This is a genomic window from Rouxiella sp. S1S-2, from assembly GCF_009208105.1.
Lineage (GTDB): Bacteria > Pseudomonadota > Gammaproteobacteria > Enterobacterales > Enterobacteriaceae > Rouxiella.
This window is the reverse complement of record NZ_WFKL01000001.1, coordinates 2,243,503-3,166,248: the sequence shown is the minus strand read 5'-3', so window position 1 is coordinate 3,166,248 and position 922,746 is coordinate 2,243,503. Positions and strand designations below refer to the sequence as shown.

The 922,746-nt window shown below is 50.8% G+C and carries 809 protein-coding genes, 2 tRNA genes, 6 pseudogenes and 1 other annotated feature (2 of these 818 cut by a window edge); of the genes and pseudogenes, 408 read left to right on the top strand and 409 right to left on the bottom strand.

Going from position 1 to position 922,746, the window contains the following annotated elements:
* Positions 1-513, bottom strand: the 5' portion of a protein-coding gene (locus tag GA565_RS14645; RefSeq protein ID WP_152201523.1) for a glycosyltransferase family 9 protein. 516 nt of this gene lie to the left of the window's left edge; only the first 513 of its 1,029 coding nucleotides appear in the window; its start codon is at positions 511-513; the stop codon falls past the left edge of the window.
* Between the two features lie 278 nt (positions 514-791).
* On the opposite strand from GA565_RS14645, the gene GA565_RS14640 reads away from it, so the two are divergent.
* Both GA565_RS14640 and GA565_RS14635 read left to right on the top strand, forming a co-directional pair.
* Complete coding sequence (locus tag GA565_RS14640; protein ID WP_055780457.1) at positions 792-1,067, top strand: metal/formaldehyde-sensitive transcriptional repressor; 276 nt, start codon at positions 792-794, stop codon at positions 1,065-1,067.
* 55 nt (positions 1,068-1,122) lie between these two features.
* Positions 1,123-2,241 (top strand): S-(hydroxymethyl)glutathione dehydrogenase/class III alcohol dehydrogenase, encoded by a 1,119-nt coding sequence (locus tag GA565_RS14635; protein WP_152199068.1) that lies wholly within the window; start codon positions 1,123-1,125, stop codon positions 2,239-2,241.
* A gap of 80 nt (positions 2,242-2,321) precedes the next feature.
* Here the strand turns inward: GA565_RS14635 and GA565_RS14630 are convergent, their stop codons facing one another.
* From GA565_RS14630 to GA565_RS14550, 17 genes are all read right to left on the bottom strand, one after another.
* A complete protein-coding gene (locus tag GA565_RS14630) occupies positions 2,322-3,671 on the bottom strand; it encodes an oligosaccharide flippase family protein (RefSeq protein WP_152199067.1) in 1,350 nt (449 codons plus the stop codon).
* Between the two features lie 110 nt (positions 3,672-3,781).
* Positions 3,782-5,983 carry a polysaccharide biosynthesis tyrosine autokinase gene (locus GA565_RS14625; RefSeq protein ID WP_152199066.1) on the bottom strand — a complete coding sequence of 734 codons (2,202 nt, stop codon included), beginning with the start codon at positions 5,981-5,983 and terminating at the stop codon, positions 3,782-3,784.
* A 205-nt stretch (positions 5,984-6,188) separates the two neighbouring features.
* Positions 6,189-7,934 carry a hypothetical protein gene (locus tag GA565_RS14620; RefSeq protein WP_152199065.1) on the bottom strand — a complete coding sequence of 582 codons (1,746 nt, stop codon included), beginning with the start codon at positions 7,932-7,934 and terminating at the stop codon, positions 6,189-6,191.
* A 102-nt stretch (positions 7,935-8,036) separates the two neighbouring features.
* The gene (locus GA565_RS14615; protein ID WP_152199064.1) at positions 8,037-9,140 is read right to left on the bottom strand and encodes a DegT/DnrJ/EryC1/StrS aminotransferase family protein; all 1,104 of its coding nucleotides are present in this window, start codon (positions 9,138-9,140) and stop codon (positions 8,037-8,039) included.
* Positions 9,141-9,701, bottom strand: a complete 561-nt coding sequence (locus GA565_RS14610; RefSeq protein ID WP_152199063.1) for a GNAT family N-acetyltransferase — start codon at positions 9,699-9,701, stop codon at positions 9,141-9,143.
* A complete protein-coding gene (locus GA565_RS14605; protein WP_152199062.1) occupies positions 9,691-10,146 on the bottom strand; it encodes an FdtA/QdtA family cupin domain-containing protein in 456 nt (151 codons plus the stop codon). Before GA565_RS14605 ends, GA565_RS14610 begins: the two co-directional genes overlap by 11 nt.
* Before the next feature lie 312 nt (positions 10,147-10,458).
* Positions 10,459-11,877: a group 1 glycosyl transferase gene (locus GA565_RS14600; RefSeq protein ID WP_152199061.1), complete on the bottom strand. Its 1,419-nt coding sequence runs from the start codon at positions 11,875-11,877 to the stop codon at positions 10,459-10,461.
* Between the two features lies 1 nt (position 11,878).
* Positions 11,879-13,105 (bottom strand): O-antigen ligase family protein, encoded by a 1,227-nt coding sequence (locus tag GA565_RS14595; protein ID WP_152199060.1) that lies wholly within the window; start codon positions 13,103-13,105, stop codon positions 11,879-11,881.
* Between the two features lie 98 nt (positions 13,106-13,203).
* A complete protein-coding gene (locus tag GA565_RS14590) occupies positions 13,204-14,154 on the bottom strand; it encodes a glycosyltransferase family 2 protein (protein WP_152199059.1) in 951 nt (316 codons plus the stop codon).
* Between the two features lie 82 nt (positions 14,155-14,236).
* Positions 14,237-15,091, bottom strand: a complete 855-nt coding sequence (gene rfbD, locus GA565_RS14585; RefSeq protein ID WP_152199058.1) for a dTDP-4-dehydrorhamnose reductase — start codon at positions 15,089-15,091, stop codon at positions 14,237-14,239.
* On the bottom strand, positions 15,088-15,624 hold the full coding sequence (gene rfbC, locus GA565_RS14580) for a dTDP-4-dehydrorhamnose 3,5-epimerase (RefSeq protein ID WP_152199057.1): 537 nt from the start codon (positions 15,622-15,624) through the stop codon (positions 15,088-15,090). Before rfbC ends, rfbD begins: the two co-directional genes overlap by 4 nt.
* 1 nt (position 15,625) lies before the next feature.
* Positions 15,626-16,501: a glucose-1-phosphate thymidylyltransferase RfbA gene (gene rfbA, locus GA565_RS14575; RefSeq protein WP_152199056.1), complete on the bottom strand. Its 876-nt coding sequence runs from the start codon at positions 16,499-16,501 to the stop codon at positions 15,626-15,628.
* Between the two features lie 19 nt (positions 16,502-16,520).
* The gene (gene rfbB, locus GA565_RS14570) at positions 16,521-17,582 is read right to left on the bottom strand and encodes a dTDP-glucose 4,6-dehydratase (protein WP_152199055.1); all 1,062 of its coding nucleotides are present in this window, start codon (positions 17,580-17,582) and stop codon (positions 16,521-16,523) included.
* Positions 17,583-17,620: 38 nt separating this feature from the next.
* On the bottom strand, positions 17,621-18,529 hold the full coding sequence (locus GA565_RS14565) for a glycosyltransferase family 2 protein (protein WP_152201521.1): 909 nt from the start codon (positions 18,527-18,529) through the stop codon (positions 17,621-17,623).
* A 93-nt stretch (positions 18,530-18,622) separates the two neighbouring features.
* Positions 18,623-19,777 carry a polysaccharide export protein gene (locus tag GA565_RS14560; RefSeq protein WP_152199054.1) on the bottom strand — a complete coding sequence of 385 codons (1,155 nt, stop codon included), beginning with the start codon at positions 19,775-19,777 and terminating at the stop codon, positions 18,623-18,625.
* A 422-nt stretch (positions 19,778-20,199) separates the two neighbouring features.
* The gene (locus GA565_RS14555; RefSeq protein WP_152199053.1) at positions 20,200-20,586 is read right to left on the bottom strand and encodes a hypothetical protein; all 387 of its coding nucleotides are present in this window, start codon (positions 20,584-20,586) and stop codon (positions 20,200-20,202) included.
* A 694-nt stretch (positions 20,587-21,280) separates the two neighbouring features.
* Positions 21,281-22,219 (bottom strand): LysR family transcriptional regulator, encoded by a 939-nt coding sequence (locus GA565_RS14550; RefSeq protein ID WP_152199052.1) that lies wholly within the window; start codon positions 22,217-22,219, stop codon positions 21,281-21,283.
* A 111-nt stretch (positions 22,220-22,330) separates the two neighbouring features.
* Here GA565_RS14550 and GA565_RS14545 point away from each other — a divergent pair, with 111 nt between their 5' ends.
* Entirely contained in the window at positions 22,331-23,542 is a 1,212-nt protein-coding gene (locus GA565_RS14545; RefSeq protein ID WP_152199051.1) for an MFS transporter, read from the top strand.
* A gap of 165 nt (positions 23,543-23,707) precedes the next feature.
* Positions 23,708-24,253, top strand: coding sequence for a peptide-methionine (S)-S-oxide reductase MsrA (msrA, locus tag GA565_RS14540; RefSeq protein WP_152199050.1), 546 nt, complete (start codon positions 23,708-23,710; stop codon positions 24,251-24,253).
* A gap of 10 nt (positions 24,254-24,263) precedes the next feature.
* On the opposite strand, the gene GA565_RS14535 is transcribed toward msrA (GA565_RS14540), so the two are convergent.
* Positions 24,264-24,611, bottom strand: coding sequence for a helix-turn-helix domain-containing protein (locus GA565_RS14535; protein ID WP_226951040.1), 348 nt, complete (start codon positions 24,609-24,611; stop codon positions 24,264-24,266).
* Positions 24,612-24,875: 264 nt separating this feature from the next.
* On the opposite strand from GA565_RS14535, the gene GA565_RS14530 reads away from it, so the two are divergent.
* Both GA565_RS14530 and ansP read left to right on the top strand, forming a co-directional pair.
* Positions 24,876-25,733, top strand: coding sequence for an SDR family oxidoreductase (locus GA565_RS14530; RefSeq protein ID WP_152199049.1), 858 nt, complete (start codon positions 24,876-24,878; stop codon positions 25,731-25,733).
* A 370-nt stretch (positions 25,734-26,103) separates the two neighbouring features.
* The gene (gene ansP, locus GA565_RS14525) at positions 26,104-27,573 is read left to right on the top strand and encodes an L-asparagine permease (protein ID WP_152199048.1); all 1,470 of its coding nucleotides are present in this window, start codon (positions 26,104-26,106) and stop codon (positions 27,571-27,573) included.
* An 81-nt stretch (positions 27,574-27,654) separates the two neighbouring features.
* Here the strand turns inward: ansP and GA565_RS14520 are convergent, their stop codons facing one another.
* Positions 27,655-28,353 carry a fumarylacetoacetate hydrolase family protein gene (locus GA565_RS14520; RefSeq protein WP_152199047.1) on the bottom strand — a complete coding sequence of 233 codons (699 nt, stop codon included), beginning with the start codon at positions 28,351-28,353 and terminating at the stop codon, positions 27,655-27,657.
* A 155-nt stretch (positions 28,354-28,508) separates the two neighbouring features.
* The gene (locus tag GA565_RS14515) at positions 28,509-29,300 is read right to left on the bottom strand and encodes an SDR family oxidoreductase (RefSeq protein WP_152199046.1); all 792 of its coding nucleotides are present in this window, start codon (positions 29,298-29,300) and stop codon (positions 28,509-28,511) included.
* 128 nt (positions 29,301-29,428) lie between these two features.
* Here GA565_RS14515 and GA565_RS14510 point away from each other — a divergent pair, with 128 nt between their 5' ends.
* Positions 29,429-29,887, top strand: coding sequence for a helix-turn-helix domain-containing protein (locus GA565_RS14510; RefSeq protein WP_152199045.1), 459 nt, complete (start codon positions 29,429-29,431; stop codon positions 29,885-29,887).
* A gap of 67 nt (positions 29,888-29,954) precedes the next feature.
* On the opposite strand, the gene GA565_RS14505 is transcribed toward GA565_RS14510, so the two are convergent.
* Positions 29,955-31,373: a PLP-dependent aminotransferase family protein gene (locus GA565_RS14505; protein WP_152199044.1), complete on the bottom strand. Its 1,419-nt coding sequence runs from the start codon at positions 31,371-31,373 to the stop codon at positions 29,955-29,957.
* Positions 31,374-31,525: 152 nt separating this feature from the next.
* Between GA565_RS14505 and GA565_RS14500 the strand changes: the two genes are divergently transcribed.
* Positions 31,526-31,852 carry a DUF1127 domain-containing protein gene (locus tag GA565_RS14500; RefSeq protein ID WP_152199043.1) on the top strand — a complete coding sequence of 109 codons (327 nt, stop codon included), beginning with the start codon at positions 31,526-31,528 and terminating at the stop codon, positions 31,850-31,852.
* Positions 31,853-31,905: 53 nt separating this feature from the next.
* Here GA565_RS14500 and GA565_RS14495 read toward each other — a convergent pair whose 3' ends face one another.
* The 6 genes from GA565_RS14495 to GA565_RS14470 form a co-directional block, all read right to left on the bottom strand.
* Positions 31,906-33,144 (bottom strand): amino acid deaminase, encoded by a 1,239-nt coding sequence (locus tag GA565_RS14495; protein ID WP_152199042.1) that lies wholly within the window; start codon positions 33,142-33,144, stop codon positions 31,906-31,908.
* Positions 33,145-33,186: 42 nt separating this feature from the next.
* Positions 33,187-33,927, bottom strand: coding sequence for an amino acid ABC transporter ATP-binding protein (locus tag GA565_RS14490; RefSeq protein ID WP_152199041.1), 741 nt, complete (start codon positions 33,925-33,927; stop codon positions 33,187-33,189).
* On the bottom strand, positions 33,924-34,571 hold the full coding sequence (locus GA565_RS14485) for an amino acid ABC transporter permease (RefSeq protein ID WP_152199040.1): 648 nt from the start codon (positions 34,569-34,571) through the stop codon (positions 33,924-33,926). Before GA565_RS14485 ends, GA565_RS14490 begins: the two co-directional genes overlap by 4 nt.
* Positions 34,568-35,332 carry an amino acid ABC transporter permease gene (locus GA565_RS14480; protein WP_152199039.1) on the bottom strand — a complete coding sequence of 255 codons (765 nt, stop codon included), beginning with the start codon at positions 35,330-35,332 and terminating at the stop codon, positions 34,568-34,570. Before GA565_RS14480 ends, GA565_RS14485 begins: the two co-directional genes overlap by 4 nt.
* A 24-nt stretch (positions 35,333-35,356) precedes the next feature.
* Positions 35,357-36,196, bottom strand: coding sequence for a transporter substrate-binding domain-containing protein (locus GA565_RS14475; RefSeq protein ID WP_055780349.1), 840 nt, complete (start codon positions 36,194-36,196; stop codon positions 35,357-35,359).
* Positions 36,197-36,311: 115 nt separating this feature from the next.
* A complete protein-coding gene (locus tag GA565_RS14470) occupies positions 36,312-36,704 on the bottom strand; it encodes a RidA family protein (RefSeq protein WP_152199038.1) in 393 nt (130 codons plus the stop codon).
* A 446-nt stretch (positions 36,705-37,150) separates the two neighbouring features.
* On the opposite strand from GA565_RS14470, the gene GA565_RS14465 reads away from it, so the two are divergent.
* On the top strand, positions 37,151-37,903 hold the full coding sequence (locus tag GA565_RS14465) for an IclR family transcriptional regulator (RefSeq protein WP_055780343.1): 753 nt from the start codon (positions 37,151-37,153) through the stop codon (positions 37,901-37,903).
* A gap of 55 nt (positions 37,904-37,958) precedes the next feature.
* Here GA565_RS14465 and GA565_RS14460 read toward each other — a convergent pair whose 3' ends face one another.
* On the bottom strand, positions 37,959-39,113 hold the full coding sequence (locus GA565_RS14460; protein ID WP_152199037.1) for an iron-containing alcohol dehydrogenase: 1,155 nt from the start codon (positions 39,111-39,113) through the stop codon (positions 37,959-37,961).
* A gap of 213 nt (positions 39,114-39,326) precedes the next feature.
* Positions 39,327-41,357 carry a methionine--tRNA ligase gene (metG, locus tag GA565_RS14455; protein ID WP_152199036.1) on the bottom strand — a complete coding sequence of 677 codons (2,031 nt, stop codon included), beginning with the start codon at positions 41,355-41,357 and terminating at the stop codon, positions 39,327-39,329.
* A gap of 178 nt (positions 41,358-41,535) precedes the next feature.
* Here metG and apbC point away from each other — a divergent pair, with 178 nt between their 5' ends.
* The 4 genes from apbC to asmA all read left to right on the top strand — a co-directional run bounded on the left by apbC (position 41,536) and on the right by asmA (position 45,971).
* A complete protein-coding gene (gene apbC, locus GA565_RS14450; protein ID WP_152199035.1) occupies positions 41,536-42,648 on the top strand; it encodes an iron-sulfur cluster carrier protein ApbC in 1,113 nt (370 codons plus the stop codon).
* 168 nt (positions 42,649-42,816) lie between these two features.
* Complete coding sequence (gene udk / locus GA565_RS14445; RefSeq protein ID WP_152199034.1) at positions 42,817-43,458, top strand: uridine kinase; 642 nt, start codon at positions 42,817-42,819, stop codon at positions 43,456-43,458.
* Positions 43,459-43,495: 37 nt separating this feature from the next.
* Positions 43,496-44,077 carry a dCTP deaminase gene (gene dcd / locus GA565_RS14440; protein ID WP_055780328.1) on the top strand — a complete coding sequence of 194 codons (582 nt, stop codon included), beginning with the start codon at positions 43,496-43,498 and terminating at the stop codon, positions 44,075-44,077.
* A 46-nt stretch (positions 44,078-44,123) separates the two neighbouring features.
* Positions 44,124-45,971 (top strand): outer membrane assembly protein AsmA, encoded by a 1,848-nt coding sequence (gene asmA, locus GA565_RS14435; RefSeq protein ID WP_193311915.1) that lies wholly within the window; start codon positions 44,124-44,126, stop codon positions 45,969-45,971.
* 79 nt (positions 45,972-46,050) lie between these two features.
* Here asmA and GA565_RS14430 read toward each other — a convergent pair whose 3' ends face one another.
* Entirely contained in the window at positions 46,051-47,637 is a 1,587-nt protein-coding gene (locus GA565_RS14430) for a TerC family protein (RefSeq protein ID WP_152199033.1), read from the bottom strand.
* Between the two features lie 520 nt (positions 47,638-48,157).
* On the opposite strand from GA565_RS14430, the gene galU reads away from it, so the two are divergent.
* From galU to GA565_RS14375, 11 genes are all read left to right on the top strand, one after another.
* Positions 48,158-49,042, top strand: coding sequence for a UTP--glucose-1-phosphate uridylyltransferase GalU (gene galU / locus GA565_RS14425; protein ID WP_152199032.1), 885 nt, complete (start codon positions 48,158-48,160; stop codon positions 49,040-49,042).
* 335 nt (positions 49,043-49,377) lie between these two features.
* Positions 49,378-50,790 carry a mannose-1-phosphate guanylyltransferase/mannose-6-phosphate isomerase gene (locus tag GA565_RS14420; protein WP_152199031.1) on the top strand — a complete coding sequence of 471 codons (1,413 nt, stop codon included), beginning with the start codon at positions 49,378-49,380 and terminating at the stop codon, positions 50,788-50,790.
* Between the two features lie 14 nt (positions 50,791-50,804).
* Entirely contained in the window at positions 50,805-52,187 is a 1,383-nt protein-coding gene (gene cpsG, locus GA565_RS14415) for a phosphomannomutase CpsG (RefSeq protein WP_152199030.1), read from the top strand.
* A gap of 5 nt (positions 52,188-52,192) precedes the next feature.
* Positions 52,193-52,978, top strand: coding sequence for an ABC transporter permease (locus GA565_RS14410; protein WP_152201516.1), 786 nt, complete (start codon positions 52,193-52,195; stop codon positions 52,976-52,978).
* The gene (locus GA565_RS14405) at positions 52,978-54,210 is read left to right on the top strand and encodes an ABC transporter ATP-binding protein (protein WP_152199029.1); all 1,233 of its coding nucleotides are present in this window, start codon (positions 52,978-52,980) and stop codon (positions 54,208-54,210) included. Before GA565_RS14410 ends, GA565_RS14405 begins: the two co-directional genes overlap by 1 nt.
* On the top strand, positions 54,200-55,513 hold the full coding sequence (locus GA565_RS14400) for a bifunctional 2-polyprenyl-6-hydroxyphenol methylase/3-demethylubiquinol 3-O-methyltransferase UbiG (RefSeq protein ID WP_152199028.1): 1,314 nt from the start codon (positions 54,200-54,202) through the stop codon (positions 55,511-55,513). The genes GA565_RS14405 and GA565_RS14400 overlap by 11 nt, the downstream gene beginning before the upstream one ends.
* A 2-nt stretch (positions 55,514-55,515) precedes the next feature.
* Positions 55,516-59,145 carry a glycosyltransferase gene (locus GA565_RS14395; RefSeq protein ID WP_152199027.1) on the top strand — a complete coding sequence of 1,210 codons (3,630 nt, stop codon included), beginning with the start codon at positions 55,516-55,518 and terminating at the stop codon, positions 59,143-59,145.
* 178 nt (positions 59,146-59,323) lie between these two features.
* Entirely contained in the window at positions 59,324-60,457 is a 1,134-nt protein-coding gene (locus GA565_RS14390) for a glycosyltransferase family 1 protein (protein ID WP_152199026.1), read from the top strand.
* A gap of 7 nt (positions 60,458-60,464) precedes the next feature.
* Positions 60,465-61,577 carry a glycosyltransferase family 4 protein gene (locus tag GA565_RS14385; protein WP_152199025.1) on the top strand — a complete coding sequence of 371 codons (1,113 nt, stop codon included), beginning with the start codon at positions 60,465-60,467 and terminating at the stop codon, positions 61,575-61,577.
* A 358-nt stretch (positions 61,578-61,935) separates the two neighbouring features.
* Positions 61,936-63,345: an NADP-dependent phosphogluconate dehydrogenase gene (gene gndA / locus GA565_RS14380; protein ID WP_055780298.1), complete on the top strand. Its 1,410-nt coding sequence runs from the start codon at positions 61,936-61,938 to the stop codon at positions 63,343-63,345.
* 310 nt (positions 63,346-63,655) lie between these two features.
* Positions 63,656-66,157, top strand: coding sequence for an acyltransferase family protein (locus GA565_RS14375; protein WP_152199024.1), 2,502 nt, complete (start codon positions 63,656-63,658; stop codon positions 66,155-66,157).
* Between the two features lie 133 nt (positions 66,158-66,290).
* Here the strand turns inward: GA565_RS14375 and GA565_RS14370 are convergent, their stop codons facing one another.
* From GA565_RS14370 to hisG, 11 genes are all read right to left on the bottom strand, one after another.
* Positions 66,291-68,198: a hypothetical protein gene (locus tag GA565_RS14370; RefSeq protein WP_152199023.1), complete on the bottom strand. Its 1,908-nt coding sequence runs from the start codon at positions 68,196-68,198 to the stop codon at positions 66,291-66,293.
* A gap of 152 nt (positions 68,199-68,350) precedes the next feature.
* Positions 68,351-69,565: an O-antigen ligase gene (locus tag GA565_RS14365; protein ID WP_152199022.1), complete on the bottom strand. Its 1,215-nt coding sequence runs from the start codon at positions 69,563-69,565 to the stop codon at positions 68,351-68,353.
* Positions 69,566-69,614: 49 nt separating this feature from the next.
* Positions 69,615-70,766, bottom strand: coding sequence for a putative lipopolysaccharide heptosyltransferase III (rfaQ, locus tag GA565_RS14360; RefSeq protein ID WP_152199021.1), 1,152 nt, complete (start codon positions 70,764-70,766; stop codon positions 69,615-69,617).
* Between the two features lie 713 nt (positions 70,767-71,479).
* On the bottom strand, positions 71,480-72,094 hold the full coding sequence (hisIE, locus tag GA565_RS14355; protein WP_152201514.1) for a bifunctional phosphoribosyl-AMP cyclohydrolase/phosphoribosyl-ATP diphosphatase HisIE: 615 nt from the start codon (positions 72,092-72,094) through the stop codon (positions 71,480-71,482).
* Between the two features lie 44 nt (positions 72,095-72,138).
* Positions 72,139-72,912, bottom strand: coding sequence for an imidazole glycerol phosphate synthase subunit HisF (hisF, locus tag GA565_RS14350; protein WP_152199020.1), 774 nt, complete (start codon positions 72,910-72,912; stop codon positions 72,139-72,141).
* Entirely contained in the window at positions 72,894-73,631 is a 738-nt protein-coding gene (gene hisA / locus GA565_RS14345; RefSeq protein ID WP_152199019.1) for a 1-(5-phosphoribosyl)-5-[(5-phosphoribosylamino)methylideneamino]imidazole-4-carboxamide isomerase, read from the bottom strand. The genes hisF and hisA overlap by 19 nt, the downstream gene beginning before the upstream one ends.
* Before the next feature lie 5 nt (positions 73,632-73,636).
* Positions 73,637-74,227: an imidazole glycerol phosphate synthase subunit HisH gene (hisH, locus tag GA565_RS14340; protein WP_152199018.1), complete on the bottom strand. Its 591-nt coding sequence runs from the start codon at positions 74,225-74,227 to the stop codon at positions 73,637-73,639.
* Positions 74,227-75,294: a bifunctional histidinol-phosphatase/imidazoleglycerol-phosphate dehydratase HisB gene (gene hisB, locus GA565_RS14335; protein WP_152201513.1), complete on the bottom strand. Its 1,068-nt coding sequence runs from the start codon at positions 75,292-75,294 to the stop codon at positions 74,227-74,229. Before hisB ends, hisH begins: the two co-directional genes overlap by 1 nt.
* 11 nt (positions 75,295-75,305) lie before the next feature.
* Complete coding sequence (gene hisC / locus GA565_RS14330) at positions 75,306-76,457, bottom strand: histidinol-phosphate transaminase (RefSeq protein WP_152199017.1); 1,152 nt, start codon at positions 76,455-76,457, stop codon at positions 75,306-75,308.
* Positions 76,457-77,770, bottom strand: a complete 1,314-nt coding sequence (hisD, locus tag GA565_RS14325) for a histidinol dehydrogenase (RefSeq protein WP_152199016.1) — start codon at positions 77,768-77,770, stop codon at positions 76,457-76,459. The genes hisC (GA565_RS14330) and hisD (GA565_RS14325) overlap by 1 nt, the downstream gene beginning before the upstream one ends.
* Before the next feature lie 4 nt (positions 77,771-77,774).
* Positions 77,775-78,674: an ATP phosphoribosyltransferase gene (gene hisG, locus GA565_RS14320; RefSeq protein ID WP_055780276.1), complete on the bottom strand. Its 900-nt coding sequence runs from the start codon at positions 78,672-78,674 to the stop codon at positions 77,775-77,777.
* A gap of 81 nt (positions 78,675-78,755) precedes the next feature.
* Positions 78,756-78,879: a sequence feature (His leader region), on the bottom strand.
* 337 nt (positions 78,880-79,216) lie between these two features.
* Between hisG and GA565_RS14315 the strand changes: the two genes are divergently transcribed.
* Together GA565_RS14315 and GA565_RS14310 are read left to right on the top strand one after the other, a co-directional pair.
* Positions 79,217-80,050: an SDR family oxidoreductase gene (locus GA565_RS14315; RefSeq protein ID WP_152199015.1), complete on the top strand. Its 834-nt coding sequence runs from the start codon at positions 79,217-79,219 to the stop codon at positions 80,048-80,050.
* A 111-nt stretch (positions 80,051-80,161) separates the two neighbouring features.
* The gene (locus GA565_RS14310; RefSeq protein WP_152199014.1) at positions 80,162-80,941 is read left to right on the top strand and encodes an ABC transporter ATP-binding protein; all 780 of its coding nucleotides are present in this window, start codon (positions 80,162-80,164) and stop codon (positions 80,939-80,941) included.
* Between the two features lie 16 nt (positions 80,942-80,957).
* On the opposite strand, the gene GA565_RS14305 is transcribed toward GA565_RS14310, so the two are convergent.
* The 4 genes from GA565_RS14305 to GA565_RS14290 all read right to left on the bottom strand — a co-directional run bounded on the left by GA565_RS14305 (position 80,958) and on the right by GA565_RS14290 (position 84,660).
* Positions 80,958-82,088 (bottom strand): FAD-binding oxidoreductase, encoded by a 1,131-nt coding sequence (locus tag GA565_RS14305; RefSeq protein ID WP_152199013.1) that lies wholly within the window; start codon positions 82,086-82,088, stop codon positions 80,958-80,960.
* 105 nt (positions 82,089-82,193) lie between these two features.
* Positions 82,194-82,970: an amino acid ABC transporter ATP-binding protein gene (locus tag GA565_RS14300; RefSeq protein ID WP_152199012.1), complete on the bottom strand. Its 777-nt coding sequence runs from the start codon at positions 82,968-82,970 to the stop codon at positions 82,194-82,196.
* Position 82,971: 1 nt separating this feature from the next.
* Entirely contained in the window at positions 82,972-83,760 is a 789-nt protein-coding gene (locus GA565_RS14295; protein WP_152199011.1) for an amino acid ABC transporter permease, read from the bottom strand.
* Positions 83,761-83,832: 72 nt separating this feature from the next.
* A complete protein-coding gene (locus GA565_RS14290) occupies positions 83,833-84,660 on the bottom strand; it encodes an ABC transporter substrate-binding protein (RefSeq protein WP_152199010.1) in 828 nt (275 codons plus the stop codon).
* 202 nt (positions 84,661-84,862) lie between these two features.
* Between GA565_RS14290 and GA565_RS14285 the strand changes: the two genes are divergently transcribed.
* Positions 84,863-85,927 (top strand): LacI family DNA-binding transcriptional regulator, encoded by a 1,065-nt coding sequence (locus GA565_RS14285; protein ID WP_152199009.1) that lies wholly within the window; start codon positions 84,863-84,865, stop codon positions 85,925-85,927.
* 90 nt (positions 85,928-86,017) lie between these two features.
* Here GA565_RS14285 and GA565_RS14280 read toward each other — a convergent pair whose 3' ends face one another.
* The 7 genes from GA565_RS14280 to GA565_RS14250 form a co-directional block, all read right to left on the bottom strand.
* Positions 86,018-86,875 carry a transporter substrate-binding domain-containing protein gene (locus GA565_RS14280; protein ID WP_152199008.1) on the bottom strand — a complete coding sequence of 286 codons (858 nt, stop codon included), beginning with the start codon at positions 86,873-86,875 and terminating at the stop codon, positions 86,018-86,020.
* Between the two features lie 27 nt (positions 86,876-86,902).
* The gene (locus GA565_RS14275; RefSeq protein WP_152199007.1) at positions 86,903-87,625 is read right to left on the bottom strand and encodes an ABC transporter permease; all 723 of its coding nucleotides are present in this window, start codon (positions 87,623-87,625) and stop codon (positions 86,903-86,905) included.
* Positions 87,625-88,341 (bottom strand): ABC transporter permease, encoded by a 717-nt coding sequence (locus tag GA565_RS14270; RefSeq protein ID WP_152199006.1) that lies wholly within the window; start codon positions 88,339-88,341, stop codon positions 87,625-87,627. Before GA565_RS14270 ends, GA565_RS14275 begins: the two co-directional genes overlap by 1 nt.
* A gap of 35 nt (positions 88,342-88,376) precedes the next feature.
* Positions 88,377-89,837 (bottom strand): M20 family metallopeptidase, encoded by a 1,461-nt coding sequence (locus GA565_RS14265; RefSeq protein WP_152199005.1) that lies wholly within the window; start codon positions 89,835-89,837, stop codon positions 88,377-88,379.
* A gap of 246 nt (positions 89,838-90,083) precedes the next feature.
* Positions 90,084-90,776, bottom strand: a complete 693-nt coding sequence (locus GA565_RS14260; RefSeq protein ID WP_152199004.1) for a CidB/LrgB family autolysis modulator — start codon at positions 90,774-90,776, stop codon at positions 90,084-90,086.
* Positions 90,773-91,171 carry a CidA/LrgA family protein gene (locus GA565_RS14255; RefSeq protein WP_152199003.1) on the bottom strand — a complete coding sequence of 133 codons (399 nt, stop codon included), beginning with the start codon at positions 91,169-91,171 and terminating at the stop codon, positions 90,773-90,775. The genes GA565_RS14260 and GA565_RS14255 overlap by 4 nt, the downstream gene beginning before the upstream one ends.
* A 204-nt stretch (positions 91,172-91,375) precedes the next feature.
* On the bottom strand, positions 91,376-92,452 hold the full coding sequence (locus GA565_RS14250) for a sugar ABC transporter substrate-binding protein (protein ID WP_152199002.1): 1,077 nt from the start codon (positions 92,450-92,452) through the stop codon (positions 91,376-91,378).
* Between the two features lie 349 nt (positions 92,453-92,801).
* Here GA565_RS14250 and GA565_RS14245 point away from each other — a divergent pair, with 349 nt between their 5' ends.
* On the top strand, positions 92,802-93,977 hold the full coding sequence (locus GA565_RS14245; RefSeq protein WP_226950971.1) for a PQQ-dependent sugar dehydrogenase: 1,176 nt from the start codon (positions 92,802-92,804) through the stop codon (positions 93,975-93,977).
* Between the two features lie 48 nt (positions 93,978-94,025).
* On the opposite strand, the gene GA565_RS14240 is transcribed toward GA565_RS14245, so the two are convergent.
* Entirely contained in the window at positions 94,026-95,303 is a 1,278-nt protein-coding gene (locus GA565_RS14240) for an MFS transporter (RefSeq protein ID WP_152199001.1), read from the bottom strand.
* Positions 95,300-96,739 carry a M20 family metallopeptidase gene (locus tag GA565_RS14235; protein WP_152199000.1) on the bottom strand — a complete coding sequence of 480 codons (1,440 nt, stop codon included), beginning with the start codon at positions 96,737-96,739 and terminating at the stop codon, positions 95,300-95,302. The genes GA565_RS14240 and GA565_RS14235 overlap by 4 nt, the downstream gene beginning before the upstream one ends.
* 165 nt (positions 96,740-96,904) lie before the next feature.
* Here GA565_RS14235 and GA565_RS14230 point away from each other — a divergent pair, with 165 nt between their 5' ends.
* Positions 96,905-97,828, top strand: coding sequence for a LysR family transcriptional regulator (locus GA565_RS14230; RefSeq protein ID WP_152198999.1), 924 nt, complete (start codon positions 96,905-96,907; stop codon positions 97,826-97,828).
* A gap of 27 nt (positions 97,829-97,855) precedes the next feature.
* Here the strand turns inward: GA565_RS14230 and GA565_RS14225 are convergent, their stop codons facing one another.
* Positions 97,856-98,563 carry an HAD family phosphatase gene (locus GA565_RS14225; RefSeq protein ID WP_152198998.1) on the bottom strand — a complete coding sequence of 236 codons (708 nt, stop codon included), beginning with the start codon at positions 98,561-98,563 and terminating at the stop codon, positions 97,856-97,858.
* 412 nt (positions 98,564-98,975) lie between these two features.
* Here GA565_RS14225 and GA565_RS14220 point away from each other — a divergent pair, with 412 nt between their 5' ends.
* A complete protein-coding gene (locus tag GA565_RS14220) occupies positions 98,976-100,244 on the top strand; it encodes a serine hydrolase (protein ID WP_152198997.1) in 1,269 nt (422 codons plus the stop codon).
* A 55-nt stretch (positions 100,245-100,299) separates the two neighbouring features.
* Here GA565_RS14220 and ybjG read toward each other — a convergent pair whose 3' ends face one another.
* On the bottom strand, positions 100,300-100,905 hold the full coding sequence (gene ybjG, locus GA565_RS14215; protein WP_152198996.1) for an undecaprenyl-diphosphate phosphatase: 606 nt from the start codon (positions 100,903-100,905) through the stop codon (positions 100,300-100,302).
* Positions 100,906-101,271: 366 nt separating this feature from the next.
* Entirely contained in the window at positions 101,272-101,823 is a 552-nt protein-coding gene (locus GA565_RS14210; RefSeq protein ID WP_152198995.1) for an isochorismatase family protein, read from the bottom strand.
* A 389-nt stretch (positions 101,824-102,212) separates the two neighbouring features.
* Between GA565_RS14210 and GA565_RS14205 the strand changes: the two genes are divergently transcribed.
* The 3 genes from GA565_RS14205 (at position 102,213) to GA565_RS14195 (ending at position 104,398) form a co-directional block, all read left to right on the top strand.
* Positions 102,213-102,800 (top strand): bifunctional 2-polyprenyl-6-hydroxyphenol methylase/3-demethylubiquinol 3-O-methyltransferase UbiG, encoded by a 588-nt coding sequence (locus GA565_RS14205; RefSeq protein WP_152198994.1) that lies wholly within the window; start codon positions 102,213-102,215, stop codon positions 102,798-102,800.
* Between the two features lie 48 nt (positions 102,801-102,848).
* Positions 102,849-103,496 carry a glutathione S-transferase family protein gene (locus GA565_RS14200; protein WP_152198993.1) on the top strand — a complete coding sequence of 216 codons (648 nt, stop codon included), beginning with the start codon at positions 102,849-102,851 and terminating at the stop codon, positions 103,494-103,496.
* A 263-nt stretch (positions 103,497-103,759) separates the two neighbouring features.
* Positions 103,760-104,398: a hypothetical protein gene (locus tag GA565_RS14195; RefSeq protein WP_152198992.1), complete on the top strand. Its 639-nt coding sequence runs from the start codon at positions 103,760-103,762 to the stop codon at positions 104,396-104,398.
* A gap of 102 nt (positions 104,399-104,500) precedes the next feature.
* Here GA565_RS14195 and sctW read toward each other — a convergent pair whose 3' ends face one another.
* The 8 genes from sctW to GA565_RS14155 are packed head-to-tail and all read right to left on the bottom strand — an operon-like array spanning position 104,501 to position 109,184.
* Positions 104,501-105,631, bottom strand: a complete 1,131-nt coding sequence (gene sctW / locus GA565_RS14190) for a type III secretion system gatekeeper subunit SctW (protein ID WP_152198991.1) — start codon at positions 105,629-105,631, stop codon at positions 104,501-104,503.
* Positions 105,621-106,286 carry a hypothetical protein gene (locus GA565_RS14185; RefSeq protein ID WP_152198990.1) on the bottom strand — a complete coding sequence of 222 codons (666 nt, stop codon included), beginning with the start codon at positions 106,284-106,286 and terminating at the stop codon, positions 105,621-105,623. The genes sctW and GA565_RS14185 overlap by 11 nt, the downstream gene beginning before the upstream one ends.
* Positions 106,283-106,870: a type III secretion system domain-containing protein gene (locus GA565_RS14180; protein ID WP_152198989.1), complete on the bottom strand. Its 588-nt coding sequence runs from the start codon at positions 106,868-106,870 to the stop codon at positions 106,283-106,285. Before GA565_RS14180 ends, GA565_RS14185 begins: the two co-directional genes overlap by 4 nt.
* Positions 106,867-107,583, bottom strand: a complete 717-nt coding sequence (gene sctJ / locus GA565_RS14175) for a type III secretion system inner membrane ring lipoprotein SctJ (protein WP_055780199.1) — start codon at positions 107,581-107,583, stop codon at positions 106,867-106,869. The genes GA565_RS14180 and sctJ overlap by 4 nt, the downstream gene beginning before the upstream one ends.
* Complete coding sequence (gene sctI / locus GA565_RS14170) at positions 107,580-107,927, bottom strand: type III secretion system inner rod subunit SctI (RefSeq protein ID WP_055780196.1); 348 nt, start codon at positions 107,925-107,927, stop codon at positions 107,580-107,582. Before sctI ends, sctJ begins: the two co-directional genes overlap by 4 nt.
* A gap of 40 nt (positions 107,928-107,967) precedes the next feature.
* Positions 107,968-108,234: an EscG/YscG/SsaH family type III secretion system needle protein co-chaperone gene (locus GA565_RS14165; RefSeq protein WP_055780193.1), complete on the bottom strand. Its 267-nt coding sequence runs from the start codon at positions 108,232-108,234 to the stop codon at positions 107,968-107,970.
* Positions 108,231-108,446, bottom strand: coding sequence for a type III secretion system needle filament subunit SctF (gene sctF, locus GA565_RS14160; RefSeq protein WP_055780189.1), 216 nt, complete (start codon positions 108,444-108,446; stop codon positions 108,231-108,233). The genes GA565_RS14165 and sctF overlap by 4 nt, the downstream gene beginning before the upstream one ends.
* 9 nt (positions 108,447-108,455) lie before the next feature.
* Positions 108,456-109,184, bottom strand: coding sequence for an AraC family transcriptional regulator (locus tag GA565_RS14155; RefSeq protein ID WP_055780187.1), 729 nt, complete (start codon positions 109,182-109,184; stop codon positions 108,456-108,458).
* Positions 109,185-109,460: 276 nt separating this feature from the next.
* Here GA565_RS14155 and GA565_RS14150 point away from each other — a divergent pair, with 276 nt between their 5' ends.
* From GA565_RS14150 to GA565_RS14085, 12 genes are all read left to right on the top strand, one after another.
* The gene (locus tag GA565_RS14150) at positions 109,461-110,198 is read left to right on the top strand and encodes a hypothetical protein (RefSeq protein WP_152198988.1); all 738 of its coding nucleotides are present in this window, start codon (positions 109,461-109,463) and stop codon (positions 110,196-110,198) included.
* A 142-nt stretch (positions 110,199-110,340) separates the two neighbouring features.
* Entirely contained in the window at positions 110,341-111,072 is a 732-nt protein-coding gene (locus GA565_RS14145) for a hypothetical protein (RefSeq protein WP_152198987.1), read from the top strand.
* Between the two features lie 88 nt (positions 111,073-111,160).
* Complete coding sequence (locus GA565_RS14140) at positions 111,161-111,898, top strand: hypothetical protein (RefSeq protein WP_152198986.1); 738 nt, start codon at positions 111,161-111,163, stop codon at positions 111,896-111,898.
* Positions 111,899-111,987: 89 nt separating this feature from the next.
* Positions 111,988-112,722 carry a hypothetical protein gene (locus tag GA565_RS14135; RefSeq protein WP_152198985.1) on the top strand — a complete coding sequence of 245 codons (735 nt, stop codon included), beginning with the start codon at positions 111,988-111,990 and terminating at the stop codon, positions 112,720-112,722.
* A gap of 89 nt (positions 112,723-112,811) precedes the next feature.
* Complete coding sequence (locus GA565_RS24805; protein WP_226950970.1) at positions 112,812-113,681, top strand: hypothetical protein; 870 nt, start codon at positions 112,812-112,814, stop codon at positions 113,679-113,681.
* 67 nt (positions 113,682-113,748) lie between these two features.
* On the top strand, positions 113,749-114,627 hold the full coding sequence (locus tag GA565_RS24800) for a hypothetical protein (protein WP_226950969.1): 879 nt from the start codon (positions 113,749-113,751) through the stop codon (positions 114,625-114,627).
* Positions 114,628-114,701: 74 nt separating this feature from the next.
* Positions 114,702-115,112 (top strand): hypothetical protein, encoded by a 411-nt coding sequence (locus GA565_RS14110; protein WP_152198984.1) that lies wholly within the window; start codon positions 114,702-114,704, stop codon positions 115,110-115,112.
* Positions 115,113-115,192: 80 nt separating this feature from the next.
* Entirely contained in the window at positions 115,193-115,678 is a 486-nt protein-coding gene (locus GA565_RS14105) for a SycD/LcrH family type III secretion system chaperone (RefSeq protein ID WP_152198983.1), read from the top strand.
* Positions 115,675-117,216, top strand: coding sequence for a type III secretion system translocon subunit SctE (gene sctE, locus GA565_RS14100; RefSeq protein WP_152198982.1), 1,542 nt, complete (start codon positions 115,675-115,677; stop codon positions 117,214-117,216). The genes GA565_RS14105 and sctE overlap by 4 nt, the downstream gene beginning before the upstream one ends.
* A gap of 13 nt (positions 117,217-117,229) precedes the next feature.
* The gene (locus GA565_RS14095; RefSeq protein ID WP_055780163.1) at positions 117,230-118,009 is read left to right on the top strand and encodes a hypothetical protein; all 780 of its coding nucleotides are present in this window, start codon (positions 117,230-117,232) and stop codon (positions 118,007-118,009) included.
* Positions 118,010-118,098: 89 nt separating this feature from the next.
* Positions 118,099-118,710, top strand: coding sequence for a hypothetical protein (locus GA565_RS14090; RefSeq protein WP_055780158.1), 612 nt, complete (start codon positions 118,099-118,101; stop codon positions 118,708-118,710).
* Positions 118,711-118,780: 70 nt separating this feature from the next.
* Positions 118,781-119,233 (top strand): secretion protein, encoded by a 453-nt coding sequence (locus GA565_RS14085; protein WP_152198981.1) that lies wholly within the window; start codon positions 118,781-118,783, stop codon positions 119,231-119,233.
* A gap of 19 nt (positions 119,234-119,252) precedes the next feature.
* Here the strand turns inward: GA565_RS14085 and GA565_RS14080 are convergent, their stop codons facing one another.
* The 11 genes from GA565_RS14080 to GA565_RS14030 all read right to left on the bottom strand — a co-directional run bounded on the left by GA565_RS14080 (position 119,253) and on the right by GA565_RS14030 (position 128,577).
* The gene (locus GA565_RS14080; protein WP_152198980.1) at positions 119,253-120,224 is read right to left on the bottom strand and encodes a lytic transglycosylase domain-containing protein; all 972 of its coding nucleotides are present in this window, start codon (positions 120,222-120,224) and stop codon (positions 119,253-119,255) included.
* On the bottom strand, positions 120,202-121,257 hold the full coding sequence (locus GA565_RS14075; RefSeq protein ID WP_152198979.1) for an EscU/YscU/HrcU family type III secretion system export apparatus switch protein: 1,056 nt from the start codon (positions 121,255-121,257) through the stop codon (positions 120,202-120,204). The genes GA565_RS14080 and GA565_RS14075 overlap by 23 nt, the downstream gene beginning before the upstream one ends.
* Entirely contained in the window at positions 121,254-122,003 is a 750-nt protein-coding gene (gene sctT / locus GA565_RS14070; RefSeq protein ID WP_226950968.1) for a type III secretion system export apparatus subunit SctT, read from the bottom strand. The genes GA565_RS14075 and sctT overlap by 4 nt, the downstream gene beginning before the upstream one ends.
* 25 nt (positions 122,004-122,028) lie before the next feature.
* Entirely contained in the window at positions 122,029-122,298 is a 270-nt protein-coding gene (sctS, locus tag GA565_RS14065) for a type III secretion system export apparatus subunit SctS (protein WP_055780141.1), read from the bottom strand.
* Between the two features lie 12 nt (positions 122,299-122,310).
* Positions 122,311-122,961 (bottom strand): type III secretion system export apparatus subunit SctR, encoded by a 651-nt coding sequence (gene sctR / locus GA565_RS14060; protein ID WP_055780139.1) that lies wholly within the window; start codon positions 122,959-122,961, stop codon positions 122,311-122,313.
* An 83-nt stretch (positions 122,962-123,044) separates the two neighbouring features.
* Positions 123,045-124,016 (bottom strand): type III secretion system cytoplasmic ring protein SctQ, encoded by a 972-nt coding sequence (gene sctQ / locus GA565_RS14055; protein ID WP_152198977.1) that lies wholly within the window; start codon positions 124,014-124,016, stop codon positions 123,045-123,047.
* Entirely contained in the window at positions 123,994-124,467 is a 474-nt protein-coding gene (locus tag GA565_RS14050) for a hypothetical protein (protein ID WP_152198976.1), read from the bottom strand. Before GA565_RS14050 ends, sctQ begins: the two co-directional genes overlap by 23 nt.
* Before the next feature lie 2 nt (positions 124,468-124,469).
* The gene (locus tag GA565_RS14045; RefSeq protein ID WP_152198975.1) at positions 124,470-124,850 is read right to left on the bottom strand and encodes a hypothetical protein; all 381 of its coding nucleotides are present in this window, start codon (positions 124,848-124,850) and stop codon (positions 124,470-124,472) included.
* Positions 124,832-126,160 (bottom strand): EscN/YscN/HrcN family type III secretion system ATPase, encoded by a 1,329-nt coding sequence (locus tag GA565_RS14040; protein ID WP_152198974.1) that lies wholly within the window; start codon positions 126,158-126,160, stop codon positions 124,832-124,834. The genes GA565_RS14045 and GA565_RS14040 overlap by 19 nt, the downstream gene beginning before the upstream one ends.
* Positions 126,161-128,212 (bottom strand): EscV/YscV/HrcV family type III secretion system export apparatus protein, encoded by a 2,052-nt coding sequence (locus GA565_RS14035; protein ID WP_152198973.1) that lies wholly within the window; start codon positions 128,210-128,212, stop codon positions 126,161-126,163. It lies immediately after the preceding gene.
* On the bottom strand, positions 128,209-128,577 hold the full coding sequence (locus GA565_RS14030) for a type III secretion chaperone SycN (protein WP_152198972.1): 369 nt from the start codon (positions 128,575-128,577) through the stop codon (positions 128,209-128,211). Before GA565_RS14030 ends, GA565_RS14035 begins: the two co-directional genes overlap by 4 nt.
* Before the next feature lie 180 nt (positions 128,578-128,757).
* On the opposite strand from GA565_RS14030, the gene GA565_RS14025 reads away from it, so the two are divergent.
* Positions 128,758-130,476 carry an ATP-binding protein gene (locus GA565_RS14025; protein WP_152198971.1) on the top strand — a complete coding sequence of 573 codons (1,719 nt, stop codon included), beginning with the start codon at positions 128,758-128,760 and terminating at the stop codon, positions 130,474-130,476.
* A 10-nt stretch (positions 130,477-130,486) separates the two neighbouring features.
* Here the strand turns inward: GA565_RS14025 and GA565_RS14020 are convergent, their stop codons facing one another.
* Positions 130,487-131,131, bottom strand: a complete 645-nt coding sequence (locus GA565_RS14020; protein ID WP_370518101.1) for a two component system response regulator — start codon at positions 131,129-131,131, stop codon at positions 130,487-130,489.
* A 179-nt stretch (positions 131,132-131,310) separates the two neighbouring features.
* On the opposite strand from GA565_RS14020, the gene GA565_RS14015 reads away from it, so the two are divergent.
* The 5 genes from GA565_RS14015 to GA565_RS13995 all read left to right on the top strand — a co-directional run bounded on the left by GA565_RS14015 (position 131,311) and on the right by GA565_RS13995 (position 135,826).
* Complete coding sequence (locus GA565_RS14015) at positions 131,311-131,703, top strand: hypothetical protein (RefSeq protein WP_152198969.1); 393 nt, start codon at positions 131,311-131,313, stop codon at positions 131,701-131,703.
* Positions 131,700-133,190 (top strand): EscC/YscC/HrcC family type III secretion system outer membrane ring protein, encoded by a 1,491-nt coding sequence (locus GA565_RS14010; RefSeq protein WP_055780108.1) that lies wholly within the window; start codon positions 131,700-131,702, stop codon positions 133,188-133,190. The genes GA565_RS14015 and GA565_RS14010 overlap by 4 nt, the downstream gene beginning before the upstream one ends.
* Positions 133,191-133,203: 13 nt before the next feature.
* A complete protein-coding gene (gene sctD, locus GA565_RS14005) occupies positions 133,204-134,430 on the top strand; it encodes a type III secretion system inner membrane ring subunit SctD (RefSeq protein ID WP_152198968.1) in 1,227 nt (408 codons plus the stop codon).
* A 14-nt stretch (positions 134,431-134,444) separates the two neighbouring features.
* Positions 134,445-134,666, top strand: coding sequence for an EscE/YscE/SsaE family type III secretion system needle protein co-chaperone (locus tag GA565_RS14000; RefSeq protein WP_055780097.1), 222 nt, complete (start codon positions 134,445-134,447; stop codon positions 134,664-134,666).
* A 182-nt stretch (positions 134,667-134,848) separates the two neighbouring features.
* Positions 134,849-135,826, top strand: a complete 978-nt coding sequence (locus GA565_RS13995) for a hypothetical protein (RefSeq protein ID WP_152198967.1) — start codon at positions 134,849-134,851, stop codon at positions 135,824-135,826.
* Positions 135,827-136,150: 324 nt separating this feature from the next.
* Here the strand turns inward: GA565_RS13995 and GA565_RS13990 are convergent, their stop codons facing one another.
* Positions 136,151-137,833, bottom strand: coding sequence for an aspartate:alanine antiporter (locus GA565_RS13990; RefSeq protein ID WP_152198966.1), 1,683 nt, complete (start codon positions 137,831-137,833; stop codon positions 136,151-136,153).
* A gap of 299 nt (positions 137,834-138,132) precedes the next feature.
* Here GA565_RS13990 and ybjM point away from each other — a divergent pair, with 299 nt between their 5' ends.
* Complete coding sequence (ybjM, locus tag GA565_RS13985; RefSeq protein WP_152198965.1) at positions 138,133-138,504, top strand: inner membrane protein YbjM; 372 nt, start codon at positions 138,133-138,135, stop codon at positions 138,502-138,504.
* Positions 138,505-139,030: 526 nt separating this feature from the next.
* On the top strand, positions 139,031-140,242 hold the full coding sequence (locus tag GA565_RS13980) for a conjugal transfer protein TraF (RefSeq protein WP_193311912.1): 1,212 nt from the start codon (positions 139,031-139,033) through the stop codon (positions 140,240-140,242).
* Positions 140,243-140,362: 120 nt separating this feature from the next.
* On the opposite strand, the gene GA565_RS13975 is transcribed toward GA565_RS13980, so the two are convergent.
* Positions 140,363-140,629 (bottom strand): GrxA family glutaredoxin, encoded by a 267-nt coding sequence (locus GA565_RS13975; protein WP_152198963.1) that lies wholly within the window; start codon positions 140,627-140,629, stop codon positions 140,363-140,365.
* A 336-nt stretch (positions 140,630-140,965) separates the two neighbouring features.
* Here GA565_RS13975 and nfsA point away from each other — a divergent pair, with 336 nt between their 5' ends.
* The 9 genes from nfsA to rlmC all read left to right on the top strand — a co-directional run bounded on the left by nfsA (position 140,966) and on the right by rlmC (position 149,840).
* Positions 140,966-141,688 carry an oxygen-insensitive NADPH nitroreductase gene (nfsA, locus tag GA565_RS13970; RefSeq protein ID WP_152198962.1) on the top strand — a complete coding sequence of 241 codons (723 nt, stop codon included), beginning with the start codon at positions 140,966-140,968 and terminating at the stop codon, positions 141,686-141,688.
* Positions 141,689-141,706: 18 nt separating this feature from the next.
* On the top strand, positions 141,707-142,609 hold the full coding sequence (gene rimK / locus GA565_RS13965) for a 30S ribosomal protein S6--L-glutamate ligase (RefSeq protein WP_152198961.1): 903 nt from the start codon (positions 141,707-141,709) through the stop codon (positions 142,607-142,609).
* Positions 142,610-142,846: 237 nt separating this feature from the next.
* The gene (locus tag GA565_RS13960; RefSeq protein WP_152198960.1) at positions 142,847-143,329 is read left to right on the top strand and encodes a YbjN domain-containing protein; all 483 of its coding nucleotides are present in this window, start codon (positions 142,847-142,849) and stop codon (positions 143,327-143,329) included.
* A gap of 525 nt (positions 143,330-143,854) precedes the next feature.
* Positions 143,855-144,964, top strand: coding sequence for a spermidine/putrescine ABC transporter substrate-binding protein PotF (gene potF / locus GA565_RS13955; protein WP_152198959.1), 1,110 nt, complete (start codon positions 143,855-143,857; stop codon positions 144,962-144,964).
* A 192-nt stretch (positions 144,965-145,156) separates the two neighbouring features.
* Entirely contained in the window at positions 145,157-146,320 is a 1,164-nt protein-coding gene (potG, locus tag GA565_RS13950) for a putrescine ABC transporter ATP-binding subunit PotG (protein ID WP_370518051.1), read from the top strand.
* Between the two features lie 15 nt (positions 146,321-146,335).
* On the top strand, positions 146,336-147,289 hold the full coding sequence (gene potH, locus GA565_RS13945; protein WP_152198958.1) for a putrescine ABC transporter permease PotH: 954 nt from the start codon (positions 146,336-146,338) through the stop codon (positions 147,287-147,289).
* A complete protein-coding gene (gene potI / locus GA565_RS13940) occupies positions 147,286-148,131 on the top strand; it encodes a putrescine ABC transporter permease PotI (protein ID WP_152198957.1) in 846 nt (281 codons plus the stop codon). Before potH ends, potI begins: the two co-directional genes overlap by 4 nt.
* 37 nt (positions 148,132-148,168) lie before the next feature.
* Complete coding sequence (locus tag GA565_RS13935) at positions 148,169-148,615, top strand: YbjO family protein (protein ID WP_152198956.1); 447 nt, start codon at positions 148,169-148,171, stop codon at positions 148,613-148,615.
* 82 nt (positions 148,616-148,697) lie between these two features.
* Positions 148,698-149,840 (top strand): 23S rRNA (uracil(747)-C(5))-methyltransferase RlmC, encoded by a 1,143-nt coding sequence (gene rlmC, locus GA565_RS13930; RefSeq protein WP_152198955.1) that lies wholly within the window; start codon positions 148,698-148,700, stop codon positions 149,838-149,840.
* Positions 149,841-149,866: 26 nt separating this feature from the next.
* On the opposite strand, the gene GA565_RS13925 is transcribed toward rlmC, so the two are convergent.
* Positions 149,867-150,043, bottom strand: coding sequence for a GhoT/OrtT family toxin (locus GA565_RS13925; protein WP_084983516.1), 177 nt, complete (start codon positions 150,041-150,043; stop codon positions 149,867-149,869).
* Between the two features lie 340 nt (positions 150,044-150,383).
* Here GA565_RS13925 and fliZ point away from each other — a divergent pair, with 340 nt between their 5' ends.
* The 3 genes from fliZ (at position 150,384) to GA565_RS13910 (ending at position 153,288) form a co-directional block, all read left to right on the top strand.
* On the top strand, positions 150,384-150,920 hold the full coding sequence (gene fliZ, locus GA565_RS13920) for a flagella biosynthesis regulatory protein FliZ (protein WP_152198954.1): 537 nt from the start codon (positions 150,384-150,386) through the stop codon (positions 150,918-150,920).
* A 218-nt stretch (positions 150,921-151,138) separates the two neighbouring features.
* Positions 151,139-152,122, top strand: coding sequence for a D-cysteine desulfhydrase (locus tag GA565_RS13915; protein ID WP_226951037.1), 984 nt, complete (start codon positions 151,139-151,141; stop codon positions 152,120-152,122).
* Between the two features lie 410 nt (positions 152,123-152,532).
* Positions 152,533-153,288 carry a YoaK family protein gene (locus tag GA565_RS13910; RefSeq protein WP_152201506.1) on the top strand — a complete coding sequence of 252 codons (756 nt, stop codon included), beginning with the start codon at positions 152,533-152,535 and terminating at the stop codon, positions 153,286-153,288.
* A 175-nt stretch (positions 153,289-153,463) separates the two neighbouring features.
* Here the strand turns inward: GA565_RS13910 and lldD are convergent, their stop codons facing one another.
* Both lldD and lldR read right to left on the bottom strand, forming a co-directional pair.
* Positions 153,464-154,609: an FMN-dependent L-lactate dehydrogenase LldD gene (gene lldD, locus GA565_RS13905; RefSeq protein WP_152198953.1), complete on the bottom strand. Its 1,146-nt coding sequence runs from the start codon at positions 154,607-154,609 to the stop codon at positions 153,464-153,466.
* A 33-nt stretch (positions 154,610-154,642) separates the two neighbouring features.
* Positions 154,643-155,398, bottom strand: coding sequence for a transcriptional regulator LldR (lldR, locus tag GA565_RS13900; RefSeq protein WP_152198952.1), 756 nt, complete (start codon positions 155,396-155,398; stop codon positions 154,643-154,645).
* Positions 155,399-155,741: 343 nt separating this feature from the next.
* Here lldR and tcyJ point away from each other — a divergent pair, with 343 nt between their 5' ends.
* Genes tcyJ through tcyN form a run of 3 tightly spaced genes read left to right on the top strand, consistent with a single transcriptional unit; the run spans position 155,742 to position 157,975 of the window.
* Complete coding sequence (gene tcyJ, locus GA565_RS13895) at positions 155,742-156,545, top strand: cystine ABC transporter substrate-binding protein (protein ID WP_152198951.1); 804 nt, start codon at positions 155,742-155,744, stop codon at positions 156,543-156,545.
* Positions 156,546-156,557: 12 nt separating this feature from the next.
* Positions 156,558-157,226 (top strand): cystine ABC transporter permease, encoded by a 669-nt coding sequence (gene tcyL / locus GA565_RS13890; RefSeq protein WP_152198950.1) that lies wholly within the window; start codon positions 156,558-156,560, stop codon positions 157,224-157,226.
* Entirely contained in the window at positions 157,223-157,975 is a 753-nt protein-coding gene (gene tcyN, locus GA565_RS13885) for an L-cystine ABC transporter ATP-binding protein TcyN (RefSeq protein ID WP_152198949.1), read from the top strand. Before tcyL ends, tcyN begins: the two co-directional genes overlap by 4 nt.
* 224 nt (positions 157,976-158,199) lie before the next feature.
* On the opposite strand, the gene GA565_RS13880 is transcribed toward tcyN, so the two are convergent.
* A complete protein-coding gene (locus GA565_RS13880) occupies positions 158,200-161,079 on the bottom strand; it encodes a polysaccharide lyase family 8 super-sandwich domain-containing protein (protein ID WP_152198948.1) in 2,880 nt (959 codons plus the stop codon).
* A 303-nt stretch (positions 161,080-161,382) separates the two neighbouring features.
* Between GA565_RS13880 and GA565_RS13875 the strand changes: the two genes are divergently transcribed.
* The 14 genes from GA565_RS13875 (at position 161,383) to GA565_RS13810 (ending at position 175,505) form a co-directional block, all read left to right on the top strand.
* Positions 161,383-162,234, top strand: coding sequence for a MurR/RpiR family transcriptional regulator (locus GA565_RS13875; protein ID WP_152198947.1), 852 nt, complete (start codon positions 161,383-161,385; stop codon positions 162,232-162,234).
* Between the two features lie 250 nt (positions 162,235-162,484).
* Positions 162,485-163,321, top strand: a complete 837-nt coding sequence (locus GA565_RS13870; protein WP_152198946.1) for a transporter substrate-binding domain-containing protein — start codon at positions 162,485-162,487, stop codon at positions 163,319-163,321.
* A gap of 2 nt (positions 163,322-163,323) precedes the next feature.
* A complete protein-coding gene (locus tag GA565_RS13865) occupies positions 163,324-163,953 on the top strand; it encodes a DUF1989 domain-containing protein (RefSeq protein ID WP_152198945.1) in 630 nt (209 codons plus the stop codon).
* The gene (locus GA565_RS13860; RefSeq protein WP_152198944.1) at positions 163,937-164,587 is read left to right on the top strand and encodes an urea carboxylase-associated family protein; all 651 of its coding nucleotides are present in this window, start codon (positions 163,937-163,939) and stop codon (positions 164,585-164,587) included. Before GA565_RS13865 ends, GA565_RS13860 begins: the two co-directional genes overlap by 17 nt.
* Before the next feature lie 3 nt (positions 164,588-164,590).
* Positions 164,591-165,244, top strand: a complete 654-nt coding sequence (locus tag GA565_RS13855; RefSeq protein WP_152198943.1) for an amino acid ABC transporter permease — start codon at positions 164,591-164,593, stop codon at positions 165,242-165,244.
* Positions 165,244-165,909: an amino acid ABC transporter permease gene (locus GA565_RS13850; RefSeq protein ID WP_152198942.1), complete on the top strand. Its 666-nt coding sequence runs from the start codon at positions 165,244-165,246 to the stop codon at positions 165,907-165,909. The genes GA565_RS13855 and GA565_RS13850 overlap by 1 nt, the downstream gene beginning before the upstream one ends.
* Positions 165,910-165,923: 14 nt before the next feature.
* Complete coding sequence (locus GA565_RS13845) at positions 165,924-166,604, top strand: DUF1989 domain-containing protein (RefSeq protein WP_152198941.1); 681 nt, start codon at positions 165,924-165,926, stop codon at positions 166,602-166,604.
* A 220-nt stretch (positions 166,605-166,824) separates the two neighbouring features.
* Positions 166,825-167,136, top strand: coding sequence for a hypothetical protein (locus GA565_RS13840; protein WP_152198940.1), 312 nt, complete (start codon positions 166,825-166,827; stop codon positions 167,134-167,136).
* A 232-nt stretch (positions 167,137-167,368) separates the two neighbouring features.
* Positions 167,369-168,670 carry a TolC family protein gene (locus GA565_RS13835; protein ID WP_152198939.1) on the top strand — a complete coding sequence of 434 codons (1,302 nt, stop codon included), beginning with the start codon at positions 167,369-167,371 and terminating at the stop codon, positions 168,668-168,670.
* Positions 168,660-170,213, top strand: a complete 1,554-nt coding sequence (locus GA565_RS13830) for an efflux RND transporter periplasmic adaptor subunit (RefSeq protein WP_152198938.1) — start codon at positions 168,660-168,662, stop codon at positions 170,211-170,213. The genes GA565_RS13835 and GA565_RS13830 overlap by 11 nt, the downstream gene beginning before the upstream one ends.
* Positions 170,210-173,383: an efflux RND transporter permease subunit gene (locus GA565_RS13825; RefSeq protein WP_152198937.1), complete on the top strand. Its 3,174-nt coding sequence runs from the start codon at positions 170,210-170,212 to the stop codon at positions 173,381-173,383. Before GA565_RS13830 ends, GA565_RS13825 begins: the two co-directional genes overlap by 4 nt.
* A gap of 2 nt (positions 173,384-173,385) precedes the next feature.
* A complete protein-coding gene (locus GA565_RS13820; protein ID WP_152198936.1) occupies positions 173,386-173,787 on the top strand; it encodes a copper-binding protein in 402 nt (133 codons plus the stop codon).
* A gap of 191 nt (positions 173,788-173,978) precedes the next feature.
* Positions 173,979-174,608: a YbhB/YbcL family Raf kinase inhibitor-like protein gene (locus GA565_RS13815; protein WP_152198935.1), complete on the top strand. Its 630-nt coding sequence runs from the start codon at positions 173,979-173,981 to the stop codon at positions 174,606-174,608.
* A gap of 36 nt (positions 174,609-174,644) precedes the next feature.
* Positions 174,645-175,505, top strand: coding sequence for a helix-turn-helix transcriptional regulator (locus tag GA565_RS13810; protein ID WP_226950967.1), 861 nt, complete (start codon positions 174,645-174,647; stop codon positions 175,503-175,505).
* A 19-nt stretch (positions 175,506-175,524) separates the two neighbouring features.
* Here GA565_RS13810 and GA565_RS13805 read toward each other — a convergent pair whose 3' ends face one another.
* Complete coding sequence (locus GA565_RS13805) at positions 175,525-176,076, bottom strand: TetR/AcrR family transcriptional regulator (protein WP_152198934.1); 552 nt, start codon at positions 176,074-176,076, stop codon at positions 175,525-175,527.
* 215 nt (positions 176,077-176,291) lie between these two features.
* Here GA565_RS13805 and GA565_RS13800 point away from each other — a divergent pair, with 215 nt between their 5' ends.
* On the top strand, positions 176,292-176,864 hold the full coding sequence (locus GA565_RS13800) for a sugar O-acetyltransferase (protein ID WP_055779987.1): 573 nt from the start codon (positions 176,292-176,294) through the stop codon (positions 176,862-176,864).
* Positions 176,865-176,873: 9 nt separating this feature from the next.
* Here the strand turns inward: GA565_RS13800 and GA565_RS13795 are convergent, their stop codons facing one another.
* A complete protein-coding gene (locus GA565_RS13795) occupies positions 176,874-177,920 on the bottom strand; it encodes an LLM class flavin-dependent oxidoreductase (RefSeq protein ID WP_152198933.1) in 1,047 nt (348 codons plus the stop codon).
* 84 nt (positions 177,921-178,004) lie between these two features.
* The gene (locus GA565_RS13790) at positions 178,005-178,613 is read right to left on the bottom strand and encodes an FMN-dependent NADH-azoreductase (RefSeq protein ID WP_152198932.1); all 609 of its coding nucleotides are present in this window, start codon (positions 178,611-178,613) and stop codon (positions 178,005-178,007) included.
* Positions 178,614-178,762: 149 nt separating this feature from the next.
* Between GA565_RS13790 and GA565_RS13785 the strand changes: the two genes are divergently transcribed.
* Positions 178,763-179,677, top strand: a complete 915-nt coding sequence (locus GA565_RS13785; RefSeq protein ID WP_152198931.1) for a LysR family transcriptional regulator — start codon at positions 178,763-178,765, stop codon at positions 179,675-179,677.
* On the opposite strand, the gene GA565_RS13780 is transcribed toward GA565_RS13785, so the two are convergent.
* The 3 genes from GA565_RS13780 to putA all read right to left on the bottom strand — a co-directional run bounded on the left by GA565_RS13780 (position 179,667) and on the right by putA (position 186,526).
* On the bottom strand, positions 179,667-179,876 hold the full coding sequence (locus tag GA565_RS13780; RefSeq protein WP_152198930.1) for a hypothetical protein: 210 nt from the start codon (positions 179,874-179,876) through the stop codon (positions 179,667-179,669). The two genes, GA565_RS13785 and GA565_RS13780, sit on opposite strands and share 11 nt — an antisense overlap.
* 123 nt (positions 179,877-179,999) lie before the next feature.
* Positions 180,000-182,168: a catalase/peroxidase HPI gene (gene katG, locus GA565_RS13775; protein ID WP_193311988.1), complete on the bottom strand. Its 2,169-nt coding sequence runs from the start codon at positions 182,166-182,168 to the stop codon at positions 180,000-180,002.
* Between the two features lie 386 nt (positions 182,169-182,554).
* Positions 182,555-186,526, bottom strand: a complete 3,972-nt coding sequence (gene putA / locus GA565_RS13770; protein WP_152198928.1) for a trifunctional transcriptional regulator/proline dehydrogenase/L-glutamate gamma-semialdehyde dehydrogenase — start codon at positions 186,524-186,526, stop codon at positions 182,555-182,557.
* Positions 186,527-186,967: 441 nt separating this feature from the next.
* Here putA and putP point away from each other — a divergent pair, with 441 nt between their 5' ends.
* The 4 genes from putP (at position 186,968) to efeB (ending at position 192,157) form a co-directional block, all read left to right on the top strand.
* Positions 186,968-188,452, top strand: coding sequence for a sodium/proline symporter PutP (gene putP, locus GA565_RS13765; protein ID WP_152198927.1), 1,485 nt, complete (start codon positions 186,968-186,970; stop codon positions 188,450-188,452).
* 279 nt (positions 188,453-188,731) lie between these two features.
* Positions 188,732-189,580, top strand: coding sequence for an iron uptake transporter permease EfeU (gene efeU, locus GA565_RS13760; protein WP_152198926.1), 849 nt, complete (start codon positions 188,732-188,734; stop codon positions 189,578-189,580).
* Positions 189,581-189,623: 43 nt separating this feature from the next.
* Positions 189,624-190,763, top strand: a complete 1,140-nt coding sequence (gene efeO / locus GA565_RS13755; protein WP_152198925.1) for an iron uptake system protein EfeO — start codon at positions 189,624-189,626, stop codon at positions 190,761-190,763.
* 83 nt (positions 190,764-190,846) lie between these two features.
* Positions 190,847-192,157, top strand: coding sequence for an iron uptake transporter deferrochelatase/peroxidase subunit (efeB, locus tag GA565_RS13750; protein ID WP_152198924.1), 1,311 nt, complete (start codon positions 190,847-190,849; stop codon positions 192,155-192,157).
* A gap of 92 nt (positions 192,158-192,249) precedes the next feature.
* On the opposite strand, the gene GA565_RS13745 is transcribed toward efeB, so the two are convergent.
* The 5 genes from GA565_RS13745 to GA565_RS13725 are packed head-to-tail and all read right to left on the bottom strand — an operon-like array spanning position 192,250 to position 199,312.
* The gene (locus tag GA565_RS13745) at positions 192,250-194,271 is read right to left on the bottom strand and encodes a CocE/NonD family hydrolase (protein ID WP_152198923.1); all 2,022 of its coding nucleotides are present in this window, start codon (positions 194,269-194,271) and stop codon (positions 192,250-192,252) included.
* 29 nt (positions 194,272-194,300) lie between these two features.
* Positions 194,301-195,926 (bottom strand): ABC transporter ATP-binding protein, encoded by a 1,626-nt coding sequence (locus GA565_RS13740; protein ID WP_152198922.1) that lies wholly within the window; start codon positions 195,924-195,926, stop codon positions 194,301-194,303.
* On the bottom strand, positions 195,923-196,756 hold the full coding sequence (locus GA565_RS13735; protein ID WP_152198921.1) for an ABC transporter permease: 834 nt from the start codon (positions 196,754-196,756) through the stop codon (positions 195,923-195,925). Before GA565_RS13735 ends, GA565_RS13740 begins: the two co-directional genes overlap by 4 nt.
* 22 nt (positions 196,757-196,778) lie before the next feature.
* Positions 196,779-197,726, bottom strand: coding sequence for an ABC transporter permease (locus GA565_RS13730; RefSeq protein ID WP_055779942.1), 948 nt, complete (start codon positions 197,724-197,726; stop codon positions 196,779-196,781).
* Positions 197,726-199,312 (bottom strand): ABC transporter substrate-binding protein, encoded by a 1,587-nt coding sequence (locus tag GA565_RS13725; RefSeq protein WP_193311909.1) that lies wholly within the window; start codon positions 199,310-199,312, stop codon positions 197,726-197,728. The genes GA565_RS13730 and GA565_RS13725 overlap by 1 nt, the downstream gene beginning before the upstream one ends.
* 202 nt (positions 199,313-199,514) lie before the next feature.
* Between GA565_RS13725 and GA565_RS13720 the strand changes: the two genes are divergently transcribed.
* Positions 199,515-199,796, top strand: a complete 282-nt coding sequence (locus GA565_RS13720) for a cyclic nucleotide-binding protein (RefSeq protein WP_152198920.1) — start codon at positions 199,515-199,517, stop codon at positions 199,794-199,796.
* A gap of 188 nt (positions 199,797-199,984) precedes the next feature.
* Here the strand turns inward: GA565_RS13720 and GA565_RS13715 are convergent, their stop codons facing one another.
* Positions 199,985-200,881 carry a LysR substrate-binding domain-containing protein gene (locus GA565_RS13715; RefSeq protein WP_152198919.1) on the bottom strand — a complete coding sequence of 299 codons (897 nt, stop codon included), beginning with the start codon at positions 200,879-200,881 and terminating at the stop codon, positions 199,985-199,987.
* A gap of 547 nt (positions 200,882-201,428) precedes the next feature.
* Between GA565_RS13715 and GA565_RS13710 the strand changes: the two genes are divergently transcribed.
* The 3 genes from GA565_RS13710 to phoH all read left to right on the top strand — a co-directional run bounded on the left by GA565_RS13710 (position 201,429) and on the right by phoH (position 209,625).
* The gene (locus tag GA565_RS13710) at positions 201,429-206,720 is read left to right on the top strand and encodes a hypothetical protein (RefSeq protein ID WP_152198918.1); all 5,292 of its coding nucleotides are present in this window, start codon (positions 201,429-201,431) and stop codon (positions 206,718-206,720) included.
* Between the two features lie 265 nt (positions 206,721-206,985).
* Positions 206,986-208,167 (top strand): N-acetylmuramoyl-L-alanine amidase, encoded by a 1,182-nt coding sequence (locus GA565_RS13705; RefSeq protein ID WP_152198917.1) that lies wholly within the window; start codon positions 206,986-206,988, stop codon positions 208,165-208,167.
* 669 nt (positions 208,168-208,836) lie between these two features.
* A complete protein-coding gene (gene phoH / locus GA565_RS13695) occupies positions 208,837-209,625 on the top strand; it encodes a phosphate starvation-inducible protein PhoH (RefSeq protein ID WP_055779925.1) in 789 nt (262 codons plus the stop codon).
* 121 nt (positions 209,626-209,746) lie between these two features.
* Here the strand turns inward: phoH and chaA are convergent, their stop codons facing one another.
* On the bottom strand, positions 209,747-210,847 hold the full coding sequence (chaA, locus tag GA565_RS13690) for a sodium-potassium/proton antiporter ChaA (protein WP_152198915.1): 1,101 nt from the start codon (positions 210,845-210,847) through the stop codon (positions 209,747-209,749).
* A 581-nt stretch (positions 210,848-211,428) separates the two neighbouring features.
* Here chaA and GA565_RS13685 point away from each other — a divergent pair.
* From GA565_RS13685 to cobA, 34 genes are all read left to right on the top strand, one after another.
* On the top strand, positions 211,429-212,973 hold the full coding sequence (locus GA565_RS13685; protein ID WP_152198914.1) for a carboxylesterase/lipase family protein: 1,545 nt from the start codon (positions 211,429-211,431) through the stop codon (positions 212,971-212,973).
* A gap of 199 nt (positions 212,974-213,172) precedes the next feature.
* Positions 213,173-213,703 (top strand): GNAT family N-acetyltransferase, encoded by a 531-nt coding sequence (locus GA565_RS13680; RefSeq protein WP_152198913.1) that lies wholly within the window; start codon positions 213,173-213,175, stop codon positions 213,701-213,703.
* The gene (locus tag GA565_RS13675) at positions 213,700-215,787 is read left to right on the top strand and encodes a hydantoinase/oxoprolinase family protein (protein WP_152198912.1); all 2,088 of its coding nucleotides are present in this window, start codon (positions 213,700-213,702) and stop codon (positions 215,785-215,787) included. The genes GA565_RS13680 and GA565_RS13675 overlap by 4 nt, the downstream gene beginning before the upstream one ends.
* Positions 215,777-217,774, top strand: coding sequence for a hydantoinase B/oxoprolinase family protein (locus GA565_RS13670; RefSeq protein ID WP_152198911.1), 1,998 nt, complete (start codon positions 215,777-215,779; stop codon positions 217,772-217,774). The genes GA565_RS13675 and GA565_RS13670 overlap by 11 nt, the downstream gene beginning before the upstream one ends.
* A 56-nt stretch (positions 217,775-217,830) precedes the next feature.
* Complete coding sequence (locus GA565_RS13665; RefSeq protein WP_152198910.1) at positions 217,831-219,378, top strand: PLP-dependent aminotransferase family protein; 1,548 nt, start codon at positions 217,831-217,833, stop codon at positions 219,376-219,378.
* Between the two features lie 128 nt (positions 219,379-219,506).
* The gene (locus tag GA565_RS13660) at positions 219,507-220,967 is read left to right on the top strand and encodes an NAD-dependent succinate-semialdehyde dehydrogenase (protein WP_152198909.1); all 1,461 of its coding nucleotides are present in this window, start codon (positions 219,507-219,509) and stop codon (positions 220,965-220,967) included.
* 519 nt (positions 220,968-221,486) lie between these two features.
* Complete coding sequence (locus tag GA565_RS13655) at positions 221,487-222,959, top strand: aldehyde dehydrogenase (protein ID WP_152198908.1); 1,473 nt, start codon at positions 221,487-221,489, stop codon at positions 222,957-222,959.
* 53 nt (positions 222,960-223,012) lie between these two features.
* On the top strand, positions 223,013-223,681 hold the full coding sequence (locus GA565_RS13650) for a haloacid dehalogenase type II (protein WP_152198907.1): 669 nt from the start codon (positions 223,013-223,015) through the stop codon (positions 223,679-223,681).
* A gap of 56 nt (positions 223,682-223,737) precedes the next feature.
* Positions 223,738-225,015: an FAD-binding oxidoreductase gene (locus tag GA565_RS13645; RefSeq protein ID WP_152198906.1), complete on the top strand. Its 1,278-nt coding sequence runs from the start codon at positions 223,738-223,740 to the stop codon at positions 225,013-225,015.
* 70 nt (positions 225,016-225,085) lie between these two features.
* Positions 225,086-226,693, top strand: a complete 1,608-nt coding sequence (locus GA565_RS13640) for an ABC transporter substrate-binding protein (RefSeq protein ID WP_152198905.1) — start codon at positions 225,086-225,088, stop codon at positions 226,691-226,693.
* A gap of 13 nt (positions 226,694-226,706) precedes the next feature.
* Positions 226,707-227,660 (top strand): ABC transporter permease, encoded by a 954-nt coding sequence (locus GA565_RS13635; RefSeq protein WP_152198904.1) that lies wholly within the window; start codon positions 226,707-226,709, stop codon positions 227,658-227,660.
* 24 nt (positions 227,661-227,684) lie between these two features.
* Positions 227,685-228,554 carry an ABC transporter permease gene (locus GA565_RS13630; RefSeq protein ID WP_152198903.1) on the top strand — a complete coding sequence of 290 codons (870 nt, stop codon included), beginning with the start codon at positions 227,685-227,687 and terminating at the stop codon, positions 228,552-228,554.
* A 35-nt stretch (positions 228,555-228,589) separates the two neighbouring features.
* On the top strand, positions 228,590-230,269 hold the full coding sequence (locus GA565_RS13625) for an ABC transporter ATP-binding protein (protein ID WP_152201501.1): 1,680 nt from the start codon (positions 228,590-228,592) through the stop codon (positions 230,267-230,269).
* Positions 230,270-230,371: 102 nt separating this feature from the next.
* Entirely contained in the window at positions 230,372-231,703 is a 1,332-nt protein-coding gene (locus GA565_RS13620) for an FAD-binding oxidoreductase (RefSeq protein WP_152198902.1), read from the top strand.
* A complete protein-coding gene (locus tag GA565_RS13615; protein ID WP_152198901.1) occupies positions 231,704-232,606 on the top strand; it encodes a GNAT family N-acetyltransferase in 903 nt (300 codons plus the stop codon).
* Between the two features lie 8 nt (positions 232,607-232,614).
* The gene (locus GA565_RS13610; RefSeq protein WP_152198900.1) at positions 232,615-233,565 is read left to right on the top strand and encodes a glyoxylate/hydroxypyruvate reductase A; all 951 of its coding nucleotides are present in this window, start codon (positions 232,615-232,617) and stop codon (positions 233,563-233,565) included.
* Between the two features lie 49 nt (positions 233,566-233,614).
* Positions 233,615-234,766, top strand: coding sequence for a M20 aminoacylase family protein (locus GA565_RS13605; RefSeq protein WP_370518099.1), 1,152 nt, complete (start codon positions 233,615-233,617; stop codon positions 234,764-234,766).
* Positions 234,767-235,064: 298 nt separating this feature from the next.
* A complete protein-coding gene (gene gabT, locus GA565_RS13600) occupies positions 235,065-236,381 on the top strand; it encodes a 4-aminobutyrate--2-oxoglutarate transaminase (RefSeq protein WP_152198898.1) in 1,317 nt (438 codons plus the stop codon).
* 199 nt (positions 236,382-236,580) lie between these two features.
* The gene (locus GA565_RS13595; RefSeq protein ID WP_152198897.1) at positions 236,581-237,087 is read left to right on the top strand and encodes an Lrp/AsnC family transcriptional regulator; all 507 of its coding nucleotides are present in this window, start codon (positions 236,581-236,583) and stop codon (positions 237,085-237,087) included.
* Between the two features lie 267 nt (positions 237,088-237,354).
* The gene (locus GA565_RS13590; protein WP_193311987.1) at positions 237,355-238,044 is read left to right on the top strand and encodes a gamma-glutamylcyclotransferase; all 690 of its coding nucleotides are present in this window, start codon (positions 237,355-237,357) and stop codon (positions 238,042-238,044) included.
* A 186-nt stretch (positions 238,045-238,230) separates the two neighbouring features.
* A complete protein-coding gene (locus GA565_RS13585) occupies positions 238,231-240,489 on the top strand; it encodes a TonB-dependent siderophore receptor (protein ID WP_152198895.1) in 2,259 nt (752 codons plus the stop codon).
* A 271-nt stretch (positions 240,490-240,760) separates the two neighbouring features.
* Positions 240,761-245,779: an SET domain-containing protein gene (locus tag GA565_RS13580; RefSeq protein ID WP_152198894.1), complete on the top strand. Its 5,019-nt coding sequence runs from the start codon at positions 240,761-240,763 to the stop codon at positions 245,777-245,779.
* Positions 245,780-245,980: 201 nt separating this feature from the next.
* Positions 245,981-247,549 (top strand): ABC transporter substrate-binding protein, encoded by a 1,569-nt coding sequence (locus tag GA565_RS13575; RefSeq protein WP_152198893.1) that lies wholly within the window; start codon positions 245,981-245,983, stop codon positions 247,547-247,549.
* Positions 247,549-248,601: an ABC transporter permease gene (locus GA565_RS13570; RefSeq protein ID WP_152198892.1), complete on the top strand. Its 1,053-nt coding sequence runs from the start codon at positions 247,549-247,551 to the stop codon at positions 248,599-248,601. Before GA565_RS13575 ends, GA565_RS13570 begins: the two co-directional genes overlap by 1 nt.
* A 9-nt stretch (positions 248,602-248,610) precedes the next feature.
* Positions 248,611-249,477: an ABC transporter permease gene (locus GA565_RS13565; RefSeq protein ID WP_152198891.1), complete on the top strand. Its 867-nt coding sequence runs from the start codon at positions 248,611-248,613 to the stop codon at positions 249,475-249,477.
* Positions 249,467-250,357, top strand: a complete 891-nt coding sequence (locus GA565_RS13560; protein WP_370518050.1) for an ABC transporter ATP-binding protein — start codon at positions 249,467-249,469, stop codon at positions 250,355-250,357. The genes GA565_RS13565 and GA565_RS13560 overlap by 11 nt, the downstream gene beginning before the upstream one ends.
* On the top strand, positions 250,354-251,040 hold the full coding sequence (locus GA565_RS13555) for an ABC transporter ATP-binding protein (protein WP_084982813.1): 687 nt from the start codon (positions 250,354-250,356) through the stop codon (positions 251,038-251,040). The genes GA565_RS13560 and GA565_RS13555 overlap by 4 nt, the downstream gene beginning before the upstream one ends.
* Before the next feature lie 386 nt (positions 251,041-251,426).
* Complete coding sequence (locus tag GA565_RS13550) at positions 251,427-252,710, top strand: nitrate regulatory protein (RefSeq protein WP_055779831.1); 1,284 nt, start codon at positions 251,427-251,429, stop codon at positions 252,708-252,710.
* A gap of 299 nt (positions 252,711-253,009) precedes the next feature.
* A complete protein-coding gene (locus GA565_RS13545; protein WP_055779828.1) occupies positions 253,010-254,257 on the top strand; it encodes a CmpA/NrtA family ABC transporter substrate-binding protein in 1,248 nt (415 codons plus the stop codon).
* Between the two features lie 111 nt (positions 254,258-254,368).
* On the top strand, positions 254,369-255,211 hold the full coding sequence (gene ntrB / locus GA565_RS13540) for a nitrate ABC transporter permease (protein ID WP_152201497.1): 843 nt from the start codon (positions 254,369-254,371) through the stop codon (positions 255,209-255,211).
* Positions 255,212-255,220: 9 nt separating this feature from the next.
* The gene (locus GA565_RS13535) at positions 255,221-256,018 is read left to right on the top strand and encodes an ABC transporter ATP-binding protein (protein WP_055779822.1); all 798 of its coding nucleotides are present in this window, start codon (positions 255,221-255,223) and stop codon (positions 256,016-256,018) included.
* A 20-nt stretch (positions 256,019-256,038) separates the two neighbouring features.
* Entirely contained in the window at positions 256,039-260,241 is a 4,203-nt protein-coding gene (gene nirB / locus GA565_RS13530) for a nitrite reductase large subunit NirB (RefSeq protein WP_152198890.1), read from the top strand.
* The gene (locus tag GA565_RS13525; protein ID WP_152198889.1) at positions 260,238-262,946 is read left to right on the top strand and encodes a nitrate reductase; all 2,709 of its coding nucleotides are present in this window, start codon (positions 260,238-260,240) and stop codon (positions 262,944-262,946) included. The genes nirB and GA565_RS13525 overlap by 4 nt, the downstream gene beginning before the upstream one ends.
* The gene (gene cobA / locus GA565_RS13520) at positions 262,943-263,788 is read left to right on the top strand and encodes a uroporphyrinogen-III C-methyltransferase (RefSeq protein ID WP_152198888.1); all 846 of its coding nucleotides are present in this window, start codon (positions 262,943-262,945) and stop codon (positions 263,786-263,788) included. The genes GA565_RS13525 and cobA overlap by 4 nt, the downstream gene beginning before the upstream one ends.
* 92 nt (positions 263,789-263,880) lie before the next feature.
* Here the strand turns inward: cobA and GA565_RS13515 are convergent, their stop codons facing one another.
* From GA565_RS13515 to GA565_RS13475, 9 genes are all read right to left on the bottom strand, one after another.
* Complete coding sequence (locus GA565_RS13515) at positions 263,881-265,203, bottom strand: cytochrome c (RefSeq protein WP_152198887.1); 1,323 nt, start codon at positions 265,201-265,203, stop codon at positions 263,881-263,883.
* A gap of 53 nt (positions 265,204-265,256) precedes the next feature.
* Complete coding sequence (locus GA565_RS13510) at positions 265,257-266,861, bottom strand: GMC family oxidoreductase (RefSeq protein WP_055779809.1); 1,605 nt, start codon at positions 266,859-266,861, stop codon at positions 265,257-265,259.
* Positions 266,854-267,393 carry a sugar dehydrogenase complex small subunit gene (locus GA565_RS13505; RefSeq protein WP_152198886.1) on the bottom strand — a complete coding sequence of 180 codons (540 nt, stop codon included), beginning with the start codon at positions 267,391-267,393 and terminating at the stop codon, positions 266,854-266,856. Before GA565_RS13505 ends, GA565_RS13510 begins: the two co-directional genes overlap by 8 nt.
* 19 nt (positions 267,394-267,412) lie before the next feature.
* Complete coding sequence (locus GA565_RS13500; protein ID WP_152198885.1) at positions 267,413-267,880, bottom strand: heme-binding protein; 468 nt, start codon at positions 267,878-267,880, stop codon at positions 267,413-267,415.
* A 419-nt stretch (positions 267,881-268,299) separates the two neighbouring features.
* Complete coding sequence (locus GA565_RS13495; protein ID WP_152198884.1) at positions 268,300-269,433, bottom strand: M20 family metallopeptidase; 1,134 nt, start codon at positions 269,431-269,433, stop codon at positions 268,300-268,302.
* A 25-nt stretch (positions 269,434-269,458) separates the two neighbouring features.
* Entirely contained in the window at positions 269,459-270,544 is a 1,086-nt protein-coding gene (locus GA565_RS13490) for a phosphotriesterase (RefSeq protein WP_152198883.1), read from the bottom strand.
* 3 nt (positions 270,545-270,547) lie between these two features.
* The gene (locus GA565_RS13485; RefSeq protein ID WP_193311986.1) at positions 270,548-271,546 is read right to left on the bottom strand and encodes an ABC transporter permease; all 999 of its coding nucleotides are present in this window, start codon (positions 271,544-271,546) and stop codon (positions 270,548-270,550) included.
* A gap of 29 nt (positions 271,547-271,575) precedes the next feature.
* Positions 271,576-272,331: an ATP-binding cassette domain-containing protein gene (locus GA565_RS13480; RefSeq protein WP_193311985.1), complete on the bottom strand. Its 756-nt coding sequence runs from the start codon at positions 272,329-272,331 to the stop codon at positions 271,576-271,578.
* 480 nt (positions 272,332-272,811) lie between these two features.
* Positions 272,812-273,834, bottom strand: coding sequence for a LacI family DNA-binding transcriptional regulator (locus GA565_RS13475; protein WP_152198881.1), 1,023 nt, complete (start codon positions 273,832-273,834; stop codon positions 272,812-272,814).
* Between the two features lie 481 nt (positions 273,835-274,315).
* Here GA565_RS13475 and GA565_RS13470 point away from each other — a divergent pair, with 481 nt between their 5' ends.
* Positions 274,316-275,221, top strand: a complete 906-nt coding sequence (locus tag GA565_RS13470; protein WP_226951036.1) for a substrate-binding domain-containing protein — start codon at positions 274,316-274,318, stop codon at positions 275,219-275,221.
* Between the two features lie 137 nt (positions 275,222-275,358).
* Here GA565_RS13470 and GA565_RS13465 read toward each other — a convergent pair whose 3' ends face one another.
* On the bottom strand, positions 275,359-276,255 hold the full coding sequence (locus GA565_RS13465) for a ribokinase (RefSeq protein ID WP_152198880.1): 897 nt from the start codon (positions 276,253-276,255) through the stop codon (positions 275,359-275,361).
* Positions 276,256-276,282: 27 nt separating this feature from the next.
* Here GA565_RS13465 and GA565_RS13460 point away from each other — a divergent pair, with 27 nt between their 5' ends.
* Positions 276,283-277,125, top strand: coding sequence for a BtpA/SgcQ family protein (locus GA565_RS13460; protein WP_084982800.1), 843 nt, complete (start codon positions 276,283-276,285; stop codon positions 277,123-277,125).
* A gap of 3 nt (positions 277,126-277,128) precedes the next feature.
* Positions 277,129-277,782 carry a TenA family protein gene (locus GA565_RS13455; protein ID WP_152198879.1) on the top strand — a complete coding sequence of 218 codons (654 nt, stop codon included), beginning with the start codon at positions 277,129-277,131 and terminating at the stop codon, positions 277,780-277,782.
* Between the two features lie 77 nt (positions 277,783-277,859).
* Here GA565_RS13455 and GA565_RS13450 read toward each other — a convergent pair whose 3' ends face one another.
* From GA565_RS13450 to GA565_RS13425, 6 genes are all read right to left on the bottom strand, one after another.
* Positions 277,860-279,410 (bottom strand): serine hydrolase, encoded by a 1,551-nt coding sequence (locus tag GA565_RS13450; RefSeq protein WP_152198878.1) that lies wholly within the window; start codon positions 279,408-279,410, stop codon positions 277,860-277,862.
* A gap of 82 nt (positions 279,411-279,492) precedes the next feature.
* On the bottom strand, positions 279,493-280,239 hold the full coding sequence (locus tag GA565_RS13445) for an ABC transporter ATP-binding protein (protein WP_152198877.1): 747 nt from the start codon (positions 280,237-280,239) through the stop codon (positions 279,493-279,495).
* Entirely contained in the window at positions 280,236-281,066 is an 831-nt protein-coding gene (locus GA565_RS13440; protein WP_055779768.1) for an ABC transporter ATP-binding protein, read from the bottom strand. The genes GA565_RS13445 and GA565_RS13440 overlap by 4 nt, the downstream gene beginning before the upstream one ends.
* Positions 281,066-281,980 (bottom strand): ABC transporter permease, encoded by a 915-nt coding sequence (locus GA565_RS13435; RefSeq protein ID WP_152198876.1) that lies wholly within the window; start codon positions 281,978-281,980, stop codon positions 281,066-281,068. Before GA565_RS13435 ends, GA565_RS13440 begins: the two co-directional genes overlap by 1 nt.
* Entirely contained in the window at positions 281,977-282,990 is a 1,014-nt protein-coding gene (locus GA565_RS13430) for an ABC transporter permease (RefSeq protein ID WP_055779760.1), read from the bottom strand. Before GA565_RS13430 ends, GA565_RS13435 begins: the two co-directional genes overlap by 4 nt.
* Complete coding sequence (locus GA565_RS13425) at positions 282,987-284,582, bottom strand: ABC transporter substrate-binding protein (protein ID WP_152198875.1); 1,596 nt, start codon at positions 284,580-284,582, stop codon at positions 282,987-282,989. Before GA565_RS13425 ends, GA565_RS13430 begins: the two co-directional genes overlap by 4 nt.
* 245 nt (positions 284,583-284,827) lie before the next feature.
* On the opposite strand from GA565_RS13425, the gene GA565_RS13420 reads away from it, so the two are divergent.
* Positions 284,828-285,952, top strand: a complete 1,125-nt coding sequence (locus GA565_RS13420) for a dipeptidase (RefSeq protein ID WP_152198874.1) — start codon at positions 284,828-284,830, stop codon at positions 285,950-285,952.
* A 148-nt stretch (positions 285,953-286,100) separates the two neighbouring features.
* Here GA565_RS13420 and GA565_RS13415 read toward each other — a convergent pair whose 3' ends face one another.
* From GA565_RS13415 to GA565_RS13405, 3 genes are all read right to left on the bottom strand, one after another.
* Entirely contained in the window at positions 286,101-287,234 is a 1,134-nt protein-coding gene (locus tag GA565_RS13415; RefSeq protein WP_152198873.1) for a hypothetical protein, read from the bottom strand.
* Between the two features lie 604 nt (positions 287,235-287,838).
* On the bottom strand, positions 287,839-289,020 hold the full coding sequence (gene uxuA / locus GA565_RS13410) for a mannonate dehydratase (RefSeq protein ID WP_152198872.1): 1,182 nt from the start codon (positions 289,018-289,020) through the stop codon (positions 287,839-287,841).
* Positions 289,021-289,071: 51 nt separating this feature from the next.
* Positions 289,072-290,385 (bottom strand): MFS transporter, encoded by a 1,314-nt coding sequence (locus GA565_RS13405; RefSeq protein ID WP_152198871.1) that lies wholly within the window; start codon positions 290,383-290,385, stop codon positions 289,072-289,074.
* Positions 290,386-290,669: 284 nt separating this feature from the next.
* On the opposite strand from GA565_RS13405, the gene GA565_RS13400 reads away from it, so the two are divergent.
* Complete coding sequence (locus tag GA565_RS13400) at positions 290,670-291,356, top strand: FadR/GntR family transcriptional regulator (protein WP_152198870.1); 687 nt, start codon at positions 290,670-290,672, stop codon at positions 291,354-291,356.
* A gap of 84 nt (positions 291,357-291,440) precedes the next feature.
* Here the strand turns inward: GA565_RS13400 and hutG are convergent, their stop codons facing one another.
* The 3 genes from hutG to hutC form a co-directional block, all read right to left on the bottom strand.
* A complete protein-coding gene (gene hutG / locus GA565_RS13395) occupies positions 291,441-292,247 on the bottom strand; it encodes an N-formylglutamate deformylase (protein ID WP_152198869.1) in 807 nt (268 codons plus the stop codon).
* Positions 292,244-293,494, bottom strand: a complete 1,251-nt coding sequence (gene hutI, locus GA565_RS13390; protein WP_152198868.1) for an imidazolonepropionase — start codon at positions 293,492-293,494, stop codon at positions 292,244-292,246. Before hutI ends, hutG begins: the two co-directional genes overlap by 4 nt.
* A 121-nt stretch (positions 293,495-293,615) precedes the next feature.
* Positions 293,616-294,401, bottom strand: coding sequence for a histidine utilization repressor (gene hutC / locus GA565_RS13385; RefSeq protein ID WP_082457423.1), 786 nt, complete (start codon positions 294,399-294,401; stop codon positions 293,616-293,618).
* A gap of 181 nt (positions 294,402-294,582) precedes the next feature.
* Between hutC and GA565_RS13380 the strand changes: the two genes are divergently transcribed.
* From GA565_RS13380 to GA565_RS13335, 10 genes are all read left to right on the top strand, one after another.
* A complete protein-coding gene (locus GA565_RS13380; RefSeq protein WP_152198867.1) occupies positions 294,583-295,950 on the top strand; it encodes a formimidoylglutamate deiminase in 1,368 nt (455 codons plus the stop codon).
* A gap of 8 nt (positions 295,951-295,958) precedes the next feature.
* Positions 295,959-296,555, top strand: a complete 597-nt coding sequence (locus GA565_RS13375; protein WP_152198866.1) for a HutD family protein — start codon at positions 295,959-295,961, stop codon at positions 296,553-296,555.
* A 285-nt stretch (positions 296,556-296,840) separates the two neighbouring features.
* Positions 296,841-297,839, top strand: a complete 999-nt coding sequence (locus GA565_RS13370; protein ID WP_152198865.1) for an ABC transporter substrate-binding protein — start codon at positions 296,841-296,843, stop codon at positions 297,837-297,839.
* 125 nt (positions 297,840-297,964) lie between these two features.
* Positions 297,965-298,741: an ABC transporter permease gene (locus GA565_RS13365; protein ID WP_370518098.1), complete on the top strand. Its 777-nt coding sequence runs from the start codon at positions 297,965-297,967 to the stop codon at positions 298,739-298,741.
* On the top strand, positions 298,738-299,523 hold the full coding sequence (locus tag GA565_RS13360; protein ID WP_152198863.1) for an ABC transporter ATP-binding protein: 786 nt from the start codon (positions 298,738-298,740) through the stop codon (positions 299,521-299,523). Before GA565_RS13365 ends, GA565_RS13360 begins: the two co-directional genes overlap by 4 nt.
* 94 nt (positions 299,524-299,617) lie before the next feature.
* The gene (gene hutH / locus GA565_RS13355) at positions 299,618-301,168 is read left to right on the top strand and encodes a histidine ammonia-lyase (RefSeq protein ID WP_152198862.1); all 1,551 of its coding nucleotides are present in this window, start codon (positions 299,618-299,620) and stop codon (positions 301,166-301,168) included.
* Positions 301,169-301,206: 38 nt separating this feature from the next.
* The gene (gene hutU, locus GA565_RS13350) at positions 301,207-302,889 is read left to right on the top strand and encodes a urocanate hydratase (RefSeq protein WP_152198861.1); all 1,683 of its coding nucleotides are present in this window, start codon (positions 301,207-301,209) and stop codon (positions 302,887-302,889) included.
* A 114-nt stretch (positions 302,890-303,003) separates the two neighbouring features.
* Entirely contained in the window at positions 303,004-304,173 is a 1,170-nt protein-coding gene (gene hisC / locus GA565_RS13345) for a histidinol-phosphate transaminase (RefSeq protein ID WP_193311907.1), read from the top strand.
* Positions 304,170-305,324, top strand: a complete 1,155-nt coding sequence (locus GA565_RS13340) for an alpha-hydroxy acid oxidase (RefSeq protein ID WP_152198860.1) — start codon at positions 304,170-304,172, stop codon at positions 305,322-305,324. Before hisC (GA565_RS13345) ends, GA565_RS13340 begins: the two co-directional genes overlap by 4 nt.
* Before the next feature lie 123 nt (positions 305,325-305,447).
* Entirely contained in the window at positions 305,448-306,542 is a 1,095-nt protein-coding gene (locus GA565_RS13335; RefSeq protein WP_152198859.1) for an iron-containing alcohol dehydrogenase family protein, read from the top strand.
* 24 nt (positions 306,543-306,566) lie between these two features.
* On the opposite strand, the gene GA565_RS13330 is transcribed toward GA565_RS13335, so the two are convergent.
* The 7 genes from GA565_RS13330 to GA565_RS13300 all read right to left on the bottom strand — a co-directional run bounded on the left by GA565_RS13330 (position 306,567) and on the right by GA565_RS13300 (position 313,813).
* Positions 306,567-307,337 carry an SDR family NAD(P)-dependent oxidoreductase gene (locus GA565_RS13330; protein WP_152198858.1) on the bottom strand — a complete coding sequence of 257 codons (771 nt, stop codon included), beginning with the start codon at positions 307,335-307,337 and terminating at the stop codon, positions 306,567-306,569.
* Positions 307,338-307,339: 2 nt separating this feature from the next.
* Positions 307,340-308,671 (bottom strand): hypothetical protein, encoded by a 1,332-nt coding sequence (locus tag GA565_RS13325; protein WP_152198857.1) that lies wholly within the window; start codon positions 308,669-308,671, stop codon positions 307,340-307,342.
* A gap of 10 nt (positions 308,672-308,681) precedes the next feature.
* On the bottom strand, positions 308,682-310,040 hold the full coding sequence (hisD, locus tag GA565_RS13320; RefSeq protein ID WP_152198856.1) for a histidinol dehydrogenase: 1,359 nt from the start codon (positions 310,038-310,040) through the stop codon (positions 308,682-308,684).
* A 2-nt stretch (positions 310,041-310,042) separates the two neighbouring features.
* Entirely contained in the window at positions 310,043-310,828 is a 786-nt protein-coding gene (locus GA565_RS13315) for an ABC transporter ATP-binding protein (protein WP_152198855.1), read from the bottom strand.
* On the bottom strand, positions 310,828-311,640 hold the full coding sequence (locus tag GA565_RS13310) for an ABC transporter permease (protein ID WP_152198854.1): 813 nt from the start codon (positions 311,638-311,640) through the stop codon (positions 310,828-310,830). The genes GA565_RS13315 and GA565_RS13310 overlap by 1 nt, the downstream gene beginning before the upstream one ends.
* A gap of 2 nt (positions 311,641-311,642) precedes the next feature.
* Complete coding sequence (locus tag GA565_RS13305; protein ID WP_152198853.1) at positions 311,643-312,656, bottom strand: ABC transporter substrate-binding protein; 1,014 nt, start codon at positions 312,654-312,656, stop codon at positions 311,643-311,645.
* A gap of 173 nt (positions 312,657-312,829) precedes the next feature.
* A complete protein-coding gene (locus tag GA565_RS13300; protein ID WP_152198852.1) occupies positions 312,830-313,813 on the bottom strand; it encodes a LysR family transcriptional regulator in 984 nt (327 codons plus the stop codon).
* A gap of 239 nt (positions 313,814-314,052) precedes the next feature.
* Between GA565_RS13300 and argH the strand changes: the two genes are divergently transcribed.
* Genes argH through GA565_RS13265 form a run of 7 tightly spaced genes read left to right on the top strand, consistent with a single transcriptional unit; the run spans position 314,053 to position 321,158 of the window.
* Positions 314,053-315,480: an argininosuccinate lyase gene (gene argH, locus GA565_RS13295; protein ID WP_152198851.1), complete on the top strand. Its 1,428-nt coding sequence runs from the start codon at positions 314,053-314,055 to the stop codon at positions 315,478-315,480.
* A gap of 17 nt (positions 315,481-315,497) precedes the next feature.
* Positions 315,498-316,367 (top strand): amino acid ABC transporter permease, encoded by an 870-nt coding sequence (locus GA565_RS13290; protein WP_152198850.1) that lies wholly within the window; start codon positions 315,498-315,500, stop codon positions 316,365-316,367.
* A 13-nt stretch (positions 316,368-316,380) separates the two neighbouring features.
* Positions 316,381-317,145: an amino acid ABC transporter ATP-binding protein gene (locus tag GA565_RS13285; protein ID WP_055779659.1), complete on the top strand. Its 765-nt coding sequence runs from the start codon at positions 316,381-316,383 to the stop codon at positions 317,143-317,145.
* A 26-nt stretch (positions 317,146-317,171) separates the two neighbouring features.
* Positions 317,172-318,002: an ABC transporter substrate-binding protein gene (locus GA565_RS13280; RefSeq protein WP_152198849.1), complete on the top strand. Its 831-nt coding sequence runs from the start codon at positions 317,172-317,174 to the stop codon at positions 318,000-318,002.
* A 27-nt stretch (positions 318,003-318,029) separates the two neighbouring features.
* Positions 318,030-318,884, top strand: coding sequence for a polysaccharide deacetylase (locus GA565_RS13275; RefSeq protein WP_152198848.1), 855 nt, complete (start codon positions 318,030-318,032; stop codon positions 318,882-318,884).
* A complete protein-coding gene (locus GA565_RS13270) occupies positions 318,874-319,791 on the top strand; it encodes a polysaccharide deacetylase (RefSeq protein WP_152198847.1) in 918 nt (305 codons plus the stop codon). Before GA565_RS13275 ends, GA565_RS13270 begins: the two co-directional genes overlap by 11 nt.
* Positions 319,788-321,158 (top strand): MmgE/PrpD family protein, encoded by a 1,371-nt coding sequence (locus tag GA565_RS13265; RefSeq protein WP_152198846.1) that lies wholly within the window; start codon positions 319,788-319,790, stop codon positions 321,156-321,158. Before GA565_RS13270 ends, GA565_RS13265 begins: the two co-directional genes overlap by 4 nt.
* A 368-nt stretch (positions 321,159-321,526) precedes the next feature.
* Here GA565_RS13265 and GA565_RS13260 read toward each other — a convergent pair whose 3' ends face one another.
* The 3 genes from GA565_RS13260 to GA565_RS13250 all read right to left on the bottom strand — a co-directional run bounded on the left by GA565_RS13260 (position 321,527) and on the right by GA565_RS13250 (position 324,851).
* Positions 321,527-322,423, bottom strand: a complete 897-nt coding sequence (locus tag GA565_RS13260) for a hypothetical protein (RefSeq protein WP_152198845.1) — start codon at positions 322,421-322,423, stop codon at positions 321,527-321,529.
* A gap of 233 nt (positions 322,424-322,656) precedes the next feature.
* Entirely contained in the window at positions 322,657-323,529 is an 873-nt protein-coding gene (locus tag GA565_RS13255; protein WP_152198844.1) for a nitrilase family protein, read from the bottom strand.
* A 239-nt stretch (positions 323,530-323,768) separates the two neighbouring features.
* Positions 323,769-324,851: a type I restriction endonuclease gene (locus GA565_RS13250; RefSeq protein ID WP_152198843.1), complete on the bottom strand. Its 1,083-nt coding sequence runs from the start codon at positions 324,849-324,851 to the stop codon at positions 323,769-323,771.
* A gap of 661 nt (positions 324,852-325,512) precedes the next feature.
* On the opposite strand from GA565_RS13250, the gene GA565_RS13245 reads away from it, so the two are divergent.
* The 6 genes from GA565_RS13245 to fetB all read left to right on the top strand — a co-directional run bounded on the left by GA565_RS13245 (position 325,513) and on the right by fetB (position 330,468).
* The gene (locus tag GA565_RS13245; protein ID WP_152198842.1) at positions 325,513-326,517 is read left to right on the top strand and encodes an ABC transporter substrate-binding protein; all 1,005 of its coding nucleotides are present in this window, start codon (positions 325,513-325,515) and stop codon (positions 326,515-326,517) included.
* A 9-nt stretch (positions 326,518-326,526) separates the two neighbouring features.
* Entirely contained in the window at positions 326,527-327,234 is a 708-nt protein-coding gene (locus GA565_RS13240) for a Xaa-Pro peptidase family protein (protein WP_152198841.1), read from the top strand.
* Between the two features lie 20 nt (positions 327,235-327,254).
* Positions 327,255-328,043 (top strand): ABC transporter ATP-binding protein, encoded by a 789-nt coding sequence (locus GA565_RS13235; protein ID WP_152198840.1) that lies wholly within the window; start codon positions 327,255-327,257, stop codon positions 328,041-328,043.
* Positions 328,036-328,854, top strand: coding sequence for an ABC transporter permease (locus tag GA565_RS13230; RefSeq protein WP_152198839.1), 819 nt, complete (start codon positions 328,036-328,038; stop codon positions 328,852-328,854). The genes GA565_RS13235 and GA565_RS13230 overlap by 8 nt, the downstream gene beginning before the upstream one ends.
* A gap of 188 nt (positions 328,855-329,042) precedes the next feature.
* The gene (gene fetA / locus GA565_RS13225) at positions 329,043-329,714 is read left to right on the top strand and encodes an iron ABC transporter ATP-binding protein FetA (RefSeq protein WP_152198838.1); all 672 of its coding nucleotides are present in this window, start codon (positions 329,043-329,045) and stop codon (positions 329,712-329,714) included.
* Entirely contained in the window at positions 329,701-330,468 is a 768-nt protein-coding gene (gene fetB, locus GA565_RS13220) for an iron export ABC transporter permease subunit FetB (protein ID WP_152198837.1), read from the top strand. Before fetA ends, fetB begins: the two co-directional genes overlap by 14 nt.
* 14 nt (positions 330,469-330,482) lie before the next feature.
* Here fetB and GA565_RS13215 read toward each other — a convergent pair whose 3' ends face one another.
* Complete coding sequence (locus GA565_RS13215) at positions 330,483-331,694, bottom strand: FAD-dependent oxidoreductase (RefSeq protein ID WP_152198836.1); 1,212 nt, start codon at positions 331,692-331,694, stop codon at positions 330,483-330,485.
* A 215-nt stretch (positions 331,695-331,909) separates the two neighbouring features.
* Positions 331,910-333,853 (bottom strand): exoribonuclease II, encoded by a 1,944-nt coding sequence (locus GA565_RS13210; RefSeq protein ID WP_152198835.1) that lies wholly within the window; start codon positions 333,851-333,853, stop codon positions 331,910-331,912.
* A gap of 246 nt (positions 333,854-334,099) precedes the next feature.
* On the opposite strand from GA565_RS13210, the gene GA565_RS13205 reads away from it, so the two are divergent.
* Positions 334,100-339,313, top strand: coding sequence for a hypothetical protein (locus GA565_RS13205; RefSeq protein ID WP_152198834.1), 5,214 nt, complete (start codon positions 334,100-334,102; stop codon positions 339,311-339,313).
* Positions 339,314-339,390: 77 nt separating this feature from the next.
* Here the strand turns inward: GA565_RS13205 and GA565_RS13200 are convergent, their stop codons facing one another.
* On the bottom strand, positions 339,391-341,697 hold the full coding sequence (locus tag GA565_RS13200) for an FdhF/YdeP family oxidoreductase (protein WP_152198833.1): 2,307 nt from the start codon (positions 341,695-341,697) through the stop codon (positions 339,391-339,393).
* Between the two features lie 323 nt (positions 341,698-342,020).
* On the opposite strand from GA565_RS13200, the gene GA565_RS13195 reads away from it, so the two are divergent.
* Positions 342,021-343,190 (top strand): serine hydrolase, encoded by a 1,170-nt coding sequence (locus GA565_RS13195; RefSeq protein ID WP_152198832.1) that lies wholly within the window; start codon positions 342,021-342,023, stop codon positions 343,188-343,190.
* Between the two features lie 130 nt (positions 343,191-343,320).
* On the opposite strand, the gene GA565_RS13190 is transcribed toward GA565_RS13195, so the two are convergent.
* Positions 343,321-344,310, bottom strand: coding sequence for an acyltransferase family protein (locus GA565_RS13190; RefSeq protein ID WP_193311906.1), 990 nt, complete (start codon positions 344,308-344,310; stop codon positions 343,321-343,323).
* Between the two features lie 429 nt (positions 344,311-344,739).
* Here GA565_RS13190 and GA565_RS13185 point away from each other — a divergent pair, with 429 nt between their 5' ends.
* Complete coding sequence (locus GA565_RS13185; RefSeq protein ID WP_152198830.1) at positions 344,740-345,660, top strand: LysR family transcriptional regulator; 921 nt, start codon at positions 344,740-344,742, stop codon at positions 345,658-345,660.
* A 111-nt stretch (positions 345,661-345,771) separates the two neighbouring features.
* Positions 345,772-346,275: a DUF2501 domain-containing protein gene (locus GA565_RS13180; RefSeq protein WP_152198829.1), complete on the top strand. Its 504-nt coding sequence runs from the start codon at positions 345,772-345,774 to the stop codon at positions 346,273-346,275.
* Between the two features lie 108 nt (positions 346,276-346,383).
* Here GA565_RS13180 and nth read toward each other — a convergent pair whose 3' ends face one another.
* The 10 genes from nth to GA565_RS13130 form a co-directional block, all read right to left on the bottom strand.
* Positions 346,384-347,028 (bottom strand): endonuclease III, encoded by a 645-nt coding sequence (gene nth, locus GA565_RS13175; protein WP_152198828.1) that lies wholly within the window; start codon positions 347,026-347,028, stop codon positions 346,384-346,386.
* Positions 347,028-347,720, bottom strand: coding sequence for an electron transport complex subunit E (locus GA565_RS13170; RefSeq protein ID WP_152198827.1), 693 nt, complete (start codon positions 347,718-347,720; stop codon positions 347,028-347,030). Before GA565_RS13170 ends, nth begins: the two co-directional genes overlap by 1 nt.
* The gene (gene rsxG / locus GA565_RS13165; protein WP_152198826.1) at positions 347,713-348,345 is read right to left on the bottom strand and encodes an electron transport complex subunit RsxG; all 633 of its coding nucleotides are present in this window, start codon (positions 348,343-348,345) and stop codon (positions 347,713-347,715) included. The genes GA565_RS13170 and rsxG overlap by 8 nt, the downstream gene beginning before the upstream one ends.
* Positions 348,346-348,354: 9 nt before the next feature.
* On the bottom strand, positions 348,355-349,407 hold the full coding sequence (gene rsxD, locus GA565_RS13160) for an electron transport complex subunit RsxD (protein ID WP_152198825.1): 1,053 nt from the start codon (positions 349,405-349,407) through the stop codon (positions 348,355-348,357).
* Positions 349,408-351,480 (bottom strand): electron transport complex subunit RsxC, encoded by a 2,073-nt coding sequence (gene rsxC / locus GA565_RS13155; RefSeq protein WP_152198824.1) that lies wholly within the window; start codon positions 351,478-351,480, stop codon positions 349,408-349,410. It abuts the gene before it with no gap.
* Position 351,481: 1 nt separating this feature from the next.
* Complete coding sequence (gene rsxB / locus GA565_RS13150; RefSeq protein ID WP_084982624.1) at positions 351,482-352,048, bottom strand: electron transport complex subunit RsxB; 567 nt, start codon at positions 352,046-352,048, stop codon at positions 351,482-351,484.
* Positions 352,048-352,629, bottom strand: a complete 582-nt coding sequence (rsxA, locus tag GA565_RS13145; protein WP_055779570.1) for an electron transport complex subunit RsxA — start codon at positions 352,627-352,629, stop codon at positions 352,048-352,050. Before rsxA ends, rsxB begins: the two co-directional genes overlap by 1 nt.
* A 12-nt stretch (positions 352,630-352,641) precedes the next feature.
* Positions 352,642-353,082, bottom strand: coding sequence for a DUF2569 domain-containing protein (locus tag GA565_RS13140; RefSeq protein ID WP_152198823.1), 441 nt, complete (start codon positions 353,080-353,082; stop codon positions 352,642-352,644).
* Positions 353,083-353,366: 284 nt separating this feature from the next.
* On the bottom strand, positions 353,367-354,872 hold the full coding sequence (araA, locus tag GA565_RS13135; protein ID WP_152198822.1) for an L-arabinose isomerase: 1,506 nt from the start codon (positions 354,870-354,872) through the stop codon (positions 353,367-353,369).
* 60 nt (positions 354,873-354,932) lie between these two features.
* Positions 354,933-356,612, bottom strand: coding sequence for a ribulokinase (locus tag GA565_RS13130; RefSeq protein WP_152198821.1), 1,680 nt, complete (start codon positions 356,610-356,612; stop codon positions 354,933-354,935).
* A gap of 416 nt (positions 356,613-357,028) precedes the next feature.
* Between GA565_RS13130 and GA565_RS13125 the strand changes: the two genes are divergently transcribed.
* The 6 genes from GA565_RS13125 to GA565_RS13100 all read left to right on the top strand — a co-directional run bounded on the left by GA565_RS13125 (position 357,029) and on the right by GA565_RS13100 (position 364,657).
* On the top strand, positions 357,029-358,018 hold the full coding sequence (locus GA565_RS13125; RefSeq protein ID WP_152198820.1) for an arabinose ABC transporter substrate-binding protein: 990 nt from the start codon (positions 357,029-357,031) through the stop codon (positions 358,016-358,018).
* A gap of 102 nt (positions 358,019-358,120) precedes the next feature.
* Positions 358,121-359,710 carry an L-arabinose ABC transporter ATP-binding protein AraG gene (araG, locus tag GA565_RS13120; RefSeq protein ID WP_152198819.1) on the top strand — a complete coding sequence of 530 codons (1,590 nt, stop codon included), beginning with the start codon at positions 358,121-358,123 and terminating at the stop codon, positions 359,708-359,710.
* Between the two features lie 42 nt (positions 359,711-359,752).
* On the top strand, positions 359,753-360,757 hold the full coding sequence (gene araH, locus GA565_RS13115) for an L-arabinose ABC transporter permease AraH (RefSeq protein ID WP_152201492.1): 1,005 nt from the start codon (positions 359,753-359,755) through the stop codon (positions 360,755-360,757).
* Positions 360,758-360,899: 142 nt separating this feature from the next.
* Positions 360,900-361,823 carry an arabinose operon transcriptional regulator AraC gene (gene araC, locus GA565_RS13110; RefSeq protein WP_152198818.1) on the top strand — a complete coding sequence of 308 codons (924 nt, stop codon included), beginning with the start codon at positions 360,900-360,902 and terminating at the stop codon, positions 361,821-361,823.
* A gap of 193 nt (positions 361,824-362,016) precedes the next feature.
* Positions 362,017-363,501: an alpha-amylase gene (amyA, locus tag GA565_RS13105; protein WP_152198817.1), complete on the top strand. Its 1,485-nt coding sequence runs from the start codon at positions 362,017-362,019 to the stop codon at positions 363,499-363,501.
* A 112-nt stretch (positions 363,502-363,613) separates the two neighbouring features.
* Entirely contained in the window at positions 363,614-364,657 is a 1,044-nt protein-coding gene (locus GA565_RS13100; protein ID WP_152198816.1) for an oxidoreductase, read from the top strand.
* A gap of 108 nt (positions 364,658-364,765) precedes the next feature.
* Here the strand turns inward: GA565_RS13100 and add are convergent, their stop codons facing one another.
* The 3 genes from add to malX form a co-directional block, all read right to left on the bottom strand.
* Positions 364,766-365,764, bottom strand: coding sequence for an adenosine deaminase (gene add, locus GA565_RS13095; RefSeq protein WP_152198815.1), 999 nt, complete (start codon positions 365,762-365,764; stop codon positions 364,766-364,768).
* 169 nt (positions 365,765-365,933) lie between these two features.
* Entirely contained in the window at positions 365,934-367,121 is a 1,188-nt protein-coding gene (locus GA565_RS13090; RefSeq protein WP_152198814.1) for a MalY/PatB family protein, read from the bottom strand.
* A gap of 57 nt (positions 367,122-367,178) precedes the next feature.
* Entirely contained in the window at positions 367,179-368,792 is a 1,614-nt protein-coding gene (malX, locus tag GA565_RS13085; RefSeq protein ID WP_152198813.1) for a maltose/glucose-specific PTS transporter subunit IIBC, read from the bottom strand.
* 240 nt (positions 368,793-369,032) lie between these two features.
* On the opposite strand from malX, the gene malI reads away from it, so the two are divergent.
* Positions 369,033-370,067 (top strand): Mal regulon transcriptional regulator MalI, encoded by a 1,035-nt coding sequence (gene malI, locus GA565_RS13080; protein WP_152198812.1) that lies wholly within the window; start codon positions 369,033-369,035, stop codon positions 370,065-370,067.
* A 23-nt stretch (positions 370,068-370,090) separates the two neighbouring features.
* Positions 370,091-370,324, top strand: coding sequence for a hypothetical protein (locus GA565_RS13075; RefSeq protein ID WP_152198811.1), 234 nt, complete (start codon positions 370,091-370,093; stop codon positions 370,322-370,324).
* A 67-nt stretch (positions 370,325-370,391) separates the two neighbouring features.
* Here the strand turns inward: GA565_RS13075 and GA565_RS13070 are convergent, their stop codons facing one another.
* Together GA565_RS13070 and manA are read right to left on the bottom strand one after the other, a co-directional pair.
* Positions 370,392-371,954 carry a YdgA family protein gene (locus GA565_RS13070; RefSeq protein ID WP_152198810.1) on the bottom strand — a complete coding sequence of 521 codons (1,563 nt, stop codon included), beginning with the start codon at positions 371,952-371,954 and terminating at the stop codon, positions 370,392-370,394.
* A gap of 167 nt (positions 371,955-372,121) precedes the next feature.
* On the bottom strand, positions 372,122-373,300 hold the full coding sequence (manA, locus tag GA565_RS13065) for a mannose-6-phosphate isomerase (protein WP_152198809.1): 1,179 nt from the start codon (positions 373,298-373,300) through the stop codon (positions 372,122-372,124).
* A 227-nt stretch (positions 373,301-373,527) separates the two neighbouring features.
* Between manA and fumC the strand changes: the two genes are divergently transcribed.
* Positions 373,528-374,925, top strand: coding sequence for a class II fumarate hydratase (gene fumC, locus GA565_RS13060; protein WP_055772343.1), 1,398 nt, complete (start codon positions 373,528-373,530; stop codon positions 374,923-374,925).
* Positions 374,926-375,014: 89 nt separating this feature from the next.
* Here the strand turns inward: fumC and tus are convergent, their stop codons facing one another.
* Together tus and GA565_RS13050 are read right to left on the bottom strand one after the other, a co-directional pair.
* A complete protein-coding gene (tus, locus tag GA565_RS13055; RefSeq protein WP_152198808.1) occupies positions 375,015-375,950 on the bottom strand; it encodes a DNA replication terminus site-binding protein in 936 nt (311 codons plus the stop codon).
* Positions 375,951-376,233: 283 nt separating this feature from the next.
* Positions 376,234-377,472, bottom strand: a complete 1,239-nt coding sequence (locus GA565_RS13050) for an MFS transporter (protein ID WP_226951035.1) — start codon at positions 377,470-377,472, stop codon at positions 376,234-376,236.
* 191 nt (positions 377,473-377,663) lie between these two features.
* Between GA565_RS13050 and GA565_RS13045 the strand changes: the two genes are divergently transcribed.
* Both GA565_RS13045 and GA565_RS13040 read left to right on the top strand, forming a co-directional pair.
* On the top strand, positions 377,664-378,566 hold the full coding sequence (locus GA565_RS13045) for a LysR substrate-binding domain-containing protein (protein ID WP_152198807.1): 903 nt from the start codon (positions 377,664-377,666) through the stop codon (positions 378,564-378,566).
* A gap of 148 nt (positions 378,567-378,714) precedes the next feature.
* A complete protein-coding gene (locus GA565_RS13040) occupies positions 378,715-379,932 on the top strand; it encodes an ROK family transcriptional regulator (protein ID WP_152198806.1) in 1,218 nt (405 codons plus the stop codon).
* Between the two features lie 45 nt (positions 379,933-379,977).
* Here GA565_RS13040 and GA565_RS13035 read toward each other — a convergent pair whose 3' ends face one another.
* Entirely contained in the window at positions 379,978-380,595 is a 618-nt protein-coding gene (locus GA565_RS13035) for a LysE family translocator (RefSeq protein WP_152198805.1), read from the bottom strand.
* A 216-nt stretch (positions 380,596-380,811) separates the two neighbouring features.
* Between GA565_RS13035 and bioD the strand changes: the two genes are divergently transcribed.
* The 3 genes from bioD to GA565_RS13020 all read left to right on the top strand — a co-directional run bounded on the left by bioD (position 380,812) and on the right by GA565_RS13020 (position 384,831).
* Complete coding sequence (gene bioD / locus GA565_RS13030) at positions 380,812-381,516, top strand: dethiobiotin synthase (RefSeq protein ID WP_152198804.1); 705 nt, start codon at positions 380,812-380,814, stop codon at positions 381,514-381,516.
* Positions 381,517-381,798: 282 nt separating this feature from the next.
* On the top strand, positions 381,799-383,256 hold the full coding sequence (locus tag GA565_RS13025) for an MDR family MFS transporter (RefSeq protein ID WP_255474470.1): 1,458 nt from the start codon (positions 381,799-381,801) through the stop codon (positions 383,254-383,256).
* Between the two features lie 51 nt (positions 383,257-383,307).
* Entirely contained in the window at positions 383,308-384,831 is a 1,524-nt protein-coding gene (locus GA565_RS13020) for a glucosyltransferase domain-containing protein (RefSeq protein ID WP_152198802.1), read from the top strand.
* Positions 384,832-384,921: 90 nt separating this feature from the next.
* Here GA565_RS13020 and GA565_RS13015 read toward each other — a convergent pair whose 3' ends face one another.
* Together GA565_RS13015 and GA565_RS13010 are read right to left on the bottom strand one after the other, a co-directional pair.
* Positions 384,922-385,221: a DUF1161 domain-containing protein gene (locus tag GA565_RS13015; RefSeq protein ID WP_152198801.1), complete on the bottom strand. Its 300-nt coding sequence runs from the start codon at positions 385,219-385,221 to the stop codon at positions 384,922-384,924.
* Positions 385,222-385,322: 101 nt separating this feature from the next.
* A complete protein-coding gene (locus tag GA565_RS13010; protein ID WP_152198800.1) occupies positions 385,323-385,691 on the bottom strand; it encodes a DUF1283 family protein in 369 nt (122 codons plus the stop codon).
* 130 nt (positions 385,692-385,821) lie between these two features.
* On the opposite strand from GA565_RS13010, the gene GA565_RS13005 reads away from it, so the two are divergent.
* Positions 385,822-386,148 carry a YnfA family protein gene (locus GA565_RS13005; RefSeq protein WP_152198799.1) on the top strand — a complete coding sequence of 109 codons (327 nt, stop codon included), beginning with the start codon at positions 385,822-385,824 and terminating at the stop codon, positions 386,146-386,148.
* A 66-nt stretch (positions 386,149-386,214) separates the two neighbouring features.
* On the opposite strand, the gene ydfG is transcribed toward GA565_RS13005, so the two are convergent.
* The 7 genes from ydfG to GA565_RS12970 form a co-directional block, all read right to left on the bottom strand.
* Positions 386,215-386,964, bottom strand: coding sequence for a bifunctional NADP-dependent 3-hydroxy acid dehydrogenase/3-hydroxypropionate dehydrogenase YdfG (ydfG, locus tag GA565_RS13000; protein ID WP_152198798.1), 750 nt, complete (start codon positions 386,962-386,964; stop codon positions 386,215-386,217).
* Between the two features lie 118 nt (positions 386,965-387,082).
* Positions 387,083-388,504 carry an MFS transporter gene (locus GA565_RS12995; RefSeq protein ID WP_226950964.1) on the bottom strand — a complete coding sequence of 474 codons (1,422 nt, stop codon included), beginning with the start codon at positions 388,502-388,504 and terminating at the stop codon, positions 387,083-387,085.
* Positions 388,505-388,697: 193 nt separating this feature from the next.
* Positions 388,698-389,786 (bottom strand): ABC transporter ATP-binding protein, encoded by a 1,089-nt coding sequence (locus GA565_RS12990; protein WP_152198796.1) that lies wholly within the window; start codon positions 389,784-389,786, stop codon positions 388,698-388,700.
* Complete coding sequence (locus GA565_RS12985) at positions 389,787-390,755, bottom strand: carbohydrate kinase family protein (RefSeq protein ID WP_152198795.1); 969 nt, start codon at positions 390,753-390,755, stop codon at positions 389,787-389,789. It lies immediately after the preceding gene.
* A 29-nt stretch (positions 390,756-390,784) separates the two neighbouring features.
* Positions 390,785-391,624, bottom strand: a complete 840-nt coding sequence (locus tag GA565_RS12980; RefSeq protein WP_152198794.1) for a carbohydrate ABC transporter permease — start codon at positions 391,622-391,624, stop codon at positions 390,785-390,787.
* Positions 391,621-392,523 (bottom strand): carbohydrate ABC transporter permease, encoded by a 903-nt coding sequence (locus tag GA565_RS12975; protein WP_152198793.1) that lies wholly within the window; start codon positions 392,521-392,523, stop codon positions 391,621-391,623. The genes GA565_RS12980 and GA565_RS12975 overlap by 4 nt, the downstream gene beginning before the upstream one ends.
* A gap of 9 nt (positions 392,524-392,532) precedes the next feature.
* Positions 392,533-393,783, bottom strand: coding sequence for an extracellular solute-binding protein (locus GA565_RS12970; protein WP_055772286.1), 1,251 nt, complete (start codon positions 393,781-393,783; stop codon positions 392,533-392,535).
* Between the two features lie 260 nt (positions 393,784-394,043).
* Between GA565_RS12970 and GA565_RS12965 the strand changes: the two genes are divergently transcribed.
* Positions 394,044-395,231 carry an ROK family transcriptional regulator gene (locus tag GA565_RS12965; protein ID WP_152198792.1) on the top strand — a complete coding sequence of 396 codons (1,188 nt, stop codon included), beginning with the start codon at positions 394,044-394,046 and terminating at the stop codon, positions 395,229-395,231.
* A gap of 12 nt (positions 395,232-395,243) precedes the next feature.
* Here the strand turns inward: GA565_RS12965 and kup are convergent, their stop codons facing one another.
* A complete protein-coding gene (gene kup / locus GA565_RS12960) occupies positions 395,244-397,112 on the bottom strand; it encodes a low affinity potassium transporter Kup (protein ID WP_152198791.1) in 1,869 nt (622 codons plus the stop codon).
* Between the two features lie 320 nt (positions 397,113-397,432).
* Between kup and guaD the strand changes: the two genes are divergently transcribed.
* The 7 genes from guaD (at position 397,433) to GA565_RS12925 (ending at position 406,567) form a co-directional block, all read left to right on the top strand.
* Positions 397,433-398,758 carry a guanine deaminase gene (gene guaD / locus GA565_RS12955; protein WP_152198790.1) on the top strand — a complete coding sequence of 442 codons (1,326 nt, stop codon included), beginning with the start codon at positions 397,433-397,435 and terminating at the stop codon, positions 398,756-398,758.
* Between the two features lie 105 nt (positions 398,759-398,863).
* The gene (locus GA565_RS12950) at positions 398,864-399,490 is read left to right on the top strand and encodes a TetR family transcriptional regulator C-terminal domain-containing protein (protein ID WP_152198789.1); all 627 of its coding nucleotides are present in this window, start codon (positions 398,864-398,866) and stop codon (positions 399,488-399,490) included.
* 153 nt (positions 399,491-399,643) lie between these two features.
* Positions 399,644-401,101 (top strand): xanthine dehydrogenase small subunit, encoded by a 1,458-nt coding sequence (xdhA, locus tag GA565_RS12945; protein ID WP_152198788.1) that lies wholly within the window; start codon positions 399,644-399,646, stop codon positions 401,099-401,101.
* Entirely contained in the window at positions 401,094-403,466 is a 2,373-nt protein-coding gene (gene xdhB, locus GA565_RS12940) for a xanthine dehydrogenase molybdopterin binding subunit (RefSeq protein ID WP_152198787.1), read from the top strand. The genes xdhA and xdhB overlap by 8 nt, the downstream gene beginning before the upstream one ends.
* Positions 403,445-404,218: a xanthine dehydrogenase accessory protein XdhC gene (gene xdhC, locus GA565_RS12935; protein ID WP_152198786.1), complete on the top strand. Its 774-nt coding sequence runs from the start codon at positions 403,445-403,447 to the stop codon at positions 404,216-404,218. The genes xdhB and xdhC overlap by 22 nt, the downstream gene beginning before the upstream one ends.
* A gap of 108 nt (positions 404,219-404,326) precedes the next feature.
* Positions 404,327-405,079 carry an SDR family NAD(P)-dependent oxidoreductase gene (locus tag GA565_RS12930; protein WP_152198785.1) on the top strand — a complete coding sequence of 251 codons (753 nt, stop codon included), beginning with the start codon at positions 404,327-404,329 and terminating at the stop codon, positions 405,077-405,079.
* A 111-nt stretch (positions 405,080-405,190) separates the two neighbouring features.
* Positions 405,191-406,567, top strand: coding sequence for an HdeD family acid-resistance protein (locus GA565_RS12925; RefSeq protein ID WP_152198784.1), 1,377 nt, complete (start codon positions 405,191-405,193; stop codon positions 406,565-406,567).
* Positions 406,568-406,584: 17 nt separating this feature from the next.
* Here the strand turns inward: GA565_RS12925 and GA565_RS12920 are convergent, their stop codons facing one another.
* The 3 genes from GA565_RS12920 to GA565_RS12910 form a co-directional block, all read right to left on the bottom strand.
* On the bottom strand, positions 406,585-408,240 hold the full coding sequence (locus tag GA565_RS12920; RefSeq protein WP_152198783.1) for an iron ABC transporter permease: 1,656 nt from the start codon (positions 408,238-408,240) through the stop codon (positions 406,585-406,587).
* Positions 408,241-408,294: 54 nt separating this feature from the next.
* Positions 408,295-409,227, bottom strand: coding sequence for an ABC transporter substrate-binding protein (locus GA565_RS12915; protein ID WP_226950963.1), 933 nt, complete (start codon positions 409,225-409,227; stop codon positions 408,295-408,297).
* Between the two features lie 81 nt (positions 409,228-409,308).
* On the bottom strand, positions 409,309-410,028 hold the full coding sequence (locus GA565_RS12910; protein ID WP_193311904.1) for an ABC transporter ATP-binding protein: 720 nt from the start codon (positions 410,026-410,028) through the stop codon (positions 409,309-409,311).
* Between the two features lie 296 nt (positions 410,029-410,324).
* Between GA565_RS12910 and GA565_RS12905 the strand changes: the two genes are divergently transcribed.
* Together GA565_RS12905 and GA565_RS12900 are read left to right on the top strand one after the other, a co-directional pair.
* Positions 410,325-411,440 (top strand): FAD-binding oxidoreductase, encoded by a 1,116-nt coding sequence (locus tag GA565_RS12905; RefSeq protein ID WP_152198780.1) that lies wholly within the window; start codon positions 410,325-410,327, stop codon positions 411,438-411,440.
* Entirely contained in the window at positions 411,433-412,011 is a 579-nt protein-coding gene (locus GA565_RS12900; RefSeq protein ID WP_152198779.1) for a DNA-3-methyladenine glycosylase I, read from the top strand. Before GA565_RS12905 ends, GA565_RS12900 begins: the two co-directional genes overlap by 8 nt.
* Here GA565_RS12900 and GA565_RS12895 read toward each other — a convergent pair.
* Complete coding sequence (locus tag GA565_RS12895; RefSeq protein ID WP_152198778.1) at positions 412,001-412,726, bottom strand: sulfite exporter TauE/SafE family protein; 726 nt, start codon at positions 412,724-412,726, stop codon at positions 412,001-412,003. The genes GA565_RS12900 and GA565_RS12895 overlap by 11 nt on opposite strands.
* 119 nt (positions 412,727-412,845) lie before the next feature.
* Here GA565_RS12895 and GA565_RS12890 point away from each other — a divergent pair, with 119 nt between their 5' ends.
* On the top strand, positions 412,846-413,724 hold the full coding sequence (locus tag GA565_RS12890) for a LysR substrate-binding domain-containing protein (RefSeq protein WP_152198777.1): 879 nt from the start codon (positions 412,846-412,848) through the stop codon (positions 413,722-413,724).
* On the opposite strand, the gene GA565_RS12885 is transcribed toward GA565_RS12890, so the two are convergent.
* A complete protein-coding gene (locus GA565_RS12885) occupies positions 413,709-414,680 on the bottom strand; it encodes a GlxA family transcriptional regulator (RefSeq protein ID WP_152198776.1) in 972 nt (323 codons plus the stop codon). The genes GA565_RS12890 and GA565_RS12885 overlap by 16 nt on opposite strands.
* 120 nt (positions 414,681-414,800) lie before the next feature.
* Here GA565_RS12885 and GA565_RS12880 point away from each other — a divergent pair, with 120 nt between their 5' ends.
* Positions 414,801-415,442 (top strand): HD domain-containing protein, encoded by a 642-nt coding sequence (locus GA565_RS12880; protein WP_152198775.1) that lies wholly within the window; start codon positions 414,801-414,803, stop codon positions 415,440-415,442.
* Positions 415,443-415,469: 27 nt separating this feature from the next.
* Here the strand turns inward: GA565_RS12880 and yqfB are convergent, their stop codons facing one another.
* A complete protein-coding gene (gene yqfB, locus GA565_RS12875; RefSeq protein ID WP_152198774.1) occupies positions 415,470-415,781 on the bottom strand; it encodes a N(4)-acetylcytidine aminohydrolase in 312 nt (103 codons plus the stop codon).
* 155 nt (positions 415,782-415,936) lie between these two features.
* Between yqfB and GA565_RS12870 the strand changes: the two genes are divergently transcribed.
* The 5 genes from GA565_RS12870 to GA565_RS12850 all read left to right on the top strand — a co-directional run bounded on the left by GA565_RS12870 (position 415,937) and on the right by GA565_RS12850 (position 420,117).
* Positions 415,937-417,043, top strand: a complete 1,107-nt coding sequence (locus tag GA565_RS12870; protein WP_152198773.1) for an oxidoreductase — start codon at positions 415,937-415,939, stop codon at positions 417,041-417,043.
* 162 nt (positions 417,044-417,205) lie between these two features.
* Entirely contained in the window at positions 417,206-417,631 is a 426-nt protein-coding gene (locus GA565_RS12865) for a DUF2231 domain-containing protein (RefSeq protein WP_152198772.1), read from the top strand.
* 11 nt (positions 417,632-417,642) lie between these two features.
* A complete protein-coding gene (locus GA565_RS12860; protein ID WP_152198771.1) occupies positions 417,643-418,965 on the top strand; it encodes a sorbosone dehydrogenase family protein in 1,323 nt (440 codons plus the stop codon).
* A 213-nt stretch (positions 418,966-419,178) separates the two neighbouring features.
* Complete coding sequence (locus GA565_RS12855; RefSeq protein WP_152198770.1) at positions 419,179-419,511, top strand: hypothetical protein; 333 nt, start codon at positions 419,179-419,181, stop codon at positions 419,509-419,511.
* 39 nt (positions 419,512-419,550) lie between these two features.
* Positions 419,551-420,117 carry a glycine zipper family protein gene (locus GA565_RS12850; protein WP_152198769.1) on the top strand — a complete coding sequence of 189 codons (567 nt, stop codon included), beginning with the start codon at positions 419,551-419,553 and terminating at the stop codon, positions 420,115-420,117.
* Positions 420,118-420,210: 93 nt separating this feature from the next.
* Here the strand turns inward: GA565_RS12850 and GA565_RS12845 are convergent, their stop codons facing one another.
* The gene (locus tag GA565_RS12845; protein ID WP_152198768.1) at positions 420,211-422,088 is read right to left on the bottom strand and encodes a potassium transporter Kup; all 1,878 of its coding nucleotides are present in this window, start codon (positions 422,086-422,088) and stop codon (positions 420,211-420,213) included.
* 237 nt (positions 422,089-422,325) lie between these two features.
* Between GA565_RS12845 and GA565_RS12840 the strand changes: the two genes are divergently transcribed.
* On the top strand, positions 422,326-424,062 hold the full coding sequence (locus tag GA565_RS12840; RefSeq protein WP_152198767.1) for an ABC transporter permease subunit: 1,737 nt from the start codon (positions 422,326-422,328) through the stop codon (positions 424,060-424,062).
* A gap of 12 nt (positions 424,063-424,074) precedes the next feature.
* Complete coding sequence (locus tag GA565_RS12835; RefSeq protein WP_055772205.1) at positions 424,075-425,412, top strand: AAA-associated domain-containing protein; 1,338 nt, start codon at positions 424,075-424,077, stop codon at positions 425,410-425,412.
* 83 nt (positions 425,413-425,495) lie between these two features.
* On the opposite strand, the gene GA565_RS12830 is transcribed toward GA565_RS12835, so the two are convergent.
* Both GA565_RS12830 and GA565_RS12825 read right to left on the bottom strand, forming a co-directional pair.
* Complete coding sequence (locus GA565_RS12830) at positions 425,496-426,872, bottom strand: hypothetical protein (protein WP_152198766.1); 1,377 nt, start codon at positions 426,870-426,872, stop codon at positions 425,496-425,498.
* Between the two features lie 196 nt (positions 426,873-427,068).
* The gene (locus tag GA565_RS12825) at positions 427,069-428,850 is read right to left on the bottom strand and encodes a sigma-54-dependent Fis family transcriptional regulator (RefSeq protein WP_152198765.1); all 1,782 of its coding nucleotides are present in this window, start codon (positions 428,848-428,850) and stop codon (positions 427,069-427,071) included.
* 292 nt (positions 428,851-429,142) lie between these two features.
* Between GA565_RS12825 and GA565_RS12820 the strand changes: the two genes are divergently transcribed.
* Both GA565_RS12820 and GA565_RS12815 read left to right on the top strand, forming a co-directional pair.
* A complete protein-coding gene (locus GA565_RS12820; RefSeq protein ID WP_152198764.1) occupies positions 429,143-430,663 on the top strand; it encodes an aldehyde dehydrogenase family protein in 1,521 nt (506 codons plus the stop codon).
* 38 nt (positions 430,664-430,701) lie between these two features.
* Positions 430,702-430,827, top strand: a pseudogene (locus tag GA565_RS12815) (zinc-dependent alcohol dehydrogenase); the annotation flags it as partial.
* Between the two features lie 41 nt (positions 430,828-430,868).
* Here GA565_RS12815 and GA565_RS12810 read toward each other — a convergent pair.
* Both GA565_RS12810 and GA565_RS12805 read right to left on the bottom strand, forming a co-directional pair.
* Positions 430,869-431,753, bottom strand: coding sequence for a helix-turn-helix domain-containing protein (locus tag GA565_RS12810; RefSeq protein ID WP_226950962.1), 885 nt, complete (start codon positions 431,751-431,753; stop codon positions 430,869-430,871).
* Positions 431,754-431,875: 122 nt separating this feature from the next.
* Positions 431,876-432,736, bottom strand: coding sequence for an aldo/keto reductase family oxidoreductase (locus tag GA565_RS12805; protein WP_152198763.1), 861 nt, complete (start codon positions 432,734-432,736; stop codon positions 431,876-431,878).
* Between the two features lie 86 nt (positions 432,737-432,822).
* On the opposite strand from GA565_RS12805, the gene GA565_RS12800 reads away from it, so the two are divergent.
* The 3 genes from GA565_RS12800 to GA565_RS24630 all read left to right on the top strand — a co-directional run bounded on the left by GA565_RS12800 (position 432,823) and on the right by GA565_RS24630 (position 434,975).
* Complete coding sequence (locus GA565_RS12800) at positions 432,823-433,458, top strand: TetR/AcrR family transcriptional regulator (RefSeq protein WP_055772191.1); 636 nt, start codon at positions 432,823-432,825, stop codon at positions 433,456-433,458.
* A 239-nt stretch (positions 433,459-433,697) separates the two neighbouring features.
* The gene (locus GA565_RS12795) at positions 433,698-434,036 is read left to right on the top strand and encodes a YebG family protein (RefSeq protein ID WP_152198762.1); all 339 of its coding nucleotides are present in this window, start codon (positions 433,698-433,700) and stop codon (positions 434,034-434,036) included.
* 99 nt (positions 434,037-434,135) lie between these two features.
* Positions 434,136-434,975, top strand: coding sequence for a hypothetical protein (locus GA565_RS24630; protein ID WP_193311903.1), 840 nt, complete (start codon positions 434,136-434,138; stop codon positions 434,973-434,975).
* 282 nt (positions 434,976-435,257) lie between these two features.
* On the opposite strand, the gene GA565_RS12780 is transcribed toward GA565_RS24630, so the two are convergent.
* Positions 435,258-439,100, bottom strand: a complete 3,843-nt coding sequence (locus GA565_RS12780) for a hypothetical protein (protein ID WP_152198761.1) — start codon at positions 439,098-439,100, stop codon at positions 435,258-435,260.
* A 531-nt stretch (positions 439,101-439,631) separates the two neighbouring features.
* On the opposite strand from GA565_RS12780, the gene GA565_RS12775 reads away from it, so the two are divergent.
* From GA565_RS12775 to GA565_RS12765, 3 genes are all read left to right on the top strand, one after another.
* Entirely contained in the window at positions 439,632-440,471 is an 840-nt protein-coding gene (locus tag GA565_RS12775; protein ID WP_152198760.1) for an undecaprenyl-diphosphate phosphatase, read from the top strand.
* A gap of 27 nt (positions 440,472-440,498) precedes the next feature.
* Positions 440,499-440,774 (top strand): putative quinol monooxygenase, encoded by a 276-nt coding sequence (locus GA565_RS12770; protein ID WP_152198759.1) that lies wholly within the window; start codon positions 440,499-440,501, stop codon positions 440,772-440,774.
* A 94-nt stretch (positions 440,775-440,868) separates the two neighbouring features.
* The gene (locus tag GA565_RS12765; RefSeq protein ID WP_152198758.1) at positions 440,869-441,282 is read left to right on the top strand and encodes a hypothetical protein; all 414 of its coding nucleotides are present in this window, start codon (positions 440,869-440,871) and stop codon (positions 441,280-441,282) included.
* 350 nt (positions 441,283-441,632) lie between these two features.
* Here the strand turns inward: GA565_RS12765 and GA565_RS12760 are convergent, their stop codons facing one another.
* On the bottom strand, positions 441,633-442,940 hold the full coding sequence (locus GA565_RS12760) for a CyaA/EF/ExoY family adenylyl cyclase toxin (protein WP_226950961.1): 1,308 nt from the start codon (positions 442,938-442,940) through the stop codon (positions 441,633-441,635).
* Between the two features lie 77 nt (positions 442,941-443,017).
* Here GA565_RS12760 and GA565_RS12755 point away from each other — a divergent pair, with 77 nt between their 5' ends.
* Positions 443,018-444,781 carry an inositol phosphate phosphatase SopB gene (locus GA565_RS12755; protein WP_152198757.1) on the top strand — a complete coding sequence of 588 codons (1,764 nt, stop codon included), beginning with the start codon at positions 443,018-443,020 and terminating at the stop codon, positions 444,779-444,781.
* 9 nt (positions 444,782-444,790) lie between these two features.
* On the top strand, positions 444,791-445,132 hold the full coding sequence (locus GA565_RS12750; protein WP_152198756.1) for a hypothetical protein: 342 nt from the start codon (positions 444,791-444,793) through the stop codon (positions 445,130-445,132).
* Here GA565_RS12750 and GA565_RS12745 read toward each other — a convergent pair.
* Complete coding sequence (locus GA565_RS12745; protein ID WP_152198755.1) at positions 445,124-445,951, bottom strand: AraC family transcriptional regulator; 828 nt, start codon at positions 445,949-445,951, stop codon at positions 445,124-445,126. The two genes, GA565_RS12750 and GA565_RS12745, sit on opposite strands and share 9 nt — an antisense overlap.
* A 149-nt stretch (positions 445,952-446,100) precedes the next feature.
* Between GA565_RS12745 and GA565_RS12740 the strand changes: the two genes are divergently transcribed.
* Positions 446,101-446,562 carry a DUF2000 domain-containing protein gene (locus GA565_RS12740; protein ID WP_152198754.1) on the top strand — a complete coding sequence of 154 codons (462 nt, stop codon included), beginning with the start codon at positions 446,101-446,103 and terminating at the stop codon, positions 446,560-446,562.
* Positions 446,563-446,661: 99 nt separating this feature from the next.
* Here the strand turns inward: GA565_RS12740 and GA565_RS12735 are convergent, their stop codons facing one another.
* Entirely contained in the window at positions 446,662-447,090 is a 429-nt protein-coding gene (locus GA565_RS12735; RefSeq protein WP_152198753.1) for a GNAT family N-acetyltransferase, read from the bottom strand.
* A gap of 181 nt (positions 447,091-447,271) precedes the next feature.
* Between GA565_RS12735 and GA565_RS12730 the strand changes: the two genes are divergently transcribed.
* The 4 genes from GA565_RS12730 (at position 447,272) to GA565_RS12715 (ending at position 452,046) form a co-directional block, all read left to right on the top strand.
* On the top strand, positions 447,272-449,548 hold the full coding sequence (locus GA565_RS12730; protein WP_152198752.1) for an FdhF/YdeP family oxidoreductase: 2,277 nt from the start codon (positions 447,272-447,274) through the stop codon (positions 449,546-449,548).
* A gap of 258 nt (positions 449,549-449,806) precedes the next feature.
* The gene (locus tag GA565_RS12725; protein ID WP_152198751.1) at positions 449,807-450,538 is read left to right on the top strand and encodes an amino acid ABC transporter ATP-binding protein; all 732 of its coding nucleotides are present in this window, start codon (positions 449,807-449,809) and stop codon (positions 450,536-450,538) included.
* 23 nt (positions 450,539-450,561) lie between these two features.
* Positions 450,562-451,230, top strand: coding sequence for an amino acid ABC transporter permease (locus GA565_RS12720; protein ID WP_152198750.1), 669 nt, complete (start codon positions 450,562-450,564; stop codon positions 451,228-451,230).
* A 15-nt stretch (positions 451,231-451,245) separates the two neighbouring features.
* On the top strand, positions 451,246-452,046 hold the full coding sequence (locus GA565_RS12715) for an amino acid ABC transporter substrate-binding protein (RefSeq protein WP_152198749.1): 801 nt from the start codon (positions 451,246-451,248) through the stop codon (positions 452,044-452,046).
* Positions 452,047-452,306: 260 nt separating this feature from the next.
* On the opposite strand, the gene GA565_RS12710 is transcribed toward GA565_RS12715, so the two are convergent.
* Genes GA565_RS12710 through GA565_RS12695 form a run of 4 tightly spaced genes read right to left on the bottom strand, consistent with a single transcriptional unit; the run spans position 452,307 to position 456,176 of the window.
* The gene (locus GA565_RS12710) at positions 452,307-452,612 is read right to left on the bottom strand and encodes a cupin domain-containing protein (RefSeq protein WP_152198748.1); all 306 of its coding nucleotides are present in this window, start codon (positions 452,610-452,612) and stop codon (positions 452,307-452,309) included.
* Positions 452,612-454,309, bottom strand: a complete 1,698-nt coding sequence (locus tag GA565_RS12705; protein ID WP_152198747.1) for an ABC transporter ATP-binding protein — start codon at positions 454,307-454,309, stop codon at positions 452,612-452,614. Before GA565_RS12705 ends, GA565_RS12710 begins: the two co-directional genes overlap by 1 nt.
* Entirely contained in the window at positions 454,310-455,185 is an 876-nt protein-coding gene (locus GA565_RS12700) for an ABC transporter permease (RefSeq protein ID WP_152198746.1), read from the bottom strand.
* A 1-nt stretch (position 455,186) separates the two neighbouring features.
* Positions 455,187-456,176 (bottom strand): ABC transporter permease, encoded by a 990-nt coding sequence (locus GA565_RS12695; RefSeq protein WP_152198745.1) that lies wholly within the window; start codon positions 456,174-456,176, stop codon positions 455,187-455,189.
* A gap of 322 nt (positions 456,177-456,498) precedes the next feature.
* Between GA565_RS12695 and GA565_RS12690 the strand changes: the two genes are divergently transcribed.
* The 3 genes from GA565_RS12690 to GA565_RS12680 are packed head-to-tail and all read left to right on the top strand — an operon-like array spanning position 456,499 to position 461,926.
* Entirely contained in the window at positions 456,499-458,634 is a 2,136-nt protein-coding gene (locus GA565_RS12690; RefSeq protein WP_152198744.1) for a hydantoinase/oxoprolinase family protein, read from the top strand.
* Complete coding sequence (locus GA565_RS12685) at positions 458,631-460,331, top strand: hydantoinase B/oxoprolinase family protein (RefSeq protein ID WP_152198743.1); 1,701 nt, start codon at positions 458,631-458,633, stop codon at positions 460,329-460,331. The genes GA565_RS12690 and GA565_RS12685 overlap by 4 nt, the downstream gene beginning before the upstream one ends.
* 2 nt (positions 460,332-460,333) lie before the next feature.
* The gene (locus GA565_RS12680; protein ID WP_152198742.1) at positions 460,334-461,926 is read left to right on the top strand and encodes an ABC transporter substrate-binding protein; all 1,593 of its coding nucleotides are present in this window, start codon (positions 460,334-460,336) and stop codon (positions 461,924-461,926) included.
* A gap of 66 nt (positions 461,927-461,992) precedes the next feature.
* On the opposite strand, the gene GA565_RS12675 is transcribed toward GA565_RS12680, so the two are convergent.
* From GA565_RS12675 to GA565_RS12665, 3 genes are all read right to left on the bottom strand, one after another.
* On the bottom strand, positions 461,993-462,808 hold the full coding sequence (locus GA565_RS12675) for a hypothetical protein (protein ID WP_152198741.1): 816 nt from the start codon (positions 462,806-462,808) through the stop codon (positions 461,993-461,995).
* A 17-nt stretch (positions 462,809-462,825) separates the two neighbouring features.
* Positions 462,826-463,329 carry a CesD/SycD/LcrH family type III secretion system chaperone gene (locus GA565_RS12670; protein ID WP_152198740.1) on the bottom strand — a complete coding sequence of 168 codons (504 nt, stop codon included), beginning with the start codon at positions 463,327-463,329 and terminating at the stop codon, positions 462,826-462,828.
* Between the two features lie 404 nt (positions 463,330-463,733).
* Complete coding sequence (locus tag GA565_RS12665; protein WP_152198739.1) at positions 463,734-464,267, bottom strand: OsmC family protein; 534 nt, start codon at positions 464,265-464,267, stop codon at positions 463,734-463,736.
* Positions 464,268-464,808: 541 nt separating this feature from the next.
* On the opposite strand from GA565_RS12665, the gene GA565_RS12660 reads away from it, so the two are divergent.
* The 4 genes from GA565_RS12660 to GA565_RS12645 are packed head-to-tail and all read left to right on the top strand — an operon-like array spanning position 464,809 to position 469,893.
* Positions 464,809-466,431, top strand: a complete 1,623-nt coding sequence (locus tag GA565_RS12660) for an ABC transporter substrate-binding protein (protein ID WP_152198738.1) — start codon at positions 464,809-464,811, stop codon at positions 466,429-466,431.
* 32 nt (positions 466,432-466,463) lie between these two features.
* A complete protein-coding gene (locus tag GA565_RS12655) occupies positions 466,464-467,471 on the top strand; it encodes an ABC transporter permease (RefSeq protein WP_084984205.1) in 1,008 nt (335 codons plus the stop codon).
* The gene (locus GA565_RS12650) at positions 467,468-468,307 is read left to right on the top strand and encodes an ABC transporter permease (protein WP_152198737.1); all 840 of its coding nucleotides are present in this window, start codon (positions 467,468-467,470) and stop codon (positions 468,305-468,307) included. Before GA565_RS12655 ends, GA565_RS12650 begins: the two co-directional genes overlap by 4 nt.
* A complete protein-coding gene (locus GA565_RS12645; protein WP_152198736.1) occupies positions 468,304-469,893 on the top strand; it encodes an ABC transporter ATP-binding protein in 1,590 nt (529 codons plus the stop codon). The genes GA565_RS12650 and GA565_RS12645 overlap by 4 nt, the downstream gene beginning before the upstream one ends.
* A gap of 113 nt (positions 469,894-470,006) precedes the next feature.
* Here the strand turns inward: GA565_RS12645 and GA565_RS24880 are convergent, their stop codons facing one another.
* The 3 genes from GA565_RS24880 to GA565_RS12635 all read right to left on the bottom strand — a co-directional run bounded on the left by GA565_RS24880 (position 470,007) and on the right by GA565_RS12635 (position 471,375).
* Entirely contained in the window at positions 470,007-470,129 is a 123-nt protein-coding gene (locus tag GA565_RS24880) for a hypothetical protein (RefSeq protein ID WP_255474454.1), read from the bottom strand.
* Between the two features lie 105 nt (positions 470,130-470,234).
* Positions 470,235-470,402, bottom strand: coding sequence for a general stress protein (locus GA565_RS12640; protein ID WP_152198735.1), 168 nt, complete (start codon positions 470,400-470,402; stop codon positions 470,235-470,237).
* A 334-nt stretch (positions 470,403-470,736) separates the two neighbouring features.
* A complete protein-coding gene (locus tag GA565_RS12635; protein ID WP_152198734.1) occupies positions 470,737-471,375 on the bottom strand; it encodes an FMN-binding negative transcriptional regulator in 639 nt (212 codons plus the stop codon).
* A gap of 146 nt (positions 471,376-471,521) precedes the next feature.
* Between GA565_RS12635 and GA565_RS12630 the strand changes: the two genes are divergently transcribed.
* Positions 471,522-473,012, top strand: coding sequence for a PLP-dependent aminotransferase family protein (locus GA565_RS12630; protein WP_152198733.1), 1,491 nt, complete (start codon positions 471,522-471,524; stop codon positions 473,010-473,012).
* Positions 473,013-473,039: 27 nt separating this feature from the next.
* Here GA565_RS12630 and GA565_RS24795 read toward each other — a convergent pair.
* A pseudogene (locus GA565_RS24795) lies at positions 473,040-473,148 on the bottom strand (EamA/RhaT family transporter); the annotation flags it as partial.
* Between the two features lie 203 nt (positions 473,149-473,351).
* Here GA565_RS24795 and GA565_RS12620 point away from each other — a divergent pair.
* Positions 473,352-481,919: a GH36-type glycosyl hydrolase domain-containing protein gene (locus GA565_RS12620; protein ID WP_370518046.1), complete on the top strand. Its 8,568-nt coding sequence runs from the start codon at positions 473,352-473,354 to the stop codon at positions 481,917-481,919.
* A gap of 8 nt (positions 481,920-481,927) precedes the next feature.
* Here the strand turns inward: GA565_RS12620 and GA565_RS12615 are convergent, their stop codons facing one another.
* The 13 genes from GA565_RS12615 to GA565_RS12555 form a co-directional block, all read right to left on the bottom strand.
* Positions 481,928-482,989, bottom strand: coding sequence for an LLM class flavin-dependent oxidoreductase (locus GA565_RS12615; protein ID WP_152198732.1), 1,062 nt, complete (start codon positions 482,987-482,989; stop codon positions 481,928-481,930).
* Positions 482,990-483,120: 131 nt separating this feature from the next.
* Positions 483,121-484,392: a Glu/Leu/Phe/Val dehydrogenase gene (locus GA565_RS12610; RefSeq protein WP_152198731.1), complete on the bottom strand. Its 1,272-nt coding sequence runs from the start codon at positions 484,390-484,392 to the stop codon at positions 483,121-483,123.
* Positions 484,393-484,592: 200 nt separating this feature from the next.
* On the bottom strand, positions 484,593-485,210 hold the full coding sequence (locus GA565_RS12605; RefSeq protein ID WP_152198730.1) for a TetR/AcrR family transcriptional regulator: 618 nt from the start codon (positions 485,208-485,210) through the stop codon (positions 484,593-484,595).
* A 31-nt stretch (positions 485,211-485,241) separates the two neighbouring features.
* On the bottom strand, positions 485,242-486,399 hold the full coding sequence (locus tag GA565_RS12600; protein ID WP_152198729.1) for a pyridoxal phosphate-dependent aminotransferase: 1,158 nt from the start codon (positions 486,397-486,399) through the stop codon (positions 485,242-485,244).
* A gap of 59 nt (positions 486,400-486,458) precedes the next feature.
* Positions 486,459-487,250, bottom strand: a complete 792-nt coding sequence (locus tag GA565_RS12595) for an SDR family oxidoreductase (protein ID WP_084984213.1) — start codon at positions 487,248-487,250, stop codon at positions 486,459-486,461.
* 2 nt (positions 487,251-487,252) lie between these two features.
* Positions 487,253-488,935 carry a hydantoinase B/oxoprolinase family protein gene (locus GA565_RS12590; protein WP_055772050.1) on the bottom strand — a complete coding sequence of 561 codons (1,683 nt, stop codon included), beginning with the start codon at positions 488,933-488,935 and terminating at the stop codon, positions 487,253-487,255.
* Positions 488,935-491,022: a hydantoinase/oxoprolinase family protein gene (locus GA565_RS12585; protein WP_152198728.1), complete on the bottom strand. Its 2,088-nt coding sequence runs from the start codon at positions 491,020-491,022 to the stop codon at positions 488,935-488,937. The genes GA565_RS12590 and GA565_RS12585 overlap by 1 nt, the downstream gene beginning before the upstream one ends.
* Positions 491,023-491,073: 51 nt before the next feature.
* Positions 491,074-492,414, bottom strand: a complete 1,341-nt coding sequence (locus GA565_RS12580) for an MFS transporter (RefSeq protein WP_152198727.1) — start codon at positions 492,412-492,414, stop codon at positions 491,074-491,076.
* A 67-nt stretch (positions 492,415-492,481) separates the two neighbouring features.
* On the bottom strand, positions 492,482-493,114 hold the full coding sequence (locus tag GA565_RS12575; RefSeq protein WP_152198726.1) for an RraA family protein: 633 nt from the start codon (positions 493,112-493,114) through the stop codon (positions 492,482-492,484).
* A 494-nt stretch (positions 493,115-493,608) separates the two neighbouring features.
* Positions 493,609-493,917: a CcdB family protein gene (locus GA565_RS12570; RefSeq protein ID WP_152198725.1), complete on the bottom strand. Its 309-nt coding sequence runs from the start codon at positions 493,915-493,917 to the stop codon at positions 493,609-493,611.
* Between the two features lie 2 nt (positions 493,918-493,919).
* Entirely contained in the window at positions 493,920-494,159 is a 240-nt protein-coding gene (locus tag GA565_RS12565; protein ID WP_055772034.1) for a type II toxin-antitoxin system CcdA family antitoxin, read from the bottom strand.
* A gap of 147 nt (positions 494,160-494,306) precedes the next feature.
* Positions 494,307-495,848: a DUF2235 domain-containing protein gene (locus GA565_RS12560; protein WP_152198724.1), complete on the bottom strand. Its 1,542-nt coding sequence runs from the start codon at positions 495,846-495,848 to the stop codon at positions 494,307-494,309.
* Between the two features lie 325 nt (positions 495,849-496,173).
* The gene (locus GA565_RS12555; RefSeq protein ID WP_152198723.1) at positions 496,174-496,815 is read right to left on the bottom strand and encodes a GntR family transcriptional regulator; all 642 of its coding nucleotides are present in this window, start codon (positions 496,813-496,815) and stop codon (positions 496,174-496,176) included.
* A 112-nt stretch (positions 496,816-496,927) separates the two neighbouring features.
* On the opposite strand from GA565_RS12555, the gene GA565_RS12550 reads away from it, so the two are divergent.
* Positions 496,928-497,392 (top strand): OsmC family protein, encoded by a 465-nt coding sequence (locus GA565_RS12550; RefSeq protein WP_152198722.1) that lies wholly within the window; start codon positions 496,928-496,930, stop codon positions 497,390-497,392.
* Between the two features lie 49 nt (positions 497,393-497,441).
* Here the strand turns inward: GA565_RS12550 and GA565_RS12545 are convergent, their stop codons facing one another.
* A complete protein-coding gene (locus tag GA565_RS12545; protein ID WP_152198721.1) occupies positions 497,442-497,780 on the bottom strand; it encodes a GlpM family protein in 339 nt (112 codons plus the stop codon).
* Positions 497,781-498,185: 405 nt separating this feature from the next.
* Here GA565_RS12545 and thyX point away from each other — a divergent pair, with 405 nt between their 5' ends.
* On the top strand, positions 498,186-498,947 hold the full coding sequence (gene thyX, locus GA565_RS12540) for an FAD-dependent thymidylate synthase (protein ID WP_055772014.1): 762 nt from the start codon (positions 498,186-498,188) through the stop codon (positions 498,945-498,947).
* Positions 498,948-499,174: 227 nt separating this feature from the next.
* On the opposite strand, the gene GA565_RS12535 is transcribed toward thyX, so the two are convergent.
* From GA565_RS12535 to GA565_RS12525, 3 genes are all read right to left on the bottom strand, one after another.
* Positions 499,175-500,485 carry a cytochrome c gene (locus GA565_RS12535; RefSeq protein WP_152198720.1) on the bottom strand — a complete coding sequence of 437 codons (1,311 nt, stop codon included), beginning with the start codon at positions 500,483-500,485 and terminating at the stop codon, positions 499,175-499,177.
* Between the two features lies 1 nt (position 500,486).
* Complete coding sequence (locus GA565_RS12530; RefSeq protein ID WP_152198719.1) at positions 500,487-502,259, bottom strand: GMC family oxidoreductase; 1,773 nt, start codon at positions 502,257-502,259, stop codon at positions 500,487-500,489.
* 102 nt (positions 502,260-502,361) lie between these two features.
* A complete protein-coding gene (locus GA565_RS12525) occupies positions 502,362-503,078 on the bottom strand; it encodes a gluconate 2-dehydrogenase subunit 3 family protein (protein ID WP_152198718.1) in 717 nt (238 codons plus the stop codon).
* Between the two features lie 444 nt (positions 503,079-503,522).
* Here GA565_RS12525 and GA565_RS12520 point away from each other — a divergent pair, with 444 nt between their 5' ends.
* On the top strand, positions 503,523-504,542 hold the full coding sequence (locus GA565_RS12520) for a LacI family DNA-binding transcriptional regulator (RefSeq protein WP_152198717.1): 1,020 nt from the start codon (positions 503,523-503,525) through the stop codon (positions 504,540-504,542).
* Positions 504,543-504,571: 29 nt separating this feature from the next.
* Here GA565_RS12520 and GA565_RS12515 read toward each other — a convergent pair whose 3' ends face one another.
* Genes GA565_RS12515 through GA565_RS12500 form a run of 4 tightly spaced genes read right to left on the bottom strand, consistent with a single transcriptional unit; the run spans position 504,572 to position 508,015 of the window.
* On the bottom strand, positions 504,572-505,438 hold the full coding sequence (locus GA565_RS12515; RefSeq protein ID WP_152198716.1) for a metal ABC transporter permease: 867 nt from the start codon (positions 505,436-505,438) through the stop codon (positions 504,572-504,574).
* Positions 505,438-506,295 carry a metal ABC transporter permease gene (locus GA565_RS12510; RefSeq protein ID WP_152198715.1) on the bottom strand — a complete coding sequence of 286 codons (858 nt, stop codon included), beginning with the start codon at positions 506,293-506,295 and terminating at the stop codon, positions 505,438-505,440. The genes GA565_RS12515 and GA565_RS12510 overlap by 1 nt, the downstream gene beginning before the upstream one ends.
* Positions 506,292-507,077: a metal ABC transporter ATP-binding protein gene (locus GA565_RS12505; protein WP_152198714.1), complete on the bottom strand. Its 786-nt coding sequence runs from the start codon at positions 507,075-507,077 to the stop codon at positions 506,292-506,294. The genes GA565_RS12510 and GA565_RS12505 overlap by 4 nt, the downstream gene beginning before the upstream one ends.
* On the bottom strand, positions 507,074-508,015 hold the full coding sequence (locus tag GA565_RS12500; RefSeq protein WP_152198713.1) for a metal ABC transporter substrate-binding protein: 942 nt from the start codon (positions 508,013-508,015) through the stop codon (positions 507,074-507,076). The genes GA565_RS12505 and GA565_RS12500 overlap by 4 nt, the downstream gene beginning before the upstream one ends.
* 195 nt (positions 508,016-508,210) lie before the next feature.
* On the opposite strand from GA565_RS12500, the gene mntR reads away from it, so the two are divergent.
* On the top strand, positions 508,211-508,660 hold the full coding sequence (gene mntR / locus GA565_RS12495) for a manganese-binding transcriptional regulator MntR (RefSeq protein ID WP_055771986.1): 450 nt from the start codon (positions 508,211-508,213) through the stop codon (positions 508,658-508,660).
* A gap of 82 nt (positions 508,661-508,742) precedes the next feature.
* Here the strand turns inward: mntR and GA565_RS12490 are convergent, their stop codons facing one another.
* The gene (locus tag GA565_RS12490; protein ID WP_152198712.1) at positions 508,743-509,660 is read right to left on the bottom strand and encodes an SDR family oxidoreductase; all 918 of its coding nucleotides are present in this window, start codon (positions 509,658-509,660) and stop codon (positions 508,743-508,745) included.
* Positions 509,661-509,833: 173 nt separating this feature from the next.
* On the opposite strand from GA565_RS12490, the gene ampC reads away from it, so the two are divergent.
* Complete coding sequence (ampC, locus tag GA565_RS12485) at positions 509,834-510,973, top strand: class C beta-lactamase (protein ID WP_152201484.1); 1,140 nt, start codon at positions 509,834-509,836, stop codon at positions 510,971-510,973.
* 65 nt (positions 510,974-511,038) lie between these two features.
* Here ampC and dld read toward each other — a convergent pair whose 3' ends face one another.
* The 3 genes from dld to GA565_RS12470 all read right to left on the bottom strand — a co-directional run bounded on the left by dld (position 511,039) and on the right by GA565_RS12470 (position 515,012).
* A complete protein-coding gene (gene dld, locus GA565_RS12480; protein WP_152198711.1) occupies positions 511,039-512,733 on the bottom strand; it encodes a D-lactate dehydrogenase in 1,695 nt (564 codons plus the stop codon).
* 19 nt (positions 512,734-512,752) lie between these two features.
* A complete protein-coding gene (locus GA565_RS12475) occupies positions 512,753-513,562 on the bottom strand; it encodes a Cof-type HAD-IIB family hydrolase (RefSeq protein ID WP_152198710.1) in 810 nt (269 codons plus the stop codon).
* Positions 513,563-513,677: 115 nt separating this feature from the next.
* Positions 513,678-515,012 carry a hypothetical protein gene (locus GA565_RS12470; RefSeq protein WP_152198709.1) on the bottom strand — a complete coding sequence of 445 codons (1,335 nt, stop codon included), beginning with the start codon at positions 515,010-515,012 and terminating at the stop codon, positions 513,678-513,680.
* Positions 515,013-515,481: 469 nt separating this feature from the next.
* Here GA565_RS12470 and fucP point away from each other — a divergent pair, with 469 nt between their 5' ends.
* Complete coding sequence (fucP, locus tag GA565_RS12465) at positions 515,482-516,729, top strand: L-fucose:H+ symporter permease (protein WP_152198708.1); 1,248 nt, start codon at positions 515,482-515,484, stop codon at positions 516,727-516,729.
* 154 nt (positions 516,730-516,883) lie between these two features.
* Positions 516,884-517,663 carry an L-threonylcarbamoyladenylate synthase gene (locus GA565_RS12460; RefSeq protein WP_152198707.1) on the top strand — a complete coding sequence of 260 codons (780 nt, stop codon included), beginning with the start codon at positions 516,884-516,886 and terminating at the stop codon, positions 517,661-517,663.
* A gap of 69 nt (positions 517,664-517,732) precedes the next feature.
* Here GA565_RS12460 and GA565_RS12455 read toward each other — a convergent pair whose 3' ends face one another.
* Entirely contained in the window at positions 517,733-518,638 is a 906-nt protein-coding gene (locus GA565_RS12455) for a LysR family transcriptional regulator (protein WP_152198706.1), read from the bottom strand.
* Positions 518,631-519,248 (bottom strand): TetR/AcrR family transcriptional regulator, encoded by a 618-nt coding sequence (locus GA565_RS12450; protein ID WP_152198705.1) that lies wholly within the window; start codon positions 519,246-519,248, stop codon positions 518,631-518,633. Before GA565_RS12450 ends, GA565_RS12455 begins: the two co-directional genes overlap by 8 nt.
* 116 nt (positions 519,249-519,364) lie before the next feature.
* Between GA565_RS12450 and GA565_RS12445 the strand changes: the two genes are divergently transcribed.
* The gene (locus GA565_RS12445) at positions 519,365-520,588 is read left to right on the top strand and encodes an MFS transporter (RefSeq protein WP_226950960.1); all 1,224 of its coding nucleotides are present in this window, start codon (positions 519,365-519,367) and stop codon (positions 520,586-520,588) included.
* A 62-nt stretch (positions 520,589-520,650) separates the two neighbouring features.
* On the opposite strand, the gene msrA (GA565_RS12440) is transcribed toward GA565_RS12445, so the two are convergent.
* From msrA (GA565_RS12440) to GA565_RS12395, 10 genes are all read right to left on the bottom strand, one after another.
* Positions 520,651-521,382, bottom strand: a complete 732-nt coding sequence (gene msrA / locus GA565_RS12440; protein WP_152198704.1) for a peptide-methionine (S)-S-oxide reductase MsrA — start codon at positions 521,380-521,382, stop codon at positions 520,651-520,653.
* Between the two features lie 218 nt (positions 521,383-521,600).
* On the bottom strand, positions 521,601-522,188 hold the full coding sequence (locus GA565_RS12435) for a flavin reductase family protein (protein WP_152198703.1): 588 nt from the start codon (positions 522,186-522,188) through the stop codon (positions 521,601-521,603).
* A 33-nt stretch (positions 522,189-522,221) separates the two neighbouring features.
* Entirely contained in the window at positions 522,222-523,487 is a 1,266-nt protein-coding gene (locus GA565_RS12430; protein WP_152198702.1) for a chloride channel protein, read from the bottom strand.
* Positions 523,488-523,678: 191 nt separating this feature from the next.
* A complete protein-coding gene (pptA, locus tag GA565_RS12425) occupies positions 523,679-523,912 on the bottom strand; it encodes a tautomerase PptA (protein ID WP_152198701.1) in 234 nt (77 codons plus the stop codon).
* Between the two features lie 97 nt (positions 523,913-524,009).
* Positions 524,010-525,407: a cytochrome c gene (locus tag GA565_RS12420; RefSeq protein WP_152198700.1), complete on the bottom strand. Its 1,398-nt coding sequence runs from the start codon at positions 525,405-525,407 to the stop codon at positions 524,010-524,012.
* Between the two features lie 13 nt (positions 525,408-525,420).
* Positions 525,421-527,010, bottom strand: a complete 1,590-nt coding sequence (locus GA565_RS12415) for a GMC family oxidoreductase (RefSeq protein WP_152198699.1) — start codon at positions 527,008-527,010, stop codon at positions 525,421-525,423.
* Between the two features lie 27 nt (positions 527,011-527,037).
* Positions 527,038-527,559 (bottom strand): sugar dehydrogenase complex small subunit, encoded by a 522-nt coding sequence (locus GA565_RS12410; protein ID WP_152198698.1) that lies wholly within the window; start codon positions 527,557-527,559, stop codon positions 527,038-527,040.
* A 130-nt stretch (positions 527,560-527,689) separates the two neighbouring features.
* Positions 527,690-528,910, bottom strand: coding sequence for an aminotransferase class I/II-fold pyridoxal phosphate-dependent enzyme (locus GA565_RS12405; RefSeq protein ID WP_370518045.1), 1,221 nt, complete (start codon positions 528,908-528,910; stop codon positions 527,690-527,692).
* Between the two features lie 33 nt (positions 528,911-528,943).
* Complete coding sequence (locus GA565_RS12400; RefSeq protein WP_152198697.1) at positions 528,944-530,248, bottom strand: LLM class flavin-dependent oxidoreductase; 1,305 nt, start codon at positions 530,246-530,248, stop codon at positions 528,944-528,946.
* Between the two features lie 86 nt (positions 530,249-530,334).
* On the bottom strand, positions 530,335-531,408 hold the full coding sequence (locus GA565_RS12395) for an iron-containing alcohol dehydrogenase family protein (RefSeq protein ID WP_152198696.1): 1,074 nt from the start codon (positions 531,406-531,408) through the stop codon (positions 530,335-530,337).
* 238 nt (positions 531,409-531,646) lie between these two features.
* Between GA565_RS12395 and GA565_RS12390 the strand changes: the two genes are divergently transcribed.
* Genes GA565_RS12390 through GA565_RS12380 form a run of 3 tightly spaced genes read left to right on the top strand, consistent with a single transcriptional unit; the run spans position 531,647 to position 534,711 of the window.
* Positions 531,647-532,177, top strand: coding sequence for a GNAT family N-acetyltransferase (locus GA565_RS12390; RefSeq protein ID WP_152198695.1), 531 nt, complete (start codon positions 531,647-531,649; stop codon positions 532,175-532,177).
* A gap of 36 nt (positions 532,178-532,213) precedes the next feature.
* A complete protein-coding gene (locus GA565_RS12385; RefSeq protein WP_152198694.1) occupies positions 532,214-533,365 on the top strand; it encodes an amidohydrolase in 1,152 nt (383 codons plus the stop codon).
* Entirely contained in the window at positions 533,362-534,711 is a 1,350-nt protein-coding gene (locus GA565_RS12380) for an MmgE/PrpD family protein (RefSeq protein ID WP_152198693.1), read from the top strand. The genes GA565_RS12385 and GA565_RS12380 overlap by 4 nt, the downstream gene beginning before the upstream one ends.
* On the opposite strand, the gene GA565_RS12375 is transcribed toward GA565_RS12380, so the two are convergent.
* The 10 genes from GA565_RS12375 to GA565_RS12330 all read right to left on the bottom strand — a co-directional run bounded on the left by GA565_RS12375 (position 534,708) and on the right by GA565_RS12330 (position 546,347).
* On the bottom strand, positions 534,708-537,005 hold the full coding sequence (locus tag GA565_RS12375; protein WP_152198692.1) for a molybdopterin-dependent oxidoreductase: 2,298 nt from the start codon (positions 537,003-537,005) through the stop codon (positions 534,708-534,710). The two genes, GA565_RS12380 and GA565_RS12375, sit on opposite strands and share 4 nt — an antisense overlap.
* Positions 537,006-537,067: 62 nt before the next feature.
* On the bottom strand, positions 537,068-537,829 hold the full coding sequence (locus GA565_RS12370; RefSeq protein ID WP_152198691.1) for an amino acid ABC transporter ATP-binding protein: 762 nt from the start codon (positions 537,827-537,829) through the stop codon (positions 537,068-537,070).
* Positions 537,822-538,748 (bottom strand): amino acid ABC transporter permease, encoded by a 927-nt coding sequence (locus tag GA565_RS12365; RefSeq protein WP_152198690.1) that lies wholly within the window; start codon positions 538,746-538,748, stop codon positions 537,822-537,824. The genes GA565_RS12370 and GA565_RS12365 overlap by 8 nt, the downstream gene beginning before the upstream one ends.
* The gene (locus GA565_RS12360; protein WP_152198689.1) at positions 538,748-539,644 is read right to left on the bottom strand and encodes an ABC transporter substrate-binding protein; all 897 of its coding nucleotides are present in this window, start codon (positions 539,642-539,644) and stop codon (positions 538,748-538,750) included. The genes GA565_RS12365 and GA565_RS12360 overlap by 1 nt, the downstream gene beginning before the upstream one ends.
* 259 nt (positions 539,645-539,903) lie before the next feature.
* The gene (locus tag GA565_RS12355; protein WP_152198688.1) at positions 539,904-541,364 is read right to left on the bottom strand and encodes an AMP nucleosidase; all 1,461 of its coding nucleotides are present in this window, start codon (positions 541,362-541,364) and stop codon (positions 539,904-539,906) included.
* 117 nt (positions 541,365-541,481) lie between these two features.
* Positions 541,482-542,918, bottom strand: a complete 1,437-nt coding sequence (locus GA565_RS12350) for a 6-phospho-beta-glucosidase (RefSeq protein ID WP_152198687.1) — start codon at positions 542,916-542,918, stop codon at positions 541,482-541,484.
* A gap of 21 nt (positions 542,919-542,939) precedes the next feature.
* Entirely contained in the window at positions 542,940-544,379 is a 1,440-nt protein-coding gene (locus GA565_RS12345; protein WP_152198686.1) for a glycoside hydrolase family 1 protein, read from the bottom strand.
* A 14-nt stretch (positions 544,380-544,393) separates the two neighbouring features.
* Positions 544,394-544,693, bottom strand: coding sequence for a PTS lactose/cellobiose transporter subunit IIA (locus GA565_RS12340; protein WP_152201479.1), 300 nt, complete (start codon positions 544,691-544,693; stop codon positions 544,394-544,396).
* A gap of 23 nt (positions 544,694-544,716) precedes the next feature.
* On the bottom strand, positions 544,717-546,027 hold the full coding sequence (locus GA565_RS12335) for a PTS sugar transporter subunit IIC (RefSeq protein ID WP_152198685.1): 1,311 nt from the start codon (positions 546,025-546,027) through the stop codon (positions 544,717-544,719).
* The gene (locus tag GA565_RS12330) at positions 546,027-546,347 is read right to left on the bottom strand and encodes a PTS sugar transporter subunit IIB (protein WP_152201477.1); all 321 of its coding nucleotides are present in this window, start codon (positions 546,345-546,347) and stop codon (positions 546,027-546,029) included. The genes GA565_RS12335 and GA565_RS12330 overlap by 1 nt, the downstream gene beginning before the upstream one ends.
* 350 nt (positions 546,348-546,697) lie before the next feature.
* Between GA565_RS12330 and GA565_RS12325 the strand changes: the two genes are divergently transcribed.
* Positions 546,698-547,711, top strand: coding sequence for a LacI family DNA-binding transcriptional regulator (locus GA565_RS12325; protein WP_193311984.1), 1,014 nt, complete (start codon positions 546,698-546,700; stop codon positions 547,709-547,711).
* A 21-nt stretch (positions 547,712-547,732) separates the two neighbouring features.
* On the opposite strand, the gene GA565_RS12320 is transcribed toward GA565_RS12325, so the two are convergent.
* The gene (locus GA565_RS12320; RefSeq protein WP_152198683.1) at positions 547,733-548,164 is read right to left on the bottom strand and encodes a hypothetical protein; all 432 of its coding nucleotides are present in this window, start codon (positions 548,162-548,164) and stop codon (positions 547,733-547,735) included.
* 191 nt (positions 548,165-548,355) lie between these two features.
* On the opposite strand from GA565_RS12320, the gene GA565_RS12315 reads away from it, so the two are divergent.
* From GA565_RS12315 to GA565_RS12305, 3 genes are read left to right on the top strand one after another with little or no spacing between them, the layout of a single operon-like run.
* Positions 548,356-549,354 (top strand): LLM class flavin-dependent oxidoreductase, encoded by a 999-nt coding sequence (locus GA565_RS12315; protein ID WP_152198682.1) that lies wholly within the window; start codon positions 548,356-548,358, stop codon positions 549,352-549,354.
* Between the two features lie 10 nt (positions 549,355-549,364).
* Complete coding sequence (locus GA565_RS12310; protein WP_152198681.1) at positions 549,365-549,928, top strand: GNAT family N-acetyltransferase; 564 nt, start codon at positions 549,365-549,367, stop codon at positions 549,926-549,928.
* A gap of 54 nt (positions 549,929-549,982) precedes the next feature.
* Positions 549,983-551,329, top strand: a complete 1,347-nt coding sequence (locus tag GA565_RS12305; protein ID WP_152198680.1) for an LLM class flavin-dependent oxidoreductase — start codon at positions 549,983-549,985, stop codon at positions 551,327-551,329.
* 140 nt (positions 551,330-551,469) lie between these two features.
* Here GA565_RS12305 and GA565_RS12300 read toward each other — a convergent pair whose 3' ends face one another.
* On the bottom strand, positions 551,470-552,126 hold the full coding sequence (locus GA565_RS12300; protein ID WP_152198679.1) for a GntR family transcriptional regulator: 657 nt from the start codon (positions 552,124-552,126) through the stop codon (positions 551,470-551,472).
* A gap of 200 nt (positions 552,127-552,326) precedes the next feature.
* Here GA565_RS12300 and GA565_RS12295 point away from each other — a divergent pair, with 200 nt between their 5' ends.
* Genes GA565_RS12295 through GA565_RS12265 form a run of 7 tightly spaced genes read left to right on the top strand, consistent with a single transcriptional unit; the run spans position 552,327 to position 559,790 of the window.
* Positions 552,327-553,820 carry an ABC transporter substrate-binding protein gene (locus GA565_RS12295; protein ID WP_152198678.1) on the top strand — a complete coding sequence of 498 codons (1,494 nt, stop codon included), beginning with the start codon at positions 552,327-552,329 and terminating at the stop codon, positions 553,818-553,820.
* The gene (locus GA565_RS12290) at positions 553,817-554,677 is read left to right on the top strand and encodes an ABC transporter permease (protein WP_152198677.1); all 861 of its coding nucleotides are present in this window, start codon (positions 553,817-553,819) and stop codon (positions 554,675-554,677) included. The genes GA565_RS12295 and GA565_RS12290 overlap by 4 nt, the downstream gene beginning before the upstream one ends.
* Position 554,678: 1 nt before the next feature.
* The gene (locus tag GA565_RS12285; RefSeq protein ID WP_152198676.1) at positions 554,679-555,593 is read left to right on the top strand and encodes an ABC transporter permease; all 915 of its coding nucleotides are present in this window, start codon (positions 554,679-554,681) and stop codon (positions 555,591-555,593) included.
* The gene (locus tag GA565_RS12280; protein ID WP_152198675.1) at positions 555,590-556,948 is read left to right on the top strand and encodes a M20/M25/M40 family metallo-hydrolase; all 1,359 of its coding nucleotides are present in this window, start codon (positions 555,590-555,592) and stop codon (positions 556,946-556,948) included. Before GA565_RS12285 ends, GA565_RS12280 begins: the two co-directional genes overlap by 4 nt.
* 13 nt (positions 556,949-556,961) lie before the next feature.
* Positions 556,962-557,960 carry a 1-aminocyclopropane-1-carboxylate deaminase/D-cysteine desulfhydrase gene (locus GA565_RS12275; RefSeq protein ID WP_152201475.1) on the top strand — a complete coding sequence of 333 codons (999 nt, stop codon included), beginning with the start codon at positions 556,962-556,964 and terminating at the stop codon, positions 557,958-557,960.
* A 1-nt stretch (position 557,961) separates the two neighbouring features.
* Entirely contained in the window at positions 557,962-558,975 is a 1,014-nt protein-coding gene (locus tag GA565_RS12270; RefSeq protein WP_152198674.1) for an ornithine cyclodeaminase family protein, read from the top strand.
* On the top strand, positions 558,969-559,790 hold the full coding sequence (locus GA565_RS12265; RefSeq protein ID WP_152198673.1) for a sulfurtransferase: 822 nt from the start codon (positions 558,969-558,971) through the stop codon (positions 559,788-559,790). The genes GA565_RS12270 and GA565_RS12265 overlap by 7 nt, the downstream gene beginning before the upstream one ends.
* On the opposite strand, the gene GA565_RS12260 is transcribed toward GA565_RS12265, so the two are convergent.
* The 8 genes from GA565_RS12260 to GA565_RS12225 all read right to left on the bottom strand — a co-directional run bounded on the left by GA565_RS12260 (position 559,787) and on the right by GA565_RS12225 (position 568,229).
* On the bottom strand, positions 559,787-561,415 hold the full coding sequence (locus GA565_RS12260; RefSeq protein WP_152198672.1) for an ABC transporter ATP-binding protein: 1,629 nt from the start codon (positions 561,413-561,415) through the stop codon (positions 559,787-559,789). The two genes, GA565_RS12265 and GA565_RS12260, sit on opposite strands and share 4 nt — an antisense overlap.
* A gap of 227 nt (positions 561,416-561,642) precedes the next feature.
* Complete coding sequence (locus GA565_RS12255) at positions 561,643-561,969, bottom strand: glycosyltransferase family 25 protein (protein WP_152198671.1); 327 nt, start codon at positions 561,967-561,969, stop codon at positions 561,643-561,645.
* 370 nt (positions 561,970-562,339) lie between these two features.
* The gene (locus GA565_RS12250) at positions 562,340-562,624 is read right to left on the bottom strand and encodes a hypothetical protein (RefSeq protein WP_055771852.1); all 285 of its coding nucleotides are present in this window, start codon (positions 562,622-562,624) and stop codon (positions 562,340-562,342) included.
* Positions 562,625-562,989: 365 nt separating this feature from the next.
* Positions 562,990-563,961: a metallophosphoesterase gene (locus GA565_RS12245; protein WP_152198670.1), complete on the bottom strand. Its 972-nt coding sequence runs from the start codon at positions 563,959-563,961 to the stop codon at positions 562,990-562,992.
* Between the two features lie 14 nt (positions 563,962-563,975).
* Positions 563,976-564,818 (bottom strand): carbohydrate ABC transporter permease, encoded by an 843-nt coding sequence (locus GA565_RS12240; protein WP_193311902.1) that lies wholly within the window; start codon positions 564,816-564,818, stop codon positions 563,976-563,978.
* Entirely contained in the window at positions 564,815-565,726 is a 912-nt protein-coding gene (locus GA565_RS12235) for a carbohydrate ABC transporter permease (protein ID WP_152198669.1), read from the bottom strand. The genes GA565_RS12240 and GA565_RS12235 overlap by 4 nt, the downstream gene beginning before the upstream one ends.
* 12 nt (positions 565,727-565,738) lie before the next feature.
* Positions 565,739-567,019 carry an ABC transporter substrate-binding protein gene (locus GA565_RS12230; RefSeq protein WP_152198668.1) on the bottom strand — a complete coding sequence of 427 codons (1,281 nt, stop codon included), beginning with the start codon at positions 567,017-567,019 and terminating at the stop codon, positions 565,739-565,741.
* 88 nt (positions 567,020-567,107) lie between these two features.
* A complete protein-coding gene (locus tag GA565_RS12225; RefSeq protein ID WP_152198667.1) occupies positions 567,108-568,229 on the bottom strand; it encodes an ABC transporter ATP-binding protein in 1,122 nt (373 codons plus the stop codon).
* 211 nt (positions 568,230-568,440) lie between these two features.
* Here GA565_RS12225 and GA565_RS12220 point away from each other — a divergent pair, with 211 nt between their 5' ends.
* The 5 genes from GA565_RS12220 (at position 568,441) to GA565_RS12200 (ending at position 577,598) form a co-directional block, all read left to right on the top strand.
* The gene (locus GA565_RS12220; protein ID WP_152198666.1) at positions 568,441-570,645 is read left to right on the top strand and encodes a pentapeptide repeat-containing protein; all 2,205 of its coding nucleotides are present in this window, start codon (positions 568,441-568,443) and stop codon (positions 570,643-570,645) included.
* Positions 570,646-571,297: 652 nt separating this feature from the next.
* A complete protein-coding gene (locus tag GA565_RS12215) occupies positions 571,298-571,810 on the top strand; it encodes a PadR family transcriptional regulator (protein ID WP_152198665.1) in 513 nt (170 codons plus the stop codon).
* A 137-nt stretch (positions 571,811-571,947) separates the two neighbouring features.
* The gene (locus GA565_RS12210; RefSeq protein WP_152198664.1) at positions 571,948-573,087 is read left to right on the top strand and encodes an efflux RND transporter periplasmic adaptor subunit; all 1,140 of its coding nucleotides are present in this window, start codon (positions 571,948-571,950) and stop codon (positions 573,085-573,087) included.
* On the top strand, positions 573,087-576,206 hold the full coding sequence (locus tag GA565_RS12205; protein ID WP_152201472.1) for an efflux RND transporter permease subunit: 3,120 nt from the start codon (positions 573,087-573,089) through the stop codon (positions 576,204-576,206). The genes GA565_RS12210 and GA565_RS12205 overlap by 1 nt, the downstream gene beginning before the upstream one ends.
* Before the next feature lie 3 nt (positions 576,207-576,209).
* A complete protein-coding gene (locus GA565_RS12200) occupies positions 576,210-577,598 on the top strand; it encodes an efflux transporter outer membrane subunit (protein ID WP_370518044.1) in 1,389 nt (462 codons plus the stop codon).
* Between the two features lie 134 nt (positions 577,599-577,732).
* Here the strand turns inward: GA565_RS12200 and GA565_RS12195 are convergent, their stop codons facing one another.
* Complete coding sequence (locus GA565_RS12195) at positions 577,733-579,127, bottom strand: NAD-dependent succinate-semialdehyde dehydrogenase (RefSeq protein ID WP_152198663.1); 1,395 nt, start codon at positions 579,125-579,127, stop codon at positions 577,733-577,735.
* 128 nt (positions 579,128-579,255) lie between these two features.
* On the opposite strand from GA565_RS12195, the gene GA565_RS12190 reads away from it, so the two are divergent.
* The 5 genes from GA565_RS12190 (at position 579,256) to GA565_RS12170 (ending at position 583,647) form a co-directional block, all read left to right on the top strand.
* Positions 579,256-580,119, top strand: a complete 864-nt coding sequence (locus GA565_RS12190; protein ID WP_152198662.1) for a LysR family transcriptional regulator — start codon at positions 579,256-579,258, stop codon at positions 580,117-580,119.
* Between the two features lie 117 nt (positions 580,120-580,236).
* Complete coding sequence (locus tag GA565_RS12185; protein WP_152198661.1) at positions 580,237-581,157, top strand: metal ABC transporter solute-binding protein, Zn/Mn family; 921 nt, start codon at positions 580,237-580,239, stop codon at positions 581,155-581,157.
* 1 nt (position 581,158) lies between these two features.
* Positions 581,159-581,986: a metal ABC transporter ATP-binding protein gene (locus tag GA565_RS12180; protein WP_152198660.1), complete on the top strand. Its 828-nt coding sequence runs from the start codon at positions 581,159-581,161 to the stop codon at positions 581,984-581,986.
* Positions 581,987-582,047: 61 nt separating this feature from the next.
* Positions 582,048-582,857, top strand: a complete 810-nt coding sequence (locus tag GA565_RS12175; RefSeq protein WP_226950958.1) for a metal ABC transporter permease — start codon at positions 582,048-582,050, stop codon at positions 582,855-582,857.
* Position 582,858: 1 nt separating this feature from the next.
* Positions 582,859-583,647 (top strand): metal ABC transporter permease, encoded by a 789-nt coding sequence (locus tag GA565_RS12170; protein ID WP_152198658.1) that lies wholly within the window; start codon positions 582,859-582,861, stop codon positions 583,645-583,647.
* A 21-nt stretch (positions 583,648-583,668) separates the two neighbouring features.
* On the opposite strand, the gene GA565_RS12165 is transcribed toward GA565_RS12170, so the two are convergent.
* Positions 583,669-584,406, bottom strand: coding sequence for a siderophore-interacting protein (locus GA565_RS12165; RefSeq protein WP_152198657.1), 738 nt, complete (start codon positions 584,404-584,406; stop codon positions 583,669-583,671).
* A gap of 67 nt (positions 584,407-584,473) precedes the next feature.
* Between GA565_RS12165 and GA565_RS12160 the strand changes: the two genes are divergently transcribed.
* Together GA565_RS12160 and GA565_RS12155 are read left to right on the top strand one after the other, a co-directional pair.
* Complete coding sequence (locus GA565_RS12160; RefSeq protein ID WP_152198656.1) at positions 584,474-584,911, top strand: MarR family winged helix-turn-helix transcriptional regulator; 438 nt, start codon at positions 584,474-584,476, stop codon at positions 584,909-584,911.
* 828 nt (positions 584,912-585,739) lie between these two features.
* Positions 585,740-585,952: a hypothetical protein gene (locus GA565_RS12155; RefSeq protein WP_152198655.1), complete on the top strand. Its 213-nt coding sequence runs from the start codon at positions 585,740-585,742 to the stop codon at positions 585,950-585,952.
* A gap of 64 nt (positions 585,953-586,016) precedes the next feature.
* Here GA565_RS12155 and GA565_RS12150 read toward each other — a convergent pair whose 3' ends face one another.
* The 4 genes from GA565_RS12150 to GA565_RS12135 form a co-directional block, all read right to left on the bottom strand.
* Positions 586,017-586,676 (bottom strand): methionine ABC transporter permease, encoded by a 660-nt coding sequence (locus tag GA565_RS12150; protein ID WP_152198654.1) that lies wholly within the window; start codon positions 586,674-586,676, stop codon positions 586,017-586,019.
* Positions 586,676-587,692, bottom strand: coding sequence for a methionine ABC transporter ATP-binding protein (locus GA565_RS12145; protein ID WP_152198653.1), 1,017 nt, complete (start codon positions 587,690-587,692; stop codon positions 586,676-586,678). The genes GA565_RS12150 and GA565_RS12145 overlap by 1 nt, the downstream gene beginning before the upstream one ends.
* Positions 587,693-587,768: 76 nt before the next feature.
* Positions 587,769-588,542 (bottom strand): MetQ/NlpA family ABC transporter substrate-binding protein, encoded by a 774-nt coding sequence (locus GA565_RS12140; protein ID WP_152201469.1) that lies wholly within the window; start codon positions 588,540-588,542, stop codon positions 587,769-587,771.
* A gap of 170 nt (positions 588,543-588,712) precedes the next feature.
* Complete coding sequence (locus tag GA565_RS12135; RefSeq protein WP_152198652.1) at positions 588,713-589,732, bottom strand: isopenicillin N synthase family oxygenase; 1,020 nt, start codon at positions 589,730-589,732, stop codon at positions 588,713-588,715.
* 284 nt (positions 589,733-590,016) lie between these two features.
* On the opposite strand from GA565_RS12135, the gene GA565_RS12130 reads away from it, so the two are divergent.
* On the top strand, positions 590,017-590,958 hold the full coding sequence (locus GA565_RS12130) for an alpha/beta hydrolase (protein ID WP_152198651.1): 942 nt from the start codon (positions 590,017-590,019) through the stop codon (positions 590,956-590,958).
* Positions 590,959-590,962: 4 nt separating this feature from the next.
* Here the strand turns inward: GA565_RS12130 and GA565_RS12125 are convergent, their stop codons facing one another.
* The 3 genes from GA565_RS12125 to GA565_RS12115 all read right to left on the bottom strand — a co-directional run bounded on the left by GA565_RS12125 (position 590,963) and on the right by GA565_RS12115 (position 594,036).
* Positions 590,963-592,168, bottom strand: a complete 1,206-nt coding sequence (locus GA565_RS12125; protein ID WP_152198650.1) for an MFS transporter — start codon at positions 592,166-592,168, stop codon at positions 590,963-590,965.
* Positions 592,169-592,441: 273 nt separating this feature from the next.
* Positions 592,442-593,152 carry an alpha/beta fold hydrolase gene (locus tag GA565_RS12120; protein ID WP_226950957.1) on the bottom strand — a complete coding sequence of 237 codons (711 nt, stop codon included), beginning with the start codon at positions 593,150-593,152 and terminating at the stop codon, positions 592,442-592,444.
* A 35-nt stretch (positions 593,153-593,187) separates the two neighbouring features.
* Complete coding sequence (locus GA565_RS12115) at positions 593,188-594,036, bottom strand: helix-turn-helix domain-containing protein (RefSeq protein ID WP_055771766.1); 849 nt, start codon at positions 594,034-594,036, stop codon at positions 593,188-593,190.
* Between the two features lie 117 nt (positions 594,037-594,153).
* Between GA565_RS12115 and GA565_RS12110 the strand changes: the two genes are divergently transcribed.
* Positions 594,154-594,675 carry a helix-turn-helix domain-containing protein gene (locus GA565_RS12110; RefSeq protein ID WP_152198649.1) on the top strand — a complete coding sequence of 174 codons (522 nt, stop codon included), beginning with the start codon at positions 594,154-594,156 and terminating at the stop codon, positions 594,673-594,675.
* A gap of 51 nt (positions 594,676-594,726) precedes the next feature.
* On the opposite strand, the gene GA565_RS12105 is transcribed toward GA565_RS12110, so the two are convergent.
* The 10 genes from GA565_RS12105 to GA565_RS12060 all read right to left on the bottom strand — a co-directional run bounded on the left by GA565_RS12105 (position 594,727) and on the right by GA565_RS12060 (position 603,963).
* Positions 594,727-594,948 carry a hypothetical protein gene (locus tag GA565_RS12105; RefSeq protein WP_055771760.1) on the bottom strand — a complete coding sequence of 74 codons (222 nt, stop codon included), beginning with the start codon at positions 594,946-594,948 and terminating at the stop codon, positions 594,727-594,729.
* A gap of 268 nt (positions 594,949-595,216) precedes the next feature.
* Positions 595,217-596,056 carry a transporter substrate-binding domain-containing protein gene (locus GA565_RS12100; RefSeq protein WP_152198648.1) on the bottom strand — a complete coding sequence of 280 codons (840 nt, stop codon included), beginning with the start codon at positions 596,054-596,056 and terminating at the stop codon, positions 595,217-595,219.
* A 96-nt stretch (positions 596,057-596,152) separates the two neighbouring features.
* Positions 596,153-596,890, bottom strand: a complete 738-nt coding sequence (locus tag GA565_RS12095; protein ID WP_152198647.1) for an amino acid ABC transporter ATP-binding protein — start codon at positions 596,888-596,890, stop codon at positions 596,153-596,155.
* 9 nt (positions 596,891-596,899) lie between these two features.
* Positions 596,900-597,652 (bottom strand): amino acid ABC transporter permease, encoded by a 753-nt coding sequence (locus GA565_RS12090; RefSeq protein WP_152198646.1) that lies wholly within the window; start codon positions 597,650-597,652, stop codon positions 596,900-596,902.
* 6 nt (positions 597,653-597,658) lie between these two features.
* Positions 597,659-598,369, bottom strand: coding sequence for an amino acid ABC transporter permease (locus GA565_RS12085; RefSeq protein WP_152198645.1), 711 nt, complete (start codon positions 598,367-598,369; stop codon positions 597,659-597,661).
* 36 nt (positions 598,370-598,405) lie between these two features.
* A complete protein-coding gene (locus GA565_RS12080; protein ID WP_152198644.1) occupies positions 598,406-599,155 on the bottom strand; it encodes an SDR family oxidoreductase in 750 nt (249 codons plus the stop codon).
* A gap of 175 nt (positions 599,156-599,330) precedes the next feature.
* Positions 599,331-600,113, bottom strand: coding sequence for a LamB/YcsF family protein (locus tag GA565_RS12075; RefSeq protein WP_152198643.1), 783 nt, complete (start codon positions 600,111-600,113; stop codon positions 599,331-599,333).
* Between the two features lie 13 nt (positions 600,114-600,126).
* A complete protein-coding gene (locus GA565_RS12070) occupies positions 600,127-600,522 on the bottom strand; it encodes a biotin/lipoyl-containing protein (protein WP_152198642.1) in 396 nt (131 codons plus the stop codon).
* A gap of 249 nt (positions 600,523-600,771) precedes the next feature.
* On the bottom strand, positions 600,772-601,695 hold the full coding sequence (gene nac / locus GA565_RS12065) for a nitrogen assimilation transcriptional regulator NAC (RefSeq protein WP_152198641.1): 924 nt from the start codon (positions 601,693-601,695) through the stop codon (positions 600,772-600,774).
* Between the two features lie 333 nt (positions 601,696-602,028).
* A complete protein-coding gene (locus tag GA565_RS12060) occupies positions 602,029-603,963 on the bottom strand; it encodes an acyltransferase family protein (protein ID WP_152198640.1) in 1,935 nt (644 codons plus the stop codon).
* Positions 603,964-604,194: 231 nt separating this feature from the next.
* Here GA565_RS12060 and GA565_RS12055 point away from each other — a divergent pair, with 231 nt between their 5' ends.
* Positions 604,195-605,058 carry a pirin family protein gene (locus tag GA565_RS12055; RefSeq protein WP_152198639.1) on the top strand — a complete coding sequence of 288 codons (864 nt, stop codon included), beginning with the start codon at positions 604,195-604,197 and terminating at the stop codon, positions 605,056-605,058.
* A 67-nt stretch (positions 605,059-605,125) separates the two neighbouring features.
* Here GA565_RS12055 and GA565_RS12050 read toward each other — a convergent pair whose 3' ends face one another.
* Positions 605,126-605,701, bottom strand: coding sequence for an NlpC/P60 family protein (locus GA565_RS12050; protein WP_152198638.1), 576 nt, complete (start codon positions 605,699-605,701; stop codon positions 605,126-605,128).
* A 246-nt stretch (positions 605,702-605,947) separates the two neighbouring features.
* On the opposite strand from GA565_RS12050, the gene GA565_RS12045 reads away from it, so the two are divergent.
* Positions 605,948-606,637, top strand: coding sequence for a VIT family protein (locus GA565_RS12045; RefSeq protein WP_152198637.1), 690 nt, complete (start codon positions 605,948-605,950; stop codon positions 606,635-606,637).
* Between the two features lie 12 nt (positions 606,638-606,649).
* Here GA565_RS12045 and GA565_RS12040 read toward each other — a convergent pair whose 3' ends face one another.
* Entirely contained in the window at positions 606,650-607,036 is a 387-nt protein-coding gene (locus GA565_RS12040; protein WP_152198636.1) for a thioesterase family protein, read from the bottom strand.
* A gap of 382 nt (positions 607,037-607,418) precedes the next feature.
* On the opposite strand from GA565_RS12040, the gene GA565_RS12035 reads away from it, so the two are divergent.
* Both GA565_RS12035 and GA565_RS12030 read left to right on the top strand, forming a co-directional pair.
* Entirely contained in the window at positions 607,419-608,291 is an 873-nt protein-coding gene (locus GA565_RS12035) for a helix-turn-helix domain-containing protein (protein ID WP_152198635.1), read from the top strand.
* A 450-nt stretch (positions 608,292-608,741) separates the two neighbouring features.
* A complete protein-coding gene (locus GA565_RS12030; RefSeq protein WP_152198634.1) occupies positions 608,742-609,887 on the top strand; it encodes a porin in 1,146 nt (381 codons plus the stop codon).
* 100 nt (positions 609,888-609,987) lie between these two features.
* Here GA565_RS12030 and GA565_RS12025 read toward each other — a convergent pair whose 3' ends face one another.
* Positions 609,988-610,623 (bottom strand): transcriptional regulator, encoded by a 636-nt coding sequence (locus tag GA565_RS12025; protein ID WP_304621426.1) that lies wholly within the window; start codon positions 610,621-610,623, stop codon positions 609,988-609,990.
* A gap of 213 nt (positions 610,624-610,836) precedes the next feature.
* Here GA565_RS12025 and GA565_RS12020 point away from each other — a divergent pair, with 213 nt between their 5' ends.
* The gene (locus tag GA565_RS12020; protein ID WP_152198633.1) at positions 610,837-611,970 is read left to right on the top strand and encodes an aminotransferase; all 1,134 of its coding nucleotides are present in this window, start codon (positions 610,837-610,839) and stop codon (positions 611,968-611,970) included.
* Between the two features lie 89 nt (positions 611,971-612,059).
* Positions 612,060-612,344: a hypothetical protein gene (locus GA565_RS12015; RefSeq protein WP_152198632.1), complete on the top strand. Its 285-nt coding sequence runs from the start codon at positions 612,060-612,062 to the stop codon at positions 612,342-612,344.
* A 23-nt stretch (positions 612,345-612,367) separates the two neighbouring features.
* Here GA565_RS12015 and GA565_RS12010 read toward each other — a convergent pair whose 3' ends face one another.
* Entirely contained in the window at positions 612,368-613,120 is a 753-nt protein-coding gene (locus GA565_RS12010; protein WP_152198631.1) for an SDR family oxidoreductase, read from the bottom strand.
* Between the two features lie 107 nt (positions 613,121-613,227).
* On the opposite strand from GA565_RS12010, the gene GA565_RS12005 reads away from it, so the two are divergent.
* The 9 genes from GA565_RS12005 (at position 613,228) to GA565_RS11960 (ending at position 623,417) form a co-directional block, all read left to right on the top strand.
* Entirely contained in the window at positions 613,228-613,665 is a 438-nt protein-coding gene (locus GA565_RS12005; RefSeq protein WP_152201466.1) for a helix-turn-helix domain-containing protein, read from the top strand.
* A 791-nt stretch (positions 613,666-614,456) separates the two neighbouring features.
* Positions 614,457-614,786 (top strand): multidrug efflux SMR transporter, encoded by a 330-nt coding sequence (locus GA565_RS11995; protein ID WP_152198630.1) that lies wholly within the window; start codon positions 614,457-614,459, stop codon positions 614,784-614,786.
* A 306-nt stretch (positions 614,787-615,092) separates the two neighbouring features.
* Entirely contained in the window at positions 615,093-616,673 is a 1,581-nt protein-coding gene (locus GA565_RS11990) for an ABC transporter substrate-binding protein (RefSeq protein ID WP_152198629.1), read from the top strand.
* 18 nt (positions 616,674-616,691) lie between these two features.
* Positions 616,692-617,657, top strand: coding sequence for an ABC transporter permease (locus tag GA565_RS11985; protein ID WP_152198628.1), 966 nt, complete (start codon positions 616,692-616,694; stop codon positions 617,655-617,657).
* An 11-nt stretch (positions 617,658-617,668) separates the two neighbouring features.
* Positions 617,669-618,652, top strand: a complete 984-nt coding sequence (locus tag GA565_RS11980) for an ABC transporter permease (protein WP_152198627.1) — start codon at positions 617,669-617,671, stop codon at positions 618,650-618,652.
* A 9-nt stretch (positions 618,653-618,661) separates the two neighbouring features.
* A complete protein-coding gene (locus GA565_RS11975) occupies positions 618,662-619,648 on the top strand; it encodes an ABC transporter ATP-binding protein (protein WP_226950956.1) in 987 nt (328 codons plus the stop codon).
* A gap of 9 nt (positions 619,649-619,657) precedes the next feature.
* A complete protein-coding gene (locus GA565_RS11970; protein WP_152198626.1) occupies positions 619,658-620,743 on the top strand; it encodes an ABC transporter ATP-binding protein in 1,086 nt (361 codons plus the stop codon).
* Positions 620,740-621,936, top strand: a complete 1,197-nt coding sequence (locus GA565_RS11965) for an amidohydrolase family protein (protein ID WP_152198625.1) — start codon at positions 620,740-620,742, stop codon at positions 621,934-621,936. The genes GA565_RS11970 and GA565_RS11965 overlap by 4 nt, the downstream gene beginning before the upstream one ends.
* Positions 621,936-623,417: an amidohydrolase family protein gene (locus tag GA565_RS11960; protein WP_152198624.1), complete on the top strand. Its 1,482-nt coding sequence runs from the start codon at positions 621,936-621,938 to the stop codon at positions 623,415-623,417. Before GA565_RS11965 ends, GA565_RS11960 begins: the two co-directional genes overlap by 1 nt.
* A 52-nt stretch (positions 623,418-623,469) precedes the next feature.
* On the opposite strand, the gene GA565_RS11955 is transcribed toward GA565_RS11960, so the two are convergent.
* Positions 623,470-623,868, bottom strand: a complete 399-nt coding sequence (locus GA565_RS11955) for a nuclear transport factor 2 family protein (protein WP_152198623.1) — start codon at positions 623,866-623,868, stop codon at positions 623,470-623,472.
* A gap of 183 nt (positions 623,869-624,051) precedes the next feature.
* Between GA565_RS11955 and GA565_RS11950 the strand changes: the two genes are divergently transcribed.
* On the top strand, positions 624,052-625,314 hold the full coding sequence (locus GA565_RS11950; protein WP_152198622.1) for an amidohydrolase family protein: 1,263 nt from the start codon (positions 624,052-624,054) through the stop codon (positions 625,312-625,314).
* Positions 625,315-625,330: 16 nt separating this feature from the next.
* Here the strand turns inward: GA565_RS11950 and GA565_RS11945 are convergent, their stop codons facing one another.
* Entirely contained in the window at positions 625,331-626,026 is a 696-nt protein-coding gene (locus GA565_RS11945) for a GntR family transcriptional regulator (RefSeq protein ID WP_152198621.1), read from the bottom strand.
* 174 nt (positions 626,027-626,200) lie between these two features.
* Here GA565_RS11945 and GA565_RS11940 point away from each other — a divergent pair, with 174 nt between their 5' ends.
* Together GA565_RS11940 and GA565_RS24960 are read left to right on the top strand one after the other, a co-directional pair.
* A complete protein-coding gene (locus GA565_RS11940) occupies positions 626,201-626,803 on the top strand; it encodes a hypothetical protein (RefSeq protein WP_152198620.1) in 603 nt (200 codons plus the stop codon).
* Positions 626,804-626,832: 29 nt separating this feature from the next.
* Entirely contained in the window at positions 626,833-626,958 is a 126-nt protein-coding gene (locus GA565_RS24960; protein WP_152201462.1) for a helix-turn-helix domain-containing protein, read from the top strand.
* Positions 626,959-627,128: 170 nt separating this feature from the next.
* Here the strand turns inward: GA565_RS24960 and GA565_RS11930 are convergent, their stop codons facing one another.
* The 5 genes from GA565_RS11930 to GA565_RS11910 all read right to left on the bottom strand — a co-directional run bounded on the left by GA565_RS11930 (position 627,129) and on the right by GA565_RS11910 (position 632,901).
* Positions 627,129-627,779, bottom strand: coding sequence for an SDR family oxidoreductase (locus GA565_RS11930; RefSeq protein WP_152198619.1), 651 nt, complete (start codon positions 627,777-627,779; stop codon positions 627,129-627,131).
* Positions 627,780-627,886: 107 nt separating this feature from the next.
* The gene (locus tag GA565_RS11925) at positions 627,887-629,638 is read right to left on the bottom strand and encodes an iron ABC transporter permease (protein ID WP_152198618.1); all 1,752 of its coding nucleotides are present in this window, start codon (positions 629,636-629,638) and stop codon (positions 627,887-627,889) included.
* A gap of 4 nt (positions 629,639-629,642) precedes the next feature.
* Complete coding sequence (locus tag GA565_RS11920; protein WP_226950955.1) at positions 629,643-630,671, bottom strand: ABC transporter substrate-binding protein; 1,029 nt, start codon at positions 630,669-630,671, stop codon at positions 629,643-629,645.
* A gap of 35 nt (positions 630,672-630,706) precedes the next feature.
* Entirely contained in the window at positions 630,707-631,783 is a 1,077-nt protein-coding gene (locus GA565_RS11915; protein ID WP_152198617.1) for an ABC transporter ATP-binding protein, read from the bottom strand.
* Between the two features lie 230 nt (positions 631,784-632,013).
* Positions 632,014-632,901, bottom strand: coding sequence for an NAD(P)-dependent oxidoreductase (locus GA565_RS11910; RefSeq protein ID WP_152198616.1), 888 nt, complete (start codon positions 632,899-632,901; stop codon positions 632,014-632,016).
* Between the two features lie 312 nt (positions 632,902-633,213).
* On the opposite strand from GA565_RS11910, the gene GA565_RS11905 reads away from it, so the two are divergent.
* The 3 genes from GA565_RS11905 (at position 633,214) to GA565_RS11895 (ending at position 636,615) form a co-directional block, all read left to right on the top strand.
* Complete coding sequence (locus GA565_RS11905) at positions 633,214-633,597, top strand: protein YebF (RefSeq protein WP_226950954.1); 384 nt, start codon at positions 633,214-633,216, stop codon at positions 633,595-633,597.
* A 67-nt stretch (positions 633,598-633,664) separates the two neighbouring features.
* Positions 633,665-634,354: an NAD(P)H-binding protein gene (locus tag GA565_RS11900; protein ID WP_152198615.1), complete on the top strand. Its 690-nt coding sequence runs from the start codon at positions 633,665-633,667 to the stop codon at positions 634,352-634,354.
* A 248-nt stretch (positions 634,355-634,602) separates the two neighbouring features.
* The gene (locus GA565_RS11895) at positions 634,603-636,615 is read left to right on the top strand and encodes a TonB-dependent siderophore receptor (RefSeq protein ID WP_226951032.1); all 2,013 of its coding nucleotides are present in this window, start codon (positions 634,603-634,605) and stop codon (positions 636,613-636,615) included.
* A 36-nt stretch (positions 636,616-636,651) separates the two neighbouring features.
* Here GA565_RS11895 and GA565_RS11890 read toward each other — a convergent pair whose 3' ends face one another.
* Entirely contained in the window at positions 636,652-637,755 is a 1,104-nt protein-coding gene (locus GA565_RS11890) for an ABC transporter substrate-binding protein (protein WP_226951031.1), read from the bottom strand.
* Between the two features lie 68 nt (positions 637,756-637,823).
* On the bottom strand, positions 637,824-638,384 hold the full coding sequence (locus tag GA565_RS11885) for a GNAT family N-acetyltransferase (RefSeq protein WP_152198613.1): 561 nt from the start codon (positions 638,382-638,384) through the stop codon (positions 637,824-637,826).
* Positions 638,385-638,487: 103 nt separating this feature from the next.
* On the opposite strand from GA565_RS11885, the gene GA565_RS11880 reads away from it, so the two are divergent.
* The 3 genes from GA565_RS11880 to GA565_RS11870 all read left to right on the top strand — a co-directional run bounded on the left by GA565_RS11880 (position 638,488) and on the right by GA565_RS11870 (position 641,463).
* Positions 638,488-639,402, top strand: a complete 915-nt coding sequence (locus GA565_RS11880; protein ID WP_152198612.1) for a LysR family transcriptional regulator — start codon at positions 638,488-638,490, stop codon at positions 639,400-639,402.
* A 144-nt stretch (positions 639,403-639,546) separates the two neighbouring features.
* Positions 639,547-641,109, top strand: coding sequence for an MFS transporter (locus tag GA565_RS11875; RefSeq protein ID WP_152198611.1), 1,563 nt, complete (start codon positions 639,547-639,549; stop codon positions 641,107-641,109).
* An 81-nt stretch (positions 641,110-641,190) separates the two neighbouring features.
* Positions 641,191-641,463: a DUF3811 domain-containing protein gene (locus GA565_RS11870; RefSeq protein WP_055771605.1), complete on the top strand. Its 273-nt coding sequence runs from the start codon at positions 641,191-641,193 to the stop codon at positions 641,461-641,463.
* A gap of 55 nt (positions 641,464-641,518) precedes the next feature.
* On the opposite strand, the gene GA565_RS11865 is transcribed toward GA565_RS11870, so the two are convergent.
* The 4 genes from GA565_RS11865 to GA565_RS11850 form a co-directional block, all read right to left on the bottom strand.
* Positions 641,519-642,838, bottom strand: a complete 1,320-nt coding sequence (locus GA565_RS11865; protein ID WP_152198610.1) for a rhodanese-like domain-containing protein — start codon at positions 642,836-642,838, stop codon at positions 641,519-641,521.
* A gap of 290 nt (positions 642,839-643,128) precedes the next feature.
* Positions 643,129-644,001: a 23S rRNA pseudouridine(2604) synthase RluF gene (rluF, locus tag GA565_RS11860; protein ID WP_152198609.1), complete on the bottom strand. Its 873-nt coding sequence runs from the start codon at positions 643,999-644,001 to the stop codon at positions 643,129-643,131.
* A 167-nt stretch (positions 644,002-644,168) separates the two neighbouring features.
* Complete coding sequence (gene cbl / locus GA565_RS11855; RefSeq protein ID WP_084983347.1) at positions 644,169-645,131, bottom strand: HTH-type transcriptional regulator Cbl; 963 nt, start codon at positions 645,129-645,131, stop codon at positions 644,169-644,171.
* 133 nt (positions 645,132-645,264) lie between these two features.
* Entirely contained in the window at positions 645,265-646,212 is a 948-nt protein-coding gene (locus GA565_RS11850) for a 2-hydroxyacid dehydrogenase (protein ID WP_152198608.1), read from the bottom strand.
* A 229-nt stretch (positions 646,213-646,441) separates the two neighbouring features.
* On the opposite strand from GA565_RS11850, the gene glgX reads away from it, so the two are divergent.
* A complete protein-coding gene (gene glgX / locus GA565_RS11845) occupies positions 646,442-648,715 on the top strand; it encodes a glycogen debranching protein GlgX (RefSeq protein WP_152198607.1) in 2,274 nt (757 codons plus the stop codon).
* A gap of 49 nt (positions 648,716-648,764) precedes the next feature.
* Here glgX and GA565_RS11840 read toward each other — a convergent pair whose 3' ends face one another.
* From GA565_RS11840 to smrA, 3 genes are all read right to left on the bottom strand, one after another.
* Complete coding sequence (locus tag GA565_RS11840; RefSeq protein ID WP_152198606.1) at positions 648,765-649,610, bottom strand: serine hydrolase; 846 nt, start codon at positions 649,608-649,610, stop codon at positions 648,765-648,767.
* A gap of 285 nt (positions 649,611-649,895) precedes the next feature.
* On the bottom strand, positions 649,896-650,942 hold the full coding sequence (gene apbE / locus GA565_RS11835) for an FAD:protein FMN transferase ApbE (RefSeq protein WP_152198605.1): 1,047 nt from the start codon (positions 650,940-650,942) through the stop codon (positions 649,896-649,898).
* A gap of 133 nt (positions 650,943-651,075) precedes the next feature.
* Positions 651,076-651,651, bottom strand: a complete 576-nt coding sequence (gene smrA, locus GA565_RS11830) for a DNA endonuclease SmrA (protein WP_152198604.1) — start codon at positions 651,649-651,651, stop codon at positions 651,076-651,078.
* A 303-nt stretch (positions 651,652-651,954) separates the two neighbouring features.
* Between smrA and GA565_RS11825 the strand changes: the two genes are divergently transcribed.
* The 4 genes from GA565_RS11825 (at position 651,955) to uspE (ending at position 656,710) form a co-directional block, all read left to right on the top strand.
* The gene (locus GA565_RS11825) at positions 651,955-652,764 is read left to right on the top strand and encodes a mannosyl-3-phosphoglycerate phosphatase-related protein (protein ID WP_152198603.1); all 810 of its coding nucleotides are present in this window, start codon (positions 651,955-651,957) and stop codon (positions 652,762-652,764) included.
* A 40-nt stretch (positions 652,765-652,804) separates the two neighbouring features.
* A complete protein-coding gene (locus GA565_RS11820; protein ID WP_055771575.1) occupies positions 652,805-654,025 on the top strand; it encodes a hypothetical protein in 1,221 nt (406 codons plus the stop codon).
* A gap of 653 nt (positions 654,026-654,678) precedes the next feature.
* Positions 654,679-655,434 (top strand): FNR family transcription factor, encoded by a 756-nt coding sequence (locus tag GA565_RS11815; RefSeq protein ID WP_055771572.1) that lies wholly within the window; start codon positions 654,679-654,681, stop codon positions 655,432-655,434.
* 316 nt (positions 655,435-655,750) lie between these two features.
* A complete protein-coding gene (gene uspE, locus GA565_RS11810; protein WP_152198602.1) occupies positions 655,751-656,710 on the top strand; it encodes a universal stress protein UspE in 960 nt (319 codons plus the stop codon).
* Positions 656,711-656,854: 144 nt separating this feature from the next.
* Here the strand turns inward: uspE and GA565_RS11805 are convergent, their stop codons facing one another.
* The 3 genes from GA565_RS11805 to pntA form a co-directional block, all read right to left on the bottom strand.
* Complete coding sequence (locus GA565_RS11805; protein WP_152198601.1) at positions 656,855-658,543, bottom strand: lytic polysaccharide monooxygenase; 1,689 nt, start codon at positions 658,541-658,543, stop codon at positions 656,855-656,857.
* A 262-nt stretch (positions 658,544-658,805) separates the two neighbouring features.
* Positions 658,806-660,197 carry a Re/Si-specific NAD(P)(+) transhydrogenase subunit beta gene (gene pntB / locus GA565_RS11800; protein WP_152198600.1) on the bottom strand — a complete coding sequence of 464 codons (1,392 nt, stop codon included), beginning with the start codon at positions 660,195-660,197 and terminating at the stop codon, positions 658,806-658,808.
* Positions 660,198-660,207: 10 nt separating this feature from the next.
* Positions 660,208-661,737 carry a Re/Si-specific NAD(P)(+) transhydrogenase subunit alpha gene (pntA, locus tag GA565_RS11795; protein WP_152198599.1) on the bottom strand — a complete coding sequence of 510 codons (1,530 nt, stop codon included), beginning with the start codon at positions 661,735-661,737 and terminating at the stop codon, positions 660,208-660,210.
* Positions 661,738-662,274: 537 nt separating this feature from the next.
* On the opposite strand from pntA, the gene ydgH reads away from it, so the two are divergent.
* Positions 662,275-663,249 carry a DUF1471 family protein YdgH gene (gene ydgH, locus GA565_RS11790; RefSeq protein ID WP_152198598.1) on the top strand — a complete coding sequence of 325 codons (975 nt, stop codon included), beginning with the start codon at positions 662,275-662,277 and terminating at the stop codon, positions 663,247-663,249.
* 78 nt (positions 663,250-663,327) lie between these two features.
* Here ydgH and GA565_RS11785 read toward each other — a convergent pair whose 3' ends face one another.
* Positions 663,328-663,747, bottom strand: coding sequence for a hypothetical protein (locus GA565_RS11785; RefSeq protein WP_152198597.1), 420 nt, complete (start codon positions 663,745-663,747; stop codon positions 663,328-663,330).
* A gap of 189 nt (positions 663,748-663,936) precedes the next feature.
* On the opposite strand from GA565_RS11785, the gene folM reads away from it, so the two are divergent.
* The 6 genes from folM to GA565_RS11755 all read left to right on the top strand — a co-directional run bounded on the left by folM (position 663,937) and on the right by GA565_RS11755 (position 670,548).
* Complete coding sequence (folM, locus tag GA565_RS11780; RefSeq protein ID WP_152198596.1) at positions 663,937-664,662, top strand: dihydromonapterin reductase; 726 nt, start codon at positions 663,937-663,939, stop codon at positions 664,660-664,662.
* An 84-nt stretch (positions 664,663-664,746) separates the two neighbouring features.
* Positions 664,747-665,478, top strand: coding sequence for a two-component system response regulator RstA (rstA, locus tag GA565_RS11775; protein WP_152198595.1), 732 nt, complete (start codon positions 664,747-664,749; stop codon positions 665,476-665,478).
* A complete protein-coding gene (gene rstB, locus GA565_RS11770; RefSeq protein ID WP_152198594.1) occupies positions 665,475-666,779 on the top strand; it encodes a two-component system sensor histidine kinase RstB in 1,305 nt (434 codons plus the stop codon). Before rstA ends, rstB begins: the two co-directional genes overlap by 4 nt.
* Before the next feature lie 66 nt (positions 666,780-666,845).
* Complete coding sequence (locus tag GA565_RS11765; protein WP_152198593.1) at positions 666,846-668,327, top strand: carboxypeptidase M32; 1,482 nt, start codon at positions 666,846-666,848, stop codon at positions 668,325-668,327.
* A 384-nt stretch (positions 668,328-668,711) separates the two neighbouring features.
* Positions 668,712-669,323, top strand: coding sequence for an acid resistance repetitive basic protein Asr (gene asr / locus GA565_RS11760; RefSeq protein ID WP_152198592.1), 612 nt, complete (start codon positions 668,712-668,714; stop codon positions 669,321-669,323).
* A gap of 379 nt (positions 669,324-669,702) precedes the next feature.
* Complete coding sequence (locus GA565_RS11755) at positions 669,703-670,548, top strand: serine protease (RefSeq protein ID WP_055771532.1); 846 nt, start codon at positions 669,703-669,705, stop codon at positions 670,546-670,548.
* Here the strand turns inward: GA565_RS11755 and hrpA are convergent.
* Positions 670,545-674,420, bottom strand: coding sequence for an ATP-dependent RNA helicase HrpA (gene hrpA, locus GA565_RS11750; RefSeq protein ID WP_152198591.1), 3,876 nt, complete (start codon positions 674,418-674,420; stop codon positions 670,545-670,547). The two genes, GA565_RS11755 and hrpA, sit on opposite strands and share 4 nt — an antisense overlap.
* A 252-nt stretch (positions 674,421-674,672) precedes the next feature.
* On the opposite strand from hrpA, the gene GA565_RS11745 reads away from it, so the two are divergent.
* Positions 674,673-675,290 (top strand): FMN-dependent NADH-azoreductase, encoded by a 618-nt coding sequence (locus GA565_RS11745; RefSeq protein WP_152198590.1) that lies wholly within the window; start codon positions 674,673-674,675, stop codon positions 675,288-675,290.
* Between the two features lie 103 nt (positions 675,291-675,393).
* Here the strand turns inward: GA565_RS11745 and GA565_RS11740 are convergent, their stop codons facing one another.
* The 3 genes from GA565_RS11740 to GA565_RS11730 are packed head-to-tail and all read right to left on the bottom strand — an operon-like array spanning position 675,394 to position 678,621.
* Entirely contained in the window at positions 675,394-675,693 is a 300-nt protein-coding gene (locus tag GA565_RS11740) for a YdbL family protein (protein WP_304621436.1), read from the bottom strand.
* Positions 675,694-675,742: 49 nt separating this feature from the next.
* The gene (locus GA565_RS11735) at positions 675,743-675,937 is read right to left on the bottom strand and encodes a YnbE family lipoprotein (RefSeq protein WP_055771522.1); all 195 of its coding nucleotides are present in this window, start codon (positions 675,935-675,937) and stop codon (positions 675,743-675,745) included.
* Entirely contained in the window at positions 675,934-678,621 is a 2,688-nt protein-coding gene (locus GA565_RS11730; RefSeq protein WP_152198588.1) for a YdbH family protein, read from the bottom strand. The genes GA565_RS11735 and GA565_RS11730 overlap by 4 nt, the downstream gene beginning before the upstream one ends.
* A 145-nt stretch (positions 678,622-678,766) precedes the next feature.
* Between GA565_RS11730 and GA565_RS11725 the strand changes: the two genes are divergently transcribed.
* On the top strand, positions 678,767-679,759 hold the full coding sequence (locus GA565_RS11725; RefSeq protein WP_152198587.1) for a 2-hydroxyacid dehydrogenase: 993 nt from the start codon (positions 678,767-678,769) through the stop codon (positions 679,757-679,759).
* A 40-nt stretch (positions 679,760-679,799) separates the two neighbouring features.
* On the top strand, positions 679,800-680,228 hold the full coding sequence (locus tag GA565_RS11720; RefSeq protein WP_152198586.1) for an META domain-containing protein: 429 nt from the start codon (positions 679,800-679,802) through the stop codon (positions 680,226-680,228).
* Positions 680,229-680,233: 5 nt separating this feature from the next.
* Here the strand turns inward: GA565_RS11720 and GA565_RS11715 are convergent, their stop codons facing one another.
* Positions 680,234-680,512 (bottom strand): DUF333 domain-containing protein, encoded by a 279-nt coding sequence (locus GA565_RS11715; RefSeq protein WP_055771505.1) that lies wholly within the window; start codon positions 680,510-680,512, stop codon positions 680,234-680,236.
* Positions 680,513-680,758: 246 nt separating this feature from the next.
* Between GA565_RS11715 and GA565_RS11710 the strand changes: the two genes are divergently transcribed.
* A complete protein-coding gene (locus GA565_RS11710; RefSeq protein ID WP_055771503.1) occupies positions 680,759-681,415 on the top strand; it encodes an MgtC/SapB family protein in 657 nt (218 codons plus the stop codon).
* 199 nt (positions 681,416-681,614) lie between these two features.
* Here the strand turns inward: GA565_RS11710 and GA565_RS11705 are convergent, their stop codons facing one another.
* Positions 681,615-682,940, bottom strand: coding sequence for an alginate lyase family protein (locus GA565_RS11705; protein ID WP_152198585.1), 1,326 nt, complete (start codon positions 682,938-682,940; stop codon positions 681,615-681,617).
* Positions 682,941-683,237: 297 nt separating this feature from the next.
* On the opposite strand from GA565_RS11705, the gene ttcA reads away from it, so the two are divergent.
* Positions 683,238-684,164: a tRNA 2-thiocytidine(32) synthetase TtcA gene (ttcA, locus tag GA565_RS11700; protein ID WP_055771497.1), complete on the top strand. Its 927-nt coding sequence runs from the start codon at positions 683,238-683,240 to the stop codon at positions 684,162-684,164.
* Positions 684,165-684,255: 91 nt separating this feature from the next.
* On the opposite strand, the gene GA565_RS11695 is transcribed toward ttcA, so the two are convergent.
* The 5 genes from GA565_RS11695 to GA565_RS11675 form a co-directional block, all read right to left on the bottom strand.
* Positions 684,256-685,854 (bottom strand): ABC transporter ATP-binding protein, encoded by a 1,599-nt coding sequence (locus GA565_RS11695; protein WP_152198584.1) that lies wholly within the window; start codon positions 685,852-685,854, stop codon positions 684,256-684,258.
* Positions 685,847-686,665 (bottom strand): ABC transporter permease, encoded by an 819-nt coding sequence (locus tag GA565_RS11690; RefSeq protein ID WP_152198583.1) that lies wholly within the window; start codon positions 686,663-686,665, stop codon positions 685,847-685,849. The genes GA565_RS11695 and GA565_RS11690 overlap by 8 nt, the downstream gene beginning before the upstream one ends.
* Before the next feature lie 23 nt (positions 686,666-686,688).
* Complete coding sequence (locus GA565_RS11685) at positions 686,689-687,678, bottom strand: ABC transporter permease (RefSeq protein WP_055771489.1); 990 nt, start codon at positions 687,676-687,678, stop codon at positions 686,689-686,691.
* 28 nt (positions 687,679-687,706) lie between these two features.
* Positions 687,707-689,251, bottom strand: a complete 1,545-nt coding sequence (locus GA565_RS11680; protein ID WP_193311981.1) for an ABC transporter substrate-binding protein — start codon at positions 689,249-689,251, stop codon at positions 687,707-687,709.
* Between the two features lie 98 nt (positions 689,252-689,349).
* Positions 689,350-690,258: a homocysteine S-methyltransferase family protein gene (locus GA565_RS11675; RefSeq protein ID WP_152198582.1), complete on the bottom strand. Its 909-nt coding sequence runs from the start codon at positions 690,256-690,258 to the stop codon at positions 689,350-689,352.
* A gap of 196 nt (positions 690,259-690,454) precedes the next feature.
* On the opposite strand from GA565_RS11675, the gene GA565_RS11670 reads away from it, so the two are divergent.
* On the top strand, positions 690,455-699,709 hold the full coding sequence (locus tag GA565_RS11670; protein ID WP_152198581.1) for a hypothetical protein: 9,255 nt from the start codon (positions 690,455-690,457) through the stop codon (positions 699,707-699,709).
* A gap of 223 nt (positions 699,710-699,932) precedes the next feature.
* On the opposite strand, the gene zntB is transcribed toward GA565_RS11670, so the two are convergent.
* On the bottom strand, positions 699,933-700,916 hold the full coding sequence (gene zntB / locus GA565_RS11665) for a zinc transporter ZntB (RefSeq protein ID WP_055771479.1): 984 nt from the start codon (positions 700,914-700,916) through the stop codon (positions 699,933-699,935).
* Between the two features lie 384 nt (positions 700,917-701,300).
* On the opposite strand from zntB, the gene GA565_RS11660 reads away from it, so the two are divergent.
* Complete coding sequence (locus tag GA565_RS11660) at positions 701,301-701,726, top strand: hypothetical protein (RefSeq protein WP_055771476.1); 426 nt, start codon at positions 701,301-701,303, stop codon at positions 701,724-701,726.
* Positions 701,727-701,830: 104 nt separating this feature from the next.
* On the opposite strand, the gene ycjG is transcribed toward GA565_RS11660, so the two are convergent.
* Complete coding sequence (ycjG, locus tag GA565_RS11655; protein ID WP_152198580.1) at positions 701,831-702,811, bottom strand: L-Ala-D/L-Glu epimerase; 981 nt, start codon at positions 702,809-702,811, stop codon at positions 701,831-701,833.
* 248 nt (positions 702,812-703,059) lie between these two features.
* Between ycjG and tpx the strand changes: the two genes are divergently transcribed.
* On the top strand, positions 703,060-703,563 hold the full coding sequence (tpx, locus tag GA565_RS11650; RefSeq protein ID WP_055771468.1) for a thiol peroxidase: 504 nt from the start codon (positions 703,060-703,062) through the stop codon (positions 703,561-703,563).
* Between the two features lie 121 nt (positions 703,564-703,684).
* Here the strand turns inward: tpx and GA565_RS11645 are convergent.
* A pseudogene (locus GA565_RS11645) lies at positions 703,685-703,963 on the bottom strand (thioredoxin family protein); the annotation flags it as partial.
* 291 nt (positions 703,964-704,254) lie between these two features.
* Between GA565_RS11645 and proP the strand changes: the two are divergent.
* The gene (gene proP, locus GA565_RS11640) at positions 704,255-705,757 is read left to right on the top strand and encodes a glycine betaine/L-proline transporter ProP (protein WP_152201457.1); all 1,503 of its coding nucleotides are present in this window, start codon (positions 704,255-704,257) and stop codon (positions 705,755-705,757) included.
* A gap of 120 nt (positions 705,758-705,877) precedes the next feature.
* Here the strand turns inward: proP and GA565_RS11635 are convergent, their stop codons facing one another.
* The 7 genes from GA565_RS11635 to GA565_RS11605 all read right to left on the bottom strand — a co-directional run bounded on the left by GA565_RS11635 (position 705,878) and on the right by GA565_RS11605 (position 711,506).
* The gene (locus GA565_RS11635) at positions 705,878-706,570 is read right to left on the bottom strand and encodes an amino acid ABC transporter permease (protein ID WP_152198579.1); all 693 of its coding nucleotides are present in this window, start codon (positions 706,568-706,570) and stop codon (positions 705,878-705,880) included.
* Between the two features lie 21 nt (positions 706,571-706,591).
* The gene (locus GA565_RS11630; RefSeq protein WP_226951029.1) at positions 706,592-707,284 is read right to left on the bottom strand and encodes an amino acid ABC transporter permease; all 693 of its coding nucleotides are present in this window, start codon (positions 707,282-707,284) and stop codon (positions 706,592-706,594) included.
* Positions 707,285-707,374: 90 nt separating this feature from the next.
* Positions 707,375-708,199 carry a transporter substrate-binding domain-containing protein gene (locus tag GA565_RS11625; RefSeq protein ID WP_055771455.1) on the bottom strand — a complete coding sequence of 275 codons (825 nt, stop codon included), beginning with the start codon at positions 708,197-708,199 and terminating at the stop codon, positions 707,375-707,377.
* Between the two features lie 15 nt (positions 708,200-708,214).
* Positions 708,215-708,958: an amino acid ABC transporter ATP-binding protein gene (locus tag GA565_RS11620; protein ID WP_152198577.1), complete on the bottom strand. Its 744-nt coding sequence runs from the start codon at positions 708,956-708,958 to the stop codon at positions 708,215-708,217.
* A gap of 42 nt (positions 708,959-709,000) precedes the next feature.
* A complete protein-coding gene (locus tag GA565_RS11615; RefSeq protein WP_152198576.1) occupies positions 709,001-709,567 on the bottom strand; it encodes a peroxidase-related enzyme in 567 nt (188 codons plus the stop codon).
* Positions 709,564-710,046, bottom strand: coding sequence for a CMD domain-containing protein (locus GA565_RS11610; protein ID WP_152198575.1), 483 nt, complete (start codon positions 710,044-710,046; stop codon positions 709,564-709,566). The genes GA565_RS11615 and GA565_RS11610 overlap by 4 nt, the downstream gene beginning before the upstream one ends.
* Positions 710,043-711,506 (bottom strand): NAD(P)-binding domain-containing protein, encoded by a 1,464-nt coding sequence (locus GA565_RS11605; RefSeq protein WP_152198574.1) that lies wholly within the window; start codon positions 711,504-711,506, stop codon positions 710,043-710,045. Before GA565_RS11605 ends, GA565_RS11610 begins: the two co-directional genes overlap by 4 nt.
* Before the next feature lie 177 nt (positions 711,507-711,683).
* Here GA565_RS11605 and GA565_RS11600 point away from each other — a divergent pair, with 177 nt between their 5' ends.
* The gene (locus GA565_RS11600; protein ID WP_152201456.1) at positions 711,684-712,643 is read left to right on the top strand and encodes a LysR family transcriptional regulator; all 960 of its coding nucleotides are present in this window, start codon (positions 711,684-711,686) and stop codon (positions 712,641-712,643) included.
* 51 nt (positions 712,644-712,694) lie between these two features.
* On the opposite strand, the gene tyrR is transcribed toward GA565_RS11600, so the two are convergent.
* On the bottom strand, positions 712,695-714,266 hold the full coding sequence (gene tyrR, locus GA565_RS11595) for a transcriptional regulator TyrR (protein WP_152198573.1): 1,572 nt from the start codon (positions 714,264-714,266) through the stop codon (positions 712,695-712,697).
* A gap of 250 nt (positions 714,267-714,516) precedes the next feature.
* Here tyrR and xthA point away from each other — a divergent pair, with 250 nt between their 5' ends.
* A complete protein-coding gene (xthA, locus tag GA565_RS11590) occupies positions 714,517-715,326 on the top strand; it encodes an exodeoxyribonuclease III (RefSeq protein ID WP_152198572.1) in 810 nt (269 codons plus the stop codon).
* Positions 715,327-715,331: 5 nt separating this feature from the next.
* On the top strand, positions 715,332-715,742 hold the full coding sequence (locus tag GA565_RS11585; protein ID WP_152201454.1) for a pyrimidine (deoxy)nucleoside triphosphate diphosphatase: 411 nt from the start codon (positions 715,332-715,334) through the stop codon (positions 715,740-715,742).
* Here GA565_RS11585 and GA565_RS11580 read toward each other — a convergent pair.
* Together GA565_RS11580 and GA565_RS11575 are read right to left on the bottom strand one after the other, a co-directional pair.
* Entirely contained in the window at positions 715,717-717,681 is a 1,965-nt protein-coding gene (locus GA565_RS11580) for a DNA topoisomerase III (protein ID WP_193311901.1), read from the bottom strand. The genes GA565_RS11585 and GA565_RS11580 overlap by 26 nt on opposite strands.
* 352 nt (positions 717,682-718,033) lie before the next feature.
* On the bottom strand, positions 718,034-718,585 hold the full coding sequence (locus GA565_RS11575) for an NAD(P)H nitroreductase (RefSeq protein WP_152198571.1): 552 nt from the start codon (positions 718,583-718,585) through the stop codon (positions 718,034-718,036).
* Between the two features lie 164 nt (positions 718,586-718,749).
* On the opposite strand from GA565_RS11575, the gene sppA reads away from it, so the two are divergent.
* On the top strand, positions 718,750-720,606 hold the full coding sequence (sppA, locus tag GA565_RS11570) for a signal peptide peptidase SppA (RefSeq protein WP_152198570.1): 1,857 nt from the start codon (positions 718,750-718,752) through the stop codon (positions 720,604-720,606).
* Between the two features lie 102 nt (positions 720,607-720,708).
* On the opposite strand, the gene GA565_RS11565 is transcribed toward sppA, so the two are convergent.
* Positions 720,709-722,217, bottom strand: a complete 1,509-nt coding sequence (locus GA565_RS11565; protein ID WP_152198569.1) for a lytic polysaccharide monooxygenase — start codon at positions 722,215-722,217, stop codon at positions 720,709-720,711.
* A gap of 361 nt (positions 722,218-722,578) precedes the next feature.
* Between GA565_RS11565 and ansA the strand changes: the two genes are divergently transcribed.
* The 8 genes and pseudogenes from ansA to GA565_RS24955 form a co-directional block, all read left to right on the top strand.
* The gene (ansA, locus tag GA565_RS11560; RefSeq protein WP_152198568.1) at positions 722,579-723,589 is read left to right on the top strand and encodes an asparaginase; all 1,011 of its coding nucleotides are present in this window, start codon (positions 722,579-722,581) and stop codon (positions 723,587-723,589) included.
* 9 nt (positions 723,590-723,598) lie between these two features.
* Complete coding sequence (gene pncA, locus GA565_RS11555; RefSeq protein ID WP_152198567.1) at positions 723,599-724,246, top strand: bifunctional nicotinamidase/pyrazinamidase; 648 nt, start codon at positions 723,599-723,601, stop codon at positions 724,244-724,246.
* 100 nt (positions 724,247-724,346) lie between these two features.
* Positions 724,347-725,132, top strand: a complete 786-nt coding sequence (gene map, locus GA565_RS11550) for a type I methionyl aminopeptidase (RefSeq protein WP_152198566.1) — start codon at positions 724,347-724,349, stop codon at positions 725,130-725,132.
* Positions 725,133-725,454: 322 nt separating this feature from the next.
* Positions 725,455-725,712 (top strand): hypothetical protein, encoded by a 258-nt coding sequence (locus GA565_RS11545; RefSeq protein WP_152198565.1) that lies wholly within the window; start codon positions 725,455-725,457, stop codon positions 725,710-725,712.
* A gap of 270 nt (positions 725,713-725,982) precedes the next feature.
* On the top strand, positions 725,983-727,008 hold the full coding sequence (locus tag GA565_RS11540; protein WP_226950953.1) for an efflux RND transporter periplasmic adaptor subunit: 1,026 nt from the start codon (positions 725,983-725,985) through the stop codon (positions 727,006-727,008).
* Complete coding sequence (locus GA565_RS11535) at positions 727,005-728,993, top strand: MacB family efflux pump subunit (RefSeq protein ID WP_152198563.1); 1,989 nt, start codon at positions 727,005-727,007, stop codon at positions 728,991-728,993. Before GA565_RS11540 ends, GA565_RS11535 begins: the two co-directional genes overlap by 4 nt.
* Positions 728,990-730,399 (top strand): efflux transporter outer membrane subunit, encoded by a 1,410-nt coding sequence (locus tag GA565_RS11530; protein WP_152198562.1) that lies wholly within the window; start codon positions 728,990-728,992, stop codon positions 730,397-730,399. The genes GA565_RS11535 and GA565_RS11530 overlap by 4 nt, the downstream gene beginning before the upstream one ends.
* Positions 730,400-730,552: 153 nt before the next feature.
* A pseudogene (locus GA565_RS24955) lies at positions 730,553-730,639 on the top strand (hypothetical protein); the annotation flags it as partial.
* 292 nt (positions 730,640-730,931) lie between these two features.
* Here GA565_RS24955 and GA565_RS11520 read toward each other — a convergent pair.
* Both GA565_RS11520 and msrB read right to left on the bottom strand, forming a co-directional pair.
* Positions 730,932-731,198 carry a YeaC family protein gene (locus tag GA565_RS11520; protein ID WP_055771403.1) on the bottom strand — a complete coding sequence of 89 codons (267 nt, stop codon included), beginning with the start codon at positions 731,196-731,198 and terminating at the stop codon, positions 730,932-730,934.
* A gap of 138 nt (positions 731,199-731,336) precedes the next feature.
* Entirely contained in the window at positions 731,337-731,750 is a 414-nt protein-coding gene (gene msrB, locus GA565_RS11515) for a peptide-methionine (R)-S-oxide reductase MsrB (protein WP_055771400.1), read from the bottom strand.
* Between the two features lie 348 nt (positions 731,751-732,098).
* Between msrB and gapA the strand changes: the two genes are divergently transcribed.
* Together gapA and GA565_RS11505 are read left to right on the top strand one after the other, a co-directional pair.
* Positions 732,099-733,097, top strand: a complete 999-nt coding sequence (gene gapA, locus GA565_RS11510) for a glyceraldehyde-3-phosphate dehydrogenase (RefSeq protein WP_055771397.1) — start codon at positions 732,099-732,101, stop codon at positions 733,095-733,097.
* 121 nt (positions 733,098-733,218) lie between these two features.
* Entirely contained in the window at positions 733,219-734,085 is an 867-nt protein-coding gene (locus GA565_RS11505; protein WP_152201450.1) for a D-hexose-6-phosphate mutarotase, read from the top strand.
* 71 nt (positions 734,086-734,156) lie between these two features.
* Here GA565_RS11505 and GA565_RS11500 read toward each other — a convergent pair whose 3' ends face one another.
* Positions 734,157-735,011: an aldo/keto reductase gene (locus GA565_RS11500; RefSeq protein ID WP_152198560.1), complete on the bottom strand. Its 855-nt coding sequence runs from the start codon at positions 735,009-735,011 to the stop codon at positions 734,157-734,159.
* Between the two features lie 205 nt (positions 735,012-735,216).
* Entirely contained in the window at positions 735,217-735,966 is a 750-nt protein-coding gene (locus GA565_RS11495) for a MipA/OmpV family protein (RefSeq protein WP_193311900.1), read from the bottom strand.
* A gap of 473 nt (positions 735,967-736,439) precedes the next feature.
* On the opposite strand from GA565_RS11495, the gene yeaG reads away from it, so the two are divergent.
* Positions 736,440-738,374: a protein kinase YeaG gene (gene yeaG, locus GA565_RS11490; RefSeq protein ID WP_055771386.1), complete on the top strand. Its 1,935-nt coding sequence runs from the start codon at positions 736,440-736,442 to the stop codon at positions 738,372-738,374.
* A gap of 51 nt (positions 738,375-738,425) precedes the next feature.
* A complete protein-coding gene (locus GA565_RS11485) occupies positions 738,426-739,700 on the top strand; it encodes a YeaH/YhbH family protein (RefSeq protein ID WP_084982856.1) in 1,275 nt (424 codons plus the stop codon).
* Positions 739,701-739,834: 134 nt separating this feature from the next.
* Here the strand turns inward: GA565_RS11485 and GA565_RS11480 are convergent, their stop codons facing one another.
* Positions 739,835-740,476: a TetR/AcrR family transcriptional regulator gene (locus tag GA565_RS11480; protein ID WP_152198559.1), complete on the bottom strand. Its 642-nt coding sequence runs from the start codon at positions 740,474-740,476 to the stop codon at positions 739,835-739,837.
* 205 nt (positions 740,477-740,681) lie between these two features.
* Here GA565_RS11480 and GA565_RS11475 point away from each other — a divergent pair, with 205 nt between their 5' ends.
* From GA565_RS11475 to GA565_RS11460, 4 genes are all read left to right on the top strand, one after another.
* Positions 740,682-741,431, top strand: coding sequence for a glucose 1-dehydrogenase (locus GA565_RS11475; protein ID WP_152198558.1), 750 nt, complete (start codon positions 740,682-740,684; stop codon positions 741,429-741,431).
* 136 nt (positions 741,432-741,567) lie between these two features.
* The gene (locus tag GA565_RS11470) at positions 741,568-742,773 is read left to right on the top strand and encodes a multidrug effflux MFS transporter (RefSeq protein WP_193311899.1); all 1,206 of its coding nucleotides are present in this window, start codon (positions 741,568-741,570) and stop codon (positions 742,771-742,773) included.
* 169 nt (positions 742,774-742,942) lie between these two features.
* Positions 742,943-743,731: a spermidine synthase gene (locus tag GA565_RS11465; protein WP_152198557.1), complete on the top strand. Its 789-nt coding sequence runs from the start codon at positions 742,943-742,945 to the stop codon at positions 743,729-743,731.
* Between the two features lie 241 nt (positions 743,732-743,972).
* Positions 743,973-744,998: a hypothetical protein gene (locus tag GA565_RS11460; protein WP_152198556.1), complete on the top strand. Its 1,026-nt coding sequence runs from the start codon at positions 743,973-743,975 to the stop codon at positions 744,996-744,998.
* 100 nt (positions 744,999-745,098) lie between these two features.
* Here the strand turns inward: GA565_RS11460 and GA565_RS11455 are convergent.
* A pseudogene (locus tag GA565_RS11455) lies at positions 745,099-745,488 on the bottom strand (alpha/beta hydrolase); the annotation flags it as partial.
* Between GA565_RS11455 and GA565_RS11450 the strand changes: the two are divergent.
* Together GA565_RS11450 and GA565_RS11445 are read left to right on the top strand one after the other, a co-directional pair.
* Positions 745,410-745,841: pseudogene (locus GA565_RS11450) on the top strand (LysR substrate-binding domain-containing protein); the annotation flags it as partial. The pseudogenes GA565_RS11455 and GA565_RS11450 sit on opposite strands and share 79 nt — an antisense overlap.
* A gap of 445 nt (positions 745,842-746,286) precedes the next feature.
* On the top strand, positions 746,287-746,619 hold the full coding sequence (locus tag GA565_RS11445) for a hypothetical protein (RefSeq protein ID WP_152198555.1): 333 nt from the start codon (positions 746,287-746,289) through the stop codon (positions 746,617-746,619).
* 1,636 nt (positions 746,620-748,255) lie between these two features.
* Here the strand turns inward: GA565_RS11445 and GA565_RS11440 are convergent.
* On the bottom strand, positions 748,256-749,020 hold the full coding sequence (locus tag GA565_RS11440; protein WP_055771359.1) for a YdiY family protein: 765 nt from the start codon (positions 749,018-749,020) through the stop codon (positions 748,256-748,258).
* A gap of 488 nt (positions 749,021-749,508) precedes the next feature.
* Here GA565_RS11440 and nadE point away from each other — a divergent pair, with 488 nt between their 5' ends.
* Entirely contained in the window at positions 749,509-750,333 is an 825-nt protein-coding gene (gene nadE / locus GA565_RS11435) for an ammonia-dependent NAD(+) synthetase (RefSeq protein ID WP_152198554.1), read from the top strand.
* A 151-nt stretch (positions 750,334-750,484) separates the two neighbouring features.
* Positions 750,485-751,678, top strand: a complete 1,194-nt coding sequence (locus GA565_RS11430) for a multidrug effflux MFS transporter (RefSeq protein ID WP_152198553.1) — start codon at positions 750,485-750,487, stop codon at positions 751,676-751,678.
* A gap of 56 nt (positions 751,679-751,734) precedes the next feature.
* On the opposite strand, the gene dadX is transcribed toward GA565_RS11430, so the two are convergent.
* The 3 genes from dadX to ftrA form a co-directional block, all read right to left on the bottom strand.
* Positions 751,735-752,808, bottom strand: coding sequence for a catabolic alanine racemase DadX (gene dadX, locus GA565_RS11425; protein ID WP_152198552.1), 1,074 nt, complete (start codon positions 752,806-752,808; stop codon positions 751,735-751,737).
* A gap of 77 nt (positions 752,809-752,885) precedes the next feature.
* Entirely contained in the window at positions 752,886-754,187 is a 1,302-nt protein-coding gene (locus GA565_RS11420; RefSeq protein ID WP_152198551.1) for a D-amino acid dehydrogenase, read from the bottom strand.
* A gap of 425 nt (positions 754,188-754,612) precedes the next feature.
* Entirely contained in the window at positions 754,613-755,605 is a 993-nt protein-coding gene (ftrA, locus tag GA565_RS11415) for a transcriptional regulator FtrA (RefSeq protein ID WP_152201443.1), read from the bottom strand.
* Positions 755,606-755,695: 90 nt separating this feature from the next.
* On the opposite strand from ftrA, the gene GA565_RS11410 reads away from it, so the two are divergent.
* The gene (locus tag GA565_RS11410) at positions 755,696-757,219 is read left to right on the top strand and encodes an MFS transporter (protein WP_226950952.1); all 1,524 of its coding nucleotides are present in this window, start codon (positions 755,696-755,698) and stop codon (positions 757,217-757,219) included.
* 49 nt (positions 757,220-757,268) lie between these two features.
* Here GA565_RS11410 and GA565_RS11405 read toward each other — a convergent pair whose 3' ends face one another.
* A complete protein-coding gene (locus GA565_RS11405; protein ID WP_152198550.1) occupies positions 757,269-757,730 on the bottom strand; it encodes a hypothetical protein in 462 nt (153 codons plus the stop codon).
* A gap of 13 nt (positions 757,731-757,743) precedes the next feature.
* Positions 757,744-758,448, bottom strand: coding sequence for a hypothetical protein (locus GA565_RS11400; RefSeq protein ID WP_152198549.1), 705 nt, complete (start codon positions 758,446-758,448; stop codon positions 757,744-757,746).
* Positions 758,449-759,173: 725 nt separating this feature from the next.
* Here GA565_RS11400 and GA565_RS11395 point away from each other — a divergent pair.
* From GA565_RS11395 to GA565_RS11280, 24 genes are all read left to right on the top strand, one after another.
* Positions 759,174-761,546, top strand: a complete 2,373-nt coding sequence (locus GA565_RS11395) for a type VI secretion system Vgr family protein (protein WP_152198548.1) — start codon at positions 759,174-759,176, stop codon at positions 761,544-761,546.
* A gap of 43 nt (positions 761,547-761,589) precedes the next feature.
* On the top strand, positions 761,590-764,094 hold the full coding sequence (locus GA565_RS11390) for a DUF2169 domain-containing protein (RefSeq protein ID WP_152198547.1): 2,505 nt from the start codon (positions 761,590-761,592) through the stop codon (positions 764,092-764,094).
* Complete coding sequence (locus GA565_RS11385; protein WP_152198546.1) at positions 764,091-765,170, top strand: pentapeptide repeat-containing protein; 1,080 nt, start codon at positions 764,091-764,093, stop codon at positions 765,168-765,170. Before GA565_RS11390 ends, GA565_RS11385 begins: the two co-directional genes overlap by 4 nt.
* A 5-nt stretch (positions 765,171-765,175) precedes the next feature.
* Positions 765,176-765,784 (top strand): DUF3540 domain-containing protein, encoded by a 609-nt coding sequence (locus GA565_RS11380; protein ID WP_152198545.1) that lies wholly within the window; start codon positions 765,176-765,178, stop codon positions 765,782-765,784.
* A gap of 52 nt (positions 765,785-765,836) precedes the next feature.
* Positions 765,837-766,217, top strand: coding sequence for a DUF4150 domain-containing protein (locus tag GA565_RS11375; RefSeq protein ID WP_152198544.1), 381 nt, complete (start codon positions 765,837-765,839; stop codon positions 766,215-766,217).
* A gap of 37 nt (positions 766,218-766,254) precedes the next feature.
* A complete protein-coding gene (locus GA565_RS11370) occupies positions 766,255-766,719 on the top strand; it encodes an SH3 domain-containing protein (protein ID WP_152198543.1) in 465 nt (154 codons plus the stop codon).
* Positions 766,720-766,736: 17 nt separating this feature from the next.
* Positions 766,737-767,240 (top strand): type VI secretion system lipoprotein TssJ, encoded by a 504-nt coding sequence (tssJ, locus tag GA565_RS11365; protein ID WP_152201440.1) that lies wholly within the window; start codon positions 766,737-766,739, stop codon positions 767,238-767,240.
* Positions 767,241-767,261: 21 nt separating this feature from the next.
* Positions 767,262-768,605, top strand: a complete 1,344-nt coding sequence (gene tssK, locus GA565_RS11360) for a type VI secretion system baseplate subunit TssK (protein ID WP_152198542.1) — start codon at positions 767,262-767,264, stop codon at positions 768,603-768,605.
* Between the two features lie 19 nt (positions 768,606-768,624).
* On the top strand, positions 768,625-769,866 hold the full coding sequence (locus GA565_RS11355; RefSeq protein WP_226950951.1) for a DotU family type VI secretion system protein: 1,242 nt from the start codon (positions 768,625-768,627) through the stop codon (positions 769,864-769,866).
* Between the two features lie 14 nt (positions 769,867-769,880).
* The gene (gene tssM / locus GA565_RS11350) at positions 769,881-773,501 is read left to right on the top strand and encodes a type VI secretion system membrane subunit TssM (protein ID WP_152198541.1); all 3,621 of its coding nucleotides are present in this window, start codon (positions 769,881-769,883) and stop codon (positions 773,499-773,501) included.
* A gap of 18 nt (positions 773,502-773,519) precedes the next feature.
* Positions 773,520-774,242, top strand: coding sequence for a type VI secretion system-associated protein TagF (tagF, locus tag GA565_RS11345; protein ID WP_152198540.1), 723 nt, complete (start codon positions 773,520-773,522; stop codon positions 774,240-774,242).
* 35 nt (positions 774,243-774,277) lie between these two features.
* Positions 774,278-775,300, top strand: a complete 1,023-nt coding sequence (gene tssA / locus GA565_RS11340) for a type VI secretion system protein TssA (protein WP_152198539.1) — start codon at positions 774,278-774,280, stop codon at positions 775,298-775,300.
* 57 nt (positions 775,301-775,357) lie between these two features.
* Entirely contained in the window at positions 775,358-775,918 is a 561-nt protein-coding gene (gene tssB / locus GA565_RS11335) for a type VI secretion system contractile sheath small subunit (protein WP_152198538.1), read from the top strand.
* Positions 775,911-777,416 (top strand): type VI secretion system contractile sheath large subunit, encoded by a 1,506-nt coding sequence (tssC, locus tag GA565_RS11330; protein ID WP_152198537.1) that lies wholly within the window; start codon positions 775,911-775,913, stop codon positions 777,414-777,416. The genes tssB and tssC overlap by 8 nt, the downstream gene beginning before the upstream one ends.
* A 75-nt stretch (positions 777,417-777,491) precedes the next feature.
* Positions 777,492-777,974, top strand: a complete 483-nt coding sequence (locus GA565_RS11325; RefSeq protein WP_055771301.1) for a type VI secretion system tube protein Hcp — start codon at positions 777,492-777,494, stop codon at positions 777,972-777,974.
* Positions 777,975-778,052: 78 nt separating this feature from the next.
* Positions 778,053-779,738: a type VI secretion system-associated FHA domain protein TagH gene (gene tagH, locus GA565_RS11320; RefSeq protein ID WP_152198536.1), complete on the top strand. Its 1,686-nt coding sequence runs from the start codon at positions 778,053-778,055 to the stop codon at positions 779,736-779,738.
* Positions 779,738-780,517: a PP2C family serine/threonine-protein phosphatase gene (locus GA565_RS11315; RefSeq protein WP_152198535.1), complete on the top strand. Its 780-nt coding sequence runs from the start codon at positions 779,738-779,740 to the stop codon at positions 780,515-780,517. Before tagH ends, GA565_RS11315 begins: the two co-directional genes overlap by 1 nt.
* 12 nt (positions 780,518-780,529) lie before the next feature.
* Positions 780,530-781,459, top strand: coding sequence for a type VI secretion system-associated protein (locus tag GA565_RS11310; RefSeq protein ID WP_152198534.1), 930 nt, complete (start codon positions 780,530-780,532; stop codon positions 781,457-781,459).
* Positions 781,460-781,517: 58 nt separating this feature from the next.
* On the top strand, positions 781,518-782,090 hold the full coding sequence (gene tssE / locus GA565_RS11305) for a type VI secretion system baseplate subunit TssE (protein WP_152198533.1): 573 nt from the start codon (positions 781,518-781,520) through the stop codon (positions 782,088-782,090).
* Between the two features lie 2 nt (positions 782,091-782,092).
* Complete coding sequence (gene tssF, locus GA565_RS11300) at positions 782,093-783,967, top strand: type VI secretion system baseplate subunit TssF (protein ID WP_152198532.1); 1,875 nt, start codon at positions 782,093-782,095, stop codon at positions 783,965-783,967.
* Complete coding sequence (gene tssG, locus GA565_RS11295) at positions 783,964-785,028, top strand: type VI secretion system baseplate subunit TssG (protein WP_152198531.1); 1,065 nt, start codon at positions 783,964-783,966, stop codon at positions 785,026-785,028. Before tssF ends, tssG begins: the two co-directional genes overlap by 4 nt.
* 8 nt (positions 785,029-785,036) lie before the next feature.
* On the top strand, positions 785,037-787,655 hold the full coding sequence (gene tssH, locus GA565_RS11290; RefSeq protein ID WP_152198530.1) for a type VI secretion system ATPase TssH: 2,619 nt from the start codon (positions 785,037-785,039) through the stop codon (positions 787,653-787,655).
* 23 nt (positions 787,656-787,678) lie between these two features.
* Positions 787,679-789,199 carry a serine/threonine-protein kinase gene (locus GA565_RS11285; protein WP_152198529.1) on the top strand — a complete coding sequence of 507 codons (1,521 nt, stop codon included), beginning with the start codon at positions 787,679-787,681 and terminating at the stop codon, positions 789,197-789,199.
* A gap of 348 nt (positions 789,200-789,547) precedes the next feature.
* On the top strand, positions 789,548-791,083 hold the full coding sequence (locus GA565_RS11280; RefSeq protein ID WP_152198528.1) for a SpoVR family protein: 1,536 nt from the start codon (positions 789,548-789,550) through the stop codon (positions 791,081-791,083).
* Positions 791,084-791,155: 72 nt separating this feature from the next.
* Here the strand turns inward: GA565_RS11280 and fadR are convergent, their stop codons facing one another.
* Entirely contained in the window at positions 791,156-791,875 is a 720-nt protein-coding gene (fadR, locus tag GA565_RS11275; RefSeq protein ID WP_152198527.1) for a fatty acid metabolism transcriptional regulator FadR, read from the bottom strand.
* Between the two features lie 339 nt (positions 791,876-792,214).
* On the opposite strand from fadR, the gene dsbB reads away from it, so the two are divergent.
* The 6 genes from dsbB to GA565_RS11250 all read left to right on the top strand — a co-directional run bounded on the left by dsbB (position 792,215) and on the right by GA565_RS11250 (position 796,046).
* On the top strand, positions 792,215-792,745 hold the full coding sequence (dsbB, locus tag GA565_RS11270) for a disulfide bond formation protein DsbB (protein ID WP_152201437.1): 531 nt from the start codon (positions 792,215-792,217) through the stop codon (positions 792,743-792,745).
* A gap of 296 nt (positions 792,746-793,041) precedes the next feature.
* Complete coding sequence (locus tag GA565_RS11265) at positions 793,042-793,827, top strand: MipA/OmpV family protein (protein ID WP_152198526.1); 786 nt, start codon at positions 793,042-793,044, stop codon at positions 793,825-793,827.
* 37 nt (positions 793,828-793,864) lie between these two features.
* Positions 793,865-794,218, top strand: a complete 354-nt coding sequence (locus GA565_RS11260; RefSeq protein ID WP_152198525.1) for a hypothetical protein — start codon at positions 793,865-793,867, stop codon at positions 794,216-794,218.
* Positions 794,219-794,278: 60 nt separating this feature from the next.
* Positions 794,279-795,169, top strand: a complete 891-nt coding sequence (locus tag GA565_RS11255) for a LysR family transcriptional regulator (protein WP_152198524.1) — start codon at positions 794,279-794,281, stop codon at positions 795,167-795,169.
* Between the two features lie 361 nt (positions 795,170-795,530).
* Positions 795,531-795,674 carry a hypothetical protein gene (locus GA565_RS24625; protein ID WP_193311897.1) on the top strand — a complete coding sequence of 48 codons (144 nt, stop codon included), beginning with the start codon at positions 795,531-795,533 and terminating at the stop codon, positions 795,672-795,674.
* Between the two features lie 180 nt (positions 795,675-795,854).
* Positions 795,855-796,046, top strand: coding sequence for a hypothetical protein (locus GA565_RS11250; RefSeq protein ID WP_152198523.1), 192 nt, complete (start codon positions 795,855-795,857; stop codon positions 796,044-796,046).
* A 120-nt stretch (positions 796,047-796,166) separates the two neighbouring features.
* On the opposite strand, the gene GA565_RS11245 is transcribed toward GA565_RS11250, so the two are convergent.
* The gene (locus tag GA565_RS11245; RefSeq protein WP_152198522.1) at positions 796,167-796,454 is read right to left on the bottom strand and encodes a DUF2622 domain-containing protein; all 288 of its coding nucleotides are present in this window, start codon (positions 796,452-796,454) and stop codon (positions 796,167-796,169) included.
* Between the two features lie 333 nt (positions 796,455-796,787).
* Here GA565_RS11245 and iraP point away from each other — a divergent pair, with 333 nt between their 5' ends.
* A complete protein-coding gene (gene iraP / locus GA565_RS11240) occupies positions 796,788-797,138 on the top strand; it encodes an anti-adapter protein IraP (protein ID WP_152198521.1) in 351 nt (116 codons plus the stop codon).
* Between the two features lie 107 nt (positions 797,139-797,245).
* Here the strand turns inward: iraP and GA565_RS11235 are convergent, their stop codons facing one another.
* From GA565_RS11235 to GA565_RS11220, 4 genes are all read right to left on the bottom strand, one after another.
* Positions 797,246-797,695: a YcgN family cysteine cluster protein gene (locus GA565_RS11235; RefSeq protein ID WP_152198520.1), complete on the bottom strand. Its 450-nt coding sequence runs from the start codon at positions 797,693-797,695 to the stop codon at positions 797,246-797,248.
* A gap of 104 nt (positions 797,696-797,799) precedes the next feature.
* A complete protein-coding gene (locus GA565_RS11230) occupies positions 797,800-798,477 on the bottom strand; it encodes a fumarylacetoacetate hydrolase family protein (protein ID WP_152198519.1) in 678 nt (225 codons plus the stop codon).
* 40 nt (positions 798,478-798,517) lie between these two features.
* Entirely contained in the window at positions 798,518-799,603 is a 1,086-nt protein-coding gene (locus GA565_RS11225) for a lytic transglycosylase domain-containing protein (RefSeq protein WP_152198518.1), read from the bottom strand.
* Between the two features lie 146 nt (positions 799,604-799,749).
* The gene (locus GA565_RS11220) at positions 799,750-800,022 is read right to left on the bottom strand and encodes a YcgL domain-containing protein (RefSeq protein WP_152198517.1); all 273 of its coding nucleotides are present in this window, start codon (positions 800,020-800,022) and stop codon (positions 799,750-799,752) included.
* Between the two features lie 136 nt (positions 800,023-800,158).
* On the opposite strand from GA565_RS11220, the gene minC reads away from it, so the two are divergent.
* From minC to minE, 3 genes are all read left to right on the top strand, one after another.
* Positions 800,159-800,854 carry a septum site-determining protein MinC gene (gene minC, locus GA565_RS11215; RefSeq protein ID WP_152198516.1) on the top strand — a complete coding sequence of 232 codons (696 nt, stop codon included), beginning with the start codon at positions 800,159-800,161 and terminating at the stop codon, positions 800,852-800,854.
* Between the two features lie 67 nt (positions 800,855-800,921).
* Entirely contained in the window at positions 800,922-801,734 is an 813-nt protein-coding gene (gene minD / locus GA565_RS11210; RefSeq protein ID WP_055771225.1) for a septum site-determining protein MinD, read from the top strand.
* 3 nt (positions 801,735-801,737) lie between these two features.
* Complete coding sequence (minE, locus tag GA565_RS11205; protein WP_055771222.1) at positions 801,738-802,007, top strand: cell division topological specificity factor MinE; 270 nt, start codon at positions 801,738-801,740, stop codon at positions 802,005-802,007.
* A gap of 180 nt (positions 802,008-802,187) precedes the next feature.
* Here minE and GA565_RS11200 read toward each other — a convergent pair whose 3' ends face one another.
* The 3 genes from GA565_RS11200 to GA565_RS11185 form a co-directional block, all read right to left on the bottom strand.
* On the bottom strand, positions 802,188-802,784 hold the full coding sequence (locus tag GA565_RS11200) for an alpha/beta hydrolase (RefSeq protein ID WP_152198515.1): 597 nt from the start codon (positions 802,782-802,784) through the stop codon (positions 802,188-802,190).
* A 704-nt stretch (positions 802,785-803,488) separates the two neighbouring features.
* Positions 803,489-804,169 (bottom strand): type 1 glutamine amidotransferase domain-containing protein, encoded by a 681-nt coding sequence (locus tag GA565_RS11190; protein ID WP_152198514.1) that lies wholly within the window; start codon positions 804,167-804,169, stop codon positions 803,489-803,491.
* Between the two features lie 405 nt (positions 804,170-804,574).
* On the bottom strand, positions 804,575-805,921 hold the full coding sequence (locus tag GA565_RS11185; protein ID WP_226951028.1) for a PTS transporter subunit EIIC: 1,347 nt from the start codon (positions 805,919-805,921) through the stop codon (positions 804,575-804,577).
* A gap of 344 nt (positions 805,922-806,265) precedes the next feature.
* Here GA565_RS11185 and GA565_RS11180 point away from each other — a divergent pair, with 344 nt between their 5' ends.
* A complete protein-coding gene (locus GA565_RS11180; protein WP_152198512.1) occupies positions 806,266-807,468 on the top strand; it encodes an enolase C-terminal domain-like protein in 1,203 nt (400 codons plus the stop codon).
* On the opposite strand, the gene GA565_RS11175 is transcribed toward GA565_RS11180, so the two are convergent.
* Together GA565_RS11175 and GA565_RS11170 are read right to left on the bottom strand one after the other, a co-directional pair.
* The gene (locus GA565_RS11175) at positions 807,465-808,178 is read right to left on the bottom strand and encodes a GntR family transcriptional regulator (RefSeq protein ID WP_152198511.1); all 714 of its coding nucleotides are present in this window, start codon (positions 808,176-808,178) and stop codon (positions 807,465-807,467) included. The two genes, GA565_RS11180 and GA565_RS11175, sit on opposite strands and share 4 nt — an antisense overlap.
* 4 nt (positions 808,179-808,182) lie before the next feature.
* The gene (locus GA565_RS11170) at positions 808,183-809,679 is read right to left on the bottom strand and encodes an FAD-dependent oxidoreductase (protein ID WP_152198510.1); all 1,497 of its coding nucleotides are present in this window, start codon (positions 809,677-809,679) and stop codon (positions 808,183-808,185) included.
* Positions 809,680-809,729: 50 nt separating this feature from the next.
* Between GA565_RS11170 and GA565_RS11165 the strand changes: the two genes are divergently transcribed.
* The 6 genes from GA565_RS11165 to GA565_RS11140 all read left to right on the top strand — a co-directional run bounded on the left by GA565_RS11165 (position 809,730) and on the right by GA565_RS11140 (position 815,064).
* A complete protein-coding gene (locus GA565_RS11165) occupies positions 809,730-810,203 on the top strand; it encodes a MarR family winged helix-turn-helix transcriptional regulator (protein ID WP_152198509.1) in 474 nt (157 codons plus the stop codon).
* 462 nt (positions 810,204-810,665) lie between these two features.
* Complete coding sequence (locus GA565_RS11160) at positions 810,666-811,712, top strand: LacI family DNA-binding transcriptional regulator (RefSeq protein WP_152198508.1); 1,047 nt, start codon at positions 810,666-810,668, stop codon at positions 811,710-811,712.
* A gap of 111 nt (positions 811,713-811,823) precedes the next feature.
* Entirely contained in the window at positions 811,824-813,131 is a 1,308-nt protein-coding gene (locus tag GA565_RS11155; protein WP_152198507.1) for an MFS transporter, read from the top strand.
* 44 nt (positions 813,132-813,175) lie between these two features.
* On the top strand, positions 813,176-813,940 hold the full coding sequence (locus tag GA565_RS11150) for an SDR family NAD(P)-dependent oxidoreductase (protein ID WP_152198506.1): 765 nt from the start codon (positions 813,176-813,178) through the stop codon (positions 813,938-813,940).
* A 50-nt stretch (positions 813,941-813,990) separates the two neighbouring features.
* Positions 813,991-814,407, top strand: a complete 417-nt coding sequence (locus GA565_RS11145) for an RbsD/FucU family protein (RefSeq protein ID WP_152198505.1) — start codon at positions 813,991-813,993, stop codon at positions 814,405-814,407.
* 156 nt (positions 814,408-814,563) lie between these two features.
* Entirely contained in the window at positions 814,564-815,064 is a 501-nt protein-coding gene (locus GA565_RS11140; protein ID WP_152198504.1) for a GNAT family N-acetyltransferase, read from the top strand.
* Between the two features lie 80 nt (positions 815,065-815,144).
* Here GA565_RS11140 and rnd read toward each other — a convergent pair whose 3' ends face one another.
* The 6 genes from rnd to GA565_RS11110 form a co-directional block, all read right to left on the bottom strand.
* Complete coding sequence (gene rnd / locus GA565_RS11135) at positions 815,145-816,266, bottom strand: ribonuclease D (RefSeq protein ID WP_152198503.1); 1,122 nt, start codon at positions 816,264-816,266, stop codon at positions 815,145-815,147.
* Between the two features lie 170 nt (positions 816,267-816,436).
* Positions 816,437-818,134, bottom strand: coding sequence for a long-chain-fatty-acid--CoA ligase FadD (fadD, locus tag GA565_RS11130; RefSeq protein WP_152198502.1), 1,698 nt, complete (start codon positions 818,132-818,134; stop codon positions 816,437-816,439).
* Positions 818,135-818,769: 635 nt separating this feature from the next.
* The gene (locus tag GA565_RS11125) at positions 818,770-819,039 is read right to left on the bottom strand and encodes a hypothetical protein (protein ID WP_152198501.1); all 270 of its coding nucleotides are present in this window, start codon (positions 819,037-819,039) and stop codon (positions 818,770-818,772) included.
* 330 nt (positions 819,040-819,369) lie between these two features.
* On the bottom strand, positions 819,370-819,978 hold the full coding sequence (locus GA565_RS11120) for a Slp family lipoprotein (protein ID WP_152198500.1): 609 nt from the start codon (positions 819,976-819,978) through the stop codon (positions 819,370-819,372).
* Positions 819,979-820,040: 62 nt separating this feature from the next.
* On the bottom strand, positions 820,041-820,757 hold the full coding sequence (tsaB, locus tag GA565_RS11115) for a tRNA (adenosine(37)-N6)-threonylcarbamoyltransferase complex dimerization subunit type 1 TsaB (protein ID WP_152198499.1): 717 nt from the start codon (positions 820,755-820,757) through the stop codon (positions 820,041-820,043).
* A gap of 84 nt (positions 820,758-820,841) precedes the next feature.
* Positions 820,842-822,743 carry an ATP-dependent DNA helicase gene (locus tag GA565_RS11110; protein ID WP_152198498.1) on the bottom strand — a complete coding sequence of 634 codons (1,902 nt, stop codon included), beginning with the start codon at positions 822,741-822,743 and terminating at the stop codon, positions 820,842-820,844.
* A gap of 143 nt (positions 822,744-822,886) precedes the next feature.
* Here GA565_RS11110 and GA565_RS11105 point away from each other — a divergent pair, with 143 nt between their 5' ends.
* The gene (locus tag GA565_RS11105) at positions 822,887-823,231 is read left to right on the top strand and encodes a RidA family protein (protein WP_152198497.1); all 345 of its coding nucleotides are present in this window, start codon (positions 822,887-822,889) and stop codon (positions 823,229-823,231) included.
* A 109-nt stretch (positions 823,232-823,340) separates the two neighbouring features.
* Here GA565_RS11105 and GA565_RS11100 read toward each other — a convergent pair whose 3' ends face one another.
* Genes GA565_RS11100 through zwf form a run of 3 tightly spaced genes read right to left on the bottom strand, consistent with a single transcriptional unit; the run spans position 823,341 to position 826,217 of the window.
* Entirely contained in the window at positions 823,341-823,982 is a 642-nt protein-coding gene (locus tag GA565_RS11100) for a bifunctional 4-hydroxy-2-oxoglutarate aldolase/2-dehydro-3-deoxy-phosphogluconate aldolase (RefSeq protein ID WP_152198496.1), read from the bottom strand.
* 21 nt (positions 823,983-824,003) lie between these two features.
* On the bottom strand, positions 824,004-824,699 hold the full coding sequence (pgl, locus tag GA565_RS11095; protein WP_152198495.1) for a 6-phosphogluconolactonase: 696 nt from the start codon (positions 824,697-824,699) through the stop codon (positions 824,004-824,006).
* 42 nt (positions 824,700-824,741) lie between these two features.
* Positions 824,742-826,217, bottom strand: a complete 1,476-nt coding sequence (gene zwf, locus GA565_RS11090) for a glucose-6-phosphate dehydrogenase (RefSeq protein WP_152198494.1) — start codon at positions 826,215-826,217, stop codon at positions 824,742-824,744.
* 427 nt (positions 826,218-826,644) lie between these two features.
* Here zwf and GA565_RS11085 point away from each other — a divergent pair, with 427 nt between their 5' ends.
* On the top strand, positions 826,645-827,514 hold the full coding sequence (locus GA565_RS11085) for a MurR/RpiR family transcriptional regulator (RefSeq protein WP_152201435.1): 870 nt from the start codon (positions 826,645-826,647) through the stop codon (positions 827,512-827,514).
* Positions 827,515-827,792: 278 nt separating this feature from the next.
* Complete coding sequence (gene pyk, locus GA565_RS11080; RefSeq protein ID WP_055771164.1) at positions 827,793-829,235, top strand: pyruvate kinase; 1,443 nt, start codon at positions 827,793-827,795, stop codon at positions 829,233-829,235.
* Between the two features lie 83 nt (positions 829,236-829,318).
* On the opposite strand, the gene lpxM is transcribed toward pyk, so the two are convergent.
* The 3 genes from lpxM to znuA all read right to left on the bottom strand — a co-directional run bounded on the left by lpxM (position 829,319) and on the right by znuA (position 832,725).
* Positions 829,319-830,293: a lauroyl-Kdo(2)-lipid IV(A) myristoyltransferase gene (lpxM, locus tag GA565_RS11075; RefSeq protein ID WP_152198493.1), complete on the bottom strand. Its 975-nt coding sequence runs from the start codon at positions 830,291-830,293 to the stop codon at positions 829,319-829,321.
* Positions 830,294-830,422: 129 nt separating this feature from the next.
* Entirely contained in the window at positions 830,423-831,757 is a 1,335-nt protein-coding gene (gene mepM / locus GA565_RS11070) for a murein DD-endopeptidase MepM (protein WP_152198492.1), read from the bottom strand.
* A 20-nt stretch (positions 831,758-831,777) separates the two neighbouring features.
* A complete protein-coding gene (gene znuA / locus GA565_RS11065) occupies positions 831,778-832,725 on the bottom strand; it encodes a zinc ABC transporter substrate-binding protein ZnuA (RefSeq protein ID WP_152201434.1) in 948 nt (315 codons plus the stop codon).
* A gap of 256 nt (positions 832,726-832,981) precedes the next feature.
* On the opposite strand from znuA, the gene znuC reads away from it, so the two are divergent.
* Both znuC and znuB read left to right on the top strand, forming a co-directional pair.
* Positions 832,982-833,740 (top strand): zinc ABC transporter ATP-binding protein ZnuC, encoded by a 759-nt coding sequence (gene znuC / locus GA565_RS11060; RefSeq protein ID WP_152198491.1) that lies wholly within the window; start codon positions 832,982-832,984, stop codon positions 833,738-833,740.
* Complete coding sequence (gene znuB, locus GA565_RS11055; RefSeq protein WP_152198490.1) at positions 833,737-834,522, top strand: zinc ABC transporter permease subunit ZnuB; 786 nt, start codon at positions 833,737-833,739, stop codon at positions 834,520-834,522. The genes znuC and znuB overlap by 4 nt, the downstream gene beginning before the upstream one ends.
* 74 nt (positions 834,523-834,596) lie before the next feature.
* Here znuB and ruvB read toward each other — a convergent pair whose 3' ends face one another.
* From ruvB to aspS, 6 genes are all read right to left on the bottom strand, one after another.
* Entirely contained in the window at positions 834,597-835,601 is a 1,005-nt protein-coding gene (gene ruvB / locus GA565_RS11050) for a Holliday junction branch migration DNA helicase RuvB (protein WP_055771148.1), read from the bottom strand.
* A gap of 8 nt (positions 835,602-835,609) precedes the next feature.
* Positions 835,610-836,224 carry a Holliday junction branch migration protein RuvA gene (gene ruvA, locus GA565_RS11045; RefSeq protein WP_152198489.1) on the bottom strand — a complete coding sequence of 205 codons (615 nt, stop codon included), beginning with the start codon at positions 836,222-836,224 and terminating at the stop codon, positions 835,610-835,612.
* 105 nt (positions 836,225-836,329) lie between these two features.
* Positions 836,330-836,851, bottom strand: coding sequence for a crossover junction endodeoxyribonuclease RuvC (gene ruvC / locus GA565_RS11040; protein ID WP_055771142.1), 522 nt, complete (start codon positions 836,849-836,851; stop codon positions 836,330-836,332).
* 198 nt (positions 836,852-837,049) lie between these two features.
* Positions 837,050-837,793, bottom strand: coding sequence for a YebC/PmpR family DNA-binding transcriptional regulator (locus GA565_RS11035; RefSeq protein WP_152198488.1), 744 nt, complete (start codon positions 837,791-837,793; stop codon positions 837,050-837,052).
* An 89-nt stretch (positions 837,794-837,882) separates the two neighbouring features.
* Positions 837,883-838,320 (bottom strand): dihydroneopterin triphosphate diphosphatase, encoded by a 438-nt coding sequence (nudB, locus tag GA565_RS11030; RefSeq protein ID WP_152198487.1) that lies wholly within the window; start codon positions 838,318-838,320, stop codon positions 837,883-837,885.
* Entirely contained in the window at positions 838,320-840,113 is a 1,794-nt protein-coding gene (gene aspS, locus GA565_RS11025) for an aspartate--tRNA ligase (protein WP_152198486.1), read from the bottom strand. The genes nudB and aspS overlap by 1 nt, the downstream gene beginning before the upstream one ends.
* A 290-nt stretch (positions 840,114-840,403) precedes the next feature.
* Here aspS and GA565_RS11020 point away from each other — a divergent pair, with 290 nt between their 5' ends.
* The 7 genes from GA565_RS11020 to GA565_RS10990 all read left to right on the top strand — a co-directional run bounded on the left by GA565_RS11020 (position 840,404) and on the right by GA565_RS10990 (position 846,485).
* Positions 840,404-840,979, top strand: a complete 576-nt coding sequence (locus GA565_RS11020) for a hydrolase (RefSeq protein WP_173882070.1) — start codon at positions 840,404-840,406, stop codon at positions 840,977-840,979.
* A gap of 95 nt (positions 840,980-841,074) precedes the next feature.
* The gene (locus GA565_RS11015) at positions 841,075-841,893 is read left to right on the top strand and encodes a DUF72 domain-containing protein (protein ID WP_152198485.1); all 819 of its coding nucleotides are present in this window, start codon (positions 841,075-841,077) and stop codon (positions 841,891-841,893) included.
* 134 nt (positions 841,894-842,027) lie between these two features.
* The gene (gene cmoA / locus GA565_RS11010; RefSeq protein WP_152198484.1) at positions 842,028-842,771 is read left to right on the top strand and encodes a carboxy-S-adenosyl-L-methionine synthase CmoA; all 744 of its coding nucleotides are present in this window, start codon (positions 842,028-842,030) and stop codon (positions 842,769-842,771) included.
* On the top strand, positions 842,768-843,739 hold the full coding sequence (gene cmoB / locus GA565_RS11005; RefSeq protein WP_152198483.1) for a tRNA 5-methoxyuridine(34)/uridine 5-oxyacetic acid(34) synthase CmoB: 972 nt from the start codon (positions 842,768-842,770) through the stop codon (positions 843,737-843,739). The genes cmoA and cmoB overlap by 4 nt, the downstream gene beginning before the upstream one ends.
* Positions 843,740-843,861: 122 nt before the next feature.
* Positions 843,862-845,286 (top strand): PhoPQ-activated protein PqaA family protein, encoded by a 1,425-nt coding sequence (locus tag GA565_RS11000; protein WP_152198482.1) that lies wholly within the window; start codon positions 843,862-843,864, stop codon positions 845,284-845,286.
* A gap of 126 nt (positions 845,287-845,412) precedes the next feature.
* The gene (locus GA565_RS10995) at positions 845,413-845,661 is read left to right on the top strand and encodes a CsbD family protein (RefSeq protein ID WP_152198481.1); all 249 of its coding nucleotides are present in this window, start codon (positions 845,413-845,415) and stop codon (positions 845,659-845,661) included.
* A gap of 299 nt (positions 845,662-845,960) precedes the next feature.
* On the top strand, positions 845,961-846,485 hold the full coding sequence (locus GA565_RS10990; RefSeq protein ID WP_152198480.1) for a hypothetical protein: 525 nt from the start codon (positions 845,961-845,963) through the stop codon (positions 846,483-846,485).
* Positions 846,486-846,565: 80 nt separating this feature from the next.
* Here the strand turns inward: GA565_RS10990 and GA565_RS10985 are convergent, their stop codons facing one another.
* The 4 genes from GA565_RS10985 to GA565_RS10970 all read right to left on the bottom strand — a co-directional run bounded on the left by GA565_RS10985 (position 846,566) and on the right by GA565_RS10970 (position 850,274).
* Complete coding sequence (locus tag GA565_RS10985) at positions 846,566-847,963, bottom strand: trehalose-6-phosphate synthase (protein ID WP_152198479.1); 1,398 nt, start codon at positions 847,961-847,963, stop codon at positions 846,566-846,568.
* 26 nt (positions 847,964-847,989) lie between these two features.
* Positions 847,990-848,454 carry a GNAT family N-acetyltransferase gene (locus GA565_RS10980; RefSeq protein ID WP_226950949.1) on the bottom strand — a complete coding sequence of 155 codons (465 nt, stop codon included), beginning with the start codon at positions 848,452-848,454 and terminating at the stop codon, positions 847,990-847,992.
* A gap of 142 nt (positions 848,455-848,596) precedes the next feature.
* Positions 848,597-849,166 (bottom strand): YceI family protein, encoded by a 570-nt coding sequence (locus tag GA565_RS10975; RefSeq protein WP_152198478.1) that lies wholly within the window; start codon positions 849,164-849,166, stop codon positions 848,597-848,599.
* Positions 849,167-849,302: 136 nt separating this feature from the next.
* Positions 849,303-850,274, bottom strand: a complete 972-nt coding sequence (locus GA565_RS10970; RefSeq protein WP_152198477.1) for an oxidoreductase — start codon at positions 850,272-850,274, stop codon at positions 849,303-849,305.
* Positions 850,275-850,514: 240 nt separating this feature from the next.
* On the opposite strand from GA565_RS10970, the gene GA565_RS10965 reads away from it, so the two are divergent.
* On the top strand, positions 850,515-851,441 hold the full coding sequence (locus tag GA565_RS10965) for an AraC family transcriptional regulator (RefSeq protein WP_152198476.1): 927 nt from the start codon (positions 850,515-850,517) through the stop codon (positions 851,439-851,441).
* Positions 851,442-851,463: 22 nt separating this feature from the next.
* Complete coding sequence (locus tag GA565_RS10960) at positions 851,464-852,348, top strand: MBL fold metallo-hydrolase (RefSeq protein ID WP_152198475.1); 885 nt, start codon at positions 851,464-851,466, stop codon at positions 852,346-852,348.
* 155 nt (positions 852,349-852,503) lie between these two features.
* On the opposite strand, the gene GA565_RS10955 is transcribed toward GA565_RS10960, so the two are convergent.
* The gene (locus GA565_RS10955; RefSeq protein WP_152198474.1) at positions 852,504-853,253 is read right to left on the bottom strand and encodes a DeoR/GlpR family DNA-binding transcription regulator; all 750 of its coding nucleotides are present in this window, start codon (positions 853,251-853,253) and stop codon (positions 852,504-852,506) included.
* A gap of 83 nt (positions 853,254-853,336) precedes the next feature.
* Between GA565_RS10955 and GA565_RS10950 the strand changes: the two genes are divergently transcribed.
* Both GA565_RS10950 and GA565_RS10945 read left to right on the top strand, forming a co-directional pair.
* Positions 853,337-853,933 carry an NUDIX domain-containing protein gene (locus GA565_RS10950; protein WP_152198473.1) on the top strand — a complete coding sequence of 199 codons (597 nt, stop codon included), beginning with the start codon at positions 853,337-853,339 and terminating at the stop codon, positions 853,931-853,933.
* Positions 853,930-854,151: a hypothetical protein gene (locus tag GA565_RS10945; RefSeq protein ID WP_193311896.1), complete on the top strand. Its 222-nt coding sequence runs from the start codon at positions 853,930-853,932 to the stop codon at positions 854,149-854,151. Before GA565_RS10950 ends, GA565_RS10945 begins: the two co-directional genes overlap by 4 nt.
* Positions 854,152-854,207: 56 nt before the next feature.
* Here the strand turns inward: GA565_RS10945 and GA565_RS10940 are convergent, their stop codons facing one another.
* Positions 854,208-854,795, bottom strand: a complete 588-nt coding sequence (locus GA565_RS10940) for an MFS transporter (protein WP_152198472.1) — start codon at positions 854,793-854,795, stop codon at positions 854,208-854,210.
* Positions 854,796-855,583: 788 nt separating this feature from the next.
* Here GA565_RS10940 and GA565_RS10935 point away from each other — a divergent pair.
* The 3 genes from GA565_RS10935 to GA565_RS10925 all read left to right on the top strand — a co-directional run bounded on the left by GA565_RS10935 (position 855,584) and on the right by GA565_RS10925 (position 858,751).
* Entirely contained in the window at positions 855,584-856,699 is a 1,116-nt protein-coding gene (locus GA565_RS10935) for a site-specific integrase (RefSeq protein ID WP_152198471.1), read from the top strand.
* Between the two features lie 400 nt (positions 856,700-857,099).
* Positions 857,100-857,933, top strand: a complete 834-nt coding sequence (locus tag GA565_RS10930) for a hypothetical protein (RefSeq protein WP_152198470.1) — start codon at positions 857,100-857,102, stop codon at positions 857,931-857,933.
* Positions 857,930-858,751, top strand: a complete 822-nt coding sequence (locus GA565_RS10925) for a DUF3037 domain-containing protein (RefSeq protein WP_055780680.1) — start codon at positions 857,930-857,932, stop codon at positions 858,749-858,751. Before GA565_RS10930 ends, GA565_RS10925 begins: the two co-directional genes overlap by 4 nt.
* Positions 858,752-859,236: 485 nt before the next feature.
* Here GA565_RS10925 and GA565_RS10920 read toward each other — a convergent pair whose 3' ends face one another.
* From GA565_RS10920 to GA565_RS10910, 3 genes are all read right to left on the bottom strand, one after another.
* Positions 859,237-859,455, bottom strand: coding sequence for a DUF2767 family protein (locus GA565_RS10920; protein ID WP_152198469.1), 219 nt, complete (start codon positions 859,453-859,455; stop codon positions 859,237-859,239).
* A gap of 27 nt (positions 859,456-859,482) precedes the next feature.
* Positions 859,483-859,812 carry a hypothetical protein gene (locus GA565_RS10915; protein WP_055780686.1) on the bottom strand — a complete coding sequence of 110 codons (330 nt, stop codon included), beginning with the start codon at positions 859,810-859,812 and terminating at the stop codon, positions 859,483-859,485.
* 1,186 nt (positions 859,813-860,998) lie between these two features.
* Positions 860,999-861,418, bottom strand: a complete 420-nt coding sequence (locus GA565_RS10910; RefSeq protein WP_226950948.1) for a DNA polymerase V — start codon at positions 861,416-861,418, stop codon at positions 860,999-861,001.
* A 669-nt stretch (positions 861,419-862,087) separates the two neighbouring features.
* Here GA565_RS10910 and GA565_RS10900 point away from each other — a divergent pair.
* Entirely contained in the window at positions 862,088-863,101 is a 1,014-nt protein-coding gene (locus GA565_RS10900) for an AraC family transcriptional regulator (protein ID WP_152198468.1), read from the top strand.
* On the opposite strand, the gene GA565_RS10895 is transcribed toward GA565_RS10900, so the two are convergent.
* The 29 genes from GA565_RS10895 to GA565_RS10750 form a co-directional block, all read right to left on the bottom strand.
* Positions 863,067-864,122, bottom strand: a complete 1,056-nt coding sequence (locus tag GA565_RS10895; protein ID WP_152198467.1) for an alpha/beta fold hydrolase — start codon at positions 864,120-864,122, stop codon at positions 863,067-863,069. The genes GA565_RS10900 and GA565_RS10895 overlap by 35 nt on opposite strands.
* A gap of 328 nt (positions 864,123-864,450) precedes the next feature.
* Positions 864,451-864,837, bottom strand: coding sequence for a hypothetical protein (locus GA565_RS10890; protein ID WP_152198466.1), 387 nt, complete (start codon positions 864,835-864,837; stop codon positions 864,451-864,453).
* Between the two features lie 2 nt (positions 864,838-864,839).
* A complete protein-coding gene (locus GA565_RS10885) occupies positions 864,840-865,271 on the bottom strand; it encodes a hypothetical protein (RefSeq protein ID WP_152198465.1) in 432 nt (143 codons plus the stop codon).
* Positions 865,271-867,448 (bottom strand): hypothetical protein, encoded by a 2,178-nt coding sequence (locus GA565_RS10880; protein WP_152198464.1) that lies wholly within the window; start codon positions 867,446-867,448, stop codon positions 865,271-865,273. The genes GA565_RS10885 and GA565_RS10880 overlap by 1 nt, the downstream gene beginning before the upstream one ends.
* A 45-nt stretch (positions 867,449-867,493) precedes the next feature.
* On the bottom strand, positions 867,494-870,556 hold the full coding sequence (locus tag GA565_RS10875; RefSeq protein WP_152198463.1) for a host specificity factor TipJ family phage tail protein: 3,063 nt from the start codon (positions 870,554-870,556) through the stop codon (positions 867,494-867,496).
* Positions 870,553-870,933, bottom strand: coding sequence for a hypothetical protein (locus tag GA565_RS10870; protein WP_055780703.1), 381 nt, complete (start codon positions 870,931-870,933; stop codon positions 870,553-870,555). The genes GA565_RS10875 and GA565_RS10870 overlap by 4 nt, the downstream gene beginning before the upstream one ends.
* A 9-nt stretch (positions 870,934-870,942) precedes the next feature.
* The gene (locus tag GA565_RS10865) at positions 870,943-871,434 is read right to left on the bottom strand and encodes a DUF1833 family protein (RefSeq protein WP_152198462.1); all 492 of its coding nucleotides are present in this window, start codon (positions 871,432-871,434) and stop codon (positions 870,943-870,945) included.
* Positions 871,431-871,904, bottom strand: coding sequence for a hypothetical protein (locus tag GA565_RS10860; protein WP_152198461.1), 474 nt, complete (start codon positions 871,902-871,904; stop codon positions 871,431-871,433). Before GA565_RS10860 ends, GA565_RS10865 begins: the two co-directional genes overlap by 4 nt.
* On the bottom strand, positions 871,904-874,591 hold the full coding sequence (locus tag GA565_RS10855) for a phage tail length tape measure family protein (RefSeq protein ID WP_152198460.1): 2,688 nt from the start codon (positions 874,589-874,591) through the stop codon (positions 871,904-871,906). The genes GA565_RS10860 and GA565_RS10855 overlap by 1 nt, the downstream gene beginning before the upstream one ends.
* The gene (locus tag GA565_RS10850; protein WP_370518036.1) at positions 874,572-874,841 is read right to left on the bottom strand and encodes a phage tail assembly protein T; all 270 of its coding nucleotides are present in this window, start codon (positions 874,839-874,841) and stop codon (positions 874,572-874,574) included. The genes GA565_RS10855 and GA565_RS10850 overlap by 20 nt, the downstream gene beginning before the upstream one ends.
* A gap of 47 nt (positions 874,842-874,888) precedes the next feature.
* A complete protein-coding gene (gpG, locus tag GA565_RS10845; RefSeq protein ID WP_152198459.1) occupies positions 874,889-875,302 on the bottom strand; it encodes a phage tail assembly chaperone G in 414 nt (137 codons plus the stop codon).
* A gap of 53 nt (positions 875,303-875,355) precedes the next feature.
* Positions 875,356-876,090, bottom strand: coding sequence for a phage tail tube protein (locus tag GA565_RS10840; RefSeq protein ID WP_152198458.1), 735 nt, complete (start codon positions 876,088-876,090; stop codon positions 875,356-875,358).
* A gap of 7 nt (positions 876,091-876,097) precedes the next feature.
* A complete protein-coding gene (gpU, locus tag GA565_RS10835) occupies positions 876,098-876,502 on the bottom strand; it encodes a phage tail terminator protein (protein WP_055780726.1) in 405 nt (134 codons plus the stop codon).
* On the bottom strand, positions 876,499-877,053 hold the full coding sequence (locus GA565_RS10830; RefSeq protein ID WP_152198457.1) for a phage tail protein: 555 nt from the start codon (positions 877,051-877,053) through the stop codon (positions 876,499-876,501). Before GA565_RS10830 ends, gpU begins: the two co-directional genes overlap by 4 nt.
* A 9-nt stretch (positions 877,054-877,062) precedes the next feature.
* Positions 877,063-877,338 carry an ATP-binding protein gene (locus tag GA565_RS10825; protein WP_055780733.1) on the bottom strand — a complete coding sequence of 92 codons (276 nt, stop codon included), beginning with the start codon at positions 877,336-877,338 and terminating at the stop codon, positions 877,063-877,065.
* Positions 877,331-877,657, bottom strand: coding sequence for a DUF2190 family protein (locus GA565_RS10820; RefSeq protein ID WP_055780737.1), 327 nt, complete (start codon positions 877,655-877,657; stop codon positions 877,331-877,333). Before GA565_RS10820 ends, GA565_RS10825 begins: the two co-directional genes overlap by 8 nt.
* A gap of 90 nt (positions 877,658-877,747) precedes the next feature.
* Positions 877,748-879,736, bottom strand: a complete 1,989-nt coding sequence (locus GA565_RS10815; protein ID WP_370518097.1) for a ClpP-like prohead protease/major capsid protein fusion protein — start codon at positions 879,734-879,736, stop codon at positions 877,748-877,750.
* A 7-nt stretch (positions 879,737-879,743) separates the two neighbouring features.
* Positions 879,744-881,225, bottom strand: coding sequence for a phage portal protein (locus GA565_RS10810; RefSeq protein ID WP_055780740.1), 1,482 nt, complete (start codon positions 881,223-881,225; stop codon positions 879,744-879,746).
* The gene (locus tag GA565_RS10805) at positions 881,222-881,440 is read right to left on the bottom strand and encodes a hypothetical protein (RefSeq protein ID WP_055780744.1); all 219 of its coding nucleotides are present in this window, start codon (positions 881,438-881,440) and stop codon (positions 881,222-881,224) included. Before GA565_RS10805 ends, GA565_RS10810 begins: the two co-directional genes overlap by 4 nt.
* A complete protein-coding gene (locus tag GA565_RS10800) occupies positions 881,437-883,539 on the bottom strand; it encodes a phage terminase large subunit family protein (protein WP_055780748.1) in 2,103 nt (700 codons plus the stop codon). The genes GA565_RS10805 and GA565_RS10800 overlap by 4 nt, the downstream gene beginning before the upstream one ends.
* A complete protein-coding gene (locus tag GA565_RS10795) occupies positions 883,539-884,027 on the bottom strand; it encodes a DUF1441 family protein (protein ID WP_055780751.1) in 489 nt (162 codons plus the stop codon). Before GA565_RS10795 ends, GA565_RS10800 begins: the two co-directional genes overlap by 1 nt.
* Positions 884,028-884,442: 415 nt before the next feature.
* Positions 884,443-884,862 (bottom strand): hypothetical protein, encoded by a 420-nt coding sequence (locus GA565_RS24620; protein WP_193311895.1) that lies wholly within the window; start codon positions 884,860-884,862, stop codon positions 884,443-884,445.
* Positions 884,852-885,385, bottom strand: coding sequence for a lysozyme (locus GA565_RS10785; protein WP_152198455.1), 534 nt, complete (start codon positions 885,383-885,385; stop codon positions 884,852-884,854). Before GA565_RS10785 ends, GA565_RS24620 begins: the two co-directional genes overlap by 11 nt.
* Positions 885,385-885,690 (bottom strand): hypothetical protein, encoded by a 306-nt coding sequence (locus tag GA565_RS10780; RefSeq protein ID WP_152198454.1) that lies wholly within the window; start codon positions 885,688-885,690, stop codon positions 885,385-885,387. The genes GA565_RS10785 and GA565_RS10780 overlap by 1 nt, the downstream gene beginning before the upstream one ends.
* Before the next feature lie 677 nt (positions 885,691-886,367).
* Positions 886,368-886,784, bottom strand: coding sequence for an antiterminator Q family protein (locus GA565_RS10770; protein WP_152198452.1), 417 nt, complete (start codon positions 886,782-886,784; stop codon positions 886,368-886,370).
* Positions 886,784-888,148, bottom strand: a complete 1,365-nt coding sequence (locus GA565_RS10765; protein WP_226950947.1) for a replicative DNA helicase — start codon at positions 888,146-888,148, stop codon at positions 886,784-886,786. Before GA565_RS10765 ends, GA565_RS10770 begins: the two co-directional genes overlap by 1 nt.
* Positions 888,145-889,026, bottom strand: coding sequence for an ATP-binding protein (locus tag GA565_RS10760; protein ID WP_193311894.1), 882 nt, complete (start codon positions 889,024-889,026; stop codon positions 888,145-888,147). The genes GA565_RS10765 and GA565_RS10760 overlap by 4 nt, the downstream gene beginning before the upstream one ends.
* Positions 889,023-889,841, bottom strand: a complete 819-nt coding sequence (locus tag GA565_RS10755; RefSeq protein WP_152198449.1) for a helix-turn-helix domain-containing protein — start codon at positions 889,839-889,841, stop codon at positions 889,023-889,025. The genes GA565_RS10760 and GA565_RS10755 overlap by 4 nt, the downstream gene beginning before the upstream one ends.
* A gap of 10 nt (positions 889,842-889,851) precedes the next feature.
* Complete coding sequence (locus GA565_RS10750; RefSeq protein ID WP_152198448.1) at positions 889,852-890,121, bottom strand: helix-turn-helix transcriptional regulator; 270 nt, start codon at positions 890,119-890,121, stop codon at positions 889,852-889,854.
* A gap of 99 nt (positions 890,122-890,220) precedes the next feature.
* Here GA565_RS10750 and GA565_RS10745 point away from each other — a divergent pair, with 99 nt between their 5' ends.
* From GA565_RS10745 to GA565_RS10680, 15 genes are all read left to right on the top strand, one after another.
* Entirely contained in the window at positions 890,221-890,889 is a 669-nt protein-coding gene (locus GA565_RS10745) for a LexA family transcriptional regulator (RefSeq protein WP_152198447.1), read from the top strand.
* 160 nt (positions 890,890-891,049) lie between these two features.
* The gene (locus GA565_RS10740; protein WP_152198446.1) at positions 891,050-891,382 is read left to right on the top strand and encodes a hypothetical protein; all 333 of its coding nucleotides are present in this window, start codon (positions 891,050-891,052) and stop codon (positions 891,380-891,382) included.
* The gene (locus GA565_RS10735) at positions 891,375-891,572 is read left to right on the top strand and encodes a hypothetical protein (protein ID WP_152198445.1); all 198 of its coding nucleotides are present in this window, start codon (positions 891,375-891,377) and stop codon (positions 891,570-891,572) included. The genes GA565_RS10740 and GA565_RS10735 overlap by 8 nt, the downstream gene beginning before the upstream one ends.
* Entirely contained in the window at positions 891,569-891,850 is a 282-nt protein-coding gene (locus tag GA565_RS24950; RefSeq protein WP_322746218.1) for a host cell division inhibitor Icd-like protein, read from the top strand. The genes GA565_RS10735 and GA565_RS24950 overlap by 4 nt, the downstream gene beginning before the upstream one ends.
* On the top strand, positions 891,843-892,013 hold the full coding sequence (locus tag GA565_RS24615; protein WP_193311893.1) for a hypothetical protein: 171 nt from the start codon (positions 891,843-891,845) through the stop codon (positions 892,011-892,013). Before GA565_RS24950 ends, GA565_RS24615 begins: the two co-directional genes overlap by 8 nt.
* Entirely contained in the window at positions 892,000-892,218 is a 219-nt protein-coding gene (locus GA565_RS10725) for a hypothetical protein (protein ID WP_152198444.1), read from the top strand. Before GA565_RS24615 ends, GA565_RS10725 begins: the two co-directional genes overlap by 14 nt.
* On the top strand, positions 892,215-892,634 hold the full coding sequence (locus GA565_RS10720) for a hypothetical protein (RefSeq protein ID WP_152198443.1): 420 nt from the start codon (positions 892,215-892,217) through the stop codon (positions 892,632-892,634). The genes GA565_RS10725 and GA565_RS10720 overlap by 4 nt, the downstream gene beginning before the upstream one ends.
* Before the next feature lie 82 nt (positions 892,635-892,716).
* Entirely contained in the window at positions 892,717-893,211 is a 495-nt protein-coding gene (locus GA565_RS10715) for a hypothetical protein (protein ID WP_152198442.1), read from the top strand.
* Positions 893,212-893,223: 12 nt separating this feature from the next.
* Positions 893,224-893,505 carry a hypothetical protein gene (locus tag GA565_RS10710; protein WP_152198441.1) on the top strand — a complete coding sequence of 94 codons (282 nt, stop codon included), beginning with the start codon at positions 893,224-893,226 and terminating at the stop codon, positions 893,503-893,505.
* Entirely contained in the window at positions 893,502-894,362 is an 861-nt protein-coding gene (locus tag GA565_RS10705) for an ORF6N domain-containing protein (protein ID WP_152198440.1), read from the top strand. The genes GA565_RS10710 and GA565_RS10705 overlap by 4 nt, the downstream gene beginning before the upstream one ends.
* Entirely contained in the window at positions 894,362-894,937 is a 576-nt protein-coding gene (locus tag GA565_RS10700; protein ID WP_152198439.1) for a hypothetical protein, read from the top strand. The genes GA565_RS10705 and GA565_RS10700 overlap by 1 nt, the downstream gene beginning before the upstream one ends.
* Positions 894,927-895,160, top strand: a complete 234-nt coding sequence (locus tag GA565_RS10695; protein ID WP_152198438.1) for a hypothetical protein — start codon at positions 894,927-894,929, stop codon at positions 895,158-895,160. Before GA565_RS10700 ends, GA565_RS10695 begins: the two co-directional genes overlap by 11 nt.
* The gene (locus GA565_RS10690) at positions 895,160-895,420 is read left to right on the top strand and encodes a hypothetical protein (RefSeq protein WP_152198437.1); all 261 of its coding nucleotides are present in this window, start codon (positions 895,160-895,162) and stop codon (positions 895,418-895,420) included. Before GA565_RS10695 ends, GA565_RS10690 begins: the two co-directional genes overlap by 1 nt.
* Before the next feature lies 1 nt (position 895,421).
* Positions 895,422-896,243: a helix-turn-helix transcriptional regulator gene (locus tag GA565_RS10685; RefSeq protein WP_152198436.1), complete on the top strand. Its 822-nt coding sequence runs from the start codon at positions 895,422-895,424 to the stop codon at positions 896,241-896,243.
* On the top strand, positions 896,240-896,497 hold the full coding sequence (locus GA565_RS10680; protein WP_152198435.1) for a pyocin activator PrtN family protein: 258 nt from the start codon (positions 896,240-896,242) through the stop codon (positions 896,495-896,497). Before GA565_RS10685 ends, GA565_RS10680 begins: the two co-directional genes overlap by 4 nt.
* Positions 896,498-896,755: 258 nt before the next feature.
* Here GA565_RS10680 and cutC read toward each other — a convergent pair whose 3' ends face one another.
* Together cutC and GA565_RS10670 are read right to left on the bottom strand one after the other, a co-directional pair.
* Positions 896,756-897,514: a copper homeostasis protein CutC gene (gene cutC / locus GA565_RS10675; protein WP_152198434.1), complete on the bottom strand. Its 759-nt coding sequence runs from the start codon at positions 897,512-897,514 to the stop codon at positions 896,756-896,758.
* A 344-nt stretch (positions 897,515-897,858) separates the two neighbouring features.
* Complete coding sequence (locus GA565_RS10670; RefSeq protein WP_152198433.1) at positions 897,859-898,422, bottom strand: VOC family protein; 564 nt, start codon at positions 898,420-898,422, stop codon at positions 897,859-897,861.
* A 274-nt stretch (positions 898,423-898,696) separates the two neighbouring features.
* Between GA565_RS10670 and argS the strand changes: the two genes are divergently transcribed.
* Positions 898,697-900,427: an arginine--tRNA ligase gene (argS, locus tag GA565_RS10665; RefSeq protein ID WP_152198432.1), complete on the top strand. Its 1,731-nt coding sequence runs from the start codon at positions 898,697-898,699 to the stop codon at positions 900,425-900,427.
* 68 nt (positions 900,428-900,495) lie between these two features.
* Here argS and murJ read toward each other — a convergent pair whose 3' ends face one another.
* The 4 genes from murJ to rimJ form a co-directional block, all read right to left on the bottom strand.
* A complete protein-coding gene (gene murJ, locus GA565_RS10660; RefSeq protein ID WP_152198431.1) occupies positions 900,496-902,025 on the bottom strand; it encodes a murein biosynthesis integral membrane protein MurJ in 1,530 nt (509 codons plus the stop codon).
* A gap of 129 nt (positions 902,026-902,154) precedes the next feature.
* The gene (locus GA565_RS10655; protein ID WP_152198430.1) at positions 902,155-903,090 is read right to left on the bottom strand and encodes a Gfo/Idh/MocA family protein; all 936 of its coding nucleotides are present in this window, start codon (positions 903,088-903,090) and stop codon (positions 902,155-902,157) included.
* Between the two features lie 9 nt (positions 903,091-903,099).
* Positions 903,100-903,762, bottom strand: a complete 663-nt coding sequence (locus tag GA565_RS10650; protein ID WP_152198429.1) for a DUF480 domain-containing protein — start codon at positions 903,760-903,762, stop codon at positions 903,100-903,102.
* A gap of 14 nt (positions 903,763-903,776) precedes the next feature.
* Entirely contained in the window at positions 903,777-904,361 is a 585-nt protein-coding gene (gene rimJ / locus GA565_RS10645) for a ribosomal protein S5-alanine N-acetyltransferase (protein ID WP_152198428.1), read from the bottom strand.
* A gap of 319 nt (positions 904,362-904,680) precedes the next feature.
* Between rimJ and mdtH the strand changes: the two genes are divergently transcribed.
* The 3 genes from mdtH to GA565_RS10630 all read left to right on the top strand — a co-directional run bounded on the left by mdtH (position 904,681) and on the right by GA565_RS10630 (position 907,367).
* Positions 904,681-905,895 (top strand): multidrug efflux MFS transporter MdtH, encoded by a 1,215-nt coding sequence (mdtH, locus tag GA565_RS10640; RefSeq protein WP_152198427.1) that lies wholly within the window; start codon positions 904,681-904,683, stop codon positions 905,893-905,895.
* 136 nt (positions 905,896-906,031) lie between these two features.
* Positions 906,032-906,679, top strand: a complete 648-nt coding sequence (grxB, locus tag GA565_RS10635; protein WP_152198426.1) for a glutaredoxin 2 — start codon at positions 906,032-906,034, stop codon at positions 906,677-906,679.
* A gap of 124 nt (positions 906,680-906,803) precedes the next feature.
* The gene (locus GA565_RS10630; RefSeq protein WP_152198425.1) at positions 906,804-907,367 is read left to right on the top strand and encodes a lipoprotein; all 564 of its coding nucleotides are present in this window, start codon (positions 906,804-906,806) and stop codon (positions 907,365-907,367) included.
* An 86-nt stretch (positions 907,368-907,453) separates the two neighbouring features.
* On the opposite strand, the gene GA565_RS10625 is transcribed toward GA565_RS10630, so the two are convergent.
* The 4 genes from GA565_RS10625 to GA565_RS10610 form a co-directional block, all read right to left on the bottom strand.
* Positions 907,454-908,038 carry a molecular chaperone gene (locus tag GA565_RS10625; RefSeq protein ID WP_055771044.1) on the bottom strand — a complete coding sequence of 195 codons (585 nt, stop codon included), beginning with the start codon at positions 908,036-908,038 and terminating at the stop codon, positions 907,454-907,456.
* 63 nt (positions 908,039-908,101) lie between these two features.
* The gene (locus GA565_RS10620; protein ID WP_152198424.1) at positions 908,102-908,839 is read right to left on the bottom strand and encodes a phosphatase; all 738 of its coding nucleotides are present in this window, start codon (positions 908,837-908,839) and stop codon (positions 908,102-908,104) included.
* A 104-nt stretch (positions 908,840-908,943) separates the two neighbouring features.
* Positions 908,944-909,885: a glyoxylate/hydroxypyruvate reductase GhrA gene (gene ghrA, locus GA565_RS10615; protein ID WP_152198423.1), complete on the bottom strand. Its 942-nt coding sequence runs from the start codon at positions 909,883-909,885 to the stop codon at positions 908,944-908,946.
* A gap of 125 nt (positions 909,886-910,010) precedes the next feature.
* Positions 910,011-911,480, bottom strand: coding sequence for a peptide MFS transporter (locus tag GA565_RS10610; protein WP_152198422.1), 1,470 nt, complete (start codon positions 911,478-911,480; stop codon positions 910,011-910,013).
* 409 nt (positions 911,481-911,889) lie between these two features.
* On the opposite strand from GA565_RS10610, the gene GA565_RS10605 reads away from it, so the two are divergent.
* Positions 911,890-911,979, top strand: a tRNA-Ser gene (locus GA565_RS10605).
* 240 nt (positions 911,980-912,219) lie between these two features.
* Positions 912,220-912,309 (top strand) — tRNA-Ser (locus tag GA565_RS10600).
* A 65-nt stretch (positions 912,310-912,374) separates the two neighbouring features.
* Here the strand turns inward: GA565_RS10600 and GA565_RS10595 are convergent.
* The 7 genes from GA565_RS10595 to hemA all read right to left on the bottom strand — a co-directional run bounded on the left by GA565_RS10595 (position 912,375) and on the right by hemA (position 918,879).
* A complete protein-coding gene (locus tag GA565_RS10595; protein WP_152198421.1) occupies positions 912,375-913,151 on the bottom strand; it encodes a hypothetical protein in 777 nt (258 codons plus the stop codon).
* 169 nt (positions 913,152-913,320) lie between these two features.
* A complete protein-coding gene (kdsA, locus tag GA565_RS10590; protein WP_152198420.1) occupies positions 913,321-914,175 on the bottom strand; it encodes a 3-deoxy-8-phosphooctulonate synthase in 855 nt (284 codons plus the stop codon).
* Between the two features lie 63 nt (positions 914,176-914,238).
* The gene (gene sirB1 / locus GA565_RS10585; protein ID WP_152198419.1) at positions 914,239-915,048 is read right to left on the bottom strand and encodes an invasion regulator SirB1; all 810 of its coding nucleotides are present in this window, start codon (positions 915,046-915,048) and stop codon (positions 914,239-914,241) included.
* A 2-nt stretch (positions 915,049-915,050) separates the two neighbouring features.
* Positions 915,051-915,452: a SirB2 family protein gene (locus tag GA565_RS10580; RefSeq protein ID WP_152198418.1), complete on the bottom strand. Its 402-nt coding sequence runs from the start codon at positions 915,450-915,452 to the stop codon at positions 915,051-915,053.
* 124 nt (positions 915,453-915,576) lie between these two features.
* The gene (gene prmC, locus GA565_RS10575) at positions 915,577-916,422 is read right to left on the bottom strand and encodes a peptide chain release factor N(5)-glutamine methyltransferase (RefSeq protein ID WP_152198417.1); all 846 of its coding nucleotides are present in this window, start codon (positions 916,420-916,422) and stop codon (positions 915,577-915,579) included.
* Entirely contained in the window at positions 916,422-917,504 is a 1,083-nt protein-coding gene (prfA, locus tag GA565_RS10570) for a peptide chain release factor 1 (RefSeq protein WP_055771019.1), read from the bottom strand. Before prfA ends, prmC begins: the two co-directional genes overlap by 1 nt.
* A 97-nt stretch (positions 917,505-917,601) precedes the next feature.
* Positions 917,602-918,879, bottom strand: a complete 1,278-nt coding sequence (hemA, locus tag GA565_RS10565) for a glutamyl-tRNA reductase (protein ID WP_152198416.1) — start codon at positions 918,877-918,879, stop codon at positions 917,602-917,604.
* Between the two features lie 327 nt (positions 918,880-919,206).
* Here hemA and lolB point away from each other — a divergent pair, with 327 nt between their 5' ends.
* The 3 genes from lolB to prs all read left to right on the top strand — a co-directional run bounded on the left by lolB (position 919,207) and on the right by prs (position 921,862).
* Positions 919,207-919,833 (top strand): lipoprotein insertase outer membrane protein LolB, encoded by a 627-nt coding sequence (gene lolB / locus GA565_RS10560; protein ID WP_152198415.1) that lies wholly within the window; start codon positions 919,207-919,209, stop codon positions 919,831-919,833.
* 1 nt (position 919,834) lies between these two features.
* The gene (gene ispE / locus GA565_RS10555) at positions 919,835-920,695 is read left to right on the top strand and encodes a 4-(cytidine 5'-diphospho)-2-C-methyl-D-erythritol kinase (protein ID WP_152198414.1); all 861 of its coding nucleotides are present in this window, start codon (positions 919,835-919,837) and stop codon (positions 920,693-920,695) included.
* A gap of 219 nt (positions 920,696-920,914) precedes the next feature.
* Entirely contained in the window at positions 920,915-921,862 is a 948-nt protein-coding gene (gene prs, locus GA565_RS10550) for a ribose-phosphate diphosphokinase (protein ID WP_139804047.1), read from the top strand.
* Positions 921,863-921,967: 105 nt separating this feature from the next.
* On the opposite strand, the gene ychH is transcribed toward prs, so the two are convergent.
* On the bottom strand, positions 921,968-922,240 hold the full coding sequence (gene ychH, locus GA565_RS10545) for a stress-induced protein YchH (RefSeq protein WP_152198413.1): 273 nt from the start codon (positions 922,238-922,240) through the stop codon (positions 921,968-921,970).
* A gap of 296 nt (positions 922,241-922,536) precedes the next feature.
* On the opposite strand from ychH, the gene pth reads away from it, so the two are divergent.
* On the top strand, positions 922,537-922,746 hold the start of the coding sequence (gene pth / locus GA565_RS10540; protein WP_055771007.1) for an aminoacyl-tRNA hydrolase. It continues 381 nt past the right edge of the window; only the first 210 of its 591 coding nucleotides appear in the window; it begins with the start codon at positions 922,537-922,539; its stop codon lies beyond the right edge, outside the window.

Genomic DNA, 922,746 nt, shown 5'->3' with positions numbered 1-922,746 from the left:
AATTTCTTTGGGATCAACGCCCAGCGCGGCAAGAAAAAAGTCAATCATCGGCAGTGTCGAAAAGTCGGGCCAAAACACGTGATTGCCAACATCAATGCGCACATCTCGCTCGTCAATTGCCTGCAATGAGAAAGGTAAAGGTCGACATTGAGTCACTATGCCGTCGGCAAGTCGATAAAGTTGCTCAACGTAGTCAGGGGCTTTAGCAGGGCGGTAAAGGGTGGTTGCAAGCTGTGGATTTAAATACTGCAGTGCCCTGATTGCCGTCAGGCCGATAACCGAATCCCCGAGAGCTACCCCCATACCATTGATGATATGCAGCATGTGTTGTGACGAATAGTCTACGCTAAAAGGCCGCTGTGAAGCGTTTGCCACGCCAGTCTCGGGCGATAGGGCGAAGTAATCGCCCCTAATTTCAGCATCCTGTTCGAGACTGTATGAGTCAAAAATCATCCCCTCAGCGTCAAGCAGGCTGCCACGGTGGAAAAGAATATCGTCATTGGCAAGTTTCATCATTACCCATTAAATCGGCTTAGGCTCGCGGGGTAAGCCTCAAAGCCTGTAAGGTTAAGCAGAATCTGAAATTAACCGTTTCAAATCTCACGCATATTGCTCTATTCATAATCTAAAAATCCTTGTCAGGGCAACAATTTTAATTATTACGGTCGCAATTAAGCAGGCGTTGAAGTGAAAGTGGCATTAATAGTTCGCTTAAAATTGGCTACACTAATTGTTGCCAGTTATCAATAACGAATATACTATACCCCCCTATAGTATAAAGGACATCGCGAATGCCGAATTCAGCAGAAGATAAAAAAAAGGTTTTAACGCGTATCCGACGCATTGGCGGACAGGTTGAGGCTCTTGAACGCGCTTTAAACAGCGACGTACCCTGTGTCGCCATGCTGCAGCAAATTGCCGCCATTCGTGGAGCAGCAAATGGTCTATTGGCTGAAATGATAGAGATCCATCTTAAGGATGCCTTATTGACCGGTGAACCCACGCTTGACCAAAGAACGCAGTGTACCGATGAAATTTCGGGTCTGATCCGCTCTTATTTAAAATAGTCCGTCTCGCCATCTGGCAAAAAGGCTATTAGTTATCAATCGATTAGGAAGCATTATGAAATCACGTGCAGCCGTAGCATTTGGTCCCGGCAAACCTCTTGAAATTGTCGAAATTGACGTTGCACCCCCTAAGAAAGGTGAAGTGCTGGTAAAAATCACTCACACCGGCGTTTGCCATACCGATGCATTCACGCTGTCTGGCGATGACCCTGAAGGCGTATTTCCGGCAGTTTTGGGCCATGAAGGTGGCGGTATTGTGGTAGAAGTCGGCGAAGGCGTAACTACGCTGCAGGCGGGAGATCATGTGATCCCGCTTTACACTGCCGAGTGCGGCGAGTGCAAATTCTGTAAATCGGGTAAAACCAACCTGTGTCAGGCGGTGCGTGCCACCCAGGGTAAAGGGCTGATGCCGGACGGCACCACGCGATTCTCCTATCAGGGGCAACCGATTTATCACTATATGGGCACCAGCACTTTCAGTGAATATACCGTGGTGGCAGAGATTTCTCTGGCCAAGGTTAATCCAGAAGCACCGTTGGAAAAAGTCTGCCTGTTGGGCTGCGGTGTGACGACCGGTATTGGTGCCGTGCACAACACGGCGAAAGTGAAAGAGGGTGACAATGTCGCCATTTTTGGACTGGGCGGGATTGGTCTTGCGGCAATTCAGGGCGCGGTACAGGCCAAGGCAGGACGTATAATCGCTATCGACACCAATCCGGGCAAGTTTGAGCTGGCGCGCGAGATGGGAGCAACTGACTGCATTAACCCTAATGATTTCGACAAACCGATTCAGGACGTCATTGTAGAAATGACCGACGGCGGCGTGGAGTTCAGCTTTGAATGCATCGGCAACGTGAACGTAATGCGCGCTGCGTTAGAGTGCTGCCACAAAGGCTGGGGTGAAAGCGTGATAATTGGCGTGGCAGGGGCAGGTCAGGAGATTAAAACCCGTCCATTCCAGCTGGTGACAGGGCGCGTATGGCGCGGTTCGGCATTCGGTGGCGTTAAAGGCCGCTCACAGTTGCCTGGGATGGTAGAAGATGCCATGGCGGGAAGAATCAAACTGGACCCGTTCATTACCCACAAACTGCCGCTTGAAAGCATAAATGAAGCGTTTGACCTGATGCACGAAGGTAAATCGATTCGAACTGTGATCCATTTCGGCGATAAGTAAAATATCCTTCGTCCTTGACGCTGCAGCGGCGTTTGCTGCAGCGTCAAGGACTTTTTTATATTCACGAGTGGGTTAACGTATTAAATCACCGGCTGAAGTCCGGTGCTTTTTCTCAGGTCGCGTTTATATAGCACGTAGCGCAGAATATGTAATACCACCAGGTTTAGCAACATGCGGAAGTTCCACGCGCTGGCCGCACCGATTATTCCGTAGTGATGGGTCATCCACGGCAGATAAACCACGTACATCGCTAAATCGATAATTTCGCAGCAGGCAATAATCCACGGTTTTCCGCTGGCCTGGATCCAGACAAAAGCCGGTTGAATAAGGCCGTGCAGCAGATAGCCCACCAAAAACATGGAGAAAATTATCCATGAATGTTCGGCAAAATCCGGGCTGATCCACACCGACAGAAACCACTTCGACAGGAAAATACCGGCCACCGCCGGTATAATCAATATCGCAAAAATGCCCATCATCACTTTATTAAAGTATGAGTTCGCACTGCGTACGTCCTGCGCAATCTTGGTCACCAGCATGGGGAATAAAACGCCGCACACGCTGACAGCCACAATCGCCAACCGCGAAACCACGTCATACGGGGTGGTGTAATAGGCAAATACGCTGGCGCCCACAATTCCGGCGACAAAGAAGCGGTCAATATACAGCATGATTGGCGCGATGATATTGCCCACCGAAACCCAACCGCCGTATTTTGCCAACTCCAGTGCAATGTGGCGGGTGGGAGCAATGCTCATCAGCGATAGGGGTGTCACCTTGCGTATTTCGCTGCACATCATCAGATAAAACGCCACCGCCATAATACAACGCAGCAGGCAAAGTGAGAGCGTGATATAGAACAAACTCGGGGTATAAAAAGAAATAATCATCGGCACCAGATACATCAGTATCGAAAAAGGTGATTTACCGAGGCTTATTTTTTTAAAGGCGCCAAAGGCTTCCATTACGCCGACAAAAATAGTTTGAGCAATAACAAACGGCAGGCTGAAGGCGACCACCTTCATACTGGCGGCAATTTCGTCGCGGATCTCCTGGTTTGACACATTAAAGAAATGCGTGGCAATCCACTGACTTTTAAACCAAAACAGTGCTGATATCACTAAGAGCACGCAGGTTATCATCAGCCAGCCGGTTTTCACCACCGTTAGCATGGCGCGATCGTTTTTCTCATCCAGATATTTTCTGACCGAGTTGGTCACCGAGCGGGTAATACCGAAATCAAACACGGTCATCGAGCCGATAAGAACAATGATAAGCGTCAGCACGCCGAAACGTTCCAGACCTGTGTGTCTCATTACCACCGGGATCATAATAATAGCGACAATCACCGGCAGGGCATACCCCAGCAGATTCCACGATATTTTACGTAAAAAATCGCTGCTGAATATTTTCGCTATGTATTGTTTCATGGTTAACGTTCTATCCGGAAAGTCATGACGATGCATCAAAAAAAATGCCAGCCTGTAAGTACCGTATGTCGGGCACTTTCAGGCTGGCGTGAGACTAAACGTGGGAGACGTTAGTCTTTATCAATATGACGTTTGTACTCGTAAGTGTAGAACGCGTCATAGCTGTAGTTCTGACTGTAGTAGTTTGCAGAACGGCGCACGATGGCGTTCAGAATACAACCCTTCACGCTAACGCCACTTTGTTCCAGACGTTTGATACTCACTTCAATTTCTTTAACTGTGTTGAGCTCAAAGCGCGCAACCATCATGGTGGTACCGACTATCTGACCGATGATGCTGGCATCCGTTACCGAAAGAACCGGTGGGGTATCGATAACAACCAGGTCATAGTTCTGGTTGGCCCACTCAAGTAAATCCTCAAAACGCTTGCTGGTCAGAAGCTCTGCCGGGTTCGGCGGAGTACGGCCACGGGTTATCACTTGCAGCTCGGGAATTTCAGTTTCGTGCAGTACTTCTTCAATGGATTGCTGGCCCGAAAGCACCGTTGACAGACCGACGCGTGGGTTAAAACCGAAGTATTCATGTGCTGAACCACGACGCATATCGGCGTCAATCAGCAGCACTTTCTTACCGGTCAAAGCAATAACCGCCGCCAGGTTAACGGAGATGAAGCTCTTACCTGCCTGAGGTACCGCACCGGTAATCATCAGGATGTCATTCTTCGCCTCAATCATGGCGAAGTGCAAGCTGGTACGAAGGCTACGAAGGGATTCGACGGTCAGGTCTGCCGGGTCGGTAATGGCGAGAACTTCGCGTGATTTCTTGGCCTTCTTGTTTTTTCCACCCAGGGTATTGATGAATGGAATGCTTGCCAAACGGGAAAGATTGGTCGCAAAAGGCACGTTGGCATAAACAGTGATCCCTTGTTCTTCAAGCTCACGTGCACCTTCGATACCGCGACGCATCATTATCTTCATGATAATAAAGATAGTTGCCATCAAAGCACCAAGAATAGCCGCCATGACTTCAATCAGACCAAATTTCGGGAATACCGGGGCAATTTCAGACGTTGCGTGGTCAACGATACGCACGTCACCCACGGTACTGGCTTTATTGATACCCAGCTCTTGCTGTTTGCGCAGCAACTGCATGAAGATTTCCTGCTGAGAGTCAACATTACGCGTCAGACGCATCAGCTCTTGCTGAGTTTGAGGAAGCTGGCTGATTTTTTTATTCAGTGCGGTTTTCTCATTCTCAAGCACTTTACGCTGGTCGATAAGCGCACGGTATGTCGGGTGCTCAGGCGTATAAAGCTGCGAGATCTCTGCTTCTTTAAACGTCAGTTGATTCAGCGAGTTGTCTAGGTTAACCATGGTGTCCAGAGAGGAACGAATCTCGAGGTTCATGTCGACTGAATCACGCTGCATGCGGTAAGCGTTGAGCTTGTCTTCTGAAGAGTCAAGCTCGCTGCGCACCATCGGCAACTGCTGTTTGAGGAAGGCCAGGCTGTTTGCCGCTTCCTGCGAATTGCGCTCAACGTTCTGCAACAGATAGTTGCTGGCAATGCTGTTGAGCACGGCCTGGTCGCGCTCAGGGTTCTCACCCTTAATGCCAAGCTGAATAACGCCGGTGTCGATACCCGCGTCCTGCACGGCCAAGCTGTCGACCAGCTTGTCGTAGGCATCGCGCATAGGTACTTTACGCACAGTAAAAACAGTGCCCGCAGTGGCATTCAACGCATCAACGTTGATAGTAATATTGTTTGCTGACTGTTCCTGCCCGGTGGTGCCCTGCAGCAGCGTCTTGTCATTAAAGCTTAAGGTATAGGTATTCGGACCGGTTACGGTAAAGACCATTAACTGGTTAAGCATATTCAGGGGGACATCAAGCTTATTTATAGACAGCGTGCTCACCTGTTTGTGAGTCATTCGTGCCCATCCCTTGCCGAATATTGGGAAGAAGTGTTCTTGATGTTCAATATCAAGATTTAGATCTTTGATGGTTTTAAATTGCACCAGCTTAGATTTAATCAGTTTGATTTGTGCATCTGACTTAGGTTCAGCATTAGGCAGGTATTTGGAAATATCGCTAAGCAGCGCGTTCCCGCCGGTACTTTCAACCTGCACCATGGCATCAGTACTGTAAATTGGCGTGGCGAAAAAGTAGAAAACTACGCCAAACACCATCATAACGGCTACCGTAATAACTACCAGCCAACGATCGTCAAGTATTGCGCCATATAAGCGCCCCAAGTCCAGATTGTTGGAATTTTTCTCTATCTTGGCTAATGTTGCGTCTTGTTTTTCTGACATGTTAATCCCGCAATCAATTTGGTTATGGAATTTTGCTTAATAGGAATTTTTGTATAAACAAATGCTAGCAGCTCAGGGTGTAGCCAAACAGCCACTTCCGGCATAGGCCGTTTGATTCAAGGGTATAAGTCGATATAAAGGTTCCTTTTCTTACCAACGCTGGCTGATATTGTGGTATTTGCTGTCAGCATAATATTCCTAACCCTTAGACGCGTAATATGTTGGCAACAAATTGCATTTGGTCTACGGAGTCTTGCCTGACCTGGAAATCATATCCAGAGACTCGCCAGGCAAAGGCTGCCTGATTCCAAAGCACTGCTTGAGCGATCATCGGCTCCTTAACAGCAGGGTCCGAAGTGAGATTAACTAAAAACTCCCCAGCAACACCAAGTACATTAGTCTTGATGTAAACCTTATACAGATTTAACTCCTGAAGATAGCGGTCTTCAGGAAATTCCTTCAGGCTGAATAGAGTGGTGAATTCTGATGAAGAACGGCCAATAACTTGCGCAGTACCGATACCCTCATATAAATGCGCCCCCATATAAAGTTTTTTCTGGAAATTAACATAGTCAGCGGTGATGTTAGCAAAAGCGGAATCACTTTCTGCCCGGTTATAAAGTGCAAGAATGGTGCCTGAACTCGAAACCCCTAAGCCACGTATATTATCGGTCAGCGCCGAAAAACTGTTTTGTGCAGTAATAAAAGAGGTGAACATTAAACTGCCATAAATACCACTGCAGTAACCGATAGTGGCCTGTATGCGTGCAAAAGGCTCACCTTCAAAATCATGCAGAATATCTATAAAGTTGGTGCCAGACTCATTATCGGCGGCGCGGTGTACTTCTAAAATTTTGCGTTTAATCGAAGATTTAGTGCTTGAGGTCAGCGTTTCACCCGTCGAGTAACTGCTCTTGCCCCCTGGAGCTGATACGTCCCGAGGCTCCATAACGGCCACCCAAAACTGATGTTTGTCCTGAAATGCCGTGAGGATTTCACCACTGCCCCGGCTTCCCTTAACCGTTGTTCCGCGCGTCAGGCCCTCAAGACTATCAACGCGTAACATGGAAAGGTAGCGACCGTTATAGTCATGGTCACCGGCTATTTGTGCATACTGTGAGCCACCTCGAAGCAATATTCCGCCATAGCGGTTGGCGGCAATAAACTTTACGTCAATTTTCCACGCTTCTGAGATGGGGGCGGTGCCTTTGGAGCCTCGCGAGAGATAGATAGCGAGCCAGTTATCGGTCCAAAAATCGCCGGTAAGCTGCACCGAGGCGTTAGGCCAGGTCTGCTCACCGTTGGCAACCACTCTGATACACTCTCGCGCATCACCAATGTGTAGGTGAGAAAGTGCGAACCCGGCGCCGTTAGCGCGAATACCGTCGGCGCGACCGCCGCCGTTAAGCATATTAATACGCAGATTTAATCCGCTGACCTGAACGTGGTCACCGATGATTATCATCGGTGTGGCGTCCCATAGCGTGGTATTGCGCGGCCATTTTTTGCTGGCGACCACGTGTGAAAGGCTCAGGTTAAGACCTTTATTACCTAATACCGCACCTGACAGAATTACCGGTTTGCTTATCTCGTAGTTCCCGGTGCCGTAGACGTCGTGGATGCCGGCATTGGCAGCAAATTCAACCGCGGCTCTAATAGCCGTACTCCAATCACCCGCGGCACTGTTCTCATCGGCAAAATCTTCGATGGTAATAAAGTTATAGAGTTTTGCGCCGACGGTACCTTTACCATAAGGCTGTTTGATCCCATAGCCGGTAAGGCCTGCGCCAGTCTGGGTTGTCAACTCTTTCAATGAAGCTGCAGTGTTTAACTGTGCCTGAGCGGCCTGCGCGTGCTGAGCAGGCTGTGCGGCGTTTGCACGTCCACCCACCCAACCAGCAACGGCTGAAGGCACCAGCCAGCTAAATAACTTCCTGCGGGAAATAGTCATAAGGCGATACAACCTAAGGTTAGAGCCGGGGTAAATATGACGATTATCCGGCTGGTTTCACATGTGAAAGGTCACACGTCATCGCTAAATGAGTACGGGTAGTTAACCTGAAAACGCGTTGCAGGTATCAATAATGTGCTGAACGTCGGCATCTGACAGCGACGGGTCGGCGGAAAGGCTCAAAATTTCATCATGTATCTGTTCATTAAGCGGGAAACTCAAATGATTCATTTCCGGGTAAGCCTCTTGCAGATAAGGCGGTTTAGGATAGTGAATAATTGTTTCGATACCGTTTTCATGAAGATAGGCTTTAAACGCATCGCGCTGTTGGCAGCGGATCACGAATAAGTGCCAAGTATGCTGTTCACTGCGATCAACCTGCGGCAGCGTAATCAGCGGGTTTTTGATGCCAGCCAGATAACGCTCTGCAATGCTTCGGCGGTTATCGACTTCCTGCCAGAAATATTTCAGTTTGACGCTTAACAGGGCAGCCTGCATTTCACTCAGGCGGCTGTTCACGCCCTGGTAAAGGTTATAGTAGCGCTCTTTAGAACCATAGTTGCGCAGTGCGCGAAGCATGGCATCAAGCTCTTCGTCGTTAGTGGTTGCCGCACCTGAGTCAGCCAATGCGCCCAAATTTTTACTAGGGTAGAAACTGAATGCCGAGGCATCGCCCCAGAAACCTGCACGTTTGTCGCCCAGGCTTGCCCCATGAGACTGTGAACAGTCTTCGAGCACTAACAGATTAGCCTCACGTGCAATGTCCATAATTTCAGGCATTGGAGAGAGATAACCATACAAGTGCACAGGCATTATTACGCGGGTCTTGGCCGTGATAGCTTCGCGAATCTTTGCAGGATCAATGTTGTAGCTGTGCTCGTCCGGTTCAACAAATACGGGCTTGAGATTGTTTTCTGTAATGGCAAGCACGCAGGCGATATAGGCATTGGCCTGAATAATAACCTCATCACCGTCCTGTAGTTTGGCCATCAGTTTCCATGCGCGCAGTATCAGAACTAACGCGTCCAGTCCGGAAGCAAGTCCAATACAATGTTTAACCCCGCAGAAGTCTGCGAATTCCTGCTCGAAAGTGCGCACTTCAGGACCAAGAATATAGTATCCAGAGTCGATGACGCGGGCCGAAGCCGCTTTTAACTCTTCCGCATAGGATGCGTTTATCTTCTTGAGGTTAAGAAAGTTGATCATTCAAACATCCTTTTCAGGGAGCTCAGGCAAAACATAGTGTTGGTTTTCTTTATAGAAAGTGGCCAACAAGACTGGAACGTCTATCTCATAAAAATGATTAGTCTCATCTTCTCCGCGATAGCGATGAGATATCTTTTTAATGAAGCGCAGGGCGGTTGAGTGATCTTTACGAGCATCAACAATCAGAACCGGCATTTTCATGTCAGACATGATTTCAATAATCAGCAGGATTGACTCAATGCCTGCCGACATGGTTTTGTTATCGTTCAGGATCCAGCTGCCAACCTGTGCAGTTCCTGCTTCAAAATCAACATTGTAAACGCGTATTGAGCCAACGGGGTTCTGGGTATCAATACGTGAAATGATGAAGTAAAACTCGACGCCTGCAGCTTCACGTTTTTTATATTCGGTCAGCCAGGTCTTTTGCTGAAGCGGATCGTCATCAACCTTGGAAAGAAAGGTGGCGCTTTTAGGTGCAACCCGCAGGCTGTGTACAAACTCATAGTCCTCAACTTCGGCAAAACGCAGAAAAATAGTCTTTCCCGAATATTTAGTTTTCATTTCTCTCTTTTGCCTCCGCTACAAAGACATCATAGTCATGAATATAATCAGTTTTATCGTATTTTTCGCTAGCCAGTACCACTAAGGCACAGTCCTTGCTGAAGTCATGCATTTCGACCCAAACCATATCCTTGACCAGCAGACCTTTTGATGGGCTGTCGAGCCAATGGTCGCTGATTTTGGTACCGTCATTAAGGCGTACACGCAGTTTACCCACCAGGCAGATCAGGAACTGCTTGTCTCTACGGTGTGCGTGGAAACCGCGATTCTGATTAGCGTTGGTATTAAAGATGTAAAACAGTCTTTTAATATCAAACGGTACTTGATTCATTGATTCCACGCTGACCAGACAGCCGCGCTCATCGGTGAATGTCACCAAGTCGACGACGGCCTGCTGTGGCGGCTGCAGAGAGTCTTTTTCATCAGTGTGTGTAAATAAATTCATAATAACGCCTCTAACCTTATGATTAGTTATACTTGGGACTTTTAGGAGACCTTATAGGTCAATACTAATGTCACATTTTAAAGCCGGTATCTATTGCTAAGCCCACCGAGATAGAATGGTTATGACAGATATTCTTGGACGAAAATTACGCAATTATTCCGCCTTCTTACACTATGTTGTGAAATTAATTGGCGGTGAATACAGGGACTTATTTATATTTATTTTCGCCGATTGTGACGGCTTATAAACCCGCCTGGGCCGAATAGAGAGTAGTCGCTCATTGTGGTTCTTCAAGGAGTTGAGAAAAGTAATTCATCCTTTTACCGCATTCCAGCTAATGTAGGCTTTATTAAATAGCGACATGCGTAAAAATAGATTAATAAAAAGTTGTTTGTCGGTCTTGAAAATATATTTCATTACTACAGGACTCACAGGAACAAATATCTCTTTACGGACCAGCAGACTTTGCGAATCGCCGCTCCAGGGAACCAAACTCTCCATACTGAACGTTGAGGCGGTATTTTCGTATAAACAGGCGAGATAGCGTGCTTTTACCGCGTCATAACCGTTAACACTGACAATTTCATCAACCACACCTTCGTCAGCATAATTTTTTATTTTGTCGATAACTTGATCAACAGACTCTTTTTTCAGCTTGTCAGCGGGAGAATATCCTTGCACCTTCGACACCAGCCCTATTCCACGTTTGCCGCCAAGGATCTGTTCGGCAAATGCTGTTCCTCCGGGGAAGGGATAGCTGTCTACATAAAAGTCTGCCTCACGAGAAAGGCCGATAAATTTATCGTAGGGAAGAAAGCGCAATATTTTCAGTCGGCTGCCGTAGCGTAATTTAAGCGGCCACCACCAAAAGTTTGTTAGCGGCGTGATGCCGACCAGTGTGAAGGTGGCCTTGGGCCAGGTATCAAGAATACGCCTGACCAGCGGGCGAATATCTGCACCCCGAAAAGGCTTGAACTTAATGGCTGAGCCGGAGCTGAAAAAATTAAGTTTACTATCAACCATCAGCTCTGGTGATGACAGTTCCGCAGCGGCCGATGTAACAGGGCGAACGTCGGTAACCGGTATGCCAAGGAACGAGGTTTCTCCGACCAACGTTTTTAAGCGGTCGAGGCGAGCACCATAACTGCTTAATTGAAAGTAGTAGTCGGCTATAGAACTGCCGAACGTGAAGGCGTGGTCAGCGTGATTAACAAAATAAACGCTAAGGGGCTGTATTTTTTTTACCAACCCGCAGGCCACGACCGTCGTAATATCATTGCTGTGTATATGCAACACCACTCGCTGATAAAGCGCACAGTACGCACGAATTTCCGAAATTTTTTCAATTAAGTCGACAGACTTAATTTCATGCACCACTGAGAACACCATCTTGCAACGAGTTAACGCTTTCTCATCGGCGCTGCGGGTAATTAACAGGTCCGGCTTCTCAGCGTGCATCCCGGCAAGCTTTTCCATTAATCGCGTATGACCGCCAATAATATAAGCTTCGGAAATAATGTGCAGGCAATCTCTTTTCTCAGCGACTGCTACCAGAGGCGGCAATGAGGCCTCTGCGGCGTCAGTCAACGCCTGCTCAAGAGCAGGGTCGTCATACTGGCCAATATCCACGGTATGCAACAAAGAGCCATACATTTCGGCAGCCTGGAGGCTTTCGTTGAGATTCTGAGTTTTTAACGCTCTTGACCGTAACGGTTGAATCAACGTTTTCATGTTAAGTCCTTGCTGCCGAAAACTCTGGCGATGAATCCGTTTTAAAGTTTTTCACAATTGCATGATGACGCGCGCAGAAAAACAGGATTACACCTCCAGAAGACCCAAACAGCAGTGGGTTGAAGTATCCGCCCGCGACCCATAGCGTCAGGAAAAGCAGGGTCAGCATGATATTAAGAAATTTGGTTTCTTGCTGGTTATAGCAGTAGCCGAAAATAACCATGCCGAGCGTTAACATCAGTAATATCGACCCGACAAAGCCCAGGTTCATTATCATTGAGAGCGTCTGGTTTTCATAAAGATAGGGCGTATCCGATGCGCGTATCAGGCTGGGAAGATAGTAGCCCAGGCCGTGACCAAATATCACGTTGTCATAAATACGCTGGCTGAGAGCCGCTTTCTGGGTAATACGGAAGCTGTCCGACGCCGAGTTATTCACGTTGGCACCAAAACGGGTGCCAACAATCTTGTCAAAATAATCGCCAACTGGGGTAAAGGCATAAAGGATATAGCCAATCACGCAGGCACCGATGATGAAATACATTTTGGTCGACAACTTCGAGTTAAATATTAAGCTCAATGCCATCAGCAATAGGCCGCAGCCCCAAAAGAATCGCGAGAAGGTCAGCAACAAGGAAATCAGCAACAGCGCAAAGCCGATATAATTTCTAATTCTGTTTTTGTTGCTGAGCAGCAGCTCGCTAACCACAACGTAAAGCAGGAACGGCGTTGCGGAGTCAATCGGGATCTGTAAGCGCGTCAAAAAGCTGTCGTCTACGCCCAGCGTCATCAGATGGATATCCCACACCTTGGTGATGAGTTTTATGATAACCATCGGGTCGATACCGGTCACTGCGCCAATAGCAATGATTAATACTTTGGCCACTGCAATAAATATCGCCGCGCTTTTTAGCGAGCGGTAGGCCAGTAATTCACCGCCAAAGCTTGCCGGAATTGAAGCCAGAAAAGCAAACACCACAAACGCCAGCATAATGTCACGTGACTGACCGAGTACCCACCTAAGCTCATTAATCTGGTTTAGCGAATACACGGCAAAGATGAATATAAGCAGCGTTAGGGGGGCAATGAGTTTAAAGAAGCGTGCCAGTGCTCGGGAATCGCAAACCAGATGCAGGCCAATCATTGGAATACATAAAACGCTGCGGCCCATTATAAGAAAAATGGCTATTTTCGATAAAAATTTCTTCGGCTCATGGATCGTGAACATTCTAATAACCTTTTACCCGACCAAGGCAGCACCGCATTGCTTGGCCAGGCATGACGATAACGGATAAATGAGTATAAATGCCGAAACCAGCCTCGGTTCTAGCGACCCAGTACGTAGAAAATGAAGAAGAACACGCTTCTTAACATACCGGATTTTCGAATGCCGCGGCTGTTAAATAGTTTAAATCTGGAGAAGCTGCCTTTTTCAAAGGATTCAACGTAGTCCTGCAGCAGCGCTTTGTCTTCCGGTTTTAACCGTTGGCCGTGATCTTCAAGAAACAGCTGGGCCTGGGCTCGCGTTTTGAGCACCGACTCACGCGTTAGCGCCATTTTTTTCTTCATCGAACCACCCAACAGCATATCGCGGATAGAGGCTGACTTCGCGCCTACCTGATTGTTGCCGTGCTGGCGATAAAGAATGAGCGAATGATCAATAAAATTGAGACGTCCTGTGGCGGATGCCAGTAGGGCAATGTACCAGTCATGCATGATGGATTCGCCGATGCGACTGTTTTGCACGTCGGTCAGCAGTTCACGGTTGAGGGCCATTACGCAGCCGGTTACCGAGTTACTGACGATAAGTGCGGCGAAGTCCGGGTTTCGATTCAAATTCTGGTAGGTGAACATCGACGGATGCACCGGAGACAGGTTTTTGTCGGCAACGCAGAGATCCGAGTGAATCAATATTGGACCCGCTTTCTGCTGTTCTAACTCGATAAATCTGTCCATAAACAAACGCATTTTATTTGGCAACCACAGGTCATCCTGGTCACTGAAAAAGGTGTAGTCTGCGTCAGTATGCGTGATCAAGTAATTAAAGTTCTCGCGAGGCCCGCCTTTTTTACTGTTATCAAGCAGCGCAATGCGCGGGTCCTGTTGATTAAAACGCTGAACAATCGCCGAGGTGTTATCAGAAGAATTATCATCGGACACTAAAAGGTGGCAGTCGTACTCGGGTAGATGAGTAAAATTGAGTAAAATCGACTGTATCTGTTCTGTTATGTACTTCTCACCGTTATAGGCAGCCAGAATAACGTTTATTTTTCTCATAGTGTCTCAGCGTTCGGAAGATTCATGAGCTAAATCACCGGAAAGTATCGGCGATTTAGCTGTAAGACAGTCGTGCCCAACATCAAAACTTATTGATAATTTCAGTTAGCGCCTTGTCCCAATCGGACAGGGCAATTCCCAGAGCTTTAATCTTTTCACCGTCCAGCACTGAATACGCCGGACGTTTTGCCGGAGTAGGGTACTGCGCGGTGGTAACTGCGCTCAGCGCAGGCTTTTTCTCGATGCGTCCTTTAGAAACGGCAACGTCAAAGATTCTATCGGCAAATTCGAACCATGAAACTTCACGATTGCCGCCGTAGTGATAAATGCCGCCCGCAGCATCCTGCTGGAGCAGTTTGATGATTGCCGTAGCAAGGTCACCGGCGTAGGTCGGACATCCGCGTTGATCGCCAACGATGCCAAGTGCATCACGTTTTTCCGAAAGCTTAACCATGGTTTTTACGAAATTATTGCCATACTCGCTAAATACCCAGGCGGTACGAATAATCGCGGCGTCGGGCAGTACGGATTGAACCGCATGCTCACCGTCTAATTTCGTCTTGCCGTAAACACCCAACGGAGCCGTTGGATCGGTTTCTAAATACGGCTGGGTGCCTTGGCCATCAAATACATAGTCAGTAGAAACGTGAATCAGCTTCGCACCGCTTGAGCGCGCTGCCAGTGCCAGATTTTCAGGCCCTTGTGTGTTAACCCGTGCCGCTGCTTCCGGCTCGCTTTCCGCTTTATCAACGCCAGTGTAGGCACCGGCATTAACAATGGCATCGGGTTTCCATGTATTTACAACTTCTTCAACCTGAGAGGCGTTGCCGATATCCAGTTCCGCAGAACCGAGTGCTTTAACGTGCCAGCCCTCAGGTAAGCGGTCCTGGAAACAGCGCCCCAGTTGGCCGTTGGCGCCGGTCAGTAAAATTTTCATTTCACCAGTTCCCGCAGTGGTTTCCCAAGTTTGTCTTTCTCTGACAAAAGAGGGTTATCGATTGGCCACTCAATGCCGACTTCCGGGTCATTCCAGATTAAACACGCCTCAAGCTCGGGCGCATAATAATTGGTGCATTTATACTCAAAATCAGCAACGTCAGACAGAACGACAAACCCGTGTGCCAAACCTGGTGGTACCCAAAATTGGGTTTTGTTTTCTTCAGAAAGCAGCACGCCGTGCCACTTGCCGAAAGAGGGAGAATCGGGACGAATGTCTACGGCAACGTCATAGACCTCGCCGCGCACCACGCGAACCAGTTTTCCTTGAGGATTGGCGGTTTGAAAATGCATGCCGCGCAATACGCCTTTGGAAGAGCGCGAGTGGTTGTCCTGCACAAACTCCAGGTCAATATTCAACATTTCTTGATAACGTTTTTTCTCAAACGTTTCTAGAAAGAAACCACGGCTATCACCAAAGATTTTTGGCTGGATAATTTTCACGCCGACGAGAGGCGTATCGATGATTTCCATGTTAGATTTCCTTGGATTCAATCAGCTGTGTCAGATATTTGCCATAGCCGGTTTTAGCCAGAACTTTCGCTTGTTCAGCAACTTGCTCACGCGAAATCCAGCCTTTACGGAAGGCAATCTCTTCAAGGCAGGCCACTTTGAAGCCCTGACGTTTCTCAATAGTGTGAATAAATTGAGAAGCTTCAAGCAGGCTATCGTGAGTGCCGGTGTCTAACCAGGCAAAGCCGCGGCCCAACTGTTCAACCTTCAGCTTACCTAAATCCATGTACATCTGGTTCAAGGTGGTAATTTCCAGCTCACCGCGATGAGAAGGTTTGATCTGCTTGGCCATTTCAACCACGTGATGGTCATAGAAGTAAAGGCCGGTCACCGCCCAGTTGGAGCGCGGGTGAGTCGGTTTCTCTTCAATGGAAATCGCACGATTGTCGGTGTCAAACTCAACCACACCAAAACGCTCAGGGTCCATAACCTGATAGCCGAAGACGGTAGCACCATCACTATTTTGAACAGCGTGTTCCAACTTACGGCCGAAACTTTCACCGAAGAAGATATTGTCGCCTAATACCAGCGCACATTTGTCTCCGGCAATAAAGTCTTCACCAATAATAAAGGCCTGAGCCAAACCGTCTGGGCTTGGCTGAATAGCAAAACTTAAATTAATACCAAACTGTGATCCATCACCTAACAGGCGAACAAATGCTTCGTTATCTTCAGGTGTCGTAATAATCAATATATCTTTAATGCCAGCCAGCATTAATACAGAGATTGGGTAATACACCATTGGCTTATCATAAATAGGGAGCAGCTGCTTCGACACACCGCGGGTAAGGGGATATAAACGCGTTCCTGAACCACCAGCCAGAATGATACCTTTCATGATACTGTCACCTTAAAATTTATTTTGTAAGACCAAGACGCTCAGTCCAAGTACCCGCTTTAATAGTATTTACCCACTCGAAGTTCTGCAGATACCATTCAACCGTTTTACGAATTCCGCTTTCAAACGTTTCTTCCGGTTTCCAACCTAATTCACGATCAATTTTGCTTGCATCAATAGCATAACGTTTGTCGTGACCAGGACGGTCGGCAACCCAGGTAATTAAATCACGGTAGTGTTTAACACCTTCAGGTTTCTGTGGAACGAGTTCTTCCAGTAAATCGCAAATAGTATTAACGACATCGATATTCTGGCGCTCATTGTGACCGCCGATATTGTAAGTTTCGCCAATTTTGCCTTCGGTAACCACTTTGTACAGCGCACGTGCGTGGTCTTCTACATAAAGCCAGTCACGGATTTGATCGCCTTTGCCATAAACTGGAAGCGGTTTTCCGGCCAACGCGTTGAGGATAATCAGTGGGATCAGCTTCTCGGGGAAGTGATACGGACCGTAGTTATTCGAGCAGTTGGTGACCAGCGTAGGAAGGCCGTAGGTACGAGTCCAGGCTCTGACCAGATGGTCACTGGCCGCTTTGGTGGCGGAGTAGGGACTGCTTGGTGAATACGGCGTTTCTTCGGTGAACAGGTCGTCCACGCCGTGCAAGTCACCATAAACTTCATCGGTAGAAATATGGTGGAAACGGAAATCCGCTTTCTTGTCTTCAGCCAAACTTAACCAATAGCGACGTGCTGCTTCCAACAGAGTGTAGGTACCCACCACGTTAGTTTGTACGAAAGCACCCGGGCCATCAATAGACCGGTCTACGTGACTTTCTGCAGCCAAATGCATTATCGCATCAGGTTGGTAGTCCGCAAAAATAGCGTTAAGGGCTTCAGCATCACAAATATCAATTTGAGCGAACTGATAACGTGAATCATCACTGACCGGTGCCAAAGATGCAAGATTACCGGCGTAGCTCAGATTATCAATAACGAGTACGCTGTCTTGGGTATTTTGAATAATATTTCTTGCGACGGCCGAGCCAATAAAGCCAGCACCACCTGTTACGATAATTTTCATTTTGTCCTCAACAAATAAAGTAAAGCAAAGGGGAGTCGTTACTTCCAATACCGCTTGTGCATACTAAGTTTTTGGGCCCATCTGAAAGGCAGGGTTTTATAATTCTTCCCTAACTTATATCCAGCAATTTTCATAAAGTTATTAATGCACGCGCGCGGGAGATACATCACTCCGTGTTTGAGCAAGAATCGTAGCTCAGAAAAAATAAACTTCTTTCCTTCTCCCCCCGCACCACCGAAGTTATCGTGTATCCAGGTTTCCTTTCCATGAAATACGCCAATATCAAAATAGCGTTTGAATTCTTCAAGTGAAGTATAATTATGAGAGTGTCGGACGATAGCTTCTGCCTCGTAGGCAACTTTATATCCCGCTAACACGGCTTTTCCGGCATAAAACATATCTTCGCCGAGAATAGTATTAGAAGGGAACCCACCTAATTCTTTAAATACCGAAATGCGGTAGGCAGCGAACGAGTTTGAGGTGAAAACAGTTTTAAGACCAACCTCGGGGATGTCCTCCCGGGTGTAAACATGATTTTGTGCTGTGTAATTAAAGTTTCGAGCATGTCTGGATATCGGCGTTGCGTCTCGGTGGGGTAACTGGCGACCGTAGGCGCATGCGACTTTGGGATCTTCGAAGGTTGCTACCAGTCTTTGCAGGCTTCCTTCTTCGGGGATCGCATCCTGTGTTAGAAATATCACAATTTCGCAATCTGCCGGGGCTAACTCAACGGCCAGGTTTCTCGTTCCTCCGTGATTGAATTCCTGACTGCTGATACTAACGACTTTAAATCCGGCCTGTTCTGCTAAAACGGCGGTTCCGTCGCGACTCCCGGAATCAATAACAAGAACATCAAGGTCGTCAGGTGCATACTTTTTAATGCTCTCTATTGATTCTTTCCAAACTCCACCACCGTTGAAGGTGGGTATAGCCAGACAATATTTCATCATCTTTTCCTGGATTCGCCAGAGATGAATAATATGACCCCGGGCATCAAGTTGCTCACCTTGGGTTAAGCTGCGAGACCCGGGATCGTAGTGTTAATCCCAATTACGAATGTAGTAGCCGCTTTCAATCGCGCTGTTTAGGCCGGTAATCGTTGGTACGATTTGGCTGACTACGCGGTTCCAACGTGCGATTGGTGCGGTAGTTACATAGACGATGTCATAGGGCTGGAGCTGGAAGTTAGTGCTCAGTACCATTGACGATGCGTCTTTTGCATTCAGCTGATAGATATTGGCAATTTTGCCCTTATCGTTTTTATCAGCCAGTTTGCCCTCACGAGTGCTGCGAATAACAAAGATACCGGTCGCATCGGCCAAATCTTGCGAAATGCCGTTAGCATTGCCCAGAGCTTCTGCCAGGGTCATGCCGCTGCGGTCCATTTTCAATGTACCTGGTTTAATCACTTCACCCATTACGAACACTTTCAGGTCATCGTTACGCGGGACATAAAGGATATCTCCCGGGTAAAGCAGACGGTTTTGAGTTAAGTCACCGTCCTGCATTAACGCTTCCAGCGACAAATGCTCATCGCGACCATTGTGGGTTAAAACAACATCACGCCAATCAGCGTTGGCAGTCAGACCGCCTGCGGCATTGATTGCGTCAATCACGGTCAGTGGAATATTGGTAATCGGCTGCTGACCCGAGGTAACCACTTCGCCCGTCACGTAGGCTTTTTGCGAGCGGAACGAGGCAATGCTGACATCGACCTGCGGGCTTTCTACGAAAGTCGCCAGCCTTTTGGCGATGGTGGTGCGAACTTCACCCAGCGTCAGGCCTGCAACGTGCACCTTGCCTATATAAGGATAGAAAATATTGCCATCGGCACCTACCCAGTTACCGGTATCGCTAGCACTACGATATTGTCCCGCAGGCGTAGTCAACTCTGGGTGGTCATAGACAGTTACCATCAGCACGTCGCCAATGCCGATGTGATACTGGTAACTCTTGAGTGTGGTGTCCAACTGAAGGTTAGGGCGCGCAATAATAGGGGCGGGTTGCATGGTGGCAACAAGCCCTGGCGTCATTGGATAAATGTTTACCAGTTTGTCCAAATCGTAATCGCTGTCTGGAACCTCAACGACGTTTTTATTTCCGGTGGTTAACGACTGTCCCGGTACAACTGTACAGCTGCTCAAAAAGCCCACAGCAAAGAATAGCGCAGAAAGTTTAAACAGATTTTTGTGCATAGGTTTCAGACCATCTCGATTTTTAAGAGTCACTGTCTACATCACTTTCCGGCCAGGTGATAATGAATAGACACAAGTACAAGTAATTGTGCCGGTACTTTAACTCGGCAGCGCGGAAAATTGTGAAAAATCACGCGTTGTTTCTAGAGTTTTCAGACTACGACTTAGAAAAGGTAACGCTACCGCCCTTGGCTTGTAGCAACCAATTCGCTAAAAAAATGTATATAATCTCAGTGCAGACTCCAGCTAACAGACAATAACAGCCCTTTAGTTCCAAATAAAATAGCTTTTCTAATTTATTTCTTTGAGCCTTAGAAAGAGTTACTGCGAGCTAGAATAAATTTTTGTTCCGCACTTGCCGTTTTTAAAATCATGAACTACGTCAGCAATAAATGTGTACTCTAAGGTTGAAAACATTGAGTTTAGTTATTCGTTTCAGCCTCGGTTTCTTTCTCGTTTCTTGTGCTAAAGAGAGCTTTTGGCGGCAAATTCTCTTTAGTACAAGTCAACGTTTGTATACCTTTCTTCTCACCTAAAATCTCTAGTTTCATATTTATATAAGGAGCATTATAAAATTTAAATGCACTTAAAATTTCTTTGCTTACTTGCGTTGTTATTTTTTTACGTCGCAAAGAAAGATTATCATTTATGTTCTCGCCAGGTTTTTTTACAGTGTTTTCGCGCATGGATAGAGCAGTTTTTGAGGGTTTTCTACTTAAGAGTCCCTTAACAACAGCTTCTAGCGCTGAACAGCTCCTATAATTGTCGCTTAAATGTTCAACTAGGAAGATTCCTAATTCGCGCATCATATCAATTTGGGAGTCACTCAGCTAGCGTATTTTTTATGTAAAACGCTATGTTTTTCAAGGTTTTTTGATTGCATCTTTTTGAGACCTATCCATGGCACAATGTGTAAGTATATATATAACGATTGGTTTGGATTCGCAATACCTTAATGCATTTTAAACTAAGGTTTTTTCTGTAACATAACCATGCATTTGCCTCATAAAAGGCACTTTATGGACTAGGGTAATCGCCTAAAATCAACGTTTCTTATGGATAAATTGGCTAAGCAGCCTTGTCAGGTGGGCCGATAAGAGGGGTTGAGTCATTTCTTAGATAATCACGCCTGTCATTTTCACACTCGATACTTAATTCAGAACTCAGCAGGAGAAGTTTTCTGTACTTTCTCTCGTTTTTATCCCTTTTCGCCTTGTGAATTAATTTCTGTTCTAAACTAATAGTCACCTATGTCGCATATTTATAGCCACTCGGTCAAAAATAATAAGAGTATTAATGATTAATTAAGAATACGTTTAATTTTCAGGGTAGGGGGCGTTTTTACACTATTAAAGTGTTTACGTTCTGAACAAAATAATGTGGGTGATTTCGAGCGCTGCGCATGGGCTAACAACAAATGAATAAGAAACGCAAAAATAAGCAAGAACGCGGCTTCCTGACGCACTACCTATAAGCGTTATAATATAACAGTCCTATGTGTCTTCATTTACCCGCAGGCTGAGTTCCGCTAAGTACCGGCATTACCTTACGAATAAGCTCCATAAATTTTAACAGCCGCGCAGGATAGTAACTGGCATAGGGATAAACCAGATAAACGGGCAATGGCTTGGCTCGCCATTGCGGCAGAATATTGACCAGACTGCCGTCGGTAATGTTCTCCTTAACAATCCACGCTGAGATAATGGCGGCGCCTAATCCTGCTTCTGCCGCTTTACGGGCGGCATAGAGACTGTCGGTGCTCATTTTGGGCACAATATCAAAGTGGACGTTTTCATTTGTAGTTTCGTGACGCAGGGTGACCTCATTGCGGTAATAGGTGCTGAGGGCAATCCAGGGCAGCTCGGTAAGATCATTAATTTTTTCAATCTTGGGAAAGCGAGCCAGCAGAGTAGGTGAGGCTATAACGATACGTGGCACTTCAGCCAGCAGCACGGCTACGATTGACGGGTCGGTGATTTCACCGACCTGAATCGCACAGTCAATGTGCTCAGCGATAAAATCCGGTGAGCGATCATTGAGCATCCAGTCAACCGACATATTGGTGTAGCGCTGCAGGTACTCGGTCAGCGGCGTAATGAGCTGGTCCTGGCCAAACGCGTGTGGCGCCCGCACGCGCAGTACGCCTTCAGGCTCGTCACTTGCACCGTGCAGTTCATCTTCAAGTGCATTCCAGCGTTCAATTAGCAGTTTTGCATGGCGAAAACAGCGCTGGCCGTCGTCGGTGAGCTTCATGGCGTGGGTGGTGCGCAGGATAAGTTTTGCGCCCAGCATTCGCTCCAGCGCCTGCAGTCTTCGACTTACGGTAGGTTGGCTGGTCTGCATTTGCTGTGCAGCAGCCGAAAGGCTGCCGCTTTCCACGATGCGTATAAAGGTGTGCATCAGGTCTATGCGGTCAATGCCGCTTTGAAATGTCTTATTCATACGTAATACGTATAACAGTTTTACCTTTCCGGTGGCTACCACAGAATTTCGTCTTGGCTACTATTGGCCGCAGTTTTTAGACCGATAAAATAAGACACCCAAGGACACAGCATGTCTGAATTGCAAAACACTCAAAATTTGGATTTAGCGGAGACAGCCGCACTTCCAGGAAAAATGGTTTTTACCTTAGCGGCGGGCGCCGGCTTGAGCGTGGCCTCTATTTATTACAGCCAGCCGATGCTGGGCATAATGGGGCCGGGTCTCAATGCCACCCTAAGTGAAACTGGCATGGTGCCAACGCTGACTCAAATCGGTTACGCGCTGGGCATTCTGTTTCTTATTCCGCTCGGTGACCGTTTTGACCGACGTACTATCATTTTGTTGAAAAGCTTGCTGCTGACGGTAGCGCTATTAATGTGCGGATTCGCGCCGGGGATCCACAGTCTGCTGGTGACCAGTTTGCTGATTGGGGCGGCGGCAACGCTGGCGCAGGACATTGTACCCGCCTCGGCCGCACTGGCGCCTGCTGCTCAGCGGGGTAAAACCGTCGGTACAGTAATGACCGGTTTACTGGTGGGAATATTGCTTTCTCGCGTAGTCAGCGGCGTGGTGGCCGAATATTTTGGTTGGCGGGCTATGTATCAACTGGCGGCGGTTAGCGTAGCGCTGGTGGGGGTTGCACTGTGGCGAGTGTTGCCGCGCTTTACGCCCGGCACCGACATGAGCTACACGGCGCTGCTGCTCTCGATGCGTCATTTATGGTTACGTTATAAAACACTGCGTCGTGCAGCACTCTCGCAAGGGCTGCTTTCAGTTGGATTTAGCGCATTTTGGTCAACGCTGGCGATTATGCTCAGTGAAACCTACCACTTAGGCAGCGGCATAGCGGGTGCTTTTGGGCTAGCGGGTGCCGCTGGTGCGCTGGCTGCGCCGCTGGCAGGAAAGTTGGCCGACCGACAGGGTCCGGCGAAAGTTACGCAGTTGGGATCGGCGTTGGTAATGGTGTCGTTTGCCGCTATGTTTCTGCTGCCGCTGCTTTCACCCCACGCGCAGTTGGTGCTGATTGTGCTCAGCGCCGTCGGGTTCGACCTTGGCGTGCAGGCCACGCTGGTTTCACATCAGACGCTGGTCTATGGATTAGAACCTGCCGCACGCGGTCGTCTTAACGCGCTGCTGTTTACCGTGGTGTTTATCGGCATGGCGATCGGATCTGCATTGGGCAGTAAAGCGTTAGAATTAGCCGGCTGGCAGGGCGTCGTGGCATTGGCCACCCTTGCAGGAGCAGGCAGTCTGCTGGTGCGCGTGATGAGTCGCAGGATATAAGCGTGTTTCCCTTCACTGCGCCCCCATCTTCTGAAGCTCAGGCTTTATAAAGCACGACATTTATAAAGCACACACTGCTCACTTGGCTACTGGTTCAAATTACTTTAAAAGTGTAGCCTGTGGGCAAGGTGGCATCACCACAGTGCTTTGAAGAGGAAGAAAACAATGACTATCGAATACGCAATCGTTGCAGGCGGCTGTTTCTGGTGTACGGAAGCGGTATTTAAGGACGTGATCGGTGTTGAAACGGTTGAGAGCGGCTACATCGGCGGTTTGACCGAGAACCCGACCTATGAACAAGTGTGTTCGGGCGAGACGGGTCATGCAGAAGCCATCCGTATCGGTTATGACGCTGACAAACTTAACTACGGTGACGTGCTGGATATCAGTTTTGCCACCCATGACCCTACGCAGTTAAACCGTCAGGGTAATGACATCGGCACCCAGTATCGTTCAGCTATTTTTCCGCTAAACGAACAGCAGAAAGTGCAAGCCGAAGCGGCAATTGTGCGCGCGCAGGAAGACAACACCCAACCGGTGGTTACCACCATCGAGCCGCTGGCGACCTGGTATCCCGCTGAGAACTACCATCAGGATTATTGGGAAGGAGCAGGGCAACGCAACGGTTACTGCATGGCAGTGATCCCGCCGAAATTGCAGAAATTGCGTAAAAGCTTTGCCAACCGCACTAAATCTTTGCAGGGGCAGTAAGCCTGAGCCATTATTCTTGCAGCGCGGCCTCACGGGGTTTGCGCTGCTTCATAATACGATGCAGGTTGCTCTCGAGCCATTCAGCCAAGCCGGTAACCTGATCTTTAACCTCAATACCCAAAGGTGTCAGGCTGTATTCGACGTGCGGCGGAACCACCGGATAAGACACGCGGTCAATAAATCCGTCATCCTCCAGCGACTGCAGCGTTTGAGCCAGCATTTTTTCGCTCACCCCGCCAATCCTTCTGCGCAACTCACTGAATCGCAAAGTTTCTTCGCTTAATGAAATAAGCACCAACAGGCCCCAACGACTGGTGATGTGGCGCAGGATCTCGCGTGAGGGGCAGTCTGCACTCATTAACTCACCGCGGCGTACTTGTTCAACAAAAGAAAGTTCAGACCTAGGTTGGTCGATTAGCGCGATATTCTCACCGGTTATATCGATAGAAGATTTATTCATCATTATTTTCCATACTAACTAAAGGGTGCGTACTTACATAAAGTTAGTATAACGCATAGCATGGGGTCAAGCGAAGCCGCTTAAGCCTCATTAGCGGCTACTTCTTAACTATTATTAAGTCACTGCTAATCATTCGCCGCAACAACACATTGGAGAATAACTATGTACGCAATTACCGGTGCTACCGGCCAACTTGGCCGTTTGGTGATCAATGCTCTGCTGAAAACCGTGCCTGCCGACCAAATTATTGCTGCCGTGCGTAGCCCTGAAAAAGCCCAAGACTTGGCTGACCTCGGCGTGGTAGTGCGTAAAGCCGACTATTCCCAGTCAGAAACGCTGGATGCGGCATTTAACGGGGTGGACAAAGTGCTGCTCATTTCTTCGAACGAGCTGGACAAGCGTCAGGCGCAGCATCATGCCGTGATTGATGCGGCCAAAAGAGCCGGCGTAAAACTGCTGGCCTACACCAGCATTCTGCACGCAGACACCACGCCGTTGGGACTGGGCGCTGACCATCGCGCCACGGAAACGGCACTCGTTGAATCCGGCCTGCCGGTGGTGGTGTTACGCAACGGATGGTATACCGAAAATTATGCTGCCAGCATTGCTCCGGCGTTGGCGCACAACGCATTCATTGGCTCAGTGGGCGAGGGGCGTATTTCCTCGGCGGCGCGTATCGACTACGCCGAGGCTGCCGCCGCCGCTCTGGTACTAGACGGACAAGCGGGGAAAATTTACGAGTTGGCGGGTGACACGTGTTACTCCTTGGCTGAATTTGCCGCAGAAATTGCCCGCCAGTCGGGTAAAACGGTGGACTATGTCAATCTTCCCGAGAGTGACTTCGCCCAGGCGTTGATGGGGGCGGGTCTGCCCGAAGCGCTATCGCTGATGCTGGCTGATTCCGACGCGGGTGCCAGCAAAGGGGGGCTGTTTGACGACAGCCATACCCTCAGCAAACTGATTGGTCGCCCGACAACCGACTATAAATCAGTCATTGCCGACACGTTGGCCTCACTCTGATTCAAGAATGAGAGATAGATAGCGCCTTGGTGAAAATTACAGCGTATTTTTAATCGCTTATTTTTGGAAATTTGAAACAGATCACAAGCATCCACAAGATGTTTGTGGTCGTTTTGTTTAATAAGTGTGCGAGAAGGCAAAATATTGTACTGATTACGCGAATTATAACGATTTAAAATGAGGTTTTTTTTGCCACGCTCCAAGAGAATAGGGTAGCATCTTTCGCCGTTGCCGGTTTTAACCCCTCGTTAACCTCGGTAGGTCAAGAATAATACAGTGGCGAAAAGCCACGAAAGGCGTCAGCAATTGCAATCGTTTGCTCATGTTGAAGGCTGGGCGTGAAAGAATTCTTTTGGAGAACAGGTAAGAAATGAAACGACATAAAAAAACTGCGGAAGAAAAACACGCAGCCAAAAGGCGTTGGCTGGATTCTCATGAGGAAGGTTATCACAAGAGTATGGGCAATCGTCAGGTTCAGATGATTGCTATCGGGGGCTCTATCGGTACCGGTCTGTTTTTAGGCGCCGGTGCGCGTCTGCAAATGGCCGGTCCTGCGCTGGCGTTGGTTTATCTGGTATGCGGTATCTTCTCATTCTTTATTCTGCGCGCGCTGGGCGAACTGGTTTTACACCGGCCAACCAGCGGCAGCTTCGTATCCTACGCCCGTGAGTTTCTGGGTGAAAAAGCCTCTTACGTCGCCGGCTGGATGTATTTTCTCAACTGGGCGATGACCGGTATTGTGGATATCACCGCCGTGGCGCTGTATATGCACTATTGGGGCACCTTTGGCGACGTACCTCAGTGGATGTTTGCACTCGCGGCATTAGCGATAGTGGCGACCATGAACATGATTGGTGTGAAGTGGTTCGCCGAAATGGAGTTCTGGTTTGCGCTTATCAAGGTGGCGGCGATTGCCATCTTCCTCATCGTGGGCGTGGTGTTCCTCGGCACCGGTAAAGAGTTAGCGGGTCAGCCGACCGGTCTACATCTTATAACCGACAACGGCGGTATATTCCCGCACGGTCTGCTGCCTGCGCTGGTGTTGGTGCAGGGCGTCGTCTTCGCCTTTGCCGCCATTGAGCTGGTGGGTACCGCGGCCGGTGAAACCAAAGAGCCTGAAAAAATTCTGCCTAAGGCCATTAACAGCGTTATCTGGCGTATCGCGTTGTTCTACGTTGGGTCCGTGGTGCTATTGGTGCTGCTGCTGCCTTGGAATGCCTATCAGGCGGGTCAGAGTCCGTTTGTGACCTTCTTTAGCAAACTGGGCGTGCCGTACATTGGTACCATCATGAACATCGTGGTGCTGTCTGCGGCGCTGTCGAGCCTGAATTCGGGTCTGTACTCCACCGGCCGTATTCTGCGTTCACTGTCGATGGGCGGTTCTGCGCCTAAGTTCATGTCCAAAATGAGCAAGCAGCAGGTGCCGTACGCTGGTATTCTGGTCACCGTGGCGATTTACATCGTTGGCGTGGTGCTAAACTACTACGTGCCGTCGCAGGTGTTTGAAATCGTTCTGAACATAGCGTCACTGGGTATTCTGAGCTCGTGGGGCTTTATCGTGGTTTGCCAGATGAAACTGCGTAAGGCCATTAAAGAGGGTAAGGCGAAAGAGGTCTCCTTCAAGATGCCGGGCGCACCGTTCACTTCGTGGCTAACTTTGCTGTTCCTGGGCAGCGTGCTGGTACTGATGGCATTTGACTACCCAAATGGCACCTACACCGTGGCGACGATCCCCCTGCTGGTTATTCTGCTGGTGTTTGGCTGGTTCGGCCTGCGCAACCGTGCTAAAGAAGTGAAGGCACTGGAGCAGGAACACGCCGAGAGTTTTGACGCGAAATAAGTGTTATCGGTGTTAACAAAAACGGCCGCCTATTGAGGGGGCCGTTTTTATATCTCACCAGCTTATGTCTGCCTGGTAAAACTAGGGTTTAGCGCCCAGCGTAAAGCTAAACTCACCGACGCCCTCGATGCCGCCGGTCACCGTGTCGCCTGGGTTGATCGCGCCCACTCCTGCTGGCGTACCGGTATAAATCAAGTCACCCGCTTTGAGCTCGACGGCCTGCGAAAGATAGCTGATAACGTCGGCGACCTGCCAAATCTGATCGCTCAGGTCGCCAATTTGACGGGGCTCACCGTTAACATTGAGCCAAATTTTACCCTGCACCGGATGACCCACCTTACTGACCGGCAGTAGCGCAATTGTCGGTGCTGATGCATCAAACCCTTTGGCAAAGTCCCATGGGCGACCCATCTTTTTAGCCGTGGCCTGCAGGTCACGTCGTGTTAAGTCGACACCTGCCGAATAGCCCCAAACGTGCTCCAGCGCCTGCTCAACGGCAATGTTTTTGCCGCCCTTGCCGATGGCAACCACTAGCTCAACTTCATGGTGCAAGTCAGAGGTCAGAGTGGGATAAGGGACTTCTCCCTCAGCAGGCACTACGGCATCGGCCGGCTTGGCGAAAAAGAACGGTGGCTCGCGATCAGGGTCGTGACCCATTTCACGGGCGTGCTCGGAATAATTGCGGCCAACGCAGTACACGCGGCGCAGCGGGAAGCGGGCGTCTTGCCCCTCGACTGCCAGTGATGCAGCTTGCGGTACGGGGATAACGAATTCAGTCATTTTCACTCTGCCATTTGTTGATTGATAATAAACGGACGGTCAAAAAGTTCTACGAATAAGTCTATCCAATGTACTCAGAGTGTTAACCACATGCAACGGGACCCGATGCAAGCATCGGGTCCTAAGGGTACATCCTATACGTTACCCATTTTTAATTAACGGTAGCGCGGTGCTGCTTGGCTTTGTAAAAACTCAGGCAACAGCGCTTTACGGGCGTTATCCAGCGCCAGCCATCTGTTTTCATCCTGCAGCGGCGGAATAGTGACCGGCTCTCTTTTGTCGAAGCCCGCCAGGGCGGCGTCAACCAGCTCGCCGACTTCCATCACACCCTGAATATCATCGACATTTTTGCCGCCTTTTTCCCAAATGTCTGTACGCGTTGCCGCCGGCAATACCACTTGGAAATACACGCCGCTGTGGGCCAGTTCGACCTGCAGCGACTGGGTAAACGCCAGTACAAAGGCCTTGCTGGCGGCATAAACCGGACCACTGATTTCAGGGGCCAAGGCCAGCACCGAGGCAATGTTGATCACTGCACCGTGCGGGTGTTTTTGCAGGCCGTCGAGCGCCACGCGTGACAGACGCGCCAATGAATTAACGTTCAGGCGGATTAACCCGTCGATGGCATCGGCGTCTGAGTCATTAAATTTACCCGGCAGCGTTGACCCAGCATTGTTGATCAGCAGTGAAATCGCCGGGGTATCACGAATGAGCTGCTCAAGGCTTTTCAGGCTGGTTGAGTCGGTGAGATCAGCAGGGAACACGCGAATGTTAACTCCGGTTTTGCCACTGAGTTCTACAGCGAGTTTTTCCATTTTAGCGCCGTCACGTGCGACCAAAATGAGGTCATAACCGCGGTCGGCTAGTCTTGCCGCGAAGGTTGCGCCTATTCCGGTTGATGCGCCGGTGACCAATGCTAAAGGTTTGGCTACTGATGTCTGGCTCATGTTGGTATTCCTTTATGATGGAGATTGACAGTGTGGTTTCATAATTAAACTGAATGATTTTTATCACTGGGGGTTTTATAATGCAACCAGATTGTTTTTTCTGCGTCTTTAGTAGCACGGAGTGATAAATGAAACGCACCAGCTTTAACGACAGCGTTTGCCCGGTAGCGCGCTCACTTGATTTGATTGGCGACTGGTGGACGCTGCTGATCGTACGCGACTCACTGGGCGGCATCAGGCGCTTTAGCGAGTTTCAGCGCAGTTTGGGCGCGGCTAAAAATATTTTAAGTACGCGGCTTAAGGCGCTGGTAGCTGAGGGGATTTTGGATATTGGTCCGGCTTCCGACGGGTCGGCGTATCAGGAGTATGTGCTTACCCAAAAGGGAAAAGATCTTTATCCGATACTCATCGCGCTTGGGCAGTGGGGTAATCACTATCTTTTTGCCGAAAATGAGGCCTGCAGCCGCGCGGTAGATAAACTCCATCAGCAGCCTGTCGCGACGATTAAACTGCATGCGCAGGACGGCCGCCCGCTGAGTGCCGAAGACATTCAGGTAATACCTGGAAAATCTGTGAGTAAAAACTGAAACAGTCTTAAAAGCCTGATATCAGTTTTTACTCAGTTTTAATACTTTCAACGAGGTGGGCTAACGGCTATAGGTTGTCCATGAGTTGGTGGATAATTTCTCCGACGCGTTTAATGGCCTGTCGGTCAATTTTCTCGTCAAGCTGCGCATAGTTGATGCGCATACAGTTACGGTATTTGCCCGAGGCGGAGAAAATTGATCCGACGGCAATTTGAATCTTTTCAGGTTCAAGCATTCGGTTAAGTCTTTGGGTATCGATTTTTTCGTCGAGCTCAATCCACAGTAAAAATCCGCCCTGTGGTCGGCTGACCCGCACACCCTGCGGAAAATACTTCATCACCCAGTCGGTCATCACACAAAGATTTAGCTGATACTGATTACGCACGCGGCGCAGATGCGCCTGATAATGACCTTCCTCGATAAAGTCGACCATCGCCAGCTGCGGTTGGGTGGCAGTATTGCCGGTGCTGATATATTTCATGTGAATAGCGCGGTCGCGATACCTGCCCGGTGCTATCCAACCGACCCGTAAACCGGGGGCCACCGTTTTTGAAAAAGAGCTGCACAACAGGACGCGGCCATCGTCGTCGAAGGAATAGATCGTTGCCGGTCGCGGATATTGGTAGGATAAATCACCGTAAACGTCGTCTTCAATAATCGCGATGTCGTAGCACTGTGCCAGACGCAGCAGCGCCATTTTACGATCGTCGGGCATGTTGTAGCCGAGTGGGTTATTACAGGTCGGCGTGAGTTGTATTGCTTTAATTGGCCATTGTTCGAGCGCCAGCTCCAGCGCTTCAATGCTGATGCCGGTAATCGGGTCTGTCGGGATTTCAAGCGCTTTCATGCCAAAACCCTTCAAGGTTTGCATGGCACCGTGAAAGCTTGGTGAGTCTACCGCCACGATATCACCCACTTCACAGACAGAGCGTATGGCAATAGAAAGCGCCTCGTGACAGCCGGTGGTAATGACCAGGTTTTCCGCATCGATATGGCTGCCGCTGTCAATCATCAGGCGTGCAATTTGGTCACGCAGTTCTTTTGAACCGTCGATAATATCGTAGTACAGCATGCTGTTGTCGGTGCGCTGGGCCACGCGTGCCATCGCTCGATTTAACGGCTTCAGGCTCGGCAGCGTAAGGTCTGGCGTTCCGCCGCCCAATGCCACCATGCCGGGAATGACGCGGCTGGTAATTTGCCCCAGCACCAGATCCCACTGTGAAATATCAACCGGACGCTGCGGTGAGCGGCATACGGCGGGCAGGGCGGCGAGGTGCTTGCTGATAGAAACAAAATAGCCCGATTTAGGGCGAGCTACCACCAGATGACGATCCTCAAGCGATCGGTAAGCCTGCTGAACGGTGCTGACACTCACGCCGTGTTCAGTGCTTAAAGTTCTTACCGAGGGCAGCCGCTGACCGGCCGGATATAATCCCTGTTCAATTCGTTCACCTAATACATTGGCTAAATGCTCATAGCGATTCATGGTCACACCTGATTGCAGTACAGATAGCGTTAATCTACGCCTAAATCTGTGCTCCTGGCTAGATCTGTACGGTTAAATTAATTAAAAACTGAGTCTGTATTGTTTGTCGGCGTTGTTAGATCCTATGTGCAGGGTTAACAGGAGGCGTCAAAATGAAAAGAATCTGTGAGTGTGACCAATTTACAAGCCAACGGGTAACGAGTGCTGCGGCAGAAGTCAGTATGCATCAGAGTGTCGAAAGCGGCGAAGGTAAAACGACACATGTTATTGATGAGAATAAAGTCAATGAGAAGCCGGGTGTTTGGATTGCATTTGTCAGAGCGATTAATCACTGGCACGAACGACGCCAGACGCTGAAGATCCTCCGCGGGCTTAACAGCACTCAGCTGAAAGACATTGGACTGTCGTGCGGCGACGTCGATAAACTGTATGGTAATCGAGATGATAATCGCAAAGTGTGGCCCAATTGGCCGAAGTAACATTTTGCTCCCCCATCCTAATCTGTCCCCGCGGAACAACGCGGGGGCAGGGATTAAAAGAAAGTCGTCACCTCTCCTACGCAGCGATACTCATCGTCAATCAGCGGCAGATAACGCCACTTGTCAAAAGCCGTGCATGGATGCGAAATTCCACAGCCGACCCAGTCTCCCACAGCCAAAGGCAGCTCCGCGGGGATCCGCAGGTAGGCATGCTGATCGTTGACTGCAGTAATCACACTCTCAGAGGCAGAACGCGGATTTTCCCCATCGCGGTCGCGGAAAAAATGTGGCAACGGCAGGTCCTGATCGAAAGGTACGTCACGGCGGCCAAAGTCCAGAATAGCTAATTCCGGCTCAGGGCGAGACAATACGCGGCCCCAAATCTCCAAGGTCGATTGGAAACTGTATTCGGCATGGGGCTGGGAAAACGGGGCGATGCGAGCATAAAGGCCGTCGTCATGAGCCATATATGCACCTGAGCGGATCAGTGTCACGCTTGGCTGACTGAGTTTTACGCCGGAAAAAGTGTCAACCACGATATCAAAGAAGGTGCCGCCGCCGGCACTGAGTAGTACTTCTCCTGCTGAAAACAGCTTTTCGTTGTCAATCGCCCGTGCTGCGGCAATCATGGTGGCGCAGTAATGTCTTACTGCCGCCAGTGACGCTTCGCTGCGGTCTCCGGCAATCGCGCCTTCATAGCCCGCAACGCCCGCAAGGTGTAAATTCGGACTGTCTTTCACTGCTTGGGCAATCGCCACCGCCTCACTCAGGCTGCGGCAGCCGGTGCGTCCGCCGGGCACGGAAACCTCGACCAATACGCAAAGGCGGCTTCCCACCTCGGCAATCACTTCATCAAGCAGTGCCACCCCAGCCAGTGAATCGACGTAACACATAAACTCGCTGCGGGGATTGTTGCGCTGGTACTCGGCAATCCAGCGAATAGCGGCAGGGTCGACCAGTTCATTGGCGAGAAAGACCTTTTCAATACCGAATGTGCGCAACGCGCGTACCTGCGCTGGCGTGGCCGCGCAAATCCCCCAGGCTCCAGATGCTACAGCGGCGCGTAGGATTTGTGGTGACATCGACGTTTTGCCGTGAGCGGCATGGCGAACGCCGTGCTGCCGACAAAATGCACTCATGCTGGCAAGATTGTGTCGCATGGCGCTTTGCTTCATCACCATCAACGGCGAAAATACCTCGGGGGAGGCCAGTACCGACGTCCCCATCGGCAGCGGGGCAGTGCCGTTACCGGCAACGGATTTATAGAGCATCGGCAAAATGTCTTTGTGCATAGTTATTTCCAAGTAGCGAGGGTGCAATGAGTCTTGAGTGAATCAGTGTTCCAGCACGCGTGATAAAAACTGCTGCGTGCGTGGGTTCTGCGGATCCACAAAGATTTGCTCCGGCGCGCCCTGTTCGGCAATCACGCCTTTGTCCATAAACACTACGCGGTCGGCAGTTTTGCGCGCAAAGCCCATCTCATGGGTGACCACGACCATGGTCATGCCGTCGCGTGCCAGTCCGCGCATGACTTCGGTCACTTCGCCCACCAGTTCGGGGTCGAGTGCGGAGGTCGCTTCGTCAAAGAACATGATTTTGGGTTCGACTGCCAACGCCCGAGCAATCGCCAAGCGCTGTTGCTGTCCACCTGAAAGCTGTGATGGATAATGATTGGCACGTTCTGCCAGTCCCACGCGCTCCAATGCCTCCATACCGCGCTTGTTGGCTTGTGATACCGACATTTTTCGCGCCTTAATCAGCGCCAGGGTTACGTTTCCGAGCGCCGTTTTATGTGGGAACAGGTTGAATTGCTGAAAAACCATGCCGACGTGGCCACGTATCTCTTTGGCTCGTTTAGCGTCGTGCAGCGGAACCTGATTGACCCAGACTTCGCCACCGTCGGCAATTTCCAGACCGCTCATAATGCGCAGTACAGTACTTTTACCTGAGCCGGATGCACCGATCAGCACCAACACTTCGCCCGCTTTTACGTCAAGGCTAATCTCTTTGAGAACCTGGGTACTGCCGAATGATTTGGTGATCCCGTTTAGGCTAATGACAGCGTTATTGCTCATGACAGCTGACTCCTGGTGTGATTATGGTGTTGAACCCAGCGCGAAAGTGGGTAGCAAATAGCGAAATAAAGCGCGGCAACCAGCAGGTAAATCACCACCGGCTGACCCATGCGGTCAACGATGGCCTGCCCCTGGTGCATCAGCTCCGACATGCCAATCATGCTGACAATCGAGGTGTCTTTAATCAGTGAGAGATATTGTCCTGCCAGCGGAGGGAGAACAATTTTACGCGTCTGTGGCAATATCACCGAAAAGAACGCCTGTCGTTTATCCAATCCAAGAATTTGTGAAACTTCCCACTGGCCCTTTGGCACTGCTTCTATTCCGGCGCGGAAAACCTCAGAGATATAGGCACCCTGATATATACTCAGGCCCAAAATACCCGCTGCAAACAGGTTGATTTCATAGCCGAAATAGGCAACGCCGAAGTAGATAAACATCAGTGTAATCAGCACCGGTGTGCCACGAAACAGTTCGGTATAGACGCGGGCAATTTGCGCCCCCACAGGAACATTGCTGGTGCGCAACACCGCGGCCAGCAACCCGAGCAGCGTACTGCCGATAATCGATGCCACCGAAAGCAGCAGGGTGACCAGCAATCCTTTAAACAGCAGCGGCAAGCTGGAAAGAATTAAATCGCTCATAGCAGGTCTCCAGATTTGAGATTATTTGCGGGTAAAGATTTTCCACGACCGCCTGCCCGCCAAGTTTTTATCGCCGACCCTGAAGACTTTTTTACTGGCGTCACCAGCGGAGGATTAAACATCCGGCGTCCCAACAGGTTGCCTATTAATGAGAACGCATTGCTGAGCAGCAGATAAATAACCAGGGTAACGCTGAAGGTCTGTATATAGAGCAACGTGCGGGAGTTAATCACCGTCGCCACGCCGGTCAACTCGGGAAGTGCAATGGCAGAAAGCAGGGAAGTACCCAGCAACAGTTGAATCAGATTATTAATAATCGCTGGGTAAACGGCGCGCGCGGCCTGCGGCATAATCACGTTGATAAACACCTGTCGGCGGCTAATGCCCAATATCGTTGCAGCCTCAATTTGCCCTTTGGGAACCGACTGTATCCCTGCGCGAAATACTTCTGCCAGATAGGCACCGACGTTCACGCCAAGCGCTATCACACCGGCGGTATAGGCATTTAATACAATGCCAAGAGACGGTAACCCGAAAAAAACGATAAATATTTGCAGTAAAACCGGCGTGTTTCTGATCACTTCGATATAGCAGTTACTGATTAGACGAAGCACAGACCAGCCGGATTCTTTAGCCAGCGCCGCCAGCAGACCCAATGTCATCGCCAGCAAAAATGCCAGCAGGGTAACTTGCAGCGTTACCCATGCCGCCTCAATAAAGGTATTGAAATAGCCCGCGAGGGTTAACCATTGGTAGCTCATTCTCTGTCTCCGTCTTTAGGAACTTTAGTACTGAGGGTTCAGCGGATAATGTGGCGTAGTACCAAACCATTTTTGATACAGCTCGGCATTTTTCTTCGACGCATTAATTTCAAACAGGAATTCATTGAGATAGTTGAGCCACACCTGGTCACCGGCTTTAACGCCAAAGGCGTTATATTCCAGCGGGACCAGCGCTTCATCGGTAACCATCAAGGTTGGGTCGAGCTTGGCCTGATAAGCCAGGAAGTTATTATCCTCGATCATCGCATCGGCCTGACCCTGTTTCACCGCCAGAATTGCCGCCTGTGAGGAGTCATATTCCTGAATATTAACTTTAATGTTCATTGAACGGACTTCATCACCGTTAGTGGAACCTTTCACCGTGGCAATGGTTTTACCGTTCATGTCATGCGCAGACTTGATGCCGCTGGATTTTTTGACCAACAGAGCCTCGCTGGCCACCACGTAAGGTTGGGTGAAGCCAATTTCTTTGGCACGGTCCAGATTGCGGGTGAAGTTACAGAACACCACATCAACCTTGTCGGTTTGCAGATTCGGGATGCGGTTGGCGCTGGTGGTATTGACCATTTCCAGCTTGACGCCCATATCTTTAGCCAGCTCTTTGGCTAAATCGACGTCGTAACCATCTGGATTACCGGCTTTATCATAGAAGCCGAATGGCGCGAAGCTTAGGCAATCGCCCACACGCAGTGTGCCGCGCTGTAAAACGGTTTGCAGTGTGGAGGTGGGCGCGGCACCGGCCTTTCCCTCTTTAGAGTCCGTCGGTGTGCAGCCTATTAAAGCAAATAAACTTACCGCGCTAAAAATACAGGCGGTTTGGGCTTTATATTTAATATGATTCATTTCAATACCCTCGTTGTAATAATAATTTGTCTGTGGTTGGTGAATTTAAATATCAATAGACCAAAGATAAATCGTGAAGTTAATCAAGAGAAAAGAAAAAGATATTGCGATATTATTATTTTCGGTCGGCTCTGAAGCATTTCATGTCAACTTCTACCTTACAGTCCACCACCAAGTCTTGAACGCTGCAAATTCTTGCTGGAGGATGACCGTCAAAAACTTCACTGAATACTTTGTTAAAAGAACTGAAGTAGCGTGCATCGGTCAAAACCGCAGTGACATGAACAACGTCTTTAACCTCATAGCCGGCTTCACGCATAATCTGCAGGCAGTTATCAAAGGCCAGTTTGGTTTGCTCGATAATGCCGCCTTCCACGACTTCGCCTGCTGTCATAGGCGTTTGCCCCGAAATATACAGCCAGCCGTCGGCCTCAACCGCTCGAGCAAAAGGCAATCGCTGTCCGCCTGTGCCTACGCCACCTTCGGTGCCATAGCGTTTAATTGACATGTGTTACTCCTGAGTTTCGGATTTCTTTTAGCCTGAGCTAAGGTTATTTTTAGTTTTATAATTTTTATTTAATCAAAAAAACTGCGTTCCCCGGTGTTGTTACTGTCCGATATGTCAGACTGATGTCTGCGATACTGGATGTTTTTAGATTTGCATAAAGAAATTTATTTTGCAATATAGGGCATGCGCTTTATTTGTTAATTAAGCGAGGATTTAGATAAGCTTCTGATGTGGGGGTTGATTAAAATAACTCTTTTGTGATCCTGCTCTATATTTTACTTTTAGTAATACTTATCTTGATGCCCTAAATAAGGGCTTTATTATGGTGCATTTTTATAGAGTAATTATGTGGATGATTAAAGGGATTCGGTTTCCGGTGACATTAAACAATGTGTATGATGTGGTTTATTACGAAAGAGACAGGCTTAATAAATAAGGGAGTAAGTATGCCGGTAGAAAACGCACCCCGCGCGAGGGGAGTGGACCGCGTGATTGATATCTTTCGTCAATTACATCAGGCACGCCAGCCGATGAGTATGCGTGAACTCATAGACGCCACGGGCGCACCGCGTTCGAGCATTTACGAGCTGGTGAGTATTTTGTCCGAGGCTGGATGGCTGGAGTCGAATGCGGAAGGTAACGTATTTTTCGGCCGTGAGATGCACTATTACGGTGCGGACTACATGACCCATAACGACCTGATCCGCCGTTCACATCAACTGATGGTTGAGTTGGTGGCGAAGCACGGTGAAACGGTGCAGCTTTGCATGCTTGAAGGTAACAAATATACAGTGGTGCTTTCTGAAAGCAACGCCCAGCCTTTCAAGATAACCTCAGATATCGGTGTTAAAGTGCCTATTCCATGGACGGCGTCAGGCAGGCTTCTGCTAGGAGACTGGTCGGCGGAGGACATTTTAGCCCTGATCCCAGATGAAGATTTTGTGCTCGCCAACGGACGTCATATCGATAAGCAGGAGTTTCTTGACGATATTCACCGCGCAGGGGCTCAGGGATATTATTTGACCGAGGGGCTTTCCGACAGTTTCACCTGCTGCATGGCAGCGCCAATCCGCACCCGCGCGGGACAGGCGGTGGCGGCATTTTGCTTCATGGTGAGTCGTGATACGCCAATGGAAAGAAGGCAAATGCTGTTGCAGGAGTTGATTGTATCCGCGCAGCGACTTTCTGAGCTGTCATAAATATCAATCATAATCAGGGCAGGGCCGAAAATGTGGCCCCGCCTGATTCAATCAGTTAGTAGCTAAGCGTGAGGATCTCTTTGGCTCGCGCTAGGTCAATATCCTGCTGTTCACCCATCGGCAACATGTTGAAGCGCTTCAAATTCTCGAGGATTTCATCAATCGCTGTCTTAGGATGACCGTGAGCGCTGAGCCGTGTTTTCAAGCCCATCAACTCGAAGAATTCACGCGTTTTGGCAATAGCGGCGTCAATGCGGGCATCGTCGTCTCCGGCAGTAATATTCCACACGCGCTCTGCATACTGCAGTAGCTTCTGTTTTTTGCTCTCACGTTGCACCTGCAGCAGAGCGGGCAGCAAAATAGTCAGCGTTTGCGCGTGGTCGATGCCGTAAAGCGCCGTTAATTGGTGACCAATGCGGTGGGTTGCCCAGTCCTGCGGCACGCCAACGCCGATCAGGCCATTTAGTGCAAGCGTTGCTGACCAGGTTATCGCGGATCGAACGTCATAGTTCTGCGGGTCACTGAGTGCTTTCGGACCTTCTTCTATTAAGGTGAGCAGCAGGCCTTCGGCAAAACGGTCCTGCACTTTGCCGTAGACTGGATAAGTCAGATACTGTTCGACAACGTGAATGAAGGCGTCAACCACGCCGTTGGCAACCTGAGTTATCGGCAGGGTATAGGTCTTAGTAGGATCCAATACGGCAAATTTAGGGAACAGCAGCGGATGGCTATAGCCGGATTTCTGTCCCAGTGCAGTGTTGGTGACCACGGCGACGTCATTCGTCTCAGAGCCAGTAGCCGGCAGGGTCATCACGCAGCCTAATGGCAGTGCATCTGTCAGCGGTTGACGCGCGGCCCACAACGGCCAAATGTCGCCCTCATAGCGCGCCGCAGCAGCGATAAACTTGGTACCGTCAACCACTGAACCACCGCCCACGGCGAGCAGAAAATCAATCTTGTTCTCTTTGATAACATCGACGGCTTTCAGCAGCGTATCTAAATGAGGGTTAACTTCGATACCGCCAAATTCAAACGTGACGCGGTCACTTAATGCGGCATGGACTTCATCCAGCGTGCCATATTTTTTAGCACTGCCGCCGCCGTAGGTGATCAGTACGCGGGCATTTTCAGGAATATTTTTACCGATATCTGCAATTCGGTCGACGCCGAACAGCACACGCGTAGGGTTGTAAAAATCGAAATTAAACATGGTTTGCCCTTATGGAAGAGTACACAGCAGTGGAAGGTGATAATGACGTAATGATTACCATGATACGACACGCAATTGTAAGGATTGTCGTAGTTTATGGGCTGCCGCCGCACAATCTGCTTATCTGAAAGAGTGAGGTAAGGCGATATGCCGGACATAAAAAAGCCCGCCCATTAACAGGGCAGGCTTCACGGTAATGTGTTGCAAAAGCCTTTACTTCACCTGCATGCCCGGCTGAGCGCCGCTGTCAGGGCTGAGCAGGAAAATATCTTTCCCACCAGGGCCGGCAGCCATCACCATGCCTTCAGAAACGCCGAAACGCATTTTACGCGGTGCCAGATTGGCGACCATGATGGTTAATCGGCCTTCGAGCAGTTTTGGATCTGGATAGGCCGAGCGAATGCCGGAGAAAATCTGACGCTTCTCGCCGCCTAAATCCAGTTGCAGACGCAGCAGCTTGTCAGAACCTTCCACCAAGTCGGCGCTTTCAATCAGCGCAATGCGCATGTCCACTTTGGCAAAGTCGTCAAAGTTGATGGTTTCCTGAATCGGCGCATCAGCCAATGGGCCGGTAACTGGGGGTTTGGCCGAGGCGATGTCTTCTTTAGAGGCATCAACCATCGCCGTAACCTTATCCAGCTCGATGCGGTTAAACAGCGCTTTGAACGGGTTAACTTTATGGCTCAGCAGCGGCTGGGTGATAGCATCCCAGGTCAGTTCGGTATTGAGGAACGCTTCGGTGCGCTCGGTCAAAGAAGGCAGAACCGGCTTGAGGTAAGTCATCAGAACACGGAACAGGTTAATGCCCATTGAACAGATGGCCTGCAGGTCGGCATCGCGGCCTTCCTGTTTAGCTACAATCCAAGGAGCCTGCTCGTCAACATAGCGGTTGGCAAGGTCTGCCAGTGCCATGATTTCACGAATGGCGCGACCTGACTCACGGCTGCTGTAGGCCTCGGCGATGCTGGTTGCGGCATCGGTAAAGGTTTTGTACAGCGCTTCGTCAGCCAGTTTTTCGGCCAGAACACCGTCAAAACGCTTGTTGATGAAACCGGCATTGCGCGACGCCAGGTTGACCACTTTGTTAACGATGTCGGCGTTGACGCGCTGCACGAAGTCTTCAAGGTTCAGGTCGATATCGTCAATGCGTGAAGAAAGCTTGGCGGCGTAGTAGTAGCGCAGACAGTCGGCATCAAGATGCTGCAAATAGGTGCTGGCCTTGATAAAAGTACCGCGCGACTTGGACATCTTCGCGCCGTTTACCGTCACGTAACCGTGGACAAACAGGTTGGTCGGTTTGCGGAAGTTGCTGCCCTCGAGCATTGCTGGCCAGAACAGGCTGTGGAAATAGACGATGTCCTTGCCAATAAAGTGATACAGCTCAGTGGTGGCGTCTTTTTTCCAGAACTCATCGAAGTCTAAATCAGGGCGACGGTCGCACAGGTTTTTGAATGAACCCATGTAGCCGATCGGCGCGTCGAGCCAGACGTAGAAGTATTTACCCGGCGCATCAGGAATTTCGAAGCCGAAGTATGGCGCATCGCGGCTGATGTCCCACTGCTGCAGGCCAGACTCAAACCACTCCTGCATTTTATTGGCAACCTGCTCCTGCAATGCGCCCGAACGGGTCCACGCCTGTAGCATGGCGCTGAATTCAGGCAAATCGAAGAAGTAGTGTTCTGAATCACGCATGATCGGCGTAGCGCCGGAAACGGCAGATTTAGGGTCAATAAGCTCGGTTGGGCTGTAGGTTGCGCCACAGACTTCGCAGTTATCGCCGTATTGGTCCGGTGATTTACATTTCGGACAGGTGCCTTTCACAAAGCGATCGGGCAGGAACATGCCTTTCTCAGGATCATAAAGCTGAGAAATAGTGCGATTCTTGATGAAGCCATTTTCTTTCAGACGGCTATAAATCAGCGTAGACAGTTCGCGGTTCTCGTCGCTGTGCGTTGAGTGATAGTTATCGTAGCTGATACCAAAACCGGCAAAATCTTTCTGATGCTCCTGGCTCATCTCCTCAATCATTTGCTCCGGCGCAATGCCCATCTGCTGTGCTTTAAGCATGATCGGGGTGCCGTGCGCATCGTCGGCGCAGATGAAATGAGTTTGGTGGCCGCGCATTCGCTGATAACGGACCCAGATATCTGCCTGGATGTGCTCGAGCATGTGTCCGAGATGAATTGAACCGTTAGCATAAGGAAGTGCACAGGTTACCAAAATTTTTTTCGCGACTTGAGCCATAGTAAGAGCTTGCTTTCTTTTTTGAGAATGGGGTATCGATGGTAACTCACAGAACGACCCTACGTAAACAAACGGGGATTCTGTTATGCTATTTTTATAACAGTAAGATAGCGGAGCATTTCTAAAAAACAGCTCTGTTACTGAATTCCATAATAAATCCGTATTTCAAGGAGCCGGGATGAAATCACAATCCCCTGAGAACGCTACTCCCGCTGAGCTTCATGCCGCCGTTAACGTGGTATTAGCCACTTTTACCCACCCTACGCTACAAAAAAGCCTGACCGCCATTAAAGCGCTTCATCAGTGTGTGCTGCTCGACAACGTGCTGCACATCGAGCTGGTGCTGCCTTTTGCCTGGAAGTCAGGTTTTGAACAACTCAAACTGTTAACCACGCCCGAACTGCTGCGAGCAACCGGCGCGAAAAGCGTTGACTGGCGTCTGTCTCACGATATTGCCACGCTGCGCCGTGCTAATGACAAGCCCGGCATCAAGGGCGTGCGAAATATTTTGGCCATCAGTTCAGGCAAGGGGGGGGTGGGCAAGTCGACGACTGCGGTTAATCTGGCGCTGGCGCTCGCCGCCGAGGGGGCAAAGGTGGGTCTGCTTGACGCCGATATTTATGGTCCGTCGATCCCCAATATGCTAGGCACTGAAGATGAGCGCCCGACGTCGCCGGACGGTCAGCATATGTCGCCGATTTTAGCGCACGGGCTGGCGACTAACTCCATCGGTTACCTTGTCACCGATGAAAATGCCATGGTGTGGCGTGGCCCTATGGCCAGCAAGGCGCTGTTGCAGATGCTTCAGGATACGCTTTGGCCCGATTTAGACTACCTGATTCTCGATATGCCGCCGGGAACCGGTGACATTCAGCTTACCCTGGCGCAAAGCGTGCCGGTGACCGGTGCGCTGGTGGTGACCACGCCGCAGGACATCGCGCTGCTCGATGCCATGAAGGGCATTGTGATGTTTGAAAAGGTTAATGTTCCGGTGTTAGGCATCGTCGAGAACATGAGCATGCACATTTGTAGCCAGTGCGGGCATCATGAGGCTATTTTCGGCACCGGTGGCGCGCAAAAGCTGGCCGAAAAGTACCGCTGTGAGTTGCTGGCGCAAATGCCGCTGCATATTTCACTGCGTGAAGACCTCGACCGCGGCGAACCTACGGTCATGGCTAACCCGGACAGCGAGTTTACGGCGATTTACCGTCAACTGGCGTCAAAAGTGGCGTCGCAGCTTTACTGGCGGGGTGACGCCATTCCGACCGAGATTGCTTTCCGCGCACTTTGAGTGCGCAATCGGTGGATAAATAGCGCTCACTTGCTTATTAATTTAACTAAGCCAGCCGCTTAGTGGCTTTAAGGCTGGCTTCATCACCGTGTTGTACCTATAATTGGCGCGATCAAAGCGCCATCAGGCTGCTTGCCCTTCAAACCTCCAAATCAGGTCGTTAATTTTATGTCTGACAAGTTCCATCAGTGTGTCATCGTGGGTATCGCTGGCGCATCTGCCTCTGGAAAAAGCCTTATTGCCAGTACCTTGTATCGCGAATTACGCGACCAGGTGGGTGACGAACATATCGGTGTTATCCCGGAAGATTGCTACTACCGCGATCAGAGCCATTTGACCATGGAAGAGCGGGTTAAAACCAACTACGACCATCCAAGCGCAATGGATCATAATCTGCTTTTCCAGCACCTGCAGGCCATGAAATCAGGAAAGGCCATCGAGCTGCCGAGCTACAGCTTTATTGAGCATACTCGCCTGAGTGAAACAGTGACGCTGGCGCCAAAGAAAGTGATCATCCTTGAAGGGATCCTGCTGTTGACCGACGTGCGTCTGCGTCAGGAAATGAACTTCTCGATTTTCGTCGATACGCCTTTGGACATCTGCCTGATGCGCCGTATGAAGCGTGACGTTAACGAACGTGGACGCTCGATGGATTCTGTGATGGCGCAGTACCAGAAAACGGTGCGCCCAATGTTCCTGCAGTTCATTGAACCTTCGAAGCAGTATGCTGATATCATCGTGCCTCGCGGCGGTAAAAACCGTATCGCTATCGATATTCTCAAGGCAAAAATTAGCCAGTTCTTTGAATGATCATCTTACCAAATATGTGCCAATGGAGTGTTAAAGCATGAGATTATGCGATCGTGATATTGAGGCCTGGATGGACAACGGTAAATTGTCTATTGAACCGCGTCCACCTATTGAGCGTATCAATGGTGCGACGGTTGACGTGCGTCTGGGAAACGGTTTTCGCGTATTCAATGGACATAATGCAGGCTTTATCGACTTAAGTGGCCCGAAAGATGAAGTCGGTGCCGCGCTCGACCGGGTGATGAGCAATGAAATTGTTCTACGCGAGGGTGAGGCCTTCTTCTTGCATCCCGGTGAACTGGCGCTGGCGGTTACACTTGAGTCCGTTACACTGCCTAATGACCTGGTTGGCTGGCTTGATGGCCGCTCTTCACTGGCGCGTCTTGGCCTGATGGTGCATGTTACTGCGCACCGCATTGACCCAGGCTGGCAGGGGCGTATTGTTTTAGAGTTCTATAATTCAGGTAAACTGCCCTTGGCGCTGCGCCCAGGCATGCTGATTGGTGCGTTAAGTTTTGAGCCACTTTCTGGCCCCGCTGCGCGTCCCTACAACAGTCGAACGGACGCCAAGTATCGGGACCAGCAGAGTGCGGTTGCCAGCCGCATTGATAAAGACTGATACGACCTGGCAGGATGCGAGGGCCGGCAATAGATAAGAGGAAGGCATGAGAAGATTAGTGACGACGTTGGTTATTTTACTGGTGGTTGTTATTGCCGGTATGACCTCGCTGGTTTTTTTGATTAACCCGAATGACTTCCGTGATTACATGGTCAATCGTGTTGAGCAAAAAAGCGGTTATAAACTGGCAATTGATGGTGAACTTCGCTGGCACGTTTGGCCGCAGCTCAGTATTTTGGCCGGTCAAACCTCGCTTACTGCGCCAGGTGCGAAAGAGCCCGTTGTTAGCGCCGAGAACATGCGTCTTGACGTTCGTCTCCTGCCTTTGCTCTCACATCAGCTTTCGATTAAACAGGTTATGCTGAAAAGCGCTGTTATTCGTCTTACGCCTGACAGTGAAGCCAATGAGCCGGATGCGCCGATTGCGCCTGCGACCAATTCGGGCAACGAAGGCATTGTTGATACCCAAAGTGGTTGGAAGTTTGACATCGGCCGACTGAGCGTGGCCGACAGTCTGCTTATCTGGCAGCGGGCCAAAAGCGACCAGGTCAACGTGCGCGACATTAACCTGCAAATGGATCAGAACGACCATCGGCAGGCCAATATCAAACTCTCGAGCCGCATCAATCGTGACCAGCGAGATCTTACGCTGAACGTTGAGGCGACGCTCAATATGCAAAATTATCCCCGTCAGTACTCTGCCGACATCACTAACCTGACTTACAAACTCAGCGGTGCAGATATTCCAGCCAACGGCATTGCCGGTCAGGCTAGCCTCAATGCCAGCTATCAGCAAAGCAACAACACCGTCACGCTGAATAAACTTGCGGTATCCGCCAATGATAACCAGTTAACCGGCAGCGGTCAGGCCGTGCTGAGTGACTTACCCGACTACCAGTTAAATTTACAGTCCGATAAAATGGACCTGGACGCCATTTCCGGCTGGCAGCCCAACGGCAGCGATAGCGCTCAGCAAAAAGCGCAGGCGGTGACGTCGGCGCCGGTGATTGCACGAGACATCGACGCGCAGCAGGACAGCCTCTCCGTGCTGACCAGCTTTAATGCGCTACTCAGTCTCAAGGCCGTGGATATGACCTATCGCGGACTGAAAATTCATAATCTCGATCTGCAGGCGCAGAATCGTGTCGGGCATGTTGAGCTTTCTGCGCTCAGTGGCAGCATGGGTAACGGCACTTTCTCACTGCCGGGCTCGCTTGATGCTACAGGCCAGCGTCTGATGGTCAATCTGTCGCCGGACTTGAAAAATATCGAGATTAGCGACCTGTTGCGTGCCTACAATCTGCCCCAGGTGATGACCGGCAGCTTTAGCATGCAGGGCCAAATGGGGGGCAAAGGGCTTTCAATAGAAGATTTCAACACCAACTGGCAGGGCGATGCGCAAATGGCGATGACCAATGCCCACCTCAAAGGTTTGAACATTCAGCAGTTGGTGCAGCAGGGTATCAGCCGCAGTAACAATCGCGTACAAGGCCAGCAGCGCTACGATTACTACAGTGAATTCCAGCAAATGCAGGCGCAGGGCGCGCTGAAAAACGGTGTGCTAAATCTGAACGACCTCAGCGCTGATGCCACGATGATGGGTATTAAGGGCAGTGGGAAAGTTAATTTCCCAGGCAAACTGGCGGACATGAATCTGCTGGTGAGAGTCACCGGCGGCTGGCAGGGAGACAACGCGTTGGTCAGCATGCTGCAAAAAACGGATATTCCTTTCCGCGTATATGGTCCGTGGGATCAGCTTAACTATGAGCTGAAAGCCGATCAGGTTCTACGCCAGCAGCTGCAGCAAGACGCGCGTAACGCGATTCAGAGCTGGATAGACAAGAATTCAGACAGCAAAGGAATTCAGGACAATAAGTCACTGTTGAGGAAATAGTGATTTTATTGTTATGTTTGGCAGTTATTAGTGCACTCAGCGCGGTATATATTTACCGCGCTGAGTATGTCATCTCTCTTCAGACTTCGTAATCGACTTCGACCGGTTTCAGCGGTGTTATCTTCACTTTTAGAATTCGATGGCTGCTGACCTCGAGAGGTTCAAACAGATAGTTATCAATGTGTAACTGCGTCCCTTCCTGCGGAATATTTTGCGCATACTCCATCAGTAAACCGGCAAGGGTGTGGTATTCCCGCTTTTCTTCAATCGGCAGCGGCAGGTACATCACCAGGTCATCCAGCGGCATGTAACCGTTGGCTATCCAGCTCCCGTCTTCCAACTGCACAATATCGTGACGCGCATCCAACGTGGCCGACGATTCGGGAAGGCTCCCGGCGATAGTTTCCATTACGTCGGTTAATGTAACTACGCCTTCAACCGAGCCAAATTCGTCAACCACGAAGGCAAAATGGGTCTTGGCCTGTCTAAACTGCTCAAGCGCCGCCAGCAACGACAGCTGTTCGGGAAAAATAAGCGGCTGCTTGATAATGGCTTTCAGGTCTAGTGCGTTATGCAGCAATTGTTGTTTCAGTAAATCAACCACGTGAACCACGCCGAGTGGGGCGTCGGTTGAACTGTCTTCGGTAACCAGAATACGCGTGTGCTGATTATTGGCAATTTGCTGGGTCAACAACTCAGGAGGGTCATTAAGCTCGAGATTGTCGACGTCGTGTCTTGATGTCATTACGCTGCTGACCGATCGCTGGGCCAATCCCAGTACTCGTTCGATCATGTGCCGTTCCTGCTGGTTAAAAATTGCGTGTTCTTCGCGGTCGATGTCGGCAATCATACTCGAGGAGTGCGAGTCTAATTCTGCCTCTTCATGCTTGCCGCGCAGCACGCGTAACACCGTCTCGGCGGTACGTTCACGCAGCGACCGGCTGGAAGAGAGAAAACGTCGACGGTTAAACTGCGCCAGTTGGTTAAGCATTTCGATCATTACTGAGAAGCCAATCGCCGCGTAGAGATAACCTTTGGGGATATAATAGCCAAAGCCTTCTGCCACCAGACTAAAGCCAATCATCAGCAGGAAACTCAGACACAGAATAACGATAGTCGGATGGTCGTTAACAAAACGCGTTAGTGGACGGCTGGCCAGCAGCATCAGTGCAATGGCAATACAGACCGCTGCCATCATCACGGGAAGATGTTCCACCATGCCGACAGCGGTAATGACCGAGTCCAGTGAGAAAACCGCATCCAGCACCACAATTTGCGCCACAACTGGCCAGAATTTGGCGCGACTGCCCTGTTGGGCGTTTTCCTCGTCTTTGCCCTCCAAGCGTTCATTAAGTTCGGTAGTCGCTTTAAACAGCAGGAATATGCCGCCGGCAAGCATAATAAGGTCACGGGCGCTGAAAGCGTGTGAGAAAACAGTGATCAGCGGTCGGGTGAGGGTAGAGAGCCAGGAAATAGACGCCAGCAGCAGCAAGCGCATAACCAAGGCCAACAAAAGGCCGGTAACGCGTGCACGTTCGCGCTGTTGTCTGGGGAGTTTATCGGCCAGAATAGCGATAAAGATCAGATTGTCGATTCCCAAAACAATCTCGAGGATCACCAGGGTTGCCAGCCCTACCCAAATCGACGGATCGGCTACCCATTCCATATCGCAATTTAACCTTATTCGACGCGGTGAAGCCCGCATGATGAATAATGGTCGCTGAAAAGGTAAATTTCAAATTTAAATCAGATAGCTAACCTTAATTCATCTCATTGTAATGTTGGCGTGAGGTTCTGATTGGTAGAAAAAGCAGCAACTGGCAACATAACAGCTTTATTTCGCCTATTTTTCTTAAAAAAAAGTCAATCTTGGGTAACAATCTTATTTTTTTATGGTTGACTTACCGTCATACTTAACCTGCTGTTATGATGTTATTTGTAGAACGCATTAAGAAAATCCGTGCGTAGACACAAATGATTTCGTAGTGATAAGACAACATCTTATTCAGGCAAGGGACTGTCGGTCGAACCTGCAAAAGCAAGGCTAGAGTCTATACTTTGCTTAAGTGATTTATTGGGTAGTAGAGGCAATTGCTTAAGTATCTTCAGTTAGTAAAGCGGTGAACAAACCATGGCAAACCGCTGGCTGAATTTTAATCTTATGGTGTTGAGGAGTATCTCTTACAATGTTAAAAGCTGTTATCCCAGTTGCCGGACTTGGCACACGTATGTTGCCAGCAACAAAGGCTATTCCAAAAGAAATGTTGCCTATTGTTGATAAGCCACTGATTCAGTACATCGTTAACGAATGTGCTGCCGCCGGCATTAAAGAAATCATCCTGGTGACTCACTCGTCTAAAAATGCGATTGAAAACCATTTCGACACATCTTTTGAACTTGAAAGCATGCTTGAATCACGCGTTAAGCGTCAGCTGCTGGAAGAGATTCAGTCTATCTGCCCGAAAGGCGTGACTATCATGAACGTGCGTCAGGGCCAGTCTAAAGGTCTGGGTCATGCCGTTCTGTGCGCGCGCCCTCTGATTGGCGATGCACCTTTTGCCGTACTCCTTCCAGACGTTCTGATGGATGAAGTCTCCTGCGACCTTCGCAAAGACAATCTGGCAGCGATGTTGAAGCGTTTCGACGAAACGGGCAATAGCCAGGTTATGGTTGAAGAAGTACCAGAAGAAGACGTTTCCAAGTACGGCGTGGTTGACTGCAATGGCGTTGAAGGCGAACAAGGTAAAAGTACGCCAATGAAAGCCATCGTTGAGAAGCCAGAGCGTAAAGATGCGCCATCTAATCTGGCGGTAGTAGGGCGTTATGTCTTCAACAAAGACATCTGGCCTCTGCTGGAAATCACCCCTTACGGTGCCGGTAACGAAATTCAGCTGACAGACGCTATTGCGCTGTTGATGAAAAAAGAGACGGTTGAAGCCTTCACCATGACCGGTCGTTCACACGACTGTGGTGACAAGCTGGGCTACATGAAAGCCTTCGTTGAATATGGCCTGCGCCATAAAGCAACGGGCGAACAGTTCAAAGCCTGGTTGAAAACTCTGAGTATCTAATACTCCTTTTTCACTACCTCAATACCTTTAAAAAAGCACCGAAATTTCGGTGCTTTTCGTTGTTGTTTAGAAGCATCATTGATCTCCAGCCAAGTACTGCCCAAGATAAAGATGATAATCTCTACACTAGCCAATTATTCAGTATATAAAAACTAGATCGTGTTAACGTTGGGGAATTTTCTGGAAGATTTATCGGCACTATGATGCAAAGATAAATTGTGATGCGCTCTATGGTACTTTGGTTGCTTCAGGCCAAGGCGGTAGCGTGGATGTCTAATTTTGTGTTCGGTACATTGTTACTGTAATGCTGCACGGTAAGACCTTAAGGAATTAAAATGTTACTCCCAGTGATCATGGCAGGTGGTACCGGTAGTCGACTTTGGCCAATGTCGAGAGAACTCTACCCTAAGCAGTTTTTGCGACTGCACAGTGACAACTCGATGTTGCAAGAAACAGTGCTGCGTTTGGACTTACTCGAAGTACGCGAGCCGGTCGTGATTTGCAATGAAGAGCATCGATTTTTGGTGGCTGAGCAACTAAGACAGATCAAAAAGCTGTCAAATAACATTATTCTAGAACCGATGGGCCGTAATACTGCCCCGGCCATTGCGTTAGCTGCGTTAAATGCCATTAAAGATGGCGATGATCCTGTGATGTTGGTGCTGGCCGCTGACCACGTTATTCACGATGTTGAAACCTTCCATGCTGCCGTTGAAAAGGCCATTCCATTTGCCAACGCCAACAGCTTGGTCACGTTCGGAATTGTGCCGACCGGTCCTGAAACAGGCTACGGCTACATTCAACGTGGTGACAGTATTGGTAATCTTGACGAAGGTTATAAAGTTAAGTGTTTCGTGGAAAAACCTAACCTGCCAACGGCCGAATCCTACATTGCTTCGGGCGAGTATTATTGGAACAGCGGGATGTTTATGTTCCGGGCCAAAAAATACCTCGAAGAGTTGGAGAAATTTCGCCCGGATATCTATGAGGCCTGTAAAAAGTCTTTGTGCGAGTTACCGGACGGCATGGACTTCATCACGGTTGATAAAGAGTCCTTTGCCCTGTGTCCTGACGAATCTGTCGATTATGCGGTAATGGAAAAGACTACTAATGCCATGGTCGTTCCGCTGGATGCGGGTTGGAGTGACGTTGGGTCATGGTCTGCACTGTGGGAAGTTAACGAGAAAGACACGAACAATAACGCCCTGACCGGTGACGTTTTCCTGCATAACACCGAAGGTTGCTATATCAATACCGATGAAAAAATGGTGGCGGCAGTGGGTGTTAAAAACTTGGTGATTGTTAATACCAAAGATGCGTTGCTGGTAATTGATAAATCACAGGTTCAAGACGTCAAAAAAGTGGTGGAATACCTTAAAATTAATCAAAGAAGCGAATACAAACACCACCGTGATATTTACCGCCCGTGGGGCAAGAGTGATTTGGTGGTCGCAGAAAATCGCTTCAATGTGAACCGTGTGACCGTTAATCCTGGCGGCAAATTGTCTACCCAAATGCATCATCACCGCGCAGAACATTGGATAATCCTGGCCGGTACTGCACAGGTCACTATCGGTGAAAAGACTTTCCTGTTAACGGAAAACCAGTCTACGTTTATCCCGATTGGATCAATTCATACGTTGGAAAACCCTGGGAAAATTCCATTGGAAATCCTTGAAGTTCGCTCAGGTTCTTACCTTGGCAACGATGACGTTATTCGCATTAAAGATCACTACGGTCGTAATTAATATTTGAGGTTTACATGACTACGTTAACTTGTTTCAAAGCCTATGATATTCGTGGAAAATTGGGCGAGGAACTCAACACAGATATTGCTTACCGCATTGGTAGAGCCTATGGCGAGTTTCTGAAACCTAAAACCATTGTCGTGGGTGGCGACGTACGGCTAACAAGTGAAGAGCTAAAGCTCGCATTATCTGACGGATTGCGCGATGCAGGCGTTGATATTCTGGATATTGGCCTTGCCGGTACCGAAGAGATTTATTTTGCCACCGCACACTTGAAGATTGACGGTGGAATTGAAGTGACGGCCAGTCATAACCCGATGAATTATAACGGGATGAAGCTAGTACGTGAAGATGCGAAACCTATTAGTGGAGATACTGGCCTGAAAGATGTTAAACGTCTTGCGGAACAGAATCAGTTTGCAGAAGTAGCGGCTGAATCACGCGGCAGCTATAAGCAGATTTCGGTGCTGGATGCCTATGTGGATCATCTATTGGGTTATATCGATCTCAAGAACTTTACCACGCCATTAAAACTGGTGATCAACTCTGGAAACGGCGCTGCCGGCCACGTTATCGATGAAATCGAGAAGCGTTTTGTGAAAGCGGCGGTACCGGTAGAGTTTGTGAAAGTTCATCATCACGCCGACGGTAATTTCCCTAATGGGATCCCTAACCCGCTGCTGCCGGAATGCCGCGCAGATTCAACTGTCGCGGTTATCGAATCGAAAGCCAATATGGGAATTGCCTTCGACGGCGATTTCGACCGCTGTTTCATGTTTGATGAAACCGGTGCCTTTATCGAAGGGTATTATATTGTTGGATTGCTTGCGAAAGCGTTCCTGCAAAAAAATCCGGGTGCGAAAATTATCCACGATCCGCGTTTGACCTGGAATACCCAAGACATTGTTAAAGAAGAGGGCGGTGTTGCCGTCATGTCGAAAACGGGGCACGCCTTCATTAAGGAACGTATGAGAGCCGAAGATGCTATCTACGGCGGCGAAATGAGTGCACATCACTATTTCAAAGACTTTGCATACTGCGACAGCGGCATGATCCCGTGGTTGCTGGTGGCAGAATTACTGGCAATTAAAGGCAATACCCTTAGCAGTATGGTTGAAGATCGCATGGCGGCTTTCCCTGCTTCAGGTGAAATCAACCGCAAAATTGTTGGCGCTAATGAAGTCATTGATAAAATCAGAGCCGTTTACGAAGCTGATGCTCAACATGTCGATTTAACAGACGGCCTGAGCATCGAGTATACGGACTGGCGCTTCAACCTGCGCACCTCGAATACCGAGCCGGTGGTACGTTTGAACGTTGAATCAAAAGGGAATACCGAACTGATGAATCAGAAAACGGCGGAAATCCTCCAGTTATTAGGTGGGGATGCTCTGTGAAAGATATGTTATTAGCGATTTATCGCTACCGTGGTTTTATCATGAGTAGCGTTAAGCGAGATTTTCAGGCGCGCTATCAGACCAGTATGCTGGGGGCGCTCTGGCTAGTCCTGCAGCCGTTAGCCATGATTCTGGTTTATACCTTAGTGTTTTCCCAAGTGATGCGCGCAAGAATGCCTGGCGAGGCGGGGCCATTCGCTTACAGTATTTATCTATGTTCTGGCGTATTAACCTGGGCATTGTTTACCGAAATTCTTGATAAAAGCCAAAACGTTTTTCTTGGCAATGCCAACCTGATTAAGAAGCTGAGCTTTCCTAAAATTTGTTTGCCGATCATTGTTATTCTATCGGCGGTTTTAAATTTCTTAATCATTTTCACATTATTTATCATATTCTTACTGTTTACAGGCAATTTCCCGAACATGCTGTTCTTTGCCGTGATCCCATTGTTGTGCGTTCAGCTAATCTTTTCCGTGGGTTTGGGGATGATATTTGGCGTAATGAACGTCTTTTTCCGTGACGTGGGCCAGTTCGTAACGGTTTTATTGCAATTTTGGTTTTGGTTTACGCCGGTTGTTTATGTTCTCAACTCACTGCCAGAATGGGCGCGTCATATTTTAATGTATAACCCAATGGCCAGACTCATGGCTTGTTATCAGTCAATCTTTGCTTATCACAAGATGCCTGACTGGTACTCCTTGTGGCCGGTATTATTGTTAGGGATTATCTTTTGTGCGTTAGGAATGCGACTCTTCAAGAAGCATTCTGCAGATATGGTGGATGAATTATAATGAGCTTTATTTCAGTAAATAATGTTGGAAAAGCTTATAAGCAGTATCCTTCAAAATCGTCGCGACTCGTTGAGTGGATATCGCCAACCAAAAAGCTGCGCCATAAATTAAAGTGGATCCTCAATGATATCTCTTTTCAGGTTCAGCCTGGTGAAGCATTAGGTATCATCGGCATCAACGGCGCCGGCAAAAGTACACTCTTGAAACTCATTACCGGCACGGCTAAACCGACTACCGGTGAAGTACACCTTGAAGGCAGAGTTGCTGCGATGCTTGAGCTGGGAATGGGCTTCCATCCCGATTTTACCGGCAGGCAAAATGCCTACATGTCAGGCCAATTGTTAGGGATGAGTTCTCAGCAGATAACCGAGCTGATGCCTGAAATCGAAGCTTTTGCCGAAATTGGTGATTATATCGATGAGCCTGTTCGCGTTTACTCGAGCGGTATGCAAGTACGTCTTGCCTTCAGTATCGCTACTGCAATTCGTCCTGATATCCTGATTGTTGATGAAGCACTTTCGGTGGGCGACGCGTATTTCCAGCACAAGAGTTTTGCACGTATTCGTGAGTTCCGTGAGAAGGGAACCACTCTTTTACTGGTGTCTCACGATAAATCAGCCATTCAGTCTATTTGCGATCGCGCGATTTTGCTCAATAAAGGTCGAATTGAGAAAGAAGGAAATCCTGAAGAAATCATGGATTTCTACAATGCCATGTTGGCTGAGAAATCCGGATCCGCAGTGACTATTCGTCAAGAGAAAACTGAATCAGGCCAAATTCAGACCATCTCGGGTAACGGCGATGCAAAGGTTTCGGCGATATCATTAATTAATAGCAGCGGTAAAGTTTCCGAAAATATTGGTGTTGGCGATCGGGTGACTCTGAAAATTGAAGTGGAGATTCATCGTCCTATCAAAGAGCTGGTAATGGGTTTTCAGGTCAAAGATCGTTTAGGTCAAGTTGTGTTCGGCACTAACTCATACCATATGAAAGAGCCAGTAAATGACCTTGAAGCAGGTCAAAAGGTGACCTTTAATTATCGATTTCCTATGAATTTGGGAGAAGGTAATTTCTCTATCGCGACGGCTTTACACGATCGCGATACTCATATTAATAACAACTATGAGTGGCGAGACTTGGCTTTGGTATTTAATGTTATCAATCTCGACAAATTGTCATTCATGGGTGTGTCATGGTTGCAAACGGAGCTAGAGTGTTCTTATGAAAGATAGTTTCTATACAGTTAGCGAAGACTATTATCGCCTTTTTGAAGAGAAACACCGCGGCAGCGTTCAGGACATTAAGAACCGTTTACAAGTTTATATCCCATTCATTACCGCATTAACCAAAATTGACCCTTCTGCCGCTGTTGCAGACATAGGCTGTGGTCGCGGTGAATGGCTAGAGATCCTCAAGGATCATAATATTCCGGCATTCGGGGTTGACCTGGATGATGGAATGCTTGAACGTGCCTTGCAGGTTGGTCTGGACGTCAAGAAAATGGACTGCCTGGAATTCCTTCGGGGCCAGGCTGACGAAAGCCTGCTAGCTATTACCGGATTTCATATCGCAGAACATTTGCCATTTGAAGTTTTGCAAGCTGTCGTTAAAGAGTCTGAGCGAGTATTGAAGCCGGGGGGATTACTGATAATTGAAACACCTAATCCCGAGAATATCAGCGTGGGTACGTGTTCTTTTTACATGGATCCTACACATAATCATCCATTGCCTCCATCGCTGCTTGAGTTTATCCCGAATTATTATGGTTTCTTGAGAACCAAAATATTACGTTTGCAGGAAAAAAACGCATTAAGAGACCCTGAATCGGTTGTTACTTTAGTCGATGTGTTAAAAGGCGTAAGTCCTGATTATGGTCTGGTTGCCCAAAAGAAGGCCGACCGAGAGATAAGCCAATTGGTTGACGCGTGTTTCAACCAAGAATATGGCGTCACTCTGGATAGTCTGGGAAACCGTTATGACCAGCGTCTTGCCGAGCAGGCTAAAAGAATATACAAAACCTTAAGTAATCAGGCCACTAAGTTTCACAACTATGAAAATCAGTTGCAACGTTTCCAGCAAGAATTCGAAAAGACTAAACATGAGCTTTTAGCTGTTCATGCCCACAATCAAAGTCTGCAGCAACAAGTTATTGATTTCCATAGCAGTAACTCTTGGAAAATCACATACCCTTTACGTTGGGTTTCAAGCCAAGTCCATACTGTTCGCACACATGGCATCAAGGCACGTGGACGCCAAGTCATTAAGCGAATATTAAAAAAATCAATCAATATTGCCTTGGGTGTTTTCCACAATAACCCTAAGCTTAGACGCTTTGTGTTTTCTACCACCAAAAAGCTGGGAATATACAAGCTGATACAATCCGTTTACCGACGAGTTTTGTATTCTGCGCCCAACTCGCAAACTGGGCTCATTGCCAGAGAGCGTCATGTTGTTTATCAGGAAAATATGACTAGCCGGGCTGTCGATATTTATGAACAATTAAAAAATGCAAATAATAATAAGCACGGAGAGTAATAATGCGCATTGTTATTGACCTGCAAGGGGCACAGACAGAAAGCCGCTATCGCGGGATTGGCCGTTATACTATTTCTATCGCAAAAGCGATTATTCGCAACAACACAAAGCACGAAATTTTTATCGCCTTGTCATCATTGTTTCCTGAAACAATTGCTGACTTAAAAAAACAGTTCAGTGAATATCTTCCTGCTGAGAATATCGTGGTATGGCATGCGCCAGGCCCAGTAAGGGCATTAGAAAGAGATAATGCCTGGCGTAGTGAAAGTGCAGAATATATCCGTGAGGTTTTTTTACATAATCTGCGCCCTGATATCGTCTTTATCACCAGCCTGTTTGAAGGCCATGTCGATAACGCCGTGACGTCAATTGCCAAATTTTCTTCAAATACTAAAGTAGCAGTTCTTCATCACGATCTGATTCCTTTGGTACAGTCAGATGTTTATCTTCAGGATGATGCATTCAAAGAATATTATCTTAAAAAAATCAACTGGCTTAAAAATGCTGACTTGATTTTGACTAATTCGGATTATACCTCCGCGGAAGCTATTGAGTGGTTGGATGTTCCTTTTGAGAAAGTTCACACTGTCTCTGCTGCAACTGAGGAACATTTCGTTGTCAGTGAAGTGGTTGATGCCGAATTTACTGCCCTTAAAGCACATTATGGGATTACTCGTGATGTAGTGCTTTATGCACCCGGTGGATTCGACTCTCGTAAAAACTTTCGACGTCTAATCGAAGCCTACAGCAAGCTGTCACCGGTAATTCGTGATAAACATCAGTTAGTTATTGTCAGTAAGTTGTCTGATAGTGATCGTAGCGGTCTGCGCACTATTGCAAACAGTGCACGGTTACGTGAAGACGAAATGATTTTGACAGGTTATGTCTCCGAGCATGATTTAGTCGTTTTATATCAGTTGTCTAAGCTGTTTGTTTTTGCTTCTTTGCATGAAGGATTTGGTTTGCCAATACTGGAAGCCATGACCTGTGGGGCGGCGACAATCGGTTCGAATGTAACAAGTATTCCTGAGGTTATTGGATATGAAGATGCCCTTTTCGATCCCTACTCGGTTGATTCTATAAAAGAAAAACTTCACCAGGCGCTTAGTGATGATGCTTTTCTTGCCCGTTTGAAGCAACACGCAACTACTCAGGCTAAAAAGTTTTCTTGGGATTACGCAGGAATAACTGCTTTAGGTTGTTTTGAAAATATTATTGAGGATGCTGCGACTCTTCCTGTTGAAAAAGTGTCAGCTGCACAGCTTGTGACGGCTATTTCATCAATCAACTGCCGCGAAAAACCTACTGATAACGACCTACGCGCCACGGCGGAATCCATTGACCGTAACGCGAAATTAATTGAACTTCATTCTGTCGATATTGAGAAATTATCCTGGCGAGTAGAAGGTCCTTTTGACAGTTCTTACAGCCTTGCCCTGGTGAACCGGGAGTTTGCTCGTGCCTTGAGTCAGGACAATGTTGAGGTATTACTACACTCAACGGAAGGGCCAGGTGATTTTGCACCGAGTGAGACCTTTATTAATGACATGAGTAATGCTGATCTTAAAGAGTTCCACCAACGGATTGAGCAGCAAGGCTCAAGAACGGTTAATGTATTAAGCCGTAATCTTTACCCACCTCGAGTCTCAGGCATAAATGCAGATGTAAAACTTTTGCACTGTTATGCTTGGGAAGAAACGGGTTTTCCGCAGGAGTGGATCAATAATTTCAACCGTGAATTAGACGCTGTTTTGTGTACCTCAGAACATGTTCGCAAGGTGTTAATTGATAATGGCGCGATGGTTCCTGTCTTTAATGTAGGTAACGGTTGCGAGCATTGGGATCGTATTCAGAGTGGCGCGGCACCTAAACTTGTAACCAAAAAATTTAAGTTCTTGCATGTCTCATCCTGTTTCCCTCGAAAAGGGGTTCAGGCAATGTTGGCTGCCTATGGGGCAGCATTTACCTCTGCTGATGACGTATCGCTAATAATAAAAACGTTTGCTAATCCACATAATGAAGTTCATCAGTGGCTGGCTGAAGAACGTGCGGCCAACGCCAATTATCCAGACTTGATCATTATTGAACAGGATATGGCCGAATCTGACCTCAAAGCGTTGTACGAGTTTTGTGACGTATTAGTTGCCCCAAGCTGTGCGGAAGGATTTGGGCTTCCAGTTGCTGAAGCCATGTTGAGTGGGCTTCCTGCCATCACCACTAACTGGAGTGGCCAGCTCGATTTCTGTACTCCTGAAAATTCATGGTTGGTTGACTATAAGTTCGAGCGTGCTAAAACCCATTTTGGACTTTTCTCATCGTCTTGGGTCAGTGCGAACGTTGATGATCTCGGCCATGCGATGAAAGATGCGGTAGAATCGAGTGAAGAAAAACTGAAAGCGATGGCGCTAAAAGGCCGTGAGCTTATTATGGCCAAATTTAAATGGTCTGATGTAGCCCAACGATCGACTTCTGCCGTTGCTAATCTTCGCAAAAACTTCGAACTTGCCCACGAAGATACGCGGATAGGCTGGTTATCTACCTGGAATACCAAATGTGGAATTGCAACCTATTCCCAGCATCTGGTTGCCGATATGCCAAGCGATCAAGTTGTTATCTTTGCTCCCGCAGCTAACGACTTGGTTGGCGTGGATGAAAATAACGTTTTGAGATGTTGGGTGGTTGGAAAAGAAAATAACTATCTCGATGCACTTGATGCACAAATTGAAACGTTGCGCTTGAATACTCTTGTTATTCAATTCAACTACGGATTCTTCAATCACCGTGAGCTTTCTGCATTTATTGAAAAGCACCACCACGCCGGGCGAGTTATCGTTATGGCAATGCACTCGACAGTTGATCCTGAAAAAGAACCTCACTGGAATTTCCGTTTGTCAGAGATGACAGATGCGCTAAAAATGTGCGACCGTCTGCTTGTGCATTCAATAACCGATATCAATCGTTTAAAACTTTTGGGGATAGTCGATAACGTAACCTTGTTCCCACACGGTGTGTTGGGTTATCCAAAATCAGCAGATAAAGTCGCTAAGCCTAATGCTCTACCTTTAGTTGCAAGTTATGGTTTCTGCCTTCCCCATAAAGGCTTGAAAGAACTTATTGAGGCCGTTGCTTATCTCAAATCAGCAGGTAAGCCAGTTCGACTAAGGCTTGTCAATGCCGAATATCCGGTTAGCGAATCAGCTGATTTGGTGCGTGAACTTAAAGCCACAGCGTCTAAATTGGGTGTTGAAGATTTAATCGAGATGTACAACGACTTCCTTGATGACGAGGAAAGCCTTCGTTTATTATCTGATGCTGATGTGTTGGTTTTCGCTTACCAAAATACAGGTGAGTCTGCCAGCGGTGCTGTGCGATACGGAATGGCAACACATAAACCGGTAGCGGTGACGCCTTTAGCCATTTTTGACGATCTTGGGGATGCGGTATTCAGGTTCAATGGTACTTCAGTTGCTGATATCGCAGAGGGCATCTCGGCGATTAATCAAAAATCGCCAGAGGCAATTAGAATCCAGCAGCGTGCTGACGAATGGCGTCAACAGCATGACTATCATACTGTGGCCAGACGTTTAGAAAATATGTGTACCGGCCTGTTAAGGGCTAAAGTCTTTAAATAGGCATCAGGTCGGTGAATAAAAACGCAACATGCTGAAATACGCATGTTGCTTTAATTTTCCTGAAGATATGAGTTCTAAAGAATTCACGCCTGTGGTTAATGGGTAATAAGCGTTATTCATTAGCATACAGGGACTTTCACAAATAATTTCTATTTGTGATTGCAAATGGGTATAAAAAATGAAGTTAGTATTTTCATCAGACTGCATAAAATTCCCACTGACCGGGATAGGGCGCTATGCGCTGGAATTAACCAATTATCTTCAAACCAGCGATGAAATAAGTTCGCTGCGCTACCTCAATGGCAGACAGTTAATTGATCAGCGTCCGGTGCCGGTAGAAAGTGGTGCCGTAGAGTCAAAGTTGAGAAGCGTATTAAAAAAGAATCCGCTGATTACCGAAGCTTATCGCTATACCTATCCTTGGCTTAAATCACGTGCGCTGAAGCAGGCACCCGATGCCATATTTCACTGCCCAAATTACTATCTGCCGCCTAATGTTGGCAATGCTATCACTACGTTCCATGATTTATCTATTTTTACCTGGCCTGAATGCCATCCGCCGGAACGCGTAAAATACATGCGTAAAGAGCTGCTGCTGTCGCTTAAGCGTGCAGAGAGACTGCTCACCGTTTCCGAATTCTCACGTCAGGAAATTGCCAGTTATTTCAACTATCCTCTGGATAAAATCGATGCCACACCGTTGGCAAGCAGCGGGCAGTTTTATGTACGTAAACCGGAAGAAACGGCCGAGTTGATGCGTAACCTGGGCTTAGAGCACGGCAAGTATTGCTTGTATACCGGAACTATTGAGCCTAGAAAAAATATTGCGACGCTGCTCGATGCCTATGAGAGATTGCCGCTGTCCATTAGAAATCATTACCCGCTAGTGCTGTGTGGTTACTCAGGTTGGAGTAGTGAGGCAATTCACCTCAGGTTCCAGCGTGGCGAACGCGAAGGGTGGATTAAGTATTTAGGATATGTCGCCTCGAAAGAGTTGCCATTATTATTTGCCGCGGCGAATACTTTCCTCTTCCCGTCTTTATATGAAGGATTTGGCCTGCCGGTGCTAGAATCTATGGCATCGGGCGTTCCAGTTGTTTGCTCAAATGCCGCTTCACTACCCGAAGTTGTGGGTGACGCTGCGTTAGTGTGTGAACCTCTCGATGTTGAGGCGCTGACAGCGGCTATACAGCGCTGCATTGAAGATAATCAGTGGCGCCAATTATCTATTGAGACCGGCTTAAAACAGGCTAAAAAATTCTCCTGGGCACGCTGTGCAGAAGAAACAATAGCGGCCTATAAAAAGGTTTAGAGTCTTTATGTTGAAAGTATTACATTTCTATAAAACTTACTATCCAGACTCTTTTGGCGGAATTGAGCAGGTTATTTTCCAGCTAACTGAAGGTACGGCGAATTTCAATGTTGAAAACACGGTGCTGGTATTAAGCCCGCGTGGTGACACTGACGTTAGCTCTTTCCATAAGCATAATATTACCTCTGCAAAAATTACTTTCGAGTTAGCTTCTACGCCATTTTCATTAAATGCGTTGACTAAATTTAAAAAGCTCGCCGTAAAGGCCGATATTATCCATTATCATTTCCCGTACCCTTTTATGGATTTGATACATTTTTTGGCCGGTGTGAAAAAACCCACAGTTGTTTCGTATCATTCGGATGTGGTAAAGCAAAAAAATATCCTCAAGTTTTACAAACCCCTGATGCACAAATTCTTGGGGAGCGTGAGCCGGATTGTTGCCTCATCACCTAATTATGTGCAGACCAGCCCGGTATTGCAGTGTTTCAAAGACAAGGTCAGCGTTATTCCATTTGGTATTGATGAGCAATCTTATCCGCCGGTGGGTGACGAAAAGCTGGCTTTCTGGTCGCAGCAGTTTTCTTCGCCATTTTTCCTGTTTATCGGCGCTTTTCGTTATTATAAGGGACTGCACATATTATTGGCCGCGGCTAAAAATGCGAGTTATCCCATCGTCATTGTAGGCGGTGGTCCAGCCGAAGCTGAACTAAAACAGCAAGCGGTACAGCTGAGGCTTGATAACGTCTTTTTTGTTGGAGCTCTGGAAGACGCCGATAAGTTTGCGTTACTGAAGCTGTGCCACGGGTTAGTCTTTCCATCACATCTGCGCTCTGAAGCCTTTGGTATTTCATTATTGGAAGGTGCGATGTTCGGGAAACCGCTTATTTCTTGTGAAATAGGTACCGGTACGACCTATATCAATATTCATAATGAAACTGGAATAGTTATTGAGCCCAATAACGTCGGTTCATTACGAAACGCTATGGATTTATTGGCAAATAATACCCAACTCGCTTCGCAGCTAGGCGAGAATGCTTACAAACGGTATAAGAGTTTTTTTACCTATGAGCAAATGATCAATAAGTACATGGCACTCTATAAGGACTTAACGCGCTAAGCAGTAGCTTACATTTTAAACTAACAGCCTATTTCCCTGCTTTTGCTCAGGTTTAGCTAAATAGGTTGTAGAATAACCAGCCGAGCGCCAGCTCGGAGTAATGTCGTAAAATTCGCTCTTTTTGAACTGCAATTGGACGCTGTTACCGGTAAAGTGTTGTGTGCTCGGCATAGTGGCTGAGGCTGTACTGCACCGACCACTTGAGTGGTTGCGCGAGTTATAGCTGTGATAGGTACACCCTCAGTCATTCTGATGTACAATGCTTGGGTTCATTTGTATGGCGCGGTGAAAATAAGCCTACTAAGAACAGGGGTTTGAACTTCACCGAGCTATCGACTATTTCAGACAGGAGTTGCTAATGTCCAAACAACAGATCGGCGTCGTCGGTATGGCAGTAATGGGTCGTAACCTGGCGTTAAACATCGAGAGCCGTGGTTATTCCGTTGCTATTTTTAACCGTTCTGGCGACAAGACTGATGAAGTCGTAGCCGAGAATCCGGGTAAAAATCTGGTTCCATACTACACAGTGGAAGAGTTCGTAGCGTCACTGGAAAAACCACGCCGTATTTTGCTGATGGTGAAAGCAGGCGAAGCGACAGACAAAACTATCGCCTCCCTCACACCACACCTTGATAAAGGTGACATCCTCATTGATGGCGGCAACACCTTCTACAAAGACACTATCCGTCGTAATAAAGAACTTTCAGACCAAGGCTTCAACTTTATCGGCACCGGCGTTTCCGGTGGCGAAGAGGGTGCACTGAAAGGCCCTTCAATCATGCCTGGCGGTCAGAAAGAAGCTTACGAACTGGTTGCTCCAATTCTTGAGCAAATCGCTGCACGTGCTGACGATGGCGATGCTTGCGTTGCTTACATCGGTGCAGACGGTGCGGGTCACTATGTCAAAATGGTTCACAACGGTATCGAATACGGCGACATGCAGCTGATTGCTGAAGCTTATTCTCTGCTGAAACAGTCCTTGAATCTGAGCAATGAAGAGCTGGCAAGCACCTTCGTTGAGTGGAACAAAGGCGAGCTGAGCAGCTACCTGATCGACATCACCAAAGACATCTTCACTAAGAAAGACGAAGACGGTAAATATCTGGTTGATGTTATTCTTGACGAAGCTGCCAACAAAGGCACCGGTAAGTGGACCAGCCAGAGCTCTCTGGACTTGGGCGAACCGCTGTCTCTTATCACCGAATCTGTATTTGCCCGCTACTTGTCTTCTCTGAAAGACCAGCGCGTAGCCGCTTCTAAAGTGCTGACCGGTCCTACCGTGAAAGCGTTTGATGGCGAAAAAGCTGAGTTCATCGAGAAAGTACGTCGCGCACTGTACCTGGGTAAAATCGTTTCTTACGCTCAGGGCTTCTCACAGCTGAAAGCGGCATCAGACGAAAACAACTGGGATCTGCACTACGGTGAAATCGCTAAGATTTTCCGCGCTGGCTGCATCATCCGTGCACAGTTCTTGCAGAAAATTACCGATGCTTATGCTGAAAATGCTTCAATCGCAAACTTGCTGTTGGCGCCTTACTTCAAAAACATCGCTGACGAATATCAGCAAGCGCTGCGTGACGTGGTGTCTTATGCCGTTCAGAATGGTATCCCGACCCCAACGTTCTCTGCTGCGATCAACTACTATGACAGCTACCGCAGTGCGGTTCTGCCTGCTAACCTGATCCAGGCACAGCGTGACTACTTCGGTGCACATACTTACAAACGCACCGATAAAGAAGGCGTATTCCACACCGAGTGGTTGGACTAGTCGTTAGCAGTAATTGAGTAAACACACATATACAGTTTTTATAAATATTAAAGCCGCCGACGATTTATTTCGGCGGTTTTTTTTGCTCTAAATTTTAACACGTGCGTAATCAAATTTAGTAATACGTAGTATTAATTATACATTATTCATATCGCTAGATTAAGTGGTGCTTTGTTAAAATTCACTTATTATAATTAAGTTAAAACTTACAGTCTGATATATGGGGGTGAGACTGATTTAGATGGACTGTGTTGGTTTTTGAAGTATAGTGCTGTAATTATTTTTTCGGAAAACCTTAAGTGAAGTATAAATGCAGCTTAATAAATTAGAAAACACCGCTTCTCAGTATATACCGTTCATTGATGGACTCAGAGCATTGGCCGTTATTTCGGTCATTATCTACCATCTTAACGCATCTTGGCTGCCAGGCGGATTTGTCGGGGTAGACGTATTTTTTGTGATATCAGGTTTTGTAGTCAGTGCGTCTATAGCCCATTTCAAGGGTGTGAACTTTTGGCGTTTCTTGGCCTTCTTCTATGCGAGGCGAATTAAGCGTATTTTCCCTGCATTAATTGTTTGCCTGCTGGTAACCGGCTATGTTTCAGCACTGTTTATACCTAATTCTTGGCTGAGTGACCTTAATCAACAGACACAGTTTTTTGCTTTTGCCGGCTTGAGTAACTTTATTCTGGCAGCCAATGGTCGTGATTATTTTGCGCCTACTACAGATTTTAATCCTTTTACTCATACTTGGTCGCTGGGTGTCGAGGAACAATTTTATCTAATTTTCCCCGTTTTATTTTGTGCCTGGTTATATGGTCAGCGAGGTAAACGTGCGTCTGTGGTGTTATTTGGAGTTGGGGTCGTTGTATCGCTGATTTTTTCGGCGTGGCAGTCGAGGGTTGAGCCAACCAATGCTTATTTTTTGAGCCCCGGTCGTTTTTGGGAATTAGGTGCAGGCGTTTTGCTGTACCAGATTATCACCTTATTTTCAAAAGATGGGCGGCGTAGTCAAGACAGTCTGTCCGGTTTTATCGGTACATCGGCATTCGTTGGATTGCTCATTTCATTCGCCATTTCCACCCCAAACAATTTTCCGATGCCTGGCGCAATACTTGCCGTTATATCAACTCTTGGCATAATATTTAGCTTATATAAAAAGAGTTGTCTGCCCTGGTTGCAGGCTTTGCTCGGCAACCGCTATATTCTTTTTTTTGGCAAGAGTTCCTATTCTCTTTACCTATGGCATTGGCCAACGTTTGTTCTGTTCCGCTGGACCTGTGGACTTGATACTTGGGTAACGCGATTAGCTGCCCTTGCTATTACTTTCTTGCTGGCCACACTCTCGTATTTTCTGGTTGAAAAATCGACTCGTCGCATTAGGACAGGCAAAAAACTTAACAATCCGGCTATTATCATTGCGGGTTTATGCATTATCGGATTGGCTTACAAAGCTGCTTTAGTCATTGATGCACAGTTTGATAAAATTTCTGCAAGCGTAGTCACTAAAGATGCAAACCTGTGGTATCCAGACCGAGTTGCAGCGAGTGAAGATTATCCCGGCTGTACGGCTAATCCTCAGGCAATAGTGGATGAAGGCGTTAAGGTCCTCGTTTTCAAGCCTGAAAGGTGCCTGTTAGAAAAGCCCTCACGATACAACGTGCTGCATGTAATTGGTGATTCACATACTTTGGCTTATGAGGCCTTGTATAAACAGTTTGCCATCAAAAATAATCTAGAAATCGATGTTTACAGTAACGGTGGGTGCCCATTTATTAGCTTCCAGCCTGAACGCGACCTTGATAATCCTATGTGTATGCAAAATACGCAAGACTCTCTGCGGGCATTGCATAAGCGTGTCAAGCCAGGAGATGTTCTTCTTCTGGCCTCTTTACGTTTACCTAGATTCTCGGACCAGTGGGTGTACTTCGGCACGGAATCCCATCAGAAGACCTTCTTTAGTGCACAGGCGCAGTCAAACCGAGAGCGTTCAATAAAATATGCGATCAGTACTCTGCGGAGCTTCACTTCTAAAGGCGTTCAGGTCGTATTTGATGCACCTAAACCTATTTTTAAATTACCCCCCTATCGCTGTTCTGACTGGTTTAACCGCGATAACCCTATCTGTTCTCACGGAATGACAATGGACCGTGACTTGCTTCAAACCTACCGTGCACCCGTACTGGCGAGTTATGAACAGGTGATACGTGCTTTGCCCACTGTTACAATTTGGGATCCGTTCCCTGTGTTGTGTCCGGGTAAGATCTGCAGTGTTTGGAGCGAAGGGCACTCTATGTTCTTTGATGGCGATCATTTGAGTGCGTTTGGCAACATGAAACTGCTGCCTGACTTTAGTGCTTTTATGCTACCTAGGATGGCGAAACAAATACCAGCGGCGATGGCCGAGTCAGTCTACAATTTTAAACAAGACGCGCTACCTAACTTTTTTGATAGCGTTGCTGGTTTATCACATCGGGAATCCTGGGGACGTTGGAGCGATGCTAATTTAGCACCAGCTGTGACACTCGCCTACGTTCAGCCATTGCCTACAGGCTTTACCCTGGAAATCACCGCCCAGGCTTTTACTCCCAATATCGGTAAACCAATCAGTGTTATTGTTGGCAATGAGCAACAAAGTATTGTCGTTAGTGATCAGCCTACAGTCGTTAAAATTCATTTTTCTAATTTGGAGAACGCGAACAAAATTGTCATTGTTCCTCCTTATCCCAGGAGTCCATTAGAACTTGGCATTAATGGCGATAATAGAAAACTGGGGGTCGGGCTGATATCAGTTAAAATTATTACAGACTGATTTTCTGCAAAAAAGCCACTGGGATCAGTTTTTCAGTGGCTTCACTGATGCTACATATCGCAAGCAGTACCCAAATTTAACGAGAGCGAGGAAACTTTAGGTCTTTTCCAATCTAACCCGTCATTTATATGATTCAGTTTGTAAAACTGTAATCTAATGACCTTGCTTGCAGACCTAACCTCCGCTTATCACCGCTCATTTTCAGGTCTTTTGGACTTTTAACCACCTCGAAATGAAACGCCAATGCAATTGATGATTGTCTGGGATTGATCTTCCTCACAGTAAAATCAATGGCATGATTGCCTGGGGCAAGGTCAAACTTTGTAATTTCAACACCATTAAAACTTAAGGTCCCCTTGATGGGTTGAAAATTCGAAGCGTGTAATGTAAATCGAGCTGTTTTCCATTCAGATTGCTGATTCAGTAGCATCGTTGGCTCAAGGCCATCGGTCCAGCGAAAGCCATCCTCGTTATAACTCCATTCTGGCCATAAATAAGCAAGGTTTTCGCTGCCAAACGCTAGCGAACCTTGTTTTTGCAAATTAATAGCACTCAACGCACCAATCAGACTTTTATTGTATATATAGAAAGTGGTATCCCTAAACTGCAAGGTCTCGTCGGGTACACCGAACTGTTTTTTCAGACCAGCTAAACAAATCCTGATATCTCGACACTGTTCTCCGTCGTTGTAAATAGCAACAAACTGACGCTTCCAGGCATTGTCTGCCTCAAATTGGTACCAATTATCGAAGGTCTGCGGCCGCCCAGCGAAGTTAATAAAACCAGTAGAAGTATCAAAGGTGACAGGCCTGATGATTTGATGCCAATTCGAGCGCCAACCGGTGGCCAATGAATCGGTTCCCCAGTAAGGACCATACCCATAGTGCAGATTGTGAGCCTGCATAAAGGCGATGATATCGCTGGAGGTAGAAGGGCGCTCCCTAAGCGGCGTCTGAATGAAATTGGAAGCGTAGCCTGAAATCATCAAGATTAACAACGGCACAAGCATAATTTTTCGACGGCTGATCGCCTGCAGGAAAATAACGCCAATGGTCAGATAGACAATGTTTACGAAGAATCGTGCGCTTACATAGGCACCCGGTGTGCTGCTAAGTATGAAGGCAGAAGAGATGCCAAGTACTGACATCAGGATCAGGAAATCTACATTACTTATGCGTGGGGATTTATTTATGGAGAACAGATAGAGTACCAGCACTATTACGGCAGAAATCTTGAAAAGGCTTTCACGTTCCGCGACGAACAGATTCAACATGCCGCCTAGGCCATACAAAAACCAGCCCGCATTGTCGATCATTTGTTGGGGAGAACCCAAGCTAAAGTGAGCAACGGGTAAATGAAAAATACGTTCAACGGTGTGGGTAAAAAGTACCATGCCGGTCAAAGCAGGGACGAGCAATGTCTTGAAATGGCGTATCTTTAAGAAAAATATTTCATAGAAATTCACCAGTAGCAGTGGTAAATAAAAAGCGGCAAGAAGCCATGGGTCGGAAACGGAAGCAACGATCACCAGCAGGTAGAGCACAACATCAATTATTAGGCTGCGATGCCGAAGGTTAACCAGATAAAGATAAACGCACAGCAAGCCATAGAGATTGGTCAAATTATGGGAGAAAGGGTGGGCTACATAACCTGAAACTTGGGCATAATGACTTAATCCGCAAAAAAATGGCACCAGTAAAAAGCTCAGACTATTTTTGCTACGTTCATAACAAATCATCGCTGCCAGCAGGGCGCAAAGGAACAGCTGCGCAATGGAAAGCCAACGTAATATTTCTGGAGAAGTGCCCCCGGTGACTTCAAACAGCAAAAAATGAATCGGATAGGCAGAGAAATACCAGTTATCTATCGTTGGCCGCCAATTTCTCATGACTGACCAGCCGTGCAGAGTTATCTCATGCCAGACTGTCGGCGAGTTAGCCACATCCGAATCGACAAGGAAATTGAGATTGACCACCCAGATACTGGCAGCCATGCCGATGAGCAGGTAGATAACAGTTAAGATTAACTCTTTATTTTTCATTCGGATGATGCCTGGGATAGTATGAGTCAATAAGGACTTTGAGATTGTAAACAATCAGTTGCTCGCTGTGCGCGATGATATTAAACGATTTAAACTTAACCGCCTACCCAAGACTTCATCCCTTTCAGCATGAGCCGACGAAGATTACTTAATTAGGTTTTTTTATCAATTTTCACTCCCACCGCCAGTATCGCCGCCAGCACGATAAATAAATGCCCCTCCGCTGAATCCAGCAAAAATGAGTTGAACACGTCGCAGGCCAGATAACTGCCGACCAACGCCACCAGCTGATTACGCCAGGCTAGCGGTTGATACCACGCCGCGCGCATGCAAAACATCATCCATGTCAAAAAAATTACCAAACCTAACAGGCCATTTTGAACCGTTTCCAATAAGTACTGGTTATGCGGATTGTTGATGCTGTAGCCCGTTTTTGTATTGGAGTAAAAGAAGCCACCCGCGCCATTTCCTCGCCACGGTGCCTGTTTTATTCGATGCAGTGATTCCCGAATAAACGACGTTCGCTGCCCCATTGAGTTGTTACAGGCCTGTTCTGCCTGCTGCGCAGAAGCCAGTAAACACTGTTGTACTTCCTCAACGCCCTGACTGAGTCGCTGTGCGGCACGATTGGGCACGACTACCAACAGTGTGGCAATTAGCAATCCACAGCTCAAAATAGCGAGTCGGTGACGTGTGCGAAAGGTTAGAAACATCCAGATTAACGAGCCGGCCAGCAATGCCACATAACCCGTTCGCCCCTGTACCATCAGTATGATGTTGGCGCAGGCCAATACGGCAAGTGTTGCGTAGCACGCTCGCCGTGTGCCATTTCTGGCGACGGCTTTTGCCAGCCAAAAGAGTGTGGCAAAGGCCAGGAAAACGTTCTGCGTTATTTGTAGCTTAAAAACTGTTGGATTTTGTGGGTCAATATGCCCAAGCGGGATATGCCCCAACCCGACTGCCAGACTGATTGCCAGAATCAGCATGTTGGCCAGTAAAAAACCATTGATAAACCGGCTCTTTAGTTTGGCATCGGCGTTAAAAAAAAGTGCCAAGGGTAATATATACAGTAGCTTGCCATACTTTCCGAGCATTTTGGGGCCATAATCTGGGTGCTTTGAAAAAAGCGAGACGGCTAGCAAAACAAACATCAGCGCGGGCAGCCATACAATAGGTTTTTTAACAAGTGATACTAGTAGTCGAAAGTCTCTTTGCCACAGCAGGCAAACAACGACCAGGCCCAGCGCGGCATTCATCAGCGCCGTTGACGTGGGCAGTGCAATGCCGAGCAAACAAGCGGTCAGGCTATAAAGTCGATACTTTAACGGAGCCAGTCTAAACGGCTGTGAATTGGCGTACGTTTGCATAACTTTTGACCTAATTATTGGAAAGGGTGAAAGGATCGCAGTAAAAAACCTACGCCGCCGACGATAAGAGCTTGAGCCTGTTGTCGATGGCGTTAATCACATCTGTAACCGGGATAGCGTCGAGATAGCGCTCATCTGTATCAGTATCGACCTCATTAGGCTGTGGCAGTACGCGATAATTGCCGGCCCAAAGCATCGTGTGTGCAACTTGCCAGGGTGACCACTGAGCAAGATTACTGGGGCCAAAAAGCACAACGCAGGGCGTTTTCAACGCGGCGGCCATATGCATCGGTGCTGAATCTACACCGATAAACAGTTTTGCCTGGTCAATCAGCGCAGCGAGCGTGGACAACTCTAGGCTGCCCGCCAGGTTCACCACCCTTTGCCGCATCAGGCAGCCCGCCTCAATTTCTCGTAATATGTTGATTTCACTCTGTGACTTTCCGGCGCTGAGCACTACTGTTTCACCCGCAGCGGTAAGATGATTGATAACCTGAATGAAACGGCTTGCTGACCAGGTTTTAAAAGCCCAGCGGGCTGTTGGCTGCACCAGCACGTAGTCATTAAGTCGATAATAATCAATCAACTGCCTGGCTTTATCTCTATCACTTTGCTGATAACTTTGAGTCACTTTCGTGACTTTATCCGGCAATCTTAGAGGGGAAAGGATACTGAGATTATTAAGTACCGTATGTTGCTGTTGATGGCCGCCCATATTGACCAAAAATGAATGGCAGGCGCGCCATAGATGATTATTGCGGTTCGGATAATTGAATCCGATGCTGAAGGTTGGTTTCAGAAAACGTGCATACAGCGCCGCGCGCCACTGTTCGGATAGATTTATCACCAGGTCGTAGTGACTTCTGCGTAACGTTTTCCACAAAGCTTTTTCACCTAGAAACTGTGCTCGACCTCCTTTGTTTTTGAGGCTACGGTCCACGGAATACGTTTTATCGATATGGGGGTAACCGTTCAGTATCGATTGTGTATCGCCGTAAACAAGTAGCTCAATCAATGCATTAGGGTAATTGATTTGCAGAGTACTTAGCAGCGGCGTCGTGAGCAGCACGTCGCCATAATGGCGCAGCTTGATAACAAGAATGTGCTGTACCTGTTCGCGGTGCCGTAGCCCTTCAGGCAGGCAACCGTCAGGTGAGCCGCTCTGCATTTCACAGGATGATGCGACTGAAAAAGTCGTCATGGTGATATCTTCTCGCCTTTAAAAATGTACATGCGCTTTAACTCTGAAACTAAATAATGCAGTAACTGGGGTCACAGACTGTTGATGAAGCCAAGTGTTGAATATAAATGTTGGGCAAATAATGTTCTTACCCATTCTTAAATAGGGCTGGAGTTTTATATTTTTAATTAACACTCCTTTTTATATGCAATGACTTTGCTTTTTCATGGATAAAACAAGTGGCGTGTTCGTTATAGTTATTTTTAAAATAAATAATATTAACTTTTCATGATTTCAAACGGCGGTCTTTGGTTAGCTAATGGTGTGCAAACATCAAAGGCTGTAGGTCGTACTAGCATAAGTTGGAGTACTTTATTTAAAAGTGCATTATGCTGTCAAGTAATAGAAGCAAGTCCATTCTTTTTAAAGAATATTAAATTATTCATTAATTTGATTAATTTTACTGTCTAATTTTTTGACCAAATCTTGGCGTGAATACATTTTCAGAAAAGTTTGGCTTGAAGTTAAGCGTGTTTGTTATGATTTTTTAAAATTAAGAATATTAGCGGGAAAAATAAGGCTAATTATCACTTTTTAAGGTGATATCATTTTTTACTAAGCTTTGTGGCCTGAGTTCAGGTTATATGAAAAGAGGATGAATAAAGGATGTACTCGATAATGTCATAAAAAACACCACGTAAAGCTTGGATTTACGTGGTGTTGTTATCAAAAGGTTACTTGGTGTGACGTTGACGCAGATTCTCAATCACCGTGCTGAAATCGAGGTCCTGATCTTGCAGCAGCACCAGCAGGTGATACACCAGATCCGAAGCTTCATTTTTCAGCTCAAAGCGGTCGTTGACGGTGGCGGCTAGCGCAGTTTCCACGCCTTCTTCACCAACTTTCTGCGCAATACGCTTAGTGCCGCTGGCGTAAAGACTGGCGGTGTAAGAGCTGTCCGGGCTTGCTGTTTTACGTGATGCCAGCAGCTGTTCCAGTTGGTAGAGGAAACCCCAGTCGGAGCTGGCAGGGTGGAAGCAGCTGTCGTTACCTTTATGGCAGGTTGGGCCAATCGGGTTAACCAGAATCAGCAGTGTATCGTTATCGCAGTCCGGCGTGATGCTGACAACGTTAAGGAAGTTGCCAGAGCTTTCACCTTTAGTCCACAGACGCTGCTTGGTGCGTGAGAAAAAGGTGACTTTGGCGGTTGCCTGAGTGACGTCGAGGGCTTCCTGATTCATGTAGCCCATCATCAGCACTTCGCCGGAAACCGCATGTTGCACGATGGCGGGCATCATGTTGTCGGTTTTTTCCCAGTCAAGCTGTGCCAGCTGTTCTGTACTTAGCATAACCGGATCTTTAACAGGTTTAACTTCATTGACTGCTGAATTACTCACAAGCGGATCTCCACGCCTTGTTCGGCCAGATAGCGTTTAAGCTCACCGATATTAATGATTTGTTTGTGGAACACCGAGGCTGCCAGTGCGCCATCGACTTTTGCCAGTTTAAAGGCGTCGAGGAAGTGCTCGCGTGTTCCGGCACCGCCCGAGGCGATTAATGGCACGCGGCACACTTCGCGAATAGCGTTCAACTGGCGCAGGTCGTAACCGTTGCGCACGCCGTCCTGATTCATCATGTTCAACACAATTTCACCGGCGCCGCGTTCCTGCACTTCTTTTACCCAGTCTACGGTTTGCCAGGTAGTAACCTTGGTGCGTGCTTCGTCGCCGGTAAACTGATGTACCTGATAAGTGCCGGTTGCTGCGTCGTGCCAGGTGTCGATACCGACCACGATACACTGTACGCCGTAGCGGTCAGCGAGGCGAGTGATCAGCGACGGATCCGCCAGCGCAGGGGAGTTGATAGATATCTTATCGGCCCCGAACTGTAAAATATTGCCTGCGTCTTCGATACTTTTAATGCCGCCTGCCACGCAGAATGGAATATCAATCACTTCCGCTACGCGCGAGATCCAGCTTTTATCCACTACACGGCCGTCGGACGAGGCAGTGATGTCATAAAATACCAGCTCGTCGGCGCCTTCTTCGGCATAGCGTTTTGCCAGCGGCACAATGTCGCCAATTATCTCATGGTTACGGAACTGCACGCCTTTCACTACCTGACCGTCTTTAACATCCAGGCAGGGGATTATCCGTTTTGCCAGCATGAAATTGCCTCCGTTACGTTAAACTTGCCGTCGAGCAGGGCGCGACCGACGATCACGCCTTTCACACCACTGCCGCGCAGGGCGGCGATATCATCCAGATTGCCGATGCCGCCGGAGGCTTGAAATGCCACCTGAGGAAAACGTTGGCAGACTTCACGGTACAGCTCAACGTTGGAGCCACCTAAGGTGCCGTCGCGTGAGATATCGGTACACAAAACGTGTTTAAGCCCGAACGGTAGAAATTGTTCTACTACCTGTTCCAGCGTTGAGTCGGAGTTTTCCTGCCAGCCGCTGACCGCTACGTGTTTGTTGCCGGCTTCATCAATGCGCACGTCCAGCGCCAGCACTATTGCATCTGCGCCAAAACGGGTGAACCACTGTTGCACCTGTTCAGGATTTTTTATCGCCGTTGAACCCACCACCACGCGAGAAACGCCAGCCTCAAGCAGAGCTTCTACATCCTGCTCGGTGCGAATACCGCCACCCACCTGTACTGGAACGCTAACGCCCGCGACTAACTGTTTGAGCAAAGGAATCTGGCGGGCCGCCGGGTCTTTAGCACCCGTAAGGTCAACCAGATGCAGCACCTGTGCGCCCTGAGCCTGATAGTCCTGCAGGCGCGGCAGCGGCGAATTGCCATAGTCGCGCTGCTGTCCATAATCGCCCTGATGCAAACGCACCACGCTGCCTTCGATTAAATCTAAAGCGGGGATAATCATGCTGTTCACATCTCCAAAAAGTTTTTCAACAGCTGCGCGCCTGCGGCACCCGAACGCTCTGGGTGGAACTGCACGCCGAAGAAGTTATCTTTCTCTACCGCGGCGGTAAACGCGTCGCCGTACTGCGTCTGCGCGATGGTGTTCTCACATACCGGCATCGCATAGCTGTGTACAAAATAGAAGTAGGCGTTGTCGTCAATGCCGCGAAACAGGTGATGTCCGGCTTTGGCAGTTACCTGATTCCAGCCCATGTGGGGTAGCGGCAGGCCGCGCTCGGGCATCTTAATCACAGTTTGATCAACGATACCCAAGGTGTTGATGCCGCCGCTTTCCTCACTTGAGCTTGCCAACAGCTGCATGCCGAGACAGATGCCCAGCACCGGTTGGGTGCAGGCCTTAATGAGGTCAACCAAATCACGTTCAATGATTTGGTCCATCGCCGCCTGTGCGGTACCTACGCCGGGCAGGAACAGTTTATCTGCCTGTAAAACGATATCTGAATCGCGGCTCACCACGGGGTCGAAGCCCAGTCGCTTTACCGCCGCCTTGACCGAAAACAGATTGGCGCAGCCGGTATCAAGAATAACCACATCCATTAAAGCACTCCTTTAGAGCTCGGCAGGGTGTTGCCCTCGACGCGGATCGCCTGACGCAGCGTGCGGCCAAAGGCTTTAAACAGGCTTTCAACGCGGTGATGATCGTTTTTGCCTTTGGTTTTCAGGTGCAGCGTGCAGCCCATCGCGTAAGACAGTGAGCTGAAGAAGTGCTCAACCATTTCAGTGCTCAGATCGCCTACGCGCTGATAGCTGAATTCGGCCTTGTATTCGAGGTGCGGACGGCCTGAGATATCCAGCGCGCAGCGCGCCAGGCATTCGTCCATCGGCAGCACAAAGCCAAAGCGGCCAATCCCGCGTTTGTCGCCCAGCGCCTTGTTTAAGGCTTCGCCCAGCGCCAGACCGGTGTCTTCTACGGTGTGGTGATCGTCAATATACAGGTCACCTTTTACTTCGATATTCATACGAAAACCGCCGTGCGTGGCAATCTGGTCCAGCATGTGGTCGAAGAAGCCGACACCGGTTTTAATCTTGCTGCCGCCTTCGCGGTCCAGCCACACGTCAACGTCGATGGCGGTTTCGCGAGTTACGCGATTAACCTTGGCGTGACGGTCGCGCTGGGTCAGCTGTTGGGTGATTTCAGCCCAACCGAGGCTTTCACGCTGGTAGCGTAAACCGGCAATGCCCATGTTCTGCGCCAACTGAATGTCAGTTTCGCGGTCACCAATGACATAGCTGTTAGCCTGGTCCAGCACGCCGCTGTCGAGGTAACTCTGCACCAGCTGTGTTTTTGGCTTGCGGCATTCGCAGCCGTCGGCGGGCAGGTGAGGGCAGATGAGCACCTCGTCAAAGACGATGCCCTGTGAAGTCAGCACCTGCATCATCAGGTTATGCGGTGGATCAAAGGTTTCCTGCGGGAAGCTTGAGGTGCCCAGTCCATCTTGATTAGTGATCATCACCAGTTTAAAACCGGCGGTCTGCAGCGCGAGCAGCCCAGGGATCACGCCCGGCTCAAAGGCCAACTTGTCGAGACGGTCAACCTGAAAATCTTCCGGTGGTTCAGAAATCAGCGTACCGTCGCGATCGATAAAAAGGATTTTCTGACTGATAGGGGACTGGCTCACATTGGCTCCTTGCTGGCGCTGTTATTGTTACGAACTAATGAGTCATCACGAACGGATGATTTTGCGCCCGGTAGCGGACGAAGTGCGTCAACGACGCGCTGGCATTCCTGACGGGTGCCAATAGTAATGCGCAGGCATCCGGAAAGCCCCGGTTGCTTATTCTGGTCTCGCAGGATAATACCTTGATCCCACAGCGACTTAAATACGCTACTGGCGGCGGTAAAACGTACCAGAAGATAGTTGCTCTCACTGGCGAATACCTGCTCGACGCAGTCACACTGCTCAAGCTGCTGCTGCAACCATTGGCGATTGTTGGTGATCTCGGCAACGCGCTGACGCATGGCAGTTAACCCTTGCTCACTCAGCGCCTGAGCGGCAATGTCGGCCACCGGCGTAGAGAGCGGATACGGCGCGATCACTTTCATCAGGAGTTCAATCAGCTCGGCGTTGGCCAGTGTAAATCCACAGCGCAAACCCGCCAGCGCAAAGGCTTTTGACAGCGTACGCAGGATGGCGAGTTGTGGGTAATCTTTTAGCCAGCCTGCCACGGTGGCTTGCGGGCAAAATTCGATATAGGCTTCGTCAACCGCCACAATCGCCTTGCCGCGGGTGGTGTCGAGCAGTGAGCGAATATCGTCAGGATTGATCAAATTGCCGGTCGGATTGTTAGGACTACATACGTAAACCAGCTTCACGCCGTCCAGCGCCTGCTCAATGGCCGGTAAATCAAGCTGCCAGTCCTCTTTTGCCATCACAGTGCGGCCTTCAACGCCAAAGGTTTCGGCACTGACGCTGTACATGCCGTAGGTCGGTGGGCAGTAGAGAATGGCGTCTTTGCCCGGTTCGCAAAAGGCGCGGATCAGCAGTTCAATGCTCTCATCGGCACCACGACAGACCAGAACCTGCTCCGGCTGCACCCCAGCATAGGCCGCGTAGCGACGGATAACTTCAACCGGCTGGCATTCAGGATAGCGGTTGAAAGTTTGCGCCGTGAGCTCAAAAGTAGGGGCCAGTGGGTATTCGTTAGCATTGAGCCAAACGTCGCCGTTGCCGCCGAGCCGACGCGCCGACTGATACGGCGTTAACCGCTGAACATTTTCACGTGCCAGTGTGGTGACTGATGCACGGTTATTGGTCGTCTCACGCATTATTTACGCTCCATCAGGGCGGCAACGCGCAGCGTAACGGCATTTTTATGTGCGGTAAGCTGCTCGGCCTGAGCCAGTATTTCAATCGTCGGTGCCAATGCCAGCAGGCCGTCAGGGGTTAATTGCTGAACGGTCATACGTTTCTGGAAATCCGCCAGGCCCAGACTTGAGCAGGTTGCGGTATAACCGTATGTTGGCAGCACGTGGTTGGTGCCCGAGGCGTAATCCCCCGCGGATTCCGGCGACCAGTCACCAAGGAACACTGAACCTGCGCTGGTAATGCTGTCTACCAGCGCTTCCGGTTCACGGGTTTGCAGGATCAGGTGCTCGGGGCCGTAGGCGTTGCTGATTTCAATACACTGCGCCAAATCCTTCGCCACAATCAGTCGGCTGCTCTCTAGCGCCTTACGCGCAATCGCGCTACGCGACAGAGTCTGAAGCTGATTTTCTACCGCAACGGCTACCGCATTGGCCATGTTGGCGTCGGGGGTGAGCAAAATAACCTGTGAGTCTGGGCCGTGTTCCGCCTGAGAAAGCAGGTCGGAGGCCACAAAGTCTGGTGTAGCACCGGCGTCGGCAATCACCAAGACTTCTGAAGGACCGGCCGGCATGTCGATGGCTGCGCCGTTCAGATTCTGACTCACCTGACGTTTGGCTTCGGTGACAAAGGCATTGCCTGGGCCAAAAATTTTGGCGACTTTAGGCACGCTTTCGGTGCCAAAGGCCATGGCAGCGATAGCCTGAGCGCCGCCGAGTTGATACACCTCGGTCACGCCGCACAGCTTGGCGGCGTAAAGGATCGCATCGGCAATCGGCGGCGGCGAGCATAGAATAACTTTATTGCACTCGGCAATGCGCGCAGGCGTTGCCAGCATCAGCACGGTAGAGGGCAGCGGTGCCGATCCCCCCGGAATATACAGGCCAACGGAGGCAATCGGGCGGGTAATTTGCTGGCAGCGCACGCCAGGCTGCGTTTCGATATCGACAATCGGCAACTTCTGCGCCTGATGAAACGTCTCTATATTACGCACTGCGATAGCCATTGCCTGTTTGACATCGTCACCTAAACGCGTCGACGCCTGCTCGATTTGTTCAGCAGTGACGCGCAGCTGTTCAATCTCGATTTTATCAAATCGCGCGCAGTATTCACGAAGGGCGCTGTCTCCCTCATTGCGCACGCGGGTCAAAATTTCAGTGACTGTTTCGGTAATGCTGTCTGAGGCGGCGATAGCAGGGCGCGTCAATAAATCGCGGCGCTGCTGTTCGTCACACTGCTGCCAGTCAATCGGGGTAGAAAAACCGTTGCCTTGCATCTTCTTACTCCATCATTTTTTCAATTGGTAGCACCAAAATAGAGCTGGCACCCAAGGCTTTCAGTTTTTCCATGGTTTCCCAGAACAGCGTCTCGCTGCTGACCATGTGCATAGCGACGCGCTGTTTGTCGTTGGCCAGCGGCAGAATGGTTGGACGCTCGGCACCCGGCAGCAGGGCGATGATTTCGTCCAGACGCTCGGTGGGCGCGTGCAGCATGATGTACTTGGATTCTCGTGCCTGAATAACGCCCTGAATGCGGGTCATCAGCTTGTCGATCAGCAGCTGTTTTGACTGTGGCATTTCGCCGTCGCGCTGAATCAAACAGGCTTTAGAGCGATAAATGACTTCATCTTCTTTCAGACCGTTGGCTTCAAGCGTTGCGCCGGTAGATACCAGGTCACAGATTGCATCGGCCAGACCTGCGCGCGGTGCCACTTCAACCGAACCATTCAGTAAGCAGGATTTGAAATCGAGATTCTTTTTATCGAAATACTGCTTGAGGATGTGCGGATAAGAGGTGGCGATACGTTTATTACTCAGGCTCTCAGGACCGGCATAATCAAAGTCCAGCGGCGTTGCCAGCGACAGGCGACAACCACCGAAGTCGAGACGGCGCAGCGTGAAGTAGCGTGGGTCTTCGCCTTGGGCGCGGCGCGCCAGCAGCTCTTCTTCCAGTACGTTTTCGCCGATAATACCCAAGTCCACCACGCCGTCCATCACCAGTCCCGGAATATCGTCATCGCGAACGCGCAAAATGTCGATTTCCATATTCTCGGCGAAGGCAATCAAACGCTGCTCCTGTAGGTTGATTTTGATCCCGCAGCGCGCCAGCAGTTCACGAGAATCGTCGCTCAGGCGACCGGATTTTTGCATGGCGATACGTAAACGGTTTTTGTCCAACATAATGACCTCTGTCCTTTCTATATTTATGATTTAATTTAATATTTAAGTAATTCTGCAAACAATTCAGCAAATAATTCAGGTAAAAAAAAACCCCCGGAAGAAATCTTCCGAGGGCTCTCTGCTGCATTCTGCGCCACTGGAAGATCTTAAAAGTCTCCCAGCACCAATCTGCCTGAAAGACTAGTCAGGGTGATGGTGATGATGGTGGTTAATCAGAATGTTGAGCATTGTGTGTTTCTCTGTGTGAGTATTTTATTTACCTACCGCTGTATCAGCCATAGGTTGGTATTCAATTGTCAATTAAGCTAAACCACCGCGCCGAGGTGTGCAACCTTTTTCTGATTTGATGAATATTATTAATATTAATCATCATTTAATGATAAGTGCGAATGGATTGTATAGAAGACCGAGTCACTTGTGGGTGATGTGATTGCTGACAATGACTTAAAAATCATTACATATTAAGCTGTTGTTTCAGACCTTCAGCAGGGGTAGCCTGCTAAACTTACCGCAAGAAAAGTTCGCAAGTATTGGAGAGCATCATGAAAAAGGTATCGATAATGGGTTTAGGCTGGCTCGGAATGCCGCTGGCCATGGCGCTGAACGCCAGGGGATACCAGGTTGTCGGCAGCAAAACTACCTTGGACGGCGTAGAAGCCGCCAGAATGAGCGGCGTCGAGTGTTATCAGCTCAACTTTACCCCAGAAATGGCGATGGAGTGTGACGCTGACGACCTCGACGTATTGCTCAACGTTGATGCACTCATTATTACGCTGCCCGCCAGAAGAACCGTTGAGGGCAGTGAACTCTATTTTCAGGCGGTGCAGATGCTGGTCGACAGCGCGCTGGCACACGGGGTTGGGCGCATTATTTTTACCAGCTCCACCTCGGTTTACGGCGAAGGAATGGGCACCGTGCGGGAAGATTCTCCGCTACAGCCGGTAACACCGAGCGGCAGAGTGCTGAAAGAGCTTGAGGAGTGGTTCCACCGCCTGCCGAACACCTCGGTTGACGTGCTGCGTTTGGCCGGACTGGTAGGTGCAGACCGTCATCCCGGACGTTTCCTTGCCGGTAAAACTGACGTCAAAGGTGCAAACCACGGCGTCAATCTGGTGCATCAGGACGACGTTATCGCTGCAATTGTACTGTTGCTAAGCCTGCCGCGCGGCGGTCACACCTTTAATCTTTGCGCACCGGCTCATCCGGCGAAACAGCAGTTTTATCCCATGCTGGCCAGAAAGTTGGGCCTGACTGAGCCTACCTTTGCGCCAGAACCGCAGGACTCGAGCGGCAAACTGGTTGACGGCAGCCGCATTGTTAAAGAGTTAGGCTTTGATTACCTCTATCCCGACCCCGTTCGCATGCCGATTAACTAACCCCGCTTGCAGCCTAGCGTCTCGCCGCGTAATGACTCTCCGGCGGGATGTTGGCCTTGATCTTGCTTTACTCTGTAACGAAACGGAGTCATAAACAGGAGCAACGCGACCATGATCCAGCCCATCACACTGTCAATGATCGACATCTGCAAATCCTTTGGCGAACATCAGGTTTTAAAAGGCATTTCTCTGGATGCGCGCAAAGGCGACGTTATCTCGATTCTAGGCGCCAGCGGCTCGGGGAAAAGCACCTTTTTACGCTGTATCAACCTGCTTGAAACGCCAGACTCTGGCACGGTCGCGGTCGGCGGTGAAACTATTCACATGCGGCGCGACGGACAGGGGAATCAGCTCGCTGCCAGTCGTAAACAGGTTGAAAGTATTCGCGCGCGCCTCGGCATGGTGTTTCAAGATTTTAACCTGTGGTCGCACATGACGGTGCTTGAAAACGTCATGGAAGGGCCGCGTTTTGTGCAGAAGAAAAGCCGCAAAGAGTGCGTTGAAAAAGCCGAAACACTGCTCGAACGGGTGGGGCTTTATGAGCGTAAAAATTTTTATCCGTCACAGCTCTCCGGCGGGCAAAAGCAGCGTGTGGCGATAGCTCGTGCATTGGCGATGGACCCGGATGTGATGCTGTTTGATGAGCCGACCTCGGCACTCGACCCCGAGCTGGTGGGCGAAGTATTGAAGGTCATGCGCAGTCTGGCCGAAGAGGGCCGTACTATGCTGGTGGTCACTCACGAGATGGGCTTTGCGCGCAATGTCTCGAATCAGGTGGTGTTTTTGCATCAAGGAGAGATTGACTGCAAGGGAACCCCTCAAGAGCTGTTCGGCTCTCAGGGTTCCCTGCGTTTTCAGCAGTTTATTTCAAGTCACATGCAGCCTGCTTAGACTCAGGCTGCTATTTTCAAGCACTAAAGCGTTCAGGACGGAAAGTGGCCAGCAGCGGATGTCTTTCACCGCTGGCGATTTCACTGGCCAACAGCTCACCGACGATCAGCGCCAGCGTTGCCCCCGAATGGGTAAAGGCCACGAAGCAGCCGGGCACGCTTTGCAGTTCACCCAGCACGGGTTCACCATCGCCCGGCACCGGCTTTAGGCCCATTTTCCAGCTCGCCGCCTTTAACGGCGGTTCACCTGCCAGCACGTTCGCCGCTTCGGCGACCAACTCGTTGACCACGGTTTCATCAATAGCATAGTGACCGTTATCATCAAGGGTGATTGCCGCCTCATACCAGTCGTGATCTAGAGCCAGCGTGTTACCCGGATTAGGGCGTAGCGCCACTCTCGGCGTATTCATGACTATCTTTACACTTTTCTCCACCGGTTCAGTAATCACCAGCATCGAGAGCGGCGATCCGTTGGGAATAGTCACGCCCAGCGGAGCAACCACGTCGGGCGTTTGTGGTCCACAGGCGACCAGTACCACATTGGCGCTGAGTGTTTCCCCGTTAGCCATTTTTACGCCCGCAGTCTTGCCCGCGCTATCAGTGATCACTGCGGATTTTCCTGCATGTTCAATCAATTTACCGCCGAGACGATGAAACTCCCCCAGCAGGTAATCGGCCAAATGCGGCAGACTGACCCAGCCCTCGCCGGGGTTATACAGAGCTGTTTCAGAAACGGCCCCTCTGGCGACCTGTTCATCAACGGCGTTGACCGTTGCGCGGCCGGTAAGCTGGGACGCATAGCCGTGGGCGCACTCATAGGCGTGGCGGGCGAGGGTGGCCGGTTTTGCCTGCTCATCTCCCCAAAACAGTCCGCCGTCAAAGCGCAGCCATGCGTGCGATGCTTCATTTTGGGCGTAAAGTGTACGATAGCGATCAATGCCGGCCATTCTCAGCGCATGATATTCCAGCGTCCGATCGGCGGCAGAGTTTAGCCATGACAGCGATCGCCCCGACGCGCCGGAGACCCTCTCGGCCTCAGTAATGAGCGTCACCGCCAGTCCGCGTCTAAGCAGGTGTACCGCGCTGGAGATGCCAATAATCCCACCGCCCATCACGGCGATTTCCTTTTGCCTATTTTCTGCTGACATATGTTGTGCCTTATTTTGCGTGTTAAATGAGAAATAAATTCTTCAGGCCAAAGGGGAAATTCACCTGATTCTGCCTGGATTGATCCCGTGAACAATTGAGAGAAGCTACAGCACCTCGGAGAGAAATCGCCGTAATCGCGCCGACTGAGGATTATCAAAAATTTCCCCCGGTGTGCCGGATTCCACGATTTCCCCTTCATCCATAAACACCACCTGATCGGCTACCTTGCGGGCGAAACCCATCTCGTGGGTCACCACAATCATGGTCATGCCGCGCCGACACAGGTCAGCCATCAGATTCAACACGCCCTTGACCAGCTCGGGATCCAGCGCCGACGTGGCCTCATCAAACAGCATCACCTCGGGGTCCATGGCCAGCGCACGGGCAATCGCGACGCGCTGCTGCTGACCGCCAGAAAGATAGCGAGGCCGATGATCGGCACGCTGCTCAAGGCCGACCTCTTTCAAGCGTTCGGCCGCTAACTGGTAAGCCTGCGCTTTGGACAATTTTTTGATTTTCCACGGTGCCATCGCCACGTTTTCCAATGCGGTGTGGTCAGGGAACAGATTAAAATGTTGAAACACCATGCCAATGCGCAAACGAAGGGCATCGGGTTTGTCCTTTAATACCGAGCGCCCCGAAACAATCACATCCCCCGACTGCGGTTCATGCAGGCGGTTGATGCCGCGCAGCAGGGTCGATTTACCCGACCCTGAAGGCCCGATAATGCAGGTGGTGGTGCCTGGCGCGACCTTGAGAGAAACCTTGCGAAGAACCTGAATTTCGCCAAACGCCAGCGTCAGGTCGCGAATTTCTACGCTGGCGCCGTGAAAGGCCAGGTTTTCGTCAGCGCTGAGGGTGGGTACTGATGAAGTCGTCATATTATTGTCCCCGTCCGCTGGTTAATGGCGCAATCTGCTGCATTTCATCTACCTCTTTCAGACTGCTGACTGGGCGGGTCATTTTGCGGCGTCCGGTGCGGAACCTGTCGTCAACGTAGTTCACCAAATGGGTCATTGGCACGGTAATCATTAAATAGAACAGGCCAGCCAGCATCAGTGGCGAGAGGTTGCCCGTGAGTACGGCGGCGTCCTGACCGACGCGAAAAAGCTCGCGCTCGTTGACCATCAGTCCGAGCAAATACACCAGCGACGAATCTTTGATAATGGCAATAAACTGATTGACCAGTGCGGGTAATACGCGACGGATACCTTGTGGGATGATAACCAACCGCATGGCGCGACCGTAGCTCATGCCCAGTGCGCGGCAGGCCTCAAGCTGACCCTTTTCAACGCTTTGAATTCCTGCGCGAAATATTTCACCCATGTAGGCACTGGCAATCAGGCTGAGGGCAAAAATGCCCAGCGGGTAGGGCGACGGGCCAAACAGCTCATAGCTGTAGCGGGCGAGGCCTTGCCCAATCAGTAAAATGGTTAAAATTGACGGCAGCCCGCGAAATAGATCGGTATAAATGCGTGCCGGTGCGCGCAGCCAGCGTGAAGGGGAGATGCCCATCAGTGCCAGAATCAGCCCGATAGTCGTCCCGAGTACGGTAGCGGCAATCGAGATAATCAGCGTATTCATCAGCCCGACTTTTAACAGTTGGGGCAGCACCTCGGCCATCGAATGAAAGTCGAAGAAAGTCCGGGAAAGCATGTCGAACAGACTCATAGTGGGCCTCGCTCTTTAGCAGGGTGGGGTTGCCCCCACCGCAGGGTGAACAGTGTGTCATTGCGCGCGCGCTTAACTCGCGTGGGGCAGATACTGTTTCGGCATAGGTGAACCCGGGAACCACTTTTCGTACAGCTTTTTCCAGGTGCCGTCCTGCATTGAGGCCTGTATGGCTTTGTCCAACGCGGCTTTAAACGCCGGCTTGCCCTTGGCAATGGCCACGCCTGCCGGCGCATCGAACGACGGAATATCTGCCGCATGAATCAGGTTAAAGCGGGTGGCATAGTCTTTCGCCGCCTCGTAATCGAGGAAGTCGGCATCAACCGTCCCGTTGTTTAACGCTGAAATAGCGGCATTGTTGTCTGGAAAACGTACCAGATCAGTTTGCGTAAAATGCTGCAGGGCATAATTCTCCTGCAACGTGCCTTGCACTACCGCCAAACGATGCTTGGCGAGAGAATTCACGTCGCTGACGCCGGAGTCTTTGCGCGTTAATACCGTCAAATAACCGGCAAGATATCCGGTAGAGAAATCGACCGTTTTTTCACGCGCGGGGGTGATACCGATAGCGGCAACGCCTGCGTCATAGCGGCCGTTGGCGACGGAGGGCAGAATACCGGCGAAGTCCTGGCCGATAAACACCACCTTTTTAATGCCGATGCGGTGCGCCACGTCGGTAAAAAACTCCACGTCAAAACCGGTGAAATTACCGGAGGCATCGGTGAAGGTGTAAGGCTTGGCGTCACCCAGGCTGGCGACGCGCAGTTCACCGGGTTCGATCAGTCCGTAAGGGTTGTCCTGAGCGCCTGCAGCATTTGCCGACGGGGTTAAAATAGAAAACAGTGACACGCAAGCAAGCAGAGTGTTGGCCAGTTTGAACAGGGTTTTTTGCGATTTCATATTGAGTCCGTTTTTGTTGTAGTTAACATCAACGACTATTGAGCTTTGGCCTATTATGTTTTTTAGAGACCGGTCTCAATGCAGGTTCTGAATATTGAGCGAGGTCATTGTGAGACCGGTCTCAAATCAGTTACAATGATACTAGCAACGGGATTATCGAATCGTCAATCACCCTTAACGGAAGCTGTGATACGAATAACTTATGACCATAAACTCATCACGAATCAAAGCCCCTACGGTTGCCGACGTGGCGCGTCAGGCGAAGGTCTCCAAGGCACAGGCAGCGCGCGCGCTGGGTGGCTATGGCTCGGTAAGCGAAGACGTATTGACCCGAGTGATGGCAGCAGCGCAGAGCCTGGCCTATCGGCCGAACGAGCTGGCACGCAGCATGAATACCGGCCGCTCCAATACGCTGGGGGTGATCGTCGGCGATATAGAAAATCCGCACTTTGGTTTGGCGCTGCGCGGTATCTCAGACGTGGCACGTCAGGCGGGGTATCACGTGCTGCTCAGCAACAGTGATGAGACGCTGCGGGTAGAGCAAGATGCCGTTCGGGTCATGCTTGAAAAACAGGTTGATGGCGTCATTATCGCCCCTTGTTCATCACGGGTGGAGGACAATCTACATCTGCAGCAAATTGTGGCTGACGGCAGGGTGCTAAAGCTGTTCGACCGCGCGATACCTGATCTTGGCGTTGAAACTATCGGCATCGATTTCACTCCGTCTTCCCGTGAGGCGACGCTGGCGCTGCTTGATGCGGGACATCGGCGGATAAGCTATATCACCAGTATGCCTCTTGAAGGGATTTACAACTCGACCAAGGGGTTAGGCGTCACGCCGGTGGCGCAGCGCGTGGCGGGTATGGAGCAGGCGTTTGCACAGAGAAACGTGCCTTTTGACCCGTTGATGATCAAAGGGAACGCCAGCAGCGAGGCGGCGATTTGCGCCATCATTGACGCATTGTTTAATTCTCAAACTTCGCCAACTGCCCTTATCGCCTCTGACAGTCTGATTGCGATGAGTGTCCTGCGCGAAGTGGGTCATCGCGGTCTGCGCGTGCCCGAGAGTCTCTCTTTTGTGATGTTCGATAATTTCCCGTGGACCGAAATTGTTTCCCCTCCGCTGTCGGTAATTGCCCAGCCGGTGTATGAAATGGGCCGCGAGGCGGCGCGAAGAATCATTTGCGAACTGCGCGAGGAGGAAGCGGGACCCATGCCTGATTTTTCGGCACAGTTTATTCAGCGGCTATCGATAGGGCGTATTTAACGCATTGAGTCACTGTTCCTCCCTTCCAAACTTACCCCCGCCGAAAAGAGCGGGGGTAAGTAATCAGGGTATTTGAAAGCGTTCGCCATATTATTGCGGCACGGTATCCATACCAAACCATTTGATTGCCAGCGTTTTCAGCGTGCCGTCCTGCTTCACCTGAGTAATCGCCTCGTCAAACATCTTTTTCAGCTCAGGGTCGCTTTTACGAATCCCCACCGCGGAACCCGAGCCGAGCAGACCGCCGATGAAAAGCGGACCCGCCAGCTGTATATTCTCATTGCCTGCTTTAGCCTTGGCGCCGTTCAGATAGGTGGTTGAAGCAAACACCATATCAACGCGGCCGGACTTCAGGTCGAGATCGTGCTCTTCAGTGGTTTTATACTGACGAATAGTGACGATGTCTTTCATGTATTTCTGCAAAAACTGCTCGCCAATCGACGAACCCTGCACGCCGATCACTTTGCCTTTCAGCAGTGGGGCGATTTTCGCCACCTCCGCCTGCGCCCCGGCTTCGTCGGTGGTTAAGGAGAAACGCTTGCCTAAATCAGGGAGCTTGGCCAGCGGGCTGTCTTTTAATACGGCAAAGGTTTGCCCGGTATTACTGTAAGGAATGGAGAAATCAATAATTTTCCTGCGGGCATCGGTGGCAGAAAGTCCGTCCATAATCGCGTCGAACTTACCGGCGTTGAGTGCGGGGATAACGCCGGCAAAAGGCTGGACCACGATTTCGCATTTGACGTTCATTTTCTGGCATAACACTTTATAAAGATCGATTTCAAATCCGTCGAGCGTGCCATCAGGTTTAGTAAAATTGAATGGACGGAATGCCCCTTCCGTAGCAATTTTCACTACGGTCCATTTTTTTCCCTCTTCGGTGTGACCATTGAAGCTGGTGACTAACGTTGCTGTTAAGCATAAAGCACTAACCAAGCTTGCCAATTTCATCTTCTACAACCCCTTTAGTATTGATAGTTATTGAATAACACGCTGTTTTTTAACGGCTAACGTCATGGTGGCGCGTAGGTGTGGCGTCAAACGATACTCAAGCAGCATCACGATGCGGCTAATGACCAAATTGATCAGCAGATAAATCACGCCGGTCACCATAAACACTTCCAGCGCACGATAAGTGTCGGAAATAATTTGTGCGGCGATGCCGGTAATATCCATTAGCGTGATGATTGAACATAGCGAGGTGGACTGCACCATGGAAATCAGCTCGTTGCCATAGGCCGGTAGGGCCTGGCGAATCGCGATGGGCAGAATTATCCGCCTCACCATCAGCAGGCGTGACATTCCGCAGGCACGGGCGGCTTCAAGAGCACCATGAGGGACTGAAAGCAGTCCACCACGCAAAATTTCGCTGCCGTAGGCCGCCGTACACAGCGAAAGTGTTAGCAACGCGCAGCCGTAAGGTTCGCGCAGCATCGGCCATAAAAAGCTGTGGCGCACGCTTTCGAACTGACCCAGTCCGTAGTAAATCAGAAACAGCTGCACCAGCAGCGGAGTGCCGCGAAAACAGAAAACGTAAATTCTCGCCGGTTCGCTAAGCCAGCGGTAGGGTGAAAGGCGGGCAAAGGCCAGCAGCAGGGCAAGGCAAAAGCCGATTGCCACCGAATAAAAGCTCAGTTGCAGCGTGAGCGGAATGCCCGGCAGCAGCTGCAGGAGTGTGTCCCACAAAAATTCGACGTCCATTAGCGTTTCACTCCGCGTGAATAGTGCGCTTCTGCTTTACGCAGCGACCAGCCCGAACAGGCCGAAATCAGCAGGTAAAGCAGCGCCGCGGCACAGTAAAAGTCAAAAGGTTTACCGGTTGAACCTGCGCCAGTTTGTGCCTTGTTCATCAGCTCGGCCAAACCGGTCACCGACACCAGCGCCGCTGCCTTTAAAACCACCTGCCAAACGTTGCCCATTCCCGGCAGCGCATGGCGCAGCAGAAGCGGAATAATAATGCGCCGAATGCGCACCGGCGTGCTCATGCCAAAGGCTTTCGCCGCCTCCAGCTCGCCTGGCGAAATAGCATAAAACGCGCCGCGAAATACCTCGGTTTGCTGAGCGCCCGCAGCAATCCCAACCGCCAGCATCCCGGCAAGGAAACCGGGGAAGCTGATAAATTGCCCTTCACCGAACAGCTTGCCGAGGTGGGTCAGTAACTGACTGCCGCCAAAATAAAGCAGGTAAATGATCAGTAGGTCAGGGATGCCGCGCACCACGGTGGTGTAAGCGTCGGCCAGATACCTAATCGGACGATTGCCGCAGATTTTTGCCCACGAGAACAGGCCGCCTATCACACCGGCCAGTAAAAAGCCGCAAAGCGACAGGGCTATTGTCATCAATGCCCCCGATAGCAGCATCGGACCCCATCCGCCGGGGCCGAAACTCAGTGTTTCTAAAAATCCCAGATTGCCCATTTCTCTGTCCTTGTCGTTAGCCGGTTTGGTCGAGCTTAATGACTACCGGGAAACGGCGGCTGCACGTCGTTGGGGATCGGGTTAACAAACGGCGTGCCTACGAGTCTGCTGGCGTGTTCGGCTTTGGCATCGGTGATCCGCTGCGGCTCAATCAGAAGGCCGATTGCCGTGCTTGCCATCAGCTTGGCGGCGTGGGTTAACCCCTTGTGCGCCAGCGCCGATTTGCCCTGTGCCACCAACTGCCAGGAATGCCCCGGCGTGCCGATGGTGTAGGTTGCGCTGCGGCACTGCACCGTCGGCACCACCCAGCTCACTGAACCGACGTCTGTTGAGCCAATCATCGAGCTTTCAGGTCGGTCGAGCGGCAGTACGTAGTCACACAGCGTTTCTCCCGCGCGATAGACGGAGCCGGTACGCTGATAGGCGCTGCGAATTTCTTCCTGATTCATTGATTGCTGAAAACGTGCCGCATAGGCATAGTCTGCGTCGTTAAAGCCCGGTCCGCCGAGCCGCTCAAGATGTGATTGCATCAGTTCCTCGAGTACGCGATTGCCAACCAGATTGGCGTCACCGCTGAGAATATTGCGTTTCATGCGAGTTTCGGTCATCAGCGCCGCACCCTCGGCGACTTTATCGACCCGTTTAAGCAGTTCGGTGAGTTCCGGCAGGGTGCGGGTGCGCACCAGATAGCGTACGGTGGCCTTGGCCTGTACCACGTTGGGGGAAAAGCCGCCGCTGTCGGTAATGGCATAGTGAATACGTGCACTGCTCGGCATGTGTTCGCGCAGGTAGTTAATGCCCACGTTCATTAGCTCAACCGCGTCAAGCGCGCTGCGGCCTAAATGTGGTGTCGAGGAGGCGTGAGCGGCGCGACCATAGAAGGTGTAGTTAAGCTCGTTACAGGCGAGGGAGTTGGCGTCCATCACGCAGTTAAACGCGCCGGGGTGCCAGCAGATAGCAACATCGACGTCGTCAAACAGTCCAGCACGCACCATAAAACCTTTGGCTGAACCGCCTTCTTCTGCCGGGCATCCATAATAACGCACGCGACCAGGCAGCCCGCTGGCTGCGAGGTAATCTTTCACCGCCGTTGCCGCCAGCAGCGCCGATGAACCCAACATGTTGTGACCGCAGCCGTGCCCGTTAGCTCCCTCTTCCAGTGCGACGGGTTCGGCCACATCAGCCTGCTGACTGAGACCCGGCAGCGCGTCATATTCACCCAGAATGGCGATAATCGGACCGCCTTCACCGGCTTCGCCCATCATGGCGGTGGGTAAACCGGCTACGCCTTCGGTCACGCGAAATCCCTGATTTTTCAACAGTTCGAGGTGTTCTTTAGAGGATTTGAATTCGGTGTAATTGACCTCGGGCGTGGCCCAGATACGGTCACTGAGGTCCCAAAAGATGCCCTTTTTCTCATCGATTAACGACCAGACGTGTTTGAGCAATTCACTGTCGGTTGACGATGAAGATTCTGTCTTGGGTGTCGGCTGCATGGCAATAGTCCTTATTGGCGTAGAGGGTCTACTCATCTATACATGTCTATTTGCCAAGCAATAAGGGGGCCAATAATTCAACACAGTTAAATTTAGAGAGAAAGGAGGCAGTGACAGGCCAAAAGGGGCTTAATGCACAAGCGGCCCTGCAGAGGCGTGAGCCAAAATGATCCCTTTGACCGCACGAGTGTCAGACGATGGTGCGACCCAAGAGGCCGCACCTAAAGATGACCTTACGGGGCGGAATTAGCCGAACAGTTTTAACAGAATCGGGAATAGAAACGGTGCCAGTAAAGAGGTGATAATGCCGCAGATAACCAGCGCCAACGAGCTGAACGCGCCTTCCTGATAGTCAACTTCCGCACAGCGGGCGGTGCCCAGTGCGTGTGAGGCATTACCCATTGCCAGCCCGCGCGAGGCTTTAGTGGTAATTTTGAAAATGTTCAAAATGGCGTGACCAAAAACGGCGCCTAAAATGCCGACAAAAATCACGCACACCGCACTGATGGCCGGAATGCCGTTAATTGACTGGGCGGCGGCCATAGCAATCGGCGTGGTAACCGATTTTGGCAGTACGGAGGCGGCAATTTCCGGCGTGGCACCCATCCATAGAGCAATGGCCGTGCCGGTGGTCATCGCCACCACGCTACCGATAAAGCAGATACTGATAATAGATTTCCAGCGTGCACGAATTTGATGCAACTGCTCATACAGCGGGAAAGCCAGCGCCACTACGGCAGGCTGCAGCAGGTCATTGAGAATTTTGCTGCCAGCAAAATAGCGCGCATAGGGAATGTGTGTGATGAGTAACAGCGGAATAATCACCACCATCGACATCAGTAACGGATTAAGCAGCGGCATGCGCAGTTTAATTGCCAACCTGCGGGTCGCGAAATAGACCAGCAGCGTCAGGGGTAAAGACCACCAGATTTCGCTCATTGCTCATTCTCCGGTTTGCCAATAACGGGACGTTCGCGGTGCATATAGTGTGAGGAGAAGGCAACAATCAGCAGCACAATCAGCGTGCTGACCACGCAGGAAACCACTAACGGTCCAAACTGGGTGCGCAACTCAGTGTAATAGTTCATCACCCCAACGCCGATGGGCACAAACAGCAGCGCCATGTAGCGAATTAATACGCTGCACCCGGGTTTCACCCACTTATAAGGCAAGACTTGCGTCGAGAGCAGCGTAAAGAGGATCAGCATGCCGAGAATACTGCCCGGAATGGTGATAGGAAGCAGGGCGGAAATCGCGTTGCCTGCGTATAAACAGGCATAAATCAGGATAAATGCCCGAATATATTGAATAGGTAGTGACAGTATGGATCGCATAGCCTTATCCCAGTCGAAAACTTGATTCATCATACAATTAAATTATCGATGATGCTAGCGTGATCTATGTCACGTTATGTTGGGCCTTATGAATAAAAGTTATGACATATTGGTTGAACACCCACAACAGAAAAAAGCCCGCCAAGGCCGTGATAACGGTGAGGCGGGCTTTTTAACAATGATGCAGGCTATTGAAGGCGGGAATTACTTCTTGTATTTGGCTTCCAGCGTAGCAAACCACGGCGCGGTAAAGTCTTCTGACTTGCCCCAGCCTGGAATGATTTTACCCAACGCATTAACGTTAACTGCGCCCGGCTGGCTCACTAGCAGAGCCTGTGGAATAACCTGTGCAGGGAATTCATAGGTGTCCGGCGTTTTTTCACCGGCAATTTTCAACGCCACCAGACGCAGGTTTACTGCACCAATCAGTTGGGTATCAACGGCGGCGGTGAATTTCCACGGGCTGTCTTTCTCACGCATCAACTGCAAGTCCTGATTGGAGGCGTCAATGCTGTAGAGCTTGATTTCTGTACGACCATTTTCTTTGAGCGCTTTATAGGCACCCTGGCTAAAGGCGTCCCATGCGCCCCAGATAGCATCGATTTTACCTTTTGGATATTTGGCCAAAATTGCGCCCACCTGATTGGCGGTGTCACCCTGCACGTCGGAAGAAACCGCGCCGATGGACTCGAGCTGATGGATGCCCGGGTTATCTTTGAGGATCTGCTGATAGGTCACGTTGCGGCGTTCCATCGGTGGGAATCCGGCAACCCACAGACGCACAATGTTGGCTTTACCCTTGAAATCTTTAACCAATTCGCCCACTGATGCCTTGGTTAACGAGGTGTCATCCTGACGCGTAACCGTCACGCCCGGCGTGCCTTCAGTCACTTCGGTATCAAATACCGATACCGCAATACCGGCAGCGGTGATTCGCTTGACCAGGTTATTGGAGTAAGGACCGCGGCCCTGAGAAAGAATAATGCCGTCGTATTTTTGACTGATAGCCTGATTCACAAAGTCCTGAAATTTAGCGTCGTCACCATTGCTCAGAAAGGTATCAACCTTGAAGCCAAGCGCACGACCCTGTTTGATAGCACCGGCCAAAAACTGAGTGGTATTGTCGTCAGAACCCAGATTGCGGATAACGGCAATACGCACCGGGCCACTGTGCTGGGCGATGGCAGCAGGTACGGCGGCCAACACCGACTGCTCAGCCGCAAAGGCGGGAACGGCGGCAAACAGGCTCAAAGCGAGCAGTGAGGCGGACATTTTTTTCATTATAGACTCCGTCAGGCGTTGGCTGAGATCGAGAAATAAGTACGACACAAAGTGTAAGTGCTGAATTGTATTTTTTAGACATCTATAAGGCTAGGTGTCCGGCTTAGCAAGCAGTGTAACCGCTTGTGTAAAATATAGGAATGGGCTGCATTTATTATTTTTAGCGCATTCATTATTCATTTTGGTTATAAGTCATCCGCCTGTGCGACGGGGTGCTGAGCCTTGTAGATCCAGATTTTTCAGTGATTTAGCTAAGCTAAAATTTACAGTACCTATACAATACGCCGCACGAGAGTCGAGATTACTGGTCTAAAATTAGTGTTTAGTCTTTTTAAGAAGGGATACTGCTATGCCGCTTTCACTCAATAACCTTTCCGCTATCAATAAAAAAAACGCTTGGCGTCTGATGCTGGCCGTGGGCGCGGTTTCACTTCCCGCATTGGTTTTCGCGCAGGCCGCAGGCAAACCGGTGCCTACTGTTGCGGTAAAAGTGCAGACTGAACTTACCGGGCTTAATCATCCGTGGTCTTTGGCATTTTTACCCGATAATCAGGGTGCGCTTATCACCGAGCGCGGCGGCAATCTGCGCCTGTGGCAGCCGGGTAAACCGATCTCTGCGCCCATTACCGGCGTGCCGAGTGTTTGGGTTGAAGGACAGGCCGGGCTGTGGGACGTGCGTATCGCCCCTGATTTTGACAAAACACGGCGGGTTTACCTGAGCTATGCCAAAAAAGACGACAAGGGACAGCCGCACGCCGAGCTAGGGTATGGAACGCTGTCGGCCGATGGGCTTAATCTTGAAAACTTTAAAACTATCTTTGTTGAAACACCGCCCCTTGAGAGCGGAATTAACCTCGGCGGTAAATTAGTCTTCGACCCACAGGGCAATATTCTGATGTCGCTGGGGGATAACAATCAGCGCATCGAGGCGCAAAATATCAATTCGCTGCGCGGCAAGGTCATTCGTCTGACTGCGGAGGGCGGCATCCCACAAGATAATCCGTTCATTAAACAATTGGGTGCACGTCCTGAAATCTATACCTATGGCAACCGAAATCCTCAGGCGCTGGCGTTTAATCCGTGGAGCGGCGATCTTTGGGAAACCGAACATGGCCCTCGTGGCGGCGATGAGGTGAATATTCTCAAGCCGGGGAACAACTACGGCTGGCCGCTGGCAACCTACGGTATTAACTATTCTGGTATGCCAATTCCAGAAGCCAAAGGCACCCATATTGACGGCATGGAGGACCCGCTCTATTACTGGCGTATTTCTCCTGGTGTCAGCGGCATGGCGTTTTATAACAACGCCAAATTCCCAGCGTGGAAAAATACCCTGCTGGTGGGCGCGTTAAAAGAAACCACGCTGATTCAACTCAAGGTCAGTAATAAAAGGGTGCTGGGCGAGAAGCGTATACTGACCGATTTGGGGCAGCGCATTCGTGAAGTGCAGGTAGGGCCGGACGGCTACGTGTATGTACTGACGGACGAAAGCGCCGGTAAATTACTGAAAATTTCGCCTAAATAACGTGGCTCAAAGGGCCTCGCCGAAGACGATTCGGCGAGGCAGGGAAGGTTAACGATTGTTTTGCTGTGATTTGATTAACGCCCACAGGCTGAGCAGAGCAACAATCATCAGGTAGTAGCTCGGCGCCAGGCTAGTTCCGGTGGCGGTAATGAGCAAGGTGCAGATGAACGGCGCAAAGCCGCCAAAAACGGTCACTGCAATGTTATAGCCAATAGCCATGCCGCTTGCGCGGGTGCTAACCGGGAACAGGTCGGCCATCATTGATGGCACCGCCGAGAAGTAGACCGATTTTAGCAGCGCCATCCAGCACACTAATGCAATCAGCGAGAACGCGCTGGTGTAGTGGGTCATCAGCCAGAAGCCAGGATAAATGGTAACCAGCAGCAAGATAAGCGAGCCCCACATCAACGGTAAACGCCCCACTTTTTCAGCCCACAGGCCCATTATCGGCGTAGCCACGGTGAGAATCACCCCTGCCAGCAGCGTAGCGGTGAAGGCAATTTGCCCCGAAAAATGCAGCGTCTTGGTCGCGTAGGTTGGCACGTAGTTCAGCATATAGTTGACCGCCGTTGACACCACCATCAGACCCACCGCCATGCACAGCAGAGACTTTTGATTGCCAAACAGCGTTTTAAGTGGCGATGCCGTTTTGTCAGATTTAACAAAACTCTCGGCCTCATCAATATTGCGGCGGATGTATAAACCCACCGGGCCAATCAGCAGGCCAAAGGCAAACGGCAGACGCCACCCCCAATCCTGAATCTGAGACTCGGACATCCACTGCGACAGACCCAGCCCGAAAGCCGACGCCAACAGCGTGCTGGCACCCTGGGTGGCGAACTGCCAACTGGCGATATATGCCTTGCGCTCTGGGAAATGCTCAACCAGAAAGGCCGTAGAGCTACCAAACTCACCGCCCGCCGAAAAGCCCTGAATCAGGCGCGCCAGCAGAATAAGCAGCGGCGCGGCCATGCCTATCGTGGCGTAGGACGGGGTCACCACGATAATCAGGCTGCCGAGAGTCATTAATCCGATGGAGGCCAGAAGGGAGGCTTTACGACCTGCGCGATCGGCAAAGGCCCCTAAAACGACCGCGCCAAGCGGGCGAATAAGGAATGAGACGCCAAAACTGCCGAACGTCAACAGCAGCGAAACGGTTGGGTCGGTGGTGGGGAAATAGGCTCGGGCGATATACGCCGCAAAAAAGGCATAGACCGCGATGTCAAACCACTCCAATGCGTTGCCAACACAGGTAACAAACAGCGTTTTGGTCAGGCTAGGTTTCACCGCCGTGCTGGCAGGGGTTGCTGAGGAGATGTGGCTCATTTTACACCGTCCTGAACAGCACTTTTGGCCGCGTGTTGATGGTGTGCCGCAAGCAGGCAGTTACCGCGACTGCCCAGATCCCAGAACAGACGTGTCATGATTTCCAGCCCTTCGCGGGCAATCGAAATCAGCATGTGCTCATCCACCGCGTGCTGTCCGCAGGCCGGGTATGAGTGCGGAACCCACAGCGTCGGCAGGCCCAAAATATCGGCAAACACTTCATTGGGCAGCGAACCACCGAGGTTAGGTAACAGCGCTGGTTTTTTATCGCTGCTTTGCTGCATCACGTCCAGCACCCAATCGACCAAGGGATCGGTAGGGTCGAATCGGGTAGCCGGTGACCCCCGCAGGAATTCAACCTCAACCTGCGGGAATCCATGTTGATCAAGGTGATTACGCACGTGCTGCTGCAGATTTTTCCAATCGGTTCCTACCACGAAACGCAGCTGGCATACCGCAGTGGCACTCGCCGGAATGGCGTTCATCGGCCGAGCCGGGTTGCCGGTTAAAAATGACAGCACTTCCATCTGGTTCCAGGCAAAAAGGCGTTCTGCCGGACTCAGACCCGCCTCACCCCAGTTGACGTCAATTTCAGGGTCGCCGGGCGTAGAGGCAACCTCAACGTCGGCAAGAATTTCACGAATTGCCGCGCTGACCGCAGGGGGTTTAAGAGCTGCAACTTGCATTTGTCCCTGTGGATTAATCAGGCAAGACACTGCGTTGGCCAGCAGCGTGCCCGGGTTAGGCAGTAGCCCGCCCCAGTTGCCCGAGTGGTAGTCTTTATCGCGTGCATTGACCGTGAGGCGAAAGTTAACCGCACCGCGTGAGCCAAGAAACAGCGTTGGGCGCTCGGCACTCAGGCGCGGTCCGTCGGAGGCCAAAAATATGTCTGCACGTAACGCTTCTTTGTAAGTATGGCAAATGTCGGCCAGCCCAGGGGAGCTTATCTCTTCGCCCATTTCGAACAGCAGCTTGCAGTTAAAGCCAAGTTTTCCGTCTCGTGCCGCAAAAACCTGTTCCAGCGCGGCAAGATTAACGCTGTGCTGCCCTTTGTTATCGGCACTGCCGCGGCCATACCAACGGTCGCCGTCTTCAAACAGCACCCACGGGTCGAGACCCTCACTCCAGTTTTCGTCGTCGCCAAACACCACGTCGCCGTGGCCATAGCTCAGCACTGTCGGCAAAGCCGGGTCTTCAATCAGGGTGGCAATAAGGAAAGGGCGGTTGGCTGCGTGAGGATTATCGAGAAGCTGCAGCTCAAAGCCCATGGCGAGCAGTGAAGGACTTATTTCCTGGTCAAAATAGCGCTGTAATAGCGCATCACGCTGCGTCGATTGACTCTCGGTCGCCAGCGCAACGCGTCTTGCTAATACGGCTTTGAATTCGCCGCGGTCAAACCAGCCCAGTGCCTGGTTCACTGCTTTTTCAACTGTCATAAAGTGTCTCGATGTTGTGTTAGTTATTTTTTTATGGGTTTTACCCTCTGGCTATCTAATAGAAAACTTACCTTTGCCACAATAATAATAATTGCAATGAAGCTTTGCTTTAATTATAACGCTGACATGCACAAAATAGAGGCATGCACGGTTTTAGGGCAAAATATGCACAGCACAGAAATTCGATATTTTTTGGCGGTGGCCAATACCGGCTCGCTCAGTGCCGCCAGCAAGCAGCTGTTTGTCGCAGTTTCAGCTATCAGCAGACAGATTCAGCAGCTTGAGGCACGCATTGGCGCCACGCTGTTTGAACGTCATGCACGCGGCATGGTGCTCAACGATGCGGGGCAGATTCTAGAGAACCACGTGCGTAAGAGCATGATGGATATGGAGTTTGCGATTGCCGAAATCCAGGGTCTGAAAGCGGTTCGCCGTACAGTAATCCGCATTGCCTGCACCGACGGTCCGGCATTTGATTTGCTCCCGGAGATGTTTGCCCGGTTCAGGGCCATTAATCCTGGTGTGATGTTTTACCTGAACGTTGGCACGGCAATGCAGGTTTCTGAAAATATCCGCAGTGGCGAATATGATTTGGCTCTGCAATTTAGCCTGTCGCCCGAGCGCGGCGTTGACGTATTGGCGTCTTATCCGGCCACCGTGCGTATGATAATGCGACCCGATCATCCGCTTGCGTATCAAAATCTTAAGCTCAGCGACCTGCATGCGTATCCGCTGGCGCTTAACGAACCCAGCAGTACCATACGCCAGCTATTGGATTTATCTTGTCGGATGAGCGGAATTTTTCTTGAGCCCGCAATGAGTTGTAATCGCTTTAGTACGCTGTACGATTTTATGCTGAGCACGCCGGGTGCCATTGTGGCCTGCAGCCATTTTTCGGTGCTGTTTAAGGCACGCCGAGACGGATTAGTGATGAAGTCGATTAACATTGAGCAATTGAGTCAGCGCACTCTGCAGCTGCAAACTCAGGCTGGCAAGCACCGTTCTGCGGCACTCAGCCAGTTTATTGAGTTCGGATGCGAATTACTTAACCGAGAGAGTGCCGCGTTTGAACGCGACTTTTACCTGTGAGGGGCGGCTTAAACGAGGTAATACGCATTAAGAGGCCACCGCCGCTCTCGCCGGGTGTCGTGACCAACTTAGGTCAGGCCAGCCTCTGTGTGCGGCAACCTCACGCAGTGCGCGACAGCCGTTGACTACGCTCGGTTTATCAACAAACTCCAGCAGTGGCAGGTCATAAATAGAGTCGCTATAGGCATACGTTTGTTTAAAAGACGGGGTGGAAGGCTGCGCGAGCCAGCTCTCTATGCGCCGTACACTGCCCTGATGAAAGGTCAACTCTCCGAGGGTATTACCGGTAAAACACAGGGCGCCCTCATTAACTTCTGGCTGCAGCGCAAAAACGTGTTCAACACCGAGCCGGCGGGCCACGGTTTTCACCAGATGCTCTCCCGACGCTGACACCAGCGCGATACAGTCGCCGCGCTCTTTATGCCAGGCGATTTGCTGTCTGGCCTGCGGATAAAGACGGGGTAAAATATCGCGATGAACAAAGCGCTCGACCCAGCCAGACACGGTAGAACAGTGATAACCGCTCATGGGGGCCAATGTCAGTGCAAGGTAAGAAGAGATAATGGCAGGGTCGGGCGGGGAGTCGCCATCGTGGCTGACAGCGTGCATATGTTTAAGGTGAGTATGCAAACTGTCGCGTGGCGTGTAGCCTTGAGAAACCAGCCAGTGCAGCCATAGACTGGCGCTATCATCGCTAATCAGCGTTTTATCGAGATCGAACAGCGCTAAATTCATAACCGAGTTCCCGCGTTTAATGACGACCTATTTTCAGGTTAGCGGAAATTTCTGTGAAGCGTAATACAGATTTAGAAAGTTTTTGTTAAACCTTGCCGCAGAATGGGCGAGCTGCCTAAACTGATTTTTACATGATTAATCGATTATGTTGATAAATCATTTAGATCTACCGGCTTCTCACCCGTTACCCTATGGCAGATCGTCAGGAAAACAGGGAGAATTTGGCAGAAATCACACAATTGCGTTATCCAAAGCCCACAAAAACGCAATTATGACTACTATTCAAAGAAACTTTACATTACAGAGGTTTCTTATCGACGAATAAAACGGTACTTTTTATACCGATAGAGTTCAAACCTGATTGAAAGATAAGATAAATTTCAGTTACCCGGACAGAAGCGCTAATAAACCTATGACAATCTCTTTCTTATCCAAACGGAACCTTCTTTGTACGTTCAGCGGCACCGTTTTACTGCTGACGTTTCCTGCTGCGCACGCTGATACCGCTCCGGCAAAAGCGGTCGAGCTGGCAGCCCCTTCAACTACGACTCCGGGCGCGCCAGCTGCCCCGCAAATTAACGCAAAATCTTGGGTGCTGATGGACTACGGCAGTGGGAAAATTATTGCCGAGTCACAGCCTGATGCGCGACTTGACCCTGCCAGCCTGTCAAAAATCATGGTCAGCTACGTGGTTGGCCAAGCGTTAAAATCAGGAAAAATTCACGAAAGCGATATTGTCACCGTCGGTAAAGACGCGTGGGCGACCGGCAATCCGGTGCTTCGTGGCTCATCGTTGATGTTCCTCAAGCCGGGCGATCAGGTTCCGGTATCAGAGTTGAACAAAGGCGTGGTTATTCAGTCAGGCAATGACGCCAGTATCGCGCTTGCCGACTACGTGGCCGGCAGCCAGGATGCCTTTGTTGGCCTGATGAATCGCTACTCTTCGCAGTTGAACCTGACCAATACCCAGTTTAAAACCGTTCACGGCCTCGACTCAGACGGTCAGTACACCTCAGCGCGAGATATGGCACTGCTTTCAAGAGCGCTTATCCACGATACTCCTGATGAATATGCGATGAACAAGGAAAAAGAGTTCACTTTTAATCGCATTCGTCAGGTTAACCGCAATCGCCTGCTGTGGAGCACTAATCTAAACGTTGACGGTATCAAGACCGGCTACACGTCTGGCGCAGGCTACAACCTGGTGTCGTCGGCAGTGGACTCCACCGGTATGCGGTTGATTGCTGTAGTAATGGGCGCACCGAGTGACCGTGTTCGTTTTAGCGAAAGTGAATCGCTGCTGACTTGGGGTTTCCGTTTCTATGAAACCATTACTCCCATTAAGGCCGCCGATGCCTTTACCACGCAGCGCGTTTGGTTTGGAGCGGATAAAACAGTCCCGCTTGGTGTAGCCGAAGACGCCTCATTGACCTTCCCGAAAGGCCAGCTTAAAAACCTGAAGGCGAGCTTTACGCTGACCAAGCCGCAGCTTGAGGCACCTATTACCAAGAATCAGGTGGTCGGCGCGATAAACTTCTCGCTGGATGGCAAAGTGATCGACAGCCGTCCGCTGGTGGCGAAAGCCGATGTCCCTGAGGGGGGGTTCTTTAGCCGCATTTGGGACTTCGTGATGATGAAAATAAGCGGTCTGTTTGGCAGTTTCTTTGGCAAATCAGGCTAACGGTTTCGACAGTCTTAAATAAAAAGGCGAGGAATCATTCCTCGCCTTTTTTTAATTATTCCTGAACCCAGCCTTTGCGAATGGGCAGAGCAAAACTAAAGCGATAAATTTTTTCGAGCACGGAGCCGATTTGCGCACCAAACAGGTTCCAGACCAGTTGCGAGAAAAGGCAGCCGAGCATACCCACCAGAAAACCACCCAGCATATCCATTGGCCAGTGAACGCCCACATAAACGCGTGACCACGCAATGCCAATGCCGATAACCAGCAGCACTAAACCTGACCACAGACGATGCCAAAACAGGAAGGCGAGGGCAAAGGTGAAAATCGCCGTGCCGTGGTCGCTCGGAAAGGAGCTGTCCGGACTGTGATGCAGGAAATTAAAGCCAAAACCTTCTACGAACGGGCGGGCGTGGGGGAATAGCTCGGATAATGTCTTGGCGCAAGTCATGGCAAAAATCAGCGCTATCGCCGTTTTGCTGACCAGCTCACGTTGAAAAGCAATGTGATGATGACGGCCCCAAAGCCAAAGCCCAATAATTAACACTGGTACGATAAAAATCATGTCGTTTGCCAGGAATAACGCAATGTCCAGCAGCCACTTTGGCGAATCTGGCGTCGCATTAATCCAGGTAAACAGCATGTGGTTAAGCTGTTCCATTTATACCCTCATCTTTTGGTCGGCAAATAGGCGCCGAAAATTGTTTACTGCAAAAATTTTACTGCAAATTGACTGACATAATGACCTTGTAAATCAAATTCAGTTCAACGTTAAAGCCTAAGATACAGAGGGTAAAGAGTGTGACAAAATATAAATGCACCTTATTTAAGCTCTGTATAGGTTATGAATCGCATTGATATTACTCGATTTAAATTAAGGAATACTTAAGGAGAGGGGTGGGGTGGCTATTTTTCGTGCACGTTTAAAGAATAATCTTAATGTTGATGCATATAGATGATCGAATAAAAAACGGACAACGTTAAATTTGTCCGTTTATAGGTTTGCGCAGTAAGCCTCGGTCAATAATTAACGTTCAGATTGACAAAACTCGGCAGTGTTCATTACACGCGCTATCGGGCCATTTAGACAGGCATTGTGGTGGGCAATAATATCGGCAGCAGAAAGCTGGGGAGTATTAATACAGCTGTGCGCATCGGCGATTAAAATAGGCTTAATCCCCAAAGCCAACGCTGAGCGACAGGCAGTGTCAACGCAGTATTGGGTTTTGAGGCCAACAATCACTGCCTGGTCAATCTGCTGTTGGTGAAGTAACTCTGCCAGAGGTGTGCCGTCAAAGCAGCTGGCGCGGCTTTTATCAATGAAAATATCGCGCTCGGCATCCCTGTTCAACTCGGGAACCACATTCCAGACAGCCTCCCCGGCCGCGTAAGGCGAGCCTGGGGGACCGGCATGGCGCACAAAAAACACCGGGCGACGGTGCTGATGAAAATGATCAATGAGCTGATTAATGTTGCTCAGCAGTGCCTCGCGGCCAAAGGGCAGTGGCTCCAGCGAACATTGACCGATTTGCATATCGATGACCAGCAATGCCTGATTTGACGAAGTATTTTCCTGCATGGTTTTCTCCTTGTTTAAGCCGGCCACGTCAGGATAAAAAAAAGCCCTGCCGTTTTCGGCGGGGCTTCAGTTGTCATTTATACAGCGCGCAACAACCTACGACCCACCAGTGAGGGGCGTTGTTGTCGTAGTGGTGAACTTGTTAGCGCGATAAGTATTCATTCTTTGAATATGTCACTGGCAGTTTGGTTCGTCAAGTTCGTCAGTAAACTTATATTAGGAAACATTTTCTTAACGTTATCCGCCGGTGAAAATCGGTTTGTTGAGGTCGAATGGAGAATTAGAGCGTGAATTTCGACAAAATGGCAGTTTACTTAAGGCACCGATTTTAGTGCCTGCATTGCATCACACGCCATCGTTGGCGATCATCTTTGAACAGCGAGTATTCAATGGATTTAAAAACGCTTACTACTTACGACCAGAACGCCGAACACTATGCGCAGGAATGGGAGTCTCAACCCGCAGGCAATGACCTGAGGGAAACGGTTAAAAAATTCTTCACTCAAGGGCCAACCATCGACGTTGGCTGTGGCAGTGGCCGAGACGCCGCCTGGCTTTGCGCTAATGGCTACCCCACCCTTGGCGTTGACGCCTCTACAGGTTTATTAAATCAGGCCCACGCACTGCATCCGGAGCTTATCCTTGTTCATTCGGCACTGCCGGCGTTACCGGGTATTGAAGAGCAATGCTATGAAAATGTGCTGTGTGAAACGGTGATTATGCACTTGCCGGTTGATCTTATTGAGTCTTCTGTGCAAAAACTGCTGATGCTGCTCAAGCGTCAGGGCATACTCTATTTAAGCTGGCGGGTGACCGAACACCAAGATAGGCGCGACGAGAAAGGCCGGCTGTATGCGTCTTTTGATGAAAGAGTGGTGATCAACGGACTGGTCGGCGCACAGCTGTTGATGGATGAGAAAGTGGTGAGCGAATCTTCAGGGAAAATCATTCGCCGCATTGTGGTCAGAAAAGATTGAGTTACGATTTATTATCAACAAGTGAATTTTATAGGGAACATCGGACACATGTATCAACTCTATTATTGCCGTGGAAAAGCCAGCCTGACGCCGCATATGCTGCTTGAAGAACTTAACGTTCCCTATGCGTTGGTGCCTGTAGACGTAAACAACAACCAGCATAAAAGTCCGGCGTATTTAACGCTTAACCCTGCGGGGAAAATTCCTCTGCTGATCGATAACGGCGTGGTTATTTCTGAAACAGCGGCTATTTGCCTCTACCTAATTGATAAACACCCTGAGAAAAATCTTGCCCCGACGGTCGGCACCGTTGAGCGTGCAGAGTTTTATAAATGGCTAATTTATCTCACCAATACACTGCAAACCGAGCTGATGATTTATTTCCGTCCGCAGAAATACAGCCTGATTGATGATGTCAACATCAAGCACAACGCCTACAGGAATATTGCCGCTATGCTCGATATTATCGAGGATGCGCTGGTGGCAAATCACGCAGAAAATAAAGGGCCATATTTACTGGGGGAAAAATGTAGCGCAGTGGATCTGTTTATTTTAATGCTTGCCCGTTGGACCCGCGATTTTGCCTCTCCGGCACGTGCAAGGCTTCGCTTTAGTGAATATTTACAGCGGGTATCAAGCCGACCGGCGGTGTTACGTACTTTTGAGGCTGAAGAGATTCATTCTCCTTATTATTAGAATAATGTAATTTTAAGGTAATTTGTGTAACTTACTGTTTAATAGATCTAAATTTATGGGTTTTCATGATCTTATTTGACGAGAATATGAATAAATCGCACAAATTAATCGTACTAAAGGTCGTTTGTCTGATAGTCTCATTTGATAGTTAAAAGTGTATATTTTTACTTAAGTGATAAATGCCGCGTAGGGACGTTTATTTTAGGTTTTACACCTCATACTTCCTTATGAGGTGATGTGTCATTATGAGGTCCATTATAATTATGAAAATAGTCACTGTGTGTCGGTCCGGCGGCGAGTATACGGCCAGGCATGTACAATGGATACATGACCAATTGCCCAAAGGCTATGATGCGGTGTGTTTTTCAGATATTGAAATTCCTGGCGTAAATACGATTCCATTTAAATATAACTGGCCAGGTTGGTGGTCAAAGATTGAAATTTTTAATCCTGAAGCAATAGATGATGATATTTTTTATCTTGATCTGGACACGGTTATTGTCGGCGATATAACAAAACTACTCGCCAATAAGAAAATGGCTATGCTTGCTGATTTCTTTTTTCCCGCAGAAACTAAAAACTCCTCCATCATGTATATTCCCAAAGAAATGAAGTCAACAGTGTGGGATACCTTTTTACGCTACCCCGAGATGTTTATGAAGTCTCACGCTGGGGGAGGCGATCAAACCTTTATTACCGCCTTACTGCCTCAAGCTGTTGACTGGCAAACGCTGTTTCCGCGCTCAATAGTCAGTTATAAAAAACATGTGGTTAAGAAGCATAGGAAACTTGAACATGCGACGGGCAACGGAGAAATACCCCTCGGGGCAGAGATAGTTTGCTTTCACGGTAAGCCCCGCCCGTGGGATTGTGGCGAACCATGGGTACCCGTGCTCAAATAAGTGGATGTACTTATGGCGTGATGTGTCGCTCAACCGCGAAGTATAATAACGATGATGAATAATTTGGCCCTGTAAGGGCCTGTACAACAATACTCCCCGCTATTATTCTTCGTCCGCCAGGCGTTCCTGATATTCACTAAATGCCTGAAGCACGGTTTCGCGTTGCTCTAAGTCTTCGAAACATAACTCTGGCAGCATTTTGACCAGTCCAACCATGCGTCGTGCATAGCCATGCTGGCATTGCCCATCGGGTAACAGTTTACTGGCTCTGTCGTACAGCCAGTCGCTGTAAACCCAAGATTGCTCAACAATCTCCAGCAGTTCTTCGGTAATGCGATCGCCGGTGACCTCAGGATATTTCAATTCGTTGGCCATTCTCTGGCTGTGATCCTCGATGGTCATGAACTGTAAAATGCGCTTTAGGTCGGTGACGACGGCGGCAAGGCGAATATCGCTTACGCCGCTCTCGGCTGAAAGCTCGAAGGCGAGGGCGCGGATTAGCGTCTTCATTTTACGCTTACGATCCTTCAACTTGCTAAACTGAGAGAACCAGTAATTGAGACCAGACTGACGGTCGGCGGCCTTCTGATAAAGACGGCGCAGTTCACCCAGTGCAGCACGGTTAAGGTTGCCAAATTCAAGACTGCCGAACAGTTGCAGCAGCCAGTCTTCGTCTTCCATCGCCTTATTCAAGGCCTGTTGCAGTTTTTTACGTCGCGCAGGAGAAATATTTTCCTCATTGAGCATGCTGCCAAGCATCAAGGCTATTTCACCCGCGTCGAGATCGTTGCGCTTCATTGAGTTGAGGAGGTCATCAACTTCGTCCGATTCTTCAACGCTGCCAATACGACTGCGTAAGTCTTTAATCTGGTCATCGCTAACATCGCCGGCTTGTTTAGCGAGTCTTTGTACCATGCTGCGCGGTCTCGAACGGTCGGAACCTCCCGGCCCGCTTGAACCGCCGCGTCCTCTGCCCGGTGATGAGCCGATGGTGAAACCGATGTTTTCCTGTGTCTCGTACATGGCTTCATCGGTAGGAAACGCGCCTTCCATTTCCATAAATTCCGGCTCAAGCGCGTATTTCGCCAGCTCCAGTGCTGAATTTGCCGGAGAGATTTGCGTCGCCTTGATGTTGGCGGCTCTTAACGGGGAATGATTAATGGCATGTGCAGTCGCGTTTGGCGGGGTGTGAACCGGTGAACGGACAGCGGAAGAGTCAATCTTAATCTGCATAGTAATTGTCCTCACTCATTTTAAGCAGGCGAGCGAGTATGGATTCCAACTGATCTTCGAGATTGATAGACAGAGACACCAGTGGCGTTACTAGCCTTGCCTCACCCAGACCCAGATGTTCATTCATTTTGACCTGCAAAGCGGGATAAGAGGCAAACGACAGCCGCAGTTCTTCCCACTGTTCCGGGCAGACAAAAAGGGTGCCTGCTTCTTCCTGCAGTAATTTATCCAGCGTATCTCGCAATCGGTCAAGCAGCAGGCGGCAGTTATCTTGCTGCACATAAAATTCTTTGAACACCTGTGCCAAAATAGTGCGCATTTTCGGCTCTAGACGTCGGATAATATCGCTTTCCAACTGATGTTCTGAAATTAGCCACTCTACGGCGTCAGCGACGGCCTCACGACGGTGTAAAGGGGCATCTTCTGCCGCCCAAACCTCACCCTCCTGCCTGGCGGCTTCGCGTGCTTCGGCACAGTGTTGCTCTATATCCTCTAGATATTCCTGTGCACTGCTGCGCAGCGCCAACGCGTCATGCTCAGCGCGGTCGATAATATCGGCGGCCTGAGTGTAATCAGCGAGAGTGCTGGCCGATATTATCGGCCCGTCGTAAAAACTGCCTGACAGCTGTTTGACGACAACATTAAGTCGGCTCATATGAAACGTCCTATACGCAGTAACCAGGGCACCGGCGAGCCTAATGTCGGCACGGTTTCGCAGGAACCCGGTGTGAGGAGAAATTGCAGGGCATTACAGACCTCACAGTGGTCTGCCGCCGTGCGCAACCACGCGCTGCCTGTTTCCTGCGCATGATCAACCAAGTCTTCTGGACTCAGGCTGGCGGGCTGTGGCGAAGTAAACGCTCCCAGCGCCAACAGCTGATCGCAGCCGCGTGCGCCCAGCGTCTCTGAGAGTACACGTCGATAACTGCCCATCATCAAATAGTCTGGACAGGATATCGCCAGCAATCCCAGCGCGGTGCAAAGGCGGGGGAGGCGGTCAGTCAGCTGGAGTAATTTTTGCTGCTCGAGGGTCAGAGCCGCAGGAAGTTGGCTTAGCGGAAACCCCCGACGTGCGGCAATAAGCCGGTCAAGCAGCGGGCGAATACGTGGATGCTGCTGGTAACTATTTTGCCAGGCGGCCAGCGACAGAGAAGTCCACCAGCCGTCGTCCATCCATTTCCCCCCTTGCCAGGCGAGCTGATGCAGGCGTTTTAGCGGCTCGGAGAGAGTATTGCTCATGCTGTTTTCATCCGGCGACGGTATGCCAGCCAAATGAAGGCACCCGCTGCGGCCAACAGTGTAAATATCACCCCAATCCACGGCGCCCATTTACGCAGCGTGGACTTTTCAACAACCGCTGGCGGACGCTGATAGCGATAATCGGTGGACTGCAGGACCACGGAGATGTTTTCGGCCCGCATGTTGGGCACGCCCTTAAATATCAGGTTTCTGATATCGCCTTCGCGACTGAACATATTGATCCCGGGCGAAAATTTTATAAACACTGAGGCAGAGGGAATAGGTACATCACGACGATTACTGGAAATACTTTCCGCTATCGACACCTGAGCACTCACGACGCCGTCCATTGCCCGCAGCATTTTCTCCAGCAGCTGTTCTTTGAGATAGTTTATCTTCGCCTGCTCCTGAACGGGTGAGGTAACGAGCTGGCCCGCCGGGAATATCTCATTCATACTGTCGGTCGGTTTAGCGGGCAACCCGTGCTGGCGCAATACCTCTACGGCGTCAACGAACTGCGATTGTTCGACTCTAACCGTCACGTTATTTTCTTTTACCACCTGCTTTTCACTGTCAATATTACGCAGCATCAGCAGGGCCAGCATCTGATTCGCATCGGCTTCTGTCAGACCACTGTAGAGATCGACCTTACAGCCGGTCAGGCACAGCGCCAGGAGAGAGAGCAGGACATAGCGGCCGAAATAACCTTTCATTGCATGCTCGTCAGCTTGTTAATACCCTGTGAAAGTGAGCCTGTAACTTTCGCAAGCAGGTCCACCTCGAGGATTTGCCTGGACATGGTCGACTGAACTTTCATCATCAATTCGGGACTATCAATCACTTCACTGGTTGCACGTGAGTTCGACTTTGCCTGAGCAAAGGTGGCACTTTTATCCTGTAATGCGCTCGCGGCCATTTCTTCCGGCGTTGAATTTTCCTTGCCAAACAGCGCGCGAGTAAATGCTTCGATATCTGCGGCTTCTGGCACGGCAGACACGGGTTGTGTGGCATCAAGGCTGGTGTTTACGGTATTGAGTGTGGCGGCGGTGATTTCCATAAATAAACTCTCTTTAGGTGGCATACGAATAAGTGAAGGGTCAGTGCGTGAGTGCACCGCTGGTTATCAGGCGGCGCAATATTTCGGCATCCGGCGAGGCATTGCCTTTCAAAGTCAACGCGGCGGCCTGGCTTTCTCCAAGTCCAATCAGCAGCGTCGCTTTAATAATTTTCACTGCCTCATGATTTTCGCTAAGCTGCGGCAGTGCGGCCAAAAGGGTACGCGCCTGCGTATGAAAGCCGTGATTGACCGCCATCAGGCTGGTTTCAACCATCAGTCGGCGGAGTGATGCATCAAGCGGGATCATATTTTTTGAATTATCCCCGAAAGCATATCTTTGACAGCCTTCATAACGGCACTCTCATAGCTGACGAAAATCGAGTATTGCTGAATCGCAAACTGTGCTTTCAGCATTTGGGCGGGATCATTCATGTCGGTGGCAGTCACTTTCGACTGAACTTCATTACCTGCACTTTCTACCAGTTGCGAAAGCTGATTAGTTACTGCTTCAATATCCATTGTTGTTCCTCACATTCTTAATTCGTTAACACTGTCTTGACGTTTATATTCCCGCACCTGTTTCGGATTACAGCTGTAGTGGCGACGAAACGTATCGGTAAAATGGGCATGATTCGAAAAACCGCACTCCAGCGCGATATCAATAACGCGTAGCGGGGTGGTAATCAGCAGATTTTTGGCATGTTCGAGCCTGCGCTCTAATAGCCAGCGTTTGGCTGGTTTACCGTAGGTGTCCTGAAATAGCTGGTTGAATTTACGTAAAGGTAAATCTAAGTTTTCGGCTATTTGCGAAATGGTCCACTGCTGAAGAAAGTTTTCTTCAATAAAATGACAAAACTCTTTATTACCTGAAATTCGCTGGCGTAATAGCGCTGAGAAATAGGCTCTTTCGCGGGTCAGGCAATAGGTGTAACAAAATTGAAGAAAACTGTCTGCGGATAAAGTCGCGAGCGAATAGAGCACCTCTATAACAACGCGTTCCGCACCCACCGTTTTAATGAGTTCCTGACTCAGTGTTTGTTGTACGTTTGAATCAAGCAATTCTGTTACTGATGAATAAAGTTGCTGCAGGTCAGCACAAAAAAAATCGATAATAATTGTATTGGAACTTTCGATTTTACGGACCATTTTAGCGTGATTGTCAGTAATTATCAGGCTGTTAGCCGGAAAATCATGCAACTCCCCTTTATGCGAAAAAGATATCGCGCTTTTCGTTACGATAAATCTTATTGCTGGCATCGTATTTTCCGTTAGTTAATTTTTAATACGTATTTATTTTCTTCTATATGCGATTTAGAACACATCAGGTATTGACCTGACATTGGCGGTTGGAGAGAGGGGGAGTTGAATTGGGTAATAAAAAAGCAGGGTGAAAAAAAACAGAAGTTTTTGCACAAAACCGGAAGTTTACTTTTATTGAACCGCTAGTATGGCCCCACTAACAGCGCAGCAGGGAGCGAAATTACTTAGGAAAGCGTTGTGAAAGAGTATCTATCAATTAACAGGAAATATGTAATGAGCCACATTGATACAGGTCGTGTAAACACAGCACAAACTACTTCAGCTACAGAGAAGACTGGCGTTCAGAAGAACGATTATCTGATGGCAATGAAAAACCACTCAATCATGGGCGACGCAATGGTCACCATGGAAGAGATGATGCTGATGTTTACCGAATTGGCTGCTAAGAAGTTTGAGCAGATGAGAGAAAAAACCAACGTTGGTCGTGACGCTTCCGAAATGGCCTCAAGGGTTGAATCAGCACTGGCGGGTATTGCAACGGCAGACGGTACCGCGACCCTTGATAAAGATATTCTTGAATATATTAAAGAAAATAACATCCTGGTGAACAATAAACCGCTGGAAGATTTCCTCGGCGGTGCTAAAAAAGATAAAGACGCCGGCAAATTCGCTATGGCGACCAAATCTTCCCCAGTAAGTGGTGCTGCCGGTGAGAATGCAGAAGAAGTTGCAGCAGCAGGCAATACTACCCGTCCGTCCCCTGCAGCGCCATCAGCCGATGGCGATTCTGAAGTCGAAGGCGGTGCTGCTGGCGGTTTAGATAAAAAAGCACTGAAATCCATTCAGAGCACCCTGGAATCAGCATCAACTCGTGCTACTGACTTCGTACAGCAAGACCAGTTGAAACTGCAACAGCTTATGCAGAGCTTTAACACCGCGGTAGCAATGGCTAACGCCGTACAGAGCATGAACGCAGAATCGACTAAAGCTATCGCTCAGTCAATTCGTTAATAATTTTTCTTAATCGACGATTATGAGTAAAAAGTTATTTAGCAGTAAATGAAAAAAGTAAAAGAATAAAGCGGTCAACCGTCGGCAGGGAATTCTCTGTCGGCGACATAAAACGGAAAGTAAATAAAAGGAATTACCAATCATGTCAAATATCAACAACGAAAATGTAAGTGTACTCGCCGATGTAGCAGTCGCGGAAACGGATATTTCCAAAAACGATCTCGATTATCTTAAAGCAATACAAAATCACTCGATGATGGGCGGCGCGATGGTCACCATGGAAGAGATGATGCTGATGTTTACCGAACTGGCCCAGGGCAAATTTAAGCAGATGCAGGACAAAACCTCGGTAGGCCGTGACGCCACCGATATGGCTAACCGCGTTGAAGGCATTATTGCTAAGCTAAAAAACGGTGATGCGGTTGTGCAATTACCGTCAGACGTTATCGCGTATATGAAAAAGAATAATATTCAGATCGGCGGAAAATCTGTTGACGATTATTTGTATAACGCGACCACTGTAGGTAGTACGAAAATTAATATTATTGTTGCTCAGAATGCAGTTAAGTCAGCCGTTGCTAAGCTCGAAAACGCTAAGACACCAGAAGATATTGCTAATGCAAAAACAGGGTTGAAAGCCGCTGAAGCTGGTCTTATTTCTGCGTTGAGTAAGGTGAATTTTAACAAAGCCGAACTCGAAGAAGTTAAAGGCGCACTTGAATCAACCGCCACTCGCGCCACCGACTTTGTGCAAAGCAGCCAATTAAAATTACAACAGCTGATGCAGAGTTTTAACACCGCGGTGGCGATGGCCAACGCCGTGCAGAGTATGAATGGTGAATCGACTAAATCGATTGCCCAGTCAATTCGCTAATTAATAAGCTAAATATAAAATCGGCGGAAAGGATTTTTCTCCGATTATTTAAAAACATTTATAAATTATTTTAAAAGGAATTAACACCATGTCTACCGCTATTAATGAAAGCGTTAATGTATTGAACGCTGGCGAAGTCGCAGAAACGGATATTTCCAAAAACGATCTCGATTATCTTAAAGCAATTCAAAATCACTCGATGATGGGCGGCGCGATGGTCACCATGGAAGAGATGATGCTGATGTTTACCGAACTGGCCCAGGGCAAATTTAAGCAGATGCAGGATAAAACCTCGGTAGGCCGTGACGCCACCGATTTGGCCAACCGCGTTGAAGGCATTATTGCCAAGCTGGCAAGCGGTAAAGACGTCGGCGAATTGCCGCAGGACGTGATCAAGTACATGAAAGATAATAACGTTCTGGTCGGTGGGAAGTCCATTGAAGAGTACCTTAAGTCTCATGGACATACTGATGCTGAATGGAACCTGTTGTATTGGAATGATACAGAGCGTCTGGCTCCTGAACACCGAAATGATTCTGAGAGAGTAAATAGGGAAATAGCCGCATATACAAAAGCAGTTAAAGATGAAGGCGGTGATCCTGAGAGTTTATATAAAAAAAATGGTGTTAACCTGTCAAAAGCCGAACTCGAAGAAGTTAAAGGCGCACTTGAATCAACCGCCACTCGCGCCACCGACTTTGTGCAAAGCAGCCAATTAAAATTACAACAGCTGATGCAGAGTTTTAACACCGCGGTGGCGATGGCCAACGCCGTGCAGAGTATGAATGGTGAATCGACTAAATCGATTGCCCAGTCAATTCGCTAAGTAATAAGCTAAATATAAAATCGGCGAAAAGGATTTTTCTCCGATTATTTAAAAAACATTCATCAATTATTTTAAAAGGAATTAACACCATGGCTACCGCTATTAATGAAAGCGTTAATGTATTGAACGCTGGCGAAGTCCCGGAAACGGATATTTCCAAAAACGATCTCGATTATCTTAAAGCAATGCAAAATCACTCGATGATGGGCGGCGCGATGGTCACCATGGAAGAGATGATGCTGATGTTTACCGAGTTGGCGCAGGGTAAATTTAAGCAGATGCAGGATAAAACCAGCGTAGGCCGTGACGCCACCGATATGGCTAACCGCGTTGAAGGCATTATTGCTAAGCTAGCAAGCGGTAAAGACGTCGGCGAATTGCCGCCGGACGTGATCAAGCACATGAAAAATAATAATATTCTGATTGGTGGTAAATCTGTTGACGATTATTTAATGGGAGTAAGCGGGGACAAAAATTTTATATTTGATCTCAGTAATATAGAGGCGTGTGTTAGATATTATGATACTTTGATACGTGAAAATACACATTCACCAGAAAAAATTGAAGAATATAAGAAAGACTTAGAAGGATGGAAGAATAAACGTGATGACAAATATAGTAGCGTTAAGTTAGATAAACACGAACTCGAAGAAGTTAAAGGCGCACTCGAATCAACCGCGACGCGTGCCACTGACTTTGTGCAAAGCAGCCAATTAAAATTACAACAGCTGATGCAGAGTTTTAACACCGCGGTAGCGATGGCCAACGCCGTGCAGAGTATGAACGGTGAATCGACTAAATCGATTGCCCAGTCAATTCGCTAATTAATAAACTAAAGATAAAATCGGCGAAAAGGATTTTTCTCCGATTATTTAAAAAACATTCATCAATTATTTTAAAAGGAATTAACACCATGGCTACCGCTATTAATGAAAGCGTTAATGTATTGAACGCCGGCGAAGTCCCGGAAACGGATATTTCCAAAAACGATCTCGATTATCTTAAAGCAATTCAAAATCACTCGATGATGGGCGGCGCGATGGTCACCATGGAAGAGATGATGCTGATGTTTACCGAGTTGGCGCAGGGCAAATTTAAGCAGATGCAGGATAAAACCAGCGTAGGCCGCGACGCCACCGATATGGCTAACCGCGTTGAAGGTATTATTGCCAAGCTGGCAAGCGGTAAAGACGTCGGTGAATTGCCGCCGGACGTTATCGAGTATATGGACAAAAACAACGTTCAGATCGGTGGCGTATCAATTAAAGAGTATTTGAAGGCCAATGGTCATGAACCTGTAATGACACCTGAATCTAAAAAAATTCAGGATGAAATTAATAACATAATTAAACAATTAGAAGCCGTGAGTAAAAAAGACGGCAAATTGACTTTAGAACTGTTCAAGGCCCTTGAGGCCCTTGAAAATAAAAATATCATTGTCAATGGTAATAATATCTATTCATCTATCACTGGTATTTTAAAGGGTGATGATGCAAAAGGATATACTGCTACAGCCGGTCGTATCGAGGAAATTAAAACTCTTGTAAAAGATAATATTCCACCAAAACTTGCCTATAAAGAGGTTAAGTTAGATAAGTTCCAGCTAGAAGAAGTTAAAGGCGCACTCGAATCAACCGCTACGCGTGCCACTGACTTTGTGCAAAGCAGCCAATTAAAATTACAGCAGCTGATGCAGAGTTTTAACACCGCCGTGGCGATGGCCAACGCCGTACAGAGTATGAACGGTGAATCGACCAAGTCGATTGCTCAGTCAATTCGTTAAGTAATAAGCTAAATATAAAATCGGGGGAAGGGATTATTCTCCGATTATTTAAAAAGGAATTAACACCATGGCTACCGCTATTAATGAAAGCGTTAATGTATTGAACGCCGGTGCAGTCGCAGAAACGGATATTTCTAAAAACGATCTCGATTATCTTAAAGCAATTCAAAATCACTCGATGATGGGCGGCGCGATGGTCACCATGGAAGAGATGATGCTGATGTTTACCGAACTGGCCCAGGGCAAATTTAAGCAGATGCAGGATAAAACCAGCGTAGGCCGCGACGCTACCGATATGGCTAACCGCGTTGAAGGTATTATTGCTAAGCTGGCAAGCGGTAAAGACGTCGGCGAATTGCCGCCGGACGTTATCGAGTATATGGACAAAAACAACGTTCAGATCGGTGGCGTATCGATTAAAGAGTATTTGAAGGCAAATGGTCATGAACCTGTAATGACGCCTGAATCTGAAAAAATTCAGCAGGGAATTGATTATTTAAATGAGCTTTTAAGTGGGGCTAAAGGTGGAACAGTAACCGTTGGACACGTAACAAACGTTTTAAATCTTTTAACGAATTTAGAAAAGGCAGGTATTCTTATTGATGGAAAGAAATCCTTAGATTTTTTTTCGTCGATCTTGGTTAATAATGGTATCGGTAAAGGTTATGACATATCCGTTGCAAATATTAATAAAATTAAAGCTTGTGTTAATGATAATTTTACACCAAAACTTGCCTTCAAAGAGGTTAAGTTAGATAAGTTCCAGCTAGAAGAAATTAAAGGCGCACTCGAATCCACCGCTACGCGTGCTACTGACTTTGTGCAAAGCAGCCAATTAAAATTACAGCAGCTAATGCAGAGTTTTAATACCGCCGTGGCGATGGCCAACGCCGTACAGAGTATGAACGGTGAATCGACCAAGTCGATTGCTCAGTCAATTCGCTAATGAATGACCTGTGATGGGATGCCGTACCTTCGGTTCGCACATTCCGGCAAATTTCAATATTGAGGAGAGAAGAAATGAATGAATCGAAGCAAATGGAAGAACTGAAAAGCATGATCGATGCGCTGCAAAGACGTCGTCTCGGCTTTAAAAAGCAAATTGAAGAGTTTAAGTCGCTTCAGGGCGAAATTGGCAAGATTTATGACAATGCTGACCGCTGTCCTATTGCAATGAATAAGTTGCAAAAGTTGAGCGAAGTGATGACTAAAGGTGAGAAACCGCTTCATCAGCCGGTCGTTGATAAAGTCGCCGTCGTTAGAAAAACCTTTGACGAGTTGGGAAGGCAACTGAAACAGCTGATCCCCGACGAGAAAGTAGGCGTCAAAAAGGCAAGCCAGGCGAGTGTTGCCGAGAAGGCCACCGTTGCAGAAGCCGAGAAGCCAGTACGCACGGCTATTGCCAAGAAGCACCGCCGCTCATTTGCCTGACAGTCAACAAATTTTGGACTAATCGCGTACGCGCAGGCAAGAAGCCTGCCGGATTAGCCTTCCATCACAGGGAGTTATAGATGTTAGAAAATAGTTTTGATTTGCAGAACGCCAGCGACAGCGACGTTCTCCAGCACTTCTTTACGCGCGGGGGTTCACTGCGCATGATTTCAGACGTGGCTGATGAGGATCTTCAAAGTCTCGAGGCTTATGCAAGTCAGTTGTTTAGCTCCAGTAACTTTGGCGCAGCGCGCAATATTTATCTGCTGCTCAGCACGCTGGATCATTGGAATATCGAATACCTGCTGGCATTAGGACTATGCCATCAACGCCTTAAAGACCACGGCGAGGCGATTAGCTGTTTTACTCGCGTCGCGACGCTAAAAATAGACGATCCCCGTAGCGCATTTTTTACGGCGCTCAGCCTGCAGTATATGGGATGTGAAGAACAGTCAGTTAAGGCACTAAACGCCTCCATTATGTGGTGCGGCGAACAAACTCAATATCAGGCAATTAAGGACAGCGCAAAAAGGATGCTGACCCCTAACAAGGAAGAAATATCATGACAATTACCCTCGATCGTTCCTTTGGCAACACCGCTGTTGCTGAAGACAGCATTCACTCCGCTGCTGAGGTTTCGCTGCAGCAGCTGACAAAAATCACTCAAACCACGTCAAACGTGTCAGCCGTGTTTTCTGCGGCGACCAGCGCCGCAATTTCTGCGCTGGCAACACCGCGGCTAGCGGGCAGCATTGTTCCACGCAAGGCCGCCGAAGACGCTTTGGAAAGAGTCATGGGCGCTTTGGCACAGGCCAGTAATGACCCGGAAAAAGCCAGCGCTGACCCTGAAAAAGTAGGGCTAAATCTTAAACTCGATACCATCACCAAGATGCCGATGGACTCGATGTTTATGGCTTCTACGCTGCTGTCGAATGAAATTTTGGGCAATACGGTGACCTCAAAATGCGAAGTGATGAAGATCCTCACCGACAAGCAGGAAAGAGTGCGTGCTGAACAGCTCGAAGACCGCAAGGCGCAGATGGCCGCTAATCTTGAACAGCAGGATAAGGCCAAGAAAGCCGGCATTATCAGCGTGGTCATGGACTGGGTTGTGGCGGCGGTAGAAGTGGTTACCGGCGTGGTTAAAATCGTGGGTGGTGCGATGAGCGGCAATCCGATGATGGTTGCGGGCGGCGCGATGGACCTGCTTGCAGGCTGTGCCGGGGTGGTTAAAGCGGTTGCCAATACGCTGGCGCTGGTCGACCCGGATAATGCCGAAAAATATCACGATATGGCTGCAAAAGCCGGTCATGTGCAGATGGGCTTTGAAATTGCCGGTGCAATGGTCGATATCACCAGCGCGGTTAAAAATGCGATCGTCGCCAAAATCATGCCAAACGTCACCAAAAAAGTCATGCAAGAGGGCGGTGAGGCCATCATGAACACCGCTATCAAAGAAGGCGCCAAGTCGGCCACTAAAGCCGGAGGTCAGGAGATTATAGCCGCTGCCGCGACAGAGATTGCCAAAAAGGTCGCCGCAGAAAGTGCTCAGCTGATCACCACCCAGCTGGCTAAACAGACCTTCAATGTTGGACAGAAAGCCGGTGGAAGTTTTATTAAGAAAATCTGTACCAGCAAGATGGTGAAAACCTTCAGTGAAGAAGGTGTAGAAAAAATGGTCAAAGAAAGCCTGGAAAGTGTCGGTAAAAAAGCGCTTAAAGAAGGCAAAGATGCGGCGACCCAAAAAGTCACTGACCAAGTGCTGGCTACTCTGCGTAACACGGTGCAGAAAGAGGCCTTTAAGTGCGCACCTGCCATCAGCGGTGTAGTGAAAACTGCTCTGGGGATGACTAAGGGTGCACAGTCCCTGGGCACCGGCATCATCGACGTTCAGCGCGCCAAGATTCAGAAGAGGATTGACACGCTTATCGTTGACCAGCAGTGGAACCAGATGATCTTCGATCTATATGACGACGCCAAGAAAAAGGCTATCGACAGAGTGCGCGAACTTCAGCAAGGCCAGTCCTCTATCATTGAAGAAGGGGTTCAGACGTTGAACACTGTGGGTATTACGCACGCGCAGTTAGCTTCATCTATGGTGTAACTCGGGAGATTATATGGCTGGCATAGGGGCAATGAGCCCGCGTTTGAATGATTCTGTGTCATCCGCCATGGCACAAATAAGTAGCCCAATGCCCATCGGTAAAGCACGTTTATCTGATGTTCATACCGACACGCTGCCTATGCTGGATAAAGGGCAACTGGTGGGGGTACTGCATGAGCTGGGCGACAGTGGCAACACCGATAAATTAAGCGCGGGGTTTGACAAGGTCTTTTCGCCGTCGCTCAGTGGACACGAGAAAGAGGTGGCCACGGAGTTACTCGGCAAGATGGCAACTGAGCTCGAAGGTTCGAACTCGGTGTCAACTGCCCCCATGAGCCGCGCAGAGGTTATGGACTTGATCAACACGCTGTTTGTGGAGCAGCGTGAACGCGAAAGGAATCTGCGGGCGGAGCTGTTGCCGCTGATTACGGTCATCGCGCTGGTGGCGTATGAAATTCGCAATCAGGGGATTGATATCAGCTATCAGCGTGAGCTTCTGGAGGCGGTAAGTACCGTCGCAGAAAACCTGGCTGCGCTGGCCTTGATAAACAATAAGGATACCCAGCACATAGCCCACGAGGCGGCAAATCAGCTGGGTGAAGTCCTCTCGGCGAACGCGGTGGACGATAAAGACGAAGGATATCTTGACGATACGCTCGGCAAACTGGCTGATCAGGTCGCGAAGAAAATTGAACAAATGACCCAGAATCAACTGGGGTCGGACATTAATTCCGACAGAACGATGGAACAAGCGGGACACAACATAGCCAGTCTAACCGGCTCGCTGTCCTGACGGCAGATTGTTTAAAAAATTAACTTAACGAAAGCTTAAATAATGTCTGCAGGATTGCGGGCAAATCCAACTTAAATGGAAACAATAAAATGACAACGATTAATCAAGTAAATGCAGCACCGGTAATCTCTTCCCCATCCAGCGCAATGGACGCAGTAAATGGCCAAGGCGTGATCGGCACCCTGAATGAAGTGATGATGATGCTGCAAAAAATGAACGGTGAAATCCGCGATATCCAACGCGATTTCGTTAGCGCATCGTTTAAGAACGCCTTTGATAAAGAAATTGCCTCGCTTGATCTCAAAAGTGAAGCAATCGAAACCAACTACAAAGCAGCCGTAATGAATGCGGGTGTGAAAATCGCGACGGGTGCTGTTTCTCTGGTGGGCGCTACCGCAATCGGCGTGAGCCCAAATGTGGCCGGCGGTAAATTTATGGAAGCGACGAAAGCGGTCAGCGATGGCATGAATGCCTACGGTAAAATCGCCGAAGGCAGCATTGGCGTGGCGAGCGCGGGTATTTCCCGCGACGCGCAGAAAATCGAGCTAAAGGCTGATTATCAGCAGACTCACGCGAACCAGATCCGCCAGACCATCAGCGCCGCGGCCGATAAAGCCGTTGAAGCTTCACGCCGTATGCTGGAAATGACCGGCGAATTGACCCGCCTGCAGGCGGCTATTCTGGACAAAGTCCGTATGTAATCCGGAATTTCCCTCTTCGCAACAACATCAAAGAATGCGGCTTCGGCCGTATTCTTTTTAAGGAAAGTAAATGCAAACAACAACATCAACAACATCCCCAAAAACTGATATCGTCACCCGCTATCTGGCGGCCAACGGCTTTGCGCCGCAGGTCGAACGTTTTGGCAACAGTGATTTAATTATCGGCTTTCGCATCAAACATGCAGATTTTGAGCTGGTGTATCGTTTTGAAAACGAAGAGCTGATCGTCTGTGATTTTGTCAACTGCAGCAAAGAGAATCAGAACAACCGCGCAGTGGCGGGTTTTATCAAGATTATCCATCAACTGGAGCGCGCGTTGCCGCAGATACGTTTGGTGAAAGGCATGCTGTTGCAAAGCCTGTATGACGAGGTTACGACGTTGCGGGAGCGTTTAGCCAAAGTTCTGATTGCTCAAGGAGCGAATTGGCAGCTAATTGAAGGCGACTCCTGGCTGGTTTACCCGAATAAAAACTGTAGCAAGAAGCTGCCACAGTCTCTGTGATCGGGCGTCAATTAAAGGTTCACAGCACGGCGTGTTCATTGACTGAACTGCCGTGTTTTTTATTGGCCGTCGTTTTCGGTTGTGATAGCAGCAGGCCCAGCAGTTTATCGGTTATCTCCACGTCGCCGTTATCCGTCTTTTTGGCGCTCTTTTTACTCCTCACGGCTTCAACCTTTTTGCCGACGACCCTTTCAGTTGTCGGACTAACGTTGCTCAGCTGAATCTCATGCTCATCAGGTCTGCTGTTTTGCAGGTGATTGTAGTGTTCCATGACTTTTTTAACGTAATGGCGGGTTTCTTTATAAGGAGGTACTGTGCGGCCATACTTTTTAACTGCGCCTTCTCCCGCATTATAGCCAGCCAACGCCAGCGTTAAATCATTATCAAAATGTCCAATCAGCCATTTCATATAGGTTGCACCTGCACGCAGGTTATGCTCGGGATCCATCAGGTTGGTATAGCCGAATCGTTTGCCCGTCGCGGGCATCACCTGCAGTAATCCGCGCGCGCCTTTGTGAGAGACCGCCTGTGGTTTGTAGTTGGACTCCACTTTAATCATCGCATGCAGCAAATCGGCGTCAATACCCACTTCGTCTGACACTCGCTCAATCATCGGATGATACTGGGTGTTACGCGTCAGTTGCGCAGTGCCTGGCGATGAAGACTGAGACTGAGCCAACTGGGTAACGGGCACGTCTTCATTCGCTAACGTTTCCGGTATCTTGACATCTTGATCCGTGGTCCAGTTTAACGGCACAACGGGGAAGTTGTTTATATCACTGAAACCGTTGGGCACACTTGGAAAGTTGTTCAGCGCCGCCACCGACGTCGCGCTTGCGTCGGTGGCGCTAAACACCACCGGTGACAATTTTTTCGCTGTCGGTTGGGTGTCAAACCAACTGAGTGGATTGCTACAACCTGCAGCAAGCAAGCAGCAGGCAAGGGAAATCAACAGGGCAGTTCTTTTTTTAATCATCGTCGTCGTCTTCATAATCCAGTTTCATGGCAAGGCGCAGAATTTGCGCTACGGGTTCAAACAGTTCGGCGGGGATATAGCCACCCACCGGTGTTCCTGCGGCCAGGCTGCGTGCAACTTGAATGTTTTCTACAACGGGAATACCTGCTTTTTCAGCAAGATGAATGATATGCAATGCACGTTTGTCACGTCCCATTTCAATCACTTTGGGAAGCGGCGAGGTTTCCGGATGGTAAAAAATACACACGGCAACGTGGGTGGGGTTTTTGACTACTGCGGTAGACTTGGCCACGTTCGAGGCCAGGCTTCCGCTTTGAATTTCGCGGTGTACTTCTTTGCGTTTCTGCTTAATCTCCTGATTACCTTCAGAGTTTTTGTGCTCTTGTTTTATGTCCTCAAGAGACATCATCATTTTTTTATTGTTGTCATACTTTTGAAAAGCAATATCGGCGATGCCAATAACCACATAAAAACAGATAAGTGACAGCAGCATCCAAAACAGCAGGCGAACACAGACCTCCAGTCCGGTCGTGACTGGATGCAGCGGCAGAAACTGAATCGACGGGGTGTTTTGGCGCAGCAAATAAAAGAAAATAAGTGACAGCAACAGCACCTTCAGCAGAGATTTGCAGAACTCAAACAGGTTCTTTGCCGAAAACATGTTTTTTAAATTGGCGAGAACGTTGAGTTTTTTGAAGGAAGGCTTGAGCGCCTCTGTCGCCAGCAGCGGCCCAATCTGTGCCATGATGGTGAAAATAGTGATGAACAGCAGCAGCATGCCCAGACCGCCGATAAATCGTATCGCCAACGAGGTAAACGCGGCGGTAAGCTGGCCTAACCCAAAGGTCAGTGGCTGATTGACTGCGCTGATCGCTAATTCGTGTAGTTCCTGTAACGCCCGCCAAAGCTCTTTTCCCTCGGTACCGAAATAGCCCAGCACGGCCACCAGCTGCATACCGCTGGTAATTTCTGTACTCTTGGCAACCTGGCCTTTCTTGCGTGAGTCACGGATCTTTTTGTGCGTGGGCTTCTCTGTTTTTTCGCTCATCGGAAGATGTCCAGCATGGTCTCGGTGACTTCGGAAAAATGCATGCTGTAAGCGCGAAGGTCACCAAAGGCAAAGTTGCAGCTGATAACCAGCATCAACAGCGCAAAGGCGCTCTTGATAGGCATCGCGAGGAAGAAGACGTTGAGCTGCTGGGCCGAGCGGTTTATTAACCCCATAGACATATCCACCAGCATGATCACCACGATGGCGGGCATCGAGAAGCGCAGACATAGCTCGTACATCAGATGCCACTGGCAGCCAATGAAGGCCAGGCCGTCGGGGCCGAAACTGAGTGTTCCGCCGGGCGGCAGGGTGACGTAAGACTGGTAAATGGCGCTGATCAGCTCGTTAAAACTTCCGCTCATCAAAAACAGCACGCTGAACAACTGGGTAAAGAAGATGCCAAATAGGGAGGACTGCTGGCCGAGCATTGGGTTCAGAACGCTGGCCATTGAGGAACCACGCATGGTATCAATCAAAAAACCGGCCATGTCCAGTGCCCAAAACGGAATAGCGGCACAGAAGCCAATAACCAATCCGATACACAGCTCGCCAACGGCCAACATGACGTAGCTCATCGTGCTGGTTGGTGACTGCCAGTCGGCATACACCGGCAGCATCGGCAGGGCTATGACCAGCAGCAGGGCGTTGCGATTGAGCGTGCCGCCGAGGTTGGCGCTGCTAAACAATGGCATCAGCAGAAACACGCCCATCGGGCGCAGCATGCACATGCCAATAATTGGCATCCAATGAGTCCAGAGGCCCGCCATGTCATTCACGCATCTGGGTTATTTGATCGAAAGCCAGGCCGGCATAGTTGAGCAATATGTCGCCCATCCAGTGATAAGTGACCGCCAGCGTGATGGAGACCGCAACCAGCTTCACCAGAAACTGAATAGTCTGTTCCTGCACCTGGGTCAGTGCCTGTATCAGGCTGACCATAACACCTACCGTTGAGGCCACTACCACGACGGGCAGAGACAGCAGCAGGATAAGCCACATCATCTGCGTGGCCAGCTGGGTTATCATTGCTTCACTCATCACGTTCTCCGTTTACGAAAATGACAGAACAAGTTGGCCAAGCAATTTCTCCCAGCCTCCCATTAGGACAAACACCAGCAGCTTGAGCGGCATGGAGATAGTCATTGGTGAGACCATCATCATCCCCATCGCCAGCAGCACGTTGGAAACGATCAGGTCTATGGCAATAAACGGCAGGAACAGCAGCAGGCCAATTTTGAAGGCTTCAATAAGCTGACTGACGGTAAATGCCGGGATCATCACCAGCAGGGAGTTGTCGGGAATGCGTTTTTGATATTTTTCTGGCCAGATTTTATGGCCGATATCAGAGAAGAAGTGCACTTGGTGCGGTGCGGTGTTGCGTTCGAGGAACTCTTTGTAAGGCGCAAAAACCTCCGATTCCATTTGGTCGATAAACGTCGTTGACTCAATTTTTATCGGGTTAACGGCGATGTTGTCTTGAATAGCCAGACCGACCGGCGCCATGATGAACATGCTGAGGATCATGGCTAAGCCATACAGCGCAATGTTGGGCGGGATTTGCTGAATACCCAGTGCATTTCGCAGCAGGGAAAAAACAATCGAAATTTTAAGAAATGAGGTGCCGAGTACGATGAGCAGAGGCATGATCGACAGGGCGAAGAGTAGAACAATCAGCTGCAAAGGTTGGTCTAATATAGACATTTTCGGGTCCTGAAGAAGGGATGTTGCGGATATTATCCCGCACTATCCCACCTCGTCCCATCAGGTGCAGACCCTAACTTCACTTAACAAAGGCTCTCGATTTTGACGGCCAGCTGAGTGTCAATCTGCAGTAAAGTGCCTCTGGCGATCGGCCTTCCGCCAACCATTAGCGTCACCATTCCGTCGTATTGCGTGGCACCCATGAGCTGCCCACCGACCTCGAGCTGGCTTAGCGCCTGCAGCGAAACCTCGAGTTTGCTTACCTCAACCGTAACGGCAACAGAAGTATTGGCCAGCATATCCCTCTGTGAAGAGATAACCGAAGGTGAGGGGGTGACATCCATCCAGTCATCAAAGTCGCTCATTATTTCCTCAATTATAAAAGTGTTGTGTTCGTCGTCCTGGCGGACTGTCGCGATGGGTCTGTCGATAAACAGCCCAAACTGGTCATCGGCAATTTGCCAGCTGTGCTGCAAGATGAGGGCGTCACCGGGGCCTAAAATATCAAGCACGGCACTGTCTACTCTGCTCCAGCCCGCCAGCAGCGAGATACAAAGTGTGATATCAGTGACGGTGTCACTACCTGAGACCGGAAAGGCCTCTTCAGACAGCGCCGAGACCCATTTTTCACCGCCCGAAAGCAGATAACAGCCTAGCTCGCGCTGCTCACGGCGGATGTAAACGTGCCAGCCGTATTCCGCGCTAGCGTTACCCGGTGTGAGCCGCAGGCCGTGAGGCCATTTAACACTGCTTTCTTCTCGGCATTCACCGGCGTCTGCCAGTGTCCAAATGCTCAGCAACTCTTTGAACTCATCGGGCGTCATTTCGAACGAGGGAACGGTAAGCATCGACGCAACCCATTGACACCATTGTTGTTCGTCGAGCAATAACGTGAGAGGCTCACCCTCGAACGTGGCGTGAAGAATAAGCCCTTGTGATGCGGGTCGCTGGCGATAAGAGATAACCAGTTCGCCACTGTCGTTGAGCCATTGCAGCCCGCTGCCCACTTTGGCCACCAGACTGCCGGTCTCTTTACTTAACTGCGGGATTTTCATCTTTAACCTCTACGACCACGTCCCGATCAAACTGGCGGATAAGTGTTTGTTGTAGCCGTTTGGCCGAGCCTAAAATCTTTCTGAGCTTCTCGTGGTCAACGGCCTCGAGGCGAATAAACAGCTCGGTTTCACTCGATCGGGCCTCAATCTCCAATCCTGCCAGCGGACCATTGGTCAATCGCCAACTGAGCCAGGCGTCGCGCGAGGCGTATTTAGGCATCTTCAGTTGCTCAAGCAGGAGTGTGCTCGGGCCTCTGGTGAATTTTAAACCGCCGCTTGGTCCTGACGGGTCGCAGAGTCTGCTGGTCAGGCTGGACGGTGCCGAGCGCGGTGAGATGGCCGAGAGCAGTAAGGCAAAGCGGCGTTTATCTTCATCGTCGGAGGCATGGTTGTCGCCTTCATTTTCCTGTAACGATACGGTTCTGCGTTGTATCTGTGATGATATATGCACTCTTACTCCATCAATATTTTCAATTTTTCCTGCTGCAGAAGAATCTGCCGCAGTAAATGTTGTTGCTTGTCCTGTTCAACCTGCAGTTGACTTAATTCGTTGTCTGCGCTTTCTACCTCAGCCAGCAGATCGTGGTCTTGCTGATAATATTTACCAAGCTGGGCACGGTAGGCGCGCATCTCGAGCGGTCCTAGCGTCTGTTCGCTGCTGCTGCACTGTCGCCATTCGTTCCACAGCATGCGACGGTTCTGCAAAAGCGTTGCCTTTCGCGTTTCGATTTCCTGATACTGTTTTTCGAGACGTGCGATAGCACTTCTGATCCCGCGTTCGCGCCGGACCTTAAGGGACAACAGGGATTTCAGAGTCAGTTGAGTGTCTGGCATAAAAGTTCCAGCGTGTCCTCATAGCGATTCTTTTCAGTTACTGATTGGCAGAGAAATTCGCGGATCGCATCTTTGCGTTGCATCGCCTCGTCGGCCTGTTCATCTTGTCCTTCCTGATATTCTCCGACCCGGACCAAGAGTTCGATCTCCTGCCAGGCAGACATCAGACGGCGGAGTTTACCCGCGTTGTCACGGTGGTCTTTTTCCGTCACCTGACCCATGATTCGGCTAACACTGGCGGCGATATCAATCGCCGGATAGTGGTTGGCCTGTGCCAGCTTGCGAGAGAGGACAATGTGCCCATCGAGGATTGAACGCACCTCATCGGAAACCGGTTCGTTCAGATTGTCACCCTCAACAAGCACGGTATAAATGGCGGTAATGCTGCCAAATTCTGCCGGACCTGCGCGTTCGAGCAGTCGCGGAAGGCGCGCAAAGAAGCTTGGCGGATAACCACCTGCCGCCGACGGTTCCCCCGCCGCAAGGCCAATCTCTCGCGAGGCGCGGGCAAAGCGGGTGAGGGAGTCCATCATCAGCAGCACGTTGCCGCCGCGGTCGCGGAAGTATTCGGCAATGGCGGTGGCGGTGTAAGCGGCTTTGAGGCGCTCCAGAGCCGGGCGATCAGAGGTTGAAACCACCATAATGCAGCGCGCTCGCGCCTCTTCGGTCAGGGTATGTTCGAGAAATTCGCGGACCTCACGGCCACGTTCACCGATAAGCGCCAGCACAATAACGTCTGCCTGGCTGCCGTCGCAGATCATGCCTAAAAGGGTACTTTTCCCGCCGCCTGCTGCGGCGAAAATGCCGATACGCTGGCCCATGCCACAGGTGAGAATACCGTCAATGGCGCGCACCCCCAGCGGTAACGGGGTATCAATAAGCTGGCGGGTTAAGGGATTGGGAGCTGCGCCTTCCAGGGATCGCAATTCACCGCCTTCTGGCAGGGGATGGCCGTCAAGTGGCTGGCCCATACCGTCAAGAACGCGGCCAAGAAGAAAGTCGCCTAGGGCAATCTGGTGAACGCTGCCGGTCGGCACCACCATGCTGCCATTCGTCACGCCCAGCGGTTCGGCAAACGGAGAGAGCATGGCGTAATTGCCGTTAATTGCCACTACTTCGGCTTTAATACCCGAAGGTTCAAGACGGCAAATTTCAGCCAGGCTGACACCGGGGAGTGAGGCTTTAAGCAGCGTCGGACCAATTTCAACAATCTTACCCGCAAGCAGGCTCCCGGCATTTGGAGCGGCAACGGGCAGTGTTAGCCGGTCGGTAAGCTGTGCAAGGATATTTTCGCCGTCGGGGAGGCGCATTTATTCTTCTCCTATAAGGTCAATGTTGCCGGCGACGTGCAGTTCGGTTTCATCGCCAATTTCCTGGAAGGAGAGAACCTGAAGGTTATAAAACTCACGTTCGATCACTTTACGCAGGAAGCGTCGCACGTCGATGGCGGTCATCAGCACGTGGGTACTGCGCTCGTGTTCATTAGTTTGGTCGCGGATGCGGTCGATAATGGCCTGATTAAGCTCGGAATCGAGTGCCGAATAGGAGCCAGATGAAGTCTGCCGAATTGCTTCACGGATCATGCCTTCGATAACGTCGCCAATCATCCAGCAGTTAATCCACGGATTACCGGCTTTAAATCGCGTCACAAGATGACGTCTCAGGCCGATACGGACATATTCGACAAGCATGATGGGGTCTTTTTCCCGCGGTGCCCATTCGATTAATGCCTCGAATATGCTGCGCAAGTCGCGAATAGAGACGCCCTCCGTCACCAGACGCTGGAGAACATCGGCGATACGGCCTATTGGCAGTTGTCGCTGTACCTCTTTAATAAGATCAGAGTATCTTCCTTCCATTGCGTCCATCAGGAAACGGGTTTCCTGTACGCCGATAAATTCCCCGGCGTAACGGTCAACCAGAATCGACAGGCAGTGGATCAGGCGGTCTTCATTCTTATGCAGCGTAACGCCGAGCACCGAAAGCGCTTCCTGATGAACCGGAGAAATCCACTGCAAATTTTGCAGGCTGAACGGCAGACGCACGTTTTTTTCCGCCTGAGGCAGGGTCTGTGAGGCTATGTCGGCCAGCAGCAGGCCATCGGGAACATCGACCACCATTACCGCTTCCTGATACAGCATGATCTGCATGCTGCCAGCGCTCAGCGTGGTGTCCTGGAAGAGTTGAATATCGGGAAGAGGAACGCCGAGTTTTTCAAATTTGTTATGGCGGTAAGCCTCGACTTTGGTCGCAAATTTGCCGGAACGCATCAGGTCGGGCGATAAACGGATCATTAACGGCGTCGCGCCCGGCGTCATGGCGGCACCCCCGGCAGCGCCGTTTTCGCCACTTGCGTCAGCACCCTGACCGCTCGCGCCATTGGCCCCATTCTTTTTGCGTCTTTTAACCAAGATAGTGCAACCAAACAGCCCGGCGGCCAACCCTATGAAGTAAATAGCCGGGAAGCCGGGGATCATCGCAAATACCAGCAGAACTGCGCACGAAACCGTCAGCGCCTGAGACTGCGAGCCAATCTGATGGGCCAGGTCACCGGCCAAATTGAGTTTTTCCTCGCCGGAAACGCGAGTAACGATAATCCCGGCGGTGATGGAGATAAGCAGGGCAGGGATCTGGCTAACCAGACCGTCACCGATCGACAGAATCGCGTAGGTTGACATCGCCTCGCTGGCGCTCATGCCGTGCGACAGAATCCCGATGGCCGTACCGCCGAATATATTCACCAAAATGATGATAATACCGGCGATTGAATCACCTTTAACGAACTTCATCGCGCCGTCCATCGCCCCGTACAGTTGACTCTCTTTCTGTACCAGACCACGCAGGCGGCGGGCTTCCTCGGCATCAATGGTACCGGCGCGCATGTCACCATCTATACTCATCTGTTTACCGGGCATCGCATCGAGCGAGAAGCGCGCACCCACTTCGGCCACACGTTCTGAACCTTTAGTGATAACGATAAACTGAACGATAGTGATGATCATGAACACGATAAGTCCGACGCCCAGATTGCCGCCGACCGCAAACTGACCAAAGGTGTAAACAATCTGCCCGGCGTCCGCCTGTAGCAGGATCAAACGGGTGGTACTGATGGTCAGAGCCAGTCTGTACAGGGTGGTAATCAGCAAAACTGAGGGAAATGTTGCAAATTCCAGCGGGTTTCTGATGTACAGTGCCATCATCAGTAGAATCACGGATATAGTCAGGTTGATAGCAATCATGAAATCCACCAGCCAGGTTGGCAGTGGGATAATCATCATGAATACGGCAAGCAGCAACATCGCTGCCAGCATAATGTCCTGACGCGAGGCAATAATAATCAGCCATTTTTGGATCATTTTCATCGGTGACCTCCGTTAATCATTTCGAGAAGACGCCGCATGGTTTGCAGGCAGGCCAGCCAATGATTCACTTCACTGTATTTACCCGGTGAACAGCTAAACATCTGTTTTCCTTTCAATTGCCAGGTACGAATGGGCGTGCCTTGTGTGCGGGCCGGATGACAGACGCTCAATGATTTGATGAATACGATGCTTTGATAGGCAGGCTCAATGTCTCGACTCAGGGTCAATAAAATGTGCTCCTCAAGGCATTCGACGTACAGCTGAAACGGCGGCATGGAAAATTCCATCCGCGCTGAAACCTGTGTCGAAGGCAGGTCTGCCAACTGCAGAAACTGTTCCAGCCGCCGTTCGGTTTGTAATCCCATCCGGTCTCTCTGATAATTTATTGATCAAGGCTTTGGGAGGGTTCCCAGGCTGCGGCTATCATCGGCAAAGAGCGGGTTTGAAACTATCGGGTAAACACCTGAATAAACGCCTCAAGCGCGGTTCACTGCGCCGAGGCTCCATTTTTCAGCACACGTAAATGCTTCGGCGGCCTGGAAATCATGAATAAAAAACGGCAAACAAATTGGCTGTGGCGCGGAGTAAGTCGTGCTTATCGGGCGCTGTGCGGTAGGCAAAAACAACCGCAGGCCAAGGGGCCGCGGAGCGTTGAGCTGATGAACATCATCAAGAGCCAGCACATCGATAATATTGGTCACGAAATACGCACACCGATGAACAGCATCGTCGGCGCACTGGTGCTTTTGAAGCGCTCGAAGCTTACGACTGAGCAGCAGGGGCTGGTCGAAACTGCGAGTCTCTCCTCCGACTATCTCCTCTCTCTGATCAATAACATCCTGGACTATCAACAAATCGAAATCGGCAAACTGGAGCTGGTCTATGAGCGAGTTCCACTGCTGCCGATGCTCGATAAAGTCATGATGTTGATTCGCCTAGGCGCCGAAGAAAAGGGATTGCGGCTGACCGTGAGGGTGGCAAATGATATCCCCGAAGAGGTGCTGATAAGCCGCATCCGCTTCAGGCAAATATTGATAAATTTGTTGGATAACGCCATTAAGTTTACGCCGTCAGGCTATGTGCAACTGAACGTCGATACTCAGGGCGATCGGATTGTTTTCTGTATTGAGGACAGCGGCGTAGGTATTGATGACGTTGAGCAGCAGAATATTTTTCAGCCCTTCATGCAGATTAATAAACACAGCGGGGGCAACGGGCTTGGGCTGACTATTTCCTCGATGCTGGCGCAGTCGATGGGCGGCGATATCGTGGTGTCAAGCCGTTTAGGACAAGGCTCGCGCTTCACCCTTTGGCTGCCGCAGGGGGATAAACCTATGGCTAAGAGACTGTTATCCGGTGAGATAGTCGCGCCGGTGGAGCTCCACCGGCAGCTACAGCTTTGGGGACTGACGCCGATTGAGGGCATGAATCATGCGCTAGCGTCACACGCGCTGGTTTATCTCCCCGGACGGCTGTGGCGTACGCTTGACAAACTGCTGCAGGGAAATGTCTATGAAGAAGAGAATACGGTGCCTCTCATGCAAAGTCCGTGGTCGCTAAAAGTGCTCATTGTGGATGATGTGCCTGCCAATCTCGACGTGTTGGGTCAAATTCTGCGCGACCTCGGGCATCAGGTCGATACCGCACACTCCGGTGAAGAGGCGCTGTATTATGGGCGAGAGGGGATTTACGATATGGTCTTGATGGATTTACGCATGCCGGAAATGGACGGCTACGCTACCGCGCAGCTGTGGCGCTTGCCTGAGTCTGGCATGCTGGACGAAGAAACGTCGATATTTGTCCTGACTGCCGATGCGCTGTCCGGTGAAAGCGAGCCGATGATGGGCAATGGAATTAGCGGTTATCTGACCAAACCTTTGCAGATGCCTAAGCTGATGCAGGCCATTGAGACGGTGGTGATGTCCCAGCTGACGCGTGGCGTCGAGCTAATGCGCAATGAATCGCTGGACAAGCCGATGATTGATGTACAGTTTGATGAAAAATTGCAGGCTGAAATTTTGCAGACCTTCAAGACCTTCGCAGGCCGCATTGAAAAAAGTTGGTTGAATCATCAACAGACACCGCTGCTGGAGGCGTTACATGCCATTAAGGGCTGTGCGGGGTTGTGCGGCTATCTTGCGCTACACGACCTCTGTGCTGAGATTGAGGAGGAGGTTAAAGCAGGAGAGTGGCCGGTGACTTCACGTATTCAGCCACTGATTGATTCGCTAAGGGAAGAGGGGGACAACCCGACTTTTCGCTAAAGACGTAAAATTAATAACTGTGGATCCCCAAACGTATCGCCCAGTTAGTCAACTCAACCGCGCTGTGTGCATCGAGTTTGCGCATCAGGTTTAAACGATGGGTTTCCACTGTTTTGACGGTTATCTTCAGGCACTCGGCGATATCGCGATTCCGACTCCCTTCGGCGATAAGCTTTAAAATCTGCCGCTCTCTGACCGTTAGCCGTACCTGACCGTCAAGGGGCTGATCGGTTTTGATAATTTGCTGCTCGTCAAGGGAGGGGTCGATGTATGAACGCCCTACCGCAGCCAGTTGAAGCGCCGAGAGCAGGGTTTGCTGAGGGCTTCTTTTGAGAATATAGGAAATAGCGCCGGCTCCCAGCGCGGCTTTAGCGCGGTGTTCGTTATTGTCGGCGGTGAGAACAATAATGGTCAAATCAGGCCAGCGCTGTTTAAGCTGATGAATAACGTCGTTGCCGTCCATGCCTGGCAATCCCAAATCGAGAATGACCAAATCAGGTTGCAGCTGCTGACAGGCTGCGTACACCTTTAGCCCATCGGCCACCACGCCCACCACCTCGTAATCAGGCACCGCAGAGATAAGCTGGGTAATACCGTCGCTGAGTAAAGAATGATCTTCGACCAATAGAATCCTTTTAGATACGGGATATTGCATGGCTCGAATTGTCATTATTTTCTACTTTTCAGCAAGGGGTTATTTGAGAATTATACAACAAATAGCCTAAAGCTTCTGCAATCAATTCACCCGCTCAATTAAATCAGGTCAACACCTGATACCTAAACAACCGCTCAATCTGCAAAATAGCCGCTCAATTTTAATGCAATCGAGATGATATGAAACTCCCTGACTCCCTTGCCGCGCTGGACTGGGTCCACGTGACTAAAGAGCATAGTGATCGATTGATACTCGACGTTGGGGAGCAGCGTGCCTGGTGTGGATGTTATCCGCAGGGCATTTGTATTGCGATGGATACCGGCCTTATCGTCGCTGATATCGACTGGCTCCAGCGGGTATGCCTGTGGTTCGCCTCGGTTCGTACCTGCATTAATGACTCCCTGCTGGTTGAGAACGAACGTTTATTTCTTTTACGGCTCAATTACGCCACGTTAACATCCATCGAATGGGAAAATTCTCTCAATAAACAGCAGGATATCGCTGACTGGCTGATCAGGTTCGGTGAAAAATCTGGCCTGTCAATTCATCAACATTCTGGAGCATCGAGATGAAAAAACGACTATTTTTGGCCTTTGGCCTCGCCTCGATGTTGTGTCATTTCCCCGCCTCGGCAACTATTCCCTGGAAAGGGGAAGATCCTTTCTTTCTCTCCAGCCGTGGCAGCAAGCTCACCGATGTTTTACATGATTTGGGGGCCAACTATGGTGTTCCCGTGGTGGTTAGCGAGAAGGTAGATGAACCTTTTATCGGCGTAATAAAGGATGTCTCTCCAAGTAAAGCCCTGGACGAACTGGCCCGCATGCACAAGCTGGCCTGGTACTATGACGGGCAGGCGATTCACGTTTATAAAGCTAATGAGGTCGGTAGTAAGCTGATTACTCCCACTTATCTGCCGGTCAGTGAGCTGATTGACCAGTTGGAAGGCAGTAATATCCTCGACAACAAGCATTGCCGCGTTCGTGCTCTGCCATCGTCAAACGCTATGCAGGTTGAGGGCGTCCCCATCTGCCTGACCCGCGTTGATACGTTGGCTAAACGTATTGACCAGCAAAAGCTGAATCACGACCAGAACCAAGAAAAGATTGAGCTTTTCCCGTTGAAATACGCCAGTGCGGGTGACACTAAGCATAGTTATCGTGGCCAGGAGATTGTTATCCCTGGCATCGTTAGCATGCTTAAAGAGATGGCTCAGGGCCGTACCCTGCCGCTGAAAGAGAATCAGGGGGCGCAGCAGCCTGCAGACCGATCATTGCCGATGTTTTCGGCAGATATTCAGCAAAATGCGGTGATTGTACGTGATCGCAAAATCAATATTCCGATGTACGCCACGCTGATTAAAAAATTCGATATTAAACCGAAGCTCATTGAGATTTCGGTGATGATCATGGACGTTGACTCGACTGAGCTAAACTCGCTCGGCATCGACTGGTCGCTGTCAACGCAAATCGGCGGTGGCGGTATCAGTCTAAACAGCAACGGCGCGCCGTCTTCAAGCAGCTTCTCTTCGATAATATCCAACACCGGCGGCTTTATGGTCAGACTTAGCGCACTGGAAGAGAACGCCAAGGCGCAGGTGCTGTCGCGGCCTTCCGTCGTGACGCTCGATAACACCGAGGCTGTGCTTGACCGCAGCGTGACATTCCACACCAAACTTATTTCCGACAAGGTTGCCAAGCTTGAGTCCATCACCACGGGATCAATGCTCAGAGTGACGCCGCGCCTGATTAATCAAAACGGCCACCCTGAAATGATGCTGAAGTTGATTATTCAGGATGGCACGCAGACAGAGTCTCACAATGTTAATGAACCGCTTCCGCAAACCCGCAACTCCGAAGTCTCGACTCAAACCTTGCTCCGCGCCGGTCAAAGCTTACTGCTTGGCGGCTTTATTCAGGACGAAGTGAGAGAAAACGAGAGAAAAATCCCGCTGCTTGGGGATTTGCCGCTGGTGGGCAAACTGTTCCGTTCTACCAATAAAACCAGTCGTAGTACTGTTCGCCTGTTCCTGATCAAGGCCCAGCCTTCGTCACAACTCTGACACCGGAGAAAGAATGGATTTTTTTTATAAAGTCAGGTGGTTGAACGGTCCTTTGGCTGGTCGAGAATTAGATCTCCCCACCGGGGATACTCGCCTTGGGGGAGAGGATCCTGATATTGCCCTGCCGCTGGAGGAGGGCGTTAGCACGGTACTTACCGTTACCGAAGAGGGGGTAACCCTCTCACCACCGGTGCCGGTTTGGGTAGATGGCGCAGTTTGGGACTGCACACAGACGCTGCCGCTGGAGAAGGTTATTGACTTGGCGGGGCAGATGCTGCTGCTTGGCAAGCCTGAAACGCAGCTTACTTCGCCGCCTTTACCCACGCGCTACGTGGCTAAAAGCGAAACCAAAAAGGTTTTTTCATGGCCAATGTGGGCCGCGTTGGGGCTGTTGCTCCTTGCCGGATCGGTGATTGGCGGGGCTGTTCTGTTTCATTCTGAAAAATCACCAGAGCCTTTTGATGCCGCCCATTGGTTAAAACAAACCGTGAAAGATCTTGAGTTGAACGGTTTAGAGGCTGAAATTGATGCCCACGGTACTGTCAGGCTAAGCGGCCTGGTGGAATCGTCACAAAGCCTGAAAGATTTACACCGCCAGTTACAGCAGCGCGGATTCAATTTTCATGACGACAGCATGGGGGCTGATACGCTGCGCCAGCGTGTTCGTCAACTGCTGATCCTCAACGGGTATCAGGGGGCTGAGGTGACAAGCGGTAAAACGCCCGGCAGCGTAGAGATCCACGGTGCCATCAAGTCCGACGCCGCCTGGCAGAGAACGACTATGCGACTGCATGAAATAAAATTGCTGAAAAAGTGGGTGGTGGTTAACGACCAGGCGGAACTGTTTCAGCGGCTGGTTGATGCGTTACACAATAATGCGTTGATGGAAGGGCTGAGCATCAGCAAGGTGGGCAAAGAGTTTATGGTCAGCGGCGAGAAAGATGCCAAAAGCATTGCCAAAATCACGCAGATTATCAACGATTTTAACAGCCAAGATAAGGTCAGCCTAAAGGCACATTATCAAAATATTCCTACGGCGGTGCAGGCAGAACATATTCTTCCTTCGGCTATCATCAGTGTAGGTGGCAACAAAAAATCTGTTTATCTGCAGTTAGCAAATAGCATGCGCCTCCAGCAAGGAGCAGTGTTGCCCAGCGGGTTCAAAATTTATTCGATAACTCACCGCACCGTCACGTTCATCCGCGAGCAGCAGGTGATTTCTGTGCCGCTTAACTTTTAATTTCAGGAGGCTACATGGCCAGATTAACCGAGTTGGAAAAAGTCTTACGTCGCGACGACCGCGGCATTATTCGCGATATGTTACTCACCCAGCTGCGCGGCGGCGAGACACAAATCAAGCAGCATTTAACCGAGTGTTTCAGCGAGAAAAGCCAGCAGGATACCAAAATTGTGCTTCAAGCCTGCAAAGAGACCGCCGAAGTCATCTCTACTCTGTGGGGACGCTATCATCCCTAGGCCGTCATTGTGCGTGTCAATTTCCGATAGTTAGTGACGATTTTCGAAAGTCTCCTTCCAGGTAAAAGACTATTCTCTGGCCTACAGGGATGTAAGGTTTTGCAGAGTCAATGTAGATGATGCTGAGAAACAGAACTGAATACCTTATGTGTTTTTTACTACCTTCATGGAAGACTTAAATTATGAGCTTTATATCCAATATTATTCGCACTGCCGTTAACTCGGTTACCTCTCTTCATCCTTTTGGGACCCTTGGATCTTCGGGGAACGGGCATAATAATATTGATAAACTTGTTAACAAAACCTTGGATGAGGTCAAAGAGGGTATTAAGAGCGGCGAGTTTTCAAAACTCAAATTAATGGATATGCCACAGGAGTTGAAGCAAACGGCAGAACAGTCTGACGACCAATATCTTAGTGATATTAAAAAGTTTATGGGTGAGAAAAATATATCATCTATAAGCTTTATCCATACCGATGCACAAGGCAAGATAAGTTCTGTTCGCACGCTTGAGTTAGAGAAAAAAACAGAGGCGTTGATCCAGCACAAGTATGACGCAAAAGCGAACGGTACGGGGGTTGACTACGATCTTAACTACATGGATAAAGCGGATGACATTGAAGGTTTTTGCAACAGCTTTAAGCTGTCAGCGCCTAACGTTGTAATACCTGAAAATTTAGAAACAACGCCTCAACAACATGCTCATGAAGTTGCCCCTTTACCCCTAAGCCCTAGCAGGCACATGCATAAGAGAACGGGGCCAGGTCCAATGTACCTACGTACATCGTCATCCAAATTTGCCCTTCCTCAGGCAGCCAATAATAACCCAACGAAACAAAGCGGCCTCGATAAAGCCATAAATAATAAGATTAATGAATTTGAACAGCTCAAGGTGAAAATGGCACCTGCTCAGGCTATAGCCCAGCAGATGACGACCGTAATGGAAACTCATAGCCAACTTAAAATACTCAATAATGAATTACGGAAGAATTTAGCAATGACGACATTGCACAATAAAAGAATGAAACTTGAGCCGTCGGCGCATAATGACCTCGTATCTAACGTTCTGCTAGAAAAAAAGCGTACTCTGGAGTCGAAAATTATGTCCCTAAAGTTAACAATATCAACGTTAGATGTTGGAATTAATGCAAAGAATTAACGGGTTTATAGCCTTTAGGAACGTACGGTTTTGCTGAGTCAAAAAGGCTCATAATAATCAACTTGGTGAAGTCGCTATAAACCTAATGCTGAACTCGGGGCCGTTGCCCGAAAATTGAGCTCTCTGTGTAAAGCAGGCAAGAAAAAACCCGGTAGTCTTGAACCTAATCAGGCGGGACTAACGGGCTCTCCAATATGGGGACTTCTAAAGTAAAGCAGTGGCAATAATTAAGACTGCTTATACTAAAGAAAGTTCTTCCCGGTTCAAAAAAAATACAATTTATTATTGATTTTTTAAAAGCATTAATCGAGTCAATGCGTTACATCATGAGCCGGGCCAAATAATCACCATCAGCGTACCGGCAAGGGTGAGCAATACGTTTGCAATAGCGTAAGTTCCGGCATAACCGAGCGCGGGGATGTTACTGCGAGCGGTATCGCTAATGATTTCCATCGCCGGTGCGCAGGTTCGTGCACCCATGATTGCGCCGAACAGCAGTGCGCGGTTCATGCGCAGAACGTAGGCGCCAAATATAAAGCAGATAACCACCGGCACCAGGCTGACTATCAGCCCCGATACCAGCATTTGTCCACCCACCGCACCCAGTCCGTGGTTAATGCCCGCGCCCGCACTTAAGCCAACCCCCGCCATGAACACCATTAGCCCAAACTCCTTCACCATGTTCAACGCCCCCTGTGGGATATAGCCGAAAGTAGGGTGGTTGGCGCGCAGGAAGCCGAGCATGATGCCAGCGAATAACAGTCCCGCCGCATTGCCGATGCCGAACGTAATGGTTTTAAACTGGAAGGTAATCAGGCCAATCATCAGGCCAACAATAAAGAAGGCACAGAAGGCCAGCAGGTCGGTTACCTGACTGTGAATCGAGATAAACCCGATGCGCTCGGCCACGCTTTTAACACGTCGTGCGTCACCGCTAATCTGCAATACGTCGCCTTTATTGAGCACGATGCTGTCATCAATCGGCATTTCAATCTGACTGCGGATCACGCGATTTAGGAAACAGCCGTGATCGGTAAGATTGAGCTGGCTGAGACGTTTGCCCACGGCGTTGTTATTTTTAACCACGATTTCTTCAGTGACAATGCGCATGTCGAGCAGGTCGCGGTCAAAAACCTCTTTACCGTTACGAAAACTTGGGTCAAGGCGCGAGTGTGCGTCCGGGTAACCCACCAGTGCGATTTCATCGCCGTATTGCAGTACCGCATCGCCATCTGGCGTAGCAAGAATGCCGTTACGGCGGATGCGTTCGATGTAGCAACCTGTTTGACGATAGATTCCCAGCTCGCGCAGATTTTTTCCATCCGCCCAGGCAACAAGTTCTTGCCCTACGCGATAGGCGCGAATAACCGGCAGGTAAACTTTACGCTGACTGTCGGTATCCAGGCCGCGCTCGCGGGCAATTTGCTGGGCGCTGGTGGAGAGATCCTGATGTTGTAATTTTGGCAGATAACGTGCGCCGAAAATCAGGCTGACCAGACCAATCAGGTAAGTTAAAGCATAGCCCAGACTCAGATTATCCAGCTCGGGACCTAACATTTTCGTGCTGCCGAGGGTGTTGCGTAGCGTATCTCCCGCGCCCACCAGAACCGGCGTTGAGGTCATTGACCCTGCCAGCATACCGGCAGTCAGGCCGATGTCCCAGCCAAAGAAACGGCCTAAACCAAAGGCCAACAGCATGGCAGTTCCTACCATCACCAATGCGAGCATGAGGTAGTTTTTACCGTCGCGGAAGAAAATTGAGAAAAAGTTAGGGCCAGCTTCGATGCCGACACAGAAAATAAACAGCATGAAACCGAGATTAAGGGCTTCGGTGTTGATGCTGAAATTCTGTTGCCCTAAAAGAAGGGAAACGACTAAAACTCCAATGGAATTACCTAATTGTACCGATCCGAGTCGTACTTTCCCCAGGCACAGGCCAAGCGCCAACACCACGAAAAGGAGCAGGATGTAATTACCATTTAACAAACTAGCGACATTTATATTCACAGGGTATTACTTATTGGTTACCAGCAATTTATTGAAATATATAACGGCAAGAGATAAATTCATTCATGCTGCTTATCAAGTCACGCAGCCAACGTATCGTACTCAATCGCTGTTACTGTTTATCCGAAATCTCGGGCAGTATTCTAGTCCTTGTAAAGGCATACAGCCAGTTTTAGCCAGTGTTTAAGAGTAAAAACAGATGTATAGCTTAATGGACAGTGGCTGTACGGCTTCGGTTTTGCCTGCAACTGCAACAAATTTCTCGCAGGTGTAGGTTAAATAAACTATGGAGAGAGGACATGAAACGGGTTTTTCCCTTTTTAGCCAGCGCGATAAATGGGTTGTTATTTATAATTGTTTTTATTTCGTTAAAAGGTCATGTCGTTAATGTTAATAGAATTATTCCAGAGGGCGACATTTGCATGCTGCTGTATCTGCTGCCGGGAATAATCGCCAGTTTAATAAGCCGTGGTGAACATTTTATTGCCTTATTTATCGGCTCGGTGATTTGCATCCCCCTGTGCCTGCTGATACGGCACTATATCTTATTGGAAATCCGCAGTTACTGGGAAGAACTTGCCTATTTAACCAGCGCAGTATTTTGGTCTATGCTGGGGGTCATGCTGGTGACGCTTTATCGGGTCTGGATCAGGCAAACGCGTCGCCAATAAGAGCGTGTTACGCAGAGGCAGGTTTGTGCATACAGACCTGCACCCAAGCCACGGTTAATTAACATTTAATCCCATTTTCTGCCTTTTTACTTCTCGCCTGATTATTTATTATTTAATATTGACTTTTATATTAAATAATATTCACTGTTGCACCAATAGAAATATCACCAAAATTGTATTGGCCTGTAATTTATGGCAAAGCTCCCGTAATTATATTCGCAGCTCTATTTTCCATATATATCTTTCCGCTGATCTGAATCAATATGCCATATACGCCACAGGTATTATTCTTACACCGAAAGAAAATGTGTTTGAGTCGCTGTACAAGCAGGTTGGTGTCTCAGTGTTATTGTTGGTTTTAATTATTTAAAACGTATTGGAGATATTTCTTAATAAGATATTTTTTATTTGTTTGTATTTAACGGCGCCAGGGAAAACGTTATGTTTTTTCACGATAGGTATTTCACCTAATACATCGTGAAAGGTGTCTCTCTATCTAAAAATAGTGTGTTATCTAAGGGAAAGTATGAAGTTTGTCGGCAATCAGTATTCACTTATATCTTTATCGGTTCTACTTGCTCTGTCTGGAAGTGTTAATGCAGCAGGCACTTATATGGAAGCCCGCAACGACGCAATGGGCGGTACCGGTGTAGCCTCTTCCCATTATGGAACGGCTCCATTGGCCAACCCTGCACTGATGTCCAGCTTTGGTAAGAGTGATGATTTCAGCCTGATTTTGCCCTCAGTCGGCGCTCAGGTAACCGATCCTAATAATATGCAAGACGGCCTTAAACAGGTTAAAGACGCACGACAGAATTACGCAAATGAACTTGGGACGGGCAGGGTATCTGCGGCTACAGCCAACGAATACAAAAGCAAATTGATAGATCTCAATAAGGCCAAAACGACCGGGCAAGTCAGTGCTGGCATTGTGACAGCAGTGCCTAACAGCGTGATGCCGTTTGCATTGGTAATAAAATCCTGGGGGACCGCCACATTAGAAGGCAAAGTCAACGGTCGTGACTTGCAATATCTTGACGGTGTTGCGAATGGAACCCTTAATCCCACTGATGCCGGTGAAAATGCACTGACATCTCATATGATTGGCCGTGCAGCCACGATAACTGACGTCGGTATTGCGTTCGCCAAAGAATTTGAAATTAACGGTGTTAAGTCTTCAATCGGTATTACGCCTAAATACCAGCGTGTAGATGTCTATAACAACAACATGACGTTGAAGAACTATACCGGTAAATATTCAAGCGCCAAAAACTACCTCAGTACCCAATCAAACTTTAACGGTGATATTGGGTTTGCGACTTATCCAACCGATAACTGGACGCTGGGTGCCGTGGCGCAAAATATCGTGCCGCGCATAGTGCAAAGTCAGAAAGTTAACAGCATGCAAGAAACGTTTAAAGTGCGCACGCAGGTGACGACGGGTGTTTCATGGCATAACGATTTCTTCACTGCCGCAATGGATGTCGATTTAACGCCTGCGAGCGGATTTGCTACAGATGAAAAGCGTCAATTTGCCAGCGTGGGGACCGAGCTTAATGCCTGGAACTGGGCACAGCTGCGCGTCGGTTATCGTAAAAATATGACTTCGGACACCGGTAGCGCCCTCACCGCCGGCGTGGGCCTCTCACCTTTCGGCGTTGTGCATCTAGACGTGGCGGCTATTAAGGGCACCGACCGTACTTACGGCGCCGTGGCACAGCTCAGCTTTACCTTCTGATTTGTCATGCTATTTTAAAAAATGACCTTAGGGGGGGGTTGAGTTTAAGAGTGTGATGAAAATAAAAAGGCCCCACTTTTCAGCAGGGCCTTTAATCAAACTTTCGCTAACAATCTGTTATTACTGTTGATACAGCGCCAGATTTTCTTTTGCGTAGGCTTCAAAATCAGTGCAACCACCGATGTGTTTCTGGTCGACGAAAATCTGTGGAACGGTCTCAACAGGTTTACCGACGGTTTTTTCCAGATCCGCCTTGCTGATGCCTTCGGCATGGATATCAACGTAACGGAAGTTGAAATCATCACGTTCTTCAGTCAGTTTTTCAGCCAACTCTTTTGCACGAACACAATAAGGACAGCCAGGACGCCCGAAAATTACTGCAAACATGTAGACTCCTTAGAATTTAAAACACCCGTTTGACCAGGATTTAGTAAATATGAGAAACGTATCGCAGAAATTTTTTATAATTTAGCGCAGAGCTCTCAATGCATGCGGCTACTATGCCTGTCTCCCATGAGAAAAAAAAGAAGGAATTACCTGTCGCTTTGATGTGCTGCACCTATCTAAATGAAAAAACAGCGCACGGATGTCTTGCCGCACACTTTTGCTCGCTAAGGTAAAGCAATTAGTGCGCCAGCGCTTGCAATGGGCACCGCGAACATGAATCATTGCTGACTTAAGGGGCACTTTTTACCCCCACAAATTCAACCAAGGACATGCATTATGACGCCCACTATTGACCTCCTGCTTTCCCACAGTTCGGTGCGCTCTTTTACCGACCAGCCGCTGAGCGATGAGCAGCGTGAGGCCATTATTGGCGCAGCACAGGCTGCGTCAACGTCGAGTTTTTTACAATGTTCATCGATTATCCGCATCACCAGTCCTGCGCTTCGCGAGACTTTGGTGCAGTACACTGGTGGGCAGCAGTATGTGGCTACGGCGGCTGAGTTTTGGGTGTTTTGCGCTGATTTCAATCGCAATTTGCAAATCAATCCCGAAGCGGAACTCGGATTGGCCGAGCAGCTGTTGTTGGGCTGTGTCGACACCGCGCTGATGGCGCAAAACGCCATGGCTGCTGCCGAATCTTTGGGTTTGGGCGGGGTATTTATTGGCGGTATACGTAACAAGGTTGAAGATGTTGTGGCCCTGCTGAATTTGCCAAAATTTGTTATGCCGCTGTTTGGCTTCTGCGTAGGACATCCGGCGGTGGTCAACGCGTTTAAACCGCGTATGCCGCAAAGTATGTTGGTGCACGAAAATAGCTATCAGCCTCTGGATAAAGACCAACTTGCGCAGTATGACGCCGAGCTTGAGTCTTATTACACTCGCCGCGACAGCAATGCGCGCCGCGATAACTGGAGCGATTTAATTGTGCGTACACTGAAAAAAGAACAGCGTCCTTTTATGCTTGACGCACTGCACAAACAGGGTTGGGCAACGCGTTAATAGACAATGGAGTGTCTGATGAAAATTGCCATCCTTTCCCGTGACGGTAGCCTTTATTCTTGCAAACGCCTTCGGGAAGCGGGGGAGTCGCGCGGTCATGAAATTGACGTGATCGATCCCCTGTCATGCTATATGAACATCAACTGCGCTGCGCCCAGCGTGCACTATCGCGGGCGTCAGCTTGATAAATATCAGGCGGTTATACCGAGAATTGGTTCAGCAATCACCTTCTATGGGACGGCCGTTCTGCGTCAGTTTGAAATGTTAGGCAGTTTTCCCTTAAACGAATCCGTGGCTATCACCCGTGCGCGCGACAAACTCCGCTCAATGCAGATCCTTGCCCGCGAAGGTATTGACCTGCCAATCACCGGATTTGCCCACTCACCGGACGATACTTCTGACTTGATTGCGCTGGTTGGCGGTGCACCGCTGGTGGTGAAACTGGTTGAGGGTACGCAGGGGATAGGCGTGGTGCTGGCAGAGACCCGGCAGGCAGCAGAAAGCGTGATTGACGCCTTCCGTGGTCTCAATGCGCATATTCTGGTGCAGGAATATATCCGCGAAGCCAACGGCAGCGATATCCGCTGTTTAGTGGTGGGTAAAAAAGTGGTGGCCGCTATTGAACGCCAGGCTAAACCGGATGATTTCCGCTCCAACCTGCATCGCGGTGGCACGGCGCGCAATGTCAACATCACGCCGCTGGAAAAAGAAATTGCCATCAAAGCCGCACTTACGCTCGGACTCGACGTGGCCGGTGTCGATATTCTGCGCGCCGAACGGGGTCCGCTGGTGATGGAGGTTAACGCCTCACCGGGGCTTGAAGGCATAGAAACCACCACCGGTCTGGATATCGCCGGCATAATGATTGACTACATCCAGCAGCGTGCCAAACCCGGCTTCAAACTAAAGTCTGGCGGCTGACACGGCGAATAAACCACCGATGTGTCATTTTTGAGTCAATGACAGCCATAATTTACGCGAATAATGGCTAATGTCGGCATTGATCGTGGCGTCGAAGGGGAATTTTCCGTAAGCTGTCGCACTTAACTATTCGCTTAAAATGACCGATTACGTAAAAAAACTGCGTAAACTGATTTTCGAGTTCCGATATTTTTGCGATTCGTCATCGTGCTTTTTGACACACTGAGGCTGATTATTATGGATTCACTCATCGTCCCTGATTTGGCGTTGTTACGACGCTGGCTCGATCAGCTGGGCATTTCTTTTTTCGAGTGTGATTCTTGTCAGGCTCTTCATTTGCCGCATATGCAAAACTTCGACGGCGTTTTTGATGCCAAGGTTGACCTGGTTGATAACGTTATCCTTTTCTCTTCGCTGGCCGAAGTTAAACCGACCGCGTTAATCCCGTTAGTGGCTGACCTTAGCCAAATCAACGCCAGCTCATTAACGGTGAAAGCCTTTGTCGATATTCAGGACGACAACCTGCCAAAGCTTATCGTCTGCCAGTCAATTAGCGTCGCTGTCGGCATTACCGTTGAACAGTTCGCCCACTTCCTGCAGCAGGGCGAAGAGCAAATGTCGATGATCATTCTCGAAGCGCATGCCAACGACCTGCTGTTTGTAGGTGACGAAGACGAAAGCGTTCCGCCGGTTAGCCTGAATATTCCACTGCTGCATTAAACATCAGGCGGTGATAACCGCACCTTCTCTCCAGAAGTTCATTCCGCCGAATTCTTGAACAGCGCAGCCATCCCGATGGCTGCGCTGTCTTTCATGCCTTTCACAGTATTTTATGCTAAATATTGCCCTGTATTGCGGGTTGTTTCTCTTTGTCGTGCCTGAAATGACGCAGGGTATAGACCAAAGTGCATAAATAATCGATTAATGACGTTTTTTCGCCGTAGGTCTGGTGTGATGCGCCTCACAACGCTATGCTGCTCAGTCTGCGTGGCGCGTAAGATAGCCTGAAAAACCAATGAATTATTACACCATTGCCGCAGTTAACAGCATGCATGGCTATGCATCGTACCTTTGAGCCAGGGTAGGCAACAAAAATGTTCGGATGGGTAAAGTTTTACTAATCTATTTAATTACGGGTTAATAGACTCATTTATTTACAAAGGCGGTGTTTAGCCCTTGTTGGACTGATGAGCGCGATAACCGGGACATATTTTATTTTATCACCCCTGTTGGAGGTCATAACGGATGTTTACCCTGCGTAAAAAGTGGTTATCTGGCGTTATCGCCGGTGTGGCTATGGCGGCGTCAGTCTCCGCGTCGGCGGAAGATAAAACGCTGCATATCTATAACTGGTCTGACTATATTGCGCCTGACACAGTGGCCAATTTCCAAAAGGAAACGGGCATTAAAGTGGTGTACGACGTTTTTGACTCCAACGAGGTGTTGGAAGGCAAGCTGATGGCAGGCAGCACCGGTTTCGATCTGGTGGTTCCTTCAGCCAGCTTCCTTGAGCGCCAAATCTCCGCCGGCGTGTTTAAACCGCTGGATAAGAGTAAGTTGCCAAACTACAAAAATCTCGATCCTGAGCTGTTAAAAATGGTCGCTCAGCACGATCCTGACAACAAATATGCCATTCCTTATCTGTGGGCAACCACCGGCATCGGCTACAACGTTGATAAAGTTAAAGCCGCGCTGGGTAAAGATGCTCCGGTAGACAGTTGGGATTTGGTGTTAAAGCCTGAAAACCTCGAGAAGCTGAAAAGTTGCGGCGTGTCATTCCTGGATGCGCCGGCAGAAATTTATGCCACGGTGCTTAACTATCTGCATCTTGACCCTAACAGCACGAAAGCCACTGACTACAGCACGACGGCAACCGATTTGCTGTTGAAACTGCGTCCGAGCATCCGTTATTTCCACTCGTCACAGTACATTAATGACCTTGCGAACGGCGATATCTGTGTGGCGGTCGGCTGGGCGGGTGATGTCGTGCAGGCATCTAATCGTGCCAAGGAAGCTAAAAACGGCGTTAATATTGCCTACAGCATTCCTAAAGAGGGTGCACTGGCGTTCTTCGACGTCTTCGCGATGCCTGCCGATGCCAAAAATACCGATGAAGCCTATCAGTTCCTCAACTATTTGATGAAGCCTGAAGTGATGGCCGGAATAAGCAATGCGGTTTATTACGCGAGTGGTAACGCCGCCGCAACGCCGCTGGTGAAACCTGAGATTCGCAATAATCCGAGTATTTACCCACCGGCAGACGTGCGTGCCAAACTCTTCACCCTCAAAGTTCAGGATCCGAAAATTGACCGCGTGATCACCCGTTCGTGGACCAAAGTGAAGAGCGGCAAATAATCAGCAAGATAGCAGGCGCAGCGCCCTCCTAAGGTGAAGCGCAAACTTCGCGGCTCCGGAAGGCTTTCGGGGCCGCTTCGCTTTCCAGATTGGGGCGTGAATACCTCAGATTACTGGCTATTGGTCCGGCGAGTTTCGGCTGGGCTGTTATGCTTAAATTAACTAACCCGCTTCTACCGGAGATCTCTCTGAGTGAACGACGCTATCCCAAACCCGCAGACTCCGCTCAATAGCGAGCGACACAAAGGTGAAAAAAGTCACAAAGATTTCACCCCGCTGTTGGAAATCCGCAATTTATCAAAATCGTTTGACGGGCAGTACGCCGTTGATGATGTGAATCTCACCATCTATAAAGGCGAAATATTTGCTCTGTTGGGCGCGTCAGGATGTGGCAAATCAACCTTGCTGCGTATGTTGGCCGGATTTGAGTTACCCACTAAAGGGCAGATAGTGCTCGACGGGCAGGATTTGTCGCAGGTTCCGCCTTATCAGCGCCCAATCAACATGATGTTTCAGTCCTATGCGCTGTTCCCGCACATGACTGTTGAGCAGAATATTGCTTTTGGTCTGAAGCAGGACAAACTGCCATCAGCCGAAATCAAGGCCCGCGTCGCCGAGATGTTGACGCTGGTACACATGCAAGAGTTTGCCAAACGCAAGCCACATCAGCTTTCCGGCGGTCAGCGCCAGCGTGTGGCACTGGCGCGCAGCCTGGCAAAGCGTCCTAAGCTGCTGCTTTTGGATGAGCCGATGGGGGCGCTGGATAAAAAGCTGCGTGATCGCATGCAGCTCGAAGTGGTGGATATTCTCGAGCGCGTGGGTGCTACCTGTGTGATGGTGACCCATGATCAGGAAGAGGCGATGACCATGGCGGGGCGTATCGCCATCATGAATCGCGGCAAGTTTGTACAAATTGGTGAGCCGGAAGAGATTTATGAGCATCCGAACAGTCGCTTTAGCGCCGAATTTATTGGTTCGGTTAACATGTTTGAAGGTTTGCTCGAATCTCGCGAGGAAGAGGCGCTTATTTTGCGCAGTCCCGGTTTGATTCATCCGCTGAAAGTGTCGTCCGACGCCTCAGTCATCGACGGCGTACCGGCCTTTGTGGCTCTGCGGCCAGAAAAAATTATGCTCTGCGAAGAGGTTCCGGCAGACGGGTGTAACTTCGCTGTCGGTGAGGTGGTGAATATTGCCTATCTCGGTGACCTGTCGATTTATCACGTCAGATTGCACAGCGGTCAGATGATCACCGCCCAGTTGCAAAACGGACATCGTTTCCGTAAAGGGATGCCAACCTGGGGCGATGAAGTTCGCCTGTGTTGGGAAGCGGACAGCTGCGTTGTGTTGACCGTTTAGGTCGAGGGGATAAAAATGACCATGTTGACTGACCCACCGGAGGCCGCGCCTCCCGCTAAATCACGTTCGCTGCTCTGGCGGCTCCAACAGGCGCACGGTAAAAAGCTGGTGATCCTGCTGCCGTTGGTGTGGTTTATTTTGCTGTTCGTATTGCCGTTTTTGATTGTGCTGAAAATCAGCTTTGCCGATATGGCGCGCGCTATTCCACCCTACACCGACCTGATGAGCTGGGCCGACGGCGTGCTGGATATCGCGCTAAACTTTGGCAACTATATTCAACTGGCAGGCGACGCGCTGTACATCGAGTCTTATCTGCAATCGCTACAGGTGGCCGCAATTTCTACGCTGCTGTGCTTGCTGATTGGTTATCCGTTAGCCTGGGCGGTGGCGCACAGTAAACCGTCCACCCGTAATATACTGCTTTTGCTAGTTATTTTACCTTCATGGACGTCATTCCTTATCCGTGTTTATGCCTGGATGGCAATCCTTAAAGACAACGGCGTATTGAACAATTTCCTTATCTGGCTGGGTGTTATCGACCATCCGCTGGTCATTATGCACACCAATCTGGCGGTTTATATCGGCATCGTTTACTCGTATCTGCCGTTTATGGTGTTGCCAATCTATACCGCACTGACGCGGCTGGACTACTCGCTGGTGGAGGCTTCTTTAGATCTCGGTGCCAGGCCGTTCAAGACCTTCGTAAAAGTCATTGTGCCTCTGACCAAGGGCGGTATTATCGCCGGGTCGATGCTGGTATTTATTCCTGCGGTGGGTGAATACGTGATACCTGAACTGCTCGGTGGGCCAGATAGCATCATGATTGGCCGTATTTTGTGGCAGGAGTTCTTTAACAATCGCGACTGGCCGGTGGCTTCTGCGGTGGCTGTGGTGATGTTGTTACTGTTGATCATGCCAATTCTGTGGTTCCACAAATATCAGAATAAACAGCTGGGGGACAAAGCATGAACCCGTTACCGGTTGTTCGTTCGCCGTGGCGCATCGTGATTTTGGTGCTCGGCTTTGCCTTTCTCTATGCACCGATGCTGATATTGGTGATTTACTCATTTAACAGCTCCAAACTTGTCACCGTGTGGGCAGGGTGGTCAACGCGCTGGTATACCGCACTGTTTCACGACTCGGCGATGATAAACGCGGTCAGTATGAGCCTGACTATTGCCACCGCTGCGGCCAGTATGGCGGTGGTCGTCGGTACGCTAGCGGCGGTTGTTATGGTGCGCTATGGCCGTTTTAAAGGCTCAACCGGCTTTGCGTTTATGCTGACCGCACCGCTGGTCATGCCGGATGTCATAACCGGTCTGGCGCTACTACTGCTGTTTGTCGCCATGGGCCACACGCTAGGTTGGCCGGGCGAGCGCGGCATGCTCACCATCTGGTTGGCGCACGTGACTTTCTGCAGCGCCTATGTCGCGGTCGTGGTCTCTGCCCGCCTGCGAGAGCTTGACCGGTCGATAGAAGAGGCGGCGATGGACTTAGGCGCAACGCCGCTCAAGGTATTCTTTATCATCACTATTCCGATGATTGCTCCGGCGCTGATTTCCGGCTGGCTGCTGGCCTTCACGCTGTCGCTCGACGACCTGGTTATCGCCAGCTTTGTTGCAGGCCCCGGCTCTACTACGCTACCGATGCTGGTTTTTGCCAGTGTACGTTTAGGGACCAATCCCGAGATAAATGCGCTGGCGACGCTAATTCTGCTGGTGGTGGGTATCATCGGGATCATCGCCTGGTGGTTTATGCACCGCGCCGAGAAACAGCGCGTGAAAGACATGCAGCGCGCGACGCGGCACTAAATACGATTTATTTTTAGAAATAGGGTAACAAGGAAGTATGAAACTGGCCTTTATTCCGGTTCCGGTCATGGCAGGCGCGACGGCAATCATCGCTACGCGCCTGCTGGAATTCGTTTTACTTTTTGACGCCTACGGCTATGTCGGTGTTAAAGAGCTGCTGAGCGTGGGCAGCGAATCGTGGTTTAACAGTTTTATCATGTTGGCGGGCCTGCTGATTGTGCTGCTCGAATGCCAGTGTGCCTACGCCATGATGCGCGGGAGCAGCTGGAGTCGGCGGGTGTTTCTTGCCTGTCAGTTGTTGAGCGTTATTTACCTGTTCTGCGCTTCCGAGGAATGGATAGGCCCGATGCTGTTCAGGCTTGATTTCAACACCACGCCGCAGCTAATTGCCGAGCTGATGCAGAGAAAAGTGCCTGATCTGGCGGTGTTGCTGCTCATTTATGTGCCTTTCAGCAGCCGTCGCTTTTTCCGACGTGATAAGTGAGCCTTTACGCGCGTGGAGTGATACACTTCGCGCCAACTTTTTAACTGCCAGAATACGCAACAGCGATAACGGTCAATTATTTATGCATTGCGCACAATACACCGCCGGAACCTGCCGGTCATGCCAATGGCTTGACAAGCCTTACACCACTCAGCTCACGGACAAGCAGCAGGATTTAGCCAATTTACTTGGCGACCTGCCGGTTGGCGAGTGGCGCGAGCCGGTTTACGGCGCAGAGCAGGCGTTTCGCAACAAGGCGAAAATGGTGGTCAGCGGCAGCGTTGAGCGCCCGCTGCTCGGCATGCTTCATCGCGACGGCACGCCAGTCGATCTCTGTGATTGTCCGCTGTATCCCGCAAGTTTCAGCGACGTGTTTCGTCATCTTAAAACCTTTATCGCCCGAGCCGGGCTTACCCCCTACAACGTTGGGCGCAAGCGCGGCGAGCTCAAGCATTTATTGCTGACCCAAAGTCAGTACAGCGGTGGACTGATGCTGCGCTTTGTACTTCGCTCCGAAACCAAGCTGTCGCAACTGCGCGCCGCGTTGCCGTGGCTTATGCAGCAGGTTCCTGCGCTGCAGGTCGTATCAGTGAATATTCAGCCGGTGCACATGGCGATTTTAGAAGGGGAGACGGAGATTGCGTTGACCGACCAGCAGGCGCTTGAGGAGCATTTTAACCAGGTTCCGCTGTTTATTCGTCCGCAGAGTTTCTTTCAAACCAATCCACAGGTTGCGGCTGCGCTGTACGCCACCGCCCGCGATTGGGTGGCCGAGCGCGATATTTCCAGCATGTGGGACTTATTCTGCGGCGTGGGAGGTTTTGGCCTGCACTGTGCCGGGCCTGAGACACAGCTTACGGGGATTGAAATCAGTGCAGAGGCGATTGTTTGTGCGAAGATTTCTGCCGCACGGCTGGGGCTTAAAAACGTTGAGTTTAAAGCTTTGGACTCGACAGGTTTTGCGACCGGTAACGACGCCGTACCAGAGCTGGTGCTGGTGAATCCGCCGCGCCGTGGTATTGGCAACGAGCTGTGCCACTATCTTGATAGTATGGCACCGGCTCGGGTGCTTTATTCAAGCTGCAATGCCGTCAGCATGGCGAAAGATATTCGCGAGCTAAAAAACTACCGCATAGAACGCGTTCAGCTGTTTGACATGTTCCCGCACACGGCGCATTACGAAGTGCTGACGCTGCTAATTCGTGAAGACGCTGTTGATCTGTGAATAAGGGGCGTGCGAGAAGCGTAAACTTAAAACAAAGAGAATAACATTACTACCGGCAAGCTCATCGGCCAGGTTAATCCGATGATACCTGAGGTCAGTAGCCGGATTTTAAACGAGTCACGACTCACTAAGAGCGTAAACAGTGCGGCAATACCCAATCCGCCCCAGTAAATTGTTTTAATCACTTCCCACCACAAATGCACGCTAACCCCTACTTTTTAATAACACGACTAATCAGCTCAGCGGGTATTCTATTCGGTTAACATTTTGCAATCAATTGGTAAGTGATTGTGTTCACAGATTTACAAAGTAAACAAAATGTTAAATATTAATTAGCTGTTTTAATTGAAGATTGATTTTGGCATCCTTAAACCTGTTAATGGAATTGTGAAGGTGATCGATTGCGCGTTTCACAATCATTGCTTGTCCACAGCTGATCGACTGGTTTAAGCTGGTCGAGAGCTTTAAAAGCTTCACACTAAAGGCCCAAAGAGGCCACCACCATTACCACTACGCAGTATCACTACTTTTTTGGAATTCATTATGCCAGCGGGAAATAAATCACGGCCTCTGAGCCGGTATCTCAAAGATTATAAGCACAGTCAGACCCACTGTTCTCAATGTGGGAAAGAGCTCGACAGAATGGCTCTGGTGTTTCAAGGGCAGGTTATCAATAAAGAGGCGATTGCAAAAATGGATCAGCTTATAGACGAAGAGGTGTGGCGGGGTCTGACTAAAGAACTCACCGCACTGTGTCGTTTTTGCAGCGAGATCTCTTTCAATAGCAACTCTTCTTATTTTGATATTATTGCCTTCAAGCAATATCTGTTTGAGCAGACCGAAATGAACCACAGTACGGTCAGGGAGTACGTCGTTCGCCTGCGCCGACTGGACGAAATTTTGGCCGCCAGTCATTATCCCCAAGAAAGCATTAAAGGGGAGAGTATTCACCAGCGCATTATTAACGATGTCCCGGTTGCAGCGACGGATAACTATCGGATTGCTTTGCGAAAGTACGACCAATACCTCGCCTGGCAAAAAGAAAGCGCATCCAGCCCTGTCTGTCTCGAGCAGGCTTGAAACTCGGCATTCATTATAGATAACGTTATTGCTAAACTCGGCAGGCATCTCAGGATGTCTGCCTTTTAATATGCGTATATTTTCTTAGCGAGTATCGCGGTGAGAGGCATATTCACTGATATACTCCTCCCATACCTGCCTGTAAAACCTATAACTTTATGTCATCGCTTCGGAGGAACACCGTGCCTTCATCTTTGCCTGATTCATCTTCATTATCGATTCTGAAACATCAGTTAGAAAAATTTTCTCGCCTTGATTTAGTAGGGAACAGTACGCCTCTCGAACGTTTGAATCGTCTTTCAGACTTCGTCGGTCGCGATATCTATATAAAACGTGACGACGTCACGCCTTTGGCGCTCGGAGGTAACAAACTGAGAAAATTGGAGTTTCTCGCTGCTGCTGCCATCGAAGAGGGGGCTGATACCCTCATTACCGCCGGTGCGATTCAGTCGAATCACGTGCGTCAAACGGCGGCCGTTGCCGCGAAGCTGGGTCTTAAGTGCCTGGCTTTGCTGGAGAACCCGATTGGCACCGACGCGCATAATTATCTGACCAACGGCAACCGCATGTTGCTCGACCTGTTTAATACCGAAGTGGTGATGTGCGACGCGCTGACCGACCCGATGGCGCAGATGGCCGAACAGGCCGTGCTGCTTGAGGCGCAGGGTTTCCGTCCTTATATCGTGCCGATTGGCGGATCAAATGCACTGGGTGCATTGGGCTATGTGCAGTGCGCTATTGAAATTGCTGAACAAAGTTCCGCCGGTTTTGTTGATTTCAGCGCCGTGGTGGTGGCTTCCGGCAGTGCGGGAACCCACGCAGGGCTAGCAGTGGCGCTGCGCGAACTGATGCCCACGACGCAACTGGTTGGTGTGACAGTGTCACGAACTGCCGAGGCGCAGCGTCCAAAGGTTGAAGCCATTGCCAAAGACTTGATGCAAAAGCTTGAGCTGGAAGGTGACGCCCCTGAAATTCTGCTGTGGGATGCCTATTTTGGTCCGCGCTATGGCGAACCTAGCCAGGAGGGAAACGCTGCCATTAAGCTTCTTGCCGAACTTGAGGCAATGCTGCTCGACCCGGTATATACCGGTAAAACGATGGCGGGGCTACTTGACGGGTTGGAACATCAGCGTTTCCCAGGTGACGGACCGATTCTCTTTGTTCACACCGGAGGTTCTCCGGCGCTGTTTGCCTATTTATAATGCCTGACCGGCTAATAATGCCCCATAATGAAGCGTAATTACTAATAATTATCTGTAAGCGCCCTTTAATGGGGCGCTTATTCTTTTTGCTTGATGAAAATTAACTCTGCAAACTCATCCTATAAATAATTTATGCTAATAAATAAAATTTACCCGTAATTTAAAAAGATCACACCTTGTAACCTTTACAATACTTTTAACAAACGCGGTATTCGATTCGACATATATTCTATAATGTTTAAAGTCATCTTAATGACTCTTTCAGGATAAACAATAACGCGCGGATGATTTTTAATCATAAGTCAACTCTCGGGCATGAGTTCTCTATTTATGCTGAACAATTGACCGTGAAAGGCAATGTAAGTGGTCTTGGCCTTGCTGAGGCGTTAACGAGTTAATAAGAGGTGATGATGTTAAGCATGCTGATAAGACGCAAGGGGCGCAGGACCCACACTGATGATAGAAATCTGGCGCTGGTGCTTGCCACCACGGCGGGTATCCTCAACGCCATGGCGCTAGGGGCATTTGGCATATTTCCCTCCCATATGTCGGGAAATACCTCACAGCTTTCTTCCGAAGTGTCTAATACTGATTTAAGCGACGTCCTGTTTCTAGCGGCAATGATCGGCGCGTTTGTAATAGGGTCCGTGACTTCGCGACTGCTCGCTATCAGCGGGCTGAAAAATAACATTCGTACAATTTACAGTATTATCCTATTGCTGGAGGGGATATTACTGGTTTTGGTTTCTCTTTTTGAAACGTATTATTATTCGTACGGTAATAGTCACGAGATAATTATTTTTCTGGGTTTTTTAATGGGCGTGCATAATTCCACCTCCACTCAGTTATCGAGCGGAAGGGTGCGCTCCACGCATATTACCGGCACGCTCACGGATATAGGCATTGCACTCGCCTCGGTGATGGCTTCACTGCTAAGACGCGACCCGTCAAAACAGGTCAAGGTTCAACGCAGTCAACTGATTACCCATCTTGTGACCCTTTCCTCGTTTTTGATCGGCGGAATTGCGGGCCTGTTGCTGTTCAAACAGTTTGGCTTCAACTCAATGGTAGCCGTTGGTATTTTTTTGGTGTTGGTGGCGATAGGTTCTATCACACTCACCATCATGATTTCGCGCAGAAGATTGATGCGGTTACACTTTTTATAAAACTGATTTACGCCATCTTTAAGCCGCTTTTTAGTTAAAATCCTGCCGGCGGATTTCCCGACGAAAAGGGCTTTTGCGACCTTGGCGACTATGCCGCGGTGGGTAAATAGAACGAGGAGCTGCGGCAACCTGCCAAAATGCCTCAGCCCTCTCTCCGTTTTCTGCGCGGCATACGCTATCTCTCAAGCTCGCGAACCAGCAGGTCAGACGTGATTTCAGCTATCGTTTTGGCACCGGTGAGGGTCATGGCGACCCTCATTTCCTTATCAATCAATGTCAGTAATGCCTCAACGCCACGTTCGCCATGAGTGGCCAACGCGTAGAGGTAGGCCCGCCCTAGCAGCACCGTGTCGGCACCCAGCGCAATCATGCGCACCACGTCCAGCCCGTTGCGAATGCCGCTGTCGGCCAGAATCGCGATATCGCCTTTCACCGCATCCGCGATGGCCGGCAGGGCGCGGGCGGTGGAAAGGACACCGTCCAACTGACGTCCACCGTGATTGGAAACCACAATGCCGTCGGCACCAAAGCGCACGGCGTCGCGCGCGTCATCGGCATCAAGAATGCCTTTAATCACCATCGGACCGTCCCAAAATTCGCGGATCCACTCCAAGTCTTTCCACGAGATTGAAGGATCAAAGTTGTTGGCCAGCCAGCCAATATAATCTTGTAATCCAGTCGGACTGCCTCGATAGGCTGAAATATTGCCCAGGTCGTGCGGCCGCCCGTTAATGCCCACGTCCCACGCCCACTTAGGGTGCGTCACTGACTGCCAGTAGCGGCGCATTGCAGCATGGGGGCCGCTCATGCCTGAATGCGCGTCACGGTAGCGCGCGCCCGGCGTGGGCATATCTACCGTAAACACCAGCGTTGAACAGCCCGCCGCCTTGGCCCGTTCGAGAGCGTTGCGCATAAATCCGCGGTCACGAAGTACATAAAGCTGGAACCACATAGGCCGGTCGATCGCGGGTGCGACTTCTTCAATTGGGCATACCGAAACGGTCGAGAGCGTAAAGGGGATACCTTTTCGCGCCGCCGCCCGCGCCGCCTGAACCTCACCGCGCCGAGCATACATGCCGCACAGCCCGACCGGTGCCAGCGCTACCGGCATCGACAGCGTTTCGTTAAACAGTTTGGTTTCAAGATTCAGGTCGGACATGTTTTTCAACACGCGTTGACGTAGCGCTATCTGCGACAAATCCTCAACGTTGTGTCTTAAGGTGGTTTCCATATAGGAGCCACCGTCAATGTAGTGAAACAGGAACGGTGGAAGAATACGCTGCGCCGCGGGGCGATAGTCGCTGGAGGCTGAAATAATCATCAATCAATTTCCTTATTTACCTATTTAATCGCTTTAACTTGGGAGGCGGGTAATTCGGGCCTGACGCGCTTCATCTTCGTGTAGCGTTTTGATGGTTGTGTGAACAAAACCGATGTGTTCCATCGCCGCCTGACGCGCCTTTTCAGCCTCGCCGGCCAAAATCGCCTCAAGCAAAGTGAAGTGTTGTTCGGTCAATTTAGAAAAAATCACCTGCTGGCTGTACATCCGTTGCCGAGTTTGCCTGACCGAGGACTGCATGAGTTCAAAAAAACCGCGCATGGTTTGCAGCAGCACCACGTTGTGCGAGGCTGAGGCGATCGCCAGATGAAAACGTACATCGGCCTGTGCGGCTAAATCGGGATTCTCACTTTCGTTAAGCCTCAGCGTGGCGTCGAAGGCGTACTGCAATTGCTCTTTGTCAGAACCGGTGGCACGAAGCGCGGCGTACCAGGCGGTGCTGGCTTCAATCGAGTGTCGCGCCTCAAGAATGTCATAGCGGTAGTCGGGGTCTTTGATAACCAGCTCGCGCAGTGGCGCAACAATTTGCACGTCTGCCCAGGGCTGATGCCGTTCGCGCAAAAAGGTGCCACCGCCTGGCTTACTCACCAGCAAACCGGCGCTGACCAGTTTCTGAATCGCCTCTCGCAACGAAGAGCGCGACACGCCCAACGTTGCAGCTAACTGCCGCTCGGCGGGTAGCCGCATTCCGGTCTCGAAGCGCTGCTCATCGATGAAAGACGTCAGTCTGCTGATCAGGCTTTCGGCCACGCGCACGGGCGATGAATTCATTGCTGTCTCCTGGCAAGGATAAAAACCTCTTGGCGACTCTAAAACCAAGCACGGCTGGCTTTTTTTGGTCCGACCAAGCCTGTTTGCGAAAGGGCTGAAGGGGAGAATAGTTAACGATTTGTTGCCGCCTAGCAAGTTGATGGCGTTAGCGATTTTGTATTTTGCGAGCAAGGTCGAGGATTTACCTAGATTGGTAGGACCAAGGCAGGGCAGAATTAAGTTGATCCGCACTTCTGGCATTAACATATAATTATTAATGCTAAGATTTTCTGGTTATATTCAATCAAAATAACGTAACGAACACTACGTTATGACAACCATTAAAACAAAGAATGAGGTGAGTATGGCTTTTTCTCAATTGCGTCGTCGTTTGATTCTGGGTGCGATGGCGGTGACATTCACTGCCGGTATGGTCAGTCCATCTTTTGCAGCATCTGAAGACGTTCTTAACAAAATCAAACAGCGCGGCACGTTAATTGTCGGGCTGGAAGGGACTTATCCGCCGTTTAGCTTTCAGGGTGCCGACGGCAAACTGACCGGTTTCGAAGTCGAATTCGCCGAAGCGCTGGCTCAGCATATGGGCGTTAAGGCAAAATTATCACCGACCAAGTGGGACGGCATGCTGGCCTCACTGGAGTCAAAACGCATTGACGTGGTGATCAATCAGGTCACTATTTCCCCGGAGCGTGAGAAAAAATATGATTTCTCAACCCCTTATACTGTTTCCGGTATTCAGGTTCTGACCAAAAAAGGCAACGAAGATAAATTTTCTACGCCGGATGACCTGAAAGGCAAAAAAGTGGGCGTGGGTTTAGGCAGTAACTACGAACAGTGGCTGCGCGCTAACGAACCGGGCGTTGATATCCGTACCTATGATGATGACCCAACGAAATACCAGGACCTGCGCGTAGGCCGCATTGATGCCATTCTGGTTGACCGCCTGGCGGCGCTAGATCTGGTTACAAAGACCGGTGATACGCTGGCCGTTGCAGGTAAACCTTTTGCTCGTCAGGAGTCTGGTGTCGCAATACGTAAAAATAACCCTGAACTGGTCGCCGCCATTAATAAGGCGATTGCCGAGATGCAGAAAGACGGCTCGCTGGCGAAAATCTCTGACAAATGGTTTGGCGCTGACGTCACCAAGTAAGGTTTGAACCTGATGCAAGAAAGTCTCCAACTGGTGCTGGATTCAGCACCCTTTTTATTAAAAGGGACCCTGTTTACCCTCGAGCTTAGTCTCGGGGGGATGGTTTTCGGACTGTTACTGGGCTTCCTGCTGGCGCTGATGCGCCTTTCGCATTTCTGGCCACTGTCGTGGTTCTCGCGCTTTTACGTGTCTATCTTTCGCGGCACGCCACTTATTGCCCAGCTGTTTATGATTTACTACGGCCTGCCGCAGTTCGGCATAGAGCTGGACCCCATTCCTTCCGCGATGATTGGCCTGTCGCTAAACACCGCCGCCTATACCTCTGAAACGCTGCGCGCCGCTATCTCGTCGATTGACAAAGGGCAGTGGGAGGCCGCTGCCAGTATCGGCATGAATTCATGGCAAACGCTGCGCCGCGTTGTGCTCCCACAGGCCGCTCGCACCGCGCTGCCGCCGCTGGGTAACAGCTTTATCGGATTGGTAAAAGATACCTCACTGGCCGCCACTATTCAGGTGCCCGAACTGTTCCGCCAGGCGCAGTTAGTGACCTCGCGTACGCTGGAGGTGTTCACCATGTATCTGGCCGCCTCGGTCATTTATTGGGTGCTGGCCACTCTATTGTCTTATTTGCAAAATCGGTTGGAAGACCGCGTTAACCGTCAGGATCAGGAGCCATCATGAGTACCATCGACGTGAAAAAGCTGGTCAAAAAATTTCATGGTCAAACGGTGCTGCACGGTATCGACCTGCAGGTGAATGCCGGTGAAGTGGTGGCGATTATCGGGCCGAGCGGATCGGGTAAGACCACGCTGCTGCGAAGCATTAATCTGTTGGAAATTCCGGACGCTGGCACCATCACCGTGGGCGATATTGAAATTGATGCCAGCGTGCCAATAGGCAAACAGAAAGAGAAGGTGCGAAAGCTGCGTCAGCAGGTGGGGTTTGTGTTCCAGAACTTTAACCTGTTTCCGCACCGTTCTGTGCTGGAGAACATCATAGAAGGTCCAGTGATTGTTAAAGGTGAATCGCGCGCCAAGGCTGAGGCCTATGCGCGGCAGCTTTTGGCCAAGGTTGGGCTAGTGGGCAAAGAGAGCGCCTATCCGCGTCGCCTGTCAGGCGGCCAGCAGCAGCGCGTCGCCATAGCCCGCGCGCTCGCCATGAATCCTGAAGTGATACTGTTTGACGAACCGACTTCTGCGCTGGACCCTGAGCTGGTGGGTGAGGTGTTAAACACTATCAAAGCGCTGGCTTTGGAGCACCGCACCATGGTTATCGTCACCCACGAAATGAGCTTTGCCCGCGACGTAGCCGACCGCGCGATATTCATGGACCAAGGTAAAATAGTTGAACAGGGACCGGCGAAAGACTTGTTCTCCAATCCGCAGCATGACCGCACCAAACAGTTCCTCGAGAAATTTTTGCAGCACTAAGTGGGGATTTAACCGTTACTTTCACTGCGATAGGTGAGGGTAATGGGTTCCCTGAACTGGCTTTTTACAATTATTTATCGCTAACCCGTTGCGTATGAGATAGCCCCCAGTGCGCCGATTAATATACACATCAGAATTACGTTCATACCGTAATTAAGACTAAATTTGACCAAACGAAAAAGGGCGGAGAAATATCCTCCACCCTTAACGTCATCTCTGCAATTTTATCGGTGCACGCCCGCAGTTACACTTTTTCCTAACTCGAGTCCCTGAGGGAGGTTGATGAGGATTTCAGTTTTGTCATTACTCACGCTCTTCACTTCGCAGTTTTGCCAGCAGTAGAAACGTCCCTTAAGTTTAAGCAAGACATTTTTATGGGCTGGATCCTGCGTCGGGTCGATCACCGTAATAGCGGTATCGCGGCTCACCTTCAGTTTCGCCAGCAGCAGCAGCGGCATGGGCGTTTTCACTTCCAGATCGCTGGTCAGCTTGATCCATTCGTCTTTGACCTCAAAGACGGCGGCCATCCCAAGATTGTGTCGGGTATCCAAAACGGCGTGTAACCAACTTTCACGGCGGACTTTAAGTTCATCGACTCGCTTATCTGACTCTCCGTAGGTTCCGATATCGTGGAAGTTTGAAGCAGGGTGGACGTAATATAAATAACGTCCTGCTGTACCTTTACCGTGCTTCAACCACAGGCTAAACACTTCTTTGGTCATCGTATTCGCCGAACCCGCGGTGTTGAGATTACGCCAACTGCCGGACTGTGCCTTGGATTGCACGGTAATGCTTTGCGATTGCGTATCCGGGAAGATATATTCGATACCGTTATGCTGTACCCAGACAATCTCACCCGAGGTCAAGGTTTGACCCTCATTAAGATAATGTTCAACGGTGCTGTTCTTAAGACGGTACATAATGCTGCCTTGACGCAATGCCTGCTCGACGCTGGTAATCACCTCCGCCTTTGAATTCTGGGAATTTATATTTGACCCCATATTCATATTGGCATCCTCAAAGTGGAAATAGCTTTTGCGCGCCCCTTTGATGTTGAGTCGGTCGAGCTCCATGGTGGCGAGCCCGCGGATGCCGTCGGTAAGGCCGCCCACAAAGTGATGGCTTCCGTAGGCTGTCCTTCCCCAATTATTTAACGGCAGCGCAAGAGTGTCCTGTTCGGCGGTTGTACCCGGCAGGCGTTTCCAGTTCCATACTGGTTGAATGTCACGGTAGTCATTGCCGGTGCGGGTAATTAGCTGGCTGCCTGCGCCAAGGAAATAGCTTTGCAACCCTTCGCCGTTGCCACTTTCAGAGGTGGTAGTGCGTTTCGAAACCATGCGTAGCGACGATGAATAGGCGCTACCAAAGTGCGCCATATTATCGGTAGTCCAGAAATAGCGATTGCCGCGATAGTGCTTATTATCAGACTCGTCACCGGTTTTACCACGATGCAGTAATTCCAGCAGCATCTCTTTGCGCGGGCTATTGGGGTTCATTGCAAGGAAGTGTGTGCTGAATTTGTTTACCAGCCCGTTAAAACTGCCACTTGAGCGACTATGGCCACGGCCGGTGACGTGAAAATCGGTGATACCCGCATAGCCAGACCAGCCGATGCCCTCAACTAGCCAGCGTTCGAGCAGGTCCATATTTTGCTGTGGAACGTCATAATCAGTACCCTGAACGCTATATTGCGCCGAGATGATCCCGTCCATAAATACTTGTCCGTAGCCCGCAGTATAAATTTGCGAAACCAGTTTACCGTTGACCAGAGCACAGTGAGAGGTAAATGACATATCGGCGCGAAGTCCCTCACAGCCCTTCACATCTTTACCGGCAAGAACCACGGCAAGGCCCGCAAGCGAGCTAGTGCTTTCACGAAGATAACCATCGAATTTCTTCAGATCGGCGTCGGAGGCTACGCCACCGTTGAGCGCAAGCGTGGACCACATCTGCTGGATGGAGGCGTAGTCAACAGTATTGGCCCCGAAGTTATATTCTCCATTGGCAACGTTAGCGACCCGCAGATAAGGTAAGACAGTGTTAATCATCTGGTCAGGGGTAATGTCGGGATAGATTAACAGCGCCACTCGCGCAACGCTGCGTGGATCGCCAATCGAAGAGAACCACCAGTTATCATATTTATATTTTTTAGCGATAATAAACAGCATACCGCGCACCGCTGCCGACTGCACATCTTTTATAAACGTACAGTCGGCAGTTAATGATTGGCAATTTTTACGATTCTCGTGAGCGTAAGATGCGAGTTCCAGCACTCTCAGCAGGTGCTGGCTGGCAATCTTGTTATCGGCCAGCGGCTTTTTATTATCCGGATACGTGATATCGCTGAATGAGCCATTCTTTTCAAGTCCAAGCCATTTCTTGACGTTAGCCAGGTTATTCTTGGCCATAGCGTTTTGGGTCAGGCGGTCGAGAATAAGTTTGTGTTGTTGATACTCGGAATTTTCGATTCGATAAGTGAAATTAAGCGGCAGATCGTTGGGAACCCAGACCTCATTCAGATATCCACTGTATATAGGAATATTAGTATCTCCCTTTCTTTGTCCTGCCCGCGTGGTGAGAGACTGCGCATTAATTGCAGTGGCAAGCGCGTGTGGCCAAATGTATTGGTCAGCGTTATTGGCATCAATTTTAAGGCGGATGGACTCTAGGGGATTATTAAAACCTTTGTCACGAATTTCAAACACTAACGTGGAACCCGGTTGCAGATTACCTTTAGAGATAATACTGCCTGCGCGAGTACGCGATCGTTCAACGCCGGTGCGAGTGCGCGAACGTTCATCGTGGGAGCGAGTGCGCGAACGTTCACCGTGGGGGCGAGTACGCGAACGTTCAGCATCGTCGCGATTACGCGAGCGGTCACCGCGGGAGTGAATACGCAAACGTTCAGCATTAGAGCGAATGCGCGAACGTTCAATTGCGGAGCGAGTGTGCGATCGTTCAACGCTAAAAGGAGTGATCTCAATATTATTCTGCGGTGATAAATGCGCCGTTCCAATATCATTCGCATGAGTCAGTGAAACTGGGAGAACAATTAGCAAAGGCAAAGCGAATGAGCGATATTTACGAAAACAAAAGGGGGACATATAGGTCTCTATCTATCATTTGTATGGATGATAGATGGTATTGTTTATATATAGATTTATTATTTAAAATGTTCTTATTTTAAATTAATTAACATTATTGGCGTTTAACTTTAATTTTACTCATCAAGTTTTTTCTTAATTTAGTGTTTAAAAATCTTAATGACGCTCAGTAATGCAGGCATTCATCTATGACGCGAGGCAGGCGATTTATACGTCGCTGGAGTAGACGTAGTTATGTAAATTCATGATGACAACCCGCCGAGTTCTGTGCAGGATGAGACTTTTCTATTATAGGGAATATCCATGAGTGCAAAAACGGCATCGTTAGAAGGCCGTATCCGCCAACAGTGGGATCAACTCTCATTGCACGAGCAGCGGCTAGCCGATGTGTTGTTAGCAGCTCCAGGGCAGTTAGCGATGAATACCGCGACCGAACTGGCACAAAGTGCCGGCGTCTCTAAAGCTACTGCTACACGCTTTTTCCGTCACCTCGGCTATGAGAACTACGACGCCGCGCGTCGTCAGGCGCGTGAAATGCAAAATAGCGGTTCGCCGCTTTACCTACAGTCCGCACCCAGTTCCTCTCCGCTCGCCAGTCTGATGCAGAGCCATCTTGAGAAAGAGGTGTCCAATCTGGTGAACACTTATCGTTCGCTGGAGAGTGCACAGCTGGAGTCATGCGTTGATGCCATCGCCACGTCGCGGCGCGTGGTCGTAATGGGGTGGCGCCACAGTCAGACTATTGCCCTGCTTATTTACCGTGACTTGGTGCATATTCATTCGGACGTCCGCCTTCTGCCGCGCGCCGGCGATTCGCTGGCAGAGCATTTAGCCACGCTCGGCCCGCAGGATGTTGTTATTTGCGTGGGGCTGCGTCGCCGTATGCCTGCGCTTGAGGCGGCAATGGCGGCACTCGACGAGTTGAACGTGCCAATGCTCTACATCGCCGATGTACTAGCCGGAAAGCCCGCCAAGCATGCGCGCTGGGTGCTGCGTTGCCAAACAGACGGCAGCCTGATTTTTGACAGCACCGTCGCACTGTCGGGCGTATGTAATCTGCTCTGTTCTCTAGTGGCGCGCAGCATGGGTAAAGCCAGTAATGATCGCCTGGCAACCGTTGAATCCCTGCATCAGAGTCTCGATGAACTCGAGTGACGCACCTCGTTGGTGCGCAGCAGGCGTTTTTCTCCCCTTTTAAGTGCAGGGTTCGCCTTTGGCGTTCACTCTGCACGCCTTTTTGTGAAACTAAAGAAACTAAAATATAAAAACAAGAAACGTTAATTTCTTGTTGATTCTCTGAGAAAAAAGAGTTGCTCGCCGCTTTTCGCTGACTTAGGCCTGACAAACTGGCATGGAAACTGCTCTGTCTGTTATGACATTTCACCAACACCAGGGAACCAACATAATGAAAAAAATAGCACTGCTGGCAGTCACTTTACTCACTCTAACTGCCGCTATGGCCGCACAGGCCGACACACTTTCAGACATCAAGAGCAGTGGCAAAATCACCGTCGGTATAGACCCTACTTTCCCGCCGTATGAGTTCACCAACGACAGCGGCGAGATAACCGGTTACAGCGTGGCAATCATGCAGTCGTTTGCCAAAGACCTTGGTGTGAAACTGGAATTTCAGAAAACCGCTTTCAGCGGGATCCTGCCCGGCCTGATTTCTGGTTCGTTCAATGCCGAAGGGTCATCGTTGAACGTGACCGCCGAGCGGGCGAAGAAAGTGCTCTTCACCACGCCGTTCAGTAAAACGGTCAACGGCGTACTGGTTCGTGAAAGTGACGTGAGCAAATTCAGCGGTAAAAAATTGACCCCTGAAGATCTCTCCGGCCTGAGCGGCGCGGTAAAAAGCGCCAGTTTGCCGGAGCAGTTACTGAAAGGTTTTAACGTCACTCTGAGCAAAGAAGGCAAGAAACCGATCACTATTATCAGCGTCGATACGCTCGACCAAACTGTGAGTACCCTCATGACTCACCGCGCCGATTTTGTGTTTGACGACATTTCGGCTCTCGCACCGGTAGTGAAGAAATTCCCCAACAAAGTGGCGCAGGTTGGCGAAGTCGGGCCTTCCCAGTGGATGGCGTGGGCAACGCGTAAAGACGACCTGAGCTTAAATAAAGCCATCAGCGACCACATTCTGGCGATGCAGAAAGACGGTGAACTTTCTGCGCTGCAAAAACAGTATCTCGGCACCACTTTCACCGTGCCTGCAAGCGATTTCATTCCTCAGGAGTAACTATGTGTCAATCAACACTGACAGTGCCTGCCGGTCACGGCAAAACCTTTCAGGTCAGTAAAGGGCAATTTATCACGGTCATTGATAGCGAAGGGCAGCAGGCCGCCGATTTCGTGGCAGTTTACGCCGATAATCTTGATGAAAAACTCTCGCCGGTGCATACGCGTCAACATCTTCGCTCAATCTTCTTCAAGCCAGGAGACGTGCTTTGGTCGAGTGAAAATCGCCCCATGCTGCGTGTAGTGACCGATACCAACGGCGTGCACGATGCCAACGTGCCGGCCTGCGATCGGACTCGCTTCAGCATCGATTTCGGGGTCGAAGGCCATCGAAACTGTGTAGATAACCTGCTTGAAGGCATGAAGGCGCACGGTGTGACTTACTTCAGCCTTCCAGAGCCGTTCAACCTGTTCCAAAACGGGCCGGTTACTGCCGATGGCCGTATGGAAGTGACTGATCCGAGCAGCAAGGCAGGAGACTACATTGTGTTTGAAGCGCTGTGTGACCTGATTTGCGCAGTCTCGTCCTGCCCGCAGGATATTATTCCCGGCAACGGTTTGCAGGTCACGCCGATTGAAGTCCAGGTGAGCAATAGCTATCTCGCGGAGGTGTCTCATGTTGTTAATGCGTGATCAATGGGCCGAAAGTGAGGTACGACCGGTGGCTGCACCGGTCAATATTAATGCCGGCGAAGTCGGCTCTATTCGCGTGCTGCGTGGCCAACTGTTGCGCATTACCGCAGTGGGGGAAGGCGCAGTAGCCTCACTGTTCGGTTTTAGCATGGCCGACCCGGCGGTTTGGCTGTCTGTGCATCACACTCGCGTATTCAGCAACAGCTATTTGCTGGGCTCAGGTATGCGGTTGGTAAATAACCGTCGTCGCCCGATGATGGTGCTTGGCAAAGACAGCGTGAAACGCCATGACCTGCTGCTGCCTGCCTCGACCACGGCCTGGCTCAAGGCGCGCGGCTATCACGATGAAGAAGGGTGTATTGACGCCGTGAGCCGTGAACTTGCTCGCCTCGGCATTGAGGTGCCGAAACTGCCGGATCCTATCAACCTGTTTATGCACGTTCGCTTAACACGCGAGGGTGAAATCTTGCCGGAAATCAACCGTACTCAGGTGGGGGACAGCATTACCTGCCGCGTGGTGGTGGATACGCAGTTCATCGTTGCGGCCTGTAGCACCGGTATTGAGGGCAATGATAAACCGGCTCCGCTGCGGATTACGGTGGCGGAAAATCTGTCGGCTTTTAGCGAGGAATAACGCATGTTTGGGCTGGATCAACAGGTGCTGGCAGCACTGCCAGAATTAGGGCATGGACTCTTGGTGACGCTGAGTCTCACCGTGCAGGCCGCGCTGCTCAGCCTTGTGATGGGGCAGCTTGGCTGTTTCCTCCAGCTTCGTCGTGCGTGGTTTTGGCGCGCCCTTGGGCGACTTTATGTCAGCTTGATGCGCGGTACCCCGGCAATTGTGCAGCTGTTTGTGGTGTTTTTTACCCTGCCACGTCTTGCCCTCGGTGGACATCCGATGCTGGCGGCGGTGCTGGCCATAGGGTGTAACAGCGGGGCTTATGTGGCAGAAATTCTGCGGGTTAATCAGAGCCTGGTCACGCGTGGACAGCGTGAGGCGGCGCGCACGCTGGGGCTAAACCGTTTATTGACGTGGTGGTACGTGATCAATCCGCAGGTGATGCGTGCAAGCCTGCCGATGCTGGTCAATGAGTTTACTATCTTGCTTAAGACCACACCCCTGGCCTCGGTGGTTGCCCTTACCGAACTGACCTATGCAGGGCAAATCGTGATTGCCCGCACCTACGAGGCGACGCAGGTGCTGCTGCTGGTGTCGGCAGGATATCTGCTGATTGCACTGCCGCTGATTGGCTTGGCGCGTCATCTTCAGGCGAAACGGAGGACGGCCTAATGGATTGGCATGCGGTTATCGACTCACTGCCTTCGCTGGGCGTTGGCATGATTTCTACGCTGAAGCTTTGTGCATTGGCTGCGTTCTGCTCGCTGCTGTGGGGCACGATAATGGCAATAGCATTTAAACGCGCCCCGCGTTTTTTGCGACGGTTGTTGCATCTCTACACCAGTTTGACGCTGGCGTTGCCGCTGCTGGTGGTTATCTATCTGCTCTATTTCGTTTTACCCGAGTACAACATCACCTTTACCTCACCGCAGGTAGGTGTGCTGGCGTTAACACTTTATTACGCGCCCTATATTGCCCAGGTTATTGGCTCTGCCGTTGAAACGTTGCCGCCAGGGCAGTGGGAAGCCTGCCGCGTATTAGGGCTGAGTTGGCGCGAACAGCTGCGCGATGTGGTGTTACCACAAACGCTGCCGCAGATGCTGTCGCCGCTGGCGGGACTGATGATTGGGCTTATCAAGGATTCAGCGCTGCTGTCGATTGTCTCGGTACAGGAGTTTATGTATGCCGCGAAGCAGGCGATTTCTACGACTTATGCGCCGCTGGAGATTTATTTGACAGTCGCGCTTTGTTACTGGCTGCTGACCAGCGTTATTGACTGGCTGGCACGCTATTTTGAACAACGCATGACGCGCTATCGTCGCGGTATGCAACACTAATCAGGAGAGAAAATATGTCGGCTGAATTTGAGCATCGTGACATTCAGTTAATTGCGGCGCGCCACGGTAAAGCTGTGCGTCTGGCCAAGGGTGAAGCGGTGCAGGTGGTTAATTTGCACGGCACGCAGGTGGTGGACTGTTGGGCCTATAACGCCAGTGATGTCAGTGAATATATGTGCATGGAAGCCACGCGGGTGTGGAATCAGCGGCTTAACCCGCAGGTTGGCGACAGCTTTATTACCAGCCAGCGTCATCCGATTTTGACGCTGGTGGCAGACACTTCTCCGGGGGTGCACGACACCTTCATGGCCGCGTGCGATGCGCGTCGCTATGAGCTGCTGGGTTGCACCGAACCACACCGTAACTGCCACGACAATTTGTTTGAAGGGATGGCAGCGTTGGGTGTAACACTGCCGCACGGTAACCTGGCATCATTTAATATTTTTATGAACATTCAGGTTCAGCCGGATGGGCGCACGTTGAAGACGTTACCAACGGTGACGCGTCCGGGTGACTACATCATATTGCAGGCGGAGATGGACTGCTATGTGGCGTTTTCAGCCTGCCCGCAGGATATTGTCCCCATTCAGGGGCAGGGGGATAATACCCCGCGTGATGCCGAGTTGCGCATCCTGACGGCGGGATTTCCATCAATAAAACGTCAGGGGCCGTGGGTGCCTGAGTCAGCTCGCTAGAGATAAAAGCCAAACGGCGCTGGACCCCATTACCCGCGCCGCAGGTTACGTTTCGCGTTGATAGCGTTCGGACTGCACTTTCCTTTATCGTTCCTGCGCTCGGGCATTGCCAGAATTCGCGTTTTGTTACTTTTGAACGCCTGTTCAACGATGCTGGTTACCGTATATAATTCAATTTATGAAAATTATCCGCGTTGTTATGCTGTTATGGTTATCACTTATGCTGCCTGTTTCTGGGCTGGCAAGCAGTGGTTTGACCGGTCAGTGTCCCATGCAGGATGACGCTATGTCCCTGAGTGCCAGCGGTGCTGAGTGTGGCGACATGGCTATGCACGATATGAACAGCAAGAACGCGGTGCAAAAAGCGCCGTGCAATATGGACGCTCAGTGCCACTTTGGGGGTCTATACCATCCCGTTTCTGCCCCTGAAACACATTCTAGCCCCGAACTTTCTTATTTAACCCCCCTTTATTCTGATTCGCCTCAGGTCGGCTCTACCGACAACAACTGGCGCCCTCCCAGAGTCGTTTGACTAAACGCTGAATTAATCCGTACTTGCGTGCTTACGCAGTTAACAGTCTTTAGCCAGAATGTGCCTGTGGCCTAAAGAGCGGGATTATTGCGGCCGTGTTGAGTCAAAACGATGGAGCCTGCGACAGTTCCTTCTGAAAATTAGCCGTTGCCGTTTGGCAGGCTAAGACTCAATTTCGACGCGCCTTTCTCCGCTCGCCTTAGCCACATGCATCGTCTCTCAGGAGTCGACCATGTCTTTATATTTTAAAACGCGCCCTTTATCGCCGCGTTTAGTTCCGATTGTTGTAATGAGTTTCTTCGCTTCAGGTTCTGCCTGGGCCAGCGACATTTCATTTAATACTGCACTACAGGCCGCCATGAATCACTCATCAGCGTTGATTGCCGATCGTTCACTGATGAGCGCCAGCCAGGCTGAAACTGTGATGGCCGGGCAACTTCCCGACCCAGTATTAAAAGCCGGTATCGATAATCTTCCTGCCGATGGAGGTCATCCTTTAAGCGTCAGCGATGATGACATGACCATGCAACGCATGGGTATTGAGCAGGAGTGGGTGTCAGGAGAAAAGCGCAGCCTCGCCACTGCTGCGGGTGAGCGCAAGGTCGACAGCGCCCATTCCAGCTATCTCAGTAATCTTGCCGCTTTACGTATCCAAACCGCCTCGGCCTGGCTTTCGGCCTACTATGCGCGACTCACGTTGGAAAGTTATAACCAGTTGATTAGCCAAATGGACAGTGAGATAGCGGCCACCCGTGCCTCTTATCGCGGTGCCAATGCAACGTCCAATGACGTGGTTGAGGTGCAGTCTCAACTGACGCAGCAAAAAATTATCCGCTTGCAGGCGCAGCAGCGTTATCAGGCCGCACTCATTGCGCTTTCTCGCTGGACCGGTGTGGATGCCGACGGTGTGCAGGGTAGCTTACCGCCGTTACAAAGCAGCGTCGCCAGCTTGAGTCTGCAACAGCTTACTGTTCGACAGCCCGAACTGATTGCCGCCTCGGCAGATATTTCGCTGGCCGATGCCAATACCGCCGTGGCCAGCAGTGACCGTTCACCCAATTGGACCTGGGAAGTGGATTATCAAAACCGCAGTGCCCCGAAAACGAATATGATCTCGGTGGGAGTGAGTATTCCGCTGCCGGTCTACAGCAGCAATAAACAGGACCGCGCCGTTGAGGCGAATGCGGCATTAGGGACGCGCGCCCGTGAGTTATTTCTCGACAAGCAGCGACAAATCCAGGCCAACATCGCCGATCTCTCCTCGCAGTTAACGTTAGGTCAACAGCGTATTGCGCTGTTACAGCACGGACTTTTGCCACTGGAAACGCAAAAAGTGCAGTTGGCCGAAGCCGATTATCGCGCGGGTAATGGCGCACTCAGCAAGGTATTTGCCGCCCGGCGAGAAAAAATAGAGGCCACCCTCTCTCTGCTTGCACTACAGCAGGAGGTGGCTTTGTCGTGGGCGCAGCTGGAATACCAAGTTCTTCCGCCCGCTCTGATGGCCACCTCAGGAGTGCCAGCAGATGCAAAATAAATCGGTGATTTTCACGCTTTCGAGCGTCGCCTGCGCGATGATTTTGGTGGCGGGAGGCTATTTCGCCGGGCGCTACGTCGTCTCGGCGCAGCCATCAGTGCCGCAGGTGGCGGATACGGCATCGTTGCCCTCAGCCGGACAGAAAGTGCTTTATTGGCATGATCCGATGGTGCCACAGCAGCATTTTGATAAATCCGGTAAATCCCCCTTTATGGATATGCCGTTGGTGCCGGTATATGCCCAGGACAATCAACGTCCGGGACTGGCGATTGACCCCGCGATGCAGCAGGACCTGGGCATTCGCTTTGCCACCGTGCGCCAAACAGAAGTGCAAACCCGCCTTGAGGTGATCGGGACTACGCAGTTTGATGAATCGCTGGCCGAGGTGATTCAAACGCGGGCGACCGGCTATATCACCCGCCTTTACGCCAATGCGCCGCAGCAGCGGGTGCATCGTGGTGATCCGATTGCCTCGTTGTTTGTACCCGAATGGCTACCGGCGCAGGAGGAATATCTGGCGTTGAAGCGCGGCGGCCTCGACACGGCAATACTCAATGATTCCAAGGCTAAAATGCGCGCTCTGTCGATTCCCGCCGAGCTTATCACCGCGCTAGCTAAAACCGGTAAGGTGCAGAATAACCTGTTGATTTCGGCCCCGCGTGACGGCGTTGTCAGAGAGTTGAACGTGCGCGATGGCGCGATGGTGGCACCCGGACAAACGCTGGCCAAGGTAAACGGGTTGGGCAAGCTGTGGTTGGTGATTGACATTCCGGAGGCACTGGCAACTCAGGTGCAGGTTGGCATGCAGGTTGTCGCCACGCCCGCCAATCAGCCAAACAGAACCGTGCACGGCGAAATTCAGCAAATCTTGCCGCAAATTAACGGCAGCAGCAGGACGCTACAGGCGCGGCTCATTATCGACAATGCCAACGATGAGTGGGTGCCGGGCATGCTAATGCGGGTACAGCTCACGAAATCTGCGGGCAAGTTGGGCCTGTTGGTGCCTTCCGAAGCCATTATTTCGACCGGTAAACGTACGGTCGTGATTGTGAGAAATGACGACGGTCGTCTGCAACCTGCCCATGTCACGTTGGGGCGCGAAGTGGGGGACGACACTGAGGTTGAGAGCGGCCTGCACGCCGGGGAACAGGTCGTGGCCTCAGGGCAATTCTTGATCGACTCCGAAGCGAGCCTAAAGTCAGTTATGCCCCGCATCGACGGTGCCGAAGCGGCGGTAAACGATACCCCGACGCAAGGTTCGGTCAGTGCTGTAGGCCAACACCCCGGCGTGGATAACACTGCGCGCATTAAAACCTATCAATCTACCGGCGTCATCGAACAGGTCACGCCCGACAGCATCACGCTTTCGCATGAGGCGGTACCGGCTCTGCAATGGCCCGCGATGACCATGATGTATAAAAAACCTGCTTCGGCCGAGTTTGAGGCATTCAAACAAGGTGACAAGGTGAATTTCAGCTTCATCGCGGACGGTGACGGGTGGCAACTGACCCGCATGACAGCTGTGGGCGGGCCGAAACCATGATTGCACGTATTATTCGCGCCTCAATCAATAACCGTTTACTGGTGGTCATCGGCACACTTTTTCTGCTGGCGTGGGGTATTTATTCCCTGAGGCAAACGCCGCTCGATGCGCTGCCGGATTTATCCGACACTCAGGTGATTATCAAAGCCTCATGGCCGGGTAAAGCCCCGCAGGTTATGGAGGATCAGGTCACGTACCCTTTAACCACCACGCTACTTGGCGTGCCCGGTGCGAAAACAATCCGCGCCTGGTCATCCTTTGGCGATGCCTTCATTTATGTGCTATTTGACGACAAAACTGACCAGTATTGGGCGCGCTCCCGCGTGCTTGAGTCTCTCAATCAGGTACAAAGCCGCCTGCCGAAAGGTGCAACGCTGTCGCTTGGGCCTGATGCCACTGGCGTAGGCTGGGTTTATGAATATGCGCTGGTAGACAAAACCGGTCAGCATGACTTAGGTCAGCTGCGCGCCTTAAATGACTGGTTCCTGAAGTTTGAGCTTAAAACGGTGCCCAATGTCTCGGAAGTGGCGTCTCTGGGGGGGATGGTGCGGCAATATCAGGTGGTGCTGGATCCCGATAAAATGCGCGCCTTTGGTATCACGCAAAGCGACATCACCACCGCGTTAGGCAAGTCGAATCAGGAGACTGGCGGCTCGGTGTTGGAAATGGGCGAAGCGGACTACATCGTTAAAACCAATGGCTATCTGCACACGCCGGAGGATTTTCGTCAGGTGGTAGTGCGCAGCGACGTCAACGGAACGCCGGTGTTGTTGGGCGATGTCGCGCGTATTCAAATTGGCCCTGAAATCCGTCGCGGTATCGCCGAACTTAACGGTCAGGGCGAAGTGGCCGGTGGGGTGATTATTATGCGATCCGGCAAAAATGCGCGGGCGACAATCAATGGCGTTAAGGACAAGCTGGCCGAGCTTAAAAAGTCACTGCCGCCCGGCGTGGAGGTGGTGACCACTTATGACCGTTCAAAGCTTATCGATCGCGCGGTCGATAACCTGACCGACAAACTGATTGAGGAGTTTATTTCGGTCGGGGTTATTTGTGCGCTGTTTCTTTTTCATTTCCGCAGTGCGCTGGTGGCCATTCTTGCGCTGCCGGTCGGCGTGTTGGCGGCTTTTATTGCCATGCATTATCAGGGCGTTAATGCCAACCTGATGTCGCTCGGCGGCATCGCGATTGCCATTGGTGTCATGGTTGATGCTGCCATTGTGATGGTCGAAAACACCCATAAACACCTTGAAAGGCATGAGGGCAAAGTGCTTACCGGCCAACAGCGGTGGGAGGTGATTGCCGACTCGGCGGTTGAGGTAGGGCCTGCGCTGTTCTTCTCGTTGCTAATCATCACGCTGTCGTTTATTCCGGTGTTTTCACTCGAGGGGCAGGAGGGCAAGCTGTTTAGCCCGCTGGCGCTCACCAAAACCTACACGCTGGCGGCGGCGGCGCTGCTTTCCATTACCTTGGTGCCGGTATTGATGGGCTGGCTTATCCGTGGACGTATTCCTCATGAAAACGCTAATCCGCTTAACCGGTTTTTAATTCGTATTTACCGGCCGGTGCTGGAGCAAGCGTTGAACCATCCGTGGGCCACGCTGTTGCTTGCCCTGGTACTGCTCGGGCTGACCGCTGTGCCGCTCTCGCAACTGGGCGGGGAGTTTATGCCGCCGTTGGATGAAGGTGATTTGCTGTATATGCCGACCGCACTGCCAGGTCTGTCGGCGGAAAAAGCCGCTCAGCTGCTGCAGGTTACCGACAGGCTTATTAAAACGGTGCCGGAAGTTGACACGGTGTTTGGCAAAGCGGGGAGAGCAGACAGCGCCACCGATCCCGCGCCGCTGGAGATGTTTGAAACCATGATCCAGTTCAAGCCGCGTACCCAGTGGCGACAGGGAATGACGCCTCAAAAACTGGTGGCCGAGTTGGACCGGATTGTGCAGGTTCCCGGCCTGTCAAACGTGTGGGTACCGCCCATCCGCAACCGTCTGGATATGCTCTCAACCGGTATCAAAACGCCAGTGGGTATCCGTATCTCTGGCCCGAGTTTGGCGCAAATCGACACGATCGCCGATCAGGTTGCCGCCGCCGTACGTCCGGTGAGTGGCGTGACGTCGGCGTTTGCCGAGCGGCTGAACGGCGGGCGATATATCGACGTCGCTATCGACAGAGTGAGGGCGGCGCGCTACGGCTTAGCGGTGGGTGACATCGAGGACGTGATTGCCTCTGCCATTGGCGGTGAAAACGTCGGTGAGGTGCTAAATGGCCGCACGCGTTTCCCAATCAATGTGCGTTATCCACGGGAAGTGCGCGATTCAGTCGAGAAACTGCGTCAATTGCCGATGGTGCTGGCCAGCGGGGCGCAAATTCAGCTGGGCGATGTCGCTAGGCTGAGTGTTACCGACGGACCCACGATGATCCGCAGCGAGGATGCTCGTCTGGCGGGCTACGTTTATGTTGACCTGCGCAACACAGACCTGCAAACCGCGGTCCGCAATATGCAGGCGGCGGTAGGGAAAGCGGTGGCGCTACCGGCGGGATATTCGCTCTCCTGGTCGGGGCAGTTCGAGTATTTGCAACGCGCTGAATCCACCTTAAAAACGGTCATTCCCGCCACGCTGGCAATTATCTTGGTGCTGCTGTTCCTGACCTTCAACTCAATTTCAGAAGCCTTGCTGCTGATGCTGACCATTCCCTTCGCGCTGATTGGCGGATTCTGGCTGATTTGGGTCCTCGGGCACGCTATTTCAGTCGCCACCGCCGTTGGATTTATCTCGCTGGCGGGCGTTTCAGCCGAATTTGGCGTGGTGATGCTGATGTATCTGAAAGAAGCGCTGAACAAACGACTGCAGGCCGGAGAAACGCTGAGTCATGCGCTGCTGCTGGCGGCAATCCGCGAAGGTGCGGTGCAGCGTGTTCGTCCAAAAGCCATGACCGTTGCGGTGATATTGGCCGGTCTGCTGCCCATCATGCTGGGCCACGGAACCGGCTCAGAGGTGATGCAGCGCATTGCCGCGCCGATGGTCGGCGGCATGATAACGGCGCCGCTGCTGTCGATGTTAGTTATCCCCGTTGCCTGGCTGCTGGTGCAGCGTCGGGCACTGCGTCGTCAATCTCTTCAACCCTTAACGCCCGCTTCGGGCACTCAACCCTCCGATAAGGAATGACCATGAACATAAATAAAATGACTCTGCTTGCCGCTGCACTCTCTGCTGCATTCTCTGCCGGTTTTAGCCTCTCAGCATTTGCGGACACCCACACCATGAATAATCCAAATTCGATGGCTGGCATGAATATGAACATGCCGATGACGACAATGTCGGAGAAAAAACCTTCATCTACAGCGGCGTTAACTGACGCTACCGTCGTGAACGTTGATAAAAATACCGGCATGATCACCTTGAAACACGGCGCACTGTCGAACATCCACATGCCTGCGATGACTATGGCTTATAAGGCCAAAAACGCCGAAATGCTGGACAGCGCGAAGGCGGGGGCCAAAGTGAAAGTACACGTCGAGAATGTGGATAACACGTTAACCATTACCACGCTGCAAGATCAGCAGGAGTAGGCACTGTTGTTAGGTGGGGGACACTCCACCTGTTTTTCTACCCCTGTATGCGTCATCTAAAAGAGTAAATTTATGCCTTATCAGTTCACATTGACGGGTTTGGTGATGATTTTGATTGGCTGGGTGACTATGCCACCACTGTTGTTTGGGTAACATGTTGATATCAAATACCCAATACAGTGAGAAATCAAATGCAATTAACGAGTCAAAGTTTTCGCGAGGGTGAGCCTATCCCAGGTGAATTCGCCTTTGCTGTCCCTAATGGGGCCAGCCATATCGAGCTTTCTTCCAATAACAATCCACACTTGGCCTGGCGCGATGCACCTGCCGGAACGCAGTCATTTGTACTGGTGTGTCATGACCCCGATGTGCCAGGCAAGGCTGACGACGTTAATCAGGAAGGAAAAGAGGTGCCAGCCGCTCTGCCGCGCATCACTTTTCACCACTGGTTACTACTGGACATTCCTGCAAATTTAAGCGAGATTGCCGCCGGTTCACATTCCAATACCGTCACGCCACAGGGGAAAGCGGGCCCGGATGCGCCAGAAGGTCTGCGTCACGGCATCAATGATTACACCCTTTGGTTCGCAGGCGATGCGCAGATGGCCGGTAATTATTTTGGTTATGATGGCCCCTGTCCGCCGTGGAACGATACAATAGTTCATCATTACACGTTTACCCTTTATGCTCTGGATACGCCTAAATTGGATGTTCAAGGTGATCTCACTGGGCCAAACGTTGTACAGGCGCTAAAGGAAGCCAACGTGTTGGCACAGGCAAGTATTACCGGCCTGTATTCGCTGAATCCTGACGTGAAGTGATATTGTTCAATATTGGGGGGTAAAGTGAATCACGCGATGCTAACGCTATCTGAAATGACGACGACCCTCGATAATCGCAGCGGTGGCGTCAGTCCGCTACCGTCTGGCGCGCCGATTGTGCTGCGTGGGTTGTGCAGCCTTGCACAGCCCTATCTGCGTCGCGCACAGTACATTCCGCACTTCTATTTTCAGGACGCAACGCTGCTGCTTATCGTTTCCGGCACGCTCGGTCTGAGTAACGCAACGGATGACTTTACTGTCGATAGCAACGATTCTTTGCTGCTGGTAAAACCGGGCACCTGGGCTAATTTGCATAAGACGCCGACGGGGGCGCAGCAGTGTTTCCGTTCTGTTTACCTGACCTTTAGCGGCGAATTGCTGGAACATTTCCAGCGTGAACGGCCCCATGCCGAACCCAAAGGCCTTAATACCGTGCAATCTACACCGCTGGATACTGACCTTAAAACGACGTTGGAGTGGGTTTGCAACAGCATACTGTCACCGGATATTAGCGAAGATCGCCTGCGTTTTCGTTTGCTTGATCTGCTTGCGGCACTGGCCGAACGCGGCCTGGTGTTTAGCCAGTATCAGGCCCCTAGTACGGCAAGCCGAGTACGTCTAATGCTCAGTGAGAACCCTGCACATCCTTGGACAGCGCGGGAAGTGGGGCGCGCACTGGCGATGAGTGAAGCCACGCTGCGCCGACGTTTATCTGAGGAGCAGGTGCGTTTTGACGAGTTGCTGATTGAGGTGAGAATGCACCACGGTTTGATGCTGCTGCAGAGTACCGATTGGAGCATTATTCAGGTGGCAGAGGCCTGCGGTTATCTTTCTCGCGCTCGATTTACCGAGCGATTTACTAAGCGTTTCGGGTATCTGCCTTCTTCAGTTAAATAATCCAATCGCCGCTGATAATTTACAGCTCGCTAAGCTGCGCCACCATGCGAAACACATCTTCCTGAGCCACCGGGATAACCGAGCGGTGCAAAATTAAGCCTTCTATCAGCGCGTCAAGCGCGACGGCAGCTAGCGGCGAAAAATGGCGTTCGAGCGACGCGCGGCTCTGGCTCATCCAGTTTTTCATCACCTGCTTCATCACCGGCGTACGGCAGGCATAACTATACAGTTCATAGCTTAGCTGATTGGTTTTATCCCCTGCGGTAACATCACCAAAAATGATCTCCACAATGGCCTGACGGGCCTGTGTCATGTCCTGCGCGCGCTCTAGCGTGGCGGCAAAAGCGGTAAACGCGTCCTGCGCCAACCTGCTAAAGGCCTCAAGCAACAGCTCCTGCATACTCGGAAAATAATAGGTCACCGAGCCGAGTGGAATAGCGGCGCACTGCGCTATTTTTCGATACGTAGTGCCGTCAACGCCGTGCAGCGCAATCGTATCAAGCGTGGCGCGCACAATGGTGGTTCTGCGCTGAGGGTCTTGCTGCCAGGTTTTACGCGGGGCGGTGGCCATAAAAATCTCCTTAATCGGCAAGCACGGTAGCACAGTGGTCATATTTGTACAAATGTACGAATATGTGCTTGACATCAATTTGTACGAATGTACGATTTATTGCCGTGCAAAGGCACAAACCGCTGTGATGGGCAGGGGATAAGCCTGCCTGCCATCAGTCGTGAATCAATAACGCATGAATTAAGAACTTGTGAATGAGCAACTAAAGGCGATTTATGAATAAAGTGACCGGTGTGGAAGATGGCGTTTTATACGATGCTAACTATGATAGTGCGCTGATTGAAATGAGAAAAACGGCCAAGACAATCTGCTATGACTACAACCATACGCGACCGGGGGATGACGAAACGCGCAGCGCACTGCTTGACGCTCTGTTGGGTCAGCGTGGCGATAGCATCGTGATTGAGCCGCCCTTTTATTGTGACTATGGCAAGAATATCTTCGTGGGCGAAAACTTTTATGCCAACCACAATCTGGTGATTTTAGACGGCGCAACGGTCACTTTTGGCGATAACGTATTTATTGCGCCCGGCGTGGGCATTCATACCGCCGGTCATCCGATTGACGCGGAGCGGCGCAATAAAGGGCTAGAGTTTGCGCTGCCGGTCACCGTCGGCAGCAATGTGTGGATTGGGGCGGCGGTCACTATTTTACCCGGTGTGACCATTGGCGATAACACCGTTATTGGCGCGGGCAGCGTGGTGACGCGAAATATTCCGGCAAACGTGGTGGCGGTGGGCAATCCTTGCCGCGTCCTGCGGCCTATTACTCAACAAGACGGCGAATAATCCTGTGCATTACAGGCTCCAGGACTGAGTGGAGCGGCGAATAATCGGCGCAACCTCATCGCCGAGCAGCTCAATTGACTGCTTCATTGACGCGTGTTCAGTCGAGCTGGAGCTCATTTGCAGCGTAATACGCGCCACGCCGCCGAGTGCTTCGCTGGCCGCGAGCATTTTGGCCGCCACCGTGGGCGCATCGCCGATTAAAAATGCGCCATGCGGACCACACATCGCCTCGAACTGGGCGCGAGTTGCCGGTGAGCGGCCGCGTTCACGCCCAATTTCGGTAAACATGTATCGCCAGCCAGGATAGAAACTCTCCTTGGCTTCCTCAGTGGTGTTACCCACAAAACCCAGCGCGTGCACGCCGACTTTTAGCTTCTCGGGTGAGTGACCGGCCTGGCGTCCGGCTTCGCGGTAGAGGTCAACCAGCGGACGAAAACGGCTAAAATCACCGCCGATAATCGCCACCATCAGCGGCAAACCCAGCGTTCCCGCACGCGCAAAAGACTGCGGTGTACCGCCTACGCCGAGCCACACAGGAAGTTGTTCCTGATAGGGACGGGGGTAGATGCCTTGTCCGGTCAGGGCTGGTCGATGGCGACCCGACCAATTGACGTGGGTATTTTCGCGGATTTGCAGCAGTAACTGCAGCTTTTCGATGAACAGCGAGTCGTAATCTTCGAACTTAAAGCCAAACAGCGGATAGGCTTCACCAAACGAGCCGCGGCCAACCACGATTTCGGCTCTGCCTTTAGCGAGAAGGTCCAGGGTCGCAAACTCCTGAAATACCCGCACCGGATCGGCAGCGCTGAGCACCGTCACGGCGCTGGTTAATCGAATGTTTTTAGTTCGCGCCGCCGCGGCCGCCAAAATGATAGCCGGGGCCGAATCCAGAAACTCGGGGCGATGATGCTCACCAATCCCGAACACGTCTAACCCGACCTTGTCGGCGGTTTCAACTTCTTCGAGCAGGTTGTCAAGCCGCTCACTGGCGGAAAGCACCTCGCCCGTAGCGGGGTTGGGCAAACGTGCCACAAAACTGTCAATGCCGATTTCCATGGTGAATGCAGACCTCGTGTTATCGTTCTGGCTGCCGCGACGGGCAAGTAGCGTGTTGCTTTATCTGTTAAGAAAGCGAATTTGTTAAGAAAGTGAAGCAATCAGTTCTTGCGCATTGGCAATGGCAGTTGCCTTTGCTTCATCACCACGGCTGAGGCCTTCAGCGCGAATAAAGGTGACATCGGTCAGGCCGATAAAACCCAGTACCCCCTTTAGGTAGGTTTCTTGATGCTCGAGGAACGCCGCTGGGCTTTCTCCGGTATAAAAACCGCCGCGTGAAGAAACTACGAACACTTTTTTCCCTTTTGGCAGCAGGCCTTCCGGGCCGTTAGCACCGTATTGGAAGGTGCGGCCTGCCACACAAACACGGTCAATCCAGGCTTTCAACTGTGAGGGGATAGAAAAGTTGTACATCGGCGCACCAATAACAATAACGTCTGCGGCGAACAGGTCGTCGATGTAAGCCCCGCCGAGCGCCAAGTCTGCACCCAACGCCGCCTCAGTCACTTCAGCGCCCTGGAAGGCGGCAATGTGTTTATCTGAAAGGTGCAGGGCCGGGTCACGAACCAGGTCACGATATTGAACGCTTGCCTCAGGGTGCAGTGCCTGCTGGCGTGCCACGGTCTCGGCTGACAGTGCACGGCTTACGGAATAATCACCAAGAATGCTGGAATCGATGTGAAGAATTGACATAAAGTGAACCCCTGATTGTTTAAATGTAATTGACGTGTTGAACACGATCACTACTATCTCACTCTGCTTGTCACCTGAGTAGCCGTTATATTTCGATGCAATCCATCGGTCATGCCGATAGTTAACAATCCTTGTTTAAAGGTCGTGCCATGCTAGACGGTATTTCCCTCGATCAACTTCGCACCTTCGTCGCCGCCGTCGATGAAGGCAGCTTCTCGGCCGCTGCACGTAAAATGTATCGGGCGCAGTCGGTGATTAGTGACTTGATTAAAGGGCTTGAGGGGCAGATGGGCGTGTTGCTGTTCGACCGTTCAGGACGCTATCCCAAGCTGACACCGGCAGGCGTGGTGCTGCTGGCTGACGCCCGCGGCATTATTGCCGGTATTGATTTTATGAAGGCGCGCGCACGAGGCATGTCCTCTGGGCTGGAAGCGGAACTCTCGGTGGTGGTTGACGTATTCTTTCCGCTTGAAGCTATCACCTCGGCGGCCAAGGCGTTTCGCGAACAGTTTCCCGGTACGCCGCTGCGGCTGTTTGTTGAGGCGCTGGGCGGAGGATATCAACAAATTCTGAACGGTAATGCCAGCGTAGGTATTTTAGGGCCGCTGCCGACGATGCCTGCTTCGTTAACCGGAGAGCGGTTGACCGACGTGCAGTTAGTGATGGTGGCCTCGCCGGCGCATCCGCTGGCGCAGTTTACCGGCACTGTGCCGAAATCAGAGCTTTCAAAACACGTTCAGTTGGTGCTTACCGACCGTTCGGAGCTGTCGGCGGGACAGGAATTTGGGGTGATTTCGCCCTCTACCTGGCGGCTCGGCGATCTGTTTGCCAAACATGCTTTTTTGCTCGATGGATTAGGGTGGGGCAGCATGCCATCGCGGGTGGTTGAGCGTGATATTCACGAAGGTCGACTGGTGAAATTATTGATTGAGGACGTGCCGACGGGAGGGCTTAATTTGCCGATGTTTGGCGTGTATTCGACGTCATCGCCTCCGGGGCCGGCGAGTCGTTGGCTTATTGAGCGTCTTAAGAATCTCTGTCCGGGCAAGCATTTTACGATTTGAAAAAATGCTGAAACTGCTCTTCGTGAAAGCCGGTGATGGTGGCAATGGCCTGACAGGAAAGGCCCAGCTCGTAGAGGCTGATGACCTGTGAATGTTCTTTGGTGTTTGAACAGATAACTCTCAGGGGAGCGAGATTACCCCGAGAGGCATTACCCAACATGTCCGACTGCAGGCGGGTCGCTAATTTTTCTTTCAGCACAATCGTTTATCCCTTTCTCAGGCACGGCTCGGAAACTGTAAATTCTTTTATATGAATGACTAAATAGCGCTTAATGGATGAAAATGCGGGAAAAGAGTAGGCCCCTTTCCCCGCTAAAGACCGTTAGATGTCAAATCTGTCCAGATTCATCACTCTTGTCCACGCTGCCACAAAGTCTTTAACAAATTTCTCTTTGGCATCGCCGCTGGCATAAACCTCTGCCGCCGAACGCAAAATCGCATTCGATCCAAACACCAGGTCTGCACGGGTTGCGGTGAATTTAACTTCTCCGCTTAAACGATCGCGTCCTTCAAACAGCTCTTGAGAGCCGTCCACCGCTTTCCACTGATTGCGCATGTCCAGCAGGTTCACAAAGAAATCAGTGTTAAGTTCGCCCACTTTGTCAGAGAAAACGCCGCGCTGAGTGCTGTCGTAATTTGCACCGAGTGCGCGCAGCCCGCCAACCAACACGGTCAACTCCGGCACGGTAAGCGTCAACTGCTGCGCCTTGTCAATCAACAGGCTTTCGGTTGGCGTTTTGCCGTGAACGCCGCGATAGTTGCGGAACCCGTCGGCTTTGGGTTTGAGCAGGTCAAAGGATTCAACGTCCGTCTGACTCTGACTTGCATCTACACGACCCGGGGTGAAAGGCACCTCAATGTCAACGTTTACCGCTTTAGCTGCCTGCTCCACACCCACCACACCGGCAAGAACAATAACGTCGGCCAACGAGGCTTTCTGCAACTCTTTCTGAATAGATTCCAGCGTTGGTAGAACGCGAGAGGCTGTGGCGTTAACTTCCCATTCTCTTTGCGGCAACAGCGCCAGACGCGCACCGTTTGCGCCACCGCGTTTATCGCCACCGCGGAAGGTCGAGGCCGAGGCCCAAGCGACCGAGGTCAGTTCACTGACGGAGAGGCCAGAAGCGGCAATTTTTTCTTTAATCAGCGCGATATCGCTGGCCGTTGGATGATAAACCGGCTGTGGCAGAGGGTCTTGCCAAATCAGATCTTCTTTTGGCACTTCGGGTCCGATGTAACGCGCCTTCGGCCCCATATCTCTATGCGTTAATTTGTACCAGGCGCGGGCAAAGGACTCATTAAATGCCTGAGGATCGTTGAGGAAACGACGTGAAATTCTTTCGAATTCTGGGTCGAAACGCAACGTAAGGTCAGTCACTAGCATGGTTGGCTTGTGTTTTTTGGCTGAGTCAAAGGCATCGGGAATAATATCCGGCGCATCAGCTGCTTCAAACTGTATGGCACCCGCTGGGCTGCGCGTTTGAACCCACTCATATTTGAAGAGGTTTTCGAAGAAGTAGTTACTCCACTGCGTTGGCGTCTGCGACCAGATAACTTCCAGACCTGAGGTAATGGAATCAGAACCTACACCACTGCCGTAGGTGCTGGCCCAACCGAGGCCCTGTGCTTCAATGGGCGCGGCTTCAGGGTCGTCACCGACGTGGGTGGCTTCGCCTGCGCCGTGGGTTTTGCCCAGCGTATGGCCGCCAGCGATTAGCGCGACGATCTCTTCATCGTTCATGCCCATGTTGCCAAAGGTGGCGCGAATGGCCGGTGCTGCCGAGGCGGGGTCACCACTGTGATTTGGGCCTTCAGGGTTAACGTATATTAGCCCCATTTCAGTTGCGCCCAACGGCGACTGAGCCAGCGATTCCGGGTGACGATGTTCAAGCCACTCTGTTTCGTCACCCCAGTTGATGTCGAGATCCGGTTCCCAAACGTCCTGGCGTCCTGCGCCAAAACCGAAGGTGCGGAAGCCGGAGTTTTCCAGAGCCACGTTACCGGCAAGGATATACAGGTCGGCCCAGGAAATTTTTTGACCATACTTTTGTTTGACTGGCCACAGCAGACGGCGTGCTTTATCGAGACTGACGTTGTCTGGCCAGGAGTTCAAGGGTGCAAAGCGTTGCTGACCGCGCCCAGAACCGCCACGCCCGTCAACTGAACGATAGGTGCCGGCGCTGTGCCATGCCATACGAATGAAAAGGCCAATGTAGCTGCCCCAGTCAGCGGGCCACCAAGGTTGCGATTCTGTTAGCAATGCCTTCAAATCACCTTTGAGGGCGTAATAGTCTAATTTCGCGAACTCGTCACGATAGTTAAAATCTTCGCCCAACGGGTTTGAGCGGTTTGAGTGTTGGTTCAGCAGGTCAACTCTTAACTGATTGGGCCACCAGTCTCGATTATTTGTCCCACCGCCTGCAGTTTCATTAGGGTTGTTTTGATGAAAAGGACATTTACCAGTTGGTGCTTCTCGGTCTGCTTCAACGATAGGTTTTGCAGCTTTTTCTGTTTCATTTGAATTGCTCACAGGAATACCCCTTTATTTGATTTCCGTATCTACGATATACACGGCCATTGATAAGTCATACCTGTATTACTCTATGGATTTGATAGCCTTTGCCCTTGGTAGTTGACTATACATAAATGAAATTTATAGATTGTGAGGGAGGACTAAAGGCAAAAATAATAATAGCCAAAGATTTGTAGGGTTTCTGAGAGTTTGATCTGTTGAGCCGTACAAGCCTCTTCCTCCAGTGAAAAAAGCGGGGGAGAGAGGCTAAAGCGTAAGCACACCAACAGCCTGTGGCGTTGTTTTATGGGGTAAGTACCCTCGCCAAAGAGTGGGGAGGGTTGTGGGGTTAGGTGTTTAGCACATCAACCAATCGTCATCAAACTCGCATTTCCGCCGGCGGCCGCGGTGTTAACACTCAGTGAACGTTCAATCAGCAGGCGTTCAAGCAGAATGTTGGTTTCTCCGCGTGCGAATCCTTGCACCGAAACAATCGCACCGGAACGTTTCGCCAAGGTCTGACACAGGTCGCGCAGTTGGTCTGCGTCACCGTGATAAATCACGGCGTCAAACTCAAGGTCAGCGTTCTCCCAGTCGGTGGCGAAATCGATACGTGCCTGAACCACCTTAGGCAAACGCGTGAACAATTCTCGCTGCACGCTGGCTTCAGGCCAAAGTACGCGACAGCCGGTCGAGGTTGCCGCGGCGAGCTGAATCAACGCATCATGGGTATTGTCGGACAGGGCCAGTACGCGTTCGCGCGGCAGCAGGGCGTAAGTATTGCGCTCTCCCGTGGGTCCCTGCAGCGTGCGCAGTGTTCCACCCTGACTCCATTGTGCAAAATCGCCACACAGCGCTGTAATCGCAGGCTCATCTTTTGCAGCCCAGTCACTCAAAGCCTGATGCGGTTCCAGCAGTGCATTACGTACACTGGCATCAAGTGGCATGGGGTTTATCTCCCGATTGAGCAGGCTGTTGATGGCTTGTTCAGGACGGTTTGCCAGCAGGCGATAAAGGTACAGCGGTCCACCGGCTTTAGGGCCCGTGCCCGAAAGGCCTTCGCCACCAAACGGCTGTACGCCCACTACGGCACCCACCATATTACGGTTAACGTAGAGGTTACCGACCTTGGCCCGCGAGGTGACGCGCTGAATCGTCTCGTCGATGCGTGTATGTATGCCCAACGTCAGGCCATAACCCGCCTTATTGATCTGGTCGATCAGCGCATCAAGATTTTGACGGGTGTAGCGCACCACGTGCAGCACGGGGCCAAAAATCTCTTTCTTCATTTCATCAAAGCCGTTGAGTTCGATAAGCGTTGGCTTGATAAAGGTGCCGCGCGACCACTCTTTGCTGTCGTCGGCGTTATTTTGCGCCGCCTGATACACCTTACGACCTTTGGCGCGCAGGGCTTCGATGTGTTTCTCGATGTTAGCCTTGGCTTCGGCGTCAATCACCGGACCAATGTCAGTAGAGAGGCGCTCAGGATTACCCATGCGGCACTCGGCCATCGCGCCGCGCAACATTTGCAGCGTATGTTCAGCCACGTCTTCCTGAATACACAGCACACGCAGGGCAGAACAACGCTGACCGGCGCTGTCGAAGGCCGAGGCAACCACGTCGGTCACCACCTGTTCGGTGAGTGCAGAAGAGTCAACAATCATGGCATTTAAACCACCGGTTTCGGCAATCAGCGGCGTTGGGCGACCCTGTGCGTCGAGGCGTCCTGCTATGTTGCGCTGCAGAATTCCAGCCACGTCGGTGGAACCGGTAAACAGCACGCCGTGAACGCGCTCGTCATTCACCAACCGCGCACCCACTGTTTCGCCCCGTCCGGGCAGCAGCTGCAGCACGCCCGCAGGCACACCGGCTTCAATCATAATACGCACCGCACTGGCGGCAACCAGCGGCGTTTGCTCGGCAGGTTTTGCCAATACGCTGTTGCCCGCGGCCAGCGCGGCAGCAATTTGTCCGGTGAAGATAGCCAGCGGGAAGTTCCACGGACTGATACACACCACAGGACCTAGAGGGCGATGGCTATCGTTGCTGAACGCCTCTTCGATTTGCTCTGCGTAATAGTGCAGGAAATCAACCGCTTCACGCACTTCGGCAATGGCGTTATTAAAGGTTTTTCCCGCCTCACGCACCAGCACGCCGAGCAGATTTTGCATCTGCGACTCCATCAACTCACCGGCGCGGTGCAAAATGGCCGCGCGCTCCTGCGGCGGTGTGGCAAACCAGATAGCGCCCGCATGGGAGGCGCAGTCCAGGGCGAGGCTGATTTCTGCGTCGGTGGTTTCGCGCACCTGACCGACAATATCCGTCGGCTCGGCGGGGTTAATCACGTTTTCAACCGTTGAGCCTGCAAGTTCACCGTCGGGCAGTGCAGCGCCAAGAATAGGCTCTGCACGCAGCGGATGTGCCGCACTGGTCAATAGGGCGCTTGAAAGCGACGCCAAACGGTGCTCGTTTGACATGTCAAGACCGGCAGAGTTGGCGCGATTTGCGCCGTACAAATTGCGCGGCAGGGCGATGCGCGGATGCGGCAACCCCACCTGTCCCTCTTCGGCAGCCAGTTGTTCAACTGCTTTAACCGGATCCGCTACCAGCTCGTCCAGAGGCAACGTGGCGTCGGCAATGCGGTTGACGAACGACGTGTTGGCCCCGTTTTCAAGCAGTCGGCGTACCAGATAGGCCAACAGCGTTTCATGCGTCCCCACCGGCGCATAGATGCGGCAAGGGCGGTTCAGTTTACCGTCGGAAATTTTACCCACGACCTGCTCATAAAGCGGCTCACCCATACCGTGCAGGCACTGGAACTCATACTGCCCCGGATAGTAGTTGTTGCCCGCCAGCTGATAAATCGCCGCCAGCGTGTGCGCGTTGTGGGTCGCAAACTGTGGATAAATCAGGTTAGGCACCGCCAGTAACTTGCGCGCGCAGGCCAGATAAGAGACGTCGGTATACACCTTACGGGTATAGACCGGATAGTCTTCAAGGCCATCAACCTGAGCGCGTTTGATTTCGCTGTCCCAATAGGCGCCTTTTACCAGACGAATCATCAAACGACGGCGGCTGCGCTGCGCCAGCTCGATCAGATAGTCGATAACCATCGGGCAGCGCTTTTGATAGGCCTGAATAACAAATCCGATGCCGTTCCAACCTGCCAATTCTGGCTCAAAGCACAGTTTTTCCAGCAGATCGAGGGAGATTTCCAGACGGTCGGCCTCTTCGGCGTCGATATTAATGCCGACGTCATACTGGCGTGCCTGCAGAGTCAGAGAAAGCAGGCGGGGATAAAGCTCTTCCATCACGCGCTCGTACTGCGCGCGGCTGTAGCGCGGGTGCAGCGCCGACAGCTTGATCGAGATGCCCGGACCTTCATAAATCCCGCGACCGTTAGAGGCTTTGCCGATGGCGTGAATCGCCTGTTGATAAGACACCAGGTAAGCCTGGGCATCCTTTTCAGTCAGCGCCGCTTCTCCGAGCATGTCGTAGGAGTAGCGGAAACCTTTGTCTTCGTGCTTGCGGGCATTGGCCAGCGCCTGCGCGATAGTTTCACCGGTTACAAACTGTTCGCCCATCAGACGCATCGCCATGTCCACGCCTTTGCGGATCAGCGGTTCACCGCCTTTGCCAATAATACGGCTCAGCGAGTTTGAAAGTTTGGCTTCATTGTGGGTAGCGACCAGCCGGCCGGTAAACAGCAGACCCCAGGTGGCGGCGTTGACGAACAAAGAAGGGCTGCGGCCAAGGTGTGACTGCCAGTTGCCGTTGCTGATTTTGTCGCGGATCAGCGCATCGCGCGTTGGTTTGTCGGGAATACGCAACAGCGCCTCGGCCAGGCACATCAGCGCCACGCCCTCGAGGGAGGAGAGTGAGAACTCCTGCAGCAGGCTTTGCACCATACCGGCGCGACCGTTTGCACTTTTTTGGTGACGAAGCGCGTTGGCGAGGTCATAGGCCAGCTTGTGCGCGGCGCTGTCTGCAGCCGGGGACAAACGCGCTTGTTCGAGCAGCATGGCAACCGATTCTGGCTCTGGGCGGCGATAGGCGGCGGTAATGGCCGAACGGCTCACCGACTGAGGATGCACCTGCTCGGCGAAGTCGAGGAATGGCTGGTGTTCAATCGCCACAGGCGCGGCGGCGTCTTCGTTATCGACCGCGTTAGCGCCGGTCATATTGAGCAGGCCAGTGCCTGATTCAAGCTGCTCAAGATACGAGTAGATAGCCTGTTTGATAAGCCAGTGGGGCGTGCGGTCGATGCCCTGCGCGGCGATTTTTATTCTGTCACGCGTCGCTTCATCAAGCTTCACGCCCATAGTCGTCGTTGCCATTCCCAAGAACTCCGTTGTCAGTAAACCTGTTATTTTCGCTACTATCTGCGATGTTGCAACTTTGTGCAACCTTGTTAAATGCAGGAACCATGCCGAAGGTGAAATTAGTGATCAAATTAACAAAAAAATAACGGCATGATTGTTGCTTAATTTATTTGCAGGGTTGTACCAAGTGCAACTTGCTGAGGTTGGGCAAGTGAAAAAGATGCAACTCCGTGTCACAACTTTGCAGTTTTAAGGTTGGCACATTGTTCAATGAGCGTTAAAAGTCTTGGCCTGCAGAACGTGCTCCACTAGTATCCTCGGGCTGAAAAATTTTGTAGCACGTTAGAAAGGACGAGGGCGCCTGCACATTTCGCGGCAAACTCTTAGAGATGCGGACAGGGTAATTCTGCGTTTCGGGTGGAACTGATAATTAAAGAAAATACATGGAGAACTTGCATGACAATGAACACACCAATGCTGGTGACATTTTGTGTCTATATTTTTGGCATGATTTTAATTGGGCTTATCGCCTATTTACGCACTAAAAACTTTGACGACTATATCCTCGGTGGCCGTAGCTTGGGCAGTTTCGTTACCGCGCTCTCTGCCGGCGCTTCTGATATGAGCGGTTGGCTGTTAATGGGGTTACCGGGCGCGATTTTTGTTTCGGGGATTTCAGAAAGCTGGATTGCCATCGGTTTGACTCTCGGTGCTTATCTCAACTGGAAGCTGGTCGCCGGGCGCCTGCGGGTGCACACCGAGGCCAACAATAACGCCTTGACGTTGCCGGACTATTTCACTCACCGTTTTGAAGATTCCAGCAAACTGCTGCGCATTATCTCCGCCGTAGTTATTTTGATTTTCTTCACGATTTACTGTGCATCTGGCGTGGTAGCCGGTGCCCGTCTGTTTGAAAGCACCTTCGGTATGACCTATGAAACTGCACTGTGGGCCGGTGCGGCGGCGACCATCATCTATACCTTCATCGGCGGATTCCTGGCCATTAGCTGGACCGACACCGTGCAGGCTACGCTGATGATCTTCGCGCTGATCCTCACGCCGGTTATCGTTATTCTGGCGGTGGGCGGTATTGACTCCTCAATGTTGGTTATCAGCGCTAAGAACCCTGAATACACCGATATGTTTAAAGGCATGAATCTGGTTGCGATTTTATCGCTGCTGGGCTGGGGACTTGGCTATTTCGGTCAACCGCATATTTTGGCGCGCTTCATGGCCGCAGACTCGCACCATACTATTAAAAATGCGCGTCGCATCAGCATGACCTGGATGATCTTGTGTCTGGCGGGGACCATCGCGGTGGGCTTTTTCGGTATTGCCTATTTCGCCAATAATCCGGGTGAGGCCGGGAACGTGACGCAAAATGGTGAACGCGTATTTATCGAATTGGCGAAAATCCTGTTTAATCCGTGGATAGCGGGTGTGCTGCTTTCTGCCATTCTCGCCGCAGTGATGAGTACGTTGAGCTGCCAGCTACTGGTGTGCTCAAGCGCGATAACAGAAGACTTGTATAAAGCATTTCTGCGTAAGGACGCCAGCCAGAAGGAACTGGTGTGGGTCGGTCGTTTAATGGTGCTGGTGGTGGCGGTGGTAGCCATCGCGCTGGCGGCCAACCCTGAAAATAAAGTGCTGGGTCTGGTGAGCTATGCGTGGGCCGGTTTTGGCGCAGCGTTTGGCCCGGTTATCTTGATTTCCGTGATGTGGTCGCGTATGACCCGCAACGGCGCGCTGGCCGGGATGATAGTCGGGGCAGTGACCGTGCTGGTATGGAAAAACTACGGCTGGCTGGACCTGTATGAAATTATCCCCGGCTTCGCTTTCGCCTGCATTGCCATCGTAGTGGTCAGTCTGATGGGGCGCAAACCTTCCGCCGCAGTCGAAAAACGCTTTAACGCCGCAGAAGCGGAGTACCGCACGGTTTAATTCATTAATATTATAATTTATTGATAGTTAGGCATTAAACCCTTTTCTTCGGCTCAACGGCGAGGGAAGAGGGTTTTTTATTTCGTCACCAATCTTAATTTAACCTTAAGAAATCACACAATACGCAATAACTATTTTCGAAAATCCTACAGTCTCCACTTGTATTTATTTCCAATGGAATGATAATCACAATCGTTTTCATTTTTACCCTTCTTTACAGTTGTACGCAGGTTGCAATATCGACTTTGTGCTTTCAAACCCGTTTTCGGAGTCACCGCTATGTTTGTTCCCTTTTTAATTATGTTCCGCGAAGGGCTGGAAGCCGCCTTGATAGTCAGCCTGATTGCCAGCTATCTAAAAAGGACTCAGCGCGGGCAGTGGCTCGGCATTGTCTGGATTGGCGTGATTATTGCCGCCGCCCTGTGTCTTGGACTGGGTATCGTTATCAATGAAACCACCGGCGAGTTCCCGCAAAAAGAGCAGGAGCTGTTTGAAGGACTGGTGGCGCTGGTGGCGGTATTTATCCTGACTTACATGGTGTTCTGGATGCGTAAAGTCTCGCGGTCAATCAAGGTGCATCTTGAAGGGGCCATCGACAACGCGCTTAACTCCGGCAGCGGTCAAGGCTGGGCGCTGGTCGCGATGGTGTTCTTCGCCGTGGCGCGTGAGGGTCTTGAATCGGTGTTCTTCCTGTTGGCCGCTTTTCAGCAGGACGTTGGCATCGAGGCACCGATTGGCGCAGTGCTGGGGCTGGTCGCAGCGATTATTCTCGGCTTTGCCATCTACTACGGCGGCGTAAAATTACAGCTGGCCAAATTCTTTAAGTGGACCAGCCTGTTTATCCTGTTTGTGGCGGCCGGGCTGGCGGCGGGTGCCATTCGTGCCTTCCACGAGGCGGGTCTGTGGAACGGGCTGCAGGCAACGGCGTTCGACCTGAGCAACGTGTTGTCGACGGATTCACTGTTTGGCACGCTGCTTGAGGGCATGTTGGGCTATCAGCAGGCGCCGTCGGTTAGCGAAGTGCTGGTCTATTTGCTGTATCTGGTCCCCGCACTGCTGTTCTTCTTCTTTCCGAGTAAACAGCAGGGGAGTTCTGCCTCTGCGGTTGGCCAAAAAACACAGCGTTGAGTTAACAGCGCACAGCTAACATCACTACCTCTGGGAGTTTTTTATGTCTGATTCACGTACTGCCTTTCGCCGTAAGGCGTTGCAGATTGCGCTTTTGTCTCTGCCTGCATTTTCTTTCAGCGCCAGCCTGTTTGCCGCTGAGGTTCCGCAGGTGAAAATTACGGTGACCGATAAACAGTGTGAGCCGATGCAGTTGACCGTTCCTGCCGGAAAAACGCAGTTTATTATTCACAACGCCAGTAAAAAAGGACTCGAATGGGAAATCCTCAAAGGCGTAATGGTGATAGAAGAGCGTGAAAACGTCGCGCCCGGCTTTACTCAGAAGATGACTGCCAACCTTGAAGCTGGCGAATACGACATGACCTGCGGCCTGTTGAGCAATCCGAAAGGTAAGCTGACAGTGACTGCCGTGGGTGAGGCTACCTCGGTTAAGCCAGACGCCATGGCGCTGGTAGGGCCGATTGCCGAATATAAAGTCTACGTAACGCAACAGGTTGCCGAGCTGGTGAGCCACACCAAGGCCTTCACCGACGCCATCAAGCAGGGTAATTTAACATTGGCCCAGCAGCTTTATCCGTCTACGCGCGTTTACTATGAGCGTATCGAACCTATTGCCGAACTGTTCTCAGACCTGGACGGCAGCATCGATGCCCGTGAAGATGACTTCGAGAAAAAGGCCGATGATCCTAAATTTACCGGCTTCCACCGCCTAGAGAAAATCCTCTTCGCCGATAAAACCACGAAAGGCACCACGGAGCTGGCTGACCGACTGTATGCCGACACCCAGGACCTGCAAAAGCGTATCACTGACCTGACTTTCCCGCCGAGCAAAGTTGTGGGCGGCGCGGCCGGTCTGATTGAAGAAGTGGCGTCAAGTAAAATCAGCGGTGAAGAAGACCGCTACAGCCGCACCGACCTGTGGGACTTCCGCGCCAACCTCGACGGTGCACAAAAAATCGTTAATCTGCTGCGCCCGCTGCTGGTAAAAGCCGACAAGCCGCTGCTGGATAAAATTGATGCCAACTTTAAAACTGTCGATACCCTGCTGGATAAATACCGCACCAAAGAGGGCTATGAAAACTATGAAAAACTGTCCGATGCCGACCGTAATGCCATGAAAGGCCCGATCACTACTCTGGCCGAGGACTTGGCCAAACTGCGTGGCGTGCTGGGTCTCGATTAACCCCCACGTTCAGCAAGGCAATAAATGGACTGGAATAATCAGTCACACCCGGTGCATTGCGCCGGGTGAGTAGAGGCAAAGCAATGAGCAATTCTAATAGTAATAACGAAGCCCAAAATAGGGCGCAGGACGTCTCTTCTTCACGCCGCCGCTTACTGAAGGGCGCAGGATTACTCGGCGGAGCTATCGCCTTCGGCGGTGCGGCAACCCACGCTGCGCAGGCACCGGGTGCAAAACAGGGCTATGAGCCCGGCACCGTGTCACCCGATGAACGCCACAGCATGCAACCTTTTCACGGCGAACATCAGGCTGGTATCCTCACGCCACAGCAGGCGTCGATGTCACTGGTATCGTTTGACGTGCTGGCCGTTAACAAGGCCGACCTCGAGCGCCTTTTTCGCTTGCTCACGGCGCGCTTTCAGTTTTTGACCACCGGGGGCAAGGCGCCCAGCGTTGACCCTAAATTTCCACCGATGGATTCAGGTATTATGGGGCCGGATATTTACCCCGACAACATGACTCTCACGCTTTCAGTGGGGGATTCGTTGTTTGACGAACGCTTTGGTTTAGCCGCGCATAAGCCTAAAAGTTTGCAGCGTATGCAGCGCTTCCCGAATGACTCGCTCGACGCCAAGCTGTGCCACGGTGATTTGCTGTTGCAAATTTGTGCCAACAATGCCGATACCGTGCTGCACGCGCTGCGCGATATCATAAAATACACCCCAGACCTGCTCAGCGTGCGCTGGCGTCGCGACGGTTTTATCTCGTCGCACGCCGCGCGCAGTCAGGGTAAAGAGACGCCGATTAATCTGCTGGGATTCAAGGATGGCACCGCGAATCCGGACACCAAAGACCAGCCACTGATGAACAAGGCTATCTGGGTGACGCCGGACCAGGGTGAACCTGCGTGGTCGGTCGGCGGCAGCTATCAGGCGGCGCGGATTATTCCCTTCCGCGTTGAGTTTTGGGACCGTACGCCATTGCAGGAGCAGCAGACCATCTTTGGCCGCCACAAGGCTTCAGGTGCGCCGCTCGGCATGGAAAATGAGCACGACGTGCCGGACTACAGTAAAGATCCTGAGGGAAAAGTGATCCCGTTAGATGCCCATATTCGCCTGGCGAATCCGCGTACCAAAGAGACGGACGACAACCTGATGTTGCGCCGAGGTTACAGCTATTCACTGGGCGTGACTAACTCGGGCCAACTGGAGATGGGGCTGCTGTTTATTTGCTATCAGCATGACCTGGAAAAAGGGTTTTTGAATGTGCAGAAAAGGCTAAACGGCGAGCCGCTGGAGGAGTATATCCGTCCGGTCGGCGGTGGATTCTTCTTTACGCTGCCTGGCATTAAAGATGAAAGCCGCTATCTGGGGCAGAGTCTGCTTGAAGCCTAATCTTAATGACTCTTTTAGGGTAAATAGTACGCAATAACAAAGCCCGCCGAGTCTACTGAACGGCGGGCTTTTATTATTTCAAGACCGCGTGATCAGCGCGCTATTCTTTGATGCCAGTACTTGGTGAACTCTTCCTCACCGTTCAGGCTCACCACCATGTCACCGCTGACGATAAAGTGTGTCAGGTCGCTGCGCATTTCGAGGGTGATTTCTGCCTCAATCCACCAGCCTTCACGGCCCATTTTCATGGTTTGCGTCAGCAGATAGCGCCCGGATAACGGGTCGGCATTGTTAATGGTCAGCTCACGGCGCAGGTTGTGATCGACGGTGGTGTCGATGTCATCGAAGCGATAAATCCCTTCACCAAATACGCCGCCCACGCCGTTGGTGACCGAAGTCCAGCTGTCCTGCAGGAAGTCATAGCTCAGCGTGCGGTCAACGCGACCGGCCGAAAGCACTGATTGCGCGGTCAGTGGCGCACTTTGCGGATACGGATTGGGCCCGTCAATCGCCAGCGGATTAGCACAAACCGGCAGCGTCAGCTGCGCGCTTTGCAGGTCCAGCGTCAGCGTTGCCGCTTCGGCCATTGGCCACACCATCGGCCAATAGGTGGTGGCCAAAGAGACCCGCAGCCGATGACCGGCGGCAAAGCGGTGACAGATGCCGTCGAGCTGTACGTTGACGCGCACTTTTTCACCGGCAGTGAGTGGCACCGATTTGTGCTGACCCTGCAGATGACTGAGGTTCATCCAGCCGTGGGTCACGCGGTTAACCGCACCGTCCGGCGCGACGTCGGAGAGCCTGACATAAAGCATCGCCGCCGGTTTATCGCTGGACAGCTCAACGCTGAATTCAGTAAAGCCGAAAATAGACAGGGCTTCGGACAGTGGGGCACTGTCGAATATGTCGGCCTGACCGTCGTCAACGCGTTGGTCCGGCGGGTTTTCACCGGGTACGCCCGCACCCATCCATTCACCCGCCATCAGGCCGTGGCTTTGCGGGGAGCACAGTGCCAGCGTTGAGGGCTGTGCGTCCGGCTGCGAATTAAGCTGCCGGCGCGTAAGCCACCAATTTTGACCGCTCACGTTGCTGGCGGTGCCTGCGTCAAAGCCCAGCCACTGGCCTTTACTGATGGGGCGCAGGGCCGAAGGCGGTTGGCTGTCCTGCTGCCAGGCCTGAATCATTGGGCCATCCAGCACGTCGTTAGGTTGCTCTTTCAGCCAATGGTCCCACCAGCGCAGTGCCTCTTGCAGGAAGCCGATAGCCGGTTCAGGCGTGCCGTCCTGCGGATAAATATGCGCCCATGGGCCAATAATTGCCTTGCGCGGCACCTGCAGGTTGTCCATCAGGCGGAAAACGGCATTGCTGTAGGAATCAGCCCAGCCGCCAATGGCCATCACCGGGCACTGAATTGCCGACCAGTCTTCACACACCGAGCCGTGCTGCCAGTAGCGGTCGCGCAGCGGGTGCTCCATCCACAATGCCGGAAAAAACGGCATGTTTTCAAGCCGATGCAGCCACTCGTTGTACCAACCGTCGCCGACCAATGCCGGATCGGCAGGGCGACTTTGGTAGGCCAGCATAATGCCGCCCCACCACAGGTTATCGTTGAGCAGGCAGCCGCCTTTGTAGTGAATGTCGTCGTTATAGCGGTCGTCGGTGGAGCATACGGTGATAATGGCTTTTAACGCGGCGGGGCGTCGTGCGGCCACTTGCAGCGAGTTGAATCCGCCCCAGGATTTGCCCATCATGCCGACGTTGCCGCTGCACCACGCCTGAGACGTTATCCACTCAATCACTTCAAGCGCATCATTTTGCTCTAGCAGCAGATATTCGTCGGCCAGCAGGCCGTCTGATTCGCCGCTGCCGCGCATGTCAACGCGCACGACGGCATAACCGTTACCGGCGAAATAGCCGTGCATGGGTTCGTCGCGAGTGCGGGTTCCATCGCGTTTGCGATAGGGAATGTATTCAAGAATGGCCGGCACCGGCTGCTCTGAGGCGCTGTCCGGTAACCAGAGTCGCACGGCGAGGCGCGTGCCGTCGCTCAGCGGCAACCACAGGTGTTCTATTTGGGTCACGCTGTGCGCAAATTCGGTGATTATCTGTTTCATACTGCTCCGATAGGCTGTTTTTCCATGTCTCAGGCCACGTCGTTACGGGTTGCCTGACGCAAATTAAGGACTTCATCGAGCCAGCCCGTGCGCAACTCTGGCACGGACGTCAGCAGTTTTTCGGTGTATTCATGCATTGGTGGGCTGAATACTTCCTGAGTATCCCCGCTGGCAACGATCTTACCGCGGTACATGACCGCCACCTGATGGGCGATGCGTTTTACCGTGCCCAGGTCATGGGTGATAAACAGATAGGAGAGGCCGAGCTGTGACTGTAGCCTGCGCAGCAGGTTGAGCACTTCCTCTGCGACCAAGGGATCCAGCGCCGAGGTGGCTTCATCGCAGATAATTAAATCTGGGTTAGCCGCCAGCGCACGGGCAATGCACACGCGCTGTTTCTGCCCGCCGGAAAGTTCTCCCGGCAAACGGTCGATTAGCTTGAGCGGCAGTTCGGTCAGTCTGAGCAGCTCTTCTACGCGCGCTCTGACTTGGCGCTTGTTGAGTCCAAAATAGAAAGCGACCGGTCTGCCGATAATTTCCAGAATGGTTTGACGCGGATTAAGCGCGACGTCCGGCAGTTGGTAGATCATTTGGATGCGGCGCAGGGTTTCTTTGTCGCGCTGGGCATACTTATGTGACAAGGTCACGCCATCAAAAACCACTTTTCCACGGGTGTCTGACAGCAGGCCAACCAGCGCCCGGGCCAGCGTACTTTTTCCGCTGCCCGATTCGCCGATAACGGCCAGCGTTTTTCCGCGTGGTAGCGAGAGGCTCACGTTCTCGACCACCGTTTTGCCATTGTAGCCGGTGCTCAGCTGGTCAATGGTCAGCAGCGGAGCTTCGGCCTCAATGCTGCTCGGTGCGGCGTCTTCTGTCATGCCGTGTACGCGCTCAGCCACCAGCCGCTGTGTGTATTCCTGCTGCGGGGCATTAAGAATGGACTCTGTGCTGCCGGTCTCGACTTCACTGCCGTGGCGCAGCACCAGAATTCGGTCAGCCAACTGCGCAACGACCGCAAGATCATGGGTAATGTACAGCGCAGCGGTATTGAACTCGCGTACCAGTTTGCGCAGCATTACCAGCACTTCAATCTGCGTAGTGACGTCCAACGCCGTGGTGGGTTCGTCCATCACCAATAGATCAGGTTTGCACGACATTGCCATCGCCGCCATTGCGCGCTGCAGCTGTCCGCCAGAAAGCTGATGCGGATAGCGTAGACCGATGTTTTCAGGATCCGGCAGGTCGAGGGCGCGAAACAGCGTGACCGCCCATTCGCGGCTCTGCTGTTTGTTCATCAGTCCGTGGCGAATGGGGCCTTCACACACCTGACGCTCAATGGTTAACGCCGGGTTAAAGGCAGCCGCTGCGCTTTGCGCCACGTAAGCCACGCGACGTCCGCGCCACTGGCGTTTCTGGTCCGAAGAGAGTGTGAGCAGATCGGTACCGTTGACCAGCACTTCACCGGCGCTGATACGGCATCCCTGACGTGCATAGCCCAGTGCGGCTAATCCAATGGTCGATTTCCCGGCCCCAGACTCACCAATCAGCCCGAGTACTTCTCCCGGTGCCAACTGAAGTGAAACTGATTTAACCAGCGGTGATCCGTCGAGCGTGTCGACGCACAGGCCGCGTATTTCAAGGGTATTTGTGCTCATGCCTGATCTCCATGTGGCAGGCTATTGCGGGCCAGTAGCCAGTCAACCACCAGATTGACGCCGATGGTCAGCAGTGCAATGGCCGCCGCCGGATACAGCGGCGCAAATTGACCAAAGTTAATCGCCTGCGCATTGTCACGCACCATGCTGCCCCAGTCGGCGTAAGGGGGTTGAATGCCCAGCCCCAGGAAGCTCAAGCCGGCGATAAACAGGAAGGTAAAACAGAAACGCATGCCAAATTCGGCCAACAGCGGTGGAATGGCATTGGGGAGGATTTCTTTGGTCAGCACCCAACGAAGGCCTTCACCGCGAAGACGGGCTGCTTCAACATATTCCTGACAGACGATAGCCTGCGCCACCAGGCGGGCAAGGCGAAACACCCGCGTGGCGTCGAGCAGGGCAATGGTCAGTACCAGCACAGGAATCGAGGTGCCCATTACCGAAAGCACCATCAGGGCAAAAATAAGCACTGGAATCGACATCACCGTATCGACGATGCGCGACAGGACTACGTCAATCCACTTGCCATAAATTGCCGCAGCGAATCCGCTGATAATACCGATGATGAAAGAGGTGAAAGTGATGGCCAGTGCGATGGCAATCGTGGTCCTTGCGCCAAACAGAATGCGTGACAGCATATCGCGCCCCAGACTGTCGGTGCCGAATGGCGTGGCAGCAGAGGGCAACAGCCAGATATCACCCACCTGTTCGGTTTCAGTATGCGGTGCCAACCACGGGGCAAATATCGCGCCAATCAGGTTCACGGCAATAATAATAATGCCTATCCAGGCCGAGATGGGAATGGCGCTAAAAGAACGTTTCTTATTCATGGTGTACAGGTTCCATTTAACGTTATCTGGCGTGGCGCAGGCGCGGATTGCACCAGATGGCCAACAGGTCAGCGGTGGTGTTCAGCAAAATGTAGGTTCCACCAAACAGCAGGCCGCAGGCTTGAACTACCGGCAGGTCGCGCTTGGTTACCGCATCGACCATGTACTGACCAATGCCCGGATAAACAAACACCACTTCAACTAAAATGACGCCCACCACCAGATAAGCCAGATTGAAAGCCACCACGTTGATAATCGGCGCCAGCGCGTTGGGCAGCGCGTGCTGCACCACAATTCGCCAGCGCGAAATACCTTTAAGCACCGCGCTTTCGATATACGGGCTCGCCATCACAGCGGTCACCGAGGCGCGGGTCATGCGCAGCATGTGGGCCAGTACCACTAGCGTAAGGGTCAGCATCGGCAGGGTGCAGACGTAAAGTCGGCCGGTGAAGGTGGTGGTAGGGTCAACCATGGCCAGACTTGGGAACCAAGTCAGGCGAATCGCAAACAGGATCACCAGCACATAGCCCACGAAAAACTCTGGCACCGAGATGCTCAGCAGTGTCAGCGTATTGGCCAGGCGGTCGAACACTGAACCGCGCCAGATTGCCGAAGCAATGCCCAGACCCACCGCCAGCGGAATAGCCACCAGCGCGGCATAACCTGCCAGGAACAGCGTGTTGCCAAGACGCGGCAGCAGTTCCAGGCTAATCGGCCTGCCGTTAGCCAGCGAATTGCCCAAATCACCGTGCAACACCGAGAACAACCAGTGCAGATAACGCAGAATAGGCGCCTGATCCAGCCCCAATTGTAAACGCAGGGCCGCCACGGTTTCCGGCGTGGCGCTTTGGCCTAAAATAGCCGTAGCCACGTCGCCCGGCAGCATTTCGGTGCCAATGAAAATAAGCACCGAAACCAGCCACAGCGTACCAATACCTAATAAAACGCGATAAAAAATACGCTGAATCATCATCCCTCCAGCCAGACGCGCTCGGCTAAACGGCCACCCATAAAGTTGAACATTGGATGCGGTTTGATGCCACCAACTTTCTTGTTGGCCGCATCGAGATAGTCACCAAACAGGGGGATCATTGCGCCGCCGTCGTCACGCACGATGCTTTGCAGTTCGCCATAAATTTCGGCACGTTTGCCATCATCAAGCAGCGAGCGGGCCTGCAGCAGCAGGGCGTCGAATTTCTCGTTTTTCCAGTGGGTATCGTTCCATTTTGCCGTCGACTGATAGGCGGTCGAGAACATCTGGTCGGCAGTCGGGCGGCCGCCCCAGTAACCCATGCTGAAAGGTGCTTTCATCCATACGTCATCCCAGTAGCTGTCCGCTGGCTGGCGTTTGATGCTGATCTGAATACCGCCTTTCTGCGCTTCCTGCTGGTACAGCGCCGCCGCGTCAAGGGCACCGGCAAACGCCGCGTCCGAAGATGACAGTTCAAGTTTAAGCTCGCTGAGTCCGGCTTTTTTCAGATAGAACTGCGACTTGTCAGGGTCATAGGTACGCTGTTCAAGCTGGTGGTTGAAGAAGCGGTCAGTTTTCGGGATCGGATGGTCATTGCCCAGTGAGCCATAGCCGCGCAGCACGGTATCGAGAATTTTCTGCCGATCGATACCTTCTTTAATCGCCATGCGAATATTGTTGTCATTGAAAGGCGCTACGCTGCAGTCCATCAGGAAGGTAAAGTGCTGACCGCCGGACGAGCGCACAATGTTGAGCATCGGGCTGCGCTTGAGGAAGTCGACTGTCTTGAAGTCAACGCGATTAATTGCGTGTACTTGACCGGAAATCAGCGCATTGGTGCGGGCGGTGGGGTCATTGATGACCAGCACTTCGACGGCGTCCACGAAGGCACGATCCGGCTTCCAGTAGTTTGGGTTGCGTTTGAAATAGGAGCGCACGCCCGGTTCATACTGATCGAAGATAAACCCGCCAGTGCCGATAGGATGTGACCAGTCGGTAAAGCCTTCAGGCACCACCACCAGATGGTAGTCGGCGAGCAGGTAGGGCAGGTCGGCGTTACCGCTGGACAGGGTGACCAGAATTTTGTTATCCCCCTGTTTACTGATATCGGTTACCGGAGCCAACTGCGTTTTAATGGCGCTGCGTGATTTATCGCCACGATGCAGGTTAATCGAGTAAATAATATCTTCGGCGGTGAGTTTTTTGCCGTTATGGAAGGTCACACCGTCTCTTACGGTAAATAACCACTTGGTTGCACCGGGTTTTGCTTCCCAGGCTGAGAAAAGCTCCGGTATGGCTTTGTTATTTTCGTCAATTTCAATCAGGCCGTTCATTAACATATAGGCCTGATTTAATGGCACCCAGTCGCTGAATAATGTCGGGTCCAGCGTATCGCTGGTGTTGCCGCCGGACATGCCGAGTTTTAATACGCCACCCTTCTTGGGTTCGGCGGCAAAGGCGTTTAATGGCGACAGACCATAGGCGGTGGTTAATCCCACAGCGGCAGCGCTGGTAATAAAGCCGCGACGGCTAAGTTTGGCGTTGTGTATTAATTGGGACAGGTGCTTATCGTTATCATCAATCATTAATATCTCCCGGTCTGTTGCGTCTGTTGTGTCTGTTGTGAAGGCATCGTAGATTTTGTTATTTGCCTGAATGAGTTATATCAAAACGTATTGCGAAACAAGTATGAGAATTTATCATGAGAGTATGCGAAATTTGCGCAGCAAGACAGCCTAAAAAGATTTAATTTCCCTGCACTGAATGACAAAAAAAACGGAGTAGGGCATGGAATTGCACACGGTAGTCGGCTTAATTGGCGTGTTTTGCTATCTGTTGGCTTATGCGCTGGTTCAAATGCGGAAACTAGCGGTTGATGCTGATATTTATGCCTATCTTAATATTATCGGTGGCGTGTTCGGGCTGTATTCTTTGAGTCATGACTTTAATTTGGCATCCTGCATTTCACAGTCAATGTGGTTGCTTTTTACCTTAATTGGCATGAAATCGGCAAGAAAACGCCGCTTTCTTAATAAAACCAAGCTGCCAACGATAAATACTAATGAGTAAGCGATTATAAGAAACGCCCTGCTTATTATAAACAGGCGTATTAGAGGGGGGATTTAATATTTACCGCAGAGGACAAATGCACAGTACAATTGCAAATTAACGTTGTTTTATACTTTATTTCCCTCCAATGAATGAATTGCACAAAAAACAAACAGCGTGGAGTGTCAACCGCCAGTGTGACTATTTCTTTATTCAGCGTGTTGTTTTAACCATTCGCTCACCTTGCGGATAACCGGACGGACGTAGCGGTCTTGCGGGATCATCAAATAACATTTCCCTGCCGCGGCCAGTTTGCCCTGATGCGCGGCCACCAACTGACCAGAATTAATATAGTCCTGCACCAATCCTTCCCAACCGAGCAATATTCCGTCTCCCTGAACCGCAGACTGCACCAGAAATGGATAACTGTTGGCCCGCCAGGTTAACTGTGGCGCAAAGTGATTAATGCCCTGAGAGCTAAACCAGTCGCGCCAACCTGTCCACTCGCGCTGCGGATCGTCCTGAATCAACAACCGCTGATTGAGCATCTCCTCGGCGCTGACATTGTGCGGCAGCGTTTTCGCATAGCCCGGGGAGCACATTGGATAGCAGATTTCGTCAAACAGCGGCTCAGCGACAAACCCCTCCGGCGCCTCACGCAAATAGAAAATAGCCAGGTCAAATTCAGAGGTTTTTAAAGACGAAAAACTGTCAGAGATTTTTAGGCGGATCTGCAAATCGGGCAGCGATTGGCGCAGCGCCGAAAGTCGAGAAGAGAGCCACAGGGAACCCATTGCGCTGGTACACGCCAGCGTAACCTGCGGCATTCCGCTCCAGCCCATAACCTCCGCGGTAGAGTGGGAGATATCTATCAGCGATTTGCGAATATCTGCCGCATAGGCTTCCCCGCGCGGCGTAAGCGTGACCTGACGCTGGGTGCGGGTAAACAGCTTACAGCCCAGCGTCTCTTCCAACTGAAGAATTTGGCGACTGATGGCGCTTTGAGTCAGATTCAGCTCATCGGCGGCGCGAGAAAAACTGCAATAGCGGGCCACGCATTCAAACGCAATTAAAGTATTGAGCGGCGGTAACGGTTCGATCTGCACGCTAATTTCCTGCCTGAGTGTCACTGAACTGAAACATAGCCATGAGTCTGCCAGTGGTTAACCCGTTTTGCACGATAAGGTTAACTAGCTCAGTGAGTTGTTAAGCGAATTGTTAGAGTTTTCAGCTCGTTAAGTCTGCTATAAAGCCCGCTAAATTTTAACGAGGGGAGCATCGATGCCGCTGATTAAACAAGCGATATTCACTAAGACAGAGTTAAACGGTAGGGGGGTAGAGAGTGCGGATGAAAGCAGCGCGTTTGTTCATACCCTCAGAGGTGTCATCGACAGCGTAGTCAATAGCCTACCGGTACCGGTTTCATTTTCACTGACAAAATCACCCAAAGCCTTTATCTGGAAACTCAGCGACGGTGCCTTTGAGCTAGCCATTTCACTGATTAAGCAGATCCAGAGCACGGCGGCTGACGTAGGGCTAGCAGAGTATCCGTCACTGCACCAACCTGTGCTCGCCAGCCTTAATCACTATTTGAAAAGCGAGGGGTATGCGCTGTCTTCAACTCGACTGTTAGGACCTGCCTCGACCTTTTTAATGATTTATCCTCTCATTGTTAAATGGTGTGGCCACCCGTTCCAGCCCCCTCCCTCCACGATTTATACCCGAGAGTTGGCAAGCTATTTAGCCGGAGCCTGCGAATTCTCAATCGACTCGATTTTCTCGCAGAATATCCCTGCGCAAACGCTAACCTGGCAAAGCGATGCGATACAGACTTCGGCCCTATCAGCAGTGAGTTTTAACGACGATTTTTTTGACACTCAGGCCCAGGTTAGCCATAGAGAGTCATTCTCACTGGGTTTACCTGACACAAGGCCGGCCTTTGGTTCGGTTAGCAGTACATCTTCTTATCGCATCGCACCCGATTCAACGGCGGTATTCATCGGCCGCTGTCGCGATACCCCGTTAAACCGCTGTCATGCGTCCCCGTTACACAATGCCAGCCTTGAGGCAGTGACAGATTTAGCCAGAGCCGGGTTGTATTTACAAATTGAGGAAAGTAAAAATCGCGCAATTTACGTCCTCAGTACTGGCGATCTGGCACTTAACGTTGATACTCGCGCCAGCGCCACAGCTTCTCTGACGCTACCCTCATTAGGCTTTAACGATCCCTTGCGGTTTCCCGTTGCCGAATCGGCAGAAACCGCTGCGCGCGCGGCTCCATGGTCATCACCAAGGATAAAGTTTGTGGCAACCTCAGGCGCAAGAAGTCGCCGAAGCGTCATCAATGATGGGGCCTTGTCTGTGGTCTACCGCGAAAAGCTGTTTGAGTTAAGTCAGGTGCAACGTCATGCGTTACTCGAAAAGCTTAGAGCCGCTACGGGAGTCCGTGCGTCCTATGCCGGAACGCAGATAGAAGAACTGTACCAGTTAAATATCTTGGCCGACGATGGCTCGATTGGCCCACTGTTTGCGCCCGATAATACGCCTCCGGACTGCATGAAATGTTTAACTGATGTCACTGCGCCCGCTTCAGCTAAAAATATGGGTGATTTATTTGAACAGGTTAACGCCTGGGTGCATCGGCTACCTTTAGAAAGGTTGCAGAAAATCATCCACCAATACGTTCACGACAACCAGAATACAGGATGGACTCGTGTCAGTATTGCATCTGGCCACAATCCGCAGTTGCTTGACGTTATCACTACTTTTGAAAGGTTGGTGATACAGGATGGCAGTGACAAAAAGTTGCACTTATCGCCTGAAGAGGAGAACATTTTTCTGACTATTCTGCTGTCTGATTCCCCTTTTGATAAAAACGAAGAGCTGAGAGCCGCACTGATGGCCTCTCCCGTTGCCGAATTTATGTTGGCAACGCTGTTATTTAGCCAGCTTGACAGGCAAATGCCACTTCCAGGACAGTTACTCACCCACAGCAATCAGCAGATGAGAAGACTCACCAATGGCCAAGGGCCGATAACGTTTGGCATGCTTGATGGCCTTTTGAACGAAATGCAGGAGCTGTTTAAATCCGGCATCGTGAGTTTAATGCAAGGGGAACAAGACTCACTGCCGGAATACCTGACAAGGCACCGGTTTATCAGAATGATGCACTTGCACACCCGGCTTATGGAGTTTGAATATCCCTTCATGGCGCTCAGGAGCAGGGTGGACTTGCAGGATGTCGCTTGCCTCTCGCGTGAAGGCTTGATGATGAGTCTGGGTATCAGGCGCTTAAATGACGGTGAAACAATCGCTACCGTCAGCCGAAAGGAACTTGCCGAACTGGGGCAAGACTTGTTACTTAATAATTCCCCAGAGGCGCTGATAGATGAATTTTCAGAAACTGAGGCGCTGTTCAATATGCCTGACGCCTATTTTACTCTGGGGATAATACGATCTGCGGAAATCCTTAAGCGCGAAGGGGTATTGGTCATTCATTTTTTGGAAGCTAAACGCAGGCTGGCAGCCGAATTAAACACCAAAAGGAATGATGATGCATTGCGCGTGAAAGCCTATCAAAACTTTCTTGCCGTGAAACGAAGACTTTATGCTTTGGCGCTGGAAACCATGGCGCAGAAAGACAGAAATATTTTGCTCAGTTATCTGCACAATATTGACGGTGTCGACCTGCAGTTCGTGCGCATGGTTGATGTGCAAGGCAGCAATGCGCACCAATCAGGCCCGTATGTTGGTTTTTTTCTGTCCTGCGGCGGCAGTAATGGTGAGACGCCCCTCCGGCAGCATAAAACGGATTACTTTATTTCCCTCTTGCCGATTCAAAGTGATCCGACTCAAGGGTTGGCATTCAACCTAACCGCTACACTACCTGATGAGTTGATTAAGCGAGAAAATTTCTTGAATCATCAGGGTAAAAGCGAATTCCTTGGACGTTTGTCAGACACTTTCCTTGCTCAACCTTCGCGCTACCGTTTCACTCTGGAGAGTCAAGGCAAGCTTTATTCCAATATCGGTATGAGAAATTGGACCCAGACTGCCAGCAATCTGGCGCATGAAATTATACAACGACAGTTTGTTGCTGTTGTTTCTCCCATATTGCCTTCGAACGCTGATTCGCCTGCTCGCGAGGCTAAACCCGAAGCACATCATTCAAGCTGGTTTTCCCGCCTTTTGAACGAATTGATTTATCTTACCCCGCTGGGGAGCTGTAAAGACGCCATGGTGGACTTAATTAATGCGCATATAGGGACGTTTATTCTCGACGGTACATTTTGCCTCTATGCCTATTTCCCGGCAGGAAGTGAAGAGGAAGAGGGGATGAAAACCGTGGGCAACGTGATTAAAAATGTGCTGAAAAGGAGTCTGGAAGATAATATTGCTACCGATACACATGAAATGATACTGGCGAAGTTGGACCAAACGATAAGTGAAGTCGAGCAGAAATTGACCACCGGGTTACTGTCAATTAATCAGATTCGACATCGACTGACGGCCAATGCCAAGTTAGCCCCTCTCCTGGCACCACCGGCCGCCTATGCCACGCTGGCTTTACAGGATATACCGCATAATTTTCTGCCCTATCTCGCCTGGCGTGACCCGTTACATGACAACCTGTACTGTATTTTCAATACCGCAGAAGGGCACAAGAAGGTATTTCGTCTCGATGAGCACAATAAGTTACTGATACCCAATCATACCCCTTCGTTGCTTGCGCTGATTGAAAGAGAGCCGAGTCTCAGCGACGGCGCTACGCTACGGACAACGTTAAATAACGCAAATATACCCATGTTACGTACAGCAATTTACCAGCGGGAGACAATGGATAATCTGGCTCAATATTCACACAGTCAGGCTGCGGAAATTAACGCACCATTTATTGCCCTGAGGGAGGATAATGCCGAGGGGCCACGGTATTACCCAGCCAAAAAACGTCCGGCAAATAATAACAGTTATATAATATCCCCCGCAGGCATGCCTGAGGACCAGTGGATTGAGGTTGCACAACATAACGGGAAATTACGTTATCTCCGCGACAATGCCATCCATTTTAGTTCGACCCCCAGGTCAAGCCATCTTACGGGAACTGAGGATGTGTATGACAGTTTGTTGGGTGAGCTCGAAAATATTCCCGCCGGTTGGCATATAAATTCAATTTGGATAGAGCAGCAAAGTGCGCGGCGTATAGTGGTCGGTTGGCAAGACGCGGAGGGGGAAATTTATTATCGGCATCCTGACGGTCAGGGGCGATGGCTCTCCTGGGACAGTCAGCATCGCGGTATCTTTTGTCAAAAGCTCACTTCAGACTACCGCCGTCAAAAACGGAACGATCCTGCGGATCAGGCGTTAATCACCGAGCTTTTTTCTCCCGAGCACTGTGGTTATTTAACTGTACCGCGTCTTAACAGCCCTGCACGCACCACCGCCCTTGAGGCATTAACCCGACAGTTAAAAAACCTGTCAGATCCGGTGGTGTTAAATAAAATAGACTGCGCCACACTGGCGCAAGAAATTACTGAGCAATACAGTGACATCTGGGAAACTGTTCCTAAAATGTTACGCGACTTTATTGTAAATATTGGCGAATGGAAGGTGGATGTCGTTAATTTTAATGAGATGGGGGTTTTCTCCAGTAAACTGTTTGAGTATGCCGCTTCACTGAAAAATAAAAATAATCTTAGCTCTGAACAGTTGGCGGTGAGAGAAGATTTTATGGCTAAGGTGAGTCAGCTGATTTCTGAATATCAGGCGTTGAAAGAGAAGGTGAGTGAACATAAACGGCTTAAAGAGGCCTTTAAAGACAGCAGTAAAGCCTATTTTGATACTTATATTTCAAGAAATTTAAAAGCCAATCACTGGTTAAATCGCTGGCTGAATAGGATGCGTTATGCGGGAAAAGCCGAGGGTAACTATGTTATTAAAGCCGCGACGCCTGAAAAAATAGCGCGTAACTACCCCTTTTTATATCAGGGGATTGTAGGTGCATTAACAAATTTAAACAAAATGGCGACTAAAATTTCAGAAGCATTAGCCACGCCTGATTATCTATCTCAGCTGCTATCCACCTTTTTTAATGCGGAGTTCTCTACGGGGCAACTTTATGAATTTAATGTGAAAATCAAGAATTATTTAGAAAGGATTGCGTCTTTCAAAATTGACAATATCGTGGTGGTGGCCGACAGAATGTCTGAAAGTAAGTTAGTCTCTGGATGTTTCAAAACGCCGGTAGAGAAGCTGATATTTGGTGATGGTGCTTACAGTTTTGTTTATAACAATGAAGAGGACAAAAGCATCTATCTGTTCGACTATTTATCAAATAGCCATTTCCTGGAGTTCGCGCTAGCCCATGAGTTAGGACATTTAGTATTCGATGATATCAACTATGCATTTCAAGAGGAGATATACCTAAAACCAGGCAGTATTTCCAAAAATTTCAGCTTTGCCGGTGCTGCCAGATTAGCTAAACAACTGATGATCGATAAGGAGTTTTTTGTAGATTATCTCGCTAAAAACTTCCGCTTCGCCTACGCGTTTTATCGCCATTTTTATGCTCACTCGAAAAATTTTACTCACAAGCGCGCTTTGCGTAATTTCTACAATCTTTTCTGGGATAAAGATATCGCAGATTCAACCTATTTGAGAGATAACGTTCTGAAGAAGAGATCACTGAGGCCACTGGTGGAGTATCTCTATTCTCAACCTGACGTCAAACTTAGTATGGCTTACTATAATCCAGATATTTTTTGTGGTTTATTTCAGCTTGCCTATGAGCGAGCACTGGTATTGCAGCCATCCGACACATCACGCAGGGCCAAAAGGCAAACGCAAGCGGTAAATTTTAACCAAACGGAACAATTATTTATGAACATACTGCTTAACCCATTGTACGAAAAGCACTTACAGGCAGAGGGAAACGACCTGCAGGTCTAATGAATTGACTAATATCCGTTGCGAGGGTCTTTGGTGTGCGTTGTTTATGAATACGGTTTGTGGATGTTATTTATGAATAAGTAAGTCAAAGTGAAAATAAATAATACATTTACCGCGCTTTGATAAATATTCAATGAAATAGAAATATACAGAGATTAATTTAACGGATTATTAGTAGATTGTTACTGGTTTCTAGAATGTTGCTACTCCAGAATCAAGCACGCCAATTTTGTTTCTAACGTGCTCCCTGGAGAGTGAGTAATTTATGACCATTAATCAAGCCCGAAGAAAACTGCTTATCTTTGGAATGGGCATGAGTCTGGTATCGCCAAAGATATTTGCCGCACAAAAAATAGCTTTGTTGGATCTCAAATCAACCAGCGACAGTTTACATATTACTCTTCCGGCAGGCGATCCTCATGCAAGAGTATTCAGTCTAGACAATCCAGACAGGGTCGTTATTGACGTTTCAATGACGGCCTTCTCATCGTCGTTAATGCACTCGCTGGTGGTGGTAAGGCAAAAGTTTCCGTGGATTGTGCATGCAAAAATAGCCCATTTTAATCCCGAAACGGCGCGTATTGTCTTCCAGCTCAATCAGCCGGCAAAAATTAATCATCAAACCAGCAACGGCGTAAAATTGATTAGTGTCACCGTAGCGAGGGGGGCTATTGCTGCCACACCGGCAGTAGTAGAAGAAGAAACGCCGGAGGTCTCACCGCAAAGCGCTAAAAAAATAGCCGAACGGCCGCTGTTAGTGATGATTGACCCAGGGCACGGGGGTAAAGACCCGGGCGCGATTGGCGGCAAAGGGACCTATGAAAAGCATGTCGTATTGGATATCGCCAAACACCTTCAGCAGCAGTTGCAAAGAGAGTTTAAAATACATGCGGTGTTGACGCGCGAAGATGACGTGTTTATTCCGCTGTATCACCGCGTAAGCCTGGCACATCAGCACGAAGCTGATTTGTTTGTGTCTATCCACGCCGACGGATTCACCAATGATCAGGTGTCTGGCGCATCGGTATTTGCTCTTTCCGAGCACGGGGCAGGGAGCGCGATGGCCCGCTATCTCTCGCAGAGTGAAAACAGTGTAGATGTAATATATGACAATGATGTTAAAACAAATGATGCCTATCTCAAGCAGACCTTGTTTGACCTCGATCAGACAGAAACTATTAACCGCAGCCTGGATTTTGGCAAACATTTGGCCGCCAACATTTCTACCGTCCATCATATGCACAATAACCATATTGAGCAGGCAGGCTTTGTGGTGCTCAAGTCACCGCGAATACCCTCTGTGCTGGTGGAAACCTCATTTATTACCAACCATCAGGAAGAGCAACTGCTGCAACAGCCGAGTTTCCAGCTTAAAATGGCCAAAGCGCTGGCGAAGGGAATTCATGGTTATTTGATGCAAGAGCGCAAAGAGAATTTGATCGCCTAAAAAGATCCTCCGCAGCACCTTTTTTATTCCCCGTGATACAGCTCGATACGGTTCTGAAAACTATCCGGAAAAAAGCCGGATAGTCAGATCTAAAAAAGGATCTGGGATCCTATTGACTCCTTCAAATATTTTTTTTACATTCAAGTAACACCGCTAGCGAAGTTTTCAGATATCGTTATACTGAAATTAACTAGCAGCAACTGCGGGGATAGCGAATGGTAAAGTCCATGTTTGGGCTAGGCTGTAAAAATAACGCTTTATCACCAACCACTCGTTGTCCTGACTTATCGGCAGACGAGGGCCAGAACATCGACTCTCTTTTATCCATCCGAGTACTTTTCAATTTAATCTCTGTTTCCAAGACTTCTCATCGACCACGTTCTTTAACTGACCTAACTCTCTCACTGAATGAACCCAACTCCTCCATTGGATTTTTTACTGGCTTATTGACTGTCATGGTCAGTGGTTTGTCATTTATGACAATGCCTCCACGTGAAAAGAAATGGAGAAGCCGGTTAGTTATTAACCGACTGCATTTTATTTCCTCTTCACGTTATTCATTGGCTCAACTTGGTCTAAAAGGAGACCAAAACCTAATCTGTGTGTGAAACATAACTGTGCGGGCCTTAGGCCTATAGCGTTAAGTGAAACAAACTGTAAGGTGCCACTATGGGAAGACAAAAAGCAGTGATCCAAGCTCGTCGTGAAGCTAAACGTGTTATTAGACGTGATTCACGCAGTCACCGCCAACGCGAGGAAGAGTCAGTGACCTCACTAGTACAAATGGGCGGTTTGGAATCTATCGGCATGGCTCGCGATTCTCGCGATACCTCCGCTATCGAAGCGCGTACGGAAGCTCAAGGTCATTACTTATTAGCCATAGAGAATAAGCAGTTGATTTTTGCCACAGGCGAAGCAGGTTGCGGCAAAACGTTTATCAGCGCTGCGAAAGCGGCAGAGGCGTTAATTCATAAAGAGATAGATAGGATTATAGTGACCCGTCCGGTGTTGCAGGCCGATGAAGACCTCGGTTTCCTGCCCGGTGATATTTCTGAGAAGTTCGCTCCTTATTTCAGGCCGGTTTACGACATTCTGGTTCGTCGTCTGGGTTCATCTTTTATGCAGTACTGTCTGCGACCGGAAATAGGGAAAGTTGAAATTGCGCCATTCGCCTATATGCGCGGGCGTACTTTCGAAAACGCAGTGGTTATTCTGGACGAAGCCCAGAACGTCACTGCCAGTCAAATGAAAATGTTCTTAACGCGTCTCGGTGAAAACGTGACGGTTATTGTTAACGGGGATATCACGCAGTGCGATTTACCACGCGGCGTGGTGTCAGGACTTTCGGATGCGCTTACTCGCTTCCAGGAAGACGAGATGGTCGGCATCATTCGCTTTACCAAAGAGGACTGTGTGCGCTCAGACTTGTGCCAACATGCGCTGAACGCCTACTCCTGATAATACACCCAGTTTACGTTAATCCTGTAGCAGCAGCGTAAAGAAGAAAAGGCCGCCAATTTTGGCGGCCTTTATTATTAGCAGTCTTGTCAATTAGCTATTCAAATAAAGCGTCTCAACCTCAGAGCATAATAATCATCATATAAGCACAGAACAGCGCCAGGTGAGCGGTACCGTTGAGCACATTAGTACGTCCGGTCGAGAAAGAGATCTGGCACAGAATTAATACTGACAACATCACCACGATATTGGCAGGTTCGAGGCTGAACATCAGCTGCTGTCCGGTCAGGGTGGCGATAATGGTTACCGCAGGGACGGTCAGCGAGATAGTCGCCAATACTGAACCAAAAAACAGATTCATCGCGCGCTGTACCTGATTCTTCAATACCGCTTTTAATGCGCCCAAACCTTCAGGTGACAGGATAAGCAGCGCCACCAGGAAGCCGGTAAACTGCGCCGGTGCATTGAGTTCGGTCAGCAGCATTTCCAGCGGATTAGCATTAAATTTGGTGACGGCGATAACCAGCACCAAATGCACCACCAACCACAGGGCATGGGTCAGGCTTTTATGTGAAGACGGTTTACCATGAGGAGTATCGTCGTCTTCATCTTCGTGTTCGTAAACAAATAGGCTTTGGTGTGTTTTAGTCTGAATCAGCAGGAAAACGCCGTACATGGCCGCAGAAATAGCCGCGACAAACAGTGCCTGAAGAGTCGTAAAATTGCCGCCTGGCAGTGCCGCAGGCAGCACCAGCACAATAATGGCCAGCGGGAATATCGCCATTAAATACTGTTTTATGCCACCCAGATTAACGTACTGAGTCGCGAACTTACGGCCGCCGAGCAGCAGCGCAAAGCCAACCAGTCCGGACGTCACAATCATAATGATTGAAAATAGTGTGTCGCGCATCAGGGCGGGAGCAGCATCGCCGGTTGCCATCAGTGCGGATATTAGACTGACCTCCAGGATAACCACCGAGAGGCTTAAAATGAGGGAGCCGTAGGGTTCACCGAGGCGATGTGCCAATACGTCGGCGTGTCGCACAACGCTGAAGGCGCTGGCAAGAATACCGACTAAAGCGATGGCATTGATGCCGACCACGTAACCAAAGTTGCTGCTGTTGCCCCAAAGCATCAGAACTACCAGGGCGATAATAGGGAAAATCAGGGAATACTCTTTATGACGGGATTTTTGCTTGTGTTGGTCCTGTGCTGACACCATGGTGGAAATTTTCCTTCTATATGATGCTGCTCGCTAAGGCATAAGGTGAAAATAGCCTTGACGAAAAACATTGCGCCGATCCGAAAGAGAGAACGATACCTCTTTAATAAATAACAGTAATTTCGTGTTACATTATAGCCCATAAAACATTCAAAGGATAGTAAAAATACAACTCATGCACAATTTTGTGTATGTCTGTCATTTATGCCAGTCATCTACTTAAAAATTCAGGTATAACTCAGTTAATAATTTATTTGTAAAAATATTATTAGTATAAAAAACATATTGTTGAACGGTAATTTTGTTGGTTATTTGCTTTTGAAAAAATATGTAAATTAACTTGCTGGTTGTTGTCTTAATGAGATTTTTAAAACACTGCTGCCCGCAACGCGCCGAATTCTGTCAAAAAGCGCTATCTTCAAGCGTAGCAGCTAGAATCAATAGATGCGGTGAAACTCAATGACCTGACAGAAAGGTGAAATAAACATGCCTTATCAAAGCAAAGCGTCGTTACCCGATGCAATATGAAATGATGACAATTTGCAGCCCAAATAAATGGGTTGATGAGATAAGGATTCAGTATGCCCAACCAGCAGTTTCTCGCTAACGATGACCCCTCTTTGGTCAACACCGATTCCGGAACAGTCGCGGGAGAATGGGAAAACGGGATTGCAACTTTCAAAGGCATTCCTTTTGCCGCGCCGCCGGTTGGCAAACTTCGCTGGCGTGCGCCGCAGCCAGCGGAAAAATGGCAGGGGGTGAGGGATGCTCGCCTCTTTGGTCAATCAAGCTGGCAAAACCGGGAATACTGTACGGCCGTCGGTGGGGGCGATCCTGGCGTGTTCAGTGAAGACTGCCTGTATCTCAACGTGTGGACGACATTACCGAGCCGTGAGCAGAAGAAGCCGGTGATGGTGTGGATCCACGGCGGCGGTTATACCATTGGATCAGGCGGCCTTTCTCCTTATATTGGCGCTCCACTAGCGTCACGCGGTGTGGTATTGGTGACACTCAACTACCGGCTAGGACATCTAGGATTCTTTGCCCATCCTGCGCTGGACGCTGAGTATCCGGCGGGCGAAGTGGTGAATAATTTCGCCTTGCTTGATCAGATTGCGGCCCTGAAATGGGTGCAGAACAACATCGCTGCCTTCGGTGGAGACCCTGATAACGTGACGGTTTTTGGTGAATCTTCCGGCGCCCGCAGCGTGCTTTCGCTGTTTGCCTCGCCTTTGGCGAAGGGGCTGTTCCAGAAGGGGATCGCGCAAAGTGCCTACACGTTACCTGATACGTCGCGGCGGCAGGCATTGGGCCGAGGTGAGTCCCTGGCTCAGCATTTTGGGCTGGCGCATGCCACGGCAGAGCAGCTACGTGAGCTGCCCGCGGACAGCTTTTGGTCGCTGGATAAAAATTTAAGCATTGCACCGGTACCGATTGCTGGCGACAGCGTGCTGCCCGCGCCGATGATGGACGTTTTCAAAGCGGGAAAACAGCATCCGCTACCGCTGATTATCGGCAGTAATAGCGATGAGGCCAGCGTACTGAGCTACTTTAATATTGACGTAGCCACTGTGGTAAAAAGGGTAAGAAAACAGCATCCGCTGGGCCTGAGATTAATAAAATGGCTTTATTTCGGCGTCAAAGACGACGGTGAATTGGGCCGTCAAATCAGCCGCGATATGGCATTTACCACCATGGGCTATGTCGCGATGCTGGCTCAGTACAAGGCGGGTGCACCTGGGTGGCGTTACTATTTTGACTACGTGTCAGAGAATGCCCGCACGCTTTGCCCCAACGGTACTTGGCACGGCAGCGAAATCCCCTACGTGATGAACAATATGCATTTGATTGAAAGCTCTCAGGTGGTGGGGGGCGGATTTACCCCGCAAGACCAAGCATTTGCCCAAGTGGTGAGTGAATATTGGCTCAATTTTGCCCGCCACGCTGTCGGACAAAGCACCCACATTGAGGGCGATATACACTGGCCAGTCTGGAAGCCGCGTGGTGATAAAACGCTGCGTTTTGGCCATCAGGGACAAATAGGGTTAAAGGTCGAACAGCGCTTTATGCGCCTGAGACTTCGGCTTTTTAGGCTGTTGATGACTAAATTGGTGAAATTGGATTAGCGATTTTCTACGCGATTCTCCGCCGGCCGCCGACGAGGCGCTTCATAGAGGAGAGGTAGGGGATACAACCTGACATTCTGGTCATCGACCCCAACTCTCTGGCTCCATCGAATGACACTAGCTGGCGCTAACACCGCCTAACTTTCTGTGGTTTAACTGTATGTAGAAATTCTACACAGCAATCAGACAGGGCAGCGGCATGGATTGGGGCATAGAAGATAAAATTGTTGAATGGGCGCGCGGTGGGTATGTCATTAGTACCGATCGCCACCGGTTAGATATTGATAAGGTTCATTATTTTCTTTCAGTCCAGTCTTCCTGGGCAAGAGGTCAGTCGCGGGAGACCCTGCTGCGATCCATTGCTCACTCGATAGCGCTGGGCGTCTATTATCAGGGACAGCAGATTGGCTTCGCCCGCATCGTCACTGATTTTTCCCGCCTGGCCTACGTGATGGACATCTTCATCGACACACATTTTCGCGGGCAGGGCGTTGGCACCTGGCTGTCCGAGGTGGTGCGCAGTCATCCAGACTTATCCGACGTTGCAAAATGGATGCTCACTACCCGTGACGCGCAGCCCGTTTATCATCGCGCCGGTTGGAACCTGGTCACTCACCCGCAGAACATCATGGAAATCACTCCCGGCAATCCCGCCGGACCTGCCTCGTCGAGATGCGCTGAAACCTGTATCACCGTCAAGCCCTACATCGCAAAAGGAAACACACCATGACTTACCGAATTGGCGTAGATATCGGCGGGTCGTTTACCGATTTTGCCGTGCTTGATGAGCGCGATAACAGCATTCGCACCCTTAAGGTGTTATCACGTCCCGACAGTCCCGGCAGTGAAATCACCACTGGCTTAAGTCAGTTGCGTGATAACTTCGGTATTGAGCCTGCCGAGGTGCACTACTTCACACACGGCACCACGGTTGGGGTGAACGCGGTTATTCAACGTAAAGGCGTAAAGCTGGCGCTGTTCACCACTGAGGCCTTCGAGGACGTGCTCGAGCTGGCACGGTTGAAGATACCGCATATTCACGACCTGTTCTCCCGTCGCCCCGAGCCGCTTATCAGCCGTGATCGGGTGTTTCCTATCAAAGAGCGCACCGACAGTCAGGGGCGTATTCTGCAGCCGGTTGACCCTGCGTCGGTCATGGCCGCCGTGCAACAGGCCAAAGCACTGGGCTGCGAAGGGGTTGTGGTGTCATTTTTGCACGCCTACCGCAATGGTGACAACGAAGCGCGGGTGCGCGAAATGATAACCGAACTGGCCCCAGAGCTGCTCACCTCCTGCTCCGGTGAAATCTGGCCCATTATTCGCGAATATGAACGCACCATCACCGCCACCATCAACGCCTACGTGCAGCCAAAAGTTATCAACTATCTCGGCGCTTTTGAACGCGCACTGAGCGAAATGGGTGTACCGGTGCCGCCGAGGATAACCAAGTCCAACGGCGGCGTGATGAGCGTTGAACAAGCTAAGGCCGAATGCGTGCAGATGATCCTCTCCGGCACGGCATCTGGCGTTATTGGCGCCGGGTATATTGCCGATCAGTGTGGCTACGACAAACTGCTAAGCCTGGATATCGGCGGCACCAGCGCCGACGTCGCGGTCATTATTGACGGAAGACCGGAGTACGGCAGTGGCGAAACCATCGGTGAATTTCAAATATTTATCCCCTCTGTTTCCGTGACCTCAGTCGGACAAGGGGGAGGATCGTTAGCGTGGATAGACCGCCTCGGCGTGCTGCAAGTCGGTCCCGACAGCGCAGGTTCGCTGCCAGGCCCGGTGTGTTATGGACGCGGCGGCGAGCAGGCCACAGTTACCGACGCCTTTGCCGCCTGCGGTTTGCTCGGCCACGGGGCGTTAGGCTACAGCGCCGTTAGCGTAGACAGTGAGGCTGCTCGCCGCGCGATAGCATTGCTGGCAAAACCGCTGGGAATAACGATTGAAGAAGCGGCAGAAACCATTATTCAGTTAGCGGTTTCAAGTATGTATAGCGATACCAGTGGCCTAATTTCGCGCTTCGGGATCGATCCTCGCGAGTTCTATTTTTTGGCTTTTGGGGGAGCGGGACCGATGATGGGCTGCTATTTGGCACGCGAACTTAATATGAAAGGCGTGGTGATACCGCCGACGCCGGGCGTGCTCTCGGCGCTTGGCGGTCTAATCGCCGACCTGAAAAACGATTTTATCCGCACCCTGTATCGAGACCTGAACGCCAGCGCGCTGAGTGAAACGCTCGCCGCCGCGGCTCAGCTCAGGCAGGAAGCCGAGGGGTGGCTGCGGCGCGAGCACGGAGCAGACTTACCCTACAGCCTGCTGTTTTCAGCGGATATGCGCTATCGCGGCCAGTCGTTTGAAATTGAAGTGCCGCTGCAAAACGACTGGCTGGAACTGAGTGAACCCTCCGCAGAACGGCTGGCTTGGATAAGTGCAGCCTTTAACCAGCAACATCTGAAAATTTTCGGCCACAGCGACGCCACTGCTGCAATACAAATCATCAATCTACGGCTGGTGATCAGTTCCCCCACCGCGCGTCCTGCCCTTAAAAAACGGGCTTACAGCAACGAGGCCATCGTCCCGCAGTCCACGGCCAGTGCCTGGGTGGATGGCGCACAGCGTGAAGTGCGGGTGGTGCGACGCGAACAGCTGCTTGCCGGTCAATGTTTTGCAGGCCCGGCCATTGTGGCGCAGGACGACTGTACCACCTGTGTGCCAACCGGTATGCAGGTTGACGTCGACACCTTTGGTAACTTGATCATTACCCCGACAACCCAACGCGTTGAGGAGTTGCAGCATGGCTATTGATGGACGCAATTTACAAATTCTGGCCAATTACTGTGCGGCGGCGGCCGACGCGATGGCCTTTACGCTGATGCGCACCGCCCACTCAACGTTTGTGAAAGAAACCGAAGATTTCTCCTGTCAGATAGTGACGCGAGAAGGGTTGGCCTTCGCTTCGCCGCGCAGTTTTGGTGCACCCTGGTACGGCGGCATCGATTATGCGCCCGTTTTAGCGCTGATCGAAGACTATCAGGAAGGGGATATTTGTATCACCAATGATTCCTATGCCGGTAATGTGGCGACCCATTCACCCGATATTCATATCTGGAAACCGGTTTTTTTTCAGGGCCAGATTGCCTGCTTTGTGGTGGGACATATCCACAATACCGACGTTGGCGGCGCGGTACCGGCTTCTCTGTCGCGTTCGTTAACTGAAATCGTGCAAGAGGGATTACGCATCCCACCGCTAAAAATTATTTCAGGAGGCAGACTCAATGAAGATGTGGCACGGATTATGCGTCTTAATGTTCGTGCACCGGATCAGAACTGGGGCGACTTCAATGCACAAATCGCCTCGGTCAATATCGGCGAACGCAAGGTTCACGAGATTATTGCGCGCTTCGGCATTGAAGATTTTTTGCATGGCGTAGACGGTATTTTGGACTACGCCTGTCAGCAGGCGCGCAACATTATTGCCACCATTCCAGACGGAGAGTATTTCTATGCCGACTATGCTGACGAAGATACTGACGGCGGTTATCCCTGCCGTATTGCAGTTACGCTGCGCGTTACAGGTGACACCCTTGAGTTGGACTACACTGGCAGCGATCCGCAGCTCACGTCCTCATTAAATATGCCGACCGGCGGACGTGAAAGGCATCCGCTGGCCTTGGTCGGGGTGACCTACGTGCTGTCTACGCTCGACAGTCGGCTGCTGCTTAATGCCGGAACGCTGCGGCCAACGCGAGCAATTTTGCCCAGCGGCACAGTCATGAACTGCGAAGCGCCCGCCGCCGTGGGCATGCGTTCGTTAACCTGTGCCGTGTCGCAGATTGCCACGCTCGGCGCGTTTTCGCTGGCGGTGCCCGAAAGGCTGCCCGCCAACTCACCCGGCGGCAACTCGATTGTTAACATTAAAACTGTCGATGCCCAGAGTCGCACTGTGGTGGCATCAATGGGGCCGGTTGGTGGCGGGGCGGGCGGTACGCCGCGTCACGACGGGCCTGACGGTTCGGGCGGACTTTCGGCATTTCTTAAAAATACCCCAGTAGAAATCAATGAAGCAGAAGTGCCTATTTTGGTCCGCCGCTATGGGCTGTTCCCTGACAGCGGCGGCGCGGGGCGCTATCGTGGCGGCATGGCAACGGTGATGGAATTTGAAGTCACCGCGCCCAATACCGTGGTGACCGCACGCAACCGTAACCGTTCGGTGTTTGCCTCGGCCGGTGCAGTCGGTGGCAGTGCCGGAAAAAACGCCAGCTTCCAGACGAATCCCGACACTGAGCATAAAATCGAGCACGGGAATATCGACGTCATCAAGTGTAATCCGGGCGATGTCGTGCGTTTAATTGGCCCCGGTGCGGGCGGTTACGGTCCGGCACGAGAACGCTCACCGCAGAGTGTTCTGCGTGATGTGCAGTGCGGTTTTGTCAGTCTGGAAGGGGCGCGCCGTGACTATGGCGTGGTTATACACGACGGCGCAATTGACGCTTTTGAAACGGAAATCACCCGCAGCAGCATGCCCAATCAGGGCAGTGGACACTTTGATTATGGCCACGCCCGCCGCGCGTTTGAAACAGTATGGACCCGCGCCCGCTATGCGTTGCTCACCGAATTTTTGGCATCAATGCCAGTCGTCTGGCGACATTTCCTTAAGCATCAGGTGTTTGCCGCCGTCGCCGCCGTGCCCGCGCCAGAGAGTGAAGAGGCGATGAGCGAACAGATGGCTGACATCTTGCATGGATTATTGCATAAGTTCCCGGCCATACGCACGCCACAGCCCGCAGGTTAACGCTTGTAAAATCATCTCATTATCATTGATAAAACAGACTGTGAGGAAAGACTCGAATGCTCAACTTATCGGTTCCCAGCACGCTTGACCGCAGGTCGCACGGGTCTTTGCAATCAAAGCTGCGCGAAAAAATCTCTGAGGCGATCGCCAAAGGGGATTTTGAACAGGGGCAAACGCTGCCTTCAACCCGCGCAATGGCCGAACAGTTAAAGATATCGCGTAATACTGTCACGCTGGTGTATGAGGAGCTTGCGGCCGAAGGCGTGCTAATTTCCGAACAGCGGCGCGGCTTTTATGTCGCGCAGGACGCCGTTTCGCGGCTGCCGCAGAGTCGGCCTCCTGTTCCAACGGCGGCGTCGGTGGACTGGGAGAGCAAGCTGATGATCAATCCGGCTGCGTTGGAGCACATTACGCATCCTCAAGACTGGCGCAGTAAAAAATACACCTTTATGTATGGGCAGCACGATCGCTGGATTTTCCCCATTTCCAGCTGGCGCAAGTGCAGCCGTGATTCGCTGTCATTGCATGACATGTATGACTGGACCGTGGATTATGTTGATGAAGACGATCCGGTGCTGCTCGACGCCTTTCGCCGTCGGGTGTTGCCGCGTCGCGGGTTCAGCGCCTCGACTCAGGAGGTGCTGGTGACCGTGGGCGCTCAGCATGCGTTGTTTTTGGCCATTCAATGTTTGATTCGCCCCGGTATGGTCGTGGGGATTGAAGACCCTTCTTATCCAGACGTGCGTAACCTGATGATTTTTCACGGCGCAGTGCTGAGACCTTTACCGGTAGATGAAAATGGATTGATTATCAGCGAGGCGTTAATAGGTTGCGATGTGCTGTACGTGACCCCGAGTCATCAGTCTCCAACCACCGTGACGTTGTCACATGTTCGGCGCAGCCAACTGCTGAAAATGGCCGCAGAGCACGATTTCATCATTATTGAAGATGATTACGACACCGAATCACGCTTTGGCCGCGTGCCTTCAAGCGCGCTGAAATCAATCGATAGCGAAGGCCGCGTGGTGTACGTCACCAGCCTGTCGAAACTGCTGTCACCTGGACTGCGGGTCGGTTTTCTGGTCGGGCCGATGCCGTTCATCCGCCAAGCACGCGCACTGCGGAGGATGAGCATTAGGCATCCGGCGGCCAACAATCAGCGTACCGTGGCGCTGTTTCTTAAAGGTGGCTATTACGAGTCGCTTTTAAAGCGCTTTCATGAGGAGTACGAAGGGCGGTGGCACACTCTGCAACAGGCGCTCACGACGTTTATTCCCTTGGCCAAGGTCGCCAGTTCGGAGGGCGGCAGCTCGGTGTGGCTGCGTTTTCCCGAATGCATTAATACTCACGAACTTTCGCAGCGAGCCTATGCGCGCGACGTTTATATCCAGTCGGGTGAAAGCTATTTCCTCAACACTCGTGACGGACAATACCCACGCCCGACCCACTTTATGCGCATCGGCTTTTCATCAATCCAGGTAGAACATATCGCCGAGGGCATTGCGATTGTCGGGGGCGTAGTGGACGAGATGCTGGCGGAATATTCCCAGCAATGTGGCGTGAGCCTGACCCAGAATCCATCGCCAAACCCGCTAAGTGCTTAATTTCATATCTTGTGCAGATACCGCAGATTCTGCCGTCGCCAATGGCCCATTCCCCACAAAAAATTCGCCGCAGGCTGTAGAGTAAATCTCACGCCTTTTACCGACAGCCCGCGCCGATTGGAGAACACATGTCGCCATTGCCTTTACAGGACTCGTCACTTTACCGCCAGCAGGCATTTATCAACGGTTGCTGGGTTGATGCGCGCAGTCAAGAAACGATTGAAGTGATTAATCCTTCTACCGCCGAGGTGATTGCACGGGTGCCAGCCATGAACGAGCAGGATACCTGTGATGCAATTCAGGCGGCAGAAAGTGTTCGCCTGCCGTTTGCCGCGACCAGTGCAGCAGAACGTGCCGCGATGCTTGAAAAGTGGCATCAATTGATTTTAGACAACACTGAAGACCTGGCGATGTTGATGACCGCCGAGCAGGGCAAGTCGCTGGAGGAGGCCCGTGGCGAAGTCCGTTATGGCGCCAGTTTCGTTAAATGGTTTGCCGAAGAGGCGCGCCGTATTTATGGTGAAACCCTTCCCGCACCGACCCGCGACCGCCGAATTTTGGTGCTTAAACAGCCGGTAGGTATTGCCGCTGCCATCACGCCGTGGAACTTTCCGATTGCAATGATTACCCGCAAATGTGCCCCTGCGATTGCTGCTGGGTGTCCGGTGATTGTTAAACCTTCCGACTTAACCCCACTTTGTGCACTGGCGCTGGCTGAACTGGCATCGCGTGCCGGAATTCCTGCCGGTGTGCTGCAGGTGGTGACCGGCTTGCCGCAGGGAATTGGTGGCGAACTGACCCGCAATCCATTAGTGCGTAAACTGTCGTTCGCCGGATCGACCCGCGTGGGACAATTGCTAATGCGCCAGTGCGCCGATTCGGTTAAGCGTCTGAGCTTTGAGTTGGGAGGCAATGCACCGTTTATCGTGTTTGACGATGCTGATATCGAGCTTGCCCTCGCCGGTGTGCTGGTCAGCAAGTTCCGCAACGGCGGCCAAACCTGCGTCTGCGCCAACCGAATTTTGGTGCAGCGCGGCATCTATGACCAGTTCGCGGCCCGGCTGGTAGAAGAGACAAAAAAACTCAAAGTCGGTGACGGTTTTGTCGCAGGAACACAGATGGGACCCTTGATTAATCAGGCGGCGGTCGAGAAAGTTAATCGCCATATCGACGACGCCCTCAGTCAGGGCGCGCGGGTACTCACTGGCGGGATCGCCGCTGCTAACGGCAACTTTGTGCAGCCCACGGTGCTGGCCGACGTAACCGCCAGCATGCTGATTGCCAACGAAGAGACATTTGGCCCGGTAGCACCGCTGTTCTGTTTTGACGATGAACAGCAGGCCATCGATTTAGCGAATGCTACGCCATTTGGCTTAGCGGCTTATTTCTTTACGGAAAACTTACGCCGTTCGTGGCGAGTGGCTGAAAAACTTGAATTTGGCATGGTTGGATTAAATACCGGTTCAGTGTCATTGGAAATAGCGCCATTTGGTGGAATAAAACTTTCTGGAATAGGGCGTGAAGGGGCTAAAGCCGGTATTGAAGAATATCTTGAAATGAAATCATTCCATATTGGTGGCCTTGATTAATATTCTCCCCAGTTGCCCCAGTAATTACTGTGGGAAGCGGCTAACCCGAAATGGGTAGCCGCTTTTTTTATGACTGAAAAATATCCTGCCGTATCAATGATTCACAAGAATGAAAAGTGTGCTTTCTCAGTGCGTTCATAAATTATCCATAAATAATAGCAGGTTAACAATTGGCCTGGGAAGTGTGATGTTTTCGTTGGTGCAGAGAAATAGATAAATAGATCATTCTGGTGCAGCGATGTCGGCACCCTTCCTCAAGTCGATTATCAAAAAACGGATTTAAGAAGTTTAAGGCTTTGCCACGGCATAAAACGTTTTTTGAACTCAGTATTCCGCATATTCCGTTTTTAATAATATGGCATGCTTTGTGCTAGGTATCTAAGGTAATAAGTTTTCCACCCGTGAATTAGGCAATAATCCTGCTGCCCTAATTGATGAATATATGCAGTTATTAATCCGTTGCCACCGTAGTGAACGTTAATTTTTATTCTCCGTGAAATAAAAAAGGAAGTGTTAACTATGCCGAGTTTTAATCCTCAAAACGTGCCGTTGCCCGCCGGACATTTGATTGGCGGCAAAATCCATCCTGGCAACGGTGAACGTCTACGGGTTAATCGTCCCTCCGACGGACAATTTCTGGGCGAAATTCCAGACGGCGACGCGGCGCTGGTGGATTTAGCCGTCACGAACGCCCATCAGTCGTGGCTTGAAAGCGGTTGGGGAACCTGTGCGCCGCGTGAGAGAGCGAAAGTGCTGCGTCGCTGGGCCTGTCTGATTGAAGAACACCGGGTAATGCTGGGCCAGCTTGAGGCCGTTAGCTCAACGCGTCCTATTTATGACGTCATCAATCACGAAATTCCTTTTACCGCCGAGGCGATTCGCTTCTATGCCGAATGTTGCGACAAATACAGCGGCGACGTGCTGCCTACCCGCAGCAGCAGTCTTGGCATGCTGGTGCCGGAACCTTATGGCGTCATTGGCGCCATCACGCCGTGGAACTTTCCGCTGTCGATGGCTTCGTGGAAACTCGGTCCAGCGCTGGCCGCAGGCAATGCGGTGGTGCTCAAGCCTTCAGAATTAACGCCTTTTTCCACCATCAAACTGGCCGAACTGGCGATTGAGGCCGGTTTACCCGCCGGTGTGCTGAATATTGTACAGGGAAGAGGCGCGAGCTGCGGCAGCGCGTTGGTCAATCATCCGCGGGTGCGCAAGGTCTCGTTTACCGGCTCAACGGTGACCGGCGCGCAAATTATGAGTCAGGCGGCGTTAAACGGCATGAAACCCGTCACTCTGGAGTTAGGCGGTAAAAGCCCGCAACTGGTGTTTGACGACGCCGGCGACATTGACGTGGTCGCGACACGTATTTTTCGCGGCTTTACTGCTAATGGCGGTCAGGCCTGCGTCGCCGGCACGCGCCTGGTGGTGCAGTCCGGCATTGCCGATGCGCTGATTGCCAAACTGGTGGCGCTTTGCGAAAGCGTAGCGCCTGGCAATACCTGGAGCGGTGCCTGCCGTTATGCGCCAATTATCGACGTGCGTCAGGCCAAAAAAATCGAATCTATCGTGCAGGCCGCCATTAAAGATGGCGCACAGCTGCTGGCCGGTGGCGAATTCTTCGCCAACACCGAGCAGGGTTACTTCTTTAAACCCACTTTGCTGGCGGGGGTGGGCGCTCAGTCTGTTGCCGTACAGGAAGAGATATTCGGGCCGGTGCTGACCATTCAAACCTTTGAAACCGAAGAGCAGGGATTAGCACTGGCCGACCATGCCATTTACGGGCTCGCGGCGGGCGTGCATACCCTGAATATTGAGCGTGCTCTGCGCGCCATGCGTCGCCTTGCGGCGGGCACAGTGTGGATTAACCGCTATGGCCGCTCGGGCGATTTCATTATCCCGACCGGCGGCTTTAACGGCTCTGGTATTGGCAAAGACTTGGGCCGTCAGGCGTATGAAGCCTGCCTGCGCTACAAAAGTGTCCTGATTGATTTTTAAGACTTTCTATCACTTTTCTTATCACGAATTCACTCTCGAAGAAGGGGATTATCATGGCGGTATTCAAACCTAAGTTTATTACTTTTGACTGCTACGGCACGCTGATTAACTTCGACATGGCGGGTGCAGCCAGCGCCATTTTCGCCGACCGCGTCATCGCCGACCAGATGCTGGCCTTCACTACTGACTTCGCCCGCTATCGCATGGATGAGGTGCTGGGTGCGTGGAAACCTTACAGCGACGTAGTTTGCCAGGCGATGGCCAGAACCTGTAAGAAGTGGGGCGTCGAATATAAAGACAGCGACGGAGCCGGAATTATGGAAGCCTGCGCAACTTGGGGTCCGCATCCCGACGTGCCGGCGGGTCTGGCAACGGTGGCTAAAGAATTCCCGCTGGTGCTGCTTTCAAACACCATGAACGATTTGATAACCCATCACGTTCCGCGTCTTGGTGCACCGATTCACCGCGTGTTTACCGCCGAGCAGGCACAGTCCTACAAGCCGAGAATGCGTGGCTTTGAATACATGCTTGACGAGCTTGGCTGCGGTCCTGAAGACATTCTGCATGTCTCTTCTAGCCTGCGTTACGACCTGATGACCTGCCACGACATGGGCATTAAAAACAAAGTCTGGGTCAATCGCGGCCACGATCCTGCTAATTCTGCCTATGGCTACACCGAAATCAAAGATATTGGCGGCCTGCCGGGTGTTGTGGGTTTATAAAAAAACGCGTCGCACGGTAATGCGGTAAGGGTACGTAAATTAAGCGGGGCACAGGCATGAAACTTGAATCATTTTGGCAGGCAACGGCACCGGCATTGAACGTGGCTGCTGTCGGTCAGCTTCCGGGCAAGGCCGACGTCGTGGTGATCGGCGGCGGTTTTACCGGCCTGTCAGCGGCTTATAATTTGGCGCTGGCCGGTGTCGACGTGGTGGTGCTTGAAGCCGGTGAAGTACTGAGCCAGGCTTCCGGGCGCAACGGCGGTCACTGCAACACTGGCGTAGCGCAAAACTTTGCCTCTTTGGTTGAAAGCGTCGGCCTTGAGCAGGCGTCCATTTATTACCATGCTTACACCGACGCGGTGGAGTATGTGCAGTCGATTGTTAAGCAAGAGAGCATTGACTGTGACTTAATCCGCACCGGCAAACTCAAGCTTGCCAGTAAGGCTAAACATTTCCCGTCACTGGTGAAAACCTATGAGCTGTTAAAGCGCACGGTAGACAGCAACGTTGAGCTAATTGATGCCAGTCACATTCGTGACGAGGTGGGCTCCGATGCGTTTCACGGCGGCCTGCTGCAAAAGGGCGGCGGACAGATGCACATGGGCAAATTCGGCATTGGGCTGGCGCAGGCGGCAATCGCTAAAGGCGCGGTGATCCATGCCCATACTCCCGTCACGGCACTACAGCAGATTGACGGGCATCGTTACACTGTCACTACTTCGCGCGGTGTGATTGATGCTAACCGCGTGTTGATAGCGACGGGCACCTCAGACAAAGGGCCATTCTCGTGGTTTCAGCGCCGCATTGTGCCGGTCGGCAGCTTTATTATTGCTACCGCGCCACTCAGTGATGCCCAGCTGAAGCAGGCTTTCATCAATAATCGTACCTACGTCACCTCGTTAAATATTGGCAACTACTTCCGAACCACGGCCGATAACCGATTGATTTTTGGTGGCCGTGCGCGATTTGCCATCAGTAACCCCACCTCCGATGCGCGCAGCGGCGCCGTCCTGCGTCAGGGACTGCGCGAGCTTTTCCCAACGCTTGCCGAGGTCGATATCGACTATTGCTGGGGCGGACTGGTCGACATGACCGCCGACAGATTACCGCGTGCAGGTGAGCATGAGGGGCTTTTCTATTCAATGGGTTATAGCGGTCACGGCACACAAATGTCGGTGTACATGGGCAAGGTGATGGCGGCGCTTCTCACCGGCAAACCGGTAAGTAACCCTTGGCAGCGCAGCAACTGGGCGGCGATGCCGGGCTATTTTGGCAAACCCTGGTTCTTGCCAGTGGCGGGCCTGTACTACAAAGCCAAAGACAAAGTTTCCTAAGTCGGTGGCAAAAAATATCCACTACTATCAACGGCTTTTTTCGGTAAATACCGCATTCGGGGAGATTTCAATGAGTAAATTTCGTAAAGAATCAGGTCCAGCTACACCGAAGTCAGCTTCAAGCTTGTCAGATATCAATATTTCACGTCGCGGCATGATGAAGGCGTTGTCTGCTGGCGCGGCGTTAAGTACCGGCATTATTAGTTTGCCTAATAGCGCATGGGCCGCTGAGGCTGCACCGGTAAAAGGGGGCAAGCTGCGCGCCGCTGCTGCCAACTCTTCTGCTGCCGACACGCTGGATCCGGCCAAGGGTAACAACAGCGGCGACTATATGCGCCAATACATGTTTTACAGCGGCCTGACCGAACTCGACACCAAACTTATCCCACAAATGGGGCTGGCGGAGTCAATCAGCAGCAGTGACGGTGTCACGTGGAGTGTTAAGCTGCGTCAGGGCGTTACCTTCCACGACGGTAAATCGCTTACCGCTCAGGACGTGGTATTTTCACTGTCGCGCCACAAAGACCCGGCCATTGCCTCCACCGCCATCGCACTGGCCAAGCAGTTTGCCAGCATTAAAGCCGTCGGCCTAATGGAGGTTGAAATTACGCTCGAACAGCCCAACTTTGACCTGCCGTCAATCCTTGGCACACCGGCGTTTCTTATTCTACAGGACGGTACCAAAGACTTTAGCAAAGCCGTGGGTACAGGCCCTTACACCTGCAAAGAGTTCTCACCAGGCACCCGTACGCTGGGCGAACGTAACAAAAACTTCTGGAAGCCTGGCCTGCCTCACCTCGATGAAGTGGAACTGCTGGGCGTGACCGACCAGGCAGCGCGTGTCAATGCGCTGCTCTCAGGCGAACTGCACTTTGTATCAACCATCAGCTCGCGCGACGTGAAACGCATCAATGGCTCAACGTTATGTTCGGTGCTGGAGAGTAAGTCAGGCATGTACAGCGACCTGATCCTGCGTCAGGACACGGCAATCACCGGTAATCCCGACTTTGTGCTGGCGATGAAGTACCTGCAGCCACGAGAAACCCTGTTGAAAACGGCGGTACAGGGGTTCGGTACTGTCGCCAATGACCACCCGGTTCCACCTTGGCATCCATTTTTCAATAAAGACTTGCCGCAGCGTCCTAACGACCTCGACAAAGCCAAGTTCTATCTCAAGAAATCTGGGCTGGTGAAGCCGAGTCTGGAGATTGTGACCACCGACAACATTGAAGGTGCGGTTGAAGGCGCGCAGTTCCTGCAGCAGCTCGGCTCTCAAGTTGGCATGAATCTAAAAGTTCGTCGCGTTCCTTATGACGGTTACTGGTCGCAGCATTGGATGAAGCACCCGATCTCTTATGGCTCCGTTAACCCACGCCCGACACTCGACATGCTGTTTAGTCAGTTCTACAAGTCCGACGCGCCGTGGAACGAGTCCGGCTGGAAAAATGAGCAGTTCGATCAGTTAGTGACGGCAGCGCGAGGCGAGCGCGACCAGGCCAAGCGCAAGCAGATGTATGGCGACATGCAGGAACTGGTTTACAACCACTGCGGCACCCTTATTCCGCTGTTTATCAGCGCATTGGACGGTTACAGCAATAAGGTTAAAGGCGTCGAGTCCTATCCGTCCGGCATGATGATGGGCTATCGCTTCAGCGAGTTTGTGTGGTTGGCGTCGTAATCCGGAGGTATCAATGAATCAGCTTATCCTGTTGCTTATTCTTCGTCGTATTGGTTCAGGCCTGTTGACGCTGTTTATCGTCTCGGCGCTGGTGTTCATCATCACCAGCATGCTGCCGGGCGATGCAGCTCAACAACTGCTAGGCCAAGCCGCCACGCCAGAAACGGTGGCCGCATTACGTGACCAGCTGGGCCTGAATCTGCCCATTTGGCAGCGCTACGTGGAGTGGATCGGCGGCATGCTGCACGGTGATTTCGGCACCTCCTTCGCCAATAACATGCCGGTGACCAAGCTGGTCGCCCAGCGTATTCCCGCCACTTTCGAGCTGGCAGGTATCACCACGCTGGTTTCCGTGCCGCTGGCGGTGATTATTGGCATTACGGCGGCAATGAAACGGGGTTCGCTGATTGACCGTATGTTAGTGGTGGGCACCATGTCGGTGGTGGCGGTACCGGAGTTTCTGGTTGCGACCGTCGCCGTTATGGTGTTCGCCGTTCGCCTGCACTGGTTTCCGGCGATGTCACTGGGTTCGACCGACCAGGATTTTCTTGGCTACCTGCGCGCCTATGCGCTGCCGGTATTTACGCTTTGCTGCGTGCTGGTGGCGCAAATGGCGCGCATGACCCGTTCAGCCATCATTAACCAGCTCGACAGTTCCTATCTAGAAATGACCCTACTGAAAGGGGTACGACCGCTGCGGGCGGTGCTGCGACACGCGCTGCCTAACGCCGTGGGGCCTATCGCCAACGCCATCTCCCTGAGCCTCTCTTACCTGTTTGGTGGGGTGATTATTATCGAAACTATTTTCAGCTATCCCGGACTCGCCAGCCAAATGGTTGATGCGGTAAGTAATCGCGACCTGCCCATTGTGCAACTGTGCGTGATGCTGTTCAGCAGCTGCTATCTGGTGCTGCTGCTGCTGGCCGACATTGCCACCCTTGCTTTTAATCCAAAGCTAAAACAATAAGCCTTTTTCACGGGAGACTCAGTGATGCGTAAAACTGTTCGGGTGTTAAAAACCGCGCTGAACTTCTGGCGCTCATTATCCAATACTGGCCGCGCAGGCCTGATCATGACTCTGTTTTGGCTAGGCATAGCGCTGTTTGGCGGCTGGCTTGCGCCTTATAGCGTTGAAGATATTGCCGGCGGCGGCATCAATGAAGGCTTTAGCCGTGCGTTTTTGCTGGGAACTGACTACCTCGGACGCGACATGCTGACCCGCGTGCTTTACGGCGCACGCTACTCAATTGGGCTGGCGCTCTCCGCCGCTATCCTCGCCAGCGTTTGCGGCACGCTGTTAGCACTGCTGGCCGCCATGTCGGGCCGCTGGCTTGAAGAGCTGCTGGGCCGTATCAACGATGCATTGCTGATCATGCCCGGTAAAATTATGGCACTGCTGATGGTGGCGGTGTTTGGCTCGTCGCTGCCCATGCTTATTCTCACGGCGGTGATTACCTACTGGCCGGGCGCATACCGCATTGCCTACGCGATGGCCTCCAACCTGCGCTCCATGGACTATGTGCAGGCGGCAAACCTGCGCGGTGAAAGCAAACTCTATATTGCTTTGACCGACGTGCTGCCCAATATGCTGCATCCGATGCTTACCGACTTTGGCCTACGTTTTGTTTACATCGTGCTGCTGCTCAGCGGCCTGAGTTTTTTGGGGCTTGGCGTTCAGCCTCCTTATGCCGACTGGGGCACGCTGGTGCATGAGAATTTGCAGGCGTTGTTCGACGGTTCGCCCGCAGTGTTGGTGCCTGCGGTGGCGATTGCCAGCCTGACGATTGGCGTGAACTTATTTATCGACAGCCTCCAGTCGCGCCGGGCTATCAGACTTGAACTGGAAGAGGAGGTGGCATGAAGAGAGCATCCCTTACCTTAGCGGACGTCCACGCCATGACTCAAAAAACGCCGTTCAGTGCGCCGACCGTTGTCAGCGTGAGCAACCTGGAAGTACAAGCCAAAAACGATGCCGATGAGCTGATTACGCTGGTTTCAGGGATCAATTTCGAGGTGAAAAAAGGCGAGGTGCTGGCGCTGATTGGCGAATCCGGCTCCGGCAAAACCACCATTGCGCTGGCGTTGATGGGCTATGCGCGCCACGGCTGTCGCATCAGCGGTGGCAGCATTCAGCTGGCGGGCACCGACGTTAACCGTCTTTCTGCGCGTCAGCTCAGTCAGTTTCGCGGCTCCACCGTTTCTTACATCGCGCAAAGTGCCGCCGCGTCGTTTAATCCGGCAATGACATTGATGGATCAGGTGGTCGAACCGGTGTTGATTCACGGCACCATGAAGCGCACCGATGCCGAAAAAAAGGCGGTGGCACTGTTTCGCGAACTGGCGCTACCCGCGCCAGAAAGCATCGGCAAACGCTATCCGCATCAGGTGTCGGGCGGCCAATTGCAGCGCGTAATGGCGGCAATGGCGCTGATTAGTGACCCCGAGGTGGTGATTCTCGACGAGCCGACTACCGCGCTTGATGTGACCACCCAGCTCGACGTGCTGAAAACCTTTCGCCGAGTGGTGAAGCAGCGCGGCACTACCGCAATTTATGTCAGCCATGACCTGGCGGTGGTGGCACAGATGGCCGACAAAATTTTGGTGCTGCTGAAGGGGCAAATAGCCGAATACGGCACTACGGAAGATTTACTGCATCGCCCGCAGTCAGCCTACACCCGCAGTCTGCTGGACGCCGCGCAGCACAAACCGCGCAACAGTCCGTGGCAACCGGAAGAGGCACCACTGAAGTGCCTGCTTGAGGTGCGCGACTTGGCCGCTGGATACGGTCCGCTAAACGCCGACGGCAAGCCGAAAATCAGCATCCTGAAGGACATTAATTTCAAGCTTTATCCAGGACAGGCGATCGGAATTATTGGTGAGTCTGGTTCGGGGAAAACGACCCTTGCGCGGGCGATTGCCGGCATGATTGCACCTAGCGACGGCTACATTTTGTTTAATGAAAGCTACTTGGCGGGTGACATGTCGGCACGCAGCGCGGACGAGCTGCGCCGGGTGCAGTTTGTATTTCAAATGGCCGACACCGCGCTGAACCCAAGCCAGACCATCGCCACCATTTTGCAACGCCCACTGGTATTTTTCCACGGCCTGCGCGGCAAAGCACTCAATGCACGACTGAAACAGTTACTCGATTTGGTGCGATTGCCGCACAGCATTTTACACCGTAAACCTGCTGGGTTGTCAGGTGGGCAGAAGCAGCGCGTTAATCTTGCTCGTGCACTGGCCGCCGAGCCGGACTTGATTCTGTGTGATGAAGTGACCTCGGCGCTGGACTCTGTGGTCGCCGCGGCGGTACTGGATTTAATTTCCGAACTGCGCCGCGAGCTCAACGTCTCTTTCCTGTTTATCAGCCACGACCTGCATGCGGTACGTTCGGTTTGTGACGATATTATTGTCGTTAACGACGGAAAAATGGTGACTCAGGTTAGCCGAGCAGACTATGAAAAACCGTCGAGTCATCTTTACTACGAAAGGCTTAAACGCGCCGTGCCGGAGCTTCGACAGGGCTGGCTGGAAGAGCAGGATGCTGATGTGGCCGACCTGCCAAAGGTTGACTGATCTTTGGTTTTTAAGAATTTTCATAAAGAATAACAACGGGATAAAACGGGCATCACGAGTAGCCCGTGCCCATTAATCGTGGTTAAAAAGGATAAGTTGTCGATGCCAGCACCGATTAGGTTTGTACAAGACAGTCATCTCTTTCCTGAGGCGGTCGACGTGGTGGTGATTGGCGGTGGAATAGCCGGTGCCGCAACCGCATACGAACTGGCACGCAAAGGCGTCTCGGTCGTATTGCTTGAGAAAGGGTTAATTGGCGCCGAACAGTCGAGCCGTAACTGGGGCTGGTGCCGTCAGCAAAACCGTGATGAGCGCGAACTGCCGCTGTCTATCCACGCATTGCAGCGCTGGAAACAGCTCAAAGAAGAAACCGGCGAGGAGCTGGGCTTTCGTAACACGGGTCTAATTTATGCGACCAAAAAGCAGGAAGAGATCGACGCCTGGGAAAAATGGGGGCAGATGGCTAAAAACTATGGCATGCACAGCGAAATTCTCACCGCAGCGCGCGCCAAGTCACTGACCGCAGGGAGTGTTTCCGCATGGCTCGGCGGCGTGTACTCGCCAACCGACGGCCACGCGGAGCCTTCGCTGGCCGCCCCAGGATTGGCCATTGCCGCCCAAAAGTGCGGTGCTCTGGTGTTTCAGCACTGTGCAGTGCGCGGGCTAGACGTCAGCGCCGGTCGGGTCAGCGGCGTGTGGACCGAGCGCGGACTGATCCGCGCCAGTTCGGTCGTCTGCGCCGGGGGGGCGTGGAGCTCAATGTTCTGTCGTCGGCACGGCATCGACCTGCCGCTGGGCAATGTAATCGGCACCGCGATGCGCACCGCGCCAATCGAACAGGTGATAAAGATGCCACTCTACACCGAAGGCTTTGCCTGTCGCCCGCAGCTCGACGGCAGCTACACGCTCTCTGTGTCTGGCCGTGGCCGAGTGGCGGTCGGGCCGCAGGGTTTGCGCTACGCAAAAAAATTCTATTCAACCTTTCAGGCACGTCGCAAAAATCTTAAGGTACATTTAAGTCCAAGCGCATTTTTTAGCGGACCCGAGGCGCTGGGTAAATGGCAATTTGATGCCCGATCACCGTTTGAAAAAGTGCGCATCCTCGACCCTGAACCAGACTACGCCATGGTGCAGGAGGGCATTGCGGCCATGAAACGTGAGTATCCCGCGTTAAGCGCGGTGAAAGTGGTGCAGTCGTGGGGCGGCATGATTGACAGCACGCCCGACGCGGTGCCGGTTATCTCGTCGGTCGATAAACTGCCAGGCCTGTTTATTTCAGCGGGCTACAGTGCGCACGGTTTTGGTATTGGACCGGGGGCGGGCAGTTTGATGTCTGACCTGGTTACCGGCAGCGTGCCGGTGGTTGATCCTACGCCTTTCCGCTATGACCGTTTTAGCGACGGCAGCGCCATTAAAAAGCCGGGAATGATGTAAATGACTAAACAAACAGCCCATGCGGAGCCTCAAACTATGACTGATATCGTGCTGCGTGAAATGACCGCAGAAGACTTGCCTGCCTGCCACGGGCTCTCTCAGGCCGTCGGCTGGTCCCACCGCCTGCCGGATTGGACGCTGGCTTTTGAGTGTGGCAAAGGCTGGGTGGCGGAGTCCTCCGGGCGGGTCGTTGGCAGCGCGCTTTACTGGAAGTGGGGAAGCGATTACTCGACGCTGGGGTTGGTTATTGTCAGCCCTGAGTGTCAGGGCCGTGGAGTCGGTAAAAAGTTGCTTACTACGCTGTTAACCAAGCTTGAAGGCACCAAGGTTCGCCTGCACGCCACGCCGGAGGGCAAACCGCTGTATAAGAAACTGGGCTTTGTGACTACCGGTGGCATTTGTCAGCATCAGAGCCCCGAGCTGCATGCCGTGCCTGCGCCTGCGTTGGCCGCAGACTGTCAGTTCCATTCGCTTGGCCTCCAGGACGTATCGACCCTGACCGAGCTTGATGCACTGTCGAGCGGCATGCAGCGGTCGGTGTTGTATCAGGCGCTGCTCGACCCCTCCAGCTCTGCGAGCATTGAAAAAGGCCTGATGCTGACCCGCAATGGGCAGCCGGCAGGGTTCAGCATGCTGCGCAAGTTTGGCCGTGGCTATGTTATTGGGCCGGTTATTGCCGCGAGTCTCGACGATGCAAAATTGCTGGTCTCCCAGCAGCTCAGTAAGAGCGCAGGCAAATTTGTACGCCTTGACGTTGAAGCCGCGTTGGGGCTATCCGAGTGGCTTACCGGTCTTGGGTTGCCGTGTGTTGATAAGCCCACCACCATGTATAAAGACGGCGAGCCGTGGGTTTGCGCTGCGGGCTGGCGCAACTTCTCCTTGATAACTCAGGCGATGGGCTAAGGATCAGCGTGAAAACTCTTCTCTATAAATCTGAACCGCAGCGCGGTAAATATTGGCAACAAATTCTGGCCGACCTCGCGCCGCAAATTCGTTTTATTCATTGGACAGATCTCGATTTTAGTCAGGGCGATCCGGCTGTTTTCGCCGAGGTAGATTATCTGGTGGCCTGGGAACCACCTGAAAAAATTGCTCAGCGCCTGCCGCAGCTCAAAGTGCTGTTTTCAGTAGGGGCGGGTGTCGACCAGTTTGATTTAAAACAGCTTCCGCCAACTCTGCCGGTGGTGCGTATGATTGAACCTGGGCTGACGCAGGGCATGGTCGAATACGTCACCTTTGCCACGCTGGCGCTGCATCGCGATATGCCGCTTTATCTTCAACAGCAGATGCGCGGCGAGTGGCGCAGGCATCCCGTGGCGAGTGCCAGTAAAAGGCGCGTTGGCGTGATGGGGCTGGGTGAGTTAGGACAAGCTACACTTAAGGCGCTGATAAATTTCGGCTTTGAATGCCACGGTTGGAGCCGCTCCGGCAATACGCCCCAAGGTGTGACGGGGTGGGCGGGTGTGGAGCAACTGCCAGCGTTTTTATCGCGCTGTGATATTCTCGTTTGCCTGTTGCCGCTTACGCCGCAAACCCGTGGCATGCTGAATGCTGCGCTGTTTGCCCAGCTCCCGGCGGGTGCCGCACTTATTCAAACCGGACGCGGTCAGCAACTGGTGGCCGAGGATCTGCTCGCGGCTCTCGACAGCGGTCAATTACGTGCCGCCGTGCTGGATGTTACCGACCCCGAGCCGCTACCGGCAGGTGACGCACTGTGGTCACATCCCGGCGTATGGATTACGCCACACATTGCCAGCCAGACACAGCCTGAAACGGCAGTCGGCGCACTGTTGGATAACGTACAGCGTTTTGAGCAAGGGCTGCCGATGCAGGGTGAGATTGATAAAACCAAGGGATATTGATATGAGCAATGTTGCCGTTGATGGCGATAGGTTACTGATTAATGAAGTGCTGACGCGCCTTATTACGCTGCGCCACGACCTGCACGCGCACCCTGAATTGGGGTTTAATGAGCATCGTACGGCGAAAGTGGTGGCTGCGTTTTTGCGTGAACTCGGCCTGGAGGTGCACGAGGGCGTCGGTAAAACCGGCGTGGTAGGCGTACTGCGCAAGGGCAGCAGCAATAAAAGTGTCGGACTGCGCGCCGACATGGACGCCCTGCCGATTATCGAGCAGGGGGCGCCGGAATACGTGAGTAAGCACCACGGCGTTATGCACGCCTGCGGCCACGACGGACACACCACTATGCTGCTCGGCGCGGCTTGGCTGCTGTCGAAAACCGCCGACTTTGACGGCACGGTAAACTTTATCTTCCAACCCGCGGAAGAGGGGCAGGCTGGGGCGAAGGCGATGATCGAAGACGGCCTGTTTACCCGCTTCCCGTGCGACACGGTTTTTGCCGTACACAACTGGCCGGAACTTGCGCGGGGCGTGGCACAAACCCGTGTGGGTCCAATAATGGCAGCGGCCGACAGGTTTGATATCCGCGTTTATGGCGGCGGTGGGCATGCCGCTCAGCCCCATCTTTCACCTGACACCATGCTGGCTACCAGTGAGCTGGTGGTTCAGCTTAATACTATTGTTTCACGCTGCATTGACCCTACCGATCCGGCACTGTTGACCGTGACGCAGGTACAGGGTGGTTTCTCGCACAACATGATCCCGGCCGAGGCGCGGATAGTGGGTACGGTGCGCAGTTTCGACCTTCGTGCGCAGGACATTATCGAAGCCAGCCTGCGTCGAATGTCAGAACACGTTCCCGCCGCACACGGTCTAGAAGCCGAGGTGAAATATCATCGTTACTACCCCGCAACGGTGAATACTCCAGCCGAGGCTGACGTCGCGCTACAGGCGGCAAAACGTGCTGGTCTTGAATCCGGCGTGGCCCCAAAACCAGCGCTGACCTCGGAAGATTTCTCATTTATGTTGCAGCAAAAACCGGGTGCTTATCTGTGGCTTGGTCAGGGTGACGGCAGGGCTAAACCGCTGGCACCGCTGCATCATCCCGCCTATGACTTCAATGACAGCATCATCCCGGACGGCGTGGCATGGTTCGCGAACGTCGTGCGGATCCAGCTGCCGGTTCCTAATTGGATGAATTAATATCTCGGCTAATGACTCGTTTGCCTCCCCATCCCCGCCTTCCCCCGCTGAAAAGTGAACTGAACCCCAAATGAGGATTAGAAAATCCAACATTCGGGGTTCAGTTCGTTTGGGGAAGGTTAGGCGGGGGAATGGCGTCTTCGAATAAACATTGAATGCTAAAGAAATAACTGCGTTACCAATGCCCCATTTCCGCATGATATTTTTTCTGAACCGGCATTACGGCACGAAATAAACCTGTGTATTGAGATACTGAATCAAATTCTGACAGCGCCCGAATTAATTGATGAGGTAAACCATGCACAATGTATTAAACACCCAATCTATCATTGAAGATGATATCGACTGGCTTGCGCTGCGTGAAGAGCACGTGCCGCGGGGCATCGTCACGGCACACACTCTGGTGGTAACGAAGGCTAAAGGGTCTGAGGTCTGGGGTGACGACGGTCGGCGTTATCTTGATTTTGTCGGTGGTATTGGGGTATTAAACGTTGGGCATAATCATCCTGAGGTGGTTAAAGCCGTGCAGCGTCAATTAGAAAATGTCTCACACGCCTGCTTTCAGGTGGTCGCTTACCCTCCTTATATCGAGTTGGCAAAACGACTAAATAAAGTGGTAGGGAAGGGCGAGCATTATAAATCTGTGCTGTTCACTTCCGGCGCCGAGGCGGTAGAAAATGCCATCAAAATTGCGCGTTCCTTTACTGATCGCTCCGGCGTTATCGTATTTGACGGTGCTTTTCACGGCAGAACCTTGTTAGGTTGTGCGCTTACCGGTATGAGTCAGCCTTATAAACAAAACTTTGGGCCTTTCCCCGGTGATATTTATCGCATTCCTTATCCGAATGCGTTTCACGGTATTACTCCCGAAGATTCGCTCAACGCATTGGATAAACTGTTTGCCACGCAAACCTTGCCCGACCGCGTGGCGGCAATCATGATTGAGCCGGTGCAGGGAGACGGTGGATTCTTGCCTGCGCCAAAAGCCTTTATGCAGGCACTGCGTGACTTAACCCACAAGCACGGCATTTTATTGATTTGCGATGAAGTGCAAACCGGCTTTGGTCGCACGGGGAAAATGTTTGGTTTTCAGCACTCTAACATCACCCCTGACCTGATTACCGTGGCCAAAAGCCTCGGCGGTGGGCTGCCTATTTCAGGCGTGGTGGGCAAAGCCGAAATCATGGACTCACCGACGCCGGGCGGCCTCGGTGGCACATATGGCGGTAACGCTTTGGCCTGTGCTGCGGCGCTTGCCGTACTCGATGTACTGGAAAACGAGCGCTTGCTCGAGCGTTCGGTAAAACTGGGTCAACAACTCGAGGCCAGACTGCGTCAGTTAGCGCAGAAGTATGCCTGCATCGGCGAAGTCCGCGGTGTGGGTTTTATGCAGGCGGTTGAAATTGTCGACTATGACACCGGTAAGCCAGACGCAGCCTTGACGGAAAAGATCCTCCACTGCGCCTGCGATGCTGGACTGTTGCTGATTAAATGCGGCCTGTATCGCAACACCATTCGCTTCCTTGCGCCGTTGGTCACCACCGATGCACAGTTGGAAGAGGCGATGCACATCTTTGATATTGCACTGGCACGTGGAACCGGCCGCCTTGACTGATTTTTTCTAACTATTTCAAAACTTTGATTAAATAATCGGCATTATAACTCTCTGTGTCTGGCTCTGGTATTGAGATATAAAATCATGATATACCCTAGTGTATTAATCATGGATTATATGTAATTTCAGGGTCGAATCAGACGCAGGGGGAAACCTGCTCTTTATTCTCGGTCGACGCTCAAGAAGACAGTGAGGTGCTATGAACGGCTTTTTAAAACTTGATCGCATCGACATCAATATACTGGTTCAGCTGCAGAAAGACGGTCGCATCAGTAACGTTAACCTGGCCGATACTGTGGGCCTGTCCCCAAGTCCTTGCCTGCAACGCGTGAAGCGCCTCGAAAGCGCGGGGTACATTACCGGCTATGAAGCGCACGTTAATCTGCCTAAAATCACCGACTCCGTTACCGTATTTACCGAAGTCACTTTACAGGGGCATCGTCGAGAAGAGTTCTTAAAGTTCGAGAACTGCATCCGCGAATATGATGAGCTTATCGAGTGCCATCTGATTACCGGTGGTTATGATTACCTGCTGCGTTTCATCACCCGCAGCATTGAACACTATCAGGAAGTCATAGAATCTTTACTTGATAAGAATATTGGTATCGACAAGTATTTTAGCTATATCGTTATCAAATCCCCAATAATCAAAAGCAGTGTTCCTCTGCGTACACTACTCACCCAGCAAATGCAAAACACCAATTAATCTCATCTTATTCTGATTACCCTCGGCCATAAAAAAGCGTCGAGGGCTTTTATTTCAACTTAATGTGCCTTTTTTTACACTTTTATGGTTTATTTTCATTTTGTGATCAAACTCATTCTTGATTGCTGAGTAAGAAACGAATATGGTTTATTAAATCAGCCTGATTTATGTATGGGCATAAAGAAATTTCCTATCTCGATAAATCCTCACTGAGGGAGAAGACGCTTAAAAAGTTATGGCAAGGTTAATGAGTGGAGGTGATGAATGGTGTTAACCCGAGATTTTCTGCGTAACGCAGACTGTAAAACAGCATTCGGCAGCATTGATGAGTCAATGTTATTGACCTCAGAACAGCGCTCGGCCTCGCTCGACTGTACCTTGGCGAGAAGACCGGACAATAGCCCAGTGTGGATATTCGGCTACGGTTCTTTGATGTGGAATCCTATCTTCGACTCCGAAGAGTCTTGTCCTGCCACCCTTAACGGTTTCCATCGCGCTTTTTGCCTACGTTTAACCGCGGGTCGAGGCACTCAGGCTCAGCCGGGTCGTATGCTGGCGTTGAAAGAGGGCGGCAGCACCACCGGCCTGGCATTCCGCCTGCCGGAAGAAAAATTGCGTGAAGACCTTGAGCTGTTGTGGAAGCGTGAGATGCTCACCGGCTGCTATAATCCAACCTGGTGCGACCTTGAACTGACGGACGGTAGAACGGTGACTGCGTTAGTGTTTATTATGAACCCGCTGCATCCGCTGTTTGAAGCCGACACTCGCTATCAGGTTATCGCGCCACTCATCGCTAAAGCCAGCGGCCCACTGGGCACGAATGCGCAATATCTTTTCTCGCTTGAACAAGAACTAAAAAATTACGGCATGCGGGATGACTGCATGAGCGAATTAGTCAACCAGGTAAGAGTTTTATTAGGCATTGATGCCCCGATGCCGGGTATTCAGCTTACCTGAGACCCCATTCTGTCAGGTAAAAAAAGCCTTTCTCTCGAGAAAGGCTTTTTTTTTACTTCATGAATTGAACTTTTACACAAAACTGTCAAACACCCGCGTTTCCTGGGGTTGTAATTGCAGTGCGCCTGCTCATAATGTGAATCGATCTAATAACCATTCTCATTATCTTTTCTTTCAGGGAAATCTATGCACGCGCAAAAATCGGCTAAGCGGGCGCTTTCGACGCCACAGAAGCTGTTGTCAGTCTCAATTTCAGCCGCTCTTGCATTGGTCAGTATGCCGTTGTTTGCCGCCGCGACTCCTGCCACCATGAATGCCGCCAACGGCGCCAGTTCAACTAGCGTGAAAAGCGGCGATACCATCACCGTCACCGCTGCACCCCAGCCTTTTAAATCGGGCGGCGATCAGTTAGTTCCTGCCTATCTTGACGGCGGTTTCGCCAACGGTGGACGTTTAGGATTTTTAGGTGAGCAGAGCGCGCAGAATGTGCCTTTCAGCGTGGTAAGTTTTACCTCTAAACTGATGCAGGACCAGCAGAGCCGTACTTTGGGCGACGTGCTGAGCAACGATGCCTCGGTGCAAACCGCCAATGGCTATGGCAACTATGCCGAGACCTTTGTTATTCGCGGCTTCCCGCTTGACGGCGATGACGTGTCCTACGGCGGGGTGTACGGCATTCTTCCCCGCCAGATAGTGCCGCTGGAGCTGGCCGACCGCGTCGAGCTACTCAAAGGATCGAGCGCCTTTATGAACGGCGTTCCTCCCGGTGGGACGGGCGTCGGTGGCAGTGTTAACGTTGAACCTAAACATGCAACCGATGCCCCGATTAACCGCGTTTCCCTCGATTATGGCTCATCTTCACAAACCGGCGGCTCGCTAGATTTGGGGCGTCGCTTCGGGGATAACAATCAGTTTGGCGTGCGCGTAAACATGGTGCATCGTGAAGGTGATACCGCCATCGATAATGAGAAAAAACGTCTAACCATGGGATCGATTGGCCTGGACTATCGCGGCGATCGATTCCGCACATCGTTTGATTTCGGCGTTACCAAGCAAACCATTCACGGCGGCCGCCCAGTGGTTTATCTCGGCTCCGCCACCGAAATTCCTTCTGCGCCAAAATCGACCAGTAACTACGGCCAGCAGTGGGCCTACACTGATATGACCAATGAGTTTGGCCTGTTGAAAGCCGAGTATGATCTCACTGATAACTGGACCGTTTATGCCGCCGGTGGGGCGAATCATGACCATGAAGACGGTATCTACAGCTCGCCGACGCTCACTGACAACAGTGGTGACTCATCGTCCAGCCGCATGACGGTGCCGTATCGATCCGACAGCGTCTCAGGTCAGGCCGGTATTCGCGGCAAGTTTGATACCGGCTTTATCAGCCACAGCGTTAACTTTGGCGTGAGCTCGCTTTATCGCAAAGTGCGCAGCGCCTACACGCTGAGCAGCAGCTCAATTATCAGCAATATCTATGACCCAGTTTCTGTAAATCAGCAACCGGGCACGCTGTATACCGGTGGTGATATGTCAGGTCCGGGTGTCACTAACCGCACGCGTTCCGAAGGTGTGATGCTTTCAGACACCCTTTCAATGCTCGATAATCGCCTGCAGTTGATCGCCGGTTTACGCCGTCAAAATGTGATGGTCATGAACTATGACTACACCGGCGCCGCCAGCTCAAGTTTCGACCAAACCAAAGTCACGCCAGCCTTTGGTCTGGTCGTGAAGCCGTGGGAGCATGTTTCGTTTTATGCCAACCATATTGAGGCGTTGCAGTCGGGTGAAACCGCTGGCACAACTTACAACAGCGTATTGGTGACTAACGGTGGCCAGGTTTCAGGCATTGAAACCTCCAAGCAAAACGAAGTGGGGGTTAAGGCAGATTTTGGTCGCATAGCCACCTCGCTGGCGTTCTTCGAGATAACCAAACCGGTCGGTATGTACACCAGCAATGGAAATAATACCTACACCTACGGTAACTATGGCGAAGTGCGCAACCGCGGCGTTGAATTGAATCTGTTCGGTGAACCGCTGCTGGGCGTTCGCGTCAACGGCAGTGCCACCTTTATGGACCCGGACATGACTAAAACGCAGGACGGCGCTTACAACGGCAACGACGCCGTGGGCGTTCCGCGCTATCAATGGGTGGTGGGAGGAGAATGGGACCTGCCGGGCATGAGCGGCCTAACGGCAACCGGCAAGGTTATCCGTACTGGACCACAGTATGCCAACGAAGAAAACACCCTGAAGGTAGACGCCTGGACGCGTCTTGACCTCGGTCTGCGCTACGTTATGCCGGTTAAAGACAGCACGCTAACCTGGCGTGCAACGCTAGAAAATGTCACTAACGAGAAATATTGGGCGTCGGCCACCGGGGGGTATCTGACTCAGGGCGACCCGCGTGAGTTCAAGCTTTCGGCGACTTACGATTTCTAATCACCCGTTCTGTCAACCTGCGGGGATATTTACCGCAGGTTATTTTCATTAAAGCCAAGCCTAAACGTTACGTCTGACTGTTATTTACGTATTGTATAAAAGCCTTATTTATTATTATTCGCTCATAACTATTTTATATACTCAATATGGCGTAACTCTTCTTGCTAACAAATCGATAGATCTTCACTCTTCTTTTAATGCGCGTCCACATGGTGCCTTATTTAATTAGCGTATTAATAACATATTAATGAATTGTAATTCAGGAGTATAAATGAGCGATTTATCGGTATTTACCGGCGTTGAAAGATCTGCATCTTACCTGCCATCTTTGCCAGGGTTATCCACGACCAATTCAGCAAGGATATCTTTCTCCAGACAGTCTTTCTTAAATAATGTAAGTAGAGTAGAGGCGAGCGCTGCAACTCCAGTCTCTTATTCGGTAAAGTTAGGAGAGCAAAGCACCACATATGGACTTTCCAAGACCCAAAAGACCGTGGTAGACAATGTTCTTAGGCAGTCAGTCAAGCCAGAATTAACCACAGCGCAAAAAGAATTGTTAGACAAAATAATTAACCCTATGGACTGTAGTACTGACCGAGATAAAGCCAGCATCGTTTGGCTAGATAATGAAAGGCAGTTGAAGCAAGCAGGAGTGGGTCGAAAGCATTTTGCCAAGTTTTGCAACGTCAAATTTGATAGTCTTTCTAAAAGCATTACTCGGGAGTTACAGTCCCGAGTGGTACTTAACGCAGCACAGCAGCAGTATATTGAAAACATTATTGCTAAAAAAAACTGCACGGGGAGTTTAGAAAAAACACTGCAGGTCTGGTTGAATAATAAGGCCGAATTTGAAAGGGAGAATATAACACCAGGATCTTTTGCCGTACAAAGTAAGGTTAGTCTACACTCATTTTTTAATTATTTGTATGAAAAAGAACAAGTTAATGAAGTTCTTTCTCCTGAGCAGGAAGAGCTTATTCAGTGTATTATTAATGAATACGGCATTTCAAGGGGTTTAGATAATGCTGCGTGGATAATGATAAACTTCAAGGATGAGTTTATTGCCTCAGGAATTTCAAGGCCGATATTTGCCCATAAATACGGTGTTGTGTTGAGAGTTGTCAATACTAATTTAAGTCGATTAAATAATAAAAACCCGCGAGGGGATGATTCACATGATGCTGAATCGCACGGTTTTCCTTCATCGATGCCACAATTAACCACTTTTAAAAAGAAGGTTTTCAACAACTTCTTGCAACAGCGGGAAGTTAGGATAAAAAAAATAATACAAGATGAAGGATGCATTGAAAATGCCGTCAAAGCTGCCGCCGTATGGTTAAAGTACAAAGATGCATTTATACGTCAAAAAATCAAGCAAGATGTATTTAGCGATTACTGTCATATTGGCTTGAAAAATCTTAGTTATCAGGTAGGTAAAATATCCTTCATTAAAAAGAAAAACGTGAGTCTGAATGAGAAACAGCAAATACTTATCAATACTTTATTTCACGAAACGGGCTGTCAGGATAGTATTACCCTTGCGGCTCGGGTTTGGAACGATAGAGGAATAGAGTTAGAGAAAGCAGGAATTAAACAAAGTACTTATTCTAGCTTATGCGGGTTTCATCCAGGCTATTTATCTAAAAACATTCTTATTGAAACTAAAGTTGCGGTTGAGCTTTCTCAGGATAATAAAACATTTTTAGAGAGCCTCATCTTATCTACGGGGTGTAAGAAAGATATCACTAAATCTGCCAGAGTCTGGATGGATAATGCAACTCGTTTGGCGGGTCGGGGGATTAATCAAATAAGCTTTGTCTCTGCGTGTGAACTCAAGGTGCAGTCATTTAACCAAGCGGTTATTCAATATAAGAAGATACAAGCTTCTCTCGACGCGACTCAGCAAGCGCTATTACAGCGTATTATTGACTCAAGAAAAATAGCAAAGGCCAAAAAGAAAGAGACTGCTCTTGCTCTTGCTGTAACCGCGTGGCTTGACTGTGAGCAAGAACTTACTGGCGCAAATATTAATCAAACCGTATTTGCCTCCGCGTGTAAAGTAAAACCAACCTCCCTGAGGCGTAACGTTTTACATGAAAAAAAGGTACATGCCGAACTCACGAACACGCAACGAAATTTAATTGATAATATAATATGCGCGGAAAAGTGCTTGAATAATGTAGTCAAAGCATCCTGCGCCTGGTTGAATAATCAGACGATCCTTAATGAATTAAGGATTACACTAGAATCTTTCGCCAGTAAATCCAACGTCCCCCCGAAGTCGTTAGAATGGTTAGTTCGCTGCGAGCGTCAGGCGAGAATAGCGCTATCTACCGAGCAAAAAAATGTAATTGACGCTATTATTGAAAATACGCATTGCAGAGTAAACTCCGAACTTGCTACAACGGTTTGGCTTACAAATCGGGTGAAGTTTGAAGAAGCAAAAATTCACAAGTTAACTTTTGCCAGACGCTGTGAAGTCGACATAACGACATTTATTTCCGCGGTAAGCTATAAGATTAAAAAGTCCCGCCTTCAGCTTGCTGCAAAGCAGATGTTTTCGCCTGCCATAACCATTAAAACCGAACCCACTAGGGTTGAACAGACCATTGATGAGATAACACTCGACGACGCTGGGCAGGTGGCAAACGTCGCCAATAGCGATACTTTGCGACTGACCCATCGACCATTATTAGACAACAGCCTGCCTATTGTTCACTCTGTGACTGACCCTCATAAAAGCCTCACCCTGCAGACCTTGGGCCTTAGCTCTCTCGAACAAATAAATACGATTAAAGTGACAGGCTGGGGCGGAATGCACGCCGTTTTTAACACCCTGCATGTTGAGAAGGCTAAACGCCTTAAAAATACTTTACTGTCGGAAGTGCGGCGTCAGATTGTCCATGAAACGACGCAGGCAGAGAGAATGCATAAGCTGATGGTCAGCCGGGGGACGCACCGTCAGGCACCTGACAGCGATGAAATAATCAATTTGGGGATGGGTGTGCTGAATCCTGGACCCGATCCCGTTGCCGCCTACACAGTGCTAGGTATTTATGCCGGTGAATTAGTCAACGCTGAAAATTTAAAAAAAATAGTGCGAAAAAGAGGCACTGCAAACAGTTATTCCCACAGTTGGGCGACACGTACAGAAAAAATAATCGTTGATGCCTATCAAAGTGGCAATGTCCTGAGCAATATCAATACAGGTTGTTTACCGAATACACCTGAACTGGCAGAAAATAATGTGGCCTCGGTTCAGATTGGCAACAGACTTAATGCTTATATAACGATAAGGGATGTGGCGCCTGGTGAGGAATATTTTGTCTCTTATGGCGTAGTGTATGATCCAGGTTTTGACGTTGACGTTGCAAAAAAAAAGGAACGACTGCTAAAACTTTATAAAGAGAATATTGAAATCCTGACATTGATGGAGGTGACAGGAATACATTTGTCGCAATATTATGGTGTGGATATTATGTCCGATGCTGAGCGTGCGCAGAATATTAATCAGAATTCGATACGGTGGAAAATATCACGCAAAGAGGTCAAGAGTTGGCTTGATACCCATCCCTTATTAGATGTAATTATTAAACAGGAGCCGGTAGAGGATAATATCGGCACCACCGAGCCTGTGTTTATTTATGTGCCACCTGTCGCTAAGCGCTCAAGGCTCCAAACCCCCCCAAGTTTTCGGTTGACAGCACCTGATGCAGCGCTGTTAACGCCGTCATTGAGTGACTCATTCTTAACAACGCCTATACAGCTTGCCTCAATTTATGCAACGCTGCTGTCAGCGGCCAGACTAGCAAAGCAATTCCCTGATGCAGCAGTAAAGCATGTAGAAATGAATGCTAACATTGGAGCCAGGCTCGCGAGCATTAGCGACTATAATGCAGCTGTCGATGCTGCATTGTCGTATTACATTGAGCTAATGCAATTATTGTTCGACCTAGGCGCAATATCCTCTAAAGATGTATACAGAAATATGTTGACCGAGACGGGGGGGAATACATCGCTTGGCACCCGCTCCCTGACGCTTATTAACCGCGAGCAGCATCAAACTACCCATAAGTTCTTTAAGCTACTGTTGGCCGCGGGTGAGCGGGCGAAGTCACACCAACCCTTCCGGGACTTTCTGCAAAGCAAAAAAAACGATGCTGCACATTCCATGATTATAATGCAGTCAGAGAGGGACGGTTTTAACCGCTTAAAACACGCTGCAATTGAAGACTGGTTCAAACATCCTCGCGCATTATCCAATCAGGCTGTAAGGATTGTGCAACAACTTCAAGGTTCAAACCTGTTACCGAAAAATAGTGAACTGAAGAAATTATTAAAATCTCAAACATATGATTTGAAATGTAAGAACACCGATGAAGCCATAAAGCCGAAGGCTGCTACAGAAACCGGCCTGCTTCATGCGAAGCTGATTGCGGCAATGCCCCAGTTTATATTGGCGGTGGAAACTGAATTTAATCGAATTGAGCAGCTGAATATCGCCAGAGCAACCTGTAGCGATATTGCGAGAAGGGCGAAAAGTGTAGCGGGAAAAGAGCCAAGTCATAAATTTTTTGACCTCTTTGACAATATTGCGGGGGTTAGCGCTGGCTTTCAGTGGGCCAATCAGGCCTCCCGCCGGACATCAGAGCTAAAGGATCGTCTTTTTGAGCACAGTGAAAGCGTGAGAAGGCAGGCGATGAACGCGCCTGAGAACGTTCAGCCGCAGTCGATTAACGTAATACAGGCACTTTTTACCGGGATTTTATCGCGGGTGGCAGAATCGGAAGAACAGATGCGTCTTGAAACAGTGCGGCCGTACAGTGCCGAGGGGGCAATTCCAGTTAAACCCGCTCAGCATAAAAATACCACTAATCAGCACATTATCAGGGATGACGACTGCGAGATGGCAGAGCTTACTCAGCAGCTGCGGTCCCTCGTTGTCGTGGATAGAGAGCTTGAGATGTTGAACCGGGATGCCAATAAAACGGCTGTTCTCGAAAACAGATTGGCTGAACTAAAGGGACAGCATAACGAAGCGAACTCCTCAAAAATTACCGAGCAACTTCAGAAAGTGCTCGATACTGTGCTGCTCACGCCAACCTGCAACAGCGCAGAGCAAGAGCTTATTCGATTGAATTATAAGAGCAGGGTGATTGAACTGGAAATTAATGATATTAAGACTAAAGAAATTCGAAATAATTTATCCAGATTGCAGGTGTTTAACCGTCAGCAGCAGGCTATAAGTAAGAAAGCGCAAGTCGTTGAACGGCGGATATTGCCCGATTAAGGCAGCCATACGTTTCGCAGGCGTTGGGGAGTAAAGATTTATCAGTCGAACCTGACCGGTTTGACTAACTTATAACCATTTGCATCACTTTATGCAAAAATTGAATAACGTTAGAGCGCAAATGACTTTATTGTCTCTTCATATCTCCCATACACTCCCAAAATCATTAGCAACTTCGCTAAGTTATAAGAGCGTTTATAAATGAAAAAAATAATTCCTTCCGTTCTTTTTGCAGCCATGGCTGCTACTTTTTCCGTACAGGCGGCGACACCGGCCAATACTCTGGTTATTGCTCAGTCTCTGGACGACGCGTCCAGCTTTGACCCAGCTCAGGGTTTTGAACTGACCACTGTGCAGGCGTTTAACAATATCTATCAGCGTTTAATCCAGTCTGACCCGAACAACCCTATCGATTTGAAGCCGACACTGGCTCTTTCATGGCAGGCGGGCAGTGACGGCAAAAGTGTGACCTTTGCCCTGAACCCGAAGGCGACCTTCGCCAGCGGTAATCCGTTGACGGCAGATGACGTGATTTATTCACTCGCGCGTGTGGTGAAACTTAACCTTGAGCCTTCCTTTATTCTGACCCAATTGGGTTGGAGCGCTAAAAACGTTGATGGCTTCCTGACCAAGATCGATGCACAACACGTTAAAATCAGCTGGACCGAAAACGTAAGCCCGAACTTCGTGCTAAGCCTGCTTTCTGCGCCGGTTTCTTCTATCGTTGACTCCAAATTGGTGTCACAAAACGCCAAAGGTGACGACTTCGGCCATCAGTGGCTGAGTGACCACTCCGCAGGCAGCGGTCCGTATCAAATTCGCACCTATGTGCCGCATCAGGTGCTGGTGCTGCAGGCTAACCCGAGTTCGCCTGGCGGCGCGCCAAAAATTCCTACCGTGCTGATTAAAAATGTGCCCGATGCCGCCGCGCGACGTCTGCTCATTGAGCAGGGCGACGCAGATATGGCACGCAACCTCGGTGCTGACCAAATGGCAGGCCTTGAAGGCAAACCGGGCGTTAAACCGCTGGCCGTGCCTTATGCCTCTCTTTATTTCCTTTATTTCAATGTTAAGGCTTCTCCAGCGCTCGGTAATCCGGCCTTCTGGGAAGCGTCGCGCTACCTGTTTGACTATGAGCACATTGCCAAAGACCTGCTTAAGGGCCAGTTCCAGGTGCATCAGGCGTTCCTGCCGGACGGTTATTTAGGCGCATTGAACGACAATCCGTACAAGTTTGACCCGGCCAAGGCAAAAGAAATTCTGGCAAAAGCCGGTTTGAAGGATGTGAGCTTCACCATTGCGGTGACCAACCAGCCACCGTACCTCGACATTGCCCAGGCATTGCAGGCGAGCTTTGCTCAGGGCGGCGTGACCGTTAAGCTGGAGCCGGGCGTGAGCTCGCAAATTTCGCTGAAAGTGAAATCACACAACTACGACGCAACGCTCTCCTCGTGGGGCCCGGACTACTTTGACCCTAACACTAACGCGGCGGCCTTTGCCTATAACCCGGAAGATGGCAGCAATACGCTGGCGTGGCGCGCCAACTGGAGCATTCCAGAACTTAGTAAGCTGACGCTGGCAGCGACTGCCGAAAACGACAAGGCCAAGCGCGTAGCAGATTATCGCCAGCTGCAGTTGGCGGTGCAGAAAAGTTCTCCGTTTGTGATTGGCCTGCAGGCGCGCAGCCTGATTGCCGTACGTGACAACATTAAAGGCTACGTACAGGGCATTAACCCTGACATGGTGTTCTACAGCAAGGTCACCAAGTAATGATAGACAGTACTCCCCCGGTCGGGCTGTTCCGACAGGGTTGGCGTTGGTCGGGCCGCCTGGTAGGCGGCCTTGTTTCGTTAATGCTGACTCTGCTTGGGCTGCTGGCCTTTACCTTTGCGCTTTCTCATTTAGCGCCGCTCGACCCGACGTTGCAGATTGCCGGTGACCACGCCAGCGAAGCAACCTATGCGCAGGTGCGCAAAGATTTAGGGCTAGATAAACCGATGCCGGTTCAGTTTTGGCACTATTTACAGCATCTGGCGCACGGCGATATGGGCATGTCGAGCATTACCGGTCAGCCGGTGGCTACCGATCTGATGCATACTTTCCCGGCCACCATTGAGCTGGCAACCTGCGCGATTATTCTCGGCGCGGCGCTGGGCATAACGCTGGCGCTGCTTTCCGTTTATAAACCAGGCAGTTGGATTGATAACGTGGTGCGGCTGGTGTCGTTGCTGGGCTATTCGGTGCCGATTTTTTGGCTCAGCCTGCTTGGATTACTGCTGTTTTACGCCGTACTGCACTGGGCCGGAGGTCCGGGCAGGCTTGATGACGCCTATCTTTACACCCTGGAACCGCGCACCGGCTTTGTGCTGATTGACACCTGGCTGTCTGGCGATCGCGAGATGTTTTTCAACGCCATTAAGCACATGTGGCTGCCGGTTACTGTACTGGCTCTGCTGTCAATGGCCGGTATTACCCGCCTACTGCGCGCCTCTATGCTGGGCGAAATGAACAAAGAGTACGTGATCCTCGCCCGTTCAAAAGGCGCAGGTCGCGCACGCGTGCTGCTGTGTCATGTGTTTCCCAACGTGTTGGGTACGCTTATCACTGTGCTGAGCCTCTCCTATGCCAGCCTGCTTGAAGGTGCGGTGCTGACAGAAACCGTCTTTGCCTGGCCCGGCGTGGGTCGTTATCTCACCACCGCGCTGTTTGCCTCCGATACGCCGGCAATTTTAGGCTCGACGCTGCTGATTGGCACCTGTTTTGTTCTGCTGAATGCGTTGGCTGATGCGCTGACTTATTTACTCGATCCGCGAACCCGGTAAGCACTTTTTATGACACAACTCATTCCTGAACAACCGACCCAGGTGCGGGTAACGCCCAGCAGAGGACCGCGTCGACTGACTACGCTTTCTCTCGGCACCACGCTGGCGATTATTCTGCTGTTGGCCGCGCTGTTTGCGCCGTGGCTGGCGCCGTTTGACCCCAACATTCAGCATATCGAAATCCGCCTGATGCCACCTTCTGCCGAACACTGGCTAGGCACTGACGGTTTTGGCCGAGATCTGCTTTCACGGGTTATTTTTGGTGCCAGACCTACGTTGCTGCTCGTGTCGCTGATTTTGCTGCTGACCATTCCTTTTGGCCTGCTGGTGGGCATTAGCGCCGGCTATCTTGGTGGCTGGGTGGAGCGTATTCTGATGCGTTTCACCGACATTGTACTGTCATTGCCCAGTCTGGTGATGGCGTTGGCGCTGGTGGCGATTCTTGGCCCAGGTCTGATGAACGGCGCGCTGGCGCTGGCGTTTACTAGTTGGCCGCCGTTCGCCAGACAGGCCCGCGCCGAGACCTTGGCGCTGCGCCGCAGTGACTATCTGGCCGCTGCCCGTATGCAAGGCATTGGCGGTTTTCGCCTGATGTTTGGCCACATTTTACCGCTGTGTCTGCCAAGCGCGGTGGTACGTGCCGCACTGAGCCTCGGTGGCATAATTCTGTCTTCCGCCGGACTCGGATTTTTGGGGATGGGCATACAGCCGCCAACCGCAGAATGGGGCTCAATGGTAGCCGAAGGCAGTAAAGTTATCTTTGACCAATGGTGGGTGGCCGCCGCGCCGGGCGGGGCGATTCTGTTCGCTAGCCTGGCGTTTAACCTGTTAGGCGATGGCCTGCGCGATAAAATGGATACCCGTCATGGCGATTGAATCTACGGCAATTAATGGCGCAGGCGATGCATCCAACCTGCTGATGGCCAAAGACCTGACCGTTTACGTGCCGGGCCCGCAGCCGATTGAGCTGGTTAAATCCATTTCATTTAGCGTGGGCCAGCAGCGGGTGGCGCTGGTGGGCGAGTCAGGTTCAGGCAAGTCGATGACCGCAAGGGCGTTGATGGGGCTGTTGCCGTCGCCGTGCGAGATGCAGGCCAGTCAACTTACACTCGGTGGGCAAGACCTGACGCATTTAAAACAGCGCGAATGGAATCAGCTGCGCGGCAACCGTATTGCCATGGTAATGCAGGACCCGAAACACGCGCTTAATCCGGCCATGTCGATTGGCAAGCAGGTGGAAGAACCGCTGCGCCTGCACGGAAAATTCAGCCGCAGCGAGCTTAAAGAACAGCGCCTCGACATGCTCAACGCCGTCGGCCTGCCGCATCCTGCACAGCTCAGCAAGTTCTATCCGCACCAGCTCTCGGGCGGCATGGGGCAACGTGTCATGCTGGCGATTGCGCTGATAAATCACCCTCAGTGGCTGATAGCCGACGAACCGACATCGGCATTGGACTTTGAAATGCGTGAGCAGGTGTTGAAATTGATAGAACGTCTGGTTGACGAACGTAATATGGGTCTGCTGCTAATAAGCCACGATTTACAGCAAGTTGCGCAATATACCGAGCAGGTGATGGTGATGTATAAAGGGCAGATTGTTGACCGCCTCGCGTCGGACCAGCTGGCGCACTCGACCCATCCTTACACCCATACCCTCTGGTCGTGTCGCCCGAGCAGGGCTACGCGTGGCGAGGTGCTGCCTGTGCTGGACCGTGAGTTACTGGCTAAACTCGGCGGTGAGAGGGGGCAGTCATGAGTCAGGAAATTATCGCCCAGCTGCACCAGCTCAGTGTCTCCCATCGTCAAGGTTACGACGTCAAAACGGTAGTGCACGACGTTGATTTGACCATCACGCAGGGCGAATGCTTTGGTCTTGTCGGGCCTTCAGGCTGCGGCAAATCTTCACTGCTGTGGGTGTTGGCCGGTCTTAACACTCAGTGGAGTGGCAATATGTCGTTGCTGGGTCACCGTTTGACACCGGGCAAACCGTTTACCGGCTCGCTGCGCCGCGAAGTGCAAATGGTGTTTCAGGACCCCTATGCTTCTCTGCATCCAAAACACAAACTGCTGCGTACGCTGAGTGAACCGTTGAAACTGCTCAAAGAGCAGGACATCGAACAGAAAGTCGCTGAAGGTTTCCGGCAGGTGGGGTTAGACCCCGCGCTTATCCACCGCTATCCGCATCAGCTTTCCGGCGGCCAGCGTCAGCGCGTGGCTATTGTCAGGGCGCTGCTGCTCAAACCCAAGTTGCTGTTACTCGACGAGCCGACCTCGGCGCTGGATATGTCCGTTCAGGCAGAAATCCTCAACCTGCTTAACGAACTGAAGGCCGCCGGTGACCTGACGATGATTCTGGTGAGCCACGACGCCGACGTCATCGACCACATGTGTGATCGTCACGTGACGATGGCGAAAGGCTTTGTGCTTGGCGAAGCGTAATTAACATTGATGCCCCTTGGTCATAACTGAGGGGCATCAATGTTTAAGTTTAGTGACTATAAAACAGTTAATCTGTTATACCCAGAGTATTACCCTCTGTAGTGAGTCTACGTGTAAGGAGATAAACGTAAAACCAAACTCGACGCTAAATTTTTACTGAAATCACTCGCCGCGTTTCAAACGATTCCCCCGCAGTGCCACGTTTTACATATTCACTCTCCCTTAAGTCAATTTATAAAGCGATGCTAACCATGCCGATTATTCATTTCGTAAACCCTAAAAGTAGGGGTTTTATTTTAGAGATAACTGCATCTTATAAAGTCTACCTCGGCACACTTCTTGCTTAGCCCTTAACATTGTTAAGCTTATTTGGACCCATTTTACCGATGACTATTTCTGCCCTGGACTTTGTATTGGCTTCTAAAAACAGTGAAATACTCTGCCTGCGGCAACTCCTGCAAATGGGAGAATTGGTGGGCGTGGTGAGCCAGCTTATCCACGTGCTGCAGCGTGAGCGAGGAACGGCCAACATTTTTCTCTGTTCAGAGGGGCAATATTTTGGTGACCGCTTAGGAGAAAGGGCTTCTCAAGTTCAGTTGGCCCAGCAGCTTTTAGCCGCCAAGTTAGGCGAGCTTGACCAAAGCGGCCAGTTTATGGGCAATGCTTCACGACTGTTTAGCCGCATCGCCACCGTGTTGCATAGCCTCAGCATCTTGCCAGCGCTGCGCCAGCAGATTGCAGCGCGCGCAATAGGTCAACCAGAGGCCATGAACGCTTACTGCGACGTGATCCACAGCCATCTCTCGCTGGTGTTTGAAGCCGTTGACACCTCGGCCGATCCGACTATTTCACGTGCGCTGCTGGCGATGTTCAGTTTTATGCAGGGCAAAGAGTTAGCGGGACAGGAACGGGCGTTGGGTGCCGCCGGTTTTGCTGCTCGCCATTTTGACGACGGTGCACACCAGCAACTGTTATCGATGATTGACGGGCAGGAGCGTTGCTTCCAGACCTTTACAGAATTCGCCGATGCGCGCTGTCTGGCGCTGTGGCAGCAGCAACAGACGTTAGACAGCAGTGAGTTTGAGCGTTTTCGCCGCATAGCCTGCACCCGCGCCAAACCGGTTGGCGAGCCGACCGACGTAGCATTACGCTGGTTTGACGTGACGACTGCCCGTATTGATGGCATGAAACGGATAGAAGACCGGCTTGAAGATGTGCTGATGGAATGCTGCAAGGTGCGTATTGCTCAGGCTGAACAGGCGCTGAGTCTTGGGCAGAAGAACATTGCCAGTCTCGAGCTGCCAATGGTGGGCCATCAGGCCCAATACGCGGTATTTATGGCGCAGTCCGCTGCTGCCGAGGGTCAACAGTATCAAACCGCTGGCCTGAATCCGCAGCTTGGGCGCTCAATAGTAGAGTTGGTTGAAGAGCAGTCTCGACAACTGCAGGCACTGGACGCCGAGCTGGCGGGATTACGCGCCTCGTTAAGCGAACGCAAACTCATCGAGCGAGCCAAAGGATTGTTAATGCAGCACCATGGGCTTAGCGAACAGCAGGCGCATAAAACGTTGCGCGATATGGCGATGAACCAAAACAAAAAGCTGGCCGAAATCGCCGAAGCGATGCTGGCGGTGGCGGATTTACTGGCCAAAAAGCCGAGTAATCCCTAAGGAGTAGTTGCACTGGCAGTGTGCCATCAGGTTGTGCAAAAGGTGTCAGACAGTGCAATAAAGGACCCGTTTGGAATTGCAGATTGCATAACTCACTGATTTACCATGGCTCTGCTGTTTAATGTAAGTTGGCACGTAAGCTGCATTATCTTTTACACAAGTACTAAGCCAATGGCGGCTTAGTCAGGATTACGGATAAAGGCGTCCGTTAGCGTTCAGGAAACTGAGCGCTAACAGGACGCTTTTTTTTTGCCTGAAATTTATTAGCCACTTTTGCTGTTACCCCATAAGGACCCGCAATGAACCAGAGAAAACAGGTGTCGCGTCGTCGATTTATCGCAGCAAGCGCGGCCTTGGGCGGCAGCATGATGCTGCCGGGATTAATGAACTCCGCGTGGGCGGCAGGGTCCGATGCGCCTGAGAAAAGGGAAATCCGCGTGGGCTTTATCCCGCTTACCGACTGTGCGTCGGTGATTATGGCGGCGGTTAAAAAGTTCGATGAAAAATACGGCATAAAAATTATTGCCAGCAAAGAGTCAAGCTGGGCGTCGGTGCGCGACAAACTGGTCTCGGGCGAGCTTGATGCAGCACACGTGCTCTATGGTCTGGTTTATGGACTACAGCTGGGCGTGGCGGGTCCGCAGCACGACATGGCAATGCTGATGGCGTTGAACAACAACGGTCAGGCGATAACCTTGTCGAATCAACTCAAACAAGCGGGTGTAACCGACGGGGCTTCGCTGAGTAAATATGTCGCGGCCAGCGCTAAGGGGACTTACACCTTTGCGCAAACTTTCCCGACTGGCACCCACGCCATGTGGCTTTACTACTGGCTGGCGAACTATGGTATTCATCCGTTTAACGACGTGCGCAACGTGGTGGTGCCACCGCCGCAGATGGTGGTGAATATGAAGATTGGCAACATGAGCGGCTACTGCGTGGGGGAGCCGTGGAACCAGCGCGCCATCCTCGATGACATTGGCTTTACCGCCGCAACTACGCAGGATATTTGGCCCGATCATCCTGAAAAAATTCTCGGTACTACCGCCAGCTGGGTCGCAGCTAATCCTAATGCGGCCCGCGCCCTGACCGCCGCCGTGCTCGATGCCTCGCGATGGATTGACACCTCGGACGCCAACCGCATCGAAACGGCGCAAACCGTCGCCGCCCGCGCCTATATCAATACCTCAGTTGAAACCCTTCAGGGTCGCATGCTCGGTGACTATGAAAACGGACTAGGCAAAAAATGGAAAGACAGCCACAGCATGCGCTTTTTCCATGACGGGCAGGTCAACTATCCCTATCTCTCCGACGGAATGTGGTTCCTCACCCAGCACAAGCGCTGGGGATTGCTAGACAAAGATCCCGACTATTTATCGGTGGCAAAGAAGATCAACCGCATTGACGTTTACAAGCAGGCTGCCACGGCGGTCGGGGGCATTAATTTACCGCCGAGTGATATGCGCAGCAGCACGCTGTTTGACGGAAAAATCTGGGACGGCAGCAAGCCTGCCGAGTACGCCAACAGTTTTGCCATGAAACGCTAGGAGAAAAGCCTAATGAGCAACCAACCTTTATTCGCCAACAGCACGCCACGTCCCCAAAGTGCCGAGATTATTCCCCTTGCTGGCGAGCCGGTCAGTGCCGACATCGTACCCATGAAAACTGCGACGGCGGGCGCGCAACTTCCGCCGACAAAACCGGGGTACCCCAGCAAATTCAGGGCGGCAGCCCGCCGTTTTATGCAACAGGCGATCCCGGGGCTGCTCGGCGTGGTGGTGCTGCTGGTGATTTGGCAAATTGCCGCGCTGAGCAGCAAAGGCTTTCCCACGCCGATAAAAACGTGGGAGGCGGCCAAAATTATCTTTGCCAGTCCGTTCTACATCGCCGGTCCCAATGATATGGGGATTGGCTGGAACATCCTCGCCTCACTCAAAAGGGTGGCTATCGGCTTTGGTCTTGCGGCACTGGTGGGGATCCCGACCGGATTTCTGATTGGCCGTTTTAGTTTCGTGGCCAGCATGCTCAATCCGATTATTTCACTGCTGCGCCCAGTGAGCCCATTGGCATGGTTGCCCATCGGTCTGCTGCTATTTCAGCGCGCTGAGCCGGCTTCGGCATGGACCATTTTCATCTGCTCGATTTGGCCGATGATCCTCAATACCGCCGAGGGGGTAATGCGTATTCCGCAGGACTACCTCAACGTTGCCCGGGTGCTCAAACTCGGTGAATTTACCGTGATGCGCAAAATCCTTTTTCCAGCGGTGCTGCCTTATATTCTCACCGGCGTGCGCCTGTCCATCGGCATCGCCTGGCTGGTTATCGTGGCCGCAGAGATGTTGACCGGCGGCGTGGGGATAGGTTTTTGGATCTGGAACGAATGGAACAACCTCAACGTTGAAAACATTATCATCGCCATTTTGCTTATTGGCGTGGTGGGAATGGTGCTGGAGCAGGGGCTGATGGCCATTGCTCGCCGCTTTAGCTACGACAACCGATAGGAGACTGCCATGAACAGTGAAAAAGCCATTATTCGGGTACAAAACGTCAGCCAAAGCTTCGCTACCGCAAAAGGCCCGTTTCTGGCGCTCGACAACGTCAGTTTCGATATTACCGAGGGTGAAACGCTGAGCCTGATTGGCCACTCGGGGTGCGGGAAATCAACCTTGCTCAACCTGATCGCCGGGCTGAGTCAGGCATCAGAAGGTGTGCTGCTGTGTGACAACCACGAGATTACCGGTCCCGGCCCCGAGCGTGGCGTAGTGTTTCAAAACCATTCGCTGCTGCCGTGGCTCAGCACTTACGACAACGTGGCGCTGGCGGTGCATCAGGTATTTAAACATCAAATGAGCAAGGCTGAAATGCACGACTGGATTGAGCACAACCTGGCACTGGTGCATATGAGCCACGCGATGGATAAACGGCCGGGTGAAATATCAGGCGGCATGAAGCAGCGGGTAGGCATTGCCCGTGCACTGGCGATGAAGCCCAAGGTGTTGCTGATGGACGAGCCTTTTGGCGCACTCGATGCTCTGACACGGGCGCACTTGCAGGATGCCGTGATGGAGATTCAGCAACGACTGCGCACCACTATTTTGCTGATAACCCATGACGTCGATGAAGCGGTACTGCTCTCGGACCGGGTGATGATGATGACTAACGGTCCGGCGGCCAAGGTGGGTGAAGTGCTCGATGTACAGTTGCCGCGACCGCGTTCGCGTCTGGCGCTGGCCAACGACCCGCTGTTTCATCAGTATCGCCAACAGGTACTGCAATTTCTGTACGAAAAACAGACGGCTGTGGCGTAGTCAACGGGCAGGGCATCACGATGGAAAAACCGACTTTGCTGGTGATTGGAAATGGGATGGCGGGAGTGCGTCTGGTCGAGCGAGTATGTCAGCTTGCACCCAATCGTTATCGCATTGTGGTCTTGGGTGAAGAGCCGCAAACCGCCTACAACCGCATTATGCTAACCCCGGTATTGGCAGGCGAGAAAGATTTTGCCGACATTATTACCCATGCACCGTCGTGGTATGAAAGTCACAATGTCACTTTTTTCAACGATTGTCGGGTTACCGACGTCATGCCCGAATGGCGTCAGGTAGCCTGTGGTACTCAGCTTTTTGATTATCACCATTTGGTGTTCGCGACCGGTTCCAGGCCCTTTATTCCCACGCTGCCGGGCAGCCACTTAGGCGGTATTCATGGTTTTCGCACCCAGCAAGACGTGGACGATATTTTATCCACGCAGCGGGTCCATCAGCCCGCTGTGGTCATAGGCGGTGGGGTGTTGGGCATCGAAGCGGCTGCCGCTTTGCAGCTTCGCGGCATGAAGGTCACGCTGGTGCATCGTGGCGCTCGTTTAATGGACCAACAGTTGGACGAACAGGCTGCACAGCGGCTGCAAAAGCTGCTTGAACAGCGCGGTATTCAGATTTTACTCAGGGCTGAAGCGGACGCTTACTCAGGAAATACTCAGGGGCAAGTGTGTGACGTCATCCTCAAAGACGGCCGCACGCTCGCCGCCGAAAGGGTGGTTGTTGCAGCAGGCGTACGGCCAGAGATTGCGCTGGCGCAGCGCGCCGGACTGTGGTGTGAGCGCGGCGTGATGGTTGACGCGCAAATGCGGACCTCAGATGCCTGTATTTCGGCAATTGGAGAGTGCTGCCAACTTGGCGAGATGACTTTTGGACTGGTTGCACCCTGCTGGCAGCAGGCGCAGATACTGGCCTGCAGGCTGGCCGACGTTGTCGCCGAGCCTTATACCGCGATCACTCTTCCTCTGCGATTGAAAGTGACCGGCATTGAGCTTTTCTGTGCTGGAGAGTTGAACGGCACAGCCGACGGTGGGCGTTATCAGGTGCAAAAGAGCTGGGATCCGCTGGCGGGGCACTATCGACGCCTGTTGCTGTGCGATAACCAGCTAAAAGGCGTACTGCTGCTCGGCGATGCCACCCAGGGCCCGCAGTATCTGTCGCAGCTAGACATACCCGCATTACCTTCTGCATTGCCCAGTGTGTTCAATCCTGATGGTGGCAACGCGAAGACCTCAGATGATAAAAAAATTCAGTTGCCGCAACAGGTAACCAGGAGCAAAACAATGTCAAAACCCGTATTAGTCGTCGCCGGTCACGGCATGGTCGGCCACCACTTTCTGCAACAGCTGGTTGAGCGCAACTTGCATCAGCAGTACCAGGTCATTGTGTTTGCCGAAGAGTCTACCCCCGCCTATGACCGCGTTCATTTATCCGAGTTTTTCTCAGGACGAACGGCCGAGTCGCTGTCGATGGTGGAGGCGGGTTTCTTCGAGCAAAGCGGTATTGAGCTGCGGTTGGCGCACGGCGTTGAGCATATTGATGCGAAACATCGATTTGTCGTTGACCGTCAGGGGCGTCAAACCGCCTACGATGTGCTAGTGCTGGCCACCGGCTCCTATCCTTTTGTTCCGCCGATCCCAGGCAATGACGGGCCGGGTTGTCTGGTCTATCGCACGCTTGATGATTTGGCGGCGATTAAAGCCTGCGCGGATAAAGGTCAGGTTGGCGTGGTGGTGGGGGGCGGGCTGCTGGGGCTTGAGGCGGCGAATGCGCTGACTCACCTGGGCCTGGAAACTCACGTCGTTGAGTTTGCACCGCGTCTAATGGGCGTGCAGCTTGATGAAGGGGGTGCCACCATGCTGCGGCAAAAAATCGAGGCGCTGGGCGTGCGGGTGCATACCGGTAAAGAGACGCGAGCCATCGTCAGCGGTGAGCAACATGATTACTGTATGGAATTCGCCGATGGCAGCAGGCTTGAAACTGACCTTGTGCTGTTTTCTGCCGGTATTCGCCCGCGCGACCAGCTGGCGCGCGACGGTGGGTTAGACGTTGGGCCACGCGGCGGCATTGTGATAGACGACACCTGTCGCACATCAGACCCCGCCATTTTTGCCATTGGCGAATGCGCGCTGTGGAATGGGCAGATTTTTGGTCTGGTGGCACCGGGATACCAGATGGCACGCACGCTGGCCGACACGTTGTTGGGCAGTGAGGTGGCGTTTAAAGGTGCAGACATGAGCACCAAATTGAAATTGTTAGGTGTGGAGGTGGCGTCTGTCGGTGACGCACATGGCCGCACCGCAGGCAGTCTGAGCTACAGTTGGGTCGACGGACCGGCTCAAGTGTATAAAAAAATCGTAGTATCGGAAGACCGTAAAAGGCTGCTAGGTGCCGTACTGGTCGGCGACAGCGGCGAATACAGCACGCTGCTACAAATGATGCTCAACAACATGCCGCTGCCGGTCAATCCCGAATCGTTGATTTTGCCTGCCAGTGAAGGCGGGTCGAAGCAGAGCCTCGGCGTTGCCGCGTTACCGGAAGGGGCGCAAATATGCTCCTGTTACAACGTCAGTAAAGGCGATATTTGTGCGGCGGTGCAGGGCGGATGTGCCGATATGGTGGCGATAAAAAGTTGTACCAAGGCGGCAACTGGCTGTGGCGGCTGCGCGGCCTTAACTAAACAAGTGATGGAATTTGCCCTGTCTGCGATGGGCGTCGAGGTTAAAAAAGACCTGTGCGAACACTTTGCTTACTCACGCCAGGAACTGTATCACCTGGTACGCGTGGGCAATGTTCGTACCTTTGAGGCGTTGATTGAAAAACACGGGCAGGGCAACGGTTGCGAGATTTGCAAACCGGCGGTCGGGTCTATTTTGGCGTCATGCTGGAATGATTACCTCCTAAAGCCGCAGCACTTACCCCTGCAGGACACTAACGACCGTTTTTTTGCCAATATCCAGAAAGACGGCACCTACTCAGTGGTGCCACGCGTGCCCGCCGGTGAAATTACGCCAGACGGGCTGATCGCCATTGGAGAGGTCGCCAAGCGCTATAGCCTTTACACCAAAATTACCGGCGGACAGCGCGTCGACCTGTTTGGCGCGCGGCTGGAACAACTGCCCGAGATTTGGCAGCAGTTGATTGATGCAGGTTTTGAAACCGGCCACGCCTATGGAAAGTCGCTGCGCACAGTCAAGTCCTGCGTAGGCTCAACCTGGTGTCGCTACGGCGTACAGGACTCAACGCGGTTGGCGCTGGAGCTGGAAAATCGTTACAAAGGTCTTCGCGCGCCGCATAAAATCAAGATGGCAGTTTCCGGCTGTACGCGGGAATGTGCCGAGGCGCAAAGTAAAGACGTAGGGGTGATTGCCACGGAAAAAGGCTGGAATTTGTTCGTCTGCGGCAATGGGGGAATGAAACCGCGCCATGCCGATTTACTGGCGCAGGACTTGAGTCGTGAGCAGTTGATCCGTACCGTTGACCGTTTTTTGATGTTTTATATCCGCACCGCCGACAGGTTGCAGCGCACTAGCACCTGGATGAACAATCTCGAAGGCGGTCTGGATTATCTCCGTGAGGTGGTGTTGGATGACAGCCTGCACATCGGTGCCGAGCTTGAGGCCGAAATGAACGCCGTAGTCGCCACCTACCAATGTGAGTGGCAGACCACGTTGGCCTCCCCGGAGCGTCTCGCACTGTTTACGCCGTTTGTGAACAGCCAGCAGCCGGATGAAGCGGTGATACACGTCACCGATCGTCAGCAGTGGCGACCCGCGAGCGGCAAAGAGCGCCTGGCCGCCGCGCAACAACAGCAGAGAATTTCGCCGATGATGGCGGCGGATGATTGGGTCGATGTTTGCGCGCTGAGTGCTATTCCTGCCAATGCGGGCGTAGCGGCAAGATTGGCTGATGCGCAGATTGCACTATTTCATTTGCCTTCGCATCCTCAGCAAGTGTTTGCCGTCAGTAATCTCGAGCCGGACAGCGATGCCAACGTGCTGGCGCGTGGATTGGTGGGCGATGTGAAAGGTGAGCCGATAGTTATTTCTCCGCTCTATAAACAGCGTTTTCGCCTGCAGGATGGCCGCAGCCTCGATGACCCACAGCTTTCCCTAAACTGGTGGCCGGTGCAGATAAAAGAGGGCCGGGTTTGGGTAGGTGCACAGCCGATGGCGCATTTGCCGGTCTGTGATGAATCCTTGGCCGAACTATGAAAAATTCTGCGGCTACCGACTCTGTCACCGCCTTGCAGGGCGTTGCGACAACCTGTGCCTACTGCGGCGTGGGCTGCGGGGTAAATATGCAGCGCAGTGACAGCGGTTTTTCGGCAACCGGCGATGTGTTACATCCGGCAAACGGCGGTCGGCTGTGTGTAAAAGGCAGCGCGCTGGGGGAAACGCTCAGTTTAAAGGGGCGTTTGCTGCATCCTGAAATTAACCGCCAGCCGGTAAGTTGGCCTCAGGCGCTCGACGCCGTAGCCAGCGGATTGCAAAAAATCATCACCGAATTTGGACCCCAGGCGGTGGCTTTTTATGGCTCGGGTCAGCTGTTGACGGAGGACTATTACGTCGCCAACAAGCTGATGAAAGGTTTTATTGGTGCCGGAAATATGGACACCAACTCACGTCTGTGCATGGCCTCGGCGGTGGTGGGGTATAAACGCGCCTTTGGTGCCGATGCTGTTCCCGGTAATTATCAGGATATTGAACTTGCCGACTGCGTGCTGCTGGTTGGGTCGAATACCGCCTGGGCGCATCCGGTGGTGTATCAACGGCTGGTGCAGGCCAAGAAAAATCGTCCTGAAATGCGTGTGGTCGTGATTGACCCCCGGCAAACGGCGACCTGCGATATTGCCGACCTGCATTTGCCGCTGCGACCCGGTTCCGACGCGGCACTGTTTAACGGTGCCCTCAATGCCATGGTCACGCGAGGCCGTATTGATGCCGATTTCGTCCGATTGCACACTGAGGGGAGCGAAGAAACGTTGTATGCGGCAGCGCAGTGGACCCTCGCGAATACCGCCGAATTCTGCGCACTTTCCGAAGCGCAGCTGCTGGCGTTTTATCATCTCTTGGCCGAGAGTGAAAACTGGGTGACGCTCTATTCGATGGGCATCAATCAGTCCAGCTCCGGCGTGGATAAATGCAATGCTATCATTAACCTGCATCTCGCCACCGGCACGATTGGTCGAGAGGGCTGCGGACCTTTCTCTCTCACTGGGCAGCCTAATGCAATGGGCGGGCGCGAGGTAGGCGGACTGGCGAACCAGTTGGCTGCGCACATGGGTTTTGATGAAAAGGAGGTTGACCTCGTCGGTCGTTTTTGGCGTAGTGACAATGTCACTAAAACGCCTGGTTTTAACGCCGTTGAGCTATTTCAGGCCATTGAAAAAGGGCAGGTAAAAGCGGTGTGGATAATGGGCACTAATCCGGTGGTGTCGCTGCCCGATGCCGACCGCGTTCGTGCCGGACTCGCTCGCTGCCCGCTGGTGATTGTCTCCGATATTATGCGAGATACCGACACCACTCGTGTGGCCAATATTTGCCTTCCGGCATTGGGATGGGGGGAAAAGAACGGCACGGTCACCAACTCCGAACGCTGCGTTTCACGGCAGAGAAGTTTTTTGCCCGCACCCGGCGAGGCCAAGGCAGACTGGTGGATCCTTTCACAGGTGGCGCAGCGCTTGGGTTTTGGCGAGGCGTTTAGCTATCAGCATCCGGCAGAGATTTTCCGCGAACACGCTGCTCTGTCGGGGTTTGAGAATCACGGTCAGCGTGCGTTTGATATCAGCGCATTGGCGCAGCTGAGCAACGAGCAATGGGATAACCTCCTGCCGCTGCAGTGGCCGATAAATGCCAATAGTCCCCACGGAACGGTGCGGCTGTTTACCCAAGGTGAATTTTATCATCCCGGCGGCAAAGCACGGTTTATACCCGTTACGCCGCGACTGGCGAATAATCAACCCTCGGCAGGTTATCCGCTGGTGATGAACACTGGCCGCGTGCGCGACCAGTGGCATACCATGACTCGCACCGGAAAATCAGCACGGCTGATGCAGCACATCAGCGAACCATATTGCCAGTTTCACCCCGATGACGTAGCAGGAACCAAAGCCGGTGACTTGCTGAGGGTCACATCCTCGCACGGCTGGCTGCTGCTGCGTGCGGTTCCCGATCCCTTACAGCCGCGCGGCAGCGTGTTTGTGCCCATGCATTGGAATGGCCAATTTAGCCAGCAGGCAAGGGTGGATGCGCTGATTGAGGCACACATTGACCCGCTTTCTGGCCAGCCTGAAAGTAAACAGATGCCGGTCAATGTTCGTCGGTGGCACGCCACGTTTCAGGCTGAACTGTTTATTCGTGAACCCGTAGCTTCGGGAGACTCAGCAGTGCGGGTGCCAGAAGTGGCCTACTGGAGCCGGATTACCCAGCCTGATATTGCGCACTTTGTGCTGGCCGACTCGTCGACGCCTATCGACTGGTATCGTTGGCTTGACGGACGCTATGGCCTTTCGGCGTTCAATTGTCAGTACGCTGATTTGGGTGAACGGGGATTTCATCTTCTCGCGTGGTCAGACGGCGAATTGGCGCTGGCTTTTTATGCCGACGCTGTCCTGCCTAATCTTGACCGACAGGCGGTAGTCGAAGCATTTTCTCTGCCGCCCAGCACTGCGGACGCGCGATTGTCACTGTTGGCTGGCGTGGCGGCCAGCGGCAAAGCGCCGACCGGTGCGATAATCTGCAGTTGTTTCGGCGTGGGTGAAGTACAAATCACGCAGGCGATGGCTGAGGGAGGTTGCAGCGTGCAACAGTTGGGCGACAGGCTCAAATGCGGCACCAACTGCGGGTCATGCCTCCCTGAACTTAAAAAGATACTTGCCGCGCAAACCCTTACTGTGCTGGCTGGAGAGTCAAAATGAACCCTTCTACGTATGCATTAAATCATCATCATATTGCTCAGATATTGACCCTTGACGGACAGCGTACTGCCGTGTGTGGCGGTGAAGTTTGGTTGGTTGGCGCGGGGCCGGGCGACGTTGAGCTGCTGACTCTCAAAGCGCTGCGGGTGATTCAGTGCGCCGAGGTTGTGGTTTACGACCGTCTGGTTTCTGCGCCAGTGATGGCGCTGATCCCGGCTGATGCACTGCGTATCGATGTAGGAAAAGCGCCGGGCAACCATCGGCTGGCACAGGAAGACATTAACCAACTGCTGGTAGATTTAGCGCTTTCAGGCCAGCGGGTGGTGCGTTTAAAGGGCGGCGATCCGTTTATTTTTGGTCGTGGAGGGGAAGAAATGGCGCACTGCCAGCGTCATAACGTGCCTTGTCATGCTGTGCCGGGTATTACTGCCGCAATGGGCTGCGCGGCTGCCAGCGGTATTCCCCTGACTCATCGAAGCTTGGCGCAGTCTGTGCGTTTTGTTACCGGTCACGGCGCACAGGGGGATCCGGATGTGGATTGGGCCTCGTTGGCGGTCGAACGACAGACACTGGTGTTTTACATGGGGCTTGCCAGCAGTGGCATGATAAGCCAGCGTTTAATCCAGCACGGGCTGTCTGCCAGTACGCCGGTGGCGATTATTGAGCGCGGCACTCAGCCCGAGCAGCGGGTGATTACCAGCGTGTTGGGAACGTTGGCTATGATGATTGAGCTTCATGCCGTCGAAACACCTGCGTTGTTGATCATTGGCGACGTGGTCACACTTTACCGCGAGGCTAACGTTATGCATTCAACTCTTACGCCACTTTTCTCAGCCGGGTAACAAGGGGAGTCAAACAGGCGACTGATTATCAGCAGAAAAGGCCGAACGGATGTTCGGCCTGAAGTCATCTCAAAAATCCTTAAAAACCTGATTTATTTCTGAGTGCCGTCTTCAATTTTCGGTGGATAGGTCAGGTCTGCCGCTTTACGCATTTTGGCGACGTCCTTAGCCGTGACAGTCGCCCCTGCCGGATCCCCAAACTGCTTGCTGACATACTGACTAAGTTGCGCAATCTGCTCATCGGTTAGCTGGTTGGCAAATGACGGCATCATGACTTCGCCCTGACTCATATGACGCTGTACGCCACCGAGAATAACGGACACCAGGTTGCGGCTGTCGGCCGCGCCGGTGGTCGTGTGGTTAAACAGTGACGGATAGGCGTGGAAGCCCTTACCGATACCCGCACCGGACTGACCGTGGCAGGCGGCGCAGTTGCTGTTAAACAAGGCAGAAGCGGACTGGTCGAATTTAACGGCATTGGATCTGTCAGCGAACACATTGCTAGCCGCTTTACCCCACTGGTCGCGTGGCTGCGTTTGCCTGTCGTCACTTATCGCCGGGACTGAGCGGATATAAGTAGCAATCGCATTCAGGTCACCGTCGGTCAAGTGTTGCAGGCTGTGTTCAATCGCTTCCGCCATTGCACCGGACGCAGAGGCTTTGCCCGCGACGTTGCCGGTTTTAAGATAAGTCACCAAATCCTGCTGCGACCAATTGCCGATACCGGCATTCTTGTCCGGCGTGATGTTAAACGCCACCCAGGAACCCAAATCTCCCCCGGCGAAGGCTTTGCTATTGTCCATCCCCATCGTTAAGTTACGCGGTGTGTGGCAGGTCCCACAGTGTTCCAAAGCATCGACAAGATAGCGGCCCCGGTTCCAGTCATCGCTTTTGGCCGGGTCGTTTTTCAACGCGCCTTTATCAAAGTTAAACCATTTCCAGAAGGTCATGCCCCAGCGTTGGTTAAACGGAAAAGACAGGTCAGTTTTAGCCGGAGCCGCGTGTACGCCGGGCAGCGAAAGCAGGTAGGCCTTAATGGCCAGCACGTCTTCACGTTTCATCTTGGTGAACGAGTCGTACGGCATGGCCGGATAAAGCTGCTGCCCATCCTTACCCACGCCGTCGCGCACGGCGCGAACAAACTCGTCGTCACTCCAGTCACCAATGCCAAACTGCTTGTCCGACGAAATATTGGTGCCGTAAATGACCCCAAAAGGTGAGGCCAGCGGATAACCGCCGCCAAACTCAACGTGCTTAGCTGCACCCGGTGCCGTATGGCAGGCGGTACAGTCTGCCGCCGTTGCCAGATAGGCGCCGCGTTTAATCATTTCGGCCGAACTTGACGCATCGTCTGCTAAAGCGCTGGCCGCTGCCGCCAGCGGCAACAGGGCCGCCAGCAAAATTTTTATTCTCATTTCACATCCTCATACGGCAGCCGTCTTTGGTCTGCCGCAGTCCTTTGGAAGACTCAGGCCAGGCTTTTTAGCACCGTATCCGCCATGCGAAGCGCCAGCGCCGTTCCGGTTAACGTTGAGTTAACGGTGGAAGCAGAAGGCATGATGCCGGTACCGGCGATAAACAGGTTTGGGTGGTCGTGGGTGCGACAGTCGCCATCAACCACCGAATCTTTTGGGTCGCTGCCCATGATCATGGTGCCGGTAATGTGCTGATTGTTGTTGTATACGCCGCGCTTGCTGTAAACCACTTCCGTGCCGCCCATGCTGGTGGCAATTTTCTGGAAATCGAGCATCGACTGGTCATACCCTTTATGCACGTAGTCCGGGAATTGGTAATAGACTTCAAGGCGCGGAATTCCCCACTCGTCTTTCTCTGTTTTACTCGGCACCACACGGTTTTCTGGCTCAGGAAGCATTTCTAATAGGCAGTTCAACAGCACATAACGCTCGGCCTGATACGCCAGTTTGTCGTTTAACGCCTTGCCGTAATAACCCTGCTTAACAAGGCGTTCGGTCAAGGTGCGCACCGGCGACGTGTTAGCCAGGTCAACGCGCAGCGCAGAACGCTCGGCGCGAAACGCCCCGTCGCGCAGGTTGTTGATACTGCCTGGACGCATAGGGCCACGGCCAAACCACACCGGTTCATCGGCCAGAAACTCCACCGCCGTGCCGGGGTGGTCCATCAGATTGCGTCCCACCATGCCGGAGCTGTTGGCAATGCCGTTGGGATATTTTTCGCTGGTTGAGATAAGCAGCAGTTTTGGGCTCTCCAGCCCGTTAGCCGTCAGCACAAAGCGTTTACCGGTGACTTTATGAGTCTGTTTTTGTGAGTCGAGGTAGTGCACCGCGACGATATTGCCGCTGTCATCGGCTTCGATGTTGTAAACCACCGCGTTGGCAATCACCCGCACACCAGCCTCTACCGCTTTGCGGGCCGAAATGCCGCCGTGATACTGGGCGTCAATCGGACACACCGGCATGCAGTTATTGTTACCGCAGCAGGCAGGGCGGCCATCGTAGGGAATGCTGTTGCGCGCCTGTGGGCCGATCCCGACCACGTAGCCTAATGGTGCTACGCGCTGTTTGATACGCTCAAAGCCGTAGGAAAGAGGAATGCCCGGCAGCGGATAAGGCTCCGATCGCGGTGATCCTAAGTCGTCGTCACCGGAGACGCCCATCTGAATTTCCGCTTCGGTATAGTAAGGCTCCAAATCTTCATAGCTAATGGGCCAGTCGCGACCCACGCCGTACAACGTCTTGATTTTCATGTCATTAGGCAGCAGGCGGAAGGCCTGTCCGGCCCAGTGCCAGGTAGTACCACCCACACCTCGCAGATACTGTGCTGCGTAAATATCCGGCCCTTTCTGAATCAGATAGTTGTTATCTTTTGGCTGGAATTTCGGCTGTGGTGCCCAGGGCTTTGGCGGATAGGGTTCGGTAAAGTCACCTTTTAGCGGCGATTGGCGGAACAGTTCTACCGCCTCATCGCGTTTGATGAACGGACCAGACTCAAGCATCAGTACCGAAACTCCGGCCTTGGCCATTTTTTCCGCGGCAAGTGAACCGGCGATACCGGCACCGATAACAATAACGTCGGCGTGTAATGAATCAGCCATGGGTATTCACCTCGCTGTCAGGTTTATGGACCCAAAAGTTCGGTTCGCCAACCGCATAACTTGGGGGTAATACACTGTCTTTTACCAATTGGTAACTCACAATATTCTCAAAACCAATGCACACCTGACTGCCGACTTTGCCGACTACGCCGAGATACCAACCATTAACAAGTTGTTGATACAGCTCGCCTAATGTCGCCGGTTGCTGGGCAAGAAGCTGGTGCAGCGGCTCACCAACTGCGCCGCTATGGGCGTCGAGCAGCGTTGCCAATCCGTCCAATTGAGCATCGAGTTCGCTGTGATGCAGCCAGCTGTAAAGTGCCTGACCTAGATGTGGCTCAAGGTCATTCACGGCAGTCAATTTTCTTGAAAGCTGCATGAAGTTCTCAGGCATGGTAATCGCTGAAGCCAGCGGTGGCGCAGCGTGCGCCAGTGTTGCAAACACACTGCTCCCCAACAGCTGGCTGCCAATCCCGGCAGCCAGCACACTGGCAGTGCCGAATACCATTCGGCGGCGTGAAAGATTGATCATGGTTTTCTTCCGTTAAGAGTTACTTCAAGACGCTTGCGGCGGTTTCAGAAGCCTGATTGTCAATGTCCTGCTTTGGCGTGCTTACGCCCACTGCGCCCACGACTTCGCCCGACAGCGTGAGGGGATAACCGCCACCCAGAGGTACAGCGTGCGGAATAGCCAGCACGGTCGTTTCCCCCCCCTGCAGGCGCTGCATGAATTTCAACGAAGGAGCGTGATACAGCGCGGAGGTTTGCGCTTTGCCAATGGCGGCGTCGACACAGCCCGCTGGAGAGCCGTCGAAACGGTCGAAGGCCAGCAGTTTTCCGTCGGCGTTGACCACAGCAACGCAACCGGTGCTGTGCTGCTGAGTCAGGGTGGCTTTCACGCTGTTAATGACCTGATGGGCCTGTGCGTTGTCGAGTTCAGGATGAAGCGCAGCCATCACACAAGGGGGAGTTAGCAGCACACCGGCAGCGCAAATGAGGGAGAGAAGGCTCTTTTTCATGATCTTTTCCAGTTAATAAAATGAATAAAAATAAGAAATTATTGAATCAGGAGGTTCACAAAGTCCGAAGTGTGACTGAGATATTTTTAAATGTTTCCCGGATGTTAATTCACTTCTTTTATTGGGTGAATAGATGGTTTCGTAAGTAAAGTAATTAATTAGAGGTTTTTTTAGGTTAATTTAGTTAAAAAACAGCCTGGAGGCCTTGAGCGGCATGGATTTAAGCAATTTGTGCTATTGCGAACCAAATGATACGTAATGAGCTGGTGGGATTCTGGAATGTGAACTAAACAACATGTGAATGTTGTAAATGAGTTGAAGCAGCTAGCAGTGATTAATGACTGATCGGTATAACGCGCAAGCAACATTGTGCCAGCGCAGGTATAGCGGGGAGGGAGTCAGGTGTGAGTGAGTATGGCTCAGAGCGGTTTAGAAAACTCGACGATAAGCCGTTGATAAAGTGCCACGCATTCAGTCAGGCGTTGCACCTCGCAATACTCATCGGTTTGGTGTGCCATGCTAGGTTCTCCGGGGCCGAGAATAACACAAGGGGGGTTGCCCACGGCGTTAAGCAATACAGCGGCGTCAGTGAAATAGGGCACAATGCGTGGTGAAATCGGCTTATCGTGCAGCGATTGGCAGGCTGCAATCACTTGCTGGATCCACGGATGCAGGCTGTTGGTGAGCACGGCTGGCAGGTCAACCAGTGTGGTGATAGTGACAGCGTCACTTAAGTGGCACTGTAACCGAGTAATCAATGCGGTATGTGCCAGAGTCGGGTCAGTGCGTAGGTCTACGTCAAAACTGGCGCGGTCCGGCACTGAGTTTATATTCAGTCCGCCACGAACAGTCCCCACGTTGAGCGTCGGCTTTTTCATTAACGGATGCGGCGGCCCGAGTTCAAAACTGCGTATTTTACCAATGGCATCGGCGGCCAAATAAATCGCATTAATACCCAGTTCAGGCATCGCGCCGTGTGCCGTTTTGCCCTGGGTTTCGCAGCGCAACCACAGTGCACCTTTATGGCCGATCACCGGATAATTGCCCGTGGCCTCGCCGACAATAACCGCTGCCGGACGGGGTAAGTCAACCGATAGGTAGCTGATAAGCGCTCGCGCGCCGTCGCAGCCAGTTTCTTCACCGCCGGTTAATAACAGCACGACACCCGTGCCTGCGCTAATGGCCGCACGTTGATCGATGCAGGCAACGATAAATGCCGCTACGGCGGCTTTCATGTCACTGCTGCCGCGGCCAAAAAGTTTACCGTCGACAATGTCGCCGCCGAACGGAGGGTATTTCCACGGTGCATTGCCCAGCGGCACTGTGTCGAGGTGTCCTGAAAATGCCAGCGGAGCGCCCGATTTGCTGCCTTTGAGTCTGGCAATCAGGTTCATTCTGTTTTCGCCAAAAGGATGTTCACTCACCTCAAACCCTTGCGTTTGCAGGTAATCGCGGAGCCACAGCAGGCACTCCTCCTCGTTTCCGGGAGGATTTATAGTGTCAAAAGCCAGCAATTTTTGCGTCAGTTCAATGACAGACAGAGCAGATGGCATGAGTTTCCCTGGTGTTGGTGATAATTTAAGTGTGGCAAAAAACGCGCTGTGGATTGCCAATCAGCAATTGCTCGAGCTGTTCTCCACTGACGCCATGGCGGCGCAGGCGGGGCACGAAGTGCTTTAGAATATAACCATAGCCGTGTCCGCCGAAACGGGTAAGCATGGTTTTTAAAAATACGTCCTGCGAAAGTAAAACCTGTTTGATAAAACCATCGTCGATAAGCTCGCGAATAGCGCGGGCGTTCTCTTCATCTGAGGGCGATTGTGCGCTCTCATCAGCATAAAAATAGCTCATGCCAATCATGTCGTACTCTAAAAATGCACCACGTTCGGCCAGCGTGCGCTGATAATTTTTATCGGCAAAGCTTGGATTCATATGACAAAGCACGGTGTGGTGCAGGTCTGCGCCTTCTTCGGCCAGCACGTCCAGTACCTTATGACCCAGCCTTTCCCAGCCGGGTAAATGTACCTCGATGGGTACGCCGGTGGCGGCACTGGCGCGCGCGGCCGCGCGCAGCGACTTTTCTTCATTGGCAGTAAACGCGCTGGAAACGCCAATCTCGCCAATCAGTCCGGCAATGACTTCCGGCTTATCGTCAAAACCGCCGATGTCATAAATTATCTGTTCGGTCAGCGTTTCCAGAGAATGCGTTTTCACATAGGCCGGATGCGAAGGCTCTAAATAAAAGCCAGTGCCCATAATAATGTTCAGACCCGTCAAGCGCGAAATGCGCTGCAGCGCTTTAGGGTCGCGACCAATGCCGATATTAGTTGGGTCGACCACGCTTTGACCGCCCTGAGCCTTAAACTTCATTAACTCATCGATCGCTAAATCAGCGTCAAAAAGTTGGCAGTTATCGCGGCTGGCCAGCGGGTTTAACGACAGTTCGCCGAGATTTTCTATTTTTACCGGCATCTCGGCAATGTGGCGATCGCTGCAACAGCAGGGCGCCACCCACTTTCCCGACGCATCGAGCAAAATATGCTCGTGCATTAAGGTCACGCCCAACTCGCTCACCGGTATTGGCCCCAGTACCGTATTTACAAAGCCGCTGGAAACGCCCAGCGGGAAAGGGTCGGCGTGACGGAATATTGAATGCTTATTCATTGACTACCCCTTGCTCGTTCGAACCGGGTTAAAGATGCGCGTGTTCAACCAGATAGCCAGCAGAATAATCAGGCCAGTGGCAATCTGAGTATAAAACGGTGACATGTGCGAAAGAATCAGCCCGTTTTGAATCACCGCAATCGACAGCGCGCCAAGCAGGGTGCCGATAATCGTGCCAAAACCGCCGAATAGACTGGTGCTGCCCAATACCACGGCGGCAATCACCTGCAGTTCAAAGCCTTCGCCCTGATTCGACGAACCGCTGCCAAGACGTGCGGTAATAATCATCCCCGCCAACGCTGCCGACATGCCGCTTAACACATAGACCCAGAGAGTGATTGAACGGGTGTTCACTCCTGCGCGGCGCACACCCTCCGCGTTAGCGCCGATGGCAGTCACGTAGCGGCCAAAACGGGTGTGGGTCAACAGAATATGGCCAAGTCCCAGCGCCAGTACGCCAAGAATTGCCGGCAGCGGTAGTCCTAGCACCCAAGCGCGGCCGAGCCAAATAAAGTCGCTCCCGGCGGGCAGTGGAATGGAGTATCCCTGGGTCATCAGCAGCGCCACGCCGCGAATAACGGCTAATGTAGCCAACGTCACGATGAAGGCAGGTATACCTTCATAGGCAATAAAATAACCATTAATAGCACCGATCAGTCCGCCGAGCGCTAGACCTGCCAGCAGCACCACCGGCCAAGACCAGCCCCAGTTGTTGAGCGCAATCGCCGAAAGTGCACCCACCAGCGCCAGCGTAGAGCCTACCGATAAATCAATGCCACCGGTCGTGATAACTAACGTCATCGCCGCCGCCACAATCAATAATGGTGCGCTCTGACGCAGTATATTTAGCCAGTTGTATTTACTCAGAAAATCATCGGTGGCGAAGGAGAACACCACGCAGCAAAAGACAAAGAAAACCGCAATGCTGACCACGCCGGAATGATTGTGCAAAATGCGGCGCGACAGCGAATGTTTAATCAGTCGTGGACTGGACATATTCATAATGCTCATGGGCTTACCTTTTGAAAGACTCAGTGATGAACGGTTTCACGAGCCGAATGTGCCTCAAACTTTTGCCCGACGATCAAATTAACGATGTCAGATAAGCTGGTGTCTGCGATTTTTCGGTCCGCCACGTTGGTGCCTTCATACATCACCATGATGCGGTCGCACACCAGGAACAGATCCTGTAGACGATGGGTTATCAGTATTACGCTGACCCCGCGAGCGCTAACGCGTCTGATTAACTCCAGCACAGCCTCCACTTCCGCAACGGCCAATGCGGCGGTGGGTTCATCCATAATTAATACTTTAGGTTCAAAGGCTGCCGCGCGGGCAATGGCAATCGCTTGACGTTGCCCCCCTGAAAGATTACGCACCAGCAGGCGGGTATCAGGAATCGAGATCCCCAAACCTTTCAGCATTTCACGTGCCTCTTCATGCATTTTTTTCTCATCGAGAAACGGAATACCCAGCAGGCGAGTCTGTGGTTCACGGCCCATAAAAAGGTTACCGGCCACGTTAACCGTATCGCACAGTGACAAGTCCTGATAAACCATCTCAATATGGCAGCGGCGTGCGTCCGAAGGGTTGTTGAAATTGACTTCTTCACCGTCGATGCACAATTTTCCGCTGCTGGGCACTACGGCACCGGCGAGTATCTTGGTTAAGGTAGATTTACCCGCGCCGTTGTCGCCCACCAGTCCGAGTACTTCACCCGGAGCAAGGCTTAAGTTAACGCCGCGAAGAGAGCGGATCGAACCATAGGTTTTGGTGATATTAATCATCTCCACCCTGGGTGTGCCTGCAAGTTCTCTTGACATGAATCTGCTCCATCACAAAGGGGATGGCGGGTAGCGTAATCGGTGAACGTACCACCGTATCTACGCACAACAGCGCTGCCGTTAGTGGTCATTTCCGATTTTCCTTTCCTTGTAAACCGGTTTACCCAAATGACAAAAATAACGGCAACCTGTTTTCCCGCTCAGCCGATTAACTAAAATAGTGAGTGTGGATATCTGAATCGCCGAGAATGTTTTTGCAGTAAGCGTGCCAATATTTGCACAAAAGTCGTTTGTCGTGTGGGTTGACTGGGAATGGGGAGGGCAATAAACGGATGAAAAACAATGAGCTATTTCTTGTGAAAAATATTTTACCCTGAGTCATTTTTTTCAGCACAGGTTTTGTAAAAATGCCAGTCAAGTGAGAGCGTAAAAAAAACAACCCGCCCTTAAACGGTGCAACGGCCCCACTGTGGGGCAGTTTTGTCAACGTTTTGGCTGCCAGGGGGCAATGGAATCTCTGGAGATTAACTCGACGGGAATTCTGGATACGCGACTGACGTTAGCGTCGTCATTAAGCAGTTTGATGAGCGTTTCAACCGCCGTTCGACCCAGCTCGCGTGCAGACTGACGAATGGTAGACAGACGGGGAGTGATCAGGTCTGAATAAATCGCGTCATCAAAACCGACCAGTGACAGCGAATCCGGTACGCTGAGGCCGTTAGCGCGAACGCCGTCGAGCAGGCCAAGAGCCAGATAATCACTGGCAGCAAAAATTGCGCTCGGCGGGGTGGGCAGGGCAAGCAACGTTTCCAGCGCCAGACGACCAAATCCTCGGTCATAGTCGCCATAAAGCACTAATGCCGGGTCGTAACTTATGCCGCTTTTAACCAATGCCTGCCGATAACCTTGATGCCTTTCGCGCACGCTCATCAACTCATCGGGGCCACCTACAAAGGCAATATGCTGATGTCCGGCGTCGATTAACGCCTGCGTGGCTAATTCGCCACCGTGCACATTGTCGGAAAATACCTTGGGAACGTCGCTGCCCGGCACATCTTCATCAATCAGCACCACGTGACGCTGGTCTTTTAGCTCGAGACAAAGCTGGCCGTTATCGGGACGGTTGGTGGTAAACAGCAGGCCGTCGACCTGGCGAGTGTCAAGCCAACGAATAAACTGGCACTCTTTCTCGAGATTATTTCGCGTAACGCACAGCACCAGACTGTATTTATGTTCAGACGCCGCCTCTTCAGCCGCGTCGGCCAGCTCGGCGAAGAACGGGTTAGCAATATCAGGCAGCACCAGACCAATGGTTTCACTGCCGCCCATGCTCAAACGTCGCGCCAGGCTATTGGCTCGATAACCTAGAGTGTTGATTGCGTGTTCAATGCGTTCCACCGTTTGCTGTGGCAGCACAATGCTGTTGTTGAGATATCGCGAAACGGTGGCTTTAGAAAGCCCCGCCATTTGTGCAACGTCGGATAACACTACCCGTTTAGTGGCCATAATTTCTCTCTGCTGTCCTGGCGGATGGGCCTGTATCAACTAGGCTAATTGACTCTGCGGGTGACATCAAGACAGCATATGCCAAACGCAACGTCAGTGGGTTATTTCTTGTTTGCGTCACGGCTTTTTGTCACCTATGAGGAGCACGGCTGAAATTTTATACTTGACAATTTTTCTCGGCCGATTAATTGTAATTGGCAGTTTACCCGCATCACTGTTTTATCGAAAAAGCGTCGTTTGGAACGTCACTCTTCGAATTCTTCGCCGTACATTCTGATATCTGACCCGCCCAAAAATAACCCTGACAGGTCCATGTCATGGGAATTGCGCCGATTTTTTCTGCGCGAATTCCTTTGGCTATGCCTGCTGGTATTTCTTATTGTCCTCTCTCATTTTATAGGATGTCATTATGTTGACCAACACCGGTAAGAAAAATGTTGCAGTGCAGATGAATAAATTCGCGCGTTCGACACTGGCGGCAATGACGTTGAGCCTATTATTTTCAAGCAGTGTTTGGGCGAAAGACGCACCGACCTATGCGATGGTGCAAATTAACCAGCAGGCACTGTTTTTTAATCAGATGAATAAAGGGGCCGCCGAAGAAGCCAAAAAATCTGGGGCCAAACTGATTATATTTAATGCCAATGATAATCCCGTTGCGCAAAATGATGCGATTGAAAATTACATCCAGCAGGGCGTGAAAGGGATTATGGTTGATGCCATCGATGTTAACGGAATTATGCCTGCCATTGCCGAAGCGGCTGCCAAAAACATACCAGTGATTGCCATTGATGCCGTATTGCCAGCAGGTCAGCAGAAAGCGCAGGTTGGCGTTGATAATATTAAAGGCGGGGAAATACTTGGCAATTACTTCACTGATTATGTCAAAAATAATATGGGCGATAAAGCCAAAGTTGGGATCGTCGGCGCGTTAAACTCAGCGATTCAAAACGACCGCCAAAAGGGCTTTGAAAATACGCTTAAGGGCCACGGCGGTATTAGTGTAGTAGGCGTGGTTGATGGACAAAATATTCAGGACAATGCTTTAACGGCGGCTGAAAACTTAATTACCGGCAACCCGAGCATGACCGCAATTTATGCCACCGGAGAGCCGGCACTGCTGGGTGCCATCGCCGCCGTTGAGAATCAGGGTCGTCAGAAAGACATTAAAGTCTTTGGTTGGGACCTGACCTCTAAGGCGATCTCAGGCATAGACCAGGGCTACGTCACCGCCGTACTGCAACAAGACCCCTTAAACATGGGTGTCGAAGCCGTCAAAGCGCTGAATAAAGTTGTGGCAGGTCAAGCGGTTAACAAGGCAATTTTGGTACCGGCCACTGTGGTCACCAAGGCTAACGTAGACAAGTTTCGCGCAGAGTTTAAATAATAATTACCCGTCGTCATTGCGGCTGCCGCGGCGTTGGCTGCATTCGTTAACCCCAGTCGCTTACTCATGTAAGCTCTTGGGGATTAACTTACTGGCCGCCTTGCTGCAGCGGCAATGACTTATTGGGGGTTCGGTGATTATTTAAGCATCTGTGCGAGTTCGAATTGCGTGGGGAACGCGCTCAGGGTGCCAGTTCTGCCAATGGTGATAGAGGAAGCGAGTGCCGCACGCTGCAGGTCTATGGCGGCAAGGGACGATTGGCGCAGCAGTGAAGAGGCGAGCATCACGGCGAGAAAGGTGTCGCCGGCACCGGTGGTATCTTTAACACTTACCGGCTCTGCGGCGACGTGAGTGAGACCTGTTCCATTGAGCAGCATTGAGCCTTCTGCGCCGAGGGTAACCACGACTTGACCCACACCGGCATTGAGTAAGGTGTGGGCGGCGAGTATGCAATCGGCTGTGTTGCCTAGCAGTTGGGCCTCGAGCTGATTGACGACTAAAATATCAATCAGCGGCAGCAGCTCAGCAAAAGTATTTTTTACCGGTGAGGGGTTAAACACGGTAATGAGCCCATTTTGACGCGCAAGGCTAAAAATAGCCTCCGTTTTTTGGTGACTAAAGTTACCCTGTTGTAATACAACGTCGCCGGGCTTGGAGAATAACAACTCTTGCTCGATATCATTAATTGATAATGCATCAGCGGCCGTGGTGGTGGTGATGTTAGCATTATCGCCGTCGGCGCAGTTTAATATTAGTGAGGTGTCGGTCCGACAATCTCTGGGTGAGTTTGGCCGTAAAGTAAGACGCTCTTGCTCTATTTTTTCCTTACACCAATGGCCTTGATTATCATTGCCGATGGCGGCAATTAGGGTAGTGTTAATGCCACAGCGTGAAAGGATAATTGCCTGATTGGCCCCTTTTCCACCAAGGTCTTGATGGGTTTTAGCACCGTGAATAGACGATCCTTTTTGCGGTAAATCATTAATTAAATAGGTTTCGTCAACACTGATGTTGCCGATAACGAAGACTTGCATAATATATTCCTTGAGGAGAGTAATACAATGGCGTCTATATCAGCAGAAAAAACCAGTGCAATACAAGAGATATTTTCAAGAAGTAAAGCAATAATTGGTGTAGTGCACTGCGAGCCTTTTCCTGGCTCGCCTAATTATCGTGGAAAATCGATTAACCAAATAATGGATGTTGCCCTAAGTGATGCGCAGGCTTATTTGTCCGGGGGTGTTCACGGATTAATTATCGAAAATCACGGTGATGTTCCTTTTTCTAAACCGGAAGATATCGGTTATGAAACTGCGGCGTTTATGTCAGTGATTACCGACAGGATTAAAAAAGAGTTTGGCTGTCCGCTGGGCATTAACGTATTGGCGAATGCGGCTATTCCCGCGTTGGCTACTGCGCTGGCAGGTGGCGCTGATTTTGTTCGTGTAAACCAGTGGGCTAATGCCTATATCGCCAACGAAGGGTTCATTGAGGGCGCGGCGGCAAAAGCACTGCGCTATCGCGCCCAACTGCGGGCCGAACATATTAAAGTCTTTGCCGACAGCCATGTTAAACACGGTAGCCACGCCATTGTCGCCGATCGCACGATTACCGAGCTAACGCGTGACGTAGACTTCTTCCAGGCGGATGCGGTTATTGCCACCGGCCAGCGCACTGGCGACAGCGCCACTATGGATGAAATTGACGAAATACGTGCCGCCACCTCACTGCCGTTGCTGGTAGGTTCAGGCGTAACCCCCGATAATATCTGCCAAATTTTGCAGCGTACACAGGGCGTGATTGTCGCCAGTACCCTGAAATACGGCGGCGTATGGTGGAATCAGGTGGAGCCGGAAAGAGTTAAACACTTTATGTCGGTGGCTCAGGCCGAGCTTGGAGAATAAGTCATGTCACAGCAACCAAGCTTCACCGACCGTTTACTGAGTGAAAATCAGGACGTTTGGCAGGCGATGCAGCAGCACCGCTTTGTTACCGATATCGAACAGGGTATTTTGCCAGCAAAGGTGTTCAATCAGTATCTGGTATTTGAGGGCGATTTTGTGGCAACCGCCATCGAAATTTTCTCGTATGCGGTCATTAAAGCACCGGATATTACCCATCGGCGCTGGTTGATTGGCGTGTTGGACGCGCTGGCCAATGAGCAAATCGCCTATTTTGAACGGGTGATGTCGCACAGAGACGTTACTCCTGAAAGTTACCTGCGCGGCGCGCCCGAGGTTTATCGCTTTAGTCAGGGCATGCTGCGGGTGGCCGAAACGGGCAGCTACGCACAGATACTCACGCTGATGTTTGGCGCAGAATGGATGTATTACCATTGGTGCAAGCGGGTGAGTCAGGCAGAAATTGCCGATGCCGACGTTAAAGAGTGGGTAGTGATGCACGCCGAGGAGACCTTCATCAATCAGGCCAGCTGGTTGAAGGTCGAGTTGGATAAGTGCGCGGCCACTCTCGGCGAAGCACAGCAGGTCCAGCTTTCAGGTTTATATGCACAAGTATTGCAGTGGGAGATTGATTTTCACAGCGCGGCGTATTTGTCCTGAGCCATGACCCAAGTGATAAAAACCCCTTGCTCAGTGACCTGAATAAGGGGTTTTTATTGTCCAGCGCGCAGTATAAATTACGCCGTCGGTTCCCAACTGATGCGGCACTCGTCGCGGCGGAAGGTTAACACGCGGCTGCGATTGGAAATCAGCTGCACGTTGTAGCCCTGGAAATAAAGGCAGAACGATTTTTCCCACGGGCCGTCCGGCATACTTACCAGCAGTCGCCCTTGGCCTACGGAGGTCAGCGTTCCACTGGCGCGCAGCGGGCCAACACCCATCATTAGCCTGTCGCCCTCAATATCAAACGCGGCTTTTGACTCTGGATGGAACCAGCGGCCCTGAATGAGATGCAGGCAATCATTTGGTTCTACCGGTGTAAAATAACGCTTCGCCAAGCCAATCTCACCCTCAATGGCGCTGCCTTTCATCTGCAAACGCATCGGCAGGTGGGCAGAAAGTGAAACAGCGCTGCCATCTTCATCCTGATAAAGATTCTCGGCTGCACCCAAATAGCTGGCGACGCCGTCGGTAACGTTAAGCCAATAAGGTTCGGCCTGGCTGGCATACAGTCCGTTGACCAGTGCCGTACTTCTTGCCGGAAGCGGCGTGTCAAGCAGGGCAGACATCACCTCGAGCAGCGCCGTGTAGGAGGCGGTATCTTCGCGATTCGACACCAGCGCCACGCCAATTTTATGCGCGGGATGCAGCAGGAAATAGGTTTTGTACCCGGCGTGAGAGCCGCCGTGACCTAATAGCTGATGCTCGCCAATTTTAGAATGCGTGATGCCTAATCCATAGGCGGTTGGCGTGCCGTCATTGAGCGCGCGAGGTTGGCTTAAGTGCTTAAGTACGCCAGCACCGGGACCGCTGTCTTTCAACAGGCTTTGCAACCAGCTCGACAGCGAACGCAAACTGCCGGTCAGGCTGCCTGACGCCGAAAGGTGCAGACCGGCGCTGGAGGTTTTCCAGCCATCTGCGGACTTCCAATAGCCGGGGACCAAATTAGGGACAATATCAAACCAGGTTTCGGGGGCGTGAAAGGCAATATCAAGCGGTTGAGCAATATGCCTTTGCAGCAAGTCTTCGAACAAAATACCTTCCTGCTTCAGAATGGTTTCGACTAAACGATAGCCGGTGTTCGAATAAGATATTTCGGTCCCTGCGGGGAAATTCAGACTGCCGTCGGTGGCCAGAAAATCAATCAGTGCCTCGGCGTCGGTGACGTTATAAACCGAAACCCCTAGCAGGGAGAGGGTCTCGCGCACGTCAGGTAAACCGCCGGTCATGTCTAACGCCTGACCGACAGTCACCTGCGACATCGGCGCTTTAAGCTGCGGCAAGTATTGACCCAGCGTATCGTCGCTCGATAAACCCGCATCGCTGCGCAAGAGGGCCAGCGCGGCAAAAATATGCTTAGTTACCGACGCGTAGCGCACAACGCTGTCAATGGCAAAAGGTGTTTGAGTGGTCAAATTCGCCAGACCGCCGCAGGCCTCTCCCTGTAACTCAGCGGCGTCAAACAGAGTAATTGCACCGCCCGGTTCACCAGGCTGGTTCCAACGGTCGGCTATCTTTTTTGCTGCAGAGCGTGCTGCTTGCCAATTTACTGAAGCTGTGGAAGTCATTCCTGTCTCCATATTTTGCTCTGCCAAACGCCCTGAAGCCGGGGCCAAGGGCGTTTGATAGACTAATAGTGTGGGTTAAGCCTTAATCGATTTCCGGTTCTTCGAGGTTCAGGCTTAGTTTCCTGAGCTCGGCCGTATGCGGATGTGTCACGTTACCCGCCCGTAGATCGTTCGCACTTACAAGCTCAACCATTTGACCACCGATCATCACTCCAATTCTGGTGCAAAGATGCGTTACCACCGCTAAATTGTGGGTGACCAGCACATAGGTCAATTTCTTTTGCTCACGGATGTCAGTCAACAGGTTCAAAATCTCGGCCTGAACCGAAACGTCGAGTGCGGACGTCGGTTCATCGAGCAGCAAAATTTGAGGTTCAGAGATTAAGGCACGGGCAATCGCCACGCGTTGACGCTGGCCGCCTGAGAGCTGATGCGGAAAACGAAAGCGAACACTCTGCGGCAGCGCCACTTCATTGAGCGCATCGGCAATACGTTTTTCGATATTAAGAAAGCCGTGCACCTCGAGCGGTTCGGCCAATATACGGTCGATGGTTTGACGGGGATGCAGCGAGCCGTAGGGGTCTTGAAACACCATTTGCACACGACGATAAAAGCGCTTTGGGCGTTTGGGCAACTGCGGTTCACCGCCGATGTCCATCGTGCCCGACCAGTGCTGATTAAGCCCGGCCAGCGCGCGCAAAATGGTAGATTTACCCGAGCCGCTTTCGCCGACAATGCCAAAGCTCTCGCCGTTGGCAACGTTAAAACTGACGCCTTTCACCACCTCGGTATCGCCGAAAGAGATGCGCAGTTGATCTAAATTAATCATGATGTTTTCCACGCCTCGTCGCGTACCAAAATCGGCAACCGGTCCCTTGGGTGCAGCAGGGAGGGCAGGCACTCCAGCAGTCCGCGGGTGTAAGGGTGTTGAGCATGGCGAAGATCACCGGCTTGCAGCGTTTCAACAATGCGTCCGGCGTACATGACCGCCACCCGGTCGCAAAACTTCGACACCAGCGGCAGGTCGTGGCTGATCAAAATCAGGCCCATGCCGCGGCTGGAAACCAAATCATCAAGCAGGCGCAAAATTTCGGCCTGCACCGTGGCATCGAGTGCGCTGGTGGGTTCGTCGGCAATCATTAATTCTGGGTCTGGCGCCAACATCATGGCAATCATCACCCTCTGGCCCATGCCGCCCGATACTTCGTGGGCATAGCGCTGCGCCACCTTGTGCGGATCACGAATTTTTACCTGATCTAGCAGGTCAATAGCCGCTTCCATGGCCTGTTTCTTGCTGCCGCCTTTGTGCGTTTGCCAGGCTTCTGCCACCTGTTTACCAATCGACATCACGGGATGCAGCGAGTATTTCGGGTCCTGCAAAATGAAGCCAACGCGCTTGCCGCGGATCTGCCGCATCTGCTTTTCGCTGGCGTTGCGCAGGTCAATGCCATCAAATGATAGGGTGTCGGCGCGGCACTTGGCGCTGGAAGGTAGCAGGTTCATCAGGCAGCGAGCGGTCAGTGACTTGCCCGATCCGCTTTCACCCACGATGCCGAGCTTCTCTTTGCCCAGTGAAAAGGAGACCCCGCGCACGGCGTCAAAGCTGCCGCTGCGAGTTTCAAAAGTGATATGTAAGTTCTTGATATCGACCAGCATTAGCGTTCCTTAGGATCGAGGACGTCACGTAAACCATCGCCGAGAAAGTTAAAGGCCAACGAGGTGACAAAAATAGCGATAGCCGGAATAAGCGGCACCCACCATTCGCTAAACAGGAAACGGCGCGCGGTGGCAATCATCGCACCCCATTCCGGCGAAGGCGGCTGTGCGCCCATGCCCAAAAAGCCCAGGCTGGCGGCGGTGATAATGATTGAACTCATATCCAGCGTCACGCGCACCACCAGACTCGGCACGCACAGTGGCATGATGTGACGCATGATGATGCGCGCTGGCGTTGCGCCGGTTAAGCGGCAGGCGGCGATATAGTCCGTGCCGCGCACCTGCATGGTTTCAGCGCGGGCGAGACGCGCGTAGGGCGGCCAAGCGGTGAGGGCAATCGCGAGTATCGCGCTCTCTATGCCGGGCCTTAATGCGGCCACGAAGGCCAGCGCCAAAATCAAACGTGGGAAAGCCAGAAACACGTCGGTGATACGCATCAGAATACGGTCAATCAACCCGCCCGCATAACCTGCCACGCAGCCAATCAGCAGACCGAGCGGGGCCACAATCGCGACCACGATAATGACCATGCCGAGGGTGATGCGACCGCCGTAAAGTATGCGGCTCAGCGTGTCGCGGCCCAGTTCGTCAGTGCCCAGAAGATGCAGTGCAGAAGGTTTGGCCAGTCGGTTTGCGAGATCCTGATCCCCCGGATGATATTGGGTGAGCAGCGGCGCACAGAGCGAAATCGCCAACACGATGAGCACGGTGATGAGGCCAATCAGCGCCAGCGGATTAGACCGTAAACCGAGCCAGATGCGGTAGCGCCTGCCCCATACGGCCTGCGTGCGTGTTTTAGGAGTTTCATCGAGCAGCCAGGCCCGAGACCCCGGTCTTGAAGTTAAGCTGTTCATTTTACGCGAGGATCCAGAAGTCGATAGAGAAGGTCGGCCAGCAGATTGAGCAGCACATAAATGGCGCCAATCAGCAAGGTAGAACCGATGACCGGGTTCATGTCGGCATTCATTAGCGAAACAGTGAGGTACTGGCCGAGACCCGGCCACGAGAAGACATTTTCTGTCACCACCGCGCCCTCAAGCAGCCCGGCATAGGTCAGCGCCAGCACGGTAATCAGCTGAACGCCGACCGTCGGGAACGCATGCTTCCAGATAACCCGACGGGCAGACAGCCCTTTGGCACGCGCGGTTATCACGTATTCCCCGCTGAGTGCGTTGAGCATGAAGGTGCGGGTCATTCGGGTGATATAGGCCATGCTGAAATAGGCCAGAATCAGCACCGGCTGCACCATGTGCGCCAGCGCATCCCAGAACGCACCGGTGTCTCCCGCCAGCAGCGAGTCCACCGTGAGCAGTCCGGTCACCTGCGGGATCATGTCCTGATAAATGATGTCCTGGCGGCCCGGTCCCGGTGCAATACCCAGTACTGAATAGAAAATCAGCAGGCTGAGTAACGCCAGCACGAATACCGGCAACGAGTGTCCCGCGAGGCACACCACGCGAATGGTCTGGTCAATCCAGCTTCCCTGACGCGTTGCCGCCCATACGCCAAGCGGAATGCCGATGACCGCCGCGATAATAATCGCGGCGGTGGCAAGCTCGAGCGTAGCGGGGAAGTAGCGCGCAATATCACTGGTGACCAGATTGGAGGTTAGCGCAGAGCGGCCGAGGTCGCCGTGCGCCAACTGGCTGAGATAGTGTAAAAACTGCATCCACAGGGGCTGATCCAACCCCATTTCATGACGTACACGTTCGACCACCGACTCCGGCGCATTATCGCCCACTGCGGCCAGCACCGGATCTGTCGGCATTACCCTGCCAATGAAGAAGGTAATAACCGACAGGCCAAACAAAGTAAGACAAACGCTGATGCAGGTACTCAGAAAACTATTGAGTCTCTTGCTCACGCTTTAACAACCTTCTCGTATGGGCTGGTGCTCATGACAGTCAATACCACGCCAGTGATGTCGTGGCGGCAGGCGGCGGTCAGCGTAGGCTGGAACATAATCATAAACGGACTGGTTTCCATATGCTGTGTCTGCAGTTGTTCATAAAGCTTAATGCGGGTGGCGGGATCTGACTCGTGCAGCGCCTTAGTGCTGAGGTCGGAAATTGTCTTGTCCTGCCAGCTGCAGCGCCACGCCAGCGTCCGGCTCTTGGCTTTGTCGCTGTTGTCAGGGTTGCTGCAGAACGCTTCGGCGTTAGAGTTGGGGTCAAAATAGTCGGCACCCCACTGGGTAAGTGCCAGTTGCTGTTGACGGGCGCGCATCTTGGTCAGAACCTGACGGCTTTCTGCGGCCAGCAGCGTGACTTTAATGCCGATTTCGCCCAGATTTGACTGAATGGCCTGCGCGATATCGGTAGACGGCGAGGCGGAGTAATGGTCGAGCGTTATCTCAAAACCATTAGGGAATCCGGCTTCGGCCAGCAGCGCTTTGGCTTTAGCCACGTCGCGTTTGTACATAATGGTGTTCACCGCCGCGGGGAAACCTTCTGGCAGGAAGCTCTGATGAATCTTGTGGGTCAATGGAATGATGTGTTGTTGAATACCTTCATAATCAATCGCCCATTTAATCGCCTGCCAAACCTGCGGTTTGGACAGATTAGGGTGCGCCACGTTGCCTGAAACCATCAACGTACCCGCAATACCTTTCTGCACCAGCGTGAAATTTTTGTCATCTTTTAGCGGACGCAGCTGCTCGGTCGTCAGATTACGCGCAATATCAATATCGCCTTTTTGCAGCATCAGCAGTTGTGCAGAGGGGTCAACGATGTGGCGCATAATCACGCGCTCAATCTTACCGGCGTGCGGGTTGTTTTTATTACTTTCAAGAATAACCGTTTCACTGACCTTCCAGGTCCGCAGCTTAAAGGCACCGGATCCGGCGCTGTTGGTCTTCAGCCAGGCATTACCCAGGTCGTCGCCTTTCTGATTGGTCATACAGGCGGTTTTTTGCACGATGCTGCCAACGTTGGCCGACAAACAGTAAAGGAGGAAGGACTCAGACGCCGGTTCAGTCGTGGTAATCACCAGCGTTTGCTCGTCAGGGGCGGTGATCAGCTGTTCAACGTTGTCTTTGGTGTAACCAAACTGGTTGATGATGTAGGCGGGACTTTTATCAAGCTTAACGACGCGCTGCAGCGAGAAGGCGGCATCTGAAGCAGTTACCGGCGTGCCGTCAGCAAATTTGGCTTTCGGATCCATTTTAAAGGTGAAGGTTTTTTTATCGTCTGAGGTGGTCCACGACAGGGCCAGATCGCCTTCAATTTCGTCTGCGGCGCTGAGCTTGGGTTTCACCAGTTGTTGATACATATTGCCGGTCACTTCGCTGCCGACGGATTCGAAGGATTCATGCGGGTCAAGGCTGGTAATGATGTCCAACTGAATTGCCATCACCAATATCGATTTTGGGGTGGCGGCAAAAACGTTGTTGAAACTCAAATATGATAAAACTGGAATGGCTGAAAAACCGGTAATAAAATTACGCCTTGTGACCATGATGACTCCCATCGTGTTGATATATATGCTTAAAATTTAAAATTATGATGTCTAGCCCTTGACTTGTTCGCTGCGCTTTGTCTCTAATGGACGCCATCACAGCTGCGCCAGCATGCGCCGTTTTTCACAAGAAAATGTAATGTGAAATCCTGCTCATCATTGGTGCGATTCAGAAACGAATTGCACCTTTTAAGAGCGAGGGCTGATTGATTCCTGTCGTGCTTAACCAAGGGTAGACCTTTTTTATGAATAGCAAAGTCAATGAAACTGAAAGCCTGGTGCCGGTATTTGACGGACATAACGATGTTTTAATGCAACTTTGGTTAAATCATCGCCAAAATCCAGAGCAGGCATTCCTCGAAGGACCCGCTTGCGGACAAATGGACCTGTCGCGCTGTCGTGAGGCAGGCTTTGCTGGAGGCCTGTTTGCGGCCTATGTACCTTCTCCAACGTTCCCTGACTTAGCTGATCAAGCAAGTATCGTGCCGAGTTCGGGTATAGACACTCGATTCTTGCTCGAAGGTGTTAATAAACATCCTGATTTTTCTCCTACACCAGATTTGAATTCTGCGCGCGACATCACAATTGGCATGATGGCGTTTTTACTGCGCATTGAAAAAGCTTCCGCAGGCGCGGTAAAAATCTGCCGAAACGCCGCAGAAATTCGTCAGTCGATACAAAATCAGGCATTAGCTGTAGTTATGCATATTGAAGGCGCGGAGGCGATTGACCCCGACCTTTACCTGCTCGACGTGTTTTACGCCATGGGCCTGCGCTCGATTGGACCGGTCTGGAGCCGACCAAACATTTTTGGCCACGGCGTGCCGTTCAAATTCCCTTCAACGCCGGACATTGGCCCAGGTCTTACCGAGTTGGGCATCAAGCTGGTAAAGGCCTGCAACCAGAAACGCATTATGGTCGACCTGTCGCACCTCGATGAAAAAGGCTTTTGGCAGGTCGCGCAACACAGTGATGCACCGCTGGTGGCCAGCCACTCCAACGCGCATACCTTGAGTGCTCAATCGCGCAACCTTACTGACAAACAGCTTGCGGCTATTAAAGAGAGCAACGGCTTTGTTGGCGTTAATTTCGGCATGTCATTCCTGCGCGAAGATGGCCAAAAATCGGCTGACGCCACGGTTGACGAAATGGTGCGCCACGTTGATTATCTGGTTGAAAAATTGGGTGAAAACAACGTTGGGTTCGGCTCTGATTTTGATGGCGTAACCCTGACACCGGACATGGTTGACGTGCGAGGCCTGACCAAGCTGGTTGCCGCACTGCGTAGCGCCGGATACAACCAGCAGGTGCTGGAAAATATTTGCCACAAGAACTGGGTGAATGTTTTAGAACGCACGTGGGGGGAGTAACCCTTAAAAAACGTTGAGTTTCATAAGGATGGGGTCAAAGGCATGCTCTGCGCTTACTGGGCTGCGCCAAGACCCCTATGATTCCCTCATACAGCGTATGTCCCAGTCCGTCAAAATTAGCATCAGATAAAAAGCGGCAACCTCTGCGTCAAATTTCGCTTCTTTTAGAGGATGTTTTTAGTGCCTTTAAGATGCTAACTCCTGAGTCTGACAAATAAAACCTGCCCTTGCTCTCTTCAATCAGGCCTAATTCGTTAAGCTTGTCAATTGATGAAACAATGGTGTTTGGAATAAACTTTCCGCTTGAATAAGCGTCGTCTTGAGTTATACCAATAACGGATTTAGAAAATTTCAGTATTTCATATGCGTTTACGTTACTCTTTACATATCTCAGCTGCTTATTAAAGTTAAAACTTTTCTCTTTCAATATTGAAGTTTGAGTCAAACAATCTGAGTCAGAAGAATCCGAGAGTGTAATAACCTCAACTTCTTTAGGCCGTTTTTGAAATGTACTCATTGTTGGAGGGGATTGCATATGGGCTGCAATGTCGTCTATTTTTGATGATCCTTTAGCGCTCATTATTGTCAGTTTTTTATCACTTATTTTTTTAACCGGTAAATCCATCCATTTTTCTAAAAGTGAGTTATTTAATTTGTTTTTTTTATACTTTGCAAGGATAGCAGGAACTGCAGCCAGCATTATTCCTTCATCAAGATACGTTCCTTTTGCTATTTCAGATACTACACTGTGGTTTTCAATAGGTAAGTGATATAAAAGGGCCGTCGTAAGCATAAGTCTTTCACTATGAGGTGTGGTGTTTCTCTCACGTTCAGATTTCTTGACCAAATAATTGAATTTAGTTGTTAAGAGGCTGATGTATTTCATGCGGTTCTTAGAGAACTCATCTGGAGTGATTTTATTACTTTTACTTTGTCCAGGTTCATTTTTAGCTTGAGGAACCCTACGGGGGGCTTGTTGTTTACGTCGATCTCTGCTCGTGAGAGGGTCAGGGAAAGATGTTCTAGTATGTTCTCCCATCTGGCGTATCGCAGGAAACGGCCGAGTTCCTACTGACATCATTGACTGCTTATAAACATGCTGATGTCCGCTGTAACCTGACGGTTGAGTGAAAGGTTCAGGATGGTTAGATAGCGGACCGAATACCTGTGACGGATTAATAGAATTTATCCTTGAAGGAACACTCGCCATTGTTAATGCTGCAGAGGAGAGCTTTGCGACAGGTGCTGAAGTGCAGACCGTATTTTTTCCTATAGAATACATTTCCCCTCCTGATGATAGCGTGTTTTTTTTGGTTTTATCGTGTTGATGCGACATAATATTTATTCCGATGAAGATGTAAGCTTTGATCGTCTATTAAAATCCTGTATGCAATTAATGGGCAGTTATTATAAGTCACAGGTTTTTATCTTATCAGGACTGTGAACCGTGGACTGAGAGGTGGTTATCAAAATCAGGCTGTTCGGAATGAATTTATGGTCATCAGGAAAGGGGTATAAAAGAAGGGTTTATTGTACCGCTTATGATTTTATTCAGAGTTTTTCCTAAAGGTTAGTGTAATTTCTGATTTTTTTCAGAAGTAAGAAAACGACCTGAATCCCGATTAAACTTTTATTTAAAACTCAATTGACGAATTGAGACTGCCACGCTCGATGTTGCTGATAAACACTACAAACATGAGAATGGCATTCATAAATGAGGACATAAGCGCAGAGATGCAAGAGGTGGCGCTTTCCACCTCTTGCCCGGTTGCGTCGCTGCGTGCTAAATGCCCATTGAAACATTAAAACTGCAAAATATTCTCAGTGTTCAATGCTGTTAAGATTTAAACTTTGAATTTTTGCGATAAAAAATTTTTAGATAAAAATCAGAGCCATAACGTCTGCTTTAACGCCCGTTCAACGCCCCTCAGTTCAGCAAGTCCACGTAATCGACCTATCGCTGAGTATCCTGGATTGGTTTTCTTCTTCAGGTCGTCAAGCATCTGGTGGCCGTGATCCGGACGCATCGGAATCGGGCGCAAATCATTGGCACCTCGGCGACGCTGCTCCTCGGTAAGAATCGATTTGATAATCGCCACCATATCCACGTCGCCGTCAAGGTGATCTGCCTCATGAAAGCTGCCCGGCGTACTTTCACGCGACGTGGCGCGTAGATGAATAAAATGAACCCGGTCGGCGAAGGTATCGAGCATTTTTACCAGGTCGTTGTCTTCACGAACGCCGTACGAACCGGTGCAAAAGGTAAACCCGTTGTGCACGCTGTCCACCGTTTCTTTCAGCCAGTGCATATCTTCAATGGTTGAAACGATGCGTGGCAGGCCGAGGATAGGGCGCGGTGGGTCATCAGGATGTACCGCCAGACGCAGGCCGTGCTGCTCGGCAATCGGTACGATGGCACGCAGGAAATAGGCCAGATTTTCGCGCAAACCGGCCTTGTCGATGCCGTCATAAGTTGCTAAACGCGCGCGGAACTGGTCCAGCGTGTAGCCCTCTTCAGCGCCAGGTAGACCGGCGATAATGTTCGCAGTCAGCGTCTCGACCTCTTGCTCTGACATGGAGGCAAAATATTCTGTCGCCTGACGTTGCTCATCGGCAGAATAGTCTTTCTCCGCGCCGTCGCGCTGCAAAATGTGCAGTTCAAAGGCCGCGAAGGCGGTCTGGTCAAAACGCAGCGCGCGTGAGCCGTCGGGCAGCAGGTAGCCCAGATCGGTGCGGGTCCAGTCAAGTACCGGCATAAAATTGTAGCAAATGGTGGTGATACCACAGGCGGCAAGATTGCGCAGCGACTGCTGATAGTTGGCGATGTGCTGTTCACACTTCCCGCTGCGGGTTTTAATCTCTTCATGCACCGGAATACTCTCGACCACTGACCAGACTAATCCTTTTTCCGCCAATTCTGCCTGCCGCTGTTTAATCGCCTCGACCGGCCAAACCTCACCGTTGGCAATGTGGTGCAGTGCGGTGACTACACCGGTTGCGCCAGCCTGACGCACATCGTCGAGCGAAACCGGATCGTTAGGGCCATACCAGCGCCATGTTTGTTCCATTTTTAACTCCTCATTAATGCAAGGTAGCGGCAAAGTCGCCGCTACCAATGTTTAGACGGCCTCGGCCGATTCGATAGGGTCTTTCACGATAAAGAAATATGACAGCGCACCGGCAAAGGTGACGCACGAGCACACCACTAATGCCCAGTTAAACGAGCCGGTTGTATCGAGCACCCATCCGGTGACGATCGGTGCAAAAGAGGCAAAAATAAAGCTGCCGAAGTTCTGAATACTGCTCACTGAGGCCACCATGCGTGAAGGTGCAATGATTTGAACCAGTCCCCAGGCAGAGGTGCCGGCAAAGTGAATAAAGAACAGTGCCAGACTGATAAAGGCCACTGCCATGGCGGTACTGGATGACTGAATGACCAGCAGAGTGCACGCCGCCGAGCAGACCAGCCCGAAGCAAATCAGTGTCTTGCGGCTTTTTAACAGCGAATAACCCTTGTTTGCCAACCGGTCAGCAACTACGCCGTTGACCAACATACCCAAAGAGCCAAACAGGAAAGGTATCGCCGCAACCCAGCCTGTATTGGCCAGACTCAGGCCACGTTCGGCTTGTAAATAGCCGGGTAACCAAGCCAGATAAAGCCAGCCGGTATAGTTAACGCCGCTAAAGCCGAGGATCATGCCCCACACGGTGCGGCGTTTAAAAAGCGATCCCCATTCGCGCAGGCTTAGGCGCGTTTTTATCGTGGGCTTGCTGCCTTGGTCAAGATAGGCGGTATCTTCCGCTGACAGGTTCAGCTGTTCGCGATTGCGATACCATACATACCAGCAAACGGCGATAGCAATCCCCGCCACGCCGATGATCACAAACATCATTCGCCAACCGAAGGCCAGCATCAGCGCAACCAGAATTGGCGGTGCAAACGCCTGACCTAATGTAGTTGATGAGTTAAAGATCCCCATCGGCAGGCCACGCTTTTTAACATTAAACCAGTCATTGACCACTTTTACACCGCTGGGCATAAACGGTGCTTCACCTATGCCAAGCCCGATGCGCAGCATAATGAAATGACTAAAACTGTTAACGCTTCCTGCCAGCGCCTGCATCACCGACCAAAACAGCAGGCCACCGCCGAGCACAATGCGCGGCCCGAAGCGGTCGAGCAGGATGCCACTCGGCAGTTGAGAAATGCCGTAGGAGAGAGAAAATGCCGACAGCAGAAAACCAAATTCGGTGGCAGAAAGGCCTAGGTCACTGCGGATCGCCTGATTAGCAATCGAAAGTGAACCGCGGTCGAGAAAGTTGATAATCCCGGCCAAGAACAGCAGGGTAAGTGAAACGGTTTGGATGCGTTTTATTTTGTTCGATCTGGCGATGTTTTCCGGCAGTACGCTGCCCAGAGAAGAAGCTTGCATAGCCTGTCCTTATTTATGTTTTTATCGTAGAGGCGGTAATAGAAATGCCTGCCGGCCCAATCGTCTGCTGGTCAGGCCATCAGGCCTGTGTATAATTGAGCAGTATTAAACAAATTAATGTGATCAATCCTGCAATATTGAACTTCCGTTTTAATAGGCTAAAGGCGACGTGGGCTAGCTTTTGGCGTTATGATAACGTCATAAATATTGGCAAGTGCGGCCTGCATCGATTTGAAAGTCGAAAACAAATCAGGTAGATAGCTGAAATCAAATCGGGGAAATAAATGGAATTACCAACGCTAAAAGTAGAAAGACTTTACCGGCAAATTTCTAATTTACTGATTGGCTATATCAACGGTGGGCAATTTCTTCCGGGCCAAATGATCCCCTCAGAGCGCGACCTCGCCAAGCAGCTTGGGGTCAGTCGTTCATCGATTCGTGAAGCGCTGATAGCCCTTGAGATAACCGGCTGGGTCGAGATCCGCACCGGTAACGGCGTTTACGTTAATAATCCATTACCCTCGCAGCAGAGCAGTGCGGTTGAAGAAGAGTTCAGTCTGCAGTCGTTGATTAAAGCACGTCAAATTTATGAGTGCACCACCGCCGAGCTTGCGGCGTTGAATGGCACTGATGACCAGCGTGAAAAGCTGGCAGAAATCAATCGGGAACTGACCCACCTGAGTATTAATAATCGGGTTTTTCTGGAAGAGGATAAGCGCTTTCATTTACAGATTAGCGAGATGACCGGTAATGAAGTCCTGCGCGACATGATGGAATACTTGTGGAACAAGCGGGAGTCGGCGCGCTTTGTTCGCCTGGAATCGCACTACGCCGAAACTGATTTCCCGCTGCAGATGAATGCCGATCATCAGGCCATTACCGATGCAATATTGGGGCGTGATCCGATTGCGGCAAAAAAAGCCATGCAGTCGCACTTGCAGCACGTTTACGACCGGCTGTTTAATGAATAAGCAGGGGGGCAGACTTTTTTGCTCCCCCATCCCCGCCTTCCCCCGCTGTAAAACGGGGGGAAGTCGTCAACAGGTCATGCAGATTCAACCATACTGCTTATTGCCCCACTGCAGCATGCCACTGAGCATCGGTTTAAGCACGGCTTGTAGCTGCTCGGCCTTCGCCGGTGCGTAAGGATAAGGCTCAATCTCGTCCATGTAATTACACTGCGCCAACTCGAGTTGAATGGCGTGCTGATGAGTCTCCGGTTGACCATAGGCGCGGGTGATGTATCCGCCTTTAAAACGCCCATTTAGCACGTGCGTAAACTGACTCTGCGCATCACAGCATGCCTCAACCACGTCAATCAGTTCCGCTGCACAACTTTCACCGCTGTTAGTTCCCAAATTTAAATCGGGTAATTGTCCGTCGAACAGGCGCGGAATGACAGAAGCTATCGAGTGGGCGTCAAACAGCATGGCATAACCAAATTTCTGTTTGATGCTGGCCAGCTCCTGCTGAATTTTCTGGTGATACGGCTGCCAAATTTCGTCGAGATAAGTCTGACGCTCGGCATCCGTTGGCTGCTGGCCTGCCTTAAAGGTCGGGCGACCGTCGAACAGCGTATCGGGATAAAGCCCAGTGGTTGCCGTGGTGTAAAGCGGTTTGTCATCGGCCGGTCGATTTAGATCAATTACAAAGCGCGAATACTGACCGATAATAATGCTGGCCCCCAGCTGTTTGGCAAAATCATAAAGCTCGGGAATATGCCAATCGGTATCGGAAAGCGGCAGGGCGTCGTCGCTCAGGCCGCTGGCCACTTCCGGCGTCAGGCGGGTACCGGCGTGGGGAATGCTTATCAACAGCGGTGCGCTACCCTGAATAAACTGGAACGGGCTGGCAATACTCATAAACGAATTTCTCCTCGATAAACAACAGTGCAGGGCAGTTGTCCACCCAACCAATAAACCAGTTCTGCCGGACGCGCCAACGGCCAGTGCACAAAGTCTGCAACCTTGTTAGCCTCTAACGTGCCGTGCGTGTCCTGCAACCCTAACGCTTTAGCGCCGTGGCAGGTAATGCCCGCCAGTGCTTCTTCGGGCGTCATGCGAAACAGCGTGCAGGCCATATTGAGCATCAGGCGCAGCGACAGCGCCGGAGAGGTGCCCGGATTTGCATCGCTGGCCAGCGCCATAGGCACGCCATAGCGGCGGAACAGTTCCACCGGCGGACACTGTGTTTCACGCAGTAGATAAAAAGCACCTGGCAGCAGTACAGCAACGGTGCCGCTGGCCGCCATCGCCTGGACGTCCGTTTCCGTCGCGTATTCAAGATGATCGGCAGAAAGCGCGTGATGACGAGCCGCCAGTGTGCTGCCGTGCAAAGAGGAGAGCTGTTCGGCATGCAGTTTCACCGGCAGTCCGAGAGCCGTCGCTTTGTTAAACACACGCTCAACCTGATCCGGTGAAAAGGCTAAATGTTCGCAAAACGCGTCTACCGCATCGGCTAAATCTTCTGCTGCCACCTTCGGTAGCAGGCTTTCACAAATCAGGTCGATATAATCATCGGCTTTGCCTTTGTACTCAGGCGGAACCGCGTGCGCGGCTAGGCAGGTTGACGTGACTTCAACCGGCTGTGTGGCGCCCAGCTCGCGGATCACCCGCAGCATTTTCAGCTCGCTCTCTTCGCTAAGCCCGTAGCCTGATTTAATTTCGATGCATGTCACGCCTTCTGCCAGCAGCGGACGCAGGCGGAATTCAGCTTGTTCAAGCAGTTGTTGGTGGGTAGCGCTGCGGGTAGCATTGACAGTGGAGAGAATTCCGCCGCCCTGAGCGGCAATGTCGGCATAGCTCACGCCGTTGAGGCGCTGCTCGAACTCCGCGCTGCGGTCGCCCCCAAACACCAGATGAGTATGGCAGTCAATAAAACCGGGGGTGACGATGCCGCCGCCAAAATCAGTGCGCTGTGGAGCCGAGAAATCAGGGCATTCGCTGAGCGGCCCAATCCATAGAATTTTACCGTCTTTTACCGCCATTGCGCCGTTTTCAATGATGCTGTAGCGCCCGTCGCGCAGGGTTACTAAATCCGCACCAAACCACAGGCTGTCGCAGTGAATTTTTCCCTCGAACGAGGACTCGGAATGCAAGGGTGCCGCCATGAGACTCTCCTGACAAAAACGTGTCTTGTATAGACAACCAAAGACAAGCTAGCGCATAAAACATCAGGCGGCAAGCACGGCAGCAATAGCTTTTACTTATAATTTACCGTGACGCATCAACTTAGCCGTGGCTGGTGAAGCGGCCAAACAGTTGGTAGCGCGAACCGGGGTAAAGAAGTCTTGCCGAGGTAACCACCTGATTGCCACTCCAGGTGCGGCGGTGGATAAGCAGACACGGCTCATGCTCTTTCAACTGCAGGTGTGAACTTTGGGAGGCGCTGGCGCTCACGGCTTCCACGCGATGCTCGCCCGAGGTGAGCGGCGCAACTTTCATCAAATAATCGTAGGGCGTTTTGTTGCTGTAGACCTGCTGCAAATAGTCTGGGGCCGTTTTAGGGTTCACAAAACGGTCTTCAATTTGCACCGGAATATCATTCTCAAAGTGCACAATTTGTGAATAGAACATCTGTTCGCCACGCGCGATGCCAAGCTGCAATGCCTGTTCCGCATCGGCAGGACGGGCTTCGCACACCAGTATTTTACTGCTATGGCGGTGGCCGCGTTCGGCAATTTCATCGGCGATGTTATGCACTTCGAGCATCGGCGTATAGGCTTTTGCCTCGGCCACAAAGGTGCCCACGCCCTGCATACGAATTAAAAACCCCTCACTGGTCAGCTCGCGCAGTGCACGGTTGATGGTCATTCTGCTGACGCTGAGTTCATTAACCAATTCGCTTTCTGACGGCACGCGTTGGTGAGGTTGCCATACGCCCGCGCGAATTTGACCGATTATCGCCTGTTTAACGCGCTGATAAATCGGGGCCGGGGTATCGCTTATCGCCGCAGACAGCTGCGACAAGATTTGTTGTGACACCACCTGTTGTTCGGACAACGGTTGGTCTGACATGCCACTCACCTCACTTATTAACTTTATTTTAAAAAAATGCGACATCGAGAGTTTACAGTTCTCCGTGGCGTATGTATATGTATAGACAAGTTGGTGAATAAAGTCTCAAAAGTTGGATCAAAATGTCTATTTTGCCGTTTTTTAATCAATCAAGAACTTCAACCTAATCAGGACCACAGCTATGCCTGCATATTTTGCCTCTCGCGCGCTATTACCCAGCGGCTGGGCACACAACGTCCGCTTTGATGTTAACACCACGGGCTATATCAATGAAGTCGTCGCCGACGCCAGCGATGAAGGCTGTACGCGGTTGAAAGGTCCGGTTATTCCCGGCATGCCAAATCTTCATTCGCACGCATTTCAGCGCGTGATGGCCGGTCTTGCTGAGGTTGCCGGCGATCCGCAGGACAGTTTCTGGACCTGGCGCGAGCTGATGTACCGTATGGTTGGTCGTTTAACGCCACTGCAGGTAGGCGTCATTGCTCGCCAGCTGTATATCGAAATGTTGAAGGGCGGTTATACCCAGGTCGCCGAATTCCACTATCTGCACCATGATACCGAAGGCAAAGCTTATGCTGACCGCGGTGAAATGACGGCGCATCTTAGCCATGCCGCCGAGCAGGCGGGCATCGGTCTCACTATGCTACCTGTGCTGTATAGCTATGCCGGTTTTGGTGCTCAAGCGCCGCAGCACGGCCAGCGTCGATTCATTCAAAACGTCGACAGCTATTTAACCCAGCAGCAGATTATCGCCAAACAGATTGCCCATAAAACCACCCAAAATCAGGGCCTGTGTTTTCACTCATTGCGTGCCGTTTCGCTGGAGCAGATGCAGCAGGTACTTGGCGCAAGCGATGCGCAGCTGCCGGTGCATATTCACATTTCCGAGCAGGTGAAAGAGGTCAATGACTCACTGGCCTGGAGTGGACAAAGGCCTATTGCATGGCTGTTCGACAATCTCGAGATTGATGCGCGCTGGTGCCTGATACACGCGACACATCCCGACGCATTCGAACTTAAACAGCTGGCGACTAGCGGTGCCGTGGCAGGACTGTGCCCCACCACCGAGGCCAATCTGGGTGACGGCATTTTCCCAGGGGTTGATTATCTCGCCCACGCTGGCCGCTGGGGAATCGGTACTGACAGCCACGTTTCGCTTAGTGTAATTGAAGAGCTACGCTGGTTTGAATACGGGCAGCGGCTGCGTGATACCCGTCGTAATCGACTGACTACAGCTAATAATGCCTCCGTTGGCGACGTGCTTTACACCCAAGCGCTGGCGGGCGGCGCGCAGGCCTGCGGGACGGCAATTGGCAAGCTTGAGAAAGGCTATCGTGCAGACTGGCTAGTGCTCGATAACGACAGTCCTTATCTGGCGGCCGCAGACGACGCACAGCTGCTTAATCGCTTTATTTTTGCCGGTGATGTCTCACAAATTAGAGACGTGTGGGTTGCCGGAGAGGCTAAAATTATTGATGGACGCCATCCGCAGCAGGCCGAAGCGGCGGCGGATTTCCTCGCGTTGCTTAAGCTTCTCGGCCAGGAGTAGGAGTCGGTATGAGCCCAGTGTCATCGCTTCACGATAGCCTGACGTTTTTCAGCATCAACAGCCTGCCGGTCACCCCGTGGCGCAACGGCGGCGGCGAAACGCGGGAAATAATCAGCACCCCGCAGGACGCCAGCGACTTTAACTGGCGCGCCAGCATTGCGACCCTCGCGCAGGATGGCCCGTTCTCGGCGTTTCCCGGTATCGACCGATCAATTACGTTGCTAACCGGTGAGGGGGCGCATCTGTTTGCCGAAGGCGTGGTCGATAAACACCTGACGACGCCAGCCGAGCCTTTCGCCTTCTCTGGCGACGTGGCGTTGATGTCACGCCTGACCGGCGGCGTGACCACCGATTTCAACATCATGACCCGTCGCGGCACCTGCCGTTCGGTGGTTACTGCGAAAACTGATAATTTTTGTGCGCCACTGCTGATGGGCGGCGTGCTGCTGGTGCTCAAAGGCGAGTGGCTGCTACAGAGTGAGAAAACCCTTACCGCCGGACAGGGGGTAGTGTGGACGAACGCTCAGGATGTGACCCTTGAACTGCTGCTCACAACGCAAGGCGCCGACAGCCAACTGTTGTGGGCGGCAATTGTGCCGCTGTGAACCCCGGGCTGTGCGCCAAAATGGCGCGCGGTGTGCACCGAATTAAACCATCACGGTGGCAAGTAATTTTTTCAGACACAATTTCGTTATCCATTTCGTCATCATTGGCAACGTTGGAACGCGGATTCTTAAGTTCCTGGCCCGAGTAAAGGCCTCAATTAATAATTGGCATAAACTTTGCCTTAATGTAATGACTAACTTGTATAGACAAGAATAGACAGAGGCTCGGTTTATGATTTAAAGAGCCAATTATATCAAGACAGGTACTTTCGACAGGAGTGGCAAATGAGCAAAAAATTTTCCAAAGCCGGACTGAAAAAATCTTTTACCTTATTGAGTTTGGCCGTGACCTTCGGCTGCGCTAGCGCCGGTGCGGCACACGCGGCAGATACGCCGGTGGCGATTGGTATTTCTGGTTGGACAGGTTTTGCCCCTCTTACGCTGGCCGATAAGGCTGGGATCTTCAAGAAAAATGGTCTGGACGTCACCCTTAAAATGGTGCCACAGCAGTCTCGTCACCTGGCGATTGCCTCCGGTTCGCTACAGTGCGCTGCCACTACCGTAGAAACCTATTTGACCTGGAACGCAGCCGGTGTGCCTATCAAGCAGATTGTGCAGCTTGATAAGTCCTATGGTGCAGATGGCATTGCCACGCGCCAGGGCATTAATAAAATTAGCGACCTTAAAGGCAAGACTGTTGGCGTTGATGCACCCGGCACCTCTTCCTACTTCCTGCTGGCGTGGATACTCGATAAAAACGGCATGACCATGAAAGACGTCAAGCTTGCAACGCTGGGGCCAGACGCCGCCGCACACGCCTTTATCGCCGGTCAGAACGACGCCGCCGTGACCTATGAGCCTTATCTGTCTAGCATTCGCCAGAGTCCTGACAAGGGAAAAATTCTGGCTACTACCCTGCAGTATCCGATGGTGATGGACACCCTGGGCTGTACGCCAACCTTCCTTGAAAAGAATCCTAAAGCCGCGCAGGCGCTGGTCAATAGCTATTTTGAAGCGCTGGAAATGATTAAGAAAGACCCTGAAAAATCAAATGAAATCATGGGTGCGGCGGTGAAGGAAACCGGCAAGCAGTTTGCAGAGGAATCGAGCTATCTGCGCTGGCAGGACCTCGACCAAAATAAAAAATTCTTCAGCGGTGAAATAACCAGCTTCAGTAAAGAAGCGGCAACACTGCTGACGCAGATGAAAATTTTGCGTAAAACGCCGGACATCAGCACCTTATTTGACCCGCAGTTCGTCAATAACGCCACGGTCGCGAAATAGTGAACAGCCAGAAGGAGGCGTTAATGCAACGTTCTGTTACTGATATCGCGCAGAACCTATCTGGGTCAGTTCAACGCGAGCCAGCACCGTTGCCGGCAAGCAAAAAGGTGTGGCACAACCCAATGATGGTTCCGCTGCGACCGGTTGCTGCGCGTCAGCGCTGGTTTCTTGGCTTTTGTTTCTTTGTGGTGTTTTTTGCCGCCTGGGCGCTGGTGACCTTTACCGGCGCGGTGTCTCCGACTTTTCTGGCCAATCCGGCCAGCATGCTGGAGGAAGGCTGGCTTCTGTTCACCCAGTTCAATTTTGCTAACGACATTGGTATGACAGTGATGCGCGTTTTGGGGGGCTTTGTATTAGCCTCTATTATTGCCGTACCGCTGGGTATTTTGATGGGATCATATAAGCTTATCGAGGCCTTTTTCGAGCCGTTTGTCTCATTTTGTCGCTATCTGCCCGCGTCGGCATTTGTGCCTTTGCTGATCCTGTGGGCCGGTATCGGCGAGATGCAAAAGATTCTGGTGATTTTCATCGGTTCGTTTTTCCAGATAACCCTGATGGTGGCGGTGACAGTGGGCGCCGCGCGTCGTGATTTGGTCGAGGCCGCGTATACCTTAGGTGCGACCAACCGCAGCGTAGTGCGTCGGGTGATTATTCCCGGTGCGGCACCTGAAGTGGCCGAGTTGCTGCGTTTAGTACTCGGTTGGGCCTGGACTTATGTCATCGTCGCCGAGCTAATTGGCTCTTCCAGCGGTATCGGACACATGATTGTCGACAGTCAGGCGATGCTCAATACCGGACAGATGATTTTCGGCATTATCGTCATCGGCTGCATTGGTTTGTTGTCAGATTTCCTGTTTAAAGCGGCCAACCGTCGCATGTTTGTCTGGAGTTCGCTGAAATGAATCATCCAAAACTGAGCGTTCGTCAGGTGGAGCGCATTTTTACCGGACCAAAAGGCGAGAAAACGCAGGCACTGCTGCCGGTGGACTATCAGGTTAACGAGAACGACTTTATTACTATTCTCGGTCCGTCGGGCTGCGGCAAATCTACGCTGCTGCGTATTGTGGCCGGGCTAGACCAGCCAACGCGTGGCGAAGTGTGGCTCGACGGCGAGCGGGTGGAGGGTCCGGGTGCCGATCGTGGCATGGTGTTCCAAAGTTATACTCTGTTTCCGTGGCTGAGCGTGCAGCAAAATATTTGCTTCGGCCTAGAAGAAAGGGGGGTTAGCAAGGCGGCGCAAAAGGAGCGCAGCGACTACTTCATTAATAAGGTCGGCCTGCGCGGCTTTGAGCACCACTTTCCGCGCCAGCTTTCCGGCGGCATGCAGCAGCGGACCGCCATTGCCCGCGCACTGGCCAATGACCCGAAAATCTTGCTGATGGACGAGCCGTTTGGCGCGCTGGACAATCAGACCCGCGTGATGATGCAAGAGCTGCTGTTGTCGATTTGGGAGTCGTCGCGAAAAACGGTGCTGTTTGTGACCCACGATATTGACGAGGCGATTTTTATGGCTAACAAAGTGGCTATTTTCAGCGCCCGTCCCGGAAGAATTAAAACAGAGGTGGCGGTCGATTTCCCGCATCCGCGTGACTATCGTCTAAAAACGTCGCCAGAGTTTATGGATCTCAAAGCGCGAGTCACGGAAGAGATCCGCGTCGAAACATTGCAGACGCAGGAACACTAAAAGGCGGGTGAAAAACCCGCAAAGCAACAAAATCCCCGGAGAGGTGCAAGACCGGGATTTTGTTTACCCTAACTTGTCTATACAGGAATAGATTATGGCTTCTTCATCCACAGATATGACACTTTGCCATCTGCAACCCGGTCAGGTTGATTTGTCCACGCTGCGTAAGATTTATCAGGGCAATGTGCGCATAGAACTGGCTGATTCAGCTCGCGCCAACGTGCTGGCCTCGCAGGAAACGGTCAAGCGCATTGTCGAGCAGGGACGCGTGGTTTATGGAATTAATACCGGCTTTGGCAAACTGGCGCAAACCAGCATTCCCGCCGAACGCCTGGCCGAGCTGCAGCGCAATCTGGTGCTCTCGCACAGCGTTGGCATAGGCGCAGATCTGCCCGATAACGTGGTGCGTCTGGTGATGGCAACCAAAGTGCTGAGCCTGTCTCGCGGCCACTCCGGCATTCGTATTGACGTCATCGAGGCGCTGATTACGCTGTTTAACGCCGGTGTGATGCCATGTATTCCTGAAAAAGGGTCAGTGGGCGCATCCGGTGACCTGGCCCCGCTTGCACACCTTTCGCTGATGCTGATTGGGGAAGGTGAAGTGCGCGTTAACGGTGAAAAAGTTTCTGCAATAGAGGGTTTGGCTACTGTGGGGCTTGAACCGTTCGTGTTGGGGCCAAAAGAGGGACTGGCACTGTTAAACGGCACGCAGGTTTCCACGTCACTCGCGCTGCGCGGTCTGTTTGAAGGCGAGCGCGTCTTTGCGGCGGGTTTGGTGGCGGGTGCGCTGTCGCTGGAGGCGATTCAGGGGTCAGTTAAACCTTTAGATCCGCGTATTCATGAGGCGCGCGGTCAGGAAGGCCAGATTGCAGTGGCGGCGGCGGTGGCGAAATTGCTGGAGGGCAGTGACATTGTCACTTCACACGCTAACTGCGGCCGCGTGCAGGACCCATACTCCATTCGCTGCGTGCCGCAGGTGATGGGGGCGTGCCTTGATAACCTTAAACATTCAGCGCGTATTTTGCAGATTGAAGCCAACGCGGCGTCAGATAACCCGCTGGTGTTTGCCGAAACCGGGGACGTAATTTCCGGCGGTAACTTCCACGCCGAGCCGGTGGCCTTTGCCGCCGATATCATCGCGCTAGCGGTGGCTGAGATAGGCGCTATTTCGGAACGTCGGCTTGCGCTGCTGCTCGATACGGGTCTTTCAGGCCTGCCGGCATTTTTGGTCAACGACGGCGGCGTTAACTCTGGCTTTATGATTGCGCAAGTCACCGCCGCCGCACTGGCCTCAGAGAACAAGTCTCTGGCGCACCCCGGCAGCGTAGATAGCCTGCCAACCTCCGCCAATCAGGAAGACCACGTGTCAATGGCCACTTACGCCGCCCGTCGCCTAGGCGACATGTGCTTTAACACTGCCGTGGTCGTGGGCATTGAAGCTATGGCAGCGGTGCAGGGCATCGATTTTAACCGTCCGCTAAAAAGTTCGGCAGTGATGGAGGGCGAAATCAGCGCGGTGCGCGAAAAAGTCGCCTTCCTTGAGCGCGACCGCCTGATGGCACCGGACGTCGAAAATATGCGCCTGTGGGCCAGCCGTGAATTCTGGCCAGCGGCGGTACAGTCTTTATTACCCAGCTTTAATTAACTTAAAAAAACAAATTTTACATTATCGAGGAGTGAAAAATGAATTCACCACAGAAAACCGCCGTTGCCCGCGTTGTTCGCGCCCCGCACGGAACCGAATTGAGCTGTCAAAACTGGCTGATTGAAGCGGCCTACCGCATGATTCAAAACAACCTCGACCCCGACGTTGCAGAGCGTCCGGAAGACTTGGTGGTGTACGGCGGGATTGGTAAAGCAGCGCGCAACTGGCCGGCGTTTGAAGGCATCTTGCAAAGCCTGCGCGACCTGAAAGAAGACGAAACGCTGCTGGTGCAATCCGGTAAGCCAGTGGGCATATTCCGCACCCACACGGATGCACCGCGCGTGCTGATTGCCAACTCAAATCTGGTACCACACTGGGCCAACTGGGAGCATTTTCACGAGCTGGATAAAGCCGGTTTGATGATGTACGGCCAAATGACTGCCGGTTCATGGATCTACATTGGTGCGCAGGGCATTGTGCAGGGAACCTATGAAACCTTCGCCGAAGCGGGCCGTCAGCATTATGACAGCAACCTGCGCGGTCGGTGGATCCTCACCGCCGGTCTGGGTGGCATGGGCGGTGCACAGCCTCTGGCCGGTGTGTTGGCAGGCGCTTGCGTATTGGCGATTGAGTGCCAGGAGTCGCGCATTGATTTTCGTATTCGCACCCGCTATCTGGACTACAAAGCCCACAGCATTGACGAAGCCTTGACGATGATTGAAAAAGCCTGTGCAGAGAAAAAAGCCATTTCTGTTGGCCTGTTGGGCAACGCGGCCGACATCATGCCTGAGCTGGTAAAACGTGCGCAGCAGGGCGGCTTACGTCCTGATATCGTCACCGACCAAACCTCAGCGCACGATCCGCTGAACGGCTATCTGCCGCAGGGCTGGACGCTGGAACAGTGGCTGGCCGCGCGCGAATCAGACCCTCAGTCAGTGATTAAGGCTTCGCGTGCGTCCATGGCGGTACACGTTCAGGCGATGCTCGACTTCCATGCGATGGGCATTCCTACCGTGGACTATGGCAACAATATCCGTCAGGTTGCTAAAGACGAAGGTGTGGCCAATGCTTTTGATTTCCCTGGCTTTGTTCCTGCGTATATTCGTCCGTTATTTTGTGAAGGCAAAGGTCCGTTCCGCTGGGTCGCGCTTTCGGGTGACCCTGAGGATATCTACAAAACCGACGCTAAGCTCAAAGAGCTGTTCCCAGACAACGCCAACCTGATCAACTGGCTGGACATGGCGCGGGAGCGCATTGCTTTCCAGGGCCTGCCGGCGCGGATTTGCTGGCTGGGACTGGGCGAGCGCCACATTGCCGGTCTGGCGTTTAACGAAATGGTACGCAATGGCGAGCTGAAAGCGCCGGTGGTGATTGGCCGTGACCATCTTGATACGGGTTCAGTAGCGTCACCTAACCGCGAAACCGAAGCGATGAAAGACGGCTCCGATGCCGTATCCGACTGGCCATTGCTCAATGCATTGTTAAACACTGCCGGTGGCGCAACCTGGGTCAGCTTGCACCACGGCGGCGGGGTCGGCATGGGCTTCTCGCAGCATGCGGGAATGGTGATTGTCTGTGACGGAACAGAAGCCGCCGATAAACGTTTGGCGCGCGTGCTGTTCAATGACCCGGCTACGGGCGTGATGCGTCATGCCGATGCGGGCTATGAGCTGGCGATTGAGTGTGCTAAAACTCATGACGTGAATATGCCGATGCTATGATTGTGTGACAACGTAACTATGACATTTTCAGCATAGCCGACGGGCAGGGGGTGGAGATCTTCTGTCCGTTTTTTCTTGTGGTTTTCTTTATTTCAAGCATTGAGGGGGAATGAAGTGGGGACAAAATCTGAATCAGCGGCGGTCTGTTTACAGCGCCTGGCGCGTCCTGATGCGAGAGTGCTTGGGGTCTATAATTCAGGGCTGTCAGCCGACGCCGTGCGTGAAAAATATGGCGTTGAACACGTTGCCAAATTGGCCAGCAATGAAAACCCGATGGGCGCCAGCCCGCAGGTGATCCGCGCGTTAATTGCCGAGGCCTCCGGCTGTGCGATTTACCCTGATTCTGCCAGTCGCGCGGTGCGCCAGAAAATTGCGTCTGCGACCGGTGTTGGCCTTGAGCAAGTGGTGATGGGTAACGGCTCGGAAGAAATTCTGCAAATGCTCTGTACTGCGTTTCTCAACCCAGGCGATCGGGTGGTAACGCTGATCCCCTCCTTTGGCTTGCATGAGATTTTCCCGCGCATGATGGGGGCAGAAGTCACGATGGTTGGGGTGGACGCGCAAAAGCAGTTCGACGTTGCGGCCTGGGAGCAGGCGCTGTCTACGCCGGTGAAGCTGGTTATTTTCAGCAATCCCTCCAACCCGGTCGGCTGCATGCTCAACCGAGAAGGGTTCCAGCGCATTATCGACGCCGCGCCGCAGGACTGCGTGTTAGTGATTGATGAGGCCTATTACGAATACTGCGAATCAGACCCTGATTATCCCGACAGCCTGCGGGTATTGGCGCAGCAGACGCGCCCGTGGATTGTGCTGCGCACGCTGTCGAAAGCCTACGGATTGGCGGGCCTGCGCATTGGCTATGGCTTGGCCAGCGACGTTGAACTGGTGAATCTGCTCGACAGAGTCCGTACGCCGTTCAACATCAACCGTTCCGCTCAGGCTGCTGCACTGGCTGCGCTGGAAGATAAAGCGCACGTCGCCGCCAGCTTGGAGTTTGTCAGCCAGCAGCGGACAATAATTAGCGCCGCATTGAGGGAGAAAGGGTATGAAGTGGTGCCATCGCACGCCAACTTTGTGTTTTTCGATTGTAAACGGCCCAGTGTGGAGCTGGCAGAGCAATTACTGGCCTATGGCGTGATTGTTAAACCGTGGCGCGAATCCGGCTATGAACGCTGGATTCGGGTCTCGGTGGGCAGTGAGCAAGATAATCAGCTTTTCTTGCGCAGCCTTGAGCTGATTTCCATGCAGGCTAACACTCAGTCTACTGCGCAGGAGGCCGAGTGAGTCGTCGCCACGCCTTCAATCTGAATGACTTTCGTCAGCAGGCCAAGGCCAAACTGCCCGCTTTTGCCTTTAGCTACGTGGACGGCGGCGCTGACGATGAGGTAACGCTTCGCCACAATCAGCAGGTGTTTGATAACTGGCGTTTTGTGCCGCCGGTGCTGATTAACGCCAGCCAGCGCAGTCTGCATCTTCAACTCGGGGGTAAACAGGCTTTAGCCCCGGTGATGATAGCGCCAACCGGCTATAACGGCATGCTGCGCCATGAGGCGGATTTAATACTGGCGCGCGGGGCGCAGCGTGCGGGGATCCCCTATATACAGAGCACCGTCTCGACTGCGTCAATTGAAGAGATTGCCGCCGAGAATATTGAGCGTCACTGGTTTCAGCTTTATGTGCTGAAAGATCGACAGGTGACATTGGGTCTGCTGCAGCGTGCTAAGCAGGCGGGCTGCGAGAATCTGGTGGTGTCGGTTGATGCGGTGCACTTTGGCAATCGCGAGCGGGACAAACGCCACTATCGCCGCCCAATGAAACTCTCAATTGCCAGCCTGATTGACGTGGCGCTGCATCCGGGATGGGTATGGCGCACGTTGAAACCAGCCGGTATGCCGGGCTTTGGTAATCTCAAACCCTACGTTCCTGCCGACAAACAGCGCGGCGCAGGCGGGGCAAGCTATTTTTCTGAACAGATGGATACCACACTTGACTGGAGCACAATCGCCTGGCTGCGTGAGCAGTGGGGGGGCAGGCTGTGGATTAAGGGTATTCTCAGCGTCGAAGACGCCAAAAAGGCGCAGGACCTTGGCGCAGACGGCATCGTGATTTCTAATCACGGCGGTCGTCAACTGGACGGCACGGTCAGTCCGATGGAGGTGTTGCCGGCCATTCGCAAGGCCTGCGGAGCCGATTTTGCGCTATTGATCGACAGTGGCTTTCGGCGCGGCACGGACATCGTTAAGGCGCTCGCGCTAGGGGCCAACGCTGTGCTGCTGGGGCGTCCGCTGTTGTTTAGCGTTGCCGCCCACGGCGAGGCGGGTATTAATAAGGCACTGAGCCTGATTATCGCCGAAATCGACCGTACAATGGCGCAACTCGGCTGTAACGAGCTGAGTCAATTAGGGCCGCATCTGCTGAGTTTGGAATCGACATAATTTTTGGGGGCAGTGGATGACCGAGTTCAAACGATTGGCGCAAATATTGCTTGTCTATTGAGCGGGTTATCAATGGATAGCCTGCTAACATTATAAAACGCGATAGAAAGAGAGAGGCAGTAGATGCAAGCACAGAATATTATTTTCCCCGCACAAATCCTACGCGGGCCGGGCGTTTTGTCGCAGATTGGCCACATTTGTAGCCTGCTGGGACAGCGCGCCATCGTCATCGGTGGGCATCAGGCACTGGCCGCCGTGGTGGATAAAATCAATCATTACCTCGAAGGCTCGGCGGTAACGTTGGTCGGCAGCGAGTGGTTTGGCGGTGAAACCAGTGAGGGAAATATTCTGCGCCTGGCCAAGCGGGTTGAAGCGCTGTCAGCCGACATTATTATCAGCGTCGGTGGGGGTAAATCCCTCGACACCGGCAAAGCGGTGGGCGTAATAACCCATGTGCCAGTAGTCGCCGTGCCGACCATTGCCGCCACCTGCGCCGCGGTAACACCGTTAACGGTTCGCTACTTTGACGATGGTCACTTTCGCGACCTTTACCCGCTGCCGCAGGCACCTGCCAGCGTAATCATCGACAGCGAACTGCTGGCCAAGGCACCACTGCGCTGGTTGGCGGCAGGTTTGGGCGACACGCTGGCCAAATGGTACGAGTTTCGCGCGATCAGCAGCCATCAGGGTGAGTTGACCGGCGTTGCCCGGTCCTCCAGCGCCAACAGCCGCATTTGCTATGACCTGATCGCCACCTACGGGGGAGCAGCCTGCGACGCGGTACGTGCAGGTAAAACCAGCGCCGAGCTGGATCAGGTACTTGACGCCATTTTCATGTTTGCCGGATTAACCTCACTGATGAGCAGCGGTGCTCATGCTGCTGCCGCACACGCCATCTATGAAGGCTTTACCGTGTGCGATAAAACGCGTGAATTTGGTCACGGATTATTGGTCGGGCTGGGCAACCTGTGCCTGCTGGCGCTGGAAAATCGCAGCGACGAAGAATTACGCGAAGCACTGTTATTGTCACACGCCTGTGCGGTTCCGCTGCGGTTGAGCGAAATCGCCAGTCTTACGGCTGAAGAACTTGAGGCGATAGTGCAGGCTTCGCTGCATGCGCCTGACATGCATAACATGCCGCATACTGTGACCGCCGAGTCATTATACGCGGCGTTTGCCCGCGTTGAGTCTATGGCGGATGTGCTGAACTTATTCTGAGTTTCATTGGCGCGCGATGCGCCTTTAGATAGAGGCTAAAAATCCGCCGTCGACATACAGCACCTGCCCAGTAATATAAGCCGCGGCAGGGCTGCTCAAAAATATCGCTGCCCCTACCAGGTCTTCCAGCTTGCCAAAGCGGCCAAGCGGTATTTTAGCCCGCATGCTCTCGCACCATTGGGCATCCTGATAAAATTCGGCCGTTAGCTCAGTCTGAAAATATCCGGGACCGATGCCGTTGACTCTAATTCCCTGACTGGCCCATTCGGTGGCAAGCGTATGCGTCAACCCGACCATTGCCGACTTTGATGCCCCATAGGCCGCCGCACCCGGCACGCCGACCTGGCTGGTTAGCGAGCAAAGATTAAGAATGCTGCCTCCGCCGCGTGCAGCCATACGTTTTGCCGCTGCCTGAGCGCAGAAGAATGCGCCTTTAAGGTTGGTATCCATAATGCGGTCCCATAGGGCTTCATCCACGTCGAAGGAAGAGCAAAGCTGCTCAGTTCCGGCATTGTTAATCAGAATGTCCGCGTCGAGATTAATCGCCTCAAACGCGGCTGAAAACGAGTCTGGTCTGGTCATATCCAGCAGCATTGGCCGACATTCACCGCCTTGGGCAACAATAGTGTTAGCCACGGCCTCAAGGGTTGAAAGCTCGCGTCCACAAATCACCACGCTGGCACCGGCCAGTGCCAAACCGGACGCCAGTGCCTGACCAATTCCGCGTGAGCCGCCTGTGACCAGCGCACACTTTCCCGCAAGAGAAAAAGAGGGCAAAAGCGAAGACGTTGTCATGATTAAGTTTCCTCGTGCGGCACAGCGGCGGCAGGCGTCAGGCCGTTGAGCCAGTCGGTAAAGTCGTCACTGGCGTCGTCCAGCGGCTCGCTGCCGAGCATCATGGCCATGGCAAAACCGAGCGCCGAACTGTCCGGCGTATGGCCGCTGCCGCCGTCGACGCGTAAATTCAGCACCAGCGTCGGGCAGCAAAACATCGCCAATCGAAACAGGCGCTGCCAGTTGGCGGGCAACAGGCCGCGACGCTGAAGTGAGTCGAGCAGCGGTTGCCAGTAAAGCTTGCCCTTGGCGTCCAAAAAAGCCGCCCGCAGTGGGGTGAGCTGCCAGTTATGGTCAACATACAGCGTGTCACCGCGACGCAGCACTTTCACCTGGTACAGCTCGGCGCTGCGAGCAGGTTCATACAGCCACAGCGGATGGGCAAAAATGTTGTGAAAGGTGGCTTTGATTTCTGCCAGCAGCGCGGGAATGTGCCGACCGGCAAACGCGGGATCAAAACTGACCAACTGAGGCCGTTCGCCGCGGGTTTCATACCAGACATTGGCGTTGTGCGCGTCACCGTGGGCGGTAAGGGTACCGTGATGTGACAATGCCGTTGGAGAGAGTCGTGCTGCGGCCTCGGCAAACAGCTGCCGCAGGCTGTGCGCGTATGGCACACCGTTTATCACCCAGCGCAGATTACTCAGGCTTTGCCACGACAGCCGTTCTTCGCCAAGCTGAAACGCTTGATCAACATAAAAGCTCGCCACGCGCCCCCCGAAACCGGGCGCCAGACCTTCGCTTATCAGGCGGTGGTAAAACAGTTGATGGATAGGTTCGGCGCTGACCTGATTCAGTGTGGACTCGTGCAGGGTGGGCAGCGTTGCGGTCCAAATCTCTTGGTCGGCGCGGCGCTGAGCCTCCACCACCGGCAGCATCGCCACCCAGTCTTGAGTTAACTCGATATTACGGCAAACGTCGGCCATCCGGCGGTCAAAGCGCTGTTGGTAGAGCAGGATTTGTCGGCCTGGCTCACCGCAGGCATACAGCGGAACGTCGACGAGAAAACCGCTGTCGCGCAGCAGTTCGGCGTTGTAATACTCTTCGATGGTTTTATCTTCGCCTTCTTCATTGTGATATTTGAAGAAAAGTGCACGACCGTCGTCGAGTTCGACCGTGCCGTTGAGGGAATTAAGGCTGTACTGGTCGCGGTTGATGGTCAATGAAAGCGTGGCTACGCCGGTCACTTCGCTGATCAGCTGGCGCAGTGTGAGGGTGGCTTTATCCCAGTCACCGGCCTTGCTTAGCGCCCGTGCCTGAGCAGCTAAAGGTTGCTTGCCTGTTGTTTTGTCCATCACTTTCACCTTAATTTGCTGAGTTTTTTCCTGATTTTTTATCCAACAGCCGGTGGCGTAGGTCAGAAACCGCCAACGCGTGGCCTGGAAAACCTTCATACAGCGCAAAAGCGTGGGCTTTTTCAGCCAGCAGGTCATAACCCTCTCGGGTCACGTAACCCACCGAAATTCGCTTCATGTAGTCAAATACCGAAAGTGGACCGGCAACCCGCGCCGCGCCGTTGGTGGGCAGTACCGCGTTGGGGCCGAGCACGAAGTTACCCAACGTGATCGGGGTATAGTGGCCGAGCAAGATTTCCCCGGCGTTGCGGATTTTCCCCATCACCGCCATCGGTTCTTCAGCCAAAATTTCGAGGTGCTCGGGGGCGTAACGGTTTACAAAGTCTACGGCGGTGGAGAAATCTTTGGTGAGCACCACGCCGCCGTGAGTGCCGCACAGCACCGAGCGCGAGAAACCGGCGCGTTTTTCATCGATTGACGCCCAATAATCCGGCAGAGCTTTTATGGCTTCTTGTGCTACGCGACGGCTGTTGGTCACCAGATAAGCCGACGAGTCCGGGCCGTGTTCAGATTCAATAATCAGGTCGAGTGCCGCCAGCGCACCGTCGGTGCTGTCGTCCGCCAGAATCAGGCTTTCGCTCGGGCCAGCGGGCACGCCGGGGTCAATCAGACCAGAAAGCTGACGTTTCGCTGCCACCACCCACGGGCTGCCGGGTCCGACAATTTTAAGGCATTTAGGTACGCTTTCGGTGCCATAGGCCACCGCAGCCACACCCTGAGCACCGCCGCATTTATAAATTTCAGTGATGCCCACCAGCCGTGCGGCCACCAGTGTGGCGTCGTCGACTTTTCCGTCGGGGCCAGGCGGAGTTATCACCACGCAGCGCGGAACGCCAGCGACAATCGCAGGGATAGTCGTCATTAGAAATACGCTGGGAAATGACCCTTTACCCCGCGGCACATAGCAGGCTACAGAATCGATGGGCACGTGTCTGTCACCGGCAAACGCACCGGGGCGTATCTCTTTCATCCACATTTCTTCAGGCTTTTGCGCCTCATGAAACGCGCGAATGTTTTCAGCGGCAAAGCGAATTGAGTCAATTACCTGTGGGTCAAGGCGCTCAAAGGCGGTGGCGAATTCAGTGTCTTCGGCCAGAATGCTCATCTGCTCATCGGTTACGCCGTCAAAGTCCCTGGCAAATTTCAGCAGCGCGGCGTCACCCTGGGTGCGAACGGCTTCAATAATCGGCGCAACGCGTTCGATAAAAAACGACAGGTCTGATTCAGTGCGATTAAACAGGGTTTCGGGTAAGGTATCACTGCTGCTAAGGTCATGAAAAGAAACGTTGTGTTCTACGGTTGCCGACATATTCAAACTCCGCGTAAAGGTGAGGTGGCGGGGTTGGGTTCCCCACCACGAATACAGTGTAAAACCTGGCGTTGCAGGAGGAGAAACGCATTGCTGACCATCATATCTTCATGGCGTGGCCTGGGCAGCGGCACGTTAAAGGTGGTTTGAATGGTGCCTGGACCCATGACCACTATTCGGTCAGAGAGATACACCGCCTCTTCAATATCGTGGGTGACAAACATCACGGTTAGCCGGTGCTGCTCCCAAATACGGGTGAGCAACTCCTGCATCTGATGGCGCGTCATGGCGTCGAGCGCGCCGAAAGGCTCGTCCATCAGTAAAATTTTGGGCCGATATGAAAGCGCCCGTGCGATGGCCACCCGCTGCTTCATGCCGCCGGAAAGTTCATTCGGCCAGGCGTCGGCAAACGGCGTCAACTGCACCAGCTCGATGTGCTCATCGGCAATTTTACGACACTCTGCTCGGTTGTAGTGGGCGGCCTTGAGGGCAAACTCAATATTTTGCCGCACAGTTAACCACGGCAGCAGGGTGTAAGATTGAAACACCACGCCGCGATCGATGCCCGCACCGGTGATGGTATTGCCGTCAACCGCCACCACGCCGCTGTCGTAATCTTCAAGCCCGGCGGCAATCGACAGCAGGGTACTTTTGCCACAGCCTGAGGTGCCAACTATTGATACAAACTCGTTATCGGCAATCTCGAGCGAGATATTGTGCAGCACCTCGCGCGTCTGTTTGCCCTGCTGGAAGCTTTTGTGTAAATCACGAATGCTTAACGTCGCCATCAGCTGCGCCTCCTGTTGTAGCGGAATAAAACGCGCTCTGCGCCGCGCATAATCTGGTCGCTGATTAACCCGAGAATGCCCAGCAAAAGGATGTAGCCGATGATGGTGTCGGTCTGGAAGAAACGCTGTGATACCACAATGCGATAGCCCAGTCCCGAGGTTGAGGCGACCAACTCGGCCAGCACCAGCCAGGTCCACGCCCAGCCAAGGCTGATACGCAGCGCATCCCAAATTCCCGGTAGGGCGCTTGGCAACACAATTTTAAACAAGATTTTTCTGTCAGGCATGCCCAGCGTGCGGCCTAGCCCAATGAAGTCAATCGGCACCCGCTTCACCGCGTCAATCACCATTAACACCTGCTGAAAGAAGGTGCCAATCCAGATAATCAGAAACTTTTGCACGTCGTCAGTACCGGTCCAGAGAATGGTCAACGGTACAAAAGCCACCACCGGCATATAGCGAATAAAATCGACCAGCGGTTCGGTTATCGCTTTGAAAAAACCATAACATCCGGCCAGCACGCCGATGACTATCGACATCAGCGATGAAATGATAAAGGCTACACTGATGCGGTAAAGGCTGCTTTTCAGGTCACCCCACAGTGTACCGTCCTGAGCCAGACTGACCATTTTTAGCCACACGTCACTGAGCTTGGGCAAGAAGATGGCGGGAACCGCGCCGCTGCGGGTGGTTAGCCACCACGCCAGCAGCAGCAGGGCAAACAGCAGTATCGCAATGCCCAGGAAAAGCCTGCGTGAAGGCAGGCGTCCTATAACCAGCAGATTCAGTGGCTTACGTTTGTTGGTTAACACGTTTAAAGCCCGTTGACGAAGGAAGCATCGATCACCTGAGCGGCGGTCACCGGTTTAGGGATCAAACCTGCTGCTGTGGCGGCTTTGAGCACGTGCACAAAGGTCTGATCGGCGAAGCTGTGGCTTAAGACTTTTTTGTTATCCGCCAGCGAATAATACTTAACCCCGTCAAACGCGGTTTCGAGGTCGGCAGGTGCGGCACCGACGGCTTTGGCGATGATCGCGCGGTCTGCCTGCGTATTGGCCTGATAATGCGTCAGAGCGGCGTCCCAGCTTTTAATCAGTGCGGCAACTTGGCCGGGTTTGTCTTTAATCACCGACTCGCGAACCACTAAAACGTCGCCGATCAGGCCCGGATCGGACGAGCCGCTGTAGAGCATCGTCAGAGAAGGGTCCTGCTTTTTGGCTGCGCTAATATAAGGCTCATAGGTAACGGCGGCGGGCACGCGCTTGGCGATAAGTGCACTGCCTGCGGAGTCGGCCGGCATTGGCACTGGAATAATATCACCCCATTTCATGCCCGCCGAGGCGATGGCGCTGTGCAGCAGAATATCGCTGGTGGTGCCTTCTTCATAGGCCACCTGCTTACCCTTCAGCTGTTGCAATGAGGTGATGTCTTTACCCACCAACAGGGCATCGGCGGTTTCACTTTGGTCGAGAAGCAGCACGACTTTTATCGGTAAACCGGCAGAAACCATCGCCATAGCGGTGTGCGTGGCGATATTGGCGCCGTCTATTTTACCGCTGGCCAGCGCCGCGTTGATGTCTTTATCCTCGGCAAAGTTAATAATATCGACGTTTTCCAAACCCTGTTTTTTAAAAATACCCTCATGACTGGCGACGTGCCACTGGCCGTAACCTAGCCAAGGCTCAATGCCCATTTTGAAGGTTCCCGCCTCCGGTTGAGCCGCCGTTGCCGCGCCGCTGAGCATCACCAGACAGCATGCCAAAGCGATTTTGGTTTTCGTCGCGTTTTTATTTTTTCCTAACAGCACAGAAGCAGCGGACAGAATCATATTTCCCTCGCGGAGCGTTTAAATTGTAAGCAGTGGAAGTCACTAATGTTATACATTCATAAATAAATTTAGAGAAGAATGTTAATGCGGCCGTGTGGCATTTTGAGAGCTGCACCAGACTCCTTCAGCACCTGCACCGTGATGGTGCTGTGTAGGTGAGTATTGGACCCTAATTATTTAGCCCCCGCGTGCAATGTGTGACCGCTCGCCTCATTTTGTAAGGCATTAAGAAACAGTGTTAATACCGAACTCAGCGCACTGCCTTTTTTTACCACCAGACTGAACGGAGTGGCAATATTTATTTCATCAGGTAGTAATGGTTTTAATCGGCTACCCCCAAAAAGGTGCAATGCATAATGTTTTGGTAAGAAGCCAATGTAGTTCCCACTTAAAATAAGCATAGTTACGGCCTCTACCTGAACGGCAATGGCATTTGAGGATGAAAGTTCGAGGTAAGTATTTTTTTTGCTGTGATTGGCATAGAAGTGATTAACGATTTCCGCTGATTTTACCTGCTTCTCAGTTATTTTATCAGGCGGGATCGAATAAAGTGGGTGTTTGTCGCCACAGTAAAGGTGGGATATTTCCTCATACAGGAAATAATAATCAAACTCGGGTTTTTCCTGATATACCGGCACCAGGCCGCAGGTGAAGCGCCCATCGAGAACGCCGCGTTCAATTTCGTCCAACTGTGTGGCGTGCAGCCTAATGCTAACCTTTGGTGCCTTGCGATACATCTCACTAAGCGCTTGAATTGCTGGAGATTTTTTGTCAGTTATCGTGTTGTCGATAATACCGATGTTCAGTTCGCCGAACATGTCGTGCCGGGCGTTATTGAGCTTGTCACGAAATTGACTGATGGAGGAAAACAGATCCAGACAAGCCTGATAGGTGACTTTCCCATGTTCGGTAAGAAAGAAACCTTCTCGTCCACGGGTGCACAGTTTCATTCCAAAGCGAACTTCAAGGTCTGAAATTTGCTTGCTGATGGCCGCCAGGCCAATATTTAATTCATTGCAGGCAGCAGTAAACCCCCCGGACTCAACCACGGTTTTAAATACACGTAAAAGTTTTAAATCTGCAACCCCAATGCTGTGCTGGTTTACATCGCTTTTAGTGGGTGATGTGTTTCCTGATTTGGAAAGTGGACTTTCCATATAAAATATTTACCCCCACTGCAAATAAAGCCAACATCAAATCAATCAAGACGTCTCAATTAATAATTTACGAGAGCAGAAAGGTCGTGGCGTTAAATAATAAGGTAAAGATTTTCCGACTTATCATAACCGGCGTATCGAAACGCTGGATTTGGAAAATACCGCCGCCTGACTGCTTTCTCATGTACTTCATTGCAACACTTATGCCAACGCCACATCCAGGCCAAAAGGAGTAGTCAATGTCCCAACCCGTAGATCGTCTTTGGGGTGCACGTTTTAAACAAGGACCGGCAGCGGCCCTAAGTGCGCTTTCTCGCAGCCCAGACTACTATTTCGCCCTTGCCGAATATGACCTTGAAGGCTGTCGTGCTCACGCCTATGAACTACAGCGCGCTGGCCTGCTTGACCCACAAGAGACCGTGCTGATGGTGGCGGCCATTGCCCAGTTAGCGGTGGATTACCGCGCCGGTGACGTTCAACCGATTGAAAACGATGAAGACGTTCATACCTTCATTGAACGCATGCTGACTGAACGTCTGGGGGAGTTGGGCGGTAAACTGCGTGCTGGGCGTTCACGTAACGACCAGACAGCCAATGACCTGCGTCTTTATCTCCGCGATAACGGCCGCAAAATTGTCGCCGCACTGCTTGAGCTGCAGCAGGCGCTGGTCAAGCAGGCGGAGTTGCATATCCACACCTTGGCACCGGGCTTTACTCATCTTCAGCAGGCACAACCGATCGTTTTCGGGCATCAGTTGATGGCCCATGCCCAGTCTTTTGCCCGCGATGTTCAACGTTTTCAGGACTGGGATAAACGCTGTGCGCTGTCACCACTTGGCGCAGCGGCAATGGCGGGTTCTGCCATTGCGATGCATCCCGAGCTTTCTGCAGCGGACTTAGGCTATGACGGCGCCTGTGAAAACTCGATTGATGCCGTTGCCAGCCGCGATCATGTGGCTGAATTTTTGTTCGCTGGCGGCATGCTGAGTGTCAATCTTTCGCGCATTTGTGAAGAAGTGTGCCTATGGGCCTCGCGCCAATTCCGTTGGGTTGAATTGAATGACGGATACGCCACCGGCAGCTCCATCATGCCGCAAAAGAAAAACCCCGATATTGCCGAACTCACCCGTGGCAAAAGTGGCCGCCTGATAGGCAACGTGACGGCCATGCTTACCACCATGAAAGGACTGCCGTTGTCTTACAATCGCGACCTGATCGAAGACAAACGCAATGCAATCGACACCGTTGACCAATTGTTGTTGGTGCTGCCGGCGATGGCCGGAATGATTGACACCATGGTGGTCAACGTGCCGCGTCTGCTTGAACACGCGCCGCAGGGGTTCACACTGGCCACCGAAGTGGCCGACTGGCTTTCGCGCCGCGGCGTGCCGTTTAAAGAAGCACACGAGATTACCGGCAAGCTGGTGCAGGTGTGCGAGCAGTACAACCTTGAACTGCATCAGGTGAGCGATGCCCAACTGCGGGAAGTGGATAACCGACTGCTGCCAGAGGTGCGCGAATGCCTGACCCTTGAAGCGGCAATTCATGCCCGCAGTGGGTGGGGCGGGACCTCACCGCTACGCGTGGCCGAGCAAATCGCGCGCCTGAAAATCGTCATACAACAGCAGTCCGACTGGGCCTCTTCGTATCGCGGACTCTCGCTTTAATGACCAGGGAGCATCTTATGCCGAATATACGCCCGCACGGCGCAGAGTCGAAAAGTTCTGACATCGACCTCAGTGAGTACCAATACGTTCCGCAGCGCTACTACGGCAGAATTTTCGCATCAGTGGTGATTCTGGTGCTGTTGGCGCTGTTGTTTAATGCCTTTGCCCACGGAAAAATCGAGTGGCGCTTTGTCGGGCAGTTTTTCACCGCTAAGGCCATTCTGACCGGGCTGGGTAACACCATCGTGATGTCGATTCTGGCGATGGCGCTGGGGGTGATTTTCGGCGTGATAATCGCGGTGATGCGCATGTCGAGTAATCCAGTGCTGAGCAGCGTGGCCGTGGGCTATACCTGGATTTTTCGCGGTACGCCGCTGATCCTGCAACTGCTGCTATGGTTCAACCTGGCACTGATTTTTCCGACGATTGCCGTTCCTGGGCTGTTCAGCTTTCAGACCGTAGACATTATGACGCCGTTTACCGCCGCGCTGCTCGGTTTGAGCATCAATCAGGGGGCCTACACTTCTGAGGTGGTGCGCGCGGGGCTGATTTCAGTCGATTTAGGCCAGTACGAGGCGGCGAAGTCTATCGGCATGACGCGCATTCATGCGCTGCGTCGCGTCATATTGCCACAGGCGATGCGGGTAATTATTCCTCCTATTGGTAATGAATTCATCAGCATGGTGAAAACCACCAGTCTGGCGAGCATGATCCAGTACTCCGAACTGCTCTACAACGCACAAACCATTTACTTCGCCAATGCCCGCGTTATGGAGCTGCTGTTTGTGGCCGGTATTTGGTACCTGGTGGTGGTGACGCTGCTGTCGTTCGGCCAGAACCGTCTTGAACGTTACTTTGGGCGTGGCACTCGCCGCCGCAACAGCTGAGGAGAAGCCTGCGATGAAAAGCATTATTAAAGCCGCCAACGTCAATAAGTACTTTGGCGATTTTCAGGCGCTTAAAAATATCAATCTTGAGGTGCAACACGGTGAAGTGATGTGCGTTATCGGGCCAAGCGGCTCGGGCAAGAGCACCTTCCTGCGCTGCATTAACCAGTTAGAGCGCATCGACAGCGGCGGTATCTGGGTCGATGACGAGCTGGTGGGTTATCGCATGGAGGGTAAAAAACTTTATCCGCTTAACGATAAGCAGATTGCCCGCCAGCGTTTGAAAACCGGCATGGTGTTCCAGCGCTTTAACCTGTTTCCCGACAAAACGGCGCTGGAAAACATTATCGAAGGACCTTGCCAGGTGCTGCTGCGTCCGGTGAAAGAGGCGACGCAGGAGGCGATGGCGCTGCTTGAAAGAGTCGGGCTGGCGCACAAGCGCGACGCCTATCCGATGGAGCTTTCGGGCGGCCAGCAGCAGCGAGTCGCCATTGCCCGCGCGCTGGCGATGAAGCCGAAACTGATGCTGTTCGACGAGCCGACCTCGGCGCTGGACCCCGAGATGGTGGGTGAAGTGTTGGCGGTGATGCGCGGCCTGGCGGCGGAGGGAATGACAATGATTGTCGTCACCCATGAACTTGGTTTTGCACGAGAGGTGGCGAATCGCGTGGTCTTTATGGATGAAGGCGGAATTATAGAAAGTGGTAATCCTGAAGATGTCTTGCTGAATCCACAAAACCCAAGAACTCAGAATTTTATTTCTGCCGTTCTCATTTAAAAAGTATACACAGGGGAAATCTATCAATGAAAAAAACACTGTTATCGCTGCTCGCGGCGGGTGTATTGCTCAACGGCGTCGTGTTGAGTCAGTCCGCATCGGCCGCTGAAGCCTTAAAACAAAAAGAAGACATTAAAGTGGCGATGATGCCGAACTATCCGCCGTTGGAGTTTAAAGACCCGGCGACCGACAAGCTCACCGGCATGGACTATGACTTGGGTATGGAAATCGGTAAGCGGTTAGACCGCAAAATCACCTGGCAGGAAATCGGTTTTGAGCAGATGGTGAACGCCGTAGCCACCAAACGCGTGGACATGATCCTCTCCGGGATGACTGACACTAAACCGCGTCAGGATATTGCGACCTTTGTTGACTATTACAACAGTGGACCGCAGTTCTACACCACCGTGGCGCATAAAGAGATCAACACCATGCTCGACCTATGCGGAAAAAAAGTCGGCACCAGCCGCCGCACGACTTTCCCGGCTGAAATTGCAGCCTGGAGCACGGCCAACTGCGTGCCAGCGGGCAAACCGGCCATCGTCGTCGTGGGGGCGGAAGGCACTGCGGATGCACGTACTCAGCTGCGTCAGGGCCGTATCGAAGGTGTGGTGCAGGGCAGTGAAACGCTGCCATACATCATGAATCTTGAAAAAGACACCTACAAACCGCTTGGCAAAGCCTTCGCCTATCAGGTGACCGGGATTGGCATTAGCAAAGACGACACGGCGCTGATAGACGGCGTGAAAGGGGCGTTAACCGCCATGATAGCCGACGGTACTTATCTGAAAATACTGACTAAATGGGGCCTACAAGACGGCGCCATCCAGGAAGTGACCATCAACAAAGGCAAGTAACGGCATTTAATCAAAGCGGGATAACTCATGACGATTTCCAACGCGGCCAGCCTTTGGCCGCAGGATAAACGGGGCTGTATGGCGCTGGCGTTTGACCTCGATGGTCCGACCGGTGATGCCATGCTTAACGGCTCTATTTGGCACAAGCCTGAATATTTTACCTTCGGCGGCTATGGGCCTTATCGGGCGCTGGCGCGACTGCTGGACCTGCTGGATGACTATCAGTTACCGGCGACATTTTTTGTGCCGGCCTGGGTGGTAGAGAATTGGCCCAAGCAGTGTCAGGCTATCGTCGAGCGTGGTCATGAAGTCGCGTACCACGGATATCGTCATGAGTCCTTTTATGCGATTGACGCAGAAAAACAGCGTTGGGTCATGGAGACATCTCGCGATATTTTCTGGAAATTTCTCGGCATTCGCGCCCAGGGATTTCGCACGCCCTCTGGCGACTGGCATCAGGATACACCGGCGATGTTGATTGAGGCCGGTGTGACCTACTCAAGCAGCATGCGCGGTGACGACAGGCCGTATCTGATTCGGGTTCCTGGCTATGAAAAACCGCTGGTGGAAATTCCTGGCCGTTGGGAAATGGACGATTATGCCTCCATCGCTTATACCCGTGAACCCAACTTTCCCTCGGGTCTGGACCGCACCGCCAGCTATGAACTGACACTCGATAACTGGTGCCGTGAGTTTGACGGGGCAATGAACGAGGGGCTGAGTCTGACCACTTTATTTCACCCAAAAATTACGGGTAAACCGGGCCGTATCATGCTGCTCGACCAATTCTTTGCCCACCTGCGCAGCCGTGATGACGTGTGGTTTGCACGCTGCCAAGAGGTTGCCCACTGGTGGCTACAGGAGCACTTCGATGTCAAATAATCTTGTCACTACGCAGGATAAATGGCCGCAGGGCAAGCGTTGTGCGGTGGTCATTACTGTCGATTTTAATGACATTCAGGGCATTCTAAGCCAAGTGCCTGCCGTGGCGGGGCGCGAGAAAACGCTGTCAGTTTGGCGCTACGGGACCCTGCGCGGCGTTGACCGGCTGTTGGCGCTGCTGGCTGAAAAAAATCTGCGCAGCAGTTGGTGCGTGCCGGGTGCGGTGGCCGATGAACACTCGGACAAAATCATGCACATCGCGCGCGCGGGTCATGAACTGGCAACCTGTGGCTATGAGTTTGCCCAATTCGATAATTTGTCGCTGGAGCAGCAAATCTCGAGCCTCAAACGGGGGCAGGCTGCTCTTAAGGCGCAGACCGGTGAAAAGCCGCGTGGCTTCCGCGTTCCTTCCGGCAATTGGGCGCCCGGTTTTGCCGATGCGCTTATTGAAGAGGGGATCGACTGGAGTTCTTCGTGGCGCGGTGACGATGTGCCCTATTTTCAACCGATGAGCGACGGTTTGCCTTCAAAATTGGTTGAACTTCCGATGCACTATGAGCTGGAGGACGAGCCCTATTTTGCATTCAACCTCAGTCCGGCAGTGCCCCCGGCGCAGTCACGAATTGCCTCCTACAGCCACACGCTGGGCAATATGAAGATGGATTTCGACGGTTTTTATCGCTTTGGCCTGTGCTATGTGCTGCGCTTGCACCCAGAAGTCATCGGCACGGCGGGGCGCATTGGCCTGCTGGCCGAGCTGTTCGACTATATCACTTCACATCCCGACGTGTGGGTAGCGACAGCGGGTGAAATAGCCGACTGGTGGCAGCAGACGCAGCCACAAAATGACGCGTCGCATCCGGCACAAGTCTGGCAGCAGCACACCCAACATGGAGTTCAGCCATGAGTGAAATACTTGACGTACAGTCAACGCTGGTGGCGTTTGTTAACGACACCTGTTTTGATGATTTACCCGCCGAACTGGTCGCGCGCGCTAAGCGACACATCATTGATACACTGGGGGCGGGACTGGTCGGCGCTACGAGTGAAGTTGCGCGGGACGTCACGCAGTTTATTTTAAGCGAAGGGTGTTTACCGCTTGCCACGCTGTGGGGACGGGCAGAGAAAACCTCTGCCCGCAATGCTGCGTTACTAAACGGTATTGCCAGCCACGCGTTGGAACTTGATGACACCGGCGGCTGTGACCACTCAGGTGCCGTAGTGATCCCGGCTATGCTGGCGGTCCTGCCGCTGTGCGACAAACCGGTTAGTGGTGAAGAATTTATCACTGCGGTGGTGTTGGGGTATGACGTGGCGCGTCGCGTGCTGGAAGCCTGCGGAGGTTATTCTGCACACAACGGGGCGGGGTGGCACTCCACCTCAACCTGCGGCGTATTCGGCGCAGCAGCGGCATCGGCAAAGTTATTAGGCTTAAACGCAGCACAAATTTCTTCTGCGTTGGGTATCGCGGGCAGTCTGAGCGGAGGACTGTGGGCGTTTATTCATGATGGCTCCCAAAGCAAAAAACTGCACGCCGGCCGTGCTGCCGAGGGTGGGGTATTGGCGGCGCTTAGCGCACAAGCGGGCATAACTGGCCCTGCTGGAGTTTTTGAAGACCACTGGGGCGGCTTTCTTAAAACGGTGGCTCCGGCGAGCGCCCAGCAACAGGCGTTGGTTGCCGAGTTAGGCCAGGTATGGAAGCTAATGCGCTGCTCAATCAAACCTTATGCTTCCTGTCGCGGTACGCATGCGGCGATAGACGCTACGGGAATTTTATTGGATAAAATGGCGACTGTAGCCGAAGACGTGGAACAGATTCAGGTGACGCTGTCACCTTTCCTGCAGGAGATGTGCGGTGATGAAAAGATAAGCACGTTGGCGGCGGCACAAATGAGCATCAAGTATGCGGTGGCTGCACGGCTGGTTTATGGACATGCCGGTCTGGATGCCTACGGGGACGAGCAACGGAGTGACCCAAGGTTGCTGGCGGCAATTGACCGAGTGAGTTTGCAGGTTGACCCCACCTTCAGCGCCGACGGTGAGCCAGAGGTCACCTTAATCACCAAAAACGGCAGGCGGTTGACCCACAAAGTGGATATTGCACTCGGCGCTCCGGCTAATCCGGTGAGTGATCAACAACTGCGCGATAAATTTATGTCGCTGGCAACGCGGGCAGTTAGCGTGGCTCAGGCTGAAACGTTATGGTTTGAAGCGTTGAGGCTAGAGGCCGTAGATGATTTAAGAAATATTGAGAAACTGCTCCATCGAGCTTAAAACCTTATTATTCCTTATTAAGCTTTAATCTAGATTGCATATCGGTTTTAACTCCGCCAAACTTATGCCTGTTTATATGACGGGAAATAATATGAAAGCGGGGTTGTTTGACAGAGTTAAATCCGAAATTAACGCTAACTTATCATTTTATATAATCGATACGTCCATCATTGCCGCGTACGCACTTTGTTTTTTTTATGTACTCCACAGCGTGGACTGGGATTCGTTCAATATTCTTACTGGAGTAGGGCTAATTTTAGTCATCGGTGTGATGTATTTTACTTATCCTCTGGTGTGTTATTTCTCCATGCCGTTAATGTATTTCATTGATTGGGTGATAAAGTTGTTATCCAAGGGCTATAAAAAGTTTAAAGGCTGATGCAGCGATATAAACGCTCTTTTTTACACCAGTAGTCTTTATACTCAGCAGTGGGTCTGCCAAATGAGATTCGGACATTTTTGTTTACTGATTTTCCATAGTCAACACCGGCACAAATATTAACCCATGCTGCAAGCGTACCTATTGAAAGATGAGGGTAGTGCATACTCATCCCCGTGTTGATCCCATCCAGATAAACGCTTTTGCTGTCCTGTGAGCGTAGCATCAGCTGTATGGCGCAGGGTTCGCCGCACATTGCTAAAATTTTGCCAAACTTTAAATCCTCAATTTCACCCATTAACTCTTGTAAATAATCCGTGTTGATGTGTTCACTTCGCCGTTGAAAGAACAGCCGCTGGTAGTGCGAAAACAGACCATCAATGCTGTATTCACTGGTGTCGTGGACGCTGCCACCGACGTTGATAAACTTTTTAAGGTCTCTGTTGCGCGAGCTACGCGTCTTCGCACTGACAGAACGAACAATGCAAATTTTACGGCGAGCATCAAGTAAGTGACTGCAGTTACGCACCGACTGACTGTTAATCTGCGACAAAAATTTGCTACGAAAAGGCAATATCACTCTGCAATCGGGTTTAATGGGCAGGATAATTTCATCGAAGCTCAGCGGGTAGCGATTGATATTTTTCGAATGAACTATGGCTTGGTCCCCTGCAATATGGGTATTATTCCACACGCAAACGCCGCCAATGAGCTCTTCTTTTTTATTTCTTTTAATATAGAAACGTTCATTAAGTGTAAATCGCTGATGCAAGAAGTGGAGTATTTGGGGGTTGCTTACTGTATTTCCGCCCCAAAGGGTGTAGGCTTGTTTATAACTTTCAAAAGAAGACTCTTCCCATCCTGATAAATACCTCAGTAGATGCATTATTTATGTGTCCTGTAATTATCATGCGTTATTTAATATGTGGTTTTATTTTTGAATATTACTATGGGGATAGTAAAGGATCGCTTTTTTTAGTGCCATATATATTTTATATGTAGACATGACCAGGGGAGGCAGGTTCACAATTTTGGTTTTTTAATTGGCCACCGATTAAATAAAATATAATTCAGTAGGAAAAGTTTGAGCTTCTCACTGAATTATAATACAGGTGATATTTATCCTATTGACTCATTGATTGAACCTGAAAAGTTGTACGCTTCCGGTCGACGGTCTCTTAACACCTGATTAAAATCGTTCCAGTTGCGATGACGTTTTGCATCGGCCAAATTAACTGTCGCCATTACTATCTCGGCATTGATCGCACTGGCGGGACCGGCGGCCGGCCAGCCGGTATAGCTGGTAATTAAACTTTGTCCGATAAAGGGTTGTTCCCGCTCTATACCGACTCTGTTGGCGGCGGCGATAAAAATCGAATTGCTGTGTGAGGCTGCCATGACCAAAATGTTTGCCATCGCTTCACGGGTGGGATCCTGACCTGGAATGGGAACCCAGTTGGTCGGCACGCAGACAATTTCAGCACCCTGCAAAGCAGCTATTCTGAAGCTTTCAGGGAACCAGCAGTCGTAGCAAATTTGGCAGCCAATTGTCCCAATGCGCGTTTTAAATACAGGAAAGCCGAGATTACCCGGTTCAAAGAACAGCGCTTCGTCGCCCCACAAATGCACCTTGCGATAGCGGCCAATGTATCCTTCTGGTCCGATAATGACCGCCGAATTATACAGGCTCTCACCATCACGCTCGATGATACCGGCAACCAGATAAATATTCAGCCGTGCTGCGCAGGCAATCCATGCTCGAGAGGAGTGACCATCAGGGATATTTTCAGCAAGTCTGAACGCCTCGTCGCGTGATGAAAAAACGTAGCCGGTATTACACAGCTCGGGCAGCACCAGTAAATTGGCGCCTTTGGCCGCCGCCTGTTCAATCATCGACACGGTTGTTGCGACGTTGCGCGCCGTTTCACCAAAAATGGGCTCCATCTGAATGCAGGCTACGGTAATGAGGGCTTCGTTGTGTTTTGAGACCATGATGTTGACTCCTGGATAAACAGCGCGAATACAGCAATATATCAGCCGCTATCGGTCCCGGATAGAATAAAAAGGCGTTATACCTATTATCTAATGGAATTTTATCATGTAATTTATGAGGCGTTTATTTGAGATGGAATGCGTTATCTTTCTGAAATTTCAGTGAATATTAAAAGTAGGGAACGACTTTGCATCGTTCAGGCTCTCGCAGTCACAGAGAACCTGAACATGGGAGTAGCTTACTTATAAGTGGCTGCTGTTTCTGTAAGTGAATCAGTAAATAAATATATATCGTCAAGAGCACTAATAGCATGTCTTGTTTCATTTTTGCTTTGATCAAACAAACCTATATACATTTGGCTGCGATTCAAGTGAAGTCGACATATCGGTTTTCTATTATTGTCGTCTACGAGGATACCGAAATAACTTTTGGTATCACGATAAGTCACTCTGTCAGCCGTGACGACTGTTCGTATAATCGATTTCACTATGTGATAGCCTTCTATTTCTTCGGCTGTCGTTACCACACCATTTTCTTCTTTAAGAACCCCCTCAGGTTCTTCAGTGACTTCTTGCACCGATTCTCCTTGCAGAGCGGGCGGTGCGTTAGTACTGAGAGCAGACTTGAGTCTTTCGTTAACCTGGTCGTTTAGCCACTGCGTAAGGGATTTCTTTGTCAATGTTAAAAAAAGGTCTCGAACTTTTTGCGTTAATATCCCTTCGTAAACACGCGAGGCCACAAACTTAACGAAATCATCTTCAGGGGTTTGAAACTGAGAGGTAATAATTTTCTTAATCTGACTAACGTACTTAAGCTCACCTGCTGCATTAACGATAGATTCAACGTCAAAAGCGCCCTTAGTCAACTTTAACAACTCGGGAGCAACATTGTGATCTATGTCCAGAAGATCCAACTCTAAAAATGGTTTTTCGTCCATTTTATTTGGTGCATCCAAGTCTGTGAAAAACTTATAAACTTGACCGTTGGTGAGAATTGAAATTCTGGCGCTTGTGACATGAAAATATCTGAATAGCTGCGCTGCATGCTTAATATTTAGCGGTTCACCTACTTTCTTACACTCAATAAGTATCTGAATTTCATTATTTTTTATTATGGCGTAATCAATTTTCTCTCCTTTTTTAGTCCCCACGTCACATATAAATTCGGGAATAACTTCAAGAGGATCAAAGACATCATAACCCAGTATTTGATTTATAAAAGGCATGACGAATGCGCTTTTGGTTGCCTCTTCAGTTTGGATCAGTGAAGCTTGCTGTTTAACTTTGTCTGCGAGTGCATTTAATTTTTCTAAAATTTCCACTGTTCACCCTTCTTTTTTGGGATGCCTGTTGGGAATGCGCTTGGCATGAATAGAGTAAATAACACTAAGCAAGTTAGAATCAGATCTAAAGCAATACATAGATAACCTATAAGTAACATAGATCAAGCACAAAATTTTTCATTATAAAAATATCGATAAATGCTTAATTTTGTCAATTTTAGTCGAAACTTTGAACTAACTTAACTTTTAGATAAATTTACGTAGTGGATTGTTTGTAAAAACAAGCTATGGGGCGATTCTTTCGCACAAAGTTAAGGTGGTTAGTTTCTGAAAAAATAATACATTCATCTAAAAATGACGCTATCAATTTTATGTTTATAAATTGGAGAATATAAATTTGGTTTTAACGCAACCGGCTTTAGCATGAGAAGTCATTCAGTTAGCTATTTCGGACGTCAGTTTACATTCTACTGACGCTGCATTTTATTTTTCAAAAGCCATTATTTAACATGTTGTAATGAGTTTTTAGGGGAAGTCCACACGCGATTAGCGGCTAAAAAAATCAACTTCTTTCAATCCTAACGGCTACTTATATCAAGCTGAAAAATACTCAATAAATTGATTGACATAAAATCTTGTCCCGCCTCAATATGCAGTAGGGTTGACTAATTATTCCTCTAAAACTGCCGGAGAAATGAACATGAAGAGACGTACATTTTTAGCTGGGACCGTTTTGGCTGGAGCAACATTGCTCAGTACTTTACTGCCGGCTGTGGGAGGAATTGCTACAGCCTCTGCGGCGTCACTGACCAAGGTGACGTTTATTCAGGAGTGGCCGGTCGCCGACGGATTCTGGATCCCCTGGATCCTGGGTAAAGAGAAAGGTTTCTATGCGCAGGAAGGAATCGACCTGGATATCGTGGCACCACCAACGGTAGCGGATACCATGAAGTTTCTCGGCACCGGGCGCGCCAACGTCGCTTTTACCACGGTGATGGATATTATATTTGCCAAAGAGCAGGGTGCGCCTGTCGAGGCGATTGGTCGTTACGGTAAAGAGAACAACTGGGGCATTATCAGCGAGCAGGGTAAACCTTATACCGTTGCCCAATTGAAGGGGAAAAGCGTCGGGATTTATAACGATGCCTGGACTAAGGCGCAGTTGGCGCTGATGCTAAAAAGCGCCGGTTTGACTCTCGACGATGTACAGATGGTGACTGCAGCCGACGATACCGTGCCACTGCTGCTGCAAAAACGCGTTGACGTCATTACGGGTATCACTAATGCCGAGGGGACAGAAATGACCACTACAGGCAAGCAAAAGCCGGAGTTCCTGCCCGCTATTGCCCACGGTGTGCCAAATACGCCTATCTTTATGCTGGCTGGTAATCAGGACTGGCTGAAGGCGAATCCAGAACTGGCGAAAGGCTTTATGCGTGCCACGCTGAAAAGTATTGCCTACGCAGTAGATCACCCGGATGAAGGCGTACAGGCCTTCGCCACCGCCTACAGCAAAGCTTACGATCCGGTTTACATCAAACAGCAGTGGGCAGATACCGTTCCACTGCTTTCACCGCCCGACAGCAAATCTTTGGCGCTTGACGGGGCTATCTGGCAGAGCCTGCTGACAGCAATCAAGGCCGAAGGCATTGTTAAAGCGCCGCTTCCTGCGGATCAATATTTTACTAATCAATATCTTCCGTAAGGGGGCGTGATGAGTACGCCTTCGAACATGAAACCGGCCTGGGCGTATCGCCCTGGGCCTGACATTGCCTTTGACGCACCTGCCGGACTGCGTGCTGCTCAGCGTATGGCCAAGGCGGCCGCGCTGGCGGGCGTGCAGGCGGCGCGCAGTGGCATCAGTGAAACTGAGGTCGAACAGGGGGTGCATGACTTTCTGATAGCACAGGGAGCGCAGGGGATATGGACCATCACCAACGTTGGACTGGGTGAAAATACGCGAGTTTGCTTTCCTACCCAAGGGCCCGGCGAGCAGCGGGCGGGTGAAAGGGACGTGCTGATGGTAGACGTGCATCCGATAACTGCCGACGGCTCATGGGGTGATTGTACCCGCTGTGCGGTCATAGGCGATTATCCCGAGGCGACACAGGCACTGAAAGACCTTGAGCGTATTCATTACGAGACGTTGGCGCGCTGCCGCCCGGGAATGCCGGCCAGTGAACTGTTTGGACTTTCACATCATCGACTGACGCAGGAAGGTTTTATTCTGCTGGATTTACTGGGAAATATCGGCCATTCGCTCACGGCTGGTGCGGCCTACACTCACGGATTTATTGACGCTGGCAACAATACGCCGATGTGGGGGGCGTGGGCGATTGAGCCCTTTGCCCAACGCGGGGAAGTTGCGGTGAAAGTGGAAGACTTAGTGTGGTTTGGACGCGAAGGCTGCGAAATTTTGTGATGTGAAGGAGAGAGTGCGATATGACACACCCGAAGTTATCGCTGCAACAGGTGACACGTCGTTTTGGAACGATGACCGCGCTGGCCGCTACCGATTTAGACGTGCAGGAAGGAGAGTTTGTTTGTGTAGTCGGCCCCTCCGGCTGTGGTAAGAGTACTCTTTTTAATCTTATTTCCGGCGTGCTAATGCCCGATGCTGGCAAGATACTGATTGGTAATGAAGACGTTACCGGGCGCAGCGGTCACGTGGGTTACATGTTACAGAAAGACCTGCTGCTGCCGTGGATGACGGTTATCGACAATATCGTACTCGGCGCTATTCTTAAAGGCGGCGCCAGCAGGGAGCAGCGAGCAGCAGGCGTGGCTCTGGCACAGCGCTACGGACTGGGTGAGTTTATTAATCACTATCCTGCGGCTTTGTCCGGCGGTATGCGTCAGCGCGTGGCGCTAATGCGAACGTTGGCAATGCAGCACGAAATCATGCTGCTCGACGAGCCCTTTGGCGCGCTGGATTCACAGACTCGGCTCTCAATGCAGCAATGGTTGTTGACCGTTTGGGCCGAGCAAAAACGGACGGTTATTTTTGTCACTCATGATATTGACGAGGCGGTTTATCTGGCCGATCGCGTGGTGGTGATGTCGCCTCGCCCAGGTCGTATTCGTGAAATTTTAACGGTAGATATTCCGCGACCTCGCCCGCTTTCCTGCCTGACGAGCCCCGAATTTACCGCGTTAAAAAGACAAATTCTCGATTTGGTCTTTACTGAAAATGCCAGCGAAAACCAACAGGAGCCTTTAGCCCATGACTGATGCTCGCAGCACACCTCTTTTGCGTAAATTACTGTTACCCCTAGGCGGGCCGCTGGCGGCGTTAATTTTGGTGCTGCTGGTGTGGGACATTTCGGTTCGAATTTATCATATTCCAGCCTACGTGTTGCCGTCACCTGAGCAGACCTGGGACCACATACTTTCCGATTTACCGGTGCTGTTACAGGGCTTTCGCATCACCTTTGTGACCTTTTTGATGGGCTTTATATTGGGCGCAGGAGCAGGGTTCATCTTTGCGGTGTTGATGGATGCTACGCCATGGATACGCAGCATTCTTTATCCCATTCTGATTGCCAGTCAGGCGGTACCGGTGATTGCCATTGCGGCGGCGCTGACTATTTGGCTCGGATTTGGGTTGGCACCCAAATTGGTGATTGTTGGATTGGTGGTTTTCTTCCCGGTGGTGGTGAACGTGTTGGATGGCCTCAATTCAGTGGATAAAGACATGCTTAATCTGGTGAAGTCGATGGGGGGATCACGCTGGAGTATTTTTCGCTATGTCAAACTTCCCGCAACTTACACGCCGCTTTTTTCTGCGCTTAAGCTCTCGGCAACGTTCAGCGTCACCGGCGCAGTCATTGGCGAGTGGACCGCCTCTACCAGCGGTGGCCTGGGTGCCTATTTACTGCAGGCAAATTCGCGCCTGAACACGGCGGGCACTTTCTCGGCGATTGCCTTTTTAGCCCTGTTGGGCGTGGTGAGTTTTCTGCTGGTTATTCTGATGGAGTATGTCATGACGCCGTGGCGTTCGTCTTCAAAAGCAAGGCGCTGGTCACGACGTTATTGGGGATGAGTCTTTATCGCAAAATTTTTTCAAAGGTCTTAAGGTCAAGGGTATGCGCTGTGCTTATTGCCCGTAGGTGAGTCCGTTTCAGTCACTTTTAAACATTCAGAACACCTACGGCAAGTTGCTCTGTCCCATAGCATTTGGCGATAAAAATGCGTTAAGATCGCCTGCAAATTATTGATAACGAGTCTGATATGTCTTCCCCCGAATTTTTACTGCGTTTGCAGGACTTGAGCTTCAGCCTGAATCAGCAGGTATTGTTGCGGCCCACATCGTTTGAACTCAATCCCGGCGAGTTCACATTGCTGACCGGGCCTTCCGGCAGTGGAAAAAGTACGCTGCTGAAAATTGTCGCTTCTCTGCAAACCCCAACCAGCGGAATAGTAAGGTTTGAAGGTAAAAAAATCAATGAAATCAAGGCGGAAAGTTATCGTCAGCAGGTGTCTTACTGTTTTCAAACGCCGGTGCTGTTCGGGCAGACAGTGTTGGATAACCTGGCGTTGCCCTATCAAATTCGCGGCAAAAAAATCGATAAATCTCGGATGACTGAATGGCTCAAGCGCGTCAATTTGCCGCCGGAGATGCTTGATAAAAACGTTCAGGAACTTTCAGGCGGTGAGAAGCAACGTGTTTCGCTGCTGCGTAACTTACAATTTTTACCCAAAGTGTTGTTACTTGATGAAATAACCAGTGCGTTGGACGACGAAAACAAGCAAAACGTTAACGCTATTATTGCTGAATTGGTCAGCGAGCAGCAGTTAGCGGTGATTTGGGTGACTCACGATACCCATGAAATAAGCCATGCCAAGCGGGTTATTACGCTGGCGCACCAAGCATCGACAGAGAGTGGCCATGAATCAGCATAATATTACCAATGAATCTCTCGCATTAGCCTTGGTGCTGGTGGTGGTGGCGCTGCTGGTCAGTAAAAAAGAGAAGCTTGGGCTGGAAAAAGACATCATCTGGAGCGTGGCGAGGGCAGTAGTGCAGCTGATCGTGGTTGGCTACGTGCTCAAATATATTTTCGAACTTAACAACGACTGGCTCACAGTGTTAATGGTGCTGTTTATCTGTGTTAACGCAGCGTTGAATGCGCAAAAGCGCAGTCGTAATATCGATAACGGTTTTATTATCTCGTTTATCGCCATCACCGTCGGCACATTACTGACCCTGTCGGTGCTTATCTTGTCTGGATCTATTGAGTTTTTACCGATGCAGGTGATCCCGATTTCAGGAATGATTGCGGGTAACGCCATGGTTGCCGTGGGCCTGTGCTACAGCAATCTTAATCAGCGTTTTGCCGATAATCAGCAAAAAATTCTCGAAATGCTGAGCCTTGGCGCGGGCAGTAAGCTGGCTTCAGGGTCGATCATTCGCGACAGCATCCGTTCAGCAATGATCCCGACCGTTGATGCTGCCAAAACGGTGGGTCTGGTCAGCCTTCCCGGCATGATGTCAGGCCTGATTTTTGCAGGCATTGACCCTGTTAAAGCCATCAAGTATCAAATAATGGTCACTTTTATGCTGCTGGCGACGGCAAGTCTATCGACTATTATTGCCGGATATCTCGCCTATCGCCGTTTTTATAATGACCGAGTCCAGTTACGGGTAATGAAGTAATTCTCTGTAAGAGGCTAAATTTTGAATTTTTCCTTAAAGAAGCCGATGCCAATCAGTCTTCCAAACAGAAACGGAATAAAGGCCCGCTGCCGTAGCCACAGCTCCATGCCCGACGGTGCTTTTCGGCGCGGCTTTTGACCGGCTTTGCTTATCATAATTTGCAGTGACTGGGTCGCCCAGGTTGGAAAGGTGCGACGTCGCTGCACGCGTTTTAAATCGCTAAGCGTCAGGGTTCCCGCCAGCAGTTTGGGGGCCACAATATTGGCGGTGGCAACCGCGTCCTGAATCGCCAGATTGACACCCACGCCACCAATCGGGGACATGGCATGAGCAGAATCACCGATGCACAGCAGCCCAGGTTTAGCCCACTGCTTTAGGCGGTCGATGCGAATCTGCAACAGCTTTACTTGGCTCCAGTCACTGATGTCTTTATCGAGCCTCGCTGAATCGAAGGGTGAAATCTCGGCTACGCTGGCAATCAAAATCGGCAGACCTTGGCGTTGCAGGTCATCGAAGCTGCCTTTAGGTATCGAATAGCCACACTGCCAATAGTCACCGCGGTCAATCATAATGAACCCCTTGCGCGGGCCGCGATGGCCGGTTGACCATTGAGGGTCACTGTCTAACTTTGCCACTCTGAGCCACAATACATCACGTGGAGCACCGAAGTTCATCACCTCGAGAGCGGCTTTTTCGCGCACTACCGAGCGACGCCCGTCGCATCCCACGACCAATGTGGCATTAATCTCAAGTTTACCTTCGAGCGTAGTCACTTTAACGCCTGTTATCTTGCCCTCTCGTTCAATCAGGTCATCCACGCAGGCGTTTTGCAGCAGGGTGAAGTTAGGCAACTGACGGGCCTTGGCGCTGATAAAATTGAGAAAATCCCACTGAGGCATAAAGGCGATAAACTTGCACTGTGTAGGCAGGCGGGTGAAGTCGGCAATGGTTGACTCTTTACCTGCAATTTCACCATAGAGCTTTTCGGCCCTCTGGTGTGGGAGCTTTAAAAATTCGTCGAGAAAGCCAAGTTGCCAAATAATTTCCAGCGTGGAGGGATGAATCGTATCACCACGAAAATCACGAAGAAAATCGTCATGTTTTTCGAGCACAGTCACCCTAACGCCTTTGAGAGCCAATAAATAGCCAAGCATCAGGCCGGCCGGGCCTCCGCCTACTATGCAGCAGGTGGTAGTGGCGCCAGTGGCGGCAACGTATGAAGTCATATCGACAGGTGCTCCCGAGTTAACAATAATTTTTTGGAATCTATTTTGATAATGATAATCATTTAATAAAAATCAAGTCAATAAACTCTACGCCTTCTCATTCATTTTTGCCAACACATGCGCATTCACTGTCACACTGTGGTGGGAAAAAATGCATAAAAAAAACCTGTCGGTGCGAGCCGGCAGGTTTTTATTGATTGGCTGTCTAAACAGGCTTAGACAGCAGGTTTGGCGATCACGTTGCGGTTTTCCATACGGACTTCAGCAATGTTGACGTCAATAATGTCGCTCTGACGATAAGCGACTTCGCCTTTGATCAACACCGTGCCGGTATCTTGACTGCACACCAGTTCGTCGCGAACGGCGTGCAAGAATGGCGCAGGAATAAAGGCTACCGCGCCAATGTCCTGCAGGCGAACGCGCAGACCGCCGCGCGTCACGTCGATTACTTCTGCGCTGAACTTAACGTCAGTCCCGACTTTATCTTCGAGATAACGCGCATACAGCCAATCACCCACATCACGCTCGGCCATGCGGCCCAGACGGCGACGCTCAGCCAGCTGAACGGTCATGTCGTCCTGTGGCTTCTCGGCGCTCTGCTGAGTAATCATCGCTTTAATTAAACGATGGTTAACCATGTCACCATATTTACGAATCGGTGAGGTCCAGGTGGCGTAAGCTTCCAGCCCAAGGCCGAAGTGCGGGCCAGGAACCGTGCTGATTTCTGCAAAGGTCTGGAAACGACGAATGCGGCTGTCGAGGAACTGGGTCGGCATGGCATCAAGCTTGCGGCGCAGTGCGCAGAAGCCTGGCAGAGTCAGCAGCGTAGGGCCATCGGCCTCAACGTCATTGGCCTGCAGCACAGCCACGGCATTGTCAACCAGCAGCGGGTCAAAGCCGTTGTGCACGTTGTAAACGCCGAAACCTAAACCGTCGCGTAGCGCAATGGCGGCACAGACGTTGGCGGCGATCATGCACTCTTCAACGATGCGGTTGGCAATGCGGCGGTGCTCGGCAATAATCTCGAGTACGTTGCCTTTTTCGCCCAGCACGAAGCGGAAATCAGGTCTGTCTTTGAACACCAATGCGTTGGCGGTGCGCCATGCGCTGCGCAGGTCACATACGCGTTTGAGCAGGTTAATTTGCTCGGCGATGGCGTCATTCTGTGGCTTCCAGTCGCCCGTGCCAGTCCCTTCCAACCAGTCAGACACTTCGTCATAAACGAGTTTAGCATTTGACTCGATCCAGGCGGCAAAGAAGCGAATGTCGTTGCCCAGTGTGCCATCGGCAGACAGCGTCACGCTGCACGCCAGCACGGGGCGGCGTTCATTTGGCAGCAGAGAGCACAGGTTGTCTGAAAGTTCGCGCGGCAACATCGGAATGTTAAAGCCCGGCAGATAGTTAGTGAACGCGCGTTTACGGGCCAAATTGTCCGCATCGCTGCCTTCGGTCACGTAGGCCGTTGGGTCTGCAATGGCAATGTTCAGTTGCAGGGTGCCGTCGCCGTTGTCTTTAACATACAGCGCGTCATCCATATCTTTGGTGCTGGCGCTGTCGATGGTAACAAACGGCAGGGCGGTCAAGTCTTCACGCGTCAGGCCTTGTTCCAGCAGCTCGGTTACATCAAATTCTGGCGCTTCACGCTCCAGATTATGACGTGCCAGGGTCACCCACCACGGAGCCAGATCGTCAGAACCGTTGGTTATCCACTCAGTCAATTCGGCTTGAAAAGCACGATCGCCTTCTTTCAACGGATGGCGACGCATTTCAGCAACGCACCAGTCGCCTTCATTTACTTCATGATTGAAGTTGCGACCTGTACGGCATTGAATGGCTTCACGCAGCAACGGATGGTCCGGCATGATAGAAAGACGATCGTCTTTTTTAACCACGCGGCCTACAAAGCGACTTAGAAAAGGTTCTACCAAAGTTTCTGGCTGAACGATTTCACGCTCTTTTTCGGTTTGCACAGAGGCAATAATCCGGTCACCGTGCATCACTTTTTTCATGTGCGGAGGCGGAATGAAATAGCTCTTTTGACCGTCTACTTCAAGAAAGCCAAAGCCTTTCTCAGTGCCTTTTACGATGCCTTCGACACGTGGCGTCTGAGAGTGAAGTTGCTGTTTTAGCTGTGCGAGCAGCGGGTTATCTTGAAACATATCGTCCAGAGATTGAGGTTAGAGTGGTTCGATTAGCGGCAGACAGTTTTACGCGAATCGGCCACTGTGGGCAAGCGGCATCTGTCTATTTTGCCATGATTAAAAAGGGTTGAAACTTACTGGCGGGGCTTTTAGCCTGCGAGGAATAAACATTGAGCGCAAAGTGATAGCGCTGGAATATCTCTGTGGTTAAAAATAACACAACAATAAAATAGGCAGTTTGCCAACACCACAAGGCGTCGGGTTATGCCTGCACCGATTTTACCCGCATTGAACGCGCAGGTCATTACGGACCCAACGGCACTTTACGCGTGTCTTAATGTGTACAATCAGTTAACTTGTTTTATCGAAACTATAAGGAACTCACCAGCCCAGTTGCTTTCTGCTGGTGTTCCACAAAAACTGCAAGTACTCGCGCAAAGAGGGGGGGAACTGCTTAACAGTTACATAGAGCACATGTTGGGTATTTGTTTTCAACGTGAGATGAATGAGCGGTCTTGTGCGCTGATTATTGACGTAGATAAAGCACGACAGGCCTTGATGACTGCCGAGGTTAAGCAACTGCTGAGTGTGCTTTATTCACCACCGCCGTTTATCCCGCCGGAAATAACGGTTGATGACTTTTCACAGGAAATAACCTTATTTTTAGCCTCCTCCGGTCTTTCTTCAATAGGCATACCCGCAGACCTCAATAAACAGGTATTTAAGCAGCTTAAGCAATTACTGACGCGTGAGGGCGCGCTGAAAACTGCAACCGGAGAGGACTCGGACCGACTATTGCTGCAGTTTCTTTCATCTCGGCGTGAGGGTTGTTACATAACAGGGCAGATGATAACTGCACTGTTCATTCCTTTTATAAAAGAGGGCGATCGCCTATTTTCCGGACTGGGAACCGCGCTTTATCACCTTATTACCTGTGATCCGCTGCGCATTTTATTCCCGGTCAACGCCGCACCAAGCAATGGAGAACGGCTAAAGGTAACCGCTTTACCAAAACCGGATAATGATATTGAGCGTCAAGCTGCGGGCGCTCATCCTAGTCACTTACCCGTTATCGCTTTTCCAGGTGCCCAACCCTATTACGGTCCTCATCTTGAAAACCGACTTTATCGTATTTCCCATCACTCGACAGCGTTGTTTTACGGGCCTTACCTCACCATTGAAAGCCCGCGCTGTAGAAGTAAACCGGATGCGAACAGGACGTACCTTGCACGAGACTTCGCAGGGACAACCGTTGATGGCCAACTCAATCCTGACCGAGGGCTGGTTTTTTATCAGTTAAATACCGGGCGAAGTGCGGTAATAATAGACGCGGCGAAAGGGGATGCGGTGGTGTATTTGGAGGTGCCGGCGTCATCGGAGACAAAAGCAACGTCAATGAGGGAGGTTTCAGCGGCTTTCAGGCCAACACCGGTACTTAAAAAAAGCGGTCCTACAACGGCGATAAAAGCATATAAAGAGAGGGTAGGCGGCACAGCAGCTGATTGGATAAGAGAAAAGTTACAACACCTTGACCGCACAATGAGCCTGTTCAGCGCCGCCGATGCGCAGAGATTACCTGCCAAGGCCGCCTTCAGTTGGCAAAGTCGTAAAGAGGCACGGTCTTTAAACGGTAGCACAGCGGCAAGAAGCAAGACATTAATTAAGAATCCAAATATTGAGCAATTATTTCCTGATGATTATACCTACGATGACATTACTTACTGTTATAAACCGCTGCTCGGTAACGGCATAAAGGCGTTCAGCGTTTTAAATATGGTGGAGAAAATGCTGGGTGACAGTTGCATGCCATTTCTGACCAGTGGTCAGCCTGATGTGGACAATAATACGCGTGTAATACCCCAGGTGATTGCTCTTTTCTATTCCTGTGCAAACCTTGACATGAGTCGACAACCTCTCTCTTGGGTAGTTAACGGTTACGTGAAGTATATTTTATATTTATTAAATATTGATAATGTTTTTGAGCAGAACAGGTATGTTGAAATATACACGTTGCTTAACACCCTGTCTAATATCGACGAATCGCTTGCCGTAAAGTTAAGAGGCTATATAAAAATAGATTCTGGAAGTGATTTCATTGATGCGCGACTTTCTCGCGTGATCGGTATCATTTCATTTCCCTTTCACCGTGCAGGTGGCAATGTTTATCGAACGCATGAAATGCGCGGATGGAAACTGATGTTAGGTATGTTAATTGAGCAGTACTTTCCTGTAGGTCGACGAGGAAAACCAATGGAAAGGGCTAATGATTTTATTTACCTGCTGACAGATAACTCTGTAAAAAACGCCAACAAACAGAAGTTTATGAAAATGTTAACCTATCCTCCGCTTTGCTTTATCATTGAGCTTATGTCGCTTGATGTATTGCATGAGCGATTGATTAATGATAAACACCAGGAAATAATAAGTCTGATGTATAAATTTAATGCCATTGAGCTTGGACGTCACGACGCCCTGGCTTTTAGCAGCCAAACGGTGGTTGAACAAATTTATGCACTTCATCATGGTAATAATACACTCTCAAAGAGTGACAGCATTAGTATTATTAGACGCTCTCTTATTACATCGGTGCGCATTACATTTAACTTCATTATGGAAAATTGGTTTTATCAGTCAAGTCCAAAGGAAATTAAACTAAATATTTACAATCTATTTATCACTTGCTGGCTAAAAGGGACGTCGCGCAGTTTAAGGAAAGGTGATCTTTTCCAGGGCGGAGTATTGAGCTTTGAATTTAATAATAATCGTCATTTTTTCTATATAGATGATTCGGCAGAATGTTCCTATTTGGGGGCGAGTGAGGATATAGTGAAAAATGAAATGCTCAACAATCGAAATTTCTTTAAAGGGGGTAATATTCAAGAGGTTTTTTTTGAAAAAACGGGGCATCGATTTAATGAAATAGAGGGCGAACTAAGCCTGTTGTTGAACAATATCGGCTCTTTTAACGTAGGTACGGATTTTTCTCAGGCAGCCGAAGTTTTTGTTGACCATATAGCTTTCAGCACACCCAGAAAAAATAAACTTACAGGCAGTACGTTCACGACCAGAATGCAAGATTGGTACAGTGATATTTCATTCGCCTCGTTTATTCCACTGTGGGGATGCTATGACGGGGTCAGCAATCAGCAGTTTGATACGATTGAAAAAATAATAATTTGCGGTGTTGAGGCACCGACACTGTCATTCGTCGCCGATAAAAGCGGCGACTTAATCAAATCAATAAAAAACACCCTTTATTTGCGCCCTCAGGACCTCTTTTCTGATATCACCGATACCACCTCTTCTTCAGGAACTCTTTACCTATCTCCGGGACGAGGCCTCATTCTCTCCACCGAGATGCCGGGTGAGGCGGCAGGGGTTAAGGTCACTGGCTCTGCGTCCGAGATGATTGCTCGGTTTCATGGTTCAAGCGTAGAGTCGTTCAGCACTTATCAATCGTCGAGCGAATCCCTGTTTTATTATGAAAAAAATGGGGCTAAAAATATTCATATGCCGAAAGAGTCGCTGAGCTCTATAAGGGCCATCGAAACTTCGGTGAGTCTTAATGACATATCAAGCTCAATGTATTCCCTTGAGGGAGAAGTGACGGTCAACAATATTGTTAAATATACAATAGAGGATGGTTTATTGGCTAAAGAGGAGGATATTAATATGTTCCTCGATATGATACACGGTAGAATAAAAGACCGGCAGAAACAGTCCCTTCATGCGACTATTGAAATTCTGGGAGAGATATCAAATGGATTATTGGCCAACGTACCCCACCTGATAACTAGAAAAACCGGCATAAAGGCGGTGGCCTATTCGGTAATTCTAATGGCTGCACTGGAGGTGTTTAAGGCATCTGTTCTCGCTGTATACAATGAAGAGAAACACGGTGGGTATCAGGATACCAATATTATTGACTTCAAACTTCGTTTTTTTGATAAGCTCAAACTGCAGTTCGAAATTAAAAAAAACGACACGGCGAAGCCGGTTTCTATTGAACGAAATATCGAACTTACGTCTGAGCAAAATCAGGAGTTTCAGCGCAAAGGGATTGTGAGAGTGCCGGAGCAGGAAAGGGTGAATTTCAGTTTGCTGCAAAAGCAGTCAAAAATAGCATCGAATTTGAATAAGATAATAATGGACAGTTTGCTGCTGGGTTTACCTTTTCCCCGTGGTAAATTGCCTTCTCTTTCATTAGCTCTTGAGTCTGGTTTAACGTCTTTGTCAGTTTCTGACAGCTATTTTCGCGTGTTGTCTATGCAAGCCGATGATTTTATTGACCTGTTGTCATATAGGCAGAAAATAAATTTCGCTTTAAAAGAAAGTCGGGTTTTCTGTAAAGAGACTAACTCCGTCAGTGCGGGTGTTTTATCGACAATAAGACGTGAGGAACTATCGCTTCTCGACGCTTTAATTAAATATAAAAGGCAGGGGGTACAAATAGTCTATCCCGATTCTATTACCCTGCAGACTCAGGTTCTACTCGAAGCATACCGCAATGCCAATGTTAGTGATTATGTAAAAGAATATAACCGTGTGCATCGTTGGCAATTTTTGAGGATAGTTCCACAGGAATATTTAAACTTTACTACGGATAAATTGGTCCACTATTTGAGAATGCATAAAAATGTAGAGCCAGATGCGATTAATATTACGCGTATTGATTTTTCACCGTTTATACTCAGCGTGTTTCCCCTGCGCGAGATAGACCGACATAAACAGTGTAATAACTTTAGCCATCAGCAAAAGCCCGTCTTTATCTTTCCTCAAGGGTTGCCCGCCGATGTTTCATTGATGCTGCATCAAATAATAAACGCTTCCCCTGAACAACTTTTGGGTGATAGAGCGACTCATCTCGATCAGCACAGGATGTCTGGTTTGGGCATTGAAAGTGTTAAATCAATGGTAACGCCTTATTACACCATGCCCGCCCGGTTATTTTATCACAGTCGGATTATTCGTTATGGTTTTTTACAATCCGAGCTGGAGCGACTTCGGTTCAATTATTGGCAAAATGGCCGGATGCAGACTTTCAGCCTTATAGAGGTGTTGGCAGGGCGTTTGAAAGGCGCACACGAAGGCCATCCTTTTATGCAGAGTAATAGAATGCTTAAAGATGAAATTACCCGCTATTTAGGGGCGACTGCGGGAGAGCTAAAAGCAGAGCGAAGAAAAATTGAGTTATATTACGCACTGTATCGGCGTGAAGAGGTTTATTCACTGCACCCTTCCGAGTTTATTAATTGTATAGCGCAAAGATATGGTGTGACTCAGGATATTAACGATGAGGTAATAGTGGAGATTATTTTTCTGCACCGCCGACAAAGCAAAACGCTTAAAGAAGCGCTAGCGGACAATACTGATAACAGTATTGTGGCTTATCCAATGGGCTGGCCAGGCGAAGCCTGCAATGAGATGGACGTGTACCGCGGCATTCGCTATGGAAATCTCACGCCGCAGGTTGGCTAATATGCTGCATCGAAGCAATAAAAGAGAGCACATAAATAACTATGTGCCCTCTGATACTATTTATGATTAACGGTTAATCAGGCAATACGGCGAGTATCTACCACAGCCTCACAGCGGCGAATAGCCACCGGTATAGATTTTGAAGTCGGGGTATGTGTCTGATCGCCAAAGCTCGACAGCGGCACCAGTGGGTTAGTTTCGGGGTAATAGGCGGCGAGATTTCCACGCGGAATGTCATAGCTCACCAGTTTAAAACCACTCACTTTGCGTTCAATGCCGTCGTTCCACAGGGTTTCAATCTCGACCAGTTCGCCGTCTTTAAAGCCGAGGTCTGCCAGATCTTGTGGATGAATGAACAGTACTTCGCGCTGGCCATACACGCCACGATAGCGGTCATCGAGACCATAAATTGTGGTGTTGTACTGATCGTGCGAACGCAGAGTTTGCAGGGTAAACGGAGCGTTTTCATGCTCCATCGGCGTGACACGCTCAGGCAGCGGGGCAGCACTGAAATTCGCTTTGCCGTTTGGCGTATTGAATTTAAGCTCTGCTGCGGCATTACCCAGATAAAAACCGCCTTTAATATCACAGCGCTGATTAAAATCAGTAAAGCCCGGAATGGTAGCCTCAATGTGGTCACGGATCAGATTATAATCATCCGCCAGCGCCATCCAGTCGAGGTAGCGTTTACCCAACACCGCGTCCGCAATTCCGCAGACAATCGCCGTTTCAGAACGCTGTTCGGTAGAGAGTGGAATTCCTACGCCCTCAGAGGCGTGCACCATGCTGAATGAGTCTTCAACGGTGATAAACTGCGATCCGGTAGCCTGCATATCCAGCTCGGTGCGGCCAAGGGTCGGCAAAATCAGCGCTTCACGTCCTGGCGTCAGGTGACTGCGGTTGAGTTTTGTGCTGATTTGCACCGTTAAATCACAGTTGCTCAGCGCCTGCTCGGTGCGTGGAGTATCCGGAGCCGCCGCGGCCAGATTGCCACCCAGGGCAATCAGCACTTTGGCTTCGCCACGCAGCATAGCTTCTAGCGCCTCGACAGTATTGTGGCCCTGTTCGCGTGGCGGGGTAAATTTAAAATGGCGCTCTAGGTTGTCGAGCAGCGCTTTTGGCGCTTTCTCATCGATACCCATAGTGCGGTTACCCTGCACGTTACTGTGACCGCGCACCGGACACAGGCCCGCACCGGGTTTACCCAGCTGCCCAAAGAGCAGTTGCAGGTTAGTGATTTCACGCACTGTTGGCACGGAGTGTTTATGCTGTGTAATACCCATTGCCCAGGTGCAGATAACCCGTTCGGCGTTCATATAAACTGTGGCGGCTTCACGAATTTCGAACTCGCTCAGGCCAGACTGCTGGGTAATGTGCTCCCAGCTCGTTTGGTCAACGATGTCTAAGTACTCATCAACGCCTACGCAGTTTTGAGCGATAAATTCTTGGTCGAACAGTGAAGGTTCACCGGAGGCGATGCGCTGACGATGAGTTTGCAACAACACTTTGACCATGCCGCGAATAGCCGCCATATCACCGCCGAGGTTTGGCTGATAGTAGGCGGAGCTGATGCGTCCAGATTTGGTGGTCACCACTTCCAGCGGTTTTTGCGGGTCGGCAAAACGTTCCAGACCGCGCTCGCGCAGGGTGTTGAAACTCACTACTTTTGCACCGCGATCGGCGGCGTGACGCAGGCTGTGCAGCATGCGGGGATGGTTGGTACCCGGATTTTGCCCGAATACAAAAATCGCGTCTGCTTTTTCAAAATCGTCTAATCGAATAGTGCCCTTACCGACGCCAATGCTTTGCTTGAGGCCGACACCGCTGGCCTCGTGACACATGTTTGAGCAGTCAGGAAAGTTGTTGGTGCCGAACATACGGCCAAACACCTGATAGAGGTAAGAGGCTTCGTTGCTGGCGCGTCCCGAGGTGTAAAAATCGGCCTGGTCAGGACTTTCAAGCCCGTTCAAGTGGCTGGCAATCAGTGAGAAGGCGGCGTCCCACGCGATAGGCTCGTAGTGGTCGGTGGTACGATTGTAGCGCAACGGGTGAGTCAGACGCCCCTGATACTCAAGGAAATAGTCACTTTGTTCGCGCAGTTTTGCCACACTGTGTTGGGCAAAAAATTCTGGTTCAACCGCCTTGCGCGTCGCTTCCCAACTGACGGCCTTGGCACCATTTTCACAAAAGCTAAACGTGCTGTGATTATCATCGCCCCAGGCACAGCCGGGGCAGTCAAAACCGCGCCCTTGGTTAACGCGCAGCAGGTTACGCAGGTTTGAAAGGACTTTTTTACTGTCGAAAACGTAACGGGTGGTAGCTTCCAGCGAACCCCAACCGCCAGCCGCGCCGGTATAGGGTTTAATCTCGGATTTGAATTTCATTTTAGGTCTTCGCAGGTGTGAGTAGAACAACCCCATTCAGTCAAATTCTTCAGGGTTGTTAATATTATGTCACAAGCTTATGAAGGATATGAGGCGCAGTCTAATCGAATGTTGTAATCGTGGGATAGAGCGCACTAATAATGGGGATGATATCGAAATTGTAAGCAAATGGTTTCATTGTGAAACTTTCAGCAAAGGTCTTATTGTTTAGCTTCTGCGTAAATTGATGCAACCTATGCCGCCAATGGTACATTTTTACCTTTTGCGGCTGCCCTGAGGTTAGGGATTGGGCTGACTTTAAAAGAGCGTTTGAGGATGATTAAGTGAAGCGTTTAGTATTAAGTATTTTGTCCGGTGTAATCTGTGTTTCTGCTAGTAATGCATGGGCCGTAGCACCGATCGATTTTCAGGTAGTGCCACCCAGCATTGATGCTGCTTCTTTTGTTCTTATGGATTACGCTACCGGCGATGTACTGGCTTCCGGAAATCCTGACGAACGCCGCAATCCTGCGAGCCTGACAAAATTGATGACAGGATATGTCATCGATCGCGCCCTCGATGCGCACAAGATAAGTATGGATGACGTGGTTACCGTGCCCCAGGAAGCCTGGGTTGCAGGGAATAAAGTCTTGGCAGGTTCTTCACTGATGTTCTTGAAGCCGGGCGATCGCGTTTCTGTGCGCAATTTGATTCAGGGCATTATCATCGACTCTGGCAACGACGCCTGTGTGGCAATGGCTGACTATGTGTCAGGCAGCCAGGATGCGTTCGTGGGCATTATGAACCAGTATGTGCAAAAACTCGGCCTGACCAACTCCCACTTTGAAACGGTTCACGGCCTCGATGCACCGGGGCAGTTCACGACTTCTTATGATTTGGCCAAGCTCTCTCGCGCAATTATCGGTGGCGAACCTGAGGAATATCATATGTATGACGAGAAATCGCTGACCTATGACAACATCACTCAGCAAAACCGCAACGGCCTGCTGTGGGATAAAAACCTCAACGTCGACGGTCTGAAAACCGGTCATACCGAAACGGCAGGCTATAACATCATTGCCTCAGCAACAGAAGGTAATCGCCGTCTGATTGCCGTGGTTATGGGCGGAAAAAGCTCTAAGGGTCGTGAAGAACAGGCGCGTAAACTGCTGACCTGGGGCTTCCGCGAATTTACAAGCATGCAGGTATTCAAGGCCGGTCAGAGCGTTTCAACCGAGAAAGTGTGGTTTGGTGATAAGCCTCAACTTAAGGTAGGCAGCCTTGACGACGTTTATTTGAATATTCCGCAGGCAGACAGCGAAAAGGTTAAGGCACAATACGTGTTAACCAATCCGCAAATTGACGCACCGCTTAAGAAGGGTGATGCCGTGGGCACCATCAACATCGTTGATAATGGTAATATTATTAAAACCGTGCCGCTGGTTGCGTTGGAAGACCTGCCTAAGGGCGGCATCGTGAGTCGCGCCATTGATTACATCAAGCTGAAAATCTAAGTGGCTTAACGTTTAGATTTCGTTTTGTATAAGGTCTGTGCCATTAAGGGCAGGCCTTTAATTTTTTCTGTTTCTTATGTTAACCGTATAAGCGTTTTTGGCCCCAACGGTTTTATCAGCTGACTCTACGTTAAACTAATCTTTTTATTGTTTTTTGAAAAAAGAAGCAAGAGGTGATAATCAGTAATACCGCTGCAATCGTTGCCATTTCTTTTAACGGAATATTGACCCCTATCCATTTTGAACAATAGGCTAAAACCAAATAGGCCCCATCAAGAAAAAGTATGTGCGAGTAATACATAAAGGTTGATGTTAAGCGTTCAATTCCTGATAAAGCAATGATCCCAGGCCTTCGTAAACAGAGTAAAAATAAAATGGTTGATAAAAACGGGGCGGAAAAAGTCATATCCATTGACGTGATGAAGTGACTTCCGGAATCATTGATAAATTTAGTCCATGCTAATGATTCGTACGCCGAAAAAATGATAGCCAATAGCAGCAAAGCTTTCAGTTTGCCGTTAAAGTTGGCAGTGACCCACTCATTACTGGCAATGAGATAACCTAGGAAAAACATCGGCATGCCGTAAAATATACCATTTCTGTAAAAGAATGAATTCGGACTGTCTACTATGACAAATCGCCAGTTTAATAAAACGCCAATTATCCAAAGTATGCTTATGAAAACCAGCATGACTTTAGGTTTACATTGTATGGCATTTTTCAACAGCAGGCAGAGCAAGGCAGTAATAATTAATGCTGGAATGAACCAAAGTTGGGCGGCACCGGTTATTTCAGCCCTGATGATTAAATAAATTTTTCTTAAAACGCTGGCATTTTCAATTTGTAATATTGCCGATAACTTATATGCGTATATAATCGACCAAATTAGATAAACTTTTATAATGTGAGAAAACCATTTTTTAGTCGTGTTCTTTTTTATCGTTTTAAAGAAGAGGTAACCGCTGACGATAAAAAAGAAGGGTACTGCAGATCTAAAGAATCCATTGGTGAAAACGCCTAAAATATAGCGGTTATATTGTGAGTCCAAGAGAAAGCCATGCATGGCAACAACAGTTACCGCAAAAATCAGCTTTAAACTATCTATTGTTTTATTTTTCACTTCTTCATCCATAAAGTAGGCTGAATACGCTTTGCTGTTTAAATCTGTTAATGCTTACAGCAGCAAAGCTCTAGTGCGAAAATGTTTCTTTTAATTAAATAGTTAGTGAGATTTTTTTATCAGCCAGAGGATAGTAGGGGAGAGTGTTTAGTCTCGTCAACGTCTACATTTCAGTTTTGGGTACTACATCTATTTTTTTTAACGAACTTTTAAGTCCAAGGATATCTACTCGTATTCTTTAGGTTGACGCATGTGCACTCACCGGAAGTGATTTTATTTTGGCGAAGCGCGTGAGTCAGATATTATGTCTGTATTGGAAAGAGTAAGAACCCCTCATTTGATGCTCTGCTTTTAAGTTAGTACACGGGTTAGTGCATAACGTTACATGGACTAAAGATTTTTAACCTAACTATATGAAATGCAAAAACTTTGGACATAAAACAACTCATTTATCTGTGTAATCTCGAGCGAGAAAAACACTTTGGCCGCGCGGCGCAAGTCAGCTTTGTAAGCCAGCCGACGTTGTCAATGCGTCTGAAAAACCTTGAGAAAGAACTCGACCTCAGTCTGATCAATCGCGGAAACAACTTTGAGGGCTTTACGCCTGAAGGTCATCGCGTTTTGAGCTGGGCGCGAGAGATTGTCTCCGTTTACGAGGGTTTGAAACTTGAGGTTGCCTCTTTGAAACAGGGGCTCAGCGGCACGCTGCGTATTGGAGTAATGCCTCAGTGCAGTATTTCACTGGCGGCTTTACTCAAGGGCATCGGTGAAGATCATTCCGGACTGGATTACCGCGTTTCTGAAGTCAGTGCCGATCGGTTGATAGAAGACTTGGCCAGTCATTCCGTTGATATCGGTATCGGATTCTTCGAATTCTCAACCCTGAATGAGCTGCGTTTTCAGCTCTTTCCATTGCACGACGGCGGCGTTGACGTAGTTTATAACCCACAGCATTTTCCGCAACTTGAGCAATATTCTCAGCTGAATGCACAGCAGGTTGCTGAGTTACCACTCTGTTTGTCTGAATCCAGCCGCTATTTCCGACGTTATCTTGATAACTTCTTTCGCAGCAGTGGACTGGAACTGCGTCCAATTTTGGAAAGCAGCTCAATATTCCAACTGATGCAGGGCGTTTTTGTTGGCCTTGGGTGTGCGCTGGTACCTCGCGGGCATCTGATCGACGAGATGTCACCGTCATTAAAACGCTGTGCGCTGAACATTGCGCCGATGACTCGGCACGCCGCGCTGGTGGTTGCCCCGACGGGGAGAGCCACGCCGTTGGCACAGCATTTTTTTGGTGCCGCTAGCCAATGGTTAGCCAAGCGTGATGCCGACATAACAAACATTTGAATCTGAAAGGCATTATCCGACTTAATCCTATTGCTGGGCGCTGGCAATCGCGCCAAGATTAGCTTAAGAATGAAAACCAACGTGTAATCGCATAATGGATTGGAGCAAAAGATGAAAGCATTTCGTACCAGCATATTGGCCCTGGCAGCAAGCGGGCTTTTGATGGCCGGCGGCGCGCAGGCTGCCAACAGCCTCCTTGACTCTTTATCTGACGCCGCCAACCAGCAGCTCAGTGGCAACGCCGGTGGCGGCTCGGAAGGTGGCTATTCAATGAGCCAGCTCACTTCTTTACTCGGCGGTAGCAACAGTAATCTGACCTCCAAAAGCAGCACTAATGCAGCGGGTATTCTGCAGTACTGCGTAAAAAATAACGTGCTTTCGGCCACTAGCGCCACATCGGTTAAAGATAAACTGATGGATAAGCTTGGCATCCAAAACGCCGGAACGGCTCAAAAGGCTGACTATCAGGATGGACTCAACGGTATTCTTCACACCGGGAAAGGTCAGAATGTTGACTTAAGTAGCTTAGACTCAGGTGGGCTGACGCAGTTGAAAGAAAAGGTGAAAACCAAAGCTTGTGACGTGGTATTAAAGCAGGCTAAATCATTCTTGTAATAGTTTTAAATTGGAAAGATTCAGGTTCTTAAGGATAACTGCATGCGCCTCGCTTAATGGGCGGCGACCCAGTGAGCGAAGCGCATGCCTTTAATCTAAAATTTGTAATCAATACCCTTCCGGGTAAACCTTCTCTTTGCTCTCACACAAGTCTTCAATCAGGCATGATCCGCAGCGCGGTTTTCGCGCCACGCAGGTGTAACGACCGTGCAGAATAAACCAGTGATGGCAGTCGAGTTTAAATTCAACGGGGACGACTTTCAGCAGCTTTTCCTCCACCTTTTCAACGGTGTCTCCGGGTGCAAAACGCGTGCGGTTGCAGACGCGGAAAATGTGCGTGTCTACGGCAATGGTCGGCCAGCCAAACGCGGTGTTGAGCACGACGTTAGCCGTTTTTCTCCCCACGCCTGGCAGCGCTTCCAGCGCGGCACGGTCTTCAGGAACTTCACCGGCGTGATTATCAAGCAGAATTCGGCAGGTTTTAATCACGTTTTCAGCCTTGGTGTTAAACAGACCAATAGTTTTGATGTACTCCTTCACGCCGTCAACGCCTAAGTCCCACATCGCCTGCGGCGTATTGGCCACTGGGTAGAGTTTGGCAGTGGCTTTGTTGACGCTTACGTCAGTAGCCTGAGCCGAGAGAAGTACGGCAATTAACAACTCGAAAGGGGTGGTGTACACCAATTCAGTGGTTGGGTGCGGATTATTCTCTCGCAGACGTTCAAGAATGCTGATGCGTTTGTCTTTATTCATCAGGCTTTCTCGGTATTTCCCTGCGGCAGCGAATGAGCAGCGCGCGCAGCGGCGCGTGCCTTCATTCGTTGGTCAATCAAGTACTTGCCCGCCAGCAGCATGCCAAGACCAATAAAGGCACCCGGCGGTAACATCGCCAGCAGGAAGGGATTATCCAAGTGAACCACCTGCACGCGCAGTACTTTGGCCCAGCTTCCCAGCAACAGGTCGGCGCCGTTAAACAGTACGCCGGAGCCAATAATTTCGCGCATTGAGCCCAGGGTAAACATGGCTGCCGTCGCACCAAGGCCGGTCATCAGGCCGTCGAGTGCGGCAAGGTGCACCGGACTGTTGGCGGCAACCGCCTCTGCGCGGCCCACCACGATACAGTTGGTGACGATAAGCGGAATAAAAATTCCCAGAGCTTGATAGAGCGCGAACGCATAGGCGTTAATCAACATCTGCACGGTACTGACCACTGAGGCGATAATTAGCACGTAGATGGGAATACGTATTTCGCTTGGCACCCAGCGTCGGAAGGCTGAAATCATCGCGTTGGTGCAGGTCAGCACCATGGTGGTAGCCAAACCCAGCCCCAGTGCATTAGTTGCCGTGGAAGTCACGGCAAGCAGCGGGCACAGGCCGAGTAATTGAACCAGCGCGGAGTTATTCTTCCACAGTCCGTTAACGATCAGTGTTTTTGCTTCACTCATCACGTGCTCCACAAGGGGTGAGGTGGGAAAGCTGCGCAGGCACAGTTTCAATAAAGAGTGCGGTGCGTTTTACAGAGCGGACCACGGCCCGCGGTGTAATGGTCGCACCGGTGAATTGATCAAACATACCGCCGTCCTTTTTAACCGCCCAACGTGCATCGCTGGCACCGTTAATCGTTTGATTAGCAAAGCTTTTGATCCAGTCGGAGATGCGCACTTCAATTTTGTCGCCGAGCCCGGGCGTCTCATGCTGTTCAAGCACGCGGGTACCGAATACTTTGCCATGAAAATCAGCGGCAACCAATAGTTGAATTGCACCAGAATAACCGTCTGGCGCGGTAGTCTCAACGACTGCCGCAACTGGCTGGCCGTTTTTACGCGCCAGGTACATGCGATGCGGCGTAGCCGTCCCCAATGATTCATCAGTGACGTTGTAACACTCCTGCTGCATGTTGTTGTCATACACGCTGGCAGGGATCACCTGATCAAACAGGCTCCTCTGCTGCAGCAGGGCCTGATGCTCAATCGTTGGCTTGGTTAAAAGATTAACCAGCGCAGTCATACCCGTCATCAGGATGCCGAAAAATGCCAAAGTCACGCCATAGCGGCGCATTGTAGCTAACATACTTTTTCCTTAGCGATGGCCGTAAACACGGGGCTGAGTGTAATGGTCAATCAGCGGAACGGTAATGTTCGCCAGTAGCACGGCGAAAGCAACGCCGTCAGGATAGCCACCGTAGGCGCGAATCAGCCAGATCAGCAGTCCAATCAGCGCGCCAAAAATCAGGCGCCCGCGCGGCGTGGTGGATGCGGTGACCGGATCGGTGGCAATAAAGAATGCACCCAGCATAGTTGCCCCGGAAAACAGGCCGATGATTGGCGGTGAATAGCCGCCTGGGTCCAGCACCCAGGCCAGCGTGCCGCAAAAAGCCATCATCAGCAGTATGCTGACTGGAATGTGCCAGCTGATAATCCGACGCCACATCAGAAACACGCCGCCGGCCAGAAAACCGAGGTTTACCCACTGCCAGCCAAGACCGGCAAGTATGCCGCTGAACAGCGGTTGCTGTAGCACCTGTTCGGCGGTGTGTCCTGAACGCAGACCGGTTTTAAATCCATCAAGCGGCGTGGCCTGCGTGATGCCATCGACATTCATTTGCAGCTGATAGGCGGTCATGTTGTGCGAATCGTGGCCGCCAAAAATGGTCAGCAGCGTATCGACAAACCCTACATGATGGACCTGCAAGGTGTCAGGCGGCAGCCAGGTTGTCATCTGCACCGGGAACGAGATAAGCAGCACAACATAACCCACCATCGCCGGGTTAAACGGGTTTTGCCCCAGTCCACCGTAAAGCTGTTTAGCAATAATAATGGCAAAAATAGTGCCTATAACAATCATCCACCACGGTGCCAATGGCGGTAAACTTACGCCGAGCAGCACGGCGGTGAGCAGTGCGGTGTTGTCGCCAAGCCGTTTTGCAACAGGCATTTTGCGTAACTGTAAAACGGCACCTTCCGCCAAAATGGCAATTAAAATAGCCAACGCCACCTGCACGAGCGTGCCATAACCAAAGAACCAAACCTGCGCCGCAATGCCCGGAATACAGGCCAGCACAACGATCAGCATAATTGAGCGGGTGCTCTGCCGATTATGGGTAAAAGGAGAACTTGCGATTCTAAAAGCCATCTATTCCTCGTTCGACATTTCGCTCGACAACGTCTGAGCTTGAGCGGCTTTACGGGCCTTTACGCGGGCGATCGCTGCTGCTACGGCAGCTTTACGGGGATCGCCTTCTGATTCTGATTGTACTGTATCCGCTGTAACTGGCTTGGGTGACGGTGTCACGGATTGTTCTGCTTCAGCCTGTTCGGATGAGGCGGCAGCCTTTTTAGCTTTGGCGCGAGCGATTGCTGCGGCCACGGCAGCTTTACGTTTGTCTTCAGGTGACGTGTCGATACAGGTTTCGGCTGCCTCAGGCTTGAATTCTGCCTCGACATTGACGGAGGCAGCTGCCGCTTTTTTCGCCTTGGCGCGGGCAATTGCCGCAGCCACGGCGGCTTTACGGGCATCGCCTTCAATGGGCATATCGGCAGGCGTGGCGATCGGTTCGTTGGAAATCGGTACCTCTTCTACGTCGGCCACCACGGCGGCTTTTTTGGCCTTAGCTCTGGCGATAGCGGCAGCGAGTGCAACCTGACGCGGATCGGCGGCTTTCTCACTGTCTACTGCAGGCTTGTTATGCTCTGTTGCGCTGACCTGTGGCGTAATGACACTGGCGTCTTCATCGCTAAGTTTAACGGCAGATTTTTTATGCTTTTCATCACGTGCCAGCTTTTCGCGCTCCATGCGCAGTTGCTTGGCTTCAAAACGCGCTTTGGCTTCAGTTGCTCGGGTGGCTTCGAGATCCAGCGCGCGAATCTCGGCTTTTTCCTGGCGGTAGTACTGTACCAGCGGGATATTGCTCGGACACACGTAGGCGCAGGCACCGCACTCAATGCAGTCGAACAGATTATGGTTGCGCGCTTTTTCATGTTCCTGACCGCGACTGAACCAGTAAAGCTGCTGCGGTAACAGACCAGCCGGGCAAGATTCGGCGCAAAGGCTACAGCGGATGCAGGCTTCTTCCTGCTCGGGCTGACCCATTTCACTGACCGAGGGTGCCAACAGACAGTTGCTGATTTTAACAATCGGTACATCAAGTGACGGTAGGGTAAAGCCCATCAGCGGCCCGCCCATAATCACCATCTTTTGTTGATTCTGTGGCTCAAAATCGCCTTCGCGCATCAGATGTGCGACCGGCGTGCCAAGTCTGGCCCAAACATTGCCCGGTTTATTAACCGACTCACCGGTAAGGGTTACAACGCGCTCAATCAGCGGTTCGGCATCGATAATGGCGCGCTTAATGGCAAACACGGTGCCGACGTTCTGCATCAGCACGCCAATCGCGGAGGAGTGTTTGCCCTTGGGCACTTCCTTGCCAGTGAGAATACGGGTGAGCTGTTTCGCTCCGCCGGAAGGGTATTTGGTTGGCACCACGCGCAGCTCAATGTTCACACCTGGGTGATTTTCATTTTTAATAGCGGCTTTTAAGGCGGCAATGGCTTCGGGCTTGTTGTCCTCGATACCGATTAATACCTGCTCAGGATGCAGCATGTGGCACATGATGCGCGTACCGAGCAAAATTTCATCGGCGTGCTCCTGCATCAATCGGTCGTCGGCGGTGATATAAGGTTCACACTCGGCGGCGTTCAGGATAAGAATCTTGGTATGGCCAAGGCTACCTTGAATTTTGCTGGCGGTTGGGAAACCCGCGCCGCCCAAACCGGCAATACCGGCTTGATGAATCAGCTGATTAATTGCAGCGGCGTCGAGCTGAGTATAATCCTCAACAAACTGCCGTTCACACCAGCGGTCTTCACCGTCGGCGTCGATAATGACACACAGCTCTTTCAAACCCGAAGGGTGGGCGGTGATATGCGGCTCAATGGCGCTAATCGTGCCAGAGGTTGGCGCATGAACCGGCACCGTGCGGCCCCGACCGGTGGTCAGCGGCTGGCCTTTTGAAACCCGATCGCCAGATTTAACGCACAGCTCGCCTTCGGGTCCAAGATGCTGTTGTAAAGGAATGATAAAGCGCTCAGGCAGAGGCATCCGGCGCAGGGGCACCAGGCTAGACTGAGTTTTCATCTCCGGCGGATGTATGCCTCCGTCAAAGTCCCAGATTTTCTCTTTCTTGAGCGTAGCAAACAGATTGAACATGTTACTCCGCATGAATAATTTGCACCGGAATGGTGTTCATGTCCCATTTCCAGTTCGCGGTGGTGGTTTTAATCGGCAGCATTTCAATGCAGTCGGTTGGGCAGGGGGCAACGCAAAGGTCACAGCCGGTGCACAAGTCGGTGACGACGGTGTGAACCGCGCGCGTCGCACCAACAATAGCGTCTACCGGACAGGCCTGGATGCACTTGGTGCAGCCGATGCAGTTGCTTTCATCAATGTAAGCAATTCTGCGAACCGGTACCGCCTCGACGGCGTCACCGTCCAACGGCTGTGGATCAACGTTAAGCAACGTCGCAAGTTTCAGCATAACCGGCTCGCCGCCGGGCACGCATTTATTGATTTTGTCACCGTTGGCTACTGCCTCGGCGTAAGGCTTGCAGCCTGGATAACCGCACTGAGCACACTGGCTTTGCGGCAGAATATCGTCTATCTGATCGACTACCGGATTTCCCTCCACCGCAAAACGGCGCGAGGCATATCCCAGCAGCAAACCAAACACCAGCGCCATCGCGCTGAGTGAACCAATAGCAACCCAAAGCTCAAACATTAGAATTTCACCAGCCCGGTAAAGCCCATAAAGGCCAAAGACATCAGACCTGCGGTGACTAATGCAATTGATGAACCACGAAATGGCGCTGGGACGTCGGCAACGACCAGGCGTTCGCGAATGGCGGCAAACAGCACCATTACCAGCGAGAAGCCAATCGAGGCCGCGAAGCCATAGAGAGCAGACTGCATGAAGTTCAGCTGTTGGTTTATGTTGAGCAATGCAACGCCTAATACGGCGCAGTTGGTCGTGATAAGCGGTAAAAATATGCCTAAAAGACGATAAAGCGACGGACTGGTTTTACGCACCACCATTTCGGTGAATTGAACGACAACGGCAATCACCAAAATGAACGCCATGGTCCGCAAATAAACCAGACCTAAAGGCATCAGAATAAAGGTGTTTACAATCCACGAGCAAATATTGGACAGCGTAATAACGAAGGTCGTGGCGAGTCCCATGCCGATGGCCGATTCGAGCTTTTTGGACACACCCATAAACGGGCACAGGCCAAGAAACTTAACCAGAACAAAGTTGTTTACCAGCACAGTGCCGATAAACAGTAAAAGGTATGATGTCATGATAGTGCCTAACTATTGTGTAAAAGTTTCTTTAACCCGACGGGAGCGCTTGAAATAGGGCACCAGCAGTGCCGCTGCCAGCAGAGGCAACAACAAATTGCGCACGGCAAGGTCGTCACTAATGGGCGAAAAAGCAAAAGCTTTTAGGGCCAGTAGCACGGTAAACAGCAGCCAAATAATATAAGTTTTTGGTAATGACTTTACCCGCCGGCAAAATTGCCACAGCGCGGTGAGGGTAAATACGCCCATCACCAGCGTAGTGACGACAGAGAAATACCACTGCATGGTAAATGCCTGAGAGTTGGTGATTAAATACTCGCGCGATTCAGGCTTAAATATGGCCATTGAATAAAGCAGCAGCATTAACACCACACTCATCAAATTGACGATCAGGTACGCCATTGGGGCCAATAGCCAGCCGCCGATACGCTGATAGCCAGAATTTTGAGACATAGTTAACCCTATTTCATTGATATTTTCGACCGTCAAATCTGGTGCAGCCTGTGTTAGCGGTGCGTTAGACGACGGATTTAGACATTCAAGGCGCAATAGCTTAACGCGGGAATGGATTCGTCGCTATCGTGATCATGTGATTGCTGTGCAACAGCGTAAAAAATATCACTTTTTGCCTTAGAAATAGGGAGGTTGGATATGAATTATTCAACGTCGGGGGTTGTTGAGGAGGCGGTGGGCCTTCCCCCACTGAAATGAGCGAAGGAAGGCGCTAAACGAAAGAATTAATGACTGCAAAGCTTGTAATAAACCTCGTTCCACCGCAGTTCATTTTTGAAATCCGGCAGCGTGGTTCGATTGTCGATAACCAGTAGCTCGATATTGTGCAGCTCGGCGTAAAGACGCAGGTAATCGATGTCCAGCGCCTGCGAGAACACCGTATGGTGCGCACCGCCGCCGAGGATCCACGCTTCGGCTGCGGTTGCCAGAGAGGGCTGGGCTTTCCAGATTGCCCGCGCCACTGGCAGTTTTGGCAGCGGTTTGGGCTGCTCGATGGTATCCACCAGATTGACCAGCAGGCGGAAGCGGTCGCCCATGTCGATAACGCTGGCGTTCACCGCCGGACCCGCGGGGGTCGAGAATATCAGTCTTGCCGGATCAGCCTTCCCGCCAATGCCGAGATACTGCGCGTCCAGAATCGGTTTTTCGCCGGTAGCAATGCTTGGGCAGACTTCGAGCATATGTGAGCCGACCACCAAATCATTGTCCGTCTGGAAGTTATAGGTGTAGTCCTCCATAAACGAAGTGCCGCCCTTCAGGCCGCTGGCCATGACTTTCATAATGCGCAGCAGCGCCGCCGTTTTCCAGTCGCCTTCGCCGCCAAAGCCGTAACCTTTTTGCATCAGGCGCTGAACTGCCAGTCCGGGTAGCTGCTTCATGCCGTACAGGTTTTCAAAGTTGGTGGTGAAGGCCTTAAAGTTACCTTGCTCAAGAAAACGGGTCATGCCCAGCTCGATACGCGCGGCGTCAATCAAGTTCTCGCGCTTCTCGCCGTGAAGTTTCACCGCATCGGTTAGTTGATAGCTTGACTCATATTCCTCAATTAACGTATCGACGTCACCACGGCTCACTTCTTCAATGACGCTAACCAAATCACCCACGCCGTAGGCGCTGACGGTGTAACCAAATTTAATCTGCGCGGCCACTTTGTCACCCTCGGTGACCGCCACTTCACGCATGTTATCGCCAAATCGCGCCAGCTTGAGCTGTTGGCTCTCATTTTTCGCTGCCGCCACTCGCATCCATTGCGCAATGCGGCGATGGCTCTCTTTGTCTTCCCAATGGCCGGTAATAACCGAATGCTGCTGGCGCATGCGTGCACCGATAAAGCCAAACTCACGACCGCCGTGGGCCGTTTGATTGAGGTTCATAAAGTCCATATCCATCGAGTCCCACGGGATCTCGGCGTTAAACTGGGTATGAAATTGCATCAAAGGTTTATGCAAAATGCTCAGTCCGGCAATCCACATTTTGGCAGGAGAGAAGGTGTGCAGCCACGTTATTATCCCGATACAGTTATTGCTGTAGTTGGCTTCACGGCAGACGGTGGTGATTTCGTCTGGCGTGGTGGCCAGCGGTTTTAGTACCAGTTTAATCGGCAGACCGGCTGAAGCGTTCAGTCCGTTAACTACCTTTTCGGCATTGTCTTTCACCTGGCGCAGCGTTTCTGCGCCATACAAATTTTGACTGCCGATCACGAACCAAACTTCGAGTTGTTTAAAAACGTCCATTTTTTGCTCCTGCACGATTAGCGATAAGGTTATGCCGCTGGCCTGTCGCCAGCGGGTAAATCAAGACGGCGTCGCGGTGTTAAAAAGCGGTTCAGAGGCCTGACACCATTGCTGATAGCGCTCATAAAGCTTTTGAAACTGCGCGGCGCGCTGCGGGTCCGGCAGTAGCGTTTTTTCTATTGCGCAAGCCATTGACTGCTGCGCTAAAGGAATTGAGGCAAACTCACCGGCTGCGGTAGCAGCAAAAATAGCGGCACCCAAAGCACAGCACTGATCGGAGGCCACAATTTGCAGGGGTCGGTTCATCACGTCGGCGCAAACCTGCATGATAACCGGTGACTTACGGGCAATGCCGCCCAGTGTCAGCACGTTTTCTACCGGAATATCCTGCTGCTCGAAACACTCCATAATGGCGCGGGCCCCAAAGGCGGTGGCAGCAATAAAGCCACCAAAGAGTTCCGGTGCCTGGGTGCCGAGATTGATATCGGTTATCACGCCCTTCAGTCGCTGATTGGCAAAAGGCGTGCGGCGACCGTTAAACCAGTCAAGCACCAGCGGCAAATTATCGAGTGTTGGATTAGCGGCCCATGCAGCGGTGAGGTCGGAAAGCAGAGTCTTTTTCATCTCGCCGATTTGCGGTTTCAGCTCAGGATGACGGCTGGCTAACTGCACCAGCGGCCAGCCCAGAATCTGGCCGAACCACGCATACATATCGCCAAACGCCGACTGTCCTGCCTCCATGCCAACCATTTCCGGTACTACGCTGCCGTCGACTTGTCCGCAGATCCCGGCAATAGCTCGGTCACCGACCCGCTGTTTGTCAGCAATTAAAATGTCGCAGGTTGAGGTGCCGATCACTTTAACTAGTGTATAGGGCTGAGCACCGGCGCCGACCGCGCCCATATGGCAGTCAAAGGCACCGCCGGAAATCACTACCGAGGTTGAAAGTCCGAGGCGCCGTGCCCACTCGGCACTGAGTTGACCCACGGGCTTCTCGGCGGTTTGCGTATCACTAAACAGCGGGTAAGGTAGATTCTCGACCAGACAGTCGTCGAGCGCGGCAAAAAAATCTCGCGGCGGGAAGCCTCCCCAGGAAGGATGCCAGAGCATTTTATGCCCCGTGCTGCAGCGGCCGCGCACAATGCTCGCCGGTGCCGTGGTATTGGAGAGCAGGGCGGGAACCCAATCGCAAAGTTCTACCCATGAGGCGGCGGCTTCACGTACTGCGCTGTCCTCGCGTGAAACGTGCAAAATTTTGGCCCAGAACCACTCCGACGAATACACGCCGCCGATGTAGCGGGTGTAGTCAGGGAATTCGCCGCTGCGACACAGGCGGTTTATCTCTTCGGCCTCGTTAATTGCAGTATGGTCTTTCCACAGCACAAACATGGCGTTGGGGTTGTCGGCAAATTCCGGTTTCAGTGCCAGCACCTGCCCGTGTTCGTCAATCGGCGCAGGCGTTGATCCCGTGGAGTCAACACCGATGCCAATGATGCGTGCGCTGGCGTCTGGTCCCAGGCGCTGAAGCAGATTCTTAATCGCGCTTTCCATCGCCTCTATATAGTCAAGCGGATGATGTCGGAACTGGTTTTTTCCGGCGTGGCAGTACAATCCTTCTTGCCAGCGCGGGTAGTAGACCACGTCGGTATCCATCTCTTTGCCACTGTGGCAGTCCACTGCCAGTACGCGCACCGAATCGCTGCCAAAATCCAGACCAAGAGCAATTGCACCTTGCGCCATGGTTATCCCCTTAAAATTTATTTGCTTAACGTCTCTGGTTTGAGCCAGTTAAAACCTGTCTGGCTTTTGCTGTTGATAACCATAAAAGCAGCGGCAGGAATGCAGTGAGGAGACATTAGCTGGAAGTATGTACTTTTCTGCTCCCTAAATCGGTTATGTGAGGCCGGTCATAAAGTTACTATTTGGTTAAAATCGCTGAATATATGCACAGAATGGCTGTAATTTTTAATTGTGATAGCGCTCTACATATTAAGAAATTATTCCAGCTAAAACTTACCTCGACTTGACTCCACTCAATCACCGATACCCGTATATCAAGGTTTATTAGTCGGTTTTTTAAGAAACACCCTACTGATAACGTTTTCACGCCAGCACCCACTTGTGCCGGTAACAACAATAAAAGGTCGGAGAGCATCATGCATAAATTCACTAAGGCGTTGGCGGCAATTGGGTTGGCTGCTTTTATGTCACATTCAGCTATGGCGGATACTGAGAAGCTAGGCTTTTTGGTCAAGCAACCGGAAGAGCCGTGGTTCCAGACTGAATGGCGATTTGCAGACAAAGCAGGAAAAGATCTCGGCTTCCAGGTGATTAAAATTGCCGTCCCCGACGGTGAGAAAACGCTGAATGCGATAGACAGTCTGGCGGCCAACGGTGCTAAAGGCTTTGTTATCTGCACGCCCGACCCGCGGCTTGGCCCAGCAATTATGGCCAAGGCCAAAAGCTATGGTCTGAAGGTGATTGCCGTTGATGACCAGTTTGTTAATGCCAAGGGTAAACCCATGGATGACGTGCCATTGGTGATGATGGCCGCCAGCAAAATTGGCGAACGTCAAGGGCAAGAGCTTTATAAAGAGATGCAGAAACGTGGTTGGAACGTGGCTGATACCGGGGTAATGGCGATCACTGCCGATGAGCTCGACACCGCACGTCGTCGTACGACGGGGTCAATGGACGCGCTGAAGGCCGCCGGTTTCCCTGTGGCACAAATCTACAAGGTGCCGACTAAATCCAACGATATTCCTGGCGCGCTTGACGCCGGAAACTCACTGCTGGTGCAGCATCCCAATGTTAAAAACTGGCTAATTCTGGGCATGAATGACAACACCGTTCTTGGCGGCGTGCGTGCCACCGAGGGACAAGGTTTCAAAGCGGCTAACGTGATTGGCATCGGCATCAACGGTGTTGACGCGGTTAACGAACTGTCGAAAAAAGAGCAGACCGGTTTCTACGGCTCACTGCTGCCAAGCCCGGACGTACATGGCTATAAAAGTATTCAGATGCTTAATGACTGGGTAACCAAGGGCGTAGAGCCACCGAAATTTACCGAAGTGACCGACGTGGTGCTGATCACCCGCGACAACTTTAAGGTCGAGCTGGATAAAAAAGGTCTGGGCGGTAAATAACGGCACTGAGTTGCCACGCTAAGTCACAGAGTAAGCGATGGGTTTTGTCCAGTGGAAAGACCCATTGCGTTAACGCACGTTTATGTTCAAAAGGTTGCCGCTATGTCTTCAATCTCTCCCACATCGTCGTCTCTGCCGATCCCTTCTCTGGAAGCGTTTGATCTTCGCCAACCCTATTTAACCTTTCAGGGGATCGGTAAAACATTTCCCGGCGTCAAGGCGCTGGAGGGCATTAGTTTTGACTGCTATGCCGGTCAAATTCACGCGCTTATGGGCGAAAATGGCGCGGGAAAATCGACGCTGCTTAAAATTCTCAGCGGGAACTACAGCCCAAGTCAGGGACAAATTCTGCTCAAAGGTCAGCCGGTGACCTTTAATCACACCACCGATGCGCTAGACGCGGGCGTGGCAATTATTTATCAGGAGCTGCACCTGGTGCCTGAAATGACGGTGGCGGAAAATATCTATCTCGGTCAGTTGCCAAGCCGTCGTGGTTGGGTTAATCGCAAGCTGCTGCGCTATGAGGCAAAGCTGCAGCTTGAACATCTGGGGCTGGATATTGACCCCGATACGCCGCTGAAATATCTCTCTATCGGCCAGTGGCAGATGGTCGAAATTGCTAAAGCGCTGGCGCGTAACGCCAAAGTTATCGCCTTTGATGAACCGACCAGTTCGCTGTCAGCGCGCGAAATCGAGCAACTGTTTCGGGTTATCCGCGAGCTGCGGGCCGAAGGGCGGGTGATTATTTATGTTTCACACCGTATGGAGGAGATTTTTGCACTCAGCGACGCCATCACCGTGTTTAAAGATGGGCGCTATGTGCGCACCTTCAACGATATGCAGAAGGTCAATCACGACAGCCTTGTGCAGGCAATGGTGGGGCGTAACCTAGGGGATGTTTATGGCTATCAGCCACGCCCGCTGGGTGATGTGCGTTTACAGCTTGATGAGGTGAAGGCCCCAGGCGTGAAATCCACTATCAGCCTGACAGTGCGTCAGGGCGAGATTGTCGGCCTATTTGGGCTGGTGGGCGCCGGGCGCAGTGAACTGATGAAAGGGGTGTTTGGCGGTACCAAAATTACCGGCGGGCAGCTTTTTCTTGACGGCAAGCCGCTGAAAATTACTACGCCCATCGAAGCGATTCGCCACGGGATCATGCTGTGCCCTGAAGACCGCAAGGCCGACGGAATTATTCCTGTGCACTCAGTGCGCGACAATATCAATATCAGTGCGCGTCGTAAAAGCCTGAAGGCCGGGTGTTTAATCAACAACCGCTGGGAGCAGACTAATGCGGATAAACAAATTAAAGGATTAAACATCAAAACGCCGGGGCCAGAGCAGTTGATCATGAATCTTTCAGGTGGCAATCAGCAAAAGGCCATTCTTGGTCGCTGGCTGTCGGAGGAGATGAAAGTCATTCTGCTGGATGAGCCAACGCGAGGTATCGATGTGGGCGCCAAGCATGAAATTTATAACGTGATTTATGCATTGGCCAGGCAGGGGATCGCCGTGCTATTTGCTTCCAGCGACCTGCCGGAAGTGCTGGGGCTGGCCGACAGAATTATTGTGATGCGTGAAGGCTCAATTTCCGGAGAGCTGACCCACGAAGAGGCAACAGAAGAGAAAGCGCTGGGGTTGGCGATGCTGCGTACCCCCGAATTGAACCCAGAAACCACCCCGGATGCCGCCTGAGTGCGCGCCAGTGCGGATTTAAGCAAAAGCAGGAGTTAAATGATGTCCAGTATGACAACGAATACAACCAAACCTGAGCAGCCGAACGCCGCTTCGCGCGGGGGCCGAAGCCTGATGCGCATCTGGGACAGCTACGGCATGCTGGTGGTGTTTGCCGCGCTGTTCATTGCCTGCAGCATCTTCGTGCCTAACTTTAGTTCATTTATCAACATGAAAGGGCTGGGACTGGCGATATCAATGTCCGGCATGGTGGCCTGCGGCATGTTGTTTTGCCTGGCGTCGGGAGATTTCGACCTGTCCGTAGCCTCGGTGATTGCCTGTGCGGGCGTGACCACGGCGGTGGTGATAAATATAACCGAAAGCCTATGGATTGGCGTTGGCGCGGGTCTGCTGCTGGGTATGCTTTCTGGTTTGGTTAACGGCTTTGTTATTGCACGCCTGAAAATTAATGCGTTGATTACCACGCTGGCCACCATGCAAATTGTGCGTGGACTGGCATATATCATCTCCGACGGTAAGGCGGTGGGCATTGAAGACGAACGTTTCTTTGCGCTCGGCTACGCCAACTGGTTTGGGCTTCCTGCGCCCATCTGGATAACCGTGGGCTGCCTGATTGCCTTTGGCCTGCTGCTTAACAAAACTACATTTGGCCGCAACACGTTGGCTATTGGCGGTAACGAGGAGGCGGCGCGTCTGGCCGGGGTGCCGGTCGTGCGCACTAAAATCATTATCTTTGTGCTGTCGGGACTGGTGTCGGCAGCGGCCGGGATTATCTTGGCTTCACGCATGACCAGCGGCCAGCCTATGACCTCGCTGGGTTATGAGTTGATCGTCATCTCCGCCTGTGTGCTGGGTGGTGTCTCTCTCAAGGGAGGGATCGGTAAAATTTCTTACGTGGTCGCCGGCGTGCTGATCTTGGGAACGGTGGAAAATGCCATGAATCTGCTGAACATTTCGCCGTTTTCCCAGTACGTGGTGCGCGGTCTGATCCTGCTGGCTGCGGTGATTTTCGACCGCTATAAACAGAAGGCCAAACGTGCTGTGTAAACGATTCCAGTTTTTAAATGGGCCTTTCGAAGGTTAAATGCCAAGAAAAGTGTATTTCCTTCACAATTCTTTAACGCAATCGGGCAGTAATTCTATTGCCCGATAGAATGGGTAGACCAGCGTGATGATTTAAGGAGGCCCGATGTATCACCGCATGATTGAAGATCAGCAGTCGAATCCGTTACTTCCCGGTTACAGCTTTAATGCATATCTGGTCGCAGGAATGACGCCTATTCAGGCCGAGGGCCCGCTCGATTTTTCTATCGACAGGCCCGGCGGCATGAAGGGTTTTATCCTTAATCTGACCGTGAAGGGCCAGGGAAAAGTGTTTGACGGCGAAGACACTTTTTATTGCAATCCCGGCGACCTGCTGCTGTTTCCGCCCAAGGCGCGCCATCTTTACAGTCGCTCGACCCATAGCGACTGCTGGTATCATCGCTGGGTCTATTTTCGCCCACGTGCCTACTGGGCTGACTGGCTGGAGTGGCACACAAAAACCCGCGATGTAGGTCGTTTATCCTTACCGAACAACACCTTGCTGCTCGAGTTTGACCGCCTGTTTGCCAATATCGAACAGACTCAAAAGTCTGGGCGTCGGTTTGGCGAGGAGTTGGGCATGAATTTGCTCGAAAGACTGCTGCTGCGTGCAATGGAAGAAGACCCGCAAAGTCCGCAAAAAATCATGGACCCACGGGTGATTGAAGCCTGTCAGTTTATTACCGGTAATCTGGCAGGTGAGCTGCGCATTGATGAAGTTGCGCGCCATGTTTGCCTTTCCCCTTCACGCCTTGCGCATCTTTTCCGCGAACAAGTGGGGATAAACATTCTGCGCTGGCGAGAAGACCAAAGAGTTATCCGCGCCAAACTGCTGTTGCAAACCACTCAGGAGTCGATAGCCACGATTGGCCGCGTGGTGGGTTACGACGATCAGCTCTATTTCTCCCGCGTTTTCCGCAAAAGAGTCGGGGTTAGCCCAAGTGATTTTCGTCGCCGCAGCATAGAGATTAATTACCCGGCCAAGCCATACCGAACGCAGAGTGAAAACGCTGCCACCTATCAGTTTTGAGACAGGATGTCATGACGAAACATTGGCTGCGCATGCAGCCAATTGTGCATGAATAACAGTCTCTTAATGCATGTCCCCAATTTTTGCTCTCAATAATCAACGCCATCTCCTAAAAATATCACCTCAACTTCCCTCCAAAACACCTAAAAGTGGGCTATTTATTAATGACCTCCCACAGATGGAAATGCATTACATGGAAAATCCGACGCTGCTGCAATTTTTTCACTGGTATTACCCTGATGGCGGAAAACTCTGGCCAGAAGTTGCCGAAAAGGCCGAGTGGCTGGCCTCTATCGGCATCACCATGGCGTGGCTGCCACCGGCCAGTAAAGGGGAGTCGGGCGGATATTCAGTCGGATACGACACCTATGATCTCTTTGATTTGGGGGAGTTTGACCAAAAAGGTAGCGTGGCCACCAAGTACGGAGATAAGGCACAACTGATTGCTGCGGTTGAAAAACTGCGTTCGCACAACGTGGGCGTGTTGCTCGACGTGGTGCTCAACCACAAAATGGGTGCCGACGAAAAAGAGCAAATCAAAGTCAACCGCGTCTCTGAGGAAAATCGCGAAGAAATTGACGAAGAGGTGATCGACGCCGAGGCGTGGACACGTTTCACCTTCGCCGGGCGTGGTGGGCAATACTCTGAATTTGTTTGGGATTATCACTGTTTCAGCGGCGTAGATCACATTGAAAACCCCGACGAGCAGGGCGTATTCAAGATAGTGAACGACTATACTGCTGAAGGCTGGAACGTAGAGGTTGACGATGAGTTTGGCAACTTCGACTACCTGATGGGGGCCAATATCGATTTTCGCAACAACGCCGTCAGAGAGGAGTTAAAGTTCTGGGCCCGCTGGGTGATTGAACAGGTTCCGTGCACTGGCTTTCGTCTTGACGCGGTGAAACACATTCCTGCCTGGTTCTATAAGGAGTGGATCGACAGTATTCAAGAGGCTGCGAGTGAACCGATGTTCATCGTCGCCGAGTACTGGTCATTCGAAACGGACAAGTTGCAGCAGTATATTCATCAGGTTGAAGGCAAGACCATGCTCTTTGATGCGCCTTTGCTGCTTAATTTTCATAATGCCTCCAAAGGTGGAAAAGACTACGATTTACGTACCGTCTTTGACGGCTCGCTGTTGCAGGCCGATCCTTGGCATGCCGTGACTATCGTTGCCAACCATGACACCCAACCGTTGCAGTCTCTAGAAATCCCTGTGGAACCCTGGTTCAAACCCTTAGCTTATGCGCTGATTCTGCTGCGCGAGCAGGGCCTGCCGGCCATTTTCTATCCTGACCTGTTTGGCGCAAGCTATGAAGACAGCGGCGACGACGGCAATACTCACCAAATTGAGCTAAACAAAGTCACAGAACTCGAAACGCTGATAAGCGCGCGCCAGCAGTACGCCTGGGGAGTACAAACTGACTATTTGGACGACCCGCACTGTATCGCCTTTGTGCGCAGCGGAACGGCGGAAAAACCCGGCTGCGTGGTGGTGATGTCAAACGAGGGCGACGGCGTTAAACACATTATTCTTGGCGATGAATTTTCTAACAGCCAGTGGAAAGACATAACCGGCAATGTCGATTCTGCGGTGCAGTGTGATGACCAGGGCGCCGCTGAGTTTCGCAGCAACGGCGGCAGCGTTAGCGTATGGGTGAAGGAAGCGGCATAGCACGTTGCGCTACCTCAACGAGGCAAGATAGTGTGATACAAGTACATGAATTAGTGCCTTTTTGGGGTAGAATACTTCAACATTTTTGTAACAAATCTAAGGACAGCACACCATGACAACTGCTTTACGCGTTGGGATTATTGGCTATGGCTTTGCCAGTAAAACATTCCATTCTCCATTGATTTCCGGCACGCCGGGCCTGGAGCTGGCGGTGGTGTCGAGCAGTGATGCGACTAAGGTTCATGCGGACTGGCCGTCAGTGAAGGTTGTCGACTCACCGCAGCAGGTTTTCGATGATCCAACCATCGATTTGGTGGTGATCCCAACGCCAAATACGACCCATTTCCCGCTTGCGCAGCAGGCGCTGGAAGCCGGTAAACATGTGATAGTCGACAAGCCGTTTACCGTAACGCTGGGTGAAGCGCGTTCGCTAAATATTCTGGCGGAAGAAAAAGGCAAACTGCTTTCAGTCTTTCACAACCGCCGCTGGGACGCCGATTTTCTGACCCTTAAAGCCTTGATAAAAGAAGGGTCACTCGGTGAAATCATCTATTTTGAATCTCACTACGACCGCTTCCGTCCACAGGTACAAACGCGCTGGCGTGAGTCGGCGGAGTTGGGCAGTGGAATTTGGTATGACCTGGGTTCACACCTGTTAGACCAGGCGATTGAGCTATTTGGCGTACCTGATGCTATTCAATCCGATCAGGCGATGCTGCGGCCGGGTGCTAAGGCGGTGGACTATTTCAACACCGTATTAACCTATCCTCGTCGTCGCGTTGTGCTGCACGGCACCGTTTATGCGGCGGCTGAAACGGCACGTTATATTGTGCAGGGTGAAAAGGGCAGTTACATTAAGTACGGCCTTGACCCGCAGGAAGATCGCCTTAAAGCCGGCGAGCGTTTGCCACAGCCTGACTGGGGTTATGACATGCGTGACGGCGTGGTGACGCTGAGTCACGACGGAGTGATGGCAGAGAAAAGCCTGCTGACTATTCCAGGAAACTATCCGGCTTATTATGCAGGAGTGCGTGACGCCATCAACGGGCAGGGTAAAAATCCGGTGACCGCCGAGCAGGCTATTCGCGTGATGGAGTTAATTGAGTTAGGAATACAATCGGCACAGCAGCAAAAGACTGTGTTGATTCCCCATTGATAACGAGCTTTTGACCGTAATTGACATTACCCCAAAGGGCCAGAACACTCTCTGGCCCTTTGGATTTAACGTTGCAGCGCTTGCTTATGTAATCTAGACGCTGAAAAATTACCCTTCGACTTTCACGCGGATACGCTGCTTGTCGGCATCGCTTAGAAACGCCATGCTCAGGCCGTTTAACTGCGCCTGACGGATTTCTGCCGCCGTCAGGCCCGCAGCCGGTGCCGCAACTTTATACTCATGCGCAATTTCGATGCCTTGAACCGCAGGATCGTCAGTATTGATCGAGGCCAGTACGCCGTGGCGCAGGAAGAGGGCCAGTGGATGCTTATCAAGTGATGAAACAGTGCTGGTTTGAATGTTTGAGGTCAAGCATGACTCGATACCAATCTGATGCTTGGCCAGGAAGTCCATCAGCTCCGGGTCTTCGGCGGCTTTCACGCCATGGCCAATACGCTCGGCGCCGAGTTCGCGAATAGCCTGCCAGATACTTTCTGGACCTGCCGCTTCACCGGCATGCACGGTTATGTGCCAGCCCGCATCGCGCCCGCGGTTGAAGTGGTCGAGAAACAGGCTACCGGGAAAGCCCAGCTCGTCACCGGCTAAATCCAGCGCGGTAATGCCATCCTTATGCGCCAACAGGCCGTCAAGCTCTTGAAGGCAGGCTTCTTCGCCAAAGGTGCGACTCAAAATCCCAATCAGGTTCACGTCAATATCGTGGTCGCGGCAGCCACGGCGAACGCCATCGATCACGGCTTCAACCACGCCCGCGACCGGGAGTTTATGGTTCATTGCCATGTAATAAGGTGAAAAACGCAGTTCGGCATAGTGGATACCGGCTCTTGCCGCATCGGCGACATTTTCCTGTGCAATACGGTGACAGGCGTCCAATGAGCCTAATACGGCCACGCCCCAGTCGAGCTTTTGCAGGAAACTCACCAGATCTGGCGCTGTTTCCATCACTTGCACGTGCGGGCGTAAAGCGTCAAGTTCGTTGGCGGGCAGAGAGATATTGAATTGACGACCTAAATCAAGAATAGTCTGGGCGCGAATGTTGCCATCAAGGTGGCGGTGTATATCAGTGAGGGGAAGACGAGAGTCAATCATTGGCAGCACCCATTTTTTATAGTAGATAAAGTGCAAACCATTATAGCGTTTTCAAGCGCCGCTGGCACGGCGTTCTGGTTTGACTGCTGATTTTGTATGCCATACGGTCACAGGAAATTAGACAAGGCTTTCTACCGTAGGCAAAAAGCCTTGTCTGGGATGGATTGGCCTACCGCAACGGCATTTCTCTCACTGCGTGAATACCAGCAATGAGCTTATCGAGACCTTGTTCCAGCTTTATGCGTGGACAACCGACGTTGAGTCGTAAGAACCCCTGGCCCTCTGGCCCATAGGTGGCACCCGGCATAATGGCTACGCCCTGACGGTTAATTAACGCATTCTGAAGCGTATCATCATTGATATTTAATGCTTTTATATCTATCCATGCCAAATAGGTCGACTGCGGCGGTTGCCAGTTTATCTCGGGAAATGCCTGGTTAAGCCGCTGTGCAACATAATCAAGATTACGCTCGAGATAATGGTGAAGAGCCTCAAGCCAAGATTCTCCTTGGCGATAGGCGGTGATGTGTGCCAAAACGGCCAGCACAGACGGCGAAGAAAGTCCGTCGGTATTTTTGAGCTGTTGTAAATAGTTTGCGCCATCCTCGGCATGACTCACCAGGCCATAGGCACCGGTTAATGCCGGAATATTGAAGGTTTTTGAACCGGAAGTGACTAGCACCCAGTCCTTGCTGCCAACCTCACACCAAGGGATATGACGATTATTACCCCACACCATGTCCATATGTATTTCGTCGCTAATTACCTTGACGTGGTGGCGCTCACATAACTGTGCAAGGGTGTTTAGCTCGGCGGCAGTCCAGACTTTACCGGTAGGATTGTGCGGGCTACACAGCAGCAGAATTTTGCAGGCGGGGTCGGCAAGCTGAGATTCCAGCAAGGATTCGTCCATCAGCCACTGGTTGTTTTTTTTATGCAATGGCGAAGATATGATTTTTCTCTGATTTCCACTGATGGTTTTATAAAAAGCATCATAGGCAGGGGTAAACGTCAACACACCGTCGCCCGGTTGACTCCATTGGCGAATAAACTGCGCCACCATGTAAATAACCGAGGGGCCATAAATAAGATCCTCAGTTTTTATGCGGCTGTTGAATCGTGTTTCGTACCAGTGGGCAATAGCGCCGAGGAAGTCTTGCTGTTGCCAGCGGCTGTAGCCAAACACGCCGTGTTGTGTGCGCTGGTGAAGGGCGTCTACTATGCACGGCGCGGTGGCGAAATCCATGTCCGAGATAGTGAAGGGCAGCAGGTCTGCGCGTCCGAAACGGTCTGCAACATAGTCCCACTGGGTGCACCAGGTACCGTGGCGGTCAATTGGGGTATCAAAATCAAACATAAGTCCTCACAAAACAAAAGCTGGGTGAATAAACTCACCCAGCCAAACATCAAACCATCAAACCGCCAGCGTAGGTGAAGTTGAAGACTGGTTTTCCTGACGCATAAGGTTGGCAAGTTCATCTTTCACCGACTGAACCTGCGGACCAATAACGACCTGCAGGCTGTGCTCGTTAAGATGGACCACGCCAATAGCCCGATTGGCCTTGAGTACGGCATCGTCGACGCGTGACATATCATGCACTGACAGACGCAGGCGGGTGATACAGTTATCGAGACTGATAATGTTGTCGGCACCGCCCAGCGCACTCAGGATAACCGGTACGTTGTAGCCAGACTTGCTGCCGGTATTGACCGGCGCGGACTGAGGCAGAGATTCAGATTCGCGTCCCGGCGTTTTAATATTAAAGCGCATGATGGCGAAGCGAAAAATAACGTAATATCCGGCAAACCAAATGGCCGCGACGATAGGCACCAAATACCACTTGGTGGCGGTGCCGTGCAATATACCAAACACCACGAAATCGATAATGTTACCGTCTGTATTGCCGATTGTTACACCCAACAGTGACATCACGGTGAAGCCCAGACCGGTCAACAGCGCGTGCAGTAAATATAAAGCTGGCGCAACGAACAAGAACAGGAATTCGATAGGCTCTGTGGTGCCGCCCACGACGCAGGCCACGACGCCAGAAATCAGCAGGCCTTTAATCTTATGACGATTTTCGGGTTTGGCACAGTGATACATTGCCAGTGCCGCACCCGGTAATCCACCGAGGAAGGCCGGCATTTTACCTTGCGATAAAAACTGCGTCGCACTTTCTGAAAAACCATGGGTGGTTGGGCAGGAGAGCTGAGCCTGGAAGATGGTCAGTGCACCGCTGACTTCGCGTCCACACACGTCCATCGTGCCGCCCGCTTCGGTAAAGCGAATAATAGCGACCAGAATATGCTGTAGGCCAAAGGGCAGCAGCAGACGCTCACCGGTGCCGAAAATCATCGGGCCAAATACGCCAGCGTCATGAATCAAGCGGCCAAGGCCGGTAATTCCCGCGGCGAACCACGGCCAGATCAGCGGGACAACCAGTCCGCACAGTCCCAACACGACCGAGGTCACGATCGGCACAAAGCGCGTACCGCCGAAGAAGGCTAGCGCATCGGGCAGGCGGATAGTGTGAAAACGCTCGTGCAGCAGATAAACAATAATACCGACGATGACGGCGCCCAAAATACCGGTATCAATTGACTGAATCCCAAGAATATTCTGTATATTATTGGCTTTAAGAATCAGTGCATCGTTGCTGGGCAGAATGCCTTTAACCGTCAAATAGAAATTGGTGCCGAGGTTAAGCACGACGAAGCCGACAAAACCGGAGAAAGCGGCGACACCTTTGTTGTCGCGCGCCATACCCAACGGGATTGCCATGGCAAACATAACCGGCAAATAGCTAAATCCAAAAGAGCCAACTTTGCTCATCCAGATGAATACCAATTGGAACAATGGATGGCCGAGAGCAGGTAACAGCGTAATAACGTCATTACTGCTTAAGGAACTGCCGATACCGAGCATGATGCCGCAAAATGACAGCAGGGCGACCGGCAGCATAAAGGTCTTACCTAAACTCTGGAAAAACTCCCAGAGCGTAACGCGTTGATTTCGACTGGCTGGCATAAAAACTCCCTGCAGAAAAGTGGGCTGGGTTAACAAAGTTTTCAAGATTGCAAATGTGTGAACGGCGATAAGATAAAACGTTTTACCTAATTAATGCGTGTTGTGGCTCACATAATTAAATGTAAGCCTGATATGTGGTTTAAATTTAGGTTAAACGTTTTATCTTCAGCTGCTATAAAGGGATCTGGACGAGGCAGTTGCCTGGTTTAATGCATTCATAACAGGATTACGCGGTAAGTCATGAGTCATAAAAAAATCACTATTACTGATGTGGCACTCGCGGCCGGGGTCTCAGTGGCCACTGTCTCACTGGTGCTCAGCGGTAAGGGGCGGATTTCGCAAACCACCAGTGAGCGGGTAAATCATACGATTGACCAGCTTGGTTTTGTGCGCAACCGTCAGGCGAGTTCACTGCGTGGCGGCGAGTCAGGTGTGGTGGGCCTTATCGTGCGTGATATTTGCGAGCCGTTTTATGCTGAAATGACGGCGGGCTTAGGTGAGATGTTTGAAGCGCAGGGCAAAGTGCTATTTTTACTGCAAAGCGGCGCTGCCGCCAGCGGACTGGCGCGCTGTTTCGACACCCTGTTAACCCACGGGGTTGACGGAATTGTGATTGCTGGCGGTATTCACTATCTTAATGAAAACATGCGCGCCAAGGCATTGGAGCAGGGCGTGCCACTAATTTGCGCCTCCCGATCGGGCGGCACTGAGGGCGTAGATTTGGTACGTCCTGATAATATGCAGGCGGCCAAAATGGCCACGGAATACCTCATTCGCAAAGGGCATAAACAAATTGCCTATTTGGGTGGGCTAGGAAATTCGTTAACTCGTGCAGAACGGCTCGGCGGCTTTTGCGCCACTCTGTTGCAGTATGGTCTTCCTTTTCGCAGTGAATGGATTATAGAGTGTGATTATCAGCACCGGCTGGCCGCCGATGCGGCAGAAGATTTACTGCGCCGCTATCCAAAAATCAGCGCCATTGTGTGCCATAAATCTTCCGTGGCGCTAGGCGCCTATTTTGGCGTCTTGCGCACCGGTAATCAGGTAGCTGGCGGGTCACTCAACAGCCTGTTTCAAAAACAGGTGGCGCTTATTGGTATTGAGGACTCACCCGAATTGGCGCTGACAGAACCTCCGCTGACAGCGGTATCAAACTCTGCGCGTGAAATTGGTCATACCACTGCCAGAAGACTGTTGCTGCGCCTCGCAGGGCAGAATCTGGAAACTCAGGATATTATTATCCATTCGACGATCATTGAGCGGGGATCGGCTTAATATAAACTAATTAGGAGGTGTTGATGTTGGGCTATGATCTTATTTCAGTAAGGAAAATGAATTTTTCAAGACCATTACTGCCAGACACCCTAGAGAATGTTAGCCATGATTTTCCCGGCCTGGAAACAGGCGGTAAGAGGGTATTGAATGAGATAATGAATACCCCACAATCCCCCTCAATTAATCAGGGAATTTTCCAGATTAGAAAACAGGAAAAAACAAATTTATATCGAGGACCAGAGAAGGCGTGTTTTTAATCTTGAGTAGGTAATGTGACTTTAATGCGGCGCAAAGCCTAAACTTTGCGCCGTTGAACCGAGTAAATTACTGAGCAGGCGTGGTTGGCGCAACGGATGGTACCGGCGCGTCAGGCTGAGTCGGCACCGCTTGCTGCTGTGGCACTGGCTGAGCCGGGATTTCCGGTCCGCCAAATACGCCAAACAGGCCGGCAAACTGCTGCAAAGTCATTTTCTGACCATTTAAGTCAACCTGGTTGTCAGCATAGTGGAAAGTGCTGGTGATCGCGTTGTCTTGCAGGGTAGTCAGCTTGAACATCTGGCCCATTGCTGCCAATCCCTGAACCTGCTGCTTGGCCAATTTCTCGGCGTCGTCACCGCTGTAACCTTCAACTTTCGCGGTCTGGGTGGTCAGCTCGGTTGCCATATCTACCGGGATAGTCAGCTTGGCATCAACCTTGCTGAGCAACTGGGAAATCAGCTGATCTTCAGTCTGTGCTGGCGTGGTTGAGGCCGCAGGGTCTTTCATATCAAGCTGCAACGTGAAGGTACTTTCACCTTTGCTGTTTTTCCAGCTCAGTGGGTCAATGGTGATGCTTGGATTTCCCTTCAGTAAAATCGGCAGATTGGACAGCAGCATCGCGGTAACCTGCTGCTGATAAACCTGCGGGTCTAGCTGCTCGGACTGCTGCATCAGCTGCATAACCTGCTGATTGTATGTGTCAGAGAACTGCTTCAGCGCCTGTTCATCCAGCTTGTCTATTTTTAGACTGAGTTTGCCGGAACCAAAATCAGTGCCCTGAATTTTCAGTGAGTCCAGGCTGTAATCAATCTGGCCTTTCAGGTTTTGCTGCTCTTCACCAAAGTTGCTTTTCAGCTTGAAGCCCGCCAGCTGTGCAGCATCTTTGCCATCAATGTTGATACCGATATTGTCGACGTTCAGGCTGCCGTCGCCAACCGAGACCTTGAACTGGCCTTGATGGGTGTTACTTTTCAGGTTAAGACCCGACAGCGTTACTTTTTCAAGTTGGCCCCACTGATTTGGCGAGGTGAACGAGAAGCTGTCAGTTTTGGCGTCCAGGTCCATCTTCTGCATGTCTTTGGCAACGTCAAGATTGACTGTTGCACCGGCAAATTCGAATTTGCTGGTATTTTTCTGGTATTCGACCGGCAGAAGGTTGATCACCGAGGCCGTATCCCCGCTGTAGCCGACGCGGGTATCGGCGTTGACCGGAGATTTGCCTTTGGTAACGTCAAACAAGTCCTTCACCGTGGCGTTATTTTGCAGCTCGGAATGCACAGACGCCATGCTCGGGATCAGGTTGAATTTTTTAAGCTGTGCCGCCGGGAACGGACCGTGGTCAATAGATTCCAGGAAGGCAATTTCATCACCCTGTTTCAGGACATTTTCAGGCGCATCGCCGTCCGGCTGCAGCACAAATCGGACGCTGCTGCTAAATACACCTCGTTGATAGTCCTGATAAACCAGCTTGACGCCGGCGCGAGGATAATGCGCTTTTAGCTGAGTGTTGGCATCGGCAACCACTTCGCCCATGTGCTGCTCGAGCATCTTGCCGGTGTACCACGAAGTGCCTGTCCAGGCTGCGCCAAGTACAACAATGACGCTTACAGCGACTAACGATTTTTTCATAGTTCTGTTCATCCTTTTAACTACTATCTTTAACGACAGCCTAAATATCAGAACGTTAAGGTTATCAAACTTAACGCCATTCTGCTTTCATTGTGGTAGAAAAATCGCCCAAACGGCAAGCATTTAGGAAAATTGCCCCTTATGAACGTTTTTTTAATCAAAAGATATTAGCCTAGCTGGTTAAATACCCGCGCAATCCGGCCATTGCCACTGGCGATCACTGGGGAATCTAAGGCGGGGATATAACAAGATTCGCCTGGATGCAGCACAACCTGCTGCTCGCCTTTGTTGAGCACGGTTTGGCCTTCAACACAGAAGATAATGGCCGCGCTTGACTGAGCCAACGTTTGCGGTTCTGCGCCGAGCGTATGCAGCGAGAAGGCAAAATCTTCAACCGGGATCGGGAAACTCAGCTCATTGCCGTGCTGCTCCGGCGTGGTTAACAGCGTATTGGCCGGTTTTGCCACAAACTGTAAATTGGCCAATAGCTCGGGAATATCAATGTATTTTGGCGTCAGTCCGGCGCGAAGCACATTGTCAGAGTTGGCCATCACTTCCAGCGCTACGCCGTTGAGATAGGCATGCGGCGTTTCGGCATACAGGAACATCGCCTCGCCGGGCTGAAGTTCGATAACGTTGAGCAGTAAAGGCGAAAACAAGCCGCTATCGCCGGGGTAGTCGATGGCGATGCTGCGAATCGTATCCCAAGGCTCGCCGTGTTGGCTTTGCAGGGCATTATCAAGAATATCCAACGCCAATGATTTACTTTCACCACTCATGCTGAGCAGGGCGGCAAACAGCCTTTTGAGATGTTCAAAATCAGGGTTGATCAGGAAGCTGGCAATGTCCGGATGTGCACCTGCAACGGGCTGCAGCAGCGACTGAATTTCGCCCAGTTCACGGAAACCGTTCATTGCGGCAAACGGCGTGAGGGCAAAAACCAGCTCAGGTTTGTGATTGGCGTCCTTATAATTGCGTTCAGCCGCATCGATTGGCACACCGGCTTTGTTCTCTTTCTCAAAGCCGATAACGGCATTGCTTTTGCTCGGGTGAACCTGAATAGACAGTGCCTGACGGGCGCACAGCACCTTGAACAGGAACGGCAGTTCGCCAAATCGGCGGGCCACTTTCTCACCCAGATTGGCGTTTAAATCCTGGCTAATTACGTCACGCAGCGAGATTTGATTACCTTCGGCATCGACCACGGTAGAGCTGCTTTTAGGGTGAGCACCCATCCACAGTTCGGCCATCGGTTTACCGTCCGGATTGGGAATGCCATAGAGCTTGCTCAGTGCGTCAACACTTCCCCAGGCGTAATTTTGTACATTGTTATGCATCTTATTCATTAGTGGGTCTCAGTCTTAGAAAGAAATAGGTGACAAGTAAACAATGAGTAAAGTCGTTTTAGCAACTGATAATGAATAAAAAGTGCGATGGCAGCCAAATCCGATAATTCCTTCAACAACTGGTTAACCTTATGGTTATAATTGCCTATCCGTCGGCACGGCATTGGGAGCGTCGTCGGTACCCTGCAACCTATAATTTTTTGAAGAAACCGCGTAAGGAGACAGTAATGGCAGCTCATCGCATTGAAAAAGACTCAATGGGGCCAATCGAAGTTCCGGCAGACAAGCTTTGGGGAGCTCAGACCCAGCGTTCACTAGAGCATTTTCGTATTTCAGAAGAAAAAATGCCCAAAGCGCTGATCCACGCACTCGCTCAGACTAAACGTGCTGCCGCTACCGTCAACATGGATTTAGGTCTGCTGCCGTCCGAGCGTGGTAACGCAATCATTGCCGCCGCCGACGAAGTGCTGGCAGACAAGCACGTCACCGAGTTCCCGCTTTCTATTTGGCAAACCGGTTCCGGCACCCAAACCAACATGAACATGAACGAAGTGCTGGCTAACCGCGGCAGTGAAATCCTCGGCGGCGAGCGCGGCGAGGGTCGTTTGATTCACCCGAACGACGACGTGAATAAAAGCCAGAGCTCCAATGACGTATTCCCGACGGCAATGCACGTTGCAGCGGTGGTTTCAGTTCGCGAACACCTGATCCCAGAATTGAAAGAGCTGCATAAAACGCTGAGTGATAAAGCAGAAGCGTTTAAAGATATCGTTAAAATTGGTCGTACTCACTTGCAGGACGCCACACCGCTGACCCTAGGTCAGGAAATTTCCGGTTGGGCTGCCATGTTGGCACATAGTCTGGTGCACATTGAAGCCAGTATCCCGCACATTGCCGAACTGGCGTTGGGCGGCACGGCGGTAGGCACCGGTTTGAACACTCACCCTGAATACGCCGTGCGCGTGGCCAAGGCGATTGCCGACCTGACTAAACAGCCGTTTGTCACTTCGCCAAACAAATTTGAAGCCTTGGCTACCTGTGACGCCTTGGTTCACGGCCACGGTGCGTTGAAGGGCCTTGCAGCCTCACTGATGAAAATCGCCAACGACGTTCGCTGGTTGTCTTCAGGCCCGCGCAGTGGCATTGGTGAAATCTCTATCCCTGAGAATGAACCAGGCAGCTCGATCATGCCAGGCAAAGTTAACCCGACGCAGTGTGAAGCGATGACCATGCTTTGCGCACAGGTGTTAGGTAACGACGTTGCGGTTAACATTGGTGGCGCGTCGGGTAACTTTGAGCTTAACGTATTCCGTCCAATGGTGATCCATAACTACCTGCAGTCAATTCGCCTGCTGGCCGACGGCATGCGCGGTTTCAATGAACACTGTGCGGTAGGCATCGAGCCAAATCGTGACCGCATCACCCAGCTTCTCAACGAATCGCTGATGCTGGTTACCGCCTTGAACACCCACATCGGCTATGACAAAGCGGCAGAAATCGCTAAGAAAGCCCATAAAGAAGGCCTGACCCTGAAAGCCTCAGCGTTGAAGCTGGGTTACCTGACTGAAGCTCAGTTTGATGAGTGGGTTCGTCCGGAAGACATGGTTGGCAGCATGAAAAAATAAGCCCTTTTTTATAAGTTTATAAAAAATTAGCTTATAAGACATTGCTTTACTCACAGCTCTGCCTCTCAACAGGCAGAGCTTTTTTTGCTTTAAATCGGCTGATCGGTATAAAGATGCAGGCGTTTAATCAACAGATTTAATGCCTGAGACTCCGGCTTGTATTTATGCTTAACCGCACCAGCGTCGTAGTTTGGCAGTTCACCAAGCTTGGGAATTTGCATCACCGGGCCGCGTGGACAAAGCGCAATAAAGGGTGAAGGGCAGGGATGTTGCACCTGTTTTTGGCTATTTCGATACCATACGCGCGCAATCGGCTGTACTTTGACCGGTCGTTTTATTTTTAAAATGGCATGTGCGGGCAGCCTCTGCACGTCATTTATCTCTCGAGTCACGTTCGCCATCCACTGTTCACGCGTGTAAGGCGGCACCGATCGGCCTGCGGCGAGGCTCTTTTCAAGCTGTGTTAGCAATTCATCGCGACTCAGATTCTTAATAATGTGCTTATTAGCCCAGCCGAACCTGACGGAGTCCGGTTCCAGCAGATAGCCAATCGATCGGTAGGCATTTAGGGTGATCAGACCGCGCAGCTGACTGTGTACAAAATCAAAGCGTTGATCGGCAGGTAAACCGGACTCCACGGTAACAATGTGTTCAAGTTCACTCTTGAGCTTATTAACTTCCTGTATCAATAGCTGAGCCGCCTGATACTCGGCCTGATCGACCGCATAGCACAGTACGCCAGGAAGCCTGACAGCTGATTTACTGCTGATATTCAAACCGTTATGATGGATAAACAATTTTTGAAAATGCTGCAAAGCCATCTGGTGGGCAGCCTCATCCTGATGAGCGGTAACCTCGATTATCGAGGCAGGATTGTGCTCGTTACCTTTTTCAATATCAGGAAGAGAAAATACCCTTGCCTGCAGTAATTCCAGTTGATTAAGAAAGCGAGCCAAGTCCGCCGTCGACAGTTCCAACTCCTTAAAACACTCGTTTAAGCGCAATTTCAAATCGTAGCTCGCCATTACCCCTCCAATTAGTTACAACATACAATATAGTACAGTAACCTTGATGGTGCACACTTATGCTTCTGAGTAAAAATGATGTTTGCCATAAGCATCAACCAACACAACTTAGTTACAACATGCATTTTGTGGTTAATAAAATGCCGTGCGCACCTCAGCGTCTAAGCTTGATTCGCTGAGTAAAACAGTAGGGGATTTGAACGTGAAGCGAGGTGGGTTGTGGGGAAAAGGTTGCGTGACATAATTTACGCGACTCAACCCTTTTAGCACTCTGTGAGACATTTCAACTGCGGATAATGCGAGATTCAGGCAGTTTCATAAGCCGATACCCAATTGCTATCGCAATGACCAGCATTACGCAAATATAGCCAGTGATCCCTGTCCAAGAGAATTTATTCCAGAAAACACCGCCTAAAGTCCCCGCGACGCTAGAACCTGCGTAGTAGCAAAATAAGTAAAGCGATGACGCCTGACCTTTGGCTCGGCGGGCACGTTTGCCAATCCAGCCGCTTGCTACCGAGTGAGCGGCAAAGAATCCCGCCGTAACCATCGCCATGCCAATAAACACTAACCAAACCGAAGTGAAAGCGGTGATCAATATTCCGACCAGCATCATAACCAATGCACCTATCAGGATAGGTCCGCGGCCATAGACAGCGGTCAATGCACCGGCTTTAGGTGAGCTATAGGTTCCCATCAGATAAGCAATCGATAGAATACCGACCAGCGCCTGACTAAGATGATAAGGCGCGCCAAGCAGTCGATAACCAATGTAGTTGAACATGGTCACGAAGCTGCCCATCAAGAGAAATCCCTCGGCAAACAGTAGGGGAAGCCCGCTGTCACGCCAGTGAATTTTGAAATTTATTACCAGCTTGCGCGGGCTCAGTGAACTGGCTCGAAAATGACGAGAGGCGGGGAGTATTTTCCAAAACATGCTGGCAGAGAGCAGGGCTAACACGCCGATAAAGGCAATAGCGATGCGCCAGGAAACAAAATCGGTAAGTACGCCGGTCACCAGACGACCGCTCATACCGCCTATTGAATTGCCACTAATGTAAAGCCCCATTGAGAAGGCTACCACGCTAGGGTGTATCTCTTCACTTAGGTAAGTCATGGCAACGGCAGCAACGCCGCTTAAAGACAAGCCAACCAATGCGCGCATCACCAAAATAGCGTGCCAACTGGTCATCACTGAGCAGATTAGCGTACAAACGGCGGCCAGCATCAGGCCTACAACCATTACATTTTTGCGTCCGACTGCATCCGATATAGGGCCGGTGAACAGTAAACCGATTGCCATCAGGCCTGTTGCCGCAGAAAGTGAAAGGCTGCTGGCTGCCGGTGATACGCCAAAGTCCTGCGAGAGCACGGGCATTATCGGTTGGACACAGTAAAGCAGGGCGAAGGTTGCCAAACCAGCCGAGAACAAAGCCAGCGTCACGCGAATAAACTGTGGTGTACCACGTTTAATGAACAGGTCTTTTTCTTGCGGCGATACGTGCGGAGTTGAACCTTGCAGTTCGTCATCATTTACCGATTGGCCAGCCGCGTGAGTAACGGACTGCCGACGCGTGATGTTCACTTTTAATCCTTAGTAAAATACTTTGAAACTATAACGGAGGTGTTAAAAAATTTTACTCAGGTTTGAATACTTTTTCTAATATATTAATTACTACAGTTTGATACTTTAAAGATATCAATGGAGATTATGTGAATAATATTGAACTAAGGCATCTGCGCTATTTTATTGCCGTGGCCGAGGAGCTCCATTTTGGCCGTGCCGCGGAGAAGCTCAACATGTCTCAACCCCCCTTGAGTCAGCAAATTCAGTCGCTCGAATTGCAAATTGGCGCCGTTTTGCTTTTGCGTAATAATCGCAGCGTGCGACTCACTCAGGCCGGAGAAATGTTTCTGAAAGAGGCTAAGGCTATTGTCGATAAAGTACATGACATCTCGGAACAGGCTGCGAGGATCCATCGTGGTGAGGAAGGGAAATTGACCATTGGACTCACCTCGTCTGCGCCATTTCTTAAGAAAATATCGCGCACTTTTCAACGATTCCGTATGGCTCATCCCCAGGTTAATATCCGCATAGAAGAGTTAAACAGTCAGCAGCAGATGGCGCCGCTGGTTGCTGGCACGCTCGATCTCGGTGTTATGCGCAACGGCGTATTGCCAGACGTGCTACAGCACCACATGCTCAGGTCAGAACCTCTTGTTGCAGTAGTCCCCGCGGATCACCCGCTGACAAAACTCCCTATGGGTGAACTAACTTTTAGTCATTTGGCCGATCAGCCGTTCGTCTTCTTCTCAAAAGATGTGGGCACGTCATTATATGACGATATTCTTCATCGCCTTGCTCAGGCAGGCATCACGCCTTTTATCACGCAAGAAGTCGGGGAAGCGCTAACCATTATCGGCCTTATTTCGGCCGGTTTAGGGGTTTCAATCCTGCCTGCTTCCTATAAAAGGATCCAGGTTGACGGTGTAAAATATCTTTCGTTTAAAGATGAGCAGGTTAATACGCAAGTATGGTTAGTCAGCCATCGGCACCGGCCACTTTCTGCGCCTGCCTTGGCGCTGGCAAAAATGATGATGGAGGAGGGCGATTAAAGGGGAAATGCTGAAATTTACTGCGTTGGCAAAGGGATTGTGTGCTCTAAATCACATATCGAATCAAATAGTTGAAGATAAATGACAAAAGCCACAACATAACCTTTAATATTTATTTCGAAGCGCGAAAAATAACGAGGCAAGTTGAGTGATAGTGGAAGGCCAGCCGGGACACATCGACCAAATCAAGCAGATTAATGCCGGTACAGTCTACCGACTAATAGACCAGTTTGGTCCAATTTCCCGCATCGAACTCTCCAAGAAGGCGCAGCTCGCTCCGGCCAGTATCACCAAAATTGTTCGCGAGCTTTTGCAGGCGCATTTAGTTCAGGAAACTGAATATCAAGAGCCTGGCAGCAGAGGCCGTCCCGCGGTGGGGCTTATTCTGGACACACAGGCATGGCATTACCTTTCTGCACGCATCAGTCTGGGCACACTTACCCTAAGCCTGCGAGACCTGAGCAGTCAATTGGTCGTTGAAGACATCGTACCTCTCCCCGCCGAAGACTCCGTGCCTTTCCTGGACCGCATTGTTGCACACATCGACAGCTTCTTTATTCGCCATCAGCGCAAACTTGAGCGCCTCACCGCCATGGCGATAACATTGCCGGGCATGATTGACGCACCGCGTGGCATTATTCAGAAAATGCCTTTCTATCCCGTAGAATCAGTGCCACTGGGACCCGTGTTGGCCGAACGCAGCGGGCTGCCGGTGTTTATTCAGCATGACATTGCAGCATGGACCAAAGCTGAATCGTTGTATGGTGCATCGCGGGGCTTTCGCAACGTTATTCAGGTGGTTATTGACGATAACGTCGGCGCAGGTGTTATCACCGGCGGTCAAATATTACACGGCAATACTAGCAGCGTGGTGGAGATTGGGCACACTCAAGTCGATCCCTACGGTAAACGCTGTTACTGCGGCAATCACGGGTGTCTTGAGACTCTTGCCAGCATTGATAATATCCTCGAACTTGTTCGTCAGCGACTTGCCGTGGCCAATAACTCACTGCTGAATTCGCAGCCCATTTCGGTAGAAAATTTATGCGATGCAGCTAACCGCGGTGATGCTCTGGCGCGCGACGTTATCATCGGCGTGGGGCAGAACGTGGGCAGAATTCTGGCGATTATGGTTAACCTGTTTAATCCAGAAAAAGTTTTGATCGGCTCACCGTTGAATCAAGCAAAATCTATACTGCATCCGGCGATTATGTCCTGTATTCAACAGCAGTGCTTACCCGCTTACAGCGAGAATATTCAAATGGAATCTACCCAGTTCTTTAACCACGGAACTATGCCCGGCGCTGCGTTAGTAAAAGATGCAATGTATAACGGTTCACTTCTGGTTAAGCTGTTACAAGGTTAGATATCTGTTGTAAGAGCAGCTTCCCAAAGTTAAGTCTTCGAAAATTTATCTCACGATCTGCCTAATACCCATTAACACGATCACGCTGCCGCAGAAGCGGTCTATGACTTTTTTTGCTCGTCGATAGGCGGTGGAAATGGCAGGCAATGAAAGCATAATGGCGACAGAACCATACCACAGCGTAGCGACAATGCCGACGACTGCCAGCATCGAAATAAAGGTTCCTGAAGAGACGTGAGCAGGGGCTGCGGTTGAAAAAATGGCCGCATAGAACGCCATTGACTTTGGATTGCCGATATTCGTAATAACACCTTGAACAAATGATTGTCTGAAATTATCAGCCACTGCCTTATTATTTAAAACAGCTGACGTGTTTCCCGCATTAATAATGAGTCGCGAACCAAACCAGATTAAATATCCCGCCCCCAGTATTTTTACAACCAGCGCAACCCACGGAAATGCAGCAAAAACGATACCAATTCCTGCAATAGCACAGCTGGCCCAGAATATATTAACCACAACAATCCCGGCAACCAGTGCGAGTGCTGACGCCCGTGTAGAAGCTACGGCCTTGTGCACCACGGCAACAAAATTAGGACCCGGGATCACAACGCCGGCGAGGTAAATGGCAAGAACAGTAAACACCGCATGAGTATCGACCATAACGACCTTAAAAGAGAGTGACTATAATAGTGATTGGGTATTTTGCTGTTATACCACAACAAAACCTTAACTCGACAAAACATTGCGCTAACGCAAGTTGCTCTCTTTAACAATCACCTAGAATTTATGCATATTTGGTCATTTAAAATACACATTTGCCGCTTTCTCCCAAGGCGATTAATTATTAAGTGGAGTCATTCTGGAGTAAACTGGACTATGTTAACGCACTTTTTTGTAACGGGTACGGATTCCCGTGTAGGTAAAACCATTGTTTCTCGCGCTCTTTTACAGGCTATGTCAGCGCAGGGAAAAATTGTGCTAGGTTATAAACCTATTGCAACCGGTAGTCAGGAATTGGCGGATGGTGTACGTAATAAAGATGCGGTAACCCTACAAAAATCCTCCTCGATATCCTACCCGCTAGCAAAAATAACCCCTTTTGCCTTATCCGATGAGGACATTTTCACCAGCGAACTGCCGCTAGACCTCTTTGAACAGATAACGGCAGGCCTCCAGTTTATGCGTCTCGAGGCCGATACTGTAGTGGTCGAAGGCTGTGACGGATGGCGAACGCTCATCACCCCAGGGCAGTCCTACTCTGAATGGGTGGTGCAAACCCGAATGCCGGTTGTTTTAGTGGTGGGCATTCAGGAAGGCTGCGTGAGTCAGGCATTAATGGCGGCGCAGTCTATTATTGCTGATGGCGTTCACCTTCTAGGATGGGTTGCCAATAGAATTAATCCCTGCCTGGCACATTATGGCGAAACAATTGCCGCTATTAGGCAAAATATTGCGGCTCCCTTGTTAGGTGAAATACCTTATCTGCCACGCGCCGAGTCGCGCGAAATGGCCAAATTTCTCGACCTGTCTCCCTTGGTCGGTCAATCGTCCTTAGTGGCGGCTGCGTCTAGCCATAAATAAATAGTTCTTAAACGAGCAGAACGGCCGGAGGAGCTTATTCCTGTGGCCTTTTGGTTGACTTATCCTATGTCACTTACTGTGCTACGGCACAAGGTGATACATTAGCTACCTGTCCGTAACTCGTCTTTCAATACAAATAAATTCGATATTTATTTCTAATAAATTGCCTGGTTCTCTCTCCCAAATTGATACGATAAGCGCGAATCGCGTCATAGGTCGCTGATATACTGACCTGCAGAACAAAACAGGAGAAAGACCATCGCTACTAACACCTTACCTGACATCCACGTCGACAGCCGTCACCGTCCCTTAGTCCTTACTGCCTGCATGCTGTCAATGTTTATGGCAGCGGTCGAAGTGACCATTGTTGCCACCGCGATGCCAAGTATTATTGCCGAACTTGGTGGTTTTTCGCTGCTTGGCTGGGTGTTCGCCATTTATTTGCTGACCCAGGCTATCACTGTGCCGATCTACGGCCGATTGGCGGACCTTTATGGCTGCAGAAAAATGTTTTTTATCGGCACGTTTCTTTTTCTGAGCGGCTCCGTGCTGTGTGGATTCGCGCCCTCATTGGTGTGGATGATTGCCTTTCGCGCGTTGCAGGGGTTAGGTGCCGGGGCTATTACTCCGGTGGCAACGACGCTGATTGCCAACATTTATGGTCCTCATGAGCGAGCAAAAGCACAGGGGTATCTTGCCAGCGTGTGGGGCGTTTCTGCGATTATTGGCCCGCTGTTGGGCGCGTTTATCGTGCAGCATTTTCACTGGTCGATTGTATTCTGGATTAATCTCCCCATTGGCGTTGTCGCGATGATCATTTTGGCGCGCTACTTACCCGCTGAAGAGGCCAAAAAACAGCACGCGCTGGATATGGCAGGCACGGTTTTGCTTTCAACCGCTGTCGCCGCGTTACTGCTTGCGCTGCTGCAGGCAGAGACTTTTGGCTATTACTCGCTGCTGCTGGTTGGTGTTGCATTGCTTGCAACACTGCTGCTCATTCGCCAAGAGCGCAGGTCGCCAGAACCGCTATTCCCTTTATCGTTGTGGCAAAACAAAGTCGTGGTCGCGGGTAATATTGGCGGATTAGTCATTGGTGCCAGCATGATGGGAATAAGCGCATTTCTACCCACTTATGTGCAGGGCGTTCTGGGTGGTTCACCGCTACAGGCAGGCACTACGCTGGCGCTGATGTCGATTGGCTGGCCTTTGGCCAGCACGCTTAGCGGCAATTTAATGCAGGCCACCTCGTATCGATTTACCGTCATGCTTGGTGCGCTGCTTTTAGTGGCGGGTAGCCTGTCGCTATTGATGTTAACGGCAGACTCAGGATTGGCGTGGGCGAGATGCGCTTCATTTATGATTGGAGCCGGGATGGGGCTGTGTAATACCACGTTTTTAGTCTCTGTGCAGAACTCGGTAGAAGCTTCGGTGCGCGGTATCGCAACCGCCTCTACACTGTTCACCCGTATGCTTGGCTCCGCGCTAGGTACGGCAATACTGGGAGCAACGCTGAATCTTAATTTGCAGCACCGCTTACCGGCGCTCCAAGACCCAGTACAGACGTTGATGGATAAACCGTTAAGGCAGCAATTATCCTCCCATCAACTGGGGCACATTATCGAACAAGTTTCGGCGTCACTGCATTGGGTATTTATTCTTGCGGCGGCAATATCGATATTCGCACTGGCTGCAGCACTGCTTATTCCAGCAGGCCAGCGGCCGGTGCAAAGCAAAAAGTAATTTCACTGGTTACCTCGGCCTTTTATCAAAAGCATTATCAGGAAGAAAAAAATGCACACCAGCCAGCCTATTATTAAGTTGGTAAGTCGTAATAGAAAAATATTGTTAACCTTTTTGGTGGGGATACTGGTCACCTTGCCTTTATTGACCCATAAAGTTTACTACCAGGATGATTATTATCGCATCATGGGGGGCAGTGGAAGTTATTGGCTCAGTAACGGCAGACCCATAACTTGGCTATTAAATGAGTTACTCAGATTCAGCTCAGTGATAAATGACGTTTCCCCGCTGCCGCTGCTGTTGGGACTGGGGTCTCTGGCGGTGGCCAGCGTCATTTATGTTGAAAAACTGGAGTTGCCCCTCAAGGGTTACTGGCCTTTGGTGCCAGCGCAGTTTATGACTCTCAATCCGTTTCTTGCGCAGTCGATGCTCTTCTCCTACGACTCGATGACGATGCTGCTTGCCGTCGCCTTAGCGTTGATTGCCAGTCTGTCGTTGAGTCTTTCTAGAATTAAACACGTACTGTTGACTACGGCGCTGCTGCTAATAACGATGATGACCTATCAGACAGGGTTAAATATTTATATCGGCTGCGTAGTTATAATGACGGTGAGCCTGTGGAGCCGACAACAAAACTCGCTCGGATTCTTAAGTGACAAGCTTTTTGCCTGTATTGCGGCGGTACTGATTTATAAACTTGTTATCGTTAACCTGCTGCCCACTGATGAATACAGTCTGCAACACAGTAAAATAGTGTCATTAGGCCCAGACATGGTGCCTATTCTTTCGCGCAATATAGTTCAATTCTTTGACCTGTATATGAGTGCTTTTCCAGGACTCAGAGTCTTGCTAATTGTTCTTCCATTGGCCATCTTATTCGTTGGATTGCTAAGACTATTTTTTTTAACAACTCTGCGTCGACCGGTCATCTCTGCCAGATTTAGGGTGGCCAGCGGTTTGTTGCTTTTAGCCGCACCGGTCGTTGTTATCGCCACCGTTTCAGGACTTTCAACAATTTTGGCGAGCCCGGTATTTGTTCCACGCGTCATTATTGCCTCCAGCTGCCTGTTTTTGTTCTGCTTCTACGTAAGTATTAAGGCATTCCCCTCGGTAAGCCGTTTTATGGCAGGCTTATACTGCGTGCCGCTACTCTATTTCATGGTGATGATGATCTCCTGCTTTAATACGGCAGTAAACACCCAGAGCTACACGGTAAACGTTATTCAACAGATTAAAGCCGACCTGTCACATATATCGCAGGATGAAGCCACCAGTCTCGCTTTTATCGGTCAACTTGGCCAATCGCCAGACGTCCAGCCGAGCCTGCGTGCTTTTCCGTTGATTGGTATTATTCAATTGCCCATGCTGGTCGAATCTTACTCGTGGGGCTATTACCCGCTGTTTTGGGGGCAAAATATTAGAATGGGGTTCAGCAATACCACGCCTGAGATGAAAGCTTTTAAGCCTGAACGTTATCTGGCTCAGAGTTGTGATTATCGTTTGTTTATTTACCAGAAAACGGCGGTGTTTGATTTACGTGACGGGTGCCCACCGGCAAGTGATGGCAGGCGTTAAGTGCTACACCAACCAAATCTGCGAAATATTGCATAAAAAAAGGGCCTAAGCGCTGTACGGCTTAGGCACTGCATTACATTTTAAAGATAATTATTGTGCTGCTGCGTCCTGACTGGTGCCGGTTTTCGGGTTTGAAGTGGTGTCATCAGAGCCGTCAGACGTTTTGCTATAGACGATTTTTTGCGTGTCGTTATCACAGTGGCCGACCACTTGACCACTGGCCTTATCGGCCTGATCATTGGCGACGATGTCGAGTTTAAAGCCGGACTCCGGCAACCCATTTGCCACAATTTTCTTGGTGATATCAGCTTTAACGCTGTCGCATGAGGCCATTGCAGCCAGTGGAGACAGCGTTAACAAAGCCAGTCCAATCACTAAAGTCTTTTTCATAATGACGTCCTTTTTAAAAAGATTGTATGCAAAGTTTAGCAGTGAACTGCAATCTTTTGACTACGGCAATCAACAACAACATCAATTAGCTAAAAAATAAATTATGGCGCCAGTAGCTGTGTGCCGGTACGGCGGTCCAGGCAGCGCTGGGTGGTAGGTTCCCAATAGGCATTCACATTCTGGCTGGCATTGCATCTATCGCGCAAGTCAACGGAACGGTCATACTTGGCATTATCTTTTTCCTGGCGATTGATTTTCTGATCGCGCAGTGTACGAGTGGCGTTCCATTGCTCTTTGCTTTGACGCGCTTCTTCATTGCTCATTGCATTATTGCCGTTACCACCAAACACACAGGTACCGCCTGCACAGTTGGTTTCGGCATGAGCGGCAACTTGCCAGGTACCTGACAGCACCAGCAAAGCGACAGGCAACATGCGGCGCAGCAATCGAGACATAACTGTTGTATTCATTAGCTCATCCTTATAGGTTTACACATCGCTAGCGCGATTACTGAAATTATACCACCCTGACTGCATACGTCACCTAAAGTCGGGAAGACGGTTTATATACGATTGAACTTACGGAGTCAGTCTTACCTTAATGTTTAAAACGACGCTGCTGTTTTTTGCCACTGCACTGGCCGAAATTATCGGCTGCTATCTGCCTTATCTTTGGTTACGAAGAGGGGGGGACATTTTGCTATTGCTGCCCGCGGCAGCAAGTCTGGCGCTTTTTGTCTGGTTACTGACCCTGCATCCGGCGGCCAGCGGGCGCGTGTATGCCGCCTATGGTGGCGTTTATGTGATGACCGCGCTGCTGTGGTTGCGATACGTTGATGGCGCTAAACTGGCCACCTCGGATTGGGTGGGTGCACTCGTTGCCTTGGCAGGCATGCTCATTATTATCTCCGGTTGGAAGTCCAACTGAGTCATTGATTTAAATAGAAAAGGGCACCTTACTAAGGCGCCCATTGTCGTACCACCCAAAGCAGCATTACGCGTCGCGGTGAACGCGCAGTCCCGCCAGTGATTGGCTGACCGGCATCATCTCGATTGAGTTAATGTTAACGTGTGCAGGCAGCGTAGAGGCCCAGAACACTGATTCAGCCACGTCTTCTGCGGTCAGCGGGTTGGTTTTATCATAAGTCTGACCGACCTTGGTATCGTCACCTTTAAAACGCACGTTCGAGAACTCGGTGCCGCCGCACAGGCCCGGTTCAATATTGGTGACGCGTACTTTAGTGCCAAACAGGTCGGTACGCAGGTTAAGGCTGAACTGACGCACAAACGCCTTTGTCGCGCCATAAACGTTACCGCCTGAATAAGGCCAGTTACCGGCGGTCGATCCAATATTGATTACGTGACCCACGTTGCGTTCAACCATTCCCGGCAACACGGCGCGAGTGACGTAGACCAAGCCTTTGGTATTGGTGTCGATCATGGTTTCCCAATCATCCAGTGACGCTTTGTCCGCTGTTTCCAACCCCAGCGCCAAACCGGCGTTGTTGACCAGCACATCAATGCTTTGCCATTCGGCGGGTAACGAGGCTATGGCCTGTTCGATTGAAGCGCGATCGGTAACGTCTAGCTGCGTCACATACAGCGCATCGCCCAGCTCCGCTTTCAAATCGGCTAAACGTTCTTTACGACGGCCCGTCGCGATTACCTGGTGTCCTGCATTAACAAATTTGCGTGCAATAGCGGCACCAAATCCGGCTGTTGCGCCGGTTACAAAAACGATCATCTCTGATTTCCTTAAAATAATAAGCCCTGCGCGCAGGGCAAAGATTACGACATAAGCTTGCAATTATTAATAACACAGAGTGGAGGAAAGCAGCTATCTCTCCTTCACCGTTGAAATATTACGAAGCGACTTTTTTCTTCTGGCGAATTTCATCACCGTCCTTGGCATTCAGCGTTAGACTGTCAAGCATGCCCAGCAGCGCGAAACATCCCACGATAATAAACGCCAGACGAAAACTACCCAGCGAGGTGCCACTGCTTACCACCGGTTCAAAGTGCTCGGCAACACGCAGCGCCAGCGCGCCAATGGCGATCCCCAGGCCCGAGGAGAGCTGTTGAGCGGTATTAAACAACGTATTGGCACCGCCCATTTGTGCACTAGGCACCTGCGAAAAAGCCAGCGTATTGATGGCGGTGAACTGCATAGAGCGGGTCATGCCGCTCACAAACAGCAAAACGAAGGTCAAACTCGTTGGCACCGACGGTGTCAGAAATGCACAGGCGAAAATGGTCAGCGCATTCAGAAATCCATTAACCACCAGAATGCTTCTAAACGGAAAACGGAACAGAATGGCTGAGGTAAAAGGCTTCATAGCCAAATTACCGGCAAATACCGACAGCACCAGCAAGCCGGCGTTAAAGGCACTCATACCGTAGCCGAGCTGGAACAATAACGGCAGTAAGAAGGGCAATGAACTAATCGCAATGCGGAACAGTGAACCGCCAATTATTGTTACGCCGTAACTTTTTATTTTCATCGCCACCATTGGCAGCAGTGGATGCACCGAATTTAATGAGTGTTTAACCGCCAAGACCCCAACCGCAAGGCTGCCAATTACGCAAAGCGAGGGCAGCCAGTAGCTTGCACCGCCTTTATTAAACAGATCCAGTCCAAACATTAACCCCAGACAAGCAACGCCGGTAAGGATGAAACCCGTCACGTCGAAGGGCACGCCTTTTTCACCTTTTTCATTAGGGATAAGTTTAATGCTTAACAACAGGGCAATGATACCGAGCGGCACATTGAGAATAAAAATCCAGTGCCACGAAGCATAGGTGGTGATAAATCCGCCCAGTGGCGGCCCGAGGATCGGTGCAACCAGACCCGGCCAGGTAATGGTGGCAATTGCCTTGATCAAATCACCCTTAGCGGTATTTCGCAGGACCACCAGCTTACCGACCGGCACCATCAAGGCACCAGAAAATCCTTGCAGCATACGGGCTGCGGTGAAAGTGGGCAGGCTGGTGCTCATCGCGCACAGCACGGAAGAGAGGGTAAATAAGATAATCGCCAGCGCGAAAATGGTCCGTGTTCCAAAACGATTGGCAATCCAGCCGCTGGCAGGAATGAACACCGTCAAGGTCAATATATAGGCCGAAACGCCGATGTTTAAGTCGATCGCATGCACGCCAAACGCTTCAGCCATCTTGGGCAGCGCGGTGACGATAACCGTGGCATCGAGGTTTTCCATAAAAATGGCGCCTGCGACGAGCAGTGGCAAACCATAACCGCCTGGAAGTGAAAGTTGTTTCATTGGCATAGCGCCTGAATATAAAGGAAAGCCCCTGACCTGAACATGAATAAGTCCCTGAATAATAGCTGTAATAGTGCTTAGCTTTTGCTTAATAGTGAAAAAAGAAAGACTGAAAATCAAGAGCTGAGCATAGCGCATCAGAGGAAGGGATCAACCGCTGGACTTTGGCATATCGTGTGATAAGTCCAGCGGCCGAGTTTTAGATTTCTTGTAAGCGACTCCCCGATGCGGCGTCAAACAGATGAACACCTTCGCTGCGGGCCTCGAGGCTCAGCGGGGCGTCGACGGTTACGCGCGCGCGACCCGCACACTGAACGTGCACCGGGAACCCACTCCAGTCGATATGCATCAGGCTGCTTTCGCCGGTCACCTCCAGCAGTCGCAGTGTGGCCGCGGGCTGGGTGCTGTGTTCGACAAGGTGGATGTCATGCGGCCGCAGACCCAGCGTAACGGGTTTACCCGCCGATTGCTGCGCACTTTGACGCCATTTTTCCGGCAGCGGGAACCACAAATTTTCACACTGTACGCCCTGCAGCCCATTCTTTTCGCTGAACGTGCCGTTGAAAAGATTCATCGGCGGAGAGCCGATAAAACGCGCCACAAAGGTGTTAACCGGGCGATCATAAATTTCCAGCGGATCGCCCTGCTGCACGATAAATCCGTCTTTCATCACCACGATACAGTCAGCCAGCGTCATGGCCTCAACTTGATCGTGAGTGACATAGACCGTGGTGGTACGAAACTGCTGATGCACCGATTTTATTTCAGCGCGCAGCTCCATTCTCAGCTGTGCATCCAGGTTCGATAACGGTTCATCAAATAGAAAAACCTTAGGACTGCGCACCAGCGCGCGTCCCATTGCTACACGCTGGCGCTGACCGCCGGAGAGATCTTTAGGCAGCCGCTTCAACAGGTGGTCGATCCCTAACACCTTGGCGGCTTGCAACACTTTTGTTTGCTGCTCGGCCTTAGGCACACGCTTCACCTGCATGTGAAACGCCATATTTTCGGCCACCGTCAGGTGCGGATACAGCGCATAACTTTGGAACACCATAGCGATGTCGCGGTCCGCGGGGTCGAGATTGTTGATCTGTTTGTTATCAAGCAAAATATCACCGTCAGACACCGACTCTAATCCCGCCAGTAGGCGCAGCAGGGTCGATTTACCGCATCCTGACGGTCCGACCAGCACGGTAAAACTGCCGTCATTAATCGTCAGGTCGAGAGGTTTAAGCACCTGCTGTTTGCCATAGTTCTTAGCGACTTTAACCAGTTCAACGCTTGCCATTTATTGTCCCTCCCGTGAGGTGACCGATGAGGATTGAGCGAAAAGTGTTTGCCAGTCGGGGTACTGACGCGGTGAACTGCTAATAGCCGCGCTGGCAACGCGAATACCCCAGTGCAGTGCCGTTGCGCTGTCTAAACCGTAAACCAGCGCAGAAAGATAACCGGCGTTAAAACTATCGCCCGCACCAATGGTATCAACCACCTCAATAGATTCAGCCAAATCATAAATATGCCCCTCAGCCGACCAGCAGTGTGCACCGTCGGGACCGCACTTAATGATGCAGCTTGCACCGGCAGCCATTGCCGACAGCAATTTTTCAGCGGCGGCAGGCAGGCTGTCACAGCCGCTTAGACCCAAGGTTTCTACTTCGTTAAGCAGCAGGGCATCGCAGTAGATTAACCACGGTAAAATCTGCTCGCGTAGGGCGTCACTCCAGTCCTGTGGCGGCCAGCCAGTATCGACCGCGACCTGATAACCGCGATTTTTAAGCTCAGCCAGCAGTGCCGGATACTGTGTAAACAGTGCGGTACACAAAAAAGTGCCACACAGCAGTACCCAATCGCCAGGGCGGGCTACCTGCGGCAGCTGTTGCAGCACATCTTCCATACTCAGGCGAACTATATGCCCTTGATTACTAAAGAAGGTCCGCTCATGATCGGGGTGTGTCACGCCAAAGGTCAGCGAGGTTTCACAGGCGTACTGCGGCCACTGCGCCGCACTGGTTGAAAACATCTCCGCCAGCCAGGGCGTAAACTGGTCATTGCCCTGATTAGCAACCAAACGGTGGGGCGTATCCAGCGCCGCCAGCGCCAACGCGCAGTTTCCCGCCGATCCACCAGGGCGAAGAGAACTGCTTTCAAGCATGGCTTCTGTGCCTTTTTGCGGCCATTGGTCGAGCGTGCTCATGATTAAATCAACATTCAGGTTACCCACCACAAACAGCTGGGCCTGGGTTTCAGGTTTTTTCATACGACTCTCTGTTATCTGTGCGGGTAAACTTAGCCTTTACTGCCGCCGCTGGTTAAACCGCTAACCAACGTTTTTTGCAGCCACAGGGCAATAAATAGCGGAGGAACGGCGGCCAGAATACCGACTGCGGCAATCAGGCCGTCGTCCGTTGCGCGTCCGGCGGTAAAGCCAGCGATGGTAACTGGCAGCGTCTGGGCATCAATGTTGTTGGTAAATAGCAGCGCATAGAAGAATTCATCCCACGCCAGCAGCCAGCCAAACATCGCCGAAGCCCCGAGTGCAGGTTTGGCCAGAGGCAGGGTAATACGCAATAAAACCTGCCAATAGCGCAGCCCGTCCAGACGTGCGGCCTGTTCAATATCCAGCGGCAGTGAATCGAACTGGTTTTTGAGCATCCAGGTCAGAAACGGCAGGATCATCGAGCAATAGACCAGAATCAGGCCCAGGTGAGTGTTGAGCAAACTGATTTGTTCGAGAATAAAGTACAGCGGCAGCACAAAGGCCACCGGCGGCACCATATAAATCGCCAGACTGCCATAAAGCCAGCCGTCACGGCCCGGATAACGGGAGAAGCTAAACGCCGCCGGTATCGCCAGCAGCAGCGAAATGACCGTGGCTCCGCAGGCAACCAGCAAACTGTTTGCCAACGCGTGCAGGAACAACGCGCCGGGCTGACCGGCCTGCAGCGTGAGCAAACTGGCATAGCGGCTAAAGTCGAAATGCGGCGGGATCCACCTGAGCGGTATACGCGCCAGATCAGTGCTTGAACTGACACTCATCAAAAACAGCCACAGCATCGGCGCCAAAATGGTGACGGCAAGCAGCAGGGCGGCCAGATAGAGCAGCACAGTCCGGATTTGTTTTTTCATTCACTGGCTCCCTGTTTGCGCTGGCGCAGCAGCATCAGCATATAAACGGCAATCAACAGTGCGCAGATAAGGGTCATCAGCACTGCGTAGGCTGCACCGCTGCCTGCTCGCAAATAGCTGAAAGACTCTTGATAGACGAAAAAGCTGACCGTTTTGGTACTGTCCAACGGGCCGCCGCGGGTCATGACATAAATAATGTCGAAGACTTTAAAGGCGTCGATGGTGCGCAGTATAAGTGCCACCGCGAGCGGGGCCGCAATAGCAGGCAAAGTGATCGCACGAAAACGACGCCAGGCCGACGCGCCGTCGAGGCGAGCTGCTTCAAACAAATCCTCGGGAATGGTTTGCAGCGCGGCAAGCGTTAACAGGGTGACCAGCGGGTAGTTCTTCCAGATGTCTGCAAGCATGACGGCATTGATCGCCGAGTCAGGCGAGCCGAGCCAGCTGCGATAATGGTCAATAATGCCCAATTGAGTCAGCAAGGCATTAATGCTGCCATAGTCAGGGTTGAAATTAAGCCGCCACATGGTGGCATTGACGATGGTCGGCAGCGCCCACGGCAGAATAACCAGCACGCGCAGCGCACTGCGTCCCCAAAATTTCTGATTCAGCAGTAGCGCAACCAGAACCCCGATAATGCCTTCAAAAAACACCGACACGAAGGTGAAATAGAGCGTGCGCCAAAGGGCCGCCCGAAAATCAGGATCCGTCAGGGCATAAATAAAATTGTCTGACCCTACCCAGGCGGGTGAGGTACCGTCACCAATCAGTCCGGCATCGGTGAAGCTGAGCCAAAGGGTGCGGGCCAGCGGCCAGGCAGTTAGCAAAAACATCATCACCAGCATGGGTGCTAACAGCACCCATGCCTGACGACGCTCACGTTGTGGCAAACTGAGCATTGTCATTCCTTAACGTAAACGGTCTGCACTTTGGGTCGCGGCGGCCATCGCATCGGTAGCCGACGCTTTGCCCTGCAGAACGCTTTGCAGGTTTTGTTGCAGGATGGTCGAAAGCTGAGAGTAGGAAGGGGTGACCGGACGTGACAGCATCACGTTTAATGAGGTTTTGGCTGCTGCAATCAGAGGCTCCTGATCTTTCTGTACCGCTGGGTCATCATAGGAAGACTTCCAGATAGGCAGACTCAGCTTGGCGTATTTATCCTGCACCTGTTGAGACGTCATGTACGTGATGTATTCCCAGGCTTCATTGGCATGTGCGCTGGCTTTGGCAATGCCCAGACCCATCGAGCCATTAACGCCTGATGCACCGCCAGCGGTTGCGCCCGGAGCTGGCACCACGCCCACGTCACCGGCGACTTTGCTCTGCTTCGGATCATTAGCCATGTTGTACATATAGGTCCAGTTCAGGGCAAACGCCGCGTCGCCGTTAGAGAACGACTTGCGCACGTCCTCTTCAAGATATTCGCGTGAGTTAGGGTTGGTCAGGCCTTTATCCAGCGTCTCTTTCATATAATCCACGGCTTTCATTGCGCCAGAATTAGTGAAGTTAAGCTTGCCGCCCTGATAGAAATCGCCTTTGAACGCCGAAACCAGCGTGGTGTAATCGCAAATCAGCGCTTCGGACTGTGACCAGCTCCAGACCAGCGGATACTTCACGATATTTTTTTGCTTAAGAATTTCCGACTGCTGCTCAACTTCCTGCCAGGTTTTAGGTGGGGCAGTGATACCGGCTTTCGCCAGCATGGCTTTGTTGTAATAGAGGTATTTAGTGTCGAGGATCCACGGCATGCCCCAGCGTTTGTCTTTATAGGTCACGGTTGAGATCGCGCCGTCAAAGATTTTGCCGGCTTCGTCTTTGCTGATGCGGGAAGAAACGTCTTGCAGCAACCCAAACTTGGTGAATTCCGCAGGCCAGATGGCATCGAAAAGCACGACGTCATAACCTTTATCTCCGGCACCGCGTGCGGCGACAATTTTGTCGTGCAGCGCCTCGTAGGGCACAAACTCAAGATTTACTTTGATATCGGGATGCGCCTTGGTGAAGTCGGCGGTCATAGCGCGAATATCGCTTTCACTGTAGGCAGCCTGCGTCATAAAAAGAGCGCTAAGTGTAGTTTCTGCCAGTGCGTTTGCCGAGTAGCCAAAGGCGAGGGCAGAAAGCACACACAGGGTCGTGGCAGGGCGTAATCTCTTGATCATCATCTCTCTCCGGTTAGTGCTGGGTAGGTGTTAATTCATTAAATCAATTTGATTGCTTTAATAGAGGGCAAAAAAATGGACCCACTATCACCTAGAGCATCCGTGCACCATAAATCTCGTGCAGTACTACCTTTCACTAATAAGTAACATACTTTTAACAGTCGGCGCTGTGATGCCTGCTGCATTAATAAAATCAATTTGATTGCTTTAATCGCTAGCAGCATACTGCTTGCAAGCTTTCCCTTGGTGCATAGGCAGTTATGACAACTTCTGGTACTAATCTTGAACATGCTCGTGCGCATAATCGTCGCGTCGTCATTGAAGCCATTCGGCTTAATGGTGAACTTACGCGAGCAGAAATCGCACGTCTCACTTCTTTAACGCCGCAAACCGTATCCAATATCGCCACCGAGCTTGAGCAGGCAGGTATCTTGTCGTCTCATTTGCCCCGCCGCGGCGGAGGTAGAGGTCAACCGGCAACGCCGTTGACTCTCAACCCCGACAGCGCCTACTCGATTGGTATTCACCTAGACCATCAATCGTTGGTCGTGGTGCTGGTCGACTTAACCGGTAACGTGCGCTTTCGCCGCCTTGTTCTGGTGCAAAAACCGCAACCGGAACCGACGTTGCAATGCATCGAGCAGATACTGCAAGAAATGCGCCAAGACTTGGGTGGCGAGAATAATAAAATCGACTGGCGTAAGATGCTAGGCATCGGCATTGTGATGCCCGGCCCATTTGGGGTAGAGGGGCTTTCATCACTCGGGCCGACCACGTTGCACGGCTGGGATAATATTGACGTTGAGAGCAGACTGAGTGCGGCGACCGGTTGGCCGGTCACGCTTGAAAATGACGCGACGGTAGCGGCCATTGGTGAACGTTTTCACGGCGTGGCCAAACAGCTCAACTCGTTTGTTTATCTGTATATTGGAACAGGACTCGGCGCGGGGATTTTTACCGACGGCAGAATTTATACCGGCCATGCACACAATGCGGGCGAGATTGGTCATATGGTGGTGCAACCTGGCGGGCGTGCCTGCTATTGCGGCAATAACGGCTGTCTGGAACGTTATCTCTCACTGCAGGCGGCGTATGAAGGTTGTGGCCTCGACCCCGTCTCTGCGATGCCGGAAGACCTGTTGGCGGTAGACCCTGAGCTGTTTGACCAATGGCTGGACACGGTCATTGAGCCAACCTGCCAGGCTATTAACATTATGGAATGCGTATTTGACGCTGAGTGTGTGATCATCGGCGGCATGATGCCGCAGGAGCTGGTTGAGCGTTTGATGAAAAAACTGACGCCGCTTTACAGCTCGGTGCGCAGCCGCTATCCCTATGGAATGCGGCTGCGCATGGGCATGACCGGGATTGATACCCCGGCGCTCGGTGCGGCCGCGTTGCCCATTTTTGACGAGTTCAATCCGCAGTACGAAGTGCTATTGAAATAGGCGAGTAAGCCTTTAAATATCCATCTGCGTTCCCAGTTCGATCACCCGATTTGGCGGCACTTCAAACAGGTCAGGGGAACGCAGCGCATTTCGCGCCAGCGTCAGGAAAAGCATGCCGCGCACCCGATGGTGCCAGGGCCTTTTGCCTAAAATCAACGCCTCATGCGACATAAAGAACGAAGTTTGCATCATCAAACAGTTAAGTCCATCAACGGCGCAGCGCTGGAGGATCCCTTCCATATTCGGTTTCTCTCGCCAGCCATAACTTGCGACTACCCGCCAGAAAGTCGGTGAAAGCTGTTCAATTTCGACCCGTCGCACGTTGGCCACGTAAGGAACTTCTTCGGTACGAATAGTGAGCAGCACCACTCGCTCATGCAATATCTTGTTATGCTTCATATTATGCAGCAGCGCGGTGGGGATGACGTTGACCACGCGCGACAAGTAAACGGCAGTGCCCGGCACGCGAATCGGCGGGTTTTTCTCAAGCGAGGTGATCATCGCGCTTAACGAATTGCCGTGTTCCGCCATCTTGCGCAACACGTTAAAACGCTCGGTGCGCCAGGTGGTCATTACCACCAGGAAGGCGATACCGATACAAATTGGCAACCAACCGCCGGCAAATACCTTGATCAAATTGGCTGAAAACAGAGGAATATCAATGGCAAGCAGCAGTGCCAACAGTAACCCAACCGCCCAGCGATTCCAGTGCCAGTTATAAACCGCGACGAAGCAGAACAGCACTGAGGTCAGGGCCATCGTGCCGGTCACCACGATGCCATACGCGGCCGCGAGGTTGCTTGAGCTTTTGAAGCTGGCGATGACGATCAGCACCGCCAAATACAGCATCCAGTTAATGGCCGGAATATAAATCTGACCGGACTCTTTATCTGAGGTGTAAATAATGCGCATCGGCGGTAAATAACCCAACCGCACCGCGTGTCGCGTCAGAGAGAAAACGCCTGAAATCACCGCCTGCGAGGCAATCACGGTGGCAAACGCCGAAAGAATTAGCAGCGGAATTAATGCCCAATCGGGGGCGAGCAGGAAAAAAGGATTCTTGATGGCTTCGGGATGCTGCAACAGCAGGGCACCCTGACCAAAATAGTTCAGCACCAGCGAGGGCAGCACAATGCTGAACCAGGCGATGCGGATAGAAGGACGCGTAAAGTGCCCCATATCAGCATAAAGCGCTTCGGCACCGGTCACGGAAAGCACCGCCGCACCGAGGGCGAAAAATGAAATCAGCTTATACTGCACAAAAAAGTTAAACGCCCAATAGGGGTTTAGCGCCTTAAGAATTTCGGGATACTGCGCAATGCCACGCACGCCCATCACCGCCAGGGTAAGAAACCACAACAGCATAACGGGAGCAAAAAGCTTACCAATGCTGCCGGTGCCGTGTTTTTGAATCACAAACAGCCCGGTTAAAATGACCACCGACAGCGGCACAACGTAGGTTGAGAGGTTAGGTGCAATAATTTCCATCCCCTCAATCGCCGACATCACCGAAATGGCTGGCGTAATCACGCCGTCACCGTAAAAGAAGCTGCCGCCAATCAGCCCCATAATGACCACTATCGGCATATAGCGCGTGTCTATATTTCGCCCAGCCAGTGACATCAACGTTAAAATACCGCCTTCACCGGCGTCGTCGGCCCTGAGTACAAACAGCAAATACTTGATGGAGACCACACTGGTGAGCAGCCAAAAAATCAGGGAAAGAAAACCGAAAACGGATGCCTGACTGATGCCAATTCCCCACTCACCGGATAAACACTCGCGCAGCGTATAGAGCGGACTGGTGCCGATGTCACCATAAACGACGCCAATCGCCGTCAGCGTGACGATAGCCAAAGACTGTTTTTTATGTACGGTCATAACTTTCTCGAGGTTAAGACGTCCCTGACTTAATTAAAGCAACATTGCTCGTTGCTGGTGCAGTTCTGCACTCTACATATTCAAATTAATAAATGGGAAACGTTATAGGCATTATTTTAGCAGCTGCCTGAACTTACGTGTTGAGAATTATGTGTAATAAAATTTTTATATTCAATAAGTTATAACTAAAACCACCTGAACTGACCAATTGGTCAAACTAATGGCATAGCCCTTGCTTGAAAAAGACAGGACTATAACAAAACCAATTTCTTTAAAACTGCATGCCAGATCAAGAGTATTGCAATTAGACAGGTAAACCTATGAGCCAGACGATTACCCGCGCCATTCGTGGAAACTTTTTTGATTTCAGCCAGATAGTCGAGACCCCCGCCGAGGTCGAGAGCCAAGCCCGTTATATTGAAGACGGGATGATGTTCCTCAATAGTGGAAAAATCGTCTGGGTTGGCAGTCGTGAAGAGGGCGAGCGACGTCTGGCACAAAATCCGTCTGCAGTGCCTTTAGACGATTATCGCGACAAACTGATAATACCCGGTTTTATCGATACCCATATTCATTATCCACAAACTGAAATGATTGGCGCCTACGGTGAGCAACTGCTCGAGTGGTTGAGCAACTACACCTTTCCGACCGAAGCACAATATCACGATATAGACTACGCCAGACGCATGTCGGCATTCTTCATCGATCAGTTGCTTAACAACGGCACCACCACCGCAATGGTGTTTGGCACAGTACATCCGCAGTCGGTGGATGCGCTGTTCACCAAGGCGGCGGCGCTGAATATGCGTCTGATTGCCGGTAAGGTAATGATGGATAAAAATGCGCCGGAGTCAGTGCTCGAAACGCCAGAGCAGAGCGAACGCGACACCCGTACGCTGATTGAGCGTTGGCACAATCATAAACGGCTGAGCTACGCACTAACGCCGCGCTTTGTGCCAACCTCTTCGCCACAGCTGCTCGAAAAGGTGCGCGCTATTAAAGCGGACTATCCCGATATTTATCTGCAAACCCATCTCAGTGAAAATGCTGACGAAATTTCCTGGGTCAAGTCACTTTACCCCGAGCATCAGCGCTATCTCGATGTTTATCACCACTACAACCTTACCGGTTCGCGCTGCATTTTTGCTCACTGCCTGCATCTACACGAAGAAGAGTGGGACTGCCTCAGCGACACCGACTCGAGCATTGCTTTTTGTCCGACCTCAAACCTGTTCCTCGGCAGCGGCCTGTTTAACTTGCAGGCGTCGTGGCAGAAAAAAGTGCGTCTCGGCGTGGGGACCGACGTTGGGGCGGGGACCACGTTTAATATGCTGCAAACCCTGAGTGAGGCCTACAAAGTCGGTCAACTGCAAAAGTATCGTCTGTCGGCGTTTGAGGCGTTTTACCACGCCACGCTGGGCGGCGCTCGGGCGCTGCATCTTGATGATAAAATTGGCAACTTCGATGCCGGTAAAGAGGCGGATCTCGTGGTGCTGGACCCGGGGGCAACGGCTTTACAGCAGTTGCGCAGCGGCAACAGCAAAACGTTGGCCGAGAGGTTGTTTGTGCTGATGACGCTGGGTGATGACCGCAACATCTATCGCACACTGGTTGACGGCAAAGTGGTCTATCAGCGAGAAAAATAAAACCACTGTATAAATATCAGGGGTTGCCGAAATGGGTACCCTTGATAGCCAACCCGCTCAGATGAGTCAAAAATTCGCGCCATAAAGAGGCAGAGTGCACCAAATATGAACAGTGAAATCAGCACCAGTCGAGTCAGGGTAGCCCGTGAACGCACAATGGAAAGCATTCACGCGGCAGCCATCGCGGAATTCAGCGAAAAAGGATTTTTAGGCGCAACCACGCAAGCGATTGCGCAGCGAGCAGGAATGAAAAAAACTCAGCTTCACTATTATATTGCCGGTAAAGAGGAGCTTTATGAGGAGCTGCTGCAGAAGGTGTTAAGCGTTTGGGCCGAGATCATTCAGTTTGATGACAGTCTGGTAGAGCCCGAGGCGGTACTTGGCCGCTATATCCGCAACAAGATGAATTTCTCGTTTCGTCAGCCCGAGCTTTCGCGCATTTTTACCAGTGAAGTCCTCGGCGGCGGGCACCATTTGCACAAGTATTGGCCCAGCGCGATTGCCAATATCATCAATAAAGAAAACCTGATTAATCAGTGGATTGAACAAGGAAAAATCCGACCGCTCGATGCGCGACTGTTTATTATGAACATCTGGGCAGTGACCCAGTACTATGCCGATTTTGCGGTTCAGGTTAACCATATGTATCGCGATATCAGCAGCAGCGAAGAGAACCGTGAGCACATTATTAGTGAAGTCACGACGCTGATTCTGCGGGGTTGTGCACTCTAAGGGTGTTATTAATTGCGATTTGCATGAATTACCGCTCAAAGGTTGTTGGCATCAATATTGCTTTATTTAAAACATTAATTTGACCAGTTGTACAAATCGATTGGTTTGTTTGAAAGCAATTTTTGGCAGCAACAATGTGAGCAGGGTATGACTATGATCCAATTTTTATTAAATGACCATTTGCAACAAGAAGCCGCTCTGCCGCCAGACACGACGGTTTTGCAATATCTGCGCCGTGAAGCAGGCCGTTGTGGCACCAAAGAAGGCTGTGCCTCGGGTGACTGTGGTGCCTGCACGGTGGTTATTGCTGAGCCGCAGGGCGATGCACTGCGCTATACGCCGGTTAATGCCTGCCTGACGTTCATTTCAGCCTTGCAGGGCAAACAGTTAATTACTGTTGAAGACCTCAAGCATCAAGGGCAGTTGCACAACGTGCAGCAGGCAATGGCGGATAATCACGCCTCCCAGTGCGGCTTTTGTACGCCAGGATTTGTAATGTCGGTATTTGCACTGCAAAAAAACCTCTCGGCCGCCAAGCGCGGGGTCAAGCGTGAACATATTCTGCAGGCGCTTTCAGGCAATCTTTGCCGCTGTACCGGTTATCGACCGATTGTTGAAGCTGCATTTGAAGCCTGTGAGCGTCAACCTGTCGATCAGTTCGACCGGGCTGAGAAAGTCACTTTACAACGCCTGCAGGCCATTGCCCCCTCCGCGGGTCAAACGATTCGCCACCACGAAGACCTTAACCTGCTACCTTCTACCGTTGAGGAACTGGCGGCTGCCTATCTGGCAAACCCTGAGGCAAAACTGGTGGCCGGAGGGACTGATTTGGCACTTGAGATCACCCAGCGCCACCGGCGGCTGACGCAGCTTATTACGCTCAGCCATATTCCTGCGATGAAAACCGCCTTCATCGACGGCGAGCAGATTATTATCGGCGCCGCCGCAACGTTAAGTGATTGCATGGGGCTGCTCGAGAGCGAATTCCCAGATTTCGGTGCACTGCTTGAACGCTTTGCCTCGCAGCAGATCCGTAATCAAGGCACCTTCGGCGGTAATATTGCCAACGCTTCGCCTATTGGTGATGGCGGCCCCGTACTTCTGGCGCTGGGCGCCTCTTTGCGCCTGCGTCGCGGTTCTCAGCAGCGAACTCTGCCGCTGGCGCAGTTTTATCAGGGTTATAAGCAGACGGCACTGCAAGCGGGAGAGTTTATTGAACAAATCCTTATTCCCCGCGTCGAGGCCGATTCAACACGCACGCTGAAAGTGTATAAGGTGTCCAAACGCCTGGATGACGATATTTCGGCTGTGTGCGGCGCGTTTCATATTGAGGTTAATCACGGTGTAGTGACTCACGCATTTATCGCCTACGGCGGCATGGCTGCAGTGGCCAAAAGGGCAGAGCACTGTGAAAAACTGCTGATCGGTCAACCGTGGCAGGCCGCCACCGTGGAGCGTGCCTGTCAGGCGCTGACTCATGACTATCAGCCGATCAGTGACTTCCGCGCCAGTCAAGAGTACCGCATGCAGGTGGCAAAAAATCTGCTGCGCCGCTGCCTGATTGAAACCACTTCAACCGATACGCTGATGCGGGTGACACAATATGTCTAAATTACCCTCAGTTGCTTCACAGGCAGAGATGGCCGCACTGTTTCGCGCCGGTTTGTCCAGCGGTGCGGGCAAAAGCATGAAACACGAAAGCGCCGATAAACACGTCAGCGGCGAAGCCATATATATTGACGACAGGCTCGAGTTCCCCAACCAGTTACACCTGGCTCCACGCATCAGCGACGTGGCACACGCCGAGATTTTACGTATCGATGTAGAGCCTTGCTATACCATTCCCGGCGTGGTGAGAGTGATCACCGCGGCCGACGTACCGGGTGAGTTGGACATTGCACCGCTGACGCACGGCGATCCGCTGCTGGCTAAAGACCGCATCGAATATTACGGCCAGGTGATTCTGGTCGTTGCGGCAAATACCCAGGAAGCAGCACGGCAGGCGGCAGCGGCGGCGGTGATTGAGTATCGTGAACTCGACGCCGTACTCAGCGTGAAACAGGCGCTTGCCGAGCAATTCTTCGTTGAAGAGCCGCATCAGCACAAGCGTGGTGACTCTGCCGCGGCGCTGGCTGCGGCACAAAACCGGCTTCAGGGAGAGCTGGAAATTGGCGGTCAGGAACACTTTTATCTTGAAACGCAGATAGCTTCAGTAATGCCAGGCGAAGATGGAGCAATGCTGGTCTACAGCTCGACCCAACATCCAACCGAAGTGCAGAAACTGGTGGCCTCGGTGTTAGGCCTGCCGATGCACAAAGTGGTGGTGGACATGCGGCGGATGGGCGGGGGTTTTGGCGGCAAAGAGACGCAGGCAGCGGGCACGGCCTGTTTGGCGGCGCTGGCGGCACATCTCACCGGCAGGCCGGTTAAAATGCGCCTGTCTCGACAGGACGACATGATGATCACCGGTAAGCGTCATCCGTTTTATGTCACTTATGACGTCGGCTACTCCGCACAGGGCCAGATCCGCGGCATTGAGATAAAACTTGCGGGAAATTGCGGCTATTCGCTTGATTTATCAGGTTCGATTATCGACCGCGCCATGTTCCATGCCGATAATGCCTACTATTTGGGGGATGCGACCATAACGGGCTATCGCTGCAAAACGCACACTGCTTCAAACACTGCCTACCGCGGATTTGGCGGGCCGCAGGGTATGGTGGCCATCGAGCACATAATTGACCATATTGCCCGTGAGCTTGGCCTCGACCCGTTATGGGTGCGCAAAATCAACTACTACGGCACCGAAGACCGCAATATCACGCATTATTTTCAGACGGTTGAGCAAAATTTACTGCATGAGATGACCGCCAGTCTGGAAGAGAGTGCTGACTATGCGGCCCGTCGTGAGGCGGTTAAACAGTTTAACCTGCACAGTCCATACCTCAAGAAAGGACTCGCGCTGACGCCGGTCAAATTTGGGATTTCGTTTACCGCCAGCTTCCTTAATCAGGCCGGTGCGCTGGTGCTGGTGTATACCGACGGCAGTATTCAGCTCAACCACGGCGGCACAGAAATGGGGCAAGGACTGAACACTAAAGTCGCTCAGGTGGTGGCCGAGGTATTTCAGGTACCGCTTTCAACCATTCAGATCACTGCCACAGACACCGGAAAAGTGCCCAACACGTCGCCAACGGCCGCCTCATCAGGGGCTGACTTAAACGGCAAAGCGGCGCAAAACGCGGCCGAAATTATCAAGGGACGATTAATTGAGATGCTAAAGCGCCTCCACGACGCTAGTACGGCGGAGGTTAGTTTCAGCAACGGTCAAGTACGGGTAAAAGATCAGTATTTCAGCTTTCAGCAGGTGGTGCAGCAGGCATGGCTTAATCAGGTTCCGCTCTCAAGCACCGGTTTCTACAAAACGCCAAAGATTTTCTATGACCGCAGCAAGGCCGCTGGGCATCCTTTTTACTATTTCTCCTACGGCGCGGCCTGCTCCGAGGTGTTAATAGATACGCTAACCGGCGAATATCGGCTGCTGCGTGCCGATATTCTGCACGACGTGGGGGATTCGCTAAATCCGGCCATCGACATCGGTCAGGTTGAAGGCGGTTTTGTGCAGGGCATGGGCTGGTTAACCACGGAAGAGCTGGTGTGGAACGGCAAAGGGCGATTAGAAACCAGCGGGCCTGCGAGCTATAAAATTCCGGCGATTGCCGACGTGCCGCAGGACCTCAGAGTCAAGTTGGTCGAAAATCGCAAAAATCCCGAGGACACCGTTTTTCATTCCAAGGCCGTGGGTGAGCCGCCGTTTATGTTAGGCATTTCGGTGTGGTCTGCCATCAAAGACGCCATCGCCAGCGTGGCTGATTATCGAATCCATCCCCAGCTTGACGCGCCGGCTACGCCAGAGCGCGTATTGCGCGGCGTCACGTTATTGCAGGAGGCGCTATGCGCACCGACGATTGGATAATCCAGCTCAGCCAACTGCAGCAACGTAGAGAGTCCTGCGTAATGATAACCCTGATTGAGCATCAGGGTTCTACGCCGCGCAACAGCGGATGCAAAATGTTGGTCACCGCCGAAGGGCAGTATTTCACCCTCGGTGGGGGAAACCTCGAGTTTCAGGCCTCGGCCATCGCCCGCGAAATGTTAAGCAACGGCGCACAGGAGAGCCGCGTGGAGCGATTCAATCTGGGTGCGCGTCTCGGACAATGCTGCGGCGGTGTTGCCACCGTGCTGTTTGAGCCGCTGTGCCAGCAGCAGCCACAGGTAGTCGTTTACGGCGCCGGTCACGTAGGCCGCGCCCTGATTAGTATTCTGTCGATGCTGCCGTGCCGTATTACTTGGATTGACTCGCGGGCCTGCGAATTTCCTGAGCACGTAGACCCGCAAATTACCTGTATTGTTGACGAAAGTCCGGCAGAAACCGTGCAGCAGATGGCCGCCAACAGCTATTTTATGGTGTTAACCCACGACCACCAGCTGGATCTGGCGCTAAGTGAGAAGATCCTCAAGCGCAACGATTTTAACTATTTTGGCCTGATCGGCTCTGAAACCAAGCGAAAAAGGTTTGATTATCGACTGCAAGGTAAAGGAATTAGCGAAGACGCATTGGCAAAAATGCGTTGTCCCGTGGGGCTTCCAGATGTAAAAGGCAAACTCCCGGCTGAGATTGCTGTGGCGATCGCCGGTGAGTTTATCGCCGCCTATTCCGGCTTTTGAAATAGTAGCAATGGACTTATAAACATGTAATATGGACTTTGCACCATATTCAGTCCTCTCTGGCTGGTTTATCTTGGATTTATCGAAACCCACAGAGAGGACAACAACATGACTGAACATAAACGCATTGCCCTGATTACCGGCGCTAACCAAGGCGTTGGCCTGCAAGTCGCCAAAGAACTGGCGGCACAGGGCATCACCGTATTACTTGGCTCAAGAAACCTCGAACGCGGTGAGACCGCAGCAAAAGAGATCGGTGCTATAGCCTTGCAGATCGACGTAACAGAGGGTGCGTCTATTGCCGCCGCCGCTGACCGAATTCGCCGTGAATTCGGTCGCCTGGACCTGCTGGTCAATAACGCCGCTATTTCGAAGCATGGGAGAGAGAATGTCGACTTCGAAAACTTCGCCAGTATCAACAGCGCCAGCAATGTTTCAATCGATGAGGTCCGCGCCATTTGGGAGACCAACGTCTTCGGAGTGCTCAGTGTATATCAGGCAATGCTGCCGCTTTTGCGCCTCTCTTGCGATGCTCGCATAGTCAATGTTTCCAGCGGCGTGGGGTCTTTAGCATTAAACGCCGATCCAAGTTTCCCCTATCGCAATATTTACAGCCCAGGTTATTCCGCCTCTAAAACGGCACTTAACGGCATCACGCTGGCGATGATGATTGAACTTGAGGAGGAGGGCATCAAAGTTAATCTGGTCTCTCCTGGTTTTACCAAAACGGCGCTGAACAATTTTCAGGGTACCGCAACCATTGAAGACGGCTCCCGTGAAGTGGTGCGCGTCGCCTTGCTCGGTCCAGACGGCCCCAGCGGCACCTTCACCCGCTGGGACAGCACCACCATTCCCTGGTAATTGACTCAAAACGCCGCCAAAAGAACCACTCTTACCCGCCTTTTCCGTTTGATTAAAAGATAAACACCTGTTTAATTAGTAACAGACCTTCTTGATAATCAGGCGAAAAAAATGGCTCGACTTGTTTTACTGCTGCTTGGCGTTGACTATTTACGAGACCGCTGGCGTAGCATAATGGCGATGGGCGTTTTATGGTGGGTCAGCGGCATTGCCATTTTTGTCGATGGACTCGATAACGCGATCAGTTTCCCGATCGACTTCTTTGCCTGGCTGTTGATGATCGACGGTTTCTTTACCCTCACCGTTGCCTGGGCCGGCGTGGGCGGGCAAAAGACCCTACGCTATGTGAAAGGAGTGGTCGTGGTGCTGTGCGCGGGGCTCATTCTTGCCGGTCATCATCACGGTCATTTTATTCTGTCGATGCTGTTTGGCTTTTTGTTTCTGGCCGACGGGCTGCTGCAGCTCACTTCAGCGTGGGTTGTGCGCTACCGCCGTTGGCGAGCAGCCGCGATTGGCGGCATGGTTGAAATTCTGCTTGCGGTGTTTTTTTTCCAACCTTATCCCACCAACTACATTGGCACGCTGCCGTATTTCCTGGGATTATTTCTGTTTTTCGCCGGTCTTAACTTTTTGCGCATTGCCATGAGCGTGCGAAAAATGACCGTCAATCCAGCGTTTATTGCCGTCGGAAACCCACTTATCGGCTCTAAACTGCCGCCTAAAATCGATAATGAAAACTCTTTCACCAACGACAGCGCATCAACCTCGGTCAAGGCGTTGACGGTCCACATCTGGACGCCAACCGGCAGTTCGAAAGCGCCGGCTCGCGGTCAGATGATTGTCGGGCGTTATATCGCTGCCGTGGATATCAACGGGGTCATATCTACCGGACATTCTGCACTTGAATCCCCGGAAGGCATTTATATCAGCCTCTATCCCAAAGATGAGATTGACCGTTCCAGCAGTTCGTTTGCCAGCCTGCTGCGCGCCACGCCGGAAAATAACGTAGCGGGCCGCTTTTTGCCGGACTACAAAACTGAGGCAAAAGAGTGGTGTGCCTCAACCGTGCAGGTGATGATTAAAAATTATAATGCTGAAAAATTGAATCAGTTTTGGCAGCGTTATCAAAAGGATTCAACCTATAATTTGACCTATCGCAACTGCTCAAGCACAGTTGCGCGCGCGCTGGATGCGGCCATTGAGGGCGCGGTGGCGCGTTCGATGGGCAACGGGCCGCTGGTGATGCTACTTCTGCTGTTGACACCCGAACTGTGGGTTGCATCGCAAATAAGAATGCGAGCGCTGACCATGGCCTGGACGCCGGGCCTGACGCTAGACTATGCCAGAGCGCTGAGCATGCTGGTCGACCCGCGTCAAGTTTCGTGGTTTCGCCTGGCGAGACACGCCTTTAATCGCATCAAGCTGCTCAGAAAGGAGTGGCGACATGACGATCGCGCGGCTAAAAGTTCCACTTCGGCGCCCGAATAGCGGCTATTTCACGGCACCTAATGCACCTGTCGGTTCTGCAACCTTACTGCAAACAGCATGACTGTCAGCGTTAATATCACGGCCAGACTGGCCATTGCCATGCCGTCGCCAACCGAACCCTGCTCAAACTGCCGCCAGACAAACACCGACACCGTTTGCACCCCAGCAGGAGCCAACAGCAGCGAAGTCACCAGCTCACGTGAGGCAACGGCAAACACCATCATCATCGCCGCCAGCAGACTTGGCCAAACCAGTGGCAGCATAATCAGCCTCAGCGCCTGCGCCGCACTGGCACCATGGACTCTGGCGGCCGCGTCAAGATTTTCGCCAATCTGCTTGATGGCTGCACTGACGTAGCGTACCGGATACGGCAACAACAGGCAGCAGTAGGCAAGCAGTAAAATTCCCCAAGTATTGTAAGGCGTTATCGGCCAGAAGCTGCGGTTCCAGGCCAAAATCAGCCCTACGCCAACCACAATGCCCGGCAGCGCGGCAGGAAACAGCGACAGTGCATCAATGCAGGCGGCAAAGCGCACCCGCTGAGCCACAACCAACCATGCTGCCAGCAATCCTACAATGCCAACGATTAATGCGGTAAATAGCGCCAAACTGAGGCTGGTGCCCAACGCCCCCAAGGCGTCACCTTGAACGTCGAACAGCGCCTCGAAATGGCGCAGGGTAAAATTGCCCACCGAAAGTCCACCTGAAAGCGTGCGGGTAAAAGCGGTGGCCAACATCGATGCCAGAGGCAAAGCAACCGCCACCGTAGTCACCATAACAAACAATGCAATAACCGGATAATGCCCGCGCCCCAAGGATTTAGGCACGGCGTCCGTCGGCTTACCCGAGGTGGTTTCAACGTTTCTTGCACCGATGATTGCCCGCTGTACGCAGTAGGCACAGCAGGCGATCGCCACCAGTATCACTGAAAGCCCCGCCGCGCCCGGCATGTCGATTGGCCAATCCGCCAACCGCTGTTCTATACCGGTTGTCAGCACCTCAATGCCGCTGCGTGTGCCCAGTGCAGCCGGTACGCCGTACTCTTCAATCGCCAATGTAAAAGCCAGCAGCAGGCTTGAGGCCATCGATGGCAGGGCAAGCGGCAGCGTGATGCGAATAAATGCCCGCCAAGGCCCGGCACCGTGCACTCTTGCCACGTCCGCAAGCCGACTTCCGCTGGCCGCCATACTGCGCGAAACGGCAAAATAGACCACTGGGAATACGTTAAGCGTCATGACAAACACCATACCCGACAGCGAAAACAGAAAGTTGTTAAGATCAATCCCTAGCAGCTGCTGCACATAGCCGCGCGACTGCAGCGCCAGCATCCACGACAGCGCTGCAAGATAAGGCGGAAACAAAAAAGGGATCAGAAACAGCGCGTCCCAAAGACGGGCATAGGGCAAAACAAACAGGCCACGTAGGGTGCCCAATGGGATACCTATCAGCGCACTAGACAGTGCCACACCGAGTCCCAGTTTAACGGTTCCACCGAGCAGAGAGGAAAATTGTGGGTCGGTAAACAGCCTGACAAAGGCGCTAAACGGTGAGCTGAAACGGCCCGCATCGAGATGCGGAAATAGGGCCTGCAGCAGCACAAAAGTCACGGGAACGGCAACCAATAGCAGCAGTGCGCCGCCAGTAAACACCGGCAGCAGCGAATTTTTGTTCATAGAGGCTCCAGACACCGGCGAATTTCTTCGCCGGTTACATCAATCGGATCAGGCCTAGTTGGCCGCAAAAAGGGTGGCGAATTTATCCAGTACCTGCTTACGGTCTGAGGAGCCGACAGCATCGGCGGGCAAAACTTTTAGCGATTTGAAAAGAGGGCGCTTGGCATCCACATCGTCGCGTGCGGGCATCAGCCAAGCGTCGGCCACCAGTTTTTGCCCCTCGGGCGAGAGCACATAGTCAATAAAGGCTTTCGCCTGTGCTGGCTCTTTAGTGCTTTTGAGGATCATCATCGGGCGTGGCGCAATCACCGTGCCGCTGGAGGGAAAGATAACCTTGATGGCCTCACCGGCCTCGACGCTGTTATAAGCGACATAGTCAACCGCACCAAACACTGCCGCTTTGGCACCCTGTAGCACTGGCGTCAAGGCCTGCGCATTGGGTCCGGCAATAATTGCCCCGTTGGCTTTTAAGTCGCCAAATAGCTTCCACGCCTGCTCACCGTGCGCATTTTGCAGCCCTTCAAGTAGGTCCAGCGACGCGCCTGACAGTGAGGGATCAGGCGTGGTCACCTTGTCTTTAAACGATGGTTGCGCCAGGTCCTGCCAGTCTTTCGGCTCCGGCGTGCCGCTTTTGGTATTCCAGACTATCCCCAGTGCCGATATGCCCTGTGCGACGTAATAAGCTGATTTGAACTGCGTGGGAACGTGCTCAGCATTCGGGCTTTCATAAGCCAGCAGCCAGTCACGTTTTTCGAGGCTGGTCGCCGTGTCCCACGAGGCCGAAATCAGCACGTCAGCCTGCGGGTTGGCCTGTTCGGCGTCCAGTCGGGCCATTACTTTACCGGTGGTCGCCTGAAAAATATCGACTTTAACACCGGTTTGTTTTTCATAGCCCGCCGCCAGCTTTTTAGCCAGAGAACCGGGACCCGCAGTATAGACAGTCAGCGCCTGCGCGCTGCCGGTTGCCAGTGCAAAAGAGAGAGTCATTGCCGTCAATAAACCTGTTTTAAGTGAAATGGAGTGTCGAGATTTGTTATTCAATATGCGCATTTTTTAATCCACCAGAAGTTATGCAACAAAGGGAGAAACACGAGAAATATCGAGCCAGTCGATGCGCTTAATCGCGCCGCTTTCCATACGGGCAATGCCGTGGGCCAGCGCCTTGGCTTCATGCGGGTCGTGGGTGACATACACCGCCGTGGTGCCTAACTGACGTAGAAGGACCGCCATTTCTTCACACAGGCTTTCGCGCAGGTTGCGGTCAAGGTTGGAGAGAGGCTCATCGAATAACAGAATCTGCGGCTCGGCGACAATGGCGCGGGCCAGGGCGACGCGCTGCTGCTGCCCGCCCGACAGCTCGCTTGGGCGTCGTGGCGCAAAGTCGGCCAACCCAACGCGGTCTAGCGCCTCAAGCGTGCGCCGTTGACGCTCACTCGCTTTCACACCGCGCATTTGCAGCGGAAAGGCCACGTTTTGCGCCACACTCAAGTGCGGCCACAGCGCATAGTCCTGAAACACCATGCCTAAATCGCGTTGCTCAGGCGGCAGGCTAAAACGGCCATCAACTACCTTATGTTCACCAAAAAAGAGCTGTCCGTCATCGGGATGCAACAGCCCGGCAAGCAGTTTCAGCAGGGTGCTCTTACCACAGCCGGAGGGGCCGAGCAGCGCCATGATGGTGCCTTTTGGCACGTCAAGGCACACGTCATTGAGAACGGGTGTCGTGGCAAAGTGATGGAATACGTGCTGTACGCGAATAGCGGCAGGTTGGGTTTTTTGAGGGCTCATTTGTTCTCCAGAGCGGAGCATTTTCCGCAGTGGCAGGCACAGGCGAGCACTACCGGCAAACAGGCAGGCTGATTCATGGGGACTATCCTCTTTGGGACTTATTGATGTGCAGTCACCCTAAAGGTGATTTATGACACCCAGATGACATGTGTGCTGCCTGCACCGGTGAGGATAAAAATGTTGCACCTCAACGCTCGCTTGGCTACTTTATTGATTAAGTTAACTATTCAAGATTTTCTTCAAACCGTTTATCCCGCACTGAGTCTGGTGCAGACCCGCAAAATTCTGGAGAACTGATGAAAATTATCGTAATTGGTGCAGGAATGGTCGGTACATCACTGACCTGGGAACTGACCCAGGCAGGGTTTGCCGTCACACTGCTGGAGGCGGGAGAAGCCGGTAAAGGCACCAGCGCTAATTCGTTCGCCTGGATAAACGCCCACAGCAAGCCGCCGGAAGGCTATCATCGTCTCAATGCCGCGGGCATGCAGGCACACCGCGACCTGGCTAGACGTTTTGGTCACGCATCATGGCTTAATTTAATCGGCGGTCTTGAATGGCGGGCGGCGAATGAGCAACAGGCGATGCGCGACAACGTTGATGAGTTGCAAAATTTTCACTATCCTGCCGAATGGATAAGCGCGGAGCAGTTGCAGCAACGTGAGCCTGCACTGCATCTCAATGGCAATGAAGGGGCGATTGGCTGGTTCCCTTCAGAAGGCTGGGTTGATACTCGCCAGTATATTCAACAGCTGCTGCAGGCCAGTGCAGAAGAAGGGGCCAAGATTGTTACCGGCAGCAAAGTGGTTGAAATCAGCCAGGTGGGTGACACTGTCACGGGTGTTAAAACCGCTGACGGCACATTACATAAGGCAGATTTAACCATTAATGCCAGCGGTCGCTGGTCAGACAAAGCGCCCTATGCCAATCCACTGGCGACCCCGCTTGCGCCAACCACCGGTATTCTGATCCGCGTGCCTGCCGATGTTGTGCCGGTCAGCCACGTGTTGGCTACGCCGCTGTTTCATTGTCGACCAGACGGAGAAGGCGTTACGCTGCTTTGTCCGAATGAAGGGGTGTATGACATCGATGAATCTACGCCTCAGTCACGGGTTAATGAATTGGCCGCCGATATTATCAGTAAAGCCGCGGCCATCTGGCCGAAACTTGCAGCGTTGAAACCGGCGCATTATCAAGCGCGTATGGGGATTCGTGCGCTTCCTGCTGACGGGTATCCTATTGTTGGCCCGACGCCTGGAATAACAGGATATTACACTGTAGTCACTCACAGTGGTGTGACGCTGTCACCTCTTTTGGCGCGTCTGGTGACGCAGGAGATTCAGGGCCAGCCGGTGGCAGAGCTGAAAGCCTATCGCCCGCAGCGCTTTTTAAAGGATTCAATTGATGACTGAGCCGGTACGCTGTCCGTGGACCAAAAACGATGCACTGATGCAACATTACCACGACCGCGAATGGGGCGTTCCGGTGTACGATAGCCGCGCACTGTGGGAAAAACTGATGCTCGATGGCTTTCAGGCAGGGCTGTCGTGGCGTACCATTCTCAACCGGCGCGACGGATTCAGAAAAGCCTTTTGCGGCTTTGATCCGCAGAAAGTTGCCGTCTTCAATGAGGACGATATCGAACGGTTGGTGACTAATCCGGAGATCATTCGCTCGCGCCAAAAAATTAAGGCAGTGATCAATAACGCTCGCGCCTATTTACGCATGCAGGCAGCGGGCGAAGACTTCTCGCAGTGGATTTGGGCCTGGGTGGGGGGGAAACCTATTCAGCATGTGGGTCCGGTTCCAACGCGCAGCGAACTGTCGGAGGAAATATCCGAACAGTTGAAGAAACGCGGCTTCAGCTTTGTCGGACCGGTGATTGTTTATGCCTGGATGGAGGCGACCGGCATTATCAATAGCCACCATCCAGACTGCTTCCGTCGTCATATTCTTGCAGCCGACACCTCAACTACGCAGTAATACCGTCCCATACCATCGAGATGCCCGCAGCCACCATCATTGCTGAAACTAAAAGGTGAAATAGGCGGGTAGGCATGCGGGAAACCAGCCCTTTACTCAGATAGATGCCGCTGATTTGCGACGCGCCCACGAATAACCCGCACAGGATAACCGACAGCGGCAGGGCACCAATGGCCCCAAAAGTCGAAGTCTTGGTGACGAAAACGATAAACGATGCCGCTGATTCTGTGGCGATCAGCCCCTGTTTCACCAGCCCGTAGCCTGAGAAGATAGGCACTGTCATTGGCCCGGTTGAAAATACCATGCCGGTGAGAAATCCAACCACCAGTCCACAGCTCGCCAACTGCCAGGTATTGAGCCGTAAATTATGCTTACGCGACCAGTACATCAGTGGCACCAGCAGCAGGAAGAAGATGCCGATACACAGGTCCGAGATTTTTTCCGGCATGCGCCACAGCGTATTGGCCCCCAACACGGCACCTGGAATAGCCAACGCGGAGTAGGTAAAACAGGCACGCCAGTTAATCTCTTTTCGCCAAATTATCACCCGCGATAAATTGCTCATAATAGACGCCACCGCCATGATGGGCACCGCCACCTGCGGCCCAAACTTCCACGATAAAATCGGCAATAGAATGATCGAGCCACCCGTGCCGATAATCCCACTGACGAAACCTGCGAAGGCGCCTAGAAAAACAATGGCCAGATAAATCATGATATTTTTCTCCTGCTATGTGATTTTTTATGCTGACTTATTCTTTGCATGCCAATTTACTCGGTGATTTAATCGCAGTTAATCGAGTTCTTCGGATGAACAAAGTGAGGAAAATTCACATGGCAAGAAGGCTACCTCCGTTAAATTCACTGCGGGCGTTTGAAGCCGCAGGTCGTCTTGGCCTGATTAAGCAAGGTGCGGAGGAGTTAAACGTGACACACGGTGCCGTCAGCAGACAGGTGCAACAGCTTGAGGAGTGGTTGGGCGTGGCGCTGTTCGAGGGCTCAAAACATGCACCAAGGCTCGCTGAAACAGGCCAAACACTGTTACCTGCCTTAACCGCCGCCTTCGACCAAATGGAAGCCGCCATCGGTCAGATTGCTGACAGCGATGAAGGCGCGCTGGACGTGTCTTGTCCCGGTACCTTTACTATGCGCTGGCTTATTCCGCGTCTGCATCATTTTCAGGCCGCGCATCCCGGCATTCACGTACGGCTCAACTCTTCTGGCACCTCGTCTGACCCGATTGGCAACAACGTTGATGTCGCGGTTCGCGTGGGGAAAGCCCCTTGGCCGCCTGGCGTTGACGTTATTGAGTTGTTCAACGAAAAGTTCGGACCTGTTCACGCGCCGTCTATCTCACTGAGTAACGGTTCCGCACTGCTGCATACCGTATCGAGACGCAGTGCATGGGCCGACTGGCGGCGGCTGGCAAACGACAATCCACGCGGCAGTGACGCGGGCGAGTTTGAACATTTCTATTTTATGCTCGAGGCCGCCATTGCCGGTCTGGGGGTGGCCATTGCACCTTGGCCACTGGTGGCAGATGACGTGAAGACAGGACGATTACAGGCCCCCAGCGGATTTATCGAAAGTGGGTTGAGTTACGTAGCCCTGCGTAGGCAAAAACCGAATCGCAAAGCCGATATTTTCTGCCGTTGGCTTCAGGCCGTCGCCGTGGAGTACGCCGACAGTCCGCTTTCTCAGGTTCCCACTTGATGATGATAATATTTGCGGTACTGCGCCGGACTGGTTTTAAGCTGTCGATGAAAAGCACGGCGCAGGATATCAATACTCGAATAGCCGCACCTGTCGGCGATTTGCTTGGGAGAAAGTTCGGATGACTCCAGCAGAAAACGCGCCTGGTTAATTCGCTCCTGCTCCAGCCATTCACCCGGCGTCAGGCCAATCTCCTGCGTAAAAAGACGTGAAAGGTGGCGAGGACTGACCCCCATGTGTTCTGCCATCGACTGCACTGACAGCGGCTGGGTTAAATTGGCGATAACCCAGCGTTGTAAATCTTGCAACGCGGAACGGCCACTTAACGACGTACGTCCTGAACGGCTGAACTGCATTTGTCCGCCCGGACGTTTAAAGAACATCACCAGCCGTGCGGCGACCAACATCGCCACGTCGCGCCCAAAATCCTCCTCCACCATCATCAACGCCAGATCCAGACCCGAGGTGACGCCAGCGGCGGTTCTAAGGGGACCTTCGGCAATATAAATCGCGTCGGCGTCAACCTGTATCTGCGGAAAACGGCGAGCAAAATCTTCGGCTACTGACCAATGAGTGGTGACGCGATGACCATCGAGCAGGCCCGTAGCAGCCAGAAGCAGGGCGCCGGTGCACACCGAACCATAGCGACGGCTGTTTGAGGCACGCTGGCCAATGACCTCAAGCAGCGATTGGGAAGGGGAAAACTGCGCAATGTCTGGCGCACCTGCCACAAGAAAGGTATCGACTGATTCATCACAGTTATCGTCAAGAAGACGTTCAGCCAGTAAACAAATTCCGGATGAGGTAACAATCTTTAACTGCTCCAGCGCCAGCACCTCAAGCTGATACACCTTGCGACCTAATTGCTGATTCACTTCGGCAAAAACGTCCAATGGCCCTGAAACGTCGAGCAACTGAACGCCGGGAATGGCTAAAATCTGCACGCGCTTGATCATTCTTGTGCTCCGGTGGCTGAGGGCGTCATTATGTCTGATATCGTCATGTTAATACTATTGAGGACTCGACGCCCGCGTTTTATTCTGGCTGTACACACACTGACACAGGCAGAACAGACTATGACTCTCAACATTAACGGCATTCGTATTCCCGACAGTAAAATGGCGCGTGAGGCCACCGAACTGGTGCGTGATACTGAATCAGAGCTGCTGTTTAATCACTCAAGCCGCGTATATTACTGGGGCGCGCTGGCGGGAAAACAGCGTGGATTGGCGGTCGACAGCGAGCTGCTGTACATCGGCTGTATGTTTCACGACATGGGCCTGACGCACGACCACTGCAGCTGTGATAAACGTTTTGAAGTTGACGGAGCGAATGCGGCGCGCGAGTTTTTACGCCACCACGCCGTAAGTCAGGCGGATATCGATAAAGTGTGGACCGCCATTGCGCTGCATACCACGCCGGGGATCCCGGAGTTTATGGACCCGGTTATTGCGCTGGTTACGGCGGGGGTGGAGATGGACGTGCTGGGCATTAACTATCAAGGCTACGACGACGAGCAGCGCGAAGCCGTGGTAGCCGCGCATCCGCGTACCCCGCAGTTTAAAGAAGATATCATTAATGCTTTTTATGACGGCGTGAAAGGCAAACCTCATACCACCTTTGGGAATGTGAAGGCTGACGTTATTGCCGATAAACAGCCGGGATTCGATAAAGGTAACTTCTGCTCGATTATTCGCGGCTCTCGCTGGGCTTCATAAGTTAACAAACCCAAGGCGTGGAAGATTTCACGCCTTGCAGAGCATAAATTCAATCATGTAAAGCTCAACGATCCCGGGATAAATTTCAGCGATCGTTGCTTTCAGCTGTTCCAGAGTCATGTTTTCCTGCCTGGCGTGCTCGTCGTTTAGCTGATGATAGTTAACCGGCATAACTGAATTGACCTTGATATGGCAGAAAAACTGATTGTCCTCATAGCGCGCCACGCTAACGATGTCTCCCGTCGCATAGTCTGCATCGCTTTTATCCCGCAGCGTTATTGTTTTACGCCCGGCAACAATGTCTGACTCAAAGCGACTGTAAAAAGTGATCTTCTTCATTAAATTCTCTGTCATTCCGCGGATAGGCACGGGCCATTCTAGCGGATTGGAACCCATGAGCGAATAAGGTTATGCCAAAAAGTTATTATCCATCTGGATGGCTAGATGTAGGATGTTGATAGTCGATAAATAACGTATAAATCAAAGGTTCTTCAATGAGCGATACTGATATTCGCGTGGTGACTGGCCCCGCAAACTATTTTTCATTCCCCGGTGCAATCGAACGTATTAAAAACTTTTACACGGCGGAGCAGTTGCAAAACGCACTGTGGATTTATGGCGAACGTGCACTTGCGGCTGCTCGCGATTTTCTTCCGTCCGAGTTTGGTCATGCTCAGGCTAAACATGCGTTGTTTAAGGCGCACTGTAGCGAAAGCGAGGTTCAACGCATTGTGGATATCGCCGCTGACGATCGCCAGATGGTCATTGGCATTGGCGGCGGCGCGGTGCTGGACACGGCTAAGGTGGTTGCGCGTCGTTTAGGCCTAAACGTGGTGGCTATTCCGACCATTGCCGCCACCTGTGCGGCCTGGACACCGCTTTCAGTGTGGTACAGCGATGAGGGCACCGCACTGCATTATGAAATTTTTAATGATGCGAATCATCTGGTGCTGGTGGAGCCGACAATAATTCTTCACGCACCGAAGGCCTATCTGCTGGCCGGTATTGGTGACACGCTGGCAAAGTGGTACGAGGCGGTGGTTCTCTGTCCGCAGCCGGAAGCCGTTCCATTAACCGCACAGTTGGGTCTCAATACGGCCTTAACCATCCGCGACGTGTTACTTAATGAAAGTGAGATTGCGCTACAGGCGCAGGCTGAGAAAAAGCTGACCAAGCCGTTAATTAATGTGATCGACGCGATTATTGCCGGCGGCGGGCTGGTGGGCGGTCTGGGAGAACGTTACACCCGCATCGCAGCGGCCCATTCAGTGCACAACGGTCTTACCGCGTTACCGCAAACCGATGCTTACCTGCACGGTACCAAAGTCGCCTACGGCATTCTGGTGCAAAGCGCGCTTCTAGAGCAGTTTGAGGTTGTTGACCAGCTGATTGCGCTGTATCAACGCTTGGATTTGCCGGTCAGCCTGGCTGAACTCGAGGTTGATATTCACGATGCATCGCAGATTGAACGCCTGGTCGCGCGTACGCTGAAATCCACAGAGTCTATCCATTTACTGCCAAACTCCCCGAGTGAAGAATCGCTGCGTACGGCACTGGAATATGTCGAGAAACGAAGCTCCCTGAAAGGGAGGGTAAGTTAAAAAAATCACCCTTAGCCGGTTTTTTCTGGCCCAGCCCAATTCGCTTTTTTTTATATCCGCACACATAAATTCATAAACTTTACTAATCTTTCACAAGTATAGCCAGCGGTGCCTGCCAGCAAACGGCATCGCTGATACTCAGTTTTCATAAGGAGCTTGTGAATGACCTCTCTACGATCCTCAAGACATTCTGCATTGGCCGTCGGCGTTTTTGCCTTACTTGATCCGTTGCCGATTGGCTTTTTCACCGCCGCGTGGATCTTCGATATTATTTATATTTACAGCACAGAAATCGCCTGGACTCAGGCCGCGAGCTGGCTGATCGTTATCGGCCTTTTTTTAGCCATTATCCCTCGGCTGATCAATCTGGTACAGGTATGGGTTGGTAGCGCTTACCCGCAAACTTCGCCGATTAAGCTGCACTTTTGGGCCAACGCGCTGGCAATCGTACTGTCGATTTTCAACGCCTTCATTCACAGCCGTGACGCCTTCGCCGTAGTGCCCGCTGGGGTCACACTGTCTACGCTGGTTGTCGTCCTACTGCTGCTGGCCAATCTGCAACTCGCGCTGCGCGACCGCACGGCTTAAGGAGAAGCGTTATGAAAAAACTTTATGCACTTTCCGCGCTGGCGGTCACATTGCCGCTGCTGCTTGTTGGCTGTGACGACTCGGCAAAAATATCCCCCGAACAGCAAATTGGCAGCGACCCGGTATTGCCCGCCGCTAAAAACTTCCTGCTGCCTCCGATGCAAGTTCCCAGTGGCACGGCCTGGAAAAGCGGTGAAATGCCGAAGGTCGCCGAGGGTTTAAAAATTGAAAAAGTCGCCGATGGATTTATGCATCCGCGGCAGATAACTGTGCTGCCCAACGGCGACGTTTTAGTGGTGGAAGCCAACAGCCCGCCCGGCGTTACCAGTAAACCGAAAGAGTTAATCATGGGCATGGTGCAAAAAGCCTCGGGCAAGGGCGGCCCTGGCGGCAACCGCATCACACTGTTGAGAAACGCCAGCGGTGACGGCAAAACCTGGGAAAAACATATTTTCCTCGAAAATCTGCATTCGCCGTTTGGCGTGCAGCTGATTGGCAATGAGCTTTACGTCGCCAATGCCGACAGTCTGATGAAATATCACTACCAAAGCGGTGAAACAAAAATCACCGATCCAGGCACACAGTTGACCGACCTGCCAGGCGGGCCAATTAACCATCACTGGACCAAATCACTGCTCGCCAGCCCCGACGGCAGCAAGCTTTACGTGGGGGTAGGGTCGAACAGTAATATTACTGAAAACGGCATTGGGGCGGAGTATCGACGTGCCGACGTGCTTGAGGTTGACGTCGCGACTGGCGCAAGCCGTATTTATGCCAGCGGACTGCGCAACCCGACCGGCCTGCAGTGGGAGCCGCAGTCTGGCAAGCTTTGGGCCGTGGTAAACGAACGTGACGAAATCGGCGCTGACTTGGTGCCAGACTATATGACCTCAGTGCAGGAGCACGCGTTTTACGGCTGGCCGTACAGTTATTACGGCCAGCACGTTGACCAACGCGTGCGTCCTCAGCGCCCAGACTGGGTCGCAAAGGCCATAAAACCTGACTATGCGCTGAGTTCACACGTTGCGCCGCTCGGACTGTGGTTTTACACCGGCGATAATTTACCGGTCGAATATCGCGGCGGGGCGTTTATCAGTGAGCACGGCAGTTGGAACCGTAAACCGTTAAACGGCTATCAGGTGGTGTATGTAGCCTTCAAGGACGGCAAGCCAGTCGGTCAGCCAAAACCAGTGGTGACCGGATTTCTCACCGACGACCAGAAACAGGTTCGCGGTCTGCCGGTCGGGCTGGCGATGGACAAGCAGGGCGGCCTGCTGATTGCTGACGACGCCGGTAATACCGTTTGGCGAGTAACCGCCGCGCAAAACCAGTAACACTGTCTTTGCGATATCCTCATGCCTGCCGACTGACATCAGTGGCAGGCATTTTTTCATTACCGACTTCCCACCAATGACATTTATTCAAACAATCTCTCCATTATTAGTGCTTCAATTTTACGAATGTTTTACCACACCCTCCCTAACAGTCCGCGGCCTCCGGCGTATAGTAGATTCAGTCAATCTTGTCTCTGCATTCGAAGGTCTGTGATGAAAAAACTCATGTTATTTGGCGTTTGTGCCAGCTTGTTAATGGGCTTGGGGGTAAGTCAGTCTGCCTTTGCCTGGGGCTATTACCACCGAGGTTGGGGCGGCCCGAGGGTGGTGGTCGGTGTCGGTCCTTACTGGGGACCGGATCCTTACTATTGGGGACCGCCGCGCTACGTCGGCCCACCACCGGTAGTTTATGTTACCCCTCCGGCACCTAGGGTCTATGTAGAGAAACCGACGCCAGTCGTCTCATACTACTGCCGCAGTCCAGAGGGGTATTATCCTCAGGTTCCGCGCTGCCCGTCAGGTTGGTTGAAAGTGGCACCGCACTAATAAACCGTGTGAAATTTGCTGCAATCGAGGTCATGTAAGATGAAATTTTATGCGTGCGCACCTGCTGCCGTTGCTCTGAGTACCTTACTTCTCGCGGGATGTGTGAGTCCGCCAACCGGTCCTGACGTTACGGCACTTCCGGGAACCGGTAAAAGCTATGAGCAGTTCACCAACGATGATGCAAGCTGTCAAATCTATGCCAGAAACAATTTGGGGGGCGCTTCTCAGCGGGCCAACGATAGCGCGGTGAATACTGCCGTAGGAGGCACGCTTATTGGTGCCGCCGGTGGCGCACTGTTGGGCGCCGCGTCGGGTCATGCGGGGCCGGGAGCATTAATAGGTGCGGGGTCGGGTCTGTTGATTGGCAGTGCGATGGGTAACGGTTCATCAATGCAAAGTAATGATGACATACAGCGGCGTTATAACAGCGTCTATGTTCAGTGCATGTATGCCAAAGGTAACAAAGTGCCGATGCCTGCGGGATATGTAGCGCCTACGACCTTTGAAGAGGTGCCGCCAGACTACAATGAACAGGGCGGTACGAATGTCCCCCCCGATTACACGCCATCACATGAATCTGGCATGCCACCGGACTACACGCCTTAAACTGTTCCGCAATGGCAACAATAACGCTTCAGTAAGTAGATAACCCAGGAGTCAGGCGTCGCATTACGGTCGCCCGTCTCTGGGTTTTTTTCATTAAATGGCCACCTGTCGGCTTATCTCAACCACACGATCACTGGGTAAATGATAATGGTCGGTAACGTGCACGCTGTTACGCACCATCATCGAAAAGATAAGTCGCTGCCAAACAGGTAAACGTCCTTGACCTTCGCGTTTGACAATTGTTTCGTGTCCGACATAAAAGGTCATATTTTCATTATCCAGTCCCAGCTTTTGGATCCCCTGATAAGCAAACAGGTTTGAGATGTCAGGCTGTTCGATAAAGCCGTAGTGCGCGATGATGTGCCAGAAATTGGGCGCGATCTCGCGGATTTCAAGCCGGTCTCCCGAGGCAACGCGGGGAATATTATTGATATGAATATTGAGCGTCACGACCTGCTCGTGCAGAGAACCATTTCGCGTAACGTGCCACCTCATCACCGTTGGCGTGCCTGTTGAACGGGTGAGGAACACGGCGGTACCGGGTACACGAGGGATTTTGTTACGCTCAATCTCGGCCATGTAGTCGTTTATTGGCACGGTTTTCTCATGAATAATTCGCGATGCGGTTTCCACACCGCGGTGCCAAACGGTCATTACCGCATAAATCACCAGCGCCAGGAGGATAGGGATATAACCACCCTCAAGTATCTTGACCATATTGGCTATCAGGAAACTCATATCGACCACCATAAATATTCCGGCGGCCAGGAGACTGGCGGGGAGCCCCCAGCGCCATATTTCCCGCATCGAAACAAATAGCAATCCAGTTGTCATCACCATGGTGAATGAAACAGCGATGCCGTAGGCGGCGGCTAATCGATCGGAAGACTCAAAAGTCACGGTAAGAAACAGTGTCGCAATCATCAGCAGCCAGTTAATAACACCGATATAAATTTGCCCATAACTCTCGGCCGACGTCTGCTTGATTCGCAGTCGCGGTAACCATCCCAGCTGAATCGCCTGTCTTGTCATTGAAAACGCGCCGCTGATAATCGCCTGACTGGCGATAATGGTGGCCACGGTAGCTAAAATGACCAGCGGAATGAGCAGGGGCGTCGGGCAGAGTCGATAGAAAATATTCTGCGTCACGTCGGCGCCTGAGAGTATTAACGCGGCCTGACCGGCATAGTTGAGCAACAGGCTAGGAAAGGCTAACCCGAACCAGGCAATCCAGATTGGGCGGCGGCCGAAGTGGCCCATATCGGCATACAGTGCTTCCGCACCGGTTACGCAGAGAAAGACGCCCCCTAACACCAGAAAACTACTGAATCCGTGTGAGAATAAAAAATGAATGCCATAGACTGGGTTAAGCGCCAACAACACCGCAGGATGCTGAACAATGCCCCAAATCCCCAGCGCGCCAATAACGATAAACCACAGCGTCATAATCGGGCCAAATAGCTTGCCAATGCGTCCAGTGCCGATGGATTGAAAACCAAAGAGTATGACTAAAATGACCACCGTGGCCGGAACGATATAGGGTTTGGATTCGGGCAGGATCATGTTCATGCCTTCCAACGCAGAAAGCACAGATATAGCGGGAGTGATGGCACCATCACCGTAAATCAAGGCTGCGCCAAACAGTCCGGCAAAAATAACCCACGGACGGCGTTTTTTCTTATCGACAAGCAGGGACATCAAGGCCAGTATTCCGCCTTCGCCGCTGTTGTCCATTTTCATGGCGAACAGTGCGTACTTTATTGAGGTCACGATGACCAGTGTCCAAAAAATGAGCGACAGGAGTCCAAGTATCACCCCTGGCGTAGGACTGTCACCCGATAAAAAAAGAACAGTTTTCAGGGTATACAGCGGGCTGGTCCCTATATCGCCAAATACTACGCCCAATGCACCCAAGGCCAACATTTTATTGCTGGCGGGAGCCTGCTCTTGCGTTACGTTGTCACTGGACATTGTTCATACCTCAAAAGGTTCCATTTCAGGGAGTTAATGCTCCATCAGCCAGGCTTTTATCCCGATGTTAAAGCCACGGACAGCTATAATCAGAATAGTCACATATTTGTGAGACGATAAATTAAAACTCTTTTATCAAATTAGGGCGAACACCACGATGTAGTGAGCATACGTTTAATAAAACTATTGAATAATGGCGCCTATATTTATCACCCCGATGATTTCATGAGAGGGTTTATGAACTTTCGCTTTAATGTTAATGCCGCAAACTGGCGGCTCATGCCAAATCTTTGGGATGGCGTGGCTTTCCCTCTCATTATTGGCCTTATTGCAATGGCTGCGGTGGGCTTTCATCAAACGCTGATGCCAATAGCGAGCTTAAAAACGCAGGCTATTTCGCTAGACCCGTCTAATCTCCCCGAATATGCCCTGCGGACCACGCTGCGCATGCTGGTTGCGATGGTGGCGGCGCTGTTATTTACGCTGGTCTACGGTACATTGGCGGCGAAAAGCCGCCGCGCTGAAAAAGTGCTGGTTCCCATTCTCGACATTTTGCAGTCGGTGCCGGTGCTGGGATATATCTCTTTTACCGTAACCTTCTTTATTGCGCTGTTCCCGGGTCGGGTTCTGGGCGTTGAAATGGCAGCAATTTTCGCGCTTTTTACTAGTCAGGCATGGAATATGACCTTCAGTTTTTATCAGTCGATGCGCACCGTCCCGCGCGATTTGATTGAGGTCTCGCGCGGTTTCCATCTCACCGCCTGGCAGCGTTTCTGGAAGCTTGATGTTCCCTTTGCCGTACCTGGACTGATTTGGAACATGATGATGTCGATGTCGGGAGGGTGGTTCTTTATCGTCGCTTCCGAAGCCATTACCGTGGGAAATAATACCTTCACGCTTCCGGGCATCGGCGGCTATCTGGCTCAGGCGATTTTGAGCAAGAACATACACGCTGTGGGTTGGGTTCTGTTAACCATGACCGTGGTTATCCTGGCCTACGATCAGCTGCTTTTCAGGCCTTTGGTTGCCTGGGCCGACAAGTTCCGCATGGAGAATACCAGTTCGGCCAATGCACCGACCTCATGGCTGTTGAATCTGATGCGCCATACTCGATTGATTCATCAACTTTTAACGCCTTTTGGCGTACTGTTGTCGATGCTAGCCAGAATTCCGCTGCGTCTGCCGACCCTAAAGTCATCGCGACCCGCAGCGGAGGCCAAAAAAATGTCTCGTTTGGGGGACACGCTGTGGTCGGCATTCGTCATTTTGCTGACGGTTTACATTGCCTACCGGGTGATTGATTTTGTGCAAACCGGCGTAACCTTTGACGATGTCGGACACGTGCTGGTACTCGGGTTGATTACCCTGCTGCGGGTGAGCGTGCTAATCCTCATCTCTTCACTTATCTGGGTACCACTGGGGGTGATGATTGGTATGCGTCCTGGGCTGGCGGGAAAAGTGCAGCCTATTGCGCAATTCCTGGCGGCGTTCCCGGCCAACTTATTGTTCCCGGCGTTCGTGATTACCATCGTCCACTTCCACCTTAATCCTGACATTTGGCTGTCGCCGCTCATCGTATTAGGCACACAGTGGTACATATTATTTAACGTAGTGGCGGGCACCACGGCGTTTCCCAACGACTACCGTGAAGCGGCGGCAAATTTCCACATTCGCGGCTGGCAGTGGTGGCGGCAGGTGATGCTGCCTGGCATTTTTCCCTACTACATTACCGGTGCCATCACGGCGTCGGGCGGGGCATGGAACGCCAGTATCGTTTCAGAGTTTGTGCAATGGGGCGACACCAAGGTTACGGCACACGGCTTGGGTGCCTATATCGCGCAAACGACGGCAGCCGGTGATTTTCCAAAAATCATTCTCGGCATTGCCGTTATGGCCCTGTTTGTCACGCTATTTAACCGCCTGCTGTGGCGACCCCTTTACGCTTATGCCGAATCAAGATTCCGTGCAGATTAAGGACAATGTCTTATGCAAGAACATCAAAAAACGTTTAACTCTGAGGCATCGTGCAAAAAGTCAGAAGGGCGCAAAGAGATTTTAGCCGTTAAAAACGTTAACCACGGTTTTGACAAGGCACACAGTGAAGTGCTTATCCTTGATGACGTGAATTTGACGCTGCATGAAGGCGAGATTGTTGGCCTGCTGGGGCGTTCCGGCTCGGGAAAATCCACTCTGCTGCGCATTATTTCAGGGTTGATTACGCCAGGTTCTGGCGACGTGGAGTATCTCGGTGAACCGTTAAAAGGGCCGGCAAAAGGCGTGGCGATGGTGTTTCAAACCTTTGCGCTTTTCCCTTGGTTAACCGTATTGCAAAACGTAGAGGCGGGGCTTGAAGCTTTGGGCGTGGCCGCGGCCCAACGGCGAACCCGCGCACTGGCTGCCATCGACCTTATCGGCCTCGATGGTTTTGAAAATGCCTATCCGCGGGAGCTGTCCGGCGGCATGCGCCAGCGCGTTGGTTTTGCCCGCGCCTTGGTGGTTGACCCTACATTGTTATTGATGGACGAACCGTTTTCCGCGCTGGATGTGCTAACCGCTGAAACGCTGCGCACCGACTTGCTTGACCTGTGGAATGACGGACAGATGCCTATTAAATCGGTGCTGATTGTGACGCACAATATTGAAGAAGCAGTATTCATGTGCGACAGAATATTGGTGCTTTCTTCAAATCCTGGCCGCGTGGTGGCGGAAATAAAAGTGCCATTCCCGCATCCGCGCAATCGCCTCGACCCAGTTTTCCGCCGCCTGGTTGATGATGTGTATGCAAAAATGACCGCACGTCCTGCCAGTGATACGCTTAAAAAAGACCTTAAGCTGGGTACACGTCTACCGCACGTTTCAACTAACCTGATTGCCGGTCTCACCGAAACGCTGGCGGGTGAACCCTACCACGGCAGAGCCGACATGCCGGATATCGCCCGTACGCTGCATCTTGAGGTGGATGACCTTTTCCCGATTGCCGAAGTTTTGCAGTTTCTGGGTTTTGCCGATGTTCGCGAAGGGGACATTTTCCTCACCGCGCAGGCGCGCATCTTTGCCGAGTCTGATACTCAACAGCGAAAAGTGATGTTTGCCGAACATTTGCTGCGCTATGTGCCGCTCGCGGCGTTGATTAAATCCGTGCTTGATGAACGGCCCGGTCACCGTGCGCCGCGTGTGCGTTTTGAACAGGAACTTGAAGACTTCTTATCGGACAGTGCGGCACAAGAAACGCTGGATACGGTAGTCAACTGGGGGCGTTACGCCGAAATATTCTCCTATAACGACCAGACGGAATATTTCAGCCTTGAGGACGTCGAGTTTTAATTAAGCCCGATCATCATAATGTGGGGCGAAATGTCCCCACATTATTCTGGCCTAACTAAAGCCGACTATTTAAATCATTGAAACTATTTTCTGGTAACCGTGACAAACGGTGTGTTACCCAATGGTTTTACATCGGCATGACTATTAACGCTTTCAGATAATCCTATGCGAAAGAATCCCCCATTAGGATGCCATTGCTTGATGATTTTTATTTTAAGATAGTGATTAAAACCCGCTGTTATTTTTTGGTAGCTTCCAAAATTTCCCCATCTGCCAGTATCAGGATCTTTAACCTGCGTGAAAATCCAGGTATCCCGATCAGCCAATCCAACAACCTTGACGTTAAACCCTTCTTCCGCTTCTTCCGGGGTCATTACACCTGGAGTCCGTTCAATTGATGACATGCCACCCAACAAAACATCCCCATTTTCTGGAGTATATTCGGTATGCATGTAGGATGCAGGCCCATCAATCTGATTATTAGTCTCTGCATGGCTGATCCCCAGAGACCATCTCTGATAAATTTTTTGCCATGTATAAGCCGGGGGTGACAGCATGTCAGGAGAAACATAGACATTGCCTTTATCTGGCATGGTGGCTGTTACCGGGATCTTTGCAACAACAGGGCTGATATCTGATTTTTTATCTCCCGTCATCAACATAACCCAACGCTCCGGTTTTTCCGGGCCACGATCCGATACATCATAATTAATATTCAGCCCCTCATTTGCTAATTTACGTCCTTCCTGAAAGTAGGTTGTGGTGGCCATATCGGGTAATGGACAGAGCTTATCTGGGGTGGCAGATGAAGAGTCAGTTGTTTCGCAACGGGCTTTCGGAACAACTCTCGCGAGATGGACATTTGCTGCAGCAACATTTTCGGGGCTTTCATTCCATGAGGGTTCTATAAAATGTGAGTTATCCTCGCAGTACTGGAGTTCTTTTTTTATATAATAACAAGCCTGCTTAATAAATTTACCTTTTATTCCGCCTGGAAAAGAAATCTCTGCTTCGCCTACGCCGGCTTGGCCACCCGATGATAATTGTTGATCAATCCCGCCTGGGGCGTAAATTTCATATATCCATCCTTCAGCTTTCGGTTCGGTCCAGTACAACGCTGCTATTGCAACCTTCTTATTTGTAGTGGTGCTCACAAAAATTGAGCGAAAAGAATCTGTTTTATGACAGCGCCAGTCGTGATCCTGTTCTGCTTCAATGTTTCCATTGGCAATACCTTTGGGGATGAGTCCGTTTTTAAAGGCATCTAATCCTTCATTCCTTGTATCACCTCGCCATAAAACATTACGGTCAGTTCTCCATACTAATTCCGGCTCTATTTCTGATGCGCGGGTGAAATTGAAATTATCATTACAGTCAGGATAGTTGCCCGTGTCCGAGGCATATGCTGCAGGTATTGACGACAACAGAACAGGTATGAGAAATAACGTCCTTTTTTGCATTTTTTAAATATCCATTTTAAAGTTTTTATATTTAAAATCTTTGTTTTAATCTTTTTTGAAATAATGTATTCCAGGATTATTTCAAAATGAAGTATATGATAACTTCGAAAATGGAATTTGTTTTATATCAATGCTATTGAATTAGTTGACGCCAGATAGGCTCGGAAAACATAGTATAGATTAATAACGTATTTATCTACCGTGCGCTACGTGCGGCACGACGATACAGCGTGCTGCGTGCGATACCCAACGCCTGCGCCGTTTTGCTGATATTTCCGTTAAATTTTTGAAGCGTTTTCGCGATCAATCGCTCATCGTGCTGGTGAAGTTCGGAAATCGGCTGAACGTCTTTAGGCTGATAATCAGCGGGAAGGGCGTTGCAGTCGAGACACGCATTATCGTCGGCAAGAGCAAGCAACACCTTGAGCAAACTGCGCAGTTGACGCACATTTCCTGGCCACGGATGTTTTGCCAGTATTTCAATTAAACCGGGTGTCAGACGAATGTCCCGTGCGGTGCCACCCAGCTCCTGCCAAAGCTGTAAAATGAAAGCAGGCAGCGCTGGCCAGTCACGCAGCGGCGGAATCGTCAATGAAAACTCCCGCAGGCGATAAAGCAAATCCTCTCTAAACTCGCCGTCGGCCACGCGTTGGGCAAGGTCCCGATGGGTGGCGCAAACTACCGCAAAATTGACCGGCCAGCTACGGCTTGAACCCAGCGGCGCGACCTCTTTCTCCTGCAACACGCGCAATAGACGCGTTTGTAACGACAGCGGCATATCGCCAATTTCATCCAGGAATAGCACGCCGCCGTCCGCCTCGCGAATTTTACCGATGTAGCCATTTTTACTGGCGCCGGTGAATGCGCCAGCCTGATAACCGAACAGCTCCGACTCAATCAGTGATTCAGGAATGGCCGCACAGTTGATGGCAATAAATTTGCCCTGACGCCAGCGACTTTGCTGATGCAGCGCTCGACTGACGTACTCTTTACCGCAGCCGGTTTCACCCAAAATGCACAGCGATATTCCGGCGTCGAGCAGCCGCACCATTTTCTTGGCGTCGTTGCGCAGGGCGCAGGTAAGATCCGGCGTGTTGACGGCAGCAGAGGGGAAGTGGTTTCTAGCCGGTGCACGTAGGCGAAAATAATAGGTCTGATAGCCACAGGTGACCAACATTTGCGGGACGTTATTTTCAACTTGTTCATTTTGTGGAAAGAGCTGCTGAAAAGTGATCAATCCAAAATTTTCGGCCCCGAGGCTTAACTCGCGCATGGCGCTGCGATTAGCCGCCATTAAAACGTTATCAGAAAATATCAGCAGTAACTCCTCAGCTTTATCAAGTCCTTGCACCTGTTGATGCAGGCTCATCAGCCACTGATCGCGGTGCAGGCTCTGCTTCATCCACAAATATTCGATATTTTTAGCCGCTTCTTTCACCCATGCCAGCGTATTTGGATGCGGAAACTGTGCCGGACCGGAAATATCCAGCACACCGGCAATTTGACCGTTCGGTGTTTGCAGTGGAATGGCGGCGCAGTAAAGGCCTTGATTGCTGGTTAAATAGTGCTGATTGCCAAAGATCTCGCAGCTGTCGTCGATAGCCAACGCGGTGCCAATGGCATTGGTGCCGCGGCCGCATTCACTCCATAAATTTCCGGGAGCAAGAGCAAAACGTTGGGCTTTTTGCAGTGCCTGCATGTCACCAAAGGTGTTGAGCACCAGTCCGCTGGCGTCAGAAAGAATAACCACCGACTGTTTGTCGGCGATTTTTTCGGCCAGCGTTTTTACCGCAGGTTGGGCGAACTGCTGTAATACCGCGTTATTGGCAAGCAGGTCGGCAAGTTCATCCTGACGGATGCGTGGAAAGTCATCGGCCATACGGTCGAGGCCATAAAGTTCACTACGAAACCAGGAGTCACTGAGTATCGGACTGGTCACGGTGGTGGAGATATCGGCGACTGACGAATTTCCCTGCATTGATAACCTCATGCCTGCATAGAGTGTTGCAATATTGTAGCTTCTTGGTTTTGAGGGTGTTGCGATTTGCAACACAGATAGAGAATTTTATTGAAATTCAGTCCATCACACCCAAATAGATGATCTTTATTCTATTGATAATTATAGCTTTACATTATGTTCTACCGCAGTTTTCAACTTGGCACGGCGACTGCAATAACAATAATGTAACCGCAAAACGGTGCGTGAACAGAAAGCTGTCGCGGTTGCTCATCTCTGTCAGAGATACCCTACACAAAATAAGGAGTTTGCGATGCGTTATGCACATCCCGGTACACCGAATGCACTGGTTTCGTTAAAGTCGACCTATGGCAACTATATCGGTGGCAAATTCGTCGAACCGCTAAGCGGTCAATACTTTATGAATACGTCACCCGTTGATGGCAGTGATATTGGACAGTTTCCGCGCTCCGACGCACGGGATATCAATGCCGCACTGGATGCCGCCCATTTGGCCGCAGAGGCATGGGGGAAAACCAGCGTTCAATATCGATCAAATTTGCTGCTGCAACTGGCCGACCGTATTGAAGCCAATCTTGAGTATCTCGCCGTAGCCGAAAGCTGGGACAACGGTAAACCGATTCGTGAAACGCTGAACGCCGACCTGCCGCTGGCGGTCGATCACTTCCGTTATTTTGCCGGTTGCCTGCGCGCTCAAGAAGGCAGTGCGGCTGAGATTGACGAAAAAACTGTGGCTTATCACTTCCATGAGCCTTTGGGCGTGGTGGGGCAAATTATTCCCTGGAACTTCCCCCTGTTGATGGCCGCGTGGAAGCTAGCGCCTGCGCTGGCAGCAGGTAACTGTGTGGTTTTAAAACCTGCAGAACAGACACCGTTTGGTATTACCCTGTTGCTCGAACTGGTGGGCGATCTCTTCCCGGCCGGCGTATTGAACGTGGTTCAGGGCTTTGGTAAAGAAGCCGGTGAAGCGCTGGCAACCAGCAAACGTATCGCTAAAATCGCCTTCACAGGATCTACCCCAGTGGGGCGTCACATCATGGCCTGTGCCGCGGAAAATATCATTCCCTGTACCGTTGAGCTGGGTGGTAAATCACCGAACATCTATTTTGCCGACGTTATGGATGCAGAACCTGAATTTGTCGAGAAAGCGGTTGAAGGACTGGTGCTCGGCTTCTTTAATCAGGGCGAGGTTTGCACCTGTCCGTCACGGGCACTTATTCATGAGTCAATCTACGCACCGTTTATGGAAAGGGTTATGGCAAAAGTGGCCACCATCCGCCGTGGCGATCCGCTCGATACCGACACCATGATTGGTGCTCAGGCTTCACGCCAGCAGTTCGACAAAATTCTGTCCTATATCGACATTGCAAAACAGGAAGGGGGTCAGATACTGACCGGCGGAAATCGCGCGAGTATCTCGGCCGAGCTGGACAACGGCTACTACATTCAGCCAACGCTCATCAAGGGCGACAATCTGATGCGTTGTTTCCAGGAAGAAATCTTTGGGCCGGTTATTGGCGTAACCACTTTTAAAGATGAGGCCGAGGCGCTGTCGATTGCCAACCAGACCCAGTTTGGACTGGGTGCGGGCGTGTGGACGCGCGACAGTAATCTGGCTTATCGAATGGGCCGCAGTATCAAAGCGGGCCGAGTCTGGACCAACTGTTATCACATTTACCCGGCGCATGCTGCATTTGGCGGCTACAAACAATCTGGCGTAGGCCGTGAAACGCATAAAATGGCGCTAAATCAATATCAGCAAACCAAAAATTTGCTCGTGAGTTACGACACGTCGCCATTAGGACTGTTCTAAACCGTTTCCTTTTAAGGAGTGAAAGATTAAAACAATGATTCGTCGGAAAACACAAAGTAGTGGCAACGATCGCCGTTGAGCCACTGAGTAACATCAACGATATTTTGACTCGTATGCATGCAGGTAAAGTTAAATGCCGCATTGTGGTTGATTTGGCGCTGTAAGCTTTTCATCAATAAGTTATGTCAAAGACCGGCCGTGCATTTTATTCTGTGCGGCCGGTGTTAATGCTTTCCAAAGGAATATAGTATTCACAGGTAATGCCATTAAGGCGAAGTTCTGGTGAAAATCTTTCCAAATCTGGCTGCATGATGAACTTCAGGTCTAACGACGGAAGCAGCGCAGAATAGACGTAGAGTATAAAATCATTAATACGGCTCAGATCGTGTGTGTAGTTTATCTTCATATATCTGCTTGCCGGCACCCTAATGTTATAACGATGTTTTAAGCTGACCTGTTGGGCCACGGTGTACTTAAACTGCAAGGCATTGGGCATGGTTTCTTCGCTATCAGGATAGATATCTGACAAGCCCCAAACTGTTTCAAACAGCGCTTCAGAATTCGTCAGATAGCGTGAAAGTTCTTGATGATGTACGTGATATTTACTGTTATACAAAGCATCAAAAGGGTAAATATACGTCTCTGTTTGACCGACAAAAGCCATCGCAGGTAACTCTACAAACTCATATTCAGGTTGCGGAAATTCCTTCAGCGCCAGTGGCGGGATAATCCCATTCATCGTCCACGATGCGTTACGACGATAGTTGCCCGGAGTTTCGGCAAAATTCTTTTTAAAGGTTCGGGTGAATGTTTGCTGGGAATCAAAGGAAAAGTAATCTGAAATCTCGAGTATTGTCATGTCGGTAAGGCGCAGTGCAATAGCCGCCATCGTCAAACGTCGGTCACGGATGTATTTTCCAAGTACATACCCCGTTTTACTTTTAAACAAACGCTGGAGATACCAGCGAGAGTAGCCGGTTTTTTTTGAGGCCTTTTCCATGGTCAAGCGATCACTTAAATTGGCTTCAATCCAATAAACCATTGCTTTTATGAGTTCGTCATGAAAATCTAACGTCGGTTCGTCCTGCAAATTAAGCTCCTGAATATGCTGCAAATAAACATTTTTTATCACTAACGGTCCCACTAAATGGCACGCACGTCGATGATAGCATCCCTGCTGTTGTTCTTATGGAGTTCAAACCCGTTTTTATTTTAAATTTTATTCAAAGATTCCAATACGTCTGCCGGTAATTCGAGTTTAACACTCTTAATATTTTGCTTAAGATGCTCAACGGACGAGGTTCCTGGGATAAGCAAAATGTTGGGGGAGCGTTTTAATAACCAGGCGAGGGCGACCTGCATCGGCGTGGCCTCACATACTGATGCAGCATGACTCAGTGCGTCCGTCTGCAGCGGCGAAAAACCGCCGAGCGGGAAAAATGGCACATAGGCAACTCCGTCAGCGGCAAGCGAATCAATCAACGCATCATCGTTGCGATGCGCAAGATTATACATATTTTGCACACACGCAATGCGGGCGATACTGCGGCCTTGTTCAACCTGACGCGCAGTGACATTGCTCAGACCAATATGACGAATTAACCCCTTCGCCTGCAAGCTTGCAAGCGCGGATAAAGGCTCTTCAATATCCCCTTCAGAAGGTGCACCTACATTAAACATGATGCGTAGATTTACCACATCCAGTACGTCGAGATTAAGATTGCGAAGGTTATCATGCACCGCAGACTCAAGCTCGGCAGGTGATGATGCGACGTTCCACGAACCGTCGCTGCCGCGGCGAGCACCGACTTTGGTAACAATGGTCAGCTCATCGGAATAGGGATGAAGCGCCTCGCGAATAATTTGATTAGTGACGTGCGGGCCATAAAAATCGCTGGTATCGATATGCGTAATCCCGCTCTCAACGGCGGCGCGAAGCACAGCAACTGCCGCATTGCGGTCTTTTGGGGGGCCAAAAACATGAGGGCCAGCCAGTTGCATTGCCCCATAGCCCATACGCGTCACCGCAGTGTCGCCAAGTTTAAAAGTACCCGCGTGCGTTGCTTTAGTCATTTATAAACCCCTTATGGAACATTGTTTACGTAGCGTTAACGTGCTTAACTAGAATATGAATAATTGTTCAGATTGTGAATTCGCATATGGTTATCGATGATGGAAAGGGGCTGACCCCCCGTAAACAGCCGCAGCAGGCGCGATCGCAGATGACTGTCGACGCGATTTTTGAAGCCACTATTCAGGTTTTACTCTCTGACGGTTTGCAGCGTTTAACGACAATTCGCGTCGCAGAGCGGGCCGGCGTTTCCGTTGGCACCCTTTATCAATATTTTCCTCAAAAGCAGGCGCTGCTTTTTGCGGTATTGCAGCGCCATCTGGAAATGATGTCGGAGACGATGGAGCTTGCCACCCAATCAGCGCATAACCTGCCGCTGTCGACGATGGTAAATATTGTTGTTAGCGCTTTTATGGCCGCTAAAACGGAAAATGTGCTTCAGGCCTCGGCGCTTTATTCCGTTGCCGGAGAACTCGACTCCCGCGACTATGTACGAGAGATAGAGACTCGTAACCGCGCCAGGCTTGAAGCCATGTTAGAAACAGCTACCGATGTCTGCTTCAACGATCTTAAGGCAACCGCCTTCATGTTTTCAGGCGCGCTAGTAGGGCCAATACGTTTATTACTAGAAAGCCAGCCGCAGCCAGAAACTATTCGCGCTTTTGGCCACGAGCTTGAGTTGCTATGTCTCGGTTATTTAGAGCGGGCGGGGAACCCTCGATAAGTGACAATGTCACTTATTTGACGCTAATATGCCTCTTTGTTTTTTATTGTTGTACTGGATTTTAAGTTTAGTGCAATAAACGCCCAAAAATGGGTGTGTGAAATGAAAAATCTGGCAGCAATCAGCCGCATGGATGACCCAGAATTCACGTAGCGCGATCAGAATCTTCAGGCCTCACCAGTGGCAATGCTGCACAAACGCTGATAGACTGTATATAATTACAGTATAAGGAGTCAATCATGGCTGTTGAAACAAAATTCGTTGTGGTCAGAAAAGGTGAAGAGAAAATGACATTTGCCAGCAAGAAAGAAGCGGATGCCTACGACAAAATGCTTGATATGGCCGAAGCGTTCACCGATTGGCTAATGCAGAGTGGCCTTGCGATCGAAGAGTCTCAGGCTGAGAGCGTGGCACTGCTGCTTGCCGAGCAAAAAGAAACTGTTCAGCACATCCTCCGGACCAGTAAATTACCAGAAGTGAAGGGCGGTGAGGGCGCTCGCGAGGTTGAAGAGTCTGAAAAACTAGACACTGATGAACTTGATAATGACAAAAAGATCCGCGCAGTTAAAGCAGCCTGATCGCTTTTTCAAGACCTTATGTTTAAGCCCGCCGAATAAATCGCGGGCTTTTTGTTATTTAGAGCGGTGAACTGTCTGGTTTTGGTCAAGATTTACAGCATGACATTCATCTCAATATCTTTATCAGTTATGATGTTAGCCGGGTCACAAAAACATACGATAGGAAGACGTCGCAACATGATTAACCGTTTCACACTGATTGCCATCACCGCAGCCCTTACGCTGACCGGTTGTGCAAAGATTACTGCTGCAACGTCAGCGGCCAAGACGGCGGCAAGCGCTGCATTAACTCCGGCTAAAGTCAATATTGCAGATTTCTCTTCCGGGCCAACGGTGGTAACAGTTACCCATGTTCCAGCGTTGGCAGATGACGGTGCGCCGGTGTATGTGACCGTAGATGGTACCGATGCTGGTATTCTTGCTATTGGTCAAACGGTTGAGCTGCACGTCAGCGCCGGTAAACATCAAATCGGCGGCTATGCGCGTTCTATGGTAGGGCGTGTAACAATCCCTGGAGTGGAAGTCACCACGGCGCCCACTATTGAACAGCACGTAAATTATTCCGTTACGGATACGACACCCAAGTTCTCTGTGCGCCCGTCGACTAAGGTCATGTTCAATACACCGGCCGCACCGGCAGCAGCAACTGTGCCAACAACCCCGACTGCGCCAACAGCAACCACGGTTCCTTCCGTACCAACGTCGATAGTGACTCCGACGGCAACAACAACGCCGGCTGCAGCAACAGGAACATCTACAACAACCCCGTCAACATCGACAAGTCCTACAACAACAACGCCGGCAGCGACATCAACTCCGACGACAAACGCCACGCCAACGACATCGGGAACCACGTCAACACCAACATCTTCAGCGCCAACCACGTCGACGCCAGAAACGACAACAACTCCCGCCGCAACAACTACGACCACGGAATAGTGTCGAGCCTGTCTGCGTACTGAATAAAAGCTGCCTGATGGAGAGAGTCTGTCAGGCAGCATTATGAACAACTCCCCATATCATGACAAAGCCAAAACCTCAGAATCCGCGTAACGCTACCTTGGTGCGCATAATGTATATTATGTTAAATAGAGTGTATTGGTGGATGATTATCTTCTCTATCCCGACAGATCAGATCCCACCTTCAAATTCAGCAGCGACTTTACCCAAACAAGCGCCCTGTCTGAGCAATCAATAGTCCAAACATCTGGCTATCATTTATCAAGCAAGCAGCGCACTGCGACTTGGCTTTTTAACCGGAGCTGATGTGTCAGGTGAATAAATAGTTTTTTCAACTTTCGCAACAGGAGTAGCTGCAGTTCGCCCAGAGTCTATGCTCATACTCACCCTTTCATTAGCGGAGAGTTCCTTAAGTAATTGCACATTCTCTTCGTTAACGGTTTTCAATGCCGTAACATAAGTTTCAAGATTATTTGCAAGTATGGCTGTTTCACAGACCCCCATCACTGATAACAGATTTTCCTGGTACTTTTCTGGCACGCCAGATTCCAAAAGACTTAGAGCTTTTGCCCATACGCTGTGCAACTCTGTATTGGCAGTATTAAGATTTTGTCTGTTAGCGATTTCATGCTGCAGTTCGCCCTCTCTTGTCATTGACCCAATGTCACGGCCAGCGGGTCTTAACATGCTTTGTTGATCTTCAGCCCATAAATCCATGGCCAGACCGATGGCCACACTGACAGGATTGAAACCTTCGGGCTGTAAATTATTACTGACCAGAGATTCTTCTCTCGCCTTAATCCTCTGAATTTCTGACTCCATTTCTTTTTGAAGGCCACTTATCTTGGCCAGTTTCACATTATTTTTTGCAAAATCATGTAAACACTTGACCCATTCAGGTTCAGGTTCGTGCTGTCTTGCGGTTGATTTTATATCAGAGGATACCTTCGCCTCAGCAAATCGGTTAAGCCAGAATTCTGTTCCGGCCTGGCCACGTGCATAACTCACATTGTCTTTCAACTGAGCATCCTGCAGCATTCCCCTCGTGATGGGCCGATTAAGAAATTGCAGGTGCCCTTGAATTCGTACAGAACTTTCCACTGCTTTACGCAAGTTGGCAACGTTCTTATTGTCACTTTTCACACAGGAAAAAACCGGCTCCTTATACATTATGAAACCTGCCCCTGCTAATAAGCGCAACGACTCTGTAAACAAGCTCTGCGCATGCAGAACTTGCGGTAAAAACTCTTTTAAATTTTCATTACTTGCCATATCGTTGGCATTCAATTTGTTTAAGTTTTTCCCAATGATATTCACTCGATTATAAAAATTATTTTTTTCAAAAATTTTCCTGTTGATCCCTTGGCTCAAAACACACGACTCAATCATGAGTTCTTTAATTTCCTCAGCCACCACCTTGCTGCTACTGAACTCATTTAAAAGCAAGCTGAGCCGCACGCCCGCGGGCTGACTCATCAATTGTGGTAATAAATTTAAAAAATCTAACTTTTCAATTTTTTTAGTCGGGAATAAAGCGCTGTACGCCCTTTCTGGGCTCAACTTTTTGTTCTGTAAAGCCGTGAGCAAACCCTCAGAAATTTCCTCTACAATAAGTGCTCCTCCACATTCGTTTTTCCCGGTAAAGATAGATTTTGTTACCCATGATGCAGCTTCTGCATCCTTTAACCAAACAAGCCAATTATCCAAGCCCGCCTCCATTGCCTCTCGTGATCCCGCTAACACTTCTGTTGGATCTTGCTGCTCTAACCCCCCCTTGCCTTTCTCCTCGTGCACTTGCGAAAAACTGACTGTATTCAGATGGGCGCTAGAATTTGCAGTAACTGTATTTATGGGATTTTTTCGAGCTGAGACATCCCCAATATCCACGGCATTCAGCACTGTAGATATGGGCTCAATGTGTTTTGAATCTGGCAGGTTTTTGCGAACAGGTAGCCCAAGGTAACGTACAGATGCTATTTCCTGATTAAGAGCTTGTTTTAATTCCGATAGCGATAAAGGTTCAAGCATTTTTCTAATTTTTTTCAGAGTATCATTATCCAGCAAGGGATTACTCATTTCCTGCAGCTCAACTAATTTACTGATATATTGATCACAAACCTGTAAGGTCTTTTTAATTTCCGTAGTCGAGTTTTCGTATTCCCCCCGACTTTCCAACTGATTGATGTATAATTTTGTCTCTGCCTTAACTTTTTCCGTTTCTAACTTCAAAGGTTGTAGTATTTTCTCATCAATGGACATGGATAACTTGTATATTCTAACTGCTTGACCGTAGATGCCTTGCGCTACAGTAGTCATCAACTTTTTGTCATTAACTTGGCTTCTAAGCGCGTGAAGATTTTCTTTTATTTTGTTATCAAATTCATTTGTTGTAAATTTAAAAAAATGATTAGTAGGCCATTTTTTTATTTCAGAAATCATATTTTTAAGTGAGTTATCAACATCTTTATAAAATAGTTTCTCATTCCATCCTGCTTTTGGGGCAAGATGCTCAGGCGCGACTGTATCTGATAACTTAGAGCGTTTAGATGCCACTGGCGCGGTCTGAATATCAACACCAGAGTGTAAGTGTCGTTTGCTCGAAAAATGCTCTCCCACACTCTCGGCAGGTACAGGGGTATTGATCTGTTCATCAATAAGAGACGTTGCAAATTCCTCGACTTGCGCCAGAAAATCCAAATCTACCGGATTATCAAAATTGGCTTCTCCATAGTTCTGTACCTTATTTCCTTGAGATACTGCATTACACCAGTTTTTATTGTTAGGACTAATCCATTGGCCGTTGTCTAATATTAATTTACCGTCACTTTCCCATTTATTCATTTTTTCTATGAAGAGTTGGGTGTATTCATCCGCTTTACACACAATGCCGGCCCAAGGGTCCAAAGCCCAGCAGTCAGTATAGTCTGAAAAATGTACATTATCAGTAGCTGTTCTTGGCGGAATGCCGACCAGTGTGAAAGCATGTGTTCCCTTGTCATCAACAAGGTATTGCCTTGCATAACCACCACTGTTATTTATAATCTGAGCCGAAATACCGGCCATTTCACCACAGTTTCCCGCTCCTGCGGCCATTGCTCGTGTAAAGTCTAATTTTGTTCCTAGGGCGTAGGTGTTTTTTTGAATGTTTATAACTTGTGGAGTAGCTCTTTCCAAACGTTTAACACTTTCTTGGGCAGCAGGTTTGACTTTATTCCCTGATTTTACATTGAGATTTTTAAATCGATTTCTTGTTAAGATAAAAGAAGCGTTAGCGAGAAATTCGTTCTTTTTATCTTTTAAAATAAAAGCGTTTTCGTATCCACTAATAGTCGGTAATTTATAATCATCAGCACTAAAATCGACCTGGCTTTCACCCGCTTTCGGCGAGCTATTAATATCATCTAGATCCATACCCATACAATTTGACCAATCTATTTCTTCTAGATTCAAAAGATAATCTGACTCTCCAAAATTCAATGGTTGCCCTTGCAAATATTTTTTTAAAACATTATTACATTCTTCCTTCTCATCTGAATAATTATTTTTCGCATCAACCCTACTCGTGCTCGCCTTGAAAACCTGTAACTCCGTGCTCTCACCAATGGATTCCAATAATTTTGCTATCGCAGTATCATTGCAATACGTATCCTGTGAAAGAATATTCATCAAGGGGTGCGTAATACTAGAAGTGTTTATATTGAAATCCATAAGTGATTTAATTAAATCACTGGCTAACTGCACTTTCTGTGGATTATATTGACTATCAATGCTGTCAATACTGGCTAACATATTTGTGTAGAGTTCGGGATTATGACAGTACTGAAGCATGTCAGACGTTATGGAATCACTAAAGTCTATATCGTTTAAATCAATAGTTGATAAATCAAGTTGCTTACCAATAGGATTAGTGATGAGTACTTGAGCTAAGGCTTGAGTTTTTTTATTCTGGAAGTCCTTTCTTTCATCAATAGTGCTAGTAGACGGCGCTGATTCTTCTAAAAATTTTATATTTTGATCGAAAATTTTAGGGGTATTAATTAAATCACTCTGAATGTCAGAGTCTATGGGATTATTTATACTCGTGATGCTAATATTTTTATACATTATTACAATCCTTGTATCAAAAAGAAATATCCTAATATAAGAATATCCTTAATCAACAGTTTATTTCTTTCGAATAAAGGGTTTTCCTATCGGAAATTTACAACCAGCCGGGAAAATTACGATCGCCGCATGGCGGCCCTTACGCTGTCACTTCACTCAATGGCATCGATTTGGCAAATCGCCCTCGCCCCACTTCGCGCAATGCTGGTGATATCTGGGCAGAAAAATGTACTGCCTCTCACCCCCACCGCACATCAGCAAAGCCGACTGCAGTCTCGCCATGATGCCCTAGCTGCTTCGTGCTCCTTTACTGGCCGCAACGGTGAGTCTGATGTAGTTTGGGCTGTCCCCCATTTGGGACAAATTTGTCGATATGAAAATAAATGAAGGTTAAACAGAATCTTGATTAATACTCTGCGCCTCACATAAAAATTAAAATAGTAATAACCAACGCATATAGTTATGCGGGCGCTGGCGAAAGTGTAGTCATCCCTATCAGATGTTTGTCCCCGTTTTTCCCCCGGAGAAGATATGACGTTTTTGAATATACTGATATTGGCTATTATTCAGGGGCTTGCCGAGTTGCTTCCTGTTTCCAGTTCGGCGCACGTTATTATGGCTGAAAAAATTCTTGGTCTTGACCCAAGTGCACCAGATATGACGTTACTATTAGTTATGTTGCATACCGGCACCATGTTTGCCGTTATCGTGCATTTTTGGCGGTCATGGCGTGAAACTTATTTCAGTTCTGCGGCTGCGTTCAAACACAATGCACTGCGCATTATTCTGGCAACAATGATGACCGGCATTGTGGGACTCATTCTGCTTCATCTGATTAAAAAGTTTTATGCCAGCGATGCCTCAACTTTCGAAATTGAGTCTCTGTTTAGCAACAGCAAACTGATCGCCTCGGGATTAGTCGCTGCAGGTATCCTCATCATCGTCTCGTCCAGAATCAAAGAAAGCCACAGCAAAGAACTCTCGCTTTTCCAATCAATGGCCATCGGTATTGTTCAGGGACTCTGCCTCCCTTTTCGCGGTTTTTCGCGCTCGGGAGCCACTATTTCAACGGGTTTATCGCTGGGCGTGGCTAGAAAAACCGTTGAGGAATTCAGCTTTGCCCTGGCCGTTGTTCTAACACCGGTGGTTATTCTTAAAGAGTTTGTACGCGTTTACCAGAACGGCCCCTCGGCCTATCCGACAGGCATGCTTTCATCAATATTGCTGCCAAGCCTGTTGGGCATGGTGTTTAGCTTTATTGCCGGACTGCTGGCATTACGCTGGCTTGCGGGCTGGCTTGAACACGGTAAATGGCACCTTTTTGGCGGATATTGTATTTTTGCAGCCTGTGTTGTGCTGTGGATTGGCTAATTTATTTGCGAATATAGAGGGAGAAAAATGATCAAGCTGAGTGGACGTTTGGTATGTAAAAGTATTGAGGAATCAAACCTCGTTCGTCATCATCTTCCTGAGCATATGAGGCTGACGAAGGATGAAGCGGGATGCGTTTCTTTTGAGGTGACCGAGACCGCCGATCCTCTCATCTGGAAGGTGGAAGAGCTCTTTACCAATAAAGAGACATTTGCCACCCATCAGGTAAGAACAAAAGCGTCACTGTGGGGTTCTGAAACCCGCACAATTGTGCGGGAATATGAAATCTCCGAAATCGAATAATTCTTCACACATTTGACTTCGAGTTCAGCCTCATGCTGCACTCGAAGGGGCAACTTGGGCATAAACTTGCTTATTATTTATGGAGATAGCCACTGTGTTTAGTAAAGACCATCGTATTAACATGCACATCGACAATGGTTTGTTTAACGGTAAAACTGTTTACATTCATTACACTTCTAAGGAAGGACTTGATGCGATAAAAATGCAAAGAAAAATATCAGCAAATCCAAATAGTGAACGCAGGGGAATAAATGCCAAAAAAGGGGTATACCTCACCTTTGCTAAGGATGCTATGAATGGCATGAATGCACATAACCTTCTATTTTTTGGTGAAGAAAAATACGTATCAAGTGCTATGTATTGCGTTATTTTTGTCTTCAATAATCCTCTTTACCTGCATTCGGCTCCGGTCACTTCAGGGAGTCATGTAACAGAGGTTATTTCATCGAATGACATACATTTTCATCAAATAAACATCATATACGAGGGTAAAAATCCATTCGTTTAGACAAATACATATCCTGGATTGGTATTGTTGTGTTTTAAGCTGTTACAGCCTGTGGCGTCAGTTGTTCACAAACGCCTAGGCTAAAAAATTTTCATATCCAAACTTCCTCTTTTAACGCCCTATTCCATAGCATTTACTTATCCCTAAACACCCACTAATAATGACTTCATCACCTTGCCGATCAATACATTTCACTATAACCCAATAGATAATATGGAGTTAGCCCTTTGGATAATGCGTAAGCTTTAAAGTTTACCTATAAGCTTCAGTTATCGGAGAAATACGACGTAATTAAAGCCTGTAAACCACACCCTTTCGGAAAGTGGTTAGGCATTTGGGCAGGATTTTACCTATCGTAAAAATCGAGAGAAGTTGGTCGCAATATTTTTTTTTGCTTCAGTAAAGCTTTCAGAACGAATATCTGTAATATTTTTTTCCCAAAGCGGATTTAACGGTACATGATAGCCTTCATTTTTTGCCGCCAGAACGAGAGCTTTTAACTCTTCAAAGTCTTTTATCACACAAATTTCATCAAACTGCCCCAATGGTTTGGGAAGTGTAAAAGCTGCAGGGAAATTAGCTTCCATATCAGTCGCAGGACTGGCTGTATCGCTGCCATGGTGTACAACTGGCTCTCCGGTACCCACAAGGCGCTTGTTAATCTCAGGGATCATATCGCGAATTCGTGACGAAACATTACCAATCTCTTTATCTTGCGGCTTATAAAAAGTAGCCGGATTTGCATAAGCTTTCTTTAGAGGGTCGGCAAGATTTTCTGGCCGTGTCTTATACTTATTTATTCTGGCCTTGAAAACATCATGTGACACGTCGTGAAGGGGCAGCATATCCTGCGCGCCAAAATCTTCAATAGAAGGAGCAATCATCAAAAGATCATAATCCGCTGTAAGGGGTTTTTTATTTTGTCCCGGTGGTGCCAGCACTTCAATGGGGACTCCATCATGCCTGACCTGGTATACTCCTGGTTCTTTGTCAGAGTGGACTAACGTAAATTTATGATTAACACCCTCCGGTGTTTTAGATTCTAATTCAATGGGTTGCCTTTGAGCATTATATTTTACATTGTTAATAACACTCTTTTCGATGAGTAAATTAAGCCGCTCACGAGTAATTTCTAACGGTATCTTCTGAGCATAACCTTCCGTCAAACATGACTCAACTTGCTCATTAAATTTACCCAATCGTTGAGGCTGATCGGCAAGCTTACTCAATTCTTGTTTTACACAGATAAAGGCCGTTTGCGGTCCCCAATTTGCACTTTTACCCTTAATATGAAAACCTTTAGTCGGGTGCCCCTTCTCTATTAAATCCGTTGCCATTTCATCGACCGGTCGAATACCGATAATACAATTTTTCTCTTTCGCTAAAACTTGTAATTCAACAAGATGATCAGGGACAACGCCAACATGTTCCCTCCTGCAAAGCTCCTTAACTTCAGTCAATCTGTCTTCATTGCCTTTTGGCAGTGACTTCTCAGAAGGTGATAAGTGTGGGTATTCGTTAGATACGAAAGATTTTGGAGTTGGAACAATAGTTGCCACAGTAAATTCCTCATTAAAAGCGATGTTTATTGACATATCATCGTCGAATGAATAATGAGTTTCTTTCGGTTTTATGGTTAAAATGTAGTTTTTATGCATTTTAATTCCTTAAAATTGCTTGTGGCCTGCAGCCCATTCTGAGACAGCATTTTTCATTGTCCCAAATCTGTAATTTTATGCGTAAATTCGAAAGAAACACTTTGCCTATTCATTATGATGATGTGGTGCGAGCTTCATCATCACAAACCCGCTCGACTCTCTTTAGTGCAGGAGGCACAGTGAAACTACCCTTTATCCACGTATCACCAAGTTCTTATAATGTAGAGTCGAATCTGCCAACTTCAGGCATGCAAAGCGGGTCAGCTATTCTCACCAAATGTGAAAAATCACCCCTGAAAGGTGAGCTAAAAATACAGGAAATGAGAGTCCAGAGTGAAGACCTCAAAAGTTCAACTCGTTCGGTAAGCGCTTTAAAACAACTCGAAGGGGGGCTCGTCAGTACCGCTGACTGTGTGATGGATAAGCTCAAGCTGAATAAGCAGGGTTTGTCATCTTTACCCGGCCTTTTAAAAACCTCAGGTGATGATAGTCGGGCCTCTACCAAGCAGGAAAAGAGTACAGTTCGAAAATTGAATGCAACGTTAATCAACCATGTAGCACTGAAGTACAGCAGTAAAAATACGGTATCGTTAAAGGAATCGAAGGCGTTTATTAAAGAGCAGTTTGCACAGACGGGTACACACCTGCGTAATAATAAGCCGTGGAATACGCTGAATAATACGATCTCACATAACCAAAGAGATTATGCCTGCACCCTAATCCCTGCCGGGAACATGAAACTGGGTAATGATGATATTTTCCCGACAAGTTACGAAGGCAAAGGCGTCTGTAGCTCATCGGACAAAGAAGCTAATCACGCGGTAAACCTATGGTCCTCCGAAATATCTGTACCAGGAGAAGGCGGAAAGCCCAAAACGTTATTCAAGGGGCTCCGACACGGTATTCTCTCGCCGTATGCGATGAAAGAGTCTGATCCGGCCCGGCAGGCAGGAGCTTTGACGCGGGCAAAAGAGGTGGCGACCGCGGCACTCTTCAGCAAACCTGAATTATTGAAAAGGGCGTTGGCCGGGCACACCGTTCCTTTACAAATTGTGTCCACGGCGCTGGTCACTGCGAGCAAAGTCCAGGGAGAAGATGTAATGCTCAAAGATCAGATTGAAGCCTGGAAAATGCTGAGCAAACAAACGCCATCGGTTCTGTCAGTACGTGGGGAAAACGGCAAGATGCAGGAGGTGAAAATAAATATTGCCGTGGCGGCCTTTAATTTCGGCGTCAATGAAATAGCGCTAAAATTCGGTTTAGGCTGGTCTGCATCAGATAAATACAATGCGGATGCCATCAATCAATTATTAGGAAGTTCTACAAAACCAGGTGCTGCTACTCTGGGAGGTATGGTGGGTGACTATCTTAAAACACAACCGGCTAATGCCGTAAAAGTTAATGAGCTGGCACAGCAACTGATACAGATTCTGTCGAGCAACTCACACCATCGGGATGGTGGTGAACCTTATAAAGCTGCACAGCGTGTAACCATGCTAGCGTATGAAATTGGTGCGGTGCCTTGTTGGAACTGCAAAAGTGGCAAGGACAGAACGGGCATGTTAGATGCCGAAATAAAACGCGAGGCCATTAGCCAACATCAGGGGCAGCCTTTATCTCAGCCCGCTAATCCTCTTGACGAGAAAAACCAAAAAATATTTCAGCAGGTACTGCTTAACGGCGGGAATAATGAGATTCAGACCTATAACACTAGCGCTGCAGGCAACAAGGTATTAAAAAACATTCAGGTCAGTGCGTTAAAATTATCGTATGACCAACGAATTGGTGATACCCGTGTATGGAAAGAGACACAGGGTCTTTCGCGACTGGTTAAAGGCTAACGAAAAAAGATGCTCAATATAATTTATCGTCTTTACGACGCATTAGGCTTGGAAATTGACGGCGATGATCCGGCTTTAGTCATTGACAGCGATCTGACTGTTTATTTCAACGAGTCGGGCGAAACGCTTGAGATGTGCTGTCCGGTGGGGATTTTGCCCTCGGACGTCACTTTGCTACACAAGGCATTGCAATTAAATTACTCTAGCCCAGTGACATTAGCGGCAGATGCAGACAATAAACTGCTGCTTGCTCTGATGCGCTTTGCGCAGGAAAGTAGTGCGTCTGAGGTTGAGGCAGGCCTGTATCAGCTCGTAGACGTCACCCGCGCCATGCGTAAAAACTTACTCTAAGGGATGAAAAGCCCTTTGATATAGACCCGGCGTGACGCCCATGAATCTTTTAAACCAGCGTGTAAAATGGGCCTGATCTGAAAAACCCGACAACGCACCAGCATTGACCAAAGTCACTCCCTGACGCAGCAGGCGCATGGCGAATCTCACTCGCGCCTGTCGCTGGTAGGCATGGGGCGTCATGCCGTAGGTGCGCTCAAAGGCACGAAATAATTTGTACTGCGGAAGCCCTGTTTGCTGTGCAATGGTTACCAGACTGACGTTATCCTGCAAGTGCGCATCAAGAAAATCACGCGCCATTCTTACTGCCCCCAATTCATTGCCGTCTTTCTCAATATGATAACTGTGCTTCACATGCCTTTCTAAAAGCTGGTCGGCAAAAGAGAGATAGGCGCGGTCTCGATAAAGGCGCGACCCTTCAACTTCGGAGCATTGGTGCAGCGCATGGAGATGTGCAATAACCTCTGGGTCATTGATAATCGGTCCGGCAAGCGCGGGAAGGTTGGCACCACGTTCGCCACGAACCAATTGGCGTAAATGCGCGACATCGACATACAGAGTGCGCAATCGCCACCCTTTTTCATCGGTTGCCCATCCTGCATGGGGCTCATCGGCATCAATGGCATAAAGATCACCTTTGCGTGCAACAAATTCGGTCCCACGCATTTTAATACGAATGCTGCCTTCGGTAAGCAAGGCAAAACAGGCTGTCTCGTGGGTATGAACGTCGTAGGCATAGTCCACAAAACGTCCGTGTATCAACTCGGCCTGTAGCTCGTGACTTCGCCAGATATTAATATCAGATTGAATTGATGACATTACCAAACCCCATTACTGGTTTAAAAAGTACTAATCTGCACCTCGTGCAATAGCGTTCAATACGTGCCCTTTTCTTTCTAGCATAGTGTCCACCTGCTTCACAAACATCTTGATAAAACACTATACAGCTATTTTTAAGGAGTATTGAAATGACCGACGTTGTTACTGCTGAAAGCCCCGCTGCAGATACTGTTAAAAATATAAAACTTGAACGCTGTGTCATTGTTCTCAATCAAAGTCTCACACCCGGTAGAGCAGCCAATGCGGCCGCGGTCATTGCCTTAACTATTGGCCAGCGGCACCCGCAGCTCGTCGGACAACCCTTGGTTGATGCTAGCGATGTGTCCCACCCCGGATTAATTCCGCTAGGTATTGCCGTACTTTCAGGTTCTGGAATACGGCTGCGAGAACTACGCCAAAAAGCAGCCGAGTTAGGAAATATTGATTTGATAGATTTCCCTGTTCAGGGGCAGCAAACCAAAAATTATGCCTCTTTTCAGGAAGCAGTGGCGATCATCCCTCTTAATGAAATGGAATATTCAGGCGTCGCATTAGTGGGTGGCAAGAAAGCGATTTCAAAAATCGTAGCCGATTTGACGCTGTTTGCCTGAGAATCAATCAAATACAATCATTATAAAAAGGGCACGGATTGCGTGCCTTTCAACATGCTTTTTAATCAGTTCGGCTACGGTTTCGTCTTGAGAAAAAAACTAAACACGAAGCTCATAATAAATATCGAATTCATCCTCGTGAGTTTGAATGAAACCATGCTTTACATAGAAAGCATTGGCCGGACTTCCTCGCAGTGCACCCAGCTTAACGGGAAGCTGAAGGGCTTTTGCCTTCCCGGTGATGTGTTCAATCACAGCCTTACCCAATCGTAAATTCTGATATTCGGCCAATACATAAAGATGATCTAAATAAAGATGGTCAACTTTATTTCTCAGCACAAATAAACCTGCCAGCGTGCCCTGATGAAGGATTTTGAAGGTTTCTGCCGCAACATAGGTATCGAGAAAACGCTTCCTAACCCGCTGAGCGTCATAGCGACCAAGCTCTTCAAGACTCGGCCTCATCGCTGCTGCTCTGATCTCCGCGAGTTCAATCGCATCCTCTGGTTTTGCCTGAATCCAATCCATGAAATCCCCTTTATCGATTAAGCCAGTATTGGCTTATATAACAGAAAATCGGATTAGTTTTAACACCTACCCACACTCATATTTTTACAATATTTGTGGTCCCTTCTGCCTCAAGTTCCCGAGCAGTGATTACACTTATCCGTACAAAGAGTGTATTTCATCTCTATTTGCAGGAGTTTTTATGACTAAGAAAAGACGCGCAGTTCCCGGCATACATCCCTACGACGGGCCTGCAGGTGGCTGGGGAGCGTTGAAAGCGACGGCTATTGCAGTGCGTACACAAATGGACAATTTGACGGCGCCGGCCACGCTGCTTCGCACCAATCAGCCCGATGGTTTTGATTGTCCGGGCTGCGCATGGCCAGATAAAGAGCAACACTCGACGTTCCAGTTTTGTGAAAATGGCGCCAAGGCCGTCACGTGGGAAGCAACCAGTAAACGCGTTAAGCCGGAGTTTTTGGCGCAAAACACGGTTACCTCACTGCTGCAAAAATCGGACTACGAGTTAGAAAACTTTGGTCGTTTGACCCATCCATTGGTCTACGACAGTGAAACAGACACGCTGCGCCCCGTTGAGTGGGAAACGGCCTTTAACCATATCGCCGAGGTGTTGCAGGGACTTCATTCACCCAATGAAGCAGAGTTTTATACTTCCGGCCGCGCCTCAAACGAAGCCGCCTATATGTTTCAACTCTTTGCCCGCGAATACGGCACCAATAATTTCCCCGACTGCTCCAACATGTGCCACGAGGCCACCAGTGTCGGCTTGCCCTTCTCTATCGGCATTGGTAAAGGCACCGTCTCTCTTGACGACTTTGATGAAACCGAGCTGGTTATCTCGATGGGACATAATCCCGGCACCAACCATCCCCGTATGATGGGGACGCTGCACGAATTGGCGAAAAAAAATGTGCCAATCGTGGTTCTAAATCCGCTTCGTGAGCGCGCACTTGAACGATTTGCTGACCCACAAAGTGTGATAGAAATGGCGACCTATAGCTCCACTGATATCGCCTCAAATTACTTTCAAGTGAAAGCCGGGGGTGACGCTGCCGCGCTTAAAGGGATAATAAAAGCACTGCTGCTGCTTGAGCAAGTCAGGGGTGACGTGCTGGATAAAGACTTTATTGCCGCTCATACCCAAGGTTTTGAAGCTTTGAGTGCCGATATTAACGCCACGGACTGGGATGAAATAGAAAAAGAGAGCGGTTTGGTTCGTCAAAATCTCGAACAAATTGCCGAGCTTTATGCTAAATCGAAGGCCACTATCGTCACTTATGGCATGGGAATTACCCAGCATAATAAGGGCACTGCCAACGTTCGCTTAATCGCCGACCTGCTGCTGATGCGCGGCAATATGGGCAAGCCTGGTGCGGGTATTTGTCCTTTACGTGGTCACTCAAACGTTCAGGGCAATAGAACTGTTGGGATTACAGAGAAACCATCGGCGGCATTTTTAGAAAAGATTGAGCAAGTTTTTGGTTTTACTCCGCCTAAAGAGCACGGCCACGATGCGGTTAAAGCCATGCAGGCTATGGTTGAAGGGACGGCCAAGGTGCTCATCTGCCTGGGCGGTAATCTGGCGGTGGCGCTCCCCGACCCTGAAAAATGCTTTCCGGCAATGAAAACCCTCGATTTAAGTGTGCATGTGGGCACCAAGCTAAATCGTTCGCACCTGCTGGTTGCAAAAGAAACGTATATTTTGCCCTGCCTGGGGCGAACCGAACTTGATTTGCAGGCCAGCGGAAGGCAATCCGTCACTGTTGAGGACTCAATGTCGATGGTGCACGCATCGTCCGGCAAGCTTAAGCCTGCTTCTGATCAGCTGCTTTCCGAGCCCGCTATTGTTGCTGGTATGGCCAAGGCCGCCCTGCCTGACAGTAAAGTCCCGTGGATGGCGTTGGTGGCCGACTACAGTATGGTTCGTGACCTCATCGAAAAAACCGTGCCCGGTTTTGATAAATACAATGAACGAATTGCCACCCCTGGCGGATTCCGCATGCCCCTGCCGCCAACGGAGCGCAAATGGACTACGGCCTCAGGCAAAGCCATGTTCTCGGTATTTGACGGCGTAAACGAGGACGCACTCGTTGATGGTGATGATGTATTACGCATGATAACGCTGCGCAGTCACGATCAGTATAATACGACGATTTATGCGTTGGACGATCGCTATCGTGGCGTGTTTGGCCGCCGGGATATCTTGTTTATGAGCGATGTCGATCTTGACAAGCGCGGTCTCGAACACGGTGATTTAGTGGATATTGAAACCGTGGTAGCGGGCAGCAGTCTGCGTTTGGAAAATATGACTGTCATTGCCTATAACATCGCTCCCGGCTCAGTAGGCGCTTATTATCCAGAGGCAAACGTGCTCATCCCGCTAGACTATATTGATAAACAAAGCGGCACGCCGTCTTATAAATCTGTACCGGTTCGGGTAATCCAGCATGTAGGCTAATTCAGTAATCAATATTGAGTTACTCATACTGCCGCACCCTATGCGGCAGTATTTTAACCGCAAATGTATGCGTTTATTCTCTGCCCGCTTTTTCTACGCTTTAATCGCACATCCTTAAAGTCACTATCACCAAAAAAATCAAATCAGCACAATTTTTATTCAAAAAAACCATAACATTAGTCATTTTAAGCATTTGTGGTTGTGCACTGGTCAGATAATAATCCCTTGATTAGAAAACGATAATTATTGGGAGGCAGCATGATCAATGTCAGTGGGCTAAATAAAAGCTTTAACCATTTTCCGGCTCTTTTAGACGTGAATTTTAGCGTAAAACGCAGTGAAGTGGTTTCTGTCATTGGCCCTTCGGGTTCAGGTAAATCCACTCTGCTGCGTTCACTTAATTTACTGGTTAAGCCTGACTCGGGAAGTTTGCAAATCGGCGATCAGCAGATCAACACAGAAAGCCTCTCGCACAGGCAAATTGCTGACTTCCGGCGTCAAACGTCAATGGTATTTCAGCACTATAACTTATTCAAAAATAAAACTGCGCTGGAGAACATTACAGAAATTCTGATTTGCGCCCGCAAATTTACTAAAAATGAGGCTCGCGAGCGTGGAATGGAACTGCTGGCTCAGGTCGGTCTTTCACATAAAGCAGACGCCTATCCTGCCACGCTTTCAGGCGGACAACAGCAGCGCGTTGGCATTGCCCGAGCCTTAAGCGTAGAGCCGCAGGTTATTTTACTTGATGAGCCAACCTCCTCTCTTGACCCTGAGATGCGTCGCGAGGTCCTTAACCTGATAGCAAGCTTGGCAGAACGCAGCCTGACCATGATGATTGTCACTCATGAGATGAGCTTTGCCCGCGATGTTTCAGACCGGATCTTTTTCATGGAACAGGGGAAAATTATTGAACAGGGCAAACCGAGTCAAATATTTACCGCCACCTCAGAGAACCGTACCCGTTCTTTTTTACACGATTTTGCCTGATACAGCCGACGGAACTCCTTATCATGAATTTTGATTTTGCCTATATGCTGAGTATTATTCCGCAAATTCTCAGCTACCTTCCCATCACCCTGCTTATTTCTGTCTTATCCATTTTGCTTGCAACAGTGCTTGGTATTGTATTTGCCCTATTGCTGCGGGCTGGAAAAATACCTGCAGCTTTTGCTCACCTTTATATTTCATTCTTTCGCGGCACGCCGGTGCTGGTCCAGTTATTAATCATCTATTTCGGACTTCCGCAGATATTCCCCGCCTTAAATTCGATGAGTGCCATTAATGCCGTGATACTCGGTTTAAGCTTGAATACTTCTGCCTATTTGGCGGAAATTTTCCGTGCAGCCATTGATTCCGTTGATAAGGGGCAGCTTGAAGCCTCGCTTGCCTCCGGCCTTAATTTGTTTCAGGCCTCATGGCGAATTTTGTTTCCGCAGGCGTGCCGTAATGCCATTCCTGCTACCGGTAATGTCTATATTGGGTTAATCAAAAACTCCTCACTGGCTTTCACTCTGGGTGTCAGTGAGCTATTGGCTGCCGGTAAACTCGCTGCCACCGAATCATTGAAGTATTTCGAAGCCTATTTTGCCGTCGGTCTTATTTATTGGGCGTTGACCATTATTCTAAGTGAGCTGCAGCGGCGTCTCGAAAAAGCCATAAATAAACCATACATTAATTAATACAGGGAAATAAATATGAAGCTGTTAAATCTGGCATTAGTGGCTTGTTCAATACTGCTGCTTAATGCCTGTGATAAACCGGCAACCCAGGCTGATGACAAACCTGTTCTTCGCGTAGGCGCTACGCCCGACGGTTATCCACACTATTTTAGCGAAAACGGCACAGTGAAAGGGTTTAGCGTCGATATTCTTAACGCCGTTGCCGAGAAAATTAACTTTAAAGTGCAATGGGTTACCTCGGATTGGGTCGGGGTTCTTGGCTCACTGGAAACGGGCAAGATTGATACCGTGGGCAACTTTGCTGATACGCCCGAGCGCCGCCTAAAATATGATTTCAGCGTGCCTTATTACTACAGCGCCGCGCAGTTGGCCGTGAGTAAAAACAACGACAGTATTCACGGCTTACAGGATATGAAAGGCAAAACGGTGGCGGCAGACCTAGGCTCAAATTATGCCAAAGTGCTAAAAGAGTTTGATCCGCAAAACCAAATAAAGCTGGTGACCTTTGAAGGCCAGGATGTCATTTTCAACGCCGTCGCGCAGGGCAAGATTGACGCCTTCGTTTCTGGGCAGGTTATTTTACTCGGCCAGATCAAACGCAAAAATTTGCCACTCAAGGTGGTAGGTCAGCCGTTTGGTGTCAAACAGGTCGCCCTGCCGTTTAGAAAAGATGCGCGTGGTGAAGATCTGCGTAAAAAGGTCGATGTCGCTCTGGAACAGCTTCGTGCCGACGGCACGTTGAGAAAGATTTCAGAAAAATGGTTCGATCAGGACCTCAGCGTCAAGCCCGCCACCCAAGAACCTGCAAAAGGTTAGCGCAACGTATTCACCCAAGTGAACAGCGCTGAAGGTGTCAAAATGCAGGAAAATCGCGTTTTGATGCCTTTTTCAAAACCAATAAAACGTGATCGATAAAGAGCGATATCTGCTATTGCTGCATTTGACGCATGTGACAACGGCCCTTCAGTTAATCGCAACCAATCCAGATTCTCCCAAAGGGCAGACTCAGAAAACGCTCTTTTGAGAATGACACATCTACCGCTATCGCGTTACGCGGTCAGGTTGACTTCAACGCGCTAACCCTCGGGTAAATCGATAATCACCAACGTGCCATAACTGCCAGACTCTACTGTATGCGGGATGCCCGCTTTGGCGACGTAAAGCTGCCCAGTCTCAACGTTGATGATTTCTCCGCCAACGTTGAGCGTCAATAGGCCGTCGATTACCAACAGCCCTTCATCGTAATCATGTACCTCTGCGATTATTTGCCGGTCGTCCATTTTTAACACTTTTAAATTGGCCTGACCAACACGGCCCAAAATGCGGGACTGCCAGGCCTGGGGCAACGCATCTGCAGTGGTTTTTAAATCAAACAGTGACATCAGGCACTCTCCCTTTGCTGTTTCTCATCTGAAAATTGATACTTTCCCACTGACGACAGCAGCTCGCGCGTATAGGCGTGCTGCGGCCGTTGCCATACGTTTTGCACCTCGCCGGACTCGACGATTTTACCTTTCTGCATCACCAGCACTCGGTCAGCCATGTAGCGCACCACGTCGAGGTTGTGCGAGATAAACAAATAGCTCAGCCCAAACTCTTTTTTCAGCTCCAGCAAAAGGTTTAAAATTTGCGCCTGAATAGAGACGTCAAGCGCTGACACGGCTTCGTCACATACCACCAGCTCGGGCTGAGTTATCAACGCACGGGCAATGCCAATACGCTGGCGCTGCCCGCCAGAAAACTCGTGGGCATAACGGTCGAGGCTGTGCTGCGGCAGCCCAACGCGGTCGATAATCGTCAAGATACGTTGATTACGCAGATGTTTATCTTTAACACCGTTAACACGCAGCACTCTGTCTAGAATGCCTTTTACCGTATGGCGCGGATTGAGTGAGGCGAAAGGATCCTGGAAAATCATCTGCACTTTGCTGCGCAACGGGGTGAGTTGAGACTCCGGCAGCGGGACGATATCGGTGCCATTGAGCAGAATTTGGCCGTGATCGGGTGTTAACAGCCGCAGTAAGGTGCGAGAAAGCGTTGACTTCCCGCAGCCTGATTCCCCTACCAGTCCCAACGTTTCGCCTTTAAACAACGTAAAATTCACGTCACTGACCGCGTCAACAGATTGACCGCTCTGCTGAAAAGAGACATGTAAATGACGCGCCTCCAGCAACGGCCGTGTATCAAAGGTTTCATCCAGTGACGGAAAGCTCAGGGTCGGCGGCGTAAACAGTGAAAATACCGGCTCTCCTTGCACTTTTTGCGCGCGAATTTCAGTCAGGCAGCGCTGACGATAGTGCACATTTTGTTGGTAGTGCAGCGAGGCAGCCATCAACCCTCGGGTATATTCATGCTTTGGATGGCTGAACAACTCGGCGGTGACGTTTTGTTCCAGCTTGCGGCCACCAAACATCACCGCCACTTCATCCGCCCACTGCGACATCAGCCCGAGGTCATGACTTATCATCAGCACGCTCATCGACATGGATTTTCGCAGCGTGTCAATTAGCGCCATAATTTTACCCTGTACCGTGACGTCTAGCGCGGTGGTGGGTTCGTCGGCAATCAGCAGTTTGGGTTCACAGGCCACGGCCATGGCAATCATCACCCGCTGACGCTGTCCCCCCGAGAGCTGATGAGGATAATAATCAACGCGGATTTCGGGACTGGGCAACTCAACCAGCTCAAGCAGTTCGATAGCCCTTTTTCTGGCTAAACTTCGCGACAGGCCAAGATGCACCGACAAACTTTCAATAATTTGATCGCCGACGGTATGAACGGGATTCAATGAGGTCATCGGCTCCTGAAACACCATCGAAATATCGTTTCCGCGCAGCTGTCGCAGCTGCCTTGCTGGCAGCGTCAGCAAATTCTGCCCTTCAAAGTTAATTTCGCCGCCAATATTGGCGTAGTCAGGCAGCAGCCCGAGGATCGACAGCGCAGTTGCCGATTTTCCGCAGCCAGATTCCCCCACCAGCGCCAGCATCTGCCCACGCGCTAGCGTCAGATCCAGACTGTTTACCGCCTGCTGTTGGCCGAAACGAACGTTGAGTCCTTTTATTGATAACAGTGCCGTCATCTAGCGCCTCCTTAAACGTGGATTAAAGGCATCGTTCAAGGCATCGCCTAGCAGATTCAGCCCAAGGATAGTGATAACCAGCGCCAATCCTGGCTCGGCGGTAAGATACCAGGCACTGCGCAGCATCTCGCGGCCGCTGCCAATTAACGATCCCCAACTGACGTTGTTCGGATCACCAAGCCCAAGAAACGCCAGCGCCGACTCCATCAGAATCGCCGAGGCCACCATGACTGAAGAGGTAACAATAATCGCCGGCAGCGCATTAGGCAGGATCTCCTGAAAAATGATCCGCCAGGGTGAGAACCCGCCCGTCCGCGCGGCAAGTACAAACTCGGCGTCGCGTAGCGTCCTGAACTCTGCCCGCACCAGCCGCGCCACGGTAGGCCAGGACGTGACGCCAATCGACAAGGCAATCAGCGTGACCGAAGGCGTAGTAATCGCCAGCAGAATAATCACCAGCAAAAACGCGGGCATAGTTTGAAACAGCGCGGTAATACGCACCAAAATGTTGTCGATAACACCGCCAAAATAGCCACCAATACTGCCAAACAGTGTGCCAATCAGCAGTCCTGTTACTGTCGCGCTTACCCCAATGAGCAAAGAAACGCGCGCCCCGTGAAAGATACCGGCAATCACATCGCGCCCCATGGCGTCGGTGCCCAGTGGATATGCACTCTGTGCGCCGGGCAACAACAGCGGCGTAGCGACCATATCCAGAGGGTCGCCGGGATAGAGCCAGGGAGCCAACAGCGCCATGCCAATGACCAGCAGTAGAATAAGCAGCCCAACGACGCCGGCGGGATTATGTAGCAACCGTCGTAGTACCGAGCGCGGTCGAATGTGAGGTGAAGTCGTGAGTTCAGTAATGGCAGTCATATCAACGCACCTTTATACGTGGGTCGAGCCAGGTGTGGATCAAATCCACCACAAAGTTAGCGGCCAGTACCAGCAGTGAGGAGAAGAACAGAATACCGAGCAGCACGTTAACGTCGCGCGCCATGACGGCGTCCAGCGCCAGTCGCCCCAATCCAGGCCAGGAAAAAACGGTTTCAACCACCGCAGCACCGCTGAGTAAGGTCGCAATATGCATCCCCGCTACGGTCACCACCGGAATAAGCGCGCAGCGCAGCACGTGGTGTACCGTGACACGCCAGGGGGATATCCCCTTGGCCTTTGCGGTACGCACAAAATCCTGATGGGCTATTTCGAGCATGGCGGCGCGGGTCAGCCGCGAATAAATGGCGATGAAAAAACTGGCGAGAGAAAATACCGGCAAAATTGCATGACTCACACTGTCTTTAATCGTTCCCCATACCGAAAGCTGCGCACCGATGGTCACATTACCGCTGCTCGGCAACCAACCAAGCTGCACTGAAAACAGCACCAGTAACATTAATCCGATCCAGAATCCCGGCAGCGAATAAAGCAGCAAGGTAAACAGAGAAAGAAAACGGTCCGGCCATTTACCGACAAACAGTGCCATGACTACGCCAAAGAGAATACCAAACGCCATCGCGACAATTTGTGCCGCCAACATTAATCCCAGCGTGGCCGGGAGGCGTGAGAATATTAACTGCGTCACCGGTGCATTAAATCGCGGCGAGAAGCCTAAGTTGCCCTGCAAAATATCGGCAAACCAGTGGGTAAACTGTTGCCAGGCAGGCAGGTTCAGCCCGTATTGCTCACGCATCAGGGTCATTGAGGCTTCACTCGCCCCGCCCGACTCACCGGCCATGACGTCAACCGCGTCACCGGGGATCAAATGAAGAGTAATAAACATAATGAGCAGGATGCCCAGAAGCGTGGGGACCACCTGAATCAGGGTTCGCCAAATAAGCAGCAAAAACCAGTGGCGCTTTTCCAACATAATGTATTGACCGGTAAAATAAAAAACGGGTCAAAAAAGACTACCAGCGGTCAAGAATGAACATTAATGCTTAATCTGTCTTTGCTTATACCAATAATCGGCAATAAAACGCGGCCTCATCATAAAATATCGTGCAGGGCGGTCATAAAATAGTTATCCGTTGCCAATTTACGTTACCCCAACATCATCGCAATAAGCTTGGGTCTCACCCCGTTCTTTATTAATAAAACAGCTTAACAAACCCAAAAAAATCAGTAGTCAGCCCCGTCGTTATCTCAGTTAACTAAGTGTCGAAAATAATGCTACTGATAAAGGTCAGGTAATGTCTGAAGCGGGTAATACTTCCTCAAAGATTAATAAACAGAAAAATAGATTGGCGGTTGACGTAGGGGGCACCTTTACCGATGTGGTGCTGCTAAAGGGTGATGAACACTTCTCGGCCAAGGTGCTGACCAGTGCCGATGCACCAGAGCGCGCGGTACTGACCGGCATTGAAAACGTGCTGACCGATGCGGCGCTGACTTTCTCCGACATTGACCTGCTGATACTCGGCACCACGCTGGCAACCAATGCGCTGATAGAGCGTAAAGGCGCCAAGACCGCGTTAATCACCACCGCAGGATTTCGCGACTTGGTTGAAATCGGTCAGGAAGATCGTTTCGCGCAGTACGACGTATTTCTACAAAAACCGCTGCCGCTGGTTGAACGCCACTGGCGATTTGGTATTGAAGAGCGTATTGACGCACAGGGTAAGGTGCGTATTGCCCTGAATGAGCAGCAGGTGCACCAACTGGCCGAAGAGCTGGAAACTTTGGGCATCGAAAGCGTGGCGATTGGCTATCTGCAAAGCTTTGTTAATCCCGAACACGAGCGACGTACAGCAGAAATTCTGCGCGCCCGCCTGCCGCACATCACCTTCTCGCTCTCCAGCGAAGTGTGTCCCGAAATTCGCGAATACGAGCGTCTGTCTACGGTGTGTGCCAATGCGTATGTGCAGCCATTGGTTGCCGGGTATCTTACCCGTCTTCGCCAGCAGTTAGGCGATAAAGGCCTGCGCGTGCCGCCGTTTTTAATGACCTCGGGCGGCGGTATTACCACCCTTGAGACGGGCATTGATGAGCCGGTGCGTTTGGTCGAGTCTGGCCCTGCCGGTGGGGCCATTCTTGCCAGCAATATCGCCACGCGTCTGGGACTGGAAAAAGTGCTGTCGTTTGATATGGGCGGCACCACGGCAAAAATCTGCTTTATCGATAATTATCAGCCACAAATTTCACGTAGCTTCGAGTTTGGTCGCGTTCATCGCCATCAAAAAGGCTCGGGGTTGCCCATTCGTATTCCTGTTATCGACCTGGTTGAGATTGGCGCAGGCGGAGGCTCTATCGCCCGCATCGACAACCTCTCGCGTTTGCAGGTGGGGCCAGACAGCGCCGGGTCTTCCCCGGGGCCAGTGAGCTACAATCTGGGTGGGACGGACGTCACCATAACCGATGCTAATGCCCAGCTCGGCCTGCTTGACCCTGCGACTTTTGCCGGTGGCAAGGTTGAACTGAATGTCCAGTTGGCAGCGGCCGCGCTAGACCAGCAGATTGCCACCCCGCTCGGCCTCAATACTGACCACGCCGCGCTGGCTATTACGGAAATTATTGCCGAAAACATGGCCAACGCTGCGCGCGTGCACGCCAGTGAGTCCGGTAAACAGGTTGAGAGCTATACGCTGGTTGCCTTTGGCGGTGCGGCACCGCTGCACGCCGCTCGCCTCGCCGCCAAGCTCGGGATAACCAAAGTGGTTATCCCGCAGGCGGCTGGTGTGGGCTCCGCATTGGGATTCCTTTGGGCACCGGTTGCCTATCAGGCGGTACGCAGTTTCTATCAACGCCTTGATAATATTGATACTCAGGCCGTGGACGAACTTTTGGTGGACCTGACTCATCAAGTGCGTCACGTCGTTGAGCAGGCCGACAACTCATCCCCTATCAGTGTGCAGCGTAGCGTTTATTTGCGCTATTCCGGCCAGGGCCACGAAGTGCCTATTGAACTGGATGCGGGTGAACTTAATAGCCAGTCGATTGCGGCGCTACACCAACGATTTACCCTGGCCTATCGACAGCTTTATGGCCGCAGCCTAGACCACGTCGCAGTAGAAGCGATCAGTTGGACGGTGACCGCCAGCACCCCGGCGCCTGAAATTAACACCCAACCTATTAACCCACACGTTGCGCCTGCGCCAAACGCATCGCTGCCCCAGCGCGAAGTTTATTCTGCCCGGCAGCAGCAGCGCATTCACGTTCCGGTGTACGGCCGCGCACAGCTTTCAACCTCAGCGCCGCTGAACGGGCCGCTGATTGTCGTCGAACCTGAAACATCAACCTGGGTCGATGAAGGCTTTTCGGCGCACATAACGGCAGAGGGTCACCTTGTGCTGCAACAAATCGCACCCGCAGACGGAGCAAAATCATGAGTCAGGACGTCATTATTCATCAAGTGATTTGGAATCGCCTGATTTCAGTGGTTGAAGAGCAGGCACAGGCGCTGATCCGCACCGCGTTTGGCACTTCTACGCGTGAAGCCGGAGACCTTTCTGCAGGCGTATTTTTACCTGACGGTCGCATGGTTGCGCAGGCGGTCACCGGCACGCCGGGCCACGTCAACTCAATGGCCGATTCGGTAGTCCATTTCCTGCGCGCCTTTGCGATAGAAACATTGAATCCCGGCGACGTGTTAGTCACCAACGATCCCTGGAAAGGCACCGGGCATCTGTACGATATCGTGATGGTGACACCGGTGTTTTATCAGCAAAAAGCCGTGGCTCTGTTTGCCTCGACCCTGCACGTCGTTGATATTGGCGGGCTTGGACCAGGCCCAGACGGTCGTCAGATTTATCATGAAGGCTTGTTCCTGCCGATGATGAAGCTGGTACACGGCGGTGAGCTGGACCGTAACGTGATGTCCATCGTTAAGGCTAACGTGCGTGAACCAGAACAGGTTGAGGGCGACTTCTTCGCACTCATTGCCTGCAATGACGTTGGCGCACGCCGTCTAATCAAGGTACTCGACGAATTTGCTTTGCCTAATCTGCAAGCCGCGGGTGAATACATTCTTGATCAATCTGAACAGGCGATGCTTAATGCGGTGCGCGAATGGCCACAGGGAAGCTGGGACGCCGAAATGTGGGTCGATGGCTACGGTGAGCCGTTGCTGCTCAAGGCGAAACTGACCCTTGGCCATCAGGGTATCGACGTTGATTTCACCGGCAGTGCCAACTTTGTGGCCAAAGGTATTAACGTCGTGAAAGCCTACACGGATGCCTATACCTCATTTGGCATTCGTTGCCTGATTGGCCCAGACGTGCCGAACAACTCAGGCTCGTTGGGCGTTATCCGCGTGACTGCACCGGAAGGCTCGATTCTTAATGCCCCCTATCCGGCGGCGGTAACCTCACGTCATATTATTGGGCAGATGTTACCAGACGTGGTGTTTGGCTGTCTGCGTCAGGCGCGCCCCGGTGAAGTACCGGCTGAGGGGGCTTCCTGCCTGTGGAATATTCAGCTTTCCGGCGGTCACGTTCTGCCGGGCTATGATGCGAAAAGTTTTCTCTCGCAGCCGCGTTTTTCAATTACCAGCTTCTCCACCGGCGGCACCGGAGCGCGTCCGCATCTTGACGGTCTTTCAACCACCTCATTCCCCAGCGGCGTACGCAACGTGTCGCTCGAGATCCTTGAATCAATAAGCCCGGTGGTATTTTGGCGCAAAGAGTATCGACCGGATTCAGGCGGTGCCGGACAGCAGCGCGGCGGTTTGGGCCAAATCATCGAACTTTCGCACGGACAGGATGCACCCATGTCGCTGGGCGCAGCATGGGACCGCATTGACTTTCCCGCACGCGGCGCAGAAGGCGGGCAATCTGGCGCGCCGGGTCAAGTGCGTCTTTCAACCGGTGAAACGTTATCAGGCAAAGGGGTGCAAACCATTCCACCCGGCAGCCGCCTGATTGTTGAAACCCCCGGCGGTGGCGGCCTGGGTGCGCCTGCCCAACGACTTGCCGATAGCGTAAAACGTGACGTGCTCAATCAGCTGGTCAGCGATAAAGCGGCACAGCGTGACTATCTCCTTAAATCAGAAGACTCGATAACGACGCATATCAACGGAGCTAAATAATAATGACGCTTTCTTCTTTTCGCCGCAGCCTGTGTGCCGTGGCGCTTTTAGCCAGCCTTACAGGAACCGCTCTCTCTGCCGAGCAGCCTCAGCATGGCGGCACGCTTAACGTAGTCTTAAACTATGAACCCCCTGCGCTCATTGCTTTAACCACCGTAGCAACGCCGGCGCTGAGCGTCAGCGCTAAAGTTACCGAAGGCCTGCTGAGCTATGATTTTAATCTCAAACCCGAGCCCCAGCTGGCAACAAGCTGGGAAATAAGTCCGGACGGTACGCGCTACACCTTCCATCTGCGTCCAGACGTTAAATGGCAAGACGGCAAAGATTTCACCTCAGCCGACGTGGCCTATTCCATCGAACTGCTGAAAAAGGTCCACCCGCGTGGTTCAAGCACCTTTGCCAACGTGACGCAGGTCGAAACGCCAGACCCGTTAACGGCAATAATTGTGCTTTCTAAACCAGCACCGTATCTGATTAAGGCCTTTGCAGCGGCAGAATCACCCATTATTCCGCGTCATATTTATGAAGGCACCGATGCACTGACCAATCCGCACAATAATGCGCCAATTGGCACCGGCCCGTACATTTTTGAAAAATGGGTGCGTGGCAGCTATATCCTCTACAAACGCAATCCAAACTATTGGGACCACTCACGCCCTTATCTCGACCAGCTAGTGGTGAAATTTATTCCCGATCCCGCGGCGCGATCGGTAGCGTTCGAGACTGGCGAAGCCGACCTCGGTTATCGCACGCCCGTCGCGCTTAACGACGTCGCACGCCTCAAAACACTGCCACAGTTGGCCTTTGAGACTAAAGGTAACAGCTACTCGTTTAATGTAACCACACTGCAGTTTAACCTCGACGATCCGCACTTTAAGGATTTGCGCGTTCGGCAGGCAGTCGCACACGCGATTAATCGCAACGTTATCTTACAGGTCGCCTATTTTGGACTGGGTCAAGTGACCGCGTCACCTATTGCCCCCGGTATCAAAGAGTACAGCGACCCCGCACCTTCTCCTTATGACTTTGATATCCAGGCTGCCAATAACCTGCTGGATCAGGCCGGATACAAAAAAGGTCCGGACGGCACGCGCTTTAGCGTCACGCTGGACTATAACCCCATCGCTGAAGACATGTTTAAAACGGCAGAATACGTGCGTTCCGCGCTGTCGAAACTGGGCATTAAAGTCACCCTGCGCTCGCAGGACCTTTCAACCTTTGTTCGTCGAATTTACACCGACCGCGACTTCTCCTTTACGGTGAACGGCCACAGTAATTTGTTTGACCCCACCGTCGGCGTGCAGCGCATCTACTGGTCGAAAAACTTCCGCAAAGGCGTGCCGTTCTCCAATGCTTCCGACTACCATAATCCGGAAGTTGACCGCCTGCTCGAAGCGGCGCAAACGGAAAACGATCCACAGAAACGCGTTGAAGAGTTTCGTCAGTTCCAGCAAATCGTTGAAAAAGAGTTGCCGGATATCAGTCTTATCTCTCCTCAGTTCATTACTATTTACAACCGCCGCGTGCACGACCATTCCGTGACCGCCGACGGAATCGAGGGCAACTTGTCCGGCGTTTGGGTTGATAAAAAATAGGACGTTGACTTCAGTGCAGTCGGCGTCATTTCTTTAGCAAGCGATAGACGACGGCTGCAATGTTAACTACATCGAATTATTTCTCTTAAGGAGACTATGATTCAATCTTTGTCTCAGTTCAGTGTTTTCACTTTTTAATTCTTTCAACTTATTTGCGGTTTCTTCGCCTTCGATATGTTTTGTCGCAGTTTCAAAGAGTTCTTTTTTATTTGTATGATCTATACCTTTCAGTTTAGCTATCTCAAATGCCGATTTTAAGAATATTTTTCCTACCGAAACACCCGTCATTGTTGTTTTAATTGCATCGGAAGTGCCTGGGGCAGCATAAATATTTGATGCGATCGCTAAGGCATCCAAAGCGTTATTAGAGAAAGATGAAATATATTCAGAGTATTTTTTAGCTTGCAGAGGCGTTGCATTACATTTTTCAGCAACAAAATATGCTGCATTTTTTATGCTATCCCCACCTCCTTCAGATTCCTCTCCGCCTTTAGCGACACTGTTACGGTTAACAACAGCCGAGATTGCATTGCTTGTATCTTTCGTTAGTGCGGCAAATTTAATTATTGCCGGTATAATACCTGTTCCTCCTGTGCTTGCCGTTGCAAATAAAGCCACACCAAGATCAAGTGCCGAAGCGGACATATTCCCCACTCTTTCTATAACTGAAAAATTGGCTGCTTTATTGTTGTGGTGTATAGCTTCGCTTGCAAATCTATTTTTAAAACAGTCGCTATCCTTAATGTTTTGACCCTGCGGTGGTGCAATGAAATCTTCACTATCAAAGTTTTTAATTTCAATATTACAATCCCCAAAATTGCTTTCCATATGAATATGCAGAGCTTGATCATTAAGGTTTACGGAGTTTGTTGCATTTAACATGATTTATCTTCCTTGAGTTAATCGTTAATACTTAACAGTAATGTCTCAGCTTGTTGTCGCAATGAATGACACTGTGATTCATCATTTGTTTTTTCAAAGCAGTGAGCAATGTAGGAATTTAACACTTCTCTTGATTTATTTATTTCTCCAAGATGTTGAAAACAAATAGCAATATGTAACGGAGAAGAGTCTGTAGAGGCCGCCATAGACATTGCATGATTAAAAAGGTTGAGTGCGTGTTGATACTCCCCCTGTTTTTTTAGTGCACAGGCAAAGGCAAATATAAATCTATAGTCGTCGGGGTTAAGCTGTGATAAATATGCAAAATAATAGGTGGCACTATCAACATCACCTTCATGCCATGCCGCGTAACCAAGCGCATACAGATTCTCAAGATCCTGCAGAGACAGCTCGCAAAACTCTCTGGCGCCGATTGTGTTGTTTAACTCTTCAGGCGACGCCTCATTACTTTCACATTGACTTAACTGATTGTTTATTAATCCATTTGACATTCCATTCATCTCGATCCTCCATTTATAACATTTCCATTAAATAAATACCCTTATAAAAAAAAGGTTTTTATTTTCAAAATTCTGTATGTAGGTGTACCGCATAAAACTTTCCTCTTCTTCTGTATTTCATATGAAATTTATGTTTTTAAGGAAACTCCCTCTGATTTTTTCACGATCAGGGTGAAAGAGGGAAAAAAAATTAGGATTTTTCAATGAGGCCGGACCTTCTGGTGGAGGGGAACTTGTTTAAAGTACCAGATGACGGGGTTACCGAGTGAATGGAATGGATAAATATTGAAACAATAAAAAACCCATAGCAGGCGAATGCTATGGGCCCCACAATGGAGAGAGTAAATATACTACGACGAGGACTATAAATACGTTAATAAAATCAGTCTGCCAAGAGGCTGTACTTATTCTTTTACCTGCTTGTAAACCAATGAGCCTTCAATCGGCTGCGGATTCTTGATTAGATTAAGCACCGGACACCATTTTTCCACGGCGTGATGCAGCGCATCCACTTCTGCCTTGCTGGCGGTGCTGTCAATTTCTACGCTATAACGAATATTGAAGGGATAAAAAGGCACGTTTTCATAGCCATCAAATTTTCCACCACGCGCATCAACGTCAGCTTTCACCTCAACTTCAAGGCGAGATAACGGCACTTGTAAATCCGCCGCGTGGATCAGAAAAATATGCGTCAGGCAGCTTGAAAGCGAACCTAAAAATATTTCTGGTGAAGCGGGCCCGAGATTATAACCGGCAAAGTCTGGCGGGCTGTCGCTGATAATATGGTGGTCTCGAATACGAATATGTCGTACGCCGCTGCGCCCTTCAGCATTGGCTCTGGCACTAATAGTTTGAACGGCAAGCTTTTCTGGGTCTCGGGCTTTTATCTTGAGTAAAGCCGCACGCTTTTCCGCCAGGTACTCGTTTAAATCACTCATGCTGGTATCCAAATTCTGAAGTGTAATGGCTGCCCTGTAAAACCAAAGAAAAAGGATTCAAAATAAAGACTCGGTTATCCTTAGTTTTGAACCCTCAATAATTGCATTCGCGTTATCTACATAAAATTTGAGGTCGGTAGTGAATAATTAACACTGCCTGAACTGAGTAAACCGCAGAATCCGCAACAGTAGAAACACTATTTTGAGCTTTAAATATTCAGTTTTACGATAAAGGCAGCGGGGTGAATATAAGTTAAGCACTTTATTTTCATGCTTAAGATCTCGCCTGGAAAGCGTCCGTTGAATGGGTGCTAGTTACAACCTACTTCGGCGGTGCGCGTCACCACCATCAATGAAAACTGGCCTTAATTTTCATTATTTACACACTGAATTTTCGTAAGTCATTTCCCTTCATTATTAAGCTATTAATGTGATTTTACATATCAGCAACCCCTCATTAATAATCGTTTTGCAACATTTTAAGAAGGTGATAGAGATTTTTATTAACGCCTTCAATTGTTAATACCTCAATGGGAAAAATATGAAGAATTCAACCACTATTCACTCTTTGTCGGGACTGACCTTATTAGTTATTTCTGCCGCGCAGCCACTTTATGCCGCAGAACAGCCTCAACAGGGCGGAAACTTGACGTGGGGTGTTGAAACTGAGCCGAGCACGCTCAATCCACAGCTTAATGGTCAGGATAAAACCGAACTCTTGCTGCGTGCCGCCTACGAGTCACTGCAGGCACGTAAAGCGGACGGCAGTTATATTCCCTGGCTTGCCAAGGGAATTACCGTTTCTGAAGACGGAAAAACCTACACGATTAAACTGCGTGACGATGTTAAATTCTCCAATGGCGAAAAGTTTAACGCCAACGCCGTGGCTGAAAACTTCCGTCATTTGGGGGATCCGGCCTACAGCGCAGGCACCAGTATCGGCGTATTTGGTACCCGAATCGACAGTATTACGACCCCTGATGACGCTACGGTGGTCGTAACGTTGAAAGAGGTTTACAGCCCTTTCCTCTCCTTCGCCTCCAGTCTTAAACTTATTTCTCCCTCATCGTGGAAGTCGCCGCAGTTAAAATCAGGCGGTACTGAAATCATCGGTACCGGCCCTTTCATTTTAAAACGTTATGAGAAAGGGCAGCAGATCGAGTTTGTACGCAACCCTGACTATAACTGGGCCTCGGCCAATGCGGCGCATCAGGGACCGGCTTATCTGAACAGCGTCACCTATCGATTCTTGCCGGAATCATCGGTGCGTACCGGCGCCTTGCTTTCAGGTCAGGTGGACGTTATTGAGGGAATATCTGGCAACGACGCCGGTGAGTTCAAATCTAATCCGGACTTTACCTATCAGCACGCGCTGAACACTGGCACGCCGTACTCGCTGTTTTTAAATGTTAAATACGGTCCAACGGAAGAGCTTAAGGTACGTCAGGCACTTTTACAGGGACTGGACGTGGGTCCTATCTTGCAATCCATTTATCGTGGCCAGCGCACGCGTGTGTGGGGAATTACCTCACCTATTGACCCCCTTTATGACAACAGTCTGGAAGGTAAATACGGCAATAATCCACAGCTGGCCAATAAACTGCTCGATGAAGCTGGTTGGACCACCAAGGGCGTGGACGGGATACGCACCAAGGACGGCAAGCCGCTGACCATTGAGATTATTCAGTCACAGGCCACGGTTCGCGACCAGCGTGACGTGCTGCTCCAGGCGCTCCAGGCGCAGGCGCGTCAAAAGCTCGGTGTCGATTTGAAAATTCGCTATGTCGACTCCGGCACTTACACTGAAGTGCGCAACAACGGCAAGTTTGGCTCAATTGCCAACTCCAACACCCCGACTGACGGCATTGATATTGAAAACCATTATCTGCCGATCAACGCCGGTGGCGCGATTAACTACAGCCGCACCGACGCACCGGAAATCATTCCTCTGCTGAAAGGGGCATGGCAGACGCAGGACAATGCCAAGCGCAAGGATTTTTACGGCCAGCTGCAAAACTTTGCCGTTTTACAACAGGCGCTGGCAATTCCTCTGTACGAGCCAGAAGACCAAATTGCCGCCGCGACCTACGTTCACGGCATTACTTTCCGTGCGTTTAAACAGATGCCGGAAAATACCTATGACGTGTGGCTGAGCAAGCATTAATCGGCAATCGATGCGTTACGAGGAATACGACTATGTCCGTTGACAGCACGTTTACGTCACAACAGCCGGAAAATCGCAAAATTTCGCGGCAGTCTTTTATTTTCGGCCGAATGGCCCGACGCGTGCTGAGCGGTGCGCTGGTGCTTTGGGCGGCGGTGACGCTGTCCTTCATTAGCGTGTATCTCGCACCCGGCGACATTGTTAGCTTGCTGATTGGCGAGCAGGTACGCACGCCGGCGATTGAAGCGGCGATCCGTGCAGAATGGGGCCTGGATCAGCCGCTTTATTTGCAATATCTCAGCTATTTGTGGCGCGTGCTGCACGGCGATTTTGGTCGCTCTTACCTGCTTAATACCGACGTCAGTGCGCTGGTGCTTAATCAACTGTGGCCCACGCTAAAACTCACCGGCCTGGCACTGGTGGTGAGCATTGTGTTTGCCGTGCTGATGGCGGTGGCAACGGCGCATCGTCGCTGGGGTCGCCGCATTGCCGGCTCACTCGAGCTGCTGCTGGCCTCGACGCCGTCGTTTTGGTTGGGGATCGTGCTGCTGTTTGTCTTCAGCTTTACCCTGCGCTGGTTCCCGGTGGCCGGAGACCGGAGTTTCTCGTCACTGGTCCTGCCCGCGCTCTCTCTGGGTCTGGCACAGGGTGCGGTAGTCGCACAGGTGCTTCGCCGTGGACTTGAGGATGCACTGGACGAGCCTTTTGCCTTGACGCTGCGCGCCTGGGGCATGGGTAATATTACTATTCGCCTGCGCCACGCGCTGCGTCATGCCGCCCTACCGGCGGTCACGCTGACCGGCTGGCTGATAGGCGGGCTGCTCAGCGGCGCAGTGATTACCGAACAGGTATTCGGTCGACCTGGGCTGGGCAAGATAACCGTGGATGCGGTGCTGGGTAAAGACCTGCCCGTGGTACTGGCGGTCGCTATCTTCTCGGCGTTTGTCTATGTGGTAATGAGTACGCTGGTCGATATTCTTTATTTACTGATTGATCCGCGTCTGCGCGATGCAGACGCATCGAAGGAGACGTCCCGATGAGTCAACTACTCGCGGCAGTCGGTGTAAAACGTCAATACTCCGTTGGCTATGGACTGGCACTCCTTTATCTGCTTCTGGTCGCGCTGGCGGTTATCTTGCCTGGGTATATCAGCCACTATGAGCCGCTCAATGCCGACCCGATTAACGCCATGCTGCCGCCTTCTTGGCAACACTGGCTCGGCACCGACCAACTGGGCCGCGACGTGTTGACCCGCGTTATTTACGGCAGTCGCTACTCACTGCTGATAAGCCTGGCATCGATGGCGCTGGCGGTGAGTGTCGGCAGCCTGCTTGGCCTGTTGGCGGGTCTGGCCAGAGGTCCGCTGGACGAGTTCATCAGCCGTGCTGTAGATGTCATTTCGGCTTTTCCCGACTTGCTGCTGGCACTGATGCTGATTGCTTTCACCGGACCCGGCACCACAAACCTTATCTTTGCATTGGGCGTAGCGTCCGTGCCGCGCTTCACCCGCGTGGTCCGAGCGCAAACCTTTTTAGTGATGTCTTCCGGATATGTTGAACAGGCCAGAACCTTTGGCCTCAAACGACACGTGTTGGTGTGGCGACACGTGTTGCCGCACGCTATTGCTCACGTACCAGCACTGGCGACGCTAGGTCTGGGTACGGCCATTATCGGCACTGCCGGTTTGAGTTTTTTGGGCATGGGCCCTCAACCGCCTACTGCCGAATGGGGCCTAATGCTTGCCGAGGGAAGAAATTATCTGCGCAATGCCTGGTGGATAGCAGCATGGCCGGGCGTAGCTATTACGTTAACGGTGATATCCGTCAACACCATTGGACGCTACTGGCAGGCCGCATTTGAAGGAAAACAGTCATGAGTCAGCCTCTGTTTATCGATATCCAGAATCTCAACATCAGTTTCAGCGGTAAGACAGTGGTTAGCCAGTTGAATTTGCAACTGAAACACGGTGAATCCATCGCCTTCGTCGGTGAGTCCGGCTCGGGTAAAACGGTTACGGCGCGCAGTTTGCTGGGACTTCAGGATGCAAAGGCACAGGTTACCGCCGATCGTTTTTTTATTAACGGCGAAGACATGCGCAACGCCAGTCAGCGTCGCTGGCGTAAAATACGCGGCACTCAGATAGGCTATGTGTTGCAGGATGCGCTGGTGTCACTGGACCCTTTACGGCAGGTAGGACAACAACTGCGCGATGCGCTGGCGGCCAGTCAAAGCATCGAACGCGGCGCCCTGCGCACTCAGTCAATTGCGCTGCTAAAGTCGGTCGGTATTCCCGACGCCGAGGCCAGGCTTGCGGCCTATCCTCATCAGCTTTCAGGGGGACTGCGGCAGAGGGCATTAATCGCCACTGCGCTGGCAGGCAAGCCCAACTTGCTGATTGCCGACGAGCCGACCACCGCGTTGGATATGACGGTTCAAAAACAAATCCTTGAGTTGCTGCAAAAACGCCGCGACGAGGGGCAAAGCCTGCTGTTAATTAGTCATGATCTTTCGGTGGTCGGTCAGTTAGCAGACCGCGTGCTGGTGATGAAAAACGGTGTGGTGGTTGAAGAAGGCAGCAGTCACCGCCTGCTGCGTTCTCCTCAACATGCTTATACCCAGCAGCTGCTGGCGGCAGTACCAAGCCCGGAGACGCGCGGATTCAAACTTGCCGGCGCACCCGGCGAACGGTTACCGGCTAAAAATATTGCCAGCGGTGACCCTGTGCTGATCGCCAGCGGGCTGTATAAGCAATACGCCGATAAAACCGTGGTTAACCACGTTAGCTTCTCACTGGCGGCCGGTGAAACGTTGGGTATCGTCGGTGAGTCAGGTTCAGGGAAAACCACGGTGGCCAAAATGGTGATGGGATTAACTGAACCCAGTGGTGGCACCATTACTATACAGGGTCATCGCTGGAGCCAAATCCCTGAGTCTGTGCGACGTCTGCGCCGCCGGGGAATTCAGCTCATCGCACAAGATCCACTTAGCTCGTTTGACCCCCGCTACAGCGTCGAGAAAATCATTGGTGAAAGCCTCGACAGCGTGGAGATTTACGGTGAGGAGCGGAAAAAACGTATTCTTCAACTGCTCGATGAAGTTCAGCTGGGCGCCAGCTTTCTCAGCCGCTATCCGCGCGACCTTTCCGGCGGCCAGCGGCAGCGAATTGCCATCGCCAGAGCTTTTGCTCCTAATCCGGCCCTGCTGGTTGCCGACGAACCGGTGAGTGCGCTGGACGTTTCGGTGCAGGCTCAGGTGCTGGACCTGCTGGCGGAGATGCAGGCAGAACACCGTACGGCGCTGCTGTTTATTTCCCACGATCTTGGTGTTGTGCATCATCTGGCAGATCGGGTGGCAGTAATGAAGGACGGCGTGGTGGTCGAACATGGCGAGGTCGATAATGTATTTCATCGCCCTGCACATCCCTGGACACGTCAATTAATCAACTCGTTACCCACCTTTTAGGCAGGTGAAGTCCCTCACCTGTGGGGGGCTTTAACTTATTTTTGAAAGATTCATTCACGGTGTGAATATATAAATAACGCAATATAGAAACCCTGGTAAATAATATTAATAAATCACAAATCACCTTCATGCTGAGGCATTTTAAGCGGGTCGTCTTTGGTAAAGTCTGGCTGAGGATTATCTTTGATCCGTTTAAAGTCTTCATGATTTTTATCTAAATCGCTTTTCTTACACATAATTCTTCCTTGTTATTACGAGGGTAAGCTTATTGGCCTTCAGCCCACGGCATTAACCGTGGGCCGGGTTGCTTAACCTGTCATGCACTTATCCAAAAGACCGGATTAATGACCACCATGACTATTTTTGCCGCCCTTTTTACCCGCCTCGCTCGCGCGTTCATGGTCATTGGCGAAATTACCTTCACCGTGCTTGCCGCCCTTTTTGCCTGTTTCTGAAGCTTTGTTATGATCGTCCACAGAATTTTTTGATCCACCACGATGTTCGGCCATAAATCCTCCTATCGGATTTGTTCCATCAATTTAACAGGGCCTTCCATTTTAAGCATTACATCCTGTATTAAGCCCCAATCAAGAGCACAATGCTCGGAGTTAATAGTAGTGCAGTTCATTTTTATGTCAAAAATTGCAGCCAACTATTTTATAAAATAGTTATAATGCTTTAATTTATTAAATAAAAAATATTATTTTTTAATAAGGCACAATTTATTCGTATAAAATACGAGCCAAAGTAAATACCAATGGCCTTATCTTTTTCATGTGACATTACGACACCAAATATGATTCCCTCTGGTTTGTAATAATAATTATTTATTGATCATGCCTATCATGAGTCCTTTATTTTTAAATGACTTAGCATTGCTTCCCCCATAATTTCATTACCAGAGTTAATCACATTTTCCCCTGCGCTTCGCAAATCGACTGCATTTTTATTTTGCCCCAGCTTCATGGCTCCGGTTATCTGCAGAATTTTTATTTCAACCCCGACGATTGCCTTCAGCATGGCACTAATGTAGTCCGCAGGGGCATCCTCCATGCTCCAGGGAACTGGCTGGGTTGACTCATGCGTCTTGGTTAATCTGGCCACTACGTCACGTAAAAAGGACTCGTCCTCCCGAAAAGTGATTTGCCCGCGCACGTGAACGGCGCGGTAATTCCAGGTGGGGACCTGCCTGTGTGTCTGCTGCTTGGAGGGATACCAGTTAGGTGAAATATAAGCATCGCCGCCGCGAAATACCACCAGCACCTCGTCGCCGTTTGCTACGCTTCGCCACACCGGATTAGCCCGCGCCACGTGGGCGATTAAAAAGCCTGCCTCCCCTGCTTCTCTGTTGATTTCAAAAGGTATATGGATTGCATCAAGTGCCCCTTCGCTGTGGGTTATCAGCGTACCCAGCGGATAGTGTTCGATCATCTGAAACAAAGTATCAGAGTCTTTCTCTTTAAACTGCGCAGGAATGTACATCGTGACCTCCGGGCCATCATGGCAAAGGGGCGCACTGCGCCACCACAGTGTGCTAAATTATCGCGATAGTGGTTTACGATTAAGTACCACTTTAGGTAAATTTGACTAAGCCACAATCCGCTCTCAGAGAAGCACTCATATTACCTATGCCCAGAAAAGCCAAAATTGTTGATATTCCCGCCATTGGTGAACTCGACAGACAACGTGGTCAGCTTAGCCTGCAGCTGGCAAACGCGCTTAAAAAAGCCCTCCAACGCGGCGAGTTGAAGCCCGGTGACCTGCTGCCTTCAACGCGGACACTGGCACTGTCGCTCAATTTAGCTCGAGGCACGGTTATTGAAGCTTTCGAACAACTGATCGCCGAGGGATTCTTTGAAGCTCTGCGTGGTTCCGGCACCCGCATCGCCAACGTTCTGGCCGAGGTAAGTCGTCCGGTCGAGCTTAGCAACGAACCGGGGCACGAGCCGCCCATGCTCTCGGCACAGGCGGCACGATATGCCCAAGCAGGAGCCAAAATAAGCGTGTTGCCACCGGTGCCTTTTGCGGTGTCTATTCCCGCGGGTAGCACTTTGCCAGATGATATCTGGCGGCGGATAGGTAATCGAGTCAGGGCAAAAGGCCCGGGAGCCCCGTCGGGCTATGGTTCGCCGGCGGGTGCACTGGCGTTGCGTGAGCAAATAGCCGAATACGTCAGAAAATCACGGTCGGTACACTGCTCCCCCGAGCAGGTAATTATCACGGCCGGAACTCAGCAGGGATTATTTCTTTCAACCCAGGTTCTGCTAGACAGTGCGGATAAGGTCTGGGTTGAAGACCCTGCCTATCCAGGTATTACCTCAATTTTTGAAACCACGGGTCGGCAGGCACAAATGATTCGGGTGCCGCTCGATGAAGAAGGGTTGGACGTGGCACGCGGCATTGCACTGGGGGCGGATGCCAGAGCAGCATTCGTTACACCTTCGCACCAATATCCGGTTGGCATGCCACTGAGCATGGCGCGAAGAATGGCCTTAATTGACTGGGCAAAAACGCACCGTTCATGGATTGTAGAAGACGATTACGACAGTGAATTACGCTATGCCGGTCATCCTTTTCCCTCGTTACAGGGGTTGGCGCCCGAACGGGTGGTCTATTTAGGCACCTTTAGCAAAATCCTGTTTCCCTCATTGCGGCTCGGCTACGCCGTGGTGCCCGAAATCTTAGTTGACGCCTACTGCGGTGCCAGAATGCTGATTGACCGCCATCCGCCCAGCGCAGACCAGCACGTTTTAGCCAGTTTTATGGCAGAGGGACACCTTGACCGCCATATTCGCCGCATGCGTAGTGTGTATGCTGAAAAGCGAACGGTGTTGATTGAGGCGGTAATTAAGTACATTCCCCCCGATCTTGCCAAACTTCAGCCATGCGACCAGGGAATGCACATGGTGCTGTGGCTGAGAGCGGATTTACAAGACAGCGCCGTGGTTAAATGCGCCCTTGCAGCTGGCATCTCTGTGCGCGCCGTGTCACCGATGTATTCGATGGGCAATGCGAAAGCGGGATTAATTCTCGGCTTGGGTGGGTTCACTGATGGGGCCATTGTGACCGCGGTTAAAATACTCGCAGCCGTTATTCAGGCCGTTGCGCACTCAACGTGAGAATTTTTTAGCGCCAAATACGCACACCAGCACGCCAAAACAGGCGGATGATAAAGGAAGTAAACCCATATAAACCGTTGATTGCAGAAGTGGTATGCTGAAGCGCAAGTGCTGTAAGCAGTGGAAAGCCAAGTAAAGGACACTTTCGGACAAAATGAACGAGCCAGAATACGGCCTCCCCCAGAGACCGGCGGTTTAGCTGCTATAATTTGACCATCCGGCTATCTCTTTATTAGCTGCTCCATGAAGATTTCAAACGATCTCTTCATCCACCCTTGAGTGCGTACTCATTACGTTTACCATGTCCCTCCTCTTGCGTACGCACGAGGAAAAATTTTTGTGAAAATGGCTTTCGTTCAATGGATTAAGAACCAAAGGGTCCCCCAAGCCTCACAGGGAATAACGTTAAGCGACAACAAAGACGATCGCGAGATTGCCCCGATTGCGGCCGAAATTTTTTCTATCGATCAGATGGAAAGATACGGCGAAATACTTGCACAGTCGCACAAGCTTTCAACCAAAAAAGCGCCTTACTATTTATTAAACCGCCTGACTGATAGCGAAGCGCTGTTATCGCGCAACTGCAACATTCTGAGCTCAGGCGGTGACAAAAGTATCGCGCCCGCCGCCGAATGGCTGCTCGATAACTTTTATCTGATTGAAGAACATATACGACTTGTCCGTCAGCTGTTGCCAAAAAACTTTGGCATGGGTTTGCCCACTCTGGTCAGTCCACACAGCTGCCCACGCATTTATGATATCGCTACCGAGGCCATTGCCCACAGTGACGGTCATTGGGATGCCAGCACGTTAACGCGCTTCATTGCGGCCTATCAGAAAGTGACTCCGCTGAAGCTTGGTGAGCTGTGGGCGTTTCCCGGCATGTTGCGGCTGGCGTTAATCGAGAATCTGCGCCGCATTAGTATTGAGGTGACAAAGGCACAGCAAGACCGCAATCTGGCGGAGCACTGGGCGACTAAAATCCAGGACAGCGCTGAAAACGATCCGACAGGCCTGATCATCGTTATTGCCGACATGGCGCGCACTAATCCGCCGCGCACCAGTGCCTTTGTTGCAGAGTTGGTGCGTAGGTTACAGGGTCACGGCACTATGCTGGCGCTGCCGCTTACCTGGATTGAACAACGCCTGGCAGAGGTGGGCTTGAATTCGGCCGAACTGATCGTGCGTTTTAATCAGCAGTTGGCATTAAGCCAGCTTTCGGTGAGCAATAGTATCGCCGGTCTGCGTAAGCTCAACGAGATGAACTGGGCCGACTTTGCAGAAAGCGTCAGTGAAGTTGAGAAAACGCTTCAACAGGATCCGGCCGGGGTCTATCCAGACATGTCATTTGCCACCCGTGACAACTACCGTCACGTGATTGAAAAATTGGCGCGACACTGCCGATATTCTGAAACAGAAGTGGCGAGCAAAGTTGTGACCATGAGCCTACAAGCGCAAGAACACAGCCAGCAGCGGCACGTCGGCTATTACCTGGTTGACTCCGGCCGCGTTGAGCTGGAGAAGCAGCTCAACATTCGCTACTCGTTGACCAACTATTTCCGGCATCAGATGAATAAAACGCCGCTGCTGTCATGGCTCGGCAGTCTAAGCCTGCTTATCACGGCGCTCACCGCCAACCTGCTTTACGAGACCCACAGCAGTGGAATGGGCTGGACGCTGTGGTTGCTGCTTATTCCTATCGTAATAATGTGCAGTCAGTTCGTCATGGAATTGCTGAATGAAACGGCAAGCCGCACCCGCACCCCGCGTGCACTGCCGCGTATGGATTTTTCACAGGCTATTCCCATTGAGCACAGCACGCTGGTGGCGATCCCTTGCCTGCTCGGCAGCCGCAGCGGGATCGACAAACTGATTAACAGTCTTGAGGTCTGCTATCTCGGCAACAGCCATCAACATCTTTATTTCGCGCTGATCGCCGACTTCTTCGACAGTAAAACCGCCACGCTGCACACCGACGACACGCTGCTGGAGTATGCTAGCGACAAAATAAATCAGCTTAATCGGCGCTATTCCCCCGACGAAGCCAACCGATTTACCCTGCTGCACCGCGAAAGTCTACTCAATCTGGCACAGGGCGTATGGATGGGGTACGAGCGCAAGCGCGGCAAACTCTCCGCGCTTAACCGCTGGCTGCGTGGCGCAGAAAACATGTTCACCACCAACGTGGGTGCTACGCCGCAGCAGCTCGCAGGCATTAAATACGTCATTACTCTCGACAGCGACACTATTTTGCCCCGTGACCATGCTCATCAACTGGTTGCCACTATGGCGCATCCGCTTAACCGGCCCGTTTACAGTCCTGAGTTGATGCGCGTGGTTAAGGGCTACGGCATTCTTCAGCCACGGCTTGCCGAGGAAATACCCCGCTATGGGCAAAGTCGCTATGCGGCAATCAGCAGCAGCCTGCCAGGTACCGACCCGTACACCTCCATGTCTTCTGATATTTATCAGGATATATTTGGTGAAGGCTCTTTTGTTGGCAAAGGAATTTACGACGTCGATATATTCACCCGTGCCAATGAAAATACCTGCCCCGAAAATCTGGTGCTCAGTCATGATTTACTTGAGGGCTGCTATGCGCGCTCTGGCGTGTTGAGCGACGTGGTGCTGTATGAACAGTATCCGGCTAATTATCTGGTCGACGTGGCGCGCCGTACCCGCTGGATACGCGGCGACTGGCAGTTGCTGAACTGGCTGCGGCTGCGGGTAAAACAGGCCGACGGCAATCACTGCGCCAATCCGCTCAGCATGTTGTCGCGCTGGAAACTGCTCGATAACCTGCGTCGTAGTCTGGCCGCGCCATCACTGTTGATCATGCTGGTTAGTGCACTGGTCTGGGTGCCCAACGGGGATTATTGGCTTACGTTTATTATCACCCTGCTGCTGTTGCCGAGCGCCGCGGCCCTTCTGCTGAACCTATTGAACAAGGGCGCGCAGGCCAGGCTCGCTCCGCATGTTAAATCGGTGACGTTGGGTATTATTTCACGACTGCTGCGTATCGGCCTCTATATTGCCACCTTACCGCATGAAAGTTACTACACCCTCAAAGCGATTATCATCACCCTGTGGCGGTTAAACGTCAGCCATAAGCACCTGCATGAATGGGCCAGCAGCAGTGATGTCAACAAACCGCGTTACGCCATTTCGTCAGAAAATCTTTACCGGGTCATGTGGGTGAATCCGCTGGCCGCCATCCTGCTGAGCCTTTTGGTCATGCACTACAACCCCATACTTATGTGGCTTGCCGGACCTTTGGGCCTGATTTGGCTGGTAGCCCCTCTGCTGCTAGGGTGGTTAAGCAAGGCCCCCCCCAAGCCTGCGGCAAAAATTTACACCACCCAACGCACGTTCCTGCGCCGCACAAGCCGTGAAACTTGGTCCTATTTCTCTACGTTTGTTAATCAACAAGAAAACTGGCTGCCGCCGGATAATTTTCAGGAAGTACCTGAACCTAAAATTGCCCATCGCACCTCGCCGACCAACATTGGTCTTTCGTTGCTGGCCAATATGACCGCCATGGACTTTGGCTATCTCACTCAGGGAGCCATGCTACAGCGCACCGGCTCGACGCTCGACACGCTGGACAAGCTCGAGCACTATCGCGGCCATCTTTATAACTGGTATGACACGCGCACGCTGGCACCGCTTAATCCCCGCTATGTCTCGAGCGTAGACAGCGGCAACCTGGCGGGGCATTTGTTGGTGCTTGCCAGCGGAATTGCCGGTCTGCGTGATGCGCCTGTGTTCGACGCCGCGCAGATGCTAGCCGGGCTTGAAGATACACTGCTGCTGATTGAAATGGAGGCTAATCCACGTCTGCGAGACGGACTGTGCACCCTGCGTAAGCATTGGATAACCGCCACGCAGTTGCCGATGCACAAAATGTTTAGCGAGCTCAATACCATGCTCGGCGTATCTTCTGCGCTATTGCCAGACAGCAACAGTCAGTGGCTGGGTGAGCTTAATCAGCAGTTAGCCGGGTTCTGCCAAGAGTGGGAGCTGCTATTTATCTGGATGCAGCACGAACCGGTAGGCAAAAAAGTGCCGTCACTGCGTGCCCTGTCTCAGCTTGAATATAAAGTGCCGGGGCTTGATCAAAACAAAATTGCTTTGGCGGTGAATCTGGCGCGTAAACGGCTGGTGTTGATCAACGAGCTTGAACAGCGTCTTCAGGAACACGCCCTGATGGACTTCAAGTTCCTCTACAAGAAAACAACCGAGCTGCTCAGCGTTGGCTATAACTGCGAAACCAACAAGCTCGATGGCGGAAATTATGACCTGCTGCCGTCTGAAATACGCCTGACCAGTTTTTTCACTATTGCAACCAATCAACTGCCGTTGAAGAGCTGGTTTGCACTCGGCAGGTTGTTTACCGTGCTTGATAAACAGCCCTCTTTGATGTCGTGGAGCGGCTCGATGTTTGAATATCTGATGCCGCAGCTGGTGATGCCTGCCTATCCCAATACGCTACTGGTGCAGATGTGCCGCGCGGCGGTAAATCGACAAATTGCCTGGGCAGATGAGCACAATGTGCCGTGGGGTGTTTCTGAATCGGCCTACGCGGCTTTCGATCCCGGTCAAAACTATCAGTATCGAGCCTTTGGCGTACCGGGACTCGGGCTGAAACGCGGCCTCGGCGAGGACATGGTCGTGGCTCCCTACGCCACCATTATGGCACTCATCATCGACCCTCAGGCTGCCATCACCAATTTGCTGCGCCTCGAAAGTTTAGGTGCGCGCGGTAAATACGGTTTCTATGAGGCATTGGATTATTCCCGCTCGCGGCTTAATCATGGCGAAACCTTCTCCACGGTGCGTACTTATATGGCGCACCATCAGGGCATGAGTTTTCTGGCACTGTCACATACGTTGCTCAATTCGCCGATGGTTGAACGTTTTGCCGAGAATCCGCTGTTCCAGTCTGCACTTCCGTTGTTGCAGGAGCGCGTGCCGGACGCACTCACGCTTTACAGCCCGCGGCGGCAATTTGATACCCTCGACGCGCTGCAAAAGGTCAGCTTTGACCTCAGGCAGTTTAGCCGCGTTGACAGTCCCGTTCCCGAAGTTCAGTTGCTCTCCAACACCCAATATCATCTGATGGTCACCCAGACCGGCGGCAGTTACAGCACTTGGCGTAATTTGGCGCTCACCCGCTGGCGGTCAGATGCTACGCGCGATAACTACGGCGCGTTTTGCTACCTCTATGACCCTAAAAGTGGTGAGGTTTTCAGCAATACCTGGCAACCGCTTGGCAATACCCACGGCGATTATCAGGCCGTGTTTACCGATGCCGGCGTCGAGTTTATGCGTACCGACGGCACGTTGAGCATCAATACCAAAATTGTAGTCTCACCCGAGGACGACGTAGAAATAAGGCGCATGACCTTGACCCACCGCGGTCGCCAACCGCGAACGCTAGAAGTCACTACCTACACGGAGGTCGTGCTCGCACCGCTGGCCAACGATATGGCGCATCGGGCCTTCAGCAACCTGTTTGTGCAAACCGAACTGGTGCAGGACCGTGAAGGTATCCTCTGTCATCGGCGTCCGCGTGAAGAGAGTGAGGCCTGTCCGTGGCTGTTTCACATGAATGCCATTCACGGCGAAATCGAGCGAGAAACCTCCTTCGCGACCGACCGCGCTGCTTTCATTGGCCGTGGTCAGACTCCGGCATCACCGCTGGCTATGCGTAATGCCGGCCCCCTCGACAACAGCGAGGGACCGGTTCTGGACCCCATTTTGTCTATTCGCCAGCGCGTGGTGCTTAAACCTGGCGTACCGCTGGTGATTGATATGGTTTACGGCATTTCTGAAACGCGCGCTCAAAGTCTGTCGATGATGGAGAAATATCGCGATAATAATATCGCCGACCGTGTATTTAATATCGCACGTTCGCACAGTCAGGTCGCTCTGAGGCAGATCAACGCTAACGAAGAACAGGCGAATCTGTTTAACCGACTGGCGGGTTCGATTATTTTCCCCAGTGCCGAAATGCGTGCCGATGCGCAAACGCTAATGCGTAACCGACGCGGACAGTCTTCCCTGTGGAGCCATTCACTTTCCGGTGATTTCCCTATCGTCTTATTGATGATTACCCGTGTCGAGAACATCCCGTTGGTTGCCACGCTGATTCAGGCGCACAGCTACTGGAGATTAAAAGGCCTGGCGGTAGATTTGGTTATTCTCAACAACTCGCACGAGGGCTACCAGCAGGAACTGCATAACGAAATTCTTAATCGAGTAGCGGCAGGTGCAGAATCTAGCCTGATTGATAAAAATGGCGGTATTTTTGTCAGGATTAGTGAGCACATCCCGCCGGAAGATTTGACGCTGCTGATGAGTGTTGCGGTCATCAACCTCGACGACAACAGCGGGGAATTGGTCGATCAGCTGAATCAGATAATGCAGCCTTCGCAAAACATTCAACCAAAACTGGCCCCGATGCAAAACCTGCTGCCGCTCAATCTTGCGCCGCGTATTTTCGAAACCCAGCAACTCACCCATTTCAACGGATTAGGCGGTTTCTCGCCCGATGGGCGCGAGTATCAAATTCTGCTTAATGATGAAATAAACACCCCCGCGCCGTGGGCAAACGTGATTGCCAACGACAATTTTGGCTGCGTTATTTCAGAAAGCGGACAGGCCTACACCTGGTTCGAGAATGCACACGAATACCGACTCACCCCATGGGAGAACGACCCGGTCAGCGACGGCTGCGGTGAGGCGTTTTATCTACGCGATGAAGAAAGCGCTGAAGTCTGGTCGCCAATGCCGCTGCCAATACGAAGCGGCGCAGCCTATTTGAGTCGTCATGGGTTTGGCTACAGCGTATTTGAGCACCGCCATTTAGGCATTGATAGTGAACTGACAGTGCTGGTCGATGAAACGTCGCCGGTTAAGCTGTTTATTTTGACCCTCAGCAACGTCTCGGGCCGCACGCGTAAACTCTCCGCCACCGGTTACGTTGAGTGGGTGCTGGGGGATCTGCGTTCAAAATCCGCGATGCACATTGCTACCTCATCGGCCAACGTTAGCGGCGGCTGTGGCGTGTTGGCAACCAACCACTACGGCAGCAGCGACAGTGAGCGTACTGCCTTTTTTGCCGTTACGGGCGTGCATTGCTCGGTCAGCGGAGACCGCCGTGAGTTTATTGGCCGCAACGGCTCTTTGGCACTGCCTGCGGCAATGCAGCAGCAGCGGCTCTCGGATAAAACCGGTGCCGGATTTGACCCTTGCGCCGCGGTTCAGTCCGCCACGACGCTGATTGATGGCGATCAGCGAACGCTGGTGTTTGCCTTGGGCGTAGGGAGAGACGCCCACGACGCCGAGCAGCTGATTCAGCAATTTTTGAATGAGAACGCCGCCCGTTCGGCCCTGTGCCGTATTCATCACTACTGGCACCAGCGCCTCGATAAAATTCAGGTCATCACGCCAGAACCGGCGGTAAATTTGCTGGTGAACGGCTGGCTGATTTATCAGACTCTCGCCAGCCGAATCATGGCCCGTAGCGGGTACTATCAGTCGGGCGGTGCCTTTGGTTTTAGAGACCAGTTGCAGGACTCACTGGCGCTGGCACATGCCGCACCCGAGCGGATGCGTGAGCAAATTTTGCTCTGCGCCAGCCGTCAGTTCGTTGAAGGGGACGTGCAACACTGGTGGCATCCGCCGACCGGTCGAGGCGTTCGCACCCGCTGCTCTGACGATTATCTGTGGCTGCCGCTGGCACTTTGCCACTATGTCGACATCAGCGGAGACCTAGATATCGCCAGTCAATCGGTCACCTACCTCGAAACGCGCCTGCTGGCCGCCGGTGAAGAGTCGTTTTATGGACAACCTCTACCGAGCGCATTGAGCGAGCCGCTGTTCCAGCACTGCGTTCGCGCCATCAGGCACGGATTGCAGTTTGGTCAACACGGGCTACCGCTAATGGGCAGCGGTGACTGGAATGACGGCATGAATAACGTCGGTATAAAAGGCGTGGGTGAGAGCGTCTGGCTTGGTTTCTTCCTGCTCAACGTGTTACAACGCTTTGCCGTGCTGGCCGAACAGTTGGGCGAAAGCGAGGTAGCCAAACTGTGTCAACAACAGAGCAAACAGCTTAAGCAAAATCTCTATGACCACGCCTGGGACGGCGAATGGTATCTGCGCGGCTACTTTGACAGCGGTGAAACCTTAGGATCACATTTAAATCAGGAGTGCCAAATTGATGCCATTGCCCAGAGTTGGGCGGTGCTGGCGGGTGCCGAAGACCCGCAGCGGACAAAACAGGCCATGGCGTCGCTCGATAAACATCTGGTTGATGAAAACGCGGGGCTTATCAAACTGCTTACCCCGCCGTTTAATGATGAAGGCCCTAATCCGGGTTACATACGCGGTTACCTGCCAGGCGTTCGCGAGAACGGTGGTCAGTACACGCACGGCGCTATCTGGGCAGTGATGGCCTTTGCCGAGATGGGCGAAACCGAACGCGCATGGCAGCTGTGGGCGGCCATTAATCCGGTTAACCATAGCCTGACCCCTGACGCCGCCGAGCGCTATAAGGTTGAACCTTATGTCATGACCGCTGACATCTACAGCGTAGACCCACACGTCGGCCGCGGCGGCTGGAGCTGGTATACCGGTTCGGCGGGCTGGGCCTATCGTCTGATTGTTGAATCACTGCTGGGCATAAAACGCCACGGCGCATTTATCTCCATTACTACCCAATTGCCCGCCGACTGGCCGCAGGTGAGTGTGACCTATCAGCAAGGCAGCAGCCAGTATCAGATAACGGTTAAACGCGCCGAAGGTTTTGCCCGAGTCATGCTCGACGGACAGCCATTAGCAGACGCCATGATCCCGATTAAAGATGACGGCGTTCAGCACGTGGTTGAGGTATGGATTTAAATCCCCTCTTAGGCGGCGGTCTGATTTAACTCGGACGCCGCCTTCTTCCAGCCAATTTCCGGCGCAATCAGCTCGATAAAGTCCGTCAGGATCTGCTGATACTCTTCAATGTTGAATTCATAAGGCAGTTCGATTCGCAGCTCGCTCAACTCATGCAGCAGGGGATCCTTGTGCAGTTGTTCAAGAATTTGGTCTGCACTACCAACCAGGTCCGGTGAGAACAGCGTGCGGCGATCGCCCTGCGGTGCAAGCGTGCGCGCGTGTCTTGAGGCTGCAAAGTCAGTATAGCGACGGCGGGTTACAGCGTCGGCGCTGTCGAAAGGCACAATCACTCGGCCGCGCGCGATACGTGGTGTAGGGTTAGCATTGGCATGATGGTGGGTCGCCAGAGCAGCGCGATAAACCTCTAGCTGCCTGAGTTGAGCGGTATAATAGTCGTCGGTATTCTCGCCCGACGTCAGGTTGCCAATCAGCAAGTTCAGGTTGTTTTCCCCTGCCCATTTCACCGATCGCAGCGAGCCACCGCCGTACCACAAACGATGGGTCAGTCCTGAGGCATAGGGCTGCAGTCTCGGACGCTGGCGGTTGCCGGGAGACTCGATAAAACTCTCTTGATCACCCAAATAGCGACCGCTAAGATTATCAATCAGTCGCTTAACGCGATTATATGAGAAGTCTTCGTTGCGCCAATTTTCGTTAAAAACTTCGGCTCCCAATAGCTCGGCGTGCGCGGGTTGGCCTGCGCTAAGCCCAACGTTTAGACGTCCGCGCGACAGCACGTCTACAGTAGAAAGATCTTCCGCCAGCCTGAACGGGCTTTCATAGCCAACCTGAATGACCGCCGTGCCCAGCTCGATAGTTTTGGTGCGCTGGCTGGCCGCCGCTAAAAATGTGCTGGCTGATGAAACGCCGTGCTCAAGATGGCGCTGACGTACCCAGGCACCGTTGTATCCCAGCCTTTCACCGGTTTCGAACAGCTGTAAAGTTTCTTCCAGCCCCTGCCAGGGCGCGTCGTCGGGATAATTACCTGGCGTAAGAAAGGCGAGATGTGAAATGGCGAGCTGCGTCATAAGCTATTGTCCCTAAGCATGAAAGTGGTGTACTGACATTATGCGCAAGGGAAAATACAAAGTTAAATGCGTAAAACAGCGTTGCTTAGCACAATTAGACGATTAAAAAACCCGCCATCAGGCGGGTGAATTTAGGGATATAAACCGCGATCCTTACGCGCCATTAGAATACGCTCACAGGCGACGGCGTAGGCTGCGGTGCGCAATGTCACGTTCAAGCTCTCGGCTTTATTCCATACGGCACTGAGTGCGTCATTCATTATGCTGTCGAGGCGTTGGTTTATTTCTTCTTCAGTCCAGAAAAAGCTGGAGAAGTCCTGCACCCATTCGAAATAGCTCACGGTTACCCCACCGGCGTTACAAATGACATCGGGCACTACGGTAATTTGGCGCTTGCGAAGAATATCATCTGCGGCGGGCAGCGTGGGCCCGTTCGCCCCTTCCAACACCAGCTTGCAGCTCAGTGCGCTGGCCCGCATCTCGGTAATTTGCCCCTCGAGGGCCGCAGGAATGAGAATATCGAAAGACTTAAGCCAAAAAGCGTCGTGACGAATGTTCTCGGCCTGAGTAAAACCGGCAATACTGCCGTGCTCACGCTGCCAGGTCAGCAAAGCTGGGATATCAATGCCCTCTTCATGATATAAGCAGCCGCTGTGGTCCTGAATTGCCACAATTTTAGCTCCGCGCTGATAAAATAGCTCGGCAGAAACGCTGCCGACGTTGCCGAATCCCTGCACCGCCACCCGGCACTCCTCGACCTCTAGCCCAATACGCTGAGCCGCCGCCATACCGGTCACAAATACGCCTCGACCGGTGGCTTTTACTCTGCCTAATGAACCTCCGAGATGCACAGGTTTGCCGGTCACTACGCCGGTGGTGGTGGCCCCCACATTCATGGAATAAGTGTCCATCATCCACGCCATGACCTGCGCATTGGTGCCGACATCAGGCGCGGGAATATCCTGCTGCGGCCCAATGATATTGCCAATTTCACTGGTGTAGCGACGGGTGAGTCTTTCAAGCTCTTTAATCGATAGTTCACGCGGGTCAACCCTCACCCCGCCTTTAGCGCCGCCAAACGGCAGGTTGAGCACCGCGCTTTTAATGGTCATCCAGGCGGAAAGTGCCATCACTTCTTCAAGCGTGACGTCGGGATGATAACGCACGCCGCCCTTGCCTGGTCCGCGTGACAGATTATGTTGCACGCGGTAACCCTCAAAATGGCGCACACTGCCGTCGTCCATCTCCAGCGGAATATCAACGATTAATGCCCGTTTGGGATGGCGTAAGGTGTCTGCCCAGCGGGTCAAATCGCCGAGATAAGGCAGCACGCGCTCAACCTGTGCCAAATAGGTTGCCCAGGCAGAATCTGCTTCGTCCGAAACGTAAGAAAGCGCAGTCATTATTTAACCTCTTAATTAGGGGATGCTCTTAATTCAGGCGAAGGAAATCCTCACCGGGGGTGATAATAAAAATAAGCGTTAATTTTAGGGCGTATTACACGGCATATCGTTAATGGCAAATACTTAACGCTAAACCGCAAAGGCAATAAGTAGCCGCAGACCGTCCCTGCGGCGCCTTATTTAATCATTGTGCTACTCGGCTATTTAATTCGGCACTCGTCTACGGAGAAAGCGTTAGCCACCGCAAAACCGCGCAGTCCACCAATTAATACCGACATAAGTTGAGTGCCTACTTGTTTCTCACTCAGCCCTACGGTATCAATCAAATCAAAAATCTCTCGTGGATCGAAAAGGATATTCCACAAGAACACCGCTTTATCGCCGATATCCGGCAGGTCCATCTCCTGCATCGAATCGCGCAGCGCAGGTCGCACAGCGTTGGCCTGCACTAACAGATATTCCGCACCTTCCCACAGGCGCTCAAGGTAACCGCGGCGGTTACGCATGGGCACCATTGCCGCGCCGCGCTGGCGCACCAGCTTGACCCAGTAGCGGCTGACCTGTTCAAGTCTTTCAAGCCCGCTGCCACTCAGTTTTTCACTGTACTCAAGCAGCAGTTGGCCCACTTCTTGCCGATAGGTATTTAATACTTCCTCTACCGAGGCAAACTGGCGGTATGCGGTAGCCACGGAAACACCGGCCTCATTGGCGATTTCCGTCATACTGATAGGCCCTTCGACGACTTCAAACAGCCGTGCAGCAGCCTGGATCAGGTTTTTACGGTTCCTTTCGGTATCACTGCGCATCGTTTTTGCCATTTCACTCTCTGCCTATGGTGTATATCTTTACTTATCCCAGTGACGCCAGACCACGCTTAAGCCGTTTAACGCCTTCGGTAATCGCTTCTTTACTGGCGGCGTAGGAGAGCCGTAAATGGCCTTCTCCAGCGGCGCCAAACTCACTGCCCGGTCGCACGGCAATTCCCTGTTCGCGCAGCAACGCAACCATATCAATGGCAGGAATAGGCAATGAATAAGACGGGAAGCAGTAAAATGCGCCTTCGGGTTCGTTAAGCTTTAACCCGGGTATCGCCAACAGCCCCTCCATCATCAGAATACGACGTTCACGATAGACATCATACATACGTTTGACGTCATCTTTACACTCCTTCAACGCGACTACCGCTGCGCGCTGTACTGCCGTATTTACCGAACCGTTGACGCTGTTGTGCACGCGAGCCGCCGCCGCAATCATATCTGCCGGGCCTGCAAGATAGCCAACGCGCCAGCCAGTCATGGCATAACTTTTTGAAAATGTTTGGCAAAATAACGTACGCCCCCGAAAAGCCGGCACCTGCAGCACCGACGTGAAAGGCTTACCGGTGAACACCAAGTCACGGTAAGCCTCATCGGCAATCACCAGCGTGTCATGCTGATTGACCAAACGTCCGAGTGTTTCAATCTCTTCACGGGTGTGCACTATGCCAGTAGGATTACCGGGATTACAGAACACAAACAGCTTGGCGCCCTCTAAACTGCTGGCCAAACGGTCGAGATCCCAGTGTAAATCGGCCTTACAAGGCATCGGCACACAAACGCCCCCCGCCATGTTCACCAGATCAGCGTACAAGGAATAAGTAGGATCGGGGATAACTACGCGGTCGCCGGGATTGACGATAGACAAAATTGCTGCCGCGAGTCCTGCTGTGCCGCCGTGGGTGACCAACACTTCGCCCTGCTTGACCGGAAAGCCGGACTGCGCTGACACTTCTTCGGCCAGCGCCTCGCACAGCAGTTTATCACCCAGCAGTGGCGCATAGTGGGTGAAGCCGTTCCTCAACGCCTGGGCGGCTGCCTCAACAATGCGTGGCGGGGTATCAAAGTCCGGTTCGCCCATCGCCAGTGAGACCATATCACCGCTGGATGCCGGCTGTTGTACCCGCAATGAGGTACGTTCAATACGCAGTACGGCTTCGGCCGCGATAAACTTTTTAGTTAAAGAAGACATGTTTCACCTTGATTTATGCAGTCATCAACGAATATTCATAGCCTGACGAGACGCGCTTATTAATCGCTCAGTCCCGCAGGTGCGCCCTTCCAGCGGCTTAGCTCGAGGTCGCCCGAGATATCGCGCATAAACGTCGGCGCGACAATCAGCTCTTCAATCACCGTACGAGCGGGCAGACCCGCGCACAGCAGCACCGCTTCGGCGACGTCTTCCGGCTGCACCATGTTGTCGCGTATATTTTGCGTCGGCGGATTGGCGCGGTTGTCCATAATGGGTGTATTGACTTCGCCCGGTAAAATACAGGTGGAGCGGATACCGTCGTTGCGAAACGTATTGTGCAAATACGTCATAAAGTTGCGCACACCGGCCTTGGCCGCACCGTAGGCTGCCCCGCCCAGCAAATTAGGACGCAGCGCCGCCAACGAGGAGACCGTAATAATGGTGCCGTTCTTTTTGGCCAGCATGTCCGGCAGCACCGCCTGCGTCAGCAGGAACACCGCTTTAAGATTGACGTCCTGCACCTGTTGCCACTCATCTTCTTCAATCCAGCGGGCATTCAGGGTTTTGCTGGCGCTTCCGGCGTTATTAACCAGAATATCGACCGACCCCAGCTCGTCGTTCACCCAACTAATCAGTGCCTGAACCTGCTGTTTGTCTTCAATGTGTGTGGCACGGCTCCAGGCATCTCCGCCCTTTTCACGAATGGCCTGAGCAACGCCTTCAAGCACCTCAATACGGCGACCAACCAGCACCACTTTTGCACCCCGCGCGGCCAACAGCTCCGCTGAACACTTGCCTATACCGCTGCCAGCGCCGGTCACGATGACTACTTTTCCTTGTAGCGTATCCATAATTAGCCTCTTTTTAACGCTTCAGTGGAGACGCCATAGTCACGCAGGGCGCCTTCTTCGGTGATATAGCCTTCCTGTAAATCAAACAGAATGGCCGCCTTACTGCGTTCTGCCACCGGGCTTTTACCGCCGCCGCCGGGCATTTGAATGGTGACTTCATCGCCGGGCAGCACGTCGTGACGACCAACCGGCTTCTCAAGCTGTTTGCCGTTAATGGCGATAAAGTTTGGTGCCCCAGCTTCACCCCCCAACACGCCCTGCGCCGGATGCTTTTGACGCGAGTAGAACATGCTATGCGACAGGGGGAATTTGCTGGTATTGCGGATAACCATGCGTTGGGCCACGCCGCCGCGATAGCGCCCTGCACCGCCAGAGTCCGGTACAATCGACTTTTCGGTAAACAGCAGCGGCGTCGAGGATTCGATAAGCTCAACCGGCGTTGAGGACATATTGCCTGGGAAGCCGGTTACGATACCGTCTGCCGCCGGTCTTGCCCCTGTTCCACCGTTCACGCACAGGCTTTCAACGAAGCGGCGACCGTCGTCGAACTGACCGGCAAACACGTCACAGGTCACCGGCGCACTGCCTGAGTGGCCCATTACGCGGTCAGGCATAATTTCAGACAATGCGGTGAAGATGGCGGCGTGCGCCATGTGCCCCACGCGGTTGCGCATTTCCACGGCGCAAGGCGGACGGGCGTTGGCGATTGAACCCAGCGGCGCCGTCACGGTGATCGACTTGAAACAGCCTTCGTTGTTGGGTAAATGCGGCTCAAGCAGGCATTTGAGTGGGTAAACGCTGTAGGCATAGGTAAAGGACATCGGACAGTTGCTGCCAAACAGTGATTCGGCGGAGGACCCGGCGTAGTCAATCGTGATATTACTGCCCTCGACGATAACAGCCACGTTGAGGTGAATGTCACCTTCATAGTCACCGATATCCACCGCGGCCTCGTAACGCCCGTCCGGTACGGCTTCAATCGCTTTACGCATGGCGTTTTCAGTCAGCGAATGAATCTTTTCGGCCAGCGGCTCCACCGAATCAATGTTCAGGTCGTCCATCAGGCCCAACAGTCCCTTGGCACCAATCTGGTTGGCTGCGAGCATAGCGTGCAGGTCACCTTCCACCTGATCCGGCGATCGCACATTAGCCAGCAGCAGATCAAGCAGTTGCTGATTCACTTCGCCCTCCAGCATTAACTTGCTGGGCGGGATGAGAAATCCTTCTTCGAACATGTCACGAGAGGAGCCCATATTCAGCGATCCACCAATGTCTGACATGTGCGCCGCCGAACCGGTGAAGGCCACCAACTGCCCATGACGAAACACCGGCGTGACAATAGTGACGTCATTAAGGTGTCCTGTACCCAACCACGGATCGTTAGTCACCAAACTGTCGCCAGGGCGCAGCGTTTCAGCCGGATATTTTGCCAAAAGATGACGAACGGTCGCCGGTAAGGTGCCGATAAACACCGGTACGCTGGTTTTCGGCTGCGCCAACGAGTTGCCCTTGGCGTCCATCAACAGGCACGAATAGTCGCCCACTTCGCGAATAATGCTGGAAAACGCCATGTTGACCAACGTGGCCGCCGCCTCTTCAGAAATACTGACCAGCCGGTCCCAGGTGATCCTCAGGCTGATCGGGTCATTGAGAAAGCGCAGGTTATCAGGGGTTGAGGTCGTCATTATTTCAGCTCCATCAGAATATTGCCTTGTTCATCAAGCATCGCGGACGCACCCGGCCCGACATAAATCGCACACTCTTTTTCCTGCAACAGCGCGGGTCCGGCTATCCATGCGCCGGTTATCATCAGGCTGCGCGGCACTACACGGCAGTCGCTGAAGCCGCTGTCGCGTCCGAGATATACCGCAAGGGTTTTCTCGCGTGCGCCTTCATCCGGCTGCGCCTGTTTGTCAGAGGTGTTCATCAGCGGCGGTGTGGTTTGTACCCGACCCCGCCAGTTAACCACTTCCACGCCCTGACCCGGCAGCGTGCGGCCAAAGCGGGCGAAGTGTGCTTCTTCGAAGGCGGCAATGAGTGCGCCAACGTTGCCCTGCTCTTCAAACGCCTGCGGCAGCGTGACGGTTAGTTCGGAACCCTGACCGACGTAGCGCACATCGGCCAGCTTATGCGTGCTGGCGGTGGCAGGGTCGACATTCGCCGCCGCCAGCGTGGTAAAGGCTTCGTCGAAACCTTCGGCAAAGATTTTTTGCACGGCGACCATGTCGATTGCAGCCTCAAGCCGGCAGCGACTGCTGCGCACAAAGTCGGCGCTTGGCGGCGCAGTGAGCAGGCCGAAGGCGGAATAAACACCGGCACCGTTGGGGAAATAGACTTTTTTGACTGAGAGAATCTTAGCCAGCGACCACGCGTGGCTGGGGCCTGCGCCACCAAATGCCAACATAGTCATCTGGTGCGGACTCACGTTTTTCTCAACCGAGTGCGTACGCAGGGCTTCGGCCATTTTGCTGTTAGCCACTTCATGAATGCCCCAGGCGGCATCTTCAATACTCAGCCCCAACGGTTCGGCAATACGGGAGATTGCTCTGCGCGCCGCCGAGACGTCGAGCGCCATGCGGCCACCCAGAAAAGCATCAGGGTCAAGCAGCCCGAGGACAAGATTGGCATCGGTCACGGTGGGAAGTTCGCCGCCTCGCCCATAGCAGGCGGGTCCTGGGTAAGCACTGGCGCTTTCTGGGCCGATTTCAAGCAGGCCGAGTGAGTCAACGCGCGCAATACTGCCGCCGCCCGCGCCGATTTCAATCATATCCACCACCGGAAGTTTCACCGGCAGGCCACTGCCTTTGAGCAGTCGGTCGGCGCGACCCACTTCGTAATCGGTGGTAATTGAGGGTTCGCCGTTGCGCACCACACAGGCCTTGGCCGTAGTGCCGCCCATGTCAAACGCCAGCACCTGCGGGTGACCATTTTTACGAGCAAACGCCGCCGTCGCCACAATGCCACCGGCTGGGCCAGATTCGATGATGCGTGTCGGATAATCTGCCGCCACCTGCGGGGCCATCAGCCCGCCGTTGGAACCCATGACCAGCCAGTCGCAGGTAAAACCGCCTTCGCGCAGCTTGTGCTCCAGACGGGCCATATAATGGCGCGCCTTGGGCTGCACAAACGCATTCATGGCGGTGAGTACACCACGATCGTACTCACGAATTTCGCGGGAAACCTTGTGCGATACTGAAATCGATACGCTCGGCAGTTCACGGCTCAGAATGGCTTCGATCCGATTTTCATGTTCGGGCCACGCGTAGGCGTGCATGCAAAGCACTGCCACCGCTTCATAACCTTCAGCGCGCAGTGTGGCAGCCAGCGCCACCACTTCACTCTCATCGAGCGGCGTGACAACGTCACCAGAACTCGTCACGCGTTCACTGATTTCATACGCCTGAGAACGTGGGATCAGTGGCGCAGCCGGTGCGCCATTGAGGTCATAAATGTCATAGCGATATTCTCGGCCAAGCACCAGCACATCACGGAATCCCTTCGTTACCACAAACGCTGTTCTAGCACCGCGACGCTCCAACAGCGCGTTAATCGCCAGCGTGGTGCCGTGGGTGATGGTGTGGATATCACCCGCCGCCAACCCCGCCATCTCGATTAACTGCGTTAGCCCGGTGTAGGCGCCTTCGGACGGATCGTGTGGCGTAGTCAACGTTTTATGGCGAAGGGCAACGCCTGTTTCATCGTTTAGCAGAACCAGGTCGGTAAACGTGCCGCCAATATCAAATCCCATTCGCCATGTTGACGCGTGTTTCATAATTACCTCGACAGATGTTCAAATTGCTCAGATAACGCATTCAGGTACGGCTTACTCCGCGCGCAGCGGCTTACCGGCCGTTTCTTTCAGATAAAAAGTGCTAATCAGAGTCAGTGCAGCGGTCAGGATCACCATATAACTTGGAATACTGGCCAAACCGGTCAGGCCGATAAGCCAGGTCATCAGCAGCGGTGCGGAACCGCCAAAAATGACGGTAGAAAGGTTGAAACCGATGCTGTAAGCGCTGTAGCGCACGTTGGTCGGGAACATTTCCGCCAGCGTGGCCTGAATCACCGCCGCGTGACCGGCAAAGGCAAAGGCCAGTAAAATGGACGCCATGCAGGCCAATGGCATCATGCCCAGCGTCAGCAGCCAAAAGCAGGGGTACGCCAGCACTGCCATAGCAATGGCCGACGCCACCAGCAGCGGTTTACGCCCAAGCCGGTCAGAAAGCCAGGCCATCATCGGAATGGCACCAATAATGGTCAGCAGCCCGCACGCGGTTACCATCAGGCTTTGAATCTGGGCAAAGTGCATGACTTTGTTCAAATAGGTTGGCATGTAGACAAACAGTACGTAGTAGCCTGGCCCATTAACCGCTGGCAGTGTGACAGCCAACGCGATGGCCTTGAGGTGTCGTTTTGAGGTTAATACTTCGCGGATTGGATTACGCACTACGGCTTTGTTCTGCTTAACCATCTGAAAGTGCGGCGTATCCTGAATACGGGTGCGAATATATACGCCAATCAGCGCCATCGGAATGGCAAGCAGGAACGGTACACGCCAGACCCACGCCCTCATAGCCTCGGCGCCGTAGATATTAATTAAGCCGCTGATCAACAGGCTGCCAAACAGCAGCGCGATAAACGACCCCATCACCAGCGGTGACATCACCACCGCGCGGCGGTCATCTTCAGCGTATTCCGCCACAAAGGAGCCTGCGCCAGACACTTCACCGCCGGCCGAAAAACCCTGCACGATGCGCAGTAAAATCAGCAGCGCCGGTGCTGCCCAGCCGATGCTGGCATAGCTTGGCAACAGGCCAATTGCTGCGGTGGCTAAAGAGATCATTAACAGCAAGATGGCGAGTAATTTCTGGCGGCCCATTTTATCGCCCAGGTACCCACAAATTACGCCACCAAAGGGACGGACTACAAAACTGACGGTGAAGCCCAGATACGTCAGCATCAAACCGGCGTCTGTGGTGTTCATTTCATTGGCGGAAAAAACCAGCACCAACGTGCTGACTAAAAGACCATAAATGCCGTAGTCATACCACTCCACAAACGAACCCACGCCGCCGGCCAGAGAGGCGCGCTTAACGACGTTGTTTTTTGTTGAGTCTTTTGCCGGCAAAGCGTAATTCATCGATGCAACCTGTGATTTATTCATTGTTCTGCCCTGCTACAGTATTGAGGTTATCCGGCCCAGCATGCGGGCCGGTCTTGTACGCTGTGATTTATTGGTACTGCTGGGTGACTTCTGCGGTCATCTCAGCTTCACGTCTTGCCACTTCCTTCACTTTTTCGAGGACTTCTTCAGCTCTCCAGAATGGGATGATGATGATGCCGTCGTCGTCGGCCACCACGATGTCACCCGCGCAGCACACCACGCCGCCGATTGCGACAGGTTCACCTATGACACCAGGACCGTTTTTATAAGGGCCTGCAGGACTTATGCCACGTGAGTAAGTCGGTAAACCGGTAGATTCGATCACTTTTTTATCACGCACGGCACCGTCGATAACCTGACCGCGAGCGCCGGCATGTTGAAAACGCTGTGTTAGCTGTTCGCCAACCAGTGCGCGATCAATATGCCCCATGCCGTTGATCATCATCACGTCGCCTTCTTCGATGTAGTCCAGCGCCTTAATCACCGCCGCGTTATCACCTGCCGTAACCTGCACCGGAAATGCAAAGCCGGTGAAGGCCGTATTTTCGGTCAAGGGGATGATGCCAGCATCACACATATTCAGGCGTTCCATTGCGTCACCAATATTGGCAACCGGGAAAGGCGAAAATGCCTCCAGCCAGTTTTTAGAGGGACGAATCCAACGTGGAGCAATACGAACTTCTGCCGTTTCCAATGCCATTTTCTCAGACCTTACTGTAGGGGGTAAAATGAAAAATAATTATCGAATGAGAATGTTTTATCATTTTAAAAAATAAATGTTCAATGTTTTTTTCAAGACCAGTTGGTCAACTTTCAAGAATTAACCCTGATATGCAGCATAGAAAAAACAAAAAGTGTTAAAAATAAAAATCAATAAAATCATAACTATAAATGGATGTTAGAGAAGGCTACTTGTGACGAAGATAACAATATCAATGAGGATTTATCGAAGCATTCGATTTTCTTATGACAGGAAATAAATAATTAACAGCGCACGAGTTAATTTGGTGCAAAATAACCAGTAAAACCCTGCACTCGCACTGCGCGAGTGCATTTATTTCCAGCTAAAAAATAATTACTTCTGCTGGCTGAGTTTATAAGATTTATATTTTGCGAGGCAGCGCACAAAATTGGTGCGTAGGAGCAAGAGTAAAGAAAACATTCACAGAATGTGGGAGAAGGAATTTAATCGAGTTAGAAACCGTCGAGGAGAAAATCCAGTGCATTTTTTATGGCATGACGATAGTCGCGCAAACTCACCACTTTTGCGCCGAGCTGCTGGAGTCTGATACTCGCCATTTCATGGGTCATGAGCAGATAATCGACGCCTTCGACCTTCACTACTGGGTTAAGCCGCTGGGCAGGCCGCGCATGAAATTTACTTAACGGAAAAAGAGGAATAACCAGTCGCGTGTTCATTTCGCCAATGATATCACTCTGCACGTCAAGTAAATAAGGGTATGCGCGGGCATTGCCGGTGTTACGATAGACGATAAACTGCATAGTTAGAACGTCCTGTAGTCGTCCGATAGCAAACCGTGATCGTCACTGATGCGGTTAAGCTCCAGCACGGCTTCACGATTCTCGCTCTTCCAATCCTCAGCCTCCAACTGCTGAAGCTTAGACTTTAACGCTTCTGCCAGAATAGCCGACAAATTTATACCGGCCCTGCGAGCCTGCTCCAAAAGAACGGGTTCCAGCGTTACGCTAACGGTTTTTTTATGACGTAAAGTTAAGGTTGGCACAATTCCCTCCGGGAGCAGTGATCGATTTACACGTGTATTTCACACGTGCTCTACACGCGTGTAAAAACATATGCCGCTAGTATGCCCGCTTCTCCCCGCGGCAGACAGCTTTATTTTTGAGCAAAACAGTGACAGCGTTACGCCGGGTTAGCGCTTTGACACGGTTAGCCGCACGCTTCCACGGTTATTGCCATAGGCCTGCCATGCGTCGTTGGTGAAGGCATAAAGATAGCCACTGGCTTGCGGCGTAAATACGCAACGCTCACCAAGGGCAAATATTTCATGCGGCAGAGAGTTGCTTCCAGGTTTGGCTCCTGCGGTGAGTGCGTCATTCGCCACCGCACCCGTGAGCGCCAGCCAGTCCACTTCCTCCTGACGCTTGGTGAACCAGAAATCGGCCTGATAATTACCGGTTATCTTGCGGTATAGCGTTTCGCCAAAACCCATCAGTGATGAGAATGTCTGGGCAATTTTACCAAGATGGAACTTGCCGCCACTGTCGCCTTTAGGGCCACAAGAGATATGTCCGTCCATCCACTCTCCGCTGGCACGGAACTCATAATTGACCCCGGCTTCGAGATAAATACCGGTTGCGTTCCAGTACTCGCGCGCAAAAATCTCCACGCTAATGGATTTCTCTTTCTCAATTTTTCGACTCTGCCAATAGTCCCCCTGATTGAGCGGCGGATTGTTGTGGCGCGTCATTGCCGAGGTGTGTAACTCGCTGCTTTGATCAGAGAAAAAAGGAACATTGCGTGGACGGGTTCGCAAATTTTTAAACACACCCGTGGCAGAGTCATGGAGTTGCCCCAGTGGATCATCCCTCAACTGTTGGCGAATGTCTTTACGGAACCGTAATCCATACTCTTCGGCCTGCGTCATCATCCAGCCTAATGCGCCGTCGGAGAGTCCGACTTGCGCATAGCCGCCCCCAACGTCGGCATGTACGCCAGGAAACCAGGTTTGGCGCACGTCCTGCCCCTCTTCAATATGGGTCCACAGCGTGGGAATAAAGTTTTGCCGCCGCTCATCAATAGAAAGTGCATGACGCGCCGTTTTTACTATTGGGCTGAGGCTAGTGTCGTGAAAACAATATTTACGCCGATTATTAAGCAGGCTGAGAAAGGCGACGTCGTCAGGTATGCCCAATGCCCCTACGGTATCCCAAACGCCGATGAAATGGATCGGCACGGTATGGCTGCAAGGTTGCCCACTGCTCACGCAGTGAAAAACCCGCTCATCACTGGCGACAACCGGTTCCTGCTGACGATAATGGTTGAATAATTCCTGCACTGCCGACCACGTCTCTTTCTCGGTCATTGCACCCTGCCGTGCATTTAGCAGGCCGCAGTGGGCGATCATCCCTCCCAGACTGCGCACGGTAAAAGCTCCCCGGCTAAAACCAAACAGCCAGATGCTCGCACCAATTTCATAATTTTTTGCTAACCAGCAGTAAGCGCTCATGATGTTCTTGTCGAGCCCGTCGCCGACAATGCCGTCTATCATCCGGTTAAGCCAACCGCCTTTAGTCCCGACGCCAGGATGATAATAAGTGCGCTGTTCAAGACCGTCAGAATCACTTTTTTCCAGCGCGTTACGCAGTTTAATCACATTTGTTGGCACCGATACGCCATTGTCCATCTGATCGGGGGTATTCCATGTTCCATCGCAAAAAATGATTAAATGCATATACGTTGTCCTGTTTTAGAAGGCCAGAAAGCTTTTTAAATCTAGACCGTTAAGGCTCGGATGCAACAAAATATGCTCACTCATTGCAGCGTGAAAATGGCGGACGCCTGCGGGCAGACAATAACCGTTGAACAGGCTTTTTAAGCGTTAAAATGAACTGATTGTGAACGAACCAGACAGTAACGCGCTGAATTTTTTGGCAATGTTCTCGGGCTTATTCCTAAGATTCTGGATAACGCCCCGGGTTGTCGTCAGCCTTGTGCCTGAGTGGATGTTTCTACAGTTCCGTTGTTTCGATTTTTATAGCGAACAGCGGCACCCTTGATTATCGATTTATAATATATTTTTTTAATATCTGTCCGGCAGAAAGAATATGTTCAACTGTACATTCGCGAGCAGCAGCAGGATCGCTGCTTAGACAGGCTCTTAAAATATGCGCATGTTCATCCTGAAACTTGAGAGTTTCAGACAGTAATCGATGCTGCAAGAGCTCATATCTTTCTATCTGCTCACGTAATTCGTTGATCATATTCAGCAGGCGTTGATTTTTACACTTCCGATATAGCAGCTCATGAAATTCACGGTTGTACAGTCCCTGTTGTGTTGATTCGGTGGCGTTACCAAGAAGTTTATGAACAAGCTCTGCTCGGGTAAGAGTTTCAGAGTCCATGTATTGAAGACTCTGAAAAATAGCATCACCTTCCAGTAAAGCCCGGAGTTGATAAATTTCGTCAATATCGTTAACGGTTAGCGTTCTAACTACTGCTCCACGGTTTCTGTAAACGTCCACTAACCCTTCCCGCTCAAGTTTCTGGATTGCTTCTCTTAGCGGTATGCGGCTGACAGAAAATTGGCTGGCGAGGTCTCTTTCTACAAGCCTGTCCCCATCCCGCAACGAGCCGTTGTTAATTAAATTTTTAAGTTCAGAGGCAAGCATGTCCGCGGTTGAAAGAAAAGCCGTACTCATAAAACCTTCTTTACATGATTATCAAATGGTATACCATTATGCCATTGGTGTACGAATTTTAACAATGAATTGCGGTAAATCATGCTTTTTTTAAAAGTGGAGAAGGAAATTTATGGAACACATTTATTCGTCACATATTGCTTGGACGGGCAATCTGGGAAAAGGAACATCAGGCTATCGTTCATATGCACGAACGTGGGACATCTCTGTAGCCGGAAAGGAAACAATACATTGCTCTAATGATCCAATACTGGGGGGTGACCCTGGTAAAATGAATCCGGAAGACCTGCTTATCTCATCTCTTTCGGCCTGCCATATGCTGTGGTATTTGCATCTGGCATCTGATGCAGGCATCACTGTGATGGATTATGAAGACTCACCGGTAGCAACAGGTGAGGTTTTGAAAGATGGCGCTGGGCGCTTCATATCAGCCATCCTCAAGCCAAAAATTACTGTAGTAACCGGTACCGATATTGATGCTGCAACGGCTATTCATCATGAGATCCATAAAGTGTGTTTTATTGCCAGATCAGTAAACTTCCCTGTGAGCTATGAGCCTGAGTTTATTATCTATTAGTACAAATACTGGTTGCCAAAGGCCTTCTCGTTCAAGGTTTGGATTTATCCTAACTATGCCAACGATTCCAAACCTGAATCAGTAGCCAGGCAACCACTATCCAGCACCCCACTGCAGCAGTTAGCGCGAGCGGCAACCTGAGGAAATTTAACAGCAGATACAAAGAAATTAGATAAGCCAAGTATGGGATTACAGCCCACATCCCGAAAAGAATTGTCGTGCGTAAAGCTTCAAGTGAGCGTTCACTGCCAACGATATAATGAGCAATGAGCGCAAATGTTGGGAAAAGAGGGATGAGACCCGCAATATAATAGTTTCGTGACTTCGATAAGATGCCTATCAATACTACGACCAACGCGCCGATTAATGCCTTTAATAAAATACCCATGATATTCACACTCTTGACATCAAAACCTGACCTTGCCGAAGACACATCATGGTGTCAATCATTAGGTCTGATTTGTTGTTCTCATCAGTAAGGCTTCAACGGCATCGCGGGCACTCCACCTGGCCTGCCATCAGTTGGCTTTTCTCTCATGGCTGCCTGCCCTACTCCTATTGGCTGGCAAGTGCCTTAAGCGAATTTTATAAACCTCGGGGTGAACTAATCAATGGAGTACAGGTGAAAAAACTCAAGTTAAACAGGGAATATCAAATGCCAATTAAATATTAACACTGCTAAAAATTAAATATTAATATCAACAAGATGGAAGGTTAATGTTCTTGATTGATAATATTAAGAATGAAGAGTTACAGGATATAGGTTGTGTTTTAACTGAGAGAGGAAATTTTGATGACTCAACAGATAGCTGAATACGTAGACCATATGGGCAATGATACCAGTGTGGTTAATGCAGCCCGCTTGTCATTTGGCGTAAAATCCAAAGCCTACACCGATGAGCAAAATAAGAGTCTAATAAACTTCTTAGCTTACGGCGTTAGCAGCAAGGAAATTGCCTTAATTATTAAACAATTAATTATTGGTTTTGATTCCACGCAAAATATCGACTCAGAGATCCTCGCTCGTAAATTTTATGATGATTTACGTCAGCAGGATCGTCATTGGACTCCATTTGCTCATACTGCAATCAGCATCAAAATGAAGGCACCGATTCCAATTCGCACCCAATGTTTCAAGCATAAAACAGGCCTGGTTGAGAATGAAGAGTCGCGACGTTACATCAGTACAACCCCTGAGATATTTATTCCTGAGTTTCGCGCTAAACCTGAAGGCTCTATAAAACAAGGGAGTGGAGGTTTACACCCTGATCACAAATCGATTCAGGATGACTATCGACGCCATTGTGAAGAGGGGATCAATAAATACGAGAATTATATCAAAAGAGGTGTTGCTCCTGAGCAGGCTCGTTTAGTTTTACCTCAAGGTACGATGGTTAACTGGCTTTGGACTGGAAACCTTCTAGCATTCGCTAATTTTTACAATAAGCGTTCTGATTCACATGCTCAGACTGAAATTCAAGAATTGGCTGAGTTAGTAAGAAAGGTAGTAGAACCTTTATTCCCTGTGAGCTGGAATGCATTAACTCGCGAGTAAAATAGGCTGGTTTCGATTGCGATCAAACCCACCGGCGGGGGTAAATTTTAAGGGTAATTGTTGGGCTCGCGCGCTCTTACGCATTCTGGCTGCAGAATTGGGCCGGTTAGCAACAGGCGTCGTGATTTTAGTAATAATTTTTCAACCAATCTTGGTTTCCCCCTATTTGTCCTTCCCTAACGCCCGCGAAAAATGCGGGCGTTAGGGGTATGGGTTAGAGGAAAAAATTACTGGCTTGCCATTTGAGCTGGCAGATGCAGTTTTTCACGCATTTCGGTAGCCTGCTGTTCGTTTACCGCCGGGGCGGCATTTCCCCATGAGTTTCGTATATAAGTTACTGCCGCCGCGACCTGCTGGTCAGAAAGTTTCCAGGCGAAGCTCGGCATTGCACCACTGGTTGGGTTACTGGCAGTAACGGCGCCGCGTCCGCCTTCAAGCACCGTGGTGAGCAGCGTGGTAGCATCGGGCGCGACGATGCCCGGATTATTGGCCAGACTTGCCGCCAAACCGGGAATGCCTTTGCCGTTGCTGTTGTGGCACGCGGAGCAGTTAGCCGCATAGACATTGGCCCCCTGCTTCATCAGGCTGCTGTCGGCAGTTAACGCTGCCGGAGCCTTGTTGTCCGAGCCCTTTTGCGCTTTAAGATAGGTAGCAATGGCCTGTAAATCGTCATCGGTGAGATGCTGAGTCGAGTTGGTCACTGCCTCTGCCATCGGACCCGACGCAACGGCCACGTGATTGCTGCCGGTTTTGAGGTACTGAACAACCTGTTCATTGCTCCAGTTGCCAATGCCAGTATAGGTATTCCTGGTTATCTCTGGAGCATGCCAAACACCCAAATTACTGCCCTGTAAATAGGCCGACGTGTCGCCGCCAATCATATTCTTTGGTGTATGACACGCCGCGCAGTGCTCGAGTCCCTCAACCAGATAAGCGCCACGGTTGTACTGCGCTGTCTGCGCACTATCGGCGGTGAATGGTGCATTTTTGAAGAACAGCAGGTTCCAGCCCATCATCGCCAGCCGAATATTGTAAGGGAAAGGCAAATCTGTCGCGGTAACTTTGTTTGCCACCGGTTCAACTGAGCGCATGTAGAGCCACAGATCGTGCATGTCACGATCGCTGACTTTCACGTAGGCGTTATAAGGCATCGCCGGATAAAGATTTTCCCCGTTTTTGCCCTTACCGTGACGCACGGCATTGAAAAACTCGCGCTCGGTCCAGTTGCCTATTCCGTCCTGTGCATCTGGGGTAATGTTGCTGGCATAAATTCCGCCAAACGGTGTGTCAATTTTATAGCCACCGGAAAACGCCCCCTTGCCTCCGGGAAGCGTATGGCAAGCCACGCAGTCCCCGGCGATAGCCACATATTTTCCGCGCGCCAAAGCCTGAGCATCCACGTTTTGCAACGGCGTTTTCGCCAGCGTCACGTTATCCGCCACGTTGTCCGTTTCTGTGTTGCCATTTTGATAAAGCATAACCCCGGCTACGACCGCTGCCACCACAACAACGCCGCCAACAATCTTTAACTTTTTCATATTAGTCCTTTACCAGCGGCCCTGGGTTTTTAAGATATTGATCAATAATGGCTTTGGCCGTCCACAGGCTCAGTGCGCCAATGGTACCCGTTGGGTTGTAGCCAGCATTATTGGGAAACGACGATGCGCCAAGCACGAATAAGTTGTGTAAATCCCAACTCTGCTGATAGCGGTTAAGGACGCTGGTTTCAGGGCTTAAGCCCATAACCGCTCCGCCGATGGTGTGGTCGCTGGCCAGATTGTAGGGTGAGTAGCTGCCCGATGCCGAGTTGGTGCCAACCACGATTTCAGCCCCCATCGCCTTGCCAATGCCGACACTTTTCTCTTCCAGGTATTTGGCCATGTTGCGGTCATTTTGGTTGTAGTCGTAGGTCAGGCGCAGTAACGGCAGGCCGTAGTTATCTTTGTATTCTGGGTCGAGGTCGAGATAGCTCTCTTCATCGGCATAGCTGGTTCCCTGACCAAAAATGCCGGTGGCATTTTGAAAAGCATGGGTATAGGCCTTTTTCCATTCACTGCCCCAGCGCGGCGTTTCGGGGGGCAGGAAGTCAGCGTTACCTATCGGCCTGGAACCGCGAGCGACCACGAGCAGGCCGGCACCGCCGATAAAATCTACGTCGCTATGGTCAAAGTTATCGCCGTTAAAATCGTCGATTTGCGCCGATAACGCGCCTGCGCCGATGAACTGATTAAGATTTTCATCTTTAAAGAACAGGCTGGCACCGGCTACGGTCTGGAAGTTGTAGGCGCGGCCAACCACCCCTTTTTTAGTCTGCGGATTATAAGGTTGGCCAATTTTCGACAGCAGCAGCATGCGCACATTCTGCATCTGGAAGGCGGAGAGGACGACGATACCGGCTGGCTGCTCCCACTCCTGGTTGTTCCGGTCGATATAGGTGACGCCGGTGGCTGTTTTACCGTCTTCAGCCTTGTTTATACGCACCACCGCCGATTCGGTTAGCACGGTAAAATTGCCACGCTGCATTAATGCAGGAATAACACAGGCATTTGGACTGGATTTGGAAAAGTTACCGCAGCCGTAATACAGGCAGTAGCCGCAGTAGGTGCAAGGCCCCATGCGTACGCCCAAGGGATTGACGTAGGCTTGTGAAGCCTGTCCGGCAGGCACCATAAACGGGTGATAGCCCAGTTTCTGGCTCGCTTCGGTGAAGATATCGGTCAAACGCATCGTGGCGAGCGGAGGCAGTGGATATTCACTGCTGCGATTGCCTTCAAACGGATTGCCGCCGGGGATTATTTTTCCATTAAGCTTTCCAGCTTTTCCTGAAACACCGGCTATTTTCTCAAATCGGTCATAAAAAGGTTCAAGCTCATCGTAGGTCACGCCCCAATCCTGAAGAATAAGTCCAGGCATGATTTTCTCTTTGCCATAGCGCGCCACCGTCATGGTGTACGGCTGCAGGTCAAAAGGCGTAAAACGCCAGGCCATGCCGGCCCAGTGCGTGCCCGCCCCCCCCACGTTATTACCCATTTCGTTCAGGTTCCAGTCGCGAGTCGGTAAAGCCTGTTGGCTGGAGTTATTTCGAAAGGTAGAGGTTTCAATGGCTTGGGGTAATAACATGCTGCGGCGGGTGTCCCAGCGCAGTTCATCAGTATCAACCGAAGGGGGGAAATCGGTGGCAGTTTCAACCCACGGGCCGCGTTCTATCGCCACCACGTTTAAGCCAGCGCGCGTCAGTTCTTCCGCCATTAACGATCCGCACCAACCCAGACCAATAATAACGGCATCAACTTTTGGGCGTACATTTTTCATAAAATTGTCCCTACAATATTCACAATTGCTTAAAATTTAAATAAATCAATCGGTTGTTATTTGATAATCTGTATTCGATTAAGGTTAATTAAGTTGATGATGTTAAAGTAAATTGTCGACAAGGCTGGTCGGGATGATGTTGAGTTTTTGCCCTTTCTTATCCAGCAGATCGCGGAAGTCGTAACGTGCACCGGGAAAGCCAATCATTTTCCAGCTGGCCATGTCTTTGTTGCCGCCGTAAATCGGATCGGAAAGAAAACCTTCACGAACGTTCTGCAAAATTTGTTCAAACAGCTGTTTGGTTTCCACCTCAGCGCCTAAATTGAGCTGGTTTTTTTCCATTGCAGTGAGGATTTTGTCTTTTTCGGTGCCAGACAGCTGTACAAAACTCTGCTGATAATGCTGCTGGACGTAGTCGTTAAGCGCCGAAAGCCCCTGACGATAGCGTTGCGCCGGTGTGAGTGCGGACTGCGGCCCCTGCTCAGGCGTTCCTTTAATAAAACGCCCAAGCCGATACTGCGTGGCTGCTCGGCCATAATCACCGGCCAACTGTCGGTCGATAAATGTAGCGCATCCTGCCTCTTTGCCACTGATGCTCAATTCATCGGCGGGGATCAGTCTTTCAGCAATGGCACCCACGACGTCAAACTCTGCCTGAGTAAAATAAGCCAATCCGCCTTTTCTCGGCGGCGCGGGTGGCGTGTCTGCTTTACCAGGCGTCCACGGCTGTCCACCGCTTATCACAGCGGCACCCGCCACCGGAATAGTAGATGCCGCGCCTAATGCGGCAATCGAGGCAATAAACTCTCTACGCTTCATAAAACTCCCCTGTTAATTAATGTTAATTTGACCCAATACGGTTTTTCTTAATTAATGAAATGAAAGAATGCTATGGCCGTGATAAATTTCGGACGTAAGCAGGCGCATCAAATTACAAAATTTGAATAAGAATTTATTTATATGATTTTCACACGGAGAGCACGGAGTATGCTGGGGGAAACTACGCGCCTGCTGCGAATTATTTTCCCATTACTCAGATTTTATTTCACTTTTAAATAATATTTTTAATAAATAAACAACATGTCGCTATCATAATTATTTCCACACTTTCTGTGTACCTCTGTGTTGATGGAAAACCATCAAGCCTTTAACAGCCACTTTTAGTAACAATTACTCGCTTGCGGACAAGACCTTTTGTTGCATAATCCGCGAGATTTTTTAACAAAATAGCAAAATTACTTAGCTAACTGCCGCGGAGCCACCATGAAAAAACCAACGCTTGAGATGCTGGCAAAAATGGCCGGGGTGGGTGTGGCAACCGTAGACAGAGTACTCAATGAACGCGGCGGCGTTTCCCCAGAAAAAGCCAAAAAAGTGCTTATTGCCGCACAAAGTTTAGGATTAAAACGCATTTTGCCCGATGTTTATCAACATCCGTGGCAAATTGAAGTGATTCTGAGCGCTAATATTTCGCATTTCTTCCAGACGATGGCGCGTGAGTTTAGCCAAATAGCCGACACCCTAGGCTATCGCCGCATCACGCTTCACCGCACTTTCTTTCCTGAAAATCAGCCCGAAAAACTGGCCGAACATCTTTACCAATGCTGTGATAAACGCGACGGTATCGTCGTTTTTGCACAAGACTATCCGGTTATTTATGAAGCCTTGGCGCACTGTAAGACCCGGGACGTACCGGTAATCACCATTGTTACCGATTTGCCCGATGCGGCACGCTTATGCCATGTAGGCATTAATCAGCTACAGGCCGGAAGAACCGCCGGATTGATGATGAGTAAAATGCTTAATCAGCCGGGAGAAGTTATTATGGTGAGCGGCAGCTTTGATTACCGTGCGCATCGTCAGCGAATTGAAGGTTTCCGTGACGTTATGCAGCAGCATGCCACGCATATTATTCTGCAGGAGGTACTTTCGGGTCTCGACGATCGTGCAATAATTGCAACCCTCTTGGAGCAAAGCCTGCAGCGTTCTAAAAACGTCGTCGGCATTTATAATACGGGTCTGGGTAATTCTGAAATCGGTAAATTACTCGACAATTATAATTTGTCGGGAAAATGTACTTTTATTACCTATGAGCTATATTCTGTTACACGTTCTCAATTACAGAATGATATATTATCGATGGCGTTGGACCAGAATGCGCGCCAGCATGCGCAATTGGCCACCGAGCTATTATTACGCCATTTGGAAAGCGGATTAATGCCAGATACCTACAGCGACGGCAAGGTCGATTTCAGGCTGGTTACACCTGAAAATTTCGACTAACACTTAATAGTCAGGATGGAAACCAATAGCTATGACTGAGTTCGATTCGCCGCGTCGAACCCTCGGTGCGCTTTTACGCTTTTTCGCAGCAGATGTACCGACAGTGCCAGCAGGAACAGCGCAGCCTGAATCACCACAATCGTCGGGCCAGTGGCAGCGTCGATATAAAAACTGACAAAGGTGCCACTGACGGCGGCAATTACCGACGACGTAACTGACACCAGCAGCATAGTTTTTAGGGTCTTGCACAATAAAAATGCCGTTATGCCCGGCGTTATGAGCATCGCCACCACCAATATAACCCCCACCGCCTGCAGTGCGGCCACAATGGTCAACGAAAGAAGGCACAGCAGCGCATAATGATAAAATCGTACCGGCAGCCCCACGACTTTTGCCTGTATCGGATCAAAGCAGAACAGCATTAAATCTTTAAACTTCAGTAAGATGATTAACGTAACTGCGGAGGCAATGATCAGCGTTTGCAGCATTTCTGCATCCGTAACGCCCAGCACATTACCAAACAGGATATGACTCAGATGCTGTTCGGTATTGACCCGAGAAAACAACACCAGACCTGCCGCAAACATCCCAGAGAAGACGATGCCCATTACGGAATCTTCTTTAACACGGCAGTGTTCTTTAATAAAACCCGTCGCTATGGCACAGAAAAGTCCCGAACCAAACGCGCCAACGACCAGCGGAATACCGACCAAATATGCCAACACTACGCCGGGTAATACGGCGTGAGAAATGGCATCGCCCATGAGCGACCAACCTTTAAGCACCAGAAAACAGGAAAAAATCGAGCAGACTATGCCCGTCGCCACGGCGGTTAACAGCGCCCGTTGCATAAATGCAAAGCCCATCGGCTCCAGCAGCCAGTCTATTGAGAGCATTACAGGCGGCCTCCTGAAAAGCGTGTGCGGAAATTCTGGCTTAGCCAACCGTGTTTTGGGGCAAAAAGAAACGCCAGCAGGAATACGCTGGTTTGCAGCGTCACAATAACGCCGCCGGTCGCACCGTCCAAAAAGAAGCTGAGCCAGGCACCCACAGCGCTGGTCACGGCACCGATAGCCACTGAGATGAGCAACAAGTGCGAGAAACGATCGGTTAGCAGATAAGCCGTTGCACCGGGGGTTATCACCATCGCTATCACTAATATGGCCCCCACCGTTTGCAGGGCCGCCACGCTGCAGGCGCTAAAAATCGTAAAGAAGATAATTTTCAACCGCAGCGGAGAAAGCCCGATAGAAACGGCGTGGGGTTCATCAAAAAATACGGCCAGCAGGTCGCGCCACACCACACACAGCACCAGCAGCGAAACGCCTACGATAATCTGCACCTGCAAAATGTCAGCGTCATCGATGCCGAGAATATTACCAAACAAGATTGACTGCACATTTACAGCGGTTGGATTGAGCGAAACAAGCAACAAGCCCAGTGCAAAAAAAGTTGAAAAAACGAAGCCGATAATGGCGTCTTCACGCAGCCGCGTATAGTGGCGCAACAGGGTCATTGAAAGTGCGGCCAGAATTCCGGTTCCAAAAGCACCAATAGCATAGGGAAACCCCAGCGCATAGGCACCGGCGACGCCCGGCACCACAGAGTGCGACAGCGCATCGCCCATCAGCGACCAGCCTTTGAGCATCAAATAGGCAGATAAAAATGCGCATACGGCGCCCACGCCTGCACTGACCCAGATGGCCTTAACCATGTAATTGTATTGAAAAGGCTGCAGCAGTAGTTCAATCATTGCACCAGCCTCACCGGTGCGGGCGCTTCCTGCGCAAAATAGGCCATATTGCGCAGGGCGCCGCCGAAGGTGTTCTCGAGATTTTCCTGGGTAAAGGTGGTGCTGAGTTCACCGTCGGCGATGACAGTTTGATTGATTAACACTACGCGATCACAAAAATCCGGCACGCTGGCGATATTATGGGTCGAGACCAGAATCAAGTGCCCTTCTTCACGCAGCTGACGCATCAGGTCAATAATGGCATTTTCGGTTTGAATATCTACGCCGGTAAAGGGCTCATCGAGCAACATAACCTGCCCTTGCTGGGCAAGTGCGCGAGCCAAAAACACCCGTTTCTTTTGCCCCCCTGAGAGCTCGCCTATTTGCCGCTGTGCCAAGTCCGTCAATCCCACACGCTCAAGGGCCGCAGACACCTGCCGTTTGTCCTCTTTTGACGGAATACGCAGGAACGACATTTTACCGTAGCGGCCCATCATCACCACATCCTGCACCAGCACTGGAAAGTTCCAGTCAACGTCTTCAGACTGGGGAACATAAGAGATTAAATTCTGCTTCAGCGCACGTACAACACCGATACCGTTAAAGGTTACCGTACCGGTTGTTGGCCGCAAAATTCCCATAATGGTTTTAAAAAGTGTCGATTTTCCGCTGCCATTCACCCCCAGCAGTGCGCAAATCGATCCGCCATCAAGGCTGAAACTGGCGTCATAGATTGCAGTATGGCCGTTATTATAGGTGACCGAGATGTTGTCAACGTCAAGCTTCAGCCCGCTTTCACTCATTGTCCAAATCCTTCTGCGATGGTGCTAACAGTGACCTTTAGGAGGTCAATATAGGTTGGCACCGGTCCTTCACCGGTAGAAAGAGAATCGACATACAGCACACCGCCATATTTTGCCCCCGTCTCTTTACTGACCTGCCTGGCCGGCTTGTCGGAGATAGTGCTTTCGCTGAACACCACCGGAATATTTTGCTGCTTCACCAGATCAATCAATTTCTTGACTTGCTGAGGCGTACCCTGCTCCTCTGCATTAATTGGCCACAAATAGGCCTCTTTCAGGTCATAACTTTTAGCCAGATAGCTAAATGCGCCTTCGCTGGTCACGAGCCAGCGCTGCTGAGCCGGAATTTTTACCAACCGCTGGCGCAGCGGTACATCCAGCTGGCTAATTTTCTCGGCATAATTTTTAGCATTTTGGTTATAGATCTCGGCATGCTGCGGATCGTATTTCACCAGCGCGGCACGGATATTTTCGACGTAGACCCGCGCATTGTTAGGCGACATCCAGGCGTGCGGATTGGGATTGCCCAAATAAGGCCCTTCCTGGATAGGCAGTGGCGTGATGCCGTCGGTTACCGTGACAGAAGGGACATTTTTGATGTTGGCAAAGAAGCGGCCAAACCAGCGCTCGAGGTTAAACCCGTTCCACAGGATCAGGTCAGCGGACTGGGTTTTTACGATATCGCGCGGCGTTGGCTGGTAGTCGTGGATCTCCGCGCCCGGCTTGGTGATGGACTCAACGGTAGCCGCATCCCCCGCCACGTTCTGGGCGATATCCTGGATCACGGTGAAAGTGGTAACAACTTTGAACTTCTTTTTTTCTTTTTCTTCAGCCTGCGCGTTGCCGCCAACCATGCCGACAATCATCCCCAGCAATAAAAGCCGCAGACGAAACGGTGAATAGCTGAATAACTTTAAAAAATTGAGGCTCTTTTCCATAGCTCTTTCCCACCTTACAAACCGCAAAACGAAGAAACCTTAAACAGATATAGCATAGGCTATACTAGATAGCCAAAGCAAAGTTATCAAAAATTGGTGGATAGTCGTAGTTGGTTTACAATACCTTTCATCGTCGCGACGAAAGTGGTGGCGGTAAAAGGTAAAAAGCCATTAAGCAAGTAAGAGGCGGGCGTTGTGAAAAATAAGAAAGTAGGTCCATTGCTGGATGTGGAAGATCACGCTCAGGGCTTTTTACAGGTGCGCGAGGCGCATCGTCGGGAATTGATGGATGATTATGTTGAGCTAATTTCGGATTTGATCCACGAGTTTGGTGAAGCTCGGCAAGTTGATTTAGCCGCCCGGCTTGGCGTTTCTCAGCCAACAGTGGCTAAGACACTGAAACGTTTGGCCACTGCCGGACTGGTGCGCCAGTTACCTTATCGAGGCACCTTCCTAACGCCTGAGGGCGAAAAGCTGGCGGCAGAGAACCGCGAGCGTCATAACGTGGTTGAAGCGTTTTTCATTGCGCTAGGGATCAGCCCTGAAACAGCACGCCTGGACTCCGAAGGCGTTGAACATCACGTCAGCGACGAAACGCTTGAGGTATTTCGTCGTTTTACAGAACAGAAGAATGCTTCAAAATAAGCAAAGATATCCGCTACATTGAATGGCGGCGGGTAAGTGAAGATAAACAATCAGAGAGACCTTTCGGGTCTCTCTTTTTTTATCAAAATTTACGGTCCTGGCAGTAACGCGTAACAGAATCTTCGATTGTCGGCAGCTTGCCAAACCATTTTTCCTGAGTCTGGCGATCTTGCGTGACATACCCCCCCGTTCGTACCCAAAACAATACCGCAACGCCGTCGCGAAGCGAGGGGACGATTTTGGCAATCAGCGGCATAAAAAAGGTGACCAGTGAAGAAAATGCCGGTTTTGCCACAATCGGTCGGCCCAATATTCGGGTGAAGGACGCCGCGAGCATGGGCCCGGTTGCCGGAACATCACAGCAAATATCGATACATTGATTCAGCGCCGAGGCCGGTAAGTCGAGCGCAGCTTCGACTGCATAACGCGCCAGATCGGGTGAGTAAATCATGTCCATAGCCACGCCTGGCGCAATGTCTGGGAAGACGCCACTTTTTACTTTTTCGGCCACCACATCCCGAGGGCGGTCTAGAAAAGCGGCCGCGCGCAATGACAGATAAGGCTGCTGCTTTTCCACCAAATATTGCTCAGTCAGGAATTTTTTATAAAAATGCGGTACGCCAGGTGCTTTGTCGCATTCGAGAATAGAAATAAAGATGAAGCGTGGCACCTGCGCAATTTTGGCCGCGTCTACCCAGTGTCGATAGCCTTCAATGTCCGCCCGAGTGTCGTTATCCTTGGTACGTCTGGAGTGAGAGGTAAAGCCCGCCGCGCTAGAAATTACCGCGTCAATGCCTGGCCCCTGCGTCAGGGCCCGTTGTAAGGATGCCGGATCCATCAAGTCCGCCACCACAAAATCTGTTACGCCCAGCGCCTCGAGTTTTGCGCGGTGGGTGGTTGCCCGGACCAAGGCTCTGACATGCACACCCCGCTCAAGAAGCATCCGCACGATAGTCGTGCCCAACGTACCTGAGGCTCCCATCACGGCAACGGTTTTCATCGTATAATCCTTTTTAACTTAGTGTGTTGTTAAAGCACATCGCCGCTACAATAGACACTGTTTATTCGATATTACTCTACCCGTTGTTGATGTTAATTTATAAAAAATATCAGCTTAACACGGGATATTTTGAATTTTCCAAGTGGATCTCTTGGTAAGGATTTTACAACATGATGTTGAAATTTATAGGTGCCGCGATGCTGAGCATTGCTGCGGTATCGGCCGCACAGGCGGCTGCGCTGGAGAAGAACCGCGTAGACCAGATTATCGAGCCGCTGATGAAGGAGTATCAAATACCCGGCATGGCGATAGCGGTCAGCATCGACGGCAAAACGACCTATTATAATTATGGCATAGCCTCAAAAGAGACTCGGCGTCCTATTAATCAAAATACTTTGTTCGAGATTGGCTCACTGAGTAAAACCTTTACCGCGACGCTGGCAAGCTGGGCACAGTTAGAGGGAAAGATAGCTTTTGACCAACCGGCCAGCCGATATATTCCCGAACTAAAGGGCACCGCTTTTGACAAAGTCAGTCTGTTAAATCTCGCTACCCACACCTCAGGTCTGCCTTTATTTGAGCCAGACGGTGTTAAAACTGACGCTCAGTTAATGAGCTGGTTTAAACAGTGGCAACCGGCCCAACCCGCGGGTAGCCAGCGTATTTACTCCAACATGGGCATTGGCCTGCTCGGTATGGCCACGGCTAACAGTCTTAAGCAACCTTTCACTGAAGTAATGCAAAAAAACCTGCTACCGGCTTTCGGCATGCACAACAGCTTTGTGCAGGTGCCTGCCCATAAAATGGCCGACTATGCGATGGGCTATAACAAGCAGGATAAGCCGGCCAGGGTTAATCCTGGTGTGCTCGACGCCGAGGCGTATGGCTTGAAATCAACCTCCGCCGACCTGATTCGTTATCTTAATATTAATATGAACGTTCAACCGGTTGAGACGCAGTGGCATAAGGCCGTTGAAGCAACCCACACTGGGTATTATCACGTGAGTGGATTTACGCAAGATATGATGTGGGAAAGCTATCCGTACCCTACGCCGTTAAATACTCTTTTGGAAAACAACAGTGCGAAGATTATTTATGCCGGCCATCCTGCTACTTCAATAGTACCGCCGCAAGCGCCGCTGCAGAATGCCATTTACAACAAAACCGGTTCAACCAATGGGTTCTCGACCTACGCGCTGTTTGTGCCGGCCAGGAAAATGGCAATCATTATTCTGGCCAACAAGTCTTATCCCAATGAGGCTCGGGTCAAGGCAGCTTATGACGTGTTAAACGCTCAGAAAGGTGGGTTTTAATCTTTGAGACGCGGTGCCACAAGTTTTCAGCAATGCTGAAGAATGCGGCACCGCAGCATTAAAGGTTAAAGCCAGAACTTATTTTTGCTGGTTTTGCCAATGCCCGGATTACAGCTGTTGGTAGGATCAAGCAGTCGCATGTGCTGTTCATATTCATCGGACGCATGATACTGGTGACCCACGTTGTGTTCTGCAGGATATCTGGCCCCGCGCTGGTCGAGATACTCCAGCACTTCGTGTTTGAACACCTGCGGATCAACACCGGCTTTAAGAATATAATCCTGATGATTAACAAAGCAGAAAAAGTGGCCACAGCACGAGTCTTCAAGCACCTGAGCCTGCAGATGCGGCGGTAAGACAATGCGCCACTGGTCGTCGTTGCGGCGCAAGGCTACGTCAAAGGCCATCAGTCGCTGATTAGTATCAATGCCCATATAGTCGCAGTAAGAAACCGTGCATCCACCTACGCCAAAGCGCACCAGAAACGCATCTTTTTCTTCACGTTCGTCACAAGCAAAAAATTGCCCCTGTCGAGCGGTGAAAAACAGGGTTAACAAACGTTGAAGCTCAGGAGCATGTCGTGCTTCGGTTTTGATCATCAGGTGATGCTCAAACTGGTCACGGTAATCTAAAATTCGCTTCGCCACTCTTTTTGGCGTCAGGTTATTCACGCTTTGCAATACCTTGTCGACCAAGTTCAGCGGCAGAAAACCGGCTTTTTTCACCCGTACATCCCACTTAGCCTTTTTCGCCATTAATGAAGGCAGCGCTTCCGGCCCTAATCTGTCAATCGCCCAATAAACGTGCTTGGAATAACGCACCGTCATATCAAAAGCATGGCGATGAATATATTCAGCCTGCTGCGGCAGCTCTTTGAGGTTTTGCAGAAGATAGCGGCGCAGCTCAACCAGCTCTCTCTCGTCATTGGTGCCGATATAGTAGGTCTGGGTGGTATCACCCAGCTCAAACGTCGACAGGCGCACCGCAAAAACCGCCACTTTACCGGCACTGCCCGCGCTGTCGTGCAGATACTGCGCATTGCCGTTGAATCGCGACGGGCTGCTGGCCTCAACGTCACGAATAACCGAGGCGTAATCGTCAGCCCAAATTTTACCTTCCCAATCCGCTTCTGTACCTGTGGTGTAGTCCTGACTTTCAAGGCGAGTAATTATTTCCTCAGGGGTAGTGCCCAGAAATACGCCTAGGTGATTGACCAGCGATAGCACACCGTCGTTGTCTATTTGAGCGAATAGGGACTTTTCGGTAAACGCCGGTCCACGACGAATAAGCGAGCCTCCGGAGTTATTACAAACTCCGCCGATCACCGACGCACCAATGCAGGAGGATCCAATCACAGAATGGGGTTCTTTTTGATGCGGGTGCAGTGCTTTTTCGAGTTCAGTTAACGTACTGCCGGGGAAAGCAATAATCTGTTGCGCGTTATCAATAACCTGAACACCTTTAATACGCCGAGTGCTGACAATCACTACCTCGCGGTCGTAGTCGTTACCGTCGGGCGTTGACCCTCCGGTTACGCCGGTATTTGATGCCTGCATTAAAATGATTTTATCGCAGGCCACACATGCCTTCAGCACCTGCCACAGCTGTAATAGCGTCTCAGGAATGGCAACCGCCAGCGCCTGCCCTTGGCCGACGCGAAATCCCTTGGTGTAATAGGCTTTATCATTTTCACGGGTAAGAAGTTGCTCTGCATTTAAAACTTGCTGCAACTGAGCAATTATCGTGCTGCTGTTCTCCATTTTTACTTTTCCCTTGCCGTTAAAATGGTGCTGCGCCAGTGAGAACACGGTCGATGACCCGCAGCGCACCCTGATCGTTGTTGTCGGTGGTTGAATAGCTCGCCACCTCAACAACCGCGGGGCTGGCGTTAGCCATCGCAAAACCGAAACCAGCATGGCGCAGCATCTCGATGTCATTATCGCTGTCACCGATGGCAACGACCTCTTGGTCTTTTATATTCCAGCGCGCCTGTAACAGGCTCAGGCCGTGGGCTTTATGAAGACCGGGAACGATCAGGTCAATAAAACCAAATCCACTGTTTACCGGCTGAGCGATATCACCCACTTCAAGCGCCAACCGTTGCAGCAAATCAGGAACGGCTTCTTGCTGAACCCCAAGCGAAAACTTGAAAATAATGTCATCAAGCGCATAAAAGTCTTCAACTTTTTTGAGGCGTCGATAGTGGTTCGACATTTTATCGATCACCACTTCAGGCATTGAAACGTGCGCGTAGGCGCTATTTTTGCCGCAGACCACCTTCTGGATATCAGGCACGTCTGCCAGCACATCGAGAATGCGTGCTATCTGTACTTGAGCAAATTCACCGCAGTGAATCTCTTCACCAGCGTCTACGACGTAGGCACCATTTTCGGCGACAAAAGCGATTTCATGCTGAATTTCGGGGAAGTAATGCACCAACTGGTAGAATTGATTCCCGCTTGCGACCACAAAGCGAATGCCTCGCGCTTTAAGACTGGAATATTGTTCAAGAAAACGAACTTTATCGTAGGATTTCTCATCATTGAGAAAGGTACCGTCCATATCAACCGCAATCAGTTTTATTGACATACATATTCCATTATCAGCACAAAGGGAAAATCATCAGCTTCAGTTATCTAACAGTAACCGTATAGTTTTAAATCTTATCAAAATCGCTGAGGATCATCTAACCGAAAGACGGCTTTTATTGACTTGCACGCTGACTTTTTTGCAGCGTGTGTATGCCCTCTATAATCATCAAAAGGCTAACAAAAATCAGCAAATCGAAGCTGAAATTCATGGCAAACAGGTGACGCGACATATCACGATACCCCTCACCAAAAAATGTCACATAAAACTGCGAGCTGGAAAAACCACCCAAGATGAAAAGCAGCTTGGCGTTGGGTACGCGATACAAAAAAATTGAAGTAAGAGTGATCAGAAAACTGATTAAAAAACGCCAAGGTTTGAAAATATCGTCCTTGAGCTGTGTTACATAGGTAATCAATGCATCTTGACTTACTATATATTTATTCACATAACGCATACTAAAATAGTCTTCAGTCATTTGATGCTGAATACCCTTATCAAAGGACAAGCTGGCCAGTAACAGTGGATTTTCCAAGAAAAAATAAAGTGGCTTATAAAAAGTAACCTCTGCATGATGACGCTCATAGCAATTATTATGCGGGGGGGCGGGGATAGCGCCTAGTTTCAAATCCCATTTTGACTGCCATATATCAATACCTACACAACTAGGATCGGCATCCTTATCCAAGGGGATGTTATTGTTCTGTTGAAAGAGGTAGCTACCAAAATAGTTGGCGTGATATTTATTTAAATTTGCACTCCCGCTGATTGAAAGCATCGAAACCACACTCATCACCAAGCACAGTGTCAGTACCAGAGCCTGTTTTTTATTAAACGGTCTGTCAAATATCAGAAGTGATAAAAAAACGATAATTGGGAAATAAAAAAATTGTGATTTAGAAGAACTAATAATAAGAACACATACGAAAATAGAGAGTGTCGAATATCTCACCGGTTTGACTAGGACATAACAAAGGATCGGCAGTATAACAACGACAACCATGTCAGTATAAAAAGAGGCCAGAAAAGCAAGTATCGATGATGAACAAAGTGGGACGATCAGCAAAATGAACAAAAAATAATGATATGGCTTCTTGTAATTTAAAAAAACCTTGCTTAATAAGAACAGTTCAACCAAATAGAGTAGCTTAAGGATTGAGGCCATAATCATTAAATCGAACCAAGAAGTCAGCAGTGATAATACGCTGGCGTAGCTATATAAAATTACATTGTAGGGATTAAACCAATAAGCCTGCCATTGAGGTGTGAAATGCGTTTTCATTTGCCAGGACAGGGGCATAGACGGGTCTTGAAAGGGGATCCTGTCTAGAAAAAAATTTATACTGCGTGAATAATCTTCATTATTGATAGTGAACGTGGCACCGGAAAGCATAAGAAGGACTAGCCATAACGTCAGTACAAACCACTGGTTTGAAGTAAGCTTGCGCATGATGTCCTTTAGGACTGATTGTACTACAGAATGGTAAGTGGCTAGATTATCCACCGAGGGAGTTGAGAAGTGTTGGCTAAATAATTGAATTAATAGACGTCAACTAAAATAGTTTAACAAATATACACCTCGCGCTTAATTAACCTACACTTTTTCATTATCCCTCTAAATTATGAGATCCAGATCACACTTAATCACACACCCAACTCAATCTTACCTCCCGCAAGCACGTTATTTCGCCTTATACAACCTGGGTTGAATCGTCTGATAAGGGAGAGGAAGCTTGTCTTCGTTAAAAGTTTATGTAATCTTTCGCACGCAAAAAATGTGCGTCAGATCACCTTTTATAACTACGCATTAATTTAACCAGGGTCAGATAACGATGCTCCTCGAGGTGTCGGGATTTTATCGTCAAGTCAGAGGCGCTATAAAGCGGATAATCTGGCAGTTGTAAGTCACAGGGATTTTTATGAACGACAATTCAAAAAGTTATAAAGGGCCTCTTGCCCTGCTAACGGCACTGTTCTTTATGTGGGGCTTAATCACCTCACTGAATGACATCTTGGTTCCTCACCTGAAGTCTTTGTTTGAGTTAAGCTACGTCCAGGCTTCATTGGTGCAGTTCAGCTTCTTCGTTGCTTACTTCGTGATGTCGTATCCTGCCGGTAAAGTTGTCAGTAAGTTTGGCTACAAGGCCGGTATTATTATGGGCCTTATCGTGGCCGCAGTTGGCTGCGTGCTATTTTATCCTTCGGCTTCGCTACGCTCTTATCCGCTGTTTTTATTGTCGCTGTTTATTCTCGCTTCGGGTCTGACCCTGCTGCAAGTGGCAGCTAATCCGTATGTTAATTCATTGGGTAGCGCTGAAACGGCGGCCAGTCGTCTCAATCTTACTCAGGCGTTTAACTCGCTGGGCACCACTATTGGGCCAGTGTTAGGCGGCATGTTTATTCTCTCCGCTGCAGTGCTTTCCGCCGATCAGATAGCGCATTTACCTGCCGGTGAGGTTCAGCACTACTATGCAAGCGAATCAGCCTCGGTACAAATGCCTTATCTGGTTCTGACTGCCCTTCTGGTGCTCATTGCCGTTGTGATAAAATTCAGTAAGTTGCCAGTCATAAATGATGAGAAAGAGCAGGATAATAACAAAGAACAAAGCCTGTGGAAGCAAAAGCACTTGGTGCTCGGGGTTATCGGTATTTTTGCCTACGTGGGTGCAGAAGTTTCTATCGGAAGTTATCTAATTAGTTTGCTGGAACGTCCCGACATTGCTTCACTTTCTGCGGTGGATGCCAGCCAAAAGTTGTCGCTTTATTGGGGCGGCGCAATGGTAGGACGATTTATCGGCAGTGTATTGATGACTCGTATCAAAGCCAACCGCCTGCTGGCATTCAATGCAACGATTGTGGTGCTGCTGATTGCCTCGGCGATATTCATGCGCGGCACTTTCAGCATGTGGGCCATTCTGTCTGTGGGTCTATTTAACTCAATCATGTTCCCAACCATTTTCTCACTGGCACTGAACCGTCTTGGCGGGTTGACTGGACGCGCTTCCGGCGTTCTGTGCATGGGTATTGTTGGTGGCGCGGTAATGCCAATCATTCAGGCAGCCGTCGCTGACCATGTATCACTGCTTGTGTCGTTTGTGGTGCCGTTGCTGTGCTACATATACATCGCATGGTACGGCTGTAAAGGCTATAAACCTGCACACCAGTAAGGCATATCGTTGTCTGCGTGCGCCAATTGTTGCATCACGGGAACAATGGCAAAAAATGTCTTCGTATACTCGCGGTTTTGAAAAAATAGGGTAGGATGAATTCACTGATTCGAGTGATCGAATACCCTCATTAACGCAATCGAAAGGTGTAAATATGTCTAACAAAAAAATTCAATGGAATGGTGCCTTGCAGCCTGAAGCGGTTGAAATCTTATCAAAAGACGGCGGCATGATTGTCTGCCCAACCAAAGTTGGCTACATCATCATGACCTCCGATGCGAAAGGTCTGGATCGTAAATTTGAAGCCAAAGAGCGTAACCGCAACAAGCCAGGCGTAGTACTGTGTGGCTCATTGGAGCAGTTAAAATCACTCGCTCAGCTGAATCCGGAAATTGAAGCGCTGTATCAGCAGCACTGGGACAAAGACATTCTGCTGGGTTGTATTCTGCCGTGGAAAGAAGACGCTAAAGCACGCATTCCTGATGATGGTTCAAAAACTATGATGATGGACAAACGCGACACCAGTTGCTTCGTGATCAAATTCGGCAAGCCGGGCGAGATTCTGGCCAAAGAACTGTGGGAAAATCATGGTAAATTCTCCTTCGCCAGCTCTGCCAACCCATCAGGCAAAGGTAACCGCGGTAAAGTGGAAGGCATCGGTGAGCGTATCGAATCACACGCTGACCTGATTATCGAAGCCAACGAATACGTGACCTCCATTCAGCCAAACGAGAGTGAAAAAACACGCTACGAGCAAGGTGTGATGGTTTCAATGGTTGACGAAAACGGGACATTGGTCCCTGAGCAAAACGGCCAGCGTAGTGTAACGCCTTGCCCTATCCTGATCCGCAAAGGTCTGGACGTTGATAAAATCATGTCAATTATGTCTGATATTTTCCTGACCTGGGACTACCGTCAAGGTAACTACTACTAAGTCCGAATGTATTCCAGCTTGAGGGCGCCTTTGAAGGCGCCCTTTTACATTTTATTCTTTAAAAACTTATTAAGAAGAATACGTTTTTTTCAACTTTCTCTCCAACTCATCGACAAACAGCCTCACACGTGCTGACAGCATATTCTCAGATTTGAATAATACCCACGAATGATAAGTGTCCATCTTCCAGTCAGGTAACAAACGCACAAGTTTACCCTCGCGAACTGAATCCTGCGCGATGTAGTCTGGCAGATAGGCAATGCCACCCCCGGCAATTGCTGAACTCATTAATGCCACACTGTTATTCATGCGAAAACGGCTGAGCACGTCGATGTCGAGCTTCTGTTTGTCTTTGTAAAATGGCAGAGAGAGGGTGTGCGCAGGGCCGCGGAAAAGAATGTAGTCATAGCGAGGAAGATCTTCAGGACGGTTAATTTCAGCCAGTCTAGCCACGTATTTTGGCGCCGCATAAAGCCCCCAAGTGATTGGGATCAGCGGTTTTACCTGAGCCGCTTCAGGCCTGTCGCGGGTGATGACGATGGCCAAATCATACAGTTCATCGGCCATGTTGACCGGCCTGTCGGTTAAGTCTAGATCAACATTGACGTGAATATTATTGTTAATGAAGTTATTAAGTACCGGCACTACGCACTGGCAGCCAAAAGTGACTGGAGCAATCAGTCGCAGATTGCCCATCGGTTCTTCATGAAAATGGCGAATAAAATGCTCTGCGCCTTTAATTTCATTGAGAATACGATTGCAGTACTGGTAGTAACTCATTCCCACGTCGGTGACGGCAATTTTACGCGTAGTGCGGTGCAACAGCTGCGCGCCAAGTCGAACTTCAAGACTGGCTATTTCGCGGCTAACCGAGGACTTGGAAAGCCGCAGCGATTTTGCAGCTTCGGTGAAACTCAACGTTTCAACTACACGGGCAAACACCACCATGGCAGTAAGATTTTCGATATTATCCATAAGTCTGCTTGTTCACATCCCACAGTTTCATGACTTGCGTGATACCGGCTTCAATGGCGTCAAGAGTGACACCGTCACGCACCAATGTCGATATTCCCAGTAAAAAACTGTCAAAAAGTGCAGTAAGGCCTGCAACATCCGTAGAAGAGCTTAGTTCACCGTCATCCATTGCGCGTTCTATACAGGCTTTAAGGCCCTGCCGAGTGCGATTGCGAGAATCTTCAAGCGGTTTCATTACTTGCTGATTTGCCTGGGAACAGGCTGACATTACCCCGAGTGCCACCATGCAACCCTTAGGATGCGTCTGCTCGCACTGCATTCGCGCTGAAAGGCGCATAGCACGTTCAATAGCCTCACGTGGTGACAACGATTCATCCCACAGCGGCTCGGTGACGCGGCCATGGGAATTCATGTAGCAGCTCACAGTTTCTCTGAACAGCGCCTCTTTTGAGCCGAAAGCTGCATAGAAGCTCGGTGCAGTAATACCTTGCCCGATAGCGGCCTTAAGCTGTGCCAGCGAAGTTGACTCGTAGCCATTTTGCCAGAAAAGGTGCATCGCCTGCTGCACGGCAAGGTTGCGGTCAAACTGCCTTGGGCGTCCGGTTCTCATTTTTCATACTCTCGCGGCAAATTATGACTTATATACTAAGTGATATATAAATCATTGACAAGACCGCCATCTCATGACAAAACTTATGTACTGATCGATATATATGTGAGAAACAAATGACGCGTATTACTCAATTTTCTTCTTCGCACCCTGCTCCCGCGCAAACTTTACCGATAATGCCGCTACTGGCTTTTGCAATGACCGGTTTTATCTGCATTATGACCGAAACCATTCCTGCTGGTTTGCTACCGCAGATTGGCGCAGGTCTAAACGTCTCTATTTCATATGCAGGGCAGCTTATTTCTGCCTACGCGGCAGGATCGCTTATTGCTGCCATTCCTCTCACGGTGCTCACCCGGCGCTGGCCGCGTCGGCATGTTATCTTGCTGACTGTATTAGGTTTTTTGATATTTAATACCCTAACTGCGCTTTCCGATAACTATTTTCTTACGCTGTTTGTACGCTTTATGGCCGGCGCGTCTGCCGGGCTAGCCTGGAGTTTGCTGGCCGGTTATGCGAGGCGCTTGGTCGTGCCCGCGCTTCAGGGTCGTGCGATGGCCATTGCGATGGTGGGCACCCCCATCGCGCTGTCGCTTGGGGTTCCGCTAGGAACATGGATGGGTAATTTACTGGGATGGCGTCTCACTTTTGCGGTGATGTCAGCGCTTTCTTTGCTGTTAATGGGCTGGATTTTGCTGTCAGTGCCAAATTTCCCCGGACAACCTGAAAAATCATCGTTGTCCGTCAGGAAAGTGCTATTAATGCCCGGCGTGCGCTCGGTATTAGCCGTAGTGATGGTTTGGATGCTGGCTCATAACATTCTCTACACCTATATATCTCCGTTTGTGGCGCTGGCCGGACTCACTGCCCGTGTTGATCTGGTGCTACTTACCTTTGGCCTTGCCGCGCTAATCGGCATTTTCGTAACTGGACGCTTAGTCGAACGCTTTCTACGACGTACTGTTCTGTTGAGTTTGGGCGTGTTTGCCTTAACGGCGCTGGCATTTGTCATCGCCTCGGCTTCTCCGGTGGTTATTTTTTGCGGCGTGGCGGTATGGGGAGTCACTTTTGGCGGTGCGGCTACCTTGTTGCAAACCGCCCTTGCCGATGCTGCCGGAGATGGCGCTGACATTGCCCTTTCCTTAAACGTCGTGATATGGAACTCAGCAATTGCTCTTGGCGGCCTGGTCGGTGGCCTAATTTTGAGTCAGTCAGGCGCACAATACTTCTCATGGGTGGTATTGATGCTTGCCCTGCTAGGCTACCTGATTGCTTCGCGGGCCAGTAAAAACGGCTTTCCTAAAGGTCATCGACAACACGGCTCAGCCACCGTGCAATAACCTGACGGCAAATAAAGTACAACATTGCCTCCCTGTGTATCAGCACAGGAAGGCAACAAGCACTAACCAGATACTGGTGTTAGTACGGGGTCGATGAGATATCTTGTCGGGAATAGCTGTTTTAAATCAGTAATTTTAGGCATATCGTTGATAGCGATATAAGGCGCATCAGGATTCTCTACCAGGTAATTCTGATGATATCCTTCGGCCGGATAAAAATGATTGTGACTTTCAATCTTGGTGACCAGCGGCTTGCCGAAAACGTTGCTGGCATCGAGCTGGACAATATAGGCCTGCGCTACATCTTTTTGTGCGTCACTAAGAGGAAACAGTGCGGAACGATACTGTGTACCACTGTCTGGTCCCTGGCGGTTAAGCTCGGTAGGATTATGCGCCACGGAGAAAAACACCTGCAGCAGGGAGCCATAGCTTACCTGCGTAGGGTCAAAGGTGACCTGCACGGACTCGGCATGGCCAGTATCGCCAGTGCTCACGGTTTCATAATTTGCCGTATCGGCCGCTCCGCCGGTATAACCTGCAACGACCTTAGTCACGCCTTTTACATGTTGGAATACCCCCGCGACGCCCCAGAAACATCCCCCGGCAAATAGCGCAGTTTCTGAGTGTGACGTGGCGACGGCTTCATCTTTTAATGGAGCAGGAATAACCACCGCAGGCTCGGCCCCACCGAATGACCAGGCAATACTGCACCACAACAATGCGGTAATGCCCATTAATACGCCCCATGGGCCGGCTCGACGCAGGGATAAAAAACCAGGCTTGGCTGTTTTCATGATGTTCCTCACAGATGAGTAACCAGAGACGCAACCACTAGGATTGCTAAGAAAATCTTAGGTCTGTAACGCCAAAATGACAGCTCAAGCAGGTTGTTGGGATGACCGCATGATGACAAAATTGTCATCATGTTCGGGTCCAGTCATCTTTTAACACCTTGCGCCTTATTACCCTTCACCCTTCGGGTAGGCTTTCCCTTTGTATCTACTGAAATTATTCAACTCTTTTGGCTTGCACCGACAATAATTTCTTCACCAATAGCATAAAAATGCCCACCCGCGACATAGTGTAAACTGCGCAGCGACGGACTTGCTTGTTCGAACTGCCAATGTCCATCTTTAAACACCCGCTCATCGGCCCAGGCACCGACTATTTCAGCGATAAACAGGTCATAGGTTTGTTGATTATGCAGCTCTGGGATCAGTTTGCAGGCGAGCCATGCCGAACAGCCCGCCACAAAAGGCAGGTTGAAACCCTCGATATCGAACAACTCGACGCCGGCATTAGCCAGTTTATCGGGCTGTTGGTGCATTGTTACCGTGCCTAACTCAAGGGTCAGTTTTGCCTGTGTTGCCGTCGGGATCTGGATAACAAAAATGCCACTCTTCTCTACCAGTTCACGCGTTTTGGCTATTTTGTCTATGACCACAGTCAGCTTGGGCGGCGAAAAATCTAATCCGCAGACCCAGGCTGCCGCCATGACGTCATCAACGCCGTCATGACGCGCTGACACCAGAATCGTAGGCCCGTGATTAACCAGACGATACGACTTATCTAATGGCACTGGGCGAATGTTGTTATCCATGACGTTCCCTTTGATAAAAATTAATTACGTGAATCAAGGTACAAAGCGTTTGTTAATCAATGCACTCGTAGCAATAGATCCGGTTACGGCAAATAAAATTGGGATCAGAAAATCGTGATTAACACGGGTAAACTCCACGATTAACACCACGGCGGTGATCGGCATTTTCATTGAGGTGGCAAGAAAGGCCGCCGCGCCAACAATAGCAAAAGCACCGAGCGAGGTGCCCGGCCAGAAATGATCCCAAACTACGCCAAAGATGCAGGCCAGCAGTGCGCCGTTGGAAAGTCCAGGGGTCAACAGTCCGCCCTCGGCGCCCGAACGCAGACTTCCCCAAATGATAAGCATCTTGAGCAGCAACAGTCCGGCGGCTAAAGCCAGCGTTATCTCACTGTCGAAAGTGATTTGTGCTGGGCCTTTGCCGTTGCCCAGCAACTGCGGAAACCAGGCGGCAAGCAGCCCGATAATGGCAAAGTTCAGCAGGCAAAACACCGGCATTTGCCAGTTTCTTTTGGCATTTTTGCGCGCCTGAGTCATTACACGGGTAAAAAGGTTTGCGGCAATGCCAAACAGCGGCCCGCAAATAATCGACCAGATAACCAGCCCGGAGGTAATATTCAGCACTGGCAGGTGATATTGCGACTCGTTGCCCAGCCCTATCCACGCCACCAGCGCAGCGATAGACGAAGTACAGATTGCCGGAATTAACAGTTCCCAACTGAATGCACCGAGTAGAACTTCCAGCGTAAACACCGCGCCACCAAGCGGAACGTTATACACCGCCGCCAGCCCCGCTCCTGCACCACAGGCTACCATCACCCGTGTTTCAGAAGGCGTGAGGCGAAATCGCTGCGACAGCCAGCCTGCTCCAATCGCTCCCACTTCACGTGGCGCAACTTCACGCCCCAGTGGCGATCCCAGCGCGACAGTAACAATTTGCAGCAAAGCGTGAATAAGCGTTGAGAAGAACGGCATCGGTTTTTGTGGATTTTTAACCGCGTTGGCAATGCTAACCAACGGCTTGCCGAAGCGGTAAAGCAAATACCAACCAATACCGGCGATAAGCCCGCAGACGATTAACACCAGTAATCTGCGCGAGGCGTTGGCGGCGCTAACGCCTTCGAGGAAACTTTCATTACTGATGATAGCGTCTGGACTGTAGCCAAAGGCAAAATGCTGGATGGCGTGTAGCAGCAAGGCTAAAAGCATTCCGCCGATCCCCGCCGCAATTCCAGTTAATAGCGTTGCAAAAACCAGGCTGATTAATCCGCTACGGGGTTCAGTTTGCTGTTCACTCATGCTGCATTTCCTGTTTTTTATGCCCATTAGGGCTCTGATTTTAAATTAAGGAAATTATAAAGTTAAAGGTTTTAATAGAACATCAATGAGCAAGCGGACAGAGGGTGTAAAGTAAACGTTTCGTTAACATAATTTAAATAACAGCACTGGCCGTAGAGGTGTAGCGGCCAGTGCTAAAATAATGGCGAGACTTAGTCCAGTTTATAGCCTGGTTTTTTTACCAGCTCGTCAAGGTGGGGCTTGATGATGGGCTCATACACGGCGCTTTTCCAGTCATCAGCCGGAATTTCATTCAGTTTGATCGAGACCGAGTCATCAGAACTGCCAAAATGCTTCTTCAGTACCGCGATAATGTCGTCAGAAATAGCGTTTTGCTGGGTTTCTGTCAGATTACGGGTAATAAACTTCAAATCTACGTGTGGCATGGTTCTCTCCGCTAAAAAAGATTTACTTGAAAGTGCTTAAACATCCTACAGGGATAACCCCGTTGAAAACGATCACTATGTGCGAGCCAGTTGTCGCCTACGCTTTTTTACGCAAGCGCAGCAATGCAAACAGAATTAAAAGCACCGCTAATGCACCGGCGGCCATCAGCAAGTTAACATAACGTACGATAAAGGGCGTTTCGCCACCACTGCGCCACGTTTTGACCTGATCGACGGCAACCGGTTCTTTGATATTGCCGAACTGGCTGCGAACATAGCTGCTGACTGCCGCAATCTGGGCATCATTCATCTGCTGACCAAAAGCGGGCATGCTGACATCACTGTCACTGCCTTTGCGATGCAGGCCGTCTACCACCGTCATCACCAGATTCTGTGCCGTCGGACCAGAAACAGCGGTATTGCTGGTCAAAGAAGGATAAAAATTGTCTTTAGTCCCTTGGCCTTCTATACCGTGACAACTGGCGCATGCATCGTTGTAAAGCTCTGCACCGTGGGTGCTTGAGCTGTCTGCCAGCGAAGACTGGCTGCCCTGTCCGGAAACAATAAGATTGATATCTGTCGCCCCGGGTGCACTAGACGAGACCTGCGCAATCGGCGTTGAAATAGCTGGAACCTGCTTGATCCACATCGCCATTGCATTCAAATCAGCCTCGGTTAGGTAACGGAAGCTGTGCTCAACGGCTTCGCCCATCGGCCCCGCCGCTTGCGCTTTGCCCGCAAGATGACCGGTTTTCAGATAAGTGACAATGTCACTCTGACTCCAGCTACCAATCCCGCTTTTATCCGGCGTTATGTTCGGTGCATACCAACCGCCCAACGGACTGCCAGACAGATTTTTATCACTGTTTTCCGCCATCATCATATTGCGCGGCGTGTGACAGGTACTACAGTGTCCCAGCACGTCGACCAGATATTTACCGCGATTGAGTTCATCAGAGGCACCGGGCTGATTGACGAAGGGTTTATCACTTCGGTAAAGCAAGTTCCAGCCCCACATAATCTGGCGAACATTAAACGGGAAGCCCAACTGCGTTTTAGCTTCCGGTGCATGGTCCACAGGTGCTACGCCCTGCATAAAGTAGGTATAGAGCGCGTGAACGTCGTCATCCGTCATACCGTGATAGGCAGTATAAGGCATGGCCGGATAGAGATTACTGCCGTCGCTTGCTACACCTTTGCGTACCGCATCGGCAAACTGTTTTTCACTGTAATTGCCGATGCCAAACTGCTTGGACGGCGTGATATTACTCGCAATGATTCGCCCCATCGGAGAATCAATCGCATAGCCGCCAGCGTAAGGTTTTCCGTCTTCGAGGGTCTGTCGATGGCAGGCACCGCAGTCAGCGGCCACCGCAATATATTCACCGCGTTTGATTAATTGTGCAGTAGAGACATCAGCGGCCAGCGCCGAAGTGACGTTGAACAGTCCCGCGGTCACGACGGCCGCGGCTAAAAGCTTGAAACGAGTTTTCATGATAGTCCTCTGCTCAAATCTCTTTGTCGATGATTTCTGCCGCACGGATACTGAGTGCGACGCCCGTTAACGTTGGGTTAATCACCCCGGAAGCAGGGATAACGCCCGTGGTCGCGAGGAACAGATTGCTGTGATCCCAGGTGCGGCACTCATGATTGACCACTGAGTCTTTCTGGTTATCGCCCATGATCACTGTGCCCATCAGGTGATCACGGTTTTGCCAGCCGGTGTTGTCTTCAATCACTGTGCCGCCCATCAAAGTGACGAATTTTTTATAATCGGCGTCCACGACGTTTTTCGCCGCTTTTACATAGTCATCCACCTCGTAGTGCACGGTCAGCATCGGAATACCCAGGGCATCTTTACGCGTTGTGCTGGGCCTGACGGTGTTGGTAGCGTGCGGGAGAATTTCAAATACCGTAGAGATATCCACCCAGCGCGCGGCCTGATGGCGAATTTGCTTATCCAGCTCGCTGCCGGTTACGCCCTGCGCGATTAAACGCTGCGCAACGGACATATTGGGGACGTTGTTAGACATTGCATGCTTGATGGCGGCGTGTTGTTTGCGGAAATCGCCGTCGCGATAGTTGAAAATCCCCCCCTGCTGAACGGCACCGCGTCCCGGCCAGACGGGCTCATCGGCTAAAAACTGCAGCCCCATGCCGGTGTGGTCCATCAGGTTACGTCCCACTTGGTCGGAACTGTTGGCGACGTCGGAAATGAGCAGCAGTTTCGGCGTCTCCAGCCCGTGGGCGGCGACGATGAAATATTTGGCGGTCAGACGTTTGTCTTCACCCTTGGAGCTGCGGACGTGTACCGCAACAATTTTCCCGTCAGCCCCCTTTTCAAGTTTCCATGCCGTGGCATCTGTCAGAAGCTGCGCCCCCGCGTCTTCGGCATGTTGTGCATGTTTGTCGCCGCTGTACATCGATCCAATCGGGCACACGGGCATACAGTTGTTGTTGCCGCTGCATGCGGGGCGTCCATCGTAGGGCCGTGTGGCGCGACCGTTAGGTTCGTGAATAAAATGATAGCCCGCCGGGCTGAGGCGGTTTTTCACCCGCTGAAAAAGGTAAGTTTCTCCTTCTGGCTCCATCGGATAAGGCTTGGAGCGCGGCGGGAATGGCTGACCCGCCTGCCCGCTTTGGTCATCAGTATCACTGCCGCAAACGCCCAGCGCTTCTTCGGCTTTTTGGTAATAAGGCTCCAGCTGGTCATATTCCATCGGCCAGTCGCGACCTACGCCGTACAGCGTTTTAATCTTCATATCATTAGGAAGATAACGCCAGCAGGCTGCCGCCCAGTGCCAGGTTGTACCACCAACAAGTTTCAGCATGCCAGGCCGGAAATCAAATGAACCTGTGTTTTCGATATACTGCTCATCATAGGAGTGATGTGCCCAAGGTTCATTGGGATAAGGCGAATTATAATTGCCTTTTTTGGGGGAGTTGCGGAAGTTTTCGACGATTTTCCAGCGCGGGATTTTCTCACCGGCCTCCAAAATAATCACCGAGCGGCCCTTAAGGGCCAAGGTATACGCCGCATTGCTGCCCAGCGCGCCCGAACCGATCACAATGACATCGGCATCATATTGTTTAGTCATCTCTGGCTCACATAAATATCAAAAGAGTTAATCGTTTTTTATCGTTGCTGGAGGCTGCGTCCAGTAATTGGTATGGCCGCGCGAATAGGTTGGAATAACGGTGGCATCAATTGTCGGTGCATACATCAGCGCGTCGGTGTAGGTGACAAAACGGGTGTTATCGACCGCGCGCTGCGCCACCGGCGTACCGGTAAAGCCCAGATACCAGGCAGAAATGATTTTTTTAGCCGTGGCACCGGTTCCAGCCTCAGACATGATCGGGTGGCCGTTGAGTTGATCGGCATGCGTAATGCCTGCGTCGGCAAGCGCTTTCACCAATTGCTGCATGTGGGACGGGAAATGCGCATCTTCTTCGCTAAGGCAATGAAGCGCGCGCTGAGTAACCACCTGACTTAGCTGTGCACGGCCGGTGAGTAGGAGCGAAAGTGTGTAAAAAGCTGCAGTATCACTGCTTTGTGCAGGAGGTACTGCCCAGGAGAGGAGAGGATTGAGTGCTGCGAATCCTGATAAATAAGCGCCAGATTTTAGGAGTTGCCTTCTGGTTAACATCGAATAACCCTTAGTAGTAATAGGTGTTATTCATTTGATGTTAAATATTTATATTTGTAAATACTCAGCGCAAAGTGTTATTACTTTGTTACATAAGAATTGGGAGTGAAGTACATCACGCCCATTTTGATTACTTTAATAATGCGCAGGCCGCGGCAATACGTCGCCCAGCTTCAGCTACGGTGTCAAATTCGGTGGCAATAGACAGGCGGAAGTACGGTGATAAGCCAAAGGCACTGCCTGAGACGCCAGACACGCCGCTTTCAAGCAGGAAATTCATGACGTCAGACTCTGACTCTAGCGTTTTACCGTCGGTGCGTTGACGCCCCAGCAATCCTTCGCAGTGGCAGAAAATAAAAAAGGCGCCGTCAGGTCGCAGCAGTTTGAGTCCGTCAACTGCAGAAAGCGTATCAACCAGTACGTCACGGCGCGCCTGATAGGCCGCAACCTGAGGCTTGATGAATTCAAGTCCACCGTCGAACGCCGCCACTGCTGCCGCCTGGCTTACCGAACTGGCGCCAGAGCTGTTTTGCGACTGCACCACTGCCATTGCCTGAGTCAGGGCTTTTGGCCCCGCACCATAGCCGATACGCCAGCCGGTCATCGCGTAGGTTTTCGATACCCCACCGACCAGCAACGTACGCTCGCGCAAATCGGCGGCTAGGTTGAGTAAGCTGACGTGCTGACGACCGTCGAAGAGCACGTGTTCATAAAGCTCATCAAGCATCACCAGTACCTGCGGATGACGACGCAGAACCTTCGCCAGCGCAGAAAGTTCATCAGCGGTGTATACCGCCCCGCTTGGATTGCCAGGGTTGTTAAGGATAATCCATCGAGTACGTGAGGTAATGGCCTGCTCGAGTTGAGTAGGCGTCAGCTTATAACCCTGCTCAATCGGACAGTTTAAAAATACCGGTATGCCACCGTTAAAACGCACGCTGTCAGGAAATGTCGGCCAGTAAGGAACCGGCACCAGCACTTCATCGCCGTCGTTCAACGTGGCAGCAAAGGCGTTGAAAATGATTTGCTTGGCTCCGTTGGCAATGACGATGTGGTCAGCATCAAACGGCAGATTGTTCTCGCGCAGTAGTTTACGTTGTACCGACTGACGCAGCGCTTTGATGCCCGGCGTTGGCGTGTATTTGGTTTCGCCGCGCTTAATGGCGGCATAGGCCGCCTGTTTAATATGATCGGGCGTATCAAAGTCCGGCTCGCCGGTCGTCAGATCTGCAATATCGACGCCCGCCTCTTTCAGGCTGTTGGTCAACTGCTTGGCCGCGGCGTTTGGCGACATTGAAACCCGCTGCACGCGGTCCGACAACACGATTTTTGAATCAACAACAGTCATCATAACCCCTACTCTTTAACGAGAAGCAGCGCCCATTTAGGCAATCGGCAGGCCCAGATTTTCACGCAGCGTCGAGAATTCATAGCTTTCACGGAACAGACCACGTTTTCTCAGCACCGGGATAACCAACTCAACGAACAGGTCCAGCTGCTCGGGAATAATTGCCGGCATAATGTTAAAGCCGTCTGCGCCCTGTTGCTCAATCCACAGTTGAAGATCGTCGGCGATGTCTTCAGCTGTGCCTACAATCACGCGGTGCCCACGGGATCCCGCCGCTATCGCGGCAAGCTCACGCAGCGTCAGATTCTCACGCTCGGCTAATTCGGTCAGCAGCTTCACGCGGCTCTGGTTACCCTCAACGGCAGGAATTTCCGGCACCGGTCCATCCAGCGGATACTGAGTCATATCGAGACCAAAACGTGCAGAAAGCTGCCTGATTCCATTGTCAATATCAACCAGCAGGTTCAGTTGACGCCAGGTCTCTTTCGCTTCGGCCAGCGTGCGGCCAACGATCGGCATAACGCCCGGCAGGATCAGCACGTGATCGGGGTTGCGACCGGCCTCAATAACCTGCTGTTTTTGCGAACGATAAAACGCCTGACCTTCTTCCAGACTGGCGGAGGCGGTAAATACCACTTCTGCCGTGGCCGCGGCCAATTTTTGTCCGTCAGCGGAAGAACCGGCTTCAATAATGACCGGCTTGCCCTGCGGTGAACGTGTGATATTGAGCGGGCCCTGCACTTGATAATGTTCGCCGCGGTGGTTTATCTCGTTAATTTTGTCGTCGACGAAGTACTGGCCGCTCTCTTTGTTGGCGATGACGGCCCCTTCCTGCCAGCCTTCCCACAGCTTATTCGCGACTTCTAAAAACTCGGTGGCTTTGGCATAGCGGTCGGCGTGGCCCGGCATATCTTCTTTACTAAAATTGCGTGCAACGTCATTGGAATACGAAGTCACCACGTTCCAGGCTGCGCGGCCACCGCTGATGTGGTCCAGCGACGAGAAGCTTCTTGCCAGCGTGAACGGGTCACTAAAGGTGGTTGAGGCGGTAGCCGCCAGGCCGATATGTCGGGTGTTAACGGCTACGGCTGAAAGCAGCGTCAGTGGTTCAAGGCGGGCCATGGTTGACGGTAAACGATGCACGTTGGTCGCCAGCGCGTCGCCCACAAAAAACATGTCAAAGGTGCCTTCTTCAGCCTTTTTAGCGATACTTATCAGCCAGTTAATGTCGGTTGGTGAACCGAGGCGCTCAGTGAGACGCCAGCCGCTGACGTGGTGGCCGAGGGGTTGTACAAACAGACCTAAGCGCATTTGACGGGGAGATGTTGAGGACCTGGTCATGGTGTTCCTTAATGTGATTCAAAATTTTAATGAGAAGCGTCGCGGTGATGTCTTTCGTACTCACCGCGTTGAATGATCATCGGCGGTTAGAAATGACCGTCTGTGGCCTCGAGCGCCTGCAGAATGGTCGTCGCTGAGAGCGTGAACGGCAGTCGTGCCGCATTTTGCGCGGAAAATTTGACCTCTTGCGCCATAGCCTGCAGGGTCTCTGCACGATCGCCAAGGGTTTGCGGCAGGCGCAGCGGCGCATCGAACTGTTTCAGCAATGCCAGCAGGTCGGCGTCCGGCGCGCCACCGTTATTTTCAAGAATCGACTGTAGCAGCAGTCCATAACCTACCTTTTCCCCGTGCAGCCAATCGTGCAGCTCGGGTTGATGTGTCATGCGGTTGTGCAGCGCGTGGGCCACGCCTGGCGCAGGGAAATCATCGCGCATGCTGTTAGCCATACCGGCTACGGCAATGTTGGCATCAATCACTTTCACCAGCGCGGTCGTCACCTTGTGCTGTTGGTTGTCTTCAACCGCCTGCTGGCCGAATTCAATAAAGGTCTCTACGGCGAAGCGTGCCGCCTGTACCTTGAGGTTTAGCGCCAGACTGTCTCGATTTTTCTGCTGGTAAGGACGGAATTCATACCACTTTGCCAGTGCGTCGACGATGCCAGCCTTGAGGAAGCGGACGTCGCTATTGGCAATCACCTCGCTGTCGACCAGCACCAGCACGGGCATTTTGGTCAGCGGCTGGCTGCGAACGTGCCCGCCGGCCTCATTATAAACGATGGTGATCGGGGACCAGGCGGCGCAGGTGGCCGCCACGGTTGGAAAAGTGACAATCGCTACGTCTGCAAGCAAATTCCCTACGCCTTTGGCGGTGTCCAGTACCCGCCCGCCGCCAATGCCCAGCACCAATTCTGCGCCCTGAGCTTTAACGTTGCCAGTGTGTTCGGCAATCGCTTCGTCAGAGCATTCACCGGCAAGAAATGCGACGCGGTACTGAATATTATGCGCTTGCAGGCTGGTTTCAAGCTCCGGGTTAACGGCTTCCCAGGCACGCGAGGTGGTGATGATTGCAATGTGTTTCGCCAGCGGAGCAATATATTCACCTACCTGAGCGCGAATGCCGGACTTATGGTAATAGGTCTGAGGGGATTTGATTGCAAGCACGTCGATAACCTGTTCGTTTAATTTAAATAAATGCTACGAGAAAAAAAGAAATAAGCAATCACTTACTGGTATATCGCTTTTCCATAATTCGCAATTGCTTATCTTATTTTTAGATAAAGAAAGAGCAAAGCTTGCTATGCATGTGTAGTTAAAGAAAAGATAATGAAAAGAGCATTTCCAGGCATCTTATCTATTACACCATCGACCGTAATTTCACCGCGCAAAGACGAGAACATTGATGAACCAAGTTTTCAGGCAACTCACCACCGACGATAACCAGGAATATCTCGAACTGATGCTGGCCGCCTACGCGCCTATTAAGGCTCTCGGGATTCATTTCGATGCTGCTACGGCCGATTTAGCTCGCGCCACTAAACACCTCACTGAACATGACGTTTATGCACTGTTCGTAGACGATATTATGGTTTCCTCAGTGACGTTGCGTTACCCGTGGGGTACCTTACCCGGCCCGTTTGGTCTGCCGCACATCGGCTGGTTTGGCGCGCACCCTGACTATAGCGGCCACGGCTGGGGGAAAAAAATTCAAGACTGGGTTGAGCAAGAGATCGTCGTCAAACAGCTCAAGGCACCCGCCGTTTCACTTGGCACCGCGGTAAATCATCCGTGGTTAAAAGAGTTATATAAGAAACGTGGCTTTGAGCCGATGCACGAAAAAGATTCTGGCAAGGGGCACATAACGCTATTTATGAAAAAAATCCTCGACCCCGCTGCGCACGATAAGTGGTTATCTCGCCAGGAAAAACGTTAATCCTGCCTAGACAGGTCTGAGCAAAGGAACATTATTATGAAAATTCTTCCAGAACATCAGGATATCGCCCAATTCATTCAGGCGTTTCGCCTTGAGCTGCACCGTTTCCCCGAACTTTCTAACCATGAGTTTGAAACCACGGCGCGTATAAAAGCCGTGCTCGATCAACACCAGATCCGCATCGTTGACCTGCCGCTTAAGACTGGGCTGGTGGCTGAACTGGGCGACGCTAATTCGCCACACTTGGTGGTTCTGCGCTCGGACATTGACGCACTGCCGATTGAAGAGCAGTCGGGCGTTGATTACGTGTCGCAAAATGTGGGCGTGATGCACGCCTGTGGTCACGACTTTCACGCCTCTGCCGCACTCGGCGCGGCGATTTTGTTGAAAAAAATCGAACATACGCTGCCGGGCCGCGTGCGTATTCTGTTTCAGGCGGCCGAAGAAATCTTTGAAGGTGCTCCTGCGCTGTTAGCTACCGGTGCACTTGATGATGCCGCCGTTATTTTCGGTATTCACAACGATCCAACCCTGCCGGTTGGCGTGCTGGGCAGCAAGGCTGGGGCGTTAACTGCCGGCGTTGACCGCTTTGATATCACCATTACCGGCACCGGTAGCCACGCTGCACGCCCACACGACGGCAACGATCCGGTTATTATTCTCGGACAGGTAATCGGCGCAGTGCAAACCCTGCTGAGTCGCAATGTGCCGTCCGATCACAATGCCGTGGTGTCGATTACGCAAGTGCACAGCGGGTCAACCTGGAACGTCATCCCCGATAAAGCCTGGCTTGAAGGCACGGTACGCACTTTTAACCAGAACACGCGCGAGCTTATAGAACGCAGACTGCGGCAGATTTTGCAGGGCATAGGCGATGCCTTCGAGGCGACCATCACGTTGAACTGGCTGGCGGGCCCTCCTTCCGTAGTCAATGACGCCGAGTGGGTCGAGTTTGCCCTTGAGCACGCGCCGTCGGCAGGCTTTGAAGCATTAACCGTAGAAGCCAGCCCGATTGGTGAAGATTTCGCCTTTTATCAGCAACAGATCCGCGGCGCCTTTATTATGGTTGGCTCCGGTGGCCCTTATGCACTGCATCACCCTGCTTTTCGCGTTGACGACAAGGCCCTGTTCCCCACCGCCGACTATCTGCACCGCCTGGCCGTCAAGGCGCTGGAAAAATTGCAATGAGCCAACGGCCTACTGCGACGTTAACCCAGCAACTGTCTCAGCTTGTCGTTAACGCCAGGCCCACGAGTGAAGCACGCGAGCGGGCCCGCGCTGGTCTGCTCGATTTTGTGGCCGTCGCCCTGCCGATTGTTCAGGGCGATATCGCCGATACGCCGCTGAAAAGTCTGCTGCAGGTTTATCGCGCTGACGATGCACAAACTCGCGCCCTGCTGCTCGGTTATGCCGGACATGCGCTGGACTTTGACGATTTTCACCCTGATTTTCGCGGGCATCCGACCACCGTCATCCTTCCCGCGCTGTTTGCGCTGGCGCAGGAAAATGCTGATAAAGAAGGCGATGTGTTCCTCGATGCCTATATTATTGGCGTTGAAACGGCGGGACGCCTGGGTTTAGCCGCCGGTCCGCAGCACTATAAGGCCGGATACCACAGCACCGCCACGCTGGGTTCGATTGCCGCAGCGGCGGCAGCGGCCAGATTAGTAGGTGCCAGTGTGTCACAAACCGCCAATATTTTGGGTATCGCGGCCACGCGCGCCAGCGGATTGCGCGCCCAGTTTGGTTCAGCTGTTAAGCCGCTGCATGCGGGATTTGCCGCCGAATCTGCAGTGACTGCCACCAAGCTGGCACTTTCAGGATTCGACGGTCAGTCCGAGGGCGTGCTGGAGGCATTTCTTGTCAGCGGCGGTGGCGGCCAGCAACAGCTTGAAAAATTGACGGCCGACTGGGGCACGCCGTGGCGCATTGTATCGCCGGGGCTGGAGTTCAAACCTTATCCTACCTGTGCAGGCACTCACAGTGCTGCAGACGCCGCATTTATCCTGCGAGCCGAATGGCTCGAAAAGAGCGAGAAAACGCCTGCCGATTTGTTTGCCGATATCGACAGCATTGAGGTTTCTTTCCCACCGGGCGGCGATATTGCGGCGTCGGTGACACATCCTCACAGCGGAATCGAAGCACGCTTTAGCCTTGAGTACGTCATTGCCGCCACGCTGTTGCACAATCGCCTGAGTCTAAGTGATTTTGGTGAAGGACCGGTCGATAGCGAAATCAATGCGTTGGCCAGCAAAGTACGTCGCTGCCCGGACATGACTGCACCGCCGGACGAAATAGACCCGACCCAGCGCTTCCATCAAGTGACATTGTCACGCAAAAGCGGTGAGCGGTTAACGTGCCGCGTGACACGCCAGCAGAGCGTGGCAAAAGGGGTGAATTTACGGCTCAAACTGCAAAGCTGTCTGTCGCTGCGTTCGCCGCAGATGTGGGATGAAATAGAAGCTTTGTGCCAACTGGCAACGTCAGACGCCCTGCCTGAACTGGCAAGGCGTCTGACGTCTTTCCAACCTTAGCGGTATAACACTACCGGCGGTTCAAAAGCCTGAACTGCCGGAGCCGTCCCTTCATAACGGGCAATATCCACCGTGGTAATCTGCCCGCAGCATCCCTGCGCCAACGAAGACGTTCCCACGTCGAGCGTTAACACGTTAGGGTTGCCATGACGGCATAGCGGCACTGGCGCGCGTGCGTCCTGCGGGTCATACCAGGCGCCGGTCGGTAGCTGTATGACGCCGGGCATAATTTGCTCACTTATCTCCACGCTGGCCAACACCGCACCACGCAAATTACTGATAATCACCGTATCACCGACTTTAATCCCGCGACTTAAGGCGTCGTGTGGATGCAGCCGACAAATCTCCCGCCCGTCGAGCTTCTGGCTCACGCTGTGCTTGCCATAGTCGAGCTGGCTGTGCAGCTTAGTGGCTGGCTGATTGGCTATCAGATACAGCGGATTTTGGCTGTCGGGCTTTTGCGTTGGCTCAAGCCAAACCGGATGGCCCGGACAGTCCATATCGTTAAAATCGGCAATAGTCTGCGAAAAAATCTCTATTTTTCCGCTCGGCGTCGGCAAAGGATGCTTATCAGGGTCGTTGCGCAGATTACGCAGCAGTCTGCCACCGTCTTTGAGCTGTGGCAGCTGCAGGTGGCCAATTTCCCAAAACTGTTCAAAGTTCGGCACGCTGATATTTTGCTGCTCACACTTCTCCTGCATCTGATGATAAAGGTGTTGCAGCCATTCTCTAGCCGTGCGCCCTTCGGTGAAAACCTGTTCGCGACCAAGGCGTTTTGCCAACTCGGCAAAAATCGAGTAATCGTCTTTCGCCTCACCAAAAGGTTTTGCTACCGGCTGCATGGCAAACAGATGCCGGTCGGTCGGCGCCCCGCCCACGTCTTCACGCTCCAGCGTCATGGTGGCAGGCAGCACAATATCAGCGTGGCGCGCGGTAGCAGTCCAGGCAACTTCATGCACAATTAAGGTATCGAGCTGATTAAACGCACGACGCAGACGCGCCAAGTCCTGATGATGATGGAACGGATTACCGCCCGCCCACCACGCCAGTTTAATGTGCGGGTAACGCAACGTCTGGCCGTTGTAGCGGAATTCTTCCCCAGGATTTAGCAACATATCAGAGATGCGCGCTACCGGAATAAAGTCCTTCACGCCGTTTTTGCCCTGAGGCAGCGCGGGGAATGAGACCTGATTATGATGCTTGCCGTAATGGCCCAATGCGCCGAGTGCATAGCCATAACCGCCGCCCGGCAGACCTGGCTGGCCGAGTGCAGCGGACAACACCAATCCTAACCACACCGGTTGTTCGCCGTGTTCGGCGCGCTGCAAAGCATGCGCCACCGAAATCATTACCCGCTTACCGTGCAGCTCAGCGGCCAGCGTCTCTATACGCGCCGCACTGATGCCGCAAATTTCTGACGCCCACTGCGCGTCGCGTACCTGACCGTCTTCTGCGCCGCACAGATAGGCAACCAGCTTGTCCCAGCCCACACAGTAGCGGGCCAGAAAATCTTCGTCGGTCCACTGATTGGCCTTCAATACGTGCAGCAGCGCAAGGATCAGTGCAGCATCGGTTCCCGGATGTATCGGCAGCCATTCACCGTTGGCTTCGTCCGGCATGTCGCTTTCAAGCGGACTCACGGAAATAAATTTTGTACCGCGTCTGGCCGCTTTATCAATAAAACCGCGTTCGGTGTGCTCACTCAATCCGCCGCTGGCAACCTGTGAGTTTTTTAACGCCAGCCCGCCAAATGACAATAGCACTTCGGTGTGTTCTGAAATCTCTTCCCAACTCACGCCACGGCGGGCAATTTCATTCATGTCACCGACGATGTGCGGCAAAATGACCGACGCAGCGCCGGAGCTGTAGCTGTTTACTGAACGAACGTAGCCACCAATGGTGGTATTTAAGAAACGGTGCACCTGACTCTGTGCATGATGAAAACGCCCGGCGCTCGACCAGCCGTATGAGCCGCCAAAAACAGACTCAGGTCCGTGCGCTTCGGCTATGCGAGAAAGCTCACCGGAGGCCAGCGCGTAAGCTTCCTCCCAACTGATGGCAATATATTCATCGTCACCGCGGCGGTCGTCTGGCCCCGGGCCGTTTTCAAGCCAGCCGCGGCGCACCATTGGCGTGGCAATACGCACTTTATGGTCCAGTGCGTTTTCGAAGTTTTTAAGGATTGGGCTAGGGTCAGGATCGCCAGCAAAAGGTGTTACTACCAGTTTATCATCGTGCAAAACAGCGGTAAAAGCTCCCCAATGGGAGCTGTGAGTGGTTGATTTCACGGTCATTGAGACTGTTTGTCCTGGCTGAAAGAGGGCCAACAACGGACACGGATAGTGGTAATTAACCTCTATAGCACCGTTGATAAGAAGTTGCGTACACGGATGTTTTCCTGGTCGTCGAGCACCGACTGAGTCGGCCCGGCTGCCACGATTTTGCCCTCTTCCATAAAGACGATATTATCCGCCACTTCACGGGCAAAGCCGACCTCATGGGTGACAATGACCATGGTAATGCCTGAGTGTGCCAGTTTTTTAATCACCTGCAACACTTCTCCTACCAGTTCAGGGTCGAGTGCTGAGGTAGGTTCATCAAACAGCATAACCTCTGGGTCCATTGCCAGCGCACGGGCAATGGCGACGCGCTGCTGCTGACCGCCAGAAAGCTCGGCGGGCCAGGCGTTTTCACGCGTAGACAACCCAACCTGCTGCAATAGCGAACGGGCTTTTAAGGTTGCCTGCTGACGATTCTGCTTTTTGACACGCATCGGTGCATCAATAATGTTTTGCAGCACAGTACGATGCGGGAACAGATTGAACTGCTGAAACACCATGCCAATTTGTGCACGCTGAGCCGCCACCTGCTTGCTGTTTAACTCGTGCAGCGCGTGGCCTTTTTGCTGATATCCCACCAGATGCCCACCAATGCGAATAGTGCCGCCGTCAAGCTTCTCCAGATGGTTAATACAACGCAGCAGCGTCGATTTACCCGAACCTGAGGGTCCTAAAATCACCGTGACCGAACCGGCAGTGATATCAAGGTTGATGCCGTCTAAAATAGTATTACCTGAAAAACGCTTGGTAATATTGCGTAACTCGATAGCCTCAGCCATTGCTGTTTGCCCTCTCTTTATTCACCGCCAGAGCGGGCGTTTTGCGTTTGATCCAAGAGCGTTTTTCACTGCGCACCGTACCACGGCCGAAATAGCGCTCAACGTAGTATTGGCCCACCGACAGTACTGACGTCATCAGCAGATACCACAGCGTCGCCACTAAAAGCAGCGGAATAACTTCATAAGTGCGCTGATAAATAATCTGCGCCGAATAGAGCACGTCCTGCAGCGCAATCACTGAAACTACGGCGGTCGTTTTCAACTGACCGATCACTTCATTCCCGGCAGGTGGCATAATCGCGCGCATCGCCTGCGGTAACACGGTATGACGGAAAATTTGCGCCGGACGGTAGCCCAGAGCTTTTGCCGCTTCCAACTGCCCCTGACCGACGCTTTGAATACCGGCGCGCACAATCTCAGCCGCGTAGGCCGATTGATGCATCACCAGCGCAATCACCGCCGCGCTAAACGGACTGATCAGCGAGTTGGCGTTGGCGCTCCACAGCTCACCAACGAACGGCAGCGAGATCGCTATTTTGGGGTACAGCGCGGCAACGTTATACCAGAGGAACAGCTGGACCAGCATCGGCACGCCGCGGAAGAACCACGTGTAGGCCCAGCTCACCGCAGACAGCACCGGATTGGATGACAGGCGCATCAACGCCAGTACGGTGCCACCGGCAAAACCGAGAATGACGGAAATTGCCGTCAGCTGCAGCGTCATCAAGACACCGTGAAGAATGGAGGCTTCCGTGAAATTTTCGGCAATGACGTTCCATTCAAAGCGCGGGTTATTGATAACCGAATTGCCGACTGCCAGTAAAATAAGCAATACCACAAAGGCGCTGAACCAGCGCCCGTAGTATTTTTTACCGATAATACGCAGTTCGTTCTGCGGTTCTGGTGTTGCCTTTTGCATTAAAAAATCTCTTCGTTACGTTTTGCTTCTTTCATCGCGCCGTAGCCAATGTTCCACTTATCAAGAATTTTCTGGTAGCTACCGTCTTTAATCAGCGAGTTCAGCGCGGCCTGCACCGCATCTTCCAGCGGAGAGGCTTTAGGGAAGGCGATTGAAACCGGAGCATCGTTAACCGTGATCTGACCGCTCATGGTCAGAACCGGCACTTTGCTTACCTGATAGGTCAGGCCTTCATAAGGACCAAAGAACATGGCGACACGCCCGCTGACCACTGCCTGAACGCCCGCAGGACGATCCGGGAAGGTCGCGATAGTAATTGCGGGCTTGCCGTCGGCGACGCATTTTTTGCTTGCTTCATCAAGGCGCAGCAGCTGTGTGGTACCCGCACCTGCACCTACCTGCTTGCCACAGGTATCCTGCAGTGAGGTAAACGGCGCAACGTTGGCATCTTTACGTGAAATAATGCCCAGACGCGAGGCGTCGAAATAGCCGATGAAATCGACCTGACTCAGACGCGCCTTGGTGGCATTAATGTTGGATAATGCGACGTCATAACGGCCTGATTTCAAACCAGGAATGATGTTGTCAAAACCGCCGGTATCACGCCACTGAACCGCTACGCCCAGCCTTTCGGCTATGGCGGTCATCACATCGATTTCACGGCCTGCCAGCGTTTTATTGTCAGCCATATAGAAAGTGGTCGGCGGGGTGTTCGGGTTAGTGCCCGCCACGATGTAACCACGTTTGAGAATATCCTCAGGCAGTTTTGCTTTTAGTGCGTCATCTGCAGAGACGTGGAAAGAGCTTGAAAACGGGACATTCTGATCAGCTGCCCAAACGCTGTGGACACTTGCGGCAATCACGAGAGGAAGCAGCAACTTTTTTAATAACTTCATTTATAAACCTTTTTCCCGGTGAAAATACAAAAAAATGCAGTTTTAACATTTTCAATGTACCGCCAAGACCTTACAACTGCTTAAATTAGATAAGCTATGCTAATTTTGTGCTAAAGAAGGGCGGCGTTAGGCAGTGGGGAGAGAAATATCAAGCGGCTCAGGGAGTAAGGAAGGAGTCCAACAGGTGGCAGAGGTCACCCCCCGACACTTGTTGAACTAATTTTATCTATACAATACCTTTTTCATCTATAGCAGGCGATTAGCGGAACGGCGGCTCATCAAAGGTGCGCAGTTTGCGCGAGTGCAGCTTGTCACCTTCCGCGCGCAGCAGGTCAATTGCCTGAATACCGATTTGTAAATGCTCGGAAATAGCCCCTTCATAGAAGTGGTTTGCCTGCCCCGGCAGTTTAATCTCACCGTGCAGCGGTTTATCGGAAACACACAGCAGGGTGCCGTAGGGCACCCGGAAACGGTAACCCTGCGCGGCAATGGTCGCACTTTCCATATCCACCGCGACGGCACGGCTCAGGCTAAAACGACGCGCCGACGCCGAGAAACGCAGCTCCCAGTTGCGGTCATCAGTGGTGACAACCGTGCCGGTACGTAACCGCTGCTTAACCTCTTCACCCGGCATATTACTCACCAGCTTGGTGGCGTCATACAACGCGCGCTGCACTTCGGCAATGCTCGGGATTGGGATATCCGGCGGCAGTACCGCGTCCAGCACGTGGTCATCGCGCAGGTAAGCGTGGGCCAACACGTAGTCACCAATACTCTGGCTTTCGCGCAGGCCACCGCAGTGACCAATCATCAGCCAGGCGTGTGGGCGCAGTACCGCAAGATGATCGCAGATGGTTTTAGCATTGGAAGGACCCACGCCGATGTTCACCAACGTGATGCCCTGCCCGTTTTCGGCAATCAGGTGATAGGCCGGCATTTGGTGCTTCTTCCACGCCAGGTCAGAGGCAGTACGAGACGGATCGCTGTCCTCTTCGGTAATATAGTTGCCTCCCGCACACGACAGCGCAACGTACGGCGAATTCGGGTCAAGAATCTGTGCGCACGACCAACTAACAAACTCATCAACGTAGCGGGTGTAGTTGGTGAACAGCACGTAGGACTGAAAATGCTCAACCGGCGTGCCGGTATAGTGCTTGAGGCGGGCCAGAGAGAAATCGGTGCGCAGCGCGTCAAAATGCGAAAGCGGGAATTTGTCGCTGGCGGCCTGAATGCCGTCAGTGACGTCATCAACGATTTTTGCCAGATCGGTAGTCGGAAAATGCAGTGCCAGACCGGCGGTCATGGTGCGGTCGAGTACCAAATCAGAGCCGTCGATCACAAACGGATAAGGCATTTCTTGCTCAGAAGCCCTGACCACAAAAGTTGCAGCATAGTCTTTTTCGAGAATCGACAGCTGACTTATCAGGTATTTCCTGAAAAGTTCAGGGCGCGTCAGTGTGGTCACGTATTTTCCCGGATGGGCAAAACGGCCATAAGCACGCGTGCGAAACGGCGTTTGGGAGCTGCCGTCCCAGCTCACTTCAAGCTGCGGATAGGCAAACAGTCCTGCAGCACGGGCCTTAAGGTCTGGCACGGTGCCGTTTTCAATGTATTGACTGATTGCTTCGCGCAGTGAGGACAGTGATGCCTCATACAACGCTTCGAGGCGGTCAATAGCCTCCGAAGCCGTTGAGAAGGCGGTAGGCTCTTGATTATTCATAATAACTCCTTAGCGCGGTTGCCGTTTTTTGTTATTTAACATCATAACGGCAATCATAGCTGGAGTGGGTAGAAAAATCATTTATGTGCTACAGCCGCCTTCTCTACCTCATTTTATCTAGAGATTGTCGCCATTGCTGGCAATAACCTGTTTGTACCAGTCGAAACTTTTCTTTTTCGACCGTTTCAGGGTCCCGCTGTTATCGTCGTGTTTATCAACATAAATAAACCCGTAGCGCTTGCTGTATTGACCGGTAGTGTAAGACACACAGTCGATGCAGCCCCACGGCGTATAGCCCATCAGGTCAACGCCGTCTTCAACAACCGCTATTTTCATCTGCTCAATGTGTGCGCGGAGATAGTCAATCCGGTAATCGTCGTTAATCGACCCGTCTGATTGCGGAGTATCGACCGCGCCAAAACCGTTTTCAACAATAAACAGCGGTTTTTGATAGCGCTCATACAGGTCGTTCAACGTGTAGCGCAGTCCAACCGGGTCGATTTGCCATCCCCACTCCGAGGCGGCTACGTGCGGATTGCGTTTGCCGCCTTCGATAGACTCGATACTGCCCTGTGCGTCTTTAGCGGCATACTGCACGGCGTTGCTCATGTAGTAGCTAAAGCCTACGTAGTCGGTACAGCCTTCACGCAGCGTCGCTGCATCCTCCGGCTGCATTTCAATTGTATAGCCTCTGTTTTCCCACTCTTTCAAAATATAGGCCGGATAATAGCCGCGCATTTGCACATCACCGAACAGATAACGCTGACGCATTTGTTCTTGCGCAAACATCACGTCGTCGGGGTCACAGGACCATGGATAAATCGGCACCATCGCTAGCATACAGCCAATCTGAAAGTCAGGATTAATAGCGTGTCCGCGTTTTACCACCTTAGCGCTGGCAACAAACTGATGATGCAGCACCTGATACATCGCCTGCTCGGGATTAGGCTGGTCTAGAAAAATGACTCCGGAACAGGAGTAACCAAACAGCGGGATTTTCCAGTTACGCTGGTTGTTAATCTCGTTGAAAGTCATCCAATATTTTACTTTTTCCTTGTAGCGTTCCATTACCACGTTGCTGAAATGCACAAAGAAATCGACCACTTTACGATTGAGCCAACCGCCGTACTCCTTTACCAGATGGTATGGCATTTCAAAGTGAGACAGGGTAATCACCGGCTGTATATTGTACTTAAGCAGCTCGTCAAACAGATCGTCATAGAACTGCAGGCCCGCTTCGTTAGGCTGCTTTTCATCACCGTTGGGGAAAATACGCGACCACGCAATGGAGGTGCGAAAACACTTGAAACCCATTTGTGCAAACAGCGCAATGTCTTCTTTATAATGAGAATAAAATTCCACTGCCTGATGGTTAGGGTAACGGTGGCCAGGTTGTACACCGTCGGTTATTTCACGCGGTACGCCGTGCGCACCGGCGGTTAACACATCGACAATGCTTGGCCCTTTGCCGCCCTGCTCCCAACCGCCTTCAACCTGATGAGCCGCAACGGCCCCGCCCCAAAGAAACTCTTTAGGTAAATTTTTGCTGAACATAATCATTCCTTTAATAGAGAATCAGTACTCAATTTGTGCGTCAAGATTACCGCCATTACTGTTGATAACGCGTTGATACCAGACAAAGCTTTTCTTCTTAAAACGCGCAAGATCTTTCAGGTCTTTTTCATCCCGATTAACGTAGATAAAACCGTAGCGCTTACCGATCCCCTGATGGGTACTGACCAAATCAATCGCTGACCACGGGCAGTATCCGAACATCTCAACGCCGTCACTGATAGCCAACTGCAGCTGTTCAAGGTGTTTTTGCAGATACTCAATGCGGTAATCGTCATAGATCTTGTTGCCCGCTTCCAGTTTGTCAAAGGCACCCAAGCCGTTTTCTGTGACGATTAACGGCAGGCGATAGCGTTCATAAATTTCGCGTGCAGTAATACGAAAACCAACGGGGTCGATGTACCAGTTAAACTGATTTCTCTTGAGATAAGGGTTGTTCATTCCTGCATACACGCTGCTATCAATGCCCGCCATTTGCTGATCGACTGCTTTTGCGGGGTCGCCATGTTCGCGTGCCTGAGCCGAATCGGCTGCCCCTACTGTCGCAGAAGCGTAATAGTTAAATGCAATGAAATCAGGCTTGCCGCGTCTCAGCAGCGCCATTTCTTCGTCAGTAATGCGCGGAAGATAGCCCTTCTCTTCCATAAAGCTCCACGCCACTGCGTTGTAAACGCCGTGGCAAGCCAAATCGAGGTACAACCAGTTGCGGATAGCGCTGAAATTGTTGGCAGCAAGAACGTCTTCAGGACGCGCACTGGCGGGATAAACACTGGATATATTCGGCGCAGGGCCAATTTTGGCATTCGGCAGCAGCCGGTGGCAGGCGATCATCGCTTTAGCTTGCGCGAGCATCATGTGGTGATTCTGCTGATAGAGCACTTTCTGTGGATCTGCCGTACCCGGCGGTAACGTGCCGATGACCTCGCCCTTAAGGATCATCATGTTTTGTTCATTAATCGTCAGCCAGTACTTAACCCGATCACCGTAGAGTTCAAAGGCGGTGCGGGCATAGTGCTCAAAGGCGGTCACGGTTTCAGGATTGGACCATCCGCCTTTTTCCTGCAGCGCCCAAGGCAGGTCAAAATGATACAGCGTGACCAAAGGTTCTATTTTATGCTCATGCAGCAGGTCAATAAGTCGCTGATAAAATGCTGCACCCTTAGGATTTATTTCACCACTGCCTTGCGGGAACAAACGTGCCCAGGAGATTGAGAAACGATAGGTTTTCAGTCCCAATTCCGCAAACAGTGCAACATCCTGTTCAAGATGATGATAGTGGTCACTGGTGACTTTAAAATCGCTCAACTCTGCATCGAAAATCGCCTTATCAATCACCGAGGGGCCTTTTCCCTCTTCGTTCCACGCGCCTTCAACCTGATAAGCTGAGGTTGAGGCACCCCAAAGAAATCCATTGGGAAAAGGTTTTACCTGTTGGTGTTGCATGACTCGCTCCTTGATTAACGGTTTTTCAAACTCGAAATTTCGCGGTGACAGTAGATAAGCTCTTCGGCTAACTCACGACAGAGCATCGCATTCATAAGGTGATCCTGCGCATGAACTAAAATCAGGCTTACCGGAATTTTACCCATGCCTTCGTCGGCACCAATCAGCTGGGTTTGAATGAGATGCGCCTCGCGAACGGCCACCTTGGCTGCGGTGAGATGCTGTTCGGCCAACGTCCAATCGGACTGCCGCGCCGCCCGCAGCGCCTCCATCGAGCAGGACCGTGACTCTCCGGCGTGAATAATCAATTCCATAATAATATTTTCAAGTTCCACAATCAGTTCTCCACTGGTTGGGGCTGCAGGCTAGGCTCTTCCTGCTCAAGCAGCTGTTTTTCATACATTTTGAAGAACGGGTAGTAAATCAGCGTTGACACACAAAGCAGTACACCAACCAGAATAATGGCGCGGTAGTCCCATCCCGTTGACCACGCGGCGCCTATCGGTCCCGGCGTAGTCCAGGGCGCAAGTGAAATCACATGATTGACCAGGCTGGTGCGTGTCGCGGTATAGGCGATAATGGCGTTAACCAGTGGAGCGGTAATAAAGGGGATAAACAGCAGCGGATTCATCACCACCGGCGAGCCAAAAATCACCGGTTCATTGATGTTGAACATGCTGGGCACTAACCCAAGCTTGCCTATAGAACGAAGATGCGCCGATCGACTACGCAGATAAAGGAACACCAGTCCCATCGTTGAGCCGGACCCACCGACCACGATAAAGAATTGCCAGAAGGGCTCAATGAAGATTTGCGTAATCGGTTGCCCTGCGTTCAGCTCCTGCTGGTTTATGCCCAAATTGGTTAACCAGAACGCCTGCAAGATACCCCCGACGATAACCGCGCCATGAATGCCAGCAAACCACAGGAGGTGACAGAGTAAAACCGCAATTAAAATAGCCGGCAATGAATCTGAGGCCGAGATAATAGGCGCAAAAACTGACATAATTGCCTGCGGTAATAACAGGCCAAACTGATGTTGAATAAAAATACTTAACGGAAAGAGAGTAATAAAAATGGCTAAAATAGGAATAAGCAAATCAAACGACTGTCTTATTTTCGGCGGCACCTGCTCCGGCAGTTTAAAACCAATATTATGCTTTTGTAAAAAATGCATCAGTTCGGTGGAATAAAGGCTGACCAGAATTGCGGTAAATATTCCCTCCCCGCCTAACGAACCGACCGGAAGTGCACTATTACTCTGCGGTGAAGCAACCACCAGGAAGGCCATAAGTGACAGCATCGCTGCCATAAAGCCGTTCATTTTGTAACTTTGTGCCAGATTATAGGCAATAGCGGCGGCAATATAAACCGCCATAATGCCCATGGTCATATTATAGGGCATCATGATTTGGTCAGTATGTCGCTCGACGATGCCCAACCACCACTGCGCGAAGCCCCACTGGCTGTTGGCACTAAATGGCGGATGGGCAAAAAGCAACATAAAGGAGCCGACTATCAGAAAAGGCATTGATGAAATAAAACCGTCTTTGATAGCAACGACGTGGCGCTGACTTGAAAGTTTTGCCGCAATCGGGCTAATGGTGTTTTCAATCGCGCTGAATAATGACTCACTGATTGTGCTCATTATTTTGCCTCATAGGAGGTAAGCATTTTTAATGCTTCGTTCAGAATTTTCTCGCCGTTCATCATGCCGTAATCCATCATGTTGATCACGGCAATCGGCTTATTGAGTTGGTCGGCGATAACTTTGAATTCGGCCAGCTTGTACTTGATTTGTGGCCCGAGCAAACACACGTCATAGTGATGAATTTGCTCGCTAAACTCGTCAAAAGCGATGGCATTTATTTTAACGTCGATATTATTTTGCGTAGCGTATTTTTCCATCCGCTGGACAAGCATACTGGTAGACATTCCGGCGGCGCAGCACAGTAAGACCTTATTCATCATTCATCCCTCGGCGTAGTGTTTAAATTAAAATATACAATGCAAGCTCGTTTCTGCAACCGGTTTCAGATTAGTTAGTTTGATTTGTGATGCCGATCGCAAAGGACATGAAATTGCTTAATTTCGACCATCATGACTGAATTAATCCTTCGTTGGGAATATTGTTAATTTAAGAAAATATTAACGTTAATCCCCCAGAAAATATTAAGGCTATAAATATAAAATCATATGAAATGAGTATAACTACCAGCAATAATTAAGCGACTATATCCCTATTGAATAACTTGTTTATTTAATAAATAACGAGGTACGATAGCTAAAATGAAAAATGCAGTTTATGGGGATTAATGATGATAACCATGCTCGACGTAGCCAAGAAAGCGGGCGTTTCAAAAGCCACGGTTTCAAGAGTTTTAGCAGGCAACAGCTATGTGAGTAAAACCACCCGCGACCGCGTTTTTAAAGCCGTTGAAGAAACCGGCTATCGCCCCAACCTGCTGGCGCGAAATCTGGCGACCAGCAAATCACAAAGCATTGGGTTGATGGTCAGTAACACTTTATACAACGGTCCCTATTTTACTGAGCTGCTCTTTCAGACCGCAACCTCAACTGAAAATTATGGCCGCCAGTTGGTGCTGGCCGACGGCAAGCACAGTGCCGAAGAAGAGCGGCAGGCGATAGAATTCCTGCTCGATTTACGCTGCGACGGCATCATTGTCTATCCTTGCTTTCTTAACGCCGACGAGCTAAGCGCGATAATCTCTGCCTCAACCAAACCCATTATTGTGATGAACCGACGACTTGATCTTAGTCCCCAACACTGTGTTTATGCCGATCATCAGCAGTACAGCCTCAATGCGGTCAGTCATCTGATTAAAACGGGTCATCGTGATATTGCCTTTATTTGCGGGTCGCCGGGGTCGCCCTCGGCCGATAGTCGCCTGCAGGGATACCGAGAGGCGCTAGAACTACACGGCATTCCCTTTAGAGAACAATGGGTTGTTGAAGGAGCGTGGACACCGCGCAGCGGGCTTGCAGCCGCCGAAACGTTGTTGGAGCGTGGCATACATTTCACCGCACTGGTTGCCAGCAATGATGATATGGCCATCGGTGCGGCAAATTCTTTGTACGCAGCAGGGAAACGTATTCCTCAAGATGTCTCACTGATTGGTTTCGATGATATTCCTATGGCCACCTATTTCATGCCTTCCGTCAGCAGCGTAAGAGTGCCTGTGGCAGAGATGATTAAAACGACTCTGAGGCAGTTAGTGGACATGATGGAAGGCAGGCCATTTGAAGCACTAAGACCCTTTCCCGGAGAACTGATCGTTCGCGAATCGACGGGGCCAGGACCTTATCAGTAACCGTTACTCATTTTTAAACGCCTAACCTCTTTCCGCACCCGTCCAGGCCCCTTCGCAGAACAGTTTGCTCGCAGCCAGGCTCTGCTGATGACGCACAGCAGGTTCACCGCCCAACTGTGCCAACTGCAGCAGCATGCCAGTAAAAAACTGCGCCAAAAGCGCCGCTGGAATATCTTGACGAAACACTCCGCCCAGCTGCGCGGCTGAAAAATTTTCCTGCATGAGTTCGGCGAGATGCTCCCGCGCCAACGGTGAAGAGGCCGAGGTTAGCAGCGCGCAGGCATTAACGTCATGGTGCTGGGCCATAAAATTTAGCAGTTTGCGAAAACTGAGTGCCACCCGATCCAGCACCTGATTTTCAGGCACCAATGGGTCAATTCTCAGTGTTTTTACCAGAGCGAAAAGCTGCTGGCAGTGTGCATTAAGCGTTTCTTCAGTTAACGGTGCGGGCATGATTACCTGTCGGACATGAGGAATAACGGTCAGGACTGCCACTTTAGCCTATTTGCTTTCATCCGCAAACCGCCCCCCTGCTCGCTATCTCATTTAGCGCAACTTAATAGCAACTATTGTTGTTTTACTTCGTATCTTCCTGAATTTAATAATCGCTGGTATCACTCCCTGAGCACATAAAAGGAAAAAGGATGGGATACCGTTTAAGTTTGCTAGATAAAAGTCCTCTTGATGAACATGAGGACGCCGCCAGTGCACTGAAGCGCACGTTAGAGTTGGCGCAGAAGGCTGAAAAATGGGGTTATCACCGTTTTTGGCTGGCCGAGCACCACAATACCGACAGACTGGCTATCTCTTCACCCGAAGTTGTGATTGCCTGGATACTGGCCCACACGCGCAAGCTGCGAGTGGGATCAGGCGGCGTGATGCTGCAGCATTATAGTCCGTTTAAAGTCGCCGAAAACTTTAACCAATTGGCCTCGCTGGCACCTGGCCGTGTTGATCTTGGCGTAGGTAAAGCACCAGGCGGACTGCCGCTGTCTACGCACGCCCTGCAATATGCGGTCGATCCCAAACAAAAAGGCGATTTCGCTGCCCAGCTTAAACTGCTCAACGACTGGTTATCCGTGCCGGTGAGAGAACAGAATGGCGACACACTTTCCGCCACGCCGCAGCCACCGCAAACGGCCGCACGCTTCCTGCTGGGTGCCAGCGAAGAGAGTGCGCGACTGGCAGCAAGCCTGGGATGGAACTTTGTTTTTGCCGCACATCTGAATGCGGACGAACGCGATATTTCCCGTGCACTCTCGGCCTATAGCCACGACAGTAACGGGGGCCGCGCGCTGCTTGCCGTGCCAGTCATCGTAGCCGACACCGCCGAACAGGCGAAAAAACTGGTGGCAGAAGGGCAACTTTACCGCGTGGTGGCCAGCGATGGCCAACGGGTCAACGTCGGCAGCCTGGAGCATGCCGAAGCCTACATTCGCCAGTCGAAAGCCGAATCACACAAAATTGAAGAGCGAAAATCCGCCGTGCTTGTCGGTACCGGCGAAGAAGTACATCAACAGCTTGAGGCCCTGCAGGCTAAATATGGCGTAGAAGAGTTCGTTATTGATTCTCCGGTTGCGCAGTCACAGGCTCGCCTACGTTCGCTTGAGCTGCTAGCCAGCGCCAGCGTCGCTCTGGCCTAAGGAATTTGAGATGAGTGAAACTATCCGCCTTGCCAATGAGTCAGATGCACAGGCGCTGCACAGCATGTTGCAAAAAGCCTATGCCTCGCTGCAAGAACACAACATTCATTTCACGATAACCCGCGCCAGCGTCGAGGACGTTCGCACGGTTATTCGTAACGAAAGTACTTTTCTGCTGGAAACAGAGCTTGGCATTACTGCCACCGCCACGGTGCGATTCCCCTGGACGCCGTCGAAGTACTCTTCGCCCGCGCCTTGGCCGTTTATTCACTGGTTTGCAGTGAATGAGCAGGCTAAAGGCCAAGGCTATGGTGCGAAAATAATTAACTATGCAGAAGAAACATTTTTGCGCGACCAGGTAAAAGCCCCCGCCGTCTATCTGGCAACTGCCATTCGTCACCCTTGGTTAACGGCGCTCTATCAGCGCCGTGGCTATGAGGCGTTTCACACTGCCACCAATCCGTTAGGCGTCGAGCTGGTCTATCTGCGCAAAATTCTTCGACAAGATATTTACGAGGCGCAGGAGCAGAAAGAGTACGTCCGCACCGTCGCCGACTCGGGCAGCTTGGTTTAAAACGAATAACGCGACCTATCAAAGCGCGTTCAGCATTCTGGAAAGGAAAATAGCATGAGCAAAAAAAGACAGTTGCGTTTGGGTGCGATTATTCAAGGCCCATCGGGGAATATGTCGGCCTGGCGTCATCCAGATGCCGTATCAGATGCCAGCATTAACGTCGAATTCGTGCAGAACCTGGCAAAACAAGCCGAAAAAGCCAAGTTTGACTTCCTGTTTGTTGCTGACGGACTTTACATTACCGAGCAATCGATTCCGCATTTTCTTAATCGCTTTGAGCCCATCACCCTGCTCTCGGCACTGTCGCTGGTCACGCAAAAAATCGGCCTGGTGGCCACGCTTTCAACCTCTTACAGTGAGCCGTTTACCGTCGCACGCCAGTTTGCCAGCCTCGACCACTTGAGCGGTGGCCGTGCAGGATGGAACGTTGTCACCTCGCCACTTGAAGGCTCTGCCAAAAACTTCTCGCGCGACAAGCATCCAGAACACGACGAGCGCTATCGCATCGCCAGCGAATATCTGCAGGTGGCGAAAGGTCTGTGGGACTCGTGGGAAAAAGATGCGTTTGTACGCAACAAAGAGAGCGGACAATTTTTTGACCGCGATAAACTGCATACATTGAATCATCAGGGTAAATATTACTCGGTACAGGGACCACTTAACGTGGGGCGCTCACCACAGGGTCGGCCCATTGTGTTTCAGGCTGGAGCTTCTGATCAGGGCAAAGCCTTTGCCGCCGAGGCTGCCGACGCCATTTATACCCGTCAGGAAACGCCTGAACTGGCCCGCGAATTCCTGCAGGACGTTAAGCGTCAACTGGTTGAAAATGGCCGCGACGCTGAAGATATCCGCGTCTTCCAGGGCACCAGCGTGATTATTGGTGACACGGTTGAAGATGCCGAGCAAAAATATCAGCAGACCGCACAACTGGTGACCATCGATAAGGCATTGGAGTATTTGGGTCGCTATTTTGAGCATTATAACTTTAGCCAGCACGACCTGGATGCGCCGTTCCCGGACATCGGTGATTTAGGCCAAAACAGCTTCCGAAGCACCACCGACAAAATTAAAAACGATGCTAAAGCGCGCGGATTAACCCTGCGTCAGGCGGCGTTGGAAGCCGCTACACCACGACCGAGCTTCCTTGGTACAGCGAAAGACGTGGCTGATGGCTTCGAACATTGGTTCACCTTTGGCGCAACCGACGGCTTTATCGTTCGAGGTGGAACGCCCACCGCCTTTGATGATTTTGTCGAACAGGTCATTCCCATTTTGCAGCAGCGCGGGCTGTATCGTACTGAATATGAAGGTAATACTCTGCGCGAAAACCTTGGACTGCGCGAACCGCAAAATCAGTTTGCTGCTAAAAAGACGTCGAAGAAAGAACAGGTTAGCGCCTAATCCGCAACACGCCACCCTAGCCCTCCTCAAAATTTGGGGAGGGGACTTCCCCCTGAAACCGTGCAAAATTTTAACCATCCTTATTCTGCATTTGGCTCACATCAAAATATGGGGAAGACCCCCGAGTCAAAAACGGTCAATCAGAAGTAGTGCTTCTCCAAAATCGCCGCCCCGTCATCAATCGATTTATGAATCAGTTTGACACAGCGCTTGCTGTCGCCCGCTGCCAACGCCACCAACAGCTGATCGTAATTATGCTGCCCCTGCGCCACATGCGCAGACTGTGGATAGAGATAGTTAAAGCACGGCCCTATCTGCACCCACAGTTGCTCAATCAGTGTAGTTAAGGTCGGCATATTGGCTTGCGCATACAGTGCAAAACGAAATTCACGGTTGGCCTGCAGCGCCTCCTCAACGTTTTCGGCAACTTTTGCCGCCATAAAGCGCGCATTCAGCACAGTTAACTGGTCAATCGCCGCCGGTGTCACCTGCTGGCTTGCTTCTAATACGGCCAGGCCTTCGAGATTTTTGCGGATCAGAGTAATTTCCTGATAGCGCGCCAGCGGGATTTTCGGCACCAAAAAGGCCTGTGCGGGCGTAGCATCGAGCGCACCGGCAGATACCAGCCTAAGCAAGGCTTCACGCACGGGCGTCACGCTGGTGCCAAGCTGTTCGGCTATTTCTTTCGTCACCAATCGCGCCCCCGGCTTCAATACGCCAACAATCAACGCCCCTTTTAGCTTGGCTTCAACCTGAGTGGTCAGACTTACCCGCTGCGCTTTTTCCATCTCAAACATGTGACATTTTCCTTTAGCAAAATTTAGGCTTTTCTTTTGCGGTTTAATCCGTAGCTTGCCAAAAATACATTATATAGGATATATCATGTATTAGGGAATTGAACATTGAATGAACGTTTTTGTGATGTACTTTTAAAGTGCACAACTTAACTTTAATTCCGTCAACCCGCTTGACGGCTTCACCTTGGGAATGACCGTAGATGAGAATACCTGCATTCAAGCTGGCTTCGCTGGCTGTATTAATGAGTCTTCTAGCCCCAGCAGCCCTGGCCTCTGAACTGTTTATTGCACAAACCACTTCGGCAACGGCGATGGATCCCGGCTTTTTAAAAGAACCTGCCACGCTGGTTGATAACCTATTTGACACCTTGGTACTGCGTGACGCAAACATGAAGCTTGTCCCAGGTTTGGCAACCCGTTGGAAGTCATTGGACGACAGCACGTGGGAGTTCACGCTTCGTCAGGGCGTCAAGTTTAGCGACGGCGAGCCGGTGAACGCACAGGCAGTGAAATTCTCTATCGATCGCATTCTGGATCCCGCTAATCATGCCCCCACTATCTCCTATATACGCACGATCAAATCGGTCGAAGTCAGCGGGGATTATCAGGTAATAATCCATACTAACGGTCCGGATCCACTGCTGCCAACACGTATGAGCCGCTATCCCACTTATATTGTGCCCCCGGCCTACGTCACCAAGGTGGGCGCCGCCGAGTTTGCGCGTAAGCCGATAGGCTCAGGGGCCTACACCCTTAGCGCGTTCGTGCCGGATGAAAAAGTGGTCATGCAGGCGAATCCTGATTACTGGCGCGGTAAGCCCGCAATCGATACCGTCACTTGGCGGCCGATTCCCGAGGCCACCGCACGCGTTACTGCGCTACTGACCGGTGAAGTACAACTGGTAGACGGCGTACCTGCCGAGTTAGTCCCCGCGCTGAAGAATAAACCCAGCGTTCATCTCGAGCAGGTTAAAAACGGCGGCCTGACTATTTATCTTGGATTGAAGAATGACCAAAAACCGCTTAATGACGTGCGCGTTCGTCAGGCGCTGTCGCTGGCCTTGAATCGGCAGGCATACACCCGCGACCTGCTACACGGTTTCGGTACGCCAACCGGCACCATGGCGGGACCGAAAGATTTCGGCTACAAAGCCATTCCCGCCCCAGCGCAGGATATTGCCAAAGCTAAGTCATTGCTCGCAGAAGCCGGTTATCCGCAAGGTTTTACTATTCGTTTTCAAGCACCTCGCCGCTATATCGCCAGTGCTGATGTCGCACAGGCCATCGTGCAGGACCTCGCAGCGATTGGCGTTAAAGCCGAGCTAGAAGTGCCGGAGTGGTCGGTTTACACCCAGCAGGTTGCCGCTCAGAAACAGGCACCCATCTATATGCTGGCGTGGGGTTCGACGCAAACACTGGATGCTGACGCGGCGCTCTACCCGATTTTGCACTCGGGTGAACCTTACTCCACGGTTAATTCGCCCGAGCTGGACGCGCTGTTAAACAGCAGTCGCCTGACGGTAGACCCGACAAAACGTGAGAAGATCTTGCAGCAGGTGCAGGAAGTTGTCACCCAACAGCAGCCGCTGATCCCGCTGTACAAGGAAGACGCGCTGTATGCCAGCTCTGATGCACTGACCTTCGCCGGTCGCGCCGACTCCCGTATTCCGCTGTTTGACCTGAGGCTGAAATGATTTTCATGCGCGCAGTTCTGCAAAGAAAGCCGCGTCGCCGCTTTTATGGCGACGGCATTCTCGGCGGACTGCTGCTGTTGCTGGTGATTGTGCCGGCACTGCTGGCACCCTGGCTGCCACTGCCAAATCCTTTGACCAACGATCTGTCAGCATCTTTTTTACCCCCCGGTAGCCACGGCGCTACCGGTTTTCACTGGCTGGGCACCGATCAGCTAGGTCGTGATCTCCTTTCTCGCATGCTCTCAGGTACTCGGCTTTCGCTGATGGTGGTGTTGCTGGCGGCGCTGATTGCGGCGGTGATGGGCTCAGCATTGGGCATGGTTGCCGGTTATGTGGGTGGATGGCTCGATGCCTTGATTATGCGCCTGATGGACATTCAACTCGCGGTGCCGTTTATTTTGCTAATTCTTTTGGTGATGGCGCTGTTTGGCGCCACGCTCAGCAACATTATTATCATTATGGGGGTCACTAGCTGGGCTATTTATGCCCGCGTGGCGCGAGCAAAAACGCTAGAAATTCGCGAGCTTGAGTATATTGAGTCGGTGAAATCAATGGGTTTTTCAACGCCTCGCATACTGCTGCGCCACGTGTTGCCTAACGTCATGACGCCACTGATTGTTTTACTCACGCTCGATATTCCACGCCTAATCGTCCTTGAAGCTTCAATCGGCTTTCTCGGCATGGGCATTCAACCGCCAACGCCAACGTTAGGTAATCTGATTGGTGAAGGGCGTTCTTATATGCTGCTGGCACAGTGGCTGGTGCTTTATCCCGGGCTGATCATTGCTGCCCTGGTGGTCGGTTGCAACCTGCTGGGTGACAGTCTGCTGCGCAAAACTCACACGAGGCTGGACTGATATGCTGCGCTACATTTTGCAACGTTTGGCACAGTCGGTACTGGTGATGCTGGGCGTTTCGTTGCTGATTTTTTACAGCCTGCACCTGACAGGCGACCCGGCTGCGGTGATGATGCCGCCCGGGTCAAGCCAGCAGGAAATCGATAATTTTCGCCATAGCATGGGCTTTGACCGTTCGCTTACCTGGCAATACTGGCACTACCTGAGCAGCGTTCTGCAGGGCAATCTTGGCGATTCACTGCGCTACAGCCAGCCCGTGGCGGAGCTTATCGCACAGCGGGTTCCCGCTACCCTGCTACTGGCGATCACCGCTCTTGGCTGGAGCACATTGGCCGGCCTGCTGCTGGGCATTATCAGCGCACTTTATCAAAATAGTATTTGGGACCTCCTGTCTCGACTGCTGGCGTTTAGCGGACAGGCAGTCCCTGTTTTTTGGCTCGGTTTATTACTGATAATCCTCTTTAGCCTCAATCTGCGTTGGCTTCCCTCGAGCGGTTATGGCACCGCGAGCCAGTTGGTGATGCCCGCGTTCAGCCTCGGTGCCTATTATATGAGCGCCATTGCTAGGCTGATTCGCTCAAGCCTGATTGACGTGTTGCAGCAGGACTACATTCGCACCGCGCGCGCCAAAGGCCTCAGCCGCTGGCGCATCGTGGTTCGCCACGGCCTGCGCAACGCATTGATTCCGGTTATCACCGTGCAGGGCATGTACTTCGCCTCACTGCTCGGCGGTGCGTTGGTCACCGAAATAATCTTTGCCTGGCCGGGCATTGGTCGCCTGGCGGTACAGGCGATTCAAAACCGCGACTTCCCGCTGGTGCAGGCCATTGTGCTACTCGCCGCCCTGGTGTTTGTCGGCATCAACCTGGTGATTGATTTGCTCTATGTGGTACTTAATCCGAGGATACGCCTGTGACCGTTATCGTTCCCACCGCGCTCGGGCCAACGCTGGACCTGTTGACCGCCATGACGCCGTTCGTCAGCATAGCCGGTCAGCTTGAGCAACAAACGGCGCTGGCGCAGTGGCTCGAAGAGTGGATAGTCAGCGAGCTTGGCGCAACAATCGTTTTACCCGTCAGCCAGCAGCTTGGGCAAAATGCGCCGCCTCTGGTGCATCTGCGCATTGACAATCAGGCCAGTAAAACGCTGGTGTTGTACAACATGTACGATGTGATGCCAGCCGATGCAGAAGACTGGGAGTTTGCCCCCTTTACCGGTGGACTCAGCTCGTGGCCAGAGCTTGGCGACGTGTTTGTCGCACGCGGAGCAGAAAATAACAAAGGCCCGCTGGCAGGCATGCTTACTGCCTTAAAAGCGCTACAGGAAACAGACGGGCTTCAAGTAAATATCGAGATTATCCTCGAGGGTGAAGAGGAAATTGGCAGCGGTTATTTACGCCGCTATCTCGCGCAAACCCCCTGTCCTGTCAGTCTGGCCGATGCAGTATTTTTCCCTTCACTGTGTGAGTATGGCGGTGGCCAGCCTCGTGTTTATCTGGGATTTAGCGGCCTGACCGCCGCCAGCCTGCAGGTAAGAGGCGGCAATTGGGGCGGTCCTGAGGCGGCCATTCACGCCAGCAATGCCAATTGGATTGCAAATCCAGTATGGAAACTGGTCGAGGCACTGCACGCCATTGCACCCGCTGAAAAAAGCGGTGTTATTGCCAGAATCCCTCTTGATCCACCGGCTAATCAGCTTCTTAACAAACTTGCCGAAACCTTCAACATTCAAGAGGAGCTGCGATTTCGTCGCAGTCGGCGTTTATCGGTCAGTGGCGATACGCTGGCGTGCCTGCAACAGCTCATCAACGGCGCAGTGCTGACGATTGCCGAAATCCGCAGCAGTCCGCTCGATGCACGCGGTGTTATCCCTCACAGCGCCAACGCCGAATTGGCGCTGCGCGTACCGCCGGGCATCGACGGTGAAATAATCCTCGCACAGATTATGCAAACACTGTCAGCACCGGCATTTTCAGGCGTCGAAATTTCCCTGGCCGACAGCTATCCGGGTCATCGTTTTTCCCACGATAGCGCAGGCGTAAACGCTCTGCTCGAAGCTTATCAACGTCAGGAAGCCGCAGCTCAAATTTGGCCGTGGGCACCAGGCTGCGCACCTGCTTACGCCTTTGCTCAGGTAGCGCCGGCATTTTTGATTGGCGGACTGGGTCACGGCGGTAATGCACACGGCGTAAACGAGTTCGTTACCCTACGCGGTCTGGCTCGTTTCCAGCAGTCGATAATCGACTGGATCTCAAATTTTCAAAATAATTAACAGAGACTGAATGATGAAACAATCCAATGATTTTGAACGCGTTGCTCTGGGCTTTTTCCCTACGCCTCTAGAGCGCCTAAGCAACCTCGGCGCATCGCTGGGTATCGAACTCGATATCAAACGCGATGACTACACCGGATTCGGCGGCGGCGGCAACAAAGTGCGTAAGCTCGAGTATTTAATGGCCGACGCCTGCAATAAACAGGTCAAGGTAGTGATAACTACCGGCGGGCACCAGTCTAATCACGCGCGAATGGTGGCGGCGGCGGCGCGAAAGTTCGGCATGAAGCCGATACTGGTGCTGCGCGGTAATCCGCCGGAGGTATATCAGGGCAATCTTCTGCTCGACAAACTGTTCGGTGCCGAACTCGAATTCCTCGATCCTGACGGTTATTTTACTCAAATAGAAGGCGCCATGAACGCCCACGCTGCAGCGGCCGAAGCCCGCGGGGAAAAAGCGTTGATTATTCCGCTTGGCGGAGCCACACCGCTGGGGGCGTTAGGCTACGTTCGCGCCATTGAGGAGATGGACGCTCAGCTTAAAGCGCGCGGCCAGCAACCGCCGCAGGTGATTGTTGCGCCAACCGGCTCGGGCGGTACGTTGGCGGGACTCTACGTTGGCGCTCGCCAATACTGGCCCGAGACACAAATTGTGGGCATTAGCGTGAGCGCCAAAGCTGCGTGGTTTCAGGATAAAATTTCAAATATGGCGCAGGACTGTGCCGACCTGTTGGAGTGGCCGCAGCAGTGGGCCGCGGAGGATATCTGGATTGAGGACGGTTTTGTTGGCACCGCCTACGGCGTGCCTTCTCCCGGTGGCATTGAGGCAATTTATCGGGTTGCGCAGGCCGAAGGCGTACTGTTGGATCCGGTCTACACCGGCAAGGCAATGCACGGCTTAATCAGTCTGGTGGAACAAGGGAAAATTCAGGCCGGTGCGCGGGTAATTTTCGTGCACTGCGGCGGTTCTCCGGCGCTTTACCCGTTTGCTAAAACACTGCTGGAGCACTGATATGAACGGCGGATTTCGCTACTTGAGTCAGCAGAACGTGGCTGAGCTAGGCGGAGCAGACACGCAGGAAGCGTTTAATGATGCATGTGACGTTGTCACGCTTATGCGTCAAGGTGAAACGGAAATGCCTGCTGAAATCCACGTTACGCTGCAGGGTGAGCGAGGTAAAACCTACGCGCTGCCGGCCAAAGTTGGCGGACGTTTCAACGCCGTTGGCGTCAAGTGGACCGCACATCGCCCCGATGCAGACGATGGTTTACCGCAGTCAATGCCGTTAACATTGGTCAACCGTGCGGACAGCGGCCTGCCTCTGGGATTAGTCGAGAGCAGCGCCTTAACCGCGGCGCGCACAGCGGCAGTGTCAGCCATTGCCCTACGCTACGCCGCACCGCGAAAAGTACGCCGCGTACTGCTGCTAGGGGCCGGGGTGCAGGCCATCGCGCACCTTGAGATGCTCGGTCAACTGTTCCCAGAGCTAGAGTGCGTGAACTGGTGGCACCGACGCCCACAGCTGTTAATCAATAATACTCCGACCACTTTGCCTTGGCCGGTGCATGAGTACGCGGATTTACCCCAGGCGATTGCGCTTGAGAATGATGCAATCCTTACCTGCACCAGCGCGGCCGAGCCCTTAATTGATGCCGATGCCATCAGACCCGGCAGAATAGTGATTCAGGTCGGTTATCACGAGGTCAGTTTTGCCGCTATCAACCGCTGCAGCCGCGTAGTGGTCGACCTGTGGGGTGATTTTTGCGAATCCAGCGCCAAAAGCCTGTTTCAAATGTATCGGGCCGGGCAATTTAGCGCCGGCCGTGTTGACGCCGACCTCGGCAATCTGCTGCTTGACGGCTGGCGACCCGCAGCCGATGACAGCGTTTATTTCTCATCTTTTGGCCTCAACGTTTTCGACGTTGCTCTGGCAGCACGAGTGCTAACGCGCGCTACAGAGCGCAATGTAGGCACGCTACTGTCACTTTTTTCGGCCTCTCACTATGACCAGGATAAACCATGCTAATTGAAGCCGCTGACCTGCTAGCCCGAATGAAAGCCGGTGAGCAATTTATCACCGTTGACGTGCGCGATAAGGCGCTGTGGCAGCAGAGCACATTACCGGGGGCTTATCATCTTAACGTTTACGACTATTTTATTCCCGACAGTACAGAGTTCGGCATTCAGCAAATGGCTAATGCCTTTCACCATGCCTGGCAGCAACTCAAACTATGTGACAACGTCACTCCAGTATTTTTTGAACAACAGGTCGGAATGCGATCCCCCCGCGGGGCCTGGTTTGCGCAGTTTGCCGGGATAAAAGAAGCCTATATTCTTAACGGCGGCCTCGATGCGTGGCGCTTAGCGGGCGGGGAACTTTTGCCTGGCAATGGCTATAGCGCAACCATTGATGCCGAATTCACCGACGTTGCTTGCCGTAAAACGGGTGAAAGACTGCTGGTCGCCACGCGTGACGAAGTCATCAATGCCCAGACTAAGGGGGCTACGCTGGTCGATGCGCGGCGTCCAAGTGAATTTTACGGCGAGTTTGCCCACGACTGCTGCCCGCGCGCGGGCCGTATTCCAGGCGCTGTTTTACTTTTTTGGGAAGATGTGGTGCAAAATGGCGCGTTCGTCGATACCGCCAGCCTGCGTCAACGTGCTGAACAGGTCGGACTTTCCCCACAAGAACGACAGATTATCTACTGCCATCGCGGCGCACGTGCGGCCACGGTTTATGCGGCTCTCAAAGTAGCAGGCTACGAAAATCTGGCGATTTATGTTGGCTCCTGGCACGAGTGGGCCGAGCATAGCGAACTGCCGATGTTCAGCGGGAGTTAACTAGCCTCACGTATCCGCAGCGCCTCGGTGATGCTGGGGGCAGCGGCAAGCAATTGCTGCGTATAGGCGTGTTTAGGCGCCACCAATACCTGCTCAGTTAAGCCGCTCTCGACCACTTTCCCATGGTAAAGCACCACTACGCGATCACATACTTGTCTGACCGCCGCGAGATCGTGACTAATAAACAGCACGGTGAGGCCAAGCCGTTGGCGCAATTGGTCGAGCAGCGCCAAAACTTGTCCACGCACTGATAAATCCAGTGCAGACACTGCCTCATCCGCCACCAGCAGTTCAGGCTCAAGGGCCAGTGCTCTGGCAATGGCGATACGCTGACGCTGACCGCCGGAAAATGCACGGGGTAAACGGCCAGCGTGATGCGCTTCTAAACCTACCAGCTTCAGCAATTCTTCAACGCGCGCCGCTATTAGCGCCGGTTGACGCAGTTTGTAAACGCGCAGTGGCTCCGCTATTTGCTCGCCGATGGTAATGTTGGGATTAAGACTGGCATAAGGGTCCTGAAAAATGATCTGAGCCCGGCTGCGCATGTTTCGCCGTGCAGATTGATACGTCCGAGTCAATGAAACGCCGTCGAATTCAATATCACCGCTGTCAGTTTCAATCAGACCGATAATCGCTCGCCCAAGTGTCGTTTTTCCCGAGCCTGATTCACCGATAAGCCCAAGGATCTCGCCGCGTCGAATATCTAGCGTAGTCGGATGCAATACGGTTTGGCGTTTGGCGGCAATAAACGGCAACCGCTGAGTTTGCGGGTAACTCTTAGTAAGTTCTCGCAGGCGCACCAGCGGAAAATCTACGCTAATGGGCTGCATAACCGTTCTAGGCTCAGGTTGTGATGCGGCGATAAGCTTACGCGTGTAGGGTTCTTGCGGAGTGGTCAACAGTTGCTTCACGCTGCCCTGCTCAACAATATTCCCTTGGTGCATAACGCAGGCTCGGTCGGCATAGCGCGCAACCAGACTGAGGTCATGAGTGATGAGCAGCACGCCCAACGCCATCTCTTTTTGCAGCTCCTGCAATAGCGCAAGGATCTGTGCCTGAATAGTGACATCCAGCGCGGTAGTCGGCTCGTCGGCTATCAAAAGCGACGGCTTACAGCTGATGGCGCTAGCAATCATCACTCTTTGACGCATGCCGCCGGAGAGCTGGTGAATATACTGCTTCGCGCGGCGCTGCGGCTCGATAATGCCTACGCGGTCGAGCAGCTCAACGGCCTCTTTATGCGCCTGCTTCCAACTAATACGGTGATGTCTCACCAACACTTCAGCTATTTGCTCACCCACCTTGAGCACCGGATTCATGCTGGTCATCGGTTCCTGAAAAATCATCGCCAGATGTTTGCCGCGCATAGAAGCATCAAAATCCGTTCCAGAACTGGAAATAACCTGATTATTCAGGCTAATAACGCCATTCGTCATGCTCACACCTGTGGGCAGCAACCCTATTAAAGCCAGAGAGCTTAGCGTTTTCCCAGAGCCGGACTCCCCCACCAGCGCCACCATTTCGCCGCGATTGACGTGAAAGGAAATATCATCAACCAACGGCTGCCCGTTAGCCGTTTGGATAGCGAGGTTTTTTACGTCGAGCAGCGCCAAATGTGGGTGCATGGAATAATGCCGGGTTAAGAAACAGCCTTAAAGAATATATCGTATATTCTATACCTGCAACCGGCAGTGAGACGCTTTCTAGCCCCTTTTCGACTAACATATTCCAATGCTGCTCAAAACGTTGAGCAGTGAGTTTTTTTATTAAATTTGTTCGTCAACACTTTCTTCAATCTCTTGAATTGATAGAAGCGAATTTTTTCTGCTCACCATGCCGGTAAGCCCTTCTTTTATTTAACGTTTAATTCTATTTGCTTAACAACCTTCACCACTCGACCATCAATCCGCGCGTTGTCTTCCAGGATCAGGGCAAAGGGTAAGTCTTCGTCTATCATTCGCTGGTAACAAGCTCGATGACTTAATGCACACCCCACTCCACCTGCAGTTAATTTACAATCAGGGAAGTTGACCACCTGCTGTGCGAAGAAGACATTATTTAATGATGCGCCTTCAATAGCGTCAAATATTTCGACATCCAATTTAAGTTGATAACATTGATAGAGTATTTCCCTTCTTCTCTCGCATTGACTTAATAGGTTTATTATAAACATTTTCATACATTGCTCTTAAAAATAAATAGACATTAATAATTAAGAGTTAATTAACTTATAGCCAGGAAACCAGTTTGTGATATTCTTTAAAACTAAACATTTCAACCCGTTAAATTGATGACTTTTATGCCCTTCTTTCTCCAATGTATATAGATAGCAATAGACTTTAATGAGATCACTGATTTATTTACAATCAATTAAATAAGAGTGTAATTACCGAAAACTAACTTCACAAGAGAATGCCTTATAATTTATACACAAACAATCACAAAGTCAGAAGTATAAAATATATAACCTAGAATTGAGGACAATAAAAAAGCAACAAACCCCGCAATTGCGAGGTTTGATTTAACGTATATTAACTTACATATCAACACTACATCATAGGTTTGATGTTTTTGTGAATTAACAGGTTAGTTTTCTCATCAATCGGTATCTCTGGGCAAGCGCCACAGTAACCTATCAGATACCAATTTCCATCCGAACATTTTTCCGGGCAGACTTTGTAACGCTCGTTCTGTACGCCATAAAGCTCGGCTTTGGCCTGTGCCAGGTCGCCTGAGTTGTCTCCACGAAAGAACAGTGAAAACTGGTGATTTTCATCGACATGTTTTTGTCCATGGCGGCTTCCGCCCAGAAGCAAATAATGGTATTCAGACATTATTTCTCCTCCTCCTAGCAATTGATTGAATGTCGTTACGGCCCATTTTCACCTGATGCAAAAAAATTATTTTCAAACAAACAATCTGGGGCAATGAAAGCGCTTAAGAAGTCTCGGTCAGCGCCAATTGATGCCCTCATTAAAGTATAGGCTAGATCACAGTTGCTATGAGGTTACGCTTGATAAACGTGACGAACATCACGTACTAATTTTGTACTACTGAACGGCTACTGACGCAAGTCGCGTTGCGGGGTATCACCATAATATTTTTAAAAAAGCGTAGGTAAACGCTTATCCACTGATTTTTTACGATGCTCCGACGACGTGGTGCTGTGCCTCACACCCGACGTCAGCAGCATAGCCTGTCAGTGGGTAAATGACGCTTTTATCGGTGTTCCCACGGCATTTTCACCCTGTGCAGCGGGCAGTACGCGACTAATTTCAGGGCCGTAGCCGTTAACGGTCAGTTCACCGGCTTTGAGTTCAACCATGGCAAAAGGTAGGCGATCGGCGCCGTCCACCATACCTTTAAGGGTGATAAAGTCTGTGCCGCCCACGCGTGCATACCCACCCTCATGGTCGTGCCCGGCAAAATACGCGCGAACACCGTAGCGGCACAGCAGCTCAACGAGCTGTTCACAGTTCCACAGGTTGTGCTTATTTTCCGGCACCAGCGGATAATGCCCGAACACCAGCACGGTTTCCTGCTGCGCTTGCGCCTGATGCAGCGATTGCTCCAGCCACTGCAGCTGCTGGCTTCCCACTCCGCCGTTCCAGCTCTGCGCTTGTATAGCCCCTTCAGCAATCAAACTGTCGAGCGTAGCCTGAGCCTGCTGGCGTTCGTCGCCGTTACCATGGTTGCAGTAAAGACTGTGATCGTTACCGTCAATCACGATAAAACGATAGCCCGGCTGGCCAAATTGATAATAGCTTTTCGGCAAGCCCTGCACCGGCGTTTGCTCGGATAAATACTCGGTGATCACCTGCGCATCATGATTGCCTATTACCACGGCATGGGGGTGACGTAATGCCTCATAAACCGGCAATACGGCATCAAAGCTTTTCCAGTCGCGGTCAACCAAATCACCCAGCGTCACCACAAACTCAAGATGATGCTCGTTAAGTTCGCTAATTGCCTTTTTTAGCTTGCACAGGCTGTTGCGATAGAAACGCGGATGCGTCACGCCAGGCTCGGCGTCGGCATATTGCGGGTCGGCTATCAGCCCAAAGCGCAGTGTGGTGCTTGAATGCGGCGTTTCCGACAGCAAAGGTGCGTCATACAGCGCGCCAACCTTGCCTAAAACCTGGCGCTGCTCGGCGCTTAATGGAAGGCTCATGTTATTACTCCTGCTTAGCGAATGCCGGCGCGCATAAAGGACTGCACGAACTGTCGTTGGAACACTAAAAACAGCACCAACAGCGGCAAGGATGTCATGATGGTTGCGGCACCAATCAGTGCCCACTGCACGCCTTGTTCAGGCGCAGAAAAGAGCTGCAGACCCACGGTCAGCGGGCGTACTTTTACCGAGTCGGTAATCACCAGCGGCCAAAGGAAATCGTTCCAGTGAAAGCTAATAGACACTAGCGCAAAAGCGATATAAATCGGTTTCGCAAGGGGAATATAGATACGTCGAAGGATGTAGAAGCGGCTCGCGCCTTCAACAATCGCCGCTTCCTCCAGCACCAATGGAATACTTTTAAAGGTTTGACGCAGCAGAAAAATGGCAAAAGCTGATGCAAAGTAAGGCAGCGCAATACCTAGCAGACTGTCGCGCAGACCGAGTGCGCCAATGGTTTGATAGTTGTTAAGAATCAACACGTCAGGACTGATCATCAGCTGCAATAAAATCAGCGAAAAAATTATCCCCGCGCCCCTGAGGCGAAAGCGCACCAGTGCGTAGGCCGCCATGGTTGCAAGAATAAGCTGGCAGATAACAATCATTAATACCAGCAGCGTGGTGTTGATGAAGTAGCGGCCAAACGGCGCGGCCTCCCAGGCGTGAACAAAATTCTGCAGGGTCAGCGGTGCAAAGAGCGAAAAGCTACCCTGCTCGGAGGCGGGGTGAATGGCCACCCAGAAAGAGACCAGTATGGGCAAAAACCACAGCAGCGCGGCCAGCCAAATGCTCAGATTAAGGCACAGGCGACCCAGTGAAAAAGCGCGTTGCGGCGCAACCGTCATCGTCAGGCTCATTGGTAATGTGCTCGCTTGTCCAACAGGTTAAATTTGATTAGCGCGATTGATGCCAGAATCACCAGCAGCACCACGGTCATGGCCGAGGCATAAGGCAGATTCCAATAGCTGAACGCCGTGCGATAAATATAAAACAGCAGCAGGCTGGTACTGTTATCTGGGCCACCGTTGGTCATCGCAATCACCTGATCGACGATGCGGAAGGCGTTCATTGACGCATTAATCAGAATGAATAACGTGGTGGGCATCAGCAGCGGCCACTGAATTTTACGGAAGAAGTAGCCGCGAGAGGCCCCTTCTATTTCCGCCGCTTCGGCGAGCCTGGGGTCAATCTGCTGCAACGCCGCCAGATAAAAAATCATGAAAAATCCCGCCTCACGCCAAACTGAAACCACCATCAAACTGTAAAGCGCAGTGCCCGGCTCGCCGAGCCAGTTAACCGCAGGAAGAGAGAGAAGTGACAGCAGGTGGTTGAGTAGCCCCAGCTGCGGGGTATAAAAAAACAGCCAAAGATTGGCAATCGCTACCATGGGCAGCAACGAGGGAATGAAAAAGGCTGCACGGGTCAAGGCATTGCCTCGTAGTCGACGATTCACCGCCAATGCCATCATCAGCGCCAACCCGACGGCCAGCGGAATAGTGACCACCGCGTAAAGTAAATTATTGCGTAATGACAGCATAAAGGTGTCGTCATCAATCAGCGCACGGTAGTTATCCAGCCCGACAAACTGGGCTGGGTGTCCGCTTCTCGCCGCGCTGAACACGCTTTCCCACACCGTGGCCAACGCTGGATAATGCGTAAACATGATAAGAAAAACCAGCGCCGGCAATACCAGCAGATAACCATAGAGCTGCAAAGACAGCCCTTTGTTACGCACAACGGGTGCCACAGTGTGAAGCGTGCTCATGTTAACGTCCCGTTATTGGTAAGGTTTCAGCAGACGATCGGCCTGCTTCTGCGCTGATTCTAGCGCCTGCTCTGGCGTTTTGGTTTGTGTCACGGCCGCTTCAATGGCGTGATTCATTAACTCTTGTATCTGCACGCTGTTATAGGTTGACAGCTCCGGCTGCGAGAATTTGAGCTGCTCGCGGGCGACTAGCGCCTGTGGCACTTTCTGCACGTAGCGCTTCATGGCATCCGTTTCCCAAGCCGCGGGTGAGGTTGCGACATAGCCGGTTGCAATACTCCAGCGCGCCGCCTGCTCAGGGGCAGACACCCAGCGAATAAACTCAAGCGCGGCTTTCTGCTGCTCTGGCGTGCCATTTTTGAAAACGTAAAGGTTGCCACCGCCGGTTGGGCTGCCGCGTTGTGTTTTTTCTGGCAACATCGCCACGCCAAACGGGAACTTGGCGTTATCGTTTACCGTCGTAAGGTTGCCGGTGGTGGTGACCATCATCGCCGTTTTTCCGTCGATAAAGTCCTGCGGCGTGGTACCCCAGGCAATAGCGCCCTTAGGTGATACGCCGTCTTTCTGCGCCAAATTGGTTAGCCAGTGCAGTGCCTCAACCGTGGCCGGTGTGTTAAAGGTCACCGCGGTGCCTTTGCCGTTGTCAAGACGTGCACCGTTGGTCGCGGCAATCCCCTGGAAGTTCCAGTACCCGTTTGGCGTAGAAGGAATTTCAATGCCCCACTGCTTAACGTCATTGCCGTCGCGGATCACCAGTTTCTTGCCAAAGTCGACCACTTCCTGCCAGTTTTTCGGCGCTTCGTCGGCTTTCAGGCCGGCTTTCTCAAACGCCTGTTTGTTCCAGTAAAGCACCACCGTTGAGCGCTGGAAGGGAATGCTCCACACTTTGCCCTGAATATGGCGAATAAAGGCAGGATAAAAACCGTTAATCCAGTCCTTACCGGCCTGGTCATTGGCCAAATCACTTACCGGAACAATCGCGCCAGCATCAATCAGTGAATAAGCCTCAATATCGCCAATCACCGCCATCTGCGGCGCATTGCCCCCACGAAATGCCGTTAACGCCTTGGTCACCGTGGTGGCATAGTCACCGGTATAAACCGGTTGAATGCTAATTTCAGGGTGTATTTTTTCAAAGTCTGCCACCAGACCGTCAACCGTATGGGTTATTTTTCCCCCTACGGCAATCGGATAATACATCTGCAACTTTATCGGATCAGCGGCAAAAGCCGAGGTTGTTGATACCAATAGAAGCGCGGTGGCCACACGTGTTAAACGCATTGCAATAGACATAGTTTTCCCTTGAAATATTGATATTGTTGTGTAGTAAGCTTTATTTAAATAGATGAAAATAAAGTAAATTTAAACAATTAATTACGGATTACACGGCTACTCTTTCGTCGATTGCCAGCACGTTTTCTCCGACGTGATAGCAGCGTTTACCGTTGGCCGTTGAAAAGAAATACTGCGTAGCCTGAGCCCACTGCAACCCGACAGTACTGCCCTCGCCTAAACGGCGCATGCCGGGGATTTTTACCGTCAACGTTGCTGAGGTTTGTGCCAATCGGCACACCACCAGCGTGTCGGAACCCATATATTCATAGCTCAGGACTTCACCGGTGAGCGCGGCACTCTCAGGCGCACAAAGCTGAATGTCTTCCGCGCGCAGCCCAAGGCTCAGGGTCGATGCCCGATAGTTTTGCACTACCGGCGTACGCATATCGCCCAAGTAGTGGTGCGAGTCCTGACGAGTCAGCGGCAGAATATTCATCGGCGGTGCGCCAATAAACTGAGCGGTAAAAATACTGGCGGGATTGTTATAGAGGTTGTCCGGCGTGTCTTGCTGCTCAATGCAGCCGTCATTAAGCAAGATAATCTTGTCGGCCATGCTCATGGCTTCTGTTTGATCGTGGGTCACATAGATCATGGTCAGACCGAGCTTTTTTTGCAGCGCGCGAATTTCACGTCGCATGCTTTGACGCAGCTTAGCATCAAGGTTCGACAGCGGCTCGTCCATCAGGCACAGCTTGTTATTGGCGATAACCGCACGGCCCAGCGCCACGCGCTGCTGTTGACCGCCAGAAAGCTGGGAAGGCAAACGGTCGAGTAATGCCTCAAGCTCCATCAGTTTTGCCACCTCATCGAGGCGTGCAGCAAACTGGGTTTTATCTTCTCCCCGCGCCTTCAGCCCAAACAGCAGATTTTCACGCACGTTGAGATGAGGAAACAGCGCATAGGACTGAAACACCATCGACAGCCTGCGCTGCGAGGGAGTGAGACGAGTGACATCGTTTTGCTGTAATTGAATTGACCCTTGATCCGCATACTCAAGACCGGCAATGGTTCTAAGCATGGTTGATTTACCGCAACCGGAGGGTCCGAGCAGGGCAACAAAGTCCCCTTCCTTTACGTCAAAACTAATATTGTTGAGAGCAATTTTGCTGCCCCAACCTTTGCTGATGTTTTGCAGTGACAAATAACGTTGAGATGAATAATTGCTCATAACGGCTGCGCATCTCGCCAGTGAGTGATTTGCATAAGCTAGCGAGCGTAGATGTATTTTTTATGACCGGATCGTGACGATTAGGTGCGTGATTAGGCTGATTTCTCATAAAACGCTGATTCTAAATATATGGATGTCTAATCATTAACGGCCTAAGCCGTTGATAGAGCATCATATAGGCATAAGAGATTTCTCAGGGAGTGTATACATCATGGATCTTTTGCCAACGTCGTCATTGAACAGCGTATCAACCCCCGCACCCCGGTCCCCGTCGCCTGAAAGGCCTCCAACCGGACTCTTCGCCACTCTTCAAATTGGAATAAGGAACATATTCAGACGTCCCGTCAGCTTGGAACGCAAAATAGATACCGGACCCACATTTATTAACAATGATGATTTTCTCAATTTTTTGCGGGATGAAAAAAAATGGACTAAATGTCCAAGAACGTTCAGCGGAATAATATTTGAAAATCTCACCAGCGAGTATAAGAAAATCACCCGACCGGTGAAATTTTATGAAGATACGTTTATCGACCCTGTCTTCTATAAGTGGAAGGCGCCGAGCGGGAGTGAGATGCTAAACTGCACTTTTATGGCCACCAAGCGATCGTTGAATTGGTACGGCATAAAGATGGCGAAAATTTGTTGGGACGGGAGCAAGATTGATGGTCTTTATACCACCAGATCCCCGTTAACAGCTCATTCAATTATTTCGCCAGACCTTTCAAACAGTAAGATGAAAAATTGCACGTTCAGAAACCTTATCATTACTCACCGATGGTCAGAGAAAATTGAAGATGCAGACTTCAGTGGGTCAGCTTTCACAAACGTAAAATTTGTCGCATTACAGGGTTTAATTGACGATCTCTATAAGTTTAATAAGGTCAACTTCAACAACATCAACGCCGAGGGATTGTCATTTGAACAGGTAATTTTCAAACGGGAGGTCAGTTTTCACAATGCTAAAATCAACAACCTGACATTGATCCAATCAATCGATTTTAGCGGTGCAGATTTTGGCAACTATAAGAAAGGTGATATAACGCTCAGTAATGACATGTTTTCTTCGGACATGTTGATTGATTTCAACCTCAACAGTCTTAACAACCTTGAAACGGGTGCGTATTTCTATAACACGCTCTCCACCTTGAAAAACGACGATGTCAGAGTCGACTGGGTAGAACAGCTAGTCGGTAAATTTAACACTCTCCCTCACCTCAAAGACTGCTTACAGCATCCCTCGCTTATGCATTCGGTGCTTCTCGAACTACGTCACGGCTGTTATTCAACATCGCCAGTCATAAGACTTTTCATTTCCGGACTATTATTAAGCCTCTATAAAGATAAAATACTTCCGGCGGTGATAATAAACGATCGCTATAGTCGTCATGATGTCCTCAATAGCTTGTTGGATGTACTAACCCAGTCTAATAATCTGGCTACCGCCGAAATAATGGGCTTTCAATCTATCGCTCACCAACTTATGGCCATCTATCCCTTCATTGCCGATTTTTGGTATCAACTCTCCCCTCTAGATAAACTGATAAAGCACCTTTGTGCTGATATTTTAATGGACCCCACTGCCGAACTTTCACAACATCACCTGTTTTATAATCCCGCCACGGGCCGAGCCATTTATCTTGCAAGATCGGGTTTTGAAGCCCTTATCGACTCATGCCAGCCGCCCACGGAGTACTCGATTTTTACCTGTGATGAAAGAGGTGCAATAACGGGCTGGCCGGCAAATCAGCAGCAAACGGCGAAAACATTAGAGAGTTTTCCCGCACTCTTACAAGCCTGGTCCGCAGGCGGAAATCATCTAGTGGCGGCAATGAGGCATTTATTGTCTGTTCATGAACTACGTCAGCCTGATGATGTGAGAAGAGTAGAACAGATTGCAACACACTGGATTAACCTGCTTGGCCGTAAGGAGCAAAACAAATTAAATTTAACCTCCGCCAAAGACGTGGACCTACTCCACGCTGCGCTTGCCCCGTTTTATGAGGGTGAAAAGGCAAAACTTTCCCGGCAGGGAACCGTTGAAAAAATGCGTTCCAACCTACCGTTATTTCAAAAAATTGAAGGATTAACCGAGGCTCAGCTCAACGCAATAATGTCTTTGACGCTGGCAAAAGTACTGACTGCGCTATCGTCTTCAGCCTACTGCGGGATAGAAACCGACTCACCTCGGCCGCTGAGACTGTTGGCAGCTTTATTTATTATCGACTGCCATGAAGACTGGCCGGATTTGGTGAGAGGGCCGGATATTTGTGAATGGCTCGAAAGACTGGTCCCCCAACAACCACGAACCTTTACATGCTCTGCCTATTTGGCCGGGGTGATGGCCGACTATCGTCTGCAAATACCTGAGGCGGGGAGAATTTCTCTTCTGCTTAAGTCGTTGTATCCGTTTTAAGGGCGGTACCATCAGGATTTACTGTCATCAGGCTTAGAGGTAAGTAAAGAATAGAGGTTATCAATACCCTGCTGCATCGCCGATTGAAACAGATTAAGCGAACCGCAACAGGCTGGCGGAAGATGTGTAAAGACATCGAAAAATCAGCCTTCGACTAAACTGGTTTAATAAACCCTTACCAAAGCACAGTATTATAAGGAGATATTGTCTATTAACGTACTGCATTATCATTATTTTATTAACGCATGAAACAAAGTGTGTATTTAATGATTGATTCATCGCCTGAATGCTTTGTAAATATCTTTACGTAAAATATAATTACTGAATACTTTCGATACTTTTACACTCTAGAGAAAATATAATCCCGGCGACATTTGCTAATCTGTAAAAAACAAAAATAAATACCTTTAAAAACAATGTGATGACATGAGCAGCCAACTCTCAACATCACGTACTCATCTTCGTTTAATGGTTCCTCACAATCATCACACATTCTAAAAATACATATATTTTTCAATACAATAGGAGAAGTAAAAAACAAGGTTAACGTTAAGATATATCTTGACCGACCGCATTGTCGGGGATACCTTTGAATTGTGTTTAAACAGCGTGACAAAGAGAATGTCGTTTGAGAGAGAATAAAAATCGATAAATGAAAAAAATATACGCCATTCATGTGCCGCCTAAAAAAAATCATGCCAGGCGTGGTAAAACATTTAAGAATGAAGAACTGCTGTTGTTGGTTCTTTATTTTATAAAGATTAACCCGACGCACGGTTATGGAATAATAAAATCGATAGAAAATTATTCCATGGGTGGCTACGTACCCAGCGCAGGTGTGATCTACCCTAACCTAACCATGCTGGAGGACTTGGGGCACACCCAGATACAACACATTGGTGAGAATAGAAAAAAATTTTTCATTACGGCCTTGGGTGAGAAACATCTCGCGGAAAAAAAGTTCGATATCGAGACTATCCTGGAGAAGCTGAAGGCGCTGGTTTCGGAGAAAAACCCCGTGAGAAATCCGGAAATTTATTACGCCTTAGAAAATCTAAAAATAATTGTGAAAATTAAAATGCGTAATGAATCCATTAATAATGAGGACATTGAAAAAATCATACAGACTATTCAGGAGGCGACGCACAGAATAAATGATATCTAACGTTTTATTTTTAGCTATTTCTCCACTGCAATTAATACGCCTACATTTTGGATACCAACGGATCGGCATGAGAAATAATTTTCTCAGGGCTCTCTGTGCGCTGAAATAATTTACTCCATTAATTTTGGGATCCTGCTATGCCATTACGAATTTTATGTATTTTAACCCTCATCGGATTAAGCGGCTGTCATGACGCGAATTCGCCTGAAAATAAACCTGCCCCCGTTCAGGTTGGCATCGTCACCTTAAAAAGTCAGCCATTCACTTATACTAGCGACCTTACGGGGCGGACTACGGCAACGTTAACCTCAAGCGTATTGCCACAGGTTGGCGGTATTATTCAACGTCGCCTGTTTAAAGAAGGGGATGAGGTAAAAGCAGGCCAGCCGCTGTATCAAATTGACCCATCAAGCTTCAAGGCAACCTATGATCAGGCGGCCGCCACGCTGCAAAGTGCCAAAGCATTGGTTATTGCCGACTGCCAGCAGGCCAGACGCTATTCTATTCTGGTTAAAGAACAAGGTGTTTCACAGCAGAACGCCGACAATGCTACTGCTACTTGTGGTGAAGATAGAGCCAGTGTTGCTGAAAAAGCGGCCGCGCTGGAATCGGCCAAAATCAACCTCGACTGGACCCGCATTACCGCGCCTATTTCGGGTCGAATCGGCATTTCAACCGTGACGCCGGGTGCTCTGGTCACCGCAGACCAAACAACCGCCCTCACCACAATTACTGCGCTGGACAGCATGTACGTTGACCTCACCCGATCAAGCGTTGACCTGCTCCAATTACGTAAACGTGCACTGGCCACCAACAGCAGTACGTTAGATGTGACGCTGACGCTTGAAGACGGCTCGGTTTACCCCGATAAAGGCAAGCTGGAGCTGACCGAAGTTTCAGTTGATGAAGCCACCGGTTCAGTGACACTGCGCGCCCTCTTCCCTAACAATCAGCATATTTTATTGCCGGGTATGTTTGTACACGCCAGCGTAGATGAAGGTGTCATTGAAAACGCCATATTGGCACCGCAGCAGGCTATAACCCGTGACCCTAAAGGTAACGCCACGGCGATGGTCGTTGATGCAGATAATAAAGTCGTCGTTCGCAACGTCATAACCAGCGCCACTTCAGGGGAAAACTATCTCATTGTTAGCGGCCTGCAGGCAGGCGATCGCGTTATTGTTGAAGGGACCACTAAAGTCAGCGCCGGTGAAATTGTTAAACCAGTAGAAACCAGCTTGAGTGCGACCTCATCGACCACACAAGGAGCGGCATGATGTTTTCCAGCTTCTTTGTCCGCAGGCCCGTTTTTGCCTGGGTTATCGCACTGCTGATTATGATGGCCGGGGTCATTGCCATCAAATCAATGGCTGTAGCGCAGTATCCCGAAGTGGCACCGCCGTCGGTTAGAATTAAAGCCACCTATACCGGTGCCTCGGCGCAAACCATAGAAAACAGCGTTACGCAGGTTATCGAGCAACAGCTTACCGGACTTGATAATCTGCTTTATTTCACCTCGACCAGCAGCTCATCCGGCACAGTGCAGATAACCGTCAGCTTCAAACTCGGCACCAATCCCGATACTGCACAGGTTCAGGTTCAGGACAAACTTCAACAGGCTGAATCACGTCTGCCCGAAGAAGTTCAGGAGGCGGGGATTACGGTCACCAAGTCGCAATCCGACTTCCTGATGATCGCCGCGCTGTATGACAAAACTGACAAGGCGACCAGTAATGATATCGCTGACTGGCTGGTCAGTAACATGCAGGATCCGCTGGCGCGCGTCCCAGGCGTGGGCAGCCTCAACGTGTTTGGCAACCAATACGCTATGCGTATCTGGCTCAATCCGACCAAGTTAGCGGCATACAGCCTGATGCCTTCTGACGTCGAAACAGCCATTACGTCGCAAAACATTCAGCTTTCTGCTGGCAGCATTGGATCCGCACCGACCTCTTCAACGCAGCAGATTACCGCCACCGTTCAGGCAGAATCTCGTCTGCAAACGCCGGAACAGTTCCGCAATATCATCGTTAAGAGCGAGGCCGACGGATCGGTAGTGCGCATTGGCGATGTCGCGCGTGTTGAAATGGGCAGTCAGGACTACATTGCCTCATCACGACTCAACGGACACCCAGCCGCTGGCCTTGCCGTTCAGCTGGCCGCCGGGGCCAATGCGCTGGATACCGCCAATGCGGTGAAGGCGACCATCGATAAATATCGCAGCAGCATGCCCGCCGGTTATGACGTTGCCTATCCGAAAGACTCTACGGAGTTTATCAAATTGTCGATTCAGGACGTGGTGGAAACACTGCTGATCGCCATTGCGCTGGTGATTGCGGTGATGTACCTGTTTTTGCAAAACATTCGCGCCACGCTTATCCCCGCTCTGGCAGTACCGGTAGTGCTACTGGGCACCTTTGGAATACTTTCTGCGTTCGGTTACACCATCAATACTTTGACGCTGTTCGCCATGGTGCTCGCCATTGGGCTTTTGGTGGACGACGCTATTGTGGTGGTTGAAAACGTCGAGCGAATAATGACTGAGGAAGGACTCAAGCCGCGCGCCGCCACTGAAAAGTCGATGAAAGAGATCTCCGGCGCCCTGGTGGCCATTGCCGTGGTGCTCTCGGCGGTATTCCTGCCGATGGCCTTCTTTGGTGGCTCAACCGGCGTTATTTATCGCCAATTTTCCGTGACCCTCATTTCTGCCATGGCGCTGTCTGTGGTGGTAGCGTTGACTCTCACGCCGGCACTGTGCGGAACCCTACTGCGCCAAAGTAAACCGCATAACAAAGGGTTTTTTGGCGGTTTCAATCGACTCTATTCCAGCACTGAACATCGCTACAAACACGGCGTATTAAAAGGCCTACGCCGCCCAACCGTGATGATGGGAATTTATGCCTTACTGGCGGCTGGTATGGGCTTTCTGGTCATGCATCTGCCAACCAGTTTCCTGCCCAATGAGGATCAGGGGCAGGTGATGGTGCAATTCACCCTGCCCGCAGGGGCGTCGGTTAATCGTACCAATCAGGTGAATACCGAGGTGACCAACTGGTTCCTGAACCAGGAAAAAGCCAATACCGACGTGGTATTTTCAATTACCGGTTTTAACTTTAATGGCAACGGTGACAACGTCGGCATGGCGTTCGTGGCGCTCAAAGACTGGGACCAGCGCTCGGGTGCGGCCAATACCGCGCAGGCAATAGTCGAAAGAGCTAACCGAGATCTGTCTAAAATTAGCGATGCCAAGGTGATCGCGATGACGCCGCCTGCGGTTTCAGGTATGGGGCAAAGCAACGGCTTTACCTTTGAGCTGATGTCTTCCGGCGGCACCAGTCATGATGAATTGCTTAAGATGCGCAACCAGCTGATCGCCGAGGCCAATAAAAGCCCCGAGCTTCAGTCGGTGCGTGCCGCAGACTTGCCGGAGACCCCGCAGCTTCAGGTGGACATCGATAATAACAAAGCCGTAGCGCTGGGCCTTGATCTCAGCGACGTCACGGCAACGCTGAGCAGTGCCTGGGGCGGCACCTACGTTGATGATTTTATTGACCGCGGTCGTGTGAAAGAAGTGTATATCGAGGGAGACAGCCCGTTCCGGTCCCAGCCGAGTGACCTTGACAAATGGTTTGTTCGTGGCACCAACAGCAGCGGAGATACCACCATGACACCGTTCTCTGCCTTTGCCACCACCCACTGGAGCTATGGCCCGCAGTCACTGGCGCGCTATAACGGCGTGACCGCGTTTGAAATAGACGGAGAAAATACCGACGGCTACAGCTCAGGTGCAGCAATGGACAAAATGGCAGAGCTGGCGTCTAAATTACCGAAAGGTTCGACCTTTGCCTGGAGCGGTTTATCGCTGCAGGAGCAGCTTGCCAGCGGTCAAACTGGAGTGCTGTATGCCATTTCAATCCTGGTGGTGTTCCTCTGTCTGGCAGCGCTGTATGAGAGTTGGTCGGTGCCCTTCTCGGTTATTTTGGTTATCCCGCTAGGTATTTTGGGGGCCTCGCTCGCCGCGTCACTGCGTGGATTAAATAACGATATTTACTTCCAGGTAGCACTGCTGACCACTATCGGGCTGTCGTCGAAAAACGCCATCCTGATCGTTGAATTTGCTGAAGCGGCGGTCAAGCAGGGAATGAGCCTGTCGGCAGCGGCAATCTCGGCGGCAAAAACGCGTCTTCGCCCCATCCTGATGACCTCGATTGCGTTTATCGCGGGCGTCATGCCGCTGGCCCTTTCTACGGGTGCCGGGGCAAATAGTCGAATCGCGATAGGTACCGGCATTATTGGTGGCACATTAACCGCGACGCTGCTGGCTATTTTCTTTGTGCCCCTTTTCTTTGTGCTGGTGAAACACGTCTTCACTCGCTCTACTGTGAACGAGGAGTAACTTATGTTTCATCATAAAAACATTTACCGTCTGAGCATTATCACCCTGTCAATGCTATTAGCCGGCTGTATTTCACTCGACCCGCACTATCAGCGTCCAGCGGCTCCGGTGCCGAAAACCTGGCCAGACCAGGGTAAAAATTCCGCTGCCAAGACAGTGCTTACGGATTGGCAGCACGTGCTGACTGATCAACGACTGAACAAGGTGGTAGAACGTGCGTTGGTCAGCAACCGCGACCTGCAGCAGTCAATTGCTGATATTGAAGCGGCGCGGGCGCTGTATGGCGAGCAGAACGCCTCGCTATTTCCGACCGTTGACGCCAATTTAACCCACACCCGCAGCCGAACGGCTTCTGATGGCCTAAGCAGTTCTTCAGAAGCCAACGGTGCAGTCAGCAGCTTTGAATTGGATTTGTTTGGCCGTAATCACAGTTTGGCGCGTGCAGCAAAAGAGACGTGGCTTGCAAGCGAAGCCACGGCGCAGAACACCCGCATTACGCTGGTGTCAGAAACCAGCACGGCCTGGATTACCCTGGCTGCGGATAAAAGCAACCTGGCGCTCGGGCAGCAAACCATGGCCAGTGCGGCCGATTCATTACGTATTACTCAACTGCAACTCAAAGAAGGCACTGCCGCAGCGGGAGACGTGAGTGAAGCGATGACGACCTATCAACAAGCGCGTGCCAGCGTTGCCAGCTATCAGACATTGGTGGCACAGGACACCAATGCGCTTAACCTGTTAGTGGGCGAAACGGTGCCAAAAAACCTGCTGCCCGGGACCATTGAAAGTCTGTCACCGCAGGCGATCCAGATTGTTCCCGCAGGCGTATCTTCTTCGGTATTGCTGCGACGGCCTGATGTCATCGAGGCTGAACATAATCTGAAAAGCGAGAATGCCGACATAGGCGCTGCGCGGGCGAACTTCTTCCCGACTATCTCGCTTACGGCCAGTGCAGGCGTTGGCAGCAGTTCGCTGTCGAGTCTGTTTAGCCACGGCGCAGATATCTGGTCATTTGCACCCAGTATTTCGCTGCCGCTGTTTACCGGCGGCAGTAATATCGCCCAGTTGCACTACGCAGAAGCCGAGAAAAAGGGCCTGATTGCCGCCTATGAGAAGGCAATACAAAGCGCCTTCGAAGATGTGGCAAACGCATTGGCGCGCCGTAGTACGCTTGACGAACAGATGGACGCCCAAATTCAGGCCGTGGCCTCAGCTCAGCGCAGTTACGACATTGCGCGCCGCAGTTATCAGGTTGGCAGCGGCGATTACCTCACGGTGCTCACCGATCAGCGTACGCTGTGGTCTACTCAGCTTGACTTGGTATCCCTGCAACAAACCGATTTTGAAAACCGTATTACACTGTGGGAATCGATTGGAGGTGGGCTTCAGTGACACTGTGCTCTGGGTGACAGCCTGAGATGCTTTTCCTACCCTTACCCTTCTCATGAATTGAACGTTACCCCGCTCTTTTAAGCGGGGTAACATTAGGAGGAGAGCGCAACCTTCTTATTATAAAGATTGACCTTTTACCCCTTCTCTACCCATAAGGTTTGCGGGTTAGTAAACTCGCGGATACCAAAGTGGGAAAGCTCACGGCCAAAACCGCTTTTCTTCACGCCGCCAATCGGTACGCGCGGGTCGGAAAAACTCGGGGAATTGATGAACATGCCACCAGTATAAACCTGCTTGGCAAGATTTTTCGCGGCTTCAATGTCGCGGCTCCACAGACTGCCTCCCAGTCCAAACTCAGAGTCATTTGCCATGCGAATAGCGTCGTCCGCGTCTTTTGCCTTGATAAGTGAAGCTACCGGGCCAAACAGTTCTTGTTTAAAGCTGGTCATACCCGGCTTAACATTGCCCAGTACAGTGGGTGCATAATAGTTGCCTTCTCCTGCCAATGGCTCACCGCCGAGCAGCAACGTTGCGCCTTCTGCCAACGTTGCTTTAACCTGTCCATCCAACTCGTCGCGTAGATCAAAACGCGCCATCGGGCCGAGATAGGTCGACTCGTCACGTGGGTCGCCCATTTTAAGCGTCTGCACCGCCGCCAAGAATTTTTCGGTGAACTCTTCCATTATCGATGCTTCAACAATGATACGTTTAGCCGAAATGCAAATTTGCCCATTGTTCATGAAGCGCCCGGCAATGGCGCCCTTCACCGCCGCGTCAATATCAGCATCGGCCAATACAACAAAGGCGTCGGAGCCGCCAAGCTCCATCACACATTTTTTAAGCGCGGCGCCCGCCATTGAGGCAATCGCGGAACCGGCACGCACGCTACCTGTCAACGTAATAGCAGCGATTCTGTCGTCTTTAATACTTGCGGCAACGGCGGCATTATCCGCGTTGTAAACATCAAACAAGCCTTGTGGAACACCCGCTTTGGTGACAATGTCACGTAAAAGATACGCGCTTCCCATCACGTTGGGCGCGGGTTTCAACAGGTAGCTATTACCGGCCAGAATAATTGGCACGGCACCGCGCAACACCTGCCAGACAGGGAAGTTCCACGGCATCACCGACAATACCGGCCCCAGCGGCAAATAGTTTACCCACGCTTTATCATCTTCAACCAGCGTCGGTTCTGCCGCCAGCATCGCCGGACCGTTTTCGGCGTACCACTCACACAGCGCTGCACTTTTTTCAATTTCAGCCAAGGCCTGAGTGACCGGTTTACCCATCTCTGAAGTCATCATTCCAGCCAGAGCCGCTGAATTGTCTCGCAAGCCCTGCGCCATGTTTTGCAGCAAACGAACTCGGTCGTCCATTGCACTGTTTTTCCAGCTGTTAAAGGCATCCTGAGTGCCTTGTAACGCCGCATCGACTTCCTGAGCAGTGGCAAACGGATAATGTTTCAGCACTTCACCGTTAGCCGGATTGCGTGAGGTTGCGCCCGCTGGCGCCGTTGTTGAATGAGTCATCTAAGCCACCTTTTTAATGAGGAAATATGCTGTCTGTCTTCAATACTAGACTTGTGAAATAATTTTTAAAAATGAATAATAATGAAGATAACCATCTCATTTTGAGAAAGAATGGCACGGAGATATTCATGGACCTCACCCAACTCGACGTTTTTGTTGCCGTGGCCGAAGAAGGCAGCGTGACTGCCGCCGCCGACCGACTGCATCGCGTACCTTCAAATATATCAACAAGAATCAAACAGTTGGAGGATGAGCTTGGCACCCAACTGTTTCATCGTGAAAAGCTGCGATTGCATATTTCCGATCCCGGTAAAACGTTTCTGGGTTATGCCAAACGGATTTTGGCGCTGTCCGAAGAGGCAAAACAGAGCGTTTCCGGGCATCGACCAAACGGGATTTTTACCCTCGGTTCAATCGAGAGCTGCGCGGCGGTGCGCATTCCACCGGTGCTTACCCGCTACCACCAGGCCTACCCCGAGGTGGAATTAGACCTTTCAACCGGTCCCTCAGGCGATATGATTGACGGGATAATGTCTGGCCAATTCAGCGCGGCCTTTGTCGATGGACCACCAAAACATCCCGAGCTTGAGGGCGTGCCAGTTTTTGATGAGGAAATGGTTCTGATCTCGGCGTTAAACCACCCACCGGTCATGCGCGCACGAGATATTTCGGGCTCGACTATTTATGCTTTTCGCGCCAACTGTTCGTATCGCCGGCTGTTTGAAAACTGGTTTGCACAAGATGATGCGGTGCCGGGCAGGATTTACGAGATGGAGTCCTATCACGGCATTGTTGCTTGCGTAACAGCGGGCGCCGGGCTCGCGCTGATCCCTGCAAGCATGCTCGACGGCATGCCGGGTAAAACCGGCGTAAAGGCGTTTCCATTAAGCAATCAAGCTGGGAAGATAAAAATTTGGCTGATGTGGCGCAGGGGGATGGCGGCGGCGAATTTGAAAGCAATGGTCACTCTGCTGGACGCAATGCACGCCTAGCGATACATTCACAAACAACTGGTTACCTCTGGTAGCTTGTTATCAACCCCCTATAGATGTAACGTTATAACATATCAATTAATAGGTTGTTATTTTATAATTCTCTAAGGGGTTGGGATGAAAAACAAGTTAAAAGTAATTGCTGCGGCAGTGGCTTTGGTAACAGTTTATGGCGGACAAGCGGCAGCGGCCTCTTCAACCGTGCTGCACGCGGTTGGCGTTGAAAATCAGTATGCTGATGTTATTTCGCAAATTGGTGGTAAATATGTGGAAGTGACGGCTATCGAGACCGATCCTAATACTGACCCACACACGTTTGAGGCCAGCCCGAAGATTGCAGCTGAAATTGCCCATGCTGATTTAGTGGTCAAAAATGGTTTGGGCTACGACGCCTGGACGAATAAGTTTCTTGCTTCAGCACCCAACGCCGCGCGTAAGGTGATTGACGTGCAGCAGCTTTTGGGCCTGCCGGACAATACGCCTAACCCCCATCTGTGGTACAAGCCAGAAACCATGCCAGCAGTAGCCAAGCAAATTGCTGCCGACCTTAGCGCGTCATTGCCCGCACAGAAGGCTTACTTCGACGCTAATGCCAAAAAGTTTGAAGCTTCTCTTGCGCCTTGGCACGCGGCTCTTGCCGAGTTAAAAAGCCAGTTTGCCGGCACCGAAGTTGCCGTAACTGAACCGGTGGGTGACTATTTGCTACAGGCCGGTGGTTTAAAAATTGCTACACCTTTCAATCTTGAAGCTGCCATTATGAACGGTACAGACCCAGCCCCGCAGGACGTCACGGCGCAAAATGCCCTGTTTAGCGACGGAATTCTTAAAGTGTTTGTTTATAACCAACAGGTTACTGATCCATTAACTGAAACCTTCCTTAATCAGGCTAAATCCCACCACGTTCCTATTGTCGGCGTATATGAAACCATGCCAACCCCAGGCTACACCTATCAGAGCTGGATGCTGGCAGAAACCAAGGCGCTTATCAGTGCGTTGAAAGACAAAATCTCAACTGAAAGCCTGCTGGCAAGTCACTAAGATGGCAACCGAGGACGGCGGCGTGCTGGTCGCAGAAAATCTCAGCGTATCATTTTCTGGAAAATCCGTGTTGGAGGGGGTGAGTTTCTCCCTTAAAGCCGGTGAATTCTGCGGGTTAATTGGTTCTAACGGCTCGGGTAAAACCACTCTCCTCAGAACGTTACTCGGCTTTCAGCCCTTAGACAGCGGCAGCGTGATGCTTGATGGCAAAGCGGGCAAGGCGGGTATGAATTCTGTGGGATACGTTCCGCAAAAAATCATGCTTGATGCCGAGATCCCCCTACGTGCCAGAGATCTTGTGGCGCTGGGGCTTAATGGGCAGCGGCTCGGACTTAGCCTGAATTCAAAGAAGGTGAAACAGCAGGTTGATGCCATGCTCAAAGAAGTGGGCGCAGAAGCGTTCGCCGATAAGCGTATTGGTAATCTTTCCGGTGGCCAGCAGCAGCGAGTGCTTATCGCTCATGCCCTGATCCGCCGTCCTCGTTTACTCTTACTCGACGAACCCCTGGCGAATCTTGATATTCGCAGTGTGTCTGAGATTGTGGCGCTGTTGCGCCACCTTTCACGCGCCCATCAGGTCACTATTCTTCTGTCGGCGCATGATATGAATCCGCTGCTGTCATCCATGGACAGCATCGTTTACCTCGCCAGTGGCCGTGCTGCAAGCGGAAAAACTGATGACGTCGTGCAAAGCCGCGTGCTAAGCGAACTCTATGGCCATCCGATTGAGGTTTTACGGGTCATGAACCGTGTACTGGTGATTGCCGCCAACGCCTCTAGTGAACCGTGCGCCCTTTCTATGCCTGATGAAAACCTGATGAAAGTATGATTTTTCTATGAATTCCCTGATAAATTTCTTAGTAGAGCCGGGGTTTTTTACCAGTGCGCCCGTGCATACCGCGCTCATTATTGGCGGCGGTACCGCTGTCGTTTCCGGCGTGGTCGGCGTTTTTACCGTTATTCGTGGTCAGTCTTTTGCAGGGCACGCACTGGCCGACGTCAGCAGCGCGGGCGGTGCACTCTCTTTTTTGTTGGGCATTAACCCGCTGATTGGCCTACTCGGCATGGCGCTAATCGCTTCATTTAGCATGGAGCTGGTTGATATTCGCCGCGCACGTGAGCGTGACCTAATGACCGGCATCGTGCTAGGTGCGGGGCTCGGACTGGCGGCACTGTTGCTCTATTTTGACGTCACCAGCCATAGCACCACCGGTGCGGCCATCACTGTGATGTTTGGCTCGATGTTTGCTATACCCGCTTCAATGATACCGCTGGCCCTGTGGCTTGGGGGCGGCGCGCTGGGGGTTATCGGTATTATTTATCGCCCCCTGCTGCTCAGCTCTCTCGACAAAGAGTTGGCCGAAGTGTTGGGCGTTAATACTCGCCTCGTGTCACTTATTTATCTGTCGCTGTTATCACTGGCGGTTACGCTTTCGGCCATGACAGTGGGCGCCGTGCTTTCCACTGCCCTGCTGATTGGCCCCGCGGCTGTCGCGCTCAGGCTCACCCATCGACCGTTTACAGCGGTTCTACTCGCCGTGATTATCGGCCTTGCAGCAACGTGGGGGGGTATTGCGCTGGCCTACGACAGTTTTTACTGGACGCCGGGTCACGGTTGGCCGGTCAGTTTTTTCATTGTGGCGTTGATTTTCATCGCCTATCTGGCCGCTACTCACCTTATCCCCATCAGGAAGCAGTAACATGTTCTCCAGTTTTATGATTAACACTTGGGTCGTCGTGACATTGGTGGCAATTGTCGCAGGTTTTGTCGGATTTTTTATCGTGCTGCGCGGTGCCTCGTTCGCCGCTCATGCTCTTCCCCTTGGCACTTTTCCCGGTGCTGCGCTGGCCAGTTTACTGGGCATAAACAGCTTTATAGGACTGATTACGTTTGCCGGTCTCGGGGTGATAGGTATCAACCAACTGGCGAAAAATGGTCGTCACGAAGTGGCAACCGCCCTGACGCTGGTGATGTTGTTAAGCCTCGGCACGGTATTTTTAAGCATGAGCAGCCAGTATTCACAGCAGGTTTATGCCCTGCTGTTTGGCGAAGTGCTGGGCGTCAGCAGCGCTGAACTTGTGCCGGTAGGCATCACCAGCCTGTTGGTGATAGGGCTGACTGCGAAGCTGTTTTACTCACTGGTAATAAGCTCAGTTTCAGCGGAGTTAGCCGAAGTTCAAGGCGTTTCAGCCAAAAAAATGGAGTTGTTGTTTTTGGCTATTTTGGCGCTATCAACCGCCATGGCGTTGCCCGTGGTTGGCGCGCTATTGGTATTCAGTCTGATGGTAGGTCCCGCCGCGGTGGCACGCACGCTGACTTCGCGACCTATAGCAGCCGTCTTACTCTCGATTGCCATCGCTCTTTTAACCGTCTGGCTCGCAATCGCGATTTCTTATGAAACCAACTGGCCAGTTGGATTTTTTGTTGGTGGATTTGGGGCACTTTTTTATGGCATCGCGAAGGGATATGCTGCCCTGAGGGGCAGCTAAAAAGCGCGATGAGATCTGCGGTTAAGACACTTCTTCATGAAACGCGGCGGTTCTTTTTTTCCAATAGGCCGAGGTACGTATGGCATTAATGTTGTGACCTTTTTCCTCAACAAAAATGTTGCGCAGCGCCTTAATAATCGAGGCCTCGGCGGCACACCATACAAAGCCTTCACCTGCCGCAAGCTGATGATTGATAGCCCATTCCGTTAGCTGCTCTGGGGTGTCCACCCAAATAATTTCAGGATTTGCCTGTGAGCTAAATGTGAGACGATCCTGCTTGTCGGCAGCCAAGGCAACGACGGTAACGCGCGTCCCAGCCGGTAGCTCTTCTAAACGACGCGCAATGGCCGGAAATGCCGTTTCGTCACCCAGCATCAACTGCCAGTCATAATCCATTGGGATAACCCGAGAACCCCGCGGACCGGCTATAAAAGCTTTGTCACCGGCTTTAACATTTTCTGCCCACTGGTTGGCAGGCCCTTCTCCGTGCATGGCGAATTCTATAACCAACTCTTTTTTAACATTGTCGTATGAACGCGGTGTGTAATCGCGCATCGCCGGTTCGGCCGCCTCGGGATTAACAATAAATTTTATGTGGTCATCAAATGATGCACTGATAAAATCAGCCAGCGAATCACCGGTGAGGGTGATGCGTTTAAATCCCGGACTGATTTGCTCAACGTTCACCACGTCAAGCTGGCGGCGTTTTATTTCATGACGAATGAGTTGCACGCGGCTGATGGATAAATTGTCGGTCATGGTAAAATTGTTCCACTTGGTTGATAATATCAACAATCTAAATGAGAATAGGAGACATTGTCAACTAATGAGTGAATCCCACAATGACGATGTGCTGTGGATAATGCATATGATTATGCATCGCTATCGCGCCAAACAGTTTGAGCTCCTGCGTGATGGAAACTATGACATCACCCATATGGAAGCCAAAGTTTTAAGTTATCTTGGCCGTTATCCAGGCGCTGTACAGGGCGATTTGTCACGTTTTATGGAACGAGATAAAGCGCAACTTGCCAGGCTTATCAAGGGCCTGCGCGACAAAGGCCTACTAACCAGCGACCCCGACGCAGACGACCGCAGAATTATGCGTTTAACGCTCACTGAAGCCGGACGTGAAGTGAAAAAAATTATGCATCTGCAGGGGCAAGAGCTTAAAAAAGTCGCCATTGAAGGACTGAGTGAGGAAGAGCATCAGCAGTTGCTTAGCCTGGTCCGCCGTGTGTACGATAATTTTGAGCGGCAGTAAACAGGTTAGGCTATGGACTAAAACTCAAAAAAGAGCATAAAAAAACCTATGACTGAAAAAGTCATAGGCTCCGCAACTGGGATAAAAATCACATTCGACAAGACCGGGGAGATCTCAACAACGTTACTGCTCTTACTTCAGGAGAAAATCATCTTACCGCTTACCACTCGAGCTGTTTAAATAGCACAGCTCATTCCAATAACTGCGACGTAATAGCCGCTGATATTGACTACTTCTGGCGATACCAGGAAGGGTCAATATTTCCGAGTTCGATGCCATATAAGGATCCTGTAACAAGAAGCGATTCAACTAACCGTGAGCTATCCGCAGGAGACCGTGAAAAGAATGTCGCAGAACATCGGCGCTTAATGCTTTGCCACAAAGAATTGGTGGATAAATTTTTAGCCATCACACACTCCTTATTTACCGATTTGTTTGGGGCGTATTCCCCGTCGACTGGAAACAGTAAACCAATAAACCGCTGCTAATTGAACTAATCCTTTTAACTTTGCTTATCTGTAAAACGGCATAACGACACACCGTATTCAGCAAGATATATTTAATGTTTAGTCAAACCCTCCAAACCATTTATTTTCCGGCATTTAGTTTAGAAGCATCTAAAAACACAGTAAGGAAATCAATAATTACAGACTAACTTCATACTGCACCTAACAATAACTTGCCGTACATTAATCAAGATGTGAGACTTCTTAAGTCAACCAGATTTTATTAATGTCGACGCCAGCCTTTTAAAATAAACTCATTTCATACCTTACAAATAGTTCATGCTTTAGCGAGACAAGCTTGAACATAACAAAGGATTTATCTATGCCACATAATATTATGAGCATCATGGGTTATGTTGGCAGTATCGCCTCTCGAATATATCCAGCCTTTAATCAACTTTTCATGAATGATATACAAGTACAAAATACCCACCACGTCCCTCTCAGCAGTAACCAATACACGCTTGATAAAGCGCTAGAGAAGTATGAGGAACGTGACAAATTGCAGTTAGAAGCGCGTGAACAGACTCAATAATATAACCTGTTGCGGTATTGCATAGTGCAGATACGGCAACAGGTTAGCGATATTTTTTAAGTCATTACTCCCGGCGCAGGCGACGTGAAATCACATTACCGACTGATTGAAGGCCTTGAACCACAATAATCAATACCACCGCAGTAGAAACCGTGGCAAAGGTGTCAAAGCGCTGATAGCCGTAAGTAATGGCCAAGTCCCCGATGCCACCGCCGCCTACGGTTCCCGCCATCGCGGTGGCGCCAATCAGGCCAATCGTTGCGGTAGTCAGTGCTAAAACGAGTGAGGCCAGTGCTTCAGGCAGTAAAAAGTGCCAAATTGCCTGCAGCGGCGTCGCGCCCATGGATTTCGCCGCCTCAATAATTCCCGGATTAATTTCCAGCAGCGAGCTCTCAACCAGACGCGCAATATAGGGGGCAATAAATATAATGAGTGGCACAATAGCACCCGCGGTACCAATAGTGGTATGTACCACCAAACGAGTAAACGGGATGATAGATATCATTAAGATGATAAACGGCAGGGAGCGTACAATATTGATAATAGGGTTGATTACCGTATAGAAAAATCGATTATTTACCAGTCCGCCCGGACGAGTAATGACCAATAAAATACCCAGTGGCACGCCAAGCAGTGAGCCTATCAGCAGAGAAACGCTGACCATTAATAGCGTGTCCTGCATCGCGGCAATAAATTGGTCCAAGGTGATAGCGGTCTCAAACATTAATGCAACTCCTCTACCCGCACGCCGCAGCTTTGCAAATAAACAATGGCATTGTGCAGCAGTTCTGCATCACCGGTTAACTGAATTATCATAAACCCAAGAACGGTTTCCTGAACTTCTGACATGCTGGCGAACAGGATATTAAATTCTACACCGTAGGCCTTAATCATCTGATAAATAACCGGCTGACCTGCGGTTTCACCTAGAAACTCCAGACGATAACGGCGAACGCGGTTATTATCGACCGGCGGAGAATCGATACTTTCCGGTAGGCTGTCGTGAACCAGCGTGCGAACAAAATTTAGCGTGGTGGGATGCTTGGGCTGACCAAAAACGTCAAGTACGTTGCCATGTTCCACAATGCTGCCATTTTCCATCACTGCCACTTTATTGCAGATTTTTTGGATCACCGACATCTCGTGCGTAATCACCACCAGTGTCACATTAAACTGCTGACTAATACGTTTGAGAAGTACCAAAATCTGCGAGGTTGTTTGCGGGTCCAGCGCCGACGTGGCCTCGTCGCAGAGTAGAATCGAAGGGTTGGTGGCCAGTGCCCGGGCAATGCCAACACGCTGTTTTTGGCCACCGGACAGCTCGGCAGGATAACTGGCTGCACGATCTGCCAGGCCGACAACTTCAAGCAGTTCGTTAACACGCTCGCTGATAAACGCCTTACTTTTCCCGGCCAGAATCAGTGGAATAGCCACATTTTTCCATACAGTTTTCGACTCAAGCAGGTTGAAACCCTGGAAAATCATGCCAATATCTTTTTTCATCTCTCTAAGTTGCTTCGGGTTAAAATCGCCAATAACCTTACCCTTAACGACGACTCTGCCCGAGGTGGGTGCCTCAAGCGCGTTGATAAGCCGTACTAACGTACTTTTACCCGCGCCGCTGTAGCCAATAATGCCGTATATATCCCCCTGTTCTATTTTTAAATTGATATTATTAAGTGCCCGTGTGGTTTTACCTTTGCGCTGAAATACTTTATCAACGTCCTGCAGCTCTATCATTGCCCTGCCCCGATAATTAATGCATAACCATCGACTCGCCGGCGAGTCAGCGTGACCGGCGAGTCAAATATATTTTTTATTTTAAATAGTCTGGCAGCAGGTAGCCCTGATACTGCTCAGTGGACAAGATGTAGTGCTTAAACTCTGCTGAGTGATAACCGGCGATAATATCTTTGGCAAACTGCGCATCTTTATTCTTACCGGCGATAGTCACCACGTTAATAAAGCCTTTGACCGGATTTTCAAGTTTGAGCGCACTGTTGAGCTTTATCCCGCTGGACACGGCAAAGTTGCCTTGAATAGCACCGTAGTCAACGTCCGGCAGGGCGCGAACTTGCTGCGCATTGTCCATTTCTTTAAATACCAGCTTATACGGATTTTCAGTGATATCTTTTTGCGAGAAGGTCGCCGGGTCTGATTTTGGGGAAATTTTTATCCAACCCAGGTCCTGAAGCAGCAGTGCAGCACGGTATTCGTTCGAGGCCTGATTGGGTACCGAGATGGTTTCACCGGCTTTGGGGATTTCACCCTTCTGGTGTTTATTGGAGTAGAGGCCCATAGGTGGGGTAGGAACTTGCACAATACCGATATTATTAATGCCAAGCCGTTCATTAATAGCCTGCAGATAAATAGGATGCTGCATAATATTACCGTCAATAGCACCGGTATCAACGGCATTGTTGACCTGAATACCGTCACTAAAGTCTTTGTAGACCAGCTTGTAACCTTTGGCTTCCAGGAAGGGACCTACGCCCTTGGCAAATTGCTCCTGATAGGGTCCTGGATTAAATCCGAGGGTAATGGTTTTTTTAGTATCATCTGCGGCATGCCCTGCTGAACTTACTGCCATTAATAATAAAGATGCCAAAAACGTAATCTTACCTGTCGACATACAAATAGCCCTTTTTGATTGTTTATCGTCTAGGGCTATCCAATCATATTGGTTCTCGGGAGCTAAACAATTAAAACAGAATAGCTAAGCCATTTATTATCTAATAAATGGCTTAGCAGCATGTTTATTCAGGAAACGAGAATATCAGCGTAAAAACGCTCGGCCACGTCAGGATGCGAGCGCAAACGCCCTTTCAGATAGTTCCAGCCAACGTCGCGCAACAGAGGGTTTTGCGGATCACTTTCAGGGCCATTTGCCTGAGCCGCCAACTCTGCCGGCAGCTGAAATACCGGCACGATTGCGTCAAGCTTGGCTCCGAGGAAGAAGGCTAGCGAAAGACGTTCACTTTCTGCCGGTGGCGCTATAACACGGTGCACGGTAGCGCGCAGATAACCGTTGGTCGCCAACTCAAGCAGCTCACCAATATTAACCACAAATGTGCCCTCAATCGGCAATGCGTCTACCCAGCGGCCGTCCTCTACCTCCACCTGCAGTCCTTTTTGTCTGTCTTGCAGCAGGAAGCTTAGAAAACCAGAATCTTTGTGTGCGCCCACGCCCTGATTACTTTCGTCGGCACCTCTTCCCGGATAACGAATCAGCTTAATATGCTCATTGGGCTTATCGCCATAAAGAGGATCAAAAGCGTCTAGCGGAAGAGACAGCGCCTCGGCAAAGGCGCGAAGAATTTTAAGCGACATGCCAGTCATCGCTTTTTGCCAGTTTAACAGCAGCGGTTTAAGCTCAGGCAGCGTTTCAGGCCACTGATTGGGTCCCTGAAGTCGTGACCAGGCCGGTGAGTTTTCGTCCTGTACTATGGGTAAACGCTCGGCACCGAGATCAAACTGTTCACGCCAGTCTGGCTGTCCACGCGTACGCTCGGAGGCGGCGCGATTGTAACCACGGAAATGCTTGGAATTGACCATAGCAACCCGGTCTTTTTCTGGCTGAGGCAGCGCAAAAAAGTGTCGGGAAGTGGTCTGTACTTGAGATAGCAGCGTTGAATCAATGCCGTGGTTTATTAGATAAAAGAAACCAACATCACGCGCGGCAATGCGAAGTTCTTCAAGAAATTCAGTACGTTCATTCGAACTGCCGTCGAGTTTTGACAGGTCAATGAGGGGAATTGTTGAAACGATAGAATGAGACATAACCTACTCCATAGTTAATCTCTGTAAACTCTATCATTGCAAAACAGACGCCCTAAAGGATTTAAAGTGCATTACTTATGCAGCTATATTTATATATGTCGATGATGTTAAGTCACATTTCATTTCAAAACTAAAGGAAATGAAGCATCAATCTTGATATAACCTCATGATTTCATCACTTTTCATTGTTAATCCTAGCCAGGTAATCAGAAATTCCTCACGAATTTAATGAATACTCAGAATTCTTACTTACACTCAGATTCTTATTATCAGCAGGTGATTACATGAACCGTCGTAATTTTATTATTGGAGCAAGCGCAGTATTTCTTGCTGGGTGCGTAAACGCAAAAAAACGGCATCTGAGTGAACCGCAGACAGCCGAATCACTGCGGCTCTGGCCTTCAACACCTCCCGGCGGCGGTGGACCCGTTGGGCCAATGAAAATCAGTAAGCGTGGGGCCGTTAGCAACGTTAGCACTCCACATCTCACCGTTTATCAGCCAGAAAATCCAAACGGCTCGGCCATGCTGATCGCCGCCGGTGGAGGCTATAAACGTATAGAAATGGAGTCTGAGGCTCATCCTGCCGCACAGTGGCTCAGCGAAAGAGGCATCACTGCCTTTGTGCTTACCTATCGTTTACCGAACGAAGGTTGGCAGGCGGGCGCAATGGCTCCTTTGCAGGATGCACAACGTGCGCTGCGGTTAATTCGTGCGAATGCCAATAAATATGGCATCCGTAAAGATAAGCTTGGCGTTTTGGGCTTCTCGGCCGGTGGGCATTTATTGGGTATGGCCTCGGTGCGGGCTGATTTTCAGTCCTACTCGGCAATCGACGAGATTGACAACCACAGTGCAAAACCAGATGTTAGCGCGCTTATCTATCCGATAATTACGCTCGAAGCACCCTATTCCGATACGTCAACGGCGCATATTCTGGTTGGCAGGCACGCTGACGAGCGAGAAGCGGCGCGGTGGTCAGTACAAAACTTTGTCACGCCACAGACGCCGCCCATGTTCTTAGCGCAGGCCAAGGACGACCCAATATCCAATCCGATGAATACCGTTATCATGAAAGAGGCCTGCGATAAAATGCACGTTCCCTGTGAACTGCATCAGCTTGCCAGCGGCGGTCACGGTTTTGGTATGGGCAAACCCGGAACGCCGACTGAAATCTGGCCGCATTTTTATCGCAACTGGTTACAGCGTGAAGGCGAGCTGAGTTAAGTTTTTACGGCCCCGTAACCCGTGACTGCTGCGGATGAGAAACAAAGATGCTTACGCAGGCCAGTAATGCCAGTACACCGCCCAGAATGAACGCTGCGGCGGTGCCCTGCGTATCGGCCAGCACGCCACCGAAAAAGGCACCACAGGCCAGGGCAATCTGAAATACACAAACCATCAGTGCCGAGCCACTTTCAAACATGGCAGGCGAGGCCTGATAAATCCAGATATTAAGGCATACCGGCAGCGCACCAAATGCCAGCCCCCAAAGAATAACTAACGTCGACGCGGCGGTAACGCTGCTGCTAACCTGCGAAGCGATTAACACCGAGAGTGCCAGCAGTAATACGTTGCCTAAAAATGCACGCCTCACGCCAAATTCACGCACGGTCACTTCCGTAAGGAAAGTTCCGATTAGTCCTGCAACGCCGTAGCACATCAGCAGCAGCGAGATATCGGACGCAGACAATCGCACTTGAAATCGCAGCCATGGTTCGAGGTAGGTGTAGGCGGAAAATTGCGCGGAGGCCATGAAAATGCCAATAATCAGTCCTCGGCGCACCCCTTTAATTTTTGCCACGGTCAACAAAGAACCTAAACCCAGCGAGTTTTTGGCAGGCAGTGAAGGCAGTGCAAACCATTGATAAACGAATACTGCAACGGCCAAAACAGTGTTCATGGTAAAGGCCATACGCCAACCGAAAAGCTCGCCGATAAACGCGCCGGCGGGAACGCCCGCTACCGTTCCCACGGCTACACCGGCGCTGATCAGTGAAATAGCCCGAGCGCCCTGCGCTTCACTTACCATCCTTCTACCCGCTGGAATAGCGAAAGCCCAGAACCCCCCCACGCCGAAGCCCAGAATAAATCGCCCAAGTAACAGTGCGGGAAAACTGTGAGCAAACATGGCGATGGCATTTGAGACGATAATGCTACCTGACAGCATCAGTAATAATGTTCGGCGGTTCAAGCGCCGGGAAAACAGCATCAACAGCGGAGCGGCTAAAGCAGCCACCAGACCGGGTAGCATAATGGCCCATCCGGCCTGCCCCTCGCTAACGCCAAGGGCATGCGCAATAGGGCTCAGCAGGCCAATCGGTAAAAACTCGGTGTTGACCAGAATAAAGGTCCCGCACGCAAGCGATAATACCGCCAGCCAGCGGTGCATTGACGAGGTTTGTGGTTCAGACTCGAGGGTGGTGCATTCAGACATTATTATTATTTCCGCAGGTATTTTACAGTTATCAAACGTGATACCTGTCACAACGTCAAGCCGCCTCCGCACATATTGTCACGTAATTAAACATTCAGACATCCATCAGTTTGTGTGTTTTCTAGGGCTGTTACGCCCTGTCAGGCGATTTCTGCAGAGGGGCTTATATTGTGGCTTGGTTTAAAAATATATAAGTATGTTGTAACTAATTTGCCGTTAAAACAATCTTCAGCGCACCGACCGTTGTTTTTTACCAATTCTAGTTCGTTGCGTTTATCGATTATTCAGCCAGCCAATCATCTCTTCACAAAATTTCGCGGGTTGTTCAAGCGGGATCATATGGCCACAGTTTTCAATCACCCGCAGCTCAGCACCTGGGATGTTTTCCTGCAGTTCCTCAGACTCCTGCAGGCTGCGCATACGATCGTTTTTGGCCGCAATAATCAGTGTTGGGCAGTGAATTTTCGCCAACAAATCAGTGTCAGCATTGCGGTCTAACCGAGACTGGCGAACAAAAACATCATAACCAAGCCTCTGCCCCATTCCTTTCAGGCGCTGGAGCAACGCGGGATCGCGGCTGCGGTCTTGATGGAGTGAATAGCCGAGCGAAACATTACTCAGGCCATTATACGAATGCGGCGTGACGGCATCGGCGGCACTGGCCTTAGTGCGTTGCTGCTGCTCGGAGTCAGCACGGCTTGAAGTGGCCGCTAAAATTAACGATGTGACACGCTCAGGGATACGCTGAACTATTTTGCGGGCGATGTAGCCGCCCATGGAAAACCCGAGCAGCGCGAACGTCGGCGGACAGCATTTGATAATGCGCTCCGCCATGTCGTCCATGCTCTCGCCCTGGTCCAACTGGGCAAAAGTCAGTACGCCGCCGTGGCGTTGCAAAGGTTCGACCATGTCATCCCACAGCCGGTCATCGGTCATATATCCGGGGATCAGTACAATATTACCCAACACCATAATGTTGTTCATTCCGTTAATTCATTCAAAAAATGTATTATTTAGGCCTATGCTACGTTCTCGGTCAGTGAAAATCCACGGATTGGCAGTTGAGGACTGTTGGCACAGTCAGAGAGGTAACGTGCCGGTGGTTTGCCCTGCGCTTTGCGAAACATAGTGACGAAGCTGCTGGCGCTTTCATAGCCCAAATCCAGGGCTACGGTTTGCACGCTGGCACCCTCAGACAATTTCTGCAGCGCCAATATGACGTGCAGCTGCTTGCGCCAGCGGTGCACACTGACCCCGACCTGACTGGTAAAAGTACGGGTCAAGCTGCGCTCACTCATGCCGATCCGTCCCGCCCACTCTGCCAACGTAGACTTGTCGGCCGGATCCTGCAGCATACCGTCAGTCAGTTGACGCAGTCGATTATCGCGCGGCAGCGGCAGGTATAAATCCTCCACTTTTGCTACGGCAAGCTGATCGAGCAGTACGTTAATCATCTTGCCCTCAGGGCCCTGTTGGTCATAAAGCAACGGGAAATGTGCAGCATGCAGCAGCAGCTCACGCAGTAAAGGGGTAACAGAAAGCGTACAGCAGGTGGTCGGCAGATAAAGATTGGCATCCGGCTCAACGAACAGGCTGTAGCACTGATTGACGCCCGTACCTCGCGCGGAATGCATAACCTCGCTGGGGATCCAGATAGCACACTGCGGCGGCACCACCCAAACACCCTGCTCCAACTCACAGCTGATAATGCCTTCCAGCGTATAAATAAGCTGCGCTTTGCGGTGACGATGCATGGCTTTTTCCCACGCGCCGTTGGCCCTTGACGCACCTAAGGCAACCACTGGACGGTCGATATCATCGATTGCAACACGATCGCAATCATTGGTCCCACACTGAATGATTGGCATTGTTGTTTAAGATTCCGTTAAGGTTTGGCTGATTTGATAAATAATATGGCTGAATTGCGCATTGTAGTCCAGCGTGAGGAGTGGCTAAATGTCATCCTTCAACGGGGGAATCAAAATATGTATCACGAAAGTATTGTCAGTGAACTGTTGGATTGGATTGAACATAACCTGGATCAGTCCTTAACATTAGATACCATTGCCGCGAAATCGGGCTACTCGAAATGGCACCTGCAACGCCTGTTCAAAAGTTTTACCGGTCAAACGCTGGGGACTTACACTCGCCAACGCCGCCTGACGATGGCAGCTACCGAACTAAGATTGACGCAAAACTCGGTTCTGCGCATCGCCGATAAATACCAGTTTGACTCTCAGCAGACGTTTACCCGCACTTTCAAAAAGCAGTTTAACACCACCCCTGCGGTTTATCGCCGTATGGAAAGTTGGCCGAGTCAGGGTCTGTGCCCGAAAATCGAGCTGGAGGAGAGTGATACTCAGCCGGTTGCAATTTTTGAACCGCAACAGCCAAAGCCGGAGTTCGAGTGGATGGGAATAAAGCCTGCGCCAAGCTATAACTGTCAAAAAACCGCCTGGCCGAAATGGATAAGCCCTTTAGACGGCGTCACGTCAAAATCCTGCTAATCAGTGGGCATGGGAGAAGACTTTTTATTCTCCCGGCCCCCGCTGCACATCTTAATCATTTAGTGGTATGAAAGCCTGGATCATATTCATGCGGTCGCGTTCAATAGCCGTTTTTTGCATGCATTTGGCGAAGGCGTCGGTGCCTTTCTGATAGCCATATTGCGAACAACGTTGCCTGTCTTGATGAAGCTGCATATTCTGTAAACCACAGCCTGATAGCAAGGTCACTGCGCTGAGCATAACCGTAATCACAATCATTTTTACGTTTGTCATCTTTCCCGCCTCAAAGGTTTTTAGAAAAAACAAACGCGACTTATCAGAGGGTTAACTGGAGATTATTCCGCTTTAGCCGCGCTCGTTTTAATGCGATTAAGATATAGCGGAGGCGATCGCGAAGCTATCTGACAAGTACGGAATATGGGCAGGTTTTAGGAAAGGGAGTATGAGGAAGGGTGCTGTCTACATGGCATTGCCCGACCATCCGCCTATCGGGGAGAGCCGGGATGGGAAAGTGTTAAATCAACCTTGGCATTTCAATTCGCTATTGCAGCGGTTCGAATTTCAATGCACTTAATGGCTGGACTTTGTCCTGACGCACCATTTTATAGGCCGTATTTGGGCCAATCCATTTGTCCCAAATTTTGTCTATAGTGCCCTCATCGTCCATCGTCTTCAGGCTGGCGTTAACCTTGGCCAACAAAGCCGGTTCGCCCTGTTTCATTCCAATGCCAATCGGCTCTAACGCCATCGGGAATGAGGTCATCGCCAGGTCGACACCTCCGTTCTTCGCCAACTCAATCATTTTAATCGCCGTCATGGTATTAGTTACAAAGCCGACGGATTTGTTCTGCTGCAGTGCCAAATAGGCAGACGCCGTATCCTGGAAGGTAATGGCTTTCGCACCCGCCAGATAAATAGACTGCTCTGATGTCGTGCCTTTGGTGGCACTGATTCGTTTGCCTTTAAAGAAGCTTTTGGGCTCTGCCGCGTTGGGCGCTTTCACCACCAGATTTTCTTGCGCCACATAGTAAGGGTCGCTGAATTGAATCTGCGAGGCGCGGGTTTTGGTGTAAGCCAGATTGGCAATCAGTACGTCAACGCGGCCGGTGGTTAGCACGGGAATACGCGCCTCAACCGAGGTCGGCATCAGGTTCAACTTCAGCCCCATCTGCTTGGCAAGCGCGGTGCATAAATCTACGTCCATCCCCGCTAACTGACGCGTTTGTGGGTCTGGTGAAGAAAACGGTGGCACGTCAGAATACACGCCGCAGTTAAGCTGGCCGCGCGCCTGAATATCACTCATCATATCCGCCTTTGCAGCCAAAATGGTCAAGGCAAGCGGGCTGAGCAGGAGAACCAACGACAGATTTTTGAGTTTCATAAGCATCTTACCCCGATAGTGTTTAGGTTAAGTGACAGCGTCACGAATTATTTCAAAAGTGCAGGTACTATTGGGGCATCGCTCCCCGGCGAACCGTCAGTGTTGTCGTAAATCGCTCAGAAAACGCTGAGCACGCTCATGCGAAGGCCGGGTAAAGAAGCGCTCTGGGGGGGCTTTTTCCAGAATTTGACCGGCGTCCATAAACCAAATAGTGTCGGCCACCTCACGGGCAAAGTTCATTTCGTGGGTGACGCACATCATGGTCATCCCCTCCTGCGCCAGTCCACGCATCACGCTTAGTACTTCGCCCACCATCTCCGGGTCGAGTGCGCTGGTCGGTTCATCAAACAGCATCACCGGCGGCTTCATGGCCAGCGCTCGCGCTATTGCCACGCGCTGCTGCTGCCCACCAGAAAGCTGCAAGGGATAGGCGTCAGCTTTGTGTGAAAGCCCAACTCGCTCGAGCAATATCATCGCCTCTTTCCTCGCCTGTGCCTTGCGCACGCCGAGCACTTTAATCGGAGAGATCATCACATTATCCAGCACCGAAATATGCGGAAAGAGGTTGAAGTTCTGAAAGACAAAGCCAATTCGGGTACGCAGTTGATTCAGCCGCGTGCTGGTACCGTTAATGTCCAGACCTTCAAACAGAATTTGACCGTTTTGAATTGGCTCAAGACGATTCACCGTGCGGATGAGCGTGGATTTTCCAGAGCCGGAAGGCCCGCACACCACCACCACTTCACCGCTGCGGATCTCCGCGCTCAGGTCGGTCAGAGCCTGATATTCGCCATACCATTTATTGACCTGGTTAAACATAATAAGCGGGGTCATCTCTGCTCCTTATTGGGTAATTTCTGGGGTTAATGCAGCAGTCGCACTCAACGGCTGCCCCCCTTGATGACGTGTACGTTGACGGGCAATGCGCTTTTCCAACGTATTGGCCAGCCAGGTCAAACTCGAACAAATGACGTAGTAGCTGAGTGCAACTATCGCAAATACCTGAAAAGGTTTAGTCAACAACTGGTTACTGACCTGATTTGCCGCAAAAGTCAGCTCCTGTACGTTGATAACGTAGCCCAACGTGCTGTCCTTGATGATCGAAACCAACTGACTTATCAGGCTCGGCAACATATTGTACAAAGCCTGCGGTAAAATAATCAGCCGGAAGGTTTTGAAATAACTCATGCCCAGCGCCCGTGATGCTTCGTACTGACCAGATGGCAGCGCCTGAATGCCGCCTCTGACGATTTCGGCGATGTAGGCGCTTTCATAAATCACCAGCGTGCAGGCCATGGTCGCGAAACCGTTGATATCGTGCCCCAGCAGCATGGGGACGCAAAAGTAGGTCCAAAACACTACCATCATCAGCGGAATGCCGCGGAATACATACACCCAAACCGCCGCGACTCTGCGTACTGTCTTGAAAGGCGAAATTCTTGCCATCGCCAGCGCAATCCCCAACGGAAAGGCAAACAGCATCGCAACCACTGACAGCAGCAGCGTATTTGCCAGTCCACCGAGCGAACCGTGCGGATACTGCCCCACTAAAAACAGCATCCAGTATTGATGCACAATGCTAAAGAAATCAGCCATCTCCTCTTACCTCGCCACAGCGCGCTGAAAACGTTTGGCGATTAACGCGCCGCCGCCCATTAACAGCAGAGAGAAAAACAGGTACGCCATCGAGGCAACCAGGTAAATTTCAAAGGTTCTGAAGGTCATATTTTCGATTTCGCGGGTCACGTAGGTCAGCTCGGCCACGCCAATCACCATCGCCAGGCTGGTATTTTTAAACAGTAATACCGTGTGGTTAATAAGCGACGGCAGCGCGTTACGCATGCCCTGAGGCAGAATAATCAGCCTCATCGACTTCATATAGCTCATGCCCAGTGCGCGCGATGCCTCGGTTTGACCTGCAGGAATGGCGCGCAGACCGCTGCGAATATCCTCGGAGAAGTACGCGGCCTGACACAGCCCCAGCGCAACCATCGAGAAGATAAATTCGGCATTCTGATTATTTATCCAATCCTGCAGCGCCTGCGGCAATAGCGTTGGAATCGCGAAATACCACATCATCAGTTGCACCAGCGTTGGAACGTTGCGATGGTAAGAGACATAGAGGCTGACCAGCGCGACGGCGATACGCTTCTCCGTCAGGCGGATAATCACCAGCAACAGCGCCAGAATCATCGCCAATATCCAGGCACCGATCGCCAGCTTTAACGTCAATTCGATGCCGGTTATCAGCATGTCGCCATACTGGCCCTGCATCACCGCCGCTATGTCAAAACCGTTTTTCACTGCAGCCATCGCGCCCCCCTTTCAGCCGAATAATCCTTGCCATACTTAGCGAACGTCATCAGGTCGCATGGTTGAAAGGCCGCCTGGCACCTGCAGAGTTGGCGTAATTTCAATATTGCCGATGTTGACCGCAACCGGCATTGCCAGCGCAAAGGCCACAGTGTCAGCAATATCTTTTGCGGTTGGCAGCTCAAAACCATCAATAAACTGCTTTTTCGCCCCTTCTTTATCGCCAGACACGTTGCCAAAAATGTCAGTTGCCACGCGGCCTGGACATATTTCGGTCACCCGAACGCGCTTTCCATAGCAGTCAACGCGCAGCTGGCGTGAAAGTGCGTGAACGCCGGCTTTAGTCGCGTGATAAATCGAGTTGCCGCCAAAGTTATAAATAGCGGCAATAGACGTAATGTTGATGATGTGTCCACGATCGCGCGCCATCATTCCCGGTACGGTGAGGCGGCAGAGGTGCAGCACCGCGCGCAAGTTTACGTCGACCTGCGTGTCTACATACTCTTCTTTGGCAGTGGCAATTGAACCTGGATGTGAAATACCGGCGTTGTTTACCAGTACATCAACCTCAATTTCACTGCACAAGCGGGTCAATGCCTCGACGTCGCTGACATCAATAACATGAGGAATACAGCCGGTTCGTGCAGCGAGCGTCTTGAGTTCGCTTTCGCGACGAGCGACGGCGTGAACAGTCAATCCTTCGCTGCACAAACGCTCAACGATTGCTTCACCCATTCCTGCTGAAGCGCCTGTCACCAACGCGACTTTATAATCTGAAAACGGCATAAAAATTCCTCTTTGAACATGTCCATTAAATGCCTGTCTGACGTTTAATGGGGGATTAATTCGAATGTATCGGGTAACGGTGTTAACGGATAAGACTGAAAGGGTGTGTGGCAATAAGGCCATCTTATGAACCCTGCTAATCAAACTCACTCCGTTGTTATATCAGGTAAAAGTTTTAAATATGCGTCGCCAGCTGGCGTGAAATCGAGCGAATTTCACAGCCTGGAGTGTGTTCTATCTCGCGTCTTATTTGCTTCGCCAGCGCCACCGCGCCTTCGGTATCGCCGTGTAAAAGAATTGAGGATATAGGCATCGGGATCGCCACGCCTTCAATGCTGGTCAGCGTACCGTCCGTCAACCACTGGCGAATACGCGCTGTCACCTGCTCTGGGCGGTGTATCACCGCACCCGGTTTGCCGCGACTTACCAGCATTCCGTCGCTGTGATAAGCACGGTCGGCCAGCAGCGTGCAGGCAACCGGCATACCAAGCTCGCGTGCACAGCGCTCTACCGCATTGCCTGCAGTGGTGCTAACAATGAGTTTGGCATCAAACGATTGAACGGCGCGCAACAGCGGCATGGCAAGCGCCTCGTCTTCGGCTGCCATGTTGCCCAGTGCGCCGTGAAAACTCATGTGCGTGAGCGGATAATCGGCCACGCAGGCAAATCCGGCCAATGCGCCGAGCTGATAAATCACATACTGTGCCAGCGTCGCGGTGTCTATTTGCATACGGCGGCGGCCAAAACCTGACAAATCGGGGAAGCCAACGTGCGCACCAAGGTCGATGCCTAGCTCTTTTGCCTTCGCCACGCTTGCAGCCATAATCACCGCATCTCCGGCGTGAAAGCCGCAGGCAATATTGGCGGAGCTTATGACTGACATCAGAGCGCTGTCGTCGGCAATGCGGTAATCGCCAAATCCCTCGCCGAGATCGGCGTTTAAATCGATGAATCGCATTGTTTTTTCTCCTTTATTGGTCATCGGACGGAAGAAGTGTATAAAGCTTTCTGCCGCGCCCGACGCGGTCACCGTTATTCACCGCCAGACAAATAATTTCACCGTCGCGCGGACTGCGAATCGGTAACAGCAGATCACCGGTCTGCAGGAAACCCAGGCAGTCTCCGGCGTTAACCTTATTACCCTGTTCTATTGCGGCTTTTTGCTGCAGCGGATGCCTGTTCCAGAAGCGTCCTTGTTGAATCGCTTTAATGTCCAGCCCCTGTTTTGTTCGCGGGGCCGTAAACAGTTCGTCCTTGTTGGCGCAGTGCAGCCGCAGTGAAAAGTTTTTGCCACTGATTTCTATTTTCCCCAACCCGGACGCCTGCATCTTTTGCGCAATTTTGCGGATTTCGTTAATCGCTAACATTTTTCACCCTGAATACGCGTCGTGGAGCTGCCGAACGGTGCTGTTTTATACGTTCAACAGACGTGATAATTCGCCCGAAACGAGACCGGAAAAGCGCGGAATTGAGAGGTGGGAGATGTTTTCTGCAGCATACACTCACCCTCAGCCGAGCTAATTTGAGAATAACGGCAACTGTAGCGCGCCGTATTCTCAGCCTGAAAGAGGGTTTCCCTGTGTGGTAATAAGACTCTCTTATTAATGATTCAATGCTTAGTGAACCAGCATCAAAGGACGATTGTCCTGAGTGCGTTTTACCATCATCGACAGCATAATGTCTTTTACCGCCTGCGCCGGTGGCGACAGGGAAAGATGGTCAGACATACAGAAAGAAAGCGGTGCCTGAATCGCGGGCGAAACGATGCGCGATAGCCAGACTCCTGGTTGTGAAGCCATTTCGCGCGCTGCTGACTCCGGCAAAATGGTCACACCTAACCCGCTCGTTACCGCAGCATTGAGCGTGGAAGGCGATTCTATTTCTGCAATAATATTGGCCTTCAACTTTTCGCGCTGCAGTGTTTCATCCACCAACCTGCGCACGACGTTGTAAGGCCTTGGCATAAAGAGTTCACGCTTTACCACATCGGCAAGTTCAACGGTAATGTCAGGCGTAGATACCTGCGCCGATCCCACCAAATAAAGGTCCTCTTTCATAAGCGGAACGAATGACAAACCGTGCACCTGGCGATCGCCATAAATCACCGCCATGTCCATGCGCCCGTTCATGATCTGCTCACTCATCGGCGACCCAAAGTTTTCATTGAGATACAGCACAATCCCCGGATGCTGGGCCTTAACCGCTTGAATCAGCGGCATCGCCAGCAGCGACGCTGCGGTGGAAGGCGCAAGCCCGACGCAAACGTGACCACTCAGCGCGCTGCCGGCGTTATCAACGGCACTCTGCGCCTGTTCACACTGGCGAAGAATGGTCTGAGCATGGGCGTAAAGAATTTTTCCGGCTTCGGTCGGGGTGACGCCGCGCTTGGTGCGGATGAGGAGTTGCTGATCAAGTTCGCCCTCCAGCGCCGCCAACTGCTGGCTGAGTGCGGGTTGCGCAATATGCAGCACCTCAGCCGCCTGCGTCAGACTGCCGATATCGACGATTTTTACGTAATATTTTAAACGTCTAAGATTCATGACCGACCCCGTTTTTGAACGCTGCTGACTTATCTGTGCACTGCCAGGTAACCTTTCTACTGCTAACAGGGAAGCAATATTCAGGCCATCAAGGTCGTGTATGAACAAAAAGCGCTAACGTCGTGAAAATCGCGGTCAATTTCGGGCATTAAGTATAAGTAATTGCAATGGATGTGCCGTCTGGCCATACAAGCCAGGTGTTACTTTGTGCCAGGGTTGTTGATGAACTTGCACTTAAAAGGTGCATGCTGGTGAGTCATATGAACCCTATATCTAAGACGCATCCTCTCGCCTGGAGTAATAGATATCGGTAATGAGCCAGAGTTATCGGGCTCAATTGATTATGGGTTTAAATATTTTTTTGTAATCTTCTGACTGCAAGAAGTGTTCTGCTGCACTTTGGGAGCCAAGCATGGAAATGTGTTCTCCATCCAAGGTATACGGCACCATAATATTTTGTTCTTTTGAATAAAATAAACCACTTTTGATAAAGAGACTGTCTCGGGGTATGAAATGAACATTGCTGTATTTTTGAGCCATTGTTTGCAACTTTTGATTTATCAAATCGTCACTTTCGCCAGGAATATTATCCTGAGACAAATCAATCTTCTCATTACGTAAATACTCTCTGTAATAGAGTTGCAAAGGGTCTTGAGTATATTGTTTAGGGATCGGCAGAATAACCACGTTGATACCCTTTTCACTGGCCTGCTTGACCAAATTTTCAACGCTACCCAGTAATCCCTTATTCTCTACGACATCCCATTCATCGGCAAGAATAATGGTTTTGTATAATTTTTGCTTAATGACATTGTGCAAGTAGTGACGATTGCTTAAACATTGCGTATAAGAAATATCTGTTTTAGGCCCTACAAAATTATCTTCTAATATGGGTGAGCACCAATTTGTTGAAACAGAGTTAAGTGATTTTCCGTTTTCATCAAACACTTCATCGAGTAAAGGGTCATACATTCCCGCAAATGACGAGCCGAATAGCAGCGTGTCTGGCGCTTTGCTTTTATCACCTAAAATACACTCAGTGGCCTGCTTGTTATTTGGTTTAAGTGTTTTATCTGAATTAAAGTCATAGAAACAATAGCCGTTTCCACGATAGGGCATCACAATGCGATTTTGCAGGGAATTCAACGCCTGGTGCTGTTCAGGCGTCATAAAAACGGTTAGCTCATTTTGTCCTTTGAAAGCAAAAACTATACTGCCCGCAAGACCCACAATTGCAACATAATGCAGCGGCTTTACCTGTAGTATTGCAGTCCAACGGTCGAAAGATGTAAACCTGAAAGACTCGACAAGTTGATAATTAACAAAGCCGAGCATGATTGAAAGCGGCAGGCCAACGTACAACCAATGACTGATATTGAAGTAGTACCCCACCACCACCACCGGCCAGTGCCAAAGGTAAATTGAGTAAGACCACTTGCCCAGATATCGAAAAATAACATTATCTGTCAGTACACTGCGCTGCCTGTTGGCAATGATAATAAGATAGCTGCCAACTACGGGCACCAAGGCATAGTACCCAGGCCATGGCATGCTGCTGTTCATTAAAAAGTAGGAGAGGCAGATTAACGTTAAGCCAGACAGCTCCACCCCTTTCTTTGAGACCTCTTTTAACGCAATGGGATAAATATACGCCAAACCACCAAACATCATTTCCCAGGCTCGCGTAGGAAATAAATAATAGGCAGGTGTAGGCCATTTTAGGGTGACAAAGATACAGGTGGCAAACCCTAAGCAGGTTCCGACAACTAACAACCGCTTAATCGCGGCCAGGGAAAATAACGTGTTTAAGGCCATCAATATGATGGGGTATATAATATAAAACTGCCACTCTACGGATAATGACCAAGTATGTAAGAGCCATTTTTCTTTGGAGGCTGCATCAAAGTACCCCGCCTCGCGCCAATATATTACATTGGATAAAAAGGACAGACTGCCGCTGACGTGTTTACCCAGCATTCGATAGTCCATCGGGGCAAGATAGAACCATCCGAGAACAAGCAGTACCAGACAGACCACGGCAAGTGAAGGTATTATTCTGTTTGCCCGTGCGACATAAAACTTAAAGAGACTAAAGGGGGGGGGTTCCAGTCCTCTTAATATAATGCTCGTCATTAAAAAACCAGATATTACAAAGAAAATATCAACACCGGCAAAACCACCAGGAACTGATGTTGCGCTGAAATGAAAGATGACTACGGCAATCACGGCAATGGCTCTTAGTCCATTGATATCAGTTCTAAAGTTCAAAGGCTGTACTCATCTTTTTTTGTTGAGTTTCAACATATAGTTGAGTATGAAATATTCGTCAACATTACCTGATACAATTATTGCGAGACTAGGATTAAGTTACGCACGGGATGAAACTAATCTAGAGATTAATAATCATTTTCCGCATTATGGCAATAACTCCATTGCCGCTTAGCTATAATACTTAGGCGCTATTTTGATAAGCCACACCAGCAAGCATTGGAGAGAATTATGACCCGCCGTATCACACAACAGTACAAAGCGTATCGGGACGACATCCGCGATTTGCAGACGCGCAGACCAGTTCCAGGTCCACAGCTGGAACATCTCGACCCTTTTTTATTTCTAAACCATCACGGCCCGCAGGTTTATGCACCCGATAATTTGGGTCTGCCTTTTGGCCCACACCCTCATCGTGGTTTTGAGACCGTTACTTTTATTTTACGCGGCGAGCTATCTCATAAAGATACCGGCGGCCATGAAAGTATTATTGGGCCGGGTGGCGTGCAGTGGATGACCGCTGGTTCTGGGCTGATCCACTCTGAGCTTTCTCCTGAATCATTTAAAAAACACGGCGGAGAACTTGAGATTTTGCAGCTGTGGGTGAATTTACCCTCGCGGCTTAAAATGACCGATCCCCGCTACGTGGGATTGCAGGCTGCAGAAATCCCGCAGATCCCACTGAGTCACGGTAAAGGGTCGGTGAGTTTGATTTCGGGCGAGGTGGCCGGCGTCAGCGGGCCGATTAAAACTCTCACCGACGTCACCATGATGACAGTGCAGCTTGCCGCAGGCACTGAAGTGACTCTACGTGCACCGGCAGCGCGTGAAGTGTTTTTGTATACTGTGAAGGGTCGTTTGCAAATTGGCGATGACGAGGCGCAGGCATGGCACCTCATTGAGCTGGACGGCACAGACGACAGCGTGACTGTCACTGCTGTCGACGATGCGGTGATACTGTTTGGCCATGCCGATAAAATCCGCGAACCGATCGTTTCTCACGGGCCGTTCGTGATGAACAACATGCAGGAAATTAATCAGGCCATTCTTGACTACCAGGCCGGTAAATTCAACGTCAAATTAAACAGTCATTAATGGCTGCTTAATTTCACCCAGGATTATAAAAAAGGCCGCAAGCGGCCTTTTAAAACCCAGTCTGCCGTCAGTTCTTGGCCAAAATGTTCTCATGGCTTTTAGAATTCAGGGTGATTTGCGCGTCATACTCCTTCGGCAATCTACGTGCTTCGAGAAATACTGATTTCCAATAGGGATTATCAAGCGAAGATCGCATCACGCCCTTGCTGTAAGAGGCATGAAGGAAGTTTTGCTGGGTGTCGTAAAATCCGACGTGCAGTTGGCGATCGATACGGAAAAATACCAGATCACCGGGCTGAAGCTGGCTACGATTCACACGCTTGCCCATCTGAATAAGCTCGGTCGTCGTCACCCTGTCCATAGGAAGATTGAATCTGTCTTTCAGCGTTCGCCACACAAATCCCGAGCAGTCTACTCCGGACAATTTTGTGCCACCCCAGCTGTAGGGGGTACCCTGCCAAGAATGCATCTGATCGTGCAGGGCGGCGATGACAGAAATTAAATCCGACTCCTGCTCTCTTTTGCTTATATTATCGGCAGTGTCGTTTAAATTAGCGTTATTTGCAGGGGGCTTGGACGCACACCCTGCCAGCAGTACACACGAAATGCACAGAATTTTCTTTAACGACGCAAAGGTCTTCATTAGGCGTGAACCGAACAATTAATCAAGGATTTACGGTTTATAACTCAAACTGGACCTTGGCTAAACATTCCTGTCTCGTCATTACTGTTAATTACTCAAATTTACGTTAATTTACTTATAAAAGGGTAGCGCCCTAAAACATGGCTCATTAAGGGTTGATAATAAACGTCGTTTCGCCGCAGCGATGCCACTCTTTCGAGAAAATAGCCACGATGACAATTTATCAATTAAACCAATGGATAAAACATGCACAGAGAACCGCACAGTATTGAAAAAATTGGCTGGCTCAGAGCGGCGGTATTGGGGGCCAATGACGGCATCGTTTCTACAGCCAGCCTTTTAATAGGCGTGGCATCGGCGAATGCCTCTCATCAGAGCATTTTATTGACCGGCGTGGCAGGATTAGTGGCTGGCGCGATGTCGATGGCAACGGGGGAATATGTTTCCGTATCCTCGCAGTCAGACACGGAAAAAGCCGCGCTGGCGGAGGAGCAGAAAGAGTTAGATGCAGATTACCAGGGCGAATTTCATGAACTGACGTCAATTTATATGAGTCGTGGCCTCGACCCTGCGCTGGCACGGCAGGTGGCAAAACAGTTGATGAGCCATGACGCGCTGGGCGCACACGCGCGTGACGAACTGGGCATATCTGAAATTACCACCGCGCGTCCCCTTCAGGCTGCCTGGACCTCGGCGATGAGTTTTTCTGCGGGCGCTTTTTTACCTTTACTGGTCGCTATTTTGGCCGGAAAAGAGTGGGCGCTGCCCTCAATTGCGATTGCAGCGCTGTTTTCGCTCGCCGTGCTGGGGGGCGTTGCCGCTAAAGCGGGCGGCGCGCCTTTACTTCCCGCCGTGGTCAGAGTGACGTTTTGGAGCGCTCTGGCGATGGGCCTTTCCTCTGCGGTTGGCGCTATTTTTAGCACACTGGCGAATTAAGATTAACGAGACTTACTCTTCCATTGCGGCCAAAACCGCCTCTGGAACAATGGGCCGTCCGTTAACCAGGCAAGCGGCAATAAAGGTGGCCTCCGAGTAGACAACGCCGTCCACAAGTATTTGCTGAACAAAGTTGGCGCGGTTTTTCTTCTCGTTTTTCATAACCTTACAAGTTACTTCCATCATGTCCCCTTTCAGGAGGCTCTTACGGAATTTCATTGAGTATTCAAGCACCATATGAATACGACCCTGATTGAACTCCTCTTCAAGGTCGAGTCCCAGCGCCTCTTTCATAAAGGCATGGCGCGCCCACTCCATATAGAAGGGATAGTAAAGGCCATCGACTACGCCCTGAAAATCAATATGTTTCTCATCTACATTGTATTTTTTTACAAACATTACAGTTCCCTTAAATCACTAAAAGTAAAAATTAATCTCAGGCTGAAATAGTTCAGCCGCGTTAATTTTTATGTTAAAAAAATGTTTTTATCAACTGCTTTTTTATTCACAAATGTTTAATGAAATCGCTGTTTTTACTGAGTATTTCGCTGTGCCCCTCACCTTGCCTGAGCCACACCGGTTCGAGTGACTTCTCCACGTCTACACTAAAAAACTTAGCGAAGGCCTCCCCCAATTACCACAATATGTTAATACTTGTTAACATAATCTATATACAATCCTTAGCTTACGTTGTCTTTTAAAAATACGATAAACATAGCATTCTGCATGAGAAGAATTCTTTCCTCGTTATCTTCTCAATAGTGCAAATTCAAGGGTGAGCATGAAAGAAATTCACAGTTTGCGGGAAAACGTTATTAATGAACTTCTATTTTGGATTGAGGAAAATCTAGAGAGTAATCTAAGCCTCGATAACATTTCAAAAAAGGTCGGATACTCCAAGTGGCATTTGCAAAGAGTATTTAAAAATATGACAGGCACATCGCTGGGTGAATATTGCCGCCGTCGTCGCTTATCTAAAACGGCATTGCTTTTGCGTCTGACTAAAAAAGATATTTATGAAATTGCGATGCAATACGGCTTCGATTCCCAACAAACTTTTACCCGAGCTTTCCGACAAAATTTCAAAATAACGCCTTACGCTTATAGGCGTGCGGAATATTTTGATATGCAGGGCCTGTTACCTCCTTACTATTTTGAGGCACAAACTCTCGCCAAACCGACCATTGTGACTCTGGATCAAACGTCACTTTTTGGTGATCAAAGCCTGGTAAAGTGTGCCGTTGAAAACGGTGAATGTTTTTCACATGAGTTTCGTACCCGACTTATCGCCAGGAATCTCTCTTTAGTCGGCGTGACGCCGCCTCGATTCTATGGCCTGGTTGACTACTCTCACTATAATGAGTCTGATACCCATTATAAAGTGGGCTATACCGTTGCTTTTGAGAGGGATCTGCTGCCATTTTTCACTCAAAACTGTGAGAAAATAGTTATTGAGCAAGGTAAGTATGCACGCTTTACCTACACCGGCGATGTCACCGGTTTTAAGGACTTTGTCTCCAAAATATATTTAGTCGCCCTTGCAAAAGAACATCTCATCCGCCGCCGTGGCGTCGACATTGAAATTCACACGCCGATTTTTAACGACATCGAGCTGGGATACTTTAACTGTCAGTATTTAGTGCCGATCGAATAACCGTGCTCTTTCAGTGAGTCATTTCGTCAACACTTCTATTTACCCCTCGTTATATCTTCAGGTGTGAAAGTTACGCAGGTTTATTACCAGCCACAAACCTCATAACTTTTACACCCAACGCGGCTTTTACTCGCTAAGAACCTATTACACTTACAGTCCACAACCACACGAAACTGTAATTAAACGTTTCAGAAGTGAACTTATTTTGATGCCCGCTTTGATTCTTAATTAAACATAATTAGCTTAATGTGCTCGTAATGAATTTAGTCGTTTCACTAAATTACAATTACTCATACTAATTAAGAAAAATTCGCTGTCCTGGTCAGGTCGAGCCGTGACCTGCATCACACTTAATCCTTTCACCTCTATGACAGCCATGTTAAATATTTATTCGCAGTGCAAGGTAATATTTCTGAAATAAAAAAAATAAAATGATTGGAGACAGGGTAAATGCGTAATTTTAAAGGGCAAATGATCGTTGGTGGCGCGATTTTATCGGTGCTTTCAGCTAGCGCTCAGGCTGAAATCACTATTTTAGACAAAAACACCCAAAGTGATTCTCTGCTGGCACCGCTGAGCTTAAAAGTTGGCGGCAGCATTCGACCGGAGTTCACTTTCGAAAACACTAAAAACAAAACCCACGGCGGCTCAAGCGGTCACGATGGCGGCACCCGTTTCCGCTTCAGCGGTGACTATGCGTTGACCGATCACACCTCGATCATTGGTATGTACGAGCTGGGTGTGAATATGTACCACCTGCTCGACATTAAGTCTGGATATTCTGACGGAACTGACCTGCTGAAAAAACGTAAGCTGTACTATGGCTTCAAAGACGATCGCTACGGTACTTTCACCTTTGGTAAACAATATGGCGTTTATTACGACATCGTCGGCAGTAAGAGTGACGTGTGGGATAATGATGGCCAGGCCGCGGGTGAAGGTGTTGGCATCAATGGCGATCAGGATGGCGGAAACCGTCCGGCCAAAAGCTTCAAGTACAAAAACACCTTTGGCGCATTTACGGTTGAGGCCCACTACCTGTTGCCTGAAACGGAGTACGCCGCCAATAGCACCCTGCACTACCGTCGCGTAGGCGGTGAAGGCATCGGCGTTGACTATGCCGTAACCCCAACGTTGACGTGGAGTGGCGTTTACACCGTAACCGATGCACGCGTGAAAGACAGCAACAACGGCAGCGACCAGAAGTTCTACCACCAGCAAACCACGGCTACTGCTCTGACCTGGCAGCCGGGAAGCTGGTATTTGGTTGCCACGGCCAACTACTATGACGACTACGTGCCAAGCAAGCGTGAAGATGTGAATCAAAACAACTTCTTTGCCGGTAGTGGCTATGGCGTTGAAGGCTTTGCGGGTTATACCTTTACCTTCAACAAGCCGTTCTTTAAATCGATCCAGCCTTATGTTGCTGCAGATTCACTTAAGCTGAAAGGCGGAGAAGACTACTCGGCCAACCACGTTTATCTGGGTACGGCTTTAGACTTCAACCACGGCATTTCGCTTTATCTGGAACGCACTCTGGCCAATGCACCGGGCCAGTCTGACGAAACCATCGCGACTTTCTACTACAACTTCTAATTGCCCTATTATTTCATGCATAAAAGCCAGTACAGTAATGTACTGGCTTTTTATTATGGCGACAGCCACGCCATAATATGACGTGGCAACGGATTAGTTATCACATGTCGTTATCTTTTATTTCACGTAAATATTTATAAACAGTTGTTCTTCCGAGCGAAAGTACGCTGGCAATATAGTCCGCCGAGTTCTTTGCCCTGAATGCACCCTCTTGCTGTAAATCCACCACCAGCCTTTTTTTCTGCTCGCGACTCAGAGACGCCAGCGAGGAGTTTTGCCTGCGTATCCACTCATGCAAAAAAGTGTTGATTTTCTCCTGCCAGTCATCCTTAAACAGCTCGGCGGGCTGCGGCTGCAGGCGAGTGACAGACAGGAACAGTTCGAGGGCATTCTTGGCATCTTCAAAAATACCGGTGCTCAAGTTAACGCATAAAATATAACCGGCGTCCCCTTCGCCTGAGCTGGCTATGCTGATGGAACGCATCTTTTTGCCATCCCAGTTAAGTTTTTCATAGGGACCACTGAGCCGCTCAAAATCTTTGAATTCCATTTCATCTAACCCTGCATCATCACCAGGGTTTCTTTTAGACAGGTTATTGGCGATATAGGCCACTTTACCGGTGGTGACATTATGGATAACCACTTCCACACTGGGGAAAAAAAGCGCTGCCAACCCGTCGGCTATTGATTTGAGCAACGCAAACTGCGAATCATGATTATCGGCAATCTTAAGCACCTGTCTCTCCACTGTTTTCTTGAATCGTCCGTCAGCCCGAGCTGTTGTCAGCTACAGCCTTTGCAGGGTGGAAGTTAACCATGTGCTAAAGGCCCATTGCAAACAAAAAGTGCATGATGTACTTTTTAGTTCACTAATGAGCAGCCCTCTGTCGTTCCGCCGTCCTTATGTATGCGATGACCTGCTTCTCCTCCCCTAATCGAGATATGTGAAATGAAAATTGAACCCTTCGGCGTTGAGCAGTGGATGAATGAGTGGGAAAACCGCTGCGAGTACAACCTTGCTGAAACCTGCGTTGAGTCACTGACCATGCGCCAGCTGCTCGAAATGACGGGAAAAACCGAGTCAATTCTTGACGATATGCTTAATATCAAGATGACCTACGGCGAGATAACCGGCTCACAGCGACTTCGGCAGGTGATCGCGACTCAGTACGCCCGCCAAACGGCGAACAACATAATGATTGCTCATGGCGCAATTGGCGCTAACGCACTGATTTATCAGACACTGGTTGAGGCCGGGGATACGGTTATTTCTGTTTTACCGACCTATCAGCAGCACTATTCTATTCCTGCCAGCTATGGCGCAGAGGTGAAAATTCTGCCGCTGCGCGAAGAAAATGCCTTCCTGCCTGACCCGGAAGAGTTGAAAACGTTGGTGGATAACAAGACCAAAGTCATTGCTTTGAATAACCCGAATAACCCCACCGGCGCGTTAATGGATGAAAAATTACTGCATCAAATCATCGAGATTGCCCGCAGCGTTGGCGCCTGGGTTCTTTGTGACGAGGTCTACCGCGGCACCAATCAGCAGGGAGACGGTTACAGCGTCGCGATGGCCGATCTGTATGAAAAAGGCATCAGTACCGCCAGTATGTCCAAGGCATATTCTCTGGCCGGCTTGCGTCTCGGCTGGATTGCAGCACCTCATGATTTACTGAAAGCCATTGAGGTACATCGCGATTACAACACCATCAGCGTCGGCGTGCTGGACGACTACTTCGCCTGTTTAGCGTTGGAAAACCGCGATAAAATTTTGCAACGCAATCAGGCAATGCTGCGAGACAACCTGCAAACGTTGGATCAGTGGGTCGCCAATGAGCCACTCATTAGTTACACCAAACCGCTGGCGGGAACCACCGCCCTGCTCAAATACGACTTGCCGATAGGTTCACGCGATTTTTGTATTCAATTAATTAAACGTTACGGCGTGATGTTTACCCCCGGCGAAGTCATGAGAATGGAGGGCTATCTGCGTATCGGTTTTGCCAATAACAAAGAGGTATTAGCTAAAGGATTACCTTTGGTCTCAGCGTTTATTAAAGAGCTGGCCAATGAGCTGAAATAAATGCAGACGTTAACCTCTACGTTAATTTTTAATAAATTTAAACGTTTTCACGTCCCCGATAAATTTCTTTAGGTGGTGCGATCGGCATTGTGCTCTGCGGCACGGTCATCAATAACCGCACCAACATGCACTTTGCTGACCATCTTTCACCCACAGACCCCGCGGTAAACGAATGGGTAAATACCCGCGCACAGCGCAATATCGGGCAGGGTTTTTCACCTGATCATGCACAGTCTATTTCACTGCACTCTTTATCTTCAATAGTAATGAATGGAGCAACGACGATGGCATTCTCAGACACCTTTTATCTGCTCATGGTCTGCTTCCTGCTGACCGTTTTTTTGGTACCGCTGATGAAGAAGCCCCGAGTCTGACGCTAATATTCCTCAGGCTTGGCTTACACGACCTTGCTCAGCTGACGGAAAATAAATCCCGGAGCAAGCCGGCTCGCAACTCTCAGAATGTTACTTTGCCCTGGGCAAATCTCACGTTTTCCGGCCTCAATGGCGACCAGCGCTTTGCGGATCAGCACGTCTACCGGCATGCCCTTCTCGCCTTTCATCTTGCCCTTAAACTCTGCCGAAAAAAGCGGCGTTTCGGTCAACGGAGGGGCCAGTTCTACCACACTGATTTTCGTGCCCTGTAGCTGAGCGCGAAGACAGCGCGTGTAGGCGTGCATGCCCGCCTTGGCGGCAGAGTAAACAGGCGAAACGGCAAACGGCACGAACGCTAATCCGGATGAAACGTTGATTATCAGGGCATCGGGTTGCGCTTTAAGCAGTGGCAAGAACTGCTGCACCATGCGCATCGGCCCCACCAGATTGATATCAACTTCTTGGGTAAGTGTTTCAAGAGGTCGTGCCTCCTGTAGCGGCACAATCTTCATAACCCCTGCGTTGTTCACCAGGGTATCAAGCTTGGGATAATGCGCGGCTATCTGCTCGTAAAGGCTGCGAATATCCTCGGCTTTGCTGACATCGCTTTGGAATAGGTGCAGTTCGGGAAAACGACGTTTAGCGCTTTGCAGGGCATGTTCGCTCCGCCCCGTGATAAGTACCGTATTTCCACCGGCAATTAACTGCCCGGCTAACTCCAGGCCGATTCCGCTGCTGCCACCGGTAATCAGGATCGTTCTTGCGCGCATTTTCATGGTGATGCCCTCAAAGGATGTTGTCGAAATACAGCGTAACGCCTATTCTCTCTAATAGAAATAAGGCACCGAAATGTGCCATACCCACCTAAAAGAGAGTGTCGATTATGAGCGTTGCCCATTTCACCGAACAACAGATAGCTGATGCAAAGCGCTATTCGAACGCGACGCCACCGGTCGAGATCGATCCTCGCATTAAGGATTTGGTCACCGAGCTAATAGGCCGAGTCGCCGACAAATGGACGATGTTGATCCTCGAGGCATTGACCGAGCACGGCACACTGCGCTTTAGCCGCCTGGCCGACGCCGTTGGCGGCATCAGCCAGAAGATGCTGACCCAGACCCTGCGGGCGATGGAGCGCGGCGGGCTGGTATCTCGAACGGTGTATCCGGTCGTGCCGCCGAAGGTTGAATACCAATTAACAAGCTTGGGAATGACCTTAGGTGCCGCTTTTTGCGGTGTGTGGGTGTGGGCCAGTGAAAATCTGCAGGCGGTCGAACAGGCTAGAACGGCTTTTGACCAGCGCGACCATCATGGAGGTTAATTATAGGGCCTTACGACCTTCGACCGGATACCCGGGGTCGGTATAGCTGTGCGTAGAGGCATGGCCTGGCGCGACCAGAGAATTCAATTCAGACGGTTCTGTGGCCAAAGCTGTCAAAAATCCTCAAAGAGTATCCTGAAATCAACGTCGAGATGATCAACGACTATGGGTTAACCGATATTGTTGCTCATCGATAAGATGCAGGCGTCAGATTGGGAGAATAAGTGACTAACGGCATGATATCAATGAGAATGGGTCCTGACATCAGATTTAGATAGAGGCGGCCGTGGACGGTTTTGGCATCGCGCAGGTGCCCGAAGATTTGGTGAACGATTATATTCAAAAAGGCCTGTTGTCACAGGATCTTGATTAATGGACACCTTATTGTGAGGGATGACACATATTTTATTCAAGCCGCCATCAATCGTCTAAAGCAATGAAAATTGTTATTGATGCATTACGTTATCAACGTTAAATAGGTTTATTAACATCACGGATAACCACACGCCCTAACGGCCATTGATGAGCCGGACTTATAATTCTATTCTGCTTTTGACTTTTAATGCGTATCTATTATTAAGTATTAAAGGATTTATAATAGGGGTCGATGGCTCAATAAGGCATTAATCGATAATGCCCCACTGTGGGTTTAAAAATAACAAACCGGTGTAGGGTCAATATTTTCGCGCCCAAAAATGGTATGCTGTTCGCCGTTTCTAATAACGATTTTCTTGAAATTCAACCGGAGACCTCACCGAGCAGGCGATTGAACGCCGCTACGGACTGACGCTATGACCTACATTTATCTTTTTATCGCCATTATCTCTGAAGTTATTGCCACCAGCTCGTTAAAAGCTTCTGAAGGCTTTACCCGCTTCTATCCTTCTGTGGCGGTGGTTGTCGGCTATATCATCTCTTTCATTCTGTTATCGTTGGTTTTGAAATCAATGCCGGTGGGCATCGCCTATGCAATTTGGGCGGGAATGGGCATCGTGTTGGTGGCCTGCGCCGGTTTTGTGTTCTTTGGACAAAAGCTCGATGCTTATGCCATCGGTGGCATGGTGCTGATTATCGCCGGTGTATTAATGATTAATCTGCTGTCCAAAACTGCGGGGCATTAATCCTCCTTCTTCTTTGCTTTAACACTTCGCCGCCTGGCTAAATTGAGCTATAACACAAGGCGGCTTTTTATTGCTAGCAATTTGCACCACCACAATGCAGGCTTGCCCATTCCGTGCGCAACTGCCACTATCTCCACGCCATTCCTTATACTCCAGCATCGACACGCCTCCGATTACCCTTTGAAATAACTCGAAAAGAAGATTATTTTCTTTTTACAACTTGCTTGGCACGATGGTTGCTTTTAATAATTGCTAGCAATGTGGCTAGTAAAAATCGCCCCCAATCATTGTGTGAAGGAAGATCGGATGAAAAAGTACGTGCTGCCGCTTTTACTGACCTGCATGGCAACTCAGGCCGCCGAGGCCGAGAATATTGTTCGCTGGGCGGTTGCCGCCGATATTCCTACGCTGGACCCTGATGCCTTTGCCTCAACGACAGCGCTGACTTTTCAAAACCACATTTATGAGGCCCTGCTTCAGCGCGATAACGATTTGAAGCTGCAGCCCACGCTGGCTACGCATTGGGAATTTATCAATGACACCACGCTGCGTTTTTATCTGCGTCAGGGGGTGAAATTCCAAAACGGCGATGATTTTGACTCTGCCGACGTGGTGGCCTCGATTGCGCGCGTCACCGATCCTGACTCCGGAATTCGCGCCAACGCATCAACCCTTAAAGATGCCGTTGCGGTGGATAAATACACCGTTGATATTCATCTCAAGCAAAAAAGCGGCATTGCGCTCAACGAACTCAGCGGCGTGATGATGATGGATAAAGAGTGGATGGAGGAGCACAACGCCCTCAAACCGACCAGTATGAGCCAGGGCACCGAGGGCTATGCCACCAATAATACCAACGGCACCGGGCCGTTTATGTTGGTGAGCCGCCAGCGCGAATCGCAGATGGTATTAAAGAAGAACCCGACCTGGTGGAATAAAGATAACTCGGTCGGCAATGTGGACCAAATCATCTTCAAGCCTATCACCTCTGATGCAACACGCCTGTCGGGTATTTTGGCGAAAGAATATGACTTGGTGACCAGCGTGCCGCTGCAGGATATCGACAGGCTGCGCAAAGACACCACTATTCAAACGCTGGTTAGCCCCTCACTGCGCGTTGATTTCCTGACCTTTAATCTGCGTGACACCCTCAACGCTGGCAACGTTGAGGGCAAAAATCCGCTCAAAGATTTGCGCGTGCGGCAGGCGTTGATGATGGCGGTTAACCGTGAAGCCATCACGCAAAAAATCATGCGCAGCATGACGCAGGTGGCCAACACCTACCTCGCACCGCAAATCCCGGGCTATGACGCGGCCAATGCTATAAAGCTGGGATACGACCCGGTAAAAGCCAAAGCACTGCTGGCGGAGGCGGGTTATGGCAAAGGCTTCAAGCTGGCTTTTGACTGCGTAGAAGGATCCTATATGAATGCGCCCCAGTGGTGTCAGGCGGTGCAAAGTTACTGGGCTAAAATTGGCGTAACGGCCACTCTAACGATGCACACCAACAGCGTTTATAACCAGATAACTGACAATGGCAAAACGGATATTGCAGTTTTAGGCTGGGCTAACCTGCCTATTATGGATGCCTACAGCATTTCAGTGCAACTGCTGCACACCAATGATAATACCGGCTTTGGGATGTTTAATATTCCGCGTTATTCCAATAAGCAGGTTGACCAGCTCATTGAAGCGTCTATTCCAGAACTTGATGACAAAAAACGCACCGACATGCTGCGTCAGGAAATAAACCTGGCACAGGCCGACTTGCCCTATATGCCCATGCATTATGAGCCGGTGGTATGGGTTGAAAATAAAAACCTGACGCTCAAGCAGAGTCCGGATAACGTCGTGCGTCTTTGGTATGCCCGAGTCAATACTAATTAAGAATAAGGAGAGCGCACAATGCTGAGTTATATCCTTAGAAGGCTGTTGCAAATGATTGGCCTGATGTTGGCAGTGGCGTTTATTTCATTCAGCATGTTTCAATATTTGGGTGATCCGGTCAATAACATGCTGCCGGAAAGCGCAACGCAGCAGGAGCGCACCGATTTACGCATCAAATTAGGCCTCAGCGACCCGATGCTGACCCAGTTTGGGCGCTTTGTGGTGCGCATTTGCCACGGCGACTTTGGTATTTCCTATTATAACCAGGTAGACGTTTTTCATTTAATTATGGAGCGCCTTCCCGCCACGCTGGAGCTGGTTTTGGTGGCCGTCATTATCTCCCTGCTGGTTGGATTTCCACTTGGAGTGTGGTCGGCAATCAGTAAAAATCGTCTGCTGCTGGGGTTGGTGCAATTTTTATCACTGATTGGCGTCTCGCTGCCCAGCTTCCTGATTGGCATTTTGCTGATTATTGTCTTCTCGGTTTATCTGGGAATGTTTCCCTCCAGCGGACGCGGCGTAACGATCCATTTTGGCCTGTGGAGCACCGGTTTGCTCAGCGTGAGTGGATGGAAGTCCATCGTGCTGCCCGCGCTCTCTCTTTCGCTGTTTATGATAACGCTGATTATGCGCCTGGTGCGTTCGGAAATGCTGGAGGTGATGCGCACAGACTATATTAAGTTCGCCAAGGCGCGCGGCCTGCGCAAGGCCAGCATCTATTATCGCCATGCGCTGCGCAATGCGTTATTACCGGTGGTGACAATAGTGGGATTACAAATTGGGGGCCTTATTGCTTTTGCGATTGTCACTGAGACCGTATTCCAATGGCCCGGTATGGGGCTGCTTTTTATTCAGGCGATTAATAATGTCGATATTCCGGTTATCTCGGCTTACCTGATATTTATCGCATTAATTTTCATTGTCATTAATACCCTGGTCGATCTGCTCTATTACTTGATTGACCCGCGTATGAAAAAGTCCTGAGCGAGATAACTATGATGAATCATGACTCCCGGCAATCCGCTGAATTTAACGCAGTCGCTGCGCCAACCCGGCTACAGTTAATCAGGCAAAACCTGACCGCCTTAGCAGACAGCGATTTCCTCTACTATTTTTGGAAATCAAAAATTACCGTCGTGGCCTTTTTTTGGACCGTCGCGCTGCTCGTTTCTGGCATTTTCAGCGGTTGGCTGGCGCCCTATTCCATTTTTGACGCCTCGAGCTTTGACCTGATGAATTCGGAGCTTCCGCCTTCTTGGATGACCGGTGGCGACGCACACTTCTGGCTCGGCACCGACGTTCAGGGGCGCGATTTGCTGTCGCTCATGCTCTATGGCCTGCATATTTCGCTGATTGTCGGCTTAATCAGCGTCGGCCTTTCTCTGCTGCTCGGCGTACTGCTAGGGGTGCTGAGTGGCTACCTCGGCGGGCTGGTTGATACGCTTATCATGCGCTTCGCCGACGCCATGCTGAGCATCCCGACCATTATGTTTTCACTGTTGATAAGCGGCGTGGCGCGCGGGGTTTTACCAAAGGAGATACAGGGAGAAATGGCGATGCCGATTATCGTCGCCTCAATTGCCCTGACCGGCTGGATGCAGTACGCCCGCACTATTCGCAGTCTCACCATTCTCGAAAAGCATAAAGAGTACGTGCTGGCCTCCAAAATCAGCGGCGGTCGTAGCGTGCACATCATGTTCGCCCATATTCTGCCGAACGTGCTGAGTCCGGTTTCCGTGCTGGCGACCCTGCATCTGGGGCTGGCTATTCTCACCGAAGCGACGCTGTCGTTTCTCGGCGTGGGCATGCCGCCGGACCAGCCGTCGCTAGGCACGCTTATTAATGAAGGCAATCAATACCTGTTCTCCGGCCAGTGGTGGGTGGTGCTATTTCCCGCGTTAGTATTAGTGACGTTGTCACTGGCTTTTAACATCCTCGGCGACTGGCTGCGGGATATTCTCAACCCCAAACTACGTTAGGACGCGACGATGAACAGCAGCCCGCTTTCTTGCCCTCCTGAGGCTCCGTTACTGCAGGTAGAAGGACTTAGCGTTGAGTTTATGCACCGTAAAGGTGCTCTGCAGGCAATCCGTGATGTCTCGTTTTCACTCAACGCCGGTGAAATTCTCGGCGTCGTAGGCGAGTCGGGGGCGGGTAAATCACTCACCGGCTCCGCTGTCTCCGGTTTGCTTGAACCCCCTGGGCGCATCAGTGGCGGCAAAATATTCTTTAACGGCCAGCGCATCGACAATCTCGATGAAGCTGAACGACGCCTGCTGCGCGGCAGAAAAATTAGCTGTATTTTCCAAGACCCGTTGACCAGCCTTAACCCCGTGCTGACCATCGGCGAACAGCTGATTGAAACCATTCGCACTCACCTGCCACTCAATGCCGAGCAGGGGCGCAGGCGCGCCATCGAGCTAATGGGTGAAGTCGGTATCAGCAGCGCTGAACAGCGCCTTGAACAGTATCCCCATCAGTTTTCCGGCGGCATGCGCCAACGCATTATTATCGCCCTGGCGCTGTGCGTGGAACCTGAGCTGGTGATTGCCGATGAACCCACCACTGCGCTGGACGTTTCAGTACAGGCGCAAGTGCTAGGACTGTTGAAACGCCTGTGCAAGCAGCACGGCACGGCAGTGATGATTATCACTCATGATATGGGGGTAATCGCCGAGATTTGCGACCGCGTGGCGGTGATGTATGCCGGTCAACTGATTGAAACCGGGCCGGTTCAACAGGTACTGCTGCAGCCACGGCACCCCTACACTCGCGGGTTGATGGCCTCGATCCCCAGCCTGACCACGCGCCGCCCACGTCTGGCGCAAATCGACGGTTCAATGCCGCGCCTTAATCAGCTTCCCACTGGCTGCTCTTTTCATCCGCGTTGCACGCAAAGGCTTGAACAATGTTGTCAGCAGTCGCCCTCGCTACGAACGCTAGGCGAGACACGCGTCGCCTGTCTGAATATTTAAGGAGCCACCATGAATACGATGAAACAGACCGTTCCACTGACAGCTGTAGGCACTGAAGAGGCCAGCGCAAGAAACCCACAGGCGCATACAATTATGCAGGTTGAGGACTTGCATATCAGCTTTGAAGTCGGCAGCGGCGTTATGCCGAGCTTGTTCAAACGCCAGCCAAAACAACAACTGCAGGCGGTGAGAGGCATCAGCTTTAGCGTGCAGCAGGGCGAAACCTTTAGCCTGGTGGGCGAATCTGGCTGCGGTAAATCCACCGTTGCCCGCGCGCTGGCCGGGCTTTATACGCCAACCAAGGGAACGATATCTCACGCAGGCCACGCCCTCACGCCGGGCGATACGTCCCCCGGCCGCGGGATTCAGATGATATTCCAGGACCCTTACGCCAGCCTCAATCCACGCTGGCGTGTAGAGCGCATTATTGCTGAGCCGCTGCGATTGCAAAATCGGGTTGGCACGACGCGGCAGGCGCGCAGTCAGGTGGCGGCGCTGCTGCGTCAGGTCGGACTGGCGGAGAGCGACATGTTTAAATTTCCGCACGAGTTCTCCGGCGGCCAGCGCCAACGCATTTCAATTGCCCGCGCCCTCGCCACCCAGCCAGACTTTTTGATTTGCGACGAACCGACCTCGGCGTTGGACGTCTCGGTACAGGCACAGGTGCTTAATCTAATGAGTGACCTGCAGGAAACGCTGGGCCTGACCTACTTCTTTATCAGCCATAATATGTCGGTCATCGCTCATATTTCTGACCGCGTCGGCGTGATGTATCTGGGCCGTATTGTCGAGCTGGGTCCGGTGGATGAAATTTTCCATCAGCCGGGCCATCCCTACACTCGAATGCTGCTCGATGCTATTCCCAAAATTGACCAACCGAATCAGGCGAGGGTCGCGATTTCAGGCGAGATGCCAAGCGCGCTCTCGCCGCCCACTGGCTGTGCGTTTCATCCGCGCTGCCCGCAGGCGACCGATATTTGTCGTCAGACACCGCCGCCGGTCCATGCCATGTCTACGCGTCACCATATTGAATGTCACCATCCGGCCGCCTCGGCGCGCCCTTCTTTGCAAGTGATTACAGGAGAAACACGATGAGTTCGTCATTACTTTTAAAACAGGTCCGTCCTTTTACCGGCGTAGATACGCTGGACGTGTTAATTCACGACGGCGTGATTGTTGAAATCGCGCCCGATCTCTCTGCAGCGGCGGCCCAGTCGGAGGTGATTGAGGGCAATAATCAACTGCTGTTGCCTGGTTTTATTGACGGCCATGCGCACATCGATAAAAGCCTGTGGGGCCGTGAATGGTACGAAAACGACGTTCCACGCAACCTGCCAGACATCATTGCCAATGAGCGTGCCTATCGTCGGGAGCATCATCCCGACCCTCAGCTGCAGTCCGAACGCATTGCGCGACACTGCATCAGCCGCGGCACCTCGTTTATCCGCACGCATATTGATGTGGATAATGAAATCGGCGTCAGTCATATAGAAGGTGTGCTGGCGACCAAAGAGAAGCTGGCGCACGCGATTGATATTGAAACCGTGGCGTTTCCGCAAAGCGGCATTTTGGAAAATCCCGGTGCGGAGAAACACCTTGAGCAGGCGCTTGTCCTCGGTGCTGATTATATTGGCGGGCTGGACCCTTGCACCTATGAAAAAGATCCGATCGCGCATTTAAATATTATTTTCCGCCTGGCAGCAAAATACGGTAAAGGCGTAGATATCCATTTGCATGAGCGCGGTGAAGTCGGTGCATTTAGCGTGGAACGCATTCTGGATAAAACCCGTGAATTCGGCCTGGCCGGCAAGGTCACCATTAGTCACGCATTTTGCTTAGGAATGGTCGAAGCAGACCGACAAAAATGGTTTGCCGAACAGCTGGCCGAGCTGGGTATTTCTATCGCCACTACTGCGCCGGTTGACGTGGCGGTACCGCCTTATCTGCTGCTGCGCGAGCACGGCGTTGACGTCTGCGCCGGTAACGACGGAATACGCGACACATGGAGCCCCTATGGCAACGGCGACATGCTGCACCGCGCCATGATGGTAGGCCTGCGCTACCGCTGGCGGAAAGACAGCGAAATGCTCAACGCACTGGACGCTATCACCTACGGCGGCGCACGGGTAATGAAGCGTGAAAACTATGGCATTGAGGTAGGATGTCGCGCCGACATAGTGCTTTTACCCGCCCGCGTGGTGGCCGAAGCCATTGTCGCTCAGCCGATGCCGCGCACGGTTATCAAGCACGGGAAAGTGGTAGCCGCCGCCGGTGAGTGCCTGTTCTGATGGCGGCGCAAAAGATCACCCGCCTAAGCGCCGCCTGGGTGGTGGGATATCAAAACGGCGACCACCGGCTCTATTCGCCGGGCGAAGTGGTTTATCAGGGCGAGCGCGTGCTGTTTGTCGGTCAGCATTATGCCGGCGCAGTGGATGAGGAAATCAACGCCGGTAATGCGCTGGTCGGCCCCGGATTTATTGACCTCGACGCACTGGGCGACCTCGATACCACCGTGCTCGGTTTTGACAATCAGCCCGGCTGGCAAAAGGGGCGTGTGGTGGCCGCTGACTGGCAACGGCGCGATCTGTATTCCCGCGAAGAGCTCAATTTTAACAAGCTGTATGCCTATACTCATCTGTTGCTCAACGGTGTGACCAGCGCAGTGCCTATCACCTCCATTCTGTATCGACAATGGGCTGAGGATACCGATGAATATCGCCACGCGGCGGACGTGGCTGAATCTCTCGGACTGCGGGCGTGGCTGGGTCCGGCGTTTATGTCAGGGCACAGCGTGGTTGAGGCCGACGGCCAAATTGGCATGCGCTTTGACGAAGAACGTGGGCTGGCGGGTCTTGAGGAGGCAGAACGTTTTATCGAAGAAATCAATTCCCGCGGGTCCCCAATACTACGCGGCTTTTTAGCCCCTGATCGCATCGAAGGCTCTACGCCCGCCCTGCTCGCCGCGCTGAGCGAAACCGCGCATCGTCAGGGCTGCAGCGTTCGGTTGCACTGCTGCCAGAGCGAGCTTGAAGTCAATGAAGTAGACCGCCGCTTTCAAGGGCGCTCGTCGCTGCAGGTGCTGGCTGACGCCGGGCTATTGCACAACAAAATGCTGCTGCCGCACGGTCAGTTTCTCGGCGGAAAGTCACCGACGCAGGCCAGTATTGCCAGAGATATCAGACTGCTGGCCGACTCCGACGCTAATCTGGTGCTTTGTCCACTGGTTTCAGGCCGTCACGCCAAGTATCTGGAGCAGTATCTTCCACTGAGAGAAGCGGGCGTAAATATGGGATTAGGCACCGACACCTTTCCACCGGATATGCTGACCAATATGCATCTTGGTGCCTTGTTAAGCCGCGTGGTGACGCAAAATGTTCAGGCTGCCAGCGCCGCCGACTATTACCGCATGGCTACTTTGGGCGGGGCAAAGGCATTGGGCCGTGAGGATATTGGCCGCCTTTGCCCCGGTGCGCAGGCTGATATCACGATTATTTCACTCGCCGAGCCGGCGATGGGGCAGATTTTTGACCCCATTACGGCGGTGGTGATTAACGGTAATGGGCGCGACGTGCGCGGGGTGATTATTGCCGGTGAAAAAGTGGTTTGGGACCGGCAATTGGTGAAACGGCGAGTTGATCTTGACCAGCTTCATCATCAGGCGCAGCGGCAATTTGAAAAGCTGATGCTCACTTATCCAGAAAGAAGCTTTCAGCATCCACCGTGTAGCCCTCTTTTCACGCCGTCGTTTCCGCTCAATTCACACGCTTAATCCCGTCTCAGCCGCCTTCAACTTCTGAACAATGAAGGCGGCAAAATGTCCGTTAACCCTGCGAAATTTCAGGCACAAGGATCCACTCGGCGCTGTCGTTCCACACGTCCATACGGGTGATTTTACCGTCGCGAACTTCATAGCGGTCCAAATAGCGATTACCGGCAAATACCCGACCGTCCGGCCATTCGCCGTACAACGTGCCGTTCGAATACACCACCGTGTGGTCACCCTTGTCCATCCAGTCATACTGGCCAATAGACTTTTTCACCCAGGCGTAGCGATCCTTGTTAAACGCCGTGATGTGATGTGCATCGGGCATCACACGTTTACCGGTAAAGGTAATAACGACGTCTGCCGCCATAAAAGTCGCTGCCTTGACGGGATCGGGTGCCATCGACGCTGCCAAAAAATTGCTAACAATCTCTACGGCACTATTTTCCTGTTTCATCTCTTTTTCTCCCAGCGGGGGGGCCGCTATCGTGTCATTGAGTCCCTATGGTGCAAGGGTGCACGGTTGATGTGCAGTCTGGAAGCCATTTTTCAGTGCCAACCCCGTTACGGTGGCGTTGATCAAAATGGCACTTATATTGCTAGCAAAATGCATGCTAATGCTAGCAATATGGAGAAATAAATGCGCGATACTGCCCAAGCACTGAAAATTTTTAATGCCCGTTTGCCGACCTCGGCAGATCAACGGCTCAACCTGCTGGTTGAAAACGGTTTCTTCGTGGCTAAACTGTCCTCAGACGCAGAAAAAAGTGCCGCTACGCTCGATTTACAGGGTAAGTTGCTGCTGCCCGGATTGATTGAAACGCACATCCATCTTGATAAAGCCTGCATTCTTTCACGCTGTGATCTCCACGCGGGTACGGTTCATGAGGCGGTGGAGCAAACTCGCCAGGCAAAGTTGGCGTTTACCGAGCAGGATATCTATCAGCGCGGTGCCAGCGTGTTGGACAAAGCGATTGTTCAGGGCACCACTCATATGCGCACACACGTCGAGCTGGACCCGCAAATTGGTCTGCAGGGATTTAACGCCGTACGCCGACTGCAGAAGGACTATGCGTGGGCAATTACGCTGGAGATTTGCGTATTCCCGCAGGAGGGAATGCTGAATAATCCGGGTACCGAGGCGTTATTACGTCAGGCGCTTGAACAAGGTGCAGAGGTATTGGGCGGCTGTCCTTACACTGACAGTTCCCCGTTGGGGCAAATCGAGCGATTGTTTGAAATGGCGGTGGAATACGACTGCTGTCTTGATTTTCATCTTGATTTCGACCTTTCTCCCGAGGAGATGACACTGCCTAAGGTTATCGAATATACGCAACAATTTGGGCGTCAGGGACGCGTTACGGTAGGTCACGTGACTAAACTTTCGGCGTTGCCGCGCGAGCAGGTAGTCGCACTCGGTAAACAGATGGCGGCGGCGGGTGTCAGCATCACGTCATTACCCGCTACGGATCTGTTTCTCACCGGCAGAGAGCATTTTCATAATCGTCCACGAGGATTGGCCCCCTTGGCCTGTCTCGATGTTTGCGGCGTAACCTGTTCACTGTCGAGCAATAATATTGCCAATCCCTTCACCCCCTACGGCGATGCTTCGCTGGTGCGGCAGGCCAATCTTTTTGCCAACGTCAGTCAGCTGGCGACCGAGGCGGAATTACTGCGTTGCCTGGCGTGGATTTCAACCGAGTCGGCCCGCCTGTTGCGGTTAGAAAACTACGGCCTGACGCCGGGATGCCGTGCAGACTTTGTGGTATTTAATGCAGTGAATGCCGCGGCTGTGGTGGCAGAAATAACGCCGCCGCTGATGGGGTTTAAAGCAGGGAAGAAAACGTTTGAACGACCTGACGTGAAAATTTTCACCGAAGAATCAGGCAATAACGCCGCCTAAATAAGGCGGCGAGTGTTTAGAGGTCGGCCAGCGCCTGACGCAGATTCACCTCGCTGGTAGGCTGCTCCTCAAGCTCAAGCTGTGATTCCAACTCTTCGAGATGTTCAATCATAACCGCCACCGCTTGCTCATTATCACCGGCTTCAAGTGCGGTAATAATGGCCTGATGTTCGTCAGACTGGCATGACGGAACATCATTACGCTGATAAAGCGCGACAATCAGCGAGCTGCGCACCATCAGGTTTGCCAGCACCTCGCTCAGCACTTCATTGCCACAAATTTCACCCAGCATCAGGTGAAATTCGCTCAGCTCACGCACTATTGCGCGACGGTCGGTGTCATTGGTGGCTTCACGCTCATTGCGAAGATGGGTTGCGATACGGTGACGATGACGACGCATCAGCTCGGGCGTGATGGTTTCAACAATTGCACGTTCAATGGCCCGACGGGCGACAAACACCTCCCTCGCCTCTTTGGCCGTAGGTTGAGACACCATAGCACCGCGATTGGGTTCGATATCCACGATGCGCTGCATCGCCAAGCGCTGCAGCGCAACCTGAACATGATTACGGTTGGCGTTCAACGCTTCCACAATTTGTGCCTCAATCAGGCGAGACCCCGGGCGCAGCCGATGTTGAGCAATTGCCTTGGAAAGAACATCTACGATGCGCTTTACTTCCAGTTGTTTGGCCGTAGTCGTGTTATTGCTCATTGTTTCCTCAATGTCGAAACCACCTGCAGTCATTAATTCTATGTGCAGCAGAGCGCCGGATGCAAGAGGCTATGATGTTATCAATACCCCCTATGGCGAGCCGCACACTTTGCGCAGTATTAAATTTTTCAGCCCCGTAGTATGCCCGCAATTTTATGTTTACGGATAGCTACTATGAAAAATCCACTCCTAAAGCAAGTCGTCTTGTTTGTCCTTTTAGCAGCCTGCGCTGCTTTTTCTGCCAGTATCCTGTTTTTCGATGTCGTCATACTGAAAGACCAGGTTAAAGAGATCTCAACCACCGAGATTGTTCAGGAAGCATTCCTGTTCATCACCGCAGTGCTATTTTTCATTCAGTCGCGTCGACAAAAATCCCTGCGCGGCGGTTTTATCCTCGCGGCGGGCTTCTTTGGCTGCATGCTGTTTCGCGAGCTTGACGCGCTGTTTGACATGATTCACTTGGGTGCCTGGGTCTACTTTGCCAGTATGTTGGCAATTTACAGCCTCTGCTGGGCAGCATTTACACCTAAAACCACCCTTAACGGCCTGAATGCGCTGGTTGCCAATGAGTCATTCTCCATATTGATGTTTGGCCTGGTGACTATTTTGGTCTTCTCCCGCGTGATGGGTATTCACTCTATCTGGCAGGCGGCAGTGGCCGGTGATAACGTGCGTCTGGTTAAAAATCTGGTCGAAGAAGGCATCGAGCTGTTTGGCTACTCACTTTGCCTGCTGGCCGCCGTACGCATGAGCTGCAGTAAAGTGGCATTGGCTTAATAGTAAGGCCGTCCGATATTTACCCCTAGATTAGCCAGCTTTGGCCAAAAAGAGAGCGTGTAATTGCGAATGTTATTGGTGTAACGCCTGAAGATATATGGCCAGGTAGATATTTAAAGAAAGTACGGAAGGAAAGAGAATCCAGTAAAAAATGATATTAGTTAGTGAAATAATTCATGGGGTTAAATGATTTGACCAATATTTTTATGATTTAGTAAGCCCCGTTTTTTATTTTCGGGGCTTACTGGGTTTATACTTTAACTAATATAACGAAACTGGCAAATTTTCGGACAGGACGTCCTCTATTGAACGTCCTTATCAACGCCTACTGGCTGACTGCATCACGAATGGGCGTATTGCCGTTGCGCAATTCCCACTGTTTGCCAATCGAGGCGTCTTCTACCACCGTGGCAACGGCCACCAGCGCTACGTCTTCGCGGGAAACTTCACCTCTTCCCGCATGTTCTTCCAGCGTGACAAGCCCAGTGGCTTTGTCATCGGTCAGAGGACCCGGGCGGATGATGGTCCAATCCAGCCCGCTTTTACGTAGCGAAATATCGGCATCACGCTTGGCCTCTACATAGGCTTTCCAGACAGGGTCGGTATCCGGCTTGATAGGATCATCGACACCAATGGCTGAAATCTGCACGTAGCGTGTAATACCGGCCTTTTTAGCGGCGTCGGCCAGCAGCACAGAACCGTCATAGTCGACGGTGCGTTTTCTCTCCGCTGAGGAGCCAGGTCCGGCACCGGCGGCAAATATCACCGCATCAACACCCTTGAGTCCCGAGGCCAACTGATCAACGGTGGCAGATTCGATATCAAGCAACAGGCTTTCGGCACCCAGTTTTCTCAACCTAGACACCTGCTCTTCTTTACGCACAATGCCAAGAGCCTCATGCCCCTGCGCACGTAAGTGCTTGATAATAAACTGTCCAATTTGCCCGTGTGCGCCCACGATTGCGACCTTAGTCATGTTTTCTCCTTTCACCTTTATAACGGTTATGGGGTAATCCTTGCTGACTCACCGCTAATAACAACTGTAGCACAGCGGCAATTGGGGTCGAAAAACACAGAAAGATCTTACGCGCGCCAGGGCAATATGCCTTCCGGCAGGCGTTTGGCAAACAGCGATGCCAGTAGCATAAACAGCAGAATCACCACAATCATCAGACACCCCACCGCTGCCGCGAGGGTTGAGGACCCTCCTTCATCAAGGAAGATAACCATCGGCCCTAACGTTTGTGTGCTGGAAGTGACCAAAAGAATTGAAACCTGAATTTCATTCAGCGCGGTCAGAAACACCAGAATTGCCCCCGCCATCGCCGAAGGTGCCGCCAGCGGCATTAAAATGTCCCACATGCGGCGCATAAAGCCGGCACCGGAAATCTGTGCTGCCTCGTCAAGTGAACGTTCAATCTGCGCAAAACCGGCCAACGTGGGACGCAGCACCAGCGCCAAAAAATTAGACAGATAGGCCGCAAGAATTATCCACACCGTGCCGTAAATACTGACGTTTATCAGTGGTAACGGCTTGAGGAAAAACAGAATGGCAGCTATGCCGGTCACAATCCCGGGTAGCGCATAGGCCAACTCGGTTGACATCTGCAACACGCTGACTAAACGACTGCGCTGCCAACTGAGGAAATAGGCCAAAAACAGTGAGGCAACAGTCAGGATAACCACCGCCAGTAGGGTTAATCCCAGGCTGGTAAAAAACGCCTGATGAATTGCCGGATATTGCCACAGGGCATTCAGGTAGTTTTCAAAGGTCAGTGTTCGCCAACTAAGCACCTGGCCAAAACCCCGAGTCAGCGACGTGGTCATCAGCGCAGAAAGTGGCAACAGCAGCGTTATCAGGATCCACAGCCAAGCCATACCCTCGACCGGCAAACGCCAGCCGCCGAGTGACTGAGTGAGAAGGCGCGGTGAGCCGGAGACGCGGACGTCACGACGTCCGCCTAAATAGCGGCTTAACGCTAACCCAGCGAAGGTTATGAGCGCAATTAACAGAGACAGCACGGCCATATCGGGCAATGCCGAAGGTCCGTAGCTATTGAGCCGCTGATACACCAACGTGATCAGCGTGGGTACGCGCCCGGGGATGCCCAGCATCGCCTGAATACCAAAATTACCGGCGGCGGCCACAAAAGAAAGCGCGGCACCGGCAAAAATTGCCGGGCGCGCCAGAGGGAGAATCACGGTAAATAAAACTCGCAGCGGCGACGCGCCGGTGATGCGTGCGGCTTCAACTAAATCAGCCGGTAAACGTCTTAGCCCCGCGCGCACGGTAAGAAAAACCAGCGGCGCATTGTGTAAACCCAGCAGAATAATAATGCCGGAGGCCGAATAGAGAGGCTGCTGATTACCCAAATTTAGCGGTAATCCCAGCCCGTTAAAGATGCCGACTACCCCCGTCAGCAGCGGGCTGGAAGGTGACAACGCTTGGATCCACGCCAGTGCTATGACCTGAGGTGGTATCATCAGCGGCAGAATAAACGTGAACACCCACAACTGCTTGCCGCGCAGATTCGTCAACGCAACCAGCAATGCCGCCAGCGTGCCGGTCAGCATCGCCAGCAACGTGGCGGACAGCGCAATGCCTATCGTATTGAAGGTAGCCTGCAACACTTTTTGCGTGCCAATAATGTGTAACAGGCGAGCTGCATCGAATATCCCTTCTGGCGCAATGGCGGCCCAGACGAGTCGGGTCAATGGAGCAACCGACAGGATGCCAATCATCAGGGCCAAAAACCACAACACGGCCCTTTCGCTGCGCCACGCCGAAAGTCTTTTAAAGGCGGCCGCTCGCGTCATCTCACCTATTACGCTCATAGCATTACCCGCCGAAAATTTGAGTAAATTTAGCGCGTACCTGTTTATCGTCTTCAACGGCTTTGTCTGAATCGAGGGTAAGCAGCTTAATTTTATCAATCGGTGTAAAACCGGCAGGTGCAGGGACGCTCTCATCAATCGGGCGATTGCCCTGTTTTACCACCAGCTCCTGGCCCTTTTTAGAGAGCAGGAAGTCTACAAAGGCTTTCGCGGCAGGCACGTTGTGTGCTGAGGACAGTATGGCCACCGGTTCGGTAACAAATGAAACCCCCTCTTTAGGATAAATCAGGTCAATCGGTGACCCTTTTTGCCTGGCTAAAATAATATCGGCATCGGTAATCACACCGTATTTATCCAACCCGCTGGCGACGGCCTTAAGCGCAGGTCCGTTGCCTCCCTCAGGCGTCACGCCGTTGGCCGCTAGCTTTTGGTAAAACTCCCAGCCAATCGTCGGGGTATTAATCGCGGTATGCAGATTGTAAAGCGCCGCGCCTGAATACAGCGGGCTAGGTACTGCCACCTGACCTTTATTATCTGCCGTGGTCAGCGCCATCCATGAGTCAACCGGTTTGGCATTTTTAGTGTTGTAGCCAATCACCGTGGCGATTATTTTGGTACCAAACCAGGTTTTATCTTTATCATAAAATCCTGGGCTAATATTTCCGACCGGTGCCTGCGGATAAGACATCAGCTTGCCCTCTTTCTTCAGGGCACCGAGGTTGATTGAATCAGCCACCAGCAGCACATCGGCTTTAACTTCTCCGGCCATCATCTCGGTATGCAGCACGTTCATCAATTGAGTGGTGCCGTTGCGCGTCCACTCTACTTGCAAAGAAGGATAAGCCGCTTTAAACGCGTCGATCGTCTGTTGGGCTATTTCCGGCGCCTGCGAAGTATAGACAACCAGTTTTCCGGTTGGCGCGTCATCAGCATGCGCCCACTGCGGTAACGCCAATGCGCTGGTCACCAACAGTGCGATAGTTGAACTTTTTGCGATCATTTTTTTGGCTGTAGTAGCAAATGTGATGTGCATAACCTGGTCCTTTAAGTAAAAGAGATATTGTTAACTCATTCATTGCAATCAGGAATAACCCAGCCATCGACCAGCGTGAGGCGAATTCTATCGCCAATGCGCCTCTCACCAATATAGCTCAGGTGATAAGTCAGATGCTGTGATTCAGCGCCCTCTGGTTCTACGTCCAGTTGGCTGTAGCCACCTCGATAGGTGATACGTTTAAGGGTGACGACAAAACCGGGTTCATCGTTTTCGGCTTCGCGCAGTGAGGCCGCATGCAGGCAGATTTTTCCTTTAGATTGAGGACTCTGCTGCTGGCTGGCACGCAAACGATACGCCACGTCCAGCAGGCTGACGTCTGCCAAACCTGGGCCGCACGGGCGAACGTTTTCAACGTCAATCACCCTGCCGTCATCAATAAATCGGGCGACCATTTCATTGGCCGGTTCCAGATACAGGGTTTGCGGGGTGGCAAACTGCATCACTTTGCCGGCGTCCATCACCACCACGCGGTCGGCAATCGCCATCGCCTCCTGTTGGTCGTGAGTGATATAGAGAAGCGTTGCGCCCGTATGACGATGAAACTGAGCAAACTCCTCTTCCATTGCCGCACGCAGATGCACATCGAGATTGGCCAGCGGTTCATCGAGTAGAACAACCGAAGGCTGGGCGACCAGGCAGCGCGCGAGGGCGACTCTCTGGCGCTGCCCGCCGGAGAGATCGGCAGGACGCCGCGTCCCAAAAGCCTCAAGTCCGACCATTTGCAAAGCCTTGGCCGTGCGCTGACGACGCTCTGCGTTGCCTACGCCGTTCACCTTGAGGCTGTAGGCCACGTTTTCTTCAACCGACATGTGCGGCCAGAGGGCGTAGTTTTGAAACACGATAGCCAGCTGGCGCTGTTCAGGCGGAATATGCCCCTCATCTGAGGAAACTTTGCGCCCGCCAATGCTGATGGTTCCGCGATCGATCTGCTCAAATCCGGCGATAGTGCGCAGCAGTGTGGTTTTACCGCAGCCGGAGGGGCCTAATACCGCCACAAACTCGCCGTGCCGAATATGCAGCGACACGTCATTAAGAACGGTTTGAGATCCAAAAGATTTACTGAGGTGGGAAATTTCAATAGCAGACATCAACGTTGCATCCCGCAGTTGAGAATGAAAATTCACAATTTCTAAATCAAGCAGGGTTTAAGCTAACGATGTTAAATGACGTTTTTATTAAATCTGGGTGACGATTCTGCTGCGCCACAAGGGGAAGCGGTATGAGGAAAACGCCGTCATTACTGAGGAAGATGTGAGAAAAACGTGATGACAATATGAGAATGAACGCTGCCATGCGCCAAGTCACGGCAGCACAGTGATTACTTGTTGTTTTTATTAGCGCCAAGATAACGATAGACCACGGAAAGGTCACTGTCACCGTATCCAGCATCTACGGCTTTTTGCCAGGTCTGGCTAATATTGGTCATCAGCGGCAGCGTGCGTGAGCCACCTGCTTTAAGCGCCAAATTAATGTCTTTCAGAGCCCATGTAAGCTGCATTTGCGGGGTGTAGTCATCGGATTTGAACATATCCATTTTGCCTTTGATGTAAGGCACTGCTAATGGACCGCCGTCCAGTACGCCCCAAAGTTCGTCAGTGGTAAAGCCGAGCTCTTCTGCAAGCTGTGAGCTTTCGGCAATCCCTTCAACCATCGAGATAAGCCAAGCGTTAACGACCAGCTTCATTTTTGACGCACGTCCGGCTTCTCCCAGCCATTTAACACCTTTGGAAATAGCGGCAAACACCGGCTCAACTGCGGCACCCGCTTCGCGATCGCCACTGGCCAGTACCACAATCTGTGCTTGCTCGGCCGGTCCTTTGGTGCCGGACACTGGCGCATCGATATATACGGCGTCGGGGCGTTGTTTTTTCAACAGTGCAATCAGTGTTTCGGTCGCATCAACGCCGATGGTGCCCATCTGCACGACGATCCCGCCGGGTTTAAGTCCGGCCAGCAGGCCGTCTTCGCCATTAAATACCGAGAGCGTGGTCTCACCGTCTGAAAGCATGGCGATGACGACATCAACGCCTTCAACGGTTTCACGTGGGGTTTTACCGGCTACGGCGCCCGCCTTGACCAGGTCTTCACCGCGCGCGGCGGTGCGGTTCCATACACGAGTGGTAAAACCTTTTTTGACCAGGTTAGCGGCAAATGCATGCCCCATGGCACCTAATCCCAATACTGCAACGGTGGGTTGCTGACTCATGTCCTACTCCTTGTTTACGGCAATTGTGCTTTGAATTTTGATGTTATTAATCTACCAAAAAGGCTAGCACTTACGAGCGGGGATTTTAGCTGCCATCTGTAAGGGGATATGAACTCGATCGCTGATGGGTCTGAACAGCCGTTTAGGTCAATGTGCTGTGGGATAACTTTCTGCTTTTACCCCCATTCCCCCGCCATAAATGGGTAAGGAGATAAATATAAAAACACCAATTTCCATTTAAGAAACCTCCCTTATATCGTACTCTTGGCGAGTGAAATTTTTAATATTAGTCAGTAAGACTCAGGAGTTATTGTGATTGGAAAGACGGGTAAAATGGTTTTAGGTGCCATGATTTGTGTGGTGTTCGCCATGGTGGTGCTGACTATCGGTATGACATATGTCTATCCAATGTGGATGCAGCGCACTTCTCCAGAGGCCTGCGCGACCGTGACGCCGCAAAATGCAATGGATTTGGTCACCCGTGATTTTATGGAAAATAAGCTGCCAAACTGGGGCAATGACAAAGATAACCTCGGTACTCAAGTCCCAAGCCTGTCGTTTATCTCAGACAATGTGAAAGAAGATAAAGGCACGTATCACGTCCCGTTTGAGGCTAAAGGCCCTGGCGGCACGCTGAAATATATGGCTCTGTTTAACTGCACGAATAAATATATCAAGTATAACCCCGTTGAATAATGAGCTCTTCTGCACGCCATCTTTTGGTGGCGTGTCATTTCACTCTTCCGGCTTTTGAGGTGTCATCATGCGAATTTTAATTCTGGGTGCAACGGGTATGGTCGGTCAGGGCGTGCTGCGTGAGACCTTGCTGGCGAATGACGTTAGCGAAACGGTCGTGTTGGGCCGAACGCCGATTGGCAAGCGCGATGATAAGCTGAAAGAAATTGTTCATGGCGATTTGTTTGACCTCACCGACATTGAATCGCAGCTTGAGGGCCTCGATGCGTGCTTCTTCTGCCTCGGCGTGTCTTCTTACGGGATGAGTGAAGCTGATTATGCGCACATTACCTATGACTTGACGCTGTCTGTCGCGAAAACATTGCAGCGTCTCAATGCAATGATGACGTTTGTCTATGTCAGCGGTGCGGGCACCGACAGCACAGAACGCGGTAAAAGCATGTGGGCGCGCGTGAAAGGGAAAACTGAAAATGCCCTGCTGGCTCTGCCCTTTAAGGCCGTTTATCTTTTCCGTCCTGGAATAATACAACCCCTACACGGCGTGAAGTCTAAAACGAAAGCCTATCGCCTGCTCTACCCGATCCTTTGGCCCTTTATCGTTATCGCCAGACCGTTAATGCCGGGGATTATTTTGACTACCGTAAATGTCGGCTTGGCCATGCTCAATGCGGCAAGGCGCGGCGAAGGAGACAGGGTGCTGGAGTCAAAAGATATCTATCAGCTAAGTCGTCAAACATTAACGCAGAATGCTCATTAAAATCATTTGTAAAAAATAGTGTAAATTGACAAAAATGATAATTAGAATGCAACGCGTTATCATTTGCATTTTCAGGGATTATCATTTTGTCGATTTCTATAAAAACCATAAAAAACAGTACCCATGGGCGTATAAGCAACCCGCAACCAGGGCGCTATTTTAAACCAGGCGTACTGGCACTGACCATTCTGCACGCCACGCCTTCGCTGGCTGCCACCGCTACTGCGGCTGAGAATAATGCCTCGGTGATGACGATTACCGCCGATGTAGCCGATGCTTATCCGATTGAATACAGTGCCAGCCAAGCCTCTACGGCCACCAAAACCGCAACCCCGCTTAACGAAACGCCACAGTCAGTGAGCGTCGTAACCCAGTCGATGATTGAAGATTATCAAGTGACCTCGTTGGATGAGGCGATGAAGTTTGTCAGCGGCGTTACGCAGGGCAACACCCTCGGCGGCACGGAGGACGGTTTTGTTAAACGCGGGTTTGGCGCCAACAGCGATGGGTCAATTCTGCTCGACGGCGTGCGCAGCAACCAGGGGCTCGGTTTTGGTGCTACCACCGACCACGTTGAAGTGCTTAAAGGCTCAGCCTCTCTGCTGTACGGCATTCAGAACCCGGGCGGCGTCATCAATATCATCAGTAAAAAACCGCAGTATCAATGGAATACGCGAGTGAGTGGCCGTACTGGCGGCTTCGGCGGCGGTTCTGGCGCGATTGATATCACCGGCCCGCTGGGCAACGGCTTCGCTTTCCGGCTCATAGCCGAACGGCAGTCCGAAGATTACTGGCGCAACTTTGGCAAAGACCAGCATACCCTCATCGCCCCTTCCCTAAGCTGGTTCGGGGAAAAAGCCAGTTTCAACATCAGTTATCAGGAATATAAATACGATATCCCTTACGATCGCGGCACGGCTTTCATTAATGGCAAACCGCTTAGCATTCCCTATGAGCGCCGACTTGACGAACTGGCCAACCATGCATGGGGCAAAAACAAACGCCTCAACACCACCTGGGAATATGAGCTGACGCCAGAATGGAAAACGCGTTTCACTTATGCCTGGATGCAGCGCCGCTACGACAGCAACGAAGTCCGCGCGACGGCCATTAACACCACTACTGGCGCAGTGTCGCGCCGTGCAGACGCCAACCGCGGATTTAACCATCAAACCAGCCTGACGTCGTGGGACTGGATAGGCGACCCACAGATTTTGGGCATGAAACATGACCTGCTGATTGGCGCCGATTATGAGAAAGTTGAGACCTACAAACAGTACTCCTATCGCGGTAAGGTCAACTCAAACTTTAGTATGTACGACCCGGTTTACGGCGTCTCGCCCATTACTAACAGTTCGACCTATCTCGACAGCAGCAGCAATCTGCGTTCAACCCTCTATAATCATTCGGTTTATGCCAAGGATAGCATTCATTTTACCGACCAGTGGATTGGAGTGATCGGCGGCCGCTATCAGCATTACAATCAAAAAAGTTCATACGGCTTTGTAACGCCGACCGAAACGCAGAACGACACTGAGAACAAGTTTCTGCCGCAGATTGGGCTGGTTTACAAGCTTAATGAAGTACTGTCCTTTTATGGCAATTTCAGCAAGTCGTTTACCCCGTCCACCAGCGTCGATGACGATGGCAATACCGCTCAGCCAGAGCTAGGTACCACCTATGAAGTGGGCAGCAAATGGCAGATAACGCCACGCCTGGACGCCACGATGGCACTGTATCGCATTGATGAAAAAGACATGTCGGTATTTATCAACGGCGTCACACGCAATATTCCCAAGGCGCGCTCAACCGGTATAGAGCTGGAAATGAACGGTGAGATTGCCAAAGATTGGAACCTCAGCGCCAACTATGCCTACGATAAAACCGAGATAGTTGAAGACAATGTGTCGCAAAGCAACGTCGGCAACCGTTTGGTGAATGCGCCGACCAATATGGGCAGCCTGTATGTCAGCCATACCTTGCGTTGGGTGCCGGTTCAGGGCGACGTGCGCCTCGGCGGCGGTGCGCGCTATGTAGGCTCACGCGCGGGTGACCCTGAGAACAGCTTCACCATGCCAGCCTATACGGTCGCGGATGCTTTCATCACCTGGGACAACGCGCTGCTGGGCAAACACACTCAACTGCGGCTTAACATTAATAATATTTTTAACAAGGAGTACTACACCTCCAGCGCCGGTAATCTGCGCGTAGAAGAAGGAGAGACCCGTAATCTGGTGCTTTCAGCCAGCGTAGACTTTTAACCGCAATCCCCCTGCCGGTACAGACCGGCAGGGGATTTATGGCTGCGCGGAAAGAGGAGTCCAGTAAGTACCCGTGAGCTGAATCGGCAAAAATTGCTGATAAATATCGTTAAGCGTTTGGTCAGGATTGAGTGAGGCGAATAGCTCGGGATAAAATACTTTGGCAAATATTTCGACATCGATCAGATGATAAGGACTTAAGTAAAAATTGTGCCACAGGCTGTAGGCTTTACCCTCGCGCACAGCCTGCAGGCTCGACAAAATAGGCTGCTGCGACATCAGCTTTTTGAAGCTGTCCTGAGCCTGCTGTACGCTGACTAACGGCCCCATTTGCAAATCGTCCGGCCTTTCCGGCCCGGACATGCCGGTGGTAATATAAATATCCGGCTTCGCGGCAATAACCGACTCAGGATTCATCTCCCCGTAGACCCCTTTAAAGGCTTTTTTGGCAATATTATCGCCGCCGGCAAATTGAAGCAGGTCGGCCAGATTGCCTTTTGACACGGTGGTACAACAGCTCTCTCTTCTGCCTAAATGCAGTTGCAGCATCACCGTCGGCTTTGGCCCATGATAGGCCGCCAGCGTCTTGGAAATGTGGTTCATGTGTTGCTGATAAAAGGTAATAAACCGCTCTGCCTTTTGCTGGGTATTCAGCACTTCTCCCAATAACTTGAGGCTGGGAATGGTGTTATTAAGCTGATCGACTCGGAAATCAACGTAGATAAACGGCACGCCGGCATTTTGCAACTGCTGTTCAATTGAACCTTCACCTGACGGCTTTTTGGCGTAGCGCGGCAAAATAACCAAATCAGGGCGAAGTGCGAGAATTTTTTCCGCACTCATCTGGTCATAACCGGTGTTTCCTAACTGTGGGATGGTGGCAATATGCGGGAAGGCTTTAAGGTATATTTGCCAGCTTTGCGGATCATAATGGGCCATGTCGCCCGGCCAGCCGACCACGTTTGCTGAGGGGTCGCCATTTTCAATCAGCGCCAGACTGTAAAGCATACGGCTTTCGCCCAGCACGATGCGCTGCGGATTGTCGGGCACTTCCACACGGCGCTGAAAGATATCGGTGACCGTTTTGGCCTGTACCTGGTAAACCCCTGTCCCGCCGCCAATCGCTATTGCAACGGCCATTGCCCAATTGGAAAAACGCATAAGGCCTCAAAAGTCATTTTCAAAGCCTTGGATGATAATGATTATCGTTATTTTTCGCAATCATGCGGTGACGTCGTGTCGCCCTCACCCAGCGTTCTTTGCATCATAATGGTGTTTAACCAGCGGCCGTGCTTATAACCCACCCCGGTCAATTGACCAATTACCTGAAAACCCAATGCCTGATGCAGCCGCAGCGAAGCCATATTTTCGCTGTTGCCAATCACCGCCATCATTTGACGCCAACCGCCACGTTCAGCGCGCGCAATCGCCTCGGCCATCAGCTTTTTACCGAGACCTTTTCCCTGCTGTCCTTCGGCGATATATACCGAACCTTCCACGGTGAAACGATAGGCGTAGCGCGGCCTGTAGGGTGAAAGGTAGCAGTAACCGACCACTTCTCCCTGCTGACGTGCCACTAAATATGGCAGGCCTTTGCTCAACACATTTTTACGGCGCAGCAGCATCTCTTCCAACGTAGGCGCTTCAGTTTCAAAACTGGATAGTCCATGAATAACGTGGTGCGCATAAATTTGCTGTACTGCCGACATATCCGACTCACTGGCGTCCGCCAGCTCAACGCCGTTTGTAGCGTCACTCTCCAATAACATGACTCTTTCTCACCTCGGTGATTGCATTGATTTAAAGAGTAAAGTAAACAGTTAAGTTAATGTAGCTTTGTGAACTTATCATCAGCATAAGAAAAACTTTGGTATGACTCGAAATACTGCGACAACGATCAATCTGGACCAACTCGCCACCTTCAAACTGGTGGTACGTCACGGCAGCTTTTCTCACGCCGCTGAAATATTAGGACTCACCCAACCGGCGGTGAGCCTGCAAATACGCCAGCTGGAACGTTTTTTTAATCTGAAACTGCTCGAGCGTATCGCCAAAAGAATGAAACCTACGGCTGCCGGTCTCACACTGCTGGAACAGATCCCCAATATTGATAACAGCATCGACCTCACCCTGCAGGCCATGGCGATTCATTCGCAGGGCGTGAGCGGCAATGTGACCCTGGGCACCGGTGCTACCGCCTGTATTCATCTACTGCCGCCGCTGCTTGGCCGACTCAAGGTTGAATGGCCAGGCCTGGGAGTGACGGTACGCATTGGAAATACCGATGAAATGGTAAAAGCCGTAGAGGAAAATCGCCTTGATTTGGCACTGGTCACCCTGCCGGCAGCAGGTAAAAACGTCTCGATAACGCCACTTTATCACGAGCCGTTTCTGCTTCTCGGCGCGGCAAACACACGCCAAACGTTGCAAAATATGACGCCCGAGGTGTGGGCCAACCTGCCGCTGATCCTCTTTGAACGCGGCAGCAGCACGCGACTTCTGATCGACAGCTGGTTTCATCAGCAAGGTTTAAAGCCGCGCCCCATCATGGAATTAGGCAGTATTGAAGCCATTAAACAGATGGTAAGTGCGGGTCTTGGGTTCAGCATTGTTCCGCAACTGGCGATGGCGGACGATACGTCAGGCGCGTTGACGTTTTGCCACCTCGAACCGGTGCTTGAGCGTCAACTTGGGCTGGTGTTACGCCAGGACAAGCCACTGAACAAAGGCCTGCAGAAAGTGATAGAGGCGCTTGAGGCACTGCGGAGTTTGCACAACTATAAGTAAAACTGATTATGTTATTTGAAACTCCTCTTGGATTTGGCCGTGCCGCCTCACGTAATATTGCCCTAGGCTAATGCCAGGGATTGCCAGGTTTATGCTGCACCAGATCGTTGTTTCTTCCCTATTTTTTGCCGCAGAGCATGTTTAATGACTGATTCAGTAGTTGCCTCACCGTTGACTTTCCGTCGCTCACTGCTGGCCGTTCTCGGGCTGGCGCTGGTATTAATGTTATCAGCATTAGATCAAACGGTTATAGGCAACGCCATGCCCTATATCGTTGCTGATTTGGGAGACTTTAATCTCTACGCCTGGGTAGCCACCAGCTATCTGCTGACCTCTATTATCACCGTGCCTATTTTTGGTCGCCTCGGCGACTACTATGGCCGTAAATATTTTGTTATCGCTGCGACCGTGCTGTTCACGCTCTCTTCGGCGCTGTGCTCGTTTGCCAGCAGTATGCAGATGTTGATTCTGTGGCGCGCGGTGCAGGGCATTGGCGGCGGCATGCTAGTGGGCACCGCCTTTGCCTGTATTCCAGAACTGTTTCCCGATACCCGTCAGCGTCTGCGCTGGCAGATTTTGTTCAGCACCGCCTTCAGCATTGTCAACGCCCTGGGGCCTACACTTGGCGGGATTTTAACCGAGCAGTACGGCTGGCGTTCAGTGTTCTATCTTAATTTACCGCTGGGTGTGTTAGCGCTGGTGGTGTCGTGGATTTACCTGCCCTACTTCAAACCGGAGAAAAAGGCCGCGATTCGCCTCGACTGGCTGGGTGCGCTGCTGATTATGTGCGTGCTGGGCAGCATGCAGCTTTTGGCGGAGTTTCTGCCGAGCAACGGCTCAGCCTTTACGCTACTGGGGCTCATGCTTGCCTGCGGCCTCAGTGCTGCCCTGCTGATTTTTCAACAGCGTCGCGCGCATTCGCCCATTCTCCCGCCGCCGCTGTTTGCCATTGGTCCGATTAAGCAGCTGTTTATTATTTCCGTGCTGATTGGTGCGGTGTTGTTCACTCTGCTGTACTTTATGCCGCTGCTGTTCCAGGGAGGCTATGGCTATTCGCCGAAACAGGCCGCGTGGTTAGTTACGCCAATGGGCGTGAGTATTACCATTAGCGCTATTATCAATGGCCGTATCGTGACCCGTATGCAAAATCCGATGCGTTTACCACAGATGGGATTTTTGGTCGCAGCTACCGCCTGCGCGATTTTAGCGCTGGTGGGCAGTCACGGTCACTTTGGCGTGCTGATGGGGTTAATGATGATGGCGGGTATTGGCATTGGTTTCATCTTGCTGAACGTCACCATTTTTATCCAGACGCTGGCCCCGCGTGAATTTCTCGGCATAGCAACCGCACTCACACAGTCCCTGCGTCTGGTTGGCGGCCTGCTTGGCACCGCGCTCACCGGCGCGGGTGTGACTAAGCTTTATAATGTTCACGTGGGCAGTAAACTGCTGCAGGCCAATGACGCCACGGTTCCCGACGCGGTGCTGCGCTATTTCTCTGACCCACAGGTGCTGCTGCAGCCGCTCAACCCGCAGTATGCCCAGTATTACCCGCTGGCGCGCAGTGCCATGGTGAATGCGATTGACATAGGTCTTGCCGTTTGCGCGGTTCTGGCGCTGCTGGCGTTTTGGCAATCAACCCGCCTGCCACTGATTCAATTTCCCGGCGTGACGGTCAAAGCCAAGAAAAAACCACAGACAACTTAATTAAATAATGCGTTATCTCTGAGTTTTTTAGACGTTAACGACTACACTGGAGGACACTTTCCTCAGAGGGACGCAAAAGTAATGAAAAGATTGACGCAACAAGACATGACGGAAAGCGAACAACGGGAGTTAAAAACTCAGTTAGACCGGGCAAGAAAAGCTCAGGGACGTGAACTGACCAACTCCGAGAACAACCGTATCAAAGACGATTATATTGATACGCTGATGGCCGAGAAAGAAAAAGTCGCCAGCAAAGCCCGTGCTGAAAAGCGCCGAGCCAAAGCCAACGCAACGCCAAGCACGTCGGCAACATATGACTGGACCGCCAGAACGCACCCCCGCGGTCGTCGCTAAAATTTATCTTTACTTGTTTATGGGCAGCCTCGGCTGCCCATTTTTATGGCGTACTCTACACCTCACCTCTTGCTGGCTGACGAAATCCGTGGGTGTTATCGCGCTCAAGCTGTGCCACTAGCCCGTCATCCCACGCTTTAATGCCTGTCTTCGCCTCATGTCCGGCATCGGCGTTTTCTTCCGGGTTCAGATATTTATCGCGCGGATTACGTAGATAAGGCGAATCGCCGTGTTCCAAAGGTCGGTCTTCGGCAATCCACTTCAGCGTACCACCGTCCAATAAATAGGCAGGCACACCGGTTAATCCCGCCACTTCAGTGACGGCGTAACGGGCTAAAAACCCACTGCCGCAGGTGACAACCCAGCGTTTGTGCCCAGGCTGCTGCGCTAATGCCTGCGGCAGCTGACTGCGGGCGGTAAACACCGCGCCAGGAATACGTCGGTTGCGAAAGTTGGCGCTGATCGTTAAATCGATAATGCCCGTATCGCCCTCTGCCAGCCACTGCTCCAGTTGTTCGCCGTCGATGCTTTCAATGGCCGGTACGGGAGCAGATGTCACGCTGCCATTGCCGGTTGCTGTAAATAACTCACTCACCGCATTGGCATTGTTAGCGTCAAAGCCCAGCACAAACACGCGCCAGTTCTGCTGGGCTAACCACGAGGCGACGATATTTGCACGCTGCCCGTTGTCGTCAAGCAACACAATTCTTGCTCCGCGCACGCTGGCATAGTGTTCAGTTTGTTGCAGCAGTTGTTCGCCGGTAACGTGACGCGCACCCGGCAGATGACCGGCCTGATACTCTTCAAGCGTGCGAACGTCAAACAGATACAGCGTTCGCTGACTGTCAGCCTGCCACTGAATGAGCTGTGACAAATCGATACTCTGCACGCCCACGCGTTTGGCCAAACTGCTGGCCTGGTTCAGGCTTTCCGGCTCAAACAGCTCGCTCGCCACCGGTGATTGTCCGTTGTACTGGCTCCAGGCCTTGAAAGCCTTGTTCGGCACGTTGACGCCTGCGAAGACTTCTCCGCCCGCTTCCTGCCAGCCCTCAAGATCCCCCGCCAGCAGCGCAACGTCCACATAGCCCAGCGCCTTAAGACGCTGATAGGCGACCTCGGTCAGGCGCGTATCAGTACGCTGATTGTAGCGCTGCCCGTTGTCATACAACGTAATCGGTGTCGTTCGACTCGGTATGCGGTCCAGCACTTCTATTTCAAGCTTAGAAAGTGGCAAATTAGCAGCAAACAACGGATGCCCGCTGGCGAAATCGGCCTCTTCACGCAGGTCGACAATAGCCACTTCCTGGCCATTGCGCAGCGCCTGCAGGAGTTCGGCCGTGTGGCGCAGAGGGGGAGAATTAAAGGAATCAGGCATAACAGAGGCTCCACAAATCTAAGGCTCGGATTGAGACAGTGATATGCAGGCTAGCACCGGCGAAAACGATGCAAAATTCATATTATCGCTAATCAAATGTTAATTATTGATTTCTCTTCGTGCAATGGGCTGACCAGGGTAGATAACGCCTGATGGCTTCTCAATCGCAGGAGTGCAAGGTATGAGCTTACAGTTGAAGGGTATGCTCGACCAGAAGGGTGTATGAATATTGAGGACAGCGGCTCGGTGCCTCTGTCCTTAGTAGATAGGTGACAGCCTGTAATACAGGATTAACGCCCTTTTTTCTTACGGCCGGCCTGAGCAAAGCGCTTGCGGGATGAGGCATTGCCATCAGGCTTTTCAGCAGTTTTTGGCTTGCTGATGTTTGGTTTTTTAACGCCAGCAGTTTTGGCTGGCGCCTTTTTTGCCGGTTTATCTTCAGACGATGAGTTTTCAATCAGTTTGAAAAGTTCGACCAGTTCATCGTCGGTCAAATCGCGCCATTCACCCAGCGGCAACCCTTTCAGATTGACGTTCATGATGCGCGTGCGCTCAAGCTTGGTCACTTCAAAACCAAAATGTTTACACATGCGGCGAATCTGACGGTTAAGCCCCTGCACCAGCGTAATGCGAAACACCATCGGTGCTTCTTTTTTCACTTTACATTTTTTTGTGACGGTTCCCAGCATTGGCACACCGGCGCCCAGCCCCTGAATAAACTCGTCGGTAATCGGCTTATTTACCGTAACCAGGTACTCTTTTTCGTGATTGTTGCCAGCGCGCAGGATTTTATTAACTAAATCACCGTGGTTGGTGAGAAAAATCAGCCCCTGGGAATCTTTATCTAAACGTCCAATGGGGAAAACACGCTTGCTGTGGTTAACGTAATCACTGATGTTGTCACGCTCGCCTTCTTCCATGGTGGTGATAATACCCACCGGCTTATTCAAAGCGATCAGCACCAAGTCTTCTTCATCACGCGGTTCGATAAGCTGCCCATTAACTTTGACAACGTCACCTGGGAAAACCTGATCACCGACTGCGGCACGCTTACCGTTAATGAAAACGTTGCCCTGTTCGACGTAACGATCGGCGTCACGGCGAGAACAGATGCCGCTCTCACTGATATATTTGTTAAGACGAATGGATGAGTTGGTCAGCATGGTTTCTCCGGAAAAAGCGGACTATACCTCACCGGAGTGGTGATGCGAAGTGTGGTTTGGAGCAAACGGGGAAAATTTTAACTTCAAAGGTATACGCTTTGCGCACTGGGCGGTGGCCCAGCGCATGCCCTTAAACTCAAATTTGCCAGTAAAACCCAATCAAAAATCTAGATTTGGTAATCAATCACCACATCGCTATCACTCTGCGGCTGTTTGAAAACCTTCTCTTTGATTTCATTAATCGACAGGCTCTGATTACACAGCTCAATAAAGCGCCAAACATAGTTACGTTGTAACTGGGAGCGCTTTAGGCCAAGCCAAACGGTGTTCGACTCAAAAAGATGTTCTGCATTAATAAGTTGCAATCCACGGTCTCTGTCGGCATCAAAGGCTTTATCCGCCAGAATACCCACGCCTAAACCTAACTCGACATAAGTTTTAATGACGTCCGAGTCCTGCGCGCTGAGCACGATGTCAGGATTAAGCCCGTTTTGCTCAAAGGCGCTGTCAACCCGCGAGCGGCCGGTAATGCCCTGACGATAGGTGACGAGCGAGTATTCACTGAGCTGCTGCAGGGTTACCGGCTGCTGCTCAAGTAACGGATGGCCGTCCGGAACCAGAACGGCGTGATGCCAGCGATAATAAGGGAATGACGCAACAGAGGGGTCATTAATCAGCTTTTCACTGGCTATTGCCACGTCGGCCTGTCCGCTAAGCAGCATGGCCAGCACTTCCTGAGGCGACCCCTGATGCAGCTCCAGACGCACTGCGGGATAAACCGCGCGGAACGCTTTAATCACCCGAGGCAAACTGTAACGAGCCTGGGTGTGAGTCGTGGCAATCGTTAATACACCGGCATCCTCCTTAGAGAAAATGTCGGCTAGACGACGAATATTTTGCGCTTCGTTGAGGATACGCTCGGCTACAGACAGCAGCTCTTTACCCGGCTCGGTTAATCCCAATAACCGCTTACCGCGACGAATAAATATTTCAACCCCGAGCTCGTCTTCAAGCTCGCGAATGTGGCGGCTGACGCCCGACTGTGAAGTAAAAAGCATATTTGAGACTTCAGTCAGGTTGTAATTGCAGCGCGCTGATTCCCGTATAATTTTTAGCTGTTGGAAATTCACCGTGCACCCCTATTAGTTTTCCATGATGCCTATTGTTACGTTCTCGTAACCTTTAGGACAAATACGAAAAAACCGTTACTTATGCTTTTTACTAATAAGGGCGCTTTTATTATGCGCAAAAGCCTATTTTGAACTACGCCTTAACCGGCGTTAACACGGCTTTACCGCTGAAGTGGGCCGCAAGATTGTTCAAAACCAGCTTCATCATATTGTCCATCGCCTCCGGTGAACGGCCTGCCGTATGCGGCGTTAGCACCAAATTTTTGGTCATGGGAATCAACGCTTCAGGCACCTCAGGTTCACCGTCAATGACGTCGAGGGCCGCACCGGCAATACCACCGTACTGCAGGCTATCTATCAATGCCGCGGTATCTACCACAGTGCCGCGCGCGATATTAATGAGATATCCTTCAGGGCCAAGCTCGCGCAACACCTCGGCGTCCACCAATTTTACGGTATCTTTACCGCCGGGCGTGGCGACCACCAAATAATCAGCCCATTTTGCCAGTGCCTGTCTGCTCTCAAAATATTGCCATGGGCTGTCGGTTATCTGTCGACGATTAAAATATCCCACCGGCATATTGAACCCCCCGGCGCAGCGCTGCGCTATTTGATGACCAATATTGCCCATGCCAATAATGCCGAGTTTTTTGCCAAACATGCCGGGCAGTGTGATACGTGATTGCGTCCATTTACCGGTGCGAACGCGATGGTCGAGATAGGGAACGCGGCGAGTGATGGCTAACATTAGCGCCAAAGTATGGTCAGCCACCGCCGAGTTATTGGTTCCCGGACCGTGTGTTACCTGAATATTTCGCGCCTTGGCCGCCTGGGTATCGATAAGTTCAAAACCTACGCCCTGCGCACAGATAATCTCAAGCTTGGGCAGACTGTCCATCTGTGAAGCTGATAATCCAATCGAACCCACGGTGAGCACCGCACGAATTTCAGCCGCAATTTTGGGGTCAAGCTCGGCACGTTGTTCGGCGGTAGTGGCGTAATAAAGGGTAAAACCTGCGGCTTCAAACTGTGCCGGATAACCGGCATCGGGTTCAATATGGCACAACAAAGCGATTGTCATCACGACTTCCCTCGGGTAAAAAACAGACGCAATTGCGCCATAACAAAGCGGATTTTCAGCCTTGTAAAATGAGTTCCAGCAGGCTATTTACTATCATGTAACAACTTAAACTTGTACAGCTTTTCAGCCAGATCATCTGTTTCAAGGTGCGTTTAATCCACATCGTCTACACTCCAGAGATGCGCTTTGCACATTATTGTTCGTAACCTCTTTCGGAGATCACTTGACGATGGCCAAAGCCCCACCAAAGAAATCGGTTAAACCGACCGCAACAGTCGATACTTCCAGTAAACCCCAAGCAGCCGTCGATGTTGAAGTTTCAGACCAAGGCGTACGTTTAATTTATCCCTACAGTGACGGAGAAAGGGTCAAGGATTTTGATAGCGGCCATAAAACCCGCGTTCGCGAAGGACTACCGGTGCCATTAGGTGCCACATGGGACGGTCTGGGGGTGAATTTCGCCCTGTTTTCAGCCAATGCCTCCAAAGTTGAACTTTGCCTGTTCAACGACCAGGGCGAAGAGTACGACCGCATTGAGCTTCCTGAATATACTGACGAAGTGTGGCACGGGTATCTGCCCGACGCCCGCCCAGGTTTGCTGTATGGCTACCGCGTTTACGGCCCGTATGCGCCACACGATGGTCACCGTTTTAACCCCGCCAAGCTGCTGTTGGATCCTTACGCCAAGCAAATCGTCGGCGATTTAAAATGGGACGACGCCCTCTTCGCCTACGACATGGAAAGCGACAAGAAAGACCTGCATATTGATGACCGCGACAGTGCGGCGTTTTTACCGAAATGCCGAGTTATCGACCCTGCATTTTCATGGTCCCGCTCACGTAAAAATCCGGTTCCATGGGAACATACCATTATTTATGAGACCCACGTACGCGGCTACACCATGCGCCATCCGGCAGTTCCCGAACACCTGCGCGGCACGTTTTCGGCGATGACTACGCCGCAAATTGTTGATTACATCAAGTCGCTGGGAGTAACGTCGATTGAGCTGATGCCTATCCACGCCTTTACCGATGACCGCCATTTACAGGACAAAGGTTTGCATAACTTCTGGGGTTACAACACCTTAAGTTTTTTTGCGCCGCATCCGCAATATATGGCGACCCACACAGTTAACGAATTCAAGCAGATGATTGCCACGCTGCACGCCGCTGAAATCGAGGTAATTCTCGACGTGGTGTATAACCACACCGCCGAAGGTAACGAGCTAGGCCCAACGCTGTCATTTAAAGGTATTGATAACGCCAGTTATTATCGCCTGATGCCCGAAAACAAGCGCTACTACATTAACGACACCGGCACGGGCAACACACTTAATCTGAGTCACCCGCGCGTACTGCAAATGGTGACCGATTCACTGCGCTACTGGGCCACAGAAATGCAGGTTGACGGCTTCCGTTTCGACTTGGCCACCATTTTAGGTCGCGAAAGCTATGGTTTCGACGAGGGCTGCGGCTTTCTCGATACCTGCCGTCAGGACCCTGTGTTGAGCCAGTGTAAACTGATTGCCGAGCCTTGGGACTGTGGCCCCGGCGGTTATCAGGTGGGCGGCTTTCCACCCGGCTGGGTCGAATGGAACGATCGTTTTCGCGATTCGGTGCGCAAATTTTGGCGCGGTGACGAAGGTCAACTTGCAGACTTCACGACTCGCCTCTCCGGATCGGCCGACCTTTTCAACCATCGCGGCCGCAAGCCTTACGCCTCGGTAAACTTCATCACCGCCCACGACGGCTTCACCCTCAATGACTTGGTTTCTTATCAGCACAAACACAATGAGCAGAATGGTGAGGACAGTCAGGACGGCACCGACAACAATATTTCAGCCAACTACGGCGTTGAGGGCCCAACGGACGATCCGACCATTAATGAACTGAGAGTGCGTCAAATGCGCAACATGCTGGCCACGCTGTTCTTCTCGCAGGGAACGCCGATGCTGCTCGCCGGCGATGAGTTCGCCCGTTCGCAGAACGGCAACAATAATGCCTACTGTCAGGACACGCCGATCGCCTGGGTTAACTGGAACATTCAAGACAAAGGTAAATCGCTGATTTTATTCACCTATCGACTCATTGCCCTGCGAAAAAGATTTCCAATTCTGCATCGTGGGCGTTTTCTCACCGGTGAACTGCATGAAAAACTCGATGTAAAGGACGTGAGTTGGTTTCAGCCCAACGGCGACGAAATGACCGGTGATGCCTGGAGCGACCCTCACGCCAAAAGCATTGGTATGCTGCTCGACGGACGTGCTCAGCCTACCGGTCTGATTCGCTATGGTTCACTGAGCACCATTTTGCTGCTGTTTAATGCCGCGCACGAGGAGGTCGTTTTTTCGCTGCCTTATGTCGCACACGGAGAAAGCTGGCGGCACATTCTCGATACCTTCCAGCCTGATGATATCAACGAGCACAACTTTGACTTTGGCCGTGAATACATCTGCCCATCGCGCACGGTGGTGCTGTTTGAGCTGATCGGCCTCTCCAAATAACCGCCCCCTCTTCCCCCTTTAGACAACGCCCGGTTTACTTAACGGGTGTTTACAGATTACCGTGCATTAGCCACGCTTTTAGCCCCAGCGCATCGTGATAATGTGAATAGCTGCGCGGTCCACCGGCAATAATCATCAGCACGTCCTGGCCCTTTATTCGCGTATAGACGATCAGACAGTGCCCGGCCTGATCGGTGAAACCGGTCTTCTGCAAGACAATATTCCAGGTTTTATTGTTAATCAGACCGTCAGAACTGCGGTAAACCAGCTGACCTCGCCCCGGATGCACCACGTAATGTGTGTCGGTGGAAAGTTGACGAATAAGCGCATAGCGATAGGCATGTTTAGCCATAATTGCCAGGTCATGCGCCGAGGCGGTATTGCGCGGCGTCAAGCCTGTGGGATCGTAAAAATGGGTATTGCGCATACCGTAGGCCTGAGCCTTGCGATTCATCTGGCGCACAAATGCGCGGCGCCCGCCCGGATAGTAACGACTCAGCGCAGCGGCGGCGCGATTCTCTGACGACATCAGCGCAATATGCAGCATGTCTTTACGCGACAAAGTGGAACCAATGGACAGCCGCGAGTGAGTGTTCTTTAGCAGGTCACGATCGGCGGGCGTCACGGTGATTTTCTGACTCAACGATTGTTTACTGTCGAGAACCACCATGGCTGTCATCAGCTTGGTCAGCGATGCCATAGGGTAAGCTCGGGCGGTATTCTTCTGGTAAAGCACCCGTCCGTTCGATGCATTAATGACCAGCACCGAGCGCGAAAGCATACGCGGCACTGTTTTAGCACAAGCGTTGTGCGCAATGAAACAGATCAACAGTAAAGACAGTGGAACTGCGTGACGGGTAAACCCAGAATGAAAGACTCGGGAAAAAAATGACATGACGACCATAAAACGTTTAAAGATGAGTTTGTGACTTCAGCAACGTAGAAAACAGCCGCTTCTTTGAAGACAATGTAGGGATAACTCTTTTTTCACAGCAAATCTGCAGCGGTGAAGCTGGAATATGCCGAGAAAAAAATGCTCCCCTGAAAACAGATACTGCCCAACTTGTCGTAACCGACCAAAAGGTAAATTGTAAAAAAATCGGTTTGTTACGCTAATAACCCGCAAATAAAGGCACTGCGGGTTATTTTTAAGAGTGTTCTTAGAACATAATGCAGCCGGTTAGTCGGCCTTGCGCAGGTACGCCTTGAACTGAGGGGTCATAGTGGTTTTAAAGCCATCGCCTTCCTTGGTGATTAAATAGACCGCCAAATGCTCTTTCTCCGCCAGCGCCAAGGCCTTTTTAGTCCCCAGCACCATTAGACCCGTGTCCCAACCGTCGGCCTCTAGCGCAGAGGAGGCAATGACCGTGGCCGAAACCAGTTTATGCGTGATAGGACGTCCAGTAGCGGGATCGATAATGTGCGAAAGGCGTTTTCCGTCGAGTTCATAATAGTTGCGATAGCTGCCAGAGGTGCTGATGCCCATGCCCTGCAAATCGACAATCGCCTGCACCGCATCTTCTTTGTCGGTGGGCTTTTGAATTGCCACCTGCCACGTTTTACCTTCTGGATTTTTACCACGAGACACTACGGCACCGCCGACCGACACCAGATAATCACTGATACCGTTGGCCTCAACCAGCCGCGCCAGATGGTCTGTGGCATAACCTTCACCTACGGTGGATAAATCGACATACATGTCGGGCTTATCTTTTTGCAAATAGTCACCGTCGTACTGCTGAATCACTTTTAGATGCTGCAGACCGATTTCGCCCTTGGCGGTATCAATCTGTTGCTGCGTCGGCATCTTAATCGGCTCTTTGGTCGGGCCAAATCCCCATAGGTTAACCAGCGGACCCACGGTAATATCCATCGCCCCACCCGTTTTTTGCCCTATTCTCAACGAAGTAATAATCGCATCGGCCATGCCTGAGCTGATCGGCTGCGGCTCGGTACCGCTGTATTGATTAAAGCGTGAGAGTACGGAATCGTTTTTATAGGTCGAGAGTTCGTGGTCGTCTTCTTTAAGCTGGTCTTCAATCTGCTGGCGCAATTGCGGTTCACGGCTTTTATCGAGTCCTACCACGCTGACCCGATAATAGGTGCCCATGGTTTTCCCTGTGATAACCACAGACTGCGGCGCGTCTTTGTCCGGACCGCAGGCGCTGAGTAGAACCGCGCAGCCAAGAATGGCTGGGGCAGAAAGAAGGTGGCGTGTGAACAACATGAAAACTCACTTAGCAAAACGCAGGATTAATGTGATACCAAAATTTATCGGCACACATTATACAACCCAAACTAAACCCGGCGTTAACGACGAACGCAGTATTGCGTTAAGTTTTCTTTCGTTTAATAAACAGTTAACGGCTGCGTTTAGCATGCCGCTCCCAATTTTCCTGTTTGGCTTCGGCGGATTTTTTCAAGGCAATGTAGCAGGCTCCCGCGCCACCGTCTTTGCCAACAGCCACGCTGAACGCCTGAACCTCATCGAGCTGTTTTAGCCATTTGGCGAGGTAGCTGCGCACAATGTTAGCGTGACTCTGATCGTGCCTTCCGCGCCCGTGCACCACCAGCAAGGTCCGCAGGCTTCGTGCCTGCGCCTGCAGAAAGAAGCTAAACAACTCCTGGCGGCAGGTCTCTACCGGTTTGCGTAACAGATTAAGACTCGCCTCGAGCGGATATTTACCCTGGCGCAGTTTGTCGAGCACGCCCTGCTGTACACCGGGCTGCTTGTATTCAAGAGGAGTAGCACACTCAATAATATCAAGAAATCCGGTGGTCAGAATATTTTCAGGCTGCGTCAGTTCTGGATCCTGCACTTTGGCCGTTTTATGCTGATTTTTTAAATAAACTACCTGATTATTATCTGAGAGTTTCTGCACGTCAGCCATTTCCTGAAAGAACAGAAGACCCTCATTCTGGTCATCATTTTTCATCGCTTGCCTCCCCGATTTATCCCTTTATTTAAACCACACAGCGCCACTTTAAGCCCGCTATAAAGCACGTTCGCGAGCAACGAGGGTCATAAAACTGAGTGTATAGAAAAACCGGCCAGCTGCAATATTTCACACGTAGATCCCGGGTTCACGGGCAGACCGTTGCGCATAACTCCCTGTAACTCGGCCTGTTATTTCATGTTCAAAAAAGTGGGTTATTAAATTAGGTATATACTTAACCGTTGGAGCAGAGAGATTAAGATTCAGTGTCCTCTTTGTTTCCATTCAAATTGAGGAGAAACAATGCCGTACCTTGATGACAATCTTCTTGTATTTACAGACCTTGACGGGTCGCTGCTCGACCATCACACCTACAGTTGGCAGCCGGCACAGGAATGGCTCGACCGACTGAGTGCGGCGCAGGTGCCGGTAATCTTGACCACCAGCAAAACGGCTGCCGAGGTCGCTCAGTTGCAACAACAGCTTAGGCTGACTCAGCATCCCTTTATTGCAGAAAATGGCGCGACGATTAGCCTGCCAAGCGATTGGCACGGCGAAAAAGATAACTCGACCGGACACTTTAATGGCACCTCTTATGAGGACATCCGCCGCACTCTGATTAACCTCCGCCAGAGATATGACTTTGAATTTAGAGGTTTTGGCGACGTTAGCACACAACAGGTCGTGGACTGGACCGGACTTAAATTAGAAAACGCCAAACTGGCCATGCAGCGTGAGGCATCCGAACCCCTCATCTGGTTCGGTAATGACCTCGATTTTGCTCGATTCGAAAAATATCTGCATGAGGAAAATCTGGCACTTACTCGCGGCGGCCGCTTCTGGCACGTGATGGGCAAAGATGCCGGTAAAGGCCCGGCGGTCAAGTGGCTGAGCGAGCAGTATGAGCAGCAATCTGGCAAGCCAGTGCTCAGCATTAGCCTGGGCGATGGCCCCAATGATATTGGTATGCTTAATGCAACACACTGTGCGGTGGTTATTCTTGGGCACCACCCACACGCCATGACACTTGAAAATGAAGAACACGCTTTTCGCACCACGCAACGTGGTCCAGAAGGTTGGAAGCAGGGTTTAGACCATTATATTCGTCTTTGATTTTTCTTTTAACTTTTTGATTATTAAGATTGAGGTTCCTATGAGCGACTTTTATCAGGATGGCGTCATCACTAATTTTCACAATTTGACGAAAAGAAAATTAGAAGAACTGGAATATGACCTGCAAGTGTTCTCGGGTCGCCGCTCGATGGGCCTTATACTGCCGTCGCTGTTCTCTGAGCTTGAGGGTCCGGCCCTGAGCAAGATTGTCGACGAGCTGACCAAGGTGCCTTATCTGGAGGAAATTGTCATTGGTCTGGATCGCGCCGACCGCGATCAGTTCTTGTTTGCCCGTGAATTCTTCTCTCGACTTCCCCAGCGTCATCGAATTTTGTGGAACGACGGCCCGCGCCTCAAGGCGCTTGACGAGGAGCTTAAAAAAGAGAACTTGTCGCCAATGGAACCCGGCAAGGGGCGCAATGTGTGGTTCTGTGTGGGCTATACGCTCGCATCGCGGCGCACGACAGTCGTAGGTTTGCACGACTGTGACATTGTCACTTATACCCGTGAAATGCTGGCACGCTTGATGTATCCGGTAGCGAACCCCAACTTCCATTATGACTTCTGCAAAGGGTATTACGCGCGCGTCGCCGACGGCAAATTTAACGGTCGCGTAGGTCGCTTACTGGTGTTCCCGCTGCTCAAATCGCTGCAAATTGTCTACGGAAAGTCAGAATTTTTGGAGTATTTACGCAGCTTCCGCTATCCACTTTCCGGCGAATTCGCCATGCGCACTCATGTGCTTAACGACCTGCGCATCCCGAGCGACTGGGGTTTGGAAATCGGCGTACTCTCCGAGCTGCACCGTAATACGGCCACCAAGCGTATTTGTCAGGTGGATATTGCCGACAACTATGACCACAAACATCAGCCAATGTCGGAAGAAGACGCCAGCAACGGCCTGCAACGCATGAGTATTGATATTACCAAGGCGCTATATCGTAAGATGGCGATTTTAGGCGTGCCCATTACCGCCGAGTCTTTCCGGGTGCTGAAAGCGACCTATTACCGCAATGCGCTGGATATGATTGATGGTTTTGAGCACGACGCCAAAATGAATGGACTTAAATTTGACCGCCACAGTGAAGAGTCGGCGGTTGAACTGTTTTCAGGCGCGATTATGGAAGCCGGTCTGGCCTTCGTTGATACGCCTAGTGAAAAACCGTTTATTCCAAGCTGGAGCCGCGTTCAGTCTGCATTCCCCGACATGCTTGAGCGCCTGCACGATGCTGTTGAAGAAGATAATAAAGGCAATGTTTAATTAGCCTTGCAGCTCATCACAGGGACGCGATGAGCTGTTAGTTGTTGCAGATTATTAGCACACATCGATCACCCTCTCCCCGTATGAATTATTTGCTGGCCTACGCTTTTTCTAAACGTTTGGAATAAACTTTAGCAAAAATAATAACCCCATTCTTTCCAAAAAAGCTGTCAATTAGCAGTCTGATGCCTTTGCTTTTGTTTACGAAAGGTTAATTACCGAACCTAGCTCAAGCACCCGACAAATAACATTGTAGTAACAATTAAAATCAACATCACAAAAAAAACGATTGTTCCTCATTTTTGGCACAGATATTGTCACAAAAAAGATAATGACCTAAATGCATGATTTTAATGTATATATAATCAACCTGTTTTATTGTGTTTTATAGCAATAAATTTACCTCCTCCTGATCATTACCCTCGTCAGACAGGCAAAAAAAATGCAGAAAATTAAACTGGTTTTATATATTTCTTCTCATCTCATTCGCATTACCGTGCTTTATTTGCGCTCAGATTGATAAATAATTAAAAAAAACCCTTTAAAAATCGTGGTTTTTAAGTAAATACCCGTGCCAAAACAAATCTTCCACTTATCAGTTCCGGTAAAAGATGTTAAAATTGACGCATATCAATATTGCGAGAGCGAAACCTATGATCACGGAAAAGCGTATTATTCGTCGTATCCAATCTGGTGGTTGTGCAATCCACTGCCAAGACTGCAGCATTAGTCAACTGTGTATTCCCTTCACCTTAAATGAACACGAACTCGATCAACTCGATAACATCATTGAGCGTAAGAAACCGATCCAGAAAGGCCAAACGCTTTTTAAAGCCGGTGACGAGCTTAAGTCTCTCTATGCTATTCGTTCAGGTACCATTAAAAGCTATACCATCACTGAACAAGGTGATGAGCAAATAACTGGTTTTCATCTGGCGGGGGATTTAGTGGGCTTTGATGCCATTGCGACTGTGCAGCATCCAAGCTTTGCCCAGGCGCTCGAGACTTCAATGGTCTGTGAAATTCCGTTTGAAACCGTTGATGACCTTTCGGGTAAAATGCCTAAACTGCGTCAGCAAATGATGCGTTTGATGAGCGGTGAGATCAAAGGCGATCAGGACATGATCCTGCTGCTGTCGAAAAAGAATGCGGAAGAGCGTTTGTCGGCCTTCATCTATAATCTTGCGCGTCGATTTGCCCAACGTGGTTTCTCGCAACGTGAGTTTCGCCTAACGATGACCCGTGGTGATATCGGCAACTATCTCGGACTGACGGTTGAGACCATTAGCCGCCTGCTCGGTCGTTTCCAGAAATCAGGCATGCTTAGCGTTAAGGGTAAATACATTACCATTGAAGACCATAACGCGCTGTCGGTGCTCGCAGGGCATCCCGTCTCATTGGCTTCCTGATACCTCTTTATCTGCCGGTTTTCTACAACCTGTAGCACCGGATCAATAAATGATTGAGTTTATTGATCCGGTTCAATTTGTGACCTGTCTTGTTTCCCCATCCTGGTTTATTCTCTATCTATAGCGCTGACTTTTTGGATCGATTATCAAGGTAATTCTTAAAAGCATGAGCAATATTCCCCGCCACCACTTTTTAGTTTTCTTTTAGTAGGTTTTGGCTTAAGTTTGTGTTTACTGAATGAATAGTTAGGGTTTTGACTTTCCTTGAGAAAATGGCGCCCTACGCGCTTTCAATCACAGAATTAAGGAGGCTCCCTTGGCCAAGTATCAGAACCTTCTGGTCGCTATAGACCCTAACCAGGACGATCAGCCGGCGCTTCGCCGCGCGGTGTATCTGGTTCAACGCAACGGCGGGAAGATTAAAGCCTTTCTGTCTATCTATGACTTTTCCTATGAAATGACCACCATGCTTTCTCCTGAAGAGCGCACAGCGATGCGCCAGGGTGTGATAAGTGAGCGTACCGCATGGATTGCAGAACAATGTCATTACTACGTTGAAGCAGGGATAGAGATAGATATTAAAGTGGTGTGGCACAACAAACCCTTTGAAGCGATCATTAATGAAGTGCTCAACGGTGGACATGACCTACTGTTAAAAATGGCTCACCAGCATGACCGGCTCGAATCGGTTATTTTCACCCCGACCGACTGGAATCTGCTGCGTAAATGCCCTTGCCCCGTGTGGATGGTGAAAGACCAACCCTGGCCCGAAGGCGGCAAGGCTGTGGTGGCAGTTAACCTCTCAAGCGAGGAGCCTTATCATGACCCGCTTAATATCAAGCTGGTTAAAGAGAGCATAGAGCTGGCCTCACACGTTAATCAGACGGAAGTTCATCTGGTCGGTGCCTACCCCGTTACGCCGATTAATATTGCCATTGAACTGCCTGACTTTGATCCCAGCGTTTATAACGACGCCATCCGCGGTCAACATTTGATTGCCATGAAGGCGCTACGACAGAAATTCCATCTAGACGAAAAATACACTCACGTCGAAAAAGGCCTGCCAGAAGAGGTCATCCCAGACCTTGCGGAGCACCTGCAGGCGGGCGTCGTGGTACTGGGGGCTATCGGCCGCACCGGTCTGTCTGCCGCCTTTCTCGGTAACACTACCGAACAGGTGATCGACCATCTAAAATGTGACCTGCTGGCCATTAAACCTGATGATTTCGTTTGCCCGTTAACGGCAGAAGATATCGAAGAGCACGACGACGAGTAGCGACCAACCTGAAACTCAGAGATAAAAAAAGGACTCATGAGAGATCATGCGTCCTTTTGACTATTAGCGCATTGCCGATGAATACTCAACAGACCAGCGCTGATAACACACCGTTTTCGTTTTTACGGCCTCGTGAATATAAGATTATTTAATATTTTTATAGGTCACGGTGTATTGCGAATTTGGTACCATGAAACGGTTGGCAGCTTGGCTATAGGTCGGCGCTCCCGTCATTTCTCCCGTTACCGCATCTTTAGTTTTCACCCGCACGTTAAACATCTGCTGATTGATAGCATCGGCCAAGAATTTAGGCCAGTCATAATGACCCAGCTTATCTTTAGGCAGCATTAGCGTAGCCTGCTCAATGATTTTTTTGCCCTGCATGACGTCTACCTGGAATTTCTCAGAAGTGACAGCTCCTGTCGACTGGATATTCCCCACGTTTGAAAGAGCCTGCTTGTTATTCATGGTGAAGGTCATATCAACAATTTTTTCGATATCATTGGCATTGATAAACAGCTGGTACTTGCCTGCTACGTTATTAGTATTGCCATCAATACCTTCAATATCAATATTATACTCTTGACCTGCCTGCATGGCAGCACCGCCGTAGGCAGCCATACCCAAAGGCCCCATCAGTTTAACGTTTAACCGTGTCTGTTTCGCAGACTTAACAGTCAACTTAAGGTTTGGTGTACCATTTTGATCAAACTGATTAAGCGTTTGCACACCCATGATGGAAGCGCCATCAACGATAATAGTGCCATCTTGTTCAGAACCATTATCCCCTTCGTTCGCCGCTTTGATAATGGAGATAGCAAACCCATTCGTTTTGCTGTTTAAGTAAACACTGTTTTTGCGCGGGGTTTTACCATTAAATTCCACCACGCCGCTGTCGGTCATTTGACCAATCAGCACATCATTAGAATAATTGGTGTTAATTTTCTTCGCCAAATTAGCAATCCACTTATTACCCTTAAGATTGTTTTCGGTGATCAGAAATTTGATATCTATCAGCTCATTGCCTTTTGCCCCGCCCATGATGCGGAAACGAACTTTATCACCGACGGCGACTTTTTCACTCTGAATGAATTTCCCGCTTTCAAACCACTGCCCCTGAACCGCGTCATCTTCACCACCCGGCTGATCGTCTGGATCGGGGGTTTCAGCACCCGAGCGTGCGGTGATATTTACATCACTGCAGGCATAAAAACCTTCGCCGGCAGGATCAATGCGCTGCCAGCGGGTGAAGATGATGCTCTTACCTGTACGGCCTTCTGGAATGGGAACGTTAATGGTATGAGTCGGACTCAGATCTCCAGACTGGATGTTAAACGTATGGATTAGCTCAACGTCATCCCAACCTAGTTTTTTCTTGGTAACGTCAACGTTCTTTTTACTGATATAAAACTCAATAAAGGAAGGCGAATGCATTGCTGTATGGACATACTTCATTTGCACTATGCCATTCGCATCAGGTTCGATCGTTTTGGTTTCCCAATCTGAACGAGGCTGGTTAAAAGCATCATACGGGGTAGTACCTGAGCAAAGCTTTCCGTTGGGGATACCTTTTTTGGCCTGTTCCACTCCGTGAGGAGACACGGCAAAGCCGGTATAACCATTCCAGTTATCAAAAGCCCCTGTCCCGTTTGCTTCTAATGCCGCGCGACATGCACCAGTTAACGTACCGTTCCAGTGCCCATGTTTGTCATAGCAGACTTTATGACGCGACGGAGGATCGATAATCGTGCCATGAGCAAACACCGTCGGCGCTATTGGCATAGCAAAGGTCGCAACCAGTAAGGCGAGTAATTTCTTACGAGGTAACAGCATAATTAAATTCCTTTTTATAAACCTTAAGTTTTTATAAGATCATGAATTTAATGAAAATTCATGATCAAACTTATGCTACCGATTTATTAAGAAGAACATGAGTAAACTGATGAAGAAGCGGGGAAGTAAAATGAAGAAAATTCTTGTGGCAACCCATTCAAGTAAAAAACCCCGATTAACCGGGGTTTTTTATATTTAATAGACAATTAGGATCACTCGGTATTCAGAGGCCTGCCTTTTATTAACAGCACCAATGCGAATCCTAGAGCGCGCGCAGAATCGCCTCTACGCTCTCTTTGGCATCGCCAAACAGCATCTGCGTATTTTCTTTAAAGAACAGTGGGTTTTGCACGCCGGCATAGCCGGTGCTCATCGAGCGTTTAAAGACGATGACGTTGTGCGCTTTCCATACTTCCAACACCGGCATTCCCGCAATCGGGCTACGCGGATCTTCCTGTGCTGCAGGGTTCACCGTGTCGTTGGCGCCGATAACCAGCACCACGTCGGTATCGCTGAAATCGTCGTTGATTTCGTCCATTTCCAGCACGATGTCGTAAGGTACTTTAGCCTCAGCCAACAGCACGTTCATGTGGCCTGGCAAGCGTCCCGCGACCGGATGAATACCGAAGCGAACTTTGATGCCCTTGGCACGCAGTCTGGCGGTAATATCCTGGACCGGATACTGCGCCTGTGCCACCGCCATGCCGTATCCCGGAGTGATGATGACCGAGCTGGCGTTTTTCAACATATCAGCCACGTCCTCAGCACTGGCTTCGCGGTATTCACCCATTTCTTCCGCGTCACCCGTTGAGGAGCTGTCGGTGCCAAAGCCACCGGCAATCACGCTGATAAATGAGCGGTTCATTGCCTTACACATGATGTAGGAGAGGATGGCACCGGAAGAACCGACCAGCGCACCGGTCACGATCAACAGGTCATTGCTGAGCATAAAGCCCGCCGCCGCCGCCGCCCAACCCGAGTACGAGTTAAGCATTGAGACCACCACCGGCATATCCGCACCGCCGATGGACGACACCAGATGCCAGCCAAAAGCCAGCGCTATCAGGGTCATAATCAGCAGTGCAAACACCTGTGCGCCCACGCTTTCTGAGCGAACAAAAATAATCAGCAGTGCGAAAGACACCACCAACGCGGCCAGGTTCAGCTTGTGGCGATGTGGCAGGGCCAGCGGTTTTGAAGAGAAAGTACCGCGCAGCTTGCCGAATGCAACGATAGAACCGGTGAAGGTGACCGCACCAATAAAGATGCCGAGGAACACTTCCGTCAGATGGATATTCTCCATCACTCCTTCCATCGCGATACTGCCGTGGTCAAGGTAGCTGTTAAAGCCGACCAATACCGCAGCGAGACCCACAAAGCTGTGCAAAATAGCCACCAGCTCTGGCATTTGGGTCATTTCAACTTTACGCGCCAGGTAGATACCTATTGCACCGCCGATAACCATTGCCACAATAATCCAGCCGACGTGGCCGGAGTCGGGACCGAGAATAGTGACGATTAGTGCAATCGCCATTCCTGTGATACCAAAAATATTCCCCTGCTTGGATGTCTCATGCTTCGACAATCCCGCAAGGCTGCAAATAAACAAAATAGCGGCAACAATGTATGCAGCTGTAACTAGACCCCCAGACATAGGCTATCCCTTAATTCTTGCGAAACATTTTCAGCATGCGCTGAGTGACGGTAAATCCGCCAAAAATATTGATACTGGCAATCAGTACGGCAACAAAAGAGAGGAAACTCACCCATCCGCCGTGACCAATTTGCAGTAATGCCCCGACCACGATAATCCCTGAAATCGCGTTGGTTACCGCCATCAGCGGCGTGTGCAATGCGTGACTGACGTTCCAGACCACGTAATAACCCACCACACAGGACAGTGCGAAAACGGTAAAGTGAGACAGGAACTCTTTCGGCGCAACGTTTGCCAGCCAACCAAACAGCACGATGGCGATGGCCATAATGATGTACTTGGTCCACTTTGAGGTCGGTTTAGCCTCGGCCTTAGGGGCCGGCGCTGCAACTTTTGCTGCCTGGGGCTGGGCAGAAACCTGAATCGGCGGCGCTGGCCAGGTAATTTCTCCTGCTTTGACGACCGTGACTCCGCGCACGACGGTATCTTCGAAGTCGATCTCGATTTCACCGTTTTTCTCTTTGCACAGCAGCTTCAGCAAGTTAAGCAGGTTGGTGCCGTAAAGCTGAGAAGACTGGGTCGGTAAACGGCTGGGTAAATCGGTATAGCCAATAATTTTCACCCCGTTTGGCGTTACGGTAATGGTGTCGGCTACTGTCAGCTCGCAGTTTCCGCCGGTTTGCGCCGCGAGATCGACAATCACGCTGCCCGGTTTCATTGAAGCGACCATTTCTCGGGTGATAAGCTTCGGTGCCGGACGACCCGGAATAAGTGCCGTTGTGACGATAATATCAACGTCTTCTGCCTGGGCGGCGAACAGCGCCATCTCGGCCTTAATAAAGGCATCAGACATCACTTTAGCGTAGCCATCGCCGCTGCCGGCCTCTTCCTCAAAGTCCAGCTCGAGGAATTCTGCGCCCATACTTTGCACTTGTTCTTTCACTTCAGGACGAGTGTCGAAGGCGCGAACAATTGCCCCCAAGCTGCCCGCGGCGCCAATTGCTGCCAAACCGGCGACTCCGGCACCGATTATCATCACTTTGGCCGGTGGCACTTTGCCTGCGGCGGTGATTTGACCGGTGAAGAAGCGGCCAAATTCGTGCGCGGCTTCAACAATGGCACGATAACCGGCGATATTGGCCATCGAACTCAGCGCATCCATCGACTGTGCACGGGAAATACGCGGTACAGAATCCATAGCCAACGCGGTAACGTTCCGGTCGGCCAGTTTTTGAATCAGTTCAGGGTTTTGTGCTGGCCAGATAAAACTTACCAGTGTCGATCCCGCCTGCAGTTTGTCGATTTCAGCGTCTAAAGGCGCATTCACCTTCAAAACGATGTCAGATTGCCAGACAGCATCACCCGCTTCTACCGTCGCGCCGACGATTTCATAAGCGGCATCGTCAAAACTGGCCAGTTTACCCGCGCCTTGCTCAATGGCGACTGTAAAGCCGAGTTTCAGCAGTTGTTCCACCGTTTTGGGCGTTGCTGCAACACGGGCTTCATTGGTCAACCGTTCTCTTGGTATACCAATACGCATAATTATTCCTTTCACCCTTTTATTTGATGATGCTCGTCATCGATGTAGAGATAAAATGTAAAACCTGTCGGCTTGTATCGCCGAATGACTGACGTATTTTTCAGGTCGGCTATAACCTACTGAATATCTGATTAATAAGCCATATAGAAACCTGATTTATGAGGATTAAATCACCTAAAGACGGCATAAGATGCGATAGCACTGCCAAGTGAGCAAATTTCATATTTAATTCACTTCAATGTGCTAATTATACGAGATCAATCACTCTCTTAATTTGTCAGCAAGGCCTGCCTAATGGGATGAAAAGTGAGTAAAATGTAAATAATTAACATTTATTTCACTTATTTACTCGATCATTAAACTTATATAAGTTATTGGAGAAAAATAAAGTGACCCAGGTAGCGATTAACATGTTTGAGCGCTTAAAAAATTACTCAAGCGCTCTTGATTATTACATGCAATAATCGGCAGCTAATCTGTTACACATCAATAATTCAGCATGTTTCAACATTACTGCGCAAGGTGAAAGGATTTTTTATGAAGCAGACGAAAACGATCATCGCATCGGCCGTTGTTTTATTAATCTCGCAATTCTCTGTTTTGTCTGCAGCTCAGGCAGCAGAAGAAATCAGTCCCGGGAAAGCAGCCGCCCTTAAGCCCTTTGATCGCATTGCATTTACTGGTCGATTTAACAACTTGGGTGATGCGTCAGACGAAGCATCAAAACGTGCCGATAAACTTGGCGCGGACTACTACTATATTCAAGACACCAACAGCGCCAACGACAGTGGCAACTGGCGCGTGGTGGTTGACCTGTTCCACAAGGATGCGCCAAAAGCCGCTCCGGAACCGGTGCTTAACAGCGTTAATGGCGTAAGCGGCGTTAAACAGCTGCCTAAAGAAGTGGCCTTCCAGCTTGAACCTTTCGATACTGTTACTGTAAGCGGTTTCTTCCGCAGCCAGCCTGACGTGATTGAATCCATTGCTAAAGCGGCGAAAGCCAAAGGTGCTTACTCATTCTTTATCGTGCGTCAAATTGATGCCAACAACGGCGGCAATCAGTACGTCACGGCGTTTATCTATAAAAAAGATGCCCCAAAACGCGTAACGCAAAGCCCTGATGCGATTCCTTACGATTCTGACGCAGGCCGTGCAGCGCTCGCCGCGGGGGGTGCCGAAGCCAAGAAAGTTGAAATTCCCGGCGTCGCCTCTTCCTCAAGCCCAAGCCGCAGCGTAGGCCTGTTCTTTGAAACGCAATCGTCTACCGGCAAGCGCTACTCCGTGACTCTGCCAGACGGCAGAAAAGTGGAAGAAGTGAATAACGTGACAGCGGCACAGATGACACCGTTTGACTCCGTTACCTTCACCGGTCACTTCAACAGCATGACCGACGTTTCTGAAGAAGTGGCTAAGCGCGCCGCTGATAAGGGTGCCAAGTTCTACCACGTGACTCGTCAGTGGCAGAACAAAAGTGGCGGTAACCTGACTGTGACCGCTGATCTGTTCAAGTAAGACCGAATAGACGCATTAACGATCTAAAAGGGGCTGATCATAATCAGCCCCTTTTAATTTGAATTTTTTATCGCAAGATTAATGCTTTGAGGATTGCTGCAAAATTTCTACCGCCAAATGCTCATCATTTTGCGTCAATTTCAGCGGATGCCTGCACTCTTTTTCGATGGCGGAAAGCTGTTCTTCAGTCAGGGAGTAAGGCAAATGGATATCTATACTGTACATGCTCTGCTGCTGGGCCAATTCAATTAGGCGTACGATGTTGATTTCGTCACTCACCTGGGTAGAAACAACCTGTAAAGCCAGTGCGTTAAGTTTGTCCTGCTTGGACTTTTCCTGAGTAGTGCGTGACCTCAGCACCATGCCAAAAAAAGGCAATACGCCGTAGATAGCATCGAGAAAACTCCATTGTTTCTTACACGATGCAGACAGGTATTCCATATAATCGAAGGACGCTTTTTCACTGCGCACATCGGGTGCCAGGCGACTATCAGCCATCTCCATTCCTCTTTGGGCCAGTGCTAACCCTTCTAACCACGTTAGAAAAGACCTTACTTTTTGAAGATAATGTTTTGAAACGAGAAACACAATCATCTATATAATGGCATAGCCTTATATGATGACACAGTTTGCCCTATATAATGACATAGTTTATTGATACTTTGCCAGAGAGTTCAGGAGCTTTACTTGACCGAATTAACCCCTGCTGCGCCGGTGCTTATCACCGGTGGAGCAAAGAGAATTGGACTGGCGCTGGCCGAGTCATTACTGCAGCAAAATATTCCGGTGATTGTCAGCTATCGTCACCCTTACCCTGCGCTCGATAGCCTGACTGAGAAAGGTGCCTGCTGTATTCAGGCTGACTTCTCCGACAACGCCGGCATTTTGGCATTCGCTGAAAAAGTGAAAGCCAACACCAGCAAGCTACGCGGCATTATTCACAATGCCAGCGCATGGGTGGCCGAATCGCCGGACACGGCCCCGCAGGACACCATGGCTATGATGCTGCAAATTCACGTTTATACGCCCTACTTGCTCAATCTGGAGCTTGAGGCGTGTCTTCGTGGTCAGGGTACGGCAGGAGCAGATATCATTCATATTACTGATTTCGTGGTCGAAAAAGGCAGTAAAAAACATATTGCCTACTCGGCGAGTAAGGCAGCGCTCGATAACATGACCCTGTCTTTCGCACGAAAGCTGGCCCCTGAGGTCAAAGTTAATTCGATTGCTCCGGCCCTCATATTGTTTAATCCCGACGACGACGCCGAGTATCGTGAACACGCCTTAAATAAATCGTTGATGAAAATTGAACCAGGTGAAGGCGAAATTGTTAGCCTGGTTGATTACATCCTGCGCAGCAACTATGTGACCGGCAAAACACACTGTGTCGACGGCGGCCGAAGACTGCGTTAATGTAGACTTTTCCCTACGGTGACATAGCGTTGATGGCCCGCTCGCGCTATGCTGTGATCCGATTTTCACGTTAACAGCAAACCCATGAATAAAATCGTTTTTGTAGAAGATGACGCCGAGGTTGGTAAGCTTATCGCCGCCTATTTGGGTAAGCATGACATTGAGGTTCTGGTTGAACCTCGTGGCGACACCGCTCAGGCAAGAATCGAGCTTGAAGAGCCTGATTTGGTGTTACTTGACATCATGTTACCTGGCAAAGACGGCATGACGCTCTGTCGCGACCTGCGTCCGGCCTACGACGGCCCTATCGTGTTGCTGACCTCATTGGACAGCGACATGAACCATATTCTGTCGCTCGAAATGGGCGCCAATGACTATATTCTTAAAACGACGCCACCCGCCGTGCTGCTGGCGCGCCTGCGCCTGCACCTTCGTCAGCGTCCAACCAGTCAGGTTGAGCCAGAAAAAACCGGCAAACCGATTCAAAAAGGCAATGCCCTGCACTTCGGCCAGCTGTGTATTGATCCCGTCAACCGCGAAGTCACGCTAGGTGATGAAACGATTACGCTCTCAACCTCGGACTTCGACCTGCTTTGGGAATTGGCCACTCACGCCGGTCGAATCATGGACCGCGAGGCGCTGCTGCTTAATCTGCGCGGTGTGAGCTACGACGGGCTGGATCGCAGTATCGACGTTGCCATTTCACGCCTGCGCCGCAAACTTTACGATAACGCCCTTGAGCCTTTTCGTATCAAGACCGTCCGCAACAAAGGCTACTTATTTGCGCCTAATGCCTGGGAGTCGGTGCAGGGATGAGAAAACTTTTTGTTCAGTTCTTTCTGCTGCTACTGGTGTGTTTTCTGGTTATGGCGATGCTGGTCGGGCTGGTTTATAAAGTAACTGCGGAGCGCACTGGTCGTCAGTCGATGAACGACCTGATGAAAAGCTCACTCTATTTAATGCGCAGTGAGCTGCGTGAAATTCCGATCAAGGACTGGAACAAAACCATCAGCACGCTTGAGTTGAATCTCTCATTCAAGTTGCACATCGAGCCATTAGGCAAGCGTAAACTGAGCCCGGCGCTGAATGATCAACTGCGTGACGGCGAAATTGTTGCTCTCGACAGTGAATACACTTTTATACAGCGCGTTCCGCGCAGTAATTATGTGTTGGTTGTCGGCCCCATCCCTTATCTGTTTTATATGCACGAAATGCGGCTGCTCGATTTGGGACTGCTTATTTTTATCGGCCTGTCATTAGCTCTGCCGGTATTTTTATGGATGCGCCCCCACTGGCAGGACCTGCTCAAGCTTGAGAACTCCGCTCAGCGGCTCGGCAATGGGTATTTGGACGAGCGAACCAACTTTGACTCGACGTCGAGCCTAAACCGGCTGGGTATTGCCTTTAACCAAATGGCAGACAACATTAATACCCTGATTGCCAGCAAGAAACAGCTGATCGACGGCATCGCGCACGAGCTGCGAACGCCACTGGTGCGTTTGCGCTATCGGTTGGCGATCAGTGAAAATATTCCTGAGGCGGAACAACAGGCCATTAATCGCGACATTGGTCAGTTAGAGTCGCTTATTGATGAACTGCTGACCTACGCCCGTCTGGATCGCCCACAGGTGGCACTGCATTTAACTAAAATCAATCTGCCGGAGTGGATTGAAGACAAAGCGGACGATTTCCGGCTGGTAAATACCGAACATGAAATTGAACTCGACGTCACCAAAGCGGCAGACTTTGGCGGCGTAGATCTACGCTTAATGGAGCGGGTGCTCGACAATCTGGTCAACAACGCCCAGCGCTACGCCAACGCAAAACTGCGCATCAGCCTGTGGCAGGAGGGAGAAGAAGCCAGCCTACAGGTTGAGGACGACGGCCCGGGCATTCCGCCGGAAGAGCGGCTGCGAATATTCGAACCCTTTGTACGCCTCGACCCAAGCCGCGACCGCGCAACCGGCGGCTGTGGACTCGGACTGGCCATCGTTCATTCAATCGCGGTGGCCTATCAGGGACGCGTTATGGTCGACAGCAGCCCGCTCGGCGGCGCCAGTATTCGCTTTAGCTGGCCGATTAAACCGGCCTTCAATCTCGCAATAGAACCACAATAATCGTGCCTGCGCGGGCCCCTACCCAGGCCCCGCTATTCATATTATTTTTAAAGTACGGAGTACTCCATGACGACAGCTTATTCACAGTTACGCGCAACGTTTACCCGCTTGTCGCGTTTCAGCCATCTTTCGTCCATCGCCGGATGGGACATGCAGACCATGATGCCACCGGAAGGCAGCAAAGCACGTTCTGAAGCCTTAGCTGAGCTCAGTGTACTCCAGCACCAAATTCTGACCGCGGGCAAGGTCGGCGAGTGGCTGGAGCAAGCCAAGCAGGAAGACCTCAACGACCTCGAGCAGTCCAACCTGCGTGAAATGGCGCGCCAATATCAGCATTCCGCCCTGCTGCCAGAAAGCCTGGTTGAAGCAAAATCATTGGCCGGAGCGCGCTGTGAGCACGCGTGGCGTCGCCAACGTCCGGCTAATGACTGGGAAGGATTTGTCGATAATCTGCGCGAAGTGGTCAAACTGAGCCGTCAGGAAGCCACGTTACGTTCACAGGCCGCCGGTATTAGTCGTTACGACTCGTTGCTGGACCTCTATGAACCCGGAATGACGGCAGGTAAGCTCGACGTTATTTTTGGTGATTTAAAAACCTGGTTGCCACAGCTGCTGCAGAAAGTCGTTGAAAAGCAAAAATCTCTGCAGTTTGTACAGCCGCAGGGCCCCTTTGATATCAGCAAGCAGAAAGAGCTGGGGCTGAGCGTAATGAAACGCCTGGGCTTTAACTTTGATGCAGGCCGTCTCGACATCAGCGCGCACCCTTTCTGCGGCGGCGTCCCGCAGGATGTTCGTATTACTACGCGCTACCGTCAGGACGAATTTATCACTGCTATGATGGGCGTAATCCATGAAACGGGCCATGCGCGCTACGAGCAAAATTTGCCGAAAGAGTGGCTGGGTCAGCCGGTTTCCAATGCCCGTTCAATGGGCGTTCACGAATCTCAAAGCCTGCTGTTTGAAATGCAACTGGGCTGCAGCGAAGTGTTCCTTAAGTCAGTTTATCCACTGGTCATTGAACAGTTTGGCCAACGCGAAGGACTGAGTGAACAAGGTTTCATTAACCTTAACCAACGCGTACAGCCGGGGCTTATTCGTGTGGATGCCGACGAAGTCAGCTATCCGGCGCATATTATTCTCCGTTACGAAATTGAGCAGGCATTGATCGAGGGTGAAATTGAAGTTGAAGATATTCCGGCACTGTGGAGCAGCAAAATGCAGCAGTATCTGGGACTCGACACCATCGGTAATTACACCAACGGCTGTATGCAGGATATTCACTGGACGGACGGCGGGTTTGGATATTTCCCGACATATACACTGGGTGCAATGTATGCAGCACAGCTGTTCCAAACGGCCAATAAAGCTATTCCGACGCTGCAGGATGATATTTCTCGTGGTGATTTGACGGCCCTGTTCCAATGGTTAAATCAAAACATCTGGCAACACGGCAGCCGTTTCTCAACCGACCAGCTGATTACTAACGCCACGGGTGAAACTTTGAATACCGACTATTTCCGCAAGCATCTCGAAAGCCGTTATCTGTAAATTCCCCTCACAGTGGCGTGTTATTTTTAATTAAAAAGCTCTCCTCAGGCCTTTTTCCCCACGGCCTGGGGAATTGCCTGCTCTTTACTGCAGAATTTGCTTAATCCCCTGTCACAGATCCCGCTTAATTACAGACATTTAGAGGCTTTCAGAGGCCATGAGTCACTGAATTAATAAGTATGTTGTAACTAAATCTTGTGCATTCAAGGTAACACCCTGACTCAAAACAAACTAACACAATGAATAATAATAACTAATTAATTTGTACATACCGTTACACGCCGAAACCAATCACTCACGGACAGCGAACACTAACAAGCCTAGTATTCTCCTACCGGCCCCGCAGTGGGGTGGATACATAAATTAAATTCTGAGGAATTAACGATGAAAAAAGTATTAGCTCTGGTAATTGCCGCTGCAATGGGCCTGTCTTCTGCAGCATTCGCCGCTGAAACTACTGCTGCTCCAGCTGCTGCTGCAACCACCACAACTACTGCTGCCCCTGCTGCAAAAGCTCAGGCTGCTAAAAAACATGTTAAGAAACACGCTACCAAGAAGAAAGTTGCACAGAAAGCGCAGGCTGCTAAAAAACACGTGAAAAAACACGCTGCTAAGAAGCCAGTTGCTCAGAAAGCGCAGGCTGCTAAAAAACACGTGAAAAAACACGCTGCTAAGAAGCCAGTTGCTCAGAAAGCACAGGCTGCTAAAAAACACGTGAAAAAACACGCTGCTAAGAAGCCAGTTGCTCAGAAAGCGCAGGCTGCTAAAAAACACGTGAAAAAACACGCTGCTAAGAAGCCAGTTGCTCAGAAAGCACAGGCTGCTAAAAAACACGTGAAAAAACACGCTGCTAAGAAGCCAGTTGCTCAGAAAGCACAGGCTGCTAAAAAACACGTAAAAAAACACGCTGCTAAGAAGCCAGTTGCTCAGAAAGCGCAGGCTGCTAAAAAACACGTGAAAAAACACGCTAAAAAAGCTGCTCCAGCAGCTAAGTAATAAGTCTTTGTGAGCAACTCGTCTCACCATTATCAAGACTGATTATTTGACACCCGGTTCGCCGGGTGTTTTTTTCTCCGGCCTACGTACCCTACGTTCCAAATAGACGGGTATTATCAACCAGGCAATCTTGAGGTATTGATGGACGATGCTGCGACGCTACCTGTTCGAAATCACCCTGAGTTCTCTAATTTTGCTGGGTCTGATTACGTTATTCTTCTATTTCTAGACTGCAACGTAATATATCGGAACGCATAATTAGCCAACCTCATACATTTGATTTATCTAAACCTCCTATTACCTGAAAGCTATTACCAGCTATAATCAACATCTTAATAATTGGCTCCCGGTCAATCCCCGCACTTAAGGTCAAAATGATATGCGCATAGCTTTACCGCTTGTCTTGTGCTTTTTCTGCTTCGCCCTTCCTGCTCATGCCGACTCAACCGACTCGGACAGCGATTCAGACACAATAAGCCTTAAAGAAAAAACTGCCCTTTTTTTTGGCCAGGATCATCGTACACACGTGAGTGAAGTTAAAAGCTGGCCGTGGCAAGCGATTGGCCAGATTGAAACTGCCAGCGGTAATCTCTGCACCGCCACGCTCATCTCGGAACATTTGGTTCTGACTGCGGGACACTGCGTGCTGGCACCGCCGGGAAAAATCGACAAAGTGATTGCCCTACGCTTTATCTCGCAACATCAAAAATGGCGCTACCAGATAACCAAGCTACAAACGCTGGTTGACCCGGCGCTGGGAAAGAAACTGAAAGCCGACGGCGAGGGTTGGATTGTGCCACCGCAGGCCGCGTCTTATGATTTTGCCCTAGTGCGCATTACCGATGAAAAACAAAAACTGCCTATTAAACCACTGCCTCTGTGGGAAGGCACGCGTGACGAACTCACCGCAGCGTTGAAAGCCAACGATCGTAAAGTGACACAGGCAGGATATCCTGAGGATCACCTCGATGATTTGTACAGTCATCAGGACTGTCTGATTACCGGATGGGCTCAGCCGGGCGTCATGTCGCATCGTTGCGATACGCTGCCGGGCGACAGCGGTTCACCGCTGTTGCTGAAACAAAACGGTAAATGGACGTTGATTGGGATCCAAAGTTCGGCACCCGCCGCGCAAGACCGTTATTTAGCAGATAATCGTGCCCTGGCCGTTCCGGCAATCAGGGCAGCGTTGGTTGAATTAAGTGGTCACCAGCTGGCTAATTAAGCCAGCTGCTCAATGGTCTGCAAAATACGTTTATCCGAGATAGGATAAGGCGTTCCGAGCTGCTGCGCGAAGTAACTGACGCGCAGCTCTTCGAGCATCCACCTCACTTCTTGCACTTCCTCACTGACCTGACGCACCGGCGGCAGTTTGTTCAGCCATTGTTGCCACTTCTGCTGCACGCTTTCTACTTTTAGCATTTGAGCGCGGTCACGGTGCGGATCCATTGCCAACTTGTCCATGCGTTTTTCAATGGCCTGCAAATACCTCAGCGTATCTGGAATGCGCTTCCAGCCATTTTGCGTCACAAAACCGCGATAGATAAGCCCCGACATCTGCGCTTTAATATCCGATAGCGCCAGTGCCATCGTCATATCAATGCGCCCTTTGAGTCGCTTATTAATGTTGAACACGGTAGTCAGAATTTGCTCGACCTGCGTCGCAATGCCCACCACCGTTTCATTAAGATGCGCACGCACGTGCTCATGCAGGACAGCAAACTTCTCTTCGCTCCACACCGGCCCGCCTGACTCGGCAATCAGTTTGTCAATGCCGCAGGAAATACAGTCATCTATCAGGTCAAGCACTTTGCCATAAGGGTTAAAATAGAGCCCCAGCTTGGCCTTATTAGGCAATTTTTCATGCAGATACTTGATAGGTGATGGAATGTTCAGCAGCAATAAACGCCGTGTACCCCGCCACATTGCCTGTGACTGCTCAAGCTCGCTGTCGAACAGTTTGATTGCAATGCTGTCTTTTTCATCCACCAACGCAGGATAAGCTTTCACTTCATAGCCGCCGCGCTTTTGCTCATAGCAGTCAGGCAAAGCACCAAAGCTCCAGACATGGAGATTGTTTTGCTCAATGCCGTCGTCCGCCACTGCAGAAAGCGTTTGCTGGACCTGCTCTTTCAGCGTTGATTTCAATGCCGTCAGGCTTTTTCCCTCGCGCAGCGGCTTGTTTTTGTCGTCCACGATGCGAAACGTCATTTTAAGATGATCGGGCACCTGTTCAAGCTGCCAATCGTCACGTGACACCGTAACGCCCGTCATTCTGCGCAGTTCACGCTCCATTGACTCGAGCAGTGGCAGTTCAAACGGTGTGGCTCGGCCTAAAAAGGCGTCGGCATAGTTGGGTGCGGGCACGAAATTGCGGCGAGTCGGTTTGGGCAGCGATTTGATCAACGCCATGACCAGTTCGCGGCGAATGCCCGGGATCTGCCAGTCAAAGCCCTGTTCCTCAATTTGATTAAGCAACGGCAGCGGAATGTGTACGGTAACGCCGTCAGCCTCTGTGCCAGGTTCAAACTGGTAGGTAACCCGCAGCTTAATATTTCCCTGATGCCAGAAATTAGGATAATCGAGGGCGCTAATTTTGCCCGCCCCCTCTTTGATAAGCATGCTTTTTTCAAAGTTCAGGCTGTCGGTGGGCTGCGTTTTCCACCAGGTATCGAAATGTTTGCCGGAAACCACCTCTCGGCCCACTCGCTGCTCATAAAACAGGAATAGCGTCTCGTCATCGACCAAAATATCGCGACGGCGGGACTTGTGCTCCAACTCTTCGACCTCATTACGCAGGCGCTGATTGTCGCGGAAGAAGGCGTGACGCGTTTGCCAGTCACCCTCGACCAGCGCATGGCGAATAAACAGCTCGCGGGAAACCACAGCGTCTATGCTGCCGTAGTTTACGCGACGTGCTATGACGATCGGCAAGCCAAACAGGGTCACTTTTTCATCAGCCATCACTGCGCCCTGAGATTTCTCCCAGTGCGGTTCGCTGTAGCTGTATTTCACTAAATGTTGTGCCAGTGGCTCAATCCATTCAGGCTCAATTTTAGCTGCGATGCGCCCCCAAAGTCGGCTTGTTTCAACCAGTTCAGCGACGATTGCCCATTTAGGCGGCTTTTTGAAAAGTCCCGAACCTGGGAATATGGAAAAGCGGGCATTGCGAGCGCCGGTAAACTCTTGCTTCTCAACGTCTTTCTGGCCGACGTGCGAAAGCAGACCGGTCAGCAGCGCACAGTGCACGCTGCGGTAGTCCGCGGCGGTGCTATTAATGCGCAGACCCAGCTCTTTCACGACCTGACGCAGTTGGGTATAGATGTCCTGCCATTCACGAACGCGCAAATAGTTAAGGAAATCGCTACGACACAGCTTGCGGAACTGCGCAGACGACAACGCCTTTTGTTGCTCCTGCAGATAGTCCCACAGGTTAACAAAGGCCAGGAAATCCGAGTCTTTATCAGCAAATCGACGATGTTTTTCATCAGAGGCCTGCTGTTTGTCCATTGGGCGTTCACGCGGGTCCTGAATCGACAGCGCGGCGGTGATAATCATCACCTCGCGCAGGCAGCTATTTTTCTGCGCCTCAAGCACCATGCGCGCCAAACGCGGATCCACCGGCAACTGGGCAAGACTGCGCCCTTGTTCTGTCAGGGTGTAGCGACCGTTTTCTGGGGTATTAATCGCACCCAGCTCTTCAAGAAGCCTCACACCGTCCTGAATATTGCGCTTGTCGGGGGCTTCCACAAACGGGAACGCCGAAATATCGCCCAGCCCCAGCGAGGTCATCTGTAGGATAACGGAGGCCAGATTAGTACGCAGAATTTCAGGATCGGTAAACTCAGGCCGCGAGAGAAAGTCCTGCTCCGAATAAAGACGAATACAAATACCGTCAGAAACGCGTCCGCAGCGGCCCTTACGCTGGTTAGCCGAAGCCTGTGAAACGGCTTCAATCGGCAACCGTTGCACCTTGGTGCGGAAACTGTAGCGGCTAATTCGCGCCGTGCCGGGGTCGATAACGTATTTAATGCCCGGCACGGTGAGTGACGTTTCGGCGACGTTGGTCGCCAGCACGATGCGGCGACCCGAGTGCGACTGAAACACACGGTTCTGTTCGCTGTTAGACAAACGCGCGTACAGCGGCAGAACCTCAGTGTTTGGCAAATCAAGGCGATTTAGCGCATCGGCGGTATCGCGTATTTCGCGCTCGCCGCTCATAAAGATCAGAATATCGCCACGGCTTTCACGGCCCAGCTCGTCAACCGCGTCAAAAATAGCCTGCAACTGGTCGCGATCGCCGTCGTCTGCATCGTCAACAACCGGACGATAACGTACATCAACCGGATAAGTGCGGCCAGAAACCTCAATAATAGGCGCATTATTGAAGTGCTTTGAGAAACGCTGCGGATCAATGGTCGCGGAAGTGATAATGACTTTTAAATCAGGCCGCTTGGGCAGCAGTTGACGCAAATACCCGAGGATAAAATCGATATTAAGGCTGCGCTCGTGCGCCTCATCAATGATCAGGGTGTCGTATTGCATCAGCATTCTGTCCTGCTGGATTTCGGCCAGCAGAATACCGTCGGTCATCAGCTTGACCAGGGTATTTTCACTCACCTGATCGTTAAAACGGACCTTATAGCCCACAGTGTTGCCGAGGCTAGTTTCAAGCTCGTCAGCAATGCGGTTTGCCACCGTGCGCGCCGCCAGCCTGCGCGGCTGGGTGTGGCCAATCAGGCCTTTAATGCCGCGGCCCAATTCCATGCAAATTTTCGGGATCTGCGTGGTTTTCCCTGATCCCGTTTCACCGGCGACGATCACCACCTGATGATCGCGAATGGCTTCGAAAATGTCCTGCTTCTTCTGACTGACCGGCAAATTATCAGGGTAGGCAATCTTGGGGCGTGATGCTTCACGGCTGCTGACTTTTTGCAGCCCCTGTTGAAATGCGTTTTCCAGCTCCTGAGTCAGTCCTTGCAAAGCCTGAGGGTCATTAATTTTTTTAGCGCCCTGCAAACGGCGTTGCAGACGTTGTCGGTCACGTAGCATCAGCCCGTCAAGTTGTGCTGATAGTGCCGCGAGCGTTGATTTCACGTGCGAGATTCCTTGATGGTCGGCAGGCGCGGGCCTTGCCTGAATAACACTATGTTATCACAAGCGATTGCGGTTTCTAAAAGATGGCGACTGTTTAGTGGCTGTCGGCCAACTTACGATCAAGTCATTCAAAAAATTCGATGTTGGATCTCGAAATATTGCACTATCACTGAGAAAGTTTTATGAATAAAGTAGAAAACATTCTCGGGACGCCTCGTCCCTGTATGACCCCACTCAGCGAAGGAATTTTAAATGAGTAAAGTACTGGTTCTAAAATCAAGTATTCTGGCTAACTTCTCTCAGACCAACCAACTGGCAGACTACTTCGTTGCTCAATTCCAAGCCACCAACAGCGCTTCACAGGTTACCGTGCGTGATTTGGCTGCGGATCCAATCCCGGTGCTTGACGGTGAGCTGGTTGGCGCACTGCGTCCTTCCGATGCGGCACTGACTGCACGTCAGGAAGAAGCGCTGGCGCTGTCTAACACGCTTATCGAAGAGCTGCAGGCTAACGACGTTATCGTTATCTCTGCACCGATGTACAACTTCAACATCCCCACTCAGTTGAAGAACTACTTTGACCTGGTAGCGCGCGCCGGTGTGACTTTTAAATACACGGAGAAAGGTCCAGAAGGCCTGATCAAAGGCAAACGCGTTATCGTCCTGACCAGCCGCGGTGGCATTCACAAAGATACCCCAAGCGACCTGGTTGCTCCATACCTGAGCCTGTTCCTGGGCTTCCTGGGCATGACCGACGTTGAGTTTGTGTTCGCTGAAGGCATCGCTTACGGTCCAGAAGTTGCGACCAAAGCGCAGGCCGATGCTAAAGCCGCTATCGACGCAGCTATCAAACAGGTTGCTGCAGCGTAATTTCAGTCGCTTCACTGTTGGGTAATTACCTTTAGAATCGTCATGTGTGCCGACAGTGTTGTAGTAAATGTTGCGCGCTCAATAGAGCGCGCTTTTTTTTGGGCTATTTTTGCAACCACTGCCCGTTAATGCCGCGTACATACTCACCCTGCGCGGCTCGCGACACCAATTTTTGCCCGGCAAGCTTGGCCACATCGGCGGTGCTAACCTGGTTATTTCTCGCCACGTCCTGGTACTGCTGTTCACGCGCCTGATTAATGCGTTTAATTAACGCCAACGTTTCAGCATCCTGTTTGACCGGCGCCAGATACCCGCTCAACGTCTCACCCACGCGGCCCTGCTGTTTGGCCTGTTCGAGGGTTAGTGCCAATGCGGAACTGCAAAACAGCCAGCCGCACAGCATAATGGTCAATGCCAAAGCTTTACCTTTTAACAATTTCATCGCCGCATCCTTAAAAGAGATCGCCTTTGTTTTTCAACAAGTCTTCGACGTCTTTATCCACTTTGATATGAATCTCATGCTCAATTTTGACATTCATATTGATCGTAATCGGCGCCGTGGGCGTCGCTATTTCGATACGCGGCACGCAGCCGCTGAGCATCAGTGACAGGCTCAATGCCGTGATACAGGCCGGTATAGGATTCATTGTTCCTTCCTCAATTCATTATCCTTGTTAGCAGAAGCCGACGATGGTGAAGCAGAAAGCTGCTGCTGCAGCCATTCCTGTAAATTGTCGCCGAAGCGCAGACTGCGCCACAGCTGATAGATATTTTCCTGATGGGTATAGTTGAGATGAATTTCGCGCTGCTTGCCCTCAGTATTGTTAACCCCGAAAATTTGCGCCGCCATCGTTAATTCCCCCAGATTATCCAGGCTGACTTTGGCATACGAGCGGTGAATTTCAAGGTACTGAAGCAGCTGGATAACCAAACGGTTAGCCACGTTGTCACCGGCCATCGCCGCGGCGAACTGCGGGTCTAATCGCAGCGTCAGACCCCCGTCGTTGGCAATCCAGCCGTCATGAATCAACCATTTCGGGTTGTCAACATACAGCGGAAGTTCACCGTTGACGCGGCCAGACATCGCCATCTGCTTGGGTTTCAAGGCGGTAAACAGCGCACTGAGGTCTATTTTTTGCAGCTTTAACACCGCGGGGTCGTGCTGCGGCAAGCGCAGTGCAGACAGGCTGATGTGTCCGAGCAGCGCGTCCATGCCAACGTGTGTCAGGCGCAGTGGCGAGGCCTCGGTCCAGGGATAGCTGCCCTGCAACTCGGCAGTGATATTTTGCATCTGGAACAGGTTATTCAACTCACCAATACGCAGGCTGACCGGCGACTTGGTGCCAAACTGCCACTTTTGATTTTTCAGTCGGTAGGACAGCGAGAAATCCAGGCCGCTCAAATCGCCGTCCTTTAACCACATGCTGCCATTTTTAACCACCCAGTGGCCCCCGGCGACAAATCCCTGTCCACGCGCGGCGGAAAACGCCGACTGTGCATAGAAACTGCCACCGCGCAGTTTGATATTCAGGTCTGGCGACAACAGGCTTTGAAAGGCAGTTAAATCCTGTTTTGGCCACCATCCCTGTCCACGCAGTCGTTCACCGTCCCAACGTCCGTTCAACTTGATAGGGCCAATCGGCAGTGCTTCAAGCTGGCCGTTAAGCGTAATATTCATCGGGTTGTCGCCTTTAAACGCCAGGCTAAGCTCGGCCGGAGGCAGGTAGCCGCCATTTTCGAGTGAAATTTTTTGCGCTACAAGCCTTATCGCACCGTTGAAATCAGGCACCAAGGCTGGCTGAGAATGTTCATAACGAGCAGGCACGGGCCGCTGCCAAATGAGCGGCTGGGTCAACGTTAACCGTGGTGCATCGACGTTAACCAGCCCGTAGCTCAGGCGATTAAAACCGGCAGACAGCTGAGTCAACGTCATCAGCGTGTCATGCCAACTGCCCTTACCCGCCACGTCCCAGCGCCCGTTAAGCGGCGGTAACTGCCCATTGCCCCAGTAGTTAAAATCCCACGCGCCTTTATCGGGCCAAAAGTCCTGAGCCTTCCCGTTGAGATGCAGCTGGAACGGCCCCCAATAAGCATCACTGACTCGTACAATTGCCTGCAACGGCCCACTTACCCCCTGCGCACTGAGCTTAATACCCGCCAGCGGCCAGCGCGCATCCTGCAGGCTCAGCGTCGGGGTCGGTTTCCCCCACGCGCGTAACAGTGCGCCGCTGTGCAGCGCAATTACTGGGTTGAGCACCGACCCGTTGAGCGTACCTGGGAAGGATGCGCTCAGAGAAATTTGCGGCAGATTGGCCTGTCCGGTTAGTTGAAAGGCAATATCGCTGTCGAGCAGTCCGACCCTGCCGGGACCGAGGGTCAGAACGGCGTTGCCCTTACCATTGTGCCCCTGAGTTAGCACGTTGAGGCGTCCGCTCAACGTCGTTTGGTCAAGTTTGTCGCTCCAGTTGTTCAGCGTCAGGTTCAGTCCACCGGAAAGCGGCTGCGCGGCATACGGCCAACGCCACTGCCCTTGTAAAATTTGAATTTGTTTGTCGCCAAGCTGCCACGGCAGGTTGATCAGCGGCTGGGATTGCCCCTGTTCTGTCAGGCTGAGCTGCCCGCTCTTTTCCTGCCAGTTCAGGCTGATCTCAATCGGATGCGGCACCAGCGCAGTGTGCACTTCACCGCGCAGCTCGCCCTCGGCGGGAAGCGTATCGAGCGCAGCGGGCAGCATTAATTTACCCGCCAGCTGCAGCGGTTCGTCACCGCCGGGCGGCATCAGGCTCAGTGTATCAATGACCAGCCATTGCTGATTATCCAACGCAGCATCAAAATTCAGTGCCTTACCTTTATAGTGCAACGTCTGCGTTTTACCGTCGTTGATGACCTGCAAGTCACCGGCATACTGCTGCCACGGCGTCACGTTCAGGTTGGCGATATGCAGCTGGCCGAACGGCAACTGTTTTTGAATATCGGCCAGAGAAAGTGCGCCACTGCCCTCACTGGCAGGGAGTTTACTCAGACAGGCGGTGTCGATATTCAAGGCATCGAGCTGGAGATCCCAGCCGGTCGACGGCTTATTCAGGCGAACATTTTGAGCATCGGCAAGCAGGCAATCTTGCGCCAAATAGCGTACGCCAGGCAGAATAAGTTCGCCATCAGACCAACTTGGCGAGGAAGAAAAACTAAGCTGAGTCCCCGGCGGTAGCCAATGTTTGGCGACGGCAGGAAGCCACTGTGGCAGCGTTTTCCATAGCGTAATCAACAGCAACACGAGCACCATCGCCACCGTTAGCAGTGTCAGCAGAAGATGTTTAAGTCCTTTCCTCATGAAATATCCTGATATTTTTATAACATCAGCAAGATAGCATAAAAATAACGTTACAATTGGCTACCCTTTGTTTGCGAGGGTGCCCAGTGCTATTTTTAAGCGGCGCTTCTCGTTAATGGACAACTCACTTGTCGGAGTACAGAGCATGAAACTGGCCGTATACAGTACCAAGAATTATGACCGCAAATACTTTGAGCTGGTCAATCAGCAGTATGGATTTGAGCTGATATTTTTTGATTTTATGCTGGGTCAGGCGACGGCAAAAACGGCCGCTGGATGCGACGCAGTGTGTATTTTTGTTAACGACGACGGCAGCCGTGAAGTACTTACCGAGCTTGCGGCGCTGGGGATAAAAACGCTCGCACTGCGCTGTGCCGGATTTAACAACGTCGACCTCGCCGCCGCTAAAGAGTTGGGCATTGATGTAGTTCGCGTACCGGCCTACTCTCCCGAGGCGGTCGCTGAACATGCTGTCGGCCTAATGCTGTGCCTGAATCGCCATATTCACCGCGCGTACCAACGTACCCGCGAGGCGAACTTTTCGCTTGAGGGGTTAACCGGTTTTAATATGCACCAGCGCACTGTTGGGATCATCGGCACAGGCAAAATCGGCGTCGCCGCGATGCGTATCCTCAAAGGCTTTGGCATGCGTATTTTAGCCTTCGATCCTTATCCCAGCCCGCTGGCTCTTGAGTTAGGTGCCGAGTACGTCGACTTAGACACCCTGTATGCACAGTCGGACATTATTTCACTGCACTGTCCGCTGACCACCGAGAATCATCACCTGCTGAACCAGAAGTCCTTTAACAAAATGAAAGACGGGGTGATGATTATTAACACCAGTCGCGGTGCCTTGCTCGACGCCAGTGCCGCTATTGAGGCCCTCAAGCAGCAGAAAATTGGCGCACTCGGCATGGACGTCTACGAAAACGAACGCGACCTGTTCTTTGAAGACAAGTCTAACGAGGTTGTGCTCGACGACGTCTTCCGCCGCTTATCTTCCTGCCACAACGTGCTGTTTACCGGTCATCAGGCTTTCCTGACCAGTGAGGCGTTAACCAGTATTTCTCAGACCACGCTTGCGAATCTTGATAAGCTTTCCAAAGGCGAAGCTTGCCCAAACATCGTCAAGGCGTAAGATAAGAGGCAAATCAATGGAATGTTCTTCAGGAGAGAAGATGAAAAAAATAACTATGCTAGGCACCCTGCTGGCCGCCGTTGCCATCAGCGGTTGTAGCGCCCAGTCGGCCGAATTGACGGCAAAAGATCTGCAACACCATCGCTTCGAGCTGTTAACACTCGACGGTACGCCGGTTATCGCCCAGCACGGCGGTAAACCGTCTATCGAATTTGGCGAGAAAATGCATGTATCCGGCGCGATGTGTAATCGCTTTATGGGTCAGGGCCAACTCGAGAATGAGTTGTTGACCGTCAAGCAGCTGGCGTCAACGCAAATGATGTGCTCCGACCCCCTGCTTAATAAAGGTGACCAACTGATAGGCGCGATGCTGCAAAAAGGGGTTAACGTCAGCCTGCAGTCAAATCAACTAACATTGACCGAAGGCCCGCACGTGCTGGTGTATCGCGCCAAAGAGTGGGTGAACTAAACGCTTTAGCTACAGGTGCCACTCATCACGGCAGACTCCGCGCATCGGCGTCCGTTAGTCATTTGGCACATACCCACCGAACTGCCGTCGAGTTGACGGGCAAGCTGAAGGCTGCCGCCGGCCAGAGAACAGGCTGCGGCAGCAGGACCGCCCGCGTTCAGGTTACGATGGGCAATGTTGAAGCTATTACCCTGCTGTGGAACTTCTGCAGTTTCTTTATTGCTGCTGCATGCAGCTAAAATCAACGTGGCGCCAGCCAGTAAAAATCGTAACGCAGATCTCATCAACCCTGCTCCCGGATGATTATTTCTATAATTTAAACGAATGTCATCATAGCCGAGCTTTTCTGCTAACGTCGAGTGCTGAAAAGAAGTAAATAGCCACTTTTCTTAAAAATTTATATCCAGAAACAGATTTTTTCTCTTTGTTATTTATTCTGCTCATAAAATACCCAGCAATTAACCCGAAATTCTTATTAAGTCACAGAAAATGCGGGTCGGCGATGGAATAATAAAAAGGGAGGAAATACTATGCTTACAGATTTTTTAATGCGTATTGCGCTGGCAGGCGTGCTTGGCGGATTCATCGGCATTGAGCGCCAACTGCGCGCTAAAGAGGCCGGGCTCCGTACTCACATATTGGTGGGCATCGGCAGCGCGATGTTTATGATTGTCTCGAAATACGGTTTTGACGATATTCTGAGTCAGACTCACGTCAGTTTTGACCCCAGTCGCGTGGCGGCTCAGGTGGTTAGCGGCATGGGTTTTCTCGGCGCCGGGACTATTATCATCCAGAAGCAGGTGGTCAAAGGTCTAACAACTGCCGCCGGACTTTGGGTAACCGCGGCTATCGGCTTAGTCATTGGTAGCGGTTTGTATGAGATTGGCGTTTACGGTGCATTTTTAACGCTAATTGTTCTTGAGGTGTTTCGCCAAATCAGCAATCGCCTTATCGGCCATCATCACTTGATTGAAATTCGACTGAAACCCCAAAGCGTGCCGCTGGTATTAATTGCGCTGCAAAAAATGCGTATTCGGCCAGGACATATTAAAGTTAGTCAAAAAGACGATGACGACACCAAATGCGACCTGGTCATGGACGTCGTACTGTCTCCGCGCCAAAAAATAGAGACATTATATGAAGCAATAATGTCGGTTGACGGAATTAAGCGCGTCGACGTGAATTAAGCCATAACTCACACCAATCAAAAAGAAAAGCATCATAAACAGCTCGAAGCCGCGATTGTCAGTATGGAAAACGAAACACCGACTGTCCTTTCTGTTTTCATGCCACCGGACTGGTCCGATACTCGGCTGCTGTAGCCGCATTGACTTCAGCGATGAAATAAATATATTGGGCAACCTATCGGCTGCCCTTAGTCACTGATTATTCAGCCCACAAGGGCAGCGAGGTTAACCAGGTTTCTCTCTGCGCCTCAATTGTTGCTCCACGTGTCGCGTCTTTATGAGGCTTCGGTTGCGTCTCTTTATTCCCTGCCTTGCCGTCGTTAGTCTGTGTGTCAGTAAATAGATAGTGAGCAGAGCGGATCTGCTGCTGATATCGGTTCTGTCCGGTACCATTATCCGCCCATGAAAGCAGAGGCACCACGCGCACACCAATCTGGTCAAGGCTCTTGTAAGGCCATGGTTTTGTCCCACTAACGAACTGCGCCATAAAATCTAATGATTTCAGCACCCCGCCGCCGTTGGCCGTGTGATAATTCCACAGGTCCTGCCCGTTTTCCTTTGCCACCGTTGCCAGCAGGCTGACAGCCTGCAGATTGAAATAGCTGTAGTGAAAAGAACGGGTTCGCGCCAGCTCAAGCGGCTGTGTTCCGTCAGGTTTAAGCTGAGTTTCAAGCTTACTCTCAGTCAGCGCCACCATTTTTTTGATAAGGTCTGGCTTGTTGAGATACCAGGCGATGCCTGCAACCTGCGTTGCATACCAGTTGCCGTGGTTATTCTTGGCTTTACTCTCTTTAATCGCCAGCGGGCTGGTGTGCAGCCACTGCAGATACTGCTGCATCCACTGGTGCATGGCTTCGTCGTCATGAGCCGACCATGCAGCATTACCGCGCAGCATCAGCAATGAATCGACGATGCGGGTGGAAAAATAGCGCCCGTCGAGCACTCCGTCGTGCCTCCCTGATGTCATTCCCGGCACGCCCTGCGCATAGTTCAGATTAGGGTTCATGCGCGTAGTGGGGTCAATAAACCAGGCGCGCAGCAGGCTGGCGGCTTTATCAGCATAGCGTTGCTGCCCGGAAAAATACCAGGCCAGCGTGAGGTCCTGCACTCTTGCGGTGAAAGTGGCCAGTCGTACACCATCACTTAGATTATTTTTGCTCGCCGGATTGACTTGACCATCGCGTCTGACCCACGGCAGCCCATTGGCCTTATCAGCGTCTGCCCACCAGTAAGCGCTGAGACTAAGATAGTCATGCTTGCTGCCACTTGGCGGCGTCATGCCCTTATCCATCACGCTGAGGCTAGGCTGTTTAAGCGCTGAATCAGCTGAGGCAATTAGCCTTTTATAAGCCTCCTGGGTTGGCTCCGTCGCCTTACCCTGCTCTAGCAACTGCTTTACCTGCTGCAGCTGATTGGCTTGCATAAACGCCAACGCATTTGGGCCAGCCTCGTTCGCCAACGCTGAGCCAGTGCCGAACAACGCTAAACATGTCACTACGATTTTAGCTTTCTTAAAATGATCCATTGCCCGCCCTTTTTACCGATTGGCCATTTCACCGATGAGAATCTCTCATCAATCATGACGATGCAGTATTTTTAACCATTCCGCCAATCTTGGGGAACGAGATGTAATCTTAGAGTGATGATAATAAAGGTAACGAAACGTTAAAAGCACAACCGTCTTACCCAGTAAAACGTGTTGGCTTTCGCCCGCGTAATCCGTAACATACACGCCATTCAACTGTATGCTGGACTTTGTGGGCGGGCGTCACTCCTCCCTAGCCGCAACGGTGCCCCTTTTTAGATTTTGAGCGTCGAATTAATGTTTGAAAAACAAGAGATTACCAAAAAAGATCAGGTCAACCTGAACAAGCTGCAAAAGCGTCTGCGTCGTGATGTCGGCAAAGCCATTGCAGACTTTGGCATGATTGAAGAAGGCGACCGCATTATGGTCTGCCTGTCCGGTGGCAAAGACAGCTACACCATGCTGGAAATTTTGCGCAATTTACAGCAGAGCGCGCCGGTCAACTTCTCGCTGATTGCCGTCAATCTTGATCAAAAACAGCCTGGTTTCCCGGCTCACATTCTGCCGGAATATCTTGAGAAGCAAGGTGTTGAGTACAAGATTGTTGAAGAGAACACCTACGCCATCGTTAAAGACAAGATCCCCGAAGGCAAAACGACCTGTTCACTCTGCTCTCGCCTGCGTCGCGGAATTTTATATCGTACCGCTACCGAGCTGGGCTGTACTAAAATTGCGCTGGGCCACCACCGCGATGATATCCTGCAAACGCTGTTTCTGAACATGTTCTACGGCGGCAAGCTGAAAGGGATGCCTCCTAAGCTGATGAGCGACGACGGTAAACACATCGTTATTCGTCCGCTGGCCTACTGCCGTGAAAAAGACATCGAACGTTTTGCCATTGCCCGTGAATACCCGATTATTCCTTGCAACCTTTGCGGCTCGCAGCCCAATCTGCAGCGTCAGGTAATTGGCGATATGCTCAAGGACTGGGACAAACGCTACCCTGGCCGTATCGAAACCATGTTCAGCGCGATGCAAAACGTGGTGCCTTCACATTTGAATGACACCCACTTGTTCGACTTCAAGGCGATTCACCACGGCGGTGAAGTGATTGACGGCGGCGACCTGGCTTTTGACCGAGAAGATATCCCCTTACAGCCGGTGGGCTGGCAGGCTGAAGACGATATGGTTGTTGAACGTCTGGATGTCGTACAGATAAAATAACGGTCCAGAACGGTCAAGCCAGCTTAAAAGTCAAAAAATAACGCGCCGAAAACGCCATGTTCCGGCGCGTTTTTTATTACCTGTGAGTTCCCTAAGCGGTCTGCTCCTGGAGCCAACCGATGCGCATCTCTGGCACTGAGCGCAACAGTTCGCGGGTGTAATTGTCCAGCGGTTCTGCCAGTGTGGTAAACACTGAACCGTTGCGAACTATCTCCCCTTTAAACAGCACGGCCACTTCATCAGCCACTTCGCGCACCACCTGTAAATCGTGAGTGATAAACAGGTAAGATATCCCCGTTTGCTCCTGAATCTGCCGCAGCAGCGCCAACACGTCGCGTGCCACAAGCGGGTCCAGCGCCGAGGTGGGTTCGTCACAAATAATCAGTTTTGGCTCAGCGGCCAACGCCCGTGCGATGCAAACACGCTGTTTTTGCCCGCCGGAAAGCGCAGCCGGGTAACGCGCTGCAAGTTCACTATTAAGCCCTACCTGTGCCAGTAGCTCTGCCACGCGCGCCTCACGCTGTTTACGATTGAGTGAGGTAAAACATTCCAGCACGCGGGAAATCTGCCTGCCGATCATCTCTTTTGGATTCAGCGCGGTATCAGGAATTTGATGGATAAGCTGAATATCTCGCAGTTGTTGCCGAGTGCGGGATTTTAGACCAGCAGCCAACGGCTGATTAGCGAGGCTCACGCTGCCGTTTTGCGGGACATGCAGGCCGCAAATGACCTTGCCCAACGTTGATTTCCCCGATCCTGATTCACCAATTACCGCCAGCGTTCTGCCGCGAGGAAGTGACAGTGTGACATTTTTCAAGACTGGCTGATGATGATATCTCGCACTGATATTGTCGATACGCAGCAGTTCAGGCTGATTCATCGGCATCGGCTCGCGATGTTCGCCCTGCGCATTGAGCAGGCGTCGTGTATAGTCCTCAGCCGGTGAGATCAACAGTTGACGGGTCGGTGCATGCTCAACGGTTTTACCATGCTGTAACACCATAATGCGGTCACTGATTTGTGCCACCACCGCCAGGTCGTGAGAAATGTAAATCGCCGCCACGCCGGAAATACGAATCACCTCAGCTATCGCCTTGAGCACGCCGAGCTGGGTCGTAACGTCTAGCGCGGTGGTAGGTTCATCAAAAATAAGCAGTTCAGGACCCGCACACAGCGCCATGGCAATCATCGCGCGTTGGAGCTGACCGCCAGACACCTGATGCGGATAACGCTGATAAAACTGTGCCGGGTCCGGCAGCCCTAACTGGCTAAAAAGCTCAATCGCTTTGGCCTGCGCCTGCTGACGCGGCAAAATGCGGTGCTTGAGAGTGGCCTCAATGACCTGCTCACCGAGGGTAATAGCCGGATTAAACGCTGCCCCTGCAGACTGGGCAACGTAGGCAATTTTTCTGCCGCGAATCGTCCTCAGCTGTCGCGGCGACTGACGATTCAGGTCGGTATCTTTAAACTGAATTTTGCCGGACTCAATGCGCATACCGTCGCGACAGTGTCCGAGTATGGCTAAACCGATGGTCGATTTGCCGGCACCGGACTCGCCAATCAGGCCCAACACTTCTCCCGCCCGCAGCTCGAAGGAGACATTATCGACCAATCTACGCTTCACCTTATCGGCTGACACCACCACTAACTGCTCAACGCTCAGCAGCGGAGTCTGTTTAGCATCAGCCATGGTGGCCTCCCCAGGAGCGTGATGTACCGCTCATTAGCCAGTCGGCGACTGCGTTAATCGCCAACGCCAGGACTGCAATTGCACCACCAGGAACCAGCGCGGCCCAGACGCCAAACAGAATGCCGTCTTTGTTATCACGCGCCAATCCGCCCCAGTCTGCCGTCGGCGGCTGAATACCCAGCCCGAGGAAAGAGAGCGCTGAGAGGAACAGCAAAATAAAGATAAAACGCAGGCCAAACTCGGCAATTAGCGTTTGCAGGGCATTAGGTAAAATCACCCGCCAAAGGATCCAAACGAGGCTTTCACCGCGCAATCTGGCGACGTCGACAAACTCCATCACGCCAATATCCACCGCCAGCGCACGCGCCACCCGCAGCACGCGAGTCGACTCCAGCAGGCCTAACACCAGCGTCAGCGTTAGAATAGTTTTCGGCAATACGGCCAACACGATCAGCGCAAAAATCAGCGTCGGGATAGCCATCACAATATCGTTGATGCGCGAAATGGTCTGATCCAGCCAGCCGCCGCTGACACCGGCGATAAAACCGAGCGTGCAGCCGACAGCAAAGGCCAACAGGGCGGCAAGTGCCGTCACGCCAAGTGACACTCGCGTGCCCCAAATCATGCGCGACAGCAGGTCGCGTCCCAAATTGTCGGTGCCGAGACGCAGCGTCGCGTCCGGTGCCTGCCAGGCCATACCGATGACTTTATCTGGCGCATAGGGCGCCAGCCAGGGAGCAAAAAGAGCAATTAGTACAAACAGAGTCAGCCCTGTCAGTCCTAAAATTGCCGTGGGTTTTAATGCGGGCATCTAAACAATTCCTTGAGCAGCGCTTAACGGCTGTGGCGTAGACGCGGGTTGGCGACCAGCGCCAGTACGTCGGCCAGAAGATTCAGCAAAATATAAATTCCCGCCAGCAGCAGCGCACAGTCCTGCATCACAGGAATATCGCGCTTGCTGATGCTGTCGACCATATACTGCCCCAAGCCGGGATAGACAAATACGTTTTCAACGATAACCACGCCAACCATTAAATAGGCCAGATTGATGGCAACCACATTGATAATCGGCCCCAGCGCGTTGGGTAATACGTGACGCCAGAGAATACGCGCCGGCGTTAATCCCTTAAGCAACGCAGTGTCAACGTAGGCAGCGCTTTGAGCGGCGATGAGTGCTGCGCGGGTCATGTTGCTCATGTGTCCAACAATCGCCAGCACCAGCGTGGCGCACGGCAGCGCAATCGCTGAAAGTCTGGCCGACAACGACATCGAGTCAGACAGCGTGCTGTTGCTCGGCGCCCATGCCAACGTAATGGCGAAGATAAGAATCAGCAGGTAACCGGAGAAGAACTCAGGCAGCGCCACGGCCGCGCGCGCCACGCCGTTAAGTAGGGTATCGATGATCCCACCCTGATAGCGCACTGACAAAAAACCTATCGCCAGCGCCAGCGGCACGGCAATCACCGCGGTACATCCGGCTAGAAATAGCGTATTCCCGAGGCGGGTAAACAGCGGTCCAGCAATGGCCTGACGGCTGGTGTAACTGATGCCAAAATCACCGTGCAGAATGCCCGCCAACCAGCTTAGGTAGCGACCGACGGCAGGCTTGTCTAGCCCCAGTTGAAGGTTGAGTTCGCGGATGGCATCCGGCGTCGCGGTTTGTCCGAGAATGGCAGTAGCGGCATTGCCCGGCAACAGCTGTACGCCAATAAATATCAGCACCGACACGGCCAGCACCATCAGCAAGCCGTAGCATAGACGCAGTGCAACCAAGCGCAGCAAAGATGAACGGCCCGAAGGCCGTTGCGCAGAAAGTTCCGACATGACTTTTACCTACTCTCTATCCCGCGTATTAGCTTTCAATCCAGACTTTCTCTGCCGCACGGTTGCCGCTTAATGGCATGCCGGGAATAGAGGTAAAGCCTTTAATCTTAGTCGAGCAGCCGTCCAGCGCATCGGCGTAAAGCGGGATAACTTCACTGCCCTGGTCCACCAGCATCACCTGAATATCATGATAAATTTGCTTGCGTCTGGCTTCGTCTGCCTCGCCGCGAGCAGCTTTCACCATTGCGTCAAAGGCTGGCACGTGCCAGGCAGACTCGTTCCACGAAGACTGACTGGTGAACACCAGCGACAGCATGGCGTCGGCGGTTGGGCGGCTAGCCCAGTTGGAAGAAACGAACACTTTCTTCTGCCAGGTATCATTCCAGAAGGCATCGTCCGGCACGTGATCCACCTTGATATCGATACCGGCCTTCGCCGCCGACTGTTGATACAGCTGCGCCGCATCGACCGATCCGGGAAAGCCTGCATCGGCGACTGAAAGCGTTAATGGACCGCTAAAGCCTGATTTTTTCCAATGGAAACGCGCCTGATCCGGGTCATAGGGGCGCTGTGGAATGTCGGCGGCGAAATAACGATTCGACGGGAAGAAGGGATTATCATTGGCCACGCTGGCAAAGCCGCCGAGCACGGTATCAATAATCTGCTTGCGGTCAATGGCGTATTTCAGTGCCAAACGGCCATCAACATTGTCGAAAGGCGCAATATTAGACAGGCCGGGGAAGGTGTAAATCGCGCTGTCTTTCGCACGTACCAGTTGAATGTTTGGCATGTGCTGAATGCGGCCTACGATACGCGGATTAACGCGGTTAATCAGCTGCGCCGAACCACTGACCAATGCTGCAACGCGTGCGGTTGAATCGTTCATGGCCAGCGTTTCAACCGAATCAACGTGCCCGCGCGCACTGTTCCAGTGGTTTGGATTGCGCTTGGTCAGAGTGGTTACGCCCGGCTGGAACTTCTCAAGAATAAACGCACCGGTGCCGATGCCTTTATCAAAACTTTCATTTTCGGCGGTGATGACAAAGTGCACTGCACTCAATAGCCAGACGAATTCAACGTCTGGCGAGTTCAGCTTAATGGTGACTTCATGGTCTCCGCTAGCCGTAATTGACTCAACTGGCTCGAGATAGCCTTTAACGGGCGAGGTCGACTTTTCACCGCGGTGGTGGTTGAGCGAATAAACCACGTCTTTCGCACCCAGTGCGCGTCCGTCGTGAAACTGTACGCCCTGACGAATTTTCAACACCCAGGTTTTACTGTTATCGGCGGATGACCAGGACTCGGCCAACGAAGGCGCCAGCGCGGCCTTCTCATCAATTTCGACCAAGCTGTTAAAAATCTGCGAGCCGACAAAATACATATAGGTTTCAAACCAGAATGCCGGATCAAGGCGGTCAGTGCTGGAGGCATTATCAACGCCGACAACCAGATGACCGCCTTTTTTAGGCACAGCAGCTTGCTCTGCAAAGGCGTTTGAAAACGGCCACAGTGAGCCCGTTGCCGCAGCAACAGAGATTGCTCCTGCGCTTTTGATAAACGAACGACGATCTATCATGAATGTTTCCCTTAGCGAGGAGTGACCCTCTCTATTCCGCTGTTTCAAAAATGCCTTAAAACTGCCAGTGAAAAGACAAAAATACTTTTTGGATATTATTGTTTTGCGCCAAGCGCCTGAGCCAGTGCCGCAATGTGCTCAGGGCCTATACCGCAGCAGCCGCCAACCATCGTGGCACCCGCGGTTACCCACTCTTCAGCAAAGCTCAAATAGCCCTGTGGGTCAGTATCTTTACGCATCTCGCTCAGACCTTCGTTGGCCCCGCGTTTGTTATCAGATGGCTCAAAGGCGTTGGCATAGACGCCAATTTCGAGGTGAGCCTGGTGGTGTTTCGCCACGCGGCTCGCCTCTTGCACCGCACTGGCCATGACTTCTGGGCGGCTGCAGTTGAACAACACCGCTTTGGCGTCTAATCGCAACACCGCGTTCACCGCGTCTGTAATCGATTCACCAGAACGCAACAGTGCAGCGCCCTGCTCGTTCAGGCTGTCTTCAAGTGTAAACGACAGCCACAGCGGACGTTTGTCGTCGCCCAATGCTTCACGCACTAGCTCAACTTCCGCCACCGAGCTTTGCGTTTCCGCCAACCAATAATCAACGTGTGGACTGAGTTGAGCCACCAGCACGTCGAGAAGTCCACGCGCCTTAACGGGTTCAAACAGGTCTGGACGATAGGAGCCGAGCACCGGTGGCAGTGAACCTGCAACCTTAACCGCTGAGGGGGCGGCGTCCGCGGCTTCTCGCGCCAGTTTCCCTGACAGGGCAATGAGTTGTGCACCGCGTTGTGCAAACACCTCGTCGCTGACGTGAAACGGCACGACGGCATAGCTGTTGGTGCTAATAACCTGCGAACCGGCAGCAATAAAGGCATCGTGCGCCTGCCGAACAAAGTGCGGCGCCTCCATCAATGCTAGTGCAGACCACTCTGGCTGACGAAACGGTGCACCCATTCGGGCAAGTTCACGGCCCATGCCGCCATCCAGTATCACAATGTTATTATTCATTTTTAGCAGTATTACCCTAAGCCGTTAGGATTTGTTTAATATTGGACACTCTACAAAACGAACGTATGGATGTCTAGATATCTTTATGGATGAAAAGAGTAAGGCCTGGGAGGGGATGCGCGGTATCTGCAAAAGCATTAACACTTAGTTTGCTAAAGTAAATTCTTTGATAAATCTATGGGTTATAAGTCAATAAATGATTATAGAAAACAATGTGCGCCAGATGACGGTCGTCGCCAGTGGCCATACTTCACACCCAAGCCCTGCTATCTCATCAACCTCTTTCGTTGACAGCGTTGAAAAAATTGCCAATCAAAACATTGAAGTCGCCTCTCTTTATAATGAGGAGGAGGATTATTACGACGCTTGCGATTCGCAGCCCTGGAGCCCTCGCCCCATTGAGCCGCACGCCCCTTTGTTATCCAGCTCGGTTTTACATACCCTTGGGCAATCAATTAAGCAGGCTATAGGCTATCAGTTACAGCAACTGAGTCGGACAGAGGCTGCCAACAACCTACTGCATACGATTCATCCTGAATTGAGTAAGCTGCTGGCCGCCGCGCTATTTTGTGGGCAACGAGGCGCTGATATTGTCTATCAGGCCGGAATAACGGGCAGCCTGACGTTATTGAGTGCTCTCGTTTATAAAGCCGTGGGCGCGACGACCCTGGCGGTGACTCTTACCAGTCTTCCCCCGCTGCTTCTGACCTGGCTTGAGGCCAACAACGTATCGTTGACGCAACGCGTTATTGCTACGCTGAACACTTTGGCCTTTACCGGCCTTAAAATCTGCGCCTGTGAAAATTTGCAACAACCGGAATTACTGGTGAGCCTGCATCTTCAGGTTATTATCCCGATTAAGCAGCTTTTAACATGCAGTGACCTGGTTGAAACTGTGACAATGGGCATGACGTTGATGCTGGGTGGGTATACCGCGTTGCGTCTCTCCGGCCTTCTGCTCGAGAACTCAGTTAAACCGAACACCCTTACGCACGGGATAAAAATAATACAAAGCATCTGCTCACTGTCAGAAGTCAGTGAGCATTACGCTCAAAACAAACAGGTTTGGTTGAAGAACTGGTTTCTACGTCATCACAGTAGTCCTTTCAGTGAGTCGAGAGCTGAAAAAGCGCTTGAGAGAGCCGTGAACCATGCTATTACGCCGAGGCTGCGTGCCACTTTGAGTGCAGAATCTCATTATCTACATTATCAGAATATTGAAAAAAAGATGTTATTGGGGGAACTCACGCCGTGGCTGGGAAAGCGAAATATGCCTGCAGTTAGCCACTCAACGTCAGAGACGCCCATGAATTCGATGAGTGAACTCGCCGCGTCTTCCCCGTTATTGATTGGCTCTGCCGCATTAGCGGCAACCTCTGTCAGTAAAGACTGGCGGGGAGTCAAAGTTAGCCTCTTTGGAGGGGCCGCATTACTCACCACCTTAACCTACTTGGCTAAAGTGGGTTGGCAGCCGTCTACCGAAGATGAGTTAGCAACTTCGCGCCTTCCGCGTCAGGCTGAGAAAAGTGTCGCTGTAAATATGCCTACAAATATTTGTTTGCGAGCGTTAAATACCACTAAAAATTTCCTTGGCTCTGACAAAACGGGAGCTCCGCTGGCAATTCAACTCTTCAATACTCTGTTTGATGACAAGGGTGATCTTCAATTCGCTCAGGCTGAACGATTCCTTTATGTCGGAAATATCACGGAATTTACCAGTGTCGATAGTCATAAAATGAACCAGCACTTGCTGGATACTCTGTCGATACTTCTGGGACCAGGCATCTCTCAACAAGTCTGGAGTATTAATCGTCTGATATATCGTGTCGGTATTGAAGCCAAGGAAATCTGGCTAAACAATTCAGAGGGATTAACAGGGACCACGATAAAAAAGACACTGCAAACCTTGCGTATTTCCGTGGCCAGATATTATATCGAATTAGGGATTGCCGATACATCAAAGCTTATCAAAATCACAAATTTTATACTTTCTCAAATTGTTCCTGAAGCGCTGTTGCTTGAAAGAAATGGGAAAGAAGATGAACTTTTACACTCTAAAAATTTATACTATTGCATGAATTTCGTTGAAAAAAAACTCGCCAAGGACTCCCCTATACAGAATAAAGATTTCAGCCAGGCACTCATCGAAGGTCGTATAGATGAATTTATTATATCGAGATTTAATTGCTATCCACATCTTAGTCCTGTCTCTGACAAAGAAGCTTCTCTGGAAGCCATTCACAAAAAAATTAATAAAGATTTTTACGAATATCACGAATACGATCTCAAACTTGAAAGCCTACCTGCGATAACACTCGATGATGTCATACAATCAGAATACTCCGACATTGATATATTTTTACCGCAAAATTTCGACACCCATGCATTAATAGTCAATAACCAGGGCACATACGATAGAAATATTAGAATACTGAGGAAATGTAAAAGCTTTCGTGATGTCATTCGTAGTTTTGAAGATGGATTAACGGTGGTATTTAATTTATTGCCAGAAAAAATTCCGATAACGTTACGCCACTACCTTCATACCGACAACGCCATTCAAAAAAGCTTTACACTTAAGCCCCACAGCAAACTTACCACTTTAAATTTAATGTATGACAATGCGAATAAACAGATGATCGCCAGCGCCTGTGAGTTATATAATGACGTGATTTCCAGAGCTATCGCCCTGCTTACCGAGGAGGAGCTTACATTTTTCAACAATCCCCACAGTCTTTTTTACTCGGTCGGTGTAGAGGTCAAGCGTTTTAAATTACTACGCTACATGCTAATGCCAAAAGGGTTGAAGATTCATCCTCCAGTCCTTAAAAAGATTACCTATAATACTCGACCTTATCAGCAGATGGGCAAGGTTTTCTTTGTCTATAATAACCATACAGATGAGAGACGCTACTACGCCATAAATATCGAAGCAAGCCGTAATCATCAACGACAACTCCCCATTTTCAGGCTGCCGATAAATCAAACAAAAGACATTATTCGATTATCCTATAAAACTCTGGATGAGAATTATATTTTCCATGATGACCAAACGTTTTTTGAACCCTGTAAAGAGGCTCAACAACCGACAACAACGTTGTACAGTTCATGGGATAAAACCTGGGATTATTTCTCTGAACGCTACCAGTTTTACAAAAATAGACTCTGTAAGGATTTTAAAAACCCTATTGATATCATTGTGAAATTTGAAGAAAATCTGCTTACTGAAAATAATATAAGCTCTGTCATTGCATTAAAAAAAGAACTCATTCGCGACAGAAAAGAGTTGCTTACTTATATACAAAAAAGAAATCATGTCGCCCACTTCACTGATGCGGAACGCAGCAATGTTAAAGGTAGTTTAAAACAACTTATTGAAACACTCCCATTTTATAGCTGCTATGAACTTTATCGGGATATATTTTCAACCCAAGAGGACATTACCCCTCCCTCAATGGGTCTGCCACTGTTTCAGGCTGCCATTTGCGCCGCTGATTTCTATCTAGGATACAATATTAGAAATTCAATGACGACACTTATCCAGTCTTATCGACAACATCATCTAAAGTCATGGTTAAAAAAAAGCGAACTGGTTTTATTCAGGAAAAACTTAAATGCGGCTTATACACAGCCACACTCAAGCCACATGCGATATCCACCCGAGTTTACTGAACAACTCATTGCACAGGAAAAACAGCTAGAATTACTTACTACACAAATAAGTGACCTGCGAGGTAAAATAAAATCCTCCGCTGCCAGTTTACTCTCAACGCCTATTTTTGTTGCTTTCCCTTATCTTACGCTACGGCCTGAAAATAATATGCTTTCGTTTTTCAGACCATGGGGTTTTAATATGGCAAAAATGAGCGTAAAGAAATTATACCTTCACAATAAAATCGAAAACACTTCGTCGCCGTATGCTACGCGAAGCGGGACGACAATAAAACCGAAACAAAAAAATTCGCTCTCTGGGTTTGATAATGTTACCTGCAACGTGGAGAATAACAAAGCCTATAACGTTATCCATAATATATTTGATGTGAAAAATCAGGATCCTGTGCTGTATCGAAAGCTATTTTTCAAAGCATTGCAAAGGGCCTCTCCCACAGCCATTATTTCCAAAGCTGAAAAAGAAGGTTGGTTGGTGGCTGAAAATTACGATCGGCTATCAATGTTTTGCTTCATATCCCTCACGGTCCCCATACGAAGCTACACTCATCAAATTTTATCTCAAGGTGAATTTTACTTTACCGAGAATGGTATTACGCCAGAAAACAATGGAAAACCCCTTAGTGAAGCGGTACTTCTTAAATATTATAAAAATCGAATCGCAAACCCTCGCGCCATGCTTAAAGACACCCTATTAACGGCTGAGCAAAACGCACTTATTGATCAGAGTATAAGTCTAATTAAATTCGCCTTACGCGATAATATTCAAGCGGTAGAATCAACTTATATTTTTATGGTTCATCATATTCTGATGACGAAAAGCTCAAGTTTATTACATTATTCGCAATACAGTCATCGAGATCATAATGGGCAACATGTTGCTAGAATTGAGAAATTTTTATCTTATGAGCTGGATAAATTCACAATTTTTGGTCTTCATCGTTCTCTTTTACAGCAACAGTTTCATATCGCGGTAATTAAAAAAGTCTCGTTTTACATTAAACAAATAACCGAAAATAAACCTGCCTACATCACGCTTTTCAGTCCAACTATAGAGATATTTAATGAAGGGATAAGAAATCATAGCCTCTACGGCGCAGAACGGATGCCAACACACGCAAGCTATACCCAAAATTATCTTCAAGTTACTGATATGATCGCTACGGTTTATGCGTCTTTTGCCCGTATTGAATATACCGCCAAAGCATTAGCTACATTTCCTTGTGAAGAATGGAGTTTACCCCCGGCACAAAATGCCTGGATGGCTGCGCTACAGCCGCGGCTGTTTGCAGATATGCATTATCAAAACCTGCAAGCCTTTTTACTCAATGTGACTCAAAAACTCAGCAACGCGTGGCAAAAAAGACGCATTATTCTGCCAGAAAAAATAGTGATGGACGACGTGGTCAATGCGCAATTTATTGAAGATGTAACAGCTGCCATGATTGAAAGCTGTCACCTGCATCAAGAATTACTTTTTTGCCATGTTTATCAGCAGGATAATGGCTATTGGTTTACTTTTTTAAATAACGATTTTATGTATAGCGCCTCTCAGCGAGTGAAACGCCAAACTCCTCCCTCTCGCCTACTCTATCCATTGGCTTGCATCGAGGAAGATACCCTTAATTTCTCAGAAATAAAGCCCTTGCTTCAATACTTCGCGGCATCATCCTCGGCCCCCTTGCATGAAAGGCTCTACGCTGCATGGTTCGACCTGGCAACAGTGCCCCAGCAAACACCTTTGTTGGACGTGGCGATATTAATTAACAACCTGATTGATGAGAATGGCAGCATCATCGACTATCAATTAATCGCTCTGCAACACCTCGTTCCAGAAAAGATAAAAATTGATAAAAGTATGCTGTTGCAACTGTTGTGTCATGCACTACAGCAGGCCCATCCTGCAAGTTTACCGCTATTTGACTTTATTTTTAATCACCTGCAGACATCGTTCTCTCTGGACTCACCGCGGCTCAGCGAACTGTTTAATGTGAATTTTGTGAAGGGGCAAATAAAAGATATTGTCACCCTTTATTCGTTCAAAATGAAAGACAAAAGCGAGAAAAATCATCACGCTTTAAGCAGATTGACTGCGGCCGTAGTTAATCATTTGCTCTCTTTCGCGCCCCTGCTGGCTGCCGTTGAGCCGCTGTTAAGTGAAGCGCCGTTGCTAAGTCTCTCTTCTCAATGGCTATGTCTGGGTGCCATCATTGCCCAGCGCTTAGGAATTACCGCAGCTTATCCCGAAGTTTTGCTGCAACTTTCGCGTAACGCGCTGCAGGACGCAGGCATTATCCCGGCTAATTCCCTCGCGATTCAGCAAATCGCCTTATTAAATCCGTCCCATACTATCGACACCACCCATCACTATTCGGCAAGTGCGCTGCAAACCCTGGCGGCAAGCGTGCAAAATGTAGCAGAGATGCAAATTCCTCTCTTGGCGTGCGTGAGGGTAAATCAGCGTCTGGTTAACAGCCTCAGTCAACTGCTTTTTACTCCCAAAGGGGAGCCACAGTGGCAGCAATTGAAAGACTTACTGAAAAACAACCTGCAGGCGCAGCGCCAATTGCTCACTACGGCATTTTCAATACTGCCGCCCGTCCAGCTCAATGATTTTATTCTGGCAGCCTCGCAAAAAGGGATAGAGGTTACCTGGTATCAGGAAGCGAGTGGCAATGGGCAAAGGGGCAAAACGGCAGCGATCGCCTTCAGACTGCCTGAAAGTGGCAAGAGTTTGCTTCTGCCGCTGGGAAATCCTCAGTTCGTACCGCTGATTTTTAGACAAATGCCAACTCATACAGATAATCTCACCCTGTCACGACTCTGTTTTGGCATGGCTGATGTTGAACGCCATTTTCTTCAACCGCTCACCTTAACCCTATACCTCTCCGCGCACGCCACCCAAATTAATAACGGCAGCCTCTCCATGCCGCTTTTTGATCTGCTTCAGACAGAGGTTGACGATAAATTATCCACGCTTACCCGGTCTATCAATGAGGCAGATTTTGCTGAGCAAAAGCGTCAATTTGAGGACTGGCTGGCGCAGCGATTTTTCTTCTTCGCTCTCAGTGATGACGCCCAATATTTGCAAATTTCCCGGCAGTCACAACATTTGGCGAGTCTGTCCGAACATCCTGATGTTGTGCAATGGCAGCAGCGCCCGGCGGCTCAATCAGTCGTCGCATTCAATCAAGCTGTCAGTCGAGTGATGGGAAATGAGACTCAGTGGCCTGAAATTGCCACTCTTTTGCGCGAAACGTTGCCAGCGGCGGGTGGAGTCTCATTGCTGGATTTGCCAGTAACAGGCTTCATCGGTTTTTGGTGGGACCCACTGACCCATTTTGGCTATCTCGGCTGGCAGGTGGCCGATCGTCGTGTTCTGTTTGCCAGCATGGCCGACAATCGTGAGAAATTTTATCCACTGCCGGACAGTCCAGCCTATGAGTCAATCTGGCAAGCCCTGGATAACTTTAATGGACTTGAGCAAGAATTGCATATTCTCCAGCAGGGTAAAATATCCCTGAATGACTTTTTTGACCGCTCTATTGCGCTGGCTTGGCAACTACACTGTGTGAAGATGGACGCCCTCCTTTTACCGGCCAGGGCCGTTAAACACCCGTCTCTGCCGGGCGTTTTTACTGAAGCGTCTGCGCCCACGACTCACGTCTATTTTTGCCCCGGAACTCAAAACAAAACCCTGCCAATGACGCTACATAGCACGCCAGAGGGGGAGTGTCGTCTGGATTTTCAGCCACACGATCGCCACGTTTCGTCGGACCAGCATTTTTCTCTAAAAATACGTTTACCTGCCGCTGCAGTTGAAATGAGTCAATGGAAATGGCTGGCGCGTAATGCATGGCGTCTTATTTCAGGCACTCAGGCCAAACGTTTTATTGCTGCAGGGAATTTTTCTGTCAGCTCTTATCTGCAACAGATTAGGCCGCGGGATGTGAGTAATAAAATGGTGCCTTCACCTCGCGTTTTGCAAAGAAACGACGGGAGTGTAGTTTTTATTTTTGCCGAAGATAATTTTAAACGGGTCGGCTATCGGGTGATGGACGCACAAGGGATTTTGCAAATTTCACCCACGGTTCCTGCAGACTGGCCACAGGATGTCATCGCTTCTGGCACCCTGTCACCGGCACAGGGATTTGATATCACTGTCGTTAACTTTATCGTTAGGCAGCAGGCACTCGCACAACCCCAGTTTTTTCCGCTGCTGCTGCACAACTCGCTGGATAATTTATCACTGGAGACTAGCCAGACGCCGTTAAGGCACTGGCAGGCGCGCCTGAACAATAATACTCAAACGATGATCGGCTCAGACAGTCTGCTACCCTATCGCTTTGAGCTAAGCGATTCGGCAGAGTTTGAGCTAGCGCATCTTCGCCAGCATTTTAGGGGAATGGGACAGGAATTTTATGCCGTCGTAGAGGCTCAAACACAGAACGTGCTGCACGTTGAAGCCAGTTTGTGGAATATTTTTAACTGGCGTGAGGCTAATCTTTACCACCCTGAAGAAAGTTCTGCCGCCGCCAGCGTTTTGAAGCTTAAGCAATTAGTGTTTGAACAAATGGTGATAATCATAGAAAAGGATCATCATCAGGGTGAGCAGTATCAAAACCTTCTGAACTGGATTGTATTGGCGAAAGGCTACATCAGGCGCTCAATCAGTGTCTTACAATCTCTTACGGCCATCCCCCCTTCTCGACACTCGGCCCTGCCCCCGTTATTGCCACGACGACTTTTAGAGCAGCATCGACAGGCTGAAAATTATTTTTTCAGCCACTATGGTGAGCAGCCTCACTCCACCACTGACGATTTTAACTCTGCCTGGCAATATCTAGATGATGAAGAGCATACAGAAGCGCTTCAAGTGGACTGGCAGCAGGCATTAGATACGTTAAAGCTATTGGCGAGCGGTGTGCCAGAAGATAACGAGCTGATTAATCGCCTACTCACACTTCCCGAAAATACTCGGCACAACCACGGAGTGTGTCAGCATTTAGTGGTGTGGCAGTCAGCTCTTGAGAACTCGTTAGCCTATTGGAAAAATGCTCATTTTTCAGAAAGTCTTCACCTGTTACGCCCCGCAGTATCGATGCAGGACCTGCCGTTAATGTCTATTAACAATGCCTGGCCAGTGCAACTGATACTTTCAGCCGGTTTGAAAGATTTCAGCGCAGGGTCGAGCGACATGGCGGAAAAACGCTTCGCCGCCGCACAACCGCTGAGCATTGAGCAAAACGATGATTTGCTGCAGGTAAACGCCGGGCCAGAACGCGGCACGCATTCGCAAACTCATCCGGCGGGCGTAGCCGGATCGCCTAAAACCGCGCTGGAATTTTCAACACGGGTAAAGCATAGACTTTCCAGCCCCTATGCACTTGCTGAACTCACAGACTCGGCATTTTTGCTCCGATTACAGACGCGAATCAGGACCGTTATGATCAATGAGGTTGATACCTGGCAAGAGCAGGAGCGCGTATTTTATCAGTCAACGGATGTTGAAAAATTTATGCAACAGCGTGAATTTGAGCTAGTCGATAAGAAGCAGCACGCGGCTTTCTTTAGACATCTGTTTGCCAGCGAACAGTTGATGATTCGTTTGATCATGCATGACCCAGAGATGCTGTTTGGCCTGCTGTGTGACGTACACATTGATCAACTTAACGCGCTCAGCCAGCAGGATATATTGAAAGCCTGGTTTCTGTATCTGCACATTTTTGACCATCCGCTTGCTGCTCAATCGAATGTTCAGCTTTATCTGGTCGGCGTGTAATAGATTGATATTTTACCGATAAAAAGTTGCGCTAAATCAATATCCGCTCGCCGCGATTAGCGCAGTATTCATATCGCAGGTGAATGCAACGTCAAGCGATGGGCGTTGTGCTCCATATTGTCTTATTTAAGAATTTTAGAATTATTGCATAGCGTAATTGATTCGAATAATGCCGGTCTATGACCGGCTTTTTTTTATGTATTTTTAAAACACTATTTAACCGTTACAACCACTTGCTGCGCTTCATCCACCACGCCACGCCGCCAACCAGAATCACCAGCAAAGCGCAGAACACCGCAAAGCTCATGTGATTGCTGGCACCGGGTATGCCGCCCAAATTGACGCCAAACAGGCCGGTCAGGAAGGTGGTTGGCAGGAAGACCATCGCCAGCAGCGACATAGTATAGGTGCGGCGATTCAGCGCGTCGGCCATCAGTGAACTGATTTCGTCAGACAGCACCGCCGTGCGCGCAATGCTTGAATCTAAATCATCGAGGCCCCGTCCCAGACGGTCAGAAATTTCCTGCATACGGCGGCGCTCGTCGTCAGTCATCCACGGAAAACGCTCACTGGCCAGTCGGGCAAACACGTCACGCTGCGGTGACATGTAGCGACGCAGTACGATCAGTTGCTTACGCAGTAACGCCATTTGTCCACGCTCAGGCACCTGCTGCTCCAACAGAGCATCTTCAAAATCGATTATTTTATCGTGCAGATCTTCAATAAAATCGCTGGTGTGATCGGTCAGCGCATCACACATCTCCACCAGCCAGCTGCCGGTATCCGTGGGGCCTGTTCCTTGCTGCATGTCATTGATGATTTCATTCATCGAAAACACTTTGCGATGACGCGTGGAAACAATCATTTTATCTGTAAGATATACACGAATGGTGACCAGCTGATCCGGACGCGCATTGGCATTGAGATTGATACTGCGCAGCGTGATCAATGTGCCGTCGCCCATGCGCAGCACTTTAGGCCGGATACTTTCGCCGGCCAAGGCTTCCCGCACGCTGTCGGGTAAAACGGGCGTACTGTTAATCCATTTTTCACTGTTGGGCATGGAATAGTCGAGGTGCAGCCAGCAGGGTTTAGCGATACTGGCTTCGCAATTCGTGTCAATCTCGCTCACGCCACCTTTGCCGTCGAGCTGATACGCATAAACTGCGTCAGAGACCTGTAGTTCTTCACCCTTAATCACGTCCACGTTATTCCTCACTTTCTCTTCTCATTTATATAAGTCTAGCGTTAACTCTTTGAAGCTCCAACACATCGGTTTTAAAAGCGTACAGTGGCAGTAACCGATAAACAGGCTAATAATGACATGTGCGCCCGATGAAGGTGTGTGTGCACCGCGTAAGAGTGTTTCAAGATGTAGTCACTGTCGATAAATTTATACCGGCGGGCATTTTGAACGTAAAGGCGGGTCAGCTTTGAACGAATTTAAGGTCAACAGGTGCGCCGGGCATAGCCTGACATACTTTCTTGCATTGAAGAAATAGACGCTGAGATACGAATTCATACACTACGCTAACGAGGCTTCACGCTTTTGCAAACATAACGCCCCTTTTACATCAGGTTAAATAACAAAATGAAAAAAATGCTTCTGTCACTGCTGGTTATTGGATCTATGGCCAATGTGGTACATGCCGCTGATATGATTGGTGATTACACGGCAGCGGGATACACACACTGCGGCGGAATGAAGGTGCTGACCAGCGCGATCGCCAGCGATGACACGATGGTTATGCAGATTACCGATCCTAAAACTAACGCTTCGCAGATTTATTTTGGCAACCGTACTGCCGATGAGAGTGACAAAGTGAAGTACACACTTTCCACTTACAACGCAGACACTAAAACATTTACGCCCGATCCCTCAAATACGGTGATCAAATTCGGCATTAATGAAAACTCAGCGGGCACCAAAGGTGCAGAGCTTTACCAGCTCTCCATGGCGGGCCAGGTTTATACCTGTGCGCCTTACACCGTATTTGATCCGTTGGCCAAGAAGTAGTTTTCCACGTTAAGGCCATTGCACTAAGATCACCGTACAACATCTCAAGCCCCGGGGTTAATGCCGCCGGGGTTTGATGCGCACTACGCTTTATAGCCGATCATTCAATCACCCGTTGCCTGTAAATCTATCACCCCGCCGTGAAACGCCAGGCCGGGCACCACGTCTTTTTCTAGCCATGTAGGCCCATCAAGATCGATAAACTTTGCTCCCTCCGTTAATGGCAGCGCTGCGCGAACCGCGCGTGAGGTGCAAAGCATGCAACCGAGCATAATTTCCAGCCCAGTTTCCCGGGCAGCAGTTGCCAGCTTCAGCGCGGCGGTGAGCCCTCCTGTTTTATCCAATTTAATATTGACCATCTCATAGCGACCGGCCAACAACGGCACGTCCTCAGCGGTATGACAGCTTTCATCGGCGCAAATGGGCAGCGGATGAATAAAGTTTGCCAATCCTTCATCCTGACCCGCGGGCAGTGGCTGTTCAAGCATCAACACGCCGAGGTCGGCTAGCAGTTGGCAGCGCGACGCCAGCCCTTCGCTTTGCCAGGACTCGTTGGCATCAACGATCAGGGAGACATTGGGCACCGCCGTGCGAATTGCCACCATACGTTCGGTAATAAAGTGATTATCGAGTTTAATTTTGAGCAACGTTGCGCCATTTTGCTGATGGGCAATCGCCGCTTCTGCCATCGCCTCGGGAGTATCAACGCTCAGCGTTTGCGCCATACTGATTGAAGCCGCGGGATGAGTATCGGTAAGTTGCCACAGTGTTTTACCGCTCTGCCGCTGTTGTAAATTCCACAGCGCCGAGTCCAGGGCATTTCTCGCCGCGCCCGCGGGCAACAGCTTTTCGATTGCATGACGGTCAGCGCCGTTTTCAATAGGCTGACTCACAGATTCCAGCTGGGCCATCACTGAAATTTCACTTTCACCATAATGCGGGTACGGCGTGCACTCGCCGGTGCCAACCACCCCGTCCTCTTCAATGTCGACCACAATAACACGCGCTTCACTACGACTGCCGCGAGCAATAACAAAGGCCGTATGCAGCGGCCAGGCTTCAGGATAAAAGCGTACGCTTCTCATTCACTACTCCATCAAAACGCCGTCGGGCAAGATGCAGCGAGGCTTTGATGATTATAGTCGAGGGGCGTTGGGCAAGACATTTTTGACTGGCGAACGAACCGGCGAAAACGAAAAGTTTCCACACTGTAAATTGACCTTTTAAAGACCCGATTGTTAACTTAAACTTGAACTGATTGAAAAACCCATACTTTTGCAACAAAGTGCCTGTAAACTTGAGCACTCTTGCAACATCGCATTAAGGATAAATCATGACTCAGACCGTACATCTTCAAGGCAATCCTGTTAGCGTTGCGGGTCAGTTGCCGCAAAAAGGCGACGTCGCCAAGCCGTTCACTCTGGTCGCTAAAGACCTGTCAGACGTCGCATTGAGCAGCTTCGCCGGTAAACGTAAAGTCCTGAATATTTTCCCAAGCGTTGATACCGGCGTTTGCGCCGCGTCCGTGCGTAAATTCAACCAGGTAGTTGGCGAACTCGACAACACCGTGGTGCTGTGTATTTCTGGCGACCTGCCTTTCGCACAGTCTCGATTCTGTGGCGCAGAAGGCTTGGCTAACGTGGTGACGCTCTCCACCCTACGCGGCGACGATTTCAAATCAGCCTACGGCGTTGCTATCACCGACGGCCCTCTGGCTGGCCTGACATCGCGTGCAGTTGTCGTGCTCGATGAGCAAGATAACGTGCTGCACAGCGAACTGGTGGGTGAAATCACCGACGAACCAAACTATGACGCTGCCATTGCCGTTCTGAAATAATTAATTTACCGACTATCAGGCCCCGCCATTCGGTGGGGCTTTTTTATAGATTATTATCGCTAAGTTTGACAAACACAGTGTCAACAAGGCCTATGACAGCAGGCTTTTATATTTCTGCCCTTCACGATTTGATCCCATTTTGCGTTGCGTGATCGAGTGCGTAAATAACGATGCCCGGCGTCAGCACCTGCGCTAGCATGACCCGTTTGCCACCGTCTGCGGGATAAATCACATAAAGAGGCAATCCACCGCGACCAAAGTCACTGAGCGCCTGCTCCACATCGGGATGGTACTTGGTCGAATCCGCGATCCTATAAATAGTGTCAGTACGCGCCATGGCGGCTTTAACTGCCTGAGTCGACAGCGAAGTTTTTTCGTTTACCTGGCAGGTAATACACCAGAGCGAGTCCAGGTATGGCCGCCACTGCCAGCGTGCCCAGACTGCTTTTCATACGCATGTTGATTTCTACATTATGAGGCAGGCGATATCGTCTGATGACCTTACCCCTGGGTTCGCTGCTCGCAAAGTAGGGGTTGCGGACATCAATAAATATTTATCCTTAGCGCAGGGGGTTAACTTTTTGCCTCCTTCGTTAAACCTCCTATAATACTTATGCTTAAGGCCGTGTATTCAGAGTAAAGTTTCTCCCGCTTAAAATTGTGGAGTGAGTTTAGACAAGGGAAGTATATGATTAAATTAAGAAAGAAACGTGTTAAACCGATGCATATCAATGACATTACGATCATTGACGATAGCAAGCTTAAAAAAGCTATCACCGCAGCGGCTCTGGGTAATGCCATGGAGTGGTTCGACTTTGGTGTCTATGGCTTCGTGGCCGTCGCGCTGGGTCAGGTGTTTTTCCCGGGTGCAGATCCGGGTCTGCAGATGATTGCCGCGCTGGCAACCTTCTCTGTTCCCTTCCTCGTCCGTCCTCTTGGCGGTCTGTTCTTTGGAAGGCTCGGTGACAAGTTTGGTCGCCAAAAAGTGCTTTCAATTACCATCATCATCATGTCGGTCAGTACCTTCTGTATCGGCCTGATACCCTCCTATGCCAGCATAGGTATCTGGGCGCCTATTCTGCTTCTGTTAGCCAAATTGGCGCAGGGTTTCTCGGTGGGTGGCGAATATACCGGTGCGGCCATTTTTGTGGCGGAGTATTCTCCGGACAGAAAACGCGGCTTCCTGGGCAGCTGGCTTGATTTCGGCTCCATCGCCGGTTTTATTCTCGGCGCAGGCGTAGTTATTCTGATAACCAGCATCGTTGGGGACCAAAACTTCCTGGATTGGGGCTGGCGTCTGCCGTTCTTTATTGCTGCACCTTTGGGTCTAATCGGTATTTATCTGCGCCACGCGCTGGAGGAAACGCCCACCTTCCAGCAGCACGTTGACAAAATCGACAGCAACTCGCGTAAAGAGATTGCAGAACCGCCGAGAGTGTCGTTCCGCGAAATTTTCACCAAGCAGTGGAGGGCATTGATTATCAGTGTAGGTATGGTGATCGCCACCAACGTCACCTATTACATGCTGCTGACCTACATGCCGAGCTACCTTTCGCACAGCCTTCACTACTCGGAAGATCACGGTCTGCTGATCATTATTGCCATCATGGTCGGTATGCTGTTTGTACAACCGTTTATGGGGTTGTTGAGTGACCGTTTTGGCCGTAAGCCATTCGTGATTATCGGCAGTATCGGTCTGTTTATTCTGGCAATTCCGTGCTTCATTTTGATTCAAAGCAACGTGATTGGTCTGATATTCCTCGGTCTGCTTATTCTTGCCGTGTTGCTCAACTGCTTTATCGGCGTTATGGCATCCACCTTGCCCGCGATGTTCCCAACTAATATTCGCTACAGCGCGCTGGCTATCGCCTTCAACATTTCGGTGCTGGTTGCTGGCCTCACGCCAACGATTGCTGCCTGGCTGGTTGAAGCGACCAATAACCTGTTTATGCCTGCCTACTACCTGATGGTGGTTGCGGTTATTGGGCTCGTTACCGGTGTGTATATGAAAGAAACCGCCAACAAGCCGTTGAAAGGGGCAACGCCTGCAGCGTCTGACAGAGCGGAAGCGGTAGAAATTTTGCAGGAGCATCATGATAATATCGAACAGAAAATCGAAGATATCGATGCGCAAATTGCGGAACTGCAGGGTAAGAGAAAGAACCTTATCGATCAGCATCCTGAAATTAACTGATTGCTGAGATTGGCAGACAACTATAGTCGGTTAGCTGCTGATGTATAAGAATAACGTCTTAAGCACGTTTAAAGCCGGTCGGCAGCGCTGACCGGCTTTTTTAATACTTAAATTCAGGGACTAGGTGCGGATCCTAAGTGCTGCTTCAAGCTTGTCGGCAATCTTGGTTACCACGTAGGCGATCACCATGTAAAACACCACTGCCACCAAAAAAGCTTCGAGATAGTAATAATTGAGTGCCGCCGCTAGCTGCGCTTGGGCAAATATATCGACCACTTCAATCGCAAAGGCCAGTGAAAGCGCCTTCATAATCACCATGAACGAGTTGGCCAAGTCAGGAATGGCCGCAATAATCATCTGTGGGAACAGCACCCGCCGAAACAGCTGACTGCCGGTATACCCCAGTGAATGGGCCGCATCGGCCTGACCGCTGTCAAACGAGTTTAACGCCCCTTTGATAACCTCGGCCTGAAATGCCGCTACGCAGGCGCTCAAGGCGACGATAATGATCACCCAATTCGGCAATGAGTGACCGTTATAGTCAATCCCGAACAGTGACGCGGTGAAGTGCACTGCCGTCGGTAAACCGTAGTAGGCGAGGAAAATCATCACCACCATCGGAATGCCTTTGAAAGTGACTTTGTACGCCACCACCAGTTGGCGCAGCACCGGTATCTTTTTGTGCTCAATAAACGCAAACAGACCGCCGATTAAGGTCGAAAAGACGAATATCGTCAACGCCATCAGTAGCGTATTGGGTACCGCGTCTAAAATACTCCAAAAATCCGGAATCAATACATCGATATCAAACATAGCTTAGTGACCTTCTCTCTGTCAGATGCTCGCCGTGAGCTTTATCTTGGTGGGCGCATTCTTCGAGGTGTATTTAGACAAACGAAGCTCGAAGAAACGCACGATAAGCCAGGCAATCAGGCACAGTACCGAATAGATAACGCCGAGTACCAGATAGGTTCCAAACTGGTACTGATTATAAGAGCGTTCCATAATCAGATGCGCTGTTGCCATGACGTCGGCGGCCCCGATGTACATCACCAGCGCCACGTTGTGGATCAGGTAAATAATGGCGTTTCCATAACCCGGCAGGCCAATGTGTAACGCCTGCGGGCCGGCAATGCGGGTCACTTTTTGGTAAAAGCTGTACCCCAGACTGTCGGCGGCGTCGTGCTGTCCGCGCTCAACGGCCAAATACGCAGGCCGCATCACCTCGGATAAATAGCCGCCGTGATACAGGCTCAACCCCACCATTGAGGCCAGCGTCGGCGTGATGAAGTCTTTCATGCCAAACAGTCCAACAAAAATGGGCAGGCCGTAAAAAGCCACAAACAGTTGCAGCACAACCGGCACGCTGCGGGCGTAGGACACGTAGAGGTCTGCCAGTTGGCTAATGCCCCATATTCTGCGCACTCGGAAGGTTGTCGCAATCAATGCCAGCAGGAAGCCGGCAATAAGCGCCACAAACATAATCGCTAGCGTCAACGGCAAAGCCGAGAGTAGCTCGGGAATCATGGTAGTAAGATCCACGTTGAAACACTCCTAAATGTAATTTCAGCTTTGACCGTTGACCAAAGAAAGAGGGGTTAGGTTAGGCTATGTACCCTACTTGATGTATTTAACCACGTCCTCGCCGAACCACTTCTGCGACAGCTTGGCCATCGTGCCATCGTCTTTAAGCTCTTTAAGCGCCTTGTTTACATCGTCTGCCAACACTTTGTTTTCATCTGAACGATGGATAAGCACGTAGGTGTTTTTGATGGCCACCGGCTCGCTGGCTTTAATATTAAGCTTCAGGTTATCAATCACGGTCTGCTCACCAAGGTTCGAAGGCAAAATAAGCGCGTCATATTTGCCGCCCTGAACTTCTTTCAGGCGGTCCGGATAAGGCACACCGGCGCTGGAGGCGCTAATATTGAGTTTGTATCCGCTGTTTTCCTGCTGCCATTGGTTAACAAATTTATAAACACCACCGCCAGCGGTCACTGGAACGATGTTTTTGCCCACCAGGTCTTTCATCTCGCTGATATTACTGTCTTTACGGCTGTAGATTTTCATCAGGCTGGCCCCTTCAGGATTGGACGGGATCAGGAATTGTTTGCTGCGCTCGGGGGCAATATAAAAACCGGCGGTTGCCATGTCGTATTTACCGGTAGCGAGGCCCGTTTCCTGAGCGATTTCTCCGGCGCCTTCCATTTCAAATTTGTACTGAGGCAGCTTGGCGTTGATGGCTCTCAACAGGTCCGGCTCATAGCCCTGAGGTTCAACGCCGATAGCGCCCCACGAAAGTGGTTTTGATTCCGCGGCAGTCGCAATTTTAATCACCCGCACGTCGGCATGGGCATAGCCGATTGAGGAGGCAGCGATAGCCACACCACCCAGCAGAGCAAGGCTGAAACGGCGGCGTAAAGTCGATTTATTTGCAGGCATTGTTGTTATCCTTTTTTATGAGTTATATGAATGTTCAGAACGGAGGAACTGGGCAAGACGCGGATTTGCCGGACTCTCAAAAATGTCGCCTGGACTCCCTTCGGCAGCCACCACGCCCTGGTCCATAAATACGATGCGGTTTGAAACGCTTTTGGCAAACTGCATTTCATGAGTCACCAGCAGCGAAGTAATGCCGGATGAGGTCACGTCCTTAATCACTTTCAACACTTCGCCCACCAGCTCAGGGTCCAGTGAAGAGGTCGGTTCGTCGAAAAGGATCACATCCGGTCGCACTGCCAGCGCGCGTGCAATACCCGTGCGTTGCAGCTGGCCGCCGGAAAGTTGTGAAGGATAGTGGTCAACTTTTCCGGACAGACCAACGCGCTCAAGCTCTTCAAGGGCAATTTTTCTTGCCTCATCTACCGATTTGCGCTGAACCACCACTAAGGGGTCCATCACGTTTTGCACCACGGTCATGTTTTTGAAGACGTTAAACTGCTGAAAAACCATCGCCGTGCGCAAACGAATAGCCTGAATGGCCTGTTTGTCGACCGATTGGTAGTCCATCTGAATCTGGTCAAAGGCAATGCTGCCGGACGACGGTTTGGCCAAATAGTTAATACATCTCAGCAGCGTAGTTTTACCGGTACCGCTGGGGCCGATAATTGATACCACGTCACCGCGCTTTACCGAGAGATTAACGCCGTTAAGAATCGGTGAGCTTCCATAGGAGAGCTTTATGTTTTGCAATTCAAGCATGTCTGGATAGTTTCCTTTCGGGTGCGTTGACGTTAATCAAGGTTATTTCCCGCTGTCGGCGTGGCCGAGAACGTGCATCAGGCGATTGGCCCAGCCAAAAATCGACACGGCGTGGATCAGGTCAATAATTTCAGCATCGTTCAATCCTACGGCTCTCAGAGCAGCGGTATCCTCTACCGTTGCCTGCGACGGCACCGCTGAAAGTCGACGCGCAAAGCGATACACTGCCGAATCGCGGGGGCCGAGCAGTTCGGGTTGCTCAAAATATAGCGCACTGACCACGTCGTTACTTTTAGTCAGATTGGCATGGCGACGGGCGTGAACCACGGCACAAAACTTGCAGCCATTGACGATTGAAGCCCCCAGCGCGCCGAGTTCGCGGTCGGCGTGGGCCAGGCCCCCTTCGACGTACATAATGGCGTTAAACAGCACCGTGCGGGCAACGTAGCTCTCGGGATCATGTGCCAGCGTGCGCACATACTCCGATATCTTTTTGTTAGACGGCGTCACCTTCATCGCTTCAAGCTGCTCAGGCGTGGCATCGGCAACCTCAACCGGGGCGAGATAAGGATGCCAGGTCAGTGGTTTCAGGCTTACGGAGGGGATCATAGCAACCTCATCAGGCGCAATCCGCTGGCGACTTTGGCTTGAAAATTAACAAAGGCAATCAGCTCGGAAAGCGCGACGATTTGCCCGCTATCAAGTCCAGCCAGTTCAAGCAGCCTGATATCGCCAGCCTGTGCCTCACTCGGCGTCAGCGTCACTAAATCAACGTGACGGGCGATGGCGGCCAACGGCTGTTCAAGATTTACCTCACCCTTGGCAAAGGCCAACGTTGCGGCATCGGCATCCAGTGCGTCCAGCTGGGTTGAATAATCATCAATCAGCGACGTGTCGCTGTTTAATGATGCGATGCGCAAAGCCACCGCGAGGCGAAAATCGTGCCCCAGTGCCTGAGTGTTTGCCGGTTGCAGCACCGAGAGGCGGCAAAGCTCGGCACCCTGAACAAATTCAGGGCGAAAGCGCCGCGTTTCGAACAGCGCATCATCGGGAGAAAGACCGGCGGCCTTATCTATTGCATCGATCACAATGCGGTATCCTTCTTGAGTAAGGGAGTAGAATCAGTCCATTCGTCGCCCTGCAGTTCAGGAATGTCATAGGCGACCAAATTGGCAAAATGGGTGTCAACATCACGGGCAAACAGCGCGGCAGTTATACCGCGCACCAAACGCTCAGCCCCGGCGCTGACCGCCGGAATATCGCCTGAGACCTTGCCATGGGTGAGCATTGCCGCATCGTTAAAGCAGTGAATCTGCGCCAGCATCGGGCAGGTGCCGGGCACCCGTTCGCGAAATTCAAACGCCGGCCCAAGGTCGGGCGATTCCAAAAGATTGGCGCGCGGCGTCCCCATCTGCGGCGTATAGCGGCCATCCGCCCAACTGCGAATATGTGGAGCCAAAGCGGCAAACTCCGGACGGCCACTGAAGTCGTTGGAGAAACCGGTGGCAGCAATCAGGAAGTCATAGCGCAGCCGCCCCTGCGTGGTGTCAATCAGCAGTTCTCCGGCGTCTTCTTTTACCGACTTTATGCCGCAGTCAAGCAGGAAGCGGGCATTGGCATGGTGAGACACGCGCAGAGTCGAACTGCGCGGCGGTGGCGTTTGGGTCATCGCGGTATAGTCAACAAACTTCCACTTCCACGCATCGGGCAACTGATGCATGCCGTGCACCACGCCCTGACTGCCAATGCCGGTCATTTTGTTGATGCGCGGCATCTCTTTACGGCGGATAAGCAAATCTACCGATTCTGCGCCGGACTCAAGCGCGGTGGCGGCATTGTCCATTGACGAGGCGCCCGCCCCGATAACGGCCAAACGTTTGCCTTTGAGGGCGGTAAAATCAATATCATCGGCAGAGTGTGCCCAATAGCCGCTGTCAACGCCCTTGAGGAAATCAGGAACCGCAAAACCGCCGAGTCCAGAACGACCGGTGGCCAGCACCAGGTGTCGCGTATAAACCCGCCCTGTCTGCGCGCCTCCAAGGTCCAGTGCAATCAGATCACCGGCGGGTGCGATAGCGGTCATACGTACGCCATTTTGTACCGGCAGCGCCAGAACCCGGCGGTACCAAATCAGATAATCCATCCACTGATTTTTTGGGATTTTGTCCAGCGACGCCCAGACATCACTTCCCCACTGCGCCGTGAACCAGGCGCGAAAAGTGAGCTGCGGCAGGCCGAGTGCCGGACCGTGCAGGCTTTTTGGCGAGCGAAGCGTTTCCATGCGGGCAAAAGTAGCCCACGGTCCTTCAAGTCCTGCCGGAGCGGCATCGTAGGCAACCACGTTATTGATGCCAGACAGTACCAACTTGGCGGTGGCGGCGAGTCCACACATACCAGCACCGATGACAACCACGTCGCGCACGGGTGCGCCGTCATGCATGCGCGCTGGAACCCACGGTTTCGCAGGCAGTTCCAGCAAAGACAGGTCTTCAGCCAGTCGTTTTTCGAGCGCATCCAATCCGGTTTCGTTATCAACCCGTGCGGACATAATTAATACCTCTGTTTATCAGCTAACGTATATTAAATACTTATATTCAATTATATGAAAAACGCATTATGATTCATTGTGTATGCGAATTCTTAATACTAATTAATAATTAGCTTATTCTAAAAATGCAATTAAAATTGCCGCTAATGAAAAATTAAGGACTTACGGATGCCGAAAATGACTTCCCTTAACGATCTGGATCTTCGACAGTTAGAGGCTTTCTCTGCGGTTATCTCGTCGGGCAGCGTGACGGCGGCAGCCAAAGTTCTGCAGCGCTCGCAGCCTGCCGTCACTCGGCTGATTCAGGATTTGGAAAATGCAATCGGCTACCCGCTTTTTTTGCGCAACGGGCCGCGTATTCATCCGACCGAGCAGGCATTGCGCCTGCACGAATACGTTGAGACAGCGTTGATTTCACTGCAGCAGATAAGACGGCGGGCCAATGAAATCTGGAAAGAAGAAAAAACGCCGCTGCTGGTTGCCGCGACGCCGTCTATGGCTTCAGGTTTACTTCCCATGGCGCTGGCAAAAATAAGCCTGGACGATGCGGTGCAAATTCTGAGCGACTCGGCCGAGCAAACGGCGCACGCCATTATTACCGCCCAGGCCGAGTTAGGCATTAGCAGCCTGCCCCTTGAACATCAGGGGGTTCAGGTGCATTGGATTGGTCAGTCACGCTGCGTATTGGCGCTGAAAGAAGACGATCCGTTGGCGCAAAAAAGTCAGATTTCGCTCGGCGATTTAGCCGCCCGCAAACTGATTACACCCTACAATCCATACCGCCTGCGCAGGCGGTATGAGCAGGTATTGCGCAGGGCCAATGTTAAACCGGCGGGGATTATTGAAACCAACTCTTCAGTAAATATCTTGGCTTGCATTCGCGCAGGATTAGGCGTTGCCATTCTTGAACCGGTCACCGCCTATGGGCTGCCGCTGTTGGGAGTCGTACTGAGGGAGCTTGATGTCGATATTCCGTATTACTTTGGCGTCACTACGCCGCTGTCAAAACCGCCGCGTCCCATAGTGCTGGCATTAATTGAAGCCTTGAAGCAGGCCGCGGCCAATCTGCTACCGGAGTTTGTCTGCCTTGAGGCCAACGAACACGCGCGCGTGATGCAGTCTTTGCATCAGGAATAGAAACAAAAAATCCCGCCGGATAGCGGGATTTTTTAGGCCAACGAGGGCGATTTATTCTTCGCCGTCACCTTCTGGCCTGCGACTGCTTAAGCCATATTCACGCAGTTTGTTGGCAATTGCAGTGTGCGAAACGCCTAAACGCTTAGCCAATTTTCGCGTGCTCGGATAAGTGCGATACAGGCGGGTCAGCACGGAACGCTCAAAGCGCTTGCTGATATCGTCAAGCGAGCCGTTTAACGCCTCTTCACCCAGCGTAACTTCGACGTCAAAATCAGGCAACGCGATGTCCTGCGGGCGAAGCTCGTTGCCTTCGAGCTGAGTCAGGGCGCGATAAACGGCGTTTTTCAACTGACGCACATTGCCCGGCCAGCCGTAGTGGGTTAAATAACTGCTCAGTTGGGCGTTGAGTTTTGGTCGCGCCATGCCCTGCTCATCGGCAAAGCGCGCTACAAACAGCTCGGTCAGCGGCATAATGTCAGTAGGACGATCGCGCAGCGGGGGCAGCGTCACGGTCAGCACGTTGAGACGATAATAGAGATCTTCGCGGAAATCGCCGCGCTGCACCAGCTCAACCAGATTTTTCTGCGTCGCACAGATAACTCGGACGTCAACACGCACCTCATGCTCCTCACCTACGCGGCGGAAGGTGCCGTCGTTGAGAAAACGCAGCAGCTTTATCTGCATTCTTGGCGACATTTCGCCAATTTCATCAAGCAGCACCGAGCCGCCGTTAGCCTGCTCAAAGAAGCCTTTTTTACCTTCAACGGCATTAGGATACGCGCCCGGCGCGTAGCCAAATAGCTCACTCTCGACCACGTCGTCAGGCAGTGAGGCGCAATTAAGTCCGAGGAACGCATTTTTGCCGCGCGCACTGCGCAGGTGACAGGCGCGTGCCAACAAATCTTTACCGGTGCCAGTATCACCAACGATCAACAGCGGGGCATCAAGCATTGCCAACTTTTTAGCCTGCTCAAGGACTTGACGCATTTTTGGGCTGACGGCCACAATATGGTCAAATTCACGCTCGTCATTGATGGTCAAATCTTGCAGTTGGCGGCCCATACGTGCGGCAGATTTAAGCATCACCACGGCACCCACCACTTCATTCGATTCGTTTTCATCGTCGAGCTGAATCGGCGTGAGGTCCATCAAAAAATCTTGCCCGTGGATCACCACACGCTCGGTGTGCGGACGGGTGCTGTCCATTTCAAGCCAACGGGTGAAGTTGTAGCCGTTGATTAGACTGGCGGCGGTGTGATTGCGGATCCTCGCATCGTCAAGCTCAAAAAGGGCCTGCGCTGCGGGGTTGGCCTGCTCAATCTTGCCTTTCATGTCGATGGAAAATACCGGCTCAGGCATTGAGACCAGCAACGCACGCAAGGCGCGGTGTTCACGTTCGGAAGGCATGAAAGGCACGGTTCTGACGTCGGTCACGCCTTCAATGCGGCGAATTTCTGCCATCAGCGCGCGGAAGGTATCAAAATCAAGCTGCGAGAAGTTGAGGTAAATACGCCCGATTGAGGCGATTTCTATCCCATGCAGATCAATACTGCGCAGCACTAATAAATCGAGCAACTCTCTGGCAAGACCCAGACGGTCTTCGCAAAATACTTCAAGGCGCATCAGTGTAGACCTTTTTCAGGAAACGCAAAAATTCATAGGCTTATAATACCCTGTCGTGGGCACTGTAAAAAGAGACTGTCACAAAATGTTGACAGAAAATTAGCGCCCTGTCGAAATCATCACCCACGCTGAGTATTTCTTGCGCCGCCCGCCTCTGAATGCGGCAACTTACGCCGCCAAGGCGCGTTACATTTGACAAAAAACTCTGCTAACATCATCGCCTGATTTCAATGCCAAATGGTTCCCGACTATGAAGTTCGTCTCTTTTAATATCAACGGATTGCGCGCTCGCCCTCATCAGCTTGCCGCCATCATCGAACAACATCAGCCAGACGTCATCGGCCTGCAGGAAACAAAAGTCCATGACGACATGTTCCCGCTTGAAGAGGTCAGCCAGCATGGCTATCACGTCTTTTATCACGGCCAGAAAGGCCACTACGGCGTGGCACTGCTGACCAAAGAAGCTCCTGTGGCGGTGCGTCGCGGATTTCCTGGCGATGAAGAAGATGCGCAGCGCCGCATTATCATGGCCGACATTCAAACTCCGCACGGTCTGCTAACGGTGATCAACGGCTACTTCCCGCAGGGAGAAAGCCGCGACCATCCGACTAAATTCCCGGCCAAACAGCGTTTTTACCAGGATTTGCAGGACTATTTACAGCAGCAAATGGCGGTTGAAAACCCGGTCGTGGTGATGGGCGATGTGAATATCAGCCCAACTGACCTGGATATCGGCATCGGCGAAGACAGCCGTAAACGCTGGTTGCGCACCGGCAAATGCTCGTTCCTGCCGGAAGAGCGAGAGTGGATGGAGCGCCTTAAGGGCTGGGGTTTAGTTGACACCTTCCGCTCGGCGAATCCTGAGGTTAACGACCGCTTCTCGTGGTTTGACTATCGTTCAAAAGGCTTTGACGACAACCGCGGCCTGCGTATCGACCTGGTGCTGGCTAGCCAGCCGTTAGCGGCACGCTGCATAGCGACCGGCATTGACTACGAGACGCGTGCGATGGAAAAACCTTCGGACCACGCACCCGTTTGGGCCGAGTTTGACCTGAAGTGAAACCGTTGAAACCGGTAGAGGTGGTCGCCGCCATTATAGAGCGCGACGGCCACATTCTTCTGGCCTGCCGCGACGGCCAAAGCGATTTGGCCGGCATGTGGGAGTTTCCCGGTGGAAAAGTTGAAGTCGGTGAAACACAGCGGGAAGCATTGTTCAGAGAGCTGAGTGAAGAACTTAACATTCATGCTCAAGTGGAAAAATGGGTTGCCAGCAATACCTGGCAGCAGGGCGAACGCCTGATTGAGCTGCACGCGTGGCGAGTCAGCGGTTTCAGCGGCAATATTGCGTTACGTTGTCACAGCGAAGTGCGCTGGGTTACGCCTCTCGAAGCGTTTTCCTTTCCGCTGGCTCCGGCGGATATTCCCCTGCTCAACGCGTATATTGCGGACATTACTCAGCGGCCTGGTCTGATTTAGGGGCAGCACGTTTGCGCTTCGGTGCGTCACCTGTTTTTGATTTAGATGAGCTAGCCTTCGCTTTGAATGAATTCGGCTTGGAAGGAATAGTGCGAAACGCCGGTGATACGCGATTTTGCTTGGCCTGAACAATCAAGTCTTGCAACGTGCTGACCAGTGGCTGCATAAAATCCTGATAGCGGCAGTTCTTCTCGCTGATGCGCGTCAAGGTTGATTCCCAATCGGCGGTCATATCCGGTCTGGCGGCAATGTCCGGCAAGGAGTGAATGAGCGCCCTGCCGGTATCGCTGGAGTGAATATAGCGCCCTTTCTTGTACAAGAACTCACGGCGGAACAGCAGCTCGATAATGCCTGCGCGGGTCGCTTCGGTGCCGAGTCCATCGGTGGCACGCAGGATCTTTTTGAGCGCCTTGTCTTGTACAAAACGCGCAATCCCGGTCATCGCCGACAGCAGCGTGGCGTCGGTAAACGGTCTAGGCGGCTGAGTTTGCCGCTCCACCACTTCACCCCGTTCGCACAACAGCTCATCACCCTTGGCAACCACCGGCAGCGGCGTACCTTCGTTCTCTTCATCGCGCTCTTTGCTGCCAAGCAGCGTACGCCACCCGGCCTCGGCCAGAAAACGCGCCTTGGCAACGAACTTGCCACCGGCGATATCCAGGTCAATCACGCACTTGCGAAATACTGCATCGGCGCAAAACTGCATCAGATACTGGCGGGCAATCATGCCATAAATTTTGCTTTCATCTTCAGTCAGGTTAACGCGACTGCTGCGCGCGGTGGGAATAATCGCGTGGTGCGCATCCACTTTTTTATCGTCCCAGCAGCGGTTACGCTTGTCAGTATCCAGCGCAGGCTGCGGCATCAGGTCCGGCTGATGAACGCTAATGGCGTTTAACACCGAATGACGCCCGGCAAAATGCTCCTCCGGCAAATAGCGGCTGTCGGAACGTGGGTAAGTAATCAGTTTATGCGTTTCATACAGCCGCTGGCAGATATCAAGGATCTTCTGTGCACTCAGGTTAAAAGCTTTAGCCCCTTCGATTTGCAGCGTAGACAGCGAAAACGGCAGCGGTGAGACTTCGGATTCGCGCTTGTCATTATAACCACTAACGATAGCCGGCTGGCCGCCGATACGCGCTACCACATGGTCGGCAAGCGGGCGATGAAGGAGTCGCCCTTCTTCGTCCTGAAAGGGTTCACAGGATTCGCTAGGCTGCCAGATAGCCACAAAACGCTCGTCGGCGGGGGTAACAATGTGTGCCTTGACCTCAAAGAAGTCTCTGGGCACAAAGTTTTCAATCTCTTCATCGCGGCGCACCACCAGCCCGAGCACCGGCGTTTGTACTCGCCCGACCGACAGCACGCCGTTATAACCGGCATTGCGCCCGAGAATGGTATAAGCGCGGGTCATATTGATGCCATACAGCCAGTCAGCGCGCGAACGGGCCAGCGCGGAAACGCACAGCGGAATAAATTCTTTGTTGTCGCGCATTCTGGAAACCGCGCGCTCAACCGCCTGCGGATTGAGGTCATTTACCAGACAGCGTTGCACCTGCTGACGCTTTTCGGGCACCAGTTCGAGATAATCGAGAACTTCATCCACCAACAGTTGCCCCTCGCGATCAGGGTCACCGGCGTGAACCACTTCACTGGCCTCGAGCAACAGCCTCTTAATAACATTCAGCTGTTTAGCGACGGAAGCGCGCGGCTGAAGCTGCCATTTATCCGGGATAATCGGCAGATCTTCAAGCGCCCAGCGTGCAAAGCGGCTGTTGTAGGCATCCGGCTGCGCCTGCTCCAGCAAGTGTCCGACGCACCAGGTGACCACGTCCTGACTGCCGCAGGCAATATATCCGTCACCCCGTCGATGGGGTTTGGGCAATACATCAGCGATTGCTCTGGCAAGGCTGGGTTTTTCGGCAATAAATAGTCGCATCAGGCATGGCTCACTGGCAGAGGGTGACAACTCGTCCTTTAGTTCTCCCTATGTTAGCCGCTGCGCCAACAATTGATAAGTCAGGATTATGACTTGGGCGGGACGTTCGCTCACAAAAACGGCTAAAAAAGGAATTATCGGATAAATCAGGGAATAATAGCTTAATGTTTACACGGCTGAGCAGTGCATTTTGGGCCGGGCGTCGGCTGCCCCAGCCTAACCCTCACCCAATGTCGAGGGGAGCTAAAAACACGGCGTTCAGTCAAAGAGTGACGAGACGTTGCCTGAGTTCCTTCCCCCGCTCTTTTTTCAGCAGGGGAAGGTTAGGATGGGGCTGTTTTACGTGTAGATTTTAGAAATAACTGACAAAAGCGGCGCTGTCGGCCGGGATCACCTGGGTGCTGGATTTCAACTGCGGAGTCCCGAGGTAGAGGAAGCCAACGATGTGGTCTTTCTCTTCGCAGCCAAACGCTTTGCGCACGGCGGCGTGCTCAGTCCAGGCACCGGTACGCCAGATGCCGTTAAAACCCTGAGCCAAGGCGGCCATCTGCATCGCCTGAACAGCGCAGCCTGCGGAAACAACCTGTTCCCACTCTGGCACTTTGGCGCTCTCTTTTACGTCAGCGATAATGGTGATGATTTGCGGGGCGCGCATCGGTGCCTGAGTGGCTTTCTCAATCGCCTTCTCGTCCATGCCGTCTTTCTCTGCCGCACTTCTCAGCAAGTTGCTAAAACGAGTCAGGCCATCATTTTCCACAATCACAAAGCGCCACGGTTGAAGTGCCCCGTGGTCAGGCGCACGCATACCGGCGTTGATGATGTTTTGCAGAACGTCGCCAGAAGGCGCGGGAGCGGCAAGGCGTGAGGCGGAACGGCGGTTTAAAAGCAGGTCCAGAGCGTCCATAAATCTCTCCTGATAATGAGTTGTATTCGCTTAACGTTAACATAACCCGCCTGACCCTGGCTATCAGCCCCCACCTCTCTGCCAAATTATGAAATGATTTAAAGCTGACTTTTATCCGGCAGGTCATTAGGATAGCAGCACTAGTCGCTCTTAATGGAGAGAACATGCGCATACTGTGGCGAATCATCGCCGGTTTTTTTAGGTGGACATGGCGTCTGCTTAATTTTGTAAGAGAATTTATTCTTAATCTTTTCCTGGTGCTGATCATTTTGGTCGGCGTGGGAATTTATTTCCAGTTGCAGTCAAAACCCGTCGAAACGCCAAGCAAAGGCGCACTGCTGGTTGACTTGAGCGGAAGTGTGGTCGATAAACCCACGGTGAATAACAAGGTTCGCCAACTGGGACGTGAACTGTTGGGCACCTCAAGCAATCGCCTGCAGGAAACCTCGCTGTTTGACGTGGTCGATACGATTCGTGCCGCCAAAGATGACAGTAATATCACCGGCCTGGTGCTGTCTCTCACCGACTTTACCGGCACCGATCAGGCTTCGCTGCACTACATTGGTAAGGCCCTGCGCGAGTTTCGCGACTCTGGCAAACCCATCTATGCAGTCGGCGACAGCTATAACCAGACGCAGTACTATCTGGCCAGCTTTGCCAACAAAATCTATCTTTCTCCGATGGGTACCGTCGACCTGCACGGCTTTGCGACCAACACGCTGTACTACAAAACGTTGCTCGACAAGCTGAAAGTGACCACCAATATCTTCCGCGTGGGCACCTATAAATCAGCGGTTGAACCGATGATGCGCGACGATATGTCTCCGGCTGCACGAGATGCCGATACTCGTTGGGTCACTGGCCTGTGGAACAACTATCTCAATACTGTTTCTGCCAACCGTCAGTTGACGCCTGAACAGTTATTCCCTGGTGCTGCAGGTATGCTGAGTGGTCTGCAGGAAGTGGGCGGAGACACGGCTCAATACGCGCTGAAAAACAAACTGGTTGACGAACTGGCCTCACGCGGTGATGCCGACGAGGCGATGATTAAAGCATTCGGATTCAACAAGCAGAAGAAAGACTTCAACTACACCACCATTGAAGACTATTCGCCGAAAATTAAGCAGGACGACAACGCGGCGCAAATCGCGGTTATCTTTGCCAACGGTGCCATCATTGACGGTGAAGGCCAGCCGGGCGATGTGGGCGGTGACACTACCGCTGAGCAGATTCGTCAGGCGCGCCTCGACCCTAAAGTTAAGGCGATTGTTTTTCGTGTGAACAGCCCGGGCGGCAGCGTCAGCGCCTCCGAAGTTATCCGCTCAGAACTGGCCGCGGCCCGAGCCGCGGGTAAACCCGTTGTCGTTTCAATGGGCGGCATGGCGGCGTCGGGCGGTTACTGGATTTCAACGCCAGCCAACTACATTATCGCCAGCCCTAGCACGCTCACCGGTTCAATCGGTATCTTTGGGGTGATCAACACCTATCAGGATACGCTGGGCCAGTTTGGCGTGCACACCGACGGCGTGGCAACCTCGCCGCTGGCCGATATTGCGGTGACCAAGGCTCTGCCACCGGAGTTCTCGCAGATGATGCAGATGAACATCGAGAATGGCTATAAAACCTTCCTCGGCCTGGTTGCCAAGGCGCGTAATAAAACCCCAGAGCAGATTGACCAAATCGCTCAGGGCCACGTGTGGATCGGAACAGATGCCAAGGCTAACGGGCTGGTAGATCAGCTGGGCGACTTTGATGACGCGGTTAAAAAGGCCGCCGAGCTGGCGAAACTGCCCACTTGGCAGTTGAACTGGTACGTTGACCAACCGAGCATCAGCGACATGCTGTTTTCGCAAATGAATGCGTCGGTGCACGCGATGTTGCCTGCCGTGGCACAGGCTTATCTGCCTGCGCCGGTTGCCGACGTGGCGCTGAAAATGAGCGCGCAGGCCGATTTGTTTGATAACCTGAACGACCCGCAAAATCGCTATGCGATGTGTCTCACTTGCGGTGAGGTGAAGTAAAAAAACCTTCATTACTTGTCATGCCTTTAGCATAAAAAATGGCCCCTTCGCGGGGCCATTTTTTTTGCAGGTTATTTTCTTATACAGATAACCTGTAGAACGCTAGATTTTATTCCATGCATCGCTGCCGTAGCTTCCGGCCGGGTTGTATGCTGCCTGAGCACACCACCAACCGTGTGGTACGGCTTTACACTGATAGTTGCTGCCGTTGGCAGACACTTTATCGCCAGGCGCATACTTTTGGCCTGCAACATACTGCGGGTATTGCGTTTCATTACCCTGATCATTGTCCGCTTTTGCAGGAACAACAATCGACTGTTTTAGCGTTTTAGAGAGCTTGCCAGCGTTAACCTTGACGCTAACCTGCAGATTTTGCTCTTTTTTAATTCTTTCTATCACAAAGCTTTGACTATCTTTGCCCTCGCCCGTTATTTGAGCATTGTTAGGCAGCGTCCAAACATAAGACACATTGCCCGTGGCTTGCGTATTAGACACCGTGACGCCTTTAAACGTAACCTGATTAGGATTCACCGTTGGAGTAACGGTGAAGTTTAGACCATCTAAAAAGGCCTGATTTTGGTTGACCGGCGGCTTGACGGGTTGATCGTCATCTTCGGCAGCCTCAAGATAAACCGCGCTGCTGTATTTATGGCTACTTTTGGTATAAACGTCGTAATAGGCGGCAGCGGCGCCGAGGGTAACTTCGTTATTTTTCAAGGTGCCGACTTTGGCTAAATGGGTTTCTGCATTAATTTGTTTTGCCAACTTAAATAACCAGTCTTTTTTAGCCAAATTGTTTGAGGCGGTGAACTCGGTTTCAAACGCGACTGATCCGGCTTTCATTGAATCAAACAGGCGGAAGCGCACGGTGGTGCCTGCTTTAATATTCTCATCGGCCTTAATCCCGTCACCCACTCTTTCCCAACCCGGCGTTGATACGCCATTATTGGTAATTTCTACGTCAGCACAGGTGGTAAATACTTCATTGGTACCGTGATTTTTAGAGACAGGCCAGGCGGCGAAAATGACATGTCGGCCCGCCTGTTGTGAAGGTAATTTAAAGTTAAAGTGAGTCTCATTATTACTGTCTGGCGCGTTGGGGTTGGGATTAACTTGGCTATTCGCATCACCGTCTCTGCGGCCCAACAATTCCAGGTCGCTCCATTTCAACGGGTTCGCCGGGTTATACTCAGATTTAGTAATGTAGAATGCGATATGGTCGGTACCGTGAACGGCGGTATATTTATAGGAAAGGTCGACGCTACCGTCAGCATTTACTTTCAGGGGAGAGATAGGCCAGTCGCCCTTCGCGAGACCAATGTTGATGCCTCTATAGTTTGATGAGCACACCGCGCCGTCTTGAATTTCATTCATGTAATTTCTGCCGCCCCGGTTGGTATGACCCCCGAGCTCAGTCAAACCCACGTTGCCGGCATTCTTCCATGCCACGCATCCTGGCGTGGTCTCATGATTCATTTCCTTATGACACATCACATTTCGCGCAGTCGGCGTAGAAATATAGCCATGAGCCTGTGCCGTAGTAGGCATTAATAGCGCTGCAGGTAGCGTCATTGCTACCGCAAGTGACAAAATACTTTTTGAAAATTTCATTATTTAACGTCCTTTTACATGCCTGGATTTATTTTTCCAAATTGGAAATTCAGATTCCCGCGCCCCATCACTGGGTTAAGCGTCCGCATAAAAGCTTTGTCACGAACCGCCTTGATACATTTGCCTATACTTTGAATTATTTTGTTACACCGGCATATAAGAGGAGACGACCAACGTTGCAGACAATCATCTGGGGTGAGGAGAAAATTCTTGCGATGATCACAGTGCGGGAATCAACCATTGAGCACTTGGTGCGGCTTACACTCGCAAGAAAAAAAGGACATTCTTTTTATTCAAGCACTCTGCCTTTATAATCCCCCCACCTGGCCTGTCTGGCTGATTAAAAAAAAGAATTGTGCTAATGACTAAAAAATCGATTTACGTTGCCTACACCGGCGGTACCATCGGCATGCAACGTTCAGAACAGGGCTATATTCCTGTATCCGGCCATCTCCAGCGCCAGTTAGCCCTGATGCCAGAGTTCCATCGTCCCGAAATGCCTGATTTTCACATTCAGGAGTATTCACCGCTGATGGACTCTTCGGATATGACCCCGGAAGACTGGCAGCACATCGCCGACGACATACAGGCACATTACGACCAGTACGATGGTTTTGTTATTCTGCACGGCACCGACACGATGGCGTTCACCGCCTCCGCGCTGTCGTTTATGCTTGAAAACCTTGGCAAGCCCGTAATCGTGACAGGGTCACAAATACCTTTGGAAGCTCTGCGCTCAGACGGTCAGATTAACCTGCTGAATTCACTGTATATCGCGGCCAACCATCCGGTTAATGAAGTGACCTTGTTCTTCAACAATCGTCTTTATCGCGGCAATCGCAGCACCAAGGCGCACGCCGACGGCTTTGACGCTTTTGCCTCGCCGAATATGTCACCCCTGCTTGAGGCTGGTATTCACATTCGTCGACTGTCTACGCCGTCAATTCCTGCACCCACCGGCCAGCTGCGTGTGCACAACATCACCCCTCAACCCATTGGCGTAGTGACCATTTATCCAGGGATTTCCGCCGAAGTCGTGCGTAACTTTCTGCAACAGCCGGTAAAAGCGCTTATTTTGCGGTCTTATGGCGTGGGTAATGCCCCACAGAAAGGCGACCTGCTCAAAGAGCTGAAAGAGGCCTCCGAGCGCGGTATCGTGGTGGTAAACCTGACTCAGTGCATTTCCGGCAAAGTGAATATGGGCGGTTACGCCACCGGCAATGCCCTGGCACATGCGGGCGTTATTAGCGGCTTTGATATGACCGTTGAGGCCACGCTGACCAAGCTACACTACCTGCTGAGTCAGTCGCTTTCTGCCAGTGAGACACGTGATCTGATGCAGCAAGACCTGCGTGGTGAATTAACCGTTTAAGGACACTCAATGAAATCTGCGCTGTTGTTGATCGACCTACAAAATGACTTTTGCCAAAGCGGCGCGCTGGCGGTGGCAGAAGCTGATGAGACAATAAACATTGCCAATCTGGCCATTGCAGCCTGCCGCCATGCCAATATTACCGTGGTCGCCTCACAGGATTGGCATCCAGCCAACCATCGCAGTTTCGCTGTAAATTCCCAGGCCGAAGCCTGGACGTTGGGCGAGCTCGACGGGTTGCCCCAAGTATGGTGGCCAGTACACTGTGTGCAGGGTCAGCACGGCGCCGATTTTCATCCCGACCTCAACACGGCGGCCCTCGATTATATTGTTTATAAAGGGCAAGACAGCGCTATCGACAGTTACAGTGCCTTTTACGACAATGGCAGGCGCGCGGCCACCCTGCTCCACGACTGGCTGCAGCAGGCGCAGATTGAGCATGTGATTGTTATGGGGCTCGCCACAGACTACTGCGTCAAATTTAGCGTGCTTGATGCGTTGGCACTGGGCTATCAGGTCACACTGCTTGGCGACGGCTGTCGAGGCGTAAACCTTGAACCCGGTGACAGCAAGCGGGCAATTGACGAGATGCAGCGGGCGGGTGCCAAAGTGCAGAACTTGTCTGAGCTGGTTGGCACCCTGCACTTCACGATATGAAAATGAAGGCTCCACGCAGCCATTAATGACAAAAATTCAATGAATTGGGCCACTTTGAGTAAGTCGCGCCCTGTTCCTCACTAAAAGAAGTCGAATAAATATGAGCTCAGTAAAAATCCATACCCAGCAGGAAATCGAGAAGGCCCGCATCGCGGGAAATACCGCAGCCAAAGTGCTCGAGTTTATCAAGCCTTACGTGAAAGTCGGCGCGACTACTGACGAGATTGACCAACTGTGTCACGACTTTATCGTCAATGAACTGAAAGTGATCCCGGCCAATATTGGTTATCACGGTTACACCAAAACCTCATGTACCTCGGTTAACCACGTGGTCTGCCACGGCATTCCTGCGGATAAAAAACTCAAAGACGGTGACATCGTCAACATCGACGTGGCCATTATTCAAGACGGCTGGTACGGTGACACCAGCCGTATGTATTACGTAGGCAAACCGACGATTCGCGGTCAGCGCTTGGTCGAGGTCACGTATCAGTCGATGGTTGCCGGCATTAAAACGGTACGCCCGGGTGCGACACTTGGCGACGTGGGCGCGGCTATTCAGCAGGTTGCTGAAAGCAATGGCTTTTCGGTGGTAAGGGAGTACTGCGGTCACGGCGTAGGTGAGGAGTATCATACCGATCCACAGGTGTTGCACTATGGTCGCCCTGGCGAAGGTTTAGTGCTGGAAGCGGGGATGATTTTTACCATCGAACCGATGATCAACGCCGGTAAAGCGGCCACCAGCGTGCTGTCTGACGGCTGGACTGTTGTGACCAAAGACCGCTCGCTCTCGGCCCAGTGGGAGCATACTATTGCGGTGACTGAAACCGGTTATGATCTGTTAACACCGTGGCCAGAAGGCACCGGCGAGTACGACCCTCTTTAATCGACAAGATGATTTCCTTCCTTAGCCCCTATCTTAAGGGCAAGGAAGGAATTATGACCTTAATAATAATTATAAAATATAATTAAACTAAAAGTCATCATTGTCACCAATTAATAAATCATAAACTCACTGCACTATTTCTTAAAATCACCGTACATTCCAAATATAAATAAAAAAGCATATACAAAACTCCGCGCCTGAACTAACTTTCATTTCGTCAAAGTTAATTACCATTTTACTTTGACGCTAAGAAACGTTTCGCAAATATTTGCAACCGTTATCTCCGCAATGTTATTTACCTTAAGGAATAAGGGAAATTATTATGAACAAATTTAAATCGCTTGGAGCTGCATTTGTTTTACTTGGGGCCGTTGGTATGAGTTCGACTGCCCACGCAGACTTGCTGCCTGGTTTGCCCATTCCGGTGCCTGACGCCGCCGTATGTATCGTAGTGAACTCCATACTGCCAGCCACCGGTCTGCAAGGGCTGACACCGGCTCAAATTGAGGCATTAAAGCAGCAAGTTTTAGGCATGCTGCCTGGCGCAACCGTTGAACAAATGATTAAATGCCTGCCTTAATCGTTGAATTAATGGTGAAGCGTCTGCAGTAATAATTTTTTGAACCCTCCTGTCTGTGGGAGGGTTCAAATATAAAGGAGATCAATGGCCGAATGAAAATAACAAACAACAGCTATAGCCTCATACTCCCCCTTCATTATTTAGCAAGCATTTAAAATGCGCACTTTTAAAATACCACCCAAACTAAAATTAATGAACAGCAGGGCAGGCGCGGTGTTTTTTTTGATATTACTGGGGTTACTGGCTTTGGGGTTCACTTTATTAAGACCCGTGAAACGCCTCCCCCTACCTACTACCTCGGTAACCCGACAGACACTGGAAGAGACAGTATTGGCCAGCGGCGTTCTTCAACCCGTCAGGCAGGTTGACGTCGGATCTCAAGCTTCGGGGCAGCTAACCCGTTTAAACGTTGCGCCGGGTGATTTTGTTGATAAAGGTCAACTATTGGGTGAAATCGATCCTGCACTTTCTCAAAATGCGTTACAGGACGCCGAAGTGATGCTTAACAGCCTATTGGCACAGAAAGAGGCTAATCAGGCGTTAGTGAAGAGATCGCGCCTGATGCTGCAGCGCCAGCGAGATATGGTGGCGCAAAATGCCGCTTCACGTCAGGATTTGGAAGCTGCGCAGGCCGATTTACAGGTGCAGCAAGCGCAGCTAATCTCGATGGACTCTCAAATCCATCAACAAAAGATTCGCGTCGATACCGCGAAAACCAACCTGGGCTACACGCAAATTATTGCACCGGTCAGCGGTACGGTGGTCTCGGTCAACACACAGCAGGGACAAACCATTGTCGCCTCTTACGAAATACCGGTCATTTTGCAAATTGCCGACCTCAGTACGATGACGGTGCGCGCACAAATTCCCGAAGCCGATATCGACCGCATCCACAAGGGTTTGATGGCCTGTTTTACTACACTGGGGGGCACAGAAAAATCTTTTTGCAGCCGAATAAAAGCCCTCGAACCCGCAGCGGAGAAAATTAATAATGCTATTTTCTTCAGCGCATTATTCGACGTTGCTAACACGCAGGGTAGACTGCGGCCAGAGATGACGGCGCAGGTGAGCGTAGTGCTCAGTCGTGTTGAAAATGCGCTCTCCATTCCCGTCACGGCCTTGGGGTTGCCTCTGGCGGAAAATGATTATCAAGTCACCGTGGTCACAGCCGACGGCAAGGTTACGCTACGAAAAATTACTACCGGCATTGATAACGGCTCACAAATTGAAGTCAAATCAGGACTACGTGACGGAGAAACATTGCAACTGGTCGGTGACTGCGTGAGTCCTTCATGATAACGACACAGTCCTCGCCCCCTTCGCAGCAGACGCTGCTTTATTTGCACAATATCTGCCGCCGCTTTTCAACGGGCGCAGAGGAAATTACCGTGTTGCATAACATTTCTCTGAGCATTAAGGCCGGTGAAATGGTGGCGATCGTGGGGCCTTCAGGCTCGGGAAAATCAACGCTGATGAACGTCATAGGATGTTTGGATACCCCCACCAGCGGCGTCTATCAGGTAGAGGGGCAAAACGTTCAGCGGCTGTCCAGCGATGACCGCGCTCTTTTGCGTCGACAGCGATTTGGCTTTATTTTTCAGCGCTACCATCTTATTCCTGCACTGACCGTGTTGGAAAACGTTGAAGTCCCCGCTCGCTATGCCCATCAAACGCGAATGCAGCGCCAGAACAAAGCCCGTCAACTTCTCGCCCAACTGGGGTTAGCCGAGTTTGAAGCGCGAAACGTGGCGCGACTTTCCGGTGGCCAACAGCAGCGAGTCGGTATCGCGCGGGCGCTGGTCAACGGCGGCGAGATTATTTTAGCCGATGAACCAACCGGTGCACTGGACAGTCGCCACGGTCGTGAGGTGATGCAGTTATTACAACATCTGCACCGGCAAGGACACACGGTGATTATTATCACCCATGACCCGCAGGTTGCTGATTATGCCGATCGTATTATCACCCTGTCGGACGGAAAAATCGTCTCTGACGCGCCGCACGCGCCGCCTGACCGTGAGCAGCCTTCATCCCCCTCTCTGCCTTTCGTTAAAGCAAACTTGCCGACACAACGCTCATGGCGCTCTCGCTGGGAAGCTGCTTATGATTTGCTGTGGAGCGCCAGTCTTACGCTACTGGCACACAGAATGCGCTCTGGCCTCACGTTGCTTGGTATTGTCATCGGCATTGTCTCGGTGGTGTCTCTTAATGCCGCAGGTGAAGGGGCAAAACAATACGTGCTGAACACCTTATCTACGCTGGGGGCAAACGTCATAACACTGTATCCCGGCAAAGGATTTGGTGATGACCCCTCTTCTAGCCTGCGCGCCTTAGGTAGGCGAGACCTAACATTGCTGTCACAGCAGCGCTGGATAACGGCCGTCGCGCCAAAAGTTAGCAGCACGTTACCCATTCGCTGGCGACGAACAGACACCAGCGCCAATGTTAATGGCGTCAGTGCCGAGTTCATGAAAACCAATAATCTGCTGCCAGTCATCGGGCGCAGCCTGATTTCCCTTGATGTGAGCAGACAGTCATCGGTCGTGGTCATTGATGAAAATCTTCAAAGAAAGCTTTTCCCAAGCGGAACTCACCCATTGGGTCAAATTATTTTAGTCGGCACGCTGCCCTGCAAGGTTGTGGGCGTTATGCGCAGCACCTCCGCCTACGCAGGAACTGCGCTAAATCTGTGGCTGCCGTGGAGCACCGCCAACAGTCGCCTGCTGGGGCAGGACTGGTTCAACTCACTGGCCGTTTCCCTCGACGATCATGTCTCCAGCGATGCGGCCAAGCAGTCAATACAAAAACTGTTGACTCGCCTGCACGGTCGACAGGACTTTTTCATGCAGGACAGTGCGGCCTTCGTCAGCTCAGTCGAGAAAACCAGCTTCGCCCTGACGCTTTTTCTCTCCATCATCGCACTGATTTCGCTACTGGTTGGCGGCATTGGGGTGATGAATATTATGCTGGTATCAGTAAGCGAGCGCACCCGTGAAACGGGGGTACGCATGGCCGTTGGGGCTCGCCAGCAGGATATTCAGCGGCAATTTTTAACTGAGGCGGTGCTGCTGTGTCTGGCCGGGGCGACCGTCGGTGTCGCCGTTTCATTGACGATGGGTACCCTGCTTTCGCTGTTTATACAGTCCTGGAAACTGGTATTTTCATCCGGTGCCATCTTTACAGCGGTCGGCTGCGCGGTGCTGGTAGGCGTGTTATCGGGATGGCTACCGGCGTGGAAGGCCGCGCGCCTCGACCCCGCAGAGGCGTTGGCTCGCGAATGAGGTATTTCTGTTTACACTGGGCCGTTATTAGCGGATTAACACTGGCACTCAGCGGCTGTAGCGCACTGCGCAGCGCCCCCCCACCCACGCCGAGACTGCCCGCACATTGGCTTTCGGCCCCCCAGTCCACGTCTGCCACCCGCGACAACGATAACTTTTGGGCTTCACTCGGCGACCCTGCGCTGCCCGCACTATTGAAGCAGGCTTTGCGGCAAAATGATGACCTCAAGTTAAGTGCCTTGCGGATGAAGCTGGCGCAGCTGAAGGCCAGTCTGACCGGCCTTACGCGCTGGCCCTCAACGGCGGTGGCATTTAGCGCTGGGGTGTCGCGCTCAATGACCGAGGTTAACGGGGTTTCACCTTGGATGTCACGTTCAGCGGGTATGAACGTTTCGCTCAATTATCCGCTGGATATTTGGGGTGCAGAGCTGGCACAGCGTGACGCCGCCAATTTGGACGCACAGGCCAGTGAGAGTGACTGGCTTTCTGCCCGTTTAGCCCTTTGCGCCTCAGTAGCGATTGCGCGCTGGCAGTTGGGCTACCTGAATCGTCTGCAGGCTAACACTCGTGCAGACCTGGAAGATGCGCGAAATACACTGCAATTGGCGCAAATACGTTATCAGTCGGGCGCCACTTCGCAAGGAGACCTGACGTTTGCCCAGCGTTCTGTGGCCGACCTGCGGGTCGTGCTGTCAGCCAATCAACAGCGTCTGTTTGAGTCACGCCGTACATTTTCTATACTGATGGGAGACCTGCCACAAACACAACAGCATGAACTTGACTCTCTGCAAGACACACCCCTGCCTACGCCCGCCGTTGGGATTCCTGCAGACCTGTTGGCTAGACGCGCTGACGTTCACGCGGCAGAGCTGCGCGTTCGCAGCAGTCTGGCAAACTCAGACGCCACAGCATTGAGCTTTTATCCCTCGTTAACGCTTACAGCAGGCTATGGCACAGCCAGCCCAACGTTGAAACATTATCTGGCTAATCCGGTAGGTTCGCTCGCCGCCACGCTGGTGTTGCCTTTTATTCAATTCAACACTGCGCGCATCACGCGTCAAAGTGCGCACGTTATTTATGAGGCCGAGGCCGTTAATTTCAGGAAAACGTTGATGCAGGCGTTAATGGAGACGGAAGATGCGCTTTCGGCACGCCAGCAGCTCATCGAACAGGGGCAATATTTGCGTGAATCCCTGACACTGGCGCAGGAGGCTGAACGGCTAACGCGTGCACGCTGGCAGCACGGCAGCACCGATATTCAGCCGTGGATTGATGCACAACGCGCCCGCCGACAGGCCAGTCTTAATCTGCTACAAAACGTACTCGACAGCAAAATAAACGCCGTACAGCTTTATGTCGCGATCGGCGGTCAATATACCCAACGTGCCCCCAACAAAGATGTATGATAACTTTTAAAATTGTTATACCGAATATCTGACCGGCCGCTGACTTTTGCTGGATGGGTGATGATGCATGAGACTAAACCGGCATCGGCAGGCATCTCTGCACTTGCCCTGCTGGTAGCTGCGGCGTTTTGGCGGTGTTTATTCCGCTTTGTGGCTGGGCCGCCGCTGGGCGGTTTTATCACTCAGTACGCTTCTTGGCACTGGATTTTCCTGATAAACGTTCCGCTTGGCCTACTTGCCAAGCTGGGGCTGTGCCTTTCCTGCTGCCGCTGATGCTGCAGGTTGGATTTGGCTTCGATCCTTGGGGCGCTGGGTATTCGTTTTGGTGAACAGGTCGCTCACTAGGGAGCGTGGCAGTCGGGACCGGGAATAAGTTTTAAGCTGGCGTTTGTGTTTATGGCGGCGTTGGCGCTTATTGGCTGGATAGACATCTGGCGGCTTGAGGCGAATGCGGGACATAGCGTTTCGGGTTCAAAACGCGGCGTCTAAACCCGAAAGTCGTGAATACAGACTGAGACCGTCGGTTTACGGCTTACTGCGGTTTAAGTCTAATTACGTCCTGAAACTGCTGCTTCAATTCCTGCTTACTTTTTGTCACGATCTGCCCGTTGGTCCCCACCGTCATATGCTGAGCATCAACGTTGTGACGTGCCTGATAAAGCATCACTACCTGCAGGCTGTGCTCTTTTTGCAGCTCGGTGAGCCTTACCCCGTCGGGCCATTTACCTAACTCTACTGCAAGCGCAAGGCGTTGGTAAATTTCAGGCGTCATGACATCGACCAGTTCATGGATTTCCATTTCAAACTCCTCGCTCAGCGGAATTATTCAGCCAATTATTCACACGCCTTGAATAACTGGCTGAATCGATTTTGTGACTTTATTAATGCCGTTTTGCTCTGCATTTTAAGACAACAGTGTGCAGCGCAAAAGCAGCCATTAGCCAGCCGTTTTGTCACCATTTTCGCCGTCAATAAAGCTCATTGAGGCGGAATTTACACAGTATCGGTCACCAGTTGGCTCTGGGCCGTCTGGGAAGACGTGCCCCAAATGTGCATCGCAATTTGAGCAACGGATCTCTACGCGCTCCATGCCGTGCGTGTTGTCGGTAAGATACTTGATGGCGTCATGCGTGACGGGCTGATAAAAGCTTGGCCAGCCGCATCCGGCATCGAATTTCGTATCAGAGTAAAACAACGGCGCATTACAGCACAGACAATGGTAAATACCGTCGCGCGTATTGTGCAGCAGTTTTCCAGTGTACGGCCTTTCGGTACCGCGCTCCTGAGTCACATAGCGTTGTATATCAGTAAGTTGTGGATTTTGTGGGGTATCTTTGATTTCGTTGGCCATAGTTGCCGTTCTCTTCGAGATAAAAAAATCAACTAAAATAACAGTCAATTATAACAAAAAAGTAACAACGAGTCAGCCCGTTTTGGCTTAAACTCTATGCCATTGGTGCTGAGACAAGACTATGTGTGATTGCGATCACACATTTGATTCTAGGGGCGTTTAAACATCGGCATTACGCCCCAATATGCGTAACAGCTGATTTAGAAACGGAACGTTCAATAAGCGAACAATTGTAGGGGCACCCTTTGACTTACAGCAATAATTGACACGATTCCGCTTGACGCTCACCAAGGTTTTTGTAATTTTACAACCAACCTTTTATTCACTGAAAAATAGCTGGTGGAATATATGACTATCAAAGTAGGTATCAACGGTTTTGGCCGTATCGGTCGCATCGTTTTCCGTGCTGCGCAAGAACGCTCTGACATCGAAATCGTTGCAATCAACGATCTGTTAGACGCTGACTACATGGCATACATGCTGAAATATGACTCAACTCACGGTCGTTTCGAAGGCACCGTTGAAGTGAAAGACGGTCATCTGGTTGTTAACGGCAAAACCATCCGCGTTACCGCTGAGCGTGACCCAGCTAACCTGAAATGGAATGAAGTGAACGTTGACGTTGTAGCGGAAGCGACCGGTATCTTCCTGACCGAAGAAACTGCCAACAAGCACATCGAAGCTGGCGCCAAGAAAGTGGTTCTGACGGGTCCATCTAAAGATGACACCCCTATGTTTGTTATGGGCGTTAACCATAATGAATATGCTGGTCAGAAGATCGTTTCTAACGCATCGTGCACCACTAACTGCCTGGCTCCACTGGCTAAAGTTATCAACGACAAGTTCGGCATCGTTGAAGCACTGATGACCACTGTACATGCAACTACCGCTACTCAGAAAACTGTTGATGGCCCGTCTCACAAAGACTGGCGCGGCGGCCGCGGCGCATCCCAGAACATCATCCCATCTTCTACTGGTGCTGCTAAAGCAGTCGGTAAAGTTATTCCAGCGCTGAACGGCAAACTGACCGGTATGGCTTTCCGCGTACCGACTCCGAACGTTTCCGTTGTTGACCTGACTGCACGTCTGGAAAAACCAGCCACTTACAAAGAAATTTGTGCTGAGCTGAAACGCGCTTCAGAGAACGAACTGAAAGGCATTCTGGGCTACACTGAAGACGAAGTAGTTTCTACCGATTTTAACGGCGAAAAACTGACTTCTGTATTCGATGCTAAAGCTGGTATCGCCCTGAACGACAACTTTGTGAAACTGGTTTCTTGGTACGATAACGAAACTGGCTACTCAAATAAAGTTCTGGATCTGATCACTCATATCGCCAACAAATAATTCGTTGCAGATAAAGTGAACTGACAAAGGGCGACGAAAGTCGCCCTTTTCTGTTTAAATCACTCATCCAGTCAGTTTTCACCTGTCTTAGTTCACACCAGACATTGCACAGGACTAAATGATGACCGAACAGCTTTTTACCCTCCCCGTTTTGAAACAGCTCTCCCCTGCTATTACGCAGTGTCAAATTGCTGACCTGCCGATATTGGTTGTTAACCATCCCACAGGACGTGCGGCAATAGCGCTTCAGGGTGCTCATCTGCTGAGTTGGCAACCTGCCGGGCAAAAACCGGTTATCTGGCTTAGCAGTGAGACCGCATTTCAGCCTGGCGTTGCCATTCGCGGCGGTGTGCCCATTTGCTGGCCGTGGTTTGGCCCAGCAGGCAAACCATCCCACGGCTTCGCCCGTAACCTGCCTTGGCAGTTAACGGCACAGAGTGAAGATGAAGCCGGCGTAAAGCTGACTCTTACGTTAAAAGACAGTGAAGAAACGCGTACGCTCTGGCCACACGCCTTTACCCTGCATGCGCATTTCACCCTCGGTGAGCAGTGTTCTATCGAGCTTGAATCATTCGGTGATTTCGAAACCACCAGCGCACTTCACGCCTACTTTGAAATTGGCGATATTGCCGAGGTTAAAGTGGAGGGGCTGGGGCAGCCGTATATCGATAAAGTCGCTGCGGGCGAGCAGGCAGTGCTGGAAGGCGCGCTGACTTTTGACGGTCAGGTGGACAGAATCTTCACCCGACCTGAAGCTAAAAGCCTGATTGTTGACTCGGCTCTCAACCGCACCCTCCGCGTCGAGCATCAGGGTAACAGTGACGTCGTGAGCTGGAATCCGGGCGCTGAAAACTCCGCATCCATGAAAGACATGGCCGACGACGGCTATAAAACTATGGTCTGCGTGGAAACGGCTGCTGTTTCCCGCTCGCAGATCAGCACCTCTACCACGCCGGCGCGTTTGGCCATAAAAATCGCTATTGAATGATTTAGGATGCGCAAAGTGGAAAAATGTTAAAGAACGCCTCGGCGTTCTTTTTTTGCTAATAAAAGAGGGGCTTAAACGATATCGAGACGGGTTTTTTCCGCCGGTGCGGGAAATGCCTGTTCAATCAGAGCAATTTCATCAGGATTAAGGCGCAGAGTCAGAGCTGCGGCGTTCTCTTCTACGTGTGTGGGCTGAACGGCTTTGGGAATGGCAATCACGTTATCACTGCGGGTAACCCAGGCCAGTGCAATCTGCGCACTGCTGACGCCTCTGGCCCGTGCCAGTTGCTGCATCACCGGATGATGCAACACCTCTTGACGCAAATTTCCCGCCTGAGCCAGCGGACAGTAAGCCATGAGCGGCATCTGATGCTCGCGAGACCACGGAAGTAGGTCGTATTCAATACCTCGCGATGCGGCATGATACAGCACCTGATTTGTCACACAGTTTTCACCGCCTGGCACCTGCCACAGTTGCGCCATGTCTTCAGTGTCTAAATTCGACACGCCCCAATGGCGAATTTTTCCGGTTTTTTGCAAAGACTCCATCGCCAGCACGGTTTCATCCAGCCCAATAGATCCACGCCAGTGCAACAGATAGAGGTCCAGGGTATCGGTTTTCAAGCGCTGTAGACTCTGCTCGCAGGCGTTGACAGCTTTGACACCCCCAGCATTTTGCGGATAGACTTTCGAGACCAAAAATACCTCGTCCCTGCGGCCAGATATCGCCTCTCCCACCACGCGCTCAGCGCCACCGTCGGCATACATTTCAGCGCTATCAATCAGTGTCATACCTAAATCGATGCCCTGGCGTAACGCATTGACTTCAGAACGAAATGCCGACTCCTGCTCGCCCATGAACCAAGTGCCTTGTCCGATGGCGGGAACCTCTATTCCATTGGGAAATTGTACGGTTTTCGCGTTCATCTGCAGCTCCTGTTCAGGTGTTTATTCAGCAGGCACCGGTGGCACGTTTTAAAAGCACGTAAGGCCTACCGGCCATAATGTGAGGCATATCGCAAAACAACACTTCATAATGCGATTGCTCTTTAGATGTGCAAATGGGGCGAAACGCCCCATTAAAATGCATCCATTGCACCACCACAGTGCTTTGTGGGGCTGTTACCCGCTGTTAGAAGGTATAGCTTATGCCGGTCATCACTACACCGGTATAAGATTTGTCTACCATTGGGCTGTCTTTCACTTCGTCGGCCAGACGGATGTAACGTCCGGTGAAGAATGCCTGCCACTGTGGAGCAAAGCTGTAGCGTGCAGAAACTTCAACGTATGGGTTGAAGCTGTCGCCAGGCTTGTAGCTGTCTAATCCGCTGCGGCGTGATTCACTGCTGCTAATGCCGTAGTAGTATTTATTCTGATTGGCGCTGTTCCACATCACACCCACGCCCGGCACTACGGTCCATTTATCCCCTTTAAAGGCATAAAGGTAAGCCACATCGCCAACAATACCGTTGCTTTGGTCCAGCGTATCACCGGTGAGCATGCTGCGAATGGTGCCCCACTCAGCGTTGTGAGAGTAAGAAAGACCGGCCATTAATGTGCCGTGACGCTTGTCCAAACGTTTCATTTGGTCATCGTCGCTGTGGCTTGGTCTGTAACCGAACGGATTATAAGCTGCTACGAGACTTAACTGATTTTGCGGGTCTTTCCAGAGATAATATCCTGCCAGAAGCGAATGGACGTAGAAGCTGTCACCCTGATAGTCGATAACAGGAGCCGGATAAAAACGGGTGTTATCGCCACGGTAAACACTGGTGCTCCCTAAAGCAGCAGCGCCCAGAGACAGTCCGTCTGCATGCGCAGACTGGCAAAGCATGGCAACAACCGCCGCAAGAGGCAGAGTTTTGATGTAAGAAGCTTTCATTAAATTCATTCCCAAAAGTATAAACGACAGTAGTGTAAATGATTCGTCATAAAGCGTCAGGGATAGCGCACAAAAACCTAAACCAACCGAATAATTTATATGCTGATTATTAAATAATTATGACCAAAAATTGCTCATTTCGCCTGTACCCCCCGTCCTGCAAGGCTTCAAAGTAATACCACAGCAACTGAGTCATTGATATGGCTTAAAAAACGGCGATTTAGCACAGGAAATTTTTCAAAGGTCAAACTACGCTTATTAATAGGAGAAAAAACCAACTGATGACGTAACCTGCGCGTGTTGCTCATGACAGTTACCATGACTCTACTCAATTAAATAGAGCAACGACAAGTTGGCATAAGGGTTGCTAAATCTCTAAGAGAGTGTCAGTTGGGGAATTTTTCTTCCGGGAGCTGTTCCACCGCGTTATCGGCTCTCTTTAACCTGTGCTAAATAACGAAGGACGGGCATTTATGAACATATTTGACCATTATCGCCAGCGCTATGAAGCTGCCAAGGATGAAGAGTTCACACTGCAGGAATTTCTTACCATCGCTCGGCAAGATCGCAGTGCTTATGTCAATGCCGCGGAACGCCTGTTGATGGCAATAGGTGAACCCGTCATGGTCGACACAGCGCTTGAACCCCGCCTGTCGCGTTTATTCTCCAACCGCGTTGTTGCCCGCTATCCTGCCTTTGAAGAGTTCTATGGCATGGAAGATGCGATTGAACAGATTGTCTCCTACCTCAAACATGCTGCCCAAGGCCTTGAAGAGAAGAAACAGATCCTCTATCTGCTGGGTCCGGTCGGCGGCGGTAAGTCATCGCTGGCTGAACGATTAAAAGCGCTAATGCAACGAGTGCCGATTTACGTGCTCAGTGCCAACGGCGAACGCAGCCCGGTAAACGATCATCCACTCTGCCTGTTTAATCCGCAGGAAGATGCCCACATTCTCGAAAAAGAATACAACATCCCCACCCGCTATCTCGGCACCATTATGTCGCCGTGGGCGGCAAAACGCCTGCACGAATTCGGCGGCGATATTACCAAATTTAAAGTCGTAAAAGTCTGGCCGTCCATTCTGGAACAGATTGCGATTGCTAAAACGGAGCCCGGTGACGAAAACAACCAGGACATCTCGGCGCTGGTCGGTAAGGTAGATATTCGCAAACTCGAAAACCATGCGCAAAATGATCCAGACGCCTACGGTTATTCCGGCGCACTTTGCCGCGCTAACCAAGGGGTGATGGAATTTGTCGAGATGTTTAAGGCACCTATCAAGGTACTGCACCCGCTGCTAACCGCGACGCAGGAAGGTAACTACAACGGCACCGAGGGAATTTCTGCCCTGCCGTTTAACGGTATTATCCTGGCGCACTCCAACGAATCGGAGTGGGTGACTTTCCGCAACAACAAAAACAACGAAGCCTTCCTCGACCGCGTGTATATCGTCAAGGTGCCTTACTGCCTGCGCGTGTCGGAAGAGATCAAAATTTACGACAAACTGCTCAGCAACAGTGAACTGGTGCATGCCCCCTGCGCACCTGGAACGCTGGAAACGCTGGCCCGGTTCTCTATCCTTTCACGCCTGAAAACGCCGGAGAACTCCAGCTCGTACTCTAAGATGCGGGTTTACGACGGTGAGAGCCTGAAAGATACCGATCCGAAAGCCAAGTCGTATCAAGAATATCGTGACTATGGCGGCGTTGATGAGGGGATGAACGGTCTTTCTACACGTTTCGCCTTCAAAATACTCTCGCGTGTCTTTAACTTCGATCATGCCGAAGTTGCGGCCAACCCCGTTCATCTGTTCTATGTGCTTGAACAACAGATTGAACGTGAACAATTCCCGCAGGATATCGCCGAGAAATATCTTGAGCACCTCAAAGGTTACCTGATCCCTAAATACGCCGAGTTTATCGGTAAAGAGATCCAGACCGCCTATCTTGAGTCTTACTCGGAATACGGACAGAACATTTTTGACCGTTATGTCACCTACGCCGATTTCTGGATACAGGATCAGGAATATCGTGACCCAGACACGGGCCAACTGTTCGACCGTGAAGCTTTAAACGCAGAACTGGAAAAAATAGAGAAACCGGCCGGTATCAGTAACCCTAAAGATTTCCGTAATGAAATCGTGAACTTCGTGCTGCGTGCCCGTGCTAACAACAGCGGCCGCAATCCGAACTGGACAAGTTACGAGAAGTTGCGCACGGTTATTGAGAAGAAAATGTTCTCCAATACCGAGGAGCTGCTGCCTGTTATCTCCTTTAACGCCAAAACTTCGACCGATGAGCAGAAGAAACACGATGACTTTGTCGACCGAATGATGGAAAAAGGATATACACGCAAACAGGTTCGCCTGCTTTGTGAATGGTATCTGCGCGTGAGGAAATCATCGTAACGAGAACAGCAGGTAAAGCGGGGATCGTTGGCAACGTTGTTTGGGGGCTATATGACGTACTTTATTGACCGTCGACTGAATGGCAAGAATAAAAGCGCGGTTAACCGCCAGCGCTTTTTACGCCGCTATAAGTCGCAAATAAAACAGTCGATCGCCGAAGCCATCAATAAGCGTTCGGTTACCGACGTTAGCAGCGGGGAGTCAGTTTCGATCCCCAATGCGGATATCAACGAACCCATGTTCCATCAGGGCCGCGGTGGCTTGCGTCACCGCGTTCATCCTGGTAACGACCACTTTATAACCAACGACCGTATCGAGCGCCCTCCCAGTGGCGGCGGTGGCGGCGGTGGCAAAGGCGATGCGAGCCAGGATGGCGAAGGTGAAGACGAATTCTCTTTCCAAATATCCAAAGACGAGTACCTCGACCTGTTATTCGAGGACTTGGCGCTGCCGAATTTGAAGAAAAATCAGTTCAAGCAGCTCACTGAATACAAAACGCATCGCTCCGGTTACACCTCTAATGGTGTGCCGGCCAATATTAGCGTTGTACGTTCTTTGCAAAATTCGCTGGCACGCCGTACGGCGATGTCAGCAGGTAAAAAACGCGCGCTGCGAGAACTCGAATCCAACCTTTCAGAGGTTGAAAACAGTGAGCCTGCACAGCTGCTGGAAGAGGAGCGAATTAAAAAAGAGATAGCCGAACTGCGGCAAAAAATCGCCAAGGTTCCGTTTATTGATACTTTTGACCTGCGATATAAAAACTATGAGCGTCGCCCAGAGCCTTCAAGTCAGGCGGTGATGTTCTGTTTGATGGACGTTTCTGGTTCAATGGATCAGGCAACCAAAGACATGGCCAAACGTTTCTATATTCTGCTCTATCTGTTCCTGAGCCGAACCTATAAAAACGTCGACGTGGTTTATATTCGTCACCATACCCAGGCAAAAGAGGTGGATGAACAGGAGTTCTTCTACTCTCAGGAAACGGGGGGAACCATCGTCTCCAGTGCGCTGAAGCTGATGGATGAAGTGATTCAGGAACGCTATGACCCTGCACAGTGGAACATCTACGCCGCGCAGGCTTCTGACGGAGATAATTGGGCCGATGACTCGCCGCTGTGCCACCAGCTTTTGGCACAGAAAATACTGCCGATGGTACGTTATTACAGCTACATTGAAATAACCCGTCGTGCACATCAGACGCTGTGGCGTGAATATGAAGTTTTGCAGCAGCAATTCTCAAACTTTGCCATGCAACATATTCGCGAGCCGGAGGATATTTACCCAGTATTCCGTGAATTATTCCATAAGCAAACTGCCGATAATTGATAATTAACTAATAAAAACAGCCGGTTGGATTATCTTCCGGCTTTTTTTATCTTTTTAAGTGCTTGTACATCTGACTCCATTCCGAAATCCAGCGCCATGTAGAAACAAAATTCCGGCAATATTAAGGTTTTTATCTATTTTGCAACAGCCTTACCCCTTGCAGGCCATGCACTTATTGCAACATCAATGGCATCGAGCAACTCTTCACGTGTTGTACCATGTTGAGCCTGCAAGGCCATGCCGTGAATGACCACCGTGTAGAAGCTGGCCATTCTTTTAACGACGGAAATATCTGGCAGTTCTCCCTTCTCTACAGCGCGCTCAAAATGACGTTGTAGTAGCGCTTCAAGAGCATTACGTTTGCTTGAAAAGTCGTTGCTCGTTTCCAGCGTTGCACCGACGTTAACCAGGGGAGACTGGGTCATAAAGCATACCCCATCCCGTTCTTTTGAAGTAAATCGCTCAACACAGTCTTTAAGTAAAGTAAGCAATCCCTGTTTTGCGCTACCCGTGGCTAGACACCGTGCCCCGTGCTCCTCAGCCAAACGCGTGTATCGTTCAAAAGCACGTATAAACAGCGATTCTTTGTTGCCGAACGTTGCATACATACTGACTCGGTTAATGCCCATCGCTTCAGTAAGCGCTGTTAGCGATGCAGCCTCAAAACCGCTAGTGGCGAAAACCCCCATTGCAGCGTCTAATGCTTGATTTTCATCAAAAGCTCTAGGGCGTCCGACACGACTCGCCGCGTTTTTTTCCTGAATGACTTTCGGCATAAATACTCTTCAATTGAAAACGTAACTTGACTGTCAGTATATTATGCGCAAATATTTCTTACCGGTCGGTAAGAATCTATCTAAAATCCACAGTGACGTCATCAACTCTCGCTGCGCGGGATTTAGAAAGACAAACCGACCTTGGATAACCAACGCCTACCTCCTTGGCACAATTTGTCGTTAAGCAATAACCGGAGCAATCAGCATGAGCCAAACATTAAGTGAAAAAGTGGCAGTGGTTACAGGGGCCTCCAAAGGTATTGGGGCAGCGATCGCACGAAATCTGGCACTGCATGGGGCTTCAGTTGTGGTGAACTATGCGTCCAGCAAGGCAGGAGCCGAATGGGTCGTCTCTGACATTGTATCCCGAGGTGGCTCGGCTGTTGCCATACAGGGCGACGTTTCTCTGGCAGAAGATGCACAACGGGTAATCGAAGCGGCTATATCGTCTTTTGGACGCTTAGATATATTAGTCAATAATGCCGGTGTTTATGAATTTAATCCGCTGGAAAGCATTTCTGAAGATCATTTTCACCGCGTCTTTAATATCAATGTATTAGCGCCACTCCTGACCATCCAGGCGGCCTCACAACACCTGAAAGAAGGCGGTTCAATTATCAATATTGGTTCCAATATCACCACGATGACTCCACCGTCCTCTACCGTTTATGTGGCAAGCAAGAAAGCTGCCGAAGGGATCACCGCGGTGCTCGCCAAGGAGCTTGGCGCGAGAAAAATTAGAGTTAACACTGTTAGCCCTGGCCCTACGCAGACTGAAGGAACCGCCGCATTTATGTCGGAACCCAATGAAATGACGCGAGCTATGATTGCTCAAACCCCACTGGGCCGGATGGGACTACCTGAAGACATCGCGTCTGCCGTCTCTTTTCTGGCCTCCGATGAAGCCGGCTGGATAACCGGTGAAGTGCTTACTGTAAGCGGTGGTCATAAATAATTCCCCTGCTCCGTGGTATAGATAGGGCCGCTTATTGCGGGGCAATCTTAGCTCGAAGGCCGTCAATGACATCCTTATCAGGCGCGCTCTTAATTCGTCGAAAAAACTCATTAAACACATAACGAGATTGTAAAAAATGCGTTCCAAATCATTCTTTAAAATGGCGATAGTGCTGGGCCTACTGTCGGCTATCGGGCCTTTTGCCATAGACATGTATTTACCCGCACTGCCGTCGATAGGATCGAGTTTACAAGCTGATATCGGCACTGTACAAATGAGTCTGACCTCCTTCTTTCTTGCGTTGGGTGCAGGCCAACTGCTCTATGGCCCGCTCTCCGACATGTTTGGCCGTAAATCCCCCCTTTATGCCGGACTGCTGTTATTCGCCTTAGCCAGTGTAGGGTGTGCATTGGTTAACGATATTCATACGCTGGTCTTACTGCGCTTTATACAGGGGCTGGGTGCTGCCGCAGGAATGGCGATTCCCCGAGCGGTGGTACGCGATTTGCACACCGGTACGGATGCTGCACGACTCATGTCTCTGCTGATGTTAGTGTTTAGCGTGTCTCCGATCCTGGCGCCACTGGTAGGAAGTGCGGTTATCACTTTTGCAGGATGGCGCGGCGTATTCTGGGCAGTCACCTTTGCGGCGATTATCGGTCTGATTATGATGGCGAAACTGCTCAATGAAACACGGCCGAAATCTGATCGAAGCAAGAGCAGTCTCACCAGCGCCCTGTCCGCTTATAAATTGCTGCTGCTCGACCGCCATTTTTTGCTGCTGGTATTCATTGGTAGCTTTAGCATGGCGGGATTCTTTACCTATTTGGCAAACTCGTCGTTCGTGATGATTAGCCATTATGGGCTTTCACCCACGGTTTACAGCATAAGCTTTGGCATCAACGCTGCCTCTTTCATCGCCAGTGCGCAGTTCACCGCGACGCTGGGTAAACGCTTTGGTATGGTGAAATTAGTCAAAGGTGCAGTGATTGGTTGCGCAATGGCAACGCTCACGATGTTTGCCTACTTTGCTGCCGGCGGTGATAACATCTGGATGTTAATCTTGCTCTATTTCGTGGCCTCGGCTTTCATGGGATTGATCATACCTACTACCAGCGTACTAGCGCTCGACCAGCACGGTGAAAATGCAGGCACCGCATCAGCATTAATGGGTACGCTGCAAATGTTGACCGGTGCCGCAATGGTTGCCGTAGTAGGCATTTTTACCAACGGACGCCCATTACCGATGGTGTCAGGAATGGCTGCTGGGGCTGTTATTGCGCTCTTGCTTGTCACGAGAGACCTCACGCCAAAATACAACACTGAGCAAAATGTAAAGTAGACTCAACACTGCGCCTATAGGTCTTGAACATTCCGCGGGGTCCCAGAGAAAAAAATTCTGACCTGATGCGACAGTGGCAAACAGGTTTCAAACAAAAGAACAGTGCCCGCTGAGATCTTCATCGGGTATAATCACCCTTTGAAAAATGTGGCAACATTGAGTATTTGACATGGCATTAATTGGCGACCTATTGAAAGGTCAGACACTTATTCCTAAAGGGGATATCGTTTTACAAGTCACTGATGAGTATGGCGACATTGTTGTCGCTGACTCTGGAGACTACCGGATCCTGCGTTTTGAAGGGATCAATGAGCAGAGCAAAATGCTCAAAAGCGATATTAACTTACCGGTTCATAACTATATAAAAGCCATGTTGATGGCCGTAGGTTTTACCACTGCGCATAACGTACTGATTTTGGGGCTTGGGGGCGGAGCACTCGTACGCACACTGCACGCTATTGATGATACATTGACCCTTGATGTCGTTGAGTTAAGAGCAGGTGTTCTTTCCATCGCCCAAGAATGTTTTTCATTACCCGTGTCAGACAAAATCTCTTATTACATCGACGATGCTGAAAGCTACCTGCGTAAAACCAACACGCCTCATTATGACCTTATTTTCTCAGACCTGTACTCCGCCTTTGCTATGGATCCCATTCAAGGAACAGAATATTTTTTAAGCACATGCCTAAAAAAAATGCGCGATCATAGTTGGCTGGTATTGAACTATCACGAGATCCCCCGAGCCGAAAGCCCAATGGTTTATGCATTGCATCAGTTATTTGATGAGGTTCTCTACTGCCGCGTGCCAAGTGGCAACGTCATCATATTTGCGGCCAAAACATCGCATCACTACACGACAACCGAAAGAAGAAATCAGGCCAAACAGCTGCTGGCAAAATTGGGCAGCGGTCTAGAGTATCTGTCGAAAAAAATCATTCCTCTTAGCTCTTCTTAAGTCGTTGATGCTCTATTGATATAACGTGACTCATGCCGAGAGTAGCGCATTGATTATTTGTTAAAAATAAAATAATGAGTTAATTACGGGTTACATATCATACAGGCATCAGATATATTTCAACTCCCGTCATGTACATTCTTCACTTCATTAAAAAATTGCTCTTTGTGCGGGGGGGGGGGTATTTTTAATCTATTCCTTATCTTGAGATTAATTGAATTACTTCGAGGATCTTACATAAATGTTAAATTCAATCCTAACTAAGTACACAGCGTTAACTTCCGGACACATCCCTGCTGCGCTTGATACCTGTAATAAAAGGGTGAATTTTCTTGCTGAAAAAATAGTATCGATTTCTAATATAAATACGGCACTAACAATATGGGAACCTAATCACAATCATAATGAAAGAGAAATAGGAGCCCCTGTTGATTATGATCACTTCGACTATTTAAAAGCCATAAAAATTGCCACCCCCATAATTATAGGTGCATTATTATTTTACCAATATATACGGTCAACTGCGTCCAAGATTAGCTATGATAAGGAATTACTTGAAGCACACCTTAATGGGGCTCGCATCCATGAACCTAAACGTGAAGACGCTACTTTCTCGGCTATGTATAATTTCTTCAAAACACAACCGCGTATGAGCAGCAGAAATGTGAAACGTAATCTTAAAGAATTGATAAAGTATTTAGAAGGTTATATCGTAAAAGACCCTGCGTCTGTGATGAAAGCAAAGCAAACCTTGGGGGTTATTCTCTTATCCGGCGACCATGCTCCTATTTCAAATTTCCCTCCTTTATTGAATTATCAATCGCTGTTGTACAAGAAAATACCCATGACAGGTAAAATGTTTGTCGCACAAGTTTGGCATTTCATTAAAGGTTATACTCCCGATGGTGCAGATGGGGAGAACGAAGCCGTCATAAATGAAAGAGAAAATTGTCGAGTTGCTTTTGTTAGCGCTTTAGCACATGGAATAGAATTTGAAAATCGAATTTGTGATTATGGAATTTGTCAGCACATTGTAACAGGGGTACTTCAAGGACGATTGCACGGCATTGATATTGATATCGAAGGCGTCAATATCGCTCAGTTGCTCACCTTCTTCCTGCAAAGAAATGAGGTAAAAGCTATAACAACAAAAGCAGGTTTGATGATAGAAGCAAAAACATTGCTTTCATCTATGAACAATCTCAGCATTGAAAATAAACAGTTTTTTATGAGCGGTATTGAAGACTATGCCAACATTACCTATTAAAATTCATCTTTTTTTGACGTTATTCAGCATGCTCTTGGCATAGAACAGCCGGTTATAATCACCTTCCGGCTGTTCTTTTATGCTTATCAAAAACGCAAATCTACTCTTCTTTTATCACCGGCAGTGCATCTTCAAGGAATCTCACGGCGTTACGTAAAGCCTGATCTGCCTCAGGAAGCAGCCCAGCAAACAGATGCCAGACGTGGAACATACCAGGCCATATTTCGAGTGAGGTTCTGACTCGATTATCGCCCAAATGACACGCCAGTCGCGTTGCCCCACTGAGCATGATCTCATTTTCGCCAATTTGTATCAGCGTGGGTGCCAGGCCTCTGACATCGGCAAAAATGGGTGAGGCATCGGGATGTGTCGGCAGCTCGCCGTCTAAAAAAGTACGCGCAAGTCGGTTTAGGAATTCGACGCTGCACAGAGGATCCAGTCCATCTCTTACCGAGGCAGACTCTCCTGCGTGTGTTAGGTCAGCCCAAGGATATTTCAGATTTGGCTACCCACCCTAGACTTATATATGGGTTACACGCTGGCTCGGGAGTCTGGCAAATGACAAAGAGTGACGGAATCATTGTTTCTGTTGATGGCAACCGGCGTCTCCGTTTTGACAGTGGCGAAGCGATTAAAGATGCGGCGGTTGAAGGGATGGGTATTGCGTTTGTGCCTTCATTTTTGGCTGAAAGTGATGTGTTGGCAAAGCGTCTTGTAAAGGTATTACCTGAGTATCAAGGTAATGAAATACCTATCCATGCTATTTACCCCAATAGAAAACATCTTGCCGCTAAAGTTCGACTATTCATCGACATGTTAGTGTTGAATCTTCAGGGCCGCTGATTCTGTGGGCCAACGGGTGCCAGATACCGAATCAATGTGGGATTAAGTTCGAAAAATAAGTAGAAAACATAATAGTTGCTTTATCCCTCTCTCAGGTTTGTGGCCACCGAATGTGTCAGCCAGTTGCTAAGAGTTAGTGGCGAAAAAAGGAAATTATCAATCTAAAACAATAGGTTAACTCAATTAATGTTTTCTAAAATCATTAATCACTCCTTTTAATGCTCTCAGATTATCCCTAAACAGAAGCATTAACAAAATTATCGATACTTTGTCATAAACTAAGCGTAGTCTATCTCCACTCTGTTGAATAAATTTCAATAAATTCTCAATGACGCTATTGTTTGGCGTCATTGTTGTTTGTGGGTAAAAACATCAAACCTTAAGGTTTAACTCAGGGATAGAGGGGGGAAATACTTTATTACACAGCACTAGCGTGGTATCTATAATGAACGTTGATGAAATATCAGAACAAAATGTTTGTCCCTTTTGCAATAGCGATTTAGCTGAAAACTCTCACCGTTGCATAAAATGCGGCGCTGAAAAAGTTCAAGGGCATATTAATAGCAGAGAAAGAAGAAAAATAAATATTATTCGTTCGGTTCTTATCTTGGTGTTAGGAATTTATTTTTATTATTTCTATCCACTTTCGGGAAGTTTTTTATTCGCAGCCTCGCTGGTGATTGTTTCATTTCTATTATCGATGTTTGTTCCATATTACATATTCAGACTAAAAAACAAGCAAAATGTCATATGGAAAAGAAAAAACATTCCATTGTGATTCGCACCTAATTACCCCCGATAAGGCTAAGATTTTTGCACTTTATCGGGGGATCTCAAGATGCTCCGCCCCATCAACATCCTCCTCATTTCGCATTAAAAAGCCGCTTTACCCGGCTGAAGGCAAAAGGATCCCTGCGATATTGCATAGTTTAATCATTCTTAAGGGTTTTTTCAGTTAAGCATTTGCTATCCTACGGAACATTGTTCTAAACTATTGACACATCTTATGATTCAGCAACATAGCTGTACAACAGTTCAACAATTACCCTATGCGACCGCATGGGATATTTTATCAATGTAAACATACTACTACATAGCGGTATCATGCATGATTAAGAAACTGAAATCAGAAATCAACGTTTGTTCGATTTGTAACACCGAAATGCCCGCAGAGATTACGCATTGTCCTAACTGCAAAGCCGATATGATCAAGGGCTATATTGACACGTCTGCTAGACAACGCCGGCGATGGAGCATCATATTTCTTCTCATCGTTTGTTCGTTAAGTTTTTATAATTTGTACCCCACTTCTCCCAAACCTACGTTGTTGATAATCATATTTGCCGTTGCTCTAGCGCTTTCAATTGCTCTGCCCTATATCTATTTCAGGGCAAAGAATAAAAATAAAGTGATCTGGAAGAGAAAAAGGCTGTAAAAGACAGTGCGAATTAGCGTGGTGATAGAGCTTAGGATTAGCAGAGTTCTGAGAGGAGAAAGTCCTGCTGGTGCGCTATAGAGGATTAAAGTTTGTTACTGTCATAATCTTCAGCTAAGCAAGCAGGACTTTTTTAGAGCGGTTATCAATGCAAATGCGCCTTTATCTATGCTGTATTTATAATCAAACAACAGCATACACCCCTGCCGCAGCCAACGACATCCAAAACAGCGTACACAAGCCGAAGATCCCTATCCAAACCTTTTCGTTGTAAGTCAGCATGATTTCAACCTCATTTATTATTTGTTAAATAAATGTTGTCATAAGATCGTAGGCAAAATAGTGATGAAAATCCCATACCTTCAAATAGATGTCTTTGATGCGGGTTTAATTTAATAAATAGTGACCTGAATCTCATATTTTCACACAACTTAAACAGTCATTACTCATATTAATGACTTATTTGAAAGCGTACTTTTCATAAAATTTCTGGGCTGATTGCACAAAAAAAGTGCATTATTAGGCTGATTTCACCAGTAGATTAGTTTATATACTCAACCGATACTTATGTATTATTAATGACAATGTATGATCAAAGACATACGTACCGCTGATGAACAATCATCGAAATGCATAATAATATGCTAGCCACAATAACCTTAATAAAAGAAGGGTTAAATCCTTTGGTGACGAAAGTTACAGGCTGGGAAAGGCCAATCTCAATGTCACACATTAACAATATTATCAATGCCTTATAATTTTAATAATCTGAACCCACCCTCATTCCCACTCTAAAATTGGATATTTTTCGCACCAATACAAACTGTATGTTTTTTATCCATCAATCAATCTCATCGGCTTTTCCAATAATACTGCTAGCAGTAACGTACTCAAATGGGGCAGTTACTGACCGTTTCTAGATATAAAAAAAGCCGGCAATCATGCCGACTTTTCAATCAAACGCATTAACTCTGGAGGATTACAGACCGTATACCAGGTTAATTGAAGTAACGGTATCGGTTTTATCCGGCGCACTTGAAGGTGGCTTGGTGTTATAAGTAATATCGTAAGCCAGTTTAAGTGAGAAACTCTTGTTAATAGCGACTGAAAGCGCGGTTTCAGAGTTAACAGTTGTATCATCATTAGCCAATACGGACACACCTTCACTGAATTTAGCCGTATCGCTAATCTGGTATGAATAAGTACCGGAAGCATAAGCGATAGCTTTAGTGGCATTACCGCCCTGCTGATATTCATCGTGACGAACGCCTGGACCGGCTTCGAGGTTCAGCGTGTGAACAGGGCCATTCCAGATCTGACGACCATAACCCAAGGTTGCGGTATCACGCGCGTGGTAACCGTTGAAGCGGTCAGTCAACCAATTAGCCTGTCCGAAAAGGTAGTTAACGTCTGACAGGTTGTAACGCGTACGTGCACCCGCCTGATATTTTTCTGAAGAACGTACACCAGAAGAAGAGGTGTTAACCGCAGAGCCCCAGATACTGTAGGCAGTATTTGGCTGAAACCACGTCATAGTGGTGTTAGCATTAAGATTATTGTTACTTGTATTGCCGGTTTGCGCGCTGTAACCCGCCTGCACGTTACCGTCGAAGTCTTTCTTCGCAGTAGCTGGGTTATCTAGCGCGGTGAATACATCGGTATCGGCAAGACTTGAAACACTAAACAGCGCCGCACCACACACGAGCGCGCAAGCTGGTAAACGACGAACAACCCGATAAAACATTTTGAAATCCCCAATAGATTTAAGGCAAAAACACGACTCGAAGCCAACGATATAATAATACCCGAGGTGGCACTCTTCTAATTGATTCAGAAGATTACAACTGTGGTATTTTGCATAATTCACAGTCCATAAATATACAACACCAGACCATTAATATCCTTCCGATGGCTGGTTTTTTAGAGCATTCTTAGGTTTATATATTTCCTGAAATATAAATATACAAAAACATTACGCTTTGACTCATTGATTTCTGACCTTCAATTATGTCGGAAATATAAACGTTTTGCCCTGTCCAACCTATAGACCTGCACCCAAATGCCTGTTCCTGTCGTACGCACACCGGTATCGAAAAAGCTGTGTGTGCATAATTTCCTACCAACCCGCCTCGAACCTTGTCCTTTTCTCCGGAGCAGGTTAGCTTTAGACTAACTGTCTTAATAAAGAATTCTTTGCCGCGATTTTCGCTGGCAGCCTCAGGAGGAATGGTCATGGCACTTCAGCAAGAGATTATCCAGGCTCTGCACGTTAAACCACAAATCAATGCCGAGCAGGAAGTTCGCATCAGCGTCGATTTCCTAAAAAGTTACCTGCGCGCCCACCCATTCATTAAATCGTTGGTACTTGGCATAAGCGGCGGGCAGGATTCTACTCTTACCGGCAAACTTTGCCAAACGGCAATTAACGAATTGCGCAAAGAATCGCCAGATGCAGGTTACCAGTTTATCGCCGTACGCCTGCCTTATGGTGTGCAGGCCGATGAGTCAGACTGTCTTGATGCAATTGAATTTATTAAGCCAAACAATGTGTTAACGGTTAATATTAAAAACTCCGTACTGGCCAGCGAAGCAACGTTACGCGATATCGGCATCGAGTTGAGCGACTTTATTAAAGGTAACGAAAAAGCACGTGAACGCATGAAAGCCCAGTACAGCATTGCGGGAATGAAAGCGGGACTGGTCGTTGGCACCGATCACGCGGCTGAGGCGGTGACCGGATTCTTCACCAAATACGGTGATGGCGGCACTGACATTAACCCCATTTTTCGCCTGAACAAACGCCAGGGGAAAGCCTTGCTCAAACACCTTGGCTGCCCTGAGCATCTTTATACCAAAGCGCCGACCGCAGACCTTGAAGATAACCGCCCTGCCTTGCCTGACGAAGCGGCTCTTGGCGTCACCTATGAGCTAATTGACGACTATCTGGAAGGTAAAACGGTTGAATCGCAGTATGCGAAAATCATTGAAAACTGGTATCTGCGCACTGAGCATAAACGCCAGCCGCCGGTGACCGTGTTTGATGATTTTTGGAAGTAAATCCTGACTGATATGGGACATCTTGCGAGATGTCCCGCAAATGCTGCCTGTTTCTCCGTTTTATTCTCTCTTTCACTCAGGCTTCACTTTTCATTTCGCCGCTAAATCATTACTCTTGCTCCTCTTTTTAGAATGGATTCGCCGCAACGCTATGCAAAAATTCCTCTTTTTATTACTCACTCTGGTTTTGCTCGGTCCCTTGGGCATCGACCTCTATCTTCCTGCGATTCCGGCGATTGCCCTAGGTTTGAACAGCAGCGAGAGCGTGATCCAGTCTTCTATCTCGCTGTTTATATTGGTGCTGGGGCTAGGACAGCTGATTGCTGGCCCGCTGGTTGACAGATATGGCCGCCGCCCCATGGCGATTGCCGGCATCCTTCTATACGTTGTCGGGGTCACGATTGCGGCGACGTCGATTAATGCTGCCATGTTTATGGGGTCGCGCGTGGTGCAAAGCCTGGGCGTTTGCTGTACTTCTGTGGTGCTTTTCAGCAGCGTACGCGACCGACTTTCCGGCGATGACGCCGCACGGGCATACGGCTTTTTAAACGGCACGTTAAATATTGTACCCGCCCTTGCCCCGCTGATGGGTGGCCTGATTGCTCAATACTACGGCTGGCGTGCCCCTTTTTGGGCGCTGTTAGGCTATACGCTGGTTGTCATGGTCTTAGTGTTGGCATTTTTACCCGAGACACGTCCGGCGAATACCAAAGCGGTGGGCAGCCTGCCGCTGCGCCAATATTGGCGCATTTTGCGTGACGGCAATTTTATCGCCTTTGCTCTGGTCAACGCCGGTGCGATGGGTATGGCGTTAACCTATGTTTCTCTCGCACCCACAGTATTGATGAGCACAGGTGGCCTTTCGCCACTCGAGTTTTCACTGGTGTTTGGTGCCAATGGCTTCTGGATAATGCTGATGAGCTATATTGCTAACCGCATCATCCGTAAGGTGGGTCGCCCGATTTGCCTGGCTACTGGCGCCGTATTGATGCTGATAGGCGGCGCAGCACTGTTTGCTGGCCTTGCACTGTTGCCTGTAGCAACCCAGCTTGAAACCTGGGTGTATATGCTGCCCGTTGCCAGCGCCTGTGCAGGCTTGGCCTTTGTCATTGGGCCAGCCACCAGCTATGCGCTTGAGCCATACTCCAGTGAAGCGGGTATCGCTTCAGCGTTGGTCGGATTTGTACAGATGGCCGGAGGAGCGGCTCTGGGACTGGTAGCGATGGCATTACCTCTGCCGCCAAAGGCCAGTCTGGCAATAGTCATGTTGACCGCATTTGTCATGGCCTGGACGGCAAAGCGTCGCAGCAAAACGGTCAAAAGCATAATATCTAAACTGAGTTAAAAACCTAAATAAAAAGCGGGCGCCGATGGGTGCCCGCTTTTTATTCGACAAGAAAACTACAGCTTCACATTCACCGGCACTCTCGGGGCCAATGCACTCATTAGCTCATATCCCAAAGTACCTGCCGAGGCGGCAACCTCATCAATCGGTAGTTGGTTGCCCCAAAGTTCAACCTGAGAGCCAATCTGCGCCTCAGGGCACGGCGTTAAATCAACCATAATCATGTCCATTGATACAGTCCCTAAAGTGCGGGTCTTAACCCCGCCCACCATTACCGGTGTTCCACTTGGGGCATGGCGCGGGTAGCCGTCCGCGTATCCGCAGGCCACCACGCCGATGCGCTGATGACCTTCGGCGCGATAACGACCACTGTAACCGACACGGTCGCCAGGAGATAAATTTTGCACGGCTATAATTTCACTGTTCAACTGCATCACTGGCAACAGCCCGGTATCCGCGATGTCTTCAACTCTGCCGCTCGGCGAAGCGCCATAAAGGATGATGCCTGGGCGCACCCAGTCATGATGCGTCGTTGGATGCCAAAGCGTCGCCGCCGAATTGGCCAGCGAGCGCGGCCCAGGCAACGCTTGGGTGCCCTGCTCGAATTTATCCACCTGCCATTTAACACCCTCTTCGCTGTCAGCACTGGCGAAATGGCTCATTAGCGTGATTTGCCCTACCTGCGGCATGGCATTCAACTGGTGCCATATTTCACTGACCTCCGAGGGCGCAAACCCCAGGCGATTCATACCGCTGTTCACTTTCAGATAAATATCCAGCGGTGCCGCTACGTGCAACGTGGCCAGTGCCGCTAATTGCCAACGGCTGTGCACGGCAGTGGTCAAGCGATAATAACTCACTTCACTCAGGTCGCTCGCGCTAAAAAAACCTTCCAACAACAGGATAGGCCCCTGCCAACCGGACTCTCGAAGCAGAATAGCTTCATTAAAATCAAGTAAAGCAAAACCGTCGCTACTGCGCAGGCTTTGCCAAATTCGAGAAATACCGTGCCCGTAGGCATTAGCTTTTACCACCGACCATATTTTACTATGGGCAGAACGGTGGCGAACAACCTGCAGATTGTTTTGCAAAGCAGGCATCGACAGGGTGGCAGAAATCGGGCGTGGCATGAAAACTCCTGAATAACTCTTCCTTAACTGAACATCTAAAACGACGCATTAATAGCCTATCTTCCCCCAAAAGCCCCTTAACCTATCGGATGCATTTTATGGTGGGTGTCAGAGGGTGCGACAAACCCGGCACTGTAGCGCGCAACGCCTAGATCCTCAGAAGGGATAGCTGGCGTCACGCCGGACATGATGTCCGCGAGCAGCTGCCCTGAACCGCAGGCCATCGTCCAGCCGAGTGTGCCGTGACCGGTATTCAGATACAGATTTTTCAGAGATGTTTTACCCACGATAGGCGTACCGTCTGGTGTCATTGGACGCAGCCCGGTCCAGAACGTCGCGTCTTCTACTCTTCCACCGTTCGGGTACAAATCTTTAACCACCATTTCCAGCGTTTCACGGCGTGCCTTGGCAAGTTGGGTATTAAAGCCAACAATTTCGGCCATACCCCCCACGCGAATACGCTGATCGAAACGGGTAATCGCAATTTTATAGGTTTCATCCAGCACGGTTGAAAACGGTGCGGCGGCTTCGTCAGTAATCGGGATCGTTAACGAATAGCCTTTAAGCGGATAAACCGGAATAGAGACCAAATCTGCCAACAGCGCCGTTGAATAAGAGCCAAAAGCCACCACATAGGCGTCGGCTTTCACAATTTCTGTACCACACAGCACGCCGGAAATCTGGCCATTATCCACCAGCAAGCGATCCACGCTTTTATTGAACTCAAAGGTAACGCCCGCCTGCCGCGCCATCTCTGCCAGTTGGCGAGTAAACAGCTGGCAGTCACCGGTTTCGTCATTAGGTAAACGCAGGCCGCCGGTCAGTTTATGTGCAACCTGCGCCAATGCGGGTTCAGCGCTGGCAAGCTGATGCGATTCAAGCAGTTGATAAGGCACTCCAGCTTCTTCGAGCACGGCGATATCCTTCGCCGCGCTGGCAAACTGTTGTTCGGTACGGAATAACTGGAGCGTGCCGCCCTGACGGCCTTCATACTGAATACCGGTGTCTTCACGCAGCGCTTTCAAACAGTCGCGGCTGTACTCTGCCAAACGTACCATACGGCTTTTATTGGTTTGATAATGGCGCATGTCGCAGTTGCGCAGCATTTGCCACATCCACTTCAACTGATTACTGGTGCCGTCGAGGCGTATAGCCAAGGGAGCGTGACGTTGAAACATCCATTTAATGGCCTTCAATGGAACGCCGGGAGCAGCCCAGGGCGCCGCATAGCCCGGTGAAATCTGACCCGCGTTTCCCGCACTGGTTTCCTCAGCTGGACCGGCCTGACGGTCAATAACCGTGACCTCATGTCCGGCCTTGGCCAGATACCACGCACTGGCGACACCTACTACACCACTGCCTAAAATCACCACTCGCATACTCGACTCCAGTTTGACGCCCTATAAAGCATAATATTCTGACGCAGAAATTAACCTGTTAGCTGTAATCCACCAACACTCGCTGCCAAAATTGTGAAGAATTTCACAAACATTTATCGGATAAACTGAATAACTTTGCAATACCTGCGATTAAATAACGATATAACGCAACATTTTCTGCTATCCGGAGGTAATCTTCGGCATTTTGATAGCAATGACAGCATTGCTATCACTGGGCATTGAACAAATTGAAGCAAACTTCATAGCAGAATTAAAAACTAGTTTAAAGCAGTTAATTTAGAATATTATACTAAAAAAATCCCACTCACTGGCATTCTCTATTCAAGCTACCTTTTACGCCCAACGGGCAACAGCCGATATTTATAAAGCTGTTTTTTTTGAAAAAAGATAATGTGCGCCTGCATTCAGGCCTGCCTGCGGTATTCGGACGGCGTTATGCCTAAACGACGGCGGAAATGATGGCGTAAAGTTTCAGCGGAACCGAAGCCGGATTGCTCGGCAATAAGCTCAATGCTTAACGTTTCACTCTCGAGCAGTCGGCAGGCATTTTGCAATCGAATACTCAGCATCCACTCTCCTGGACTGGTGCCGGTTGATTCCTGAAAACGACGTAAAAATGTGCGCCTGCTCATACCCGACTCGGCCGCAAGCTGAGCGATTGCCAGAGGCTTGTCCAATCGGGCGCGCAGACGGTCGAGCAGAGGTGAAAGACTTTTGCCCTGACGCGCGGTAACCGGCATGGCAAGGTACTGCGCCTGCCCGCCCTCACGATGTGTAGGGGTAACCATTCTTCGCGCCGCCCGATTCGCAACCGTTGCGCCAAAGTCGCGCCGAATCAGGTGCAGGCATAAATCAACGCCCGCCGCCCCACCGGAAGAAGTGATAACACTGCCCTCATCCACATAAATTACGCCGTGCATCACCTGGATTTTTGGATAACGCTGGGCCAGCGCATCAGTACTGTTCCAATGCGCGGTGGCACGTTTTCCATCAAGCAAGCCCGCCGCCGCCAGAACAAAACTTCCGGCGCAAATCGACACAATACGGGTGCCGTTGGCGTGTGCCTGCTGCAAAGCATCAATCAGACCGGGCGAAGGCGGTGCATCAATACTGCGCCAGCCTGGAATAACTATCGTGCCAGCGCCCTCGAGCAGTTCAAGACCTCCGTCGACCACCAGCCGTATTCCGCCCTGAGCGCTGAAAACCCCCGTTTCAACCGAGGCTACGACCATGTCATAAAGCGGTTCGCCGGTAGCTTCATCGGCGCGCCCAAAGGCCTCGACGGCAGTACCAAACTCGAAGGTGCACAGGCATTCATAAGCGAGCAGCACCAAACGCCGGTTTAGCGGCGGTGAAACTGCGGGGGGTGAGGTAGAGCGCGTTAGCGTATTTGGCATAATATTGACGATATATGGCATTGGTGCATATTTCCAGTGCGGCGCCTTTCTTTCATGCTGGCAGCTTCTAAAGTTTCATAGGACTTTCTTATGGCCATTCCTTCAATGATTCAAAATAGGCTGGCGCTCACCGCCGTTTGTCTGGCCGCTCTGATGTCGGGGCTGGAAATCTCCAGCGTTCCGGTCATTCTTCCGGTGCTGGAAAAACAGATAGGTGCCAACTTTACGCAACTGCAGTGGGTAATGAATGCTTATACCCTGGCCTGCACCACCGTGCTGATGGCAACAGGCACGCTAGCCGACAGGTTTGGCCGCAGACGTTTATTTATCATCAGTATCATTGCCTTCGGCCTGACGTCGCTGCTGTGCGGGATATCTACCACTGCGCCGATGATGATCGTGGGGCGCTTTTTGCAGGGAATTAGCGGCGGAGCAATGCTTATCTGCCTGATTGCAATTTTGTCGTCGCAGTTCGCGCCGGGTAAAGCTCGCAACCGCGCCTTCACCGCATGGGGAGTGGTCTTCGGCTTTGGACTGGGATTTGGCCCACTGATTGGTGGCGTCATTGTGACACTAGCCAGCTGGCAGTGGGTCTTTTTAGTCCACGTTTTCATTGCGATCATCACGCTTATTCTGGCGGCAAAGAATGTTGTCGAATCACGTGACCCACAGGCTCACGCCTTAGACATCGGCGGCATGGTGACTCTCTCATTAACCGTATTAGCCATCACCTTCTATATCACTCAGGGCGGTGAGATAGGCTACGTCAGTACTCTGGCGTTGGGGATCCTGTCTTTTGCGGCAGTCTGCGCCACACTTTTTATTTTCATCGAACGCCGCCATGCGCATCCCATGTTTGATTTTTCAGTGTTTCGCAATCGCCCCTTCCTCGGCGCGCTGCTTGGCTCCGCCGGGATGAATTTTAGCTTTTGGCCGCTGATGATTTATCTGCCCCTGTATTATCAGAGCGCGGTAGGGACTGACATCATTGCCTCCGGCCTTTCATTGCTGGCTTACACCCTGCCGACTCTGCTGATGCCACCGCTGGCCGCACGGTGGGTGAACAAGTTCGGCGCCGCCAAAATCATTCCTCTGGGATTGCTGGGCATTGGCGGCGGTTTTTTGCTGATGAGGTACGGTATCAATCACTCTGTTGGCATACTGCCAGGTGCATTAATGGCGGGCATCGCGCTGGGCCTCACCAATACTCCGGTCACTCACACGACGACTGGCTCCCTGCCCGCGAGCCGCGCGGGAATGGCTTCGGGGATGGACATGAGTGCGCGACTTATCACCCTAGCGATTAATATTGCATTAATGGGCACAATATTGGTTACAGGCATTCGCAATCGTTTAATGGCTCACTTTCCTTCGGTGCCAGACGCTCACTATTGGCAATCCATAGCCGAAGGCATTGCGGCGGGAAAGAATTTACCGCCCGAAATAGCGACGCTGGCACACTCAACGACACTGGCCGCTGAAGCACTGAATGCCGGATTTAGCGACGTTATGCTCTATGGAGCGTTGGGCGTTGGCCTATTGGCGCTGGCAAGCCATTGGGTATTCAATGATCAACAAAAGGAGCCGAGCTGTGCCATCTCGACTGAACGATAAGAAATTCTTATACGCAAAGCCGTGTAATCCACTTAAATAATACCCCCCCTCAACCGCCGCGCTTTGGGTCCGCCTGAAGCGTAAAATATTGGCGTAGGCCCAGAGGACGCGACACACCGCGTGGATCACTGACCAGGGGCAAGCGTAGCGACGGCTGTGCGAGCGGCCGTAGACGCCAAAGCGTATCGCCGATAAAGCGAAAATGCACGTCGTCGCCCCTCAATTCAATCTCGCGTAAGTCGCCGGTAGACATCGCCGCGCCGAGCGTCGCTTTATCAAGCACAGAGAAATTTTTGTCGCACAGCAGCAGCGTTAAAAACTCCTCATCGGGGATATCGTCTGTAATAAACAGCAAATAGCCTGTTTCAAGCGCCACGGCTTTTTCGAGCACTTTGCCCTCAATAACCCTGCCGGTTGGCGCATCATTGAACAAAATCTCGCTTTTGGCGGGCGTAAACTCAGTGTCTTCATTAATAACTTTTAACGTTATGGCATCGGTAAAATTCATCATTTCTCCCCACCTACTACCAGGCAAGACTCATGCCCATTGACGCCAGAGCGCCGCCGACAAATGCCCCAATGGTCACACAAACCGGCGCACCCGGACCGCACATTAAGCCAGCCACGGCTCCGCCGGCCATTCCTCCAACAATGCCACTGCCGGTCACCGCAGCTTCCTGTTTGACTGCAGCAACTTTATCGTCGGAGGTAGTAATTACATACACAGAAACGGCGAGAGACAGTATGAGCAACCCCTTACCCGCCCGAGAATAGTAAAGCATTTTGGCATTAACGCGCGGATTGGACTTCCCCGCTGACTTAACAATATCGCCATAAATCTTGTTTTTTTGCAGTTCGCTCAGGTTATCGAAAATCGCCGATTCACCAAAACTTTGGCGTGTTTTGTTGGCAATGAGCGCATTAAGCGTTTTACCCTCGCGCTTGAGTTGCTGCGCCATGGCCCGCCCTAACGGCGTGCTGCGTCCGCGGATCATCTCCATTATCGCGTTGCGCATCTCCTGCGCTTCTGCCGCCGCTTGCTCCCAGCTGATCAATCCACGTGTCGCCTTCGCGCTGAGTTCATTTGAGGCCGCCTTAACCAGTTTAGAGTATTCGAGGCGTAATCTGGAATCGATGGTGAGGTAAGTTCCGCCATTGGCTAATTCACCCTGTAAACCGTCGAGTGTGGCCTGACAAATTTTTCTATAGTCCTCTTCTGTCGTATCCATATCTTTCTCCGATAGCTAACCTAATGACAACACAATAGGATTAGTATTACCTAAATACTTATTTGAAATTCACTCATTGTGCAAATGAATTAAACTCACGCAGATAAAAATATTTACAAATCAGTTCCCCACCCGACGCAACACCCTTATTTATGCGCATAAATAATTATTACAAAAGTAACAACATCCATTTATACGTATAAATAGGTAAATTCACCCTCAGTTATGGATAAATTAATCCTTATTGCACGTCATAAGAAAAGTTAATAAATTCGACGACTAAACTTAGTAACAAGAAGAAACTATCCACTCATGAAATCAAAATAAATAAATAAAAAATTTATTCCAAACCCTTAAAAAAAGCACAAAAGCAACCACACAAGATCAAACATCATAAAAATAATTTAAATTCACAACCTGTTAATTAAATAAAAAACAATCCTAAAATTTAATCAATTTAATTAATTAAAATCAATGGTTTACATAGAATGTTGTCTTGGGTTTTTATTTAAAAAACCTGCTTGTATCTTGTAATAAAAATAATACATAAGAAGAATAGTAACCTTTAGGACAATTCCTATCTTGATCAAATTATGCGGATCGATTATTTGTAAAGGCAATGTCAAGATTTAGTAATCAATGAAATCGTTTTATTTCAATCGAGCTAAAGAGATTTTATTTCTCCGCAGTCGTGCGGTAGCTATGCCTGAAGGATATCATTTTCTATGGATCGCGTTGTCATTGCACACACGTCTCTCGGCAGTGGTTTATTATTTAAATCCATGTCTGGAAGAGAAATATTATCAGGCTGTTATGAATTCAACATTGAATTACTCAGCACTGACAATTCAATTGATATCAAAGGACTATTAGGCCAACCGCTTACATTGGAATTGCGGCCCAATCCGTTCACAACTCGCTATCTCAGCGGCATTGTTACGCGTATGGATTTTGTGGGTCATGAGCCGCATCTAGAGCAATATTACGTTTACCGGGCAACGGTACGCCCGAACCTTTGGTACTTGACGCAAAACTATGGTTTTCGTATCTGGGAGAACAAATCAGTCAAAGAAATTATCACCGCGCTGCTCGGTGAATTTAATATCACCTTTGAAGATAAACTCAGTGGCACTTACCGCGTATGGGAATACTGCGTTCAATATCAGGAGTCTATATTCGAATTTATCAGCCGTCTGATGGAACATGAAGGGATGTACTTTTACTTTACACATCAGATGGATAGCCAAACTCTTGTGCTAGCAGACTCGCCCACCGCCCATGAGCCGTTTACCGGTTATTCAACCATCGAATATCATCAGGCGAGCAGCGGACTCTACGTCAATGAAGAGAGCATTGATACTTGGCATGTCACCGAATCTATCAGCCCGAGTATGTATCGACATGATGATTATAATTACCTGAAATCAGACGCTGATCTCTCGTCTACCGGCCAAATAAGTCAATCTCAGGCGGGCAACACGGCAACGCGTACAGAATGGCCGGGGCACTACGCCGAGCCAGCTGATGGCACCCAATATACAAAAATCAGGCAGCAGGAATATGTCGCCCTTCAGGCTAAAAACTACGGTGAAGGTGATGCATTTGGTCTTGCGCCGGGGTACACCTTTACGCTGTCAAAAGCCCCGCGCGCCAGTGATGAGGGTAAGGAGTTCCTGATAACCGAGGTAACCTACACGCTGACTGAAAACAGCTACGCCACCAACGACGAAGACACCAACGAGCATCGCTTCGTATTTTCAGTCATCCCGGCCACCGTCAACTACCGCTCTCAGCGCGTAACGTCCTGGCCGCGCACCAATGGTCCGCAGACGGCTATGGTGGTTAAGGATCCCGGCACGGGTGATGAAACAATTTCAACCGACCAATACGGTCGGGTGAAAGTGAAATTTCTCTGGTACAAACCTGAAAACGAGCAAGAGCTTTACTCCTGCTGGCTGCGCGTTTCCAGCGCCTGGGCCGGAAATCAGTACGGCAGCTATCAGGTTCCACGCGTTGGCGAAGAGGTAATCGTTGATTTTATTAACGGCGATCCGCATGCACCTTTAATCATTGGCCGTGTTTTCAATAATTTGCACACACTACCGATCGCGGTAACCTCCAGCGATGGCACAGAGGCGGTCGCCGGTGAATGGTCAGAAACTAAATCAGGCATCTGGAGTCGTAGCAAGGGCAGCACGGAAGTCACTAACGGCAGTTATCTCTATTTCGACGACGCCGAAGGCGAAGAAACCCTGGATCTTCATTCGCAAAAAAACCTCAACGTCTCCGCCAAAGACAATGTAAAACTCTATTCCGCCTCCACCAGCGATGAAGCAATCAAAATTTGGTCGCCGGGCAAAATTGAGATAACCAGTGACGATACCGTTTCGGTAACGGCACCGACCACCAATCACACCTCCCGCGGGTCATATTGGGTGACAACCGGCGCCAGTTTCTCCGCCACCGGCATTGGCCTGTCGGTCAATGGCCTCAACGGTACGATTAATTCCATTTCATCTGTGACCGCAACAACCAGCGATTTTGGTATTAAGGGTGTCGCCATGGGTTACACCTATCTGTCACGCACCAAAACAATTGTCGATTATAAGTCCGACACCAAACGTTTTACCCAAGTCCCATTTTATCAAATTCGCACCATGCTGATGTCGATTAATTCAGGTGCCATGCCGGCAGAGGGTGAATCATCAGCACTGACTGAAATACAGTCAAAAATTAAAGATCTCAAAGACAAGCAGGCTTACCGCAAAGACAAAACCAAGCTTGATAAAAAGGACGCGCGCAAGAAAGACAGCGATGCTGAAACAAAATTCAAAGACGAAGGCGGTCAGGCCACCAAGCCCGAATCGCCACCTGCCGAACCTGAACCGGGCCCTGCGGGTCCGAAAGGAGACCAAGGTGACAAAGGCGATAAGGGCGATAAGGGCGACCAAGGTGACAAAGGCGATAAAGGCGATAAGGGCGATAAGGGCGATAAGGGCGACCAAGGTGACAAAGGCGATAAAGGCGACAAAGGCGATAAGGGAGACAAAGGTAACAAAGGGAATAAGGGCAATAAAGGTACTCGGGGAAATAGATAGCGCTATTTCTTGCTCGGGTTAACCCGCACTTTGCAGGTAATTTATGAAAATTATAAAACCTTTGCGTCTGGGATTGATTCAGCGTCCCTACCGCTGGCAACGTCAGCATCATCTGGGTATTTCCGTTTTAGCACTGGCCGATATGAGCGCAACGCCCAAGCTGCGGCCGGATCAGGAGCTGTGGCAGCTTGCTGCCCAAGAGCTAAAATCCAGCGGTGGCGTGCTAGATTATGGCTTACCTAAGTCAAACGCCGAGTTTCTGGCGACCGGTTTTGCCTGGCCTGACACGAAATTAGGGGTGAAAAATCAGTCAATCGCAAGAATTAATTTGGCTGAGCTGAGCAAAGCGCTCCACGTTAGTGGCGACCGTTATTGGCAGGATGATAAAGCCTCCACGCCTCAACCGTTTGAGAGTATTCCTCTTGACTGGGCGCATACCTTTGGCGGTCATGCTTATGTAGAAAACCCGCAACGCCTGCCAAATGTGGAACACATTTCGCACCGTGTTCAACAACCGCAAGACACTTCCACTCCTGCAAGCTTTGATGCACTGCCGCTCTCAGAACCCCGCCGCGCAAGGCTGATGGGGCAAGAGTATGACCAGGAGTGGCAGCAGCACGAGTATCCAGGTTTTGCGCGCGACATCGACTGGCGCGCTTTTAACAACGCCGAGAGCGATCAGTGGTTTGAGCAGCCCGAGCTTCCGGCGGGCGCGGCGTGGTCGATTGAAAATATGCACCCGCATTTTCCTCGGCTGGAAGGTAATCTGCCGCTGTGGCAAGCCCGTTGTTTTATGCAACGCCAGCGCCAAGGCGAGGTGCTGTTTGAGGAGATTATACTGCGGCACACTACGGTGCATTTCTTCCCGCATCGGCAACAGATGGTGTTGATTTGGCACGGCAGCGCACGAATTAACCAAGATGATGCTGCAGACGTGCTGACCCTGATGCCTGCTCTCGAGCAGCGCGGGCAGGCGCGCTCGACCAACCATTATCGCAAGGTATTGCAACAGCGCACCGAGGCCGAGCATGCGATTTTGCTGAGCTACCGTGAAAAGGATCTACTGCCCGAAAGCGCTATCGGCGCTTGGGGTGACATGGAGTTACCGCTGCAGCAAAGCCCGATGAAAGACAATATTCTCAATCGTGAAAATGTTATCAGAGAACAACAGCGAGAAAGGCTGCTGCAACAAGGCATGGACATCGACCAATTAGTGCCGGTGTCGCAAAGACCGGGTCCGAGGCAGAACGAAGACTTATACGATTACATCATGCGCCTGGAGCATGAGGCCGAACAGAGTCAGCAGCGGCTTGAGTCCATGTATGATGAAGCGCTCGACCGCGCCGAGCACGTGCTTCCTGACCATCAAGACCTGCCGGGCGGCGCAGAAAATTACCATCATCAGCAGCAGATGTTGCAAAGGAATCGTCTACTGCTCGGCGTCAGCGATAAAAAATTTGCCCAGAGCACATCGGCTATTTATCAGACTTATCAGCTGTCGGCACAGCATCAAAATGCACCGAGACGTCCACTTCCTGCTCAATCACTGCGGCTGCGCCAGCGAGTACAGGCGATCATGAACGACGATGGCGATTTCAGCGGACAGGATTTTACCGCCGCTGACCTTTCGGATATGGACCTGCGGGGTGCCGATTTTTCTTCGGCGCTGCTTGAGAACGTTGATTTTAGCCACTGCCTTCTTGATGAAGCAGATTTTCGCCATGCCGTGCTAGTACGCGTTGAACTGCATCATACTTCTGCGAAATCGGCGCTGTTTGATGGGGCTAATCTCTCGCTGGCGCAGTGTGTTAACACTGACTTCTCAGGCGCAAGTCTGCAAGATATTCAGTTAGAAGATGCCCTGCTTGAACATTGTATTTTCGACCGCGCGCTGCTTAAGGATTTAATGATTAATCAGGCCACACTGGCCCACTGCCGCTTTCATGAGAGTGCGATAGACCAGTGTTTGTTTATGCAGTTAACGCTCGACGACTTAGATTTTAGCGGCGCCACGCTGAAGCAAACCTCGTTTGTTGAGTGCGAAATTAGCGGATTGAACTTGCAAAAAACTACCCTCAGCGGCGTCACCTTGGTCACTTGCACGGCTCCCAAGGTCAATTTCCACGCCGCTCGTCTGAATCAGTGCGCCTTCGTCTCAGGCACAACGCTGCTGGCGGCCTATTTTCGCCAGGCGCAATTAGTCGAATGCAACCTGCGTCAGCTAGTCCTGACTGAAGCCGATTTTTCTCAGGCGAGTCTGCACAATTGCGACTTTAGCGAAGCGACGTTGCACAACGCAAAAATGCAATGGGTGACGGCGAGCGAGTGCCTGTTTATTCGTACTGACTTTCGCGGCGCAGCGCTAACCGACAGCACACTGATTGGCGCACTAATGCAAAAAAGTATACTCACCGACTGTGACCTTCGCGGCTGCAACCTGTTTCGCGCCGACCTGTCGCAGTCGGTTAGTGAAGGCGGTACCCTGTTTGATGATGCTTATACCGATGGCATAAAAACGCTGCCGCGCCGCGACAAGGAGCAGGTATGAAGCTTTACAGCGCAGCGAGTCTGGTGCAGGCCATCAAGCAAGGCGAAATTATTGAAAATGCACAGTTGGACGCCCTGTCCCTCATCGGACTTGACCTCTCGGGCGGCTGTTTTATCGACATCAATTTTACCGCTGCCAATTTCATTGGCTGTAATTTGCACGATACGCAATTTAGCGAGTGCACGTTAAACGGCGCCATATTTAGCACGGCGAACCTGAAGGAAACACTGTTTAACCAGTGCAGCATGACAGGTGCAAACTTTGCTGAATGCGTTTTTCAGGACTGTCTGTTTAACCAATGTCAGCTTGAGGAAGGTGATTTTGATTCCTCAATTCACTTAAATACTCAGTTCAACGAGGGTTCATTGGAAGAAAGTCGTTTCAATTTTGCCTGCTTAGAGAAAAGCGGATTTATTGATACGTCAGTGCGTGGGGCCGATTTTAGCGACGTTGATTGCCAGCAAGGCACCTTCATGAATCTGGACTTTCGCACCACCCCCCTCCGAGACAGCACGTTTGTGCGCAGCGTGTTCTTTCGCTGTGATCATCGTGAAAATGTTTACAGCGGACAGGACTTTACCGGCTGCCAGTTTACCGAGAATAAACTCGACCAGGTTGATTTCTCACATGCCACGCTGGCCCAGTGCAACTTTAGCCAAGCCTCATTACAACAGGCGAACTTGTGTGACGTCAACGCCGCACAGGCTCTGTTTCCCGGTGCCAATCTACGTGAAGCCGTATGCCAGCGCGGACAGTTTAGTCAGGCTGTCTTTTCCGCCGCCGTGCTGACCGGCAGTGACTTTAGCGACGCCCGGTTGTTTCAGGCGGTCATGCAAAACTGCCAGGCCCGCGGGGCGCGTTTTAATCACTGCGAGCTGGGCAACAGCGATTTTTCAAATGCCGACGTCAGTAAGGCCGATTTTCGCGAGGCGCATTTCATTCGCAGCCGCTTTCACCGCGCCCAACAGGACGAGGCACAGTTCTCATCGCGAAGCGGCATTATTGAAAAAGATGAAGCCCTTTTTGCCGCACAGGACTGGCGCAGTAGCCGTGCGTCGAACAACATCACAAGGTAATTGCCATGAGTCTTGCCGTTAAACAACCTTTTGTCTCCCCTGCCTTGCCGGCCCAAACCTCAGGGCAAGTGCGGGAGATAAAGCCCGATGGTTCGGTGCTGGTGCACAGCGAAGGTCGTGGCTGGATTTGCCAGCGCGCCGCAAGCTGCCTGCTCGCGCCACAAATCGATGACAGCGTGCTGCTCGCCAACTGCGGCGAACAGCTTTGGCTGCTGGCGATACTAACTCGCGCCGATAAGCAGCAACCGGCGGTGATAAGCGTTGAAGGCTCGCTACATATTGCGTCTTCCGACACGCTGTCGCTGAGCAGTCGGCAGTTTGTTCTCAACGCCGAAGAGGGCGAGTGCCAGGTCGGCAATATGAACTACCGAGGCAAAACTCTTTCCGCTTGGGTCAACGTCAGCCGTGTGATGGGAAAATGCTGTGAAACTGTGTGGCAAAGTATGACTCAAATCAGCCATCGCCTGCTGCGAAAAACCACGCAGCTTGAGCAGGTACGCGCGGGCCAGCTCGACGTCAGAGTCGAACAATTTACTCGCATGCACGCTCACACCACCCTCATCTCCAGCAAAACGCTGACCAAGGTTGATGCCAAACAGATACATATGGGCTGAAATTTGGCTCGGTGAGTCAAGTACAGCCCTTTTGGGGAAAACAGGAGCCATTATGTTTGCCAACTGCCAGTGCGGCGGTACTGATCAGGCGTTGCCCGACGTCTGTAAAACCCCAGTACCCGTTACTTTTACCAACATCGCCTTGGGCAGCACCGCTATACCGCGCGCTAACAATATTCTGATCGAGAATATGCCCGCACATAACTTGATGACTCTTACGCCTATCACCAACGGTGATGAAGCCGGTACAGACGGCGGCGTGATATCCAGCACTTTTATGGGTCCTTCGCGTCATACCACCGGTTCGGTCACCGTGCTGATACAGGGTTCACCGGTCACGCGCATGACCAGTACAACACTGCAAAATTCGACCAATGCCGTCGGCGCGCGTATTACGCCAAGTCAGCATATTTTAATGATTCTTGCCACTTGAAACCGCCAGACTACACATTAATGTAAGAGAGGGATTTTTGAAAAAAATCATAAGCTTGTCTTTACTCTTTGCGCTGGCAGGTTGCCAGGCACCCACCGACGACACAATTATCAGCAGCAAAATCAGCGGCATGACCTTGACCTATCGTCACATTGTTCAACCTCCTACAACCTTTACGCCGCTTAATCTCGACTATCGCACGCTGTACACCACGTCGGTAATGAGCAGCCCGGGCTACCAAGGCAAGTTAATTAAATACATTGCTAATGGCGAACACATTGAGGTGCTGGGCATTGCCGAAAGCGACTGGCTGGCTGTTTCCGACCGGGCAGATCATCAACTTATTGGTTATGCGCCACTCAAATCAGCAGTAAAAAGTGACCTGTATGACGGTGTTGTGGCCCAACATCGGCAGCACGTGGCGCAAAAGCAGTGCGTGAAGGTAGACGGCGGAAGTCAGGCCTGTCGTAAGGGAAGCTCGGCTACCTGGGTTATTAAATAGTTATCAGGGCGGTAATGATGATCAAACTCTCCGTTGGCGCACGCTTGGCTGGTGCGCTGCTGCCCTTGCTGCTGGCAGGCTGCATGTCATCTTCGCACGAGGTGCCCGCCAATTATCGGCTGCAAATGGACACCACAGCGGCCACCAACGCCGGTGCCCCACTCAAAGTTCGCGTGCTGTTGCTTAAATCCGATGCCGACTTTATGTCCGCCGATTTTTACTCGCTGCAAACTCAAGCCACCAACTTGCTGGGCAGCAACCTGCTCGACACCGGTCAGTTTTTCCTGACGCAGGGCCAACCAATGCACACGCTAACCGGTCAGCCACCGCTGGACGCGCACTATCTCGGTATTATCGCCGAATATCAGAGCATCAACGGCAAAAAGTGGCGAATATCTCTGCCACTGCCGCAACCCAAAAGCACCAATTTCTATAAGTTCTGGCAAATCTCGGCCGACGAAATGAAGGCACACGTTATTGCCACCGGCAGTGGTTTAAGCATTCAGCAAGACAAAAACTAATCCTGATTGATGGAAGGTCGAATGAAAACAGCAGATAAGGTGATATGGACCGAAGGGATGTTTTTGCGCCCCCACCATTTTCAACAATCAGAACGCTGGCTTGAGGCCTACAGCCGCAGCTGGGGAAAAATACAAACGCCCTATTACTGGGGATTCATGTCACTTGAGCTTGACGCCTCACTGCTGCAACAGGGCAAGCTGGCTATCAATACCGCCACTGGCATCATGCCCGATGGCACCCCGTTTACTATTACTGGCGCTGAGAATGGCCCCGCACCGCTCGCGCTGCCCGAGAATCAGAGCGACGTCAACGTGGTTCTGGCACTACCGGAGTGCCGCAGCGGCCGTAATGAAGTCATTTTTAATGAATCAGCTGATTCACTGGCACGCCTGGTAACCTTTGAAAACGAGGTCGATGACCTCAATGCCTCATCGGTGGGTACCGCAGCCATGCAGTTTGGCAAACTGCGCTTTCGTTTGATGCTTGAAAGCGACCTGAATGCAGAATGGACGGCGGTTGGCGTCGCGCGCATCAGCGGACGTCACACCGACCGCGCCTTGAAACTTGACCCACAGTTTATTCCCCCGGTGCTCAATACTCAGGCTGCGCCGCAGATAACTGCCTTTATTAATGATTTACACGGCGTGCTCAACCAGCGCAGCGAACAAATGAGCCAGCGGCTGCAGCAGGCCGGTCGTGGCGGAAATTCGGAAATGATCGACTTCATGCTGCTGGCGCTTATCAATCGTCACATCGGACAAATTACGCACGGTCGTCATCTGCCTCAGCTGCATCCCGAGCGCCTGTTCAGTGAATGGTTGCAATTTGCCACCGAGCTTTCTACCTGGTCGGCAACCCGTACGCCAGGCGATACCCTGCCGGTTTATGACCATGACAATCTGGCCTGGAGTTTTGGCAAATTAATGATTCATCTCCGTCAAGGGCTGTCGTTGGTCATGGAAGAAAATGCGCAGCAGCTGACGCTGACCGAGCGCTCACACGGGCTGTTTGTCGCCACCGTTTCCGACGTCAACATGATCCGCGAACTCGGCTTTGTGCTGGCAGTGCGTGCCGACGTGTCCAGCGAAACATTAATGACTCACTTCCCGGCACAGATGAAGATTGCACCGGTGACCCGCATCCGTGACCTGGTTCAGCTCCAATTGCCGGGGATCACGCTGCGCGCCATGCCTGCTGCCCCGCGCCAGATCCCCTGGCACGCCGGCTATCTCTATTTTGAGCTGGAAAAAAGCGGCGATCTCTGGCGGCAAATGGAAAAATCTGAAGCTTTTGCCCTGCATCTGGCCGGAGATTTCCCCGGACTGGACATGCAACTTTGGGCTTTGCGCAATCTGCGCGTCTGAATAGGACTTTCACATTTTCATGACACAGCCAAACGCTATGACAAACGGTTCGGACACTGACGCCGCCGCACCACTCAATGCCGGAATTAATCCCCTGGTCTCGGTGGCAAATCCGCTGCTTAACGCGATTCCACACATTCGCCATTCGGCTACCCACGACAGCCCCGATACCCTGCGCGGCCAGTTGATCGACGAGGTACGCCGCTTCGAAGTGCGCTGCCAGCAGGCACGTCTGCCGTATGAAGTGATTATTGGCGCGCGCTATTGTTTGTGCACTGCGCTCGATGAAGCGGCGTCGCTCACGCCGTGGGGCAGTCGTAACGTTTGGCCGCGCAGCGGTTTGCTGGTGACCTTCCACAATGAAACCTGGGGCGGCGAGAAGTTTTTTCAACTGCTGGCCAAGCTTTCACAAAATCCGCAGGAGCACATTTACCTGCTTGAACTGATCAATGTTTGCCTACTGCTGGGCTTTGAGGGGCGCTATCGGATACTGGAAAACGGCCGCTCCCAGCTTGAAACGATGAAGCAGCGGCTGCTACAGGTTATCCGTACGGTGCGCGGTGGCTATGCGCCTCCCCTTTCTGGGCAGCCGACCGACGAGCCGGTGCAGCAAAAACTCTGGCGACCGCTTATCCCGGTGTGGGCCTGGGCAGCGCTGATGGCGCTTATAGGCTGCCTGTTCTACATCGGCCTTAATCTGCGGCTGGGGCAGTTCACCAGCCCGGTGCTTTCGGCTATTTATCAAATTAATCTGCCGCAAATTGATATCCCGCATCCGGCGAAGCCGCTGGAAACGCCGCTCGATTTGCGCCGATTCTTGAGTAAAGAAATTGCCCAAGGGCTGGTTACCGTGCGTGACGAGTCGGATAAAAGCGTGGTTATCCTGCGCGGCGATGGCCTGTTTGATTCAGCCTCCACCAATGTCCACCTACAGTATTTACCGGTTATTGAACGTATTGCACAGGCGATGGACAACGTCAGCGGGCAAATTCTTATCACCGGTTACACGGATAACGTCCCCATTAAAAGCCACCGCTTCAGCTCCAACTATGAGCTGTCGCTGGCGCGTGCGCAGTCGGTTCAGCAATTGCTGGGCGGCAACCTTAACAACCCGAGCCGCATTCGCGCCGAGGGGCGTGGTGAAAACGACCCGCTCGCGCCCAACACCACGGCCGACAACCGCGCCCGCAATCGCCGGGTAGAAATAACGCTAATGGTGGCACCAAAACAAACTCAGACCGAACTGAATAGTTTGCGATAAGGAAATTTCCCGCAATGTTGAGAACTTTATTATCCATTATCACCAGCAGGCTATTGTGGGGTTTTGTCGGCATTACGGCGATTTGCGTCATGGTCTGGAGCATCGGTCCGCTGGTATCGATTGGCGATTACCGTCCGCTGGAGTCCGAATTCAATCGCTTTGCTGCCGTACTGGTGCTTTATCTGCTGTGGCTGAGCTTTCGCCTGGTGCCGCGCCTGTGGCGTTCGTGGCAGAACCGTCGTTTGGTCAGAAGGCTTGAGTCAAGCCATAACGCGCCGGAAGAAGCGGCCCCGATTGAAGACAATCCTGAACAGAAGCTGCTTGCTGAACGCTTTAGCGAAGCGACCCAATTACTGAAAAAAGCCCGTTTTGTGGATCCTAAAGCGCGTAAATGGCCGATGTGGATGCAGTATTTCAGCCGCCAATATCTCTATCAGCTGCCGTGGTACATCATCATTGGCGCACCGGGCGCGGGTAAAACAACGGCGCTGGTCAACTCGGGTCTGCACTTCCCGTTGGCCGAACGCTTTGGTAAAACGGCACTGCGTGGCATAGGCGGAACCCGCAACTGTGACTGGTGGTTTACCGACGAGGCCATTTTGCTCGACACCGCGGGTCGCTACACCACGCAGGAAAGTCAGCACGAACAGGATGCGGGAGAGTGGCGCAGCTTTATGTCGCTGCTTAAAAAATACCGCGCGCGGCAGCCCATTAACGGCGTAATGGTTACCGTCAGCGTGGCCGATTTGCTCAGCGAGTCGGAACAGGCTCGCCATGCGCAAGCCACCGCGCTGCGTCAACGCTTGCTCGAACTGCACGAACAACTGGGCATTCAGTTTCCGGTTTACATCATGGTCACCAAAAGTGACTTGCTCAAAGGTTTTACCGCCTACTTTTCCGAGTTTAATAAAGAACAGCGTGACCAGATTTGGGGTTTCACCTGGCCGTGGCGCGACAGTGAGTTAAATCTGCCACAGGCATTTGACCAGCAATTTTCCCGTCTGCATCAGCGCCTGAACGACGGCCTGTCCGACATTATGATTGTTGAGCACGATAGCCAAAAACGCGCCGAAAGCTATCTGTTTCCGCAGGAGTTTCTGTCATTGCAACCGGTGCTGAAGCAGTATCTCGGCGTACTGTTTGCCGGTTCTGGATTTGAACGTCCACTGCGGCCACGCGGCGTTTACTTCACCAGCGCAACCCAGGAAGGCCTGCCATTTGACCGAGTGATGGCCCAACTCAATCGCGCCTTGAACCTCCCGCCTCTGGCGAGCGATACGCGGGGCAATGACTGGCAGAACCTTGATGCAGACAACCCTATTCCTGCCGCGCATGGCAGGAGTTTCTTTCTGCAGGGGCTGCTGAAAAAGGTGATTTTTCAGGAATCAGGACTGGCAGGCAGCAATCGCTGGTGGGAAGTGCGCAATCGCCTGTTTAACTGGGTGGGATACGGTCTGATGACCCTGCTTTTACTGATTGCCGTGGCCTGGTGGCTGCTAAGCTATCATCATAACAAACAGTATCTTGCCGAGGTGCAGGCTAAGGTTCTGCCAGTGGAAACACAAAGCGCGCTGCCGCCGCCGCTGAGCCAGAGCGATATTTACACGCTGCAGCCGCTGTTAAGCCGTTTGGTAGATCTGCCGGAAACGCCGAAAATCGACGTCAATTCCCCGCCCTATTCTTGGCAGGCCGGGCTTTATCGCGGTGACCCAGTAATTGACGCCTCGCAATCGCTGTATCAAAAAGCCCTCAAACAGCTGCTGTTGCCGATTGTCGCCCAGCAAGTCACCGGCTGGCTACGCAGCGACGACGGCAGCGATGTGGATTACAGCTATGAGGCGCTGAAAGCCTACCAAATGCTGTACAGGCCAAAACAGTACGACGGCAAGCTGCTGCGTACCTGGATTATGCTCAATCTCCAGCGCCAACTGCCCGCAGGCGTAACGCAGGAGCAGTTGAAACAGATTGATTATCACTTGGCACAGTTGCTGGACGAGCAAATCAACACGTCCCCGTTTGAACGTGACGACGCGTTGATACTGCGCGAGCAAAATGTGATTAATCGCGCACCGGTTGCGCAGCGGGTTTATGGCCGACTCAAGCGCCTGCTGCTGTCCAATGACACTGGTATTGTCACGCTGGTTGACCTCGGAGGACCTCAAACCGAGCTGGCCTTCTCACGCAAGAGCGGCCAACCCATTACCAACGGTATTCCCACGCTGTTTACGCCAAAGGGTTACTGGGACGGCTTTAATAAAAGCATCGACAGCGTGACCGCCAGCATTCGCCAGGATGACGTCTGGGTACTTAATCGCCAGGGGGATTCAGTGGGGCAAAAAGAGATGGAAGACACCGTGCGCCGTCTTTACATGGACGACTTTATCGCGCATTGGGACGCGCTGCTCGGCGATATTCAACTCAATCACATTGCAGACCTCAGCCAGCGCATAAACACCGCGCGCATGCTGTCCGGGCGCACCTCGCCAATGCGTAATCTAATGATTAACGTTAGTCGAAACGTCACGCTGGAACGGGCCGAAAAGAAAAGCACGCAGGGGATGATTGAGAAAGGCAGCGCGATGTTTACCAATACCGCCACGCAAACATTACAGGCGCTGTTTCGCGCCAGAAAGGCTGCGCAGGACGGTAACCTGGAGGATCCCGAACAGCGCGTAATGGCCCATTTTGCGCCCATCATTGAGCAAGCACAGTTCAGCGATGAGAAAAGCAAAACCATTCCTTTCGACGAGCAGTTAAAAGACATCGACGATCTGTATAGCTATCTCACGGCGGTGCAAGACGCCTCTAACAGTGGCATGCAGGCACCTTTGGGCGACGTAATTTCAAGAATGCAGGCCGATGCGGGTCGAGAGCCGGAGCCGTTTCGCTCCATGCTGCTCTCGCTGGCGGTCGGTGCCAGCAGCGACACACAGCGCCGCGACATGGTCAACGTGCAAAAACGCAGCAGTGTTGAGGTGGGCAGTTTCTGCCGCCAGGCTATCGCCGGTCGCTATCCGCTGGTGCACAGCGCATCGGTCGACGTTACGCCCGACGATCTGGCCCGCATGTTTGCGCCCGGAACCGGTCTGATGGACACCTTTTTTCGTGAGAATCTGGCCAATAAGGTGGACACCACTCACGCCAGTTGGCGATTTGCACCGGGCGTAGACGGTAAAAGCCTGCCGGGCAGCGAGTCAGTTTTACGCCCCTTTCAGCAGGCACAGGTGATCCGCGACGCATTTTTTGCCAACGGTTCAACCACCCCGGCATATCGGGTCACTATCACGCCAGTCAGCATGGATAACAACATCCTTAATTTGACGCTGGACGTTGACGGACAACTGTTGCGCTACAGCCACGGCCCACAAACGCCGCAGGTGGTGAGTTGGCCGGGTCCTGGGCAAACCGGACAGGTGCGAATGCAGCTCGGGTTAACCGACGGCACCACCGATACGCTCTCGACCTCCGGCCCGTGGGCGCTTAATCGCCTGTTCGGCAAGGCCAGACTGTCACCGGGTAACACCAGCCTCAGTCATCTGGCGAGATTCAGCATCGGCGGGCGACAGGTGGTACTGGAATACACCGCCAACAGCATTCGTAACCCCCTCCAGCTTCCGGGCTTTAGCTGTCCCTGAGGCCTGAAAGGAAACAAGATGATGCAACCTTCTTCACCCGACAGGCTCGTGCCCGGCTGGTATGGAAAACTTCCCGGCAACGGCGACTTTTTGCGTCGCCGCCTGCCGGACGCGCTAGTCAACAGCTGGTCACACTGGTTTCAGTCCGGCATAGCCTGGCAGAAACAGCAGCCAGCCACTGGCGTACCGGTCACTCAGTTTGCGATGGCTCCGGTGTGGAATTTTATTGTTCCGGCGACGCTTGGCGGACAGTACATTCAGATGGGATGCCTGCTGCCCGCGCAGGACAGAGTCGGCCGGCAGTATCCCATCTGCGCCATGAATCTGCTGACGCTGGAAGAGTGGCATCCGCTGCAGCTCAGAACCGCCGGTCTGTGGTATCGCCAACTGGGCATGACGCTCAATGCAGCGGTGAATCAGCGCAGTACTGCCGACCAGCTTGACCAGTCATTGCTGCGCATGCTGCCGCTTGAAAAGCCCGACACCCGCGAGCTTTCGGATATTTTTGACGTTATTGGCTATCGCGATATCCCAAGCTCACTCAACTGGCCGCAGGTTGAGGACTATTTCAATCCGTCGCAGTACACCAGCTTTTGGTGGACGAATCAAAGTGACGGCAGCCCGCTGTTTACCCACGTTCACAGCGGTAATTTCACCACGCGTCTTTTTTCTCTGCTGTTTCAGTCGGCAAACGCCAGACACACCGGGCACAACGGCCTATATCCGCCGATGTTTGAATAACGCCCCTCACTTTACGTTTACAGGCAGGTCTGTGGATGAATATCGAACCCCTGCTGGCACCCGTCAGCGATGAGCACCCCTGCGGGGAAAATCTGGAATACGACGCCGAATTTATGGCCTTTGAACGGTCCTGCGAAGGGAAGGCAGAGCAGCAGTTCGGCAAAACTATTATTCCCGCCGAGGCGGCGGACTGGCGTCTGGTTGAAAAACAGGGCCAGGCACTGCTGATGAGAACCAAGGATTTGCGAATAATTTTACCCCTCACTGAAGCATGGACCCATCTCAATGGCCTTGAAGGGTTTGATGCCGGTCTGCGATTAGTGACCGGCGTCAGTGAAAAATATTGGCCGCAACTCTTTCCGGAACTGGAATTTGACGGCGAAGCAGATCCGCTGCTGCGCATCAACGCACTGGCCAGCCTGAGCGAACAATCGTCGCTGATGGCGGCGCTGCGGCAGGCAAAATTGTTCAAAAGCGCCAGCGGCGAAATAAGTTTTCGTGACGCTACTGCCCTGATTGACGGCAGCAAAAGCGAGTGCGCCAGTTACCCCGGTGGCCTGGCTCGACTTCAGCAGGAGTTGTCTGAGGGAGAAAACGACGCCGTTCAACTGCTGCTGAGTATCGACAGCCATTTGCATCAGTTGCATCACGACGTAACCGAGCATTTTGGCGAAAGCGGTATGCCTGATTTGTCGGCACTTTTTAGAAACCTCTCGGCATTGTTACAAGCTTATCGCCAGAGTCTGCAGGAGGCGCAGGACCTGCATGCAGCCCAACAATCAAGCGCTGAAAATCTGCAACCTGCGACGGCTGCTGCGCTAATAAAAGCGCCCGAAACCGACTGGCGACAGGTGCAGCTCACCTCAAAAGAGGACGCCCAGCTGATGCTGGAAAAGGTTAAACAGTATTTTCGTCACTACGAGCCCAGCCATCCGGCACCGATGATGCTTGAACGCGTCGAGCGGCTTATACAACTCGATTTTCTGGAAATTATTCGTGAACTGGCACCGGATGCCGTCAATCAACTGAAAGGGGTGTTGGGTCGTACAGACGCTTAAATTCAGCCTTGCAGACAAATTTTAAAACGCAGTGCATTTACTTGATGGAGATACCCGATGGCCAATTTTCCCGGCACAAAAAAAGCCCGTAGCGGGCAGAAATTCATTGCCCGTAATCGTGCACCGCGCGTGCAGATAGAGTATGACGTTGAGATTTACGGATCCGAACGCAAAATTCAGATCCCGTTTGTCATGGGCGTGATGGCGGACTTAGTGGGCCAATCGCAACAGGACCAAATGCCGATTGAGGAGCGCAAGTTTCTTGAAATCGATATCGACAACTTTGATGAGCGCATGAAGTCCCTACAGCCACACATCGCCTATCACGTGGATAACACCTTGACGGGAAAAGGAATGTTGGGTGTAGATCTCACGTTTAACAGTATGGAAGATTTTTCACCCGACGCTATCGTTCGCCGCGTTGAACCTCTTGACCAACTGCTCGATGCCCGCACCCAGCTGTCAAACCTGCTCTCCTATATGGACGGCAAAAACGGCGCTGAAGAGTTGATTTCAGAAATCCTCAAAAACCCCACCCTGCTTAAATCGCTGACCGCCGCCGCTAAACCGGCAAACAACGTAGAAGAAGAGAGCAGCACGGAGAAAAATCATGAGTAATTCATCAACCCAATCCCTTGAGCAGCAAACCCGACAAGCGGGTTTTTCGCAGGATGAATTCAGTGCGTTGCTGAATAAAGAGTTCAAACCCAAAACAGATTCTGCCCGTGATGCCATAGAAAACGCGGTAAAAACGCTCGCCGAGCAGGCGCTGCAAAACACTGTGCCGGTTTCAACCGACGCTTACCGCACTATCCAGGCATTGATTGCTGAAATAGACCTCAAGCTTTCTCAGCAGGTGAATCAGATAATGCACCACGAGTCTTTCCAGAAGCTCGAGGGCGCATGGCGTGGCCTGCATTATTTGGTCAACAATACTGAAACCGATGAGATGTTGAAGATTCGCGTCATGAATATCAGCAAGAAAGAGCTGGGGCGCAATCTGAAACGCCATAAAGGCATCGGCTGGGATCAGGGGCCGTTGTTTAAGAAAGTGTATGAAGAAGAGTATGGCCAGTTTGGCGGCGAGCCGTTTGGCTGTCTGATTGGTGATTATTACTTCGACCACAGCCCGCAGGATGTCGAAATGCTGGGTGAAATAGCCAAAATTAGCGCCGCGGCGCACTGTCCATTTATTGCAGGCGCGTCGCCGAATGCGCTGCAAATGGAAAGTTGGCAGGAGTTGGCCAATCCGCGCGACCTGACCAAAATATTCCAGAATACCGAATATGCGGCGTGGCGAACGCTGCGCGAAACCGAGGATACGCGTTATCTCGGCCTGGTGATGCCGCGTTTTCTCTCCCGTCTGCCTTACGGAATTCGCACCAATCCGGTCGACAGTTTTGACTTTGAAGAAGACACCGAAGGGGCCACGCATAAAAATTACACCTGGGCCAACTCGGCCTACGCCATGGGCGCCAACATCAATCGCTCCTTTAAAGAGTTTGGCTGGTGTACCTCGATTCGCGGCGTGGAGTCCGGCGGCTCGGTTGAGAATCTTCCCTGCCACGTGTTTCCAAGCGACGACGGCGGTGTAGACATGAAGTGTCCGACTGAAATCGCCATCAGCGATCGCCGTGAAGCCGAGTTGGCGAAAAATGGTTTTATTCCGCTGATTCACCGCAAAAACTCAGACTTTGCCGCCTTCATCGGTGCACAGTCGCTGCAAAAGCCGGAGGAATATTACGACGCAGATGCCAGCGCCAACGCTCAACTGGCGGCTCGACTGCCTTACCTGTTCGCCTGCTGCCGCTTCGCACACTATTTGAAATGCATCGTGCGCGACAAAATTGGTTCTTTCCACGAGCGTCAGGACATGGAGCGCTGGTTAAATGAGTGGATCGTTCACTACGTGGACGGTGATCCGGCAAACTCATCGCAGCAAACTAAATCGCGTAAGCCACTGGCCGATGCACAAATCCAGGTCGAAGAGATTGAAGATAATCCGGGTTACTACTCGGCTAAATTCTTCCTGCGTCCGCACTATCAGCTCGAAGGGCTGACGGTTTCACTACGCCTGGTATCAAAACTGCCCTCGCTTAAACAAAAGCAGGCATAACGTTTCATTGTTTTCACTTTCTTGCCCCCCTTCTTTATTAGTCGTTTACACATTTAATGATGGAGTTTTTCAATTATGGCTATTTCAATGTTCTTGCAGGTTAGCGGCGTTACGGGCGAATCAAAAGATTCAAACCACACCGGATGGTCCGATATTTTATCTTTCTCGTGGGGAGCGAACCAGCCCAACAATATGAACGTCGGCGGCGGCGGCGGCGCCGGTAAGGTTTACTTCAACGACCTGCACGTCAATGCGTTGATCGACAAAGCCACGCCAAGCCTGATGAAATACTGTGCCAACGGCGAACATATTCCCACCATTACCCTTTCCGTCTGCAAAGCGGGGGGCAATCAGGTGGAATATACCCAAATTGTTTTGACCCAGGTTCTGGTGACAGCCGTCCAATATATCGGTGCCCACACTGACGACACGGTCGGCATTAACTACTCCTTCCAGGCCGCGTCGGTCAAGAGCGAGTACTGGGTACAGCTGGACACCGGTGGTCAAGGTGCATCAACCGAATTCACCTGGGACATCAAACAGAACACCGGTTCTTAATTACCCCCTCCATCCTGGCCTTCCCCCGCTCAAAAAGCGGGAGAAGGCTGTGTTGTTCCACTGCCTCAGGTTGCGACTATGCGATTTACTCTCGTAAAAAGTAAAAATGGCGTTCAGCCACCACAAACCAGCTGCGACTTTGCCCCACCCGGCGGCACGATTGGGCGCAGCGAGGACAATAATTTCACCTTACCTGATGAAAATCGGGCCATTTCACGTTTGCAGGCGTTGGTGCACATTTCTGCAGAGGGTGAATGCCGCCTGACCAACCGTGGCAACGTGATTAACGTCGAGTTCAACGGTATTCCGCTGGAACGTGGCCGTCAGGTTGAACTGCAGGACGGAGACCAGCTCGGCATTGGCGACTATGTCATTGCCGTTTCCTCGTTACAGCAGAATACGGCGCTGCACGCCGAGCCTGTAAAACCCGCCAGTGCGATGCCGTCAAACCTGTCATCTGGCACGGCAACCGCGATCCCCGGTGAGATATGGGACAGCCTGGCCGACGAATTTTTCGTTACGAAACCGGCTGAAACGCAGGAACACGCCGCGGCCCAAGCGCGCAAAGACAAGGATAATCCGCTGACCGAATTGACCCGTGAAGAGCTGAATCCGGTCGATCCTCTCTCTCAAATTCACAATCCCGCCAGTTTACATCAGCTCAATAAACGAGAGACTGACCCAACGCGCTTGTTTACCGCCGACAGCCCGTTCGAGCAGGAACATATTCTTAAAAATTCGACGCCAAGCACGCTGCTGGCGCAGGATGCTTTGCCGCCTAAATCCGACCCCGCGCAACAGCAGGAGATAGACCCGCTGGCGCTGTTCGGCGGCGCCCCCTCTTCTTCTGAAAACAATGATCTGTTTGGATTGATGGTCGATAATGCCCAGCCGCTTACGCCGCCGGAGCATTTTCAGGCCGCACCCGACGAGCCGGAATTTACCCCAGCGGCGCAGATAAAACCGCAACCGGCGGCGGTTGAACCGATTGACGAGGCTTCGCTCACCTCGCTGCAACCAGAAGCCCCACCTTCTCCGTCGGAAGAGAAAATCGCGCCGCAGCCCTCGCTTTCGGCCGGTCGAATGAGCATCGACCCGGTTTCATATCAACGCCAGCCCGCCCGTCAAAATAGTCACGACAATGCCATGCTGGAAGGCAACCTGCTGCAGGGCTTGCTGGAGGGCATCGGCCTTAACGAGATGCATAACCAGCCGGAATTTGGTGAGAATCAGCTGCGTCTGCTGGGGCAAGTGGTCAGCCTTTTTTCACAGGGTACAGTGGCCCTGCTGTCGTCGCGCTCAATGCTTAAACGCGGCGTGAAAGCAGAAATGACCATGATCCTCGACGAAGCCAATAACCCGTTCAAACTGCTGCCGTCGGGAAAAACGGTGCTGATGCAGATGTTTGGCACGCAAATGCCGGGCTTTATGCAGCCAGAACAGGCAGTGCGTGACGCGCTGATTGATTTACAGGCCCACCAGCTTGGCATGATCGCCGGTATCAGGGCGATTATTGCCGCCATGCTGCAGTCGTTCAACCCGGAGCTGCTAGAAACCAAGGCGCGGGAAGAGGGCCAACTCCCGCGCCTTGCGCTGTCGACTAAGCGCAAAGCGGCGCTGTGGGACTACTTCATTAAAAATTATCAAAAAACGTCGGGAGAAATTGAGGATGATTTTCACACCCTGTTTGGGGAAGCCTTCCTGCACGCCTACGACGTTGAAGTGGACCAGTACAAAGACCTGCAAACCCAACAGGGAAAATAATGAATATTACTTTTGCATCAACGACTAATCAGGGCATTCGCGACAGTAATCAGGACTGCATTGGCGAAGTGGTAGGCGATCGTTCGGCCTGCTTCGTCGTGTGTGACGGCATTGCCGGAATTCCTGGTGGAGACGTGGCGGCAAAAATAGCCTGTGACACGCTGGTTAACCACTTCAAGGGCGAAGATCATCTTGATGCGCAGCATATTCCTCAGCATATTGGCCGCGCCAATCAGGCCATCCTTAATGCACAGCGGCAAAATGACGCGCTCAAAAACATGGGCACCACGTTGGTTAGCCTGTTTATTGACCGCGATTATCGGCTGTCCTATTGGGCCCACGCCGGTGACAGCCGGCTTTATGCCTTTCGCCGTGGGTATCTGATGGAGCACACTCGCGACCACAGTCTGGTGCAGCAAATGAAAGACGCCGGTTATCAGACGCAGGGCGTTAACAGTAATCTGCTCTATTTTGCGCTGGGCATGCACGAGCAGCGCGAAGCCAGCTACAGCGATGTGCTTGCCCTTGAGGATGGCGACGTTTTTTTGCTGTGCACCGATGGATTCTGGCACGACCTCAGCACTGACGAAATGGAACAGACCCTGCGCATGGTCAACTCGCCTCAAGAATGGCTGGTACTGATGCTTGAAATCCTCAAGCGTTCTGAAAAAAAAGACAATTTCAGCGCCGTTGCCGTTTGGGTCGGCAATCCTCAAGACACGACCCTGTTGCATTCGCTGAGCGACGCGCAGCGCATTTTGTTCGCCCCTGAAAAATAGGCGAGAGAAATTATGAAAGTATGGATTTGGCCCTTGTGCCTGCTTGGGCTGTCTTCTGCGGCCTGGGGGCAGGATTATCGCATTGCCTGGTCGCCCGGCACTAAACAGGCGGCCTACCTCGACGACGTTAAAAGCCCGCTCGCCAGCAGTTGGTGCGCGCCTGCGCTGCCGCTGCGCGTGGTGAGTCAAAAAAAGTTTGATGCAGCCGCGCTAGAAGATTTTCTGCCCGCCGTCGGTGAATTGATGCACAAAGAGTGTCGCAGGCTAATAACCCTTCATTGGCAGGCTGTGGATGCCAAAGGGCAGCTTCAGCAGAAAGGTACTGCACTGAGTAAAAATGGCTGGAAGGTGGTTGCCGACCAAGCGAAAACCCCCGCCTTGGCTCCTGAGAACGCTGCCCCCACACCTGCTGTCCTGCCGTCTCCCCAGGCGGCCGACGCTACGCCGGTCAGCGTCTTCGACACGCCCGATGCCTGTCATTTTCGAACCTATTGGGGCAATGCATCCTCTGCACAGTTTTTCCCCAGCGGGCAAAAAACGCTGCACTGTGACGCGCAAAAATGGCTCAACGGCAGTGCCGAGGCGCTGCTGTACGTTAGCGGCTATCCGCTGCTTGACCTGCCCGCCGATGCGCAAAAAAAGGGGATGTCAGTGGTCAGCGCCAATAATCAGCGGCTGATCCTCGCCAATGCAACGGCCAACAACAGCTGGCTGATCCTGCCCTTCGACAGCGCCGCCCGTGCGTGGCGATTCAACGGGAAAATGGCCATTCTACATCAGGCGGGTACAGACAGTCCGTCGCTGAAAACCCTGAGTCAACAGTGGGGATTAACCGGCACGAGCATCCCGCTCAACGCCGTCACCGTCGAAAAACTGCATCCTGAATGGCGCAATCCCGCCGCAGATACGCTGGCTAAGGCCATTCAGGCTGACGGTAAATAATCCATTTACTCCGCGTTCAGCCAATCTGCCTGATAACCCCTCTGCCGGAGCCGAAATTATGAAGCCCTCTTCTTTAATGCCGGAAGGCGATGACCTTTACCGTGCGGGCTACCAGACGCGGGAAAATAATCCGCGTTTGACTCACCGCGATACGGTGCAACCGGCGCTGCTCGACCGACTGACCGACGACGAACCCGAAAAGCGCGAGTTTAACCCAGCTAAAAACGTCATCACCCACAGTCAACTTCGCCGTCAGGTGCTGCGTGACCTGCAATGGCTGTTTAACTGCGTCAACAATGAACAGCAGCACGGCCTCGATGCCTTTGATCAGGTTCGCTCATCGGTGCTCAATTTTGGTGTCGCCCCGCTGGCAGGTAAACGTATGTCAGACATTGAATGGAACGATATTCAGAAGCGCCTTACGCAGGCCATCATCAACTTTGAACCCAGGATTATTGCGCGAGATTTGCAGGTGAAATGCATTACCGACCCTAAATCACTGGATACGCATAACATTCTGTCGATTGAAATAAAGGGTAATTTATGGTGCGTGCCGTGGCCGCTGGAGTTTCTGTTTCGTACCGATATTGATTTGGAGATCGGTCGTTTTGAACTTAAGGATATCGGCTAATTATGAATCGCAAACTGCTTGAATATTACAACCGCGAGCTGACGTATCTGCGCGAAATGGGCGCCGAATTTGCCGAGCGAAATCCTAAAGTAGCAGGAAGATTGGGCATGCGCGGTATCGAGGTCGCTGACCCTTACGTTGAGCGGTTAATGGAAGGCTTCGCCTTTTTGACCTCTCGCGTGCAGTTGAAAATGGATGCCGAGTTTCCGCGTTTTTCCCAGCGACTGCTGGAAATGATCTACCCCAATTATCTGGCCCCCACGCCGTCGATGGCCATTATCGAACTGCAACCAGATAAGACTAAAGGCAATATCAACAGCGGCTTTACCCTTCCTCGCGGCACCATGATTGAAAATCAAACCATGAAGCGCCGCGGTATTACCTGCAAATATCAGACCGCGCACGACGTTACGCTGCTGCCGCTGAAAATAGACAGCGTAGAGTTGGGCGGCATTCCGGCCGATTTGCCGCTGCCCTCTTCAGAGCTGCAAAGCCGCGGTGCGGTCAGCGCGCTGCGCATCCGATTGCACAGCGAGGGTGACGTTCCCCTTAGCCGGATGGCGTTCGACAAGCTCGATTTTCACCTGAGTGGACCCGACGGGCATGCACTGGGCCTGCTTGAACTGCTGATGCAGCACAGCGTAGGCGTGGTGTGCCAAACGCCGTCACCGGAGGGGAATTATCAACTACTGCCCGACAATGCGCTGCGCCAGGAAGGATTCGACTCTGGGCAGGCGCTGTTGCCTGACGACTTACGCAATTTCAGCGGTTATCGGCTACTGCAGGAGTATTTTGCCTTCCCCAGCCGTTTCATGTTTTTCAGTATTTCAGGCATGCGCCCGCTGATTGCTGCAAGCCGCGAAAAACAGCAGTTTGATATTTTGATCCTGCTCGATAAGGCCCAGAGTGAGTTGGAGCGCGTAGTGGATAAAAACCATCTGGCGATGTACTGCACGCCCGCGATTAACCTGTTTAGCCGCAGCGCCGAGCGCATTAATGTCAATGAACTCACTAACGAATACCATTTGGTGGTCGACAACGCCAGTCCGCTGGACTACGAGATTTACTCGGTTCAAAAGCTCTACGGCAGTGGAAAAGCTATGGAGAAAGAGCAGATATTCCGCCCTTTCTGGAACACTTTTAGTGAAGATAACCGCAACTATGGCGCCTATTTCTCGGCACGTCGCGAACAGCGCACTCTGTCAGAAAATGCGCGAAATTACGGCACACGTACCGGTTATATCGGCTCTGAAGTATTTATTTCGCTGATTGACGAGCAGCAGTCGCCGTGGTCACCCGATTTGAAATACCTGATGGCCGATGTGCTTTGCACCAATCGCGACCTACCGCTGATTTTAATGCAGCAGGGACAGGACGATTTCACCCTGCCCACGTCGGCACCGGTGCGAAAAGTGGTGATGCGCAAAGGCCCGACTGCTCCTCGTCCGGCGCTGGCCGAGGGCGCCATTTCCTGGAAACTTATCAGCCAGCTTCAGCTCGACTACCTCAGCCTGATGGACGTTGATGCCGCGCAGGGTGCCGCCGCGCTGCGCCAACAGCTCGGCCTGTATGCCAATCTCGCGGAAGCCGCCATTGGCAAGCAAATTGACGGCATCCGCCACTGCAAACTCGAGTCGGTTTATCGCCGCGTTCCCGAACCGGGGCCGATCGTTTTTGCCCGCGGCGTGGCCATTAATCTGATCGTCGATGAGCAATCTTTTTCCGGTATGAGTCCCTGGCTGCTGGGCAGCGTGCTCGAAAAGTTGTTCGCCCGCATGGTGTCAATTAATGCCTTTACCGAAATGACGCTGAGCGGCCTGCAAAAAGGTGAAATCGGCTACTGGCCGCCGCGCATGGGCAAAAGGATGTTGATATGAGCGAAACCGACATTGAAATAGAAACGGCGCCCGAGACCGCACGATTTCGAGTGATTGGCCGCTTGTCGGAGGATTTCTGGCAGGCGCTGATGGCATCCCCCTATCACTATGACCTGTTCCAGCTGCTGCGCCGCCTCGATGCGCAGGCGGGACAGCGTTATTTATTGGGTCAGGCACCGCATCCGCACTATGAACCCGTGCGCATCGGGCAGTCCCCTTCGCTGGCCTTTGCCCCCTCAACGGTCGCCAGCGTTAAGCGCCGTGAAGAGTCACCGCTGCACGATATCTCCATCTACAGCTTTGGCCTATTCGGTCCCAACGGCCCGCTGCCACTGCACCTTACCGAATATGCCCAGCAGCGTGTCAGTCAGTATGGCGACAACAGCATGACGCGTTTTCTGGATATTTTTCACCACCGGCTAACGCTGCTTTTCTATCGGGCCTGGGCAGACGCGCAGCCTACGGTGTCGCTCGACCGCGAAGATAACCGACGTTTCAATCACTATCTGGCCAGCCTGACAGGTCGAGGATTACCGGCACAGCAAAATCGCGACAGCATTAACGAACATGCCCCTTTTGCTGTCGCCGGGCATCTGACGCGTCAGCGCCATGACCCCGAAGGGCTGGAGAAAATTCTCGCGTTTTATTTCAAGGTCGCGGTCCGGATAGTCGCCAACGTGCCACAGTGGATGCATGTCGGTAATAAGGAACAGGCGCAGCTGCGCGGCGGACGTGCAATGCCACGTCTGGGTCAGAGCATGTTTTTGGGCGTGGCGGTGCGCGACATTCAGCATAAATTTCGCATCGAGTTAGGCCCGTTGCGGCTCGCCAGCTATGAGCAGTTCCTTCCTGACAGGCCGCTGGCAAAACAGCTTCGCGACTGGGTGCGGCAATACCTCGGCATAGAATATGTCTGGGAACTGCGGCTTATTTTGCGACAGCAAGACGTCGCGGGCGTGCGCATCGGAGCCGGTCAGCGGCTGGGCTACAGCAGTTGGCTGGGCGAGCAGCCGCAGGCGTTAGATCGCGGTGAATTAGTGTTTAGTACCGAATCTTATTAAGGAAAATCATGTCTGAAATCAGTCGTTCCGCCCTGTTTAACAAACTCAACGCGCCGCTGTTCTCCACGCTAGAGAGTGCCGCCGCCTTCTGTAAACTTCGCGGCAATCCCTACGTGGAGTTGGCACACTGGCTGCATCAACTGATGCAACAGCCCAACGGTGATTTACAGGCTGCCATGGGTCATTTTGACTTGGATGAGGCGGCATTGGCACGTGATATTACTGCGGCACTCGACCGCCTGCCGCGTGGGGCGAGCGCCATTTCGGATATTTCAGAACACATCGACAATGCGGTAGAACGCGCCTGGGTCTACTGCTCACTGAAGTTCTCTTCCGATAAAATCCGCGGCGGCGTGCTGCTGCTCGGCATCGTAAAAACGTTTAGCCTGCGCAGCGTCTTAACCTCGATTTCTTCCCAATTCGACCGCTTGAGTGCCGACGACCTGCTCAGCCAGTTCGAGCTTATTTTTGCCCGCAGTGATGAATCAAAACTTTCGCCCTCGTCGGCGAATGCTGAGCCGTCGAAAGCAGAAATAGGCTCGGGAAAAACGCTGGAAAAATATGGTCAGGACCTGACCTACGCCGCACGCGAAGGGAAAATTGATCCCGTGGCCGGGCGCGATGAAGAGATCCGCCAGATTATCGATATTTTGATGCGCCGTCGGCAAAATAACCCGTTGCTGACCGGTGAGGCCGGCGTGGGGAAAACAGCGGTCGCGGAAGGTCTGGCGCTAAGAATAGCCTCAGGTGAAGTCCCGCCCGCCCTGCGCGACGTGCAGCTGTGGCTGTTGGACATCGGCATGCTGCAGGCCGGTGCGGGGATGAAAGGCGAGTTTGAGGCACGTCTGCAGGCAGTGATTAATGAGGTTCAGTCTAGCCCGACGCCGGTGGTGCTGTTTATCGACGAGATCCACCAGCTTATTGGCGCAGGCGGCCAACAGGGAACCGGCGACGCTGCCAATCTGCTCAAACCGGCCCTGGCGCGCGGCCAGCTTCGTACGGTGGGGGCAACCACCTGGTCCGAGTATAAAAAATATATCGAGAAAGACCCTGCATTGACCCGTCGTTTTCAGGTGATTCAGGTCGCTGAGCCGAGTGAAGAGAAAGCACGGCTGATGCTGCGCAATATTGCCGCATCACTTGAGGAACATCATCAGGTACTGCTGCTCGATGAAGCCGTTGAGGCCGCCGTGCGCCTGTCGCACCGCTACATTCCCGCTCGGCAATTGCCGGATAAGGCCGTGGCGCTGCTTGATACTGCCTGCGCGCGCGTGGCGGTGAGCCAACATAATCCCCCGCCGCAGCTTGAGGATTGCCGCCACCGCATTGCGGCACTAAAAATTGAACAAGGCATCGTCGCGCGTGAAATTCGCCTCGGTTTAGCCGAGCCCGTGCGAGCGGATTCAATCAGCAAACTGCTTGATGAACAACAGCAGTTGCAGAAAACGCTCGACGCCCGCTGGCAGCAAGAGTTGGCCCTGACCCGGGAAATCAGTCAAAAACGCCAGCAGCTTGGTGAAACACAAAATGAAGAAGCTGCAGCACTACGTGAAGACCTTCGCGAAATACAGCATCAGTTGCTCGGATTGCAGGGTGAATCACCGCTGATTTATCCGGCGGTTGATGCCAGCGTGGTGGCCGCAGTCGTCTCCGATTGGACCGGTATTCCGCTGGGACGAATGGTTAAAAATGAAATCAATGCCGTCTTACAGCTCGCCGATACGCTGAACAAGCGCGTGGTCGGCCAGCAGCACGCACTGGATGCCATCGCGCGGCGCATTCGCACTTCCCGGGCGCAGCTTGACGACCCTAACAAGCCGGTAGGTGTGTTTATGCTGTGTGGTCCGTCGGGCGTCGGTAAAACGGAAAGTGCGCTGGCGCTGGCCGAAAGCCTGTACGGCGGTGAACAAAACGTGATTACCATCAACATGAGTGAGTTTCAGGAGGCGCATACCGTATCAACATTGAAAGGCGCGCCTCCGGGTTATGTCGGCTACGGTGAAGGCGGCGTACTGACCGAAGCTGTTCGCCGTCGGCCCTACAGCGTTGTGCTGCTCGATGAGATTGAAAAAGCGCACCCCGACGTGCACGAGATATTTTTCCAGGTGTTTGACAAAGGCTGGATGGAGGACGGCGAAGGACGACGCATTGATTTTCGCAACACGGTGATTATTCTCACCTCGAACGTGGGCACCGAGCTGATTCAGAGCACCTGCGCCAACCCTGCTCAGTTGCCGCAGCCCGAAGCCTTGGTGAGTTTGCTTCGCAAGCCTTTGCTGGAAATTTTTCCCGCTGCGCTGCTCGGGCGACTGTTAATCGTGCCGTATTACCCGCTGAGCGACGAGATGCTGGCCAGTATCGTTAACCTTCAGCTGGCGCGTATTCAACGCCGCCTGCTCGAAAACCACGGTATTACCGCGCACTTTACGCCATCGGTGGCGGAACAGGTCGTGCGCCGCTGCACGGAAAACGAGTCCGGTGGACGCATGGTGGATGCGATCCTCACGCAAACACTGCTGCCACAAATCAGCCAGTTGCTGCTCTCCGCCACCGGTGAAAGTCAGCGCTATCAGCAGCTTGAAGTCAGTTATCAACAAAACGACTTTCAATACCAATTCAACGCCTAATGCCTGCATCACGGAGTTAACTCATGTCGGGACTTCAGAATAATCTAACGACACTTGCGGCCCTGCCGGTCGGATATCAATTTAACGAATTTGAAATCAAAGAGGTGATCGGCGGCGGTGGCTTCGGCATTGTTTATCGAGTGTGGGACAGCCAGCTCGAACGCATGATTGCCATAAAGGAGTTCATGCCCGGTTCCATGGCAGTGCGCAATGAGGACATGAGCCTTGGCTTGCGCAGCGAGCGTTTTGCAAAAATTTTCCACGCCGGTCTCAACAGCTTTATTCAGGAAGCCAGGCTGCTGGCCAACTTCAATCACCCTTGCCTGCTGCACGTGCTGCGATTTTGGCAAAACAACGGGACGGCCTATATGGCGACCCTGCTTTACAGCGGTCAAACGCTAAAGCTATTGCAGCAAAAAACACCACAAATCATCAATGAAGATTTTATTCGCCAACTGCTGCCGCCGCTGTTCAGCGCGTTAAAAACGCTGCACAACGCAGGCTATCTTCATCGCGATATCTCCCTGGATAATATCCAGATTCAGGAAAATGCACTTCCCGTTCTGCTGGACTTTGGATCGGCGCGTAAGGAGATTGGCAACCTGTCGGATGAAACAGAAATCATGCTTAAACCCGGCTATGCGCCGATTGAACAATACACTGACGACGGCGATGGTGAACAAGGTCCGTGGACGGATATTTATGCGCTGGGCGCCGTACTTTATACGCTGATTGTGGGTGAGGCACCGCCGGTCAGCGTGGTGCGCAGCATCGAGGATACTCTGTTGCCGCTGGCTGAGCGCCAGCTTAAAGGCTATTCACTCAACCTGCTGTCGGCCATTGATAAGGCACTGGCGTTGGCACCTGCCGATCGGCCGCAGTCGGTAGATGAATTAGCAAATTTAATGACGCTGCCGATTGCCACCGCACGTGACGTGCTCGATACCCTGCACACTACAGACGCTGACTCATTGCCGCCCGCCATCGTCGTTACATCCGCAGAACCGATGCCAACACTGGCGGTCAATTTCGCAATACATCATACAGAACCTGCCTCTTCAACCTTGGCGAGGCGTGGTATTCACTGGAAATTAACGGCTCCCGTTGCTGCACTGGCAGTGATTTTGATTACCACACTGCTGTGGCATCGTGGTGCCTCTGATAAAAATTCGCCACCTGAAAAGTTAGTCGCTCAGGCTTCAAACGCCCAGCCTGTGGCTGAGACGCCTAGGGTTCCCGAGGCGCCGGCGGCATCGCCTGCTACTGCTAAACTGCCAACGCAAAGTGTATCAGCAACGGTATCACCGGCGGCATCGGCTGCCCCCATTACAGCGATCGCCAACGTCTATTTACTCTTAAACGCCGACGACGTGTTGACGCTGGACGGCAACAAGCAGGACGTTTTACGCGGTGAAAATGGGCAGGTTAAACTCGCATTGCCTGCAGGAGAGCATAAGCTTAGCGTTGAACGGCAGGGCAAGCAGTATCCTCAGAGCTTGACCATCGATAAGCCTGGAACCTGGTTTCTTGCCAGTATCCAATAACAGCATCACATCCATGCTTGCTGGAGTCTAGCCCCTATGGAAACGTTGTTTTTATCGCAAAACAAATAGGGCAAGCTGATTACACAATGCGCGTTAAAGTGTATGGTCGATAGATGGACGCTGAAAGTCACACGGAAAATGAGCGGATTTGGGAGGCTTTAAAAAGCAGAGGGCATGAGGAAATTGGCCCGATTCTGCCTCCGCTAAAACTGTAAAATCCTTAACGTAATGAAAATGATTAAAAATATGCTCAACGCCCTACACATGATCCATGATTGAACTACGATTAACAGTGGATGCATATTTTTAAAACATAGGTTGCGTCCGTAACTGACTGAGGGTGCGCTGATGACGACAAAGACCCAGGAACACAAAACTGAAGACAAACGTTTAAGTGACGGACCAGACTGGACGTTTGAGTTACTCCAGGTTTATCTTGAAGAAATTGATCGGGTGGCCAAAAGCTATCGGCTGGAGACATACCCGCATCAAATCGAGATAATCACCTCAGAACAAATGATGGATGCTTATTCCAGCGTTGGCATGCCTATCAACTATGCACACTGGTCTTTCGGTAAAAAGTTTATCGAAACCGAGCAGCGCTATAAGCACGGCCAGCAGGGTCTGGCCTACGAGATTGTGATCAACTCCAATCCTTGTATCGCCTATCTGATGGAAGAGAACACCATCACTATGCAGGCATTGGTGATGGCGCATGCTTGCTATGGACACAACTCGTTTTTCAAAAATAACTACCTGTTCCGCAGCTGGACTGATGCCAGTTCGATTGTGGATTACCTGATTTTTGCCCGCCGCTACATTAGTCAATGCGAAGAGCGCTACGGCGTAGAGGAAGTGGAACGCCTGCTCGACTCCTGCCACGCACTGATGAATTACGGTGTGGATCGCTATAAACGTCCGCAAAAAATTTCGCTTACCGAAGAAAAAGCCCGTCAGGAGAGCCGAGAAGCTTATCTGCAGAGCCAGGTGAATACGCTGTGGAAGACTTTGCCTCGCCGCGACAAAGAGGATGCGCCAGAGCAGGTTCGCCGATTCCCTTCAGAACCGCAGGAAAACTTGCTGTACTTTATGGAAAAAAATGCGCCGCTTCTGGAACCGTGGCAGCGCGAAATTTTGCGCATTGTACGCAAAATCAGCCAGTATTTTTATCCGCAAAAACAAACTCAGGTGATGAACGAAGGTTGGGCAACCTTCTGGCACTACACTATTCTGAACCATTTGTATGATGAAGGAAAAGTGAGCGACCGCTTTATTCTGGAGTTTTTGCATAGCCATACCAACGTGGTATTCCAACCGCCATACAATAGCCCGTATTACAGCGGTATAAACCCTTATGCACTGGGCTTTGCCATGTTCCAGGATTTAAAACGCATCTGTGAGTCGCCTACCGAAGAGGACAAATATTGGTTCCCTGATATTGCTGGTTCGGACTGGCTTGAGACGCTGCATTTTGCAATGCGTGACTTTAAAGACGAAAGCTTTATCAGCCAGTTTCTATCACCTAAAGTAATGCGTGATTTTCGTTTGTTCACGGTGCTGGACGACGACCATAATAATTATCTCGAGATCTCATCGATTCACAATGAAGAAGGCTATCGAGCGATACGCCAGGAGCTTTCGGCACAGTACAACCTCAGCAACCACGAGCCGAATATTCAGGTATGGAACGTCGATTTACGCGGTGACCGCTCACTGACGCTGCGCTACATACCGCAGGATCGCGCACCGCTCGACAAGAGTCGCCGCGAAGTGATGAAACACATTCATCGCCTGTGGGGATTTGACGTCTACATGGAGCAGCTTAACGAAGACGGAAGCGTCGAAATGCTCGACCGCTGTCCTCCGCGCCCTTCTGCGCTTTAATTCTATTTAACTCTCATTAAAAAAGGGCGCATCAGCGCCCTTTTCATTTTTCCTCATTCACCAACGCGTCGATTAGCGACGCTGGTCGGTCAGGTCTTTCGGCATACTCACCTGCATATTGTGCCAGATAGCACCGCTGTCTCTCCCGTAACCGCGAACGCAGTCAACTATTTGGTCATACTGTTTTTCTTCACAAATAGAAGACAATTTCAGATAGAAGGTCAGCGCCAATTTGCGCGCTTCAGGGTTGGAGAAATAGTAACGTCCAACGCGGGTGTATAATCCACGCAGTCCGTTAATAATCAGACCGTAAATGGGGTTTCCTGATGCAAAGGCCAAACCGCGATAAATACCGTAATCTAGCTCGGTATAAGCCTCGGAGGTGTCGGCGGTGATGGAAGCCTTGGCCAATACTTTTTGCGTTTCTTCCGGATTGGAGCGCATCGCTTTGCGGATAAAGATAGTGGCAATGTTGGTTCGCACTGACAACAGATTTTCGATAAGCTGCGGGACGCTCTCATGATCAAGACGCGCAAGCGTTTCTAGAATACTAAGGCCAGACGTTTCCCAAAAGTTGTTCACTTTTGTCGGTTTACCGTGCTGGATGGTTAACCATCCGTCGCGTGCCAGACGCTGTAAAACCTCACGCAGTGTCGTGCGGGTTACGCCAATCAGTTCGGAAAGCTCTCTTTCCGCTGGCAGAATCGATCCTGGTGGAAATCGACTATTCCAAATACTTTCAATAATATATTCTTCTGCAAAACCGGCAGGACTTTGTGCCTTGATAACCATATTTTTGGCTTTCCGTTACAGCCTCGATAAGCTGCTTTTTCACAAGTTATAATTCATCTCATCATACCAGATGAAAATCTTAGGTTATAGCGTCCCTTGAGTACTTATGTTGAAAATGTGCATGAGTTTGCAAATTTTTGTATTTTAAATTAATGAGATACATTTGAATTATTTCAAGGATGTTTAAGCGTTGTTGACGGTATGGAATAGAGAGTACTAAGGGTCGCAAGACGCCGATTTAAGGTGCTTTTTTTTGTGAAATTCTCTTATATCCGCTGGCAGACAGGTTGATTTGGTTTACACTGCCTGTCGATGACTTACTGCATGGAAAATAAACCTATGTTGCAATATCTTAACCGCTGCTCGCAGGGGCGCGGTGCTTGGCTCTTGATGGCATTGACCGCTTTTGTCCTCGAGATGGTTGCGCTCTATTTCCAACACGTTATGTTGTTAAAACCCTGTGTAATGTGCATTTACGAACGCTGCGCACTGTTTGGCATCATGGGTGCTGGCCTGGTCGGGGCTGTTGCGCCTGCAACCTGGTTGCGCTACGGCGCCATTGTTATCTGGCTATACAGCGCGTGGGAGGGAATTCGCCTCGCATGGCAGCACACCATGATTCAGCTGCACCCTTCTCCGTTCGCAACCTGCGATTTTGCCGCTCGTTTTCCAAGCTGGTTACCGCTGGATAAATGGCTGCCAAGCGTGTTTGTTGCGACCGGTGATTGCGCAGAAAGAAGCTGGACCCTGTTTACTCTGAGCATGCCTCAGTGGCTGGTTGGCGTCTTCGCTTTCTTCATGCTGGTTGCCGTTTTAGTGGTTATCGCACAGTTTGTAAAAACCAAACGCCGCGACCTGTTTGGCCGCTAGGTTTTAAGCGTGGACGACAAAAGGCTTCTCAACCGAGAGGCCTTTTTCTTTTGTCAGCATAGTGTTTAATCTCCTCCCACATAACGCTGTAGATGATTCACCTGCGTATCACATGTCACTCGGCATCGCCCTCAAGTGTCTCTAAAGATTACACGCTGCAAAAGTGACACAATTTTTCCTTACTATTTCCTGATTAGACACTGACAGTTTACTGATACTGGCTCATCATACAGAGCGATTCAAACACTGCCGTTTTTTCGTTCAATTTAATGAATGTTGCGTGCCGAGGAGTAAGTATGATTGCCAGAAAGCTGCTGTATATGACCTGTTTTTCACTGACCGGGATCGCCACTGGCGCATGGGGTGATACAGGCAGCACTCCTCAAGAGAGTTTAACTGTGGGGATAGGCAGTGAAAACGCCCCTCGCTACAGCGGTTCCGACAACCGGCACTGGCAGGTTATGCCCGTTGTTCAGGCACGCGATAACGCCTTTTTCTTTGATTCATTAAAAGGGCTCGGTTACGACCTGCAAAGCGAAAACGGCCTTTATCTTGAACATACCCTTGGGTACAGTTTTGGTCGTTCTGACAGAAATTCAGGCTGGCGTGACGGTTCAAATGAATTAAAAGGCATGGGCAATATCAGGGGTGCCGTCAATACCGCCGTCGCCGTTGGCTGGATGGCGACGCCCTGGCTGTCGTTTGAGGGAAAAGCAACCCTTCCCGTGAGCGACTCGCAGGGCGTGCAGTATCAAACGTCGGCAACCTTGGTTCCCTTCCAGAATAATATCGATACCGTTGCTATTCAGGGAACCGCGTTGTTTGGCGACAGCCGCTATATGAATACCTTTTATGGCGTGAATCACCCGCAAAGCCTTCATTCTGGCTATGCTACCTATCAAACTTCGGGCGGATTTTACGGATTTGACAATAACGTGAGCTGGAGCCATCAATTTACGCCACGCTGGAGTACCGCCGTCAGTGCTGATTACATCTGGTTGGGAGACCACGCAAAAGAGAGTCCGATCGTCTTTCGCGCCAATCAGACATTAGTGAGTCTGGCCGTGCTGTACGGCTTCTGATTTTCTGCTTTAATGAGTGGCATAAACAGGAGAATATATGTCCCATATACGTCTCAAGATGATGATTTGTGCAGTGTTTATCACCCTGACTGTTCCATTAACTTATGCAGGTAATGGCGGTGCCGGAGGTAAAGGCGGCGTATCTTCGGGTGCTAACGGTGGAAACGGCACCCCCGGTGTCAACGGTAGACCAGGTATGCCGGGTTGTCCTGGCGGCACCTCCCCTACGCCTTCTGGAAAATTTTACTTGCCCAATAGCAAGCAAGAGTGCAATCCGGGAAAGAACAGTGTAAAAAAACTCCACAAAATCTCGCAAAGCAAAATACAGGTTATTTTAACCGCCTGCCCTGGCGCTAAGGTAAAAAGCGCGAGTGGCTCCGAGCTCAGATAGCGGTTTTTCAAACGTGGAAACAGTTAAACAAAATCAAATAATCCGGAACAGAGGCGCGATGTGTTAAAGGAAAACTTAAACGACCTTATGTCGTTTCTCGTGGTAGCGCGTGAGAGAAGCTTCACCAAAGCTGCAGGCAAGCTTGGGGTCTCTCAATCGGCGCTGAGTCACGCCATGAATGGGCTTGAGGCTCGGCTAAATTTGCGACTCCTCACCCGTACCACCCGTAACGTTGCGCCAACGGAAGCCGGTGAAAAACTGATTGCCAGCCTTCAACCGAGGCTGGCCGATTTGGAATATGAACTTGAGGTAATTACCCGACTCAATGGAATAGCGGCCGGAAATATTCGCCTTTCTGCTGGTGAGCATGCAACAAGAGCCATTCTTTGGCCAAAACTTAAGCCATTCCTCGCCAAATATCCGCAGATAAACGTTGAGCTGATTGTCGATAATGCCTTTACCGATATCGTAGACGGCCGTTTTGATGCAGGCGTGCGGCTTGGGGAAAGATTACAGCAAGATATGATTGCGGTAAAAATAGGCCCCGACTTTCGTATGATTGTCGTGGGATCGCCGGCGTATTTTAAAGAGTACCCCGTACCGGTTATTCCGCAGGATTTACAGCAGCATAAGTGCATCAACCTCAGTCTTCCGTCGCTCGGCAGTGTTTATGTTTGGGAGTTTGAGAAAGACGGCGTTGAGCGTAAAGTCAAAGTGTCTGGACAACTTACTTTCAATCATCTTCAAGAAAGAATAAACGCAGCGGAATCAGGTTTTGGATTAACCTGCGTTCCAGAAGACGTGGTTCAGGAACAGTTAAAATCCGGTACACTTATTCAGGTTCTGGATGACTGGTGCCAGGAGTTTACGGGTTATCATCTTTACTATCCCAGTCGAAAACAGCATACCCATGTATTTTCATTACTTATTGAGGCGCTGCGTCACGGTTAGTCAACAGGTTGGGGAAATTTAATCGATAACTTTTTGCATCCTGGAATGGCCAGTAATGCAGCTGCAATAAAGACAAGCGCAATAAAATATATCTTGTAACAAATAGCGTAAAGTTTATAGGGAAAAATTACGCATTTCAAACAACTGCAGCGGCCCCAGAGTGATAGTGTAAAGAATGCTATTACGTAGCATATGTGTGTAAATCTTGGATATTCTTTATGCCCACCTTATGGTGGGCTTTTTTACATCTTTTTGACCTAAAATTTTACCTTCTTTCTAAACGAAAAAATTTTAGGATAAAGTTGATAGTAAATATTTAGCATTATTGGATACTTTCATTATTGAATATTGGAGGTAAACCATGAAAAATACTTTTAAGTTTTTTGCAGTTCTGGCGCTCATTGCCTCACTCAGCGGCTGCATATTCCCCGGTGGCTATCACCATGACCACGGTGGGTATCACGGCGGCTATTACCATAATGGTCCAGGCCGTTACTATTATTGATCTGAAAAATTTGATCTGAAAACGTTAATAAATTTTAATATACCCCTAGCTGACTCGGGTGACAGGGTATATTAACACTCCTACCCGCTCATCAGATGCCAAGAAATGACAAGAACTAATTGTTGCATAAATGCACCGAATGATTGTATTTTAATCTTATTATGATTAAAGGGGCCAACGATGAAATTTGATAACGAAGATGCATTTAAACTGGCGTCTAAATATATGGACAGCAGTACCGAACCGATGAATGACGTAAGCTATTTTGTGAAATTTATTGAGTCCTATCAGCGATACGATGAGTGGCTAAAAAACGAAGATCCGATCGACGCGGCTAAAAAGGCAAAAAAACCTTTTCGAGTCGGTTTTTAACCCATTCTCTCTCGACTTGTTCTATATCAAAATACAAAAACCCACCGACAAGTGGGTTTTTTATTAGGGTATTATTAATAATTTCATGCAAAAAATAGACAATTTACTTCGAGAGATATTTTATATTCGCGTTAAATTTAATACATACCGACCGGCAGACTGAGTCACCAATATCATCGGATTAGGTCTTATTTTTTCTGCAATAGCTTCCACCAGCTTGCCAACGGCCACATTATCCATCGTCTCGCTTTCATAGGCATATTCACCGACAGGAAGTTGATAGACGACACCGGAAGTATTGGTTGTGAGCGTTCTGGAAAAACCTTTAAGCTCCATTATTTTGTGAAGTTCAAGATAATCCGACTCGTGAGGATCCCTCAGCTCCACCCTGACTGTAAATCTCGCCATAAGAGTATTCCGACTTGCTCAAGGAGCAATCAAAATAGCAGCTTCTGCCGTTGATGTGAACAAACTTGCAAATTTTGCCTCTCCGATGTCCGCCCCTGAGGCAAAAAGTCCTATGTATCAACATACTATTCATCCCATTAACAGTTGTTCAAAATAAATTGCCAGAAATTATTCGTTCACTGTGATGCTCCACTACCTCAGCCGAGACTTTTTCATGCATAGTAGATTTTGACCATAAGTAAATCACAATAAATAAATCACATTTTAGCCATTTACAGAATTGGCGAAACGGTGGTTAGTCATTGAATAACCTATTGTTCTAAAGGGGGTGTTATGAGGAACGTTATTATTCACATGTTGGCAAAAATATCCAGAATGGATGCTGAATCTAAACAACTTACCGCGCAGGTAGAAGCTCAGTCCCTCATCATCAGTGCGCTGATGTTGACCATAGGCAAAGAGGGTGGCGCCTCAGAAATGATCGGTAGTGTATCGAAAGCAATAAATTCAGTCCTTGCATCCTCTGATGATTTAATAAAATCAGATGCAGAATTATTGCTCTCAAAATTCCAGGAGTTGCTTGAAATGACATCTCTTATTGAAAATGCCGACGATGAAATCAGCCAAGAAGTGATTGATGACTTCTTGTCGCCGCCAGACGAAGAAATCAAGGCCCCGATCTAATCGACAGTCTTTAGGAACAAAAGAAAATTTTCTCCCTGAACGTCGAGTGCCCCGTCTGTGCCTTAGCCAAGGATTGGCTAGGGCATTTAGTTTTAATAATCAGCACCTTACTTAGTCCACTGCGGCTTATTAAGTATATGGTCCTGCCAGTCAACCACGTCATCTTCACGTACGGCGATATTGCGTACAGAAATACGGGCGGTATGCATGGCCGATTTTGAGGCTTTATGTAGCAAAGGATGCCACGGCAGCAGATCTTTCCCTTCACCGATTAAACGGTAGGCGCAGGTTGGCGGCAGCCAGTCAAACTTGGTGAGGTTCTCACGGGTAAGTTTGATGCAGTCCTCTTCAAGGTTGAAGCGATTTTCGTAATTGCGACACTGGCAAGACTTGATGTTCAACTGGTTGCAGGCAACGTTGGTGAAGTAAATCTCGTCCGTGTCTTCATCAATTAACTTATGTAAACAGCATTGCCCACAACCGTCGCACAAAGCTTCCCATTCGTCGTCAGTCATTTCAGGCAGCGTCTTTTGCTGCCAAAAAGCGAGTTGGGTCATAGTGGCATCCGGTTAAAATAAAATGAGGCTGACTATATAGACGCTTTGGGCGCCAGATGCAAGCAAAGTGCACTTAGCTGGCTGAATCGGCGCAGGCCCGGCGGTTAAATTACGCGGGTATTGAGCTTTCTGCCGTTAAGCGACACCTCAATACTGTCACCGGCGACCAGCGGCCCTACGCCCTGAGGCGTGCCAGTAATAACAATATCGCCCGCACGCAGCGTAAAAAAACGACTCATAAAGGCGATCAATGGCAAAATCGGGGTCAACATATCCCGCGTGTTGCCCTGCTGACGCACCTCGCCGTTGACACTTAACTGTAGTTCGGCCTGCTGCGCATCGCCAAGTTCAGCTACAGAGATAAAACCCGACATGGGACAGGAACCGTCAAAGCCCTTGGCTCTTTCCCACGGCTGTCCTTGCTTGATAAACCCGGCCTGTAGTTCTCTCAGCGTTAAATCGAGCGCAATCCCATAACCTGCTATCGCCTCAGCCACTCTCGCCTCAGTGGCCTGTTTCAGCGGAGAGCCTATCAACACCGCCAGCTCAATCTCATGATGCACCGCACCTAATTCCTTAGGCACTGCAATCGGTTGAAGAATGTCGCAAAGCGCGGTTTCAGGTTTAATAAAGACCAGAGGTTCGGCAGATTCATCATCACCGTTTTTATGACGGCGACCAGCCATTTCTTTAATATGCTCGGCGTAGTTGTTACCGACGCAAACAACTTTACTGACGGGTAATTCCAGAAGTGCACCCTGCCAATCACGATGCTGATACATAAGACTCTCCCTTTCACGCAGTGTTAATGGAAAGCGACACTTATTGAGCGCTGGCACCGGCGATATCATCGGCCATCATGCCTACGCTGATAGCGAAGTAATACGAACGGTTCCAATGCATGATGGTCCTAAAGTTATCGTAAACCAGAAATGCCCTGCCCTGATCCGAATCGGGGGTAATAACCCAGGCACGCATCACAGAAGCAGGTAAAGGTTTGCCATCGGCCGAGGTAATGCCTTTTTGCTGCCAGTCGCTCACGCTGCGCATCTGTTCGTTTTTAAGGCCCAGCAAAGCAGTATCAAATCCTGCAGGGAGTTTTATCTCCTGCCCCCACTCCTGATTGTTTTTCCACCCCTCGCTGGCAAGATAATTGGCGGTTGAGGCAAACACATCGTCAGTGTTGTTCCAGATATCAATTTTACCGTCACCGTCACCGTCAGCACCGTATCTGAGGTACGAACTCGGCATAAACTGCGATTGGCCCATGGCACCGGCCCACGATCCCTTCATCATTTCGCTGGTCGCCTTACCCTTATCAACAATAGTCAGCGCCGCGATTAACTCATTGGTGAAAAAGGCTTCTCGACGCCCCTCAAAGGCCAAGGTGGCGAGCGCTGAAAATACATCATCCTTTCCCTGTATCTTTCCATAACCGCTCTCCATACCCCACAGCGCAACGATATACTGCGGTTGAACGCCATAGTGACCGCTGGCGCGCTGCAAAGAGGCGGTGTTTTGCTGATAAAGGGCCTGACCTTGAGTAATTTTAGCCGCAGGAAGCACCCGACGAAGGTAGTCGTCGAGGGTAATTTTGTTTTCAAGCTGGTTCTTATCTGAACTGATTGCCCTGTCAATAAAATGTACGTTGGCAAAGGCGCTGTCTATTGTTGGCTGGCTTATTCCCTGCTGCCTGGCTTTTTGTTTTAATTGTTCAACATAGGCAGGAAACTCTGCGGGGTTTCGGCCCTCTTCTGCCAGGGTCGTTTGCCCAGCTTTAGGGGTAACCGGCGCGGCGGTGGATGAAGGCGCGGCGGGTGAAGCTACCGTCGCGGCGTGGTTTTTATCGTTGGCACAGCTGCTCAACATGACGGCGCCCATCGCCAGGGTAATTATCGACATTCTCATCGCGTGCTTCCTTTTATGGCGAACCTTTCGGCGAACTCTGTTCCACATAAAGTTTAACCTGCAGCAGCGCGAGAATGAATGCAAGCTGCCCGCCTCTCATTTTCATAAAAGGCGGGAAATGTCAGACTTTCCCTAGAATAATCTGATTATTTTTTGTCTGCATCCAGATGAAGATTTAATAAATTTTCAACCGGAGGAGGAACCTGGACGTAATAGCCTTGCTCGGTCAGCATCTGTTTGACTCTCTCAATGTCCGCGTTGGCTAATTTCTTGCGGGTGGCCAGATTTATCACCATCGCAAAGTCCGGCTTACCAAAACTTTTCATCAGTTCTTCAGGAACCTGCGTGAAATCGTCTTTTTTTTCGACATATAGGTAGGTCTGATCACGTTTAGTACTTCTATAAATTGCACAAAGCATTTTTTTAACTCTATTTTATTGGAACGGTGGCTTGCCTAGATATAGCGGTAACTATACCATGCATAACGTACATCGGAATATCGCCCCCCGTGTGGTATTCCGGGGATTTAAAGTTGCTGAGACTGAGTCAGGATAGATGTCACAATCGCCAATAGAACTAAAAGGCAGCAGTTTTACCTTGTCAGTTGTTCATTTATATAGTGCACAACCCGAGGTTATTCATCAGGCATTGCAGGAAAAGGTGGAGCAGGCTCCGGCTTTTCTAAAAAATGCCCCTGTTGTTATTAACGTTGCAGCACTGACTGGTGATGCAGACTGGAAAAACATTCAACAGGCTGTCGTTTCTGCAGGCTTTCGCGTTGTCGGCATCAGTGGGTGCAAAGATGAGCAGCAAAAACGTGCGATTTCTCGTACTGGTTTGCCGCTGCTGAGCGAAGGTCGTGCGAAGCGTGTCGTTGCTGAACCGCCGGCCCCGGTTGCCATTGTGCCGGATAACGCGCCCGCCAAAACGCGGATTGTCAGTTCGCCAGTCCGTTCAGGTCAACAAATTTATGCCCGTAACAGCGATCTTATTGTAACCAGCAGCGTAAGTGCCGGTGCCGAACTGATTGCCGATGGCAATATTCATATTTACGGCATGATGCGTGGTCGAGCTTTGGCCGGCGCTGCGGGTGATACGAATTGTCAGATTTTTTGCACCTATCTGGGCGCTGAGCTAGTCTCTATCGCAGGTCAGTACTGGTTAAGCGATCAAATCCCGTCCAGTTTTTTTGGACAGGCCGCGAAACTTAGCCTTCTGGATAACGTGTTAACCGTACAACCTTTATATTAAGTCTCTGCAACTTCTACCCTGAGGGGGATTGGGGCAGACACTACGACCTTTGACAAGGAATCCTTACATGGCACGCATAATTGTTGTTACATCGGGTAAAGGGGGCGTTGGCAAGACCACTTCAAGCGCTGCCATTGCTACCGGCCTGGCCCAAAAAGGCAAAAAAACCGTCGTCATTGATTTCGACATCGGTTTGCGTAATCTCGACCTGATCATGGGTTGTGAACGTCGCGTTGTGTATGATTTTGTCAATGTAATTCAGGGTGATGCCACACTGAATCAAGCACTTATCAAAGATAAGCGCACTGAAAATCTGTTTATTTTACCGGCATCACAAACGCGTGACAAAGACGCGTTGACCCGTGATGGCGTTGAAAAAATTCTGAATGACCTCGGTGAGATGGAGTTTGACTTCATTGTTTGTGACTCACCGGCGGGCATTGAAACCGGCGCGCTGATGGCTCTGTACTTTGCCGATGAAGCCGTCATTACCACTAACCCTGAAGTCTCTTCTGTTCGTGACTCCGATCGCATCCTCGGTATTTTGTCTTCAAAATCTCGTCGTGCAGAAAGGGGCCAGGATCCTATCAAGGAACACCTGCTCCTGACGCGTTACAACCCGGGCCGCGTGAGCCGTGGTGACATGCTGAGCATGGAAGATGTGCTAGAAATTTTGCGCATTCCTCTGGTTGGCGTTATTCCTGAAGATCAGTCTGTACTGCGCGCGTCCAACCAGGGCGAACCGGTTATTCTGGACCAGGAATCCGACGCGGGTAAGGCATACGATGACACCGTCAGTCGTTTGCTGGGTGAGGAACGCCCGTTCCGTTTTATTGAGGAAGAGAAGAAGAGTTTTCTGAAACGCCTGTTTGGGGGATAAACCATGGCCTTGTTAGATTTCTTTTTGTCCCGCAAAAAACCGACAGCCAATATAGCCAAGGAACGGCTACAGATCATCGTAGCCGAACGGCGTCGAGGGGACAGTGAACCCGCTTATTTGCCGGATCTTAAGCGTGATATTTTAGCCGTCATCTGTAAGTACATTCAGATTGACCCTGAAATGCTTCACGTTCAGTTCGAGCAAAAAGGCGACGATATATCGGTTCTAGAGCTTAACGTGACTCTACCCGAGTCGGAAGAAGCACCGAAATGATCGACGATGTATGATGGCCCCCTGTTTTTGGACAGGGGGAGTTATTACGGGTGCAATAAAAGCGCAACTAACAAGGTTTTACCGCGTCGGGGTTAAATTCTGCCAAATCCAAAAGATGTGGCGCGAAATTGCCCCCGTAGGGATCCAGTGACACAATATTAAAAAGATCTCGCAGCAATCTCAGATCGCGGCAATAAATCTTGCTGCAATTCGGGCACCGGCAGGACTGATAGTATGCGGCGTGCCCTCCTCCAGCGATAGCTGAACATCTACCCCAACCGCGTTGAGCCTTTGCTCCGCTGACTGGCTTTCTGTCCACGGGATAACTTGGTCAAACTTACCGTGGATCAGTAATACCTTAGTCGTATGCGAGGGTGTAAAAGGTTCAACAGAAGCAAGACGTCCTGAAAATGCCACCACAGCAGCAAGAGGAAAACGGTCATTGACCAATGCGTCCAGGGCCATAATCGACCCCTGCGAGAATCCAACCAGGATAACTTTATCTTTGACAGGATCTATCGCATTTTGCTCAAGAATGCCCCTTATCACGGCATCAAAATTTGGTCTTGCTGCTTCTACTCGTTGAGACCGATTATCGACAGTGACCCCTGAAATGCTAAACCATTGATGTCCAAACCCCTGATCAAAACGCATAGGCGCATTAGGGCTAACAAAAACGGTATCAGGAAGGACTTCTGCCCAACTCTGCGCCAAGGGCAACAAATCATCGCCACTGCTCCCGACTCCATGTAGCAATATCACTATTTTCTTGGTCATCGCGTCATCCTTATAATCCATACTGGCTTAAGTCTGGCCCAGCCGGAACAATCATATTTGGGGTGAGGGCTTTAATTAAATAATAGCCCTGCTTAATGTGGTCAATATTTACCGTATCGCAAATGCCTGGAATATCAAGAACAGGCTTAAGATAAGAATTTAAATAGCTGAATTCCCGCAGTTGATTCCGATTGCATTTAAATATGCCATGATAAGCAGCGTCAAAACGGATTAAGGATCGAATTGCGAGCGCGTCCGGTAGAGGTCGCATCTGCTTGAGTGTAAAGCTGATGGGCACAGTCCGCGCCGTTCAGCTCATTAGCTGGCGGACAGAGAGCAACTAACCCTAAGGACGATACCTCACTGTTCGCCAAGACGGGAACCATTTTTTTACTGCACAGCTTGTCACCCGCGACAAACGTCGGTAAGCGAGTAATACCCAGGCAAGCACAGGTCGCCTGCAGGCAGACCTCGACATTAGAGAACTTTAACCTGGCTCGGACCGCACACTCTTGCACCTCGTTGTTACTGTCAAGAAAGGGCCATTTAAATGCGTCGCGAAAATTCGTATCAACAATGCATTCATGACTTAATCATTGCTGCCATGACTCAGGCGCCACTTGTTCGCTTTAATTGGCGGGAGCAGATATTCTTACTTATCCGGTGGAGGATTGCTTCAAGCCGCATCCTCCCCCTAATTACCCTTATTCTGCCAGCTGTTTGATAAGTTGTGCCGCGGTCGCCGTTGAAGACGTCGGGTTTTGACCGGTGATCAGCAGGCCGTCGCTGACAACATAAGAACTCCAGTCTGCCCCTTTGGAATAAATTCCGCCTTTGGCAATCAGCTCGTCTTCGACCAGGAAAGGCACCACGTTAGTCAGGCCAACCGCTTCCTCTTCCGTGTTGGTAAAGCCGGTCACTTTTTTGCCTTCAACCAGCGGTTTGCCCTCCGGCGTTTTTACGTGACGCAGAACGCCAGGCGCATGACAAACCAGAGCAACGTGCTTGTTTGCCGCCAGGAAGGCTTCAATCAGCGCGATTGAATGCGCGTCTTCAGCCAGATCCCACAGGGGACCGTGACCGCCAGGGTAGAAAACAGCGTCGTAGTCGGACTGTGATACGCTATCGAGGCGAACCGTCGTCGCGAGCTGCGCCACAGCCTCAGCGTCGGCCTCGAAGCGATGAGTTTGTTCAGTCTGGAAATCTGGCTCATTGCTTTTAGGATCAAGTGGCGGGTTGCCGCCTTTGGGCGAAGCCAGTGTTATCTCGGCGCCAGCGTCTTTAAACGCGTAGTAAGGTGCAGCCAGTTCTTCCAGCCAGAATCCCGTTTTACGTCCAGTATTACCCAGCTGATCATGTGAAGTCAGAACCATAAGAATTTTCATTGTAAGTCTCCTGCTTGGTGGGTTAAGTGCCACTATTAGACCAGTCGTATAGTTAAGCGTTTAAAAAAAAGCGCCTTCATCAGCGCCGCGTATTTCCCTCAGCGGGAGATACATGAATGTATTTGGCATGGTCGAGTCGACTCAGCATACTGTTGATAATTCACACAGTGAATATCAACGATCTATTGTTCTTTGGCTGCGTCCATGCACTTAAGCTAACAGCTAACAGACCAGTCGTCTATAAATTTATAAAAATATTTATCTGCCCTAATTTACCCTGCGCGCTTCGCTAAGGTAGGCTCCCCTCTTCCATCCACGCTAATAGGAAAACCATTGCATGTAGAGTCAGCATGGCGCGCAACCCCACCAAGACAGATAATCCTCTGCTTTAGATGTTCCACATGCTCAATTGGCCCTTTGTTTTCGAACTAACAACAGTGTCAGGAAAAAGGATAATCCCAGAGAGAGCGAGACTCCCATAAGGGCGTAAATGAAATAGGGGCCAATGTAGGCGGGTAGACTGAATATACTTGAGAGGATATAGCCATAGATTCTTACCCCAAAAAAGGCAATAAAAGCAGAGGCAACCGCGCTGGCAATGGTCACTGCAATAAACGCCTTGCGCTCACGGGCCAATACGCCAAACAATGCTGGCTCTTCAATGCCTAAAAGCCCGGAAATAGCCGCAGAGAGAATAATAGCACTGTCCGCGCTATGACGTTTTATAAACCAAATAGCCAAAGTTGAACCGGTAATCGACATATTGGCCATGAACATCATCGGCATGAGCATATCGTATCCGAGGTCGCTGAAGTTTTGTAATGCGATAGGTGTCATCGCATGATGCATACCGGTGAAGACCGCGAGTGGCCTTATAGTTCCCACGATTAATCCCGCCAATACTGGCGATAAAGTAAACAGACTTTGCACGCACCAGGCTAACCCTTTACCAAACCACACCCCGGCAGGACCAATAACCGTCAGGGCGACCAGTGCACTAATAAACAGCGTGAGCGTAGGCGTAACGACGGTTTTTAAGACATCTGGCATATATTTATCGACAAAACGATGGATATAACTCATTGCGAGAATAGAGAAAATAATGGGTAAAACGCTGGCAGAATAATTCATCACTGATACCGGTAAAAGCCCTGCAAACCAGTAAATATCCGTTGCACCGGCTTGATGACCGGCTAATGCCTTAGCGGCCTCAATAAGTGTCGGGTACATCAGGCATGCGGCAACGGCGGCAGCAATATACTCGTTAGTCTTGAACATTTTTGCAGCAGAAATAGCCAGGAAAAATGGCAGAAAATAAAATACCCCGCTTGAAATAATATCCAGAATAACGACTGTTTCACTTTTTGCAGAGATTATATTCAACGCTATAAAACCTGCTAGCAAGCCTTTTATCATGCCAGCCCCGGCAATCGCCGGCACAATGGGTCCAAATACGCCCGATACCGTATCCATGAGCAAAGCCACTACCCCACGGGACTTTAGCTTACGCTCGTTATTATCAAGCTCGACGGTATTACTGGTTATATTATCTAGCCTGTCCTGAATTTTTTGATGCCAGTGATTAACGTTAGGACCTATTACAATTTGAAATTGACCATTTTGAAACTGAGCACCCAATACTCCCGGTAACTTTCTTATTTCATCCTGATCGACGTTGTTTTCACTTTCGACCTCAAATCGCAGACGTGTCATGCAGTGCCAGGCGTTGACAATATTTTCGCCGCCACCCATCAGTGACAAAACACTTTCTATTTTTGAATCTACATCACTGACGGCAGTATTATTTTTATTCGTATAAGCGTCGGTAAGAATATCCATAAAAACTCCTGAAAGGGGGATAACCCAGGTAATAATGGATAAAGCTTACCCGTTGAGGCTGGTGATAACTTGTGAATAAATATGATGCGAGTCACAGATTCTGCTCAACTTTAGTCATTATGAGCCGTTATCTAGAATTGGTCCGTTTTTTCTCATCATGACACGCGAAAACCATACCAAAATAAATAGCTGGAAATTTACGCCACAATGCGTTGATAATTATGCCCATGAGATAAAATTATTTATCAGGAGCAACCATGGACCCGACCCTTATAACCGGACTCGAATGCATAATAACCAAGCCCGATAGGCACAATCTTGTCACCGTTAAGGTTTGTACCGATAAAGGCATTACGGGCTATGGGTGTGCTACGTTTCAACAACGTCCATTAGCGGTAAAAACGATGGTCGATGAATATCTCAAGCCTCTACTCTTGGGCCGCGATGCGAATAATATTGAAGATCTGTGGCAAATGATGATGGTCAATGCCTACTGGCGCAACGGTCCCGTTATCAATAATGCCGTATCGGGCGTTGATATGGCGCTGTGGGATATCAAAGCTAAAATTGCCAAGATGCCACTCTATCAATTATGGGGGGGGAAATCGAAAGATGCCATCGCGGTTTATGGCCATGCCACAGCGGATACCTTAGAGGGGCTTTATCCTCAAATCGATAATATGCTCAAGAACGGTTACAGGCATATAAGGTGCCAATTAGGGTTTTATGGCGGCACTCCTGAAAATCTGCATGCGACTCGCTCTCCAATTCAAGGGGCTTATTACGATCAGGACGAGTACATCGATAATACTGTTTTGATGTTTAAAGCATTACGTGAAAAATACAATAATACTTTCCATATACTGCATGATGTTCATGAGCGGTTATTCCCACATCAGTGCATTCGCTTGGCTAAGGCGATTGAAAAATATAATCCGTTCTATATTGAAGATATTATCTCCCCACAGCAAAGCGGCTGGTTGCAACAAATCCGTCAACAAACGTCCGTACCTTTGGCGATGGGTGAATTGTTTAATAATCCCGCCGAGTGGCAAGATTTGGTGATTAATAGACGCATCGACTTTATTCGTTGCCATGTGTCCCAGCTCGGGGGGATTACTCCTGCCATAAAACTGGCTATTCTATGCCAAAACTTTGGTATTCAGTTGGCCTGGCACGGTCCACCGGACATGACCCCTATCGGCGCAGCGGTAAATACACACCTTAATATTCATCTTCACAACGCGGCAATACAGGAGTTTATTGCCCCTGGTGAAAAAACCTTAAGTGTATTCCCGGGTGCCCACCGTTCCGCCGACAATGGATATCTCTATGCTAATGAACAACCTGGGATAGGCGTTGAATTATGTGAAGCAACGGCCGCCCAATATCCGCTTGAATACCGTCCGCATGAGTGGACTCAAAGCCGGTTACCTAACGGTGCAATCCATACACCTTAAATAGATGACCTGCGCATAATATTTTCGTGATTAAAGGGAATGCTAAAAGTGCAGTCATAATCGATATCAATGATATCGGTTAAAATAAATATCTCTCCCGTATTCAGGACTCCGCGACTGTTGATGTGCATAGCAGGGAGTCCTCGACGACACTTGAGTAATTCCGCCTGCTCTTTGCTGATTATCACTGATCGGTAACGGGTAATATTATGCGAAACACTCAAACCTCTATCAATGAGATATTTTTGCAAAGAGCTTTCAATTATTTTCTGATTCAGAACGGGCAAGGTGTCAACAGGTATGATTGAGTTATCAATTTGCACACATCTTTGAGCAATAAATCGAAGCCGACAGAACTGCCATACATAGGCCCCTACCGAAAGGTTGAAAATAATTTGTTGTTCGGCTGAGGCCAGTGTTTTATGGAGCGTTACGAGCTTATAACGCATTTCATCGAATCGACTTTTCGACACTGAATTATAAATCAGCGGATTATTTTTCACCCGCTCATTGATGAAGATCCCTGAACCTGGCAGGACGCTTATTATCCCAATACTGATTAAGTGTTCAATAGATTTTCTAATCGTCGAACGCGCCACCCCATACTCCTCTGCAAGCTTGCGTTCAGAAGGCAGTTTTGTGAGTGCAGCGCCTTGGTATTGATAAATTTTACTCAGAAGATCTTGAGATATAAAATCCTGCTTTTTCATGATGTTACCAAGATAATCCAACTTGAAGGAAATAATTTTCCAGTCTTTCCACGTCTTTAGACGTCACTATGGCACCAATATAACCGTCAGGCCGCACTAAAATCCATTCCCCCGCAGTGAGACCATAGGCATCAAGAAAATGCCCGGCGTTATCATTGAGGTCACCTTCTGCACTGAATCGATAAACATGCAGCCCTGCAGGCTGTTTTAACGCAGCCGCATCGCACTGGTAAGTCAGGAGTGTCCAGTGCGATCCTTTAAATAAATCAAATAATCTTATCGGTTGCCCTGCTGGTGTACTGACTGGCGCATCTGGCGCGCGGTCGCCTGCATGCAATATGCGCTCATGCCCGAGAGTTTCGAGAGACAATGAGGATTCAGGATAGCCTATATCCAGCTGTTGTACCTCACGGCCTCGTCGCATCTCGCCCTGCTTCTGTGCGTCGAGCAACTGCGTTGCCAGACCTAACATTACCGCCGCCACCGGTCGGCGCTCTTCATTATAAGTATCGAGCAGTTCGTCAGGCGCGCCCTGAGCAGCTGCGGCAAGTTTCCATCCCAGATTATAGGCATCCTGCACGCTAGTGTTTAGACCCTGCCCTCCGGTCGGAGGATGAATATGAGCAGCATCACCGATAAGAAATACGCGCTCTGAGCGATAGGACTCAGCCAACCTGGCATTCATTTTGTAAGCAGATGCCCAGGATACGGATTGGATCTTAATATCACTGCGCCCTGTGCGATCGGCGACCATCGCCGTGAGTCCTTCGGCAGAAAGGTCAGGTTCTTCGTCGAGAGTAGCAGGTGCCTGTATTTGAAACATTTCGGTACCGGCGAGTGGACAAATCATCAACATACGCGCCTTATCGCTCTGGTTAAAACAGTGCCAAACATCGCGAGTCAGGCCCGTCAGCTGAGTATCAGCCACGAGGGCTTGCATACCGAGACTTTTGCCTGGGAAGTCGATGCCTAGCGCATGACGCACGAAACTGCGACCGCCATCGGCACCCACCAGCCAGCGCACGCGGAAAGCCTCTTTGCCAGCGCAACCAGAAAGATGCACCGTTACCCCCTGCGAGTCCTGCTCGAATCCGGTTAACTCGCGGTCAAATTCGGGCCGGTGGCCTAGCTCTTCAAGGCGCTGACGCATCATGCCCTCAGTCATAAATTGCGGCAGCATCAGCGGCTGTTTATAAGGCTCTGCAGGTGTAGGATCCTTACGTTCCATAATATCGGATTCAGCGAAGCTGCCGTCATCAAGGTATTTGCGCAGTGGAGGATAGGCGTCACCGGCGGCAACTATCCGCTCAAGAATGCCGAGGTCTTGGAAAATTTCCTGGGTGCGAGGCTGAATGCCCTTGCCGCGTGAGCCGCCGAACGGCACAGCCATTTTTTCAACCAGTCGGAAAGAGATCCCCCGTCGGGCAAGATCTATCGCCAGTGTTAAACCAGCCGCACCGGCACCACAAATGAGTACGTCTACTGAAAATTGCTCTGCCATTTTTCTCTCCATATGTGTATTATGCACACAATAATCAGAGGAGAAACAGCTTGTCAATAAAAAGCGTGCAAAATACACCCATTAACATTCAATTGCGTGAACTCCATGGAGCCTTGGTTGAAATTGTTGGCGTGATGAATCGCCCTCAACGCGACGAAGCCATGGTAAAAGAAGCCGGTATTTCACTTGACCGGGCATTGTTCCCGCTGTTGGTACTCGTCGAGCGCCTTGGCCCGATTGGCGTGGTCGAACTTGCTGACCGCGTTGGCCGCGATTACACCACGGTCAGTCGTCAGATTGCCAAGTTAGAAACCTTGGGCCTCGTCGACAGGCAGGGAAAAGCCACTGACCGCCGCGTCAGAGAATCGATTATTACCCAAAAAGGCAAAGCGATGACCGACAGAATAGATGAGGCCCGCGAAAGAATTGGGCAGGCTATTTTTGCGAATTGGGACAGTGAAGATGTCACTGACCTTGTGCGGTTGATGCGCAGATTTGCCGAAGATATCAAGCAGAGTGATTAGCAGGCTCGGACATAAAACACGTTGCCCTCTTATCATTTAAAGGACTATGTTGCCGCTCTCACTGATAGTTTCGCGGTGACATGCCAACCACAGGTTTACATGCATTGCTAAATGCACTTTCTGACGTATAGCCCAGTGTAACAGAGAGCGCTAATAACCCAGAGCGGCATAGCAACCCCCGACGTACTTTACGGGTTCCTCTGTCTCATCCAGCGAGCATTCGCTTGCTGAGAACAAATTTGCCGCGTTAACCCCTACCTTGTTTAGTAAACACCCAAGCCGCCCTATGACTGTTTTCACAAAAACGTTATCTGCCTGCTTATCGATCAGATTGTGGCTTGCTTGCCGCATTCTTCCCTTATAAGTTACTCAGCATCAGCAAAGAGAATCATAAGGGGCATGCTGCAGGCATCGACAGTATTGTTTGCAGATAGCACCTGGAAAATGGGGAATACCAACAAGATGGCTAATATTCGTGACGTTGCTCGGCTGGCCGGTGTTTCTATTAGCAGCGTCTCTAATCTTTTGAATAACCGCATTAGCCATATGAGTAATGCAACCCGCTTAAGGATTGAACAGGCGATGAGCGAGCTTGGCTACAACCCCGTAAAAGCCGCGGTTCCGCTTAATGACGGTCAGGCAAAGATCATCGGCCTGCTGGTGCCCTCTATCGTCAATCCCAGCTTTTCGGCACTGGCTCACGAAGTGGATTTATCTGCCCGAGCGTACAATTATCGCGTACTTCTCGGCAACTCCTACCGTCAGGAAGATGAGGAGCGCGCGTTCATTGAAGATATGTTTTCTCACGGCGTACTCGGCATCATTGTGGCTGCGAGCGATATCCGCCAAACCCATTTTGTTCGGGCAGCTGAAAAGGGAATGACTATTGTCAGTTATGACAATAGGTTTCCGGAGACTACGGCGAGCGATACACGCATTTTTGACAGTGTGTCGATGGACAATACCCGTGCGGGATATCTTGCAGCTCAGCATCTGGTTGAACGCGGCTGTAAAAATATCATTTTTGCGACCGAATCCACGCTCACGATGAGTCGCAGTCACAAAATCGATGGTTTTTTGACTGTATTAAAAAATCAGCGTTTGTCACTCCACGAAAGAATTGTCGAGGGCAAAGCCTGCAGTGAATATGGCGACACGGAAATGTTCGAGCTGGGTTTGGCACTGACCGCAAAAGTGTTGGCCATAACGCCCTTTCCAGAGGGCATTGTGGCCATTAATGATGCACTCGGTATTGGACTGATGACCGGACTTCGCGCCGCTGGGGTGCAGGTTCCTCACGACGTCTCGATTGTCGGCATTGATAATATTTCACTATCTGCCTTTGCAGAACCCGGACTGACATCAGTTATGCCACCTCAGTCAGAAATGGCTCAGGTTATGGTTGAACGTATCATAAGCCGACTCAATGACCCTTCTCTGCCGCCCGGAGAGTTTCTCTTTCCCCCGACTTTAGTGTGCCGTCAATCGGTAAAAGTGACCGCCGCCTGATACTACTTTTGCCCTGAAATAACGTAGCAACACGCAGTAAAAAATCATGTCGACGAAGAGCGATTAATCTTTGTCAGGATAAGTATTAGCCAAATTCGGAAACAGCTTATTATGAATAAAAGAACAGTGCAGGATATTGAGCGCAGCACAATAAGGAAATTGACGCTGCATATTGTCCCCTTGATGACGCTATTATATTTTCTGGCATTCCTTGACAGAAACAATATGGCGTATGCAGCAATGGCGTTGGAAAACAGTTTAGGATTAACCGCATCTGCTTTTGGATTCGCATCTGGAATATTTTTTATTGGTTATTTCATTTTTGAAATCCCCAGCAATGCAGGAACAATTAAGTTCGGCCCACGCATTTGGTTTGCGCGAATTCTAATTTCATGGGGGATATTCGCCACCCTGCTTGCTTTTGTTAAAACACCAACTGAACTGTATATTTGTCGCTTTATGTTAGGCGTCTGCGAAGCAGGTTTCTTCCCCTCTGTTGTTTATTATTTTACCGTTTTCTTTCCACAGAAATATCGCACGAAAATCCTCGGGATGTTTATTATCGTACAGCCGCTGTCAAATGCCCTTGGCTCACCCCTCTCTGGATTCATTCTCAACATTGACCACAGCTGGCTAGGGTTTGAGCCATGGCAACTGCTGTTTATTATTGAAGGTGCGCCACCGATTATTATTGGTTTGCTGATCCCGTTTCTGATGAAAAATTCCCCAAAAGAGGTGGGTTATCTCGACGTGGAGGAAAAAGCCTGGCTGATGGACAGCACCACCCGCTCCAAGTCTGGTTCAAAAATAACGCTAGCCGACTTCCTGAAAGGAATTAAAAATCCCAAATACCTGCTCTACGCCATGCTTAATTTCGGCATGGTGTGCGGAATTTACGGCTTTGGCATGTGGCTGCCTTCGATTATTACGTCAATTTCTGGTGACAATATTTTCCAGGTCAGCCTGCTGGCGCTAATTCCCTACGGACTGGCTGCACTGCTGGTTTATCCGTGGAGTCTGTGGGCCACTAAAACAAAAAAACTCGGCATATTCGCCGGTCTCAGTATGGTGGTTGCGGCGTGTGGACTGGTGGGAGCAATCATTTTCTTTAAATATAACGTGTTTATTTCACTCTCTTTTTTAAGCATTGCCGCCGTTGGGATCTACACAGCCGTGCCCCCCTTTCTATCGATGCCAGCCAATATCTCGACCGGTGCCGCGGCCGCCGCGGGACTAGCCGTGGTGAACTGTATCGGAAATCTCGGCGGTTTTTTCGCCCCTTATGCGGTAGGCGTTATGAAAGATATGACCCACAGCAATACACCGGGACTGGTTTTCTTGTCTTTGAGCCTGCTGATAACCGGTCTGGTCTGTATTTTCTACTGCGCCAGACAGCGTGAAGGCGTCATTAATTCTTAATTAAAATAAATTTTAAATTTACATCAATTACATAGGAGTAAATCATGGGCAAGCTTACAGGTAGGAAAGTTTTTATTACCGGCGCTGAACAAGGCATTGGTCGCGCAACCGCCGAACAGTTAATCAGAGCAGGCTGCGATATCTATCTTCACTATCACAGCGATGAACAAGGTCCGAAAGCCTTGGTCGAATTGGCACAATCGCTGGGGCAACGCGCTGCCTATCGCTATGCTGACCTTATTGCTACCGATGATGCCGAGGGCTGTGTGTTGGCCGCCGCTGAATTTCTGGGTGGCATAGATATCCTGGTTAATAACGTCGGCGGTATTGTGGGTCGAAAATGGCTGGGCGAAATAGACCGCCAGTTCTGGCAAACGGTTCTGGACGTTAATATGACCACCCTACTGAATGTCACCCAGGCAGCCCTGCCGTTATTAAAAGCAGCGCCAGAAGGTGCCAGCATCATCAACCTGGCTTCTCTGGCGGGTCGCGCAGGGGGTCATTCTGGCTCTCTGGTTTATTCTGCGACCAAAGGGGCGGTACTGACCTGGACACGCTCTTTGGCAGCGGAACTGGGCGAATATGGCATTCGGGTCAACGCCGTTGCTCCGGGGCTTATCTTGGGCACGCGTTTTCATGCACGCCATACCACCAAAGAATCGGCCGAAGAAACAATCAATAGTATTCCACTGGGCAGAGCAGGTACGCCGGAAGATGTAGCAAGTGTTATTACCTTCCTCGCCGCGCAATATGATGGTTTTGTGTCGGGTGCCACCATTGATATCAACGGTGGAAGTTATCGCATGTAAGCAACCTGCAGGCAGCACGCTGCGGCTGCCTGCATTTTCAGAGAATCAAGATGATTAAATCCACTATCATTCATCCAGAATTATTATATGCTCTGGCAAAATGTGGGCACAAAACCCAAATTTTAATCGCCGACAGCAACTATGCGTTTGTCACCAATGCGCCGCAAAATGCAGCGATCGTTTACTTAAACCTGTCGCCCGGAACTCTCTCGGCCACGCTGGTTCTGGAAAAAATACTCACCTGTATTAACGTGGAAAAAGCCACGTTAATGTCCTACCCGCAGGATTTTATTAACACTATCGATATCGAATATAGGCAACTGCTGCCCGAAAGCTGCCCTATTGGTTATCTTGCACGCGAACCGTTTTATGCCGCGGTAAAGTCTGACCACACGTTGCTGGTTATCGCCACCGGTGAACAGCGGCGGTTCGCGAATATATTACTGACGGTTGCTCCGGTCATATAACGCGACCGCCGCTTTTAGGGGCGATGAAGATCCGGTCATTCGACCTGCACTCTGGCAGGTCTGATTGAGAGTAAAAAGAGCCTGAAAACAGTTGATTCCTGCGTAACGGTGAGTATTGTTTGATAAGTAAAAATACTCACTTCTCTGAGGAAAAAAATGTCTGAGCAACACGTCGATATCGGCATCGCTATTCATCAAGATCTCAACGGGATTATGCAATTACTGGAAGAGAATCTCGCCTCTAACGGTGGCACGCTTTCTGCCACTGTTCCAAGAGAAACGGTCGAGGCTATGATGGATGACATGCCGCTCATTGTGGCCCGTCGAGGCAGTGAAATTGTTGGCTTTTTAATGACGTCGAACTTGTCACGCAACGCTAACATTCCGGTTGTTAAGGCGATGCTTTCTGCTTATCAGGGCCGTGAAAATGCCTACATCTACGGGCCCATCTGCGTAAGTCAATCAACAAGAGGTCAGGGACTGGCCAAAAAGTTGTTTAATGCGTTGAAAAAAAAGCTTAAAGGCAGGGAGGGCATCCTGTTTATTCGCAACGATAACGGCCCGTCAATTCAGGCCCATAAAAGTATGGGAATCAACTCGGTTGCCGAGTTTAAATTCAACGATGCCGATTACACTGTTTTTTCATTTATTGGCTAAGGTAGCTTTTAGCCCCCCCTTCGGGGAGGCTTAGGGTCGAGGCAATATCGACCCTCACGCTGAATAAATAATTAAGCTAATCAATACTGCGCCAAAATCTCGGCCAGTCGCTCTGCGAGCAGTTTACCGCGCCATCCACTCACCAGTTCCGGCTGATGCTCTTTGGTTTTAAGCTGCCAGTGCTCATTAAGCATCTGGTTAATTTGACGGCGTGAAGCCAGCAGTTCAACGCTCAATCCGGTCTCTTCACTGACAGTCTGAATCAGTGCTTTAATATCTTTAAAGACCTTCTTGTAGCCTGGCTGGTCAATCAAATTGGCAATCGGTGCAGGCAGCGCCGAATCGTTGACCGTTTCAGCCTCGGCCACCAGCGCCAGCAGCGTACGCCCGTGATAACGGATCTCAGGTCCGCTAAGGCCAAGCGCCTCAAGCTCGCCCAACGATTTTGGTTGATAACGAGCCACCTGCCACAGGTTCTCTTCACGCACCACAAAGTTTACGGCCAAATCACGCTGACGGGCCTGAGTCAGGCGCCATGAGGCCAGTTTTTGCAAACAGGCCAACTGGCGAGGACGCAGTTGCCAGGCATTGCCAATTTCGAGATAGGCCAGTTCAGGCTGGAGTACTTCCTGTCGGCGACGGCAAAGAGACAGGCATTCATCCAGAGCCGCGTCTATCCAGCCAGCCTCAATGGTTTCCTGCTGAAGCTGGCGCGCAAGCGGCAGCAAATATAGTACGTCGGCAGCGGCATAATCACACTGCTTTTGGGTTAATGGCCTGGCCATCCAGTCGGTACGGGACTCGCTTTTGTCCAGCTCGATTTGCGTAGTTTCAGCGACCAGGCGGGCAAAACCGCAGGAAAGCGGACGTCCGCTAAAGGCAGCCAAAATTTGACTATCGATAAACGGGACGGGCAACACGCCAAAGGCATTGAGGAAAACTTCGAGGTCTTCACTGCCTGCGTGCAAAAATTTGACCACGTTTTTGTCGGTCAATAAATCAATAAACGGCTGCCAGGCCGTAATCGGCAAGGGGTCGATAAGCGTTAGGTTTTCACCATCATAAAGCTGTATCAAACCCAGCTGTGGATAGTAAGTACGGGTTCTGACAAATTCGGTATCAAGCGCAATTTCGCTAAACTGTTGCGCCTGCTGACAAACCTTTGCCAAGTCTTCATTGCTAACGATCAACTGATAATTCAAAGCTTTTTCTCTTTTCGCTGTTAGAAACCGGGTCGGCATGCTTCCTGCCGCCGGGAATTAGAAAACAATTACTGCTTCGCGTTACGTGCATTATAACGTGAAAACGCCGGACTTAATCCGGCGTTGAGTGAAGGCGGCATTTGGTTGATGTAAAAAGCAGCGTTTTGGCCTCAGGCGGCGTTTTGCCTGTCTGGCGCTTTCGGCTTACTTTCTTCATCACGCAGCTCACGGCGCAAAATCTTACCCACGTTTGATTTCGGCAGCTCGTCGCGAAACTCTACAACTTTTGGCACTTTGTAGCCGGTAAGATTGCGCCGACAGTGGTCGAGCAACTCTTCAACCGTCAGTGAAGCATCGCGTTTAACCACGCAAATCTTGACCTTTTCGCCGGTTGATTGGCTCGGAACACCTATGGCCGCAACCTCAAGCACTTTGGCATGCTGCGAAACAACCTCTTCTACTTCGTTCGGGTATACATTAAAACCTGAAACCAGAATCATGTCTTTTTTACGATCAACGATACGTAAAAAACCCTCTTTGTCCACTGTAGCGATATCTCCGGTTGAGAGCCAGCCATCTTTTAACACTTCATCGGTGGCTTCTGGCCGCTGCCAGTACCCCAGCATCACCTGAGGGCCCTTCACCTGCAGCTCTCCCGGCTCACCCAGTGCGACTTCCTGCCCGTTATCGTCAACTAAACGAATTTCGGTAGAAGGTACAGGCAGGCCGATACTGCCGCTGTAATGCTTAAGGTCATACGGGTTACCGGTCACCAGCGGTGCGCATTCAGTCAGGCCATAGCCTTCAAGCAGATGATGGCCAGTGAGTTGCTCCCAGCGGTCGGCCACGGATTTTTGTACCGCGGCCCCCCCGCCGACGGAAAGCCGCAGAGGGGAGAAGTCGAGCTTTTTAAACTCTTCGTTATTAAGCATGGCGTTGAACAACGTATTCACGCCGCTAATTGCCGTAAACGGATAGCGTGCCAGCTCTTTAACCAGGCCCGGAATATCACGCGGATTAGTAATAAGCAGGCTGCGGCCGCCCAATTCTATAAAGAACATACAGTTAATAGTCAGAGCAAAAATATGATAGAGCGGGAGTGCCGTCACAATAAGCTCCTGCCCCGGGCGAAGCAAAGGACCGTAAGCGGCCTTGCACTGCTCAAGATTCGCCTGCATGTTGCGGTGGGTCAGCATCGCGCCCTTCGCCACGCCAGTGGTGCCACCGGTGTATTGTAAAAATGCGATATCATCATTGATAACGTCAGGCTTAACATACTGCATACGGCGGCCAAGCTGGATGACGCTGCGAAAAGAGATAGCGTTGGGCAAATGGTATTTTGGCACCAGCCGCTTGATATATTTAACGACAAAGTTAACCAGCGTAGCCTTGGCCGGCGAAAGCTGATCACCCATACGGGTGAGAATAACGTGCTTTATCTGCGTGTTGTACACCACTTTTTCAAGGGTGTGGGCAAAGTTAGACACAATCACGATAGCACTTGCGCCGCTGTCGTTTAGCTGATGCTCAAGTTCGCGCGGCGTATAAAGTGGATTGACGTTGACGACGGTCAACCCCGCTCTCAGCGCACCAAAAAGCGCAATCGGGTACTGCAGAAGATTAGGCATCATCAGAGCTATACGGTCACCCTTCTTAAGCCCAAGCTCATTTTGTAGATAGGCAGCGAACGCGCGGCTGCGCTCCTCAAGCTTGCGGAAGGTCATCACCTCGCCCATGTTGATAAACGCCGGATTATCCGCGTAGCGAAGCACTGCGTTTTCAAACATCTCGACCAACGAGCTGTAGCGGTTCGGATCGATGTTTTCAGGAACATCCGCCGGGTAACGTTTTAGCCAGACCTTTTCCAAGGTATCACTCCTGATTTCATTATCTACGCGCTCTCAATGACGCACTTTTACCACACCCTTAACAATATTTTAACTCATCTTACCAGCTAAGCTTTAAACAATGTTTAGGTTGAGAGGCCGGTCACTAATTTCAGCCCGCTCCTGATGGAAAAACTAAGATTGCCGTTTAAATCGGCTATTAACAAAACGCGAGAATCCATTCGATTTACGAAGTATAACGACTAATACTCATCAACACCACGCAGGGTCCGGGTTATTTGTATAAGCGGAGTGCATAAAAGTTAATTACCTTACTCAATGAATCAAGACCATTCACCGCCCTTATTAATAACCCTACGCAAAGGTTACTCATCCAAAATAATAACAAGTTAAAAATCCTCTTCTATTTTATAAATACAGCAAGGGTGTTACTTGATTAATTAAAACCCACTAATAAAATAACGTTATTTGCATACTAAGATTCATGAATGCAAGCTTAACCGTTGGTCTATCCAAATCCAACTATACAATATCATTACAACCAATTATTACTGATAAAAATGGCGACAGAAAGCCGCCAGATTGATGGATTTATAGAAAATATTTTTGATATGAAATAGTGAGCCGTTGTTATTTAAGAACTTAATTTCATCAAATTAATGACTTGCCAAACCATAAGGAATGGATGAGCCACTTTCTATATAGCTCACCCATGATTGTAAGTTCTCGATCATTATTCTTGCAGTATTAATGTTTAACGTAACAATAATATCTTTTGCCGACGGTAATGTTTCACCCTCATCTAGGCAGTATTCAAAGTGAAGGCCAAAGAAAAAATCCGCAGAGTTTTGAGTATCTTCAGGCGTAATACTTACCGTACTCCAAGAGGCAGGCAGCATCATATCTTTTATTGGGTTTTCATTCATTTTCACGTTCCTGTGAGAGTGGATATTTACCTGCACTGTGTTAAAAAACTTGCAGGGCCACTTATAGTATTACAGAAAAATGACTAATGGCGTAAAATTGAAGCAATAAGTTAATTAAAGGTTGATAAAGGTCAAAATTAAACGCAAATAAATCAAGTGGGTGATAACTCCCACCTGATGATAATTCAACTCGCCTTACCACGCACCACAAGTTATTTCTTTACCGGCGGTGGACGTATTTGAACCGCCCGCTGCGGATGATTCTGCGCGGGCGGTGGGGTGTGGCTCGCAGGCGGTCCATGTGGTGGAGGTGCCCCCTGCGGTGGTGAATTATTCTGTGACGACGGTTTCGACCCGTGCCGGGCCGGTGTCATACCACCCCCCCCACGCCGGGCCAAATCCTCGCCCCCACCGTGGATCATAAGGGCCTCCGTATCCCCAACCCCAAGGTCCCATCGGCTGAGGTGGCATCACCACTTCTTTCACTTCTCTCCAGCGTTTATAACCGTTTACGTTGAGCGTGACAAACCGATAAGGGGCATTGCCAATGGTGCCATTTTCAGCACCCGTAATCGGCCCCACTACCGTTACCAATTGATTGCGGAAATCGACTGGGTCGAGGAAACCGTTGTAGTAAGCCACAATACGTCCGATTGAAGGCTCACCCAACACAGGCGCTGCACTTGAATCCAGTGGTACGGCGGCGATTTCGAGTCGCGTACGATTTTTATCATTAGCCACCGAGACAACACGGCCACCAAAGCGCGCTTCCTGGCCAACATAAATTTGCGGTGCACCCTGCACGGCCACCAGGTTCATCTGCGGCGTTTCAGTGGTGCCGCGAATTGAATCCGGCACCGTAACACAGCCGGAAAGCAGCAAAACACTGAGGCCAACTGCCAAGGCGACACTTTTTTTGCTTGCGAACATCTTACGCATGGTAAATACCCCTGGGTACATTATCTATTTTGACCACGATTTCATGCACAAGTTGCCGATACTTATCGGCCAGGAAGCTTTTTCCACGTCACCTCATTACGCAGGTAAGTCGGTTCAGCCTCTGCGGCATTGACCCTCACTCCCCTCTCCCACGCAACCAGCGCGAGAGGTAACATATCTTCCGCCTGTGGCAGCAACATATTACCGTTAACAAGTTCAACGGCTGTTGAACCTATTAGCTGAGGATAGGTTTGCCATCCGGTACCTGCTGTTGCCCAGCGGCCCTGAAGCGAGACCTCGTGCTCAGCCAGCTGTTGCGGTTTTAATACCGCTTCAGTGCTTTCACCTTCCCAAACACCAGAAGATTGACGGGTATATTTGCCCCAGTAAACCTCACCCATGCGCGCATCAATAGCCGTCAATACCTGCTCGGCACCGGTTTGTCGGTATGCGCCCTGCGCCATTGTTTGAAGGGTCGAGATTGGCAACACAGGCAATTCGGCGCCAAACGCCAGCCCCTGAGCGATGCCAATGCCGATGCGCACGCCGGTGAAGCTACCCGGACCGCGTCCGAAGGCCAGCGCATCCAGCTGATTAAGCGTCAGCCCAGCCTCTGCCAGAATCTGTTGAACCATGGGAAGAATACGTTGAGTATGCTCTCGGGCGCAGAGTTCAAAATAAGCCAGCGTTTCGCCATTTTCGGCTGACGTTGCCGTGTTGTACAACGCAACAGAACAGGCTTCGGTTGCCGTATCAATTGCTAAAATTCGCGTGGACATGCCAAACCTCAGGCGGGAAATAAAAAATAACATTGAGATACCCAAAATATTTCAACGCAGTGGGTATCGCGCAATCATAGCATATCAGCTCTTCTGCAAAAAACTGATTGCCTGCTCAAGCGAGCGGGTTCGCGGCGTCGGCGGCAGACTGTTAAGAAAAACTTCGCCATAGGGGCGCATCACTAACCGGTTGTCACAAATGACCATTACGCCGCGATCATCGGTATCGCGTATTAAACGCCCTACGCCCTGTTTGAGCGTAATGACGGCATCGGGAAGCTGCACCTCGTTGAAAGGGTCACCGCCGCGTAACCGACAGTCCTCGATGCGCGCCTTAAGCAAAGGATCGTCAGGCGAAGTGAAGGGTAATTTATCAATAATCACCAGCGACAATGTTTCTCCACGCACGTCGACGCCTTCCCAGAAACTGCTGGTTGCCACCAGCAGTGCGTTTCCAGCCTCGACAAATTGCGCAAGAAGCTGCCCTTTACTGGTTTCTCCCTGAACCAGCACCGGCAGCGTCATGCTGGCACGAAACGCTTCGGCCAACTCACGCATCATGAGATGTGAGGTGCACAGGAAGAAGCAGCGACCTTCATTGGCCTCAATCAGCGGACGCAGCATTTTCGCCAGCTGGCGTGAGCTACCCCGCTCGTTGGGCGAAGGCAGATAACGTGGCACGCAGAGCAGTGCCTGATTGGCAAAGTCGAACGGACTCGCCAGCAGCAATGTCTCCGCGCCTTCCAAACCCAGTCGCTGAGTGAAATGCTCGAGTTTTTCATTTACCGACAGGGTTGCTGAGGTAAACACCCAGGCCCCGGGCTTGTCTTCCATCAGCTCACGAAATTTATCGGTAACTGAAAGCGGCGTCAGGGCAAGGGTAAAATGACGCGAATTGCACTCGTACCAGTAACTGTAGCCGGGAACGTTGACATCTTTAAGGCGTTTGAGACGATTGCGGTAGAGCGTGGCGCGTTCAAAGGCGGCATCAAGCAGCGCAGAGCGGCCGAGTGAAAGCTTCATCACGTCATAGCAAAGTTCAAGTGCATCGTCGAGTAGCAACAGCGCACGCTGAATGCCGTTGTCGGCCAACACGTCACGCAGGTTACCGCGAAAACCAGGTTCGCCCAGCGCCAGTCGAAAATCTTGGGCACTCTGCGCCAACCGGTCGGCACTTTTCTGCAACTGCGCAGAGTCTCGCACTTCAGTGCGATAGGCAATGGTGATGTCTTTAGACAGGTCAAGCAGTTGGCGGCTTGAAAGCTGCTGCCCGAAGTACTGGCTGGCAATGTCCGGTATCTGGTGCGCTTCATCGAAGATCATCACATCTGCGGTAGGAATAAGCTCGCCAAAGCCGCTCTCTTTAACCACCATGTCGGCCATAAAAAGATGATGATTGACCACCACCACGTCGGCATCCATCGCCTTGCGCCGGGCTTTTACCACGAAACACTCTTTGTACATCGGGCAGTCGCTGCCGAGGCAGTTGTCGTTGGTGCTGGTGACCAGCGGCCAGACGTAGCTGTCTTCAGCCACCACGTTACAAGTGCTGATATCACCCTCTTCCGTCTTCGCCGACCAGCTGCGCAAATGCGCCAAATCGCTGAGTGACTGACTGGCCAATTCGCCCCCGGTCATAGACTGCTGATCGAGGCGTTCAAGGCAGAGATAGTTGGAGCGGCCTTTAAGCAGCGCCAGTTTACCTTTGAATTTCAGCGCGCTGGCCACTTTTGGTAGGTCACGGGAATAGAGCTGATCCTGCAGCGCTTTAGAGCCGGTCGAGATAATGACCTTTTTGCCCGAACGCAGTGCAGGTGCCAAATAAGCGTAAGTTTTGCCGGTACCGGTTCCTGCTTCGACCACTAATCCCTGCTTGTTTTTTATCGCCAGAGCAACGGCATTCGCCATCAGACGCTGTGGTTCACGGGGTTTGAAGCCCTCAATTTTCTGCGCCAGGGCGCCGTCTGTTGCGAAATCGTCTATCACGCTAAACCCACAGTAGTAGAATCAGCGCTGATTATGCCAATCCTTGCCCTCGCGTACCACCACCATCTGTAAGTCCATTGTCGGCCATTGATGTGATACCCTGTTACCCATCATTAAAACAGCGACTTTCAGGAGCACTCTTTATGTCAATTCAACGCATTAGACCCGAGCCACGGATGTCAGATATCGTTGTCCACAATGGCACGGTTTATTACACCAGCGTGCCGGAAAATCTGGATGCCAACGCCAAAGATCAAACCGCAGAAACGCTGGCAATCATCGACGCCGCGCTGGTAGAAGTGGGGTCTCACAAGAGCAAAATCCTTGACGCGACTATTTTTCTGGTCGACGGCGCTGATTTCGCGGCGATGAACGAAGCCTGGGACGCATGGGTTTCACCGGGCAATGCACCCGTGCGCTGCACCGTGCAGGCCAATCTGATGAACCCGAAGTATAAAGTTGAAATCAAAGTTGTTGCCGCGATCTGATTAATCGCTTAGCGATTATTTATATTGTGGGTTAAAAAAAAGCCTCCACAACGTCGTTGGGAGGCTTTTTCAATTATTGTCGTGAGTGATACGCGAACATTAAAACACGTTAGGCTTTTGCACCCGCAACCGCTTCACGTGCCAGCTCAGTAATACGCGCGTAGTCGCCGTTTTCTAAGGCATCGGCGGGCACTAACCACGACCCACCGATACACAGCACGCTTTTAAGCGCCAGATAGTCGCGATAGTTGCCCGGCGTAATACCACCCGTTGGGCAGAAACGAACCTGTGGAAAAGGACCGGCGATAGCCTGCAACGCCTTAACGCCGCCGTTGGCCTCAGCCGGGAAGAATTTAAACTCACGCAGACCGGCGTCCAGACCTAACATCAGCTCCGAAACCGTGCTTATTCCAGGAATAAGCGGGATTGGACCGGCGTTGGCGGCTTTCAGTAGAGGCTCGGTCAAGCCAGGACTGATAGCAAATTGCGCACCCGCCTCTGTCACTTCGGCCAGTTGCTCAGGGTTAAGAACGGTTCCTGCACCAATAATAGCCTCTGGGACCTCTTTGGCAATCGCCCTAATCGCATCAATGGCGCAGGCGGTGCGCAACGTCACTTCAAGCACGCGAACGCCACCGGCCACCAACGCTTTTGCTAGCGGAACCGCGTGCTCCAGCTTGTTGATAACGATGACCGGAACAACCGGACCTGAGGTCAGGATCTGTTCTGCGCTTGTTTTCCAACTCTTCATCTTTGTCTCCATTCGTGCCCGCTATGCGGTCCAGTAAACCTCGACCGGCGTCTGTTGTTGATTCAATACTGCCCTCACAGGCATCTCATTCTGATCGGTGCCTTTTGCCGCACGTTCGTAAACGTCACGTTTAGCTTCACCGGCCAACAATACATAGATTCGCCGACTGTCGAGCAATACTGGCAACGTCAGCGTCATGCGCTCGAGCGGTGCCGTAAGCGGCGTGATAGCCACGCAGCGTCGGGTAGAATGCAGGTCCAGCGCCTGAACCAGATTGGCGCTGCCTGGGAAAAGAGAAGCGGTATGGCCGTCATCGCCCATACCCAGAAGCGTGATATCCGCCGGCAATACCAAAGCGGCTAGCGCTTTTTCAGCCTGAGTCTCACCTTCCACTGCCGTAACGGCGTCGTTTTTAAGCGCAATGAAGGTGGCCTTCGCCACCTCACCCTGCAGCAAACTGTTGCGTACCAGCTTTTCGTTGCTCGACCCATTGTCGGTAGCGACCCAGCGCTCATCGGCAAGCGTTATCACCACCCGACTCCAATCCAGCTCCTGCTTTGCAAGCTGCCTGAACAGCTCGAGCGGCGTTCTGCCACCCGAGATAATCAGACTTGCCTGACCGCGGTCCGCAATGCCCTGGCGCAATGCATCTGCAATTTTGCCGGATAAGTTTTGGTTTAGCGCCGCCGCACCGGAAAACTCGACGAAATTGGCCATGTGTTGCCCCTTAATACAGACGTACCGTTAAAAGACGGTGGATTAGCCGAACTCGTTCCATGAACGGCCATCACGGGTAATCATTGCCACCGAGGCAACGGGTCCCCACGTTCCCGCCTGATAAGGCTTAGGCGCTTCGTTTTCTGCAGACCATGCGTCCATGATGCCATCAACCCATTTCCAGGCTTCTTCGACTTCGTCACGACGTACGAACAGCGCCTGGATACCACGCATGGTTTCCAACAGCAGACGCTCGTAGGCATCGGCAATGTGCTGCTCGTTGAAAGTTTCGGAGAAGCTCAGGTCAAGCTTGGTGGTTTGCAGACGGTGTTTGTGCTCGAGACCCGGCACTTTGTTCAGTACTTCAATTTCGATACCTTCGTCCGGCTGCAGGCGAATGGTCAATTTGTTTTGTGGCAGTTGCTGGTAGGAGTCGCTGAACAAGTTCAGAGCCGGGCTCTTGAAGTAAACCACGACTTCTGAACACTTGGTCGGCAAACGCTTACCGGTGCGCAGGTAGAATGGCACGCCCGCCCACTGCCAGTTGTCGATGTCTACGCGAATAGACACGAAGCTTTCAGTATTGCTGTTTTTGTTCGCGCCCTCTTCTTCGAGGTAGCCAGGCACTTTTTTGCCCTGAACAAAACCGGCAGTATATTGACCGCGCACGGTCGTTTCGCGCACGTTGGACTGGTCAATACGACGCAGTGATCGCAGCACTTTAACTTTCTCGTCGCGAATACGGTCGGTAGACAAATCGGCCGGCGGCGACATGGCAATCATGGTCAGGATCTGCAACAGATGGTTCTGGATCATGTCGCGCATCTGGCCCGCTTTATCGAAATAGCCCCAACGGCCTTCGATACCCACTTCTTCGGCCACGGTTATCTGCACGTGGTCAATGGTACGGTTGTCCCAGTTAGTGGCAAACAGGTTGTTAGCAAAGCGCAACGCCAACAGGTTCAACACCGTCTCTTTACCTAAGTAGTGGTCAATACGGTAAACCTGAGTTTCATTGAAATACTTCGCCACGCCGTCGTTAATTTCCTGAGATGATTTCAGGTCAGTACCGAGCGGTTTTTCCATTACAACGCGCGCAGGCTCTTTGTTCAGCCCAGCTTCACCCAGACCTTTACAGATTGCGGAAAAAGTACTCGGCGGCATCGCAAAGTAGTTAATGGTGGTGCGCTTGCTGGTGTCGAGCATTTTGCCCAGACGGGTGAAATGCTTGAGATCGTTAACGTCGAGATTACAAAATTCCAGGCGAGCACTGAGTTTTTCCCACAGCTCCGGGTCCAGTTTCTCTTTCATGAAGGTGGTCAGCGCTTCTTTTACCACCTCGGTATAAGCAGCTTTGTCCCACTCGGCGCGGCCTACGCCGATGATTTTAGTATCGTCGTGAATATGTCCAGCTTTTTCGAGCTGATACAGGGAAGGCAACAGCTTACGGCGTGCAAGGTCGCCTTTAGCACCGAAAATTACCAGGTCACACGCCTGGGCTGGTTGGTTTACCGCCATGTTCTTCTCCTTAGAGCAGGATAACCTTATCTTTCAAAATGCAGCATCAACGCTGCCTGCATCCCGAATGCGATGGGTTAGGTTGTAATTTTATTTCAACAGATATCGCGTTTCAGCAACAATGTACTCTGATCGGGCAAGGGCAGTAAACCAAGATCTAAGGCATTAATAAATGATTAAAAAACCACATAATTTGTCATGTTTGTTAAATCGGCTAACCTGTAAGCAGGAGTAACTGTAATTTTATGACAAATTTGAACATTAATTACCATATTGAAACTTAGACTTGGCTCATATTCTGGATAAAAAAGCTTGGTTTTCACCAGATTGTCTCTGCCACCTCGTTCAGCATCGTAGTATATTTTCATCAAACTGACATGATTTCTCCTTTTCGTTGAAATCGATGAAACCTATTGAGTGGTCACCCATGAATACGCTGGAAAAAATCCTCAGCTTTTTGGATATCCTCAGCAAATCAGAAAGAAAAGTTGCTGAAGTCATCCTTGCTTCGCCCCAGACTGCAATCCATTCCAGTATCGCAACGCTGGCAAAAATGGCTGATGTGAGTGAACCCACGGTCAATCGCTTTTGTCGTCGCCTTGAAACCAAGGGCTTTCCAGACTTCAAACTGCAGCTTGCCCAAAGTCTGGCTAACGGAACACCTTACGTAAACCGCAACGTTGAAGAAACCGACAGCGTTGAGGCCTATAGCACAAAAATTTTTGAATCCACGATGGCCAGCCTGGAGCAGGTTAAAAATACGCTCGATATCACCGCGGTGAATCGCGCGGTCGATCTTCTCACCCAGGCAAAAAAAATCTCATTCTTCGGCCTCGGAGCCTCTGCGGCCGTCGCCCACGACGCGATGAACAAGTTTTTTCGCTTTAACATCCCGGTCATCTATTTCGATGATATCGTAATGCAGCGAATGAGCTGTATGAATTCGGGCGAAGGTGACGTTGTTGTGCTGATTTCTCACACCGGCCGCACGAAAAACTTAGTTGAGCTGGCTCACCTTGCCCGCGATAACGACGCAACGGTCATTGCCATCACCTCAAAAGACACACCGCTGGCACATGAGGCAACGCTTTCTATTCTATTGGACGTGCCAGAAGATACAGACGTTTATATGCCGATGATCTCTCGTTTGGCACAGTTAACGCTGATTGACGTGCTTGCCACCGGATTTACACTGCGTCGCGGGGCGAAATTTAGAGATAATCTGAAGCGCGTCAAAGAATCATTGAGAGATTCACGGTTTGATAAAGGTGTTTATGCACCCCCGAGATTTGAATAAATCCCTGCGGTAACGGATTTTTTTATCTCACCATATTTGTTACGATGTTGTTAATTCTAGGGGTCTGGCCGCCGTGGGATCGCGTTTTATTACCCCCACGCGCGAGCCAGATAAAATTGCCGGGATAACAGTCGGTCGGCCCCAAGGCTGCCGTGATAACGACAGGTCGTGTCAGCAACGGGTGAAACAATTTTGTATTAAAATTACAATCATCACCCTTTATCGTGTTGTCCAGGTTTTTAGCAGCAACAATGCTTCACAAGTCAACGGAGTAATGCATGTCCAGACGGCTCAGAAGAACCAAAATTGTCACCACTCTCGGACCGGCAACGGATCGCGATAATAATTTGGAAAAGATTATTGCCGCCGGTGCCAACGTTGTTCGCCTCAACTTCTCTCACGGTACCGCTGAAGACCACCAGCTCCGCGCTGATAAAGTGCGTGAAATCGCGGCTAAACTGGGGCGCCACGTGGCTATCCTCGGTGACTTGCAGGGTCCGAAAATTCGTGTTTCCACCTTTAAAGAAGGCAAAGTCTTCCTCAATATTGGCGATAAGTTCCTGCTTGACGCCAACATGAGCAAGGGTGAAGGCGATAAAGAAAAAGTCGGTATCGATTACAAAGGCCTTCCTGACGACGTGGTACCTGGCGATATTCTGCTGTTAGACGACGGACGGGTACAGCTCAAGGTCATCGAAGTTCAGGGCTCTAAAATTTTCACCGAAGTTACCATTGGCGGCCCTCTTTCCAATAATAAAGGCATTAACAAGCTCGGCGGCGGACTCTCTGCCGAAGCCCTGACTGAAAAAGACAAAGCCGACATTCTCATTGCCGCAAAAATTGGCGTCGACTTTTTGGCTGTCTCCTTCCCACGTACCGGCGAAGATCTTAACTATGCGCGCCGTCTGGCTCGCGATGCAGGCTGCCATGCCAAAATTGTCTCCAAGGTTGAACGCGCAGAAGCCGTGGCCTCTGACGCCGCGATGGACGATATCATTCTGGCCTCTGACGTGGTGATGGTGGCACGCGGTGATTTGGGCGTTGAAATCGGCGACCCTGAATTGGTGGGTATTCAGAAAAAACTGATCCGCCGCGCGCGCACCCTTAACCGTGCAGTGATTACCGCAACCCAGATGATGGAGTCGATGATAACCAACCCGATGCCGACCCGCGCCGAAGTGATGGACGTGGCGAACGCCGTGCTCGATGGTACCGACGCCGTGATGCTCTCGGCAGAAACTGCTGCTGGCCAATATCCGGCTGAAACCGTGGCCGCGATGGCACGCGTTTGCGTGGGTGCCGAAAAAATTCCAAGCATAAACGTCTCCAAGCACCGCCTGGACGTTGAATTCGATAATATTGAAGATACCATTGCGATGTCTTCAATGTACGCGGCAAACCACCTTAAAGGCGTTACCGCGATTATCTCCATGACAGAATCAGGCAGAACGCCACTGGTGATGTCTCGCATCAGCTCTGGACTGCCTATTTTCGCCATGTCTCGCCATGAGCATACGTTGAACCTCACGGCACTTTATCGCGGCGTGACGCCGGTGTTCTTCGACAGCAACAACGATGGCGTCGCCGCCGCCGTGGATGCGGTTAACCTGCTGCGTGACAAGGGATATCTGCTCTCAGGCGACCTGGTTATCGTCACTCAGGGTGACGTGATGAGCACGACCGGCACCACCAACACCAGCCGCGTACTGACGGTAGAATAACCCCACGCGTCCTCAGTAACGAAAAAACCGGCCTTGGCCGGTTTTTTTATTGAAGCTACGGGTCACGCGTATTCACATCACCTCTACTTGGGATAAAGCTCGTCGCGCGTGTACGGCTCTTGTTCGCCAGGCTTGCGGGTTTTAAGCAGCTTGAGTATCCAAGTATATTGCTCAGGGTTTGGCGCGACTAAATGCTCGACCTCTTCATTCATGCGTCGCGCTATGGTGACATCATCGCCCGTATCCAAGCCTGCCATCGGGGCGCGAACGTGAATGTTCAGGCAGTGATTTTTTGCGTCATATGCGGGGAAAAGCGGCACGATTTCAGCGCGGCAGACCTTCATCAGGCGTCCTAATGCCGGCAGCGTCGCCTTGTAGGTCGCAAAGAAGTCAACGAATTCGCTGTGTTCGGCACCGTGATCCTGATCAGGCAAATAGTAACCCCAATAGCCGTTTCGCACCGAGCTGACAAAAGGCTTGATGCCTTTGCTACGCGCGTGCAGGCGTCCACCAAAACGACGGCGCACCGAATTCCAGAAATAATCGGTTAACGCATTTTTTTGATGGTGGAACATCGCCGCCATGGGATGCCCGTCTGCCGCCATCAGCATCGCTGGAATATCTACCGCCCAACCGTGTGGCACCAGGAAAATAATATTTCTTCCCTCGGCCGCCAATTGGTCAACGATCTCTTTATTGTGCCATTTAACGCGTTTAAGAATCTGCGGATTATCACCGCGCAGCGCCAGCTCTGCCATCATCACCATAGACTGAGGGGCAGCGGCAAACATGTCGTCAATAATCGCTTCTCGCCGGGCTTCGGGCAGTTCGGGCATGCAATAAAGCAAATTAATTTGCGCACGACGCCTAGCCCCTTTTGCCAGCTTACCGGCCAAGCGCCCAAGGGCACCCAGTATTGGGTCGCGAACAGATGCAGGAACGTAAGCCATTGCCGCCATTGCGCCCACACCCAGCCACACGCCCCAGTAGCGCGGAAGGTAGAAGGATTTTTGAAACTGCGGGATAAACTCGTCGTTCGTTTTTGTTTCTGGTTGCATGCGTTAACTCGTAAACTTTTATACTAATTATATAATCCAATCGCACAATGATAGGTGCAGTGAATTATTTTGCAATGAATAGTGTCGCCCGGCTTGAACAAGCGACACTCTTTAAGCAGAAGAAAATCTTTAGATTTTTAGCTGAGGCATAACCTCGCGCACAGTCGCCAAATAGTCTCTAAGGTCTTTACCACTCAGACCTTCTGACCGCGGCAGCTTGGCGGTTAGCGGATTGACAGCAATGTTGTTAATCCATACTTCGAAATGGAGATGCGGACCGGTTGAACGTCCGGTATTGCCCGACAACGCTATTCGGTCGCCGCGTTTAATCTTTTGCCCAGGCTTAACCAATGCTTTACGCAAATGCATATAGCGAGTCATATACTGCCGGCCGTGGCGAATCGCAACATAGTTACCGGCAGCGCCGCCGCTGTTAACCACCACAACCTCGCCATCTCCCACGGCCAAAACCGGCGTACCGATAGGCACCGCAAAATCCACCCCTCGATGCGGGGCTATACGACCGGTTACAGGATTCATACGACGCGGATTGAAGTTTGATGAAATTCGATACTGCTTGAGGGTGGGAAAGCGCAGGAAACCACGCGCCAGCCCGCTGCCGGAACGGTCATAAAATTTGCCGTCATCGGCGCGAATAGCATAATAATCTTTACCGCCGCTGCGCAAATGCACGCCTGACAGTTCACTCTGCTGACTTTTTCCGTCAAGCATTTCGCGGGACATCAGCACGGAAAACTGGTCACCTTTGCGTAATTTTTTGAAGTCCATTTGCCATTGCAATGCCTTGACCACCGCGCCAATTTCGGCATTGCTCAAGCCCGCATCTTTTGCGCTGCTGACGAAACTGCCGTCTAGCGTGCCTTTTAATACTTTGTCCTGCCATTCTCCTTTCAGAGTTTGGGTCGAGGCTTTAAAACCACTGCCGCTTTTGTCGTAGGTCACCGTTTCGCGACGCGATTTTTCCCACGTTACGCGCTGTAGTTCACCGTCATCGTTGACCGTCCACGACAGTTGCTGACCAATTTTCAAGTTACGCAGATCGGTGTTTTGCGCGGCCAACGCAGAGATGTCCGACATATCAATGCCGTACTGATTCAGAATACTGCTGAGCGTATCACCGGTTGAAACGACATACTCATGTACGCCCGTTTCATTTTCGGTTTTATCATCCAGTTCATCCTGAGGAATGTCCGTCGCGGGAGGGGAATCATTATCATCTATGGGTTCACTCGCCTCAGGCAGCAGAGAGCGCACTTGTTGAGTGTCGAGTAGAACTTGCTTAGCGATGGGTTTATTCTGATAAGAATCTTGATCTGTATGATATACAAAGGGTTTCCAGACGGCCACGGCGAGGGTTACGACAGTCAATGACCCCAGCATAACGCGATGGGGTCGTGGAAGATTGTTATATGCCAGAGCAATAGATCGGGCTAATAGCTGCACTTAATACGGTCCTTATAGGCTTACTCCAGGCAGCTCACGTACTGAGAAGTCAGATGTGACAGGAAGTTCACATAACTGTCCTTGGTCAGTGCGATCCCGCTCCCCAGCGGATCCAAGGTGCCCATACGCACTTTTGTTCCCTGGGCAACGGCAGTAATTACGGCCGGCCTGAACTGTGGCTCAGCAAAAACACATACCGCTTTTTGCTCAACCAACTGTGTTCGAATTTGATGTAGTCGCTGTGCTCCAGGTTGGATTTCGGGATTGACGGTAAAGTGGCCCAACGGCGACAGTCCGTAGTGTTTTTCAAAGTAGCCATAGGCATCGTGAAAAACAAAATATCCCTTCCCCTGAACAGGTTGCAGCATGTTACCAAGCTTTACGTCAGTTTTTGTCAATTCATCCTCAAATTGACGCAAGTTAGCGTCTAATTGGTCCTTCTTTTGCGGCATTAGTTCCAATAATTTTGCGTGAATTGCGATAGCGGTCAATTTTGCAATCTCCGGCGAAAGCCAGAGGTGCATGTTGTACTGTCCTTCTTTATGTTTTTCTGTAGACACATTAATGTTGTGAATATTATGTTCATGCGATTCTTCTTCATCGCTGGCTAAAAGTAGCGCTTTAACCTCGGGTATCGCCGAAACGTCCACCACGCGATTTGGAGGCAGTTGTGCTACTGACTTGCTCATAAAAGCTTCCATGCCCGGGCCAATCCATACCACTAAATCTGCACTGCGCATTCGTTGAAGGTCCGAAGGTCGAAGCGCATAGTCATGGGGTGACGCCCCGTCAGGCAACAAAACTTCTGTCGGGGTTATCCCCTCGGTAATCGCCGCAGAGATAAAACCCAACGGACGTAAAGAGGCTAATACGGCAGCGTAGGCAGGGCTGGCGCTCAGCAGCGTCGCGGCCAAGGCGGCGTGGGCCAACAGAGATTTTACAGTGAGCGGTGAGGATTTAATTTTCATGGTTTTTTTAACCGCCGCTATTTTTATCAGTTTCATTGATTCCTCTGGTTTCAAATGGTTTGTTGTAGGCTTCTTCATTTTTATCGTTAGTAAGCCCGGTTTATGACTCGGTTTTGCACTGTTCGCCGAAGGCGAGCAAGCAGATTATCGGCAAATAAAGTGACTGACAATACGCAGTTTTTCGACTCCATACATGGTTATTTTCTAAAAAACGCAATATTATAACATTCGAATTGTTCTGCAAGACGTAACTGAAATGTCCACTCTCGCTTCGCTGAAAAATATTTCTGTCACATTCGGTAACCGCCGCGTGCTTTCTGATGTCTCACTTTCGCTCCAGGCAGACAAGATTCTTACTGTGCTTGGGCCGAACGGTGCCGGTAAATCCACTCTGGTACGTGTAGTGCTGGGATTAGTGGCGCCCACCAGCGGCACACACTTTCAGATACCGGACTTAAAAATCGGCTATGTGCCGCAAAAAATCCATCTTGATGCCACCCTGCCGCTGACCGTTGCGCGCTTTATGCGCCTCAAGCCTGGCGCAAAACGTGAGGATATTTTACCCGCGCTCAAACGCGTGCAGGCAGCCCACCTGATTGATCAGCCGATGCAAAGACTGTCAGGGGGTGAGAATCAGCGCGTGCTTTTGGCTCGCGCGCTGCTCAACTCACCGCAGCTGCTGGTACTTGATGAGCCCACGCAGGGCGTTGACGTTAATGGTCAGGTTGCCCTTTACGATTTAATCGACCGCCTTCGCCAAGAGCTAGGATGCGCGGTGATGATGGTCTCTCACGACTTACATCTGGTGATGGCCAAAACTGACGAGGTGCTTTGTCTTAATCAGCACATTTGCTGTTCCGGCACACCGGAAGTGGTCTCGTCGCATCCCGAATTCATTGCCATGTTCGGTAATCGCGGTGCCGAGCAGTTGGCAATTTATCGTCATCACCACAACCATCGACATGATTTACAGGGAAAAATAGTTTTGCGCAATACCGGAGGCCGAGACCAATGATCGAGTTGTTACTGCCGGGATGGCTGGCGGGTATTTTGTTGGCAGGTGCGGCTGGCCCACTGGGTTCTTTTGTGGTCTGGCGGCGGATGTCCTATTTTGGCGATACGCTTGCCCATGCCTCACTGCTGGGCGTGGCTTTTGGTCTGCTGCTAAACGTAAACCCTTTCTACGCGGTTATTGTTGTCACCCTGTTGCTGGCGTTAATGTTAGTCGTGCTGGAACGCAAACCGTACCTGGCGGTCGATACACTGCTGGGCATCATGGCGCACAGCGCGCTGTCGCTGGGATTAGTGGTCGTAAGTTTGATGTCGGGTGTGCGGGTAGACTTGATGGCCTACCTCTTTGGCGACCTGCTTTCCGTCACGCTGAGCGATATCTGGCTCATTGGGGCGGGTGTTGCGCTGGTGGTTGCCGTGCTGTGCTGGCAATGGCGTAATCTGCTTTCAATGACCATCAGTCCCGAGCTGGCGCACGTTGACGGTGTAAATCTACAGCGCTCGCGCATTATTCTTATGCTGGTCACTGCGCTCACTATTGGTCTGGCCATGAAGTTTGTCGGCGCGTTGATCATCACGTCGTTGCTCATCATCCCGGCCGCGACCGCACGTCGTTTTGCCAAAACGCCCGAGCAGATGGCCTATTTCGCAGTATTGGTAGGGATGATTGCTGTAACGGGTGGGCTCGGGCTGTCAGCATTTTATGACACTCCGGCAGGACCTTCGGTGGTGCTTTGTGCGTCGGTGATGTTTATGGGGAGTTTGCTCAAAAAGCAAATTGCTTAAAGTAGCGTCGAAGGGCCTTTCCAAAAACCTCCCCAAATTTGGGGAGGTGAGAAGGTTGAGCTGGCGTGTTGTTGCTACTCCGGCCTCGACATCCCGAAATGCTTATAGGCGTGATGAGTGGCCATTCTTCCCCTCGGAGTACGCTGAATGAAGCCTTGCTGAATTAGAAAGGGTTCAATCACGTCTTCAATGGTTTCACGCTCTTCACCAATTGCGGCAGCGAGGTTGTCGAGCCCGACGGGTCCGCCCATAAACTTGTCGATAATCGCCAGCAGCAGCTTACGGTCCATGTAGTCAAAACCTTCGGCATCGACGTCGAGCATATCCAGCGCGCCGTTGGCCGTGTCACCGTTAATCGTACCGTCGCCTTTAACCTCGGCAAAATCACGCACCCGTCGCAGCAGGCGGTTGGCAATACGCGGCGTACCACGCGAACGGCGGGCAATTTGATGCGCCCCCTCTTCTGACAGCTCCAGCCCCAGACAGGTCGCACTGCGGCCAACGATGTGCTGCAAATCGGCAACCTGATAAAATTCAAGGCGCTGCACGATACCAAAACGGTCACGCAGTGGCGACGTCAACGAACCCGCGCGTGTTGTTGCACCCACCAGCGTAAACGGCGGCAAATCGAGTTTGATAGAACGCGCCGCTGGGCCCTCGCCGATCATGATATCCAGCTGATAGTCTTCCATCGCCGGATACAACACCTCTTCTACCACCGGAGATAGGCGGTGAATTTCATCGATAAAAAGGACATCGTGCGGTTCAAGATTGGTTAGCATCGCCGCAAGATCACCGGCTTTTTCAAGCACGGGTCCGGAAGTCGTGCGCAGATTCACGCCCATTTCATTAGCGACAATATTGGCCAGTGTGGTTTTACCCAGCCCGGGCGGGCCAAAAATCAGCAGGTGATCCAGCGCGTCTCCGCGCTGTTTAGCTGCCTGAATGAAGATCTCCATTTGCGAACGCACGTGAGGCTGCCCGACGTATTCGGACAACCGTTTAGGGCGTATCGCTCTGTCGATAACTTCTTCTTCACTAATCACGCCAGAAGAAATAAGACGGTCAGCTTCTATCATCTGTTACCTCACAGAGCCGCGCGCAGCGCTTCTCTAATCAATGTTTCGCACTCTGCACCCGGCTTGGCCACTTTACTGATCATCCGGCTGGCCTCAGGTGGCTTATAACCCAATGAGATAAGTGCGGCAACGGCTTCACCTTCAGCATCAGACTCGTTAGCCTTGGATGCGGCAGCCGGCAAGTTAATATCCGTTGGGCTGTTGAACAGATCGCCATTAAGGCCTTTAAAGCGATCCTTCATTTCGACTACCAGGCGCTCAGCAGTCTTTTTACCGACACCTGGGAGTTTAATCAGACTGGTGATTTCTTCTTTCTCTACAGCACTCACGAACTGCTGAGCGGACATACCGGAAAGAATGGCCAGCGCCAGCTTCGGGCCTACGCCATTGACTTTAATCAGCTCGCGAAACAGCGCGCGCTCCTGTTTGTCATTAAAACCGTACAGAAGTTGCGCGTCTTCACGAACAATAAACTGAGTGAAAACAATTGCTTCCTGACCAAGCTCCGGCAGTTCGTAAAAACAGGTCATCGGCATATGTACTTCATAACCCACGCCGTTGGTTTCCAGCAGCACCAGCGGTGGCTGTTTTTCCAGAATAACGCCTCTGAGACGACCTATCACTTTTACCTTCCTTTGCGGATTAACCCCCCGAGCAACGCCCGCAGAGTGACTGAAATTTTTATCGTTTATATCATAGAAAAGAGCTGGATAGATATCCAGTCTTAATTATCGCATTCTGCCACGCGCCATCTGGAGTTTGTCGGTACTCAGACGAAGCGCATTTTGGCTCATATGGCAGTGAGTAATGGCAATGGCCAACGCATCGGCGGCATCCGATTGAGGATTGGCCGGCAGCTTGAGCAGCGAGCGGACCATGTGCTGCACCTGACTTTTTTCGGCGGCGCCAGTACCGACCACCGTTTGTTTAACCTGACGTGCGGCGTATTCAAACACCGGCAAATCCTGATTGACCGCCGCCACAATCGCCGCACCGCGTGCCTGCCCCAGCTTGAGCGCCGAGTCAGGATTTTTAGCCATAAACACCGACTCAATGGCAAAGAAGTCCGGTTGAAATTGGGTAATGATTTCGGTAACGCCCGCGTAGATAAGCTTTAAGCGCCCCGGCATATCGGTCACTACCGTGCGAATGCATCCGCTGCCCAAATAGCTGAGCTGCCTGCCTTCTTGGCGAATAATGCCATAGCCTGTTACGCGTGAACCGGGGTCAATCCCCAGAATTATAGCCATAGCTTATTGATACCTTCTCTTGGGATAACCCTTAACCCGTCGACTGTCTCTCGTAAAAAACACAGTTTCCTGCGTCTTAAACGGGGTGTTCTGCTGGCAAGTTTGTCTGGAATTGAGATAAAAAACAAACCGGACCGAGGATGTCCGTAAAGCCAGCCGGAAAACGCGAGCCCGTCGCGCCTCCGGCTGAGGAGTAGATTACAGTGTTTCTGCAATCTCGTCGGAGATTTCACCGTTGTGGTAAACCTCCTGCACATCATCACAGTCTTCAAGCATGTCGATAAGACGCAGCAACTTAGGCGCGGTGTCGGCATCCATGTCGGTTTTAGTTGCCGGGATCATGGTCACTTCTGCCTGATCGGCGACAAAACCTGCCGCGGCCAATGCGTCTTTCACATCACCCACGCTTTCCCATGCGGTATAAACGTCGATTGCGCCGTCGTCAAAGGTCTGAACGTCGTCAGCACCGGCCTCGAGCGCCGCTTCCATGATAACGTCTTCATCCTGACCCGGTGCAAAGGTGATCACGCCGGTTTTGGTGAACAGGTAAGCCACCGAACCGTCGGTACCGAGGTTGCCGCCGGTTTTGTTGAAGGCGTGACGAACTTCGGCAACGGTGCGGTTACGGTTATCACTCAGGCATTCAACCATGACGGCAGTGCCGCCCGGACCGTAGCCTTCATAGATGATGGTTTCCATGTTGCTATCATCATCACCGCCCACGCCGCGTGCAATTGCACGGTTCAGGGTGTCGCGCGTCATGTTGTTGGACAACGCTTTGTCAATAGCCGCACGAAGACGTGGGTTGGCACCCGGATCGCCACCGCCCAGCTTCGCCGCGGTTACCAGCTCACGAATAATTTTGGTGAAAATTTTACCGCGTTTTGAGTCTTGTGCTGCTTTGCGGTGTTTGGTGTTGGCCCACTTACTGTGACCTGCCATAAAAAATCTCCATAAGCCTTAGCCAGGCTGAACTCATTTAGATAATCGACAGTCTTGTACGCTGAATCTTGAACGTTTCGTGTAAAGACCTAATAAATAACAAATTCTTCAATCGCCTGCTGGTTGCTCGGTGACTTGGTAAACGCGGCCGCAGCCGCTTTGTCCAGCCATCGATAGGCGTGATGCTCGGTCAGAACAATGTCACGTTCTTCGGGCAATGCCAGGCAGAACCAGTGCTCTTTATTCCAGGTCACGCCCGGAGCATAGCGATGGCGCAGGTGCGCAAACAGTTCAAACTCAACGCAGCGCTCGCAGTTCTGCAAGACCAGATTTTCGCCGGCAATATCGATGCCAACCTCCTCCAAAACCTCACGCTGCGCGGTTTGTGCGGGTGATTCACCGTCTTCCAGACTGCCGGTAACCGACTGCCAGAATTCGATGTCATCACGCCGCTGGAGCATCAGCACCCGGCCGTTGTTGCTGGCATAGATGACAACCAGTATCGACTCAGGACGCTTATAGCTCATTACTCATTCTCTGGATTTGCGTCAGGTGCCGCTTTTTTAGCAATGATGCTAATGCCCAGCTCAACCAGTGATGCAGGATTGGCAAAGTTTGGTGCTTCCGTCATCAGGCAGGCCGCTGCCGTGGTTTTCGGGAAGGCAATAACGTCGCGAATGTTGTCAGTACCGGTTAATAGCATGACCAGGCGGTCAAGACCAAACGCCAGGCCTGCGTGCGGTGGAGCGCCGTATTTCAAGGCGTCGAGCAGGAAGCCGAACTTCTCGCGCTGCTCTTGCTCGGTAATACCCAGAATGCTGAATACCGCCTGCTGCATTTCACCGCGGTGAATACGCACCGAACCGCCACCCACTTCATAACCGTTGATCACCATGTCGTAGGCATTGGCAATGGCCGACGTCGGGTTAGAAGCCAGCTCCTGCGCATTCATCTCTTTAGGCGCAGTGAACGGATGGTGCATCGCAGTCAGGCCGCCTTCATCGGTGTCTTCAAACATCGGGAAGTCAACAACCCACAGCGGGGCCCACGCGGATTCGTTAGTAATTTTCAAATCACGACCGATTTTCAAACGCAGCGCGCCGATAGCATCGGTAACAATTTTAGCACTGGCCGCGCCGAAGAAAATCATGTCACCGTCCTGCGCCTGAGTACGCTCGATCAGCGCTCTCAGCAGCTCGGCGTTCAGGAATTTAGCCACCGGGCTTTGAATACCTTCAAGGCCTTTCGCCACTTCGTTGACTTTGATGTAAGCCAGACCTTTCGCGCCATAAATCTCGATGAACTTGGCGTATTCGTCGATTTGCTTACGGCTCAGCTGGGCGGCGCCAGGAACGCGCAGTGCGGCAACGCGGCCTTTAGGGTCATTGGCCGGATCGGCAAAGACTTTGAACTCGATAGTTTTGAACAGGTCAGCAACGTCGACCAGTTCCATCGGATTACGCAGATCCGGTTTATCAGAACCATAGCGACGCATGGCTTCGGCAAACGTCATGATAGGGAAATCGCCCAGGGCCACACCTTTAACTTCAAGCCACAGCTCACGCGCCAATTTCTCCATAATTTCACGCACCTGTTCGGCGGTCATGAAGGAAGTTTCAACGTCGATCTGGGTGAATTCAGGCTGACGGTCTGCACGCAAGTCCTCATCACGGAAGCACTTAACGATTTGATAGTAGCGATCGAAGCCCGACATCATTAACAGTTGTTTAAACAGCTGTGGGGACTGCGGCAGCGCATAAAACTTGCCTTTGTGTACGCGGCTCGGCACCAAATAGTCACGTGCGCCTTCTGGCGTAGCCTTAGTCAGCATCGGCGTTTCGATGTCGAGGAAGTCGTGGCTGTCCATAAAGCGGCGCACCAGGCTGGTGATGCGTGCGCGAGTTTTCAGGCGGTTGGCCATGTCGGGACGACGCAGGTCAAGATAGCGGTATTTCAGACGCGCTTCTTCGGTATTGGTCTGGTTGGAGTCCAGCGGCAGTGGCTCAGAACGGTTAATGATGTTCAGCTGGCTGGCAAACACTTCCACTTCACCGGTGGCCATGTCTTTATTAAACTGGCTTTCAGGACGCGCGCGAACGGTACCGGTCAACTGCACGCAAAACTCATTACGCAGTTCTGATGCCAATTCGTACGCCGTGCTTTGATCCGGATCGAAAAATACCTGCACGATGCCTTCACGGTCGCGCAAATCGATGAAGATCAAACCACCCAGATCGCGACGGCGGTTAACCCAACCGCACAAAGTCACTTCCTGGCCAACGTTGGACGAATTTAGCTTGCCACAATATTCAGTACGCATAACGGTATCCCTTTGATCTCACGGCCTGTGAGAATCGGAGTAATATGGGTCGAAAAAAGGCGGTCATTATAAAGGAATTTCGCGCAGACGATAAGAGCGAACACGCAGTAGATGCAGCTGAAATTCGCTCAGACGCCTTCTCACACATAATTTAACAAATTTCCTAACATCTCCCCTACCTGGTTGACATAAACTCTTAGAGAATTCTTAGTACCCTAAGTAACTGCCATCGCCAGGACGCAGTGCAGGTACGTGGGTTTCTCCTTCTATAAATTTGCGAGTCTCTTCTTATGTCTTTGAAACTTGATCCTAAAACAACCGCTCTGGTCGTCATCGATTTGCAAAAAGGCATTTTGCCGTATGCCGGTGGCCCACACTCCGCACAGCAAGTATTGGACAAAGCCACTGAGCTAAAAACTCGCTTTAACACCCTGGGCGCACCGGTGTTCATGGTACGCGTGGGTTGGTCAGCCACCTTCGATGAAGCGCTGAAGCAGCCGGTTGATGCTTCAGCTCCGGCTGCTAGCCTGCCTGATAACTGGTGGGAATTCCCTGAGCAACTTAACGTAACTGACAAAGACCTCCAGGTTGTAAAACGCCAATGGGGCGCATTCTACGGCACCGATTTGGAGCTGCAACTGCGCCGTCGCGGCATCAAAACCGTGGTACTGTGCGGCATCTCCACCAACATCGGCGTTGAGTCTACCGCGCGTAACGCCTGGGAACTGGGCTTTGAATTAGTGATTGCCGAAGATGCGTGCAGCGCACACAATAACGACCATCACCAGTCAAGCGTGCAGTTTATTTTCCCGCGCATCAGTCGCGTTCGTTCCACTGAAGAGGTGCTTGCTGCCATCGCGGAGTAAGGTTACCCTGCTTGATGTCAGCCAACGCCGCCTCCGGGCGGCGTTTTATTTTATTAACCTCGGTTAAAAGGACAGTCGAAAGGACGGTATCCGACATGTATATTGGACTTCCTCAGTGGCATCACAGCGCATGGAACAGCCTTGGCCTGCACGACCTCGCCGACTACGCGCGCTATTTTAACTGTGTTGAAGGCAATACGACGTTTTACGCGCTGCCAAAGCCTGAAATCGTGATGCGCTGGCGCGATATGACCCACGATGACTTCCGCTTCTGTTTTAAATTTCCCTCGACCATCAGTCACAAAGCCGCACTGCAAAACTGCCGGCAGGATCTTGATGCTTTTTATCAATGCCTCGCGCCGCTTGAAAATCGTATCGGCCAACTTTGGCTACAGCTGCCTGCCGCCTTTGCTCCCCGTGACCTCGACCGTCTGTGGCGCTTTCTTGATGCGCTACCCAAAGGCTTTGACTACGGTGTTGAAGTACGCAACCTGCTGTTTTTCAACAAAGGCGAAGAGGAGCGCGCGCTGAACCGCGGTCTGCATCAGCGCGGAATAAACCGCACGCTGCTCGACAGCCGTCCGGTACATCACGCCACCAGCATTACTGAGGCAGTGCTTGAGGCGAAAAGAAAAAAACCGCAGTTGCCGGTGCATGCGATAGTGACCGCGACTCGGCCGATTGTGCGTTTCATCGGTGGCGATGATTTAGCGGTTAATCAGCAGTGGTTTGCGCAGTGGATTGAAAAACTGGTCGACTGGCAGAAGCAGGGTCACGCCCCCTATCTGTTCATTCACTCTCCAGACTGTAGCGATGCCCCGCAGCAGGCTCAGGCGCTGTGGCGAACGCTGCGCCAACATTTACCCGCGGTAGGGCCTGAACCCGATTGGCCAGAGCAAGACTCTTTATTTTAACCCCCCCACCGTAACCTGCGCTGAGGGGCATTTTTTTCGGGTATCCGCGGGACGGAATCTGATAAACTCCGCCCCCATAACAGCAAATCCGTTTTTTTTGCTCCCCTTTTTACTTTTTGGTCTGACTCGGCACTATGACTAACCAAGATAAACTTTTTTCTGCTCCGATAGATAAACTCGGCGACTGGACCTTTGACGAACGCGTCGCGGAAGTCTTTCCTGATATGATCCAGCGTTCAGTGCCGGGCTATTCAAATATTATTTCGATGATTGGCATGCTGGCAGAGCGTTTTGTTAAGCCAAACAGCAAGGTCTACGATCTCGGCTGTTCGCTGGGTGCCGCTACGCTTTCAATGCGTCGCAACATTACCGTGCCGGGCTGTGAAATCATCGCGGTGGATAATTCTCCAGCCATGGTCGAACGCTGCCGCCGTCATATTGACGCCTTTCGCGCCGAGACGCCGGTTAGCGTGATTGAGGCCGATATTCTCGACGTTGAGTTAAAAGATGCTTCGATGGTGGTGCTCAACTTTACGCTACAATTCTTGCAACCTGCCGACCGCCAGCGCCTGTTAAATCAGGTTTATCAGGGTATGCGTCCGGGTGCCGCCTTGGTGCTGTCTGAGAAGTTCAGCTTTAACGACGCCGACGTGGGCGAACTGCTGTTCAACATGCACCATGATTTTAAGCGTGCCAACGGCTACAGCGAGCTCGAAATCAGTCAAAAGCGCAGCATGCTAGAGAACGTCATGCTGACCGACTCCGTTGAGACACACAAAGCCCGTCTGCATCAGGCCGGGTTTGAACACGCGGAAGTGTGGTTCCAATGCTTCAACTTCGGCTCTTTGATTGCCATTAAAGCGGGAGAATCGGCGTGATCGAGTTTGGTGATTTTTATCGCGCTATTGCCAAAGGGCCACTCAGCCCATGGTTGAATACCCTGCCCTCGCAGCTTACCGCCTGGCAAAAAGAGTCGCTTCACGGCAAGTTCAAAATGTGGTTCAACGCTGTAGACCGCCTGCCGCTGCTACAGCCTGAACGCCTGGATCTGCTGCACAGCGTGACCGCCAATACGCTGGCGCCGCTGCCAAAAGGCCAGCTTGAAGGCATGGAAAACCTGCTGCGTAATTTAATGCCATGGCGTAAAGGCCCGTTTTCCCTGTATGACATTGAAATAGAAACCGAATGGCGTTCAGACTGGAAGTGGGATCGCGTACTGCCGCATATTTCCTCTTTGGCCGGACGCACGGTACTGGACGTGGGGTGCGGAAGCGGATACCACATGTGGCGCATGATTGGTGCTGGTGCGCATTTTGCGGTCGGCATTGACCCTATGCAGCTTTTTTTATGCCAGTTTGAGGCGGTGCGTAAACTGCTGGGCGGCGATCAGCGTGCGCATTTATTGCCGCTGGGTATAGAACAGCTTCCTGAGCTTAATGCGTTTGACACACTATTTTCAATGGGCGTGCTGTACCACCGGCGCTCACCGCTAGACCATCTGCTGCAGTTAAAAAATCAGCTGGTTAGCGGCGGCGAGCTGGTGCTGGAAACCATCGTAATTGAAGGCGACAGTCATCAAGTGCTGGTACCGGGCGATCGCTATGCCCAAATGAATAATATCTACTTTATTCCCTCCGCCGAGGCGTTGAAGGGCTGGCTCATCAAGTGCGGTTTCGTCAATGTACGTATTGCCGACGTGAGCCTCACCACGACAGAGGAACAGCATCGCACTTCCTGGATGACCAGCGAGTCGCTTGCCGAATTCCTCGACCCGAATGACAGCACTAAAACAGTGGAAGGTTATCCCGCGCCACGTCGAGCCTTGCTGATTGCAAATAAGCCCTAGCCTCTCCCGCTCCTTTACGTCGACGATGCCCTCGTGTTAAGGGAGCGGAAAATAAAACGTCAGCTTTGCCATTCATCGCAATTCGATAAATAAAATCCTATTCATTTAATTGAGGATGAATAATGAAAACGCTAAATCTGTTGCTGGCTTTCACCGCGCTTACGGCGGGTCACGTTTTTGCCCAGCAGACTCCCGTCGCACCGGGCTGTAACCTGATTAACAGCAATGCACCTTCGCAGGTCATTTCATGCTACCGCCAGCAGCTGGCGGCAATGCCTTTAAACTACGCCTTGGTCAGCACCGAGATGTTTGAGAATGTGGAAATCAGGAAATATCAGATGATTTCACAGTCCTGGTCGCCAGAAAGTTTAGTCAGTCCTGCTCAGTGGAAAGAGGATGTGACGATAGGTATTCCCCGCTCTCCCAAGTCACCCAAGGCGCTGATTGCCGTCGATATAAGCGACGATAGCCTGTTAAAAGTGGTGCAGCAAACGAATACCATTGTCATTTCACTGAAAACCATCCCGACGCGTGATTTAATTTATCAGCAGGATAATAAACCGCTGGAAGAAGACGACAGCATCGCACGCACCTGGAAGTTATATACCGAGCAACCGTCTAAAAGACAGCAGTTGCCACTGCAAATTCCGATGACGGCCACCATCTCTCAAACCATCAGGCTGGCTAAAAAAGAGCTAGTGCGGTGGCATATCGACGAGTTTATCGTTGCCGGGGCCTCTAAACGAGGATGGGCAACCTGGTTAACGGCAATTTCTGACCCGAACGTCGTCGCTATCGTGCCTTTTGTCATTGACGTACTTAATACCAAGTCGGCAATCTTGAACATGTATAAAACCTACGGTGGGAACTGGCCGATTGCTTTTGCGCCCTATTACAATCAGGGGATAGACCGTTTAGTTAACAATTCAGACTTTTTGAAAATGTTAAACATTATTGACCCGATGCAATATTTGGGCACTCGGGCGCAGTCAGGACTCGCGATCCCAAAATATATTGTTAATGCCAGCGGCGATGATTTTTTTCCCCCTGATAATTCCCGTTTCTATTATGAAAAATTGCCAGGTATTAAGTCACTGCGCATCGCGCCAAATACCGGACATCTCGGGATTCAGGATTACATTCAGCAGTCACTGATTGCCTTTATCAATCGCCTGCAGGACGATAGACCGTTGCCTGTTATTACCACTGCGCCTTACAGGCAGAGCAATAGCCAGAACCTCACTGTCCACTTCTCGGAGAAGCCGCGAAAAGTACTGCGCTGGACGGCGACGAATTCTGCAGCCAGAGATTTCCGCTTCGCCTGCGGTATTACCTACACCCCTACGCCGCTCACCGTCGGAGCAGGTAATAATGTGAGTACCTCCTTGAATTATAACGGTCCGGGATGGCAGGCAACGTTTGTCGAAGCCACCTTTATGGACGGCTATGTTGCCACCACCCAGGTCTACATCACACCGGACGGCAAGTATCCGAAGGTGGCACCGCCCTCAAATGACAGTGGCTGCAAGACCCTGCCAGGTCGTTGATTTTTCGTCCAGTTTTCATAGGATTTTCCTTAAAAAAGCCCAATTAGTGACTTTATTGGCAAGAAAAAAACTAAGTAGTTTTTTGTCTGCTAACCTTATTTAACGACCAATAAGGAGAGTTCAATTATGTTTAATCAAGCAGAAGATAAAGTAAAACAAGTAGCGGGTGCAGCGCAGGAAGCTTTTGGTGATGCTACTGACTCCCCTGAACATCAGGCAAAAGGTGCAGCGCGCAAATATGCTTCTCAAGCCAGCTATGCCGCGAAAGATGCCGTGTCGACCGCAGTCGATCAGGTAAAAGAAAATCCATTTGCCGGTGTCGCGGTTGCAGGTGCGGTCGGTATTGTGATTGGTTATCTGTTAGGCCGGAAGTAAAGTGGTATAAATCTCTGGACGGCTGTATGAAATTTCCTCACCTGTGTTGATCTACTGCAGATTAGGGTTATTATGCCAACCGCATAATATTTACACACAGCTGTTCCAAAAAAGATAACTACTAGCACCCTTTTTTATTGAGCCATCAGCGCAAGTTGATGGCTCTTTTACTACATATGCGGCAATGATTTGTACCAATCGTTTCGATCCCCTTAACAGCCTGACAAACTTCGTCTGTTGCGAAAAGCACAGTCGGTTGAGTATGCTATTTATGATAGGGATCAAGACAGGGGTTTGAAATGACACATGAAATAGCAGCATTACGCGTGGCAGCCTCTAGCATTCTAAATACTGTTGAGTCAGCCAACGGCATTCCCTCTTTGGAGCAAGTGACACAAGAAGTCATCGGCTTTGTCGCCAAGGGTCATCTTCGTGCTCTGATAGACAAGTCAGAAAAACTCAGCGTCATGAATGCTGCATTAACCGCCGAACGCGATCGATGGGCCGAGGTTTGTAAGCGTGCAGAAGCCGTAGAAGCGGAGCTTGCACTGTTAAAAAGCACCCACACACCTGTCGCATGGACCGACGAAGAAGAGTTGGTAGAAATGCGATCGGGTACTTGTGGGACTATGTTCAATGGCGACCATATTGACAGGTCCTGCGGTGAATGGTTTCCACTGTACCTGCATGCTCAAGCGAAGCCCGTTGTTATTTTACCCCAAAGACACTCTCACGATGAAATCCACGATGATAGAGAGTGTTTTGATTGCGATGAAATTATTGCCGCCGTAAGGGCTTCTGGCTGTATTGTAAAGGACAGCTGAGATTATCTTTATCAATTGGCGCTCATAGAGAAAGCCCCACAGCGTAAGGGGGCTTTTTATCACTTAGGAATTTATCTGCTTTAATAACGAATACGCCCGCTAAACCCCGCCGTTAACACCACACTTCCTTTTATTTGCATCGCGTCTTCAGTCTCAGGGTTATCGAGGCGCTTAAGAAAGCAGTCGGCCCACCAGTGGCTGTCGTGCCTGTTTACTTCTGCGAGCAGATGAGCGTGGCGTTTTTTCCTTTCGGCAAGCGGCAGTTTCAGCGCCGAATTTAGCGCATCGGCAATCGCATTGGGGTCGTAAGGGTTTACAATGATGGCCCCTTTCATCGACTCGGTGTCACCTGCAAACTGTGACAAAATCAGCACGCCGGGGTTGTCAGAGTCTTGAGAGGCTACGTACATTCTCGCCATCAGACTCATGCCCGCCATCAATGGTGTCACTAATGCCACGCGCGATGCCCGATAAATCCCGCACAATTCTTCCTGGCTAAAATCCTGGCTGATAAAGCTGACTGCATGAGTATCGGTGAGCCCTTTCAGCTCTTCCTTTAGCGTTTTTTCAAGCGATTCCGTGGCGTTTGAAGGCGTGGTCAGTTGAAGCAACGTGGTGGATTTTGCATATTCGGGATGCATCTTTAACAAAATGTCCATCCCACGGATCCGGTTGGGAAATCCTGTAATATCATCAAGATGTCCCCCACTGAGAATAATATTTGCCGGAAGCGTCTCCTTGCACTGCCTTTCCATAAAGCGGCAGCTATTGCTCTCTTTTAGGCACACAGACACGCTGGTATCAATCCCGACAGGAAAAACGCCGGTGGAAATTACCCTGCCATGAATACGGAAAGTGGTTTGGCCAAGGTGCTCAATCCTAAACTCCGTTTCTACCCACAGCAGGAAATTATTCATGTCCTGCACCGTTTGAAAGCCTATCAGGTCACAGCACAGCAGCGAGCCTATCAGACTATGCCAATCGGGAATGGCTTCAAATGATTGCCCCGCCGGAAATGATTGGTGAAAACAGAAGCCTATGCGATTAGTGAGGCCGGCATCGCGAATTAATTTGATGCTGGGGATAAGGTGATAATCCTGTATCCAGATAGCGTCATCCGGCATCGCGTATTCGGTTACGGCTCTCGCATAGGTCTCGTTAAGTTTGAGATACTGTTTGAGGCCTTCAGTAGTGAAACGTGCAAGATCCGGACGCTGGTGAAAAACGGGCCATAATCCTTGATAAACATACCCGTAATAACCCTCTTCGCACTCTTCATGAGTGAGAGGAAAGGTGAGCGTGTCATACTTGTTGCCGACACGAAACGACAGCGGATGACGTGCATCTGGGTCGTCCTCAACCACATCGCCGTTCCAACTCACCCAAATCCCGCCACGCAGGGACATAATCCCGTCGTAGATTGAAGAAAGCACCGAATGCTGGTGCAAATTATGAGAAACCAGAATTAAACCTGACATCGTTTTTTACCTGATAAGCGTTGCTTTCAATGGGAGTCAATATTCGCCTGCGGCACCTGTAAACAACAGAGTACGGTACTGCATGCATGCGTGGCGGGATGGGCAAGACAGCAGTCTACCAGCCAGGAGCCAAGGCCGATGTAGCGGTATTCCGGCGTGATAAAAACGTCGCTAATGACGGCAATATCGGCCAAATCTGTGATTATTCGCGCAAATCCAATCTGTCTGTCGTTTCTGTATAAACCGAAACACAAACTGTTGTGTACCCTGATCTCAACATTACGAACGTCACTGACTCGCGCATCTTGAGTGCAAGGCAATGCTTTCTGGATAAAGCTGAAGTTCAGCAGTTTTTTATCCGTGTTGACGCAGAACGCGCCTCGATACCATCTCCGGGGAGAGAGCATTTTTATGCGCTGCTGTTCAATCAATGCCTTGGGCGTGCCACTGTTTGCAAGAGACTCACTATCGATTAAGCGATGATTTTTCATTGCCATATTCTCTGTTTAAAAGCCGATATCCTTAACTCAGCTAATTAAACCGACTGGCATGTTAAAAAAGCGTAAAAATCGTGGCGGGTTATATAAAAATTGTGCAGGTGCGGAGTCATTCAGCGCGTCCGATAACGCGCTATCAGCTCATACTGGCTTCAATATTAATATCAATCTTAATCGGGTCTGCCACCAGCAATAAATAACTGTCCATACCGAATGCTGAGCGAGAAATAGTGGTGTTGGCATGCAGGCTCATCCCCCTTTTTAACGCATTTAGATGATTATCGGGAACAATCTCGGCGTCTAGTATTACTGGCCGCTGAATATTTTTAATCTGTAGAGAACCTAAAACCCGATAGTGACCCCCGCCAATGTCAATCACTCTGGTGCTAGTAAAGTGCGCGAGGGGAAAGTGTGCTTCATCGAAAAAAGTACCGCTTTTGAGTTCGTTCGTCAGCAGGATGTTCTGAGCATTCAGAGAATAGAGGGGGATATTAACAACGATTTTATCGTCAAAATCCTTATTGCTATCAAACGTAATAGCACCCGTGATGTGTGTTAGCTGCGCATGAGAAATAGCGTGACCGGCGAGTGTCCAGAAAACCTCGACGGAGGTTTTCTGGGTGTTAATCGCATACTGAACTGGGTTGGCACATGCCATCGCTGAATAGGCGATAGATAAGGATAAAAAGGTCGATACACGCAGCATACGAGACTCTCCAGACGGATGTCTGATGTTAACGTTTGAGTCGACGATTTTATTCGAGGATTTATTAGCTATACGCTACTTTGGCCGGTGTTGGCGGCACAAGCAGAATAATTTCAGAGGCTATTACAGCAACTCGCTACCAGACGTAGCGCACGCCGGTTAATTTCTCGCTCAATTCCCACAAACGTCTCGCAGCAGCGGGGTCTGCCGCCCAAGAGCTGACGCCGATTTCGGCTCCGTCCTCAGTGGCGAATGCAGCAATGTTAACATCGTCGCAGTAGACACCGCCCTTCCCGGCCAGAATCGGATCTATCGCGCACCATACCTGCGTCGCCGCGCCCTGCTCGACCGTTTTGAAACCTGCATCTTCGGTGGTTTTTAGTTCACCGTTTTCTTTGAGTGCACCAACGAGCTCGAAATCACTCCGTTCCATGTGGCGAGTCAGTGCAGTATAGATAGCGCCCGGATGCAGGGAGAAAGCACGGATGTTGTGCTTCTCGCCGAGCTTATCGAGTTCCAGTGCGAACAAGGCGTTGGCCGTTTTAGATTGACCGTAGGCCAACCATTTGTCATACGGGCGCTGATTAAAATTAGGATCGACCATATCAACTCCAGTAAAGCGATGACCGCGTGAAGAAACACAGACCACTCGTGCACCCTTAGCTTTCTTCAGCGCAGGGAGTAAACGTGCGGTCAATTGATAATGCCCCAGATGGTTGGTGGAAAATTGCCATTCGTTGCCTCGTGCATCACGTTTCAGCGGGGAAGCCATCACGCCTGCGCTGTTAATCAAAATATGCAGCGCTCGTCCAGTCTGTACAAAGCGTTCGGCGAAGGCATCAATCGAAACGGGGTCCATAAGATCTAAAAAGTCAGTCTCAACGTTGGGGATCCCCTTTAGCGCCTCTTGCGCTTTTTCCATATCGCGTGTAGGTACTCTCACCTGCGCACCGGCTTGCGCCAGTACGCGCACCGTTTCCAATCCAATACCTGAATAGCCACCCGTCACAATGACATTGATACCCATCAGGTTGCGCTGGCCTAACACGTCGCTGGCCGTTGAATGTTTGTCGAATCCAGAATTCAGTGGTTGTTGTTGAGTGGTCATAAAGTCAGTTCCAATGTGGTTGAATCGTAAGATAACCCCGGGGTCATCGGGTAGCCGACAACCCATAATGAGGGATATTCACCAGACTTTGAATGCACTAACGTCCGTAGTATTGTCGAGATCGTCTGATTTAGTGTGACATGCCACATCAGTCTGACGCTATGATGCTATTGTAGAAGTAAGCCTATCGGGTATGGTCCGCGCATAATGTCGTGAGCCAGAAAATAACGGAGCCGTGAAATGGACCCACTTTCAGACGTACTCTCACAGCTCAATGCTGACAAAGCCTATGTTTTAGGGTTGCGCACCGGTGGAGATTGGGGCATGCATTTTCCGCCGCCGACGAAGATTAAATTTAATGCTGTGGTAGAAGGCAGCTGCTGGTTGACGGTCGAAGGCGAACCTGCACCGATTCATTTGCAACCAGGCGACTGTTTTATTTTGACTCGTCCGCGGGCTTTTATCTTGGCGAGCGCATTGGAAATTGTCACTGAAAACGCCGTCGATATATTTCGAGATGCAGTGAAAGGCGTTATGCAATATGGGTCTGAACAAGATTTTTTCATGATTGGTGGTGGGTTTAATTATGGGCAAGAGGCGCGCCTGTTGCTTGATAGTCTGCCCACCGTGGCGGTGGTCAATGCGCATACTGATTCTGCGCCGATTCTGCGTTGGGCCTTGGCTCTGTTGGTACAAGAATTGTCCAACGCTTCGCCCGGCGGTGCAATGATGGCGCAGCAACTGGGTAACATTATGCTGATTCAAGTCCTGCGCCAGTATCTGGGGGTTGAACAAGACAGCCCAGCAGGATGGCTATTTGCGCTTTCAGACCCAAGGGTTAATAGCGCATTGGAAGCTATGCATGCCGAACCGGCTAAACGCTGGAGCGTTCAGCAACTGGCGGATATCGCAGGGGTATCACGCTCGACCTTTGCCTTGAGTTTCAAACAGAAGGTCGGCTTTGGGCCATTAGAATATTTACTGCGCTGGCGTATGCAGCTCGCTAGCCGACGTTTAGCCGTTGGAAACGTAACGGTTTCAGCCGTAGCGCAATCATTGGGCTATGATTCAGACAGTGCTTTTAGCAATGCCTTTAAACGAATAATGCACTGCTCACCACGAGAGTATCGTGAACGTCCGCGCGAACACGCCCCCTCACGCAGTTAAACTCATGCAGAGAACACTCAATATGATGAAAACCCTCATTTTTTCAGCCATTTTAGCCGCATGCTATACGTCAAATGCATTGGCCGACGCGGCGGTGACTGACGCCCCCGCGTTCAAGACGTTCCACATCGGTAAAATTGAAGTGACGACGCTGCACGACAAGTCTTCTCTCTTGCCAAATGATGGAAAAGTTCTCGGTGTTGACGCGGGTGAGAAGTCAGTGGCGAGTGTTTTAGCGGCAGCCGGAGCACCCACGGGGCAGATTAAGCTGGATGTCGACGCTCTGTTTGTGAAAGACGGCAATAAAAATATTCTTATCGATACCGGCCTGGGACCCAGTGCGCAAGGCCTGCTGGTGCAAAGTCTCATCAAATCTGGCCATACGCCTGAGCAGATAACCGATGTGTTAATAACCCATGTTCATCGAGATCATATCGGTGGTCTGGTGACGGCAGACGGCAAACAGACTTTCCCTAACGCGGTGGTAAAAATCTCTTCACCTGACTGGACATGGTTACAAACCATGCCCAAAATGGCCGCGTTGGTCAACGTTATCAAACCTCAGGTCAAGACCTTTACACCGGGCGATACCGTCATGCCTGATATTCAGTCCGTGCCCTTGCAGGGTCATACGCCGGGTCACGTTGGCTACCAAATTACCTCTGGAAAGGCGCGTATCTTCGACATTGCCGACTCTGCCCATAGCTCAATTATTTCACTCGCCAAACCTGAATGGGCGATAAGCTTTGACAACGATCGGGCAGAAGGTATTGCAAACCGCAAAACTGTGCTGAAAGAAGTCGCGGCGGATCGTGAATTGATTTTTGCCCCCCACTTTCCGTTCCCCGGCGTGGGTTATATCGTGCCGAAAGACGGTCATTACGTTTTTCAACCTGCTATAGATTAGGCCGCTTTATAGCCATTTTACAAACAAGTAGCTGCATATAATTTGGGAAGGAACAAACGAGTTTGTTAAGACTTCAGAACTGATACAAACAGATGACTGTAACAGCGGCTTATGCCTGGTAACGGTTTATTTATCCAGGCAGAACCGCTACCCCTCTACAGTACGGTAATTTGCATGCTTTCAAGTAATCTGCTCATGTCTTCATCCAGGCTGCCGTCAATCAATAAAGTGCTGGCCATATTCAGGTCATCAATAGCAAACGCAGAGGCTGAATTAATTTTTTCAGGTGAAGCCATTACCACTGTTTCAGCGGCTCTTTCAGAAAGTGCTTTTTTCACACAGGCCTCTTCATAGTTACCTGTCGTAAATCCGGCTCGCTTGTGTACACCTGTTACGCCCATAAAAAAGAGATCGGCATTGATTCTGCGGATGGATTCAATCATTGCTGCACCCGTGGTGACCACGGAGTGCTTATATAACTGACCGCCGATAACTATCACATCAACCAGAGGAAAATCTATCAGTCCGACTGCGATTGTAGGACTGTGGGTGACTACGGTAAAAGCCAAGTCTTTGGGTAACAGCTTGATCAATTCCTCAGAGGTTGTGCCTCCGTCAACAATAACGATATATCCTGGTTGAATAAGCGTTATCGCCTTCTGCGCAATGATTTTCTTTGACGGTATCTGCACGCTTTTTCTTACTTGAAACGGTGCAATCGCAGCAGAGACGGTTAAGGCCCCACCGTGAACTCGCTGAAGAAGTCCCTCAGCCGCTAACTCCCTTAAATCACGACGAATTGAGTCTTCTGATATAGCAAATCTCTGACTCAACTCCCGGGATAAAACCTGTTTCTCGCGCGCTAAAATTTCCAAAATAAGCTGCTTTCTCTGGCTCGATAACATTTCTGACACCATTCACGATTGATCTTGATATTGCACGATTGTGCATGATAGCGTGTTTCTTGTCATCCTAAAGGAGCAAAAACATGCACAAAGAACAGCAAAAAGTCCGACATATCAGAGAGCAACTACTGTCTGATAACTGGTATACGCTCAAAAAATACACCTTTGAACTTTTACGCCGAGACGGCCGCTGGCAGGAACAGAGCCGAGAAGCTTACGATCGCGGAAATGGCGCAGTCATCCTGCTTTATAACAAAGCCAAGCAAACCGTCGTGCTGACCCGACAATTCCGCCTTCCCGTTTATATCAACGGCCACAGCGGTTTCCTGATAGAGGCGGCTGCGGGGTTATTGGATAACGCTTCTCCCGAGAAACGTATTATTGCAGAAGCGGAGGAAGAGACCGGCTTAAAAGTCACCGCCGTCGAGAAGGTATTTGAAGCTTATATGAGCCCAGGATCGGTCACGGAAAAGCTGTTCTTTTTTATTGCTGAGTACGCAGAGCACAATCGCAGCGGTGCCGGTGGAGGACTGGCTGATGAAGGCGAAGATATTGAAGTATTGGAATGGTCTTTTGAGCAGGCACTGTCCGCAGTCAGGAATGGCGAAATTCAGGATGCAAAAACAATTATGCTGCTTCAGCATTTGGCGATGAACCAAATTTTACAGGTGAATTCATGAAAAGAATGCTCATATTGACAGCCGGTTCACAGAAAATAGGTGATGAAGTCAGCGAGGCATTTTTATATCCCGTTGCTCATCGTTTACTTCAGCACTGTGATGCAATCTTGCGTATTCCCGGCCCATCACAGGGCGCCGATAATGATGTTTGCATAGGAAAAGAGCAAGGGCTGAGGATTTACACTGAGCTTCAACAGATCCCCTCAATAAATAATTAAACCGCACAGGCAATTTGAAAATTAGTCTGCTTTTATATATTAATGAATGAACTCATTTACAAGCCAGTACAAGCTCCCTGCACTGGCGATTTTCCAAGGAGGTTAAGCAATAAGACGCCCGTCTGTGGCTGTTGATTTTTATCGTCGAGATGGTGGGTCATATTAGGTAATAACGCCCATACGGCAATGAGCGTTATCACGCCACACAAACTCACGACAAAGAAGGGGGTGCTCCAGCTGTACCAGAGTGCCAGCTTCAACCCAAAGGGTACACCGCCAATGGCAGCGACTGAGAAAGCGCCCATAACAATAGCCATTGCTCGCCCTCGCTGTGCCGTAGGTACCTGATCAGTTACGATTGCCAGCGCAATAGACGTTGCAGGCCCTGCAAATAGGCCAGCAAACAGGCGAGCGATGAAGAGACTTTGCATATCCCAGGCAAATCCACATAATAACGTCGATAATGTCAGTCCAAGCAGAGCGACAATCGTCACGTGTTTACGATCAAAGTTATCAATAAACTTGGCCGTAAATAACGATGAAAGCGCTGCCGCAAGCGTATAGCCTCCTCCCAAATAACCTATGTAAGTGGGTGATATAGACAACTCTCTCGCCAAATCGGGGCCAAGGGGCATGATCATCATAAAATCTACAGCATTTCAAGATGTAAGGAGATGGCCTGTAAGGAAGAAAGCCCGTAATCAAAAAAATTACAGTCAGTATTAAAATCTGCGGCTGTAATATGATGCCTTAACACCCTCATAACCGGATGTTCAATAGAGGATAATTAAATAATTAATTCACACCATGTATGGAACGATTTTTTATTATGCTGCTCTCGCACTGATTGATGCTAACTCAAAATTCACACATTAATCAGCTTGTTAGTTAAACCCCAGGAGCCTTATGATATTTTAACACCAACCAAACCTTAGTGTATTAGGCCACAGCATTCAACATCTCACTCCAGCAAAAGTATTAATGAAAAATTAAAATTTACACATCGCTGATGGATACACCCTAGACAACCAAAAATCCATATAAAGATTAATTAATATTCATACATTCAATATAAACTCATTCACTTAACATTAAAAAATAGTAAAAATAGTAAAAATAGTAAAAATAAATTAATTTTAATTCATCCAAGTCAATAATTAATAAAAATAAAAAAAATCAACCTTATTTAAGTTAGGGCAAAACTCTTATTTCAAGCACGAATAGGACAGTAAGATAAAAAAAGCCCCGCCAAGATGACGGGCACCCACCAAAAAATAACAATAAAAATAACATATAAAACAATGAATTATATTAACACCTGTATATTTGTACTGTGCTTTATGATGCATTTTGATTCTTTTTAAGCTATTTTATTGCCATCAGTACCCCCTACAGTACCCCCTGTATTGGGAGTCTAAAAAGGAAAATGCTTATGGCTTCGTTTAGTGTTGAAAAAAGAACCTTGAAAGATGGTGCTATAAAATATCGATGCACCCTCAGCGTTAAAGAAGGTGGAGAGTTCATTCATCGTGAAAGAAAAACTTTCGCAAAAATATCTTTGGCAAAGGCATGGGGAAGAGCTCGCGTTGCTCACATTGAACAGTATGGCATTCCAAATAAGCATTCGAAGTCTGATGATAATCAATCTAGCTCAGAATTAACCCTAGGTGAACTCATCTCAAAATACATGAAGCATGAGCATGTGACCTTTGGTCGTTCTAAGCGTGATGCGTTGAATTTAATAAAAAAACATGAGATTTCAGACTTACCGTTGAGTAAGCTTACTCAGCAAAGTTTTATCACACACTGCGATTATAGACGCCAAAAAGTATCGCCATCAACAGCAGCGCACGATATCAATTACATTGGCGCTGTTTTGAATTCAGCAAAACCTTTATTTGGTATCAACGCTAATATTACAGAATTCATTGCTGCTCGTAATGTTATGTTCCGCATGAATATGATTGGTACTGGAAACACTCGTAACCGCCGTCCAACAAGTGAAGAGATAGATTTGCTGATGATTTCTTTAAGAAGCAGACAGTCCACCTCTTATCATGGGATTCCTTATGCTGATATCTTCATGTTTTCGATTCTGTCCTGCATGAGGATCGGTGAAGTCACTAGACTTCTTTGGAGTGATGTTGATAAGGCATCAAAGGCTGTTTTAGTCAGAGATCGTAAAGACCCAAAGAAAAAAATTGGCAACCACATGATTGTTCCGTTGCTTGGTGAGGCATGGGAAATTTTAAATCGACAACCAGAAGAACATGAATATATCTTTCCATATAAATCAAGAACAATAACTCAAACCTACCGGCAAGAACGTGACGAACTTGGAATTCTTGATTTGAGATATCATGATCTCAGGCGTGAGGGGGCGAGCAGGCTGTTTGAGGCGGGGTTCAGTCTTGAAGAAGTTGCCCAGGTTACCGGGCATAAGTCATTATCGACTTTATGGAATGTGTACAGAGAAATTTTTCCTCAGAGTCTGCACGATAAATTTGCAGCATTACAGGATAATAAGAAGGCCTACGTGGCGAAATGATCTCACCTTCATAGTGATGCGGAGTAAAACTCTGGCAATTCTATTGCTGAAGGGGAGAAATTCCTCCTTTCATATCTCCTTATAAATACATAGTATTTGTGCTGGATGCGCGGCAGGCTATGATGGAACATTAGGCTTAAGGCTCGGTTGCCTGAACAGACACTCCCCTAACAGAAGGATTTGCACCTAATGAAATTTAGATTTTTGCCACCAGTTATCGTACTTCTTGGTGCAGCAGGCTTCATGATCTGGTTCTTTGCCAGTGGTGGCGCTGCTCACGGCGGGTGATGCGGCCTGAAGTTTTTGAGGTATTTGCCGATGAAGTACATACAGCGGCGCACTTGGCAGAGATCGAGGCGCACACTATATTTTCAGGGAAGCTGAATAGAAGAGAGTAATCTTGGAGCCTAACCAAAAACCTCTAAAAGCTGATGATAGCCCGACAGAGCAGCACCCGCTTTTTGGTCTCGAAATTGAAGAGTGGACGCCGCCGAATAGAAGTACGGTACATCTGAAAAGCTTTGCGATTGCGAATGACGGCTTGGAATATGCAACTAAAGGCATTAGAGATGGTGAAAATTCTCAGGTTCAAGTTACGTTTCCGTTACATGTTCCGGCCTCTGAATGGTTTTGTACTAAGTTGGCTGAGATGTGCAGTGTTCCAACGCCAACATGTAGGGTTCTATTAGAACCTGAGAGTCAAGAGCTTTTTTTTGGTTCAAAAATAAATTTAGCGGCATATAGAGATGCTCTCGTTGTTAACCAATGGTCAGAATTGCTGAAAAATGCCTCTTTTTATCTGAAAAAACAGCTGTGGGCGATCTACGCCTATGACCAGTTTATTTATAATGTTGATCGTCATTTCAACAACTATCTTTATGTTCAAACTCGACAAAATACGGTTGCTGTTGAAGCATTCGACTTTGGTTTATCTTCATTGGTTCATGGATGGCCGAACAAAATCGGATCAGCATTGTTACCGGCTGACTGCAAAACAAACCTAGTTTGGGCTATTATAAAACAGGTAATAGGTTCCGATGCCGATCTTACCGCAAGCGCCTGTAATGTTTTGGATAAACTTAGAACTCTAGACAGTAAGGCGATAGACTATATTTTTTCTGGAATGCCTGAAGCATGGCTCAGCGCCTTGCAGAAACAAGCTTTGATATCGTGGTGGGATAGCGAATCACGTATGGAACGTCTGAGTAGTGTAGAGAGCGAGGTCACACGATGAACCGTTTTAAATTTAGTATCATACGAATGATACCGGACCCTGTAAGAGCAGAGTCCATTAATGTCGGTCTTGTCGTGTGTGGCGAATTCGGCTTAGATATTAGAGTCTTGCAGAATGCACGAAAATTAAAAGCCGTGACAAGCTTAATAAACCTTAACTCTTTAAATGAATTTTCCAATGAAATTGAATGGATTTATTCTTTGACGAAGGATTTCGACTCTCTTTCCAAGGTCTTATCTGGGAGCCTTCAGTTATCTGCTCATGGTGTATTTACACTAAAAAACGTGACTGATTATGACAATAAAATTGAGTCATTGATGAAGTTGTATGTTAACCCTTCATTCGCCAGCAATAGAGCTCCTCAAAATAAGAGAATAATTACTGAGCTAAAAGAAATCTTCGGTAAGGCTGGTATTTTAGGTAAAGATATCAATGAGATAAATAACCATCGCGTTGTTTCAAATTACCCGATATCTGAGGAAGAAGGCATCTACGCTGAGCTTTTGCTTAAAAATGGCGCTTACCATTTGACCGAAACCCTTGATCTGCGGAATGACAGCCTAAAGCAGAAAATGGGAGATTCAGCGCTTAAAGCGATTACAATTGCAAAAGCCAAAGAAGCTTTATTAGGTAAAGTAAAATCTTTCGTTGTCTATGCGGCCAAAACAGCTAGAGAGGATAAGATCGGAATTCCCCAACTCAATTTGGTTGAAGGATATGCTGATAATATCTTCAACATCCATAGTACAGACGATATGGCCAAATATTTCGACCATATGTATACGGCTGCTGGTAAGTCTATAAATTACCATAACTAAGTCCAAAAATAACCGGGCCCCAGAGTCTGGTTTTTTGTTCCTACCCGAATAACAATAATAAACCTTCAGTAGTATTCCTTTCTCGCCGGCACATCGCCGGTTTTTTTTACCCATCATATCCCCTTTCGCACATGCTTTGCTGCATAAACAGAATGCCTTTGTCCACAGTGTTTTCTAGCGTCATTTTCCTGGACTCAAGGATAGCAACAATTACATCTCTTCGTAATCAGCTGCTGACTTCCCATATGCAGGCATTCTTCCCATATCTTGTTACTCCTTCAGTGAGCGAGTCAGTCTACGGTTGGATTTTTGCAGTGATAATTTTAATGTCCACTGATAGCAAAGAGTTGTCTTCATGACAGATTGAGTGAAATTAACGATTGGTATAATCTTGTAAAATCACAGAGATTATTCCTTTAAATCCCAGTTAGCGTTCTTCTTAAGATAAAGAAGGGCTTGAGCAGTCCAAAGGCTTTATAATTTAATTAGAATTTTTCATCAGGCTCTTGCAAAAGCCCTATAGTGTAGGTTAATAATTCTTTTCTGTAACTATCTGTAGAGAGATCCTCGCTAAGTTCTTTACCAAAAAAATTAGCTATAGATTTCTTATCAGCTTCTATACCTTTCATTGCAAAACTTAAAGCGGCCTCACCGATAAGCCGGCAAGCATCTGAATGGAGGATTTCTTTTTTAGAGTTTTTCATTATGCGGCCATTCGAGAATCTTAAAAGTCAATTGATGCCATCAGTGGCGGACTCAAGGGTTTCAAAAACCAAGTCAACTGACTCTAAAGTTGATTGACCAATATTGTAACCATTTAGTACCTGCCCATTATTATAAACAATCATATTTTCATAATGAACATTATCAACCCCTTCGATTACTTCCACAATATAAAAATTTACTCCAATAAACTCTGCTGCTTCTATGGCAGCATTAACTATCACGGGATCAGAATATACATTCTTCAATATCGCAATACTTTTAGAACTATCAACATTGGAAAGGCCTAAACCTCTTTTGAATAACTCCACTAGTTCTTTTTTCTGTAAAACGATCATTAATGCCCCTCCACAGTGCTGTGAGTAAATTCCCTTGGTGTTGAGATTAAGCTCATAACTGCTCGTGCTTGTACAATCACGACCTAAACAGCCCACACAACATACATAAGGCATTGAAATTGATCAAGTTTTTTCATATTGATAATTATTAAATCATTGATATTGATCGTTTTTTTCTTAAATTCACCTTAGAAAGAAAAGTTTAAATAGCTAAAATTACAACTTTGTCTATAGTAAAAAATCCAATTTCGCCCTGCCCCCTGATTCGATGGTATCCTTGCGTGGAAAATAATCAAAAAAATGAATAAAATTCATAAAAATAATAAAAATAATAAAAATCACACACTTACACACTCACAAGTTTTTAACCACAACTTCCCCCCACACACAACAGTAAATTCCGCTAGCTTTTAGGAAAAATCTATATTATCTATAAAAAAGGGATTTCCACATCCCAAAAAAAATTAAAGATCAATTAGCCTGGCTTTGTTTTAGCTGGGATATTTTTAATAATTACACTCAGCGGATTTTATGAAGAAGACCTCAATAATTAACAAAGAAAACCATTATCAGCAGTGTCCCTTTTGTGAAAGCAATCTAACTAAAAGTCCTAATGAATGTTTTCAGTGCGGTGCACAGATGTTCAAAAACCACATTAACACACTAGATAGAGCAAGAATTTCGTCTATAAGGTTAATTCTATTTACAATAACTATCCTGATAACGATAGTTTTACTTATAACAATAATTGACTTTTCTTCAATTATTATAATCCTTGTGTTTTTACTAGTTCTTTCTTGGTTTTCACCATTGATATTTTTCAAGTTAAAACGTAAAGGGAATAATGTTTGGAGAAAGAAATTAATGCCTTGGTAAATGGATACCTTCCATGATCTTGCATCATATTTTCAACTGTTTAGTCATCAAAAAAAATAATTTCAAAGAAGAAAAAAATAAATATTCGTGGAAAAACCACAAATTATAGATATAATGAAATTGTCCGATGAGCCTTCAGTCTAAATTTCTTCTGAAGATACTGACGATTTTTCTACACCCAAACTTTGAACACTGACTATTAATTAGCCCGCGTAGTTTCGGGCTTTTTTTTCTTTACGCTCATATTACAAGCAATAATCAATCTCTTCAGTGTAGGCATAGTTGATGCTATATATGTTCACACCCAACACTATCTTTTCCTCTCCCTCCTGATCCCCCCTTCAATAAGGCGAACACCATCCGGAATATCGAACGACTGTAAGCAGGCGGTTGGGTAAAGCTTCAGTCTCTTATCTTTAAACTCCCCCATGTGAACAACAATGACAATACTGCTATCAACGGGTTTTCGAGCTTTGTTAACAATCAGCACAGCATCCTTTTCGATACCAGCATGCCAGCTGCAGCTTTCCGCCTTTACCAGAAGGACGGGCTGATTGCCGTCCCACCTCACTAACTGTTTCGGTGTTACCCTCTGCTCTGCGTAGTACGCTGCAGATGGTGGAAATGCCATATCAACGGCCCCGTTTGGATTGTACATCTGGAACGTCCGAGCTTCCCCCTCTTCGGTCGAGATATCACGGAAATTGTGTACAAATCTCGATCCACTCATTGGCTTCCTTCAATAACATATACTAATTGACCCTCTCAAGTTCAGTAACAAAATTACTAGTTATTTCTTCGCGCCTGCCCTATGGGTCGATCTTCACGGCATTGTCTAATGCAATTCCTTTGTTGTTATAACGTGGCACTTACTTACCCTTAAAAACTGTTCATACATACAGCTCAAAGATACATTTTAGTGAGGTGAAGGCTGGTTTTTATGAGTTGCACTATCTGACTGATAAGGAAGGAAACTTTATTTGTTTGACCAGTTAGAGTTACTCAGTTTGAGTCTTCGCACCAATCGATCCCCCATTCTCATGTCATTTGGATATGTGTTCGCAAATCACTTGGTCGTATCTAACGAAAATTTTAACTGTCAGAGCAAAGTCTAACTGACTGCTTTGCGCGAAATGCTGCAGTTCGCAATTTTTCTCACAACAGGTTAAGGCATGACTAACATCAGGATGTATTAATTAAGGGGGTTGAGGTCATTCGTCCATATGAGAGAGGGTCAGATGGTTCAGCAAAGAAGGGGACGAGTTAGAGATGAGATAAATCTTCCAGAGACAAATCGCGTCTTAATGGATTGTTATACTGTTTTTATCACGTTGAAGGAGACATATTACCTTTATGTATGCAAATATACGTTGTGAATTTTTATGATGGTACTGTGGTTATGTTTTCTGTTCCCTTTCCTGTTATTACTTTGTTTGCGCTATTGATTTTAATAGTAATGGCGCTATTTACTGAAAAAAATCGCCACAGCGGTACACTTCGTTTTCTTATCGCCTGCACAGTCCTTCTTTCTGTAAGCACTCTGCGCTGGGAGTACGAGTCAGCCATGCTCAGGAATATTCAATCCGTCTTGGCAATACTTCTACCCCCTCTCGCATGGCACAGTTTCATCTCAATGACTGAAAACAGCAAGCAGCATCGCTGGGTATTGCTGCTTTTACCCCCAACCATTGCCTTATTGCTAAGGATGGTTTGGCCGGCGGCGACTGATTTCATCCTATTTATCATTTTTACAGGATACGGATGTGGCCTCTTTCGTATTGCATGGCAGGGGGAGCGTAACTTCACGCTGAACCGTCTGGCGGAATCAATATATACGGTAAAGATGGCTTTTTTTGCAGGCTGCTTTCTTTGTATATCTGCATTGACAGATCTTGCGGTTACATTTGACTTCAGCATCACCGGTGGAAAACAGGCTCCGGGTATGATTGTCATTTTCCAAATGACACTGCTTCCTCTCATCGCTGCGGCTATTGTCAGTGCGGGACAGACAGCTGTATCAGGAAATGATAAGCCTGAAGAAATAGCCCCCGAGAGTATTTTAGTACCCGCGGGAGAGTTTGATGAGATTTATAGTAAACTCGAGAAACAAGTTCGCGACACAAAAATTTATCTTAATCCCGACCTAACACTGAGTATTCTGGCCAGAAAAACAGGCATACCAGCACGACATCTTTCAAGTGCAGTCAATTCTGTAAGTCAGTGCAATGTATCGCAGTGGATCAATGGCTTCAGGATTGAATGGGCTAAGGAACGGCTGTTAGACACCCCATTGCCTGTGACGGATATAATGTTTGAGTCTGGCTTCACTACTAAATCAAATTTCAATCGTGAATTTCTACGAGTTTCTGGTGTATCACCTACCTTGTACCGACAGAAGATGCAGCGTAATTAAGCGTAGAATTCAGAAATGCACTGATCTTACGAACCAGCTTTTGATGAATATTCGCTCTCTTTGCAAGAGGACCATCTTGGCAAACAACATCGTCGCCAGGCGATTCTTCGTTTAGGATATTTTCAGCGCCGGGTTTACAAAGCTGCATAAAACTGAAATGCGTCGCGCCTTCAACGATCTCATATTGCCTCCTGTTTGGATTCATTTCGGCAGCAAGGTATCCAGACTCCTGTCCTGCGGGTAATTCTGCCAATGTGTCCTCCTGTGCAGCTAAAATCAGGACAGGAATATTAATAGCATTTAGACTGGCAGGGGTAAATCCAGGTGCTAATCCTAGATCTAGAGAGACTACAGCCCGGATCCTTACATCCCTGTTATTTGAGGATATTTTTTCCTGGGAAAGCGTTTCATTGATACCCAGTTTTTCTGTTAACTGGCAGTCGCCCCGTTTGGAATGGTTTTGACAATCGTGGATAAACAGGGAGGGTTTAAATCGCGCACCCGCCAGCGACATCACCGTCCATCCGCCAAGAGAATGCCCTAAAGCAGCAATACGTCCCTTGTCCGTTGCCCCGAAAAGTGCGGGAGAATCTATGACGAAATCAATAACCCGAGAAATATCGTGCGGACGTCGCCACAATTTTTTAGCATCTATCGGATTCTGATCAAAAGTAGTAGTGCCCGGATGATCCGGGGCGGCAACAATATACCCCTCTGCAGCCATCGCGACAGCAATCCAGGACAGATTCCGCCAGTTTCCGTTATATCCGTGTGAAATAACTAAGAGAGGATGTAATCCAGGTAATGGCGGTGCATCGGGGTTTACCGTAACACCAACGAAAGCCGGATTACTTCCTATATTAACTGTTCTTCCCTCAGAAGCTGCTGGATACCACACAGTCAAATTTAGAGTTTCGGACTTTGGGTCTGATAGCGTTATCTGGCGAAAGCCTGGAGATGCCTGCCCTTGTATGCAGTAAAGGGTCATAGTCAATAAAAAAAAAGCTCGTATGCACATCATAAATAATCCTGTAGAGATGAATTGTGTAACTTATATATATCAGGTTCGGTATCCGGGCGTCCTAGAACATGATTTAGGTCGTGAATTTGTTTTTTTTTGTCATTTTTCATGCACATATCTGACATCAGGGTACCTGAGTATCACTCCCATTGCGAATGACATGCTGACCTATGAAGAGCCTGTTTAACTATAGAAAACGTGGATTTTCTACTCCCATTGAGTTTTTCTTTATTCAACTATATGTAGGGTAAGAACCAATCTTGGGGAGTGACGGCATGCAGTTTATTAACATATCGTTAGCTACGCTCGCTTCGGTTTCAGCGTCTATCTACTCAGTTGATGCTTCTTCATCAGAGGATTTTTGCTCATCACCTACCTCGGATGACGCTGGTCCGGTAGGAAGTAATGCCGTTGGCCGACTACTAACAACGGGTAGGACTATTTGCACCGTTTGCTCCTGAATAAAACCGGGGAACGAATCGCTCGCGAGCGCGGCCTTTTCAAAGTAATCCCAGGGGGCCGATGCACCGTCATAGATAAAACTCATCATAAAATCGCTGACCGGCGACATACCGACACCGTACGCCTCTTTCGAGGAGTAAACCGCCAGGGAAACCATGGCGGTATATTGAGTTTTGAACTCCACGGCCTTGATCACGACATACGCTGCCGCAATCTCCTGGCCGTTAAATGTATATTTTCCAACAAGTGCCATGATTACTCCTGAGTGCTCGATACGGTCGGGGCGGTGTAAGGGATAAGAACCTTCTCGTTATGCGCATAGGCAAAGAACGTGTTTATCTGTTTCACCAGTTGCGTAATGACAATGTTATGCCGGGAAATTGCCTCGGCGTGCTGGGCGATAATCGCCACGACCTTGGCGTCCTCAATCGTGGTATCGTTTAACGTCAGGTCTGATATTTTCGGTTCGGCCAATCCGCCAAGCGGTACCTCGCCCGCCTGTTCGCTTATCCGCTTGGCTACGCCGTAAATTTCACGCAGGTCAGCGGGATTGTAGGAGGCGGCGGCCTTCTGGATCAGTGAGGAAAGGACCACCATCTCGCCCTGATCACCCTCGACGATGACACTCTCCCCATCGACAGGCACATGGGTATCTTCGGAGTCGTATAAAACTCTCGGTTCGGCCATCAGTTCGCCCTCACGATGTTAATTAAAAAGTTGATACTCGACTGCGCCTGCTGGCGAAGCTGGAGCATGATACCTACCGGCGTCACCCCATCGGAACCCAGTATCTCTACCCAGCGGAATTTAAACGCGCGGTTGAGCATAGTGCGCTTGGTCACCGAGACATTCCCTTCCCCCTTGAGCCAGATATCAAAGGATGCGCCGCAGCCTTGATAGTTTGACCCAATCTCTATGCGATACTTGCTGCCCTCGTCAGCGGTCTTGTCCGTTCCCAGGTCATGAACGGCCAGCACGTCAAGGTAGGCGCTGTCGCTGCTCGCCACCGTCGCCAGTACCTCGCTGCCGGTGTACTTGTGCTCCTTCTGGTAAATTTTACGGTCGATGTTTACCCACTTGCGGCTCAGGTTGAGAAACGGGTCATCGGAATGCGCCAGGTTATGCAGCGACATCACCTCGCCCGAGTTACCGACGGCAAGGCCATTCGTGGAGCTTGAAATACGGTTAAACGAGTTATGGAATCGAATGTCGTTGGTGTGCAGCATGCTGCCGATAACCGTCGAAAGGTAACCGCAGTCAATGGTCATCGCGGAAAAGGGCTGGCCGTCAAAGTCATGAAGGATGTCAAAGAAGTTTGTGCCAGAAGGATTATCTGCACAGACGCTGACGCCATCGAGCGTGAGACTTACTGCAGGCATCGTGGTACAGGTCAGGACGTCACCGGCCTTATAGCTGCTACCGGTGCTTTCACCGATGGAGACGTTTCGACCTTCGGCCAGTACTACATAAATACGGCCCTGATAGGTGTAACGGAACAAGAATTCAGACTGCGTGGTGCCATTGGTGATGCGCAGCCCTTTAAGACCGTCCATCGTGCCCAGATTGGTTTCTGCCGACAGGCGGCCTACTGAAAGCCAGCGTCCGTTAAAATCAAGGTCTCCACGTATCTGCGCATAATGGCCGGATTTACACATCCAGATCCCGCCATACCTGTTGGCGGCCATAAAGCAGATCTCAATCTTCCAGCCTTCAACAATGGGTGAGGTGCCGGAGGTGGAATTTTCCACGACCATGCCGATCCAGTTATTGACCCAGTAAAAGCCAGTGAACCGAATGGAGGCGTTGGGCCAAAGATGCTTACCTGAAGCAACAACCTTGATGCAATTGACCGCGTAGCCAATATGAATATGCGACAGCGAGTAGCCAAAACCGAAGTTGGCGACTCCGTCCGCACGGTTGTTGCCGTCAATGTAATCGATATGCAGATTGATGTTGGCCATGTTGGAGGCGTTGTCACCAATGCGCACGGTAGGCGGTGCGTTCCACAGGCCGATGTCTTCAACCTTGCCGTTTTTATCCTTTGGCGAAATAAAGGTATCCATGACCTTGAGCTGCATCAGCCGAACTTCTACCCCTTGCACACCGGCACCCGCAATTAACAACGTGTTGCTGATGTTGTAGGAGTTACACCCCATCACGGTAGAAATCTTGTTGGCTATCGCAAAATCAATGGCGTTCTGGATCGCCCCCGTATCGTCTCCCGTTTTCCCAGCGCCAAACAGCTCGGGCGTCACATAGGTTAATGCCTGAGCGGCGTTACCGCCCGTAAAGTGACCCGATAAACTCAGGCCATTCGGTAGCGCCATTTGCGTTTTAAGCTGGCCGTCTCCTATCGCGTAAAACTTGGGTAGGTCTGTGGCCGGGATCCCCGTCAGGACAAAGGGGACCGCTGTAGTGGGTTGAGGTTTATAAACAACACCATCAACGACGACAACTTTGTTGTAATCCTTGATCTCTAGGCCAGCGGCATAAATACCTGCCACCTGAAATCCAGATGCCTGAATCATGGAATAATAATTCAGTGCCTGCTGTTGCAGTGCAGCAGCGGCGGCATGCCGCTGAGACTCGTTCTGAATACGCCAGTCCATATCCTCTTGTTTGATCTGTGTGTCAAACTTTGCCGCCTGCTGCGTAATTTGGGTGTTGAACTGCAGCGCCTGGCTGACCATCTGCGCAGAGAATTTGACCTGCATTCCATTGATGGTCGTTCGTTTGACGCCAAAACGATCGGGATACTCCACCAGACTTGGGCTATTTGCCCAGTAGTCCATATTCTGGGCATTATCGAAGAAGTTTTTTGCTTTTCCCGATCCAATCGGGTCCAGGGTGCCGTATGTGGTCATGCTGGCCTCATTAAATGAAAAAACCCGCCGAAGCGGGTTATGTATTCAGGCGACATCGCCGGGATAAGTGGCATCGTCATAATCATAAAAACTGGCCCTGTATTGCCGGGCTTTCACTGCGCAGGTGCCATCTGAAGAAGGTGATATCTCTTCTACGAGCGCGTCGTAACCTATCCGTTCAGAAGAACAGAAAATCAGCCTAGGCGGCTCTATGGAGGGGTCATCAAATTCCCAACTGTCAAAGTTAAGTGCATCAGTCAAAGGCAGGGTCAGCGTGTAATCATCAACTTTACTTGGCGTCAGAAGCGGCGAGGCGCTGCCGTCCTGAAAGCGAATAAGGCAGCGCGGATTATTAAAGCGCCAGTCGAGCGGTTCGCTGCTTAATAACCGGATCAGACTGCCCTCCTTTTCCGCCCCCACAACCAGACAACTGATGGTGTCATGCCCGGGTATGTCATCGGTCAGCACAATCCGATCGCCGTAGTTGTAGCAAAGCGCGTCCATTTCCGTAGACGTCGAGTGATTTAACCGCTGCTGGCGATACTTCATCAGGCGACGCATGCCGAGCCTGTACGCACGGTCGCGGTCAACGACGCCGTCCAGCGTGTAGGCCTCAATCTTCATCGGCGTCGGATTATCCGTCGTCCGGCATTGCGCGGTTTCTGATGCCCAGGTAGTGCCGTCGATATAGGTGACATCCACACCGTCATAATCATCCTGAGAGGGAGCAGAAAAAGCCGTTTGCAGATACTCCGTCGTCTCTTGTGGGCTGATGATGCCGGTCCAATTCTTTACCCCCTCTCTGCCTACTGATGCCAGGCCGTCAGAAAGCAGGAAATAACCCATGCCGGCAGTGGTGATCATCTGGATGGTTTCCAGTGCCGACTTGTTATCCCCATCGGCAGAAAAATCGAAGGTCTCCCCACGCGGGGTCCAATACTGACGTTCTAAGGACTCCATCGCCGCCTGGTCAATTTCACTCTTCCGAAAGCCCAGCGACGTCAGAATATGGTAAATTGCCCCGCTGATCGTGCGGTCTCCACCGTTGTCATAATTACGGGTAACAACGGCATTAATTCGCCGGTCTGATTGAGCAGCTATCTTGCTTCCGGTCACAAAAGTTACGCCCATTGTGGTGACGCCGGCATAAGATTTTGGCCGTGCTCGCAGGCGAGAACGCAGCGTCTTCCAATACATACTGTCGCGGGCATTATTGCTTCCCTGGTCGTTCCGGCGACGACAACGCACCTCCACCAGCCCCGCGGTACCTAACTGAAAACTTTCATTGAACCCTATGCCGTTGGGGTTCTGTTCGGCATAAATACCCTTGCGGCTTTTCCATCCGTTACCCTCGGCATAGTTACGCCACTGAATTTCCCATTCAACGTGACGTATACGTTTATTGCCTTTACTGTCGAAGCCGCACACGCCGTTTGGAAACGAGAAATCCACTTCAAACGTGTCGGTTATTTCGTTCTCAGGACAGGCAAGAAACGGGCCTAACCATTTCTCATCGTCATTGATGCCCGACACAACAAAGTCCAGCACGGTACGCGTATTGAAACCCAGCCACGCATCGTCCACTGCACCGTCGTGTAAACGGTTAACGGTGAGGGTCAATGCGTCAAGGGTGATTATCTGGTACTCGTTCCCCCGAAGACCTATCGCCAGCCTTTCAGATCCCACAGGAAGCCCACTGAAGGGAGTACCTATCGCCGAATCGTAGGCAAGCGTTACGCTTGTTTTGATACCCGCCGACCCACCGCTTGAAGCTGTACCGGATACAGACTCTGGCGAGCTCCCAAAAAGGGAGACCGGCAACGCGCTGCTATTTATCGTGCCGCCAGTGTAGGGACTTAACGCCTCGACAATCGAGATCCGACCCGAGTTATCAACGGCGACTAAACCTGAATTAGACAGTTGGCTGGTGAGTGCATCAACCAGGCTACTCATGTTGCTGTAATCGGTTATTAATGAGAGTGAATACGTCGTGCCCTCCCATACCACGGTGAACGTCTCGGTATTTACCGAAAAGTCATAGGTCGTCGGCGCTGCACTGGCCTTGAGTGTGGCAGCGCTGCCCCCCACTCCCGGTACCGGGTCTACTGCTGGGCTATAGCTGGAGATAAACAGGTCATAATTAGACCCGTTATAATTAAGCGTGACCGGCATCCCCACAAAAGGCTGCAACTCAGACAGACTGTCACCTGAAATAAGGCTGTATAATCCCGTCACGCCGACACTAAACGTATCGGGCGCAATGAGGGTTAACACCGTACCCGCAGCCCAGGTGGCAGGCAGGCTGGCCGTATCTTCTTCATCCACTCTGGCGCCGATGAATGAAATGGAGGTACCCGAAAAAGTCGCCGCGTCGGCCGTTACCGTATCCTGGTCAGGAGATGATGTTCCCATATCCAGACCGGTACCGCCCCCTGATGTGCTTCCCACTTCTGTGCTGTTGAACCAGTTTTCAGACCGGTTATCCCCGGAAACATCTGCACCTGGGGGATAAACCGTGTAACTAAAATCACTGCCAAAGGCGGAAATCGGCGTCGAGCCCACCTTGATATCCCCATTCGTCAGGGAGAAATTGCCGCGCCCCAAACTTAAAAACATTCGGGTCTCATAGGATGTTTTATCCACAAAGCGCGAAACAGGCTGCACGACGTAATCAGGGAAAATGCGGTAGCGACCAAATACCTCGCGAATGGGATCGCCAAGCTTGGCGGTGTTAGCCTGTGCCGGGTTGAGGCTCAGCGCATCACTGCTGGAAGAGGTTCCCCCACTCGTGTCCAGCGTGCTCATCATATAAATAGAGTAAGCCGCCGAGGCGACAGCCACGGCAATAGCGGCAAAAGCGGCCACCTCTGCACCGGTACCGTAAGGGACGGGATAGATATGTACCTGGCTATCAGGTTTGAGCATGCATAGCGCCCACTCTGTGCCCGGGACTTTCCGTCCATTGAGCTCTACCACCACGGGCTGCTGCATGCCCTTTTCATAACCTGCCACATTTTTTTTGAACCAGTCATGGAGGGTCAGCCCATCATGTTCGTGTACTTCCAGCGGTTCGCCCGGGAGATGCGAAGGGAAAATTTTAATCGTCATTGCCAGAATTCCACCTTGATAAAGCGGCGCTTGAATCGCACCAGAGGCAGGAAAGTCACGTTTGTTTTTGGATTACACTCGGCCACGTAAAGCTCACCGTTCAGCTTCACCACAATACCGACATGAGTAACAACACTACCGGCATAACACGCCACGCCGGCACCTTCGCAAGGCTCGCAGGCGGTTAACGCCTTCATGAACCCGCGGGCCTCTACATCAAGTCCGTCATCATCTTTAGTGATGCCGGCAAAATCCGGCCACAAGACAAGTCCCAGGTCGCGCCTTATTTCGGTGATGACGCCGTAGCAGTCTAGTTTTGGGTATGTTCTGCCGCCCTTCAGCCAAATAACTGAAAGGTATTTATCAGGGTTGAACATGGGAACTCCTTATTGCATGTATCGCAGACCGGGGTACTCGGGAAGGGTATAGCGGTGGCGCGGCCATGCCGTATCGAGGATATTCATGTAGCCCGCGGTAATTTGCACCTCGGGAGCCGTCCAGTAGCCTGATTTTATGTTTAGGGTAAAGGGCGGTTTCGCCGGCGCGCTTAAATCCGTGTCGAGATAGCAGCGATAGGTCAGCGAGGCATTATCCAAATTATCGAGGGAGTTACGGATCGCCGTAGACACCACCCCATCAATGTTGCTGATCGCAAATTTCAGATCCTGCGTGCCGTCGGCATTTCTGGCGGGTAACGCGATATCACACCCAGACGCGGTAAACGCCTGAGCACTGCCATCTTCCAGCGTTGCCGTGATATCGTCCCAGCCGTTTGCCAGACGGTAGGTTTTATCTCCAACCTTAATTTCAAGGGTATGGATGGGGACCTCTTTGCCGCCTGACGCATAGATTCGGTTGAGTATTGGTGAAGTCGTCATGACTGTGGCCACTCCCTGTTAGCGGCAATGTCGATAATATCGCCGTTCACGATGTAATCGGGGAACTCAAGCGATTCGGCCGGTAAAACTGGCCGCTCCCACAGCTCCAGCGTCGCACTGAATTGCCATCCCCTAGGGGCTAAAAAGTAAGGGCCGTCATAGATATCGGTAAACCGGCATTTATAAAGCTCAACGCCTAACGGCGTTTTAAGCTTCATGTAAAACCACGCTACACCGTCAGAAAGCACATGCTTAAACCAGGCTTCAAAATACTGCGCCTGCCCATCCTTCTTGAACAGCCACTTCACGGACGTTTGCGTTGGAGCGGAAGTAAACGCCCTACGCTGACGGGCTCGGCCGGAGGTTAACGGCGAGCGCAGCAAAGGGCTCACTGGTTTAAAACCATATTCGCCCGACGTCGGCAGCAGCGGGGCAGGAAGATAGTCGTGAGGATAATAAATATCGGGCATCAGCTCCTCCTTCTATTGGGATAAACTGCCCTTAATGAGTGACCAAACTCCCCCTGCGGATTGATTACATCAGAGGTGAGCTCCTTTTTAAGCTGCTTCGCCATTCTGCGATTGCTGCTTTCTATTGCCCGCATTGTGGTTTCATCCGGCTGCCCGGTATAAGAATTGTGGAAATGGATATCCCCTGCCCCTTTGCTGTTCTCCTGCCGCTGTTGCTGTACTTGCTCGAGCGTCGCATCAAGCTTGGCGGATGTACTCGCGGTCGTTACTCGCTCACCCTTTTGCAGTAACCACGTCCCCGTTTCCGGCACATTCTCAATACCGTCATGCGCCATTCCCGTTAAAGCAACCGACTGAATGTTTGAAACAATACTTGCCGTCGCTGCCGCGACAGAGGCCATTGCGACCAGGTTATAAGGGAAGGGATTGGCCGCGGCCTGGGCGATACCGGTCTGAATAGCAAGGAACGACTGTGCGACTGCATAGGCTTTGTCGGCAATAAAAGCCGTTTTATAGATTGAGGATTTTTCCCCGAAGGCTGTCCGGGTAATATCGACCATTGACCCGAGGCTTGACTGGATGGTGCTAGTGATGATCTGATTCTTCTGCAGCTCAATATTCTGTTCAGCTTCGGCATGCTTTTTACGCAATGCCAGCTCCTGCTCATCCCACTGAGCATTCAGATCGGCACGCTGCTGCCGGTATTCAGTCAGCGCGGATAAATTACTCTGATACCAGGTCTGAAGGTCTTTTGATTGCGCCTGCAACTGGGTCAGTTGGCTAATGTCACCGCCAAAGGTCCCCGATAATCCACCACCAAACTCCGTCGATTTGCGCATTGAGCGCTGAACATCCTGCGGCAGGTCAGTGATAGACTTTTTAGCAATATCCCGAGACGTCTTTTCGTACACCTGAGGATTAATACCACCGTTCGACTTGAGACGTTGCAGCAGGTCAAGCCTTTGCCTCGTGAGGGTAAGCGTTTTCTCCTCTTTACCGCGCAGCGTCTCCTGCAGTTTTGTCAGTTCTTGTTGAGCAACAATCTGGTCACCGAGTTGTGCATTGACCTCTGCCTGAGCAAGAATTTTATCCTTATCAGCCAGCAGTGACTGCTCAGATTTACTTAATACTCGCGTTTGGGCTGCCTGCTCGAGCACAGTAAACTTTGCCTGGGTCTCCCAAAGGTTTTTACGTTGCTGGCTAATGGTCTCGCTCACATTGCTGTGTTGCTGCAGGACTTTCAGCTGCGTCTGTAGGGCAAGCGTTTCGGCGCTGACACCATCAGAAGCTCGGTCACCGGCGGAGACACTGATACCTTTAGCCTTGGGCGTTTTCGGATCTTTGTATTTCTCCTCAATCCCTTTTTTAATCTGGGCTATTTCATCGTTGCTCAGTGCCTGATTAAGCTTCCGGCGTTCAGCAATATACTCGTTTAACCGCTGGTACTCGGCCGTCCTCTGCTGTTCTTTGGTTTGCCCGGCATCGGAGATAGACTGAAAATGTTGCTGATTGAGCAAAGAGCTTTGCTCAAGCGTCGCCTGCTTTTGCTTCTCCTCGGTTTTCCTCTGTTCCGCATGCAGCTGGTCGGTGATCGTGCTCACTGCCTGGCGAGCCTGATCGCGTGCAGTTTCAAGGCCAAGACGCTGCTGGCCCTGGGCGCTTGAGTTGCGTAAAGCCTTGTCGAGGTCATACAGCTTATCGGTGGCATCGGATAACTGGGATTGCAGCGACTGTGCTCGACCGATGCTCAGCAGACCATTCCACATGGATTTAAATGCGTCGCCGACCGCATCTGCTGCCGTCTCCAGTGACCCCATGTCATTTTTGATATCACTGGCCATAGACCGGAAACCCTGCGCCGCGACACCGTTGGCATAACTTAGCGCATCCGTGTATTTTCCGGCATCCTGCAGGGACTTCACATAATCGAGTTGTTGTGCGGTGACATTGCCGTATTGCTGCGCCATCGCCTTGAGGCCGCTTTCTGGATCAGAGGTTATTTTTCCGAACACTGCAGCCAGTTGTTCAACCTTCGTCCCGGTCGCATCAGAGAGATTGGCAATGTCCGTCGCCACCCCCTGGTAACTGGTCCCTAAATTGGCGCCGGCTTTCGCCAGTGCCATCAGCGCATCTTTACTGCTTGTGAAAGAAGTGCCGTTTTTGTCCATCGCCTCGGCGATAAACAATAAGTTGTTAGCCGTCTGGCCAGCACGGTCACCGGTAAGAATAAGCGATTTGTTAAATTCGCTGGTGACAGCCTGTCCCGTATAAAAAGAATAAGCCAGTGCGCCCACGGCCACTGTTAATCCGGCGACGCCGACCATAACCGGGTTAATCGTGCCCATTAGCGCGGAAAATGTGGGCCGGAGTCCGCCAAATGAGTCCTTAATTTGGCCGCCCTGTTGGAGCAGGATAAGCCACGGGCTCTGGCCCCCAGCTAGCTGCGTCGCAATGTCGGTAAACTGTGCGGGTAGCGTTCGCATCGCCGCTTTATATTGCCCGACTGAAATACCGGCGCGCCGGGCAGCCAACTCCTGCTTATTGAATGACTGCTCGCCTTTTTTGCCTGCAAAGTCTGAATCATCGGCCAGCCCACCCAATTGCTTACGTGCGAAGGCGAGTTGTTCATCAAATTTAGCCGCATTGGCGTCGAGGTTAACAACGAGATCACCCACTGGCTGGGACATAACGCATTCCTCCACTTATGCTTTCAGCGAGTGACATTAATTGTTCATCGCTAGGTTCGATATCTACGGTTTTTGGGCAAAGCAGGCTGAAGCTGGCGGGGGTTAAATCATGCTTTTTGCACATCAGAGAAACGGCAAGATGGCTTAAATTAGAAAAATGCGCATCCATCAGGCTATCTTGAAAATAATGGTCTCGATAAAATACAGCCCACTCGCCCAGTTCCGTTGAGGTCATACCGGCAAGCATCATGCGCCAATCGGGGCGGTTAAACTCCCGAGCCAGCCGCATGACAAACCTCAGCTCACCGGCGAGGACTTTTCCACCGATACGGCAGGGACGTTAGTTTGTGCTTCTTCTGCCACCGGCTGGATGTCGTCTTCTGGGATAAGTCCAGAGATCCGTTTTACCTGCAAGTCTGCTTGCCCCAGTGCCGTAACTGGCCAAGTGGAAAGCAAGGTATCACTCAATGTCTGCACAGAGTGTCCATTTACGTCATTGTGCCAAAGTGACATGGCCACCAGCATTGCACTGCTGCGGATAGTTTTCTCGACCAGCTCAGCTTGAAGAATTGAGGCCTCTTTCTCCTCCTGTGCAAGCGATTGCACGTCCTTGGCAAGGTACTTTAGATACTCAATGCGCTGCAGAGCCGAAAGCTCAAACAAAGTGACGGTTTCACTGTTGAAAGTGAAGGGTTCAGTTTTTAGAAACATCGGGTTCTCCAGTAAACGGGGGATACCCCCCCCCCGCTTTTATCAGCAGGAAATTAAGAAACGGTCACGGGGATAACAAGAGCCTTCTGGCTGTCATTGGTGACAACAACGATACTCGCCGTCCCTACTGCAATGCCGGTAATGGTCAGAACACCATTGCTCACGCTCACTGTCGCAATATTTGAGGCGGTGGACGTCGCCATGAAGTTCTTGTCAGAGGCTGTCGTCGGGGCAACAGCGATTTGTACCGTTTTCGATGTGCCCACGGTCGTTGTAACGGTGGCGGGCGTCGCCGTTACACCGGTGACAGAAACCACGGCAATATTGGCTTCCGCCAACTGTGGTTTACCCTTGTTAGTCACTTTCACCGTGCGCGTAATGACTTCATTGGCCGTCAAGGCTTTGCCCAGGCTGCTTACCCAACCGGTATAAACATCGGCTACACCGTTTGGATAAAGGATCTTGTAAGCATTGTCGCTGCCCTCTTCAAACCAGGCGATAAGATTCTGCTGCCCCGTTTCACCGGGTTTCCATGCCAGAGTAAAACTCGCCTCACCGGCAGATTTTTGACCCTGTGCAGTGGACGCCCAATCCGCATTATCATCATCAACGTAGTTGTCGTCATACGAATCAGCGGTCAGTTCACCGGGTGTAATGTCTTTAATTTGAGCTAGGCGGTACCAGTCAACGTTAGAGAGCGGGTTGGCATACGGGTCGCCCGTACCTTTGTAAACCCATAACGTCGTGCGTGCGCCTTTGGTCGGCGCCAGTGGATTTGGTGTGGTCATAATTTCCTCACATGAAATAATTTATGGAATAACGAAGGTCTGCAGACCCCCAGGTCGCCATCTCATCATCTCGCTGGTAGTCGTACCCCTGCGGTGACATGGTTTCCAGTAGTGTTGATAGCGCGGGAATATCTTGGATAGCCGGATAGATTTTCTGTTCTACCCAACTATCCAGCATCGAGTCCGGGCTGACGGCCTTGAGAAAGACCTCGATGTGAAGCGTTGCAGACCACTCATCGAAATCCAGCGTTTCCCCCGTTGGCGCGGCATCGCTGATATAAACGGCCACCACTGGCAAATCATCCGCCTCGATAAATGCGGGCCGGCCGTCATACCAGGTGACCGGCTCGTCAGTGATGGATTGTTTCAGGACGTCCAGGACGGCTTGACGAATAAGCGGATGTTTAATCATCGTGAAATAATTAACCTCAGTTGGTTGTTTAGCGCGGCCCTTAACTCTTTGGGCATATCACTTGCCAGCAGCGTGTTGGTTTCGTCTTTATAGGCAGAGGTCAACGGGCTGGTGAGGGGAATTTTCACTACATCGATCGGATAACGCGGCTTGCCGCTACGCTGCATAACCTGCCATCGGCCGTTCGCGAGCCGTTGAAGGAATGCGTTTCTAAACGTGAACTTCCCGATTTTCAGCACACTGCCCCTTCCCCGTACGTTGCCTTTCTTGCGAGAGATCTGCATACGGGCCGCACCGAGCTTAATGGCGGGCAGGTTTCCCCGGTTGATTTTCAAAGTCGCGATTGGGCGACGCATCGTTGCCTTTTTAAGGCGGGCGCGCTGTTTGACCAACTTTCGGGGAACCTTGGTTTCTTTGGCTACTCGTGAGCTGCTGCGGCTGACGGCGCGCCCGGCAACGCGGTTGACCGCCTGCGCTGAGGCTTTTGGCACGGCGGTGTCACTGATGCGACTCAGATTCACCAGTGCCTGTTCTAACCCTTTGATCGACATGCGACCTCCCTACTCAAGCCATATGTGAGGTTTGCCGTTAAACAGCTGGTTGCGGGTGACAATATAGGGTTTTCCCAGATACGAAACGGTGTCGTTTTTACGGGGTTTATAGGCGTCAGAAAACACCACAACGGACAGCCCATCGCCAATTAACGCCCCCATTTCCGGCAAGAAATGGGCCTCAACGGCAACAACGTCATTACCGTTGATGGTTATTGGCTTGCCGAAACGCTGCAGCGTCACGCTGTCCATCCGTGCCGCGAGCGCATCAAAGGCGTTAGCCATTGATTTTCACGTCGATCACGGTTTCCCCCGCACCGGCCGACTCCCATGCATGACCGGCCAATACCGCATCCGCTGCTGCCAACTGGATTGCACCGGATTTGATATAAACCTTGGTACCTGCTGAAATGACATCAGCTGCCAGTTTGGGCAGCAAAAACACGCCTTCAGCAAGCCCTTCGCCCGTGCCGGAAACCGCAATATCCGTGATGGCCACCGCGACGATGTCACCCACTGCCACCACACTTCCGCTGGTAATTTCTGCGTCACCGCCGTTGGCAATCGTAATGGTGTTACCGTTCTGAATAAAATTCTTAGCCATGAGATGTTCTCCAAACGGCCCTACGCAGGCCGAATTTCAGGTATAAAAAAAGCCCTGGCGGGCGTTTACAAAGCGTGAGGGATGTTGCGATTACTGGCCGGAAGATTTGACCAAACCGCGGTAGTCGAGCGGTGCCACTCCGGCATCGATGCGAACTTTGGTCGCGATCCCGTCCGAGTTAAACCCTTCCTGCTGGTCGATATAAGGCAGGTCAACACCGTTGAGATAAGCGACCTCGATGGTATCCATACCTTGTGCAGCGGCCAAGTACCATTCTTTCGCACTTTTATCATCCAGGCGCGCTTCGGCAATAACCGTCGCAAAGTTCTGGATCGGGTTGATGATGCCGGCATTCACATCGGCGCCCTTAACGCTGGCAGACTTGATGGTCTGATTGGCAGCAGTTTCCAGCACGGTCGGGACCAGCAGGAAGGCAGGTCGAATGTTCAATGAACGCCCGGTGCTGGACTCTTTCTGCGTGCGCATCAGCTGGCGTGCTGCATCCAGACTGGTGACATCCATTCCACCCGTTCCCAGGTTCTTATGGTCCGTGCTAAACAACGCCTTGCCGTCAGACAGTTTAGGGTTGGTGGTCAATACGGCATACACCAGATCGCCAATGGTTCCTTTAGCCGCACGGCCCATCTTGAGCGGCACATCCGTCATCTGGTTTAGGTCATCATTGATGATGGCCTGTCGCGTGATTGAGAAGATTTCACCGTAGGTGGCCAGCGCAATCTGCTCGCCGCGGTCAGACGTGGTGACATATTTGTATTCTGCGCCCTCGCGCACCTTACGCAGCGCCGGGAAGCCACCAGCACCTACGCGGTGAGCCGTTTTAAAGTCGCTAAGTTGCCCTTTTTTGGTCCAGTCTTCGAACGTTTCACCCGCATCTTCCCACCCCTGCAGCAGAGACTTATTCGCGACATCGAGAAGAATATTTCCAAAATCCGACGTGCTGTGCGTCATGGCCATGCCAATCATTTGCATCGGGTTATAGGCGGCTACACCCACACCGCGCTCGGTAAGGGACATTCGGGCCCACTCACGCAACGTCATGCCGTTATAAACGTTATCGCTCTGGCGGTCTTCATAGCCCGCGCGGGACATCAGCGCCTGACGAATACCGTCGCCGGTGAAGTTGCCATTTCCTGCATGGATGTGCACATTTCCGTTTTTATTGGACGGCGTAGTGTCTTTGCCCAGCATCGTCAGAAGCTTGTCCTTGGCCTGCTCGACTGTGCAATCGATATCTTCGACGCATTCAGCCTGCAGTTCCTGATGGCGCCCGCCAAACATCGCAAACAGATCTTTGATGCCAGTGACGCGCTGTTTTTGCGCGGCCAATACCTGATTACGAATAGTCGCTTCGTCCAGATTGGACGGCTGCGGTGCTGGCTGTGGCGTCGGTGCAGGGGCAGGCTGCTGAACAGTGGCCTTCGGTTTAGTGATCATGTTTTTCAGTGAGTTTGGCATAGCGTCGAATTCCTCGATACGTTTTGAATTTATGCGGGCCATTGCCTGAACCGCGGTAGATATTTCGTCAGCAAAGCCGTGTTCCAGACACTCCTGTGCCGTCATCCAAGTCTCTTCCCCCAGCATGGCGGCCAGTTCTTCGGTGCTTTTGCCCGTTTTTTTGGCGTAAGACGGGATAAGCACGTCCTCGACCTTATCCAAAAGGTCGGCATAGTCGCGCATATCGTTGGCGTCACCGCCAGTAATGCCCCAGGGCTTGTGGATCATCATCATGGCGTTCTCAGGCATGATGATGGGATTGCCTACCATCGCGATAACTGAGGCCATAGAGGCCGCCAGACCGTCGATATACACCGTTTTTGACGCCGAATGGCTATTTAGCAGGTTATAGATAGCAATACCGTCGAACACATCCCCACCCGGAGAGTGAATATGCAGGTTGATATGATCCAAATCCCCGAGCGCTTTTAAGCTGTTGGCAAATATTTTGGCCGTGACACCCCAGTAGCCAATCTCGTCGTAGATAAAAATGTCCGCGGACTTCTCGCCGCTGACTTTCATTCGGAACCAGCTCTTGTCCGCGGCTGAGGCATGCGGCGCCATAAACTGATTACCCTTTTTTGTCTTGCTGTTGCTCTTGCGCACTGGCTGCCCCTTTATCATTTGCCGGGTCCGTGTCGAACACCAAATCCAGCTTTCTGTTTTCATCAACTTCCGCCTTACGGCGACGTTTAACATCCCCCGGATTCGCACCGCGTGCGCGGATCCAGTCCCCTTCTGTCGCTGCACCGCCGCGCAGTAGCACGCGCCATGAGTTAGCCTCTTTTAGCGGGTCAATCCACGGCATAACAGGGCCGCTGTACACGGCATTGAAAAGCGTACTCCTGTCAACATCAACCGGGACCGTAATCACTCCGGCACTGATCGCCATTTTCAGCCAACTGCGATACATCGGGCGGGTGACGGCGGCGATAAACGCATCCTGCAGGATGCTGTAGCCTTCAAACGACTCCACTAGCTCCTGTCGTTGAGCGCTGTAGGTTCCGTTATAGTTGCGGGAAATACTGGAAAAACTGCCCCGACTACCCGCGGCTACGGCGCGAAGCTGGCCGTTTCGAAACGTCTCAAGGTTAGGGTTGGGTCGGTCAGATTTGATCATCCCGATGTCTTCACCCGGCAATAAATCGTCATAGAGCATGCCAGGCTCTATATTGACCTCCCTGTCGTCCTCCTTGGTTTCGTCATAAGACTGACCGTCCCCTTTCTTGATGTACATGCCCAAGGCGGCGGCGATACGCGCTGCGGTTAACTCCGAATCCTCATATTCCTTGAGCGCACTCAAGCGGATCAGGATCCCTGAAAGCAAACTGTTACCGCGAACCTGATGCAGGCGGCGCGTGAACTTGAGATGCAGCATGTTATCGGCCGAGATGTCTTTGGTATTCCCCAGTGCAATTCCCGACGTAACGAGGTTTTTATAAACCATGTATTTGGTCGGGCAACCCCAGTCATTCAGGTAAACGCCCTGACAAAGCCCTTTCCCCGTGTCATTCGCTTCAAGCGGGACATAATCGGGTTCAAGGGCTTCGATCCAGAAAGGTATTTTTGCCGAGGGGGTTAACCCCTGTGCATTGCCGGAGACAACCTGCCCGAACACCTCGCCATCTCGTAGCCAGGTCCGTGCCATGAGGCGCTCGAGCACAGGGCGGGTAAATTGTCCGGTGACCTCCGGTGAAACGGACCATTCAGCCCATGCGGCTCTGATCTGCTTGGAGAGGTCATCCGCCATCAGTCCAGTTTTAAGGAGGGGCTGCGGATCGACAACAATCCCCCGAGAGCCCACAACGCGCTCCTCCAGTTTATCCAGCAGGCCAATCACTAAATCATGATTGCTGTCGAGCCACCGTGCCTGCTCGCGTAAAGAACGCCCGCCGAACTGATTCATCTGATTGGCGTTGCGATTTTCCCGCTTGGCCCGATGCGTACGCGTCGGCATGGCCGCTTCGTACGCATGGATTTTCAACTGAGATTGCAAACGTGCTGCCTTCCACTTCGGCGAGAACAGACCTATTGCATCATCTAGAAGACTCATCGTGGAAACCTCGCCAGCTTGTATTGCGGCCGGCGACGCCTGGCAGACATAAACGCACTCAGGCGCCGCTCCCAGCTTTCACGGCCGCTGCGTATCTCACTGAGGTTTTCCATCGTCATCGACTGCCCGTTAAAGGTGATCGACTTCCCTTGCAACACAGCTTTCTCAGCATTCAGGTACTGCTGGATCATGTCTTCAATGTCGGCCTGATTCATACCCAGCCTCCTGTTGGTGATGTTGCCCATGCGGAGGGTTTATCCTCTTTAGGGGCCTTCTGTTTTTTGGGTTTAGGTACTTTGGTCTGGGGGATAACGGCGGGCTTTTCTACTGCGGCAACTTGAGGTAACACTTCAACCGGCTGCGCCCAGGGCGGCGGTTTATCCCAGTTGATCCGCTCATAGCCGCGCAAGATAACCAATGCGTGGGCATACACCATCAGGTCAAACGCCTCGTTAGCCCCTTTCCCCGGCTTATGCCACTTACCGTCCGTGTCACGTTCTTCGTAGGTCAATTCGTCATAGAACCACTCTCCCAGCCAGTCTGGGAAATGCACATAGTTAGCGCCCAGCGTTTCGCGTTCGAGCGCGTTACTGATCCGGTCTTTGAGTGCATTGGTTTGCAAAAGATATAAAGGCACATCGCCTCGCGCCTCGGCGCGACGGTTCGGCCTGTCGGTGTTATCTGGCAGGGTTTTAGTTATCAATTTACTGCGCGTCGTGCTGTCTCCCTTAAACAGGTACACGCGTTTGTGAACACTGTCTCGGCGGCATCTGCGCCAAAAATCGTAGGCGTTACCCGTGACCCCATCCTCGCCGCCGGAGTCAACCGCCATCGCCAGAACAGGTATACCGACATTGGGGTTGCTGTCCATTGGCCAGACTTTGTCGAGAACATCCGTTCTGAGCAGATCCCAGTCCTCCAGATATCCCGCAGGGTCAATGGGCAGGCTCTCTCCGTTAGGGCCGAACCGCATCGATTGACGTATGTTGTAGCGGTCAACAATCCAGCGCTCGCCTTGGGCGCCATACCCGACCACCTGAACAACGAAGCGCCGATTTTTACCCCCCTGAACGTCAACCGTGGCAACAAGGAAACGCACGCCCTCGGGTACACGGCGCTTAGTCACCGGCTCTGAACGAGCCATCAGTGTTTCTGATTTACGCTGTTCCAGGCTGGATTGAGGAAAATACGGAAGACCCCAGTCAGTGTTGGTGACCGCCTTCAACGTTTCCTCGCTGCCGTTCATCGCGTAATCCTGCTGGGCAGACAGCAACTTATAAACCAACTGAGAAAGCGTTTGATAGGCGGCGGCTGGGCCTTCCATCCAGAACGAGGCGATGCGCGAACGGCGCGCTACCCCGGTCTTAATCCCGGCGGTATTAATTCGCTCCCCTTCACGTAGCCAGACTCCCTTCATATTCAGTGCGCGCTTTTCGCTGGGCATGATTTTTGCCTGACAATGCGGGCACTCAATGTAGGCCGACTCACTGGCGATCACCGGGTCATTAATACCCTGATACCCCTGAACCACGTCCCTTGATGGCTGGAAATGTTCTCCGCAATGAGGACATGGCCAATACCACCGGCGGCGGTCACCTCGATTGTATAAAGATAACCCTCCGGTAGTCGGCGGAGCCTCATGGGGAGAACTGCGTTTCCATTTTGTGTCTTTGATATCTCGGCCAGGTGAGGTCTCCACCAGCGTCATGCCAGCGGACATAAACGTCGTGGTACGTTTCGAACCCAGCGTGAACCCGTCCCCTTCGCCGTCGATATCTTCGGGGAAGCGGTCATAGTCAGTTAGCGCTACGCATTTATAGTCAGACGAGGACATAATATTTATCGATGGCCAGCCGATTTTCAGATAGTTACCCGCGCGAAAGGTTCGGTCATAGACGTTGTTATCATTGCGCCGTGGGCTGAGCTTTTTGGCGACTTCCGGGCTATTACGGAACGTGCGATCCAGACGCTTCTTGCTGTGCTCACGCGCTTTTTCCTCGGTCATCTGGACAAGCAACATATCTGAAGGGTCACAGACCACGTTATAGACAATCCAGCCATCAATGAGACCGATAGTTTTACCGGTTCGCGACGGTCCGATGAAAACGACAGCATCGTACTCTCGCGATGCCAGGCAGTTCATTGGCTCAATAACGTAGGGGGCCAGATTTGGATCCCAGGGGACCGAGTTTCCCGCCCCCATCGGCACACGCATATACTGGCTAACCGCATCGGCAACCTGCATGCGGCGCGGTGCTCGAAGTATACCAGCCACATCTTTTCGGATGTCCCTGGCAGTCGCCCGCTTTGCCATCAATCCTCCTCAGTCGTTTCCTCCTCCTGTTCTGCGTCAATGACCTTTTGCGCGATTTGGTCACGCAGATCGTCAATGATGTTTTGCACCCGCATTACTGCCGCCGGCGCCAGCGCACAATCGCGCTCCAGAATGTCCGGCAAGGTCTCGAGTACCTGAACAACGGCCTTAGCCATCATCGAAAACTCTCGAGCGACGTCTTCGGCTGGAATAAGTTGCCCGACAGTCCTCTCAAATTCGATGCGCTCGTTTTCAGCTTTCCAATGAGAAAGCCGATCGGACGGTGTCATGTCGTTCACATCACCCGAGACTGTGGGGATCATTAATTCGGTCAACACATCTGTCACCGCAAAGAGCTTCAGTTTTGCATTGCTGCCCGGTGCTGGCTCAACATTTTTGAGGCGTACGGCGACCGTTTGCCTGTGCACGCCCGTTATCCCGGCGAGCTGGTTAATGTTGAGTTTGAGAGACGCGATTTCTTGGTCCATGATGGTGAACACTTTTTAAACGATTCGACATCTTGCGAAAACAGGCCATTTTAAAATCAATAACCTGCGCGGATGATGATGATGACCCTGGATAACGAAAACTAGCCGTTTTCCGCGAGTACGCCGCCCCGTGGCGTAGCCCCCCCAGGGAGGACCCAAGCGATAATAATTATCATTTACATGGAAATTCACTATAAACGCCCATTTTAATGATAACAATTCTCATTACATGCAATATCACGGCATTCCGAGCTTTAATTGGCCCTTAGATGAGAATGGTTATCATTAAATGCTCTGCTAATTGAAACCTTTGGTATTTTCAATCTGCTTGATGCCAGATATCTGGGCATTGCAGCTCTGCAGGTCCGTCAACAGCAGTTCATTCCAAAGCACTGAGCCGCCGTATGTCAGTGGGTCATCGGGCGGCGGGGATGCCTCGCACTGTGCCAGCAGGCTTGCCGGTATCGGCGTTGCTGGAACCTTTACGTATTGCGTTATAGTGCTCGAGCAGGCTACCAGCAGCGGCAGCATGAACAGGCTGTACCGCGCAGGCGTCAGCTTTGAGCACAGTCTTGATAATGACCTGCCTATCCTGACTGGCAGATACGTTAGCCTTTTGAACATTGAGGGTTGCTCCGGCAATCTGGTTGAATATGCCGACACTCAACGCCTGTGATTTGATGATGAATTCGGCTTCGTTCTTTTGCTGCACAGCATTGGCCAGTGTGTCAGCTTGTGCCACGGACTTGCCGTAGTAGTGGAAAGCAATCCACATCAGCAACCCTATACAAACCTGCATCACCAGGGCAGCTATGCGATAAATTTTATCTGCCATCTAACCCCCAGCATGTCAGTTCGCTTTCCTGGTCGCGGCGCAACACCTGCCCATAACAGTTGTTAAAACGGATGCGGCAATCTTTACCACCATCAAATATCCAGCGCTTTATTTCGGCGCAGGCACCCAGCCGGTCGCCAGCATTCAACTTTCGATAGAACGTTGAGGGAAGGCATTTAGCAGGGCCTATATTCCACGGGCAGAACGATGCTATACCGACTTTTTGCGGTTCCGTCAGCGGTACGTGCACATTGCGCTCAACCCAAGCTAAAGCGCTTAACTGCCCGGCCTTATCAATCACATCGCATTGTGCCTGCGTTAACCGCATGCCCTTTACAACTGACCTACCATTTACACGCGTCACACCACCACAAATGGTCCAGACGCCCCCCGTGTCGGCGTAGGCATTAAGCCTTTTGCCTTCCTTTTCTTTCTGCAACTGGTCCATCATTACCGGTGCAGAAGCGCCAGCGGCAATTAGCATCAGCATGGCTGCACTGAGTTTTGTTTTCAGATTTGCCATTATGAATCAGCCTTAGCCGCAGCATCTGAAAGCACCTTGATAGCGCTATGTCGCTCTTCTAACGGAACCTTTCTCGCCTCATTTGCCATGTCTTCAATTATTTTTGTACGCTTGGCTTCTTCACGCTTTTTGTAACGAGCATCAATTCTCCCCAGAACAAAAGATAACAATGATATAACCACGCCTATTGCACCAAAAATGAAATATACAAAGTCCTGCGTTGTCCATCCCAGTGCCGCAGCAATGGTTGCCAGCCACGCAAAGAACTGAGTGACAATGTTTCCAGACTGTTGATTCATCTTCATAGTCTCCACCTCCAACGGTTGTTGGCTGTGTGCTGTAGTCGAAAGGGTTAGCGCCGGAGCATGAGGCGACACGGGGGTCATTTGAGGGTGAATGCTCGGCGCTAAATTTGGGCATAAAAAAGGGCCACCGAAGTGACCCTTTGAAAAATTGAAACTTATTAGGCTGCTAATAATTCAAGTAACTTGCCAGGAACGGAGAATACTTTCTGTATAATGTAGGTTTTAATTGAGTGCGAAGGTCGAACAAGCTCGTTACATTTTTGATATGTACGTTTTATTTGCACTCAAATGCTGGCACAAGAGGACGATTTTTGTAGCTTCTGCATGATGGACAATAAGTCTGCAATAAAACACGCCCATCCCCCATATCTTTCTCACCAAATTCATCTGTTGTGTAGAAGACATGATGCCCTGAAATTTGTGAACATCGCGGGCATGACTTAAAAGTGTTACCAAAACTATCAATACAGTATTGAGAATCATCTAGCCTTACATTGCAACTGCATATTCCGCTCATGATGGCACCTTAAAATACGGGGTTTTCATCACGAAAAAATAGCATATAACTGTATAATAGTGATGCCATTTTTTACTAAAAAACCAGCCAAAGTGCAAATCTTGAACTGTGTAAGCTACGTGACTAAGTAACCACTCTTAGCAGATTAATCACGGATTTGTCATGACGCAACTTTTTTGAGTTCAAAGGCTACAATACTTTCTTTTCGGCATTCTCGGTCCATCTCAAGACGGATATCTAGTGCCCAAAGACACCCGTCAATAAAGCCCTCAGCAGTCTGTAGGCGCATAGCTACCGTGTTATATGAAATACCCAATTTTTTGCCCATAACCCGCAGGTTAAGATTGTCGATGTAGTACCACTCAATGAGTGAGCACAGATACTCGTCTTTTTTGCTCAGCCTAATCATGGCTTCGTTTAGCTGCATGCCGTCGTCGTCACAACAAGATACTCGGCCTGCACGGCTCGCAGGTAGTAGTCGGGAAAGTCCTGCAGCAGTTCGCGGGTAACCGTGATTGCTTTTACCACTGGCCGCCCATGCTCCCCAGCGTTCCAACACCATCGAAATATCACGCATTATGCTGCTCTCCCTCGGTTTGAATAGCGACGACTATTGGATTCCGGTTGCTCTCTGCACAAATTATAAGCCTCGGCCTGGTCGATGGGCTGAAAGTGGCCGTTGCGAAAACTGCGGTAAACGGTTCCAAGTGCGCCATTGCGGTTTTTAGTCACGTTGATTTCGGCAATTCCTCGCGCTGTGCTCTCCTCGTTATAAACCTCATCGCGGTAAAGCATCATGATGATGTCGGCATCCGCTTCAATTTCTCCTGAGTTTTTGAGGTCGGCGTTAACCGGACGTTTATTCGGTCGTGTTTCTACACTGCGAGACAGTTGGCTAAGGGCGATGACGGGGGTCTTATTCGTCTTAGCCAGCGATTTTAGACACTTTGATACTTCGCCCACCTCAAGGTCATGGCGGTTTTTTCCCTGAAGCTTAATCAGCCCAAGGTAGTCTACGGCCACCAGCGCGATCTCTGGATATTCAAGCTTATGCCTGATTGCCTTTTGCTTAATTTGCTCGGCGTTCAAGTCAGTGGCGTCGATAATCCAGATTTTACGATCTGTCATTCGCTGAATACCGCTGGCTATTCTGGCCCAGTCTTCGTCATTCAATCTGTCAGGCGATTTGAGCTTGGAGGTGGAGAAGTGACCGGCGCCAGCTACCTGCCTTTCGGCGATCTGGATAGCCCCCATTTCCATGCTGAAAAACAGAATGCCCTGGCCCTGCTCTGTCACCTTGTCAATGATGTCCAACACCATTTCGGTTTTTCCCATCGAAGGGCGTGCTGCCAGCAGCACTAAATCTGTCTGGTCTAGACCGCCCGTCAACGTGTCCAACTCTTCGATACCGGTGAGCACGGTTCGGCCTTCTGAACGACCGTCCATTTTGTCCTGAAGCCTGTCGGTAATCTGAGGCAATAAATCGTTAATATGGATAGCCCTTAAAACCTCCTCAGCGGTGCTCAGCGAGGCCACTTTTGCCTTGACATCATCCAGTATCATTATTGCCTGCTCGCTGCTGGTAGCCGACTGGATGCGTTTCATAGCGCTTTCTAACACATCCTCTGCCATTCTGAGCGTCGCGTTACGCTTCAAGACCATCGCATAGTGCTTCAACGATGATTTTGCCCAGGCCTTGGCGGCAGCTTCCAGAATTGTCGCTTCATGCCGGGGCATCGCCTCACACAACAGGATGGGGTCAATCACGCCCTTCGCTTTCGCCTGATTGATAATGCCCTGGAATATCTCCTGATACTGCCAGTTCCCAAAGGTGGTGATGGGAAGTGTAGAAATTATCTCCATCACCTCGGAGTCAACGCCCCGCTGAAAAATACCGCCAATCACGGCGCCCTCAATGTCCTCGTCACGCCAGATGCTCATGCGGATACTGCTCCTTTCCGGCTGCGGTAACTCGGCCAGTCAAATATTAATGTCGCGCCATCCCCCTCAACCATGCGGTCCATCAGGCGCTCGCCAATCACTTCGGCGATTTCCACTGGTGCAAGATTGCTGATTAACACGGTAGGCAGCATGTCTTCGTAACGGGCATTCAGGATGTCGAACAGGATGATTTTTTCAGAATCGCTGCCGTACTGAATGCCAACTTCATCAATGATCAGCAGGTCGCGGCTGGTGTAAATCCCGATCACGTCTTCTTCCCGCATGTCTGCACCCTTGTCCCAGCTGCGGCGCACGGCACGGATAATACGCATGACAGACGTCATGAGGACGGCGCTTTCGTGGTTGCGAATAATATCCTTCGCCAATGCGACAGCCAGATGATTTTTACCGGTGCCGGGTTTACCACACATGATCAGGCTCGTGCCGGCGGCCAGCATGGTTGGCCATGAGGCTGCATAGTCGCGCAGTACGGAGAGATTCTGGCTGGCGCAGATGTTAAGAATGTCAAAATTGTTGAATTCGCTGCCCGTGAAGCGCGGGGGGATATTGGCCTGTTCAGTCAGTTCGTCTATCCGGATCTGGCGTTTTCGTATTTCGGCTGCATCAATCGCATTTTTCAAACAATGCGGGCAACGTGATCGCCTCTCAGAAAGGCGCCCGCGGTATTCGAGTGTGAGATAGTTTTGTTCAAAGTGACCATGCAACTCACAGTTGGCCTGCTGAGGCTCCTGAATCACGAAGGCACTGTATAACGGTCCTGCAATACCCTTTGTGAAGGCCATTTCCTCTTGCAGTTCGCTCAATTGAACTGTAAGTTCAGACTGTTCCTGAGCCCGTTGGTGCGTAAAATTATTCATGATTTCCCCCTCGCCCATGCCGGTTTTTGTGTGGTGCCATAATCGCATTCTGCAAATCCGGTGTGTCTTTGCTGCCTTGATACCGATGCCGTGACCAACCATGCCTCATCGAAGTGCCGATCGGGTCCAAAGAACGTGGCGGCCTGCTTCACGAATTCGGTGCCTGTTTTCCCCGTCGAGGTCAAAAACGCGGCGTATCGACGAACCCCAGCCAACATGTCCGCCGGAGTCACCTTCTCGCGGAGACGGGCATTCCAGGACTTGTAGGCGGAGTGCTTAGGATTTCCCCCTGCGCGTTTTGGGTATGCCTGCCAGGCTTGTTCAAACTCTGGAGAATATTCCTGTTTTGCAGGTTGTGCCGATGGACTAGCGTCAGCCTGTGCACCAATAGATTTAGGTTCTATGACTGATTCTATGACTGATTCAAAAGAGTGACTGATTCTGGGTGCAGCTCCTGCACCACCCCCTAGTGAATCTCCTGCACCACCTGGTGAATCTCCTGCACTATGTGGTGAATATGCTGCACCACCCCCTAGTGAATCTCCTGCACCATCTAAAGTGAGGTAATAGAGATTGCTCGCATTGCCTTTTACTCCTAGTCGAAGCTCTTTTTTGAGCAGCCCGCAATCACAAAGCGCGTCGATGTGATTGATAACCGAACGGCGGCTTATTTCGCACTGGTCGGCAATATGCTGAAAGCTTGGCCAGCATTCGCCTTTATCGCTGGCGTTATCCGCCAGTTTAATCAGGATGAGCTTCCTCAGAGGATTACCAACCTTGATTTTGAATGCCTTGGTCATTAATTCCATACTCATTCGTCAGCCCTCACGAAGTTGTCCTGGAAGTCTTTAAGCGGCCTGAAACACTCATCAGGCCTGCATGTTCAGGGCCTGCAGAATGAGGAAAAAGATCCTCAATTGATAATTTATTTCCGTCAAAACTCAGCACACTAACAAGTGCCCGGCAGGTGTTTACGTCAGGAATACGCCTCCCAGTTTCATAGTGGCTTATTGCGCCTTGACTCGCTCCAACTAAAGAAGCCAATTCTTCTTGAGTTAACTTTGCATTTTTTCTTAAACGCTTGAGTTCAAACATGCCTATCACTCACCCAGTTAATAATACAATATGTACTATACATGAGCGTGTAAATAATACAATATGAACCTTGATCTAAAAATACGGATTGTAATAATCATGCACATGAAACAGAAATGGCAAGACCTGGCAAAGTCCAGAATGAAAGAACTGAACATGACTCAGGAACGTCTAGCAGAAACGTTAGGTGTAACTCAGGGTGGGCTTGGGCATTGGCTGAATGGGCGGCGAGAACCAAGTTTAGAGGTGATAGCCCAAATCTTTAAAATTCTTAACCTACATAAGTTTATGATTCATTCAGATGGTTCTGTGTCGAACCCAACTGACGAATCCAATATCTCATTCCATTCATGGCATAAGCCAGCCGGTAAGTATCCAGTATTAAGCTGGGTCAGCGCTGGTGAATGGGCTGAAGCTATCGAGCCATATCATCGCAAAAGCATTGATCGTTGGTATGAAACAACGGTTGAGTGTTCTGACAATTCATTTTGGTTAGATGTAAAAGGCGACTCCATGACGTCACCTGTTGGGTTGAGCATTCCTGAAGGAATGGTGATACTTATTGATCCTGAGGTAGAACCACATAATGGGAAACTGGTTGTTGCTAAACTAGACTTTGATAATGAGGCAACTTTCAAAAAATTGGTATTTGATGCAGGTCAGAAATTTTTGAAACCCTTAAACCCTCAGTATCCAATAATTCCAATAAATGGGAATTGTAAAATTTTAGGCGTCGTAGTTGATGCCAAAATAACCAATATACCATAGTAACCCCTCAAGCCGCGCACAGCGGCTTTTTTTTCGCTATAAAAAACACCTCAATATCAGTTGGATATAAAAAAATACACAACATTAATCCATTTTGTATTGACCATCATTAATACATTGCGTATTGTTCATCTCATCAGCAAACAACTGAGTTGAAAAGATGAAGAATACGAACTATGACTTAACAACATTCGAAAACGTTACTCTACGTATTGCACCAGGTGAATATCACACATTTCCTTTAGTGGATAACAAGGGGGTATTTACTCATTTTTATGAAACTCAAGATGAAACATCAGCGTTTATTAGATTAATACCCGATGTTAACAATCCTATTTATGCTTTATATAAAAAATACGGAAAATTTCAGATATTGATTTGCGCTTTTTCAACAAAAGATGAAATCAACGCAGAGGCAATGAAAATCATTAATTCCTCAGAACCATTTAAAAAAACTTTAAGTAACCTATTAAATGGAAGAATGCATGAATAAGACCATTTCATTCTGTGCAGCATCTGAAATTACAATTTCACTATCCAACGTTGAATCTGCGGTTGCTATTTTAAATCTTGCACTGGTTCCTGACATTGAGATGGAAGATCGTTTAGTAATTGAAGGTGTTATTAAACTACTAAACCCAGTGATTGATAATCTAACTGGTGTTATTGAGGAGTTAAAATGATGGATGTATTCCAAAATAAGGCGGCTCTGGTTAAAACGCCCAGAATTAACCAGAGCCTAAACTTAACGAACACTTTCCAGGGTAGCTCACAAGTTTGTATGAATACTAGCACAGCCATTTACGTGTTTGCATCTATCTTGCGCTCTGATGCGAAGTCTCAGCCAGTCATGCGCCGCGTGACCGCATGCAGCGAACGAGAGGCCCGCAGCCAGTTGGCTCGTGATTATGTTTTGTCGCTGGCCTGCAAACTTCCAACATTAAGGGGCTCTCATGGATAAGCCTGAGCCAATGCATCCTGAAGATGCTCTGATCAAAATTGAAGTGTTAGCCAAAGCAGCGGCCTTTTTGGTTGATGACAAAAAACAAATCGATTTGGCAATTGGAATTTTAGAAATCATTGCCAGCGAAGCGAAAAGAGGTTTGGCATATGAAGCAGGCTAAACAGAAATCTCCCTATTTAGAATTGAACGATATTTCGGCAAGGCTACAGAGAGTTGAGTTGTCATTAGATATTCTTTCTGAGCACCTGGGTGATGAAGTCGCAGGAAACATAAAGGAATCATCATTAATAACTCTTCTTTCCATAAACATTAATCAAATCAGGCGGGATATTTGTTTGGTTTCTGAGCAGGTAGGATATAAATGAAAGCTGATAAAATTGACTACAACCGCTTTGAAGATGGTGATGATCTCAGCGATGGCGGTATAGATATGGCGATTCGTATCAATCAAACGCCTGTTTATTACGTATCTCGTCATGGTCGATTCAGAAAGTATTTCAGTCGTAGTGCTGCAATTAATAACCTTGCCCACTTCATGACACAGAAAGTATTTGACCGTGCTCTCCGCCCTTCTCGTCATCCTGATGTGAAGATTGACCGTGATGACCAGACTATTTGGCGTCGTGGTGAAGTGAGAAAGGAATATTGGGAAGCTCATTCCCGCTGTATGCGTCGAATCCGTTTAATTTTTGCAAAGCAACGCGAAATTGAAAAGTGGAAAACTAAGCACGACAAATTGATCGCTGAATATCAGGCACTGACTAAAGCAAAACCGTTTTAATTAGTAACGCGTAATCAAAAATAAATTACGGCCTTTTGGTCGGGGAATCCTGCGCCCTGAACTTCGGAAAAGGAGTATTAGCATGAAAGTTGAAAATATGAATGTTGAGCAGTTGATTGAGTTTATCAGCCAGTCTGGTGTTGAGGCTCCTTTGTGGCTGGTAGATGGTGCGCGTATCAAATCGGGTGAGCCACTTTCCGATGCGGAGCTGCACGAATATGCAGAGCTTTTCTGCAAGCAGGCTCGCTCGGTTGAGGCCATTACATATCTACTCGAATGCCGTAGGCGGTTCGGTGTCACTCCGGATGGTGATGATGTATTCGTGCACGGGCACGCAGCAATGCTCGTTGACCAGAACGTTATTGAGCTATTACTCCAGCATCAAGTCGAGGCTGTGATCCTTCAGGAAAACCCAGGTGAACGCTATCTCGCGGTAATGAGGTTTTACCAGGGCGATCGTATTAAACGCGAACAGGATAGCTCTACGTGGATGCGAGATTTTATCGACAACGTATTTATTGAAGGGATCGCGGCATTTCGCAAGGGAAAATTGACCGTTCCAGCTAATTTGCACTGAGGTAGGAGCAGCATGGCAAACCAAGACAACGCAAAGGTATTTGGTGTGGTGTCGCTCCACCGAGTACCAACTGCAAAGCACGAACGACGCAAAAGCCATATTTACAGCCCAGGGGAATTTTTAGAGATGCCAATGGTGCAGGAATTTATCAAAAACAACCCCAATCAGCATTTTGTTGATGAGGAAACCGGTGAAGTCATGCTGGCACAAGAACTGGCTGAGCTTTATTGCTCAGTTAATAACGGCAAGAAACTAAAAAAGACAATCCGCCGCGCATTTGGAGACAAAAAATGAATACAAAAACTGAACTGACGCAAGTGGATGCCAAAGATTTGCAGGCTATCGAGTATCGCGGTCAGCGCGTGGCGACAACTGAGCAGTTAGCTGCAGGGTATGGCGCAACAGAGCAGATGATCACCAACAACTTCAATCGTAACAAATCACGGTTTGTAGAAGGTAGGCATTATTTCAAGCTTTCCGGCGAGGAAGTAGAAATTTTGCGCAACTCTTCGAGAGGAGTACAAATTTCCCCCAAAGCCAGATCTCTCACCCTCTGGACTGAGCGCGGTGCGGCGAACCATGCAAAGATTCTCGAAACAGATCAGTCGTGGGACTACTTCAATGATCTCAGTGAATTTTATTTCACGAAGCGTGATGTGCTGGCTGCTCCGATGGACCCGGCAGCCATTGGCCGCAAGCAACTGGCGCTGATGGTTTTGGAAGCAGAAGAGAAGCTCGAAGCTTTAGGCCTGCAAAACCAGCATCTGAGTACAGCCGTCGAAAGTCTGGAAAAACATTTCGCCAAAGGTATGACTATCCCTTCGTTCTGCAAATGCCTGAATGGCGTCAATACCAGCAAAGTGATGTGGTGGGCGTTTAGCCGTGACTGGATTTTTAACGAGCAGCGTGACCCGGAGAAAGACCCCCGCTGGCGCGTTGCCTCATATGCCCGTGACAAATATCTCACCGAAGAAGAAACGGAGATTAAACCTCATGGCAAGGAACCATTTCGTAAAAAGACGCCGGTCCTCCTGGAAAAGGGTTGTCACCGTCTGTATGCCCTATACCTGAAAAGTGAGCTGCCGATGAAAACCACTTGGAACGGTGAATTCAGCCACGACAAAGCCGTTTACACCCCGGAGGCAAAATAATGTTCTTTCCAACTGACATTCTTCGCGCCGCACTTTGCTGTGTAGCTGATGATAAAGAAACACGCGAATACCTGAAAGGGGTCTACATCACCCCCACTCACATCAAGGCAACGAATGGCTGGGCGGCGGTCATGATGGAGCACGGCGCTGAAACCGATATCGATGGCGTGTTCATCGTGCACGGGGAAATCCCAGTGAGTGCAGAAGGTACAGCGATCTTGCAGATGAAAGGCAAATGGTATGCCTCACACCTCAATGAAGATGAGGAAGTAGTCGGCTATAACGCCCTCGATCACATCGAAAGCAAATATCCCGACTTTTCAAAGATTATGCCAGCCGATGCAGATCTGACGCATGAACTGCCGATGTTCAGTGTAAAGGCATTGTCACTGCCTCACCGCATGTTTGGCGATGGTACTGGCGTCGTACGGTTCAAGCCCACGGGTAAATCTGCCCCGTGCCTCCTGGTTTTGGACCCCATCATTAATCGTTTCTTCGGTAACCCACTCTTAGTGATTATGCCGGTAAAAGAAGAGACCTTTGACATGCTCCAGGGGGTTATCGATGAAAATTGAATATGACGATCATGGCGTGACCGCAACGCTCACCCTCACTAGCTGGCTGCCGCGGGTCGGCCAGCACAACCGATGTGTTGATGCTGCTCTGCTTCGTACCGGCGTTCGTGCCACCAGCTCTGGACTCATTCAGCGCAAAACTGAGATTACCGGTCGCACCGTGCATGTAATGCGTGCCTACAAGGTTGTAATGGGGGAGTTGTACAGAAAGGAGGCTAACTAATGCCGACTTTAAGAAGACTTGGTGAGTTTCCGCGCATTGATATCAAAGATACTCAGGTTCAGGCCAGCGTAAAAATCGATGATGGATGTGACCATACAGCACGCATCATCTGGGCGATGAACAATAAGCGACGCATGAGCACTGGGTTGAGCATTGAACGCCCTGATGCGCCTAAGGTGGCACCAGTAAAAATTGAGCCAATCAAGAAGCCCCGGAAACGGGGCTATCGAGTGGTTGAAAAAGCGATAGGAGCAGTGTGACATGAGCGAAAAAATTACTTTGATGGAAGCACTGGATACAATCGCCCCCTGCGATATCGAGGCGCTAGCAAGCTACATGAGCCAGTCTGAAAGCGTTGTTAACGCCATGCTGGTTAATCAGATGCGCAAAGGCACAGTCCGGTGCATTACTGGGCAATACCAACTGACAGGAAAGGTGGTCAACGGCGCACCTCGTGGTCAACAGGTTACCAACGTGGTGACCCGGCAGCCGGATTCTGTAAAGGCAACGTCAGAACCTGCGCCTGCTGCAGTCGAGAAGGTAAATAAGGAAATCACCGTGCCGGCGATCGCGCTTATTCGTACGTTGCTGCGCGAATCGAAAGGAGAAGTCACACCACGTGAGCTGGCTGAGGCTGCAAACGTCGAGCAGAAAAGCATTAGTGGCCGCCTGGCTAAAGACGTGGATAAAGGTGTCGTGACCTTACGTAAAGATGGTCAGCGCTCGTTTTACCGGTGGTCAGCAGGTGTTGACCAAAAGCCAAAATTTAAGGCTGGAGAACAACAGAAAACCGTTGCAGCGCAAGGATCGGCGTGTGGTTCAATGGTGTTGACCAATCGCATTAAATATCAGGCTGGTAACATTTCACCACGGAACCCAGATAGACCGAGGGAAATTGAGTTTCCTGACACCATTACGGTACCTACCAGCATTGTACTGACCGATCAGCTTAAAGTGTTGGATGCCACGCTGGCAGTTTCAGAGCAGCAGGTAGGTGAGCTTAAGGGTGAAATAAATCAAAAACGATACCTGTTGGTATTGGTTGAAAAGCTGGAATCTCATCTGCGGGGAGCTAACCCATGAACACAGTATTTTTATTGATGGCTGAGTTTGAAACTTCGACCGTTCCAGTCTCTTCTGTCTGCGAGAAATATTTCGGTATGAACCCCGCTACAGCGGAAAGAAAAGCCGCACTTTACCAATTACCGATCCCAACTTTTAGAGTGGGCGATAGCCAAAAAGCACCGCGCATGATTCATATAACGGACCTCGCTGAGTTCATCGATAAGCAACGCAAAGAGGGTCGAGCTTTGCATGCCTCGGTGAACAAATACTAAAACATAAAATACTAAAAGGCCTTTAAAGGCCTTTTTTGTTGGTTAAATTACTGCTCTTTTTCGTTAATTGTTGGATGTTATTGCATTACCCAGTATCCCTACAGTACCCCCGACAAACTTAACTTATTGTTTTTAATAAAAAAAGCCCCGCCAAAATGACGGGGCCTGGTACTTGCGCAGGGCGACGCAAAAGGGTCCTGGGACCCGGTAAATCTTTATCGATTTGACCCGGCCGGCAATACAGGGAACCCTGTCCCCCTACGCCGTACGGCTGACCGAATCGTCAAATTCCAAGGCATTTTTCATTGCTGCGACGATATCGCCATCTACGCAATAACGACTGAATTCATCAAAATCGGTATCGGAACTCATTGATACGCCCGCTTTACGGTAGCGCATGGACGAAAATACCTGACGTCCTGCCGAGCTGTGCAGCTCTTTCAAACCAATATCAACAAACTTCTGCAGATTGGTTAAGCGCACGCCCGCGCCTGCCATAATGATTGGACCACGCGTCAGGCTGTTTAGTTCACGCAGCATTGAAATGCCCACCTCGGCATTCTGCTGTTGCCCCGATGTCAGAATGCGCGCCACGCCCAGCTGAGTCAATTGCTCAAGCGCAACCTTTGGGTTTAGGCACATATCAAACGCGCGGTGGAAAGTGACTGCCATATCACCGCAAAGCGCCATCACTTCCCACATGCGCGGCATATCAATATGCCCCTCGGCGTCGAGCATGCCGACCACTACCCCAGGAAAACCCAGGTCACGGACGCAGGCAATATCACTTTTAAGAACGTCAAATTCGCTTTGGCTATAGCAAAAATCACCGCCTCGCGGGCGAACAATTGGATGAACGGGAATATTCACCTTTTCTCTGGCCAGCTTTAATGTTCCATAGCTTGGCGTAATGCCGCCGTCAGCCTGACTCGCGCATAGTTCGACGCGATCGGCTCCGGCTAGCTCTGCCGTTAATGCACAGTCCACGCTATAACAACACACTTCTAACTTAGTCATGTGGTCTCTCCTGATTACGGCCCTATGCTACAACACATGTTTGTAGGGGGCCATGTCGCGTAGCCTCAAGCATGAGCATCCTGCCCCACTGCCTGCTTAGGAAAGCTAACTATGACATTCAATTTTGATGAATGGATCGACCGCAGTCACAGCGATAGCCTTAAATGAAATAAATTTCCCGACGCTGACGTTATCCCGCTTTAGGTCGCCGATACAGAGTTGCTGTCGCCCCGCGTAATTGAGGTCCGGCAAAAGCGCTGAGGGGCGGATTTCAGCCAACTGCAGTGAGCCTTACGTGAAAAAGCGGTTGATCGTATGGAAAATGCCCGGGCAAATTGCCTGTATTAATCTCGCTCGCTGGCCACTATTTCGCGCAGACTGTGCGGGTGAAACTTGATAGTAAGGGTGCCGTCGGTAATCGCCAACGTCGGGTTTGCCAGTCTTTCATGCTCGCCCTTGGGTGAGCTTTGTTTCAGTTTGATCCCCGGCGCCACCAGCGCTTCATCGGCCAACTGAGCAAGCGCACGGGCATAAAAACCTTCTGCCCCCCCGCTTAAGACCAACTCGACGTGCTCCCACCCCTCATGCGGGTAACGTTTATCCCCCGGGTAAGGCAGTTCAATCAGGTCTATTTGCCAGGGGCCTACGCGTAATGGCTGCGGCAGGTCAAACAGGCAAATGGGGCGGCCGTTAATTTCAGTTTCATTAAGTAAAGAACCACACTGGCTAAACCCTTTGCGCCATCGGTCGGCGGTGGTGTTCTGGTGGCAGCGAACAGAAATATGATCGGCATGAAACTCTGCCAGATTAAGCTGCAACTTTTCGGCAAAGGCGGCCAAAAGTTGATTGAAACGCGGCAGATCTGCCACCAGGTCTTCTAACTCCGGCACGTTATTTATTGTTGTCATGTTTTTTTCTCTCTCTGTGACCTGGGGCGCTTAATTTACACAACCCCTTCGTCTGTTGCCAGTTCTACACTGACTAAAGCCCTGTTAATAACGTGAAAGAGGAAGGGGATATTCCCGCCTACAATACTGACTCAAGTTGGCGAATATGTTATAAATGCCCATCATTAAAGTCAGGAGTGGACGATGGGACAATAAGTGCTCGACGTCTGTTCATGCCAGTCAATCAAGATGGCACCGTTACGGTGTTATATGTTTAGTCATTTAAGGTAATCCGGTGAATATACAGGCCCTTCTTTCAGAAAAAATTTGCCAGGCACTTGTTGCCGCAGGTGCTCCGACGGACAGCGAAGCACAGGTTCGCCAGTCTGCAAAAGCACAGTTTGGTGACTATCAGGCCAATGGCGTGATGTCCGTTGCTAAAAAATTAGCAATGCCGCCACGACAACTGGCAGAAAAAGTAGTGGCGCTGTTGGACCTTGCCGGTATCGCTTCCAAGGTTGAAATCGCGGGCCCAGGTTTTATCAACATCTTTCTCGACAGCGGCTTCGTTGCTGCTAACGCCGATGCCGCTTTGGCTGATGCTAAGCTGGGTATTTCGCCGGTTGAGCAGCAGACGATTGTTATCGACTATTCTGCGCCAAACGTGGCCAAAGAGATGCACGTGGGTCACATTCGCTCGACCATTATTGGTGACGCGGCAGCGCGTACCAATGAACTGTTGGGCCACAAAGTTATTCGCGCCAACCACGTCGGCGACTGGGGCACGCAGTTTGGGATGCTGATTGCTTACCTCGAGAAAGTGCAGAATGAAAACGCCGGGGACATGAAGCTTTCCGACCTCGAAGAGTTCTACCGCGCCGCCAAGAAAAACTATGATGAAGACGAAGAGTTTGCCCTTCGTGCCCGTGCTTACGTGGTAAAACTTCAGGGCGGTGACGAATACCTGCTGCAGATGTGGCGCAAGCTGGTTGACGTGACCATGGCACAAAATCAGATTACCTACGATCGCATGAACGTTACGCTCAGCCGTGATGACGTGATGGGTGAAAGCCTTTATAACAGCATGCTGCCAGGCATTGTTTCCGACCTCCAGGACAAAGGTTTGGCGGTCGACAGCGAAGGCGCTGTAGTCGTTTATCTGGACGAATATAAAAACAAAGATGGCGACCCGATGGGCGTCATCATTCGTAAAAAGGATGGTGGTTACCTTTACACCACCACCGACATTGCCTGCGCAAAATATCGCTATGAAACGCTCGGCGCGGACCGCGTGCTTTACTACATCGACTCTCGTCAGCACCAGCATCTGATGCAAGCCTGGACCATCGTGCGTAAGGCGGGCTATGTGCCAGACTCCGTGACCCTTGAACACCATGCGTTTGGCATGATGCTGGGCAAAGACGGCAAACCGTTTAAAACCCGTGCAGGCGGAACCATCAAACTTTCTGATTTGCTGGACGAAGCCATCGTTCGCGCCCGTGAGCTTATTTTGGTCAAGAATCCCGATATGCCGCACGACGAACTTGAAAGCCTGGTTAACGCGGTCGGTATCGGTGCAATCAAATACGCCGATTTGTCGAAGAGTCGCACCACTGACTACATCTTCGACTGGGACAACATGCTGGCGTTTGAAGGCAATACTGCACCGTACATGCAATATGCCTATACCCGTGTGGCATCAATCTTTAAACGTGCTGAAATCGACGTAAACAGCCTGACTCAGCCGATGGTACTCACCGAAGAGCGTGAAACAGCGCTGGCCACCCGTCTGCTGCAGTTTGAAGAAGTGTTAACCAGCGTTGCCCGCGAAGGCACGCCACACATGATGTGTGCCTACCTCTACGACGTTGCAGGTCTGTTCTCCGGTTTCTACGAAGACTGCCCTATTCTCAACGCCGAAGACGAAAGCGTGCGCAACAGCCGCCTGAAGCTGGCGCTGCTGACTCAAAGAACCCTGAAAACCGGCCTTGATACTCTGGGTATTGAAACCGTAGAACGCATGTAACCCCTGCGTGATGACGTATAAAAAAGGCCGCGAAAGCGGCCTTTTTTATGCATGGCGTATGATGAAAGCTAGCTTCGCGCGTAGTCCTTAACTTTAAAGCCCAATAGGCCCAGCACACCGAAATAGACCACCACGCCCACCACCACTACCGCAGCAAGACGCAAGAGTCGCATGGTCATGCCGCCCACCGACCAGTCCGGCATTACGTACATCATACCCACCAGCGCTGCGGCCATGGCAATAACGGCAATAATCAAGCGGATTAAGAAACTCCGCCAGCCCGGCTGTGGCTGAAAAATGTCCTGCTTGCGCAGTTGCCAGTAAAGCAGTGAGGCATTCAGACAGGCGGCGAGGCCGATTGAAAGCGATAGGCCAGCATGTTTAAGCGGCCCGATAAAGGCCAGGTTCATTACCTGCGTCATAATCAGGGTAATGATAGCGATTTTTACCGGCGTTTTAATGTCCTGACGCGAGTAGAAGCCCGGCGCAAGCACTTTTACAACGATAAGCCCCATCAATCCAACCGAATAAGCCACCAGCGCGCGCTGGGTCATCGAGGCATCGAAGGCGCTAAACTTGCCGTACTGGAACAGTGCAACGGTCAATGGCTTAGCCAGAATGCCCAACGCCACCGAGCTCGGCAGCGCCAGCAGGAAGCACAGACGCAGACCCCAGTCCATCAGACGATTATATTCTTTATGGTTACCGCTGGAAAAACTGCGTGCCAGCGAAGGCAGCAAAATGGTGCCCAAGGCAACGCCCAGCACGCCGGAAGGAAACTCCATCAGGCGGTCGGCGTAGTACATCCACGACACGGAGCCGGAAACCAGAAACGAGGCAAAAATCGTGTTAATGATCAGTGAAATCTGGCTTACCGATACGCCAAGGATAGCCGGTCCCATCTGGCGCATCACGCGCCACACGCCCGCATCTTTGAGATTCAGACGCGGCAACACCAGCATGCCAATTTTTTTCAGGTGCGGTAGTTGATAGCCAAGCTGCAACACGCCACCCGCGACCACCGCCCACGCCAGCGCCATGACCGGCGGATGGAAATACGGTGCGGCAAAGAGTGCAAATAGGATCATGCTGACGTTAAGGAAGGTAGGAGCAAAGGCCGGAATCGAGAAACGGTTCCAGGTATTAAGAATGGCCCCCGCCAGCGACGCGAGTGAAATCAGCAAAATATAGGGAAACGTCACGCGCAGCAGCGAAGTTGTCAGCGCAAATTTGTCTGGCGTGTCGGCAAAACCCGGCGCGGTGATGTAAATAACCCAGGGCGCAGCCAGCATGCCGGCGATCGTCACCAGTGCCAGCACCAGCGTGAGTAAACCAGACACAAAGGCAATAAAGGTACGGGTCGCCTCTTCACCCTGCTGGCTTTTATACTCCGCTAAAATAGGGACAAAAGCCTGAGAAAAAGCACCCTCGGCAAAAATACGGCGCAGCAAGTTAGGTAATTTGAAGGCAACGAAAAAAGCATCGGTTACCATTCCTGCCCCGAATACTCGGGCAACTATCGCATCACGGGCAAAACCCAGCACGCGTGAAAACATCGTCATTGAACTGACGGCAGCTAGAGACTTCAGTAGATTCATGTGACTTATTCTTATGGCCGGTAAACCCTTCAACGGGGCACCGGCAAGGTTCGGAAGTGCGTATAGTCTACGTATCAAAAATACAATAGCTACAGGCAGTTGTTATAACTTGTTTCCCCTGCACAATTATCAGACTAATCGTTGTTCCTGCAGTAATTGTTCGATAATTCTTTGTGCAACAATCGCCTGCTCGCCGCTGGTTTCAGGGGATGTTTGATGGGTAACACAGTCAATAAAGTGCCGCACCGCGCCCTCGAAACCGCGCTGGGCCAGGGTAGTCTGCCATCCGGCGATCGGTTGCTCACTGATGCCGTCCGTCTGCTCCTGCTGCCATTGGCGCATATCGTTTACCTGATACCATCCCCCGTCGCTTACTGCCTGAATCGACTCGCGCTGAGTGCCCGCACGGCGATGCATCGAGGTGGTGATTCGCCGGTCGCCGCAAACAAACTGGTGTTCGGCATAAATCAGCTGATTGTCGGGGTTACAGTTAATTTGCCCCCCCACCCGCTTTACATCGTCGCCAGCGAGCCATAGTGCGGTATCTACCACATGCAGATAATCGTCCAACAACGTAAACGGCAGATCATTCGGGCCTACGCTATCGGCACGGTGTTTATCGACGCGAATCGATGCCGGCGCGTGCTCTCGCAGAGCCAACTGCTGTTTTAACTGCAGGTAGAGGGGAGCAAAGCGGCGATTGAAGCCCACCATCAGCGCCTTGCCTCGACGCTGTGCCAACTCGATAAGCTGTTCGGCCTGCGACAGCGTGGCGGCCAAAGGTTTGTCAACGTAAACGTGAACGCCCGCGTTGAGCAACTGACTCACTACGTTAAAATGCGACTCGGTGCTGCTGTGAACAAATACCGCATCACAGTCGGCTGCCAAGGCATCAAGCTTTGAATAACATCTAAAACGATAACTGTCGCACACAGCCTGCGCTTTGGTCTGATTGGGTGAAAAGCCACCGGCCAGCGCCCAGTCATTAGCCTGAGCCAGAATCGGCAGATAGGCCTTTTGTGCAATACCGCCGAGCCCGACGACGCCAATACGTAGTTTACTCATAGCCCCTCCCTAGTCAGCGAGCCTTTCAAGCAGATGATTTAGGCGCTGCTTCAGCTCGTTGACCTCGGTTTCAAGCACGCCAATTCGCTCTGCTAACCCATCACGCGAAGCAGTGGCCGACAAACCGGCTGGAATGAACGGTTCGTCATCAGTGGCGACATCGCTGACTTCACCGCTAAACAGATGCATGTAGCGGCTTTCACGCTTGCCCGGCTCGCGCGCCAGTCGCACGCAAAATGGGCCGTCTTCGCGACTGGCCATCTCGTTAAGGGTGCGCTCAACGTCGGTCACATCAGCAAAATCATGCAGCCGATGGGTACGTGTGCGTAACTCTCCCGGCGTTTGAGCACCGCGCAGCAGCAGCGTGGCGGCGAGGGCAACTTCTGCAGGCGAGAATTTAAGATTTCCAAACTCTGAATTACAAAAACGATGTTCGTACTTCATGGTACGACTGCCGCTGACCGAACGAATGAGGTGTTTACGCAGCAGTAAATCGAGGGTTTGCTGAACCTCTGACTCACTGAGGTCCAGCACCGGTTCACGATTGGTCTTTTGATTACAGGCGGTAGTGAGGCCATTAAGACTGAGCGGATACTGCTCCGGCGTAGTCACTTGTTTTTCCAACATACAGCCAATAACTCGCGCTTCTTTGGCGCTGAATTCGAATTTCATGATGCTCTCATTCCTTATCTCGGAGGCAGCCATTGATAGTCCGTTAAGGCCATCAAAACGTGATCCTGCCATTTCCCATCAATCAGCAAAAAGTCTTTCGCATAGCCTTCACGCTCAAAGCCCAAACGTTCGAGTAAGTCGCCACTGCGATGGTTATGTGGCATGTAGTTCGCCATAATGCGGTGCATTTTCTGCTGACGCTGCATGTAACGAATAAGCGACTGCAACGCTTCCTGCATCAATCCCTGCCCCTGCCATTGCTGTCCAAGGGAATAGCCCAGAAAGCAGGCGTGGAAGGAACCGCGCAGTACGTTGCTAAAATTTGCCACGCCACGGACCTGATTCTCATCGGAGTCGAGCAGAATAAAATAGTAGGCCGTTCCCTGTTTTTGCATCTCATTAATCAGGCTAAGTCGCGCCTGCCAACCCGAAGGATAACAGTGGCTTTCGTCCCTGATTGGCTCCCACGGCTTTAAAAACGCGCGGTTTTCTGCATAATAATCCGCAAGACGATGTGCGTCGCGTTCATAGACTAAACGCAGCACCATTCTGTCTGTAGTAAGCCGCACTTTTGGTGCCGCTGATCGATAGCCAAACATCCCTTTCCTCCACGTTGTGTGCGGCTCGATAAGAACATTTCATAGGAAATAGTCGTCGCTCTTCCCGCTTATCTACAACCACCCGCACTGCCCCTCACTGCATCATAGCCGAGACCCGTACTCTATGTTGAATTAGCCGAAGATTTATTCAATAGTTTCAGTCACTGCTCTCTGATTTTGCCAGTCTACTCGCCTCTTGACGATAAAAAAATATTATCTATAGCGCCCTATCTAATTGCCTGTTTCCGGTTCAGACTGAGGGGGATTCTTTTTCTCAGCATCTTTCGGAATGGATGCCAATTTTTGGTCAGGGTGACACATGTCTCTGGTATCGCAAGCGCGCAGCTTGGGAAAGTTTTTCTTATTGTTTGACAACGCTTTAGTCATATTAGGGTTCTTTGTCGTCTTCCCGCTTATTTCAATCCGCTTCGTTGACCAACTCGGTTGGGCCGCGATGGCAGTGGGCCTGGCGCTTGGGCTAAGACAACTCACGCAGCAGGGACTGGGGATTTTTGGCGGTGCCATCGCTGACCGTTTTGGTGCCAAACCGATGATAATTACCGGCATGCTGCTGCGGGCGTCGGGTTTTGCCACCATGGCGCTGGCGGACAGCCCCTGGATACTCGTGTGTTCATGCATTTTGTCCGGCCTCGGCGGCACATTATTTGATCCACCGCGCACCGCATTGGTCATTAAGCTCATTCGTCCACGCGAACGCAGCCGTTTCTTCTCGCTGTTAATGATGCAAGACAGCTCGGGGGCGGTCATTGGCGCGCTGATCGGCAGTTGGCTACTGCAGTATAACTTTCACTTCGTCTGCTGGGTCGGGGCGGGCATCTTCGTCCTCGCGGCGCTGTTTAACGCCATTTTCCTGCCCGCTTACCGCATTTCTGCCGGACGTGCGCCCATGCGCGAAGGCATGATGCGCGTCCTGCGCGACAAACGCTTTATCAGCTATGTATTAACGCTGACCGGCTATTACATGCTCACCGTACAGGTGATGCTGATGCTGCCCATCGCGGTGAATGACATGGCCGGAACACCCACGGCAGTAAAATGGATGTATGCAATTGAGGCAGCACTCTCTCTGACCCTGCTTTATCCCATTGCACGTTGGAGTGAAACGCGTTTCAGCCTCGAAAAACGCCTGATGTGCGGCCTGCTTATTATGACGCTGAGTCTACTTCCCGTCGGCATGGTGAGCGGACTTAATCCCCTGCTGCTGCTAATTGGCTTCTTCTATATCGGGGCAATTATTGCTGAACCCGCTCGCGAAACGCTGAGCGCGTCACTGGCCGACGCACGCGCACGCGGCAGCTACATGGGCTTTAGCCGTCTCGGGCTGGCCATCGGCGGCGCAATAGGTTACACCGGCGGTGGATGGATGTACGACACGGGTCGCGCACTGCAACTCCCTCAATTACCGTGGTTTTTACTGGGTATTGTCGGGCTAATCACTCTCGCCGGTCTCTATTGGCAGTTTTATTTGCGTCGCATAGAACCCGCGATGCTGAGTGGAAATCAGCTGCCCTAGGTGCCGTCCTAAAACCTGTTTGGCGGTTTGATCTCACCGCCAATCTTCACCATACTCATTAACTGACACGCCTCTGGTCACTGAAAACCTAACGGCTGAGGCAACACCTCGGCCGGTACAAAAGGAGCGACGTACTATGAAGTTATATGTTTATGAACACTGCCCCTACTGCGTGAAAGCGCGCATGATTTTTGGCCTTAAGAATCTTCCGGTTGAAGTAAAAGCACTGCTCAATGACGACGAGAAAACGCCAACGTCGATGGTCGGTCAGAAGATGGTGCCCATCCTGCAGAAACAAGATGGCAGCTTTATGCCAGAGAGCCTCGACATAGTGACATATGTTGATAACTCGGACCGCAACCCCCTGCTCACCGGCCCGCTCAGCGCTGCAGTCGAGACCTGGCTGCGTCACGTCTCTGAGTACACGCAAAAACTGCTGATCCCCCGCTTTGCCAGCGCGCCTTTTGAAGAGTTCGCGACCCCGCAGGCTCGTCAGTACTTCAGTGATAAAAAGCAGGCAAAAATGGGCGATTTCAAAGAGCATTTGCAGCATTCGCCGGGACTGGTGAAGAAAATTAATCAGGACCTGCGTGATTTGGACAAGCTCATCAAAGCGCCCAATGCGGTAAACGGCGAGCTTTCGCAGGACGATATCCACCTGTTCCCTGTACTGCGCTCGTTGTCGATTGTTAAAGGCATCGAATTGCCGACTCGCGTACAGGCCTATCGCGACAACATGGCCAAGCAGACACAGATAAACTTGCTAACCAGCATCGCCAGCTAGCGCAATGTTTGCACAAGGACTGCGCTTTCGGTGCGGTCCTTGGTATTCACCTCCCCGATTATCTTCCCTCGTCATTTAAAAAGCAGGCATACTAGGCGCCTTCTACCTGTCAATTGAGGACGTCATGAGAAAGTTATTTTTAGGGACCGCTGCCCTGATCTTTACCGGCCTGCTTGCCGGATGTAATCACCTTACCCAATACTCGCTGAGCGAGCAGGAAGTTAATGATTACCTGCACAAACACAATGACTTCCAAAAACAGCTTGGCGTGCCCGGGCTGGTAGACGCACGCATTACGTTAACCAATTTGAGCAGCCAGATTGGCCGAGCGGAGCCTGGAAAAGTCACGCTGACCGGCGATGCCGATATTGATGTTAACTCGCTGTTTGGCGCGCAAAAGGCCAACATGACGCTCACGTTGAAGGCGACACCAAGCTTTAACAAAGACGAAGGCGCGATTTATCTGAAAGATATGGAAGTTGTCGACTACACCGTTAAACCGGAAAAAATGCAGTCGGTGATCAAAGGTCTGATGCCTTACCTGAATCAGTCGTTGAAATCATACTTTGATCAGAAACCGGCCTACGTGCTGAGCAGCGATCGCAGCAAAGGTGAAGCGATGGCCAAAAAGCTGGCCAAAGGAATTGAAGTGAAGCCGGGCGAACTGGTGATCCCGTTTACTGATTAAAAGAAAACGCCTGAGTCTGTGCACGTAAAGCCTCTTGCGCGTCACCTCAGGCGTTTTTTTATCCCCTCTTTTCATAAAGTCAGGGCTTACTGCTCGTCTTCTTCACCGTCTTCAATATCTTCCGGCAGTGCTTCTTCAAGCTCATCGCGCATGGCAGTGATCGCTTCACGGCTGATTTCAGACAGCGTGCGGTAGAAACCACTGGTTGCGTGGGCTTCTACCTTACCCAGAAACTTTCCACACCATGGCAGCATATATTCATCAAACAGCGCGATTTGTGCCGCTGCTTCGTCCTGCTGTGACTGGTCTTCAAGCCAGGAAGCGGCGAGCAGCATTGCGCCAAAGTGGTCGGCCGGGGCTTCGCTTAATGGCATACCGCGCTGCTTGAGGAAAGTGCGCACCTCCTGTTCGGAATCACCTTCCACATAGCTGCTGCGAAATGGAGACACCGCGGATTCATTACCGACAAACAGGTGGTTAAACTCGGCGGCCAGCGCCTGTGGGTCAGCGCTTTGCTGCAAGCGAAGCAGCAACGCGTCCTGCTCCAGCGGCCAATGTTCGCGCAACTTACCCTGCTGAATCAGGCCAAACAGCGGTACCAGCAGCGGGTCTTGCGGCTGACGGTAAAACAGGGTGCCCAGCACGCGGCAAACGATCGAAAACTCATTCATAGTAAAAACCTGACTAAGGTTGGCAACATAAAAGTTGGCAAAGCAAAAATTTGCGTGACAATGTCACAGTTCGCTGAATTCTGCAATTGCCGGACGACCGCGTTGTTGCAGAAAGTCCAGGAACCGGCGTGGACTGACGTTTAGAATGCGATCTTCAGGGAAACCGACTTCCTTAATTATACGCTCACAGTGCTCAAAACCCCCGAGAGAATAGGCAATATGCGAATCTGATCCCAGCGCCAGCCACCCACCCGCCTCTTTCACCGCCGCCACAATCGCCCGACAGTTTGGCTCACTGCCCTTACGGGAATGGGTAAAAGATGAATTATTCAGCTCAAGCGCCACGTTATACTTCGCGGCTGCTGCTGCAATAGCAGGGATATCTACTGGATATTTCGGGTTGCCTGGATGGCTAATAATGTGTACTTCGCCACCGGCCATGGCAGCTATCATTGCCTGCGTGTGGGTTTCTTTATCCACCGGGGGCATCACCGGCTCGTGGAAACCAGCAATGACAAAATCCACCGCCGTCAGCATCGGTCCCGTGCAGTCGATATCGCCGTCTATATTTTTTATATTGGACTCGATACTGCGCAAAATGCCCACGCCGTCGGTAACGCGTGGCCAAACTTGCATGTTCATAAAGTGCCAATAGTGAGGCGCATCAGCCATATCGGGACCGTGATCGGTGATAGCAAACAGCTTGATGCCCTTTTGTTGAGCCTCATCGATATAGTCGTGCAGGGTACTGTAGGCGTGAGTACTGGCAACGGTATGCATATGTAAGTCAACGGGAAACATAGCTAGCTCCTGAATAATCAGGCCGCCGCAGTGTAAGCCGCGACGGCGTTAATGGTCTGTCAGACATGGGCTGACAAACGTTAAAGGTGAGTTCGCCGCGAAGGTTAATATCCTAGCGTGCGGTCAACCAATCCTATCGGCTCACGCCCTGATTCAATGGCCCTGATATTGGCAACAATATTGTCCATGGCTTCTTCAGGGAGCGTGTCGGCACCGATATGAGGGGTGACGCTAACACGCGGATGTGACCAAAATGGGTGCATGCGCTGCATAGGTTCCTCAACAAACACGTCTAACGTCGCGGCCGCAATTTGTCCGCCATCGAGCGCCTTGAGCAGATCACCTTCAACCAGATGCATACCCCTGCCTAGATTAATCAAATAAGCACCGCTGCGCAGTTGGGCAAACAAATTTTTATTGAGGATGCCCGCGGTCTGTGGCGTATTTGGCAGCAAATTGATCAACAGTTTGCAGCCTTTGGCAAAATCAGCCAGCCGATCATCGCCGTAAAAACTTTCAACGCCCGGCAGTGATTTTGGCGTGCGGCTCCAGCTGCGAACCTTGAATTTCAGTTCAGTTAATTTTTGTGCCACCGCACTTCCCAGCACCCCTGCGCCAAGAATGCCAATCGTAAATTCGCTGTGCTGATGCGCCGGCAGCGGGCGCCACTGCTTCTGCTGTTGAAATAGCTGATATTCATCCATACGACGAAAATAGCGCAGTACGCTAGCCAACGCATATTCCTGCATTTGCAGCGCCATGCCGGTGTCTTCGAGTCGGATAAGCGGTACGCCGGCGGGCAGCGTACCGGGGTGACGCTGCTCTTGGGTGAGAATAGCGTCAACGCCCGCGCCCATCACAAAAATGCCTTTTAACTCAGTGCGCGGTGCCAGCATCTCCTGCGGTGGATGCCACACTAGCGCGTAATCGGCAGGGGCGTTATCTTCACGATGCCAGGCGCGAACCTTGGCGTCAGAAAGTCGCTGATTGATGCCCTGAATCCATGGCTTTGAATCAAATGTAGGGTGGTAGAAAATTATATTCATCTAGGTGCCTCCTTAGCTCTGTTAGATTTCATCTAAAATCACCAGGATGCAACCTTTGCTTGCAAAAAATTGTTTAAAAAAAAGGCCCTGAGAGTCAGGGCCTGAGCATGCAATTTTCGCGGTGGTTACGCGGGAACCCGTTGAATCAGACGACGCAGGAGCGGAATCAGCAGCATCAGCACCACGCCGGTCGCCACCGAACCCCATCCCAAAGCATTAAATACTTCACTGTAGCCAGGATTGGTCAGTAACGGCGTGCTGCCGGTATTGGCCGGCATCAGACCCGAAACGTAGCTGGCCAGCACGGATGCTACCCCAGTCACCATCATCCAGCAGCCCATCATTACGCCCTGATAACGTGCCGGAGCGAGTTTGCCTATCATCGCGTAGCCGATCGGAGAGATCATCAGCTCACCCACACTCTGGAAAACATAGCTGATCACTATCCACTTAAAGGCCATCAGGCCATCACTGCCGGCAAAGTGAATACCCAACGGCAGTACCAGCATACCAATGCCAATGCAGAACAAGGCTCCCGAGAACTGCAGCGGAATATCAATACGCCAGCCGCGTTGGCGAAGACGTTTGAACCAAAGAGCCATCAGCGGGCCGCCCACGACGATGACCACGGTATTAATGTCCTGGATCCACTGCGGCGCTACGCGAAAACCATAAACATTCAGGTTAATGTTGTTTTCTGAGAACAACATCAGTCCCATAGGGGCGAGCTGATACAGCGTCCAAAATACCAGAGAGCCTGCAGCCAGCAGCAGATAAGCCACCATGCGGCTTTTCTCATCCTGCTGACGATGACGGGTGGTCACTACGCCCATGATAATAAATATCACGATACCCAGCGCCACCACGAAGTAGCTGCTGAAGGCCGCGTGCGTCAGCATGACGCGGATAATTGGCACCAGCACCACCAAAATGGCGATACCTATCAGCATGCGCTGTCTAAACTGGCGAGAAGTGGCCTGCTTAAGCGGCGTGTTAATATCCTTCAGGATATTCCAACGTGACAGGGTCACTAAAATAGCAACCGCATTGCCTAAGGTGGCGAACATAAACAGTGCGCGGTAGTTGTCACTCAGTTGGAAATAACCCGCAACTGCAAAACCGATAAAGAATCCAAGATTCATTCCGGCGTAGTTCCACAGGAAGGCAGACTCGCGGCGGTCGTCTTCTGGCGCAAAGCGCTGGGTCAGCATCATGTTCAGGCAGGTGACGTTTAGCCCGCTGCCGGTCAAGAACATTGCCAACCCCCAGTAGAGTCCGTTCACGCCCGCGACAGCAATCAGTGCGCAGCCGATAACCTGCAGCACCATCCCGAGTACGAACAGATTACGGTTACTCAGATAGCGGCCGCCGAGGTAGCCACCAAACATGTGCAGGCCGTAGTTGAAAGCACCAAAGACACCCATAATGGCGTTGGCATCGTTTTCGCTGAAGCCCAGACGCTTGGTGGCATACAGCACCAGCGTGGAATAAAGTACGGCAAATCCTAAGGTCGAAAAGGTTTGAATGAAAAATAGTGCGCCGGAACCCGCCGGTATTACCGAGCGATGATGTGATGTATTTTCTAAATGACTCAAAACGAACCCCTGTACTGCCTTGTTAAAAGCTTATTGATGAGCTTGGTAAATAAGAAGGTGATAATAAACGTGCTCAAAAACTCGGCGGATTTTTATGCTCTGGTTTTCAAGCCGACCCATGTTATACCGCTGCGTTGATGCAAATTCACAGCATTTATTGCGAAAAATCATTTCAAAGCGTTATGCGTTGCTTTTATCTTCAAAACGGGCAAACCCCGTCGTTGCGAGAGTAAATGAATAAAAACGACGGGAACTCACGATGAATAAAAACGTTTTTTTGTTCTATAAATCAGCAAATTGCTTTTAATTTCGCTAATCGGAGCATAACGGTGAAAAGTCTATTGACGCTGGTCGTAGATTTCCCTACATTAGCGACCGTTGAGCAGCACAGCGTGTTGGCTCGACTTACGGTGAGGTGTCTGAGTGGCTGAAGGAGCACGCCTGGAAAGTGTGTATACGCTAACGCGTATCGAGGGTTCGAACCCCTCTCTCACCGCCAAATTATAGAAAATGGCCCTGATGAAAATCAGGGCCATTTTCGTTTTGTAGGAAACGACTTAACGATGGCAAACGCGTTTATTCCGCTCGCACTGGCCATAACGCAACATAAGTGAGCGTTTTTTAAACACATTGTCGAACTCCTAATCATACAAGTAGCATTCGGGAAATAATCCTTGACCCAAAAGGGTTGTCTCCCTATAGTACCGCCCCGTTGCACTGCACAGCGGTGTGACGAAACGGTGAGGTGTCTGAGTGGCTGAAGGAGCACGCCTGGAAAGTGTGTATACGCTAACGCGTATCGAGGGTTCGAACCCCTCTCTCACCGCCAAATTATAGAAAAAGGCCCTGATGAAAATCAGGGCCTTTTTCTTTGCTGTTACCGCAAGAATCGCTTTAGTATTTTACGTTAAAGATTCGACTTGCCTCGACGCTATTCGCCTCAAGAGAAAGCACATCGGGCAACGTGTCCGTTTTCCCCTCTATCCAATCATAAATTCGTGAAAAGTATTCCTCAAATTCCTTATAGTTGCGATGTGTATACTTGTCATCGACATTAAAGATCCGAGTCAGGCTCAACATGGAATGTTCCGTATCGGTGACCAGAACAATCAGCATCTGTTTTGCTAATCCGGCAGCCACTGATTTGCCTATCGACTGGAACTCATCGCAGGAGAGCGTTTCTGACTGATAACGCTCTACGTCAGCTTTGGAAGGTTTCACTCGCTTTCCTTCAGCAGACATCTGGTCGCCAAACAACAGAGGTGCAGCATTTAAGCGGCTAAATTCTCGTAGCTGTTTAATCGCCATAAGCATGTCGTGTGTAAAGCTTGAGGTATTGAGTAATGACGACGTTACCGCATGAATGCTGCATTCCTTCTTGGAGCCTGGGGCTGCGGCTGCGAGAATGGTCTTGTTAACACTAAAGCGATAATCATCGAACTGATTTTTAAACAACAGTACCGATTCGTTATCTAGAGCAATATTATTAAAACGGCTAAGTCTTTCACAAAGATCTTCAGGCGAAGTTATAGCGGCATGCGGGAAATTATCGTGGGTGATTTTATCCCGCAGAATAGTGTTTGTAATTCGGGATTTATCAATCTTGTCATCCCCCTGAGAGCCATAAATGAAGGCCTTAATCTGCAATGTCAGGGTCGGTATGCTTCTCATTTTTCATTCCTTTGAATATTTCAACTAACCTACCTGGTTAATGTCCAATACTACCTGCATGCAGAAGAGAAACTGTCGAAAACCGATAAAACCTTCTGTTTTCTGGTATAAAAAGCCATTAAAAAAGGCGACCCATAGGCCGCCTTCAATGTTTTAAATCTGCGTGAGATTACTTGCTGGTGTCGAGAGCCGGGAAGCTTTTCACCAGGTCGTCGATAGCTTTCATCTGCACCAGGAAAGGCTCAAGCTTCTCAAGTGGCAGTGCTGAAGGACCGTCGCATTTCGCGTTAGCAGGGTCTTCGTGTGCTTCGATAAACAGGCCGGCAATGCCCACCGCCATGCCAGCACGCGCCAACTCGGCAACCTGCGCACGACGGCCGCCAGAGGCTGCACCAAACGGGTCACGGGTCTGCAACGCGTGAGTCACATCGAAGATAACCGGATGGCCGCCAGTGGCGTTAATCATCACGTTCATACCGAGCATATCGACAACCAGGTTGTCATAGCCGAAGTTACTGCCGCGATCGCAAAGAATAACCTGATCGTTGCCACCTTCTTTGAATTTATCGACGATGTTACCCATTTGGCCCGGGCTGACGAACTGTGGTTTTTTAACGTTAATGACCGCGCCGGTTTTCGCCATCGCTTCAACCAAGTCGGTCTGACGTGCCAGAAATGCAGGTAGCTGAATCACGTCAACCACGTCCGCAACCGGCTGTGCCTGCCAGCTTTCGTGAACGTCGGTAATGATTTTCACGCCAAACGCCGCTTTCAGGTCCTGGAAAATCTTCATCCCTTCATCCAGGCCCGGGCCGCGATAAGAGTGAATTGAAGAACGGTTGGCCTTATCAAAAGAGGCTTTGAAAACATAAGGAATGCCGAGTTTGTCCGTCACTTTCACGTAGTGCTCACAGACGCGCATCGCCATGTCACGTGATTCCAGCACGTTCATACCGCCAAACAACACAAACGGCAAATCGTTTGCTACGTTGATGTCCTTAATGCTAACCACTTTATGTTTCATGCTTTGACCTTAATCTATATTAAAGTAATGGTACAAATGTCGATGTCACAGCTACTTAGGCTGCTAATGTAACGTTATTTGTTTCTGTTCAATTGAGTGAATTTGAATTTTTATCACTTCTGATATCGGGTCTTCAGGGCACTGTTCGACGAAGTAATTGAGGTCGGAAATCGCCACGTGATTACAGTCAAGCTGTGCATAAATCAGCCCGCGATCGCGAATTTCATAAGGATCGTCGGGATCAAACTCAAGAACCGCTTCACTGGCACTCAGCGCCAGTTCCATCTGTTTTTCTTCCATTAGCGCGGCTTTAAGCGTATCCAACATTTTGCGGATAATCATCGTATGATCGGCTTCTTCGAGGTCATCGTCCTCAATGACGGCGCTTACGCCCAGATTACCTTTAAGCCACACTTCCAAAACATGTTCACTCAGGGTTTCGCCGTTAAGCGGATTCACCAGCCACATCTCTTCATCGAGCCAGTCGGCACGCAGAATAAGTTGAGTCGGGAAAATTACCGGCATCAACGGCAGCTCAAGCGCGTGAGCAATATGCAGGAAAATTACGCCCAATGAAACCGGCGTACCCTGACGCGAGGCCAGAACCTTATCTATCCACATTGCATCGGACAGGCGGTAAACGCCCCCCGCTCCGCCAAAACCCCAAGTGCGATAAAATAACTCAATTAAAACTTCAAGCTGCTGATCCTGACTCAGTTCTTCAGGTACCTTGCTTCGGGCTTCTTCAACCAGAACCTGCAACTGACGATTTACGTCATCGGCTTTAAAATCAAAGCGAATTGCCTGCGTTACCAGGATGACACCTGCGCTTAATGGCGCTTCATTAAATTCAAAATCAGCAATAGCGCTCATAGTTATCCCATTAGCAGCGGTACTTTTGTCATAGCCAGCTTAACAATCAAATACAAACAACCCAAGGCCAGAATAAAAGCCACCCAACGCGTCTTTTGGCTGCGCGAGCCGTTTTTGCCTGACCCCAGAGCCATAAATCCAAGGGCGATATAGATAATAACGCCAAAAAGCTTTTCGGTCAGCCATGAACCTTGTGGGGAAAACGGATAAAAATGGGTAATAACCACCAGCCAGATACCGCTTATCAGCATAAAAGTGTCGACAATGTGTGGCACTATTTTCACCCAGCGTTTCTGCGCGAGCGGAGAGTTTGCCCATTTCCAAAAAAATCGCAGAATAAACAGAACGATACTGACAGTTATTACTACGATATGGAAATTTTTCACCCAAATATATGACGACATTGCTGCTTCCTTTTTTATCAGGTTAATCCTGAGGCTCAATCACTGCGCGAATTTCCCCATGCACAATGTATTCCGGGTGGCCATCTTTACGCCAAATCGGGGGCAGGGAATAAGAGATTCTGCGTTAAACAGGCGGCAAGCCGGGCCATTGTCCAAACGAAACTCGGTCATTATCGCCATAATCCTTTATGGTCTCGACGGCGATAAAACCGGCAGACAGCAAGATGGCCCTCACCGACTCACCCTGCTGCCAACCGTGCTCCAACAACAACCAGCCCTGCGGTTTAAGAAACGCCGGTGCGTGGGTCGTAATATAATCAATGTCTGCCAGCCCTTTATTGTCGGCAATCAACGCCGTGGCGGGTTCAAAGCGAACGTCGCCCTCATCAAGATGCGGATCGGTTGCGTCTATATAGGGAGGATTACTGACAATGAGCTGAAAGGTGCGGCCACTTACCGGTGTAAACCAGCTACCCTGCAAGAATTCTGCATTAGGGATCGCAAGTTTTCTGGCGTTGTACTGCGCCAGCGCTACGGCCTCCGGTTGGAGGTCTACGCCGGTAAACTCACAGTCTGGACGTTCGCTGGCCAATGCCAGCGCAATGGCTCCGGTTCCCGTACCTAAATCCAGCGCGCAGGCAGGCGTGCTGCCGAGGCGCAACAGAGCCTGCTCAACCAGACATTCTGTATCAGGACGAGGAATGAGTGTGGCGGGGGAAACGGACAGCGGAAGTGACCAGAACTCGCGTTCACCGACCAGATAGGCGACGGGTTCGCCCTTCTCGCGTCGGCTCAGCAGTAACTCAAGCTGTAGCTGCTGCGGCTCGGTGAGCATTGTTTCACCAAATGCCATAATAAACGTTCGTGCACGACCAGTAACGTGCCCCAGCAAGATTTCAGCATCTCGCTTGGGGCTGTCGCTGGCCGCCAGACGACCAATAGCTTGGGTCAGCCAGCGGGTAAAGTCCATTATTCCTGCTCGGACAACGCGGCGAGCTGGTCGGCCTGATATTCCTGCACAATCGGTTGTATAAGCATATCAAGCTTGCCTTCCATCACTTCATCAAGACGATAAATTGTCAGGTTGATACGGTGGTCGGTCACTCTTCCCTGCGGGAAGTTGTAAGTGCGGTTACGGTCAGATCGGTCGCCGCTGCCCAGCAGGTTACGACGAGTAGAGGCCTCTTCGAGCTGACGCTTTGCCACTTCTGCCGCACGAATACGCGCCCCCAACACTGACAACGCCTTGGCTTTGTTTTTGTGCTGAGAACGTTCGTCCTGACATTCAACTACAATGCCGGTTGGCAAGTGGGTAATACGGATTGCAGAGTCGGTGGTGTTAACGTGCTGACCGCCCGCACCGGATGAACGGAAGGTGTCGATGCGCAGGTCACCGGCGTTGATTTCCGGCATTTCGGCTTCTGGTACTTCAGGCATTACCGCCACGGTGCAGGCCGAGGTGTGAATACGGCCCTGTGACTCGGTTTCAGGCACACGCTGAACGCGATGTCCGCCCGATTCGAATTTGAACTGACCATAAACGCCGTCGCCACTGACTTTGGCAATCACCTCCTTATAGCCGCCGTGCTCACCGTCGTTGGCGCTGATAATCTCTACACGCCAGCGGCGCGTTTCGGCGTAACGGCTGTACATGCGGAACAGATCGCCAGCAAATATCGCGGCTTCGTCGCCGCCGGTACCGGCACGCACTTCAAGGAAGCAGCCACGTTCGTCGTCGGGGTCTTTGGGTAAAAGCAGCAGTTGCAGTTCTTGCTCAAGCTCTTCGAGTTTGTTCTGGCACTGTTTGATTTCATCCTGCGCCATTTCGCGCATCTCGGGATCGTCGAGCATCTCCTGCGCGGCGGCCAGGTCTTCCTGTGCCTGACGCCAGGTTAGAAAACAGGCGGAAACGTCGCTCAACTGAGCGTATTCACGGGAAAGATTGCGGAATTTGTCCTGATCGGCAATCACGGCGGCATCGCCGAGCATTGCCTCAACTTCTTCATGGCGCTCTTGTAACACTTCCAGTTTGGCAACAATAGAAGGCTTCATGCGTAGTGTTTAACCCTGTGATAATAAAAACTGAACCCAACATCCATCCAGACGCAGGTGTGTTGGCCGCCTTTCGGTACTCGACCTTTTAGGTAGTTTACTGATCTAACCCGAGACTATCGCGTAAAATTTGCAAACGCTCAACATCGCCATCGCTGGCTGCCTGCTGAAGTGACCGGGTAGGTGCATGGATGAGGCGGTTGGTGAGTTTATGGGCCAGATCGTGAATAACGCTTTGTACATCAGCGCCCTGAGCAATTGCCGCCAGGGCTTTTGCTTCCATATCGGCGCGTACGGTGTCGGCGCGGGAGCGATAATCACGAATAACTTCAACCGCGCCCTGAGAACGCAGCCAGGCCATAAAATTGGAGCTTTCCTGCTCAACGATAGATTCAGCCTGAACAGCAGCCGCCTTACGTTGGGCAAGATTATTTTGAATAATGCTGTGCAGGTCATCAACGCTGTAGAGGTAGGCGTTGGCCAATTTGCCCACTTCAGGCTCGATATCGCGCGGAACGGCAATATCGACCATCAGCATAGGCTGATTGCGACGCGCCTTGAGCGCACGCTCAACCATGCCCTTGCCGATAATAGGCAGCGGACTGGCGGTAGAGCTGATAATAATGTCGGCCTCGGCCAACCGCGAATCTATATCCTGAAGCGAAACCACTTCCGCCCCGACCTCATCGGCCAGCAGCTGAGCGCGCTCACGCGTGCGGTTGGCAATCATCATATGACGCACTTTGTGCTCGCGCAGATGACGCGCCACCAGTTCAATAGTTTCACCCGCGCCGACCAGCAGCACGTTGACTTCAGACAGGGACTCAAAGATTTGACGCGCCAGCGTACAGGCAGCAAAAGCGACAGAAACGGCACTGGCACCAATGTCTGTTTCAGTGCGCACGCGTTTTGCGACCGAGAATGATTTTTGGAATAAACGCTCAAGCTCACCGGACACGGCCTGACCATGCTGCGATTCTGCAAAGGCTTTTTTAACCTGCCCCAGAATCTGCGGTTCACCGAGAACCAGCGAATCCAGACCGCTGGCAACGCGCATCAGATGACTAACTGCGGCGTTATCCTGATGCCAGTAAAGACTCTTTTTAACATCATCTGCACTCAGATGATGGTAGTCACACAACCACGTCACCAGTTGCTCATGCACTCCCCCTTTACCCTGTAGTTGCTCCTGCTGCTCGACGCTGAGATAAAGCTCGGTACGGTTACAGGTAGACAACACGACGCCCCCCTGCACCAGCGGTTGCTGAAGCAGACTTGAGAGCGCCTGCTCGATAGTATCTGGCGAAAACGTAATCTTTTCACGCAGAGATATCGGGGCGGTTTTATGGTTAATGCCTAATGCAAGTAGGGTCATGGGAGCGATAGTCGAATTGAGACTTTTCTTTGTATGGGTTTACGTCTGAGGCGCATTCTACAAGATGCGCGAGATCAATAAAAGCCACACCGCACTATCTGTCCGGTTTTTATAAAAAGCTGTGATTAAAGGCACTTGGCAACAGCGAGTGATTATCATTTACAACATTTCTACCCCCACAAACAGACAAAGCTGATTACAATTACCGACTGTTAAAGCCACGATGACTGCCTCACCATCGCGTGATTTTTCAAACTCAAGGATGACGGGCTTATGCTAAACTGCCTGCGTCTGCTATGCGCTTCTAATGAAAGGACCCGACTCGTTATGCCAATGCATAAAGTAAACCTGCTCCGCCTGCTCCCTCTCGCCAGTCTGGTGCTGACAGCCTGTTCGACCTTTTCGCCGACTACCGGGCCGTCAACCAGTCCAACGTCCCCCGAGTGGCGTCAGCACGAACAGCAGGTTAAACAACTCGAGCATTATCAAACACGCGGTGCCTTTGCTTATATCTCTGATAAACAAAAAGTTTATGCACGCTTCTTCTGGCAGCAATACTCCCCGCAAAGCTACCGCCTGCTGTTGACCAACCCACTTGGCAGCACAGAAATGGAACTTAAAGTGCAAAACGGCGTTGCACAGCTGACCAACAATCAGGGCAAACAGTACACCAGCGACAATCCTGACGACATGATTCAGAAACTGACCGGGATGTCGATTCCGCTGGTCAACCTGCGTCAGTGGATGCTGGGCCTGCCGGGTGACAGCAGCGACTTCAGCCTCGACAGCCAATATCGCCTGCGTCAGGTCAACTACAAGCAGCAAGGCCTGAACGGCAGTGTTACCTATCAAAGCTACGACACCACCACGACGCCGTCACTACCTAACCGTCTCGAGATGGCTCAAGGGTCACAGAGAATTAAATTGAAAATGGACAGCTGGACATTAAACTGAGATGACGCAAATCTGGCCATCTCCGGCTAAACTCAATTTGTTTCTCTATATCACCGGTCAGCGCGCCAACGGCTATCATGACCTGCAAACGCTGTTTCAGTTTATTGACTACGGCGACAGCTTGGCCTTTACGCCGCGTGATGACAATAAAATTACGCTCATCCCCTCGATTGTTGGCGTGCCGGATGAGCAGAACCTTATTGTGCGGGCTGCAAAATTGTTACAGCATCACGCGTCTGCTGCCTGCGGCGCCGATATTGTCCTTGAGAAACGTTTGCCCATGGGCGGCGGTCTCGGCGGTGGGTCATCTAATGCCGCAACGACGCTGATTGCACTGAACATGCTGTGGAACTGTGGACTTAGCGACAACCAGCTGGCCGAGCTTGGCGTAAGTTTGGGCGCCGACGTGCCGGTGTTCGTGATGGGTCACTCGGCATTTGCCGAAGGCATCGGTGAGGTGTTAAAACCGGTTTCACCGGCAGAAAAATGGTATCTTGTTGCTCATCCCGGCGTCAGCATTCCAACGCCGGCAATTTTTGGCGATCCTGAATTGATTCGTAATACGCCAAAGCGCTCGATTGATGTGCTATTGCACACAGATTACAGCAATGATTGTGAACCGATTGCAAGAAAACGTTTTTACGAGGTTGAACAGCTGCTTTCATGGCTGCTAGAATACGCGCCGTCGCGCCTCACTGGTACAGGTGCCTGTGTGTTTGCCGAATTTGACACAGAGGCGTCCGCCCGCGAGGTGCTGAGTAAAGCTCCGGCATGGATCAACGGTTTTGTTGCCCAAGGCGTTAACGTTTCGCCTCTGCATAAAACCCGCGCCGAGCTGATGAGAGCCGCAGCCAAAGCGTAGACAATCACAGTTTCCCGTTATTGTGTCTGTTCTTTGCCAGCCTCTTGGAATTTTTAGATTTAATCTGTATACCCGACAGACTTTCCCGCGCAGGGGGCAACGCCTGCAAGGGGAAAGAAGAAAGGTAAGATGTACCTATGTATATTGCTGTGGCTTCGCTCACCGCCCGGTGGAGCCATGTGCCGTATCTTTTCTGGACGCAAGCCTGAGGTTCTTCTCGTGCCTGATATGAAGCTTTTTGCTGGTAACGCCATCCCGGAACTAGCACAACGAATTGCCAACCGTTTATACACCAGCTTAGGTGATGCCGCCGTTAGTCGTTTCAGCGACGGCGAAGTAAGTGTGCAAATTAACGAAAATGTACGTGGCGGAGATATTTTCATTATCCAATCCACTTGCGCGCCTACTAACGACAACCTGATGGAATTAGTGGTGATGGTGGATGCACTCCGGCGCGCGTCTGCCGGTCGCATCACGGCAGTTATCCCTTACTTCGGTTATGCACGTCAGGATCGCCGCGTGCGTTCAGCGCGTGTTCCTATCACCGCCAAAGTTGTTGCAGACTTTCTTTCCAGCGTTGGTGTTGACCGCGTATTAACCGTTGATTTGCACGCAGAGCAAATCCAGGGCTTCTTCGATGTCCCGGTTGATAACGTGTTTGGCAGCCCAATCCTGCTCGAAGATATGTTGCAGCAAAACCTGGAAAACCCAATCGTGGTTTCTCCAGACATCGGCGGCGTAGTACGTGCCCGTGCCGTTGCCAAGTTGCTCAACGACACCGACATGGCCATCATCGATAAACGTCGCCCACGCGCAAACGTTTCGCAGGTGATGCACATCATCGGTGACGTTACCGGCCGCGACTGTATCCTTGTTGATGACATGATCGACACCGGCGGTACATTGTGTAAAGCCGCAGAAGCACTGAAAGAACGCGGTGCAAAGCGCGTCTTTGCTTATGCGACTCACCCAATTTTCTCCGGCAATGCGGTTGAAAACATCAAACACTCCGTGCTTGATGAAGTGATTGTTTGCGATACCATTCCGCTGTCAGCAGAAATTCGCGCCCTGAAAAACGTTCGTACTCTGACCCTGTCCGGCATGCTGGCTGAAGCCATACGCCGTATCAGTAATGAAGAATCGATTTCAGCGATGTTCGAGCATTAATCACTGTTTCCACCAGGTGAGTGATTAATAACAAAAAGCCCCAGCTAATGTTTAGCCGGGGCTTTTTAGTTTGTCAGCGCTAAAATCAGGATTTAATAGTTAACCTTATGAATGCTTATGGCCTTTACGGCAGCGGGCATCATAATGACGCACCCAATAGTAACGATCGACTACGCCTTCGCGCCCGCCGACCCTGGCCCCGGTCAGCCACAGTAGCGCGCCGATAAAAATGCACATAATTGCGCCGTGAGCAAAGAACTGCGGTAAGCCGAGATTCGGCAGCTGGTTAAGGATTGAGTACCCTACCCCGCCAATCATGGTCACTAATCCCAATCCCATTAACACATTGCCGCATACTGTTGCGTTTTTACGTTTCATACGTCGCCTCCGGTAATCCGTTGGGTTTCTTTGCGTCAGTGCAAAGCGTGAACTTCATCCTGTACAAATTATAGTCCGGCATAGAGCAACAGGTTGCGGGGACGATCACAGTGTGGAGATGAAAAATGACAAATCTTTACGCTTCTTACCGTTTATCTGCTTGAAAATCTAATAGTTATTAATTGCAACTATTAGATTCTGAACTAATTGGCGCTTAATTTCTTGTGCGGTTTGGCACGACGGCAAAGCACGGGTAAACTATCGGCCAGATTATTCTTTCAAGAAGCGAAATGAGCGTGAGCAGCATTAAATTAATCGTTGGCCTGGCAAATCCAGGTGCCGAATATGCCCAGACCCGCCACAATGCCGGCGCCTGGTATGTTGATTTATTGGCGCGTCAGCATAACCAACAGTTAAAGGAAGAGAGCAAATTTTTCGGCTACACGGCGCGTTTGTCACTCAATGGGCAAGACGTTCGCCTGCTGGTTCCCACGACTTTCATGAAC

Excerpts from the sequence above, each read along its gene's own strand:
- GA565_RS14640 (WP_055780457.1), top strand. The coding sequence starts at position 792 with ATGCCGAATTCAGCAGAAGATAAAAAAAAGGTTTTAACGCGTATCCGA.
- GA565_RS14635 (WP_152199068.1), top strand. The coding sequence starts at position 1,123 with ATGAAATCACGTGCAGCCGTAGCATTTGGTCCCGGCAAACCTCTTGAA.
- GA565_RS14630 (WP_152199067.1), bottom strand. The coding sequence starts at position 3,671 with ATGAAACAATACATAGCGAAAATATTCAGCAGCGATTTTTTACGTAAA.
- GA565_RS14625 (WP_152199066.1), bottom strand. The coding sequence starts at position 5,983 with ATGTCAGAAAAACAAGACGCAACATTAGCCAAGATAGAGAAAAATTCC.
- GA565_RS14620 (WP_152199065.1), bottom strand. The coding sequence starts at position 7,934 with ATGACTATTTCCCGCAGGAAGTTATTTAGCTGGCTGGTGCCTTCAGCC.
- GA565_RS14615 (WP_152199064.1), bottom strand. The coding sequence starts at position 9,140 with ATGATCAACTTTCTTAACCTCAAGAAGATAAACGCATCCTATGCGGAA.
- GA565_RS14610 (WP_152199063.1), bottom strand. The coding sequence starts at position 9,701 with ATGAAAACTAAATATTCGGGAAAGACTATTTTTCTGCGTTTTGCCGAA.
- GA565_RS14605 (WP_152199062.1), bottom strand. The coding sequence starts at position 10,146 with ATGAATTTATTTACACACACTGATGAAAAAGACTCTCTGCAGCCGCCA.
- GA565_RS14600 (WP_152199061.1), bottom strand. The coding sequence starts at position 11,877 with ATGAAAACGTTGATTCAACCGTTACGGTCAAGAGCGTTAAAAACTCAG.
- GA565_RS14595 (WP_152199060.1), bottom strand. The coding sequence starts at position 13,105 with ATGTTCACGATCCATGAGCCGAAGAAATTTTTATCGAAAATAGCCATT.
- GA565_RS14590 (WP_152199059.1), bottom strand. The coding sequence starts at position 14,154 with ATGAGAAAAATAAACGTTATTCTGGCTGCCTATAACGGTGAGAAGTAC.
- rfbD (WP_152199058.1), bottom strand. The coding sequence starts at position 15,091 with ATGAAAATTTTACTGACCGGCGCCAACGGCCAACTGGGGCGCTGTTTC.
- rfbC (WP_152199057.1), bottom strand. The coding sequence starts at position 15,624 with ATGGAAATCATCGATACGCCTCTCGTCGGCGTGAAAATTATCCAGCCA.
- rfbA (WP_152199056.1), bottom strand. The coding sequence starts at position 16,501 with ATGAAAGGTATCATTCTGGCTGGTGGTTCAGGAACGCGTTTATATCCC.
- rfbB (WP_152199055.1), bottom strand. The coding sequence starts at position 17,582 with ATGAAAATTATCGTAACAGGTGGTGCTGGCTTTATTGGCTCGGCCGTC.
- GA565_RS14565 (WP_152201521.1), bottom strand. The coding sequence starts at position 18,529 with ATGAAATATTGTCTGGCTATACCCACCTTCAACGGTGGTGGAGTTTGG.
- GA565_RS14560 (WP_152199054.1), bottom strand. The coding sequence starts at position 19,777 with ATGCACAAAAATCTGTTTAAACTTTCTGCGCTATTCTTTGCTGTGGGC.
- GA565_RS14555 (WP_152199053.1), bottom strand. The coding sequence starts at position 20,586 with ATGATGCGCGAATTAGGAATCTTCCTAGTTGAACATTTAAGCGACAAT.
- GA565_RS14550 (WP_152199052.1), bottom strand. The coding sequence starts at position 22,219 with ATGAATAAGACATTTCAAAGCGGCATTGACCGCATAGACCTGATGCAC.
- GA565_RS14545 (WP_152199051.1), top strand. The coding sequence starts at position 22,331 with ATGTCTGAATTGCAAAACACTCAAAATTTGGATTTAGCGGAGACAGCC.
- msrA (WP_152199050.1), top strand. The coding sequence starts at position 23,708 with ATGACTATCGAATACGCAATCGTTGCAGGCGGCTGTTTCTGGTGTACG.
- GA565_RS14535 (WP_226951040.1), bottom strand. The coding sequence starts at position 24,611 with ATGAGTGCAGACTGCCCCTCACGCGAGATCCTGCGCCACATCACCAGT.
- GA565_RS14530 (WP_152199049.1), top strand. The coding sequence starts at position 24,876 with ATGTACGCAATTACCGGTGCTACCGGCCAACTTGGCCGTTTGGTGATC.
- ansP (WP_152199048.1), top strand. The coding sequence starts at position 26,104 with ATGAAACGACATAAAAAAACTGCGGAAGAAAAACACGCAGCCAAAAGG.
- GA565_RS14520 (WP_152199047.1), bottom strand. The coding sequence starts at position 28,353 with ATGACTGAATTCGTTATCCCCGTACCGCAAGCTGCATCACTGGCAGTC.
- GA565_RS14515 (WP_152199046.1), bottom strand. The coding sequence starts at position 29,300 with ATGAGCCAGACATCAGTAGCCAAACCTTTAGCATTGGTCACCGGCGCA.
- GA565_RS14510 (WP_152199045.1), top strand. The coding sequence starts at position 29,429 with ATGAAACGCACCAGCTTTAACGACAGCGTTTGCCCGGTAGCGCGCTCA.
- GA565_RS14505 (WP_152199044.1), bottom strand. The coding sequence starts at position 31,373 with ATGAATCGCTATGAGCATTTAGCCAATGTATTAGGTGAACGAATTGAA.
- GA565_RS14500 (WP_152199043.1), top strand. The coding sequence starts at position 31,526 with ATGAAAAGAATCTGTGAGTGTGACCAATTTACAAGCCAACGGGTAACG.
- GA565_RS14495 (WP_152199042.1), bottom strand. The coding sequence starts at position 33,144 with ATGCACAAAGACATTTTGCCGATGCTCTATAAATCCGTTGCCGGTAAC.
- GA565_RS14490 (WP_152199041.1), bottom strand. The coding sequence starts at position 33,927 with ATGAGCAATAACGCTGTCATTAGCCTAAACGGGATCACCAAATCATTC.
- GA565_RS14485 (WP_152199040.1), bottom strand. The coding sequence starts at position 34,571 with ATGAGCGATTTAATTCTTTCCAGCTTGCCGCTGCTGTTTAAAGGATTG.
- GA565_RS14480 (WP_152199039.1), bottom strand. The coding sequence starts at position 35,332 with ATGAGCTACCAATGGTTAACCCTCGCGGGCTATTTCAATACCTTTATT.
- GA565_RS14475 (WP_055780349.1), bottom strand. The coding sequence starts at position 36,196 with ATGAATCATATTAAATATAAAGCCCAAACCGCCTGTATTTTTAGCGCG.
- GA565_RS14470 (WP_152199038.1), bottom strand. The coding sequence starts at position 36,704 with ATGTCAATTAAACGCTATGGCACCGAAGGTGGCGTAGGCACAGGCGGA.
- GA565_RS14465 (WP_055780343.1), top strand. The coding sequence starts at position 37,151 with ATGCCGGTAGAAAACGCACCCCGCGCGAGGGGAGTGGACCGCGTGATT.
- GA565_RS14460 (WP_152199037.1), bottom strand. The coding sequence starts at position 39,113 with ATGTTTAATTTCGATTTTTACAACCCTACGCGTGTGCTGTTCGGCGTC.
- metG (WP_152199036.1), bottom strand. The coding sequence starts at position 41,357 with ATGGCTCAAGTCGCGAAAAAAATTTTGGTAACCTGTGCACTTCCTTAT.
- apbC (WP_152199035.1), top strand. The coding sequence starts at position 41,536 with ATGAAATCACAATCCCCTGAGAACGCTACTCCCGCTGAGCTTCATGCC.
- udk (WP_152199034.1), top strand. The coding sequence starts at position 42,817 with ATGTCTGACAAGTTCCATCAGTGTGTCATCGTGGGTATCGCTGGCGCA.
- dcd (WP_055780328.1), top strand. The coding sequence starts at position 43,496 with ATGAGATTATGCGATCGTGATATTGAGGCCTGGATGGACAACGGTAAA.
- asmA (WP_193311915.1), top strand. The coding sequence starts at position 44,124 with ATGAGAAGATTAGTGACGACGTTGGTTATTTTACTGGTGGTTGTTATT.
- GA565_RS14430 (WP_152199033.1), bottom strand. The coding sequence starts at position 47,637 with ATGGAATGGGTAGCCGATCCGTCGATTTGGGTAGGGCTGGCAACCCTG.
- galU (WP_152199032.1), top strand. The coding sequence starts at position 48,158 with ATGTTAAAAGCTGTTATCCCAGTTGCCGGACTTGGCACACGTATGTTG.
- GA565_RS14420 (WP_152199031.1), top strand. The coding sequence starts at position 49,378 with ATGTTACTCCCAGTGATCATGGCAGGTGGTACCGGTAGTCGACTTTGG.
- cpsG (WP_152199030.1), top strand. The coding sequence starts at position 50,805 with ATGACTACGTTAACTTGTTTCAAAGCCTATGATATTCGTGGAAAATTG.
- GA565_RS14410 (WP_152201516.1), top strand. The coding sequence starts at position 52,193 with ATGTTATTAGCGATTTATCGCTACCGTGGTTTTATCATGAGTAGCGTT.
- GA565_RS14405 (WP_152199029.1), top strand. The coding sequence starts at position 52,978 with ATGAGCTTTATTTCAGTAAATAATGTTGGAAAAGCTTATAAGCAGTAT.
- GA565_RS14400 (WP_152199028.1), top strand. The coding sequence starts at position 54,200 with ATGAAAGATAGTTTCTATACAGTTAGCGAAGACTATTATCGCCTTTTT.
- GA565_RS14395 (WP_152199027.1), top strand. The coding sequence starts at position 55,516 with ATGCGCATTGTTATTGACCTGCAAGGGGCACAGACAGAAAGCCGCTAT.
- GA565_RS14390 (WP_152199026.1), top strand. The coding sequence starts at position 59,324 with ATGAAGTTAGTATTTTCATCAGACTGCATAAAATTCCCACTGACCGGG.
- GA565_RS14385 (WP_152199025.1), top strand. The coding sequence starts at position 60,465 with ATGTTGAAAGTATTACATTTCTATAAAACTTACTATCCAGACTCTTTT.
- gndA (WP_055780298.1), top strand. The coding sequence starts at position 61,936 with ATGTCCAAACAACAGATCGGCGTCGTCGGTATGGCAGTAATGGGTCGT.
- GA565_RS14375 (WP_152199024.1), top strand. The coding sequence starts at position 63,656 with ATGCAGCTTAATAAATTAGAAAACACCGCTTCTCAGTATATACCGTTC.
- GA565_RS14370 (WP_152199023.1), bottom strand. The coding sequence starts at position 68,198 with ATGAAAAATAAAGAGTTAATCTTAACTGTTATCTACCTGCTCATCGGC.
- GA565_RS14365 (WP_152199022.1), bottom strand. The coding sequence starts at position 69,565 with ATGCAAACGTACGCCAATTCACAGCCGTTTAGACTGGCTCCGTTAAAG.
- rfaQ (WP_152199021.1), bottom strand. The coding sequence starts at position 70,766 with ATGACGACTTTTTCAGTCGCATCATCCTGTGAAATGCAGAGCGGCTCA.
- hisIE (WP_152201514.1), bottom strand. The coding sequence starts at position 72,094 with ATGCTAAGTACAGAACAGCTGGCACAGCTTGACTGGGAAAAAACCGAC.
- hisF (WP_152199020.1), bottom strand. The coding sequence starts at position 72,912 with ATGCTGGCAAAACGGATAATCCCCTGCCTGGATGTTAAAGACGGTCAG.
- hisA (WP_152199019.1), bottom strand. The coding sequence starts at position 73,631 with ATGATTATCCCCGCTTTAGATTTAATCGAAGGCAGCGTGGTGCGTTTG.
- hisH (WP_152199018.1), bottom strand. The coding sequence starts at position 74,227 with ATGGATGTGGTTATTCTTGATACCGGCTGCGCCAATCTGTTTTCGGTC.
- hisC (WP_152199017.1), bottom strand. The coding sequence starts at position 76,457 with ATGCGTGAGACGACCAATAACCGTGCATCAGTCACCACACTGGCACGT.
- hisD (WP_152199016.1), bottom strand. The coding sequence starts at position 77,770 with ATGCAAGGCAACGGTTTTTCTACCCCGATTGACTGGCAGCAGTGTGAC.
- hisG (WP_055780276.1), bottom strand. The coding sequence starts at position 78,674 with ATGTTGGACAAAAACCGTTTACGTATCGCCATGCAAAAATCCGGTCGC.
- GA565_RS14315 (WP_152199015.1), top strand. The coding sequence starts at position 79,217 with ATGAAAAAGGTATCGATAATGGGTTTAGGCTGGCTCGGAATGCCGCTG.
- GA565_RS14310 (WP_152199014.1), top strand. The coding sequence starts at position 80,162 with ATGATCCAGCCCATCACACTGTCAATGATCGACATCTGCAAATCCTTT.
- GA565_RS14305 (WP_152199013.1), bottom strand. The coding sequence starts at position 82,088 with ATGTCAGCAGAAAATAGGCAAAAGGAAATCGCCGTGATGGGCGGTGGG.
- GA565_RS14300 (WP_152199012.1), bottom strand. The coding sequence starts at position 82,970 with ATGACGACTTCATCAGTACCCACCCTCAGCGCTGACGAAAACCTGGCC.
- GA565_RS14295 (WP_152199011.1), bottom strand. The coding sequence starts at position 83,760 with ATGAGTCTGTTCGACATGCTTTCCCGGACTTTCTTCGACTTTCATTCG.
- GA565_RS14290 (WP_152199010.1), bottom strand. The coding sequence starts at position 84,660 with ATGAAATCGCAAAAAACCCTGTTCAAACTGGCCAACACTCTGCTTGCT.
- GA565_RS14285 (WP_152199009.1), top strand. The coding sequence starts at position 84,863 with ATGACCATAAACTCATCACGAATCAAAGCCCCTACGGTTGCCGACGTG.
- GA565_RS14280 (WP_152199008.1), bottom strand. The coding sequence starts at position 86,875 with ATGAAATTGGCAAGCTTGGTTAGTGCTTTATGCTTAACAGCAACGTTA.
- GA565_RS14275 (WP_152199007.1), bottom strand. The coding sequence starts at position 87,625 with ATGGACGTCGAATTTTTGTGGGACACACTCCTGCAGCTGCTGCCGGGC.
- GA565_RS14270 (WP_152199006.1), bottom strand. The coding sequence starts at position 88,341 with ATGGGCAATCTGGGATTTTTAGAAACACTGAGTTTCGGCCCCGGCGGA.
- GA565_RS14265 (WP_152199005.1), bottom strand. The coding sequence starts at position 89,837 with ATGCAGCCGACACCCAAGACAGAATCTTCATCGTCAACCGACAGTGAA.
- GA565_RS14260 (WP_152199004.1), bottom strand. The coding sequence starts at position 90,776 with ATGAGCGAAATCTGGTGGTCTTTACCCCTGACGCTGCTGGTCTATTTC.
- GA565_RS14255 (WP_152199003.1), bottom strand. The coding sequence starts at position 91,171 with ATGCGATCCATACTGTCACTACCTATTCAATATATTCGGGCATTTATC.
- GA565_RS14250 (WP_152199002.1), bottom strand. The coding sequence starts at position 92,452 with ATGAAAAAAATGTCCGCCTCACTGCTCGCTTTGAGCCTGTTTGCCGCC.
- GA565_RS14245 (WP_226950971.1), top strand. The coding sequence starts at position 92,802 with ATGCCGCTTTCACTCAATAACCTTTCCGCTATCAATAAAAAAAACGCT.
- GA565_RS14240 (WP_152199001.1), bottom strand. The coding sequence starts at position 95,303 with ATGAGCCACATCTCCTCAGCAACCCCTGCCAGCACGGCGGTGAAACCT.
- GA565_RS14235 (WP_152199000.1), bottom strand. The coding sequence starts at position 96,739 with ATGACAGTTGAAAAAGCAGTGAACCAGGCACTGGGCTGGTTTGACCGC.
- GA565_RS14230 (WP_152198999.1), top strand. The coding sequence starts at position 96,905 with ATGCACAGCACAGAAATTCGATATTTTTTGGCGGTGGCCAATACCGGC.
- GA565_RS14225 (WP_152198998.1), bottom strand. The coding sequence starts at position 98,563 with ATGAATTTAGCGCTGTTCGATCTCGATAAAACGCTGATTAGCGATGAT.
- GA565_RS14220 (WP_152198997.1), top strand. The coding sequence starts at position 98,976 with ATGACAATCTCTTTCTTATCCAAACGGAACCTTCTTTGTACGTTCAGC.
- ybjG (WP_152198996.1), bottom strand. The coding sequence starts at position 100,905 with ATGGAACAGCTTAACCACATGCTGTTTACCTGGATTAATGCGACGCCA.
- GA565_RS14210 (WP_152198995.1), bottom strand. The coding sequence starts at position 101,823 with ATGCAGGAAAATACTTCGTCAAATCAGGCATTGCTGGTCATCGATATG.
- GA565_RS14205 (WP_152198994.1), top strand. The coding sequence starts at position 102,213 with ATGGATTTAAAAACGCTTACTACTTACGACCAGAACGCCGAACACTAT.
- GA565_RS14200 (WP_152198993.1), top strand. The coding sequence starts at position 102,849 with ATGTATCAACTCTATTATTGCCGTGGAAAAGCCAGCCTGACGCCGCAT.
- GA565_RS14195 (WP_152198992.1), top strand. The coding sequence starts at position 103,760 with ATGAAAATAGTCACTGTGTGTCGGTCCGGCGGCGAGTATACGGCCAGG.
- sctW (WP_152198991.1), bottom strand. The coding sequence starts at position 105,631 with ATGCAGATTAAGATTGACTCTTCCGCTGTCCGTTCACCGGTTCACACC.
- GA565_RS14185 (WP_152198990.1), bottom strand. The coding sequence starts at position 106,286 with ATGAGCCGACTTAATGTTGTCGTCAAACAGCTGTCAGGCAGTTTTTAC.
- GA565_RS14180 (WP_152198989.1), bottom strand. The coding sequence starts at position 106,870 with ATGAGCAATACTCTCTCCGAGCCGCTAAAACGCCTGCATCAGCTCGCC.
- sctJ (WP_055780199.1), bottom strand. The coding sequence starts at position 107,583 with ATGAAAGGTTATTTCGGCCGCTATGTCCTGCTCTCTCTCCTGGCGCTG.
- sctI (WP_055780196.1), bottom strand. The coding sequence starts at position 107,927 with ATGGAAATCACCGCCGCCACACTCAATACCGTAAACACCAGCCTTGAT.
- GA565_RS14165 (WP_055780193.1), bottom strand. The coding sequence starts at position 108,234 with ATGATCCCGCTTGATGCATCACTCCGCCGACTGATGGTTGAAACCAGC.
- sctF (WP_055780189.1), bottom strand. The coding sequence starts at position 108,446 with ATGGATATTGAAGCAGTAACTAATCAGCTTTCGCAACTGGTAGAAAGT.
- GA565_RS14155 (WP_055780187.1), bottom strand. The coding sequence starts at position 109,184 with ATGCCAGCAATAAGATTTATCGTAACGAAAAGCGCGATATCTTTTTCG.
- GA565_RS14150 (WP_152198988.1), top strand. The coding sequence starts at position 109,461 with ATGAGCCACATTGATACAGGTCGTGTAAACACAGCACAAACTACTTCA.
- GA565_RS14145 (WP_152198987.1), top strand. The coding sequence starts at position 110,341 with ATGTCAAATATCAACAACGAAAATGTAAGTGTACTCGCCGATGTAGCA.
- GA565_RS14140 (WP_152198986.1), top strand. The coding sequence starts at position 111,161 with ATGTCTACCGCTATTAATGAAAGCGTTAATGTATTGAACGCTGGCGAA.
- GA565_RS14135 (WP_152198985.1), top strand. The coding sequence starts at position 111,988 with ATGGCTACCGCTATTAATGAAAGCGTTAATGTATTGAACGCTGGCGAA.
- GA565_RS24805 (WP_226950970.1), top strand. The coding sequence starts at position 112,812 with ATGGCTACCGCTATTAATGAAAGCGTTAATGTATTGAACGCCGGCGAA.
- GA565_RS24800 (WP_226950969.1), top strand. The coding sequence starts at position 113,749 with ATGGCTACCGCTATTAATGAAAGCGTTAATGTATTGAACGCCGGTGCA.
- GA565_RS14110 (WP_152198984.1), top strand. The coding sequence starts at position 114,702 with ATGAATGAATCGAAGCAAATGGAAGAACTGAAAAGCATGATCGATGCG.
- GA565_RS14105 (WP_152198983.1), top strand. The coding sequence starts at position 115,193 with ATGTTAGAAAATAGTTTTGATTTGCAGAACGCCAGCGACAGCGACGTT.
- sctE (WP_152198982.1), top strand. The coding sequence starts at position 115,675 with ATGACAATTACCCTCGATCGTTCCTTTGGCAACACCGCTGTTGCTGAA.
- GA565_RS14095 (WP_055780163.1), top strand. The coding sequence starts at position 117,230 with ATGGCTGGCATAGGGGCAATGAGCCCGCGTTTGAATGATTCTGTGTCA.
- GA565_RS14090 (WP_055780158.1), top strand. The coding sequence starts at position 118,099 with ATGACAACGATTAATCAAGTAAATGCAGCACCGGTAATCTCTTCCCCA.
- GA565_RS14085 (WP_152198981.1), top strand. The coding sequence starts at position 118,781 with ATGCAAACAACAACATCAACAACATCCCCAAAAACTGATATCGTCACC.
- GA565_RS14080 (WP_152198980.1), bottom strand. The coding sequence starts at position 120,224 with ATGAAGACGACGACGATGATTAAAAAAAGAACTGCCCTGTTGATTTCC.
- GA565_RS14075 (WP_152198979.1), bottom strand. The coding sequence starts at position 121,257 with ATGAGCGAAAAAACAGAGAAGCCCACGCACAAAAAGATCCGTGACTCA.
- sctT (WP_226950968.1), bottom strand. The coding sequence starts at position 122,003 with ATGCCAATTATTGGCATGTGCATGCTGCGCCCGATGGGCGTGTTTCTG.
- sctS (WP_055780141.1), bottom strand. The coding sequence starts at position 122,298 with ATGAGTGAAGCAATGATAACCCAGCTGGCCACGCAGATGATGTGGCTT.
- sctR (WP_055780139.1), bottom strand. The coding sequence starts at position 122,961 with ATGTCTATATTAGACCAACCTTTGCAGCTGATTGTTCTACTCTTCGCC.
- sctQ (WP_152198977.1), bottom strand. The coding sequence starts at position 124,016 with ATGAAAATCCCGCAGTTAAGTAAAGAGACCGGCAGTCTGGTGGCCAAA.
- GA565_RS14045 (WP_152198975.1), bottom strand. The coding sequence starts at position 124,850 with ATGCCAGACACTCAACTGACTCTGAAATCCCTGTTGTCCCTTAAGGTC.
- GA565_RS14040 (WP_152198974.1), bottom strand. The coding sequence starts at position 126,160 with ATGCGCCTCCCCGACGGCGAAAATATCCTTGCACAGCTTACCGACCGG.
- GA565_RS14035 (WP_152198973.1), bottom strand. The coding sequence starts at position 128,212 with ATGAAAATGATCCAAAAATGGCTGATTATTATTGCCTCGCGTCAGGAC.
- GA565_RS14030 (WP_152198972.1), bottom strand. The coding sequence starts at position 128,577 with ATGGGATTACAAACCGAACGGCGGCTGGAACAGTTTCTGCAGTTGGCA.
- GA565_RS14025 (WP_152198971.1), top strand. The coding sequence starts at position 128,758 with ATGAATAAAAAACGGCAAACAAATTGGCTGTGGCGCGGAGTAAGTCGT.
- GA565_RS14020 (WP_370518101.1), bottom strand. The coding sequence starts at position 131,131 with ATGCAATATCCCGTATCTAAAAGGATTCTATTGGTCGAAGATCATTCT.
- GA565_RS14015 (WP_152198969.1), top strand. The coding sequence starts at position 131,311 with ATGAAACTCCCTGACTCCCTTGCCGCGCTGGACTGGGTCCACGTGACT.
- GA565_RS14010 (WP_055780108.1), top strand. The coding sequence starts at position 131,700 with ATGAAAAAACGACTATTTTTGGCCTTTGGCCTCGCCTCGATGTTGTGT.
- sctD (WP_152198968.1), top strand. The coding sequence starts at position 133,204 with ATGGATTTTTTTTATAAAGTCAGGTGGTTGAACGGTCCTTTGGCTGGT.
- GA565_RS14000 (WP_055780097.1), top strand. The coding sequence starts at position 134,445 with ATGGCCAGATTAACCGAGTTGGAAAAAGTCTTACGTCGCGACGACCGC.
- GA565_RS13995 (WP_152198967.1), top strand. The coding sequence starts at position 134,849 with ATGAGCTTTATATCCAATATTATTCGCACTGCCGTTAACTCGGTTACC.
- ybjM (WP_152198965.1), top strand. The coding sequence starts at position 138,133 with ATGAAACGGGTTTTTCCCTTTTTAGCCAGCGCGATAAATGGGTTGTTA.
- GA565_RS13980 (WP_193311912.1), top strand. The coding sequence starts at position 139,031 with ATGAAGTTTGTCGGCAATCAGTATTCACTTATATCTTTATCGGTTCTA.
- GA565_RS13975 (WP_152198963.1), bottom strand. The coding sequence starts at position 140,629 with ATGTTTGCAGTAATTTTCGGGCGTCCTGGCTGTCCTTATTGTGTTCGT.
- nfsA (WP_152198962.1), top strand. The coding sequence starts at position 140,966 with ATGACGCCCACTATTGACCTCCTGCTTTCCCACAGTTCGGTGCGCTCT.
- rimK (WP_152198961.1), top strand. The coding sequence starts at position 141,707 with ATGAAAATTGCCATCCTTTCCCGTGACGGTAGCCTTTATTCTTGCAAA.
- GA565_RS13960 (WP_152198960.1), top strand. The coding sequence starts at position 142,847 with ATGGATTCACTCATCGTCCCTGATTTGGCGTTGTTACGACGCTGGCTC.
- potF (WP_152198959.1), top strand. The coding sequence starts at position 143,855 with ATGTTTACCCTGCGTAAAAAGTGGTTATCTGGCGTTATCGCCGGTGTG.
- potH (WP_152198958.1), top strand. The coding sequence starts at position 146,336 with ATGACCATGTTGACTGACCCACCGGAGGCCGCGCCTCCCGCTAAATCA.
- potI (WP_152198957.1), top strand. The coding sequence starts at position 147,286 with ATGAACCCGTTACCGGTTGTTCGTTCGCCGTGGCGCATCGTGATTTTG.
- GA565_RS13935 (WP_152198956.1), top strand. The coding sequence starts at position 148,169 with ATGAAACTGGCCTTTATTCCGGTTCCGGTCATGGCAGGCGCGACGGCA.
- rlmC (WP_152198955.1), top strand. The coding sequence starts at position 148,698 with ATGCATTGCGCACAATACACCGCCGGAACCTGCCGGTCATGCCAATGG.
- fliZ (WP_152198954.1), top strand. The coding sequence starts at position 150,384 with ATGCCAGCGGGAAATAAATCACGGCCTCTGAGCCGGTATCTCAAAGAT.
- GA565_RS13910 (WP_152201506.1), top strand. The coding sequence starts at position 152,533 with ATGTTAAGCATGCTGATAAGACGCAAGGGGCGCAGGACCCACACTGAT.
- lldD (WP_152198953.1), bottom strand. The coding sequence starts at position 154,609 with ATGATTATTTCAGCCTCCAGCGACTATCGCCCCGCGGCGCAGCGTATT.
- lldR (WP_152198952.1), bottom strand. The coding sequence starts at position 155,398 with ATGAATTCATCGCCCGTGCGCGTGGCCGAAAGCCTGATCAGCAGACTG.
- tcyJ (WP_152198951.1), top strand. The coding sequence starts at position 155,742 with ATGGCTTTTTCTCAATTGCGTCGTCGTTTGATTCTGGGTGCGATGGCG.
- tcyL (WP_152198950.1), top strand. The coding sequence starts at position 156,558 with ATGCAAGAAAGTCTCCAACTGGTGCTGGATTCAGCACCCTTTTTATTA.
- tcyN (WP_152198949.1), top strand. The coding sequence starts at position 157,223 with ATGAGTACCATCGACGTGAAAAAGCTGGTCAAAAAATTTCATGGTCAA.
- GA565_RS13880 (WP_152198948.1), bottom strand. The coding sequence starts at position 161,079 with ATGTCCCCCTTTTGTTTTCGTAAATATCGCTCATTCGCTTTGCCTTTG.
- GA565_RS13875 (WP_152198947.1), top strand. The coding sequence starts at position 161,383 with ATGAGTGCAAAAACGGCATCGTTAGAAGGCCGTATCCGCCAACAGTGG.
- GA565_RS13870 (WP_152198946.1), top strand. The coding sequence starts at position 162,485 with ATGAAAAAAATAGCACTGCTGGCAGTCACTTTACTCACTCTAACTGCC.
- GA565_RS13865 (WP_152198945.1), top strand. The coding sequence starts at position 163,324 with ATGTGTCAATCAACACTGACAGTGCCTGCCGGTCACGGCAAAACCTTT.
- GA565_RS13860 (WP_152198944.1), top strand. The coding sequence starts at position 163,937 with ATGTTGTTAATGCGTGATCAATGGGCCGAAAGTGAGGTACGACCGGTG.
- GA565_RS13855 (WP_152198943.1), top strand. The coding sequence starts at position 164,591 with ATGTTTGGGCTGGATCAACAGGTGCTGGCAGCACTGCCAGAATTAGGG.
- GA565_RS13850 (WP_152198942.1), top strand. The coding sequence starts at position 165,244 with ATGGATTGGCATGCGGTTATCGACTCACTGCCTTCGCTGGGCGTTGGC.
- GA565_RS13845 (WP_152198941.1), top strand. The coding sequence starts at position 165,924 with ATGTCGGCTGAATTTGAGCATCGTGACATTCAGTTAATTGCGGCGCGC.
- GA565_RS13840 (WP_152198940.1), top strand. The coding sequence starts at position 166,825 with ATGCTGCCTGTTTCTGGGCTGGCAAGCAGTGGTTTGACCGGTCAGTGT.
- GA565_RS13835 (WP_152198939.1), top strand. The coding sequence starts at position 167,369 with ATGTCTTTATATTTTAAAACGCGCCCTTTATCGCCGCGTTTAGTTCCG.
- GA565_RS13830 (WP_152198938.1), top strand. The coding sequence starts at position 168,660 with ATGCAAAATAAATCGGTGATTTTCACGCTTTCGAGCGTCGCCTGCGCG.
- GA565_RS13825 (WP_152198937.1), top strand. The coding sequence starts at position 170,210 with ATGATTGCACGTATTATTCGCGCCTCAATCAATAACCGTTTACTGGTG.
- GA565_RS13820 (WP_152198936.1), top strand. The coding sequence starts at position 173,386 with ATGAACATAAATAAAATGACTCTGCTTGCCGCTGCACTCTCTGCTGCA.
- GA565_RS13815 (WP_152198935.1), top strand. The coding sequence starts at position 173,979 with ATGCAATTAACGAGTCAAAGTTTTCGCGAGGGTGAGCCTATCCCAGGT.
- GA565_RS13810 (WP_226950967.1), top strand. The coding sequence starts at position 174,645 with ATGCTAACGCTATCTGAAATGACGACGACCCTCGATAATCGCAGCGGT.
- GA565_RS13805 (WP_152198934.1), bottom strand. The coding sequence starts at position 176,076 with ATGGCCACCGCCCCGCGTAAAACCTGGCAGCAAGACCCTCAGCGCAGA.
- GA565_RS13800 (WP_055779987.1), top strand. The coding sequence starts at position 176,292 with ATGAATAAAGTGACCGGTGTGGAAGATGGCGTTTTATACGATGCTAAC.
- GA565_RS13795 (WP_152198933.1), bottom strand. The coding sequence starts at position 177,920 with ATGGAAATCGGCATTGACAGTTTTGTGGCACGTTTGCCCAACCCCGCT.
- GA565_RS13790 (WP_152198932.1), bottom strand. The coding sequence starts at position 178,613 with ATGTCAATTCTTCACATCGATTCCAGCATTCTTGGTGATTATTCCGTA.
- GA565_RS13785 (WP_152198931.1), top strand. The coding sequence starts at position 178,763 with ATGCTAGACGGTATTTCCCTCGATCAACTTCGCACCTTCGTCGCCGCC.
- putA (WP_152198928.1), bottom strand. The coding sequence starts at position 186,526 with ATGGCAACGACGACTATGGGCGTGAAGCTTGATGAAGCGACGCGTGAC.
- putP (WP_152198927.1), top strand. The coding sequence starts at position 186,968 with ATGACAATGAACACACCAATGCTGGTGACATTTTGTGTCTATATTTTT.
- efeU (WP_152198926.1), top strand. The coding sequence starts at position 188,732 with ATGTTTGTTCCCTTTTTAATTATGTTCCGCGAAGGGCTGGAAGCCGCC.
- efeO (WP_152198925.1), top strand. The coding sequence starts at position 189,624 with ATGTCTGATTCACGTACTGCCTTTCGCCGTAAGGCGTTGCAGATTGCG.
- efeB (WP_152198924.1), top strand. The coding sequence starts at position 190,847 with ATGAGCAATTCTAATAGTAATAACGAAGCCCAAAATAGGGCGCAGGAC.
- GA565_RS13745 (WP_152198923.1), bottom strand. The coding sequence starts at position 194,271 with ATGAAACAGATAATCACCGAATTTGCGCACAGCGTGACCCAAATAGAA.
- GA565_RS13740 (WP_152198922.1), bottom strand. The coding sequence starts at position 195,926 with ATGAGCACAAATACCCTTGAAATACGCGGCCTGTGCGTCGACACGCTC.
- GA565_RS13735 (WP_152198921.1), bottom strand. The coding sequence starts at position 196,756 with ATGAATAAGAAACGTTCTTTTAGCGCCATTCCCATCTCGGCCTGGATA.
- GA565_RS13730 (WP_055779942.1), bottom strand. The coding sequence starts at position 197,726 with ATGATTCAGCGTATTTTTTATCGCGTTTTATTAGGTATTGGTACGCTG.
- GA565_RS13725 (WP_193311909.1), bottom strand. The coding sequence starts at position 199,312 with ATGATTGATGATAACGATAAGCACCTGTCCCAATTAATACACAACGCC.
- GA565_RS13720 (WP_152198920.1), top strand. The coding sequence starts at position 199,515 with ATGGAATTGCACACGGTAGTCGGCTTAATTGGCGTGTTTTGCTATCTG.
- GA565_RS13710 (WP_152198918.1), top strand. The coding sequence starts at position 201,429 with ATGATTTATCCTCTCATTGTTAAATGGTGTGGCCACCCGTTCCAGCCC.
- GA565_RS13705 (WP_152198917.1), top strand. The coding sequence starts at position 206,986 with ATGACCATTAATCAAGCCCGAAGAAAACTGCTTATCTTTGGAATGGGC.
- phoH (WP_055779925.1), top strand. The coding sequence starts at position 208,837 with ATGGGAAGACAAAAAGCAGTGATCCAAGCTCGTCGTGAAGCTAAACGT.
- chaA (WP_152198915.1), bottom strand. The coding sequence starts at position 210,847 with ATGGTGTCAGCACAGGACCAACACAAGCAAAAATCCCGTCATAAAGAG.
- GA565_RS13685 (WP_152198914.1), top strand. The coding sequence starts at position 211,429 with ATGCCCAACCAGCAGTTTCTCGCTAACGATGACCCCTCTTTGGTCAAC.
- GA565_RS13680 (WP_152198913.1), top strand. The coding sequence starts at position 213,173 with ATGGATTGGGGCATAGAAGATAAAATTGTTGAATGGGCGCGCGGTGGG.
- GA565_RS13675 (WP_152198912.1), top strand. The coding sequence starts at position 213,700 with ATGACTTACCGAATTGGCGTAGATATCGGCGGGTCGTTTACCGATTTT.
- GA565_RS13670 (WP_152198911.1), top strand. The coding sequence starts at position 215,777 with ATGGCTATTGATGGACGCAATTTACAAATTCTGGCCAATTACTGTGCG.
- GA565_RS13665 (WP_152198910.1), top strand. The coding sequence starts at position 217,831 with ATGCTCAACTTATCGGTTCCCAGCACGCTTGACCGCAGGTCGCACGGG.
- GA565_RS13660 (WP_152198909.1), top strand. The coding sequence starts at position 219,507 with ATGTCGCCATTGCCTTTACAGGACTCGTCACTTTACCGCCAGCAGGCA.
- GA565_RS13655 (WP_152198908.1), top strand. The coding sequence starts at position 221,487 with ATGCCGAGTTTTAATCCTCAAAACGTGCCGTTGCCCGCCGGACATTTG.
- GA565_RS13650 (WP_152198907.1), top strand. The coding sequence starts at position 223,013 with ATGGCGGTATTCAAACCTAAGTTTATTACTTTTGACTGCTACGGCACG.
- GA565_RS13645 (WP_152198906.1), top strand. The coding sequence starts at position 223,738 with ATGAAACTTGAATCATTTTGGCAGGCAACGGCACCGGCATTGAACGTG.
- GA565_RS13640 (WP_152198905.1), top strand. The coding sequence starts at position 225,086 with ATGAGTAAATTTCGTAAAGAATCAGGTCCAGCTACACCGAAGTCAGCT.
- GA565_RS13635 (WP_152198904.1), top strand. The coding sequence starts at position 226,707 with ATGAATCAGCTTATCCTGTTGCTTATTCTTCGTCGTATTGGTTCAGGC.
- GA565_RS13630 (WP_152198903.1), top strand. The coding sequence starts at position 227,685 with ATGCGTAAAACTGTTCGGGTGTTAAAAACCGCGCTGAACTTCTGGCGC.
- GA565_RS13625 (WP_152201501.1), top strand. The coding sequence starts at position 228,590 with ATGACTCAAAAAACGCCGTTCAGTGCGCCGACCGTTGTCAGCGTGAGC.
- GA565_RS13620 (WP_152198902.1), top strand. The coding sequence starts at position 230,372 with ATGCCAGCACCGATTAGGTTTGTACAAGACAGTCATCTCTTTCCTGAG.
- GA565_RS13615 (WP_152198901.1), top strand. The coding sequence starts at position 231,704 with ATGACTAAACAAACAGCCCATGCGGAGCCTCAAACTATGACTGATATC.
- gabT (WP_152198898.1), top strand. The coding sequence starts at position 235,065 with ATGCACAATGTATTAAACACCCAATCTATCATTGAAGATGATATCGAC.
- GA565_RS13595 (WP_152198897.1), top strand. The coding sequence starts at position 236,581 with ATGAACGGCTTTTTAAAACTTGATCGCATCGACATCAATATACTGGTT.
- GA565_RS13585 (WP_152198895.1), top strand. The coding sequence starts at position 238,231 with ATGCACGCGCAAAAATCGGCTAAGCGGGCGCTTTCGACGCCACAGAAG.
- GA565_RS13580 (WP_152198894.1), top strand. The coding sequence starts at position 240,761 with ATGAGCGATTTATCGGTATTTACCGGCGTTGAAAGATCTGCATCTTAC.
- GA565_RS13575 (WP_152198893.1), top strand. The coding sequence starts at position 245,981 with ATGAAAAAAATAATTCCTTCCGTTCTTTTTGCAGCCATGGCTGCTACT.
- GA565_RS13570 (WP_152198892.1), top strand. The coding sequence starts at position 247,549 with ATGATAGACAGTACTCCCCCGGTCGGGCTGTTCCGACAGGGTTGGCGT.
- GA565_RS13565 (WP_152198891.1), top strand. The coding sequence starts at position 248,611 with ATGACACAACTCATTCCTGAACAACCGACCCAGGTGCGGGTAACGCCC.
- GA565_RS13560 (WP_370518050.1), top strand. The coding sequence starts at position 249,467 with ATGGCGATTGAATCTACGGCAATTAATGGCGCAGGCGATGCATCCAAC.
- GA565_RS13555 (WP_084982813.1), top strand. The coding sequence starts at position 250,354 with ATGAGTCAGGAAATTATCGCCCAGCTGCACCAGCTCAGTGTCTCCCAT.
- GA565_RS13550 (WP_055779831.1), top strand. The coding sequence starts at position 251,427 with ATGACTATTTCTGCCCTGGACTTTGTATTGGCTTCTAAAAACAGTGAA.
- GA565_RS13545 (WP_055779828.1), top strand. The coding sequence starts at position 253,010 with ATGAACCAGAGAAAACAGGTGTCGCGTCGTCGATTTATCGCAGCAAGC.
- ntrB (WP_152201497.1), top strand. The coding sequence starts at position 254,369 with ATGAAAACTGCGACGGCGGGCGCGCAACTTCCGCCGACAAAACCGGGG.
- GA565_RS13535 (WP_055779822.1), top strand. The coding sequence starts at position 255,221 with ATGAACAGTGAAAAAGCCATTATTCGGGTACAAAACGTCAGCCAAAGC.
- nirB (WP_152198890.1), top strand. The coding sequence starts at position 256,039 with ATGGAAAAACCGACTTTGCTGGTGATTGGAAATGGGATGGCGGGAGTG.
- GA565_RS13525 (WP_152198889.1), top strand. The coding sequence starts at position 260,238 with ATGAAAAATTCTGCGGCTACCGACTCTGTCACCGCCTTGCAGGGCGTT.
- cobA (WP_152198888.1), top strand. The coding sequence starts at position 262,943 with ATGAACCCTTCTACGTATGCATTAAATCATCATCATATTGCTCAGATA.
- GA565_RS13515 (WP_152198887.1), bottom strand. The coding sequence starts at position 265,203 with ATGAGAATAAAAATTTTGCTGGCGGCCCTGTTGCCGCTGGCGGCAGCG.
- GA565_RS13510 (WP_055779809.1), bottom strand. The coding sequence starts at position 266,861 with ATGGCTGATTCATTACACGCCGACGTTATTGTTATCGGTGCCGGTATC.
- GA565_RS13505 (WP_152198886.1), bottom strand. The coding sequence starts at position 267,393 with ATGATCAATCTTTCACGCCGCCGAATGGTATTCGGCACTGCCAGTGTG.
- GA565_RS13500 (WP_152198885.1), bottom strand. The coding sequence starts at position 267,880 with ATGAAAAAGAGCCTTCTCTCCCTCATTTGCGCTGCCGGTGTGCTGCTA.
- GA565_RS13495 (WP_152198884.1), bottom strand. The coding sequence starts at position 269,433 with ATGCCATCTGCTCTGTCTGTCATTGAACTGACGCAAAAATTGCTGGCT.
- GA565_RS13490 (WP_152198883.1), bottom strand. The coding sequence starts at position 270,544 with ATGAATAAGCATTCAATATTCCGTCACGCCGACCCTTTCCCGCTGGGC.
- GA565_RS13485 (WP_193311986.1), bottom strand. The coding sequence starts at position 271,546 with ATGAATATGTCCAGTCCACGACTGATTAAACATTCGCTGTCGCGCCGC.
- GA565_RS13480 (WP_193311985.1), bottom strand. The coding sequence starts at position 272,331 with ATGATTAATATCACCAAAACCTATGGTTCGATCCGCTCTCTTCGCGGC.
- GA565_RS13475 (WP_152198881.1), bottom strand. The coding sequence starts at position 273,834 with ATGGCCACTAAACGGGTAGTGTTATCCGACGTTGCACAAATGGCGGGG.
- GA565_RS13470 (WP_226951036.1), top strand. The coding sequence starts at position 274,316 with ATGACGTTGAGCCTATTATTTTCAAGCAGTGTTTGGGCGAAAGACGCA.
- GA565_RS13465 (WP_152198880.1), bottom strand. The coding sequence starts at position 276,255 with ATGCAAGTCTTCGTTATCGGCAACATCAGTGTTGACGAAACCTATTTA.
- GA565_RS13460 (WP_084982800.1), top strand. The coding sequence starts at position 276,283 with ATGGCGTCTATATCAGCAGAAAAAACCAGTGCAATACAAGAGATATTT.
- GA565_RS13455 (WP_152198879.1), top strand. The coding sequence starts at position 277,129 with ATGTCACAGCAACCAAGCTTCACCGACCGTTTACTGAGTGAAAATCAG.
- GA565_RS13450 (WP_152198878.1), bottom strand. The coding sequence starts at position 279,410 with ATGACTTCCACAGCTTCAGTAAATTGGCAAGCAGCACGCTCTGCAGCA.
- GA565_RS13445 (WP_152198877.1), bottom strand. The coding sequence starts at position 280,239 with ATGATTAATTTAGATCAACTGCGCATCTCTTTCGGCGATACCGAGGTG.
- GA565_RS13440 (WP_055779768.1), bottom strand. The coding sequence starts at position 281,066 with ATGCTGGTCGATATCAAGAACTTACATATCACTTTTGAAACTCGCAGC.
- GA565_RS13435 (WP_152198876.1), bottom strand. The coding sequence starts at position 281,980 with ATGAACAGCTTAACTTCAAGACCGGGGTCTCGGGCCTGGCTGCTCGAT.
- GA565_RS13425 (WP_152198875.1), bottom strand. The coding sequence starts at position 284,582 with ATGGTCACAAGGCGTAATTTTATTACCGGTTTTTCAGCCATTCCAGTT.
- GA565_RS13420 (WP_152198874.1), top strand. The coding sequence starts at position 284,828 with ATGAATAGCAAAGTCAATGAAACTGAAAGCCTGGTGCCGGTATTTGAC.
- GA565_RS13415 (WP_152198873.1), bottom strand. The coding sequence starts at position 287,234 with ATGTATTCTATAGGAAAAAATACGGTCTGCACTTCAGCACCTGTCGCA.
- uxuA (WP_152198872.1), bottom strand. The coding sequence starts at position 289,020 with ATGGAACAAACATGGCGCTGGTATGGCCCTAACGATCCGGTTTCGCTC.
- GA565_RS13405 (WP_152198871.1), bottom strand. The coding sequence starts at position 290,385 with ATGCAAGCTTCTTCTCTGGGCAGCGTACTGCCGGAAAACATCGCCAGA.
- GA565_RS13400 (WP_152198870.1), top strand. The coding sequence starts at position 290,670 with ATGGAATTACCAACGCTAAAAGTAGAAAGACTTTACCGGCAAATTTCT.
- hutG (WP_152198869.1), bottom strand. The coding sequence starts at position 292,247 with ATGAGTATTGCCAGCCCGTTCCAGTTTATTCAGGGTAGCGCACCGCTG.
- hutI (WP_152198868.1), bottom strand. The coding sequence starts at position 293,494 with ATGGCGGCACCCTTGCATTCCGAGTCCTCGTTCGAGGGAAAAATTCAC.
- hutC (WP_082457423.1), bottom strand. The coding sequence starts at position 294,401 with ATGTCAGACCAACCGTTGTCCGAACAACAGGTGGTGTCACAACAAATC.
- GA565_RS13380 (WP_152198867.1), top strand. The coding sequence starts at position 294,583 with ATGCCTGCATATTTTGCCTCTCGCGCGCTATTACCCAGCGGCTGGGCA.
- GA565_RS13375 (WP_152198866.1), top strand. The coding sequence starts at position 295,959 with ATGAGCCCAGTGTCATCGCTTCACGATAGCCTGACGTTTTTCAGCATC.
- GA565_RS13370 (WP_152198865.1), top strand. The coding sequence starts at position 296,841 with ATGAGCAAAAAATTTTCCAAAGCCGGACTGAAAAAATCTTTTACCTTA.
- GA565_RS13365 (WP_370518098.1), top strand. The coding sequence starts at position 297,965 with ATGGTTCCGCTGCGACCGGTTGCTGCGCGTCAGCGCTGGTTTCTTGGC.
- GA565_RS13360 (WP_152198863.1), top strand. The coding sequence starts at position 298,738 with ATGAATCATCCAAAACTGAGCGTTCGTCAGGTGGAGCGCATTTTTACC.
- hutH (WP_152198862.1), top strand. The coding sequence starts at position 299,618 with ATGGCTTCTTCATCCACAGATATGACACTTTGCCATCTGCAACCCGGT.
- hutU (WP_152198861.1), top strand. The coding sequence starts at position 301,207 with ATGAATTCACCACAGAAAACCGCCGTTGCCCGCGTTGTTCGCGCCCCG.
- GA565_RS13335 (WP_152198859.1), top strand. The coding sequence starts at position 305,448 with ATGCAAGCACAGAATATTATTTTCCCCGCACAAATCCTACGCGGGCCG.
- GA565_RS13330 (WP_152198858.1), bottom strand. The coding sequence starts at position 307,337 with ATGACAACGTCTTCGCTTTTGCCCTCTTTTTCTCTTGCGGGAAAGTGT.
- GA565_RS13325 (WP_152198857.1), bottom strand. The coding sequence starts at position 308,671 with ATGGACAAAACAACAGGCAAGCAACCTTTAGCTGCTCAGGCACGGGCG.
- hisD (WP_152198856.1), bottom strand. The coding sequence starts at position 310,040 with ATGTCGGCAACCGTAGAACACAACGTTTCTTTTCATGACCTTAGCAGC.
- GA565_RS13315 (WP_152198855.1), bottom strand. The coding sequence starts at position 310,828 with ATGGCGACGTTAAGCATTCGTGATTTACACAAAAGCTTCCAGCAGGGC.
- GA565_RS13305 (WP_152198853.1), bottom strand. The coding sequence starts at position 312,656 with ATGATTCTGTCCGCTGCTTCTGTGCTGTTAGGAAAAAATAAAAACGCG.
- GA565_RS13300 (WP_152198852.1), bottom strand. The coding sequence starts at position 313,813 with ATGGAAAGTCCACTTTCCAAATCAGGAAACACATCACCCACTAAAAGC.
- argH (WP_152198851.1), top strand. The coding sequence starts at position 314,053 with ATGTCCCAACCCGTAGATCGTCTTTGGGGTGCACGTTTTAAACAAGGA.
- GA565_RS13290 (WP_152198850.1), top strand. The coding sequence starts at position 315,498 with ATGCCGAATATACGCCCGCACGGCGCAGAGTCGAAAAGTTCTGACATC.
- GA565_RS13285 (WP_055779659.1), top strand. The coding sequence starts at position 316,381 with ATGAAAAGCATTATTAAAGCCGCCAACGTCAATAAGTACTTTGGCGAT.
- GA565_RS13280 (WP_152198849.1), top strand. The coding sequence starts at position 317,172 with ATGAAAAAAACACTGTTATCGCTGCTCGCGGCGGGTGTATTGCTCAAC.
- GA565_RS13275 (WP_152198848.1), top strand. The coding sequence starts at position 318,030 with ATGACGATTTCCAACGCGGCCAGCCTTTGGCCGCAGGATAAACGGGGC.
- GA565_RS13270 (WP_152198847.1), top strand. The coding sequence starts at position 318,874 with ATGTCAAATAATCTTGTCACTACGCAGGATAAATGGCCGCAGGGCAAG.
- GA565_RS13265 (WP_152198846.1), top strand. The coding sequence starts at position 319,788 with ATGAGTGAAATACTTGACGTACAGTCAACGCTGGTGGCGTTTGTTAAC.
- GA565_RS13260 (WP_152198845.1), bottom strand. The coding sequence starts at position 322,423 with ATGCATCTACTGAGGTATTTATCAGGATGGGAAGAGTCTTCTTTTGAA.
- GA565_RS13255 (WP_152198844.1), bottom strand. The coding sequence starts at position 323,529 with ATGGTCTCAAAACACAACGAAGCCCTCATTACCGTAGCCTGCATTCAG.
- GA565_RS13245 (WP_152198842.1), top strand. The coding sequence starts at position 325,513 with ATGAAGAGACGTACATTTTTAGCTGGGACCGTTTTGGCTGGAGCAACA.
- GA565_RS13240 (WP_152198841.1), top strand. The coding sequence starts at position 326,527 with ATGAGTACGCCTTCGAACATGAAACCGGCCTGGGCGTATCGCCCTGGG.
- GA565_RS13235 (WP_152198840.1), top strand. The coding sequence starts at position 327,255 with ATGACACACCCGAAGTTATCGCTGCAACAGGTGACACGTCGTTTTGGA.
- GA565_RS13230 (WP_152198839.1), top strand. The coding sequence starts at position 328,036 with ATGACTGATGCTCGCAGCACACCTCTTTTGCGTAAATTACTGTTACCC.
- fetA (WP_152198838.1), top strand. The coding sequence starts at position 329,043 with ATGTCTTCCCCCGAATTTTTACTGCGTTTGCAGGACTTGAGCTTCAGC.
- fetB (WP_152198837.1), top strand. The coding sequence starts at position 329,701 with ATGAATCAGCATAATATTACCAATGAATCTCTCGCATTAGCCTTGGTG.
- GA565_RS13215 (WP_152198836.1), bottom strand. The coding sequence starts at position 331,694 with ATGACTTCATACGTTGCCGCCACTGGCGCCACTACCACCTGCTGCATA.
- GA565_RS13210 (WP_152198835.1), bottom strand. The coding sequence starts at position 333,853 with ATGTTTCAAGATAACCCGCTGCTCGCACAGCTAAAACAGCAACTTCAC.
- GA565_RS13205 (WP_152198834.1), top strand. The coding sequence starts at position 334,100 with ATGCCTGCACCGATTTTACCCGCATTGAACGCGCAGGTCATTACGGAC.
- GA565_RS13200 (WP_152198833.1), bottom strand. The coding sequence starts at position 341,697 with ATGAAATTCAAATCCGAGATTAAACCCTATACCGGCGCGGCTGGCGGT.
- GA565_RS13180 (WP_152198829.1), top strand. The coding sequence starts at position 345,772 with ATGAAAGCATTTCGTACCAGCATATTGGCCCTGGCAGCAAGCGGGCTT.
- nth (WP_152198828.1), bottom strand. The coding sequence starts at position 347,028 with ATGAATAAAGACAAACGCATCAGCATTCTTGAACGTCTGCGAGAGAAT.
- GA565_RS13170 (WP_152198827.1), bottom strand. The coding sequence starts at position 347,720 with ATGAGTGAAGCAAAAACACTGATCGTTAACGGACTGTGGAAGAATAAC.
- rsxG (WP_152198826.1), bottom strand. The coding sequence starts at position 348,345 with ATGTTAGCTACAATGCGCCGCTATGGCGTGACTTTGGCATTTTTCGGC.
- rsxD (WP_152198825.1), bottom strand. The coding sequence starts at position 349,407 with ATGGCTTTTAGAATCGCAAGTTCTCCTTTTACCCATAATCGGCAGAGC.
- rsxC (WP_152198824.1), bottom strand. The coding sequence starts at position 351,480 with ATGTTCAATCTGTTTGCTACGCTCAAGAAAGAGAAAATCTGGGACTTT.
- rsxB (WP_084982624.1), bottom strand. The coding sequence starts at position 352,048 with ATGTTTGAGCTTTGGGTTGCTATTGGTTCACTCAGCGCGATGGCGCTG.
- rsxA (WP_055779570.1), bottom strand. The coding sequence starts at position 352,629 with ATGACATCATACCTTTTACTGTTTATCGGCACTGTGCTGGTAAACAAC.
- GA565_RS13140 (WP_152198823.1), bottom strand. The coding sequence starts at position 353,082 with ATGTCTCAAAATTCTGGCTATCAGCGTATCGGCGGCTGGCTATTGGCC.
- araA (WP_152198822.1), bottom strand. The coding sequence starts at position 354,872 with ATGGACGTTTTTAAACAACTCGAAGTTTGGTTCGTGATCGGCAGTCAA.
- GA565_RS13130 (WP_152198821.1), bottom strand. The coding sequence starts at position 356,612 with ATGGCGCAAGGTGCAATTGCTCTTGGTCTGGATTTTGGCAGCGATTCG.
- GA565_RS13125 (WP_152198820.1), top strand. The coding sequence starts at position 357,029 with ATGCATAAATTCACTAAGGCGTTGGCGGCAATTGGGTTGGCTGCTTTT.
- araG (WP_152198819.1), top strand. The coding sequence starts at position 358,121 with ATGTCTTCAATCTCTCCCACATCGTCGTCTCTGCCGATCCCTTCTCTG.
- araH (WP_152201492.1), top strand. The coding sequence starts at position 359,753 with ATGTCCAGTATGACAACGAATACAACCAAACCTGAGCAGCCGAACGCC.
- araC (WP_152198818.1), top strand. The coding sequence starts at position 360,900 with ATGTATCACCGCATGATTGAAGATCAGCAGTCGAATCCGTTACTTCCC.
- amyA (WP_152198817.1), top strand. The coding sequence starts at position 362,017 with ATGGAAAATCCGACGCTGCTGCAATTTTTTCACTGGTATTACCCTGAT.
- GA565_RS13100 (WP_152198816.1), top strand. The coding sequence starts at position 363,614 with ATGACAACTGCTTTACGCGTTGGGATTATTGGCTATGGCTTTGCCAGT.
- add (WP_152198815.1), bottom strand. The coding sequence starts at position 365,764 with ATGATTGACTCTCGTCTTCCCCTCACTGATATACACCGCCACCTTGAT.
- GA565_RS13090 (WP_152198814.1), bottom strand. The coding sequence starts at position 367,121 with ATGTTTGATTTTGATACCCCAATTGACCGCCACGGTACCTGGTGCACC.
- malX (WP_152198813.1), bottom strand. The coding sequence starts at position 368,792 with ATGCCAGCCAGTCGAAATCAACGCGTTACGCTCTGGGAGTTTTTCCAG.
- malI (WP_152198812.1), top strand. The coding sequence starts at position 369,033 with ATGAGTCATAAAAAAATCACTATTACTGATGTGGCACTCGCGGCCGGG.
- GA565_RS13075 (WP_152198811.1), top strand. The coding sequence starts at position 370,091 with ATGTTGGGCTATGATCTTATTTCAGTAAGGAAAATGAATTTTTCAAGA.
- GA565_RS13070 (WP_152198810.1), bottom strand. The coding sequence starts at position 371,954 with ATGAAAAAATCGTTAGTCGCTGTAAGCGTCATTGTTGTACTTGGCGCA.
- manA (WP_152198809.1), bottom strand. The coding sequence starts at position 373,300 with ATGAATAAGATGCATAACAATGTACAAAATTACGCCTGGGGAAGTGTT.
- fumC (WP_055772343.1), top strand. The coding sequence starts at position 373,528 with ATGGCAGCTCATCGCATTGAAAAAGACTCAATGGGGCCAATCGAAGTT.
- tus (WP_152198808.1), bottom strand. The coding sequence starts at position 375,950 with ATGGCGAGCTACGATTTGAAATTGCGCTTAAACGAGTGTTTTAAGGAG.
- GA565_RS13035 (WP_152198805.1), bottom strand. The coding sequence starts at position 380,595 with ATGGTCGATACTCATGCGGTGTTTACTGTTCTTGCCATTTACCTCGCC.
- bioD (WP_152198804.1), top strand. The coding sequence starts at position 380,812 with ATGTTAACGCACTTTTTTGTAACGGGTACGGATTCCCGTGTAGGTAAA.
- GA565_RS13020 (WP_152198802.1), top strand. The coding sequence starts at position 383,308 with ATGCACACCAGCCAGCCTATTATTAAGTTGGTAAGTCGTAATAGAAAA.
- GA565_RS13015 (WP_152198801.1), bottom strand. The coding sequence starts at position 385,221 with ATGAAAAAGACTTTAGTGATTGGACTGGCTTTGTTAACGCTGTCTCCA.
- GA565_RS13010 (WP_152198800.1), bottom strand. The coding sequence starts at position 385,691 with ATGAATACAACAGTTATGTCTCGATTGCTGCGCCGCATGTTGCCTGTC.
- GA565_RS13005 (WP_152198799.1), top strand. The coding sequence starts at position 385,822 with ATGTTTAAAACGACGCTGCTGTTTTTTGCCACTGCACTGGCCGAAATT.
- ydfG (WP_152198798.1), bottom strand. The coding sequence starts at position 386,964 with ATGATCGTTTTTGTAACCGGCGCAACAGCCGGATTTGGTGCCGCTATT.
- GA565_RS12995 (WP_226950964.1), bottom strand. The coding sequence starts at position 388,504 with ATGCCAATGAAACAACTTTCACTTCCAGGCGGTTATGGTTTGCCACTG.
- GA565_RS12990 (WP_152198796.1), bottom strand. The coding sequence starts at position 389,786 with ATGGCAAGCGTTGAACTGGTTAAAGTCGCTAAGAACTATGGCAAACAG.
- GA565_RS12985 (WP_152198795.1), bottom strand. The coding sequence starts at position 390,755 with ATGAAAAAACCTGAAACCCAGGCCCAGCTGTTTGTGGTGGGTAACCTG.
- GA565_RS12980 (WP_152198794.1), bottom strand. The coding sequence starts at position 391,624 with ATGAAAAAACAAATCCGGACTGTGCTGCTCTATCTGGCCGCCCTGCTG.
- GA565_RS12975 (WP_152198793.1), bottom strand. The coding sequence starts at position 392,523 with ATGCTCAGTTTGCCACAACGTGAGCGTCGTCAGGCATGGGTGCTGTTA.
- GA565_RS12970 (WP_055772286.1), bottom strand. The coding sequence starts at position 393,783 with ATGATCAAGAGATTACGCCCTGCCACGACCCTGTGTGTGCTTTCTGCC.
- GA565_RS12965 (WP_152198792.1), top strand. The coding sequence starts at position 394,044 with ATGACAACTTCTGGTACTAATCTTGAACATGCTCGTGCGCATAATCGT.
- kup (WP_152198791.1), bottom strand. The coding sequence starts at position 397,112 with ATGACCGTACATAAAAAACAGTCTTTGGCTATCGTCACGCTGACGGCG.
- guaD (WP_152198790.1), top strand. The coding sequence starts at position 397,433 with ATGAGCCAGACGATTACCCGCGCCATTCGTGGAAACTTTTTTGATTTC.
- GA565_RS12950 (WP_152198789.1), top strand. The coding sequence starts at position 398,864 with ATGAACAGTGAAATCAGCACCAGTCGAGTCAGGGTAGCCCGTGAACGC.
- xdhA (WP_152198788.1), top strand. The coding sequence starts at position 399,644 with ATGATCCAATTTTTATTAAATGACCATTTGCAACAAGAAGCCGCTCTG.
- xdhB (WP_152198787.1), top strand. The coding sequence starts at position 401,094 with ATGTCTAAATTACCCTCAGTTGCTTCACAGGCAGAGATGGCCGCACTG.
- xdhC (WP_152198786.1), top strand. The coding sequence starts at position 403,445 with ATGCGCACCGACGATTGGATAATCCAGCTCAGCCAACTGCAGCAACGT.
- GA565_RS12930 (WP_152198785.1), top strand. The coding sequence starts at position 404,327 with ATGACTGAACATAAACGCATTGCCCTGATTACCGGCGCTAACCAAGGC.
- GA565_RS12925 (WP_152198784.1), top strand. The coding sequence starts at position 405,191 with ATGGCTCGACTTGTTTTACTGCTGCTTGGCGTTGACTATTTACGAGAC.
- GA565_RS12920 (WP_152198783.1), bottom strand. The coding sequence starts at position 408,240 with ATGAACAAAAATTCGCTGCTGCCGGTGTTTACTGGCGGCGCACTGCTG.
- GA565_RS12915 (WP_226950963.1), bottom strand. The coding sequence starts at position 409,227 with ATGACTCTCTCTTTTGCACTGGCAACCGGCAGCGCGCAGGCGCTGACT.
- GA565_RS12910 (WP_193311904.1), bottom strand. The coding sequence starts at position 410,028 with ATGAGCCCTCAAAAAACCCAACCTGCCGCTATTCGCGTACAGCACGTA.
- GA565_RS12905 (WP_152198780.1), top strand. The coding sequence starts at position 410,325 with ATGAAAATTATCGTAATTGGTGCAGGAATGGTCGGTACATCACTGACC.
- GA565_RS12900 (WP_152198779.1), top strand. The coding sequence starts at position 411,433 with ATGACTGAGCCGGTACGCTGTCCGTGGACCAAAAACGATGCACTGATG.
- GA565_RS12895 (WP_152198778.1), bottom strand. The coding sequence starts at position 412,726 with ATGATTTATCTGGCCATTGTTTTTCTAGGCGCCTTCGCAGGTTTCGTC.
- GA565_RS12890 (WP_152198777.1), top strand. The coding sequence starts at position 412,846 with ATGGCAAGAAGGCTACCTCCGTTAAATTCACTGCGGGCGTTTGAAGCC.
- GA565_RS12885 (WP_152198776.1), bottom strand. The coding sequence starts at position 414,680 with ATGATCAAGCGCGTGCAGATTTTAGCCATTCCCGGCGTTCAGTTGCTC.
- GA565_RS12880 (WP_152198775.1), top strand. The coding sequence starts at position 414,801 with ATGACTCTCAACATTAACGGCATTCGTATTCCCGACAGTAAAATGGCG.
- yqfB (WP_152198774.1), bottom strand. The coding sequence starts at position 415,781 with ATGAAGAAGATCACTTTTTACAGTCGCTTTGAGTCAGACATTGTTGCC.
- GA565_RS12870 (WP_152198773.1), top strand. The coding sequence starts at position 415,937 with ATGAGCGATACTGATATTCGCGTGGTGACTGGCCCCGCAAACTATTTT.
- GA565_RS12865 (WP_152198772.1), top strand. The coding sequence starts at position 417,206 with ATGACCTCTCTACGATCCTCAAGACATTCTGCATTGGCCGTCGGCGTT.
- GA565_RS12860 (WP_152198771.1), top strand. The coding sequence starts at position 417,643 with ATGAAAAAACTTTATGCACTTTCCGCGCTGGCGGTCACATTGCCGCTG.
- GA565_RS12855 (WP_152198770.1), top strand. The coding sequence starts at position 419,179 with ATGAAAAAACTCATGTTATTTGGCGTTTGTGCCAGCTTGTTAATGGGC.
- GA565_RS12850 (WP_152198769.1), top strand. The coding sequence starts at position 419,551 with ATGAAATTTTATGCGTGCGCACCTGCTGCCGTTGCTCTGAGTACCTTA.
- GA565_RS12845 (WP_152198768.1), bottom strand. The coding sequence starts at position 422,088 with ATGTCCAGTGACAACGTAACGCAAGAGCAGGCTCCCGCCAGCAATAAA.
- GA565_RS12840 (WP_152198767.1), top strand. The coding sequence starts at position 422,326 with ATGAACTTTCGCTTTAATGTTAATGCCGCAAACTGGCGGCTCATGCCA.
- GA565_RS12835 (WP_055772205.1), top strand. The coding sequence starts at position 424,075 with ATGCAAGAACATCAAAAAACGTTTAACTCTGAGGCATCGTGCAAAAAG.
- GA565_RS12830 (WP_152198766.1), bottom strand. The coding sequence starts at position 426,872 with ATGCAAAAAAGGACGTTATTTCTCATACCTGTTCTGTTGTCGTCAATA.
- GA565_RS12825 (WP_152198765.1), bottom strand. The coding sequence starts at position 428,850 with ATGCAGGGAAATTCGTCAGTCGCCGATATCTCCACCACCGTGACCAGT.
- GA565_RS12820 (WP_152198764.1), top strand. The coding sequence starts at position 429,143 with ATGCGTTATGCACATCCCGGTACACCGAATGCACTGGTTTCGTTAAAG.
- GA565_RS12805 (WP_152198763.1), bottom strand. The coding sequence starts at position 432,736 with ATGACTAAAGCAACGCACGCGGGTACTTTTAAACTTGGCGACACTGCG.
- GA565_RS12800 (WP_055772191.1), top strand. The coding sequence starts at position 432,823 with ATGGTTATCGATGATGGAAAGGGGCTGACCCCCCGTAAACAGCCGCAG.
- GA565_RS12795 (WP_152198762.1), top strand. The coding sequence starts at position 433,698 with ATGGCTGTTGAAACAAAATTCGTTGTGGTCAGAAAAGGTGAAGAGAAA.
- GA565_RS24630 (WP_193311903.1), top strand. The coding sequence starts at position 434,136 with ATGACATTCATCTCAATATCTTTATCAGTTATGATGTTAGCCGGGTCA.
- GA565_RS12780 (WP_152198761.1), bottom strand. The coding sequence starts at position 439,100 with ATGTATAAAAATATTAGCATCACGAGTATAAATAATCCCATAGACTCT.
- GA565_RS12775 (WP_152198760.1), top strand. The coding sequence starts at position 439,632 with ATGACGTTTTTGAATATACTGATATTGGCTATTATTCAGGGGCTTGCC.
- GA565_RS12770 (WP_152198759.1), top strand. The coding sequence starts at position 440,499 with ATGATCAAGCTGAGTGGACGTTTGGTATGTAAAAGTATTGAGGAATCA.
- GA565_RS12760 (WP_226950961.1), bottom strand. The coding sequence starts at position 442,940 with ATGCATAAAAACTACATTTTAACCATAAAACCGAAAGAAACTCATTAT.
- GA565_RS12755 (WP_152198757.1), top strand. The coding sequence starts at position 443,018 with ATGCGTAAATTCGAAAGAAACACTTTGCCTATTCATTATGATGATGTG.
- GA565_RS12750 (WP_152198756.1), top strand. The coding sequence starts at position 444,791 with ATGCTCAATATAATTTATCGTCTTTACGACGCATTAGGCTTGGAAATT.
- GA565_RS12745 (WP_152198755.1), bottom strand. The coding sequence starts at position 445,951 with ATGTCATCAATTCAATCTGATATTAATATCTGGCGAAGTCACGAGCTA.
- GA565_RS12740 (WP_152198754.1), top strand. The coding sequence starts at position 446,101 with ATGACCGACGTTGTTACTGCTGAAAGCCCCGCTGCAGATACTGTTAAA.
- GA565_RS12735 (WP_152198753.1), bottom strand. The coding sequence starts at position 447,090 with ATGGATTGGATTCAGGCAAAACCAGAGGATGCGATTGAACTCGCGGAG.
- GA565_RS12730 (WP_152198752.1), top strand. The coding sequence starts at position 447,272 with ATGACTAAGAAAAGACGCGCAGTTCCCGGCATACATCCCTACGACGGG.
- GA565_RS12725 (WP_152198751.1), top strand. The coding sequence starts at position 449,807 with ATGATCAATGTCAGTGGGCTAAATAAAAGCTTTAACCATTTTCCGGCT.
- GA565_RS12720 (WP_152198750.1), top strand. The coding sequence starts at position 450,562 with ATGAATTTTGATTTTGCCTATATGCTGAGTATTATTCCGCAAATTCTC.
- GA565_RS12715 (WP_152198749.1), top strand. The coding sequence starts at position 451,246 with ATGAAGCTGTTAAATCTGGCATTAGTGGCTTGTTCAATACTGCTGCTT.
- GA565_RS12710 (WP_152198748.1), bottom strand. The coding sequence starts at position 452,612 with ATGTCACTGTTTGATTTAAAAACCACTGCAGATGCGTTGCCCCAGGCC.
- GA565_RS12705 (WP_152198747.1), bottom strand. The coding sequence starts at position 454,309 with ATGACGGCACTGTTATCAATAAAAGGACTCAACGTTCGTTTCGGCCAA.
- GA565_RS12700 (WP_152198746.1), bottom strand. The coding sequence starts at position 455,185 with ATGACTGCCATTACTGAACTCACGACTTCACCTCACATTCGACCGCGC.
- GA565_RS12695 (WP_152198745.1), bottom strand. The coding sequence starts at position 456,176 with ATGTTGGAAAAGCGCCACTGGTTTTTGCTGCTTATTTGGCGAACCCTG.
- GA565_RS12690 (WP_152198744.1), top strand. The coding sequence starts at position 456,499 with ATGTCTGAAGCGGGTAATACTTCCTCAAAGATTAATAAACAGAAAAAT.
- GA565_RS12685 (WP_152198743.1), top strand. The coding sequence starts at position 458,631 with ATGAGTCAGGACGTCATTATTCATCAAGTGATTTGGAATCGCCTGATT.
- GA565_RS12680 (WP_152198742.1), top strand. The coding sequence starts at position 460,334 with ATGACGCTTTCTTCTTTTCGCCGCAGCCTGTGTGCCGTGGCGCTTTTA.
- GA565_RS12675 (WP_152198741.1), bottom strand. The coding sequence starts at position 462,808 with ATGTTAAATGCAACAAACTCCGTAAACCTTAATGATCAAGCTCTGCAT.
- GA565_RS12670 (WP_152198740.1), bottom strand. The coding sequence starts at position 463,329 with ATGAATGGAATGTCAAATGGATTAATAAACAATCAGTTAAGTCAATGT.
- GA565_RS12665 (WP_152198739.1), bottom strand. The coding sequence starts at position 464,267 with ATGAGTGATTTAAACGAGTACCTGGCGGAAAAGCGTGCGGCTTTACTC.
- GA565_RS12660 (WP_152198738.1), top strand. The coding sequence starts at position 464,809 with ATGAAGAATTCAACCACTATTCACTCTTTGTCGGGACTGACCTTATTA.
- GA565_RS12655 (WP_084984205.1), top strand. The coding sequence starts at position 466,464 with ATGTCCGTTGACAGCACGTTTACGTCACAACAGCCGGAAAATCGCAAA.
- GA565_RS12650 (WP_152198737.1), top strand. The coding sequence starts at position 467,468 with ATGAGTCAACTACTCGCGGCAGTCGGTGTAAAACGTCAATACTCCGTT.
- GA565_RS12645 (WP_152198736.1), top strand. The coding sequence starts at position 468,304 with ATGAGTCAGCCTCTGTTTATCGATATCCAGAATCTCAACATCAGTTTC.
- GA565_RS24880 (WP_255474454.1), bottom strand. The coding sequence starts at position 470,129 with ATGTGTAAGAAAAGCGATTTAGATAAAAATCATGAAGACTTTAAACGG.
- GA565_RS12640 (WP_152198735.1), bottom strand. The coding sequence starts at position 470,402 with ATGGCCGAACATCGTGGTGGATCAAAAAATTCTGTGGACGATCATAAC.
- GA565_RS12635 (WP_152198734.1), bottom strand. The coding sequence starts at position 471,375 with ATGTACATTCCTGCGCAGTTTAAAGAGAAAGACTCTGATACTTTGTTT.
- GA565_RS12630 (WP_152198733.1), top strand. The coding sequence starts at position 471,522 with ATGCCCAGAAAAGCCAAAATTGTTGATATTCCCGCCATTGGTGAACTC.
- GA565_RS12615 (WP_152198732.1), bottom strand. The coding sequence starts at position 482,989 with ATGACGCAGCTCGCCATTTCACATCTCGCCTTTCTTACGCCAGGTAAT.
- GA565_RS12610 (WP_152198731.1), bottom strand. The coding sequence starts at position 484,392 with ATGACTGCGCTTTCTTACGTTTCGGACGAAGCAGATTCTGCCTGGGCA.
- GA565_RS12605 (WP_152198730.1), bottom strand. The coding sequence starts at position 485,210 with ATGGCAAAAACGATGCGCAGTGATACCGAAAGGAACCGTAAAAACCTG.
- GA565_RS12600 (WP_152198729.1), bottom strand. The coding sequence starts at position 486,399 with ATGTCTTCTTTAACTAAAAAGTTTATCGCGGCCGAAGCCGTACTGCGT.
- GA565_RS12595 (WP_084984213.1), bottom strand. The coding sequence starts at position 487,250 with ATGGATACGCTACAAGGAAAAGTAGTCATCGTGACCGGCGCTGGCAGC.
- GA565_RS12590 (WP_055772050.1), bottom strand. The coding sequence starts at position 488,935 with ATGACGACCTCAACCCCTGATAACCTGCGCTTTCTCAATGACCCGATC.
- GA565_RS12585 (WP_152198728.1), bottom strand. The coding sequence starts at position 491,022 with ATGAAACACGCGTCAACATGGCGAATGGGATTTGATATTGGCGGCACG.
- GA565_RS12580 (WP_152198727.1), bottom strand. The coding sequence starts at position 492,414 with ATGAATAAATCACAGGTTGCATCGATGAATTACGCTTTGCCGGCAAAA.
- GA565_RS12575 (WP_152198726.1), bottom strand. The coding sequence starts at position 493,114 with ATGGCATTGGAAACGGCAGAAGTTCGTATTGCTCCACGTTGGATTCGT.
- GA565_RS12570 (WP_152198725.1), bottom strand. The coding sequence starts at position 493,917 with ATGCAGTTTATCGTCTATCGTAACACCGGCAATGCCCGCGCATACCCT.
- GA565_RS12560 (WP_152198724.1), bottom strand. The coding sequence starts at position 495,848 with ATGCATTTAATCATTTTTTGCGATGGAACATGGAATACCCCCGATCAG.
- GA565_RS12555 (WP_152198723.1), bottom strand. The coding sequence starts at position 496,815 with ATGAGTACGGCTTTTCTTTCAACCGCGGACATGCTTGCCTCTGAACTT.
- GA565_RS12550 (WP_152198722.1), top strand. The coding sequence starts at position 496,928 with ATGGAACACATTTATTCGTCACATATTGCTTGGACGGGCAATCTGGGA.
- GA565_RS12545 (WP_152198721.1), bottom strand. The coding sequence starts at position 497,780 with ATGGGTATTTTATTAAAGGCATTAATCGGCGCGTTGGTCGTAGTATTG.
- thyX (WP_055772014.1), top strand. The coding sequence starts at position 498,186 with ATGACTCAACAGATAGCTGAATACGTAGACCATATGGGCAATGATACC.
- GA565_RS12535 (WP_152198720.1), bottom strand. The coding sequence starts at position 500,485 with ATGAAAAAGTTAAAGATTGTTGGCGGCGTTGTTGTGGTGGCAGCGGTC.
- GA565_RS12530 (WP_152198719.1), bottom strand. The coding sequence starts at position 502,259 with ATGAAAAATGTACGCCCAAAAGTTGATGCCGTTATTATTGGTCTGGGT.
- GA565_RS12525 (WP_152198718.1), bottom strand. The coding sequence starts at position 503,078 with ATGAAGCGTAGAGAGTTTATTGCCTCGATTGCCGCATTAGGCGCGGCA.
- GA565_RS12520 (WP_152198717.1), top strand. The coding sequence starts at position 503,523 with ATGAAAAAACCAACGCTTGAGATGCTGGCAAAAATGGCCGGGGTGGGT.
- GA565_RS12515 (WP_152198716.1), bottom strand. The coding sequence starts at position 505,438 with ATGCTCTCAATAGACTGGCTGCTGGAGCCGATGGGCTTTGCATTTATG.
- GA565_RS12510 (WP_152198715.1), bottom strand. The coding sequence starts at position 506,295 with ATGATTGAACTACTGCTGCAGCCTTTTCAATACAATTACATGGTTAAG.
- GA565_RS12505 (WP_152198714.1), bottom strand. The coding sequence starts at position 507,077 with ATGAGTGAAAGCGGGCTGAAGCTTGACGTTGACAACATCTCGGTCACC.
- GA565_RS12500 (WP_152198713.1), bottom strand. The coding sequence starts at position 508,015 with ATGGAAAAGAGCCTCAATTTTTTAAAGTTATTCAGCTATTCACCGTTT.
- GA565_RS12490 (WP_152198712.1), bottom strand. The coding sequence starts at position 509,660 with ATGAAAACCGTTGCCGTGATGGGAGCCTCAGGTACGTTGGGCACGACT.
- ampC (WP_152201484.1), top strand. The coding sequence starts at position 509,834 with ATGTTGAAATTTATAGGTGCCGCGATGCTGAGCATTGCTGCGGTATCG.
- dld (WP_152198711.1), bottom strand. The coding sequence starts at position 512,733 with ATGGAGAACAGCAGCACGATAATTGCTCAGTTGCAGCAAGTTTTAAAT.
- GA565_RS12475 (WP_152198710.1), bottom strand. The coding sequence starts at position 513,562 with ATGTCAATAAAACTGATTGCGGTTGATATGGACGGTACCTTTCTCAAT.
- GA565_RS12470 (WP_152198709.1), bottom strand. The coding sequence starts at position 515,012 with ATGCGCAAGCTTACTTCAAACCAGTGGTTTGTACTGACGTTATGGCTA.
- fucP (WP_152198708.1), top strand. The coding sequence starts at position 515,482 with ATGAACGACAATTCAAAAAGTTATAAAGGGCCTCTTGCCCTGCTAACG.
- GA565_RS12460 (WP_152198707.1), top strand. The coding sequence starts at position 516,884 with ATGTCTAACAAAAAAATTCAATGGAATGGTGCCTTGCAGCCTGAAGCG.
- GA565_RS12455 (WP_152198706.1), bottom strand. The coding sequence starts at position 518,638 with ATGGATAATATCGAAAATCTTACTGCCATGGTGGTGTTTGCCCGTGTA.
- GA565_RS12450 (WP_152198705.1), bottom strand. The coding sequence starts at position 519,248 with ATGAGAACCGGACGCCCAAGGCAGTTTGACCGCAACCTTGCCGTGCAG.
- GA565_RS12445 (WP_226950960.1), top strand. The coding sequence starts at position 519,365 with ATGACGCGTATTACTCAATTTTCTTCTTCGCACCCTGCTCCCGCGCAA.
- msrA (WP_152198704.1), bottom strand. The coding sequence starts at position 521,382 with ATGAAAACAGCCAAGCCTGGTTTTTTATCCCTGCGTCGAGCCGGCCCA.
- GA565_RS12435 (WP_152198703.1), bottom strand. The coding sequence starts at position 522,188 with ATGGATAACAACATTCGCCCAGTGCCATTAGATAAGTCGTATCGTCTG.
- GA565_RS12430 (WP_152198702.1), bottom strand. The coding sequence starts at position 523,487 with ATGAGTGAACAGCAAACTGAACCCCGTAGCGGATTAATCAGCCTGGTT.
- pptA (WP_152198701.1), bottom strand. The coding sequence starts at position 523,912 with ATGCCACACGTAGATTTGAAGTTTATTACCCGTAATCTGACAGAAACC.
- GA565_RS12420 (WP_152198700.1), bottom strand. The coding sequence starts at position 525,407 with ATGAAAACTCGTTTCAAGCTTTTAGCCGCGGCCGTCGTGACCGCGGGA.
- GA565_RS12415 (WP_152198699.1), bottom strand. The coding sequence starts at position 527,010 with ATGACTAAACAATATGATGCCGATGTCATTGTGATCGGTTCGGGCGCG.
- GA565_RS12410 (WP_152198698.1), bottom strand. The coding sequence starts at position 527,559 with ATGTTAACCAGAAGGCAACTCCTAAAATCTGGCGCTTATTTATCAGGA.
- GA565_RS12405 (WP_370518045.1), bottom strand. The coding sequence starts at position 528,910 with ATGATGACTGTTGTTGATTCAAAAATCGTGTTGTCGGACCGCGTGCAG.
- GA565_RS12400 (WP_152198697.1), bottom strand. The coding sequence starts at position 530,248 with ATGACCAGGTCCTCAACATCTCCCCGTCAAATGCGCTTAGGTCTGTTT.
- GA565_RS12390 (WP_152198695.1), top strand. The coding sequence starts at position 531,647 with ATGAACCAAGTTTTCAGGCAACTCACCACCGACGATAACCAGGAATAT.
- GA565_RS12385 (WP_152198694.1), top strand. The coding sequence starts at position 532,214 with ATGAAAATTCTTCCAGAACATCAGGATATCGCCCAATTCATTCAGGCG.
- GA565_RS12380 (WP_152198693.1), top strand. The coding sequence starts at position 533,362 with ATGAGCCAACGGCCTACTGCGACGTTAACCCAGCAACTGTCTCAGCTT.
- GA565_RS12375 (WP_152198692.1), bottom strand. The coding sequence starts at position 537,005 with ATGACCGTGAAATCAACCACTCACAGCTCCCATTGGGGAGCTTTTACC.
- GA565_RS12370 (WP_152198691.1), bottom strand. The coding sequence starts at position 537,829 with ATGGCTGAGGCTATCGAGTTACGCAATATTACCAAGCGTTTTTCAGGT.
- GA565_RS12365 (WP_152198690.1), bottom strand. The coding sequence starts at position 538,748 with ATGCAAAAGGCAACACCAGAACCGCAGAACGAACTGCGTATTATCGGT.
- GA565_RS12360 (WP_152198689.1), bottom strand. The coding sequence starts at position 539,644 with ATGAAGTTATTAAAAAAGTTGCTGCTTCCTCTCGTGATTGCCGCAAGT.
- GA565_RS12355 (WP_152198688.1), bottom strand. The coding sequence starts at position 541,364 with ATGAATAATCAAGAGCCTACCGCCTTCTCAACGGCTTCGGAGGCTATT.
- GA565_RS12350 (WP_152198687.1), bottom strand. The coding sequence starts at position 542,918 with ATGTTCAGCAAAAATTTACCTAAAGAGTTTCTTTGGGGCGGGGCCGTT.
- GA565_RS12345 (WP_152198686.1), bottom strand. The coding sequence starts at position 544,379 with ATGCAACACCAACAGGTAAAACCTTTTCCCAATGGATTTCTTTGGGGT.
- GA565_RS12340 (WP_152201479.1), bottom strand. The coding sequence starts at position 544,693 with ATGGAATTGATTATTCACGCCGGAGAGTCACGGTCCTGCTCGATGGAG.
- GA565_RS12335 (WP_152198685.1), bottom strand. The coding sequence starts at position 546,027 with ATGAGCACAATCAGTGAGTCATTATTCAGCGCGATTGAAAACACCATT.
- GA565_RS12330 (WP_152201477.1), bottom strand. The coding sequence starts at position 546,347 with ATGAATAAGGTCTTACTGTGCTGCGCCGCCGGAATGTCTACCAGTATG.
- GA565_RS12325 (WP_193311984.1), top strand. The coding sequence starts at position 546,698 with ATGATAACCATGCTCGACGTAGCCAAGAAAGCGGGCGTTTCAAAAGCC.
- GA565_RS12320 (WP_152198683.1), bottom strand. The coding sequence starts at position 548,164 with ATGCCCGCACCGTTAACTGAAGAAACGCTTAATGCACACTGCCAGCAG.
- GA565_RS12315 (WP_152198682.1), top strand. The coding sequence starts at position 548,356 with ATGGGATACCGTTTAAGTTTGCTAGATAAAAGTCCTCTTGATGAACAT.
- GA565_RS12310 (WP_152198681.1), top strand. The coding sequence starts at position 549,365 with ATGAGTGAAACTATCCGCCTTGCCAATGAGTCAGATGCACAGGCGCTG.
- GA565_RS12305 (WP_152198680.1), top strand. The coding sequence starts at position 549,983 with ATGAGCAAAAAAAGACAGTTGCGTTTGGGTGCGATTATTCAAGGCCCA.
- GA565_RS12300 (WP_152198679.1), bottom strand. The coding sequence starts at position 552,126 with ATGTTTGAGATGGAAAAAGCGCAGCGGGTAAGTCTGACCACTCAGGTT.
- GA565_RS12295 (WP_152198678.1), top strand. The coding sequence starts at position 552,327 with ATGAGAATACCTGCATTCAAGCTGGCTTCGCTGGCTGTATTAATGAGT.
- GA565_RS12290 (WP_152198677.1), top strand. The coding sequence starts at position 553,817 with ATGATTTTCATGCGCGCAGTTCTGCAAAGAAAGCCGCGTCGCCGCTTT.
- GA565_RS12285 (WP_152198676.1), top strand. The coding sequence starts at position 554,679 with ATGCTGCGCTACATTTTGCAACGTTTGGCACAGTCGGTACTGGTGATG.
- GA565_RS12275 (WP_152201475.1), top strand. The coding sequence starts at position 556,962 with ATGAAACAATCCAATGATTTTGAACGCGTTGCTCTGGGCTTTTTCCCT.
- GA565_RS12270 (WP_152198674.1), top strand. The coding sequence starts at position 557,962 with ATGAACGGCGGATTTCGCTACTTGAGTCAGCAGAACGTGGCTGAGCTA.
- GA565_RS12265 (WP_152198673.1), top strand. The coding sequence starts at position 558,969 with ATGCTAATTGAAGCCGCTGACCTGCTAGCCCGAATGAAAGCCGGTGAG.
- GA565_RS12260 (WP_152198672.1), bottom strand. The coding sequence starts at position 561,415 with ATGCACCCACATTTGGCGCTGCTCGACGTAAAAAACCTCGCTATCCAA.
- GA565_RS12255 (WP_152198671.1), bottom strand. The coding sequence starts at position 561,969 with ATGAAAATGTTTATAATAAACCTATTAAGTCAATGCGAGAGAAGAAGG.
- GA565_RS12250 (WP_055771852.1), bottom strand. The coding sequence starts at position 562,624 with ATGTCTGAATACCATTATTTGCTTCTGGGCGGAAGCCGCCATGGACAA.
- GA565_RS12245 (WP_152198670.1), bottom strand. The coding sequence starts at position 563,961 with ATGAGCCTTCCATTAAGCGCCGAGCAGCGCCAGGTTTTAGGCAAGGTT.
- GA565_RS12240 (WP_193311902.1), bottom strand. The coding sequence starts at position 564,818 with ATGAGCCTGACGATGACGGTTGCGCCGCAACGCGCTTTTTCACTGGGT.
- GA565_RS12235 (WP_152198669.1), bottom strand. The coding sequence starts at position 565,726 with ATGAGCACGCTTCACACTGTGGCACCCGTTGTGCGTAACAAAGGGCTG.
- GA565_RS12230 (WP_152198668.1), bottom strand. The coding sequence starts at position 567,019 with ATGTCTATTGCAATGCGTTTAACACGTGTGGCCACCGCGCTTCTATTG.
- GA565_RS12225 (WP_152198667.1), bottom strand. The coding sequence starts at position 568,229 with ATGAGCAATTATTCATCTCAACGTTATTTGTCACTGCAAAACATCAGC.
- GA565_RS12220 (WP_152198666.1), top strand. The coding sequence starts at position 568,441 with ATGGATCTTTTGCCAACGTCGTCATTGAACAGCGTATCAACCCCCGCA.
- GA565_RS12215 (WP_152198665.1), top strand. The coding sequence starts at position 571,298 with ATGAAAAAAATATACGCCATTCATGTGCCGCCTAAAAAAAATCATGCC.
- GA565_RS12210 (WP_152198664.1), top strand. The coding sequence starts at position 571,948 with ATGCCATTACGAATTTTATGTATTTTAACCCTCATCGGATTAAGCGGC.
- GA565_RS12205 (WP_152201472.1), top strand. The coding sequence starts at position 573,087 with ATGTTTTCCAGCTTCTTTGTCCGCAGGCCCGTTTTTGCCTGGGTTATC.
- GA565_RS12200 (WP_370518044.1), top strand. The coding sequence starts at position 576,210 with ATGTTTCATCATAAAAACATTTACCGTCTGAGCATTATCACCCTGTCA.
- GA565_RS12195 (WP_152198663.1), bottom strand. The coding sequence starts at position 579,127 with ATGACTCATTCAACAACGGCGCCAGCGGGCGCAACCTCACGCAATCCG.
- GA565_RS12190 (WP_152198662.1), top strand. The coding sequence starts at position 579,256 with ATGGACCTCACCCAACTCGACGTTTTTGTTGCCGTGGCCGAAGAAGGC.
- GA565_RS12185 (WP_152198661.1), top strand. The coding sequence starts at position 580,237 with ATGAAAAACAAGTTAAAAGTAATTGCTGCGGCAGTGGCTTTGGTAACA.
- GA565_RS12180 (WP_152198660.1), top strand. The coding sequence starts at position 581,159 with ATGGCAACCGAGGACGGCGGCGTGCTGGTCGCAGAAAATCTCAGCGTA.
- GA565_RS12170 (WP_152198658.1), top strand. The coding sequence starts at position 582,859 with ATGTTCTCCAGTTTTATGATTAACACTTGGGTCGTCGTGACATTGGTG.
- GA565_RS12165 (WP_152198657.1), bottom strand. The coding sequence starts at position 584,406 with ATGACCGACAATTTATCCATCAGCCGCGTGCAACTCATTCGTCATGAA.
- GA565_RS12160 (WP_152198656.1), top strand. The coding sequence starts at position 584,474 with ATGAGTGAATCCCACAATGACGATGTGCTGTGGATAATGCATATGATT.
- GA565_RS12155 (WP_152198655.1), top strand. The coding sequence starts at position 585,740 with ATGCCACATAATATTATGAGCATCATGGGTTATGTTGGCAGTATCGCC.
- GA565_RS12150 (WP_152198654.1), bottom strand. The coding sequence starts at position 586,676 with ATGTTTGAGACCGCTATCACCTTGGACCAATTTATTGCCGCGATGCAG.
- GA565_RS12145 (WP_152198653.1), bottom strand. The coding sequence starts at position 587,692 with ATGATAGAGCTGCAGGACGTTGATAAAGTATTTCAGCGCAAAGGTAAA.
- GA565_RS12140 (WP_152201469.1), bottom strand. The coding sequence starts at position 588,542 with ATGGCAGTAAGTTCAGCAGGGCATGCCGCAGATGATACTAAAAAAACC.
- GA565_RS12135 (WP_152198652.1), bottom strand. The coding sequence starts at position 589,732 with ATGTCTCATTCTATCGTTTCAACAATTCCCCTCATTGACCTGTCAAAA.
- GA565_RS12130 (WP_152198651.1), top strand. The coding sequence starts at position 590,017 with ATGAACCGTCGTAATTTTATTATTGGAGCAAGCGCAGTATTTCTTGCT.
- GA565_RS12125 (WP_152198650.1), bottom strand. The coding sequence starts at position 592,168 with ATGTCTGAATGCACCACCCTCGAGTCTGAACCACAAACCTCGTCAATG.
- GA565_RS12120 (WP_226950957.1), bottom strand. The coding sequence starts at position 593,152 with ATGAACAACATTATGGTGTTGGGTAATATTGTACTGATCCCCGGATAT.
- GA565_RS12115 (WP_055771766.1), bottom strand. The coding sequence starts at position 594,036 with ATGCCAATCATTCAGTGTGGGACCAATGATTGCGATCGTGTTGCAATC.
- GA565_RS12110 (WP_152198649.1), top strand. The coding sequence starts at position 594,154 with ATGTATCACGAAAGTATTGTCAGTGAACTGTTGGATTGGATTGAACAT.
- GA565_RS12105 (WP_055771760.1), bottom strand. The coding sequence starts at position 594,948 with ATGACAAACGTAAAAATGATTGTGATTACGGTTATGCTCAGCGCAGTG.
- GA565_RS12100 (WP_152198648.1), bottom strand. The coding sequence starts at position 596,056 with ATGAAACTCAAAAATCTGTCGTTGGTTCTCCTGCTCAGCCCGCTTGCC.
- GA565_RS12095 (WP_152198647.1), bottom strand. The coding sequence starts at position 596,890 with ATGACCCCGCTTATTATGTTTAACCAGGTCAATAAATGGTATGGCGAA.
- GA565_RS12090 (WP_152198646.1), bottom strand. The coding sequence starts at position 597,652 with ATGGCTGATTTCTTTAGCATTGTGCATCAATACTGGATGCTGTTTTTA.
- GA565_RS12085 (WP_152198645.1), bottom strand. The coding sequence starts at position 598,369 with ATGGCTGCAGTGAAAAACGGTTTTGACATAGCGGCGGTGATGCAGGGC.
- GA565_RS12080 (WP_152198644.1), bottom strand. The coding sequence starts at position 599,155 with ATGCCGTTTTCAGATTATAAAGTCGCGTTGGTGACAGGCGCTTCAGCA.
- GA565_RS12075 (WP_152198643.1), bottom strand. The coding sequence starts at position 600,113 with ATGCGATTCATCGATTTAAACGCCGATCTCGGCGAGGGATTTGGCGAT.
- GA565_RS12070 (WP_152198642.1), bottom strand. The coding sequence starts at position 600,522 with ATGTTAGCGATTAACGAAATCCGCAAAATTGCGCAAAAGATGCAGGCG.
- nac (WP_152198641.1), bottom strand. The coding sequence starts at position 601,695 with ATGAATCTTAGACGTTTAAAATATTACGTAAAAATCGTCGATATCGGC.
- GA565_RS12055 (WP_152198639.1), top strand. The coding sequence starts at position 604,195 with ATGACCCGCCGTATCACACAACAGTACAAAGCGTATCGGGACGACATC.
- GA565_RS12050 (WP_152198638.1), bottom strand. The coding sequence starts at position 605,701 with ATGAAGACCTTTGCGTCGTTAAAGAAAATTCTGTGCATTTCGTGTGTA.
- GA565_RS12045 (WP_152198637.1), top strand. The coding sequence starts at position 605,948 with ATGCACAGAGAACCGCACAGTATTGAAAAAATTGGCTGGCTCAGAGCG.
- GA565_RS12040 (WP_152198636.1), bottom strand. The coding sequence starts at position 607,036 with ATGTTTGTAAAAAAATACAATGTAGATGAGAAACATATTGATTTTCAG.
- GA565_RS12035 (WP_152198635.1), top strand. The coding sequence starts at position 607,419 with ATGAAAGAAATTCACAGTTTGCGGGAAAACGTTATTAATGAACTTCTA.
- GA565_RS12030 (WP_152198634.1), top strand. The coding sequence starts at position 608,742 with ATGCGTAATTTTAAAGGGCAAATGATCGTTGGTGGCGCGATTTTATCG.
- GA565_RS12020 (WP_152198633.1), top strand. The coding sequence starts at position 610,837 with ATGAAAATTGAACCCTTCGGCGTTGAGCAGTGGATGAATGAGTGGGAA.
- GA565_RS12010 (WP_152198631.1), bottom strand. The coding sequence starts at position 613,120 with ATGAAAATGCGCGCAAGAACGATCCTGATTACCGGTGGCAGCAGCGGA.
- GA565_RS12005 (WP_152201466.1), top strand. The coding sequence starts at position 613,228 with ATGAGCGTTGCCCATTTCACCGAACAACAGATAGCTGATGCAAAGCGC.
- GA565_RS11995 (WP_152198630.1), top strand. The coding sequence starts at position 614,457 with ATGACCTACATTTATCTTTTTATCGCCATTATCTCTGAAGTTATTGCC.
- GA565_RS11990 (WP_152198629.1), top strand. The coding sequence starts at position 615,093 with ATGAAAAAGTACGTGCTGCCGCTTTTACTGACCTGCATGGCAACTCAG.
- GA565_RS11985 (WP_152198628.1), top strand. The coding sequence starts at position 616,692 with ATGCTGAGTTATATCCTTAGAAGGCTGTTGCAAATGATTGGCCTGATG.
- GA565_RS11980 (WP_152198627.1), top strand. The coding sequence starts at position 617,669 with ATGATGAATCATGACTCCCGGCAATCCGCTGAATTTAACGCAGTCGCT.
- GA565_RS11975 (WP_226950956.1), top strand. The coding sequence starts at position 618,662 with ATGAACAGCAGCCCGCTTTCTTGCCCTCCTGAGGCTCCGTTACTGCAG.
- GA565_RS11970 (WP_152198626.1), top strand. The coding sequence starts at position 619,658 with ATGAATACGATGAAACAGACCGTTCCACTGACAGCTGTAGGCACTGAA.
- GA565_RS11965 (WP_152198625.1), top strand. The coding sequence starts at position 620,740 with ATGAGTTCGTCATTACTTTTAAAACAGGTCCGTCCTTTTACCGGCGTA.
- GA565_RS11960 (WP_152198624.1), top strand. The coding sequence starts at position 621,936 with ATGGCGGCGCAAAAGATCACCCGCCTAAGCGCCGCCTGGGTGGTGGGA.
- GA565_RS11955 (WP_152198623.1), bottom strand. The coding sequence starts at position 623,868 with ATGAAACAGGAAAATAGTGCCGTAGAGATTGTTAGCAATTTTTTGGCA.
- GA565_RS11950 (WP_152198622.1), top strand. The coding sequence starts at position 624,052 with ATGCGCGATACTGCCCAAGCACTGAAAATTTTTAATGCCCGTTTGCCG.
- GA565_RS11945 (WP_152198621.1), bottom strand. The coding sequence starts at position 626,026 with ATGAGCAATAACACGACTACGGCCAAACAACTGGAAGTAAAGCGCATC.
- GA565_RS11940 (WP_152198620.1), top strand. The coding sequence starts at position 626,201 with ATGAAAAATCCACTCCTAAAGCAAGTCGTCTTGTTTGTCCTTTTAGCA.
- GA565_RS11930 (WP_152198619.1), bottom strand. The coding sequence starts at position 627,779 with ATGACTAAGGTCGCAATCGTGGGCGCACACGGGCAAATTGGACAGTTT.
- GA565_RS11925 (WP_152198618.1), bottom strand. The coding sequence starts at position 629,638 with ATGAGCGTAATAGGTGAGATGACGCGAGCGGCCGCCTTTAAAAGACTT.
- GA565_RS11920 (WP_226950955.1), bottom strand. The coding sequence starts at position 630,671 with ATGCACATCACATTTGCTACTACAGCCAAAAAAATGATCGCAAAAAGT.
- GA565_RS11915 (WP_152198617.1), bottom strand. The coding sequence starts at position 631,783 with ATGTCTGCTATTGAAATTTCCCACCTCAGTAAATCTTTTGGATCTCAA.
- GA565_RS11910 (WP_152198616.1), bottom strand. The coding sequence starts at position 632,901 with ATGAGTCAGCAACCCACCGTTGCAGTATTGGGATTAGGTGCCATGGGG.
- GA565_RS11900 (WP_152198615.1), top strand. The coding sequence starts at position 633,665 with ATGCGAATTTTAATTCTGGGTGCAACGGGTATGGTCGGTCAGGGCGTG.
- GA565_RS11895 (WP_226951032.1), top strand. The coding sequence starts at position 634,603 with ATGACGATTACCGCCGATGTAGCCGATGCTTATCCGATTGAATACAGT.
- GA565_RS11890 (WP_226951031.1), bottom strand. The coding sequence starts at position 637,755 with ATGGCCGTTGCAATAGCGATTGGCGGCGGGACAGGGGTTTACCAGGTA.
- GA565_RS11885 (WP_152198613.1), bottom strand. The coding sequence starts at position 638,384 with ATGTTATTGGAGAGTGACGCTACAAACGGCGTTGAGCTGGCGGACGCC.
- GA565_RS11880 (WP_152198612.1), top strand. The coding sequence starts at position 638,488 with ATGACTCGAAATACTGCGACAACGATCAATCTGGACCAACTCGCCACC.
- GA565_RS11875 (WP_152198611.1), top strand. The coding sequence starts at position 639,547 with ATGACTGATTCAGTAGTTGCCTCACCGTTGACTTTCCGTCGCTCACTG.
- GA565_RS11870 (WP_055771605.1), top strand. The coding sequence starts at position 641,191 with ATGAAAAGATTGACGCAACAAGACATGACGGAAAGCGAACAACGGGAG.
- GA565_RS11865 (WP_152198610.1), bottom strand. The coding sequence starts at position 642,838 with ATGCCTGATTCCTTTAATTCTCCCCCTCTGCGCCACACGGCCGAACTC.
- rluF (WP_152198609.1), bottom strand. The coding sequence starts at position 644,001 with ATGCTGACCAACTCATCCATTCGTCTTAACAAATATATCAGTGAGAGC.
- GA565_RS11850 (WP_152198608.1), bottom strand. The coding sequence starts at position 646,212 with ATGACAATCGCTTTGTTGTGCCATATTGAACCCGATGCCGGTTATCCG.
- glgX (WP_152198607.1), top strand. The coding sequence starts at position 646,442 with ATGGCCAAAGCCCCACCAAAGAAATCGGTTAAACCGACCGCAACAGTC.
- GA565_RS11840 (WP_152198606.1), bottom strand. The coding sequence starts at position 649,610 with ATGTCATTTTTTTCCCGAGTCTTTCATTCTGGGTTTACCCGTCACGCA.
- apbE (WP_152198605.1), bottom strand. The coding sequence starts at position 650,942 with ATGTTGTTCACACGCCACCTTCTTTCTGCCCCAGCCATTCTTGGCTGC.
- smrA (WP_152198604.1), bottom strand. The coding sequence starts at position 651,651 with ATGAAAAATGATGACCAGAATGAGGGTCTTCTGTTCTTTCAGGAAATG.
- GA565_RS11825 (WP_152198603.1), top strand. The coding sequence starts at position 651,955 with ATGCCGTACCTTGATGACAATCTTCTTGTATTTACAGACCTTGACGGG.
- GA565_RS11820 (WP_055771575.1), top strand. The coding sequence starts at position 652,805 with ATGAGCGACTTTTATCAGGATGGCGTCATCACTAATTTTCACAATTTG.
- GA565_RS11815 (WP_055771572.1), top strand. The coding sequence starts at position 654,679 with ATGATCACGGAAAAGCGTATTATTCGTCGTATCCAATCTGGTGGTTGT.
- GA565_RS11805 (WP_152198601.1), bottom strand. The coding sequence starts at position 658,543 with ATGCTGTTACCTCGTAAGAAATTACTCGCCTTACTGGTTGCGACCTTT.
- pntB (WP_152198600.1), bottom strand. The coding sequence starts at position 660,197 with ATGTCTGGGGGTCTAGTTACAGCTGCATACATTGTTGCCGCTATTTTG.
- pntA (WP_152198599.1), bottom strand. The coding sequence starts at position 661,737 with ATGCGTATTGGTATACCAAGAGAACGGTTGACCAATGAAGCCCGTGTT.
- ydgH (WP_152198598.1), top strand. The coding sequence starts at position 662,275 with ATGAAGCAGACGAAAACGATCATCGCATCGGCCGTTGTTTTATTAATC.
- GA565_RS11785 (WP_152198597.1), bottom strand. The coding sequence starts at position 663,747 with ATGGCTGATAGTCGCCTGGCACCCGATGTGCGCAGTGAAAAAGCGTCC.
- rstA (WP_152198595.1), top strand. The coding sequence starts at position 664,747 with ATGAATAAAATCGTTTTTGTAGAAGATGACGCCGAGGTTGGTAAGCTT.
- rstB (WP_152198594.1), top strand. The coding sequence starts at position 665,475 with ATGAGAAAACTTTTTGTTCAGTTCTTTCTGCTGCTACTGGTGTGTTTT.
- GA565_RS11765 (WP_152198593.1), top strand. The coding sequence starts at position 666,846 with ATGACGACAGCTTATTCACAGTTACGCGCAACGTTTACCCGCTTGTCG.
- asr (WP_152198592.1), top strand. The coding sequence starts at position 668,712 with ATGAAAAAAGTATTAGCTCTGGTAATTGCCGCTGCAATGGGCCTGTCT.
- GA565_RS11755 (WP_055771532.1), top strand. The coding sequence starts at position 669,703 with ATGCGCATAGCTTTACCGCTTGTCTTGTGCTTTTTCTGCTTCGCCCTT.
- GA565_RS11745 (WP_152198590.1), top strand. The coding sequence starts at position 674,673 with ATGAGTAAAGTACTGGTTCTAAAATCAAGTATTCTGGCTAACTTCTCT.
- GA565_RS11740 (WP_304621436.1), bottom strand. The coding sequence starts at position 675,693 with ATGCTGTGCGGCTGGCTGTTTTGCAGTTCCGCATTGGCACTAACCCTC.
- GA565_RS11735 (WP_055771522.1), bottom strand. The coding sequence starts at position 675,937 with ATGAATCCTATACCGGCCTGTATCACGGCATTGAGCCTGTCACTGATG.
- GA565_RS11730 (WP_152198588.1), bottom strand. The coding sequence starts at position 678,621 with ATGAGGAAAGGACTTAAACATCTTCTGCTGACACTGCTAACGGTGGCG.
- GA565_RS11725 (WP_152198587.1), top strand. The coding sequence starts at position 678,767 with ATGAAACTGGCCGTATACAGTACCAAGAATTATGACCGCAAATACTTT.
- GA565_RS11720 (WP_152198586.1), top strand. The coding sequence starts at position 679,800 with ATGAAAAAAATAACTATGCTAGGCACCCTGCTGGCCGCCGTTGCCATC.
- GA565_RS11715 (WP_055771505.1), bottom strand. The coding sequence starts at position 680,512 with ATGAGATCTGCGTTACGATTTTTACTGGCTGGCGCCACGTTGATTTTA.
- GA565_RS11710 (WP_055771503.1), top strand. The coding sequence starts at position 680,759 with ATGCTTACAGATTTTTTAATGCGTATTGCGCTGGCAGGCGTGCTTGGC.
- GA565_RS11705 (WP_152198585.1), bottom strand. The coding sequence starts at position 682,940 with ATGGATCATTTTAAGAAAGCTAAAATCGTAGTGACATGTTTAGCGTTG.
- ttcA (WP_055771497.1), top strand. The coding sequence starts at position 683,238 with ATGTTTGAAAAACAAGAGATTACCAAAAAAGATCAGGTCAACCTGAAC.
- GA565_RS11695 (WP_152198584.1), bottom strand. The coding sequence starts at position 685,854 with ATGGCTGATGCTAAACAGACTCCGCTGCTGAGCGTTGAGCAGTTAGTG.
- GA565_RS11690 (WP_152198583.1), bottom strand. The coding sequence starts at position 686,665 with ATGCCCGCATTAAAACCCACGGCAATTTTAGGACTGACAGGGCTGACT.
- GA565_RS11685 (WP_055771489.1), bottom strand. The coding sequence starts at position 687,678 with ATGTCGGAACTTTCTGCGCAACGGCCTTCGGGCCGTTCATCTTTGCTG.
- GA565_RS11675 (WP_152198582.1), bottom strand. The coding sequence starts at position 690,258 with ATGAATAATAACATTGTGATACTGGATGGCGGCATGGGCCGTGAACTT.
- GA565_RS11670 (WP_152198581.1), top strand. The coding sequence starts at position 690,455 with ATGATTATAGAAAACAATGTGCGCCAGATGACGGTCGTCGCCAGTGGC.
- GA565_RS11660 (WP_055771476.1), top strand. The coding sequence starts at position 701,301 with ATGAAAAAAATGCTTCTGTCACTGCTGGTTATTGGATCTATGGCCAAT.
- ycjG (WP_152198580.1), bottom strand. The coding sequence starts at position 702,811 with ATGAGAAGCGTACGCTTTTATCCTGAAGCCTGGCCGCTGCATACGGCC.
- tpx (WP_055771468.1), top strand. The coding sequence starts at position 703,060 with ATGACTCAGACCGTACATCTTCAAGGCAATCCTGTTAGCGTTGCGGGT.
- GA565_RS11635 (WP_152198579.1), bottom strand. The coding sequence starts at position 706,570 with ATGTTTGATATCGATGTATTGATTCCGGATTTTTGGAGTATTTTAGAC.
- GA565_RS11630 (WP_226951029.1), bottom strand. The coding sequence starts at position 707,284 with ATGATTCCCGAGCTACTCTCGGCTTTGCCGTTGACGCTAGCGATTATG.
- GA565_RS11625 (WP_055771455.1), bottom strand. The coding sequence starts at position 708,199 with ATGCCTGCAAATAAATCGACTTTACGCCGCCGTTTCAGCCTTGCTCTG.
- GA565_RS11620 (WP_152198577.1), bottom strand. The coding sequence starts at position 708,958 with ATGCTTGAATTGCAAAACATAAAGCTCTCCTATGGAAGCTCACCGATT.
- GA565_RS11615 (WP_152198576.1), bottom strand. The coding sequence starts at position 709,567 with ATGATCCCCTCCGTAAGCCTGAAACCACTGACCTGGCATCCTTATCTC.
- GA565_RS11605 (WP_152198574.1), bottom strand. The coding sequence starts at position 711,506 with ATGTCCGCACGGGTTGATAACGAAACCGGATTGGATGCGCTCGAAAAA.
- GA565_RS11600 (WP_152201456.1), top strand. The coding sequence starts at position 711,684 with ATGACTTCCCTTAACGATCTGGATCTTCGACAGTTAGAGGCTTTCTCT.
- tyrR (WP_152198573.1), bottom strand. The coding sequence starts at position 714,266 with ATGCGCCTTGAAGTATTTTGCGAAGACCGTCTGGGTCTTGCCAGAGAG.
- xthA (WP_152198572.1), top strand. The coding sequence starts at position 714,517 with ATGAAGTTCGTCTCTTTTAATATCAACGGATTGCGCGCTCGCCCTCAT.
- GA565_RS11580 (WP_193311901.1), bottom strand. The coding sequence starts at position 717,681 with ATGCGACTATTTATTGCCGAAAAACCCAGCCTTGCCAGAGCAATCGCT.
- GA565_RS11575 (WP_152198571.1), bottom strand. The coding sequence starts at position 718,585 with ATGGACGCTCTGGACCTGCTTTTAAACCGCCGTTCCGCCTCACGCCTT.
- sppA (WP_152198570.1), top strand. The coding sequence starts at position 718,750 with ATGCGCATACTGTGGCGAATCATCGCCGGTTTTTTTAGGTGGACATGG.
- GA565_RS11565 (WP_152198569.1), bottom strand. The coding sequence starts at position 722,217 with ATGAAATTTTCAAAAAGTATTTTGTCACTTGCGGTAGCAATGACGCTA.
- ansA (WP_152198568.1), top strand. The coding sequence starts at position 722,579 with ATGACTAAAAAATCGATTTACGTTGCCTACACCGGCGGTACCATCGGC.
- pncA (WP_152198567.1), top strand. The coding sequence starts at position 723,599 with ATGAAATCTGCGCTGTTGTTGATCGACCTACAAAATGACTTTTGCCAA.
- map (WP_152198566.1), top strand. The coding sequence starts at position 724,347 with ATGAGCTCAGTAAAAATCCATACCCAGCAGGAAATCGAGAAGGCCCGC.
- GA565_RS11545 (WP_152198565.1), top strand. The coding sequence starts at position 725,455 with ATGAACAAATTTAAATCGCTTGGAGCTGCATTTGTTTTACTTGGGGCC.
- GA565_RS11535 (WP_152198563.1), top strand. The coding sequence starts at position 727,005 with ATGATAACGACACAGTCCTCGCCCCCTTCGCAGCAGACGCTGCTTTAT.
- GA565_RS11530 (WP_152198562.1), top strand. The coding sequence starts at position 728,990 with ATGAGGTATTTCTGTTTACACTGGGCCGTTATTAGCGGATTAACACTG.
- GA565_RS11520 (WP_055771403.1), bottom strand. The coding sequence starts at position 731,198 with ATGGAAATCCATGAACTGGTCGATGTCATGACGCCTGAAATTTACCAA.
- msrB (WP_055771400.1), bottom strand. The coding sequence starts at position 731,750 with ATGGCCAACGAAATCAAAGATACCCCACAAAATCCACAACTTACTGAT.
- gapA (WP_055771397.1), top strand. The coding sequence starts at position 732,099 with ATGACTATCAAAGTAGGTATCAACGGTTTTGGCCGTATCGGTCGCATC.
- GA565_RS11505 (WP_152201450.1), top strand. The coding sequence starts at position 733,219 with ATGACCGAACAGCTTTTTACCCTCCCCGTTTTGAAACAGCTCTCCCCT.
- GA565_RS11500 (WP_152198560.1), bottom strand. The coding sequence starts at position 735,011 with ATGAACGCGAAAACCGTACAATTTCCCAATGGAATAGAGGTTCCCGCC.
- GA565_RS11495 (WP_193311900.1), bottom strand. The coding sequence starts at position 735,966 with ATGAAAGCTTCTTACATCAAAACTCTGCCTCTTGCGGCGGTTGTTGCC.
- yeaG (WP_055771386.1), top strand. The coding sequence starts at position 736,440 with ATGAACATATTTGACCATTATCGCCAGCGCTATGAAGCTGCCAAGGAT.
- GA565_RS11485 (WP_084982856.1), top strand. The coding sequence starts at position 738,426 with ATGACGTACTTTATTGACCGTCGACTGAATGGCAAGAATAAAAGCGCG.
- GA565_RS11480 (WP_152198559.1), bottom strand. The coding sequence starts at position 740,476 with ATGCCGAAAGTCATTCAGGAAAAAAACGCGGCGAGTCGTGTCGGACGC.
- GA565_RS11475 (WP_152198558.1), top strand. The coding sequence starts at position 740,682 with ATGAGCCAAACATTAAGTGAAAAAGTGGCAGTGGTTACAGGGGCCTCC.
- GA565_RS11470 (WP_193311899.1), top strand. The coding sequence starts at position 741,568 with ATGCGTTCCAAATCATTCTTTAAAATGGCGATAGTGCTGGGCCTACTG.
- GA565_RS11465 (WP_152198557.1), top strand. The coding sequence starts at position 742,943 with ATGGCATTAATTGGCGACCTATTGAAAGGTCAGACACTTATTCCTAAA.
- GA565_RS11460 (WP_152198556.1), top strand. The coding sequence starts at position 743,973 with ATGTTAAATTCAATCCTAACTAAGTACACAGCGTTAACTTCCGGACAC.
- GA565_RS11445 (WP_152198555.1), top strand. The coding sequence starts at position 746,287 with ATGAACGTTGATGAAATATCAGAACAAAATGTTTGTCCCTTTTGCAAT.
- GA565_RS11440 (WP_055771359.1), bottom strand. The coding sequence starts at position 749,020 with ATGTTTTATCGGGTTGTTCGTCGTTTACCAGCTTGCGCGCTCGTGTGT.
- nadE (WP_152198554.1), top strand. The coding sequence starts at position 749,509 with ATGGCACTTCAGCAAGAGATTATCCAGGCTCTGCACGTTAAACCACAA.
- GA565_RS11430 (WP_152198553.1), top strand. The coding sequence starts at position 750,485 with ATGCAAAAATTCCTCTTTTTATTACTCACTCTGGTTTTGCTCGGTCCC.
- dadX (WP_152198552.1), bottom strand. The coding sequence starts at position 752,808 with ATGCCACGCCCGATTTCTGCCACCCTGTCGATGCCTGCTTTGCAAAAC.
- GA565_RS11420 (WP_152198551.1), bottom strand. The coding sequence starts at position 754,187 with ATGCGAGTGGTGATTTTAGGCAGTGGTGTAGTAGGTGTCGCCAGTGCG.
- ftrA (WP_152201443.1), bottom strand. The coding sequence starts at position 755,605 with ATGCCAAATACGCTAACGCGCTCTACCTCACCCCCCGCAGTTTCACCG.
- GA565_RS11410 (WP_226950952.1), top strand. The coding sequence starts at position 755,696 with ATGGCCATTCCTTCAATGATTCAAAATAGGCTGGCGCTCACCGCCGTT.
- GA565_RS11405 (WP_152198550.1), bottom strand. The coding sequence starts at position 757,730 with ATGATGAATTTTACCGATGCCATAACGTTAAAAGTTATTAATGAAGAC.
- GA565_RS11400 (WP_152198549.1), bottom strand. The coding sequence starts at position 758,448 with ATGGATACGACAGAAGAGGACTATAGAAAAATTTGTCAGGCCACACTC.
- GA565_RS11395 (WP_152198548.1), top strand. The coding sequence starts at position 759,174 with ATGGATCGCGTTGTCATTGCACACACGTCTCTCGGCAGTGGTTTATTA.
- GA565_RS11390 (WP_152198547.1), top strand. The coding sequence starts at position 761,590 with ATGAAAATTATAAAACCTTTGCGTCTGGGATTGATTCAGCGTCCCTAC.
- GA565_RS11385 (WP_152198546.1), top strand. The coding sequence starts at position 764,091 with ATGAAGCTTTACAGCGCAGCGAGTCTGGTGCAGGCCATCAAGCAAGGC.
- GA565_RS11380 (WP_152198545.1), top strand. The coding sequence starts at position 765,176 with ATGAGTCTTGCCGTTAAACAACCTTTTGTCTCCCCTGCCTTGCCGGCC.
- GA565_RS11375 (WP_152198544.1), top strand. The coding sequence starts at position 765,837 with ATGTTTGCCAACTGCCAGTGCGGCGGTACTGATCAGGCGTTGCCCGAC.
- tssJ (WP_152201440.1), top strand. The coding sequence starts at position 766,737 with ATGATCAAACTCTCCGTTGGCGCACGCTTGGCTGGTGCGCTGCTGCCC.
- tssK (WP_152198542.1), top strand. The coding sequence starts at position 767,262 with ATGAAAACAGCAGATAAGGTGATATGGACCGAAGGGATGTTTTTGCGC.
- GA565_RS11355 (WP_226950951.1), top strand. The coding sequence starts at position 768,625 with ATGACACAGCCAAACGCTATGACAAACGGTTCGGACACTGACGCCGCC.
- tssM (WP_152198541.1), top strand. The coding sequence starts at position 769,881 with ATGTTGAGAACTTTATTATCCATTATCACCAGCAGGCTATTGTGGGGT.
- tagF (WP_152198540.1), top strand. The coding sequence starts at position 773,520 with ATGATGCAACCTTCTTCACCCGACAGGCTCGTGCCCGGCTGGTATGGA.
- tssA (WP_152198539.1), top strand. The coding sequence starts at position 774,278 with ATGAATATCGAACCCCTGCTGGCACCCGTCAGCGATGAGCACCCCTGC.
- tssB (WP_152198538.1), top strand. The coding sequence starts at position 775,358 with ATGGCCAATTTTCCCGGCACAAAAAAAGCCCGTAGCGGGCAGAAATTC.
- tssC (WP_152198537.1), top strand. The coding sequence starts at position 775,911 with ATGAGTAATTCATCAACCCAATCCCTTGAGCAGCAAACCCGACAAGCG.
- GA565_RS11325 (WP_055771301.1), top strand. The coding sequence starts at position 777,492 with ATGGCTATTTCAATGTTCTTGCAGGTTAGCGGCGTTACGGGCGAATCA.
- tagH (WP_152198536.1), top strand. The coding sequence starts at position 778,053 with ATGCGATTTACTCTCGTAAAAAGTAAAAATGGCGTTCAGCCACCACAA.
- GA565_RS11315 (WP_152198535.1), top strand. The coding sequence starts at position 779,738 with ATGAATATTACTTTTGCATCAACGACTAATCAGGGCATTCGCGACAGT.
- GA565_RS11310 (WP_152198534.1), top strand. The coding sequence starts at position 780,530 with ATGAAAGTATGGATTTGGCCCTTGTGCCTGCTTGGGCTGTCTTCTGCG.
- tssE (WP_152198533.1), top strand. The coding sequence starts at position 781,518 with ATGAAGCCCTCTTCTTTAATGCCGGAAGGCGATGACCTTTACCGTGCG.
- tssF (WP_152198532.1), top strand. The coding sequence starts at position 782,093 with ATGAATCGCAAACTGCTTGAATATTACAACCGCGAGCTGACGTATCTG.
- tssG (WP_152198531.1), top strand. The coding sequence starts at position 783,964 with ATGAGCGAAACCGACATTGAAATAGAAACGGCGCCCGAGACCGCACGA.
- tssH (WP_152198530.1), top strand. The coding sequence starts at position 785,037 with ATGTCTGAAATCAGTCGTTCCGCCCTGTTTAACAAACTCAACGCGCCG.
- GA565_RS11285 (WP_152198529.1), top strand. The coding sequence starts at position 787,679 with ATGTCGGGACTTCAGAATAATCTAACGACACTTGCGGCCCTGCCGGTC.
- GA565_RS11280 (WP_152198528.1), top strand. The coding sequence starts at position 789,548 with ATGACGACAAAGACCCAGGAACACAAAACTGAAGACAAACGTTTAAGT.
- fadR (WP_152198527.1), bottom strand. The coding sequence starts at position 791,875 with ATGGTTATCAAGGCACAAAGTCCTGCCGGTTTTGCAGAAGAATATATT.
- dsbB (WP_152201437.1), top strand. The coding sequence starts at position 792,215 with ATGTTGCAATATCTTAACCGCTGCTCGCAGGGGCGCGGTGCTTGGCTC.
- GA565_RS11265 (WP_152198526.1), top strand. The coding sequence starts at position 793,042 with ATGATTGCCAGAAAGCTGCTGTATATGACCTGTTTTTCACTGACCGGG.
- GA565_RS11260 (WP_152198525.1), top strand. The coding sequence starts at position 793,865 with ATGTCCCATATACGTCTCAAGATGATGATTTGTGCAGTGTTTATCACC.
- GA565_RS24625 (WP_193311897.1), top strand. The coding sequence starts at position 795,531 with ATGAAAAATACTTTTAAGTTTTTTGCAGTTCTGGCGCTCATTGCCTCA.
- GA565_RS11250 (WP_152198523.1), top strand. The coding sequence starts at position 795,855 with ATGAAATTTGATAACGAAGATGCATTTAAACTGGCGTCTAAATATATG.
- GA565_RS11245 (WP_152198522.1), bottom strand. The coding sequence starts at position 796,454 with ATGGCGAGATTTACAGTCAGGGTGGAGCTGAGGGATCCTCACGAGTCG.
- iraP (WP_152198521.1), top strand. The coding sequence starts at position 796,788 with ATGAGGAACGTTATTATTCACATGTTGGCAAAAATATCCAGAATGGAT.
- GA565_RS11235 (WP_152198520.1), bottom strand. The coding sequence starts at position 797,695 with ATGACCCAACTCGCTTTTTGGCAGCAAAAGACGCTGCCTGAAATGACT.
- GA565_RS11230 (WP_152198519.1), bottom strand. The coding sequence starts at position 798,477 with ATGTATCAGCATCGTGATTGGCAGGGTGCACTTCTGGAATTACCCGTC.
- GA565_RS11225 (WP_152198518.1), bottom strand. The coding sequence starts at position 799,603 with ATGAGAATGTCGATAATTACCCTGGCGATGGGCGCCGTCATGTTGAGC.
- GA565_RS11220 (WP_152198517.1), bottom strand. The coding sequence starts at position 800,022 with ATGCTTTGTGCAATTTATAGAAGTACTAAACGTGATCAGACCTACCTA.
- minC (WP_152198516.1), top strand. The coding sequence starts at position 800,159 with ATGTCACAATCGCCAATAGAACTAAAAGGCAGCAGTTTTACCTTGTCA.
- minD (WP_055771225.1), top strand. The coding sequence starts at position 800,922 with ATGGCACGCATAATTGTTGTTACATCGGGTAAAGGGGGCGTTGGCAAG.
- minE (WP_055771222.1), top strand. The coding sequence starts at position 801,738 with ATGGCCTTGTTAGATTTCTTTTTGTCCCGCAAAAAACCGACAGCCAAT.
- GA565_RS11200 (WP_152198515.1), bottom strand. The coding sequence starts at position 802,784 with ATGACCAAGAAAATAGTGATATTGCTACATGGAGTCGGGAGCAGTGGC.
- GA565_RS11190 (WP_152198514.1), bottom strand. The coding sequence starts at position 804,169 with ATGAAAATTCTTATGGTTCTGACTTCACATGATCAGCTGGGTAATACT.
- GA565_RS11185 (WP_226951028.1), bottom strand. The coding sequence starts at position 805,921 with ATGGGTGGCGGCGAAAATATTGTCAACGCCTGGCACTGCATGACACGT.
- GA565_RS11180 (WP_152198512.1), top strand. The coding sequence starts at position 806,266 with ATGGACCCGACCCTTATAACCGGACTCGAATGCATAATAACCAAGCCC.
- GA565_RS11175 (WP_152198511.1), bottom strand. The coding sequence starts at position 808,178 with ATGAAAAAGCAGGATTTTATATCTCAAGATCTTCTGAGTAAAATTTAT.
- GA565_RS11170 (WP_152198510.1), bottom strand. The coding sequence starts at position 809,679 with ATGGCAGAGCAATTTTCAGTAGACGTACTCATTTGTGGTGCCGGTGCG.
- GA565_RS11160 (WP_152198508.1), top strand. The coding sequence starts at position 810,666 with ATGGCTAATATTCGTGACGTTGCTCGGCTGGCCGGTGTTTCTATTAGC.
- GA565_RS11155 (WP_152198507.1), top strand. The coding sequence starts at position 811,824 with ATGAATAAAAGAACAGTGCAGGATATTGAGCGCAGCACAATAAGGAAA.
- GA565_RS11150 (WP_152198506.1), top strand. The coding sequence starts at position 813,176 with ATGGGCAAGCTTACAGGTAGGAAAGTTTTTATTACCGGCGCTGAACAA.
- GA565_RS11145 (WP_152198505.1), top strand. The coding sequence starts at position 813,991 with ATGATTAAATCCACTATCATTCATCCAGAATTATTATATGCTCTGGCA.
- GA565_RS11140 (WP_152198504.1), top strand. The coding sequence starts at position 814,564 with ATGTCTGAGCAACACGTCGATATCGGCATCGCTATTCATCAAGATCTC.
- GA565_RS11125 (WP_152198501.1), bottom strand. The coding sequence starts at position 819,039 with ATGAATGAAAACCCAATAAAAGATATGATGCTGCCTGCCTCTTGGAGT.
- GA565_RS11120 (WP_152198500.1), bottom strand. The coding sequence starts at position 819,978 with ATGCGTAAGATGTTCGCAAGCAAAAAAAGTGTCGCCTTGGCAGTTGGC.
- tsaB (WP_152198499.1), bottom strand. The coding sequence starts at position 820,757 with ATGTCCACGCGAATTTTAGCAATTGATACGGCAACCGAAGCCTGTTCT.
- GA565_RS11105 (WP_152198497.1), top strand. The coding sequence starts at position 822,887 with ATGTCAATTCAACGCATTAGACCCGAGCCACGGATGTCAGATATCGTT.
- GA565_RS11100 (WP_152198496.1), bottom strand. The coding sequence starts at position 823,982 with ATGAAGAGTTGGAAAACAAGCGCAGAACAGATCCTGACCTCAGGTCCG.
- pgl (WP_152198495.1), bottom strand. The coding sequence starts at position 824,699 with ATGGCCAATTTCGTCGAGTTTTCCGGTGCGGCGGCGCTAAACCAAAAC.
- zwf (WP_152198494.1), bottom strand. The coding sequence starts at position 826,217 with ATGGCGGTAAACCAACCAGCCCAGGCGTGTGACCTGGTAATTTTCGGT.
- GA565_RS11085 (WP_152201435.1), top strand. The coding sequence starts at position 826,645 with ATGAATACGCTGGAAAAAATCCTCAGCTTTTTGGATATCCTCAGCAAA.
- pyk (WP_055771164.1), top strand. The coding sequence starts at position 827,793 with ATGTCCAGACGGCTCAGAAGAACCAAAATTGTCACCACTCTCGGACCG.
- lpxM (WP_152198493.1), bottom strand. The coding sequence starts at position 830,293 with ATGCAACCAGAAACAAAAACGAACGACGAGTTTATCCCGCAGTTTCAA.
- znuA (WP_152201434.1), bottom strand. The coding sequence starts at position 832,725 with ATGAAAATTAAATCCTCACCGCTCACTGTAAAATCTCTGTTGGCCCAC.
- znuC (WP_152198491.1), top strand. The coding sequence starts at position 832,982 with ATGTCCACTCTCGCTTCGCTGAAAAATATTTCTGTCACATTCGGTAAC.
- znuB (WP_152198490.1), top strand. The coding sequence starts at position 833,737 with ATGATCGAGTTGTTACTGCCGGGATGGCTGGCGGGTATTTTGTTGGCA.
- ruvB (WP_055771148.1), bottom strand. The coding sequence starts at position 835,601 with ATGATAGAAGCTGACCGTCTTATTTCTTCTGGCGTGATTAGTGAAGAA.
- ruvC (WP_055771142.1), bottom strand. The coding sequence starts at position 836,851 with ATGGCTATAATTCTGGGGATTGACCCCGGTTCACGCGTAACAGGCTAT.
- GA565_RS11035 (WP_152198488.1), bottom strand. The coding sequence starts at position 837,793 with ATGGCAGGTCACAGTAAGTGGGCCAACACCAAACACCGCAAAGCAGCA.
- nudB (WP_152198487.1), bottom strand. The coding sequence starts at position 838,320 with ATGAGCTATAAGCGTCCTGAGTCGATACTGGTTGTCATCTATGCCAGC.
- aspS (WP_152198486.1), bottom strand. The coding sequence starts at position 840,113 with ATGCGTACTGAATATTGTGGCAAGCTAAATTCGTCCAACGTTGGCCAG.
- GA565_RS11020 (WP_173882070.1), top strand. The coding sequence starts at position 840,404 with ATGTCTTTGAAACTTGATCCTAAAACAACCGCTCTGGTCGTCATCGAT.
- GA565_RS11015 (WP_152198485.1), top strand. The coding sequence starts at position 841,075 with ATGTATATTGGACTTCCTCAGTGGCATCACAGCGCATGGAACAGCCTT.
- cmoA (WP_152198484.1), top strand. The coding sequence starts at position 842,028 with ATGACTAACCAAGATAAACTTTTTTCTGCTCCGATAGATAAACTCGGC.
- GA565_RS11000 (WP_152198482.1), top strand. The coding sequence starts at position 843,862 with ATGAAAACGCTAAATCTGTTGCTGGCTTTCACCGCGCTTACGGCGGGT.
- GA565_RS10995 (WP_152198481.1), top strand. The coding sequence starts at position 845,413 with ATGTTTAATCAAGCAGAAGATAAAGTAAAACAAGTAGCGGGTGCAGCG.
- GA565_RS10990 (WP_152198480.1), top strand. The coding sequence starts at position 845,961 with ATGACACATGAAATAGCAGCATTACGCGTGGCAGCCTCTAGCATTCTA.
- GA565_RS10985 (WP_152198479.1), bottom strand. The coding sequence starts at position 847,963 with ATGTCAGGTTTAATTCTGGTTTCTCATAATTTGCACCAGCATTCGGTG.
- GA565_RS10980 (WP_226950949.1), bottom strand. The coding sequence starts at position 848,454 with ATGAAAAATCATCGCTTAATCGATAGTGAGTCTCTTGCAAACAGTGGC.
- GA565_RS10975 (WP_152198478.1), bottom strand. The coding sequence starts at position 849,166 with ATGCTGCGTGTATCGACCTTTTTATCCTTATCTATCGCCTATTCAGCG.
- GA565_RS10970 (WP_152198477.1), bottom strand. The coding sequence starts at position 850,274 with ATGACCACTCAACAACAACCACTGAATTCTGGATTCGACAAACATTCA.
- GA565_RS10965 (WP_152198476.1), top strand. The coding sequence starts at position 850,515 with ATGGACCCACTTTCAGACGTACTCTCACAGCTCAATGCTGACAAAGCC.
- GA565_RS10960 (WP_152198475.1), top strand. The coding sequence starts at position 851,464 with ATGATGAAAACCCTCATTTTTTCAGCCATTTTAGCCGCATGCTATACG.
- GA565_RS10955 (WP_152198474.1), bottom strand. The coding sequence starts at position 853,253 with ATGTTATCGAGCCAGAGAAAGCAGCTTATTTTGGAAATTTTAGCGCGC.
- GA565_RS10950 (WP_152198473.1), top strand. The coding sequence starts at position 853,337 with ATGCACAAAGAACAGCAAAAAGTCCGACATATCAGAGAGCAACTACTG.
- GA565_RS10945 (WP_193311896.1), top strand. The coding sequence starts at position 853,930 with ATGAAAAGAATGCTCATATTGACAGCCGGTTCACAGAAAATAGGTGAT.
- GA565_RS10940 (WP_152198472.1), bottom strand. The coding sequence starts at position 854,795 with ATGATGATCATGCCCCTTGGCCCCGATTTGGCGAGAGAGTTGTCTATA.
- GA565_RS10935 (WP_152198471.1), top strand. The coding sequence starts at position 855,584 with ATGGCTTCGTTTAGTGTTGAAAAAAGAACCTTGAAAGATGGTGCTATA.
- GA565_RS10925 (WP_055780680.1), top strand. The coding sequence starts at position 857,930 with ATGAACCGTTTTAAATTTAGTATCATACGAATGATACCGGACCCTGTA.
- GA565_RS10920 (WP_152198469.1), bottom strand. The coding sequence starts at position 859,455 with ATGAAAAACTCTAAAAAAGAAATCCTCCATTCAGATGCTTGCCGGCTT.
- GA565_RS10915 (WP_055780686.1), bottom strand. The coding sequence starts at position 859,812 with ATGATCGTTTTACAGAAAAAAGAACTAGTGGAGTTATTCAAAAGAGGT.
- GA565_RS10910 (WP_226950948.1), bottom strand. The coding sequence starts at position 861,418 with ATGAGTGGATCGAGATTTGTACACAATTTCCGTGATATCTCGACCGAA.
- GA565_RS10900 (WP_152198468.1), top strand. The coding sequence starts at position 862,088 with ATGTTTTCTGTTCCCTTTCCTGTTATTACTTTGTTTGCGCTATTGATT.
- GA565_RS10895 (WP_152198467.1), bottom strand. The coding sequence starts at position 864,122 with ATGATGTGCATACGAGCTTTTTTTTTATTGACTATGACCCTTTACTGC.
- GA565_RS10890 (WP_152198466.1), bottom strand. The coding sequence starts at position 864,837 with ATGGCACTTGTTGGAAAATATACATTTAACGGCCAGGAGATTGCGGCA.
- GA565_RS10885 (WP_152198465.1), bottom strand. The coding sequence starts at position 865,271 with ATGGCCGAACCGAGAGTTTTATACGACTCCGAAGATACCCATGTGCCT.
- GA565_RS10880 (WP_152198464.1), bottom strand. The coding sequence starts at position 867,448 with ATGACCACATACGGCACCCTGGACCCGATTGGATCGGGAAAAGCAAAA.
- GA565_RS10875 (WP_152198463.1), bottom strand. The coding sequence starts at position 870,556 with ATGACGATTAAAATTTTCCCTTCGCATCTCCCGGGCGAACCGCTGGAA.
- GA565_RS10870 (WP_055780703.1), bottom strand. The coding sequence starts at position 870,933 with ATGTTCAACCCTGATAAATACCTTTCAGTTATTTGGCTGAAGGGCGGC.
- GA565_RS10865 (WP_152198462.1), bottom strand. The coding sequence starts at position 871,434 with ATGACGACTTCACCAATACTCAACCGAATCTATGCGTCAGGCGGCAAA.
- GA565_RS10860 (WP_152198461.1), bottom strand. The coding sequence starts at position 871,904 with ATGCCCGATATTTATTATCCTCACGACTATCTTCCTGCCCCGCTGCTG.
- GA565_RS10855 (WP_152198460.1), bottom strand. The coding sequence starts at position 874,591 with ATGTCCCAGCCAGTGGGTGATCTCGTTGTTAACCTCGACGCCAATGCG.
- GA565_RS10850 (WP_370518036.1), bottom strand. The coding sequence starts at position 874,841 with ATGATGCTTGCCGGTATGACCTCAACGGAACTGGGCGAGTGGGCTGTA.
- gpG (WP_152198459.1), bottom strand. The coding sequence starts at position 875,302 with ATGTTTCTAAAAACTGAACCCTTCACTTTCAACAGTGAAACCGTCACT.
- GA565_RS10840 (WP_152198458.1), bottom strand. The coding sequence starts at position 876,090 with ATGACCACACCAAATCCACTGGCGCCGACCAAAGGCGCACGCACGACG.
- gpU (WP_055780726.1), bottom strand. The coding sequence starts at position 876,502 with ATGATTAAACATCCGCTTATTCGTCAAGCCGTCCTGGACGTCCTGAAA.
- GA565_RS10830 (WP_152198457.1), bottom strand. The coding sequence starts at position 877,053 with ATGTCGATCAAAGGGTTAGAACAGGCACTGGTGAATCTGAGTCGCATC.
- GA565_RS10825 (WP_055780733.1), bottom strand. The coding sequence starts at position 877,338 with ATGGCTAACGCCTTTGATGCGCTCGCGGCACGGATGGACAGCGTGACG.
- GA565_RS10820 (WP_055780737.1), bottom strand. The coding sequence starts at position 877,657 with ATGGCTAAGAATTTTATTCAGAACGGTAACACCATTACGATTGCCAAC.
- GA565_RS10815 (WP_370518097.1), bottom strand. The coding sequence starts at position 879,736 with ATGGCGCCGCATGCCTCAGCCGCGGACAAGAGCTGGTTCCGAATGAAA.
- GA565_RS10810 (WP_055780740.1), bottom strand. The coding sequence starts at position 881,225 with ATGAGTCTTCTAGATGATGCAATAGGTCTGTTCTCGCCGAAGTGGAAG.
- GA565_RS10805 (WP_055780744.1), bottom strand. The coding sequence starts at position 881,440 with ATGAATCAGGCCGACATTGAAGACATGATCCAGCAGTACCTGAATGCT.
- GA565_RS10800 (WP_055780748.1), bottom strand. The coding sequence starts at position 883,539 with ATGGCAAAGCGGGCGACTGCCAGGGACATCCGAAAAGATGTGGCTGGT.
- GA565_RS10795 (WP_055780751.1), bottom strand. The coding sequence starts at position 884,027 with ATGGACCAAGAAATCGCGTCTCTCAAACTCAACATTAACCAGCTCGCC.
- GA565_RS24620 (WP_193311895.1), bottom strand. The coding sequence starts at position 884,862 with ATGGCAGATAAAATTTATCGCATAGCTGCCCTGGTGATGCAGGTTTGT.
- GA565_RS10785 (WP_152198455.1), bottom strand. The coding sequence starts at position 885,385 with ATGGCAAATCTGAAAACAAAACTCAGTGCAGCCATGCTGATGCTAATT.
- GA565_RS10780 (WP_152198454.1), bottom strand. The coding sequence starts at position 885,690 with ATGAAGATGAATCAACAGTCTGGAAACATTGTCACTCAGTTCTTTGCG.
- GA565_RS10770 (WP_152198452.1), bottom strand. The coding sequence starts at position 886,784 with ATGCGTGATATTTCGATGGTGTTGGAACGCTGGGGAGCATGGGCGGCC.
- GA565_RS10765 (WP_226950947.1), bottom strand. The coding sequence starts at position 888,148 with ATGAGCATCTGGCGTGACGAGGACATTGAGGGCGCCGTGATTGGCGGT.
- GA565_RS10760 (WP_193311894.1), bottom strand. The coding sequence starts at position 889,026 with ATGAATAATTTTACGCACCAACGGGCTCAGGAACAGTCTGAACTTACA.
- GA565_RS10755 (WP_152198449.1), bottom strand. The coding sequence starts at position 889,841 with ATGAGTATGGAATTAATGACCAAGGCATTCAAAATCAAGGTTGGTAAT.
- GA565_RS10750 (WP_152198448.1), bottom strand. The coding sequence starts at position 890,121 with ATGTTTGAACTCAAGCGTTTAAGAAAAAATGCAAAGTTAACTCAAGAA.
- GA565_RS10745 (WP_152198447.1), top strand. The coding sequence starts at position 890,221 with ATGCACATGAAACAGAAATGGCAAGACCTGGCAAAGTCCAGAATGAAA.
- GA565_RS10740 (WP_152198446.1), top strand. The coding sequence starts at position 891,050 with ATGAAGAATACGAACTATGACTTAACAACATTCGAAAACGTTACTCTA.
- GA565_RS10735 (WP_152198445.1), top strand. The coding sequence starts at position 891,375 with ATGAATAAGACCATTTCATTCTGTGCAGCATCTGAAATTACAATTTCA.
- GA565_RS24950 (WP_322746218.1), top strand. The coding sequence starts at position 891,569 with ATGATGGATGTATTCCAAAATAAGGCGGCTCTGGTTAAAACGCCCAGA.
- GA565_RS24615 (WP_193311893.1), top strand. The coding sequence starts at position 891,843 with ATGGATAAGCCTGAGCCAATGCATCCTGAAGATGCTCTGATCAAAATT.
- GA565_RS10725 (WP_152198444.1), top strand. The coding sequence starts at position 892,000 with ATGAAGCAGGCTAAACAGAAATCTCCCTATTTAGAATTGAACGATATT.
- GA565_RS10720 (WP_152198443.1), top strand. The coding sequence starts at position 892,215 with ATGAAAGCTGATAAAATTGACTACAACCGCTTTGAAGATGGTGATGAT.
- GA565_RS10715 (WP_152198442.1), top strand. The coding sequence starts at position 892,717 with ATGAAAGTTGAAAATATGAATGTTGAGCAGTTGATTGAGTTTATCAGC.
- GA565_RS10710 (WP_152198441.1), top strand. The coding sequence starts at position 893,224 with ATGGCAAACCAAGACAACGCAAAGGTATTTGGTGTGGTGTCGCTCCAC.
- GA565_RS10705 (WP_152198440.1), top strand. The coding sequence starts at position 893,502 with ATGAATACAAAAACTGAACTGACGCAAGTGGATGCCAAAGATTTGCAG.
- GA565_RS10700 (WP_152198439.1), top strand. The coding sequence starts at position 894,362 with ATGTTCTTTCCAACTGACATTCTTCGCGCCGCACTTTGCTGTGTAGCT.
- GA565_RS10695 (WP_152198438.1), top strand. The coding sequence starts at position 894,927 with ATGAAAATTGAATATGACGATCATGGCGTGACCGCAACGCTCACCCTC.
- GA565_RS10690 (WP_152198437.1), top strand. The coding sequence starts at position 895,160 with ATGCCGACTTTAAGAAGACTTGGTGAGTTTCCGCGCATTGATATCAAA.
- GA565_RS10685 (WP_152198436.1), top strand. The coding sequence starts at position 895,422 with ATGAGCGAAAAAATTACTTTGATGGAAGCACTGGATACAATCGCCCCC.
- GA565_RS10680 (WP_152198435.1), top strand. The coding sequence starts at position 896,240 with ATGAACACAGTATTTTTATTGATGGCTGAGTTTGAAACTTCGACCGTT.
- cutC (WP_152198434.1), bottom strand. The coding sequence starts at position 897,514 with ATGACTAAGTTAGAAGTGTGTTGTTATAGCGTGGACTGTGCATTAACG.
- GA565_RS10670 (WP_152198433.1), bottom strand. The coding sequence starts at position 898,422 with ATGACAACAATAAATAACGTGCCGGAGTTAGAAGACCTGGTGGCAGAT.
- murJ (WP_152198431.1), bottom strand. The coding sequence starts at position 902,025 with ATGAATCTACTGAAGTCTCTAGCTGCCGTCAGTTCAATGACGATGTTT.
- GA565_RS10655 (WP_152198430.1), bottom strand. The coding sequence starts at position 903,090 with ATGAGTAAACTACGTATTGGCGTCGTCGGGCTCGGCGGTATTGCACAA.
- GA565_RS10650 (WP_152198429.1), bottom strand. The coding sequence starts at position 903,762 with ATGAAATTCGAATTCAGCGCCAAAGAAGCGCGAGTTATTGGCTGTATG.
- rimJ (WP_152198428.1), bottom strand. The coding sequence starts at position 904,361 with ATGTTTGGCTATCGATCAGCGGCACCAAAAGTGCGGCTTACTACAGAC.
- mdtH (WP_152198427.1), top strand. The coding sequence starts at position 904,681 with ATGTCTCTGGTATCGCAAGCGCGCAGCTTGGGAAAGTTTTTCTTATTG.
- grxB (WP_152198426.1), top strand. The coding sequence starts at position 906,032 with ATGAAGTTATATGTTTATGAACACTGCCCCTACTGCGTGAAAGCGCGC.
- GA565_RS10630 (WP_152198425.1), top strand. The coding sequence starts at position 906,804 with ATGAGAAAGTTATTTTTAGGGACCGCTGCCCTGATCTTTACCGGCCTG.
- GA565_RS10625 (WP_055771044.1), bottom strand. The coding sequence starts at position 908,038 with ATGAATGAGTTTTCGATCGTTTGCCGCGTGCTGGGCACCCTGTTTTAC.
- GA565_RS10620 (WP_152198424.1), bottom strand. The coding sequence starts at position 908,839 with ATGTTTCCCGTTGACTTACATATGCATACCGTTGCCAGTACTCACGCC.
- ghrA (WP_152198423.1), bottom strand. The coding sequence starts at position 909,885 with ATGAATATAATTTTCTACCACCCTACATTTGATTCAAAGCCATGGATT.
- GA565_RS10595 (WP_152198421.1), bottom strand. The coding sequence starts at position 913,151 with ATGAGAAGCATACCGACCCTGACATTGCAGATTAAGGCCTTCATTTAT.
- kdsA (WP_152198420.1), bottom strand. The coding sequence starts at position 914,175 with ATGAAACATAAAGTGGTTAGCATTAAGGACATCAACGTAGCAAACGAT.
- sirB1 (WP_152198419.1), bottom strand. The coding sequence starts at position 915,048 with ATGAGCGCTATTGCTGATTTTGAATTTAATGAAGCGCCATTAAGCGCA.
- GA565_RS10580 (WP_152198418.1), bottom strand. The coding sequence starts at position 915,452 with ATGTCGTCATATATTTGGGTGAAAAATTTCCATATCGTAGTAATAACT.
- prmC (WP_152198417.1), bottom strand. The coding sequence starts at position 916,422 with ATGGACTTTACCCGCTGGCTGACCCAAGCTATTGGTCGTCTGGCGGCC.
- prfA (WP_055771019.1), bottom strand. The coding sequence starts at position 917,504 with ATGAAGCCTTCTATTGTTGCCAAACTGGAAGTGTTACAAGAGCGCCAT.
- hemA (WP_152198416.1), bottom strand. The coding sequence starts at position 918,879 with ATGACCCTACTTGCATTAGGCATTAACCATAAAACCGCCCCGATATCT.
- lolB (WP_152198415.1), top strand. The coding sequence starts at position 919,207 with ATGCCAATGCATAAAGTAAACCTGCTCCGCCTGCTCCCTCTCGCCAGT.
- ispE (WP_152198414.1), top strand. The coding sequence starts at position 919,835 with ATGACGCAAATCTGGCCATCTCCGGCTAAACTCAATTTGTTTCTCTAT.
- ychH (WP_152198413.1), bottom strand. The coding sequence starts at position 922,240 with ATGAAACGTAAAAACGCAACAGTATGCGGCAATGTGTTAATGGGATTG.